The following is a 913,561-nucleotide window of genomic DNA, read 5'->3' as shown; positions in this document are numbered from 1 at the left end:
CCATGCAACCCTCACCTTCATTCTCCAGCCCTTGTTGCCCTGGTGCCGCGACAGTTTGCCCGCCGCCGAGCAAGGCATGCTCGATACCCTGCAACGACAGCCGACCAATTTCGACCGGCTGTTGGCCGACGTGTTCGACAGCGAACTGCACATGGCCTTCTTCCGTCGGATCAAGGCCCAGGCCGAATCCGTGCCCTGCTACGACATGAACTGCATGCTGAGTAGTTCCCCGGTGTTCAGCGAAGCGCTGTTCGTCGATCGCCTGCATTTCAACGATCTGGGCAACAATGCCCTGGCCAAGGTAATCACCGCGAAACTCGGGCTGGCCCAGGAAAAACAGGCCAATCGCAAGGCGACGACCATCAAGCTCGTCTGACAAAGCAGGAATGCTCTTTCAGACTGCCCTTCGGGGTGGCTAGAATACGACGTTGTCGCTCCTGATTCGCTTGAGGCACGTGTGTAACGCCATGACCATCGAAGCTGCCCCGCTGTACCTGGTCGCCAGCCTTGGCCGACCTGCCTGCGAGACCCGCCCGTGAATCGTGCTGTCTTCTTGTCGCCATTGCTCCTGGCCGCGCTTGCGCAAAGTGCCCAGGCACTGGACGTGCAGATCGACCCACACGCCGACCTGCTCTATCGCCAGGCCCTGCCCCTGCTCGAACAGGCCGACAGCCAGGACGACGCCCCCAGCCCGCTGCGCACTGCCATAGGCAGCGACCCGGAGCTCAGCCGCCAAGGCCAGGCTCTGGCTCGTACCCTGCCCACGGCTGTCGCCTTGCTGAAAAAATCAGTGGCACTTGGCCACCCGGTAGCCCAATACCGCCTGGCCTTGTACTACATGACCTACCTGCCCGCCACGCAGATCCCGGACGCCGCCTGCCCTCTGCTGGAGGCCAGCCTGCAACAGGGCTTCGCCCCGCCAGCCCCGGCAATCGCCACCTGGTGCCCACCGTACAATGCCAGCCCCGCGTACCGCCAGGCACTGGAGGCGATCCCCGGTATGGCCACCCTGTATGCGCCCTACTACCCACAGCCTGCCGTTCGCTTGGCTTGCAACCGCAGCCAGCCGCAAGGCCTGGAGATGCAATGGGGGCGACAGCGTGACTACCAGGCCGAGGTGTACCGCCTGCTCGGCGAGCTTGACCCGCAGCGTCGGCAGCTGTTGTTGCAAAAGGCCGTCGAGATCAACGGTTGTGCGGCTGCCCAACAGCGCCTGACCAGCCATCGCTGATCGAATGGCCCAGGGGTAGCAAGAACGTTCAAGCCTCCCCTCTCGTCCTCTGGCATGCTGGTTATCCCTGTCGATTCATAGTCACCATCATGCCCTGCAACCCACCCGTAGCCCGTCAAGCCTTTCTCCACGGCGCCCTTGCCATCCTGCCGCTGTCTCTGGCCGTCGCCCCCTGGGGCCTGCTGGCCGGCTCCATGGCCATCGAAGCCAACCTCAGCGCGTGGGAGGGCCAAGGGCTGTCTGCCATCGTCTTCGCCGGCGCCGCGCAATTGGTGGCGATCGGCATGCTCAAGGGCGGTGCGAACCTGTTCTCGATCCTGCTCACCACCTTGCTGCTGACCTCCCAACACCTGCTCTATGGCCTGTCCATGCGCCCGGTGCTTTCCAACCAGCCGCTGCGCTGGCGCCTGGGGCTGGGCTTTTTGTTGACCGATGAGTTCTTCGCCCTGACCAGCCGCTATGACCAGCAACAGTTCAACCGTTGGTATGCCTTGGGGGTCGGGCTGACGTTCTATGTGGCCTGGAACCTGTTCACGCTCGCCGGCATCCTGCTTGGGCAGAACATTCCGCATCTGGATCAACTGGGCCTGGATTTTTCCATCGTCGCCACCTTCGTCGCACTGATCGCGCCCCTGGTACGCAACCTGCCCACCGTGGTGTGCGTGGCCGTATCGCTGTTCTGTTCGGTGCTGTTCAGCTACTGGCACTGGGAAACTGCCCTGGTGGTCGCGGGCCTGCTGGGCATGAGCGCCGGCTTCGCCTGCCAGAAGCTCGGAGCAGGCCGCCCATGACCTGGTTGCTGATCTTCGCCATGGGCCTGGTGGTATTTCTCAACCGCTACGCCTTCCTCGAACCGCGCCTGCCCTTGCGTCTGAGCTCCAATGCCCGGCAGTTCCTGGGCTTCGCCGTGCCAGGCATGCTGACGGCCATCTGTGGGCCGATCATCTTCCTGCCCGGCCACCAGCTCGATCTGAGCCTGGCCAACCCATACCTGCTGGGGTCGCTGGTGGCGATCGCCCTGGTGTTGTTGACCCGCAGCGTATTGCTGAGCATGCTGGCCAGCATGGCGATCTTCTTCCTCCTACGTAGTTGGCTGGCATGAACACGCCCCTGCGCGAACAGACCCACCTCTGGCAGGCCCCGGCGCTGGGCGATGTGGAAATGCTGCACGCGCGGTATTTCCAGCAGCGCTTCGCCCCGCATGTACACGAAGGCTACGTGTTCACCGTGATCGAGTCCGGCGCCCAGCGCTTCTGGCATCGCGGCAGCGAGCACCTGGCGCCGGTGGGCAGCATGGTGCTGATCAACCCGGACGAGCTGCACACCGGAGCCACCGCCCACGAAGCGGGCTGGCGCTACCGCGGCTTCTACCCCGAGCATGAACGGGTCACCGGTGTGCTGGAGGAACTGGAGCTGGGTCGGCATGGCATGCCGCACTTCAAGGCCAGCGTCATCCAGGACCCAACGCTGGCCACCCTGTTCAGCCAGTTGCACCAACGCTCCGAAAACGGTGCCAGTGCCCTGGAGCAACAGACCGCCTGGCGCCAGGCCGTACTGGCCCTGGTGCAGCGCCACGGCCACTGCGCCCAGCCTCCCACGCCGGGCAACGAACCCCTGGCGGTGGCACGGGCCCGTGAGCTGCTGGAAAGCCAGCTGGCCGATCCACCCTCGCTGGAAGCCCTGGCAGCAGCCGTGAACCTTTCGCCCTTCCACTTCGCCCGGGTATTCCGCCAGGCCACCGGCCTGCCTCCCCACGCCTGGCTCAAGCAACGTCGCCTGGCCCGCGCCCGCGAATACCTCAAGAGCGGCCTGCCCGCCTCGGAAGTGGCCTTTGCCTTGGGCTTTGCCGACCAGAGCCACCTGAGCCGTCAGTTCAAGCAGGCCTATGGCGTGACGCCGGGGGCTTATCGGCAGGCGTGTCGCTTTGTGTAGGCGGGAATAACATGCTCACCATGGCATTTCCAGTTGTATACCGTCCGCAGCTTTGCGGCGGATTTTGACGGCGATACCCACCAGGCGTACAGCGCGTCCTTGGCGCTTGGTGTCCCAAAGCCTCCGACACAAGCCGTGAAGAACTTTCGGCTCCAAATCGAATGCAGGTGCTTCGGCTCCTGCACTTGAGAAGTCAGAAAACTTCAACTTGACGTGATTTCTTATGACATAGGCCTCGTTATCGATTTCCGCCAAACGTGCCCGCAAAGCGCTTGTTAACCCATCAAGCTGCTCAATGCAGCTGGCAAAGTCCTTGCAGTCTCTTGCCAGCGTATGTTCTACGCCCAGAGAGCGCACCTCACAAGGCCTCTCTTCATTGGTTTCCTTGCCTTGGCAACGTTCCCACACGTAGAAGCCATGCACCCCAAGATAGTGCAACAATGCCGGAATTTTTTCTGCAGTTACATCTGCACAACGATAGCATCCTAGGTTTTCAAGCACCGCCCAGGTTTTCGGGCCAACCCCCGGGATCTTGCGGATATCAAGGCTAGAAAGAAATGTCTGGACCCGGTCCGGCGCAATCACGAATTGACCGTTGGGTTTATTGATCTCGGATGCGATTTTGGCCAGATATTTCAACGGGGCGACCCCTGCTGAAGCAGTCAACCCCAGTTCACATTGAATGCTTGTTCTAATCTGTTCGGCCATCAAAGTCGCCGACCCTGCGCAATGAGACTGGCCAGTAACATCGAGCGTGGCTTCATCAAGGGATAAGAACTCAACACGCGAGGTATACCGCCGAAAAATACCACTGAGCTTACGCGTTACGGCCTCGTAGCGTTCGAAACGCACAGGTAGTAATACAAGATTTGAGCAGAGCCGCTGTGCCGTGGCCGTCGCCATACCGCTCTTGATCCCGAATCGACGGGCGATGTAGTTCGCCGTGCTGATTACGCCGCGCTCATCTGCCCGCCCCCCCACCGCGACCGGACAGTGACGCAACCAAGGAGCATCCAGTAACTCCACCGAGACAAAAAAAGAATCCATATCGACATGAATGAATTTGCGCTCAGCACAACGGCGTGAGGTGCTATCACCCAAGAACGAACACCCCAAACGAAGCAGTTCCATCATCGTTGGCGATCAGGTGCACGCCTTGGATATGTGGTGCGAAACGAGGATGCTGGGCTGAAATGGCCTCGATTGCCAACAAGTAACTTACTAACGCCGGGGTCCAACACTCACCTGGTGCAATACACAAGATGCCTGGCGGGTAAGGTATAACGCCCTCTGCAGCCACCTTACCAAGCACATTCACTAGCCTCGTTAAAACTGCCGCGCCTCGTACAAATTGTTGATTAGCTTCCTGCGGCGTGAGTTCGGCAACGGTCAGATCGATAGCACTGAAAACCTCTGCTTGTCGACGTTCAATTTCAAACCTTCTATATAAAACGTTGATTTGCTGGCACACGTCGATCAAAGAGGTATTCCTATAGGGTGAACCCTCATAACATAATGATGGAAGGACCTGTAACGCTGGCGTACCTGCGAGCAGATGAGCTTCGAATGTCGCCAGACAATCGACCAACCGGTCGATACTCTGCTGCGTGCTGGAGGGTGTCATCAATAAGGTGAAGTTATAGAAGTCTGCCTTTTCCGGTGTGAAGTCGTTATCTCGGAGGTATTGGGTCAAGATGCAGGCAGGAACATCAATTCGTAACGCCCCAAGCCTCCCTTTGGTTCGAGTTAGGAAAATCACTTTGCATGGATCCAAATAGTGAAGCCCTTTCTCCAGAGCGAACGCGGTATCGCGCCCAACCACCTCATGAGCTTGGGCGTCTTTGTTTTGGGATGGCCAAAGCAAAGGCTTGATCAACTGGCATTGATGCAAAACTTTAAGGCGAAAAGCATCTGCTTTTCGAACAACCTCTTGCCATTGCCGCGCGCCTTCGCCATTGGCAAGCATGGCAGCGTTAACTTCCAATGACATGAACAACGGGTATGATGGGCTGGTCGACGAATGCTGCATGAAGGCACTGTTAAATACATGCCATGGACAGTAGTGCGGCTGACCGCATAAATGCTGGTCCTTTTTATGGATCTGCGATGTCTGGGAAAGCCCTGACATCTGTTTGTGTACAGACTGCGTCACCAGAATGCCCGGCGACTGCTTGTGAAGAGGCACGTTCAAAGGTGAGAGCCCAGCCAATTGCGGGATAAAAGACTCATACCCCGACCACGCGGCATCAAACAATATATAGTCACATAGATGGCCGATGCGTTTGAGTAACGCGGCAGCATCGACAATTACGCCATCGCAAGTGGAATGTTGCACGATGGCCAATCGAAACGGTCGCTCCCGCCCAGCTCGATCCTGATCAAGATCAGCGGCTTTGCGTCGGAGCCGTGCTTCATCTAGAGCTCCGCTCCGATAACCGCCGAGAATGCCGCGTTCGTCCCGAACATTTTCGAGATATATGGGTAGTGCCCCACATTGCACTAAAGCTCCAAGAAATACCGATTTGTGGTTGTTCCTATCCATCAGGACGAGATCGCCAGCGGTTAACAAAGCACTGGTAACGACTTTATTTGCGGTCGATGTACCATTAAGTACAAACCAAGTCTCGTCAGCGCCAAATACTTTCGCTGCCAGCTGCTCAGCCTCATGGACAGGTCCTTGATGAGACAATACGTCGCCAAGCTCGGGTGCCGCATGGGGGACATCCACTCGGAAGATGCCATCACCCAACAGACGACGCAGTCGCGCGCCAGCCGGGTGTAACTCAAGGCATCCGCCTCCCTGATGGCCGGGACAGGCATAAGTGGGCCGACGCCGAGCACTGAACGCTGCCACGGCTTGTGTGAACGGCGGCAACGCCGATTGTTCGTAGGCACTGGCTGCAGCAATTACCCGCTCTTGTTCACCGACTGATAGAGGCGATTGCAACCACGTTGCTTCCAAGTCCATAAGTTGGGCAAACCGTGGCGGATACGCTTGGCCAACGATAAAAAGTGGCAAATTCCAGCGCCTTACAGCTTGCACCACCTGATCAGCAACGGCATCCCACGCGGTGAGCAATAGCGCTGAGGCATAAGCGAGATTTTCGCATTGTTGAAAGAAAACACTCTCGCCATTACCTAACCAGCTTGTATCAATAGTCTCGCTATGTACGATCCTAATGTTCATCGAGGCCTCTTTTAATGTTCCAGCGCAGGGGGGCGACCACCAACATGAATGTCATCCAAATCAACGTAGCCGGACCGACCAATAGATAGACAAGGCTGGCGACCAGCCCGGAAAAGGCATCACCAATAACAGCAGTGAAGTAATATAACGAAAAGTTTCGCCCCACCTGCTGCTCGTTCGATAGACATTGAATGTTTGTCACGATGGCAATATCCACGAAAGCGCCAACGAACCCAACACAAAACAAAATCAAAAGAAACAATATACCATTGAACTCCAAGGCTACCGCAGCCGCAAAGAAAAGTGCGCCATATAGCATCCAATAGCGCCATACCAGGCGCGCCGTGGTGTACGGATTGAACTTCGTATAGAGCATACCACCGAATACGGTGCCCATCGCCAGAAGTGAAAACACGTAGCCTACCGCTGCTTCTGAAACAAAATGATCTAGCACTGACGCAGGTAGGATGAAGCGAATTACTGAGGTGGCGAACATTGCGCACAGGGTGGTGCAACAGACCACAGCGAACAGCGGAACATTGTCCATACGCATTTGCTTGACGCTCCCCACCGCCTCATGCACAAGCGCCAGACCGTCGAATGTCTGAGTGTGCCGCGTTTTGCTTGGGGCAAGGATGATCAGACTCGCCGTAGAAAGCAGCAGACAAAGCGCGAAGAATAGAAAAGTCGCTTCGCTTGCATACAACAATGCAATAAAAGAAAACACCAGCGGCCCGACGATCGATGAAATGTCTTCGATTACCTGCACACCGCTGTTGACCGAGGACAAGTCCTCACGATCAATGATATCGGGAAAATAAGCACGGAACGTAGGCACATACAAGCAATCCAGCGCCGTCATGAACATCGCCAGTACCGTCACCACAACCAATGCCGGCTCGTGAAAGCTAAACAACACAAAGAACAATAATGCCACGAGACTTTTGGCCAATTCCACCCGTATCAAAGTTCGCTTCCGATTACCGTTATCCGCCAACCATCCGCCAACCGGAGAGAATATTACGCTGGGCAAATAGCGAAAAAAATAGGCTACACCAATCAATAGCAAATCCATACTCGCCATCGACACTACCGTTACAGCAAAGGCTGCCTCGAAGGCAAACTCACCACATTTGGATAAACCATAACTAGTAGCCAGCGATCGAGTGGCCGAACTTAAATTCAATGCATGCATTTCCTCTATACCCTAACTCGCCTGGTAAATCAGTTCATCTTCGCTAATGTCTCGCCCAGGCGTGCTCAGACGCTGGTAGACCAAACGCCTAAGGATATTCTGCTCACTTTCGGGAATTAAATAGAACATGAGGTTGCTATACCACAGCCACCCAAGGCGGGTAAGTTCGTAAATCTCGCCTTTTTCCAAGATAAGCCCGGCTTCGATCAAGGCATTCAACCGTGCCATCAACGACGAAGGTATTCGATCAATCTCAATCAAGCGCTTTTCAACCTTTCCATGATACGGGAGGCGCAGCACTAAAGGCTTGACCACATCGAACAGAGGGTCGTGCTGACTTACTTGGCACAGACACTCCCCTTTCGACATCTTACGAATATATTGATTCCGCAGCGGGGTATTGGTGATGACATTTCCAGCCACGCTGGAAATGGCATTTACTCCGAATCCTAGCAGGTCGTGATCAGCATAACCGTAAACATGTTCGTGATAGACAAACGAGTAATCAGAGGTTATCAGTTGCTCCACCGCATGAGGCATGCGTACGTAGCCATGGCCATTGTAAGGCACATAACCTTTCTGCCGTAAATGTTCATCGAACATGAGTTTCATATTCAGCTTGCGCAGGGCCGGCATCACCTCTGGGAAACGAGCCCTGATCTGCTTGTGCAACCTGACTGAGGTGGCTGCATTGTTGATCGGGTAGATATCGATATTGCTCACGCCCAACGCGATTGCTTTGTCTATATCCGCTAGGGTTTGTTGCTCATTACTGCCGTTCATGCCATAGAGAATGTCACATAAGACATGATCGAAACGGGTTACCAACTGCTCAACCGCTCGTTCAACCTGACCGATGTCCTCTTCCAAGTTGAATAAACGACGCCACTGTGGATCAATCGTCTGCAGACCGAAACGGGCGTGGCTTACACCAATATCGGCAAGCGCTGCGACCCGGTCAGCCGTTACGCTGCCAACGTGGCATTCGAAAGAAAACTCCTCGACTTCGGACATATCGAAATATTGATGCAAAGATTCCCCGATGGCATGGATATTCCTAGGCGAAAGCAAGGACGGTGTACCACCACCAAAGAAAATCGCACGGATCGGCACTGCGCGCAGGTCCATGAGTTTGGATTTATATTCGATTTCGCTCAGGAGGGCCTGGGTATAACGGTCTATCGCCTCACTATCTTTATATAGACCACGTGTGAATGGACAAAACGTACAAATGGATTCACAAAACGGAACATGGAAATACAAGGCCCTGGACCGTGCTTGTATGTTAGCAGTGTGAAATATTGCCGCCATCTGCTTCTCGGAAGGCGGATAGACATGCAGGGACTGGGAAGGAAAGAAAAAATTATATAAAGGAAACTGGTAATCAAACTTGATCAAACCATTATTGACAAGCTTCACAATTATACCCCCTTACCTTAGGCGGACAGCTTCCGCGCAACAATGTCCTGCTAGTTATAGTTGCACGCCTTCCAAAAAACCGCCTGATAGCACGCCCAATGGATTGATTATCTTTTCCGCAGGCATAGACATCAATACTTATATAACTATTTTCCGGATACGTATGATAAGACAAGTGCGATTCGGAAAGCAGAAACAATCCGGTGACCCCTTCGCCCCCACCCGAAAATTCGTGAACCAAATCGTCGATAACAGTAAAACCGGACGACCTTAACGAAGAATAAAAAAATCGGTGCAACACCCGCGCGTTACGCAGCAGGTTGGCATTAGCTCCAGTAATATCCCAAACCGTATGATACCCGACGTCCTCCATGGGGCACCTCTCCCTTCGCTCCAAGAGAAAGAATGGAGGGGCGATCAGTAATCGCCCCTTTGAATGTGGCGCTCACCACATACATATACCTTTTTCCGTTACCCCCACAACATCGACCTTGAACATCTCAATAGCTGATTTCATACGAAGCAACCTCTTAAGTTTCTGCGATCATTGTATTTCCCCCAGTGCAAGCGGGCAATTTCACGATAGACGGTAAGCACAATTAAATACAACCCACCACTTGTAACAAAACTTATTTCAGAGAAGCCACAAAAACAGAAGTTGTGAGAAACTTCCCACACACCACAAAAAACTTAAACACCACAAACCAGGAGCACACGACTCCTTGGGCCGTTTTATTAAACAACCTACCGATAAGCGATCGATCACCCCACTGAACAATATTGTTGTGTCGAAACCTATGACCAATTCGGCTTCCGAGCGGACTTGCCCCCGATCAAGGGCAACGCCCTTGCCTCCAAGCGCGCAGGCAGGGCAGGCCCAATCGCGGGACAAGCGTTCCTAGAGAATAATTGTGCAGTTCTGCAGCGCCGAGCCTGCCAAACCAGCCGAGGCGCCACTTGGCGCAGCTCGCAGGCAGCCCCCCTACCCTGACGCCAGTCAGCTAAGCCTTATCGGCTGCATTTGGGGCGGCTTCGCAGCCCATCGCCGGCAAGCCGGCTCCCACAGGTTCCGCGGTGTCTACAACAGGTGGGAGCCGGCTTGCCGGCGATGGGGCCTTAACGGACAGGCATTCCCCCCTACCCCTGCTAAACTGAGTGGGCTGAACGGAGGATCCTGCCATGTCCGATAGAGAGCTCACCACCCTCCTGACGCTGATGAACCAGCGCCAAGCCTGTTTGAGCAGTGCTTGCAAGGAGATTGCCGACTGGATCGACCGGCAGGGCGATGTGCCCGCTGCTGGCAAGATCCGCGCAAGCCTCAAGGCCCTGGAAGCCGAAGATGCCCAGGTGCGCAAGACCTTGACGTCGTTGACCATCGAACGGCCGTTACCCAGGTTTCGTAGCTGAGCGCCAGTCGAGGTGACGTGGGGCCATTATGCGCCCCAGTAACGATACAAGGCCGCCCCCGCAGCATCCATCGGGTGCTTGCAGGGGCGGCCTTGCGTCATGCCGGGAAACCCAGCGGTATTTGAACGATCAGTGTTGCATGTGCCCGTGGTCATGCCCCGCTTCGGCGGCCAGCGGGCGTACAGGGGCCTGCACCTCGAGGGTCTGCCTGGCGCCCTTGGCATCTTCGACGACCAGGGTCAGCGGTACCTGCTCGCCTTCCTTGACCTGCTTGGCCAGGCCCATGAGCATCACGTGATAGCCATTCGGGTCCAGGCTCACGGCTTTGCCGGCCGGCAGCTCGACGGCCTTCACTTCACGCATGCCCATCACATCGCCGTTCATGGTCATTTCGTGCACCTGCACGGTCTTGGCCACGGGCGAGGCCACGCTCACCAGCTTGCTGTCGGTATCGGCGGTCAGGGTCATGAAGGCCCCGGTCGATTGCTGGTGCGGCACGCTGGCGCGTACCCAGGCGTCGCTCACGGTGGTCTGGGCCAGGGCCGGCAGGGCCAGGCCCATCAGCGCCAAGGCGGCCAGGCCGTGCTTGAGTTGCATCGAAATTGCCATTAGCAGATCTCCATCAGGGTGAGCAGGTCTTCGGCGCATTCCTTGGCATTGAGGGAATGGCCCAGGCTCAGGCGCAGGGTGCCGCGCGAATCGTAGACATAGCTGGTGGACGAATGGGAGATGGTGTAGGTATCGCCGGCCGGGACCTTTTCATAGAACACCTTGAACTCCCTGGCCACCTCGGCGATCTCCTCAGGGGTGCCGGTGAGCGCCGTGAACGAAGGGTCGAAGGCCTTGACGTAGGCGTCGAGCACCTCGGGGGTGTCGCGCTCGGGGTCGAGGGTGATGAACACCACTTGCAGGAAACCGGCGTCACGGCCCATCAGCTTCTTGATCTGCACCGCACGTGCCAGGGTGGTCGGGCAAACGGCCGGGCACTGGGTGAACCCGAAGAAGATCATTGGCATCGAGCCATAGAAGCTCGACAGGGTACGTTCGTTGCCTTGGGTATCCTTGAGCCGGAACTTACGGCCGAGGATTTCGTTGCTCATGTTCTTGCCGTACTTGAATTCGAGCCCCCGGGCCGGGTTGCAACCGGCCAGCAGGCCAAGCCCCAGCACGCCCATCCCGGCGACGACAGCACGCCGGGTCAGTAAATCAGTCATGGAACCATCCTTTACAGGGAAGGTGCCGGCCCCTGGGATGGGCCAGCTGAAAACCGAGGCATTCTGGCATGACACCCCCTGGGCATCCAGCCGACAGAGGTCCAACCCCACGCAAGCCATTGAATTCCGGGCTGCGTCTTGTTGTCGCAGGGGTTGATCTCGTAACACTTTGTTGCTCTACCGCATGGCACGGCACATATCCTGCTTGCGTGATTGGAGCAGCCACTGTGGGCACGGGCTTGCCCCGCGATCGAGGGCGAAGGCCTTGTCATCCCACTGCGATGGCAGGCCCGGCCCAATCGCGGGACAAGCCCGCTCCCACAGCTACGCCAGCTCCCCCAACTACCCGGCAGTACCCTTGTTACCGCGGGACAAGGTCAGGGCCAGGTCTTCGATCATGTCCTCCTGCCCGCCGACCGTGCCGCGACGACCCAACTCCACCAGCAGGTCGCGGGCCGGGATTCCGTACTTGGCCTCGGCACGCTTGGCGAACAGCAGGAACGAGCTGTACACCCCGGCGTAGCCCAGGGTCAGGGCATCACGGTCCAGGCGGATCGGCTGGTCCATCATCGGCACCACCAGGTCCTCGGCCACGTCCATGATGCGATACAGGTCCACCCCGCTCTCAACGCCCATGCGCTTGAGCACGGCGACGAACACCTCCAACGGCGTGTTGCCGGCACCGGCACCGAGCCCGGCCACCGAGCCGTCGATACGCACCGCGCCGGCTTCGATGGCGGCCAGGGAGTTGGCGATCGCCATGCCCAGGTTGTGATGGCCGTGGAAGCCAACCTCGGTAGCCGCCTCCAGGCCATCGCGCAGCACGGCGATCTTCTCGCTCACCTCGTCGGGCAACATGTAGCCGGCCGAGTCGGTGCAGTAGATGCAGTTGGCGCCATAGCTCTGCATCAGACGCGCCTGCTCCAGCAGCTTCTCGGCGCTGACCATGTGCGCCATCATCAGGAAGCCCACGGTATCCAGGCCCATCTTGGCAGCCATGCCGATATGCTGGCCGGATACGTCAGCCTCGGTGCAGTGGGTCGCGACGCGAATGGTCGAGACGCCGTGCTCATGGGCCATCTTCAGATGGTCGAGGGTGCCGATGCCCGGCAGCAGCAGCGCCGAAACCCTGGCGTGCTTGAGCTTGGGAATCACGGCACTGAAGTACTGTTCATCGCTGTGGGCAGGGAAGCCGTAGTTCAACGAGGCACCACCCAGGCCGTCGCCATGGGTGATCTCGATCAGCGGCACGCCCGCGGCATCCAGCCCGGTGGCCACGTCCACCATCTGCTGCAGGCTGATCTGGTGACGCTTGGCGTGCATGCCGTCGCGCAGGCTCATGTCGTGCAGCAGCACATTCTTACCTTGAAGGTTCATCGCACTCTCCTCAGCGGGCCGGCAATTGCAGGGTGCCCTTGTGGGCTTCTTCGGCGAACATCTCGGCGGTGCGCAGGCCGGCGGCGGTCATGATGTCCAGGTTGCCGGCCGACTTGGGCAGGAAGTCGCCCAGGCCTTGCACCTCGACGAAGATCGACACCTTGTTGCCATCGAACACCGGGCCGTTGACCAGCGTGTAGCCAGGCACGTAGCGCTGCACTTCCTCGACCATGGCCAGCACCGAGGCGCGGATGGCGTCCTGGTCGGGGGTGTCGTCGGTCAGGCAGTGGATGGTGTCGCGCATCATCAACGGCGGCTCGGCCGGGTTGATGACGATGATCGCCTTGCCGCGGCGGGCACCACCGATGCTTTCCACGGCACCTGCGGTGGTACGGGTGAACTCGTCGATGTTCTGCCGGGTACCGGGGCCCACGGAGCTCGACGACACGGTGGCGACGATCTCGCCATAGGCCACAGGCTGGACGCGCGACACCGCCGCGACCATGGGGATGGTGGCCTGTCCGCCGCAGGTGACCATGTTGACGTTCATCGCAAGCTTGGCGGCATGCTCCTTGAGGTTGACCGGCGGCACGCAGAACGGGCCGATGGCCGCCGGCGTCAGGTCGACCATGATCACCCCAAGCTCGTTGAGCTTACGGCTGTTGTGCGCATGCACATAGGCGGAGGTGGCATCGAAGGCGATGCGGATATCGTCGTCCAGCACATGGGGCAACAGGCCGTCGAGGCCTTCGGCAGTGGTCTTCACGCCCATCGCCCGGGCCCGCTTCAGGCCCTCGGACTCCGGGTCCACGCCTACCATCCAGACCGGCTCGATCCATGCCGAGCGGCACATTTTCATCAGCAAGTCGGTGCCGATGTTCCCCGGGCCGATAATGGCCGCTTTCAGTTTCTGGCTCATGGGCCTTGCTCCTCGATCAGGCTCGGAAGGACACCTGGGCACTGCCCAGGCCATCGATGGTCAGGGAAAAGCGGTCGCCTGCCCGCACGGGCTCCAGCGGCACCAGCGAACCGGAGAGGATCACCTCGCCGGCCTTGAAGGGGATGCCGAAGGCGCCGAGGGTGTTGGCCAGCCAGGCGACCGCGGTCAACGGGTTGCCCTGCACCGCCGCGCCCAACCCTTCGCTCAGCGGTTCATCGTTCTTGAACACACGCATGTGCAGCGCCGGCAGGTCCAGCTGGCGTGGGTCGACCCGTTCCTGGCCAAGCACGAACACGCCACAGGAGGCGTTGTCGGCCACGGTGTCCTGGATACGGATACGCCAGTCATCGATGCGCGAATCGACGATCTCGAAGCACGGCGTGATGAAGTCGGTAGCCGCCAGCACGTCGGCCTCGGTGACGCCCGGGCCGACCAGGTCATGCTTGAGCACGAAGGCGATCTCGCCCTCGGCGCGCGGCTGGATCAGGCGGTTCTCGGCCAACGAGATCTCGGCACCGTTATCGAAGGCCATGGCGCGGGTGATGAAGCCGAAGTCCGGCTGGTGCACGTCAAGCATGCGCTGCACGGCCGCCGAGGTGACGCCGATCTTCTTGCCGACGATACGGTCACCGGCGGCGACCCGTCGCTCGATGCAATGCAACGAGATGTGGTAGGCATCCTCGATGGTGATCTGTGGCCAACGCTCGGTCAGCGGTGCCAGCGTCTGCCCTTCGCACAGGGCCTGGTACAGTTCGTCGCCGTGCTGGCGGCGCAGTTGCAGGCTCATGGGCGGCCCTCCTCGAGAAATGCCAGGCAGTCACGGTTGAACAGGTCACGGTGCTCGACCATCACCCAGTGGCCGCATTCGCTGAGCAGCACGAAGCGGACGTGCCGGCAGGCCTGCATCAAGGTGTTGGCACCGGAGACGGGGCAGAACTTGTCGTCCATGCCCCAGAACCCCAGGATCGGGCAGGCCAGCTCCGGCAGACGCTCGGCCATGTTCGGCACCTCCATGGTGGAGAGCACGCAAGGGGGCTGCTGCGCCACCACTGCGACCCGCTCGGCCACCGTCTCGTCGTCGATCAACGACGGGTCGAACAATTGCAGGCCCAGCAGGCGCTTCATGCCAGCGGCATCGCGTAGCTCACCGCTGGCGAAGGCCGTGGCCATGCGCTGGATGCCTTCCATCTGCAGGTAGTACTGCGCCTTGTCCATCAGGCCACCGGGGGCCATCAGCACCAGGCGCGCCACCCGTTGCGGCTGACGCAGGGCGATGGCGATGGCGATGGCCCCACCCAGGGAGTTGCCAACCAGCGTGCAGCGCTGGATATCCAGGGCATCGAGCAGGCCCAGCAAAGCCTCGACGAAGAAATCCAGGGTATAGGCGGTTTCGGGTTTGTCCGAGGCACCATAGCCTGGCAGGTCAGGCACGATGGCGCGATAGCCGGCCTCGGCGAATACCGGGTAGTTGTGCTTGAAGTTGCTATGCCCGCTGGCACCCGGGCCGCTGCCATGGATGAACACCACCGCCTCGCCCGAGCCGACATCCTGATAGTGCAATTGCAGGCCACCCGGCAACCTGACCTTGTGCCCTTGCGCTGCTGCGCCCATGGGGAACCTCCCAGCTTGTTGTTGTACCGGGATTTTCAGAGTCGCCACGCCTGGCGGCATCGTCCGACAGGACTACAGGGTCTTTTTCTAGTCCCTTTGGACGTATGCCCGAGGGCAGCTGCCGCCTAGCATCGAGGGACACTTCTGACAAACGAAAGGCATCCCCATGCAAGACCCATTGGATTTTCGCGGCAAGGTCGTCCTGGTCACCGGCGGTGCCAAGGGCGTGGGCCGTGGGATTACCCGACGCTTTCTCGAATGCGGCGCCCAGGTGGTCATCTGTGGCCGCCAGGCACCGGAGCGTCTGCCCAGCGGCGGAGGCCGCCAGGCCGTGTTCATGCAATGCGACGTGCGTGACCTGGAGCAGCTGGAGCACCTGGTAGGTGGCATCCTGAAGTACTTCGGCCGTCTCGATGTGCTGGTCAACAATGCCGGTGGCGCGCCATTCGCCGAAGCCGCCAGCGCCTCGCCGCGCTTCAGCGAGTCGATCGTGCGGCTGAACCTGCTGGCCCCGCTGAACCTGAGCCAGCTGGCCAACCGGGTGATGCAGGAGCAGGCCGAGGGTGGCTGCATCATCAACATCTGCAGCGTCAGCGCCACCCGCCCCTCTCCTGGCACCGCCGCCTATGGCGCAGCCAAGGCAGGCCTGCTCAACCTGACCCGCTCGCTGGCGGTGGAGTGGGCGCCCAAGGTGCGGGTCAATGCGGTCACTGCCGGCCTGATTCTTACCGAGCAGGCCGAACTGCATTATGGTGATGCCCAGCAGCAGGCCCAGGTGGCCGCCACGGTGCCCCTGGGGCGCCTGGCCGAGCCGGACGACATCGGCGACACCTGCCTGTATCTGGCCTCGCCCCTGGCCCGCTATGTCAGTGGCGCGGATGTAGCGGTGCATGGCGGCGGGGAGCGCCCAGCGTTCCTCGATGCGGCAAAAGAGCAATAACCGACGAAAAACCTGGGCATGCCTTCGTCTGCACCCGGTCGCCGCATACCCCGCGGCTGGCCGGGCGCCAAGACTCAGCGGGGTACCACGTTCACCTCGCTCCAATAGGCCTTCATGCTGCTGATAAGCCCTTGTTCGTCGAACGTCATCACATCGATCACATGCAACGAGCAATCTTGCCCTTGCCACTGCATGTCGACCCGAAACGGCATGGCACCACAGCCGTTATGGCTGGCACGTACCGGCCCGGTGAGGGTCGCGCTGACCTTCATCTGACCCAACCCTTGGCGGTAGAACTCGGCGATCTGGTCGATGCCCTGCAACGGCGCCTGGCCCACCGGGTCCTCGACGGTGGCATTTTCGGCATAGAGCTGGAGGATGCCTTCGACATCACCGGCATCCACCCGCTCGATATAACGCTGCATGATGGCCTGGACCTGCTGTGCTGTCGGCAAACCCATCTCAGGCCACCTCGAACAATGCAGCGGCGCCCATGCCACCGCCGATGCACATGCTCACCACCACATAACGCACGCCCCGGCGCCTGCCCTCGATCAGCGCATGGCCGACCATCCGCGCCCCGGACATGCCGAACGGGTGGCCGATGGCGATCGCGCCACCATTGACGTTGAGGCGGTCGTTGTCGATGCCCAGGGTGTCACGGCAGTACAGCACCTGGCAGGCGAACGCTTCGTTGAGCTCCCACAAGCCAATGTCATCGACCTTCAGGCCATGGCGCTTGAGCAGCTTGGGAATCGCATACACCGGCCCGATGCCCATTTCGTCGGCGTTGCAGCCCGCCACCGCCAGGCCGCGATAGATACCTAGCGGTTGCAGGCCGCGTTGTTCGGCCAGGCGGGCGCTCATGAGCACCGAGGCCGAGGCGCCATCGGACAGTTGCGAGGCGTTGCCGGCGGTGATGAACCGCCCTGGCCCGGTCCATTGCCCGCCCGCCCACACCGGTTCCAGGGCCGCCAGGCTGGCGGCGCTGGTATCGGCGCGGTTGCATTCGTCCTGGCGCAGGGTCACGGCTTCATGACGACTTTCGCCGGTGGCCTTGTCCACCAGCAGCTTCTGGGTGGTCAGTGACGCCAGCTCCAGGTCGAACAGCCCGGCCTGCTGGGCGCGCGCCGTGCGCAGCTGGCTCTGCAGGCTGTAGGCGTCCTGCTCCTGACGGCTGATGCCGTAGCGCTGGGCGACGATCTCGGCGGTCTCGATCATCGGGATGTAGGCCGTCGGGTCACGCTCGAGCACCAGGGCGGATTGGTTGCGGTAGGTGTTCTTGTGCTTGTTCTGCACCAGCGAGATCGACTCCAGGCCGCCGGCCACGGCGATGTCGAGCTCGTTGCAGACGATGCCTTTGGCGGCAATGGCGATACTCATCAGGCCCGAAGCGCACTGGCGCTCCACGGCCATGCCGGACACCTGTGCCGGCAGGCCGGCCGCCGTGGCGCACAGGCGCCCGAGGTTGTAGGCCTGGGTGCCCTGCTGGGCGGCGGCGCCGATGATCACATCGTCCACTTCCTCCGGCGCGATGCCGGCGCGGCGCACCGCCTCGGCCACCACATGGCCGCCCAGGGTCGGTGCCTCGGTGTCGTTGAAGGCGCCACGGAAGGCCTTGCCGATCGGCGTACGCGCCGTGGACACGATCACTGCTTCGTTCATGCTCAACTCCTTGGATGGCCTAGGCCGGGTAGTAACGGCTGATGGTGTCGACCACGCAGCCAGGACGCTCCTGGCCTTCGATCTCGACGCTGACGCGAATCACTGCCTGCACGCCGTCGCCGACCGCCTCGGTCGACAGCAGCACGGCGCTGCCACGTACCCGCGAGCCCACCCGCACCACCGAGGGGAAGCGCACGCGCTCGCAGCCATAATTGACTCCCATGGCGATGCCTCGCACCTCGATGATCTGCGGCAGGAACAGGTTGACCAGGGCCAGGCTCAGGTAACCATGGGCGATACAGGCGCCGAACGGCCCCTGGGCAGCGCGCTGCGGGTCGACGTGGATCCACTGGTGATCACCACTGGCTTCGGCGAACAGGTCGATGCGCGCCTGGTCCACCAACAGCCAGTCACTCTCGCCCAGCGCCTGCCCCACCGCCTCGTGCAGCGCCTGGGGCGCCTCGAATACTCGGGTCATGCTCAGGCCCTCTGGCTGGAAACCGACAGCACTTCGCCGGTCATGTACGAGCTGTAGTCACTGGCCAGGAACATCATCACATTGGCCACCTCCCAGACTTCGGCTGCACGGCCGAAGGCCTCGTTGGCCGCCAGCTGATCGAGCACCGCCTGGGGCGCGGAGCGGGCCAGGAAATCGTGCATGGCGATGCTCGGGCTCACCGCGTTGATGCGGATGCCATGCTCGGCTGCCTCCACCGCCGCACAACGGGTCAGGGCCATGACCCCAGCCTTGGCCGCGGCGTAGTGGGCCTGCTGCTTCTGCGCGCGCCAGCCGAGCACCGAGGCGTTGTTGACGATGACCCCGGCACGGCGCTCGATCATGTGCGGGAGCATGGCGCGGGTCATGCGCATGGTGCCGGTGAGGGTCACGTCGATGACCCGTTGCCATTCTTCATCGGGCATTTCCACCAGGGCGCGCGAGCCGCCCAGGCCGGCATTGTTGATCAGCACGTCGACGCCGCCCAACTCGCGCTCGGCGGCGTCGACCAGCTCACGCACCTGGGTTTCGTCGGTGACGTTGCACAACTGTCCGTACACGGCCAGCAGCCCGGTGGCTTCGCGGATGCGTGCCACCGCCTCGCCCAGCCGGCCTTCATGGATGTCGCTGATCATCAGGGCCCGGCAGCCCTCCTCGGCCGCACGCAGCGCCGCGGAGAAGCCGATACCGGAGCCAGCGGCGGCGGTGATCAGCACCGATTTGCCACGCAGCAGGCCGTGGCCGGGAACATAGTGTGGAACGGACATGCAAAAACTCCTCGATCAGGGACGTGGCCGCGGCTCCCGGGGCATACCCAGGGCGCGCTCGGCAATGATGTTGCGCTGGATCTCGTTGCTGCCGCCGTACAGGGTGTCGGCGCGGCTGAACAGGTACAGCGACTGCAGGCGGCTCAGCTGGTAGGGCCCGGCCTCGAGCAGCTCGGCCTGGGGGCCGAGCACGTCCATGGCCAGCTTGCCGAGGTTGGCGTGCCAGCTCGACCAGCCCAGCTTGTAGATGGTCGCTTCGCGGCGCAGCGAGCCGTCCTGGGGCCCGGAGAGCATGCGCAGCGAGTTGTAGCGCAGGATGCGCAAGCCGCACCACGCCTCGGCCAGGCGCTGGCGCAGGTGCGGGTCGCGGTCGGCACCGTTGCGCCGGGCAATGGCGATGATTTCGTCGAGTTCGTTCTGGAACTGCATCTGCTGGCCGAGGGTGGACACCCCGCGCTCGAAGCCCAGCAGGGCCATGGCGATCTTCCAGCCCTCGCCCGGTTGGCCGACGATATTGACAGCCTCGGTGCGCGCGTCGTCGAAGAACACCTCGTTGAACTCCGAGGTACCGGTCATCTGTTCGATCGGCCGCACGCTGATACCCGGCTGGTCCATCGGCACCAGCAGGAACGACAGGCCATGGTGGCCGACACTGCCCGGCTCGGTGCGGGCCAGCACGAAGCACCAGTCCGACTCGTGGGCCAGGGAGGTCCAGACCTTCTGCCCGTTGATCCGCCAGTCGCCATTGGCGTCCTGGGCCGCACGGGTCTTCACCGCGGCCAGGTCGGAGCCTGCGCCGGGCTCGGAATAGCCCTGGCACCAGAACGTGGTGCCCTGGACGATGCCCGGCAGGAAGCGGCGCTTCTGCTCGTCGCTGCCGAAGGCGGCGATGGTCGGGCCGGCCAGGCCTTCGCCGATATGGCCCATGCGCCCCGGGCCGCCGGCGCGGGCGTACTCTTCATGGAAGATCACCTGCTGGCTGATCGACAGGCCACGCCCACCATGCTCCGGCGCCCAGCCCACGCACGTCCAGCCACCTTCGGCGAGCTTGCGCTCCCAGGCCTTGCGCTCTTCGGGGAACATGTGTTCGTCGCCCGGGCCACCACGAAAACGCAGGGCCTCGAACTCGCCCTGCAGGTTGGCGGCCATCCAGTCGGCGATCTCCTGGCGGAAACGCTCGTCCTGCTCACTGAAACGGATCTTCATGGCTGCTCCCCGATAATCACATTGGCGATCTGCTGCAGATGCCAGGCCGGTGCACCGAGGTAGCTCTCGCTGGCCCGGGCACGCTTGAAGTACAGATGCGGGTCGTACTCCCAGGTGAAGCCCACGCCGCCGTGCAGCTGGATCGACTCCGCCGCGCAGTGGAAGTACGCCTGGGAGCACTGCGACTTGGCCAGGGCCGCGGCCACTGGCAACTCGGCCGCCACCTGCGCATCACCTGCAGGGTCCAGCGCTTCCTGGGCGACGCAGGCGGCGTAGTAGCAGGCCGAGCGCGCGCACTCGACCTGCAGCATCATGTCGGCGGCGCGGTGCTTGAGGGCCTGGAAACTGGCCAGGGGGCGGCCGAACTGCTGGCGCTCCTGCAGGTAGGCCACGCTCAGGTCCAGCGCCTGCTGGGCCCCGCCCACCTGCTCGGCGGCCAGGCCCACGCAGGCCAGGCGCAACACGTTCTGCAATAGCGGCCAGGCGTTGCCAGCCTCGCCTAGTACCGCGTCCGGAGCCACGTACAGGCGCGTGAAGCGTATACGGCCCAGGCGGCGGGTCTGGTCCATGGTCGGCTGCCACTGGCGTGCCAGGCCCGCCTGCCCGGCTTCGACCAGGAACAGGCCGATGCCCTGCTCGCCCGAGCTGCCGGCCAGGCGCGCCGCGACCACCAGCAGGTCAGCACTGTGGCCATCGATCACTTGCGCATATTCGCCATCCAGGACATAGCCGTCGCCTTCGGGCGTGGCCGTGACGCTGATGCCGTGGGCGGTCCAGGCACCGCCGTCACCAAAGCCCAGGGTGCCACGCACCCTGCCCTCGGCGATGGCGGGCAGCCAGCGCTGTTTCTGCGCTTCGCTGCCGGCCAGCAGCAGCGCCGGCGTGGCCAGGCAGGCGGTGGCGAAGAAGGGTGAGCACAGCAGGCGTCGGCCCATCTGCTCGAGCAGGATGGCCAGCTCGACGAATCCCAGGCCCAAGCCGCCATAGGCCTCGGGAATATGGATGGCAGGCCAGTACATCTCGCTGCACAGGCGCTGCCAGAGGTCGGTGTCGTAACCGCGTTCGCTGACCATCGCCGCGCGCACGGCGGCACAGTCGGAAACATCGGCGAGAAAGCCCTCGGCCGATGCGCGGATCATTTCCTGCTCGTCGCTGAATGCAAAGTCCATCGCGGCGTCTTCTACTCGTCTGGCGGGGGTACCTGCGAGTGTGGCCAGATGCGCGGCGGCGGGAATCGGCCAATTGGACTACTAAATTTGTGAAAGCAATACGACGGCGCCGCCCGCGCGGCGCATCGCGAGCTGCGCTCGCTCCTACGTTTGTTTACGGCCAGTAACGCCTGTGACAGGCGCGCGCGACCGCCTGGTCGGTACGACACGATCTTGCGTCAGCCGCCAAAGCGTCCGCGCGAAAATCCCCCAGGAATAATTGGTCCGAAACAAACGTAGGAGCGAGCACAGCTCGCGATGCGCCGCGCGGGCGGCGCTCGATTTTAGCCCTCTCACAAGGCTCAAACCGTACCCTCATCAAATCCCGCGCAAAAAAAACCGCACCACCCTGGCATGTGGTGCGGTTCGCCCTACTGGCGAGAAAACGTCGAATCAGGTGCCGTAGACTTTCTGCGCCGGCACGGCGCGCGCCAACAGCTCGCCGACGGCCGCGCCCACCTCGGTGACGGCCCAGCGGCCTTGGTTGTCGACCTGCGGCCCACGGCGCCAACCGTCGGCGATGGACAGCTTGCCGCCTTCGACTTCGAACATCTGCCCGGTGACGCCTGCCGAGTCGCGGGAACCCAGCCATACCACCACCGGCGCGACGTTCTCCGGGGCGAAGTAGTCGAAGCCCTCCTCCGGCTTCTTCATCACCTCGCCGAACACGCCCTCGGTCATGCCGGTGCGCGCGGCCGGAGCCAGCGCATTGACGGTGATGCCATAGCGGGCGAGCTCGGCGGCCTGGACCAAGGTCAGCGACGCGATGCCGCCCTTGGCCGCGGCATAGTTGGACTGCCCGATCGAGCCCTGCAGGCCTGCGCCGGAGCTGGTGTTGATGATCCGCGCATCGACCTTCACGCCGTTCTTGGCCTGCTCGCGCCAATGGCGCACGGCGTGGCTGGAGAGGCAGAAGTGGCCTTTGAGGTGTACTGCCACCACCGCGTCCCAGTCCGCTTCGGTGAGGCTGGCGAACATGCGGTCACGGCAGATCCCGGCGTTGTTCACCACCACGTCGAGGCCGCCGAACGCCTCCAGCGCCGCCGCGACGATGCGCCCGGCGTCCTCGTAGTGGGTGATGTCGTTGCTGTTGGCGATGGCCTGGCCACCCTGCTCGCGGATCTGCGCGACCACGGCTTCGGCGGCGTCACGGTTGATGTCGTTGACCACCACCTTGGCGCCCTCGGCGGCGAAAGCCAGGGCGTAGGCTCGGCCCAGGCCGCCACCGGCGCCAGTGATGACCACGACTCGGTTGTTGCAACTGCTCATGGGTATTTCTCCTGCGCTTACAGGCGCTCGATGATAGTCACGTTGGCCTGGCCGCCGCCTTCGCACATGGTCTGCAGGCCATAGCGGCCGCCACTGCGCTCCAGCTCATGGAGCAGGCTGCACATCAGCCGGGTACCGGTGGCTCCCAACGGGTGGCCCAGGGCGATGGCCCCGCCGTTGACGTTGGTCTGAGCGTGGGGGTAGCCGGTCTCGTGGAGCCAGGCCATGGCCACCGAGGCGAAGGCCTCGTTGATCTCCACCCGGTCGATGTCGTCCAGGCGCATGCCGGCACGCTTGAGGGCGTAGGCGGTAGCCGGGATGGGCGCGGTGAGCATCCAGACCGGGTCGTCGGCACGCACGCTCATGTGGTGGATGCGTGCCCGGGGCGTGAGGTTGTAGCGCTTGAGCGCGGCCTCGGAGACGATCAGCACGGCACTGGCGGCGTCGCAGGTCTGGCTCGATACGCCGGCGGTGACCCGGTCGCAGCCGAACAGGCTTTCCAGTTCGGCCATCTTCTCCAGGCTGGTGTGGCGTGGGGTTTCGTCATGCTCGACGCCGGCCAGGGGCACGATCTCGCGCTTGAAATACCCTTGTTCGATGGCACGCAGGGCCCGGCGATGGGACTCCAGCGAGTAGGCCTCCAGCGCCTGGCGGCTGAGCTGCCAATGCTCGGCGATCATCTGCGCGGCGCGAAACTGGGTCGGCGGGGTCGCGCCGTAGCGACGCACCCAGCCCTCGGAGCCGGTGAACGGGTCACTGAAGCCCAGCGGTTCGGCGGCGGTCATGGCCGATGAGATGGGAATCTGGGTCATGGTCTGCACGCCACCGGCGACCACCACATCCTGAGTGCCGCTCATCACCGCCTGGGCGGCGAAATGCACCGCTTGCTGGGAGGAGCCGCACTGGCGGTCGATGGTGGTGCCCGGCACCGCCTGGCTGAGCCCGGCCGCCAGCCAGGCGGTACGGGCGATGTCACCGGCCAACGGGCCGATGGTGTCGACGCAGCCGAAGATCACGTCATCGTAGTCTTGGTCAGGAATCGAGTTGCGCTCGACCAGGGCGCGCAGCACATGGCCGCCCAGGTCCGCTGCATGAATGTGCGCCAGGCCCCCCTTGCGCCGCCCGGTAGGCGTGCGCAGGGCATCGACGATATAAGCTTCAGGCATCTTCTACCTCACAAAACACATCGTGTTGAATCGACGCAGACCCTGTGGGAGCGGGCTTGTCCCGCGACAGGGCCAAGCCTGCCCTGCGCGAGGGCTTCGCCCTCGATCGCGGGAAAAGCCCGCTCCCACACAAGCCATGCGTCAGAAGGTGGTGCCGGCACCGATGGCCAGTTCGCGGTCGAACAGCGCCTCGCGGATCCGCGCCTTGTGCAGGGCGTGGTCGCCCCAGGTCTTGTCCAGCGCCCAGGCGCGCTTCATGAACAGCTGCAGGTCGACCTCCCAGGTGTAGCCCATCGCACCGTGGGTCTGGATGGCGTTGCGCGCAGCGAGCAGCGCAGCCTCCGACGTCGCCAGGCGTGCATGGGAAACGGCCAGCGCCTGCCCCGGCTCGTCGTTGGCCACGGCGTGGGCTGCGCGGTAAAGCGGGCCCTTGGCGAACTCGATGCGCACCGCGACATTGGCCATCAAGTGCTTGACCGCCTGGAACGAACCGATCGGCTTGCCGAACTGCTTGCGCTCGAAGCTGTAGTCCACCGCCAGGTCCACCATGCGCTTGGCCAGGCCCAGCAGCTGCGCCGCACAGCTCAGCGCACCGCGCTCGAAAGCCCGCGCCAGCAGCCGCGCCGCCGCCTCGCCACGGGCCACGCAGGTGGCCGCACCCGGCGTCCAGACCACCTGGAACAGCTGGCGGCTGGGGTCGACCGACGGGTTGCGTACCAGGTCGACGTCCTCGCGGGGTACTACATGCAGTTCATCGCCGTGGCTGAGCAGCAGCAGGTCGGCGACGTGGGCGTCGCTGACCAGCGGGTTGCCCGGCTCACACACCGCCAGGCGTGCCTGCCCTTCGGCCACACGCCCCAGCCAGTCGTGCTTGAGTCCCTCGTGGGCCTCGCCCAGCTCGGCCAGCAGCGGCACCGCCACCAGCATGGTCTCCACCAGCGGCTCGGGCAGCCCAGCGTAGCCGCATTCCTGGGCCAGCAAGACGAAGTCCAGGGCCCCCAGGCCCATGCCGCCATACTGTTCCGGTACGGTCAGGCCGGTCAGGCCCAGCTCCACCAACTGCGCCCAGAGCTGGTCGCAGCGGCCGCTGTCGGTCAGCCACAGTTCGCGGATACGTTCAGGGGTCACTTCGTTGATCAAGAAACTGCGCACATTGTCCTGGAAGAGCAACTGGTCGCTGTTGAAACTGAAGTCCATGGTCTCTCCCTCAGGCACGCGGCATGCCGAGCATGCGTTCGGCGATGATGTTGCGCTGGATCTCGTTGGTGCCGGCATAGATCGGCCCGGCCTGGGCGAACAGGAAGCCGTCCAGCCAATGGCCGACGTCGCCTGCGGCCGGGGCCTCGGGCAATAGCTCGCCGCGTAGGCCAAGGATGCTCATGGCGGTTTCGTGCATGCGCAGGTCAAGCTCGGACCAGAAGATCTTGTTGGTCGAGGACTCAGGCCCGATACGCCCACCCTTGACCAGCTGCGAGGCGGTCATGTAGGTCTGCTGGGTGTAGGCTTCGGCATCCAGCCAGGCACGCATCACCGCTTCGCCGATGGCCGGGTCGCGGTCGGCGCTCTCGCGGTTGGCCTGGTACAGCTGCACCAGGCGCCGGGCAGTTTCCTGGAAGCGCGCCGGCGAGCGCAGCATCAGGCCACGTTCGAAGCCGGCCGTGGACATCGCCACGTGCCAGCCCATGCCCTCGCCGCCCAGCACGTTCTCCACCGGCACACGTACATCGTCGAAGAAGATTTCGGCGAAGCCCGGCAAGCCATTGAGCTGGGGGATCGGCCGCACGGTGATGCCAGGGCTGTCCAGCGGCACCAGGATGAAGGTCAGGCCGTGGTGACGGTGGGAGCCAGGGTCGGTGCGGAAGATGCCGAACACCCAGTCGGCCCAGACCGCGCGGGTGGACCAGGTCTTCTGGCCATTGATCACGTAATGGTCACCGTCACGCTCGGCCCGCGAACGGATCGCCGCCATGTCGGAGCCGGCGCCGGGCTCGGACCAGCCCTGGGCCCAGATATCCTGGCCGGTGGCCATGCGGGGCAGGAAGCGCGCTTTCTGCTCCTCGGTACCGTATTCCATCAGGGTGGGCCCGAGCAGGAAGATGCCATTCTGGTTGACCCGCGCCGGGGCGTTGGCGCGGTAGTACTCTTCTTCGAAGATCAGCCATTCGATCAGGTCGCAACCACGCCCGCCCAGGCGGGTCGGCCAGGTGACCATGCCCCAGCGCCCTTCGTTCAGGCGTGCTTCCCAGGCGCGGTGGGCGGCGAACCCCTCCTCGGTGTCGAACGAGGGCAATGGTTGGGCCGGCACGTTGGCCTGCAGCCAGGCCCGCACCTCGGCGCGCAAGGCCTGCTGGGCCGGTGTGTAGGTAAGGTCCATGTTCGCTCCCTCAACCGTTGAAATTGGCGTTGCGCTTCTCGACGAACGAGTCGCGGGCTTCCTGGGAGTCCTGGGTACGGTAGGCTTCCAGGGTGAAGCCTTGCTCCCAGCGGTACTTGTCTTCCAGGTTGCCGTCCTCGATGCCGTTGAGCGCTTCCTTGGCCAGGCGGATCATCGCCGGGCTCTTGGCGGCGATGGATGCGGCGATGCCCAGCGCGGTTTCGCGCAATTGCTCGCGTGGCACCACGCGTTCGACCGCGCCCAGGCGGTAGGCCTCGGCGGCATCGATCATCTCGCCGGTGAAGTACATATGGCGCACCTTCTGCACCGGGAACAGGCGCTGCAGGTGGGCACCGCCGCCCATGGCGCCGCGGTCCACCTCGGGCACGCCGAAACGGGCACAGTCGGCGGCGACGACGATGTCGGCGGCGCCGCAGATACCGATGCCGCCCCCCAGGACGAAGCCATGCACGGCGACGATCACCGGCACCTTGTTGCGGTGCACGGCCTTGAAGGTGTCGTAGTTGCCCTTGTTGACCGCGACGATCAGATTACCGTCGGCAGCCAGTTCCTTGATGTCGACCCCAGCGCAGAAGCCACGGCCTTCGGCGCGAATGACGATGACCCGCACCTGCTCGTCTTCGCCCAGCGCCTGGAGGGTGCTGGCGATGTCGGCCCAGCCCCGGCTGTTGAAGGCATTGACCGGGGGATGGTCGAAGACCATCTCGGCGATGCCGTTGTCAATGCTGACACTGAATGGTTGCATTCGGTTTCCCCCTTACGAAATTCGGCAGCACAGCGCGCCCAGGCGCTGCTCGGCGTCCTGGACGATCTGCGCGATCAGTTCGGCGCACCCCGGCAGGCTGTCGATGCCCGCGGCCACTTGGCCGGCCGGCAGCACGCCCTCGGCCGGGCGGCCTTCGACCATGGCCTTCTGGATGACCATCGGCGCGTTGGCGGCCATCAGGCTCTGGGCGGCGCTGAGCCCACCGTCGCGGCGCATCTTCAGGGCGCTGCCGAGCAACTGGCCCAGGCCAAGGCCGGTGTGGCGGCGGTAGGCCAGCCCGCTGCGCACGGCCAGCAGCCAGCGGCGCAGGCCGCTGCCGGACTCGAGCTCATCGAGCAGCTCGTTGCGGATCATGCGTTGCGGCAGGCCATCGATGGCCCGGCTGACGATCACCGCCGCCGGGTCCTCGACCGCCAGGTAGCGCGCCAGGGTGGCCTGGGGCACCGGACTGTCGGCGGTCATCAGAAAGCGCGTGCCCATGGCGATGCCGTCGGCACCCTGGGCCAGGGCCGATACCAGCCCGCGGCCATCCTTGAAACCACCGGCGGCCACCACCGGCACCTCGACGGCATCGAGCACCTGGCCCAGCAGCATGGCGGTGGGCACGGCGCCGGTATGGCCGCCGCCCTCGCCGCCCTGCACGGTCACCACGTCGGCGCCCATCTCCACGGCCTTCTGCGCGTGCTTGAGGGCGCCCACGGTGGGCATGCAGACCACGCCGGCGTCCTTGAGCCGAGCGATCATCTGCTTGCCCGGCGAACGGCTGTAGCTGACCGCGCGCACCTGATGGCGTACCACCAGTTCGACGATCTGTTGGGCGTTGGCCTGGTACATGTGGAAGTTGACCCCGAACGGGCGGTCGGTCAGGCACTTGGTTTCGAGGATCGCGGCCTCCATCTGCTGCGGTTCGATGGTCGCCCCGGCGAGGAAGCCAAAGCCGCCGGCATTGCAGGTGGCCGCCACCAGGCGCGGGTCGGCGACCCAGCCCATGGCGGTCTGGACGATCGGATAGCGGCACCCGAGCAAGGCGGTCAGGCGGGTATCGAGCGACACGGCCATGCTCATGCCCTCCCCTGGTCGCGCTGGGAGCTGGCCATGGCCTTGGCGTCGTAACCACCCAGGCGGTCGCCCGACACCAGTTCGTTGTGGGCATGGGCGAAGTGGTGCAGGCCGAACACCATGTCCATGGTGGCGCGCTTGCCCATCAGGTCCTCGGCGTTGTTGACCGCCTGCTTGCTCAACTGCAGGCCCAGGCGCGGCATCTGGGCGACCTGCGCGGCCAGCTCCAGGGTTTGCACCTCCAGCTGCTCGCGCGGCACCACGCGGTTGAGCATGCCCATCTGGTAGGCACGCGCCGCCGGCATCGGTGCGCCGAGGAACAGGAATTCCTTGGCGATACGTGGGTTGAGTTCATGCACGTGGGCGAAATATTCCACGCCCGGAATCCCCATGCGCACCACCGGGTCGCGGAAGTAGGCATCGTCGCTGGCCACGATCAGGTCGCACACCCACGCCAGCATCAGGCCACCGGCGATGCAGGCGCCCTGGACCATGGCGATGGTCGGCTTGGGGATGTCCCGCCAGCGCCGACACATGCCCAGGTACACCTCCTGCTCGCGGGCGTAGAGGAACTCGCCGCCCGGCTTGCCGACATGGTCGTACCACAGGCTCACGCGCTCGAAGCTCTGGTCCACGTCGCGCCCGGGCGTACCGATGTCATGGCCGGCGGAAAAGTGCTTGCCAGCGCCGCACAGGACGATGACCTTGACCTGGTCATCGGCGCAGGCGCGGGCGAAGGCGGCGTCCAGGGCGTAGGTCATCCGCGAGTTCTGGGCGTTGTGGTACTCGGGGCGGTTCATGGTGACCAGGGCCACCGCGCCACGCACTTCGTACAGCACCACCTCATCGGCCTCTTTGTTGTTTTGCTCGCTCATTACTGCACTCCGGCAAGGCGGTTGGCGGGTACGGGCTGTCAGCGCGCCTGGCGCTGGCCCGGTGGGTTGTCCTTGAGCTGGCTGGCACGCAGGTTGTGCGGGTCCAGCTGCTGGATCAGCTGCAGCTGCGCCTCGGTGGGCGCCGTGGTCACCGGGCAATGCTCGGGCACGTGCAGGGCAAAGCCTGTGTTGTCGCGCACCTCGTCCAGGCTCACGCCCGGGTGCAAGGAGCGCACCCGCACCTGGTGTTGCGGCCCGAGGAAGTCGAGCACGCACAGGTCGGTGACGATCAGGCGGATGTCGATGTCGTCCAGCGACCAGCCACGGGCCAGGCGCGCGGGGTTGTAGCCCACCGAGGCGACCACGTCGCACTCGCCCTCGACGAATACCCGGCGGTTGTGGCTGGGCACGTAGAACGAGTTGGCATGGCTGATGGAGTTACCCGGCAGGCCGCGCACGCCGAGCATCTGCGCCTTGGGCTTGTGGTAGTCGCCGCCGATGCAGGAAATGTTGGCCTGGCCGAAGCGGTCGACCTGGATCGGGCCGATCATGGCGTGGCGCTTGCCGCTCCAGACGTTGTCGAAGATGCGCGAGAAGCCCATCCAGCTGTCGCGCTTGGGCTCATAGCCGTTGCGCGGGCCGACCGGCACCGGCTCGGCGACCATGTAGGCTTCCGAGTCGGTCATCATCAGCTGCGGGTTGTTGTCGAGCATGCTCAGGGAGGCGGCCAGGCGTGGGATCACGCCGATACCAGTGGCCAGGACTTCGCCGTCGTCGCGCCAGGCCTGGGCGGCGGCGCAGATCATCAATTCGGCGAGGCTGTAGGAGGTTGCAGGGGTCATGGCGTTCCTCGCTTAGAAAACCGGCAGGGGCAGTCGACGGATGGCCTCGAGGCCCCCGCAACGCTCCAGGTACTGGGTGTGGGAACAGGCCACGTACTGCTCGACATAGGCCTGCCAGCCCTCTTCGCTCTGCGCCGAGGCCACGTAGGCCTTGAAGTGCGGCACATCGAAGCCGTACAGCGGTGCGCAGGAAGAGGGGTGCGCGCCGCCGGGCACATTGGCCACGGCGGTGGTCAGGTTGCGCTCCCAGAACACCTGGTGGGCACGGGCCGGGTCGGCGTGGAACCACGCGCTGTCGACCAGCTCGTCGCAGGTGACGAAGGTGTGTGCCGCGGCCCGCACGAACAGGTCGTCCATGTAGTGGTCAGGGCCGGCGATCTGGCAGATGCCACGTGCATCGGCGCGGTCGACGTGCACCAGGGCAGCGTCGAGCTTGAGCGCAGGCATCGCGACCCAGTCGCGACCATCGGCGTAGGGCGAGGCGATCAGCTTGATCTCCGGGTTATGGCGCAGCACGTCGGTGCCCAGGCCCACCGCGGTGGGGATGAACGGTACGTTCATGGCGGCGGCGCGCAGGCCCAGCAGCAGCATGCCTTCATCGATTTCCATGACCTCGATGGCCCCGTCCTGGCGTGCCTTGCGGAAGTACGGCTCGAGGGGGATGAAGTCGAGGGAGACGAAGGCGAAGATCAGTTTCTTCACCTTGCCGGCAGCGCACAGCAGGCCGACATCGGCACCACCGTAGGCGACGACGGTGAGGTCCTTGAGGTCCGAGCGCAGGATCTCGCGCACCAGCGCCATGGGCTTGCGGCGCGGGCCCCAGCCGCCGATACCGATGGTCATGCCGTCGCGCAGCTGGGCGACCATCTGGGCCGTGGTCATCTGTTTATCCATGGGTACTGTCCTCACTGGCGGCCGACACTGAAGTCGTGGCCCCATTGGCTGACCACCGTGCTCTCGAACGGTGTATGGCGGCTCCAGTCCACCACCAGGCCGTCGCAGCCGTACTCCAGGTCGAACCCGGAGGGGGTCTTCATGTAGAAGGAAATCATCTGGTCATTGGTGTGCTGGCCCAGGGTGGCCGAGAGCTTCACGCCATTGGCGTGCATGCGGTCCAGGGCGCGACCCACGTCCTCCAGGCCATCGACCTCGACCATCATGTGCACGCAGCCACTGGGCACCGGGCATTCGAAGATCGCCAGCGAATGGTGGCGGCCGTTATTGCAGTGCATGAAGTGGATGCGCTTTTCCGGCTCGGCAGGATCCGGGGTGAAACGCACTTTCATCAGGTCCGACAGGCCGAAGCCCATCACCTGTTCGTAGAAGTCGCGGCAACGGTCGAAGGTCGGTGCCGGCAGCACCACATGGCCCATGCCCAGGGCATCGCTGACGAAGCCGCGCACGCCCACCGGGGACACGAAGCGGGCGAAGTCCTGGCGCGGACCCCAGTACAGCTCGTGGCGATTGCCATCGGGGTCGGCGAACAGGGCCAGCGCCTGCACCTGGCGCAGCGCAGCCTGTTCGGCACTGCCCGGCTCCACGGCCACACCAGCAGCGTGCAGTTCGGCCACGGCCTGGTCGAAAGCGGCCTGACCGGCCACTTCCCAGCCGCAAGCGCCGAAACCGTCCTGGGCGCTGTGCTGCACCAGGATGCGGTACGGGCGCTCGTCCATCTTCAGGAACAGGCGTTCGCCGCTTTCGTCCTCGACCACCATCATGCCCAGCACCTGGCTGGCGTAGTGGCGCCACTGCGCGAGGTCGGTGGAACGTACGGTTACGTAACCCAGGCCACGGATATCCATGCACGATCTCCTCATGTTGTTCTTGTCACGAGCCGCTGGGGCTCTTGGATGGTCGTATTCAAGCCAGTTGGCGGTGGAGCGTCATCGTCCAATAGGACTACCGGCCGAGGGGTTGCCATGCAGCCCAATCGCGGGACAAGCCCGCTCCCGCAGGGGTGACGCAGGTCCCTGTAGGAGCGGGCTTGTCCCGCGATTGGGGCGCAAAGCGCCCCTGGGGCTTATTGCTTGTTGCGGAAATGCGGAATGACCTTCTCGCCGATGTTGCGCAGGGTCTCCAGCTGGGCCCACTGCGGCACGGTGCCCATCTGGCAGATGAACAGGATCTCGTCGGCGCCGGCATCGATCAGGCGCTGCACGTAACCGATGCAATCCTCGACGGTGCCGTAGGCGTGGTTGGGGTTCATCATCGCCATGGTCGGGTCGGAGAAATCGACGCGCACTTCCTCGGAGGCGAAGCGCGACTTGATCACCGCCTGTCCGTTGCCGTCGACGTAGGTGTCGTCCTTCCACTTCTCCGGGTCCGGGCGCTCACCGCCGCCGTACCAGTAGCCCAGCGACTCCATGAAATAGCGCTGGCCACGGATGCCGATGCGGCGCGCGGTTTCGTTGTCGTCCAGCACGATGGCCGGGCACAGCGCGGCGATGTGGCGGTTGGGGCGGAAGCCCACCTGGTTGCGGGTATCGCGGTTGTCGAAGGCCTGGTGATACACCTCGACCTTTTTGGCAATCTCCTCAGGGCCACCGAAGCCCAGCACCAGCGCGCCCATGCCACGCCCGCCAGCGTTCTTCAACGAATCGGTGTTGGTGCAGGCCAGGTACATCGGTGGGTGCGGGTCCTGGTACGGCTTGGGGTGGATCGGCCGCTTGGGGATCTTGACGAAGTCGCCGTGGTGCTCGATCTCGTCCTGCACGAACATCTTCGGAATCAGGTACATGGCTTCGTCGATCTGCGGCTGCAGGGTCGCCAGGTCGTAGCCGAAGGTGCCGGCCTCCTGCTGGGTGCCGCCCTTGCCCACGCCGAAATGCACGCGGCCCTTGGACAGCAGGTCGAGAGTGGCGATGCGCTCGGCCACCTTGACCGGGTGGTTCATCGCCGGTGGCAGGCACACCACACCATGGCCGATGCCGATGCGCTCGGTCTTGCCGGCGACGAAGGCCAGCATGGTTTCCGGGGCAGACATGTGCGAGTAGTTGGTCAACGCGGTGTGCTCCACGCACCAGAAGGTGTCGAAGCCCAGCTTGTCGGCCAACACCGCCTGCTCGACGGTGTCATCGAAAATCTTGCGGTCACCCTCGCGGCTGGCATCGATCGTCTGGGCTTCGTAAATCAGCGAGAATTTCATGTGCGTTCCTTGTTGTTCTGTGGACGTTGGCCGGCAAGCGCCGGCCTTGGTCACATCCTCAGGCATCGCAGGTGGGCTCGAATCCCTAAAACGGACTAGCCGGTTTCGGTGAGCAGGCTGCGGCCTAGAGGAAGAAGTCCGTGGTGTCCTGGCCCATGCTCACGCCACCGAGGTTCCAGGCATACTTGGCCGGGCTGTTGGCCACGTGGGCACGACCGGTATGGATGTCGCGGAACGCCCGGTTGATCGGGTGGCCACGGAAGATGGTCGAGGCGCCACTGTTGAACATCAGCTCAGCCACTGCCTTGGCGCAGCGGTCGGCCACCAGCGCCGAGTCGTAGCGCATCTTCACCCGCAGTTGCATGTCCAGCGGCGTGCCGCTGCGGGCGTTGTCGAGCATCAGCTCGAAGTTGCGCAACAGCACGGTGCGGCATTCGTCGACACAGACCATGGCGTTGGCCAGGGCGCTTTGCGCGGCCGGGTCCTGGAGCACCTTGCGACCATCATTGACCGCCACCCGCGCCTTGTTGTGGGCGATGAAGTGGTCCACCGCCCCCTGCAAGGCGCCGATGGCCGACGACGACACCGCGCGCACGAAGATCTGCCCGAACGGCAGGCGATAAAGCGGCGAGGTGTTGACCGCATTGCCCGGACTGTTCTGCATGAAGCCATCGACGGCGCGGTGGGTGCGGTACTCGGGCACGAAGGCATCCTCGACCAGCACGTCATGGGAGCCGGTGGCCTCCAGGCCCATCACGTTCCAGTTGTCGATGATCTGGTAGTCGGCACGCGGCACCAGGAAGGTGCGGTAGTCTGGCGCACCGCCCGGTTCGGCCGGCGGCACCATGGCGCCGAGGAAGGCCCATTGGCAATGCTTGCTGCCCGAGGAAAAGCCCCAGCGCCCGCTCAGGCGGAAACCGCCCTCCACCCGCTCGACCTTGCCCACTGGCATATAGGAAGAGGAGATCAGTACGCTGGTGTCCTGCCCCCAGACATCCTGCGCGGCGCGGTCGTCGAACAGCGCCAGCTGCCAGTTGTGGATGGCCACCACGCCCAGTACCCAGGCCGACGACATGCAGCCTTCGGCGAGGATCATCTGCACCTCGAAGAAGTCCTTCGGCTCGAGCTCCAGCCCCTGCCAACGGGCCGGTTGGAGGATGCGGAAGAAGCCCGCCTCGTGGAAGTCGGCGATGGTCTCCTCCGGCAAGCGGCCCATCTGCGCGGCCTGTTCGGCGCGCTCGCGCAGCACGGGCACCAGCTCACGGGCGCGCTGGCGCAACTGTTGACGCATGAGGTCTTGATTCATCTTCTTGTTCTCCTCTGGTCGCCCCGTTCCCCGGGGCGTGCGAGAGAGGCGCTGTGCCTCCACCGTGGGCATTGCAACAAGGTGAATCGGGCGCGGCATCCCTCAAACGGACCATGCGCGGCCTGCATCGACTAGTCCCGTTGGACGATGTTGGGGCTTGCCCCCCTTGCAAGAATCCATCGCACTGAAACAGCCAAACCGAGGGCGTGCGATGAACGACAACAATAATTTGAAAGCCGACATGCTCCAGGCCATGCGCCGCCTGGCCAAGTCGGTGACCATCATCAGCACCAGCGACGGCAGCCAGCGTTTCGCCATGGCCGCCACCGCGGTGGACTCGCTGAGCACCGAGCCGCCGTCACTGCTGATCTGCGTCAACCAGAGCGCATCGCCCCACGCGGCGCTGGCCGCCGGCGCGAGCTTCTGCGTGAACATCCTGGGCCTGGAGCAGCAGCACCTGGCGCACCTGTGCAGCGGCAGCATCAAGGGTGAAGCCCGCTTCGGCCAAGGCCAATGGCTGACCAGCGACGAAGGCATCCCTTACCTGGCCGACGCCCAGTCGTCGATCCTCTGCCGCCAGGACGGCCAGTTCGCCTATGGCACCCACACCGTCTTCATCGGCCGCATCCTGCGCATCCACACCACGCCGACCATCACCCCGCTGGTGTACCTGGACGGGCATTACACCACCACCGCCAAGCCTGTGCCCCTCGCGGCCAGTGCCAGCTGAGGCGCAAGCATGAGCGAGCAGGCGGTGCAGGCACCGCTTCGCGTCGACAGCGCCGAGCAGTTGCAATGGCAGCAACGCGCCGACCTGGTGGTGGTGGGCTTCGGCGGGGCCGGGGCCAGCGCCGCCATCGAGGCCGCCAGCCGTGGCCTTTCGGTGCTAGCCCTGGAGCGCTTCGCCGGCGGTGGCGCCACTGCCTTGAGCGGCGGCGTGGTGTATGCCGGCGGTGGCACACCGCAACAGCTGCAGGCCGGTTACCCGGACAGCAGCGAGGCGATGTTCGACTACCTGCTCAAGGAAGTCGGCGATGCGGTGAGCGAACAGACCCTGCGTACGTTCTGCGATGGCAGCCTGGAGCAGTTGGCCTGGCTGGAGCGCCAGGGCGCGGTGTTCGAAGGCAGCATGGCGCCGCACAAGACCTCCTACCCCAGCGACAGCTACTACTTGTACTACTCAGGCAACGAGGCAGTACCGGCCTACGCCGTAGAGGCCGCCCCGGCTCCCCGCGGCCATCGAACCAAGGGCACCGGCATGTCCGGCTCGGCCCTGTTCCGTGCCTTGGCCGACAGCGCGCGGCGCCGCGGCGTACGCGTACGTACCCAGTGCCAGGTGCGGCGCCTGGTGGTCGACCGGAAAGGCCAGGTGCTGGGCGTCGAAGCCTGGCAACTGCCAGCAGGCAGCCACGCCGCACGCCTGCATGCCCGCCTGACGCGCTGGGCCGCGGCGGTACATATGTACGCCCCGGCGGTGTCCGCGCGGTTGCGGGCACGCATGCACCGCATCGAACAGCGACACGCCCTGCCCCTGCTGGTGCGTGCCGACCACGGCGTGCTGCTGGCCAGCGGCGGCTTCGTGTTCAACCGCCAACTGCTCGGCGAGCATGCGCCGCGCTACCTCGACGGCCTGCCCCTGGGCAGCAGTGGCTGCGACGGCAGCGGCATCGAGCTGGGCCGCAGCGCCGGCGGCAGCCTGGGACGCATGGACAAGGTCAGTGCCTGGCGCTTCATCAACCCGCCGCTGGCCTGGGCTCGCGGGCTGATCGTCAATGCTCGGGGCGAGCGCTACTGCAACGAAGAGCTGTACGGCGCCACCCTGGGCCACGCCATGGTCGAGGAGCAGGACGGCCGCGCCTTGCTGATCCTCGATCGCAGCTTGCGCAACCAGGCGCTGCAGCAGGTCGGGCCAGGCAAGGTGTGGTCGTTCCAGCGCCTGCCGGTACTGCTCAACCTGCTGTTCAACTGCCGCCGTGGCAATACCCTCGAGCAGCTGGCCCAGCGCTGCCGGCTGCCGGTCGAGGCCCTGCGCCGCAGCGTCGACGCCTACAACCGCGCCGCGCGCGGCGAAATCGCCGACCCGCACGGCAAGTCACCGGCCATGCTCCATGATCTGGACCAAGGACCCTGGTATTGCCTGGACCTGTCCTACGACAGCCGCCTGTACCCCTGCCCGACCCTGACCCTGGGCGGGTTGCGGGTGTGCGAGCAGAGCGGCCAGGTACTCGACGCGCAAGACCAAGCCATCGAGGGCCTGTACGCGGCCGGCCGCTGCGCCGTGAGCGTGGCTTCCAACCTCTACGTTTCCGGCCTGTCCCTGGCCGATTGCGTCTTTTCCGGCCGGCGCGCCGCGGCCCACGTGGCCGGCCTGGCCGCCGGCCACCGAGCCTCACAAGGAGAACAACCATGCAACGTGTAGAAGGCAAGGTCTGCCTGGTCACCGGCGCCGCCAGCGGCATTGGTCGCGAAGATGCCCTGCTGCTGGCCAGCGAGGGCGCCCGGGTGGTGCTCACCGACCTGAACGAGCAAGCCGGCCGCCAGGCCGCTGCCGAGATCGGCGAGAACGCGCTGTTCATTCGCCACGACATCGCCAGCGAAAGCGATTGGCAGCAGGTGATCGCCACCACCCTGGCGCATTTCGGTCGCCTCGATGTGTTGGTCAACAACGCCGCCATCCTGGCCACCGGCACCATCGAGGACACCAGCCTGGAGCTGTGGCAGAAGGTGCAGAAGGTCAACGGCGAGGGCTATTTCCTGGGGTGCAAGTACGCCATCGAGGCCATGAAGAAGACCGGTGGCGGCTCGATCATCAACATGTCGTCGGTCGCAGCCCTGGGCGCCATGCCGATGTTCTGCGCCTACTCTGCCTCCAAGGGCGCGGTAGCGGCCATGACCCGCTCCATCGCCTTGCACTGCAAGCAGCAGGGCTACCGCATCCGCTGCAACAGCGTGCACCCCGATGGCGTCAACACGCCGATGACCCAGGCCCTGGCCGGCGGCCAGCCGATTCCCCAGGCGTTGCTCGACCAAGACCCGATGAACCGTATGTGCGCCCCGCGCGACATCGCCAACGTGGTGCTGTTCCTGGCCAGCGACGAGTCCCGTTTCGTCAACGGCGCGGAGCTGCGGGTGGACAACGCGCAACTGATCAGTGGCATCTGACATGAACATCCAGGCTGCTGCAGACCAGGCCCAGGCCAGCGCATCCCCTGCCAGCGACTTGCGCCTGCAGGTGTGCGCGGTGATCGACGAGACCGCCGACGCACGCTCGCTGGTGTTCGACGTACCTGAGGCGCTGCGTGGGCGCTTCGCCTACAAACCGGGGCAGTTCCTGAGCTTTCGGGTGACGGTGGACGGCAAGCGCTTGACCCGCTGCTACTCGATGTCCAGCTCGCCCTGGACCGACACCCGGCCCAAGGTGACCATCAAGCGGGTCGAGGGTGGCCGGGTGTCCAACTGGATGAACCAGCACGTGCAAGTCGGCGACTGGCTCGAAGTGCTGCCGCCGGCCGGGCACTTCTGCATCGACCCGCGTCAGGCCACCGACGCCAGCCGGCCCCTGGTGCTGTTCGGCGGGGGCTCCGGCATCACGCCGGTGTTCTCCTTGCTCAAGGCCGTGCTGCACAGCGGGCAGCGCCCGGTGCTGCTGGTGTATGCCAACCGCGACGAAGCCTCGGTGATCTTCCGCGACGAGCTGCGCGCGCTTGCCAAGGCGCACCCGGAACAGTTGCAGGTGGTGCATGTGCTGGACTCGGTGCAGGGCTTCGTCGATGCCGCCCAGGTGCGCCAGCTGGTACGCCACTGGCGCGGCGCGGACTACTTCATCTGCGGGCCGGGGCCATTCATGGATACCGTGGAAGGTACCCTGCTGGCCTTGGGCGAAGCGCGTGACGCCATCCATGTGGAGCGCTTCGTCTCACCGCCCGACCCGGACAGCCAGGAAGCCGTGCCGGTACAGGTCGAGGGTGCAGAGTGCGAGCTGCTGGTGGTGGAAATCGATGGCGCGACCCACGAGATCGTGCCACGCCCAGGGGATACGCTGCTGCAAAGCTGCAAGGCGGCCGGGCTGGATGTGCCATTCTCGTGCGAGGAAGGGTTCTGCGGAGCCTGCATGTGCACGGTGGAGGAAGGCCAGACGCAGCTTTCGCGTAACGATGTGCTCAGCAAGGCGGAGTTGGAGGCCGGGTGGACCTTGGCGTGCCAGGGGCATCCGCAAGGGGCGCGGGTACGCTTGAAGTTTCCGGCTTGAGGTCGAGCGGGGCTGCTTTGCAGCCCAATCGCGGGGCAAGCCCGCTCCTACAGAGGGCGCGTTGAAACTGTGGGGCTTGTCCCACGATTGGACCAGTGCGGCCGGGCCTAGTCCCTACAGACGATCCTGCCTGTTCTGCATTACAGGTAGACTCGCCACAGCAACAGCTCCACAACAATAAAAGACAGAGGCTCGAATATGGCTCGTTTGCAAAACAAGGTCGCGGTGGTCACCGGCGGTGCGTCGGGCATCGGCCTGGCCTGCGTGCGTCGTTTCAGCGCCGAAGGCGCCCAGGTGGTCGGGCTGGATGTCGGCCAGCCGCCAGCGGACTTCCCCGGCCTGTTCATGACCCTGGATGTCCGCAACGAAGAGCAGGTACAGCAGGTGATGAGCGAAGTCATCCAGCGCTTCGGCCGCCTCGACGTGTTGGTCAATGCCGCCGGCGTCGCCAGCCAGGGCAGCGTCACCAGCGCCAGCACCGCCGACTGGCAGCGGGTGCTGGACATCAACCTGACCGGCAGCATGCTCACCAGCAAGCATGCGCTGGGGCAGATGCAGGCCCAACGCAGCGGCTCGATCATCAATATCGGCTCGATCTTCGGCCTGCAGGGCTGCGACGGCAACGTCGCCTACAACGTCTCCAAGGGCGGTATCAATCAGCTGACCCGCAGCATGGCCATCGACTATGGCCACGCCAACATCCGCGTCAACGGCCTGTGCCCCGGCCTGATCGAAACGCCGATGACCAGCATGGTGCGCGAACAGCAGGCATTCCATGACTTCTTCGCCTCGCAGCACATGCTCAGCCGCTCCGGCCAGCCTGAAGAGGTGGCCAATGTCGCGCTGTTCCTGGCCTCGGACGAAGCATCGTTCGTCAGCGGGCAGATGATCGCCGTGGATGGCGGCTTCTCCGCCGGCCGCCGCTTCGCCCCGCCCAGCGCCTGATCCACTCGGCCGGGCCCGGTGCCCGGCCCTCCCCTTCGCTCATCGATCCTCTGCCTGAGGAGGCCACATGCCGTCCGTGGAAAACGCCCAGACCTTCCCGCAACTGTTCGCCCTGGCCGCCCAGGCCTATGGCGAGCGCCCGGCCATCGAAGACGCCGGCCCGCCCATCAGCTACCAGCGCCTGGACCAGCTGCGCCGCCAGGCGGCGCGCGCCCTGCTGGCCCTGGACGTGCCGGTGGCGGCGCGGGTGGCGGTGTGGGCGCCCAACCTTTGGGAATGGATCGTTGCCGCCGGTGCCCTGCACAGTGTCGGCGCCACCCTGGTGCCGCTCAATACCCGCATGAAAGGCGCCGAGGCGGCCCAGGTGCTGCGTGACAGCGGCACGTGCGTACTGTTCTGCATCAGCCGCTTCCTCGACACCGACTATCCGGCCTCGCTCGCCGACCAGGCGCTGCCCGCGCTGCGCCAGGTGATCCACCTGCGTCCCCAGGGCGAGGTGGCCGATGGCCTGGCCTGGGACGACTTCCTCGCCCTGGCGGACCAGGTGAGCGAGGCCCAGCTGACCGAGCGTGAACAGCAGGTGAACGGCGATACCCTGTCGGACCTGCTGTTCACCTCCGGCACCTCGGGCAAGCCCAAGGGCGTGATGAGCAGCCATGGCCAGAACTTGCAGGTGGTGCGCGACTGGAGCGCGATCGTCGGGCTGCAGGCCGGGGACCGCTACCTGATCGTCAACCCGTTCTTCCATTCCTTTGGCTACAAGGCCGGCTGGGTGGCAGCGCTGATGCGCGGGTGCACCCTCCTGCCGCAGCAGGTGTTCGACACCCAGGCCCTGCTCGACTGCATCCAGCGCGAACGCATCAACGTGCTGCCCGGCCCGCCTACCTTGTACCAGTCGCTGCTGGCCCACCCCCGGCGCGGCGACTATGACCTGGGGTCCCTGCGTATCGCCGTGACCGGCGCGGCATCGATCCCGGTGGAGATGATCCGGCGCATGGGCAGCGAGCTGGGCTTCGCCACCATCGTCACCGCCTATGGCCTGACCGAGGCCTGTGGCTTCGTCACCATCTGCCGTGCCGGCGACAGCGCCGAGCGGGTGGCCACTACCTGCGGGCGGGCCATGCCGGACGTGGAAGTGCGCTGCGTCGACTCGCAGGGGCAACCGGTGCCGGCCAACCAGCCGGGCGAGGTGCTGGTACGCGGCTACAACCTGATGCGCGGCTACCTGGACGACCCGAAGGCCACCGCCGAGGCGATCGACGCCCAGGGGTGGTTGCATACCGGGGATGTGGGTGTGCTCGATGAAGGCGGCTACCTGCGCATCACCGATCGCTTGAAGGACATGTTCATCACCGGTGGGTTCAACGTGTACCCCGCGGAGATCGAGCAGACGCTGGTGCGCTACCCGGGCGTGGCCCAGGCGGCGGTGATCGGGATTGCCGACGAGCGCCTGGGCGAGGTGGCCATGGCGTTTCTGTTGCCGGTGCCGGGGCAGCGTATCGACGAGGCGGTATTCCTGGCTTGGTGCCGCGAGCAAATGGCCAACTACAAGGTACCGCGGCGGGTTCGGGTACTCGACAGCATGCCGCTCAATGCCACCGGGAAGGTGGCCAAGCAGGTGTTGCGCGAACTGGCGTGAATGGCTGGGGGCGCTTCGCGCCCCGATCTAACGGTGTTTGTACTGACGCTATCGCCGGCAAGCCGGCTCCCACAGGTTCAACGGTATCTACAACAGCAGCGCAGGACAGGTGGGAGCAACTGTCTTGATTTTTTTGCCCTGGCTCAATCGCCGGCAAGCCGGCTCCCACAGGCTCTGAAAACAGCGCAGGCCAGGTGGGAGCCGGCTTGCCGGCGATAAGGCCACAAAGCCCGGTCAGATGACTCGAGCAGGATGCTGCTGGCGTGGCTCACCCAGCATGGCCCGGTGCGATGGCGGCTGACGTCCGCCCGCCTCGGTGATGCCATAGCGCGGGGCGATCTCGGCGGTGATCAGCGTCTGCCCGCTGTAGTCGGCCAATTGCGGATCGTTGAGCAAGGCATGAATCACGCGCCCGTTGAACTGCGGCGTCTCGGCATTTTCCAGGAACGCCCGGTACTGCTCGCCATGCTGCTCGCCGGCGATGCGCGTGCGTTCGGTCAGTTGCGGGCCCAGCCACAGCGACACCGCGGCGACCCCTCTCCCCTCGAAGTCGATGGCCATGTCCGCCGCCAGCTTGTCGCTGCCGGCCTTCTGCGCACCATAGGCCGGGCCATGCATGTAGCAGCCAGCACCGAACGACGAAGTGAAGCACACCAGCGCGCGCCCGCTGCGCAGCAGCAGGGGCGCCGCGTGGTAGCTGGCGACATAGGCCGAGCGCAGGCCGACATCGAGGATGCGCACCAGCGACAGGGGCTTTTCCCAGAACGGGCCCGGCTCGATCAACTGGTCGTGGATATGGGCGACGTTGTTCACCAGCAGGTCCAGCTTCCCGCATTCGCGGTCGATGCGCGCGAACAGCGCGCGGACTTGCTCATCGTCACCGTGATCGCAGGCCACGGCGATACCACGCCCGCCGGCCGCGTCGATGGCGGCGGCGGTGCCCTGCAAGTCGCCTTCCAGCGCCTGGCCATACAGGGTCGAACCGCCCTGCCCTTGCAGCCTTCCGGTGACATACACGGTCATGCCGGCCTCGCCCAGGGCCAGGGCGATACCGCGCCCGACCCCTCGGCTGGCGCCGGTTACCAGGGCAATCTGTGGCGTATCTGTCTGCATGCTTACCTCCCGGTGAGGGCCAGGGTCGATGGCCCCTGGCGTTGTTGGCTGTCGGCGCGGATATGCTCGGCCGCCAGGTAACCAAAGGTCATGGCAGGGCCCAAGGTGGCACCGGCCCCAGGGTAGGTGCGACCCATCATCGACGCGGCGCTGTTGCCGATGGCATACAGGCCCAGGATCGGCTTGCCATCCTCGTGCAGCACCTGGGCATGGGCGTTGGTGAGCAGGCCGCCCTTGGTGCCGATGTCACCGGCATCCACCCGCACCGCGTAGAACGGCGCCTTGTGCAGCGGCGCCAGGCACGGGTTGGGTTGCACGCCGGGGTCGCCGTAGTAGCGGTCGAACAGCGACTCGCCCTTGCCGAAGTCATCGTCGCGGCCACAGGCAGCCATGGCGTTGAAGCGCGCCACGGTGCGGCCAAGGCCCGCACCGTCGACCCCGATCAGCGCCGCCAGGGCACCGAGGTCGTCGGCCTTGTACAACACCTTGCGCAGGTGCTCGGGCAGGCGCCAGTCGGGTTGGGCATAACCTGGCAGCAACGGGCCGCAGGGGTACTTGCGCCGGTAGTCGGCATCGAACACCAGCCAGCACGGCACGCTGGTGGCGCCTTCGCGATTGTGCCGGTACATGGCGTAGACGATGTCGCTGTAGGGCGCCCCTTCGTTGACGAAACGCTCGCCGGCCGAATCGACCAGAATGCAGCCAGGCAGGTTGCGCTCGATGAACAGCGCGCGCTGTTTTTCCTCGCCCGGCACCTGCACCGTAGGCGCCCACCAGCTATGCCCCATCAGTGCCGTACCCGCCCCTACGGCCTGGGCGGCGCGGATGCCATCGCCGGTGTTGCACGGTGGCGTTGCGCTCCACTGGGCCTGGGAGGGTTGCGGGTGATACTGCGAGCGCATCGCCTGGTTACGCTCGAACCCACCGGCGGCGATGATCACACCTTGGCGGGCCTTGATGTTGAGCCATTGCCCGTCACGCAGCACGCGGGCACCGCCGATACGTTCACCGACGATCAGCAATTGCTCGAGCGGGCAGTTCAGCCACAGCGGCACACCACGGTCGAGCAGGGAGCAGCGCAGGGCACCGACCAAGGCGTTGCCCAGGGTCAGGAAGCGGTCACGCCGCGACAGCTTGCGCCCTTCCCGGTCACGCCAGTAGCGCCACAGCACCTTGGCAGTCAGGCCCAGCCAGCCCTTGCCGCGGCACAGCAGCACCCGAGCTTCCTTCATGGTCATGGCCATGCGGCCCATCATCAGGGTGCCGGGCGATGGCGCGCGCATGCGCAGGAACTCCTCGCCCAGGGCGGCGGCGTCGAACGGCAGCGGGTCCATGGAGCGGTAGCCGGGCTTGCCGCCCGGCAGGTCGGGGTAGTAGTCGGTGTACTGGGCCTGGGCTTCGAAGCGCACGCGGGTGTCGCGTTCGAGGTACTCGACCATGTGCCTGGCATGCTCGACATAGGCCTCGATCCGCCCATCGTCGATCTCGCCGTGAGTGGCCGCCTTGAGGTAGGCCACCGCCTCGGCCGGGCAGTCTTCACCGCCCAGGACGCGGATGCGGTGGTTGTCGGGAATCCAGATACCGCCGCCGGACACAGCCGACGTACCACCGTACTGCTCGCTCTTCTCGATCACCAGCGTATCGAGGCCCAGGTCATGGGCACGCAGGGCGGCGGTCATGCCGCCGGCCCCCGACCCGATCACCAGCACATCGCAACATTCGTCCCACCTGATCATGCGGACCTCCCTCGGGGCAGACAACCACGGCCCACGCCGAAAAGGCGGCCGGGGCATGGGCCTGGGGATTGTCCGGCGCCCCCTGTGGCCCGGCATCGTCCAATGGGACTACCGGGTCATGGGCTGCTGCGCGTAGTCCACTTGGACGATGTTGCTGCCTGGGCGGCGTCCCATAGTCGGCCCTGCTCCACCTCCCAAAACCGGAACGTCGGTCGGGCAGGTAATGCCCGCGCATGAGGACGACAATGATAAAAACAACAATCGCCCCCCAACCCCTTAACACGTACGTGCGCCTTTCCCTGTTGCTGTTGGCCGGCGGCCTCAGCCAGCAGGCCAGTGCCTTGTCCTTCCAGCCCAGCGACGACCTGAGCGTGGACTGGGACACCACCCTGACCTACAGCCTTGCCTGGCGTACCGAGAAGCGCGACCACAAACTGGTGGCCAACGCCGATGGCAACGACGGCGACAACGCATTCGACCGGGGCAGCCTGATCACCGACCGGGTGGGCTTCCTTACCGAGGCCAACCTGCACTGGCGCGAGAACTATGGCCTGTTCATGCGCGCCTCGGGCTTCTATGACCGCGTCTATGACCGTGGCAACGACAACGACACCGGTACCTCCAACTGCTTCGCCAGCGGCGTGTGCAGCCGCCCCGACCGCTTCTCCAAGGACACCATCGACCAGCACCGCGACGACCTGCGCCTGCTCGATGCCTATGCCTACGGCACCTGGGACATGGCCGGGCACAACCTGAACCTGCGCGTGGGCGATCAGGTGGTGAGCTGGGGTGAAAGCCTGTTCTACCCAGGCGTCTCCGGCGCACAGAGCCCGGTGGATGCGACCAAGGCGACCACCCCGGGTGTGGAGGTCAAGGAAGTGCTGCTGCCGGTGGGCCAGGTCTTCGGCCAGCTGAGCCTCACCGACGAGCTGGATGTGGAGGCCTACTACCAGTACAAGTGGGAGAAGACCGACCTGTTCGGCGTGGGCAGCTATTTCTCCACCACCGACTTCATCGACCGCGGCGGCTACAGCGACGCCAGCGGCTTCGTCAAGCGCCTGAAGGACGACGAGCCCAGCGACAGCGGCCAGTACGGCCTGGCGCTGCGCTACAGCGCGGCTTCGCTGAACAACACCGAGTTCGGCCTGTACTACGTGCGCTACCACGACAAGACCCCGACCCTGGACTTCCAGAGCGACCTGGGCTTCTACCGCGCCCGCTACTTCGACAACATCGACCTGTACGGCGTGAGCTTCGCCACCGTGCTGGGCGACACCAGCCTGGCCGGGGAAGTGAGCTACCGCGATGGCCAGCCGGTGATGGTCGACAACGGCTTCTCCAGCGCCGTCAGGGCCGAGACCTTGCAGGCGCAAGTGTCGGCGATCCATGTGTTCGGCCCCAGCGCCTTCGCCGACAACACCACCCTGACCGGCGAACTGATCTACAACACCGTGCTCGACAACGACACCTCCGACCCGCTGACCCTGGCGCCCGGCTTCTCCCTGCCCGGCACCGATTCGCTGGTGGGCGACCGTGACGCCTGGGGCTACACGGTGCAGGTCAACCTTGACTACAACGACGTGTTCAGTGGCTGGGACATGTCGGTGCCGATCAACTTCAGCACCGCCGCCCAGCACGACAGCGCCCTGACCGGCTCGATCAACTACGGCCAGGGCGACGACCGCGCCAGCATCGGCACCACCTGGCGCTACCTCGGCAACTTCACGGTCGAGGCGCTGTACAGCGCGTACCTGGGCAATGCCAACAACTCGCCCTGGGCCGACCGCGACAATATCGCGCTCAACTTCAAGTACCGCTTCTAAAAGCCCTGACGGAGGATCACCGAAATGTCTGATCTCAAGCATCCCTGGTTGCGTACCACGCTCGCGATCGCCCTGCTCGGCAGCAGCCTGGCCCTGCAGGCCAATGTCAGTGGCACTGACGCCACGACCCTGGGTCCGGACCTGACCCCGATGGGCGCCGAGCGTGCCGGCAACGCCGACGGCAGCATCCCGGCCTGGACCGGCAAATGGCGCGGCACACCGCCCCAGGTGAAGTTCGCCGGCCCCGGCACGCCCTACCCGGACCCGTATGCCGACGAAAAGCCGCTGTTCGTCATCACCGCCCAGAACATGGAGCAGTACGCCGCCAACCTCACCGATGGCCAGAAGGCGCTGTTCAAACGCTACCCGAACTCGTTCAAGATGCCGGTCTACCCCAGCCACCGGGATTTCCGCGTCGACCCACAGACCGAGGCGGCCATCGCCCGCAACGCCCAGACCGCCAAGCTCAGCAGCGATGGCAACGATGCCCTAGATGCCTTCGGCGCTTCGCCGTTCCCGGTGCCCAAGAACGGCAACGAGTTGATCCTCAACCACACCATGCAGGCGCGCGCGGTCACCGAGGAGGCCAACTACAACCAGGTGGTGGTATACGCCGACAACAACCGTGTGCTGGAGAAGGTCAACTACAAGATATACTCACTGTGGTCGGACCCCAAGCAAAACGCGCAGAGCACCAACGGCGTGTTCACCGATTTCCTGCTCACCACGCTGGAGCCGGTGCGCAAGAAAGGCGAGATCGTGGTCGGCCATGAGTTCATCAACGCAGCCGCCCAGCCGCGCCAGGCCTGGCAGTACACCCCCGGCCAGCGCCGTGTGCGCCGTGCGCCGACGGTGGGTTATGACTCCCCGACCGGGGCCGGTGGTTTCCGCGTCTATGACGAAGACCGCCTGTTCAACGGTGCGACCGACCGTTACGACTGGAAGATCGTCGGCAAGAAAGAGGTCTACATCCCCTACAACAACTACAAGATCGACAGCCCGAACGTGACCCAGGCCGAGATCATCAATGCTGCCGGCCACATCAACCCGGACCTGATGCGCTACGAGAAGCACCGTGTCTGGGTGCTGCAGGCAACCCTCAAGCCCAGCGCCCGGCATATCTATGCCAAGCGCATGTTCTACATCGACGAGGACAGCTGGGCTGCGACCCTGGCGGACAACTACGACTCCCGTGGCCAGCTGTGGCGCACCAACATGCAGACGTCGGTGTATGCCTATGACATCCAGCGCTTCCATGCACGCCTGGGGCTCTACCATGACTTGATCGCAGGCTCCTACATGGTTGACCGCCTGCTCGACGACCAGAAGCCGGCCAAGCTCAACGCCAGCAACTTCGGGCCCGACGAGTTCACCCCGGGCAACCTGCGTAAGCTGGGTACGCGCTAAGCCTCCCCACGCCAAGCCCCCGGCCCGAAAAGCCGGGGGCTTTCTTTTATCTTGAGCGCCTCGGGCTGCGTTGCAGCCCTCCGGCAATTTCCAAGCGATCGCCCAACCGAAAAAAACGCCCCAGGCTTGCTGGCCCGGGGCGTTCTTGTTTCAAGGGCTTTACGCCCAAAGCCTGGCTCAACCGGGGTAACACGCCACCAACCGATCCGCCAGCTCAGGCAGTTGCTCCACGCCCAGCCGATTGATACCAGCGGCACGCACCCGCCCACCACCGCCAGGGAACTGCCGGCAGAATGCATCGGCCGACCACACCGCACCTTCCGGCACCCGCAGGCTGAACATCCAATCGCCATCGGGCTTGGCACTCAACACCCCCAGTGCACGCCCAGGCGCGGCAGCGGCAAGGTCGTTGGCCAGTACGCCGCTGACCCGACGGGCCCACGCCTGTGCCGGCAGGCGGTACAGGCGCATGCCGGCTCCCTCGCGCCAAGGCGACAACCCCTCGGCTGCGGCCATGTCGACCACATACCCTGCGCGCAACACCGCGAAACACTCGCTACTGCGCACAAAGTCCAACGGGTCGGCATAGGGACGCAATTGCTCGGCCAGGACCAGCGGTTCGACATGCAAATCGGCAAGGCTGTCGCCATAGGCGTTGTAATTGAGTAGCTGGCCCAGCTCCGCCAGGGCCGCCACATCCGCCTCGACCAAGCCGTGGCGCTCGGCCAGGGCCCTGGCCGGCCCCGGCATGCCATCGCCAAACGCCGCGGCCACCGCCCAACGGTGCGCGCTGCCCTGCAACCAGGCATCGACCAGCAGGCTGGTGCACACGTGCGCGGCAGTATCGATATGCGCCTCGAAGGCTGGATGCTGGGGCAGTTCGCCCGGGTAGTGGTGGTCGAAGTAGCGCACCTGGGCACCGTCGGCGAGTAGGCGCTGGACCTCTTCGCGGTTCTGTTCGTGGGCAATGTCCAGTACGGTCACCCGGTCGCCAGGCCCGGCCTGGACCCGTCGCAGCAGAGCGATGTCGCGCTTGACCCCGCTGACCAGACGCACCGCCGGGTCGAGCTCACCGGTCAGGCGCAGTTGCTGCAGGGCGCACAGGCCGTCGGCGTCGCCATTGAAAGCACAATGATCGATCATAGCGTTGCCCTCAGTTCATCAGTTCGCCGCCATTGGCATCGAGCTGCGCACCGTTGATCGCGCTGGCGTAATCCGATGCCAGGAACAGCGCCGCACGGGCGCATTCATCGTCGGTACGCATGCGCCCACCGGGGATGCCCGCGCTGAACTCGGTCTTGGCCTGCGCCTCGCTGATGCCCCGGGCTTCGGCGCTCTGGCGCACCACGGCCTGCACCGGCTCGCCCCACATCCAGCCACAGGCCAGGGCGTTGACGCGGATGCCATGCACCGCCTGTTCGCTGGCCAGGTAGCGCACGCTGGCAGCCAGCGCAGCCTTGGATGCCGAATAGGCGGCGCCCCCCTGGTAGGGCTTGCGCACGCCCAGGGTGTTGATCATCACGATGGCGCCCTCGCCCTGTTCGCGCATGGACGGCAATACCGCCCGCGACATGTTCAGCGAACCCAGCAGGTTGACCTCCAGGGCCTCGCGCAGCGGCCCATTGTCGGCCTCGTCCACAGCCTGGAAGCCGCCATGGGAAAAGGCGCTGTTGACCAGTGCATCGATGCGCCCGAACGCCTCCACGGCAGCCTTGGCGAACTGCGCACAGGCCTCGCTGTCGGTGATGTCGGTCGGCACACACAACACCTGGCACTCATGGCCCAAGGCGAGAATACGGGCGCGGGCCTGCTCCAGCCGCTCGGCGCTGCGGGCGCCGATGGCCAGGGCGCGAGCGCCTTGGCGCGCCGCCTCCAGGGCCAGCTTGATACCCAGGCCCGGGCCTATCCCAGAGATCATCACGACCTTGTCTTGCAATAGCATGGTGGGTTCCTTCTTGTTGTTGTGTCAGGCATTGGCCCGCAGGTGACGGGAACGGTATTCGGCGTAGTCGCGCTGCAGGATGGCCTCGCTCAGGCCAAAGCGCTCGGGGCTGTACTGGTGGCTGGCGCGCTTTTCGCGGCCATTGTCGGCCAGCCAACGAACGATCGCGTCACGTACCGTGGTGCTCAGCTGCAGGCCGGCGAACCGGTAGATGCGTTCGACCACCGCCAACGGCTGGCCCACGGTGTCCTCGAAATGGATATCCAGCACCCGTGCTTCGGGCAGGGTTTCGCGCACGGCCATGGCATGGCGCATGGCACGCGCCATGCGGCGGTTCCACTGCTCGCCCACAGCCTCGGCGTCGGCATGGTCGCTGTACAGCTGCCACAGGGTATGGATGAAGCTGGCCAACGACGGGATGGTGCTGGCCGGCTCGCGGTGGGTGAGGATCACCTGGGCGCCGGGGAACACCTTGAACAAAAGCTCCAGGGCATGCAGGTGCTGCGGGCTCTTGAGCAACCAGCGCCGGCCTGGGGCGACGCCCCGCAGCCGCTGCTGCCATTGCAGGAACTGCAGGCAGCGTTTGAGGTACTGGTAGACCTGGGTCTGGTCCTGGCGATCGAGCCAGGCGGTGTAGCTGGGCACGTTGACGTAGGAGTCCATGGCGCACAGGAAGCTGTGCTCCATCAGCATGAACTCTTCGTCGGCCTGCTCGGCGTCCAGCGGGTGGATGGCCAGCAACTGCGGCAGGAACTCGACCATCGACGCCACTTCGGCACGCGCCTTCAGAATGCGCGCCTCGGGGCGGGCGGGGTCTTCGCCGGGCAGTGGCGCCGGGTAGCGGGTCTCCCACCACAGGGCCTTGTTGAACTGCGGGTCGACCGCCAGGGTACGTTGCAACAAGGTGGTGCCGGTGCGCGGCAGGCCGACGATCACCAAGGGGTCGTCGATGGGCTGCTCGAGGATCTGCGGGTAACGCGTGCAATGGTCTTCCACGACCAGGCGGTTGACCAGTTGCGCCAGCAACTTTTCACGCAGCATGCCGCGCCCGGCCACGGACAACCGGGCCTCTTGCTCCAGCGCCTCGGCCAACACCGCCAGGCCTTCACGGAAGTTGCCCGGGCCAAAGTCCTGCAGGCCACCGGCACGGGCACTGGCCTCGGCCATCAGGCGTTCTGGGGCGAATTCACTGATCATCAGGCAAGCTCCTCGAATGCATGTAGCTTCACGACACGGGTGGTGGGATGTACTGGGGTTTTCGCGCCGACCCAGCGCAGGCACAGGGTGCCGTGGGGGTGGCCGGCGGTTTCCAGCCAGTTCGCAAGGCCCGGGTCGCGGGCGCTGAGCACCATGCGCAAGCCGCCGTCGGCGTCCAGTTGCGCTGAATGTTTGTTCAGGCAGATACGGTGGTAGCGGTAGTCCAACGACTCCATCCAGTAGTTGTTGATCTGCAGGTTCCAGAAATCGCACTCGGGTACCTGCTCCACCTCGATCAGCAAGGCCTCGTCGTCGGCCAGGGCCCAGTAGGAGTGGTAGTAGAAGATGTTCGGGTCGCCGCCCACCGATTGGCACAGCGGCTGATCAGCCGGCGGCAGTTGGTTGGCATGGGCCTGGTAGCCCTGGGCCCAGTCAGCGAACAGGCGCGCGGTATTCTCGACGAACGAGGCGGCGCGTTGCAGGCCTTGCTGCAAGAAGGCCGGGTCCAGGGGCGGTGGAGCCTGGTCGGCATCCAGACGTTCGATACGCAGCTGTGCCGGTTGCTCGGAGGTGCGATCGAGGAAGGTCTGGCGCACGATCAGGGCGTTGCTTTCCGGCTCCAGGCGCAACCAATTGCCGGCGCCCTGCGGGTGCTGGCTGAGGATGATCTCGAAGTTGCCATCGGCGTCCAGCTGCAACTGGCTGGCATCGATGAAGCCGGTCTGGATCATCTTGCCGTTGGTTTCGTAGCCACCCTTCTGGGTCCCGAAGCTCAAATAGGCGACGCTGCCGCGCTGGCCGCTGACCCGATAGCGCTGGGCACCGTTCAGGCGAGCATAGCGGTACAGGTTATCCGGGTTGTCGGCGCCGATCTTGGCGGTTTCGTGGGAGGGGGTGATGAAGCCTGGGAAGTCCGGGTCGGCGAACTCCAGGTGCATTTCCAGGGCGATACGCAGCAGGCGCGTGAGGTAGCGAAAGCCCTCGGCGCGGGTCTGCGCATCGGCAGGCGCCTCGGCGCGCAGGATCTGCTCGCCGCTGCGCCTTAACTGCTCGCAGAAATGGTTCCAGGTTGCGCCGCTGCATACCTGCTCGGTGGGGTCGATGGCCATGATGGTCTCCGTGGGGGCGGGATGCCGCCGGTGGGGAGACCATAGAAATCGCGACCATCGAGTACTACGTCCGAGTGGACTAAAATGTGCGCCTCGGAAAACTCACTGTGATTTTCTTTTTTGCTGGGCATTTTTGATTAAATTGGCCAGCCGCTGTGGGCCGTTTCTATCCTTTTCTACCACTTCATAATAGTGACGCGTGGAGGGGCCGACATCGTCCCGCAGCCCTGCCTCTATGTATTTTTCATCATTCGGGTTGGCGCCAATGATGCTCCCGTCCTTGGTGGTAGTGACGGCAATATAATGTGTCCGAGTCTTGAAGCCGACTTTATAGATCTGGCGGGCGGATTCGCGCCCATTTGCCTGGCCTTGTTCGCCGACGATTTCTCCTAGGGTAACGGCTTTAATAACGAGTTCTTTCATATCCCTGTCTGTGTTGACGCCCACCGCCTTAAAATCGCTAGCGTGGCGTTCTCTAATATGCTTCCACCCTTCTCCTTTCGATTTGTCTTTATCATCGGTCCAACCAGTGGACAGAAAAACGGGTTGCAACTGTAGTTTACCTTCAGGATTCTTTATCAGCCTTTTACCATACGCCTCGGTATCCGCTTCTTCGGCACGGGCGTTTCTGGACTTGACCCATTGTTTCAGGTTAGCTGAGGCATTGTCTTTCAATGCATAACTTGGCCCCTCTATCGAGCGCCCTGCAACGGACGGCTTGTTTTTCTGTCCTTTTCTCGTGACCGTTTCAAATCCGTCATCCTCTACGTTTCCATTGGCGTTGCGCAGCATCAACCCTTGTTCGTCGAGGCACGTTATTGGATTGTTCCTTACCATGCTGTACAGATTCAGCCCGTCCACCGTACCCGCCGGATCGGCACTCAACCAGCGCCCCGCCCAAGGCTGATAATAGCGGTAGCCGTAGTAGTACAGGCCCGTGGCATCTCGCTCCTTGCCTGAATAGCGCACGGTCTTGTAGCTGGCCTCGACTTCATTACGCGCAGCCCATACCGCCGTGCCGCCAAAGGGGTAGTACTCTTCCTGGCTGATCAGGTTGCCGATGCCATCGACCTCCAGCGCGCTGCTGCCCAGCAGGTTGTCGTAGCTGTAGCGCAGTTGGTCGTTCGGTAGGTCGTCGGGTTTTCCTGCCGTCCAGTGCAGTACCCGCACTTGCGCACGACCGGCCTCCCCGACCGTCATCACCTGCAGGTCTTGGGTGAGCGTGTCGCCGTTGGTGTGGGTACGCAGCTCCAGCCCTGGCAGGTAGATCACCCGCTGGGCCTGGGTGCTGTGGGCTGTTCGCTGGCTGCTGGCTTTCAGCACCCGTTGGCTACGGCTGTCATAGCGGTAGTTTTCACCGTCGTCCGTAGCACCTTCGCGCTTCACCGACACGACCTGCTCGAGCTCGGCTCGCGAGGTCCAGGCCAGTGGTTGCCCCGGCAGCAGCACGGCCTGCTGCCCGCCCGGGGTGAACAGCGCCTCGACCGCCGACGGGTCCTGGGCCAGCGTGCTCAGCACGGCCCGGTTGCTGCGGTCGCTGACGGTGATGTCGGTGGTGTAGTTGTGGTTCGTGGCGGGGGCGCTGTGACGGACCTGCAGCAGGTTGCCTGCGGTGTCGTAACGGTACGTGCGGGTGTATAGGGTGTAGGTGGTGTTGTCGAAGGGGGTGTCGTGCGGGAGGTGGCGGCCTGGTTGGCCGGCGTTGGCCATTTCGCGGCCCGTGGCACTGGCCAGTTGGTAAAGGCTGTCGTAGCTGTAGGTGTTTTCCGGCTCCACTTTCTGGTTGCGCCAGAACCGGGTGGCCTCGGCGTCGTTGCAGATCTTCAGCACGTTGCCCACCGGGTCGTAGGCATAGCGCAGGTCCTGCAGCACCTTCGCGCCAGTGCCCTGGCGCTCGGTCTTGATGGATGACAGGCGCTGAGTGTCAGGCTCGTAGGTGTAGGTGGTCACCACACCGTTGCCATGCACCTCGCGCAGCTTCTGCCCGGCGGCGGAATAACTTACGGACTGGACGATGACCTGCTCGGCCTTGCCCGCGATCGTCAGCCAGCTGCCACTGAGCTGGCCGGCCACGTCGTAGGCCACCCGTTGCAGGTTGCTTGCGGCATCCAGGGTCGTCAGCATCGCGCCCGTGGCGTTTGCCGTGGTCTGGGTCGTATAGGTCTCGGGGGCCAGTCGAGTGTCCCATTCCACCGCCTCTTCGCCCTGCCAGTCGGCGACAATATCAGGATGGTCGGCCTCCTTGAGCAGCTGCCGGGTCGTTGAGATCGGCACACCCGTCAGGGCAACGCTGTTCGCCTGCACCAGACCTGCCGGGTCGTAATGGTGGGTCACCTGCCCGAGCAGATTATGGTCCCGTGCCTGTTGCGTAACCGGTGCCCAGACGAACCGCTCGGCAATCCGCACCTCGCTGTCGGCCACCTGCTCCGTCACGCTCAGCGGTCGGCCGGCCTGGGACGGGGCCTCGTACTGCCAGGTATGGGTGACTGCGAGGGTCAGGTCGTCGTTACCCTCTTCGTCGGTAGCAACCTGGGCCACCTCCATGAAAGGGCGCCCGGCGGCATCCCTGAGGGTTATCGAAGTGCCCGCATCGACACTGCGGGTGCGCAAGGCCGTCCCGGCGAGATCCGCCAGGTAGGTGAAGTTTGCCCGGCCAGCAGCGGCCAGCCGGGGGTCGGCACTGCGCGCCAGGACGCCTCGGGCGTCGTGTTGGTGATGGGTGATGCGTTCGTCCGTCACCTCAGGTTTATCTGGCTGACGGCAATAAGCGATAGTGCGTACAACCAGGCCACGATTATCGACAACCGTGACGGACGGGGTATTACGAAAAGACAACATGGAAAGCAACTCCTGTTAATGACTATTTCCTGCGCCGCTAGTAATTCACAAAAAACAAACCGGCGCAGTACGCCAAAACAGCGAGTTTGCGTAGGAAACATCTAAATCGAACAGCGATAATTACCGCCCCAAAAAACTTCTCACACCTCAAGTAAAAAGTTCTGCCGCCTACTTACAAGCATGAAGTAAAAAGTACTAACACCCAGACGACCACCCCAATACTGCCCCTTATCCAAACGGACGAAGAGCCCAAAGCGCCAACCGACCACGATGCCTCGTTGGGCCACACGGCTCCCCTGCGCCATGCCTCGGCGTGGGGCCACCCTACGAGGAATCATCGATGACAACCGACAAGAACCTGGTTCGCTCCGTCACCGTGGACATCGCCGCCCCCGCCGAGCTGGTCTGGTCGATCCTGGTCGATCTGCCCAGCTACCCGCAGTGGAACCCCTACACGGTCAAGGTCGAATCCACCCTGCGCCTGGGCGAGCCGGTCAACCTGTTCCTGCCCAACCCGGCCGCGCCCGGTGAGCTGCTGCATGTGGTCGAGTACCTGGTGGACTTCGAGCCACACCGCCTGCTCGCCTGGGAAATGCGCTCGAGCGCCAGCAACCCGGACGCGGCCCGCCGCGAACAACTGATCGAACGCACCGGCCCGAACAGCTGCCGCTACCACACCACCGACCAGTTCCTCGGCCCCACTGCCGACTCGGTCATGGCCAACCATGGGGCGTGGGTCAAGCAGGGCTTCGATGCCGTGGCCCTGGCCGTGAAGGCCCGTGCCGAGTCGCTGCACGCCACCGCGGCCTGATGTGGGCACCACCGCCGCACTTCGTCCGAGCAGACGAAGAGGCGCCGGTGGTGCATTGCCTACCTTGGCGTCAACCGGGCACGTACCCGGAAGATCACGAGGAGGTATCCGATGTTGACTCATCTGCAATGGCTGGAGGCCGAGAGCATCCAGATCATCCGCGAAGTGGTGGCCGAGTGTGAGCACCCGGTGATGCTCTATTCCATCGGCAAGGACAGCGCGGTGATGCTGCACCTGGCGATGAAGGCCTTCGCCCCGGGCAAGCCGCCCTTCCCCCTGCTGCACGTGGACACCACCTGGAAATTCCGCGAGATGATCGCCTTCCGCGACCAGACCGCCGAGCGCCTGGGCCTGGAGCTGCTGGTGCACATCAACCCCGAAGGCGTGGAAAAAGCCATCGACCCCTTCACCCACGGTTCGGCCCTGCACACCGACGTGTGGAAGACCCAGGGCCTGAAGCAGGCGCTGGACAAATACGGCTTCGATGCCGCCTTCGGCGGTGCCCGCCGCGACGAGGAAAAATCCCGTGCCAAGGAGCGCGTGTTCTCCCTGCGCTCCGAACAGCACCGCTGGGACCCCAGGCAACAGCGCCCGGAGCTGTGGCGCCTGTACAACACGCGCAAGCGCAAGGGCGAAAGCCTGCGGGTGTTTCCGCTGTCGAACTGGACCGAGCTGGACATCTGGCAATACATCTACCTGGAGCAGATCCCCATCGTGCCCCTGTACTTCGCCAAGGAGCGCCCGGTGGTGGAGCGCGACGGCACCCTGATCATGGTCGACGACCAGCGCCTGCCGCTGCGTGACGGCGAAACCCCCGAGATGCGCAAGGTGCGCTTCCGCACCCTGGGCTGCTACCCGCTCACCGGCGCCATCGACAGCGACGCCGACGACCTGCCGGCGATCATCGGCGAGATGCTGGTCAGCCGCACCTCGGAACGCCAGGGCCGGCTGATCGACAGCGACTCGGCCGGCTCCATGGAGAAGAAGAAACAAGAGGGGTACTTCTGATGAACGCGATCACCCACGCCCGGCACGACGACCTGACCGCGTACCTGCAGGCACAACAGCACAAACAACTGCTGCGCTTCATCACCTGCGGCAGCGTCGACGACGGCAAGAGCACCTTGATCGGGCGCCTGCTGTACGAGTCCAAGGTGCTGTTCGAAGACCAGCTCGGCCAGCTCGAAGCCGACTCGAAAAAACTCGGCACCCAAGGCGAGGACCTGGACTTCGCCCTGTTGGTGGACGGCCTGGCCGCCGAGCGCGAGCAAGGCATTACCATCGACGTGGCGTACCGTTTCTTCGCCACGGAGAAACGCAAGTTCATCGTTGCCGATACGCCCGGCCATGAACAGTACACCCGCAACATGGTCACCGGCGCCTCCACCGCCGACTTGGCGGTGATCCTGGTAGACGCCCGCCAAGGCCTGCTGACCCAGACCCGCCGGCACAGTTACCTGGTGTCGCTGCTGGGGATCCGCAAGGTGGTGCTGGCGGTCAACAAGCTCGACCTGATGGGTTACTCGCAGGAGGTGTTCCAGCGCATCGAGGCCGACTACCGTGCCTTCGCCGCGCAGATCGGCCTGGACGACATCCAGTGCATTCCACTCTCTGCGCTACGCGGCGACAACATGCTCAGCGCCAGCCCCAACACCCCTTGGTACACAGGCCCGAGCCTGCTCGCCCACCTGGAAGACGTGCCGCTGGAGCAGGCCCACGCCGGCCAGGCGGCGTTCCGCCTGCCGGTGCAGTGGGTCAACCGCCCCAATCTGGACTTCCGTGGCTACTCGGGCAACATCGCCGCCGGCAGCATCAGCGTCGGCGAACGCATCCGTGTGCTGCCCTCGGGCCAGCAGAGCGAAGTCACCGACATTCTCGGCGCCAGCGGCCCGCAGCAGCGCGCCGAGTGCGGCCAGGCCGTGACCTTGGTGCTCAAGGACGAAATCGACATCAGCCGCGGCGACCTGATCGCCCTGGCCGACGCCCCGCCCGCGGTGGCCGACCAGTTCGAAGCCACTTTGGTGTGGATGGACGAAGAGCCGTTGCTGCCCGGACGCCCGTACCTGATGAAGATCGGCTGCCGCACCGTGGGCATGAGCTGCGCCAACCTCAAGCACCGCGTGGACGTGAACAGCCTCGACCAGCTCGCCGCCAAGACCCTCGAGCTCAACGGCATCGGCGTATGCAACCTGAACCTGGACCGCCCGATCGCCTTCGATGCCTATGCCGACAACCGCGACACCGGCGGTTTCATCGTCATCGACCGCCTGAGCAACCGCACCGTCGGCGCCGGCATGCTGCACTTCGCCCTGCGCCGGGCGCAGAACGTGCATTGGCAGGCCATCGACGTCAACCGCGAGGCCCACGCCGCGCTCAAGGGCCAGACTCCGCGGGTGCTGTGGTTCACCGGCCTCTCGGGCGCCGGCAAGTCGACCATCGCCAACTTGGTGGAGCGCAAGCTGCATGCGCTGGGCAAGCACACCTACCTGCTCGATGGCGACAACGTGCGCCACGGCCTGAACCGCGACCTGGGCTTCACCGAGGCCGACCGGGTGGAGAACATCCGCCGCGTGGCCGAAGTGGCCAGGCTGATGCTCGATGCCGGTTTGATCACCCTGGTCTCGTTCATCTCGCCGTTCCGCGCCGAACGCGACATGGCCCGGAGCCTGGCCGGGGAAGGCAACTTCCTGGAGATCTTCATCGACGCGCCGTTGGCCCTGGCCGAGCAGCGCGACCCCAAGGGGCTGTACCAGAAGGCCCGCCGGGGTGAGCTGAAGAACTTCACCGGGATCGACTCGCCGTACGAGCCGCCGGTGAATCCAGAGCTGCATATCGATACCCAGAGGGAGACGGCGGAGGCGGCGGCCGAGCGGATCGTCGAGGCGTTGCTGCGCCTTTGAGCAAAGCCAGAACAGGCCCTATCGCCGGCAAGCCGGCTCCCACAAGGTGCTGCATGCACGAACGGGGTGGGAGCCGGCTTGCCGGCGATTGGGCCAACGCAGGTTCCATGCTGCATGACAAAGCCAGCACCTTGGCTCTTGCTAGTCCGAACAGACGATTTACCCACCCCTTCTCACATCAATACTGCCCCCACCCTCTCATCCACGAGGCGCAGCATGACCGCCCACCACCCGGCCCCCATCGCCACCGAAGCCCTCAGCGCCCTGCTCGCCCTGGCCTACCAGGGCCCGCTGGAAACCACACCTTGGGCCAGCTTCCTGGAGCAGCTGCGCCAACGCCTGGACGCGAGCTTCATCACCCTGGTACTGCGCAACCCGGAACACGAACGCCCCGGCCTGATCGTCAACGCCTCGGTACACGGCGCGCTGCTGCCCGGCGAGCCGTCCTACAGCGAGTACTACTATTCGATCTGCCCGTTCCTCGAATGGCCCGCCGACAAGGTGGCCACCGCCGACCAGATGCTCGGCACCGAGCCCTGGCTGGCCCACGACTTCTACCGCAACTACCTGCAACCGCTGGACCTGCGCCATGTGCTGGTGGCCAACATGGTCACCACCGCCGGCATGCACTGCGCCCTGTTCGCCAGCCGCGGCCATACCAGCCACGACTTCGAGGCCGACGAAATCGCCCTGGTCCGCCTGCTGCTGCCGCACCTGCAACAAGCTGTGGACCTGCATTCGGCGGTCGACCAGCTCGACTCCGAACGCCAGCTGTACGCCGCGACCATCGACCGGCTGATGGTCGGTACGGTGATCCTCGACGAGAACGGCCGAACCCTGCGCTGCAACAGCGCGGCACAGCGCCTGTTCGCCAGTGGCGATGGGCTGGTGTGCAAGCAGGAGAAGCTGTGCGCCTTCGTCAACCATGAGAACCGCGCGTTGCAGCAGGCCATCCAGACCATCCTGAGGCACCGCCAACGCGGGCTGGACGAGCTGGAAGTGCTCACCTTGTCCCGCCCGAGCGGGGAAATGCCGCTGAACCTGCTGCTACGCCCCATCCCCCTGAACTACCAAGCCCGCAAAGGCGCACGACGGCCAGCGGTGGCGCTGTTCATCCGCGACCCCGCGGACTCGCCCCAAGCCTCGCGCCACCTGCTGCGCAGCCTGTTCCAGCTGACGCCCACCGAGACGGAGGTGGCGATGCTGGTGATGGATGGGCAGACCCTGGACGAGACGGCCGAAGCGCTGAACGTGTCGCGCAATACCGTACGGGCGCACTTGCGCGGGGTGTTCGCCAAGACCGGCGCCACGCGGCAGGCGCAGTTGGTGAAGACATTGCTCAATAGCGTGGCCTCGCTGGGCTGAGCCTTCTGCGACCAGCTCCTGGGCGCTGTCATGCAGAGCACAGATGGATAGCACAGACCTTGTGAGAGCGGGCTTGCCCCGCGATTGGCCTAACCTGCCATCGCGGCTGCATGGCAAGGGCTACGCCCTTGATCGCGGGGCAAGCCCGTTCCCACAGGTTTCACTGCCGGCTAAAAAGTCTTGTCGGACGCATCCGAAATCCACCAACCCGGGGTGAATCCTTTCCACCCGCCGGGCACAATCAGCCTCAACGGCAAATGAATGCCACTGCTGTCACGGGTTTCAAAAAGGAACAGCTATGTCCGAGTTCTTTCTACTGCTTCTCGTCTTCGTATTCGCGCCCGCGTTGAAAGGCTACGTGGCCAACGTCCGCCAATCACCTCGCAAGCGGGTCTGGTATTACCGCAACTACCTGATTGTCCTGGGCTGGACGCGCCTGCATTATTCGATGCTGCTGTTCTTCGTCTGCACGCTGCTGCTGTACGCCGTCGCCGGGTTGAAAATGAGTGGCCTGGCCATTGACCAGCCGATAGGGCTTACCCTTCTGCTGCTTACCGGCGTGTCCGGGCTGTGGTACCTGCGCTGTTATTTCGAACCTCGGATCAAGTGGCTACAGGAGAAACTACCGTGGAAGCCTGTGCTGGCAGTTGCGGCGGTGGCGGTGGCGACGCTTTCGAAAGTCTATACCGACCAACTGATCGCCGAGCTGACCCACCTGCCCGCCCGCGATCTGCCCAACGCCCAGGTATTGTTGAGTGCCGCCATGAACCCTGCCCTGTGGTTCGCGGGCCTGACGCTGCTGTTGAGCTTCTCGGTGATGTTCCTCTCTGGCTTCCTGATGCTGCGCAGCATGGTCCGTGACTACTTCAGCATGAAGGAGAAACGCAAATACGACGTCAAGCCGGACATGACCGCCATCGTCGCCATGTTCATGTGCGTGTTCATCTTCGGCCCGATGATGGAAGAGCTGTTCACCCGCAAGAACTACGAAACCTGGGCACGCCAGGCGATCGCGTTTGCCACGTTCAACCTGCCGGCATCGTACTGTGGCCTTTCGGACCTTGAGGGCGTTACGGTGGCGCCGCTATCCAACGACACGGCGGCCATTGCCATTCCCGACGAGGCATTGGGGTACCGTTTCGAGACCATCGCCTGTACGCCGCAGAAGAAAAGCCAGGCAGCGGTGATCGCGTTGTTGCGGGAATGAGGCCACCGCCCGATCACTGACACGCCCAGCCAGAGATAATGGCATTAAGGCATCACCCCTGATACGCTCTTTCCATTGACACAGGCATTTGATTGGCAGGGAAACCACATGCGTACGCTGCTCAGGGGATTGAGGTCCTACCTCAGCACCTCCTCCGACGATGCCTACTGGAATGAAAAGGCAACCGAAGTCACCTACCTCAGCGCCCTGCAAACAGGCACGGTCGATCCCTCGCCTGCCCTTGAGCCACTGACGTTGTCCGAAAGAGCCGCCGCGGTGGTCGGCCCAATCACGTTCGAGGGCCTGCTCGAGCAGCTCGAAATCGATACCTCCTACCCTGCACTGACGAAAACGCAGATGGGTACCGCTGTCGGGATGGGCATCATCGGCGTACTCCTTGCTCATTTCACCAACAGCAATGGCGAGGCCCTCGAGGCGTTCTTCAAGCGGCTGCATGAGCCCTACAAAGCGGGAAGCGGGCCCAGCCCCATCGACTACAGGACCGGTGCCAAGCATCGTTATATCTTCGGGCACGACTTCAACCTATGGCAGAAGCTACCCGAGGACTACACGATCGGCGGCGCCTCGGTCGGCGGCAGAACGCTCTACAGCCTGATCCTGGAGCAGATGCAGCTTGGCTTTCCCGATGCAGGTTTCATTGGCGGGCATGTCAAGGCCATCCTGCACATCCTGACCCATTACCTGAGCGATCTTCCCACCACCGATGGGCTTCCTCTGCCCTTCAGCTCGCTGTTCACCCAATGGGTGATGGATGAAACCAAGGTCTCTGGCTACAGCGCTGAAAACCCGTTGATGGATGCGCTGGGTAAAGAGTACGGAACCATCAACGCCGCAGACATCGCCTCGTACGCCATCATCAAGATGCTGTTGAAAGGACACCATGGCATCGCCTTCTACCAGGTTTGCGCCAGTGATGATGAGAAGGCGCTGCACCTTGCGCAGATGAGCACCATTGCCTATGGCACCGCCGTGGTCATCCAGATGATGCTGCTGGCCTCCGGCACGGCCGGGCGTACGGGAAAACTCAACTACCTGATTGCCGGCCCGTTCCTGTGGAACGCCGGCAAGGTCGTGTTGATCTGCAACCGCCAGCACCGCGAGATCGTCCAGGGCTACGACCGGTCGCTCGCGTTGCTTGAAAACGAATCCATTACTTTCGATGACTGGGTGAAATGCCAATGCGCTTGACCGACCATGCACGTGCCCCCGGCAATGAATATCACTTCGAGTCCTCCGACGAGTACTGCGCTCCCGCGCTGGTCGAGCGCGCAGCAAAGGCTGTCGCCACGACCATCCGCCTGGATGCCGCGGGCCAGGCCCAACTGCAGGCGATCGTCGAGCTGGAAAAACTGCGGTACGCATTCGCCACAGGCGATGCCGACCTCAAGGCCCATGGCCAACAGATCCAGGCGATCAGGAATACTTTGATCCAGGCACATGGACGGGAGCCCTTCGATAACGGCGCGGTCGAAAAGGCCTTTTACAAAGCATTGAACCAGGCGTACGGCTATGTCGGCTGACAAGATCATCAAGGCCTTCGCGGTGGTGACCGGCGTTATCGCCGTGTCACTGGGTGGCACATTGGCAGGCAAGTTCGCTTCCGACCGACAGGAAAGGAAGCGGCAGAAAAAGTTGGACGAGGAACATGCAATGCTCGAGAAAAAACTGAAAGGGCGAAATCGATAATGGCGATTCTGATTGGGCTAGTGGTGCTGGCAATTCTCTTCTTCGTGCTGTCGTTCAGCGTTTTTGAAAGCCGGCGTGCCGCCAGGCATCGGAAGATGAAACAGGCCAAGTCGAAGGTGTTTAAAAAAGGTACCTAGGGCACCGCTCAGTGCCTGTCCAATGGTCTATCGTCAGTCAGTGAGGGGGGTTCCCGACAAACACGAGAAGGCCCATGAACCGCCAAGCTGCGCTGAACACGCTGTGGAAACGATTGTTCGTCATTCTGGGGCTCCTGCTGGCGGTGTCGGTGGTTATCGCCACCTACAACAACGGCTACACCGTGCCCTTGATTGTGTTCATCACCGGCAACATTGATGGCTACGTAGGCTTCCACAGACGCCTCGGCAGCCTTAGCGACGTGGAGATCCAAAACCTTTCCCACTCCTGGTTCGCGGTCACGCTCCCCTCCCTCATTGGCGGCGTTCTGGCCGGCCTGCTGTATATCTTGTTCATCTCTGGCATTGTCGATGGAGACCTGTTCCCGCAAATCAACCCGGACGACAACTGCAACCCAGAAAACCTGCAAACCTTCATGGCGATCTTCTGCCAGCATGCCGAAGACCATGCGGCCTATGCGAAGTTGCTGTTCTGGTCATTCGTGGCAGGCTTCAACCAGGACTACGTCGTCGACCTTATCGAAACCATGAAAGACAAATCCGATAGCAGCCCAGCTCAATAGAGGCCATCGGTAACCAAGGACGGCCCCCAACCGTAATGACCCTCTTCTACCTCAAACTCATCGTCACACCGCTGCTGATGTGGGCCGTCTCGCTCGCCTCCCGGCGCTGGGGCGGGCTGCTGGGCGGCCTGCTTTCAGGCCTGCCGATCACCTCGGCGCTGGTGATGACTTTCCTGAGCCTGGAACAAGGCACCGCGTTCACCCTGAACGCAGTCCCCGGCGCCCTGGGTGGCCTGGCCGCGGTACAGGCCACCTACACCTGCTACCTGTACGCCACCCGACGCGCCGAAATCGGCCTGGCCGTACTGCTGGCACTGGTGTTCTACGCCCTGGCCGCCTACGCCTTCACCCATTGGGGCAGCCTGTACCTGTCGATTGCCGCCTCCCTGGCGCTGATCGCCTGGTTGATCCGCGCCACCGCCCACGAGCCCAAACCCGACATCCTCGCCAAACCTCGCCACCGCTACTGGGAAATCCCCCTGCGCATGGTGGCCGCCACTACCCTGCTGATGGTCACCACCGGCTTCGCCAGTTGGCTGGGGCCAGCGGCCAGCGGCATGCTGGCGCCGATTCCGGTGATTGCCTGGCCATTGGTGGTGTTCGCCCATGTGCAGGGCGGGCGTGCAGGGATGGCAGCGATGGTGCGCGGGAATGCCATCGGGGCGGTGGGGGTTATTGCGTTCTACCTGGCGGTGGCGGGTTTGCTTGAAACGCTGGGGATCGCGGCGACGTTTGCCCTCGCGGTTGTGTTGGCGGTGGTGCTGACCGTAGGCCTGGCGGCGGCATTGCGTTCACGTGGATGATCAGAACACCGACCACCCAATCCGTGAGCTGAGCAACTCGAGCGCGGCCATCCCGGCAAGGGAGTTGCCAGCAGCATTCAACTCCGGCGACCACACGCAAACGGTAAACTGGCCCGGTACGATCGCCACGATCCCCCCACCTACACCACTCTTGCCAGGCAACCCTACCCGATAAGCGAAGTTGCCGGCTTCGTCATAGAGCCCGCTGGTGGCCATGATCGAATTCACCTGCTGAGTTTGGCGTTGGGTCAGGATCTGGTTACCGCTGTGCTTGCAGTACCCATCGTTGGCCAGGAAACAGAATGCCCGGGCCAGATCCAGGCAATTCATCTGCAGCGCGCAATAGCTGAAATAACTGCGCAGCACCGCCTCGACTTCGTTATGGAAGTTACCGAACGACTGCATCAGATATGCCATGGCCGCGTTGCGTGCGCGGAACTGATACTCCGATTCAGCCACACGGGTATCGATCGAGATGTGTGGGTTGCCCGACAACCGCCGTACGAAATCGCGCATCGACAACGTAGGTGCCGCGAAGCGCGATTGGTTGATATCGCAAATCACCAGTGCCCCCGCGTTGATGAAGGGATTGCGCGGACGCCCGCGCTCGAACTCCAGCTGCACCAGTGAGTTGAACGGCTGGCCCGAGGGCTCATGACCCAACCGCTCCCAGATCGCCTCCCCCGAGTGGCCAATCGCCTGAACCAAGCTGAACACCTTGGAAATACTCTGCACCGAAAACGGCACCCGCGCGTCGCCTGCGCAGTAATAGCTGCCATCGTTGCCATAGACCGCGATGCCCAGCTGGTTCGCCGGCACATCGGCCAGTGCGGGGATGTAGTCAGCCACTTTGCCCTTGCCGATCAAGGGACGCACTTCGTCGAGAATTTCGTTCAACAGCGTTTGCATGGAAGGCCTTATGTATCAGTCCCCCAGACGACAGCAAGGGGTGGCATTCTTGACGCAGACTGTTGGGGAGAAATCACATGTTTGCGAAGAAATGGCTGAGGTGAGCATTCACACATCTTCGCAACACCGCTGATGGACGTACCTAGCCCAGGCTACCGCCCGCCGCTTTCCTTTCCTCCAGCCGCAAACCACTTGAGTTTCCTGATAGGCTTGCCCAAAGGACCCAGCCCCACAAGTTTTCAAGGACGTAGATGAACCCGCCAAGCATCGTGCGTTACTGGCACGCGGTCGAGCTGCTGCAACCGCAAGCCGTTCCCAAGCTGAAGAAGCGCGACTCCGATTACCAGCCCTATTTCCAGGACATCCCCAGCGCTGCCCGCATGCTGCCGTGGATGCCGATGAACGCCCTGGCTCGGCAGACGCTGCCCAAGAACCGGGTTTGGAGCCACACGCTCTATGCACACCTGTACCGCAATGTGGATGTGGCGCGCCAGTTGGAGGCGCTCTACGGTGCCGACGAAGGCTACAAGGAGCCTCAAGAACGCGTCTCCGGCCTCTATGCGCTCAAGTTCAGCGCCGAAGGGACGATGATCGCCGACAGCCTGGTGCTGTCCAGCGAAGCCTGGTTTCTGGGCTGCGCGCTCAACGGCCAGGACTGGAGCCGCGGGTTCGATGAAGCCCAAGACGAAGCACGGGGCCAGGCCAAGATGTTGCTGGGCGGCGTGGTCACGCCCGACGATCTCGAGCGGATGACGAATTGGATACGTATATTCCTGGGCCTGGATACCTTCTTCGGCGATGCCCCGCGCAAGCACCGCTTCCGCTCCGCCCCCATCAACCCCAAGAAACCGGAACAGGAAGACGACCCGCTCAACAGCTTCCTGCTGGCCGACCTCGCGGACGTTGCCGATGCCCTGCAGCGTGGCGAGACCAGCGAGCCGCTGGCACGCTACCTCGATCAGCACGACGCCAGCCAGCGTCTGCACCTTGACCATCCCGAGGCATCGGCCGCCTTGATCGACCGTCTCGCACCCTCGCGCTACGCGCCGGGCTGCTGGCCCACCGAGCGGCACCTGGGCCTGGTGCATTCGCAGCAACTGGCGGTCAACAGCATTCTCGAGACCCTTACCGAGCAACCCGGCGTACTTGGGGTGAACGGGCCACCTGGAACGGGCAAGACCACCCTCCTGCGCGACCTGATCGCCGCCGTGGTGACCCAGCGCGCCGACGTGCTGGCCACGTTCGGCAAAGCCTCCGACGCCTTCGTCAAGGACGGTCGCGAGCTCGCCAACGACGGCGGCCGCGAGCGTGCTGCCTACGCATTGGTTCCACAGCTGTTCGGCTTCGAGATGGTGGTCGCCTCCGCCAACAATGGTGCGGTCGAGAACGTCACGCTCGAACTCCCCCAGCGCGACAAGGTCGACCCTTCATGGCTGCCGGGAGCCGAGTATTTCAGCGAACTGGGCGAACTCACCAGCGACAAGCCCGCCTGGGGCATGGTCTCCGCTGCCTTGGGCAGCAAGGCCAAACGCACCCAGTTCGTCGAGCGGTTCTTCTATGGCAAGCGACCGCCCAAACCCGAAAGCAAACCCAAGGAAGCCGCCGCTGTCGATACCGAGGCCCAGGCGCTCGACGACGACCTGTACATCAGCGCCCCCGATGTCGAGGACAACGAAGCTAACGTTCCGACAGCCCCCACGGAACCTGAGGGCTTGCGCGGCTGGCTGATGCAGCAGGCGGCCGTCAACAAGACATTGAGCAGCGCCGAAAAGGCCAGTCGTTGGCGCGAGGCTGTTGCCAGGTACAACGAAGCCAAGCGTGAGGAACAGGCGCTACGGGCCCCACTCATGCCTCTTCTCGGACTCATCGAAGCCGTGCAACGTGCCAAGGCCGCCGTTGTGCAAAAGGAACAGGCGAGGCAGCAACACCTGGCCAAGCAGCAGGCGCTTGAAGCCGAACAGGTCGAGCTGGATACGAAGACCGTCATTCCCGCTCGCGAAGCGTTGCAGCTACAGCTCCAGGCCCTGCAGGCCCACCTGGCGAAGAAGCCCGGCTGGCTGGCCAACCTCCTGAGCTTCTGGGGCGCGCATCGCAGCTGGGCCGGCCAACATCGCCTGCTTGCCAGTAGCCATACCCTGGCCAACGACGCCTATGAAGCAGCCCAGCGCTCGCTACAACGCCTCGTTGCGCAGCTCAACGAACTGCAACGGCAGTTGGTCATGGATGAACAGGACATCAATGAAGCGGTTCGCCACGCGCAGCTGCAGATCGACAAGACCAGAGCCCTGGCCCTGGCCGGGAAGGCCAAGCACCTGGAAGCCTGGCTGGACCAAGGTACGATCGACCGCAGCGACACGATCGAACTGCGCGAACCCTGGATCCTGCAAGGCTGGCGGCAAGCCCGGGCCAAGGTCTTCATCGAAGCCCTCGCCCTGCACCGCACGTTCTTCCAGCTGGAAGCCACACGCCTCGGCTCCAACCTTAGCTTCATTACCAGCGTACTCACCGGTGGCCGTTACAAGGGCGTTTCCCGCAACCTGATACGCTCGGTCTGGGCGTCGCTGTTCTTGGTAGTGCCGGTGCTGAGCAGCACCTTCGCCTCGTTCGCCCGCTCGTTCGGCAGCCTCGGCTGCAGCGACATCGGCTGGCTGCTGGTGGACGAAGCCGGCCAGGCCACCCCCCAAGCCGTCGTCGGCGCCTTGTGGCGTGCACGCCGCGCGGTGCTGGTGGGCGACCCGCTACAACTCAAGCCGATCGTCACCGTCTCAGACGCCGTGCTCGAACACATGCGTACCCGCTACCAGGTGGATACCCATTGGCTCCCCAACCGCCAGTCCGCCCAGACCCTCGCCGACCAGGCCACCCCCTGGGGACGCCTGGCCGGCCCCCACGGGCAGAAATGCTGGGTAGGCCTGCCGCTGGTCGTTCACCGTCGCTGCGACAAGCCCATGTTCGACCTAGCCAACCGTATCGCCTACGATGGCGCCATGGTCTACGGCACCATTGCCCCCTCGCCAGACAAAGAGCCCCCTGCCCGCCTCGCAACCGGTTGGCTGCATGTCACAGGCGGCGCCTCGGGCAACTGGGTGCCGGCAGAAGGCAAAGCTCTGGAGCAGTTGCTCGCGCTGCTGGAGCGCGATGGAGTAACGGATGACAACATTGCCGTCATCACGCCGTTCCAGGACGTACGCAACCAGCTCAAGGAGCGACTGCCACGCAAGATGGTGAGTGGCACCATCCATACCATGCAGGGCAAGGAAGCTGCGGTGATCATCCTGGTGCTAGGCGGCAACAACGAGAACGGCGGTGCACGCAATTGGGCAGTGTCGGAGCCCAACCTGCTGAACGTCGCGGCCACGCGGGCCAAGCGGCGGTTGTATGTGATCGGGGATCGGGCGGACTGGCAGAATCGGCAGTTGTTTTGCGATGTGATGGATTTGCTGCCAGCACATCCGCCTGCGGTTGTAGCTGCTGGCGGCGGTACGCCGGCGTGATTGGGTTAAAGGGGACGGACAGCAAGCAACTCAACGTCAAGAAATCCGCGCCTTTCCCTCGACAGTCGCACTCAACCGCAGAACGACTGCTCGGAAAACGAGCGGCCTTGTGCCGCGAAAGGGCCGCAAAGCGGCCCCGCGATACAATCCGATCACCGCTCTCTCCAGCCTGCCCCCACCTAAACACCTTCACCCCCACAAGAACAAACGCCCCCAGCATCAGCCGGAGGCGCTTGAAAACCCAGGTGTTCGCCGCTCAACACCAACCAGGGCAACCAAACCGACCTACGCAACCCTACGCAGATCTCTGCCCGTAGCCTGGCCAGCCCTCGTCAGTGAAAAACGGCGAACCAGATGAAGCCTAGGAGGCCGCTCAGCCCACCTCAATACCAACCCGAGGGGGGATATAGCATTTCGGAAACATCCTACGCATGTAGAAGAAAAGCCGTACGCGACCTTCCCGATATCCGCCCCAAGGCGCTCGACCCCGGAAGATTGAGTAGCGCTACAGCATGATGAATGTGCAGCCCTCACCATTCCAGGTGGTTGAAATCGAAGAACTCCATCAATGTGTGAGACAAAATAGGGACCGCGACCATGATCAAAGGTAGCACTAAAAGATATAAAAATTTGCTTTCATCCTTCTTGCCATTGTGCAAATTTACTAGCCGCACGCAGAGTTTTGCTAGCAGCGCTAGCGATAATGCAACCAAGAGAGAGAACGCAATGCACATGCTGTCACCTCATTAGCGTGCTGACCGATAACTATAGATAACTCATGATGAAGGTCACCTCGGTATTGGCGGAGCCAGCTTTAAGCGACTCGGTGCCGAGACGATAATAATTAGCAATCAAGGGAATCAGGAAGTTCCCGCCACTGGTGTTGTAGCCACTGAAATTGCGCGGCGTGTTCAAAGGTACAGGCACGCCGTTTGCGTCCTTGATCTGCAAGCCGATACCTCGGGCAGTCGATGTCGTATTAAGCCCGACGACACCTTGAGCAGAGTCGATGACCGGGGTAAGCGCCTGGAGTTGGTAATTGACCTTGGTGAGTCCTTGGGGGCAGTTGTTCAGCTTGAGGTTGAAGGGCACTTCACGAGTGGTAGAACCTGGGCCGCCGAAGTCGAACAATTTGTAGTCGTCGCCCATGGCCACCGCTACATCCGGTGTCTCGCAGGAGCCGACTACGATATTGATATCACGACCGAGCACGAGATCCACGATTCTTCTCGGGCCGTATCTCACAAGACCTAAATCGCCTGCACCGATGACTTTATTAGCCGTCAACGGGCCAGTCTTGTAGATCTCCAGGATTATGTCGCCTTCAAGTTTGTAACTGCCCGCCTTGAGTGGAGCCAGTGAGCCGATATAGGAACCGCCACTCAGCAAGCCCGTCTTTATTCGAAACGAAAGACCGGATTTGCCGAGGGGAAACTCTTCTACTGGCGTCGTCGGGGCTGGGCCAAGCCTGGGGGCTAATTCGAGCCCCCACAGTTCTTGGCTTGTGCATTCGAATTCACTGAGAGGAATGGTCTGGGTTTCGCTGTAAACCAGCGTCCCATCCGGTGCATTAGGCGGAATCGTGAGATTGGCAGGTACGGCATAGGTTACGTAGCGCGTAGAGTGCCCGAAACATATGGCTTGTGCTGTATCAACGCCCCCTAGCACTACCGCCAGGACACTGAAGATGCGAATGGCTAGTTTGCCCCCGGGTAATTTGCCCTGGCTCATGCTACTTGTACCCTCCTACAGGCCTGTCGCTTCTCCTCGTTGCGCAACAGATTGAAAGCGCTCTGAAAAAGGGTTTAAAGCCTATTGAAAAGTGGTCACCCTCCCAATCAGACAAGTCTCAATACGTGTGCCTTTCATCGCTTATCAGCGCCGAACGCGACAGCGCATCGCATGCGCGGGCTCGTTGGCTCCGTGTCCCCTATTGGATGCGAGCAGTCATTCAGCAGCATGCGATCCACTGCCTCCTGAAGCATGACGATGCTCCGGGGGAAACAGCGTCGCGCTCGTTGGCACACGCCTCGCCCGTTCGCATAGAGCTTTTGGAGCTACAGGTAACTCATGATGAAAGTGACTTCGGTATTGGCAGAGCCGGGTCTAAGTGACTCAGTGGCCAAGCGGTAGTAACTGGCCGTGAACGGGATAAGGAAATTGCCACCAGCGGTGTCGTAGCCGGTGAAGGTGCGCGGTGTATTTAGAGGCACAGGCTGGCCATTCGCATCCTTGATTTGCAGCCCAATGCCCACGGCAGACGATGTTGCGTTCAGCCCAACGACCCCTTGGGCAGCGTCAATCACGGGTGTGAGCGCCTGCAGTTGGTAATTGACCTTGGTAATTCCACTAGGACAGTTACTGAGCTTGATGTTGAAAGGTATCGCACGGGTGGTGGAGCCTGGGTCACCGAAGTCGACTAGCTCGTAGTCGTCGCCCATAGCCACATTCACATCCGGCGACTCGCAGGAGAGGGCCACTACATTGATGTTCAGGCCAAGCGCGATATTAGCGATGTTCTGGTAGCCGAATTTCACAACACCCAGGTCGCCGGCACGAACGACTCCGCTAGGCGCAAGAGCACCACGCTTGTAGATTTCTAGGATCATCTCGTCTCGAAGATAGTAATCGCCCCATTTGAGCGGGGCCAGAGACGCGAGATAGCCCATACCACCTCCCAGCCCTACCTTTATTCGGAAGGACAGTCCGGAAACACCGATGGGGAAATCTATGGTCTTCGACGTGGGAGATGGACCTCGCCCAGAGGCCAAATCCAACCCCCAGAGTTCTTGGGTAGTGCATTCAAAATTGCTCTTAGGGAGGGTTTTCGTCTCGCTGTAGAGCAAGGTCCCATCCGGCACATCGCGCGGTATTGTGAGGTTTTCGGGTCCGGAATAGGAGATGAAGCGCGTGGGGTCTCCGAAACATATCGCTTGGGCAAGTTCCACCTTACCGAGCAGGATCGCTGCAACACCCAAGGCTAGTTTGCCGAGAGACGAAGTACCATGACTCATGCTGCTTTTGCTCCCCAACGGGCCCACGCTCTGTCATCGCTCAGCGCTTTAAGAACACTCTAAAATGCGCCACAACCCTAGAGGCAGCTGCCGCCCTCCCACATCAGACGAACCTTATTCCACCTCGGCGGACGCCGGGACAGACGCGCTCGCCGCTAAACGCTCTCAACCGATCCGTTTAGAGGGCACATCGATTCGCAGCGCTTCATGACTACTTTTAGCTGGGGCAGGCTGTACGCACAGATCGCCTAGCTATGCAGCCAATCGCCTTTGCACCTGCAAACTTATCGCCCCCGCAATAAGATAATTCTTAAGAACCCGAAAATTCGGTCGATACTCAAGACGAGGCAATTTCTCGAGGAGATTGGTCATGAACGGCAAGTTTCCGGTAGTGCTCACAATAGCAATGCTGAGCGCGTTTCCGCTGACCCAGGCAGAAACACGCGTGGGGGCTGGTGTCATCCGCTTTACCGGTCACGTAGTTGAGTCGCCCTGTAGAACCTCGTCCGACTCCACCGGTTGGCGCATGGAGGCTTGTCCCATTCCCTCCCGTCACATTGATGTCAGTGTGCAGCAAGTCCGATCCCAATTGTCGCTCAGCTCAACGGACTTCACACCGGTGCAGGCTAAGTTAGTCGTCAGCCGAACGACCGAAAGCCGCTACTTCGATCAGCAATACACCTTGGTGGACCGCGCTGGCAAACCAATAACCACCGGCAATTATCTCGTTACGGTGTCCATGCCCTGAGTGACCGAGGGCGTCCCTTGTATCGCGACGCCCTTTGCCTGCAACACCCTAGAAAATAGGATTCATCCTATTCTTCAGTCCACAACACCCATGACCTAATACCTCAGGCGAGTGCAAACTTTTGCCTCTAGCAGGAAAAGTTGCACGCCATCCGCGCTCAATCTAGCAACGCAGCTTTTCTACTCTTAGAAACTGCCAAGGATTCACATGAGCGATGGGAAAGTACTTAAGCGCCGCCATTTTTTGCCTAACATTGCTGCATCATGCAGTCGCTGCCTCTAACGAGGACGCACACTTCACTCCTGCCCAGCAGAAGGAGTACGCTCGCATCGTCGACCTGCGCAAGCAGCTTGACGATGCACTTGAGCAGCGAAATGGCCTGATGGACACACTGGCCGATTTGGAACAGCGGGCTACCCAGTTGGTAACGGCGAATCTGCAGCTTGCGGACCGCCAAGCAGCACTATTGGCTGCTCAAGGGCAGCACACGTCCGCTGACGCGGCAAGACAGTTTGTCTTGAGTGATGAGACATCGAACGATGCTCGTGCCAGCTATGTAATGGGCGCGCGCTATGCGGAAAGAGCGTCTCTCGAAACCGAACAACTCGCCTCCGTTGGGAAGAAATTGGACCTTCTCGCGCTCACCCAAGGATTCAACGACCACTTACACGCCCAGATGCAGTTGCCCAAGGATCAGGTTTCCGCAGAGCTCTCCAGCATCGACCTGCAGTTAGAAGAGGTGAATCGCGCCAGAGCTCAAAAGCACCGTCAGGCATTGCTATCAGCTGCCGCTAAGGAAAAAGGCGCGCTCGCATTGCCGGGAGGCGTGATCTATCGAATTCTCGATAAAGGCAAGGCGCCTACGGTGACTGATCAGAGCGACATCTTGTTCGAGTTCGATGAACAGCTCGGAACAGGCGAGATTTTAGCTAGCCGGGAGTCGAGGAACAGCAAGGTGAAACGCTTACCGCCACCGTTTCGAACAATACTCAAACAGCTTGGGCTCGGTGGCTCGGCTAAAATTCATATCCCTATAGACACAGCTGATGATGAACGAGCCGCTCCCAGAGGTATTCCCCCCGGCAACCTCTCAATCGTCACCATCAAGGTAATCGGCATCAAGTAGCTCACCCTCACACTATTGGCCTGCTACCAACATGACTGTCAGGCACAGGCGGAATCGGCACCTGCCTGCCTTGCAGCCAACTTAGAAACTCAGCCGTAGCATCCCGGCCAGTTGCCGATCATCGGCATTGCGTGATCGGCTGCATGCCTTCAGGGCTTGTCGCAGACAACGCACCAAGCAGAGCGCAGCCGGGTCCAGGGCTTGGTCGCGCAGATGGATCACGCTGATCTCTCCCTCGCCCAGCGGCTCGTCCAATGCCAACGCCTGCGCCTTGCCGCGAAGCGGCTCGCACAACAGCATCGGCCCGGGCGAATAGCCGAGCATGCCGGCGTCCACGATCAGGCTGCTGAGCATGGCGCTGGACTGGGCGCAGACGATACGCCCCGGCTCGATAGTCAGGCCATGGCGGCCGAACAGCTGATGCATCAGCGCATGCTGCCCGGCCTGGGTGAAGTTCATGACCCACTCCTGCTCCAGCAACTGGCCGAGCGACCGCGCGCCCTGCATCGGGTGTCCGATACGCGCCAGCACATGCATCGGGTAATGGGCCAGCACCTGGTGGCTGAACTCCTGCCCTGGCAAGCCCCCCATCGGCCCCAAGGCGAACTGCATCTGCCCATTGCGCAGCAGTGCCAGGCTGACCGCCTGCAGGCCTTCGTACAGCTCCAGCTGAACCGTTGGCATCTCCTGGCGGAAGGCTTGTAGCGCCGCACCCAACAAGGTCTGCCCGAACCACGGCGTGATGCCTACGCACAAGCGGGTCGGTGCCTCGCCACGCAGGCTCGCCAGGTCGCGCTGGGCCTTTTCCAGCTGGCTGGCGATCTGCCGCGCGTGAGGGAGCAAGGTCAGGCCCGCGCTGGCCAGGCGCGCACCGCCTGCATGGCGGGCCAGCAACGGCAGCCCCTGCTCCTCTTCCAGCTCACGCAAGGCGCGGGTGACCGCGGCCTGGGACAAGCCCAGGGCGCGTGCAGCCGACCGGATGCCGCCGTGGTCGGCGACCGCGATCAAAGCCTGTAGCTGATGCAGCTTCACGAAAAGCCTCCCACCTGAACACCAAGGGTCGTCATGACAACATTTTTGCGGCTTATGTCCTACCGCCGCTGGCGCTAGGTTAGAGCACGAGGCCAAGGCCGCCAACGGGCCAGCAGTGTCGCCTCGCAGACCAGGAAAGCACAACATGAACAACACCTGTATCGCCCCCGGCATCGCTGCCATCATCCCCGCCATGGTCGAGCTGCGCCGCGCGATCCATCGCGAGCCTGAATTGGGCTTCGAAGAGTTCGCCACCTGCGCTCGCGTCATCAGCCATCTGCGTCAATGGGGCTACGAGGTACACCAAGGCATGGCGGGTACCGCGGTAGTCGCCACTCTGCGCAACGGTACGGGCCCGACACTGGGCTTGCGCGCCGAGCTCGATGCCTTGCCCATCGAAGAGCAAAGCGGCCGCCCCTGGGCCAGCACCGTGCCTGGCAAGATGCACGCCTGCGGCCATGATGGGCATACCGCGATGCTACTGGCCGCCGCCTGCGAGTTGGCCCGCGAACGTCACTGGCGTGGCACCCTGCACCTGTTCTTCCAGCCCGCCGAAGAAGGCCATGGCGGCTCAGGCGCCAAGCGTATGCTCGATGAAGGGGTCTTCGAGCGCTTTCCCTGCGATGCGGTTTACGCCCTGCACAACTCCCCCGGCATGCCGTTAGGCATGTTCGGCGTACTCGCCGGGCCGCGCATGGCGTCCACCGACAGCGTGACCATCGTCATCCAAGGCATCGGAGGCCACGGTGCCATGCCGGACAAGGCGATCGACCCTGTGGTGATCGGCGCATCGCTGGTGCTGGCGCTACAGACCATCGTCTCGCGCAACGTCCCCCCCAGCGAGACGGCAATTATCACCGTGGGCGCTTTCCTGGCTGGCGACGCCGCCAATGTGATTCCCGGCCAAGCCGAGCTGCGCCTGAGCGTACGCACGCTCGACCCGGCCGTGCGCGACCTCCTGCGCAAGCGCATCCAGGCTCTCGCCGAACACCACGCACTTAGTTATGGGGGCACCGCCACGGTGCGCTTCGGCGAAGGTTACCCGGTGCTGCTCAACGACCACGAGGCCACTCGGCTGGCCGAAACAGTCATACGCGAGTGGCTTGGCGACGAGGGGTTGGCGTCGGGCCAAAAACCAATCTGCGCAAGCGATGACTTCGCTTTCTGGTTGGAGCGCGTGCCGGGTTGCTATTTGCTGATCGGCAATGGTGACGGCTACGGCAGCTGCGAAGTGCACAACCCCGGCTATGACTTCAACGACCTGGCACTCCCCCTTGGCGCAACCTTCTGGGTGCGCCTGGCACAGCGCTTCCTGGCCTGACGGCCACCGAAAGAGAGCAACGACGATGACAACAAGAACAACACACTTCGCCACCGACACCAGCACCACACAACCCAGCAGACGCCGGGCAATCGCCGCCATCTGCGTGGGTAATGCCCTGGAGTTCTACGACTTTCTGGTCTACAGCCTGCTGGCCACGCTCATGGCCAGGCTGTTCTTCCCTTTCAGCGACCACCCACTGATCCCATTGATGCTATCACTGGCCGTGTTCGGCACCGGCTTCGTCATGCGCCCGCTGGGCGGCCTGGTGATCGGCCTGTACGCCGACCGCGTCGGGCGCAAGGCGGCCATGCGCCTGACCTTGTGGCTGATGGCAATCGGCTCGCTGATGTTCACCGTGGCGCCCACCTATGCCCAGGCCGGACTGCTCGGTCCTGCCATAGTGATCGCCGCCAGGCTCTTGCAGGGCTTCGCCGTTGGTGGACAGATCGGTACGTCGACCACCATGCTCATGGAATATGCCGACAAGCACTCGCGCGGCTACTACTGCAGTTGGCAGACCTTCAGCCAGAGCCTCGGCATCTGCCTGGGTGCACTGATGGTCACGCTGCTGAGCAATCTGCTCAGCCCGCAGGCCATGGACAGTTGGGGCTGGCGCGTGATCTTCGCCATCGGCATCCTGGCGATCCCCGTCAGCGAGTACATTCGCCACCGCCTGGAGGAAACCCATGCCCACCGCCAGGCCTCGCGCAGCCGCGCATCGGCGTCCCAAGGCAAACAGCTGACCCAACTGCTGCAACATCCGCGGCAGATGCTGGCGGGCGTGCTGCTGGTGATCGGTGCCACGGTGCCGATCTACACCATCCAGTTCTACTTGGCCAACCATGCCATCGGCGTGCTCGGCATGCCCCTGGCCAGCGGCACCTGGGCGGCGATCGTCGCCTGCCTGCCCCCCTTGCTGCTATCGGCCCATGCCGGGCGCTTGAGTGACCGCATCGGCAGGCGCAAGGCGATCTTCTGGCCCCTGCCCATCCTGCTGCTGGCAATCTACCCAGCCTTCCTGGTACTCAACCAGCACCCCAGCCTGCCCATGCTGCTGACCGTGGTGTTCGTGCTGAGCATCCCGCTGACCTACACCATCGTGCCCAACCTGGCGATCCTGCCGGAGCTGTTCCCCACGCGCATCCGCGCCAGCGGCATGTCCCTTGCCTACTGCATCGGCGTGGCCCTGTTCGGCGGCTTCGCCCAGTTCTTCGCCGCTGGCCTGGTCGGCCTCACCGGCAACACCAATGCTCCAGCGTTCTACATCATCGCGGCAATCCTGCTGTCGCTGGTCGGCCTGAAGCTGGCACCGGAAACCGCCGGCAAAGACCTCGACTGATAACACCGGCTCACGGACGAGCCCTCTCCTTTCTACGACCACAGGCCTATGGCCTGCGGCACCCGGCTGCGCCCAGAACAAGAACAACAGGTAAACCTCGATGCTCCATCGCCATGCCACACTGCTGTGCAGCGCCCTGCTGGCCACCGACGCCCTGGCTGAACCCCATGGCCTCGTCGAAGACAGCCAGCTGGAGCTGCGCAACCGCAACTTCTATTTCAACCGCGACTTTCGCAACGGTGCCAGCAACGGCCAGGGCGACAATGCCGCCCGGCCTGCCAACCAACGCAACGGGTACCGCGAGGAATGGGCCCATGGTGTCATGCTTGGCCTGACCTCGGGCTTTACCCAGGGCACCCTGGGCCTGGGCCTCGATGCCCATGCCCAGCTCGGCCTCAAGCTCGACAGCGGCCCCGGACGTACCGGGACCCTGCTGCTGCCGATCAGCCATGACCGCCAACGCAACGCAGAGGTGGCAGACGACTACAGCAACGCCGGTGCCGCGCTGAAGGCACGCGGGCTCGGCGGCGAGTTGAAGTGGGGCCAGATGCGTACCTCGACGCCGGTGTTCACCACCGCCGACAGCCGCCTTCTGCCCGAGATGGCCACCGGTTTGTACCTGCGCCACGATGCGGTACCTGGACTGCTGCTCGAAATGGGGCACTTCACCGCCTATCGCGATTTTACGTCGAACAACGCAGACGACAGCCTGCGCACCCGCTATTCCGATGTAGAAGTACGCAGCCTGGACTTTCTCGGTGCCACTTACCAAGTCAACGACACCTTACGCCTCAAGCTCTTTCATGCCCGGGCCGAGGACAACTGGTTGCAGCACTACGTCAACCTCAACCAGGACGTGCCTTTTTCCTCCGCCAGCGGCCTGAACGTCGACTTGCATTTGTACCGCAGCGACGACACCGGCCGCGCCCTGTCAGGTCGGGTGAACAACACCAGCTGGAGCCTAGCGACCGCCTGGCGATATGGTGCCCACCGCGTGACCCTGGCGTACCAACAGATCGATGGCGATACCCCTTTCGATTATGTCGGCGGGTTGTCCATCGACTTGGCCAACTCGGTGCAGATATCCGACTTCAACGCCCCCGGCATGAAGTCCCGCCAGGTGAGGTATGACCTGAATCTGGCGGGGTATGGCGCCCCCGGGTTGAGTTTCATGACCCGCTACGTCACCGGTAGCAGCGCCAGCGACGCACATTGGCGGCCGGAACCGCACTACGCCGGCGGCCCACTGTCGAGCTATGGGGAGTACGACGGCGCTCGCTGGCACGAACTGGACCTGGAGCTGCGTTACGTGGTGCAACAAGGCCTGGCCCGGGACCTTTCCATGCGCACCCGCGTCGCCAACTACCGCGGCAATCGCGAGGCACAGGTCGACTTGCAAGACATCAACGAGGTGCGGTTGATCATCGAATACCCGCTGACACTCTGATCCGAACCTAGGCTGCGGCAGGGTGTACTGCCGCTCTTCAGACCTGCGCCTGTCGATCTGCTATAGCCGTTCGGTACGATGATCATGCCGAGCGAGATACACTAGCGGCCGCCCTGAGATGCCGCTGGAAACCATGACGACATGGAATTGATCGACACGCTACGCCCATTGCTCACCGAGCACGCACAAGCCTTCTTGTTCCTGAACGTGCTGTTGGAACAGGCAGGCCTGCCTATTCCCGCCTATCCGGCACTGGTGGTCGCCGGAACGGTTTCACAAACGGCAGAGGCCAACAGCATCGCCAGCACCTTCGCCCTTGCAGTTCTTGCCTGCATGCTTGCCGATACTGCATGGTTCCTGGTGGGGCGCCGGCGGGGCGCCTGGTTGATGCGCACGGTTTGCCGCATCTCCCTTTCCCCCGACAACTGCATCCGCAAGAGCACCGACCTTTACCAGCACCTGGGGCCACGCCTATTGCTGGTCGCCAAGTTCCTGCCTGGCGCGGGGGCACTCACCACCGTGATGGCGGGAACGGCCGGCACCACGCTGGGAACGTTCTTGCTTTACGACCTCACCGGCTCGGCCATTTGGGTCGCCAGTGCCTTGATGATGGGCATTGTGTTCGAGGACGCCGTTACCCTCTTGCTGGATGCACTCAGCCTTTACGTGATGCCAGGCATCCTGCTCCTGCTCTGCTGCTTTATCGCGTTTCTCGCTTGGAAGTGGATACGCCGTGCAAGCCTTATCCGACGCAGCCAGCGGGTCCCGCGCCTACAGGTCGAAGAACTCAAGGCCATGCAATCCCAAGGTTTGCCATTTGTGCTGGTGGATGTGCGCCCTGAGACCGAACGAGCCTCTCTCATACCCGGCTCGGTCAAGTTGTCGCTCGATGCCAAGCCCCGAGAGTTGGCCAAGTTACCTGCCGACGCTTCAGTCATTGTCTATTGCGACTGCCCGAGCGAGATCTCGGCGGCTTACCTGGCCGAACGGCTACGCGCGCTCGGCCACCCGAGTGTATATGCATTGCAAGGGGGCTATACCGCCTGGTCCGAGCGAGACGACGACACCCGGTCCCGTTGAACAGCACGCTCGCCTTCAGGCGATATAGTTTCTCTTGAACAATGGGGTCTCAGCGTTTATTTGCCATTAACGGGTCATCGGACGACCCGTTGCATCCTCTGACAGGCGAAGGTAGCCCGCGCAGATTGGCCCCCTGCGATCCAGGTGTCGATGATTAACACCGTGTGAACTAGGAAGCTTACATTCAGCGGGGGTAAAAGGTGGGGTAAAAATAGACATCGACATCTATCGATCGACCATAAAAAAATCCAGACACTCGTAAGTATCTGGATTTCTTAGGGATTTTTGGTCGGGACGGAGTGATTCGAACACTCGACCCCTTGCACCCCATGCAAGTGCGCTACCGGGCTGCGCTACGCCCCGACATCATTCTCGATGTTGCTGAGAACGGTGAAGAATTTACCCTAACCTTTTGAATAATGGAAGCTTTTTTTCAAAAAAATCAGGTCACTTCTTCAACACCACCAGCACATCCTCCAACTCCGCAATCATCTGCCGAATCAGTTGCTTGTACTGGGTAGTGTCATCCTTGGCTTCATCACTGGAGAGGCGCAATCGCGCACCGCCGATGGTGAAGCCCTGGTCATACAGCAGCGCGCGGATCTGGCGGATCATCAGCACGTCTTGGCGCTGGTAATACCGCCGGTTGCCGCGGCGCTTGACCGGGTTGAGTTGCGGGAACTCCTGTTCCCAATAACGCAGCACGTGCGGTTTTACCGCACAGAGCTCACTGACCTCACCGATGGTGAAGTAGCGCTTGCCCGGAATGGGGGGCAGCTCGTCGTTATGGCTTGGTTCCAGCATAGGCCTCAACCCGGGCTTTCAGTTTCTGCCCTGGACGAAAGGTGACGACACGGCGAGCGGTGATCGGGATCTCTTCCCCCGTTTTGGGGTTGCGGCCCGGCCGCTGGCGTTTGTCGCGAAGGTCGAAGTTGCCGAAACCGGACAGCTTGACCTGCTCGTTCTCTTCAAGTGCGTGCCGAATTTCTTCGAAAAACAGCTCGACCAGCTCCTTGGCCTCTCTCTTGTTGAGCCCCAGCTCCTCGTACAGCCTTTCGGCCATCTCAGCTTTCGTCAGAGCACCCATACGCTATTTCCTTAACGTGGTGTTCAACCTTTGTTCAAGCGAGGTGAGGATGTTTTGCAGGGTAGTGTTCACCTCATCGTCGTTAAGAGTGCGCGATGGATGCTGCCAGGTCAAGCCGACGGCCAGGCTTTTTCTATCAGGATCAATGCCTTTACCCTGGTAGACGTCAAACAGCCTGAGGTCTGTGAGCCATTCGCCCGCATTGTCACGAATTACTTCAAGCACCGAGCTAGAAGCTACATCACGTCCTGCGATCAACGCCAGGTCACGCCTCACTTCCGGGAACTTGGACAGTTCGCTGAATTTCGGCAGGCGGCCTTCGACCACGTCGCCCAGTACCAGCTCGAAGACGAACACCGGGCGCTCCAGGCCCAGGGTCTTGGCCAGCTCTGGGTGGATGGCGCCGAGGTAGCCGACTTCCTTGCCGTCGCGCTCGATGCGGGCGGTCTGGCCAGGATGCAGAGCTGGGTGGTTGCCAGCGACGAAGGTGAAGTCGCCCAGGGCACCCGAGTAGCCCAGCAGGGCTTCGACATCGGCCTTCACATCGAAGAAATCGATGTTGTCGCGGCCGTTGGCCCAGCCTTCCGGCAGGCGGCTGCCGGTGGCGACGCCGGCGATCATCGGCTGCTGCTTGAGGTCGCCCAGCTGGCCGACGAAGCGCAGGCCGCTTTCGAACAGGCGTACGCGGTCCTGCTGGCGGTTGAGGTTGTGCTGCAGCGCCTTGACCAGGCCCGGCCACAGGGACGCGCGCATCGCGGCCATGTCGCTGGAGATGGGGTTGGCCAGCAGCAGCGGCTCGACGCCTGGGGTGAACAGCTCGAACAGTTTCGGGTCGATGAAGCTGTAGGTGATGGCTTCCTGGTAGCCACGGGCGACCAGCAGGCGGCGCAGGGTCGGCAGCTCGCCACGGGACTCCGGACGGGCCTGGGGAGCCAGGCGGGCCTGCGGGTAGCGTACCGGCAGGTTGTTGTAGCCGTACAGGCGGGCCAGTTCTTCGATCAGGTCGACTTCCAGGCTGATATCGAAGCGGTGGCTGGGGACTTCGACGGTCCACTGCCCTGCTCCGCTGGCGCTGGTTTTCAGTTCCAGGGCATTGAGCAGCTGCTCGACCTGGGCAGCGTCCATGTCCATGCCGAGCATCTGGTTGATGCGTTCGGCGCGCAGGGTGACCGGCGCGACCTTGGGCAGGTGCAGCTCGCTCACGGCCTCGACGATGGGGCCGGCTTCGCCGCCGACGATTTCCAGTACCAGTGCGGTGGCGCGCTCCATGGCTTCACGGGCCAGCTGCGAGTCGACGCCGCGCTCGTAGCGGTGCGAGGCATCGGTGTGCAGGCCGTAGGAACGGGCCTTGCCAGCCACGGAAATCGGCTCGAAGAAGGCGCTTTCCAGGAACAGGTCGCGGGTCTTCTCGGTGTTCACACCGCTGTGCTCGCCCCCCATGACGCCGGCGATGGCCAGGGCGCGGGTGTGGTCGGCGATGACCAAGGTGTCGGCACGCAGGGCGACTTCCTGACCGTCCAGCAGAACGAGCTTCTCGCCCTCCTCGGCCATGCGTACGCGGATGCCGCCATTGATTTCGGCGAGGTCGAAGGCATGCATCGGCTGGCCAAGTTCGAGCATCACGTAGTTGGTGATGTCGACGGCCGCGTCGATGCTGCGCACGTCGCTGCGGCGCAGACGCTCGACCATCCACAGCGGGGTCGGCTTGCTCAGGTCGACGTTGCGGATCACGCGGCCCAGATAGCGCGGGCAAGCAGCCGGGGCCGAAACTTCGACCGGGCGCACTTCGTCGTGAGCGGCCGGCACGGCCGGCACCACCGGGCGGGTGACCGGGGTGTCGTACAGGGCGCTGACGTCACGAGCCAGGCCCGCGATGGACAGGCAGTCGCCGCGGTTCGGGGTCAGGCCGATCTCGATGCTGGCGTCGTCCAGGTTCAGGTAGGCGCGAATGTCTTCGCCGACGGGGGCGTCAGCTGCCAGCTCCAGCAGACCGTCGTTCTCTTCGCTGATCTGCAGCTCTGCAGCCGAGCACAGCATGCCGAAGGACTCGACGCCACGCAGCTTGGCCTTCTTGATCTTGAAGTCGCCTGGCAGTTCGGCGCCGATCATGGCGAACGGGATCTTGATGCCAGGGCGTGCGTTCGGGGCGCCGCAGACGACCTGGAAGGTTTCCTGGCCGTTGCTCACCTGACACACACGCAGCTTGTCGGCGTCCGGGTGTTGTTCGGTGGTGAGGATCTCGCCCACCACGATGCCGCTGAACTGGCCGGCAGCAGGGGTTACGCTGTCGACTTCGAGGCCGGCCATGGACAGGCGGGCGACCAGTTCGTCACGGGAGACTTGCGGGTTGACCCAACCGCGCAGCCACTGTTCACTGAATTTCATGCTGTTCTCCTAGAAAGTGCGTCGATCGGGCCTAGCGGAATTGGGCGAGGAACCGCAGGTCGTTGTCGAAGAACAGACGCAAATCGTTGACGCCATAGCGCAGCATGGCCAGGCGCTCGGCGCCCATGCCGAAGGCGAAGCCCTGGAATTCTTCAGGGTCGATGCCAGACATGCGCAGCACGTTCGGGTGCACCATGCCGCAGCCCATGACCTCGAGCCAGCCGGTCTGCTTGCACACGCGGCAGCCTTTGCCGGAGCACATCACGCACTCCATGTCGACTTCGGCAGACGGCTCGGTGAAGGGGAAGAACGACGGACGGAAGCGCACCGCCAGCTCTTTTTCGAAGAACACCCGCAGGAATTCCTCGATGGTGCCCTTGAGGTCGGCGAAGTTGATGCCGCGGTCGACCAGCAGGCCTTCGACCTGGTGGAACATCGGCGAATGGGTGATATCCGAGTCGCAGCGGTACACGCGGCCCGGGCAGACAATGCGGATCGGCGGCTGGCTGGACTCCATGGTCCGCACCTGCACCGGCGAGGTGTGGGTGCGCAGCAGCATGTTGGCATTGAAGTAGAAGGTGTCGTGCATCGCCCGGGCCGGGTGGTGGCCGGGGATGTTGAGCGCTTCGAAGTTGTGGTAGTCGTCTTCGACCTCAGGGCCTTCGGCGATGCCGTAGCCGATGTGGGTGAAGAACTGCTCGATGCGCTCGAGAGTACGGGTGATCGGGTGCAGCCCACCGGTGGTCTGGCCACGGCCTGGCAGGGTCACGTCGATGCATTCGGCGGCCAGGCGAGCGTTGAGCTCGGCTTCTTCGAAGGCGGCCTTGCGTGCGTTGAGCACGTCGGTGACGCGTTCCTTGGCGTCGTTGATCAGCGCGCCGACCTTGGGGCGCTCCTCGGCTGGCAGGTTGCCCAGGGTCTTCATCACCTGGGTCAGCTCGCCCTTCTTGCCGAGGAATTGGACCCGGATCTGTTCCAGGGCAGTGATGTCTTCAGCGCGTTCCACGGCCTCGAGGGCTTGGGCAACCAGCGCGTCCAGGTTTTCCATGTACAGACTCCAGATACGAAAATAGGGGAAGAGCTTTTGAAGGCTCTTCCCCTATCAATGACGTTTTACACCCGACGGCGCACAGCGCCGCCGGATGATTGTCGTGGGTACTTAAGCCAGGACGGCTTTAGCTTTCTCGACAATCGCAGCAAACGCCGCTTTTTCGTTCACTGCCAGGTCGGCCAGAACCTTGCGGTCGATTTCGATCGACGCCTTTTTCAGGCCAGCAATCAGACGGCTGTAGGACAGACCGTTGGTGCGGGCACCGGCGTTGATACGAGCGATCCACAGAGCGCGGAACTGACGCTTCTTCTGGCGACGGTCACGGTAGGCGTATTGGCCAGCCTTGATGACCGCTTGCTTGGCAACGCGGAATACGCGCGAACGCGCACCGTAGTAGCCTTTAGCCAGTTTCAGAATTTTCTTGTGACGCTTACGAGCGATGACGCCACGCTTTACACGAGCCATGAGTAACTTCCTCTATCGTTGACCAGAATTAACGTACGCGCAGCATGCGCTCGACTTTTGCCACGTCAGACGGGTGCAGCAGGCTGGCACCGCGCAGTTGACGCTTACGCTTGGTCGACATTTTGGTCAGGATGTGGCTTTTGAAAGCGTGCTTGTGCTTGAAGCCGGAAGCGGTTTTCAGGAAACGCTTCGCAGCACCGCTCTTGGTTTTCATCTTTGGCATGTTGGAACTCCGCATTCGATAAAATTACACATAATCATCAGGCCTGCCGTGCCCGGGAGATTACTTCTTCTTTTTGGGGGCGATGACCATCATAAGCTGGCGTCCTTCCATCTTCGGATGCTGCTCAACGGTGCCGTATTCAGCGAGGTCGGCTTCGACCCGCTTCAACAGCTCCATGCCCAGCTCCTGGTGGGCCATCTCACGGCCGCGGAATCTCAGAGAGATCTTGGCCTTGTCCCCATCGCTAAGGAAACGTACCAGGTTGCGTAGTTTTACCTGGTAATCCCCTTCTTCCGTCCCTGGACGAAACTTGATTTCTTTGATCTGGATCTGCTTCTGGTTCTTCTTGGCCTCGGAAGCCTGCTTCTTCTTCTCGAAGAGGTGCTTGCCGTAGTCCATCACCTTGCAGACAGGCGGTTGCGCGTCTGCAGAGATCTCCACCAGATCCAGCTTCGCTTCATCAGCGATACGCAGCGCTTCATCAATCGAGACGATGCCAATCTGCTCGCCGTCAGCGCCAATTAACCGAACCTCGCGTGCCGAGATATTCTCGTTGATCGGGGCTTTCGGTGCAGTTCGTTTATCGTTTCTCATTTCACGCTTAATAGTCATTACTCCGATTCTAGGCGACCGCGCTGAGCCACGGCTTCAGCGAGCAGTTGGGTGAATTGGGAGACGGGCATGGAGCCCAGGTCTTTGCCATCACGGGTACGCACTGCAACGGTCTGCGTTTCGACTTCGCGGTCCCCTATAACCAGAAGGTATGGGACCTTGAGCAAAGTATGCTCGCGGATTTTAAAGCCGATCTTCTCATTTCTCAAGTCGGACTTGGCACGGAAACCGCTTCCGTTCAGCGTTTTTTCCACCTCGAGTGCGAAATCGGCTTGTTTGTCGGTGATGTTCATGATCACCGCCTGGGTGGGCGCCAGCCACGCCGGGAACACGCCCGCGTAGTGCTCGATCAGCATGCCGATGAAGCGCTCGAAGGACCCGAGGATAGCACGGTGCAGCATGACCGGGCGCTTGCGGTTGTTGTCTTCGGCAATGTAGCTGGCATCCAGACGCTCAGGCAGGTTCGGGTCGTACTGCAGGGTACCGCACTGCCAGTTACGGCCGAGGCAGTCGCGCAGGGTGAACTCGATCTTCGGGCCGTAGAAGGCGCCCTCGCCCGGCTGGTATTCCCACTCCAGGCCCGACTCGTTCAGCGCATCGGCCAGGGCGCCTTCGGCGCGGTCCCACAGCTCTTCGGAGCCCACGCGCTTGGCGGGACGGGTGGAGAGCTTCATGGCGATGTCGGTAAAGCCGAAGTCCTTGTAGACGTCCAGGGTCAGCTTGATGAAGTCGGCGGCCTCCTTCTTCACCTGGTCTTCGGTGCAGAAGATGTGCGCGTCGTCCTGCACGAAGCCACGCACGCGCATGATGCCGTGCAGGGCGCCGGACGGCTCGTTGCGGTGGCAGGCACCGAACTCGGCCAGGCGCAGCGGCAGGTCGCGGTACGATTTGAGGCCCTGGTTGAACACTTGCACGTGGCACGGGCAGTTCATCGGCTTGACCGCGAAATCGCGGCTTTCCGACGAGGTGGTGAACATGTTCTCGGCGTAGTTGGACCAGTGGCCGGAGCGCTCCCAGAGGATGCGGTCGACGACCTGCGGGGTCTTGATTTCCTGGTAGCCGTTCTCACGCTGGACCTTACGCATGTACTGCTCGAGCACCTGGTACACGGTCCAGCCGTTGGCATGCCAGAACACCATGCCCGGAGCTTCTTCCTGCAGATGGAAGAGGTCGAGCTGCTTGCCGATCTTGCGGTGGTCGCGCTTCTCGGCTTCCTCGATGCGCTGGATGTAGGCGGCCAGCTGTTTCTTGTCGGCCCAGGCGGTGCCGTACACACGCTGCAGCTGCTCGTTCTTGGCATCGCCGCGCCAGTAGGCGCCGGACAGCTTGGTCAGCTTGAAGGCCTTGAGGAAGCGGGTGTTCGGCACGTGCGGGCCACGGCACATGTCGACGTATTCTTCGTGGTAGTACAGGCCCATGGCCTGCTCGTCGGGCATGTCCTCGACCAGGCGCAGCTTGTAGTCTTCGCCACGACGCTTGAACACATCGATGACTTCGGCGCGCGGGGTCATCTTCTTGACGACGTCGTAGTCCTTGTCGATCAGCTGCTGCATGCGCTGTTCGATGGCGGCCATGTCTTCAGGGGTGAAGGGGCGCTCGTAGGCGATGTCGTAGTAGAAGCCTTCGTCGATCACCGGGCCGATCACCATCTTGGCGGTCGGGTACAACTGCTTCACCGCGTGGCCGACCAGGTGGGCGCACGAGTGGCGAATGATCTCCAGTCCCTCTTCATCTTTAGGGGTGATGATCTGCAGGGTGGCGTCGTTCTCGATCAGGTCGCAGGCGTCGACCAGCTTGCCGTCGACCTTGCCGGCCAGGGTGGCCTTGGCCAGGCCTGCGCCAATGGAGGCGGCGACTTCGGCAACGGTGACGGCCTTGTCGAACGTACGTTGACTGCCATCGGGAAGAGTAATTACGGGCATGGCGCCTCCTCTCCTAGTGGTGACCCCTACCAAAGGTCACATGGGTTGGGATGAGCCAGTACAAGATTCGCCCTGCCTTTCCCGTGGGAAAGCCTGCCTCACAGTGGCAGAGACCTTTCGGCCTGCCAGGGACGAACCAGAGTGACTGGAAAATGATAAATGGGATGCAGGCCGCGTATGGATGCGCTGCAAGCCGAGCATCCTAGCACGCGGCTTGGGCGCCAGGCAGAAATATTTGGAAATTACACCGCTTCGGTGAACTTGTTCGGAAAATTCCACCTCAGAGTCTCTGAAGCATCCTACTCTTGATGAGACTCAACCCAAGGAGTGTGTGGTTATGCGACTTCAGTCTCTTCTGGCGCTGACGGCTGCCAGCGCCCTGCTGCTGCCGCTGGCGGCCCAGGCAGAATGGCCTGCGGGCAAGAAAGGCGCCTACATGGACCAATGTGTCCAGGTGGCCACCGCGCAAGGCGTCGATGCCAAGACGGCCGACCAGCATTGCAAGTGTGGCGCCGACGCCATCGAGAAAAACTTCACCAAGGCGGAAATCGAAGACCTCGACAGCAAGGACGGCGTGGACGCCAAGCTGATGCAGCGGGCCCAGAGCGCCGTGAAACAGGCCTGCGCGCCAAAAGGCTGAGGCCTTTTGGCGGGCGATCTATACATTGTTTGTCGCAGATCAGTATCCTGCGAAGGTAACAGGCGCTAGATGCGCAGAATTAGACTATGATGTGGCCGGTGCTGCGTAGCCTCGGCGACATTGCACCCTCGATAAAAATCATGTTTCTGGAGATTCACCCCATGTCCAATCGCCAAAACGGCACCGTCAAATGGTTCAATGATGAAAAAGGCTACGGCTTCATCACCCCAGCAGGCGGCGGCGACGACCTGTTCGTACACTTCAAGGCCATCGAAACCGACGGCTTCAAGAGCCTGAAAGAAGGCCAGACCGTTTCCTTCGTTGCCGAGCGCGGTCAGAAGGGCATGCAGGCTGCGCAGGTTCGTCCGGAGTAATTCGGATAGAAACGCAAAAAACCCGCCTTCGTGGCGGGTTTTTTGTGGGTGTCATGCTGGTATTGCTGTGGCGGCGAAACTGCCCTATCGCCGGCAAGCCGGCTCCCACAGGTGACGCTGCACCTGAGAAGCAGGCTTCACGGGTTCGCTAGCCGCAGTTGACCCGGGTGACGACACCTTTGTCGTCGACGTTCAGGTTCAGCCGCTCGGAGCGGTACTCCAGGGTGATGACGTCGTGGGGCTTGAGGATGCGCGCCAGCTGCGAGCCGCTGGCCTTGCGGGCCTGCTCGAGCAATTCGGGGGTGGCCTGCTTGCCGAGGGTGAAGTCGGCCGCGCTGGCTTCGCAGCGCCCGCCATTGTCGGCCGGGGTGGTCGGGGCCTTGCCGCCACCGCCCGAGGAACCGCCTGTGCTGCAACCTGCCAGGACTGCAGCCGCCAGCAAGGTCGCCAGGTAAGCACGGGTACGGAACATGAATCCTCCTAATCGATCACGGGAACTGCCTAATGCGACAGTTCCATTCCACGTTTGTTGCAAAACCGGACAAGTCTGCCTGAAGCGAGGCACCCAGGCCAAAAGCCAATCGTGACCGGATTTTGCGACGGATGCCCGGCATGCCACTGTGCGCCCAAGGCCAAGGCATGATTTACTGCTGCAAGCGGAGCGCACCACGCCTCCCTTCGAATGCCAAGGTCAGGTGTTCGACCCACAGCCCGGGCCCGCCACGAGAGCCTTCCATGAGCAGCCACAGCATCGATGCCGACATCAAGGTCAAATGGGCCGAGGGCCAGAGCGCCTACAGCCCCGGTACCCCCGAGGAATTGCTACTGATCGCCATCGACCTGTTGGTGCGCGACCGCGGCAGCGAGGCGGCGCGCAGCTTCATCGAGCAGGTGTTCGAGCGCTACGCACCGCACGCGGCTATCGCAATCGAGCCAGGCGCGCGCTGAGCAGGTCGAAGAAACCCTGGGCGTCGCCTTCGTTCAACCACAAAACGTTGGCAGGTTGCTTGAGCACGCCGTACCAGTCCACCACGGTCTGGCCGAAGGTCGGCCCTTCGCGGCTGTCGACCACCATGTGCGCGCGGCGGCCGCTGAACAGCTCGGGCTCGAGCAGGTAGGCGATGACGCTGGCGTCGTGCACCGGGCCGCCGGGCATGCCGTACAGGTCCATGTCGTGCTTGACGTAGACATTGAGGATATCCACCACGCGCCGGCTGGCCTGGTTGTTGACGGCGGCCAGCTGCTTGAAGCGGGCCTCGCTGGTGATCACCTTGTGAGTGAGGTCCAGGGGCACATACGTGAGCTTCACGCCGCTGGCCAGCACCACTTCGGCGGCATGGGGGTCGGCGTAGAGATTGAACTCGGCCACCGGGGTGATGTTGCCGCCGTTGAAGTGCGCACCGCCCATCACCACCACTTCCTTGATGCCCTTGGCGATCTCGGGCTTCTGGATCAAGGCCAGGGCCAGGTTGGTCTGTGGGCCGAGCATGGCGAGGGTGATGCTGTGGGGCTCGGCGCTGGACAGGGTGTCGACCAGGTACTGCACGGCGTTGCCCTGGGCCAGGCCTTGCCGGGGCTCATGGACCGTGACGCCTTCCAGGCCTTCTTCGCCGTGCACATCGGCAGCGTAGATCGGCTTGCGCACCAGCGGGCGCCCTGCCCCGGCGTAGACTGGGATGTCCTCGCGGCCCGCCCATTCACGGGCCAGGCGGGCGTTGCGCGAGGTCTTGGCCAGGCGCACGTTGCCGGCGACGGTGGTGATGGCGCGGATGTTGAGTTCATCCGGGGAGGCCATGGCCAGGAATAGGGCCACCACGTCGTCGGCGCCGGGGTCGGTGTCGATGATCAGGTCGCGCGGGGCGGCCTGCAGGGGAGCAGTGGCGAGGATGGACATGAGGATGGCTCCTTGTAGCAGGTGCTTTAGCATGAGGCACTCCTTGTTGCCTTTGAGATGTTTTTGGGGCCGCGCTGCGGCCCAATCGCCGGCAAGCCGGCTCCTACCTGTCCTGCGCTGCTTCAAAGACACCGCCCTATCTGTGGGAGCGGGCTTGCCCTGCGCTGCGCCCTAGAAGGTAACGCCAGCTATCAGGGCAATATTGCTGTAGGGCTTGCACTCCCCGGTACGCACCACGGCCTTGGCCTGTCGGCAGAGCTCTTTGAACGCCTGGTGCGACAGCAGCGCCTGCGAGCCGAGCTGCCCCGAGCATTGCTGCACCACCACCAGCGCTGGTGGTGCGATGTCGAGCATCTCTTCGGCCAGCACATGCCGCTCCACCTGCATCTCGGCCAACACCGCCCGCAACACACTGGCGAAATCCGGCACGCCCGGTACCACGGCCAGGTCGATCAACTCGACCCCAGGCGGTACCGGCAACCCGGCATCGCCGATTACCAGCACATCGCCATGGCCGAGCCCGGCGATCACCCGCGAAAGCGCGATGTTCAGCACCCCGGCCTTTTTCATGGCACCAGCTCCGCCAGGTAGGGAATCGAGGGCTGGGCACCGGCACGGGTCACCGACAAGGCCGCGGCACGCTGGCCGAAGGCAATGGCGTCGCCCTCCTCCAGGCCGCGCACCAGGGCCGCGGCAAAGCCGCCGATGAAGGTATCGCCTGCCGCCGTGGTGTCCAGCGGCTGCACCACCGGCGCGGGAAAGTGTCTGCTGCCTGCCGGCGTGACGAACAAAGCCCCCTGCGCGCCCAGGGTGACGATCACCTTTCCCGCACCGAGGGCCAGCAACCGCTCGCCGGCGCTACGGGCGCTGTCGAGATCGGTGACGGCTAGCCCGGTCAGGGCATGGGCTTCGCTTTCGTTGGGGGTCAGGTAGTCGATATGCGTGAACCAGTCCGCCGGCAACGGGCCGGTGGCCGGTGCCGGGTTGAGGATCACTGTCTTGCCCAGTTCGCGCCCGCGGGCCAGGGTCCAGGCCACCGTGGCCATGGGCACTTCCAGCTGGCAGATGATCATCTCGGCGTTCTGCAGCAGCGAATCGAAACGCTGCACGGCCTCCGGCGTCAGCAGCCCGTTGCCGCCGGCAATGATGACGATGGCGTTCTGGCTCGCGGCATCCACGGTGATCAGCGCCACGCCACTGGAAACGCCCTCGCACACGCCGACCGCCCGGCAGTCGATGCCTTCGTGCTCCAGGGCCTGGCGCAATTGCTGGCCGTAGGCGTCGTCGCCGACGTTGCCGACCATCGCCACGCTCGCCCCCAGGCGTGCCACGGCCACCGCCTGGTTGGCTCCTTTGCCGCCAGGCACGGTGAAGAAGCTGTCGCCGGCCAGGGTCTCGCCGGCCCGGGGCAGGCGCTGGGCGCGGGCCACCAGGTCCATGTTGAGGCTGCCGACCACCACGACCTTGGCGCTCATGGCACCTCCTTAGCGGTAATCATTGAACAGGTCCGGGCGCGGCCCGGTGGACTCGCGCAGCACGATGCGTGGGGCGACGATGCGTTGCTCGGCGTCACCGCTACGAGGCGTGGCGATGCGCGACAGCAGCAACTGCGCAGCGCTCTCGCCCAGCTCGCGAATCGACTGCCCGACCGTAGTCAACGGCGGATAGACGTAGCGGCTGAGTTCGATGTCGTCGAAGCCGATCACCGACAGTTCGCCAGGCACGCTGATGTTGCGCTCGGCGGCGGCGCGCAATACACCGAAGCCGATCATGTCGTTGCCGGCGAAGATCGCCGTCGGGCGCGCGCCGTCGAGCAGGCGCCCGGCGGCGACATGGCCGCCGGGGCTGCTGAAGTCGCAATGCAGCACGCGGTCTTGCGGCACCTCCAACCCCTGCTCGGCCATAGCCCGACGAAAACCCGCCAGGCGCAGCTGGCTGGCACCGGTGTCCGCCGGACCGCCGATGCAGGCGATGTCGCGATGGCCCAGGTCCAGCAGGTGGCGGGTGGCGAGGTAACCGCCCTGCTCGTGGTCGATGCGCACGAGGTCGGCATCCACACCTTCCAGGGCGCGGTCGACGATAACCATGGGCGTTCGTACGCCCGCCAGGCTTTCCAGCAGGTCGCGGTCCTCGCCCACCGAGGCGACGACCAGTCCGTCGATGCGTTTTTCCAGCAGCACGCGCAGGTAGCTGCGCTGTTTCTGCGGGTTGTCGTCGGAGTTGCAGAGGATCACGCAGTAGCCGTTGCGCTCGCAGCCGTCCTCGATGCCCCGGGCCAGTTCGGCGAAGTACGGGTTGACGCTGTTGGGTACCAGCAGGCCGATGGTGGCCGTGCTGCGCGCTTTGAGCGAACGGGCTACGGCGCTGGGCACGTAGTCGAGCTCGGCGATGGCCGCCTCGACCTTCAGACGCACCTGCTCGCTGACCGGGCGGGTCTTGTTCAGTACATGGGACACGGTGGTATAGGAGATACCTGCCAGTGCCGCGACGTCTTTGATGGTTGCCATGGGTTCAGTTCCGCCGGCCTGCACGCCGGCTACGGTAAGTGTCGAGCACCACGGCGATGACGATGACCGCCCCGGTGATGATGCGTTTGGTCGGCTCCGACGCGCCGATCTGCGCCAGCCCCGCGGCCAGCACAGAGATGATCAGCACACCGAAGAAAGTGCTGATGACCGAGCCGCGCCCGCCCATCAGGCTGGTGCCACCGATCACCACGGCGGCGATCACCTGCAGCTCGAGGCCCGCGCCGGCATTGGGGTCGGCGGCCTCCAGGCGGGAGACCTGGAACAGCGCGGCCAGGCCCGCGAGCAGGCCCATCAGGGCGAACACCAGCACCTTGTACGGGCGCGGGTCGATGCCGGCCAGGCGCACGGCCTCCTCGTTGGTGCCGATGCCGATCAGGTAGCGGCCGAACACGGTGCGCGTCAGCACCAGCTGGGCGAGGACGATCACCAGCAAGGCGATGATGAAGGCCGGCGAGATGCCGAGGGCGATGGGGTTGGAGAACCAGGCGAAGGCATCGCCGATGTAGGCGGTGCGCGAATCGGTGAATTGGTAGGCCAGGCCCCTGGCCATTTCCAGCACGCCCAGGGAGACGATGAATGAAGGAATGCGCCAGGCCACGGTGATGCCACCGGTAATGCTGCCGGCCAGCGCAGCCACGGCCATGCCCAGCAGCGCGGCGGGCAGCGGGCTCCAGCCCCAGCCGAGGATCGCCACGCTGACCGCCGAGGCCGCCAGCGCCAACACCGAGCCGACCGACAGGTCGATGCCGCCGATGATCAGCACGAAGGTCATGCCCACGGCCAGCACCATCAGGTCGGGGATCTGGTTGGCCAGGGTGCTGAAGGTGGCGTAGGACAGGAAGTGGCTGCTCAGGAACGAGAACAGCACGATCATCGCCAGCAAGGCGCCGGCCAGGCCCAGGTAGGTGCCCAGGCCGAAGTAGCTGGCGCTGCGGCGCACGGGCGTGTTGCCCGGGGTGTCGAGGGGTGTGATTTTCATGGGGCCATCCTGGGCGCTGCCTCATGCAGCAGCGCGTCACGTTTCTGGTAGCCGGCGAAGGCCGCGGCGAGCAGTTGGTCCTGGCTCCAGCGGTCGCGGTCGAAGGTGTCGACCTGACGGCCGGCGGACAACACCGCGATGCGGTCGCAGATCAGCATCAGCTCGCGCAGGTCGCTGGACACCACTACCAAGGCCTTGCCCTGGCGGGCCAGCTCCGCCAGCAGACCGTAGATGTCGAACTTGGCACCCACGTCGATGCCGCGGGTAGGTTCATCGAACAGCAGCACCTGGCAGTCGCGTTCCAGCCAGCGGCCGATCACGACCTTCTGCTGGTTGCCGCCGGAGAGCTCACCCACTGCCTGCGCGGGGCTGGCACTGCGGATGCGCATGGCGTTGATCTGCCGCTCGGCCAGGGCCCGTTCGGCATCAGCGTCGAGGATGCCGGCGCGGGACACGGCGCCCAGGTTGCCCAGGGCGATGTTGGCGCTGATCGACTGGCTCAGCAGCAGGCCTTCGCCCTTGCGGTCCTCGGTGATCAGGGCGATGCCGGCGCGCACGGCCGCCTTGGGAGAGTCCAGGTTCACGTTCTGCAACGGCTGGCCAAGCTCGACATGGCCGCTGTCGGCACGGTCGGCGCCGTAGATCAGGCGCAGCAGCTCGGTGCGCCCGGCGCCGATCAGCCCGGAGATGCCGAAGATCTCCCCTGCCCTGACCTCGAACGACACGTCGCGCACCTTGTCACCCCGGCTCAGGCCTTGGACCTTGAGCAGCGTCTGGCCGATTTCGCGGCGCCCCAGGTCGATGTGCTCGCCCAGCTCGCGCCCGACCATCAAGTTGACCAACTCGGCGCTGCTGTAGCGCTGGATCGGCTCGACGCACACCAGCGCGCCGTCGCGCAGCACGGCGATGCGCTGGGCCACGCGCTGCAGCTCTTCCAGGCGATGGGAGATGTACACGATGGCCACGCCGCGCTGGCGCAGGCGCTCGATCTGGGTGAACAGCAGTTCCACCTCGCGGGCGGTGAGCATCGCCGTGGGTTCGTCGAAAATCAGCACATGGCAGTCGCCGATCAGGTTGCGGGCGATCTCGACCATCTGCTGGTGGCCGATGCCGAGTTCGCCGACCGGGGTGTCCGGGTCGATGGCATCCAGGCCAACCTGAGCCATCGCCGCACGGGCCAGCTGGCGCAGGCGATTGTGGCTGATCCAACCGAAGCGGCTGGGCAGGTTGTCGAGGAACAGGTTCTCGGCCACGGTCAGGGTCGGCAGCAGGTTGAGCTCTTGCATGACCATGCGCACACCCAGGCGCTCGGCCTCGCTGCGACTGCCAGGCGCATAAGGATCGCCGCGATAGCGCATCTGCCCTGTGGTGGGCGTTTCCAGGCCACTGATGAGCTTGGACAGTGTGCTCTTGCCTGCCCCGTTCTCGCCGGTGAGCGCCAGTACTTCGCCGGCACGCAGCTCAAGCGTCACATCGCCGAGCACCGGTTGGGTGTAGGTCTTACCCAGGCCGCTGACGGCGAGGGTGGCGTGGTTGCCCGTGGCTGACATGGCCGACTCCTGCCTGGCTCAGGGGTGGGTAACCAGCTCGACCGGCGTCTGGATGACGTTGTCGGCATCCACCGCCGGCTTCTCGCCCTTGAGCATCTGCAACGCCGCCTGGATGCCGAACACCGCCTGGTCGGCGCCATGCTGTTCGAGGGTGGCGAGTACGCGGCCATCCTTGAGCATGGGCTTGATGGCGCGGATGTTGTCGTAGCCCACCACCTGCACCTGGCCGGTCTTGCCGGCAGCGCGAACGGCCGAGACGGCGCCCAGGGCCATGCTGTCGTTGCCGGCCAACAGCGCCTTGAGGTCAGGGTGTTCATTGAGCATGGCCGCGGCCACGGCATTGCCTTTGTCGATCTCCCAGTTGCCCGACTGCACCGAGACCACCTTCATCTGTGCGGCGTCCATGGCGTCCTTGAAGCCTGCGGTGCGCTGTTGGGCGTTGGTGGTGGTGGGCACGCCTTCGATGATGCCGACCTGGTCGCCCGCCTTGAGCTTTTGCTGCGCCAGGTAGTCGCCGACCAGGCGTGCGCCCTTGCGGTTGTCGGGGCCGACGAAGGGCACGCTGATGCCCTTGCTTTCGAGCACGGCCGGGTCCAGGCGGTTGTCGATGTTGACCACGGTGATGCCGGCATCCATGGCCTTCTTCACCACCGGCACCAGGGCCTTGGAGTCGGCCGGAGCAATGACCAGGGCGTTGACGCCGGAGACGATCATCTGCTCGACGATACGGATCTGGTTACTGGTGTCGGACTCGTCCTTGATGCCGTTGGCCACCAGGTCGAAGTCGTCGGGGTGTTGCTGCTGATAGGCCTTGGCGCCGTCTTCCATGGTCCGGAAGAACTCATTGGCCAGGGACTTCATCACCAAGGCGACCTTGGGTTTGTCTTCAGCATGGGCGCCAGACAAGGGCACTGCGAGGGAAAGCGTGGAGAACACAGCCAGGGCCAAAACGCGGCCAGGGAATGGCAGTTTCATGGAATTGACTCCGAATCTTGTGGTTTTTATCGGATCGCAAACGTTTGCGCTGCCTAACTATGGAAACAAGACCTGCTTTTGTCAAATTCCGCACGCGGTTTGGCTTGGGCCACGTACGTCGGGATTATCCGGAATATTTCCGAAAAACCGAACACCTTTTCCTACGCTTGTTCGGTACTCCGAATGGAATGCGCCCTGTAGGAGCGGCCTTGTGCCGCGATGGGCTGTACAGCAGCCCCGGAAGTTCGTGCTAGGGCACAAGGTCGTTCCTACAGGAGCAAGCTGGTATGAAACCTGCCTGACAGCCGATGCGTTACAGCAACAACCTCAACAGGAAGAGAGAGAACAATAACGATGAATGCTGCACTCAAAACCTTCGCCCCCAGCGCACTGGCCTTGCTGCTGGTCCTGCCCTCTACCGCGTCTGCCAAGGAAGCCGAAACCCAGCAGAAGCTGGCCAACGTGGTCATCCTCGCCACCGGCGGCACCATTGCCGGTGCTGGCGCCAGCGCTGCCAACAGCGCCACCTACCAGGCCGCCAAGCTGGGCGTCGACAAGCTGATCGCCGGCGTGCCGGAGTTGGCCGACCTGGCCAATGTACGCGGTGAGCAGGTGATGCAGATCGCCTCCGAGAGCATCTCCAACGACGACCTGCTCAAGCTGGGCAAGCGCGTTGCGGAACTGGCCGACAGCAAGGACGTCGATGGCATCGTCATCACCCACGGTACCGACACCCTGGAAGAGACCGCCTATTTCCTCAACCTGGTGGAGAAGACCGACAAGCCGATCGTGGTGGTCGGCTCTATGCGCCCGGGTACCGCCATGTCCGCCGACGGCATGCTCAACCTGTACAACGCCGTGGCCGTGGCCAGTGACAAGCAGTCCCGTGGCAAGGGCGTGCTGGTGACCATGAATGACGAGATCCAGTCCGGCCGTGACGTGAGCAAGTCGGTCAACATCAAGACCGAAGCCTTCAAGAGCGCCTGGGGCCCGATGGGCATGGTGGTGGAAGGCAAGTCGTACTGGTTCCGCCTGCCGGCCAAGCGCCATACCGTCAACTCCGAGTTCGACATCAAGCAGATCAGCAGCCTGCCGCAGGTGGACATCGCCTACGGCTACGGCAACGTGACCGACACGGCGTACAAGGCGCTGGCCCAGAACGGTGCCAAGGCGCTGATCCATGCCGGTACTGGCAATGGCTCGGTGTCTTCGCGCGTGGTGCCGGCCTTGCAGGAGTTGCGCAAGAACGGCGTGCAGATCATTCGTTCCTCCCACGTCAACCAGGGCGGTTTCGTGCTGCGCAATGCCGAGCAGCCCGACGACAAGAACGACTGGGTCGTGGCCCATGACCTGAATCCGCAGAAAGCGCGCATCCTGGCCATGGTGGCGATGACCAAGACCCAGGACAGCAAGGAGCTGCAGCGGATCTTCTGGGAATACTGATACTCGCAAGGCCTGGCCGGTGTGCACGGCATGCCGGCCAATCGCGGGTTTCTGTGGGAGCGGGTTTGCGTACCCGCAACTACGGAACCAACCGCTCTACCACGGTCATATAGGCTTTTCACCTTACACGCTGTTGCGAAAATACCTACAGTGAAATACTGTATGCGCATACAGCAAAACAAGGAAAAGCCCCGTGGCCAGTACCTCCGCAGCAACCCCCAGCAGCTATGAACAACTGGGTATCCGCATCCAGAAGATCATCAACAGCCCTATCGCCCAGCGCAGCCGCGCCGCCTTGATCTTCCGCCTGGAGCACGAGTCCCCCGACGATTGGGAAACCCTGCTCGAGGAGATCGCCGAGAACGACAACGTCACCCTCGCCCATCGCGACGACGGCGGCGTGCAGATCTTCTGGACCGTGCCCAAGGAAGACTGACCTCGCATGAGAGTTTCGCTTTTCGCTGTCGCTTGCCTGCTGTTCACCGCCACCACCGCCCACGCCGACGCCCCGCGCACCTTCCAGGAAGCCAAGAAGGTCGCGTGGCGGCTGTACGCGCCGCAGTCCACAGAGTTCTATTGCGGCTGCAAGTACAAGGGCAACAAAGTCGACCTGGCCTCCTGCGGCTACACCCCACGCAAGAATGCCCAACGCGCCTCGCGCATCGAGTGGGAACACATCGTGCCGGCCTGGCACATCGGCCACCAGCGCCAGTGCTGGCAGAACGGCGGGCGCAAGAACTGCTCGCGCCATGACGAGGTGTACAAGCGCGCCGAGGCCGACCTGCACAACTTGGTGCCAAGCATCGGTGAGGTCAATGGCGACCGCAGCAACTACAGCTTCGGCTGGCTGCCCCAGCAGCAAGGCCAGTACGGCAGCTGCCTGACCCAGGTGGACTTCAAGGCCAGGAAGGTGATGCCGCGCCCATCGATCCGCGGGATGATCGCGCGCACCTACTTCTACATGAGCAAGACGTACAACCTGCGCCTGTCCAAGCAGGACCGCCAGCTGTTCAACGCCTGGAACAAGACCTACCCGCCACAGCCGTGGGAACTGCAGCGTAACCAGCGGGTGGCCTGCGTGATGGGCCACGGCAACGACTTCGTCGGGCCGGTGAACCTCAACGCCTGCGGTTGAGCCTCAGGCCAGCGTCTGCAGGTAGGCGCTGGCCTGCTGGTAGCGGCTGAGCCGGGCCAGGTCGGCCGGGCCTGGGCACGGGATGCGCGACAGGTCGCTGTTGTCGGCAAGGTCGGCCAACTTGACCTGCCGCGCCAGCGGGTCGACGCCCAGGCGCATGACGAAGGCCTCGTAGCTTTCCCCATCGCGCCGGCTCAGGGCCAGCACGGCGGCGAGGATCTTCAGGGGGAACCCTTCACGGGCGAGGTCCGAGAGGGTCAGAGGGGTGTCTTCGAGTACGTCGTGGAGCACCGCGACGATCCGCTGCTCCGGCGTGGTGACCCGCGCCATCACCCGCAACGGGTGGAGGATATAGGCCGCACCACCCTTGTCGAACTGCCCTTCGTGGGCCTTGGTCGCCATGGCAATGGCCCGTTCCAGCGTAGACATGAGCCCCTTCCCCTCAGCAGCCTGCTTGACCACAAGCATAGCTGCACAATCCTGCCTATCCCTGTGCGCCCCCTTGTAGCTACTTGCATCCACTTATGGGAGCGGGCTTGTCCTACCCCTGCCTAGGGCTCTTTCAGCGCTTGGCGCCGTGCTGGATGACGATCGAGTCAGTACCCAGGCGTGCCATGACGTCGGCCTTACGCGCCTCGGCCTCGGCCTTGGTGGGGAACGGCCCCATCAGCACCACCGGCTTGCCGTCACGGTATTCGACCGACGACGGGATGCCCTTCTCGATCAGGCGTGCGGTCATGTCGCTCAGTGCGCCCATGTTGGCCCCCTGGATCACTTCCACATCCCAGCCTTCCGGAGCCGGCTGGTCGGCCAGGGCGTCGGCACGACGCTGCAGGTCGGCACCGCCGCACACTTCGCGGATGCGCAGGTTGTTGCCGGTTTCATCGACGATGATCTCGTATTGGCCGTCGTGCTTGATCGCCACGTAGCTGCGGTATGCCTCGTACTGCCCGGCGTCGTCCTTGCCGCGGACCTGGCCGCAGATGGAGCCCTGGGTGTCGATCCGCACGTTGGCGAACTTGGCCGTCTTGGGGTTGTGCAGGTATTCGGCAACCTGCTTGTGTACACCCTCGACCTCGTTCTCACAGCCGGCCAGGGCCAGCACTGCCATTACCACCGCCAGTTTGCGCACGCGTCTACCTCCTGATTCGAAGGGGCGGATTCTAGCATGGCCGCAGCCCCCGATCAGGGTGTCGGTGTCGCAGGTGCGGGCGGGATTCGAATTCCCACTGCGGGAGATGCCGATATTTAATTTCTGCCCTCGGCGATCTTTTCCTACCATGGGCCCGCGCTTCATTGCCCTGACCTGCCCATGAGTTTCGCCTTGTTCGCCTTCAAGCAGACCGCCCTGTCGCCCCCTGGTGAAGGGGTACCCCGACCGCAACGGCTGATCGCCGTGATCGCGATCATGCTCAACATCGCCATGGCCAACCTGGAAACGGCGATCGCCAATACCGCCCTGCCGACCATCGCCGCCGACCTGGGCACCACCGACGCCCAGGCGATCTGGGTGGTGAGCATCTATCACCTGGCCATGATCGCGGCCCTGCTGCCGCTGGCCTCGCTGGGCGACATCATCGGCTACCGGCGCATCTCCATGGCCGGGCTGATACTGTTCATCCTGGCTTCGCTGCTCTGTGGCCTGGCGCCTTCGTTCGAGTGGCTGCTGGTCGGCCGCCTGGTGCAAGGCCTGAGCGCCGCCGGGATCCTCGGCGTCGGCGTAGCGATGACGCGCTTCGTCTTCCCCAACCACATGCTCGGCCGTGGCATGGGCGTCAACGCCCTGGTGGTGGGGGCGTCGTTGGCGGCCGGGCCGAGCGTGGCGTCCCTGATCCTGAGCCTGGGCAGCTGGCACTGGCTGTTCCTGATCAATGTGCCCCTGGGGTTGGTCGGGGTAGCCCTCGGCCTGCGCTCGCTACCACCCACGCCCACCAGTGGGCGGCCGCTCGACTGGCTGGCCGCCGCGCTGTGCGCGGTATTCCTTGCGGCGCTGGTCTATGCCATCAATGGCCTGGCCCAGGGCGCACCGTGGCGTCTGACACTGGGCAGCATGGGGCTGGCCGGGTTGGGGCTGTACCTGCTGCTCAGACGCCAGGCCGGCAACCCTGCGCCCCTGCTGGCGCTGGACCTGCTGCGCCAGCCACGCTACGCGCTGTCGGCGGCCAGTGCCGGGGCCTCCCTTACGGCCCAGAGCCTGGCGTTCGTCGCCCTGCCCTTCATGTTGCAATACCAGTTGGGTTTCTCCCAGGTACAGACCGGCTATCTGATCACCCCGTGGCCGGCGATGGCCGCGATCATGGCGCCCATTGCCGGGCGCCTGTCCGACCGCTATGCCACCGGCACCCTTACGGCGCTGGGCATGGCCATCCTCGGCCTGGGCCTGGTGCTGCTATGCACCTTGCCCCCCTCACCCGGGCCATGGGAGATCGCCCTGCGCATGGCGGTGTGCGGCGCCGGCTTCGGCTTTTTCCAGTCGCCCAACATGCGCGACATGATCGCCTCGATCCCGGCCGAGCGCAGCGGCGGCGCCGGGGGCCTGTCGAGCACGCTGCGCATGCTCGGGCAGGTATTGGGCGCGGCACTGGTGGCAGGGCTCTTCCAAGTGTATTCGGCACGCGGCGCTTCCCTGGCGCTGTGGGTCGGCGTGGGGTTCGCGGTGCTGGCGTGCGCCGCGAGCCTGTGGAAGCTGCTGGGCTGCGAGCGCGATGCTTTGTACGAGCGTATGAAGTGCTAATACGAATTCTTATGTGCGTCTAATTGTCGCCCCGGTGGGGAGTGGAAACACTAGAGCCTTCCAACCACCACCAGGGGCCAACAATGAAACTGACACCCACCCCGCCTTTGAAACCCAGCCACTGGATGACGGCGACCTCCTTGCTGCAACAGGCCACGCAGCCGCTGCAAGGCAACCATGACGCCGATGTGGTGATCATCGGCGGCGGCTTCGTCGGCCTGTGGACGGCCCTGACCCTCAAGGAGCAGGAGCCTGGCGCGCGGGTGATGGTGCTCGAGCAGCACGTCTGTGGCGGCGGCGCCTCCGGTCGCAACGGCGGCTTCGTGATGTCCTGGTGGCCGAAGATCGGCACCCTGCGCAGCTTCTGCGACCCCGACCAAGCGCGCCTGCTGGGCGAAGCCGCTGAACACGCCATCACCGAGCTGGGCACGTTCTGCGAGCGCCACGGCATCGATGCGCATTTTCGCCAGAGCGGCTGGTTGTGGACTGCCACCACGCCCCAGCATGTCGACACCTGGAACGCCACCCTGGCCGCCTGCGAGCGCCTGGGCGTGCAGCCGTTCGAACGCCTCGACGCACGTGAGGTAGCCCGGCGCACGGGCTCATCGGTGCACCTGGCGGGCGTGTTCGAGCGCAGCAATGCCACCGTGCAACCGGCCCTGCTGGTCGAAGGCATGCGCCGCGTGGCGCTGGCCAGCGGCGTCGAGATCCACGAGGGCACCGCCGTGCACCACATCGAGCCCGGCCAGCCCGCCAGCGTGAAGACGGCCCTGGGCTGCGTACGCGCAGGTTCCGTGGTACTGGCCGTCAACGCCTGGGCCGCTGCCCTGCCCTCACTGTCCAAGCTGATCGTACCGGTCAACAGTTCGATCGTGGCGACCCAGGCCATACCTGGTCGCCTGCGAGATATCGGCTGGACGGGCGGCGAATCGATCACCGACTCGCAACTGATGGTCGACTATTACCGCACCACCCATGACGGGCGCATCGCTTTCGGCAAGGGCACTGGCGCCATCAGCTACGGCTCGCGTATTGGCCAGGTGTTCAGCGAGGACCAGGCCAGCCTGGCACTGACCGAAGCCGACCTGCACCGGACCTACCCGATGCTCCGGGGCGTACCGGTGGAGGCGCGCTGGTCCGGGCCGATCGACCGTACCTACGACAGCCTGCCGGTGTTCGGCCGCCTCGACGGCCACCACAACATCCACTATGGCATCGGCTGGAGCGGCAACGGCGTGGGCCCCAGCCGCCTGGGCGGGCGCATCCTCGCCAGCCTGGCGCTTGGCCGCAACGACCCATGGAGCCAGTGCCCGCTGGTAGAGCGCAGCTGCCGCACCTTCCCACCAGAGCCGGTCCGCTACCTGGGCGGTTCGCTGGTACGCAACGCCGTCTTGCGCAAGGAGCGCTCGGAACTGGCCGGGCAACGCCCGGCCGCCATGGACCGCTACCTGGCCCGGTTCGCCCCGGCCGGCCTCGAAGACAAAGCCTGAGGAACCTTTCATGTCCCTGATCCGTATCCGCCTGGACGACCAGCCAGGTTTCAGCGAACCCACCGCCCTGGGCGACGATGGCGCCCAGGCGCGCACTGCCGCGCACCGCACCCTGCCAGACGGCAAGGGCACCACCGGCGTATGGGAATGCACCCCCGGCACCTTCCGCCGCCAGGTGGCCCAGGCCGAATACAGCTATATCGTGGCCGGCGAAGGCAGCTTCACCCCCGAGCATGGCCAGCCCATCGCGTTCAAGGCGGGCGACGCCCTGTACTTCGAAGCCAATACCCAAGGCACCTGGGACATCCGCACCACCGTGCGCAAGACCTACCTGATTCTCGACTGACCACACACCAGCCGCTTTCCCACAGACAAATACGAGGTACAAGAAGTGGGTGTACAACAACAGACGCTCCAGGAGTCCGGCCTCAAGGCCCACGCGCTGGGGCGCTTCGAAACGCTCGGCATCATCATCGGCACCAACATCGGCGCGGGCGTGCTCAGCATGGCCTTCGCCGCCCGCAAGGTCGGCTACATCCCGTTGCTGGTGTGCCTGCTGGTAACGTGCCTGTTCTGCGTGGTGACCATGCTCTACGTGGCCGAAAGTTGCCTGCGCACGCGCCAGAACCTGCAGTTGAGTGGCTTGTCGCGCAAATACCTGGGTACGTTCGGCGGCTGGTTGATCTTCTTCGCCGTCGCCGCCAACAGCTATGGCGCGCTCATTGCCTACATCAGCGGCAGCGGCAATATCCTCGCCGACTTCTTCGGCCAGTACGGCCTGACCCGGCAACAAGGCAGCTTGCTGTTCTTCATCCCCGCAGCGCTGGTGCTGTACCTGGGCCTCAAGGCCCTGGGCGTGGCGGAGAAGCTGATCAGCTCGGGCATGGTGCTGATCGTCTGCCTGCTGATCGGTGCCACCGTGCTGCATGAAGACTCATCCCTCGTGCACCTGTGGCAGAGCCAGTGGCAGTACGTGGTGCCGATCTTCAACCTAGCCGTGTTCGTGTTCGGTGCACAGTTCCTGGTGCCGGAGATCGTGCGCGGCAACCTGGAGACGCCTAGGCGTATCCCGGGGCTGATCATCGGCGGCATGCTGCTGACCCTGGTGCTGGTGGCAGCCATCCCGGCGTCGGTGATCGCACTGGTGGGCACCGAGCACTTGAGCGAAGTGGCCACCCTGAGCTGGGGCAAGTCGCTCGGGCAGTGGGCTTACTATGTGGCCAATGCCTTCGCCTTGCTGGCCATGCTGACCTCCTACTGGGGCCTGGGCGGCTGCCTGTTCACCAATATCTTCGACCAGATGCGCCTGGGCGATGAGGGTAACAAGCGCAAGCGCCTGATGGTGCTGGCCGTGGTGACCCTGCCGCCGATCGTGGTGGCGTACTCGGGCTTCAGCGGCTTCGTCAATGCGCTGTACTTCGCCGGCACCTTTGGCGGCGTGCTGATGGGCATCATCCCGATCCTGTTGCTCAATGCCGCGCGCAAGGCAGGCGATCAGCAGCCGGCATTCACCTGTGGCTGGTATGCGCACCCGGTGATGCAGGGGCTGATCGTGCTGATCTTCGTTTCCAGCGGCGTGTACGCGGTGCTGTCGGCCCTGGGCATGTTGCCCGCCAGTTGGTGACACCGCACGCTTGAGGCAGTATGGGAGGCCTACCCTTGACCACCGCGTGGAGCGGCCTGCGCATGTTGCAACGCGTTCGTGACCTGATTGCGATACCGGAACTCCGTTCGCGGCTGCTCAGTGGTGCCAAGGGACTGGACCACAACGTGCGCTGGGCCCATGTCTGCGAATTGCCTGACCCCACCGAATGGCTGGGTGAAGGCGACGTGCTGATGACCACCGGGCTGGGCATCCCCAAGGCGCCGGCCGAGCAACAGGCCTATGTCGCGCGGCTGGCCCAGGCAGGCATCGCCGGCATGATGATCGGCGAGCACATGCAGGCCCCTGCGGACATCAGCGCCCTGGCCGAACAGGCCGAGGCGCTGGGCTTCCCGGTGATCCTCACCGAATACGGGGTGCCCTTCGCCGCGGTGACCCGAGCCATCATCGATGCCAACCAGCAGGATGAATTCGCCCGACGCGGGGCCCTGGCCAAGGTCTACGAAAGCGCCCGCCTGAGCATCCAGGGCCTGGGCCTGCCGGCCCTGCTCACGCGCCTGCAGGCGGATATCCAATGCCACCTGTACCTGGTATCGATGGGGAGGTTCACCCCCTGGGCTCCCGGTCTGCCCGAACTGCCAGCTGCATTGGCGGCCAGCCTCGGTGCAGCACGCCAACGCCAAGGCGGCCATCAACCGATGGTGCGTCGTCATGCCCTGCCAACCGGCGAAGCCCTGAGCATCGAGCTGCCCAGCGAGCCGGGCTGCCTGCTGGTGGTCAGCGGCACACGGCTGCCCGACTACGGCATGCTCCACCACCTGACAGCGGTGCTGGGCCTGGAAGTGCAACGCCTGCAGGCTGAGCGGGAGCGGCGCCTGCGCCTGGGCTCGGAGCTGCTCGACGACCTTTTGCAGCAGCGCCTGCAAACGGATGCGTTGCTCGAGCGTCTGGGTGCCCATCTGCCAGGCGTGACGCTGGCCGACACGGTGATCTCGGCAGCGCGCCTGCCAGCCAATGGCAACACCTGGGAAGACCAGCTGCGCCCGCTGGACGAGTCCGCGTTGGTCCGCGCCCAGGGGCAGGAGCTGATCCTGCTGCACCGCGATGGCCTGCAGGAGGGCTACAGCGCCCAGCTCGACCTGCAACTGGGCTCCAGCGCCGCGCTCGGCCAGGCCCAGCGTGGCCCGGACGCCCTGCGCGAAGCCCGCCTGGCCCTGGCACATACCCATGGCCAGCGCCGGGTGTGCCGCTACGCCCAGCTGGAAACCGACACCCCCTGGCTGCCGCGCACGCCCGACGAGGCAGACCACGCATTCCGCGCCGTGCTCGGCGCGCTGCATGACTACGACCAGGCCAACGGCACCTACCTGTTGCACACCTTGCAGGTGTTTCTCGAAGAGAACCGCTCCTGGGTCAATGCTGCCCACCGCCTGCATGTGCACAAGCAGACGCTGGTGTACCGGGCGCGCCGCATCGAAGCGATCAGCGGCCGTTCGCTGGACAGCACCGCCGACGTCGCCACGTTCTGGTTCGCCCTGCAAAGTGCGCGGGTGCTTGGGGTGTCGTTGCAGCCGAGGTAGATGCACCGCAGGTCACCTGGCAATCACTGGCCTCCCAAGGCCTGGGTGATGGTCTGCACGTTCAGCCGATACATCCCCAAGTAACTGCTAGCCGGCCCTTGGGCTGCGAGCGCATCGGAGTGCAGCGTGCCGCCGATACCCGCCCCCGTCTCATCGGCGATCTGCTGCAGCAGCCGCGGGTCCTTGATGTTCTCGATGAACACCGCCTTGATACCCTCTTTGCGGATCAGCGTGATCAAGTCCGCCACCTCTCGTGCCGAAGCCTCCCGTTCGGTGGACAGCCCCTGGGGCGCGACGAAGGTGATGCCGTAGGCTTGCCCGAGGTAGCCGAACGCATCGTGGGACGTGACGATCTTGCGGTTGCCGGGTGGCAGTGCCGCGAAGCGCTTGCGCACCTCAAGCAGCAGCGCATCGATCTGCTGCGTGTAGGCCGCCAGGTTCGCGCGGTAGGCCTGCGCATGGCCAGGGTCCACCTGCTCCAGCGCCTTGGCGATGTTGCTGGCGTAGAGCTTGGCATTGGCCAGGCTGTTCCAGGCATGGGGGTCGGCCACCGCGTGGCCGTCTTCCTCCAGGGTACGTGGGATGACCCCGTGGCTGGCGCGGATCACCTTGGCCTGGGTGTCGCTGCTACGCACCAGCCGCTCCAGCCATGGCTCGAAATGCAGGCCGTTCTCGACGATCAGGTCGGCAGCTGCGACATGCCTGGCATCGTCGGGGGTCGTTTCATACACATGCGCATCGCTGTCGGGGCCCACGAGGTTGATGATCTCGACATGCCTGCCTCCCACCTGCTGTGTGATGTCGGCAAGGATGCTGAAACTGGTGACGACCTTGACCCGCTCGCCGGCAGACAGCACCGGCGACAGCAACAGGATGATCAGAAAGAGCGATAGGCGCATACAGGTTCCTCAATGAACGACCGGCGAATAATGGCGACGCAACAGGCCATGCACCGGCCCGCCCATCACCGACAACAGGTACGCGGCCCCGGCCATGACGACGATTGCCGGGCCACTGGGCAGCGAAACGTAGAAGGAAAGCAGCAGCCCCAGCCACACCGAGGCCATGCCGATCACCGCCGCGATGACAATCAACCGAGGCAGGCTCTGGCTCCAGAAGCGCGCGGCGATGGCCGGCAGCATCATCAGGCCCACCACCATCAACGCCCCAATGGCCTGGAAGCCAACCACCAGGTTGAGCACCACCAAGCCGAGGAACAGCCCATGGGCCAGGGCACCTTGGCGGCTGACGGTGCGCAGGAACACCGGGTCGAGGCTGTCGAGCAGCAAGGGGCGGTAGATCACGGCGAACAGTACGAGGCTGCCAGCCGCCACGCTGTACATGACGTGCAAGGTCGCTTCGTTGACGGCCAGTGCCGAGCCGAACAGCAACCCCAGCAAGTCCAGGCGCTTGCCGGCCAGGCCCAGCAGCAGCACGCCCGAAGCCAGGGAGATCGGGTAGACCGCAGCCAGGCTGGCGTCCTCGCGCAAGCCCGTGTGCCGACTGACCAGGGCCGAAAAGCCCGCCACCGCCAGGCCGGCCACGAGTCCGCCGAGGGTCATCGTCATCACCGACAAACCGGCCAGCCAGAAGCCCAGTGCCGCCCCCGGCAGGATGCCATGGGAAATCGCATCACCGATCAGGCTCATACGCCGCACCACCAGGAACACCCCGAGCGGCGCGACGCTCAGCGCCAGTGTCAGGCCGCCGAGCAATGCGCGGCGCATGAAGGCGAATTCGGCGAAGGGCTGCCACAGTAGATCGACCATTCAACCCACCTGGGCCAAGCCGGGCTGGGCGATCAACGCGCGGCTCGGCCCATGTCGGCAGCCTTGCCGGTCGATCACCAGGCACTGCTCTATCGATGCTCGCACTCGGGCCAGGTCGTGGCTGACGACGACGAGGGTGCAACCGGCCTTGTGCCAAGCCTCGATGTGCCGCCAGAGCAGGGCCTGGCCATTGTCGTCGAGCGCCGCATCGGGCTCGTCGAGCAGCATCAGGGAAGGCTTGGTCAGGCTCAGCCTGGCCAGCAGGGCACGTTGCAGCTCGCCACCGGAAAGCGCCTGCAAGGGCTGGGACTGGAGCTGGCCGAGGTCCCACGCCTCCAGCACCTGTTCGAGTTGGTGCCTGCGCTGCGAGCGCGTGAGGCGCTGCCCCCAGAAGCCGCCGCTGACCAGCCCGGCCAGGTCGATGGGAAACTGGCGGTCGATGGCCGATTGCTGAACCAGATAGCCGATTCCACCAGCGTCTGGAAGCGCCACGCGCACGCGTCCCGACAAGGGCATCTGCAACCCCGCGATCACCTTCAACAGGCTGCTCTTGCCACTCCCGTTGGCGCCCACCACCGCGGTGACGCTGCCGGTGGGCAGCCTGAGGTTGAGGCATGGCGTCAGTGGGCGATTGACGGCGCCCCATTGCAGGTCTTGGCACAGGATCACGGGCAAATTCCCAAGGTGGAAACACGGAATAGCCATGTCGGCATGGCCGCCCACAACAATATGTTATGTTATAACACTATACAACGATGTTTTTCCTTTCGCCACGCTTGATCTTGAGGCTGGCAAACGGACAATCGGAGGTCTTCGACGGCACTTGCCAAGACCGTCAGATCACCCGAACGAGACCGCCATGAGTACACCTTCCTTCCGCACCGCCAGCCCGTCGGATGTCGACCGTTGCTTCCAGATCGAGACCGAGGCCTACGAAGGCGACGAGGCGGCCACCCGCGAAAAGATCGCGACGCGCATCGCCCAATACCCGCAAGGCTTCCTGATCATGGAACTCGATGGCCAGACCATCGGCTTCATCAACTGCGGCTGCGCCCACGACGTGGTCATGTCCGACGAGGCATTCAAGGAGCTGGTGGGCCACGATAGCCAGGCGCCCAATGCCGTCATCATGTCGGTGGTGATCGACCCCGCGCACCAGGGCAAGGGCTATGCCACGACGATGATGGACACTTTCATCGAGCGCATGCGGGCCATGGGCAAACGCACCATTCACCTCATGTGCAAGGAGCGCCATGTGCCGCTGTACACGCGCATGGGCTACCGCTATGTGAAGCCTTCGGCCTCTGACCATGGCGGCATGGCGTGGCATGAGATGGTGATGGGGCTGTGAAAGCGCTGGATTGAAGCAGAGGCGTTCGTGCACGCCTTGCAAAGAGACAGGGCCGCGTTGCGGTCCTTTCGCGGCACAAGGTCGCTCCTGCAAGGGGCATGGAGCGAAAGCAAAAAGGGCGACCCTTTCGGATCGCCCTTTTCGTGCCCGGAACACCTGGGCTTGTATTTGGTAGGCACAATTGGACTCGAACCAACGACCCCCACCATGTCAAGGTGGTGCTCTAACCAACTGAGCTATGTGCCTGTCGTGTGGCGCGCATATTAAGGGGGTTGCGAAAGCCTGTAAAGCGTTTTTTTCAAAAAAATCAAAAACTTTGCGCCAGCCCCCTTCGCCGTGTTTTGGCTCGTTTATTACGCCAGGCCATCCAGGAACGTGGCGGAAGGCACGAAGAACAATCCACCCGTGACAGCGCGGCTGTAATCGAGCAAGCGGTCATAGTTCCCGGGCGGCTTGCCGATGAACATGTTCTCGAGCATCTCCTCGATAGGCGCGGGCGAGCGTGCGTAACCAATGAAATAGGTGCCGAACTCCCCTGCCCCCGGACGCCCGAACGGCATGTTGTCCCGAAGGATCTTCACTTCCTGGCCGTCCTTGTCCAGGGTGGTCAGGGCGCTGTGGGAGCAACTGGGCTTGACCGAGGCATCCAGCTCGATATCCGACAGCTTGGTGCGGCCAATGATATTTTCCTGGTCGGCGGTGGACAGTGCGTTCCACCCCGTCATGTCATGCAGGTACTTCTGCACGAGCACATAGCTGCCCCCCACGAACGACGGGTCTTCGTTGCCAACCAGGGTGAACTTGGCGACTTCGCGGCCGCTGGGGTTCTCCGTGCCGTCGACGAAGCCGATGATGCTGCGCATGTCGAAGTAGCGAAAACCCTGGACTTCATCGACGACCGTCACAGCCGCCCCCAGGCGCTTCATGACCTGCGCCGCCAACTCGAAGCACAAGTCCATCTGTTCGGCACGGATATGCAAGAGGATATCCCCGGGTGTGGCGACTGCCACGCGCTCCCCGGTACCGATTTCGCGAAACGGGTGCAGCGATGCCGGGTATGGCGCGCCGAACAGTACACCCCAGGCCGTGGCGCCGAAACCCAGTACACAGGAAAGGTTGCCCGACGGTACGCGCTTGCCGACCGAACGGACCAGCCCGGCCAGGTCGCCACACAAGGCGCGCACGGTGTCACGGTGTTCGCTACCTGGCGTCAAGGTCGCCACGAGGAAGATTGCACTGCGGGTGATCGCGGTGTCGACCGCTTGGGGTTCGATCTCGGAAACGTTCATTGCATGCCCACCGCCTTGAGTGATCGTCAGGCGTTAGACGCTACACGCCATGGCGGGAGCATGCAATCAGGCGCTACTTGCCCGTACTGCGAAACGCCAGGATGGCACCAGGGTTCTCGAACTTCGCTGCCGCGCTGCCCTTGTCGTTGGTGCCCAGGCTGCTTTCGATATCCGTGGCCACGTAGATCACCTCACCGCTGGGGTCGACGGCAATATCCCGGTAGCGGTTCAACGAGCGGAACACCGGCGTTGCATCGCCCATCGGCACGGTCTTGGAGCCATCGAGCTGGATCCGATACACCACGCCACGCTTGAGGCTGGTGATCAGCAACGAGTTGCCCCAGCCTTTGGCAGCGTTACCGGACGCGGGGTAATAGGTGACCGAGGACGGTGCGATGGTGGGCCAGCAGATGTAGAACAGGTTGTTCTCCTTGCAGGCCGGCTGGTTGTAGACGTAGTCATTGCCGACGCTGAACAGCGTCTTGAGCGGCTCGACGAATGCCGTGGAAGACCATTGGGTTTCCTGCTGCACCGGAATGCCTTCCGGGACTTTCAGGCCGTTCTGGTACTGGTCTTCGTTGCCCTTGCAGCCACCTTTGGCAGCGCTGTAATTGGCGTAGGCGTAACCCTGGCCATCCTTGAAGCCGGCCACGTAGGGCCAGCCGTAGTTGCCGCCCTTGACGATGAGGTTGAGCTCGTCGTCGCTGTTGGGGCCCTGCTCGGTGGCGAAGAGTTTGTCACCGACGAACACCATCCCCTGGACGTTGCGGATCCCGTAGGCATAGACGTGACTCTTCACACCGTTGATCACCGGGTTGTCGTCAGGCACCGACCCGTCCAGGTTCAGGCGCAGGATCTTGCCTGCGTAGTGAACCCAGTCGCTTTTGCTGACGTCTGCAGCGGTCGGCGTCATCTGCGCCTTGTTCTGTTCGCAGAGGTAGGAAAGCTGGTTCGCGCCCTGGTCGCCGATGGAGTAGTACAGCTTGTCGTCCGGGCCGAAGAGCAGGCGTGCGCTCTGGTGGTCGCGGGCCGAGGGCAGGCCTTTGAGCAGGTCCGTAGCTTCGCCCAAGGTGTTGGTCTTGGCGTCGTAGGTGTAGCGGCGGATCAGCGTGCGGTTGGGGAAGGCCTCGGAGTCGCCGCCGGCGTAGGTCAGGGATACGTAGACATAGTCCTGCCCGGTGCCCTTGAGCAACCGCGGGTGCAGGGCGATCCCGAGCAGGCCGTCCTGCTCATGGTGCCCGTTGGCCGCCTGGGAGTGCACGGCATCGGCAACGGCAAGGGCGACTTTCACCTCACCGGTCTTGGGGTTCACGCGGGTGATCTTCCGGCTGACCTGCTCGGTCAGCCACAGGTAGCCGTCGGGGCCCAGGACCATATTGTGTGGGTTCGCCAAGCCAGTGGCGACAACGCGCTTCTCGAAGCCTTCGGTAGCCGGAATCGGCGCCCCCGGCGCCGGCGGGGTATCGGCCATGGCCGTCAGCGACATGCCCGCCAGGTTGGCAACCAACAACAATGACCCCAGCCTCGCGCAGATACGGGCTTCGCCGAGGCGGTTTTCAGACGTGCAATGGTTGAGCTTCATGCGATTTCCTCAGGGCTTTAAGCAAGCACCACGACACCTAGGCTCCGGCAAGCCGGGGCTCGGCCTGTCAGCGATTGGCGAAGTACATCGTCACTTCGAAGCCAATGCGCAAGTCGGTATAGCTGGGTTTGCTCCACATCTCTCGATCTCCTCTGCTTGGATAAAGACGCGCTGGCGTCGTTGGGAAATTAGTAAACCCATTCCCGCTTCGCCAGGGGGGTGAATGGCACACAGCGTTCCATTTCCTGAACGAAAAACCCGAACGCCCCTTCGCGCTAGAACGGCAAGAGGTAACGCAAGGTGAGCTGGTTGCCTTCGGAGCGGTTCCTCGCGCCCTGCTCGACATAGTAATTGGCGTAGAACATATGCCGCGCATGGCGGTACATCACCCCCGGACCAAAGGCCAGCACGCGCTCGCGGGAGTCGCTCTGCCGGTGGCCATCGACCCGGTCGGCCGATAGCTGTTCCAGCTGGTAGCCAGCAAGGCCTACGCGCCAGGCGTCGGACACCGCGTAGGAGACCGAGAAATTGCTGTGTATCGCTTCGCCCGGCTGGACGCTGTCGGCCTGCAGCCGGCTGGCCGGATCGTCGTTGCGGCTGGACCAGGCATAGTGAAGGCGCCCGCTGACTTCGAGGCGGTCGGTCAGCTCCCAGGTAAAGGCGTAGTGCGGGCTGACCACCCACAGGTTGCTGCCGGTGTTGAGGCTGGCGTCCCGGTCATAATCACCGGTCGGTGCAGTGATCACCAGGTTCAGGCGCTGCCAGTAGGGTCGCCCGAACAGTTGCACGGGGTCCCACTGCAGCAACAGAGGGCTGAAGATCAAGTCACCCTGGCGCGTGCGTGACGCGTCCGGGCCGTTGTCGATATCGACGTCCAGGTGCACCAGCGGCAACAGCACTTCCATCCCGTAGTTGGCGCCCAGGATCTTGTGCTCGGTGATATAGGCCAGGTGTGGCAGGACCGTGGTGCTGTGCACTTTCTGCCGCCCCGGCACCGCGCTGCCATGGGCGTCGGTGGCGTCTTGCGCACGGTAATGCTGGATCGGCAACTCGAACAGCATCCCGGGTCGCACGATCCCGTCCAGGAAACTGGTATTGCCCAGCGGCAAGGGTGGAAGGCTGACGGCATCGGCGACGACCTCGGCACTGCCCAGGGCCGTGGCCAGTGACAACAGCGCGGCGGATTTTCTGCAAGGCCTCATCCAGGTCTCCTGAAGGCGTTCATGTAACGGTGCCAAACAGAAAACGTTAGTGATCTCTCGCAACGGCCGCTAGAGCCCCTGGATGGGCCACAGCGTTCCGCCTGCAGAACGCGCTGCGAACGAAGCCCCGGACCTTAGCTCGACGGCAGGCCGGTCGCGGGTTTCAGCCCATCCAGGAACACCACGATGGCATCGTCGATGCGGCGCTGTCGTTCGACCTGGGTGGGCGTTTCCATGAAGCCCAGCAGGCAACGCAGCTGGAAGTCCCCCGTCAGCGCGTCGAGAAAGAGCACGGCGCGGGTCTGTGCATCCCCTGGGCACACGAGGCCTTCTTGGGCTGCCCATTCGAAATAATCCTGCAAGCAACCGTAGGCCGCACCCGGCGCAGCCTCGAAGAATGCCTTGGCCGCCTCCGGCGCCCGCAGCGCCTCGGCCACGATCAAGCGGTGGATGGCGATCGTGCGCGGGGCGAGCACCACCCCGAGGAAGGTTTCGGCAATGATGCGCAAAGCCTCGGGCAAGGGCTTGCGGGCCAGGTTCATGTGTTTGAGCGGGTTGACGATCTCATCACACAAGCGGGCGATAATCGCGGCGAACAGGCCATCCTTGTCACCGAAATAGGCATACAGCGTGCGCTTGGAGCCACCGATGCGGGCAATGATCCCATCGACGCTGACGCCCGCGTAGCCCTCTTCCAGGAACATCTCCGTCGCCGCGGCGAGAATGCCTTCACGCTTTTCGACCTGCCGCTGACTCTCCACGCGCTCGCTCAAGCAACACCTCTTCATCGAATAACACATCACTATTTGATTTTGCGCCCCTTCCCACAGGCATCAGCGCTAGCGGCCTGTACTGCGCGCGCGGGCTCGCTTCATAGCCTACCTGCACCACGACTGGAGCTCCAGGCATGTAATGAAATCGAAGCGTCCACCACCCGCTCTATTCGAAAAACGTCTTAGCGCATTGATTGACACCCGCCACGACTAATGGGAATCTCGACGAAACGGTACGGTACCGTACCCTTTTACTGGAAACCTTGAACAACAATAACAGCGAGGTACAGATCATGCGTTTCGTACATTTTGTCCAAGGCACCACCAAGGGCCTGGCCGTGGAAACCGACAGTGGCTTGCGTGGCCTTACCGAGAACCTGCCAGGTTACCCCGGCTCGCTACTGACGCTGCTCGGCCGTGGCCAGGAGGCGCTGCGTGAGGCCCATCAGCAACTGAGCCAGGCGCCCCAGCTCGATACCTCACGCATCCGTTACCTGCCCCCCATCGAGCGGCCTGGCAAGATCGTCTGCGTCGGCCTGAACTATGCCGACCACACCAAGGAAAGCCCCTACGAGCAGCCCAGCTACCCCACCTTCTTCCCGCGCTTTGCCACCTCCTTGGTTGGCCATGGCGAGGCCATCGTCCGCCCGCACGTTTCCGAACAGCTCGACTACGAAGGCGAGCTGGCCGTGATCATTGGCCGCCACGGCCGCCATATTCCGCAGGACCAGGCGCTGGAGCATGTCGCAGGCTATGCGATCTTCAACGAAGCGTCGGTGCGCGACTACCAGTTCAAGTCCCCGCAATGGACCATCGGCAAGAACTTCGATGCCACCGGTGCCTTCGGCCCGACCTTCGTCAGTGCCGATGAGCTGCCGCCCGGCGCCCGCGGCCTGACCCTGACCACACGCCTGAACGGCAAGATCGAACAACAGGCCAATACAGCCGACATGGTCTTCGATGTGCCGCAGCTGATCAGCGTGCTCAGCGAGGCGGTGACCCTGGAGCCTGGCGATGTGATCGTCACCGGCACCCCGGCGGGCATCGGTTGGGCCCGCCGGCCGATGCTGTTCATGCAGCCTGGCGATGTCTGCACCGTCGAGATCGAAGGCCTCGGCACCCTGAGCAACCCGATCGTCGCCGAGACGCCGCCGGCCTGAGGCCGCGCCACAGTCGTTCGCCCAACCCCGTTCGCTTCCCGCAGGAACTTCCCCGACCGGCCCAGTGCCGTGTCGGTGATCCCGGCTGCCTGCGCCCGGACCGATTCGCGGTCCGCGCCTGCGGCCGCCTGGAAAAAGGCCCTGCCCGCGAATGCCCGAACCTGTCGACGGCCCTCTGCCAAGGAGCGCAGCCATGTTGCACATCAAAGACATCAACCATGTGGTCTACCGGCACGCCGATCTTGACCGCCTCGAACGATTTTTGGGCGACTTCGGCCTGATCGTCAGCCACCGAACGGAACAGCGCCTGTACCTGCGGGGCACCGGCCCCCTGCCCTACGTCTATATCGCCGAACGCGCCGATACCCCCGCGATGGGCGCCATCTCCTTCGCGGTCGAGTCCTTCGCCGACCTGCAGGCTGCCGAACGCCTGCCCGGGGCCTCGTCGATCCAGGCGCTGGCGCACCCGGGCGGTGGCCGGTGTGTGGTACTGCACGACCCCTCCGGCCGGCGCATCGAGCTGGTGCATGGCATCCAGCCCGTAGAGGCCCTCCCCCAACGCAGCGCGCTGGTGCTCAACTCGGCGGTGGAGAAACGCCGCTTCGGCGAAGTCCAGCGCCCCGGCAAGGGGCCGGCGCAGGTCATGCGCCTGGGCCATGTCGCCATCGGCGTTGCCGACATGCCCCGGATGATGGCCTGGTACCGCGATGTGCTCGGCATGCTGCCCTCGGACCTGATCGTCGAAGGCGACCAACAGTGCCCATCCGCCGCCTTCCTGCGCCTGGACCGTGGCGAGAACTGGACCGACCATCACACCATCGCACTGTTCCAGGCCGGGCGGGACGTGGTCCATCACGCCTCGTTCGAGGTGCAGGACTTCGATGCCCAGTGCCTGGGGCACGCCTGGATGAACGAACAAGGCTGGACGCCGTTCTGGGGCGTCGGGCGCCATGTGCTCGGCAGTCAGATCTTCGATTACTGGCGCGACCCCTCGGGCAACCTCATCGAGCATTTCACCGACGGCGACCTGTTCAACCATGCCTCGCCCATGAACTGCACCCAGGCCTGCGACTCCAGCCTCTACCAGTGGGGCCCGCCGATGTCGGTGGAGTTCTTCCTGGGCGGTAGCAACGAAGGCGAAACCGTCACCCCCCGTTCGCTGGCCGAGCGCCAGCGCCATACCCGCTGACCACCAAGGAGTTCGGCACCATGAGACAGACACTGTCGGAACAGAGCCTGGACCTGCTGTTTCGCGAAGCCCGCAGCCAGAACGGCTGGCTCGACAAGCCCGTCGAGGACCACACCCTGCGCGCCATCTACGACCTGGTGCGCTGGGGCCCAACCAGCACCAATGGCTGCCCGGCGCGCATCGTCTTCCTGCGCAGCGCCCACGCCAAGGCCCGGCTGCTGCCGGCGCTCGCCGCGGGCAACGTGGACAAGACCCTGAACGCGCCGGTCACCGCCATCATTGGCTACGACGCGGACTTTCACGAGCAACTGCCGAAGCTGTTCCCGCACAACCCAGGCATGCGCGACTGGTACGCCGCGCAGCCACACATGATCGAGGCTGCGGCGCTGCGCAACGGCTCGCTGCAGGGCGGCTACTTCATTCTCGCCGCCCGCGCCCTGGGCCTGGACTGCGGGCCGATGTCGGGCTTCGACCATGCCCAGGTCGAGGCCGAATTCTTCGGCGATGGCGGCAGCTTTCCCGGGCAACGCATCCGGGTCAACTTCCTCTGCAACCTCGGGTACGGCGACCCCGCCAAACTGTTCCCGCGAAGCCCGCGCCTGAGCTTCGAGGAAAGCTGCACCCTGCTGTAGACACCTCCTGGCCGGCGCCTTGTGCGCCCGATGCCGTACACAACAAGAACAAGGAGAACACCATGCGGCACACCGACCCGACCCTTTCCTCCCACCACCGGCCGAACCGCTGAAGGAGCCCGACCATGCGCAGCATCTCGAAATGGCATGTGCTGGTGGGCGGCTTCCTCGCCTACCTGTTCGACGCAATGGAAATCATCCTGCTGACCATCGCCCTGCCGGTGATCCAGCAGGACCTGGGGCTGACCATCGGCCAAGCCGGCATGCTCGCCTCGGCCACGCTGTTGGGCATCGGCATGAGCAGCATCACGACCGGGTGGTATTCGGACAACCACGGCCGGCGCAAGGCCTTGCTGCTGTCGCTGGTGAGCTTCGGCGCACTGACCATGGCGGTGGCCTGCACCCACAACTGGTACCTGCTGCTGGTATTGCGCTTCCTCTCGGGCCTTGGCCTGGGTGGCGTCTGGGGCATCGTCTCGGCCTACATCGCCGAAACCTGGCCTGTACACCAGCGGGCCCGCGCCACCGGTTTCGTGCTCAGCTCGTTCCCGGTGGGCGCTGCCATCGCGGCAATGGCCGGCAAGGCGTTCCTGCCGAACTGGCAGATGCTGTTCCTGGCGGCGGGGGTTTCGACCCTGATTCCGGTGCTGTACCTGTGGCTGTTCGTGCCCGAGTCTCCCGAATGGAAAGCGCAGAAGGACGCGGCCCGCGCGGATGCGCCGGTGAATGCTTCGGTGCGTGAGATCTTCGGCCCAGGCCTGCTGCGCGTGACCTTGCTGGGCACTGCCGCGGCGAGCTGCTCGGTGATCGGTTTCTGGGGTGCCAGCACCTGGTTGCCGACCTACCTGGTGCACGAACGAGGGCTTGCGATCGGCATGATGGCGCATTTCATGACCATCCTGAACATCGGCGCCTTCATCGGGATCAATGCCTTTGGCCTGATCGCCGACCGTATCGGCAAGCGCAACGCCACCTTGCTGTCGCTGCTGGGCAGCGCGGTGATGCTGGCACTCTATGCGCTGACCACCGACAACCAAGTCCTGTTCTGGCTGGGCCCGGTGTACGCCTTCTTCTATGCCTTCGCCAGCCTGTTCGCCTCGTACTTCAGCGCCTTGTATCCCGTGCGTGTGCGCACCATCGGTGCCGGCTTCTGCTTCAACTTCGGCCGCGGCCTCGCCGCCTTCGCGCCCCTGTTGCTCAGCGGTATCGCCACCCAGCACAGCCTGGGGCTGGGGCTGCTGGTATGCGCAGGCTTCTTCGCCATGGGCATGCTGATCATGTGCTTCATGCCCCAAGCCGACGTACCACTCGGCAGCCGGGCAACCCCGCTGAAACCGGCCGACACCGCTTCATCCTGACCACCCACCCGTAATCGCAGCCCGCAAGCCCGGCACCTGTGACGTGCCAGGAAGGAGCTGCTCGCCTGGAGAAAACCCCATGATCACCTTGCAGCACTTCATCGATGGACACCTCAGCGAAGGCCGCAGCGGCCGCTTCGCCGACATCTGCAACCCCGCCACCGGCCAGCGCAGCGCCCGGGTTCCATTGGCCAGCGCCGAGGAACTGGACCAGGCGGTTGCCGCAGCCAAGGCCGCCTTCCCGGCCTGGTCGGCCACCACGCCCCTGCGCCGCGCACGCATTCTCAGCCGCTTCAAAGAACTGCTGGAACACAATGCCGAACGGCTCGCCGCGCTGATCACCGCCGAGCACGGCAAGGTGCACTCCGATGCCATGGGCGAGGTCGTGCGCGGTATCGAAGTGGTCGAGTTCGCCTGCGGCGCCCCGCACCTGCTCAAGGGCGAGGTCAGCGAAAACATCGGCAGCCACATCGACTCCCACGCCATGCGCCAGGCGCTGGGCGTGGTCGCGGGCATCACGCCGTTCAACTTCCCCGCCATGGTCGCCTTGTGGATGTTCCCTGTGGCCCTGGCCTGCGGCAATACCTTCGTGCTCAAGCCCTCCGAGCGCGACCCCTCGGCGGCCCTGCTGCTGGCACAGCTGCTGGCCGAGGCTGGCTTGCCGGCTGGCGTGTTCAACGTGGTCAACGGCGACAAGGCGGCGGTCGATGCGATCCTTGCCCACCCCGATGTGCAGGCCGTGAGCTTCGTCGGCTCCACGCCTATTGCACGGCACATCTATGCCACTGGCGCGGCCAACGGCAAACGCGTGCAAGCACTGGGCGGCGCGAAGAACCACATGGTGGTGATGCCCGACGCCGACCTGGACAAAGCCGCCGATGCGCTGATGGGCGCCGCCTATGGCGCCGCCGGCGAGCGCTGCATGGCGATCTCGATTGCGGTGGCAGTGGGCGATGCCACCGCCGACGCGCTGATCGAGCGCCTGGCGCCACGGGTCCGCGCGCTGAAGGTCGGCCCCGGCACCGACCCAAGCGCAGAAATGGGCCCGCTGATCACCCGCGAACACCTCGAGCGCGTACGCGGCTACGTCGATATCGGCGTCGCCGAAGGCGCCACGCTGGTGGTCGATGGCCGCCAGTTCCGCATGCAGCAACCTGGTTTCGAGGGTGGTTTCTACCTCGGTGGCAGCCTGTTCGACGACGTCACCTCGCACATGCGCATCTATCAGGAAGAGATCTTCGGCCCGGTCCTTGGCGTGGTGCGGGTGCAGAGCTACCAGGAGGCGGTGGCGCTGATCAACGCGCACCAGTACGCCAACGGCACCGCCATCTTCACCCGCGACGGCGACTCGGCGCGCATGTTCGGCCATGAGATCCAGGTCGGCATGGTCGGTATCAACGTGCCGATCCCGGTGCCTATGGCCTTCCACAGCTTCGGTGGCTGGAAGAACTCGCTGTTCGGCGACCACCACATGCATGGCCCTGAAGGCGTGCGCTTCTACACCCGCCTCAAGACCATCACCTCGCGCTGGATGAGCGGCATCCGCACCGGTGCCGACTTCGTCATGCCGACCATGAAGTGACCCTTGGGCAGTCCTGGACTGCCCTTCCCCGCCGCCTCACACGCAGGCGGAAACCAACCCGGAAACGCACCTAGATGAACGCAGAACAATTACAAGAACGCATTTGCAAGGTACTGACCGCACTCTCCCTGGGCACGCTCGCCACCACCTGCCATGCCGCCGAATGGAGCGATACGTTCATCGGCTTTCGTTACGGCCAGCACTTCAGCGAACCGCCCGTAGGCAAGAAGATCCAGAAGGAGATCTACCAGCTCGGCCATACCCGCGGCAACGACTGGGGCATGGATTTCTTCAACCTCGATGTGCTCAAGTCCGACGCCAACGACCCGAAGAAAGACAGCGACTCCGGCGCCGTGGAAGCCTACCTGGCCTACCGTCACCAGTTGTACCTGAGCAAGGTCTTCGACCGTTCGCTGCGCTACGGCCCGATCAAGGACATCGCCCTGAGCGGCGGCGTCGAGCTGAACTACAAGAACACCGACTTCTCCACCCGCAAGCGCCAACTGCTGGTGGGGCCCACGCTCAAGTTCGACGTACCCGGCTACCTGGACCTGAGCCTGTTCTACTCCATGGAGTGGAACCATTGCGGGCTGTCAGCCTGCAAGACCGAGAACATCGAGTTCGATCCGTACTATGTGGTGCACCTGGCATGGGGCTACCCGTTCCAGGTGGGCGAAGTGCCGTTCAAGTTCCACGGCTTCGCCAGCTACAAGACCGAGAAAGGCAAGGACTACTTCCACGACGATACCGGTGAAGAGAGCCTGGTGCGCGGTGCGTTGATGGTCGACGTCGGCAAGCTGGCCGCCGGCGTCAGGAACACCTTCTGGGTCGGGCCCGGATACGAGTGGTGGCACCACAAGTACGGTGCGGTGAACAAACCTGGCGTCAACACCCGGGCACCGACGCTGCATATGGAGTGGCATTTCTAGCCCGATGCCCCCTCTGGACTGCCCCAAGGGTTGGATGGGTGTCCGACTTCCTGGGGCAGTCCTCTACAGGAGCGTGCGAGTTCAATAGCCGTCAGAACAGGCTGATCGGGTAGTCGACAATCAGCCGGTACTCATCGGCGCTGGAGTTGCCCCGGGTATTGCCCGGTGCGGTATAGCCACCCCCTTCGCGATGGGACGCCCAACGCAGGGTCAACGACAGGTCCTTGGCCGGGCCCGACGGCACCTGGTACTTGAAGGCAAGGTCACGCTCCCAGTGTTTGGCGTGCTTGCCATCGGGGTTGTAGATATAGCCATAGCCGATGCTGCCAGGGTCGACCCGGGTCAGGTCCGCCTCGCCTCGGGTGTAGGTCGCGATGAACTGCAGCGAGGGCGCCCCGAGCAGCGCCAGGTTCGTTTCGTACTGCAGCCGCCAGGACTTTTCGCCCGGGCCATTGAAGTCGGCGAACTGCTGGGAATTGCTCAGGTAGAGGAAGATCCGGTCGTTCTGGGTGATGTAGTCGAACGGCGTACGGCCATCGACCTTCTGCAGGCCCAAGCTCAAAGTCTGGCCATAGGCCGTCGCACTGATACCGCCGCTGTAGGTGTCATTGTCGATGGCGCCCAATTGGCTACGCCCTTCGTCCCGGGTCTTGTAGTAATGCAGGTAGGGCTTGAGCACGAGCACATCATTGACCCGAAACACGTGCGAGATTCCCAGGTAGTACTGGTTCCACATGTCCTCGAGCTGGCCACCGTAGGCCGTCAGCTGCAGCCCTCGAGGATGGTCGTAGACACCCCCGACCCAGCCGATATGCGGGCTTTCGCGGTCTGCGGCCACGCCTGCACGGTTGCGCGCGCCATAGGCCGTGACCAGGTGGGAATGGCCGCTCTGGTTGCGCAAGCGTGTGGACTCGACGAACCCCGCATCCAACCACAGGCCCTGGACGCTATGGTTCTTCAGAGTGACGCCACGGTACGACTGAGGAAACAGCCGGCTCGTCCCGCTCGCCACGATCGGCGTCTCGACCAACTGGTCGCCCGCCTTCACCAAGGTGTCGTGGTACCTGAGCTTGAGCGCCGCACCGGCACTGGAAAACTCATCCCCAGGCCTGAGCGAGGCGTCCAGCGGGAGCAGGCCAGCGCCGCCACTGCCGCCGCCGCCATCGAGCTTGACCCCGAGGAAGGCATGGGCGTCTACGCCCACCCCGACCGGCGTATCGGTGAAGCCGGATCTGAACGAAAACAGAAAACCCTGGGCCCACTCCGTCGGGTCGCGGCTGACCAGGTCGGAGTGGTTATCGCGCTGGAAATAGTAATTCCTGACCAGTGCATCCAGGCGTGCGCCTTCGACCAACCCAGGCGCGATGCCGAGCTCCACCGCCTGCCGTTCGTTGATACCGGTGAAGATGGTGTCCTTCTGGCCCAGGGCGTTATCGGCCTGGGCCGGTGAAGCCAACACCAGGCCCAGGCTCAACGGGGCGAACAGCCAGCACTTGCCAAGCGCACGAGCCGCCATCGCCGAGCGCCTCATGCTTGCCAGGGAATGGCCGGCGCGGTCAGGCGCGGCCCATCGAAACCGCTGACCTCGCCAAACCTGGCACCACCCCGCTCCCATTCTTCCTGGGCCTGGGCGATCTCGGCCTTGCTGTGGCCGACGAAGTTCCACCACAAGAAGATTTCCTCCTCGAACGGCAAGCCGCCCAGCACAATGGCACGTGCGCCGGCAGAAGCCTCAAGGTCGAGGGTGTCCAGGCCGCGTCCAAGGTAGGCGAGCTCGTTTTCGCCGAATACTTCGTCATTGACCCGCCACTGCCCGCTCAAGGGCAGCACGCCATATTCATACCGGGCATCCAGGGCAAGCCCGGTATCCACTGCGCTCTGAGCCACCAGGTCCAGGCCTACCAGAGGCGAGAAAATGCACGTAGGCGCCTTGTACTGGTCGAATGCCCCGGCCAATAGGGTCAGCTCCAAGCCATCGACCCGCCATTTCGGCAGGTCCGCATAATGGTTGAAGGCCGGCGGGCGCTCCCGTGCCGCGTTCGGTAACGCGATCCACAACTGTACGGCATGCAACCGATCCTGCCCCTCGAGCGATTCCTCGGTATGCGTGATCCCGTATCCGGCAGTCATCAGGTTCACCTGGCCGGGACGGATCACCTGGGTGTTGCCCAGGCTGTCGCGATGCAACACCTGACCTTCGATCATCCAGGTAAAGGTCTGCAGGCCGATGTGTGGGTGCGGCCCTACGCGCAAACCATGATCCGACGCGAAGACCGCCGGCCCGGCATGGTCCAGGAAACACCAGGCGCCAATCATTCGCCGGTGCCGAGAAGGCAACAGGCGGCTGACGGGAATGCCGCCGCCGACTTCGGCACTGCGCGAAGTAATCCGCTGGATCGCCCGGACCCCATCGTTGATCGGACAATCGCGCGAGGGCGACAACTCACTGTGGGTTTCGTGGGTGCTCATGTACTGCTCCTGTGGCGTGCAAGCCGCATGTGCCTGCGAAAGGTGCGGCCATTCGCCTTGCAACGGCTCCGACCCTATACAGTAGATGCCCAACGGGCCCCGCGGTAGATCGACACATCACCCTTCAGCGTTCCATTTGGTGAACACCCACGCCCACGAAAGGGCGCTCCTCGTCTCGCCATTGACGGCCTGGGGTAGGCGCGCCAGAGGGTTATTGGCTAACGTAGACCTTTTTGCCGCATACCGAGCCCCTCCATGACCCAGAAGCTGTCTTCACCCACCGGTGCCCCCTGCGTCCCGACCGAAGACGGCTACGTCGTGGTGCGGGGCGCCCGTGAACACAACCTGAAGGACGTGGATGTAGCCATCCCGCGCAATGCGCTGGTGGTGTTTTCCGGGGTGTCCGGCTCAGGCAAGTCTTCGCTGGCCTTCGGCACGCTGTACGCCGAGGCCCAGCGCCGCTATTTCGAGTCGGTGGCGCCCTACGCCAGGCGCCTGATCGACCAGGTGGGTATTCCGGACGTCGATGCCCTCGAGGGCCTGCCGCCGGCGGTCGCGTTGCAGCAACAGCGTGGGGCGAGCAATGCGCGCTCTTCGGTCGGCAGCGTGACAGGCCTGTCCAGCCTGGTGCGGATGATGTACTCACGCGCTGGCAGCTACCCGCCCGAGCAGCCCATGCTGTATGCCGAGGATTTCTCGCCGAACACCCCACAGGGAGCCTGCCCGGCCTGCCATGGCCTGGGCCACGTGTATGAAGTCACCGAAGCGACCATGGTACCTGACCCGACCCTGAGCATCCGCGACCGGGCCATCGCCGCCTGGCCACCGGCCTGGCACGGACAGAACCTGCGCGACATCCTGGTCACTCTCGGCTACGACGTGGACCGCCCCTGGAAGGACCTGCCGAAGAAAGACCGCGAGTGGATCCTGTTCACCGAGGAAACACCCACGGTGCCGGTGTATGCCGGGCTGTCCCCCGCCGAAACCCGCGAAGCGCTCAAGCGCAAGCTCGAGCCCAGCTACATGGGCACCTTCACCAGCGCCCGGCGCTATGTGCTGCATACCTTCGCCAATACCCAGAGCGCCCTGATGCGCAAGCGCGTGTCACGCTTCATGGAGGGCCAACCCTGTGCCACCTGCGGCGGCAAGCGCCTGAAGCCCGAGGCGCTGTCGGTGACTTTCGCCGGGGTGGATATCGGTACCCTGGCGCACATGCCGCTGGACCAGGTGGCAGGCCTGCTCGAACCGGCCAGTCGCGGCGAGGCCAACAGCCACGACGCGCTGTCGGCAGAAAAACAGCTGGCCGCCCGGCGCCTGGCCGAAGGCGTACTGGGTCGACTGCGCACCCTGCAACACCTGGGGCTGGGCTACCTTACCCTGGACCGTGCCACGCCGACCCTGTCGACAGGCGAGCTGCAGCGGCTGCGCCTGGCCACCCAGTTGAGTGCGCTGCTGTTCGGTGTGGTCTATGTGCTCGACGAACCCTCGGCAGGCCTGCACCCGTCCGACAGCCAGGCGCTCTACGACGCCCTCGACCGCCTGCGCGACGCCGGCAACTCGGTGTTCGTGGTTGAGCACGATCTGGAACTGATGCGTCGCGCCCAATGGCTGGTGGACGTGGGCCCGGATGCCGGTGAACGCGGCGGACGGGTGCTCTACAGCGGCGCCCCGGCAGGCCTGCGCGAAGTGGCCGGCTCACACACCGCCCGCTACCTGTTCGACCAATCGCCCGCACCTGCCAGCCGAGCCCGTGTGCCCACGGGTTGGTTGATCCTGAACAACATTCATCGCCACAACCTGACGGGAGTCGATGCCCGTATACCGCTGGGCGTACTCACCGCGGTCACCGGTATCTCCGGCTCCGGCAAGTCGAGCCTCGCAGCCCAGGCGTTGCCAGAGCTGATGCTGCTGCATCTTGGGCACGAGCCGGAAACCGACAATAGCGACGCTGCGCCCGAAGGGCCCACGGTGATCGAGCGCACCCGCGGCCACCTGGGCGGCGACGTGGATGCCGTACAGCGCGTCGTACAGGTGGACCAGAAGCCGATCGGCCGCACCCCACGCTCGAACCTGGCCACCTACACCGGCCTGTTCGATCCGGTCCGCAAGCTGTTCGCCGCCACCACCGAAGCCCGCCGCCGCGGTTACGACGCGGGCCGCTTCTCGTTCAATGTGGCCAAGGGCCGTTGCGATACCTGCGAAGGTGAAGGCTTCGTCAGCGTCGAGCTGTTGTTCATGCCCAGCGTCTACGCACCCTGCCCCACCTGCCATGGCGACCGCTACAACGAAGACACCCTCGCGATACGCTGGCACGACCGCAGCATCGCCGACGTGCTGCGCATGACCGTCGAGCAGGCCTGCGACTTCTTTGCCGGTGAAGACGCCGTGCTGCGCTCGCTGCAGGTGCTGCGCGAAATCGGCCTGGGCTACCTGCGCCTGGGCCAGCCGGCCACCGAGCTGTCCGGCGGCGAGGCGCAGCGCATCAAGCTGGCCACCGAGCTGCAACGCAGCCAGCGCGGCCGCACCCTGTATGTACTCGACGAACCCACCACCGGCCTGCACGTGGCCGATGCCGACCGTTTGATGGCGCAATTGCAACGCCTGGTCGAGGCCGGCAACAGCGTGGTGATGATCGAACACGACATGCGCATGGTGGCGCAGGCCGACTGGGTCATCGACATCGGGCCAGGCGCCGGCCACGCCGGCGGGCGCATCGTGGCAGCCGGCCCCGCACATGAGGTGGCCCGGGCTCAGGGCAGCCGCACGGCACCTTACCTGGCCCAGGAACTTGCACGCGGCGCGACTAAGCGCTGACGGAGCCCGCCACGTCCATCAACCAGGCATGCACCAGCGCCGCCGCTTCCGACAGGGGGCGGCGGTCGGTATTCAGCAGGTGATAGGACATACCCTCCAGCACCGGCTCGTCTGCCACCTGCAACACGCCCATGCGCAGTTCTTCCTCGACCAGCAGCACGCTCAACAGCGCCACGCCCTGCCCGGCCACGGCAGCCTGGATGGCATGGCTTTCCTCGGAATAGCGTATGCCCGTCGACATGTCTCCGGCCGCGCGCCCCTTCGCCCGCGCCCAGGCGCGCCATGTGAGGTCCAGCGCTTGCGGCCGATGCCAATCGAAATGAATCAAAGGCCATTGCGCCACATCCTTGCCAACCCGAGCGAGCAGGGCCGGGTTGGCGACCGGCGCAAAGCGGTCTTCGAGCAGCAACCTGGCCGTGACACCCGGGTAGCGGCCGTGCCCATAGCGGATCGCCAGGTCGACGGTTCCACTATCCAGATCGACCGGCGCGTTGGACGCCAGCACATGCAGGTCGATCTGCGGATGCGCGTGCTGGAACGCCGCCAGCTTGGGCACCAGCCACTTGGTGGCGAACGCGGGCGTCGCCGACAAGGTGACCGACGCCCGGCGAGGCCTGCGTATCTGCTCCACTGCACCGGCCATTGCCTGGAACCCGCTGCTCACCGCCGCGGCCAATACCAGCCCGTCTGCCGTCAGCTCGACCGCACGCACCTTGCGCACGAACAGCGGGCGCTCGAGGTCATCTTCCAGCACTCTGATGCGGTGGCTGATCGCCGTCGCGGTCACGGCCAGTTCATCGGCAGCCTTCTTGAAACTGCGCAGCCGCGCTGCCGCTTCAAAGGCTCGCAATGCACTCAGGGACGGAAGACGAATGGCCATTATGGATGACTCCAGATCATCTGTTGACTGAACAATCATCGTTTGTAGCCCGAGAGCTTTCAACACAGACTCCTCATCAATGAACAAATGTCATCCATAAGGAGCCTTGCCCATGACCACGCTTCTACACATCGATGCCAGTGCCCGTCCGGGCGCATCCGACACGACGCCCCACGGCTCGCATACCCGGCGACTGAGCGCACGCTTCGTCGAGCAGTGGATTGCGCGCCACCCAGATACGAACGTGATCTACCGTGACGTGGGCCAGCAGCCCCCTCCCCCTGTCTCCGGTCGCTGGATACATGCGGCGTTCACCCCCGAAGCCGCACGCCAGGACTGGATGCACGAGGTATTGCGCACCAGCGACATGCTGATCGACGAACTGCTTGAGGCCGACCTGATCGTGGTCGGCGTGCCGATGTACAACTTCGGTCCGCCGGCACAGTTCAAGGCCTATATCGACAACATCGTGCGCGTGGGGCGCACCTTCGGCTTCGACCGCAGCCGCCATGGCGAGCCCTACTGGCCCCTACTGGCCGAGGCCGGCAAGCGTCTGGTAATCCTGTCGTCACGGGGAGACTACGGCTACCAGGCGGGTGGGCGCCTGAGCGAGCGCAACCATGTCGAGGCCTCGATCCGCACGGCGTTCGCCTACATTGGCGTGACCGATACCCATGGTGCGTTCATCGAATACGACGAGTTCGGTGACGAGCGCCTGGCGGAATCGATCAGGCAGGCGCAGGCGAATGTGGACCGGTTGGTGGAGAAGCTGGGTAGCGGTTCACCGTCTCCCGCCCCCACCTTGGCCTCTCTTGAGACGGGTGTACCGGCGTAAAAACGACAGCTGAAAAAGCAAAAAAGGGCGACCCTTTCGGATCGCCCTTCTCACGCCCGGAAAACCGGGGCTTTTGTTTGGTAGGCACAATTGGACTCGAACCAACGACCCCCACCATGTCAAGGTGGTGCTCTAACCAACTGAGCTATGTGCCTGTCGATGTGGGCGCATTCTACGCGTTCCAAAACGGCTGTCAACTGTTTTTTTCACGCTAACCCACTGAATCCTAAAACTATTTAGCGAAAGGAGCCTGCCCAGGGGCCGAGTAAAGGATTTTCAACGGACGACTAGCGGGTGTTTATTATTATTGATAGCATCGGTACATTCGTTAAAAATATAAAACACGAGGTTTCCTTAGCATGGCCAACACCCCCTACCCCCAGTCCTACTACGCCGCCTCGGCCAACCCGGTGCCGCCACGTCCGGCGCTGCAGGGTGAGGTGGAGACCGATGTCTGCATCATCGGCGCCGGCTACACCGGCCTGTCCAGCGCCTTGTTCCTGCTGGAGAACGGCTTCAAGGTGAGCATCGTCGAAGCGGCCAAGGTCGGCTTCGGTGCGTCGGGCCGCAACGGCGGCCAGATCGTCAACAGCTACAGCCGCGACATCGATGTCATCGAACGCACCGTCGGTCCCAAGCAGGCACAACTGCTGGGCCAGATGGCCTTCGAAGGCGGCCGCATCATCCGTGAGCGCGTGGCCAAGTACAACATCCAGTGCGACCTGAAGGACGGCGGTGTCTTCGCCGCCCTCACCGCCAAACAGATGGGCCACCTGGAGTCGCAAAAGCGCCTGTGGGAGCGTTTCGGTCACACCCAGCTGGAGCTGATGGACCAGAAGCGTATCCGTGAAGTGGTGGCCTGCGACAACTATGTCGGCGGCATGCTGGACATGAGCGGTGGCCACATCCACCCATTGAACCTGGCCCTGGGCGAAGCCGCCGCAGTCGAGTCGCTGGGCGGCATCATCTATGAACAGACCCCGGCCGTACGCATCGAGCGTGGCGCCAACCCGGTCGTGCACACCCCGCAAGGCAAGGTGCGCGCCAAGTTCATCATCGTCGCTGGCAACGCCTACCTGGGCAACCTGGTGCCGGAACTGGCCGCCAAGTCCATGCCATGCGGCACCCAAGTGATCACCACCGAGCCGCTGGGCGAAGAACTGGCTCGCACCCTGCTGCCCCAGGACTACTGCGTCGAGGACTGCAACTACCTGCTCGACTACTACCGCCTGACCAGCGACAAGCGCCTGATCTTCGGCGGTGGCGTGGTGTACGGTGCCCGTGATCCGGCGAACATCGAGGCGATCATCCGTCCGAAGATGCTCAAGGCCTTCCCGCAGCTCAAGAACGTGAAGATCGACTACGCCTGGACCGGTAACTTCCTGCTGACCCTGTCGCGCCTGCCGCAGGTCGGCCGTATCGGCGACAACATCTACTACTCCCAGGGCTGCTCCGGCCATGGCGTGACCTACACCCATCTGGCGGGCAAGGTGCTGGCCGAAGCCCTGCGCGGCCAGGCCGAGCGCTTCGATGCCTTCGCCGGCCTGCCGCACTACCCCTTCCCGGGTGGCCAGCTGTTGCGCGTGCCGTTCAGCGCGCTGGGTGCCTGGTACTACAGCCTGCGTGACCGCCTGGGTATCTGATTGTCGCCTGCCTAGGCCCGACCTCGGCGCTTCGGCGTCCCGGACAAGCCCGCCCCTACAGGCCGATCCAAGATCCTGTGGGGGCGGGCTTGCCCGCGATGAGGCCAGCGCGATTACTGCCCGACGCTGCGAACGGCCTGCTTCGCCGCGATCTCCTGGCCCGCCCTGGCCAGCTCATCGGCCGCCTGCAGCCAACGCTGCCGGTCCACCTGGGCCGGCAGTTCCCGCGGTGGCTGCACCAGCACCGCCCAATTCCCCTCCTTCGCCCACGCAGCTTCGAAGTCATCGAACGCCATCAACTGGCGACGCTGCATCCCCGAGCGCAACAGCACGCGCTGCTTGTAGCTGTCATAGCCGATCAGCACCGCATAACGCGGTTCGCTCCACCAGGCCGCCCCCTCCTCGTAGCGCAGCAGCACCGGATTGCCTGCCGCCACCTGGGTCAGCAAGGCATCCAGGCGTTTGTCCAGGGGATAGACCACCATGCCATATTCACGGGCCACCTTGGGAATGCGCTGCCCCAGCGCATCGGCGCCCTGCGGCAGGTTCAAGGGCTTGTCCAGCAGACCAGGGGTCACCACTACGCCCTGTTGCGACAGCAGTGCCGCCAAGGCCATGGCGCCGCTGTGGTTGGCCTTGCCACGGTAGAACGGCATGCTGCTGATCTCGACCCGCTGCGGCAGCCCCTTGGCGATCGGCGACGGGCCGCCGGCGCAACCGGCGAGGCTGGTGGCGACCAGGCAAGCGGCCAGCAGGCGGCGTGTGGAAGTGAAAGTTCGTTGCAACATGGACACTCGCTTGTTCCTCGCCAGGCAGGCAGCGCCCGGCCCCGGGCTCCGATCATAGGCCTGGCGCGTGCCTGGGTATAGCCCGGGGCCTGCTTGGAACGAAACGGCCCAAGGGAATAGACCTTCGGTCAATGGAACGTCACGGGCTGCGAGCTAGACTAAAGCAGTGTCTGGAAGGCGAGCCCCGCGCCCGCCCGAGAGAAGGAGGCACATATGAGCCTGACTATGGCAATCCTGATGCTGGTGGGAATGTGGCTGAGCGTCGCCGCCGCCATGCTGTGGGGTGTATTGCGCATCGTGCGCCGCCACGCCCATCACCACCTGCCGCCACAGACCCCGCCCAAGCCACAACCTGCGCGTCATGCGCGGCGCCATGCAGGGGCGCACTGACCGGGTGATCTCGGGCTGCCATGCAGCCCTATCACGACACAAGGCCGCTGCCACAGGTACAACACACCCCTTCGTGCTGTACCTGTGACAGCGGCCTCGTGTCGCGAAAAGGGGCGCCATGCGCCTAACGCCAGTCAGTTAAGCCTTATCGGCTGCATTTGGGGCTGCTTCGCAGCCCATCGCCGGCAAGCCGGCTCCCACAGGTTCCACTGTGTCTACAACAGCAGCGCAGGACAGGTGGGAGCCGGCTTGCCGGCGATGGGGCCTTAACTGACAGGCATTCCGCCATGCGCCCCTTCTTGCATCAGCCTTCGGCAGCCTCACGCTTGAGCCGCGCCCGACGCGCCATGATGTTGAGCACTTCGATCGCCGTCGAGAATGCCATCGCCGCGTACACATACCCCTTCGGTACATGGGCACCGAAGCCTTCGGCGATCAGGGTCATGCCGATCATGATCAGGAAGCCCAGGGCCAGCATCACCACGGTCGGGTTGTCGTTGATGAACTTGGCCAGCGGGTCGGCCGCCACCAGCATCACCACCACGGCACTGATCACGGCGATGATCATGATCGGCAGGTGCTCGGTCATGCCCACGGCGGTGATGATGCTGTCGATCGAGAAGACGATGTCGAGCATCAGGATCTGGCCGATCGCGGCGGCGAAGCCCAGGGTCACGGTCGAGCCGGCCTTGGCTTCTTCCTTGGCGCCGTGAGGGTCGACGTTTTCATGGATTTCTTTGGTCGCCTTCCACAGCAGGAACAGGCCACCGGCAATGAGGATCATGTCCTTCCACGAGAAGCTGTGGCCGAACACGTCGATCACCGGCTCCGTCAGCTGGACGATCCAGGCCACGGTCGAAAGCAGCGCCAGGCGCATGACCAGCGCCATGCTGATACCGATGCGTCGCGCCTTGGAACGGTAGGCCTGCGGCAGCTTGTTGGTCAGGATGGAGATGAAGATCAGGTTGTCGATGCCCAGCACGATCTCCATGGCCACCAGGGTGGCCAGGGCAACCCAGGCGGCGGGGCTTGCAGCCAGTTCCAGCAAATATTCCATTATCAAATCCTTTCAGCGGGCCGGGCTCAGATGCCCTGGGTCTTGTCTTGGTTGGCGTCGGCCTTGGGCTGGGTACCCTCAGGGTGAAGGGTATCGCTCAGGGCTTGCTGGGCAGCCTCGTTGGTCTTGTCGATGGCCTGTTTGGCCGACTCGGCAGCCTGGTTGAGCATCTGCTGGGCGGATTTCTCGGCCTGGTCGCAGCCTGCCAGGCTGAACAGGGCCAAGGCCAGCACCAGCGGCGTACCAATGGATTTGAGTTGCAACATGGGGTCCTCGCTTGTCGATATCCCGGCGGCGCACGAAACGCCTGATGGGGTCGCATTCTAAAGACCGCGATACATCAGGAAAATTCGTATTTTCAGCGGTTATACTTCGGTTTTTACGAACAGAGACCCCAGCGGATGCTCAACTACCGCCAACTCCACTACTTCTGGGTGGTGGCCAAGACCGGCAGCATTGCCCGCGCCAGCGAGCAACTGAACCTTACGCCACAGACCATCAGCGGGCAGATCAGCCTGTTCGAGCAGACCTACGGCCTGGAGCTGTTCCAGCGCGTCGGCCGGCAACTGGAGTTGACCGAAACCGGCCGCCAGACCCTGGGCTACGCCGAGCAGATGTTCCAGATCGGCAGCGAACTCGAAGCCCTGCTGCGGGCCGGCCCCCAGGAGCAGATCCTGTTTCGCGTAGGCGTGGCCGACGTGGTACCCAAGTCCATCGTCTACCGCTTGCTGGCCCCGACCATGGAGCTGGACAACGTGCTGCGCATCAACTGCCGTGAAGACAAGCTCGAGCGTCTGCTCGCCGACCTTGCGATCCAGCGCCTGGACCTGGTGATCTCCGACAGCCCTATGCCCAGCCATCTGGATATCAAAGGCTATAGCCAGAAGCTCGGCGAATGCGGCCTGAGCTTCTTCGCCACCCCGGCACTGGCCGACCAGCACGACCAGCCCTTCCCCGCCTGCCTGGATGATGCGCCCTTGCTGATTCCCGGCCAGGAAACCGTGCTGCGCAGCCGCCTGCTGCGCTGGCTGGCGGAACAGCACGTACAGCCACGCATCATCGGTGAGTTCGACGACAGCGCATTGATGCAGGCCTTCGGGCAGTCCGGTAGCGGTATATTCGTCGCGCCCAGCGTGATTGCCGAGGAAGTCTGCCGACAATATGGGGTGCGCCTGATCGGCCAGACCGAAGCGGTGAACGAGTCGTTCTATGCCATTTCGGTGGAACGCAAGGTGACCCACCCCGGGATCGTGGCCATCACCGAGGGGGCGCGGCGGGAGCTGTTCCATTGGTGATCCATGATATCCCCACTCGCCGGCAAGCCGGCGATGGGTTCGGAACAGGCCTACACCGTCTGTGCTAAAGTGGCCGGTTTTACAAGAACGAGATTCTGCTGCATGACCCCCGTCCTTCGCTTCATCAACCGCACCAGCCTGGTGACGCAGATTTGCATCGGCCTGGTGGCCGGTATCGCAATCGCTTTGCTGTCACCCGCCACGGCGATCACGCTGGGCTTCCTGGGCAAGCTCTTCGTTTCAGCGCTCAAGGCCGTGGCGCCGATTCTGGTGTTCATTTTGGTAATGGCCTCGATCGCCAACCACAAGCACGGCCAGGAAACCCACATCCGCCCTATCCTGGTGCTGTACCTGCTCGGCACCTTCGCTGCAGCCGTGGTGGCCGTGGTCGCCAGCATGGCCTTCCCGTCCCAGTTGGCCCTGCGCGCCAGCGAAGCCGCGCTCACGGCACCGGGCGGCATCAGCGAGGTGCTGCAGAACCTGGTGCTCAGCGCCGTGGACAACCCGGTCAATGCCCTGTTGAACGGCAACTTCATCGGCATCCTGACCTGGGCCGTCGGCCTGGGCGTAGCACTGCGCCACGCCGGCCAGACCACCCGCACCGTAGTGGAAGACCTGTCCAACGGCGTCACCCTGATCGTGCGCATGGTCATCCGCTTCGCGCCACTGGGGATTTTCGGCCTGGTGGCCGCGACTTTGGCCGAATCGGGCCTGGACGCCCTGCTCGGCTACGCGCACCTGTTGGCCGTGCTGATTGGTTGCATGCTGTTCGTGGCCCTGGTGGTCAACCCACTCATCGTCTTCTGGAAGATCCGCCGCAACCCCTACCCCTTGGTGCTGATGTGCCTGCGCGAAAGCGGCATCACCGCCTTCTTCACCCGCAGCTCGGCGGCCAACATCCCGGTCAACCTGGCCCTGTCGGAAAAGCTCGGGCTGCATGAGGACACCTACTCGGTATCGATCCCCCTGGGTGCGACCATCAACATGGCCGGTGCAGCCACCACCATCACCGTCCTCACCCTGGCTGCCGTGCACACTCTGGGCATCCCGGTGGACCTTCCCACCGCAGTGCTGCTCAGCGTAGTGGCGGCCGTGTGCGCCTGCGGCGCCTCGGGCGTGGCCGGCGGCTCGCTGTTGCTGATCCCCCTGGCGTGCAGCCTGTTCGGCATTCCCAGCGAAGTCGCCATGCAGGTGGTGGCAGTCGGCTTCATCATCGGCGTGCTGCAGGATTCGGCAGAGACTGCGCTCAACTCGTCCACCGACGTGCTGTTCACTGCCGCGGCCTGTATGGGCGAGGAGCGTCAGCGGGCCTGACGTGCCCACAGGCACGCGCCTTCCGGCACTGCATCAAGGACGGATGCAGTGCCACACCCTCCTACCTTGAAGCCAAGCGGCCGCACCCTGCGGGACCAATCGGCCATTTCAGATGGATGGACTGCCATCCTCCCCAAATTCGGCTGCGTAATTGGAGCCCGAGCGTTATCGTTGAGGCCTCACCTCAACTGCCAGGGAGGCAGCCATGACCACTCTTTTCCGCCTGAGCTTGACGCTGCTGATCGTCGGCATGATCCTGGGCGATATCGTGCTTGCCACTGTAGGGCTGTGCGGCGTGTGTGGCCTGGCTGTCTACAACACCATTCAGCAGGACGCGCAGGCAGAACCGCCGGCCGAGTCGGACTTTATTGCGTAACGGAACAGAAGAGAACCAGGGCAAGCCCATGAGGACGCCCGGCATCGCGACAGCGCCTTGTGCGGCTGTGCAATGGAGCCTGACGGCAAGCCCTGCTGAAAAATCGCAGGCATAAAAAAAGAGGCCATCAGGCCTCTTTTCCGGTGACCCTACAAGAACTTGAAGGATCGAATTTGGAGCGGGAAACGAGACTCGAACTCGCGACCCCGACCTTGGCAAGGTCGTGCTCTACCAACTGAGCTATTCCCGCGTCGTGATGGCTGCCATTTTAGCGATCTGCCAAACGACGTCAACCCCTTGATTCAAAAAAACTTTTACTTCTGCTCGCTGCCTTCGCGCAGGTGCGGCCAGGCAGCGACCAGGTAGTGGACCATCGACCACAGGGTCAGACCCGCCGCCACCAGCAGGAGCGCATAACCAAGCACCACCCAGGCGTTGAGCACCGGCGGATTGGCCAGCAGGATCACCAGCGCCAGCATCTGCGCGGCGGTTTTCCATTTGCCAAGGTTGGACACCGCCACATGCGCCCTCGCGCCGAGCTCGGCCATCCACTCGCGCAGGGCGGAGACAACGATCTCACGGCCGATGATCACTGCGGCCGGCAGGGTCAGCCAGAAGTTGGCATGCACCTGCACCAGCAACACCAGGGCCACTGCAACCATGAGTTTGTCTGCCACCGGGTCGAGGAAAGCGCCGAAGGGCGTGCTCTGCTGCAGGCGACGGGCCAGGTAGCCGTCGAGCCAGTCGGTGGCGGCAGCGATGGCGAACACCGTGCTGGCGGCGATATAGCTCCAGTGATAGGGCATATAGAACAACAGGATGAAGATCGGGATGAGCAGGACGCGAAGAACGGTGAGCAGGTTTGGAATATTCATCGGCACGACTGGCTGCAGGTTGAGGGTGGCATTCTACTCGCTATGCAGGCTGGCATAAATCGACTCGGCAAGCTTTTTACTGATGCCTGGCGCCTTGGCAATTTCGTCGATGCTGGCGCGGTTGAGTTCCTGCAGGCCGCCGAAATGTTTCAGCAGGTCGCGGCGGCGCTTGGGCCCTACCCCGGCTACATCCTCCAGGCTCGAGGTGCGACGGGCCTTGCCGCGGCGGGCACGGTGGCCGGTGATGGCGAAGCGGTGGGCTTCATCACGGATCTGCTGGATCAGGTGCAGCGCTGGGGAGTCGCCCTTGAGGGTGAACTCATGAGCCACGTCGTTGAGGTACAGGGTTTCGAAACCAGCCTTGCGGGTCACGCCCTTGGCCACGCCAAGCAAGGTCAGGTCGGTCAGGGCCAGTTCCTGCATGACCTCGCGCGCCATGTTCAGCTGCCCCTTGCCGCCGTCCACCAGGAGCACATCCGGCAGCTTGCCCTCGCCGTCCTTGATGCGTCCGAAGCGCCGGGTCAGCGCCTGGTGCATGGCAGCGTAGTCGTCGCCGGCAGTCACGCCCTCGATGTTGAAACGGCGGTAGTCGGACTTGAGCGGGCCCTCGGGGCCGAACACCACGCAGCTGGCCACGGTGGCCTCGCCGCTGGAATGGCTGATGTCATAGCACTCCAGGCGTTGGGGCACTTCGTCCAGGCCCAGCACCTGGGCCAGGGCCTCGAAGCGGGCAGCCATATGCTGGCGGTTGGCCAGGCGAGCGTTGAGGGCTTGCTCGGCATTGGTGACCGCCAATTGCTGCCAGCGAGCCCGCGTGCCACGTACCCGATGGCTGATGGCCAGCTCACGGCCCCGCAGGGTCTGCACGGCCTCGGCGAGGGCGTTAAAGTCCTCGTGGGTCACGTTGACGATCAGCTCGCCCGGCAGTTCACGTTCGGCATTACCCAGGTAGTACTGCGACAGGAAGGCGGCCATCACCTCGGCCACGTCTTCCTCGATACCCACTTGGGGGAAGAAGTTCTTGCTGCCCAGTACCCGCCCGCCCCGCACGCTGATCAGGTGCACGCAGGCACCGCCCGGGTTGACGAAGGCGGCCACCACGTCAACGTCGCCCGAGCCACCTTCCATGTACTGCTGATCCTGGACACGGCGCAGCAAGGCGATCTGGTCGCGCAGTTCGGCCGCCCGCTCGAAGTTCAGGGCCATGGCGGCCTTTTCCATTTCCGCATTGAGCTCGTTGCCCAGCTGCTGGCTGCGGCCTTCGAGGAACATCACCGAATGGCGCACGTCCTCGGCGTACTCCTCTGGCGCCACCAGCCCCACGCATGGGCCCTTGCACCGCTTGATCTGGTACTGCAAGCACGGCCGGGTGCGGTTGGCGTAGTAGCTGTCCTCGCATTGGCGCACCGAGAAGGCCTTTTGCAGCAGGCTCAGGCTTTCGCGGATAGCGCCGGCGCTGGGGTATGGGCCGAAGTAGCGCCCCTTGGTTTTCTTGGCGCCACGGTGAATGCCCAGGCGTGGGAATTGGCCGTCAGACAAGAACACGTAGGGGTAGGATTTATCGTCGCGCAGCAGAATGTTGTAGGGCGGCCGCCACTCCTTGATCAGTGTCTGCTCCAGCAGCAACGCCTCGGTCTCGTTGGCGGTGATGGTGGTCTCGACCTGGGCGATGCGCCCCACCAGTGCAGCGGTCTTGGGCGCCAGGCCGGTCTTGCGGAAGTAGCTGGCCAGGCGCTTCTTGAGGTTCTTGGCCTTGCCCACGTAGAGCAGCCGCGCCTCGGCGTCGAACATCCGGTAGACACCGGGGCGACCGCTGCAGGTCGCCAGGAAGGCGCTGGCATCGAAAAGTTGTGACATGAAGATTTACAGGTTCGCGTCAACCATACCGTGGCGAACGGCCAGCAAGGTCAGTTCGACGTCGCTGGTGACCGAGAGTTTTTCGAAGATCCGATAACGGTAAGTATTGACGGTCTTGGGCGACAGGCACAACTTGTCCGAGATGATCTGCACCTTCTGGCAGCCGACGATCATCAAGGCGATCTGGATCTCCCGCTCCGACAGCGCATCGAACGGCGAGCCCTGGGGCTGGAACGACTTGAGCGCCAATTGCTGGGCGATCTGCGGGCTGATATAGCGCTGCCCGGCAAAAGTCAGGCGGATGGCCTGGACCATTTCATCCAGGCCCGCGCCCTTGGTCAGGTAGCCGGCAGCGCCGGCCTGCATCAGGCGCGTGGGGAACGGGTCGTCCTCGCACACGGTCACCGCGACTACCTTGATGTCCGGATGGCTGCGCAACAGCTTGCGGGTCGCCTCCAGGCCGCCGATCCCTGGCATTTTCACGTCCATGAGGACTACGTCCGGCTTCAGCTCGCGAGCCAGCTTGAGCGCCGACTCGCCGGAATCCGCTTCACCGACTACCTGCAAGCCGTCGATATCGGCCAACATGCGGGTGATGCCAGTACGCACCAGATCGTGATCATCGACCACCAAGACCCTAATCAAGCAGACACCTCGTCAATGGGGCGATTGGATCCCGCCACCTTAACAAACTTTCCCGCCGCTAACCTAGTTCGAAAAGTGCCTGCCGGTCCATCTTGCGCATTCTCGGCGCTTCTCGCTCACCCACCCCGACGGACAGGCGGCTCAACAGATGTCGTACCGCGGCCTGGTCTGCCTCGGGCAGGCGCCGGAAGATCCCCAGCAGGCGGTCTTCCTCGAGGGTGAGGCTGGCCAGGGGAGCAGGCGTATGCACACCGCTGAGCACGTAGAGGGCATCCACGCCTCGGTTCGCCAAGGCAGCCAGATAGTCGACCCGAGGCGTACGCTCGCCGCTTTCATACTTGCCTTGGGCATTGGGCTCGACGCCGCCGATCTCGCCGAACACCCGTTGGGTCAGCCCCAGACGCTCACGCTCCTCCCGCAGGCGCGGGCCAAATCCATTCATGCGACTCCCTTCCTCTTGTCCTTCGACTACGATGCAGCGCGACCTTCGAGTGAATGGTCGACAACCCAGATGGCACTATGCCTTTTAGGATCCAATCTGTGCAAGCCATCGTTGGGCTATCAGTCAGAAATTGCCCGACCAGTCAGCCACCAATCGTGCGCTGCATCCGGACGAAGCATTCGTCCTCGCCCATTTCGACGAAGCCGTGTCGGCTGTACAACCTACGGGCCGGATTGCTGCGGAACACCATCAGCCGCAGCAATGGCAGGTGCCGCTGGGCCGTCCAGCCGGCCAAGGTCTCCAGCACCCAGCCACCTACGCCTTGGCCACGGTATTCAGGCAGCAAGTGCAGCTCGCGGATGAACAAGGCCTGGCGATCCTGGCTGAGGCTGCAGTAGCCCAGCAGGCGCTTCCCCTCCACCACCAGCCATTGCTCGCGCCAGTGCCAGGCTTCGTCGAAGGCTTCCTCGATCCACAGCAAGTCGAACTCGCGGTAGTAAGGCAGCATGGCCCGACGGGTCAGGTCCCGGGCGAAGGTGCATTGGGCATCGCTGGCCGGGGTCAGTTCAAGGGGCATCGGCAGCCTTCTCCCATGACGGCTAGTGGGCGTAGCACACCGGCGAGCTACCTGGCCCACGACGCTCCAGTTCATCCTCCAGCCAGGCGGCCAGCACCTGGGCATTGTTGTGCTCGGTGTCCTTGCCGGCATACAGCAGGGTCAGAGGCCCTTTTGCAGCAAGGTCCAGCAACGGGTACCAATGCTCGGGATGGGCGGCCAGCTCCTGCTGGTAGCGTTCGGTAAAACCGGCGAAATCGACCTCGCCATGATGGAACGCCTTGCGCAAGGCATCGGAGGGCGCCACCTCTTTGGCCCATTGGCCGTGCAGGTCCTCCTTGCGCTTGTTGCGCGGCCACAGGCGATCGACCAGCACCCGCTGGCCGTCGCCATCCTCGATCGGGTCATAGACACGCTTGCAGCGGATCATCGTCTTCTCCTGGGCCATTCTTTCCTGACAAGCCTAGGGCGAACATTGACCGAGGTCACGCGCAGGCATGGGCTGCGAGGGAAATTGTGCAGTATCTGTGTGCGGCCTTGCGCCGCGATCAAGGGCGACGGTGATTAGCCGGCCTGGCCTGATCGCGGGACAAGCCCACTCCCGCTGGGCTGTGTACCCAGAGGCTGGGCTCAGCCTGGGATGGTCAGGCCTCGCTGCACAGCGGGGCGCGCGAGGAAATTGGCCAGCACGCGTTGGACGTCCTTGAACTCGTCGAAATGCACCAGCTCCCGGGCGTTATAGCGCTCAACCAGGTTGCGCACCCACGGGAAGATCGCGATATCGGCGATGCTGTATTCGTCCACCATCCATTCTCGGCCGTTCAGATGCCGGTCGAGCACGCCCAGCAGGCGCCTCGACTCGTTGACGTAGCGGTCCCGAGGGCGCTTGTCTTCGTACGCCTTGCCAGCGAAGAAATGGAAGAAGCCCACCTGGCCGAACATCGGCCCGATGCCGCCCATCTGGAACATCAGCCACTGAATCGTCTGGTATCGGGTCGCCGGGTCCTGGCTGAGCAACTGGCCGGTCTTCTCGGCCAGGTACTGCAGAATCGCCCCAGACTCGAACAACGGCAAAGGTTGGCCACCCGGGCCGTTAGGATCGAGGATGGCAGGGATCTTGTTGTTCGCGCTCAAGGAGATGAACTCGGGGCTCATCTGCTCGTCGTTGTCGAAACTGACCTTGTGCACCTCGTAGGCCAGGCCGATCTCCTCCAGCATGATCGATACCTTGACACCGTTGGGCGTGGGCAGTGAGTACAGCTGCAGGCGCTCGGGATGCTGCGCCGGCCATTTGCGGGTAATGGGGAATGCGCCGAGATCGGTCATGGGTCAACCCTTGGAAGAAATGGACCTATCACTCTAGAACCAACCCGCCGCGCCGGCCACTTCCCCGCACAGTCACGCCTGGCCGTGGGCCTTGAGCTTGAGTTTCTCGGTATCCACCCGGACGAACAGCGAGTCGGCGGTGACGGTCAGCACGTCACCTGCCCAAACCTCGCAGACAACCCGGCTCTTGCGCCCTACCTCACCTTCCACCCGGGCCTTGAGCAGCAGCTCGACGCCCATCGGGGTGGGCTTGAGGTAGGTCAGGTTGAGCGTGCCGGTGACGCAGTCGATACGCGGCAGGCTGCCCGGCTCGCGCCCTTCGGCACGGTAGTGGTAGGCCATGGCGGTCCAGTTGGAATGGCAGTCCACCAGCATGGCCAGCAGGCCACCATAGACCAGGCCCGGCCAACCGATGAAACCGCTGTCGGGGGAATGCCGGCACAGCAGGTGAATACCGTCGGCGTCCCAATGGCTTTTCAAGTGCAGGCCGCTGGGATGGGAGCAACCGCAGCCGAAGCAGGTGCCTTCCGGGGCCGCCAGCTCCTGCAAGGAGAGAGTTTCTTCGTTCATACGCTTCCTGTGCTTGTTGAAATGGGAAGGACGTCGCCGCCGATGGTAGCGCCCTGCCCCGGCGCCCGCCAATGCCCTTTCCGGCCGAGCCGCCCCTGACGCTCCAGCCCCTTCCCGGCCGGCACTCGATCGCTATATAGTTAACGACATAACGATACCCACCCAGCAAGGACCACCCCATGCGCATCCGCCTACCGCTCCTGGCTACCAGTGCCTTGGCCAGCCTGATCACCTGCAACAGCGCCTGGGCCGACGACGTCCAGGTGGCTGTAGCGGCCAACTTTACAGCGCCCATCCAGGCCATCGCCAAGGCCTTCGAGCAGGACACCGGCCACAAGCTGGTGGCCGCCTATGGCGCCACGGGCCAGTTCTATGCGCAGATCCGCAACGGTGCTCCGTTCGACGTGTTCCTCGCCGCCGATGACAGCACCCCGGCCAAGCTCGAGCAGGAAAAGCGCATCGTTCCCGGCTCCCGCTTCACCTATGCCATCGGCACCCTGGCGCTGTGGTCGGCCAAGCCCGGCCATGTGGACGCGCAAGGCGCAGTCCTGAAGACCGGCTACTACCGGCACCTGTCCATCGCCAACCCCAAGACCGCACCTTACGGCCTGGCCGCCACCCAGGTGCTCGACAAGCTCGGCCTCGCCGAAGCCACCCGACCCAAGCTGGTGGAGGGCCAGAACATCACCCAGGCGTTCCAGTTCGTCTCCACCGGCAATGCCGAACTGGGCTTCGTGGCCCTGTCGCAGGTCTACAAGGATGGCAAGGTGCAGAGCGGCTCGGCGTGGATCGTCCCGGCGCAGATGCATGACCCGATCCGCCAGGACGCGGTGATCCTCGATAAAGGCAAGCACAACCCAGCCGCCAAGGCCTTGGTCGACTACCTCAAGAGCCCGAAGGCAGTCGCGGTGATCAAATCCTATGGGTATGACATCTGATGCCATTGGACGCCGCTGACCTGGGCGCGATCTGGCTGACGCTTCAGCTGGCCAGCCTGACCACCGTGATCCTGCTGGTGCTGGGTACGCCGATCGCCTGGTGGCTGGCGCGTACCCGTTCGTGGCTGCGCGGGCCGATCGGGGCCGTGGTGGCCCTGCCCCTGGTGCTGCCACCGACCGTGATCGGCTTCTACCTGCTGATCGTCCTCGGCCCCCACGGCTGGATCGGCCAGGCGACCGAGGCCCTGGGCCTGGGCAGCGTGGTGTTCAGCTTTGCAGGGCTGGTGATCGGCTCGGTGGTGTATTCCATGCCGTTCGTGGTGCAGCCTTTGCAAAACGCCTTCAGCGCCATCGGCCAGCGGCCGCTGGAGGTGGCCGCGACCCTGCGCGCCAGCCCCTGGGACACCTTCATCCATGTAGTACTGCCGCTGGCCAGGCCCGGCTTCGTCACCGCCAGTGTCCTGGGCTTCGCCCATACCGTAGGCGAGTTCGGCGTGGTGCTGATGATCGGCGGCAACATCCCCGACAAGACCCGCGTGGTCTCGGTACAGATCTTCGATCACGTCGAGGCCATGGCCTACCCGCAGGCCCACTGGCTGGCCGGTGTCATGCTGGTGTTCTCGTTCCTGGTGCTGCTGACGCTCTACGCCGGGCGCCGTGGCAAGGCAGGCTGGAGCTGACATGCACCCATCGATCCTGGCGCGCCTGAAGCTGGCGCGCGGCGACTTCACCCTGGATGTCGACCTGCACCTGCCCGGGCGCGGCGTCAGCGCGCTGTTCGGCCACTCCGGCTCGGGCAAGACCTCCTGCCTGCGCTGCCTGGCCGGGCTGGAGCGAGCCGACGGCTATATCGAGGTCAATGGCGACGTCTGGCAGGACAGCGCCAGCGGCTTTTTCCTGGCACCGCACAAACGGCCGCTGGGCTATGTATTCCAGGAAGCCAGCCTGTTCCCCCACCTGTCGGTGCGTGGCAACCTGGAATTCGGCTGGCGACGTATCGGCCGAGGCGAACGCAAGGTCAGCCTGGCCCATGCCTGCGACCTGCTGGGTATCGGCGAGCTGCTCGAGCGCCGGCCGGCGACGCTGTCGGGGGGGGAGGCGCAACGGGTCGGCATTGCCCGCGCCTTGCTCGCCAGCCCCCGCCTGCTGCTGATGGATGAGCCGCTCGCGGCACTGGATGCGCCGCGCAAACGCGAGATCCTGCCCTATCTGGAACGCTTGCACGATGAACTGGAGATCCCGCTGGTCTATGTCAGCCATGCCCAGGATGAAGTGGCGCGCCTGGCCGACCACTTGGTGTTGCTGGAGCAGGGCCGCGCCCTGGCCTGCGGCCCGGTCGGCGAAACCCTGGCGCGCCTGGACCTGCCCCTCGCCCAGGGCGAAGACGCCGGCGTGGTGCTCGAAGGCGTCGTGGTCGGCCATGATGCGCATTACCAATTGTTCGATGTGCGTCTGCACGGCAGCGACGGGCCGCTGCTACGCATCGCACACCCTGCGCTCACCCTTGGCAAGCCGCTGCGCCTGAAAGTGCAGGCCCGCGACGTGAGCCTGGCGCTGGGTGCCGACCCTGCATCCAGCATCCTCAACCGCCTGCCGGTGCGTATCCGCGAATGCCGCCCGGCGGACAATCCGGCGCACGTCCTGGTGAGCCTCGATGCCTCCGGCAGCCCGTTGTTGGCACGTATCACCCGCTATTCGGCCGACCACCTCGACCTGCACCCAGGCCAGATGCTGTGGGCGCAGATCAAGTCGGTGGCGCTGCTGGGCTGAGCAATGGCCTGGGGGCCGTTGTCCATTGATCTGTGACCGTTCGATGGACAACCGCCCATGCTCGATTGCCCGCTGCCTGCAGCGCTTCATTACGTAGACGACAGCCAACCTGGCCTGAGCCGGCGCCGCTGGCGCGACCGCTTCCATTATTTCGACACCGAAGGCCAGCGCATACGTGACGCCCAGACCCTCGCCCGCATCGCCGCCCTGGCGATACCACCGGCCTACACCCAGGTATGGATCTGCCCCGACCCTCAGGGCCATCTGCAAGCCACCGGCCGCGATGCCCGCGGGCGCAAGCAGTATCGCTACCACCCGCAATGGCGGGCACTGCGCGACCAGCACAAATATGACCGCATGCTGGCCTTCGCCCAGGTACTGCCCGACCTGCGTCGGCAGCTGGAACAGCATCTGGCGCGGCCTGGCCTGGATCGGGAGAGGGTCATGGCCCTGGTGGTCAGCCTGCTCGACAGTACCTTGATTCGTATCGGCAACCGGCAATACCTGAAAGAGAACAAGTCGTATGGGTTGACCACCCTGCGCAACCGCCACGTCAGTGTCGAGGGCAGTACCATACGCTTTCAGTTCCGAGGCAAACGGGGCGTCGAGCACAATGTCAGCTTGCGTGACCGGCGCCTGGCGCGGCTGATCAAGCGCTGCCTGGATCTGCCTGGGCAAACGCTCTTCCAATACCTGGACGAAAACGGCCAGCGCCATGCGGTGGGGTCGAGCGAGGTCAACCAGTTCCTGCAGCAGCTGACCGGTGCCGACTTCACCGCCAAGGATTACCGCACCTGGGCAGGCAGCGTCCTGGCCCTGGACCTGTTGCGCCCCCTGGCCTGGGAGTCGGAAAGCGAAGCCCGGCGCCAGGTCGCGGCGATTGTCCGACAGGTAGCTGCACGCCTGGGCAATACACCCGCGGTCTGTCGGCGCTGCTACATTCACCCCGCCGTGCTCGACCATTACCAGCAGGGGCGGCTGGCCGCCTTGCCACGGGTCAAGCCTCGCCGGGGGCTGGAGCCTGAGGAGGCGTCATTGCTACTTTTCCTACAGGCGTTAACGAAATAAACGCTTATTGTATTGCTCTATTTACTCTATCTAGCAGAGAAATTTCCCATCTGGCCGCCAGCCCCCTATCCTTGCCATCGAGCGCCTTCGCCGCATCACCTTACGGTTGGTTTCGGCACCTGCGACTGAAGACAAGTAACAGAATTTATCTGCGGGGGAATTACTCTTCGCCGAAAGCGTCTTTAATGAGAAGGAAGAGGGACCAGCTCCCACCGCTGCGGTAAAAGGCCGCGCGGACTACATCATCACCAAGGAGAACTACATGCTGATACTCACCCGCAAGGTTGGCGAAAGCATCGTCATTGACGATGACATCAAAGTCACCATTCTGGGAGTCAAAGGGATGCAAGTGAGGATCGGTATCGATGCACCAAAGGATGTCCAGGTCCATCGCGAAGAGATCTTCAAACGCATCCAGGCAGGCAACCCGGCCCCGGAGAAAAACGACGACCAGCACTGACCGCCCTTGCCTCGAGCCGCACGGATGCGCTTGACCGATCGACCCGCCCACGCGGGGTAGCGCCTCAGGTGCCCAGTAATTCGCGTACCTTGGCGATCATCCTGTCCATGTCGAACGGCTTGTCGAATACCGCGTCGAACAACTCGGGGCAAATACGCCCCTGGTTGGCCTGCGCGCCGCTCATGAGAATCACCGGCAGGTCTGCCAGTTGCAGTTCATCGCGAATCGCCCTGACCAGCTCCTCGCCATTGAGCAAGGGCATCATGTAGTCGGTGATCACCAACTCCACGCGTTTTTCCTTCAGCGCATCCAGGGCCTTGCAACCATTGCTCGCCTTTTCCACCAGAAAACCCTCGTCCTCCAAGGCAAACCCGAGGATGTCGGCTATCAGGTATTCGTCATCGACGATCAGGATCGTGTTCATCGCGCTATACCATCAGTCACTCCCCGAGGGTACGGGCGTGCCCGACAGCACCCCGCTGGCACCTTCGAAGGCCTTGTGCAGGAAAATGCCCTGCGGGCCCATGCGCAGCTCATGCAACGCCGGGTCGTGATGGCTGTCGCGCACCTTGAGGACCGAAACCATGCGCCGCAGCCGGGAGTCCAGCTCGACGAAACGCATCAGCAACAGATTGTCGACGATGCTCGAAAGGTCCGGGGCTGGCGCGGTGATCTCGGAACCGAAGATATCGCGCATTTCCCAAGTCGCCAGGACACTCACGTCCCGCGCTCGCAACTCGCCCATCAAGGCACGGAAGAAGGCATTGAGCCGGGCCGGATCGATAGCCAGGCGGCTGAAGGCACCCAGGCTGTCGATCACCACCCGCTGCGCCCCCAGCAGCTCGACACGCCGAAGCAAGTGCGCCCCGAGTTGATCGAGCAACCCCTCGGTGGTGGTCTGCCAGCAAAGCTCCAGGGCTTTCTCGCGCTCGAGCCGCACGAAGTCGTACCCCAGCGCCGTGGCTTTCAAGCCCAGCCGGGCAGGTGTTTCGTAGAAACCGAAATGCAGGCCCGGCGCTTGCGCGGTCGAGGCAGACAAAAACGCCAGGCCCAAGGAGGTCTTGCCGATACCCGATGGCCCCATCACCAGGCTTACCGAACCCTGGCCTACGCCGCCGCCGAGCATTTCGTCGAGCGTGGTGCTGCCGGTGGACACCCGGGTGAAGGTGGCCGAGCCCGGATGGCTGGGATGGCTGTACAGCGCCTCCAGACGTGGGAAGACCTGCAACCCACCCTGGTCGATCAGGCATTCATGCAAGCCCGACAACGCGCCGCTTCCCCGCGTCTTGCGCAGCTGGATCTGGCGCACCGCACGGCTGCCCACCAACTGCTCGCTCAATTCGAGCACGCCATCGACCATGGTGTGCTCGGGGCTGCCCTCCTGGAGGCGAGCACTGGTCAGCAGTAGCACGGTGCACCCGGCGAATGCCGCGTGCCCTTGCAGTTCCGAGACGAACTTCTTGGTATCGAGGCTGGTTTCCGCGCGCACGCGGGCATTGAGCAGACCATCGACGATCAACAGGCTGGCTTGCTGGCGGGCGATTTCCTGGCGCAACAGCCGCACCACCGCATCCAGACCCTCTTGCTCGAGGGTATCGAATGCGCTGACGAACTGGATCTGGTCACCGACCAGGGCCGGGTCGAAGAACGCCAGGGTAGACAGGTATTGGAACAAGCGCTCGTGGGATTCGCTGAGCAACGTCGCCACCAGCACTCGGCCACCGCTTCGCACATGGCTACACGCCAGCTGGTTGGCCAGGATGGTCTTGCCTGCCCCTGGCGGCCCCTGGACGATATAGGACGCTCCCGCCAACAGGCCGCCCTTGAGCAGTATGTCCAGCCCTTCGATGCCCGTCGCCAGGCGCTTGAGTGGTTCTGCCATGGGTCGTTACCCGTTGTGGTCGAGGTCGATGGCGCTTGGGCAGGCGGGCAGGTAGAGGGTCATGCAGGTCCCCTCGCCCACTTGGCTGGCCACGCAGATGGCGCCGTTGCTCTGCCTGGCGAATCCATAGGCCTGGCTCAAGCCAAGGCCGGTGCCCTTGCCAAAGGGCTTGGTGGTGAAAAACGGCTCGAAGATCCGTGGCAATACCTTCGGGTCGATGCCTTCGCCGGTGTCTCGCACGTCGAAGCGAACGAAACGACCGTGCAGGCCTTCCACCTCGCCGGCCAGTTCGACGCAGCTCACCTCCAGCACGATGCGCCCTTCGTTGCCGGTCGCATCCCGGGCATTGAACAGCAGGTTGAGCAACACCATCTGCAACTGCGCGACATCCACCTCGATCAGCGGCAGGTCGGGCTGCAGGCACTCTTGCAATTCGATGCCCGGCGGCAGCCCATGCTGCAGAAGACCTCGGGTGGAGGCGATCAGTTCAGCCGGGGCGACGCGTGTGGCACTCAATTGCCGGTGGCGGGCGAAGGTCAGCAGTTGCCGGGTGAGCTGGGTGCCCCGCTCACCGGCGCTGACGATATGCTCGAGCAGCCGCCGGACCCGTTGCAGGTCCTGGCTGCCCTGGGCCAACCGGGCAGCACCAAGGATGATGGTGAGCAGGTTGTTGAAGTCGTGGGCCAGGCCACCGGTGAGCTGGCCGAGGGCATCGAGTTTCTGGGCCTGGAACAGCTGGGCGCGGATGGCATCGAGCTGCAGGGACGACTCGCGGCGGTCGGTGATATCGCGGGTTACCTTGGCCAGGCCGACGATCTGCCCATTCTCGTCGCGAATTACATCCAGGGCCGCCAGCGCCCAGAACTGACTGCCGTCCTTGCGTACCCGCCAGCCTTCGTCTTGGGCCACGCCTTGCTCCAAGGCCTGGCGCAGCAGTTGCTGCGGGCGGCCATCGGCACGGTCCTGGGGTGTGAAGAACACTGAGTAATGCTGCCCGATGACCTCGTCGGCACGGTAGCCCTTGATCCGCTCGGCACCTGTGTTCCAGGACACCACCACGCCCGACGGGTCGAGCATGTAGATGGCATAGTCCACGACCGACTGAACCAGCTGCTCGTAGCGGTTAGGTGGCATTTCCGGGCGGGAGGGACTGTCGGGTAAAACCATGCAAGCTCCGCGGGCACTACCAAGGCCACCCACTGAGCGTAGTCAAAAGTCCCGGTCTCTCATAGCACCGGCTGCAGATTCGTCAGATTTCCCGCTCGATCACCTTGGGGCCGAGACGCCGAGGCATCGCGACCTTGAGCAGCCACAGGCAGACCAACACGATCACTGCACCGCCCGCCAACGCCAAGGTGCGCTGCGGCTGTGGGTGCAGACCATCGAAGCCCAGCATCAGCAGGTACCCACCCAGCGCCGCCAGGCTCAGGTAGAGAAAAATGGCCAGCAAGTAGACCTGGACGAACACTAATCGCCAGAACAGTTTTGGCCGCACGACGCGGGTGTTCGCGGGAGAGGGCGTCACGGAGGTCATGTCGAAGGCTCATTGGATCCCATGACTGGAACAGTGGCGTAATGACAGCAGCGTGTCAATTGCCCTATAGTCCACCCGCCGCCGGCCAGCCAAGGAAGACCATGCCCGCCAACCATCGAATGCAATGCTTGCAGGAGGACCTGCAGCGTACGGCTACGCAGCTCGAAGAGGTCTGCCGCGGGCTTGCCGGCCATGTCCGCTATCTGCACCACACGATGCATGGCAACGATGCCAAGGTGATGGACGGCCATACCCGAGGCCTACTCACCTCGGCCTGGAACCTACGCGAGATCGCCAAATCGATTACCCCCTGAAATAAGGGGTATGGTTGACTCGTCTATAACGATGGGTTATAAAGCGCGCTTGATTGCCAGGCCCTTCCACCTTGGAAGCGCGCCGGTCGCAAGACCCTTTCAAGCGTGCGAGTGTGGTGGAATTGGTATACACAGCAGACTTAAAATCTGTCGGCGTGAGCCTTGCGGGTTCGAGTCCCGCCACTCGCACCATCTCATTCTGTAAAGGCGCCCTGGTGGCGCCTTTTTTATCGCCGCTGTATCGGCCGGAACGCGGCTGCATGCAGGCGTGCGAAATCTTGCAGGGCCATCTCACAGCGAACAGCGAAGCGGCTGCTACAGTGAAATTGTCCCTTTCCACTGGAACGCCACCATGCGCTACTCCCTGTTCGAAGGCCAACGCGACATCATCATCCTGCTTGCCCGTATCCTGCTGGTGATCCTCTTCATCCTCTCCGGCTGGAGCAAACTCACCGGCTTCGAAGGCACGGTGGGCTACATGACCTCACTCGGCGCCCCTGCCCCGACGTTGGCAGCCGCCGTCGCGGTGATCATGGAATTCGCGGTGGGTATCCTGCTGCTGCTCGGCTTCTACACCCGCCCACTGGCATTCCTGCTCGCGCTGTTCGTAGTGGGCACCGCCTTGATCGGCCACCCGTTCTGGAACATGGTCGACCCTGAACGTAGCGCCAACATGACCCAGTTCCTCAAGAACATGAGCATTACCGGCGGCCTGTTGTTGCTGGCCGTGAGCGGCGCCGGGCGGTTCTCCCTCGACCGCCGCTGAACTGCGCGCGCCGGCACGGCGACGATGGGCTCAATCGTCCACGTCGTCGTGCCAGGCCGGGTGTTCGTCGTCATCGAAATCATCCAGCAGCTCTTCGTCTTCCTCGGCCTCGTCCAACGCCCCATGGGCATCGGCCTCCGGGTCTGAGTCGTCATCGAAAAACTCATGGTCGAGCAGATGATCGTGCTCGGGCTCGTGCAGGTCGTCTTCGTCGTGCATGGCAGGGCTCACGAAATAAAGGCACGCCTGTATAGGCTGATCGCAGGCGTCGGTCAATGGCGCAGCACTTAACGCTCGCTTAACTGCCGCCCGGTTAATGTCGAGGCTCTCCCTTCAAAACGTCCTTGCCCGCCGCCCTGGCGGGCTTTTTTATGGGCGCCTTTTCATCTGGCCCTGGCGCATTTTTCGGAACCCTGCCTGCTGCCCCGATTCGCACAAGTGTGGACCTATCTTTTTGCAAGGAGAACCCGCATGGCCGTGAACATCGATAACCTGATCATCACCACCCCCGTTGCCAAATCCGCCACCGACCCCACCGCACTGGAAGTCACCGGCGCCGTAGCCCTGGCCACCCTGCCCGACTACGTTGCACGCCTGCCCGACGGTTCAGTACGCATGAGCGCACCGACCAAGGGGGCTTCCAGCAAAAGCACCCATCGCACTCGCTGCGAATGGAAAGAAGCCGTCTACTGGGCCCTGGACAGCGCCGCCAACCATCGCAACTACCAGTTGTTCAAACTGGAGAAGGTCAACTCGATACAAAAGGTGGTGATCTCCCAACTGCACGTAAAGGACGATGACAGCCCACCCATCAAGGTATTCTGGAACAAAGGCAAGCTCACCTACGGCTTTCGTGCGGAGTTCAATCAAGCCACGGCACCCACCAGCACCCTGCTGGCGGAGGTCCCGCTCAATGCAACGTTCGAGATCAGCATCGAGGTAGCTGCCTCCGGCGCCGTGGTTCTGGGCGCGAGCTGCAATGGCCGCACGGGGCGTATTGCCTTGCAACTGGCCGAGTCATGGCGAGCGCGCATTTTCAATTTCCATGGCGGGGTCTACAACCAGGTGGACTACAGCGACACCACCTCGCCAGAGGATGGCTCGGTTTGCGTGATCAGCCAGTTGGACCTGATCCACCTATAGGCCTCCAACAGGTTGTGAACATGCTCTTCACGTTTTTCTGACAAACGTATAGGCACACTGAAACTGCTTCGTACGTTCTTTAACCCGCCTCCCCCATCGGCGGGTTTTTCTTTTCTGCCTCTTGGCGAGCCGCCCCCTGCCGAAAAGTGTGAAATCTGTCACAATTTTCCGCTTAAAATTGAACTTATCCGAAACGTCTTACTCAACCGGCAGAATGCTATTACGTCTGGCATAGCCTATTGACAGCATTGAATGCGCTGCGCGGGTGAGTATTCTGCAGCCCTATATCCACTTTTCCTTCCAAGGACGGACTCCATGAGGCCTCTCTCCCTTTTGGCTGTTTCGGCGAGCCTGCTCGTCGCCCTCCCTGCCTGGGCAGGCCCAGGCCAGGCCAACCGCGTCTGGAGCCAGGAACCGAGTTCGTTCCTGGGCATCGACCTGCAAGGCGACTTCCTCAAGCAGGTTGCCGAATGCCCTACCGATGAGACCAGGCCAACCGAACCCTGCCGCGTCGCCACCTCCGACCCGGATCGTTTCGAAATCCGCGGCCTGCCCTACCTGCCCATTTCCCCTGGCTACAGCCTGGTGGCGACCCTGGCGGGCGGACAGGTGAGCGAGCTGGTCTTCAGCGGCAATGCCAACAGCCTCTACCTGGTCACCGACATGCTCACCGAGCAGTTCGGCGAACCGGCCGAGCAAAACAGCCGTTGGATCAAGATGAGCTCTGGCGCGTCCTACCTGACCGAAGTCATGTCCTGGAAAGGCGAAAAGGTGGCGATCAACTTCCAGCGCCAGGAGCAGGACCTAGGCAAGTACGCGGTGACCGTGTCCAACCTGCCCACGCAGATGGCCACCACCGAAGAGACGCCCGTCGAAGCTGTACAGCCGGACGTATCCAAGCTCTGAGCCGAACAGGAACCACTGCTGGGAGCGGGCTTGTCCCGCGATCAAGGGCGTAGCCCTGCCACCTATCGGTGATGCCAGGGCCGACCTAATCGCGGGACAAGCCCGCTCCCACAAGGGCGGCGCAAACGGGTGGGAGCCGGCTTGCCGGCGATTGGGCCGATGCAGCAATACGAGACACTCGCTCCCGAATCGGTGATGATGAGGCTCCTGTTCCACACGCCACGGATGCCCGACGATGCCCCTTCACCCGGCCCCTTCGATACATCTTGCCGCAGCCCTGCTGGCGATCGCGCTGCTACCCGGCTGCACCACCCAGCTGACCGAGCAAGGCCAGCGGGTAAACCTGGTGACAGCCTCGTCGGTCAATGCCTGCGACCTGGTCGACCGCTTCACCCTGCAGGGCAGCTCCGCTGACGACGCCATCAACATGGCCTTCAACAAGGCAGGGGAACTTGGCGCAGACAGCCTGGGCGTGAAATCTGTCGATGAGCATGGCGAGATCGACGCGCTGGCGTTCAACTGCCAACGCTAGGTTCTGTAGGCGAAAACAGCCGAGGAACGGTCGGGATCGCATACGACTTTACGGGTTGTAGATGAGCACTCCGAGACTGTTTTCAACGCAGCATCACCGAGTATCAAGGCTTTTCGTACAGCACCTAAGACGCGCCCATGCCAGACCGGCATTGGCGCATGCCACCGCCACCCACTTTAATTTCATGATGCCCTTGGAGTTTTTATCGATACTCTGCCGGGAGCATCAGCATGAAAGCACCCTTCTTCGCGCTGGCCATCGCACTGGCGGCAGGCGCTAGCTGCACCAACCCTTCATCCATTTATAACGACCTGCCATTGGTCTCGGAAGTCGAAATGGGCATGAGCAAGGAGCAAGTCCTGCAGATTGCCGGGCCGCCCTTGTCGGAGTCCGAACGCCCCGACACGGCAGGCAGCTGCGCCGACTACATCCTCACCAAGCCGGGGCAACAGCAGACCTACAGCATCGGCTTCGATGAGGCCGGGAAAGTGGAACGAAAAAGCTTCACGAGTTGCGCAACAGAACAAAAACCCAGGCAGCCGCTGGACAACATGGGCGGCAGAGGTGGCGCGGGCTACTGAAGAAAGGGCCCTTCGAACCTGATGGTTACCTTTTTAGCGTCTGCAGTTTTTCCAAGCATGGCCTTGTTCTCGGCGACGGTGTCCGACCACTCCCCAATACCGCCGTAACCGTTATCTCGCTCGAAGTCTAGGCTGCCAAGCTGAAATGTCTGGTCAGAGTCGATCCGGCTGCCCTTGCTTGCGCAATCGGTAGGGCGCGTCTACTTTTTTTGATGCTCTCACCTCCCGAGAGCGGTGAAACACAACCCTAGGCTTGCGAGGTGTCAGCATGGCTTCCACCAACGGAATGCTAGACCCGGATGACTCTGTCATCCTGCTTATCGACCATCAGAGCGGGCTGTTCAACACGGTTCGCGATGTCCCCATTCCCGACCTGCGCAACTACGTGATCGCCATTGCCAAGACGGCCACCTTGCTGAACATTCCGGTCATCACCACGGCTTCCGTGCCGGATGGGCCCAACGGGCCATTGATTCCGGAAGTCCACCAGTACGCGCCGCATGCGGTCTATGTACCGCGCACCGGCCAGATCAACGCCTGGGACAACCCACCTTTCGTAGAAGCGATCGAGAAGACGGGGCGCAAGACCCTCATCATCGCCGGCACGCTCACCAGCGTGTGCATGGCGTTTCCTGCCATCAGCGCAGTGCAGGCTGGCTACAAGGCGTATTGCGTGGTCGATGCCTCCGGCAACTGGAGCAAGCTCGCGACCGATACGACCATTGCCCGCGTCACCCAAGCGGGGGCGATTCCTACCGATACCTTTGCGATCGTCGCGGAATTGATGCGCACATGGAACAGAGCCGAAGGGTCGCGCTTCGCAGAAATCCTGGCGGAGCATGTGTGCCCTGAGTACAAGTGCTTGATCGAAAGCTATGGCAAGGCGCAGGAGATTGCCAAGAATGGGCCGGAGACCAAGCTCGATAAATACAAGTGAGGGCGATAGCGGCCCTGATGGTCGGGTGTTAATGAGCCTGCTGAACGCCTAGGCCAATGCGAAGCACAGCAACCCGTAGGTCACATACACATAGACCCCATTCTATACGTATAGAATGGGGTCTATGTGTATACACGGGCGGCCCTACAACCGCCATCGGAGGCCATCGTATCCGAACCCACCCTCATCTTTGATTCACGCCTCGGAAGCCGAATCAAGCCACGAATTCGTCGCCGAATCCCTCATACATCCCCCCCAGTTGAATAGAGCACCATTTTTGGTACACTGGCCGCATGGATAAAACGCCGCCTACATTGACCGTCAGTTTTTATCGCACGGAAGCGGGCAACGAACCGGTACGCGAATGGCTGACCGATCTGCCCCGTGACCATAAGCGGATGATCGGAACCGAAATCAAAACGGTTCAGGTCGGCTGGCCAATCGGAATGCCGGTTGTCAGGAAGCTTGAGAAGGGCCTTTGGGAGGTCAGGGTAAACCTCGTAGATACCATCGCCCGGCTGCTCTTCACCGTAGACGGGAGCGTCATGGTTCTGCTTCACGGCTTCATCAAGAAGAGTCAGAAAACACCAGCGTCTGACCTGGAAACCGCCAGACAACGCAAAGCAACACTAGAGAGGAGCAAGCAATGAACCAGCACATCGGTTCCGATTTCGACGATTTCCTTGCAGAGCAAGGTCTCGTAGAGGAAGTGTCTGCTGCCGCCCTCAAACGAGTCATCTCTTGGCAAATCGCTGAAGCCATGAAAAGCCAGAAGGTAACAAAGAAAGCCCTGGCTGCACGCATGCATACCAGTCGTACTGCAGTGGACCGCGCGCTCGACCAAGACGACCCAGGCATGACATTGGCAACCCTAGCCAGCGCCGCGCGCGCACTTGGTCAGCGCGTCGAGGTGCGACTGGTGCCAGAGCGAGAGGCTGCTCATACATAACCTCACCACACTCCACCGAGCCCAGCCCAGCGCCGGCCATACAGGACTACGTAATGACTGAAAGATTGACCAGTGAAGAACTGCAACTCGTTATAGATAACATCCGCATCGAGATCGGGATCTCGGGCTCGAACGTTGCGACAGTCAAACTCAAGCCTGAGGAGGCCGCTGCGCTGGAACACATCAAGCGGAACCTAGACATTGAAGGGCGTACATTCCAATTCGATGAACGCACCTCCAAGCTCACAATCGATTCAAGCGCATGCTCGCAGCACTATGAGTGATCCCCGCAATATGCACAAAGCCCCATTCTATACGCTATAGAATGGGGCTTTTTCAGTGTCCCAGATTTGTCCCAACTGAACGGCCAGAGACACTCAAACGAAAAAGGCCCACCGAAATGGCGAGCCTTGGAACGGGTGCAGATGGCCGGTGCGTACCCGGCGGACTCCCTATCGTTCTGTTTTAGCGGACCGAGTAGGAGCGAGCGCCGCAATATGTCATTCAGCCATAGCATTCGTCTGCATATAAAAGCCATCACCCCTAGGTCGTGGCTCCCTATCAGTAGACCGTCACTCCTGAAAGCTGAGCTTTATCGAAGTCACGGTTGGACGGCGCCGAAAACTTCCAGGTTTCACCGGGGCCGATGTCCTGCCCATGGGCAATGGTGTTGTCAATCACTTGCCCAGCTGAGTTGTAAAGTTTGAATTTGACGAAGATGTTTTTCAATGTGGTGTCGGTATTGTTACGCGCCAAGCCTTCAACCGCGAGATAGCCACCTGTGTTGTTCACCTGGATGTTCGAAACTGACACCTTGTCAGCGGCCATTGCCGACATCGCAAAAAATGAAACGGCAAAAGCAAGAATCTTCAGCATGATGTGATCCAATCAGAGGAGAAGGCTATAGGATTGCTTCTACATCCAATGATGTCAATATGATGGCGCCAACAATCCGCTTCGCACTTGCTGCCCAGGGTTCACCGGTAATATGGTCTGCCTAGCCGGGTCACGTGCTCATAACGAAAAAGCCCAGCGAGAAAGCTGGGCTTTTTGGAATAGTTTCGCTTTAGGCTCGGCGCTCACATCCTGGCCTAGAGGTATCAATGATCAGGTCACCTTCGACACGGAAACCGATCATACCGAACAGGAAGGAGTGGTTCAGTTGACTCATTACGACATCGGTAAGGCCTACGGCACATTCGTCCTTCTGAATTGCATGATCCATAGCGGTTTTCATGTTTGGGATGCCGGTAGGGAAAATGATGACAGGATAGTTATCCTCACCAATCACTCGCGCCCCCTTCACAAATTTCGACGAATTGATGTTGTAGTTCTTGGTGCTGGCCACCGTCATGTCCGCCACACGGACTGTACAGCCGGAAATAACGGCGGCTGCGGCGATGACTGCGAGTACGGCTTTTTTCATGATCCCCTCCGATTTGCGGGCGAAATATATCAAAAAGCCATCACAACAAAAACCCCGACGCAATGCGCAGGTTCCTCTGAGTGCTGATGCGGAAACGATTAAGATTTCCAGCCCATAACGAAAAACCCCGTAGACCTAGATCTACGGGGTTTTGAATAGTGGAGGCCGAGGTCGGAATCGAACCGGCGTAGACGGATTTGCAATCCGGAGCATAACCACTTTGCTACTCGGCCTCAAAGTTCGGATCTAGCAGCTTACGCTTCGCTATCTCCTTGAAACTTCAGCACTTTTTCAAGCTTGCTGCGTTTCGATGGACGCCATTATGTCTACATTCTTTGGACCTTGCAACCCCCTGATCATAAAAAATCTTCAAGGGGCTCAAGGTGTTAGCGCAGGCGGCCGAGTTTGCTCCACAGCCCCACCAAGGTGTTCTCGACGGTGCCGCTGGCGGCCATGCCGATGCGCTCCTGCAGGCTCTTGCGTTCGGCGTAGTGCAGGTGGAACAGGTTGGCTTCGCGGGCGCGGTCGCTGAGGTATTCGTCGCTGGTGCGCAACTCGTCGACCAGCTTGCGGTTCAGCGCGGCGACGCCGAGCCAGACTTCGCCGGTGGCCACTTCATCGATGTGCAGCTGCGGGCGATAGCGGGAGACGAAGTCCTTGAACAGCTGGTGGGTGATGTCCAGGTCTTCCTGGAACTTCTCCCGGCCCTTCTCGGTGTTCTCGCCGAACACGGTCAGGGTGCGCTTGTATTCGCCGGCGGTGAGTACTTCGAAGTCGATGTCGTGCTTTTTCAGCAGGCGATTGACGTTGGGCAGCTGGGCGACCACGCCGATCGAGCCGAGCACGGCGAATGGGGCGCTGACAATCTTTTCGCCGATGCAGGCCATCATGTAGCCGCCGCTGGCGGCTACCTTGTCGATGCATACGGTCAACGGAATGCCGGCCTGGCGGATACGCGCCAGTTGTGAGGCCGCCAGGCCGTAGCTGTGCACCAGGCCGCCGCCGCTTTCCAGGCGCAACACCACTTCGTCACGCGGGGTGGCCAGGGTCAGCAGTGCGGTGATCTCGTTGCGCAGGCTCTCGGTGGCCGAGGCCTTGATGTCGCCGTCGAAATCGAGGACGAACACTCGGCCTTTCTCCTCGGCCTTGGCCTTGCCCTTCTTCTGCTGTTTTTCCGCCTTGGCCTGCTGCTTGCGCAGGGCCTTGAGCTGGGCTTTGTCGAACAGGCCCGATTCCAGGCGTTCGCGCAAATCCTTGTAGAACTCGTTCAGGCGGGTGACCTGCAACTGCCCGCCCGACTTGCGCCGCCCCTTGCCCCGCAGGCCGGCGATAGCCGACAGGACCACCAGGATGGCGATCACCAGGGTGGCGGTTTTGGCGAGAAAGCTTGCGTACTCGGCAAGAAACTCCACATTGACTCCTTGATAGACCAGCGCCTCAGGGCGCGAAACTGTTGCAAGCATACCGGTGCGCTTGGGGCGCTGCCAGCCGGCGAAAACGCTGGCAACACAGTTCAAACGACCTTTTCAAACGCTTGTATGTTTTTTCGTTGACAGCCTGTCTGTCGCATCCTAACCTCGCAGCAACTCCAATCGGCCGGACCTCTACGTGGGCAACATCTACCTGATCCGACATGGCCAAGCCTCCTTCGGCGCTGACGACTACGATGTCCTCTCGCCCCTGGGCGCACGCCAGAGCCACGCACTGGGCGAGCACCTGGCCCAGCTCGGGCTGCGCCTGGATCGTTGCCTGGCCGGCGACCTGCGCCGCCAGCAGGACACCGCGCGCCTGGCCCTCCAGGCCATGCAGGCCCAGGGCTGCCACACGCCTGCCCTTGAGACCGACGCCGCGTTCAACGAGTTCGACGCCGACGGCATGATCCGCACCCTGCTCCCCGGTCTGCTGCCGCAGGAACCCGAAGCGCTGCATATCCTGCGCAACGCCGCCAGCAACCGCAGCGAGTTCCAGCGCCTGTTCGCCCTGATGGTGCAACGCTGGCACGACGGCGAGCATGAAAACGACGGCCTGGAGACTTGGCAGGCGTTCACCGCCCGGGTCGGGGCTGGCCTCGATCGGGTGCTCGAAGGTGCCAACAGCGGCGACAACATCGCCATCTTCACCTCCGGCGGCACCATCGCCGCCCTGCTCCACCTGGTTACCCGTATCACCCCCAGCCAAGCCTTCGCGCTGAACTGGCAGATCATCAACACGTCGCTCAGCCACTTGAAGTTCCGTGGCCGCGACGTGGTACTGGCTTCCTTCAACAGCCAAGCCCATGTGCAGCTGTTGAGGGCGCCGGAGCTCGTCACCTACCGATGAGCCCGGCCTGTTGTCCCCGTGGGGACGTGAATATCACTCTATAAGGAATGCGCCATGACCTCCGTAGCTGATGCCGTCAAGAAGATGCAAGAGAAGTTCAACCCATCCGCTGCCGCCGGCCTGGACCTGGTGTTCGGTTTCAACATCACCGACGAAGACAAGCACTACGCCCTGATCGTCAAGGATGGCACCTGCGACCTGCAGGAAGGCGAAAACCCGGACGCCAATTGCACCCTGGTCATGGACAGCGAAACCCTCAAAGGCATCGTCAGCGGTGATACCGACGGCATGCAGGCTTTCATGAGCGGCAAGCTGCGCGTCGAAGGCGACATGATGCTGTCGATGAAGCTCAGCGAGCTGTTCCCGGCCTGAGTGGCATGGGCACGCGCCAATGAAAAGAACCGGAGCCGATGGGCTTCGGTTTTTTTTTGCCCGCTGCCTGAAGCCAAGCGTTCATCAGGCCCACTGATCGGGTGCCAACATCGGCATCTATCGAGCCGCTGGCACGCTTGTACCAAGGGCCTACGGAAATTAGATTAGCCAATAGTTCTCGCGCTCTATAATAAGGTAAACGCATGACGCTCACCGACCAGTCCACCCAGGTACGTCCCGGCGAAGAACTCGACGCGGCCGTCATCGACCCTTACCTCAAGGCCCATGTGCCCGGGCTGAGCGGCACCCCGATCATCAGCCAGTTCCCAGGCGGTGCGTCGAACCTCACCTACCTGGTCGCCTACCCGGAACAGGAGTTCGTGCTACGCCGGCCGCCGTTCGGCCACAAGGCCAAGACCGCCCATGACATGGGCCGCGAGTTCCGTATCCTCAACCAGCTCAACAGCGGCTTCCCCTACTGCCCCAAGGCCTACGTGCATTGCACCGACGAATCGCTGATCGGCAGCGAGTTCTACGTCATGGAACGGGTCAAGGGCATCATCCTGCGCTCGGACATTCCACCGTCCCTGGGCCTGGACGCCAGTCGCACCGAGGCCCTGTGCAAGAGCTTCATCGACCGTCTGGTGGAGCTGCATCAGGTCGACTACAAGGCCTGCGGCCTGGCCGACCTGGGCAAGCCCGAAGGCTACGTGCAGCGCCAGGTGGAGGGCTGGACCAGCCGCTACGAAAAAGCCCTGACACCAGACGCACCGCACTGGGAACAGGTGATCGCCTGGCTGCGCGACAAGATGCCTGCCGACCACCCGCGCCCGGGCATCGTGCACAACGACTACCGCTTCGACAACGTGATCCTCGATGCCGACAACCCGATGCGCATCATCGGCGTGCTGGACTGGGAAATGACCACCCTCGGCGACCCGCTGATGGACCTGGGCAACAGCCTGGCCTACTGGATCGAGGCCAATGACCCACCGCCGGTACAGCTGATGCGCCGCCAGCCGAGCAATGCCCCGGGCATGCTGACCCGCCGCCAGTTCGTCGATTACTACGCCGAGCGCGCCGGCATCCGCCTGGACAACTTCGATTACTACTATTGCTATGGCCTGTTCCGCCTGGCCGGCATCGTCCAGCAGATCTACTACCGCTTCCACCACGGCCAGACCCAGGACAAGCGCTTCGCCCAGTTCATCCACATGAACCGGCTGCTGGAGCAGATGGCCCTGCAGGTGATCGGCAAGTCCTCACTCTGACAACAAGGAAAACGGCATGTCCAAGACCACCCTGTTCGACCTCGACGGCAAGATCGCCTTCGTCTCCGGCGCCAGCCGCGGTATCGGCGAGGCCATTGCCCACCTGCTGGCCCAGCAAGGCGCCCACGTGATCGTCTCCAGCCGCAGGCTCGAAGGCTGCCAGCACGTAGCCGATGCCATCGTCGCCGCAGGCGGCAAGGCCAGCGCCGTGGCATGCCACATCGGCGAGATGGAGCAGATCCAGCAGGTGTTCGCCGGCATCCGCGAGCAGTTCGGTCGCCTGGACATCCTGGTCAACAACGCCGCCACCAATCCGCAGTTCTGCAATGTGCTGGACACCGACCTGGGCGCTTTCCAGAAGACCGTGGACGTGAACATCCGCGGCTATTTCTTCATGTCGGTGGAAGCCGGCAAGCTGATGCGCGAGCACGGTGGCGGCAGCATCATCAACGTGGCCTCGATCAATGGGGTCTCACCGGGGCTGTTCCAGGGCATCTACTCGATGACCAAGGCCGCAGTGATCAACATGACCAAGGTGTTCGCCAAGGAATGCGCGCAGTTCGGTATCCGCTGCAACGCCCTGCTGCCGGGGCTGACCGACACCAAGTTCGCCTCGGCCCTGGTCAAGAACGACGCCATTCTCAACGCCGCGCTGCAGCACATCCCGCTCAAGCGCGTGGCCAACCCCAACGAGATGGCCGGCGCGGTGCTGTACCTGGCCAGCGAGGCGTCCAGCTATACCACCGGCACCGCGCTCAATGTCGACGGCGGCTACCTGTCCTGACCGTACTGCTTGCCCGTTCTCATGGAACTGCACAAAAAGGTTGACGCAACCCGTCAACCTGAAGTTTACAGCTCAGGTATACTGCCGGCTTCGGCCCAAGCCCAGGATCCTGACCATGACGGAAAACAGCTTTGCCTTTCGCCTCAAGGAACTGCTCGAGCACCATAAGCTGACCCTGCAGGCGGTAGGCACGGCACTGGGCATCTCGCGCACAGCCGTGCATAAGTGGACCCGCGGCGGCGAGATCGACTACGACAACCTGCGCAAGCTGGCGGACTTTCTCAAGGTCAACTGGATCTGGTTGCGCTATGGCGAAGAGGCCCTGCAAAGCGTGCAACATGCCGAAGTGGTCGAGCTGCCGATGACCGACCTGCGTCGGCGCTACACCGCTGAGATCATGGAAAGCGAAATGCGCATGAAGCTGGCCCAGGAAGGTGCGCGCATCGTCACCTGGGAATGGAACCTGGTCAGCGACGAGGTGACCTATTCACCCAACGTCGAAGACGTGTACGGCTGGCCAGTACGGCACAACGAGGACTTCTGGGTGCACGTGGCCCCCGAAGACGCCATGCAGATGCACGCCATGTACACCCGCGCCGTGGCCAGCGGCAGCCGCTGCGAATGTGATTTCCGCATCACCCGCCCCGACGGCAGCCAGCGCTGGATCGCCTCGCGCGCCACGGTGCTGCAGGACAGCGCCGGGCGTTCGGTGAAGATGGTCGGTATCAGCATGGACGTCACCGAACGCAAGGTGGCCGAGGCGGAGCTGCGCCAGAGCGAGGAGCGTTTTCGCACCATCTTCGAACTGGCCTGGGGCGCTCTGGCCTATATCGAACCGGATGGCACCTGGAGCCGCGTCAACGGCAGCTTCTGCGAACTGTTGGGCTATACCGAACAAGAGCTGTATGGCATGACCTTCCAGCAGCTCACCCACCCCGACGACCTGCCCGGCAACCTGGTGCTGCTGGAACGCATGCTGGCGGGAGAAATCGACCGTTACGAACTGGAAAAACGCGTGCGCCACAAGGATGGCCGCTACATCTGGGTGCGTGCCCGAACCTCGTTGCAACGTCACGCCGACGGCCAGCCCGAGCACCTGATCAGCGTGTTCGAGGACATCACCGCCGAGCGCGACGAACATGAACGCCTGCAGGCCCATATCGCCGGCCTGCAAGCTCGCCTGAACTAGACGGAGAAGCATGACGATGCTGCCCGGGAGCCTGTCGACCAATGGCCAATGCCGTAACCATGTGCAGCGCCGCGGCACCGTGGGGCTGTATTTCGTCGCCGGGCTCTCGGTGCTGGCGGGCATGACCGACGCCATCGGCTTCATGGCCACCGGCGATTTCGTCTCGTTCATGAGTGGTAACACCACCCGCCTGGCCGTCTCGCTGGGCAGCGCCGAGATGGGCCTGGTGCTACGCCTGGTGCTGGTGATCGGCGCCTTTATCCTGGGCAACGCCCTGGGCGTGATCATCGCGGCGAAAAGCGGCCGGCGCCCCTGGCCGCTGCTCAGCCTGATCGGCGCCCTGCTGGTGTTGGCTGCCTTGCTGCCGGCGTTGCTGCAACTGCCCGCGCTGCTGGCGGCGGTCACGGCCATGGGCATGATCAACGCCGTGGTGGAGGAAGTGAATGGCCTGCCGATTGGCCTGACCTACGTCACCGGCGCCCTGTCACGCTTCGGCCGAGGCCTGGGGCGTACCTTGCTGGGCCAACGCCGGCTGGGCTGGCGGGTACAGTTGATCCCTTGGTGCGGCATGTTTCTGGGTGCCATCGCCGGGGTCCTGCTGGAGCAGCGCTTCGACCGCACCGCCCTGCTCGCCAGCGCCCTGCTGGCCCTGCTGCTGGGCCTGGTTTCGCTGAAGATCCCGCGGCGCTGGCAGCTGCGCTACATGCCGCGCTGAATCACAGGCAGGTCGCTGCGGCAGCGCGACGGCGCAAGGCGTTGGTGTCGTTGCTTTGCGCGTAGTAGTCGACGCGGGTCCCACCAGCCTGCGGGTAGATGTCGGCGAACGACTCCGCTTCACGGGTATAGACGGTGAAGCCGCCCTGCTTGCGCGGTGCCAGGTAGCCGCTGGCATCGACACCGAATGCCGCCTCTTCCTGCCAGCTGAACTGGATGCACTGGGCGACAAGGTCGGGCGTCTTGGCCGAGTCGAGCTGGGCGGTCGGCGAACCGTTACGCGCGGCGTCCATGGTCGCTGAAGCACAACCGGCCAGTACCAGTGCTGCGGCGATCGGCAGAATTGCTCGCATGTTCCATCCTCGGGGGCAAAAAAGAAGGCGACTCTAGCACTGGCGCCAGCACGAGTGAATTGTCCTGCGCGAACCGTTGTCGCAAATAGGCCATGCCCTGCTTACAAGGAGCCCTCCATGAAGCCACGCCAAACCCTGTATGCCCTGCTGCTCGGTGCCACCTTGCCTTGCCTGCCCCTGGCAGCGACCGCGGCGGGTGCGCCAGAGGAAAGCGTCACCGCACCGCACACCGAACGCGAACTGAAGATCGGCGACAAGGCGCCGGACCAATACAAACGCGACGAACTGGCCGTGCGCGACTGGCGCGCCAAAGGCCTGCCTGCACCGGAAACGGACAGCCACTGGGTACGCCTGGCCGATCATTACGTGCTGGTGCAGACCACTAATGGCGTGATCCTCGCCATCCAGCCCGCCACCTGACCCCACGCCCGGGCAAGTCCGCCAACCCTGGTGACCTGCGCACCGGCACTGGCCCGGGCCCTTTCGCGATCGAACCCATGCCGCTTATCGCTGGCGCGGGAAAAACTTGCGCGCGCAAGAAACCAAATCGAGCGATGCCTGTCTCACGAAGTACCCCGTAAACCTTTGCGGATCAAGGACCTATATCGTGATCAAGCGTATTGCGAGCTTTTCGTTGATTGCCACCGTGCTGCTGCTGAGTGGCTGCTACCACCATTACGACGATGATGACTATGGCTGGCGGGACCGTGATCGCGACCATCGCTACTACCGCTATGACCGCGATGACGATGACCATCGCTACCGCGACCGGGACCGTCGCGACCGTTACTACCGTCACCGCGACCGTGATCGCGACGACGATGATGATTGATACCACTACCAACCTGACCCGCCGCCGTGGCGCGGCACTTTTACCCTGATGATTCCTTTGAGGTTCATATCATGCGTCTGACTCTGCCTTCCCTTGCCCTCGGCTTGCTGCTCTGCCAGGGCGCATTTGCCGGCGACGGCACCGCGGCCATCGGCGGCGGCCTCGGTGGCGCCCTGGGCAACATCGTTGGCCAACAGATCGGCGGCAGCACCGGTGCTGCCATTGGCGCAGGCCTGGGCGGTGCGGCCGGCGGCGCGGTCGGTGCCCGCAAAGGCAACCGAACCGAAGCAGCCATCGGTGGCGGCCTGGGCTCGGCCGGTGGTTCGGTACTGGGCCGGGCGGTAGGCGGCTCCACCGGTTCGACCATCGGCGCAGGCCTTGGTGGTGCTGCAGGCGGTGCCCTGGGTAACCACATCGGTGACAACGACCGCGACCACGGCCACCGCCACCACCGTCGTCACCGCCACTGATCCATCGTACGCAGGGGGCTGCTGCGCAGCCCTCTCGCGGCACGAGGCCGCGCCTACCGAAAGCCCGTCATCCAGACTGCAGCCTTGCAGTGCATCAATACCTCCTTCACCACACGTCGGCACACTAGCGCTACTCTCTACCGTGCCCCTCGCGTGAAGGATCACCCCTCTCCATGAACCATGAGCTGCTCTGGGTCCTCGGCCTTTTGGCCATCGTCGTCATTCTCTTCGTCGTCAACCGCCCGCGCATGGACGTGGTCGCCCTGCTGGTGATTCTCGCCCTGCCGCTTTCGGGCATCCTCACCATCGAGCAGGCCCTGGCCGGTTTCAGCGACCCCAACGTGGTGCTGATCGCCGCGCTGTTCGTGATCGGCGAAGGCCTGGTGCGCACCGGCATCGCCTACCGGATCGGCGAATGGATGAGCGAACGCGCCGGCAACAGCGAAGCGCGCCTGCTGGTGCTGCTGATGATCGCCGTGGCCGGCCTGGGCTCGGTGATGAGCTCGACAGGCGTGGTGGCGATCTTCATCCCAGTGGTATTGAGCATTGCCGCGCGCCTGCAACTCTCGCCCAGCCGGCTGATGATGCCGCTGAGCTTCGCCGGGCTGATCAGCGGAATGCTCAGCCTGGTCGCCACACCGCCCAACGTGGTGGTGCACAGTGAACTGGTGCGCCATGGCGAGCAGGGCTTCAACTTCTTCAGCTTCACCCCGTTCGGCCTGGTGGTGCTGGTGCTCGGCATTGGCTACATGCTGTTCGCCCGCCGCTGGCTCAGCGGCGAAGTGCGCAAGGACGGCCGTGTGGAAACCCGCCGCACCCTGCTCGACCTGGTGCTGGACTACAAGCTCAACGGTCGCGAGCGGCGCCTGCGCATCCGCCCTCATTCGCCGCTGGTCGGCCATACCCTGGGCGAACTGGAACTGCGCACCCGCCATGGCGCCAACGTGATCGGCATCGAGCGCCAGCACAAGTTCACCACCCGGGTCATCGCGGCCGACTCCAGCACCGTGCTGCAACAGGGCGATGTCCTGCTGCTCGACCTCTTCGCAAACCTCGACGACCTGCGCAGCCTGTGCCAGACCATGCAGCTCGAACCCCTGCACTTCAAGGCGGCCTACTTCATCGACCAATCCCAGGAGCTGGGCATGGCCGAGGTTTCCCTGCCGCCCGGCTCGCAATTGATCGGCAAGAGCATCCTGGAACTGGCCTTTCGTAGCCGCTTCGGCCTGAACGTGGTCGGCCTGCGCCGGGAGCAAACCGCTATCGAGGCGCAGCTGGTGGAGGAAAAACTGCGCCTGGGCGACACACTGCTGGTGGTGGGGCCCTGGAAGGCCGTACGCCAGTTGCAAGGCCAACCCCAGGACTTCCTGGTGTTGAGCCTGCCTGCGGAAATCGACCAGGTGGCGCCGGCGCGCACCCAGGCGCCGTTCGCGCTGCTGAGCCTGGCGGTCATGGTGGGCCTGATGGTCAGCGGCGCCGTGCCCAATGTGGTGGCCGCCCTGATCGGTTGCGTGCTGATGGGCGCCGGGCGCTGCATCGACATGGACAGCGCGTATCGCGCCATTCATTGGCAAAGCCTGGTGCTGATCGTCGGCATGCTGCCGTTCGCCCTGGCCCTGCAGCGAACCGGCGGCATCGACCTGGCGGTGAGCGGCCTGGTCGGCGTGCTGGGCGGCGCCGGCCCGAGCGCGATCCTGGCGTGCCTGTTCGTGGTTACCGCCGTGATCGGCCTGTTCATTTCCAACACCGCCACGGCGGTATTGATGGCACCGGTGGCGATCAGCACCGCGCAACAACTGGGCATGTCGCCCTACCCGTTCGCCATGACCGTGGCCCTGGCAGCCTCGGCAGCGTTCATGACGCCGGTGTCCTCCCCGGTCAATACCCTGGTGCTGGGGCCAGGCCAGTACCGCTTCGCCGACTTCGTCAAGGTCGGGGTGCCGTTCACCTTCTTGGTGATGCTGGTCACGGTGTTCATGGTGCCATGGTTCTTCGGACTCTAGCTGACGTCAAGAAACCGACGAAAAATCAATGTGTTCACATTTCGACCAACAGGACACCAGCTAATTGACATTGTCCCCGCTCTCGAAACACACTGACACGATATTGCCCCAGGTGCCTTCGGTCGTTTTCCTGGATTCAGTTCCCGCTTGCCGGTCGAGCCCATGGTGTTTCCAGCCCAGTCGCGCCTGCTTCCCCTCCTGGTCCTGTTCGGCCTGACGTTCGCTTTGACCGTGGGCGGCATCCTGGCCCGGCCGATCGAGTCCCTGTCGCTGTTCTGGCCGGTGAACGCCGTGCTCGCCGGCCTGCTGCTGCGTTATCCGCGCCAGGCCAATACAAGGGGCTTCGTGCTCATCTGGGTAGCCATGGTCGCCGCCGACCTGGCCAGTGGCAGCGCGTGGAAGCCTGCCTTGTGGTTCAATCTGTGCAACCTGAGCGTGATCGCCACCCTCTGGCAGGTATTGTCGCGCTTGCCCCGTGTGCACCGGCGCATGCGCACGCCACTGGGCGTGCTATGGGTATTCGGCGCCTGTGCCGCAAGCGCCATGGTGGCGGCGAGCCTGGCCTGCGTGGTGGCAGCGCCGTGGTTCCAGGAGTCGCTGCGAGCCACCTGGCTGGCCTGGTTCAGCGAGCAGTTTTCCACCAACGTGCTAGTGCTGCCGATGCTGCTCACCGCACCGAACCTGCGAACCCTGGTACGCGGTGGCACCCAGGCGATCCGTGTGACGCCCATCCTGGTGCTGTTGGCCTCCCTGGCCCTGGGTATCGCGTTCGGCGGGCCAGGCGCCATCGCCTTTCCCATCGCGGCGCTGCTCTGGTGTGCCTGGATCTACTCACCGTTCCTGGTGTGCGTGCTGGCCTTCACCGCCGGCACCACGCTGATCGTCGCCGTGGCCCAGAGTCTCATGCATTTCAGCCTGCCGCAGAGTGTGCCGGGGGTCACCACGTTGATGTCGGCGCGCCTGGGCATCGCCATGCTGGTGCTCGGCCCGCTGGTGGTGGCCTGTGTCAGCCAGGCCAACCGCTGCCTGCTGGCACGCCTGGCACACCAGGCCACGGTGGATCACCTGACCGGTGCCCTCACCCGCAGCGCCTTCACCAAACGCGCCATGGCCCTGCTCGACAGCCGTCAACAACATGACCAGGCCCTGCCGCTGACCCTGATGATGCTCGACATCGACCATTTCAAGGGCATCAATGACCAGCATGGCCATGCGGTGGGCGACCAGGTATTGCGCCAGTTCGCCCGCACCCTGCAGGACCAGCTGCACGAAGGCGAGCTGTTCGCCCGCCTGGGCGGCGAAGAATTCGTGATCATCGTCCCTGGCCTTGCACCGGAGCAGGCCAAGTTCACCGCCGAACGCCTGCGCCGTGCCGTACAGGACCTGCGCGTAGTCCAGGCCGAGCAGCACCTGCAGGTGACCGTCAGCATCGGCGTGGCCGGTTGCGCCCCCGAGCAGCATGCAGTGAACCTGGACACCTTGCTGGCCCGCGCCGACCAGGCGCTCTACCGGGCCAAGGCCGATGGCCGCAACCGCGTCGAACAGGCCGAGGCCCAGCGCCAAGCGATATGACCTACCCCGCCAGCAAGTCCCAGGACAACTTGGCGATCAGCACGCACAGCAGTACCAGGAACAGCCCGCGCACGAAGCCTGCGCCCTTGCGTACCGCCAGCCAGGTACCGGTCAGGGCGCCGAGGATGTTGAACGCTGCCATGGGCAAGGCGATGGCCCACAGCACATTGCCCGACGGAATGAAGAACACCAGCGCGGCCAGGTTGGTGGCGATGTTCACCAGCTTCGCCGAGGCCGAAGCGTGGAGGAAATCCAGGGCGAAAAAGCGGATGAACAGGAAGATCAGAAAGCTCCCGGTGCCCGGCCCGAACAACCCGTCATAGAAGCCGATGGCGCCTCCGATCAGCACTGCCAGGCACTGCTCCTTGCGGCCGATCTGGGCGGGCTTGTGCAAGGTGCCGAAGTCTTTCTTGCAGAAGGTGTAGATCGCCATCAGCACGATCAGCACCAGCACCGCCGGGCGCATCAGGCTTGGCGGCACCACGGACACCGTCGCCGCGCCAACGAACGACATGACGAAGGCGCTGAACATCGCCGGGATGATCAACGCCCAGTCCAGTTTCACCTTGCGGACGAATGAGCGCGCCGCGAACGATGTGCCACAGACCGAGGCCAGCTTGTTGCTGCCCAGCAGTGCTGCCGGTTGCGCATTCGGCAACACGTTGAACAGCGCAGGGATCTGGATCAACCCGCCACCGCCCACCGCGGCATCGATCAAACCCGCGGCGAAGGCGAACAGCGAAAGCAGGGCTATATCCATCATAAGGCGGGCTCCAGGCATCAAGGCGAGCGCCAAGGCTAATCAAAGCTGCGCGCTTATGGTGAAATGCCGTATTGCGAAAACTGCAATCAAGGAGCCTTTCATGGCATTGGATATGCTGCGCGAGATCCAGGCGTTCGTAAGCGTCGCGCACAAGCGCAGCTTCGTTGCCGCGGCCCGCGCCCTGGGGCGCTCGCCCAGCTCCGTGACCCGCGCGGTGCAAGCGCTGGAAGACAACGCCGGAACCAAGCTGCTCAATCGCAGCGCCAGTGCCGTGAGCCTCACCGAGGCGGGCGAACGCCTGCTGCCTCACGCTGAGCGCTTGCTGGATGTGCAACGGGACGCGACGGACGAACTGGCCGCGCTCAGCGGCACCGCCCAAGGCTGGATCCGCTTCGCCGCGCCGGAACTGCTCAGCCAGCAATGCTTGCCCCAGGTCTTGGCAGGGTTTGCCCGGCAACACCCCCAGGTCACCCTGGATGTGCAGTTCAGCGACCAGGCGTTGGACCCGCTGCAAGGCAAGTTCGATTTCGTCATTCGCGGCGCCTTCCCGCAGTCCAGTGAGCTGATCGGCTACCCGCTGTGGCGCTATCGACGCTACCTGTACGCCAGCTCGGACTATCTGGCCCGGGAAGGCACGCCTGGGCACCCCGAAGCCCTGGAAGAGCACGCGATCATCCTGCATACCGCGCCCCGCATCCTCAAGGCCTGGCACTTCTATCGCGATGGCCAGATCACCAGCCTGCGCCCGCACCCTCGCCTGCGCCTGAGCTCAGGTGGCGCGGTGCTGCAAAGCGCTCTGGCCGGCGCCGGTATCGCGCGCCTGGCAGATTGGGTGGGTGACCCGTACGTACGCGCCGGGCGCCTGGTAAAGGTCTGCCCCGACTACCGATTGACCTCCAGCACGGGCCAGGACCCACAGATGCATGCCCTGTATCCGGCCGGCGAGCTACCGGCGCGGGTACGGGAACTGTTGCAGATGCTGCGTCGAGCCTACCCATGAGCGAAGGTTCGGGCTGGGTTCGACAGCGCTGCTCAAATTCTGTTCAATTTAACAGAGCCCGCCGCCAGCTTGGGTTGCAGAACTTTATCCACAGACCTACCCACGTTTTTTGTGGACAGATTTCCCAGCGCAAAGAACGACTTATCGTACAGGCTGGACCCTCGAACAACGGGCTCAACTGGGCGGAATGGTACCCAGCAGGCCGATCAGGATTGTCAGGAACAGGAAACCACCCAGGAACAGTGCGAGCTTGCCCATCGGAACCTCTACAGAGATGTACGGGAACGGTGAGGCTGGCTGGCGCGGATGCGGCGCAGCTCAGCGTGCCCAGCGCTCTCCGGTTGGAAAGGCTGGGCCTGATGGGTATTGTCGGCGCGAGACTGATACGGTTACAGATTCAGGTTCATGGAAAAAAAGCGTATCAGATCAACGCTGGCGACCAGCAGCTGCCCGCTTTGGGTGACCTTGCGCAGAGAACCGTGGATCGGTGGGAGCGGGCTTGTCCCGCGATCAAGGGCGAAGCCCTTGCCAGGCGATAGTGATATCGGGCCTGCCCCAATCGCGGGGCAAGCCCATAGGCTCACGCTAAATCAACGAGTTTATGCATGACTCAACTGACCCGTTGGTAACCGCCGAGCACACCTCGGCGTGACATCACCCATTGCCACAGCTGAATGTCACGGGCACGGAACGCCCCCGCGCAGGACAACAGGTAGTAACGCCACATGCGTCGGAAGCGTTCGCCCAGCTCGTTGGCGAAGTACTGCCAATGGGCCTCGAAGTTTTCGTGCCACGCCATCAGCGTGCGATCGTAGTCGGCGCCGAAATTATGCAGGTCCTCGACCACCAACAGGCCATCGGCGGCATCGCCGATCTGGCCGATCGAAGGCAGGTCGCCATTGGGGAAGATGTACTTGTCGATCCAGCGGTCCGGCACGTCGCGCCGTCGGTTCTTGCCAATGGTGTGCAACAGCAACAGGCCATCGTCCTCCAGGCAACGCGCGGCCACTTCCATGAACGTGCGATGGTTCTTGCGCCCCACGTGCTCGAACATGCCAATGCTGACCACGCGGTCGAAGCGCTCGTCGAGTTCACGATAATCCTGCAGGCGAAACTCCAGCGGCAGGCCTTTGTAGCGTTTCTCTGCCCATTGGCACTGCTCGCGGGAGATGGTCACCCCGACGCACTCGACACCATAGCGCTCAGCGGCAAAACCCATGAAGCTGCCCCAGCCGCAGCCGATGTCCAGCACGCGCATACCAGGGCGCAGGCCCAGCTTGCGGCAGATCAGGTCCAGCTTGGCTTCCTGGGCCTGGGCAAGGTCGCCGGCCTCTTTCCAATAGCCGCAGGTGTAGGTCATGCGCGGGTCGAGCATGGCGGCGTAGAAATCGTTGCCCAGGTCGTAGTGGCGCTCGCCCACGGCCCAGGCGCGCCGGGAGGTCTGGCGATTGAGCAGGCGAGCCTGCAACGCATGGTAGATCAGCGCCATCGGGCTGACTTGGTCGGCCACGCCAGCGCGCAGCAGGCGGCTGAAGAATTCGTCGAGTTGCTCACAGTCCCAGTCACCGTCCATGTAGGCCTCGCCCAGGCCAAGGTTGCCCTGGGCCAGGGCGCGCTGGGGTACATCGGCGGTGTGCAGTTGCATGTCCCAGGGCTGCTCGCCTTCCAGGCCAAGGCCGGCCTGGGCCAGCAGGTCACGGGCGAAGCGGGTGGTACGGTTGGCCGGCGCGGCGCCGGGCAGGTTGGAGGAAAACTCGGAAGGCATGGTGTGTCCTTGTGGGTATTGGAAATCGGACGCGCTTCAAACGTCGGGGGTGTCCTGGTGCAGCCCCAGCACCACTTGCAGCTCCTGGCGTAGCCAGGGCTGCTCGATCGAAGGCAGGCGGGCCTGCAATTGGCGGGCGACCCAGCGCTGGCCGCGGGCGATGAAATGCAGACGCTCGTGCAGGTCGGCGATGGCCATGGCCTTGCCATAGAACTCGCCCATGCCCCCGCCAGGCTTGGCGTCGAGACGTTCCAGGCAGTTGCGCAGGCGGCGGCAGCTCTCCGCCTCGCCGTGGTGCAGCTGCTCCAGGCGCTGGAGCAGCAAGGGGTCGTTGGTCTGCCTGGCACTGTCGAGCATCAGCCGGGCACCGGCACGCTCGGCGCGCATGAGCATGCGCAACCAGTCGATCAGGTCATCGGAAGGCGGTACGGCAGGGCGCTGTGATTCACAAGCATGCGACATGGAAAACTCCTGAAGCCGCTGGACTGCGCGGCGACAGGACGAGCTTAGAATGCTGGCACGCTGAAATTAATTGAAATTAAATGGGGGTTGAGTGCAACAAAACGAATACTTGCACAACACGCGAAACCCTTTTCATAGGGAGCTGGCCAGCCGTATTCGGGGCCTGGCCCGGATCAACCAGCACGCCTTCACTGCCACTTTGCTGCAACTTTTTTGATGCAATCGGCATGAGGCGTCCCGCCTATACCTTGGCAGGGTTCGAGCCGTGCATGAGCTGAAGGGTTCAATTCCCCTGTTTTTTCCGCCTGCAAGTACGTGCTCTGGGCCAGGCAATTGAAACATTTCTTTTCCCATAAACCCGGCATGACCTGCCATAGCCCCGGCAGGCCGTTCGAACGCGTAACGAGCACCTGCCCCCTGCCTACGGGGTAAACACCCTGTTTCAGCTCATCAATGGAAACGGATCTCGCACTCGATTTGTAGGACCCATCCGAAGTACACGTAGCCCGTGTATTACATAAAGCCCAGTTCCTGTATGAAACATCAGTTTCACCTGTTTGAACGAGCTGATACGGTCGCCGCTTTCCTACAGCGGCACGGATGCCAGCAGCACGAGACCGACATGGACCCGTATCAGACCTCTGCCCTCGCCCTACAAAAAAACCTGCTCAAGCTGCGCCAGAAACGCGACCTGTTGAGGTCCCAGGCACGTCATGAAGAAGCCGACAGGCTTGCCAAGCGAATCGCCGATATCGAGGCGACGCTTCGTGGCCTACCAGCCGTACCGACCTTACAGTGACTGGCCAGGCCAGCCTCAGAATGCACGGTTGAGAAGTAATCCACCGCCAGTGTCGGGGCTCGCATCGGAAAAGCCCTTCAATGCGTAGAACTGGACCTTCCAATGCGCATCGAGCTTTTGCGTCAGGAACAAGGTGAGCTCCTGGATTTCATCACCGTCGGCGGTCACTTTCTGCCGCCAGTCGTAGGCCGCCCCGGCGGACGTGCCAGGCGCCAGGCGGGCGACCAGGCCCACGGACGTGAAGATCGGATCGCGAAAATCGCTGCCCGCCGGGTCACCGAACTTCTTCCAGCCCAACGTGGCGAAGCCGCTCATGGCGCCGAAGGCCCGCACCAGGTCGACCTGGGCGGAGTAGTCGGTTTTGCCTGTCCCCAGGCAACGGTCTTCGTCAGCCGTGGGCAATTTCACCTTGCCCACCAGGTCCACCAACAGGTTGTCGCCGTCGCGGCCATCGAACACTGCGTAGTCGACGCTGGCCACCGTGTCTCCGAGGCCGCTCTCGACGCGCCCGCAATCATCACCCGCCAACGGCTCGCCGCCGGGGCCCACTGCAGGGTTGGTGATGCGCAGGTAGGGGATGGTGAGCTTGTAGACCATCGGGCCGGCTTCGTACTTGCCGATCACCGGCATGTACCAGGTCTCGCTGGTGGCGCCCGTGCCATAGTCGCCCCGGGAATAGTCCAGTCCCGTCGAAAGGCTGAGGTCATCGGCCAGGGCAGGCAATGCCAGGGTCATCAGGCAGGGAAACAGCGCGCGCATCGGTATCATGCTCACCTCGTGGCGATTGCATATCGACGTTTACATCGCTCACCCAGCGATCAGGCCAGGCCCAGTGCTAATGCGGCCCCGAGTGGTCCGGACGCTCGACCTTCTCCGGCCGCTCCACTTTTTCGGGGCGCTCGATTTTCTCAGGGCGGTCGGGCTTTTCGGGGCGTTCGACCTTCTCTGGCCGTTCGACTTTGTCCGGCCGCTCCACACGTTCCACCCGCTCGATCTTTTCGATGCGCTCGGGCTTGTCCGACCGGTCGGAGCGCTCGATTTTCTCGATCCGCTCGATGCGCTCCACACGCACACCGTTTTCGAACACCTCGATCCGCTCGCGGGTCTCCACACGATCTCCATCGTCACGCGTCTCGATCCGCTCCCGGCGCTCGAGCTCCCCTGAGCCTGACACGTCCTGGCGCTCGATCTTCTCACCGGAGCCATCGCGTTCGATGCGCACCCGGGCTCCGACCTGCCCGTGCCCGGCCTTTGCGCCTTCATGGTTGTGCGACTCGACCTTCCGCCCGCTCGCGTGGCCGGCCTCGCCGGAATGCCCATGCAGCACCTCAACCCGATCGGCCCGAATGCGGCGCCCCTGCTCGAATACACCGCTCACCCGAACTCGCTGGCCGATGGCCAGGCTCGCCGCCTGGCTGGCGCCGACATGGGCCGTGAAACCGCCGACGTCGATACCATCACCTTGTCGCCCGCGCACCAGCCCTTCTATCAACGCGTTGCGCACTCGCCCAGCGAAGGGGAAAGCGGGATCCCGGCTCGCCTTGGCCACCTCCAGTTGCTGGCCATTCCATGCACCGCGCACCAACATTTCACCAGTGGCCGGCAGCGGCTTGCTCAGCGCCAGGCCCTGCAGGTTGCCTGCTTGTCGGATATCGCCAATAGCGCTGGCCTGCCTCAGGCCTGGCGCACGATCGATCCGGCTGGCCATGACCTCACCCTGGGCATTGCGCAGGCCGCTGACGCGCACCGTTTCACCGATGCGCAGGCCGGGCGCCAAGCGGGCACCCGTGGCCACGCGCACCGGCTGGCCCATCACACGCAGGGCCGTATCGCCAGAGGCAAGCCCTGTTACCGGGCCTTCATAAGCATTGAGGATGGCGATGCTGCGCGCCTCCAGCCCCCGGCGTGACGAGTACGCCTCCACCGCGACGACCTGGCCGATCGCCAGGCGCCGGCTGCTCGCTGGCAGGCCGTTCTCGCTGAAGGCCGCCTGGTCATCGAAATGCACTTCCGCCCCATTGACGCAAATCGAGCCAAAGCCGGTGATGGTGCCGACAATGCCGGTGCCACCCACCCCACCCTCCTCGACCGGAGCCCCGGTGCCACCGATTCCTCCGCCACCTGGCCGCGCACCGGTGCCGCCAATGCCCCCATTGTCCGCTGGCGCGCCGGTGCCGCCCATACCGCCAGGCTCGATGCAAGCCGGTGCTGCCGATGCCAAAGGTGGCAGCACAAGCAGGCCGAACAGCACGACGAGGCTGGCGACCAGACGCGCAATCCTGTTCATGGCGGGCTGGCCTTGGCTTCAGAGGGCGCCTCGGCCGGGCTGAGTTCGGTGTAGAAATAGAGCCCGACGGTGATGCGCTGGCGGGCATCGGCAGGCGGTGGGTCGCGCGCTTCCAGCTCGGCCGCCAGCTGGTTCAGAGCGACGAGCACTTGCATGCCGTCGGTCTGCACCAGCGTCTTGAGGTGCTCGACACCCGCCGAGGACAGGCTGTCGTAGTGCACCGCGCGCTCGAAGAACGGCTCGCCCGTCTCCGTCAGGTTGTGCACCGCGGCGCAGGCATGGTCATGCAGGTTGTGGCGCAGGTACGCCACCTTTTCCTCGAAGCCCCGCTGCGGGATGAACGCCCGGGTCTGCAGATGCACCTGGTCTTGCTCGTCCACCCGCACCACGCCCAGCCGCAGCCATTCATCCAGCACGACGCGCGCGCGAATATCGGTGCTCAGCGCCGCGACCAGGCTATCGAACGAACCGTCGCCACCCACGCTGGCCAAACGCGGCAAGGCCCGCGGCTGGCCGGGCTGGTCGCAGAACGGGGCCTGGTTCAGCCAGATGCTCACCAGGTGCGCACCGAAGGAAACCGCCTCCGGCATGCCGGCGTCGCCTACCGCTGGCTGGGCGCGCAAGCGCCGCACATCCTTGCGATGCACGCCGGTGATCAGGCTGATCCGGCTGTCGCTCGCCGGCTTGCCATCAATACGGAATTCTTGCTCGGCGATCTCCACGAAGATCTCCTTGAGCACGTGGGTGAAGCTGTTGAAGGTGACCCCTTTGCGCAGCATCAGCCTCACCAGCGGTCGCATGACATGCTTCAACGCTGGCAAGAGGGAAGGAGGCAAGGTAGGCAAATGCATTGCAGGTCTTCCTTATCGACGGGCGAGCGGTGTGATCCCAGGCCATTCCAGCAGCTTGCCCAAGGCATCACAACCATCCTGGCCTACGCCCTGCCCCACCACGGAGCCCGACCATCGCGCCGGGCCCCGTCGTCCTGGGTTCAGCGGTCAAGCACCGCCGCGATCATCACCTACGTCATGGGCCGGGCCGTCGTCGGCACCGCGACCAACGCCGTGGGCTTCGCCGACATCGTGGCTGGGACCATCATCGGCGCCATGGCCAACACCATGGGCTTCACCGACATCATGGTTGGGGCCATCGTCGGCGCCGTGACCTACGCCATGCGCCTCGCCGACATCGTGGTTGGGGCCATCGTCAGCGCTATGGCCAACGCCATGCAGGCCGCCTTCATCGTGATCACGACCATCATCGCGGCCACGCCCGCTGTTCGCGCTTCCCGGGCCACTGTTGCCGGCATGCCCACCCTCGCCGCTGTGGCCCGAGCCGCTGTGGCCACCGTGGCCGCCACCGTCGCCGCCGTGGCCTCCGCCATGGCCGCCACCACCGCTACCGCCATGGCCACCACCACTTCCGCCGCCACCGTGCCCACCGCCGCCGTGACCGCCTCCACCTCCACCATGCCCACCGCCGCCGCCATGACCGCCTCCTCCACCGCCATGGCCACCACCACCGCCGTGGCCGCCGCCTCCGCCGCCATGGCCACCACCGCCGCCATGACCTCCTCCACCACCGCCACCGCCATCTTTCGCATAAGCGCTGGAGAAATCACTGATCTGGTCAGGTACCAAAGCCAGCGATGCCGAAAGAGCGCCGCCAATGGCGAGCGCCAGCAAGCATTTCTTGAGCAGCATGATGAATCTCCGCTTCAGGGTTGCAGTTTCACGTTCGAAACAAACGCAACAACCAACGAATCCCGATTGCCTTATGGGCAACCAGCCAACCAGCGGGTGCTCCATCCCGGTGTCTGTGCCGATGTGCGTATGCACGTTCCTTCCGAGGCCAGTCAGCCTGTTATACGTGGGATTTTTTCCCACGTTTCGAGCATAGACCTGTGATCCAGAGAGTCAATGACCAGCCATCCGTTAGCGATCTGGCCCAAGCCCCAGCCTGTAGATGGGCCCTTTCGCGGCGCAAGGCCGCTCCTGCACAGGCTGCGCAGGGTCGGCGAACGAGGGTTTGCTCCACTAGAGATGCCAAACCCGTGACATCAGCGGGTTGCCGTCGCTCGAGCCGCTGCAGACCATGACTTATCTCACTAAAAGGACACCACCCATGCCCCCCACCCCCCCACCACGCGGCGAGCCAGCCCCATTGAACGGTAACGCTGGCGTTTGCCGCGCTGATACCGGGATCATGGCTGGCTGCCCATCCAGGTGGATGCAAAGCCAGTAACGGGACGTGTTCGCAGCGTAGTAGCGTTGAGCCTTGCCAGTATCACGGAGGGGTATATGAGCATTCGCAGCCTGGCCAAGAACCTTCCAGCAGACCCTGATCATGAAGGCAGGGTCCTGGGCTGGGGCGTACTGAGAGACCGGCACCCCTGGCATTTCGTGGATGTCTATGCCGACCAGCAGACGGCCCGGGCAGAAGCGCAGCGGCGCGGCGAGGGCTATGTCGTAGAATATGGCTCGCACCGGTTGGGGTCAGATGACTTTATCTGTGGGGTGACACCACCTGAGGGGTAAGGCTGCGAGACGAACCGGTTTCACTCGGAGACTTGAGCAAACCCAGAGGCGTGGTACGGCAGATTGCACTCACCACTGCCATTCCCGAACTAGCTGATTCCGCTGGTGGCAAATTCGCCGCCAAGAAAATCCAGAAGAGCCCGCACTGAGGGAAGCAAACCGCGACGGGAGGCATAGACTGCATGGACCACCCCAGTCCGGGGCGCCCAATCCGGTAGCAGGTTCACAAGCGTGCCGTCATTCAAGTCTTCGCGCACCACGACGGCGGGCATATGCACCGCACCGGCGCCCACCAGCGCGGCCTGGTGCAGGGCGACGAGGTCATCGGTAACCAGTCGTGGCTGGTAGCGAACCTGGGCGCTGGCCCCCTCAGGGCCTTCCAGTTGCCAATGGTAATCCCGCTGTACAGCCCCCCAGTGAAGCGTGGGCAGGGCCGCTACATCGCCAGGTGCCGGCGTTGCCGGCAGGCGCTCGCGCAATGCTGGGGCACCTACCACGCACTGCCGACTTTCACCCAGTATCTTCATGACCAGATCACTGCTTTCCAGCGGGGGGAAGCGCACCCGCAGAGCGATGTCGATGCTGTCCTGGATCGGGTCCATCTGGCGGTTGGTGCTCTGTACGTGCAACTCCACCAGCGGGTACTGCACCATGAAACGTGCGAGCATCGGGCCGACCCAGAAGTTCAACAGCGCCGTGGGGCAGCTCAGGTTCACCACCCCGCGTGGTTCGGAACGGTGCCGCTCGACAGCCTCGGAGGCTGCAGCCGCCTCCACCAGCATCGCTACGCAGTGACGGTAGAACACCTGGCCGATTTCCGTCACCGAAAAATGCCTCGTGGAACGCTGGATCAATCGCACGCCCAGGCGCGCCTCCAGCGCGGCCATGCGCCGGCTCAGCTTCGACTTGGGTTCGCCCAAGACGCGTCCGGCCGGAGTGAAACCGCCGTGCTCCACCACCTGGGCAAAATAATAAAGGTCGTTGAGATCGTCCATTTCAGTGTTCCTTTCGTGGAACACTGATACTAAGTTTTAAGGCCTACCGAGGCAATTGTTCCACCTATATCGTTTTCTCCGTGATCTGCCCCCAGGCTCAGGCATCGCCAAGCCTGGATGAACGCTCGCGCAGGAGGCGCGGGTTTACCGGCCTGGATGCCCTCTCAGGAGAAACCGACATGACCAACTTCGCTCAAATTGCCAACTTCAACGGCCAGCGCCCGGTGATCGACCCAGACGACACCGCCATACTGCTCATCGACCATCAAAGCGGCCTTTTCCAGACGGTCAAGGACATGCCCATGACCGAACTGCGCAGTAACGCCATCACCTTGGCCAAGATCGCCACGTTGGCAAAAATCCCGGTAATCACCACCGCCTCGGTACCACAGGGCCCCAACGGCCCGCTGATCCCCGAAATCCATGAGGCCGCCCCCCATGCGCAGTACGTGGCGCGCAAGGGTGAGATCAACGCCTGGGACAACCCTGAATTCGTCGCCGCCGTGGAGGCTACGGGTAAAAAGACCCTGGTCATCGCCGGCACCATCACCAGCGTATGCATGGCCTTCCCCGCGATTGCCGCGGTCAATGCCGGCTACAGGGTATTCGCCGTGATCGACGCCTCCGGCACCTATTCCAAGGCTGCCCAGGAAATCACGCTGGCCCGGGTCGTCCAGGCAGGCGTGGTGCCCATGGATACCGCCGCAGTCGCCTCGGAAATCCAGCGTACGTGGAATCGCCCGGATGCCGCGCAGTGGGCCGAGGCCTACAGTTTGATCTTCCCGCACTACCGTCTGCTGATCGAAAGCTACGCCAAGGCCCAGCAGGTGGTGACCGAGCACGAAGCGCTCGATTCGCAACGTTGATGCCTTTCGGCTCGGCAGCGTGCTGCCGGGCCGACTTGATCTGCAGATAAATAGCGATCGTGACAAGCCGCTATGTCCCCAAGCCGCCGCTGATAGAGGGCCCGCGGTGAACCTTAATGGCATTCGGAACTCAGTAACCCAGACGGCGCCTACAACTTCTACAAAGGATTGCCATGGGACATGCTCCACCCACAGTTCTTCCCACGATTCGCGTAGAACGTGAACTGAGCCTGCGGGCGGTGCTCACCGGCATGGTGCTGGGCATCTTGCTCACGCCATCGAATGTCTATGCGGGGCTCAAGATCGGCTGGTCGTTCAACATGTCGATCATCGCCTTGCTGGTCGGTTTTGCCCTTTGGCAGGGCCTGGCGGGGAGCAGAAAGGGCCGCCCGGCATGGTCACTGCACGAAAGCAACATCAACCAAACCGTGGCCTCGGCCTCCGCCTCCATCGTTTCCGGCGGGCTTGTCGCACCCATCCCCGCGTATACGCTGCTCACCGGCCACCAACTGGACCCGGTGCCAATGATGGCCTGGGTCTTCTCCGTGAGTTTTTTGGGCATCTGGATCGCCTGGTATCTGCGCCCCACTCTGCTCGCCGACCCTAACCTGAAGTTTCCCGAAGGCATGGCTACCCTGGAAACGCTGCAACAGATCTATAACCACGGGCGGGAAGCCATGACGCGAATCAGGGTTCTTTTCAGCGCCGCGCTGCTGTCAGGGTCGGTGAAATGGGTTGACGTGTTCGCCTGGGCGATACCGCGTTGGTCGCCCACCTCTACGCTAGAACGCCTGACCTTCACGGCCGACCCTTCGCTGATGCTCATCGGCTTTGGCAGCATCATCGGCATTCGCGTGGGTCTTACGCTGCTGTTCGGCGCCGTGCTGGCATGGGGCGGGCTAGCGCCGGGGCTGATCGACCATGGCTTGGTGGTGTTCACCCCAGACGCCAGCGGCCCACAGTTTGCCGCACTGGTGGAATGGTTGTTGTGGCCCGGCGTGAGCCTGATGGTTTGTGCGACCCTGACGTCGTTGGCGGTTCGGCTGTTGCAAGAGCATCGACGATCGCCCGCCGACCTTAGGGCAACTCGCGCACCGTGCACCAAGATACGATTCTCCCCCTGGCCTGCTTCCGGGCTGCTGCTCTCCATCGCGCTGGTGGTGCCCCTGCAAGCGCTACTGTTCGGGATCGACTGGTGGATGGCCCTGTTGAGCATTCCATTGGCGGTTTGCCTGGCCGTGGTCGCCGCGCGCGTGGTCGGCGCCACCGGCATCGCGCCGATTGGTGCTATCGGCAAGCTGTCACAATTGAGCTTCGGCTTGATCGCCCCAGGCCAGGTGACCATCAACCTGATGAGCGCCAACACGGCGGGTGGCGCGGCCGGGCAATCCACCGACCTGATGAACGACTTCAAGGTCGGCCAGGCGATCGGCGCCACGCCGCACAAGCAGCTGATCGCGCAATGCATCGGAATCCTTATCGGCAGCGTGTTTGGCGTACTGGTCTACCTGACGCTGATTCCCGATCCGCAGGCCCTGCTGCTCACCCAGCAGTGGCCCGCACCGGCGGTAGCGACCTGGAAGGCCGTGGCCCAAACGCTGACGCAGGGGCTGCAGGCACTTTCCCCGGAAATCCGCTTCGCGATCGTGGCCGGTAGCTTTGTTGGCGTGCTGCTGGGCGCATTGGACAGCCTGCTGCCGCAACGGGCGGCTCGCTGGCTGCCGAGTACCGCCGCGTTGGGGTTGGCCTTCATATTACCGGCGTCGATCAGCATGATGATGGGTTTGGGGGCAGTACTTACCTGGCTGGTCAGCTGTCGTTGGCCGAACGTCACTGAACGGTTTGCGATTACAGCGGCAGCGGGGTTGATTGCTGGTGAGAGCATTCTTGGGGTGGGGGCATCGTTTTGGGAGATGCTACGGACGTTGTAAGCGCGACAATGCACCACCCACAAAAAAGCCCCATTTTCAGGGGCTTTGATGAGAAATATGGCGGAAGCGTAGAGATTCGAACTCTAGGATAGTTGCCCATCGACGGTTTTCAAGACCGTTGCCTTAAACCACTCGGCCACGCTTCCAGCTTGCTTTGCGGCGGCAATCATACCGTAATGAAACAAGCTGTCAAACTCTCTGTGTCGCGGGTTGCGGCAGCTCTGATATCCTCATTGCAACCATACGTTTCAACCCCACAGGTTTCATCAAGGAGTGTCGCCATGCGCGAACAGGATTATGCCGTACAACACGGCCAGCAGGCCGAGCAGCAGGAGGTCAGCCGTGTCCTGCGCAATACCTACAGCCTGCTGGCGCTTACCCTCGCCTTCAGCGGCGTCATGGCCTTCGTGGCCCAGCAGATGCGCGTCGGCTACCCGAACGTATTCGTGGTGCTGATCGGTTTCTACGGGCTGTTCTTCCTCACCGCCAAGCTGCGTGATTCGGTCTGGGGCCTGGTGTCCACCTTCGCCCTCACCGGCTTCATGGGCTTCATCCTCGGCCCTATCCTCAACCGCTACCTGGGCATGAGCGGTGGCGCCGAAGTAGTCAGCTCGGCCTTCGCCATGACCGCCCTGGTGTTCGGTGGCCTGTCGGCGTACGTGCTGATCACCCGCAAGGACATGAGCTTCCTCAGCGGCTTCATCACCGCAGGCTTCTTCGTCCTGCTGGGCGCCGTGGTGGCCAGCTTCTTCTTCCAGATCAGCGGTCTGCAACTGGCGATCAGCGCGGGCTTCGTGCTGTTCTCGTCGGTGTGCATCCTGTTCCAGACCAGCGCGATCATCCACGGCGGCGAGCGTAACTACATCATGGCGACCATCAGCCTGTATGTATCGATCTACAACCTGTTCGTCAGCCTGCTGCAGCTGTTCGGCCTCATGGGCCGCGACGACTGATCGGCCTCGACGCAACAAGAGCCCGCTTCGGCGGGCTTTCTTGTGGGTGATGCGCACCCTATCGTGGGGCAAGCCAGCTCTCCCCCTACCCCAAACCCGCCTCGCCCCGTAGAATGCGCTCCTTTTTTCTACCGGGGCAGCTTTCCCATGAGTTCCATCGAACACGGGCCGGGCGCGACGGCGCCTGTCAATGAACTGGTCCTCGGCCTCGAGGACAAGCCACGGCCGTTGATCGGCCTGCTGGCTGCGCTGCAGCACCTGCTAGCGATCATCGTCCCGATCGTCACCCCGGGCCTGCTGATCTGCCAGGCGCTGGGCGTGTCGCCGCGCGATACCAACCTGATCGTGTCCATGTCGCTGGTGATTTCCGGTATCGCCACCTTCGTCCAGTGCAAGCGCTTCGGGCCGTTCGGTGCCGAGTTGCTGATCGTGCAGGGCACCAGCTTCAATTTCGTCGGGCCCCTGATCGCAGGTGGCGCGCTGATGGTCAAGCAAGGCACGCCGGTGGAAGGCGTGATGGCCGCGATCTTCGGTGTGGTGATCGCCGGCTCCTTCGTGGAGATGGGCGTGTCACGCATCCTGCCCTTCGTCAAACGCCTGATCACGCCGCTGGTGACCGGTATCGTGGTGCTGATGATTGGTCTGACCCTGATCAAGGTCGGCTTGATCAGCATGGGCGGTGGCTTCACCGCCATGGGCAATGGCACTTTCGCCAACGGTGAGAACCTGCTGCTGTCGGGCGTGGTGCTGGCGATCATCGTGGTGCTCAACCGCATTCCGGTGGTGTGGATGCGCAGCTGCGCCATCGTCATCGCCCTGGCCGTGGGCTATGCCCTGGCAGGCTACCTGGGTCGCCTGGACTTCACCGGCATGCACGAGGCGGCGCTGTTCCAGGTACCGATGCCCCTGCATTTCGGCCTGAGCTTCTCCTGGGCGCTGTTCATCCCGATGCTGGTGATCTACCTGGTGACCGCCCTGGAAGCCATCGGTGACGTCACCGCCACCAGCAAGGTCTCGCGCCAGCCGGTCGAAGGCCCGTTGTGGATGCAACGCATCAAGGGTGGCGTACTGGTCAACGGCGCCAACTCGCTGCTGGCTGGGGTGTTCAACACCTTCCCCAGCTCGATCTTTGCCCAGAACAATGGCGTCATCCAGCTCACCGGCATTGCCAGCCGCCATATCGGCGTATGGATCGCCATCATGCTGGTGCTGCTGGGCCTGTTCCCGAGCGTCGCCGGGGTGATCCAGGCAGTGCCGGAGCCGGTGCTCGGTGGCGCGGCCATGGTGATGTTCGGGGCGGTGGCGGCCTCGGGGATCAACATCCTGGCCAGCACCCGCCTGGACCGCCGGGCGCTGCTGATCATCTCCGTATCCCTGGCCCTGGGCCTGGGTGTGGCCCAGGTGCCGGAGTTCCTGGCGCACATGCCGTCAGCCCTGCGCAATGTGCTGGAGTCGGGGGTGGCCACCGGTGGCATCTGTGCCCTGGTGCTGAACTGGTTCCTGCCGGAGAGCAAGGAAAACGCCTGACAGGCACCTAGCCAGTCGACAAAGCCCGCGCCTGCCTGCGCGGGCTTTTTGCTTTATCATGGCCGCATTACTTTGCACGAGTTGTCCATGAAATTCGCTATCGCGGTGTTTTCACCAGCCCATGCGCCCTCTTCGCGCCGTGCTCTGCGCTTTGCCGAGGCCGCGCTGGCAGGCGGGCATGAGATTGCCCGGCTGTTTTTCTATCAGGATGGGGTACACAGCGCCTCGGCCAACGTGGTCGCGCCCCAGGACGAACAGGACATCGCCGCCCAGTGGCGTACCTTCATCGAGGCTCACCAGCTCGATGCCGTGGTGTGCATCGCCGCAGCCCTGCGCCGGGGCGTGCTCGACGAAGCCGAAGCCAACCGCTACCAGCGCCCGGCGGTGAACCTGCCCAAGCCTTGGGAGCTGTCGGGCCTTGGGCAGTTGCATGAAGCCGCGCAAACCGCCGACCGTCTGGTCTGCTTCGGAGGCGACTGAGATGGCCAAATCCTTGTTGATCATCAGCCGCCAGGCGCCCTGGAACGGCCCGTCCGCCCGCGAGGCACTGGACATTGCCCTGGCCGGCGGTGCCTTCGATCTGCCGCTGGGCATGCTGTTCCTCGATGACGGTGTGTTCCAGCTCGCCCCAGGGCAGCAGCCTGCAGCGCTGCAGCAGAAGAACCTGGCTGCCAACCTCCAGGCACTGCCGATGTTCGGCGTCGATGAGCTGTTCGCCTGTGGCCACAGCCTGGCCGAACGCGGCCTGGCCGGTGACGCCCTGGAGCTGCCGGTACAGGTGCTGGACGATGCGGCCCTGGCCGCCCTGATTGCCCGTTTCGACCAGGTGGTGACGCTCTGATGACGACCCTGCATGTAATCAGCCACTCGCCCTTCGGCGACAACCGCCTGGACAGCTGCCTACGCCTGCTGGGTACCGATGACGCCCTGCTGCTGTGCGGCGATGCGGTCTATGCCCTGCGCCCAGGCAGCGAGCCGCTGCGCAAACTACAGGCCGCCGGCCTGCAGGGCCGCCTGTTCGCCCTTGCCGAAGACCTGCAGGCCCGCGCCATCGACAGCCCGCTGGCCCAGACGGTGGACTATCCCGCGTTCGTCGAGCTTTCCCTGCATCACGACAAGGTCAACAGCTGGCTATGAGCATTCTGACTGTCGGTGATCGGCAGATCGCCCTGGACAAAGACGGCTTCCTGGTCGACCTGCAAGACTGGTCCCACCCCGTCGCCGAAGCCCTGGCCGAGCGCGAAGGCATTCCGTTGACCGGCGACCATTGGGAAGTCCTTGAACTGCTGCGCCAGTTCTACGCCGAATACCAGCTCTCGCCGGCAACGCGCCCGCTGATCAAGTACACCGCACTCAAGCTGGGCCCGGAAAAGGGCAACAGCCCGCACCTGAACCGCCTGTTCAACGGCACTCCCGCCAAACTTGCCGCGAAGCTCGCGGGCCTGCCCAAGCCGACCAATTGCATATGACCGAACGCCCCTCCGAGCTGCGCCCGCTCACCCTGCAAACCCCAGCCGAACACCCCTTCGCCGAATTCGTGCGTATTCTCGGCAAAGGCAAGCGCGGCGCCCGCGGCCTGACCCGCGAAGAGGCCCGTGCGGCCATGACCTTGTTGCTCGAAGGCAAGGTCGAGGACACCCAGCTGGGCGCCTTCCTGATGCTGCTGCGGCACAAGGAAGAAAGCGCCGAGGAGCTGGCCGGCTTCACCGAAGCCCTGCGTGCGCACCTGCAGGCACCCAGCATCGCCGTGGACCTGGACTGGCCCACCTACGCCGGCAAGAAGCGCCACCTGCCGTGGTACCTGCTGGCGGCCAAATGCCTGGCCGCCAACGGCACGCGTATCCTCATGCATGGCGGCGGCGCGCATACCGCCGGGCGCCTGTACAGCGAGCAGCTGCTGGGCCTGCTGGATATCCCCCTGTGCCGAGACTGGCCGTCGGTGGACAAGGCCCTGGGCACACACGGCCTGGCCTTCGCGCCCCTGCAGGATTGGGCACCCCAGCTGCAACGGATGATCGACCTGCGCAACACTCTCGGCCTGCGCTCCCCCATCCATTCTCTGGCCCGCGTGCTCAACCCCCTGGGGGCCCGCTGCGGCCTGCAGAGCATCTTCCATCCCGGCTATCAGGCCGTACACCGCGAAGCCAGCCGCCTGCTGGGCGACCCTGCCGTGGTGATCAAGGGTGACGGCGGCGAGATCGAGGTCAATCCCGATGCCATCAGCCACCTCTACGGCACCACTGCCGGCGAAGCCTGGGACGAAGAATGGCCGGCATTGAGCGCCCAACGCCACGTCAAGCCAGCCAGCCTGCAACCGGAGCACCTGCTCGCGGTGTGGCGTGGCGAAGCCGAGGACAGCTATGGCGAACTGGCCGTGGTCGCCACCCTGGCCCTGGCCCTGCGTGGCCTTGGTCAACCCCGGGAACAGGCGTTCGAAACGGCGCGCCGCTATTGGGCGAATCGCAAACACATCGAGTAAATCGATCTGAATGGCGCGGTCTTTGCGCTATTTATTCGAACGCTTTTGCCTAGACTGAGCTCCAACGACAAACGACTTTGTTCCGAGGAGCTCACCATGGGCCTTTTGATCGACGGCCGCTGGCATGACCAGTGGTACCAGAACAGCAAGGACGGCGCGTTCCAGCGCGAGAACGCCCAACGCCGCAATCAACTGCCCGCCGCCGAAGCCGGGCGCTATCACCTGTACGTCTCGCTGGCCTGCCCCTGGGCCCACCGTACCCTGATCTTCCGTGCCCTCAAAGGCCTCGAGCCGCTGATCGACGTCTCGGTGGTGAGCTGGTTGATGGGCGAACATGGCTGGACCTTCGACCAGCAGACGGGCTCGACCGGCGACCACCTGGACGCCCTGCAGTACCTGCACCAGCGCTACACCCAGGACGACCCGCACTACACCGGGCGCGTGACCGTGCCGGTGCTGTGGGACAAGCAGGAAAAGCGCATCGTCAACAACGAGTCGGCCGAGATCATCCGCATCTTCAACAGCGCCTTCGACGAACTGACCGGCAACCGCCTGGACCTCTACCCCGAGCCGCTGCGGGCGACCATCGATGCGCTGAACGAGCGCATCTACCCGGCAGTGAACAACGGCGTATACCGCGCAGGCTTCGCCACCACCCAGGATGCCTACGAGGCCGCCTTCGACGAAGTGTTCGCCGAGCTGGACCATCTGGAGGCGTTGCTAGGCCGCCAGCGCTACCTGGCCGGCGAGTACCTGACCGAAGCCGATGTGCGCCTGTTCACCACCCTGGTACGCTTCGATGCGGTGTACCACGGGCATTTCAAGTGCAACCTGCGGCGCCTGGCCGACTACCCGAACCTGTCCAACTGGCTGCGTGAGCTGTACCAGTGGCCGGGCGTGGCAGGCACAGTGAACATGGAGCATATCCAGAAGCACTACTACTTGAGCCACAAGACCATCAACCCGAACGGGATCGTGCCCAAGGGGCCGCTGCAGGATTTCAACCAGCCCCATGATCGGGAGCGGTTGGTGGAAAAAGGGATCTGGCAGGGTTGATCAAAACGGGGCTGCTTTGCAGCCCTTTCGCGGCACAAGGCCGCTCCTACAGGGGGTCGTAGGAGCGGCCTTGTGCCGCGAAAGGGCCGCACAGCGGCCCCATCGATTCAACTGCCCTGCTGCGCCCCTTCGAACCAGGCCAGCTTGTCGCGCAACCGCACCACTTCACCGACGATGATCAGCGTCGGCGCGTGCACCTCGTGCCGCGCTACCAGCTCGGGCAGGTCCGCCAGGGTACCGGTGAACACGCGCTGATGCCGGGTGGTTCCCTGTTGCACCAGCGCCGCCGGCGTACTGGCCGCGCGCCCATGGCGGATCAGCTCGGCACAGATGGTCGGCAACCCCACTAGCCCCATGTAGAACACCAGCGTCTGGGCCGGCGCCACCAGGTCCTGCCAGGGCAGGTTGCTGGTGCCGTCCTTGAGGTGGCCGGTGATGAAACGCACCGATTGGGCATAGTCGCGATGAGTCAGCGGAATGCCACCATAGGCGGAGCAACCACTGGCTGCGGTGATACCCGGCACCACCTGGAACGGGATACCCTCCTCGGCCAGCTCTTCGATCTCCTCGCCACCACGGCCGAAGATGAACGGGTCGCCACCCTTGAGCCGCAGCACGCGCTTGCCCTGGCGCGCCAGGTCCACCAACAGGCGGTTGATCTGCTCCTGGGGCACTGCATGGTCGGCACGACGCTTGCCCACGTAGATCCGCTCGGCATCGCGCCGGCACATCTCGATGATGGCGGGCGCCACCAGGCGGTCGTACAGCACCACGTCGGCCTGCTGCATCAGGCGCAGGGCACGGAAGGTCAGCAGGTCCGGGTCACCCGGGCCGGCACCGACCAGGTACACCTCGCCCCCTTGCTGCACCGCCGCGCCATCGACCTTGGCCTGCAGCAGGCGCTCGGCCTCGCTGCCCTGCCCGGCCAGTTGGCGTTCGGCGATCGGCCCCTGGAACACATCCTCCCAGAAACCCCGACGCTGGTTGACGTCCGGGTACAACGCCTTGACCTTGTCGCGAAACCGTGCCGCCAGCCCGGCCAGCTCGCCGTAGGCGGCTGGAATCCAGGCCTCCAGGCGCGCACGGATCAGCCGTGCCAGCACCGGCGCGTCGCCGCCACTGGACACTGCCACCACCAGGGGCGAGCGGTCGACGATGGCCGGGAAGATCACCGTGCACAAGGCCGGCGCATCCACCACATTCACCGGCAGGCTGCGCGCCTGGGCATCAGCCGAGACCTGGGCGTTGAGCCCGGAATCATCAGTGGCTGCGATCACCAGGCGGCAACCGTCCAGGTCGCCGGCCTGGTAACCACGCACCAGGACTTCACCGCCGCCCTCTCGGGCCAACGCGGCCAGCTGGCCGTCGACGTCCGGCGCGACCACCCGCAGCGCGGCGCCGGCATCGGCCAGCAGGCGCGCCTTGCGCAAGGCGATCTCGCCGCCGCCGACGACCAGTACCCGGCCGCCCTGCAGCTTGTGGAACAGCGGCAGGTAGTCCATTTAGCGGATGACCTCGACACCGCCCATGTAGGGCTTGAGTACATCCGGCACACGGATCGAACCGTCGGCCTGCTGGTAGTTCTCCAGCACCGCCACCAGGGTACGGCCCACGGCCAGGCCGGAACCGTTCAGGGTGTGCACCAGCTCCGGCTTGCCGGTTTCCGGGTTGCGCCAGCGGGCCTGCATGCGGCGGGCCTGGAAGTCGCCGCAGTTGGAGCAGGAGCTGATCTCGCGGTATTTGTCCTGGCTCGGCACCCAGACTTCCAGGTCGTAGGTCTTCACCGCGCCGAAGCCCATGTCGCCGGTGCACAGCGCCAGCACGCGGTATGGCAGCTCCAGCAGCTGGAGCACGCGCTCGGCGTTGGCGGTCAGGCCTTCCAGGGCTTCCATGGACTTGGACGGCTCGACCACCTGGACCATCTCGACCTTGTCGAACTGGTGCTGGCGGATCATGCCGCGGGTATCGCGGCCCGAGGCACCGGCCTCGCTGCGGAAGCAAGGGGTGTGGGCAACGTACTTGATCGGCAGCTGCTTGGCGTCGAGGATCTGGTCGGCGACCAGGTTGGTCAGCGACACCTCGGCGGTCGGGATCAGGTAGAAGTCGGCCTCGCCTTCGCGGCTGATCTTGAACAGGTCTTCCTCGAACTTCGGCAGCTGGCCGGTGCCCTGCAGGGCCGGCGCCTGCACCATGTACGGGGTGTAGGCCTCTTCGTAGCCGTGCTCGCCGGTGTGCAGGTTGATCATGAACTGCGCCAGGGCGCGGTGCAGACGGGCGATCGGGCCGCGCAGCACGGCGAAGCGGGCGCCGGACAGCTTGGCCGCGGCTTCGAAGTCCAGGCCACCGCTGATCTCGCCCAGGGCGACGTGGTCCTTGATCTCGAAATCGAAGGTTTTCGGGGTACCCCAGCGACGCACTTCGACGTTGTCGTCTTCGCTGGCACCGACCGGCACGCTGGCGTCCGGCAGGTTGGGGATGGTCAGCAGAATCGCGTCCAGCTCGGCCTGGATGCCGTCCAGCTCGGTCTTGCCGGCGGCCAGCTCGTTGGCCATGCGCTCGACATCGGCCATCAGCGGGGCAATGTCCTCGCCCTTGGCCTTGGCCTGGCCGATGGACTTGGAACGGGCATTACGCTCGGCCTGCAGTTGCTCGGTGCGGGTCTGCACCGCCTTGCGGCGTTCTTCCAGTGATTCGATGCGCGCGACATCCAGGCTGAAGCCACGGGAGGCCAGGCGATCCGCCACTTCCTGAAGTTGGCCGCGTAACAGTTTGGAATCGAGCATATCGTTCTCTCGTTGTGTGTGTTGGTTCAGAATTTGGTCAAGGACAGGCCGGCCCAGGTGGCCAACAACCCGCCCACTACGCTGATCGCGCTGTAGCCCAAGGCCAGCGGTACTTGCCCGCTCTCCATCAGGCGCACGGTATCCAGCGAAAAAGAGGAAAATGTCGTCAGGCCGCCCAGAAAGCCCACGATCAGGCCCGCGCGCAGCTCGACCGGTGCCAGCGGCTTGTGCAGGAACAGGCCGTACAGCAGGCCGATCAGCAGGCAGCCGACCAGGTTGACCGCCAGCGTACCGAGATAGAAGTGGCGTGGCCAGTGGGCAGCGACCCAATTGGAGGTAGCAAAGCGCAGCAGCGTGCCGGCGATACCGCCGGCACTGACCGCAGCGACCAGGGCAATCATGGTTTTCTCCGTTGGCGGGGGCTGGTGCGGTCGAGTTCGGCCAGGTGGCGCAGCTTCTCGCCGATCTTCAACTCCAGGCCTCGCGGCACCGGCTGGTAGTACTGGCGCGGCTCGAGCTGCTCGGGGAAGTAGTCCTCGCCCGCAGCGTAGGCGTCCGGCTCGTCATGGGCATAGCGATACTCCTCGCCATAGCCCAGTTGCTTCATCAGTTTGGTCGGCGCGTTGCGCAGATGCAGCGGCACCTCCAGCGAGCCGTGCTCGGCCGCCTCGCGCAGGGCCGCCTTGAAGCCCATGTACACCGCATTGCTCTTGGGTGCGCAGGCAATGTAGGTGATGGCCTGGGCCACCGCCAGCTCGCCCTCGGGGCTGCCCAGGCGCTCCTGCACATCCCAGGCCGACAGGCACAGGCTCAGGGCCCGCGGGTCGGCATTGCCGATGTCCTCGCTGGCCATGCGCACCACGCGGCGGGCGATGTACAGAGGATCGCAGCCACCGTCGAGCATGCGTGCGTACCAGTACAGGGCTGCGTCGGGGTTGGAGCCACGCACCGACTTGTGCAGTGCCGAGATCTGGTCGTAGAAGGCCTCGCCGCCCTTGTCAAAGCGCCGGCGGCTGTCGCCCAGCAGGCTTTGCAACAACTCGACACCGATCTCGTCGCCATCGTCGGCCAGGTCCGAGGCGTTCTCCAGCAGGTTGAGCATGCGCCGGCCATCGCCGTCGGCGGCGGCCATGAGCATCTGGAAGGCCTCGTCGCCCACCCGCAGTTGGCGCGCGCCCAGGCCACGCTCCTCGGTCAGGGCGCGGTTGACCAGCTTGCGCAGGGCCGCTTCGTCCAGGCTCTTGAGCACATACACCCGTGCCCGCGAGAGCAAGGCGTTGTTCAGCTCGAAGGACGGGTTCTCGGTGGTGGCGCCGATGAAGATCAACGTGCCGTCTTCGACATAGGGCAGAAAGGCATCCTGCTGGGACTTGTTGAAGCGGTGCACCTCGTCGACGAACAGGATGGTCCGGCGACCATACTGGCCAGCCTGCTGCTTGGCCACCTCGACGGCCTGGCGGATCTCCTTGACCCCCGCCAACACCGCCGACACCGTTTCGAAATGTGCATCGCAGAACTGCGCCAGAAGCCGCGCCAAGGTGGTCTTGCCCACCCCCGGCGGCCCCCAGAAGATCATCGAATGCAGCGCACCCTGCTCCAACGCCTCACGCAGCGGCTTGCCGCGCGCCAGCAGGTGCTCCTGGCCGACGTACTCGTCCAGGTTGGACGGACGCAGCCGGGCGGCCAGGGGCTGGGCGACGGGTTCGCTTCGAAACAGGTCCATGATGGCTCTCGTTATTCCTGGATGACGTCAGCGCCTTCCGGAATCTTGAACTGGAACGTGCTCGCCGGGATCGGCTCGTTGGCCTTGACCCCGTTGAACAGGATATTGGTGCGCTGGCCCACGCTGTCGACCAGTTGCATGTCGTTGATCAGCCCACGGCGGAACGACACGCGCAACGAGTCGAACAAGGTGTCCTTGGTCTTGGGCTTCAAGGTGAAGTCCATGACTTCGCCCTGCTCCTTGGAGGTAATGTCGAAGCTCTGGCTGATCTTCGACACATCGCCGGACAGCAGCAGCGCCGGGGTCTGGTTCAGGCGCACATCGAGCTTCTTGACCGTGGCCTGTTCCAGGTCCGGGTCCCACAGGGTGACCTTCTGGCCATCGGACACCACCACCTGCTCCTGGGGCGCATCGGTGTGCCAGTAGAACAGGCCTGGGCGCTTGACCGACATCTGCCCGCTGGTCTCCTGCAGGCTGGTGCCGCTGGCGTCGAGGGTCAGCTGGGAGAAACGGGCGGAAATGGTCTGGGACTTTTCCAGCAACTGGGTCAGGCGCGCAACATCCTTCTCATCGGCATGGGCCGACACAGCGCCCAGGGCCAGGGCAGAAACCAACAGCATGCGAATCGCGCGCATGGGAATCCTCGTCGAACAGTGGGTAGGCCAGGCACCGCCATTGGCGCCCGGCAAGGTGATCATCAATCGCGTGGGCCACCCGGGGCAATCACTTCCCGCGAGCCGTTGCTGTTCATGGGGGTGACCACGCCGGCCATCTCCATCGCCTCGATCATGCGCGCAGCGCGGTTGTAGCCGATCTTGAGCTTGCGCTGCACGGCGGAAATCGATGCCCGGCGGCTTTCCAGCACGAACTGCACGGCTTCGTCGTACAGGGCGTCGGCCTCTGGGTCATCGCCGTCGCCACCACCGCCACCGCCGCCCTCGAAGCCGCTGCCGGCCTCCTCGACGCCATTGAGGATGTCGTCGTTGTAGTCCGGCGCGCCGCGCATCTTCCAGGCCTCTACCACGCGGTGGACCTCGTCGTCCGAGACGAACGCGCCATGCACGCGGATCGGCAGGCTGGTGCCCGGCGGCATGTAGAGCATGTCGCCATGGCCAAGCAGCTGCTCGGCACCGCCCTGGTCGATGATGGTCCGCGAGTCGATCTTGCTCGACACCTGGAACGCCATACGCGTCGGGATGTTGGCCTTGATCAGGCCGGTGATCACATCCACCGAGGGGCGCTGGGTGGCAAGGATCAGGTGGATACCGGCGGCACGGGCCTTCTGGGCGATACGGGCGATCAGCTCCTCGACCTTCTTGCCGACGATCATCATCATGTCGGCGAATTCATCGACGATCACCACAATGGTCGGCAGCGTCTTCAGCGCCGGCGGCTCGTCGTCCATGCTCTCGCGACGATACAGCGGGTCGTGGATGACCTCTCCGGCCTCCTGGGCGTCCTTGATCTTGCGGTTGAACCCGGCCAGGTTACGCACGCCCATCGCCGCCATCAGCTTGTAGCGCCGCTCCATCTCGGCCACGCTCCAGCGCAGGGCGTTGGCGGCGTCCTTCATGTCGGTGACCACCGGGCACAGCAGGTGCGGGATGCCTTCGTAGATCGACAGCTCGAGCATCTTCGGGTCGATCATGATCAGCCGCGCGTCTTCCGGGCTGGACTTGAACAGGATCGACAGGATCATCGCGTTCACGCCCACCGACTTACCGGAACCGGTGGTACCGGCCACCAACAGGTGCGGCATCTTGGCCAGGTCGGTGATCACCGGCTTGCCACCGATGTCGTGGCCCAGGGCCAGGGTGACCGGCGACTTCTGCTCGTCGTACTGCGGCGTGGAGAGCACCTCGGAGAAGCGCACCATCTGCCGGTTCTCGTTGGGGATCTCGATACCCACGGTGGTCTTGCCAGGGATGACCTCGACCACGCGTACGCTGGTCACCGCCAGGGAGCGCGCCAGGTCCTTGGCCAGGTTGGCGATGCGGCTGACCTTGACCCCGGCGGCCGGCTGGATCTCGTAGCGGGTGATCACCGGGCCCGGGTGGATCGAGTCCACCGAAACTTCGACACCAAACTCCTTGAGCTTGATTTCCAGCAGATTGCCCACGCCGGCCAGGGACTCCGGCGAGTACTCGATCTTCTTCTGCTCGGCAGGGTCGAGGATGGAGATAGACGGCAAGGTGCCTTCCACGGCGCTGTCGACGAACAGCGGCGCTTGTTTTTCCTTCATGACCCGTTTGCTCGGCTCCGGCGCCTTGACCGGGGCTGGCGGCATGATCACCGGCGCCGTCGGTTGCTCGCGCGGCACCACCGGCTCGCGCTGCACCACCGGGCGGGCGGACACTTCCTCACGCTCGTTGATACGCTCGCGCGGCTGCGGCTTGATTGGCTCGCGCTTCCCGGCGGTCATCGGCGCCACGTCGAAGGCGGGCTCATCCACCTCGCGCAGCTGCGCCACCAGGCGCTTGCGCTCGTTGCGGGCCTCCCACCAACGGTTGGCCGCCCCCTGCACCAGCTCGAACAAATCGAGGGTGATCTTGCCGGTGATGTCCATCACCTTGAACCACGACAGGTCGGTGAACACCGTCAGGCCGAACAGGAACAGGGCGATGAACATCAAGGTGCTGCCCTGCACGTTCAGCAGGTTGCGCGCCAGGTCGCCCAGGCTCTCGCCCAGGGCGCCGCCCGCGGAGAACGGCATGCTCGCTGGCGGATGGAAATGGATATGTGCCAGGGCCGCGCCCGACAGCACCAGGAACACCAGGCCGATGAGCCGCCAGGAGAACAGCCAGCCGCTCCATTCCCAGGGCTGGTGGCGCTCACGGAAGATCTGCCAGGTCTTGATCGCCAGCAGCAACGGGAAGATATAGGCGAAGTAACCCAGCACCATGAACAGGATATCGGCGAAATAGGCACCGGCCCGGCCGGCGGCGTTCTGCACCTGGTCGACATTGCTGGTGTGGCTGAAGCCCGGATCCGCCGTGTCGTAGGTCAGCAGTGCCATCCACAGGTACAGGCACAGGGCGCCGACAGCGATCAGCGCGCCTTCCTTGAGGCGGTAATGCAGCTGCTGGCGCCACAGGGGCACGGGCAAGGGGGTCGGGGTTGCGGTGGATTTCTTCAAAACGCGTCTATTCCTGCGCTTGCTGCGCGTCCAGTAGGGTGTCCGGTCAACGAACCACTACTTTTAACATTACTGCCCGCCAGTCGCCATGGCAGCACGCCACGGGCATGAACGGGGCGGATTCCCTATGGGTGCAATTTGAGCACGCATTTACTTTCGTGACAAAGGCTTATGCTGTGTTTTTGCACAGGTATGACAGCAAATGCGCCGGATGGTGCCGGCGGTCGCATGAAATGTCCCATGCGGCTTGCGCTGCTCCACAGGGATTTCGCAAGTCTTGAGAGCGGCCCAATCTTGGCGGGAGCTGGCGACAGCCCGCGATGGGCTGCAAAGCAGCCCCAAGCGGTCCATCGCAGGCTCCACCAGCCCCCACGAAACAAGCGGAGCCCGACTCGCCCAACGGCACAAGGCCAGAGATTGACCTCTTCGACCCTGCGCGCCATGCTGCCCTCTCCCCTCCCCCACCACCGAAAGACCATGCTTACCTGGCTGACCCGCGACTCCCTGACCTTCCCGCCCTTGGACAAGGCCCTGCACGACCCCAACGGCCTGCTCGCCGCGGGCGGCGACCTGAGCCCGGAGCGCCTGGTGCAGGCCTATCGCCATGGCTGTTTCCCCTGGTACCAGGACGGCCAACCGATCCTCTGGTGGTCACCCGACCCTCGCACCGTCCTGTTCCCGGACGAGCTGCACGTATCTCGCTCGCTGGCCAAGTTCATCCGCCAGGGCCACTACCAGGTCAGCTTCGACACTGACTTCGCCGCGGTCATCGCCGCCTGTGCCGCGCCGCGCGACTACGCCGACGGCACCTGGATCACCGACACCATGCAAACGGCCTACTGCGAGCTGCACCGGCGTGGCATCGCCCATTCGGTGGAGGTGCGCCAGGACGGCAAGCTGGTCGGCGGCCTGTATGGCCTGGCGATGGGCCGGCTGTTCTTCGGCGAATCGATGTTCAGCCGCGCCGACAACGCCTCCAAGGTAGGTTTCGTCGCCCTGGTCGACCACCTGAAGGCCGCCGGCTTCGTGCTGATCGACTGCCAGATGCCGACCAACCACCTGCACAGCCTCGGCGCCCGCACCATCAGCCGGGCCGCCTTCGCCGAGTACCTGGCGCGCTACCTCGACCAGCCCAACACGGCCACCTGGGCTCGCTAGGCGAGTTCTGCCAGCTGGCTTACACTTAAATCAAAGTCTTGCCGAGGGGTTGATCATGACAGAGCTGGCGCGGTTGAAGTTCTATGCCACTCAGCCCCACGCCTGCAGCTACCTGCCAGACGAGCAGGCGACTACGCTGTTCCTGGACCCCAGCCAACCGATGGATGTGCATGTCTATGCCGACCTGTCGGAGATGGGTTTCCGCCGCAGTGGCGACCACCTGTACCGCCCTCACTGCCAGCACTGCAATGCCTGCGTGCCTGCACGTATCCCGGCCGCGCGCTTCATTCCCAACCGCCAGCAACGGCGCATCCTCAAGCGCAACGCCGACCTGACCGTCACCGCTGCCCGCCCGGCCTTTCGCGAAGAATATTTCGACCTCTACCGGCGCTACATCGAGCAGCGCCACGCCGACGGCGACATGTATCCGCCGAGCCGTGACCAGTTCTCCACCTTCCTGGTGCGCGACCTGCCGTTCTGCTGGTTCTACGAATTCCGCCTCGAAGGCCGGCTGATGGCCGTGGCCGTGTGCGACCTGCTGCCCAACGGCCTGTCAGCGGTCTACACCTTCTACGAGCCAGAAGAAGAACGCCGCAGCTTGGGGCGCTACGCCATCCTCTGGCAGATCACCGAAGCCCTGCGCCAGGACCTGGAGGCGGTCTACCTGGGTTACTGGATCAAGAACTGCAAGAAAATGAACTACAAGACCCAGTACCGGCCTATCGAACTGCTGATCAACCAACGGTGGGTTACCCTCAATTGAAAGCATTGGCTTGAAACACAGTTTTCGGGCATAATCCACGCCACTTTTTTGCCCGGTGCGGTTGTGCGTCGGGCCATCACTGGATACCGAGGGCTTTACTGCATGTCGAAAGAAGACAGCTTCGAAATGGAAGGTACTGTCGTCGACACCCTGCCCAACACCATGTTCCGCGTGGAGTTGGAAAACGGGCACGTCGTAACCGCGCACATCTCTGGGAAGATGCGCAAGAACTACATTCGTATTCTCACTGGCGACAAGGTCCGCGTCGAACTGACGCCGTACGACCTGAGCAAGGGCCGCATCACCTACCGTGCGCGCTAAGCTCCAGCCATGAAAAAGCCCGGCCATGTGCCGGGCTTTTTTGTGCGTGTTTTTTTAGCAGCAGGGGCCGCGTTGCGCCGCGAAAGGGCTGCAAGGCAGCCCCGCTGGTCACGCAACCTCAGCCGTGGTCTCGAAGTCGAACACCAGCTCGCCATCGCGCAAGTCGACGTGCACCACCCCGCCATGCTCGGACAGCTCGCCGAACAGGATCTCCTCGGCCAACGGCCGCTTGATCTTGTCCTGGATGAGCCGCGCCATGGGCCGCGCCCCCATCTGCACATCGTAGCCGGAGGCAGCCAGCCAGCCGCGTGCGTCATCACTGACTTCCAGCAGCACACGCTTGTCCTCGAGCTGCGCCTGCAGCTCGATGAGGAACTTGTCGACGATGCTCTTGATGGTCTCGTGGCTCAGGCGGCCGAACTGGATGATGGTGTCCAGGCGGTTGCGGAACTCCGGCGTGAAGCTCTTGCGGATCACTTCCATGGCATCGGAAGTGTGGTCCTGCTGGGTGAAGCCGATCGAAGCCCGCGCGGCGGTTTCGGCGCCGGCGTTGGTGGTCATGATCAGGATCACGTTGCGGAAGTCCGCCTTGCGCCCGTTGTTGTCGGTCAGGGTCCCGTGATCCATCACCTGCAGCAGCAGGTTGAAGACTTCCGGGTGGGCCTTCTCGATCTCATCGAGCAGCAGCACGCAATGCGGCTGCTTGGTGATCGCCTCGGTCAACAGGCCGCCCTGGTCGAACCCGACATAGCCTGGAGGCGCACCGATCAGGCGCGACACGGTGTGCCGCTCCATGTACTCAGACATGTCGAAGCGCACCAGTTCGACACCCAGGGCCTTGGCCAGCTGGCGTGCCGCCTCGGTCTTGCCCACACCGGTGGGGCCGGCGAACAGGAACGAGCCGACCGGCTTGTCCGGCGCCTTGAGCCCGGCACGGGAGAGCTTGATCGCGGTCGCCAGCGAGTCGATGGCGGCGTCCTGGCCGAACACGGTGAGCTTGAGATCACGCTCCAGATTGCGCAGCAGCTCCTTGTCGGAGCTGGTGACATGCTTGGGCGGGATCCGCGCGATCTTGGCGACGATGTCTTCGACCTGCGACACGTCGATCCGCTTGACCCGGCTACCTTCCGGCTGCAGGCGCTGATAGGCGCCGGCCTCGTCGATCACGTCGATGGCCTTGTCCGGCATGTGCCGGTCATTGATGTAGCGCGCAGCCAGTTCGGCGGCGGCGCGCAGGGCCTCGTCGCTGTACTCGATGTTGTGGTGGGTCTCGAAGCGGCCCTTCAGGCCACGCAGGATGCCCACGGTGTCTTCCACCGACGGCTCGGTGACGTCGACCTTCTGGAAGCGTCGCGCCAGGGCCCGGTCCTTCTCGAAGATGCCGCGAAACTCCTGGAACGTGGTCGAGCCGATGCAACGGATGTCCCCGGAGGACAGCAGCGGCTTGAGCAGGTTGGAGGCATCCATCACCCCGCCCGATGCCGCACCGGCACCGATGATGGTGTGGATCTCGTCGATGAACAGGATCGCCTGCGGGCGCTTGCGCAGCTCGCCGAGCAGCGCCTTGAAGCGCTTCTCGAAGTCGCCGCGGTACTTGGTACCGGCCAGCAAGGCGCCGAGGTCGAGGGAGTAGACGACGCTCTGGGCCAGCAGGTCAGGCACCTGGCCGTCGACGATGCGCTTGGCCAGGCCTTCGGCGATGGCAGTCTTGCCCACGCCGGCCTCGCCGACCAGCAGCGGGTTGTTCTTGCGCCGGCGGGCAAGGATCTGGGCGACCCGCTCGACTTCCTGCTCGCGCCCCACCAGCGGGTCGATGCGGCCCAGACGGGCCAGTTCGTTCAGGTTGCTGGCATAGGCGTCCAGGGGGTTGCTCGAGGATGCGGCCTCGCCACCCTCCTCGTCCTGCATGTCTTGGTCGCTCTCGCTGTGCGAACCGTGGCCCGGCACCTTGGAGATGCCATGGGCGATGTAGTTGACCACGTCGATGCGCGCCACGCTCTGCTGCTTGAGCAGGAACACGGCCTGGCTTTCCTGTTCGCTGAAGATCGCTACCAGCACGTTGGCGCCGGTGACCTCGCGCTTGCCGGAGCTCTGCACATGGAACACGGCACGCTGCAGGACACGCTGGAAGCCCAGGGTCGGCTGGGTTTCGCGGTCCTCGTCATGAACGGGAATCAGCGGTGTGGTGGAATCGATGAACTCTTGCAGGTCGTGCTTGAGCTTGTCGAGATTGGCACCACAGGCGCGAAGAACGGTCGCGGCGGCCTCGTTGTCAAGGAGTGCAAGCAGCAGGTGCTCGACGGTCATGAACTCATGACGCTTCGAACGAGCCTCCTTGAAGGCCAGATTGAGGGTGACTTCGAGCTCGCGGTTTAACATAGCTTCACCTCATACCCAAGTGGTCGGCGATTAACCGTCCTTCTCGATTTCACAGAGTAGCGGATGCTGGCTTTCCCTGGCGTATTGGTTGACCTGCATGGCCTTTGTCTCGGCGATGTCACGGGTAAACAATCCGCACACTGCCCGCCCTTCGGTGTGGACGGTCAGCATGATCTTGGTCGCCAGCTCGCGGTTCAGATTGAAGAACGTCTCGAGCACTTCGACGACGAAATCCATTGGCGTGTAGTCATCGTTGAACAAAACCACCTTGTACATCGGTGGCGCCTGCAGGATCGGCTTGGCTTCCTGTACCGCCAGACCGGAGCCGTCGTCCTCGTTCGATTGCGGGCGATCCTGATTGAATGTTAGTCGAATCTGGCTGAGTGGTTGCATGGAAAGAATTTCATCATATCGACAGGTTAAGGTAGTGGGTTGACCGCGCAGGCCGCTTCCGGCGCGGGCGCCGTCTGACCTTGACTATCGGCAAAACGGTGTTACAACCAATAAGAACCCACCGTGGTCGATAAAGATCCGCGCAGTCAACCAGATTTTTTCGCATGGTTCGTATGCGGATGACCGGATGATACTCCAGTGATGGAGTCCTTTGCAGAGGGACATGAGGATGGCGAGCGGTAAAGTCAAGTGGTTCAACAATGCCAAGGGCTATGGTTTCGTCAACGAGGAGGGTAAAAGCGAAGACCTGTTCGCCCACTATTCGCATATCCAGATGGACGGCTACAAGACGCTCAAGGCTGGCCAGGCCGTGACCTTCGACATCGTCCAGGGCCCGAAGGGGCTACACGCCGTGAACATCTCCAACGCCGGCGCCACCCAGGCCAAGGTCGAGGCCCAGCCGGCAGGCATCACCGTACAGGCCTGACCGGCCCCACCTTCTGCAGGCACATCGGCAGCCGGCCAGCCCCGCAAGGGCTGGCCGGTTTTCATTGGCCTCACATGTGCTTGATCATCTCGTCGCCGAAGCCCGAGCTGCTGACCAGCGTGGCCCCTTCCATCAGGCGCTCGAAGTCATAGGTGACGGTCTTGGCGGCGATCGCGCCGTTGGTCCCCTTGATGATCAGGTCGGCCGCCTCGGTCCAGCCCATGTGGCGCAGCATCATCTCGGCCGAGAGGATCACCGAGCCCGGGTTGACCTTGTCCTGCCCGGCATACTTGGGCGCAGTACCATGGGTGGCCTCGAACATGGCCACGGTGTCGGAGAGGTTGGCCCCCGGCGCTATGCCGATGCCGCCGACCTCGGCCGCCAGGGCATCGGAGAGGTAGTCACCGTTGAGGTTGAGGGTGGCGATCACGTCGTATTCAGCCGGGCGCAGCAGGATCTGCTGGAGCATGGCATCGGCGATGGCATCCTTGACGATCACTTCACGACCGCTCTTGGGGTTCTTGAACTTCATCCACGGGCCACCGTCGAGCAGCTCGGCGCCGAACTCATCCCGTGCCACCTCGTAGCCCCAGTCCTTGAAGGCCCCCTCGGTGAACTTCATGATGTTGCCCTTGTGCACCAAAGTCAGCGATTCGCGGTCGTTATCCACCACATATTGCAGGGCCTTGCGCACCAGGCGCTTGGTACCCTCGCGGGAAACCGGCTTGACGCCGATGCCGCAATCCTGGTCGAAACGGATCTTGGTGACGCCCATTTCCTCCTTGAGGAACTTGATCACCTTGTTCGCCTCCGCAGAGCCGGCCTTCCATTCGATGCCGGCATAGATGTCCTCGGAGTTCTCGCGGAAGATCACCATGTCGACGTCCCCCGGCTTCTTGACCGGGCTCGGCACGCCCTGGAACCACAGCACCGGGCGCAGGCAGACGTACAGGTCCAACTGCTGGCGCAGGGCCACGTTCAGCGAACGGATGCCCCCACCGACCGGCGTGGTCAGCGGGCCCTTGATCGACACCACATAGTCGCGCACCGCGTCGAGGGTTTCCTGGGGCAGCCAGGTGTCCTGGTCATACACCTGGGTAGCCTTCTCGCCGGCATACACCTCCATCCAGGCGATCTTGCGCTTGCCACCGTAGGCCTTCTGCACGGCGGCATCCACCACCTTGATCATCACCGGCGAAACATCGACACCGATACCGTCGCCCTCGATGTACGGGATGATGGGGTTGTCGGGAACGTTGAGCGAATGGTCTGCATTGACGGTGATCTTGGCACCGTCCGCCGGAACCTTGATTTTCTGGTATCCCATGCTGCACTACTCCGCGTTTTCCAGGTGTGATTGGACATCCTGCGATCCAATGAGCCTAAACCACATCCGCCGACCTGCAAGGCATGCGACAACCGACCACATTGCGGATACGTCTTTGGTCTTATAAATGGGCCGATATCACTTGGCCTTGCTGATTAGCCCGAATGGTTTGGTATACTGCGCCGCGACCGAAGGGTCATCGGGGCGATCCCTAGGCAAAATGCGGACCGCCCTTGGCCATGAATGGATACCAAGCCTGGCCACTAAGCCTGTGTTGTTACCGCAGCCCAGCACTTGACGCTCGACTGATGCATCCACCATCACCGCTCGCAGCCTCTCGACTTTCCGCTCATGGCGCTGCCAGGGCGATGCGCCTACCCTGCGCACCACGAGACTCGAGCACGCTCAGCACACAGAGAGTTAACCCGCATGCCCACCCGTTCCAAGATCATCTATACCTTCACCGACGAAGCCCCCGCCCTCGCCACCTACTCGCTGCTGCCGATCATCGAAGCCTTCACCGCTTCGGCTGACATCGCCGTCGAAACCCGCGACATCTCCCTGGCTGGCCGCATCCTCGCCGCCTTCCCGGAGCAACTGGGCGCAGAGAAGCAAGTAGGCGATCACCTGGCGGAACTGGGCCAGCTGGCTACCACCCCTGAAGCCAACATCATCAAGCTGCCGAACATCAGCGCCTCGGTACCGCAGCTCAAGGCCGCGATCAAGGAGCTGCAAGCCAAGGGCTTCAACATCCCGGACTACGCCGACGAGCCGGCCACCGCGCAAGAGAAGGAATCCCGCGCCCGCTACGACCGCATCAAAGGCAGCGCCGTGAACCCGGTACTGCGCGAAGGCAACTCCGACCGCCGCGCGCCGCTGTCGGTCAAGAACTATGCCCGCAAGCACCCGCACAAGATGGGCGCCTGGGCCGCCGACTCCAAGTCGCACGTTGCCCACATGACCCAGGGCGACTTCTACGGCAGCGAGAAAGCTGCATTGATCGAAGGCGATGACAGCCTGCGTATCGAGCTGGTCGCCAAGGACGGTTCCACCACCGTCCTCAAGGAAAAGACCGCCGTCAAGGCCGCTGAAGTCATCGACTGCGCCGTCATGAGCCGCAAGGCCCTGAAAGCCTTCATCGCCGAGCAGATCGCCGATGCCAAGGCCTCGGGCGTGCTGCTGTCGGTGCACCTCAAAGCCACCATGATGAAGGTCTCCGACCCGATCATGTTCGGCGTCATTGTCGAAGAATTCTACAACGACGTGCTGGCCAAGCACGCCGCCGAGCTCGCCCAGGTCGGCTTCAACGCCAACAACGGCATCGGCGACCTGTACGCCCGCATCAAGGACCTGCCAGCCGACAAGCAGGCCGAGATCGAAGCCGACATCCAGGCCCTGTACGCCGTTCGCCCGGCGCTGGCCATGGTCAACTCCGACAAGGGCATCACCAACCTGCACGTACCGAGCGACGTCATCGTCGACGCCTCGATGCCTGCGATGATCCGCGACTCGGGCAAGATGTGGAACACTGCCGGTGAACTGCAAGATGCCAAGGCTGTCATCCCTGACCGCTGCTACGCCGGCATCTACCAGGCCGTCATCGAAGACTGCAAGGCCAACGGTGCCTTCGACCCGACCACCATGGGCAGCGTGCCGAACGTCGGCCTGATGGCGCAGAAGGCCGAGGAATACGGCTCCCACGACAAGACCTTCCAGATCAAGGCCGACGGCGTCGTGCGCGTGGTCGACAGCAAGGGCCAGGTGCTGCTGGAGCAGAACGTCGAGGCCGGCGACATCTTCCGCATGTGCCAGACCAAGGACGCGCCGATCCAGGACTGGGTCAAGCTGGCCGTCAACCGTGCCCGCCTGAGCAACACCCCGGCGGTGTTCTGGCTGGACCCTGCCCGCGCCCACGACGGCGTCATGATCGAGAAGGTACAAAAGTACCTGAAGGACCACGACACCAGCGGCCTGGACATCCGTATCCTGGCGCCGGTCGATGCCATCAAGTTCTCCCTGGCCCGCATCCGCGAAGGCAAGGACACCATCTCGGTGACCGGCAACGTACTGCGTGACTACCTGACCGACCTGTTCCCGATCATGGAACTGGGCACCAGCGCCAAGATGCTGTCGATCGTCCCGCTGATGAACGGTGGTGGCCTGTTCGAGACCGGCGCCGGCGGTTCGGCACCCAAGCACGTGCAACAGCTGGTCGAAGAGAACTTCCTGCGTTGGGACTCGCTGGGTGAGTTCCTGGCCCTGGCCGCTTCCCTGGAGCACCTGGGCAACACCTACGACAACCCGCGCGCCAAGGTCCTGGCCAACACCCTGGACCAGGCCACCGGCAAGTTCCTCGACACCAACAAGTCGCCTTCGCGCAAGGTCGGCGGTATCGACAACCGCGGCAGCCACTTCTACCTGACCCTGTACTGGGCCGAGGCCCTGGCCGCCCAGAACGACGATGCAGCCCTGCAGGCACGCTTCGCGCCGCTGGCCAAGACCCTGGCCGAGAACGAAGCGACCATCGTCGCCGAGCTGGCCGCTGTCCAGGGCAAGCCAGCCGACATCGGTGGCTACTACGCCCCGGATGCCGAGCTGACCGCCAAGGTGATGCGCCCAAGCCAGACCCTCAACAGCGCCATCGCCGCCCTGTAAGGTTCACTTGAAGTAACACCACAAACCCCGGCCACGCACCGGGGTTTGTGCTTTCTGGGATTGAGGGCTGCACTGCAGTCCATCGCCGGCAAGCCGGCTCCCACAGGTAATGTGCAGCGCAGCTCCTGTGGGAGCCGGCTTGCCGGCGATGGGCCGCAAAGCGGCCCCAACGATCGAAGGATACCCCCCATGACCTGGCAACCCCACATCACCGTCGCCACCGTCGTCGAGCACGACGGCAAGTTCCTCTTCGTCGAGGAGTTCAAGGCCAACCAACACGTGTTCAACCAGCCCGCCGGCCACCTGGAGCCCAACGAGACCCTCCCCCAGGCTGCCCTGCGCGAAACCCTCGAGGAAACCGCCTGGGAGGTCGAACTCACCGGCGTGGTCGGCATCTACCTCTACACAGCCCCCAGCAACGGCGTGACCTACCAGCGCGTCTGCTTCGCCGCCCGCCCCGTGCGTCACCACCCCGACCGCGCGCTGGACAGCGACATCGTGCGCGCCGTCTGGCTGACCCGTGAAGAGCTGCTGGCCGACCCTGCGCGCTGGCGCAGCGAGTTGGTGTCACGCTGCCTGGACGACTACCTTGCCGGCCCGCTGCACAGCCTGGCGCTGCTACGCGACTGACGCGAAGCCCCCGGCCTGATAGAATCGGAATTTTTCCCCCAGATACACACCGGTAGCCATGACCAACCCAGCACTCAAAGACCCCGCCAAGACCCGCGTCATCGTCGGCATGTCCGGCGGCGTGGACTCTTCCGTCTCCGCCCTTCTGCTCATGGAGCAGGGCTACCAGGTGGAAGGTCTGTTCATGAAGAACTGGGAAGAAGACGACGGCACCGAATACTGCACCGCCCGCGAAGACCTGGCCGACGCCCAGGCCGTGTGCGACCGCATCGGCATCAAGCTGCACACCGCCAACTTCGCCGCCGAATACTGGGACAACGTGTTCGAGCACTTCCTCGAGGAGTACAAGGCAGGCCGCACGCCGAACCCGGACATCCTCTGCAACCGCGAGATCAAGTTCAAGGCGTTCCTCGACTACGCCCTGTCCCTGGGCGCCGACCTGATCGCCACCGGCCACTACGTGCGCCGGCGCGACACCGGCGAGCTCACCGAGCTGCTCAAGGGCCTGGACCCGAACAAGGACCAAAGCTACTTCCTGCACGCTGTCGGCGGCAAGGAGATCGCCCGCACCCTGTTCCCGGTGGGTGAGCTGGAAAAGCCCGAGGTGCGCGCCATCGCCGAGAAGCACGGCCTGGCCACGGCCAAGAAGAAGGATTCCACCGGCATCTGCTTCATCGGTGAGCGCCGCTTCAGCGACTTCCTCAAGCAGTACCTGCCTGCCCAGCCCGGCGACATCGAAACCACCGATGGAGAAGTGATCGGCCGCCACCACGGCCTGATGTACCACACCATCGGCCAGCGCCAGGGCCTGGGCATCGGCGGCCTGAAGGATGCCGGCGACGAGCCGTGGTACGTGCTGCACAAGGACCTCGCCCGCAACGTGCTGGTGGTCGGCCAGGGCAACGAACACCCTTGGTTGTTCTCCCGCGCCCTGCTGGCCTCGGAGATCTTCTGGGTCAACCCGGTCGACCTGGGCAGCCCGCGCCGGCTCACCGCCAAGGTGCGCTATCGCCAGGGCGACCAGGCGTGCACCCTGGAGCGCACCGAAGGCGGCTACCGCGCGGTGTTCGACGAACCGCAGCGCGCCGTCACGCCAGGCCAGTCGGTGGTGTTCTACGATGGCGAGGTGTGCCTGGGCGGCGGCGTGATCGAGGCTGCCGAGCCCTGGAGCCCACGCCAATGACCAATCTCCAGGAGCAACTGGTCGCCCTGGGCGGCGTGTTCCAGGCTGCGGTGCTGGTCGACCGCATCGCCCGAACCGGCCAGGCCAGCGAGGCCAATATCGGCTGCATGCTCGGCAGCCTGCTGGTCCGCGACCCCAAGGACACCCTGGAGGTGTTCGGCGGTGACGACCTGAACCTGCGTGACGGCTACCGTGCGCTGGTCGGCGCCCTGGAACGCGACCCCAGCAGCCTGCAGCGCGAGCCCCTGCGCTATGCACTGTCGATGCTGGGTCTGGAGCGTCAGCTGGCCAAGCGCGACGACATGCTCGACACCATCGGCAAGCGCCTGCCGCAGATCCAGGCCCAGGCCGACCACTTCGGCCTGGTTCACGATAATGTCATCGCTTCCAGTGGAGCCTTGTACCAGGACACCCTGAGCACCTTGCGCCAGCGGATCCAGGTGCACGGCGACATGCGCTTCCTGCAGCAGGCCGGCAACGCCTCGAAGATCCGCGCCCTGCTGCTGGCCGGCATCCGCGCCGCGCGCCTGTGGCGCCAGCTGGGTGGGCACCGCTGGCAGCTGGTGTTCAGCCGGCGCAAGTTGCTCAACCAGCTGTACGACATGATGCGCGCGCCCTCCTGAAGGACCGACGCAAGCCCTGTAGGAGCGGCCTTGCGCCGCGAAAGGGCCGCCAAGCGGCCCCGGCGATCCAAGACCCTGGGTCTGCTATGCGCCCCTTTCGCGGCGCAAGGCCGCTCCCACAGGGGCACTGCAACATGATTCACAGGCCCGACCTTTGGTCAGCCACCCAACTGAGGCGCAATTTTCATGTATGATATGCGCCCTTCCAAAAGCCTGACTGTCCGAGAACACCCCATGCAGCTCTCCTCGCTCACTGCGGTTTCCCCTGTAGACGGCCGCTACGCCGGCAAAACCCAGGCCCTGCGCCCCATCTTCAGCGAATTCGGCCTGATCCGTTTCCGCGCCCTGGTCGAGGTGCGCTGGCTCCAGCGCCTGGCCGCCCACCCGCAGATCGGCGAAGTGCCGGCGTTCTCCGCCGAAGCCAACGCCCTGCTGGACAGCCTGGCCACCGATTTCAAGCTCGAGCACGCCGAACGCGTCAAGGAAATCGAGCGCACCACCAACCACGACGTCAAGGCCATCGAATACCTGCTCAAGGAGCAGGCCGCGACCCTGCCGGAACTGGCCAAGGTCAGCGAGTTCATCCACTTCGCCTGCACCAGCGAGGACATCAACAACCTGTCCCACGCGCTGATGCTGCGCGCCGGCCGTGACGACGTGCTGCTGCCGCTGATGCGCCAGATCGCCGATGCCATCCGCGCCCTGGCCCACCAGTACGCCGACGTGCCGATGCTGTCGCGTACACACGGCCAGCCGGCTTCGCCGACCACCCTGGGCAAGGAGCTGGCCAACGTGGTCTACCGCCTGGAGCGCCAGATCGCCCAGGTCGCCGCCGTGCCGCTGCTGGGCAAGATCAACGGTGCCGTGGGCAACTACAACGCCCACCTGTCGGCCTACTCGCAGGTCGACTGGGAAGCCAACGCCCGCGCCTTCATCGAGGACGAGCTGGGCCTGGTGTTCAACCCCTACACCACCCAGATCGAGCCGCACGACTACATCGCCGAGCTGTTCGACGCCATCGCCCGCTTCAACACCATCCTGATCGACTTCGACCGCGACGTGTGGGGCTACATCTCCCTGGGCTACTTCAAGCAGAAGACGGTCGCCGGCGAAATCGGCTCCTCGACCATGCCGCACAAGGTCAACCCGATCGACTTCGAGAACTCCGAAGGCAACCTGGGTATCGCCAACGCACTGTTCCAGCACCTGGCCAGCAAGCTGCCGATCTCCCGCTGGCAGCGCGACCTGACCGACTCCACCGTGCTGCGCAACCTGGGCGTGGGCTTCGCCCACAGCGTCATCGCCTACGAAGCCAGCCTCAAGGGCATCGGCAAGCTGGAAATCAACACCCAGCGCATCGCCGCTGACCTGGACGCCTGCTGGGAAGTGCTCGCCGAGCCGATCCAGACCGTCATGCGCCGCTTCAACATCGAGAACCCCTACGAGAAGCTCAAGGAGCTGACCCGTGGCAAGGGCATCACCCCTGACGCGCTGCTGACCTTCATCGACGGCCTGGACATGCCGACCGAAGCCAAGGCCGAGCTCAAGCTGCTCACCCCGGCGACCTACATCGGTAACGCCGCAGCGCAGGCCAAGCGCATCTAAGCTGATCCTCGCGTTCAACGCCCGGCTTGGCCGGGCGTTTTTATTCCCGGATAAAAACTACGTTTTTTCAATAGGTTGAACATGAATCCTGATACTCCACTGCAGCTGCTCGGCGGCCTGACAGCCCGTGAATTCCTGCGTGACTACTGGCAGAAGAAACCCCTGCTGGTGCGCCAGGCCTTCCCGGACTTCGAAAGCCCCCTCGACCCCGACGAGCTGGCCGGCCTGGCCCTGGAAGAGGAAGTCGAGTCGCGCCTGGTGCTCGAGCACGGCGAGCGCCCCTGGGAGCTGCGCCGCGGCCCGTTCGCCGAGGACAGCTTCGCCGACCTGCCGGCGCGTGACTGGACCCTGCTGGTCCAGGCAGTGGACCAGTTCGTGCCGGAAGTGGCCGAACTGCTGGAACACTTCCGCTTCCTGCCCAGCTGGCGCATCGACGACGTGATGGTCAGCTTCGCCGCGCCCGGCGGCAGCGTCGGCCCGCACTTCGACAACTACGACGTGTTCCTGCTCCAGGGCCACGGCAAGCGCAACTGGAAGATCGGCCAGATGTGCGACAGCGACAGCCCACTGATCGAGCACGCCGACCTGCGCATCCTCGCCGACTTCGAGCAGAGCAACGAGTGGACCCTGGAGCCCGGCGACATGCTCTACCTGCCGCCTCGCCTGGCCCACTACGGCGTGGCCGAGGACGACTGCCTGACCTACTCGGTCGGCTTCCGTGCCCCAAGCGCCGCCGAGGTGCTGACCCACTTCACCGACTTCCTCAGCCAGTTCCTGCCCGAGGAAGAGCGCTACAGCGACGCCGACGCCCAGCCGGCCAGCGACCCGCACCAGATCCAGCACGATGCCCTGGACCGCCTCAAGGCCCTGCTGGCCGAGCACATGGGTGACGAGCGTCTGCTGCTGACCTGGTTCGGCCAGTTCATGACCGAGCCGCGCTACCCGGAGCTGGTGTCCGGCGAGGAGCTGAGCGAAGACGACCTAGTCGACAGCCTGGAACAGGGCGCCATCCTGATCCGCAACCCCAGCGCGCGCCTGGCCTGGTCGGAGGTCGACGACAACCTGCTGCTGTTCGCCAGCGGCCAGAGCCGCCTGCTCTCGGGCCACTTGCGCGAGCTGCTGAAGCTGGTGTGCGCCGCCGACGCCCTGCACATCGAAAACCTTGCACAGTGGCTGGAAGACGAAGAAGGCCTGACACTGCTCTGCCAACTGGTCAAACAAGGAAGCCTGGGGTTTGCCAATGAATAAGATCAGCGTTCGCCTCGCCGACTGGCACAAAGACAACGCCGATATCCGCCGCATCCGCGAAGCGGTGTTCGTTGCCGAGCAGCACATTCCGCCAGAGCTGGAGTTCGACGCGGAGGACCAGGACGCCCTGCACTTCCTGGCCTTGGAGGGCGACTACCCGATCGGCACCGCCCGCTTGCTGCCCGACGGTACCATCGGTCGCATCTCGGTGCTCAAGGACTGGCGCGGCCTGAAGGTCGGCGACACGCTGGTGCGCGCGGTGATCGTCGAGGCGCAGAACCGCGACCTCAAGCAACAGATGCTCAGCGCCCAGGTCCATGCCACGCCGTTCTACGAGCGCCTGGGCTTCCGGGTGGTCAGCGAGGAATTCCTCGAAGCTGGCATTCCCCATGTGGACATGGTGCGCGACTCCCGCGAGCTGGCCTGAGATTGCGCACCCAGCACCTGTTGTAGGAGCGGCCTTGCGCCGCGAAAGGGCTGCATCGCAGCCCGTCGCCTTGTGCGGCGACGCTGGAACCTGGGGCCGCCTTGCGGCCCTTTCGCGGCACAAGGCGGCTCCTACAGGTCTGCGCCCACCCGAAAACTGTATATCCATCCAGATAAAGCTTGCCTACACGCCCTGGCTTGCGCATTCTAGTGCTCGTCATTTTCCGATGAAGCACTCCCGGCCATGCGCCTGTTCCTCTGCGAAAAACCCTCCCAGGCAAAAGACATCGCCAAGGTCCTCGGCGCCAACCGCAAGGCCGACGGCTGCTGGCAAGGCGCCGACGTCTGCGTAACCTGGTGCATCGGCCACCTGCTCGAAACCGCCCCGCCCGACAGCTACGACGAACGCTACAAGCGCTGGAACCTGGCCGACCTGCCGATCATCCCGGAAAAATGGAAGATGCTGGTCAAGCCCAAGACCGCCAGCCAGTTCAAGGCAGTCAAGCGGCTGCTGGGCGAAGCCCGGGAACTGGTGATCGCCACCGATGCCGACCGCGAAGGCGAAATGATCGCCCGCGAGCTGGTGGAACATTGCCGCTACCGCGGGCCGATCCAGCGCCTGTGGCTTTCGGCCCTGGACGACGCCTCGATCCGCAAGGCCCTGGCGCGCCTGCTGCCAGGGCAGGAGACCTTCAGCCTGTACCACTCGGCCCTGGGTCGCTCCCGCGCCGACTGGCTGATCGGCATGAACATGAGCCGCCTGTTCACCCTGCTCGGCCGCCAGTCCGGCTACCAGGGCGTATTGCCGGTGGGCCGGGTGCAAACTCCGACCCTGCGGCTGGTGGTGGACCGCGACCGCAGCATCACCGACTTCGTGCCCGTGCCCTACTGGGCCATCGAGGTGCAGCTGGAAAGCGCCGGGAGCGTCTTCAATGCCCAGTGGCGCGCGCCTGAAGACGCCTGCGACGACCAGGGCCGCTGCCTGAACCAGGCTCTGGCCCAGCAGGCCGCAGCCGCCATCGGCGCTGCCGGCAGCGCTCAGGTGACCAAGGTCGCCACCGAGCGCGTACGCGAAGCCGCGCCCCTGCCCTTCGACCTGGGCACCCTGCAGGAGGTGTGCTCGAAAAAGCTCGGCCTCGGTGCCCAGGAAACCCTGGACATCGCCCAGGCCCTGTACGAAACCCACAAGCTGATCACCTACCCGCGCAGTGATTGCGGCTACCTGCCGTTCAGTCAGCATGCCGAGGCCCCCGCGATCCTGGCGGCACTGCAACGCGTCGACGCCAGCCTCGCGCCACTGCAGCCGCACTTGGAACCGCAACGCCGCTCCCGGGCCTGGAACGACGCCAAGGTCAGCGCCCACCACGGTATCATCCCCACCGCCGCCGCCAGCGACCCCTCGCGTCTGCCGCCCAAGTACAAGGCGGTGTACACCCTCATCCGCGCCCGCTACCTGGCGCAGTTCCTGCCCAACCATGAATACGACCGCACCCAGGCCGAGTTCGACTGCGTCGGCCACGCCTTGCGCGCGGTGGGCAAGCAGATCGTCGAGCCTGGCTGGCGCCGCGCCCTGCCCGAGGCGCTGACACCCGCGAAGGGCCGCGAAGCACCGCCCGCGCAAGTGCTGCCGCCGTTGCATCACGGCCAGGCCTGCGCCGTGCAGGGCCTGCAGCTCAAGGACCTGTGGACTCAACCACCCAAGCCCTTCACCGAAGGCGATCTGATCAAGGCAATGAAGAACGTCGCCAAGCTGGTGGACGACCCACTGCTCAAGCAGAAGCTCAAGGAAACCACCGGCATCGGCACCGAGGCCACCCGCGCCAGCATCATCCAGGGCCTGCTCGACCGCGGCTACCTGGTCAAGAACGGCAAGGCCCTGTCCGCCACGCCGGCGGCGTTCAGCCTGATCGACGCCGTGCCCCGGGCCATCGCCGACCCGGGCACCACGGCCATCTGGGAACAGGCGCTGGACATGGTGCAGAGCGGTGAGATGAGCCTGGAGGAATTCGTCGCCCGGCAGTCGGCATGGATGGGCAAGCTGGTACAGCGCTGCAGCGGCATGCGCCTGACCATCAGCGGGCCGCCGGTGCCGGCTGGGGGGAAAGGGGCCCCCTGGAAGAAGAAGCGGCGCGGTTCCGGGAAAGGTACCGAGAGCAAAATCACCAGCCGCAAGCCAAGGCAGCCACGGCGCAAGGCCTCCAGTTAATGTATCGCCTTCCGGCCCCATCGCGGGACAAGCCCGCGCCCACAAGGATCGCACTGTCTCCAGCGTCTGTGGGAGCGGGCTTGCCCCGCGATTGCGCCGGGGTAGGCGAAACCCAGCCTCAGGTCCCGCTCTTGAGCCGACTGAACGCCCGTGTCAGCTCGCGGTTGAACTGCTTGCCATTGTCATTCTTGCTGTACAACCGAGCCCTCACCTCGGCAGGTGGGTAGGTCCCCGGCGACTGGCGGATCTGCGGGTCCACCAAGCTGTCCGCAGCCGTGATCGCATTGGCATAGTGGATGGTATCGGTGATCGGCGCGATCACCTCCGGCCGCATCAGGTAGTCCATCAGCTTCCAGGCGGCGTCAGGATGCGGCGCATCCTTGGGCACCACCAGGGCGTCGAGCCAGATCAGCGTGCCTTCCTTGGGAATGCTGTAGTCCAGGCTGAACCCCTTGCCCGTCGCCTGGGCCTGGGCCTGGGCGATGGCCACGTTGCCATTCCATGACATCGCCACGCAGGTCTCGCCGTTGGCCAGGTCGTTGATGTTGCGGTCGTTGTCGAAATAGCGGATGTACGGGCGGACCTTGCGCAGGTGCGCCTCGGCTGCCTTCAGGTCTTCCATGCGCTGCTGGTTGATGTCCAGCCCCAGGTAGCGCATCGCCGCGGCGAACACCTCGTTGGGGTCGTTGAGCAGGCTCACCCCACAATCGGCGAATTTCGCCACCACCTGCGGGTCGAACAGCATCGCCCAGCTGTCGCGTGGCGCATCCTCGAGCCGCGCCGCCACTGCCTGCGCCTGATAGCCAACCCCAGTGGTGCCCCACGCATAGGTACCGGCATAACGGTTGCCCGGGTCGAACACCGCCATGTGCTGGCGGAACTCCTCGCCGATGCCCGCCAGGTGTGGCAGCTTGCTTTTGTCCAGCGGTTGCAGGGCACTGCTGGCGATCGCCCGGCTCAAATGCTGGCCAGCGCTGAGCACCACGTCGTAACCGCTGCCGCCGGTGAGCAACTTGGTCTCGGCCGTCTCCAGCGAGTCGAAGTGGTCGGCCACCACATGGATACCGGTCTGCTTCTCGAAGTTGCTCAAGGTATCGGGCGCGAGGTACTCGCCCCAGATGTACAGGTTGACGGTCGGCTGTTGTGCATCGGCGGCCTGGGCCGCCGACGCACAACAGCCCAGGGCGACCGCCAGGGCCAGCGGGCGCGCGTTCATCAGCGGCCTCCGGCAGCGTATTGCGGCATGGTGATGCAGGCGACGTTGCCGCCGCCGAGCAGGATTTCCCGGGAATTCTCGATGCCGATGATGCGATGGTCGGGGAACAGCTCGGCCAGGGTGGCCTGGGCCACCCTGTCGTTGCGGTCACCGAACAGCGGCACGACGATGGCCGAGTTGCCGGCGTAATAGTTGATGTAGGAGGCGCAGATGCGGGTACCGGCTTGGCGCAGGTGGGTGCCGTCAACCTGGTCCAGGCCTGCGGCCTCCTCGGCGGTCCACTCCAGCACCTGGGGTTGCGGCAGCTTGTGCACCTTCAGCTCACGGCCACGGCCGTCACGGGTACTGCGCAGGATATCGTAGGCCTCCTGGTAGATTTCCCACTGCGGGTCGTTGCGGTCATCGGTCCATTGCAGCACCACCTCGCCCGGACGCACGAAGCACGCCAGGTCGTCCACGTGGCCGTCGGTCTCGTCGAACTTGCAGCCACGCGGCAGCCAGATCACCTGCTCGGCGCCCAGGTAGTCCTCGAGCCTGCGGGTGACTTCCTCCTTGCCCAGATGGGCATTGCGGTTGCGGTTGAGCAGGCACTGCTCGGTGGTCAGCAGGCTGCCCTGGCCATCGCTCTGGATGCCGCCGAGTTCCGCGATCAGCGGCGCGCGGTAGCGGTCCAGGCCTTCGATTTCGAGCATCTTCTGGGCAATCTGGTCGTCCTTGTCCCATGGATAGTACAGGCCACCGTCCAGGCCACCATAGGCATTGAACTCGAAGTCCACGCCACGCACTTCGCCAGTGCCGTCGTTGACCACGAAGCACGCACCACTGTCACGGAACCAGGTGTCGTTGCAGGTCATCTCCACCACCCGCACCTGTGCCGGCAGCAAGCGCCGGGCATTGGCATACTGGGCAGCGGAAGCACACACGGTCACCGGCTCGCTGGAGGCAATGGCGGAGACGATATCGACCCAGACCTTCTGGGCAGGCTTGCCGCCGTTGCGCCATACATCCGGGCGCTCCGGCCAACCGAGCCAACAACGTGCCTTGCGCTCGAATTCGCCAGGCAGGCGGAAACCGTCGGCCTTGGGAGTGGTGGTCAGCGTACGCGCCATGGGTCGAACCTCGTCATCGGTGAGTGATGACTGCACGCTACGCCGGCCCGCCGCGCCCTTCCAACGATGAAAATTTCACGATAGGTGAATTGAATTCAGGATTCGGCAATCTGTTCGATGAACCATTCGATGAATTGGGCCACAGCGCCCCGCTCCAGGCGCAGGCGCTCGCACACCAGCGCGTATTGGCCCTGGGCTGTCACGCTGGCGCTGAACGGGCGCACCAGACGACCACTTTGCAGGTCGGCCTGGCAGGTCAGGTTGTCGCCCATCGCCACCCCCTGCCCCAGCACAGCGGCTTCCAGGGCAAGCGCCGCATGGGGGAAATACAGCTGGCGGGTGGGCAAGGCGTCCTCGGCATGGGTCGCCAGCCACGTGGTCCAGGTGCGCCCGTCCTGGTCATCATGCAGCAGGCAATGGCGCACCAGGTCGCGCGGTCGCTTCAGCCCACCCTGGTTGAACAGCCCGGGGCTGCACACCGGGAAGAATTGCAACAACGGCAAGGGGCGGACGAAATGGGTGCTGGCATCCAGTGCACTGGTGCCATAGGTGATGGCGATGTCCACATCCACCGCCGGAGCGCCGGCATCGATGGGCTGTTCGAGCAAATGAAGGGTGATGTGCGGGTAGCGGCTGCTGAAGTCGGCGAGCCTGGCCACCAGCCATTTCTGCGCAAGCTCCGCCGTCACTGCGACCCTTAGCACCGCCTGGGATGCGGGGTCGCGCAGTTCGTCACAGGCCTTGCCGATGAGTTCGAAGGCCTGCTGCAGGTGATGCAACAGACGCTCGGCCTCGGCACTGGGCCGCACCTGCCGGCCTGTCCGCTCGAACAGCGCGACGCCGAGCTGGTCTTCCAACTGGCGGATCTGGTGGCTCACGGCGCTGTCGGTCACGCACAGCTCGGCGGCGGCACGGCCGAAATGGCCGTGGCGGGCAGCGCACTCGAAGGTGCGCAGGGCAGTCAGGGAAGGCAGGCGGCGCATGGGCAGGTTTGCGCAACGGCAATCGGAGCGGGACATATAGCACAGTATCCTCGACCCGTCACCGTACGACCTTGCTCATGCGCGACCAGGCCGCTCAGGGCTCCAGGTCGAACGTGATGGGCACTTTCCAGTGACGTGCGTGTTTTCTCAGGGCCCTGCGCGTCAGGTCCATACGCACCTCCAGCTCACGCCGGTTGATCTCTTCCTGCATCCGATCGATCACCTCACGTGGCGCCTGCGCCTCGAACAACCGCTCCAACGCAGCATGCTGGGCATCCGGCACTTCGAACATCGCGGGGTAGCGCTCATCGAGATAGCGCTTCCAGAAAGGCTGCTCGACGATCCAGACCACCAGGGCGCTTTCCAGCTGGTTGATTTGCACGTGCGACGTTGCATTCGCGACATCATCGTCGGTGATATCGGCCAGGCGACGGTAATCCATGGTCACCTGGTTCAGGTTCAGGTCCAGTGGGTCATTGAGTTCCAGGCGAAATGCCAAGGCCACCTCGATGGACTCCTCGCCCCGGTTGGGCAGATTTTGTGCAAATTCGTAAGCGAACCGGTCCAGTTGCTCCAGGCGCCAGAGCTGCCCGGCCAGAGCCAGCAACGCCTGGGCACTCTCAACGTCACTGGACAGTGCCTCCCAGACACGTACCCGTACTTCCAGATTGAGGAAACACACCATGGCGTTGTCCTGGCAGTTCTCCACCACGGCATTGGAGAACAATTCCCGACGGATGTCGGGGTTGTCCCGCATCACCGCGAGCATCCGGCTCACCCGGTTGGCCAGGTCTCGGGCCGAGGCATCCCAGGCAAAACCCTCGGACGTCGACAATTGCGCGATCAGCCGAAAGAAATCCCGGCTCTCGGTCAGTGTTTCCACTTGGGACCAATCCATGGCCATATCGTCGCGTTCAGCCGGGGCAACGAAATCCTGCCAACGCAGGCGCTGCAGTACACGGCTATGGTTTGGCTCATGCCAGCGGCGCTGCTGCTCTGCAGTGTCGATCCCTTCGTGCTCGATACGCACCCGCCCGTTGCGCCACACCGGCGATTGGGTGAAATCAGCCGGAACATCGCTCAAGTCGTTGCCCCTGATGTCCAGGTTGCTCAGGCGCGGGTGCTGCACCACGCCCCGCGGCACACTCAGCAACCGGGTGTCCCGCAACAGCAGTGTATTGAGGTCGGGCATGCCGGCAATGGATGGCGCCGTATACAAGGGGTTATTCGAAAGATTCAGGTACACCAATGCACGGCACCTGGCTATTCGCTCAGCCTGGAGCGTATTGAGCACGATGCGATTGCCCGAAAGGTCCAGCACCTGCAACTGGTTGACGAACAGGGGATGCAACGGCAGCTCGCGCAGCCGGCAATTGGTGATCTCCAGGCCTCTGAGGTTTGGGAAGGCCTGCAGGAACCCATCAGGCACCTGCTCCAGGCGCACACTGCGCAACGCCAGCACTTGCACATGCGGGAACCGGATTCGTTCCGGCAAGCTGGGCAGGCTTTTCAAGGCACTCATGCCTTCGCCGCCATAGGAGAGCATATAGACGGAGTCAATCACCTGCCTGGCCTCCTCCGGGACCAGATGCCGCCAACAATTGATCAACCCCTCTCGCACCATCCGCCGGCACCTGCGCTCCGCTGGGCGGATAGTTGACCAGTGCCACCGCCTGAGCGTTCGACGCAATTCGCGATATTGCTCATCCAAATCATCCAGAACGGCTTCTACGTCCCGCCCCTGCTCTCGTACCTGCCCGATCCACTGCGTGATCTCCTGGTCATCGAAATCCGGGTACAGGTATCGCACGCGTGCTTCGGTCACGCCGGGAGTGCGAGCCTCTGTCCGGCCCCTGCGGCCACTGAGCGGGTAGCCGATACGCCCGTCACTCAGTTGTAGGGGCGCCAGAAACGCACCGGCAGGCTGGCGCCCGCCCAGCACACTGACCACCTCCTCACGGTTGAGGACCACCCTGTTCACCAGCCAAGCCCGCAATGTCTGGGCAAAGGGCTGTTCACGGCCAAAGGCAGCCTGTTCGGTCTCTTCGAAGGCACCGGCCAGGGCTTCGAACAGTTCGCCGGCCTCGCCAAAGGCCTGGCCCTGTGCATCGGTCAGCAGGAACTGACCCTCCAAGTGAACCAGGCGGTAGAGCGGGCCCTCACCTGACGTCATCAACAACGGCCCCAGCCCATCGCCGTCGAACAGCGCCCAACGTGCTCCGTTCGTCATGTGCGGCAGGTTCGCCAGCAGCCTGAGTACGACCTTGGCCAGGTCCAGGGTTTGCGGGGTGTCGAAGCACAGTGCCTCCAAGGCCCGCGCGCCCCGGATACGCAAACTGCGCGCACGGGCCAGTTCGGCCAGGCGCTGCGGCACCTGTCCGGTATCGATCAAGCGTTGGCGCTCTTCTTCGCTTGCCGTCTCCAGCACCTGCTCCGCCGCCCGGCGATGGAGGCTGGCAAAGTCCCGGCGCAAGACCTGCATCTCGGCGTCCAGCGGATTGAGCGCGTCGTACAGGTGCTGCACAAAGCCCCGCCGCTGCGCCCATAGCGCATCGGCCAGGCCTTCGTCATCCACCACGTCGACGGCCACATAGTCGCGTGCCTGGGCCAGCAGGGCCTGGTCGAGGTCAGGCCGCCCTTGCCGCAAGCCGTTCATCAGGTCGCGGACACGGTTGGCCAGCACCACACGCTGTACCGTATCGACCAGCTCGCCGTCCGGCGCCCGGCCATAGACATGCAGCCCACGCAGATCGTCCGCACCGAGCCCATGCAGGGCCATGACCTGATCGATCTGCTCGGTCGAGAGCAGCCGGAACAGGCCGCCCAGGCGACGGAACATCCTGTGGGTGTCGTCCCACTCGCCCGGCTGTTCACTCCACAGTCGCCAGGCCCCGGCCCCGTTGTGCACCACTTGCGGCGCATGACGGTCACGGGCACGCAAGCGCCAGGTTCCGGCCGTGTCCTGCCACACCTGGTAGAAACGCCCTTGCATGTTTATCCAGCGCAGCTCGCCCTGGCCATGGATGCCTTGCGCGTCGGGCACTGCCTCGCTGGGCGGGGGCGCACTGCGGTAGGCAACCAGGTTCGCCTGCTCGTCTGGCAAGTACCACTGGCCTGCACCGTTACGCATCACCACCGGTGAATCGCGGTCCTGGGCACGCAAATGCCAGGTGTCCTCGTCGTGCAGAGCAACTTCGTAGTGATGACCGTCCAGCTCGATCCACTGCTGTTCGCCCAGCGTCTGGATGCCACGCTCGTCCGCGAGCGCCTGCTCAGGCGGCGGCTCGCTGCGAAACGGCGCCAGGTCCTGGTTCCACAGCTTCTCGCTGCCGTCTTCCAGCAAAGTCGGCACCAGCCGGTCCACCGCCTCTGCACGGTTCCAGGCCGAGCGCAGAGCGATCTCGCCTGCACTCAATACGCCAAGCAACGCGACCTCTTCTATCACGTTGGTCATGTGCTCGAGAGCTGCCTTGGTGTCCCCTTCGTACCAGTCCTTGGCGGACTGGAACACCTGCTCCAGAAGCTCCCAGGCCATCACGGCGAGCAGCGCGGTGCCAATGGCGGGCACGAACAGCCCTGCCATGCCCAACAACGTCCACCCTGCGGTTTCGAGCCAGGCGTGGTAGGCCTCCTGCTTGGCACGGTCGATCCTGGCGACAGGCGCTGCCAGGCTCGCCGCGTCTTCCTTGATCTGGGCGATGCGCGCTTTTGCCAGGTGTTCGAACAACGGCTTCGGGTAGGCGCTCATGTGCTGGTCCAGATCACGGGTGGCCCAGTCCGCGACGTCTACCAGACGCTTGCTGACTTTACTGAAGAAAGAAGACCGGTCGCGATGGAGCACGAAACGGCTGAAGAAATGCCGATACTCGGCGTTTCGCAGACGCTTGCCCAGGATCTTGCGGGCGAATGCATCGAGGTTGTCTGCCGCGCACCACGGGCCGACCGGATCATCGGGGATGTAGACCAACACCCGTTTGCTGGAATATCCCCCCACGCCGCCCTTGACGGCATCGAGCACGACGATCTGTTGCAGGTCGCATCCGAATGCACGCAATTGCTTGGCAGTCACCGGCAACCCGTCCAACGATCCGGGCTCTGCACTTTCATGCAGGCGGATCACCACCTGCAGCTCAGGCCAGGACAGTATCTTTTCGCTGTAGGCCTTGAATGCATCGACCGTCATCGATGAGCGCTGCAGCTCGGCCAAGGCAGTCTTGAAGTCCCGTTCACCTGCACCAGCAGGCGCATCGAGTATGGCACTCAGATGGTTCTGGTACTGCTGGCCGTGGTCGAGCTCGCGGCACAACTTGGCGAACTCCAATGCACTGGGTCGGTCCACCTCCTTGCCCTGTGCGTCGACCAGCTTGTTGCGCTTGGGCTGCCCGTCAGGCCGCGTCTCCTTCTCCTGGAAATTGTGCAGCGCAGCGGTGATCAGGGGGATGTCGAGCTCGTCACGGTCCTGCAGCGGGTAGCGCCCCGCCCAGACACCGGTGCTAGGGGAAATGAAGTGATATTGCTGGCGGAAATACAACTGGTCGATGTCGACAGTATCGCCATAGCGCTCACGCATACGCTCCTGCAGCTTGCGCTTGGCGAACACGTCGATTTTTTCCACCCTCGACCATAGCGTCTGCAGGCGCAGGCGACATTCCAGGCCAGTCACCAGTGCATCGACGAAGACCGGGTAGAACATGGTATGGATGTCGGTGACCCAGGGCGGCAATCGCTTGGCGATCTGCTGGTCTTGCAAGCGCTGAGCAATGGCCAGCGTATCGACCGTGGGCTTCCTGCGTCCGGTGGTAGCCATGGGTGTATCTCCCGCTAAGAATGGAGAGCGCAGGCTAACCACTGGCAACACCTGGCAATGGATAGATAGCTAATACCCAGGACATTCGGTCGCGCACTGCTGGCGCCATGAAATTTATCTGCTATTTTTTCATGAAATAGATAAGAACAAATTTCACGAGGCCTGCATGTTCAAGCAATCCGCGCAGCACGTTGCCAGCTACTACGCCCAGACCTACCCCGGCACCCTTCCTTTGCGCCCTACCCTACATGGGGTCCTGGACGTCGACATCCTGATCGTCGGCGCAGGCTTCAGTGGTTTGCATACCGCCCTGCGCCTGGCCCTGGCCGGCAAGCGTGTGGCCGTACTGGAGGCCAGCCGGGTGGCCTGGGCAGCCTCCGGGCGCAACGGCGGCCAGGCCCTGCTGGGCTGGTCGTGCGACATGTCGCCCCTGGAAAAGGCCCTGGGCGTGGAGCGGGCACGTCGGCTCTGGGACAGCATGTGCTGGGCCGCCGAAGAGCTGCGCGACCTACCCGGGCGCCACGGTTTCGACATCGATTACCGGGTCGGCAGCCTGTGGACCGCCGTGATGCCTCGCCGGGTGAGGCTGCTCGAAGAAGCCCTGCGCGAGGCGGAACAGAAATGGGGCTACGACTGCCTGCGCCTGATCCGCCGCGACGAGCTGCCCGACTGGATCGACAGCCCGCGCTACCAGGCCGCCCTGTACGACCCCAACGGCGCCCATCTCAATCCATTGAAGTTGGCCCAGGGTCTGGCCGCGGCCATCGAGGCCGCCGACGGCAGGATCTTCGAGCAGAGCCAGGTGCTCGACTACCACGAAAGCGCCGCAGGGTTCGTCGCCCGCACCGGCCACGGCGAGGTGCGCAGCCAGGTGTTGGTGCTGGCCTGCAATGCCTATATCGACCGCCTCGACCGCAACCTCTCGCGCCGCCTGCTGCCGGTGGGCTCCTACCAGGTGGCCACGGCGCCCTTGGAGCCGGACTTCGCCCGGTCGCTGCTGCCGCGCAACAGCTGCGTGATCGACAACCAGTTCGTGCCCGACTATTTCCGCCTGACCCCCGACCACCGGCTGTTGTTCGGCGGCGGCTGCACCTACCTGGGTGGTATCCCCAAGGATGTCGCCAGCGCCACCCGCCCGTACCTGGAACGCGTATTCCCCCAGCTCACCGGTGTGGCCCTGGACTACGCCTGGGGCGGGCATATCGATTGCAGCATCCAGCGCACCCCAGACATCGGCCGCCAGGGCCAGCGCTACTGGCTGCAAGGCTTCTCCGGCCACGGCGTGCTGCCGACCCTGGCCGGGGCCCGAGCGGTCAGCGATGCGATCCTCGGCGATGACGACCTGCTGGGTCTGTACCAGGGCATCGACAACGGCCGCTTCCCCGGCGGGGAGCTGATGGCCGCGCCCTTGGAGGCCGCCGCCAAGGCCTGGTACAGGTTGCGTGACCATGTCTGAAGCCAACGCCGCACGGCGCACCGACGAAGACGCCCAGGGCCTGGCCCTGCTGATCCGCGACCTGCGCAAGCACCGGGGCCTGACCCTGGGCGAGCTGGCCAGCCGGGTCAACCGCTCGCTGGGCTTTTTGTCCCAGGTCGAACGCGGCCTGTCGCGGCCGACCGTGGCGGACCTCACCGCCATCAGCGAAGCCCTGCACGTCCCGACCACCTATTTCTACCAGGCCAACCAGCCCCGGGCGCTGGGCTGGGTCACCCGTCCCGGCGAGCGGCGCACCATCTACTACGCCGAGGGCGTCACCGACGTGCTGGTCTCGCCCACCCTCACCGGCAGCTTCTCCATGCTCGAAAGCCACCTGGCGCCCGGCGCCAGCAGTGGCGAGGGGCACCTGGACGACAGCTCCGAACAGGGCGGGTTCGTGCTCGAAGGGCAACTGACTGTCTGGCTGGAAGGCCGTGACGAGCCGGTGACCCTTGGCCCCAACGACAGTTTCCAGCTGCCGCCGCACAGCCAGTTCCGTTACGCCAACCTGACCGACCAGACGACCCGCGTCCTCTGGGTATTCCGTTGAGAGCACAGCATGACAATGACAACAAAAAGCGTTCCCGACCTGCTCAATGAAGTCCGCGCATTCCGCGCCCAACACCCCGATGTACGCCATGTGGACCTGATCAGCCTGGATATCCCCGGGCATTTTTATGGCAAACGCTACCCGGTGGACATGCTCGAGAAGGTCGCCGCCGGCAGCCCCCTGAAGCTGCCCCAGAACTGCGTGCTGCTGGGCGTGCAGGGCGGGCTGTTCCCGATCGGCGACTACTGCTTCGCCGACGGCGACCCGGACGCGCCGCGTCGCCTGGTGCCCGGCACCCTCAAGCCCGTGAGTTGGGAGCGCGAGCCCCTGGGGCAGATGCTCATCACCTCCGACGGCACCGCCACGCCCATCGAGTTCGAACCCCGCGAAGTGCTCGCCCGCGTGCTACAGCGCCTGCAGCGTCGGGGCATCCGCCCGGTGGTGGCCTTCGAGCTGGAGTTCTACCTGTTCGACCGTGCGCTCAAAGAAGGCCTGCCACAGTTCCCCCACGACCCGTTCAGCGACGATGCCGACGACCAGCCCAATATGCACATCGAGCGCCTATCGCGGTTCTCCGACGTGCTACGGGACATGGTCGATACGGCCAATGCCCAAGGTGTGGACGCTAACGTCATCACCGCCGAGCTCGGCCCTGGCCAGTTCGAGATCAACTTCGGCCATTGCGACGATGGCCTGCGCGCAGCCGACTGGGCGGCCATGTTCTGCCGCAGCACCCGAGGCGTTGCCCTCAAGCACGGCCTGCGCGCCTCATTCATGAGCAAGCCCTACCTGCATGCGCCGGGCAGCGGCATGCATGTGCATGTGAGCCTCTACGACGAGGCCGGCAACAACCTGCTGGCCGCCGACAGCCAGCGCCCGCTGCGCCACGCCGTGGCCGGTTGCCTGGCGCTGCTGCCGCACTGCATGCCGATCTTCGCCGCCAACCACAATGCGTTTCGCCGCTATGGCGCTATGGTCAATGCTGCCAGCCGCGCCAGCTGGGGCTTCGAGGACCGCGATGCATGCATTCGCATCCCCGAGTCCGATGCCCGTAACCTGCGCATCGAGCATCGCCTGGCGGGGGCCGACGCCAACCCGTACCTGGTGCTGGCGGCGATCCTGTGCGGCATGGAGCATGGGCTCGATGCCGCGCAAGAGCCGATCGCACCGCTCAACGAAGACCGCGACAGCGGCATCGACTTCCCCAAGGACATGCTCGGCGCCGTGGCGGCGATGCGCAGCGACCGGGCCGTGAACGAGGGGTTGGGCGAAGAGTTCGTGATGGTCTATTGCGAAAACAAGCGCCAGGACCATCTGGCGTTCATGCATGAGGTCAGTGCGCGGGAGTACCGCTGGTTCCTTTGATCGACCTACCGACGCCATCGCGGGCAAGCCCGCTCCCACAAATACGGCACAGACCCTGTGGGAATTCACCCAGCCCTTTGCCGCCCCCTTGTAGGAGCGGGCTTGTCCCGCGATGGCGTCGGTACTGGTACCGCTTTGCTCCGAGGATTACCATGTACCCCCTCTAGCGCGGCCCTCGCCGTCTCCCCAGCCTGCCAAAGCCCCCCATGCCCTTCGAACTCACCGTAGAACCGCTCACCCTGCTGATCCTTGCCCTGGTCGCCTTCGTCGCCGGGTTCATCGACGCCATCGCCGGTGGCGGCGGGCTGCTCACCACGCCGGCGCTGCTCACCGCCGGCATGCCGCCGCACCTGGTGCTGGGCACCAACAAGCTCAGTTCCACCTTCGGCTCGGCCACCGCCGGCTTCACCTACTACCGCCGCAAGCTGTTCCACCCGGCGCAATGGCGTCCGGCGTTGCTGGGCACCCTGGTCGGCGCATTGCTCGGGGCCGTGGTCGCGCACTTCATGCCCGCCGATTGGCTGAACAAGATGCTGCCGGTGATCGTCTTCGCCTGCGGCGTCTACCTGCTGTTCGGCGGTACGCCCAAGGCACCGCTGGATGCCGACGTGCCGATCAAGAAGACATGGCAGTTCCCGCAGGGCTTCGGCCTGGGCTTCTATGACGGCGTGGCAGGCCCGGGCACCGGGGCGTTCTGGACGGTAAGCACCTTGCTGCTCTACCCCATCGACCTGGTCCGTGCCAGCGGTGTGGCGCGCAGCATGAACTTCGTCAGCAACATCGCTGCGTTGACGGTGTTCATCGTTTCCGGGCAGGTGGACTACATCGTCGGCCTGGCCATGGGCCTGTCGGTGATGGTCGGCGCCTTCTTCGGCGCCCGCACGGCGATCAGTGGCGGCAGCAAGTTCATCCGCCCGGTGTTCATCGCCGTGGTGCTGGCCCTGACCGTGCGCCTAGTGTGGCAGCACTGGTTCGGGCAGGCCTAGGCGACGGGCCACATACAGGTCGATCAGGTAGCGGGCGATGGAGCGCCCGGCCGGTAGCGGCGGCAGGTCGTGCACGTTGAACCACTGGGCGTCCTCGATCTCGTCCGGCTGCATGACGATCTCGCCGCCGGCGTACTCGGCGTGAAAGCCCAGCATCATCGAATGGGGGAACGGCCAGCACTGGCTGCCGATGTACTGGATGTTCCTGACCTCCACCGCCACTTCCTCACGCACCTCGCGCACCAGGCAGTCCTCGGCCGACTCCCCAGGCTCGGCGAAGCCGGCCAGGGTGCTGTACACGCCGGTGACGAAGCGCGGCGAGCGCGCCAGCAATACCTCGTCGCCGCGGGTGATCAACACGATCATGCTCGGCGAGATGCGCGGGTAGCTGCGCAAGTCGCACGGCTGGCAGTACATCGCCCGCTCCCAGCGAATCTGGGCCATGGGCTGGCCACAGCTGCCGCAGAAACGGTGCTCGCGGGCCCAGGTGCCGATCTGCGCGGCATAGCCCAGCACCGTATAGGTCTGCATGTCGCCTTCGAGCATGAACTGGCGCAGGCCGCGCCAGGTGCAGCCCGGCACCTGGGCAGTGGCACGCAGCTCGAGCAGGAACACCGGTTGGCCGTCCAGGTAGCCGATGCCGTGCTCACACAGCACGTCCAGGTCCTGGCCCTTGAGCCATTGGCGGGGGAACAGCGCACCGTTGTCATCCACCAGGAACCCTTCCGGGCCGCGGGCGACGGCCAGGCCGCCGGTGATCTGCGGGTCGAGTACTGCGGTAGTCCAGCGTGCTGACATGTTCGGGGGTTCCTTGAAGCGCGTCCCCCGGCCCGGTCAGTCGGCGAACGTCGGTTTCTGTTTGCTCATGTGGGCCGCGATGGCGACCCGCAGGTCTTCGGACTGCAACATGGCGGCGTTCCAGGTGGCGATGTACTCCAGGCCATCGTCGATGCGATGGTCGCGCATGTAGTTGAGCATCTGCTTGGTGCCGCCCACGGCAATCGGCGATTTTTGCGCAATTTGCGCCGCCAAGGCAAAGACTCCGTCGAACAGCGCCGCCTGGTCGTCGAACACCTGGTTGACCAGCCCGATCCGCTGGGCCTCGGCCGCCGCCACGTTGCGCCCGGTATAGGCCATCTCGCGCATCACGCCATCGCCGATGATACGCGGCAAACGTTGCAAGGTGCCGACATCGGCCGCCATGCCCATGTCGATCTCCTTGATCGAAAACTGCGCATCTGCGCTGCAATAGCGCATGTCGCAGGCAGAGACCAGGTCGATCGCCCCGCCCAGGCAATAACCCTGGACCGCCGCCAGCACCGGCTTGCGGCAGTTGTCCACGGCATTGAACGACGCCTGCAGGCCGAGGATGGTACGCCGCAGCAGGCGTGCGTTGCGGCCTACATCCTTGCCCATCTGCCCGGCCAGCTGGGCCAGCAAGGCCAGGTCGATACCGGCGGAGAAATGCTTGCCGGCGGCGCTGAGCACCACCACGCGCACCGCGTCGGTGTCGTCGACCCACTGGAAGATGTCGAGGATCTCCTGCCAGAAGTCGGCATTCATCGCATTGAGCTTTTCCGGGCGGTTGATCTGCACATGGGCGATGTTCTCGGTCAGCTCAACCTTGAATGCGCGATACTCGGTCACAGGTGGCACTCCTTACGTAAAAATATTCACGCAGCGGACTATAACGCACCCACAAGGCCGCGCTTGTGCCAAAAGCGGGACTGAACGCCTTGCACCCGACGCGCGCATCGGGCACCTTGCGCCACTGCTGAATCATAAGGATACAAATTCATGTCCCGTTCCCTGACCGGCGCCTTCGCCCGCGGTTTCCTGGGCCACTCGCCGCTCTGGTACAAGGCGGTCATCTGCCTGTTCCTGGTGCTCAACCCTCTGTTGCTGACCACCCTCGGCCCGGTGGTCACCGGCTGGGTGCTGGTGATCGAATTCATCTTCACCCTGGCGATGGCGCTCAAGTGCTACCCGTTGATGCCGGGCGGCCTCCTGCTGGTCGAAGCGCTGTTGCTGAAGATGACCACGCCTGAAGCGCTCTATGAGGAATTGCTGCACAACTTCCCGGTGATCCTGCTGCTGATGTTCATGGTGGCCGGCATCCACTTCATGAAGGAGCTGTTGCTGTTCCTGTTTTCCAAGATCCTCCTGGGCGTGCGCTCCAAGGCGATCCTGTCGTTGCTGTTCTGCGTGCTGTCGGCCTTTCTCTCGGCATTCCTCGATGCGCTGACGGTGACGGCGGTGATCATCAGCGCCGCGGTTGGTTTCTATGCGGTCTACCACCGCGTCGCCTCAGGGGCCAACCCGCGTGAGGATTCGCAGCTGGACAGCGACCATGAGGTCGCCCAGCTGCACCGCGAAGACCTGGACCAGTTCCGCGCCTTCCTGCGCAGCCTGTTGATGCATGGCGCCGTGGGCACGGCCTTGGGGGGCGTCTGCACCTTGGTGGGCGAGCCGCAGAACCTGCTGATCGGCCATGAAATGAGCTGGCACTTCGGCGATTTCTTCTTCAAGGTCGCGCCGGTGTCGATGCCGGTGCTGGCCGCAGGCCTGGTGACCTGCGTGCTTTTGGAAAAGCTGCGCCTGTTCGGCTACGGTACGCTGATGCCCGAACGTGTGCGCCAGGTGCTGGCCAGCTACGCCGCCGAGGACGACGCCGCGCGTACCCAAGCCCAGCGCGTGGCCCTGCTGGTGCAGGGCATTGCCGCACTGATCCTGATCGTCTGCCTGGGCCTGCACATCGCCGAAGTGGGCCTGATCGGCCTGCTGGTGATCGTGCTGATCACCGCCTTCACCGGCATCACCGATGAACACCGCCTGGGCCGCGCCTTCCAGGACGCCATGCCGTTCACCGCACTGCTGGTGGTGTTCTTCGCCGTGGTGGCGGTGATCCATCAACAGCAGTTGTTCAGCCCGCTGATCGCCTGGGTCCTGGCGCTGCCGGCCGAACAGCAGCCAGGCATGCTGTACCTGGCCAACGGCCTGCTGTCGGCGATCAGCGACAATGTGTTCGTCGCCACCATCTATATCACCGAGGTCAAGCAGGCCTTCCTCGAGGGCGCCATGAGCCGCGAGCATTTCGAGACGCTGGCGGTGGCGATCAACACCGGCACCAACCTGCCCAGCGTGGCCACGCCCAACGGGCAGGCGGCGTTCCTGTTCCTGCTGACCTCGGCGATCGCGCCGCTGGTGCGGTTGTCCTATGGGCGCATGGTGTGGATGGCGTTGCCCTATACCGTGGTCATGGGCGGACTGGGGTGGTGGGCGGTGACCTACTGGCTCTGAAGAACGCACCTTCACCCTTATAGGAGCGGCCTTGTGCCGCGATCGGGCGCGCAGCGGCCGTAGAGGGGCCATCTCGGTATGACTGATTCAACGAGGTGGCTGGTTTTACGGCCGCTGCGCGCCCGATCGCGGCACAAGGCCGCTCCTACATTGCCCCGTGCATGCCTTGGCATATGCGCACGACTCGATCAGCTTTCGGTGCGCCCCGTCCCTTCCCGGTCGCCCGCGTAATGCCGGGCGACCGGGAACGCCGGCAACCAACTTTCACGCCGAACGGTCCAGCTTTCATAGGTCGGCGTGAACTGGTCCGGCGCATCCAGCGCGCCCAGGTGGAGCTCCACCTCATCCCCGCTTCGCGAAAACACCGACGACCCGCAGCGCGGGCAGAAAAACCGCCCGGCATAGTCGCCCGTCCGCCCTTCGACCTTCACCGCCTCTTCAGGAAAAATCGCCGACGCGTGAAACAGTGCCCCGTGGTGCTTGCGGCAATCGAGGCAATGACAAATCCCTACCCTGTAAGGCTCCCCCGAAGCCTCGAAACGAACCTGGCCGCAAAGGCAACCGCCTGTGAACAGGTGCATATCCGCCCTCCTTTCGCCGTGATCTTGACGTCAATGAAAGGATAGCCCTACGCCTACCGCCAGCCAGTTAAGCCTTATCGGCTGCATTTGGGGCTGCTTCGCAGCCCATCGCCGGCAAGCCGGCTCCCACAGGTTCCGCAGTGTCTACAACAGCAGCGCAGGACAGTGGGAGCCGGCTTGCCGGCGATGGGGCCTTAACTGACAGGCATTCCCCTACGCCTGTACCTTCCCTGCCGGCGTCACGCGAAACCGCCTGGAACCCCCGTACCACAAGGCTTTTAGCCATCATTCATTTCAGAAAAATAACAAAAATGTAATTTACATTTATTTGCGAGTCGTTATCATTCGCTAAAAATTCGTCAGGGAGTTCGTTCAGGATGATTCGACCCTCACCCGTACTGGCAAGGCTAAGGAATGGCGAAAACGCCTATGGCCTGCTCAATTCCGTCCCCTCTCCCTGGCTGTGCGAAATGATCGCCCTCGCCGGCTATCACTTCCTCATCCTCGACATGGAACACCTGCTGCGCGCCGGCGACGAACTGATGCACTGCGTGCGGGCCTGCGAGTCTGCCGGGGTATCGCCCTGGCTGCGCGTTCCCGAGGTCGACGCCAAGCTGATCGGTCGCGCCCTCGATGCCGGTGTCGAGGCGGTGGTGCTGCCCCGGGTGGAAAGCGCGGCCGAGGTCGCCCGCGCCGTCGAGGCTGCATTCTTTCCGCCCCTGGGGCGTCGCGGCATCACCGGTGGCCGGGTGACCGGCTTCGGCCGCCTGCCCCTGCCCCACTACATCGAGCAGGCCAACCAGGCCTGCCCCATCGTGCCGATGATCGAAAGCGCCGCTGGTCTGCGCGCATTGCCCGACATCCTCCAGCTGCCCGGCATCGGCATGGTCCTGGAAGGCGCACTGGACCTCGCCCTGGACCTGCAGCTGGGCCCCGACCCCCTGCATCCGCAGGTCTGGCAGGCCTTGCAGGAGATGGCCAGTGCCTGCCAGCAAGCTGGCGTCCCGTTTTGCGCCAACCCTCGCACCCCGGAGCAGCATCGCCATTGGCAAGCCCTGGGCATCCGCAGCTACCTGGCCGGCGAAGACCGCGGCCTGCTGCACGGCGCCTTGAAAAAGCGCCTGGCCGAGCTGCAACCCACCACCTGATCCTTTCCAGCCATAAGCAGTTGCCAGTACGAATGAAAACAACAAGCCATCTACTCGCTCTCCCCCTCAGCCTGCTCGCAGTCGGTATCGCGCATGCCGCGGAGCAAGACGACCCGATCGTCGTCGAACCGATGGTCATCAAGGGCGATGTCCTGGGCAAGGCCAGCGCACCGGAAGTGCTTACCTACAGCGGCAGCCGCAGCGTCGTCGACGAGCAGGACCTGAAGAAAGGCAGCGTGCGCGGCCTGGACGATGCCCTGCAGCGGGTGCCGGGGGTGAAGATCTTCGACGAGACCGGTACCGGCGCGCTGCCGCAGATTTCCGTGCGAGGCCTGTACGAGAGCCGCAGCGGCCGTATCCAGGCGCTGTCCGACGGTATCCCGCTGGCGCTGGCCCCCTATGGCCAGACCGGCATGTCGCTGTTCCCGGCGACGCTGGCCACGGTGGACCGAATCGACATCGTGCGCGGTGGAGCGGCCGTGCAGTACGGCCCCAACAACGTCGGCGGGGTGATCAACTTCATCAGCAAGCCCATCCCGCGCAAGTGGGAAACCACCCTGCAGGAGCGCACCACCTTCGCCCCGGGCGGGCGCCAGCTGTGGGACAGCTACCTGGGCACCGGCGGCTACCTGACCGACAACTTCGGGCTGCAGCTGGACCTGAACACCATCAACGGTGAATACGGCCGCGAACACTCCGACACCGACGTGCAGAACTATCGCCTGCGCGGGCAGTGGAACATCGATGACGACCGCGAGTTCAGCTTCGGCATCCAGCGCTATGTCGCCGACATGGACCTGGCTGGCGCGCTCAGCGTCAAGGACTACAAGGACGACCCACGCCAGTCCACCCGCCCCCTGGACCGCTTCGAAGGCGACACCGACCGCGTCTGGGGTACCTATACCCAATACCTGGGCGCCATGGGGCCGTTCGATTCGGTGGAGTTCAGCTGGACCAACTTCGCCCACAACAGCTATCGCAACTTTGTCGTCGGCCTGCCGTTCACCCCCGATGGCGAAGCAGTCACCAAGCAGGACGGCCCACGTGATTTCAAGGTGTGGGGCAGCGAACCACGCCTGAGCATGAGCATCGACGGCGACACCGTGGGCCAGACTTGGCTGCTGGGTGCGCGCTACGTCAGCGAGGACGTCGACTACCGCGTCGACCGCCAGAGCCTGGCCACCGGCAATACCAGCGTGTTCCGCGACTGGCAGTTCGACAACGACGCCAAGGCCTTCTACCTGAGCAACGCCATCAGCCTGCTCGACCGCCGCCTGACCATCACCCCCGGCGTGCGTTACGAGAATGCCACCATGGACTACTCCGATGCGGTCACCGGCTTCAAGCGCACCAACAAGGCCAAGGAATGGCTGCCAGGCCTGACCATCGGCTACCAGGCCACCGATGAATGGTTCGTCTACGCCAACGCCCAGCGTTCCCTGCGCCCGCCACAGGTCACGCAGATCGTCAAGGAAGGCGCGGTGGACTCGGAAATCGCCTGGAACTACGAAACCGGCGTGCGCTATACCCCACGGGAAAACCTGCGGGTGGACTTCGGCCTGTACCGAATCGACTTCGATGACCAGATCGAATACAACGCCAGCACCGACCGCTTCGTGAACCTGGGCAGCACCCGCCACCAGGGCTTCGAGACCGAAGTCTTCTGGTCGCCGGAGGCCATCCGTGGCCTGGAGCTGCATGCCGGCTACGCTTTCCTCGACGCCGAACAGCGTAGCGGCCAGTACAGCGGCAATGACGTGCCCTACGCGTCCAAGCACCAGGTCATCCTCGACGGCCGCTATCGCTTCGCCGAGGCCTGGACCTACAGCCTCGATGGCCTCTACGTCAGCAAGGCCTTCACCGACGCAGCCAACAGCCATGACGAGAATGCCAACGCCTCGGTCGGCCGACTGCCCGCCTACTGGGTATGGAACACCGCCATCGAACGTGAATTCAAGCTGCCCAACCAAAGCGTGCTGACCGCCTCGGCTGGCATCAGCAACCTGTTCGACCGCCAGTACTACTTCCGTGGGATCGACACCAGCCCATGGGGACGCCAGCCGGCGCCCGGGCGCACGGTCACGCTCGGCGTGAACTACCGCTTCTAACCCACACCCTTTCCCGTACCACCCCACAGCCGTCCGCTCCCCGCGGAGGGACGGCTGCCGCCCATTCGGAGGCCAACATGCAACGACCGCTCGTGATCCTCACCCACATCGCCCACCCCGCCATCACCGAAGGTTTCCTGCCCGCGGCCCTGGCCCGGGACCTGCCGGTGGTACTGGTCTCCGACCATGCCCAGCAGCACCGCCGCCTGCTGGCCAACGTCGGCTACCCGGCCGAGCGCCTGCAGATCCATGAGTGCGACGTGTTCAACCCGCTCGCGGTGATCGAGCTGGTCAATGCCCACGGCTGGGCGCCCCGGGCGGTGTTTTCCAACAGCGACCACCTGCAGACCGCCACCGCCCTGGTGGCCGAGGCCTTCGGCTGCCCCGGCAAGGACTGGCACCTGTGCCACGCGGCCAAGAACAAGGCCGCGATGCGCCAGCGCCTGCAGCAGCTCGGCCTGCCCAGCCCCTGGTTCCATGTCCTCACCCCAGGCGCGGCGCTGCCCGACGATGCCTGCTACCCGCTGGTGGCCAAACCACGGGAAGGCGTTGCCAGCCTCGATGTACAGCTGTGCCGCAGTGCCGATGAGCTCAGCGCCTACTGCACGCGTTTCTGGCAACTCAACCCGGGCCGCGCGCTGCTGCTGGAAGCCTACCTGGAGGGTCCCCTGTTCACCCTCGAGACCCTCGGTGACGGCCAGCGCCTGAGGGCGATCGGCGGCTTCGATGTGAGCCTGTCCGAGCCCCCGTACTTCGTCGAGCTGGCCGCCCGCTGGAACGGCCCTCTGGGCCAGGCCCACCGTGCCGCAGCACTGGCCCAGGTGGCCGCGTTCGGCATCAATTTCGGGGTCTGCCACAGCGAGTTCATACTCACCGCCCACGGCCCGGTGCTGGTGGAGATCAACTACCGCAGCATCGGCGACGGCCGCGAGTTCCTGCTAGAGCGCCTGCTGCCGCAAGGCTGGTTCGACCGCATCCTGGCCCTGCATCTGGACGAGGCCCTCGCCGAACCCCAACCTGGCGACAACCATGCCCTGGTGCACTACTTGGTAGCTGAACGCTCCGGACACCTGCGCGAGGCGCCCAGCAGCTTCCAGGACGAAGGTGACGGCCACTGGCACGACTATCGCGCCCTGCACCAGGCCGGTGATGACATTCGCCTGAGCAATTCCAACAAGGACTACATCGGCGTGCTGCGCCTGATCGAGCGCGACGATGCCCGCCTCCAGGCCCGCTTGCAGGCCACCCTGGCCGACCTGCGCTGGGTGATCGCATGAATGCCGCCCAAGCCTGCACCGACCAGGCAGCCATCGGCCAACGCATCATCGACTGCTTCCTGCGCGAGGACATCCGCGGCCTGGTCAGCCAGGGCCGCCTTGGCCCGCTGCCCACGGCGCTGGCCGCACATGCATGGGCGCAACCCGGCGACACCTGGCTGCAGGTCAGCCACTTGGACATCGGCGAGCTCTGGCTGCCCGTGCGCCGGGGAGCAGCGCTGCAGGCCTGGAGCGCGGTCGGCGACGCCTGGCTGCGCGAGCAGGCTGGCCAGGTTCTGCACGAGCGTGGCCACGCAGCCTGGCTGGCACTGATGAGCCAGGGGCTGGACGACGAGAGCCTGGCGCTGTTCCGCGCCTACGGCGAGGAGGCCGACTGCGCCGTGTCGCACCGCACCCTGTGCCGACAGGCTCGCGCTGAGCAAGGCACGCACCCGGCCGCGTTGCTCGATGCGCCGACCTGGGACGCACGCCTGCTGCAAATCGACCGCCTGGCCAGCTACCTCGACCACCCGTTCTACCCCACCGCCCGCGCCAAGAGCGGCTTCGACCAGGACGCCCTGCAACGCTACGCGCCCGAGTTCGCCCCACGCCTGCAATTGAACTGGCTGGCCGTGCCTCAGGGCGACCTGGCGCTGACCTGCGCCCCACCCGCGCATTGGCCAAGCTTCGCCGAGGTGGGCCTGGACCCGGCCCTGGCCCATACCCACGCGCTGCTGCCAGTGCACCCGATGACCTGGCCGGAGCTCGAGCGCCATGGCCTGCCGGCCGGCGCCGTGCGCGCCCCGGCTCCTGCGCTGTGGGTGCAGCCGACCCTCTCGGTGCGTACCGTCGCCTGTGTCGACCAGCCGCGCTGGCACATCAAGTTGCCGCTGCTGGTCCGCACCCTGGGGGCCCGCAACCTGCGCTTGATCAAGCCCAGCACCCTGTATGACGGCCATGCCTTCCAATGCATCCTGCAGGCCCTGGCCGAGCGCGACCCGGCCCTGGCCGGCCGCTACCGGCATGTCGACGAACTGCACGGCGGCCACGTCGGCGAGCACAAGCACCTGGCCTATATCGTGCGCCACTACCCAGCAGGGCTGGAGCAGACCACCCTGGTACCGGTGGCGGCCCTGGCCAGCCCGCTGGAGGATGGCCGACTGTTCGTCCAGGCCCTGGCCGAGCGCTTCCATGGCGGCGACCTGCTGGCCTGGCTGGACCAGTACCTGGACCTGCTGCTGCAGGTGCACCTGCGCCTGTGGCTGCGCTACGGCATCGCCCTGGAAGCCAACCAGCAGAACGCCGTGCTGATGTTCCAGGCGGGCCAGCCCCTGCGCCTGCTGATGAAGGACAACGACGCCGCACGCCTGTGGCCGCATCGTTTCCTGGCCACCTGCCCGGACCTGGCCGAACGCTGCCAGGGCCTGCGCGACGAACGCATCCGTGTGGAGCGTTTCGAGCCGCTGGCGGAGATGTTCACCACCATCACCCTGCAACTGAACATCGTCGCCCCCCTTGAGGCCATCGCCGAAGCCGGGCTGGCCCCGCGCCAGGCGTTGTACCAGCGCCTGCGCGAGCGCCTGCACGCCTGCCTGGAACAGCTCGAAGGCGAAGGCCTGGACTGCGGCGAGGCACGCCGCTTCCTGCTCGACAGCCCCTACCTGCCGGTCAAGTACCTGCTCAGTGCCGGCAGCCTGTTCAGCAAAACCTGGTCCGGAGCTCAGGACATCAACAAGTTCTATGGCTACAGCGCCCGGAACTTCCTGCTGGAGGGCCCGGCATGTCCCGACGCCTGATGTTCAGCGTGCTGCTGGGGCATTACCTGTCGGCGTTCACCGCCCTGGGCGTGCCCCTGTACCTGCCACGCATCCTCGCCGACCTGGCGCCGGACGCACCGGGCTGGAGCATCGGCGTGCTGTTCGTCCTGCCCACGCTGTGCACCGCCCTGGCGGCGCCGATCTGGGGCCGCTTGGCGGATCGCCACGGTTGCCGGCTGTCGCTGCTGCGCGCCCATGCCGGGCTGGCCGCAGGCTTTCTGCTCGCGGGCCTGAGCCCAAACCTTGCGGTGTTCGCCCTGGCCCTGGTGATCCAGGGCACCTTCGGCGGCGCCATGGCGGCCTCCAATGCCTACCTGGCCACCCAGCTCAACGACGGCAACCTGTCGCGCGCCCTGAACTGGACCCAGTACTCGGCGCGCCTGGCGATGATCAGCGGGCCGATCCTGCTCGGCCTGCTCACCGCCAGCGGCATGGGCCAGGAGCTGTACCGTGTGCTGGCCTGGCTGCCGCTGCTGGCGTTCGTGCTGATCCTGCCGCTGCCCGACGACCGCGGCCAGGCCAAGGCGCGCAAGAAAGTCGGCGACACTGGCAGCGAGCTGCCCCAGGACTTGCCGCGCCTGCTGGTGGTGCAGTTCCTGTTCTGCTTCGCCATGGTCGTCACCTTCCCCTACTTCGTGCCCTACGGCGAAGCCCTGGGGGTGCGCAACGATGCCCTGATCGGCCTGCTCTACGCCCTGCCGCACCTGGTCTACCTGATCGCCCTGCCGTGGTTCCAGCGCCATGAAAGCAACTTGCTGCTGCCGGGGCTCGCGCTGTTCGCTCTGGGCAACGTGCTGCAGTTCGGCGCCAGCGACCCGTGGCTGCTGTTCGCCTGGCGCCTGCTCGGCGGGCTGGGCATGTTGCTCGCCTTCATCGGCCTGCACCGCTGCCTCAGCCAGCGGCGCAACCAGGGCAGTGCCGGGCGCCTGTTCGCCTGGTTCGACTCCAGTGGCAAATGGGCCGGCGCCGCCGCCGGCGTGGTGGCGGGGCTGGTCAGCCAACGCCTTGGCATCGCTTCACCGTTCCTGGTCGCCAGCCTCGCCGCATTCGCCGCGCTGCTGCTGGCCCGCCCTCTACTTGTCGCTCAACGGGAGATCACCGCATGACCCTGGCCACCGATTACCCATCCCTGCACGAACACGCCCTGGCCGGTGACGCCCAGCGTCACGCCATCGAGTGCCTGCTCAACTGCTACCTACGCGAATACGCCCTGCCCCGTGGCGAGGCCTGCCTCGACGCCCAGGGCCAGGATCTGCCCATGAGCCTGCGCCAGCTCGCCGGCCAGCGCATCTGCATCACCCTGCCAGGCGGGCGCCTGGCCCTGGCCGCCGACCGCACCAGCGTGCTGGGGCGCTGCCGCTTCACCAGCGCCCCCTACTTCAAGGGCAACGGCCACGGCTGGCGCCCCCTGGGCGCCCTGGAGCTGGCCCAGTTGCTGCTGGCGCCTTTGACCTGCGCCGAGCGTCACGGCGAGCTGATGCAGCAGATCAACAACAGCCTGAGCATCACCCAGACCTTCCTGCGTCATGCCGTGCCGGCCCACCGTCAGCCCGCCGACAGCCTGCTGCGCTCCGAGCAGCACCAGGTATGGGGCCATGCCCTGCACCCCACCCCCAAGAGCCGTGAAGGTGTAGGCCTGGACGACCTGCTGGCCTGCTCGCCGGAAGTGGGCGCACAGTTCTCGCTGCACTGGTTCGAAGTGGCCCCCTCCCTGGTGCGCCACCTGGGCGAAGACCCACGCCCGACCCTGCGCCAGCTCTGCGGCGAGGACAACCTCTACCCCTGCCACCCGTGGGAGGTGGAGCGCATCCTGGCCAACCCGCTGGTGCAACGGGCCATGGCCCAGGGCCTGATGACCTACAAGGGCGCACGCGGCGTACCGCTGTACCCGACCTCCTCGGTGCGCACCCTCTACCACCCGGAGCTGGCCTACTTCCTCAAGTTCTCGGTGCACGTGCGATTGACCAACTGCATCCGCAAGAACGCCTGGTACGAGCTCGACAGCGCCGTCGCCCTGACTCACCTGCTGCAACCGGCCATGGCCGACCTGGCCGTCCATCAGCCCGGCTTCGCCCTGATGCCGGAACCGGCGGCCAGCACCCTTGATCTGAGCGCCTTGGGCAGCGCCGAAGAGGCCCGCGAGGTGACCGAATGCTTCGGCATCCTCTATCGCAGTAACTTCGATGCCGCCAGCCGCGAGGCCTTCCAACCGCAAGTGGCCATGGCCCTGTTCACCTGGGGCCTGGATGGCCACGGGATGTGCACCTCGCGCCTGCGCCAGTGCGCCGCCCGCCTGGGCCTGAGCCGCGAGGATGCCGCCGCCCTGTGGCTGGAGCGTTATGCCGGGCTGTTGCTCGGCGGCGTATTGCATTGCCTGTACCGCCAAGGCGTGGTGCTTGAGCCGCACCTGCAGAACACCTTGCTGGGCTTCGACGAGGACGGCCTGCCGTGCCGGGTGTGGGTACGCGACCTGGAAGGCACCAAGCTGGTGGCCGGGCTCTGGCCCGAGCAGCGCCTGGCCGACCTCGACGAGCGCACACGCGCCTCGCTGTACTACAGCCCGGACAAAGCCTGGAAACGCGTTGCCTACTGCGCGCTGGTCAATAACCTGGGCGAGGCCCTGTTCCACCTCGCCGACGGCGACGCGGCGCTGGAGAAACGCCTGTGGACCCAGCTCGGCCAGCAACTGCAAGCGCAGTGCGAACACCTGGGCAACCCGGCCGAACTCAGCGAGCTGTGTGCCGGCGCCACCCTGCCCAGCAAGGAGAACTTCATGACCCGCCTGCTGCAGCGCGCCGACCGCGAAGCCGGCTACACCGCCCTGCCCAACCCCCTGTTCCACGGAGCCCGCGCATGACCCTGCCACCGCGTATCAGCCATGCCCTCGCCGACCTGCGCCGCGAGCAGCAGGAACCCATCTGCGCCTACCTCTATGACCTGCCCGCCCTGCGCGAGCGGGTGCGCGACATGCGCGCCGCGCTGCCGGGCAACTGCGAGCTGTTCTATGCTGCCAAGGCCAACCCGGAGGCCGCGGTGCTGCGCACCCTGGCGCCCTTGGTCGATGGCTTCGAGGCAGCATCCGGCGGCGAGCTGGCCTGGCTGCGCCAGCACTGCCCCGAGCACCCGCTGATCTTCGGTGGCCCCGGCAAACTGGAAAGCGAGCTGGAAGCCGCCCTGGCCGGCAACCTCGACGCCTTCCATGTGGAAAGCCTGCACGAGTTGCGCCGCCTGGCGGCCCTGGCCCGAAGAACCGGGCAAGCCATTCCGTTGTTGCTGCGCCTGAACCTGAAACTCGACGAAGCCCCTGACAGTCGCCTGGTGATGGGCGGCAAACCGACCCCCTTCGGCCTGGATGAAGAGGCGCTCGACCAGGCCCTGGTCGTGCTGTGCGAGGAACCGTTGCTCACTCTCAAGGGGCTGCACTTCCACCTGCTCTCCCACCAGCTCGACGTGGCGGCCCACCTGCAGTTGATCCGCGCCTACTGCCGCACCTTCCGCCGCATCGCCCAGGACGCTCAGTTGCCGCTCACGCTGCTGAACGTCGGGGGCGGCATGGGCATCGACTACCGGGACCCGCACGGCTCCTTCGACTGGCCAGGCTTCTGCGATGCCCTGCATCAGTTGGTGGCCGAGGAAGGCATGGCGGATGTGCGCCTGCGGTTCGAAATCGGCCGCTACATTGCTGCGCCCTGTGGCTACTACGCGATGGAAGTGCTGGACATCAAGCGCAACCACGGCGAGTACTTCGCCATCGCCCGCGGCGGTACCCACCATTTCCGCACCCCGGCAGCCCAGGGGCACGACCACCCGTTCGTGGTGGTGCGGGGCGACCAGTGCGCGGAAATAGAGGAGCAGACCGTCACCCTGGTCGGCCAGTTGTGCACGCCCAAGGACGTGCTGGCCCGTCGCCAGCCGATACCGGCACTGGCGGTCGGCGACCTGCTGGTGTTCACCCTGGCCGGCGCCTATGCCTGGAATATCTCCCACCGCGATTTCCTCATGCACGCACCGCCGCGCATGGTCTTCCTGGAGGATTGACCAGGCCGGTTATTTCGTCGGGCGGCTTTGAACAAAAGTCGCCGCGACCTGTCCATAGGACACATCACAACACTCGCCCCTGGAGGCGTTTAAATCATGAAGAAAACCCTGGCTGCCGTGGCTGCTTTTGCACTGGTATTGGGCACCACAGCCTTCCTGCCTGCTGAGATGTCACCGATCGCGTCGGCTTATGCCAAAGGTGGCGGCGGTGGTGGTGGCGGTGGTGGTGGCCACGGCGGCGGCGGTGGTCATGGCGGCGGCCACGGTGGTGGACACGGCGGCGGCCTCGGCGCTGGGCATGGTGACGGTGGCCTGGGCCTGGGCAAATCCGACGGGCATGCCGGCAAGGCGTCCCGTGACCACGGCCTGAGCGGCAACCACTATGGTCAGGACCGTAACGACAGCAAAGGCCACGGCACTGCCACCTCGGGCATCGCCCAGTCGAAAGACACCCGCGGCCTGACCAAAGCCACTGCGATCTCCGGCACCACGCCGGGTACGCACAACAGCAAAGGGCTGTCGAACGCGGTGGACTCATCCACCAAGAACGACCGCTAAGGCCAGAGGCCTGCTCGACAAAGCCGCACCTGACAAGGTGCGGCTTTTTTTTTTGCACTGGGCCACCGGGCCCAATCGCCGGCAAGCCGGCTTGTATGGTGATACTTGAAGGGGTGGTGGGACGAAAAAGCCGATTCTGACTGTTAGCCGCAGTACAGACCGTGGGAGACATCGCCCCACCCCTTCACCAAAGCGCCGATAAAGAATGCATCGTTTGCAAGCGACGATAGAAGCAAGCCAGCGCCTCTTGGTGAAAACCCCTCCAAGCAGAAAAACCATACGTGGGAGTGTGGCCAATGGCAATGCAGGTAAGCCAATTCATCATTGGTGTGGATGTGGCCAAAGTCGAATTGGTTGTCCATTTCGAAGACCGTGATGAACAGTCCTCGCTGAAAAATACCAAACCCGAAATCAAGAAATGGCTGGGACAACAACCCGCCAATACCGCTATCTGCGTCGAAGCAACGAATACCTACCATCTCGACCTGGTGGAGATGGCTTATGAAAAAGGCTTTGAAGTCTACGTGGTCGATGGCTTCCAGCTCAGTAACTATCGAAAGAGCGTCGGTGGTCGGGTGAAGACGGACGCCTCTGACGCTTATCTACTCTCTCGCTATCTTTCCCGCGAAGGCAGTGGACTACGTCCTTGGAGCCCACCTCCAGCCGTCTACGGCAAGCTCCAGAGCCTTCTGCGTCGCCGCGCCTCGCTGGTCTCGGCACGCACCGCCTTGACGCAAAGCTGGTCCAATGAGAGAAGCCTTGAGACCGTGTTCAAATCCTTTGCCAAGAGCATGGAGAAACTCGATGTACTGCTTCAGAAAAAGCTCAAGGAGTTGGTACGCGAAGCAGGATTAAGCGAGCAGGTCGCCCGTTGCCAAAAGATAGAAGGCATCGGATTTTTGACCGCTGTGGGGTTGGTGACAGCGTTTATCCGGGGGGATTTCAAGAATGGTGATTCATTCATCGCTTTCTTGGGCATGGACTTGCAAATCTCTGACTCCGGGCAAAAAACTGGCCGTCGGCGGCTCACCAAACGGGGTTGTTCTGAGATACGACGCCTTTTGCACAATGCGGCCATGTCAGCTAGTCGATCAGCGGTCTGGAAAGACGTTTATGCACACCATAGGGGCAAGGGTAAGGCCACTACTGAGGCCCTGGTGATCTTGGCCAGAAAGCTCGCCAGAGTCGCATTCGCCCTACTGAAGAGCCAGGGCGAATACGTCACCAGAACAGCTAAAAATGCTTGCCCACAACCATAGAATCTCCCACAGGTATGGCGGTGCCTCTCAACACAGCGCAGGACAGGTGGGAGCAACGACTGTATGGCTTGCCTGCCCCGGCCCTATCGCTGGCAAGCCCTACAGGTATGGCGGTGCCTCTGAACACAGCGCAGGACAGGTGGGAGCCGGCTTGCCGGCGATTGGGCTGTCCTGCAGCCGCCCTGCTTCCTCACCGGCGCTAGTCGAACGACCCGGTCCGCACCTCGCCGCTGCGCACATACCGGCTGATGAGCACGCCGCTCGGCGTCGCGGTCGAGTCTGCCAGGGTAAAGGCTGCCGGCTGGGCATCGTCGCCAAACAGGCGCTTGCCCGCGCCCAGCAGGATCGGGTGGACCATCAGCAGCAACTCATCCACCAGCCCCGCCGCCAGCAGCTGCTGCACCAGTTCACTACTGCCCTGGGTCAGCAAACGGTCGCCCGCTTGCCGCTTGAGCGCACCCACGGCCTCCCGGATATCGCCCTGCAACCCATGGCTGTTGTGCCATTCCAGGGTTGCGGGATGGTGGGTGGCCACATGCTTGGGGATACGGTTGAACACCTCGGCGATCATGTGATCGCTCGATTCGGCGCCGATACGCGGCCAGTAACCGGCGAAGATGTCGTAGGTGCGCCGCCCCAGCAGCAGCTCGAACGGCTCGGCGAACAACGCATCGATGGCCTGGCCGAAGGCCTGGTCGGCATAGGGCACGAGCCAGCCGCCGAAACGGAACCCGCCGCTCAGGTCTTCGCTCGGACCGCCAGGGGCCTGCATGACGCCGTCGAGCGAAACGAATGCGGCAACGATGAGCTTGCGCATGGTGTGATCTCCAGTTCTGGGCCGCCGATATGCCGCCCCTGTTCATGGTCGAACGGCGCACAGCCAAATCGACAGCTGGCCACGGCGTCGTTACAAGGACGTGTCAGGACGGTCTTGGGACAGGAAGCCCCCTTTTTTCAGCAGGATAATCCCGCCTCGACAGCACGGCCTGGTTCCGGGGCGGCTGTCGATGCACAGCGGCACGCTTAAAAAAACTACAACCTGCAGCGGCAAGGCACCCACCAAAGGGGCGTTATTACACTATGGCAACGGAAGAGAACGTTGAAACCCTCGCGCTTGGCGTGACGGACCCTTCGCAGACCGAAGAGGCCAAACGGGATCGTCACCTGGAGGGCAAGATCGACTGGATCGTCTTCGGCATCACCAGCATCCTCGCAATCGCATTCGTCATATGGGGCTTCGTCAGCCAGGCAAGCCTCGCGGCCAGCGCCTCCACGGCCCAGTCCTGGGTCATCGTCAACTTCGGTTGGTTCTTCGTCCTCACTTCCACGCTGTTCGTGGTGTTCGTGCTATGGCTGGCGGCGAGCCGCTACGGCAAGGTGCCGCTGGGACGTGATGGCGAACGCCCCGAGTTTCGTACCGTGTCGTGGGTGGCGATGATGTTCAGCGCCGGCATGGGCATTGGCCTGATGTTCTTCGGCGTGGCCGAACCGCTGTCGCACTATGTGTCCCCGCCGCCCGGCACCGCCGCGGCGCAAAGCAGCGAGGCGATGCAGGTGGCCATGGCCACCACGCTGTTCCACTGGACCCTGCACCCCTGGGCCATGTATGCGATCGTCGGCCTGGTGATCGCCTACGGCACCTTCCGCCGCGGGCGTTCGCAACTGATCTCCACGGCATTCCGTCCGTTGATCGGCCGCCACGCCAACGGCCCCATCGGTCGCCTGATCGACATGATGGCGATCTTCGCCACTCTGTTCGGCTCGGCCGCCTCGCTGGGCCTGGGCGCCCTGCAGATCGCCGGCGGCCTGGAGTACAACGGCTGGATCGAACACCCGGGCAAGATCTTCTACATCTCGATCATCACCCTGCTCACCGTGGCCTTCGTCGCCTCGGCGGTCTCGGGCATCGGCAAGGGCATCCAGTGGCTGTCCAACACCAACATGGTGCTGGCCCTGGCGCTGGCGCTGTTCACCTTCATCGTCGGCCCGACCCTGTTGATGCTGAACCTGCTGCCGACCTCCATCGGCGTCTACATCGAAATGCTGCCGCAGATGATGGCCCGCACCAGTGCCAGCGGCGGCGAACAGATGGACAGCTGGCTGGCCGGCTGGACCGTGTTCTACTGGGCCTGGTGGATCTCCTGGACACCGTTCGTGGGCATGTTCATCGCCCGCATCAGCCGCGGCCGCACCATCCGCCAGTTCGTCACTGGCGTGCTGCTGGTGCCGAGCCTGGTGAGCCTGATCTGGTTCACCGTCTTCGGCGGCGCCGGCATCGACGCCCTGCAGGAAGGCACCTACCAGTTGGTCAATGGCGCGGTGAACAGCAACCATGCGCTGTACCAGTTGCTGGAAAGCTACCCGTGGGCCTCGGTAACCTCGGTACTGGTGATGGTCCTGGTGGGCATTTTCTTCGTCTCCGGCGCAGACGCCGCTTCCCTGGTGATGGGCACGCTGTCCGAGCGCGGCACCACCGACCCGTCTCGTGCCACGGTGATCTTCTGGGGCGCCCTGACCGGCACGGTGGCGGCGATCATGCTGGCCATCGGCGACCCGAACAACCCGGGCGAGGCCCTGACGGGCCTGCAGAACCTGACCATCGTCGTGTCACTGCCCTTCGTCATCGTGATGGTGCTGCTGTGCCTGGCGCTGTACCGCGACCTGCGCAAGGACCCGATGATGCTGCGCCACCTGCGCGGCACCGAGCTGATCGAGAAAGCCGTGCTCTACGGTGCGGTCAAGCATGGCGAGGAGTTCTACATCGTCGTGCAGGAGAAGAAATCCTCCACCAAGCGCGCCCACACCGAGGCGCAGGCCACGGAGCTCTGAAGTCGTACGGCGCGGTAGCGGCTGCCCTGCCGCTATCGCGTCGCCTGCTTCGCGGGTAAACCCGCTCCCACAAGGTGGCGCTGAGCCTCTAGGAGCGAACCCGCGAATGGCTTTACCCCGTCAGTTGGCCTCCCTGACCGCGCTCAGGAACGCCCGGGTCCGCTCCTGCTGGGGGTTCTCGTAAAGCTGGGCCGGCGTGCCCTGTTCATGGATCTGGCCTTTGTAGAAGAAGCACACCCGGTCGGCGAACTCGCGGGCGAAACCCATCTGGTGGGTGACCATGAGCATGGTCAGGTTGTGCTCGCTGCCCAGCCGGCGGATCACATTCAGGACCTCCCCGCATAGCTCGGGGTCCAGCGCCGATGTCACCTCGTCGAACAGCATCACCTTCGGCCGCATGGCCAGGGCCCGGGCGATCGCCACGCGCTGCTGCTGGCCACCGGAAAGCTGCGAGGGGTAGTGATCGAACTTGGTGCCCAGCCCCACCATCTCCAATAGCTCGGCGGCACGTTCACGGGCCTCGGCAGGCTTGACGCCCAGCACCTGAACCGGTGCCTCGATGACGTTCTGCAGGGCACTCATGTGCGGGAACAGGTTGAAGCTCTGGAACACCATGCCGATCTTCGCACGCACGCGGCGAACGTGGCGTTCGTTGGCACTGACCAGGCCACCGTTGCGCCCGGGCATGTGGGTCAGCGACTCGCCATCCACCTCGATCATGCCCTGGTCGATCCCTTCAAGGGTCATGAGCACACGCAGCAGAGTGGACTTGCCGGAGCCGCTGGGGCCGATGATCGCCACTTTTTCGCCCGGGGCGACTTCCAGGTTCAGGCCATCGAGCACGGTGAAGTTGCCGTAGCGCTTGGTCACGTCGCGGAAGGCGACGATCGGCTGGGCGATGGTCGGTTCCGGCATGGCGTGGTCCCGCTGCTGGGGGCTGGTGGCAAGGGTGGCGAGGTTCGAGACAGGCGCGATCATTAGCGTAACTCCAGGCGCACTTCGAGGCGCCGAACCAGGTAGGCCAGAGCGACGCTCAAGGCCAGGAAGAAAAGACCGACCAGGGTGATCGGCTCCAGGTAGCGGAAGCTCTCGGAGCCAACGTTCTTGGCCTGCTGCATGATTTCCACCACGGTGATGGCGGACAACACCGGGGTGTCCTTGAGCATGGCGATCAGGTAGTTGCCCAGCGGCGGCAGGATCGGCCGCACGGCCTGGGGCAGGATGATCGTGCGGTAGGCGGTCCAGGGGGCGAAGTTCAGCGCCACCACGGCCTCCCACTGGCTGCGCGGCACGGCGTCCAGCCCGCCGCGGTACACCTCGGCGATGTAGCAGGCGTAGTGCAGGCCGATACCGAGGATGCCCGCCTGCATGGCGGTCATGTTCACGCCATAGTTGGGCAACACGTAGTACAGGAAGTACACCTGGATCAGCAGCGGCGTGCTGCGGATGAACTCGATCAGCAGGGTCACCGGCCAGGCGATGACCACTTGCCGGCTACGTCGCCCAATGGCCAGGAACAAGCCCAGGACGATGGCGATCATGAAGCCCACCAGGGTGATGCCCAGGGTCTTGAGCGAGGCCTGCAGCAGGTCGGGCAAGATCTGCGCGACGTAGTTCCAGTCCCAGACGTTCATGACAGGCTCCCCCGCAGGCGACCACGGCCCAGGCGTCGTTCGACGCCGCGCATGGCGAAATTGATGACCTGCGCCAGGACGAAGTACAGCAGCAGGGTCAGGCTGAAGATCTCCAGGGTCTGGAAGGTCGCCTGGTCCAGCTGGCGGGCACGGAAGCTCAGGTCCGACAAGGTGATCAACGACACCAGGGAGGTGTTCTTGAGCAGCTCGATCAGCAAGTTGGTGCCCGGTGCGATCGCCGCCAGCAGCGCCTGGGGCAGGATGACGCGGCGAAAGCGCGTGGCCGGCGGCATGTTCAGCGCCACGCAGGCCTCGTATTGGCCCTTGGCCACCGAGCCTATGGCCCCGCGCATCACCTCGGCACCGTAGGCTCCGATGTGCAGCCCAAGGCCGACAATGGCCACGGTGTAGGCGCTCAGCTCCAGGTTGAACGGCGGCAACGGCAACACGAAGAACAGCCAGAACAGTTGCACCAGCAGCGACGTGCCGCGAAACAGCTCGATGTAGGCCACGCAGAACCAGCTCAAGGGGCGCCACGAAGAGCGCCGGCCCAGGGCGGCGAGGATCGCGGCGACGATCGCCAGCAACGAGCCGAAGAATGTGACCTGGATGGTGATCCAGGCCCCTTGCAGTAACAGCGGTATCAATTCACCCATGGTTCGACCTGAATAATCGGATTACGCAGGGAACGGCATGGCAGATGCCATGCCACCTCGATTCATTGCTGGGCACAGAGCTCGGCGGCGGTCTTGTCGGTCACGTTGGAGCGGTCGAAGCCGAACGGGGCCACGGCCTTGAGGTGCTCCTCGCTGCCCAGCCAACGCTTGAGCTCGGCATTGACCGCATCGCGCAGGTCCTTGTCCTCGGGGCGGAACGCCAGGGCGCCATAGCCGGTGTGGGCCGGGTCGTCCTTGAAGTCGCCGATCGCCTCGACCTTCTCGCCGCCTTTCTTCGCCAGGCCCTTCATGGTCAGCTGGGTGCCCACTGCGGCATCGGCGCGCCCGGCGCGCACGGCCTGCAACTGGGCGGTGGTGTCCGGCACCTGGAGGATCTGCTCGTCCTTGACGCCAGAATCGCGGGCATAGGCCAGGTTGACCGTGCCGGCCATGATCGCCAGCTTCACCTCGGGGTTGTTGGCGATGTCGGCGTAGCTGTGCAGGTTCTTCGGGTTGCCGGCGGCCACCAGCAGGGTGTCGGGCAAGGCGTACTGCGGGTCGGTGAAGATCACCTGCTTGCAGCGCGCCGGGGTGATATACATGCCGGCGGCGATCACATCGAAGCGGCCTGCGCGCAACCCGGGGATCAACGCGCCCCATTCGGTGAGCACGCCATCGACCTGCTTGATGCCCATCTTCTGGAAGATGATCTTGGCGATCTCCGGCGACTCGCCCGTGACCCGACCGTCGGTCTCGGTGAAGGCGAACGGCGTTTCGTTGGCGTAGCCGATGCGGATACGGCTGTTCTCCTTGATCGTCTCCAGGGTGGTGGCCTGGGCACTGGCGACCAGGCCCAGGGCCGCACAGGCCACCAGCAGACGCTTGAAGGGGGATACCGCGTTGGCGGAAGGAGGCTGGCTCATCAATGAATCTCCTGTCTTGTTATCAAACCGTCGGTGACGGCTGTGTGTATAGGAGGCAGTGGAGCAAAACAGCGAAGGCCGGATGTGTCGTTCGATCGGTGCACAGCCCGAGCGTTCCGGCGGGCCGACAGACTCTTGTTCGTATAACGGGTGTCGACCTTGGGCCGGAGCATACAAAAGCCTCAACAGCGATGGCATTGCACTAGGACAATTGCCCGAAGATCCTGCACAGGCGATGCTGTGCGCAGTCCCGGCCAGCGAAGCGATACCCATGGAAAACTGGAAGAAAGTCCTCGATTCGGCACGCATCGGCGAGTCCAAGTACAAACTGCTGGTGCAGGCCATCACCGGGGAGATCGAACGCGGCGAACTGGTGCACGACCAGCGCCTGCCACCCCAGCGGCATGTCGCCGATGCCCTGGAGATCAGCGTGCAGACGGTGACCAATGCCTACAAGGAACTGGAGCGCCAGGGCTTGGTACGCTGCGAGATCGGCCGCGGCAGTTTCGTCAGTCGGCGCATGAGCGACCGGGTGGCCGACGACATCATCGACCTGCCCGAGCGCACCCTGGTGGATTTCTCCATTACGCGCATCCTGCACACTCAGGTGCACGAGCGGATCTGGCGCGAGACCTGCGCCGAGCTCAGCGTGGAGGAAGAGCAGCCGTGGATCCACGCCTACCGCCCCATCGCCGGCTTCGAAAGCCATCGCGAGGCAGCGGTGCGCTGGCTGGCGGGCCTGGGCATGACCGTGGAGCGCGACGACGTGCTGGTCACCAACGGCGCGGCCCACGCCATCTTCCTGGCCCTGGCCTCGCTGGCCGGGCCCGATGACGTGGTGCTCTGCGAAGGCCTGACCGACCACGGCGTGATCGGCAACTCCCAAGTGCTGGGTTTCACGCTCAAGGGCCTGGAGATGGACCGCGACGGCATCGACCCGGAGCATTTCGAGGATATCTGCAGCAACGAGCGGGTCACCGCACTGGTGTGCACGCCGAACCTCAACAACCCTACCACCAGCCTGATGCCCGACGCCCGCCGCCGGGAGATCGCCGCCATCGCCCGACGCTTTGGCGTGCACATCATCGAGGACGATGTGTACGGGCCACTGCTGGGCGAACGCCGCGCCCGGCCGATCAGCCACTATGCGCCGGAGCTGTCGTTCTATTGCACCAGCATGACCAAATCGGTGCTCACCGGGCTGCGGGTCGGCTACCTGGCCATGCCCAAGCGCCTGGCGCTGCGCACCGAGAGCATCCTGCGGGTCAACAGCTGGATGGCCACGCCGCTGGTGGCGGAGATCGCCACACGCTGGATCAACGATGGGCGCGCGGCGCAGCTGGCCGAATTGCAGCGCAAGCTGATCAGTGGGCGGCAGGCGATGCTGCGCGAGCACCTGGGTGACTACCTGCTGGGCAACCCAGCCCAGGCGCTGGGGGCCTGGCTGGGGATCCCCGCCCATTGGGAGGTGGACAGCCTGGTGCGGGCATTGCGCCGTCGGCACATCGCGGTGACCCCGCCGGAGCCGTTCCTGGTGCGCGGCACGCCGCGGCCACGGGCGGTGCGACTGTGCGTAGGCGCCGAGTGCTCGGATGCCAAGATGCGCCAGGCGCTGGCCGACATGCATGAACTGTTCGGGCAATACCCGCAGATCCATGAACTGTGACCAGGGCCGCTGCGGCCTATGTAACCCATTGATTTAGCAGAGGCCTGTGGGAGATTACCCAGCCCTTCGGGCTGCGCTGTCGCGCAGAGAACAAGCGGCCAATGCAGCCCCTGCGGGAGCGGCGGTGCGGCGGTCCGACTTGTCCCGCGATCAAGGGCGAAGCCCTTGCCAGGCGACGGTGATATCGGGCCCGGCCTAATCGCGGGACAAGCCCGCTCCCACAGGGTACTGGGATCGCTGCCTCGACGGCGGTCCGAAAAAATGTCCGGCAAATTGACCTAGTACATTCATCACGACAATTTGCCGCTCTTAGACTCCGCCCAACACCCGGTCACTCGTTGGGATGCGGTCATGTCAGAGCTTTCGCTTCACGATATCCACCTTGCCCACCAGCGCATCCAGGGGCTCGTGCGTCGCACGCCGCTGGAACATTCGCCGAGCCTGAGCCGCCTGGTCGGCGTGCCGGTGTACCTGAAACTCGAATCCCAGCAGCTCACCGGCAGCTTCAAACTGCGCGGCGCGAGCAACGCCGTGGCCTGCCTGGGTGAACAGCAACGGGCACGCGGCGTGGTCACCGCCTCTACCGGCAACCATGGCCGGGCGCTGGCCTTCGCGGCCTCGCAACTGGGCGTGCAGGCGACCATCTATCTGTCGCAGCTGGTGCCGGCCAACAAGGTCCAGGCGATTCGCGACCTGGGCGCCGAAGTGTGCATCGTCGGCCTCTCCCAGGACGACGCCCAGCACGCCGCCCAGCGTCATGCCGAGGAACAGGGCGCCGCGCTGGTGCCGCCCTTCGACCACCCTGCCGTCATTGCCGGCCAGGGCACCCTGGGCCTGGAGATCATCGAACAGTTGCCCGACGTCAGCCAGGTACTGGTGCCCCTCTCCGGCGGCGGCCTGTTCGCCGGCGTGGCCCTGGCCCTCAAGGGCCTCAACCCGGCCATCACCACCCATGGCATCAGCATGCGCCGGGGTGCCGCCATGCACGCCAGCCTGCAGGCCGGGCATCCGCTCGAGGTGCAGGAGCTGCCGACGTTGGCCGACTCCCTGGGCGGCGGCATAGGCCTGGACAACCGCCATACCTTCGCCCTCACCCAGCGCCTGCTCGACCATCTGCACCTGCTCGAGGAAGCGTCCATCGCAGCGGGCCTGCGCCATGCCTACCACCAGGAGCGCCAAGTGCTAGAAGGGGCCGGCGCGGTGGGTATCGCCGCCCTGCTCGACGGCCTGGTGCCGGCGCGCGGGCCGATCGTGGTGGTGGTCAGCGGGCGCAACGTCGACACCGCCCAGCACCTACGGGTGATGAACGGCGACAACGCCTGAGGTTTTCCCTTTTCGCTCACTGGAGGTTCACCGATGCCGGCCATCACCTTGCTCAACGAAGCCGACCTGCGAGACTGCATCACCCTCGACCGCGCCGCGGTCGATACCGTCGAGCAGGCCTTCGCCCTGCTGGCCACGGCCAACGTGGCCATGCCGCCGATCCTGCGTCTGGACGTGCCCGAGCACAACGGTGAGGTGGACGTGAAGACCGCCTACCTGCCGGGCATCGAGCGTTTCGCGATCAAGGTCAGCCCGGGCTTCTTCGACAACCCCAGCCTTGGCCTGCCCAGCCTCAACGGCATGATGATGCTGCTCTCGGCACGCACCGGCCTGCTCGACGCCCTGCTGCTGGACAACGGCTACCTCACCGCCGTGCGCACCGCCGCGGCGGGCGCGGTGGCGGCGCGCTGGCTGGCCCGCGAGGACAGCCGCTGCGTGGCCCTGATCGGCAGTGGCGAGCAGGCCCGCCTGCAACTGCAGGCGCTGCGCCTGGTGCGGCCGATCGAGCGGGTGCAGCTGTGGGCCCGCGACCCGGCCAAGGCCGCGGCGCTGGCCGATGAACTGGGCCGCGACGGCACGTTGCAACTGGCGCTGTGCGACAGCATCGACCAGGCCATGCAGGGCGTGGACATCGCGCTCACCTGCACGCCCAGCCGCGAACCGCTGATCCAGCCCCGTCACCTGCAACCGGGCCTGCACATCACCGCCATGGGGTCGGACGCCGAGCACAAGAACGAGATCGCCCCGCAAGTGCTGGCCCAGGTCGACCGCTATGTCGCCGACCGCCTCGGCCAGACCCGCGTACTGGGCGAGCTACACCACGCCTTGCGCGCCGGCACGGTCACCGACGAGGCCGCCCTGTGCGAACTCGGCCAGGTGGTCGCCGGCCAGCAACCCGGCCGCACCGATGCCAGCCAGGTCACCCTGTGCGACCTGACCGGCACCGGCGCCCAGGACACCGCCATCGCCAACTTCGCCTTCCAGCGCGCCCGCGCCGCAGGCAAGGGCCTGGCATTCAACAGTTGAACCTCACCACCCCACTCATCAGAGGGCATTGCAATGTCTCAGTCAGTGGTCAACCTGCCGTTCAGTCGGCAAGAGTACGCCCAGCGCCTGGCCAAGACCCGCGCCGCCATGCAGGCGCAGGGCCTGGAGCTGTTGCTGGTCACCGATCCGTCGAACATGGCCTGGCTCACCGGCTATGACGGCTGGTCGTTCTACGTGCACCAGTGCGTGCTGCTGGCGCTGGACGGGGAGCCGATCTGGTTCGGCCGCGGCCAGGACGCCAACGGCGCCAAGCGCACGGTGTTCATGAGCCACGACAATATCGTCGGCTATCCGGACATCTACGTGCAGTCGCGCGAACGTCACCCCATGGACTACCTGTGCCGGGAAGTGATCCTGGCCAAGGGCTGGGGCGCGCTCAACATCGGCGTGGAGATGGACAACTACTACTTCAGTGCCGCGGCCTACCAGGCCCTGTGCCGGCAGCTGCCCCAGGCGACCTTCAGCGATGCCGCCGGGCTGGTCAACTGGCAGCGGGCGGTGAAGTCGCCCCAGGAAATCGACTACATGCGCATTGCCGCGCGTATCGTCGAGAAGATGCACGGGCGCATCCTCGAGCGTATCGAACCGGGCATGCGCAAGAACGAACTGGTGGCCGAGATCTACAGCAGCGGCATCCTCGGCGTGGACGGCCACGGCGGCGACTACCCTGCCATCGTGCCCCTGCTGCCGACCGGCGCCGACGCCAGCGCCCCGCACCTGACCTGGGACGATTCGCCCTTCACCCGCGGCGCCGGCACCTTCTTCGAAATCGCCGGCTGCTACAAACGCTACCACTGCCCGCTGTCGCGCACGGTGTACCTGGGCAAGCCACCGCAGCACTTCCTCGACGGCGAGAAGGCCGTGGTCGAGGGCATCGCCGCCGGCCTGGAAGCAGCCCGCCCCGGCAATACCACCGGCAACATCGCCCGGGCCTTCTTCAAGGTGCTGGAGAAGTTCGGCATCCATAAGGACAGCCGCTGCGGCTACCCGATCGGCATCAGTTACCCGCCGGATTGGGGCGAGCGCACCATGAGCCTGCGCCCCAGCGACACCAGCGTGCTGCAACCGGGCATGACCTTCCACTTCATGCCGGGGCTGTGGATGGACGACTGGGGCCTGGAGATCACCGAAAGCATTTTGATCACCGAGACCGGGGTAGAAACCCTGTGCAACGTGCCGCGCCAGCTGTTCGTCAAGGACTAACGCCATGAACGCATTCACGGACACCGCCACCGAGGTGGCCAACCCGATCAGCAGCACCGTGGACTTCACTCGCGACGGCGTACAGCACGGCTTCCTCAAGCTGCCCTACTCGCGCGACGACTCGGCCTGGGGCGCGGTGATGATCCCCATCACCGTGGTCAAGCACGGCGCAGGGCCTACCGCCCTGCTCACCGGCGGCAACCATGGCGATGAGTACGAAGGCCCGGTGGCGTTGTGCAAGCTGGCCCAGCAGCTGCGCGCCGAAGCGATTTCGGGCCGGGTGATCATCGTGCCGTTCATGAACACCCCGGCGTTCCATGCCGGCACCCGTACATCGCCGATCGACCAGGGCAACCTCAACCGCAGCTTCCCGGGCAAGCCCGACGGCACGGTCACGCAGAAGATCGCCGATTACTTCCGGCGCACCCTGCTGCCCCTGGCCGACGTGGTGCTGGACATCCACTCCGGCGGCCGCACCCTGGACTTCCTGCCGTTCGCTGCCTGCCACGTGCTGCCCGACAAGGCCCAGCAGGCACGCTGCGAAGCGGGCATGCGGGCATTCGCCGCGCCCTATGCCATGCGCATGCTCGAACTCGACGCCCAGGCCATGTACGACACTGCCGCCGAGGCCCAGGGCAAGGTGTTCGTCACCACCGAACTGGGCGGCGGCGGCACCTCGACCGCACGCAGCATCGCCTTGGCCGAGCGCGGCGTGCGCAACCTGCTGGTGCACGCCGGCATCCTCCAGGGCGAAGTGACGCCCGCCGAGTCGATCATGCTCGACATGCCCGACGGCGACTGCTTCATCGCCTGCGAGCACGACGGCCTGCTGGAAATGTGCCGCGATCTGGGCGAGCAGGTGCACCAAGGCGAAGTGATTGCCCGCATCCATGACATTCGCCGCACCGGCAGCGCACCAGTGGAATACCGCGCACGCCGCGACGGCCTGCTGGCCGCCCGGCATTTCCCCGGGCTGGTGCAGTGCGGCGACACCTTGGCGGTGATTGCCGACGTGTTGGCCTAGCCCCAGCGGACGCAACGACAACAAGAGGTATGGGAGAACAGCTCATGTCAGACGAATACCCGTTCAAGCAACTGTGCCACGTGGACGGCCAATGGCTGCACAGCACCAGCGGTAGCAGCATCGCCGTCCTCGACCCGGCCAACCGCCAGACCATCGGCCATGTGCCGCTGCTCGACCACGAGCAGATCGTCGCTGCGGTGGACGCCGCCCAGCGCGCCTTCACACCCTGGCGCAACCTGCGCCTGGAGGAACGTGTGACGCTGCTGCGCCGCTGGGGAGAACTGATCCTCGCACACCAGGAGGCCCTGGCGCGCATCCTCAGCCAGGAGCAAGGCAAGCCCCTGGCCGAGGCACGCGGTGAAATCGCCTATGCCGCCAGCTTCATTCCCTGGTTCGCCGAACAGGCGCGTCGCCTGTACGGCCAGACCATCCCCAGCCATATCCCCGGCGCCGACCTTGGCACGGTGAAGGAACCGGTAGGTGTGTGCGCGCTGCTCACGCCCTGGAACTTCCCCAGCGCCATGATCACCCGCAAAGCCGCCGCGGCCATGGCCGCCGGCTGCACCGTGGTGGTCAAGCCGGCCCACGAGACGCCCTACTCGGCCCTGGCATTGGCCCAGCTGGCCGAGGACGCAGGCCTGCCGCCGGGCGTGTTCAACGTAGTTATCGGCGAGCCGCAGATGGCCATGGAAACCCTGGTGCGCGACCCGCGGGTGCGCTCGGTCAGCTTCACCGGCTCCACCCGGGTCGGCAAGCTGGTGCTGCAGGCAGCGGCCGATGATGTGAAGAAGGTCGCCCTGGAGCTGGGCGGCAATGCCCCCTTCATCGTCTGCGCCGACGCCGACCTGGACCTGGCGGTGAAGGTCGCTGTGGCCGCCAAGTTCCAGACCTCCGGCCAGGACTGCTGCGCGGCCAACCGCATCATGGTCCAGCGCCCACTGTACGAGGCCTTCCTCGTGCGCTTCGCCGAGGCGGTGCGGGCCCTGCGCGTGGGGCCGGCGATGGTCGACGGCCAGGAGACCCCGGCCGACGTCGGCCCGCTGATGCACCAGGGCGCCTTCGACGCCACGGTGGCGCGGGTCGAGGATGCCATCGCTAAGGGCGCCCGCCGCCTGGTGGGCGGCGAGGCCCATGCCTTGGGCGGCTGGTTCTACCAGCCCACCGTGCTGGCGGACGTGACGCCGGCCATGCGCATCTACCAGGAAGAAAACTTCGCGCCCATCGCCGGGGTGATGCCCTTCGAAACCCTGGAACAGGCCATCGAGATGGCTAACGACACCGAGTACGGCCTGGCCGCCTACATCTGCTCCAACCGCCTGGACGTGGTGCACCCGCTGATCCGCCGCCTGGACCACGCCATGGTCGCGGTCAACGGCGTGAAGTTCACCGGCCATCCCATCCCGTTCGGCGGCATGAAGGCTTCGGGCCTGGGCCGCGAAGGCGGCATCGAGGGCTTCGAGCCCTTCGTCGAGACCAAATATTTCTGCGTGCACCACCAAGGTCAATTCTAAGGAGTGTTTGCCATGAACCCCGAATACAACCAGCTGTTCGAGCAAGACCGTGCCCACTTCATGCACCCGTCCACCCACGCCCATGACCATGCCAGCGGCGCGCTCAAGGGGCGGATCATCACCGGCGCCGAGGGCATCCGCCTGCGTGACCACGAAGGCCGCGAACTGATCGACGCCTTCGCCGGCCTGTACTGCGTGAACATCGGCTACGGCCGCATCGAAGTGGCCGACGCGATCCATCGCCAAGCCAAGGAGCTGGCGTACTACCACACCTACGTGGGCCACTCCACCGAGGCGATCATCGAGCTCTCCAGCCGCATCATCGACTGGGCGCCTGCGGGCATGAAGAAGGTCTACTACGGCCTCTCCGGCTCCGACGCCAACGAGACCCAGGTCAAGCTGGTGCGCTACTACAACAACATCCTCGGACGCCCGAACAAGAAGAAGATCATCTCCCGCGACCGTGGCTACCATGGCTCGGGCATCATGACCGGCAGCCTCACCGGCCTGCCCAGCTTCCACCAGCACTTCGACCTGCCGGTGGCGGGCGTCACCCACACCGTCTGCCCGCATTGGTACCGCAAGGCCCCCGCCGGCATGGACGAGCAGGCCTTCGTGCGCTACTGCGCCGACGAGCTGGAAAAGCTCATCCTCGCCGAAGGCCCCGACACGGTCGCCGCCTTCATCGGCGAACCGTTGATGGGCACCGGTGGCATCATCGTGCCGCCCAAGGGCTACTGGGCGGCGATCCAGGCCGTGCTGGACCGCTACGACGTGCTGCTGATCGCCGACGAAGTGGTGTGCGCCTTCGGCCGCCTGGGCTCGAAGATGGGCAGCCAGCGCTACGGTATCCGCCCGGACCTGATCACCACCGCCAAGGGCCTGACCAGCGCCTATGCACCGCTGTCGGCAGTGATCGTCGGCGAGAAGGTATGGAGCGTGATCGAGGAAGGCTCGCAGAAGGCGGGCCCCATGGGCCACGGCTGGACCTACTCGGGCCACCCGATCTGCGCCGCGGCGGCCCTGGCCAACCTGGACATTCTCGAGCGCGAGGACCTGACCGGCAACGCCGAGGTGGTCGGCGCCTACCTCAATCAGCGCATGCGCGAAACCTTCGAGGGCCACCCGCTGGTGGGCGAGGTGCGCGGCGACGGCATGCTCTGCGCGGTGGAATTCATGGCCGACCGCGAGGCCCGCACTGCGTTCGACCCGGCGCTGAAGGTGGGCCCGCAGGTGTCGGCAGCGTGCCTGGAACGCGGCATGATCGCCCGCGCCATGCCCCACGGCGACATCCTCGGCTTTGCCCCACCGCTGGTGCTGGACAAGCAAGATGCCGAGCGCATCGTGGTCATCACCAAGGCAGCGGTGGATGAAGTGGCGGGGAAAGTGTTGGGTTGAAGTGTCCCGGCCCTATCGCCGGCAAGCCGGCTCCCACCTGTATTGCGCTATTTCAAAGACACCGCCATACCTGTGGGAGCCGGCTTGCCGGCGATAGGGCCAACACCGACAACGACTGACTTCCTGCCCATGCGCATGGTCGTACAATAACCCGACCTGCGACCCGCAAAGGAGCCAGCCCATGGACCTGCAGTTTCTGGGCACTTCCGCCGGCGTGCCCACCAAGGCCCGCAATGTCACCGGCACCGCCGTCATCGAAGCCACGGGCAGCCACTGGTACCTGGTGGACTGCGGCGAGGCCACCCAGCACCAGCTGCTGCATACCTCCCTGTCGATCCGCGACCTGCGCGGCGTGTTCATCACCCACGTGCATGGCGACCATTGCTTCGGCTTGCCGGGGCTGCTGGCCAGTGCCGGCATGTCCGGGCGCACCCAGCCACTGGACCTGATCCTGCCTGCCGCACTGCACGACTGGCTGCGCCTGGGCCTGGCCGTCAGCCACACCTACCTGCCATTCGAACTGCGCCTGCTGGCCCTCGAAGACCTCGGCACCTGGCGCAACGACAATATCCAGGTCAGCACCGTGCCGCTGTCGCACCGGGTACCCAGCCATGGTTTCGTGTTCACCGAGATCAACCCCGAACCACGCCTGGACATCGCGCGCCTGGAGGCCGACGGCATCCCCCGCGGCCCATTGTGGGGCGAGCTGGCCCACGGCAACCCGGTGCAGCATGAAGGCCGCGTACTGAACGCCCTGGACTACCTGCGCCCGTCGCGCCCGCCACGGCGGATCATCGTCTGTGGCGACAACGACACCCCGCAATTGCTCGCAGACGTCGCCCAGGACGTGGATGTGCTGGTGCACGAAGCGACCTTCACCCAGCCGATCGTCGAGCGCACCCAGGTGACCTTCGGCCACAGCACCGCTGCGGCCGTGGCGCAGTTCGCAGAGGCGGCCGGCATCGGCAACCTGGTGCTCACGCACTTCAGTGCGCGCTACCAGCCCAACCCGCGGCGCAGCCCGTCCATCGAAGATGTGCGCGCCGAGGCGATGGCGCACTACAGCGGCAACCTGATCCTGGCCAAGGACCTGCAGCGTTACCACATGGGGCGCGATGGGCGGCTCGTACCGCTGGGCGATTAACCGAACCCTCCACCAGCCGCCCCCACAGGGACCTCGCAAGTCTTGAGAGCGGCACAATCTCGGTGGGAGATTACCCAGCCCTTCGGGCTGCGCTGGCGCGCAGAGAACAAGCGGCCACCTGTGGGAGCGGGCTTGTCCCGCGATCAAGGGCGAAGCCCTTGCCAGGCGACGGTGATATCGGGCCCGGCCTAATCGCGGGACAAGCCCGCTCCCACAGGGTGATCCACACCTGCAGCAGCCCGTGCAAAGCGCTGGCAGACCCAGACCTCAACGAGCATAATTTGCAAAAGTTAAGCCCCTGGAGGTCTTATGCAGGATCTACGTCAACTGCGCTACTTCGTCGCCGTCGCCGAATGTGAAAACGTCGGCCGCGCCGCCGAGCAGCTGCATATCTCGCAGTCTCCCCTGAGCCGGCAGATCGCCCAGCTGGAAGAGCACCTGGGCCTGGCCCTGTTCGAGCGTCGCAACCAGCGGCTGTTCCTGACCAACGACGGGCGTACCTTTCTTTCCGAAGCCCGCGGCCTGCTCAAGCATGCCGAGCGCCTGGAGTCGCTGGGCAAGCGTCTGGGCCGTGGCGAGGAAGGCGGCCTGTGCATCGGCTATGTCAACCATGCCATCCACGCCGGCGTGCTGCCGGGGGCGGTGCGGGCGATCCGCAGCGAGCGCCCGCAGATCCACATCGTCCTGTACAACATGACCCCGCGCGAGCAGTTCGAAGGCCTGCGCCAGCGCAGCATAGACATTGCCTTGGTCTGCGAACCGCCCCCCGAACACGACCCTGATCTGCGCGCCCAGTCGGTGCTGGACGACCCGATGCTGCTGGCCATCCCCGCCGCGCACCCGCTGGCGGCCAAGGCCACACTCACGCCCGCCGACCTGCATGAACAGGAGTGGATCATCACTGGCGGCCAACCGGACCAGATCAACAAACGTGACGACTTCATCGCCCGCTGCGGCGATGCCGGCTTCACCCCGCGCCTGGCGCTGGAAGCCTCCGACCCGCTGAGCGTACTCGGCCTGGTCTCCGCAGGCCTTGGCCTGGCCATGGTGCAAAGCAGCCTCTCTACCAGCGCCGGCCCGACCGTGGTGCTGCGCGAGCTGGACTGGTTCCGGCCTTGCGTGAAGCTGTGGGCGGCCTGGCACCAAGTGGACCTGCGACCTATTGTGGGGATTTTCCGTGAGCAGGTGCTGGCATTGGCAGAAAAGACCGCAGAGGTCTGAACTCAGTCGAATTATGTCTTTTACAGTCTTGGCGCGCGTCACTAGCATGGCTCCCATCGATGCAACTCATCCACAGGAGCCATTCCATGAACATCGACCTCGGCGGACGTACCGCCATCATCAGCGGCTCGACCGGCGGTATTGGTCTGGCCATCGCCCGCGGCCTGGCCCGCGCCCATGCCGACGTGGTCATCGCCGGCCGTAGCCAGAAATCGGTAGATGCCGCCCTTGCCGAACTGCGCGCCCAAGGTGGGCGTGGCCAGGTTCACGGCGTGGTCGCCGACCTGGGCACCGCCGCCGGTGCCGACACCTTGTTCGCCGCCCACCCCAAGGCCGACATTCTGGTCAACAACCTGGGCATCTATGACGATGTCGACTTCTTCGAAGTCCCCGACAGCGAGTGGGCCCGCTTCTACGACACCAACGTACTCTCCGGCGTACGCCTGGCCCGTCACTATGCCCCGGGCATGGTCGAGAAAGGTTGGGGTCGGATCCTGTTCATCTCCTCCGAATCGGGCATCGCCATCCCGGCGGATATGATCAACTACGGCGTCACCAAAGCTGCCAACCTGGCGGTATCGCATGGTCTGGCCAAGCGCCTGGCCGGCACTGGCGTCACCGTCAACGCGGTGCTACCTGGCCCGACCATGACCGACGGCGTCGCCGCCCTGGTCGCCGATGCCGCCAAGGCCTCCGGCCGTAGCATCCGTGACGAGGCGGACAACTTCGTGCGCACCGCGCGCCCGAGCTCGATCATCCAGCGTGCCGCCGACGTCGACGAAGTCGCCCACCTGGTGGTCTACCTCGCCTCCCCTTACTCCTCCGCTACCACCGGCGCCGCCCTGCGGGTCGACGGCGGTGTGGTCGACAGCCTCGCTATCTGAATTCAACTGGAGATTTCCATCATGGCAAACGCCTACGCTTCCCTGAAAACCAACCACAGCCCTGAACACGTCTGGGCCCTGATCGGCGGCTTCGACAGCCTGCCCGACTGGCTGCCGTTCATCCCTGAAAGCCTGTCCAGCGAAGGCGGCCGCGTGCGCTCGCTGAAAGACCCGGACGGCAACAGCATCGTCGAGCGCCTGATGGCCTTCGATGAAACGCAGCGCAGCTACAGCTACTCGATCCTGACCAGCCCGTTCCCGGTGACCGGCTACCTGTCGACCCTGCGTGTCAAGGCTGACGGCCAGGGCAGCCTGGTGGAATGGCTGGGGGAGTTCACCCCGGTCGGCGTGAGCGACGACGAAGCCGTGGCGCTGTTCAAGGGCATCTATGAAGGTGGCCTCCAGGCCCTGGCCAAGAGCCTGGGTTGAGGGACACCCAGGGGCCGCGCCGCGGCCCCTGGCCATTGATGACCTGTGTTCAATACACCTTTGCCCGACCCCCGCTGTTTCCCCTCGCTGCACCTCGTTACCCTTCCCCTCTTGCTGCCAAGAGGATTACCCATGCCCACCACTCATCGTACCTGGGGCTGGACCCCGGGCGCCGGCCTGGACGGCCTGGCACTCATCGACAAACCCGTGCCCCAACCCGGCCCTGGCCAAGTGCTGGTGTCCAACCGTGCCATCGCCCTCAACCCGGTGGACTGGAAAATCTGCGAATGGGGCCATGCCGACTGGCACCAGGGCACCGTGCCGGGTGTGGACGGCGCCGGAGTCGTCGCTGCCGTCGGTGACGGGGTCGACCTGCCAATGGGCGCCCGCGTCGCCTACCACCAGTCGCTGTCTCGCGATGGCAGCTTTGCCGAATACTGCCTGCTCGATGCCAGCCTGGTGATGCACATCCCGGCCAACCTGGACATCGCCGCTGCGGCTGCCGTGCCCTGCCCCGCGCTCACTGCCTGGCAGGCCCTGGCCAAGGTCGCCGACGGCGCCTCCCGCGATGTGCTGGTGATCGGTGCCGGCGGCGCGGTGGCGTTCTATCTCGTCCAGCTCGCCGTGCAGCAGGGCCTGCGGGTCTGGGCCACGGCGGGCGAGAAGCACCACGCCCGCCTCAAGGCCCTGGGTGTGGTCGGGGTATTCGACTACCGCAACGGCGACTGGCAGGCACACCTGCAGGCCGCCCTGGGCGAGCGCCCGCTGCATGCGCTGTTCGACACCGTCAGTGGCGCCCATGCCGCGAGCCTGGCCCACCTACTGGGTTACAACGGCCACCTGGTATGCATTCAGGATCGCCAGGAAAACGCGCCGTTGCCTGCCTTCAGCACGGCGATCTCATTGCATGAAGTGGCCCTCAACAGCATCCACGCCCATGGCCGCCTGGTCGATCGCCAGGCCTTGAAGGTGGCCGGTGAGCGTTTGCTGCAGAAGGTTGCCGAGGGTCAACTGCTGCCCCCGCAGCGCCTGGACTTTGCCTTCGAAACGCTGCCGGCGGCGCTGCGCCAGCTCAAGGAAGGCAGCTCCTCCGGGAAGTGGGTGGCCACGCTCGAGTGACCGCCTCGGCCTGCTGTCGGGCCCTTGTAGGAGCGGGCTTGCCCCGCGAATGGGGGCGCCAAAAGCGCCCCCCACTCCATGATCAAGCGCTCATCTTTGTTCCCAGAACAAATGTCATTGTCCCCCGACCCGCTTTTTCCCCCACCCGTCCCCGCCCAGAATCGGCTCCTGACATCACACCGCTTTCAGGAGAAACCCGATGAACTATTTCAAACCCCTGCTGCTCGCCACTGCCCTGGCCGCCACCACCCAGGTCGCCCTGGCCGCCGACTGGCAGCAATCCCCCTATGGCCACAACGATGAGATCGGCGCGGCCAACCTGCTCACCCCCGAAGTGGTCAAACAAGCCGTCGGCCTGGTCAAGACCGGCAAGACCTACCCTCTCGCCGTGCCTGTGAGCAAGGACCTGCCTGCCTTCCGCCACCGCAGCTTCCACCTCTACAACATCCAGCCCGGCGAACAGGCCGGCCAGACCCTGGGCAAGAACAAGTTCAGCTTCAACGACGAGCTGGTCAACGGCTGGACTGGCGTCGGCACCCAGCTCAACGGCATTGGCCACATCGGTATCGACAACGTCTACTACAACGGCAACAAGGCCGCCGATTTCGTCACCGTCGAAGGCGTGACCAAGCTTGGGGTCGAGAAGGTTCCGCCGATGGTCACCCGCGGCGTAGTGCTGGACATGACCGCCTACTACGGCAAGGCCATCGTACCGGGCGGCACTTCGTTCACCGTCGATGACGTCAAGGCTGTGCTGAAGAAGCAAGGCATCACCCTGCGCAAAGGCGACGTGGTGCTGTTCAACACCGGCTGGCTGGAACTGATCGGCAAGGACAACCAGCAGTTCCTCGCCACCGAGCCCGGCATCGACCTGCCGGCCGCCCAGTGGCTGGCCGACCAGGGCATCGTAGCCTTCGGCGGCGACACCTGGGCCTCGGAGGTCTACCCCAACCCCACCGGCGAAGAGTTCCCGGTCAACCAGTTCATGCTGGCCAAGCGCGGCATCTACAACCTGGAGCTGATCGACACCCGTGCCCTGGTGCGTGACAAGGCCTACGAGTTCCTGTTCGTGCTGGGCCAGCCGCTGTACAAGGGCTCGACCCAGGTCAACATCAACCCGGTGGCTATCCACTGAGTTTCAAATAGCCGTTGCCCTGTGATGGGCCACACAGTGGCCCTGAACCAGGCTCCCCGACAAGCTTCCATTGACCGCCCCCCTCGCACCCAGCAGACTTCGCACCTTCGTTCCATCCAGAGATTGATAGAAAATGCGTAAGTCCTTTCCTGTAATTGCACTGTTCACCTTGATGTCGGCCCCCTACGCCCTCGCCGGTGAAACCACCAATACCGCTGTCGGCGGCGGTGTCGGCGGTGCCCTGGGTAGCGTGGTCGGCCAGGCGATCGGCGGCAGCACAGGTGCCGCGATCGGTGCCGGTGTGGGCGGTGCGGCAGGCGGTGCAGTGTCGGCCAAGCATGGCAAGAAGACCGAGGCAGCGATTGGTGGCGGCCTCGGCGCGGCCGGCGGCCAGGTGATCGGCAACAAGGTCGGTGGTTCCACCGGCGGCGCCATCGGTGCCGGTCTCGGCGGTGCGGCAGGCAGCGCCATCGGCAATAGCATGGCCGATGACGACGACCACCACGGCAGCCACAACTCCGGCAAGAAACACAAGCACAAGCATAAGCACAAGCACCACGACTGAACGCTCCAACCGCTCCCGCAGGCTGAAAACGCCCTCCTGTAGGAGCGGGCTTGTCCCGCGATGGGCTGCAGCGCAGCCCCGATCTACACAAGCTCCAGTTCCCCCTCCGCCCCTCCCCTCTATTAATGACTCCAGATCAAAGGTCATTAGCGCAATCGTGACTTAATCCCACCCCCTGCCCCCGCCATACTGCGCACCTACCTAATTCGCAACGCTCGAAGGAGCCTATGCAATGAAACCCGGACACGTCCTGCTAGCCTTGGCCATCGGCGCCTTCGGCATCGGCACCACTGAATTCACCCCCATGGGCCTGCTGCCCGTCATCGCCGAAGGGGTGGATGTCAGCATCCCTAGCGCCGGCATGCTGGTCACCGCCTACGCCGTCGGCGTAATGGTCGGCGCACCGATCATGACCTTGCTGTTCAGCCGCTTCGGCAAGCGCGGCGCGCTGATCGCGCTGATGGCCATCTTCACCCTGGGCAACCTGCTCTCGGCCCTCTCGCCAGGCTACGGCACCCTGCTGGCCTCGCGCCTGATCACCAGCCTCAACCACGGCGCCTTCTTCGGCCTGGGTGCGGTGGTGGCCGCAAGCGTGGTCCCTCGCGAGAAGCAGGCCAGCGCCATCGCCACCATGTTCATGGGCCTGACCATCGCCAATATCGGCGGCGTGCCCGCCGCCACCTGGATCGGCCAGCAGGTCGGCTGGCGCCTGGCCTTCGCCGGTACCGCAGTGCTCGGCATCCTGGCCATGGCCGCGCTGTGGTATGCCCTGCCCAAGGGTGAACGCGGCAGCGTGCCCCATGTACGCCGTGAACTGGCCGTGATCGCCCGGCCGAACGTCCTGCTGGCCATGGCCACCACCGTGCTCGGTGCCGGCGCCATGTTCACCCTGTATACCTACGTGGCCCCGGTGCTCGCCGAACTGACCGGTGCTTCGGACAGCTTCGTCACCCTGGGCCTGGTGCTGATCGGCGTCGGCTTCACCCTGGGCAACAGCCTGGGCGGGCGCCTGGCCGATTGGTCGCTGGACGGCTCGGCGCGTATCTTCCTCGGCGTGCTGGCCCTGATCATGGTGCTGATGCCGCTGGTGCTCGGCACCCACGTCGGCGCCGCCCTGGCCCTGCTGGTATGGGGTGTGTTCACCTTCGCCGTGGTACCGCCCCTGCAGATGCGCGTGATGATCGCTGCCGCCGAAGCCCCGGGCCTGGCCTCCTCGATCAACGTGGGTGCCTTCAACCTCGGCAACGCCGTGGGCGCGGCACTGGGTGGTGGGGTCATCAGCCTGAACCTCGGCTACGCCGCAGTACCGGTCGCCGGTGGCTTGCTGGCAGCGGGTGGCCTGCTGCTGGTCTGGCTCGGAGGGCGCAACAAAGTCACCGCCAAGACGGTCGGCGAGACGCTTTGAAGACAAGGCACGATGGCGAGGCTTCGCGCGCCATCGTGCCTTTCAGTGTCTGTCGGTTAATGACGCGGGGCGCTGCACGCTCATCGCCGGCAAGCCGGCTCCCACAAGTAACACGCCAGCCTCGAGAACGGCACTGTCACAGTGGGAGCCGGCTTGCCGGCGATGGGCTGCGAAGCAGCCCCACGTGCAGCCGACAAGGCTGACTGGCATTAGGGCATACCCCTTTTTCGATCACCCACCCAGCACTTCACACCGACCTCGAGCCACTCTGTGCCGGGTCGCGCACGTAGCGGGCAATGACATAGCAACTGGCAATCAGCACCGGCACGATCGCCAACATGCCCATGTAGGTCTGCCCCGTGAGGTCGTTGATGAAACCCACCATGGCCGGCGCGATCATCCCGCTCAGTTGCCCCACGGAATTGACCGCCGCCACGGCACTGGCGATAGCGATTCCGGAGAACGTCGATTGCGGCAGGCACCAGAAGATCGGTATCGCGATGAACGACCCGGCAGTGGCAAGCACCAACGCAGTCATCAGCATCACGGGGTTGTCGAAGAACCAGCAGGCCAGGATATAGCCAACCGTCGAGGCGAGCATGCACAGCAGCAGGTAGGTCTTGCGGTCTCCCGTGCGATCGGAACGGCGTGTCATCCAGACCATTCCCACACATGCGACAGCGTAGGGCAAGGCCGTCAGCACGCCCACATAGAGCATGTCCTTGACGCCGGACTGGGCGATCAGGTGTGGCATCCAGAAGTTAAGGCCATAGCTGGCCATCTTGATGCCGAAATAGACGAACGCGAACACAGCCACCTCGCGCGTCACCAGCACCCGCCAAAACGAAGCGTGGCTTGCAGGCACGTTCTCGCGCCCGACGCCCACGTTCTTCTCCAGCAGATCCTTTTCGTCCTGGGAAAGCCATTTGGCGGACTGGATGTCGCGGTCCAGTTTCCAGAGGACGACAAGCCCCATCAAGCAGCACGGCAGGCCCGAGAGCACGAACAGCCAATGCCAACCCGCCAAGCCGAGGAAACCGTCCATGCCATTGAGCACAAGCCCAGCGAGCGGTGCACCAATGGCGCCCGACAGGGGAATGGCGAGAAACCAGATACCGTTGATGCTGGCCAACTGCTTCTTCGGGAACCAGCATGCCATGTAGAAAAGAATGGCCGGTCCAAACCCCGCCTCCATGACCCCGATGAGAAAGCGTAGGAAATACAAGGTGTATTGCGAGTAGGCGAACACCAGTGCAGCCGTCGCCAGCCCCCAGGAGATCATGATGCGACAGATCCACGCGGGCGCACCGTACTTTCTCAAGCCAAGGCCACTGGGCACCTCGAACAATACGTAACCGACGAAGAACATGCTTGCGGCCAGGCCATAGGCCGTATCGCTCAGGCCCAGTTCAGCTTGCATCTGCGCCTTGGCGAAGCTGATGTTGATCCTGTCGAAATAGGAAAACAGGAAACAGATGATCGCTAGCGGGACGATACGCCAAGCCACACGACGGTAGAGCAGCAACTCTTTGAGCTGATCCTCGTTCGAGGCATGGTTGGCCGAAGCATTGGTAACCGTGACCATTGGTTTCTCCGGTTCTTCTAGTTGTTGGAGATGAGAAGGCAATACGCCCTCCTTTCCTTGCATGATGTAAGGGAACGTACTGAACGTTGGCTGTACCATCAGCTCATTGGGGCACGCTCAGGTTTGTGGCGCATCGCGTTCGTCCACCATCCTGCAGAGCCCCGCCGCCCGCAGCCGCTCGATCCGGGCAGCGTCATAGCCGAGGCCTTGCAGAACTTCTACGGTATGCTCGCCCACGCGCGCCAAGGGTAGACGTGGCCCGAAACGCCCCCCATCGAAGCTCAATGGCAACAACGGCACCACGGTCTGGGCGCCGTCATCCAGCTGCAAGGGCGCCAATCCACCGCTTGCCTTCAGGTGAGGATCATCGAACAGCTCTTCAGGCCGGCGAATCGCTGCGAATGGAATGCCATTACGCTCCAGTTCGACAGCCAGTGCCTTCGCATCCAAGGTGGCGAAGACCTCGGCAAGATGGGCCAGCAAGCGGGGGCGCTGCTCAACACGCGCCGTATTGCTCGCCAGGCTGGGGTCGCCCAGCAGCGCCTCCTGCCCCAGGACCTTGCACAGGGCTGACCATTGTCCGTCACCGGTCGCCGCAACGAACATCTGTTCACCGCCTGCGAAGCTGAAAACGTCGTAGATCGACCATGCACTGATCCTGCTGGGCATCGGCGCCGGGGCGTGTCCGGTCACGGCGTACTGTTGCATGTGCTGGGCACTGAGCAGTACGCAGTTCTCGAACAGGGCGCTGTGGATCTCCTTGCCTCTTCCCGTTCGGCTGCGCTCGTGCAAGGCCGCCAATACGCCGATCGCACCGAACATACCGCCCATGATGTCGTTCACCGAGCTTCCCGCTCGCAATGGCTGCCCCACGGGGCCTGTCATGTAGGCGAGACCGCCCATCATCTGCACGACTTCATCCAAGGCCAGGCGATTCTCGTAAGGCCCTTTCAGGAAACCCTTGTGGGAGACGTATATCAGCTCGGCATTGCGTGCGCGGAGTGTGTCATGGTCCAGCCCGAGCTGGCCCATGCGCCCAGGCTTGAAGTTCTCGATGAATACGTCGGCGGTGTCGACCAGGGCAAGGACCGCCTCTCGGCCGGCCTCGCTGTCCAGGTCGACGGCAAGGCTTTTCTTGTTGCGGTTGAATATCCTGAAAAAACCCGCGCCGGCCCCGGGAAGGTGCCGCGTACCGTCCCCTTTGACCGGCTCTACCTTGATCACCTCAGCGCCCAGGTCGGCCAATACCATGCCACAGGCAGGCCCCATCACCATGTGGGACAGCTCGATGACGCGGATACCCTCAAGCGGTAGCGTTGACATGCGATGGACTCCGTTACAAACATTCATGCCCTAGTGGAATCAAGCAAGGCTTTGAACCTGTCTGGGCAGGCCAGCGCGAGCGATATGGCCATACCACTGTTCGCCAGGCAGCGCTGACTGCACGAGCGCCCGACACACCAGCAACCGTTCGATATCGATACCGGTGCGCACACCCATGCCTTGGAGCATGAACACCAGGTCCTCGGTGACTGCATTGCCCGAAACGCCAGGGGCGAATGGGCATCCGCCAATACCGCCCAGCGACGCATCCAGCTCTGCGATACCGTGCTGCACGGCGACCAAGGCGTTGGCCAGGGCCAGCCCGCGGGTATCGTGAAAATGGGCCGACTGCAGCTTGTCGCCCGCGATGGCTCGCACCGCCTGCAGGGTCTGTGCGACTTGGCCGGGCGTGGCATAGCCGGTGGTATCGGCCAGGGAGACGGCGTCACAACCGGCGAGCAGGACCTTTGAGGTCAATGCCAGCAGGTCGTCGAGGGGGACATGGCCTTGCAGGGTGCAGCCGAACGCCGTCGACATGCCGGCGATCATCGTCACCGGGTGCCCGGCCTGGTCGCGCAACTCGCACATGCGGGCGAACGTCTCCACCATGTGCTCAGGGGTGCAACGCACGTTCGCCTGACTGTGGGCCGCACTGACGGACACCGGCACCATGATGCGATGAGCGCCCGAGGCAAGCGCGTCCTGAGCGCCGCGCAGGTTCGGCGCCAGCACAGTGACCGTAAGGTCCGGGAACGTCAGAGCATGGGCCACCACTTCAGCGGCATCGGCCATTTGCGGCAACAGCTTCGCCGGAACGAACGACGCGACCTCCATGTACCGCACACCCGCCTCATAGGCCGTGTCGATCCATTTTCGCTTCGCTGCGGTGGGCATGATGCTGCGAAGGCTCTGCAGCCCGTCGCGCATACCGACTTCATTCAGCACCAGGGTGTTCATGCAGTTACCCGGAAAGAGGAATTGCCGCCAGCCTAAGTAGCCCGGGAGATGCCGAAAAGACGTTTTTGACGGGGCCAACCATCTGCGTTGGAGATGGATAAACCCTATGCGCAGGCCGGTGCGGCCAGCAGATGGTCAAGCAGGCGTTTGGCCGCGAGCGAAAGGCTGGCGCTATCCCGGACACAGATCACGAATTGGCCACGCACCCAATCATCGGTCAGAGGAATGACCCGCAGCCCGAACAATTCGACATAACGCGCCACCGCCTCCTGCGGAAAGATGGCCAGCACCATGCCTGCTTCCACCAGGCGAAGGGCCGCATCGAAGGACGAGACGCACGTCCGGTATTGCAGATCCTTGCCCGCGGCACGGGCCAGTTTCTGCATCTGGGTGCCGAGGGTGGAAAAAGCGGAAATGTTGAGGTGATGAAAATCCAGTGTTTCCACGAAGCTGATGCTTTCGCGCCCGGCCAGGGGATGGCGGGTGTTGACCACCACCGAAAGATGGTCGGTACGGTACGGATGAAACTCAAGGTCCCCTTCAGCCGTGGATTGGCGACAAATACCGATGTCGGCATGCCCTTCCTCGATACCGCGTACCACATCCGAGCTGAAGCGTTCCTCGACATCGACCTGGATATGCTCGTTCTCGGCCAGAAAGCGGGCAAGCTCCTCGGGAAGGAACTCCATGAGCGATGACACGTTGGCCAGCACCCGCACATGTCCGCGAGCGCCCTCGGCATATTCGCTCAACTCGCCCTGCAGGCGCTCGATGTCGCGCATGAACTTGCGCGCATGGCGGAGCAAGGCCTGCCCTGCCGGCGTTGGCGCCACGCCTTTCTTGCTGCGTACCAACAGTGCGGTGGCAAAGGCCGACTCGATGTCCGAGATGCGCTTGCTCACCGCTGAAGGCGCAATGAACTCACGCGTTGCCGCCGCAGCGATACTGCCTTCCTCGCACGCAGCGATGAAGAGCCTCAACGATACCGGATCAAACTGCCACATGGTCTTCCCGCTCCAGGTTCATGCCATCAGGATATCGATGAGCAGCCGGGCGGGGCTGCTCAATTCGACACCTCGTCGGGTAACCACTTCGTAAGGCTCACTGCGTGATATCAGCTGCAACGGCAGACGCACCAGCATGCCATGGTCCACGGCCACCTTGGCCACATCCCACGGCATGACGGCGAGCAGACCGGCATCCTGCCTCAGCATCGACAAGGTCGTGAAGGTCGAAGAGGTTTCGATGGGGTACTGCGGGAAGCTCAACCCGGCCTCGCGAAACTCGCGCTCGAGTGTCAGGCGCAAGGGCATGTTCACAGGAAATACCACCCAGCGCGAGTCGGTCAGTTGCGACAAGTTCAGCGATTGGCTGCCGGCCAGAGGATGCGCCGGGTTGGCTACCAGCACGAGTTGTTCCTGGTGCTTGACCCGGCTTTCATACGCCGCCGGGCGGCGGCTGACGCTGGTCCGGCAGATCACCACGTCCAGCCGGCCCTGGTCGAGCAGGCTGAGCAAACGGTCGCTGGTGTCCTCGACGACGGTGACCGACAGGTCCGGCTGAGCCTCGCGCAAGCTCGCCAGCCCCTCCACCAGCATCGGCACCGCGCCCATGATGGTGCCTACCGAGAGGCGCCCGCCGTGCCCCTGGAGGATCCCCAGCATCTCTTCGCGCAGGTGGGCAAGGTCGGTGTTGATCAAGCGTGCGTAGCGCACCACGCAACGCCCCAAATCATTAGCCTCCAGCCCCTTGCTGGTGCGGTCGAACAGCACCGCGCCGAGCGTCGACTCGATCTCGTTGAGCGCCTTGGTCGCTCCAGGCTGGGTAATGGACATCGCCTCGGCCGCTTTGTGGATCGAGCCGAGTTCATCGAGGCTGATCAGCAAACGTAACTGACGGAGCCGAAGGCGCGAAGCCATGGAAGTCAAGGATGGGAGCATAGGGGATCACTAAAAGTTATCGCGGTGTCAGCAGCTCTCATTAGGCAGCATCGACAGGGAGAAATAAAGTGGCCAGCACTTGATCCTCACAAGAACAACCAGGAGCCAGCATGCGTCTGATCCAATTCGAAACCGTCCATGCCCAGCGCCATGTCGGCGTGGTGGAAGGCGACGTGATCCAGGTCGTGAGCAATACCACCCACATGCGCGAATTGGCCCTGGCGGCCATTGGCAACCAGCGCAGCCTGAGCGCGGAAGTCATCGCACGAGGCCTGCACAGCTATGATGAGCGCTACGCCCAGCTTCTGGAGGCGTGCCGGGTACTGCCACCGCTGGACCACGAAGACCCCGCCCATTGCCTGGTCAGCGGCACCGGCCTGACCCATCTGGGCAGCGCCTCGACACGCGACAAGATGCATCAGCAGAAAATCGACGATGCCGCCGCCCTGACCGACACAGCGCGCATCTTCCAATGGGGTATCGAAGGGGGGCGCCCTACCCCTGGCACCGTCGGCGTGCAGCCTGAATGGTTCTACAAGGGTGACGGTTCGATCGTCGTGCGCCCAGGCCAGGCCTTCCAGAGCCCGCCCTTTGCCGAAGATGCAGGCGAGGAGCCTGAGCTGGCCGGGCTCTATGTCATCGGCGCTGATGGCCGGCCCTACCGGTTGGGCTTCGCCATCGGCAACGAGTTTTCCGACCACGTGATGGAGCGGCGCAACTACCTGTACCTGGCGCATTCCAAACTGCGTAACTGCTCGTTCGGCCCGGAGCTGCGCATCGGCGAGCTGCCCCGCCACCTGAATGGCGTCAGCCGGATCCGCCGGGGCGATGATGTCATCTGGGAAAAGGCGTTCCTCAGTGGCGAGGACAACATGTGCCACTCCCTGGAAAACCTGGAGTATCACCACTTCAAGTACGCGCAGTTCCTGCGCCCTGGCGATGTCCACATTCACTTCTTCGGCACCGCGACCCTGTCGTTCGCCGATCAGGTCAGGACGGCCGCCGGCGATGTCTTCGAAATCAGCCTGCCGGAATTCGGCGCCCCGCTGCGCAACGGCATTGCCCTGGCGCCAGCGACCTTCGCACCCGGAGAGGTGACGTCGCTCTGACCCGACGGCGGTGCATGGCCGCGCCGCCCCGGCATTTCATAACAACCATAAAAGAGAGATGAGCATGAAGAACAGCCCTTGCACGGCGGCCTCCACATCGACCGTGGCCAGTGCCGACAGCACCCGCCCGACCAGCGTACGCTGGCGGATCTTCCTGATCCTGCTGTTGCTGGCCGCCATCAACTACATCGACCGGGCTTCGCTGTCGGTAGCCTTGCCGTTGATTTCAGCCGAGTTCGAACTGACCCCGGCGCTGGAAGGCCTGATACTCAGCGCCTTCTTCTGGTCGTACGCCTTGATGCAGATCCCCAGCGGCATGCTGTTGGACCGTTTCCAGGTGCGCAACATCATCGGCGTGGCCACGGTCGGCTGGGGAGCCTTCCAGGCGCTGGGCGGCTTTGCCCATCACTGGATCACCCTGCTGATCACCCGAGTCGGCCTGGGCGTAGCCGAGTCGCCGATCATGCCGGCAGGTGCCAAGCTCAACGGCGCCTGGCTGACGCCGAACGAACGCGGTCGCGGGGCGACCTTGGTCGATGGTGGTGCCCCGCTGGGCACGGCGCTCGGCGCGATCATCATCGCGGGCCTGATCACCTGGTTCGACTCCTGGCGCATCGCGTTCATCATCGCCGGCGTCGGCACCATCGTGGTGGGTATCTGGGCCTGGTGGTATATCCGCAACCACCCAAGCGAACACCCGCAGGTCAACGCGGCCGAGCTGTCCTACATCACCCAGGCCAACGAAGCCGCCAGCAAGCACAACGGCAACCGCAAGGCCGTGCTCAAGGAGCTGCTCAAGAGCCGCTCGGTACTGTGCATGTTCGCAGGATATGCCTGCTACAACAGCGTGTTCTATGGCTTGCTGACCTGGATGCCAAGCTACCTGCACAAGGCTCATGACCTGGACATCAAGGCCATGGGCGGTGCGACCTTCCTGATCTTCATGTGCGGTTTCGTCGGCGAGCTGGTCGGCGGCTGGATCGCCGACAAGTGGAAGACCAACGGCGGGCAGCCCAACACCGTGATGCGCAGCATGTTCGCAGGCTCGGCAGCCGTGGCCGCCCTGTGCATCCTGCTGGTGGCCTATACCCCGGATGCCGCGAAGGTGATCGCCCTGCTCTGCGTCGCACTGTTCTTCATTCGCTGGTGCGGAATGTACTGGTGCCTGCCGGCCATCCTCGGCGGCAAGTCCAAGGCCGGCGTGCTGGGCGGCAGCATGAACTTCTGCGGCAACATGGTGGGTGTGCTGGTCCCGATCCTGATCGGCCTGATCGTGCAGTTCACCGGCTCGTACTTCCTGGCCCTGATCTTCTTCGTGGTCATGGCGTTCGGCCTGATGCTGTTCTCCGGCCTGATCGATTATCGCGAACGCGGCCTGGCCTGATGGCCGCGTCCCTTTGAGGTGAATGTCATGCAACTGATTACAAAGACAGGCAGTGAAAACGCTGCCAATGCGGTGATCCGACTCAACCCGCTGGACGACGTGCTGATCGCTCGCCAGCCGTTGCCCAAGGGCCTGCACCTGGATGAAGGCGTACGGGTGCTCGAACCGATCCCCGCCGGCCACAAGGTGGCCGCCCGCGACCTCGAGGCCGGCCAGCCGCTGCGCCGTTACGGGCAGATCATCGGCTTCGCCAGCCAGGCCATCGAGGCCGGACAACATGTGCACGTGCATAACCTGGCGATGGGCGACTTCGCCCGCGACTATGCCTTCGGCGTCGATGCCCGGGGCGTACAGGCCCCCACCGAAGACACCTTCATGGGCATCGTACGCCCGGACGGCCGGGTCGCCACGCGCAACTACATCGGCATCCTGACCTCGGTGAACTGCTCAGCGACCGTGGCTCGCGCCATCGCCGATCATTTCCGCCGCGACATCCACCCCGAAGCCCTGGCGCCCTACCCCAACGTCGATGGCGTGGTCGCCCTGACCCATGGCGTCGGTTGCGCTGTCGACCCCACTGGCGAGGCGTTGGCCATGCTGCGCCGGACCCTGGGCGGATACGCCGTGCATGCCAACTTCGCCGCAGTGCTGCTGATCGGCCTGGGCTGCGAAACCAACCAGATCCCTGACCTGCTTGCCGCCCAGGGCCTGGAAAGTTGCAACACCCTGCGCACCTTCACCATCCAGGGCACCGGCGGCACGTCCAAGACCATTGCCAGCGGGATCGCCCAGGTCGAATCGCTGCTCGAAGAGGCCAACCGCGTCGAACGCCAGCCCGTCAGCGTGCGACACCTCACCGTAGGCCTGCAATGCGGTGGCTCGGATGGCTATTCGGGCATCACTGCCAATCCGGCCCTGGGCAATGCCGTGGACCGCCTGGTGGCCGCTGGCGGTACTGCAATCCTGTCGGAAACCCCGGAAATCTATGGCGCCGAGCACCTGCTGACGCGCCGTGCGGTGAGCCAGCACGTCGGCGAGAAACTGATCGCCCGCATCCAGTGGTGGGAGGCCTATTGCCAACGCATGGGGGCCGAGCTGAACAACAACCCTTCTGCCGGCAACAAGGCCGGCGGCCTGACCACTATCCTGGAAAAGTCCCTCGGCGCCGTGGCCAAGGCCGGCTCCAGCGACCTGATGGACGTCTACGAGTATGCCGAGCCGGTGCGCGCCCACGGCCTGGTGTTCATGGACACCCCCGGCTACGACCCGATCTCGGCCACCGGCCAGGTTGCAGGTGGTGCCAACCTGATCGCCTTCACCACCGGACGTGGCTCGGCCTACGGCTGTGCGCCCTCCCCCTCGATCAAGCTGGCCACCAACACGCGCCTTTGGGAGACCCAGGAAGAAGACATGGATGTGAACTGCGGCGGTATTGCCGACGGCAGCATGACCATCGAGGAGCGTGGCGAGCACATCTATCGGCTGATGCTGCGCATTGCCTCGGGCGAACGCAGCAAAAGCGAGCAGCACGGCTATGGCCAGAACGAGTTCGTGCCGTGGCAGATCGGCGCCATCACCTGACCTTCTTGTTTACCCTTACAGGAGCCCCTCCATGACCCGGATCCTCGGTCACAACTACATCGGCGGCCAACGCTCGGCCCAAGGCAGCATCCAGCTCCAGAGCCTGGACGCCACCACCGGCGAACCCTTGCCCGGCCGGTTCAGCCAAGCCACCGAAGCGGAGGCGGATGCCGCGGCCAAGGCAGCCGCCACGGCCTTCCCGAGCTATCGCAACCTGCCCGCAAGCAGACGTGCGGAGTTTTTGGACGCCATTGCCGACGAACTGGATGCCCTGGGTGACGACTTCATCGCCACCGTGTGCCGCGAAACGGCGCTGCCCAGTGCCCGTATCCTGGGTGAGCGCGGCCGGACCAGTGCGCAGATGCGCCTGTTCGCCAAGGTACTGCGCCGTGGCGACTTCCTTGGTGCACGTATCGACCGCGCCCAGCCCGAGCGCCAGCCCGCACCACGCCCGGACCTACGCCAGTACCGTATTGGCGTCGGACCGGTCGCCGTGTTCGGCGCCAGCAACTTCCCCTTGGCCTTCTCCACCGCCGGCGGCGACACCGCATCGGCCCTGGCCGCTGGCTGCCCGGTGGTGTTCAAGGCACACAGCGGCCACATGGCCACCGCCGAGTGGGTGGCCGATGCCATCCTGCGCGCAGCCGAACGCACCACCATGCCGGCTGGTGTGTTCAACATGGTCTATGGCAGCGGTGTCGGTGAGTGGTTGGTCAAGCATCCAGCGATCCAGGCGGTTGGCTTCACCGGCTCGCTCAAAGGTGGCAGCGCCTTGTGCCGCATGGCCGCCGAGCGCCCACAGCCGATTCCCGTGTTCGCCGAGATGTCCAGCATCAACCCGGTGATCGTCCTGCCAGCTGCGCTGAAGGTTCGCGGCGAGGCGATCGCCCAGGAACTGAGCGCTTCGGTCACCCTCGGCTGTGGGCAGTTCTGCACCAATCCAGGCTTGGTCCTGGGCCTGCGCTCGCCTGCGTTCAGCGCCTTCATCGAGCAGCTCAAGGCCCAGATAGCCGACAAACCGGCCCAGACCATGCTCAATGTCGGCACCCTGGCCAGCTACCGCCAAGCGCTGGAGCACCTGCACGCCCACCCAGGCATCCGCCACCTGGCAGGCGCGGCGCAGGGTGCGCAACACGCCGAGCCACAACTGTTCCAAGCCGACGTCAGCCTGCTGCTCGAAGGCGATGGCCTGTTGCAGGAAGAGGTTTTCGGCCCCGCGACCCTGGTGGTCGAGGTGCAAGACCAGGCCCAACTGGTCGATGCGGTCAAGGCCCTGCGCGGCCAGCTGACCGCCACCCTCATCGGCGAGCCCGCCGAACTGCTGGCTCACGGCTGGTTGAGTGAGCTGTTGCAGGAAAAGGTCGGCCGCCTGTTGCTCAACGGCTACCCGACCGGTGTGGAAGTCTGCGATGCCATGGTGCACGGCGGCCCCTATCCCGCCACTTCCGATGCCCGCGGCACCTCCGTGGGGACCTTGGCCATCGACCGGTTCCTGCGGCCGGTGTGCTTCCAGAACTACCCCGACGAACTGCTCCCCCCCGCGCTGCAGAATGCCAACCCACTGGGCCTGCTGCGATTGGTCGATGGGGAATACAGCCGAGAAGCCTTGGCCCGCTAGCCGGCGGTTACGAATGGGTTGGCGCATCACCAACTGCCTGGCGCCGGTGGTCAAGGACTGAACCCATGGCACCAGGCACTGGCATGCCCAACAGGATCAGGCAAGCAATCCAGCGGATCACGCTACTGGTCAGCGCCTTGCCACCTGGACAATGCCCCTCACGAACTTCACGAGGGTCATACCATGCAAGTCAATGCCTACGGTGCCCACGCCGGCAACCAACCCCTGGAGCCGCTGCGCATCACCCGCCGCACACCCGGCGCCCATGATGTCCAGATCCAGATCGCCTTCTGCGGCATCTGCCACTCGGACCTGCACCAGGTGCGCTCCGAGTGGGAAGGCACGCACTACCCCTGCGTCCCGGGCCACGAAATCGTCGGCCGTGTGACGGCAGTGGGTGCCCACGTCGCCTCGTTCAAACCAGGCGACCTGGTCGGTGTGGGCTGCATCGTCGACAGCTGCAAGCACTGCGATGACTGCGAGGCAGGCCTGGAGAACTACTGCGACGGCATGATCGGCACCTACAACTTCCCGACCCCGGACGCGCCGGGCTGGACGTTGGGCGGGTACGCCGAGGCCATTGTCGTGCATGAACGCTATGTGCTGCGTATCGGCCACCCCGAGGCGCAACTGGCCGCGGTGGCGCCGCTGCTGTGCGCGGGGATCACCACGTACTCGCCGCTGCGCCATTGGCACGCCGGGCCCGGCAAGAAGGTCGGCGTGGTCGGCATCGGCGGCCTGGGACACATGGGGATCAAGCTGGCTCACGCCATGGGTGCTCATGTGGTGGCGTTCACCACATCCGAGCACAAGCGCGAAGCGGCCCTGGCGCTGGGCGCCGACGAGGTGGTGGTGTCGCGTGATGCGCAGCAGATGGCCGCCCATGCCAAGAGTTTCGACGTCATCCTCAACACGGTCGCCGCGCCCCATGACCTGGATGCGTTCCTGGTCCTGCTCAAGCGCGATGGGGCGATGACCCTGGTGGGCGCGCCGGCCTCGCCGCATTCCTCGCCCAACGTCTTCAACCTGATCATGAAGCGCCGCACCCTGGCCGGTTCGATGATCGGCGGTATTCCCGAGACCCAGGAAATGCTCGATTTCTGCGCCGAGCATGGCATCGTCGCGGATATCGAACTGGTGCGTGCCGAGCAGATCAACGAGGCCTACGAACGGATGCTGCGGGGCGAGGTGAAGTATCGGTTCGTGATCGACACCGCCAGCCTGGCTGGCTGAGGCTGGGCCCATCGCCGGCAAGCCGGCTCTCATAGAACAACGCATGACCATTTGATTTGCGGCACCCTGTGGGCTTGTCCCGCGATTAGGCCGGGCCCGATATCACCGTCGCCTGGCAAGGGCTTCGCCCTTGATCGCGGGACAAGTCGGACCGCCGCACCGCCGCTCCCACTGGGGCAGCATTGGCCGCTTGTTCTCTGCGCGACAGCGCAGCCCGAAGGGCTGGGTAATCTCCCACGAGGATTTCGCAAGCCTTGAAAGCGGCGCAATCTCGGTGGGGGCGACAACCTGCGATGGGCTGCAAAGCAGCCCCAAGCCCTCAAACGGTGGAGCCCCCTCCAGACTCAAGAGGCCGCTTTGCGGTCCATCGCAGGCTCCGCCAGCTCCCACGAAGCCACGCCGTCATAACCCCAACGGCGTTCGCCCGGGAACTGCCCCACAGGCATCAGCTCGATGGAAGGTCGGTCAGCCACGGCCCGGCAGACTGCCTGCGCAAACACCTCGGCATAGGTGCTGGGTACGCTCCAACCGGCACAGCCGATGAGCACGTTCATGAGCGGGGCTACTCCTGGCCTCGAATGCCTGTCTGTTCAGACGACACGCGAAACCGGGTCGTTCCGTCGAGCTGCCCCAGCCTTGTGTGTGAGTGGCGGTGCGGCAGGTTCAGCTGCAATTCGCCCGATCGCGCACTGGACACTGCGCCCGGTGCAGGTTCAGCGCGGTATTGATGATGCCGATATGGCTGAACGCCTGCGGGAAATTGCCGAGCATGCGCTTGCCCACCGGGTCGTACTGCTCCGCCAGCAAGCCGACGTCGTTGCACAGCCCCGCCAACCGCTCATACAGCGCCCGCGCCTCTTCCTGCCGGCCGAGCAGCACGTACACATCCGCCAGCCAGAACGAGCACACCAGGAACGTTCCCTCCCCCGGTGTCAGCCCGTCACTGCAGCGGTCGCTGTCGTAGCGCAGCAGCAAGCCGTTGCGCAGCAGGCGTTTTTCGATTTCCGCCAGCGTGCACAGGAACCGGGGATCCTCCGCCGGCAGGAAGCCGGTCAAGGCGATCTGCAGCAAGCTGGCGTCCACCTCCTTCGAGCCGTAGGCCTGCACGAAGCATTGGCGTTTGGCGTCGAGCCCTTGCTGGCAGACTTCGCGGTGAATCTCATCGGCTACCTGCCGGTAGTGCCGCCCGCGCTCGCGGTCCTCCTCGGTGGTTTCGGCAAGGCTCGCGGCGCGGTCGAAGGCCACCCAGGCCATGACCTTGGAATGCACGAAGTGCTGCCGCCCGCCACGCACTTCCCAGAGACCCTCGTCAGGCTCGCGCCAGATGCGCTCCAGGTACGGCAGGATCAGGCGGGCGATGGCGGAGCTGCGCGGGTGCCGGGGCAGGCCGCCGCGAATGGCCTGGGTCATGGCGTCGGCAAGTTCGCCGTAGATATCCAATTGCAGCTGTTGGGCTGCGGCGTTGCCGATGCGAACGGGCCGGGACTGTTCGTAGCCACTGAGCCACGGCAGGGTGAATTCCGGCAGGTCGCGCTCACCGGCCAGGCCGTACATGATCTGCATCTGTTCCGGGTTGCCGGCCACCGAGCGCAGCAGCCATTCGCGCCAGGCCTGGGCTTCGTCGAAATAGCCGAGGTTCATCAGCGCCAGCAGGGTCATGGTGGCGTCGCGTAGCCAGCAGTAGCGGTAGTCCCAGTTGCGCTCACCGCCGACGCGCTCGGGCAAGGAGGTGGTCGCGGCGGCGACCATGCCGCCGGTAGGGGCGTAGGTCAGGGCCTTGAGGGTCAGCAGGGAGCGGCGGACCAGGGGCGTCCAGGGGCCGACGTCGGGGCAGCGGGCGGCGAAGGCCTGCCATTGGGTATGGCTGTTTTCCAAGGCCTGGTCGACATCGAAGTCGGGCTGCGGGGGCAGGTGCGAAAGCTGATGGCGCAGGCTGAACACCTGGCGTTGGCCGGCGTGGACGCGGAAGCGGCAAACGCTGTGGTGGTCGTGGGAATGGACGGGCTCGGTGCTGCGCAGGATGAGGCGGTCTGGGCCGGCGACGGCACTCAGGGTCAGCGGGTCGATTCTTTCCACCCAGGGCACGCTGCGGCCGTAGTCGAAACGCAGCACCAGGTCCATCTCGAAGCCGGTTTCGCCGGCCAGGCCTTCGACGATGCGGACCACGGCGCTGTGCTCGCCCAGCGGCATGAAATCCAGGACACGGGCACGACCGCTGGCGGTGGTGTAGGTGGTTTCCAGGATCAGGGTATCGTCGAGGTAGCGCCGGTGAGTGGTTTCCACCAGGTCGCAGGGAGCCAGGCGCCAACGGCCGTTTTCCTCGTTGCCCAGCAGCGCGGCGAAGACTGCCGGGGCATCGAAACGTGGCAGGCACAGCCAGTCCAGTGAGCCATCGCGGCTGACCAGGGCGGCGCTGCGGCAGTTGCCCAGCAGGGCGTAGTCTTCGATCGGGGCTGGCATGGGGGCTCCTTTGTTGGACTGCGCATTCGGGGGCGCCATGCGCCCCGATCGCGGGACAAGCCCGCTCCTACAGGCCTGGCGCCCTGTGGGCTTGTCCCGCGATCGGGCGGTACGAGCGACGCCTCAACCCAAGGTATGCCACTCCCGCTTGTCACGCGTAAGCAGCTCGTTGCCCGCTTCAGGGCCGTCTTCGCCGGCGGCGTATTCATGGACCTCGCCGCCGCTGGCCCAGGCATCCAGGAACGGCTGCACCGCGCGCCAACCGTTCTCGATGTTGTCGGCTCGCTGGAACAGGGTCTGGTCGCCCGTGAGGCAGTCGTAGATCAGCGTCTCGTACCCGGTCGCCGGGGTCATCTGGAAGAAGTCCTTGTAGGCGAAGCCCAGCTCGACATTCTCCATCACCAGCTCAGGGCCGGGGCGCTTGGCCTGCAGGTCGAACCACATGCCCTCGTTGGGCTGGATCTGGATCTTCAGGTAGTTGGGCTTGGGCCGCTCCAGCTCCGACTCGCGGAACTGGGCATAGGGCGCGGGCTTGAAGCAGATGGCGATTTCGGTGTCGCGCACGCTCATGCGCTTGCCGGTGCGCAGGTAGAACGGCACGCCGGCCCAGCGCCAGTTGTCGATCATCACCTTCAAGGCCACATAGGTTTCGGTGCGGCTCTCGGGGGCCACGTTTGGCTCCTGCCGGTAACCCGCCAGGCGCTTGCGGCCCTGCTTGCCGGCCACGTACTGGCCGCGCACGGAGTTCTTCAGGGCCATCTTCTGCGACCAGGGGCGGATGGCACCGATCACCTTGGCCTTCTCGCTGCGCACGGCATCGGCGGCGAATGCGGCCGGGGGCTCCATGGCGACCATCGCCAGCAACTGGAACAAGTGATTGGGCACCATGTCGCGCAGGGCGCCGGTGTTGTCGTAGAAGGCACCGCGGGTCTCGACGCCGACGGTTTCGGCGGCGGTGATCTGAATATGGTCGATGTAGTGGTTGTTCCAGAACGACTCGAACAGGCCGTTGGAGAAGCGGCTGACCAGGATGTTCTGCACCGTCTCCTTGCCCAGGTAATGGTCGATCCGGTAGATCTGCCGCTCGGTCATCACACCCAGCAGGCAGGCGTTCAGGGCTTCGGCGCTGGTCAGGTCGGTGCCGAAGGGCTTTTCCACCACGACCCGGCGAAAGCCGCCGCCGGACTCGTCCAGCAGGCCGGCATCGCCCAGGCGCTGCGCCACTTCGGGGAAGAAGCGCGGCGAGGTGGCCAGGTAGAAGATGGCATTACCGTGGGCGGTCTTGTCGATGCGTCGGGCAATGGCCGCATAAGTGGCGGGGTCGAGGAAATCGCCGGTCTGGTAGTCCAGGCGCTTGGCAAGGCGTGCCCAGCGCTTGTCATCCAGGCATTTGTTGGCGCCTTCGCCCTTGTCACGCTCGGCCATGAAATCATGCAGGCGGTCGGCGAACGCCTGCGCGGTGGCCGGGTTGTGGTCAACGCCGACGATGCGCAGGTTGCGGTCCAGCAGGCCATCGCGGCTGAGGTTGTACAGCGCCGGCATCAGCAGGCGCTTGACCAGGTCGCCGTTGGCGCCGAACAGGAACAAGGTGCACGGCGGCGCAGCGGGAATCTTCTGTGGCTTCATTTGCCTTTCTCGACGTGGCCGCCAAAGCCCAGGCGCATGGCCGAGAGGATCTTGTCGCCGTAGGTCCCTTGCTGCTGGCGGGAACGGAAGCGGGCGAACAGCGCGCTGGACAGCACCGGCACCGGCACGGCCTGTTCGACGGCGGCGTCGATGGTCCAGCGGCCTTCCCCGCTGTCGGACACCGAGCCACTGAAGCGTGCCAGCTGCGGGTCGGCCACCAGAGCATCGGCGGTGAGGTCGAGCAGCCAGGAGGTGACCACGCTGCCACGGCGCCACACTTCGGCGATCTCGGCCACGTCGAGGTCGAAGCGCTGGTCTTCGGGCAGTTCCGGGCCGCCTTTGCTGCGCAGCAGGTCGAAGCCTTCGGCGTAGGCCTGCATCAGGCCGTATTCGATGCCGTTGTGCACCATCTTCACGTAGTGCCCGGCGCCAGCGGGGCCTGCGTGAATATAGCCATGCTCGGCGCGGCCATGCTCGCCTTCGCGGCCCTGGGTCCGAGGGATGTCGCCCACGCCAGGAGCCAGGGCCTTGAACAGCGGCTCCAGGCGCTCGAATACGGCTTTCTCGCCGCCGATCATCATGCAGTAGCCACGCTCCAGGCCCCACACGCCACCGGAGGTGCCGACGTCGAGGTAGTGCAGGCCGCGCTTGGCCAGTTCGCTGGCGCGGCGCATGTCGTCCTTGTAGAAGGTGTTGCCACCATCGATGATCGCGTCGCCCGGTTCCAGCAATTCGGCCAGCTGGGCGATGGTCTGCTCGGTGGGCTCGCCGGCCGGCAGCATCACCCACACGGCGCGCGGAGCCTTGAGCTTCTGTACCAGGGCACCCAGGTCGTGGGCCCCTTGGGCGCCCTCGCCCTCCAATGCCACGACCGCATCGCGGTTACGGTCATGCACCACGGTCCGGTGCCCTGCGAGCATCAGCCTTCTCGCGATATTGCCGCCCATGCGGCCCAGCCCGACGATTCCCAGTTGCATGTGCCGAAGCTCCCCTTGGTAAATGGATGACAACGCGGTTCAGGTGTTCAGATTAGTCCAGCACTCCGCTCGAGGGTTCACCGACGAACGGGGCGACAACGATAAACAAAAAAGTTCCCAAGGCCAGGAAAAGAATTCAGAATGCCCGCCGCACGAGCGTCTACCCTTGTAAGGAACACTCGTCGATAGGGAGTCGTGTTCAACCTAGAACGGTGTGTTGCCAGTACCGGCACATTGGCGGGCTCGCCCGCTCCCCAAAAAAACGTCCAGAATTGCGAGGTGTTTACATGGGTACATTGATGCCTGCTACTCCAACCCAGACCCTCTATGTCACCGTGCGCCGTGACGAACTGCGCCGCCTGAAAGATGAACGCGACCAACTGCGCCAGCAGGTCGCCCAGTTGAACCTGCTGCTTGAGCAGGCGCGCTGCGAAGACAAAGCCATCAGCCTCTGAGTCATCCCCTCCCTTGGCGTGGGGGCTTTTCGGGCTCCCACTTCTAGTACGACTCTTCCACCGTAACAGCTTCGGCGTTGGTGAGATCCAGCGCCGCCCGCGCGGCGCATCGCGAGCTGCGCTCGCTCCTACGTTTGTTTCGGGCCAGTTCATCCTGTGGGATTTTCGCGCGGGCGCTTTGGTGTATGGCTCGATGTCGTGTCGTACGAACCAGGCGGTCGCGCGCGCCTGTCACAGGCGTTACTGGCCGTAAACAAACGTAGGAGCGAGCGCAGCTCGCGATGCGCCGCGCGGGCGGCGCTCGATCCCCAGGCAACACCTCAATCAATTCATATCCGGTAACAACCCGCCAACGTTTGCGCAGACCTACGGTCGTCACCGAAGTGACCAGCGGGTCACATTTGTAACGCAACCTCTCCTACACTCGGGATTCCGCCTGCCAAACCGTCTGGGTAACCGGACGGAAAAAAATCGAAACTTTCCAATAAAGCGGCAGGTCAGGAATTAAGTAGGCCAGAGCAACGGGACGACCCCGGCCTCGGCCCACCCACCCCAAACAGTCCAACTGCCTTCGGCTGGAATGCCGATTGCACGGTGTGCTTGCGCGCACGACTCCGGGGCAAGGAACGCACTACGAAGACGTACGAACCAGAGAGAACCAACACGACATAACGCAAAGGGTGCCCAGCCACCCGACACAAGGGACGGAGAGAAGTATGATCAGTGCCGCTGTCGAGCCTCACGTAGACACATTCAACCCGGACAACCGCGAACCGCTTCTGCCGGACTTCGCCACGACAGCCAAGGCACCTGGTACCCAGCGGCGTCATAACCTGCACAAACGCAAGATCCTGTTCGTGACCTCGGAAATCGCCGACCTGGTCAAGACCGGTGGGCTTGGCGATGTGTCTTCGGCCCTGCCACGGGCCCTCTCCCATCTGCATGACGTGCGCGTACTGATCCCTGGCTACCGCCAGGTGGTGGAAAGCGACAACCCCATCCATATCGTCGGCGAACTCGGCGGCCATGCGGCCCTGCCGCCGTGCAAGATCGGGCGCATGGACCTGCCCGATGGCCTGGTCATCTATGTATTGCTCTGCCCCGAGCTGTACCAGCGCGACGGCACGCCCTATGGCGCCAACAATGGCCGTGACTGGCCCGACAACCACATCCGCTTCGCCCGCCTGGGCCTGGCCGCCGCGGAAATCGCCGCCGGCGAAGGCATGATCCACTGGCGCCCCGACCTGGTGCACGCCCACGATTGGCCAGCAGGCCTGGCGCCGGCGTACATGCACTGGCGCGGCCTGAACACCCCGACCCTGTTCACCATTCACAACCTGGCCTACCAGGGCGTGTTCAGCCGCGGCTGCTGCCCGGAACTGGCCATTCCCGACCATGCCTTGCAGCAGGAGGGCATGGAGTTCTACGGCAAGCTGTCGTTCCTCAAGGCGGGCCTGGCCTACTCCAGCCACATCACCACGGTGAGTGCCACCTACGCCCGTGAGATCACCACCCCGGCGTTCGGCTGCGGGCTGGACGGTTTCCTGTCCAGCAAGGCCCAGCAAGGCCTGCTCGGCGGCATCCCCAACGGTATCGACGAGAGCTGGGACTCGGCCACCGACAAGCATCTGGAGCACAACTTCAGCCTCAACGACTGGGACGGCAAGGCGCGCAATGCACAACAAGTGCGCGAGCTGTTCCAACTTGAGGCATCCGAAGGACCGTTGTTCGCCGTGGTCTCGCGCCTGGTCTACCAGAAAGGCCTGGACCTGACCTTGGGCGTGGCCGACTACATCGTCAGCCAAGGAGGCCAGATCGCGATCATCGGCCGTGGCGAACCGGAAGAAGAACAGGCCATGCGCGAGCTGGCCCTGCGCTACCCGGGCCGTGTGGGCGTGCGCATCGGCTTCAACGAAACCGACGCCCGGCGCATGTTCGCTGGCAGCGACTTCCTGCTCATGCCGTCGCGCTACGAGCCGTGCGGCCTGAGCCAGATGTATGCGCAGCGCTTCGGCTCGCTGCCGGTGGCGCGCAACACCGGCGGCCTGGCGGACACCATCGAAAATGGCGTCACGGGCTTCTTGTTCGACGAGTCCACGGTGGACAGCTACCGCGAGGCGCTGGCCCGGGCCTTCTATGTATATGCCAAGAAGGACCTGCTCAACGCCATGCGCTGCCTGGCCATGACCCAGCCGTTCAACTGGTGCCAGGCGGTGGAACCCTACGCCCGGCTGTACGAGGAGCTGGTCTGCCAGGCCCACGTCGGCCACTACTGAACGGGGGCACCGAAGATGCACAGGCATGGCGCACACTTGCTGGACGCCACGTCGGCGCGCTTCGCCCTCTGGGCGCCGGATGCGCGCAGCGTGAGCTTGCAGCTGGAACGACAACCGGCGATCGAGCTGCTGCCGGAGGGGGATGGCTGGTTCACCGGCCTGGCCCCCTGCCAGGCGGGCAGCCGCTATCGCTATCGAATCGACGACCGACTGGAAGTAGCCGACCCGGCGTCGCGCTACCAACCCGAAGGGGTCCATGGGCCCAGCCAGGTGGTGGACGTGGCCAGCTACCCCTGGCATCACCCTTGGCAGGGGCGTCCCTGGCACGAGGCGGTGATCCAGGAGCTGCATGTCGGCCTGCTCGGCGGCTACGCCGGCGTCGCCCGGCAACTGCCGCGCCTGGCTGAACTGGGCATCACGGCCATCGAGCTGATGCCTGTGGGGCAGTTCCCGGGCGAACGCAACTGGGGTTATGACGGCGTGCTGCCGTTCGCCCCGCAGCACACCTATGGCAGCCCGGCCGACCTGTGCGCGTTGATCGACCAGGCCCACGGCCTTGGCCTGATGGTGATCCTCGATGTGGTCTACAACCACTTCGGGCCCGACGGCAACTACCTGCATGGATATGCCAGCGGATTCTTCCGCGAGGACCGCCATACGCCCTGGGGCGCGGCCATCGATTTCCGCAGGCCCCAAGTGCGCGAATACTTTATCCAGAATGCATTGATGTGGCTGTGCGACTACCGCTTCGACGGCCTGCGGCTGGATGCGGTGCATGCCATCGACCAGCCCGATTTCCTGGTGGAGCTGGCGGCGCGTGTCCGGGCAGCGACAGGGGCCGACACCCGCCATACCTGGCTGGTGCTCGAGAATGAGCACAACCAGGCCTCGCTCCTGACGCACGGCTTCGACGCCCAGTGGAACGATGACGGCCACAACGCCCTGCACGTCCTGCTGACCGGCGAAACCGAAGGCTACTACGCCGACTACAAAGACCGCCCCATCGAACAGCTCGCCCGTGCCTTGAGCGAAGGCTTCGTGTTCCAGGGCCAGCCCAACCGTCATGGTACGCCCCGGGGCGAGCCCAGCACCCACCTGGCGCCCAGCGCTTTCGTGCTGTTCCTGCAGAACCACGACCAGGTCGGCAACCGCGCCCTGGGCGAACGCCTCACCCGCCTTTGCCCACCCCAGGCCCTGCGCGCGGCCACTGGCCTGTTGCTGCTGGCGCCGATGATTCCGCTACTGTTCATGGGCGACGAAGAAGGCAGTCGGCAACCGTTCCTGTTCTTCACCGACCACCACGACGAACTGGCCGACGCCGTACGCGAAGGCCGCCGTGCCGAGTTCGCCCACTTCGCCGCCTTCGCCGACCCGCAAGCACGCGCACACATTCCCGACCCCAACGCCAAGGCCACCTTCGACGCCTCGCGGCCCACCGCACAGGACGTGTTGGCCGGCTGGCACGGGCTATACCAGCGCCTGCTGGCCCTGCGCCATCGGCATATCGTCCCGCACCTGCCCGGCAGCCGTGCCCTGGGTGCCGAGGTGCTGGGCGAGTACGCCCTGACCGCGCGCTGGCGGCTGGGCGATGGCAGCGAGCTGCGCATCGACCTCAACCTCGCCGCCCAGGCGCAACCGGTGGCCCTGCCGCCCGTCCAGCATTGGCTGTTCGACAGCAGCGACACCGCGCACCACGACACCACCCTGCCCGCGCACAGTTGCGTGGCCAGCCTGCTGCCCCCCGGCCAGGAGACGCCATGAGCGACCTACCCCTGCATCGACTGGCCGCCCGGGTGGGCCTGGCCCGCGACTGGATCGACGCCAACACCCGCCCGCAACAGGTCAGCGACGACGTGCTGCGCAAGGTGCTCGCCGGCCTTGGCCACCCGGCCGACGATGAGGCCGACATCGCCGCCAGCCTGCTGGCCCTGGATCAGGCCGAAGACCGCGACCACTTGCCACCGCTGCTCACCGCTGACCTCGGCCAGCCGCTGGACCTGGCACGCTATTTCAACCCAGGCAGCACATTGAACTGCACCCTGGAAGACGGGACCACGCGATCCCTCTCCCTGGACAGCCATGCCCGCCTGCCGGGCGAGCTCCCCATCGGTTATCACCAGCTCAGCCTCGGCGAGCACCGCTTCACCCTCGCCGTGGCACCACCGCGCTGCCATGCCCTGGAAAATGCCGTCGACCAGCCGCCACCGCGCTGTTGGGGCCTGTCGGTGCAGCTGTACAGCCTGCGCCGCCCGGGTGACGGCGGCTATGGCGACTGCATGGCCCTGGAGCAGCTGGCGCGCGCGGCCGCCGAACGGGGCGCCGACGCCCTGGCCATCAGCCCGATACACGCCCTCTCGGCAGTGGACCAACGTCACTACAGCCCCTACTCCCCTTCCAGCCGCCTGCTGCTCAACGAACTCTATGCCAGCCCGGCAGCCCTGCTCAGAGAGCGCGAGGTGCGCATGGCCATCGAGGCCTGCGACCTGCAACAGACCCTGGACGAGCTGCAAAGCCAGCCCTTGGTGGATTGGCCCCGCGCGGCCGATGCCCGACACCGCCTGCTGCAAGCCCTGTACCGGGACTTCAGCCAGGGCAACCACCCGCTGCACAGCGATTTCGACAGCTTCCGCGAAGCCGGCGGCCAGGCCCTGGCGCACCATTGCCGTTTCCAGGTGCTGCAGGCCGAGGCGGCCGCACGCGGCCTGGGCGCCGACTGGCGCAACTGGCCAACTGCCTGGCATGACCCCTACCACCCCGAAGTGGAGGCGTTCGCCGACAGCCACCGCGAGCAGGTGAATTTCCATGCCTTCTGCCAGTGGCTCACCGAGCGCGGCCTGCAGCGTGCCCAGGAAGCCGCCCGTGGCAACGGCATGGCCGTGGGCCTGATCGCCGACCTGGCCGTAGGAGCCGACGGCGCCGGCAGCCAGGCCTGGAGCCGTCAGGATGAATTGCTGGCCGACCTCAAGGTCGGCGCCCCCCCGGATATCCTCAACCGCCTGGGCCAGGACTGGGGCATCTGCGCATTCTCCCCGGAGGGCCTCAAGCGCAACGGCTATCGCGCCTTCATCGAGATGTTACGGGCCAACCTGGCCCACGCCGGCGGCCTGCGCATCGACCATGTCATGGGGCTGCGCCGGTTGTGGCTGATCCCTCGCGGCTCCCGGCCCAGCGAAGGGGCCTACCTGAACTACCCGCTGGACGACCTGCTGCGCCTGCTGGCCCTGGAATCGGTACGCCACCAGGCGGTGATCCTCGGCGAAGACCTGGGCACGGTACCGGAAGGCCTGCGCGAGACCCTGGCTGCCAAGGCGGTGCTGGGTATGCGCGTGCTGCCGTTCGAGCAGGAACCGCCCGGGCACTTCAAGCCCATCCTCGATTGGCCGGACAATGCCCTGGCCACCACCGGCACCCATGATTTGGCGCCGCTGGCCGGCTGGCTGCAGGCCCGCGACATCGACTGGAGCCACCGCTTGCAGCTGGTCGATGCTGCCGCCGAACTACGCTGGCGGCACACCCGCCAGCTGGAGCGCGATGGCCTGCGCCGTACACTGGAACAGAACTATGGTGCACTGGCTGACGACGATGCCCTGATCGACGCCGCCATCCGCTACGTCGGCCATACCCGTGCCCCGCTGGTGCTGGTGCCGCTGGAGGACCTGCTCGGCTGCGACGAGCAACCCAACCTGCCCGGCACCACCGACGGCCACCCCAACTGGCGCCGCCGCTTCGCCCGCCCGGTGCGCGAGCTGCTGGACGACGAAGACGCCGCACGTCGCCTGGAGCTGCTGGCCCAGGCCCGCGAACAAGCCTGGGAGCGTGACCGATGAAGCCGTTGACCGCCACGGTACGTCTGCAACTGCACAGTGACTTCACCCTCGATGATGCCGTGCCGCTGGTGCCCTACTTTGCCCAACTGGGCATCAGCCATGTGTATGCCTCGCCGATTCTCAAGGCACGGGCCGGCTCACGCCATGGCTACGATGTGGTCGACCCGACCCAGGTCAACCCCGAGCTTGGCGGCGAGGCAGCGCTTGAGCGCCTGGTCGCCGCCCTGCGCCAGCACGGCATGGGCTTGATTCTGGACACGGTATCCAACCATATGGCCGTGGGCGGCGCCGACAACCCCTGGTGGCAGAGCCTGCTGGCCTGGGGCCGACGCAGCCCCTATGCCGAATTCTTCGATATCCAGTGGCACTCCAGCGACCCGTTGCTGGCCGGCCAACTGCTGCTGCCATTTTTGGGCAGCGACTATGGCGTGGCCCTGCAGAACGGCGAACTGCCCCTGACATTCGAGCCTGAGCAGGGTCTGTTGCAGGTGGCGCACTACGAGCACCGTTTCCCCATCTGCCCGCTGGACTACGGGCGCATCCTGGCCCACAGCGAGCACCCGCAGGTGCAAGCCCTGGCGCAGCATTTCACGGCCCTGCACGAAGCCGCCGACCCGTTGGCCGATGCCCTGCCCCTGCAGGCGGAACTGGCGCGGCGGGTGCGCCAGGGCGATAGCCTGGACGGTGCCCTGGCTGCCTTCGACAGCCGCACCGAGGCAGGCTTCAAGCGCCTGCATCTGCTGCTGGAGCGCCAGACCTACCGCCTGGCCAGCTGGCGCACTGCAGCCGACGACATCAACTGGCGGCGCTTCTTCGACATCAACGAGCTCGGTGGCCTGCGGGTGGAACGGGCGGTGGTGTTCGAAGCCACCCACGCCAAGCTGTTCGAGCTGATCGAGCGCGGCTTGGTGGACGGCCTGCGCATCGACCATATCGACGGCCTGGCCGACCCGCGCCAGTATTGCCGCAAGCTGCGCCGCCGGGTCGACAGCCTGCTGGCACGCCGGCCCTTGCAAGCGGACGTCGAGCACTTCCCGATCTACGTGGAGAAGATCCTCGGCGCCGGCGAACACCTGCACCGCGACTGGCGCACCGACGGCACCACCGGCTACGAATTCATGAACCAGGTCTCGCTGCTGCAGCACGACCCGGCCGGTGAAGCGCCGCTGACCGAGCTGTGGAGCACGGTCAGCGAGCGCCCGGACTTTGCCGAGGAAGTCCGCCAGGCCCGGCACCTGGTGCTCAACGCCAGCCTGGCCGGCGACTGCGAGTCGGTGGCCCAGGCCCTGCTGCAGGTGGCGCGCGACGACCTGATGACCCGCGACCTGACCCTGGGCGCCATCCGCCGGGCCTTGCAGGCCTTGGTCGAGCACTACCCGGTGTACCGGACCTACATCAATGCCTGCGGCCGCCCCAGCGAAGACGAGGCCTTCTTCCAGCAGGCCCTGGCCGCTGCCCGGCAAAGCCTGGCCGAGGCGGACTGGCCGCTGCTCGAGCACCTCGAGCGCTGGCTCGGCGGCCAACCCTGGCGCCAGCTGCCGCCGGGTCGTCCACGCAAGCACCTGCGCCATGCCTGCGTACGCTTCCAGCAACTGACCGCGCCCAGCGCCGCCAAGGCCGTGGAAGACACCGCCTTCTACCGCTCCGGCCGGCTGTTGTCGCGCAACGACGTGGGCTTCGAGGCCGAGCGTTTCAGCGCACCACCGCAGGCCTTCCACAACGAGGCACAACGGCGCCTGCGGGACTTCCCGGACAACCTGCTGGCCACCGCCACCCATGACCACAAGCGCGGCGAGGACTGTCGCGCGCGGCTGGCGGTGCTCAGCGAACTCGGGCCCTGGCTGGCCAGCCGGGTCGAGCATTGGCGCGAGCTGGCCACACCGCTGCGCCAGGCCCTGGGCGATGGCCCGGCGCCAAGCCCGGCGGACGAGCTGCTGCTGTTCCAGACCCTGCTCGGCAGCTGGCCCCTGGGCCTGGACCTGCATGACACCACAGCCCTGCAGCAATACGCCGAGCGCCTGCGCCAGTGGCAGCAGAAGGCCCTGCGCGAAGCCAAGCTGCGCAGCAGCTGGAGCGCGCCGAACGACGCCTACGAACAGGCCTGTGCAGCCTATGTCGACGGCTTGCTGCTGGCGCCTGAAAACCAACAACTGCGCCACGCCCTGCACGAGGCCGCACAACGCATCGCCTGCCCAGGTGCGCTCAATGGCCTGGCCCAGTGCCTGCTGCGCATGACCACCCCGGGCGTGCCGGACCTGTACCAGGGCAACGAGTTCTGGGACCTGAGCCTGGTCGACCCGGACAACCGCCGCCCAGTGGACTACGCCGCGCGACGGGCCAGCCTGGGCGACAGCCTGCCCTTGGCCAAGTTGCTGATGCACTGGCGCGACGGGCGCATCAAGCAGGCACTGATCGCGCGGGTGCTGGACTGCCGCCAGGCCCACTCCGACCTGTTCCAGCGTGGCGCCTACCTACCGCTGGCCGTGCAGGGACGGCATGCCGACAAGGTACTGGCCTTCGCCCGCCTGGGCGAAGACGCCCAGGCCGTCGTGGTGGTGCCACGCCTGCCCTGCACGCTACTGGGCAACGCCTCCCTCCCGCTGATCCCGGCGCAGAACTGGGACGACACCCGGGTGATCCTGCCGTTCGCCTTTTCACCTGCCACTTACTCGGGACTTTTTTCCAGCACCGCTGTCAGCCCTTCAAAGGAGCTGAGTTTGAGCACCGTGCTGGCAGAGTTTCCGGTCAACCTGTTGATACAACATTCTTGAGCACCAGGAGCGTCATGATGAGCGTCGATGAAAAACGTATCCGCGAATTCGCCTACCAGATCTGGGAGTCGGAGGGTAAGCCTGCAGGCCAGGAGGAACGCCATTGGGACATGGCGCGTAAGCTCGCCGAGGCCGAAGCCCTGGCACCCAAGGCCGCACCGCGCAAGAAGGCGGCGGCCAAGCCCAAGGACGAGTTGGCCAAGAGCACGGCGCCGGTGCAGAAGCCGGCGGCGGCCAAGAAACCTCGGGCAGTGAAGAAGCCGGCGGCGGGTTGACCTGCGACCCGAAGTACCTGCCCCGGCCAATCGCCGGCAAGCCGGCTCCCACCTGCCACCGTAGCCGTGGGAGCCGGCGTGTCGGCGACCGGGCCAGACCAGGAAGGATGCCCGTCCACCCGGCTTGAAGAGGACCGCCATGAGCCCCCGCACTCCAAAGAAAACCCGCTCCGTCGCCCCATCGCGCATTCGCGAAGGCCTGCCCTTCCCCCTGGGCGCCACCTGGGACGGCCTCGGCGTCAATTTTGCCCTGTTCTCGGCCAACGCTACCAAGGTCGAGCTGTGCCTGTTCGACTCCAGCGGCGAACAGGAACTCGAACGCATCGAGCTGCCCGAATACACCGACGAGATCTATCACGGCTACCTGCCCGACGCGCACCCCGGGCTGGTCTACGGCTACCGGGTGCATGGCCCCTACGAGCCGGAAAACGGCCACCGCTTCAACCCCAACAAACTGTTGATCGACCCCTACGCCAAGCAACTGGTGGGCAGTCTGAAATGGTCCGAGGCGCTGTTCGGCTACACCATCGGCCACCCCGATGGCGACCTCTCGTTCGATGAGCGCGACAGCGCGCCCTTCGTGCCCAAATGCAAAGTCATCGACCCGGCCTTCACCTGGGGCCGCGACCAGCGCGTGCAGATCCCCTGGGAGCGCACCATCCTCTACGAGGCCCACACCCGTGGCATCAGCATGCGCCACCCGGCCGTGCCCGAAGCACACCGAGGGACCTTCGCAGGCCTGGCCAACGATGAATTGCTCAAGCACATCAAGGACCTCGGTGTCTCGTCCATCGAGCTGTTGCCGATACACGCCTTCGTCAACGACCAGCACCTGTTGCAAAAAGGCCTGAACAACTACTGGGGCTACAACAGCATCGCCTTCTTTGCACCGCACCCCAAATACCTGGCCAGCGGCAAGATCGCCGAGTTCAAGGAGATGGTCGCGCACCTGCACGACGCGGGCCTGGAGCTGATCCTGGACGTGGTCTACAACCACACCGCCGAAGGCAACGAACTGGGCCCGACCCTGTCGATGCGCGGCGTCGATAACGCCTCCTACTACCGGCTGATGCCCGATGACAAACGCTACTACATCAACGATTCCGGCACCGGCAACACCCTGGACCTGAGCCACCCCTGCGTGCTGCAGCTGGTCACCGACTCGCTGCGCTACTGGGCCGGGGAGATGCATGTCGACGGTTTCCGCTTCGACCTGGCCACCATTCTCGGCCGTTACCATGAAGGCTACAGCGAGCGCCACAGCTTCCTCGTGGCCTGCCGCCAGGACCCACTGCTGCGCCAGGTCAAGCTGATCGCCGAGCCCTGGGACTGCGGCCCCGGCGGCTACCAGGTGGGCAACTTCGCACCGGGCTGGGCCGAGTGGAACGACCGCTTCCGCGACACCGTACGGGCCTTCTGGAAAGGCGACGAGGGCCAACTGGCCGACTTCGCCGCACGCATGACCGCCTCGGGCGACCTGTTCAACAACCGCGGCAGGCGGCCCTACGCCTCGGTCAACTTCGTCACCGCCCATGACGGCTTCACCCTGCGCGACCTGGTCTCGTACAACGACAAGCACAACGAAGACAACGACGAGAACAACCAGGACGGTACCGATAACAACCTGTCGTGGAACTGCGGCGTCGAAGGGCCCACCGACGACCCCGGCATCAATGCCCTGCGCATGCGCCAGATGCGCAACTTCTTCGCTACCCTGCTGCTGGCCCAGGGCACGCCGATGATCGTTGCCGGCGACGAATTCAGCCGCACCCAGCATGGCAACAACAACGCCTACTGCCAGGACAGCGAGATCGGCTGGATCAACTGGGACCTGGACCAGGACGGCGCCGAGCTGCTGGCCTTCGTCAAGCGCCTGACCCGCCTGCGCCTGGCCTACCCGGTGCTGCGCCGCTCACGCTTCCTGGTCGGCGACTACAACGAAGCGATCGGGGTCAAGGATGTCACCTGGCTGGCTCCGGACGGCAGCGAAATGAGCGTGGCGCAATGGGAAGATCCCCACGGCCGCTGCCTGGGCATGCTCATGGATGGCCGCGCCCAGGTCAGCGGCATCGCCAGGCCAGGGGCCGAGGCGACCTTGCTGCTGATCGTCAACGCCTACCATGACACCGTGCCGTTCCACCTGCCGTCGGTGCCCGAAGGCGACTACTGGAGCTGCCTGGTCGACACCGACCGGCCGCAGATGCGCAAGCCGCAGCACCTGGCATTCGACACGGTGTTCGAGGTCAAGGGGCGCTCGGTGTTGCTGATGGCGTTGCAACGCGACGAAGAGTGAACCCCAAGCGCGCCGTTCGGTCCTAGACTCTAGAACAGCCATTACACAAGCCCGCTCCCAAAAGCGATTTCGCAAGTCTTGAAAGCGGCGCAATCTCGGTGGGAGCTGGCGACAGCCTGCGATGGGCTGCAAAGCAGCCCCAAGCCCTCAAAGCTGAAGCCCCACCAGACTCAAGGGGCCGCTTTGCGGCCCATCGCAGGCTCCGCCAGCTCCCACGAAGCGGGCCGTATTGCGAAGGCAATTGAGCTTGTCCAGCACCATAGAATCTCCCACAGGGTTCAATGGTGATCCGAAGGTAGGCATTTTTCAGGAGACGCCGTGAACCCCGAAGCCGGCGGTCCAGGTTTCGTCAGTGTCAGCCAGGCCCCCACCGTGAATCGGGTGCGGGTGCTGACCGTGAACACCCACAAAGGCTTCACCGCCTTCAACCGGCGCTTCATCCTGCCGGAGTTGCGCGAGGCGGTGCGCAGCACCCAGGCCGATATCGTCTTCCTCCAGGAAGTGCTCGGCAGCCACGACCGCCACGCCGCCCGCTACCCCGGCTGGCCGCAGACCTCCCAATACGAATTCCTCGCCGACAGCATGTGGAGCGACTTCGCCTACGGTCGCAACGCGGTGTACCCCGACGGCCACCATGGCAACGCCCTGCTGTCGAAATACCCGATCCTCGAACACCGCAACCTCGACGTGTCGATCACTGGCCCCGAGCGCCGTGGCCTGTTGCACTGCATCCTCGATGTGCCGGGCCAGCGCCCGGTGCATGCCATCTGCGTGCACCTGTCGCTGCTCGAAAGCCACCGGCAGAAGCAGCTGCACTTGCTGCGCCGGCTGCTCGACAGCCTGCCGGCCGACGAACCGGTGATCATCGCTGGCGACTTCAACGACTGGCAGTTGCGTGGCAACCATACCCTGGGCCGCCACCGCGACCTGCACGAGGCCTTCGAGCGCCACCATGGCCTGCTCGCCCGCACCTACCCGGCGCGCCTGCCCTTGCTACGCCTGGACCGCATCTACCTGCGCAACGCCGAAAGCCATGCGCCCAGGATCCTTGGGCACAAACCGTGGACGCACCTGTCGGACCACCTGCCACTGGCCGTGGAGGTGCGGCTCTAGCAATGATTCGGCATAGCCGGTCGCCGGGAAAGAAGAATGCCTGATATACCCCCAAGTATTTCCCTGCGAATCAATGCATTAGATCGTGCGATATCGTCTTCACGGATCTTTCACCGTTTCTTGACGCAAGCTGCGACCTCTCCTTAGCTGAACTCTATAACAAGACGTAAAAACTCGTGCCGGCCCTCTAGCACGCGCCTTTGTGCGCACGCGTGATGGCAGGTGCGATGGTCTCTGTCGCCCTCTGTTTTGTGTCGTAAAGGGCAACGGGACCCGATCGCTAGGGCAGCCCAACACACCCACACAACAACAAAAGGAGATCCGCCATGAAAAGAACCTCGAACCCTTTGCGCTTCGACGCGATTTTCTGCGCGGTTTCCACGTCGCTGCTCCTGGCAACCCCGGTGGAAACCTTCGCGCTCGAACTGCAGGAGAGCATGCCTTTCGACAGTTTTCTGCAACCGCCGGCGGTACCTCAGCTGTCCCTGGACCCAGTGACCGTCGGCGGCCTGGGCCTGGGCACACTGAACGCGTTTTCCGAGCGCATGGGCGAACGCCACCGGCAACCGGCGCCCGACCTCACCGCCAGCCAATGGGCGCAGTTCTTCCCAGGCCCCGCCCGGCCCGGCGCCCAGGTGCCAGCGCAGCTGGAGGCGCCCAGCCAGCAGCTGATGATCGGCCCGGACCTGTTCGTGCGCGAAACCAGCGACGGCCATGTGCACCGCGCCGGGTTCTTCGTCGGCCACAACAACCTGCAGACCAGCTTCAACGGCATGCGCCGGTTGCTCGGCGACAAGCAGAAGAATGCCGTCAACCTCAGCGGCGAGAGCCTGGGGGTGTACTGGAGCATGACCCATGAACAGGGCTGGCATGTCGATGCCGTGGCCATGGGTACGCGTATCGACGTCAATGGCCGCGGCGAGAACGGCCAGCGTTTGGACGACAGCGGCCATGCGGTGACCTTCTCGGTCGAAGGCGGCTACCCCATCGGCCTGGGAGGCGGTTGGGTGATCGAGCCCCAGGCGCAGTTGATCAACCAGCAATTTTTCCCCAGCAACCGGGCGCAGGAAGAGACTTTGCAGGCCTTCGACAGCCAGCCGAGCTGGAGCGGCCGGGTCGGCGCCAAGCTGTCGGGTCGCTACGAAGTGCGCGGGATGCCGATCGAACCCTATGTGCGGACCAACGTCTGGTACGACTTCAGCAATGCCGACACGGTGAAGCTGGACCAGGTAGACAAGATCTCCAGCTCCCGCTACTCCACCACCGTGGACCTGGGTTTGGGGCTGGTGGCACGGGTGACGCCGAAGGTCGCGCTATTCGTCAGCGCCGACTACAGCAGCGATGTGGATGGCAATGACCTGAACGGCCTGATCGGCAGCCTAGGAGTCAGGATGCGCTGGTAGGTCATTATGGCCCTATCGCCGGCAAGCCGGCTCCCACCGGCCAGGCGCCGCCCTTGGCCTTGGCGCTATCCCTGTGGGGCTGGCGGAGCCGGCTCCCACCGAGGTTGCGCCGCGCTCGAGACGTGCGAAATCACGGTGGGAGCCGGCTTGCCGGCGATTGGCCAGTGCCGCCACCGGGTCACGCCGGCTTCATCACCAGCACACCCAGCGGCGGCAGGTTCAGCGCCAGCGACAGCGGCTGCCCATGGCTGGGCATCTGCTCGCTGGCCACCGCCCCCAGGTTGCCGACATTGGTGCCGGCGTACAGTTCGGCATCACTGTTGAGCAGCTCCTGCCAACGCTCGCCGAACGGCACACCGATCCGATAGCCCTCGCGCGGCACCGGGGTGAAGTTGGCCACCACCAGCAGCGGCTCGCCGGCGCTGCTCCAGCGCAGCCAGGCATACACACTGTTGTGCGCATCGTCGCCGATCAGCCACTGGAAGCCCTGGGGCTGGCAGTCCTGCTCGTGCAGGGCGGGCAGCTCACGGTACAGGCGGTTGAGGTCCGCGACCAGGCGCTGCACCCCTTGGTGCTCGGGGTATTGCAGCAAGTACCAGTCCAACTGGTGGTCGTGGTTCCACTCGCGCCATTGGCCGAACTCGCAGCCCATGAACAGCAGCTTCTTGCCCGGGTGCGCCCACATGAACGCCAGGTAGGCGCGCAGGTTGGCGAACTTCTGCCAGCGGTCGCCCGGCATCTTGTCGATCAGCGAATGCTTACCGTGCACCACCTCGTCATGGGAGATGGGCAGGATGAAATGTTCGGAGTAGGCATAGATCAGGCCGAAGCTCATCTCGTTGTGATGATAGGCGCGGTGCACCGGATCGTTCTGGATGTAGTGCAGGGTGTCGTGCATCCAGCCCATGTTCCACTTGTAGGCAAAGCCCAGCCCGCCCTGCTGCACCGGCTGGCTCACCCCCGGCCAGGCGGTGGACTCCTCGGCGATGATCAGCGCCCCCGGCGCCTCGTGGGCCGCCACGGTATTGAGGTGGCGGATGAAGTCGATGGCTTCCAGGTTCTCGCGCCCGCCATGGCGGTTGGGCACCCATTCGCCGGCCTTGCGCGAATAGTCGCGATAGAGCATCGAGGCCACGGCATCGACCCGCAGGCCGTCGATGTGGAAGTGCTTGAGCCAGTGCAAGGCCGAGGCCAGCATGAAGCCGCGCACTTCGTTGCGGCCAAGGTTGTAGATCAGTGTATTCCAGTCCTGGTGGAAACCTTCGAGGGGGTTGTCGTACTCGTACAACGCCGTGCCGTCGAAGCGGGCAAGGCCATGTTCGTCGGTGGGGAAATGCGCCGGCACCCAGTCGAGGATCACCCCGATGCCGCCCTGGTGGCAGGCATCGACGAAGGCCGCGAAGTCCTCGGCAGTCCCATAGCGGGACGTGGGGGCGAACAGCGACAGCGGCTGGTAGCCCCAGGAACCGCCGAAGGGGTGTTCCATGATCGGCAGCAGCTCGATATGGGTGAACCCCAGATCCTGCACATAGGGCACCAGGCGCTCGGCCAGTTCCCGCCAGTTGTAGAAGCGCGCGATTTCACCGGCATCGTCCAGCTCGCAACGCCAGGACCCGGCGTGCAGTTCGTAGATCGACAGCGGTGCCCGGTAAGCGTGGCGCTCGGCGCGCTGCTGCATCCACTCGTGATCCTGCCAAGGGTGGCTGAGCGCCGCGGCCACCTTGGAGGCGGTGCTGGGCGGCAGCTCGGTGGCACGGGCCAGGGGGTCGGCCTTGAGCGGCAACACGCCATCGCGACCGAGCACCTCGAACTTGTAGGCCTCGCCCACGCCCAGGCGCGGTACGAACAGCTCCCAGACACCGGCATCGTGGCGCAGGCGCATGGGGTGGCGACGGCCGTCCCAGTTGTTGAAGTCGCCCACCACCGACACCCGCCGGGCATTTGGCGCCCACACCGAGAAGCACACCCCGTCGATGCCGTCGGCATGCATCGGCTGGGCGCCGAAGCGCCCGGAAAGGTCGCGGTGGTTGCCTTCGGCGAACAGGTAAAGGTCCATCTCGCCCAGTTGCGGGCCGAAGCTGTAGGGGTCCTCGGTGACCTGCTCGCCACCGGCCCAGCCGATCTGCAACAGGTACGGGTGGGCTTCATCCAGGTGTGCGATGAACAGCCCCGGCAGGCTGCCCTGCTCCATCTCGGCCAGTACGCGCCCATCGTGGCGGGCCAGCACCCGGGCATTGAGGGCGTTGGGTAGGAAGGCGCGGACGAACAGCCCACCTGCACCATCGCCGTGCGGGCCCAGTACCGCGAACGGGTCGGCGTGCTCGGCGCGGGCCAGGGCATCCAGGTCCCGTTGCCGAAGGCCGCCGTTTTCACGCGTGATTGCATTCATCTTTTTACCCTTCCAGATGTTTTGGGTCGTTAGTTGAGGGCCGCTTCGCGCCCCAATCGCGGGGCAAGCCCGCTCCCACAAGAGGTGGGATGCACGATCCCCTGTGGGAGCGGGCTTGCCCCGCGATTGGGGCGCGCAGCGACGCCCTGGATATCGCACTCATGCTTCGCCCCAGGTGCTGATCAACCCATGCAGCCCATGCAAAGGCACGGCCAGCCAGCCCGGGCGGTTCTCGGCTTCGTAGGTGATTTCGTAGGCGGCTTTTTCCAGGCAGAACAGCTCCAGCGCGGCGCGCTCGCCTTCGGCCTGCTCCCAGGCATGGGGCATGGCGGCGGTGGCCAGGCCATAGGCCTCGACGAAGGCATGCCGTGACTGGTGCAGGTACTGCCGGGCGACGCGCTGCCGTGCCTGGCGCGCCGCATCGGAAAGGTCCACTGCCGAGGCGCTGCGCAGGATCATTGCTGCAGCATAGTCGAACGAACGCAGCACGCCGCTGACATCCTTGTACGGGCTGTGCTTGGCGCGTCGTTCCTCCAGCGGCCGCGCCGGTTCGCCTTCGAAGTCGATCAGGTAGGCATCGCCCTGCACCACCAGCACCTGGCCCAGGTGCAGGTCGCCGTGCACGCGCATCAGCAGGCCGCCCTGGGCCTGACGGGCCAGGGTGTCGACGTGCTGGGCCAGGCCGTCGCGCTGTTGCAGCAGGTCGTCGACCAGGGCCTGGCTGTCGCTGTCGAGGTCACCGCGATGCTGGGCCAGCAGGTCCAATGCATGAGCCAGCTCGGCGCTGATCTGCGTGCTCCAGCGGGCGCAGTCCTGTTCGCTGCTGGGACGTGGCTGGAACGCCGCATCGTCGCTGGGAGCGGCCAGCAACAGGTGCATTTCGCCCAGGCGCTGGCCAAGCAAGGCGGCAAAACCTGTGAGTTCGGCCAAGGCATCGGTGTGCGCCTCGGGCTCGACGGTGGAAGGCTCCATCTCGTCGCGCACGGCACGCTCGAGGGTATTCTGCGTCCACTCCCAGGCATCGCCCTGGTTGTTCAGGTAGCCCTGGGCAATCATCAGCAGGTGCGGCTGGCCCTGCTCGTCCACGCGGCTGACCCACGCCAGCAGCGGCGAGATATTGCCGAAGCCGGTAGCGGTCAGGTAGGCGCTCATTTCCAGTTCCGGGTGGATGCCCGGGTTGACCCGGCGGATCAGCTTGAGCACGAGGCTGCCGCCCACCACCACCGAGCTGTTGGACTGCTCGGCACTGAGGTAACGTACTTCGCTGTCCTGATCCAGTTCCAGGGTGGCCAGCTGTGCGGTGCAGTCGAAGCGCAGCTCGCCGGCGCCACCGGCCAGGCGGGTGCCGGCCTGGCAGTTGCTCAGCACGGCGCGGATGAACGGTTCGAGCACGAAGGCGTCGGTGATCAGGCCTACCTGACGGCCGCGGCGTACCCGCGACAGCGCCAGCTGCTGTGGCAAGGCACTGTTGATCTGCTCTTCGGGCAGCAGGCCGAACGGCAGCTGGTAGTGCTGCACGGCACCGTCACTGTGAACTTCCAGCTCGCTGAGTAGCACCGGCGTGGTGGCCGTGGCCAGGCGAACCCCATAGCTCAGGCGCACCTGGTCGATCGGCCCCTGCTTGCCGGCGAACCAGCGGCGCTTAGGCAGGTACTGGGGCAGGATGGTGGTTTGCAGGGTGTCGCTGGAAGGCGCTTCGAGCAGCTCCTCCATGCGCTTGCGCAATACCAGGGTGGTCAGCTCCGGCAGGCCTTCGGCGGGCTCCAGGTGCCAGCTGGGCATGCGGTCGCGCGAAGCCAGCAGGAACCAGTAGAAGCCGTAGGGCGGCAAGGTCAGCAGGAACGGCAGCTGACCGATGGGCGGGAAGGCGCTGCCGCCGAGCATCTCCACCGGGACCTTGTCGGCATACGGGGCCAGGTCCAGCTCGGCGGCCTGGGCGGCGCGGGAGACGTTGGCCACGCACAGCACGATCTCGGTGTTGCCCTCGGCATCGGTGTACTCGCGGATATAGGCGAGGATGCGCCGGTTGCTGGGGGTAAGCATCTTCAGGGTGCCCCGACCGAAGGCCTTCTGCTGCTTGCGCACGGCCAGCAGGCGCCGGTTCCAGTTGAGCAACGAATGCGGGTCGTGGGCCTGGGCCTCGACGTTGACGGTCTGGTAGCCATAGAGCGGGTCCATGATCGGCGGCAGCACCAGGCGCTGGGGGTCGGCCCGGGAGAAGCCGCCATTGCGGTCCGGCGACCACTGCATGGGGGTGCGCACGCCGTCGCGGTCGCCCAGGTAGATGTTGTCGCCCATCCCCAGCTCGTCACCGTAGTACAAGGTCGGGGTGCCCGGCATGGACAGCAGCAGGCTGGTGAGCAGCTCGATGCGCCGACGGTCACGCTGCAGCAGCGGCGCCAGGCGCCGACGGATACCCAGGTTGATGCGCGCGCGGCGGTCCTCGGCGTAGTAGTTCCACAAGTAGTCGCGCTCACGGTCGGTGACCATTTCGAGGGTGAGCTCATCGTGGTTGCGCAGGAAGATCGCCCATTGGCAATTGGCCGGGATCTCCGGGGTCTGGCGCAGGATGTCGGTGATGGGGAAGCGGTCTTCCATGGCCAGGGCCATGTACATGCGCGGCATCAGCGGAAAATGGAAGGCCATGTGGCATTCGTCGCCATCGCCCTCGCCGAAATACGGCCGGGTATCCTCAGGCCACTGGTTGGCTTCGGCCAGGAGCATGCGGTCGGGGTAGTTGGCGTCGATCTCGGCGCGGATGGCCTTGAGCACCGCGTGGGTCTCGGGCAGGTTCTCGTTGTTGGTGCCGTCGCGCTCGATCAGGTAGGGAATGGCGTCCAGGCGCAGGCCGTCGACGCCCAGGTCGAGCCAGAAGCGCATCACCCCGATCACCGCCTTCATCACCTGCGGGTTGTCGAAGTTCAGGTCCGGCTGGTGGGAGTAGAAGCGGTGCCAGAAGTATTGGCCGGCGACCGGGTCCCAGGTCCAGTTGGACTTCTCGGTGTCGAGGAAGATGATCCGCGTGCCGTCGTATTTCTGGTCGTCGTCCGACCACACATAGAAGTCCCGGGCCTTGCTGCCGCGCTTGGCGTGGCGGGCGCGCTGGAACCAGGGGTGCTGGTCGGAGGTGTGGTTGATGACCAGCTCGGTGATCACCCGCAGGCCGCGCTTGTGGGCCTCGGCGATGAAGCGCCGGGCGTCGGCCATGCTGCCGTAGTCGGGGTGCACGGCTTTGTATTCGGCGATGTCGTAGCCGTCGTCGCGCCGTGGCGAGGGGTAGAACGGCAGCAGCCAGAGGGTGTTGACGCCCAGGTCGGCGATGTAGTCGAGCTTGCTCATCAACCCGGCGAAATCACCGATGCCATCGTTGTTGGCGTCGAAGAACGATTTCACGTGCAACTGGTAGATCACCGCGTCCTTGTACCACAGCGGGTCGTCGATGAAGGCTTGTGGGCGGGAACGCTTGGCCATGGGCGACTCCTTCCGATTCCAGGTTCGGCGCGCCCCGGTAGGAGCGGCCTTGTGCCGCGAAAGGGGCGCGAAGCGGCCCCAGGATCTCGGCAACATGACAAATGGCTGGGGCTGCCGCGCAGCCCTTTCGCGGCACAAGGCCGCTCCTACAACAGTCAATGGGGTTTTTCGATTCGCCAGATACCGAACGGCAGGTGCCAGGGTTCGATGCGCATCCATTGGGTCTTGCCGTGCCAGGTCCAACGGTGGCCGTTCATCAGGTCCTCGCCATGGGTGTCGGCGTTGTCATCCAGCCCCAGCTCCCACAGCGGTAACTCGAAGTGCGCCTCCTGGGCGTTGTGCGGGTCCAGGCTCACGGCCACCAGGATGTAGTTGTCGCGCTCCGGGGTGCGCTTGCCGAAGTACAGGATGTTGTCGTTCCAGCAGTTGAAGAACTCGATGCCCAGGTGGGTCTGCAGGGCACGGTTCTGTCGCCGGATGCGGTTGAGCTGGGCGATCTCGGCGACGATGTTGCCCGGCTGGGTGAAGTCCCGCGGGCGGATCTCGTACTTCTCCGAATCCAGGTACTCCTCCTTGCCCGGCAACGGTGTGCCCTCGCACAGCTCGAAGCCCGAATACATGCCCCACAGCCCGGAACCCATGGTTGCCAGGGCGGCGCGGATGAGAAAGCCCGCGCGTCCGCTGGTCTGCAGGAAATAGGGGTTGATGTCCGGCGTGTTGACGAAGAAGTTCGGCCGGTAGCAATGGCGCCATGGCGGCTGGTTGAGCTCCTGGAGGTACTCGCGCAGCTCCTGCTTGGTGTTGCGCCAGGTGAAGTAGGTGTAGCTCTGGGCGTAGCCGACCTTGCCCAGGCGCGCCATCATCGCCGGGCGGGTGAAAGCCTCGGCGAGGAAGATCACGTCCGGGTAGCGGCTGCGTACATTGGCGATCAGCCATTGCCAGAACGGCAGCGGCTTGGTGTGCGGGTTGTCGACACGGAAGGTGCGCACGCCCTCCTCCACCCAGCCGACCACCACGTCACGCAGGGCCAGCCACAGCGATGGCACGGCCTCGGCGGCATAGAAATCGACGTTGACGATGTCCTGGTATTTCTTCGGCGGGTTCTCGGCGTAGCGGATGGTGCCGTCTGGGCGCCAGCTGAACCAGCCGGGGTGCTCGGTGAGCCAGGGGTGGTCCTGGGAGCACTGGATGGCGAAGTCCAGGGCGATCTCCAGACCATGCTCGGCGGCAGCGGCCACCAGGCGCCGGAAGTCCTCGCGGCTGCCCAGCTGCGGGTGGATGGCATCGTGGCCACCGTCGGGGCTGCCAATGGCATAGGGACTGCCCGGGTCACCCGGCTCGGCCTGCAGGGCATTGTTGCGGCCCTTGCGGTGCTTGTTGCCGATGGGGTGGATCGGCGGGAAATACAGCACGTCGAAGCCCATGTCGCGGATCATCGGCAGGCGTTGGTGCACGTCGTTGAACGTGCCGTGGCGCTCGGGGCTGTCGGTGACGGAACGGGGGAACAGTTCGTACCAGCTGGCGAACAAGGCCTGTTCACGGTCCACGTCCACGGGGAACTCAGCACTGCGGGTCAGGTAGCTGCGGTGCTCGGCCTCGCTCATCAGCAGGGCGGTATCGGCCCGCAGCAGCAAGGCCACCTGGTCATCCGAAGCCAAGGTCGGCAGGCGCTGCTGCACCTGCTCGAGCTGTTCGCGCAGCAGGCCATCGCTGCGCTCGATGCCCTTGCCCAGCAGCAGCCGGCCCTCCTCCAGCTCGAGCGTGACGTCGACGCCGGCGTGGTACTTCTTCTCCAAGTCATGGCAGTAGGTGGCGAAGGGGTCGATCCAGGCTTCGATGCTGAACAGGTGCAGGCCCAGTTCCAGGGGCGTGAATTCGACCAGCCACAGGTCGTTGCCCGGCGAGTGCATCGGTGTGCAGTGCCAGCGCCGGCTGTGGGCCTGGCGCCAGTGCAAGGTCACCGCCAGGCGGTCATGGCCATCGGTATAGACCTTGCTGCTCACCGCCACCGGCTGGCCGCGCACCGCCTTGGTGGCGAAGGTGCCGGCATCGAGCACGGGCTGGGTGTCCTCGATCACGATACGTGGCGCCAGCAACGCCTGGGACAGGCTGATCGCCTGGTCCGGGTGGTCGTTGGCCATGGGCACGCTTTCGAAGGGCTCATTACCTGACATCGAACCTTGCTCCCTTTTGCAGTGGCGGTAAGGGTTCAGAGCCGTGGGAGCTGCCCGGGGTTCAAAAAAATTGAGCGAACGGCGCGGGGCCGGGTCAAAGCCTGCAACGACGCCGTATTTCCCCTGGGAGGCCTGGCCATGAGTATTCCCATTCCACCGGAGACGCCGGACCCGAATATCGACGACCCGACCCTGCCGCCGCCGGAGCCCGAGGAAGACCCCGAGGAGCCGACCAAGCCGGGCCCACCGCCGCCGGTGGGCGACCCGCCGAGCGAGGAGCCGCCGGTGAAAGGCAAAGGATAGACAAGTACAGCGCGGTACACCTTGTGGGAGCGGGCTTGTCCCGCGATTAGGCCGAGCCCGATATCACCGTCGCCTGGCAAGGGCTTCGCCCTTGATCGCGGGACAAGTCGGACCGCCGCACCGCCGCTCCCACAGGGGCAAGCATCGGCCGCTTGTTCTCTGCGCGACAGCGCAGCCCGAAGGGCTGGGTAATCTCCCACAGAACCGGTGATAACAGGATCAGGTTACAGCTTGATCTCGGCCATGCTGATCTCGCGCATGCGGAACTTCTGCACCTTGCCGGTCACCGTCATCGGGAACTCGTCGACGAAGCGGTAATGCCGCGGCACCTTGAAATGGGCGATGCGCGCTTTGCACCACTGCTGCAGCTGCTCGGACGTCACGCTGTGCCCAGGGTGCAGCTTGATCCAGGCGACCAGCTCTTCCCCATACCGGCTGCAGGGGATGCCGATCACCTGGGCGTCGGCTACCGCCGGGTGGGTGTAGAAGAACTCCTCGAGCTCGCGCGGGTAGATGTTCTCCCCACCCCGAATGATCATGTCCTTGTTGCGCCCGACGATGCGCACATAGCCCTGCTCGTCCATCACCGCCAGGTCGCCGCTGTGCATCCAGCCGGCCGGGTCGATGGCGTCCTGGGTGGCCTGGGGGTTGCCCCAGTAGCCGAGCATGACGCTGTAGCCGCGGGTGCATAGCTCGCCGATCTCGCCCCGCGGGACGATAGTGCCATGCTCGTCCACCAGCTTGCTTTCCAGCTGCGGCTGGGTGCGACCGACCGTGGTCACGCGCAGCTCCAGTTCGTCGTCCGGGCCGGTCTGCAGCGACACCGGGCTGGTCTCGGTCATGCCGTAGGCGATCTGCACCTTGGCCATGTGCATCTGCTCGATCACCCGGCGCATCACCTCGATCGGGCAGGTGGCGCCGGCCATGATGCCGCTGCGCAGGCTGGACAGGTCCAACCCGGCGCGGTCGGGGTGGTCGAGCATGGCGATGAACATGGTCGGTACCCCATAGAGGATGCTGGCACGCTCCTCGGCCACGGCCTGCAAGGTCAGGCCCGGGTCGAAGGCATCGTTGGGGTAGATCATGGTGCTGCCATGGGTGATGCAGCCCAGATTGGCCATGACCATGCCGAAGCAGTGATACAACGGCACCGGGATCACCATGCGGTCGCGCTCGGTCAGGCCCAGGCTCTCGCCGACCATGTGGCCGTTGTTGAGGATGTTGTAGTGACTGAGCGTGGCCCCCTTGGGCGCGCCGGTGGTGCCGGAGGTGTACTGGATGTTCACCGGCTGGTCGAACTGCAAGCTGCGCTGGCGGGCCTCGAAGGCCTCGGGGGCGCACTGCCCTGCCCGCTCGGCCAAATGGCCCCAGGACAGGAAGCCGGCCGGCGGGTTCGCTGCCAGGCTGATCACCCCACGCAACGCCGGGAGCCGCTCGCAGGCCAGCTGGCCATGGGCGCAGGTGGCAAGCTCGGGGACCAGGTCCAGGACCATGGCATGGTAGTCGGAGGTCTTGAAGGCATCGGCGCAGACCAGCCAACTGCAACCGGACTGGCGCAGCACGTATTCCAGTTCGCCGACCCGGTAGGCCGGGTTGATATTGACCAAGATCGCGCCGACCTTGGCGCTGGCCAGCTGTAGGATGCACCACTGGGCGCAGTTGGGCGCCCAGATCCCGACCCGGTCGCCGACCTGCACGCCCAGCGCCATGAGCGCGCGCGCATGGCCATCGACCTGCCCGGCCAGCGCCCGCCAGCTGTAGCGTAGGCCCTGGTGCCGCACCACCAGGGCTTCGCCGTCGGGGTTGCGGGCCACGGTGGCGTCGAAGGCCTGGCCGATGGTCTGGGTCAACAACGGGCGGTCCTGGCGACCGCGGGTGTAGCTTGGTTGACTCATGGGTATCCCTTCTTGTGGTTGTTCTGGGCATGACTGAAGCAAGCGCGGCTACTCTGGCGCAGATTAACGTTAACGTAAAGGTCACGAGCCGATTGACAGCTTCCGAAGCCAGGTTTACGTTAACGTAAAGGTGAAAATACAAGTACCGGTTTTGCACCTACCCCGTGGGAGCGGGCTTGCCCCGCGATTGCGCCAGCCAGGGCTGACATCGTCGTTGGATCTGACGCAATCGCGGAACAAGCCCGCTCCCACAGTGACAGTGCGACGTCTACCAACCTCAAGAACAAGAAGGTGCCCCCGCATGCATTACCCCACCCTGAACTTCGCCCTGGGCGAAACCATCGACATGCTTCGCGACCAGGTGCGCACCTTCGTTGCCGCCGAGCTGGCCCCACGCGCCGCGCAGATCGACCAGGACAACCTGTTCCCCGCCGACATGTGGCGCAAGTTCGGCGACATGGGCCTGCTGGGTATCACCGTGCCGGAGGAATACGGCGGCGCGGGCCTGGGCTACCTGGCCCACGTGGTATCGATGGAAGAGATCAGCCGTGGCTCGGCCTCGGTAGCCCTGTCCTATGGCGCCCACTCCAACCTGTGCGTCAACCAGATCAACCGCAACGGCACCCATGAGCAAAAGCAGAAATACCTGCCCAAGCTGATCAGCGGCGAGCACATCGGCGCCCTGGCCATGAGCGAACCCAACGCCGGCTCCGACGTGGTATCGATGAAGCTGCGCGCCGAGAAGCGCGGCGACCGCTACGTGCTCAACGGCAGCAAGACCTGGATCACCAACGGCCCCGACGCCAACACCTACGTGATCTACGCCAAGACCGACCTGGACAAGGGCCCCCACGGCATCACCGCATTCATCGTCGAGCGTGACTGGAAGGGCTTCTCGCGCAGCAACAAGTTCGACAAGCTGGGCATGCGCGGCTCCAACACCTGCGAGCTGTTCTTCGATGGCGTGGAAGTGCCTGAAGAGAACATCCTCGGCCAGCTCAACGGTGGCGTACGGGTATTGATGAGCGGCCTGGACTACGAGCGCGTGGTGCTCTCCGGCGGCCCGACCGGGATCATGCAGGCCTGCATGGACCTGGTGGTGCCCTACATCCATGACCGCAAGCAGTTCGGCCAGAGCATCGGCGAGTTCCAGCTGATCCAGGGCAAGATCGCCGACATGTACACCCAGCTCAACGCCAGCCGCGCCTACCTGTATGCGGTGGCCCAGGCCTGCGACCGCGGCGAGACCACCCGCAAGGACGCCGCCGGGGTGATCCTCTACACGGCCGAGCGCGCCACCCAGATGGCCCTGGAAGCGATCCAGATTCTGGGCGGCAACGGCTACATCAACGAATTCCCGGCCGGCCGCCTGCTGCGCGACGCCAAGCTGTACGAGATCGGCGCCGGCACCAGCGAGATCCGCCGGATGCTGATCGGTCGCGAACTGTTCAACGAAACCCGCTGAGCACGAGGAACCGGCGCCAATGGCTACCTTGCACACCCAGATCAACCCGCGCTCGGCGGAATTCGCCACCAACAGCGCGGCCATGCGCGAACAGGTGCAGGCCCTGCGTACCCTGCTCGCCCATGTCGCCCAGGGCGGCGGCCCGAAGGCCCAGGAGCGGCACACCTCGCGGGGCAAGCTGCTGCCGCGTGAGCGCATCGACCGGCTGCTCGACCCGGGCTCGCCATTCCTCGAGATCGGCCAGTTGGCCGCCCATGAGGTCTACGGCGAAGACGTGCCCGCCGCCGGCGTGATCGCCGGCATCGGCCGTATCGAAGGGGTGGAGTGCATGGTCGTGGCCAACGATGCCACGGTCAAAGGCGGCTCCTACTACCCGCTGACGGTGAAGAAGCACCTGCGCGCCCAGGCCATCGCCCTGCAGAATCGCCTGCCATGTATCTACCTGGTGGATTCCGGCGGCGCCAACCTGCCCCGCCAGGACGAGGTCTTCCCCGACCGTGAGCACTTCGGGCGGATTTTCTTCAACCAGGCCAACATGAGCGCCCTGGGGATCCCACAGATCGCCGTGGTGATGGGCTCGTGCACCGCAGGCGGCGCCTATGTGCCGGCCATGGCCGACGAAGCGATCATGGTGCGCCAGCAGGCGACCATCTTCCTCGCCGGCCCCCCCTTGGTGAAGGCCGCCACCGGCGAGGTGGTGAGCGCCGAGGACCTGGGCGGCGCCGACGTGCACTGCCGCACCAGCGGTGTGGCCGACCACTATGCCGACAACGACGAGCACGCCCTGGCCCTGGCCCGGCGCAGCGTGGCCAACCTCAACTGGCACAAGCTCGGCAAATTGCAGCGCCAGGCGCCGGTCGCCCCGCTGTACGACGCCGAGGAACTGTATGGCGTGGTACCTGCCGATGCCAAGCAGCCGTTCGATGTCCGCGAGGTGATCGCGCGCCTGGTCGATGGCTCGGTGTTCGATGAGTTCAAGGCACTGTTCGGCACCACCCTGGTATGCGGCTTCGCCCACCTGCACGGCTATCCGGTGGCGATCCTGGCCAACAACGGCATCCTCTTTGCCGAGGCGGCGCAAAAAGGTGCGCATTTCATCGAGCTGGCCTGCCAGCGCGGTATCCCGCTGCTGTTCCTGCAGAACATTACAGGCTTCATGGTCGGCAAGAAATACGAAGAAGGTGGCATCGCCAAGCATGGCGCCAAGCTGGTGACCGCGGTGGCCTGCGCCCAGGTGCCGAAGTTCACGGTGATCATCGGCGGCAGCTTCGGTGCCGGCAACTACGGCATGTGCGGCCGCGCCTACGACCCGCGCTTCCTGTGGATGTGGCCCAACGCGCGCATCGGCGTGATGGGTGCCGAGCAGGCTGCTGGCGTGCTGGCCCAGGTCAAGCGCGAGCAGAGCGAACGGGCCGGTACCGCCTTCAGCGCCGAGGAAGAGGCCAGGCTCAAGCAGCCGATCCTCGACCAGTACGAGCGTCAGGGCCACCCCTACTATTCCAGCGCAAGGCTGTGGGACGACGGCGTCATCGACCCCGCCCAGACCCGCGACGTGCTTGGCCTGGCGTTGTCCGCCGCGCTGAACGCCCCGATCGAACAGAGCCGCTTCGGCATTTTCCGGATGTGACCCATGAGCGATTTCAGCACCCTGGAAGTGATCAAGGACCCTCGCGGCTTCGCCACCCTGTGGCTGAGCCGCGAAGACAAGAACAACGCCTTCAACGCGCAGATGATCCGCGAACTGATCGTCGCCCTCGACCAGCTCGCCGAGGATGCCAGCCTGCGTTTCGTGCTGCTGCGCGGTCGTGGCCGACACTTCAGCGCCGGTGCCGACCTCGCCTGGATGCAGCAGTCGGCGCAGCTGGACTTCAACACCAACCTGGACGACGCCCATGAGCTGGGCGAACTGATGTACGCCCTGCACCGCCTCAAGGCACCGACCCTGGCGGTGGTGCAAGGCGCGGCCTTCGGCGGTGCCCTGGGCCTGATCAGCTGCTGCGACATGGCCATCGGTGCCGAGGATGCCCAGCTGTGCCTGTCCGAGGTGCGCATCGGCCTGGCCCCGGCGGTGATCAGCCCGTTCGTGGTCAAGGCCATCGGCGAGCGCGCCGCGCGTCGCTATGCCCTGACCGCCGAACGCTTCAGCGGCGTGCGTGCTCGCGAGCTGGGCCTGTTGGCCGAGGTCTACCCGGCTGCCGAACTCGATGCCCAGGTCCAAGCTTGGGTCGACAATCTGCTGCAGAACAGCCCCCAGGCCCTGCGCGCCACCAAGGACCTGCTGCGCGAGGTGGACGACGGCGAGCTGAGCCCGGCGCTGCGCCGCTACTGCGAGAACACCATCGCCCGCATCCGCGTCAGCCCCGAAGGCCAGGAGGGCCTGCGCGCCTTCCTGGAAAAACGCCGCCCCGCCTGGCAAGACAACAAGGAGCCGCGCCCATGAGCCGCCCTACCCTGACCACCCTGCTGGTCGCCAACCGCGGCGAGATCGCCTGCCGGGTCATGCGCACCGCCAAGGCCATGGGCCTGACCACCGTCGCCGTGCACAGCGCCACCGACCGTGACGCCCGCCACAGCCGCGAAGCTGACATCCGCATCGACCTGGGCGGCACCAAGGCCGCCGAGAGCTACCTGGTGATCGACAAGCTGCTGGCGGCAGCCAAGGCCAGCGGCGCCCAGGCCATCCACCCAGGCTATGGCTTCCTCTCCGAGAATGCAGGCTTCGCCCGCGCCATCGAACAGGCCGGGCTGATCTTCCTCGGCCCGCCTGCCAGCGCCATCGATGCCATGGGCAGCAAGTCGGCGGCCAAGGCGCTGATGGAAGCGGCAGGCGTACCGCTGGTACCGGGCTACCACGGTGAAGCCCAGGACCTGGACACCTTCCGCGCCGCCGCCGAGCGCATCGGCTACCCGGTGCTGCTCAAGGCCAGCGCCGGCGGTGGCGGCAAGGGCATGAAGGTGGTCGAGGACGAAAGCCAGTTGGCCGACGCCCTGGCCTCGGCGCAGCGTGAGGCGCAGTCGTCGTTCGGCGATGCGCGCATGCTGGTGGAAAAGTACGTGCTCAAACCGCGCCATGTGGAGATCCAGGTGTTCGCCGACCAACACGGCAACTGCCTGTACCTCAACGAGCGCGACTGCTCGATCCAGCGCCGCCATCAGAAAGTGGTCGAGGAAGCCCCGGCCCCTGGGCTGTCCCCCGAGCTGCGCAAGGCCATGGGCGAGGCTGCCGTGCGCGCCGCCCAGGCCATCGGCTACGTCGGCGCGGGCACCGTCGAGTTCCTGCTCGATGCCCGCGGCGAGTTCTTCTTCATGGAAATGAACACGCGCCTGCAGGTGGAGCACCCGGTCACCGAGGCCATCACCGGCCTGGACCTGGTGGCCTGGCAGATCCGCGTGGCCTGCGGCGAGCCGCTGCCGATCACCCAGGACCAGGTGCCGCTGATCGGCCATGCCATCGAGGTGCGCCTGTACGCGGAAGACCCAGCCAATGAGTTCCTGCCTGCCACCGGCACCCTGGCGCTGTACCGCGAGTCGGCACCCGGCGAGGGCCGCCGGGTGGACAGCGGCGTCAGCGAGGGCGATGTGGTCTCGCCCTTCTATGACCCGATGCTGGGCAAGCTGATCGCCTGGGGCCAGGACCGCGAGCAAGCCCGCCTGCGCCTGCTGGCCATGCTCGACGAATTCGCCATTGGCGGATTGAAGACCAACATCGCCTTCCTGCGCCGTATCCTGGCCCACCCGGCCTTTGCCGCCGCGGAACTGGACACCGGCTTCATCCCGCGCCACCAGGCCGAGTTGCTGCCTGCGCCGAACGCACTGCCGGCGACGTTCTGGCAGGCGGCCGCCGAAGCCTGGCTGCAAGGGAGCCCTGCGCACCAGCGTCACGACGACCCCGCCTCGCCTTGGGCCCGGCGCGACGGCCTGCGCCTGGGCCTGGCAGCACGCAGCAGCCTGCACCTGGTCAGCGGCGGGCAGGACCAGGCCGTCGCGCTGGAACACAATGCGCCCTCGACCTGGCACCTGGACGGCGAACAGCTGTGCCACGATGTGGATGGCGTGCGCCGTCGTCACCTGGCGATCCGCCGTGATGACACCCTGCACCTGCAATGGGACGGGGAAATGCATGCAGTGAGCGCCTTCGACCCCATCGCCGAAGCCGAAGCCAGTCACAGCCACCAGGCCGGCCTGGGCGCGCCCATGAACGGCAGCATCGTACGGGTGTTGGTGGAGCCGGGCCAGGTGGTCGAGGCCGGTACCGCGCTGGTGGTGCTGGAGGCGATGAAAATGGAGCACAGCATCCGCGCCCCTCACGGCGGCACGGTCAAGGCCCTGTTCTGCCAGGAGGGAGATATGGTCGGCGAGGGCACGGTGCTGGTGGAACTGGCCGACTGATGCAAAGGGCCGCTGCGCGGCCCAATCGCCGGCAAGCCGGCTCCCACAGAGATCGCTGAGCTGTATCTGTGGGAGCCGGCTTGCCGGCGATTGGGCTGCGCAGCAGCCCCCGCGATCTAGAACTTGCCGTGCACCCGCACGACGACCCCAAGAAACTCGCACCCGTCTTCACACAGAACGGTCGGATACCGCGTATTCAGCGGCCTGAGCATGCGCTCTCCGCCCTCCTCGATCAGTTGCCTGAGGACCGCCGCCTTGCCCGGCTGCCGGGCGATCACCAGTTTGCCGGGCTCCGGATCGAGGCCCGTGTCCACCAGAATGAGCATGCCCTGGGGCACACTCATTCCGCTTGCCGCGTTCATCGAGTCGTTTTCAACAGGCAGCCAGAATGCATTGCCAGCCGGCATATAGTCGGTCTGCTCGGTCACTTCAACAGCGTCGGGCAAAGGGCCTTGCAGGTCGGCCCAGGCCAGGACCGGAAAGCGGAAACTGGCATAACGCAGCGCCTCGGGTGAAAGGGAGTGCTCTGGCGCATAGACGCCCAGGGGCTCACGCAACAGGCCACGCTCTACCACCATGACCTGGGCTTTGAGATAGACCAACCCGAGCTTTTCCAATTTTTCATTGATGGTCGCCAAGGTAGGCCTGCGGGTGCCACGTAACCAGTGGCCCACGCCGCCTTGGGTCATCCCAAGGCGTTCGGCCAGTTCCAGTTGGTTAAGGCCATGTTCACGCTTGTAGCGCGCGAGAAATTCGTTCCAGTTTTCCATGGCCGAGAACAATACGGGCTGGATCCAGCGCATCAATACACATCCTGAATTATCTTGCTTTAGATAAATAATACAGATTGACCTATGCTCCGTATCTACCACTCCGCAGTGACAGTGAGCAGGTATCAGGATGAAACCATCGAAAAACGAAGAAACAGATCTCGACAGCGAAGCCGCCCGTCGTGCGCTCGATTACTACCTCAACCCAGCTCCGCCGCGCCCTAGTCTGGACAACAAGATCTGGACCCTGCACAACGGCGTGACGGCTAGGCAGGCCCATAATCATGCACTGGCGCTGTTGCGCTGCGCCTCGGCCACCGCGCACGAAACCGCCACCCACCAACCCGAGGGCATGACCCGCGAGGTGGTGTTTGCCTTGATGCATATGGTGAACATGGCCCGGGCACTGCTGGAACACGAGCAGGCGGCATTGAAGGAAGAGAAATAAGGAGAGTCGTGATCGCCGCCCGGCAGCGATACCCCCGGTTGCCGGGAACAGGAAGCGCACCGGCAAAACTTTTTTACCGGATAGGTGAAAATTCATTTGACTGGCAAATGATAACGATTATTATTGCACTCAGCAGGTCGCGAGACCCGCTGGATAACCTGGAAGCCCTTAGGTCGGACTCTCAGATTATCTCCTCATCAGGCTAATCACGGTTTTTGACCCGGCTTTTTGCCGGGTCTTTTTTTTGGCTCTTCAGGCTAATGAAGATCGATTACCGCGTAATGGCCGCGATGATAGCAAAGGTGTGTCAATTCGTGAACGGCTGTAACAACGTTTTGCGCAATCAGCACTTGAGAATCACTATCGTTAAGATTAAGCTGCTTGCGCATCATGGATGATGCCCCCTCCCCCATCGAGCAAGGAGCTGTCTATGTCCCGTCTGCTATTGCCCGTTGCACAGGGCACTTCCGGCCTCCACTCTGCCGCCGAAGACGCTCTGCTCCATCAGCTCAAGCGCCTGCCGCGTCGCGTGCAGCAAGTCTTCCTGCTCAGCCGCCTCGACCAGCTCGGCTTCGCCGATATCGCCGAACACCTTGATTTGCCCCTGCTGGCGATAGAACGTCACATGAACCAGGCGCTGCAGGCTACGTGCGCTCCAGGCGATGCCCTGGCCAGCATCGGTGGCCAATGGTACGTACGCTTGCAAAGCCCGCAAGCCACCGCCAGCGAACGCATCGACTTCCGCCGCTGGCTGGACGCCGCCCCCGAGCACCTGCGCGCTTTCCACGACACCGAACTGCGCTGGCGCAGCCTGCTCGCCCCGGCTCGCCAGCTGGGCCATGACGGCTGGTACCGGCATGGCCGGGCGGCGCTGTCGTTGGGCGGGTGTTCGATTGCTGTCGGCCTCGGTGCCGCTGCGCTCCTCGTACTGGGCCTCTACCCCTTGTAGATACCGTCTTGACCCTCACCCCGCAAGGGCGATTTGAGGGTCAAACGGTTTACCGGACTTCACCACGCCATACACCAGGTGCAAAAGCTTGCGCATAGCAGCGCAAACTATCTGCTTATAGGCTTTACGCCGGCTGTTCAAACGCTCTGCCAGTGCCTTCACGACCGGGTTGTGTCTGATCGAGACCGTGCCTGACATCCACAAGCCGGCGCGCAGCCTCGGCGCTCCTGTGCGAGAAATGGTCGATTGGCCAATCTTCTCCCCCGATTGATGGATCATCGGGTTCAGACCTGCAAACGCAACAATGGCTGACGGGCTTTCGTATTTCAGCGGATCACCCAGTTCTGCGAGGATCAGTGCGGCTGTGGTATCACCCAGACCATCAATCGATGTAATCAGTTTTCGCCGTTGGCGCAGATCCGGATCGTCATCGATCGTCTGCTCAATCGCCTTGCGGGTTTTCTCTATTTCTTCGGTGATATGCCCAATTACAGCTCTGATTGACTCCTGCACAGCTGTCTGCGCCACATCCAGACGGTTCTGCTCCATCTGCTGCATTTCTTTCAGGTCGTCCAGACGCCGTACTAAGGCCCGCAAACGCCGCTGAGCTGGCGGCTCAGGCTCCCACTGACGGAGCTCATCCTGTTTTTGCTGGCCATAAGCAGCAATAACTTTGGCATCAGCCTTATCGGTTTTGACGCGTCGAAGGTCGGCCTCGGCAAACTTGGCAATTACGGCGGGATTCAGAATGCACACCCGGTAACCCTTGGCATGAAGGCAATCGGCAAGCGCCTCGTGATAAGTGCCAGTGGCCTCCATGACAACCCAGGCACGCGGTTCGGCATGTTTCTCAAGCCAGGTTGCGAACTGCTCAAAACCACTCGGATCATTGGACAGCTTGGCCTTGGTGCGAACCTTCCCATTGGGAAGTGGAGTCGCAATATCGAAGGATCGCTTGGCTACATCGACGCCAACAACAACAGACATGATCTTCTCCTTCAGACAACGAAAGTTCGATCACCCAGCACTCGGTTCAACCTTGTGAATGCGTGCTCACGCCGGGGGCGGGCACTAGATACCGTTCGAACTGTTCGAGTGGGGTTGGAGGGTCTGAGCGTTATCTACAATACGGGCTCGATGCCCTTGGAGCGGCTCCGCTTCATGACCCTCCCTCGATGATCAGTCGAGAACTTTCGCCTCTTGGAAGGCGAAAGTCGAGATACAAGGAGCGGCGCAAGGCTGCTCCTACAGGTGTTTCGGTAAATTCACTGCCCAGGCATTACACCGGCAGGTGTACAGTAGCGACACAACAAAGCCACAGGAGCCTGGCAATGACCGTGACGCTGTCCCCGCTGCACATCGACTGCGATTTCGATTCCGGCAACATTCAGGTACTGGACACCAGCGACCCGACCCGGGTGCACCTGGCCATCCGCCCCGACACCCATAGCGGCCACTTTCAGTGGTTCCACTTCAAGGCCAGCGGCCTGACACCAGGCCAGACCCACCGCTTCAGCCTGGACAACGCCCATCAGTCCTCCTACAAGAACGCCTGGGCCGGCTACCACGCCGTGGCCTCCTACGACCAGCAGACCTGGTTCCGCGTACCCAGCCAGTTCGACGGCAAGGCGCTGAGCTTCGAATTCGCAGCACAGCAGGAACAGGCCTGGTTCGCCTATTTCGAACCCTACCCGCGCGCACGCCACAATCAATTGATCGAACGCGCAAGGCAATTGCCCGGCGTCGAGTTGCTGGCCTGTGGGCGCAGTGTGCAAGGTCGCGATATTCCACTGCTGCGTGCAGGCAACGGCGCAGCCGGCAAGCGCAAGATCTGGCTGATCGCCCAGCAGCACCCGGGTGAACACATGGCCGAATGGTTCATGGAAGGTGTGATCGACCGTCTGCAAGCCAATGACGATACCGTCCAGGCTCTGCTGGCCGAAGCCGACCTGTACCTGATCCCCAACATGAACCCCGACGGCGCCTTCCTGGGCCATCTGCGCACCAACTTCAAGGGCAAGGACCTGAACCGCGCCTGGCAAGACGCCAGTGTCGAGTTCAGCCCCGAGGTATTCTTCGCCCAATCGCAGATGAAGCAGTACGGGGTGGATGCCTTCATCGACGCCCATGGCGATGAGGAAATCCCCCATGTGTTCACCGCCGCCTGCGAGGGCAACCCCGGCTACACCCCGCGCCTGGCGAAGCTCGAGGAGCAGTTCCGCAGCACGCTGTGCAGCGTGACGCCAGACTTCCAGACCGTGCATGGCTATACCCGCGACGAGCCGGGCCAGGCCAACATGACCTTGGCGTGCAACGCCGTGGGCCAGGCTTATGACTGCCTGTCACTGACCTTGGAAATGCCGTTCAAGGACCATGACGATGCGCCCAACCCCATCACCGGCTGGTCGGGTGAACGCTCGAAGGCATTGGCGGGCGCGGTGTTGGAAACCTTGGCGAAAATGGTCAAGGACTTGCGCTGAGCGAACCGACGTCATCGCGGGACAAGCCCGCTCCCACAGGTATAGCGCCGCGCGCTTGTCCCGCGCGGTCTCTGTGTGGAGCTTGTTCCGCGATGGGACTGCCAGGCGCCACAATACTGAAAGCCGTATGCAGAATGACTGGATTAGCTATCGGAAATGATTCGAGACTGTGCGCTGACACACACGGAAACAGCAGGAGAGATATGAAGATAATGGCAGGGGCGGCTGGATTCGAACCAACGCATGGCAGGATCAAAACCTGCTGCCTTACCGCTTGGCGACGCCCCTGTATCGGATACGACGAATGCCTGTGCACTGTCGCTCTGAAGACTCACTGACAACAACGCTGGGTCGCTGTGCTGGAATGGCCGGCACTATACCAACAGTCTTTTCACCTGGGAACCCCTAAGGTGAAAAAAAATGCCTTAAAACAGCAAGTTAGTCCTCTGCTCCGGGTTTCGGTCAGCCGTGGCATTGCCATCCGTCGCATTTTCCCGGCCTCGCTTCAACAACCGCGGCTTCCTTCATTCCAATCAGGTAAGCAAAGCCTGCGCATCACAAGGAGGGCGCCATGCCAGTTTCCCATGACCTCTACCAGGACCTTCACTACCCTCGCGAAATCGTCCAGCAGCGGCGCCAACAGGACAAGGAGCTGGACCGGTTGCTGGATGAATACATGGACATCGACAATCAGGTGCTGGCCGCCGAAGCGATCTCGGCTGGCAATGTCAGTGACGATGACTTGCACCGGCTCAAGGAGCGCCGGCTGGCGGTGAAGTACATGATCGAGCGGCAATTGGAGCGCCACCCCAAATAGCGAGGGGCCGCTGTGCGGCCCATCGCGGCACAAGGCCGTTCCTACCGGGAACGTGCTGCCACCTGTAGGAACGGGCTTGCCCCGCGATGCCCGTTTAGAAGAAGCCCAACGGGTTGATGTCGTAGCTCACCAGCAGGTTCTTGGTCTGCTGGTAGTGGTCGAGCATCATCTTGTGCGTCTCGCGCCCCACGCCGGATTTCTTGTAGCCCCCGAACGCGGCATGGGCCGGGTACAGGTGGTAGCAATTGGTCCATACGCGGCCGGCCTTGATGCCGCGGCCCATGCGGTAGGCGCGGTTGATGTCACGGGTCCAGACGCCTGCGCCGAGGCCGAACTCGGTGTCGTTGGCGATGGCCAGGGCCTCGGCCTCGTCCTTGAAGGTGGTGACGCTGACCACCGGGCCGAAGATCTCCTCCTGGAACACGCGCATGCGGTTGTTGCCCTTGAGCAGGGTCGGCTGGATGTAATAGCCGGTGGCCAGGCTGCCTTCGAGTTTCTCCACCTTGCCGCCGGTCAGCAGCTCGGCGCCTTCCTTCTGGGCGATCTCCAGGTAGGAGAGGATCTTCTCGAACTGTTGCTGCGAGGCCTGGGCGCCGACCATGGTGTCGGTGTCCAGCGGGTCGCCGCGCTTGATCTGCAGGACCTTCTTCATCACCACCTGCATGAATTCGTCGTAGATCGACTCCTGCACCAGCGCACGCGATGGGCAGGTGCACACCTCGCCCTGGTTGAAGAACGCCAGCACCATGCCTTCGGCGGCCTTGTCGATGAAGGCCGGCTCGGCCTGCATGATGTCCTCGAAGTACACGTTCGGCGACTTGCCGCCCAGCTCCACGGTGGACGGGATGATGTTCTCGGCGGCGCATTTCATGATGTGCGAGCCCACCGGCGTGGAGCCGGTGAAGGCGATCTTGGCGATGCGCTTGCTGGTGGCCAGGGCCTCGCCGGCCTCACGGCCGAAGCCTTGCACCACGTTGAGCACGCCCTTGGGCAGCAGGTCGCCGATCAGCTCGAGCAGCACGGTGATGCCCAGCGGGGTCTGCTCGGCAGGCTTGAGCACCACGCAGTTGCCGGCAGCCAGGGCCGGGGCCAGCTTCCAGGCGGCCATCAGCAGCGGGAAGTTCCACGGGATGATCTGCCCGACCACGCCCAGCGGTTCGTGGATGTGGTAGGCCACGGTGCTGTCGTTGATCTCGGCGGCGCCGCCTTCCTGGGCGCGGATGCAGCCGGCGAAGTAGCGGAAGTGGTCCACGGCCAGGGGGATGTCGGCGTTGAGGGTTTCGCGGATCGGCTTGCCGTTGTCCCAGGTCTCGGTGATGGCCAGGATTTCCAGGTTCTGTTCGATGCGGTCGGCGATACGTAGCAGCACATTCGAGCGGTCCTGCACCGAGGTGCGGCCCCAGGCATCGGCGGCGGCGTGGGCGGCGTCGAGGGCCTTGTCGATGTCCTCGGCGGTGGAGCGGGGGAATTCGGCGATCGGCTGGCCGTTCACCGGCGAGGTGTTGGTGAAGTATTCACCCTTGACCGGAGGAACGAACTCACCGCCGATGTAGTTGCCATAGCGGCTCTTGAAGGTGATTTTCGCGCCTTCGGTACCCGGATGTGCGTAACGCATGGTGTGGCTCCTGGTTTTTATCCGTTGTTTTAGGAGTGATCCTTGGCATGCATGGAAGCAAGTTGGAAGAAATAAGGAAAATCAATTTATCGTATTTCAAAAACAAGCTCAGCTTATAAAGGCAATCACGGGGGCAAGCCCGCGCCCATAGGAAGTGGTATTGCCCTTCATCACCCTGCCCGCGGCAGGTCCGCCAACACGCCTTCGATCTCCTCCAGCACCGCCGGGTCGTCCAGGGTCGACGGCGGCACGTAGTCCTGCCCGTCGGCAATCTTGCGCAATACGGCGCGCAGGATCTTGCCCGAGCGGGTCTTGGGCAGGCGTTTAACGAGGCGCACCCGGTTGAAGCAGGCCAGCGCGCCGATCTGCTCACGCACGTTGGCCACCAGCTCGGCCTGCAACTGCTGCTCGGTGACACCCTCGCCATCCTTGAGCACCACCAGCGCCAACGGCACCTGGCCCTTGATCTCGTCATGCACGCCGATCACCGCGCACTCGGCCACCGCCGGGTGACGCGCCACCAGGTCCTCCATCTCGCCGGTGGACAGACGATGGCCGGAGACGTTGATCACATCGTCGGTGCGTCCCATGATGTAGACGAAGCCATCCTCGTCCAGGTAGCCGCCATCCCCGGTGTGGTAGTAACCCGGATAGCTCTGCAGATAGGCCTGCAGATAGCGAGCGTGGTCGCCCCACAAGGTCTGGCTGCAACCTGGCGGCAAGGGCAGCGCAATGACGATGGCGCCCTGCTGGTTCGGCTCCAGTGGCCGGCCTTCGTCATCGAGCACCTGCACGTGGTAACCCGGCACCGCGCGGTTGCTCGACCCCGGCCGCGCTGCGCTGCCTTCCAGGCCTGCGCAAGGTGCGGTGACCGGCCACCCGGTTTCGGTCTGCCACCAATGGTCGTGCACCGCCTTGCCGCTGACACGCTCCAGCCATTGATGGGTACTGGAGTCGAGCTTCTCACCGGCCAGGAACAGCTGGCGCAGCGAGCTCAGGTCGTGGCGGCGGATGAGCTCACCTTCTGGGTCTTCCTTGCGGATCGCGCGCATGGCGGTGGGCGCACAGAACAGGCCGTTGACCTTGTACTGCTCCACCACGCGCCAGTAGGCCGATGCGTCCGGCGTGCGGATCGGCTTGCCTTCGTAGAAGACCGTGGTGCAACCGCTCATCAGCGGCCCGTAGACGATCAGCGAATGGCCGACCACCCAGCCCACGTCGGAAATCCCCCACCACACGTCACCGGCCTGCATCCCGTACACATGGCGCATGGCATAGCACAGCGCGACGGCATTGCCGCCGTTCTCGCGCACGATGCCCTTGGGTTTGCCGGTGGTGCCGGAGGTGTACATGATGTACAGCGGGTCGCCGGCATCCAGCTGCACCGGCGGTATTGGCTCGACACCGGCCAATGCCGCCTGCCAGTCGAGGTCGCGCCCTGGCTGCAGGTCGGCGTGGGCCTGGGGCCGCTGCAGCACCAGCACATGGCGCGGCTGGTGCCTGGCCAGTTGCAGGGCACGGTCGACCAGCGGCTTGTATTCGATCACCCGGTCGAACTCCAGCCCGCACGACGCGGTGAGCAGCAGCGCGGGCCGGGCATCGTCGATACGCAAGGCCAGCTCGTTGGCAGCAAAGCCGCCGAACACCACCGAATGCACCGCACCGATCCGCGCACAGGCCAGCATGGCCATGGCCGCCTGAGGCACCATAGGCATGTAGATGATCACGCCATCACCCTTGCCCACGCCCAGCTGTCGCAGCAGCCCTGCCAGGCGTGCCACTTCGTCGCGCAACTGGTTGTAGGTGAACGTCTGTTGCACGCCAGTCACGGGCGAGTCGTAGATCAGCGCCAACTGCTCGCCCCTGCCTTGCTCGATCTGGTGGTCCAGGGCCAGGTAGCAACTGTTCAGGCAGCCATCGGCGAACCAGCGGTGGGTACCGTCGGGGTTGTCCTGCAGGGTCAGCGAGGGCTTGCGGTACCAGGCCAGGTGGTCGGCCTGTTCGGCCCAGAAGGCTGCGGGGTCGGCGATGGAATGGGCGTAGCTGTGCTGGTAGGTCATGGTGGTCTGCAACCCGATACTTGTTGTTATTGAAGGGCGAACTTGGAGTATGGACCCCTACCCCACCCTCGCCATCGGACTTAAGTCGCAACCGATATGCAAGATTGCACGGGGCAGTCGCCCCATTGCGGTGCAAACGCCTAGAATAGGCCTCCCGTCAGCCACTGAGCCGTTTCAATGGATATCGATCAGGCCCGTACCTTCCTGGAAATCGTGCGCTGCGGCAGCCTGGTTGCCGCCGCCGAACGCCTGTTCGTGTCGCAGACGGCGATCACCGCGAGGGTGCAGCGCCTGGAGCAGCAACTGGGCTGCCAGCTGTTCGTGCGCAGCCGCAACGGCGCCAGCTTGACCAGTGATGGCGAGGCGTTCGTGGTCTACGCCAACCAGATGGTGCAGACCTGGGAAGCGGCGCGCCGCGACCTGCCGCTGCCCCAGGGCTGCCAGCAAGTGCTGCACGTAGGCGGCGAAGTGAGCCTGGCCAACCCGATGATGCTCGACTGGGTCAGCGCGCTGCACCATGAACTGCCCAGCCATGCCATCCGCAGCGAAGTGAGCGACGGCGAGTCGTTGCTGCGCAAGGTGGAGATGGGCCTGCTCGATGCCGCGTTGGTGTACCAGCCGACCTACGGGCCTGGTTTGCAGGTGGAGCAATTGATGGAGGAAAAGCTGATCCGCGTGCGCCGGGTCGGCCACCCCGACCCTTACATCTACATCGACTGGGGCGAGGCCTTCCGCCGCCAGCACGACGCGGCCCTGCCCGACTGTGCGCGCCCGGCGCTGAGTTTCAACCTCGGCCCGCTGGCGCTGCAGTTCATCCTCGACCAGGGCGGCAGCGGCTACTTCCGCACCCGGGTGGTGCAGGCCTACCTGGAGCGCGGGGTGGTCGAGCGGGTGCCGCAGGCGCCAGAGTTCACCTACCCGACCTTCCTGGTCTATGCCCGCAAGCGTGACAGCGAAGCCCTGCAACAGGCCTTCAGCGTGCTGCGCCGGCTGGTGGCAGCCGGCGACAGCGATTGGTCACAGCGCTGGGACCCGGTTATCTGAACGCTGCACGGCGGCATTGAGCAGATGCCGCTTGAGGCCTGCGATCAGGTCGGTCTGGGTGATCACCCCCACCAGGTGATCATCCTCCAGTACCGGCAGGCAGTGCAGGCCGTGATCGCTGAGCAGCGGCAACAAGCGATCCAGCGGGTGCTGGCTGCTGACGCTGATCACCCGTCGGCTCATCACCTGCTCCATGCGCACCGTATGGCGGCGGAACATCCCTCGCCAGCTGAAGCGCGCACGGGCCATGGCCGGGCCCACCAGGTCGCTCAAGCTGACGATGCCCACCAGGCGGCCGCCTTCGAGCACCGGCAGGGTCTTGAGGTGATGGCTCGAAAGCATCTTCCAGGCCTGTTCCAGGGTGGTGGCCGGCGAGGCGAACTGCACATCGCGGGACATCACCGAGGCCGCGGTGATGCCGCCCAGGCTGCGTTGCAAGGCATGCTGCTCGGTGGCCAGGATGATACGTTCGAGTTCATCGCGGGTGACGTCGACGAACTCGCCCAGCTCTTCCAGAGCCACATCCAGGTCTTCGCTGTTCACCCCTACCCGCTCGCTGGGCAGCGGGTCGTGGGTATGGTGCAGGTCCTTGCGTGGCAACGGCCCCTTGGGGTAGCGCACGCCGGTCAGGCGGTTGTAGCACGCCCCCACCGTGACCAGGATCAGCGCGTGCAACAGGATCGGCTCAAGCAGATGGTTGCCCAGCGCCACCAGACCTGGGTCGGCCAGCACCGCGCCAGCCGCCACCGCGCCACCGGGCGGGTGCAGGCAGCGCAGCAGGCACATCAACAGGATCGACACGCCCAGGGCGGCCGCGGCCACCCACAGCTCGGCGCCGAAGCCATGACGCATCGCCAGGCCCACTGCACCGGCCACGGCATAGCTGCCCAATACCGGCCAGGGCTGGGCCAGCGGGCCGGAATGCACGGCGAACACCAGCACCGCCGAGGCGGCCAGCGGGCCGAGCAGATGCAAGGCGACCGAGGGGCCAAAGACCATGCTGCACAGGGTGCCGGCCAGGAATAGGCCGAGTAGCGCACCGATACCGGCACGCAGCCATTCTTTGGGGGGGATGTTCAAGGGAGCAGGCAGCAGGCGCTGCAAACGGCTTTCAGGACGCGAGGCAGACATCAAGGCGATCGATCGTGTTCTTCTGGTTAAAAAGAAAGCCCAGCCAAATCGGCCTGGGCCCGGTATTGCGCATGCAATAGCTCAATGATTCCGTCCATGGAGATGGAAACTGGGAAGTTTCATGGCGGCGATTGTGCCGGGTGGGCTGGCAAGGGGCCAATTCAAAAAAATGCGCTTGTGCTGCAATTTTTTTGTAGTGCCGTATTGATCCCACGTCAGGATTCTGGAGGCCGCTGCACGGCCCGCTCACGGGACAAGCCAGCGCCTACCCGATGGGACCGATAAACGGCCCCATCGGGTCGTTTACTCAGGGTGCACAAGACCTGAGCATTTGCCTATGCCTATTTGAAACAAAATTTAGGCAACTTAGGCATACTTGACGGTAAGTGTGTAGTTTAAAACCTCAACAGGTGCCCGATCTGACGCTTCAATCATAAGACTGATGACGTTCTCCCCTTCTGGAAGCTCGGTCAGTTCGTACTCCCACGCACGAACCTGACTGTCAGGCGTAGGAACGCGAGCAATTAATTGCCCTGCTCGATTGTGTATCAAGACGGCTGCGCCCGCATAGGTCTCGCCCTTTAACGTATAAGGCAAGGTAATCTCCGCGCCCTCCTGAGGGTCCAGGATATCCGGGCGACGATATGGATAAAACCGTACATCCCAGTATGCGGCTTCGTTCGCCGGGCGATACTTCTGCCTAAATCCGATTTTGCCTACACTCTGAAAATATCTTTCATTATACGTCCATCGGCCGTCAGCATTAACCGTCGCCACCTCATACCAACTATAAGTGCCACTAGGTCCAGGGCGATACATCTCAATCGTCCCCCCAATATCACCGGCACCTTCAGCATATGTCCCGGCCATGTACCTATCTCGCTCCACATCGTAGTACATACTTTTAGCACAGCGATCCAGCGAAAAATTCGAGTCCACTACAAGCACCGAACGTTGTACTTCTTCTCCAGTGACCTCATTCGTCGCTACAAGCTCGTACGTACCTGCCGCACTCACCGAAATGGGAGCCCTCCACTCGCCCGCCGCCGTCATCGGCGCTTCTATTTTTTCACCACCGTCTACTGAAAGAAAAATCGGACCCGTTGAGGGCATGGCTCTGCCGCGTGCAAAGAAAACACGTCCAACATGATCATTCTCGCCAGGGTAGTCAATGACCAGCGGGTTGGTGATCGTATGATTGACCTCCACCTCTATGGCGGCCTCGGATGATGCCTCAAACATTAACTTCGCGGGGTCGTTGACCTTTACCCTTGCCGTATGCTTGCCTTCGGAAATGCCAGGAATGGTGAGTGTCCAAGGGGCTGTATAAGGGATGCCAGGCCCACCCACCGGTGACGATGGAAGGCGAACCTCGACAGTCTTTCCGTCCACCGTTCCCGACACTACCGAGCCTACGATAGCCTCGCCTTTGAGAATGACCGTACTCAGAAAAGAGGACGCGCTGGTGATCGTTGGTTCAAGCAGCGGGTTCGGGACGTAGCTGACAACGACTTCATTGCTTCGCTGGTTATTATCTATGCGCTGCGCAGCCACCGTGAGCTTACCGTTTCGCACGTACTTGGATACATCGTGCAGCTGGTTCAAAACAGCAACGAAGTCCATTGCCGTAGGTATAATCTGATCATGCAACGGTGTGACAATACCGTCCCACAAGGCAACGATTTTTACACCTGGACCAATATCCCCTTCAACTTTCCCTCTCAGATCCCCCTTAGGTCCTGGTGCAAGGTCGCCACCAAAATACCTAAGATCAAGATCGACGAGTGAAAGTCGGATAGCGTGCATTTCAGATGACATAACGTAAACCTTTTGAATATTTCGAAAATTGCGCGCCCAGAGTAACTGCGCCCCTCGAACCGATCAACTCGGCGTTCTGCTAGGGACTCTTCTTTCAAATAAATACGGGGCTCGACCTGCGCCCCAGAATACGACTCAACTGACCAGGTTATTTGCGCTGTCGAAACTGCGGCTGGTACGCCGATGGTTATTAAGTGCTATGGGAGAGGTGCGTCAATAGTGCGCAAAACCAGGGCGAATTCCTGATACTGAAGCGTTAGATAGCTGAGAGATCAACCTTGTGCCGTCGAGACGTTAGTTATTTGCACGCGCAGCACACCCGGCAGTTCTTTTTGGGGGGGGTAAATCATCCAGTTAATAGGAGGGTTAACACGCCACCGTGGAGACTACGCGGGTCAACGCCCCTTGCGCGGCAGGTCGATGCTGACCCGCAGGCCGCCCATGGGGCTTTCCAGCAGCGCCAGGGTGCCGCCCCAGGCCTCGACGATATCGCGCACGATGCCCAGCCCCAGGCCATGTCCGTCGACCTGTTCGTCCAGCCGAGAGCCGCGCTCGAGCACTTGCAGGCGTGCCTGTTCGGGAATGCCGGGGCCATCGTCGTCCACCCACAGCTGGTAACCATCGGCGCTCGGCGCTATGCCCAAGTGAACCTCGCTGTCGGCCCACTTGCAGGCGTTGTCCAGCAGGTTGCCGAGCAGCTCCAGCAGGTCTTCGCGATCCCATGGCAGCAACAGCCCGGGCGGCACGTCGCGTGCAAGCTGCAGGCCTTCGCCGTGGATCATTCCGAGCGTGGCCAGCAGCCCGGGCAATTCGGCGTCGCAGTCGAACTGGGCGCCTGGCAGTGCATCGCCGGCCAGGCGTGCGCGGTTGAGTTCACGGGACAGGCGCTGCTGGATCTGCTGCAGTTGTTCACGCAATTGCTCGCGAACGTCCGGCAGGTCTTTCAACCGTTCGCTGGCGGCCAGGCTGAGCAGCACCGCCAAAGGGGTCTTCAGGGCATGGCCGAGATTGCCCAGAGCATTGCGCGAACGGCGCAGGCTGTCCTCGGTATGGGCCAATAAGTGGTTGATCTGGTCCACCAAGGGTTGCAGCTCGCTGGGCACCTGGGCGTCGAGCTGCGAACGCTGGCCTTGCTGCAACTGGGCGATCTGCTGGCGGGCGCGCTCCAGCGGGCGCAACGACCGGGTCACCGTGATGCGCTGCAATACCAGCACCAGCACCAGGGCTACCAAGCCCATGCCCAGGCCGATCTGCTGCATGCGCCGAAAGCCGTCGCGTATCGGCGAATAGTCCTGGGCCACACTGATCGAAATATCCTGGCCCAGCCGCCGGTAGTCGGCGCGCAGGGCCAGCAGTTGCTGGCCTTCCGGCCCCAGCTCATGGCTGTCCTCCAGGCCCGGCGCCGCCGGCTTGGGCATGTCCAGGTCCCACAGCGAACGAGAACGCCAGGTGCCCTGATCGAAGTCGATGCGAAAGTAATAACCGGAAAACGGGCGCTGGTAGGCCGCGGAAATCCTCCGCTCGTCCAGTTGCAAGCCCGCAGGCCCGCGTACCAGCGCCACCAGCAGGTTCTCGCTTTCCTTGCGCAGGCCAGCCTCCAGGTAGCGCTGCAGGCCGACCTCGAACAGCCACAGGGTCAGCTGGGCCAGGACCAGCCCGACCACCACCAGCACCGCCACCAGGCCAAGGCTCAGGCGCGCCTGGATCGACTTCACGCAGCGCTCCCGGCATACACGTAGCCCTGGCCGCGTCGCGTTTCGATCACGCTGCGGCCCAGCTTGCGTCGCAGGTGGTTGACGTGCACCTCCAGGACGTTGGAATCGCGCTCGGTCTCGCCGTCATAGAGGTGCTCGGCGAGGTGGCTCTTGGACAGCACCTGTTGCGGATGCAGCATGAAATAGCGCAGCAGGCGGAACTCGGCGGCAGTCAGCTGGATATCGACGCCATCGCGGCTGACGCACTGGCGGCCTTCGTCCAACTGCAGGCCGGCCGCTTCGAGGGTGGGCTGGTTCGCCAGCCCACGGGCGCGGCGCAACAACGCCTGGATGCGCAGCTGCAGCTCCTCGGGGTGGAAGGGTTTGGTCAGGTAGTCGTCGGCCCCGGCCTTGAGCCCTTCGATCCGCTCGGCCCAGGAGCCGCGCGCAGTGAGGATCAGCACCGGCGTGCCCAGGTTGGCGGCACGCCATTGGGCCAGCACGTCGAGCCCAGGCAACCCCGGCAGGCCGAGGTCAAGGATGATCAGGTCGTAGGGTTCGCTCTGGCCCTGGTAGACCGCATCGCGGCCATCCGCCAGCCAGTCCACGGCATAGCCCTGGCGCTGCAGGCTGGCGGTCAGTTCGTCGGCCAGGGGGACATTGTCCTCGACAAGCAGCAGGCGCATTCAGTCGTCTTCCTCGTCTTTGAGCAGCATTCCGTTGCGGGCGTCCAGCTTGATCTCGCGGACCACGCCATCGGGGGTCAGCAATTCCACCTCGTACTCGTAGCGCTCGTGCTTTTCTTCGAGCTCCGCTTCCAGAAGGCGCGCCCCGGGGTAGCGCCCCAGAGCGGATTCGAGCAGTTGTTCCAGCGGCAGGATGACGCCCTTTTGCCGCAGCTCCAGAGCTTCATCCTGATCGAGGTCACGTGCAGCGGCCAGCGAACAGGCGGCCAACAGCGCAAACGCCAGGTAGCGCGCCGTTCGCGGTAGATCGGTCATCAGCTGTCTCGTTCGTCCTTGAGGACTTCACCGGTCTTGGCGTCCAGGTCCACGTCCCATTCGACGTTCTGGCTGTCACGCAGCTCGACCTTGTAGATGTAGCGGCCGTACTCGTCCTCGAGCTCCGAATCGGTCACGGTGGCGCCTGGGTGCTTGGCCACGGCGGCGGCCTTGAGTTCGTCCAAGGACTTGATGGTCTTGGCATTCACCAGCTTGATCACTTCGTCAGGCTGGACATCCTTGGCCAGGGCAACGTTGGCACCCAGGGCGAGCGCGGCGGCAGTGAACAGGGCAGTCAAGGTTTTCATCGGGTTCTCTCCATCGAGATGTACAAGTTGTCTACGGGCAAAGACTAACCAGTGGTCCTTAATTGAACCTGAAAACAGGCCGGGGTGATGATAGCGCAGTCTGCAGTTGCTTCGCCTTTGCCTTGAAGCGCTTCGGTGCCTGTAGGATCGAGCGCCGCCCGCGCGATCCTACAGGCAGCACCCATCCCAAGCCCTACCCAGACGACTTTGTGAACAGCATGCCCCGGACGCCACCGGGCGGTTGCACGAACGGCTGCAAGCCTTGTAACGAGCATGCTGGTAAACTGCCGGCCAGCATTGTTTTCAAGAGTCCTACAGCGTGGAAATCTTCAAGGAATTTACGTTCGAATCGGCCCACCGCCTGCCCAACGTCCCGGCCGGGCACAAATGCGGTCGCTTGCATGGCCACTCGTTCAAGGTCGGCCTGCACCTGACTGGCCCGCTCGACCCGCATACCGGCTGGATCCGCGACTTCGCCGAGATCAAGGCGATCTTCAAGCCGATCTACGAGCAGCTGGATCACAACTACCTGAACGACATCCCGGGCCTGGAAAACCCCACCAGCGAAGTGATCGCCAAATGGATCTGGGACCAGGTCAAGCCGCTGCTGCCTGAGCTGTCCAAGGTCCGCATCCACGAGACCTGCACCAGCGGTTGCGAATACAGCGGCGAGTGAGCCGCGCCCCGCGCCGTCACCTCCGCCAGGCCCCTCACCGGCCTCGCGCAAGCCGCCCCTAGCCCAGGGCGCTGTGGAGGAACGACGGCGCGATGTAGCGCTGGTAATGGGCCTCGGAGAGCAGGAAGAACTCCCGGTCGATGGCATCGCGCAACTGCGGCAGCTCCCAATCGCGAAACTCCGGCAACAAGGCCATGCCGTAGGCTTCCAGGTCGCGGATCATACGGGCGCCGCGTGCGATCAGCTGGTAGGCCCAGCAATACTCGGACTGGTGCGCCAGAAAGCGGATGGAGCGCTGCTCCAGTTGCTGGCGCAGGCGCGCTTTGTCGAACACCTCCAGCTTGGCCATCATCACCTGCACCAGCAGTTGCTCCAGGCGCAGCCAGACGGCGCGTTTCTCGTCCTCGTCGTAGCTGTTCCAGTGGATCACTTCATGGTGGAAGCGCTTGCAGCCGCGGCATACCAGGTCGCCATAGACCGTGGAGCAGAGGCCGACGCAAGGCGTCTTGATGGATTGGTTGGACATGTAGGAGCGATGGCTTTACGGCGGAACACCGGCCCATGTTAGCCCTTTGTCTAACCAGGGTCACTCGTTAAAGTCACATATGCCGCCTTACTTTCGTCCCGTTTTTACCGTAGAATCACACCGCCTTTTCAAGGCACCAATGTCCGTTGGAAGCTGTTTTCAAAGCGTCACGAGCACAGTTCATCCGGTAGAACGGCGTTGGCCGGGGCATGCCACCGTGCATGGCCCGCGCCAGCCCTCATCAGCTCACCGTTCTACAGGCGTAAAACTTTGAAAGCAGCTTCTGTAAGGATTCTCCGCGACCCTGGCTGGGCGGCCCAAAAAGCCGTGATTGCGCATGGGTGCGGAGAATGCTGGATGAGCGTCCCGGACTCCCTTTAGGGACCACTGATGAGGGTAATAACTGTGCTTGAAGCCTACCGCAAACACATCGAAGAGCGTGCCGCCCTGGGCATCGTGCCCCAGCCGCTGAACGCCGAACAAACTGCAGGCCTGGTCGAGCTGCTGAAGAACCCGCCGGCCGGCGAAGAAGCCTTCCTCGTAGACCTGATCACCCACCGCGTTCCCCCAGGGGTCGACGAAGCTGCCTACGTCAAGGCAGCTTTCCTCTCCGCTGTCGCCAAGGGCGAAGCCAAGTCGCCGCTGATCGACCGCAAGCACGCCACCGAACTGCTGGGTACCATGCAGGGCGGCTACAACATCGAAACGCTGGTTGCGCTGCTGGATGACGCCGAACTGGGCGCCGTCGCGGCCGAACAGCTCAAGCACACCCTGCTGATGTTCGATGCCTTCCACGACGTGGCCGAGAAAGCCAAGGCCGGCAACGCCAACGCCAAGGCTGTCCTGGAATCCTGGGCTGCCGGCGAGTGGTTCACCGCCCGCCCAGCCATCGCCGACAAGTACACCCTGACCGTGTTCAAGGTGCCTGGCGAAACCAACACCGACGACCTGTCCCCTGCCCCGGACGCCTGGTCGCGCCCTGACATCCCGCTGCACGCCCTGGCCATGCTGAAGATGGCCCGCGACGGCATCGAACCCCAGCAGCCAGGCTCGGTCGGCCCGCTGGCCCAGATCGAAGCGGTCAAGGCCAAGGGCTTCCCGGTCGCCTACGTCGGCGACGTGGTCGGCACCGGCTCCTCGCGTAAATCGGCCACCAACTCGGTGCTGTGGTTCTTCGGCGACGACATCCCGTACGTGCCGAACAAGCGCGCCGGTGGCTTCTGCTTCGGCACCAAGATCGCCCCGATCTTCTACAACACCATGGAAGACGCCGGCGCTCTGCCGATCGAGTTCGACTGCACCAACCTGGCCATGGGCGACGTCATCGACGTCTATCCGTTCAAGGGCGAAGTCCGTCGTCATGGTAGCGACGAGCTGGTCACCACCTTCGAGCTGAAGACCGAAGTCCTGCTCGACGAAGTCCGCGCTGGCGGCCGTATCCCGCTGATCGTCGGCCGTGGCCTGACCGAGAAGGCCCGTGCCGAACTGGGCCTGGGTGCCTCCGACCTGTTCAAGAAGCCAGAGCAGCCTGCCGACACCGGCAAGGGCTTCACCCTGGCCCAGAAGATGGTCGGCCGCGCTTGCGGTCTGCCGGAAGGCCAGGGCGTGCGCCCGGGTGCCTACTGCGAGCCGAAGATGACCACCGTCGGTTCCCAGGACACCACCGGCCCGATGACCCGCGACGAACTGAAGGACCTGGCGTGCCTGGGCTTCTCCGCCGACCTGGTCATGCAGTCGTTCTGCCACACCGCGGCCTATCCGAAGCCGATCGACGTCACCACCCACCACACCCTGCCGGATTTCATCCGCACCCGTGGCGGCGTGTCCCTGCGTCCAGGCGACGGCATCATCCACAGCTGGCTGAACCGCATGCTGCTGCCTGACACTGTCGGCACCGGCGGCGACTCGCACACCCGCTTCCCGATCGGCATTTCCTTCCCGGCCGGTTCCGGCCTGGTCGCCTTCGCCGCCGCCACCGGCGTCATGCCGCTGGACATGCCGGAGTCGGTCCTGGTTCGCTTCAAGGGCAAGCTGCAGCCTGGCATCACCCTGCGTGACCTGGTCCATGCCATTCCTTACTACGCCATCCAGCAGGGCCTGCTGACTGTCGAGAAGAAGGGCAAGAAGAACATCTTCTCCGGCCGCATCCTGGAGATCGAAGGCCTCAACGAGCTGACCGTCGAACAAGCCTTCGAGCTGTCCGACGCCTCGGCCGAGCGTTCCGCTGCCGGTTGCACCATCAAGCTGCCGGAAGAGTCGATCGCCGAGTACCTGAAGTCCAACATCACCCTGCTGCGCTGGATGATCAGCGAAGGCTACGGTGACGCCCGTACTCTGGAGCGCCGCGCCCAGGCGATGGAAGCCTGGCTGGCCAAGCCGCAGCTGCTGTCCGCCGACGCCGATGCCGAGTACGCCGCGGTCATCGAGATCGACCTGGCCGACGTCAAGGAGCCTGTGCTCTGCGCGCCGAACGACCCGGACGACGCCCGCCTGCTGTCCACCGTTGCCGGCGACAAGATCGACGAAGTGTTCATCGGTTCGTGCATGACCAACATCGGTCACTTCCGCGCTGCCGGCAAGCTGCTGGACAAGGTCAAGGGCGGTATCCCGACCCGTCTGTGGCTGGCCCCGCCAACCAAGATGGACGCCCACCAGCTGACCGAGGAAGGCTACTACGGCATCTACGGCAAAGCCGGTGCGCGCATGGAAATGCCAGGTTGCTCGCTGTGCATGGGTAACCAGGCACGTGTGCAGACCGGTTCGACCGTGGTCTCCACCTCGACCCGTAACTTCCCGAACCGCCTGGGCGACGCCACCAATGTCTACCTGGCTTCGGCCGAGCTGGCCGCGGTTGCCTCGATCCTCGGCAAACTGCCGACCGTCGAAGAGTACCTGCAGTACGCCAAGGACATCGACAGCATGGCTGCCGACGTCTACCGCTACCTGAGCTTCGACCAGATCGCCGAGTTCCGCGAAGCGGCAGCCAACGCCCAGATCCCAGTGGTCCAGGCGTAAGCTGAGCAGTACGTTGTGAATGAAAGCCCCGGCAGCGATGCCGGGGCTTTTTTATGCTGGCCAGACCGGCCCAATCGCCGGCAAGCCGGCTCCCACAGGTGCTATACCTGCGTGCGGACTTGTCCCGCGATTGGCCAGCATGGCAGGCTCAAATCACGAATAGATCGACGAACCGCTGCACCGCCGTACCTTCCAGCCGCACCTGATCCTTGCACAAGGCAAAGATTTCATCGCAACGCTGACGGGCAAACCGCGTCGCCAGGTTTTCCCGGAACTTGGCCTCCAGCAACGGTATCCCCTCCCCGCGTCGACGCCGATGCCCGATCGGGTACTCCACCACCACCTGCTCGGTATGGCTGCCGTCCTTGAAGAACACCTGCAGGCCATTGGCGATGGAACGCTTGTCCGCCTCCAGGTACTCGCGGCTGAACCGCGGCTCCTCGACGACTTCCATCTTCTCGCGCAACCGGTCGATGCTCGGGTGCACGGCGTGGAAGGCATCTTCGTAGTACTCGGCCACCAGGTCGCCAAAGATCAGCGGCACGGCAACCATGTACTGCAGGCAATGATCGCGGTCGGCCGCGTTGGCCAACGGGCCGACCTTGGAAATGATGCGTATCGCCGATTCGTTGGTACTGATGACGATGCGGTCGACTTCATGCAGGCGATTACGCACCTGGGGGTGCAAGGCCACTGCGGCCTCGCAGGCAGTCTGGGCGTGGAATTCGGCCGGGAAGCTGATCTTGAACAGCACATTCTCCATCACGTAGCTGCCCAAGGGCTGCGGCAGGCGCAACATCCGTTTCTCGACGGGCTTTAGCGCCAGGTCCTTGTTGGTGTGGCTGAACGACACATCGTAGAAGCCCCACTGCGATGCGGTCAGCACACCCGGTACGCCCATCTCGCCACGCAAGGCGATATCGGCCAGGCGCACACCGCGGCTGGAAGCATCACCGGCCGCCCAAGACTTGCGCGAGCCGGCATTGGGCGCATGACGGTAGGTGCGCAGCGCCTGGCCATCGACGAAGGCATGGGACAAGGCCGAGAGCATCTGTTCGCGATTGGCCCCCATGAGCCGTGCACACACGGCGGTGGAAGCGACCTTGACCAGCACCACATGGTCGAGGCCGACGCGGTTGAAGGCGTTCTCCAGCGCCAGCACACCCTGGATCTCGTGGGCCATGACCATAGCCTCGAGCACGGTACGCATGGTCAGGGGCGGCTCGCCGTCGGCCACGCGCTTCTGGGAAAGGTGATCGGCAACCGCGAGGATGCCGCCGAGGTTATCCGAAGGGTGCGCCCATTCGGCTGCGAGCCACGTGTCGTTGTAGTCCAGCCAACGCACGGTACAGCCGATGTCCCAGGCCGCCTTGACCGGATCCAGGCGGAAGGAGGTGCCGGGTACCCGCGCACCGTGTGGGACGACGGTACCTTCGACCAGCGGGCCGAGGTGCTTGGTGCATTCAGGGAAGCGCAGCGCCAGCAAGCCGCAACCCAATGTGTCCATCAGGCAGTTGCGCGCGGTGTCCAGGGCCTCGACCGACTCGACGCGGTAGTCGAGCACATAGTCGGCGATGGTCTGTAGCACCCGGTCGTAATCCGGACGGTCATTGAGGTCTACGTTGGCGCTCATTGTCTGGCTCCCTGGGAGTGGGGGCCGCAAAGCGGCCCCTCTCAATAAAAGCCGAGCACCAGATGCGTGTTAGAAACTATCGCCAGGCACGCGCACCCAGCCCTCCATCAACACGCGAGCACTACGGCTCATGATTGCCTTGGTCACTGTCCATTCACCGTCCACCTTGCGCGCCTCGGCGCCGACGCGCAAGGTGCCGGACGGGTGACCGAAGCGCACGGCGCTGCGCTCGCCCCCGCCGGCAGCGAGGTTGACCAGCGTGCCGGGGATCGCTGCCGCCGTGCCGATGGCCACCGCCGCGGTGCCCATCATCGCGTGGTGCAGCTTGCCCATCGACAGCGCCCGCACCAGCAGGTCGATGTCGGTGGCTTCGACCACCTTGCCGCTGGAAGCAGTGTAGGCGGTCGGCGGCGCGACAAAGGCCACCTTGGGCGTATGCTGACGCCCGGCAGCCTGGTCGATGTGTTCGATCAAGCCCATGCGCACGGCGCCATGGGCGCGAATGGTCTCGAAACGGGCAAGTGCGGCAGGGTCGCCATTGATCGCCTCCTGCAACTCGGTACCGGTATAGCCGATGTCAGCCGCGCTGACGAAAATGGTCGGGATACCGGCGTTGATCAGCGTTGCCTTGAACGTCCCGACGCCCGGCACCTGAAGGTCGTCCACCAGGTTGCCGGTGGGGAACATGGCGCCACCATCGCCGTCTTCGTCGGCGGCCGGGTCGAGGAATTCCAATTGCACTTCGGCGGCCGGGAAGGTCACACCGTCCAGCTCGAAGTCACCGGTCTCCTGCACTTCGCCTTCGGTGATCGGCACATGGGCGATGATGGTCTTGCCGATGTTGGTCTGCCAGATACGCACCGTGGCGATGCCGTTGCGCGGGATGCGCGCCGCATCCACCAGGCCGGCGCTGATGGCGAAGGAACCAACGGCGGCTGACAGATTGCCGCAGTTTCCGCTCCAGTCGACGAAGGCCTTGTCGATGGCGACCTGGCCGAACAGGTAGTCGACGTCATGCTCCGGACGGGTGCTGCGCGAGAGGATCACAGTCTTGCTGGTGCTGGAGGTGGCGCCGCCCATGCCGTCGATCTGCTTGGCGTAGGGATCGGGGCTGCCGATTACCCGCAGCAACAGGGCGTCACGGGCCGGGCCGGGCTGCTGGGCGCGTTCGGGCAGGTCCTGCAGGCGGAAGAATACGCCCTTGCTGGTGCCGCCACGGATGTAGGTGGCGGGAATCTTTACTTGCGGTACATGTGCCATGGTTATGTCCTAGGGTGCGCCCTCCCCTTGTGGGAGCGGGCTTGTCCCGCGATTGCGCCAGGCGGGGCGACGACGTTGCCCAGGCTGACGCAATCGCGGGACAAGCCCGCTCCCACAGGGTGAGGGGCTCATCTCGTTCAGGCAGTCGCTTCGAGGAAGTCCTGGGCAAAGCGCTGCAGCACCCCGCCCGCCTCGTAGATCGACACTTCTTCGGCGGTATCCAGGCGGCAGGTCACCGGCACCTCGACCCGCTCGCCATTGCGCCGGGTGATGACCAATGTCAGGGTCGCCCGTGGCGTGCGTGCACCCAGCACGTCGTAGGTCTCGCTGCCGTCAAGGTCCAGGGTCTTGCGGTTGGTACCTGGCTGGAACTCCAGCGGCAACACCCCCATGCCCACCAGGTTGGTGCGGTGGATGCGCTCGAAGCCTTCGGCGACGATCGCTTCGACACCCGCCAGACGCACGCCCTTGGCCGCCCAGTCACGGGACGAACCCTGGCCGTAGTCGGCACCGGCAACGATGATCAGCGGCTGCTTGCGCTGCATGTAGGTCTCGATCGCTTCCCACATGCGCGTCACCTTGCCTTCCGGCTCGATGCGCGCCAGCGAACCCTGCTTCACGCTGCCGTCTTCGTTGCGCACCATCTCGTTGAACAGCTTGGGGTTGGCGAAGGTCGCGCGCAGGGCGGTCAGGTGGTCGCCACGGTGGGTCGCATAGGAGTTGAAGTCCTCCTCCGGCAGGCCCATCTTCGCCAAGTATTCCCCTGCGGCACTGTTGGCCATGATCGCGTTCGACGGTGACAGGTGGTCGGTGGTGATATTGTCCGGCAGTACCGCCAGCGGGCGCATGCCGCGCAGGGTACGCTCGCCGGCCAGGGCCCCTTCCCAGTAGGGCGGGCGGCGGATGTAGGTGCTCATCGGGCGCCATTCGTACAGCGGCGCCACCTTCGGCCCCTTGTCCTCCTCGATGGCGAACATTGGGATGTAGACCTTGCGGAACTGCTCGGGCTTGACCGCCGCACGCACCACCGCGTCGATCTCTTCATCGCTCGGCCAGATGTCCTTGAGGCGGATTTCCTTGCCATCCACCACGCCCAGCACATCCTTCTCGATGTCGAAGCGGATGGTGCCGGCAATGGCATAGGCCACCACCAGTGGTGGCGACGCGAGGAAGGCCTGCTTGGCGTACGGGTGGATGCGCCCGTCGAAGTTGCGGTTGCCCGACAGCACGGCGGTGGCATACAGGTCGCGGTCGATGATTTCCTGCTGGATCTTCGGGTCGAGCGCGCCGGACATACCATTGCAGGTGGTGCAGGCGAAGGCGACGATGCCAAAGCCCAGTCGCTCCAGTTCTTTTTCCAGCCCCGCTTCTTCCAGGTACAGCTGCACAGCCTTGGAGCCAGGGGCCAGGGAGGATTTCACCCAAGGCTTGCGCGCCAGGCCCAGCTTGTTGGCGTTGCGCGCCAGCAGCCCTGCCGCGATCACGTTGCGCGGGTTGCTGGTGTTGGTGCAACTGGTGATGGCGGCGATGATCACCGCGCCGTCCGGCATCTGGCCGGGCACTTCTTCCCAGGCACCGGCAATGCCCTTGGCAGCCAGGTCGCTGGTGGCGACACGGGCGTGCGGGTTGGACGGGCCGGCCATGTTGCGCACCACACTGGCGAGGTCGAAGCGCAACACGCGCTCGTACTCGGCCTGGCCCAGGCTGTCGGCCCACAGGCCCGTGGCTTTGGCATAGGTTTCCACCAGCTTGACCTGCTGCTCTTCGCGGCCGGTCAGCTTGAGGTAGTCGATGGTCTGCTGGTCGATGGCGAACATCGCCGCAGTGGCGCCGTATTCGGGGGCCATGTTGGAGATGGTGGCGCGGTCGCCCAGGGTCAAGGCGCGAGCACCTTCACCGTAGAACTCGAGGTACGCGCCGACCACCTTCTGCTTGCGCAGGAATTCGGTCAGGGCCAAAACCAGGTCGGTGGCCGTGATGTTCGGCTGCAGCTTGCCGGTCAGCTCGACGCCGACGATTTCCGGCAGACGCATCCACGAGGCGCGGCCGAGCATGACGTTCTCGGCCTCCAGCCCGCCGACGCCGATGGCGATCACGCCCAGCGCATCGACGTGCGGGGTGTGGCTGTCGGTGCCGACGCAGGTGTCCGGGTAGGCCACGCCACGGTCGCTGTGGACCACCGGCGACATCTTCTCCAGGTTGATCTGGTGCATGATGCCGTTGCCCGGCTGGATCACATCGACGTTCTTGAACGCCTTCTTGGTCCAGTTGATGAAGTGGAAGCGGTCTTCGTTGCGACGGTCCTCGATGGCGCGGTTCTTCTCGAAGGCCTGTGGGTCGAAGCCGCCGCATTCCACGGCCAGGGAGTGGTCGACGATCAACTGGACCGGCACCACCGGGTTGACCTGGGCCGGGTCGCCGCCCTTGTCGGCGATGGCATCGCGCAGACCGGCCAGGTCCACCAGGGCGGTCTGGCCGAGGATGTCATGGCACACCACGCGCGCCGGGAACCAGGGGAAGTCGAGGTCGCGCTTGCGCTCGATCAGTTGCCCGAGGGACGCATCGAGGGTGGCCGGGTCGCAACGGCGCACCAGGTTCTCGGCCAGCACGCGGGACGTATAGGGCAACCCGTCGTACGCGCCGGGCTTGATCGCCTCGACCGCCGCGCGGGCATCGAAGTAGTCCAGGTCGGTGCCTGGCAGGGGCTTGCGGAATGCGGTGTTCATATCGTTATCCGGCTCGGTCACGGTGTTCGGTATGCAGGTCTGGCCACGGGGGCGCTACGCGCCCCTTTCGCGGCACAAGGCCGCTCCTACAGGTATTGCGCCGTCCTTGTAGGAGCGGCCTTGTGCCGCGAAAGGGCTGCAAGGCAGCCCCTGCGGTTTCAGCTCAGCGCTGCTCGATCGGCACGAACTTGCGCTGCTCGACGCCGACATATTCGGCGCTCGGGCGGATGATGCGGTTGTTGGCACGCTGCTCGAAGACATGCGCGGCCCAGCCGGTCAGGCGCGAGCAGACGAAGATCGGGGTGAACAGCTTGGTCGGGATGCCCATGAAGTGGTACGCCGAGGCATGGTAGAAGTCGGCGTTGGGGAACAGGCGCTTCTGCTCCCACATGGTCTTGTCGATGGCCTCGGAGACCGGGTACAGGACCTTGTCGCCCACTTGGTCGGCCAACTGCTTGGACCAGCCCTTGATCACCTCGTTGCGCGGGTCGGACTCCTTGTAGATCGCGTGGCCGAAGCCCATGATCTTGTCCTTGCGCTCGAGCATGCGCAGCAGCTCGGCCACGGCCTCCTGCGGGCTCTGGAAGCGCTCGATCAACTCCATGGCCGCCTCGTTGGCGCCGCCGTGCAGCGGGCCGCGCAGCGAGCCGATGGCGGCGGTGATGCACGAGTACAGGTCCGACAGGGTCGAGGCGCAGACTCGGGCGGTGAAGGTCGAGGCGTTGAATTCGTGCTCGGCGTAGAGGATCAGCGAGACGTTCATCACCTTGACGTGCAGCTCGCTCGGCTTCTTGCCGTGCAGCAGGTGCAGGAAATGGCCACCGAGGGTGTCTTCATCGCTGGTGCAGTCGATGCGCACACCGTGGTGGGTGAAGCGGTACCAGTAGCACATGATCGCCGGGAACACGGCCAACAGGCGGTCGGTCTTCTCGCGCTGCTGCTCGAAGGTCAGCTCCGGCTCCAGGGTGCCGAGCACCGAACAACCGGTGCGCATCACATCCATCGGGTGGGCGTCGCGCGGGATGCGCTCGAGCACTTCCTTGAGCGCCTGGGGCAGGTCGCGCAGGCCCTTGAGCTTGCGCTTGTAGTCGTCCAGCTCGGCCTGGCTCGGCAGCTCGCCGTACAACAGCAGGTAGGCCACTTCCTCGAATTCGGCACCGGCCGCCAGGTCGCGGACGTCGTAGCCACGGTAGGTCAGGCCGGCACCGGCCTGGCCCACGGTCGACAGCGCGGTCTGCCCGGCTACCTGGCCACGCAGGCCCGCGCCACTGAGTACTTTTGCTTCGGCCATGGTGTGTTCTCCTTTCTTGAATTTGTTATCGAATCTTGCTGGCTAAACCCGGGTGGCTGGTCCGGCCCTATCGCTGGCTTGCCGGCGACAGGGCCATCACAGGCTCAACCTTTCTTCTGGGCGAACAACGCATCGAGGCTCTGCTCGAAGGCGTGGTAGCCGATGGCATCGTAGAGCTCCATGCGGGTCTGCATGGTATCGATCACGTTCTTCTGGGTGCCGTCGCGGCGCAGCGCGGTGTAGACATTCTCGGCAGCCTTGTTCATGGCGCGGAAGGCCGACAGCGGGTACAGCACCAGCGAGACGTCGACCGAGGCCAACTCTTCGGTGGTGTACAGCGGGGTCGCGCCGAACTCGGTGATGTTGGCCAGGATCGGTGCCTTCACCCGATCGGCGAAGGTCTTGTACATCGAAAGCTCGGTGATCGCTTCCGGGAAGATCATGTCGGCACCCGCTTCGATACATGCGGCGGCGCGGTCCAGGGCGGCGTTCAGGCCTTCGACGGCCAGGGCGTCGGTGCGCGCCATGATCACGAAGCTGTCGTCGGTACGGGCATCCACCGCAGCCTTGATGCGGTCGACCATCTCCTGCTGGGAGACGATCTCCTTGTTCGGGCGGTGGCCACAGCGCTTGGCGCCAACCTGGTCTTCGATGTGGATGGCGGCAGCGCCGAACTTGCACATCGAGCGCACGGTACGCGCCACATTGAAAGCCGAAGCACCGAAGCCGGTGTCCACGTCCACCAGCAGCGGCAAATCGCATACGTCGGTAATGCGGCGCACGTCGGTCAGCACGTCATCCAGGCCGCTGATGCCCAGGTCTGGCAGGCCCAGGGAGCCGGCCGCGACACCGCCACCGGAGAGGTAGATGGCCTTGAAACCGGCGCGTTTGGCCAGCAGGGCGTGGTTGGCATTGATGGTGCCGACCACCTGCAACGGATGTTCGGCGGCAACCGCGTCACGGAAACGCTGGCCGGGCGTGCTCTTCAAAGTCATGACTCACCTCGTGGGCTATTGTTGTCGACGCCTTGGTAGTGGCGCTCGATGTTGCGTTTGGACGCGCCGATGTGGCGACGCATCAGGAGTTCGGCCAGCTCGCCGTCACGGTCGGCGATGGCGTCGAGAATGCGGTGATGCTCGGCGAAGGCCTGGTGCGGGCGGTTGGGCGTGGCGGAGAACTGGATGCGGTACATGCGCACCAGCTGGTACAGCTCGCCGCAGAGCATCTTGACCAGGGTCTGGTTGCCGCTGCCCTGGATGATCCGGTAGTGGAAGTCGAAATCGCCTTCCTGCTGGTAGTAGCCAACACCGGCCTGGAAGGCAGCATCGCGCTCGTGGGTCTCGAGCACCCGGCGCAGCTCGTCGATGTCGGCCAGGCTCATGCGCTCGGCGGCCAGGCGGCAGGCCATGCCTTCGAGGGATTCGCGGATTTCGTACAGCTCGATCAGCTCGGCATGGTTGAGCGACACCACCCGGGCACCGACATGGGGCACCCGCACCAGCAGGCGCTGGCCTTCCAGGCGATGAATGGCCTCGCGCAACGGGCCACGGCTGATACCGTAGGTACGGGCCAGCTCCGGTTCGGAGATCTTGCTGCCCGGGGCGATCTCACCCTTGACGATCGCCGCCTGGATACGCCGGAAGACGTTCTCCGATAGCGTTTCGGAATCATCCGACGTGGGCAGTACGGCCTGAGTGGCATCCCGCATGATTGTCGACACCTTGCGTTTCGATAGCGCAAAAGCTAGCTAAATGCAGGGGCTTAGTCAAAGACAAAATCAATATTGTCGACAATTGTCTAAGAACGAACTTAAACAGCCCGCTCGCTGTCAGATCGCGGCGCGCTGGCGTCGAAACGTTGGCGTGATAGAATGCCGCGCTTCCCAAGGGAGTATGGATAGTGTGTCTGCCACCCCCTGGGGTGTTGACAGATGAACGAGGATGCTTGCGCAGTACTTGCCAGTCGCCTTGCCCCGAACCCGCACAGCACCGCGCCAGGATTTATGAGACTTACACCCGCTTCATTGCTGTTCTGCCTCGCCCTGCTGCCGGCCCTTGGCCAGGCGGCGGAAAAGACCGTCTACGGTCTGAACGAATACGCCCGCCTTTCCGACCTCGACCTGGAAGTGGCGGCCAAGCTCGACACCGGTGCCAAGACCGCGTCGCTGAGCGCACGCGACATCAAGCGCTTCAAGCGCAATGGCGAAAGCTGGGTACGCTTTTACCTGGCCATCGACGCCGCCCATTCGCACCCGATCGAACGGCCACTGGCCCGCGTCAGCAAGATCAAGCGGCGCGCCGGTGACTACAATCCTGACGAGGGCAAGGCCTACACGGCCCGCCCGGTCATCGAACTGGACATCTGCATGGGCCAGGCACTGCGCACCATCGAGGTCAACCTCACCGACCGCAGCGCCTTCCAGTTCCCGCTGTTGATCGGCTCCGAGGCGCTCAAGCATTTTGACGCCCTGGTCGATCCAAGCCTTAAATACGCGGCCGGCAAACCCGCCTGCGCCACCAAAGCTCCCACCGCAGAGTAAACCCGATGCGCTCTCTTACCCTTCACCTGAAAGTCCTGATCACCGTACTGGTGCTCCTGGGCGTGCTGGTCACGGCCTACCAGATCTTCATCCTCGGCATCCCGGTGACCGAAGACGCGACCGACGACCTGTGGAACATCGACGCCAAGGTCGAATTCGTCGCTAACCCGAAGGACCCGGTCAAGGTGCAGATGTTCGTGCCACCGCTGAACCGTGACTACGTGAGCCTCAACGAGAGCTTCATCTCCAACAACTACGGAGTGAGCGTCAACCGGGCCGACGGCAACCGCAAGGTGACCTGGTCGGCACGCCGCGCCAGCGGCAACCAGACGCTCTACTACCGCCTGGTGCTGACCAAGCGCTACAGCAGCGAGAAGGCCACGGTCAAAGGGCCGACCTTCCGCGACAGCCTGGCCCTGGAAGGCCCCGAGAAGATCGCCGCCGAAGCCCTGATGGCCCCGATCCGCCAGCACTCGGCAGACGTCGAAACCTTCGTCAGCGAGACCATCAAGCGGGTCAACAACCTCAACGACGACAACGTCAAGCTGCTGCTGGCCGGCGACACCTCGTCCATGAAGAAGGCCCAGGTCATCGACCTGCTGCTGTCGATCGCCCACGTGCCGATGGAAAAGGTCCACACCATCCGCCTGATCGCCGACACCCCGCAAACGCCTGAACTGTGGCTGCGCAGCTTCAACGGCAACGACTGGCTGTACTTCAACCCGGACACCGGCGAACAGGGCCTGCCCAGCGACCGCCTGCTGTGGTGGACCGGCGATGACAATCTGATCACCGTCGATGGCGGCAAGAAGGCCAATGTCACCTTCAGCATGAACAACAGCGAGATGAATGCCATCCGCCTGGCCAAGCTGACCGACGAGAACACCGACGCCGACTTCCTCGAATATTCGCTGTACGGCCTGCCCCTGCAGACCCAGCAGACCTTCATGATCATGGTGATGATCCCGATCGGCGTATTGGTCATCCTGGTGCTGCGCAACCTGATCGGCCTGCAGACCCTCGGCACCTTCACCCCGGTACTGGTCGCCCTGGCCTTCCGTGAAACCCAGCTGGGCTTCGGTATCGTGCTGTTCACGGTGATCACGGCCCTGGGCCTGTCGCTGCGCTCCTACCTTGAACACCTGAAGCTGCAGATGCTGCCGCGCCTGTCGGTGGTGCTGACCTTCGTGGTGGTACTGATCGCTGCCATCAGCCTGTTCAGCCACAAGCTGGGCCTGGAGCGCGGCCTGTCGGTGGCCCTGTTCCCGATGGTGATCCTGACCATGACCATCGAGCGTCTGTCGATCACCTGGGAAGAGCGTGGCGGCGGCCATGCCATGAAGGTGGCCATCGGCACGCTGTTCGCCGCGTCCATCGCACACCTGCTGATGAGCGTGCCGGAACTGGTGTACTTCGTCTTCACCTTCCCTGCCGTACTGCTGATCCTGGTGGGCTTCATGCTGGCGATGGGTCGCTACCGCGGCTACCGCCTGACCGAGCTCGTTCGCTTCAAGGCTTTCGTGAAGGCTGACGCTTGATGTTCGGACTGATCAAGACCTGGAAAGCCCTGGAGGCCCGGGGCATCATGGGTATCAATCGGCGCAACGCGGACTACGTCCTGAAGTACAACAAGCGCCACCTGTACCCGATCGTCGACGACAAGATCATCACCAAGGAGCGTGCGCTCAAGGCCGGGATCCATGTGCCGGAGATGTACGGCATCATCGAGACCGAGAAGGAAATCGACAAGCTCGAGCAGATCATCGGCGGGCGTAACGATTTCGTCATCAAGCCGGCCCAGGGGGCTGGCGGTGACGGCATCATGGTCATCGCCGACCGCTTCGAGGACCGTTACCGCACCGTCTCGGGCAAGATCATCAGCCACGAGGAGATCGAGCACCAGATCTCCAGCATCCTGACCGGCCTGTACTCATTGGGCGGGCACCGCGACCGCGCGCTCATCGAGTACCGGGTGACCCCGGACCAGATCTTCAAGAGCATCAGCTACGAAGGTGTGCCGGACATCCGCATCATCGTGCTGATGGGCTACCCGGTGATGGCCATGCTGCGCCTGCCGACGCGCCAGTCCGGCGGCAAGGCCAACCTGCACCAGGGCGCCATCGGCGTGGGTGTGGACCTGGCCACCGGCGTGACCCTGCGCGGCACCTGGCTGAACAAGATCATCAGCAAGCACCCGGACACCACCAATGCGGTGGATGGCGTGCAGTTGCCGAACTGGGACGGCTTCATGAAGCTGGCTGCCAGCTGCTATGAACTGTGCGGCCTGGGCTACATCGGCGTGGACATGGTCCTGGACCAGGACAAGGGCCCGCTGATCCTCGAGCTCAACGCCCGCCCCGGCCTGAACATCCAGATCGCCAACGACTGCGGCCTGACCCAGCGCACCCATGCCATCGAGGCACACCTGGAAGCGCTGGCCAAGGATGGCGTGAAGGAAGACGCCGAGCAGCGCGTACGCGTGTCCCAAGGGCTGTTCGGACACGTTCATCCGCAGTGACCCCCGGGGCCGCCTCGCGGCCCTGTCCCCGGCAAGCCGGCTCCCACATTCAGAAACACCGCCGTATCTGTGGGAGCCGGCTTGCTGGCGATGGGATATCTCGCTACTTGAATGTAATGCCCAGCGCTAGGCGCATCCACCGCACAGGTCTACAATCCCCTCCTCGCTTTGTCATCGCCGCCCACTCTGATGCCAACCTGTACGCTCCACCCCCTGCCCTACCAGCCCGACCCCGCCCATTACTTCGCCCGCCTGCGCCAGGCGCCCGGCGCGATCCTCCTCGACAGCGCCCGCCCCGGCGCCGAGCGCGGCCGCTTCGACCTGCTCAGCGCCTGGCCATTGCAACATCTGCAAGCCCAGCCCAGGGAAGACGGCCGGGCCTACCTGCAACGCCTGCGAGAAGCCCTGGCCCAGCTGGGCCAGGCGCAGCTGCCAGGCGGCATCGAGCTGCCCTTCGCGGGCGGCCTGATCGGCTACCTGAGCTACGATTTCGGTCGGCGCCTGGAGCAACTGCCGAGCCTGGCCAGCGACGACCTCGGCCTGCCCGACGCCCAGCTGGGCCTGTACGCCTGGGCCTTGATCAGCGATCACGCGCTCGGCACCACGCAACTGGTGTTCCACCCAAGCCTTGCCAGCACCGAGCGCCAACGCCTGCTCCAGCTGTTCGAGGCCCCCGAGGTCGTGGAAGGCAGCGACTTCCGTTTGCTGGCGCCCATGCGCGGCGATCTGCAGCCAGCGCAGTACCGCAGCGCGTTCGACAAGGTCCAGCAGTACATCCAGGCCGGTGACTGCTACCAGATCAACCTGACCCAGCGCTTTCGCGCCCCCTGCCAGGGCGACCCGTGGCGGGCCTACCAGGCCTTGCGCAAGGCCTGCCCCACGCCGTTCTCCGGCTACCAGCAACTGGCCGACGGCAGCGCGCTGCTGAGTTTTTCGCCGGAGCGCTTCATCCAGGTCAGCCAGGGCCAGGTCGAAACCCGTCCGATCAAGGGCACCCGCCCACGGGCCAGCGACCCGCTGGAGGACGCGCGCAACGCCGCCGAGCTGCAGGCAAGCCCCAAGGATCGCTCAGAAAACCTGATGATCGTCGACCTGTTGCGCAACGACCTGGGGCGCACCTGCGAAATCGGTTCGGTGAAGGTACCTGAGCTATTCAGCCTGGAGAGCTACCCCAATGTCCATCATCTGGTCAGCAGCATCACCGGCCGCCTGGCCGCCGGCAAGGACGCTTTGGACTTGATCGGCGACAGCTTCCCCGGCGGCTCGATCACCGGGGCACCGAAGATCCGCGCCATGCAGATCATCGATGAGTTGGAGCCCACGCGCCGCGCGCTGTATTGCGGTTCGCTGCTGTATGTGGACGTGCGCGGCGAAATGGATAGCTCCATCGCTATCCGCAGCCTGCTGGTCAAGGATGGGCAGGTCAGCTGCTGGGGTGGCGGCGCGGTAGTGGCCGATTCCGAATGGGAAGCCGAGTACGAGGAATCCATCGCCAAGGTGCGGGTGCTGATGGAAACCTTGCAGCGCCTGTGATTCGACGCCCCCGGTCCAATCGCCGGCAAGCCGGCTCCCACGGGTACGACGGTGCCCCTGAAAACATCGCAAGACCGGTGGGAACCGGCTTGCCGGCGATAGCGCCCGGACAGACACTGCCAAAGCCATTTTTTGTTACCATCAGCCCATTACGAGCGCACAGCGCCACTCACCCGATGGAAACCGCCTGATGAGCCAACCCTTCGACGTCGCCGCCCTGGCCGCGACCTATGCCAGCAAGTCCCCCCAGGACATCCTCAAGCTCGCCTTCGAACACTTCGGCGATGACCTGTGGATCTCGTTCAGCGGTGCCGAGGACGTGGTGCTGGTCGACATGGCCTGGAAGCTGAACAAGCAGGTCAAGGTATTCAGCCTCGATACCGGCCGGCTGCACCCGGAGACCTACCGCTTCATCGACCAGGTGCGCGAGCAGTACAACTTGCCGATCGAGATCCTCAGCCCCGACCGCGACAAGCTCGACCCCTTCGTCAAGGAAAAGGGCCTGTTCAGCTTCTACAAGGACGGCCACGGCGAGTGCTGCGGTATCCGCAAGATCGAGCCGTTGCGTCGCAAGCTGGCCACCGTGAACGCCTGGGCCACCGGCCAGCGCCGCGACCAGAGCCCAGGCACCCGCAGCCAGGTGGCCGTGCTGGAAGTGGACTCGGCGTTCTCCACGCCCGAGCGCACCCTGTACAAATTCAACCCGCTGGCGCAGATGACCAGCGAGGAAGTCTGGGGTTATATCCGCATGCTCGAGCTGCCCTACAACAGCCTGCATGAGCGCGGGTTCATCAGCATCGGCTGCGAGCCCTGCACCCGACCTGTGCTGCCGAACCAGCACGAGCGCGAAGGGCGTTGGTGGTGGGAAGAGTCCACCCAGAAGGAATGCGGGTTGCACGCGGGCAACCTGATCAGCAAGGCATGAAATGAACACCGGGGCCGCTACGCGCCCCATCGCGGGACAAGCCCGCTCCCACCGGTGTTGCGCCAAGTCCAGGAACTGCGCAATACCTGTGGGAGCGGGCTTGTCCCGCGATGGGCGCGGCGTAGCGGCCCCGAAAATTCCAGATCAGTGCACCGGCAGCTCGACACCTTCGAACAGGTCTTCAAGCTCCTGCTTGTTATGACACTGGATCGCCTTGGCCATCACCTCACGGGTCAGGTGCGGAGCGAACTTCTCGATGAAGTCGCACATGAAGCCGCGCAGGAAGGTGCCACGACGGAAACCGATCTTGGTGATGCTGGCCTCGAACAGCTCGCTGGCATCCAAAGCCACCAGGTCGCTGTCGAGCTTGGTGTCCACGGCCATCTTGGCCACGATACCCACACCCAGACCCAGGCGCACATAGGTCTTGATGACGTCGGCATCGGCTGCGGTGAACACCACCTTGGGCGTCAGGCCGCGATGGTTGAAGGCTTCGTCAAGCTTCGAGCGGCCGGTGAAACCGAACACGTAAGTGACGATCGGGTATTCGGCGACCGCCTCAAGGGTCAGCTTCGGCAGCTTGGTCAGGGGGTGGCCCTGGGGCACGACCACGCAACGGTTCCATTTATAGCAAGGCATCATGATCAGGTCGCCGAACAATTCCAACGCCTCGGTGGCGATGGCGAAGTCGACGGTACCGTCGGCGGCCATCTCGGCGATCTGCATCGGCGAGCCCTGGTGCATGTGCAGGGCCACTTCCGGGTATTGCTTGATGAAGTTGCTGATCACCGGCGGCAACGCATAGCGCGCCTGGGTGTGGGTGGTGGCGATGGACAGGGTGCCCTTCTTCTCGTTGGAGAATTCCTGGGCAATCTGCTTGATGCTCTCGACCTTGCGCAGGATCTCGCCTGCGGTGTTGATGATGCGTTCCCCCGCCGGCGTGACGCGGGTCAGGTGCTTGCCGCTGCGGGCGAAGACTTCGACGCCAAGCTCGTCCTCGAGCAGGCGGATCTGTTTGCTGATCCCGGGCTGGGAGGTATAGAGGCTCTGCGCTGTAGCGGAGACGTTGAGGTCATGGTGCGCCACTTCCCAGATGTAGCGCAGTTGTTGAAGCTTCATAGGTTTCCCTCGGATCAGCGGTAGGTCACCGGCAGCTGGCAGCGACGAGATATAACTATATTAGTGGTTCTCGAAATAAATCTAGAACTATTTTGTTACATGCCACGGATTCGACCCACCCCCGCCCTCACCCTTTCCTACGCCCTAAATGCTGGGCCAGCGGCACCATGTAGACGGGCACAGGCGACAGTTGCAGCAACCGCGCCGCCGTTCGACCAATCGGTACATCTACTCCCGCCCCCTGGCTGTGGCTGCCGAAGATCAGCAGATCGACATTCAGCCGCCGGGTCTGCTCGATGATCACCTGGGCCGGGTCGCCCTGGCGCACCCTGACCGCACGGATCAAGGCCAGGTCCGCCTCCTCGCCCAATTCGTCGCGAAAATTCTCCAGCACCCGCTGTTCGATGTTGGCCAGAACCGTACTCACGCCTTCGCTGTGCAGTGCGTCCAACGTCTGCTCGTCGAGGTAGCTCTGCAGCAGGGACTCAGCGAACTGCCCCATGGGTTCGACCGCATGGATCACATACAGCTCTGCGTTGAAGGTCCGCGCCAGGGCCAAGGCGTGCTGCATGACAAAAGGCGCGTATACCCCGAGGTCGGTGGCATACAGCATGGAATGGATCATTCGACCTCCTCGACTGCCGCAACGGCAGAGCAAGGTTCAGCTTAGCAGCGCCATGCAACGCCGCCCGCGCCATCCGGCGCGCTGGCGCCACGGGCTGGCGGGCCCAGGCCGGAGATGCGAAGGGGGCGGCGCAGGCCCGTCGGGCACCACTTGGCGATGAAAAGTCGATTTGACGGTAAAAACCCCGTGACGACAGGGGTCAGCCCATTGTCGAGCCACCTTGTAACGCGCTAAGGTTCGGCTCCCCGTTGCGAACAATCTTGCTGCTGGGCCGCACGGGGCTGGCGGCCGGCACCCGTGACCTGACGAGTAACACGATGGCTGATTTACCGATCGACGACCTTAACGTTGCCTCCAACGAGACTTTGATCACCCCTGATCAGCTCAAGAAGGAGCTCCCCCTCAGCGCCCAGGCCCTGCAGACCGTGACTGCCGGCCGCGAAGTGGTGCGCAATATCCTCGACGGCAAGGACCATCGACTGTTCGTCGTGGTTGGCCCCTGCTCCATCCATGACATCAAGGCCGCCCATGAATATGCCGAGCGCCTGAAGGTGCTGGCCGAAGAAGTGTCCGACACCTTGTACCTGGTGATGCGCGTGTACTTCGAGAAGCCGCGCACCACCGTCGGCTGGAAGGGCCTGATCAACGACCCGTACCTGGATGACTCCTTCAAGATCCAGGACGGCCTGCACATCGGTCGCAAGCTGCTGCTTGACCTGGCCGAAATGGGCCTGCCGACCGCCACCGAAGCCCTCGACCCGATCTCCCCGCAGTACCTGCAGGACTTGATCAGCTGGTCGGCCATCGGCGCCCGCACCACCGAATCCCAGACCCACCGGGAAATGGCCTCGGGCCTGTCCTCGGCGGTCGGCTTCAAGAACGGCACCGATGGCGGCCTGACCGTGGCCATCAACGCCCTGCAATCGGTTTCCAAGCCGCACCGCTTCCTGGGCATCAACCAGGAAGGTGGCGTGTCCATTGTCACCACCAAGGGCAACGCCTACGGCCACGTGGTGCTGCGCGGTGGCAACGGCAAGCCGAACTATGATTCGGTCAGCGTCGCCCTGTGCGAACAGGACCTGGCCAAGGCCAAGATCAAGCCCAACATCATGGTCGACTGCAGCCACGCCAACTCCAACAAGGACCCTGCCTTGCAGCCGTTGGTGATGGAGAACGTCGCCAACCAGATCCTCGAAGGTAACCAGTCGATCATCGGCCTGATGGTCGAAAGCCACCTGAACTGGGGTTGCCAGGCGATTCCGAAGGACCTGGGCGAACTGCAGTACGGCGTCTCCATCACCGATGCCTGCATCGACTGGAGCGCCACCGAGAAGGCCCTGCGCAGCATGCGCGCCAAGCTCAAGGACGTCCTGCCCCAGCGTCAGCGCGGCTGACAGCTAGTTGCAACGAAAACGCCGGGCAATGCCCGGCGTTTTCATGTTCGTGGAACCAACCTGGTTCAGGCCTTGCTCGAATGGCGCTGCTGGCGCTCCATGTAGCGCTCCACGTACGAGCAGGACGGGATCACCGTGTAGCCCATCTGTTCGGCGTATTCCAGGGCCTTTTCGGTTAAGGCAGCGGCGATACCCCGCCCACGCAGGGCATTGGGCACGAAGGTGCGATAGATATCCAGCGTCTGCTTGCCCAGGTCCATGTACGTCAGGTAAGCCCGGTGACCGTCCACATTGGTCTCGAACTGATGACCGGCCTGGTCATGGTGGATGGTCAACGCTTCACTCATCACTACTCCTCGCAGGTCTTGTCGGCAGACCCTTACCTTTACCGATGGTTTTTCCGGCGGAGGAACCTCTACGCCACCCCTGCCCCCTTGGACCGCCAGGCGATCCGAATCGTTCTGCAGCATGGGCACCTACAAATAGTAGGCGCCACAAGCCGGATTGCTCAAGGTGGCAGCGGGTAAAAATGCCCAAGGCGTGCCTCGAGCCGTTTTGCAACGGCCCCGGTTTGTTGTAGGCCTAAGACGCCGGTCGACCGTTAAAGTCACCTTTAGTTCAACAAAAAGTTTCCGCGACACAATCATTTGCGAAGGCTGCGCAAAATTTTCACACTGCCCATACAAAGGTTGTCACCTTCTCCCCTCCGGCAACATTTTTTTTGCAGTTCTTGCGCTCAGTCAGTTTACTTACTACAAGTAATGGGTACTATGTACGCCGGCCAGTTTCTCTTTTCCGAGAGATGGCTATTTAATAGAAAGTCCTTGAAGGGGAACACGATGAACAACGTTCTGAAATTCTCTGCTCTGGCCCTGGCCGCAGTTCTGGCTACCGGTTGCAGCAGCGTCTCCAAAGAAACCGAAGCTCGCCTGACTGCTACCGAAGACGCAGCAGCTCGCGCTCAAGCCCGTGCCGATGAAGCCTACCGTAAGGCTGATGACGCTCTGGCTGCCGCTCAGAAGGCTCAGCAGACCGCTGACGAAGCCAACGAGCGCGCTCTGCGCATGCTGGACAAAGCCAGCCGTAAGTAATAATCCTCACGGATTGTTATGGAGCCGACCCACTAGTGGGTCGGCTTTTTTATTGCTGGGTGAAAAGCACAGCGCAAAAACGAACAAGGCCTGCACTAAGGCAGGCCTCGCTGGAGAGGGTTTAACCGGGCACCGGCCCTGTTAAACACAACGTCGTTACTGCAGCTCCGGCGGAATGCTCGATACCATCGGCGCCGCTTGCCCGCTGACCGGTACAGCGATTTCCACGGGCATGCCATCTTCGGCCGCCACCACATCCCGCACCATGTCCCAGTTCATGCGCAGGTTGTTGGCCAAGTCTTCGCGCTTGAGCAAGGCATTGATGACAGCGGTATGTTTATCCACCACCGACGGATCGCCATGATCGTCCAATGGCGTGTGCGCCTCGAGATAGACCTTGCCACCACTGATGCCGAACTTGTAGGGCTCGTTGATGATACGCACCGGCGTACCCACCGGCACCATCTTGGACAGTTCCAGCACATTGTTGTTGAGCATACGGAAGCAACCGTGGCTGGTACGCATGCCGATACCGAACTTCTTGTTCGAGCCATGGATCAGGTAGCCCGGCACACCCAGGGTGAACTTGAACGGCCCCAGCGGGTTGTCTGGCCCAGCAGGCACCACGGCCGGCAGGATGTCACCATCGGCAGCATGCTCGGCACGGATCGAGGCCGGCGGTGTCCAGGTCGGGTTCGGGGTCTTGGCGGTGATCTTGGTGTTGGCGATCGGCGAACCCCAACCTTCGCGCCCGATACCCAGCGGGAAGGTGTGCACCACGTTCTGCCCTTTCGGGTAGTAGTACAGACGGTACTCGGCCAGGTTGATGACGATGCCTTCACGAGGCCCCGGCGGCAGGATATAGCGGGTCGGCAGGATGATTTCGGTGCCGGCGCCCGGCAGCCACGGGTCGACGCCTGGGTTGGCCGCGATCATCTCGGTGTAGCCAAGGTCATTGGCAGTGCCGATATCGGCAAAGGTGTCCTCGTACTTGGCCTTGATCACCTGGACCTGGCCGACGATGTCTTCACCGGGAGGTGGCAATGGCAACTCCAGCGCAACGGTGGGCCCCGCTACCAGCAGGGCGGCCAGGGAGAGGCTACGGGTGACGGCGGGAAGGCGCGGCAACATCCGGTAAATCCTTCGAAAGAGAGGTCAAGAGAATCGATTGTACACCTGCGCCGGTACAAGCGGGAGGCGTCTGCGCTTCAGATGATGGAAGGCGCTCAGAGTTCCGGCCACACCGGGCGCATGCCGCGCCGCTGGGCATCGAGGATTGCCCGGCACAACGGGCACAGGCGGCCATCGCGATAGACCGAGCGCTCCACCCCGGACCAACGCGGTTGCGCAGGCAGAAGGCCGCCGCACAAGGTGCGGTCGGCCGGCACGCCCAGCTCGAGCTGGCGAGCCACCAGGTGAACGCGAACCTCCTGGCAGGCGAACAGGTCGAGCTGCTCATCGGGCTCGATCAGTTGATAGGCATACAAGGACCAGGCGGGGCGTGGCATCGGGGGCTCTCGAAACGGGGGGCGCAACATTAGCCGAAAGCCGCTCCCGATAAAAGCGTCACAACAGCGGTTTTATCGCCGGCCAGGCATTTTCCAGCAAACGCTGCTGCGCAGCCTGGGCCGGATGGATGCCATCGGCCTGCATCATCTGCGGCACGCCGCCAACACCTTCGAGGAAGAACGGCACCAGCGGCACCTGTTTCTGGGTCGACAGCTGCTCGTAGACCTGGGCGAACGCCTGGGTGTAGCGCACGCCATAATTGGGCGGCAAGCGCATGCCCAGCAACACCACCTTGGCACCGGCCTCGCGGGCCTGGTCGATCATCGACGCAAGATTTTGTTGCAATTGCTGCGGCGGCTGGCCACGCAGCCCATCGTTGCCGCCCAGCTCCAGCACCACCAAGCTCGGCTGGTGGGCTGCAAGCAGCGCCGGCAGCCGCGCCTGGCCGCCTGCGCTGGTGTCGCCACTGATCGAGGCATTGACCACCCGATCGTCAAACCCTTCCTCCTTGAGCTTCTGCTGCAACAGGGCCACCCACCCCAGGCGGGTATCCAGGCCAAAACCGGCGCTGATACTATCCCCGACGACCAGCAGTGTACCCGCCGCCGCAGTCTGGGCCAGGCAATACAGGGCCAGACCGGCACTCAACCACCACACTCGCATCGGATTCTCCATGGGCCCCAGCATTCTCGTTGCGCAGCACCTTAGCAAAGTGGTCCCCAGCGCGGAAGGCGACCTGACCATCCTGCACGCGCTTTCCCTCTCCCTCGAGCAAGGCGACAGCCTGGCCATCGTCGGCGCCTCGGGCTCCGGCAAGTCGACCCTGCTCGGCCTGCTCGCCGGCCTCGACCGGCCCAGCGCCGGCAAGGTCATCCTCGCCGGCCACGACCTGGGCGCGCTGGACGAGGACCAGCGCGCAAGGGTACGGGCCGAGCATGTAGGCTTCGTGTTCCAGTCGTTCCAGTTGCTCGACAGCCTCAATGCGCTCGAGAACGTCATGCTGCCGCTGGAGCTGGACGGCCGCCGCGATGCCCGCGAGCACGCCCGCAGCCTGCTGGAGCGGGTTGGCCTGGGCAAGCGCCTGAGCCATACGCCGCGGCAGTTGTCCGGCGGCGAGCAGCAGCGCGTGGCGATCGCCCGGGCCTTCGCTGCCCAGCCGGCCGTGCTGTTCGCCGACGAGCCCACCGGCAACCTCGACAGCCACACCGGGGAACGCATCAGCGACCTGTTGTTCGAACTGAACAAGGAGCGCGGCACCACCCTGGTGCTGGTCACCCACGATGAGCGCCTGGCCCAGCGCTGCCGTCGCCTGATCCGCCTGGATGCCGGCCGCCTGGTGGCGCCCCTGGAGCCCTGATGACCCGCCTGTCCTTTTCCCGCCTGGTCGGCCTGGCCCTGCGCCAGTTGCTGCGCGATGCCCGCGCCAACGAAGTGCGGGTGCTGTTCTTCGCCCTGCTGGTCGCCGTGGCGGCCAGTACGGCCATCGGCTATTTCGGGGCGCGCCTGAACGGCGCCATGCAACTGCGTGCCAGCGAGTTCCTCGGTGCCGACCTGGTCGTGCAAGGCAGCTCCCCGGCGCGCGAAGACCAGATTGCCGCCGGCAAGGCCGCTGGGTTGCAACACGCACAGGTGGTGGAGTTCACCAGCGTGGTCGGCGCGGACGCCGGCATCGAGCTGTCAAGCGTCAAGGCCGCCGACGCGGCCTACCCCTTGCGCGGCCAACTGCGCAGTGCCGCCACGCCCTACGGCGCGCAAACCCCGGGGGGCGGCCCCGCACCCGGCGAGGCCTGGGTAGAGGCGCGCCTGCTGGTGGCGCTGGGGCTGTCGATTGGCGACAGCATCGATGTCGGCAGCAAGACCTTGCGCATGACCCGGGTGCTGACCTACGAGCCGGACCGCGCCGGCAACTTCTACAGCCTGACGCCTCGGGTGCTGATGAACATCGCCGACCTGCAAGCGACGGGCGTGATACAGCCCGGCAGCCGGGTCAGCTACCGCGAGCTGTGGCGCGGTACACCGCAAGCGTTGATGCAGTACCGGCAAGGGCTGGAAAAAGGCCTGGCAGCCAACCAGCGCCTGCTCGACACCCGCGACGGCAACCGGCAGATCGGCGGTGCCCTGGGCAAGGCCGAGCGCTACCTGAACATGGCCAGCCTGGTGGCGGTGCTGCTGGCGGGCGTTGCCGTGGCCCTGTCGGCCAGCCGCTACGCCGCCCGCCGCCTGGACGCCAGCGCACTGTTGCGCTGCCTGGGGCTGTCACGCCACCAGGCCCTGGGCCTGTATTGCCTGCAACTGGCCATGCTGGGCCTGGTGGCGGCCCTGGTCGGCGCCCTGCTCGGCTGGCTGGCGCAACTGGGCCTGTTCGCACTGCTGCATGGCCTGGTTCCGGGGGACGTACCGCCCGGCGGCGTCGCCCCCGCCTTGGCCGGGGTCGGCACCGGCCTGGTGGCCCTGGCCGGTTTCGCCCTGCCCCCCTTGGCCGCCCTGGGGCGTGTGCCACCGCTGCGGGTGCTGCGCCGCGACCTGTTGCCGATGCCGCCGAGCAGTTGGCTGGTGTACGGCGCCGCCCTGCTCGCCCTGGGCCTGATCATGTGGCGTTTGAGCCTCGACCTGCTGCTGACCTTCGCGTTGCTCGGCGGCGGTCTGCTTGCCGCCTTGCTGCTCGGCGGCCTGCTGTTGCTCGGCCTGCGCAGCCTGCGTCGCCTGCTGGCCGGCGCCCCACTGCCCTGGCGCCTGGGCCTGGGCCAGTTGTTGCGCCATCCCTTGGCTGCGGCAGGCCAGGCCCTGGCCTTCGGCCTGATCCTGCTGGCCATGGCCGTGGTCGCCCTGCTGCGCGGCGAGTTGCTCGACACCTGGCAGGCACAGCTGCCCAAAGATGCGCCCAACCATTTCGCCCTGAATATCCTGCCTGGCGAACGCGAACCCTTCGCCCAGCGCCTGCAAGCGATCAATGCCAGCTCGGCGCCCTTGTACCCGGTGATCCCAGGTCGCCTGACCCAGATCAACGGGCAGCCAGTGCGCCAGCTGGTGAGCAAGGAGTCCGCCGGCGAGCGCGCCGTGCAGCGCGACCTCAGCCTGACCTGGGCTGCCGAACTGCCCCAGGGCAACGCCCTGAGCGCCGGGGCCTGGTGGAACGCACCACCGGACAACGACGGGCTGCCTGGGGTTTCGGTGGAGGCGCAGCTGGCCGAAAGCCTCAAGCTCAAGCTCGGTGATGTCCTCGATTTCGATATCGGCGGCCAGCAGCGCCAGGCACGGGTCAGCAGCCTGCGCACGGTGCATTGGGACAGCTTCCAGCCCAACTTCTACATGATCTTCCAGCCCGGCACCCTGCAGGGCCTACCCACCACGTACCTGACCAGCTTCTATCTGGCACCGGGGCATGACGCCGAAGTGGTCGCCCTGTCGCGGGCGTTTCCAGCCGTGACGATTCTTCAGGTCGATGCCTTGCTGGCGCAGCTGCGCAGCATCCTGGCCCAGGTCACCCTGGCGGTGGAGTATGTACTGTTGTTCGTGCTCGCGGCCGGGTTGGCGGTGTTGTTCGCGGGGCTCCAGGCGACGCTCGACGAACGCATTCGCCAAGGCGCGTTGCTGCGGGCACTGGGGGCCGCACGGCCGTTGCTGGTCAAGGCGAGGCGGATCGAATTCGGCTTGCTCGGGGCGGTGAGCGGATTGCTGGCAGCGCTGGGCTGCGAGGTGATTACCGGGGTGCTGTACCGGTACGCCTTCGACCTGGCCTGGACACCACACCCCTGGCTGCTGCTGTTGCCGCTGGCGGGTGCGTTGCTGGTAGGTGGCGCCGGCGTGGTCGGGACCCGCCGGGCACTCAATGCCAGCCCACTGACAGTATTGCGCGAGGGCTAGCCAGCTCCCACCTGCCCTGCGCTGTTTTCAGAACACCGCCATACTTGCGGGAGTCGGCTTGCCGGCCATTGGCCAGAACAGGCGATGGGAGGCTGTCAACGCGCCGTCAAGGCTTCTCGGCCAAGGTACGCAAGCCCTTGAGCGTATTGAACGGCGCATCGACCACGAACTTGTTGGCCAGCCACGAGGGCACGCTGCCGCCAGGCTCGGTATGCACCTGGTACGTCACTTCGGTGCTGTCGCCCTTGGGCACGAGCTTCCAGAAGCCCTGGACCTGGGCCACCCGCACGAAACCCTTTTCTTCAGGCAGGTATTTCGGCTGCCCCTCAAGCGTGCGGGTCAGGCCGCCATCGGCTTGCTGGGTGGTGGTCACGTGCAGGATCGAGTCGCGCGGCGTGACCGGCCAAGGTGTATTGAACTGGGTATAGGTCCAGCTCTGGTCGCCTTCCTGCTTGAGCAGCTTCTGCGTCTTGCATTCGTGAATCCACTTGCAGGCGCCGGCCACGTCCTCCTGCAATGCCTTGACCTTGGCCAGCGGCGCCTTGACCACGGTAACGCCCTGGTAGGCCTTGTACTTCGAGCCCGGCACTTCACTGAGAGAAACCTTGATGCCGTCCTCGTCCTTGGCCACCTGCCAGTTCTCGGCCCAGGCCGCCGGCGACAGCAGGACGCCCATGCCACACAGCAATGCAATACGCTTGATCGATCTCATCGTCTTGTTCCTTGTTGTCGAAGATCCAACCTGTCACGCCGCCGTCATCTGCTCCAACCAGCCAAGAATCCTGATCGCCTCGTCGCGATCGCTGCCGCACACCTCCACATCGGCCTTGAAACCACCGCAGACCGCTGGGCGTTCAGGCTTGCCGAACAGTTCGCAGAGGTTGGCCGCGGTCAGGTGCAGGCAACGCTCGCCTGCCGGCTTGCCCTTGGGCATACGCGGCATCGGCGAGCTGATCGAAGGTGCAATGCAGCAGGCGCCACAACCCTCTCGGCATTTCATGAAAACAGGACTCCCAGGAGCAAAACGGGACGAACGTCCCTGGATAGTAACCGCTCAAACACACGTTTGAAATTGCGAAACGGATGAAATGTGCCGTGACCCGGCAGTCAGTTGCATGCGCTACTGACGAAACTCGAAATCGATGGCCGCGCCTTCCACGTCATGACGGCTGTCGTTGCGAAGCTGCAGTTGCATCTCATTGTTGATCAGCCGCCCATTGAGCTGGAACGGGCTGTCATCGCTGACAGGCTTGCTCGGGAACATCGAAGGCAGCAACGGTTTGCGCCGCGCAACCGGATCACCCACCTCCGGCTCGAGGTTCTCCACCATTGAAGCCGGCAGGCTCAGGTCCAGTTTCGGCTTGGGCAGGGGCTGGGTCACCGACTTGGCAAGAGGTTTCTTGCGCGCCGCCCTGACCGAGGACTTCGACTTGGCGCGGGCAGGCGCCTTGGTCGCCGCCTTGGACGTGTGCGCCGCCTGCTTGCGCACCGGCTTGGGCGAAGCGGCCTGCGTATGGGCCGAGGGCTGGGCGGTCGACTGGGCGGCATGGGACAGGCCACTGGCCAGCCACAGGGGCGCCAGGCACAGCGAAAGGACAAGAGAGCGCAGCGCTTTCATGGACATCGGGAGCATGGTGGAAAGATGCTTATGCTCCCTGTTCCGGTGACAGCTGGCAAGCCTACAGCAGTGACCCGGTCGACGCCTTGCACAATTGGTGGGCCAACAGCCCCAAGGTCATCACTGCCCGCTCGGATTCCTTGTTCCAGGGGATACCACAGTTGAGACGCACGCAGTGGTTGAACTGCTCGGTATTGCTGAAGATCAACCCTGGCGCGATGCTGATGCCTTGCTCCAGCGCACGCACGTGCAATTCCTGGGTATTGACCCGCCCAGGCAGGCTGACCCAGAGGATGAAGCCGCCGGTCGGTCGGGTCATCTGTGTGCCTTCCGGGAAGTGCTGCTGCACCGCCAGCTGATAGGCACTGAGGTTCTTGCGGTACTCCTGGCGGATGTAACGCAAGTGGCGGTCGTAGCCGCCGTTCTCCAGATAGGCGGCGACGCCCATTTGCGTCACGCTGCAGGCCGAGTGGGTGGTGAAGGTCTGCAGGCGCTGGATCTCATCCTGGTAGCGACCGGCGATCATCCAACCCACACGCACCCCAGGCGACAGAGTCTTGGAGAAGCTCGAGCAATAAATCACCCGGTCCAGCCGATCGAAGGCCTTGAGCGCCTTGGTCCGCCCCTGTTCGAACATCAGCTCGCCATAGATGTCATCCTCGACGATCTGGATATCGAAGTCCGATGCTAGGCGCAGCAGTTGTTTCTGCCGGTCTTCCGGGATGGTGCCGCCCAAGGGGTTGCTCAGGCGCGGGGTCAGCACCAGCGCCTTGATCGACCATTGGTTGGCCGCCAACTGCAGGGCTTCCAGGCTGATGCCGGTGGAAGGGTCGCTGGGAATTTCGATCACCTTCAGCCCCAGCAGGTCGGCCAGTTGCAGCAGGCCATAGTAGGTGGGCGACTCGGCGGCGATCAGATCACCGGGGCGGGTCAGTACCCGCAACGACATCTGCAGGGCATCGACGCAGCCATGGGTCACCACCACTTCGCGCGGGTCGACCAACACGCCGGCATCCCGCATGCGGATGGCGATCTGCCGACGCAACGGCTCGAAGCCGGGGCTGAACATGTAGCTGAAGGCCCGCGGGCTGTGGAAGCGCGTGACCTTGGCCAATTGCTGATGCAGCGCACGCACCGGCAGGTAGTCCACATGCGGCACCGCCGCGCCGAACGGAAATACGCCGTCCCGCCGCGCCTCGGTCAGTACCTGCTGGATGATGCTCGCCCGGGTGACCAGCCCGGGCCGCTCGACCCTGGCGATCTCCGGGGTCTGCGCGGTCAGTGCGGGGGTCTGGTGCACGTAGTAGCCTGACTGCGGCCGCGCGCGGATCAGGCCCTGGTCCTCGAGGTTGGCATAGGCCTGCAGTACCGTGGCATGGCTGACGTTGAGCTGGGCGCTCATCTTGCGTACCGAGGGGACACGCTCGCCGGGCTGGTAGACGCCCCGGCGGATATCATCGGCCAGTTGCTGGGCAATGCGCTGGTACAGCAGCAGGTTGGTCATGGTAGCTCTCGAAACGCTGACGGGTTCGTTGTTCTTGTGCGACTCAAAGCGGAGTCAGAATACCGTAACAGTTGCCAAGTGTACTGGGACAGATTGCAGAATAGTCAACCGTACAGCCGAGTAATAGCTACAGAATCAACGAACCAAGCAGCCGCCGACGAATGCATCGGGGATCGAAATGCTGCGGACCTGCGCCACCCATAGAACCATCGGATAGCGCTGACCCTGTGGGAGCGGGCTTGTCCCGCGATTGGGGCGCCCCTGCCATCGCAGTTGCACGGCAAGGGCTGCGCCCTTGTTCGCGGGACAAGCCCGCTCCTACAGGGAGTGAGCCGGCATCAACGCGCAGGCGCGAGCTTGCCCTTGTCGTCGGAGAAGACGATTTCCACCCGGCGGTTCTGCGCCCGTCCACGTTCGGAGGCATTGGCGTCGATCGGGTACTGGTCCCCGTAGCCTTCGACCTGGATGCGCTTGTCGTCGACACCCAGGTCCACCAGCATGTCGGCCACCGCCTGGGCGCGGTCACGGGACAGCTTGAGGTTGTCCTGGGGCGCACCGGTGCTGTCGGTATAGCCTTCGACCCGCACCACCCGGCGCGGGTTGAGCTGGAGGAACTGGACCAACTTGAGCACGGTACGGCTGGCGGATGTCTTGAGCTCTGCACGACCGGTGTCGAACAGTACGTCCCCCAGGGTCATGACCAGGCCACGGTCGCTCTGCTCGGAGGTCAACGCCGCGATCTGCGCCTCGACCCATTTGCCTTGCTGCTGCACGCTGGCCAGCTTGGCCTCGCGCAGGGCCAACTGCAGGCGTTGGCGCTCCAGATCCAGCTTGGCCAGGCGCTCCTGGTTCAACGCCAGCTTGGCATGCTCGCTGGCGATCTCGCTGTAGCGCTTGCTCAGGTAGGCGTAGTGACGCACATCGGAGCCGGTGCCGATGTAGCTCGAAAGGCGCTCGGCGCGAGCCAGCGACTCACCCGCGCGAATCACGTCCCGCGGCGCGCTGCGCAGTACATCGGAATCGTCCTTGACCTTCTGGAAGGCGGCATTGGCCTCGTTCAGCGCAGATTCGCTGCGCTGGCTGGCACAGCCCTGCAACCCGACCAGCGCCAGCAGTGCCAGTGCGGCCATCGAAGACGTACGCATCATGGCTGCACCTCCAGTTGCTTGCGCAGGCGCTTGACCCGCGACTGCAGCACATCGAGTTGCTCTTCGCTTTTCTGGGTCAGCACCCGTGCCTCGGCCAGGCGCGCATCCAGCTCGGCCTGTTCGGCGCGCAGGCGGGCGTCGCGGTAGTCCTCGGTGAGCATGTCGCTTTTGGCCCGGGCCAGTTTGTCTTCGGCCAGCTTCAGTTCCGCCACCTGCTCGGTGGCGCCGACGGCCCGGGCCTGCTCGAGGGCCTGCTCGGACAGACGCATCTGTTCGTTGGGCGCCGGGTCATTGGCACAGCCAGCCAGGCCGAGCACGGCCAGGGCAAGGATCAGGGGTTGGGTTCTCACGCAGTCTTCCTACTGTTTGGGGGCGTCCAGCGGCGCCTGCATCTGCGCCTTCCAGCGTTCGACATTACGCTGCAGCACAGTCTGGGACGCCCCGGAAATCGGCAATTCTGTCAGTTTTTTCGCCAGTTGTCCGCGCAGCCAGGCGTCATTGCAGGCCGAGTTGTGCGACACGGCCAGGTACAGGCCTGGGCGATCCACAGGCAGGCCGCGAGCGATCAGCTCATTGCCCATGCCCAGGCCCTGGACCATCCCCATGCCGGCGTAACGCCCGGCCAGCACGTAGTCGACCTGGCCCAGCACCAGCTTCTGGAAGGCCTGGGTCAGGTTCTGCGCAGGCTCCAGCTTGAGCTGGGCTTTGGCGAACGCCTCGAACGCCGGGGTCAGGCGAGCCCGCTCGGAGAGGCTGCCGCGGTATTGCGCGAGGTCCGCTGGGCCATCGAACACCACGTTGCCGTCGTGCCGGGTCCAGACCAGGTACTCGTTGAGCTGCAACGGCGGGTGGATATAGTCCAGCGCACTGAGCTGGTCGATCTGCATCGGGGTGTCGATCAATAGGTCCATGCGCCCGCTGCGCACTTCCTCCAGGGCCTGGTCGCGCTTGCCAGCGTGCAGCACCTCCACCGACACGCCAAGCTCGCCGGCAACCTGGCGCAGCAGGTCGACGTTGGCACCGATTAGGTGCCTGGGATCCTTCGGGTCTTGCCAGGAATAAGGCGGCGCATCCGGGCTGCCGGTCGCCACCAGGCGTTCGCACTTGCCTGCCGCCATCGCCATGGGCGACAACAACGCCGCCATGCAGGCCAGCGCCCTGCCCGCTTTGCGAAACTCCATGCGTTACTCCTTGCAACCAGAAAAAAAGCCCGGCCCCCTTGCAAGGGCCGGGCTTCTTTATAAGTGAAGCAGGCGGATCAGACCAGCTTTTCCAGCTCCGGAACCGCTTCGAACAGGTCGGCGACCAGGCCATAGTCGGCAACCTGGAAGATCGGCGCCTCTTCGTCCTTGTTGATCGCAACGATCACCTTGGAGTCCTTCATGCCTGCCAGGTGCTGGATCGCACCGGAGATACCGACGGCGATGTACAACTGCGGCGCCACGATCTTGCCGGTCTGGCCGACCTGCATATCGTTGGGCACGAAGCCTGCGTCGACTGCGGCGCGCGAGGCACCGACGGCAGCGCCGAGCTTGTCGGCCAGGGCGTACAGGTGCTTGAAGTTGTCACCGTTGCCCATGCCGCGGCCGCCGGACACGACGATCTTGGCAGCGGTCAGTTCCGGACGGTCGGACTTGGCCAGCTCTTCGCCGACGAAGGCGGACTTGCCCGCGTCATGAACGGAACCGACAGCCTCGACGGCAGCCGAGCCACCTTCGGCGGCCACGGCGTCGAAGCCGGTGGCGCGAACGGTGATGACCTTGACCGCAGCGCTGGATTGCACGGTCGCGATGGCGTTACCGGCATAGATCGGACGCTTGAAGGTGTCGGCCGATTCGACCGAGATGATCTCGGAGATCTGGTCGACGTCCAGCAGCGCGGCAACGCGCGGCAGGATGTTCTTGCCATTGGTGGTGGCCGGGGCCAGCACATGGCTGTAGCCCTTGCCCAGTTCGGCAACCAGCGGTGCCACGTTTTCCGGCAGAGCGTGGGCGTAGGCGGCATTGTCCGCGACCAGCACCTTGGCAACGCCGGCGATCTTGGCGGCGGCTTCGGCGACGCCGCCGACGTTCTGGCCTGCGACCAGCACGTGGATATCACCACCGATCTTGGCGGCAGCGGCAACAGTGTTCAGGGTGGCCGGGGCAACGGCTCCGTTTTCGTGTTCAGCGACAACCAGGATAGTCATTTAGATTACCTTCGCCTCGTTCTTCAGTTTCTCGACCAGTTCGGCCACCGACTTGACCTTGATGCCTGCGCTGCGAGCAGCCGGGGCTTCGACTTTCAGGGTCTTGGTGGTAGAAGCGGTGGAGACGCCCAGCGCGTCTGGAGTGACAGTCTCCAGCGGCTTCTTCTTGGCCTTCATGATGTTCGGCAGCGACGCGTAGCGCGGTTCGTTCAGGCGCAGGTCGGTGGTGACGATCGCCGGCAGGTTCAGCGCGACGGTCTGCAGGCCGCCATCGATCTCACGGGTCACGTTCAGCTTGTCGCCGGCGACTTCCACCTTGGAGGCGAAGGTGCCTTGCGCGTAGCCGGTCAGCGCGGCCAGCATCTGGCCGGTCTGGTTGTTGTCGCTGTCGATGGCCTGCTTGCCGAGGATGACCAGCTGCGGCTGCTCTTTATCGACAAGGGCCTTGAGGGCCTTGGCCACGGCCAGGGAATTCAGCTCTTCGGCGGTTTCGACCAGGATGGCGCGGTCGGCACCCAGGGCCAGGGCGGTACGCAGCTGCTCTTGGGCTGCGGTCGGGCCGACGGCAACGGCGACGATCTCGGTGGCCACGCCCTTCTCTTTCAGGCGTACGGCTTCTTCGACGGCGATCTCGCAGAAGGGGTTCATGGACATCTTGACGTTTGCAAGGTCGACGCCGGAGTTGTCCGCCTTGACGCGAACCTTGACGTTGTAGTCGACCACTCGTTTGACAGCTACAAGAACCTTCATGGATTCCTCGTTACTCTCCGGTGAAAAGAATGTCGCCTGGGGCGGGCCCGGCGATTGCGCGTGGGTACAAGGGCACCTCTAAAAACGTTCCTGGCTGCACGATATTTCCTATGACCGAACAGTCTTGTATCGACTCCACAGGCAAAACCCACGGGTCATTTCCTGTCGTGGCGTGTAGACTCCACTACAAAACCGGATTCGGCCCGAAAACCCTGCTCCACGCCTGGTCTTTAGGGGTGCGCCTGCGCCCGGCGGTCAGCCTACGGCGAGCGTAAAACCGCTCGTATCTTGACCGTAACACCCAATCCGGTCAATACGGCAAATCGGCCAGCCTCCAGCTGCGTCCCAGTGATTTTACTGGGCTCCGGCAAATTCAAACAAACGTTTGTATTGGACCCGCCAAGTGGTGTAGATATAATGCGCGGCCAAGACAAAGCGGTGTAGTCCGTCATCCACGAAGCTACAGCTTACACAGCCGTGCATGACCCTCCATCACCCAAAAAGACAAGACAAGCAACAGCGATGAGCCTTGAGTAGGAGAGAACCAGTGGAACGCGAATACATGGAATTCGACGTGGTCATCGTCGGCGCAGGTCCGGCAGGCCTGTCCGCCGCCTGCCGCCTGAAGCAGAAGGCCGCCGAAGCCGGTAACGAGATCAGCGTCTGCGTGGTCGAGAAAGGCTCCGAAGTGGGCGCCCACATCCTCTCCGGCGCGGTCTTCGAGCCCCGCGCCCTGAACGAGCTGTTCCCCGACTGGAAGGAACTCGGCGCGCCGCTGAACACCGAGGTCAAGCGCGACGACATCTATGTGCTCAAGGATGCCGCCAGCTCGACCAAGGTCCCAGACCTGTTCGTGCCCAAGACCATGCACAACCAGGGCAACTACATCATTTCCCTGGGCAACCTGTGCCGCTGGCTGGCTCAGCAGGCCGAGAACCTGGGCGTGGAGATCTACCCGGGCTTCGCTGCCCAGGAGGCGCTGTTCGACGAGAATGGCGTGGTCCGTGGCATCATCACCGGCGACCTGGGTGTCGACCGCGAAGGCAACCCCAAGGACGGCCTGTACACGCCGGGCATGGAACTGCGCGCCAAGTACACCCTGTTCGCCGAAGGCTGCCGTGGCCATATCGGCAAACAGTTGATCAAGCGCTTCAACCTCGACAGCGAAGCCGACGTGCAGCACTACGGCATCGGCCTGAAGGAAATCTGGGAAATCGACCCGGCCAAGCACGAGCAAGGCTTGGTGGTGCATACCGCCGGCTGGCCACTGGATGTGATGAGCGCCGAGAACACGGGCGGCTCCTTCCTCTATCACCTGGAAAACAACCAGGTGGTGGTCGGCCTGATCGTCGACCTTTCCTACGCCAACCCATACCTGTCGCCGTTCGACGAGTTCCAGCGCCTGAAGCATCACCCGGTGATCAGCCAGTACCTCGAAGGCGGCAAGCGCATCAGCTACGGTGCTCGCGCCATCTGCAAGGGCGGCCTGAACTCGCTGCCGAAGATGGTCTTCAATGGCGGCGCGCTGATCGGCTGCGACCTGGGCACCCTGAACTTCGCCAAGATCAAGGGCAGCCACACCGCGATGAAGTCCGGCATGCTCGCGGCCGACGCGGTGGCCGACGCCCTGCTCGCCGGTGGCGAAGGTGGCGATACGCTCAACGGCTATGTCAGCGCCTTCAAGGCCAGCTGGCTGTACGAAGAGCTGTATGCCAGCCGCAACTTCGGCCCGGCCATGCACAAGTTCGGCCCGATCTTCGGCGCGGCCTTCAACTATGTCGACCAGAACTGGTTCGGCGGCAAGCTGCCATTCACCCTGCACGACACCAAGCCGGACTACGCCTGCCTCAAGCTCGCGGCGGATTCGAAAAAGATCGACTACCCGAAACCGGACGGCAAGCTCAGCTTCGACAAGCTCAGCTCGGTATTCCTCTCCAGCACCAACCATGAAGAGGAACAACCCTGCCACCTGAGGCTGGCCGACCCGAACGTGCCGATCGCCAGCAACCTGCCGCTGTACGACGAGCCAGCCCAGCGCTACTGCCCGGCGGGTGTGTACGAGGTGGTCACCCAGGAAGACGGCAGCAAGCGCTTCCAGATCAACGCGCAGAACTGCGTGCACTGCAAGACCTGCGACATCAAGGACCCGGCCCAGAACATCACCTGGGTCACCCCTGAAGGTGCAGGCGGGCCGAACTACCCGAACATGTAAGCGCCCTGCCCTCGCATGTCTAGTCCTGAAATAGGTTTACACCTGTTCAGGTAGGCCGATAGGCCTCAAAACGCCCGATGCACCGCATCGGGCGTTTTGTTTTTCAGGGCCATGTGAGGCCGCTCCGTGTTGTAGATTTGCACCGCCTCATCAACCATCTTTCTCGCCTGCTCCAGATTTTCTGGATTGCTCAGCAGCAGCTCTGTTTTGAGGATTCCGTTGATCCGTTCGGCCAGCGCGTTCTGATAGCAGTCATATCCGTCAGTCATCGAGCATTGGACCCCGTTCCGTGCATGCAGTGACTGATACAGCGCTGAGCAGTACTGAATGCCTCGGTCTGAGTGATGGACTAACGGCTGGCGACGCCGCCGTTTGCGCAGGGCCTGTCTAAAGGCTTGTGCAACCGACTCGGCATGCAGGCTCTCATGAACATGATGGCCAACAATCTTTCTAGAGTAAGCATCTGTTACCAGGCTTAGGTACAGTGGGCCGCTTCTGGCCGGCAGGTAGGTGATGTCCGCCACCCACACGTGCTCTGGCCCTGATGGGACAATCTGATTGGGGCCTGGCTTGAGTAGGTTGGGATGACGATAGAAGCGATGAAAGCTCTGTGTCGTCTTGTGATACGCCCGCTTGGGTAGCACCAACAAACGGCGCTCCCCCAAGACCTCAAACAGCCGGTCTCGGCCAACTTGAATCCGCCTATCAGGCTGGCAACGCAGCAGATAGTGCAGTTTCCGTGTGCCTAGCCGTGGCTGACGCATCCGGACTTGTTGCACAAACTCGACAACCCGATCTGCCTGGCGCGCTTTGCTATCAGCAACTCGATTACGTTTGTAGTAAGCCTGTCGGCTGATGCCTAGAAACTGACAAGCCCTAGCAATGCTCAGTCCTGCGACTTGACCTTGCGAGAGGACTTGCCGGATCGCTTTTTTACGACCGACACACCGTAGTCATTCTTTAGGACATCAACGACGGTCTCGAAGAACTGAGCCTTCTGGCTCATTAACTCAAGCTGCTGTTCAAGCTCTTTGATCCGCTGCTCTGGAGTGAGCGTTTTAGGGTCGGACATCGCGCAGCTCCTCTCGGCCCGGATCGACGCCCCTTGGCTCCAATCCTGCCGACCATGCTTACGCAACCATACCAGAACAGTCGACCGACCCTGGATGCCATATCGCGCCTGGGCCTGTTTGTAGGTCAGCTCGCCTTTTTCGATCTGATCAACGACAGCCAATTTAAAAGACAGCGAGTAATCTCGCTGCGTGCGCTTTACACCTTGCTCCATCTAGCTCTCCGGAAAATCGGGATAGGAGGTGTAAACCTTATTCAGGACGGGACAGCAGCAATGAAAAAGCCCCCGGTTTCGGGGGCTTTTTCATTCGACCTGACTGACGGCCTCAGGGGGGTCGATAACCCTGCCTGATCGCCAAGGCTTGGCGTCCCTTTCGCGGCACAAGGCCACTCCTACGCCGTCCTGATTTCCTCGAACAGTTCAGGATGCCGGTCCAGCAACTTGAACAGTTTTACCAGGGCGACCGGCGGCCTGGTCTTGCCGTTTTCATATCGGGAAAAAGCATTGACGCCACCGCCGAAGATTTCACCCGCTTCGCGCTGGTCCAGGTCGAATTTCTTGCGCACTGCGGTGATGAAACCCGGATCGACACGTGCGGCATTGACTTGGCGATTGAAGGCCGACATCACGTCGCTGATGCGCTGCGCTTCGCCATGGCTGAGCACCGCCTCCCCACAGGCTGGGCAGTAATCACCCCTGACCTTCTCGATCAGGGTCGACGCGCCTTGGTAACGGTACGGCATGTCCTGAGTGCCCGGGACGAGTTCTGCTCCACCGCAAATCGGACATTTCATGTTTTAAAGCTCCTTGAAGGATACGATGAGCACGTCGTCGATCACTGACAATTTCAGGTAAACGTAGCCGACGCCTGTCCGTGGACGATATACGTCTTGCCAGATCCGGTGATCGGCAACGCTCGTCATGCTCTTGAAGAAGTCCCTACGCTCTAACGACTGGATCACTTCGAGCATCGCTTGATAATCCACCCCAAGGGCCAGAGCGCCCCTCAATGCACTCGCCGTAGGCATTACCCTGCCGGCAGCAACCAGTGTTCTCACCCGCTCCAGCGGGCAATGAGGCGTTCTCTTTTCCATGAGAAATTAACCTTCCAGGTTATTTTTAGCTAATAGGTTATTCCAATAGCCTGCACCCGGAAGTCTGCCTCACCACTGGCACCCCCTTAGCGCCTCATTTGTCACCACACATGATCGGCACTGGCTCGGCGGCAAAGCCCAGCAGTTCACGGCGCCCGAAATACCAGGCGGTGAGCGCACCGACCAGGCCCATCAGCAGACAGAAGCCGACACACACCCAGGGGCTCCACGGCATCAACGCAATCAATGCCAACGGGGTGGTGCTGGCCCACAGGGCATAGGCCACGTTGTAGGTGAACGAGATGCCCGACACCCGGATCTGCGCGGGGAACAACCCGACCATCACCGACGGCACCACCCCTACCACGCCACAAGACAAACCGGCCAGCGCATAGGCCAGCCAGATCCAGCCAGCCTGCCCGACCAGGCTGGTGTACAGCACTCCGATGCCCAGGGGCAGCAACAAGCTGTAGAGCATCAGTGCACGCCAGGCGCCGATGCGATCGACCAGCATCCCCGCCAGCACGCAGCCGATATTGAGAAAGACGATACCCACGCTGCTCAAGGCGAAGGTATGCCCGGCAGCGATGCCGAAGCGTTGCTGCATCACGGTCGGTGTGATGACCACCAGCACCACCACCGCAGAGGTCAGCACACAGGTCAGCAGCGCCGCCGGGACCAATGCCCGGCGATGCTCGCCCAGCACGCTGCGCAGCGGGAAGGCCACCGGCTGTTCCTGACGCTTGCGCAGGGCCAGGAATACCGGGGTTTCGCTCAGCCAGCGGCGCAGCCACACGCCGATGACGCCGAACACACCGCCCAGCAGGAACGGGTAGCGCCAGGCGTAATCGAGTATTTCCTGCGGGCTGTACACACGGGCCAGCAAGGTCGCGGTGAGGGCACCGAGCAGGTAGCCGAAGGTCAACCCGGCCTGCAGGAAGCCCAGGGCATAGCCGCGCCGGCCGTGGGGCGCGTGCTCGGCGACGAAGGTCCAGGCACTGGGCACCTCGCCACCCACCGCCGCCCCCTGGAGGATACGCAAGGCCAGCAGGATCAACGGCGCGGCATAGCCGATATCGGCATAGGTAGGCATCACCCCGATCAGCAGGCAAGGCAAGGCCATCATCAGGATGCTCAGGCTGAACACTCGCTTGCGGCCCAGGTGGTCGGCGAAGTGGGCCATGAGGATACCGCCCAGGGGGCGGGCCAGGTAGCCGGTGACGAAGATCCCGAAGCTCTGCAGCAGCCGCAGCCACTCGGGCATTTCCGGAGGGAAGAACAGCTGGCTCAAGGTCAGGGCAAAGAACACGAAGATGATGAAATCGTAGATTTCCAGCGCGCCGCCCAGCGCCGCCAGGCCCAGGGTCCTGTGGTCGCCACGGCTGAACCGGGGCTGGCGGGCGGTATCGATGGCAGTCATGGCAAGGTTTCCGCAGATCGGCAAAGGGCAAGAGGATAACAAATGCCTGCCATCTGCCCCACGCGACTCAGGTCGAGCGGCTGAATACCGTGTGGCCGAAGTTCATCCGCCGGCCGGAACCGAGCGCCCCATGGGACAACCTTGGCGACAGGGGCACCTGCCCCACCAGGGCCGGCTCATCGATAATCGCCATGAACGATTGCAAGGCTTCGTCGTCCGGCACCTGGGGCAGGCTGATGCTGACTGCCTGGCGCTGCGCCTGGGGCACCGCGGGCAGCTTCGGGTGCTGGGAGTGGTACAGCAGGGCATGCTGGATCTGCGCGCTGCAACGACAGAAGCGCACCAGGTCGACGCCAGCGTGACTGGCCAGCTCGATGCTGCCGATCAACAGGTGGAACGGCTGCAGCGCACTCTGCACCAGGCGCTGCAGGTCCTCGAAGGTGTCCACCGGGGCAATGCGGTAATAGCCCAAGCCATTGAGCATCTTTTCCAGCTGCAAGCGCTGGCACGGGTGCTCATCGGCGATGAGGATGCGCAGGGTCTTGTTTGGCATCGTCTGGACCTGGGCAACAAGGTGTTGGGGGACATTCCCTGACCATTACTGCGCCAGTGCAGGCAACCGCCAGGGCGGTGCCTTGGTGGGGGTCTTTCTTGATAGTTGTCGTGAAACGCAGAGAAATCAAGTCGCCCGCCGGGGGAATTTTCAGGCCCTTCCCAGGGTGTAACAGGGCTGATACGCATGCTGGCGCGCCCTCAGGATTCCCATTGGCGCATGCGCACGCGGCAGTGTTTCATGGCATTTACGATGTGCTTTTCCACCAGGCTGCGGGAAATGCCCAGGCGCTCGGCGATCTGCTGGTGCGACAGGCCTTCGAGCTTGCGCAGCAGGAAGCTGTCCCGGCACGGCCCGCTGAGCTCGTCCAGGGCGCGCTGCATCAATTCCAGGCGCTGGTCCACCTGCATACGCTGGGACAACCCCGGGCCGTGCCAGCGCTCATCGGTGTCGAGCACTTCCAGCGGCTCGGCCTGGCGCACCTGATGGCGCCGGTGGCGATCGACCACCAGGTTCAAGGCGGTGCGATAGAGAAAGGCGCGCGGGTGTTCGATGCGCTGGGCGTCGGCCCGCTCCAGCACCCTCAGGTAGGCATCATGGGCGACATCCTCTGCCGCCTGGCGATTGCCCAGGCGCGCGCAAAGGAAACTCACCAGCTCACGATAGTAATGTTCCACGACGGTACCTGGCATTTCCCTGCTCGACACTAGTAGACCGGCCCACGGGACAGCGTGATATCAGCGCGGCATCTTACAAATTATAATGATTCTCAGCAACAGCAAGCCGGTCGGTTAAATCCCGCCATCTGGCCTTCGTCTATCGGTGACCTCCTTGCGCTCCCTGATTGACGGCGCATGGCTATTATTTCTGGCTGGAAGCTCCGATGAGACGTTTGACCACCACCCGCCGTCGTATCCTGTTCGGTGGCCTGGGCCTGCTTGGCCTGGGCGGCCTGCTGGCCTGGAAGTCCCTGCCCTTCGGCGCACAGCCGGTCAGCACCGTGGCGGTCACCCGCGCCGACATCGAAAGCAGCGTGACCGCCCTGGGCACCCTGCAGCCTCGGCGCTATGTCGATGTGGGTGCCCAGGCCTCCGGGCAGATCCGCAAATTGCACGTGGAAGTGGGCGACGCGGTGCGCCAGGGCCAGTTGCTGGTGGAGATCGACCCTTCCACCCAGCAGGCCAGGCTCGACGCCGGGCGCTATTCGATCGACAACCTCAAGGCCCAGCTGGCCGAGCAACGCGCCCAGTACCAGCTGGCCGGCCAGCAGTACAAGCGCCAACACGACCTGGCCGCGGCCGGTGCTACCCGGGCCGAGGACCTGCAAACGGCGCAGGCCCAGCTCAAAGTGACCCAGGCCCGCATCGACAGGTACCAGGCGCAGATCCGCCAGGCCCAGGCCAGCCTGCGCAGCGACGAGGCCGAGCTGGGCTACACGCGCATCTATGCGCCCATGGCCGGTACCGTGGTGGCGGTGGACGCCCGGGAAGGCCAGACACTCAATGCCCAGCAGCAGACGCCGTTGATCCTGCGCATCGCCAAACTCTCGCCGATGACTGTCTGGGCCCAGGTATCGGAAGCCGACATCGGCAAGGTCCAGCCCGGCATGACCGCCTATTTCACCACCCTGGCCGGCGGCAAGCGGCGCTGGACCAGCACCGTCCGGCAGATCCTGCCGATCCCACCCAAGCCGTTGGACCAGGCCAGCCAAGGCGGCGGCAGCCCGGCCAGCGCCGGCGCCGGCACCACCGGCAGCAAAGTGGTCCAGTACACCGTGCTGCTGGACGTCGACAACCCCGATGGCGCACTGATGGCAGAGATGACCACCCAGGTGTTCTTCGTCGCAGGCCAGGCCCGGCAGGTCCTCACCGCGCCGCTGGCCGCCCTGGACGACAGCGACGGAGATGGCCTGCGCCTGGCGCAGGTATTGGGCAGCGATGGCAAGGTCGAACAGCGCCAGGTGCGCACGGGGCTGAGTGACCGCCTGCGGGTGCAGATCCTCGACGGCCTGCGCGAGGGCGAACACCTGGTCATCGGCGCGCCAGCGGCCAGCGGAGGTTGAATGCCAACGCCACTGATCGAACTGACCGACATCCGCAAGACCTATGGCGGCATCGATACCCCTGAGGTCGAGGTACTGCGCGGCATCAGCCTGAGCATCTACCCGGGCGATTTCGTCGCCATCGTCGGCGCCTCCGGTTCAGGCAAGTCGACCTTGATGAACATCCTCGGCTGCCTCGACCGCCCGTCCAGCGGCTGCTACCGTTTCGCCGGCAAGGACGTCGCCGAGCTCGACGGCGACGAGCTGGCCTGGCTGCGCCGCGAGGCCTTCGGCTTCGTATTCCAGGGGTACCACCTGATCCCGTCCGGCTCGGCCCAGGAGAACGTCGAGATGCCGGCGATCTATGCCGGTACGCCTGCCGCCCAGCGTCATGCGCGCGCCACGGCATTGCTGCAACGCCTGGGCCTGGCCAGCCGTACCGGCAACCGCCCGCACCAGCTGTCCGGCGGCCAGCAGCAGCGGGTGTCGATTGCCCGGGCCCTGATGAACGGCGGCCACATCATCCTTGCCGACGAGCCCACCGGTGCCTTGGACAGCCACAGCGGTGCCGAAGTCATGACGCTGCTCGACGAGCTGGCCAGCCAGGGCCATGTGATCATCCTCATCACCCACGACCGCGAGGTGGCGGCACGGGCGCACCGGGTCATCGAGATCCGCGATGGCCTCAAGACCAGTGACTGCGCCTCAGGACAAAACCTGGGCGATACACGCCCTGGGCTGCAGGCCGAGGCGCTGCGCCAGCGCCTGGACTGCAGCGCCACCCAGCGTGGCGCCTGGAAGGGCGAACTGTTCGAAGCATTGCAGGCGGCATGGCGGATGATGTGGATCAGTCGCTTGCGCACGGCCCTGACCCTGCTCGGCATCGTCATCGGCGTCGCCTCGGTGGTGGTGATGCTGGCCGTCGGCGAAGGCAGCAAGCGCCAGGTCATGGCGCAGATGGCAGCGTTCGGCTCGAACATCCTCTACCTCAACGGCAAGCCGGCGAGCCTGGGCGAACCGGCGGGTGTCGTCACCCTCGATGACGTTGCCGCGATCGGCGAACTGCCGCAGGTCAAGCGCATCATGCCGGTGATCGGCGAGAAGCTGATGGTGCGCCATGGCAACAACAGCCAGCAGTTCTACGTCGGCGGCAACAACACCTGGTTCCCCGAGATCTTCAACTGGCCGGTGGTCGAGGGCAGCTTCTTCAGCGAAGCCGACGAAGCCAGCGGCGCGGCGGTGGCCGTGATCGGCCAGAAGGTGCGCGAGAAGATGCTCGACAGCCAGCGCGACCCGCTCGGCCAGTATTTGCTGATCGGCAACGTGCCGTTCCAGGTGGTCGGCATCCTCGCCGGCAAGGGCGCAAGCTCGGGCGACCAGGACAGCGACGGGCGCATCGTGGTGCCCTACTCGGCCGCGGCCATCCGCCTGTTCGGCCGCTACGAGCCTGAGTACGTCACCATCGCCGCCCTGGACTCCTCGCAGGTCAAAGACACCGAGGCCGCCATCGACCGGCTGTTGCGCCAGCGCCACCAGGGCAAGCAGGATTTCGAACTGACCAACGATGCCGCACTGATCCAGGCCGAGGCACGCACGCAGAACAGCCTGTCGCTGATGCTCGGCGCCATCGCCGCCATCTCGCTGCTGGTGGGCGGCATCGGCGTGATGAACATCATGCTCATGACCGTGCGCGAGCGCACCCGCGAGATCGGCATCCGCATGGCCACCGGCGCACGCCAGCGCGACATCCTGCGCCAGTTCCTCAGCGAGGCGGTGATGCTGTCGATGGTCGGTGGAGTGACCGGCATCCTGCTCGCGTTGTGCATCGGCGGCGGGTTGATGCTCGCCGGGATCGCCGTGGCCTTCGCCCTGCCTGCCATCCTCGGCGCCTTCGCCTGCGCCGTCATCACCGGCGTGGTGTTCGGCTTCATGCCGGCCCGCAAGGCTGCCCGCCTCGACCCGGTCAAAGCCCTTACCAGCGTGTGACCCATGACATTGCCAACCCGCATCAGCCTGTTGACCCTGAGCCTGGCCCTGGCGGCCTGCAGCGCCCAACCGCCGCCCAGTGCCGGCATCGCCCCACCGGTGAGCTGGCAGGCCGCGGCCTTCGACACCGCCCTGCCCCTGCCGGATGCAGCCTGGTGGCAAGCCTTCGCCAGCCCGGAACTGAACCGCCTGATCGAGCGAGCCCGTCACAACAGCCACGACCTCGCCGCCGCCAGCGCACGCGTACGCCAGGCCCAGGCCCGGGCCGTAGCGGCGGGCGCGCCGCTGCTGCCGGAACTGCAGATGCGCCTGGACGGTAACCGTCAGCACCTGCTGCGCGGCGATGGCAACGACACGCTCGACGTCAGCAGCCGCGAGCGTACCAGCACCGTCTTTGGCACGCGCCTTAGCGCCAGCTACGAGATCGACTTCTGGGGTGGGCTGCGCGCGGCACGCGACAGCGCCTTGCATGAGCTCGATGCCAGCCGCTTCGACCGCCAGACCGTCGAGCTGACGCTCACCAGCGCGGTGGCCGACACCTACCTGCGCGGCGCGGCCTTGCAGGAGCGGCTGCGCATCGCCCGCCTGAGCCTGGAGAACGCCCGTGATGTGCTGCGGCTGGTCGAAGCGCGCGAACGTTCAGGTTCGGCCACCCGCCTCGAACTGGCCCAGCAACGCAGCCTGGTGGCGGCCCAGGCGCGGCAGTTGCCACGGCTCGAGCAGCAGTGGCAGGACAGCCGCGTAACCCTCGCCACCCTGCTTGGCGACCCGGTGCAGCGCCTGCCGACCAGTGCCGAGTCGATCCTCGCCCTGCAATGGCCACGGATCGGCAGCGGCGTGCCCAGCGACCTGCTCGGCCGGCGCCCGGACATCGCCGCCGCCGAGGCACGCCTGGCGGCCGCCAATGCCAACGTGCAGGTTGCCCGGGCCGCCATGCTACCCAGGTTCACGCTCGGTGCCGACCTGGGCAGTGGTGCGCGGACCTTCGCCGATATCCTCGACAGCCCCTTCTACACCTTGACCGCCGGGTTGCTGGCACCGGTTTTCGACAATGGCCGCCTGCGCGCCTCCCGGGACCTGGCCCGTGCCGAACGGCAGGAACTGCTGGAAAACTACCGCAGCAGCATCCTGGCCGGCTTTTCGGACGTCGAGCGGGCGCTCAATGCCATCGCCGGCGTGGACCGCCAGCGCCAATGGCAGGACGAGGAAGTGCACCAGGCGCGCATCGCCTTCGAGCTGGCCCGGCAACGCTACGGCGCAGGTGCCCAGACCCTGCTCAGCGTGCTCCAGACCCAGCGCACCTTGTATGACGCCCAGGACCAGCAGGCGGAGCTGCACCTGGCCCGGCTGCAGGGCAGCATGGCGCTGTACAAAGCCCTGGGGGGTGGTTGGCAGGTTCGGTAAGGGGCTGCCTTGCAGCCCCATCGCGGGACAAGTCGGATCGCCGCACCGCCGCTCATAACAAGGTCGGCGCGGGCTCGCCCCGCTCATCCATCAGGCAACGATATTCTTCAACGACAGGTGCCGCGCATACCAGGGCCGACGCGGCACCCGGCGCACCAGCTCACCCAGCTTGTCGTCCTCGCCAAAGGTGATGCGCAGCGCCAGCTTCATGGTCTCCACATCCATCTCCACCGACTTGCCAGGGCGCGTGCCCGGCAGGGTGCTGCAACCATGGGTATCCGGCCCCAGCCAGGGGTCGTCGACCTCGACCCAGCGCCCTGGCGCGAACCATTTCACGCCATTGACCTCCAGGCGCCGTACCTGGCCGGGGTGGTACCGTTCATGGGCGCGGTACCAGTCTTCGATACGGTCGTCGATCCAGCCATGGAAGCCCCAGAACACCGGGTTGACGTGGGACGAAAACGGGTCGCCGAGAAAATCGTTCTCGGCGCCGAACCAGCGCGTGGCGAAATCGGCGGGGTCACGGGCGAACGGCACCGGGGTACCATTGATTGGGTCGCGCGGTACCGAGGCCCAGCACATGTGCAGCCAGTCGTGCAGGGTCATCTCCATCTCGGAACCGAGCGCACCCAGGCTCAGCTTCGACAGGTACTGCGGGTCCTGGTACTGCGACTCCCAGACTTGGAAATTGCTGCAGAAGGTTTCGCTGGCCTTGATCGCCGAGACCCATTGCCCATAGGCGTCATCGCCCGGTGCCTGCCAACTGGGTGGCACGCAGCAGCCGTCGTGGTTCTCGTGGTAGCGGGCAAAACCCACGCGGTCGAATTCCACGCTCGGCTGCGGCAGCGGGAAGTGCGACCAGGATGGCAACTCCTGCAAGCGACGCGCCGCATCGAGCATGTGCCGGTGCATGAACAGGAAATCGACCCCCGAGCCGTTGCGGTGCTTGTGCGGCCCCCTGGCATCGCGCTCATGGTCACGCGGGCCGGGCTGCCAGCCCAGGCCACGCAAGGCACCGCGCTGCTTGTCGGACAGCCGGTGCCATTTGTCCCGGGTCGCATGCCAGAGCTGGTGGAACAGGCGGTGCTCGGCGCTGACCACCCATGCCTGCATCTGTGGCGTATAGGCGATGCGCTCCCGCGCTTCGGGAAACAGGCGCTTGACCGCCACGAAGCGGCTGTCGGCGATCGGCAGCGTCAATGGCCGGTCCAAGCGCTGCAGGCGACCACTCAAGGTGCCGTTGCCGGCGTTGGCGAAACTGCCCCAGACCTCGTCGAGGCTGGCCACGCATTCATAGCCCGGGCCACCGTGCTGGTTCAGCAAGCGCCAGCGCACCTGGGCAGCGGACGCCCCCACCAGGTCGCCCAGGATTCGGTAATGGGCCAGCCCTTCACCGCGCAGGCGCTCGCCGGTGTCGACGAAGCCACGCAGGCCACGGCCCTTGGTGGCAACATCGAGGAACAGTTCGACACCGGCCACCGGCAGACCGTCGAGCCCCGCCTCGGCGCCTTCGAAACGAAGATCCCAGATGCCCCGCAGACGGTCGGCCAACACCTGTCCGGCATAGTCGGCCAGCTCCACGCTGGCCTCGCCTGGCGTGACGATGTCGTCATCGGGGTCATGGGTCAGTTCCTTGTGCGCATAGTAGGCCGCCGTACCGGTCGCCCCCGCGACTGCCAGGCCTGCGATGAATCCTCGTCGGGAAATGGTCATTGCGCCTCTATCCGTTCCTGCCACGCTGCGGTTTCTATCCAAGCTAGGACGTAACCTGGGGCGGGAAATTTACTGCCTTAATTCAGGGCAGGACGGCTCGTTCCTTCCAGGACTCCGTCTACCAGAGGCACCGACCATGACATCCCTCCTCTCCCGCCTGCTGCGACCGAAGGCCACGGCCTATCGACTGTTCGATATCGAACTCAAGGGCATCGAGCCGTTGAGCCCGTCCCTGTGCCGGTTCGTCTTCACCGGTGACGATGTGGCGCAGATGACGACCCTGGCCCCCGACCAACGCGTCAAGCTGTTCTTCCCCACGCCCGCCGGGCAGCCGCCCCGGTTGCCCAAGGATGGTCATTGGCAACAGGCGCGCCAGGGGCTGGCGCCCGAGCACACCCCGCCGATGCGCACCTACACCATTCGCGCCTTGCGCCGCGACGCGCTGGAGGTCGATGTGGATTTCGTCCTGCATGGCATCAATGGCCCGGCCTCGACCTGGGCAACCCAGGCGCGCATTGGCGATCGGCTGCAGATGGTGGCGCCGAACCTGGCCTATGAAGGCGACCCCGGCGGTTATGAATGGAAACCACCACACAGCGCCCGGCACGTGCTCCTGATGGGCGACGAAACCGCCTTGCCGGCCCTTGCCGGCATCCTTGAGCAACTGGCCGACACCCGCCCGGCGCTGGCGGTGCAGGCCTTCATCGAGGTACCGCTGGAGGCCGACTGCCTGCCGTTGCGCCACAGCCCCACAGCACAGGTGCATTGGTTGCCTCGCGACCTGCTGCGTTGCGAGCACGGCCACGCCATGCGCCACGCGATACGCGAATTGGCCAGCCTACCGTGCGGCACGGCAGGTGCGGTGAAACTGGAGGAGGTGAATATCGAACGCAGCCTTCTCTGGGAGCACGGCCGCAGCGAGGGAAGCGAATTCCACGCCTGGATCGCCGGCGAGTCAGCGGCGGTCATGGACATTCGCCGCTACCTGGTCAAGGAGCGAGGGCTTGGGCGCGACTGCCTGGCCTTGATGGGGTATTGGCGCGCCGGCAGGACGTTCGATTGAACGAGCGCTGCGCAATCCCCTTGTAGGAGCGGGCTTGCCCCGCGAAAGGGCCGCAAGGCGGCCCCCTTCGCTCACCCCGCAGCCACCGCCGCCCTCACCGCCTCGGCAAACCGCCCGGCCACTTCGTCGACCTGTTCGGCACTGATGATCAACGGCGGCAGGAAGCGCACCACCGCGCCATGACGCCCGCCCAGCTCGAGGATCAGCCCACGCCTCAGGCATTCGCGCTGCACCTTCGGCGCCAGGGCCCGGCTGGCAGGTGGATGCCCCAGCGCGTCCCGCTCGCCAGCCGGGTCCACCAGTTCCACCCCCAGCATCAGGCCACGCCCACGGACATCCCCCAGTTGCGGATAGTCCTGCTGCAGGCCCAGCAAGTGATTGCGCAAGCGCTGGCCCATGGCCTCGGCATGTTCGGCCAGGCGATGCTCGACCAGGTAGCCCATCACCGCAGAGCCAGCCGCCATGGCCATCTGGTTGCCACGGAAGGTTCCGGCATGGGCGCCTGGCTGCCAGGTGTCCAGCCAGGCACGGTAGACCACCACGGCCAGGGGCAGGCTGCCACCGATGGCCTTGGACAGCGTCACCACGTCCGGCACGATACCGGCATGCTCGAAGGCGAACATCCGCCCGGTACGGGCGAAGCCGCTCTGGATCTCATCGACGATCAGCGCCACGCCCGCCCGCTCGGTGATGGCTCGCAGGCCCCGCAGCCATTGGATGTCCGCCGGGATCACGCCGCCCTCGCCTTGCACCACCTCGACGATCACCGCCGCCGGTAGCGCCACACCAGCTTCCGGGTCGCACAACAGGTTCTCCAGGTATTGCAGGTTCGCCCGCACGCCCGCCTCGCCGCCCAGGCCGAAGGGGCAGCGGTAGTCGTAGGGGTACGGCATGAACTGCACGCCATTGCCCAGCAGGGCCGCCAAGGGTTGCTTCGGCCCCAGGCTGCCCATCAGGCTCAACGCGCCCTGGGACATGCCGTGGTAGGCCCCCTGGAACGCCAGCACCGTGCTGCGCCCGGTGGCCGTGCGCACCAGTTTCAGCGCAGCCTCCACCGCATCGGTGCCGGTCGGCCCGCAAAACTGGATTTTCGCGTCGCGGCGCAAGGCCTCGGGCAGCAGGCCGAACAGGTCCTGGACGAAGCGGTCCTTGACTGGGGTGGTCAAGTCCAGGGTATGCAGGGGCAGCTCATCGGCCAGTACTTGCTGGATTGCCTCGATCACCACCGGGTGGTTGTGGCCCAGGGCCAGGGTGCCCGCGCCCGCCAGGCAATCGATGAACTGGCGGCCCTCGACGTCTTCCACATGAATCCCACGGGCACGCTTGAGCGCCAAGGGGATGCGCCGCGGGTAGCTGCGGGCGTTGGACTCTTGTCGCTGCTGGCGCAGCAACAGGGGCGAATCCTCGAATTCGTACAACGCCTGCGGGGCGCTGGGCGGCAGGGTCTGGGCAAGGCTGGAAGCGGTCGACATCGGAAAATCCTCGCAAGCAAGCGAATATGCCCCGCCACGCTCCCTGTAACCGGATGTGTGTCGGGTGGTTGTCGCTTGGAGAACGCGTCAGCGGGGCGAGGATTTACCAGTTGATTTGAGATTGCAGGGTGGGCCTTCGCGGGTGAACCCGCTCCCACAGAGGTTGGTGTGATCCTCCACAGACTGCGGGCAGGGTTCAGTTGCCCTGGCGCGCCGGCACCTGCAGCCAGACACGCAAACCATCGCCAGGGTTTTCGAAACGCAGGCTGCCGGCACAACGCTGGACGATGGCCTGGACGATCGCCAACCCCAGGCCGCAGCCGCCGCTCTGGTCGTGGCGCCAGAAGCGCTCGGTCAGGTGCTGCATGTCTTCCTCGGCGATCCCGGGCCCATGGTCGCGGACCATGAAGCCCACCTGCCCGTCAGCCATCTGCACTTCCAGCTCCACGGCTGCGTCGCCGCCATGGCGCAAGGCGTTGTCCAGCAGGTTGCGCAACGCCGCCACCGCCAGCGGCGCTGGCATGCCCAGGTAGACGCGCGTAGCCTCCTCCGGCAGGCGCACCACGATGCGCCGGTTGTCGCCACCGCCGGCATCCTGCACCGCCTGGCGTGCCACCTGCTCGGCGCTGCACTGCACGCCATCGTCGAACGACAGGCTGCCTTCCACCCGCGCCAGCATCAGCAATTGCTCCAGGGTGCGGTGCATGCGGTCGGTACCCTGCTCGGCATGTTCCAGCGCCTGCTCGCGCACCGCGCCGTCGGTCATGCGGGCCACCTGCAGGTGGGTCTTGATCGCAGTCAGCGGGCTGCGCAGTTCGTGGGCGGCATCGTCGGTGAGGCGGCGTTCGCGCTCAATGGTCTGGGCGATGCGCAGGAACAACTGGTTCTGGGTTTCGAGCAGCGGCTGCAACTCGCTGGGCATGCCAGCCACCTGCAACGGCTCGACGCTGTCGGCACGGCGCCGGCGCAAGGCATCGCGCATCCGGTTGAGCGGCTCCAGGCCCTTGCCCACGCCGACCCACAACAACCCCAGGCTGCCGAGCAAGGCCATCAACACCGGCGCCGAGGCAGCCAGCAGGATCGAGCGGTTGAGCGCCTCGCGTTCCTGATGGCGGTCGGCGGTGGTGATCCGCACATCCCCGTGGTTGTAGGTGAAGGTGCGCCAGAGCGCGCCGTCGATGGTCTGGTCACGGAAGCCGCTGCGCTGGTCGTCCATGGCACCGTCATGCTTGTGATTGCTGGCCAGGATCTCGCCGCGCAGGGAACTGACCTGGCAGGCCATGCCGTCCGGCACGCTGAGTTGGTCGGCGGAAAAATGCGCCTCCTGGCCCTTGCTCGCCAGCGGCTGCGGCAACTGCTCGATCAACCCGGCAACCATACGTGCCGAGGCCACCAGGCGCTGGTCGAGGGAAAACATCATCTGCTGGCGCAGGTCGCGCAGCATCCATGCAGCGGCCAGCGCCCAGATGATGACGAAGGCGATGCCGAGGATCAGCGTCAGGCGCGCACGCAGGCTCATGGTGCGGTGCCCTGCGGGGCCTGGGCCGGGCCAAGGCGATAGCCCAGGCCGCGGACGGTCTCGACGATGCTGTTGCCCAGCTTGCGCCGCAAATGGTGGATGTGAACGTTCAGGGCGTTGCTCTCGACTTCGTCGCTGAAGCCGTACACGCAGTCCTTGAGCTGCTCGCTGGACAGCACCCGCCCGGGGTTCTGCAGCAATGCCTGGAGCAGCGCCTGCTCGCGGCGCGACAGGTCCACGGCCTGGCCAGCCAGGGTGGCCTCGCAACTGCTTGGGTCGTAGCGCAGCGGGCCATGTTCGATGACGTTCACCGCCCGCCCGGCCACGCGGCGCAGCAGCGTGTGCAGGCGTGCGGCGAGCTCGCGCAGGTCGAAGGGCTTGAGCAGGTAGTCGTCGGCCCCGGCCTGCAGCCCATCGACCCGGTCGGTGACCGCATCGCGAGCGGTGAGCACCAGCACCGGCAGCGTCACGCCCTGCTGGCGCAGGCGGCGCAACAGCTTCAGGCCGTCTTCATCGGGCAGGCCGAGGTCGAGGATCATCACGTCGAACTGCGCGGCCTGCAGCAAGGCCTGGGCAGCCGAGGCGCTGGCCACCCGGTCCACGGTCAGGCCCTGGGCAGTGAGGCCGGCGCAGATGCCGCTGGCGATCAGGTCGTCGTCCTCGCAGAGCAATACGTGCATTGGGGAGGCTCCCGGTAGGTGAGGCGGACATTGCACCCTGGGTGGATTAAGAGACGATTATGCAACGGGCGACAGGATAGGCCCATGCCCATTCAGGCCTGCGACCAGCGCAGCCTGTAAAGAATCATTTCCCCGCCAATTCAAAGCGGAAACATCCTACATACAGCTCGGAAATAGTCACCCTGGATGCGTGATGTGATGTCGCCCTGAACAGCTGGTTGTCAGGGAGACAGCGAATGGGGTTGTGGCATTGGGTGCCCTCATGGCAGCAGATCGAACGTCGCATAATCAATGAAATGGGTTATCAAGGAGGCGCCCATTTCCGCACCTACCTCAACGAGCACGTGCCATCACTGGCGCTCAACCTGCGTCGGGTAGACAGCGTGCGCTCAGCTTTCCATCAGGCCGAATGGAAGGCCGCCGGTCTGCTGCGTCGGCGCTTCGCCGACCTGGACATCAACAGCATCCTCGACGACCTGATAGCGGTCGCCACGCAGATGGCGATGATCGTCGCCGGCAGCGTGCTGACTGGCGCAGCCATCGGTGCCGGCGTGGGCGCTTTCGCCGGTGGGGCCGGTGCCATTCCCGGCAGCATCGCGGGCACCGCCATCGGCTTCCAGGTCAGCAGCTGGATCCTGGGCATCCTGGGCATCGCCTCGCTCGCTGAGTTCTTCGTCGACGGTTTGCCGCGTATCGCCGATTACTACCTGCGCGGCATCGGCATCGCGTGGGAGGGTACACGCGGCGAGGAAGGGCTGAGCGCGTTCAGCCAGGACGACCCTTTCGCCATTTCCCAGGCCGCGCACTTCATTGCCCTGGGCCATGTGGAAATCATCGTGCTGTTGTTGGGCGCCATCGTTTCCTACCTCACTCGTGGGCGCGGCGATGCCCAGGTGCTGGCTCAGGAAATGGCGGCCAGCCGCAAAGGTACGAAGCTGGGGCAATGGATGCTCAAGCATGAGGAGGGGTTGAAGAAGCGACCAGACCTGCAGGTGCCGGAGCGACGCAAGGGGGCGATAGCTGAGCCACACACCGTTCAGCCGAATCGGCCAGCGGGAAAAGACAAGGAGCCCTCGTCAGGGAAGCCCGGTAGCATGCCGTTGCATACGGTGGCGTGCTTCAAGGCGGACAAACTGCCAGCATCCAAGCATGGCGAGTTTGAACGGCAGTTGAAGGGACAGCAGGATGGGTTGAATCGGCTGACGGTTGAGGAGTTTTTGGCGAATGTGGCCAATCCCGTAAAACGAAACCCGGCGCAAGCCAAACAGGCCCGTAAGCGATTGCTCCGTGATCTTGAGCTAAGAAACCGCGAGGAATTGCTGGAAATAATGAGTCCCCGTGAAGCCAAAATAATTGCAGCCCAAAGAGCGAAAGAAACGATGAGCACGCTGGCAGCACTCCACAACCCGGACTTGATAGCTGGAGGAAAGGATGTAATTTCCGACTTTGGTGATAAACAAGTCAACTCTACGATCGGCCCGCAGTGGAGATCAAAAGTAGAAAAGCTGAAACGTGCCGTTGAAAACGCACCAAAAACCGTTGGAAAACCAACGTTCCTGAATGTAAAGCTGCATAAGTGTTGACGGAGAACCACTATGGACGAGGTATATTCAATATTACTTGAAGCTATTGGCGAACCGATGCTTCGACAGGAGGTTCCGCCTTCTAGCATAAGCCGGTATGACGGTATATTACCCGACCAACTACTTCAGTTCTGGGCAGAGCATGGGTGGTGTGGCTACGGAGAAGGGATCCTCTGGATGGTCAACCCTCAAGAGTACGAAAACGTACTCGCCAGCTGGATGCAAAGCTCAGCGCTCGAAATGACAGATACCTATCATGTCATCGCTCGTAGCGCATTTGGCGACTTGTACTTATGGGGCGAAAAATCGGGGCCATCACTTTGTATTTTCTGCAATGTCTCTCGATACACTTATGATCCCGCCGAGAGATCGCCACACGCTATGAATAGAGCCTTTCGGTCGTTCCTCCTGTCATTTGACCAAGCGTATCTTGACTTCAATGAGCTATTCGACTCGGCCAAGGAAAAGCTGGGCGTTCTCAGGCCTGACGAAATGTATGGCTTCGTTCCAGCACTCCAACTCGGAGGCCCCGCCAGCACTGAAATCATAGAAAAGGTTAAGACCATTGAGCACCTCATGTTCCTTTCTCAGCTTGATGTGCTGCGGCAATACACACTTTCAGACTTTTAGCTTAATGCTAGACTGCATAAACGCCAACTTGTCGAGAGGTTCAAGATGGACGAAATATTCTCGATTTTCATTAAAACACTGGGCGAGCCAATCTTTAAGCGAGAGGCGCCAACTTCCACCATTGATTATTATGAGAACAAACTACCAAGACAGCTTTTGGCGTATTGGGCCGAACATGGCTGGTGCGGATATGGTCATGGCATTTTCTGGACCGTCGACCCTCATGAGTATGAGGGTGCCGTTGCATCCTGGATTGACGGTACGCCCTTGGCTAAACATGACACTTACCATGTAATTGCGCGTGGAGCTTTTGGCGATCTTTATTTATATGGAGAGAAGACTGGCTTCTCACTCAGTATTGCCAGCCACCTCTCACATTACTGCGGCAACAATCGCCGATTTTCCAATATTGACAGACATGTTCAGTCATTCTTTTTACAGGCAAAAAAGGAGAGCAACGACTTCGAAGGCCTATTTGAGGCAGCCAAAAAGAAACTTGGCATACTCAACCACAATGAAATGTATGGATTCGTCCCCGCGCTCGCCTTTGGTGGGGATGCAAAACTAGAGCGAATAGAGAAAGTAAAGACCATCGAGCACTTAATTATGCTTTCACAGCTCTCTGTACTCGAGCCCTACAGCTTCTCCGATTTCTAAATACACCACAAAGGACTTAAACGAATGGATGTAATCTTCACCCTCTTCCTCGAAACCTTCGGCGATCCTGTCGGCCACCAACCTGTACCGCCCTCCGCGCTCGATCATTACCAGGGCAAACTCCCCGATCGTCTTCTTGGGTACTGGCGAGACCACGGCTGGTGCGGCTACGGGCGGCGGCCTGTTCTGGCTGGTAAACCCCCAGGAATACCAGGATGTCGTGGCCTATTGGCTGGCAGGCACGCACTTCGAAGCTCGCGATACCTATCACCTCATCGCCCGTAGCGCATTTGGCGACTTGTACCTATGGGGTGAGAAAACCGGCTCGGTGTTGACCATCGCAGCCTACCATTCCCGTTACCTCGATGGCGCTCACAGCTCAGGCGATGAGGAGCGAGACAACAGGATCCACGGCTTGCTCGTTTGGCTAATGTCCGAATGCATCTATTTCGACGACCTGTTCGAGCCTGCCAGGGAACGGCTCGGCACCTTGAAGGCAGACGAAATGTATGGGTTCGTTCCTGCCTTGATGCTGGGAGGGCCAGGCCGCCTCGAGCACCTTGAAAAGCTGAAGGCCGTAGAACACCTGGTGCTGCTTTCCCAACTAAGCAAGCTCGAGCCCTATGAACTCGGCGACGAGCAAGCGCACTAGCTTGGGGCTAACCCGCGCCTGCAGGATTGCAGGCTATCTTCTGTTTGTGCTCGGCCAATCTGCCCCGCCACCTCAGGGTTAACCTTGGGTTAATCGTCCCAGGCCAGCATGTCGCCATTCCATGCATTGCCAAGGCGAAGACATGCGCGTCCTCCTGCTCTTCCTGACATTCCTACTTGCGGGGCCTCTGCAGGCCAACCCCTTCGAGACCAAGCCCGACTTCCTGCCGGTCAACGAGGCCTTCGTCCTCTCCCATGACCGCCTGCCCGATGGCCAGATGCGCCTGCATTTCCAGATCAAGGACGGCTACTACCTCTACCAGAAGCGCCTGAAGTTCGATGGCCTTGCACCTGGCCAGCATCCCGCCTTGCCTGCCGCCGAGAACCACCACGACGAGTTCTTCGGCGACAGTGCGGTCTACCGCCACCAGCTCGAGTTGCTGATACCCGCAGGCGCCCAAGGCCAGTTGCGCCTGGGCTGGCAGGGCTGCGCCGACGCTGGCCTGTGCTACCCGCCGCAGACCACTGCCATCGACCTCGGCGGCCAGGCCGCCCCGGTAGCCGACCAGGCCAGCGACCAGGCCCTGGCCAGCGGCCTGCAGCAGGCCAGCCTGGCCTGGAGCCTGGCAGCCTTCTTCGGGCTGGGCCTGCTGCTGGCCTTCACGCCCTGCTCCTTGCCGATGCTGCCGATTCTTGCCGGGCTGGTGCTGGGCAATGGTGCCAGCGCCCGCCGCGGCTGGCTGCTGGCCGGGGTCTATGTGCTGAGCATGGCCCTGGTGTACGCCGCCCTCGGCGTGGTCGCCGCCCTGCTCGGCGCCAGCTTGCAAGCCTGGCTGCAGCAACCCTGGTTGCTGGGCAGCCTGGCGGGCTTGTTCGTCATCCTTGCCCTGCCGATGTTCGGTGCCTTCGAGTTGCAGCTGCCCGCCGCCCTGCGCGACCGCCTCGACCGGGCCGGCCAGGGCACCCGTGGTGGCAATGTGTATGGCGCGGCCTTGCTCGGGGCGCTGTCCGGCCTGCTCATGGGGCCCTGCATGACGGCACCGTTGGCCGGGGCGCTGCTGTACATCGCCCAGAGCGGCGACGTGTTGCAAGGTGCGCTGGTGCTGTTCAGCCTGGGCCTGGGCATGGGCGCGCCGTTGCTGTTGCTGGTCACCGTCGGCAACCGCTACCTGCCGCGCCCGGGCGCCTGGATGAATCGGGTCAAGGGGCTGTTCGGCTTCGTCTTCCTGGCCATGGCCCTGTACACCTTGCGCAGCCTGTTGCCAGCCCCGTTGCTGCTGGCCCTGAGCGGCGCCTGGCTGATCGCCCTGGCTTGGGCGGCCTGGCCGGCCCTTCAGCCCCTGCCGGCCTTGCGTGCGGTGCCGCTGCTCGGCGCGCTCTGGGGTGGCCTGCTGCTGGTCGGTGCGGCGGCCGGTGGCGATGACCTCTGGCAACCCTTGCAACCCTTCGCCGGGGGCAGCCTGCCAAGCGCAGCGACCAAGGCCGAGGATGCCTTCGTCACCGTCAGCCAGCCCCAGGCGCTGCAACGTGAGCTGGACGCCGCCAAGGCACGTGGCCAATGGGTGATGCTGGACTACTATGCCGACTGGTGCGTGGCGTGCAAGGTGATGGAAAAACAGGTGTTCGCCCGCCCTGATGTCCTGGCCGGCCTTGCCGGAGTACACCTGGTACGCCTGGACGTCACCGCCGATACACCCGCCAGCCGCGAACTGCTGCAACGCTACCAGGTGCCAGGCCCGCCCAGCCTGATCTGGATCGGCCCGGAAGGCGACGAGCGCCGTGCCCGGCGCATCACCGGCGAGGTGGACGCCGACGCGTTCCAACGACACTGGGCCCAGACCAGGAGCCAAGGCTAATGCTGAGCGTGACCCTGGGGCCGCTGACCATGGCCCTCAACCACCTGCTGTTACTCGCGGCCCTATGCGTGGCCAGCGTGGTCGGTTGGTGGGTGGCCCGACGCGGTGGCGAAAACCCCGAGTCGGCGTTGTTCAACCTGTTCCTGTTGGGGCTGGTGTGCGCCCGCCTCGGTTTCGTGATGGCCTACTGGCCGATGTTCCGCGAGGAGCCGCTGCAGATCATCGATATCCGCGACGGCGGCTTCCTGCCCTGGGCCGGCCTGGCCGGCATCGTCGCCGGTGCCTTGTGGCAGTACCGGCGCCACCCTGGGTTGCGCCGCCCGCTGGGCTGGGCATTGTTCAGCGGTGCCCTGTTCTGGGGGCTGGCCAGCCTCGGCAGCCACCTGTACAGCAAGGGCACCGAGCTGCCGACGTTGAGCCTGCGTAATGCCGCCGGACAATCCGTGGACCTGCACGCCTACCGTGGTGCGCCACTGGTGATCAATATCTGGGCCACCTGGTGTCCGCCCTGCCGGCGCGAGATGCCGGTGCTGCAACAAGCGCAGGATGACTACCCGCACGTGACCTTCCTGTTCGTGAACCAGGGCGAAACGCCGGAAAACGTCAGCACCTTCCTCGCCACCACTGGTCTTAGCCTGACCCACGTCCTGTTCGACGGCACCGGTCAGCTGGCCGAACGGGTCGGCTCCATGGCCTTGCCCACCACCCTGTTCTACACCGCCGACGGGCGCCTGATCGGCAGCCACCTGGGCGAGCTGTCTCGCGCCAGCCTGCACCGCGCCCTGGAACCTTTCGAGCAGGCCACTGCGCCTGCCCCCGCCGCACAAGGAAACTGACATGCGATTGAATGCCCTCCTGCCCCTGGCCCTTGGCCTGCTCACTGCCCCCGCGTTGCACGCCGAGGCACTGCCCAAGGCGATCCAGCAACTGCAAGCCAAGGGCGCCGAGATCAAGGGCAGCTTCGATGCGCCCAATGGCCTCAAGGGCTATGCCGCCGCCTACCAGAACAACGGCATCGCCCTGTACCTGACCCCCGACGGCAAGCATGTGCTGGTCGGCAGCCTGTTCGACGAACAGGGCAAGGACCTGAGCGCCGAACCGCTGGAAAAACTGGTATACGCCCCAATGAGCAAGGCCATCTGGGCAAAGATGGAAAAGACCGCCTGGATCGCCGATGGCAAGGCCGACGCGCCCCGCACGGTGTACCTGTTCAGCGACCCCAACTGCCCGTACTGCAACATGTTCTGGCAGCAGGCGCGGCCTTGGGTCGAGTCGGGCAAGGTGCAGCTGCGCCACATCATGGTCGGCATCATCCGCGAAGACAGCCCTGGCAAGTCGGCGGCGCTGCTGGCCGCCAAGGACCCGGCCAAGGCGCTGCAGCAACATGAGAAGGCCGGCAAGGCCAGCACCCTCAAGCCGCTGGAGAACATCCCCGAGGCAGTGCGCAAGCAGTTGGAGGGCAACCTGGCGCTGATGGAAGAGATGGGCCTGGCGGCAACGCCGGCGATCTTCTACCAGGATGAGCAAGGCCGCCTGCAGAGCCAGCAAGGGGCGCCACGGCCGGAGATGCTGGGGCAGATCCTGGGCAAGCGCTGACCATCCGCTTCAACGCTGCCCCCTTGTGGGCTTGTCCCGCGATCAAGGGCAAAGCCCTTGCCATGCAGCCGCAATGGCAGGGCCGCCCAATCGCGGGACAAGCCCGCTCCTACAAGGGTGGACAAGGCACTTACAACCCCTCCAGCTCCGCCATCAGGTCACTGAGCCGGTCAACCTTGTCATCGTCCAGCACGCGTGCTTCCAGCCCACGCACGTAGTCGGCCAATGCTTCCACCGTACTGCACTCGAACATCGCCCGCAGCGGCACGTTCAACTGCAACTGCTTCTGCACCCGCGACGCAATCTGGGTGGCCAGCAATGAATGCCCGCCCAACTCGAAGAAGTTGTCGCGCACCCCAACCCGTTCGGCCTTGAGCACGTCGGCCCAGATCCCGGCCAGGGTTTGCTCCAGCGCGTCGCGCGGCGCCAGGTAGGCCTGGCTGTGCTGGCTGCCGATGTCGATGGCTGGCAGGGCCTTGCGGTCGAGCTTGCCGTTGGCGTTGTGCGGCAGGCTGTCGAGCCAGGCCCAATGCAGCGGCACCATGTATTCTGGAAGCTCCACGCGCAGGCGTCGCTTGAGCTGTTCCAGCAGCGCAGCGTCGGCCGAGACATGCGGGTGCGCCACCAAATAACCCACCAGGTGTTTGCCGTTGATGCCCTCCTGCACGCCTACCGCCGCATCGCGGACCTCAACCTGCTCATGCAGGCGCGCCTCGATCTCGCCCAGCTCGATCCGATAACCGCGGATCTTCACCTGGTGGTCGATACGGCCCACGTATTCGAGCACACCGTCGGCGCGGCGCCTGGCCAGGTCACCGGTGCGATACAGCCGCTCGCCCGGCTCGCCGTAGGGATGGGGCACGAACGCCAGCGCGGTGCGCACCGGGTCGCCCACATACCCGCGACCGACACCCGTCCCGGCGACGCACAGCTCACCCACTGCCCCCACCGGCACCAGACTCTGCGCCTCGTCGAGCAGGTACAGGCGGTTGTTGTCGGTCGGCATGCCGATCGGCAGGTAGCTGCCCTGGGTGGACGCCGCATCGACCTGGAAGAACGCCACATCGTCCGAGCATTCCGCCGGGCCGTAGGCATTGACCAGGCCGATGCCCGGATAGCGCTGCAGCCACTGCGCCGCCAGCTCGGGTGGCATGGCTTCGCCGGTCGGCAGCATCCAGCGCAGGTCGCCCAGGTCTCGCTGTTCGTCGGCCAACATGCCCTGGATCAGCGACGGCACGCTCTCCAGCACCGTGATGCCGGTGGCCTGCACGTGTGCCAGCAGCCCTTGCGGGTCCTGGGCGATGCTGTTGGGCACGATCTCCACCCGGGCACCGAACAGCGGCGCGGCGAGGAACTGCCAGACCGAGATGTCGAAGCTCTGGGAGGCGGTCTGGGCGATCACGTCCCGCGCGTCGAGCGTGAGGTACGGCACCTTGCTCAGCTGGTTGTTGAGCATGCCGCGCTGTTCGACCATCACGCCTTTGGGCAGGCCGGTAGAGCCGGAGGTATAGATCACGTAGGCCAGGTTGTCCGGCGCGCTGTGGATGCCCGGGTTGTGGCTGGCGACCTGGCTGGCTTGCACCTGCTCCCAGACCAGCAGCTTCGGGCGTACCGCACCGCCGACCTCGTCCAGCAGTTGCCGGGCCTGCTCGGCACAGGCCGCCGAGCACACCAGTACCGGCGTGCGGCTGAGCTCGACGATGCGTTGTAGGCGCGCCGAGGGCAGGCCTGGGTCCAGCGGCAGGTAGCCGGCGCCTGCCTTGAAGCTGCCGACGATCATGCCCAACAGCGCCAGGCCCCGCTCGGCCAGCAGCGCCACCGGCTGGTCGATGCCCACGCCGGCGGCCACCAGGGCATGGCCCAGGCGGTTGGCGGCGAGGTTCAGCCCGGCATAGTCGTAGCTGGCATCCAGGCAGCGGGCGACCGTGCGCTGCGGGTGCGCCGCGACCTGTGCCTCGAACAGCGCCACGTAGCTCTGCGCCAGCGGATAGGCCTGCTCGGTACGGTTGCAGTCCTCCAGCAGGAAGCGCTGTTGCTGCTGGCCTAGCAGCGCCAGCTCGGCCATCTCGCCGTCGAACCCGTCCACCAGTGCCAGCAGCAGGCGCTTGAAATCGGCCAGCAGACGCTCGACGGTCGGGAAATCGAAATAGCGTTGGTCGAACGACAGGTGCAGGCCCAGGTCGTCGCCGGGGTAGCACACCGCGGTCAACGGGAAATTGGTGTGGGTGCGGCCCGAATCGGAGCTGGCATTGAGGTGCTGGGCATGGTCCAGCACCGCCGTTTCCACCGGTGCGTTCTCGAACACGAACAGGCTGTCGAACAGTGGCTGGCCCTTGGGCAGCTCGCTGCAGTCCTGGATCGCCACCAGCGGCAGGTATTCATGCTCACGCAGCTCCATGTTGCACGCCAGCAGGCCTTGCAACCACTGGCGCACGCTTTGCCGTTGGCCTGGTTCGGGCAGTTGCACACGCAAGGCGACGCTGTTGATGAACAGCCCGACCGTGCGCTGCATCTGTGGCAGGCTCACCGGGCGTCCGGCCACGGTGACGCCGAAGACCACGTCGCGCTCGCCGCTGTAGCTGGCCAGCACCAGGGCCCAGGCCGCCTGGGCGAAGGTATTGACGGTCAGTTGATGGGCCTGGGCCAGCTCGCGCAGCCGCACCCCATCGCGGACGTCCAGGCGGGTATGGCAGTCACCGACGACCATGCCGTCGCCGGCGTGGTCATGGCGCAGCGGCCGGTCGCTGGGGAGGGCCGTGGCACGCTCGAAGCCGGCCAGGTTGCGCTGCCACCACTGGCGCGCCTCGTCCAGGTCCTGGCGCTGCAGCCAGCCGATGTAGTCGCGGTAGCGCGGCGGCACCGGCAACTGGGCCTGGCGGCCTTCACCCAGGGCCTGGTAGATCTCGAAGAAATCGTTCATCAGCAACGAGCGGCACCAGGCATCGATGAGGATGTGGTGGTTGCTCATCATGAACCAGTAGCGCGCATCGGCGACCCGCACCAGGCGCAGGTGGAAAGGCGCCTCACGCAGCAGGTCGAAGCCGGCCTCGCGCTCCTGCTTGTGCAAGGCCTGCAGGCGCGCCTCCTGTGCCGGCGCATCCAGGCCGCGCCAGTCCTGGTAGTCGACCGGCGTATGGCCCGGCTTGTGGATGATCTGCAGCATCGATTCGCCCGCATTCCAGCTGAACGACGCGCGCAGGGCCTCGTGGCGCGCCACCACGGCCTGCCAGGCCTGGGCGAAGCGCTCGGGGTCCAGGGCGCTGTCGATGCGGTAGCGGTCCTGCATGTAGTAGATGCCGGTGCCCGGTTCCAGCAGCGTATGCAGTAGCAGGCCTTCCTGCATCGGCGTCAGCGGGTAGACGTCTTCGATCCGGGCCGCCGGTACCGGCAAGGCATCGATCTGGGCCTGGGTCAGTTGCGCCAGCGGGAAGTCCGACGGCGTGAAGCTGCCGTTGCCATCGGCCAGGCAGTGGCTGACCAGGGCCAGCAATTCCTGACGATAGGCGTCGGCCAGCGCGGCGATGGTCGCCTCTTCGTAGCGTTCAGCGCTGAAGGTCCAGCGCAATTGCAGCGCACCGCCATACACCTGGCCATCGATGCCGAGCCAGTTGGGCAACGACGCATCCAAGTCGTGGGCCTGGCCGGCCGGTGCATCCAGCGGCTGGAACAGCGCCGCGTCGTCGAATTGCTGGTCGAACTGGCCCAGGTAGTTGAACGTGACCCGCGCCTGGGGCAACGCGGCCATGGCCTCTCGCCCGGCATCGTCGGCCAGGTAGCGCAGCACGCCATGCCCCAGCCCCTTGTGCGGCACCTGGCGCAGCTGCTCCTTGATGGCCTTGATGGAGCCGGCAAGGGCCGGGTCGTCGTCGCCGGCCTGGGGTTTCAGGCACAGTGGGTAGGCATTGGTGAACCAGCCGACGCTGCGGGTCAGGTCCATATCCTCGAACAGCCCGTCACGGCCATGGCCCTCCAGTTGCACCAACACCTCGCTGTCACCGCTCCAGCGGCACAAGGTACGCGCCAGGGCGGTAAGCAACAGGTCGTTGACCTGGGTGTGGTACGCCGCAGGTGCCTGCTGCAGCAGTTGGCGGGTCTGCGCCACGTCCAGGTTGATGGTCAGGGTACGTGCATGGCGATACAGATTGCCGCCCTGCGGGTGGTCGCACGGCAACTCACGGCGGGCGGTGCCCAGCTGGCCTTGCCACCAGCCGAGCTCATCGCGCAGCGAGTCGCTGCTGGCATAGCCGGCCAGGCGTGCGGCCCAGTCGCCCAGGGTGTGGGTCTTGGCGGCCAGGGCTTGGCCTCGGTAGAGCGCCTGCAAGTCTTCGAGCAGCACGCGCCAGGACACGCCATCCACCACCAGGTGATGGATCACCAGCAGCAGGCGCTGGGCGCCCTGCCCGTCGCTGACCAGCAAGGCACGCAGCAGCGGCCCCTCGACCAGGTCGAGGCTGCGTTGCACATCGGTGTACAGGGCCTGGCAGTCGTCCAGATCAGCCACGGTGGCGAGCCACAGCAACTGATGCGTGGCCGGCTGGGCATACTCGGCCTGCCACCGGCCATCGGCCTGGGTGAAGCGCAGGCGCAGGCTGTCGTGGTGTACCAGCAAGGCCCCCAGGGCGCGTTCCAGTGCCTCGGCCTGCAACCGCTGGCGGATGTCCAGCAACACCGCCTGGTTCCAATGTTGGGGCCGGGTGACGTCACTGTCGAAGAACCAGTGCTGGATCGGCGTCAAGGCACTGCGCCCCTGGCGCGGGCCCTGCTCGACCTGGTTGGCGCGCTCGCTGCGGCTGACCACCGCGGCCAGGGTCTGGATGGTCTGGTGCTGGAACAGGTCCCGAGGGGTGAAATGCAGGCCCAGCTGTCGGGCACGGCTGACCACCTGGATCGACAGGATCGAATCGCCGCCCAGCTCGAAGAAGTTGTCGTGCACGCCGACGCGGGCAAGGTTGAGCACCTCGCCCCAGACCTGCGCCAATTGCTGCTCCAACGCGTTGGCCGGGGCCTGGTACTGCTGACGCGCCAGGGCAAGGTCCGGCATGGGCAAGGCTCGGCGGTCGAGCTTGCCGTTGCCCATCAGCGGCAGGCTGCCCAGCAGCACCAGGTGCGTGGGCACCATGTAGTCCGGCAGGTGCTGCCGGGCATGGGCCTTGACCGCCTCGCGCAGGCTGGCCTGGGCATCCTGGTCGGCGTCGGCCTGTGGGCAGACGAGGTAGCCCACCAGTTGCTTGCCACCCGGCAGGTCCAGCGCCAGCACCACCGCCTCGGCCACATCGGCATGTTCCTGCAGGCGGCTCTCGATCTCGCCCAGCTCGATGCGGAAGCCGCGGATCTTCACCTGTTGGTCGGCCCGCCCGATATATTCCACCAGGCCATCGGTGCGCAGGCGCACCAGGTCGCCCGTGCGGTACAAACGCCCGCCCTCGCGGCTGAACGGGTCGGCAATGAAGCGCTCGGCCGACAGCCCCGGCCGGTCATGATAGCCCTGGGCCAAGCCGACGCCACCGACATACAGCTCACCGATGCCACCCTGGGGCAGCACGGCCAGGTTCTCATCGAGGATGAACGCCGTGCGCGCACCGACCACTCGGCCGATGGGTACGCTGCCGGCGTCCGCGGGCAACTGCTCGGGCGCCAGGCAAGCCAGTGGCATGACCACGGTCTCGGTCGGCCCGTAGGCGTTGAAGAACTGCTGGGGCGCGAATGCCTGGCGGATGCGCTGCAGATGCTCGCCGGTCAACGCCTCCCCGCCGGTGATCACCAGGCGCACCGGCAGGCGCTCGCCCTGCCCGGCCAGGTGCTGGGCCAGCTGGCTGCCATAGCTGGGCGTGAAGCCCAGGATGCTCACCTGCTGCTCGCGCACCAACTGGCAGATGTCCTCGGCGGCCCACTGGCCCTGGCCACGCAGCACCACCCGGGCACCGCAGAGCAATGGCGCCAGCAGGCGCTCGGTGGCGGCATCGAAATTGATCGAATAGAAATGCAGCTCGCAGTCGTCGCTGCGCATGCCGAACGTCGCGATCACCGCCTGGCAGTGCATGGCGATCTCGCCATGGCTGACCACCACGCCCTTGGGTTTGCCGGTGGAGCCGGAGGTGTAGATCAGGTACGCCTGGTGTTGCGGCAGGTTGAGGTTGTCCAGCGGCGCATCGCTGTAGCCGGCCAACGATGCGCTATCGTCCTCCAGGCACCATTGCGTCACACCGGGCGGCAACGCGCCCAGGGCGTCGAGCAGCGCACGCTGGCCGAGCAGCAGGCCGATGCGGCTGTCCTCGATCATGTAGCGCAGGCGGTCGAGCGGGTACTCGGGGTCCAGCGGCACATAGGCCCCACCAGCCTTGAGGATCGCCAGCAGGCCCACGACCATTTCCAGCGAGCGCTCCAGTGCAAGGCCTACGCGCACCTGCGGGCCGACACCGCGCTCGCGCAGGGCACGGGCCAGGCGATTGGCCTGCTGGTCCAGCTCGGCATAGCTCAGGTGCTCGCCGGCGAAAGTCAGCGCCCAGGCCTGCGGGGTGCGCACGGCCTGGGCGGCGAACAACCCGTGGAGGGTCTGGCCGGGCTCGAATGCCTGCTCGCCCTGGAGCTGGCTGACCAGCACCTGCTGCTCGGCGCGACCCAGCATCGGCAGCTCGCACAGGCGCAGGCTCGGGTCGTCCAGCAGGCCGACCAATAGCTGTTGCCAGTGCTCGGCCATGCGAGCGATGCGCGGTTCGTCGAACAGGTCGCAGCTGTAGGTCAGGCAGCAGCCGAGACGCCCATCCAGGTCGGTGACCTCCAGGTAGAGGTCGAACTTGGTGGCGCTGGCATCATTGACCAGGTAATCCACGGTCATGCCCGACAACGTTCGACGTTGCTGGAATGCCCAGCGCTGCACGTTGCACATGACCTGGAACAGCGGGTTGTAGGCGCTGCTGCGTGGCGGCTGCAACGCGTCGACCAGTTGCTCGAAAGGCAGGTCCTGATGCGACTGGCCTTCGATCACTGTGCGTCGCACCTGCTCGAGCAATTCGGCGGCGGTCATCTGCCCGTCCAGCTCACAGCGCAGCACCTGGGTGTTGAGGAAGGCACCGATCAGGCCTTCGCTTTCCGGGCGGATACGGTTGGCCACCGGCGCGCCGATGCGCAGGTCGTGCTGGCCGCTGTAGCGGTGCAGCACAGCGGCCAGGGTCGCCGTCATGGTCATGAACAGGGTCAGGCCACGCGCACTGTTGAAGGCGTGCACGCGTGCGACCAAAGCAGGGTCCAGGTCGAAGCGGTAGAGCGCGCCGCGGTGGCTCTGCACGGCGGGGCGCGGTCGGTCCGAGGGCAGCGCCAGCACCGGGTGGTCGTCACCCAGGCGGCCTTTCCAATAGGCCAGCTGGCGTTCCCCTTCCCCGCTTTCCAGCCATTGGCGCTGCCACACGCTGTAGTCCAGGTACTGCACCGGCAACGGCGCCAGCGGCGATTCGCGCTCGTCGACGAACGCTTCGTACAACTCGCCCAGCTCGCGGGCGAAGATGTCCATGGCCCAGCCTTCGGTGACGATGTGGTGCAGGGTCAGCACGAAGTAGTGCTCGCGCTCGTCGGCCTTGACCAGGCAGGCGCGCAACAGCGGGCCGCGCTCCAGGTCGAACGGCTGGTGTGCCTGCTCGTCGGCCAGCTGTCGCAGGCGCTGCTGGCGAACCTCGGCGGCCAGCATCGAGAAATCATGCCAGTGCACTGACAACGGGCGGTCCTCGGCCACGCACTGGCAAGGCACGCCATCGATACTGGGGAAGGTGGTACGCAGGGTTTCATGGCGCACGATCAACGCCTGCAAGGCGCGCTCGAACGCATCCACATGCAGCACGCCGCGCAGCCGCACCATGCCGCCGACGTTATACGCCGGGCTGTCCGGCGCCATCTGCCAGAGGAACCACATGCGCTGCTGCGAGTACGACAGCGGCACCGCCTGGCGACGGTCGACCCGGGCGATGGCCCCTTGCCGGTTGTGCCCGCCGGCCGCCTGGATGCGTGCGATCTCGGCGCAGAACGCGCCCAGCTCGCGGGCCTCGAACAAGGCCTTGAGCGGCAGTTCGATATCCAACGCCTGACGCGTGCGCGAAACGATCTGGGTGGCCAGCAGCGAGTGACCGCCCAAGGCGAAGAAGTCATCCTGCATACCTACCCGCGGCAACTTCAGCACCTCACGCCAGATCGCCGCCACCTGTTGTTGCAAGGCGCCCTGCGGCTCGACATGGGCACGCTGCTGCCAGACCGGTGCCGGCAACGCCTTGCGATCGACCTTGCCGCTCGGCCCCAGGGGCATCCGGGCCAGGTGCACCAGTTGCGCCGGCACCATGTAGGCCGGCAGGCGCGCCGTCAGCGCGGCGAGCAGCGCCTCGGACTGTTCGACACCGCTGTAGTAGCCCACCAGTTGTGCGCCGGCATCATCCTGGTGGATCAGCACCACTGCCTGGTCGACCCCTGGGTGGGCCAGCAGGCAGGCCTGGACTTCCTCGGGCTCGACCCGGAAACCACGGACCTTCACTTGCTGATCGAGGCGCCCGAGATACTCCAGGGCGCCGAGCTGCACCTGCCAGCGGGCACGGTCGCCACTGCGGTAGAGGCGCTCGCCGTTACCGTCCGGTCGGGGCACGAAGCGCTCGGCGGTAAGCCCTGGGCGGCCCAGGTAACCGCGGGCCAGGCCCGCTCCGCCCAGGCACAGCTCACCTGGCACGCCGGGGGCGGTCAATTCCAGCTCAGCGTCCAACACCTGGCACAGCACATTGGCCAATGGGCGGCCGATGGGTGAACGCAAACCATCCTGCGCTCGGCAATGCCAGTGGGTGACGTTGATCGCGGTCTCGGTCGGGCCGTAGCGGTTATGCAACTGCACCTGCGGCAGCACTTGCAGTACGCGGTCGCGCAGGTTGGCCGAGAGTGCCTCGCCGCCGGAGAACACCCGGCGCAGGCTGGTGCAGCCACGCACCAGCGGCTCCTGGATGAACACTTGCAACAGCGGCGGTACGAAATGCAGTGTGGTCACGCCATGGGCCTGCACCAGCTCGGCGATACGCCGGGGGTCGCGATGCTCTCCGGGGCCCGCCAGCACCAGCGTGCACCCCTGGGCCAGCGGCCAGAAGCACTCCCACACCGACACGTCGAAACTGATCGGCGCCTTTTGCAGCAGGACGTCGCTGTCATCCAGGGCGTAGGTGCCCTGCATCCATTGCAGGCGCTCGGCCAGGGCCGCATGGGTAGTGCCCACGCCCTTGGGTTGGCCGGTGGAGCCGGAGGTGTAGATCACATAGGCCAGGTTGTCGCCGTCCAGGTGCAGGCCTGGGGTGTGGCTCGGCCAGCTGTCCAGGTGCAGCTGGTCCAGGGCGAGGGTGCCGACCCCAGCCACCCGAGGCAGGCGCGGGAGCAGGTCGCTGTGGCTGAGCAGCAGGCCGGCCTTGCTGTCGGCCAGCATGTAGGCCAGGCGCTCGGCCGGGTAATCGGTGTCCAGCGGTACGTAGGCACCGCCGGCCTTGAGGATGGCCAGCAGGCCGACCATCAGCTGTGGCGAACGCTCCAGGGCGATGGCCACGCAGGTATCAGGGCCAACGCCCTTGTCGCGCAGGTAATGGGCCAGGCGATTGGCCTGCTGGTGCAGCGTGGCATAGTCGAGGCTGCCGCCGTCCCACGCCAGGGCGGTGCGGTTCGGTGTCAGGCGTGCCTGGTCGTTGAGCTGCTCCACCAGCAGGCGGTGCGCCTTCGGTGCCGGCGCCTGTCCCCAGGCCAGCAACTGAGCACGATCGGCCTCGTCGAGCAATGAAATCTGGCCCAAGGCCAGCTGCGGGTTGGCGCAGACCTGCTCCAACAAGGCCAGCAACTGCCCGGCCAGGCGCTCGATGGTGGTTGCTTCGAACAGGTCGGCGGCGTAGTCGAAGGCCAGGCGCAGCCGCCCTTGGTGGTCCTGCTCGCTGTGCAATTGCAGGTCGAACTTCGCTTCGCGGCTATGCCAGGGCAGCTCTTCGGCGAGCAGGCCCGGCAAGCGGCGCAGGGCCGAGAGGTCCCGCTGCTGGTGGTTGAACATGACCTGGAACAAGCCCTGCTCGCGGGCGTCGGGCAATGCCTCGAGCAGTTGCTCGAACGGCAGGTCCTGGTTGGCCTGGGCTTGCAACGTGGCATCGCGCACCTGGGCCAGCAACTGGTCGAATGGCAGGCGGCCATGGACCTGGGCGCGCAGCACCTGGGTGTTGATGAAGAAGCCGACCATGCCTTGGGTTTCCAGGCGCAGGCGGTTGGCGTTGGGCACGCCCACACGGATATCGCCTTGGCCTGTGTAGCGGTGCAGCAAGCCTTGCCAGGCCGCCAGCAACACCATGAACAGGCTGGCGTGCTGTTCCTGTGCCAGGTTGCCCAGGGCTGCCGTCAGGCTGGCCGGCACCTTGACATTCAAACGAGCCGCCCGGGGCTCGCGCTGCGCGGAGCGTGGGTGGTCGGGGCACAGGTCCAGCACCTTCGATTCGTCGCCCAGTTGCGCGGTCCAATAGGTCAACTGCCGGGCAGCCTCACCGCCCGCCAGCCATTGGCGTTGCCACTGGCCATAGTCGGCATGGCCCAGGGACAACGGTGGCAGCTCCGCATGCGCACCTTGGCAATGGGCGGCATACAGCCTGGCGAATTCGTCGAGCAGGATATTCAGCGACCAGCCATCGGCCACGATGTGGTGCAGCGTTACCCACAATTGATGATCGTCATCGCCCAGCCGCGCCAGGGTGACCCGCAGCAGCGGCCCCTGGGTGAGATCGAAGGGTTGGCGGGCCTCGACCTCGCGACGGGTCGCCACCTGTTCGGCATCGAGCCCCTGCAGATCGATGCGCTGCAGGTCGAAGACGGCCTCAGGCATGACCTGCTGCAGGCCCTGGCCATCCACTTCGCAAAAACGCGTGCGCAACGATTCGTGTCGCGCCACCAATGCCTGGAAGCTGGCCTGCAATGCCGCCTCGTCCAGCTCGCCGCACAGGTGCAAACCGGCGGGGATGTTGTAGGCGGCGGACTGCGGCTCCAGCTGCCAGAGCAGCCACAGGCGGTTCTGCGCCAGGGTTTGCGGATGGGCCTGGGCAGGGTCCAGGGCGGTGATCGCTTGCCTGCCAGGGCCGCCCTTGGCCAGCACGGCAGCCACCGCATCGCTGTAGGCGGCCAGCGTCGGCGCCTCGAACAGGGTGCGCACGCCCAGGTCGATATCCAGCTCATCGGCCAGACGCGCCGTCACTTGGGTGGCGGCGATGGAGTTACCGCCCAGCAGCAGGAAGTGGTCGTCCGGTGCCACCGATTCGACATCGAGCCGCTCGCGCCAGATCGCGGCGATGCGCCGCTGCAGGTCGTCACCGCTTGCTGCCGGTGCGGTCTGCGCCTCGGTGCCGGGGAAACGCGCGTAGCAGTCCAGGCTGCCGTCGGCCATGCGCAGGCGGCACGCCGAGCGTTGCAGCTTGCCGCTGGAGGTCTTGGGCAAGGCACCGGGGTTGAGCAGCAACACCACCGTCGGGGCCTGGCGGCAGGCATCGGCAACCACCTGGCGCAGGGTGCGGATCAGGTCCTGGGGCTTGATCGCCTTCTGCACATTGCGGCTGACCTCCACCGCCACGCCGATGCCCTCCTCGCCCTGGTCGTCGACCGCGAACACCGCCACGCGCCCTTTGCGCAAACCTTCGACTTCACGCTCCAGGGTCTTTTCCAGGTCTTGCGGGTAGAGGTTCTGCCCGCGCACGATCAACATATCCTTCAGGCGCCCGGTGACGAACACCTCGCCTGCACGCAGGAAGCCCAGGTCACCGGTGCGCAGCCAGCGCTGGCCATCCTGCTCGACGAACGTCCGGGCACTGGCCTCGGGGTTGCGCCAGTAGCCCAGGGCAATGCTCGGGCCGGCGGCCCAGATCTCTCCGACCTGGTTGTCGCCCAGCGCCTGCAGGCGGAGCGGGTCGACGATACGCACGGCATGCCCGGGCTGTGGGTAGCCGCAGCTCATCAGCACACTACCCTGCCCCGGCTCGGCGCGGTTGGCGGCGAGCGCCTCGGCATCCAGCGCCAGGGCGGCGATCCCCTGGCCACGCCGGCTGCCACTGACGAACAGGGTCGCCTCGGCCAGACCGTAGCTGGCGAAGAAGCTGGCCGGGTCGAAACCGCAGGGGCGGAACCTGTCGGCGAAGGTGTCCAGGCTGTCCTGGCGGATCGGCTCGGAGCCCGAATACGCCACGCGCCAGCGGCTCAGGTCCAGGCCGGCCAGGGCCGCCTCGCTGACCCGCTCGCTGCACAAGCGGTAGGCGAAGTCCGGGCCACCGCTGATGGTGCCGCCGTATTCGCTGATCGCCTGCAACCACCGCAACGGCCGGGCGAGGAAATAGCCCGGCGACATCAGCACGCAGGGCACGCCGCTGAAGATGGGTTGCAAAAGCCCACCGATCAGGCCCATGTCGTGGTACAGCGGTAACCAGCTGACGATGACATCGTCTGGGTTCAAGTCGATCCCGAAGCCGTGGCGAATCAGTTGTTCGTTGGCCACCAGGTTGCCGTGGCTGACTTCCACGCCCTTGGGCTGCGCGGTGGAACCTGAGGTGTACTGCAGGAACGCGATGTCTTCGCCGGTCAATGCCGGCTCGCGCCATTGGCTAGCCAGGGCCAGGTCCAACTCATCCACCGCCAGCAGGCCTGGCGCAGCCCCGCCGGCCAGGCCCTGCAGGCTGCTGCGCAGCGCCCGCACCGTCAGCAGCAGGCGTGGCTCGGCATCGTCGATGATCGACAGCAAGCGTTCCTGGTGATGCTGGCGCGAAGACTCTGGCGGGTAGGCAGGCACGGCGATGACGCCGGCATACAGGCAGCCGAAGAACGCCGCGACGTAGTCCGGGCCACTGGGGAACAGCAGCACCGCCCGGTCGCCAAGGCCGGCCCGTGCCTGCAAGGCCGCGGCGATGACGCGGGCGCGCAGGTCCAGGTCCCGATAGGTGAGCACGGCCTGCTCGTCGGGATTGTCGGCCAGAAAGCGCAAGGCGATCCGGTCCGGGGTCTGCGCGGCGCGTTGCGCCAGGGCCTGGACCAGCGAGAGCGGGAGTTCGAAGGCGTCCGTCATGGGGGGTTCCTGCCAGTGTCTGGGTGGTTCGCGCCGGGGCGGTGCCACGCCGGTCGGCGGGCAGCGTTCGGCAGCTGGGTGTACACAGGGGACGGATGGGCAGGGGAAATAATTAGACAGCCGCGCGGCGCCGAAGCCGCGGTGGACGCGATGTGCAAACGCGGAAAGTGAACCGGTTCACGATCCGGGGCTTAGGCGATTTCCTTGCAGATATTAATTCTATTTCGCATTTGACAATCATTATCACTGAGAATAGCTTGTCGCACGTCGTAGGAAGCGTCCCACTCCGGTGTGCTCCCTCCTCCCTTCGAGACAAGGTGATTTCCATGGCGGAACAACTATCCACAAGTAAGTGCGATTCACCCTTACTCCAGGCGTTCGTCGACAACCGCAGCATCCTGGTCAAGATCGCCGCACGTATCACCGGCTGCCGCTCGCGGGCCGAAGACGTGGTGCAGGACGCCTTCTTCCGGCTCAGCGCCGCACCGCAGATCACATCCTCGTTCAAGGCCCAGCTCAGCTACCTGTTCCAGATCGTGCGCAACCTGGCGATCGACCACTATCGCAAGCAAGCCATGGAACTCAAGTATTCGGGCAGCGAAGAGGAAGGCCTCAATGTCGTCCTGCAGAACGCCTCACCCGAAGCCACCCACATCAACCTTGCCACCCTCGAGCACATCGCCGAGGCCCTGGGCGAGCTGCCCCAGCGCACCCGCTATGCCTTCGAGATGTATCGCCTGCACGGGGTGCCGCAAAAGGACATTGCCAAGGAGCTGGGTGTATCGCCGACGCTGGTGAACTTCATGATCCGCGATGCGCTGATCCATTGCCGCAAGCACAGCCGCCAGGGCTGAGCCCCCTGGGGGCGCGGCGCGCCCCTATCGCGGGACAAGCCCGCCCTCATAGAACAACGCATGACCATTTGATTTGCGGCACCCTGTGGGAGCGGGCTTGTCCCGCGATTAGGCCGGGCCCGATATCACCGTCGCCTGGCAAGGGCTTCGCCCTTGATCGCGGGACAAGCCCGCTCCCACAGGGGCAGCATTGGCCGCTTGTTCTCTGCGCGACAACGCAGCCCGAAGGGCTGGGTGATCTCCCACAGCGACTGACGTATCAGGCCAACGAACAGCGATCGAAGAACCGCTCCCGCCCCAGGATCATCAACGCCGCCCGCTTGTGCGGGAAATCGAACTCCTTCTCGCAATGGAAGCACTGCCCGTGCAGGTAGCCGATCATCCTGCCGTTGTCGGCACGTGGCTCGGCGACCACCCGCTGGGTACGCGGGTCATCCAGGAACAGATAGTGCACCAGCGCCGACAACCAGCTGGCCACCTTGTGCGGGCCGCGATGCGCCTGCTCACCGACCAGCATGTGGACACCACGGTCGTAGTCGCCTGCCGGGTAGAACGGTGCGATCCGGTCTTCCTTGGCCCAGTAGGCTTCGAAGTAGGCGAACGGCTCATCATCGAAGCAACCGACCAGGGTCAGGGTGTGCGGGTCGGCCTCGAGTTTCGCCAGGTATTCGCGATGCTGCTCAAGGGTACCGGCCTCCTGCCAGAACTGCGCGACACGTGGATCGTTCTGCCAACGGTTGAAACGGGCCAGGTCGTGGTCGATCTCCAGGGTGCGCAATGACACCCAGGCGCCCAGGCGCGCATCGAAACGCCGGTACACCTCACCACGCGGCTTGGGCGGGCGCCTGGGGTGGCGCTTGCCGTCGCTGATCATCATCTGCTGGGGGTAGTGATCGGCCGCAGCATCGCCAAGCCAGGGCTGGGGCAATTGCCAGAACATCCCGCGCTCGCACAGGTACAGGCCCGGGCGCTCGCCGGGCACCAGCAGCCCGTTGGCCAGCGCCTGGGGCAACGCCCGGGGCATGTGCCAGGCCAGGCGCTGGCAGGCCGGGTCGCGCGACAGCAGCCAATAGCATGCTGCCCACAAGGCCTGTTCGGGGCGCTCCGGGCACAGTCGCTCCAAGTGCACGTCCAGGGTAACGCCAGGGGCCAGGCGCACCTGGATCAGCGGGCGGCCTTCGAGTGTAAGGCTCAAGCGGGTATCCCCTTCATCGGCACTGAGGCTGCGCCAGCGGGGCAAGGAAAGTGGCAGCGAAGCGGCATCGAACGGCATGGTCACGGCTCACGAAAAGGACGGTAGGGTTCAATCCGGTAGACGTGACCTGCACAAGGGAATTTAGTCGTTGGGCGGGCGCACCAGCTTGACGCGATACGGCTGGAAGATACGCAGCATCTGGCCGTTGTCGTGCAGACGTCGTATCAGCGCGGCAAATGCCTTGGCGTCGATGGGCGACTCGGGACGCAGGATGGCGTAGTGGCGATAACGCTGGTCGATTCGTTCGGAGGCCAGGAACTGGTCGGCGATGTCGGGGTGGCGGGCGCAAAAATCAATGAAGTAGGAGCGCGTGACCAAGGCGATATCGACCCGCCCGCGCTCGACCATCAACAGGTTGCTGTCGTGGGAGTAGGTCAGGATCGCATCGTAGGTTTCGCCCAGGTAGTACGGGTCGGAATTGAAGTTGGCGAATGCATAGTGGTAGCCGTTGAACAGGGCCAGGCGCTTGCCCTGCAGGTTCTCGAAGTACTGCTGGTCGCGCCCGGTCTGGCGGCGGGCGACGAAGATCTCGGCATCTTCCAGGCCCAGGTCCACGCTTTGATGGGGAAAGCGCTCCCAGCCCCACTTGGGGTTCTCGAACATGGCGATGTCGGTACGCCCCTGCTGGAAATCGCCGAAGCGGCGCGGCACGGACGTAGGCACGAGCACGAAATGGTACTGCTGTTGCAGCTGGTTGAGCGCCTTGAGCATCTGCGGCAGCAAGCCGGTTTCGGTGCCTTGTTCGGGGCGCACGGTATAAGGGGGGAAATGCGCGCCGCCAACCCTCACCTCCACCACCGGGCCCGTCTGCGCGAGCGAGGCCTGCGACAACGCAGCAGAGATCAACAAACAGGACAGGGCCTTGAGGCCGGGTACGCGAATCAAGGGAGGGACACTCGTCACGGTTCGAACGGGATCCAACTAACCTAGGCGTTTTCCCGCCAAGGCACAACAGCAGCTTATGCCAAAATGCCAGGGGATGCCCTCGGCGCGGACATTAGCTACGCTCTAGCGACCACGCAGATGCTGCGTCTTGAAGGGAGCCCTGGTATGGGCCATTGGCTGGTGATTGACCTGGAGGCCACCACAGACGACGGGGGCTGGCCAGTCACGGAGATGGAAATCATTGAAATCGGTGCGAGCCTGGTGACCCGGGAAGGTCGCGAGGTCGATCACTTCCAGCGTTTCGTGCGCCCCCGGCGACGGCCGCAACTGACGCCCTTCTGCCGCGCCCTGACCCACATCAGCCAGGCCAGCGTCGATGGCGCGGCGGCCTTTCCTGACGTATGGGCGCAATTCGAACGCTGGCTGGGCCACCATCGTGAACGCCTGCAGGCCTGGGTCAGCTGGGGCGACTATGACCGCCAGCAACTGAGCCAGGAATGGCAACAGCACCAGGTCACGAGCCTGCTGCAGACCCTGCCCCATATCAACCTCAAGCAACGCTTCGCCAAGGCCCGCCACCTGCAACGCCCGCTGGGGCTCAACAGCGCCCTGCAACTGGCCGGGCTGCAGTTCACCGGCCAGCAGCACCGCGCCCTGGAAGATGCCCGCAACACCGCCCGGCTGCTGCCCTTGAGCCTGCCGGCCACGGGCACATGAATTCAGATGACGGCGTGTGGGGGCTTGGGCATACTGGCCGACCCTTTTTCATCCCTCTTTCAGGAGTCGCTCCATGTTCCAGGTCAATGAATACTTCGATGGCACCGTCAAGTCGATCGGCTTCGCAGGCGAGGAAGGCCCGGCGACCGTGGGCGTCATGGCGCCGGGCGAGTACGAGTTCGGCACCGCCAAACGCGAGATCATGCACGTGGTTTCCGGTGCGCTGACCGTCAAGCTGCCAGGCAGCGACAACTGGGAAGTGTTCAAGGCGGGCAGCCAGTTCAACGTGCCGGCCGACAGCAAGTTCCAACTGAAAGTGGCAGTCGATACCGCCTACTTGTGCGAGTACCGAGACTGATCGATTCGGCGGCGAGCGCGGGTCCGAGCGCTTGCTGCCAACCCCAGCGGCAGCGGCCTTGCGCCGTGATCGAGGGGCAAGCCCTTGCCTGGTCACCAGGCGCCGCTACTGGCCATAATGGATACGATTGACATACCAGGTGGCTTCACCGGTAGGTGTGTTCACCACCACCTCATCCCCTTCCTCCTTCTTCAACAGCGCCCGTGCCATGGGCGAGTCGATCGAGATGTAGTCGTTGCGGCCATGGATCTCGTCGTAGCCGACGATACGAAACTTCAACACCTCGCCATCGTCGTTCTCGATCTCAACCCACGCGCCGAAGAACACCTTGCCTTCCTGTTGCGGTGAATAGGCAACGACCTTGACGTCTTCCAGACGCTTGCGCAGGTAGCGTACCCGGCGGTCGATCTCGCGCAGCAGCTTCTTGTTGTACTGGTAATCGGCATTCTCGCTGCGATCACCCAAGGAGGCTGCCCAGGTGACCTTTTGCGTGATCTCGGGGCGATAGACCCGCCACAGGTGGTCGAGCTCCTTCTTCAGGGCCTCGTGACCTTCGGTGGTGATGATGTTGGTGCTCAAGCCGTATTCTCCTCAGTGCATCCACGGCAGGCGCAAGCCTGCCGAGGCCCCGAGCTTAACGAAAAATCCGCGACGCTACACGCGCCTCAACGGCGGGTGATCAAGCCCTGGCGGGCGATGCGGGTGAGCTGGCCGATCACTTCGGCGGCCTCGTCGGCCAGCGGCGCCTGGATGACCGCCAAGTCGAAACGGTCATTGGCGAACTCGGCCAGGCCATCGCAGGTTTCGGCGAACTGGACGAGGAACGCGCGTGCCTGACCCTTGCGCCGTGAAAGGCCATCGAGGTTGCGTAGAAGCGTGGGTTGATGCTGGCCACCGAGCAGGATGCGCGGTGTACGGGACGCCTGGTCGGCAGGCAATGGGCTCAAACAGACACTGGTACGTGGACAACTCATGGTGATATCTCTGCGCCTCGCGAATCCCGCTGGGCAGCGGTGGGAGGCGTCACCGAACCAGCGCTTTAGCGGTATTTCGGATGACCCGGAGGGGGCTTCTCCCGCGCCCCGCAAGTAGCTGTTTAAATCGGCGCAGACGGTATGCTAGAGGCTCGAGCGGCAACTTACAAGCCACCGGTAAAGGTTTCAGCGCTTGGCCGCACGCTCCAACGATTGCCGCTGACGGTTGAACGCCAGGAAGTACTTGTTGACACTGTTGACGAAATTGACCGGCCCCATGCCGACCTGTTCCATGGCGATGCGCTCGGTCTGGAAGAACCACTGGTTGCCGTTGAGCCCACGGCGCCGCGCTTCGGCCCGCATGGCCTGGACCCGCTCCGGCCCGAGGTTGTAGGCCGCCAGCACGAACGCCATGCGCTCGCGCTCGTTGAGCTGGGGGCTGGCGAAGAACTTGCGGCGGATCAGCGCCAGGTAGCGTGCACCCGCCTGGACATTGCCATCGACCGTCGCCGTGTTGCTCACCCCCACGCGGCGGGCCGCCGCCGGGGTGATCTGCATCAGCCCATGGGCGCCACCGCTGCCCCGCGCCGCCGGGTTGAGCGTCGATTCCTTGAAGGCCAGCGCCGCCAGGTTGAGCCAGTCGATCTGCTGCGCAGCGCCATGCTTTTGCAACACCGCACGCACCGACTCCAGGCGCTTGCGACTCTTGCGTGCCAACGGGTCGTGTACCCGGTACTGGCGCCGGTAGATGCGCTCGAAGGCCGCGTCCTGGTTCGCCGGGGCACGATAGCCCTGGAGGAAGCGGTCCACGGTGGCCAGCAGCATGCTGGCATCACGCCGGACATACCAGCGCATCGCCTGGGGTTGGCCCAGGTGGACCCGGCTGTCCAGGCGCAGGCGCGGCATCACCCGCGCCCAACGCTGGGCGATCGGGCGCTCCACCACGGTCAGGTGGTAGATGCCGGCCTGGACCATTTCCAGTACATCCTCGACGGCCAGGCTCGGGTCCACCCACTCCACCTTGATCGCAGGGCGCTTGCGCAAGGCCAGCTGCTGGTTGAGCTGTTCGATCACCGCTCCGGCGGCACTGGCGCTGGTCAGGGCAACGGTACGCCCGGACAACTGCTCGACGCGGCTGAAACTGCGCTCACCCTTGCGCCCTACCAGCATCAGCTGCACCTGGTCGCGCACCGGGGCGCTGCCGCTGACGCCGCGCACCAGCGAAGGGTCCAGCAGTTCGCCCGGCGCCGCCAGGTCGCCCTCGCCCCGCTGCAGGGCAGCGAGCAGCTGCTCCTTGGCCCGTGGAATCAACTTGAGGCGGATTTCCTGGCCATCTCGGGCACGGGCATTGAGGTAGTGCTCCAGGCTCCGCAGGCGATGATGCTCGACGCCCACCGGCTCGCCCTTGACCTCGCCCGAGCTGTTGCGGCTCTGGTTCACCAAGACCCTGAGCACCTTGCTGCTACGGATCTGCGCCAGGTCCCGCACCTGGCTGGCCGGGACGTGTTGCTGCGGGCCAGGCAAACGGGCATTGGCTGGCCCGGCCAGGGTCAGGCCGAGGGTCAGCAGGAAAATCAGCAGCGATCGCAGCATGCGAGAACCTGTCCATGGGCGGTGGGCCGGCGTCATGGCGCATCCAACCCATGACAAATGACGCCAAAAGACCACGACAACCGCTTGAAGTTCTGGGATTCATTGGCAATTCCCGATTTTTGCTATGCTGGCCGACCCGCGGCACGAGGTAGCACCATGCAACTGATCGATATCGGCGTCAACCTGACCAACAGCAGCTTCCATGACCAACAGGCCGCCGTCGTCGAACGCGCCGTGCAAGCGGGCGTGGTGCAAATGGTCGTCACCGGCACCAGCCTGGGTGTCAGCGAACAGGCCCTGGAACTGGCCTTGCAGTTGGACCCGGACGGCCACCACCTGTTCACCACCGCAGGCGTCCACCCCCACGATGCCAGCACCTGGGACAGCGCCAGCGAGGGTCGATTGCGCCAGCTCCTGGCGCAGCCGCGCGTGTGCGCCGTTGGCGAATGCGGCCTGGATTTCAACCGCGATTTCTCCCCTCGCCCGCTCCAGGAAAAAGCCCTGCATGCGCAATTGGCCCTGGCCGCCGACCTGCAGTTGCCGGTATTCCTTCACGAGCGCGATGCCAGCGAGCGGCTGTTGGCGATCCTCCAGGACTACCGCGACCACCTGCCCGCCGCCGTGGTGCATTGTTTCACCGGCGAGCGCGAGGCCTTGTTCGCCTATCTGGACCTGGACCTGCACATCGGCATCACCGGCTGGATCTGCGATGAGCGCCGCGGCACCCACCTGCACCCGCTGGTCGGCAACATCCCCAGGGGCCGCCTGATGCTCGAAAGCGATGCGCCCTACTTGCTACCGCGCAGCCTGCGGCCAAAGCCCAAGAGTGGGCGCAACGAGCCGGCCTTTCTGCCCGAGGTGTTGCGCGAGGTGGCGCTGCACCGGAGCGAACCCGTTGATGAGACAGCAGCCCATACCACCGCCACGGCGCAGGCGTTCTTCCGGCTGGCGTAAGGCCCGGCCTTTGTTGACGCATATCAAGTCATGCCCTGGGGGGAGCCGGCACAATGATGGCACCTTGCCAATGTTGTTTCCGCTCAACTCAGAGAAGACCTGTCCATGGGTGCCTGGCTTAGCAATATTTCCCTTAGATACAAGTTTTGGGCCGTCAACGCGGTGGCCTTCATCACCACCTTGCTGCTGGTGCTCTACGCGGTGCACCTGGAACAGCAGGCGCGCGCCGAGGGCGCCCGCGATACGGCAGCCGCCCAGGCCGAGCTGATCGGCGCCTGGCCTGCGGCGCAGGCCCTGCCCCGGCAGCCCAACCTGGTAACGTGGCAAGTCGGCCAGGTCCCGGTCATCGCCGAACAACCACGCGAGGCCCTGGCCAACGCCCAGGGTTGGGTTCCACTGCCCCATGCCTGGCTCCTGGGCGACACCCCACTGCTGGGCGCCCAGGTCGTGCGCCATGGCGACCAGCAAGTCGCCGTATTGGCCCAGGCGCCGAGCCTGCGCCAGGTATTCTTCGAGCGCTTCAGTCGCTATGCCCTATGCGTGCTGATCCTGATGCTGGCGATGCTCTGTGCCTCGCAGTTGCTCATCCGCTTCTTGCTCAGCCAGCTGAACACCCTCAAGGACGTGATGCTCCATGTGGAGAAGACCGGCGACCTGGCCGCTCGCGTGCCGCTGTCCTGCGGCGATGAAGTCGGCCAGATGGCAGGCGCCTTCAATGCCATGCAAACCACCTACCACCGCATCGTCAGCACCGTGGCGCACACGGCGGCGCAGCTGGACGCCGGCGCCGCGCGCCTGGCCGCGAGCATGGATGAGGTGCGCCACGGCATGATCGGCCAGCAGAGCGAAACCGACCAGGCAGCCACGGCCATCAATCAAATGTCTGCCACGGTGCACCATATCGCCCAGCACGCCGGCGCCACCCGCGACCTCTCCCAGAGCGCCGACACCCTGGCCGGCAGCGGCCAGGCCGTGGTCAGCCGGGTACAGGGCTCGATCGCCGGATTGTCCGGCGGGGTCCAGCAGACCGCCGAGATGATCCGCCAACTGGCCGAGGACAGCCAGCGCATCAACGGCGTGGTCGGGGTGATCCACAGCATCGCCGAGCAGACCAACCTGCTGGCCTTGAACGCAGCCATCGAGGCCGCCCGGGCCGGCGACTTGGGCCGTGGCTTCGCCGTGGTGGCGGATGAGGTGCGCAACCTGGCCAGACGTGTGCAAAGCTCCACGGATGAAATCACCGGCATGGTCGCGGCCTTGCAGGCCGGCACCCGGGATGCGGTGGACTTCATGCAGGAGAGTTCGTACAAGGCCGATGACTGCGTCAAGCAGGCGCAGGAGGCCGGCGAAGCGCTGGCAGAGATCACCTGTGCCGTGGCACAGATGCGCGAGAGCAACACCCAGATCGCGGTGGCCGCGCAACAGCAGAGCCAGGTCGCCGAGGAAATGAACCGGGCGGTGGTCAGCATCCGCGATGTCACCGAACAGACCGTTCAGCAGACGGTCGACTCGGCCAGCACCAGCAGCGAACTGGCGAGCCTGGCCGCACAGCTGAACAAGGCCATCGGCCAGCTCAAGCTATAGGGCCGATAACCCGCTTCGATTGGCTCCCGCCAGGGGGCCGCACTAAGCTTTGGGCATGACTGACGAGGAAATGCCCATGAACAAACGCCTGCCCAACCTGCCCGCCTGGCAATGGCGTGGCTACCACCACAACCACCGGCACCCGACCAACCTGGTGCTGCACCTGATCGCCGTGCCGCTGTTCATCCTCGGGGCGCTGCTGGTGCTCTCGGGCCTGTTCGGCCTGGACCTGAGCCAGGTCGCCGTCGGCGTGATCGCCCTGGCTGCGGGCCTGGGCCTGCAGCGCCAGGGGCATCGTCTGGAAGCCGAACAACCGGAGCCGTTCGCCAACCGCAAGGATGCCCTGCAGCGTCTTCTGACCGAGCAATTCATCACCTTTCCGCGTTTCGTTATCAGTGGCGCCTGGTGGCGTGCCTGGCGCGAACGCCATAAACATCACCGGTGATACGCGCTAACGACGCGCCAGGGCCGCCTGCAGGGCCTGCAGCGTGATATCGGCCTTGCCCTCGGCCTCGTGCAGTTCGCGCGTCCAAGTCGCCTTGAAGGGCGCAAGGTCGACGTGCTCGCGCGCCAGCAACAACCACTGGACGCGGTCGTGCCAGTTGCCCAGGTCGCCCTGGGCCTGCTTGAGCAGCCGCTGCAGCTTCTTGCCGGCATGCCTCAGCTGCGGATAGGCGTCGTCGCCGTAGCGCGCCCGCTTGATCAGCAGGCGCAGGCGATGTCGGTCGTGGGCAGGGTCGGCCAGGGCCTTTTCCAGCTTGCGCCACTGCTTGCGCAGGCGCTTGTCGATGCGTTTGCCCAGCTCATCGACCAGGCCTTCGCGGTCACTGACCCGCAGGAACAACGGGAAGTTGTCGACGATGGCCAGCACTCGGGTGAGCTGGCGGCTGGCGGCCACGCTGGCGAAGGTCTCGGCCCTGCCTTGCAGGCGTCGCTGCCCGGCCTGTTCATGGCCCCGGCCGATCAGGTGCGCCGCCAGCACCTCACGATCGCGCAGGGGGGTCGTCAAGGTGCCCAAGGCCTTCGCCGCATCCTCGAGCTGCTCCACGCCCGGCAGGCCGCGCAAGGGCCGCAGCAGGCTGCGCAGACGCCTCAGGCTGATACGCAGATCGTGCAGCGCTTCGCTGTCGACATTCGCAGCCAACCGCTCACGGCACGCCAGCAAGCGCACCTGGACGGCCAGCACCTGGGCAACCACATGGTCGAGCATGGCAGCCATACGTCACTCCAGAATCAACGCCCCGCGCGGGACTCACGAATGTAGAAGCGCGCCTTCTCGGCCTTGCGCGAGCAGCCTTCGAAAGCTTCGAACTGTTGCTGGGTCTTGGCGCCGGTCAGCAACGACAAGGCCTTGGAATAGCTGACGGTGCCGGCGAAGCCTTCGGCCTTGGCAAGGTCCAGTTCCTTCCAGGCGGCATCGAGCTGGTTCGCACAGCTGTCACGATAAGCCGTCTTGCCTGCGCAGCCAGCCAGGGCCAGGGCCAGGAGGGGAAGGCAGATCCATGCTTTCATCGGTAATACCTCGAAATTGAACAAACGAATGGAGTGGCCGTTCGACGCTCAGGCAAGCGAAAAGTGCCCTGCTCAGCGTAGCCCAGCGCGGTCTACATTGAAGCATATGCAGCAATGGGTGCATTGTTGGACCATGGTTGCACAGCAGTGAGGGGACGATCATGAGCAAACGCGTGGCATTGGTACTGGGATCGGGCGGTGCCCGGGGGTACGCGCACATCGGCGTGATCGAGGAGATCGAACGACGAGGCTACGACATCGCCTGCATCGCCGGTTGCTCGATGGGCGCGGTGATCGGTGGCATCTATGCAGCCGGCAAGCTGGACGAATACCGCGGCTGGATCGAAAGCCTGGACTACCTGGACGTGCTGCGCCTGGTGGATGTGAGCTTTCGTCTCGGCGCGATCCGCGGCGACAAGGTGTTCGGCCAGATTCGCAAAATCGTCGGCGAGGTGAACATCGAGCAATTATCCATTCCCTACACGGCCGTGGCAGCGGACCTTACCAACCAGCAGGAGATCTGGTTCCAGGAAGGCTGCCTGCACCAGGCCATGCGCGCCTCGGCGGCGATTCCCAGCCTGTTCACGCCGGTGATGCAGGGCAACCGGATGCTGGTCGATGGCGGCATTCTCAACCCATTGCCGATCGTCCCGGTGGTCTCCAGCCACTGCGACCTGATCATCGCAGTGAACCTCAATGCCACCAACCAGAAGCAGTACCAGTTGCCGGTCATCGAGCGCCCGGCAGCGTTCAAGATGCGCTTCGATGCCCTGATCAGTTCGCTGGGTTCGCGCATGCCCTTCCGCCGCAAGCCGGCCGAACAACTGATACGCATCGAACAGGAGATCGCCTCCGAAGGCCTGGCATCCCACGACCCTTGGCTGGGTGAATCGGCCGACCCGGAAAGCCAGCAACCTGCCGCTGCGCCGGAGCGCGGGGGCGCGCCCAAGTCGGCCACGGGCTCGTTCATCATCGACAACGTCGGGCCTGCCTCGTTGCTCGACCTGATCAACCAGAGCTTCGAAGTGATGCAGACCTCCCTGGCCCAATACAAGATCGCGGGCTATCCGCCGGATGTGCTGATCAACGTGCCCAAGCGGGTATGTCGGTTCTTCGAGTTCTACAAGGCGCCGGAGCTGATTGCGCTGGGCCGGGAGATTGCGCGGGATACGCTGGATAACTATGAAGGCGAGCGGCGCTAGGCGCCTGGGTGTCCTGCCTAGGCTGCAACGCACGAATCGCCCCCGCCTACCGGTTCGAGCGAAGCTCAAAAACGAAACAGGCCGCATGAGCGGCCTGTTTCGTTGCGGGGTGGGCACTCAGTAGCGAGTGACGTCCGCGTTGGCTTCCAGCTGCTTGCGGTAGGCGGCGAAGTCTTGCTCGCCGGCACGGGAGGCGAGGTAGCGACGGATGTACGCCTTCTCCTCGTCAGTGGCCGCAGCGCCTTCGTTGACACCCTTGAGCTGCAGCACCACCAGGCTGCCATCGCCCAGGACCACGCTGCCGTACACCGGCTTGTCCTTGGACTCAGGCTTGCCCAGGCGGAACACCGCCTGCAGTTCGGCCGGGTCGATACCGTCCTGGCCGCGAGTAACCGCTTCCTGAACTTTCCACGCCTGGCCCTCATGGGCCGCATCAGCGGCGATCGAGCCATCACGCAGGCCAGCGATCAGCTTGTCGGCCTTGGCCTTGAGCTCGGCGATCGCCTTCTCCTTGGCCAGGTGGTCGTGGATGTTGCTGGCCACGGCCTCCAGCGGCAACTGCGATGGCTTGCGGTGCTCCTTGACCCGCAGCACGACCACGGTTTCCGGATCCAGCTCGATGGCGTTGCTGTTGGCGCCCTCTTCCAGCACTTCTTCGCTGAATGCGGCCTGGACCACCGAACGGTTGGCGGTGATACCTTCGCCGCCCTCGCGACCGAACGCTGCCGAGGTCTGTACCTTCAGGCCCAGGTCCTGGGCCGGCTGGGCCAGGTCGGAGGCTTCGAAGGCGGCATCCTCGAGCTGCTTGGTCACTTCCACGAAACGCTGTTCGACCTGCTGGGTCTTCAGCTCGCGGGTCAGCTTGTCCTTCAGGCTGGCGAAAGTCGGCACTTCCGGCGCCTGGACGCCCAGCAGCTTGATCAGGTGGTAGCCGAACTCGGTGCGCACCGGTGCCGATACCTGGTCCTGGTTCAGCTTGTACAGGGCCTCCTCGAAAGCCGGGTCATAGACACCGGGGCCTGCGAAACCAAGGTCACCGCCGTTGTTGGCCGACCCCGGGTCCTGGGAGAATTCCTTGGCCAGGGCGGCGAAGTCTTCGCCCTTGGCCAGGCGCTGCTGGATCTCTTCGATGCGGGCCTTGGCCTGGTCGTCGGAGACCTTGTCGTTGACCTCGATCAGGATGTGCGCGGCATGGCGCTGCTCGGCCAGGTTAGCGACTTCCTTCTCGTAGAGGTCCTTGAGTTCATCTTCGTTGACCTCGACCTGGTCGAAGAACGCTGACTTCTTCAGCTCGATATAGTCGATGACCACCTGATCCGGCGTCATGAACTCCTTGGCGTGCTGGTCGTAGTGCGCCTTGACCTCCTCGTCGCTCACCTTGACCGCGGCCGGGTCGGCCTTGAAGGTCAGCGAGGCGAAGTCACGGGTCTGCTTCTCCAGACGGGCGAAAGCCTCGACCTGCTTGTCGGTGACGAAGCTGCTACCGACCAGGCCCGCGCGCAGCTGGCTGATGAGCATTTCCTCGGTCAGCATTTCGCGGAACTGCATCCGGCCATAGCCCAGCTGGCGAATGACCGAGTCGAAGCGTTCGGCGTTGAACTTGCCGTCAACCTGGAACTCCGGCATCTGCAGGATCATTTGATCCAATGCGGCCTCGGAGAAGGAGAATTTGGCATCCTTGGCGCCCTGCAACAGCAGCTTGCGCTCGATCAACCCCTTGAGCGCGGCTTCGCGCAGCACTTTATCGTCCAGCAGCGCTGGGTCGACATCCTTGCCCAGCTGTTGCATCAGCTGACGGCGCTGCAAGTCGACGGCCTGGCTCAGCTCGTTCTGGCTGATGGTCTCGTCGTTCACCTTGGCAGCATCCTGGCTATGGCTGGTGGCCTGGAAAATGGCCTCGAAGCCGGTCAGCGCCATCAGCACAACGATAAGGCCGATGATGGTCTTGGCAATCCAACCTTGTGAATTGTCCCTGATATTCTGCAGCATGCGTCCCCCAGAAACGGTTGTACCACTGCGTCGACAACCGTGGAGCGTGGGTAGAGTCCTGATAGAAGAAAGGCGCATCCTGTGGGATGCGCCTTTTCAAAGCGAGCGTGCCAACGGGAACGTTTGCGGCCCCGCCGTCACGCGGTCGGGCCTGGCATGGCCAAGCCCGGCTGAAAGAGACGACTTAGTTGACGGCGTCTTTCAGGCCCTTGCCAGCCTTGAAACCTGGGACCTTGGCGGCAGCGATCTTGATCGCCTTGCCGGTTTGTGGGTTGCGGCCGGTGCGCTCGGCGCGCTCCTTGACCGAGAAGGTACCGAAGCCAACCAGTACAACATCGTCACCTTGCTTCAGGGCGCCGGTGACGGATTCGATGACTGCGTCCAGCGCACGGCCGGCTACAGCTTTCGGAATGTCAGCGGATGCGGCGATAGCGTCAATCAGTTCCGACTTGTTCACTCTAAGTCCCCTTATATCTCTATTGAGTTTGTTTCTAAGTATGTAATGAAAAGCTTATGAAACGAGCACTGGGCGGCCTATTGACACTGGCGTGCCGTTTTATAGCAAGGCCCCGAAAAAACTGTCAAGGAAAGCCCCCCAGCGAAATACGTACTAGTGCGTGCTGATTCTTTCCTTAGCATCGCCGTCGCGCTTTTCATCTTTCGCGACAATCTCCGGAGCCACATCTGGCAAGGGCTCCGGGGCGTATTGCAGCGCAATTTGCAGGACTTCGTCAATCCATTTGACCGGTTTGATCTGAAGATCCTGTTTGATATTTTCCGGAATCTCCTTCAGGTCGCGGACATTCTCCTCGGGAATGATCACCGTCTTGATCCCACCCCGATGCGCCGCCAGGAGTTTTTCCTTGAGGCCGCCGATGGCCAGCACCTGGCCACGCAGGGTGATCTCGCCGGTCATGGCCACATCGGCGCGCACCGGGATCTGGGTCAGGGCCGAGACCAGCGCGGTGCACATGCCGATGCCCGCGCTCGGGCCGTCCTTGGGCGTGGCGCCCTCGGGCATGTGGATGTGCACGTCATGCTTCTCGTGGAAGTCGGCAGCGATACCCAGGCTGCGGGCACGGCTGCGAACCACGGTCTGCGCGGCTGTGATCGATTCGACCATGACGTCGCCCAGGGAGCCGGTCTTGATCAGTTGGCCCTTGCCGGGGATGACCACCGCCTCGATGGTCAGCAGCTCGCCGCCCACCTGGGTCCAGGCGAGGCCGGTGACCTGCCCGATCTGGTCCTGCTGCTCGGCCAGGCCGTAGCGGAACTTGCGCACGCCGAGCAGGTGCTCGAGCTGCTCGCCGGTCACCTTGACCTTGAGCTGCTTCTCGCCGGTGTGCTCCTTGACCACCTTGCGGCAGACCTTGGCGATCTGGCGCTCCAGGCCACGCACCCCCGCCTCGCGGGTGTAGTAGCGGATGATGTCGCGGATCGCGGTGACGTCGATCTCCAGCTCGCCCTTCTTCAGACCGTTGGCCTTCACTTGCTTGGGCGTGAGGTACTTGACCGCGATGTTGATCTTCTCGTCCTCGGTGTAGCCCGGCAGGCGGATGACCTCCATACGGTCAAGCAGCGCCGGTGGGATGTTCATCGAGTTCGAGGTGCACAGGAACATCACGTCCGAAAGGTCGTAGTCGACCTCCAGGTAGTGGTCGTTGAAATTGTGGTTCTGCTCGGGGTCGAGTACCTCGAGCAATGCCGAGGCCGGGTCGCCACGCATGTCGCTGCCCATCTTGTCGATCTCGTCGAGCAGGAACAGCGGGTTGCGTACGCCCACCTTGGTCATCTTCTGGATCAGCCGGCCCGGCATCGAGCCGATGTAGGTGCGGCGGTGACCACGGATCTCGGCCTCGTCACGCACACCGCCAAGGGCCATGCGCACGAACTTGCGGTTGGTCGCGGCAGCGATGGATTCGGCCAGGGATGTCTTGCCCACGCCGGGTGGGCCGACCAGGCAGAGCACCGGGCCGCGGATCTTCTTCACGCGCTTCTGTACGGCGAGGTATTCCAGGATACGTTCCTTGACCTCTTCCAGGCCGTAGTGGTCGGCATCGAGGATTTCCTCGGCCTTGGCCAGGTCCAGGCGTACCTTGCTCTGGGCCTTCCACGGCACCTGCACGAGCCAGTCCAGGTAGGAACGCACCACCGTTGCCTCGGCAGACATCGGCGACATCTGCTTGAGCTTGTTCAGCTCGGCCTGGGCCTTGGCCAGGGCATCCTTGGGCAGGCCTGCGGCTTCGATGCGTTTTTTCAGCTCTTCGACTTCGTTATGGCCTTCGTCGCCGTCGCCGAGCTCCTTCTGAATGGCCTTCATCTGCTCATTCAGGTAGTACTCGCGCTGGCTGCGCTCCATCTGCTTCTTGACCCGGCCACGGATACGCTTCTCGACCTGCAGCAGGTCGATCTCGGCATCCAGCAGCGCCAGGACATGCTCGACCCGGGCCGGCAGGTCGACGATCTCGAGGATCTCCTGCTTCTGCTCGATCTTGAGCGCCATGTGGGCCGCCATGGTATCGACCAGGCGCCCTGGCTCCTCGATGCTGTTGAGCGAGGACAAGACTTCGGCCGGAACCTTCTTGCCCAGCTGGACGTACTGTTCGAACTGCGACAGCAGCGTGCGCACGAAGACTTCCGATTCGCGCTCGGCCGCTTCAGCTTCATCGATCAGGGACACTTCGGCACGGACGTGCCCTTGGGTCTCGGTAAAACGCTCTACCGCACCGCGCTGCTCGCCCTCGACCAGCACCTTGACGGTGCCATCGGGCAGCTTGAGCAATTGCAGGACGGTGGCAACGGTACCGACGCGATACAGGGCATCTTCGCCCGGATCGTCATCGGCAGGATTCTTCTGGGCCAGCAGCAGGATCTGCTTTTCGCCCGTCATCGCGGCCTCGAGGGCTTCGATGGACTTCTCGCGCCCCACGAACAGTGGGATGACCATGTGCGGATAGACAACGACATCGCGCAATGGCAAGAGAGGCAAGTCGAGGGTGGTCTTCATGATTTCGCCTCTACAGCGGCCCTTAATGGCCGGAAACCGGTGGAAATGATGCTTGGACCTAATGTGGGGGCAGGTCTGTAAAAATACAAGCGTTCAGATCGGAAAAGCAGAAAGGGGCCCGTAGGCCCCTTTCTTGCGCGCTTGGCTTGCCCGACTCAGGCGTCAGGTGCAGCCTTGGCTTGCGGCTCGCTGTTTTCGTAGATCAGCAGCGGCTGCGACGTGCCATCGATGACGCTCTCGTCGATCACCACCTTGCTGACATCCTTCTGCGAAGGGATCTCGTACATGGTGTCGAGCAGCACGCCCTCGAGGATCGAGCGCAGGCCACGGGCGCCGGTTTTGCGCTCCAGGGCCTTGCGTGCAACGGCTTTGAGCGCGTCGCTGCGGAACTCCAGGTCCACGTCTTCCATCTCGAACAGCTTGGCATACTGCTTGGTCAAGGCGTTCTTCGGTTCGGTGAGGATCTGCATCAGCGCCGCTTCGTCCAGCTCGTCGAGGGTCGCCAACACCGGCAGGCGGCCGACGAACTCCGGAATCAGGCCGAACTTGACCAAATCGTCCGGTTCGACCTCACGCAGGGACTCGCCGACTTTCTTGCCTTCCTGCTTGCTGCGCACTTCGGCGCCAAAACCAATGCCACCCTTGGTGGAGCGGTTCTGGATGACCTTTTCCAGGCCCGAGAATGCACCACCGCAAATGAACAGGATATTGCGGGTATCGACCTGCAGGAATTCCTGTTGCGGATGCTTGCGCCCGCCCTGCGGCGGCACGGAGGCCACAGTGCCTTCGATCAGCTTCAACAGCGCCTGCTGCACGCCTTCGCCCGAAACGTCACGGGTGATGGAGGGGTTGTCCGACTTGCGCGAGATCTTGTCGATCTCGTCGATGTAGACGATGCCCATCTGGGCCTTTTCCACGTCGTAGTCGCACTTTTGCAGCAGTTTCTGGATGATGTTCTCGACATCCTCACCCACGTAACCGGCTTCGGTCAGGGTGGTGGCGTCGGCAATGGTGAACGGTACGTTCAACAGGCGTGCGAGGGTTTCGGCGAGCAGGGTCTTGCCCGAGCCGGTAGGCCCGATCAGCAGGATGTTGCTCTTGCCGAGTTCGACTTCGTCGCCCTTCTTGTCACGCTGGTTCAGGCGCTTGTAGTGGTTGTACACCGCTACGGACAGCACCTTCTTCGCGCGCTCCTGGCCAATGACGTACTGGTCCAGGATGCCGCTGATTTCTTTCGGCGATGGCAATTTGTGCGCGTTGCTTTCGGCCTGGGCTTCCTGCACCTCCTCACGGATGATGTCGTTGCACAGGTCGACGCACTCGTCGCAGATAAATACCGAGGGCCCAGCAATCAATTTGCGCACTTCGTGCTGGCTTTTGCCGCAGAAGGAGCAATAGAGCAATTTGCCGCTGTCCTCGCCGTTACGGGTGTCAGTCATTCGATCGATCCAATCCGGTAGGCATGAAACACAAGATGAAGGCAATTGCGGGCTTTTTCAAGTCCGCAGGTAGGCGCTTTCGGCGCCCACCCGCTCTGGCACCTTGGTTCAGGACGCCAGTTGCCGCTTGTCGTAGACCGAGTCGATCAGGCCGTACTCGGCCGCGCGTGCAGCGCTCATGAAGTTGTCGCGTTCGGTGTCGCGCTTGATGGTTTCCAGGTCCTGGCCGGTGTGGTAGGCCAAGAGCTCGTTCAGGCGCGCCTTGATGTTGAGGATTTCCTGGGCATGGATCTCGATATCGGTCGCCTGGCCCTGGAAGCCGCCCAATGGCTGGTGGATCATCACGCGCGAGTTCGGCAGACAGTGGCGCTTGCCAGCGGCGCCGGCCGCGAGCAGGAAGGCGCCCATGCTGCAGGCCTGGCCGATGCAGATGGTCGAGACGTCCGGCTTGATGAACTGCATGGTGTCGTAGATCGACATGCCCGCAGTCACCGAACCACCCGGCGAGTTGATGTACAGATGGATATCCTTGTCCGGGTTTTCCGCTTCAAGGAACAGCAGTTGTGCCACCACCAGGTTGGCCATGTAGTCCTCGACGGGACCAACCAGGAAAATCACTCGCTCCTTCAACAGGCGGGAGTAGATGTCGTAGGCGCGCTCGCCACGGGCGGACTGCTCGATAACCATCGGGACCAGACCGCCCGCGGCCTGGATGTCGGAGCTCTGCTGAATATAAGAATTGCGGGACATGTCCTGCACTCACTCCCAAATAGTCATGGCTTGAATACGCACAAGCCAGCTCGAAGGCTGGCTTGTGGGGGTTTCCTACGAGAGAAGACCTATCACTCAGCGGCGGCAGGTGCCTGTGCTGGCTTGACAGCTTCTTCGTACGAGACCGATTTGTCGGTCACAGTCGCTTTCTGCAGGACAGTATCTACAACTTGTTCTTCCAGCACAACCGAACGGACTTCGTTCAGCTGCTGGTCGTTCTTGTAGTACCAGGCGATGACCTGCTCTGGTTCCTGGTAGGCCGAGGCCATTTCCTCGATCATTTCGCGGACCTTGGCTTCGTCCGGCTTGAGCTCGAACTGCTTGACCACTTCGGCGACGATCAGGCCCAGAACCACGCGGCGCTTGGCCTGTTCTTCGAACAGTTCGGCCGGCAGCTGCTCAGGCTTGATGTTGCCGCCGAACTGCTGGACAGCCTGCACGCGCAGACGGTTGACTTCGTTTTCCAGCAGGGCTTTCGGCACGTCGACCGGGTTGGCGGCCAGCAGACCGTCCATGACCTGGTTCTTGACCTTGGCCTTGATGGCCTGGCGCAGCTCGCGCTCCATGTTCTTGCGAACTTCGGCGCGGAAGCCTTCCAGGGTCGACTCCTTGATGCCGAACTGGGCGAAGAAGTCTTCGTTCAGCTCAGGCAGCTGCGGGGCCGAGACGCTGTTGACGGTGATGGTGAACTCGGCGGCCTTGCCGGCCAGGTCCAGGTTCTGGTAATCCTCGGGGAAGGTCACGTTGACAACGCGCTCTTCGCCCGCCTTGGCGCCTACCAGGCCATCTTCGAAGCCCGGGATCATGCGGCCGGAGCCCAGTACCAGCTGGGTGCCCTTGGCCGAACCGCCGGCGAAGGCTTCACCGTCGATCTTGCCGACGAAATCGATGTTGACCTGGTCGTCGTTCTGCGCGGCGCGCTCGACAGCCTCGAAGCGGACGTTCTGCTTGCGCAGCACTTCCAGCATGTTGTCCAGGTCGGCGTCAGCCACTTCGGCGCTCAGGCGCTCGACGTTGATCGACTCCAGGCCGCCAACGGTGAATTCCGGGAAGACTTCGAAGATCGCGACGAACTCCAGGTCCTTGCCCTTTTCGAAGGACTTCGGCTCGACGGCCGGGGCGCCGGCCGGGTTCAGCTTCTGCTCGACCACAGCTTCGTAGAAGGAAGCCTGGACCAAGTCACCGAAGGCTTCCTGGCGGGCTGCGTCTTCGTAACGCTGACGGATCACGCTCATCGGCACTTTGCCAGGACGGAAGCCTGGAACCTTGGCGCGACGGGCAGTCTGTTGCAGACGCTTGTTGACTTCGTTCTCGACGCGCTCGGCCGGAACGGCGATGGTCATGCGACGCTCGAGAGCGGAAGTGTTTTCAACAGAAACTTGCATGGATATTCCTCGTTGCACAGACGTTAGCCGGCGATTGCCCGACTCCAGAATCAAGGGCAAGCATTCTAGTGACTCACGCACCAGAAGTCACCCCACCCGGGACGACGGGAAACCACGCCGGTCGATTTCCTTGAAAGGCCCAGGCGGCGTGCCGTGGGGCGCTTTACGGTTCGGTACCGCGCGACAGTGGATGCACCTCGCGCTGGCTGTAAAAACTTGTTAAACAAATGCAGCTATATAAAAGCAGGCACTTATCGGCCAGCGACCTCGTTGAACTGGCAGTACTCCTCCCAGCTCATGCCCAGCGCCTCGGCAACCTCACGGTGCACCTCAAGGCGCATGGCCTGCAGCTCTTCGGGGTTTTCCGCGATCAGGTGCAAGGCCAGCTCCCAGGGTTCGATACCCTGTTCATCGGCCGCATCTTCGAACGCCCACTGGATCTGCTGAGCCTGCTCATGTTCATCCAGCTCGCGAATGTCCTCGAGCAACTGCGGGTTGGCTTGCGCGAAGCGTTGCAACGCCAGGGCCTGGCGGGCTTCTTTTGCAATCATGACGATTCCTCTGCCGACCCCTTGGCCGGTGTTTCAACCGACTGAAATCTATCAGCTTTCGCCAGGGCGCCACCAGTGGATTGCACGGAAGCTGGCAGCGCGAGGAGGAAGGCCGATACGCGCGCACAAAAAAAGCCGCTCTAGGCGGCTTTTTCCGGGCGTTTCGCGCAATGGGCGAAACTATGTATGGTGCGGACGAAGAGACTCGAACTCTTACAGCTTGCGCCGCTGGAACCTAAATCCAGTGTGTCTACCAATTTCACCACGTCCGCGTGGAGCAGTTAAAGCAAAGGCGCCAGATTATACAATCAAGGCGCCTTCGAGAATATGGGGTGGACGATGGGAATCGAACCCACGACAACTGGAATCACAATCCAGCGCTCTACCAACTGAGCTACGCCCACCATATTGCAGTACAACGTTACTTGCTGTGCCAAAGCTGCCTAATGGCGCACCCGGCAGGACTCGAACCTGCGACCATCCGCTTAGAAGGCGGATGCTCTATCCAGCTGAGCTACGGGCGCATATTCAATCTGCTTTCTGTTACGATTGCAAATCAACTTTTCAGCCGTACCGAACAAGCTAGCAAATCCGCTTATTCTGCCTGACCTTGCTAACCAGTGCTAGGCTCTGCCCGACAAGTGCGACGAATGTTATAGACGAGCCGGCAGGTCGTCAACACTTTTTTCAAAAAAATTTAGTTTATTTAAGGGCTTAGGGGATTTGGCCGACCACCCGCCTTTGCCCTTGGGCCGTGTCGTGCGAGAATGCGCCCTCATTTATGTTCCCTTCTCGATGGTTAATCACGCGTCTATGACTGCACACCTAATCGATGGCAAGGCGATCGCCGCCAACCTGCGCCAGCAGATCGCTCAACGTGTCGTGGAGCGTCGCCAGCAAGGCCTGCGTACGCCGGGCCTGGCGGTGATCCTGGTCGGTACCGACCCCGCCTCCCAAGTCTATGTCTCGCACAAGCGCAAGGACTGCGAAGAGGTCGGCTTCATTTCCCAGGCCTATGACCTGCCCAGCGAGACCACGCAGCAAGCCCTGACCGAACTGATCGACCGCCTCAACGACGACCCGGCCGTCGACGGCATTCTCCTGCAGCTGCCGCTACCGGAGCACCTGGATGCCTCGCTGCTGCTCGAGCGCATTCGCCCGGACAAAGACGTCGACGGCTTCCACCCCTACAACATCGGCCGTCTGGCCCAGCGCATCCCGTTGCTGCGCCCGTGCACCCCGAAGGGCATCATGACCCTGCTCGAAAGCACCGGCCAAGACCTCTACGGCATGAACGCAGTGATCGTCGGCGCCTCCAACATCGTTGGCCGCCCGATGGCCATGGAATTGCTGTTGGCCGGCTGCACGGTCACCGTCTGCCACCGCTTCACCCAGGACCTGGCCGGCCATGTGGGCCGTGCCGACCTGGTGGTGGTCGCGGCGGGCAAACCGGGCCTGGTCAAGGGTGAATGGGTCAAGGAAGGCGCCATCGTCATCGACGTCGGCATCAACCGCCAGGAAGATGGCAAGCTGGTAGGCGATGTGGTCTTCGAAACCGCCCTGCCCCGTGCCGGCTGGATCACGCCAGTGCCAGGCGGCGTCGGCCCGATGACCCGGGCCTGCCTGCTGGAAAACACGCTCTACGCGGCCGAAACGCTACACAAGTAAAGCGACCGGACCGCTTGCCGGCCGACAAGGCCGCTCCTGCATGGGCTTACGTGCCCTGTTGCAGGAGCGGCCTTGTGCCGCAAAAGGGCTGCGAAGCAGTTGCAACAGCCCCTGTGGTATCTATCTAACCCAACCGCACTCCCCCACCTCACTAGGCTCGCTGTTCCTTCCTCCCGAGGTCCAGCCATGAGCACTTCCCATCTCGCGTTCATCCACACCCGAATGCCCAGCTGGCTGAAAGCAGCCACACCGGCACAACGCCAACAACTGGAACAACTGATCCGCGACAGTCATCGCGCCACCCGACAAGTCCAACAGGTACTGGCCCAGGTGCAGCCGATCGAGGCGTTCTGCCGCCCGCTGCTGGACGACGCGATGAACCACTGGTTCGACGACCGGGAGCTGCCCACCGTCGACCAGGGGTGGCTACGCAACGGCAGCGAAAAAGGCGGCCGATCCTGGCTGGAGGCCGCTCTACAGAACTTCGACAGCGATGCGCAGGTCGAGCTGTACTTTTCCAGCACCGACCAGCCCCCCATGCAGCTTGACAGCGCCCGCTTCGTGAAAGGCGTCCGTAATCTCGACTTGGGACAGCGATACCGCAATCACCTCTTGGACCATATCGCCACGGCAGACTTCCGCCAGCTGCTGCGCGAGCAAGACCGTGCAGCGTTCGCCGCCGATGTGGCCCACGCCGAACTGCAGGGCCACATCGATGCCCACGGCCGCGCGCTGGCGGACGCTGCCCTGGCAGGCACCCCGTTCCTGCTCGATGAGGATGGCAAACCCGCCCCGCTCGAGTGCAGCTACCTGAACCTGTTCGACATACCGCTCAATGGGCCGCTGCTTATCCGCCGCGAACCACTGGACGACATCGAGCCCTGCCTGCTCTACCTGCCAGGGCATCCACGCCAACCGCTGCGTCAATACGCATCGCTGAAGGTCGCTGGTAAAGCCCTGACCCGACTGCTCTGGAAAGACAGCGAACGGGCGTTCTTCAACCGTTACGCAAGCCATACCCAACGCCCCGCACTCGTGTCTCGGTTGCGCAAGACGCTGTATCCCTACTACCCCTACGCCACTTTGCAGACCACCACGCCGGTGATCGAGGAAGGCGACTCGTTCAGCTGGATCAAGCGCATGTTCCCAAGCCCGCACGATCTATGGCAGGCGACATTGGACAAGAATGCACGACTTGCCTTGGCGCTTACACGCTGGCCGGATGACTGTTTCGCGGCGCGCGCTCGCCTTCATGTTCAACGCCTGCTGGCCGATGCAGCCGCCATCGCAGTGCCGGTTGCGCAACGAGATGCCGCCGCCCAGCTCGAACACCTCGAACAGTGGCTAAGCGTGGGTTTGTCGGTATTGAATGTGGCCGGGTTCTTCGTGCCGGGGCTTGGCGAGCTCATGCTGGTGGTCGGTGGCGCACAGCTGGTCGACGAGTTCCTCGAAGGGGTGCATACCGCCAATGAGGGTGACGCAGATGCCGCCATCGGGCATCTGTTCGAGGTCTTCGAGAACCTGGCCCAAGTGGCGGCACTGGGAGCCGCAGTCCACTTCAGCCTGCCGCAAGGCGCCCTGCACGATTGGTACAGAATCGGGCACGGCGACGAGCAACGCCTCTGGCACGGCGATCTCGCCCCCTTCGCCAAGGCCCGCCCAGAGCAGGCCACGCCACGCAATGGGCTATATACCTGGCAAGACCGTCAATGGCTGACGCGGGAAGCGCAAAGCTTCCCGATCGAGTCGGCAGCCGATGGCCAGTGGCGCTTGTCCCGGGCACCCAGGCACCGCCACCAACCCCGGTTGCGAGGTGCCAGTGAGGGCCCCTGGGCGCTGGATCATGAACGCCCCCTGGCCTGGCCAAGCGACCAATTGCTCAGGCGCCTAGGCCCGGTCGGAGCGGGCCTGGACGGGCGCATCCTGGCCCAGGCCCTGCGCAGCAGTGGCTACGACGACGCAGCCCTGCGCCGGGTCTTCGTCGACCGTCTACCGTTGCCCGCCCTGTTGCTCGACAGCCTCGAGGCTTTCGGCGCCGACATCCCGCCGCCGGCCAGTCGCCCCGCAGATGCGCTGCTGGCGCGGGACTTCCCGACGCTGAGCCGACACGCGCGGCGTGAAATTCTCGACCAGGCGCACTCGCGCGACCTGCGAGCACTGCAACGCACCGGCCGCCTGCCGCTTTCGATGGGCGAAACCGCGCGATTATACTTGCGCGACACCCGTATCAATCGTGCCTTGGCCGGCTTCTATCGAGCCAACGGCGCGATGGCCGACCGAGACACCCTGGCCCTGGCCGCACTCCAGCGCCTGGCCGGCTGGACCGGAGAAACCCGCCTGCAATTGCGGGCGGGACGGTTGACGGGCCACCTGCTGGGCGAGACGGGCCAAGCAGGTACCTCGACCAAGACGATACTGCGCCTGGACAACGGCTATCAGCCCCTGGACTCGTCTGGCCAGACCCTGTCCAGTCCGGCAAGCCTCTTCCAAAGCATCCTCCAGGCCCTGCCCGACAGTGAACGCGACGCGCTCGGCCTGAATATCCATGAGCCCGACAAGCTGCGCGAGCGATTGCTCGAATGCGTGCTCGAAGATCGCGAACAGGCCGCCCATGACTTGGGCCTGGCCCCGGTACGTCCAATGTACCGCCTCCCGACACGATTGCCCGGCGACCGACGTATCGGTTATCCATTGAGCGGCCGAGGCCACGGCTTGCAGACACCCGACGAAATGTTCGACCAGCTGTTTCCCGCCAACATGGACAACGACCGGAACGCCCTGAGAGCCCGCCTGCGCCAGCAGGCCGGCGATGCGCCCGGCGCCTTCAGCCGCCTCATGCACGAACTGCAACAACAGTACCGCCAGCTCGACAGCACATTGCAAGCCTGGGTCCAGGACACACAAGGGTTGGTGGCCGACGAGCTGGAGCAACGTCGCGCTGCACGCCAAGCCCTGGCCGAACGCGTCCGACAGGCATGGCGCCGGGAGAACAACGACCCCGACGGCAGCTTGGACCGGGTGATTCTCAGCATCCATGGCGACCATATCGGCGCCCTGCCAACGCTCGATGTGCAGCTGCCATACGTCCGCCAGCTCACCGTCACAGGCCTGTGGCAGGCAAGCAACGAGGGCCTCGGCGCCTTCTTGGCAGCCTTTCCAGGCGTGCGGGAACTGGAGCTTACCGAGAATGGCCTGGCCGTGCTCCCTGCCCAACTGGGCGAGTTGACCGAACTGACCTCGCTGGACCTGTCGGAAAACAACCTGGACATGAACAGCGAATCCAACCTGGCGACCTTGTGCAGCCTGACGCGATTGCGCACCCTCAATCTCACCGCTGCGGTTGCGGACCTGCCGGTCGCAGCCCTGGAGCGGATGGCGCAACTCCCGGAGCTGAGCGGGCTGCAAGCTGAAACGAACGAACTTTTTCTCGAGGAGCAACACTTCCAGGCGCTGCAGCGCTGGCCTGCCTTGGCCGAGCTGAGCCTGGGCCAGAACGACATCACCCTGACTCCGGCCTCTCGCGCCGCACTGGCAGGCCTCGACCGTCTACGTATTTTGTTCCTGCATGACAACCCATTGGACCTGGCGCCCGACCTCACCGGCTGGACGCGACTGGAACGGCTCGACCTGGAGCAGACCGGCATCGCCCAATGGCCGAACGGCCTGACCGACCTCATGAACCAACAGCCCCTGGCATTGCGTGCGGTAGACCTGAGCAGCAACCAGCTGCGCCATGTGCCTGACCTGCGCGATACCGCGTTCGTTGCACGCGTCAGGGCGGGCGATGGCGACGTCTACTATTCCTTCCAGAACAACCCACTCGACGCACAAGCGTTGCAGAGCCTGAATGACGCGGGGCTCCCCACCCAAGCGCAAGCGTATGCGGCGGGCTGGCTCGCCGATTTTCCACAACCGTTGCGCGATCACATTTCTGAAACCTTCGGTACACCTGAATGGCAACCGCTGTACGAGCTGTTCAACCGTATGGAGGATACCCAGCAATACCACAGCAGCCCGGACGCCATGCGCCGGCGCATGCAGGCCGTGCTCGAGCAACTGACCAAGCCCGGCCAGGCAGGCGCCGACGAGCGTTGGGGGCGCGCCCAGGTGCAACAACACATCATTGATGTGCTCAACGAGGCCGCCCAAGGTTGCGTCGACCAGACCACCCTGCTGTTTCAGCAGGTCGAGGTCGAAGTGCTGGTGTGGCAGCAGGTCCTGCTGGCCACTGCGGACCAGAACAGCGAATCGGTGGCCGTGACGGTCGTCAGCTCGCTGTTTCGCCAGCGCCTGCTCGATGAGCGCATCGCCGCCCTCTATGACGCACGCGTCGCCAGGCGCCGGGCACTGATAAGCGGTACGTCCGCCGACGAAGCGCCAGCGCTGCACCCCGAGGACGATATCAGCGACGAGCTGCTCGGCGAGCCAACATTCTTGCTCGATGAGATGGAGATGGCCCTGCACGCGCGCATGCGGCTGATACAGCGCCTGGGGTTGCCACCGCAACCCAGCGAGATCAGTTTCGACTATCTCGCCCGCTTGAGCCCAGCCACCCTGGAACGACTGGCCCTGGGCGTCGAAGGCCTTGCCAGCCAGCCGGCCGTCGTGGAATGGGCCATCGAGCAACCATTCTGGGAAACCTGGATACGCCGCCTGCGCCCTGAGGCATTTACCGAGCTCGGCAATACTTGGAACGGCGCCAGCGTCTATTTCGACACGTTCAGCGAAGCGGGCGACTTGAGCGCCTACGACGGCCCTGCGGTGCCGCAGGCGTATATCGATGCCCTGGAGAAGGAACGGCCCGATATCGCCTGGCGACGCGATGGCGTGCTTCAACGAATCGACCTGGTTTCCGACCGCTATCGCGATGAAAACGCGCTTTATCGCAGGGCCGGTGAACTGCTGTTGCAGACGCGCAACGAAGCCGACGCCAACCTGGTTAAACAGCTCACCGAGAGCATGACCGAGACCTATCTGTCGCGCCAGTGAGATACCCGCCTGGGTTTACCCGCGAAGCGACACGCGGCATGCACCGGCGCTGCCGGTGTTCGCGGGTTAACCCACGCCCACAAAGTCGTTTGAAGTCATTGGGTTAAATGGCTCCTCAGGCGCGAGCTGCGGCGAGGTGGAGGTTGCCGCCCCAGCTGGTCAGACCGGTAAGGCCAAAATTGCTTGCAAAAGGTAAAAAATCGCGGTTCTATGATCGGGCGCTGAACAAACCGGTAAGACCACAATAATTAAGTCCTGCGCTCTTTCGCCGTCGCCGGCACCGAAGCAAGGACACCGACCAGAGATCCCTCCCATGCTCAAATGGTGCTCGCGTTCGATCTTCCTCCAAGTGGTGCTGGGCCTTGCCCTCGGCATCGCCTGCGGCCTCAGCTTCCCCGAAGTGTCTCTGCAGCTCAAACCCCTGGGTGACGGGTTCATCAAGCTGATCAAGATGCTCATCGGCCTGATCGTGTTCTGTGTGGTGGTCAGTGGCATTTCCGGTGCCGGCGACCTGAAGAAAGTCGGGCGCATCGGCCTGAAGTCCGTGATCTACTTCGAAATCCTGACCACCATCGCACTGGTGATCGGCCTGGTATTCGCCTTCACCAGCGGTATCGGCAGCGGCGCCAACATCCACCTGGACCAGCTTTCCAGCGCCGATGCCAGCAGCCTGGCCGAGCGCGGCCAACATATCCACGGTGCCACGGCATTCTTCATGGACCTGATCCCTACCTCGGTGATCGGGGCCTTTGCCGACAACAATATCCTCCAAGTCCTGCTGTTCTCGGTGCTGTTCGGCAGCGCCCTGAACCTGGTGGGCGAGTCGGCGTCCGGCATCTCGCGGCTGATCAACGAGCTCAGCCACGTGGTGTTCCGCATCATGGGCATGATCGTGCGCCTGGCACCGCTGGGCGTGTTCGGCGCCATCGCCTTCACCACCAGCAAATATGGCCTGGAGTCGCTGCAGCACCTGGGCGGCCTGGTGGCGCTCTTCTACCTGACCTGTGCAGGCTTCGTGCTGATCATCCTTGGCACCGTCATGCGCCTGTCGGGCCTGAAACTGCTGCCGTTCATCAAGTACCTGCGTGAAGAACTGACTATCGTCCTGGGCACCGCCTCCTCCGACGCCGTGCTGCCGCAGATCATGCGCAAGCTCGAGCACCTGGGCATCGGCAGCTCCACCGTAGGCCTGGTGATCCCCACCGGTTATTCCTTCAACCTCGATGGCTTCTCGATCTACCTGACCCTGGCCATCGTGTTCATCGCCAATGCCACCGGCACGCCGCTGGCCATGACCGACCTGCTGACCATCCTGCTGGTGTCGCTGGTGACCTCCAAGGGTGCCCATGGCATCCCAGGCTCTGCCCTGGTGATCCTCGCCGCCACCCTGACGGCGGTACCGGCCATCCCGGTGGTAGGCCTGGTGCTGGTGCTGGCAGTGGACTGGTTCATGGGCATCGGCCGGGCATTGACCAACTTGATCGGCAACTGCGTCGCCACCGTGGCCATTGCCCGCTGGGAGCGGGATATCGACATGGAGCGGGCGAATAACGTGCTGTCCGGCAAGCCTGGTTTCACCAGCACGCCGCGCAAGCAACCCCCACAGGCCCACCAGCAGGAATTCTGAACACCCCGCGGCCGGCGCAATGCGTCGGCCGCGCTGCAGTAATTTGTAACCATGGAGCGAACCGTGATCAGCTCATCAACCGTCGTCAACTCAGTGGTGGAGAAACTCCGCCAGGCCCTGGCCAGCGGCCAGTGGCGCAGCGGCGAAATGCTGCCCGGCCAGCGCGAGCTGGCGGAACAACTTGGAATCAGCCGCCCCAGCCTGCGCGAAGCGGTGACCGTGCTGGAAACCCTGGGCCTGGTGCGCTCGATGCCGGGCAAGGGCGTGCTGGTGCTCGACATCGAGGCCGCGGCCCAGGAACCGGTCGTCGAAACCGTCGCCGCGGCCAGCCTGGCTGACGTGCTGGAGCTGCGTTATACCCTGGAGCCTTTCATCGTCGGGCTGGTCGCCCAATCGGCCAACAGCCAGGACATCGGCCAACTGCGCCTGACCCTGATGGACATGCGCGAAGCCCTGGAGGCCGGCGACAGCGAGGCCGGGGTCAATGCCTATATCGCCTTCCATGAAGCGCTGTTCGGCCTGACCACCAACCCGATCTTCCAGAGCGTGGTGCAACAGACCGGCAATGCGCTCAAGCAGAGCACCGAGATGCTGCGCAATTCGCCCGAACACCTGGCCGCTCGGCTTAAGGAAAACGAAGCGGTGGTTCGCGCCATCCGCGACAAGAACAGCGCCCAGGCCAGTGCCCAGATGCGCCGGCATATCCTCGAGGAAGGCCAGCGCATGGGCATCGAACTGAACATTCCCGATGAGCATTCGGGTCAATGACCCAAGGAGCGCGACCATGACCGCCTGTGCCCACGCCTCCCCTCGCCTGCCAGCCCTGCTCGCCAACGGCGAGACCCGCCTTTCGGCCGAGCAGATCTACCCACGCCTGTTCGATGCCATTCTCGAACAACGACTGCCCCCGGGCAGCGCCCTGCCCGAGCAGGCCCTGGGCAATGCCTTCGGCGTCAGCCGCACGGTGATCCGCCGGGTCCTTGGGCGCCTGTCCGACCAGCAGGTGGTGGTGCAACGGCCCAGCCACACTGCACACCTTGCCACCCCGGACCCACAACAGGCGCGCCAGGTGCTCAGTGCCCGCCGCCTGGCCGAGACCACGCTGATCAGCCTGGCCACCCAACGCGCGCGCCCGGCGCAGATCCGCCAATTGCGCCAATTGGTCGAGCGCGAGCGCCTTCACCATGAGCGTGGCGAGCGCTGCACGGCGATCCGCCTGGGTGGCGAGTTCCACCTCAAGCTCGCGCAGATGGCCGCCAACGCGCCCCTGGCCCGCTTCCTCAACGGCCTGGTGCCGATGACCTCGCTCATCATCGCCCGCTACGAATCGCCCTGCTGCGACCACTGCGCCTGGCAGGAGCACGCGGCGATCATCGATGCCGTGGAAAAGGGTGACGTGAACGCGGCGCTGGCACTGATGCATGACCATCTGGATCATCTGGAAGCCAAGCTGGACCTGGATCAAGGCACAGGCGCATAAGGCACTGTGGAACGGGTTTACCCGAGAGCTCCGCGTGACGTTCTTCGCGGATAAACCCGCTCGCACAGCATCGCGAACATCATGCCTATACTCGGATAACCATCTCCTCCCTACCCAGGAAGGCCAGCCGCGTGAACCGGCGCATCCTGCTTCTGCTGCTCTGCCTGTTGCTGGCCCTGGCCGGGTGCGCCGGCAAGCGCCCGCCTGCCCCGCCGCCACCGGCGGTACTCACCCCGGCCATCTGGCAGCGCCTCGATCAGGACCTGATCGAGGCATCGGTAGCCGCCACCGGCTCGGCCAACGACTACGCCCGACGCTCCATGCGGGTATGGAAGGACCAGGTGCAACAGCGCACCGAAAGCGACTTCATCCCCTGGTTCACCGGCTACTGGACCCAGCAATGGCTGACGCTCAAGGTCGCCTGGTACAAGATGAACAGCGGCGATGGCGCCGAGCCGCCCGAACGGCGCCTGGCGCTGTACCTGCAAGAGCAGTATCACCGGCGGGTGATCGAACCTGTGGCCGAGCAGATCAACCCCGAGGGCATCCGTGACCGCGCCAGCGAACTGTACCTGCAACTGTTCGGCCAGCAGCTGCCTGCTATCATCCAGCGCTACAACGCCCCACCCGACCAGGTCAGCCAGCGCCTCAACCGCATCAGGATCATCGCCCTTGGCCCGCCAGCGGCACGGGACGCCACGCTCTATCAACTGCTCAGGGCCAAGTCCCTCGACCAGCAACCGGCCTGGCAGGCCTTGCGCCAGCACCTGCACCAGCAGGCCGCCAAAGCCCCTGGGCAGACCCAGGCCGGGCTATCGTCGGTGGCCAACCGGGCCAGTGAAAAACTCGGTGCCACCCTGGCGCCACGCGGCATCGCCAGTGCTGTCGCCGCAGCGGTGGGCAAGGCGGCCGGTACGCTGATTTCAGTCGCGGTGGCAGGGTATGGCATGGTCACCCATGATCAGGAACACCCACAGATGGTCGAGCAACTGCGGGTGATCCTCAACGTGGCGCTGAACGAAGAATGGCGGGACCTGATGGAGAACCGCCAGAGCGGTGCGATGTCCGGTGTCTACTACCTGTCAGGGCAGGTCGAGGACAGCCTGTTGGGCAGCCAGCCAAAGCCCGGGAAGCAGGTGCAGGAGCCGCTGTTGATTCGCTTGCCGCCTTGACGCCATCGCGGGGCAAGCCCCCACAGGTACTGCACCAGCCCTTCAGGCAGTTGCCAGCGCCGATGTCGGCAACCCAAAGATCCGGTCGAACGCCCAGTTGTAGACGAAGGTGTAGCACGGCACCAGGATGATGAACGCCAGGTCCACCAGGAACGCCTCCACCAAGGTCATGTCCAGCCACCAGGCGATCAGCGGGATCAGGTACACCACCAATGTCAGCTGGAAGCCGATGGCATGCCCGATGCGCCGGGCCACACTGCGGCCACGCTTGGTCTGGCGGCTTTCCCACCATTCGAACAGGCTGTTATAGATCAGGTTCCAGAGCATGGCGATGGTGGTGATCATCACCGCCAGCGGCCCGGTATGGGAGGCTTGTGTATCGGACAGGTAGGCCAGACCCAGGGTCGACATGCACAGGCCGATCAGTTCATAGAAGGTCACGTAGACCAGTTTGCGTTTGAGTCCTTGCACAGCGTCATCTCTGGATGTGTTTTACGAAGGCGGCCAGGATGAATCAATCTTCTTGACAGAAAAAGTCGGCACCTTTCAGATTTACTGATAGGAGGCCGCCCATGAATTTTTCCAGCGACAATATCCAGCTGTTTCTCGCCGTGCTTGACCGCGGCTCGTTTTCCGCGGCTGCCCGGGCGCTGCGGCGCGTCCCTTCGGCAGTGAGCATGGCCATCGCCAACCTCGAGGCAGAGCTGGGCTACCCGCTGTTCGAGCGCGGCCCACGCGAGGCGCGCCCCACCGCCCAGGCCCGCGCCTTGGAGCCCCATGCCCGGTTGATCGCCGAGCAGCTGGGCCTGCTGCAGGTGCATGCGCTGGAACTGTCCCAAGGCCTGGAAAGCCGCCTGGCCATCGCCGTGGTGCCGGATATCGACCAGACCCCACTGCTCGCCGCCATTGCCGTGCTCGGCGAACGCCACCCACTGCTGGATATCGAGCTGCTCAGTGCCCCCCAGGAAGAAGCCCTGCAATTGCTCGACAGCGGTCGGGTCAGCCTGTGCCTGGCCTTCGCGGGTTTGCATGTGGACCCTCGGCGCAGCTTCCAGCACATCGCCATGGAGTCGCTGGTAGCCACCCTTTCACCGCATCATCCGGCATTGGGGAGCGGGCGCATTCATTACCTGGAGGACCTGTTCAACGTGCGCCAGGTTCTGGTCCGCAGCATCGAGCTGCCGCTTTCCGACCCGCGTCCGCTGGTGGCTGCGACCCATTGGTGCAGCAACAGCCTGGACCTGGCCTTGCAGATGGTCGAAGCCGGCCTGGGCTGGGGCAACTTTCCCTTGTCCCGAGTGGCGCCGCTGATCGCCGCCGGACGCCTGGTGCGCCTGGATTTTCGCAACACCCAGAACGCCCTGGAGCTGCCCGTGCATGCCTTCTGGCTCAAGCAGCAGCCCCTGCACCTGGCGGCCCGGACCTTGGTGGAGCTGCTGGCAGCCCACCACGCCTAGTTCTTCAATATTTCAAAGGCCCGGCCGATAACGTGGTGACAGGTGTCGCCCTGCGTGCCACGAGCGCGCGGCGTCCTCCCCTCACCGGCCCAAGGTCTCGAAACATGAACCTGAAATTCCGCCACAAGATCCTGCTCAGTGCCTGCGGCGTCGTTGTCCTGGCATTCGCCTTGTTCACCCTCTACAACGACTACCTGCAGCGCACCACCACGCGCCAGAACATCGAATCCTCCGTACGCCAGGCAGGGGCGCAGACCGCCGGCAGCGTGCAGAACTGGATGAGCGGGCGCATCCTGGTGCTCGAGAACCTGGCCCAGGACATCGCCCAGCAAGGTGCCGGTGAGACCCTGCCCGGGCTGGTCGACCAGCCGTCGTACACCAACAACTTCCAGTTCACCTATTTCGGCCAGAACAACGGCGTGTTCACCCAGCGACCGGACGCCAAGATGCCCGACGGCTACGACCCACGCCAGCGGCCCTGGTACACCGCCGCCGTAACGGCCGACAAGACCTTGCTGACCCCACCCTACCAGGCGTCGGTGGGCGGCCTGGTGGTGACCATCGCCATCCCGGTCAAGGCCAAGACCAACGGCGAACTGCTCGGCGTGGTCGGCGGCGACCTGAGCCTCAATACCCTGGTGGACATCATCAATGCCGTGGACTTCGGCGGCATCGGCCATGCCTTCCTCGCCGACCGCAACGGCCAGGTGATCGTCAGCCCCGACCAGGACCAGGTGATGAAGAACCTCAAGGACATCTACCCCGATGCCGCCTTGAAGGTCGAGCCGGGCATGCAGGACGTCACCTTGAATGGCCAGGACCGCATCATTTCCTTCGCCCCCGTGCAGGGCCTGCCCTCGGCCCAGTGGTACATCGGCCTGTCCATCGACAAGGACAAGGCCTACGCAGGCCTGAGCCAGTTCCGCACCTCGGCGATCATCGCCATGCTCATCGCCGTGGCCGCCATCGCCGGCCTGCTGGGCCTGCTGATCCCGGTGCTGATGCGCCCGCTGACTACCATGGGCCGCGCCATGCAGGACATCGCCGAGGGCGAAGGCGACCTGACCCGCCGCCTGGCGGTGCAGCACAAGGACGAGTTCGGCGAACTGGCCACCTCGTTCAACCGCTTCGTCGAGCGTATTCACGCCTCGATCAGCGAGGTGTCCTCGGCCACCCGCCTGGTGCATGACCTGTCGGAGAAGGTGGTCCACGCCTCCAACGCCTCGATCATCGGCTCCGAGGAGCAGAGCATGCGCACCAACAGCGTCGCCGCGGCGATCAACCAGCTGGGCGCGGCCACCCAGGAGATCGCCCGCAACGCCGCCGATGCCTCGCAGCACGCCAGCGGCGCCAGCGACCAGGCCAACGACGGCCGTCAGGTGGTGGACGATGCGATCAACGCCATGACCGCGCTGTCGCAGAAGATCAGCGAGTCGTGCGAGCAGATCGAGGCGCTCAACGCCAGCACCGACGAGATCGGCAAGATCCTCGACGTGATCAAGGGCATCTCCCAGCAGACCAACCTGCTGGCGCTCAACGCCGCCATCGAGGCGGCTCGTGCCGGCGAGGCCGGGCGTGGATTCGCGGTGGTGGCCGACGAGGTGCGCAACCTGGCCCACCGTACCCAGGAGTCGGCCGAAGAGATCCACCGCATGATCACCGGCCTGCAGGTGGGCTCGCGCGAGGCGGTGTACACCATGAACGAAAGCCAGGTGTCCAGCGAGCAGACCGTGCAGGTGGCCAACCAGGCCGGCGAGCGGCTGGCCAGCGTGACCCAGCGCATCGGCGAGATCGACGGCATGAACCAGTCGGTGGCCACCGCCACCGAGGAGCAGAGCGCGGTGGTCGAGAGCCTGAACCTGGACATCACCCAGATCAACAGCCTCAACCAGCAAGGGGTGGAGAACCTCAATGAAACCCTGCGCCATTGCGATGCCCTGAGCCAGCAGGCGGGGCGTCTGAAACAGCTGGTGGGCAGCTTCAGGATCTGAGGCGGCCCTATCGCCGGCAAGCCGGCTCCCACCAGTCCTGCGCTGTTTTCAGAGACATCGCCAGACCTGTGGGAGCCGGCTTGCCGGCGATAGGCTGCGCAGCAGCCATAAAACCCGCCACATCAATGGTACCAGGCAGACACAACGTGGCCTGGTTCGCGGCTGCTGCGCAGCCGATCGCGGGGCAAGCCCGCTCCTACAAGCGATTGGGCTGCAAGGCAGCCCCCTCGCTCAGGCCACTGCCACCTTCCGGACCTTGCCCCGCCGCAGCCACCCCAGCAACACCGCCACCATCAGCACGAAGCCCAGGTAACCGAAGAACGGATACACCTCCCCCACCAGGCTGATGAACCCAACCAGACTGCAGACGAACGCCACCACACCGGTCACCACCGACCCCCAGCGGAACTGCCGGGTCCCCGCCGGCAGCAAGCGTGACAGAAAGGAAAACAGCGTCCCCACCGCCGTATTGATGATCATCCCGAAGATGATCAGGCACATCACCACGCCCAGCAGCGGCGACACTTCATTGGCGATCGACAGCATCGGCATGGGCAGCTCGGCCACGCTGTCCAACCGCGACAACAGCCCCGCGCTCATCACCAGCATCAGCCCCCCCAGCGCCGCGCCACCGATCAGGCCGCCCCACACAGCCGTTCTCTCGCCCTTGGCCGAACCGCCAAGAATGGCCAGGATCGGCGCACCGGCCACGATGTTGTACGACACATACAGGAACGCGCCGAGCAGCCAGTGGCGAGTACCGGCCTCCTGCTGGCTGGCCAGCTGGTCGAGTTCGGCGAAGCTCTGCCCGCGGCTCGCCACGGCATACAGCGCGATGGCCGAGGCCACCAGGATCAATATCGGCGTGACGGCACCGATGGCGACGATCACCTTCTGCACATCCAGGCATACGATAGCCACCACCATCACCGTCACCAGCACACTACCAGCCAGCGCCGGCACACCGAACTGCTGCTCCAGCAACGCACCGCCGCCAGCGAGCATCACCACGGTGACAGCGAACATGAAGAAGGTGATCAACCAGTCGACGAACAGGCCCAGGTGACGGCCGCAGATGGCCTGGATCACGTCCTTGTGCGACGTGGCGTGCTGGCGGTTGCCCAAGCCCGCCAGGGCCATGCCCAGGAAGGTGAACAGCGCGGCGCTGACCAGGGCACCGACCAGGCCCCAGACACCGAAATCGACGAAGAACAGCAACAGCTCCCGCCCGGACGCAAAGCCCGCCCCCACGATCACGCCGACGAAAGCCCCGGCGATCTTCAGCTGCTCTTTCATGTGCACCTCTGGATTATTGTTGTTTTAAGCCATGCCACCGCCCCCACCGTGTGGGAGCGGCAATTTCGCGTCAGTCGTGCCCAACGAACGCCTGCACCTCGATTTCCACGTCCACATCCAGAGCCAGTGCCGAGGCCACCGTCGAACGCACCGGCAACGCCTCACCGAAGAATGCCTTGTAGACCTCGTTGAAACCGGCGAAATGGACCATGTCCGACAGCCAGACCGTGACCTTCACCACCTGGTCGAAACGCGCACCGCACGCTGCCAGGCTTTCGCCGATGCGCTCGCAGGCCGCCCGGGTTTGCGCCTGGATGTCACCGCGTACCACTTCGCCGGATGCACTCATCGGTACCTGGCCGGACAGGAACAGGAAGCCGCCCGCCTTCACCGCCCGGGAGAACGGGAACGGCAGGCTGCTGGGGAAACGCTGGATGTCATTGCTCATGGGTAATACCTCTCAAGGTTGCAGCAAACGTGCTGGGGACAATTGTTCAGGGGACACGCCCTGGGCCGTCAGGCTCGGGCACAGCGGCTGGCCAAGCAGCAGGTCCGCGGCCAGGCGCGATGCCCCGGCGGCGGACTGGATGCCGTAGCCACCCTGGGCCGCCAGCCAGAAGAACATTGGCGTGCCCGGGTCGAACCCAATGACCAGGTCGCCATCGGCGACGAACGAGCGCAGCCCGGCCCAGCTGTGGCTCGGACGACGAATCTGCAAGGTGGTCATGGCTTCGATGTTGTAGATGCCCAGGGCCACATCCAGCTCCTCGGGTGCGGCATCCTGGGGCTCGACCGGGTCAGCATTGGCCGGAGAGCCGAGCAGTTGGCCGGCATCGGGCTTGAAATAGAAACTTTCATCCACGCCGATGACCGCGGGCCAGCGGCTGAAATCTTCCTCTGCCGGGCCCGGGAAGGTGAACGCACTGCGTCGGCACGGCTGCAGGCCGATCTTGGCCACACCGCATTGCTCGGCCACCTGGTCGGCCCAGGCGCCTGCGGCATTGACCAGCTGCCGTGCCTGTACATGGCTGCCATCGGCGAGAGACACCTGCCACAGGTCGTCCAGGTAATAAGCCTGGGTGAGTTCTGCGTTGCAGCGCAGCTCGCCGCCGGCGGCGCGGTAGCCGCGCAAGAAGCCTTGGTGCAGGGCATGCACGTCCAGGTCCATCGCCCCCTGCTCGTGCACTGCACCGCACAAGGCCTCGCTGCGCAGGCTGGGCACCAGGGCCAGGGCGGCGTCACGGTCGAGCAGGCGCACGTCGGTACCATTGGCCAGGTTCTGCGCATAGGTGGCCTCGAGCATGTCGCGCTGCTCGGTGTTGGCGACATACAGGCAGCCCCGCGGCTCCAGCAACGGATGCTCGCAGAAGCCTGCCGGCGGCTGCTCGTAGAAGGCACGGCTGGCGCGGGTCAGTGCCTGGATCTGCGGCGTGCCATAGGCCTCCATGAACATGGCCGCCGAACGCCCGGTCGAGTGGTAGCCAGGCTGGGCCTCGCGTTCGAGCATCAACACCTGGCGCTGCCCGGCCAGGCGGTAGCCCAGGGAAGCACCGGCGATGCCGGCGCCGATGATCAGGGTGTCGTAGATCTGAGCCATGCACGCTCCTGTCGCGCTAATTATCATTTATGAGAATTCTAATATATGAGAATTTCAGCTCGCGCAAGTGTCCAAGGTAAGATGCCCGACCAAACGCTGCCCAAGAGAGAGCCGATGCCCGACGACCGTACCCGCGCCAATGCCCAACCCGGAGCCCGGCCCCTGCTCGACCGAGCCGAGGTCGGCGCGCGCCTGCGCCAGGTGCGCAAGGCCCGGCAGATGACGCTCAAGGAGCTGTCCGCTCTCAGCGGCGTGCCGGTGTCGACCTTGTCGAAGATGGAACTGGCCCAGGTTTCGGTGAGCTACGAAAAACTGGCGGCCGCCGCGCGCGCCTTGAACGTGGACATTGCCCTGCTGTTTCGCGCCAGCGGGCCGGTGACCGCGCCCGTGCCGGTCACGGTGGTGGTCGATTCACTGCCTGATTCGGCCGGCTATTCCACCGGCACCTACGACTACCACCCGCTCGCCGGCGCCTTTCCCGAGCGCTGCATGACGCCCGCCTATGCTCGCATCATCGCCCGCGAACGCGGCCAGTTCGACGACTTCATCCGCCATCCCGGTCAGGAGTTCGCCCTGGTATTGAGCGGGCGCGTACGAATCCTGTTCGAGACCGGCGAGACGGTCAGCATCGGGCCGCAGGAAACCGCCTATTTCGAAAGCCAAGTGGGGCACATCTACCTGTCCGAAAGTGAAGATGGCGGGGATGCCCACGTCATGGTGGTGATGACCGACCGTTGAGGGCCGCTGAGCCTTGCCCCGCGAATGACAAGGGCTGCGCCCTGATCGCGGGACAAGCCCGCTCCCACAGGGATTTCGCAAGTCTTAAGAGCGGCGCAATCTCGGTGGGAGCTGGCGACAGCCTGCGATGGGCTGCAAAGCAGCCCCCAGCCCTCGAACTTACGGGGCCGCTTTGCGGCCCATCGCAGGCTCCGCCAGCTCCCACAGCTTCATCACCTTATCCATTCAGACGAAGACAGAAAGCATCCGGTTATAACCTAATAACGAACAAGTCTATTCGGTTATAAAAAAACCTTTATGCTGGCAGCCATCCGATCACGGGCAAGTTGGGCGTCGAGTAGCGTATGGATGTAGGTTCTTTCGGTTTCACCATCGCGGGGCTGGTTGTTGGGTTCATCGTCGGCATGACCGGCGTAGGCGGCGGCTCGCTCATGACCCCCATCCTGCTCTGGTTCGGCATCAACCCCGCCACCGCCGTGGGCACCGACCTGCTCTATGCCGCCATCACCAAGGCCAGTGGCGTCTGGGTGCACGGGCGTAACAAGAACGTCGACTGGAAGATCACCGGCCTGCTGAGCCTGGGCAGCGTGCCCGCAGCGGCATCGACCTTGTGGTTCCTCAGCACCCTGCACACCGATACCTCGGCGCTCAATGCGGTGATCAAACAGGGCCTGGCCGTGGTGCTGATCCTCACCGCCCTGGCGATCTTGTTCAAATCCCGCCTGCAGGCGTTTGCCAACCGCCACGCGGGCGACCACTATCATCTCAGCGACCGCACCCTGAACATCCTCACGGTGCTCACCGGTGTAATGCTCGGCGTAATGGTCACCCTGACCTCCATCGGCGCCGGCGCCCTGGGCACCGTGGCCCTGTTCCTGCTCTACCCGTTCCTGGTCACCCGTCGCCTGGTAGGCACCGAGATCGCCCATGCCGTGCCCCTGACCCTGGTGGCAGGCCTGGGCCACGCCGGCATGGGGAACATGGACTGGTCGTTGCTGGGCTACCTGTTGCTCGGCTCGCTGCCTGGGATCTACCTGGGCAGCCACCTCACCGGGCGCATCTCCGACCGCGTGCTGCGCCCTTGCCTGGCGACGATGCTGTTGCTGATCGGCTACAAGCTGGCGTTCTGAGCCGGGAGCGCTGCGCGCGCCGGGTCGCTCAGGCCAACCGCAACCGCCACTGCCCCGCCCGGCTCAAATGCAGCCGCGACAAAGGCAGCACATCGATACGCTGGAACCCCGCCAACGGGCTCTGCAGCACATGAACCAACGCCGCCCGTATCACCTGCGGATGGGTCACTGCCCACGTCTCCCCCGGCCTGTCGAATGCTTCCAGCCAAGCCGCAACCCGCTGGCAGAGCTGGGCGATGGACTCGCCGCCATGGGGTGCGCTGTGCGGGTCCTCGAGCCATTGCCCCAGCGCCTCAGGAGCCTCGGCCTGCAACGGCTTGAGCGCCAGCCCTTGCCAGGTGCCCATATCGCCGTCCGCCAGGGCTGGTTCGATGTCCGCTTTTGCCCCCAGGCCCAGGGCCGTCTGGCGCGCCCGTGGTTCAGGCGCGCTCAGGATGCGGATACCCGGCTCGGCTGCGGCAGGCCACTGGCCTACGGGCAGGATGGCCTCGTCGACAGTGGAGAAGCGTCCGACCTTTTGGCTCTGGGTCAAGGCATGGCAGATGAGGGTCAGGCGAACGGCTTTCACGGGTGGTCTCGTCGTTGAGCGGTGCTCAGAGTATCGACACCGTCCAGAGCGGCAGCAACCCCACCAACCCGATTGCCAGCCGCGGCCAGTACGGCAGCAGCAGCACCAGCACCACCGCCGCCAGCGAGATCATCCCGAACCAGGCCACCGGCCCCATGGCCCACCCCCAGGCTTCGGCACACAGCAGCAGGCTTACGACCAGCGCTGCCCAGCCGCCACCGCGCAATGCGCGGCGTAGCAGCAACGGACATGCGTTGCCCCAGACCTGCCTGTAGTGCCGCTCCAACCCTTGGCACAGGCCAACCATTCCTGCATAGGCCCACAACAAACCGCCCACCATCATCATCGTCATCCCCCGACCACCGCGCGCCGTGCTGTACGGCGCTTCACCGGCGCCCCATCGGCGCAGGCCACCCGCCAGGCCGCCACGGCCAGCCCCAGGCCCAACGCAAGGCCGGTGGCTTCGACCCCCAGCCGCAGGTTGCCGCCCGCACCACTGGCCGCGCCCAGCACGCCAAGCCCGGCGCACAGCAACGAGGCCAGCGCCAATTGCTCGACCCAGGCGCGCCTGGCGGGTCGCACGCCGGCGTGCAACAACGCCAGCAACCAACAGCCGAAGAACACCCGCACCTCCCAGGCTTCGCGGTGCGCCAACGCCATCGGCAGCAGCCGGCTGGCCCACAGCAGGCCGGCGCAGGCGAGTACCAGGCCACTGATGAACCCGACGTTGCACACCTCGGCCAGCCGGTACCAACGCTGCGGCCACACCTGGGCGGTCGTACTGGCGTATTTGCGCCCACGCTTGACGCAGAACAGCACCAGGCCGCTGGCGATCATCGCGCAACTCAGCAGCCCGCAGAGGAAATACAACCAACGCATGGGGTAGCCCCCGAACTGCGCAAAATGCAGGCCCGCCATCACCCGCTGGGTCAGCGGTGCCGGGCGCAGCTCGGGTACGTCGGCGAGCAGCTCGCCGGTGACGCCGTCGAAGACCATGGCGTGCCCCTTGGTCAAGGCGATGCGGTTGCCAAGCTCAGGGCGGACCTCGATGCGCGCCGCAGCCGTGTTGGGGTTACGGATGTTCACGCCACCGATGGGCCCCAGGCGGGCCTGGGCTTCGGCCAGCAAAGGCGCCACGTCGACCAGTACGCCAGGCTGCCGGGCCAACGAGCGCGGCTGCTCCAGCCGCGCGTTGCCTTGGGCCTGGAAATACGCCCGGGTGTCGCCGTCGAACAGTGCGTCGACCCCGGCCGGGATGTAGATGAGCATGAAGATCACCAGCCCGGTATAGGTGATCATCAGGTGGAACGGCAGCAATAGCACCGCGCTTGCATTGTGAAAGTCCAGCCAGGAGCGCTGCCCCTTGGCCGGGCGGAAGGTGAAGAACTCCTTGAAGATCTTCTTGTGGATCACGATGCCGGTGACCAGCGCCGCCAGCATCACCAAGGCCAGGGCGCCGACCACGAAAATGCCCCAGTTGCGTGGCAGGTCCAGGGTGAAATGGAAGCGGAAGAAGAAATTGCCACCGACACTGTCACGCACCTGGATCGGCTCGCCGGTTTGCGGGTCCAGTTGCACGCCGACGCCATGGCGACGGTCGCCGGTGGAAACCCGCAGCCCCGGCGAACGCTCGGTAGGCAGGCTGATGCCCCAGTTGTCGGCAGTGGGCTCATGGGCCTGCAGATAGGCGATGGCACGGTTGGCGGCGTCGGCCTGGGACACTTGCACGGCCGGGATCTCCGGCTGCATCCAATGGCTGAGCTCCTTGTCGAACACCGCCAGGGTACCGGTGACGAAGATGGCGAACAGCAACCAGCCGAAGATCAACCCGGCCCAGGTGTGCAACCAGGCCATCGATTGGGTGAAGCTGTTCTTCATGCCAACCACCTCATTGCCTGGGGCCAGAAGCCGGCCACGGCCAGCGGTACGGCGATGGCCAGGGGCAACCAGGCACGCAGGGGATCACGGCTGGCGAACGCCCAGAGAATGGCAGCGGTATAGCAGACGAAAGCGGGCAGCGTGGCGACGGTCACTGCGTCGGCCGGGGCCAGTGGCAACAGACGGGCCAGGCAGGCGGTGAAGGCGTAGGTGAAGGCATAGCCGCCGAACAATGCGGCGGCGCTGCGCGAGAGGATGGCCAGGCTGGTGGGGAGGATGCTCATCGTGGGCTCCTTGGGTACGGGGACTGCTGTGCAGCCCGCCCCACAGGTATTGCACAATCCCTGCAGGAGCGGGCTTGCCCCGCGATCGGGCCGCACCGCGGCCCCCTTTGCACATCAGAACGAAATATTCAACGCCGCGAACACCGCACGCCCCGGCTGGTTGTAGGTGTTGGCCCCCGAGCTGCTGGCGTTGCCGCCACGCAGGATCTGCTTGTCGAAGAGGTTGTTCACCCCTACCCGCACGTCATAGTTGGCGTTGAACTTATAGCCAGCACTCACATCCACCAAGCCATACGCCTCCACGTCCTGCTGAGCGGCTTTGTCGTAGTCCTGCTGGGTGCGGTAGTTGTAGGTCGGCGACTTCTGCTTGCCGAAATAGGTCCCGGACACCTGGAACGACAGCTTGTCGGTGGCACGCCAGTCGAGGGTGGTGTTGACGGTGTATTCAGGGATCACCGACAGCGGCTCGCCGGTTTCGCGGTTGTCGTTGTCGAGCATCCAGGTCAGGTTGGTGTTCCAGTCCAGGGTCGGGGTCAGCGCCATGAAGAAGTTGCCCTCGATGCCTTCGACCCGCGCCTTGCCGGCATTCTCCCACTGGGTCACGCGGCGCCCGCCATTGATGTCGTAGACCACATCGGTACCCCCGATGATCTTGTTCTTGTAGTCGTTACGGAAATAGGTCGCGCTGGTGCGCCAGGTGCCGCGGTCATACAGCAGGCCGATTTCCTTGTTGACGCTGATCTCTGGCTTGAGGTCAGCGTTGCCCTGCAGGTAGCAGCCGCCGTTGTTGGTCTGCTGCACACTGCAACCGTTGCCACGGCTGTAGAGCAGGTAACTGGGGTTGGACTGGTACAAGTTGGGCGTCTTGTAGGCACGGGCGATGCCGCCCTTGACGCTCAGGGCATCGGTGATCTTGTGCGACAGGTTCAGGCTCGGGCTGAAGTTGTCGCCGAAGGTCTCGTGGTGGTCGAAGCGCAGGCCCGGGGTGATGGTGGTATCGCCCACCACGATGTTGTCCTCGACGAACAGCGCGTAGCTGCGCGCGGTCATCTTGGTGTCGCTGCGGTCAAAGCCGATGATCGTGTCGTCACCGCCACCGGTGGGGTCGGAGCTTTGCGGGCGGAACGAGCCTTGATCGTTGAGCGACTCGTAGAGGTACTCGCCGCCCAGGGTCAGCACATGCTCGGTGCTGCCCAGGGCGAACGGCAGGTTCACTTCGCTGTTCAGGCGCGTGTTGCGCAGGCGCGACATCGCGGCCCCCTCGTCGTTCGGCGCGCCTTCGGTGCGCCCGGCCAGGCCTTCGTTCAACCGCCAGTTGCGCACGTATTCGTAGGCCAGCACGGTCTTGCTGGTGCCCCAGGTGAAGTCGCCCAGGTGGGTCAGGTCGTAGGTGCTGCGCTGCATGACGTTGGTTTCATGGCCATACAGGTCGGCGACGAATTCCGGGTCGCCGCCACCGTTGCTGTTCATGGTATCGCCGGCAAAGATGTTGCCCTGCCGGCTGTAGCCGGCGTTGAGTTCCAGGCGGTGCTCATCGTTGAGCTTCCAGCTCAACAGGCCGTTGATGTCTTTGTTGCGCACGCCCTCGCGACCGGCCACCAGGGCGCTATTGGCATGCCCGGCGTTGATGTCCAGGTCGTCGGCATCGGTCTTGGCCAGGCCGCCGTAGAGGCGAAAGCCCAGGTTCTCGGTCAGGCCACCGCTGAGGTTGAAGTTGGCCCGCCGGCTGGCCCCCTCGGCGCTGTCCTCGGGCAACTGGGTGAACAGGCTGACGCTGCCCTTGAGTTCGTCGGTAGGCCGCTTGGTGATGATGTTCACCACCCCACCCATGGCGCCGGAGCCGTAGCGCGCCGCAGCCGGGCCGCGCAGGATCTCGATACGCTCGACCGCCTCGGCCGGGACCCAGTTGGTCTCGCCGCGGGTATCGCGGTCGCCGTTCCAGCCGTAGCGTACCGAGTTGCGCGCGCTCGACGGCTTGCCGTCGATGAGAATGAGCGTGTTCTCCGGGCCCATGCCGCGCAGGTCGATCTGGCGGTTGTTGCCTCGCGCGCCGCTGGCGCTGTTGCCGGTCAGGTTGACCCCAGGTTCGCGGCGGATGAGTTCGGACAGGTCGTTGGCCGGCGGGTGACGCTTGATGTCCTCCTCGGTGATGATCGATGTGCCCAGGGCCTGGCGGGCTTCACGCTCGGCGGTAACCAGGGTGTCCTGGATCACCAGCGCGTTGCCATCGACCGGCACCTCCAGCACCCCGCTGGCCTGCGCCTGCTCGGCCTGGGCCGCAGTCGCCACCATGGCCGGCGACGTCAGGGCGACGAAGGCCAAGGCCAGGTTGTTGGATGAGGTTCTGGGTTGCATCGACAGATCTCCTGCGGTTCATGGGCAAAAGGCATAACCCGGCCCCCACACGATTACGGGGGCTGACAGGGATCGTGAATATAATGATTCTCAAATGGGTTTAAATCTTATTTACGAAATTTACAGATAGGTGGGGAACTTATGAGCCCGCTCTCATAGAACAACGCATGACCATTTGATTTGCGGCACCCTGTGGGAGCGGGCTTGTCCCGCGATCAGGCCGGGCCCGATATCACCGTCGCCTGGCAAGGGCTTCGCCCTTGATCGCGGGACAAGTCGGACCGCCGCACCGCCGCTCCCACTGGGGCAGCATTGGCCGCTTGTTCTCTGCGCGACAGCGCAGCCCGAAGGGCTGGGTAATCTCCTGCAGGACATCCGAACATTCAATTTGCCATATATATGAATTTGCGTATATTCGCAGCACCACTTGCCAGGACCCTCCCATGCTCACCCCAACCGATTTCTTCAAATGCCTGGCCGATGAAACCAGGCTCCGCGCGCTGTTGCTCATCCTCGAACACGGCGAACTGTGCGTCTGCGAATTGATGTGCGCCCTGGCCGACAGCCAGCCGAAGGTCAGCCGCCACCTGGCCCAGCTGCGCAGTGCCGGCGTGCTGCTCGACCGCCGCCAGCGCCAGTGGGTGTATTACCGGCTCAACCCCGAGCTGCCGGCCTGGACCGGCGTGGTACTGACCACGACCCTGTCGGCCAATGCCCCATGGCTCAAGGCCGACAGCGCCCGCCTGCACACCATGGATGGCCGCCCCGTGCGCGCCGCCTGCTGCTGAGGAGCTGATCGATGCTGCCTGCCGCTACCGTCTTCGTGTTCACCCTGGTCCTGGTCATCTGGCAACCCCGCGGCCTGGGCGTAGGCTGGAGCGCCAGCCTGGGTGCCTTGCTCGCCTTGCTCGTCGGCGCAGTGTCACTGCACGACATCCCCACGGTGTGGGCGATCATCTGGAATGCCACCGCCACCTTCATCGCCATCATCATCGTCAGCCTGTTGCTGGACGAGGCAGGTTTCTTCGAATGGGCAGCCCTGCACGTGGCCCGTTGGGCGCGGGGTGATGGGCGACGTCTGTTCGCCTTCATCGTGCTGCTCGGGGCGGCGGTCTCGGCACTGTTCGCCAACGACGGCGCGGCGTTGATCCTCACACCGATCGTCATGTCGATGCTGCTGGCACTGCGCTTTTCTCCTGCGGCCACCCTGGCGTTCGTGATGGCCGCTGGTTTCATTGCCGACACCGCGAGCCTGCCGCTGGTGGTGTCGAACCTGGTGAACATCGTCTCGGCCGACTATTTCGGGCTGGGCTTCAACCAGTACGCAGCGGTGATGCTGCCGGTCAACCTGGCCGCCGTTGCAGCCACCTTGGTCGTGCTCTACCTGTATTTCCGCCGTGACATTCCGCTGCGCTATGAAGCGCATGATCTGAAGAGCCCGGCCATGGCCATCCGTGACCGAGCCACCTTCCGCGTTGGCTGGCTGGTGCTGGTGGCATTGCTGGCAGGCCTGTTCATCCTCGAGCCTTTGGGCATCCCCATCAGCGCCGTGGCTGCCGCCTGCGCAGCGGTACTGTTCGCCGTTGCCGCCCGTGGCCATGTGATCGCTACCCGCCGCGTCTTGCGCGAAGCGCCCTGGCAGATCGTGGTGTTTTCCCTGGGCATGTACCTGGTGGTCTACGGCCTGCGCAACGCCGGGCTGACCGATTCGCTCACCGCCCTGCTCGACCGCCTGGCCGCCCAGGGCCTGTGGGCCGCGACACTGGGCACAGGATTGATTTCGGCGTTACTGTCCTCGGTGATGAACAACATGCCCAGCGTGCTGATCGGCGCCTTGTCCATCCACGCCAGCGAAGCACAGGGCGTGGTGCGCGAGGCAATGGTGTACGCCAATGTCATCGGCTGCGACCTGGGCCCGAAGATCACGCCGATCGGCAGCCTGGCCACCTTGCTGTGGCTGCACGTGCTGGCGCGCAAGGGCGTGCGTATCACCTGGGGCTACTACTTCAAAGTCGGCATCCTGCTGACCTTGCCCGTGCTGCTCGTCACCCTCTGTGCCCTGGCCCTTCGCCTGAGCCTCTGACCCTGGCGCGTCACCATGCGAGTCCTGTTCATGTGTACCGCCAACAGCTGCCGCAGCATCCTCTCGGAAGCGATGTTCAACCACTTGGCCCCGGCAGGCTTCGAAGCCGTGAGCTCGGGCAGTTTTCCCTGCGGCCTGGAACGTATCGGCAGTATCGACTGAGTAGATCGGCAAGCTCGACGTGAACCTGCGGGTCGGCACTGCGACATGTTCATGTCCTAAAGTGAAGAGCATTACGTCGCCGGACATCAAGTTTGCGAGGACCCCGATGAGAAATGCTGGCCACGCCTCTTCCTCGCCCTCTCGCCAGACGCTCCAGGCCATCCCCCGTAGCGTCTGGGCCCTGGGGTTCGTGTCGATGTTCATGGACATTTCCTCGGAGATGATCCACGCGCTGCTGCCGCTCTACATGGTCACGGTATTGGGTACCTCGGTGGTGGCGGTCGGTTTCATCGAGGGGGTGGCCGAGGCGACGGCATCGATCAGCAAAGTGTTTTCCGGCGCGCTGAGCGACCGGCTGGGCAAGCGCAAGCTGCTCACGGTGCTGGGCTATGGCCTGGCGGCGCTGACCAAACCGGTGTTCCCCCTGGCGTCGGGGTTGGAGTGGCTGGTCGGAGCGCGCTTCGTCGACCGGATCGGCAAGGGCATCCGCGGGGCACCGCGAGACGCGCTGATCGCCGATATCACCCCGCCCGGGCTACGGGGTGCGGCCTTTGGCCTACGCCAGGCGCTGGATACCGTGGGCGCCTTTCTCGGGCCGTTGCTGGCGATCCTGTTGATGTGGCTGACGGCCAGCCATTTCCAGGCGGTGTTCTGGATAGCCGTGCTGCCAGCCTTCCTGGCCTTGTTCGTGCTCATCGCCTTCGTTGGCGAACCCGAGGCTTCCAGCAGGCCGGCCCCGGTGCGCGCCCCCTTGGCGGTCAAGGAACTGGCCCGCCTGGGCCGGCGTTATTGGCGGCTGATCATCCTGGCGACGGTATTCACCCTGGCACGCTTCAGTGAAGCCTTCCTGCTGCTGCGAGGCCAGGCCATGGGCCTGCCGGCCTTGTGGGCGCCCGCTGTGCTGGTGCTGATGTCGCTGGCCTATTCACTCTCGGCCTACCCCGCCGGCGCCTTGTCGGACCGGGTCGGGCGCCGGGCGATGCTGATGATCGGCCTGGGGCTGCTGGTGGCCGCCGACCTGGCCCTGGCATGGGCACCGGGTTGGCTGGGCCTGGGATTGGGCGTGGTGTTGTGGGGCCTGCACATGGGCTTTACCCAGGGTATCTTCAGCGCGCTGATCGCCGACAGCGCACCGGCAGATTTGCGCGGCACCGCGTTCGGCATGTTCAACCTGCTGTCCGGGGTGGCGCTGCTGGTCGCCAGCGTGGTGGCCGGCCTGCTCTGGGATGCCGCCGGCTACCAGGCCACGTTCCTGCTGGGCGCCCTCTTCGCCGCGGCCACCCTCGCCGGGGTGGCCCTGTTGCGCGGCGCCATCGACCGCTGACAGAACTAGGCCAGCGTGCCCTCGGCCGCTTGCTGCTCGAACAACGACCAGCCGCCCTGGCCATCGACTTCCAGCCTGTGGGTGTGGAACGCGGCCAGTGTGCTGCGGTGGCCGACGCTCACCAGCAAGGTGTCGGGCATTTCGTTGCGCAGCAGTGAATAGAGCGCATGTTCAAGCCCCTCATCCATGGCCGAGGTGGACTCGTCGAGGAACACCACCTGCGGCCGGTTGAACAACAGCCGGGCGAAGGCCAGGCGCTGTTGCTCACCGACCGACAGGATGTGCGACCAGTCGCAACTCACGTCCAGGCGCTCGGCCAGGTGGGCCAGGTTGACCTGGCGCAAGGCTTGCTGCATGCGTGGGTCATCCTCGACAGCACCGGCCGCCGGGTAGGCGATGGCGGTGCGCAGGTCGCCCAGGGGCAGGTACGGGCGCTGGGAGAGGAACAGCGCACGGTTGCCCAACGGCCGCGCGACCTGGCCCTCGGCATAAGGCCACAGGCCTGCCAGCGCTCGCAACAATGTGGTCTTGCCACTGCCGGAGGGCCCCTTGATCAACAGGGCCTGACCGGTCTGCAGGCGCAGTTCGAGGTCGGCAATCAACGGGTGGCCATCGGGGCGCAGTACCTGCAGGCCACGGATATCCAGCGCCTGGGCCTGGTCTTCGGTGGTCACCCGCGGCAACGCGCCGGCCTGCTGGTTGGCGTCGATGAAGCCGGTCAGACGGTCCAGGGTGGCGCGGTACTGGGCGAAGGTGTCATAGGACTCACGGAAGAACGACAGCGAATCCTGCACCTGGCCGAACGCCTGGGACGTCTGCATGACGTCACCGAGCTTGATCGCGCCGCTGAAGAAGCGCGGCGCCTGCAGGATGAACGGGAACACCACCGCGACCTGGCTGATCCCCAGGTTGAAACCATTGAACTTCAGGCTCCGGTAGACCAGCGCCCAGACGTTGACGATCAACGCGCCGAAGCGCCCCAACAGCGTGCCCCGCTCCACCTGGGCCCCTTGGTAGAAGGCGATGTTCTCGGCATTCTCGCGCAGGCGCATCAGGGCATAACGGAAGTTGGCGGTGAGTTTTTCGTTGAGGAAGTTCAGGCGGATCAACGGGCGCCCGAGGCGGAAGGCGATCCAGGTCGCGACGATGACGTAGAGGTACACAGCGAACACCATCGCCCGGGGAATCTCCATGCCCGCCAGCGTCAACGGTGCGGAAAGCCCCCACAAGATAGCGGTGAAGGCGACCAGGGAAACCAGCGCGCTGACCGCCCCCAGGGCCAGGGATACGGAACCGGTGACGAAGGCGTTGACGTCCAGTTCGATACGCTGGTCGGGGTTGTCCACCGGCTCGGCGAGAAAGCGCCCGCGGTAGTAGGCATCGCCCTGCATCCAGTCGGCGGTCAGGCGTTCGGTCAGCCACACGCGCCAGCGGATGCTGAAGGCCTGGGTCACGTAGTAGGTGAACAGCGAGCGCAGCACATGGATGGTGGCTAATACGGCAAATACGCCCAGCAGGTACCAGAACGCCGTCTGATCGAGGGCTTGCAGGGCGCTGTAGAAACCGTTGTACCAGAACGAGAACAGCACGTTCAGGCGCACTGAAAACAGCGTCAGCACCAGCAACAGCGCGAACACCAGCAAGGGGCGCCAGCTGCGTCTGAAGTTGAAATAGGCGCCGGCGAGCTGCCAGAACTGCCGCCCCCAACGGGTGAAACGCACCGCCAGGGCGCCAGCGGCGGCAAAGCCGGCCAGGGTGAAGAGAGAGGCGATTGCGAGCCAGCTCAGGCTCTCCTGCAGGGCCTGGTGCCAGTTCATGTCCATGGTGACTTCCATACGAATGCGGGTTGTCTGGCGAGCGTAGCATTGCCCCCGGATTCGTCAGGCATATATGACGGACTTTTCATCTTTTGCGGCCAGGCCCAATCGCCGGCAAGCCGGCTCCCACAGGGTGGCCGCCTTGCACAGTCGCCGGCGATTGGGCAGCACCGCGCTAGGCCAGCGCCTCGCGCACCAGCGGATGCAGCTCGGCCTGCGGGTTGGCCTGCGACCATTCCCCCAGCTGCCGACGCATGGCCGGCGTCCAGAAGCTCTGGATGTGCTGCCTCACCCCCTGCACCGCCAGCGCCCGGTCGGGCTCGCTGGCGAAGTACTGGGCGATCTGGTTGGCCATCTTGACCAGGCTTTCATGACCACTGCTCATCGGCGCACCTCGGCTTTCTCGGCTTGGCGGCGTTCCTTGAGCAGCCGCTGCTGTTCATCGCTGAAGGCCTGGTAGCGCTTCTGCCATTCGGACGGCTGGAACACCCGCACCACTTCCACCGCCGTGACTTTGTACTCAGGGCAGTTGGTGGCCCAGTCGGAGTTGTCGGTGGTGATCACGTTGGCCCCGGACTCGGGGAAGTGGAACGTGGTGTACACCACGCCCGGCGCCACCCGATTGCTGACCTTCGCGCGCAGCACCGTCTGCCCTGCCCGGCTGCCCACACCGACCCAGTCGCCATCGCTGATGCCACGGCTCTCGGCGTCGGTCGGGTGGATCTCCAGGCGGTCCTGGGCGTGCCAGGCGACGTTCTCGGTGCGACGGGTCTGGGCACCGACGTTGTACTGGCTGAGGATACGCCCGGTGGTCAGCAACAGCGGGAAGCGGTTGTTGACCTTCTCGTCGGTCGGCACGTAGCCGGTCAGCATGAAGCGGCCCTTGCCCCGCACGAACTGGTCGATGTGCATGGTCGGCGTGCCGTCCGGCGCCTCGTCGTTGCACGGCCATTGCAGGCTGCCGTGGCGGTCGATCTCGGCGTAGCTGACCCGGTGGAAGGTCGGGGTCAGGCGCGCGATCTCGTCCATGATTTCCGAGGGGTGACGGTAGTCCATCTTGTAGCCCAGCGCATTGGCCAGGGCCACGGTGGCTTCCCAGTCGCCCTTGCCGGCCAGCGGCTCCATGACCTTGCGTACCCGAGAGATGCGGCGCTCGGCATTGGTGAAGGTGCCGTCCTTCTCGAGGAACGAGCTGCCCGGCAGGAACACGTGGGCGAACTTGGCCGTCTCGTTGAGGAAGATATCCTGCACCACCACGCACTCCATAGCCATCAGGGCGGCGGTGACGTGCTGGGTGTTGGGGTCGCTCTGGGCGATATCCTCGCCCTGGCAGTAGAGCGCCTTGAAGCTGCCGTCCAGGGCCGCCTCGAACATGTTGGGGATCCGCAGGCCCGGGTCAGGCTGCAGGGTCACGCCCCAGGCCTGTTCGAACTCGCTGCGCACGGTCTCGTTGGAGATGTGGCGGTAGCCCGGCAGCTCGTGGGGGAAGGAGCCCATGTCGCAGGAACCCTGGACGTTGTTCTGCCCACGCAGCGGGTTCACGCCCACGCCTTCGCGGCCGACGTTGCCGGTGGCCATGGCCAGGTTGGCGATGCCCATCACCGCGGTACTGCCCTGGCTGTGCTCGGTGACGCCCAGGCCGTAGTAGATCGCCGCGTTGCCGCCGGTGGCGTACAGGCGAGCCGCTTCGCGGATCTGTTCGGCAGGTACGCCGCAGACCGGGCCCAGCACTTCAGGTGCGTTTTCCGGCAGGCTGACGAAGTCGCGCCAACGGGCGAAGTCTGCCGCCTCGCAGCGGGCATCGACGAACGGCTGGTCGACCAGGCCTTCGGTGACGATCACGTGGGCCAGGGCGTTGAGCATGGCCACGTTGGTGCCCGGACGCAGCTGCAGGTGCAGCTCGGCGCGAGCGTGAGGCGAATCCACCAGGTCGATGCGTCGCGGGTCGATGACGATCAGCCGCGCGCCCTGGCGCAGGCGGCGCTTGAGCTGGGAGCCGAACACCGGGTGGGCGTCGGTGGGGTTGGCACCGATCACCAGCACCACGTCGGCCTGCATCACCGAATCGAAGCTCTGGGTACCGGCGGACTCGCCCAGGGTCTGCTTCAGGCCATAGCCGGTCGGCGAGTGGCAGACGCGCGCGCAGGTATCGACGTTGTTGTTGCCAAAGGCAGCGCGTACCAGCTTCTGCACCAGGTAGGCTTCTTCGTTGGTGCAGCGGCTGGAGGTGATGCCGCCGATGGAATCACGCCCGTACTTGAGCTGGATGCGGCGGAACTCGCTGGCGGCATAGTTGACCGCTTCCTCCCAGCTGACCTCCTGCCACGGGTCGTTGATGTGCTTGCGAATCATCGGCTTGGTGACGCGATCCGGGTGAGTGGCATAACCCCAGGCGAAGCGGCCCTTGACGCAGGCGTGGCCGTGGTTGGCGCCGCCGTTCTTGTCCGGGACCATGCGCACCAGCTGGTCGCCCTTCATCTCAGCGCGGAACGAGCAACCCACGCCGCAATAGGCGCAGGTGGTGATCACGGCGCGCTCGGGCTGGCCGAGCTGGATCAGGCTCTTCTCGCTCAGGGTCGCGGTCGGGCAGGCCTGCACGCAAGCGCCACAGGAGACGCATTCGGACTCCAGGAAGTTGTCACCGCCCGCTGCCGCCACACGCGACTCGAAGCCACGGCCGGTGATGGTCAGCGCGAAGGTGCCCTGGATTTCCTCGCAGGCGCGTACGCAACGGTTGCAGACGATGCACTTGCTCGGCTCGTAGTCGAAGTACGGGTTGGAGACGTCCTTCTGCTCGTCCAGGTGGTTGTCGCCGTCGTAGCCGTAGCGCACTTCGCGCAGGCCCACCTGGCCGGCAACGGTCTGCAGCTCGCAGTTGCCGTTGGCCGAGCAGGTCAGGCAGTCCAGCGGGTGGTCGGAGATGTACAGCTCCATCACGTTACGGCGCAGGTCGGCCAGGCGTGAGGTCTGGGTACGGACCACCATGCCCTCGGTGACCGGCGTGGTGCAGGATGCCGGGTAACCGCGCATGCCCTCGATTTCCACCACACACATGCGGCAGGAGCCGAAGGCCTCCAGGCTGTCGGTGGCGCAGAGCTTGGGAATGGTGGTGCCCAGCAGCGCCGCGGCGCGCATTACCGAAGTGCCGGCAGGCACGCTGATTTCACGGCCATCGATGACCAGGTTGACCTGCACGTCGCTTTCGCGGGCCGGTGTACCCAGGTCGATGTCGCTGGCGGGGTCGAAGAAATTGATCACTGGGCGACCTCCGTGGTGGTCAGACCGAAGTCGGCGGGGAAGTACTTGAGGGCGCTGGCCACCGGGTAGGAGGTCATCCCGCCCATGGCGCACAGCGAGCCGTACTGCATGGTGTCGCACAGGTCATGCAGCAGCAGGGCCTGGTTCTGGCGCTCGGTGACATCGGTGGCGGCGATCAGCCGGTCCACCACTTCCATGCCACGGGTCGAGCCGATCCGGCAGGGCGTGCACTTGCCGCAGGACTCCTCGGCGCAGAACTGCATGGCGAAGCGGGCCATGCTGGCCATGTTCAGGGTGTCGTCGGCGACGACCACGCCCCCGTGACCGAGCATCGCGCCGATGGCGGCGAACGCCTCGTAGTCCATCGGCGTGTCGAAGGCACTGGGCGGCACCCAGGCGCCCAACGGGCCGCCCACCTGCGCCGCCTTCAACGGCCGGCCGCTGGCGGTACCACCGCCGTAGCCTTCCACCAGCTCGCGCAGGGTCAGGCCGAAGGCACGTTCCACCAGGCCGCCCTGGCGAATGTTGCCCGCCAGCTGGAACGGCATGGTGCCCAGCGAGCGGCCCATGCCGAAGTCGCGGTAGAACGCCGAGCCCTTGGCCATGATCACCGGCACCGACGCCAGGGTGAGCACGTTGTGCACCAGCGTCGGCAGGCCGAACAGCCCCTCGAGCGCGGGCAGCGGCGGCTTGGCGCGGACGATGCCACGCTTGCCTTCGATGGACTCCAGCAGTGCGGTTTCCTCGCCGCAGATATAGGCACCGGCCCCGACCCGCACTTCCAGGTCGAAGGCCTTGCCACTGCCGGCGACGTCATTGCCCAGGAAGCCCGCCGCACGGGCGATATCGAATGCCTGGTTCAGCACGCGGATCGCATCCGGGTATTCGGAGCGCACGTAGATGTAGCCCATGGTCGCGCCCACGGCGAGACCGGCGATGGCCATGCCTTCGATCAGCAGGAAGGGGTCGCCTTCCATCAGCATGCGGTCGGCGAAGGTACCGGAGTCGCCTTCGTCGGCGTTGCACACCACGTACTTCTGCTCTGCACGGGCGTCACGCACGGTGCGCCACTTGATACCGGCCGGGAACGCCGCGCCGCCACGGCCACGCAGGCCGGAATCCAGCACGGCGGCGACTACCTCGGCGCCATCGAGCGCAACGGCCCGGGCCAGGCCCTCGAAGCCACCGTGGGCGCGGTAGTCGTCCAGCGACAGCGGCCGGGTGATGCCGGCACGGGCGAACAGCAGCCGCTGCTGGGTTTTCAGGTACGGGATTTCTTCAACCGGCCCCAGGGCCAGCGCATGCCTGGCTGGCTCACCGGCCAGCGCATCCAGCAGGCCAGGCACGTCCTCGACGGCGACCGGGCCGAAGCCGTGGCGGCCATCGGCCTGCTCCACCTCGACCAACGGCTCCAGCCAGTACAGGCCACGGGAACTGGTGCGCTGGATGTCCAGCGGCAACTGCCGGCGTTCGGCCTCGCGGGCCAAGGCCTCGGCGACCTGGTCGGCACCGACGGCGCGGGCGATCGAATCGCAGGAAATGAACAGCTTCAGCATGCTTCGTCCTCCAGGCAGCCATTGACCAGGGAACGCAGGCGTTCAGGGGTGATGCGGGCGTGCAGCTGGCCGTCGAGCTCCAGGGCTGGCGAGCAGGCGCAGGCGCCCAGGCAGTACACCGGCCGCAGGCTGATCGCGCCGTCGGCGCTGGTGCCATGGTCGTCCAGCGCCAGCTGTTCGCGCAGTTGCGCGGCCAACGCCTCGGCGCCACGGCTCTGGCAGGACTCGGCCCGGCACAGGCGCAGGGTGTGGCGTGCCGGCGGCGTGGTATGGAAATCGTGGTAGAAGCTGATCACCCCGCGTACCTCGGCCTGGCTGAGGTTCAGAGCATGGGCGATGTCGGGAACGGCGCCGTCGGGTACATAGCCCGCGCCTTCCTGGATGGCGTGGAGGATCGGCAGCAAGGCACCGGGGGTGTCTTGGAAGCGTTCCAGCACGGTCTGGATCAATGGCAGGTGAAGCGTCTCATCAGGCATACAGCGGACCTCGGCATCACGGACCGACCTGCCTCCCTGGGCAGGCCGCCGGTGTCTTCTGCTGCGGCGCACCGCCCATGTCACGGTTGCATGGTTACGGACGCCCTCCGTGCCCATGGCCATGCGTCTGCGCGCACTGGTTCCCTAGGCATCCTTAAAGCATGGCAGTACTGGCGCTGAAGATTTGCACCCAAGCGACAGGGCTCATCCTGAAACCGACGCGGGGTGCCGGAAGGTTTTTTGCCTGGTGCTGTAGGAGCGGGCTTGCCCCGCGATTGGGCCAGAACAGCCAACCCATCGGCATGACTTTTCGCCGCCATGGCGAATGGATGATTCGCGATTCCAACGGCGGCGATGCTTCTGCTTTTTTTGGGAGGTGTTGGTATGAGGTGGGCGAACAGTCCATTTGCGATGGCGACGCACAGTCACCTTTCCGCCCTTACGGCGGGTCACTTTTTGTCAGACGCGACAAAAAGTAACCAAAAAACGCTGGCTCCTGCATCCGGCCCCTGCGCTTCGCTCCGGGGTTCCCTCGCTCCAGCCTTGCTCCGGTGGGGCGCGGCGAAGGGCCATCCATGGCCCTGCGCCGCTTGCCAGGCATCCATGCCTGGCACCCACCTGCGCAAGGCTTCCTCTCGGCCTCCTGACGTCGCGATTGGCGGCGCCTGGACTATCGCGTAGCAAGAGCAAGAGCATACTGCTGTTATGAATCCTGTGGACGATGACCCAGCCGTTCAGGATGGACTGCCGTGGGGAGCGAGTGGCTAGCGCTGCCCCTGGGAGCGGGCTTGACCCAAATAGCCGATGCCCAATTCATCAGCCCGCAAGCCGCACCAGCCCCCGCAGGGTGCGAATCACCCCAGGGTCCTGCCCTTGCAGTACATCCGCCTGGATCCGCGCGATCACCGCCTTGAGCACATCCGTCTGGCTCATGTGGCTCTGCTGCTGCAACGCTAGAAAATCCTCGGCCACATGCGGGTTGACCTTCATCGACAACCGCCGGGTCGAACCAGAAGACGCCAGCCCGCGCCCCTGCAACTGCTCCGCCAACTCATATGCGAACGCCTCATGGGCCGGCTGCAGGCCCTCCCCCTGGCAACCCTGGGCCAGCATCTGGAAGTAATGCCCGAGGAACAACTTGCGCAAATGAGCACCGGCGTCGCCGCTCACGACATGCATGGCCGCATCCAGGACATCCAGGTAAACCGCGGGCAACCGCGCTTCGATGGACTTGAGCTGCTGCTTGCGCGCCTCGCGTATCGCCGGCGTGGACTGCGGCGGAATGGCCACCACCGTGTCGCAGCCGGTGCAGACGCCCACCAGGATATCCCTGGCCTGCCCCTGGCCATCGCTGAACGGCACGTCGCGGCGCAGGTAACGGGTCTGGACCACCGCCTGGCAACGCTCGCAGAGCGCCGTGCCGGTGTCGCCTTCGAAAAGGATCTTCATGATCTGATACTCACCGATGTACGCTGATGAACCAGGTGTCTGGTTCGATGAAAAAGAACTTGATGTACCAACCATGCCGCTTGAGCAGATGCACATCGATATGCGCGACAGCATGATGGGGGCTGCTGTGATGATGGGTGCCGTTGCATGCGCGAACGATGCCAGCCACCTCCTGCGCCGTCACCTCCCCTGTCGCAAGCAAGTTCTTGACCTCGATATCGCCCCGCGACGCGTGCAGGTAGTTACCTGTTTCAAGCGCCGCGATCACATCGCGCTTGGCCTTCCTGAAGCCATTATTCATAGCCTTCCTTGTAGATACGAAAATCATCGTACAAAAACATGACTGAATCCACCCGCTGGTGAACCGGAGCGACCGACGGTCATGCGAGCCAATACCGGCATGCCGTCAGCACACCCTGGAAACTATGGCCTGATTGTCCGAGCAGCGGCGTCCAACACTGTTACTGGCGTTTGCCAGGTCACTTGATGTGTCCGGTCGATGTGGTCGCTGGGGTGGGGCGGTGATCGTAGGCATCTGGTTGGTAATCGGCCAGATGTCATGAGGGTGTTCTGGCCATGATCGCGCCTTTGTAGGAGGCTCTGGGTCATCGAAAATCTCGCGCGCTTCGTCGTCCCTGCTCCAGCGCTCCCAGGCGAAGCCTCTGCAATCTGGTAAACTACCGCCTCTTTTCCCTGATACTACCGTGCCGCGAGCGGCCATCACACATGCGCCCCACCGGAATCGGTACGGAAACACCTAGCCAAATGCTCCCAGAATCAACCACCAAGCCCGCCGCTACACGCACTGAGCCCTCCCGCCGCTTCAGCGTTGCCCCTATGATGGACTGGACCGACCGCCACTGCCGGTTCTTCCTGCGCCTGCTCTCCAAGTACACCCTGCTCTACACCGAGATGGTCACCACCGGCGCGCTGCTGCACAACGATGCCCAGCGTTTCCTGCGCCATGACGTGTCCGAGCACCCGCTGGCCCTGCAATTGGGCGGCAGTGTGCCGGCGGAGTTGGCGGCCTGTGCGCGGCTGGCGGAGGAGGCAGGCTACGACGAGGTCAACCTCAATGTCGGCTGCCCCAGCGACCGGGTGCAGAACAACATGATCGGTGCCTGCCTGATGGGCCACCCGGCGCTGGTGGCCGATTGCGTCAAGGCCATGCGTGATGCGGTGGGCATTCCGGTCACGGTCAAGCATCGCATCGGCATCAATGGCCGCGACAGCTATGCCGAGCTGTGCGACTTCGTCGGCCAGGTGCGTGATGCCGGTTGCCGCAGCTTCACCGTGCATGCGCGCATCGCCATCCTCGAAGGCCTGTCGCCCAAGGAGAACCGCGAGATCCCGCCGCTGCGCTATGACGTGGCGGCGCAGTTGAAGGCCGATTTCCCGGACCTGGAGCTGGTGCTCAACGGCGGCATCAAGACGCTGGAGGAATGCCACGCGCACCTTGCGACCTTCGATGGCGTGATGCTGGGCCGCGAGGCGTACCACAACCCGTACCTGCTGGCCGAGGTGGACCAGCGGTTGTTCGGCAGCGATGCGCCGATCGTCAGCCGCAGCGACGCGATGGCGCAGCTGCGTCCCTATATCGTCGCGCACCTGCAAAGCGGCGGCGCCATCCATCACATCACCCGCCACATCCTCGGGCTGGGCCAGGGCTTCCCGGGGGCGCGGCGCTTCCGCCAGCTGCTGTCGGCGGACATCCACAAGGCCCAGGACCCACTGGCCGTGCTCGACCAGGCCGCCGAGCTGCTGCAGGGCCGCTGACGGAACCCCGGGCGCGCTTTCGACTCGAACCTTCATTCCCTCGCCCGACCTGCCCCGCCGGCCCTTGAGTGGCCGTCGGGGCTCGGGTAATGTCGAGTCATTGCACAGGACAGAGCACGCCCATGACCTCCAAGCTGGAACAACTCAAGCAGTTCACCACCGTGGTCGCCGACACCGGGGACCTGGACGCCATCACCCGCCTCAAGCCGGTCGACGCCACCACCAACCCTTCGCTGCTGCTCAAGGCCGCGGCGATCCCGGGTTACGCGGACCTGCTCAAGCAGGTGAAGCGCGATGCCAAGGGCAATGTGGACCTGGCCTGCGACCAGTTCGCCGTGGCGGTGGGCTCGGGCATTCTCAAGGTCATCCCAGGGCGCATCTCCACTGAAGTGGATGCGCGCCTGTCGTTCGACGAACCTGCCCTGCTGGCCAAGGCCCGCCAGTTGATCGAGCTGTACGACAAGGCCGGCGTTCCGCGTGACCGCGTGCTGATCAAGCTGGCCTCCACCTGGGAAGGCATCCGCGCCGCCGAGAAGCTGGAAAAGGAAGGAATCCAGACCAACCTGACCCTGCTGTTCTCCTTCGCCCAGGCCCAGGCCTGCGCCGACGCCGGGGTGTTCCTGATCTCGCCGTTCGTGGGCCGCATCTACGACTGGTACAAGAAGAGCACCGGCAAGGAATACGTCGGCGCCGAAGACCCGGGCGTGCAGTCGGTGACGCGCATCTACAACTACTACAAGGCCAATGGCTACGACACCGTGGTCATGGGCGCGAGCTTCCGCAACATCGGCCAGATCGAGCAGTTGGCCGGCTGCGACCGCCTGACCATCAGCCCCGAACTGTTGCAGCAGCTGAGCGACGACCAGGGCCAACTGCCCCGCGTACTCCAGCCGGGCAAGGCCGGTGAAGCCAAGCAGCACTTGAGCGAAAGCCAGTTCCGTTGGGCGATGAACGAGGATGCCATGGGCACCGAGAAGCTGGCCGAAGGTATTCGCCAGTTCGCCCGGGACCAGGAGAAGCTCGAAGCGTTGATGGCTGAAAAGGCCTGATACAAATCTGGCTTGCCCGGCGGGCGGGAAATGTCGAGCATTTTCCGCCCGTTTTCGTTGGGAGAGTCTGCTACCGCACTTTCTCCATGACACGACCGACGCAATCGCGGGGCAAGCCCGCTCCTACAGGGCTGGCGCCAAGCTTGTGGGAGCGGGCTTGCCCCACGATTGGATAGAGCAGACACCACAGGATCAATGGCAATCGACGCTCCACTCCCCCTCGTGCTCGCCGGCCCCGTACTGCGCCGCCTGGAACCCCAGCGCCTGGCCATCTGGCTGGTCGCCACGCAACCGCTTCGCCCTGAATTCGTCCTCGATTGCCCAAGCATCACGAGCAACCTGCATTGCGAGGTGGTGCCGATCGGCATGCATGCGTTCGTGCACCTGCTGGACATCCGTTTCGACCAGCCGCTGCCGTGCAACCTGGCGATCGGATACGACTTGCTGCTGGGCGACGCCCAAGGCATCGCCAGCTGGGCGCCGCACCTGCTCTACCCAGGCCAGCAACGGCCGGATTTCGTGCTGCGCGAGCGCGTCGACCAGTTGCTTCACGGCTCCTGCCGCAAGCCCCATCACTCGGCTGCCGATGGCCTGCTCTGCGCCGACCGCTTGCTGGAACAGTGCCAGCAGCCCCAGGAGCGCCCCGCGCTGCTGCTGATGAGTGGCGACCAGGTGTATGCCGACGATGTTGCGGGGCCCATGTTGCGGGCCATTCACGGGCTCGTGGCGCGCCTGGGCCTGTTCCAGGAAACCCTTGAAGGCGCCCTGGTCCAGGACAGCGCCGAGCTGTATCGCCACCCGGCCTGCTACTACCACCGCGCCGACCTGCTACCCGCCCAGGAGAGCAACGAGACCTTGCGCGAACGCTTCTTCGGCGGCAAGCGCAAGCCGATCTTCTCCAGCAGCAACGCCGACAATCACCTGGTGACCTTCGCCGAAGTCATGGCCATGTACCTGCTGGTCTGGTCGCCAACACCCTGGCAGCTGGTGCGCCTGGACATGCCTGCGGGCCTCACCGACAAGCGCCAGGCCCGCTACCGCCAGGAGCTGCCGCTGATCGAAGCGTTTGCGGCGGGCCTCGACCAGGTGGCGCGGGTCATGGCCCACCTGCCGTGCCTGATGATCTTCGATGACCACGACATCACCGACGACTGGAACCTGTCGGCGCAATGGGAGGAAACCGCCTATGGCCACCCCTTCTCCCGCCGGATCATCGGCAATGCACTGCTGGGCTACCTGCTCTGCCAGGGCTGGGGCAACGACCCGGATAGCTGCCAGCCACTGGTCGAGCGCAGCAAGGCCCTGGGCGAACAGGCCCTGCAAGGGCACCTGGACCACCCGGCCCAGAATGCACTGATCGACCAGCTACTGCGCTTCCAGGGCTGGCAGTTCAACCTGCCCAGCACCCCGCCGCTGTTGGTGCTCGATACACGCACCCGCCGTTGGCGCAGTGAGAGCAGCCTGAAGAAACCTTCCGGCCTGCTGGACTGGGAAGCCCTGAGCGAACTGCAGCAGGCGCTGCTCGATCACCCCTCGGCGATCATCGTGTCCCCGGCACCGATCTTCGGCGTGAAGCTGATCGAGACGGTGCAGCGCGTATTCAGCTGGCTGGGCCACCCGCTGCTGGTGGATGCCGAGAACTGGATGGCCCACCGGGGGGCGGCCCAGGTGATCCTCAACATCTTCCGCCACTCGCGCACGCCAGGGCATTACGTGATCCTTTCGGGAGACGTGCATTACTCGTTCGTCTATGAAGTGCTGATCCGTCATCGCCAACGCAGCCCGCACCTCTGGCAGATCACCAGCAGCGGTATCAAGAACCAGTTCCCCAAGCGCCTGCTGGACGTACTCGACCGCTTGAACCGCTGGCTCTACGCGCCCCGCTCGCCGCTCAACTGGTTCACCAAGCGCCGGCAGATGGAGGTGGTGCCGCGCACGCCCAGCCGCAGCCAGGCGGGAGAGCGGCTGTGGAATGGTGCAGGGCTGGGGCAGGTGTGGTTCGATGAGCAGGGGCGGCCAGCGCGGGTGTTTCAGTTAAGCGCCGATGGGGACGAGGCGACGGAGTTTACGCGGCCAGCGTGACTGTGGCTGGTGGGTTTTGTACGGCCTTTACTGACCGCTTCGCGGGTAAACCCGCTCCCGCAGGGATAGCCTGGTCCTGGTCTCGTCCGCCTTGAAGCGTGTGGGGCTCCCGTGGGAGCGGGTTTACCCGCGCAAGCGTCGGGACAGGCGACGGATCAGGTCCGCTCCAGGGCATTCACCAGGTCATGGAACGCCTCGCGGTTGGAGTCGTTCAGGCCCATGAGGATCTTGTGTGCCTCCAGCACCTTCGAGCGCACCACATCCTCGTTCTGGTCCTGGGACGGCAGGTCGGTCAGGCACTCCGGGCACGGCACTGGGCGGTCGACGATGTTGAACACCTGGTCGAAGCCCATCGATTGCAGCAACCGGGAAATGTCCGGGTTGGTGGTGACCACGGTCGGCAACAGCCCGACCTTCTGCCGGGACAGGATGGACAGCTTGGCCAGCAGGCCAAGGGTGGTGCTGTCGATGCTCTCGGTCTCGGTCAGGTCGATGACGATGGCCGAGAAGTTCAGCGCAGTGAAGATCTTTTCGATCGTCGCATCCAGCGCCGAGCACAGGGTCAGGCGCACTTCACCGACAAACTTCAGGACGAAGGTCCCGCTCTGCTCGGCGAACTGGATTCTACCGGTACTCATTCAAGGTTCCTGCTCAACACCAATAGGGCGATATCATCCGGCATCTCCCCAAGCGTAGCCAATTCGAATCGTTGGCGCAGCCCGTCCAGGCTGCCCCCTGCGTCCTTGACGATTTCCGGCAAGGTCGCTTCCTTATCTTTGAGTGTATCCCCTGGCAAAAGGTCCAGAATGCCATCGGACATCAGGCTCAGGCTGAAGCTCGGCGGCAGCTCCAGCACCTGGTCCTGGTAGCTGGCCTCCTCGAACAGCCCCACCGGCAGGCCGCGGCCCTCCAGGTAGCGGGCCTGGCCAGGGGTATAGAGCACCGGCAGCGGCAAATGGCCGCCGACGCTGTAGGTCATCAACCCGGTGTCCTCGTCGATCACCCCGCCGACCATGGTCACATGCTTGCCCAGCTTGCAGTTGATCAGCCCACGGTTGATGTGGCTGAGCACCTGCGAAGGCTTGAACTCGCGCATCCTGTTGCTGCGCTTGAATTCGAACAACAGCCGGGTGGTCATGAACTTGAGCAGCACCGTGACGAACGCCGACGAGGCGCCATGGCCGGACACGTCCGCCAGGTAGAAGGCGATACGCCGCTCATCCACGCGGAAGTAGTCGGCAAAATCGCCCGACAGGTACAGCGACGGGATGATCTGGTGCTCGAACGACAGGTCACCGGCCACCCACGGGCTTTCCGGCAGCATGTTCATCTGCACCTGGCGACCGGCGTTCTGGTCCTCCTGCAGCAGGTGTAGGCTGGCTTCCAGCTCACGGTTGGCCGCCTCGAGCTTGTCCCGGTAGCGCTGGTTCTCGAGCACCAGGCGCGAGCGGTCGAGGGCGCGACGCACCGAATGCTCGAGCACGGCGAGGTCTTCCAGGGGCTTGATCAGGTAGTCGGCGGCGCCCAGGCGCAAGGCCTCGACCGCATCGTTCATGACACCCGCGCCGGAGACCACGATCACCGGCAATTGCGGTGCGCGCTCGCTGACCCGACGGATCAGTTCGAGGCCGCCCATCTGCGGCATGCGCAAATCGCAGATCACGAGGTCGGGCTGGTGTTCTTCGAAGACCTGGAGCCCCTGCTGGCCATTGCCGGCCTGGAGGACGCTGAAGCCACTGTCTTCCAGATAGGCGGCGAGGCTGGCACGGACCACGTCGTCGTCATCGATGATCAGCAGCGTTGCACTGGTTTTCTGCATGTGGGCGAACGGCGCCGGATTGGGTTGGTGTAGCGGCGTCGGCAAGCTGGCCGCGGTGCTACTGGAATACGGTGTGGCATCACTCTACTTGAGTTGTAGGACAAGAAAACAAGCCCGGCAACTTGCAGAGGTACCCTGTAAGGCGCAGACGGTACTCCCATCCGCCAGGCGTTTCAAGCATGCAAGGGTCGAGTTGCCTGCACCGTTATAAGGCAAATGACCGGAAGTTATAAGAAAGCGACCTGGTGCGATCCGAATGGATGGAAGCCACGCGTGAACAGCGCCGCCTGTGGCCCTTCCAGGGCTCGAAATTGGCGCCCCGCAATGGGCCGCATAGCAGCCCATCACGACGAATTTCCTGACTGAATGGCCATGAACCACTATCAGGCTGCGCTGCGACCCTACGATCAGAAGTCGTCTTCGACTTCGCCATCCTTGACGCGGAACTCACGGTTCTGCAGGTAGGCATTACGAATGAAGACGTACTTGTCGCCGCTGATCAGCTTCTCTGCCGACAACAGGTCGGCCCGGGTGTCGATCACCTCCAGGGCGAAGATCGAGTTGCGGGTCGGCACATGGTCCATGTAACGGTAAGGTCGGGTGTAAGTGTCCGGGTACTTGGCCAGGCCATCGCGCACGGTGCTTGGGCCAAGGAACGGAATGACCACGTATGGGCCACTGCCCACGCCCCAGTAGCCCAGGGTCTGGCCGAAGTCCTCGTCGTTGCGCTGCAGCCCCATCTTGGTACCGACATCGAAGAAGCCACCCAGGCCGAAGGTGGTGTTGACGATCAGGCGCGCGGTATCGACGCCGGCGGCGTGCGGCTTGAGCTGCAGCACATCGTTCACCAGGTTGGTGACATCGCCCAGGTTGCGGAAGATGTTGTGGATGCCATCTTCGAGGAATTGCGGGGTGACCGCCTGGTAGCCCTTGGCCAACGGCTTGAGGGCATAGGTGTCGAGGGTATCGTTGAACTTGAAGATCGGTCGGTTGACCGCCTCCCAGGGATCCTCCTCGGTGGCCGCCTGGGTGGCTGCCACAGGCGCCAGCAACAAGCTGGCGCAGACACAGGCCTGGGTGACTCGCTCGATCACACCGGCACCGATCCTACGCATAGATGTTTCTCCATCGAATTTCACGGCCGCAACGCCCCGCTGGGCGCTGCGTAACTAAGACGCCAGTATAAATGCTGATTGGCTGATAAACAGCCTTACACATTTTTATTCAAGATTATGTGAACAACTGTTGCAGTGTCATCCCGCGGTAACACAGCCGACCTAGCCTGCGGGCTATTTCAGGGACGTTGCCATGCTCGATGCATCCGACTTCACCGCCGTGCTCTTCGGGCTGCGCGGTTGCCTGGTCCAACCCGTGGGCGGCGCCGCCCAGCCCTTGCCGGGTGCCCTCGACACCCTGTCCAACCTGCAGCGCCAGCGCGTGCCCTGTATCTGGCTCGACGACGTAAGCCCAAGCCAGGGCAAGCGCCTGGCCGCCGCACTGCCAGACTGGCTGCCCGGGCATCTGGTCAACGGCTGCCCCTTGCCGGCACCGAATGCCTGCTGGCAGGCGCTGATGGTTCTGCAAAGCGAACGCCTGGAGGGCTGCGTGCTGGTCAGCGGCCAACCACGCCTGTTGCAAGCGGGCCTCAACGCCGGGTTGTGGACGGTCGGCCTGGCCGGCAGCAGCCCTGAGTGCGACCCCAGCTCCAGCCAGTGGCAGGCCATGACCGAGCAGGAACGGGAACTGGCGCGTGGCAAGGCGACCCTGGCATTGTTCGGCCTGGGCGTGCACTCGGTGATCGACCACCTGGAGGCCTTGGACACCTGCCTTGCCGATATCGCCCTGCGCCGGCGCAAGGGTGAAAAACCCTGATACGGCCTGGTTGACGCGGATCATGCAAAGCGCCCGCCGGTGGATTACGCTTGAAGACAGGCCAGAACCTTTGCCCCGTTGCGAAGGTCCATGCCTTGCCTAGCCATAGAGGGAGAACACCCAATGCCTGCCCGCGAACTGCAAGAGCAACTCGAGAGCCTGCGCGAGCAACTGGAACGCAACCCGCCGCTCTCGCTGGAAGAGCGCGAGCATCTGCATGCACTGATGCAGCAGATCGAAGCCCAGATCAAACTGGAGGAAGCCACCCAGGACACCAACCTGGTCGATGGTGTCAATTCGGCCGTCGAGCGCTTCGAAGCAGACCACCCCGACCTGACCGCCATCCTGCGCAATATCGCCAACAGCCTGCACAGCATGGGGATCTGACCCTTCATCCGTGGGGCCGCACAGCGGCCCCCGCTTACTGACGAACCAGCCGCTGGTTGCCTGGGCTGATCGCCCCAGTGCTGCGGTACGGGTTGATGTCCAGGCCGCCACGGCGCACATAGCGTGCATATACGGTCAAATGTTCCGGCTTGAGCAGGCGCAGCAGGTCCAGGTAGATGCGCTCGACGCACTGCTCATGGAAGTCGGCATGCTGGCGGAAGCTCACCAGGTAGCTCAGCAGGCTGGCATGATCCAGGGCCAGGCCCTTGTATTGCACCACCACGCTTCCCCAGTCCGGCTGGCCGGTCACCGGGCAGTTGGACTTGAGCAAGTGGCTGTGAACGGTTTCCTCGACCACACGCTGCGCGTCGCAGTGCAGCAGCTCTGGCTGGGGCTGTTCGTAGTTGCTGATGTTTACATCCAGGGCATCGATGCACTGGCCAGGCAGGGCTACCACGCCCTGGGCCTCGACTTCACCCAGGCTGCGAACCCGAACGCCCACCGGCTTGCCGGCAGCGGCGGACAGGTCCTTCTCCAGGCAGGCCTGCAGCTCACCGACCGAGGCAAATGTCGTCTGGTTCAGCGAATTGAGGTACAGCTTGAACGACTTGGACTCGATGATGTTCGGCGAGTCGGCCGGGATGGCGAATTCGCCAATGGCCACCACCGGCTTGCCCGAAGGCAGCAGCCAGGACAGCTCGAAACAGTTCCAGTAGTCCACGCCCTGCCAGGGCAAGGTCTGGGCCGTGACACCCAGCTCGGCCCACTTGGCCGTACGCGGGATGGGGAACAGCAGCGAAGGGGTGTAGGTGGCGATGTACTCGCTGGACTTACCCAGCGGGGAATGTTCGGCGGCGGGATGCATGGACCTGACCTGGATACGGAAGTTTCGAATGGCCCTAGTCTACCGTTTTTAGCGCCTGCCTTGGCACTGGCGTCGCCCGCTGGCCCCCACCAGGCGACCAAGCGTGGCTGGCCGCTGGCTGACAGCCGCATTACAACGCCGTCAGCTTCGCCCGGCAGGCCCTGGGTCACGTATCATCTGCCCGGTACTCACTGCCCTCACCTTCCAGCACAAGGGACACCATGAAACTGCTGATCGTCGAAGACCAGGCCAAGACCGGCCAGTACCTGTGCCAGGGCCTGAGCGAAGCGGGCTTCGCCACGGAGCTGGCCAGCGATGGGGACACCGGCCAGCACCTGGCCCTGAGCGGCGACCATGACCTGTTGATCCTCGATGTGATGCTGCCAGGACGCAATGGCTGGCAGATCCTCCAGGCCGTCCGCCAGGCCGGCCTGGATACGCCGGTACTGTTCCTCACCGCACGCGATGCCGTCGAAGATCGGGTGCACGGCCTGGAACTGGGCGCCGACGACTACCTGGTCAAGCCTTTCGCCTTCTCCGAGCTGCTGGCGCGGGTCCGCACCCTGCTGCGCCGCGGCACCAGCCCCAACCAGGACACCACACTGGGCCTGGCCGACCTGCGCCTGGACCTGATCCGCCGCCGCGCCGACCGCGACGGGCAGCGTATCGACCTGACCGCCAAGGAGTTCGCCCTGCTCGAACTGCTGCTGCGTCGCCAGGGCGAAGTGCTGCCCAAGTCGCTGATCGCCTCGCAGGTATGGGACATGAATTTCGACAGCGACACCAATGTCATCGAAGTGGCGATCCGTCGCCTGCGCCTGAAGATCGACGACGGCCATGCCAACAAGCTGATCCACACCGTGCGTGGCATGGGCTACGTGCTCGAGGAGCGCCAGGATTGATGCGTCGCTTGTCCCTTGGCGGGCGCCTGGCCCTGCTGTTCGCTGCCTGCACCGCAGCCGTTTCGCTGACCGCCGGGCTGCTGTTCAGCCGGGCCAGCGAACGGCACTTCATCGAGCTGGACCAGCAATTGCTCGGCAGCCGCCTGTCCCTGATGCGCACGCTGCTCGACGGCGTGGCCAGCCACGACGCGCTGGCACAACGGCTGCCGGCGCTGCGCAACGAGCTGAGCCACCAGGCCGACCTGGCCCTGCGCATTCGTGGCGCCGATGGCGTGGTGTGGTACGACAGCCGCACCGACCTGCCCGAGGCGCCCCGCCATCCAGGCCTGGCGACCCTACATGCCGACGGCATCGACTACCGCAGCCTGTCGACCCGCCTGGACGAGCAAAACCCAAGCGCAGGGCAACTGACCCTGTTCCTCGACATCACCCATCACCAGCATTTTTTGCAGGGCATGCAGCGCCTGATCTGGCTGACAGTCGGCCTGTCGGCCCTAGCCACCGCCCTGCTCGGTGCCTGGGCTGCGCGCCGTGGGCTACGCCCCTTGCGGCAGATGGGCGAAGTGGCCGCCAGCGTCAACGCACGCTCCCTCACCACCCGCCTGCCGGTGGCGCAGATGCCCGAGGAGCTGGCGGAGCTGGCCGACACGGTCAATGCCATGCTGCAGCGGCTGGACGATGCCTTCCAGCGCCTCTCGGCGTTTTCCGCCGACATCGCCCACGAACTGCGCACGCCCCTGTCCAACCTGCTGACCCATACCCAGGTCACCCTCACCCGCCCGCGCGGCCTCGAGGAGTACCGCGAAGCGCTGCACGGCAACCTGGAAGAGCTGCAATGGATGGCGCAACTGGTCAACGACATGCTGTACCTGGCCAAGGCCGACCATGGCCTGCTCATGCCCAACCGCGAGGCCCTGGACCTGGCCCAGGAGCTGGATGCACTGCTTGAGTACTATGCGCCCTTGGCCGAGGACGCCGAGGTGCGGCTGCTGCGTGAAGGCCAGGCGAGGCTCGAAGGCGACCGGCACATGCTGCGCCGAGCGCTGTCCAACCTGCTCGACAACGCGCTGCGCTTCACGCCAAACGGCGGGGAGATTCGTGTGATGCTGGTGCCCGGCACACAGATCACAGTCGCCAATACAGGTCCTGCGATCGCACCGGCCATGCTGCCGCGCCTGTTCGACCGCTTCTACCGCGCCGACCCCGCGCGCCGGGAAGGCAGCAGCGAGCATGCGGGGCTGGGCCTGGCGATCACCCGTTCGATCATCCAGGCGCATGGTGGAACCATTCGCGCCGAGTGCGTGGAAGGTTGGACGCGGTTTGTCATCGAGCTACCCGAATAGAGGCCTCTGCGCGCTCCATCGCCGGCAAGCCGGCTCCCACCTGACCTGCGCTGTTTTCAGAGCCTGTGGGAGCCGGCTTGCCGGCGATTGAGCCAGGGCAAAAAACTCAAGACAGTTGCTCCCACCTGGCCTGCGCTATTTTCAAAGACACCATCGTACCTGTGGGAGAGTCTATGGTGCTGGACAGCTCAAATTGCCTTCGGTTGGCTTAATACTGCTCAGCTGTGCCAATACGGCCCAGGCTGCGCTTGCTTCGTGGGAGCTGGCGGAGCCTGCGATGGGCCGCAAAGCGGCCCTGGAACGTCACTCGTAACGCAACGCCATCGCCGGCTCCACCTGGGACGCCCGATACGCCGGGTAGATCGTCGCCAGGAAGCTCATCACCAGCCCCGCCGTGCAGATGATCGCCACGTCGCCCCACTGCAGCTCCGACGGCAGGCTGCTGATGAAGTACACGTCGGAAGTGAAGATGTGCTGCCCGCTGACCCGCTCCAGCCAGCCGACGATCTGGCTGACATTGAACGCGGCGACCACGCCCAGCACACCGCCGACCAGGGTGCCGACGATACCGATCAAGGAACCCTGGACCATGAAGGTCCCCATGATCTGCGCCGGCGTGGCGCCGATGGTACGCAGGATGGCGATGTCCGAACCCTTGTCGTTCACCACCATCACCAGAGTGGCGATGATGTTGAAGGCCGCCACGGCGATGATCATCATCAACAGCAGGCCGATCATGGTCTTTTCCATCTTCATGGCACTGAACAGGCTGCCCTGGGTGTGGGACCAGTCATCGGCGCGGTAGGCATCGCCCAGGCCTGCGGCGATCGCCTTGGACACCTGCGGCGCGGCATACAGGTCGTGCAGCTTCAGGCGCACGCCCTGCACACTGCCCGGTGCCCAGCGCTGCATCTCACCGGCATCGGCCACGTGTATGTAAGCCTGCGAGCCATCCAGCTCGGCCCCCACCTTGAAGATCCCGACCACGGTCAGGCGCTGCATGCGCGGCGTGATGCCACCCGGCGCCTTGCTGATCTCAGGAACGATCAGGGTCAGCTTGTCACCGGTATTGAGGCGGAAACGCCGGGCCGTCAGCTCGCCGATCACCACGCCATACTCGCCCGGCACCAGGTCCTGCAACCGCCCCTGGACGATATGCTGGCCGACGATGGAGACCTTGCCTTCCTCGGCCGGGTCGATACCGCTGACCTGGATCGGCTGCATGGCGCCCTTATAGGACAGCATGCCTTCCATTTCGGTCAGCGGCGCGGCGGCCATCACGGCCGGGTTCTTCAGCGCGCTATCGGCGACCTTGCGCCAGTCGTCCAGCGGCTGCACGCCAAGGATGCTGGCATGGGGCACCAGGCCGAGGATGCGCGAGCTCATTTCGCGCTGGAAGCCGTTCATCACCGAGAGCACCACGATCATCGCCAGCACGCCCAGGGACAGGCCGATCATCGAGGTCATGGAGATGAACGAGATGAAATGGTTGCGGCGCTTGGCACGGGTGTAGCGGGCACCGATGAACAAGGGCAAGGGTCTGAACATGTACGAGAACACCCAATGAAAAAGAGTTACGCAGCGGCTCCTGCCGCCGCGTGCGAGCGGCTCAGATCGGCACCAGGTGGCCGTCTTCCAGGCGCAGGACCCGGTCCATCTGGCGTGCCAGGTTGAGGTCGTGGGTCACCACCAGGAAGGCTGTCTGGGACGAGCTGGACAACTCCTGCATCAACTCCTGGATACCCTGGGCGGTATGGTGGTCGAGGTTGCCGGTGGGCTCGTCGAGCATCACCAGACCCGGGCGATTGACCAGGGCACGGGCGATCGCCACGCGCTGGCGCTCACCGCCGGACAGCTCGGCCGGCTTGTGGTTAAGGCGATGGCCCAGGCCCACCCGCTTGAGCAGCGCCTCGGCACGCTCGCGGGCCTCGGGGATCGGCGTACGGCCGATCAGCAGCGGCATGCAGGCGTTCTCCAGGGCAGTGAACTCCGGCAGCAGGTGATGGAACTGGTACACGAAACCCAAGGCGCGGTTGCGCAGCAAGCCACGGGCGCGCTCGCCGAGGGCCGACAGCTCCTCGCCGGCCAGCCAGACACTGCCCTGGGTCGGCGTGTCGAGGCCGCCCAACAGGTTGAGCAAGGTGCTCTTGCCGGAGCCGGAGCTGCCGACGATGGCCACCCGCTCACCGGCGTGCAGCTCCAGGTTCAAGCCCGACAGCACCTGCACCGACTCCGGGCCTTCCTCGTAGGACTTGCCCAGGTTGCGGCAACTCAGTACGGCTTTATCACTCATGCGCGACTCACTCATAACGTAGCGCCTCTGCAGGCTGGGTGCGGGCCGCACGCCAGGCCGGGTACAGGGTGGCGAAGAAACTCAGGACCAGCGCCGCACCACAGACCATGTACACGTCCTGGGCCTGGATCTGCGACGGCAGGTAATCGATGAAATACACATCGGCATTCAGGAACTTGTGCCCGATCAGCGTCTCGATGCCGGCGATCACCGCACTGACATTGAGCGCCGCGAAGATCCCGACCACGGCGCCGATCAGGGTACCGACCACGCCGATCACCGTGCCCTGGACCATGAAGATGGCCATGATCTGCGCCGGGGTGGCGCCCAGGGTACGCAGGATGGCGATATCGCCCCGCTTGTCGTTGACCACCATCACCAGGGTGGAAATGATGTTGAACGCCGCCACCGCCACGATCAGCAGCAACAGCAGGCCGATCATGGCCTTCTCCATGCGGATCGCCTGGTACAGGTTGCCGTGGGTGCGAGTCCAGTCACGGGCATAGAATTCCTGCTCGCCCAGGTTCTGGGCGATATTCCAGGCCACCCGCGGGGCCTGGAACAGGTCATCGAACTTCAGCCGCAGGCCCTGGACCTGGTCGGCCTTCCAGCGGTGCAAGCGCGACAGGTCGTTGATGTTGGTCAGGCCCAGGTAGCCATCGATCTCACCGGCGCCGACATGGAAGGTGCCGACCACGGTGAAGCGCTTCATGCGCGGGAACATGCCGGCCGGGGTCACGCTGACCTCCGGGGCGACGAAGGTCAGCTTGTCGCCGATGCCCACGCCCAGCTTGGCCGCGGCCTTGTCGCCGATCATGATGCCCCACTCGCCCGGCGCCAGTTTGTCGAGACTGCCGTCGCGAATGAAGTTGTCGATGATCGACACCTCGCGCTCGCGCGCAGGGTCGATGCCGTTGAGCAGTACCTTCTGCACCTTGCCGTCATGGGTCAGCAACCCCTGCATCTGGGTGAAGGGCGCCACCGCAAGCACTTGAGGATTCTGCTTTACTTGTTGGGCGAGGGCCGGCCAGTCGTCCAGCGGCTGGCCGCTTTCCAGCGTGGCGTGAGGGATCATGCCCAGCACGCGGGTACGCATCTCGTGGTCGAAACCGTTCATGACCGACAGCACCACGATCATCACCACCACGCCAAGGGCGAGGCCGATCATCGAAGTCAGCGAAATGAACGAGACGAAGTGGTTGCGACGCTTGGCACGGGTATAACGCGTACCGATGAATACGAAAAGAGGTCTGAACATGTCGGGGCTTGTTCGGATGAAAGGGAACGTCCTTGTGGCAGGGCGCCTGCAGCGGCTTTACACTCGGACCACCGCCGTAACCATGGGTTCGCCATGACGACACTAGACGAAGAAGATCGCCGCGAATACTACCGCATCGAAGACAGTATCGCACTTGAAATCAGCCCCCTGGGCGCGGCCGAAGCCCTGGAAACAGACCTGTTGCAAGATGCTTCACCGCTGTTCAACCTGCTCAGCGAACTGCACCTTGCCGACTTCGAATCCCAGCACCTGATGCGCCAGCTCAGCGAAAAGGACCGCACCCTGGCGGCATTCCTGCGGGTACAGAACAAACGCCTCGACCTGCTCAGCGCAGTGATGGCCCAGGCCCTGCTGGGCGAAATTGGGCAACCGCAGCCGGTCATCCTCTCCGAAGGCGGCATCGAGTTCGCCCAGGCGACCCCACTCGCCACCGGCACCCGCGTGGCCGTTAAGATGGTGCTGATGCCCCGCGCCCTGGGCCTGCTGCTGCGTGCCCGGGTCACCCACTGCGACCGGCGCCCGGACGGCCAATACGAGGTCGGCACCGTATTCATCGACATGACCGACGCCCAGCGCCAGTTGCTGGCCCGCTACATCCTGCAGCGCCAGCAACAACAGCGGCGCCAGGCGCTGGAACAGAACGACCCCGCCTCCTGAGCCTATTCACTCTGATTTGAAGGAACGAACGTGACCCTGATCTATGGCCACCGCGGCGCCAAGGGCGAAGCACCCGAAAACACCTTGACCAGTTTTCGCCAATGCCTGTCCCACGGCGTCAATCGCTGCGAGCTGGACCTGCACCTGTCGGCCGACAACGAGCTGATGGTGATCCACGACCCCAGCCTCAAGCGCACCACCGGCCGGCGCGGCAAGGTGGTCGAGCACACCGCCGCCGAGCTGGTCACCTACGATGCGCGCAAAGGCGGCCCGGGCTGGGTGCAGCCCTGCCCTGTCCCGCGGCTGGAGGAACTGTTCGAGAAATGTGCCTTCGAGCACTGGCAACTGGAGGTCAAGAGTGCCTCGCGCACCCGCGCCGCCAGTACCGTATTGGCCATTCGCGAGCTGGCTCAGCAATACGGCCTGCTCGACAAGGTGACCATCACCTCGAGCTCCCGCGAAGTGCTCGGCGCCGCACTGGAGCTGGTGCCGGACGTGTCCCGCGGGCTGGTGGCCGAATACGCCTGGCTCGACCCGCTGAAGGTCGCCCAGAACTACAGCTGTGACATGCTGGCCTTGAACTGGACACTGTGCACCCCCGAGCGCCTGCTCAAGGCCCAGCGCCAGGGGTTGCACGTATCGGTGTGGACGGTCAACGAACCGGCGCTGATGCGCCGGCTCGCCGACTTTGGCGTAGACAGCCTGATTACAGACTTTCCCGGTTTGGCCATGACCACCCTTGGGAAGGGCTGAACCCGGACTCCCCGACCGGCTCAGGCCACCGGCCGGAGCCGCTCAAAAAAGCCGGTTCAGGCCGTCGTAGGCCGCTACCCGATAGGCTTCGGCCATGGTCGGGTAGTTGAAGGTGGTGTTGACGAAGTACTTCAGATTGTTCTGCTCACCCGGCTGGTTCATGATCGCCTGGCCGATGTGAACGATCTCCGAGGCCTGGTAGCCGAAGCAGTGCACGCCGAGGATCTCCAGGGTCTCACGATGGAACAGGATCTTCAGCATGCCCTGGGGCTCGCCGGCGATCTGCGCGCGGGCCATGCTCTTGAAGAAAGCCTTGCCCACTTCGTACGGCACCTTGGCCTGGGTCAGCTCCTGCTCGTTCTTGCCGATCGAGCTGATCTCCGGAATGGTATAGATACCGGTCGGCACATCATCGACGAAACGCCAGCTGCCGTTGTCGACGATGCTGCCAGCGGCCGAACGGCCCTGGTCGTGGGCGGCGCTGGCCAGGCTCGGCCATCCGATCACGTCACCGGCACCATAGATGTTCGGTACGCTGGTACGGTAGGCCTGGTCGACCTCGATCTGGCCACGGCTGTTGACCTTGATGCCGATGTTCTCCAGGCCCAGCTTGTCGGTGTTGCCGGTACGGCCGTTGCACCACAGCAAGGCGTCGGCCTTGATCTTCTTGCCCGACTTCAGGTGCAGGATCACCCCGTTGTCCAGACCTTCGACCCGGTCGTACTCCTCGTTGTGGCGTACGGTGATGTTGTTGTTGCTGAAGTGGTAGCTCAGCGCCTGGGAGATTTCCGAATCCAGGAAGCTCAGCAGCTGGCCACGGTTGTCCACCAATTCCACCAGCACGCCCAGGCCGCTGAAGATCGATGCGTATTCGCAGCCGATCACCCCGGCACCGTAGACGATCAGCTTGCGCGGGGTGTGGCTCAGGCTGAGGATGGTGTCGCTGTCGTAGACGCGGGGGTGGTGGAAGTCGATATCGGCCGGGCGGTACGGGCGCGAACCGGTGGCGATGATGATGTGCTTGGCCACCAGGGTCTCGACCACGCCATTGGAGCAGACCACTTCGATGGTCTGCTCGTCAGCGAAGCTGCCGGTGCCGACGAACACATCGACGCGGTTGCGCGCATAGTAGCCGGTACGCGAGGCCACCTGCTTGGAGATCACCTTCTCGGCGCTCTTGAGCACATCGGGGAAGGAGAACCAGCGCGGCTCGCCGATGGCGCGGAACATCGGGTTGGTGTTGAACTGCATGATCTGCCGCACCGAGTGACGCAGTGCCTTGGACGGAATGGTGCCCAGGTGGGTGCAGTTGCCGCCGACCTGGCGACGGCTGTCGACCATCGCCACCTTGCGTCCTGCTTTGGCGGCATTCATTGCCGCACCTTCTCCGGCCGGGCCGGAACCCAGCACCACTACGTCGTAGTTGTAGACAGCCATGCGTACTCCTTCAGAACTGGCCCGCCGGCCGGGTGGCCGCGGGGCGCGATCATGTCGCCGGGGCGCCATGAGAAAATTCGGGTGCAGTCTAATCAAGCGTGAACGCCGCGCACATTAACCCTTGGTCGCGTCGTAGGCCAATTTTGACCGCACTACATGTCATTCACCGGCTCCCTGGCGACGATCATCCGTGCTTGCGCTTTCACCTGCCTTTCAACGCCTGCTCGAACGCAGGCGTAGCACGGGAGACGAAGCCACCCTCGGCCCGGGTCACCAGCACCGCGGCAATACCGTGGGCCATGGCGAAATCCCAGCCCTGCTCAGCGCCGAGGATCAACAGCAGCGTCGAATAGCCGTCGGCCTGCAGCGCCGAGGCATCGAGCACGGTGACCGCCGCCAGGTCGTGTTCGACCGGACGCCCCAGGCGGGCATCGAAGGTGTGCGAATAGCGCCGGCCATTGTCCTCGAAATAGTGGCGATAGTCACCCGAGGTCGACACGGCCAGGCCATCCACGGCGATCACCTGGCGGGCGACCTGGCGGTCTTCGCGGGGCAATTCCAGGGCGACCCGCCACGGGCTGCCGTCGGGCTTGTTGCCCACGGCCTTGAGCTCGCCGGTGGCCTCGACGAGAAAATGGCTGACGCCCATCGCCTGCAGGCGTTCGGCGATCAGGTCCACGGCGTGCCCTGCGGCGATGCTGTTGAAGTCCAGTTCCACCGGGGCGTCCTTGCACAGGGCATCACCCTCGATACGCAGGTGCCGGTAGCCGACGCGCTGGCGTGCCTGGGCCAGCTGCAGCGGGTCGGGCACCTGCGCCTGCCGGGCTTGGGGGCCGAAACCCCACAGGTCGAGCAACGGCTCGACGGTAAGATCGAAGGCCCCCTCGCTCTGTTCGGCCAGGTGCTGGCCGAAGCCGACCAACGCCAGCATGTCCGCCGGCAGCGCCAGGCAGCGGTTGGCTGGCAGCTGGTTGAACCGGCTGACGGTGGAGTCGCCACGGTAGGTCGAATAGTGCTCGTCGATGTCACCGAGGATCGCATCGACAGCTTCCCGCACCTCCATTGACGACGGGCCGCCAGGGTCGCGGACATACTGGATGCTGTAGCTGCTACCCATGGTCGGGCCGCCCAGGCGTTCCAGAGTCGGGACTGGGTCGCAGGCACCAAGGGACATCAGGATGAACAGTAATAGAAGTACGCGCAAACTCGATCTCTCGATTGTCCAGCCGCCTGCACGCGCCTACAGGTACCGTGCAGATCGGCGCTTCGTGGCCAAAAAAAACGGGAACCCGAAGGTTCCCGTTTCTTCAACGCATTACAAGCGGATCAGCGTGGAAACGCTGGCGGGTTCACACCAGCCATGTCTTCCATCACACGAACGACCTGGCAGCTGTAACCGAATTCGTTGTCGTACCAGACGTACAGGACAACGCGGTTGTCGTTGCAGATGGTCGCCTCGGCGTCGACCACACCGGCGTGGCGGGAACCGACGAAGTCGGTCGATACCACTTCCTGGGAGCTGACGTAGTCGATCTGCTTGTGCAGGTCCGAGTGCATGGCGGTCTGGCGCAGGTACTCGTTGATTTCGTCGCGCGTCGTGGCCTTTTCCAGGTTCAGGTTCAGGATGGCCATCGAGACGTTCGGCGTCGGCACGCGAATGGCGTTGCCGGTCAGCTTGCCCTTGAGCACCGGCAGCGCCTTGGCCGCAGCGGTGGCGGCACCGGTCTCGGTGATGACCATGTTCAGCGGCGCGGCGCGGCCACGGCGGCTGCCCTTGTGGAAGTTGTCGATCAGGTTCTGGTCGTTGGTGAACGAGTGAACGGTCTCGACGTGGCCGTTGACGATGCCGTACTGGTCATTCACGGCCTTGAGCACCGGCACGATGGCGTTGGTGGTGCAGGAGGCGGCGGAGATGATCTTGTCATCAGCGGTGATGTCGCCGTGGTTGATGCCGTGCACGATGTTCTTCAGCGCGCCCTTGCCAGGTGCGGTGAGGATCACGCGGGAAGCGCCAGGGCAGGCCAGGTGCTGGCCCAGGCCATCGGCATCACGCCATACACCGGTGTTGTCGACGATCAGGGCATCCTGGATGCCGTACTGGGTGTAGTCGACTTCGCTCGGGTTCTTGGCGTAGATGACCTGGATCAGGTTGCCGTTGGCGGTGATGGTGTTGTTCTGCTCGTCGATGACGATGGTGCCATCGAACGGGCCGTGTACCGAGTCACGACGCAGCAGGCTGGCGCGCTTGGTCAGGTCGTTCTCGGCGCCCTTGCGCACGACGATGGCGCGCAGGCGCAGGCCGTCGCCACCACCGGTCTTCTCGATCAGGATACGCGCCAGCAGGCGGCCGATGCGGCCGAAGCCGTACAGGACGACGTCAGTGCCCTTGCGTGGGGAAACGTTCTGCTGGCCGACGACATCGGCCAGCTCTTCGCGCACGAACTGCTCGACGGTGCGGCCGTTGCCTTGCAGCTTGAACTTGTTGGCCAGCTTGCCCAGGTCGACCGAGGCGGCACCCAGCTTCAGCTCGCTCATGGCCTTGAGCAGGGGGAATGTCTCGTGGACGGACAGTTCGGTTTCGTCGGTTTGACGGTGACGGGCAAAGCGGTGGGCTTTGAGGATCGAGATAACCGAACGATTGATCAGGCTGCGGCCATAGATCGAGCTCACCACGTTGTTGTTGCGGTAGAGCTGACCGATAAGCGGGATCATCGCTTCAGCCAGGGCTTCACGATCGATCCACTCACCAAGACACTGGTCGGGCTTCTGAGTCACGGGAACCTTCCACATGTAGGGGGAGAAAAAAGGGGCTACATTATGACGCCCCTCGACGTATCGGGCAATGAGCGCCTGTCGCCACCGCCAGAGCCCGTCGCCACGCCCTTCCGAGCCTGACAGCGCGCACCGGCACCGGTACAATTGTCGTCTTTGCCGCAACGCTTGGAGTCCAATCTCCCGTGTCAGTTCTGCGCCTACCGCAATTATCGGCCACGGCCGGCAAACAAACCTGGGGCAACCTGCCCGGGGCCGCCCTGAGCCTTGCCATCGCCGAAGCCGCCAGCAGCGCTGGCCGCTTCACCCTGCTGTTGACCGCCGACAGCCAGGCTGCCGACCGTCTGGAACAGGAGCTGCGCTTCTTCGCGCCCGACCTGCCGGTGCTGCCGTTTCCCGACTGGGAGACCCTGCCCTACGACCTGTTCTCGCCACACCAGGACATCATCTCCCAGCGCATCGCCAGCCTCTACCGGCTGCCGGAACTGGACCACGGCATCCTCGTGGTGCCGATCACCACCGCCCTGCACCGCCTGGCCCCGACCCGCTTCCTGCTGGGCAGCAGCCTGGTGCTGGACGTCGGCCAGACGATCGACGTGGAACAGATGCGTACGCGCCTGGAAGCCAGCGGCTACCGCTGCGTCGACACGGTCTACGAGCATGGCGAGTTCGCCGTGCGCGGTGCATTGATCGACCTGTTCCCCATGGGCAGCAAGCTGCCCTACCGGATCGACCTGTTCGACGACGAGATCGAGACCCTGCGCACCTTCGACCCCGAGACCCAGCGCTCGATCGACAAGGTCGACTCGGTACGCCTGCTGCCGGCCCGCGAATTCCCGATGCAGAAGGAAGAAGTGACCCGCTTCAAGGCGCGCTTTCGCGAACGCTTCGATGTCGATTTCCGCCGCAGCGCCATCTTCCAGGACCTGACCAGCGGCATCATCCCCGCCGGCATCGAGTACTACCTGCCGTTGTTCTTCGAGGAAACCTCGACCCTGTTCGACTACCTGCCGGCCGACACCCAGGTGTTCTCCCTGCCCGGCGTCGAACAGGCCGCCGAGCACTTCTGGAACGATGTGCGCGGGCGCTACGAAGAACGCCGCGGCGACCTGACCCGCCCACTGTTGCCCCCGGCCGAGCTGTTCCTGCCGGTCGAGGACTGCTTCGCCCAGCTCAAGCAGTGGCCACGCGTGGTGGTCAGCAGTGACGAGGTCGAGCCTGGTGCCGGTCGCCAGCGCTTCCCGGCCCGGCCGCTGCCGAACCTGGCCATCGAAGCCAAGGCCAACCAGCCCCTGGGCGAACTGTCGAAGTTCCTCGACGAGTTCTCCGGCCGCGTGCTGTTCACCGCCGAATCGGCGGGCCGTCGCGAAGTGCTGCTGGAGCTGCTCGAGCGCTTGAAGCTGCGCCCGCAAACGGTCGAAAGCTGGGCTGACTTCGTCACCGGCAAGGCGCGCCTGGCAATCACCATCGCCCCACTGGACGACGGCCTGCTGCTGGACGAGCCGGCCATCGCCCTGGTCGCCGAAAGCCCGCTGTTCGGCCAGCGCGTGATGCAGCGTCGGCGCCGCGAGAAACGCGGCGACGCGGCTAACGATGCGGTCATCAAGAACCTCACCGAGCTGCGCGAAGGTGCGCCGGTGGTGCACATCGACCATGGCGTGGGCCGCTACCTGGGCCTGGCCACGCTGGAAATCGACGGCCAGGCCGCCGAGTTCCTCACCCTGGAGTACGCCGAAGGCGCCAAGCTCTACGTGCCAGTCGCCAACCTGCACCTGATCGCCCGCTACACCGGCAGCGACGATGCCTTGGCCCCGCTGCACCGCCTGGGTTCCGAAGCCTGGCAGAAGGCCAAGCGCAAGGCCGCCGAGCAGGTCCGCGACGTGGCTGCCGAACTGCTCGACATCTACGCCCGCCGCGCCGCGCGCAAGGGCCATGCATTCGCCGACCCGGCCGCCGACTACGCCACCTTCAGCGCCGGCTTCCCATTCGAGGAAACGCCGGACCAGCAATCGGCCATCGAGGCGGTGCGCGCCGATATGCTCGCCGGCAAGCCGATGGACCGCCTGGTGTGCGGCGACGTCGGCTTCGGCAAGACCGAGGTGGCCATGCGCGCTGCCTTCATCGCCGTGCACAGCGGCCGTCAGGTGGCCGTGCTGGTGCCCACCACCCTGCTCGCCCAGCAGCACTACAACAGCTTCCGCGACCGCTTCGCCGACTGGCCGGTGACGGTCGAGGTCATGAGCCGCTTCAAGTCGGCCAAGGAAGTCAGCGCTGCCGCCGCGGACCTGGCCGAAGGCAAGATCGACATCCTCATCGGCACCCACAAGCTGCTGCAGGACGACGTGCGCTTCAAGGACCTGGGCCTGGTCATCATCGATGAGGAACACCGTTTCGGCGTGCGCCAGAAAGAACAGCTCAAGGCCCTGCGCAGCGAAGTGGACATCCTCACCCTGACCGCAACGCCCATCCCGCGCACGCTCAACATGGCGGTGTCGGGGATGCGCGACCTGTCGATCATCGCCACTCCACCGGCGCGACGCCTGTCGGTGCGCACCTTCGTCATGGAGCAGAACAAGAGCACGGTCAAGGAAGCACTGTTGCGCGAGCTGCTGCGCGGCGGCCAGGTGTATTACCTGCACAACGACGTCAAGAGCATCGAGAAATGCGCGGCCGAACTGGCCGAGCTGGTGCCCGAGGCGCGTATCGGCATCGGCCACGGGCAGATGCGCGAACGCGAGCTGGAACAGGTGATGAGCGACTTCTACCACAAGCGCTTCAACGTGCTGGTGGCCTCGACCATCATCGAGACCGGTATCGACGTGCCCAGCGCCAACACCATCGTCATCGAGCGTGCCGACAAGTTCGGCCTGGCCCAGCTACACCAACTGCGCGGCCGTGTCGGGCGCAGCCACCACCAAGCCTATGCCTACCTGCTCACGCCACCGCGCCAGCAGATCAGCGCCGATGCCGAAAAGCGCCTGGAGGCCATCGCCAACACCCAGGACCTGGGCGCAGGCTTCGTCCTGGCCACCAACGACCTGGAGATCCGTGGTGCCGGCGAACTGCTCGGCGAAGGCCAGAGCGGGCAGATCCAGGCCGTAGGCTTCACCCTCTACATGGAGATGCTCGAACGCGCGGTCAAGGCCATCCGCAAGGGCACCCAGCCGAACCTCGAACAACCGCTGGGCGGCGGCCCGGAGATCAACCTGCGCCTGCCGGCCCTGATCCCGGAGGACTACCTGCCGGACGTCCATGCCCGCCTGATCCTCTACAAGCGCATCGCCTCGGCCGCCGACGAAGACGGCCTCAAGGACCTGCAAGTGGAGATGATCGACCGCTTCGGCCTGCTGCCCGAGCCGACCAAGAACCTGGTCCGCCTGACCTTGCTCAAGCTGCAGGCGGAAAAGCTCGGCATCAAGAAAGTCGACGCCGGCCCCAACGGCGGCAAGATCGAATTCGAAGCCGAGACGCCCGTCGACCCGCTGACCCTGATCAAGCTCATCCAGGGCCAGCCCAAGCGCTACAAGTTCGAAGGCGCCACGCAGTTCCGCTTCCTCGTGCCGATGGAGCGCCCGGACGAACGTTTCACCACCCTGGAGGCGCTGTTCGAGCGCCTGACCCCACAGCCTGCCTAAGGAAGATCCATGCGTGCCATCCGTTGCCTGACCTTGATGCTGACGCTGTTCGCGCCGGCCGCCTTCGCCGAAGGCCTTTATCAGGTAGAAATGATCCTGCTGCGTCAGAACGCCGTGCCCGCGGTGACCAGCCCGTTCGCCCCGGAAGACTGGAGCGCTGGCGCGCCACGCCTGGACAAGGCAGCCGAACGGCCGCTGGCGCTGGACGATGAAGCCACCCGCCTGCAGGCGACCGCCGACTACACCGTGCTGCTGCACAAGGCCTGGCAACAGCAGGTCGGCAGCACCCCAAGCCGCATTGCCCTGAGCGCCGGCGAAGAGCAGTTCGGGCATTTCCCCATCGAAGGCAACCTGAGCATCGCCGATGGCCGCTTCATCGCCGTGGACGCCAATTTCTGGGTCAACCAGCTCGACGGCAATGGTAGCGTGATGCGCAGCGAGCAGTTCAGGCAGAGCAACAGCAACATGAAGGCCAACCAGCTGACCTTCCTCGACGGCGGGCACCTGGCCGTGCTGCTGAAGGTCACCCCCGCCGGCATGCGCAAGCTGCCGGTGCTCGACCCGGAGATGATGGAGCAATGAGGTGAGCGCGTGCGATGTGCAGCAGCTGCTCCAGGCCAACGGGAGCTGGACATCCGCCTTCGATGCCGGAGCGCTTGGCCGTGGCCTGGACTATGCCATCCAGGGCAAGGTCAAGATTCTTTCGGCCCATGAGCAGACGGTCGAGGCGGTTTGCTCGGGCTCCGCGGGCCAGCGCTACAACCAGACGATCCACCTGCTGCACAGCGGCGCACAGCTGCGTGTGCTCGGGCGCTGTACTTGCCCGGTAGGGACCAACTGCAAGCACTGCGCCGCCGCGCTGTTTCACCTGCAAGACTGCATCGAAGACCCCTCGACACCCGGCTGCGGGCCATCGCTCCCCCCCGAACTGAGCCAATGGGTCAAGGCGCTCGAAGCCCCCACGGCCGCGCCGGCAGAGCAAAAGTCCGCGCGCAAGGGGCCGGCCATCTACTACCAGGTCAAGCTCGACCGTATGCAGTGCCGCCTGGAAGCCCTCAAGGGCACCCTGCAAAGCGACGGCAGGCTGAAGCTGGGCAAGATCACCTCGTTGCCGGAGATGATCTACTACACCCCTCGCTACGTGACCGAAGAAGATGCTCGCCTGCTGCGCCTGATCAGCTCGCAGAACAAAGCCATCGTTTCGCCGTCGACGCCGCTGGAGGGCAAGAAAGGGGCGGAATTGCTCGAATATGCCCTGGCCACAGGTCGCCTGCTGTTCGAAGACCACGCCGAGCCGTTCACCCAGGGGCCCGAGCAGTCAGCGGAGTTCCGTTGGGTGCGCCAGGACAACGGCAGCTACCGCGGCGCTTGGTACAACGATGGCCATGCCCTGTTCCCGGTGCTGCCGCTGGCCCCGTTGTATTACGTGGATACCCAAGCCCGCCAAACAGGCCGGCTCCAGCATGACCTGGACCCCTTCATCGCCAGCCAGCTGGCTCGCGCCCCGACGGTACCCGAGGATCTGGTCGTGCCGCTGAGCCATCGGCTCAACGCCCTGAACCGTCAGGTCCCCACGCCCACCACCGTGCGCAGCGAAGAACACGACCACATCCAGCCACGCCCGCACCTGACCCTCGGCAGCCTGGAGTTCAGCGCCTACATGCCCAAGACCGGGCGCATGCAGCGCCAGACGCAGCACCGCGCCGCCCTGGCCTTCAACTACGACGGTCTGCTGGCCAGCGGCAGCGACGAAAAGCCCCTGAACCGCCTCGTGGGCGAGACCAGCCAACGCATCCACCGCCAGCCCCAGGCCGAACAGGCCATACGCAAGACCTTGCGCGGGCTTGGCTTCAAGCCTGCCACCCGGCAGAGCAAGGCCCTGCCCGACAGCGCTGGCGAAATGTTCCAGCTCGCCGACGACGAAGCCTGGCTGCTGTTCGCCCGTGAAGGCCTGCCACGCCTGCGCGAGGCCGGCTGGGAAATCGACATTCCCCGGGATTTCGCCTTCGACCTGCAGGACATCGACGAGTGGTACGCCACCCTCGACGAAACACCCGGCCATGAATGGTTCGACCTGGAGCTGGGGATCGTGGTCGATGGCCAACGCCACAGCCTGCTGCCGATCATGCTGCAACTGCTGCGCAGCAGCCCCGAACTGCTGCGCCCCAGCGAGCTGGCCCGGCGCAGCGACGACGAACACCTGCTGATCGACCTCAACCGCGGCCGCCAGGACACCCCTGCCCTGCGCGTCGCCCTGCCCTATGGTCGCATCAAGGCGGTCATGGGTACCTTGGGCGAGCTGTACCTGCACGAACATGCCGGCGGCCCCTCCCTGCGCCTGGACCGCGCCGACGCCGCGCGACTGAACGACATCGACCACCTGCCATTGCGCTGGGAAGGCGGCGAACACCTGCGCGACCTGGGCCGACGCCTACGCGATGCCCGCGACCTGCAGGTCGAACCACCCAAAGGGCTGAACGCTGCGCTGCGCCCCTATCAGCAACAAGGCCTGAACTGGCTGCAAGCACTGCGTGAAATGGGCACCGGCGGCATCCTCGGCGACGACATGGGCCTGGGCAAGACCCTGCAGACCCTGGCCCACCTGCTGCTGGAAAAGGAAAACGGCCGACTGCAGCAACCCGCCCTGGCAGTGATGCCCACCAGCCTCGTGCCCAACTGGCTCGACGAAGCCCAACGCTTCGCCCCCGGTCTGCGCGTGCTGACGCTGCATGGCCCGGGGCGCAGCAAGCATTTCAACACGCTGCTCGACTACGACCTGGTGCTGACCACCTATGCCTTGGCGCCGCGAGACCTCGAGCACCTGCGCACGGTGTCCTGGAGCGTGTTGATCCTGGACGAAGCCCAGAACATCAAGAGCAGCACCAGCAAGGCCGCCCAGGCGGTGTGCGAACTGCAGGCCGGCCAGCGCCTGTGCCTGACCGGCACGCCAATGGAAAACAACCTGGGCGAGCTGTGGTCGCTGTTCCACTTCCTGATGCCCGGCTGGCTGGGCGACCTCAAGCGCTTCAACCAGGACTACCGCACGCCCATCGAACGCCACGGCGACAGCGAACGCATGGCTCACCTGACCAGCCGCATCCGCCCCTTCCTGCTGCGCCGCACCAAGGAGCAGGTGGCCACCGAATTGCCCGCCAAGACCGAGATGATCCATTGGGTCGAGCTCAGCGATGCCCAGCGCGACACCTACGAAACGGTACGGGTGGCGATGGACAAGAAAGTCCGCGACGAAATCGCCCGCAACGGCGCGGCACGCAGCCAGATCGTCATCCTCGACGCCCTGCTCAAGCTGCGCCAGGTCTGCTGTGACCTACGCCTGGTCAAGGGCGTGGAAGCCAAGGGCAACCAGGCCGACAAAGGCAAGCTGGGCAGCCTGATGGAGATGCTCGAGGAGCTGCTCAGCGAAGGGCGAAAGGTGCTGCTGTTTTCCCAGTTCACCTCGATGCTGGCCTTGATCGAGGCCGAACTGGACAAGCGCAGAATTCGCTACAGCCTGTTGACCGGCGATACCCGCGACCGTCGCACACCCGTGCAGCAGTTCCAGAACGGCCACAGCGAAGTGTTCCTGATCAGCCTCAAGGCCGGCGGTACCGGCCTGAACCTGACGGCCGCCGACACGGTGATCCACTATGACCCTTGGTGGAACCCGGCCAGCGAGAACCAGGCTACCGACCGAGCCTATCGCATCGGGCAGGACAAGCCGGTGTTCGTGTTCAAATTGATCACCCGGGGAACGGTGGAAGAAAAGATCCAGCAATTGCAGCAGGAGAAGGCCGCGCTGGCGGCCAGCCTGCTCGATGGCGGGCAGGCCGGGCAGTGGCGCCTGGGCGATGACGAGATCGAGGCGCTGTTCGCGCCGTTGCCGGGCAAACGTAGTCGGTCCTGATATTGTCGCCGGCAAGCTGGCCCACAGCGTTGGGAGCCGGCTTGCCAGATAGGGCTCGCTCAATCGATCAATTGCGCTTGCTTCAAGGCCCCCAGTGCCTCCAGCCAGCGCGGCTGCTGACGGTAGTCGGTACGCGCGAACCCTCGCCCGCGCATTCCCGCGATCCGCGGCGACGGCCTGACCTTCAGGCGCTGCGCCGCGCTCAAGGCCAGCTCCGCCGCGGCCCGGTCATTGCACACCAGCCCCATGTCGCAACCGGCGCTCAGCGCGGCCTCGATACGGCTGGCCGCATCCCCTACCACATGGGCGCCAGCCATCGACAGGTCATCACTGAAGATCACCCCCTTGAAGCCCAATTCGCCGCGCAAGATGTCCTGCAGCCAGCGACGCGAGAAGCCAGCCGGCTGGTTGTCCACCTGCGGGTAGATCACATGGGCCGGCATCACGGCCGCCAACTGGCCACTCAGGCGCGTGAACGGCACCAGGTCGGCCTGGCGCAATTGCTCCAGGCTGCGCTCATCCGTCGGGATGGCCACATGGGAGTCCGCTTCCGCCCAGCCATGGCCGGGGAAGTGTTTGCCGCAGGCGGCCATGCCGGCTGCGTTCATGCCGCGGATGAAGGCTCCGGCCAACTGCGTGGCCCGCGCCGGGTCGCCTTCGAAGGCACGGCTGCCGACCACCGCACTGCGCTGGTGATCGAGGTCCAGTACCGGCGCGAAGCTCAGGTCCAGGCCGACTGCCAGCACCTCGGTCGCCATCACCCAACCGCACTGCTCGGCCAACTGCTCGGCGTTGGCGTTGTCGGCGATCGCACGCATGGCCGGCAGGCGCACGAAGCCCTGGCGCAGGCGCTGGACCCGGCCGCCCTCCTGGTCGACCGCCAGGATCAGGTCGGGCCGGATGGCGCGGATGGAGGCGCACAGCTCGCGCACCTGGCGGGGGCTGTCGATGTTGCGGGCAAAGATGATCAGGCCGGCCACCTCGGGCTGGCGCAATAGATGGCGGTCTTCGGCGGTCAGCCATTTACCGGCGATATCCACCATCAGGGAGCCTTGCAGGCTGGCGGTCATAATTGAATCCTTCAGTGAAGAGGCAGGGAGTTCCATTGCGGGCAGGCGGCTTCGTCGATCTGCACCCGGCAATGCTCCTGTATACGGTCGAACAGCGGCACCAGGTCGCTGTTCCTCATGCGTATGCATCCATGGGACAGCGGCACGCCCATAGGTTCAGTGTCCGGTGTGCCATGCAGGTAGATGTAGCGGCGAAAGGTGTCGACCTGACCGAGACGGTTGAATCCCGGCTCGCAGCCGCTGAGCCAGAGGATGCGGCTCAAGATCCAGTCTCGCCCGGGAAAACGTGCGTGCAACGCTTCGGACCAGACCTCGCCGGTCCAGCGTCGGCTGCTCAGCACGGCGCCCTGCGGCAAGCCGGCACCGATCTTCGCGCGGACCTGATGCAGGCCCCGGGGTGTGCAACCCGAGCCATTGCGCTCGCCAGCCCCGTTGCGCGCCGTGGACACGGCCAGGCGCACGCGCAACTCGCCCTGGGCGAACCCATAGAGGCGCTGGTCGGCGAGGGAAATGTGCAGGAAATCGAGGTCAGGCATGGGCGCTAGCTTAGCTCAAGCGCCCTTCCACGCCCAGCGCTCAGGCCTTGGCCGAGGCCGGTGCAGAACCGGTCTTGCTGCGCGGACGCAATTGCGCGGCGGCCATCGCTTCGTCAGTGACACCGCTGTCGGCGCGCATACCAGCGGCCAGGAACGGCACCATCAAGCGCATCACCTGTTCGATCGAGGTGTCGACGCCGAAGTCGGTCTCGGCAATGGCGCGCAAGGCCTTGATGCCCGACATGCTGAACGCCGCCGCGCCGAGCATGAAGTGCACGCGCCAGAACAGCTCCAACGGTGGAATACGGGGGGCGGCCTCGTTGACCAGCAGCATGTAGCGGCGGAACACCTTGCCGTACATGTCTTCCAGGTAGCGGCGCAGGTGCCCCTGGCTCTGGCTGAAGGCCAGGCCCAACAGACGCATGAAGATCGACAAGTCGTTGTTGCTGCGCGGTTGCACGGCCAAAGCCTGCTCCACCAGCATTTCCAGGAGCTCTTCCAGGCTCGGTCGCGGCTCGGGGCGAGCCTGGCGTCGGTCCAGCTCACGCTCGAGGCTTGCGCAGAACGGGCCGAGGAAACGTGAGAAGACCGCCTGGATCAAGGCTTTCTTGGAGCCGAAATGGTAGTTCACCGCCGCCAGGTTGACCCCGGCCTTGCTGGTGATCAGCCGCAACGAGGTTTCCGCGAACCCCCTTTCCGCGAACAGCTGCTCGGCAGCATCGAGAATGCGTTCAACGGTTTCGGATTGGGCCATGACTACTCCGCCTGACAAACAGTTGTTTGAAACATACGTTTCAAGCAGGCCTCTTGTCAAGGCTCGGTGACTGGTGGGTCGCCATTTAACCACAGCTCCGCATGTCACGCTGCAGCCCGCGTATCCCGTAGCCTGGGCGATGAAAGTCAGCCTCGTGTGAAGCTTTTCTCGTCGTCAAGTGCTTGCAGCTGGCCATCCACTGTATATAATTCCAGTCACTGTATAAAAAGACAGAGCGCCCGCCATGTTGAAACTGACGCCACGCCAAGCCGAAATCCTGGCCTTCATCAAACGCTGCCTGGAAGACAACGGCTTCCCGCCGACCCGTGCGGAAATCGCTCAGGAATTGGGGTTCAAGTCCCCCAACGCCGCCGAGGAACACCTCAAGGCGCTGGCCCGCAAGGGTGCGATCGAAATGACGCCGGGCGCCTCCCGTGGCATCCGCATTCCCGGCCTGGAAACCAAGGCGGAAGAAAGCGGCCTGCCAATCATCGGCCGCGTCGCCGCCGGTGCCCCGATCCTCGCCGAGCAACACATCGAGGAATCCTGCAACATCAACCCGGCCTTCTTCCACCCCCGCGCCGACTACCTGTTGCGCGTGCACGGCATGAGCATGAAGGACATCGGCATCTTCGACGGCGACTTGCTGGCGGTGCATACCTGCCGCGAAGCCCGCAACGGCCAGGTCGTCGTCGCCCGCATCGGCGATGAAGTGACCGTCAAGCGTTTCAAGCGCGAAGGCAGCAAGGTCTGGCTGATCGCCGAAAACCCCGAATTCGCCCCCATCGAAGTCGACCTGAAAGAACAGGAACTGGTGATCGAGGGCTTGAGTGTCGGCGTCATTCGCCGCTGATCCAGGAGGCGTCATGCAGCAGTTCATCCATGCACCCCAGCAAGCACAGCTGCCCCTGTTCGAGGCCTTCCTGGCCCAGCCGGTGCTGCCTGGCCTGAAAGCCCGCAACGGCGCCGCAGAGCAACCACGCAAGCCCCAGCAGCCCGAGTTGTTCAGCGAACTGTCCCTGCGTGGCGCACCTGGCCACTGCCAAAGCCTGCTGGCGCCGGTTCTACGAGAACTGAGCGAAGAGGACGAAACCCGCTGGCTGACCCTCATTGCACCGCCCGCCAGCCTGACCCAGGCCTGGCTACGCGATGCCGGCCTCAACCGTGAACGCATCCTGTTGCTGCAACCAGGCGCGAACCAGAGCGCCCTGCAACTGGCCTGCGAAGCCTTGCGTCTGGGCCACAGCCATACCGTGGTCAGCTGGCTTGGCAACCTCAATGCCACAGCGCGCCAGCAACTGATCCGCGCAGCCACGACCGGAAACGCACAAAGCCTGAACATCCGCCTCGGCTGATGTTCAGGCTTTGCCTGTCTTTCAATTTCTGAATTACAAAGCGCAAGGCTCAATGCAGAACGCGTGGCCCTTCCTCGTGCTCGAGATCGCCCTCGACCAGGCGACCTGCCATTTGCACGCCGACGCTCAACATGGCCTTGGCCACTTCCACATGCTGGCCTTGCAGGAACGCCTTGGCGTCCTCGGAGAAATCCAGGGTCACCAAAGAACCCTCGTCCTCGGCACGGCGCAGCTCGATCCGGCCATCAGGCAACTCGACAATTTCTAGAAAGGACGTTGACATATAGGGCCTGCTTTTCACGAAAGGCCGGTATTGTACCAGCCACCGCCGCTGTCAGCACTCACTCAACGCGTCACGGAAACGTCGTATCAAGCCCTTGAGATTGTTGCGCCAACTTTCCAGCTCCTCCCGGGAGAGCAGTGGCTGCTCGGGCTCGTCCAGATTCACAGCCTGGATCAAAGGCTGGGTGACATCAGTTTTCGGTGCTTTTTTGGCGACCGGCGGTCGGAACAAATCGGCATAAGCACGAAGCAATTGCGCGAGCCAGGTTTCCGGCTGACGCGCCAGTTCCAGCATTTCGGCCACCTCCGGAATGGCGATGCCATTGAGCGCCTCCTCATTGAGCAACAGCTCCACCTGCGCTGCCGCCGCTTGCGGCAAACGGTAGAAGCCGGCGATCTCATGGCATAGACCGAGCAGCGCGCCATACAAGTGGAACAGCGCCGATTCACGCTCCGCCTGGATCAGGCCCTGGGCATTCATCGCCTGGCTGTCGGCAGCCTTGGCCATGGACTCCAGGGCAAGCCCTGCGAAGAACAGTTTCTGGTTGGTGCGGGTGTAGAGTTCCTGGGCCATTTCGAATGGCCTCCCTAGGCTGCAAGGCGATGCCTCAGTTTCAGGGATCGCCCCGCCCTGCCGCAAGCCGAATGTCATAAAAGACAAGGGCCGCTTCGTGCCCCATCGCGGGACAAACCCGCTCCTGCAGGGTTGCGCCGCCTTCATGGTCAGCGCTGATCCTGTGGGAGCGGGCTTGCCCCGCGATGGGGCGCGAAGCGGCCTCTTTTAGCGCTTACCGATCAGCGCTTGTCTTCGACCTTCCACGCCTTGCCGTCGTAGAACGCCTTCCAGCCCGTCGGCTTGCCGTCCACCTCGGACTGCACGTACTGCTCCTTGGTCTTGCGGCTGTAGCGGATCACCGCCGGGCGGCCATCCGGGTCCTTCTGCGGCGCATCGCACAGGAAGTGGTACTTCGGGTCGATCTCATGCTTGTGCGGGACGATTTCCAGCACAAGCGGCGCACGGGTTTCGCGGTTCTTCGGGAACTGGCTGGCAGCCAGGAACAGCCCCGAGGCACCATCGCGCAGCACGTAGGTATCGTCGACCTTCTCACACTTGAGCTCCGGCATGTCCACCTTGTCCATCTTCGGCGGCGCCGCCTCACCGTTCTTGAGCAGCTTGCGCGTGTTCTTGCACGCAGGGTTGGTGCAACCGAAGAACTTGCCGAAACGGCCGGTCTTTAGCTGCATCTCGCTGCCGCACTTGTCACATTCCAGGCTCGGCCCTTCGTAACCTTTGATGCGGTAGCTGCCCTCTTCGATCTCGTAGCCCGGGCAGTCCGGGTTGTTGCCACAAATGTGCAGCTTGTGTTTTTCGTCCAGCAGGTAGGCATCCATCGCCGTGGCGCAGATCGGGCAACGGTGCTTGCCACGCAACACCAGAGATTCGGACTCGCCTTCATCGTCAGCAGCGATCTCGTCACCTGGCACCAGGTTCACGGTGGCCTTGCAACGTTCCTTCGGCGGCAGGCTGTAGCCCGAGCAGCCGAGGAAGACCCCCGTGGAGGCAGTACGGATCATCATCGGCCGGCCGCATTCCTTGCACGGAATGTTGGTCAGCGTCGGCTGGTTGGCACGCATGCCGTTCTCGGCCGACTCGGCGGTCAGCAGCTTCTTGCTGAAGTCGCCATAGAACTCGTCGAGGACGTTCTTCCAGTCACGCTCGCCCTGGGCCACGTCATCGAGGTTCTCCTCCATGCCGGCGGTGAAGCCGTAGTCCATGAGGTTGGAGAAGCTCTCCGAGAGGCGCTCGGTGACGATGTCGCCCATCTTTTCGGAATAGAAGCGACGGTTGTGCAGGGTCACGTAGCCGCGGTCCTGGATGGTGGAGATGATCGCCGCGTAGGTCGACGGGCGGCCGATGCCGCGCTTTTCCATTTCCTTGACCAGGCTGGCTTCGGTGTAGCGCGCCGGTGGCTTGGTGAAATGCTGGCTGGGGTCGAGCTGGATGAGCTTGAGCACCTCGCCCTGGGCCATTTCCGGCAGCACGTCATCTTCGCCCGGCTTGCTCTGCTGGGGCAGCACACGGGTGTAGCCGTCGAACTTGAGGATACGGCCCTTGGCACGCAGCTCGAAATCGCCGGCATTGACCGTGACGCTGGTGGACAGGTACTGCGCAGGCGGCATCTGGCAGGCCAGGAACTGGCGCCAGATCAATTCGTACAGGCGTTCGGCGTCCCGCTCCATGCCACTGAGCTTGCTCGGGTGGGTGTTCACGTCCGAAGGACGAATCGCCTCGTGCGCCTCCTGGGCGCCTTCCTTGCTGCCATACACCACCGGCTTTTCAGGCAGGTACTGCTTGCCGAATTCGCGCTCGATGTAGCTGCGCGCCATATCCAGCGCATCGACCGACAGGTTGGTCGAGTCGGTACGCATGTAGGTGATGTAGCCGGCCTCGTAGAGGCGCTGCGCCATCATCATGGTTTTCTTCACGCCGAAGCCCAGGCGGTTGCTCGCTGCCTGCTGCAGGGTAGAGGTGATGAACGGCGCAGACGGTTTGCTGCTGGTCGGGCGATCTTCACGCTTGGCCACGCTGTAGCTGGAGGCCTTGAGCTTCTCCAGGGCCGCCATGGCCTGGGCTTCGTTCAGCGGCTTGAAGGCTTCGCCTTTTTCGCGCGCCACTTCGAAGCGCACCTTGGCGTTCTTGGCAGTGCCCAGGTCAGCATGGACTTCCCAGTACTCTTCCGGGACGAATGCACGGATCTCACGCTCGCGCTCTACCACCAGCTTGACCGCCACCGACTGTACGCGACCGGCCGAAAGGCCACGGGCGATCTTGGCCCACAGCAGCGGCGAAACCATGTAGCCAACCACGCGATCGAGGAAGCGGCGCGCCTGCTGGGCGTTGACTCGGTCGATGTCCAGCTCGCCCGGCTGGGAGAACGCTTCCTGGATGGCCTTCTTGGTGATTTCGTTGAATACCACGCGCTTGTAGCGGGTGTCGTCGCCACCAATGGCCTCGCGCAGGTGCCAGGCGATGGCCTCCCCTTCGCGGTCCAAGTCGGTTGCGAGATAGATGGTGTCGGCATCTTTGGCCAGGCGACGCAATTCGTCGATGACCTTTTCCTTGCCGGGCAAGATCTCGTACTTGGCCTTCCAGCCGGCTTCCGGGTCGACGCCCATGCGTGCCACCAGCTGGCGACGGGCCTTCTCTTTCGGCGACAGGGCCGGCGCCTCACCTGCGGCCTTGCCGCGCTTGGCCGCCGGTTCCTTGCTGGCGCTGGCCGAACCGCTGGTGGGGAGGTCTCGGATATGGCCGATACTCGACTTCACCACGTACTGGCTGCCCAGGTACTTGTTGATGGTCTTGGCCTTGGCCGGGGATTCCACAATGACCAGCGATTTGCCCATGGATCGGAGTATTCCTGAATCTGAAGATGAAAAACGCGTCAGGTGCCGGACGCGGCACCGCTATATATAGTGGCAACAGAGTGAGGTCAAGCGCTCAGGTTCAGTCGCTTGCCGTGTCGGGACGCTTGAACATCCCCTCCTCGGCCTTGACCAAAGCAAAGCGCGGCACCTGCTCGCCGTCAACCTCGACGGACTCCAGGAACATCGACAGTGGCCGCACCCACAGCCCATATTCACCATACAGGGCCTGGTAGAACACCAGCCACTCTTCGGTCTCGGAATGCCGTGCAACACTGAACACACGGTATTCCGGCCCTTTGTAATGCCGGTACACGCCTGGCTGTATCTGCATGTCGCCCACCCTCTTGAAACAAATCTTGTAAAAAACAAAAACCGGGGCACAAGGCCCCGGTTGCTGTCGACGACGCGATCAGACGCGTTCGAAGACAGTCGTGATGCCCTGGCCCAGGCCGACGCACATGGTGGCGACCCCCAGGGTACCGCCATTCTGCTTCATGACGTTGAGCAGGGTGCCGGAAATCCGCGCGCCCGAGCAACCGAACGGGTGGCCCAAGGCGATGGCGCCGCCGTGCAGGTTAACCTTCTCATCCATCTTGTCGAGCACTTTCAGATCCTTGAGCACTGGCAGGGCCTGTGCGGCGAAGGCTTCGTTGAGCTCGATGAAGTCGATATCGGCCATGGTCAGGCCGGCGCGCTTGAGGGCTTTCTGGGTCGACGGCACCGGGCCGTAGCCCATGATCGCCGGGTCTACGCCCGCCACGGCCATCGAACGGATCACCGCCAAGGGCTGGATCCCCAGGTCCATGGCACGCTGGCCGGACATGACGATCATGCACGAGGCACCATCGGTGATCTGCGACGAAGTACCCGCGGTGACGGTACCGCCCTTGGGGTTGAATGCCGGCTTGAGCGATGCCAGGCCTTCGAGGGTGGTTTCCGGGCGAATGGTCTCGTCGTAGTCGAAGACCTTGAGGAAACCGTTCTCGTCATACCCTTGCATCGGGATGATCTCGTCCTTGAACTTGCCTTCGACCGTTGCCTTGTGGGCAAGCTGGTGCGAACGCAGACCGAACAGGTCCTGCTGCTCACGGGTGATGCCGTGCATCTTGCCGAGCATCTCGGCAGTCAGGCCCATCATCCCCGAGGCCTTGGCCGCGTGCAGGGACAGGTGCGGGTTCGGGTCGACACCATGCATCATGCTGACGTGACCCATGTGCTCCACGCCGCCGACCACGAACACGTCGCCGTTGCCGGTCATGATCGCCTGGGCAGCGGTATGCAGCGCGCTCATCGACGAGCCGCACAGGCGGCTGACGGTCTGGGCCGCCGAGGTGTGCGGGATCGGTGTCATCAGCGACGCCATGCGGGCGATGTTCCAGCCCTGCTCGAGGGTCTGGTTGACGCAGCCCCAGATCACGTCCTCGACTTCCTTCGGATCGACCTTGCCGTTGCGCTCCAGCAGCTTGCTGATCAGGTGCGCGGACATGTCCTCGGCACGGGTGTTGCGGTGCATACCACCCTTGGAACGGCCCATCGGCGTGCGACCGAAGTCGACAATCACCACGTCTCTTGGATTCAGGCTCATATCAATACTCTCGCTCTAACTCGTTGGGCGCTCAGTTGAAGAAGCGCTGGCCGCTCTTGGCCATTTCGCGCAGCTTCGCGGTCGGGTGGTACAGCGGCCCCAGATCGGCGTACCGGTCTGCCAGGGCGACGAACTCGGCGACCCCGATCGAATCGATGTAGCGCAGCGCGCCACCGCGGAAGGGAGGGAAGCCGATGCCGTACACCAGGCCCATGTCCGCCTCGGCAGCGGTTTCGACGATGCCGTCTTCCAGGCAGCGAACGGTCTCCAGGCACAGCGGGATCATCATCCAGTTGACGATGTCCTCGTCGCTCACTTCACGCTGTTCGAAGACGATCGGCTTGAGCACTTCCAGCACCGAGGGGTCGGCGACCTTCTTCGGCTTGCCGCGCTTGTCGGTTTCGTAGGCGTAGAAGCCCTTGCCGTTCTTCTGGCCCAGGCGGTTGGCCTCGTACAAGGCATCGACGGCGGAACGGCGATCATCCTTCATGCGGTCCGGGAAGCCTTCGGCCATGACGTCGCGGCCATGGTGGCCGGTGTCGATGCCGACCACGTCCATCAGATAGGCCGGGCCCATGGGCCAGCCGAACTTTTCCATGACTTTGTCGATGCGCACGAAGTCCACGCCTGCGCTGACCAGCTTGGCGAAACCACCAAAGTACGGGAACAGCACGCGGTTGACCAAGAAGCCCGGGCAGTCGTTGACCACGATCGGGTTCTTGCCCATCTTCTTGGCGTAGGCCACGGTGGTGGCGACCGCCACGTCACTGGACTTCTCGCCACGGATCACTTCCACCAGCGGCATCATGTGCACCGGGTTGAAGAAGTGCATGCCGACGAAATTCTCCGGGCGCTTGAGCGCCTTGGCCAGCAGGTTGATGGAGATGGTCGAGGTGTTGGAGGCAAGGATCGCATCCTCCTTGACCTGCCCTTCCACTTCCGCCAGCACGGCCTGCTTGACCTTCGGATTCTCGACCACGGCCTCGACGACGATATCGACAGTGCCGAAATCACCGTAGGACAGGGTCGGGCGAATGGCATTGAGCGCCTCGGCCATCTTGGCCGGGGTCAGGCGGCCCTTCTCGACACGCTTGCCGAGCAGTTTGGAGGCTTCGTTCAGGCCCAGCTGGATGGCCTCTTCGCGGATGTCCTTCATCAGGATCGGCGTGCCCTTGACCGCCGACTGGTAGGCGATGCCACCCCCCATGATGCCGGCGCCGAGCACGGCGGCCTGCTTCACGTCGTGGGCGATCTGGTCATGGGCCTTGGCCTTGCGCTTGAGTTCCTGGTCATTGAGGAACAGGCCGACCAGGCTTTCGGCGACCGAGGTCTTGGCCAGCTTGGCAAAGCCTGCGGCTTCGACTTCCAGGGCTTTGTCACGGCCGAAGTTGGCCGCCTTCTGGATGGTCTTGATGGCTTCGACCGGTGCCGGGTAGTTCGGGCCGGCCTGGCCTGCCACGAAGCCCTTGGCGGTCTCGAAGGCCATCATCTGCTCGATGGCGTTGAGCTTGAGCTTTTCCAGCTTGGGCTGGCGCTTGGCCTTGTGGTCCAGCTCGCCGCTGATGGCGCGCTTGATCAGGTCCAGGGCTGCGGCCTGCAGCAGCTCGGGGGCCACCACGGCATCGACGGCACCGACCTTCAGGGCGTCCTCGGCACGGTTTTCCTTGCCGGCGGCGATCCACTCGATGGCGTTATCCGAACCGATCAGGCGTGGCAGGCGCACGGTACCGCCGAAGCCCGGGTAGATACCCAGCTTGACTTCAGGCAGGCCGATCTTCGCCGTGCTGGACATCACGCGGTAGTCTGCTGCCAGGCACATCTCCAGGCCGCCGCCCAGGGCGATGCCGTTGATGGCGACAACGGTCGGCACTTCGAGGTCTTCGAAGTCGTTGAAGATGCGGTTGGCTTCCAGGTTCCCGGCGACCAGCTCGGCCTCGGGCAGCTTGAAGTTGTCGACGAATTCGGTGATGTCGGCGCCGACGATGAACACGTCCTTGCCGCTGCTGACGATCACGCCCTTGATGGCGGCGTCGGCCTTGATGGCATCCACGGCCTGGCGCAGTTCGTCCAGGGTCAGGCGGTTGAACTTGTTGACGGACTCACCCTTGAGGTCGAACTTCAGTTCGACGATGCCGCTTTCAAGAGCCTTAACCGTGATGGCTTTACCTTCGTAAATCATCAACTGATCTCCACGATATGGAAGCTGAACTGTACACGCCGAACGCTGGCATAAGGGCCGGCTTGGCCCCTACCCAGGCACACCCGTCAGCGCGCGAGTCGGGATTCTGTTAGAGCCGTTCGACATACAAACGCTCAATTCATACGCCCGTTTGATTTGGGTACGCACACATTCCTCGAAAAGATCGACGTTGTCAAATGCTCGCAAGCACGGTGAAAACGCGACTTTCCGGTCATTTTGCACCCACTGGGTACGAAACATGATGACAGTGATGGGCAGGTATTCATGGCGCAGCGCATGCCTTGAATTTTGCGGCGCCGATGAAATCGAACGCCGCGCGGGGGGCGCTGGATCTCACATCCGCCCAATACCCCAACCCTATCAAGCGAGGGCTTCGAGGACCTGGGCAATATCCTGCAAAACAGATTTGTCGCCCCGCTCGCTCCAGTACAGGGCAAGCATGCGGCTGTCGGCTTCGATCTTGTAGACGCTCGCCGGCAGGCGCGCAAAGGCCTCGCACAGACGCGCGTCCTCGCATGGTTCGCGCCACTGGTTCCACCACACACCCGGGGTGACCTGCCAATACACCCAGGTATCGTCATGGCCTTTACGCCGCGCGCGGTGGTATTGCGGGCAAGGGCTTGGCGGCTCCTTTTCCAGCCAATGAGGCCAGGTCTGGGGCGCCAGCTGCATGGCAAGGCCCATGCGTCGCCCCTCCATGCGCAAGTTCATCTGTTCACTCTGCTGGCGCGATGGGCGCAACCAGGCCAAGGGGCTGAGAATCAGCGCAAGGATTGACACCACCAGCCATACCGTCATATCTGTAGTTCCCATAAAGCGTTGCAAATGAGCTGGTTAGCCAGGTTTCACGGCATTCGGCCCGAAAGCGACCATACTTCTACTATCGCGATTGCAGGAGTACCACCCATGTCCTACGAACATCTTCTGGTCGCCGTCGACCTGACCGAAGAATGCGACCCGGTGATCAAGCGCGCCATGAAACTCGCCGAACCCACGGGCGCCAAGGTCTCCCTGGTGCATATCGTCGAACCCATGGCCATGGCCTTTGGCGGAGACGTGCCAATGGACCTGTCGCAATTGCAGCAGCAACAGTTCGACCAGGCCAAGGAGCGCATGGATCGCCTGTTCAACAAGTACCCGACCATCAACCGTGGCGACTCGCACCTGACCTACGGCCAGCCACGCCAGGAAATCCACCAGCTGGCCAAGGAGCAGAATTGTGACCTGATCGTGGTGGGCAGCCATGGCCGCCATGGCCTGGCCCTGCTGCTGGGCTCCACCGCCAACGACGTGCTGCACGGTGCGCCTTGTGACGTGCTGGCGGTACGCCTGCTGAAGAAAGAAGGCTGACACGTACTTGCGGCTGCTTTGCAGCCCGCTCCTACAGGGCCAGCGATGCCCCTGCAGGAGCGGCGCTGCGGCGGTCCCGCTTGCCCCGCGATGGGGCGCATAGCGCCCCCCCGATACGCTCTACCCTTCCAACTCGGCCCAACGCTCGACCAGGGCATCCAGCTCACCCTGCATCTGCTCCAGCTTGGCCAGTACTGCCGAAGTCTCGCCAATCGGGCGCTGGTAGAAACCAGGGGCATTGACCTCTTCCTGGACCGCGGCCATACGCTGCTCCAGCGCGTCGATCTGTCCCGGCAGGGCTTCCAGCTCGCGCTGCAGCTTGTAGCTGAGCTTCTTCTTCCCAGGCTCCACCGCAGCGGCAGACGCAACCGGCGCTGGCGCCGCCTGCTCGACAGGCTTCTCCACCACCGCGCTGCCAAGCTCTGCCTTGCCGCCCTTGCTCTCGGTCACGCCCAGCAGCTTTGGCGAGCCGCCCTGACGGATCCAATCCTCATAGCCCCCAACATATTCACGCACCCGCCCCTGGCCTTCGAACACCAGGGTGCTGGTGACCACGTTGTCGAGGAACGCCCGGTCGTGGCTGACCATCAACACGGTGCCCTTGAAGTTGGACAGCACTTCCTCGAGCAGCTCGAGGGTTTCGACGTCCAGGTCGTTGGTCGGCTCGTCCAGCACCAGCAGGTTGGCCGGCTTGCTGAACAGCTTGGCCAGCAACAGGCGCGCCCGCTCACCGCCCGACAAGGCCTTGACCGGCGTGCGGGCACGCTGGGGGCTGAACAGGAAATCGCCCAGGTAGCTGAGCACGTGGCGATTCTGGCCATCGATCTCGATGAAGTCGCGCCCCTCGGCAAGGTTGTCGATCACCGTTTTTTCCAGATCCAGCTGGTGACGCATCTGGTCGAAGTAGGCGACTTCCAGCTTGGTGCCGCGCTCGACCTTGCCACTGCTGGGCTCCAGGTCACCCAGCATCAGCTTGAGCAAGGTGGTCTTGCCGGTGCCATTGGCGCCCAGCAGGCCGATGCGGTCCTCGCGCTGCAGGACCATGGAGAAATCCTTGACCAGCATGGGGCCGTCGGCATGGGCGAAACTGACGTTCTCCAACACCATGACCTGCTTGCCGGACTTGTCCGCCACCTCGATCTGGATGTTCGCCTTGCCCTGGCGCTCACGCCGTTCGCCACGCTCCACACGCAGGGCCTTGAGGGCGCGTACACGGCCTTCGTTGCGGGTACGCCGAGCCTTGATACCCTGACGAATCCACACTTCCTCCTGGGCCAGGCGCTTGTCGAACAGCGCATTGGCGGTTTCCTCGGCGGCCAGCATGGCCTCCTTGTGCACCAGGAAGCTGGCGTAGTCACCGTTCCAGTCGATCAGGCCGCCGCGGTCCAGCTCGAGGATACGGGTGGCCAGGTTCTGCAGGAAGGAACGGTCGTGGGTGATGAACAGCACCGCACCGTTGAAACCGCTCAGGGCTTCCTCGAGCCAGGCGATGGCGCCGATGTCCAGGTGGTTGGTCGGCTCGTCGAGCAGCAGCAGGTCGGGTTCGGACACCAGAGCCTGGGCCAGCAGCACACGACGACGCCAGCCACCGGAAAGCTCTGCCAGGGTCTTGTCGGCCGGCAGCTGCAGGCGGCTCAGGGTACTTTCCACCACTTGCTGCAGGCGCCAGCCGTCGCGGGCCTCGAGCTCGTGCTGGACATGCATGAGTTTCTCCAGGTCGGCGTCGCCCTGGATGTTCTGACTCAGGTGGTGATATTCGGCCAGCAGCGCCCCGACACCGTCCAGACCCTCGGCCACGACGTCGAACACGCTGCGCTCGTCGGCCACCGGCAACTCCTGCGGCAACTCGCCGATCTTCAGGCCCGGGGCCCGCCAGATCTCACCGTCATCGGGCCGTTGCTCGCCCTTGACCAGGCGCAGCATGCTCGACTTGCCGGTGCCGTTGCGACCGATGATGCACACCCGCTCGCCACGCGCGATCTGCCAGGACACCTTGTCCAGCAGCGGCATGGCACCGAACGCGAGGGACACATCGCTGAATTTGAGCAGGGTCATAATCGTCTCCAAAAACCGGGCACGCATTCTACCTGACTTACCCCTTCCCGGCATCAACCCGGCCCTATTCCAAGGGCCGCGCGACACCCGGTCGAAGATTATCTCTGGATACCAGCACAGTGCTTTCATCCGCCGCCAGCAAACGGCTAAGCTAAGGCAATAGATCCCAACAGTGCTGGCTCCGCCGTCACTTTCCCATGGTTCAACTGCCCGGACGTCTCATGCGCAGCCGCCTGTTCCAACTCGTTTCCTGCCTGCTGCTCACCGCCACCGCCGCGAGCGCGGCACAGGCCATCGACATCACCCAGCAACGTCAGTACTACGACGAAGCCAAGCGCGCCCTGGCCAAGGGCGACAAAGGCCCCTACCTGCGCTACGCCCAGGCACTGCGTGACTACCCGCTGACGCCCTACCTGGCCTATGACGAGCTCACCGCCCGCCTCAAGAGCGCCAGCAACCAGGAAATAGAAGGTTTCCTCGCCAAGCACGGCGACCTGCCCCAGGCCAACTGGATGAAGCTGCGCTGGCTGCGCTGGCTGGCCGAGCGCGGAGAGTGGAACACATTCGTCAAGTACTACGACCCCAAGCTCAACTTCACCGAGCTGGACTGCCTGAACGGGCAGTACCAGATCACCCACGGTCAGCGTGCCGAGGGCTTCGCCAGCGCCGAAAAACTGTGGAACGTGGGCAAGTCGCAACCGGCGGCCTGCGACACCTTGTTCGGCCTCTGGGCCGCCGAGGGCCAGTTGACCGAAGCCAAGCGCTGGCACCGGGCCAAGCTGGCGGCCCAGGCACGCAACTACGGCCTGGCCAACAGCCTGGTGAAAAGCCTGACCACCCTCGCCCCCCAAGGCCGCCTACTGATCGACGTGGCGCAGAAGCCGCAACTGCTCAACCAGCCGTCGCGCTTCACCCCGGCCAACGAGGCCATGTCCGATGTGGTCAGCCTGGGCCTGCGCCGCCTCGCCCGCCAGGACCCGGAACGGGCCATGGCGCTGCTCGACGACTACGCCCAGCGCATGCACTTCTCCCGTGACGAGAAAGTCGCCATCGCTCGCGAGATCGGCCTGACCCTGGCACGCCGCTATGACCCGCGCGCCCTCGACCTGATGACGCGCTACGACCCCGAACTGCGCGACAACACCGTCAGTGAATGGCGCCTGCGCCTGCTGCTGCGCCTGGGGCGCTGGGAAGAGGCCTACAAGCTGACCCAACGCCTGCCCCAGGACCTGGCCAGCAGCAACCGCTGGCGCTACTGGCAGGCACGCAGCCTGGAGCTTGCCCAGCCGAACAACCCACAGATCCCGCTGCTGTACAAGACCGTGGCCCGTGAACGCGACTTCTATGGCTTCCTGGCCGCCGACCGGGCGCAAGCGCCCTACCAGTTGAACAACAAGCCGCTGGTGCTGAGCCAGCAGGTAATCAACAAGGTTCGCAACACCCCGGGCATCCGCCGCGCGTTGGAATTCCACGCCCGCGGCCAGATCGTCGAAGGCCGCCGCGAGTGGTACCACGTCAGCCGTCATTTCAACCGCGACGAGATGGTCGCCCAGGCGCGCCTGGCCTACGACCTGCGCTGGTACTTCCCGGCGATTCGCACCATCAGCCAGGCACAGTACTGGGACGACCTGGACATCCGCTTCCCCATGGCCCATCGCGACACGCTGGTACGCGAGGCCAAGGTACGCGGGCTGCATTCGAGCTGGGTGTTCGCCATTACCCGCCAGGAAAGCGCCTTCATGGAAGACGCCCGCTCCAGTGTCGGGGCCAGCGGCCTGATGCAGCTGATGCCGGCTACGGCCAAGGAGACGGCGCGCAAGTTCAACATACCGTTGGCTTCACCGTCGCAGGTGCTCAACCCAGACAAGAACATCCAGCTGGGGGCGGCTTACCTGAGCCAAGTGCACGGGCAATTCAATGGTAACCGGGTGCTGGCATCGGCAGCCTACAACGCCGGCCCCGGGCGAGTACGCCAATGGCTCAAGGGCGCCAAGCACCTGAGCTTCGATGTCTGGGTAGAATCGATACCGTTCGATGAGACCCGGCAGTATGTACAGAACGTACTGTCCTATTCGGTCATCTACGGGCAGAAGCTGAATTCACCGCAGCCGTTGGTGGATTGGCATGAGCGTTATTTCGACGATATGTAACGGGGTGGGCGACGCGGACGGGCGCTACTGGGTTCGTCGTTCGGGCCCTATCGCCGGCAAGCCGGCTCCCACCGGACCTGCGCTGTCTTCAGAGACACCGCGATACCTGTAGGAGCCGGCTTGCCGGCGATAGGCTGCAAAGCAGCCTCCAGAACCAGAGCCCTCCCGTCCACCAGGCCAGGCGCCGCCTGTAATCTTGAGGCAACAGGAGGCCGGAACACAGGGGCCCGCAGCCCCTACTCAAGCACCTCGACCGCCATCCCCACCCGCAACTCCCCACTGCCATCCACCGCCAGGTTCTGCCCGAACAACACATCCCCCTCACGCTCGCGGAACGTCTTCAAGGTCGTCAACGGTTCGCGGTCCGCGCTGCGCTCCCCGGTCGCCGGGTCCAGGGTCGTCAGGATGCAACGCACGCTGGGCTTGAGCACCCGGAAAACCAGGCCGCCGATACGAATCCGCTTCCACCCGTCCTCGGCAAACGGCTCGCCCCCCGAAACCACCAGGTTCGGTCGGAACCGCAACATCTCCATGGGCCGCCCGATCCGTCGATTCAGCTCATCGAGCGAGCCCTGCCCGATCAACAGCAAAGGAAACCCGTCCGGGAAAGCCGCACGGTCACTGTTGAACCCATAGCCATTGGGCAGGTAGCGGGCCCGCTGCTCGGGACAATGCACCAGGCGCACCGGCTTGCCGAGCAGCTCGCTCAACCAGGCCGCGGCGGCGTCGCCGGCATCGGGCACGCGCAGGGTGTCGCGCCAGATGGTCACCCCCCGCAGCGCCTCGTCGGCAGGGGGTACAGGCACCGTAAGCGGCGCCTGCCCCGGTGTTTCAAGCAGCAATTGGCCATCCACCGCATAACTGGCCTTGAGCTGCCCCAGGCGCGGCCAGGCCCGCTGGGTAAGGAAGCGCCCATTGTCTTGCTCCACCACCATCCAGCGCCGGTCGCCCTGCAGGCCCAGCACGTCTACCGCCGAAGCCTCGAGGCTCTGGGCCTGCCCCGATTTCACCGGGTACCGATACAACGCACTCAAAAACATCCCTGCCCGCCTCGTGCCAGTCGAAAGCGCAAGCTTATACCCGGCAATGGCCAGCAAGCACTAGGCGGTGGCCTCATCCAGCATCAGCCGCTGGTGGACCACCTCCACCAACCGGTCAGGCTGGAACTTGGACAGGAAGTTGTCGCAGCCGACCTTCTTGACCATCGATTCGTTGAAGCTCCCCGACAACGAGGTATGCAGCACCACGTGCAGACCGCGCAGACGGGCATCGTTGCGAATCTCCGTGGTCAGCCGGTAACCGTCCATTTCCGGCATTTCCGCATCGGTGAACACCATCAACAACTTCTCGCAGACGTCATCCCCTGCATCGGCCCACCCCTTGAGCATGCGCAAGGCCTTCAGGCCGTCACTGGCCACATGCAGCTTCATGCCCAGCTGGGACAGGGTCTCGCGCAACTGCACCAGGGCCACGCTGGAGTCGTCCACCAGCAACACTTCACGCCCACGGGCCCGCGCCAGGACCGGGTCGTCGAGCTTGTCCCGGGAAACGCGGGTGTTGTAGGGCACGATCTCGGCCAGGACCTTCTCCACATCGATCACTTCGACCAGTTGCTCATCGACCTTGGTGATCGCCGTCAGGTAATGCTGGCGCCCGGCACTGGAAGGCGGTGGCATGATCGCTTCCCAGTTCATGTTGACGATGCGATCGACACCACCGACCAGGAACGCCTGTACCGAACGGTTGTACTCGGTGACGATGATGGTGCTGTCCGGCCCCGGCTGCAGTGGACGCATGCCGATCGCCTGGGACAGGTCGATCACCGGCAGCGTCTGGCCGCGCAGGTTGACCACGCCGCAAACGAACGCATGGCGCTGTGGCATCAATGTCAGCTTTGGCAGTTGCAGTACTTCCTGAACCTTGAACACATTGATGGCGAACAACTGACGGCCTGCCAACCGGAACATGAGAATCTCCAGGCGGTTCTCACCCACCAATTGCGTTCGTTGGTCGACCGTGTCGAGAATGCCAGCCATTGGAAACCCCCAGGCTTGAGTCAGGTGAATGATGTCATCTGCCCTGTATCGGCGGCTTGAGCAGCAGCTTGACCTGCCATGAAAAATGCATGATGCCCAATTGATATCAATTTAACATCATGCTCTACTGCTTACAGCCCTTCTAGCCCCGTCCTTGCGCCCTTGCTTCGAAAACCATCAGGGTTTCCCCTAGTGGCAATCGGGTGCGACCTGATATTCCCCATATCCGTTAGCCATTAATGTGACGCCTTTCTCAATGCATGAATGGAGTCAGGCTTTGCTAGCGACAGTCTCGGTGTTGCCAAGCGCGTGTCCCGCCCTGCACACAGGGGCGTCATGATGGACAACGCACCACTGAACAATGGCGTTCTCCAGGATTTCCTGGTGGATGCACAGGTGTGGCTGACAAAGTCGCTGGAATGCCTGCAGCATCTCGAGCTGATCCACAACGATCCCGATGCCTGCTTCTGCCTGAACGAAACCCTCGAGACCCTCGCCCGTCGCGCCAACCTGCTGGGCCTGCTGGAAGTCGCCCACTACACGGCCTCCCTGCAACGGTTGCTCGAGCCAGCCTGCCGGCAACGGCATCTGGGCAGTGAAGCCTTGAGTGCGCTGCACGCATGCCTGAACCTGCTGGCCTGGCAATTGGAGCTGGTCGACGCTTCGACCGGCCGCCTCAGCCTGGATACCGAGGAACAACAGCTGCTGCTAGGCGAGTTGGCCGATGCCGTGGGTCAACCCCTTCCCGAGCTGTGCAGCCCTTGCCAGGCCCGCGGCGATGTTTGCGCTCACGCACATCCCACCCAGGCGATATCCAGGCCATCCAGCAGCCTGAACAGCCCCCGGCATTGAGGTCCCTGCCCAGGCATTCGGGTGTGTTCCGAACCCACCGTCATACAGACAGCCCACGACACGACTTAACGCTGCTTGTGCCCGAAAACACCGGGGCCCCAGGCCATTACCCAGCAGCGACCAAATGAACCTGAAGTGATACCATGCCCGCAATCGAATGCACGCGTCGCGGGTATTGTCCAATTGGATGGACACCTTCGATGACAGTTGAACGCAGGATGCCAAAGCCTCTGATCACACCCATGCAAGGCCTCCAATAGCAATAATTCAGTGGCTTTTCTACTTATGTCTCCACGCTTGAAAACTCCATCACGTTGCCGCGCCACCTTGCTGCGCTGGGCGACTGCATTGATATGCGTGGCCTCCCTGCTTGCCAACCTGATGCTGAGCCTGCGCGGGCAGCCGTTGCCTGCCAGCCTGCTGCTGTTGCAAGTGCTCGCCCTGGCCGGCGTTTTCTGGCACTGGCGTCAATGGGGGCGATCGATCAGCCTCCGGCCGTCAGAACTGGCCGATCGCATGCTCAAGGTCCAGGAAAGCGAACGGCAACGCCTGAGCCGCGAGCTGCATGACGACATCGGCCAATTGCTCACGGCCGCAAAGCTCCAGGTCGACTGGCTCCAACGGCGCATGCCAGCCGATCTGCAGGCGCACTGCGACACCTTGCGCAAGACCCTCGACAACACCTTGGGCAATGTACGCGACGTCTCCGCTCTTCTGAATCCGCGTGAACTGGCCAGCCTGGGCCTGGAGGCCAGCCTGCGCGCCCACTTGCTGCGAACGCTGGAAAACAGCGGGGTGCATTGGAGCCTGGAGTGTCACCAGCGTTTGGGGGGCATCTGCGAGGACGTTGCCATGGCGGCCTTTCGCATCACCCAGGAAGCCGTTACCAACATGTTGCGCCACGCCAATGCTCGCAACCTCACGATCAGCCTGCGGCGTACCCCTTCGGGCCTCGCCCTGTCGATCCAGGACGACGGTTGTGGCTTCGCGCCTGCCACCGACCCGGCCGAGGCAGGCCAGCGCGGCATGGCAGGCATGCTGGAACGCGCCACTGCCCTGCAAGGCAGCCTGACCATCACCAGCCAACCCGGCCAAGGCACCCGGATCGACGCCGTGTTCCCATGGCCACCGCGCACCGAAGAGCGTGCCAGGATACCTGCCTCCCATGACCTGTAGATTATTGCTGGTGGATGACCACTCGCTGATCCGTGCCGGCGTGCGCGCCCTGGTGTCCGATATTCCCGGCTATGCGGTGGTTGGCGAGGCCGACGACGGCAGCCAGTTGCTGGAAATGGTCCAACGCCTGGCCCCGGACATCGTCCTGCTGGACATCTCCATGCGCTCGACCAGCGGCCTGGATGCCTTGAACCAGCTCCAGGCAAACGGTCTCGCATGCAAGGTACTGATCCTTTCCATGCATACCGACCCTGATCTGATCATGCGCGCCCTGGAGAGCGGTGCCCATGGCTATCTACTCAAGGACACCACAGCCAACGAACTGGAACAGGCCTTGGCTGCCTTGCGCAGCGACGAACGGTACCTGAGCCCAGCGATCGCCCACACGGTGATCAACCAGGCGCTGCTGCGTGCCCAAGATGGCAAGCAGCCTGCGGTCGATCGACACAACCTGACCGCCCGCCAGCTGGAAATCCTGCGCCTGATCGTGCGCGGCAAGTCGACCCGGGAGATCGCAAGCGGCCTGGGCCTTTCCATCAAGACCGTCGAAACCCACCGCTCGCAGATCATGAAACGCCTGCAAATCTATGACGTTGCCGGCCTCGTGCTGTTTGCGGTGCGCGAGAAGATCATCAGCCTCGACGACTGAGCACTGGCGAGTCCTCCGGCAAGTGCAGGCGCAATGCCCCCGGGCAGGCCTCGAAGCGCAGGCTGTCGGCCTGCAGCGGCTCGCCGTCGAGGTTGATGTCCAACCCCTGGGAGCCCTTGATTTCGACCCAGGGCAGGCGGGCCCGGACGAACAACCCTTCTCCGGCCAGCAACTCACGCAACGCCCCGACCATCTCCTGGGGCGCAGGCAAGATGCCGATGTCCAGCAAACCGTCGTCGACCATTGCGTCGGGGCACAGCACATGCCCGCCACCCGCCTGGCGGCCGTTGCCGATGCCCAGCGCGAGCAAATCGCCCTGCCAGTGGAAGTCCGGCCCTTGCAGTTCCACCGAGGCGGCCTGCAATTCGCTGAAACGCGACAACCCCGTGAACAAGTAGGCCGCAGCGCCCAACACCTTCTTCAAGTCTTCCGACGTGTTGGCGGTCACCTGGCTGCCGAAGCCGCCGGTGGCCATGTTGAGGAACAGCTGGTCGCCGACCTTGCCCAGGTCCACCGCCCGGGCCGGCTGCTCCAGCAGGTTCAGCGCAGCCTCAGGCTCCAGCGGTACACCTGCAGCCTTGGCAAAGTCGTTTGCCGTACCCAAGGGTAGCAACGCCAGGCTGGCCGAGTGGCTGGCCTGGCCCATGGCTTCGGCGATGTCGCGCAGCGTGCCATCCCCACCACCGGCGACCACGTGCGGATAACCGGCGGCCAAGGCCTCGCCGACCAACCGCTGGGCGTCGCCCGCCTCCCAGGTCAAACGTACATCCAGCGTCCAGCCGCGCTCACGCAGGGTACCCACGGCACTGCGCACCTCTTCGTTCATGGCCTGCTTGCCATGCAGGATCAACATTGCCTTGCGCTCGCCCATCACGCTTCCCCTCGCCTTTTCGCTTCCAATCTCGACCACGACTGATGGCCAATGGTTGCATGGCATGAGTGAGATAGAACCTGACCAACCGACAAAAACTTGGCTCTCCAGACCAGCCGCCTGGCACCCCGGCCATTTTATTGACTATGCTCATGCCATATACCCTGGCTGAAACAGCGTACCAGCCGACGACGAGGTAGCGGGGCCATGCGCATACTCTGGACACTGCCCTACCTGCCCTGGCCCACCACCAGCGGCAGCAAGACCCGGCAATATCATCTGCTGCGTGAACTGTCGCGACACGGCCACCGGATCACCTTGCTGGCGCAATCGAAGGTTCCGCTCGGCGATGCTGCCCGCGAAATGCTGGAACCCTTGGTCGAACGCTTGATCGTGCTGCCCCGGCGGCCGCTGCACAGCCCACTCAATTTGTTGGCTTCACCGATCATCGACTACCCCATGCGGGCCATCATCCATGGCCTGGCGCCCTGCCTGCGACACCGCTTCGAACAGTTGCTGGACGAACCCTGGGACGTGATCCAGATCGAGCACAGCTACAGCTTCCAGCCCTTCGAAAAAGCCCTGCAAGCCCGCCGCCTGCCCTTCATGCTCACCGAGCACAATCTCGAGTCGGTGATGGGTACCGCCTGCCATGACCGCCTACCGCTGTGGCTACGCCCGCTCAACGCCTTCGACCGCTGGCGCTACCGGCGCTGGGAGCAGCGTGTGTTGCGCCAGCCCAGCGAGGTGGTGGCCGTCAGTGCCCATGATGCCGAATGGATCGGGCAGATCAGCGGCCGGCCGGTGAACGTGGTGGTCAACGGTGTCGATTGCGACTATTACCAGGACGTACGGCCGGCCTACCGCAGCCAGCGCCTGCTGTTCGTCGGCAACTTCGAATATGGCGCCAACCTCGAAGCCATCGAATGGGCGCTGGAAGAGATCCTGCCGCAGGTCTGGATGAGCAACCCGGCCGTGCGCCTGGCCATCGCCGGGCATGCGCTGCCAGCCAGTTGGAAGTTGCATTGGAACGATCCGCGTATCGAATGGATCGGCTATCGCCCGGACCTGAGGGACCTGCAACGGCGCTCGGCATTGTTCTTCGCACCGCTGCGCTATGCCGGCGGTTCCAAGGTGAAGATCCTCGAAGCCATGGCCGCCGGGCTGCCGGTGCTGACCACCAGCAAAGGGGCGTCAGGCCTGGCGATCAACAGCGGCGAGCACTACCTGGGCAGCGATGACAGCGGCCAATTGGCGCTGTCGATCACGCAGTTGCTCAACCAGCCCTGGCGCATGTGTCAACTGGGCGAGACAGGCCGGCAGTTCGTACGCCAGCGCCACGACTGGAGCGTCGCGGCGCAGCAACTGATGAACGTGCACATGCGCCTGAGCCAACTGGGGCCGATCGAAGCCATGGATACCGCGTTGCTCGGACGCTCAGTCAAGTAACGCGCTGAAAGGAATGAACGACACGCTGTCACCCTGGCGCAACGTGGCGCCTTCATGCACCTCCACCAGCCCCTCGGCCCAGGCCGCACTGCGTAGCACGCCGGAGCTCTGGTTCTTGTAGATGTGCGCCTGGCCGTCTTCGATCCGCGCCCGCAGGTATTCGCGCCGACTTCCCGGTTTGGGCCAGTCGAAGCCGGCCGGCACGCTGAAACGCAGCGGCGTGACCTGCGCCACGCCTTGGCGACGCAGCAGGTAAGGCCGGGTCAGCAAGGCGAAGGTGACCAAGGTCGATGCCGGGTTGCCTGGCAAGCCGATCACCGGGACACCGCGAAAATGCCCGAAGGTCAGCGGCTTGCCCGGCTTGATGGCCAGCTTCCACAACGCCAGCTCGCCCGCTTCGCGCAGCGCCATGCCCAGGTAGTCGGCCTCGCCCACCGAGACACCACCACTGGAAAGGATCAGGTCGACGTCACCAAGCCCCGCGAGGCATTCGCGGGTACGCTGCAGGTCGTCGGCGAGAATGCCTACATCTACCACCTCGCACCCCAGACGCTGCAACCAGCTGGCCAGCAAACGCCGATTACTGTTGTAGATCTGCCCAGGGCCCAGCGGCTGCCCGGGCTCGACCAGTTCGTCACCGGTGGACAACACCGCGACGCGCACCTTGCGCACCACCTCGAGCCGGGCAAGGCCCAAGGTTGCCGCCAACCCCAGCTGGATCGGCCCCAGCCGCGTGCCAGCCGCCATCACCTGTTCGCCTACACGCGTCTCCTGCCCTTGCGGGCGTACGTTCTGCCCGGGCTTGAGCGGCTCGAGGAAACGCACCTGGCCGTTTTCCAGCACCTCGGTGTTTTCCTGCATCTCGACGCAATCGGCCCCCTCGGGCAGCGGCGCGCCAGTGAAGATCCGTGCACACGTGCCCGGCTGCAGCGGTGCTGGGGCATGGCCAGCGAAGATGCGCTGGCTCACCGGCAAAGGCTCGCCCTGCCAATCCGCCAGGCGCAGGGCATAGCCATCCATGGCGCTGTTCGGCCAGGGTGGCAGGTCCAGCTCGGCGACCGCCTCGCGCGCCAGCACACGCCCTTGGGCATCGGCCAGGGCCACACTTTCCGAGCCCTTGATCGGCGCCGCTTCGGCCAGCGCCAGCAAGCGCTCCAAGGCTTCTTCCACCGCCATCAGCGGGCGGGGCTTGGCGACCTCAACCACGGCTTTCACAGGCCGCTGCCTGCTTCAGGTGCGGTACGAAGTTGCAAGGACGATGGCGAGCATCGAGCTGCTCGGCCAGGATACCGTCCCACCCGGTACGCACCGCGTTGGTCGAGCCCGGCAGGCAACACACCAGGGTACCGTTAGCCAGGCCCGCCAAGGCGCGGGACTGCACGGTGGACGTGCCGATATCGGCCACGGAGATCTGCCGGAACAGCTCGCCGAAGCCCTCGACCTGCTTGTCCAACAGGCAGGCGACCGCTTCGGGTGTGCTGTCACGGCCAGTGAAACCGGTGCCGCCAGTGATCAGGACCACCTGCACCTGGTCATCGGCGATCCAGGTGGCGACCTGGGCGCGGATCTTGTACAGGTCGTCCTTGAGCAACACGCGGGCTGCCAGGCGATGGCCCGCCGCGCCCAGGCGGTCGACGAACAACTGGCCGGACGTGTCGGTCTCGAAGGTACGGGTGTCGCTGACCGTGAGCACGGCGATGTTCAGCGGCACGAAGGGGGTGTCTGCCTTGGCTTTCATGGGAGTCCGTCGCAGGAAGAGGAAGATGGCCGCTTTTATATCACAGGCCAGCCGCGACGCCGCCGTTGTTCTGCGTCAATGCCTGCGCAATGGCGCTATGCTGCACTGTGCAAGGAACTTTGCGTGGACGCCCGGCGTCCTACTAGACATCAAGCACGATCGTACTGGAGAAACACAATGATTCAACGGACCCTTCCCGCTTTCCTGCTCGCCCTCGGCCTGGGCGCCCTCGCTGGCTGCGCATCGCCGACCGTCATCACGCTCAATGATGGCCGCGAGATCCAGGCAGTGGACACTCCTGCCTACGACGAGGACTCCGGTTTCTACGAATTCGAGCAGCTCGACGGCAAGCGCACTCGCATCAACAAAGACCAGATCCGCACCGTCAAGGAGCTGTGATTTGAGTGACGCTTTTCGGCAAACACTCTTTTTGCAACAAGGGGTTGCGTCGAAAAATGCGATGCAGTAGGATTTTGTTCATCGGAGTGTAGCGCAGCCAGGTAGCGCGTCTCGTTCGGGACGAGAAGGCCGCAGGTTCGAATCCTGTCTCTCCGACCAAATCCTCTCCAAGAAGCCCGCCTCGAGCGGGCTTTTTGTTGTCTCTGGAAAAGCTGGGGCTTGCGGCCCACGCGGGGGCAAGCCCGCTCTCATAGAACAACGCATGACCATTTGATTTGCGGCACCCTGTGGGAGCGGGCTTGTCCCGCGATTAGGCCGGGCCCGATATCACCGTCGCCTGGCAAGGGCTTCGCCCTTGATCGCGGGACAAGTCGGACCGCCGCACCGCCGCTCCCACAGGGGCAGCATGGGCCGCTTGTTCTCTGCGCGACAGCGCAGCCCGAAGGGCTGGGTGATCTCCCACAAAGAAGCTTGCAATGGCCGCGATAACAACAGATCCCCTCTAGCAGCCTTGCTCTTGCAAAAAACGCCCCTCGGGAGGGGCGTTCTTCTCTATAACGTTACTGCAGCATGGCCGCTTCGGCCACCGCCTCTTCAGGCTGCACCGGAACGTACAGCAACTGCAGGCGCGCACTGCTCCATTCACGGGTCTTGTTGGTCAGCTCGAGGTTGTTGTTCAGCTTCTGGCCGTAGGTCGGCACGATCTCCTTGAGCTTGGCCTGCCATTCAGGGCTCTGGACGCGGTCCTTGAAGGTCTTCTCCAGCACCGTCAGCATGATCGGCGCCGCGGTGGATGCACCTGGCGAAGCCCCCAGCAGCGCGGCGATGGTGCCGTCCTGGGAAGCCACCACCTCGGTGCCGAACTGCAGGATGCCGCCGTGCTCGGGGTCCTTCTTGATCACCTGGACACGCTGACCGGCCTGCAGCAGCTTCCAGTCTTCGTTCTTGGCGTTGGGGAAGTATTCGCGCAGGGCGTTCATGCGGTCATCGAAGCTGAGCATCAGCTGGCCCATCAAGTAGGTGCTCAGGTCGATGTTGTCGATGCCGGCGTTCATCATCGGCATGATGTTGTGCGTGGTCAGCGATGCGAACATGTCCAGCAGCGAGCCATTTTTCAGGTACTTGGTGGAGAAGGTCGCGAACGGGCCGAACAGCAGCACTTCCTTGCCGTCGATCATGCGGGTATCCAGGTGCGGCACCGACATCGGCGGCGCGCCGACCGAGGCCTTGCCGTACAGCTTGGCCTTGTGGCGGGCGACGATGTCCGGGTTGTCGGTCATCAGGAACTGGCCACCGACCGGGAACCCTGCGTAGCCTTCGGCTTCCGGGATGCCGGACTTCTGCAGCAGCTTGAGGGCACCGCCACCGGCACCGATGAACACGAACTTCGCGTTGACGCGGGTTTCCTGGCCGCCGTTGGCCAGGTCCGCCACCACCACGTTCCAGCTGCCGTCGTCGTTGCGCACGATATCGCGCACTTCATGGCGCAGGTGCACCTGGACGTTGGGGTTGCGGGTCATCGACGCGAACAGCTGGCGGGTGATCTCGCCGAAGTTGACGTCGGTGCCGATGGCCATGCGGGTGGCAGCGACCTTCTGCTCAGGCGAACGGCCTTCCATCACGATCGGTACCCACTTGCGGATCTGCTCGTGGTCCTCGGAGATCTCCATGCCGCGGAACAACGAGCTGTGCTGCAGGGCCTCGACGCGCTTGTGCAGGAAGGCGACGTTCTCGTCACCCCAGACGAAGCTCATGTGCGGCACGTTGTTGATGAAGGACTTCGGGTTGCTCAGCACGCCCTGCTCGACCTGGTAGGCCCAGAACTGCTTGGAGACCTCGAACTGCTCGTTGACGTTGACCGCCTTGCTGATGTCGATCTTGCCGTCCTTGCCTTCGCTGGTGTAGTTCAGCTCGCAGAAGGCCGAGTGGCCGGTACCGGCGTTGTTCCAACCGTTGGAGCTTTCCTCGGCGACTTGGCCCATGCGCTCGTAGACGTCGACCTTCCAGTTCGGCTCGAGCTCGGTAAGGTAGGTACCCAGGCTCGCACTCATGATGCCGCCGCCGATGAGCAGGACGTCGACGGACTTTTCCGGCGCACCGGGCTTGGAGCAGCCGATGACGCTCAGGCACAGGAGCGTCAGCAGGATTTTTTTCATAGTTCAATCCAATTGAAGTGAAGTGGCTGGCATTGCCCTGCCCCCGCTGTGCACGCCCGGTTGTTGTTCTGGCTCGCGCGGCCTCTCGCGTCAGCGACGCGCCATCCTGCGGCAACTGGCCTGCAGGACCGGTGAAGGTCGACGCCTGGGGTTTCGATGGATCGGGGCAGGATTACCGTGGGCCCTTGGCCCGGCTCGCCCTCAAGCAGAAGTTGTGCCAGTTTCGCCAAGACCAACGGCTAATAGCTAGGACGTGTGGTCGCACCCCATCTTTAGCGGTTTTGCTGGCGATAATCCGCCACATTACCTTGCCCTTTGGGCATGCAAATGGCGGGTTTCCCCCGCCCGTGTGCCCCCTCCTTCTGTAGGAGCGGGCGTGCCCCGCGATTGCGCCGGGCCTGCCAGCGCATTGCATGGCAAGGGACGCAGGTAGGCGAAACCGCCTTCTCAGGCACTGAGCCGGGACGTGACCTCACCCAACTGCCCGGACAACCCATGCAGGCGTCGCCCGGCCTGCTCGGTATCCTGCACCGCCTGCTGGTTGGCCGTGGCGATACGGGTGATCTCGACCAAGTTACGCGAGATGTCCTCGGCGACGCTGGTCTGCTCCTCGGCGGCGGTGGCGATCTGTCGGTTCATGTCGCGTATCGCCTCCACCGCCGTGGTGATGCGCTGCAGCATCTGCCCGGCCTGTTGCACCTGCTCGGCGCCCTCCTCGCTGCGGCGCTGGCCACTCTCGATGGCCCTGACCGCCTGCAGCGCACCGGACTGCACCGCCTCGATGATCTGGTGAATCTCGGCGATGGACGAGGCAGTGCGCTGGGCCAGGCTGCGCACTTCATCGGCGACCACGGCGAAACCACGCCCGGCTTCACCGGCCCGGGCCGCCTCGATGGCCGCATTGAGCGCTAGCAGGTTGGTCTGTTCGGCGATGCCGCGAATCACCTCCAGGACCTTGCCGATCCGCGTGCTGTCATGCTCCAAGTCGCGAATCACCGTGGCCGTGCCAGCGATTTCATGGTTGACCCGGGCAATGATGTCGATGGTCGCCTGCATCACCTGCTCGCCGGCCTGGGCGCTGTGGTCGGCATCGTCCGCCGCCCGCGCCGCCTCGGCGGCATGGCGCGCCACCTCCTGGGCCGTGGCGGACATCTCGTGCATGGCGGTGGCCACCTGATCGGTACGCTGGAACTGGTCATCGCTACCACGTGCCATGTCGCCGGCAATGCTGCGCAACTGGCCGCTGGCATGCTCCAGATCGTCGGCATTGCCCTTGAGCCGGCCGATGGTCTCGGCGAGAAAATCACGCAAGGTGTTGGCGGCCCGGGCCAGGCGCCCGAGCTCGTCGGCCCGGCGACTGTCGACCCGGGCGGCGAAGCGACCTTGGCTCAGCTGCGCCACATAGTCGATCAGGCCACGGATCGGCTCGACCAGGCTGCGGTTGACCAGCCATAGACTGAACAGGCCGACCAGCAACGCCGATGCCAGCATCACCAGCAGGCCCAGCCACACCGTGCGCTGGGCGGTAGCGTTGATGGACGAGGCGCGCTCCTGGGCATCGGCACGCAACCGCTCGACCAACGCGCTCATCTGCTCGCTGGCGGCACGGTCCACACCTTTGACCGCCGCATCCCCCGCTCCCGGGTCGCCGCCCGCCGCCAGGAAGGCCTGGCGACCACTGACATAGGCCTGGCCCAGCTGGCGATGGCTTTCCCGCAGCTGCTGCAGGCGCAGCGCCAGGTCGCCTTCGCTGCTTTCGATCAACTGCCCGAGCAACGTCTGCACCCGCTGCTCGCGGGCCTGGAACTGCTGCCAGTACTTGTCCAGCTCAGCAGGTTGCCGACCCCGCAAGAGCACATTCTTCCATTCCTGCACCTGGATTTTGAATTGCAGATTGGCCTCGTCGATCAACTGCGAGTCATGCAACGGCCCGTCGACCAGCTCGGCATAACCGCGCACGCTCGAGGACAGGAACTGGAAGCACACCAGGGCGATCAGCAACATCGCCGCCAGGCTGCCGCCGAGCAGGGCCAGGATTTGCATTCTGAGGGATTTACGCAACATCGGTCGATCTCGGGAACAAGGCTGTAGGGAAACGGCATGCCGAGGGGCGCCGCAACGACATCCTTGCCCTCGTTCGCAGGCCAAAAAAAAGCTGCCATCAATCGATAGCAGCCAGGTCGAGCACTTACGCAACAGTTGAGCGAGATAGTCTCAAGCCTTTGCTACAAAAATGTTACAGCCGCGCAAAGCGTCTAGCCCGGGCTGAACTGCAGGGCGGCCAGGCGGGAATACAACGGGCTTTGCTCGATCAGTTGGCGGTGGTTGCCCACCGCCACCACGCGCCCGTGGTCGATCACCGCGATGCGCTCGGCATGCTGTACGGTGGCCAGGCGGTGGGCGATGACCAGGGTGGTGCGCCCGGCCATCAGGGGCGGCAGCGCCTGCTGGATCAGGTGCTCGCTCTGGGCATCGAGGGCGCTGGTGGCTTCATCGAGCAACAGGATCGGCGCATCCAGCAGCAGCGCACGGGCAATCGCCAGGCGCTGGCGCTGGCCGCCGGAGAGCCCTAGGCCACCCTCCCCCAGGAGGGTCTGGTAACCCTGGGGCAGTTGTTCGATGAACGCGTGGGCATGGGCGCTGCGGGCCGCCGCCTCCACCTCGGCCAGGCTGGCCTCGGGCCGCCCATAGCGGATATTGGCCTCGACAGTGCCGCGAAACAGCGCCGGGTTCTGGGCTACCAGGGCAAACTGACGACGTAGGTCGCCTGGGTCCAGCTCGGTGATCGCCTGGCCATCGAGCAGGATCTGCCCACGCTGGGGGTCGTAGAACCGCAGCAACAGGTCGAACAACGTGGATTTGCCAGCCCCCGAAGGCCCGACCAGCGCCACGGTCTGCCCCGGCTCGATGACCAGGTCCAGGCCATCGATGGCCGCCACGCCAGGGCGCGACGGGTAGGCAAAACGCAGGTCGCGCAGCTCGATGCGGCCACGGGACCGCCCCGCAGCCAGGGCGCTCGCCTGCAGCGGTGGCAGGATCGCGCTGCGGGCCGCCAACAGTTCGGCAATGCGCTCGGCCGCTCCGGCAGCACGCTGCAGCTCGCCGATCACCTCGCTGAGGGTGCCGAAGGCACTGCCGACGATCAGGCTGTAGAACACGAAAGCGGCCAGTTCGCCCCCGGAAATACGCCCGGCGATGACGTCCATGCCACCGACCCATAGCATCACCCCGACCGCCCCCAGCACCAGCACGATCACCAAGGTGATCAACCAGGCGCGTTGGGCAATCCGCCGCCGGGCCACGGCGAACGCGGCCTCCACCGTATCGGCGAAACGCTCGCGATCCAGCGCCTGATGGTTGTAGGCCTGCACGGTCTTGATCTGGCCCAGGGTCTCGGCCACATAGCTACCCACGTCGGCCACCCGGTCCTGGCTCTGGCGCGACAGGCTGCGCACCTTGCGACCGAACAGCAGGATCGGCGCCAGCACCAGCGGCAACGCCAATACCACGATGCTGGTCAGCTTGGGGTTGGTGACGAACAGCAATGCCACGCCACCGATCACCATCAAGGCATTGCGCAGGAACATCGACAACGACGAGCCGATCACCGACTGCAGCAAGGTGGTGTCAGCGGTCAGTCGCGACTGGATCTCCGAGCTGCGGTTGTCCTCGAAGAACCCCGGATGCAAACCGATCAGGTGATCGAACACCGCCCTGCGAATATCCGCCACGCAGCGCTCGCCAATCCACGAGACCAGGTAGAACCGGCTGAACGTACCGACCGCCAGGGCCAGCACCAGCAGCAGGAACAGGCCGATGGTCTGGTTCAGCTGCTGGGGAGAACGGGTCATGAAACCTTGGTCGACCAACAGGCGGATGCCCTGGCCCATCGACAACGTGATGCCGGCGGTGACCACCAGCGCCAACAAGGCCAACACCACCTGTTTGCGATACGGGCGAATGAACTGCCAGGCCAGGCGCAGGGCGCGGCGTTGACGGGAAGAAACCGATTCGGGCATGAAAAGACCATCCACTGCCAGGAGATTGCACACTACCACTGATCCGCTCGAACGGAACCGCAAGCCCCCACCCGGCGTCGTTTGACAGCGAGGCCCAGCGATGGGAAGCACGAACCGGTCCCTATGCGCTTTCGTTCTAACAGGCCTCTGGAGCTTTACCACACTTTCTGGTGGACTATCCCTGTCGCGACGCCAGGGAGCTGTCACAGGCCAGTCACGGCAACGGGGTTATCCTGAGCTTGAACCTGATGAGGAGACAGGACATGAGCTTGCAACATAGCAGCGAAGCACCGAAGACTACCCACCAGCCGCAGCCGAAGGTGTGCGGTTCGATCATCGACGCCCAGGGCCGCGAGGTCCCGATCACCGAGCAGATGATCCAGCAGGCCTGCAAGGAGCTGGAGGAAAGCCGGGTGAAACAGGTGCCCAAGGCATAAGCCAAGAATGACTTCGACCCGGCGCTTGCGCCGGGTTTTTATTTGCCTTTCGCCGGCAAGCCGGCTGCCACAGGCTCTGAAAACAGCGCAGGACAGGTGGGAGCCGGCGTGCCGGCGATAGCAGCAGCCAAGGAACGTCAGGCGAGCACAGCGCCCAGCGCGTTGACCACCTGCGCCAACTGCGGCGCCTCGCCCCGCAGGCGCACTGCCAGCCCCTCGATCTCGCGCCGCACCGGGTAGTGCTTGCGCAGCAGGTCGAACGCGGCACGCTGCTCGGCCGGCTCTTCGCTCAAGCTGCGACGGAAATCCGCATCGTCGCGACGCGGGTCGTACACCGCGCGACACAAGGTGGCCAGGGCCCAGGCGGGCTCGGCACTGGCGTCCAGGTCAACCTGCGCCAGCGCCGGTGCCGGCAGCAGGTCGGCCAGCTGCACTAGCTCGGGTTCACCCCGCCAGCGGCAGAACGCCTGGTAGATCTGCGCCGTACCGCGCTGCTTGCCATCGAGGCTATAGCCGGCGATATGCGGTGTGGCCAAGGTGCACAGGTCGGCCAGGTCCAAGTCCACCTGTGGCTCGCCTTCCCATACATCCAGCACCGCCTGCACGTCTTCGCGATCGAGCAGCAGCTCGCGCAGCGCATGGTTGTCCACCACCGCGCCACGGCTGGCATTGATCAGCCAGGCTCCCGCCCGCAGGCGCGCCAGCTGCGGCGAGCCCAGCAGGTGCCAGGTCGGGTGTTCGCCGCCGCGCTGCAACGGCGTGTGCAGGCTGATCACGTCACAGGTTTCGAGCAAGGTATCGAGGCTGACGAAATCCCCGCCCTCCTGCGCCTGGCGGGGCGGGTCGCACACCAACACCTTCCAGCCCAGGCCACGCAGCACGCGCACCAGACGCTCGCCCACCTGCCCAGCACCGACCACACCGTACACCCGCTCGCTCAGCCTGGCGCCATCGAGCTCGGCCAGGGTCAGCAGGCTACCCAGTACGTAGTCCACCACGCCACGGGCGTTGCAACCCGGCGCGCTGCTCCAGTGGATACCGACTTGGGCGAAGTAGTCGAGGTCGAGGTGGTCGGTGCCGATGGTGCAGGTACCGACGAAGCGTACCTGGCTGCCTTCGAGCAGTCGCCGGTCGACCTGGGTCACCGAACGCACCAGCAGTACATCGGCGTCCTTGACGCAGGCCGCGTCGATGCTGCGCCCTGGGTAACGGCGGATCTCGCCGAACCCGGCGAAGAAGGCATCGAGCAGCGGGATATTCTCGTCGGCAACTATCAGCATGGCGCTCTCCTGTCAGGGGAACGCAGTGTAGGCCCTCTGCAGGGCGTGATCCAGCGGGCTCAGTCGGCCTTCTTGCGGATCCAGTACAGGTAGGTGCCAGCCTGCTCCTGTTGCTCCAGCAGTTCATGGCCGAGGAAGTTGCAGAACTTGGGGATATCGCGACGGGTCGAGGGGTCGGTAGCGATCACTTTGAGCAGGCCTCCAGCGGCCAGGTCACGTACATGCTGGTGCAGCATCATCACCGGCTCCGGGCAGTTCAGGCCAGTGGCATCGAGGACGGCGTCAGGGGTGAATTCGGTCATGGGGGGCTCCAAATGATGGGGCATTGTCGCGCATCGGGCGCCAGGCTCCAAGGGGGGCAGCCTTCAGAGCCAGCCAATCGCGGACAAGCCCACCCCCACGGATTGGACCACCCTGTGGGAGCGGGCTTGCCCTGCGATCAAGGGCGAAGCCCTTGCCAGGCGGCAAACCTATTGCAGGTTACCGCGGTTTGAGGTCCAGCCGCTGCAGGTGGCAAGTGACCTCCTCACGGTCGTGATACAGCTGCTTGCAGGCGATCGACACCTTGATCTTGCGCGCCTTGAAGCTAGCCTCGATCCGGTCGAGCAGCCGACGCACCTCGGCATAGCGCTGCTTCATCGGCAACTTGAGGTTGACCACCGCCTCACGGCACAGCCCCTCGCCCAGCCAGGTCTCGATCAAAGCCGCCGTGCGCGCAGGCTTCTCGACGATGTCGCAGACCATCCAGTCCACCGTCTGCCGCGGTTGCCAGGTAAACCCATCGGCCATCAGGTGCTGGACCAGGCCAGTGTCCATCAGGCTCTCGGCCATGGGGCCGTTGTCGATGGCAGTCACCAACATCCCGCGCTTGACCAGTTGGTAGGTCCAGCCGCCTGGCGAAGCCCCCAGGTCGACGCCGGTCATGTCATCGTTCAGGCGTTGATCCCATTGCTCGCGCGGGATGAACTGGTGCCAGGCCTCTTCCAGCTTGAGGGTCGAACGGCTCGGCGCCTCGCGTGGGAACTTCAGACGCGGGATGCCCATGGGCCAAAGCGCCGAATTGTCGGCTTCGGCCAGACCGACGAAAACCCGCCGGCCACTGATGAACGTCAGCAGCAGGCGGGGCCCGCCCGCCTTCTCTATCAGGCGCCCGGCCTTTTCCAGCGCTTTGCGCAGCGGTACTTCGAATTTGCGGCAGAAGGTCGACACCTCCTTGCCTTCGTTGCTGTCGAGCACCTCCAGCCACAGGCTGCTGCACACCGGGTAGCTGGCCAGATGCTCGAGCAGGACACTGATACGGTCGCTTTCCGGCAAGTCGATAAACAGGCCTCGGGCCCACTGGCGCGGGAAGATCAGCCGATCGAAGCGCAGTTCACGCATCAGCCGCTCGCCGCCGTCGGGTTCGGCGCAGACGAACTCGGCACAGGCACTCTGCGGCTTGCCCTTGGCGTAGCCGGCAACGCCCAGACGGGCGGCGTGTTCGCTGATTTCGGCGCAGACCTCGCCCTCGAAACCGGGCCGGCAATGCATGAACAGGGTATTCATCTTTCACTCCACTTCGCTGGCATCGGTCGCCAGCCTTGATCCGGCGCAAGGCAGGCGCCGGCAGGGCGGCGATGATAAAGGAAGATCGGAACCTGCGACACGCCCCACCGGTCCAGAATTGAGTCAGGGTCGGCAAACCGGTCTACCCTGAGCATTCAGCCAGGTCCGTGCCGTGCGGACCGTCACAGAGCGGTGACACCGGCCTGGAATTGCCGGGCACCGGCGCAGAAGGAGTTGGCAATGCCCTCGCTCGATAGCCTGAACAGCCTCAAGACACTCAAGGTCGCAGAGCAGACCTACCACTATTTCAGCCTCGCCGAGGCCGCCCGGCAGCTGGGCGACCTACAGCGCCTGCCCATGTCGCTCAAGGTGTTGCTGGAGAACCTGCTGCGCTGGGAGGACGGCAAGACCGTCACCGGCGATGACCTGCAGGCTCTGGCCGACTGGCTCGGTGAACGCCACTCGGACCGAGAAATCCAGTACCGCCCGGCGCGAGTGCTGATGCAGGACTTCACCGGCGTGCCCGCCGTGGTCGACCTGGCCGCCATGCGCGCGGCCATGGCCAAGGCCGGCGGCGATCCGCAGCGGATCAACCCGCTTTCTCCGGTGGACCTGGTGATCGACCACTCGGTGATGGTCGACCGCTACGCCAGCCCCGCCGCCTTCGCCCAGAACGTCGACATCGAGATGCAGCGCAATGGTGAACGCTACGCCTTCCTACGCTGGGGCCAAAGCGCGTTCGACAACTTCCGTGTGGTACCGCCGGGCACCGGGATCTGCCACCAGGTCAACCTGGAATACCTCGGCCGCACGGTCTGGACCCGCGAAGAGGACGGTCGCACCTATGCCTTCCCCGACACCCTGGTCGGTACCGACTCGCACACCACCATGATCAACGGCCTGGGCGTGCTCGGTTGGGGCGTGGGCGGCATCGAGGCGGAAGCGGCGATGCTCGGCCAGCCGGTGTCGATGCTGATCCCCGAAGTCATCGGCTTCAAGCTGACCGGCAAGTTGCGTGAAGGCATCACCGCCACCGACTTGGTGCTGACCGTGACCCAGATGCTGCGCAAGAAAGGCGTGGTGGGCAAGTTCGTGGAATTCTACGGCGATGGCCTGGCCGATCTGCCCCTGGCCGACCGCGCCACCATCGCCAACATGGCGCCCGAATACGGCGCCACCTGCGGGTTCTTCCCGGTCGACCAGGTGACCTTGGACTACCTGCGCCTGTCCGGGCGGCCGGAGGCCACCGTGCAACTGGTGGAAGCCTATTGCAAGGAACAAGGGCTGTGGCGTCTGCCTGGGCATGAACCGGCGTTCAGCGACACTCTGTCGCTGGACATGCACGACGTCGAAGCGAGCCTGGCCGGGCCCAAACGGCCCCAGGACCGCGTCGCACTGTCCCAGGTCAGCCAGGCCTTCGACCATTTCATCGAGCTGCAGCCCAAGCCCCTGGCCAAAGAAGTCGGTCGCCTGGAAAGCGAAGGTGGCGGCGGCGTGGCGGTCGGCAATGCCGACCAGGCCGGCGAGATCGACTACACCCACGAGGGCCAGACGCACACCCTGCGCGACGGCGCCGTGGTGATCGCGGCAATCACCTCCTGCACCAACACCTCCAACCCGAGCGTGATGATGGCCGCAGGCTTGGTGGCCAAGAAGGCTATCGAAAAGGGACTTACCCGCAAACCCTGGGTGAAAAGCTCCCTGGCGCCCGGCTCCAAGGTGGTCACAGACTACTTCAAGGCCGCCGGCCTTACCCCCTACCTCGACCAGCTCGGCTTCGACCTGGTCGGCTACGGCTGCACCACCTGCATCGGCAACTCCGGCCCGCTGGACGACGCCATCGAGCATGCCATCAGCTCGGCGGACCTGACCGTGGCCTCGGTGCTCTCGGGCAACCGTAACTTCGAAGGTCGCGTCCACCCACTGGTGAAAACCAACTGGCTGGCCTCGCCTCCCCTGGTGGTCGCCTATGCCTTGGCCGGCAGCGTACGCACCGACCTGACCCACGACCCGCTGGGCACCGGCAAGGATGGCCAGCCGGTCTACCTGCGCGACATCTGGCCCAGCCAGCAGGAGATCGCCGATGCCGTGGCCAAGGTCGACACGGCCATGTTCCACAAGGAGTACGCCGAAGTCTTCGCCGGCGACGCGCAGTGGCAAGCCATCGAGGTGCCCCAGGCAGCCACCTATGTCTGGCAGGCCGACTCCACCTATATCCAGCACCCGCCGTTCTTCGACGACATCGGTGGCCCACTGCCGCAGATCCGCGATATCCAGGGCGCACGCATACTCGCCCTGCTCGGCGATTCGGTGACCACCGACCACATCTCCCCGGCCGGCAACATCAAGGCCGAGAGCCCGGCCGGGCGCTACCTGCGCAGCAAGGGTGTGGAACCCCGCGACTTCAATTCCTATGGTTCGCGACGCGGCAACCATGAGGTCATGATGCGCGGCACCTTCGCCAACATCCGCATCCGCAACGAAATGCTGCGGGGCGAGGAAGGCGGCAATACCGTGCACGTGCCCAGCGGCGAGAAGCTGTCGATCTATGACGCGGCCATGCGCTACCAGGCGGAAGGCACGCCACTGGTGGTGATCGCCGGCCAGGAGTACGGCACCGGCTCCAGCCGCGACTGGGCGGCCAAGGGTACCAACCTGCTGGGGGTCAAGGCGGTGCTGGCCGAAAGTTTCGAGCGTATCCACCGCTCCAACCTGGTGGGGATGGGCGTGCTGCCGTTGCAGTTCAGGGCCGGCGAAGACCGCAAGGTCCTGGGTCTGACCGGCACCGAGCGCATCGACGTGCTGGGCTTGACCGGCGCGCAGGTCCACCCCGGCATGACCCTGCCGCTGCGCATCACCCGCGAAGATGGCCAACAGCAACAGATCGAAGTGCTATGCCGAATCGACACGCTCAATGAAGTGGAGTACTTCAAGGCGGGAGGCATCCTCCACTACGTGTTGCGGCAATTGATCGCAGCGTGAACCCATGACCCGGGCTCTGCTTGCTTCATGGGAGCTGGCGGAGCCTGCGATGAGCCGCAAAGCGGCCGTTAAGGCGGCACCCTGTGGGAGCGGCATTGGCCGCTTGTTCTCTGCGCGATAGCGCAGCCCGAAGGGCTGGGTAATCTCCCACCGAGATTGCGCCGCTGCTAAATCACTGTGGCCGTTGTGCCGCGATTGGCGGCCCCAATGACGTGTCTTGGACGACACCCGGTGAGTCGTACCCTTACCTGCCTCACCCTCGACAAGGACTTCCGATGCCCCTCCCTCACATCAGCGCCCTGCTCCTGCTCGGCTTCGGCTACCTCCTGGCCTTGGCATATGGCAGCCTCGGCCTGGCCAGCCTACCCGCTTTCATCGCCCTGCTCGGCGCCTACCTGCTGGTCCGCCGCCAGGTACGCTGGCAACAGGTCCTTGGCCATGCCTCCTTCATTGCCCTGGCCATCGCGCTCGCCCTGCATTGGCTGCCTGGCTTCAACGGCGCCAAGGTGATCGACAAGGCTGTCTTCAGTCCTGGCGCCGTCCCCTTCTCCATGTACCTGAACCTGGACAAACCCCTGATCGGCTTCTGGCTGCTGCTGGCCTGTCCCTGGGTCCTGGCCTGGCGGGGTCGCGGCTGGGGGGCGAGCCTGGCCCTGACGTTACCTGCTACCGTGCTCGTCTGCCTGGGCGGTGCCTGGGCTGCAGGGCTGGTGGCCTGGGCACCGAAATGGCCGGACCACGCCTGGATCTGGCTGCTGAACAATCTGTTGCTGGTAAGCCTTACAGAAGAACTGTTGTTCCGCGGCTACATTCAGGGCGGCCTGCAACGCCTGTTCGGCCATGGCCACTTGGCCTTGCTCGCTGCCGCCGTGTTGTTCGGCCTAGCGCACCTGGGAGGCGGCTGGCAATGGGTCTGCCTCGCCAGCCTCGCCGGCATCGGCTATGGCCTGGCCTATCGCCATGGCGGATTGCTCGCCGCCGTGCTGTGTCACTTCGGCCTGAACCTGGCGCATTTCGTAGGCTTCACCTATCCGATGCTAGCGCCCTATCCAATCCATTAAATAAACACTCAATAAAAGTCCGGACATGCCGATACCAGTCCAAAGCCTTGCGGATTGAGCCCCATGCGTAACAACCAGCCCATTACCCAGAGAGAACGGACGTTTCCTGCCGAGCAGCGGTTGATCTCCACCACCAACGCCAAGGGCGTGATCACCTACTGCAACGATGCCTTCATCGACATCAGTGGTTTTTCTCGCGAGGAGCTCACGGGCGCGCCCCATAACCTGGTGCGTCATCCCGACGTGCCGTCGGCGGTGTTCGCCCATATGTGGCAGACCCTCAAGCAGGGCCTGCCTTGGATGGGCATCGTCAAGAACCGCTGCAAGTCCGGCGACCATTATTGGGTCAATGCCTATGTCACGCCTGTGTTCGAACAAAACCAGGTGGTCGGCTACGAGTCGGTGCGGGTCAAGCCCACGGCCGAGCAGATCCGCCGGGCCGAGGCGCTGTACCAGCGCATCAACCAGGGCAAGCCGGCAATCCCGCGGCGCGACAAGTGGCTGCCGGTGCTGCAGGACTGGCTGCCGTTCATCCTGATCAGCCAGATCGGCTTCTGCATCGGCAACTGGCTTGGCCATTCCTGGGGCTTCGCCCTGGCGGCGGGCCTCTCGGTGCCGCTCGGCCTGCTGGGCCTGGGCTGGCAACAACGCGGGCTCAAGCGCTTGCTGCGCTTGGCCGAGCAGACCACGTCCGACCCGTTGATCGCGCAGATGTACACCGACAGCCGCGGCGTCCAGGCACGCCTGGAAATGGCCATGCTCAGCCAGGATGCACGCATGAAGACGTGCCTGACGCGCCTGCAGGACAGCGCCGAACACCTGAGCGACCAGGCTCGCCAGTCCGATGCGCTGGCCCACCAGAGCTCTACCGGGCTCGAGCGCCAGCGCGTGGAAACCGAGCAGGTGGCCGCCGCGGTCAACCAGATGGCCGCCACCACCCAGGAAGTGGCCAACCACGTACAGCGCACCGCCGACGCCACCCAGCAAGCCAACCGTCTGACCAGCCAGGGCCGTCAGATCGCCGGGGAAACCCGTGAAGCCATCGAGCGCCTGTCGGTTGCCGTTGGCGAAACCGGGCAGACCGTCACCCAACTGGCCAAGGACAGCGACGAGATCGGTGGTGTGGTCGATGTGATCAAAGGCATTGCCGACCAGACCAACCTGCTGGCACTGAATGCCGCCATCGAGGCTGCCCGGGCGGGCGAGATGGGGCGTGGCTTCGCGGTAGTGGCCGATGAGGTTCGTCAGTTGGCCCAGCGCACCGCCGAATCCACCGGGCAGATCCACGGCCTGATCGCCAAGCTGCAGCAGACCGCCAGCAATGCGGTACAGACCATGGAAAATGGCCATCGCCAGGCCCAGGAGGGCGTGGAGCGCGTCATGGAAGCCGACCAGGCACTGGTAGGCATCAGCGAAGCGGTAGCCAATATCACCGACATGGCCACCCAGATCGCCGCCGCGACCGAAGAACAGACCGCCGTGGCCGACGAGATCAGCCGCAACATCAGCACCATCGCCGACCTGGCGGACCAGACGGCCGAACAGGCGCAGCGTTCGGCATTGCTGAGCGAGGAACTGACCAGTACGGCCGGCAGCCAGTATTCGCTGGTGGAGCGGTTCAACCGCTGAGGCTTGGCCTGACGCAGGGCTGCTTCGCAGCCCATCGCCGGCAAGCCGGCTTCCACAGTGATTTCGCAAGTCTTGAGCGCGGCGCAATCTCGGTGGGAGCTGGCGACAGCCTGCGATGGGCTGCAAAGCAGCCCTAAGCCCTCAAACGGTGGAGCCCCTCCAGACTCAAGGGGCCGCTTTGCGGCCCATCGCAGGCTGTCGCCAGCTCCCACCAAGCAAGCGGAGCCTGGGCCGTATTTGCACGGCTGGGAAAACCAACCGAAGGAAATTTGGGCGTGTCCAGCACCAAAGAATTTCCCACATGTACCGCCCCTGTGGGCTTGTCCCGCGATCAACGGCGAAGCCCTCATACCGGTCCGCCGACCGGCCAGCCTCACACCAAGCCGTCAATTACCAATCAAGTGCCAACCGGCTCTCGAAATAACGCGCCTGCCCGGTCAAGGGGTCTTCGAACCGCAAGCTCTGCGCCAACAGTTTCAAGGGCCTCTGGTAGTCGTCCTCTTCGTTGGTCAGCTGCGGATAGAACGGGTCGTTGCAGATAGCTGCGCCCAGCGCCGCCATGTGCACCCGCAACTGGTGCGTCTTACCGGTCACCGGCGACAGGCCATACCGCCATAATTCGCCGTTCTTCTCCAGCACCTCGGCCAGGGTTTCGCTGTTCGCCACGCCTTCCACTTCGTGCATGCGAAAGAAGGGCTCGCCATGCACCAGACGGCTGCGGTGCACCAACGGGAACTCTCGCCCAGGCAGCGCTGCCGCGATCGCCTGGTAGCGTTTGTCGATGCGCCGCTCGGGAAACAGCCGCTGGTAGGCCCCGCGACTTTGCGGGTTCGCCGAGAACAGCACCAGCCCTGCGGTGTGGCGGTCGATTCGATGCAATGGCACCAGGTGTGGGTTGTCCAGACGGCGGATCAGGCGGCGCAGCAAGGTCTGCTCGACATACTCCCCGGTGGGCGTGACGGGCAGGAAATGCGGCTTGTCCGCCACCACCAGGTGTTCATCGACGTGCAGAATCGCCTCTTGCACGGGGATCGGCTTTTCATTGGGCACTTCGCGAAAGTAATGCAGGCGCATGCCCTGGCGATAGGGCAGGTCCGCCGGGATTGCCCGCCCCTCGGCGTCCAGTACCCGCCCACGGGTAAAACGGTCGAGCCACTGCTCGCGGCCGATACCCTTGAAGTGATCGCTCAGGCAATCGAGCACGGTCGTCCAACGGCCAGGGGGCAGGCATACGGTACTGGCTTGCTGGCGGGCGGGGTCGAAAGGTGCGGTCATGGCAAGGCTCGGGCATTCAAAGGCGGGCATTATCCGTCATGCCCGCTGGCTCAACCAGCCTGGCCGGTCAACTCACTGCGCTCCTTCAACCAGCGCAACACCTGCACGGCCTCCCAACGACCTGGATCGAACAGGGCATAGACCAGCCCTTGGTACCCCACCACATCCAGGGGGCGGTGGTAGCCGGCGCGCTGGAACAGCGCCTCGATTTCGGCAAAGCAGGTGTTGAAATGGACCTTGCCGAAGGGTGTCCGGTCGTCGGTCACCAGGCCTTCGAGCCGCAGCTCCAGCACGGCTTCGCACACGCGCTCCGGCGGCATGCGATTGACGCTGTACTTCAATTGCTCGACATTGAGCATGTGGCATCCCTGATACTGTATTTATATACAGCATACGGATGCAACAGCGCCTGCGTCAATCGTGTCAATGCAACCCCTGGAGGTAACCGCCGCCACGGCGAACGGTCAGCACCTCCCGTCGCGGCGTCTGTACCGCCACGGCAAGGTGGACCCAGCTGTCATACTCCAGGATCAATTGGTCGAACATCAGGTCGCTGTCGAGGATGCGCTGAACCACTTCCCGAGGCTCGATTTCCACCACATTGAAATCGGCAGCCAGCCCGGAAAGGTGGGCACTGTTGCGAGCGCCGCCCACCCGCTGATTGACGGCCGGGCTGCGAAACCCACTGCTGATGAGAATAGGGGCATGACACAACTCACGCACCCCCTCCAATGCCTGGCACAGCAGGTCAAGATTGGCCAAGGCCTGCGGGCCCGGTTCGTTGTTCAGGCCTTCACGCGCGGCGACTTGCGAAACGGTCATTTCTGCGAGGGTGAAATGGGGGGTAATGAACATCACGGTACTCCAGGGTTTGGATCGGACCCGAATTTTCGATCCACGCCCTGTCGGATGCAGGATGGAGATGACTCCTGCCCGAGCACTGCTCACCCCAAGAACGCCACCACCTGCTCGGCATCGAACGGCCAACCCAGTTCAGCCCCCGTGTCGCAACGGCGCAACACCGGGATGCTCAACCCATAGCGCTCGAACAAGGCCTCACTGTCGGCGATATCGACCAGTTCGACCAGCAGACCGTGCTCGACAAAAGGCATCAGCACGGCCTCGGCGACTTCGCACAAATGGCACCCAACGGTGCCGAACAGTTGGCATTCAGGCAGCATGGCCAGGCCCCAGGTCTGTGGAGAAGGAGTCTTATTCTAGGTCCATCCCCTGCCGCGCGCACCTGTGGTGGATCAGTCCTGGCTGGTCGCCCCGATACGATGCAGCGACAGGTCAGCGCCCTGGAACTCCTGCTCATGACTCAGGCGCAGCCCATGCACCGCCTTGATCAGGCCATACACGGCAAAACCGCCGGTCAACGCCACCAGCACGCCCGCCAGGCTGCCAAGCACTTGGCTGGCCAAGCTGACACCCCCCATTCCGCCCAGCAGGGTCTGCCCGAACAGGCCGCAGGCAATGCCGCCCCAGACACCACACAACCCGTGCAGTGGCCACACGCCCAGCACATCATCGATCTTCCAGCGGTTCTGCGCAGCGGTGAAGCACCAGACGAACATCGCACCCGCCACCAGGCCGGTTGCCAGGGCGCCGATCGGGTGCATGAGATCGGAGCCGGCACAAATGGCCACCAGCCCGGCCAGCGGCCCGTTGTGCAGGAAACCTGGGTCGTTGCGCCCGGCCAGCAAGGCGGCCAGCGTACCGCCGACCATGGCCATCAACGAGTTGATCGCCACCAGGCCACTGACGCCCTGCAAGGTCTGGGCGCTCATGACATTGAAGCCGAACCAGCCGATGATGAGAATCCACGAACCCAACGCCAGGAACGGAATGCTCGACGGCGCGAAGGCCACCAGCCGACCCTCACGATAGCGCCCACGGCGCGAGCCCAGCAGCAATACCGCCGCCAGTGCCAGCCACCCCCCCATGGCATGCACTACCACCGAACCTGCGAAATCATGGAACGGAGCGCCAAAACGGGCCTGCAACCAGGCTTGCACGCCGAAGTTGCCATTCCATACCAAGCCTTCGAAGAAGGGGTAGACCAACGCCACGATCAAGGCCGTGGCGCACAGCTGCGGCACGAAACGGGCGCGCTCGGCAATGCCACCGGAAATGATCGCCGGGATCGCCGCGGCAAAGGTCAGCAGGAAGAAGCACTTGACCAGGGCATAGCCATGGTCGCTGGCGAGTTCGCTGGCCGGCTGGACGAAGTTGACACCATAGGCCACCCAGTAGCCGACGAAGAAGTACACCAGGGCCGAGATAGCGAAATCACTGAGGATCTTCGACAAGGCGTTGACCTGGTTCTTGTGCCGCACGGTACCCACCTCGAGGAAGGCGAAACCGGCGTGCATGGCCAGCACCAGGATGGCGCCCATGAGGATGAACAAGGTATTGGAGCCATGAACGAGAGAGTCCATCGCGCTGTGCATGTTTTCCATGAGTAGGCAGACCTGAAAAAAGCACCAGGACAGTTCAAGAGCCCGCATCCGTGCACCGATTCGGTGCCAGGCCTCTGCCCTGTTTCGGTGATGGGGCGGGGCCTGCGTGGTTTTTTCTTGGGTTTGTCGTGGATTGGGTTAAGGTTTATCGGTATCGGCCAGCCAGGTGCACGTATTCGGCGCGCAACCTGATGGTCATGCCCCTGCTGATAGCAAGGGCCATACCAGCAACCGCACTGAACCTTCCGCTTCGCCCATCACTCGAAATAGCCACACACATTTCACAGGGAGAGATCGCATGGCCAATAAATCGGCAAAGACTGCTCAAGAGCTATTGATGGCTGACTTCCAGGCCTTGGTGCGCGACACCGAGAAATTGCTCGCCGACACCGCCAACCTTGCCGGCGACCAGGCCGATGCCCTTCGCGAACAGCTGCACGAACGCCTGACCCAGGCCCGCGAGACCCTGCAACTGACCCAGGATTCGGTCCGCGAACGCGGTCAGGCGGCACTTGGCACCGCCGAACAATACGTCCAGGAAAACCCCTGGCAAGCCATTGGCATTGCCGCCGGCGTCGGCCTGCTCATCGGCCTGCTGGCCAATCGACGTTAAGGAGCGCCCATGGACACCGACGCCCCCGGCGCCAGCGCTTCCGGCAAGCGCCTCGGCGCGGCCCTGCTCGGCCTGTTGCACAGCCATATCGAACTGTTCGGCATCGAACTGCAGGAACAGAAAGCCCGCACCCTCAGCCTCCTGCTGTTCGCAGGCCTCGCCCTGGTATTCGGGCTCCTGTTGCTGACCGCATTGTCCGGCCTGCTCCTGGTGCTGTTGTGGGACAGCTATCGCCTGGCCGGGATCGTCGGGCTGTGCGTGTTCTACGGCATCGCCGCGCTGTATTGCGGGTTGCGTCTGAAGGCGGCCGTGTTCGATGAGTCTTCGCCTTTCAGCGCCACGCTCGAGGAACTTGCCAAGGACAGGGAGCGCCTGTTGCCATGAGCCTGCCCGAACTGCCCAATACCCGGAACCCCAGGGAACTGCGCAAGGCGCTGCTGCGCCTGCGCCTGGAAATGCACCGCCAGGAAATCCGCCACGAATCGGCGCAACTGCTCGAGCCCGTCCGCCGCCTGCGTGGCGTAGGCGATTCGCTGCACGGCGGCCTGGGCATCAAGCACGCACCCTTGTGGGGCCTGGGCGCAGTGGTCGCCCTGGGCTTTATCACAGGCAAAGGTGTGCGCAGCGGCAACCTCAGCCGCCTGTTGCGCCTGGGCACCAGCCTGGTCCCCCTGGTACGCCTGTTCCTGCGCAGCGGCCAACGTCCCTGAACCTCGTGCCCGCCGCTTGCGCGGGCGCGCTCGACACGGGAAGCTATGGCGTCCACCTGACGGGAGATAGAGCCTTGGACTGGCATACCCTGCTGACCCGCGAACGCCTGGGCAAAGCCCTGTACAGCCCCGAGGAGCTGGGGCGCAGCCCCTTCCACAAGGACCATGATCGCATCATCTTCTCCGGCGCCTTCCGCCGCCTGGGGCGCAAGACCCAGGTGCACCCGGTCTCCAGCAACGACCATATCCATACCCGTCTGACCCACTCTCTGGAAGTCAGTTGTGTCGGTCGTTCGCTGGGCATGCGCGTGGGCGAGACGCTACGCGACAACCTGCCCGCCTGGTGCGAGCCCAGCGACCTGGGCATGATCATCCAGTCTGCCTGCCTGGCCCATGACATCGGCAACCCACCGTTCGGGCATTCCGGCGAAGACGCCATCCGCCATTGGTTTCAACAGGCCGCCGGGCGCGGCTGGCTGGACGACATGAGCGACGACCAGCGGGCCGACTTCCTCAATTTCGAAGGCAACGCCCAGGGTTTTCGGGTCCTCACCCAACTGGAATACCACCAGTTCGACGGCGGCACCCGATTGACCTACGCCACCCTGGGCACCTATTTGAAATACCCTTGGAGTGCCCGTCACGCCGATGCCCTGGGCTACAAGAAGCACAAGTTCGGCTGCTACCAGAGCGAACTGGCGCTGCTCGAGCAAATTGCTCGCAAGCTTGGCCTGCCACAGCTCGAGCAGCAACGTTGGGCCAGGCATCCATTGGTGTACCTGATGGAGGCGGCCGACGATATCTGCTACGCGTTGATCGACCTTGAAGATGGCCTGGAGATGGAGTTGCTGCAATACGCAGAAGTGGAGGCCTTGTTGCTCGACCTGGTGGGCGACGACCTTCCCGAGACCTATCGTCAGCTGGGGCCGGCGGATTCGAAGCGACGCAAACTGGCGATCCTGCGCGGCAAGGCCATCGAACACCTGACCAACGCCGCCGCCCAGGCCTTCGTCGAGCAGCAGCGCGCCTTGCTCGCCGGCCACCTGGCCGGTGACCTGGTCGAGCACATGCATGGCCCGGCCAAGCGCTGCGTCCTGCAGGCCAAGGACATGGCGCGTAAGAAAATCTTCCAGGACAAGCGCAAGACGTTGCATGAAATAGGCGCCTACACCACCCTTGAGATCCTCCTGAACGCGTTTTGCGGCGCTGCGCTGGAACAGCATGGCGGGCGCACGCCTTCGTTCAAGAGCCGCCGTGTCCTGGACCTGATCGGCAACCATGCACCTGACCCCCATGGCTCGCTACACAATGCATTCCTGCGCATGATCGATTTCATCGCCGGCATGACCGATAGTTATGCCAGCGAAATGGCCAGTGAAATGACTGGACGCTCCAGCCCGACATAAGGGCAGGAGCTGCCCAGATCCGATGGGCTTTGATGAAGGAAACATCTTAATAACCAACCCTTCAATTAAACATCTCTTTATATTTCTAAATAAAAAGTAACCAAATTCACCCCCTGCCGCCGCCCTCGTACACGGGCGGCGTAGCGCGGATAGTTTTTTACTGTAAGCCTTTTCCCATATCATAATTACAGCCCTTCACCGCATATTCCTCATCTACCAACTGCGCTAAGGTAGATGTTGTTTTCCGACACCTACGCATGGAAGTTGAATATGCACTCTGTATATATCGTCGATGATCACCCCGTTATCCGTCTGGCTGTTCGCATGCTGCTGGAAAATCAGGATTACAAGATTGTCGGCGAGTCGGACAATGGCGTGGACGCCATGCAAATGATCCGCGAAACACGCCCCGACCTGGTAATCCTCGACATTGCCATTCCGAAGCTGGACGGCCTGGAAGTGCTTTCCCGCTTCCAAAGCATGGCACTCCCCTTGAAGGTTCTGGTTCTGACCGCCCAGTCACCTGCGCTTTTCGCTGTCCGCTGCATGCAGTCCGGCGCCGCAGGGTATGTCGGAAAGCAAGAAGACCCGAGTGAATTGCTAAGTGCAATCAAAGCAGTACTGTCGGGTTATAACTACTTTCCGAGCCAAGCCGTTAATGGCAGCCTCTCCGACGCCAACTCCGAAATACGACTTTTCCGACAGGTCAATGACAGAGAACTGATGGTGTTGCAATTATTCGCGCAAGGCAGAAGCAACAAGGATATCGCCAAGGGCATGTTTCTCAGCAACAAGACCGTCAGCACCTATAAAAAACGGCTCATGCAAAAACTTCAGGTTCAAACATTGGTCGACCTGATCGATGTCGCCAAGCGCAACGCCTTGGTTTGAGGTGCGACATGGGGCGGTACCTGGCCATTTATCTTGCCTTGGCGCTGATGTGCAGCTCGGTCCTCGCTGAACCGGCAACACCCAAGGCACTGAACCTGCTTACGCGCTCGAACCTCAAGCCGATGCCGCCCGTGCTGAGCGAAGCACAACGCCAATGGCTTGCAAACAAGCAGGTATTGGTCGTCGGGACATCTTTTCCGGACTATCCGCCGTTCGATATCACCACCGGGGGGCGAGACTACCAGGGGCTCACTGCCGAATATGCAGGATTGATCGGCAGCGCCTTGGGGCTGCAGGTACAGGTGCTGGGTTTCGACAGTCGCCAAGCCGCGATCGACGCACTCACCCGAGGCCAGATCGACCTGCTCGGCAGCGCCAACGGTTACGAGGCCAATGCCGGGCTTGCCCTTTCACGGCCCTACGCCGTCGACCAACCGGTCCTGGTGACCCGCGAACAGGAAGGTCGCGTGCTGGATGACCAGCTCGAGGGCCTACGCCTGAGCATGCTCTACCACTACCTGTCGCCAAAGACCGTATTGCAAACCTACCCAAAGGCCGAACTGCTCGCCTTCCAATCCTCGACCCTGGCGCTCAATGCCGTCGCCTTCGGCCAGGCCGACGTATTCATCGGCGATACCATTTCCACCCATTACCAGCTCAACCGTGGTCACATGCCCCCTCTGCGCATGGCCAGTTTCGGCAAGCACGAGCCCATTGGCTTCAGCTTCGCCCTGCGTCGCCAGGATACCCAGCTCAAGGCATTAGTCGACGCAGCCCTCGACACCCAGACCAACGCCATGAAGGCCAGCATCTTCAAACGCTGGGGGGCCGGCAGCGACCTGCTTTTGAGCGACCGCAAGCTGCAGCTTTCGCCAAGCGAGGAACAGTGGCTGCGGGAGCATCCGGTCATGCGCGTGGCCATCAACGAAACGGCCGCCCCCATATCCTATTTCGACAGCAACGGCCATTTTCGAGGCATTGCCGCCGACTTGCTCGAACTCGTCCGCCTGCGCACGGGCCTGCGCTTCGAAATCGAACGGGCCAGCGGCATTCGAGACATGCTGGCCCGGCTCAAGGATGGCCGAGCCGATGTCATCGCGGCCATTTCCAGCGATGAAAAACATGACCTTGCCCTGCATATCAGCCGCCCCTACCTGGAAAGCGCCTATGTATTGGTCACGCGTGCAGGCAGTGATCAGGCGTCATCGCTCGAACAACTGCAGAATCGCCAGGTCGCGATCATGCGTGACAGCACCATCGCCGAACTGCTCTCGGCACACTATCCGCAGATCGGCAGGATCGAGACCGACAGCCCCTTCTTTTCCATGGCACTGCTCGGCAGCGGCGAGGTGGATGCAGCCATTACCACATTGATCGATGCCAACCACGCACTGGCCGACAACCCGGACCTGGTGATCCGCAGCACGATCGGCAGCGAGCCGGCAACCTTTGCGATGGCCACCAACAGCCAACCCCAAGCGCTCGCCTCGATACTCGACAAGGCCCTGCAGAGCATCTCGCCGGAAGAGCTGGGTGTGATCGACAACCGCTGGCGGGGCTATCGGTTGCATGACGACGCGCCCTGGCGCGAATTTCGGCGCGAAGCCCTGCAGTTCTTGCTGGCCATAGGCTTGCTGTTGCTGCTGGCCTTGCTCTGGAATGCGCACCTGCGTCGACAGATCAAACACCGCCAACGCGTGGAACGAGCGCTCAACGACCAGCTGGCGTTCATGCGCGCCCTGCTCAACGGCACGCCCCATCCCATGTATGTACGTGACCGCGAAGGGCGCTTGCAAAGCTGTAACGACAGCTACCTGGAAGCTATCGAAGCACAGGCCGAGGACCTGATCGGCAAGCGCCTGGATGAGAGCCTGGGCAACGAACGTGAATATACCCAGCAGATAGAAACCGACTATCAGCAGGTGATGGCTGCCGGCACGCCCCTGATACTCGATCGTGCCTTGCACATAGGGGGGCGCCACCTGACGCTCTATCACTGGATCCTGCCTTATCGTGATTCACTGGGCGAAGTCCAGGGCATCATTGGCGGCTGGATCGATATCAGCGAGCGCCGCGAGCTGGTTCAGGAACTGCGCCTGGCCAAGCAGCAAGCCGATGACGCGAACCGTGCCAAAAGCACCTTTCTGGCGACCATCAGCCATGAAATCCGAACGCCCATGAATGCAGTCATCGGCATGCTGGAGCTGGCCGTGCGACGCGCCGACAAAGGGCAGCTGGACCGACCGGCACTGGAGGTCGCCTATCATTCGGCCAAGGACCTGTTGGGGCTGATCGGAGATATCCTGGATTTCGTTCGTATCGAATCCGGGCATCTCTACCTCGCGCCCGAGCCAGTCGACCCAAGCGCACTGGTGGAGTCGGTGGCCCGGGTATTCGACGGCCTGGCACGACAGAAGGGCCTCGCCTTGCAAGTGGTGATCGCACCGGATGCCCGCTGTCATGCCCTGCTCGACCCATTACGCTTCAAGCAGGTCGTCTCCAACCTGGTGAGCAATGCCATCAAGTTCACCGAAGATGGCCAGGTGTGCGTCGGCCTCGCCCTCGACGACAAATCGGGTACACCTGTCTTGGAGCTGCAGGTGCGTGATACCGGTATCGGCATCCATGAAGATGACCTGCAGCAATTGTTCAACCCGTTCGTTCAGGCCAACCCTCACAGCGAAGGCGCCCGGGCGGGTACTGGCCTGGGCCTTGCGATCAGCCAGAGCTTGTGCGAAATGATGGGAGGCGACCTGACGATCAAGAGCCTTCCGGGTGTGGGGACCCAGGTCCGCTTGGTCATGCCGCTGCAATGTGTCGCGCCCCCAATGGAAGCTGCGCCGCTGATACCTGAGGTCGAGGCGCCGGTGGCACGCCTGAAAGCGCTGGTGATCGACGATCACCCGGCCAACCTGTTGCTGATGGAGCAACAATTGAGTTTCCTGGGGCTACGCCTGAACAGTGCTCGCGATGGCCATGAAGGCTTGGAAAAATGGCGCACGGGCGGTTTCGACCTGGTGATTCTGGACTGCAACATGCCACGCATGAGCGGCTACCAGGTAGCCGAAGCGATCCGAGCGCACGAGCACCAGCTCGGCTGGCCACGTTGCGTGATCCTTGGCTATACCGCCAATGCCCAGCCTGAGGTACGTCAGAAATGCCTGGATGTCGGCATGGACGATTGTCTGCTCAAGCCCATCAGCTTGCACATGTTGAACCAACGCCTCGCTGCCATCGCCCCCACCCGCCCGGGTAAGCAGGCAAACCCGCGCCCCAAACCTTTCGAACCCGCAGGCCTGACCGCCATCGCCGGAGAGAACCCCGCCAACCATGAACGGCTGCTCAAAGCGCTGCAGCTAAGCCTGCAACAGGACCTGACTACATTGATGGCCATCGACCCAGGCCTTGATCCACAGAAGCTCACCACCCAGGCGCACCATATCCTTAGCGTGGCGAGGATGCTCGACGCGAGGGCACTGGTAAAGGCTTGTGAGGCGCTGGAGTGCCAGTCATTGGCATTGCCGCAACGCAAGCTGCGAAGGCAGGCCTTGGCACGGCACATGCGCCGTGTCGAGAACGCCCTGGCCAGGCATCTGCAGGATCTGGCCAGGGCTCGCTGAAGCGGCGCGCCGAACGGCGGCCGCACAGGTGGATCAGGAAGCCGGGGTATTGATCGGCTTGTCCGGATACCAGGCGTCCAGCAGCGGGCTGAGTTCGATCTTGGTCAGTTCGCTACGACCCTTGAGCCAGGCTTCGACAATAGTGCGCTGCTCTTCGCTGACCGAGCCACGCTTGGCCAAGCAGACCAGGCCGAAATCATCGCCGCCAACATAATCCAGGCCGTTGGCATCCATGGCTTCGGCGAGGAAGGCATCGAGGAAGGCATCGATGGCTTCGTCGGACAGGTCTTCCTTGAATTCCAGGTTCAGTTCGAAACCCAGCTCCTGGAATTCGTCCACGCAGAGCTTCTTGCGCAGGCGACGGGAACGGTTGGTGGCCATGAAACAATCCTCTTGAGTATTAACGCGCGGCACTTTACCAGTTTCCGCGCCAAAGCGGCGCTTTTCCGTCGAACATGACCCATGGTCGGTGCGCTTGGGGCATAATGCGCACAGTATTTTGTCGTGGGGCCATCATCTATACAGCCCCGTTGTCATTTTCCCTCGTCCGCAGGGTTGAAACCGCACATGATCAAAACGCTTCGCCCCCTGATTCTCGCCGGCCTGTTCCTGCCGTTCGCCATGACCAGCCAGGCCGCCACGGTCAATACCACCCTCTCGCCCAAGGTGCAGCAGGCGCTGAAGGCCAACAAGCTGCAGGATTCGGCGCTGTCCCTGGTGATGCTGCCTCTGGACGGCCCAGGCACGCCGACCGTGTTCAACGCCGATGTCTCGGTCAACCCTGCCTCGACCATGAAACTGGTCACCACCTACGCGGCGCTGGAGCTGCTCGGCCCGACCTTCCAGTGGAAAACCGAGTTCTACACCGACGGCACCCTGAGCAACGGTGTACTCAACGGCAACCTGTATCTCAAAGGTGGCGGCGACCCGAAGCTGAACATGGAGAAACTCTGGTTGCTGATGCGCGACCTGCGTGCCAACGGCGTGCGTACCATTACCGGCGACCTGGTGCTGGACCGCAGCCATTTCCTCCAGCCCAACCTGCCACAGTTCAATGACGACGGCGGCGACATGAACAAGCCGTTCCTGGTACGCCCTGATTCGCTGCTGGTCAACCTCAAGGCCCTGCGCTTCGTGGCCCGTAACGACGGCGGCAAGGTGACGGTGGCCGTCGAGCCGCCATTGGCCAACATCCGTATCGACAACCAGGTCAAGGCCGTGGCGTCCAAGCGTTGCACGGGCGATGTGCGCTACAACCCGGTGCCCCAGGCCGACGGTGTCAACGTGGTGGTCAGTGGCCAGCTTGGTGATGGCTGCAACTCCCAGACCTACCTGTCGCTACTCGACCATCCGACCTATGCCGCTGGCGCCGTACGTGCGATCTGGAACGAGCTGGGTGGCAGTATCCAGGGCCGCGACCGGATCGAGAACGTGCCCAAGAGCGCACGCCTGCTGGCCCGAGCGTTCTCGCCGGACCTGGTGGAAGTGATCCGCGATATCAACAAGTACAGCAACAACACCATGGCCCAGCAGCTGTTCCTGAGCCTGGGGGCACAGTTCCGCACCGATGCCGACGGGGATGACGCACGTGCCGCCCAGCGTGTGGTGCGCCAGTGGCTGGCGAAGAAAGGCATCACCGCCCCGCACCTGGTCATGGAGAACGGCTCCGGGCTGTCCCGTGCCGAGCGGGTGAGCACCCGTGAAATGGCGGCGCTGTTGCAGGCGGCCTGGAAGAGCCCTTATGCAGCAGAATTCATAAGCTCCATGCCCCTGGTGGGCATGGACGGGACCATGCGCAAGCGGCTCAAGCGCACCGCGCTCAGTGGCGAGGGCCATATCAAGACCGGGACGCTCAATACGGTCCGGGCAATCGCCGGCTTCAGCCGGGACAGCAATGGGCATACCTGGGCCGTGGCGGCGATCTTGAACGACCCCAAGCCGTGGGGCGCGTCCCAGGTTCTGGACCAAGTGTTGCTGGACCTTTATCGCCAGCCCAAGGTGGGTGCTGGGACCGTGGGCGTCGTGCCTTGATGGTCCGGAGTGGTCCTTCAGCATCTGCGGCTGAATGATCGATGGCGATAGGTGCGTGCTGTCCGGCTGGCAATCCTGGCCCTATCGCCGGCAAGCCGGCTCCCACAAAGACCAGTAGCGCCCCGGGTCTTTGTGTGGGAGCCGGCTTGCCGGCGATGGGCTGCAAAGCAGCCCCGCTACCTGTTCCATATCCTTCAGGTCAATTCTGACTCCACCCGATCCCGCCCCGCCTGCTTGGCCGCATAAACCCCGGCATCTGCTCGCAGCAACAGCGCATCCGCGCCCTCACCCGCCCGCCATCCCGCCACCCCGAAACTCGCCGTCACCCGCCCGACCCCCTCGACCGCCACAGTCCGCACCCCCTGCCACAACTCCAGCGCCAGCAACCGCGCCTGCTCGGCATTGCTGCCCGGGCACAACACCATGAATTCCTCGCCGCCCAGGCGACAGAACACATCCGTGCGACGCAGCCGATTGCCAATCCGCTGGCACAGGCTGCGCAGCACATGGTCCCCGACCGCATGCCCATACTGGTCGTTGATGCGCTTGAAATGATCGATGTCCAGCATGATCACTGCCAGGTCCAGGCCATCACGCTGGGCCCGCTCGAGCTCATGCTTGAGCCGCTCCTGGAAGTAACGACGGTTGTGGATGCCTGTCAGCGAATCGGTGACCGACAGGGCGCGTAGCTCCTCCTCCACCCGCTTGAGGTCGGAAATATCCGTCAAATACCCATGCCAGACCGTGCAGCCGGCATCGTCGACTTCCGGCGTCGCCTCCCCGCGGACCCAACGCAGGCCCGCCTTGGGCAGCACGACCCGGTATTCCTCACGCCAGGGCGCCAGGTGCTCGGCGGAATACCGCACCGACCTGCGCACACGTTCCAGGTCGTCCGGGTGGATGCGCTCGTACACCGCCGAGGCGTCTTCACGCAGCACCTGCAGGTCGATCTCGTAGATGTCGCGCAGCCCTTGGCTCGCGTAGGAAAAGCACGAATGCCCGTCGGCGTCCTGCCGATACTGGTAGATACCGCCCGGCACTTCGGCACTGAGCTTTTCCAGGAGCCGGTCACGTGCCGCCAGGGCCTCATGGACCCGTCGCCGCTCGGTGACATCGATACAGATCGCCAGGTACCCCACCCACAGGCCCTGCTCGTCGAGCACGGCCGTCACCAGCATGTTCGCCAGCAGGTGGCTGCCATCCTTGCGCACCAGGGTCCATTCCCCCGGCTCGCTGCCACTCTCCTGTACCGTCTCGGCGAACATCGCCTGGCCGCCGCCGAAATCACGTCCGTAGCGCACGCTCAAGGCATGAGCGCGCTGGGTCAGCTCCTCGGGCGGAACCAGGTCCTCCAGGCGCAACCGGCCGACCGCCTCGCTGGCCGAATAGCCCAGCATGCGTTCGGCACCGGCATTGAAGGTGCTGACCACGCCCCTGAGGCTGGTGGCGATGATCGCCACCTGGGTGGCGGCATCCAGCACGCTGCGCAGCTGGTTATGGGTGTCGCGCAGGGATTGCTCGCTGACGCGCAGCTCAGCGGTGCGTTGCTCCACCAGGCTCAGAGCGCGCTGGCGCTGGCTGAACAGGCTGTAGAGCAAGGTGCTGAGCAACAGGCTCAACAAGCCGCCCAGCAAACCGATGGCCACCGAGGCGGAGGAGCGGTTGGCCTGGAGGAAGGCCAGACTGGGGCGGATGTCGAGCTGGTAATGATGGTCTGCCAAGTGCAGCAGGTGGCTGCTGGCCAGGGACACCGGGGCGATAGGGTTCTGTGAGTCGAACAGCACCTCCGGGCCCTTGTCCCCGGAATTATCGGTGATGCGCACCACCAGGTTGTCCTCCTCCGACGGCGGCAGGCCTTCGGCAATCAGACGTCGCATGCTCAGCAGCGCCATCACATAGCCCGTCGGCAGACCGGCGACCACGCCGTCGGCGAACACCGGCGCGACCATCAGCACGCCGCGCGCATAGGCCGGCTCGACATTGATCATGTCCAGCGGCGCCGAAACCGCCATGCCGCCCGGCGACTGGGCGCGGATCAACGTAGCCTCGCGCAGGGGCTGGCCGCGCAGGTCGAGGCCATAGGGCTGTCCCTGCAGCGAGGCGGCCTGGGTATAGAGCACCGGGTAGTAGTAGTCGCGCTCGGCGGCTGGCTGCCAACCGCCCTGCGCGCCTTGGTCGCGAATCTGGTAGTCCTGGCCCAGCCACACCCTGGCCCGGCGCTCGAAGTCGCCTCGCTGGCCGGCATCGACCCGCGGCGCCCAGGAATAGGCCTGGGTGCGGTACAACAATGGCCGGGCATAGCCATCGAACTCCAACGGAGTGATCTGGGTGGAATAGCTGAAGAAGCGCCGCAGCCCGTCCAGGCGCTGCTCCTGGTCTTCGAAACGTTCGGCGATACGGCTGTAGCGCTCGTTGGCCAGCAAGTCGAAACGCTGGCGCAACTGCTGCTTATAGAATGTCTGGGCGGCGATCACCAAGGCGGCCGTGAGCAGCCCGCCGGCGACCAAGGCCGCCAGCGCCACCGCCCACGCAGGCACGGCTTCGCGAAATACGCCAAGCACCTTCGCACGCACGCCACACTTCATAGAAGGCTCTCACCACGTCAGCGTCCTGCGAATTGTCCAGCCCTTCGCTCAGTTATAGCTATTGGCCACTAGGCGCGCAACGTAGCTGGTCGGCTCAGCGGGCCTGAATGCGCCAGGCTTTGTGGATCCGGTTGTTACGGGCGAAATCCGGGTCCAGGGTCTTCGCGCTGATTTCCTCGACCGCATAACGCTCCTCCAGCCCGGCGTCGAGCTGGAACTTGCGGAAGTTGTTGGAGAAATACAGCACCCCCCCTGGCGCCAGCCGGGCCATAGCCAGGTCCAGCAGTTGCACATGGTCGCGCTGTACGTCGAACACGCCTTCCATGCGCTTGGAGTTGGAGAAGGTCGGCGGGTCGATGAAGATCAGGTCATAGCTGTCGCGGTTGCCTTCCAGCCATGCCATGACGTCGCCCTGCTCCAGGCGGTGACGGTCGGAGAAGCCATTGAGCGCCAGGTTGCGTCGCGCCCAGTCCAGGTAGGTCTTGGACAGGTCGACGCTGGTGGTGCTGCGCGCCCCGCCCTTGGCCGCATGCACGGTGGCCGTGGCGGTGTAGCAGAACAGGTTGAGGAAGCGCTTGCCGGCCGCTTCGCGCTGAATGCGCATACGCATCGGGCGATGGTCCAGGAACAGGCCGGTGTCCAGGTAGTCGGTGAGGTTGACCAGCAGCTTGACGCCGCCTTCGTTCACTTCATGGAAACGGCCTTCAGCACCCTGGCGCTCGTACTGGCGGGTTCCACTCTGGCGCTCGCGGCGCTTGAGCACCACGCGCTGCGGGTCGATGCCCAGCGCCTGGGGGATGGCCGCCAGGGCATCGAGCAGGCGCGCCTGGGCCTTGTCTGGGTCGACCGAACGCGGTGCGGCATATTCCTGCACGTGCACCCAGTCCTGGTAGAGGTCCACGGCCAGGGCATATTCGGGCATGTCGGCATCGTACAGCCGGTAGCAACCGACCTGCTCGCGACGGGCCCACTTGCCCAGTTGCTTGAGGTTCTTCTGCAGGCGGTTGGCGAACATCTGCGCGCCCTCGGACAGGCGTGCCGGCTCGCTGGCAACCGCCGCGGGGCGGCGTGGTTCGCCCGCTTCAGGCTCGGCCTGGCGGCGTTCGCCGGTCACGAACTGATCGGGCTGCACCTTGAACAGCAACAATTTGCAGGGCAGCGCGCCGTTCCAGAACGCGTACTGCTTGTGGCTGCGAATGCCCATGCGCTTGCCCAGCTCCGGCGCACCGGTGAACACCGCTGCCTCCCAACCCAGGCAAGCCTGGCGCAGGCGCTCGCCAAGGTTCTGGTAGAGGTAGAGCAGGCTCGCTTCGTCGCCCAGGCGCTCGCCATAGGGTGGGTTGCTGATCACCAGGCCTTTCTGATTCTGGTCCGGGCGCGGCTCGAAGCTGCCCACCTCGCCTTGGTAGATCTTCACCCAGTCGCCCAGGCCCGCGCGCTCGACGTTGTTGCGCCCCGGCTGGATCAGCCGAGGGTCGGCTTCGTAGCCGCGAATCCACAGCGGCGGCTTGGCCAACCCTGCCTGGGCACGGGCCTGGGCCTCGTCATGCACCTTGCGCCACAGCGCCGGCACATGGCCGAGCCAAGCCGTGAAGCCCCACCGCTCGCGCTTGAGGTTAGGTGCAATATCGGCAGCGATCATCGCCGCTTCGACCAGGAAGGTGCCCACGCCGCACATGGGGTCAGCCAGGGCGCCACCTTCGGCGGCGATACGCGGCCACCCGGCACGGATCAGCACCGCCGCCGCCAGGTTCTCCTTCAGCGGCGCAGCGCCTTGCTGCAGGCGGTAGCCACGCTGGTGCAGGCTGTGGCCGGAAAGGTCCAGGGACAGAATCGCCTCACCGCGCTCCAGGCGCAGGTGCACGCGCACGTCCGGGTCGATCTTGTCCACCGAGGGGCGCTGGCCTTCACGGTTGCGCAGCTTGTCGACAATGGCGTCCTTGACCTTCAGGGCACCGAAGTGGGTGTTGTCGATACCGGAGCCGTGGCCGCTGAACTCCACCGCCAGGGTGCCGTCGGCCATCAGGTGGTCCTGCCAGTCGACACCATGGACGCCGCCGTAGAGCTCGTCGGCGTTCTTCATGGAAAAGCGCTTGAGCACCAGCAGCACGCGGTTGGCCAGGCGCGACCACAGGCACAGGCGGTAGGCGGTTTCCATGTCGGCCGAGCCGCGGATCGCCGAGGTGTGCTCGCGCACCTCTTCAAGGCCCAGGCTGCGGGCTTCCTCGGCGAGCAGGCCTTCCAGGCCTTTGGGGCAGGTGAGATAGAGTTCGAAACGGTCCGACATGAGCAATCCAAAGCCTTGGGCTGGTTGAGTGACGGGCCGACGCATCGCCCCGCCTGAGTTTGCCCGGGCGCCCTTCCAGCAGGCGCTCGGGTGGCCTTGCCCATTGAGGGAAGGCCGGGCCACCTGATCGACGAGCCCATCGCGTCATGGCGAAAGTGGGTTAGATCATCAGGCAGTATGAAAATTTCCAGCGACGGGGCCGCCAATGTGACCCTTCGTCGCATTTCAAATTGTTACGGTCATCATCCGGCACCACTGGCCAGGTGACTGCACAGCAGCGCTAAACCCTGATCATAGCGGGCTCAACGATAAATCAAGTTGAGTCGCATTTATTTACTTATCCTTTGACCCTTGGAAAGGTTACGTCCTTATGACAAATCGATCATTCACACTGTGACTCGCTTTGGTTAGAACTGACCTCAGGTTGTCTCGCAACGAGGCAACACCTTCCGCTCGCCACGCCGGCAGCGAGCGCAAACCGGCAGAACGATTCTGCCCGGCCTCGGAGAGGCCGACGGGACATTACAGTCAACAAGTGAGGGCAACACCCTATGAGAAGACTTAAGCGTGATCCGTTGGAAAGAGCATATTCACGTGGCTACCAGTATGGGGTCACCGGCAAATCCCGCGAGCTTTGCCCCTTCAACCTGCCGTCCGTACGTCAAGCCTGGATCAATGGCTGGCGCGAAGGACGGGGTGACAACTGGGATGGCATGACCGGCACCGCTGGCATCCAGAGACTCAACGAAAATCACGCCGTTGGCTGAGACGAGGACACTGAATTCGAGTCACCATGCGCGCCCTATCCGGGCGGCGGGCTGAGGCCCAGGGGCCCCCTCGAGGGGCCCTTTTTTATGCCCGTTCCTTTATTGCCGAGGCATCGCCGCAATGGCATCCACCGCCTCGCGGATCAGCGCAGGCCCCTTGTAGATAAAGCCCGAGTACACCTGCACCAGGCTGGCACCAGCGGCAATCTTTTCCGCTGCGTGACGCCCTTCGGTGATTCCGCCCGCGGCGATGATCGGCAACCTGCCGGCCAGTTCACCGGCCAATACCTTCACCGTGTGGGTACTCTTCTCCAGCACCGGCGCACCGGACAGGCCACCGGCCTCGTCACCGAACGGCAGGCCCTGCACGCCTTCGCGGCCGAGCGTGGTGTTGGTGGCGATCACCGCATCCATGCCGGTTTCCATCAGCGCCGAGGCCACCAGCGCGGTTTCCTCGTCGGTCATGTCCGGGGCGATCTTGATGGCCAGGGGCACACGCTTGCCGTGCTCGGTGGCCAACTGCTCGCGGCGCACCGCCAGGGCCTGCAGCAATTGCTTGAGCGAATCGCCGAACTGCAAGGTGCGCAGGCCCGGGGTGTTGGGCGAGCTGACGTTGACGGTGATATAGCTGGCGTCGGCGTAGACCTTCTCCAGGCAGATCAGGTAGTCGTCCACCGCGCGCTCGACCGGCGTGTCGAAGTTCTTGCCGATGTTGATGCCCAGCACACCGTCATAACGTGCTGCGCGAACCCGCGCCAGCAGGTGATCGACGCCGAGGTTGTTGAACCCCATGCGGTTGATGATCGCCGTGGCTTCGGGCAGGCGGAACAGACGCGGCTTGGGGTTGCCCGGCTGAGGGCGCGGGGTCACGGTGCCGATCTCGACGAAGCCGAAACCCAGCTGGGCGAAACCGTCGATGGCCGCGCCGTTCTTGTCCAGGCCGGCGGCCAGGCCGACCGGGTTGGCGAAGTTCAAGCCCATGACCGTTACCGGCAACGCCGCCGGCTGCTTGCACAGCAGGCCGTTCAGACCGAGGCGGCCACCGGCGCCGATCAGGTCCAGGGACAGGTCGTGGGAGGTTTCCGGGGAAAGCTTGAACAGCAGCTGGCGGACCAGGGTATACATGGGCAGGCAAGACTCGCGGTGAGTGAGCGGGCGATTATAGCCAGCGCGCGGCCCGGGCGACAGGGGCGCTGGCACATGGGTTGCTTCGCAAGGTACAGGCAGACAGCCCCGTACCGGCGAGGAACCCCTTGAATACAGCACTCCCCACGACACCCCTGGCCTGGGTCAATGGCAGCGATGCACCCGAGAAAACCTCCCTGGACATCGGCTTCATGGCCTTGACAGACTGCGCGCCGGTCGTAGTGGCCGCCACACAAGGCTTCGCCCAGCTGCACGGCCTGACCCTCAACCTCAAGCGCCAGGCCTCCTGGGCCGGGCTGCGCGACAAGCTGGTCAGTGGCGAACTGGACGCCGCCCATTGCCTGTACGGCCTGGTCTATGCCGTGCACCTGGGCCTGGGCGGCGTCCCCAGCCATGCCATGGCCGTGCTCATGGGCCTGAACCAGAACGCCCAGGCCCTGAACCTCTCCCCGGCCCTGCAGCGCAAAGGCGTGACCAGCCCCGAGGCGTTGTCGCGCCTGGTGCACCAGCATGGCGCACGCCTGACCTTCGCCCAAACCTTCCCCACCGGCACCCACGCCATGTGGCTGTATTATTGGCTGGCCAGCCAGGGTATCCATCCGCTGCAGGACGTGCGCAGTGTGGTGGTACCCCCCGCGCAAATGGCTGCCCACCTGCAGGCCGGGCGTATCGACGGCTTTTGCGTCGGCGAACCCTGGTCGGCCGATGCGGTGGCCAAGGGCTTGGGCTTTACCTTGGCGACCAGCCAGTCGATCTGGCCGGACCACCCGGAAAAAGTCCTCGGCGCTACCCGCTCATTCGTAGAGCAATACCCCAACAGTGCCCGAGCGTTGGTGAAAGCCGTTCTGGCCGCCAGCCGATTCATCGAGCAATGCCAGGAAAACCGTCGTAGCACAGCCCAACTGCTCAGCGGCAAGGCCTACCTGGACGCCCCACTGGGCAGCATCGAACCGCGACTGCTCGGCGACTACCAGGACGGCCTTGGCAACCAGTGGCACGACCCTCACGCCCTGCGCCTGTTCGACCAGGGGCGGGCGAACATGCCCTACCTGTCCGATGGCATGTGGTTCATGACCCAGTTCCGCCGCTGGGGCCTGCTGCGCGAAGACCCGGACTACCTAAAAGTCGCCCACCAAGTCCAGCAGCTGTCGCTCTACCGACAGGCAGCCGAGGCCGTCGGCGTGCCGTGCTCCTATCCCCTCATGCGCAGCAGCCTGTTGATCGACGGCAGCCGCTGGGACGGCAGCGACCCTTACGGCTACGCCCGCAGCTTCCGCCTGCATGCCCTGGATGACGCCCTCGGCACCCGAGCCGGACTGTGAGGAGCACGAACATGCTGCGTATCCTGCTGATCGACGATACCGAAAAGAAAGTCGGCCGCCTCAAGGGCGCCCTGATCGAGGCGGGCTTCGAGGTGATCGAGGCCGGCGCGCTGACCATCGACCTGCCCACCTGCGTCGAAACCGTGCACCCTGACGTAGTTCTGATCGATACCGAATCACCGGGCCGGGATGTGATGGAACAGGTGGTACTGGTCAGCCGCGACCGCCCTCGCCCGATCGTGCTGTTCACCGACGAGCACGACCCGGGCGTGATGCGCCAGGCGATCCAGGCCGGGGTCAGCGCCTATATCGTCGAAGGCATCCAGGCCACGCGCCTGCAGCCGATCCTCGACGTGGCCATGGCCCGCTTCGAAAGCGACCAGGCGCTCAAGGCGCAGTTATTGGCTCGCGACCAGCAACTGGCCGAACGCAAGCGCATCGAACAAGCCAAAGGGTTGTTGATGAAGATGAAAGACTGCAACGAGGAACAGGCCTACACACTGATGCGGCGCCAGGCCATGAGCCGACAGCAGAGGCTGATCCAGGTGGCCGAGCAGATCATCGCCATGCACGAGATGCTGGGCTAGGCACCGAAAATCCAAAGCCCCCCCGCCTACAGTTGGCCCATCTCTTGCTGAGCAAACCTCACCGGTAGCCAACGGCGGCTACCTCACTTGATTCCCGACAAAGACGTCGCTCTCCCCTCCTCTTGTGGAGCGGGCAGCGGCGTCTTTTTCGTTCCAGCCCTGCACAGCCAGGGCGTGACCAGCGTTGCAGCCACGCGAGGTGTTCGATGAATACGAGCTTCTGGAAATCCGGGCATGTGCCCACCCTGTTTGCCGCGTTCCTGTATTTCGACCTGAGCTTCATGGTCTGGTACCTGCTGGGCCCCTTGGCGGTGCAGATCGCCACCGACCTCGGGCTCAGCGCACAGCAACGGGGCCTGATGGTGGCCACGCCGATCCTGGCCGGGGCCGTGCTGCGTTTCGTCATGGGCCTGCTGGTCGATCGTTTGTCACCGAAGACGGCCGGGTTGCTCGGCCAGGTCGTGGTGATCGCCGCCTTGGCCAGCGCCTGGCATCTGGGCATCCATAGCTATGGGCAAGCCTTGCTGCTGGGCGTATTCCTCGGCGTTGCCGGCGCCTCGTTCGCTGTCTCCCTGCCCCTGGCCTCGCAGTGGTATCCCCCTCAGCACCAGGGCAAGGCCATGGGCATCGCCGGCGCGGGCAATTCCGGCACGGTGTTCGCCGCCCTGCTGGCCCCGGCCCTGGCGGCGGCCTATGGCTGGAACAACGTGTTCGGCTTCGCCCTGCTGCCCCTGGTGCTGACCCTGGCCTTGTTCGCCCTGCTGGCACGCAATGCACCGCAACGGCCCAAGCCCAAGGCCATGGCGGACTACCTCAAGGCCCTGGGCGACCGCGACAGCTGGTGGTTCATGTTCTTCTACAGCGTGACCTTCGGCGGTTTCATCGGCCTGGCCAGTGCCCTGCCCGGCTATTTCAGCGACCAGTACGGCCTCAGCCCGGTGACCGCCGGCTACTATACGGCCGCCTGCGTATTCGCCGGCAGCCTGATGCGCCCCCTGGGCGGCGCCCTGGCCGACCGGTTCGGCGGGATCCGCACCTTGCTGGCCATGTACAGCGTGGCCGCCATCTGCATCGCCGCGGTCGGCTTCAACCTGCCCAGCGCCATGGCGGCCTTGGCCCTGTTCGTCAGCGCCATGCTCGGCCTTGGCGCGGGCAACGGCGCGGTGTTCCAGCTGGTGCCCCAGCGCTTTCGCCAGGAGATCGGCGTGATGACAGGGCTCATCGGCATGGCCGGGGGCATCGGAGGGTTCCTCCTGGCCGCCGGGCTGGGGGCGATCAAGCAACATACCGGCGACTACCAGCTGGCCCTGTGGTTGTTCGCCAGCCTCGGCCTTCTGGCCTGGTTCGGCCTGCACGGTGTCAAACAGCGCTGGCGCACCACCTGGGGCTCTGCGGCCGTCACTGCGGCGCGGGTCTGAGGGGGCCCATGAGCCTGCAGCTGAGTTTCGCCCAAGCCACGGCCACCGGCCCACGGGCCGAGAACCAGGATGCCCTGCGCCTGGTCACGCCCGCTGCGGAGCTGGCCGCCAGCAAGGGCTACCTGTGCGCACTGGCCGATGGCGTCAGCCAGTGTGCCGACGGCGGCCTGGCCGCGAAGGCCACCCTGCAGGCGCTGGCCCTGGACTACTACGCCACCCCGGCCATCTGGGGCGTGACCCAGGCCCTCGACCGCCTGTTGCTGGCACAGAACCGCTGGCTGCGTGCCCAAGGCAACGGCCAGCCGCTGCTGACCACACTCAGCGCCCTGGTGTTGCGTGGGCGGCGTTTCACCTTGGCCCACGTGGGCGACTGCCGCATCTACCGCTGGCACGCAGGCCACCTGCAGTGTTTAAGCGAAGACCATGTCTGGGACCAGCCCGGCATGCACCACGTGCTCAAGCGGGCCCTGGGGCTGGACCAGCACCTGCTGGTGGATTATCTCGAGGGTGAGCTGCAAGTCGGCGATTGCTTCATGTTGCTCAGCGATGGTGTCTGGGCGACCCTGGGCGATCGGCTTATCCAGTCGATAGTGCATGACCAGCCTGACCTGCAGGCAGCCGCCGACACCCTGGTCGCCACGGCCCACCATGCCGGCAGCCAGGACAACGCCAGCGCCCTCCTGGTGCGCGTGGACCAGCTGGGCCCGGCCAACCTCGGCGATACCTTGGCGCACCTGCAGCAATGGCCGGTGCCCGGGCTGCTACGCCCAGGCCAGTCGATCGATGGCTGGCAGGTCGATGCCGTGCTGTCGCGCAGCCGTCAATCGGTACTGTATCGGGTGCACGACAGCCAGGGGCAAGCCTGGCTGCTCAAGACCCTGCCTGAGGACCTGCGTGCCGAACCGGGCGCCACCCAGCGCCTATTGCTGGAAGAATGGTTCCTGCGCCGGGTCGCCGGGCGGCATTTTCCCGAAGTGCATAGTGCCAGCCAGCGCCAGCACCTGTACTACCTGATGCGCGAATACCCAGGGCAGACCCTGACGAGCCTGTTTGCCGAGCATGGGCCGCTGCCCCTGCAGCGCTGGCTGGAGGTGGCGCGCCAGCTACTGCTAGCAGTCGGCGCACTGCACCGGCGCAACCTGCTGCATCGGGACATCAAGCCGGACAACCTGCACCTTGGCAGCGATGGCCAGGTACGGCTGCTGGATTTTGGCCTGGCCTATTGCCCGGGTTTGTCCGAAGACGCGGCGCACGCGCTGCCCGGTACCCCTTCGTTCATCGCACCGGAGGCGTTCGAAGGCGCCGAGCCCAGCCCGCAGCAGGACCTCTATGCGGTCGGGGTGAGCCTGTATTTCCTGCTCACGGGGCGTTACCCGTATGGCGAGGTCGAGGCGTTCCAGCGGCCCCGGTTCGGCGTGGCGGTCGATCCGGCACGCTACCGACCGGATGTGCCGGCCTGGGTGCAGGGGAACCTGTTGCGAGGAGTAGAGCGTGAGCCTGCCCGGCGGTTCGAGACAGCCGAAGAATGGTTGCTGGCGTTCGAGCGAGGAGACAGGGACGAGGCGCCCAAGCGAGCCCGGCCGCTGCTGGAAAGGGAACCGTTGAAGGTCTGGCAGGGGGTGGCGTTGCTGTCGTTGCTGCTGAACCTGCTCCTGCTGGTGCTTTTGCTCAAGCGATGAGACGTCACGGCATTGCCGCTCCCACAGAGCGAAGCCTGCAGGCCAAAAAAAGAAAAACCCGGCCGAAGCCGGGTTTTTCGTGAAGCATCAAACCAAATTACTTGGCCTGGGCTTCGACCTGAGCTTCAACGCGACGGTTGATAGCGCGGCCTTCTTCGGTGGCGTTGTCAGCAACCGGACGGGTCTCACCGTAGCCAACCGAGTCGATACGGCTGGATTCAACACCGTACTGCTGGGTCAGGACTTCCTTGACAGCATTGGCACGACGCTCGGACAGCTTCTGGTTGTAAGCATCCGGACCAACGGAGTCGGTGTGACCTTCAACGGTGGTGGTGGTCTGTGGGTACTGCTTCATGAAGTCAGCCAGGTTCTTGATGTCGCCGTAGCTGTTTGGCTTGACGACCGACTTGTCGAAGTCGAACTTGACGTCCAGTTCAACACGTACGACTTCGGCAACAGCCGGGCAGCCGTCGGCGTCAACGGTAACGTTGGCCGGGGTGTCAGGGCACTTGTCGACGTTGTCGCAGACGCCGTCGTTGTCGCTGTCTGAGCAGACTTCGGCAACAGGAGCCGGAGCAGCTTCAGCTTGCTTCGGGCTACCGCCGAAGTTCATGCCGATACCGACGCTCGGGGCCCACTCGGTGTCGCCCTGGTCGATGTTGTACTGAGCTTCGACGCCGGCACGGGCGTAGAACATATCGGTGATGTACCACTTGGCACCAGCGCCGACGTTGGCGAAGGTGGAGTGGTCACGACCGCCACGGCCGGTCTGGCCCAGGCTCTGGTGCGAGAAACCAGCCGAAACGTACGGACGGATGGCGTCGTACGGGTTGTTGAAGTGGTAAACGGCGTCCAGGGCGGTGTTGGAGCCCTTGATGTTCTTGCCGTCTTCGCCACGAGCGTTGTGAACTTCGTCGTAGCCCAGACGCAGTTCGACGTCGTCGGTCAGGAAGTAACCGATCGAGCCACCGAACAGGTTGCCGTCGTTCTTGAAGTCGCGCTGGCTGTCGAAGAACTCCTTCTTGTAGAAGATCTCGGTCTCGACGGCGCCTTGACCTTGTGCCAGAGCGCCAAACGAAGTGGCGGCTACAAGCGAACCAATGGCCAAGCCCAAGGTGTTTTTCAATTTCATCCGTTAAATCCCCATCTGGTGATAGTTAAGCAGTCCCACCAACATCCGGGGGACAACTCGACGGCAAGTCTAGCAGAACTTGCCGGTTGGTTAGAGATATTTACGCGCCACTAAGTTTCAGTGAGCCCCGCAAATTTCTCTCTAAGCTTGTCGAGCGCACGCTTGTAGCGCATTTTCGTGGCGCTCAGGCCCATGTGCATGATGTCTGCGATCTCCTGGAATTCCAGCTCTGCGACAAATCGAAGCACCAGGATTTCCCGGTCGATCGGGTTCACATGCACCAGCCATTTATCCAGCCCGCCTTTTTCTTCAGGTTTCGGTGCCTTGTCCTCGGACGCCTCTTCCATAGGGTCCAGGCTCAGGGCATCCATCAGCCTTCGCTTGCGTCGTTCCTTGCGGTACTGGGTAATGCATTCGTTGTAGGTGATGCTGTAGAGCCAGGTCTTGAACTTGGACTTTCCCTCAAAGTTCTTCAGGCCGTACAGCACTTTGAGCATCACTTCCTGACAGACATCGTCGGCATCCCGGTCGTTCCCCAGGTAACGTGCACAGACGTTGAACAGGGTCCGTTGGTAGCGCCGCATGAGCTCCTCATAGGCGCGGGTTACGTGAAACAGCTCCTCATGCGAACGCGCCACCAACTCCTCGTCAGTGAGTGCTCGGGGGTCATAGCGCATGGGCGGCGAATGAACTTTATTCAAAACGGATCTGGCCGACAGTCGGGTCAATGTCGCCGCTCGGCCCCGTGGGCCGGTTTTCGCGGCGGCATACATTAACAGCTTTTGTGCGGTTAGCGGCTATTGACTCGCTGCTCGAGCAATTCCCGATTGGACAACGACACCAATTCGCCATCATCGGTCAGCAGGGTCGTCTTGACCGTACCGATCTCCTCGATCTGCCCTTCGACCTCGCCAATCCGCACCTGCTGGCCGACCTGGTAGAGTTCGCGCACGTAGATTCCAGCCAGGATCTGCCCGGCGATTTCCCGGCTGCCCAGGCCCATCGCCAGCGCAACGGCCAGACCAACGGTAATCAAACCGATGACGATCACATGGTTGAGCAGGTCGGTCTTGACCTCCAACTGGCTGATCGCCACCGAGATGCTGATGATGATGACCAGGCCCTGGGCGATACGCCCGACCCCGGCGGCATATTCCAGGCCCACCCCTTCGGCGGCGCCGCGCACCAGGCCATTGACCAACTGCGCCAGGAGCACGCCGGCCAGCAATACCAGCGCCGCGCCGAACACTTTCGGCAGGTACAGGGCGAGCATGTCGAGGGTCGCTGAAACCCGCTCCAGGCCCAGGGACTCCGCGGCCGAGACCAGGAAGATCAGCAGTACGAACCAGTAGACGATCTTACCGATCAGGGTGGAAATGGGCACCTGGATGCCGACGCGGCTGAGCATCTTGGTCAGGCCGGTGCCGCTCATCAGGCGGTCCAGGCCGAACTTGGCCAGCAGCTTGGACAACAGGGTGTCGAGCAGCTTGGCCACCACGAAACCGAGCAGCACCACGACCAGGGCGCCGAACAGGTTGGGGATGAAGTTCGCCACCTTGGTCCAAAGGGCGGTCATCGCAGTGACCAGGCTCTGGGTCCAGAGATCGAGTTCCATATTCAATCGGCCTTATCAGCTTTTCTGCCTGCGGCAGGGTTGCGGCGCACCGGCGCGACATGCGCCGAGCCATTGTTCACGGCGATCATCAGCGCCTGGCTCCAACGGCCGAGCAAGCTGAACAGATCACCCGCACCGACCTGGCGGTTGGCGGTCTTGAGGACGCGACCCAGGCAAGCGGCATCGTCACGGTCCTGGCCGGACGGCGATGCCTTGAGCAGGTCGCGCAAGGATTCTTCAAACGGATCGTGCATGGGCACCTCGCGTGATGTCTGTCAAAGACGAGGGCACGGGCCGATGGGTCACACCTGGATGTGGCACGAATGTTTCAAAATGCTTTGGCCTCTGGCAATCCTCATCGCGGGGCAAGCCCGCTCCCACAGACTCGGCGGCAGTTGAAAGGGTGCACCGAAACTGTGGGAGCGGGCTTACCCCGCGATGGCGGTGGCACGACAGACGAGGCTGAATCATACCCACCGCAACCGCCGGAACAGCCACCACTGCCCTGCCGCCAAGCCCAGCACCACGGCGCAGGCAAGCAGGAAACCATAGGGGCTGTCGGCGCCCGGGATACCGCCGACGTTGATGCCCAGCAGGCCGGTGACGAAGCTCATGGGCAGGAAGATGCAGGTGATGATGCCGAAGCGGTACATGGTCCGGTTCATGCGCTCGCTGCGCCGCCGGTCCTCACTCTCGAGCACCAGTGCAGCCCGCTCTCGGGTGAGCTCCAGCTCCTCCAGGTAACGGGTCAGGCTGTTGTTCAGCTCGTTCCAGTAGTCGGCATCGCCATCGGCGAACCAGCTCCACTTGTTGCGCGAGAGCTGGGCGTAGATCTCCCGCTGCGGCGCGAGGAACCGACGCAGGCCGGCGGCACGGCGGCGGATCTGCTGCAGGCTGCCCTGCACTGGGCTATACCGTTCGTCGGATTCAACCTTCTCTTCCTCGAGGTCGACCACTTCCGACAGGTCATCGACCAACGCCTGGACCTTCTCGGTAAGCAGTTCGCCCATCAGCAGCAACAGCTCGGACGCCGACTTCGGCCCCCGGCCCTCGTCCAACTGCTGGAGAATCTCGTCACTGGCACGCAGCGGCCGCAAGCGCAGCGAGATCACCCGTCGGGCCTCGGCGAAGATACGCACCGATACCATGTCCTCGGGTTCAGCCCCCGGGTTCAGGTTGACCCCACGCAGGAACAGCAGCATCTGCTCCTCGGCCAGCGGCAGCAGGCGTGGGCGGGTGTTCTCCTCCAGCAGCAGCTCGCAGGCGAACTCGCTCAGGCCACTGTCGTGCAGCAACCAGGTGCGGGTCTGGGGATGGCTGCGATCCCAGTGCAGCCAGAGACTTTCCCCAGCCTGCAAGGCAAGGTCGTCCAGTTCGGTCCGGGCAATCGAGCGCGCGCCGCCTTTGCCGTCGAGCACCAGGGCATGGACCAGCCCCCACTGCGCGTTGTCTTCCTCGAACATTCCAGCTCCATCAGCGCGCGCAGCGCGTCACTCGGGCATCTTCAACGGGCTTGGCGAGACGATCACGCCATTGTTGTCGGCGTACACGTACTCGCCCGGGCGGAAAGTCACGCCAGCGAAGGTCACTACCACGTTGAGGTCGCCGATGCCGCGCTTGTCGGTCTTCATCGGATGACTGGCCAGGGCCTGGACACCGACGTCGGTCTGCACCAGTACATCCACGTCGCGCACGCAGCCATAGATCACCAGGCCTTCCCAGCCGTTCTTGGCAGCCTTTTCGGCGAGCATGTCGCCCAGCAGCGCACGGCGCAGCGAACCACCGCCATCGACCACCAGGACCTTGCCCGTGCCGTCGAGCTCGACCTGCTCCTTGACCAGCGAGTTGTCTTCGAAGCATTTGATGGTGACGATCTGGCCGCCAAAGGAGTCGCGACCACCGAAATTGCTGAACATCGGCTCCAGCACCTGGACCAGGTCCGGGTAGGCGTCGCACAGGTCGGGCGTTACGTAATGCTGCATGGGAAACTCCTGTCAGTCACAACGAAAGCGAAGTTGCCCAAGGCTACACCGGGGAAGCCCTCGCAGTCATCCGAGACTGCTCGGTCAGTCGACGCCAGGCGTAGATCCATCGCCGGCAAGCCGGCTCCCACCTGCCCTGCGTTGTTTTCAAGACACCGCCATACCTGTGGGAGCCGGCTTGCCGGCGATAGGGCCGGAGCAAGCAACTCAAGACAATTGCTCCTACCTGTCCTGCGCTGTTTTCAAAGACACCGCTATACCTGTGGGAGCCGGCTTGCCGGCGATAGGGCCGGAGCAACCAACTCAAGACAATTGCTCCTACCTGTCCTGCGCTGTTTTCAAAGACACCGCCATACCTGTGGGAGCCGGCTTGCCGGCGATGGGACCGAACAGGCCAGCCAGGCTTCACCCAGACAAGCCAGGCTCCGCCACCACAGCCCCGGGCAACGGCGAAAGCGGGTCGTTCAACCACCCTTCCACCAACGGCCACACCTGCGCCTGCGCCGCCTTGCTCACCAGCATGTCGACATGCCCGAACGCATCGAAGCCCTCCTCCCGCCCCAGGCGCAGGAACTGCTTGCGCGTCCCGCCCAGTTGTTCGAACAGCTTGCGGCAGGCCCACACCGGGTCCTGATGGTCCGCCGCGCCCGCCACGGCCAGGACCGGCACGTCGACCTGCGCCATGCCAGCCCACCAGTCGTCCTGCTTGTCACCGAAACGCCCGAACAGCTTGTGCCAACGCAGACTCTCCAGCGCCAAGCCAATGGGTTCGTCTTCCGGACCACGCTTGAGCCGCGAACCGGACAACTGGGCGAAACGCTTGAGCAGCACGCGCGCGCTCCAGGCAACCGGCGGCACTTTCAGCGGCCAGTACACGCGGCTGACCTGGGCGCCGAAGAGGGCCACGCTGGCCACCTCGTCTGCACCCAGGTAGCCACCTCCCAACGCCGCCGCCAGGGTGGTGCCCCCCAGGGAATGGCCAACCCAGTGCGGCGCCTGCCCGGCCTGTTCCTGGACGAACGCGCCGATCACCGGCAAATCGAAGCGGGCGTAGTCGGCGACACGGTTATGCCGCCACTGGCGATTGCGTGGCGACAGGCCATGGCCGCGCATCTCCGGAATCCACACATCGAACCCGGCCCGGGCCAGGTAGGCGCCCAGGCCGATGCCCTTGGGCGAATACCAGAAACGACGGTTGGAGAAACTGCCGTGCAGGAGGATCACCGGCACACCCTGGGCACTCGCCTGGCTGGCCAGGCCCAGGCGGGTCACGGCCAGTTCCACGCTGGGGTCGGGGCTGTTGCCGGCCTTGATCCGGTACACGTCTTCACTGAGGTCACCGCGTCGCTCGGCGCTGAGCAAGGCCACGGGAAACAGGGTACTGCTGCTTTGCATAGGTCGATTGCACAAAAAAGGGCGGGATCCATTGCTGGAACTCGCCCTGGGTAAACCAGGCGGGAGCGCCCTGGAGCGCTCCCGCGTTCGTTGCATCAAGCTGCGCCTTGGCCCTCGGCCAGGAAGAACCAGGTCTCGAGCACCGAGTCCGGGTTCAGCGACACGCTCTCGATGCCCTGCTCCATCAGCCACTTGGCCAGGTCCGGGTGGTCCGACGGGCCCTGGCCGCAGATACCGATGTACTTGCCGGCCTTGTTGCACGCGGCAATGGCGTTGGCCAACAGCTTCTTGACCGCAGGGTTACGCTCGTCGAACAGGTGGGCGATGATGCCCGAGTCGCGGTCCAGGCCCAGGGTCAGCTGGGTCAGGTCGTTGGAACCGATGGAGAAGCCGTCGAAGTACTCGAGGAATTCTTCGGCCAACAGGGCGTTGGACGGCAGCTCGCACATCATGATCACGCGCAGGCCGTTGACGCCACGGCCCAGGCCGTTCTCGGCGAGCAGGTCGACGACCTGGCTCGCCTCGCCCAGGGTACGCACGAACGGCACCATGATCTCGACGTTGGTCAGGCCCATCTCGTCGCGCACGCGCTTGAGGGCACGGCACTCGAGCTCGAAGCAGTCACGGAACGACTCGCTGATGTAGCGCGAGGCGCCGCGGAAGCCCAGCATCGGGTTCTCTTCTTCCGGCTCGTACAGCTTGCCGCCGATCAGGTTGGCGTACTCGTTGGACTTGAAGTCCGACAGGCGCACGATGACCTTCTTCGGATAGAACGCCGCAGCCAGGGTGCTGATGCCCTCGACCAGCTTCTCGACATAGAAGCCGACCGGGTCGGCGTAACCGGCCACGCGCTTGTCGACGCTCTCTTTCAGATCGGCCGGCAGGCCGGCATAGTTGAGCAGCGCCTTGGGGTGCACGCCGATCATGCGGTTGATGATGAACTCCAGGCGCGCCAGGCCCACACCCGCGTTGGGCAGCTGGGCGAAATCGAAGGCGCGGTCCGGGTTGCCGACGTTCATCATGATCTTGAACGGCAGCTCAGGCATGGCGTCGACCGAGTTCTGCTTGACGTCGAAGCCCAGCTCACCCTCGAAGATGAAGCCGGTGTCGCCTTCGGCGCAGGAGACGGTCACGCCCTGGCCGTCCTTGAGCACCTGGGTGGCGTTGCCACAACCGACGACCGCCGGGATGCCCAGTTCACGGGCAATGATCGCCGCGTGGCAGGTGCGCCCGCCGCGGTTGGTGACGATGGCGCTGGCACGCTTCATCACCGGTTCCCAGTCTGGGTCGGTCATGTCCGAGACCAGCACGTCGCCTGGCTGCACCTTGTCCATTTCGGAAACGTCGTGGATCACTCGGACCTTGCCGGCGCCGATGCGCTGGCCGATGGCGCGACCTTCCACCAGGACGGTGCCCTTCTCCTTGAGCAGGTAGCGCTCCATGACATTGGCGCTGGAGCGGCTCTTCACGGTCTCGGGACGTGCCTGGACGATGTACAGCTTGCCGTCGTCCCCGTCCTTGGCCCATTCGATGTCCATCGGGCGCTGGTAGTGCTGCTCGATGATCATGGCCTGCTTGGCCAGCTCGCTGACCTCGGCGTCGGTCAGGCAGAAGCGCGCGCGGTCGGCACGGTCGACGTCGACAGTCTTGACCGAACGGCCGGCCTTGGCCTCGTCGCCGTAGACCATCTTGATGGCCTTGCTGCCCAGGTTGCGACGCAGGATGGCCGGACGGCCGGCCTGCAGGGTCTGCTTGTGCACGTAGAACTCGTCAGGGTTGACTGCGCCCTGGACCACGGTTTCGCCCAGGCCATAGGCACCGGTGATGAACACCACGTCACGGAAGCCGGACTCGGTGTCGAGGGTGAACATCACACCGGCGGTGCCGGTTTCCGAACGCACCATGCGCTGCACGCCGGCGGACAGGGCGACCAGCTTGTGGTCGAAGCCCTGGTGCACGCGGTAGGCGATGGCGCGGTCGTTGAACAGGGAGGCGAAGACCTCCTTGGCGGCGCGGATCACGTTGTCCACGCCACGGATGTTCAGGAACGTCTCCTGCTGGCCGGCGAAGGAGGCGTCCGGCAGGTCTTCGGCGGTGGCCGAGGAACGCACGGCGACAGCCATGTTGTCGTTGCCCTGGGCCATTTCGGCGAAAGCGGTGCGGATTTCTGCGTCCAGGCGCGCCGGGAACTCGGCGTCCATCACCCACTGACGAATCTGCGCGCCGGTCTTGGCCAGGGCATTGACGTCATCGACGTCCAATGCGTCCAGGGCTGCATGGATGCGGTCGTTCAGGCCACTCTGTTCGAGAAAGTCGCGGTACGCCTGAGCCGTAGTGGCAAAGCCGCCCGGCACCGAGACGCCGGCACCTGCGAGGTTACTGATCATCTCGCCCAGGGATGCGTTCTTGCCCCCCACATGCTCTACATCGTGGACGCCGAGCTTATCGAGGGAAACTACGTACTCTACCAAGGTGATCTCTCCACTAACTGTATTGGAAAAGCTCAAGGGCGCCCGCCTGTCGACTCCGACTTGGCCGGACGCTTGTGGCCTGGACCTGGAAAATAAGTGAGAATGCCGAACACACGCGTTCGGCAAACCGAACCTATCATACTCCAGAAAACTTCGGCAGCTTAAGGCCCAGGGTGCAAATGAAACGATCCGCGTTCTTCATCTCCGACGGTACCGGTATCACTGCCGAAACGCTGGGCCAAAGCCTGCTCGCACAATTCGATAGCATTCCTTTCAATAAATTCACCCGTCCCTACATCGACACGCCGGACAAGGCGCGCAACATGGTCCGCCAGATCAACGACGCGGCGGAGCGGGACGGCATGCGGCCGATCATCTTCGACACCATCGTCAACCAGGACATCCGTGAAATCCTGGCCACCTCGAACGGCTTCATGATCGACATCTTTTCGACGTTTTTATCCCCGCTGGAGCAGGAATTAACCGCCCATTCGTCGTATTCCGTGGGCAAGTCCCACTCGATCGGCGGTAACTCCAACTACATGGAGCGCATCGAGGCGGTCAACTTCGCCCTGGACAACGACGACGGCGCGCGCACCCATTATTACGACAAAGCTGACCTGATCCTCGTAGGCGTGTCGCGATGTGGCAAGACGCCGACGTGTTTGTACATGGCGATGCAGTTTGGCATCCGCGCGGCCAACTATCCGTTGACCGAAGACGACATGGAGCGCCTGCAACTGCCGGCGGTGCTGAAGAAGCACCAGAACAAGCTGTTCGGCCTGACCATCGACCCCGACCGCCTGACCGCCATCCGCCACGAGCGCAAGCCCAACAGCCGTTATTCGAGCTTCGCCCAGTGCGAATTCGAGGTGCGCGAAGTGGAGAGCCTGTTCCGCCGGGAGAACATCCCGCATATCAATTCCACGCATTTCTCGGTGGAGGAGATCTCGGCGAAGATCCTGGTGGAAAAAGGCGTCGAGCGCCGCTTCAAGTAGCACCGCCCCCCTGTAGGAGCGGCCTTGTGCCGCGAAAGGGGTGCGAAGCGCCCCCAAGGGATCAGTGCATCAAGCGGATATTGCCGGGGCCGCTGTGCGGCCCTTTCGCGGCACAAGGCCGCTCCTACATGGGCACGCGGTAGGCTATAAAAGAAAAGCCCCGGCATCGCTGCCGGGGCTTTCTTTTACCTCAACATCACGCTCAGGACGGAATCACCGCCGCCTGCCCGCTCATCGCCAGGTCGACCAGCTCGCGGTTGGCCACCGCGTACATCGCATAGTCGGTACTCGTGGCGTTGCGCAGGTCATCGAGCATGGCGCGCCAGCGCTCGACCATCACCTTGTGCTGCTCGTTCCACAGGGCCACGCGGGCGTCCATGTCGTCCGGCGCGTCGGCCATCTGCAGCACGGAAATGGTGATCGCCCGCTGCTGCAGGTCGATGTCGTCGCGGAACGCCTCGCGGGCCAGGGCCTGCCAGTTGTTCTCCACCGGCAGGTTGCTGATTTCCTGCAGGTACCAGGTCAGGTCCAGCGAACTGCCCACGGCGAAGAACGCCTTGGCCACCTGGGCCGGGTCGTGGCCGGTGACGTCCGAGGCCTCGATGATCGGCAACAGGGTGTACAGGTGCGTGGTACCTGCGACCATGCGCGCCAGCAACTCCGGTACGCCGGCCTCGACGAAGCCCTGGTAGCGCTGCTGCCAGCGCTCGCGGGTCGGGCCTTCGAGCAGTTCGTCGAGCTTCAGGCCCAGCTGCGCGATCTTCGGCCCGAAGTGCGCCACGTCACGGCCTGCATCCTGCTCGTTGCGACGGCTGCGCAGGAACCAGCGGGTGGCACGACGGCCCAGGCGCATCAGCTCGTCCATCAGGGTCAGCTGGATCTCGGCCGGGACCTGGTAGTCCAGGGCCTCGATCTGGCGGAACCAGTGCGGCAGATGGAAGATGTCACGCACGATCACATAGGCACCGGCGACGTTCGCCGGGCTCATGCCGGTGGACTCCTTCAGGCGCTGCACGAAGGTGATGCCCATGTTGTTGACCAGGTCGTTGGCGATCTGGTTGCTGACGATCTCGCGCTTGAGGCGGTGACGGCGCATGGCCTCGGCGAACTTGCTGACCAGCGACGGCGGGAAGGCGTTCTCCATGTCGCGGGTCAGGTAGTCGTCGTCCGGCACCAGCGACTTGAGCAACTGCTCCTTGAGGTCGATCTTGCTGTAGGAGATCAGCACCGACAGTTCAGCGCGGGTCAGGCCCTGGCCTGCGGCCAGGCGCTCGGCCAGCTGCTCCTCGGACGGCAGGAACTCGATGGCCCGGTCCAGCTTGCCACGGGCTTCGAGGTCCGCCATCAGGCGCTTGTACTCGGCGATGCGTTCCAGGGCCCGGCGCGCGGCCAGCGACAAGGCCTGGGTCTGCTTGTAGTTGTTGCCCAGCACCAGCGAGGCGACTTCATCGGTCATGCTGCCCAGCAGCTGGTTGCGCTGCTTCTCGGTCATATCGCCGCCCTGCACCACTTCGTTGAGCAGGATCTTGATGTTGACCTCGTGGTCGGAGCAGTCCACGCCGCCGGCGTTGTCGATGAAGTCGGTGTTGGTCGCGCCGCCATTGAGGCCGAACTCGACCCGGCCAAGCTGGGTCATGCCCAGGTTGCCGCCCTCGCCCACGACCTTGCAGCGCAGCTCGTTGCCGTTGACCCGCAGGGCATCGTTGGCCTTGTCGCCGACATCGGCGTGGCTTTCGCTGCTGGCCTTGACGTAGGTACCGATACCCCCGTTCCACAGCAAGTCCACCGGCGCCTGCAGCAGGGCATGCAGCAGCTCGGTCGGCGTCAGGCGGTCGGCCTCGATGGCGAAACGTTCCTTCATCTGCGGGCTGATGGCGATGCTCTTGGCACTGCGCGGGAAGATCCCGCCGCCCTCGGACATGATGCTGGTGTCGTAATCGCTCCAGGCCGAACGCGGCAGCTCGAACAGGCGTTTGCGCTCGGCGAAGCTGGTAGCCGGGTCCGGGTTGGGGTCGATGAAGATGTGCAGGTGGTTGAACGCGGCCACCAGCTTGAGCTTGTCGGACATCAGCAGGCCGTTGCCGAACACGTCGCCGGCCATGTCGCCGATGCCGACCACGGTGATCGGGTCTTCCTGCACGTTGATGCCGCGCTCACGGAAGTGACGCTGCACGCCCACCCAGGCGCCACGGGCGGTGATACCCATCTTCTTGTGGTCGTAGCCGGCCGAACCGCCCGAAGCGAAGGCATCGCCCAGCCAGAAGCCGTAGTCGATGGCGATGCCGTTGGCGATGTCGGAGAAGGTCGCGGTGCCCTTGTCGGCCGCCACCACCAGGTAGGGATCGTCGTCATCGTGACGCACCACGTTGGCTGGCGGTACCACGCCACCGTCCTTGAGGTTGTCGGTGATATCCAGCAAGCCAGAGATGAAGATGCGGTAGCAGGCGATGCCCTCGGCCTGGATCTCGTCGCGGCTGCCGCCCAGCGGCAGGCGGCGCGGCAGGAAGCCGCCCTTGGCACCGACCGGCACGATCACCGAGTTCTTCACCTGCTGGGCCTTGACCAGGCCGAGCACTTCGGTACGGAAGTCCTCCTCGCGGTCCGACCAGCGCAGGCCGCCGCGGGCCACGTTGCCGAAGCGCAGGTGCACGCCCTCGACCCGTGGCGAATAGACGAAGATCTCGAACTTGGGCACCGGCTTGGGCAGCTCGGGAATCAGCTTGGGGTTGAACTTGAAGCTGAAGTACGGCTTGTTCTGCCCGTTGGCGTCCGGCTGGTAGAAGTTGGTGCGCAGGGTGGCCTTGATCAGGTCCAGGTAGCGACGCAGGATGCGGTCTTCGTTGAGCACCTGGACCTCGTCCAGGGCACTGAGGATCGCCTGCTCCAGGCGTTGCTGCTTGTCGTCCAGGTCGTCGACCGTGAGCTTGCGCGCCAGGTAGAAGCGGGTCTTGAACAGCCGGGTCAGCTCGCGGGCGATATCGGTGTGGTTGTTCAGGGTACTGGCGATGTAGCCCAGGTCGAAGCCCAGGCGGATCTGCTTGAGATAGCGGGCATAGGCGCGCAGCAGCGCCACGTCGCGCCATGGCAGGCCGGCGGTCAGCACCAGGCGGTTGAAGGCGTCGTTCTCGGCGTCACCCTTGACGATATGGACGAAGGCGTCCTGCAGGATGTCGTTGAGTTGCTGGATGTCCAGGTCCAGGCCTTCGCTGTAGGTGAAGGCGAAGTCGTGGATCCAGAACTCACGGCCCGAGGCGTGCCGTAGGCGATACGGGAACTCGCCCAGCACGCGCAGGCCGAGGTTTTCCAGGATCGGCAGCACGTCCGACAGCGCCAGCGGCGTATCGGCATGGTACAGCTTGCAATGCAACTGGCGCTCGGCCAACTGGGTCAGCGGCTGGTAGAAGCTCATCGCCAGCGGCTTGCTCTCGGACAGCGCCAGCACATGCTGCATGTCGACCACCGCCGAATGCGCCGCGAAACGCTCGCGGTAGCCGGCCGGGAAGCCTTTGGGGAAGTCGGCCAGGATGTTGGTGCCCTGGGCTTCGCCGAAGTTCTCCACCACCAGCGCCGAATAGTCGTCCTGCCAGGAGCGGCACGCCTGGATCACTTCGTTTTCCAGCTGCTGCGGGTCGATGTCGATGCGGTTCTTCGGGTCGACACGCAGGATCAACTGCACCCGTGCCAACACCGATTCGGAGAAGAAGGTCCAGAACTCGCAGTCACTGGCCTTCAGGCGCTCCATCAGCACCTGCTGGATCTTCTGGCGCACCTCGGTGGAGTAGATTTCACGCGGCACGTAGGCCAGGCAGTAGCAGAAGCGACCGTACGGGTCCTTGCGCAGGAACACGCGGATCTTGTTGCGTTCCTGGATCTGCACGATCGCCATGACCGTGGTGAACAGCTCGTCGATCGGGGTCTGGAACAGGTCATCGCGCGGCAGCACTTCCAGTACCTGGGCCAGCTCCTTGCCCAGGTGGGCCTTGGGATCGAAGTGCGAGCGGCGCTCCACCTCGGCCACCTTGCCCCGGATGTACGGGATGGTGCGCACGCTCTCGCCGTACACCGAGGAGGTGTACAGGCCCATGAAGCGGCACTCCTTGACCACTTTGCCGTCGGCGTCGATCTGGCGGATCGACACGTAGTCCGGGTAGGCCGGGCGGTGTACGCGGCTCGGTTGCGAGGCCTTGGCGAACGACAGCAGCTCGGGTTCCCGCAGGTAGGTGACGGCGTAGTCCTCGATGCGCAGGTCGTCGGCGCCCAACCCCGCCCGCAGCAGGCGGGTCAGGCCCAGGAACGAGCCTTCGTCATAGACCAGGTGGCCACCGCCGGCATCGGACTCGACCACGAACTCTTCATAGCCGAGGAAGGTGAAATGGTTGTCCAGCAGCCACGACAGGAAGCTCTTCACCTCGGCCTTGTCGTGTTGTGCCGGGCCGAACGCGGTCTGCTCCACCAGCTCCACCAGGTCGCGGACCTTGGCCTTCATCGGCTCGAAGTCGGCCACCGCCACACGTACCTCGGCCAGTACCTGCTCCAGCTCCTTGCTCAGGGTGGTCAGCTCGGCGGCGCTGGCACAGCGGTCGATCTCCAGGTACATCAGCGATTCATGCTGGATGCCTTCACCCTGGGTGCCCTTGGGCAGCAGCTCGACCAGCTCGCCCTTGGCCCCGCGCCGTACGCTGAGCACCGTGGTCTGCAGGGTGTGGATGCTGTAGCCGCGGCGGTTGAGTTCGGTGCGCACCGAGTCGACTAGGAACGGCAGGTCATGGTGCAGCACTTCGACCACGGTGTGGGTCGACTGCCAGCCGTGGCGTTCGTAGTCGGGGTTGTAGACCCGTACCTGCGGATGCTCGGGGTCGAAGCGCTCGATGATGCGCCAGGCAGAGAGGGTGCAGCCGGCCAGGTCGGAAAGCCTGCGCTGGGTGAGTTCGTCCAGAGAGATGATGCCGAAGAACTGTTCGGCGAACAGCGCCACTTGTGGCAGTGCCTGTTCGCTGATGTGCTGCGCCAGGGCCGCTTGCAGTTGATGCTGGAAGTCGGCTTTGCTGGCTGCGGTGAAGAACGCCATCTGTGGTACTCCGCTTGGGCTTTGTTATTTGGTGAAGCGTCGCGTGCGTCCGCCGTACACGAATCAACGATAGCCAACCCGTGGCGACTGGACGGTGAAAACCAGGCGTCGGACGCCATTTCGCGTCCATCCGTTCATGGATGAGCACCTGCAAAGACGACTGCCGCCCTCGGGCTGTGGCTTTACGGGTGTCCATCGACTGGGCAGCTTAACGACTGAGTGGTCACCAGGGCTTGCAGCGCTGCGACAATTTCGGTCAAGGGGCGGTAACTTTACGTTTATGTACGCGGGCAAGGCTGTCAGAATTCCCCTTTCATACCTTCGACCCGAGCCAGCCATGCAATTGAAAACCGCCCTGCTCTTCGCCACGCCCTGCGACGAAGAAGAAGACAACATGGCGACCCTGTGCTGCCACAGCGACAAGGGCCAGATGTTCCTGCTCACCCGTTACCCGGACGAAGACACCGTGGACCTGACTCTGGACGACGAGCCATCGACGCTCGACGGCCTGAAGGTGACGCTCAGTGCCACGCGGCTGCTGATCGAAGTGGCGGCCAGCGACCGGGATGCCCTCAAGGGCTCCGAACAGCTGGAGATCGTGCTGACCTCGGCAGGTACCGACCTTGAGGAGGTCGAGCTGACCTTGCGCAACATCCTCGACGGTACCGGGACTTTCGTTTCCGAACTCTGAAACCGACCCGCCCCCTTGTAGGAGCGGCCTTGTGCCGCGAAAGGGGCGCGCAGCGCCCCCGGCCATCCATGCGTCTATACGCAGAACCTGGGGCCGGGTTGCGACCCTTTCGCGGCACAAGGCCGCTCTTACAGCCCCCTCGATAACGCCAGATCATTGACAGACCGCCCCCGGCACAGGCATTGTCTGACAACCTGATCAATAGGCAATCATTCCCAATGCTAGAGCTCCAGCGCCCCGACACCCTGGTCGAACGGGTTGTCAGCGCCATCCGCGCAGAGATCGATTCCGGCCGCCTGGCTGCCGAATCGCGCCTGCCCACCGAACAGCAACTGGCCGAACAGCTGAACGTCAGCCGCTCGGTCGTGCGCGAGGCGGTGGCGCAGCTCAAGGCCGATGGCGTGCTCATCGCCCGGCGTGGGCTCGGCTCGTACATTTCACAAACCCCCAGCGGCACCGTTTTCCGTTTCCCCGGCAGCAACGGGCGCAAGCCGGACCTGGCGCAGATGTTCGAAATGCGCCTGTGGATCGAGACCCAGGCTGCGGCCATCGCCGCCCGCCGTCGCGACGACGCGGACCTGGCGCGCATGGGCCAAGCCCTGCAGGCGATGCTCGACAAGCGTAGCGACCTGGCCAGCGCCTCCGCCGCCGACGTGGCCTTCCACCGGGCCATCGCCGAAGCCAGCAAGAACGACTATTTCGTGGCCTTCCACGATTTTCTCGGCGGCCAGCTGGCGGCCGCGCGGCGTAGCGCCTGGGAAAACTCCGCCACCTCTTCGGTGGGCGGCTCGGCCGATGCCAACCGCGAACACCAGGCGCTGTACCAGGCCATCGCCGACGGCGACCGCCTGGCGGCTGCAGCGTGCGCCGAAGCGCACCTGCGGGCCTCGGCACGGCGCCTGAAAATCGACCTTCCCGAACTCGACTGACACCGGAGCCACACGCAATGGCCTGGCGAGCCTTTCACACGCCCTACTTAGTCTGACAACCTGATAAGCAGATCCACCGACAAGAAATCCAAGGTACCTCCTGCATGACCTACGACTACTGCATCATCGGCGGCGGCATCGTCGGCCTCGCCACCGCCATGGCCCTGCTCGAGCAGCGCCCCGGCGCATCGCTGCTGATCCTCGAGAAGGAAACCAGCCTCGGCCGTCACCAGACCGGCCATAACAGCGGCGTGATCCATGCGGGCATCTACTACGCCCCGGGCAGCCTCAAGGCCGACCTGTGCAAGCGCGGCGCCCAGGCCACCAAAGACTTCTGCACCGAGCACGGCATTGCCTTCGAGGTCTGCGGCAAGTTGCTGGTGGCCTCCAACGACCTGGAAATGCAGCGTATGCAGGCGCTGCACGAGCGCTCCCGGCAGAACGGGCTGAAGGTCGAACGCCTGGACGCCACCGAGCTCAAGCGCCGCGAGCCCAATATCGTCGGCAAGGGAGCACTGTTCCTCGATGCCACTGGCATCGTCGATTACAAGCAGGTGTGCGACGCCATGGCCCGTGTCATTCAGAAGGCCGGCGGCGAAGTGCGCATGGCCACCACGGTGCGGGCGATCAAGGAACACGGCGAGCATGTCGAAGTCAGCAGCGACGGCCAGAGCTGGCGCGCCCGCCAGCTGGTCGCCTGCGCAGGCCTGCAGTCCGACCGTCTGGCGCGCCTGGCCGGGGTGAAGATCGACCACCAGATCATCCCCTTCCGCGGCGAGTACTACCAGCTGCCGCCGAGCAAGAACCAGATCGTCAACCACCTGATCTACCCGATCCCCGATCCGGACCTGCCGTTCCTTGGCGTGCACCTGACGCGGATGATCGACGGCAGCGTCACCGTTGGCCCCAACGCCGTGCTCGGCCTGGGCCGGGAGAACTACCGCAAGTTCTCGGTGAACTGGCGGGACGTTGCCGAATACGCGCGCTTCCCCGGCTTCTGGAAGACCCTCTGGAACAACCTCGGCTCGGGCACCACCGAGATGAAGAACTCGCTGTTCAAGCGCGGCTACCTGGAACAGTGCCGCAAGTACTGCCCCCAGCTCGAAGTCCAGGACCTGCTGCCCTACGAGGCCGGCATCCGCGCCCAGGCGGTGATGCGCGATGGCACCCTGGTGCACGATTTCCTGTTCGCCGAGACCCCGCGCATGGTGCATGTCTGCAATGCCCCGTCACCGGCCGCGACCTCGGCCATTCCCATTGGCCAGATGATCGCCGAAAGGATCCTCAAGGCCCGCTGAACCTGCTGCACACCCAACTACAAAGACAATAAGGAACCTCAGATGTCGGTATATGAGGCGGCCCCGGCCGCGCCCGAAACCCCGGAACAGCAACGCAAGCGCCTGCGCAAGGTGGCCGCGGCGACCATTTTCGGCTCGATGCTGGAGTGGTACGACTTCTACCTGTACGCCACCATGGCGGCGATCGTCTTCTCGAAGATCTTCTTCGACGCCAGCAACCCGGCGGTGGCCTCGCTGCTGGCCTTCTCCACCTTCGCCATCGGCTTCATCGCCCGCCCCTTCGGCGGCGTGCTGTTCGGCTACCTGGGCGACCGGTTCGGCCGCAAGCAGGTGCTGGTGATCACCTTCTGCATGATGGGCGTGTGCACCGCGTTGATCGGCCTGATTCCCAGCTACGCCAGCATCGGCATCTGGGCGCCGATCATCCTGGTGGTGATCCGTATCATCCAGGGCCTGGGCGCCGGTGCCGAACTGTCGGGCGCAGCCGTCACCTCCTACGAGCATGCCAGCGAAGGCAAGCGCGGCAGCCAGGGCGCCTGGCCGGCGCTGGGGCTGAACCTGGGTCTGCTGCTGTCGTCGTTGACGGTGTACCTGCTGACCATGAACGGTAACGAATTCCTCCTGGCCGGTGGCTGGCGCATCCCGTTCATCGCCAGCATCGCCCTGGTGGGCATCGGCCTGTGGGTGCGCAAGAGCATCCCCGAGACGCCAGACTTCAAGGAACTCGACCAGGCCAAGGACAAACCGCAGGTCTCGCCGCTCAAGCTGCTGTTCAAGCACGACCTCAAGGGCCTGGCCGTGGTGTTCTTCGTGGCCGTGGGCTACAACGCCCTGAGCTATATCTTCAAGACCTTCTCACTGGCCTACCTGACCCAATTCAAGGGCGTCGAAGCCCATGTCACCTCGCTGTCGGTGACCCTGGCCAGCCTGGTGGCGATCTTCGCCGTGCCGTTCTTCGGCTGGTTGTGCGACCGCTGGAGCAGCAAGCATGTGCTGATGCTCGGTGGCCTGCTGTCGGCGCTGTTCGCCTTCCCATTCCTGAAGCTGTTGGAAACCGGCGAGCCGACGCTGATCTACATCGCCATCGCCATCGGCACCGGCCTGCTCGCCCCGATGATGTTCGCCCCCCAAGGCTCGTTCCTCAGCCGCCAATTCCCGACCCAGACCCGCTCCTCGGGCTTCGGCACCGGCCGCGAGATCGGCACGGCCGTGGCCGGTGGCCTGGCCCCACTGGGCGGCCTGGCACTGGTGGCTGGCTCGGCGACCCACTCCACCGATGGCGTGGCGTTGATCCTGGCGGTTTCCGGTGTGCTGGTGGTGGTCTTTGCGCTGCTGGACCAGGGGCGCAGGCATTCGACCTCGAAGAACTGACCGGCCCCTCCGGCCTGATCGCGGTCCGACGTGTCCCGCGATCGGGCCGGCTCAGGCCAATCACCGATTGCCATGCATCACCCGCCCGCCCTCCGCCGGCCGGTCGATGTACACCACATCCAGTTCACTGTTGCGCAGCCCCTTCAGCGCATTCCAATGCGCCGAAGCATGGATATAGCGCGCCTCCAGCAATTGCCTTTGCTCCACGGTCAGCCCCGGCTCAGTGCTTCGCCCCAAGGCGAAGTCATGCAGCTTGTCGCTGATCTCCTGCAGCTCCTGCGGCAAGCAGAGCGCCGCGCCCCTCTCGTCCACTTCGGCGAACGGCACCTGCGCCCGCACCGCCAGTTCACGCATGATGCGCAGGTACACCCGCGACAAGTGCCCACGTACCTCCCGCTCGCGGTGTATCGCCGCATAGACCCGTTTGTACGGCTCATCACGGGGGTCGCTTCGTTCGACCGGCTCCTCCCAGGTCAAGACCCGGGGCGCAGGCGCTGGCGTATGAGCATGGTCCCTGGCCAATTGTGCGGCGGTCAGGATGTAGGCCTGGGTCTGCTCCACAGGCGTGCGCACTGGCACCAGGTTCGAGCGCGGCTTGCTGAGCAGCATCTGCTCAACCATGCATTCCAGGTACCCCCCGCCAATATCCGAATGGGAGCCTGGCACGACGATGTCGTTGTCACTGCGCACCAGCGGGAAGTTGTGCCGGTGCTCGTCAGCAGCCACCAGTTGCACCACCTTGCGCGCCGCACCTGCGGCCAGCCCCAGCTGCAGCCCGGCATAGCGGTCGTTGGCCGGGCTGAAATTGCCTTTGAGCGGCTCGACGATCGCCGCCACGGTGTCGAACAGGCCGATGAAGTTGATGACCGGCCTGGCCTGCCAGTCGAACCCTTCGCTCAACACGCCGGTCCGCGCCAGCAAGCTATTGCCCCCCTTGCCCAGGTCATTGGCCAGGTGCCTGGCTGCCGCCGCGCCACGACTGAAGCCGAACAGGTCGAATTCCAGGGCCGCAACCTGCGCCTGGGGCCGGCTGGCCAGCCAGGCACGCATCTGCCCGGCGATCGCCTGGGCGGCCTGGGCGACACGGGCCTCGACGCCGCTGCGGCCTAGGCCGGTCGCCTGGGCGAATGCTGAATCGTCCTTGCCCGCCCAGGTGCCGATCCCCTCGATGTAGCACCTGAGATACACCGTGGAAGCGCCATCGCTGGCCTGCGGGTACAAGCCATGGAGCAGCGCCACGTTGCTGGGAGCATTGCTGTAGCTGCCCAGGCGGCCGTCCACCGCCCCACCGGGCGCAACGCTGTTGCCTTGGTTGTTGCCGGTCCCGTCGAAGAAAACGCCGATCCGCAAGGTGATCGGGCCAGTCGGCTGTGGTAGGTCCATCGGTCCTTTCCGCTGTTCGAAAATGAACAATGAAGGAGCAAACCGCTGGCGTGGAAAATCAGCAGATTACAGAGGTGGACAGGCAGATGGCACTGTGCCTGCCGAGAAATTTCCACGCCGCCATTGGTCGGCATGGGCCCGTATGGATTAAAGTATCAGCCCCTGCCCGGACGCTGCGGTACACGCATCGCCGGCCCATTTCCAGGAACCGTCGACGATGGAACACCGTGAGGCGCTGATCGCGCTGCGCACCTTTCTTTCCTCCCAGATCCTTGGCCAGGAGAAACTGGTCGAACGCCTGCTGATCGTATTGCTGGCCGACGGCCACATGCTGGTCGAAGGCGCGCCTGGCCTGGCCAAGACCAAGGCCATCAAGGAACTGGCCGAGGGGATCGAGGCGCAGTTCCACCGCATCCAGTTCACCCCCGACCTGCTCCCGGCCGACATCACCGGTACCGAGATCTACCGCCCGGAAACTGGCAGCTTCGTGTTCCAGCAAGGGCCAATCTTCCACAACCTGGTGCTGGCCGACGAAATCAACCGCGCCCCGGCCAAGGTCCAGTCGGCGCTGCTCGAAGCCATGGCCGAGCGCCAGGTCAGTGTCGGGCGCAGCACCTACGAGCTGTCGCCGCTGTTCCTGGTCATGGCCACCCAGAACCCGATCGAGCAGGAAGGCACCTACCCCTTGCCCGAAGCCCAGCTCGACCGCTTCCTGATGCACGTGAAGATCGGCTTCCCGGATGCCGCAGTGGAACGTCGGATTCTCCAGCAGGCCCGCGGCGAAGCCCTGGGCGGCGAGGCCAAGCCGGAACGGCGGGTCAGCCAGCAGGCAATCTTCGCCGCGCGCAAGGAAATCCTCGGCCTGTACATGGCCGATGCCGTGGAGGAATACCTGGTGCAACTGGTCATGGCCACCCGCACGCCGGCCAAGTTCGATGCCGAGCTGGCCGACTGGATCGCCTACGGCGCCAGCCCACGCGGCTCGATCGCCCTGGACCGCTGCGCACGGGCCCATGCCTGGCTGGCCGGGCGCGACTTCGTCAGCCCCGAGGATATCCAGGCGGTGCTGTTCGACGTGCTGCGCCACCGCGTCATCCTCTCGTTCGAGGCGGAAGCGGCGGGGATCGACCAGGACCGGGTGGTCCAGCGCATCCTCGACGTTGTCGCCGTCGCCTGATTCCATGCCCACCGCGTACCTGGCCGAACCCGGCATCCGCATTGGCCTGGCCGAGCTGATCGACATGCGCCACCGCGTGCGCGAGATCCAGCTGTTCTCCCGGCCCGGCCAGCGCAGCCCGCTGGTCGGCCTGCACCATTCCAAGCTGCGCGGGCGCGGCGTGGACTTCGACCAGGTACGCGTCTATCAGGCCGGCGATGATGTGCGCAACATCGACTGGCGCGTCACCGCGCGGACCCAGGAGCCTCATACCAAGCTGTTCCACGAAGAGCGCGAGCGGCCGATCTTCATCCTGGTCGAGCAGAGCCAGCGCCTGTTCTTCGGTTCGGGGCTGATGTTCAAGTCGGTGCTGGCCGCCCAGGCGGCGGCCCTGTTCGGCTGGGCCGCGCTGGGGCATAACGACCGCATCGGCGGCCTGGTGTTCGGCGATAACGAGCACCATGAGATCAAGCCACGGCGCAGCAAGCAGAGCCTGCTGCAACTGCTCAACCGCCTGGCCAAGGTCAACCAGGCACTGCACACCGAAGCCCAGCCCCAGGCCGACAGCCTGGCCCTGGCCCTGCGCCGCGCCCGCGAGGTGCTGCGCCCTGGCAGCCTGGCCATCATCATCTGCGACGAACGTGCCCTGAGCCCCGGCGTGGAGCAGCACCTGAGCATGCTCTCGCGCCACTGCGACGTGCTGCTGATGCCGGTGTCCGACCCGCTCGACCATGCCCTGCCCGCCGCCGGCCTGCTGCGCTTCGCCCAGCGTGGCGCGCAGCTGGAACTCGACACACTCGATGCCAACCTGCGCCTGGCCTACCGCCAGCAGGCCGAGGCGCGCATCGAACGCTGGGAGCTGCTGGCGCAGAAGCTACGGGTATTGATGATGCCCCTGAGCACCCAGAGCGACATGATCGAACAGCTGCGCGAGTACCTCAACGCCCAGCGGCCCGGGAGCACGCAATGAACCCGCTGGACCAGCTGCAACCGCTGATCGCCCCGCCGGCGGTCAGCCTGTGGCCACCCGCGCCCGGCTGGTGGGTGCTGCTCGCCCTGCTGCCGCTGCTTGGCTGGGGGCTATGGCGGGTTCGCCATTGGCGCCCGACCAAGCGCCCGATCGTACGCGCCGAGCTGCCCTTGGACCCGGTGCGCGTGGAGGCACTGGCCGAGCTCGCCCGCCTGCCGCGCCCGTACGACGGCGCGCCGGCCGGCGCCTGGCTGCAGCAGATCAACGCGCTGCTCAAGCGCCTGTGCCGCAACCACTACCCCGGTGCCAACAGCCATACCCTCAACGGCCGGCAATGGCTGGCGTTTCTCGACAACCGCTGCCCGGCCGCCGGCCTGACCCGTTGGATGGTACTGGTCGAAGGCGCCTACAAACCCGAGTGCAAGCTCGACGACAAGGCCATCGCCGGGCTTGCCCAGGCGGTCGAAACCTGGATCCGCAAGCATGTTTGAGTTGGCCTGGCCGTGGATTTTCCTGCTGTTGCCGCTGCCCTGGCTCGCGCGCCTGCTGCTGCCTGCCGCCGACAGCGGCGAGCCGGTACTCAAGGTAGGCTTTCTCGATGAGCTCGAAGGCCTCGCCGGACGCCGGGCGCGGCTGAACCTGCCGACCTGGCGCCAACAGGCGCCGTTCGTGGTCATCTGGGTGCTGCTGCTGTTGGCTGCCGCGCGCCCACAATGGCTGGGCGACCCGGTACCCGTGGCGGCCAGTGGCCGCGACCTGCTGGTGGCGGTGGATGTATCCGGCTCCATGGACTTCCCCGACATGCAGTGGAAGGACGACGAAATCAGCCGTCTGGACCTGGTCAAGGCGCTGCTCGGCGACTTTCTCCAGGATCGCGAAGGCGACCGGGTCGGCCTGATTCTGTTCGGCAGCGAGGCCTACCTGCAGGCGCCCTTGACCTTCGACCGACGCACCGTGCGCACCTTCCTCCTCGAAGCGCAGATCGGTATCGCCGGCAAGAACACCGCCATCGGCGACGCCATCGGCCTGGCGGTCAAGCGCCTGCGCCAGCGCCCGGCACAGAGCCGTGTGCTGGTGCTGGTCACCGACGGCGCCAACAACGGTGGGCAGATCCACCCGCTGACCGCCGCCCGCCTGGCTGCCCAGGAAGGCGTGCGCATCTACACCATTGGCATCGGCGCCAACCCCGAGGCCAGCGGCACCCCCGGCCTGCTCGGCCTGAACCCGAGCCTGGACCTGGACGAAGCCTCGCTCAAGGAGATCGCCGAGCTGACCCAGGGTACCTATTTCCGCGCCCACAACGGCGCCGAACTGGACGCCATCGGCGATGCCCTCGACCAGCTGGAACCGGTGGCCCAGCAACCGACCCAGGCGCGCACCGCCAAGGCGCTGTACGCCTGGCCGCTGGCCCTGGCGTTGCTGCTGAGCGTATTGTTGGTGGTGGCTGTGCAATGGCCGGACAACCTGTTGCAGCGCCTGCTGCGCCGGCCACGCTTCCTGCAGCCGCACCCGGAATGGCGCCAGCGCCTCAAGCGCCTGCGCCTGAGGAGGCGGCGATGATCGAACTCTGGCCACAATGGCTGCGCCCGCTCTGGCTGTTGGTGGTGCCCCTGCTCGGCTGGCTGCTGTTCAAGCTGTGGCATCGGCGCAAGCGTGCCGGGCGTTGGCAGATGATCCTGCCGCCGCAATTCCATGCCGTGCTGCTCGGCGGCGGCAAGGGCCAGGCCAGCAAGCTGCCCTGGGTAGCCCTGGGGCTGGCCTGGCTGCTGGTGGTCCTGGCCCTGCTGGGCCCCAGCTGGCAACGCCTTGAAGAAACCCGCCAGCGCCCTGCCGACCCGCTGGTGATCCTGCTCGAGCTGACCCCGCAGATGCTCGCCGAGGACAGCGCGCCCAACCGCCTGGAACAGGCCCGGCGCAAGGTCCTGGACCTGCTCGAGCACCGCCGCGACAGCCAGACCGCGCTGGTGGTGTATGCCGGCAGCGCACATACCCTGGTGCCGCTGTCCGACGACCTGGGCACCACGCGCAACCTGCTCGAGGCCGTCGACCCGTCGATCATGCCGCAACCTGGCCAGCGCGCGGACCTCGCCGTGCAGAAAGGCCTGGCCCTGCTGGCCCAGAGCGGCCTGGGTCAGGGCCGTCTGCTGCTGATCGGCTCCTCCCTGAACGAGCAGGAACGCACCGGTATTCTCAAGGCCCTCGGCCGCCAGGGCCCGAGCTTGTTGATGCTGGGGGTCGGCAGCGCCGAAGGCGCCCCCGTGCGCCAGGCCAACGGCGAGTTCCTCAAGGACGAACAAGGCGGCATTCTCGTGCCGCGCCTGGACGGCGCCAGCCTCAAGGCCTTCATCAACGGCACCGGCGGGCGCTATCGCCATGCCCGCATCGACGACTTGGACCTGCGTGGCCTGGGCCTGTTCGACACTCCCCGCGCCCTACGCAACGACGGCCAGACAATGCAGCTCGACAGCTGGGCCGACCAGGGCCACTGGCTGCTGCTGCCCCTGCTGTTGCTGGCAGCCTGCGCCGGCCGACGCGGCTGGTTGTTCTGCCTGCCCTTGCTGCTGGCCTTGCCACAACCGAGCCAGGCCTTCGAATTCAACGACCTGTGGCTGCGCCCTGACCAACAAGGCCAGCGTCTATTGGAGCGACAACGCCCCGCCGAGGCCGCCCGGCACTTCCAGGACCCACAATGGCGCGGCGTGGCGCTGTACCAGGCCGGCGACTACGAAGGCGCAGCGCGGGCCTTCGCCCAAGGCAGCAGTGCCGCGGCCCATTACAATCGGGGCAACGCCCTGGCCCGCGCCGGCGAGCTGGAGGCCGCGCTGGATGCCTACGAACAAGCCCTGGAACGCCAGCCCGACCTGCAACCAGCACTGGACAACCAGGCCTTGGTCCAGCAATTGTTGCAACAACGCCAGGCCAAGGCCGAGGAACAACCGGCCGACAGCGATGCCCAAGGCACGCCCGGCAACGAGACCGAAGGCAACAGCAGCTCGGCGGCCAACCCGGCCCAGGGCACACCCGGCAACGAAGAACAGGGCGCCGCCGAAGAACCCGGCGAAGGCGCCAGCAACGAGCAGGCCCAGGGCGGCAACCAGCCCGGTGCTGACGATGGGGTGACCCAGCCACCACAGCGGCCGGCTTCCACCAGCCTGGATGCCGAACAGCGCCAGGCGCTGGAGCAATGGTTGCGGGAGATTCCCGACAACCCCGCCCAGCTGCTACGGCGCAAATTCTGGTATGAACAGCAATTGCATCAGGACAACCCACGATGAGTCGCCTCGGCGTCTTCCTACTCAGCCTGTTGTGGCTTCTCCAGGCCCAGGCGCAACCGACCTTGCAGGCCAGCGTCGACCGCACCCGCCTGCAGGCCGGCGAAACCCTGGAACTGACCCTGGAAAGCCAGGATGTCACGCAGTTCGGCAAGCCCGATCTGCGCGCCCTGGAAGGCGACTTCGAAGTGCGCGGCACACGCCAGCTCAACAGCCTGCACACCCTGGACGGCGAGACCCGCGCCAGCACCCGCTGGATCATCACCCTGCTGCCGAGGCGCAGCGGCAGCCTGCGCATCCCTGAACTGCAGCTGGGCCGCTCGCAGAGCCAGGCCATCGAGCTGCAGGTGTTGCAGGCCGACGCCAGCCGCCCGGAAAGCGCCGCCCAGGTGTTCATCGAAGCCACCCTCGACCGCCAGGAAGTCTATGTCCAGGCCCAGGCCGTGCTGACCCTGCGCATCTACCATTCGGTGCCGCTGTACGACGACAGCAGCCTGAGCCCCCTGCAGCTGCCCAACGCCAAGGTCGAGCCGCTGGGCGAGTCGCGCACCTATGAAAAGGAAATCGACGGGGTCCGCCACGGGGTGATCGAGACCCGCTATGCGCTCTACCCGCAACAAAGCGGCAGCCTCGACATCCCGGCACTGACCTTCACCGCCACCGCCGCCGACAGCGGCGTGCAGCCGGCCGGCACGCCCCGGGTCGGCCGCCAGGTGCAGGTCAGCTCGCTGCCGCTGCACCTTGGCGTGCGGCCGATCCCCAGCGCCTGGCCAGCCGACCAGCCCTGGCTGCCGGCCCGCAACCTGAGCCTGGAGGAACACTGGAACCCGGAACCCAACGGCCAGCCCACGCAGATCGGCGACTCCCTGACCCGCAGCATCACCCTGCGCGCCGAAGGGCTGTCCAGCACCCAGCTTCCTCAATTGCCGGCCACCGAAATCCATGGCCTGCGCCGCTACCCCGACCAGCCGCTGCTGCGCAACGAGATCAACGAACGCGGCATGACCGCCAACCGTGAAGAACGCGAGGCGCTGGTCCCCACCCACAGCGGCGACCTGGCCCTGCCGGCCCTGGACGTCACCTGGTGGAACACCCGCGAAGATCATCTGGAACACAGCAGCCTGCCGGCACGCACCCTGACCGTGCAGGACAACCCGGCCCTGAGCGGCGAAACACCGGTCAGCGACACCAGCAGCGGCACGGCCCTGCTCTGGCCGTGGCAATTGGCGACGGTGCTGCTGGCCCTGACCACTGTGCTGGGTTTTGCCCTATGGTGGCGCGCACGCTCGCAACCGGCCATCTTGCGCGCCGCACAGAGCGGGCCAAGCCCACGCACCCTGCTGGACGACCTCAAGCGCGCCTGCCAGGCCAACGACCCCCAGGCCACCCGCCAGGCCCTGGATGCCTGGGCGCGCCAGCAACCGGAAACCCTCGCCGAGATGGCCGCCCGTTTCGTGCCGTTGTCGGACGCGCTGGATGGATTGAATGGGGCGCTGTACAGCGAGAGCGGTCAGTACTGGCAGGGTGAGGACTTATGGCGAGCGATCGGCACGATTCCGCCGGCGGAGCAGGTGTTGTTGCCGGCAGGTGAAAGCACAAGCTTACCTCCGCTCTACCCGAAGTGAGGCTTGAAACAGGGCACGCCTGAAATCTCCAAGCCTCCAGCGGCCCCAAGTAATCGAGGCGGGGCCGACCAACTCGGTTTAAATCATCCGCTGGCCCTCGAACGGGTTCCAGCCCTGCTGATCCGTTGTCTGCTTCAGGTAATACGCGCGGTGGGTGAGGTAGTTGTAAAGGAACGCAAAGTGAGCTTGCCCTGGGTCCGGTAGACCTCGCGGTGCAGGTCATCGCGCTCCATGTCGCTGATGGCTTGGCTATCCAGGTTCAGCTGGAAAAACACGCAGAGACAGTATCACGCCCCTAAGAATTTTGCCTGAAAATCAAAACGTTAACTTACTTTTCTTTGCAGAGCGCAACGGTTTCCATGCAATTAATAACCCAGCAGCCCCAAGCTCGGCATTAACATATTCCAAGTTCTCCTCCTTGACCTCCCACACCCACATCCTATTTAAGCTTGGCTTTAACAGCCCACGCCGCTCTTCGCTAAGAATCCAGTCCTGCAGCTTGCCATCCCCTACCTGTAGATTGAGGTGCTCCTCATTTATAACGTTTAGCGGATACACCATCCTCAACATTTTATCCTTGTACCGTTCCGCCCCTTTAAACCTCCCTCCTGTTTCCTTGTTGAATAGTATTGGATTTTCGTAATCGTACACACTACTCAGATTTTCCCCGCCAGCATAATAAAAGCCTTCCGAGACATCGTCTACCGAATAAAATATTGCGTACCTGAATTCGCTCAACTCGCCCAACTTCTCGACAAACTCTAAAAATTTATCTTTTCCAAAATGTTGATCTAGGCATTGCGCATCGAAATGATAAAAACCTCCGAAATCGTTTGTCGTGTATCCGAATGAGGCATCCCAGAGATTACTGCTCTCGCTTGTACAATAAAGCCTGAACGATGTTGCCCTACCAGCTTCAATTTCACCTTTTAGTTTAGCCCTTGAAACTTCGATAAAGTCAATATCCTCGTCAGCTCTATCCTCACGATACCGATAATATCCTGAAGCTGTTACTTCAAGCTTTATAACCCGAAAAAAAAGCAATCCGATTTCGTATGCCAATTTAGCAGAAACCTCTTCAATCCCGTAAACCGCCATTGCTTTAGCTGCGCCCATATCATTCCACCTATATACTACCAATCAGATTATCCAAGGCACTCTTTACTTTCGAGGCATCATAAGGATGTCTCAATACAACAATACTTCCCTGCCCGGTGCTTGGCAAATTATTCATTGCCGCCTGATTCCGTACAGTTAATGACGGCAACTTCCTTCCCATATCAGTTTTAGACGCAAGCTCTATGGCGTGCACCCTTCCAGATTTATCAATAGCCATGATATCAGGTCGTCGCCCTGACACTCCTTTACCGCTGGCGAAGTTATATGATCTATTCAAATAGATTTCTTTGAACTTCCCGCTCATGGCCAGCTTATTAGCGATAACCTCAGAGAACTGGTTATGGCCAGGCGTACCATCTTTCTGGCCCTTTCCGAATATCTTGGTTCCATTAACGTCCCGCATTGAGCATGGAGAAAGCCCCAGAGGATCGACCCATGTAATCGGGCTGGGCACATAAGCATATATATTGCTTCCACCTTCTAATCCTATAGGATCCTGTGTAACGAAACGCCCGACTTCCGGATCGTAATACCTAAATAAGTTATAATATAGGTCAATCTCCAAGTCGAAATACTGCCCTTGGAAGCGCAGATTCTGCTCAACCTTATTGACGACTAATTGCTCAATCTCCCCCCACGAACGATACGTCGCCTGCCAAACGATCCCACCTTCGCTATCCGTCAGCTCCAGCGGCGTTCCGATCTGGTCAGTATGGAAGTAATAGACCTTCTGCCCTTCCCCTTCGACCTGATCGACGCGTGCCAGCGGCGCGTAACTCCCTGGCTCATAGAAATACAGAATGCTCTGTCCCGGCGTCTCCTCACGCAGCATCCGCAGCCCTTGCCACAGGAAGCGTTTCTGTTCGACCTCGCCGTTGATCTCCGACTGCTTCGCTATCCGCCGCCCCAAGCTGTCATAACGGTAGTGTCCAGTGCTCTCCAGCTTGCCATTGACCGTTGTTTCCGCCCGAACCAACCGGTTTTCGCAATCATAGGCAAAGTGCTGCAGCGTGCTGTGCCCCGAGCGCTTCTCGATCAGGTTGCCCCACGGATCGTAGCGGTACTCCTGGTCTCGCCACTGCTTGATCCGGTTGTCCTTGACCTTGTCGAACTGGCGCGCGTTGAAATCGAGTCGGTTGGCCGCCGCGTCGTAACGAAACTCTTCGCTTCCAATCAGCGAGCCGGTATCGCGGCTGCGTAATTGGCCGTTGGCTTCGTATTCGTATTTGACCTCGCCGCGCAGCTTGTCGAGCGTGCGTACCAGTTCGCCTGCAGGATCGTACTGATAACGGCGGTGGATGGGGTTATACGCATGCTCCACCAACAATGAGGTATTGATGCCGGTGTTATGCACCTGCGAGAGCTTGTCGGCCGGCAAGGTCGAGGCAAACTGCCAGGCCTTGCGCCCCATCGCGTCATAACCGAAGCAACTGGTGAGCTTGCCCTGGGTCCGATACACCTCGCGGTGCAGGTCATCACGCTCCATGTCGCTGATGACTTGGCCGTCCAGGTTCAGTTGGTGCAGGTGCCCGCTGCCGTAGTACAGGTGGTTGACCTTGCGGCCGTCCGGCAATGTCAGGGTGGTCAGGTTGCTGAGCGGGTCGTACTCGTAACCGAGCGTGCCGGCGGGCGTGATTTCTTTCGTCAGCCGGCCGAGCAAATCGTAGGCGTACTCCAGCTTTTCTTCCGTGACCCCAAGCTGCTTGCCGATCCCGGTCGGTTGCCGCTCGATGCTCAGCAACCGGTCGCCGTCGTCGTACGCGAAGGTCTGGCTCGCATCGCGGTTGATCTTGGCGACCAACCGGCCAATGCTGTCACGCTCGAACAGCGTGTGCCGTTCCGGGCGTTCGGCATTTTCGCCGTAGCCCATCTCATCCAGTCGGGTGAGATGACCACCTTCGTTGTAGGTGAAGCGCCGCATCAGGTTGTCCACCCGCACTTCTTCGACCAAGCGGTCCGATGCATCGTAGGCAAAGCTATAGGTCGCGTTGTTCTCGTTGACCAACGCGGTCAGGCGAATGGCTTTGTCGTACTCGTACCGCACCCGCTGCCCTTTGGCATCCTGGCGGCCGCTGGGAAGGCCTCTTGAAGTGCGCTGCAAGCGGGTGGTCTGGCCCTTGCCGTCGGTGTGGGCGATTACCTGGCCGAGGGGGTTGTAGGTGAAGGTTTCCGAGGTGCCGTCCGGGTGGATGATTTTCAGCACCTCACCGTCCGGCTTGCGCTCCAGCGTGGTCGTCTGGTTCAGCGCATCGGTGACGGCGACCAGGTGTTGACGCTCGTCGTAGCGGTAATAGGTGCTCTTGCCCGAGCAGTCCTCGAAGCCTTCGACCTGGGCGTAGGCGTTCCACCACAGGTACTTGGACTTGAAGTTCGCATCGATGATGGTGTGCGGCAGGCCATCTTCGCCGTTGAGGTATTCGGTTTTGTTGCCTAGTGGGTCGATCTCGGCGACCAGGTTGCCCTTGTCGTCATAGCGGGACTTCCACACGCTCCCATCCGGGAAACGGGTTTCGGTGACCAGTGGCGTCGCAAAGTGGTGCTTGTAGCTGATCTTGCGGCCCAGTGGGTCGGTTTCCTCGACCAGGCGGCCAAAGTCGTCGTACTTGAGCGCCAGCGGGTTACCGTCGGGCAAGGTGAGGCCGACGATGTTGCCGAACGCGTCGAAATCGATCTTGTAGCGTTCGCCACCAAAATCCCGGCTGGCGATGACGCGGTTGTCCTCGTTGTACTGGATCTCCAGTTCGCGGCCTAACACGTCGGTCGCGCAACTGGTACGTTGGCCGAAGTCGTAGCGGAAATGATAATGCTCGCCGTCGCTGGTCCAGTGCTCGACCACGCGCGGTTTACCGTCCTGGGTTTGCCAGCGGTATTCGCACATCAGGCCCAGCGCATTGCTGTGGCGTACCATCAGGCCGTCGGCGTAGTGGAAATGCCGGACGGAATCACCGTTGCGGTTGATGACCTCGATCAGTTGGCCGTTATCGTCATAGCGATAGCGCACCAGGGTTTCCACAGCGCTGTCGCCCACCACGCGTTTGACGTCGGTAAGGCGCCCCAATGGATGGTCGTAGTGCAAGTGGACACGCACAGCGCCTGGTGCTGTGATGTCCGTCAGGCTGCCATTTGCGCTGTAGGTAAAATGCAAATAATGGCCCAGCGCATTCTCCAGACGCTGCAAAGGGACCCTGCTATTGTCGTTCGGCACTTCGCCGAAGTAGAAAAAAACATTGTCCAGTGTTTGCAGAATGTAGTGCCCACCTGCGGTACGCACGAGGTGGATGTGCTCATGGGGGTTGTAGATGCTTTCGCCGGGCTCCAGATCGATGAACGGAACGCTGCGGCCTTGGTTGTCGGTGAGGTAGACAAAGCCACCCTTGCGGCGCAGATTCTGCTCCCAGGGCAAGATCCAACCCCGCCCCAGCGCACGCTCTACGGCAAGATCGCTAGCGTAGAAACGAGACCATTCGATAGGCATCAACCCCGGCAACACGAAGTCTGTTTCGTCGCCCAGCAGTTTACGGCCATTGGTCATGTCTACCGGGTTTCCGATAAAGCCACCAATCGCTCGCTCCACGGCGGGGCCAATGATGTAGCGCCCGGCAAGGTAGCTTGCCGCAATCGTGGCGCCTACTCGTAAGGCACAAGGGCCGGCGGCCTTGAGACCCGCCTGTAGGCCCAGACGGCCGACCGACCAGACCGAACGCCCCATGGACGCCACGACCATCAATATGTCGACGGTCACCCGTAGCCATTCGGGCACCTCCTCGTCCACCGGCAAATAGCGCGTGGTGCCGCCACCGATGTATACGTTGTTCGACCCGCCCGAAATCTTGGCGCCGCAGGTCAGCTTGTCGCCCTTGCGCGCAGCAGCCACACCGTTGATGAACACATTCGAGGAGCCCTCCGCCACCCGCACGGTCGCAGGGTGCTTCTCGCACTTTGCAGTACTCGATGTGGCGAGGGCCGCGTTCCGCTGGTTGATGAACACATTCGTCGAGCATCCGGCCCGTTCTATCTGTCCAGCCGGTGAACTGAACGTAGAGCCATATCGCTCGCCCATCATCGGAATCAGGCTGGCACCGAGACCGACGGCTGCTGCCAACAGAAAACCACCAAAACCGGCGGTACAAATGGTGAAGCTCGCCGCTGTAGCGATCACCAAGCCAATCACCGCCCCTGCAAGAAATCCGGCCAAAGCACCGGTATGCTCAATTTCATCACCCCAACGCGCAGCTTCGAACATGGTTCACCCCTGCGGTGTGGTTGCTGTGGCGCTGCTCTGGCGAGGCTCGAAGCTGTTCAACAGTGCAAGCCAACTGTCGTTCTGCTTCCCGTTGAAGTCGGCCTGGCTGGTCGTCGAGAACACCAGGATGCGCCCTGGGGCAACCTCGAATGCGGCCTGGCGTTGATAGACGGGGCGGCCATCGTTGAGGTAATAACCTTCTATCTGGACGCCCATCAGAGGCTGGCTGGACGATAACTGCGCAGGCTTGCGGGCGAGTACGGTGTAGCCACGCAGCTTGGACGCGATCAGTTTTACCTGGCGGTCGATATAGGCATCGAGGTTCTCGGCAGGCAGAACGTTGTCTCGCGAAATCGTGATGTTCAACGGTGCGGGGATATTGCTGCCCAAGATGAACATGTTCACCGTCCGATCCTGGAAGCCTTCCGGCAACGTGATGCTGCCTTCCTGAAGCTGATAGTCCATGGGTTTCAAATTCCATTTGAAAGAAAAAATTACTGAGCCGTCATCCCGGCCAGCATGGCATCGAACTCAATCAGCCAATCGGCGAGGGGCGCCTGGGCTGGGTCGATCTGGGTGGCCACCTCGAGCCAGTGGCGGATGTCGCTCTCGTGGGTGATGATCGTGCACACCGTACGCCCGTGCCGGCGCGCTTGGCCAAGCTGGAACTCATAGTCGAGTGCTACTGCCGGGTGCCCTGCCAACAACGATTCGGCCTGGCGTACCAAGGTCAGTTCGGTATGGCAGTCGCGCAGTTGCTTCACATACGCGTCTATGGCCGTGGGCAGTTCCAGGTCATCTGGTGCGCCTCTCAGGCACGCCCTGAACATGACCTCGCAGCCTGCGAATTCCAGCGTGGTTTCGACGGTTCGAACGCTAAAGCCTGCGGGTACCCGCATATCGAGCCCGGCGATACGTAACGCATTGCTCTGCGCATTCAAGGGCAATGCCTGGACAGCAGCGGGCATCGCGCTCAGGGCTTGGGCGGCCTCACGCTCCTGCTCGGCCTGTCGCCGTGCGAGCGCTTCGGCAGCCTCACGCTTTTGGGAAATCCTGTCGTAGATGCTCCTGGTGGCCATCGCTACGCCCCATTCGTTGATATCGACACGGTCACCGCCGTGGCGATTGCTTCGATCGGTTCGGGGTTGCCCAGGTTGTGAAACTTGAACAGGCGACGGTTCTGCGGCGACAGCAGCGCTGCGGCCAGGTCCATGGTCATGCGAGATCTCCTTGAAAGTACGGCCAGCACGCCTATGCGATGCTCAGCTGCTCCGATCCAGCGGGCACATCCCAGCCCGCACTCTGCCTAGCGCAAGCGACCATCACGATGGGTTCACGCGCCGATATGCCACGCGCGGCAGAGAGGCCAAAAGAAAACACCGGTAAAAGCTGCACTGTCAACGTGCTGCGGCCCGTCAACAATTGGCGAGGTAGAGTGGCCAGGTGACGCCAATTTGGCACCACCCATGCATTTCTTCCCCTTCCAAATAGCAGCGGCTTTCGCTGAATGCCCTGCCGCAGAGGGGTTTGCAGGTACGCGTCAGCGCACAGTAGAAGTGGTTTCCGACCTGCTCATGCCAGCGCCTACCGCGCCCGACACACACGCGAAGAAAAGTGTTTCATAACGTGGACTGGCGTTCCAAAACGCCAATGGCGGATACCCGGCGCTGCGGCTCAGCCTTCACCCTGCTCCCTCTCCGGCCGTGTTGAGTTACCATAGCCGCCCCTCTGAGAAGCTCATCATTCAAGCGAAGCACAAGCTTGCTTGACCCCACTCGACAGGTCATCCATGCGTCTGTTTCACACCTCCGACTGGCACCTGGGCCAAAGCCTGCACGGCCAGGAACGCGACTTCGAACATGCCTGCTTCCTCGACTGGCTGCTTGGCCAGCTGCGTCTGCGCCAGCCCGATGCCCTGTTGATCGCCGGCGATATCTTCGACACGGTCAACCCGCCGGTCAAAGCCCAGGAGCGGCTCTACGACTTCATCGTCCAGGCCCATGAGCAACAGCCCAAGCTCGACATCGTGATGATCGCCGGCAACCACGACTCCGGCTCGCGCATCGAGCTGCCCGCGGCCTTGATGCGGCGCCTGCGCACCCACGCGCTGGGGCGGGTGCACTGGCTCGACGAAGGCCTGCTGGATGCCGAGCGGCTGCTGATCCCGCTGACCAATGCACGCGGCAAGGTCTGCGCCTGGTGTCTGGCCCTGCCCTTCCTGCGCCCGGCGGAAGTCACCGGGCCGCAGCTGGGCGACGACTACCTGCAAGGCATCACCCAGGTACACCAGCAACTGATCGAAGCCGCCCAGGCCAAGCGCAAGAAGGACCAGGCCCTGGTCGCCATCAGCCATGCACACATGGCCGGCGGCGCAGTGTCCGAGGACTCCGAGCGCAGCCTGGTCATCGGCAACGCCGAAGCCTTGCCGGCGCGCCTGTTCGACAAGGCCATCAGCTATGTCGCCCTGGGCCACCTGCACAAGCCGCAGCGGGTCAATCGCGAGGAACGCATCCGCTACAGCGGCTCGCCGATCCCGCTGTCGTTCGCCGAAATCAACTACCCGCACCAGGTGCTGGAAGTGGAGCTCGACGGCGCCGAGCTGGTCAGCGTCGAGGCCCGCCTGGTACCTCGTGCGGTGGCCCTGCAACGTATCGGCCCGGCACCGCTGGGCGAGCTGCTGCAGCAATTGGCCGACCTGCCGGTGGTCGACCTGCTGGAAGACCCCAACCGCCAGCCCTGGCTGGAGGTGCGGGTGCGCCTGGACGAGCCGCAGCCGGACCTGCGCCAGCAGATCGAAGGCGCCCTGGAGGGCAAGGCCGTGCGCCTGGTGCGCATCAGTGCCGAGTACGCTGGGCGCGGCAGCCAGGACGAGGATGAACGGGCGTTCGTCGAGCTGTCGCAGATGACTCCACAGGACCTGTTCAGCCGCGCCTGGGAGCAGGCCTATGGCAACCCCGTCGACGAACAGGCCCTGGCCGACTTCGCCCTGCTCCTGCAGGACGTACAGCAGGAGGAGGTGCAGCCATGAAAATCCTTGCCATTCGCCTGAAGAACCTGGCCTCGCTGGCCGGCCCGATCGACATCGACTTCACCGCCGAGCCCCTGGCCAGCGCTGGCCTGTTCGCCATCACCGGGCCCACCGGCGCTGGCAAGAGCACCTTGCTCGATGCCCTGTGCCTGGCGCTGTTCGGCACCGTGCCACGGCTCAACGATATCGGCCGGGAAGCCAAGGTGCCCGACGCCGATGGCGAGATCGCCACCTACGACCCGCGCAACCTGCTGCGCCGCGGCACCGGCAGCGCGTACGCCGAGGTGGATTTCGTGGGCATCGATGGGCACCGCTACCGCGCCCGCTGGGAAGCCAACCGCGCCCGTGAAAAAGCCAACGGCAAGTTGCAGCTCAGTCGCCAGAGCCTGTACGACCTGGACGCCGAGCAATTGCTGGGCAGCGGCAAGAACGAATACAAGCAGCTGGTCGAGGCGCGCCTGGGCCTGAACTTCGAGCAGTTCACCCGCGCGGTGATGTTGGCCCAGAGCGAGTTCGGCGCCTTCCTCAAGGCCGACGACAAGGACCGCAGCGAACTGCTGGAAAAACTCACCAACACGGCGATCTACACCCGCCTGGGCCAACGCGCCTTCAGCAAGGCCCGCGAGGCCGGCGAAGCGCACAACGACCTGAAGAAACAGGCCGAGCACCTGGTGCCGATGGCCGCCGAGGCCCGCGCCGAGCTCGACCAGCAGCTGGAGCAGGCCCAACAGCAGTTCAAGGCCGGCCAGGCGCGCCAGCGTCAACTGGAACAGCAGCGGGCCTGGTTCGACGAACACAGCAAACTACAGGCCCAGCACGCCGAGGCCCAGGCCGCCTTGCTAGCGGCCGAGCAAGGCTGGGAACAACTCGCCGAGCAGCGCCTGGACCTGCAACGTCTGGAACGCCTGGCCCCCCAACGCCACCAGTTCCACCGCCAGCAGGTATTGACCGCACAACTGGCGCCCCTGGCTGCAGAACTCGTCGACCAGCAGCGCCAGCAGGCCGACCTGCAGGTCCGCACCAGCGAACTGGAGCAAGCGCTGGAGGCCGCGCGCCAGACCCTGGCCCACAACCAGGCCCAGCACAGCGAAAACGCCCCTCTCCTGCGCCAGGCCTTTGCCGCCCAGGACAGCCTGGCACGCCTCGACCAGGCGCTGGCCAGCCAACGCAGCGCCACCCAGCAGGCTGACCAGGACGTCGCCGACGGCCAGCAGCAGGTGCAGCAGCTCGAGGAACACCAGCAACGCAGCCAGCAGCACCTGGCGCAGATTGACATGGCGCTGGCCGACAGCGAGCACCTGGCGGGCCTGGCCAGCGCCTGGCAGGCCTACCTACCGCAACTCAAGCAGGTGATGCAGATCGGGGCGCGCCTGGCCAAGGGCCGTGAAGAGCTGCCCGGCCTGCAGGCCCAGGCCAGCCAGGCCAACGCCCAGCTGCAAAGCCAACGTGACGCCTTCGAGCTGCTGTTCCGCGAAGCCGGGGCCGAACCCCAGGCCCTGGCCGAGCAGGTCGACCTGCTCGGCGCCATGCTCCAGGACAACCGCAAGCAGCAACGCGCGGTCGAGGAGCTGTCGCGCCTGCAGGCCCGCGAACTGGAACTGCGCCAGTTCGTCGCGACCTTGCGCGAGCGCCAGCAGCAGGCCATGCAGCAGCGCCAGCGACTCATCGGCGAAGGCACCGCGGCCAAGGCCGAACTGGAAACCGCCGAGCAGGCACTGGCCCTGACCCGCCAATTGCTGGAACGCCAGCGCCTGGCACGTACCAGCAGCGTGGAAGAGCTGCGCGGGCAATTGCGCGATGGCGAACCCTGCCCGGTCTGCGGAAGTGCCGAGCACCCGTTCCACCAGCCCGACGCCCTGCTGCAGAGCCTCGGCCGCCATGACCAGGCCGAAGAGGACGCTGCCCGTGCGCAGGTCGAGCGCCTCAACACCCGCCTGGTGGAGCTGCGGACCGAGCTGGGCGTGGTCAATGCCCAGCTCAAGGACTTCCAGCAACAGCAGGTGCAACTGGGCGAGCAGTTGCAACCCCTTACCGAACAGCTCCAGGCGCATGCCTTGTGGCCGGCCCTCGCCCCGCAGGACGACAACGCCCGCCGCACCTGGCTCGACGGCCAGCTGCGTCGCCTGGGCGAAGAGATCGATCGCGACGAAAAACGCCAGGCGGCCCTGCTGGCCCTGCAGAAGGACGCCGCCCGTCTCACCCAGCAGCTGCAGGCGGCAAGCGAGGCCCAGCAACAGGCCCAGCGTCACCTCGAACAGCAGCACCAGGCCCTGGCCACCGACGAGCAGCAACTGCAACAGGGCTTGAACGACCTGGCCAACGTGCTGCCTGAGGATATCCTCCAGGCCCTGCGCGACGACCCGGCTACGGCCTTCCTCGGCCTCGACCAGCAGATCGCCCAGCGTCGCCAGCAGCTCGAGCAACGCCAGGACGAACAGCAGGAACAGCAGGCCCGCCAGGTCCAGCTGGACAAGCTGCGCGACCAGCAACAGGCCCGCCTGGCTGCCCAACAGCAGCTCCGGCACACGCTCGCCACGCTGGACGAACAGCGCCAACAGGCCCTGGCGACCTTAAGCGAGCTGCTCGGCGAACAGGCCAGTGCCGAAGCCTGGCAACAGCACATGGACACCCAGCTGGAACAGGCCCGGGTGGTCGAGGCCGAAACGGCCCAACGCCTCCAGGCGCTGCACACCCAGGACGTGCAACTGGCCAGCGAACTCAAGGCCAACAACCAGCGGCAACAGGCGTTGGAGCAGGAATGCCAGCAACTGCAGGGTCAGATCAGCCAATGGCGCAGCGAGCACCCTGAGCTGGACGACACCGGCCTGGAACGCCTGCTGGGCATCGACGATGCCCAGCTCGGCGAACTGCGCCAGCGCCTGCAAACCGCGGAGAAGGCCATCGAGCAGAGCCGCGTGCTGCTGCAGGAACGCGAACAACGCCTGCAGCAACATGCCGAGCAGGGCCAGGGCGATCTGGCTGCCGAAGCCCTGCATCAGGCCCTGGCCGAAATCGGTCAGCAGTTGGCCCTGCAGGAACAGCACTGCGCCGAGCTGCGCGCCCGGCAGGCCGACGATCAACGCCGCCAGCAAGCCCACCAGGCCCTGGCCGAACAGATCGAACAGGCCTACCAGCAATGGCAACGCTGGGCACGCCTGAACGCCCTGATCGGCTCGGCCTCGGGGGACGTGTTCCGCAAGATCGCCCAGGGCTACAACCTCGACCTGCTGCTGCACCACGCCAACAGCCAACTGCGCCAGTTGGCCAAGCGCTACCGCCTCAAGCGCGGCGGCAGTGCCCTGGGCCTGCTGGTGCTGGACACCGAAATGGGCGACGAGCTGCGCTCGGTCCATTCGCTCTCCGGCGGCGAGACCTTCCTGGTGTCGCTGGCCCTGGCCCTGGGCCTGGCCTCCATGGCCTCGAGCACCTTGCGCATCGAGTCGCTGTTCATCGACGAGGGCTTCGGCAGCCTGGACCCCGAATCGCTGCAGCTGGCCATGGATGCCCTCGACGGGCTGCAGGCCCAGGGGCGCAAGGTGGCGGTGATTTCCCATGTGCAGGAAATGCACGAGCGCATCCCGGTGCAGATCCAGGTGCGTCGCCAGGGCAATGGCTTGAGTGACGTGGAGGTGTGCGGGTGATTCTCTACTCGTTCCGTCGCTGCCCTTGGGCCATGCGCGCACGCCTGGCATTACGCTATGCAGGCTGCCCGGTGGAGGTCCGCGAGGTGGCAATGAAGAACAAGCCGGCCGAGCTGCTGGCCTTGTCGCCCAAGGGCACGGTGCCGGTGCTCGATACCGGTGCCGGGGTGCTGGAGGAAAGCCTGGACATCATGCGCTGGGCGCTGGCCCAGAACGACCCACAGGACTGGCGCCTGCAGGCCGACCCGGGCGGCGCGCAACAGGCCGAGGCCTTGATCGCCCGTAACGACCGGGACTTCAAAGTACACGTGAACCTGTACAAGTACGCCGAGCGTTACCCCGACCACCCGCGGGCGTTCTATCGTCAGCAGGCCGAACCGTGGCTGGTCGAGCTCGAAGGGTTGCTCGAAGGCCGGCCCTACCTCTTGGCCGACCATCCGAGCCTGGCCGACGCCGCCCTGCTCCCGCTGATGCGCCAGTTTGCCGGGGTGGAACCTGACTGGTTCGCCGAAGCACCCTACCCCCGGTTGCGCAGCTGGTTGCAAGGGTGGCTCGAGTCGGCGTTGTTCAAGGCCATCATGGCGCGCTGAACAGCCCTATAGGTATACCCCTGGCGTTTCGAGCACTTCAGATCGCCAGGATCGGCGAAGAGAACAGCAACAGCACCACCGCCGCGATACGCCACATCATGCTTCACCTCTCGGAAGTCAAAAATACAGCGTCAAATTCAAACACATGGCGTTGTGCCATTACCAGCCTTTTCAATCCAATCGAGGGTCACTCGAGAAACTTGAGATCCGATGGCGCATCCTGGGCCAGCTTCTGCACGGTTTCGCCCAGCTTGCCGCTACGCGGGTCGCGGCGCAGGACCACGATCTGGTTGCTCTTCTGGTTGGCCACCAACAGGAATTTGCCGCTGGGGTCGAGGCTGAACTCCCGTGGGTGGTCGCCTTCGACGGAGCGGCGCTGCAACAGGGTCAGCTGGCCATCGTGCTTGTCGACCGCGTAGGCCACGATCTCATTGCTGGTGCCGCGGTTGCTGACATACAGGAAGCGCCCGTCGGCCGACAGGTGCAGCCCGCCGGCGGCCTTGGCCGCGGCCTCCTGCCGCTCGGTCAGGGGCAGGCGTTGGCGTTCCACCAGGTTGCCGTCCTGCACGTCGAACATCACCACCTCGGCGCTCATCTCCAGGGTGAGGTAGGCGTGCCGGCCCTTGGCATCGAACAGCAGGTGTCGCGGGCCGCTGCCTGGAGGCAGGCTGACCGACGCGGGAATCGCCGGGCTCAGCGGATGCTCGGGGCTGGCCCCGTCGTAGCGGTAGATGAACACCTGGTCGGCACCCAGGTCGCTGGCATAGAGGTGCCGGCCTTCGGGCGAGAACACCACCGAATGCACATGGGCCCCGGCCTGGCGCTCGGGGTTGACCTTGCTGGGCGCATGGCGCAATTGCTGGACCACGCCCTTGAGCTTGCCGTCGCGTGCCACCGGGAGCACCGCCAGGCTGCCGCCCGGCTCCGGCGCGACGGCATAGTTGGCAACGAACAGGTAACGCTGGTCATGGCTGAGGCTGGCGTGGGTCGGTTCGTCGCCACGGCTGGCCACCTGGTTGAGCAGCTTGATGTCACCCTTGGCATTCAGCGAAAAGCTGCTCACCTGGCCCTGGGGCGTTTCATTGACCGCGAACAGCAGGCGCTGGTCGGCGGACAGCACCAGCCAGGACGGGCTGACACTCTTGACCACCTGCAACGGCTTGGCATCGACCTGGCCGCTGTCGCTGTCGAAGCGGTAGCGGTAGATTCCTTGGCTGGCACCGTCGGTGTAGCTGCCAACGAGTAGTACCGCGGCATGGCTGTTCACTGTCAGGCCCATGAGACTAGCGGCCAGCAGGCTCTTCCAGATCTTCATCATCGTCATCTTCCGAAGCGCGCAGGGCATCCATACAGACTAGCCGATGCTCGCCTTCGGCATCGGCGAGCCGCCACTGGTCGCCCTCGGCGATGGCAGCGGCCACTTGTTCGGGGGTGAAGCGCCAACGGCGCAGCTGGCGACCGTCCATGCATTCGATCGAAAGGCCTGAGTCGTCGTAGGTGAAGTCGAAGGCGTGGAGCCCGTCGATCAGCAGCATGTCGCAGGCTGCGAGGGCGGTGGCGAGGGAAGACATTGGAGCACCAGGTAAAAAGTGGGGCGCCAGTATAACCCCGGGCCTGCTGTGCAGCCCAATCGCCGGCAAGCCGGCTCCCACAGGGATTTCGCAAGTCTTGAGAGCGGCGCAATCTCGGTGGGAGATTACCCAGCCCTTCGGGCTGCGCTGTCGCGCAGAGAACAAGCGGCCAATGCTGCCTCTGTGGGAGCCGGCTTGCCGGCGATTGGGCCGCAAGGCGGCCCCGTGTGGATCAATGGGCGAAGATCGACCCGCCCACCTTGCCCGCCAGCTTCTGCGGCTTGATCAGGAACCGCGCCAGCGCCGGCAGCAGCCACAGCGCGCCAAACATGTTCCACAGCAACATGAAGGTCAGCATCAGGCCCATGTCGGCCTGGAACTTGATCGCCGAGAAGATCCAGGTGCACACGCCGATGGCCAGGCACAGCCCGGTGAACAGCACGGCCTTGCCGGTCGACCGCAGGGTTTCGTAATAGGCCTCCTGCAGCGGCAGGCCGGCACGCAGGAAGCTCTCCAGGCGGCTGTAGATGTAGATGCCGTAGTCCACGCCGATACCTACGCCCAAGGCGACCACCGGCAAGGTGGCAACCTTCACGCCGATGCCCATGAAGGCCATCAGGGCGTTGCCCAGCACCGAGGTCAGCACCAGGGGCAGGACGATGCACAGGGTCGCGGCGAACGAACGGAAGGTGATCAGGCACATCACCGCCACGCACAGGTAGACCAGCACCAGGATGGTCAGCTCGGCCGACTTGATCACCTCGTTGGTGGCCGCCTCGATGCCGGCATTACCCGCCGCCAGGAGGAACTGCAGGCCATCCTTGTTGTGATTGTCGGCAAAGGCCTTGGCCACCGAGGTCACGCGCTCCAGAGTCTCGGCCTTGTGGTCGTTGAGGAACACCAGCACCGGCGCCAGGGAACAGTCGGCGTTGTACAGGCCGTCGGCACGGGCGATGGAATTGTTGAGCACGTCCGGGTTGCGCGACAGGGTTTCCCATTTCAGGCTGCCCTCGTTCATGCCCTTGATCACCTGCTTGGACACGGTGACCAGGGAAATCGCCGACTGCACGCCCGGGGTGTTCTCCATGGTCCACATCAGCTCGTCGATCGGCGCCATGGTGGAATGGATCGAGCAGCTCTCCGACGGCGTCTTGACCATGATCACCAGCACGTCGGAACTGGTGGAGTAGTTGTTGATGATGAAGTTGTTGTCCTGGTTGTAGCGTGAGTCCGGACGCAGCTCCGGCGCGCCCTGGTCGAGGTCGCCGATCTTCAGGTTCTGGCTGTACCACAGGCCACCGGCGAAGGCCGCCAGGGCCAGGGCGATGGACACCGGCGCCACCTTGGGGCTGGCGAAATTGGCCAGCAGGCGCCAGAACGGGTGTTCGCGGGTCGCGTCCTTCTTGCTGCGGGCGATGGCCTTCTGGCTGATGCCCACATAGGAGATCGCCACCGGCAACAGGATCAGGTTGGTGAAGACGATCACCGCCACGCCGATCGACGCACCGATGGCCAGCTCGCGGATCACCCCGATGTCGATCACCAGCAAAGTGATGAAGCCCACGGCGTCGGCCAGGATGGCGATCATGCCCGGCAGGAACAGCTGGCGGAACGTGCGCCGAGCTGCGGTCAGGGCATTGTCGGCACCGCTGGACTGCAAAGCGATACCGTTGATCTTCTGCACGCCATGGGAGATGCCGATGGCGAAGATCAGGAACGGCACCAGCATCGAATACGGGTCCAGCCCGAAGCCCACTGCATGCATCAACCCCAGTTGCCAGACCACCGCCACCAGGGTGGTGATAAGGACCGCGATGGTGCTGCGGATGCACCAGGTGAACCAGTACAGCAAGGCCCAGGTGATGGCCAGGGCCACGCCGAAGAACATCACCACCATCACCAGACCGTCGATCAGGTCACCGACCTTCTTGGCGAAGCCGACGATATGCACCTTCACGTTGGGGTTCTGGGCCTGGAACTTGTCGCGGATCTTCTCTTCCAGCTGGTGGGAGAACTGCTGGTAGTCGAGCTTGACCTGCTTGCTCTGGTCCTGTGGGTCCGGGTAGCTCTCCATCAACGGCACGTCGACGATGCTGGACTTGAAGTTGTTGGCCACCAGGCGCCCGACCTGGCCGGACTTGAGCACGTTGTCGCGCAGCTCCTCGAGGCTTTGCGCCGAGCCGTTGTAGGTGTTGGGGATCACCTCGCCGCCAGCGAAACCGTCTTCGGTGACCTCGGTCCAGCGCACCGCCGGGCTCCACAGCGACTTGAGCCCCGCACGGTCGACGCCAGGAATGTAGAAGACCTCGTCGTGGATCTGGCGCAGGGTCTCCATGTAGTCCTTGTCGAAGATATCGCCATTGACCGCCTCCACCGAGATACGCACGGTGTTGCCAAGGTTGGCCAGGTCGTTGCGGTGCTCGATCATCTGTTCGATGAACGGGTGCTGCAGCGGGATCATCTTCTCGAAGCTGGTGGACGGGCGGATCTGCGTGGCCTGCCAGAACAGGAAGATGCTCACCAGCAGGCACAGGGCAATGACCACCGGCCGGTTGTTGAAGATCAGCCGCTCGAGCAGGGTGGCCTTGTCCTGATGGTGTTGCTGGTGCATGTCGAAGCTCTCCCGGCTGGTCATGGCTGCACCTCCTCGGCGCCCTGGGCAGTGGCCAGGTGCACCCCGCCCTGCCCGACCAGCAGCAAGCCGCCGTCGGCAAGGCCCGTGGCAGCCGACAAGGCGATGCGGTCGGCGCGGTTGTAGACCGAGAAGCTCTGGCCGTCATCCTGGCTGCGCAATACGCTGCCACTGTTACCCACCAGCACCAGGCTGCCATCTTCCAGAAGCGTAGCGCTTGCCAGGCCGAACTCGAATGGGCCGCGGGCGGTCTTGAGCGGGATCGGTTGCCAGGTATCGCCGAAATCGGTGGAGCGCAGCAGGTTGCCGCGCAGGCCATAGGCCAGCAGGCTGCGCGCCTGGGTGGTGCCGATCACACCGAACAGCGACCCCTCGTAGGGACTCTGGACCACGGACCAGCTCTGGCCGTTATCGCTGGAGCGGAACATGCTGCCCTGCTCGCCGACGATGAACAGGCCGGCGTCCTTGACCTGGGCGATGGCGTTCAGGTGCAGCTGGTCGGGGTTGTCCAGGCGCTCGCCGATGTCCTGCCAATGCTGGCCACCATCGGTGGTCTCGAGCAATGCGCCATAGGCGCCGACGGCGAAACCGTGCTGGGCATCGAGGAAGGCGACATCGAGCAGGGGCGCCTCGCGGGCGAGGTCTTCGAACTGCTTGCTCCAGGTGGCGCCACCATCGTTGCTGGCCAGCACCTGGGCGTCATGACCGACGGCCCAGCCACGCTTGTCGTCGAGGAAGAACACGGCGGTGAGCAGTTGACGGGTAGGTACCCGGGCCTGGGCCCAGGTCTTGCCCTGGTCGTCGGAGAACAGGATATGGCCCCGGTCACCGACCACCACCAGCCGCTTGCCGGCATGGGCGACATCGATCAGCAGGCTCTGGCTGGCCCGCGCCGACTCCACCGAATACTCCTCGGCCGCCGCGGCTCGTGCACCACCTGTTCCTGTCGCCAACGCCAACGCCAGCAGCGCACTGGCCGCCAGCGGCCAGGCACCGCGCCTGGCTTGCGCCATCACCCGATCCGTCATGATCGCCCCCTGTTGTGTTCTTGTAGTGGGTCAATCTATTGCCAGGTACTGCGAAAAGCCTGTTCCAGAGCCCTGCAATAGCTTTGGGGCCATCGTATCGGGGTTATCGGCGGGAAGACAACGAGCGGGACGTTATGTTTTGTTAAGCACTCGAAAGCATCACGGGGCAAGCCCGCGCCTACACCGGACCGCACCACCCTGAAGGCCGCGCTGTACCACTGTAGGAGCGGGCTTGCCCCGCGAAAGGGCCGCCAAGCGGCCCCCTAAGCCTTATGCCAAGCTCTTGCTCACCACTTCATACACATCGCTGGACAACGCCCCAGACGCCAAAATCCGCTCCAGCTCGCCACGCATCAACGCCTGGCGTGCATCGTCGTACTTGCGCCAGCGGGTCAGCGGCGCCAGCTGGCGCGAAGCGATCTGTGGGTTGAGGGCGTTGAGCTCGATCACCAGGTCCGCCAGGAAGCGGTAGCCCGAACCGTCGGCGGCATGGAAGTTCACCAGGTTCTGCCCGGCGAAGGCACCGATCAGCGCGCGCACCTTGTTCGGGTTCTTCAAGGTGAAGGCCGGGTGCTGCATCAGCGCCTTGACCCGCGCCAGGCCGCCCGGCAGGGGGCTGGCCGCCTGCACGCTGAACCACTGGTCCATGACCAGCGGGTTGTCCTTGAAGTGCTCGGCGAAAGCTTCCAGGGCCTTGGCGCGCTCGGCCTCGAACGGCGAGTTGACCAGCACCGCCAGGGCGGTGAGGCGCTCGGTCATGTTGTCGCACTGGTCGAACTGTTCCAGCGTTGCCGCCAGCACCTCTGGCTTGCCGCTGAGCATCAGGTACGACAGGGCGATGTTCTGCAGGCTGCGCCGGGCGAAGTGCTCGGCCTCGGCGACATAGGCGGTTTTCGCCGACACCTCGCGGTTGGCCTGGTAGCGCGCCCACAGGGCATCGAACAGTTGCTCGGCGATCTGCTTGCGGGCGAACTCACGGGCAGCGTGGATGGCCTCGACGTCGGCCACCTGGCTGATCTCGGTCAGGTACGCCTCGCCTGGCAGCGAGAGCATCTCGGCGACCATCGCCGCGTCCAGCGACGCGTTGCCCAGCACGGTGCCCAGCGCCGTGATCAGGCGCTGGTCGAGCTTGAGCGCCTCGCCGCGCTGATGCTGGCCGATCAGCTCCTGCAACACCTGCACCGACAGTTGCTGCCCCGCCTCCCAGCGGTTGAAACCGTCGCTGTCGTGCTGCATGAGGAACATCAGCTGGTCGCGGTCGTAGGGGAAGCTCAGCTTGACCGGCGCGCTGAAGCCGCGCAGCAACGAGGGCAGCGGCTTGGCCGCGATGCCTTCGAAGGTGAAAGTCTGCTCAGCCTCGGTCACCGACAGTACGCGGCTTGTGCCCTGTGGCGCGGCTTCGCCAGCCAGGCGCAGCGGCAGGTCGTTGCCCTGGGCATCGAGCAGGCCCAGCTCGACTGGGATCACGAACGGCAGCTTCTGGGCTTTGTCCGGGGTCTGCGGGCAGCTCTGGCGGAAGGTCAGGCTGTAGCGCTGGGCCGCGGCGTCATAGGCTTCGCTGACCTCCAGGCGCGGGGTGCCGGCCTGGTTGTACCAGCGCTTGAACTGGGTGAAGTCGACACCGTTGGCGTCTTCCATGGCCTTGATGAAATCGTCGGTGGTCACCGCCTGGCCATCGTGGCGCTCGAAGTACAGGTCGCTGCCCTTGCGGAAGCCCTCCGCGCCCAGCAGGGTACGCACCATGCGCACCACCTCGGCACCCTTTTCGTACACGGTCAGGGTGTAGAAGTTGGAAATCTCGATGAAGCTGTCCGGGCGCACCGGGTGGGCCATGGGGCCTGCGTCCTCGGCGAACTGGTGGGTACGCAGGTAGGCCACGTCCTCGATGCGCTTGACCGTACGCGAGTTCATGTCGGCACTGAACTCGGCATCGCGGAACACCGTGAAGCCTTCCTTGAGCGACAGCTGGAACCAGTCGCGGCAGGTCACGCGGTTGCCCGACCAGTTATGGAAGTACTCGTGGGCCACCACGCCTTCGACGCGCTGGTGGGCGGCATCGGTGGCGGTCTCGGCCCGGGCCAGCACACAACTGGAGTTGAAGATGTTCAGGCCCTTGTTTTCCATGGCGCCCATGTTGAAGTCGTTGACTGCAACGATCATGAAGATGTCCAGGTCGTACTCGCGGCCATAGACTTCTTCGTCCCAGCGCATGGACTTCTTCAGGCTGACCATGGCGTGGTCGCACTTGTCGATGTTCTCGGGCTCGACATAGATGCGCAGGGTCACATCGCGGCCGGACTGGCGGGTGAAGGTGTCCTCGACGCACCACAGGTCACCGGCGACCAGAGCGAACAGGTAGGCCGGCTTCTTGAACGGGTCTTCCCAGGTGGCCCAGTGGCGGCCATCTTCCGACGGGCCGTTGCCGACGGGGTTACCGTTGGACAGCAACACCGGGTAGCGATGCTGCTCGGCGATCACCGTGGTGGTGAAGGTGCTCATCACGTCCGGGCGATCGAGGTAGTAGGTGATCTTGCGGAACCCCTCGGCCTCGCACTGGGTGCAGAACATCTTGCCGGACTTGTACAGGCCTTCGAGGGCCGTGTTGCTTTCCGGGTGGATCCGCACGCTGGTGTCGAGGGTGAAGCGCTCGGCCTTGGGCTGCAGGGTCAGGCTGTCGTCGTCGAGCTGGTAGTCGCCGGCTGCCAAGGCCTGGTCGTCGAGCTGCACGCTCAGCAGCTCCAGTTGCTGGCCGTCGAGCACCAGTGGCGGCAGGCCGGCGCCGCGCGCCGGGTTGCGGCGCATGACCAGCTGCGCATGGACCAGGCTGTGGTCCTCGAACAGCTCGAAGGTCAGGTGCGTCTCGTCGATCAGGTACTCGGGCGCCTGGTAGTCCTTGAGGTAGATCACTTGCGGTTGTTCGGTACGCATAGTGCTGGTCCTTTTACTGGTGCACGGCCAACTGGTAGGCCGTGTACTTGCGAATGTTGATCACGCCGGTGTCGAAGATCAGGTACTGGCCCTTGATGCCCAGCAGCGTGCCTTCGGCCACCGGGTCCTTGTCGAGGTTGAAGCTGACGATTTTTTTCGGGTAGGCCTCGACCGGGTAGCGCATCTGGACCACCTCGGCATCGGGTACCGGCTGGATGGCCTGCAGGCCGAAGCGCGCCTGCAGACCGCGCAGGCCCTCGGCACAGGCATCGAAGACCTGCTCGCGGATGGCCGGCAGGTCGAGCACCTCGGCATCGCCCTTGAGCAGCGTGCGCCAGTTGGTGCGGTCCGGCACCTGGCTGCGCAGCAGGTCTTCGACCAGGCCCGACTGCTGTCGGGTGGCCACGCGCATGATCGGCAGGGCCTGGCTGGCGCCCTGGTCGAGCCAGCGCGTGGGCAGCTGGGTGGCACGAGTGATGCCGACCTTGATGCCCGACGAGTTGGCCAGGTACACCACATGGTCGGTCATGCAGAACTGCTCGCCCCACGACGGCTCGCGGCAGGTGCCGGCGTCGTAATGGCATTTTTCCGGGGCCATGATGCACACGTCGCACTGGGCCAGCTTGGTCATGCAGGGGTAGCAATAGCCCTGGCTGAAGCTGGTCTTGGTGCGCTTGCCGCAATGGCTGCAATGGATGACGCCAAGGTATTCCAGGCGCACGGTGGACCCGATCAGCGGGTTGACCGGCACCTGCTCCTCACCCAGGCGGAAACTGTATTGAACGACCGGTGCTTCCAGGCGCACCGCCATCTTGCTCAAAGAGCCACGAGCGAGTTCGATCAATGTACCGAGTCCGATTTGAACAGGATGTTGGGGACCGGTGCCGACTTCGACGCGCACTCCTGGGGGCCCATGTAGCCGGTGCGCTGCTCCTCGGGCAGGTTCTTCATCTCCCAGGCGATCACCGCCTGCAGGGACAGTTCCTTCTGCTCCGGGGTCAGCTTGCGGCCGTCGGCCCATTTGCCGATTTCCACGGCCAGCTTCAGGCTTTCGTAGATTTCGGGGGTGATGTTCTGGATCATTTGCGCGAACGTGGACATAGCGTCTCCTCAATCAGGCCGACAGTTTACGCCGTGCCAGCGCCCCGCCCAAGAGCCCGGTCAGGCATCCGATGAGCAGCCCGCCGACGTGGGCGGCATTGGCGACCTGGCCGAAGCCGAGCTGGCCGACCACACCCGTCAGGCACACCAACAGCCAGATGAGCATCATCACCAGCACGCCCTTGGGCAGGCTGAACAGGGGGTTGGGCGCCAGCCACTGGTACAGCCACACGTGCCCGAGCAGGCCATAGAGCACGCCGGACAAACCGCCGAACAGGCTGGGGCCGCTGGTGTAGTGCTGGGCAAGGTTCGAGACCAGGCTGAACACCAGGGTCAGGCCCAGCAGCATCCATGGGCCTTGGCGCAGTTCGATGCGCTTGCCCAGCTCCCAGTACCAGAGGGCGTTCATCGCCAGGTGCAGGACGCCGAAGTGCAGCAGCATGGGCGATACCAGGCGCCACCACTGCCCTTCGGCCAGGCCCTGGGCCAGCGGGGTGAAGTACAGGTACTCGCCCTGTACACGGAATTCCAGGAAGGTGAACCAACCGATGGTCGACAGGTTGTCACCCAGGCCAGTCACGCCGGCCACCACCAGGCACAACAGCAATATGGCGGCAGTGACCTTGCAGGCGCGGGCCTGATCGGCCAGGGAGGGCTGGGCCGGGCCGTTCGCGGGTAGGCCCGCACCTTGGATGTCCAGGTCATCGTTGCCTTCGGGGAAGCGCTGGTACAACTGGCGCACGTCGTCGGCCAGCGACTCGGGCACCCAGAGCACCTGCTCCTGGCCCTCCTCGACCACCCGGTGCGGCACCTGCAGGCGCCGCAGCATCCGCACGAACCCGCCCAGGTCCACTGCCAGCGGCAGGCGCATCGCCTCGACCACGTTCATTGGTTGGCCTGCGGGCGGTCGACATCGACCCAGACGAACTTGTGCGGGTCGATGCGGGTTTCGTCGTCCAGGCGGTAGGCCGCCAGCTTGCCGTAGAGCACCGCGCTGTAGTCCAGGCAGGCCAGGTTGGCGCGGATCGGCGCGGGTCGGCCGCTGCGCCAGTAATGGCCGACGAACAGCAAAGGCTCGTCCTCGCCGTAACGCAGCAGGGCATTCTTCTCGCTGTGACTCAAGGGTGTGCGGGCCACTTCCTCGGGCAGGGCGTCGGGCTGGAACACGATATCTCCGTAGGTCTGTGGGTCTTCTTCCCAGAACTTGGTGCGGAAGAAGGCACGGGTCAGGCCATCGCCGCCGGTCAGCGTCAGGCCGTCCGGCAGGCGCATGTCGGTGCCGCGCAGCAGGCGGTTGCACACGGTGGCGGCGAAGCTGCCGGACACCGCCGAGGCCTGGATGAAGTGTTCGTCGATGCATCCGTCGGGGTATTCCCGGCGCAGCGGCTCGATCAGGCGAGGGTCCCAACAGGCATGCACCAGGCGGAAACGGCCAGCGTCGACGAACAGCGGCAAGGTGTAGAACCACTCGAGGAAGTCATGCCAGTCGCCCGGGTGCTGGGCGAACTGGGTCAGGGTTTCGTCGATCAGGCGGGCATGGCGGGGCGTATGCTCGCGCACGTAGGCCTTGCCACTGCCGGGCAACGCTGGGGTGACCCAGGCCAGGGCGTTGTATTCATGGTTACCCATGATGCAGAACCCTTGGCCGGCCTCGACCATGTCATGGACGATGTGCAGCGCCTCGCGGATACGCGGGCCGCGGTCGACGATGTCGCCCAGGAACAGCGCCTGGCGCCACGGGTGGCGCCAGACACCGCCGATGCGCTTGTAGCCGAGGGTGTCGAGCAGGCGTTCCAGGGTCAGGGCACAACCGTGGACATCGCCGATGATGTCGAAACTTCGCGCCGGATCGAGCATCAGTCGCCTCCACCACCCAAACGGCTGCCCCAGCCGAGTTTGGTGCGGCAGACCTCGTAGTAGTTGTGGTCCAGCGGATGGATCAGGCGCAGCTTCTGCGGTTTCTTGCATACCGTGATGGTATCGCCCGGCGCGCAGGTGAAATGGTTCTGGCCATCGCAGGACACCTGCGGGTAGATCGTCAGGTCTTGCGACACCACGATCTTCAGTTCGCTGTTGCCGTCCACCACGATCGGCCGCCCGGAGAGGGTGTGCGGGTACATCGGCACGATGACGATGGCGTCGAGCTTGGGGTGCATGATCGGCCCGCCAGCGGATAGCGCGTAAGCGGTGGAGCCGGTGGGGGTGGCGACGATCAGGCCGTCGGCCTTCTGGCTGCAGACGAACTGGCCATCGATGTAGATCTCGAATTCGATCATCCGCGTCGACTTGCCCGGGTGCAGCACCACGTCGTTGAGCGCATCGCCCTGGCCAATGGCCTCGTTGTGGCGGCGCACCTCGGCCTGGAGCAGGAAGCGGTTTTCCACCAGGTAATGGCCGTCGAGCACCTCGGCGACCTTGACCTCGAGTTCATCGGGGCGAATGTCGGTGAGAAACCCCAGGCTGCCACGGTTGATGCCCAGCACCGGGATGTTGTGCCGGGCCAGGGCGCGGGCTGCGCCCAGCAGGCTGCCGTCGCCACCGACCACGATGACCAGGTCGCACACCTCGCCCAGCAGCTTGCGCGTGGAGGTCTGCAGACCATGGCCGGGCAGCACCTCGGCGATGGTGTCCTCGAGGATCACGTGCAGGTGGCGCTCGAGCAGGAATTTTTTCAGCCGGCGAATGGTGTCGAGCACCTGGGAGCTGCCAAGGCGTCCGATGATACCGATATTGCGAAATTGCTCCATGGGGCTCCTGCGAGGCTCTGCGGCGGGTGACGGGTGGCCGGTGCGGCCTCGGGGATTATGGGCGAAACGACCGGCCAGCGGCAAACCGGCTATGCTCGCGGGATGATGCCGTTCGCCGATCTCCACGCCCTGCCCTGCCAACTGCGCCGCCCTGCGGTGCGCGACCTGGCATGGGTATTGGTGTCGCCACCTTTGCTCGGCCAGCCGCCCTGCGCGCAACGCCACCCGCTGGCCGCCAGTACCTGGGCGCAAGACCCCGCGCGCCTGCGTCAATGGCTGCTGGCGCTGGATCAGAACGACCGGCCGCTGCGCGACTGGCTCGCCCGCCTCACCAGCCACCGCCTGGGCCTGTACTACGAAAGCCTGTGGCAGTTCGCCCTGGGCCAGGCGCCCGGCATCGAGTTGCTGGCGGCCAACCTGCCGATCCGTGAAGGCGGGCATACCCTCGGGGAGCTGGATATCATCCTGCGTGACCGAGAGGGTGTGCACCACCTGGAACTGGCCATCAAGCTCTACCTCGGGCCACCTGGCGGGGATGGCCACGACCCGGCGCATTGGCTGGGCCCAGGCTGCCACGACCGGCTGGACCGAAAGCTGAACCACCTGGCCGGGCACCAATTGCCCATTTCGGCCAGTGCCCAGAGCCGCACGGCCCTGGCGCTGCTAGGCGTGAGCGAGGTTCATGCGCATGCCTGGCTCGGTGGCTACCTGTTCTACCCCTGGCCGAGGCATGCGCAAGCGCCGGTCGGCGCCGATCCACACCATCTGCGTGGGCGCTGGCTGCATCGAAGCGATTGGGACAGTTACCGGCAAGCCAGCCCCGCCGGGCGCTGGCAGCCTCTGGCCCGGCATGCCTGGCTGGCGCCTGCGCGGATCGAGGCGCACGCGTGCTGGTCGCCTATGCAATTCGACGCTTGGCTTGGCGAACTGGATAGCCAGGCGCCGGCGCACATGCTGGTCCGTTTGGAAGACGCCGGAAACGGTAACTGGGAAGAAGCCGAGCGCTTGTTCCTGGTCGCGGATGATTGGCCCTACCTACCGGCTTGATAGCTGTCACCGCTCCTGTAGGAGCGGGCTTGGCCCGCGATTGGGCCAGCATTGCCAACATCAATTTCAAAGACCTGGCTCAAAGAAAAATCCTCAGCGAACGATTAGAGTTGCAATCAAGCGCCACAAAGAGCGCTCCCCCGACCTGATGATGAGGACTACCCATGGTTTCACCCGCCCCCTCGACGCACTACGCGCGCCTCTCGATCACCCTGCACTGGCTCATGCTGGTACTGCTGGCCGCCGTCTATGCCACCATCGAGCTGCGCGGCCTGTTTCCCAAGGACAGCGCCGAACGCAACCTGATGAAGGACCTGCACTTCATGCTGGGCCTGACGGTGTTCATCCTGGTCTGGCTGCGCCTGGCCATGCGCCTGATCCGCCCTGCCCCGCCGATCCTGCCCAAGCCACCGGCCTGGCAGACGGGCCTGGCGCACCTGGTGCACGTACTGCTGTACCTGATGATGATCGGCCTGCCCGTGGCAGGCTGGTTGATCCTGAGCGCCGCCGACAAGCCGATCCCCTTCTACGGCCTCGAGCTTCCGGCATTGACCGCCCCGGATACAGACCTGGCCAAGTTCATCAAAGGCTGGCATGAACGCATCGGTAGCTGGGGTTACTGGCTGATCGGCGTGCACGCCGTGGCCGGCCTCTACCACCACTACGTCCAGCGCGACAACACGCTGGTGCGCATGCTGCCTCACCGGTAGCCGCGACGCCCCTGCAGCCCACCGGTATGCAGGAAGATCAGGCGCGTGCCAGGCGCAAAGCGCCCGACCGCGACCTGGTCTCGCAAGGCCATCAAGGCCTTGCCGGTGTATACGGCCTCCAGCGGCACGCCGCTGTGACGCTCGCTCTCGTCGATGAAGGCCAGCAGTTCATCGTCGAAGCGACCGAACCCGCCCCGGCAGGCGTCGTGCAGTTCATGGCCGCCGTACACCAGCCCGGCGAGGTTCTGCTCGACGCCATGGCCACGCGGCACTGCCAATGAGCCATGTACCATCCGGCCGCCAGCTTCGGCGAGCACCAGGCCCGCCAGGGTGGTACCCGTGCCGACCGCCAGCCACCACCCGTCATGGCCTGCCCAGCCCATGCTTCCGAGCTGCGCCCTCGCCTGCTCGACGATCAACCGGCAGCCCTCGGCACCGGCCAGCCCTGCACCGCCTTCGGGAATGCAGTGCCAGCCCGGGTAACGTGCTTGCCAGGGCGCCCAAAAGCCTGCCTGGTGACGTTCGCGGTAACCGCCGTAGCCCAGCCAGTGCAACTCCATGCCCAAGGCTTGCAAGTCACGCACCGTGGGGGTGTCCTGCGCGTGGCCACGCAACAGCCCGGCGGTGGCGAAGCCGAAGCGCTTGCCTGCTGCTGCCAAGGCATGAAGATGATTGGAATGATTGCCCCCCAGGCTGATCAGACCCGGTGCGCCGGCGGCCTGGGCCTCGAGAAGGTGGTGGCGCAGCTTGAACCATTTGTTGCCACTGACCAGCGGGTCGATGAGGTCCAGGCGCAGCACCGCGACCTCGACACCGGCTTGGTCGAGCCAGGGCAAGAGCAATGGTTGCAATGGAGCTTGGGGAAGATCGGCGAAGGTTTCGGACATCGAGCGAGTATATCAACAGCCTGGCCCGGCCCAATCGCCGGCAAGCCGGCTCCCACAAGTTCAGCGGTGTCTACAACAGCAGCGCAGGACCGGTGGGAGCCGGCTTGCCGGCGATTGGGCCGCACAGCGGTCCGTTCCAACCGGCCGATCACAACTGCGCAGCCAACCTCGACCCCTGGTTGATCGCCCGCTTGGCATCGAGCTCCGCCGCCACATCGGCGCCGCCGATCAAATGCACCGATTGCCCCGCCGCCACCAACCCGTCGTACAACTCGCGCAACGGTTCCTGGCCCGCGCAGATCACCACGTTGTCCACCGCCAGCACCTGCGGCTCGCCCTCACCGATGCGCACATGCAGGCCATCGTTGTCGATCGCCAGGTATTCGACGCTGTTGAGCATCTGCACCTGCTTGTTCTTCAGGCCCGTGCGGTGGATCCAGCCGGTGGTCTTGCCCAGGCCATCGCCCACCTTGGATTTCTTGCGCTGCAGCAGGTACACCTGGCGGGCCGGCGCGTGCGGTTCGGCCTTGATGCCTGCGACGCCGCCCCGGGCCTCGAGACGGGTATCGATGCCCCACTCCTTCCAGAACGCCTGGCGGTCCTGGCTGGTGGCCACGCCCTCATGCACCAGATACTCGGACACGTCGAAGCCGATCCCCCCCGCACCGATCACCGCCACCCGCTTGCCCACCGGCTTGCGCTCGAGCAGCACGTCCAGGTAGCTCAACACCTTGGCATGCTCGATGCCCGGAATCGCCGGCGTACGCGGGCTGATGCCGGTGGCGAGAATGATTTCATCAAAACCGCCCGCCACCAGCTCATCGACCCCGACCCGAGTATTCAGGCGCAGGTCGACACCGGTGCGCGCCACCTTGTTGCGGAAGTAACGCAAGGTTTCATGGAACTCTTCCTTGCCCGGCACACGCTTGGCCACGTTGAACTGCCCGCCGATCTCGCTGGCACTGTCGAACAGCGTCACCCGATGGCCTCGCTCGGCGGCCACGGTAGCCGCGGCCAGACCTGCGGGGCCCGCACCGACCACGGCGATGCGCTTGATCTGGGTGACTGGGAGGTAGTTGAGCTCGGTCTCGTGGCAGGCACGAGGGTTGACCAGGCAACTGGTGAGCTTGCCGGCGAAGGTGTGGTCCAGGCAGGCCTGGTTACAACCGATGCAGGTGTTGATCTCGTCGCTGTGGCCTGCGGCGGCCTTGTTGACGAACTCCGGGTCAGCCAGGAAAGGCCGGGCCATGGACACCATGTCGGCATCGCCTTCAGCCAGCACGGCCTCGGCCACCTCGGGCGTGTTGATGCGGTTGGTGGTGATCAGCGGAATGCTCACAACGCCACGCAACTTGGCGGTCACTTTGGTGAAAGCCGCGCGCGGCACCTTGGTGGCAATGGTCGGAATACGCGCCTCGTGCCAGCCGATACCGGTGTTGATCAAGGTAGCCCCGGCCTGCTCGATGGCCTTGGCCAGTTGCACGATCTCGTCCCAGGTGCTGCCCCCGTCCACCAGGTCGAGCATCGACAGGCGGAAGATGATGATGAAATCGGTCCCTACTGCCTCACGCACCCGGCGCACGATTTCCACGGCCAGGCGCATGCGGTTCTCATAGCTGCCGCCCCAACGGTCGGTACGCTGATTGGTATGGGCGGCGAGGAACTGGTTGATGAAGTAGCCTTCCGACCCCATGATCTCGACGCCATCGTAGCCCGCGCGCTGGGCCAGCGTGGCACAGTTGACGAAGTCTGCGATCTGCTTTTCGATGCCCTGCTCGTCCAGTTCCTTGGGTTTGAACGGGTTGATCGGCGCCTGGATGGCGCTGGGCGCGACCTGGCGGGGGCTATAGGCGTAACGCCCGGCGTGGAGGATCTGCAGGCAGATCTTGCCACCCGCGGCATGCACGGCCTCGGTGACGATCCGGTGCTTGTCGGCCTCCTCCTCGGTACTGAGCTTGGCCGCGCCGGAATACACGCCGCCTTCGTCGTTCGGCGCGATACCACCGGTGACCATCAGGCCAACGCCGCCGCGGGCACGTTCAGCGAAATACGCCGCCATGCGCTCGAAGCCGCCCGGGCGCTCTTCCAGGCCGGTGTGCATCGAGCCCATCAGGGTGCGGTTGCGCAGGGTGGTGAAGCCCAGGTCCAGCGGGGCCAGCAAGTGCGGGTAACGGTCGGCAGCCATGGATGAACTCCCTATCAGGCGTGATCACGGTATGCGGGCGCCTCGCAGGCCCCGTCGTTTGTCTGGCCCTGACATTAAACAGGCGTTTGATCGCACTCAATGATCGAAAGTGACAACTTGTTGATCCTGCTATACAGCAGGTCTACCCTAGGACACCCTTGATTAGGAAGGTGCCCTGGCCGCCCCATGCGAAAACTCCTGGCAAGCGCCCTGGCGCTGGTAATGATCGCCGCGCTCTGCGGCTACGGTTTCTGGACCCTGCAGCGGCCGGAAGGCCACTACCTGTCCGACCTGCGCATCGAACTGGCGCTCAACCATGGCGTGCCGGGCGAGCATGGCAACCTGCTGGGGGTCGAACCCCTGCTCTACCCAGGCGACTACCAGAACCTGCAGCGCTTGCACCGCAAGCTGTCGGCCTACCTGGAACAAGCCCGCGCCCAGGGCCTGGTGGGGCCGCGTACCGTGGTGGTGTTGCCCGAACACATCGGCACCTGGCTGTGGGCCCGCGGCGAAAAGAACGAGCTGTACCAGGTGACCCAGCGCCGGGAGGCCTGGCAATGGCTGGAGCTGAGCAACCCACTGCGCTACGGCCTGGCCATGCTCACCGCCACGGGCGACGACCGCCGCGCCGACGCCCACCTGCGCATGAAAGCCGAGCAGATGGCCCGCGACTATCAACAACTGTTCGGTGGCCTGGCCAAGGAATTCGGTGTAACGCTGGTGGCAGGCTCCATCGTACTTCCCGCTCCATACGTGGACCGCGGCATCCTGCACCCTGGCAGCGGCCCGCTGTTCAACAGCAGCCTGGTGTTCGGCGCCGACGGCACCGTGCTCGGCCAACCGCAGCGCCAGCAGTATCCCGACAGCGAAGTGCGTCGCTACATCCATGATGGCCGCCAGCACCCGCTGCAGGTCATCCAGACCCCGGCCGGACGCCTGGGTGTGCTGGTGGGCAGCGACAGTTGGTATCCGGAAAACTACCAGCAGTTGGCCCGCCAATCGGTGGAGCTGATCGCCAACCCGGTGTTTCTCACCGGCAAGCACACCTGGAATGCTCCCTGGCGAGGCAATCGCCACCAGGACGCCGCCAGTGCACTGCCACTGCAGCGCGGCGAGGTCGATGAACAGGCTGCCTGGCAGCGCCTGACCCTGACTGCCAACGCCAGCACGCCCAGCCTGAGCGTATTCCTGCGCGGCCAGTTCTGGGAACAGGGCAGCGACGGCCAGGGCTTTGCCAACCAGGCAGGCCAGCACCTGGCCGGCAACCCCAGCCAGGGTGCCCGTCTGCTCAACCTCTGGCTGTGATCGATGGCCCGGCCACGCGTGCGCCTGGGTGACCTCTCGGTAGGCTTCGTCCAGCCCCTGGGCGAGGCGCTGGAGCAGCTGGGGCACGACCCGGCGCCCTTGCTGCGCCGCTACGGCCTGGACGCCTCCCGCCTGGCCGAGGCCGGTGCACGTTTGTCGATTCCGCGCTACATGCACTTGGGCCATGCCGCTATCGAACTGTGTGGCGAGCCGGCACTGGGGCTGCGCATGGGCCGCGCGAGCCGCCTGGCCCAGGCGGGGCTGGCGGGCATAACCGCGGCCCAGGCCCCGACCCTGGGCGATGCCGCGCGCACGCTGCTGCGCTTCGAACCCTTATATGCGGCCAACTACCGTGGCCAGTCGAGTTTTCTCGAAGACCGCCAGGGCGCCTGGCTGCGCTTCTACTCGATCAGCCCCTACAACGCCTACAACCGTTTCGTGGTCGATTCGCTGCTGGCCGGCTGGCTGGCGCAGCTGTCGCAGCTGGCGGGTGTGCCGGTACAGGCCGAGCGGATGGACATCGAGTTCGAAGCGCCCAGCTATGCCGCGCAGTACCAACCCCTGTGCGTGAACCCCGTGCAGTTCGCAGCCGTCAACAACCAACTGCGGCTGGACCGCGCGACCCTCGAGCTGCCCAACCCCCAGCATTGCCCCAGCACCTGGCACCACCTGCTGCAGCTATGCGAAGCAGAGCTGGCCCAGCGCACGCGCGTGCGCAGCCTGGGTGAACGCATCACCCACCTGCTGGGCCCCCTGCTCAATGGCGGCCAGGAACCGGATCTGGAAGCGGTGGCGCGCCACCTGCAGCTGCCGACCTGGACGCTGCGGCGCAAGCTGGCCGAAGAAGGCACACGCTTTCGCAACCTGCTCAACGATACACGCCGCGACCTGGCCGAGACCTATATCCGCGATACGCAGCTGGCCTTCGGCGAAATCGCCTATCTGCTGGGGTTTGCCTCGGCCGAAGCCTTCCAGCGCGCATTCAAGCGCTGGACCGGCATCACGCCCGGCGCGTTTCGCCGCAACCAGCGGCGGGAGGGTCAGAGCTCGGTAGCGTCGTCTGCCGGCTCCATCGGGTCCAATTCGTAGGCCTGGAATTCGAGCAGTTCTTCCTGGTAATCGTCCATCGCTGCATCCTCGTCAGTCATTCATCGGTCGGGTCATGCCGCCACGCTAAGCGCATTGGATGAACGCATCATGACAACGTGGTAGACGATGAGCACTGTGGGAGATTACCCAGCCCTTCGGGCTGCGCTGTCGCGCAGAGAACAAGCGGCCAATGCTGCCCCTGTGGGAGCGGCGGTGCGGCGGTCCGACTTGTCCCGCGATCAAGGGCGAAGCCCTTGCCAGGCGACGGTGATATCGGGCCCGGCCTAATCGCGGGACAAGCCCGCTCCCACAGGCTGTCGCAAATCAAATGGTCATGCGTTGTTCTATGAGAGCGGGTTTACCCGCGCCCACAAAGACCAACGAAGCTGTACCTGCCCCTACAGGAATGGCCAATTACAACGGCGCGGGTGGCGCCTCGGTCACAGGCGCCTCTTGCTGCACCTCGATCGGCGCAGGTTCGGCAGGCGGGGCGATGGGTTGAGAACCCTGGCTGTCGTCCACGACCGGAGCGGCCTGTACTTCGCTGGCAGGCGCAGTCGTGACAGGTGTTTCGACCACAGGCGCAGGAGCCGGCGCGTCGGCTGCAACGGGTGCCGGAGCCGGCTGGGCAGTGGACGCCTGCTCAGGCAACCCCAGGGCAGGCGCCGGTTGCTCAGGCGCGGGCTTGGGCGCTTCCACCTTCGGCTCGGCCTTCTCCACCTTCTTCGGCTTGGGCAGGTAGCTTTCCACCAACGCGAAGTAGCGCTCATAGAACTGCGGCGCAGTGACCGTCTCGCTGGCCACCTTGACCATCGAATCGTCGCTCGAACCAATGGGCATGGACACCGACCCCAGCACCCCCACTCCCAGGCTGGCCGACGTATTGGATTTTTTCAGGGCGTAGCGGTCCTGCAAGGCGTTGGCGAACATGGTGGAACGCTGTTCGTCATTGGTGTCCGGTGCGCAGGTAACGTTGAAGCTGATCTGCAGATGGTTGTCGCTGTTCTGCTGGAAGCTCTTGTTGCCCGCGATCTGGTTGGGGCCGCTGCTGGTGATGATGTACCCCTGGCTGAGCAGTGCACGACGGGCGGCCTCGCAGGAGCCCGCCTCGCTCACCGGAAAGCTGCGCGAAAAGGTGCCCGAGTCATCGAAGTTCTCGTGCTCGTAGATGGCGGGCTTTTTCGAGGAACAACCGGACACGCCCGCCAGCACAAGGGCCAGCCCGAGCGCACCGAAGACGGAAGATCTGGACATCTTGGATTCCGGAGAAAAGGACAAACGGTGTGTATTGTGCAACACAAGAACGCTCACTGAAACTGCGGCGCTGGCCTGATCGAGCAAAAATCATCATTGCCTACCGGGCTGGGTGCAGAAAACGAAAAAGCGACCCGAGGGTCGCTTTTTCGTAGGCTTCGAGGTGTTCAAGGGACCTCGAGGCGAAGATGGCGCAGCGGACGGGACTCGAACCCGCGACCCCCGGCGTGACAGGCCGGTATTCTAACCGACTGAACTACCGCTGCGTATCGCCCAGGCTTGCGCCTGGTTGAAACTTGAGGATCTGACCCTACGAAGCGCTCGTAAGGCAGGCACAAAAAAAGCGATTCGCTGATCGCTTCGTTTGTTGCTTCGAGGCGTTCAAGGGGCCTCGAGGCGAAGATGGCGCAGCGGACGGGACTCGAACCCGCGACCCCCGGCGTGACAGGCCGGTATTCTAACCGACTGAACTACCGCTGCGTATCGTTCAGGCTTACGCCTGATTGAAACTGGGTCGGCCTGAAGTGCTCTTGGCCTTCAGACCCCAGACCGGTGGTGAACACCCATCTGAAGAATAAGTGGCGCAGCGGACGGGACTCGAACCCGCGACCCCCGGCGTGACAGGCCGGTATTCTAACCGACTGAACTACCGCTGCGCATATGGACTTGCGTCCGGTTCCTCTCAATTAGGACCCTTCTTTCGAAGCATCCTGGGTCAGGAACATCTCAGGAAGTGGTGGGTGATGACGGGATCGAACCGCCGACCCTCTGCTTGTAAGGCAGATGCTCTCCCGGCTGAGCTAATCACCCTCGCAGTGTTGCTTGTTGCGTTTGCTTCGCTGAGGCCGCGAAATTTACGCAGGTACCGAAGCTAAGTCAATAGCCCCATTGAATTTTTTTCAAAAAGAGCAAAACCGGTGGTGGGAAAAGTGATGCTTTGCTCAGGTATTTTGCTTGGCTACCAGGCCCAATCGCCGGCAAGCCGGCTCCCACCTGTCCTGCGCTGTTTTCAGAGCCTGTGGGAGCCGGCTTGCCGGCGATTGGATGGCCTGCGGGATTAAAAGCGAAAAGGGACCTGACGGTCCCCTCCTGCACCTTATGACGTGCCGCTCAGGCGTAGATCATCTTGCGGGTCATCCCGCCATCGACCACGAATTCCTGCCCGGTGACGAACCCTGCCTGGCGAGACAACAGCCAGGCCACCAGGGCAGCGACATCCTCCACCGTCCCTACCCTGCCCGCCGGATGCTGCGCGTGGTCGGCGTCGGTCAAGGGGGCGGCGCGCCGCTCGGACGGGTCGCGGGCATCGATCCAGCCTGGGCTTACGGCGTTGACGCGAATCTCCGGCCCCAGGCTCATGGCCAACGCATGGGTCAAGGCCAGCAGGCCGCCCTTGCTTGCCGCATAGGCCTCGGTGTCGGGCTCCGATTGCCGGGCACGGGTGGAGGCAAGGTTGACGATGGCCCCGCCATGGGCGCGCAGGTACGGCGCACAATGCTTGGCCAGCAGCATCGGCCCGCTGAGGTTGACCGCCAGCGTGCGATTCCACTGGGCCAGGGAAAGGCTTTCGAGGGTTTCGTTGTGCGGGTTGGCGACGGCCGCGTTGCACACCAGGGCATCCAGGCGGCCGAACTGCCCCAGCACCTCGGAAACACCCGCGCTGACCTGGGCTTCGTCAGCCACATCCATGGCCACGAACCAAGCGTTGCCACCCAAGGCCTTGGCCACCTTGGCACCCCGCTGGCGGTCCAGGTCACCCAACACCACCTGCCAGCCTTCGCAGATCAGCCAGGCGGCGATGCCCAGGCCGATGCCGCGGGCGGCACCGGTCACCAAGGCCACCCGGCCATTATGGCCGGGCTCGCCGCCCTTCCAGTCGATCACAGCGCCGCCAAGCCGCGGGCCAGGTCGGCTTGCAGGTCGGCCACGTCTTCCAGGCCGACGGCGACGCGGATCAGGCTGTCGCGGATACCCGCGGCCTCACGCTCCTGAGGCGTCAGGCGCCCGTGGGAGGTGGTGGCCGGGTGGGCGATGGTGGTCTTGCTGTCCCCCAGGTTGGTGGTGATGGAGATCACCCGGGTGGCGTCGATGAAGCGCCACGCGCCCTCCTTGCCGCCCTTGACCTCGAAGCTCACCACCGCGCCGAAGCCGCTCATCTGGCGCTTGGCCAGTTCATGCTGCGGGTGGCTGGGCAGGCCGGCGTAGTGGACCTTCTCCACGCCGTCCTGTTGCTCTAGCCACTCGGCCAGCGCCTGGGCGCTCTGGCAATGCGCACGCATGCGCAGCTTGAGCGTCTCCAGGCCCTTGGTGAAGATCCAGGCGTTGAACGGGCTGAGGGTCGGGCCTGCGGTACGCAGGAAGCCCACCACTTCCTTCATGTGCTCGCTGCGCCCGGCCACCACGCCGCCCATGCAACGGCCCTGGCCGTCGATGAACTTGGTCGCCGAGTGGAACACGATGTCCGCGCCGAGCTTGAGCGGCTGCTGCAGGGCCGGTGTGCTGAAGCAGTTGTCCACCACCAGCAGCGCGCCACGGGCGTGGGCGACTTCGGCCAGGGCGGTGATGTCCACAAGCTCGGCCAGCGGGTTGGACGGCGACTCGACGATCAGCAGCTTGGTGTTGGCCTTGATGGCCTTCTCCCAACCGCCGATGTCGACCAGCGGCACGTAGTCGACCTGCACGCCGAAGCGCTTGAAGTACTTCTCGAACAGGCTGATGGTCGAGCCGAACACGCTCTGCGACACCAGCACATGGTCGCCTGCGCTGCACAGCGACATGACCACGGCCAGGATCGCCGACATGCCGGTGGAAGTACCCACGGCCTGCTCGGCGCCCTCCATGGCCGCCAGGCGCTCCTCGAAGGCGCGCACGGACGGGTTGGTATAACGCGAATAGACATTGCCCGGCGTTTCACCGGCGAAACGCGCAGCCGCGTCAGCGGCCGTGCGGAAGACATAGCTGGAAGTCAGGAACAGCGCTTCGCTGTGCTCGGCTTCCGGTGTGCGGTGCTGACCGGCGCGCACCGCCAGGGTGTCGAAACCGACACCCTCGAGGTCACTGTCCAGTCGACCGGCATCCCATTGATCCGTCATGCCGTCGCTCCCAAATCAGTTGTTGTAGAGGTCGATGATCGCGCTGACGGCCTGGTTCTTCGCCTTGGCCGCGTCGTTGCGCGACTGCTCGATACGCTCCAGGTAGGCGTCGTCGATGTCGCCGGTGACATATTCACCGTTGAACACCGCGCAATCGAAGTGCTCGATCTTGATCTTGCCGCCACCGACCGAATCGATCAGGTCAGGCAGGTCCTGGTAGACCAGCCAGTCGGCGCCGATCAACTCGGCCACCTGTTCGGTGGTACGGTTGTGGGCGATCAGTTCGTGAGCGCTCGGCATGTCGATGCCGTAGACGTTGGGGTAGCGCACCGCGGGGGCCGCGGAGCAGAAGTAGACGTTCTTGGCGCCGGCTTCACGGGCCATCTGGATGATCTGCTTGCAGGTGGTGCCGCGCACGATGGAATCGTCCACCAGCATCACGTTCTTGCCGCGGAATTCCAGCTCGATGGCATTGAGCTTCTGGCGCACCGACTTCTTGCGCGCGGCCTGGCCGGGCATGATGAAGGTACGGCCGATGTAGCGGTTCTTGACGAAACCTTCGCGGAACTTGACGCCCAGGTGGTTGGCCAGCTCCAGGGCCGCGGTGCGGCTGGTGTCCGGGATCGGGATGACCACGTCGATGTCATGGTCCGGGCGCTCGCGCTGGATCTTCTCGGCCAGCTTCTCGCCCATGCGCAGGCGCGCCTTGTATACCGAGACGCCATCCATGATCGAGTCCGGGCGGGCCAGGTAGACGTGCTCGAAGATGCATGGCTGCAGCTTCGGGTTGTTGGCGCACTGCTTGGTGAACATCTGCCCCTCTTCGGTGATGTACACCGCTTCGCCCGGCGCCAGGTCACGGATCAGGGTGAAGCCGAGCACGTCCAGGGCAACGCTTTCCGAGGCGATCATGTACTCGACGCCTTCGTCGGTATGGCGCTGGCCGAACACGACCGGGCGGATGCCGTTGGGGTCACGGAAGCCGACGATGCCATAGCCGGTGATCATCGCCACCACCGCGTAGCCACCGACGCAGCGGCTGTGCACGTGGGAAACCGCGGCGAACACGTCTTCCTCGGTCGGCTGCAGCTTGCCGCGCACCGCCAGCTCGTGGGCGAACACGTTCAGCAGCACTTCCGAGTCGGAGTTGGTGTTGACGTGGCGCAGGTCGGATTCGTAGATCTCCTTGGCCAGCTGCTCGACGTTGGTCAGGTTGCCGTTGTGCGCCAGGGTGATGCCGTAAGGCGAGTTGACGTAGAACGGCTGGGCCTCGGCCGAGGTCGAGCTGCCCGCGGTCGGGTAGCGGACGTGGCCGATACCCATGTGGCCGACCAGGCGCTGCATGTGGCGCTGCTGGAAGACGTCGCGCACCAGGCCGTTATCCTTGCGCAGGAACAACCGGCCGTCGTGGCTGGTCACGATACCGGCAGCGTCCTGGCCGCGGTGCTGGAGCACGGTTAGCGCGTCATACAGCGCCTGATTGACGTTCGACTTACCGACGATACCGACGATGCCACACATGCGACGCAACCCCTACTTTGATGAAACTTGATTGAAAAGCGCTCAGGGCCTGGTGGGCCCGAGCAACTGTTCCTTGAACGGAAGATCAGCGGGTGCGCTGACTCCACTGGACATCCACTGACCGGTGAACCCCAGGATCAGGTTCTTCGACCAGTCAGCGACAAGGAGGAACTGTGGGATCAGGCGCGATTCCTGCCACCACGGGTCCTGTTGTACCGGCCCCAGGCTCAACAGCCCGATGGCCACCACCACCAGCAAAGCCCCCCGCGCGGCGCCGAACGCCATGCCGAGGAAACGATCGGTGCCGGACAACCCGGTCACGCGGATCAGCTCGCCGATGAGGAAGTTGATCATGGCCCCTACCAGCAGGGTGGCGACGAAAAGAATGGCGCAACCGGCGATGATGCGGGCCGAGGGCGTCTGGATATAGCTTTCAAGATACTGCGAAAGAGAGCCGCCGAACATCCAGGCGACCGCACCGGCGACGATCCAGATGAGCAGGGACAAGGCTTCCTTGACGAAGCCGCGCTTGAGACTGATCAATGAGGAAATGGCGATGATCGCGATGATCGCCCAATCAACCCAGGTAAATGCCACGGTGCTGCCTGCCGACGTTTGAGGCGGCGCATTTTACCAGAGCGGCGGGCTTGGGGTAAGCGGAATGTCAGGCGATTCGCGAGGACCCTATCGCCGGCAAGCCGGCTCCCACAGGGGTGCATGGTGGAAGCAACTGTCTTGGGTTGCTTGCCCCGACCCTATTGCTGGCAAGCCAGCTCCCGAAGGTTTGGCGGTGTCTCTAACAACAGCGCAGGACAGGTGGGAGCCGGCTTGCCGGCGATGGGGCTGCAAGCGCAGCCCTAAAGGCTCAGCCGCGCTCGGGCTGGAAGCGCACCACGAAGCCCTTGAGGTTGTGCTGGCGGTTGATCGCATCGCGCAGGCGCTCGGCCTCGGCACGCTCGATCAATGGCCCGACATAGACGCGGTTCATGCCACCGGCCGAGCGGACGTAGGCGTTGTACCCTTGGCTGCGCAGGGTATTCTGCAGCTTGTCGGCACCTGCGCGATTGGACAGGCTGGCCAGCTGGATCGACCAGCTCACCGGCAGGCCATTGGCATCGACCTTGGACGGCGCGGCAGGCTTGGGCGCGGTGGCCGTCGGGGTGGGCGTCACCGCCGGCTTGGCCTCGACCTTCGGCGCCGGCTTGGGTGCCTGCGCCTGGGCGACTGCTGGCTGGGACGGCCCCGGGGTGATCGGCTGGCTGGGCGTGGTCATGGGCGCGGTGGACTCGTTGACCACCACCGGCGGTTGCTCCGGCACCTCGGGCAAAGGCTGAGGCTCCGGCACCTGCACAGGCGTCACCTCCACCTGCGGCAAGCTCGGCATCGCCGGCGCCTCGGGCGCCTCGACACGCACCTGGCGCATCTCGTCCTCGCGGGTGAACAGCATCGGCAGGAAGATCACCGCCAGCGCCACCAGCACCAACGCACCGACCATGCGCTGCTTCATCCCTTTATCCAGCACTGCCATCTACTCCTCCGGAGCTTGCCGCTCTAGCCATTCCAGGGCTTGGCCGACACAGAAAAACGAACCGAACAGCAGGATCTGATCATCTGCCGTCGCCTGCGCGCACTGCCCTTCGAGGGCTGCACCGACGCTGGTGTAAGACTTCACCGCCGCACCGAGGTTCGTCAAGGCCGCCGCCAGTTCCGCAGCCGGGCGGCTGCGGGGGGTATCCAGCGGCGCCACCGCCCATTCGTCGACCAACCCCTTGAACGGTGCGATCACGCCCTCCAGGTCCTTGTCGGCGAGCAGGCCGAATACCGCCAGGCGGCGCCCCTTGACCGGGCGCGCAGCCAGACGGGCAGCCAGGTATTCGGCGGCATGGGGGTTGTGCCCCACATCCAGCAACAGCTCCAGGCGCCGGCCTTGCCAGCGCACCATGCGGCGGTCCAAACGCCCGGTCACCTGGGTATCGAGCAGCGCCTGGCGAATCTGCCCAGCCTCGAAAGGCAAGCCCATCAGCAGATAGGCCTGCAGCGCCAGAGCGGCGTTCTCCATCGGCAGGTCCAGCAGCGGCAGGTCATGCAGCTCCGCGCTGCTACCGTCGGGCCGGCTGCCCCGCCATTGCCAATGCTGGTCGGTGGTTGCCAGGTCGAAATCGCGGCCGCGCAACAGGAACGGGCAAGCCAGTTCGCGCGCCTTGTCCAGCAAAGGCTGTGGGGGGTTGAGATCGCCACACAGGGCAGGTTTGCCCTGACGGAAGATCCCCGCCTTCTCGAAGGCCACGGATTCGCGGGTATCGCCCAGGTAATCGGCATGATCCACGCCGATGCTGGTGACCAGCGCCAGGTCCGCATCGACCAGGTTGACGGCATCCAGGCGACCACCCAGACCGACCTCGAGCACCACGGCGTCCAGCGAGGACCGCTGGAACAGCCAGAAGGCCGCCAGGGTGCCCATTTCGAAGTAGGTCAGGGTAATCTCGCCACGGGCCGCCTCGACGGCCGCGAAGGCTTCGCACAGGCGCTCATCGCTGGCCTCGACACCGTCGATACGCACCCGTTCGTTGTAACGCAACAGATGTGGCGAGCTGTACACACCGACCTTCAGGCCCTGGGCCCGGAGCAACGCAGCGACGAACGCACAGGTCGAGCCCTTGCCATTGGTGCCGGTGACCGTCACCACCCGGGGCGCAAGCCTGCCCAGCCCTAGCCGGGCAGCCACCTGCTGCGACCGCTCAAGCCCCATGTCGATGGCCGAGGGGTGCAGCTGCTCGAGGTAGGCGAGCCAGTCGCCCAGGGTATGAAGGTTCATCACGCGACGGCAGCCACCTCGAGGGCCTCTGCCGGGGTCGGCTGGCCGGTCATCTGCGCCAGCAGGCGAGCCAGGCGCGGACGCAGCTCGCCACGGGAGATGATCAGGTCGATGGCACCATGCTCGAGGAGGAACTCGCTGCGCTGGAAGCCTTCTGGCAGCTTCTCGCGCACGGTCTGCTCGATCACACGGGGGCCGGCGAAGCCGATCAGGGCCTTCGGCTCGCCGACGATGACATCGCCAAGCATCGCCAGGCTCGCGGAAACACCGCCGTAGACAGGGTCGGTCAACACCGAGATGAACGGAATGCCTTCTTCGCGCAGGCGCGCCAGCACAGCGGACGTCTTGGCCATCTGCATCAGCGAGATGAGCGCTTCCTGCATACGCGCGCCGCCGGACGCGGAGAAGCAGACCATCGGGCAGCGGTGCTCGAGGGCGTAGTTGGCCGCACGTACGAAGCGCTCGCCGACGATGGCCCCCATGGAACCGCCCATGAAGGAAAATTCGAAGGCGCTGACCACGATCGGCATGCCCATCAGGGTACCGCTCATGGAAATCAGGGCATCTTTCTCGCCGGTCTGCTTCTGGGCCGCGGTCAGGCGGTCCTTGTACTTCTTGCCATCACGGAACTTCAAACGGTCGACCGGCTCCAGGTCGGCGCCCAGTTCGGCACGGCCTTCAGCGTCGAGGAAGATGTCGATGCGCGCACGGGCGCCGATGCGCATGTGGTGGTTGCACTTGGGGCAGACATCCAGGGTCTTTTCCAGCTCCGGACGATACAGCACGGCCTCGCAGGCCGGGCACTTGTGCCACAGGCCTTCAGGCACCGAGCTCTTCTTCACCTCGGAACGCATGATCGAAGGGATCAGTTTGTCGACTAACCAGTTGCTCATGCTTTCTTTCTCCAGTATCGGTGGGCGGGGGCCGGTCTGGCCGGCCATGCCCTGCCCTTGAGCTCATGTTCTTCAATGAAACGATGACGGCCCGGCTCCGAGGCCCGCGCGATGCGGGGCCAGCCTGGTGGCCGGGCCATCGTCAACCTGTCATGCCGGTAGTCCGCACGGCCCGCCCCATGGGCAGGCCTGACAGCACCGGGCTGCGAAAGCTATGGACGATGGCGCGCGGGCAGCCGTCACATCCGTCGTCACGCCTGTTTCACCGCACGCATGAACGCCTCGATCTTCGCGGCGTCCTTGATCCCCTTTGCCTGCTCCACGCCGCCGCTGACATCCACCGCGAACGGACGCACCTGGGCAATGGCCTGGCCGACGTTGCCGGCCGACAGGCCACCGGCCAGGATGATCGGCTTGCTCAGGGAGGCCGGCACCAACGACCAGTCGAAGGCCTCGCCCGTACCGCCTGGGATGCCGGGCACGTAGGTGTCCAAGAGAATGCCCCGGGCGCCGGCGTACTGCTGGCAAGCCGCCTGGAGGTCATCGCCAGGGCGTACCCTCAGGGCCTTGATCCAGGGGCGATGATAGCCTTCGCAATCGGCTGGGGTTTCATCGCCGTGGAACTGTAGCAGGTCCAGCGGCACAGCTTCGAGAATCTCGTTGAGTTCGCAACGCGAGGCGTTGACGAACAGGCCGACCGTGGTCACGAACGGCGGCAGTGCGGCAATGATGGCCCGCGCCTGATGCACATCCACCGCTCGCGGGCTCTTGGCGTAGAAGACCAGGCCGATGGCATCGGCGCCGGCTTCGGCGGCCGCCAGGGCGTCCTCGATACGGGTAATCCCGCAGATCTTGCTGCGAACGTTGCTCATGGACAGCGAACCTTGGGTGATCGGTGAAAGGCCGGATGTTAGCAAATGACGTTTCGCCCGTCAGTCCGCCAGCGCCTCGTAGCCGGTCAGAAAGTGTGGGCCGATGTAACGGACCGGCAGGGCGAATTCCTCGGGGTACTCCACCTGGACCAGATACAGGCCATAGGGGTGGGCGGTCACACCGCCCTCCCGGCGGTTGCGCCCCTCCAGCACCTCACGCGCCCAGCTGACCGGCCGCTCGCCGGCCCCGATGGTCATCAGCACACCGGCGATGTTGCGTACCATGTGGTGCAGGAAGGCCGTGGCCCGGACATCCAGCACGATCATCTTGCCGTGGCGAGTGACCCGTAGGTGATGGATGTGCTTGATCGGCGACTTGGCCTGGCACTGGCTGGCCCGGAAGGCGCTGAAGTCGTGGGTACCCAGAAGGAACTGCGCGGCCTCGGCCATGCGCGCGACGTCAAGTGGACGGTGGTTCCAGGTCACTTCCTCGGCCAGGTGCGCAGGGCGGATCGGGTCGTTGTAGATAACGTAGCGATAGCGTCGCGCGGTCGCCTTGAAGCGGGCATGGAAATGCGCCGGCATCGGCTTGGCCCAGGTGACGCTGATGTCATGGGGCAGGTTGAAATTGGTGCCCAGGGTCCAGGCTCGCTCATCGCGCACGGCACGGGTGTCGAAATGGACGATCTGCCCGCAGCCGTGCACGCCGGCATCGGTGCGCCCGGCACAGATCACCGAGATCGGCTCGTTGGCCACCGTCGACAGGGCTTGTTCCAGGGCCTGCTGGACACTCGGCACACCGCTGGCCTGGCGCTGCCAGCCGCGGTAGCGCGAACCTTTGTATTCCACGCCCAGGGCGATGCGGGCGTAGCCTTCGGCCGCCGATTCGGCCGGGTCGATGTCATTGATGTCCAAGAGCGCGAAACCTGTGGGTGAAACGGAAGGCGGGCATTATAACGGCAACGGCAGCCGGGAGGGCTGCCGTTGCTGGCAAAGCCCGTCATGGACAATGCCGACCTATCGCGGGACAAGCCCTTGCCCAGGCCTCCCACCAAGGACACGCCTGGGTGTCAGACCAGGCGCGACAGCATGTCCTCGGCCTCCTGGCGCTGCTCGTCATCGCCATCCTTGACCACTTCATCGAGGATATCGCGAGCGCCCTGGTGGTCGCCCATGTCGATGTAGGCACGCGCCAGGTCGAGCTTGGTGGCCACCTCATCGGCGCCGGAGAAGAAGTCGAAGTCCAGGTCGTCCAGCGGGTCCGGCTCCTGGGCGGCATCGGCGGCAGTGAAGTGCGGCTCCAGCGACGGCGACTCCAGGCTCTGGGACAGCTTGTCCAGCTCGGCATTGACGTCATCGAGCTCCGAGGCGAACTGCTTGTCGGCCGGCGACTCATCGTCCAGCGACAGCGACAGGTCGAAGTCTTCCGGCAGCTCCAGCTCCGAGAGCGGGTCGAATTCCGGGATTTCGTCGAAAGCCGCCAACTCTGCAGCTACGTCGACCGGGGCGTCTTCCGTTGTTGCCGGCGCTTGTGGCTCACCGACATCCAGGTCGAAATCGGACAGGTCATCGAGACTCTGCGGCTCGGCCTGGGCTTGCTCCAGCAGGGCTTCGAAATCGGCATCGGCGTCGGTGGCGACCGGTTCGGCTTCCTGCGGCGCAGCTTCGGCCACTTCGGCTTGCTCCGACGGCGCGGCCGCAAGCGTCGCATCCACCGGCAGGTCATCGTCCAGGCTCAGGTCGAATGCGCCGTCCAGATCATCTTCTTCGATGGCAGGGACGTCGGCGACAGCCTCCAGCGCTGCTTCAGGCGAGTGCTCGGTCGCGATAGGTGTATCGAGCGGGTCCGGCTCGGCGTCTGCAAGCGCCTGTTCGCCGTCCTGCAGCAGATCGTGGACGTACTGCTTGTCCATTTCGGCCGCCAGGGCCGCCGCCCCCAGGCCAAGGGCGGCGACGCCGAGCATGGCCGGGAAGCGTTCCTTCAAGGTGTCGACCTGGGCCTTGTTCTGGTCGGTAGGCGAAAGCGCACGCTCCTGATCGGCAAAGGCGGTCTGGTCGCCTTGGCGGGCATAGACTTCCATCAGTTTCAAACGCAGGTCGCTGCGCTGCGGCTCGGCAGCCACTGCCGGCTCGAGCAGGTCGGCGGCATGGTTCAGGCGGCCTTGCGCCAGGCTCTGGTCCACCTCGGCCAGCAGGCTGGCCATCGGGTCCTTGTCAGGTGCAGGCGTTGCCGGGGCTGGCGCCGGCTCCGGTGCAAGCGGTTTTTCCGCAGCCGTGGCAGCGGCAGCCGAGGCGGCGACCACCGCCGGCGAGAGCTTCACGCTCGGCGCCGATACATCCAGATCATCGAAGCTTCCGGGCGGCACGTTCAGGTCAGGGCTGCGTTCGCCCTCCTCGGCCAGTGCACGCGCCATGCGCAGGTGCTTCTCGGCTTCTTGCTGGGCCTTGCGCTTGCGGGCAAGCAACAACAGCAACAGCAGCAGCACCAGGAACGCAGAACCGGCGAGCAGACCCAACAGCAACGGGTTGCCCATCAGTTCGTCGAGCACGCCCTGGGCCTGCTCGCCTTGCTCGGCTGGGGCCGTGTCCACGGCGGCCGGAGCTGGCTTGACCACCGGCTCGGCCGACGGCAGCTGGGCATTGACCGGCGGTTGCGTGGGTGCCGGCTCGCCAGGCAACGCGGCAGGCGGCGGGGTTTGCGCCGCCCCCTGCGCTTCGAGGCGTGCCAGCTGGTCGTTCTTGAGCTCGATCAGGCGCTGCAGCTTGTCCAACTGGCTCTGCAGGTCGGCCATGCGGCTCTTGAGTTCCTCGTTGTCACGGCGGCTGGTGTCCAGGCTTTCCTGGGCCACCGCGAGCTTGTCGCTGAGGGCTTTGGTTTCCCCCGCTTCGCCCTGCCCGCCCGGGCTGACCAGGCGCAGGTTGTCCCCCTGGGCAATACGCTCCGGCGCCTCACCGGCTGCTGCGCGCCGGGTGGCGTCCAGCTGCCGGGCACGCGGCCCCAGGCGCCGCCCCTCACGCCAGGCGGCATACTGCTCGGCCACCTCGCGAACGGCTTCGCCCTGGGGAATGCTCTGGACCTGTTGCGGGTCGGGCAGACGCAGGACCTGCCCGGTCTTGAGTTGGTTGATGTTGTTACCGATGAAAGCATCGGGGTTCAAGGCCTGGATCGCCAGCATGGTCTGCTGGATCGAGCCGCCTTGGGTGTTGCGCGCAGCGATCTGCCACAGGGTGTCGCGGCGCTTGGTGGTGTAGCTGCCCGCACCGCTGACTGCCGGTTCGACATTGGCCGCCGACGGCGCCTCGCCCTGGGCCTTGGCTTGGTCGAGCAGGACATTGTAGTCACGCAACAGGCGGCCCTGGGGCCACATCACCTGGACCAGGAACTTCACCACCGGCGCCGGCAATGGCTGGCTGGAGGTGACCCGCAACACGCTCTTGCCGTTGGGGTTGATCACCGGGGTGAAGGTGAGGTCCTCAAGGTAGCTGGGATAGGCCACGCCTGCCTTGGCGAATTCTTCCGGTGGCGCGAGGCTCGGCGCCACTTCAGCCGCGGTGAGGTCGCGCACATCGAGCAGTTCGATCTCGGCATCCAGTGGCTGGTTCTGTGCCGACTTGAGGGTCAGTTCACCCAACCCGAGGGCGTTCGCCATGCCGGACGACAACGCCGAGGCTGCCGCCATGGCCAGAACCAGTTTGCGAATTCGAAGCATGACCTCTTCCCTTGTAAGAATCGTCCCGAAACCTGCGTATGGTGCAGGACAAAAGTACCCGCCAGTATCTTTTACGCCATGTCTTTTATCAACAACGCGGCCACTTGCACGGCGTTGAGCGCCGCGCCCTTGCGCACGTTGTCGGTGGTCAGCCACACATTGAGCTGCTCGTCTTCATCGACGCCATGGCGTACACGACCAACATAGACCACGTCTTGGCCCACTGCGTCGCCGACGGCCGTCGGAAAGTCGTCCGGCTCGACCAATTCGATGCTTTCGGCGGCTTCCAGGGCGTCGTTGACCGCGGCCAGGTCGACCGGGCGCCGGCTCTGTACGGCCACGCTGAAGCTGTCGCCATAGAACACGGGGGCCTGAACGCAGGTCACGGAGATTTTCAGGGTCGGCAGGTCGAGCAGTACGCGCAGTTCATCGACCAGGCGGCGTTCAAGGCGGGTGTGGCCTTGCTCATCGGCAGCGCCTACCCGCGCCAGCAGGTTGAAGGCGACCTGGCGGTCGAAGAAGCGCGGCTCCAGTGGCCGGGCGTTGAGCAGCTCGGCGGTCTGGCGCGCCAGTTCATTGACCGCTTCACGGCCCTGGGCTGAGACGGCCAGGCATGCCATGACCTGCACGCGCTCGATGTCCAGCAGGCCCTTGAGCGGTGCCAGGGCCACGGCCAGGGCCACGGCGGCAGCGCTGGGGCTGGCGATCAGAGCAGGTAGCTGGAGCTTGGCGAGCTGGTCGCCGTTGGCCTCGGGCACCACAGCCATGGCCTGGTCCAGGCCGCCGGACAGGTCGATGACCGTGCAGCCGGCCAGCTGGGCCTTGGGGGCGAAGCTGCGGGTCACGGCGGGGCTGGCGGCGAAGAATGCAAGCTTGGCCTGGGTGAAATCGAAGCTGTCGACTTCGCGTACACGCAGTTTCTTACCGCGGAACATGACGTTACTGCCGGCCGATTCCATGCTGGCCAGCAGGTGCAGGGTAGCGACAGGGAACTCGAGTTCCTCGAGGATCTGGACGAGGGTTTCGCCGACGTTACCGGTGGCACCGATGATGGCGATGTCGATGGGCTGGGGCATGGGGGAACCTTCTGGTGGAACTTGGGGTGGGCACTTTACTTGGGTTGTACGGCTGAGGGTAAGTGCTTGGCTTGAGTTTTGGGGTGGGGCGGCGCGCGATTTCCGCCCCCAAAACCGTACCCCCCATAAACAAAAAACCCGCACCATCAGGGCACGGGTTTTTCGTTCAATCCGCCGAGGGGGCGATCAACGCTCCAGCAGGATCCGCAGCATGCGGCGCAGCGGCTCGGCAGCGCCCCACAGCAGCTGGTCACCCACAGTGAAGGCGCCCAGGTACTGCGAGCCCATGTTCAGCTTGCGCAAACGGCCAACCGGCACGTTCAGGGTACCGGTCACCTTGGTCGGGCTCAGCTCCTGCATGCTGATGTCACGCTGGTTCGGTACCAGCTTCACCCAAGGATTGTGCTGGCTGATCATGCCTTCGATGTCCGCCAGCGGCACGTCCTTGTTCAGCTTGATGGTCAGCGCCTGGCTGTGGCAACGCATGGCGCCGATACGCACGCAGATGCCATCGACCGGGATCGGGTTCTTGAAGCGACCGAGGATCTTGTTGGTCTCGGCCTGGGCCTTCCATTCCTCGCGGCTCTGCCCGTTCGGCAGCTCCTTGTCGATCCAGGGGATCAGGCTGCCCGCCAGCGGTACGCCGAAGTTCTCGGTCGGGAAGGCTTCGCCGCGCATGGTCTCGGCGACCTTGCGGTCGATGTCGAGGATGGCGCTGGCCGGGTTGGCCAGGTCATCGGCCACCGCTGCATGGATGCCGCCCATCTGCTTGATCAGTTCACGCATGTTCTGCGCGCCGGCACCGGAGGCCGCCTGGTAGGTCATGGCGCTCATCCACTCCACCAGGCCCGCCTCGAACAGGCCACCCAGGCCCATCAGCATCAGGCTGACGGTGCAGTTGCCGCCGATGTAGTTCTTGGTACCGGCGTCCAGCTGCTGGTCGATGACCTTGCGGTTGACCGGGTCGAGGATGATCACCGCGTCATCGTGCATGCGCAGGGACGAGGCGGCGTCGATCCAATAGCCCTGCCAGCCGGCTTCGCGCAGCTTGGGGAAGACTTCGTTGGTGTAGTCGCCGCCCTGGCAGGTCAGGATGACGTCGAGGGTCTTGAGTTCTTCGATGCTATAGGCGTCCTTGAGCGGAGCAATGTCCTTGCCCACGTTCGGACCCTGGCCACCCACGTTGGACGTGGTGAAGAACACCGGCTCGATGAGGTCGAAATCCTGCTCCTCCAGCATCCGCTGCATGAGCACGGAACCGACCATACCGCGCCAACCGATCAGACCTACACGTTTCATCGCAACTACACCTTTGCTAAAAGTGGGCCGCCATCGAAGGGAAGACGATGGCGGGCCAGAGAGATTACAGATTCCGCAGCGCTGCGACTACTGCGTCGCCCATTTCCTGCGTACCTACCTTGCTGCACCCGGCCGACCAGATGTCGCCGGTACGCAGGCCTTGGTCCAGCACCCGGCTGACAGCCTGCTCGATCGCGTCGGCGGCGGCCACCTGGTTGAAGCTGTAGCGCAGCATCATCGACACCGACAGGATGGTCGCCAACGGGTTGGCGATGCCCTGCCCGGCGATGTCTGGGGCCGAGCCGTGGCACGGCTCGTACATGCCCTTGTTGTTGGCATCGAGCGACGCAGACGGCAGCATGCCGATGGAACCGGTCAGCATGGAAGCTTCATCCGACAGAATGTCACCGAACATGTTGTCCGTCACCATCACGTCGAACTGTTTGGGTGCACGGACCAGCTGCATGGCGGCGTTGTCGACGTACATGTGGCTGAGTTCGACGTCCGGGTAGTCCTTGGCCACGTCCTCGACCACTTCGCGCCAGAGCTGGCTGGAGGCCAGGACGTTGGCCTTGTCCACCGAGCACAGCTTCTTGCCGCGCACACGGGCCATGTCGAAGCCGACACGGGCGATGCGGCGCACTTCGCTTTCGCTGTACGGCAGGGTGTCGTAGGCCTGGCGCTCGCCGCCTTCGAGCTCGCGCTGGCCGCGCGGAGCACCGAAGTAGATGCCGCCGGTCAGCTCACGGACGATGAGGATGTCCAGGCCGGCGACGATTTCCGGCTTGAGCGAGGAGGCATCGGCCAGTTGCGGGTAGAGGATCGCCGGACGCAGGTTGGCGAACAGGCCCAGTTGAGAGCGGATCTTCAGCAGGCCACGCTCAGGGCGGATGTCGCGCTCGAGCTTGTCCCACTTCGGCCCGCCCACTGCACCGAGCAGCACCGCGTCGGCCTTGCGTGCGCGCTCCAGGGTCTCGTCGGCCAGCGGCACGCCGTGCTTGTCGATGGCGGCACCGCCGATGACGTCGTGCTCCAGGGTGACGCCGAGCTGGAACTTGTCGTTGGCCAGCTCCAGCACCTTGACGGCCTCGGCCATGATTTCCGGGCCGATGCCATCACCTGGGAGAATCAGAATCTGCTTGCTCATGCTTTCCTCTTATCCATTCACACGGTGCAGCCAAGCGGGCCACACCGAAAAGTTCTTAACGCTCGGCCCACAACACCAGCACGTCCGTGCTGAACGAGCCATCGGCCTCGACTTGGTAATACTGCCGCACTTCTTCGCCCATGGCTTGCTGCAACTGGCGGATGGCCACGCGCATCGGCTCGGGGGTGCGCATGCGCTCGACCCAGCTGCCGAACTCCAGGCGCAGCGGCTGGCGGGTGTGGCTGCGTACATGCAGGCCCGCCTCGCTGACCTGGCGCTGCCATTCGGCGGCGGAGTAGTCACGCACGTGACTGGTATCACGCAGCACTTCCACCGTTTGCAGGTAGGTGTCGAGCAATGGGCTACCGGGTGACATGACGTCGATGAAGGCCGCCACGCCGCCCGGCTTGAGCACCCGGCGCACTTCGCGCAGGGCCAGCCCCAGGTCGCTCCAGTGATGGGCCGAGTAGCGGCTGAAGACGAAGTCGAACGCGGCATCGGCGAACGGCAAGCGTTCGGCGGCGCCGCGTTCGGTAGTGATATTGGCCAGGCCGCGCTCGGCAGCGGCACGGGCGACCACGTCGAGCATGGCTTGGGAGAGGTCGTAGGCAACCACTTCGGCCACCAGCGGGGCGACATGGAAACTGACATGACCGGCACCGCAGCCCAGATCCAGCACACGGGCATGGCCCTGCCCCGCCAGCTCGGCCTGCAGCAGGGCGAATTCACTGCCCTGTGCATGCACGGCGCTGCTGAGGTAGGCGTTGGCCTGTTCGCCGAACTGCCGTTGGACCACATCGGTGTGTTGGGTGCTGGTCATGTCTCGATCCTTTGGGTTTCTTGCTGCTTGCACCGGCCCTTTCACGGGTAAACCCGCTCCCACAGGCCCCCTACAGGTTTCACCTGTGGGGGCGGATCTACCCACGAAGAGGCCGGTACTGTCACCTGCACACTTCAGGCATCACGGAACAGCCAAGGCTGCGCTGCGCGGTGCTTGCCTTCGAACGCCTTGATCGCGTCGCTGTCCTGCAGGGTCAGGCCGATATCATCGAGGCCGTTGAGCAAGCAATGCTTGCGGAAGGCGTCGATCTCGAAGTGCAGCACCTTGCCGTCCGGGCGGGTCACGGCCTGGGCCTGCAAATCGATGGTCAGCTGGTAACCCGGGTTGGCCTCGACCTGCCTGAACAGCTCGTCGACTTCCTCGTCGCTGAGGATGATCGGCAGCAGGCCATTCTTGAAGCTGTTGTTGAAGAAGATGTCGGCGAAGCTCGGGGCGATGACGCTACGGAAGCCGTATTCGTCCAGTGCCCACGGGGCGTGCTCGCGGCTCGAACCGCAACCGAAGTTCTCCCGTGCCAGCAACACGCTGGCCCCCTGGTAGCGTTCGTGGTTGAGCACGAAATCCTTGTTCAGCGGGCGCTTGCTGTTGTCCTGGTAAGGTTGGCCCACGTCCAGGTAGCGCCACTCGTCGAACAGGTTGGGGCCGAAGCCGGTACGCTTGATCGACTTCAGGAACTGCTTGGGGATGATCTGGTCGGTGTCGACGTTGGCGCGATCCAATGGCGCGACAAGGCCGGTGTGCTGGGTAAAGGCTTTCATGCTGCGCTCCCTTGGATCAACTCGCGGACATCGATGAAGTGGCCGGTCACCGCGGCGGCGGCGGCCATGGCCGGGCTGACCAGGTGGGTACGGCCACCGGCACCCTGACGGCCTTCGAAGTTGCGGTTGGAGGTCGAGGCGCAATGCTCGCCGCTCTCCAGGCGGTCCGGGTTCATGGCCAGGCACATGGAACAGCCTGGCTCACGCCATTCGAAACCAGCCTCGATGAAGATCTTGTCCAGCCCTTCACGCTCGGCCTGGGCCTTGACCAGGCCGGAGCCCGGTACCACCAGCGCCTGCTTGACGTTGGCCGCGACCTTGCGGCCCTTGGCGATCTCGGCAGCGGCGCGCAAGTCTTCGATACGCGAGTTGGTGCACGAGCCGATGAACACGCGGTCGAGCTTGATGTCGGTGATCGCCTGGTTGGCGGCCAGGCCCATGTACTTGAGCGCTCGCTCGATGGAGCCGCGCTTGATCAGGTCAGGCTCGGCGGCCGGGTCCGGCACGCGCTGGTCGACGGCCAGGACCATCTCCGGCGAGGTGCCCCAGCTGACCTGTGGCTTGATCTGCGAGGCGTCCAGCTCGACCACGGTGTCGAACACCGCGTCGGCATCGGAGACCAAACCCTTCCAGGCCTGCACCGCCTGCGTCCACTGCTCGCCCTTGGGCGCGTACGGGCGGCCCTCGACGTAGGCGACGGTGGTGTCGTCCACAGCCACCAGGCCCACACGGGCACCGGCTTCGATGGACATGTTGCAGATGGTCATGCGGCCTTCCATGGACAACTCACGGATGGCGCTGCCGGCGAACTCCATGGCGTGGCCATTGCCACCGGCGGTGCCGATCTTGCCGATCACGGCCAGGACGATGTCCTTGGCGGTCACGCCGGCAGGCAAGGTGCCTTCGACGCGCACCAGCATGTTCTTCATCTTCTTGGCGACCAGGCACTGGGTGGCGAGCACATGCTCGACCTCGGAGGTGCCGATGCCGTGGGCCAGCGCGCCAAAGGCGCCGTGGGTCGAGGTGTGCGAGTCGCCGCAGACCACGGTCATGCCGGGCAAGGTGGCGCCTTGCTCAGGGCTGATGACGTGGACGATGCCCTGGCGTTCGTCGTTCATCTTGAATTCGACGATGCCATACTCGTCACAGTTCTCGTCGAGGGTCTGCACCTGCAGGCGCGACACCTGGTCGACGATGGCATCGATGCCGCCCTTGCGCTCGGGCGTGGTCGGCACGTTGTGGTCCGGGGTGGCGATGTTGGCATCGATGCGCCACGGCTTGCGGTTGGCCAGGCGCAGGCCTTCGAAGGCCTGGGGCGAGGTCACTTCGTGGATGATGTGACGGTCGATGTAGATCAAGGACGAACCATCGTCGCGTCGCTTGACTTCATGTGCTTCCCAGAGTTTGTCGTAGAGCGTTTTGCCAGCCATCAGACTGTTCCTCATCAGCGTATTTCTATGCCAATAACCCCTTGGCTTGTACGGTCGATGCTATGGCGTTAGATTGAATAACTCAAATTCATAATTTTTATGCTTTGGATAACCAATAGGAATTCGATGCCGTGGACCTGGCCAACCTCAGCGCCTTCATCGCCATCGCCGAGACCGGCAGCTTTTCCGGGGCCGGTGAACGCCTGCACCTGACCCAGCCAGCCATCAGCAAGCGCATCGCCGGGCTCGAGCAGCAACTGGACGTACGCCTGTTCGACCGCCTGGGCCGCGAAGTGACATTGACCGAGGCAGGCCGGGCCCTGCTGCCGCGCGCCTACCAGATCCTCAACGTACTGGATGATACCCGACGGGCGTTGAACAATTTGACCGGCGAAGTCACGGGTCGCCTGACCCTGGCCACCAGCCACCATATCGGCCTGCACCGCCTGCCCCCGCTGTTACGGGCCTTCACCCGGGAGCACCCCGGCGTTGCGCTGGATATTCAGTTCCTCGATTCGGAAGCGGCCTACGATGAAATTCTCCATGGCCGTGCAGAAATTGCCGTGATCACCCTGGCCCCCGAGCCTCATCACCTGATCCGGGCAGTGCCGGTATGGGACGATGCCCTGGATTTCGTCGCAGCACCAGAACACCCCCTGGCCAGCAACCAGCAGGTCAGCCTCGCCGATGTGGCCCGCCACCCGGCGGTATTCCCCGGCGGCAACACCTTCACCCACCACATCGTCCAGCGGCTGTTCGAAAGCCAGGGGCTGACGCCGAACATCGCCATGAGCACCAATTACCTGGAAACCATCAAGATGATGGTGTCCATCGGCCTGGCCTGGAGCGTGCTACCGCGCACCATGCTCGATGAACAGGTTGCATCCATCGCCTTGCCCGGCATACAGCTGTCTCGCCAGCTAGGCTACATTCTGCATACGGAACGCACGCTGTCGAATGCGGCCAGGGCGTTCATGGCCTTGCTCGACAGCCACGCCGGGTCCGCCTGACCCCGGGTCGGTCGGCCTTCTTCAAGGACGCGTCATCCGCCAAAGGTCTGGTATCGATGCCAAAATCAGCAAACCGTTTTCCGCGCCTGCCGCGCATCCACGCGGCGGATCCCCAGGAGTCGGAGCAGACCTGGCAGAACGCCCCGCAACTGCTGGCCGCGCTCAATGGGGCCCGTCTCGGCGCCTGGCTCTGGGATATCGAAAGCGGCCGGGTCAGTTGGTCCCGCGCCACCCAGGCCCTGTTCGGTTTCGACCCGCAGCGGCCGATGCCCCGCGACATCGACTACCTCGAGTTGCTGCCCGAGGAAGACCGCGCCCGCACACGCCAGGTGTTCCAGGCCGTGGTCAATGGCGAGCCGGTGGAACAGGCCATGCGCCACCGCATCCGCTGGCCGGACGGCACCCTGCATTGGCTGGAGATCAATGGCAGCCTGACCCACGACCACCACGGCCGCCCGCAGATGATCGGCGTGGTGCGTGAGATCACCCGCCAACGAGAGCGGGAAACCGCGCTGATCAACTCGGAAAAGCGCTTTGCCACGCTGTTTCACCTGAGCCCCAACGCCATCCTCCTGACCCGTCGCCACGACGGCATGATCTACGAGGTCAACCAGCACTTCGAGGACATGTTCGGCTGGCCAGGCGACCAGGTGGTCGGCAAGACCACCCTGGAGCTGGGCCTGTGGGTCAACCCTGACCTGCGCCACCAGGTGCTGGACAATACCCGCGGCAATGGCGGCCCGCTGACCCTGGAAGTGCAATTCCGGGCCAGTACCGGCAAGCTCCACGACGGCATACTGTGCACCCAGAGCATCGAGCTCGAGGGCGTGACGTACCTGCTCAGCACCTTCGTCGATACCAGCGAACGCAAGCGCGCCGAACAGGCGCTCAAGGACAGCCAGGAGCGCCTGGACCTTGCGCTGGACTCCGCGCAACTGGGCACCTGGGACTGGCACATCCCCAGCGGCATGCTCTATGGCTCGGCCCGCGCCGCGCAATTGCACGGGCTGGAACCGGTGCCGTTCCACGAGTCCTTCGACGCCTTCTTCGAAGGCGTGCCCGAGCAGGAGCGCAACGTCATGCGCCAGGCCTACCGCAGCCTGCGCGAAGGGCCGGCGGGCAACTACCAGATCACCTATCGCGTGCAACTGGAGAACGGCGCCTCGCGCTATATCGAAAGCCGCGCCCGCCTGTACCGCGACGAGCAAGGCAACCCGCTGCGCATGGCCGGCACCCTGCTCGACATCACCGACCAGGTGGAACGTGAACAGCGTCTGACGGCCTCGGAAGAAAAGTTCGCCAGCCTGTTCCAGGTCAGCCCCGACCCGATCTGCGTGACCCGCCAGGACAGCGGCCAGTTCATCGAGATCAACCGCGCCTTCACCCAGACCTTCGGTTGGAGCGCCGACCAGGTGATCGGTCGCACTGCCGAACAGATCGGCCTATGGGCCGAATCGGCCGCCCGCGCGCAGCGCATCGAGCGGGTGATCCGCGAAAAAGCCCTGAGCAACGTGGCAGTGGTGGTCAATCACCGCAACGGCACCGCCCTCACTTGCCTGATTTCCAGCTGCCTGATCACGGTCGACGGCGCCCCCTGCAGCGTCACGACGCTGCGTGACATCACCCAGCAGCAGCGCGCCGAGGCAGCGCTCAAGGCCAGCGAGGAAAAGTTCGCCAAGGCCTTCCATTCCAGCCCCGACGCCATCACCCTCACCGAACGCAGGACGGGCCGCTACCTGGAGGTGAACGATGGTTTCTGCCGGCTGACCGGCTACAGCGCTGCCGAGGTGATCGGTCGCACTGTTTATGAGATCGGCATCTGGGCCGACGAGAAGCAACGCGCCGCCTTACTGACCGAACTCAAGGAGCGTGGTCGTGTGCATCACCGGGAGATGCTCGGGCGCAACAAACGCGGTGACATCCTGACCGTGGAGGTCTCGGTGGAACCGCTCAGCCTCAACGAAGCCGACTGCCTGCTATTGACCGCTCGGGACGTCAGCCAGTTGAAGAATGCCCAGGCTCAGATCCGCCACCTGGCCTACCACGACCCGCTGACCAACCTGCCCAACCGTGCCCTGCTGATGGACCGCCTGAGCCAGCAGATCGCCCTGCTCAAGCGTCACAACCTGCGCGGCGCCCTGCTATTCCTGGACCTGGACCACTTCAAGCACATCAACGACTCCCTCGGCCACCCGGTGGGCGATACGGTCCTCAAGATCATCACCGCCCGCCTGGAGGCCAGCGTTCGCCTGGAAGACACCGTGGCGCGCCTGGGCGGCGACGAGTTCGTGGTACTGCTCAGCGGCCTGGAGGGCAGCCGCGAACAGGTCGAGCACAAAGTGCGCGACCTGGCCGACACCCTGCGCGAGCTGCTCGCCGAGCCGATGTCCCTGGACGGCCAGCGCCTGCAGGTGACACCGAGCATCGGCGTGGCACTGATTCCCGACCACGGCGCGACCCCGGCCGACCTGCTCAAGCGTGCCGATATCGCCCTCTACCGGGCCAAGGACTCGGGGCGCAACACCACACAGCTGTTCCATACCACCATGCAGAAGGCGGCCAGCGAGCGCCTGCGCATGGAGACCGATCTACGCCTGGCCCTGGCCAGGGGCGAGCTTGCCCTGCACTTCCAGCCCCAGGTCGATGCGCGTGACAATCGCATCGTCGGCGCCGAAGTGCTATTGCGCTGGCATCATCCCCAGCTGGGCCAGCAACCCCCGGCGCAGTTCATCCAAGTATTGGAAGAAAGCGGCCTGATCCTCGAAGTTGGCAACTGGATTCTCGACGAAGCCTGCGATGCCTGCGCACGCATGCTGGCCGACGGGCTGATCGATGCCGACGACTTCAGCCTGTGCGTCAACATCAGCCCCCGGCAATTCCGCCAGAACGATTTCGTCGAACGGGTGCTGCGCAGCCTGGACGACTACCGCCTGCCACGGAGCATGCTGACGCTGGAGATCACCGAGGGTATCGTCATCCAGAACTTGGAGGACACCATCAGCAAAATGCGCGAGCTCAAACGCTATGGGGTGAGCTTTGCCATGGACGACTTCGGTACCGGCTACTCCTCCTTGACCTACCTCAAGCGCCTGCCCGTGGATACCTTGAAGATCGACCAGACCTTCGTGCGCGACGCCCCCAACGACCCGAACGACGCCGAGATCGTCCGGGCCATCGTGGCCATGGCCCGCAGCCTGGACCTGGCGGTGATCGCCGAAGGGGTCGAGCAGTCCGGGCAGCTGGAATTCCTCGAACGCCAGGGTTGCCACCTGTACCAAGGCTACCTGCACAGTCGGCCACTGCCGCTGATGGAGTTCCGCCAAATATTGATCGAGACCCCGGCGGATTATTGAGGCGCGTCCCAGAAACGCAAAAAGGGCACCCGAAGGTGCCCTTTCTTCACTGAGCCGAACTCAGTTCAACGCAGGCTGTTCGCCATTGATCGGGATGCGCTTGGGCTTGGCTTCTTCCGGCACGATGCGCAGCAGGTCGATGCTGAGCAGGCCGTTGGCCAGGCCCGCGGCCTTCACCTCGATGTGGTCAGCCAGGCGGAAGGACAGCTTGAAGGCGCGCTGGGCAATGCCCTGGTGCAGGTAGGTAACGCCTTCGGTGCTGTTGTCGCGCTTGCCGCCGGTGACGGTCAGGACGCCTTTCTCGACCTGAAGGTCGAGGTCCTGCTCCTGGAAACCGGCTGCGGCAACCACGATGCGATAGTGGTCATCGCCGTGCTTTTCCACATTGTAGGGAGGGTAGCTGCTACCCGCCTCGTTACGTGCCGCGGACTCGAATAGGTCATTGAAACGGTCGAAGCCGACGGAATTGCGGAACAGCGGTGCGAGAGAGAAAGCGGTAGTCATGGTCATGAACTCCTGAGATTCAGCAAGTTAAGTCACTACGCGACCCGACTTCGGCATCGCGTACTCAAGAGATAGGGGCCGACAAGACGGTTTCAAGAGGCATGAGCAAATTTTTTTGTGCGCCAGCTCCGTGAAGCAATTGCCTTGGATTGCCTGCCCCGGCCCAATCGCCGGCAAGCCGGCTCCCACAGGTTCGGCGGTGTGACAACCGCAGCGCAATATGGGTGGGAGCCGGCTTGCCGGCGATCGGGCCGGTCAGGCAACGCATTCATCGAATGCCTGCACGCCAACCCCGAGCAGTCCACTGATCCGCAGGCAGTCATCCTCGCGCCGCAACTGGGCGAACAATGCCACCGCCTCGGGATAGCTGCGGGTCAGCATGGCCAGCCACTGCTTCAGCCGCCCCGGCGCATAGCGCGGCGACAGTTTGGCCTGGGCCTGGCGCCAGAATTCGCGCAGCAGCGGCAGCAGCTCGTCCCAGCTCATGGGCTGATAGTCCCGCCCATCGCGCGCGGCGGCGATCTGCAGGCTCAGGTCCGGCCGCGAGACCAGGCCCCGGCCGAGCATGATGTCCTCGGCTCCGCTGACTTCACGGCAACGACGCCAATCGTCCACGGTCCAGATCTCGCCATTGGCGAACACCGGCACCTTCACCACCTCCTGCACCCGCGCCACCCACTCCCAGTGAGCCGGCGGCTTGTAGCCCTCGACCTTGGTCCGGGCATGCACCACCAGATGCCCGGCTCCGCCTTCGGCCAAGGCCGTGGCGCATTCCAGGGCGCCGTCCGGGCTGTCGAAGCCCAGGCGCATCTTCGCCGTTACCGGAATGTGTGCCGGCACCGCCCGGCGCACTTCGCGAACGATGGCGTGCAGCAGCTCCGGCTCCTTGAGCAACACCGCGCCACCGCGTGATTTGTTCACGGTCTTGGCCGGGCAGCCGAAGTTCAGGTCGATCACTGGCGCGCCAAGCTCGCAGGCCAGCACGGCGTTATCGGCCAGGCACGCCGGGTCGGAGCCGAGCAGTTGCACGCGCATCGGCACCCCGGCTGCGGTCCGTGCGCCCTGGCGCAGCTCCGGCGCCAGCTTGTCGAACGACGAAGGCGGCAACAGACGATCGCAGACACGGATGAACTCGGTGACGCACCAATCGATGCCACCGACCCGGGTCAGGACGTCGCGCAGGATGTTGTCGACCAGCCCCTCCATGGGGGCCAGGGCAATTTGCATTTCAGGGTCTCGGCGCCAAAAGGCGGCAGTCTAGCAAAAAAGACAGCGCATTCAGGCACCGATCAGCGCCGGGCCGTAGCCGTCGAGAAACTCGGCCGGCATGCGCTTGGGCTTGCCGCTGGAAAGCTCGATACAGGCGAAGGTGGTTTGTGCGCGCAGCACGGTGACACCATCGCGGGGGCGCTTGAGCTGGAAGCGGCGGGTCATGCGCAGGCGCTGGTCCCAGTCGATGATCCAGGTGGCCAGCTGCAGCTCGTCGTCCTCGTAGGCGGCGGCCAGGTAGTCGATTTCGTGGCGCACCACGGCCATGGCGCGGTCCAGGCGCCGGTATTCGGCCAAGTCCAGCCCCAGGCGCTGGGAATGCCGCCAGGCGCAGCGCTCCAGCCAAGTGACGTAGACGGCGTTATTGGCGTGGCCGAGGCCGTCGATGTCCTCGGCGCCGACGCGAAGGTCGATGATGAATGGCGATGCCAGGTCCCAGCTCATGCCCGCTCCCGTTGGTCAGTGAACGGGCAGAGTGTACCGGATCTCAGGCGCTTTGCCGTGCGCCGATCGCGGTGCGGGCCAGCAGCTCGAGCACGGCCTCGTTCAGCCGCGGGTCGGCCAGCACACGCTGGTGCCCACCCTCCTCCAGCACCATCAGGCGGCTGTCGAACCAGGCCTTGTGGATCAACTGGGCCTCGCTGGCCGGCACCAAGGGGTCGTCACTGGCGTGCACCACCAGCCCAGGCATGTCCAGCTGGTAGCCGCTGACGTCCAGGCGCGAGATCTGCACGCCGACATCCTGTTCGATCTGGCGAATGAGCGCCGCCCTGGCCCGTGCCGGCAACCCCAGCCGATGGGCGAAGCCACGCACAACACCCAGCAGCTGGGCCGGCGCAGCGATGCTCACCGCCGCCTCGGTACGCAGGCCCCACTGCAAGGCCAGCAGCAGGCTGGCACCGCCCATGGAATGGCCGATCACGGCCCGCAGCGGCGGCAATTCGCCAGCAGCCTCCAACAGGGCACGGGCGAACAGCACCACATGCGCCTGTTGGCCTGGAGAGCGGCCATGGGCCGGGCCCTCCAGGGCGACCACCGTATGCCCGGCGGCCACCAAGGTGTCGATCAGCGCGGCGAATTGCGTTGGGCGCCCTTCCCAACCGTGCATCATCAACACGGTCGGCCCCTTGCCCCAGCGCAGGGCCGACAAGCCGAAACGCAGGGTGATGCGCTCGGCCCTGGCCAGCAGCGGCAGCTCCCACTGCCGCGGGGGCAAATTGCGCGGGGTCATGAAGGCCCGGCGCATTCTCCCGGCGACATGCTCGGGGGCCAGGCGGCCGAGGGTTGCGTTGACGCCGCGAATCCAGCTCAGGGTAGTCATGGCTTGCTCCAGGAGAGGTGGTTCAGATCACCGCCGACTTGGCGGCACGCAGGATCCGGTCGGACAGCTCGGTACCGCCCAGGGCTCTGGCCAAGGCCAGGCCGCCAACCATCAAGGCGAGGTCGGCGATGGCCTTGTCGATGTCTTCGGGCCGATCGACCATCTGCGCGGTGATCAGCTCGATGTGCTCGGCCAGCACCTCACGGAAGGCACTCGGCAAACGCTGCATCTCGCTCAAGGCATTGGACAGCGGGCAGGCATGCTCCTCGGCGTCGCGGTGCTTGCGCGACAGGTAGAAGGCCGCTACCAGGGCCCGCCGCTCTTCGGCATCGAGGCTGGGGTCCACTTGGGCGAGCAATGCACGTCGCTCGCCCAGCAACTGGCGAAATGCCTCCAGCATAAGTTCATCTTTGCTGTCGAAATGGGCATAGAACCCACCTACTGTCAGCCCAGCGGCGCTCATCACCTGGCTCACGCTCGGTTCAGCGGGGCCGTGCTGGATAAGGGCGCTGCAGGCCGCATCCAGGATGCGCTCGCGGGTCTTACTCTTCTTGTCGCTCATGGCCGGCTCTCGAAAACATTATGAGCGTAATATTATGCTCGTAATATTTGTTGGCAAGCAAAATCTGCTGCCGGTCGTGCAGCACATATTTTTTCGGAAGGAGAAAAACAAAAGGCCCATTCAATATGCGAATGAGCCTTTGAAGTCCCGCAAAACGCGGGTAAAAATGGCGTCCCCTAGGGGACTCGAACCCCTGTTACCGCCGTGAAAGGGCGGTGTCCTAGGCCACTAGACGAAGGGGACGTGAACCTTCGTGCAGGCTGCTTACGCAGACCCTGGCAGAATTGGTGGAGCTAAGCGGGATCGAACCGCTGACCTCCTGCATGCCATGCAGGCGCTCTCCCAGCTGAGCTATAGCCCCAAGGTGAAAACAAAAGGCCCATCCAATGTGCGAATGAGCCTTTCAACTCCCGCAAAACGCGGGTAAAAGTGGCGTCCCCTAGGGGACTCGAACCCCTGTTACCGCCGTGAAAGGGCGGTGTCCTAGGCCACTAGACGAAGGGGACAACAACCTTCGTACCGACCCGCTTACGCGGACCTGGCAAAATTGGTGGAGCTAAGCGGGATCGAACCGCTGACCTCCTGCATGCCATGCAGGCGCTCTCCCAGCTGAGCTATAGCCCCGGATTTCTAGCCTCTCGGCCCAGCGACATGTGAAACATCGCTTGTGCAAAACTGGCGTCCCCTAGGGGACTCGAACCCCTGTTACCGCCGTGAAAGGGCGGTGTCCTAGGCCACTAGACGAAGGGGACGAACCTTCTACCTTCAAGACCGATTTGCTGGAACCGATCTTTCTTCCCGACCAGCCTGACTGATCGTGAAGCGGAATTTGGTGGAGCTAAGCGGGATCGAACCGCTGACCTCCTGCATGCCATGCAGGCGCTCTCCCAGCTGAGCTATAGCCCCACAATGTCGCGCTGAACTCGAATCGCCGGCTGGGTGCCTGGCGTTTCGTTTTAGCTCATCGCTGTGGACGGGGCGCATATTAAGTTCCGATTGCTGGGCTGTCAAACATATTTTTGAAAATATCCAAAAATTTTTTCACAGATAACAATCACTTATCGCCCTGCCCCGTTTTCGAGGCCACTTGCTTCTGCAAACGAGGATTGCAGGAGCGGCCTTGTGCCGCGAAAGGGCCGCACAGCGGCCCCATGGGCTGCAAACACGGGGACCGCGTTGCGGTCCTTTCGCGGCGCAAGGCCGCTCCTACAGGGGTGCGTAAAGCCTTCAGGCGATGGTCGCCAGCAGCTTCTCCCACTCCTTGTTTTCCTTCTTCGACACGCCGCCGAGCAGGTCCAGGGCCTGGCGCAGACGATAGCGGGTCAGGTCAGGGCCGAGAATCTCCATGGCGTCGAGCACCGAGACCGAGCTGGCCTGGCCGGTGATCGCGGCGAACATCAGCGGCATGGCGTCACGCAGCTTCAGCTCCAGCGCTTCGACCACGGCCTGGATGCAGCCGGTGATAGGGTCCTTTTCCCACTGGCGCAGGCTCTCGAGCTTCCACAGGATCAACTGCATCACCTGGCGCACCTGGTCGGCGGACAGCTTCTTGCTTTCGAACAGCTTGGCGTCGAGCTTCAGGCCGCCTTCGAAGAAGAAGCCACCCAGCGGGGCGATCTGGCTGAAGGTTTCGACCCGGCCCTGTACATGGGGGGCGATCTTCATCATGTAGTCGCTGTTGAAGGCCCACTTCTGCACGCGTGCGGCGAACTCTTCCACCGGCAGGTCGCGCAGCCACTGGCCGTTGAGCCAGGACAGCTTCTCGATGTCGAAGATCGGGCCGCCCAGGGAGATACGCGACAGGTCGAAGTGCTCGACCATTTCGGCCAGGGAGAACTTCTCGCGCTCGTCGGGCATCGACCAGCCCATGCGGCCCAGGTAGTTGAGCATCGCCTCGGGCATGAAGCCCATGCGCTCGTAGAAGGTCACCGAGGTCGGGTTCTTGCGCTTGGACAGCTTGCTCTTGTCGGGGTTGCGCAGCAGCGGCATGTAGCACAGCTTGGGCTGCTCCCAACCGAAGTACTCGTACAGCTTGATCAGCTTCGGTGCCGACGGCAGCCACTCTTCGCCGCGCAGGACGTGGGTGATGCCCATCAGGTGATCATCGACCACGTTGGCCAGGAAGTACGTCGGCAGGCCGTCGTTCTTCATCAGCACCTGCATGTCCATGCGGTCCCATGGGATCTCGACGTCGCCACGGAGCATGTCCGGCACCACGCAAACGCCCTCGCTCGGCACCTTCATGCGGATCACGTGGGGTTCGCCGGCATCCAGGCGGCGCTGCACTTCCTCGGCGCTCAGCAACAGGGCACGACCGTCGTAGCGCGGGGTCTCGCCGCGCGCCATCTGCTCGGCACGCATCTGCTCCAGCTCTTCGGCGGTGCAGAAGCAATAGAAGGCGTGGCCGGCATCCACCAACTGCTTGGCGTACTTGGCATAGATCTCGCCGCGCTCGCTCTGCCGGTAGGGGCCATGGGGGCCACCGACGTCCGGGCCCTCGTTCCACTCGATGCCGAGCCAACGCAGGGCGTCGAAGATCTGCTGTTCCGACTCACGGGTCGAGCGCAGCTGGTCGGTGTCTTCGATACGCAGGATGAACTCACCGCCGTGCTGCTTGGCGAAGCAGTAGTTGAACAGGGCGATGTAGGCGGTGCCGACATGGGGATCGCCGGTGGGCGATGGCGCGATGCGCGTGCGAACGGTGGTCATGGAGAGTCTCGAACGAAAGATGAAACAAAGGCCGAATGGTAGCAGGGAGCAGGCGTCGGGCTCCAGCGATGGCGCGCAGGCGAATGTCGACGGCCGCTGCGGCCTTCTGCAGCTTTGGAGGCTGGGCCGTCCCTATCGCGGGACAAGCCCGCGCCTACAGGCGCTCAGCTGGCGATCAGGCGATCGCGCAACTGGGCGATTTCATCGCGCAGCTGCGCCGCGGCCTCGAACTCCAGGTCGCGGGCCAACTGGAACATTTTCTCTTCCAGTAGCTTGATGCGCTTGGTGATCTGGGCCGGGGTCTGCAGCTCGGCCTCGAAGCGGGCGCTCTCCTCTGCCGCCTTGGCCATGGCCTTGCGTTTCTTGCTTCGCCCGCCGGGCACGCTGGCGCCTTCCATGATGTCGGTGATGTCCTTGACCACGCCCTTGGGCACGATGCCGTGGGCCTGGTTGAAGTCGATCTGCTTGGCCCGGCGCCGCTCGGTCTCGTCGATGGCCCGCTGCATGGAACCGGTGACCTGATCGGCATAGAGGATCGCCTTGCCGTTGAGGTTGCGTGCGGCCCGGCCGATGGTCTGGATCAACGAACGCTCCGAGCGCAGGAAACCTTCCTTGTCGGCATCGAGAATGGCCACCAGGGACACTTCGGGCATGTCCAGGCCTTCGCGCAGCAGGTTGATACCCACCAGCACGTCGAAGGTGCCCAGGCGCAGGTCGCGGATGATTTCCACCCGCTCGACGGTGTCGATGTCCGAGTGCAGGTAGCGCACACGCACGTCGTGGTCGGCCAGGTAGTCGGTGAGGTCTTCGGCCATGCGCTTGGTCAGGGTGGTGGCCAACACCCGCTCGCCTGCCGCGACTCGCTTGCCGATCTCCGAAAGCAGGTCGTCGACCTGGGTCAGCGCTGGGCGCACCTCCACCTCAGGGTCCACCAGACCGGTGGGGCGGACCACCTGCTCCACTACCCTGCCGGCATGCTCGGCCTCGTAGGGGCCGGGCGTGGCGGACACGAAGATGGTCTGCGGGCTGACCGCTTCCCATTCATCGAAGCGCATGGGGCGGTTGTCCAGCGCCGACGGCAGGCGGAAGCCATACTCCACCAGCGTTTCCTTGCGCGAGCGGTCGCCCTTGTACATGGCGCCGACCTGGGGAACGCTGACGTGGGACTCATCGATCACCAGCAGCGCATCGGCCGGCAGGTAGTCGTACAAGGTAGGTGGCGGCGCGCCGGCCGGGCGCCCGGACAGGTAGCGCGAGTAGTTCTCGATGCCATTGCAATAGCCCAGCTCCAGGATCATCTCCAGGTCGAAGCGGGTGCGCTGCTCCAGGCGCTGGGCCTCCACCAGCTTGTTGGCCTTGTGCAGGTACTCCAGGCGGCACTTGAGTTCTTCCTTGATGCCCTCCACCGCCTCGAGCAAGGTTTCGCGCGGGGTGACGTAGTGGCTCTTGGGGTAGAAGGTGAAGCGCGGCAGCTTGCGGATGACCTCGCCGGTGAGCGGGTCGAAGGCGGCGATGTTCTCCACCTCGTCGTCGAACAGCTCGATGCGGATGGCTTCGAGGTCCGATTCGGCCGGGAAGATGTCGACCACATCGCCACGCACGCGGAAGGTGGCGCGGGCGAAGTCCATCTCGTTGCGGGTGTACTGCAGGTCTGCCAGGCGGCGCAACAAGGCACGCTGGTCGAGCTTGTCGCCGCGATCGACGTGCAGGACCATCTTCAGGTAGGTCTCCGGGCTGCCCAGGCCGTAGATGCACGACACCGTGGTGACGATGATGGCGTCGCGGCGTTCCAGCAGTGCCTTGGTCGCCGACAGGCGCATCTGCTCGATATGGTCGTTGATCGAGGCGTCCTTCTCGATGAAGGTGTCCGACGACGGCACGTAGGCTTCCGGCTGGTAGTAGTCGTAATAGGAAACGAAATACTCCACCGCGTTGTTCGGGAAGAACGCCTTGAACTCGCCATACAGCTGCGCGGCGAGGGTCTTGTTCGGTGCCAGCACCAGGGTCGGGCGCTGCACCTGCTGGATGACGTTGGCGATGCTGAAGGTCTTGCCCGAGCCGGTCACCCCGAGCAGGGTCTGGTGCGAAAGCCCGGCCTCGATGCCCTCGACCATCAAACGGATGGCCTCGGGCTGGTCGCCGGCCGGCTGGAAACGGGTGACGAGCTGGAACTCGGACATGACGGACCTCGTGGATGACGCGGCAACTGTAAATTTAGCCAGTAGTCTAACCCAAATGAGCGCACCCGGCGCCCGTTTCAAGGACTGGCCTTTCAGTGGACCGGGCAATTAGACCAATGGTCGAAAAATATTCGCACAAAAGCCCGCAAAAGCTGCGCCAGACTGTCGCGGTGACCGGTCGGTATCACTATACTGACTCCCCGTTTGCGCACCGCTTCAACGCACTCGGCCGGAGCGTGCGCGCCCTATCACTCTCCAATTCAGAGCCAAGGTAACAATGAGCCTGTTTTCCGCTGTCGAGCTGGCACCCCGCGACCCCATCCTGGGCCTCAACGAAGCATTCAACGCCGATACCCGTACCGCCAAGGTCAACCTGGGCGTGGGCGTCTATTGCAATGAGGAAGGCCGTATCCCGCTGTTGCGCGCGGTGATCGAAGCCGAGACCCAGCGTGCCGCCCAGCATGCCTCCCGCGGCTACCTGCCGATCGACGGTATCGCCACCTATGACCAGGCGGTGCAAAAGCTGCTGTTCGGCGCCGAATCGCCGCTGCTGGCCGCAGGCCGCGTGGTGACCGTGCAGGCGGTCGGCGGCACCGGTGCTCTGAAGATCGGCGCGGACTTCCTCAAGCGCCTCTCCCCCAACGCCGTGGTCGCCATCAGCGACCCGAGCTGGGAAAACCACCGCGCCCTGTTCGAAACCGCCGGCTTCCCGGTGCAGAACTACCGTTACTACGATGCACCGAGCAACGACGTCGACCGCGCCGGCATGCTCGAGGACCTGAACAACCTGCCGTCCGGCTCGATCATCGTTCTGCACGCCTGCTGCCACAACCCGACCGGCGTCGACCTGGGCCTGGACGACTGGAAGAACGTCCTGGAAGTGGTCAAGGCCAAGGGCCACGTACCGTTCCTCGACATGGCCTACCAGGGCTTCGGCGACGGCATCGCCGAAGACGCCTTCGCCGTACGCCTGTTCGCCGAGTCGGGCCTGGACTTCTTCGTCTCCAGCTCGTTCTCCAAGTCGTTCTCGCTGTACGGCGAGCGCGTCGGCGCCCTGTCGATCGTCACCGGCTCCAAGGACGAAAGCACCCGCGTGCTGTCCCAGGTCAAGCGCGTGATCCGCACCACCTACTCCAACCCGCCGACCCACGGCGCCAGCATCGTCGCCGCCGTGCTCAACAGCGCCGAGCTGCGCCAGATGTGGGAAGCCGAGCTGGGCGAGATGCGTGGCCGCATCCATGGCATGCGCAAGCAGATGGTCGAGCTGCTGGCCGAGTACGGTGCCAAGCGCGATTTCAGCTTCGTCGGCCGCCAGCGCGGCATGTTCTCCTATTCGGGCCTGACCGCCGAGCAGGTCGGCCGCCTGAAGGACGAGTTCGGCATCTATGCCCTGGATACCGGTCGTATCTGCGTGGCCGCGCTGAACCAGAGCAACATCCACGTGGTCACCAAGGCCATCGTCGAAGTGCTGTAACCCATTGATTGCCAGGGGGTAAGCTTGACTTCCCCTTGGCTATCAGTAAGATACGCAGCAGATTCCGCGATAGCTCAGTCGGTAGAGCAAATGACTGTTAATCATTGGGTCCCTGGTTCGAGTCCAGGTCGCGGAGCCAAATACTGAAAAACCTCCAGTTGCGCAAGCACTGGAGGTTTTTTCGTTTCTGCCACCTGCACTCGCTATTTCAACGGCTCGGTCACCGGCCTGCCTTCGTCCACCAGGCTCCAGACCAGCAGCTTGGCCGGAGCGGATTCGCTGGCATTGCGAGATACGCTGTGCACGGTGCCAGGCGCTTCGTACCAATATTCGCCGGCCTTGTAGGTCCTCTCCTGGTCATCGTTGAGCTTCGATACCACCGCACCTTCGAGCACGTAGGCCATCACCGCGCCAGGGTGCTGATGGGCGGGCGATGCCTGGCCCGGGGCATAGTGGACGGTAAGCATCACGGCTTTCTTGCCGGGCGCATTGCTAGGGCGCTGTTCCTGTAGGACCTTGACCTGGTCAGGTTGCTCGCCGTGGGCCCAGGCGGGAGCCTGGATGCCTGTCACGCTGAAGGCAAGCAGCACGGCAAGGGATAGACGGGGAATGTTCATGGCGTTCTCCTGTGGGCGATTGCCAGCAGGTTATGCCCGGGCGGCTTGCGGACAAATGGCCAATACGAGGAAAAACGAGGAGGCCTATCGATACGTGTGCTGTGCACCTGCAGGAGCACCTTGTGCCGCGAAAGGGCTGCAAGGCAGCCCCAGCATTCTCAAAGACGCCCCACAGGATAGAACGCCCCGCCGCTCCAAACCCCAAGCCACTCCTGGCCCTCGATTTCACGCGGCACCGCCAGCTCCACCAATTGGTAGAACACATTGCGATGGATCAGCGCCTCGAGGTTGCTGCGCATCAGAATATAGGGCGAAGGCTCCTGGGTCAGCGGATCGATCTCGACTCGCAGCGGATGCTCCGGGCCCGCCTCGATATGGTCATCGACATTGCTGGTAAAGCGCAGCACCTGCTGCTCGCCACTGCCCTGCACGTCCAGCAGCACGGCGACGAAGGGTGCGTCATCGACCCGGATACCGACCTTCTCCACCGGCGTAACCAGGAAATAATCATCGCCATCGCGGCGAATGATGGTGGAAAACAACCGGACCATCGGCTTGCGCCCGATCGGCGTACCCAGGTAGTACCAGGTCCCGTCGCGGGCGATGCGCATGTCGATGTCGCCGCAGAAATCCGGGTTCCACAGGTGTACCGGAGGCAATCCCTTTTCCTTGGGGATCTGTGCCAAGAGATCATTGGCCTTGCCGGTATCCGTCATCACCCTATCCTCAACGACTCATGCCCAGGAGACTACGAGCGTAATCGCGCATGGGGGGGCCAAGCAAATCTTCCGGCGCCTTGTCGTGGAACGTCAACAAACCGCCACGGCTCTTGATCCGCGCCGTATCGATCAAATAGCGGGTGCTGGTCTCGATCAGCATCATCTGCACCACACCGGTATCGACCCCCAGACGATCGACGGCTTGCTCGTCGTACCATTCGTCCCCATTGCCAATGCGGTCATCGGTCCGTGCGAAGCGGGTGTAGAGCACATAATGGGCGCCCACCGAGCGGGCTTCGGCCAGCGCCTCCTCCAGCCCCAGCGGCCCTTGGGCGCGACGCACCAGCGGGAAGTATTCGACGAAGCTCTTGTAGGCTTCCTCGGCCACCACGTTCGGCCGGGGCACCGGCCCCTTGCCCGGCGGTGCGAAATGCCCCTGGCCGATGAAGATGAACGAGTCGGGCTGCAGGCGCACCGACAGGCTGCGCCGGGTATCGCTGTGGTCCAGCAGCCCGGCATCGCTCATGTGGTAGCGAACCCCCTCGCCCATATCACTGACATTCATGCAACCGCCCAGCGCCAACAGCGCCAGCGACAAGACCAGCCTACGCATTCTTCCTCCAGAAACCGGCGACGAAAAACCGGCGAATAGCCGCCAGATGCAGCTTTTGCGCCAGGTCAGCCGCCGATCACCTTCATCACCGTCACGCCGCCGGAAAACGCCAGGTCCTGCTTATCCGCCAGGGCCTTGACCAGCAGGCGTTGCAAGGCCGGTAGGGCTTGATGGCGAGGCTTTTCCAGAAGGTCGCCGACGAAATGCCGGTTACCCGATGACAGGCAGCCGTGCAACCAGCCCGTGGAGGACAAGCGCAGCCGTGAGCAGGTCCGGCAGAACGGCACGCTCTCGTTGGCGATCACGCCAAAATGGCCTTTGCCGGCCACTCGATAGCGCAAAGCGGTGGCATCCAGTGGCGCGCTGGCCTGCTGGAAGGCATGGGCCTGGCCAATCAGATCGAGCAATTGTTCGAGGCCGACGAATTGTTGAAGAAAGGCGTTGTGGTCGCGGGCAAGATGGCCCATGCGCATCAGCTCGATGAAGCGCAATTCGTAACCTCGCTCCAGGCAGTAGTCGAGCAATGGCAATACCTGATCCAGGTTCTGTCCGCGCATGGGCACCATGTTCACTTTGATGCCCATGCCGGCGGCACTGGCCTGCTCCATGCCAGCCAGCACCGTGGCCAGGTCGCCGCCACGGGCAATGCGACGGAAGGCGTCGGGGTCGAGCGTGTCGAGGGACACATTCAGACGACGGATACCGGCGGCCTTGAGCAATGGGAGTTTGCGCGAGAGCAACTGGCCGTTGGTGGTCAGACCGATATCCGCCAGGCCCAGCGTTCCGACTGCTTCGAGAAAGGCCTCGAGGCGCGGGCTGACCAACGGCTCGCCACCGGTGATACGCAGCCGCTCGATCCCGGCAGCTTCGACCAGGTAGGCCACGCCACGGGCCAGCAACTCGGCCGGGAGCTCATCCTGCGCCGCCACCAGACGCTTGCCATCAGGCACGCAGTACGTACAGGCATAGTTACAGGCAGCCGTCAGGCTGACACGCAGGTTGCGAAAGCGCCTGCCTTGACGATCGACGATCATGGGGGGACTCCGGCACGGATGAATCAGGGCCGGCAAAACCTGACTCATAAATCAGGTTTTTGCAAGCCCCAACTTCTGGCCGGCTAGCGAACGGAGGCTGCGATGCAGCCTTTCGCGGCACAAGGCCGCTCCTACAGACGTACGAGGCCTGCAGGAGCGACTTATAGTGCGATGCTCTAGTTCGCGATCTCCGGGTCGCGCTTGCGCTTGTTGCCCATGCGCACGCCAATGTCCATGAGGAACTGGAAGAAGCCTTCCTGATCCTCCAGCACATTGCTCCAGAACGGCGAGTGATACAGTGCCACGGCGCCATGCACCAACGCCCATGCGGCACAGTAGTGGAAATAAGGCGGTACGTCCTCGAGCTTGCCCTCGCTGATACGGCCCTTGATCAACAGGGTGAGGCGATCGAAGTTGGAGGCGCGGATGCGGTGCAGCTCCTCGACCATCTCCGGCACCTGGTTGCCCTTGACGACCTTTTCTTCCAGGCGGTCGAACAACCGGTAACGTTGCGGGTCGCGCATGCGGAACTCGAAATAGGCGCGCGACAGGGCTTCCTTGTCGCGGTCGACGTCGTCCGAGTGCAACAGGGCATTCAGGTCGCGTTCGTAGTCGAGCATCAGGCGCAGGTAGATCTCCGCCTTGGACTTGAAGTGCTTGTAGATCGTGCCTTTGCCGATACCCACGGCGTCGGCGATCATCTCGACGGTGACGCTGTCTTCACCTTGCTCGAGAAACAGCTTGAGCGCGGTATCGAGGATCTCTTGTTCGCGGCGGCGAAACTCACGGACCTTACGAGGTTCTTTCTGCATAGGAAGGACTGGATGGACAATCGAAGCGGTTTATTATGCCTAACTTGCAGGAAAATGCACGGATCATCCTCGCTTCTATGTATCACGATGCGTGTCGAGCGCAATCCTGGCGGCGTGAAGAGTAACCGTTTGTCCCCCTGGACATGCAGGGAAGACCCTATGGTTTCCAGGCGTATTCCAAATCTGTTTAAAAAACGACCAGCTGTCGCTGGCACTGTGCCAAACCTGATCGATACTTGGAGTGTTGGCGCGGCGCATCCCCCCAAGTGGCGCGTCAATAAAGGTGCCCAGGGACCGCGGTACCTTTGTTTTACTCCTAATGGTCTTAACCCGGATTCCCCCCCCAGAACCCGGGTTTTTTTTATGCGGTGGGCCTTGCGAGATGTCCGACGTGAAAGGTTCAGCGCCTGTAAGATCGAGCGCCGCCCACGCGGCGCATCGCGAGCTGCGCTCGCTCCTACGTTTGTTTCGGGCGAAGTATTTCTGTGGGATTTTCGCGCGGACGCTTTGGTGCCTGACGCAAGATTGTGTCGTACGAACCAGGCGGTCGCGCGCGCCTGTCACAGGTGTTACTGGCCCGAAACAAACGTAGGAGCGAGCGCAGCTCGCGATGCGCCGCGCGGGCGGCGCGCGATTTACGCCCCCCCAAGACCGGCCAATCAGGCCACCCGCGCCAACGGGAACAGGCGCTTGAAGTTGGCCGTGGTCTGCTCGGCCAGCTGCGCATAGCTCACGCCACGCAGCGAGGCCACATATTCGGCCACTTCCCGCACATACTGCGGCAGGTTCGGTTTGCCGCGGTACGGAATCGGCGCAAGGTACGGCGAGTCGGTTTCCACCAGCAGGCGGTCGGCCGGGACCTGGCGGGCCACCTCGCGCAGGGCGTCGGCATTGCGGAAGGTGACGATGCCCGACAACGAAATGTAGTAGCCCAGGTCCAGCGCCGCCCGGGCCATGTCCCAGTCCTCGGTGAAGCAGTGCAGCACGCCAGCTTGCGGCAGGCCTGCCTCGCGCAGCAGCGCCAGGGTATCGGCCCGCGCCGCGCGGGTGTGGACGATCACCGGCTTGCCGGTCTGGCGCGAGGCTTCCAGGTGCAGACGGAAGGAGGCCTGCTGCAGCTCAGCGGCCTCTGGCTCGTAGTGGTAGTCCAGGCCGGTCTCACCGATGGCCACCACGTGCGGGTGGGCCAGCTCGCGCAACAACCATTCCAGCGCTGGCGTTTCACCGGGCGCCAGGTCCAGCGGGTGCACACCGACCGAACAGTCCACGTCAGCGTATCGCTCGCTCAGGGCCTTGACCGCCCCGGCATTGTCGGCACTCACGCCGATGCACAGGAAATGCCCCACGCCCCGTTCACGGGCTGCTTGCAAGGCGGCTTCGAGGGAGCCGCCATGGGCGCTCAGGTCAAGTCGGTCGAGGTGGCAATGGGAATCTACGAGCATGGGATTACGGCACACATGAAGGAAACGAAAGAGGAATCAGCGCGAACCCGGCAATTGGACCCAATGGGCCAACAAGGCTTCGAGCAGCAGGACACGATTGAGGTTGGCCTTGGCCAGCACCTTCTGGCGTTGCTCGAGGATCCATGCCTGGACCTCCAGCACCCTGCCCTGCCGGCTTTTCTGCGCCAGGTACTGCACCACCTTGCGCATATCGCCCAAGCCTAGCCCCTCTTCGTCCTGGGTCAATTGGTAGCGCAGGATCAGGTGCGACCAGTCACAGAACCAGTCGAACAGCAACAACAACGGCACGTTGCTCCAGGCTTCGGCCAGCTGGCTGGGGGACTGTTGCTGCTTGAGCAGTTTCTTCACGCCATCGGTGACCAATGCACGCTGCTCGCGCACGCCTTGGGCCTGCAAGCTCATGGCCATCAAGGGCGAGCCGGCAGCCAGGGTCAACAGCTCGTCGCGCTCTTCGGGCGCCACGTCGGGCAGGGCTCCAGCGAGGAAGGCCTGGCTTTGGGGCAGGCTCGGCTGCGGGCAGGCGACCTGCTGGCAGCGGCTCTTGATGGTCGGCAGCAGACGGCTGGGCTGGTGACTGACCAGCAGCAGCACGGTATCGCCCGAAGGCTCCTCGAGGCTCTTGAGCAAGGCATTGGACGCATTGACGTTCATCGCCTCGACCGGCTCGATCAACACCACCTTACGCCCGCCCTGCTGGGCGGTCTGCACCACGAACGACACCAGCTCGCGCACCTGGTCGATTTTGATCGGCTTGTCGGCCTCTTCCGGCTCCAACACGAAGTTGTCCGGGTGGCTGCCGGCCTTGAGCAGCAGGCACGCCTTGCACTGGCCGCAGGCATCCAGGCCCTGGGGTTGCTGGCACAGCAGGCGGGCCATCAGGCGCTCGGCCAGGGCCCGCTTGCCGATACCCTGGGGCCCATGGAGCAGGTAGGCGTGGGCGTGCTGGGCGCGCCCGGCCAACTGCTGCCAGAGCGCCTGCTGCCAGGGGTAGGCCTCAGCCACGGCAGCGCTCCAGGATGCCCGGCAGCAATGCATCGATGGCGCGCTGCACGGCCTCCAGCGGCTGTGCGGCATCCAGCAGGCGGTAGCGCTGGGGCTCGCGCCCGGCGCGCTGCAGGTAGGCCTGGCGTACGGCCTCGAAGAAAGCCTGGCCCTCCTGCTCGAAGCGGTCCAGGCGACCGCGGGCGGCAGCGCGGGCCAGGCCCACTTCCACCGGCAGGTCGAAGACCAAGGTCAGGTCGGGGCGCAGTGCGCCCTGGACGAAGGCCTCCAAGGTGGCGATGCGTTCCTGGGACAAGCCGCGACCACCGCCCTGATAGGCGTAAGTGGCATCGGTGAAACGGTCGCACAGCACCACCGCACCGCGGGCCAGTGCCGGGCGGATGACCTCGGCCAGGTGCTGGGCACGGGCAGCAAACACCAGGAGCAGCTCGGTGTCGGCGGCCATGGCCTCGTCGCTCGGCGCCAGGAGCAGTTCGCGGATCCGCTCGGCCAGCGGCGTACCGCCCGGTTCGCGGGTCAGGACCACGTCCAGGCCCTGTTCGCGCAGGCGCTCGGCCAGGTATTCGCGATTGGTGCTCTTGCCCGCGCCTTCGGGGCCTTCCAGGGTGATAAACAAACCGCTCACGGGCAGTCCTTACTGTTGTTCGTCAGGAGCCGGCGTCTCGGCCGGCACGGGTTCGCTGGCAGGCGCATCACCTTCGGGCGCCAGGCCTTCGCCTGATGGCTCGCTGGCAGGTGGCGCAGGCTCGACCGGCGCCTGCTCGCCAGTGCCTGGTTGCGCTTGGGGCGCGGGGCTCGAACGGTAGTCACTGCGCCGCTTGAGCTGGAATTCCCGCACCGCGCTGTTGTGGTCGTTCAGATCATCGGAGAACACATGACTGCCGTCGCCGCGAGCGACGAAGTACAGGCTGGAGCCGTCGGCGGGGTTCAGCGCGGCGTGGATGGCCTCGCGGCCGACCATGGCGATCGGTGTCGGCGGCAACCCGGTCATGGTGTAGGTGTTGTAGGGCGTCGGCTCGCGCAGGTCGGCGCGGGTGATGCGGCCGTTGTAGCGCTCGCCCATGCCGTAGATCACGGTCGGGTCGGTCTGCAGCATCATGCCCAGGCGCAGGCGGCGCACGAACACGCCGGCGATCTGCCCACGCTCCTGGGGAATACCGGTTTCCTTCTCCACCAGCGACGCCATGATCAGTGCCTGGTACGGGTCGCGGTACGGTAGGTCGGTGGCGCGCTCGGCCCATTCCTTGGCGAGTACTTCCTCCAGGCGCATGTAGGCCTGCTGCAGCAGTTCGACATCACTCATGCCGCGCACGAAGCGGTAGGTATCGGGGAAGAAGCGGCCTTCGGGAAACACCCCGGTATGGCCAAGCTTTTCCATCACCTGCGCGTCGGACAGCCCGTCGAGGGTGTGCTTGATCTTTTCATGCTTGGCGACCGCAGCGCGCACCTGGCGGAAGGTCCAGCCTTCGACCAGGGTCAGGTTGTATTGCACCACATCGGCACGGCGCCAAGCGTCGAACAGCTCGGCCACGGTCATGCCAGGGGTGAGGCGGTATTCGCCGGTGTGCAAGGGGGTGCCGGCCATGTTGAAGCGCCAGTACAGGCGCAACCAGATGGCGTCGTCCAGCAGGCCCTCGTTCTGCATGCGATAGAACATGCGATTGGGCGTGGTGCCAGTAGGCACGTCGAGCAGTTGCTCCTGCGTCACGTGCAGAGGCTGCTCCAGGACCGAGTTGACCTTCCAGGCCGACCAGCCGAAGGCCAGGCCAGCGAGGATCAACCCCATTTCCAGCAGCAGCAGGAATTTACGTCTCACGAATCAGGTTTCCAGTAACGTACGGGCAACGGCCTGCAGTTTACGGGTGAGTGGGCCTGGCGGCCAGTCGAGCTTCAATGCAGAAAATGTACGCACCGGCCATACACCATAGACGCTGTTGCACAGGAACACTTCGTCGGCCTGTTCCAGGTCGTCGAGCGCCAGGTCGCGCACCTGAGCCGTGATGCCCTGGGCTGCGGCCTGCTCCAGCAACGCCGCACGCATGACGCCCGCCACGCCGCAACGACTGAGGTCGGCCGTCAACAGCTCGCCGTCGCGGACCAGGAAGAGGTTGCTGTAGACACCCTCGATCAACCGCCCGTGCATGTCCCGCATCAGCCCTTCGGCATATTCGCCACCCTGCCATTCGCTTCGTGCCAACACCTGCTCCAGGCGGTTCAGGTGCTTGAGGCCGGCCAGCAGCGGCTGTTCCGCCAGACGGGTCTGGCAATCGAACAGATGTACCCCCTGCTCGGCGTGTTCCTTCGGATAGGCGGGCAAGGGGCTGCCCTGGAGAATGCGCCGGGGAGCGGCGCCCACCATGGGGGCGTACCCGCGTTGGCTGTCGCCACGGGTGAGGATCAGCTTGGCAACGCCCTCGCCGAGTTGGCTGGCATAGGCGATGATTTCATGGCGGACAAGCGGCAGGTCGGCTTCGATCGCCAGGCGCTGGCAACCCAGCGCCAGGCGGTCGAGGTGCTGCGTGAGCAGGCTGGGCCTGCCGGCACGCACGGCGATGGTCTCGAACAGACCATCGCCGTAGGCCAGGCCGCGATTCTGCAGGTTGAGTGCAGCAGCGGGCTGGCCGTCGATCCAGCTGTGCATCAGCCGACGAACCGGCGGAATACCAGCGAACCGTTGGTTCCGCCAAAGCCGAACGAGTTGGACAGCACCACGTCGATCGGCATGCTGCGGGCTTCGTGGGGCACGAAGTCCAGGTCGCAACCTTCGTCCGGTTCGTCCAGGTTGATGGTCGGTGGCGCCATCTGGCTGTTGATCGCCAGCACGCTGAAGATCGCCTCCACCGCGCCTGCGGCGCCCAGCAGGTGGCCGGTCATCGACTTGGTCGAGCTGACCGCCAGCTTGTAGGCATGCTCGCCGAACACCTTCTTGATCGCGGCCACTTCGGCGATGTCACCAGCCGGGGTCGAGGTGCCATGGGCGTTGATGTAGCTGACCGCCTCGGGGGCGATGCCGGCATCGCGCAGCGCATTGACCATGCAACGTGCGGCGCCGTCACCGCTATCGGGTGGCGAGGTCATGTGGTAGGCATCGCCGCTCATGCCGAAACCGACCAGCTCGGCATAGATCGTCGCGCCACGGGCCTTGGCGTGCTCGAGTTCCTCGAGCACCAAGGCGCCCGCACCGTCGGACAGCACGAAACCGTCGCGGCCCTTGTCCCACGGACGGCTGGCGCGGGTCGGTTCGTCATTGCGGGTCGACAGCGCACGGGAGGCACCGAAGCCACCCATGCCCAGGCCACAGGCCGCCATTTCGGCGCCGCCGGCGATCATCACATCGGCCTCGCCATAGGCGATGTTGCGCGCGGCCATGCCGATGCAGTGGGTGCCGGTGGTGCAGGCCGTGGAAATGGCGTAGTTCGGGCCCTGCAACCCCAGATGGATCGACAGGAAGCCGGAGATCATGTTGATGATCGAGCCAGGCACGAAGAACGGCGAAATCCGCCGTGGGCCCTGGTCATGCAGGGTCCGGCTGGTTTCCTCGATGTTGGTCAGGCCGCCGATGCCCGAGCCCATGGCCACGCCAATGCGCTCACGGTTGGCGTCGGTGACTTCCAGGCCGGCGTTGCGCACCGCCTGGAAACCGGCCGCCAGGCCGTACTGAATGAACAGATCGAGCTTGCGGGCCTCTTTGGCCGACAGGTATTGCTCGACCTCGAAGCCTTTCACCGAGCCGCCAAAACGGGTGGTATAGGCAGACAGGTCCGTGTGTTCGATCGGCCCAATGCCACTGCGGCCAGCCAGAATGCCCTGCCAGGTGCTCGGTACATCGGTACCCAGTGGCGACAGCATACCCATACCGGTGACCACGACGCGTCTACGCGACACAGTACTCTCCTCTTCTGATAACAGAGTCTCTTGCCATTGCATTCAATGGTGACGAAATGCAATGCAACAGGCTCTGGAGGCTCGCAAAGAAAAAACCGCACGCCGGCAAAGGCAGTGCGGTTTTTCCCGACAAGAAGCGTCGACTACTGCGTCTTAGGCCTGGTGGCTTTTGACGTAGTCGATTGCAGCTTGAACGGTAGTGATCTTCTCGGCTTCTTCGTCAGGGATTTCGGTCTCGAATTCCTCTTCCAGAGCCATCACCAGCTCAACGGTGTCAAGCGAATCGGCACCCAGGTCATCGACGAAGGACTTCTCTGCAGTCACTTCCTCTTCCTTGACGCCCAGTTGCTCGGCGACGATTTTCTTGACGCGTTCTTCGATGGTGCTCATACCTAGTTTTCACTCCTAATGGACATATGTCAGGCAGCTGGCCGGTGACCAAGTTTATAGAAAGACGCCTGCTTTTCAAGCGCAACGCGCCGTTCACCCAGTCACTCCACCCTCTGCCTGGAATCTGGTTGCAGCTTTATAACGGATTTTAGGCTTCGTGTATGACTCTTTTTTGAAGCAATCCGTCACATCGCACTGGGTTTTTTACATGTACATCCCGCCGTTGACCGGCACGGTGGCGCCGGTAACGTAGCCTGCGCCTTCGGATGCCAGGAAGGAAACCACCTTGGCGATCTCCTCGGCCTGGCCCAGGCGACCCAGCGGAATCTGGGTCTGCAGCGCTTCACGCTGCGCTTCTGGCAGCTCGCGGGTCATGTCGGTGTCGATGAAGCCCGGGGTCACCGAGTTGACGGTGATGCCGCGCGAGCCCACTTCACGCGCCAGGGCGCGGCTGAAACCTTCCAGGCCGGCCTTGGCGGCGGCATAGTTGGCCTGGCCGGCGTTACCCATGGCACCGACGACCGAGCCGATGCTGATGATACGACCCCAACGCGCCTTGGTCATGCCACGCAGCACGCCCTTGGACAGACGGTAGAGGCTGTTCAGGTTGGTGTCGATCACGTCGAACCACTCGTCGTCCTTCATGCGCAGCATGAGGTTGTCACGGGTGATACCGGCATTGTTGACCAGGATGGCCGGGGCACCGAACTGCTCGCCGATGGCGGTCAGCACGGCGTCCACGGACTCGGCGCTGGTCACGTTCAGCTCCATGCCGGTGCCATTGATGCCGTGTTCCTTCAGGGTGGCGGCGATGCGCTCTGCGCCCGAAGCCGACGTGGCGGTGCCGATCACGGTCGCGCCCTGGCGGCCCAGTTCGAGGGCGATGGCCTGGCCGATACCACGGCTGGCGCCGGTGACCAGTGCGACTTTACCTTGCAGGCTCATGCAAGCTTCTCCAATTTCAGGCCAGCGCCGCACGGGTGGCGGCGACAGCGTCAGGGGTGTTGAGGTTGTAGGTGGTCACGCCGTCAGCGCAGCGCTTGTTCAGGCCGGCCAGGACCTTGCCCGGGCCACACTCGACCAGGTTGACCGCACCATTGGCCGCCAGGGTCTGCACGCACTCGACCCAACGCACCGGCTGGTACAGCTGGGCCAGCAGGTCCTGCTTGAGGGCAGCGAGGTCGGCGGCGACCGCAGCGGTGACGTTCTGCACCACGGGAATCTGCGGGGCCTTCCACTCGATGGCGTTGACCGCTTCGGCAAAACGCTCGGCAGCCGGCTTCATCAATGCACAGTGCGACGGCACGCTGACCGCCAGCGGCAACGCGCGCTTGGCGCCCTTTGCCTTGCACAGCTCGATGGCCCGGTCGACCGCAGCCTTGTTACCGGCGATGACGACCTGGCCTGGCGAGTTGAAGTTGACCGCGCTGACCACTTCGTCTTCGGCCGCTTCGGCGCAGATGGCGACCACGTCGGCGTCATCCAGGCCTAGGATCGCTGCCATGGCACCGTGACCGGCCGGCACGGCTTCCTGCATCAACTGGCCGCGGCGCTCGACCAGACGCACGGCGTCCTTCAGGCTCAGGCTGCCAGCGGCGACCAGCGCGCTGTACTCACCCAGGCTGTGGCCAGCGACGAAGGCCGGACGCGCCCCGCCCTCCTCCAGCCACAGGCGCCACAAGGCGATGGAGGCGGTGAGGATTGCCGGCTGGGTCTTGTCGGTTTGGTTGAGTTGTTCTTCCGGACCTTCCTGGACCAACTTCCACAGGTCGTAGCCCAGAGCCTCGGAAGCTTCCTTGAAGGTCTCGACGATCACCGGCTTTTCTGCGCCGAGTTCGGCGAGCATGCCCAGCGACTGGGAGCCTTGACCGGGAAAGACGAATGCGAGGGATGCAGACATTGAACAAGCCCTTATGATCTTGTCGTCGGATAGGGTGCGTCGAGCCGAGGGCTGGACGCGGAAACTGAAAACTTGGATGGGAAAAGAGACCAAGCGGTCACATTTAACCATTTCACGGCGGGAATTAAAGCAAGAGATCTTCCAGGCGACCATGCAAGCGTTGCGGCAGGTTCTCCTGGATTTCGATCAGCGCCCGCTGGATGGCGCTCTGGAAGCCCTGCACCCCGGCAGAGCCATGGCTCTTGATGACGATACCTTGCAGACCGAGGAAGCTCGCGCCATTGTGTCGCGCCGGAGCCAGGTCGGCCTGCAGGCGCTTGAGCAGCGGCATGGCCAAGGCACCGGCGGCACGCGCCAGCACTCCCCCACGGAACAACGCCTCGATGCGCGCCCCGATCATGGTCGCCAGGCCCTCGCTGGACTTGAGCAGGATGTTGCCGACGAAACCGTCGCATACCACCACGTCGGCCTCACCCCGATACAGGCCATCGCCTTCGACGAAACCGATGTAGTTGAGGCCGCGGGCGTTCTGCAGCAAGCTGGCCGCCAGCTTGACCTGCTGGTTGCCCTTGATGTCCTCGGTACCGACATTCAGCAACGCCACGCGCGGGCGCTGGATACCCAGGGCCTGGGCGGCCACGGAGCCCATCACGGCGAACTGGTAGAGGTTCTCGGCACTGCAGTCGACATTGGCGCCCAGGTCGAGCAACTGGCAGTAGCCGCCCTGGGTCGGGATCGCCGCCACCATCGCCGGCCGGTCGATGCCCGGCAAGGTCTTGAGCACGAAACGCGACAAGGCCATCAGGGCACCCGTGTTACCGGCGCTCACGCAGGCCTGGGCCTTGCCGTCCCGCACCAACTCAAGGGCGACGCGCATCGACGAGTCAGGCTTGCCACGTAACGCCTGGGATGGCCGCTCGTCCATACCCACCACCTCACTGGCCGCGACAATTTGCAGGCGTGCGCGATCCGCAGCTGCAAGGCCACTGATGAGTTCTTCGAGGAGGGAAGGTTGACCGACGAGGGTCAGGTGCAGCGAGGGGGTAGCCGAGAGGCAAGCAATACTTGCCTGAACAATGCTGCGGGGACCGAAGTCCCCGCCCATTGCGTCGATCGCGATGATCTGAGCAGACAAGGATTACTCGTCAGCGCCCTTGTCGATCACTTTGCGACCACGGTATACGCCTTCTGGCGAAACGTGGTGGCGCAGGTGTACTTCACCGGTGCTCTTCTCTACGGACAGCGCGTTTTCCGACAGGGCGTCGTGGGAACGGCGCATGTCACGGGCAGAGCGGGATTTTTTGTTCTGCTGAACAGCCATAATTGATTAACTCCTAAACGTTTGGGTCACGCTTTAACTGCGCCAAAACACTGAACGGGTTGGACCGCGATACCTCGTCCTTGCTCGGTTCGGGCTCATCGGCGCCCGCCGGCTGCTGGCATTCTTCCGGATGATGAGCAGGTACGATCGGCAGGGCGAGCAACAGCTCTTCCTCGATCAGCGCCTGCAGATCCAAAGGATCTTCGCCCAGTTCCAGCACGTCATAGCCTTTCGGCAACGACTGGGTATTCGCACCCTCCTTCACCACGGCGTACGTACATTCGCTATGGATCGGCAGGGTGACCAGCTCAAGACAACGCTGGCAAACCATCTTGACCTCGACATCGAGTTCGCTGTGGATAACCACGGCGTTCTGTTCGTCTCGCTCAAAATCGAACTTCGCCTGCACCGTACCGACATCGTCGGAAAGCGGGTCGCAGAGTCTTTCCAAATCAGCGAGTTGCAGCGAACCTTGGATGGTTACGCCGCGATCAGCCAATTTGCGCGGGTCAACGTGAGGTGGAATCGGGTCATTCAACATAGGCGCAGCATTCTAGGGATGCCCCCCGCCCCTGTCAAAGGAAATTCGGCAGCATCACGCATGTTAGAATCGGGGTCATCTGCCCAGGAGTCTATCATGCTTCCCCTGTTACTGGCTTCCAGCTCCCCCTACCGGCGCGAACTGCTCGAGCGCCTGCGCCTGCCCTTCACCTGGGCAAGCCCCGACATAGACGAGCGGCGCCTGGATGACGAACCGGCCGTCGACCTGGTTCGCCGCCTGGCCCGGCAAAAGGCCGAGGCCCTGGCGAGCAGCCACCCCGACCACCTGATCATCGGCTCCGACCAGGTGGCGGTCCTCGGCGAACAGATCCTGGGCAAGCCGCACACCTTCGAACGCGCCTGCGAGCAACTGCTGGCCGCCAGCGGGCAACAGGTCAGCTTCCTCACCGGCCTGGCCTTGTACAACAGCGCTACCGGCCGCTGCCAGGTGGACTGCGTGCCGTTTACCGTACACCTTCGGGAGCTGGACCGTGAACGCGTGGAGCGCTATGTGAGGGTCGAACAGCCGCTGGACTGCGCAGGCAGCTTCAAGGCTGAAGGGCTGGGCGTGAGCCTGTTCCAAAGCACCCACGGGTGCGATGCCACGAGCCTGATCGGCTTGCCGCTGATCCGCCTGGTGGACATGCTGCTGAAAGAAGGCGTGCAGGTTCCCTGAAGCGCCCAGGCATCGCCCTTCCTGGTAGAAGCGGCCTTGTGCCGCGAAAGGGCCGCACAGCGGCCCCGACCCCAGGTCAGCGCAAGGCAGGGCCCTGGAACCCCATCCACATGGCCAGGCGCTCGGCCACGCTGGCCCCCAGGCGCTTGGAGAAGCGATCGAACGGCGACTCTTCGACCGTGAAGTCCACCAACTCCTTTTCGCCCACGACCTCACGCGCCACATAGCTGGCACTGCCCAGGCCATCCACCAGCCCCAGGGCCTTGGCCTGCTCACCCGACCAGATCAGGCCACTGAACAGCTCGGGGTGTTCCTTGTCCTTGAGCCGATCACCCCGCCCCTGCTTGACCATGGCAATGAACTGCTGATGGGTGGTGTTCAGCACGCCCTGCCAGAACTCGGTTTCCTCAGGCTTCTGCGGCGAGAAGGGATCGAGGAAGGCCTTGTGCTCGCCGGCCGTGTAGGTACGCCGCTCCACGCCAAGCTTCTCCATGGTGCCGACGAAACCGTAACCGGCCGCGGTGACACCGATCGAACCCACCAGGCTGGCTTTGTCGGCATAGATTTCGTCGGCCGCACTGGCGATATAGTAGGCGCCCGACGCCCCCAGGTCGGCGATCACCGCATAGAGCTTGATCGCTGGGTATTCGCCGCGCAGGCGACGGATCTCGTCATAGATGTAGCCCGCCTGCACCGGGCTGCCGCCCGGGCTGTTGATGCGCATGACAACGGCCTTGGTCTTCGGGTCCTTGAACGCTTCGCGCAGACTCTTGACGATGTTGTCCGCGCTGGCTGGCTCCTGGTCGGCAATGATGCCGCGCACCTCGACCAAGGCGGTATGGCTGGCACTGCGCGAAGCCGCCTTGTCCATGTCCATCAACGGGGTGAACAACAGCAGGATGCCAAACAGGTAGACGAAGGTCAGCAGCTTGAAGAAGATCCCCCAGCGCCGTGCCCGACGCTGCTCCTGCACACCTGCCAGCAGGGTCTTCTCCAGCAGCTTCCAGCTCTTGCGCTCGTCGTTGTCCCCGGAGCCCTCGGGCTCGGGTGCCCGCCACTCGTCAGCCATGCTCACCTACCTTGGAATGGGTGCGCGATGTGGCCAGCCACTCACGCAACTGTGAAAAATGATCGATGCACACCTGCGGGCCGAACTCGCTCAAGGCCTCCAAGGACATGGCACCATATCCCACGGCGACCGAATGCATCCCGGCATTGCTGGCCATCTGCAGGTCGAACGCCGAATCTCCGACCATCAATGCACGCTGCGGTTCGACCTGACAATGGGCAAGGATCTGCTCGAGCATCAGCGGGTGCGGCTTGCCACGGGTTTCGTCGGCGGCGCGGGTGATGTCGAAGTAACGCTCCCAGCCATTGGCCTTGAGCACTCGATCCAGCCCACGGCGCGCCTTGCCGGTGGCGACCGCCAGGCGATAACCCTCGGCACGGAACGCCTCCAGTGATTCCACCACGCCTTCGAACAGCGGCGAAGGCTGCTGGTCCAGCGCCATGTACACATCGGCGTAGTGCTGGCGGAACACTTCGACCTGACCAACCTCCAGATGCGGGTACAGCGTGGCGATCGCCTCGCCCAGGGCCAGCCCGATGATGCCTTTGATCGCACCTTCATCACTGGGCGCCTCGCCGGCACGCTCGGCGGCACTGTTCATGGCCAGGACGATCCGCCCGATGGAGTCGGCCAGGGTGCCATCCCAGTCGAAGATCAACAGCTCATAAGGTTTGTTCATGGGAAATCAGGTCGCACTCAAACGCTCCACGGTCTTGGCCCATACCTCGTCCACCGGCGCCTCGACCTTCAGCTCACCGCCGTCGGGCAGCGGCACGGTCAGGGCATAGGCGTGCAGGAACAGGCGCTTGCCGCCCAGGTCGCGAATCTCCTTGGAGAAGTCCTCGTCGCCATACTTGCTGTCGCCGGCGATGCTGTGCCCTGCATGCAGGGTGTGCACACGGATCTGGTGGGTGCGTCCGGTCACCGGACGCGCCTCGACCAGGGTGGCGAAGTCGCCGAAGCGGCGCAGCACGCGAAACAGGGTCAGCGCCTCCTTGCCTTCTTCGTTGACTTCGACCATGCGTTCGCCCGAACGCAGGTTGCTCTTCTGCAGCGGCGCACTGACTTGCTTCTTGGACGTCGGCCAATGGCCGCGCACCAGGGCCATGTAGCGCTTGTCGACACCATCGCCACGCAGGGCCGCGTGCAGGTGGCGCAACATGCTGCGCTTCTTGGCGATCATCAGCAGACCGGAGGTATCACGGTCGAGGCGATGGACCAGCTCCAGCTCCTTGGCGTCCGGGCGCAACTGGCGCAGCGCCTCGATCACCCCGAAGCTCAGGCCGCTGCCGCCATGCACGGCAATGCCGGCCGGCTTGTTGAGCACGATCAGTGCCTTGTCTTCGTAGACGATGGCCGCCTCCAGGCGCTGCAGCAGCCCCTGGCCAACCGGGGCCGGCTCGTCACGCTCGGGTAGGCGCACCGGCGGCACGCGCACGATATCGCCGGCCTGGAGCTTGTACTCGGGCTTGATCCGCCCCTTGTTGACCCGCACCTCGCCTTTGCGCAGGATGCGGTAGACCAGGGTCTTGGGCACGCCCTTGAGGGCCGTGATGAGGAAATTGTCGATGCGCTGGCCGGCAAGCTCCGGCGCGACTTCGATCAGCTGTACGCCGGAAGTCGGGGGGGTATTGGTCGTCATGGAGGAATCATAACAATTTTTTATGGAATTGAAGCACTTAATCATTACTGCTATAGTCGCGAACGCCGCCAAAAGCGGCAGGCCAGCGGCAGCAGGCTCCAGGCCCGCCCCTGACCATCGCAATTCTCGAGGACGCGAGGCCGTCCTACGGGGTTTTCGCCAGTTTACCGAAATGCCTGGAATCGCCACCAGCGCTGTGTAGAGAAGACCGAAAAAAAACGACAAGTGCGGTATTTCACCTGCTTACCCGCTTCTTTTCGCCGTACCTCTGCCCGCTCCGGCGCTTGCACGCATCGCCCGGCGAATGCTTCGGAAATACCTGCCTTGGATATGAATGGCGCCAGTTCCCGAATCGGAGCTGGCGAAAAATGCAACCCGTTGCGGATTCAGCGCGCGGCAGCACCCGAATGATCAGGATACGTGCAGGGTGGAGATGCACAGCCCTCGGACCGTGTAGCACCGCGTCCGGCCACCGGCCCCTTGTTTGGCCGATGAGCGGACCCGGTCCTGGACAGATGCCCTCCGGGCGTCCACGGCCGACGGTTGATTCCTCCTCCTGACTGAGTGCACGGGGCCTGTATGGTTGATTCGGATACCACAGGTCTTTTTGGCATCGCAGCAAACAGGACGCGTCGTCGCGACCACGGCAGGCTGGGTAACCGGCTGGTGCCGAACGTCGCTGGACACGGGGGTGGCCCGCCACCCTTTGCGCACCTTGGCACCGACCATGAGCAGTCGTGTGTGCCGAACGCCGTTTCCGGCAGCCCGGAAACCGACGGTACAACATGAAAAGAATGCTGATTAACGCGACTCAACCCGAAGAGTTGCGTGTAGCCCTGGTGGATGGCCAACGCCTCTACGACCTGGATATCGAGTCCGGGGCGCGCGAGCAGAAGAAGGCCAACATCTACAAAGGCCGGATCACCCGGATCGAACCCAGCCTCGAAGCCGCCTTCGTCGACTTCGGCTCCGAACGCCACGGCTTCCTGCCACTCAAGGAAATCTCCCGCGAATACTTCAAGAAGGCGCCCGAAGGCCGCGTCAACATCAAGGAAGTACTGAGCGAAGGCCAGGAAGTCATCGTCCAGGTCGAGAAGGAAGAGCGCGGCAACAAAGGCGCCGCCCTGACCACCTTCATCAGCCTGGCCGGCCGCTACCTGGTGCTGATGCCCAACAACCCGCGTGCCGGCGGCATTTCCCGCCGCATCGAAGGCGAAGAGCGCAACGAGCTGCGCGAAGCCCTCAACGGCCTGACCGTCCCGGGTGACATGGGCCTGATCGTGCGCACCGCCGGCCTTGGCCGCAGCAGCGAAGAAATGCAGTGGGACCTGGACTACCTGCTGCAACTGTGGACCGCCATCAAGGAAGCGTCCCAGGACCGCGCCGCGCCGTTCCTGATCTACCAGGAAAGCAACGTCATCATCCGCGCCATCCGCGACTACCTGCGCCAGGACATTGGCGAAGTGCTGATCGACAGCATCGACGCCCAGGAAGAAGCCCTGACCTTCATCCGCCAGGTGATGCCGCAGTACGCCAGCAAGGTCAAGCTGTACGAAGACAGCGTCCCGCTGTTCAACCGCTTCCAGATCGAAAGCCAGATCGAGACCGCTTTCCAGCGTGTGGTCGACCTGCCGTCGGGCGGCTCCATCGTCATCGACCCGACCGAAGCCCTGGTTTCCATCGACATCAACTCGGCGCGCGCCACCAAGGGTAGCGACATCGAGGAAACTGCCCTGCAGACCAACCTGGAAGCGGCCGAGGAAATCGCCCGCCAGCTGCGTCTGCGCGACATCGGCGGCCTGATCGTCATCGACTTCATCGACATGACCCCGGCGAAGAACCAGCGCGCCGTGGAAGAGCGCGTACGCGAATGCCTCGAGGCCGACCGTGCCCGCGTCCAGGTTGGCCGCATTTCGCGCTTCGGCCTGTTGGAGATGTCCCGCCAGCGCCTGCGCCCATCGCTTGGCGAAAGCAGCGGCATCGTCTGCCCACGCTGCTCCGGCACCGGCATCATCCGCGACGTCGAGTCGCTGTCTCTGGCAATCCTGCGCCTGATCGAGGAAGAAGCCCTCAAGGACCGTACCGCCGAGGTACGCGCCCAGGTACCGATCCCGGTGGCCGCCTTCCTGCTCAATGAAAAGCGCAACTCGATCACCAAGATCGAACTGCGCACCCGTGCGCGCATCATCATCCTGCCGAACGATCACCTGGAAACCCCGCACTTCGAAGTCCAGCGCCTGCGCGACGACAACCCGGACGTGCTCAACAGCCAGTCCAGCTACGAGATCGCCGCCGCCGAAACCGAAGAAGCGCCGCAGCCGACCGCCACCCGCACCCTGGTTCGCCAGGAAGCTGCAGTGAAGACCGCTCCGGCCCGCGCCAACGCCCCTGTACCGGCCACGCCCGAACCGCAACCAGCAGCCCCCGCCGCGCCGGCGCCAAGCGCACCTGAACCGAGCCTGTTCAAAGGCCTGGTCAAGTCTTTGGTCAGCCTGTTCGCCGGCAAGGAAGAGCCTGTTGCCGCTCCGGCTGCTGCCACCGAGAAACCTGCCACCGAGCGCGCGCAGCGTAACGAAGAACGTCGCAACGGCCGTCAGCAGAGCCGCAATCGCAACGGCCGCCGCGATGAGGAGCGCAAGCCGCGCGAAGAGCGTGGCGAGCGAGCCCCGCGTGAAGAGCGCCAGCCACGCGAAGAGCGTGCACCGCGTGAAGAACGTGCACCTCGCGAGGAACGCGCACCCCGTGAAGAGCGCCAGCCGCGCCAGCCACGCGAAGACCGCCGTGGCAACCGCGAAGAGCGTGTACGCGAGCTGCGTGAACCGCTGGACGCCGCACCGGCCGCCCGCGAGGAGCGCCAGCCGCGCGAAGAACGTGCGCCACGCGAAGAACGCGTAACCCGCGAAGAACGCGCACCGCGTGAAGAGCGTACGCCTCGCGAAGAACGTGCACCGCGTGAAGAACGCGCTCCACGCGAAGAACGTGCACCGCGTGAAGAACGTGCTCCACGTGAAGAACGTGCCCCGCGTGAAGAACGTGCTCCGCGAGAAGAGCGTGCCGAGCGTGAAGAACGCCAGCCGCGTCCACCACGCGAAGAGCGCCAGCCGCGTGCCGCCGAGCAAGCTGCCGAGGCCGCCGAGGAGCAACTGCCCAACGAAGAGCTGCTGCAGGATGAGCAACAGGAAGGCACCGATGGCGAACGCCCACGCCGCCGCTCCCGTGGCCAGCGTCGTCGCAGCAACCGTCGCGAACGTCAGCGCAACGCCAACGGCGAACTGATCGAAGGCGGAGACGAGGACGCTACCGGCGAAGAGCAGGCAGCACCGCAGCACCAGGCCACCGAGCTGGGCGCGGAACTGGCTGCCAGCCTGGCCGTGACTGCCGCGGTCGCCACCAGCAACATCAGCGCCGACGCCGAAGCCCAGGCCAACCAGCAGGCCGAACAGGCCACCGCCACGGTTGCCGAAGGTGAAGTCATCGCCCTGCCGGCTGAACAGGTTGCCGCAGAGCCGGCTACCCAGGTCGAGCAAGCCGCTATCGCCCCAGTGGTAGAGCAGCCTGTCAGCGCACCGGTTGCCGTAGTCGAGCCTGGTGCCGAACCTGTCGTGGAAACGGCTGAACAGCCCGCTGTCGAAGCCCCTGCCGTCGAGACTGCCGCACAAGCACCGGCCGTTGAGTCCGGCGAAGCCGAGAAAGCCTCTGCCACCGAGCAAGTGCCAGAGCAAGCGCCGGTCGTTGAGCCGGTTGCCGAGGTCGCCGAAGCCAAGCCTGAAGGGGTCGAACCCGCTCCGGTCGTTGCCCAAGCTGCGCCTGCAGCGGTAGAGCCAGAGGCACCGGCCCCGGTCGAACCGGCCACTGTCATGCTGCCCAACGGCCGTGCCCCGAACGACCCACGCGAAGTGCGTCGCCGCAAGCGCGAAGCCGAAGCCGCCGCCGCTGCCGCCAAGGCCGCTGCAGCAGCCCAGGAGCCCGAGGCGCTGGAAACCACCGAAGCGCAAAAGCCTAACCACGGTTGATGCCATCGGCTGAATGAAGAAGCCCCGCCAGTGCGAACTGGCGGGGCTTTTTCATTTCTACCGTCTTGTGTTGCCTGCCCTGGCCAATCGCCGGCAAGCCGGCTCCCACAAGTACAGCACCAACACTCATCCTGTGGGAGCCGGCTTGCCGGCGATGAAGACGAACCCCTTGTTCAAAGCCAGATCGCATCCCAGTGCGGGTAATCACCGATACGCTCGACCAGCCCTGCTCGCTTCGGGTTCATGACTATATAACGCGCCACGGTCTGCACATCCTCCTCCCGCCGAAGTGCCCGATCATGAAACCCCTTTTGCCAGAGCCGCCCGTTGCGCCCTTGATACCTATTGATAGCTTGGGTGCTGCGAGACTTCACTCGGCGCATCAACACCTCCAGGCTCAAAGGACCCAGTTCGATCAACCAGTGGAAATGATCAGGCATGACTACCCATGCCAGAGACCGCACAGCGCCTTCCTTCTGAGCGTTACGAAACTCAGTGACGACCAGGCGAGCAGAATGCAACCCGTTTAATACCGGCGCCCTGTGCAGCGTCGTACTGGTGAGAAGGTACAGCCTGTTCGATTCGGAGAATCGGCCGAACCTCAGCCGGTTGGAATGGGGGCGATCCATATGCCTGCTCCTACTACTGTTCTGCCTATCAGGCTAGTCGTCGAGGAGCTGCTGGAACGGGATGAACCCGTACAAGATGTATCAGCCCCAATCGCCGGCAAGCGGGCTCCCACACTACGCTGTGGGAGCCGGCTTGCCGGCGATTGGGGCCAGCATCGGCAACACGGTCAGTACAGGTTCGGCTCCATCTCCAGCACCACACCAAAGCGCTCGAAGATGTCGGCCTGGATCCTACGCGCCAGATCATGCAGCTGGGCACCCGTCGCCTGGCCATAATTCACCAGCACCAGCGACTGCAGGCGATGCACCCCGGCATCGCCATCCCGATAGCCCTTCCACCCAGCTTGCTCGATCAGCCAGCCGGCAGCCAGTTTCACCTGGCCGTCGGGTTGTGGATAAGCCACCACGTTCGGGTAGTGCTCACGAATGCGTTCTGCCACTGCCGCCGGAACCACCGGGTTCTTGAAGAAGCTGCCGGCGTTGCCCAGTTCGGCCGGGTCTGGCAGTTTTTCCCGGCGAATGCTGCAGATCGCTTCGCTGATGGCCTTGGCGGTAGGCGCTTCGACGCCCTGCTCGGCCAAGCGCTGGCGCACAGGCCCATAGTCCAGGTGAGCCCTCAAGGTCCGGCTGAGGGCGAAACGTACCCGCAAGATCAACCACCGCCCAGGGTTACGCTTGAACAGGCTGTCGCGGTAGGCGAAGGCGCACTCATCAAGCGCGAAATCGCGCAGCTCGCCGGTTTCCCGGTCCAATGCGGTCAGCCCGGCGAACACGTCCTTGATTTCCACCCCGTAGGCGCCGACGTTCTGCATGGGCGCAGCGCCCACGGTGCCAGGAATCAGGCTGAGGTTTTCCAGGCCGCAAAACCCCTGCTCCAGGGACCATTGCACGAAAGGATGCCAAGGCTCACCGGCCTCGGCCTCGACCACTACCCGGTCACCGTCCTCCTGCACGACCCGGCGACCACGGCTGGCCATGTGCAGCACCAGGGCGTCGATATCACCGGTCAGCAGCAGGTTGCTGCCGCCACCGATCACCAGCACCGGTACCTGCCGCTCGGCAGCCTCGGCCAGGGCCTGGCGCACTTCGCCGTCGTCATGGGCCTGGGTGAAATACCGTGCGCACACGTCGATGCCGAAGGTGTTGTAGGGCTTGAGCGATACCCGCTCCTGCCAACTCGCCGTCATAGCCGCCCCTTGATTTCCACGACCAGCTCCCGGCAAGCCGCCTCGATCAGGTCGAGGACCAGCTCGAAACCTTCGGCGCCGCCGTAGTAAGGGTCTGGTACTTCATCCAGGGCCGCACCATAGCGGCGCAGGAACAGGTCGAGTTCGCCGCGGGCGGTATGCGGGCGCATGGCCTGCAGGTGGCCAAGGTTGCTCTTGTCCATGGCCAGGATCAGGTCGTAATCACCGAAATGCTCGGCCTTGACCTGCTGGGCACGTTGGCGCGACAGGTCGTAGCCACGCGCCAGGGCCGCCTTGCAGGTACGGCTGTCGGGCGCCTTGCCCACATGCCAGTCACCGGTGCCGGCAGACGCCACGTGCACCTGTTCGGCCAGGCCTGCGGCCTGCAGTTGGTGACGCAGCACGCCCTCGGCAGTCGGCGAACGACAGATGTTGCCCAGGCAGACGAACAGAACGCGCATCAGGCCTCCAGCAAGCGCCGTACGCGCTCCAGGTCTTCAGGTGTGTCCACACCGACCGCCGGCGCCTCGATGGCATCGGCGACATGGATGCGCACCCCGTGCCACAGGGCACGCAGCTGCTCCAGCGCCTCGGTCTGCTCGAGCCAGCATGGGCCCCAGCCAACGAAGTCCTGGAGAAAGCCCACACGGTAGGCGTACATGCCGATGTGACGGCGGTACGGCACACCCTCGGGCACGCGGTCGCGGGTGTTGGCGAACGCCTCCCGCGCCCAGGGCAGCGGTGCGCGGCTGAAGGTCAGGGCCAGGCCATTCTTATCGCTGACCACCTTCACCGCGTTGGGGTTGAAGACGGTTTCCGGCTCGGCGATCGGCTCGGCCAGGGTGGCGATGCCGGCCTCAGGATGGGCCGCGAGGTTGGCGGCCACCTGGTCGATGATCACCGGTGGGATCAACGGCTCGTCGCCCTGGACATTGACCACGATGGCATCGGCAGGCAATTGCAGGTGCGCGGCCACTTCGGCCAGGCGGTCGGTGCCCGACTCATGGTCGGCACGGGTCAGCAGGACTTCGGCGCCGAAGGCCTGGCAGGCCTCGACGATGCTGGCGTCATCGGTGGCGATGACCACGCGGCCGGCGCCACTCTTGCGCGCCTGCTCCCAGACATGCTGCACCATCGGCTTGCCGGCGATCGGCAGCAACGGCTTGCCCGGCAGGCGCGTGGAGCGCAGGCGGGCGGGAATCACCACGGTGAAGTTCAGGCTCATTTATCCAGGCGCTCGTCATCGGTCAGGGTGCGCGCTTCGCTTTCCAGCATCACCGGGATGCCGTCGCGGATCGGGTAGGCAAGGCCAGCGCCCTTGCTGATCAGCTCGGTCTTGTCGGCGCTGAGCTTGAGCGGGCCCTTGGTGATCGGGCAGGCCAGGATATCGAGCAGTTTGGTGTCCATGGAGGCTTCCTTACGAGGCCAGAGGCCGAAAAGTTAAGAATCTTGAGGTGCGGGGCGCCCAGGCAGCAGCCGCTGCAACTGCCCATCGAACCAGGCGGCGAAGGCCTGGGATGGCACCGCATCCACGGCCAGGTACCACCAGTCTTCGGCAGCGAAGGCCCGGCACTTCACCGCATCCTTCTCGGTCATCACCAGCGGCAAGGCCGGGCTGAATGCCAGGTTCTGGGCGCTGAACTGCGCATGGTCGACAAAGGGGTGCGGTATCGGCTGCCAGTTTAGCCCCTGCAGGGTATTGAAGAAACGCTGCGGGTTACCGATGCCAGCCACGGCGTGCACGGCCTGGCCTGGCGGAAAATGTTCGAGGGGGCGGCGCTCGCCGCTGCGCAGGTTGACCAGCGCCGTCGGCTGCAGACCGAAGGCGAAGCCGCCGTCCCGGTCATGTTCGGCGCCGTTGTACAGCACAGCGTCCGCCTCGGCCAGGCGCTCGACGGGCTCGCGCAACGGCCCGGCCGGCAGGCAGCGGCCATTGCCCAGGCCACGGGCGGCATCGATGAGCACCAATTCCAGGTCGCGGGCCAGGCGGTAGTGTTGCATGCCGTCGTCGCACAGGATCAGGTCCAACGGCTCGCTGGCCAACAGGGCCTGCACAGCGCGGGAGCGCTCGGGGTCGATCATCAGCGGCACACCGGTGCGCTGCACGATCAACAAGGGTTCGTCCCCAGCCTGGCTCGCGTCCTGGTCGGCCCGGACCCGCCAAGGCACGCTGGGCGGCGTGGCGCCGTAACCACGGCTGACCACGCCGACCTTCAGGCCTTGGCGGCGGCAATGCGCGATCAACCAGAGGATCATCGGTGTCTTGCCGGTACCGCCCACCGTGATATTACCCACCACGATCACCGGCACCGACGCACGGTAGCTGGCGCTTTGGCCATTGAGAAAACGTGCACGCTTGCGCAAGACCACGCGCCGGTACAAGGCTTCCAGCGGTCGCAGCAGCGCAAGGGCCGGGTGCCCGGTGTACCAGGCAGCGAGCAGGCGGTCGGCGAAGGCCATCAGGGCGTGCCCTGCGCCGCCTCGACCGTGGTCATGCGCAGCTTGCTGAAGCCGAGCTCGCCGGCCGCATCCATCGCGGTGACCACGGCCTGGTGGGGGGTCTTGCCATCGGCGCTGATCGACAGCGGCAAGGTGATGTCGCCGCCGGACTCACGCTCCAGGGCTTCGGTCAGGGTCGCCAGGTCGCTCTTGGGCAGCAAGTGGTTGTTCACCGAGTACACGCCATCGGCGCTGATGGTGACTTCCACGCGCTTGCCCTCCTCCGCCGGCGGCTGGGAGGCGCTGACCGCCTCGGGCAGCTCGACGCGCAGCTGGGTCTCGCGGGTGAAGGTGGTGGTGACCACGAAGAACAGCAGCAACACGAACACCACGTCGATCAGCGACGCCAGGTTGATGTCGACGTTCTCCCGTTGCCGGTTGCGCCGGAACTTCACGCCTTGCCTCCGGCCACTTCGACTTCGCGGTCGCCCTGCAGCACCTCGACCAGCTTGATCGCCTCCTGCTCCATGCCGACCACCAGCTCATCGATGCGCCGTTGCAGGAAGCGGTGGAAGAAGACCGCCGGGATACCGACCATCAGGCCAGCCGCGGTGGTGACCAGGGCCTTGGAGATACCGCCGGCGAGCACGGCCGGGTTGGCGGTCATCTGTGAACCCATGAAGGCGCTGAAGATATCGATCATGCCCAGTACCGTGCCCAGCAGGCCCAGCAGCGGGGCCATGGCGGCGATGGTACCCAGGGTGCTGATGTACCGCTCCAGATCGTGAATGACCCGCGAAGCAGCCTCCTCGATGCACTCCTTCATGATCTCGCGGCCATGGCGGGAGTTGGCCAGGCCCGCGGCGAGGATCTCGCCCAGCGGCGAATCGGCACGCAGGGCCTTGAGCTTGTCACTGGTCAGTTGCTTGTCCTTGATCCACACCCACACCTGGCCCAGCAGGTGCGGCGGGGTCACGCGACTGGCGCGAAGGGTCCACAGGCGCTCGGCGACGATAGCCATGGCGGCGATGGAACTCAGAATGATCGGCAGCATCATCCAACCACCGGACTTGACCAATTCCCACACAGTAAGCATCCCCTTGGAAAAAGGCCTGCACTCTACCATAGCCGCGCAAGGGGCTCATCTGCCGGAGGTCAGGGAATCGGCTCAGTCGCAGGCCACCCGGTGGGAGCTGGCGGAGCCTGCGATGGGCCGCAAAGCGGCCCCTTGAGTCTGGAGAGGCTCCACGTTCGAGGCTCGGGGCTGCTTTGCAGCCCATCGCAGGCTGTCGCCAGCTCTCACCGAGATTGCGCCGCTCTCAACACTTGTGGGAGCCGCGGTGCGGCGGTCCGACTTGTCCCGCGATTGGGTCAATACTGCATAACTCACTGCACCTGCCGCCAGAACCGCCTCTGCTCCCGCATGCCCTCCACTACCCCATGGCTTCCCAGCCGCAAACGCAACGCCCCTTCCAACGCAGTGTCATGCACACTCAACCCATGCCGCCGATAGCGCTCCAATACCTGCGGATGCGGGTGCCCGAAACCGTTGTACCGCCCGCGCGAAATCAACACGCCACGCGGCGCCAAGGCCCGGATGAACGGCTCGGTGGACGAGCTGCGGCTGCCATGGTGAGGTGACTGCAGCCAGTCGATACGCGGCGACTCGGTCGCGGCCAGCCAGGCCCGCTCGGCGCCGGCCTCCATGTCGCCTGCCAGCAACAGGCGCTCGCCCTGCGCCTCGACCCGTAGCACACAGGATCGCTCGTTGCTGTCTGGCCCCTGTGGCCATTGCCAGAGCGCGAAGTCCACCCCATCCCAGCGCCAACGCTCACCGCTGGCGCACGGCAGCGCCCCCAGTTCGGCCGCCAGCTGCCCAGGCTCGCCGGCGAGTACCTGGGCGATCGGTAGGCCTCGACCGATGGCCGCGGCGCCGCCGGCATGGTCGGCATGGCCGTGGCTGATCAGCATCAGGTCCAGTTGCCTCACGCCCAGCTTGCGCAGGGTCGGCAACACGACCTGCTCGCCCAGGTCGCTGCTGCCCTTGGCGGGCCCGGCATCGTAGAGCAGGTTGTGGTGGCGGGTGCGCAGCAGCACGGCCAGGCCCTGCCCGACATCCAGCTGCAGCACCTCCACCTGCCCGTGGGGCACGTGGTCCCGGGGCGTCCACAGCGCCAGCAACATCACGCCACCCAAGCCCCGCAGCGGGATCCCCCGAGGCAGGAGCACCAGCATCGCGCCCAGGCAAACCAGCAGCCACGCCCCCAGCGGCAAGGCCGGCGGCAGCCAGGCCGGACGCCGGCTCGCCACCCAGCCCAGCACCTCGAACAACGCATCCAGCGAGCCCCCAGCGAGCCACAACAGCCCTTCTGCGAATGCGCCAACGGCCAACAACGCACTGCCGAGCAAGGCCAACGGCAGCACCACGAAGCTGATCCAGGGCACCGCCACCAGGTTCATCAGCGGAGCCGTCAGGCTGATCGGCAGCCCCAACGCCAGCAATGGCGGCAGCAGGCCGACCGCAATCACCCATTGCGCCCGGCTCCAGGCTTGCCAGGGTCGCCAAGCCCCCAGCCGCCCGGCGAAGCAGAAGGTCAGCACCCCGACCGCGGCGAACGAGAGCCAGAAGCCCGGCAGCAAACTGGCCAGCGGCTCGACCAGCAGGACACCGCACATGGCCATGAGCAACGGTGTGAATACGCCCAGGTGGCGAAAACGCAGGCGCCACAGCAGTACCACCGCGAGCATCAGGCAGGCCCGCTGCACCGGCACCCCGAAGCCTGCGAGCCAGCCGTAGCCCAAGGCGGCGACCAGGGCCAGCGCACACGCCCAGGGCAACCAGGGCAGGCGTGCCGGCCAGGCCCCCAGGCGCGCCAGCAGCGCCACCAGGCCATAGACCAACCCGGCCACCAAACCGATATGCTGGCCGGAAATCACCATCAGATGCACCGTGCCGGTGGCCTGCAAGGCCCGCCAGTCGCTTTGGGAAAGACCCGAACCATCCCCCAGCACCAGCGCGACCAGGACGGCTTCGCGCCCCTGGGCGTCGATCGCCAGCAACCGTTGACGCAACCCGTCTCGCCAGTTGCCTGGCGCCGCCTCCAGCAGATGGCCGGCCTTGACCGTACCGACCGCCCCGATGCGCCGCGCCAGCAAGGCCGCCTCCCGGTCCGGGCCGTGGGGGTTGAGCAGGCCATGGGGTTGCTTGAGCGTGACAGCCAGCCGCCAGCGCTCGCCCGCGCGGATGTCGGGGCCATCGAACCAGTTCAGTTGCAGGCGTCGTGGCAGCCCGGCACGACGCGAGACCGCATCCTCCAATTCGAAGCGCACCCTGTGCGGCGCCTGGATCGGCAACCCCACTACCCGCCCTTCGAGCCACAAGGTGCGACCATCGAGTGCGGGAGCCAGGCGGTCATCCAATGCCACCTGCGCCGACCAGCACGCCCAGCAGACGCCGAGCAGAAACCACCCCAATGGCCATGCCCGGCTGCACAGGCCTACCAGGCCCAGCACCAGCAAAACCGCCCACCAACCGACCGATGGCAAGGCAGGCAGAACACCCAGGCTCAACAACCCGAGTGCGAGCGCAAACATCCCTGTGCGCATGAGTTAGAGCCCCAGAAGCGAAACGACCTTCTGAGGCATAGCCGAAAATGGCGCCACCCCTTGCTCAACAATTGTCACAAACTCTGAACAAGGCGGTCAGGGAAAAAAGGCATACTTCCCCCATCAACCCGCCGGGAGCCTACATGCCTCGCCGCCTGTTCAAACGCTACATGCCAGATCCGACCAGCATTCGGGAACACAAATCCTTACGCTTTTTCGGCAAATTGCTGCATGACCCGAACCTCTGGCACCTGAACCGTCATTCGGTGGCGCGGGCCATGGGCGTCGGCCTGTTCGCGGCGCTCATTCCCATGCCCATGCAGATGCTGCTGGCGGCAAGCCTGGCCATTCCCTTGCGGGGTAACCTGCCGATTGCGGTCAGCCTGGTCTGGCTGACCAACCCGCTGACCATGCCACCGGTGTTCTTCGTCACCTACATGACCGGCGCCTGGCTGATGCAGGTGCCGCCGCGCAGCCTGCCCGACGAAATCACCGTGCAGTGGGTCACCGACCAGCTGTCGACGATCTGGCAACCCTTCCTGCTCGGTTCGGTGGTCTGCGGCCTGGTGCTGGGTGCACTGGCCTACTTCGCCACCATGCTGTACTGGCGCTGGTGGGTGGGCCGGCAGTGGCGCCGGCGCAAGGGGGAACGCGCCTCAGGCGCGCATGCCGCGGCCGCTGACCAGCAGGCGCACGCACAGCACGTAGAGCACCGCGGTGGCCACCAGCATGAAGGTGATCGCCGTGCCAATACGGATATCCGACACCCCTAGGATGCCGTAGCGGAACGAGTTGACCATGTGCAGCACCGGGTTTGCCAGCGACACGGTCTGCCAGAACGGCGGCAGCAGGTTGATCGAGTAGAACACCCCGCCCAGGTAGGTCAGCGGTGTCAGCACGAAGGTCGGGATGATCGAAATGTCGTCGAAGTTGCGTGCGAACACGGCGTTGACGAAGCCCAGCAGCGAGAAGATCGTCGCGGTCAACAGCACCACCACCACGGTCACGCCCAAGTGATGCACCTGCAACTGGGTGAAGAACAGCGACAGGAGGGTCACGATCACCCCGACCGCCAGGCCACGCAGCACGCCACCGAGCACATAGCCCACGAGGATCGTGTGCGGCGACACCGGCGAGACCATCAGCTCCTCGATCGAGCGCTGGAACTTGCTGCCGAAAAAGCTCGAGACCACGTTGCCATAGGAGTTGGTGATCACCGACATCATGATCAACCCCGGCACGATGTATTCCATGTAGGTGAAGCCACCCATGTCGCCGATCTGCCGGCCGATCAGGTTACCGAAGATCACGAAGTACAGGACCATGGTGATCGCCGGCGGCAGCAGGGTCTGCGGCCAGATGCGCAGGAAGCGCCGCACTTCGCGGTAGACGATGGTGTTCAGGGCCACCCAGTTGGTACGCAGTTCCACGCTCATACCGCCACCTTCGACAGGTTTTTCTCCACCAGGGACACGAACAGCTCCTCGAGTCGGTTGGTCTTGTTGCGCAGGCTCTGCACTTCGATGTTCTGCAGGGCCAGCTGGCCGAACAGCGCGGTGATGCCCATGTCCTTGTCCACCTGCACCTCCAGGGTATGGGGGGTGATCAGGCGGCACGGGTAGCCTTGCAGCACCGGTGCCTGGGGCAGGTCCTGCTTGAGGTCGAGCACGAAGGTCTCTACGTGCAGCTTGCCCAGCAGCTTGCGCATGCTGGTGTTCTCGACGATGGTGCCGTGGTCGATGATGCCGATATTGCGGCACAGCTGCTCGGCTTCCTCGAGGTAGTGGGTGGTCAGGATGATGGTGATGCCTTTCTGGTTCAGCTCGGTGAGGAAGCTCCACATCGAACGGCGCAGCTCGATGTCCACCCCGGCGGTGGGCTCGTCGAGGATCAGCAGGCGCGGCTCGTGGATCAACGCCCGGGCGATCATCAGGCGGCGCTTCATGCCGCCGGACAACGAACGCGACTGCACGTCGCGCTTGTCCCACAGGCCCAGCTGGGTCAGGTACTGCTCGGCGCGCTCCTTGGCCTGTTTGGCCGGGATGCCGTAGTAGCCGGCCTGAGTGACGACGATATCGAAGGTCTTCTCGAACTGGTTGAAGTTGAACTCCTGGGGTACCACGCCCAGGCAGCGCTTGAGCGCCGCGGGCTCGCGGTCCAGGTCGTGGCCGAACACGTTCACCGTGCCGCTGGTCTTGTTCACCAGGGTCGAGAGGATGCCGATGGTGGTGGACTTGCCGGCGCCATTGGGGCCGAGCAAGGCGAAGAAGTCACCTTCGGAAACGTCCAGGTCGATGCCCTTGAGGGCCTGGAAGCCGTTGCCGTAGGTCTTGGTCAGCTGTCGTATGGACAGGGCGGAACTCATAGCGGGTCAGGTACCGAAAAAGGGTTCAGGACACGCCAGGTCAAGTCACTGGCGCAGTGAGTGCGGCCCATGGTGCAAGGCCTGGCCGCACAAGTACAGTCATGTGTATCGATAATGACTATCGAAGCAGCCGAGGTGTTCAGGTCAATGCCGTCATCACCGCCGCCTGGTAGGCCGGCCGCTCGCGCAGGCGCTCGTACCAGGCGCGCAGGTGATGCATGTCCGGGCGCTCGATGGGCATCTCGAACCAGGCGTAGATGAAGCTACCCAGCGGGATGTCGCCCATGCCGATTTCCTGGCCCGAGAGATAGGGCTGCTGCGCCAGGGCCTGGTCGGCGATCGACAGCAATTGGGCGCATTGCTTTTGCGCGGCATTGATCGCCACCCAGTCGCGCTGCGCCTCGGGGGTGCGCAGCAGGCCCCAGAACAGCGGGCGGAACGGCGTGGCGAAGGACGACGTGGTCCAGTCCATCCATTTGTCCGCCTGGGCGCGCTGGCGGGGGTCGTCCAGGTACCAGCCCTGGTCGCGGCCATACTGGGCGCAGAGGTAGCGCACGATGGTATTGGATTCCCATAGCACCAGGTCGCCGTCTTCGAGCATGGGCACCAGGCCGTTGGGGTTACGGGCGCGGTAGTGGGGTTCGTCGACCACGCCGAAGGCACCACCGGCGTCGATCGACTCGAAATCCAGGCCCAGTTCATGGGCGGTCCACAGCGCCTTGCGCACATTGCTCGAATTCTTGCGGCCCCAGATCTTCAGCATGGCGATGTCCTTATGAATGTGCAGGTGGAGCAGTTTACTTCAAGATCGGGGGTAAGTTCGTCGCGGCGGCTTTGTGGGCTGTGAGATCGAGCGCCGCCCGCGCGGCGCATCGCGAGCTACGCTCGCTCCTACGTTTGTTTCGGGCCAGTTCATCCTGTGGGATTTTCGCGCGGATGCTTTGGTGCCAGACGCGAAATTGTGTCGTACGGACCAGGCGGTCGCGCGCGCCTGTCACAGGCGTTACTGGCCGTAAACAGACGTAGGAGCGAGCGCAGCTCGCGATGCGCCGCGCGGGCGGCGCTCGATCTCACAGCCCCCTCCATCTCAAGACCGACGCCCGCGATCCGGGCTTGCCCGGCCATGCCTTACCGGCCACCAGGTAAGACATTTCCGAACCTGAAACCAAAAGCTTCAGGATAATTCTTTAGAGACCTATCCTACGCACTTGCTGGAAGTAGCCTCATTGTCGGGGAAATACCTCAGGGATAACGTCAACCGGTCGCCCAAATGGGTGACCGGGTGTGAGAACCCGACCTGCACTGCCAAGGCAATCGCTTTATGGCGGCCATGCGCGGGCAGACTTCGGTCTGGCCGGCTTCAGTGCACCGGTTTCTCACCCCGCGTACGGCTGCCACCTTTATCCGTGAGAAAGATCTAGATGGCCGCTCCCGTCACGCACTGGAGTTTCACCATGAAAAAACTCGTCCCGGATCCCCCACCCGCATCCCTTCACACCATCAGCCGAGCCCCCGGCCAGGCAGAAGCCCAGGACAAACCTACCACCTGGAGCACCGCAGGCCGCACCACTTGCATGGAGCTCTACCGCATCCAGCCAGGAATCTCGTTCCAGCACGCCTTCAGCGAGCTGTCGGTGCTGCTCGGCTGCATTCGCCACCTCACCTGCGAAGCCGAGATGGAGAGCGACCTGATCGCCGGCAGTTCGGCGCGCATCCTCAGCGCCATGGCCAAGGCGCTGATCGATGACATGGAATTGGGCATGAACCGGCAGACGGAGTGACGGTTGTGCAGTCCATAGTTGGCGTGCCGGGTATGGACTGCACCGTGGTTTCAAGACAGCCCCAGCGCCTTAACCCTATGCCATAGGTAAATGCACTTACAGAAATAAGTCTTCGATTCGAACAACTCACGCCGCTATACCTACATACCCTCTCCCTCGCCGCCCTTAAGCTTGCCACCGTTCCGGAAGTTGCAGTCACTTGTGACTACACCGGAATAGCGCTCACGCGATTACCAACACAACTCATATCTAGGTAAGCAAATGAAACAAGCATTCATGGCATTGGCCCTGGGGCTAGCCTCTACCAGCGCCTTCGCCTCTACCGGTAGCGGCAACATTCAATTCAAGGGCGAAATCTATGATGGCGGCACTTGCCCTATCGAAGTAATCGGGCCTGGTGGGGTCAACGGTTCCGTGGACTTCGAAAAACTGTCCACCTCGGTATTCAAGAGCTCGGGCGACGCCTCTGCGCCCAAGAATTTCCAACTCAAGGTGGACAGGGGCGACCCGACCTGCAGCGACGCCTCCCTGACAAAAGCCAAGTTTACGTTCACCTCGAAGGAGACCTCTCCGGGCACGAACCTGTTTGGCATAAAAAGCGGCCCTGACTTGGCGACCGGGCTTGGCATTCGAATCAAGGACCACACCAACGCCGCCCTCCAGCCTGGCACTGAAAACGAGTATGACATCGGCACTGGGCTGTTCAATTACAGCGCAGAACTCGTTTCCACCGGCAGCGTGGGTGAAGGGCGGGTCGAGGGCGATATCGATATTACCGTCGAATTGATCTAACCCTTACCAGGCGCACCCTGCGCCTGGACCATACTCTTCCAGTATCGTTGAACACCATGCTCTCTTTTCCCTATACGCGCGCACTTTCAATCAGTTGCCTGCTCGCCGTGCTGGGTTCTTTTTCCAGCGCCCATGCCGCACTCACGCTCAATACCACACGCCTCATTTACGAGAGCGGCAAGCGCAGCACGTCGATCATTGTCGCCAACCCCAGCGAACGCACCTATGCGGCACAAGCGTGGGTGAACACACGTGCCGACGATACGACGACCGCCGTGCCCTTCACGGCCTCTCCGACACTGTTTCGTCTTGACCCCGGCAAAGAGCGCACCGTGCAAATCGCCCACCTTCCGAGTGACTTGCCGGCCGATCGTGAGTCGCTGTTCTTTTTCAATTTGCAGGAGATTCCACAAACCGTACCGGGACAGCGCAATGCCCTGAACATCGCCTTGCGCACGCGGATCAAGTTGTTCTATCGCCCCAGCCATTTGTCAGGGCCCGTCACGGAGCACCTGAAGGACCTGCGCTTTTCGCTTATTACCGTTGAAGGTAAAGCGCACTTGCATGTGCATAACCCCTCCCCGTTCTACTTCACGTTCAGCCGATTGGACCTCGAAGCCGCAGGCCGGCAACTCGCCGTCCCGGATGTCGACATGATTGCGCCCATGAGCGAGCAAACCTACCCCATGCCTAGCGGCCTGCCCGCCCATGGTCTGCAGGCTGTCTTTTCGGTGATCACCGACTATGGCAGCAACAGTGCACCCGTGTCCTTGCCGGTGCACGGCACGCCCTGATCGCCTCGCGACACTCTCACGGAGAAACGATCTATGACTTCTGCGCACCAGGCGCGGGGGCGCTTGCGGCTGCACCGACTTTGCCTGCTGATCATCGGCATGCCCGGTAGTGCAGCCCTGGCAGCCCCAAGCGAACAGCCCACGGTCGAGTTCCAGTCAAGCTTCCTGCACCGGGCGGGCCTGAGTGGCGCTACCGCCACTGCCGCCCTAAACGCGCTGGCCAACGAGCATGCCTTGGGCCCTGGCCGCTATTTGGCCGAGCTACAGGTCAACTCCACCTTGGTCGGGCAGCGGGAACTGGACTTTTCCCTGGCCGCTGGGCACAACCGCCTGCAACCTTGTCTTTCGCCAGCCCTGCTGGGTGAGCTGGGCCTGCGCCTGGATGCCTTGCCAGACCCGGCCCTGCTCGAGCAAGCCTGCCTGGATCTACCCACCGTCGTTCCTGGAGCCCGGGTGGACTTCGACAGCGCCGCACTGCGTGTGGCGGTATCCATTCCACACATTGCCCTGCGCCGGGAAATAGCCGGTTATGTCGACCCAGCACGCTGGGACAGCGGGATTTCCGCAGCGTTCGCCAATTACCAGGTATCCACCCAGCAACGGGACAGCCGTATCCAGGGCAGCACCAACCATTACGACCTGTATTTGAACAGCGGCCTGAACCTCGGCGATTGGCGCCTGCGCAGCAGCCAGGCCTGGCGCCAGGACAGCGATGGCAAACGCAGCTGGACCCGCGCCTATACCTACGCCCAGAGCGACCTTCCCGGCACCCTGGGTACCTTCACCCTGGGCGAGACCTTCACCGGTAGCGAGGTCTTTCGTGGCGTACCGATACTGGGTGCCCGCATCGCGTCCGACCTCGACATGCTGCCGAACATCATGCGCAGCTATGCCCCCATCATCAGCGGTGTCGCGCAAACCCGAGCCAAGCTCGAGGTTCTGCAGAACGGCTACCCCATCTACTCCACCTATGTCAGCCCCGGCCCCTACGCCATCGACGACCTGAGCGTCGGCGGCACAGGCGAACTGGAGGTCGTGCTGACCGAGGAAGATGGCCAGGTGCGCCGCTTCACCCAACCCTACGCCAACATCGACAACCTGCTACGCCCGGGCGTATGGCGCTACAACGCGGCATTGGGCCGCTATAACCCGGCCGGCGACCTGGACACTCCCACACTCTGGCAAGGCACCCTGGCCTACGGTACGCCCTGGCACACCACACTCTACGGAGGCTTGATGGTCAGCGAAGGCTACCTGGCCCACGCCGTCGGCGTCGCCCGTGACCTGGGCAGCCTGGGCGCACTGGCATTCGACGTAACCCACGCCAACAGCCAATTCGACAGCGCCAGCGATGTGCAAGGCCAAAGCTTTGCGTTGAAATACAGCAAGACATTCGGCACAGGCACCGACCTGCGCTTCGCCGGCTATCGCTATTCGACCGAAGGCTACCGCGATTTCGATGAATGGGTCAGCCAGCGCAGCCATGACTCCCGTTTCACCGGCAGCCGCCGTAGCCGCCTGGATACCACGATTCTCCAGCGCCTCGGCACACGCAGCTCGTTCAACCTGACATTTTCCCAGCAGGACTACTGGCAGCGCGCGGACGTGGAACGCCAGTTCCGTCTCTCCTTCAATACCTCCCACAACAAGGTCAGCTATGGCCTGCATGCTTCGCAGTCGCTGCGTACTGCCAGGCGTGGCAGCGATCGGCAAGTGGGGCTGAGCATTTCCTTGCCTCTGGATTTCGGCCACAGCAGTACCCTGTATTTCGACACCCAGCACAGCGCCCTCGGCAATCGCCAACGCGTGAGCATGAACGGCAGCGCCAACGACTATCGCCTCAGCTACAACACCAGCGTCAGTCGTGACGAGCGACAACGACAAACCCTCGGCCTGAACCTGGGCTACCAGACGCCCAGCGCCTCGCTGGGCGCCGGTGTCAGCGTTGGCCCCGACTATCGCAGCCTGTCGCTCAACGCCAGCGGCTCGCTGCTGGCCCACGCCGATGGCGTCGAATTCGGCCCGAGCCTTGGCGAAACCATCGGCTTGGTCGAAGTGCCCAATACACCTGACGTGGGCGTGCAGAGCGCCTCGAGCGTACGCACCAACGCACGCGGCTTTGCCCTCGTGCCCAACCTGAGCCCCTACAAGCGCAACCAGCTTGTCCTGCAAACCGACCAGTTGGGGCCGGAAATCGAGATCGATAACGGCAGCGCGCAGGTCGTGCCGCGCCGTGGCGCGGTGGTCAAGCAGCGCTTCGAAGTGCGCAAGGTCAACCGCCTGGTACTCACCCTGCATACCCCCCAGGGCCAGCCAGTGCCATTCGGCGCGCAGGTCTCCGATAGCGCAGGCACATCGCTGGGTGTAGTTGGCCAAGCCGGCATGGTGATGCTCTCGACGACCCAGCCCAACCAACAGGTGAGCGTGCGCTGGAGCGAGGCGGCAGATGCGCAATGCCAGCTGGAACTGGACATCGCCCAAATGCCTCAGGAACAGGGGTACCGCATGCAAACACTGAGCTGTGGATGAAGGCATCCACATTCGACCCCATGCCTGAACCTGCTGACATGCCCTGGAGCATCCAATGAATCGACCCGTCGCCCTGTTATTACCAGCACTGCTGATAACGCTCGGTCACGCCCCACTTGCCATGGCCGCTCGCTACTGCACCTTGGATAGCGGTCAGCTCAGTTATGAGTACGCGCTTCCCGACATCGTCAAAGTCGATGCCAGCCTTCGCCCCGGTGAAGCAATTAGTGCGGTTAGGCAAGACAACCTACACCCCATTGCAGGTACGAAATTCACCTGTGAGAATGACGACGACACGAACCCCATAAACTTGAACGTCGAGACGCTAACCGGGCAGTCAGCCTTCCTTGGTCCTGGAGACGTGCGGGTAATGAAAACCAATGTTGCCGGCATTGGCGTCGCAGTGCAGCTCGGCGTCCCGTTTACCGGGGGCGCAAACAATTATTTCAAACCAACCGACAACAGCTCTATACCCTTCACGGGTACCCTCGGAAACACCGGAGGGAACCAGATGGTGCTCACGAGGCTGCTCCACAGGATTCAACTGGTCAAGATTGGCGACATCGCGCCGGGTGTGCACTACATCGACACCCCCTTGTTCAGAGCCAGCACTAGCATCGGCGGCTCGTTCATGGACTACCGGTTGACCAGCCGCGTCGTCAGCAACCCTTGCACCGTTCCCAAAACCTCCAGCCCCGCCGTCGTGCAGTTGCAAAGCTGGCCAAAATCGGAGTTCAAGGGGATTGACCATACCACCGCCTCGACAGATTTCGCGATCGAGTTGACCAACTGCGAAGGCGACCCTAAGGGCATGACGCGCGTCGCCATCACACTCGAGGGTATCGACGGGTCGACACCCATATCGGGTAAGCCCGGGGTTTTCACCCTCACCGACGATTCAGACGCCGAAGGCGTTGGCATACAAATCCTCAAAGGCGACGGAACCCCGATGCCGCTGGAGACAGAAGAGGACATGGCCAACTTGACCAAAGGCACCACCCGCCTCGCCTTCAAGGCCCATTATTACCAGACGCTGCCCGCCGAAAAAATCAAGCCGGGCTCGGCAAACGGCGCACTGAAGTTCACCATCAGCTATCGATAACCTCTTGAAAAGGCCCGGCCAACGCCGGGCCCAAGGCTTACCGTAATAGGAAACTCAAGGCACCACTGTTAGTACCAGCGCCGGTAAGGTCTTGAAAGAGCGTCCTTTATCAAAGCTGACCGCCGCACGGATACGGAAGGTGTCGTTGAGTTTCAGGCTTTGCACGAAGCGCTTGGCCATATAGGCCTGCACTTTGCCAGCCTGGCGCTCTGCGAGCGTCAAAGGCAGGTCGTCACGCACGATCTCGACCGGCAACATCGCCCCACCCGCATCGTGCCCCATCGCCTGGATACGAACCGGCTGCTCCGGGCGGCTGAACTGCCACATAGGCAATTCCAGCAATACGCCCTCTTCCGGCACCGTGCTCAAAGACAACTTCCCCTCCTTGGCAGCCTTGCATTCGATCCTCTTGAAGTGGTTAGGGTTCACAACGTTCCTGATGCCCAGGTCGTAGGCCTTGGAGTATTCGACGGTTCCATCATCATGCTTGAACGAGTAGAAAAGCTCGAGGCGTTGGCCCAGGTTGGCGGCTATCACGTCCATTGGAAACTGGAAAATCTTGTCGCTCCCCAGGTTCAGGTTGGCAGGGAAGCGGTCCCCCATTCGGTTGACCGCGATCATCTCGAACTTCCTAGCCTCTACCTCCGTAGGAATACGTACGTTCACGGCCCTTTCCGGAGTCAGCGAGCCCTTTGCGTCCCCCTCGGACTCAACACCGTCCACGGTGGGTGCTGGCAAGACCGGTGCCGTGCCGATGGTCAGGGGCAGCGCTTCGCTCACCTGCAAAGTGCCCAACCGGCTGAATTGATAGACAAGCGTGACCCACCCGCTGGTGTTGGCCTGCAGCCAATCATGCCCCAGGCCGAACCTGATCTTGCCGCTCTGCAGAATGCTGACATCCACCTGCACCACACAGGTTGTGGGCGCCCGACCATATACGTGCAGCACGACCTCATCGTCCAGCTGCATGCCAAAGTCGTCGACCTGGACAACGATACCGTCGGGATACGCCCCCGGATCCACATGATCTCCAGTGAGGCCTTCGATGCGCGGGCTCGGCAGTTTCGGCCCTTCGGGCTCACCCTGGACAATACGCAATAATTGCCTTGGGGACTGACTGCCCGTTGCAGAATCGGCGTAGTCGATCGTATAGCTCACCTCCCCTTGACCCTCGCTGGCCAAGTGCAACTCGTTGCCATCCAGAAGCCAGAGAAGCGGCTTCCCAATGTCCTGGGCAGTATTCACATGTTGCAGGCTGATCGGGCCAAGCGGTTCGCCATGCTTGTCCTGACCGTGCCAGAAGAGCGTTACCTTATCGTCAACGGCCATGGCCGCATAAGGCCCAACCACGACCATACCGTCACCCGGCTCCCGATCCAGATCGATACGCAAGCCATTGCCTCCGATGACTAGAGCCGGTGGCAGCGTTCTAACCGTATCCGCCGCCTTGTCCACATAGAAAAACGCCAGGTCAGACTCCGTCAGCTTGCCGAATCCATCGTCCTGATCGACCGATACGAATCCCCAACCGCCTGATAACGCCTCCAATTGGGCGTTTGGAATCCACATCGTTGCGTATTTTCGGTCATCCAGCTCTCCGACTATCCCACCTCCTTTGTAGACTCGATTACGCCCGTCGGCAGAGCGACCGCGCAAGTTGATGATGCAATAGTCGTTTTCGTCGATCCCGTCGTACGTGAACAACACGTCCAGGTCATTACCATTCAAGCTCTTCAAGTCGAGCGATTCTCCCCCGCCCAACGCGGGTATTTCTGGGGCTGCGAAGTCGTTACTCATGAACACGGCATCCTTTATGGCGTGGTATGGAATGCGCGGCGTTCGCCGGCGCAATGAGCCCGCTGTTCTACATGCCCCTCGCAGCCCACAACAGCTAGCAAGTCTGCCAGTGAACACCTGACCCTGGACTTTGCCAGGCAAGCCGCTGTTCATGGCTAAGCTACATAGATCCGTTCAAAAACCAGGTTCCATGGAGGACTATCTATGTTGCTGTTGTGGTTGCTATTACTGGTGGTCGGCACGGCGTATCTCATGCATAGGCGCCTGGCACCGCTACAGGTCATTGGGGCCGTCGCGGCCTACGTGCTGGCGATGGGCATCTGGAGCGACTGCCCAGGCTGGCTGCTGGCAGTGCTGTGGCTGGTCCTGGCCTGCAAGGCCGCCTTCCTGGTGCTGCACGACTGGCGGCGCAGGCTGTTCACCGAACCGGTGTTCCGCTGGTTCCAACGCACCCTGCCGCCGATGTCGCGCACCGAACGCGAGGCGATCGACGCAGGCACCGTGTGGTGGGACGGCCAGCTGTTCAGCGGCCGCCCGGCCTGGCACACCTTGCTCGACTACCCGGTACCCAAGCTCACCGATGAAGAGCAAGCCTTCATCGACGGCCCAACCGAAACCCTCTGCACAATGGTCAGCGACTGGCAGATCGGCCAGGATCTGGACCTGCCGCCGCAGGCCTGGGCCTACATCAAGGAGCAGGGTTTCTTCGCCCTGATCATTCCCAAGGACTACGGCGGCAAAGGCTTCTCGGCCTACGCCCATTCCCAGGTGGCCATGAAGCTGGCCACCCGCAGCGGTGACCTGGCCTCCACGGTGATGGTGCCCAACTCCCTCGGCCCGGCTGAATTGCTGCTGCACTATGGCACCGAGACGCAACGCAACCATTACCTGCCTCGGCTGGCGCGTGGCGAGGAGATCCCCTGCTTCGCCCTCACAGGCCCCCTGGCAGGCTCCGACGCGGGCGCCATGCCCGACACCGGCGTGGTGTGCAAAGGCCAATGGCAAGGCGAAGAAGTCATCGGCCTGTGCCTGAACTGGGAAAAGCGCTACATCACCCTCGGCCCGGTGGCGACCTTGCTCGGCCTGGCATTCAAGGCCTACGACCCGGACCACCTGCTGGGGGAGGAAGAAGACCTGGGTATCAGCCTGGCCTTGATTCCCACCGACCTGCCCGGCGTGCAAATCGGCAAGCGCCACCTGCCCCTGGGCGCCGCGTTCATGAACGGACCCAACAGCGGCAAGGATGTGTTCATCCCATTGGACTTGCTCATCGGCGGCCAGGCCATGCTCGGCAAGGGCTGGATGATGCTGATGAACTGCCTGTCGGTGGGGCGCTCCATCTCGCTGCCGGCGGTAGGCACCGGCGCGGCCAAGTACACCAGCCTTGTGACCGGGCAGTACGCCAACCTGCGCGAGCAGTTCAACGTGCCACTGGCGGCCTTCGAAGGCATCCAGGAGTCTCTGGCACGGATCGGCGGCAACGCCTGGCTGATGGACAGCGCGCGCCTGCTCACCGCCCTGGCCGTGGACCTGGGCGAAAAACCCTCGGTGCTGTCGGCCATCCTCAAGTACCACCTCACCGAGCGCGGCCGTGAATGCATCCAGCACGCCATGGATGTGCACGGCGGCAAGGGCATCATCATGGGCCCGAACAACTACCTGGCGCGCAATTGGCTGGGCGCACCGATCTTCATCACCGTAGAGGGGGCCAACATTCTTTCGCGCAACCTGATGATCTTCGGCCAGGGTGCCATTCGTTGCCATCCGTTCGTGCTCGATGAAATGGCCCTCGCCGCTCGCCCGGACCAGGAGCAGGCCCTGCGGGAGTTCGACGACCTTTTGATGAAGCACATCCTGTTCGCCGCAGGCAACGCTGCCAGTACCTGGGTACTGGGGCTGGGCCTGGGCCACTTCGAGAAGGTGCCGGGGGATGCGCTGAGCCAAGGGTACTTCCGCGCCCTGAACCGCCAGGCCGCCGCCTTCGCCCTGCTGGCCGACCTGTCGATGATGCTCCTGGGCGGAGCGCTCAAGCGCCGTGAACGGCTCAGCGCCCGCTTGGGTGATGTACTGAGCTACCTGTACCTGAGCTCGGCGGCGCTCAAGCGCTACCACGACCTGGGCTCGCCCGAGCATATGCAGCCTTTGCTGCGCTGGGCCCTGGAGGAAAGCCTGGGCCAGGCGGAACATGCCCTGGACCGGTTGCTCGACAACTTCCCCAACCGCTTCATCGGCTGTGCCCTGCGCGTGCTGGTGTTCCCCTTAGGCCGCCGCCATACCGGCCCGAGCGATGAACTGGATGCAGAGGTGGCGGCACTGATCGGCCGGAGCAAAGGCGACCCGGCACTCGAAGAACTGCTGGCCGGCTGCCTGCGCCCCAGCACGGAAGGCGACCCGGTGGCGGCATTGCAACGTGCCTGTGATCTGCTGGAAGCATGCGCCCCCTTGCACAAGGCCGTGCATGAGGCGGTCAAGGACGGCAAGCTACACCCCGCTCCCGGCCAGTCGGCCATCGATGCGGCAGTCGAGGCCGGTGTGTTGCAGGCCGATGAAGGCCAACGGCTGCACGAGGCCGAGGCGGCGCGGCGGCGGGTCATCGATGTGGATGCGTTCGAGAAGGAGGCATTGCAGGCGGTACCGGACAAAGTGCGCTGAGTTCGCCGCAGGCGTTTCGGTGCCGGTGAGATCCCGCGCCGCGCGGGCGGCGTTCGATCTTACAGACGTCACCCTTTCAAGGCCCGCCCCCAAGGCACAAACCGAACAACCGGCGTATACTCCGCCCCCCGTTTCAGCCATACCGAGGACCTTTCCATGGCCAACCCGCACCTGGAATATCACCTGCAACTGCTCCAGCACCTGCGCACCATACTGGCGGCCCTGGGCGAGGCCGAGCAGGTACCGGAAGAGAGCCACGCCCTGTTCCTCGAGCGCTTCGACGAACTGCTCACCCTGCTGCCCCAGGACCCGCTGGAAAGCCAGTACCTGGGCCAGGACCTGATCTGCCAGGTGATCCAGCGCTACCCACAGATCGCCCACCTGGTGCCACGCGACCTGTTGTGGTTCTTCGGTGGCGACTGCCTGCACTTCATGCCGGACGAGGAGCTCAGCATTTACCAGCAGTTGGAAGACCTGCGCTACGAAGCTGAACAGAAGGGTGAGCCCTTCGACTGGAACCAGCAAAAGCAATTGTTGAGCCTACCGGAGCAAACCCCGAAGCACTGACGTGCCCTGTGCACTTGAGCCATTGGGACGCTAGGAGATCGCGCAACCTTAGTGGGAGCTGGCGGAGCCTGCGATGGGCCGCAAAGCGGCCCCTTGAGTCTGGGGGATCCAGCGTTTGAGGGCTTGGGGCTGCTTGCAGCCCATCGCAGGCTGTCGCCAGCTCCCACCGAGATTGCGCCGCTCTCAAGACTTGCGAAATCCTTGTGGGAGCGGCGGTGCGGCGGTCCGACTTGTCCCGCGATTGGGCCCGCCCTGCCCACCGCGACGGCATGGCAAGGGCTTCGCCCTTGATCGCGGGACAAGCCCGCTACTACAAAGAGCCTGCAAAATCAAGAAGATATGCGTTGCTCTATGAGAACGGGCTTGCCCGTGAGGGGACGCAGAGCAGCCTGGTTCTACAGCCTGCCGATTTCCAGCACGTTGTAGCCTGTTGCCAGCACCACACCGCCGTGCTCGATCTCGCAGGTCACCACGGCAAAGCCCGGGGCACCGCTGGCCGGTGCGGTAAAGAGCCCATCCTCACTCAACTCACCGACGCCAAACAGCCGCCAACACCGTTTCGCCTCCGGCATGAAACGGGTGTCCTGCTCCTCCAGGCGCAACGACTCTCGGTACCCGACCTTTCGGAACACCCCAGGCTGGACAGACAACAGCTGCTCCCCATTGGCCATGACAATCGAGAACCTGCGACGGTGGTCGCTGGTGACACCCACTTGCTGAATAGCCAGCCCCTTGCGCTTGACGGCAGCATCGGGGATGAACGTCGCCTGCTTGAAGTTGTGCAACTGTAGCTGGCCATTGCGTTCACCCAGCAGTCGCCAGGCATGACCTGGCCCCACCCCGGCCATCTGCAGCTCGATCGGTGCCTCAGGGGTGATGAACGCGACTTCCGGCTGCAGCTCGAAAACCTCGACCGATACCCGTGCACGTGCCGACGCCTTGTAGAACATGCCATCTTGGTACAGCTCGGCGGTCACCACAATGGCCTGCCCACCCGGCTTGAGGCGCTCGACCGATTCGAACCGGTAGCAGCCCTCCTTCGCATCGATATGCCCATACTCCCCAGAGCCCGACGCATCAAAGCCGCTTACCGTCCAACGCGAAGCCTGGACGGCCTGGCCCTGCGGGTCGCGCAGGATGAAGTCGTAACTGCGGCCCACCTCCATCGTGTAGCGAGGTGCTTCCACGGTGAACGACGGCCCAAGTGGCAGCAGGTCACCGAACATGACGGTATCGAACGGCACATGCCTGGCGCGCTCGGCGAAGCCGTACGGGCTCGGCTGGTACCACAGTTTCTGCGACAGGCTGCCCGGCAGATGATTCAACGCCCGGTCCTGCACCAGGGCCACCGGATAGCGTTCGATGCCCTGCTCCTCCACGACTAGGTAGGGGAAGGTATCCGTCGGCGCGATGCCATCGCGCGCCCTCGCTTTGACCTTGAAGAACACCAAGAGCGCACCTTGCCCATGGTTGGCCGCACCGGGTACCTGGGAACCAGGCGCAGCCTGGGTGTATACCCGCATGCCGGTCGGTGTCCAGGGTTCATCGCCCTGACAATCGACATTCACCAGGGCGAACTGGCTCTGGTAGTCAGGCAAATCGCGGAACCATCGCGCCAGTTCAGCGGCCAGGCCGTCATCGCCCCCCCCAAGATTGCAACGTACACGCGACACATTGCACAGATCGAGCACAAGGCCCCAACGCTCCCTGTAGGAGACCACCTCCAGATCGACATCGGCTTGCACGGCATAGCCCATGGCTTCATTGATGACGAAATAGTGCTGCTGGCCATCGGCATACTGCGCTTCACGCCGGTAGGTCCCCGACAGGATCGGCAGGGTCACCTGCACGCGCCGGCCACCGGCCGAGGCATTGGCGAAGGACAGGGTCGGCATACCGAATTCGATGGCCTGCACCTGCGTGCGCCCCTGCCCGTCAGGGTCGATCGTCGCCTCGAACAGCGGCAGCGAACGCAAGTCATGCAACCGCTCCAGGTAATGACGCTTGAGCAGGTCGTTCAAACAACCGCGGTTATAGACAGCCAACGCGCCCCATCCCAGGGTCACGTTGATTGCTTTCATGGTTTCGAGCACGTGCTCGATAGAATTGCCGGACATTTTTCCGAACCTCCTTGAATGGTGTCAGCAACCAGCACGCTTATGACTCAGACGCAAGCAGTTGTTGGGTGAGCGCAGGGAACTCGGTCAATGGCCATGGCAAGATCAAATGGCCACTGAACGACAGGGTTTCCACCTTGGCCTCGGCAAAAATCAGGACGAATCCCGTCTGGTTGGCATCATCAGGCACATACCGTCCATCGACGAGGGCGCCTTGACCTTCAATTGGCAATGTCCATTCCACATCCTCGAGCTGAGAGCCCCCAGCACTGGCCTCCAACTCAAGGCTGCCGTCTTCCTGAGGGAGCACCTTGATACTCATAGATGGATTGGCATGCACCACCAGTACATAGGCCGTGCGTTGATCACCCGTCTTGGAGTCTTGAACCTGTATCTTGTCGATGACATAGGTCTTGCCTCCCGAAGGGCCTGGTTCATAGTGACAACGCTTGCCCCCGTCTTCTGGCGTCAGCGAACCACGTTCCCCTTCCACGAGATTATCGATCGTCCAGCCCAAGTCACCGCCCGCCAGCGAACCTGCGGTAAGGGTCAGGTCTGTTTGCGTGTAACAGGTATGGATCATTGGATTCACCGTCACGCCCCGAGGCACAGTGGTCACCAACGCCGAAGCCAGCACCTCGGTCGACGCCTCATCCTTAGCGAGTACCAGTACTTTGCTCGGCTTGCCATCCAGAGAGGAAGCTGGCGCGGCCAGATAGGTCCCTTCGTCCCCCCGGTCTTTGATCATCGTCCCTGGATCGTCGGCGCTGACAGATAGACTTTGGATCTCCCAGTAGACATTCGATCGCGGAGGAACCAGACGCACATCGCATGTCTCACCCGCCAGCACTACGGCATTACCGGGCTCGATACGAAACTCGGTGGGCGTGGTGATCATGGCCACATCGTTGCTTTGCGTGACATCCGCTGCCTGCAGGAACATCCCCTGGTCGGCCCCAATTAGCACACCTTTCAACCAACGTTCCGGTACGTCCGCGCTCAGCCTTTTCGACAAGCCGGAAACGATCGCACGCTTGATTGCATGCGCAACGAACTCTTCAACCTGTGCACGCTCACCGTCGGACATCTCAGGCAAGCCAGAGACAGCAGTGACTTGCGCATCGGTCGACCAAGGCGAATAGAGTTGCCCCTGAAGGATGTAGCGTTGTTGGCGTTGGGCCTCGAGCAGGTTGAAGCGGTGCGGCAAATTCAACTGGAACGTGGCCTGGAATGCCCGTGTCTTTTGCTGTTCCCCTGGCAGAAGAGGGTCGTAGCGCAAATCAACGGTGCACTGCGACTCCCAGACCTGATCGACCCTGTCTTTCACAAAGTCGACCGACAGCCCCACTGCCGGGACCGTGAACGTTTCGCACATGAAGGCGAACTCGGCGCTTTGGTACGTGGACTTGGGAACGTCCAAATGCCCGGCCGTGGCGTCCAGGCCAACCAGCATGCCGTACGAATCCAGTCGTTCTTCGAACTCGCCATCCTCGAGCAATTTCGAAAGACCTTGGCCGTAACTGACGCGATACAACAACGGAGCACTGATCACGCTCGTGTTGACGGCAGGGTCGAGTCCTGGAACATGAGCATCGGCCGGAACCACCCCGATCCTGCCCTGTTGCGTCGCGCCCCACAACACCAGATCACGCGGCTCGCCCTTGGCGTCGCTCTGTACGTACAAGTCGGTGTGCTTCATGTCCACGGCACTGTCTGCACCCTGCCCCATGCCCACCAAAACATAGGGCTCATTGAGCTGCGCCTGCTCTTGCATCAGTGCTTGGATAAACTGACCACCGCGCTCATTCTGCCTGTCGTCGCCCGAACCCAGTCGCATGTCCACACCGTTAGCCACATCCAACTGCAACCGCGAGGGTGAAACAGCCGAGTTGAACGGCATCGTGAAATTCAGTGGCAGAGGATCCAGTGCGTCGTGTTGCGACAACGACTCCACCTTGCCCTCCCTCGTTCGAACCTGCGTGCCACTGTCCAACTGGCTGGTTATAACGAACCTGGTGGGGGTGGGCGTCTCCAGCGAAGGGGCCGCCATCTGATAGCCCGCCAAGTGATATTTAATATTGGGCCCTTCACCATCGATGCGGCCGTTAATATCAACAAGTACTTGTTCAGTGCTCAAGCGAACCCGGTGTTCTTTCGCCAGAGCGGTATTGAGCTGATCGACCGAAACGGCGGTCAATGTATCGTAGCCATACAAGCCTGGGTTCTGCTCCAACCAAGCGAGCAGTTCCTGATCTAATTCATATGTCATTTTCAATTAGCCTTTACGCGAAGGGCTTCGAGTGCCCGAGTATTTTCAACCAGTGGCAGAGGGATGATGATGAAACCCTCAAAGACGAACGAGAGAAGTTCATATTTACCGGTAATGACGGCGAACGACGCAGGCTCGGAGGTGTCGACAGTATAAACACCGCCTACGATGCTGCCTGGCCCATGTGCCACCTTCCACTCAGTCTCAGTAGTAAGATCTTTGTCTTGCACCTTGGCGCGTAAACTGACGATACCTTTATCGACGTTGGTGTCGATAATCTCCAGGCTCAGCAACGGACTAGACGTCTCGGTGATGACGACACTCTCGACTTTCTCTCCGGTGGTTGTATTACGTGCCGACACAACATCGATACTGAATGTTTTTTCGTTCGACTTGGGGCCTGCAATATACGTCATGTTCGGCGTTGTCACGCCCGGATCTTCGAACTTTCCATAGGGATCGGGGTTCTCGAAGCGCCATTCAAATGGTGCCGACGTATCCAGCGCGCCAACCTGCAAATCAACGGTGTATTGATTCGTCTTGCTCGCTGAGTTGCCCCACGTCGTTGTCACCAGAGGGGTGATCATCAAACCCTGACGGACCACGGTGACCAACGCTGAACTCTCGAACTGTCCATCCGTGGCCACCACCCGTACTCGCGTGAACAGGCCATCGATATGTTCGGCCGCTGGCGCAGTGTACTCACCATCCGGAGTAATGGTGCCTGCATGCCGGGCCGGCGTTTCAATTCGCCATGTCAGCCCTTCTTTGACAGGCACCGTGTTGAACTTGTGTTTTTGACCAGCCCCGAGGATAGGTTCCAAGTCATCGATGACGAAACGGGTGGTATTGGGATTGACCCTGCCGAATGCCACGGCACCTCGAGGCAGGTGGGTGGTATCAGCAATGATTGAATTACCGAAATTGAATTTGATCGTATCATCGATGAGGGCTTTGATCGGGGTCAGTAACGGGAAGCTCTTATCCAACGCCTTTTCAAGAATGGCACGCATGCTGAAAGCGCCTCCAATCCCCATAAGTGGGTCAGAAAGAATGGCCCCAAGAGTGAATTTGATCACCGCCATCAAAGACCCAAGAAAGGCTGCACCACCTAGAGCAGCTATCAATAGCATAAGCGCGCTGCAAGCTTCGCACGCGACCTCGACCCCGCCACGAGAACGACTCGGGTCTGGAAGATCGGAAAATGGCTCATGGACAACTTCAAAATCGAAGTATAACTTTTCTAGCTGACCACCCTCTTCACTAGTCAGCTTATAGCCCGCAGAGATCTTATACTCAAAATAGTCATTTCTAGGTTCAAACACAGGGGCCAAATCAAGCTTAAGAGTTTTTACCATCTCCTCAAATTTGCCTGACTCACTGGCCAGCTTGCGTAACTGTATCTCTACATCCCCGCGCAGTGTACACGTAAGCTTTATCTCGTCACTCCCAGGATCGCTCTCGATAATTAAATTATTCGCTAGATCGCAGGAAAATGCTTTAATTTCAAATGTCGCGACAAGATCCTCGAATAACGGTGAGAATTCGACAACCTCTACCGTATCGCCATCAAACCTAAGCATGCCTTCGGTCATCGTGGCCCCAGAGATCACTCGAGTCCCGCCTACCTCTTCGTAGTCCAATTCAAACTTCACACCCGGGATTTCCTCGCGCAGCGCCTGCATCATTTGCGCGATTGCCAAACGCTTACTGGCAATCATCACGGTCGCGGAGTAGTCCTTACCGGCATCATTAGGAATAAGATATTTGATGGAGTCGTCGGAGTTAGGGCGCGTGCCCTCTTTATCCCCTTCCAACTTGATTAAACTGATGATAGCCCCTTCACCGTCCAGGTTCTTGGGGTCTAGCGGGTGGGTGAGCAACTCGAATTGATCCGGGCGCATCGCTTCATTACCACCCGGCATAATACGCCCCAGCTGATAAACGCGTTTTTTCTCCTCCAGCGCCTCGAACTTTTTCTGGAAGAACCGGCCCAGCCCCGTTTGCTCATCAGGTGACCCAGCAAAATTGAACAGAAAATCCGTGCCCTTTGCCAGGTCGAGGTAAATTTCCCCGCCGGCCGCCACATTGCCCTCCACTTCGTTCAATGCAAGGTCTATCTGCAACTCGGGCCGTAATATAGGCCCATATTGTTCAACCGTCCGCACCACCGAACCAAGCTTTCTTTCAATGCGAACGCGGTTGCCCGCCACCATCGCCATGCGCAGGCGGGCCTTCGAACTCCGCACACTGGCATTTTCAAACGACAGCCTAGGCACATCCAGCACGGCATTTTCGATCGTGTTCACCCAGCCGCTGTTATCATCAATCGTTCCTGACTGGGGCTCTATATATGAGCCCTCCGTGAAGTGCCTGATATACTCCTGTGTTAACAGACGATTGGCCTTCGCGCGATCCATGGCCGCAATGATCCCCCAACCGAACATTTTCCCTGGGTTAAATTCATCCTCCTCGCCCATCCACTCCACTAGATACTGTTCAGAGTAGCCAGCCATAGTTTTCCACCCTTCTAACTTAAATATCGAAACAATCGGCAACCGCATCAAATAACGACTTACACACGAAGCCCTATTCAACGTCACTATTTCGACACAAGGGGAGAGACGGGGAAACTGATTGAACTACTAGGCTTTGGGTGAAAAGCATCGCGAGCGATGTGCATGCGGCGCTCGATTTGTGCCCCGTACAAGGCTCAAATCGCACAGCCATCAAATTCCAGGATCGAGTAGGAGGCGGGCCCTGACCCGCCGTCCTCTCACACCACCGTGCGTACGGTTCCGTACACGGCGGTTCAGGTTATGCGGCTAAGCCTGTTGATCGTATCCAGTATCGAGACCAGTCCGAGTTGATTCCATAGCTTCTTCGGCAGCGCCTGATTCATATGTGGCGCTCCGGAGTTCCACCATGGGCCTCGGCCATTGAAGGCTGATTTGCAGGCCCGTTCCTCGCTTAACCCCAGACGCATCAGGTTGCGCGCCCTCGTAGAGGGCCGCTTCCATTGTCGCCAGATGGCACAGCGAAGTTTGTGCCTGACCCAGCTATCCAACTCTTCAAGCGGCCGCTTGCTCTGGCTGAGCTGGAAGTAACTCGCCCAGCCTCGCAGCACAGGGTTTATCCACTCGATGACGTTTGCCACCTTGCGACCCCGCGCACCGCGTAGCAATTCTCTCAGCCGGTCACGTATGCGGCCTAGGCTCATCATCGCCACACGCAGTCTCGGCTGTATGTGCCGGCTCATTCCATAGCCCAGGTATTCACACTTCCAAGCCCTTGAGACACGGCTCTTCTTTCGATTCACCGTCAGTTTCAGGCGCTGGCTCAAGAAGCGCTCCACACCGTCCATCACTCGCTCGCCAGCACGAGGACTGCGCACATAAATGTTCGCGTCATCGGCATATCGTACGAAGCGATGGCCCCGTCGCTCCAACTCTCGGTCGAGTTCATCGAGCAGGATGTTCGACAGCAGAGGCGAAAGCGGGCCGCCTTGCGGCGTCCCTTCCCGCCGTTGGCTAACGACGCCGCCCGACATGACCCCGGCTTCGAGGTAGCGGCGGATGAGCCTGAGCACGCGCTTGTCTTCGATCCGGCGCTCGATACAGGCCATGAGTATGTCGTGGTTGACCCGATCGAAGAACTTCTCCAGATCAAGTTCCACACACCAGCGATGACCTGCCGCCACGTGGGTTCGAGCCATTTCTACAGCCTGATGGGCGCTTCTGCCTGGACGAAAGCCGTAGCTGTAGTCCGAAAACAGCGGATCGAAGATAGGCGTGAGCTGTTGCAGTAGTGCTTGTTGGATCAGGCGATCCACGACGCTGGGAATTCCCAGTTGCCGGGTGCCGCCCTGCGGCTTGGGAATTTCAACCGCTCGCACTGTCTGGGGATGATATTCGCCGGCCAACAACCTGGCCTTGAGGATTGACCAATACTGTCTCACATAGCCCGCCAAGTCAGCGACCTTCATGCCATCGGCACCCGGCGCTCCCTTGTTGCTGACCACGCGTTGATACGCACGCTTGAGGTTCGTCGGTGCAAGCACCCGCTCCATCAGCGTGTCCGGCTCCGCGTTCGTCCACGCCACTGACGCCGTCGATACCTTTGCACTGTCATGCATCATCCTCGACTTCTGGCCAGGACTCGGAATAACAGTTTCCGCTGTGGGAAATTTCTGCATTGCGGCTACCAACGAGACAGTGACGCCTACTGGCGGCATAACCTGTTCGGCCCTTGGTGACGTGGTTAGCCGTCACTTACTACGGCCTCGGCTGACTTCTGCACATTCATCCCGTCGCCTCTCGACGCTCGGTAGCACAAAGGCAAACATGCAGATCTCCCAGGGTAATTCGCGTGACCTTCCTGCTTATGCCTGTCGGATCTACGTCGCAGCGTTCCGTGCAAGTATTGGGCTTTGACGATCATAGCCGTCTTACCCCGCTGCGCCGCCTAATCCGCTTCCTGTACGTCAGGCCAGCATTTTGCCTCGGGCTTCCTTCAGATTCGCAGTCACCCGCGACACCCTTGCCTCTGGCTAACACTTCCCCTTGCCGGGTGTGTAGAGGACTTTCACCTCCAAGTCACCCACTCGACCACCACAGCCAAGCGGGTTGCGCTTGCGCGCAACGCGCCATGCCTGGCGCACCATAAAAAAAAACGCCCTCTCGATTGAGAGGGCGTTTTCGATTTGGAGCGGGAAACGAGACTCGAACTCGCGACCCCGACCTTGGCAAGGTCGTGCTCTACCAACTGAGCTATTCCCGCATGCTTGAAGCAAACCGCTATTTGGCGTGGGCACCTGTTGGTGCTTCACCACCACTGCGACGCCATGAGCGCCACAGCTTGAAAATTGGAGCGGGAAACGAGACTCGAACTCGCGACCCCGACCTTGGCAAGGTCGTGCTCTACCAACTGAGCTATTCCCGCAAATGGCGTCCCCTAGGGGACTCGAACCCCTGTTACCGCCGTGAAAGGGCGGTGTCCTAGGCCACTAGACGAAGGGGACATACCCAACGCTTTTCAGCGCACCCGATCATGAACCTTGCGATTCAGCCTGGATTTCTTTCCCGCCCTGCCAAAAGCAGTGCCGGAGAAACTGGAGCGGGAAACGAGACTCGAACTCGCGACCCCGACCTTGGCAAGGTCGTGCTCTACCAACTGAGCTATTCCCGCATTGGCGTCCCCTAGGGGACTCGAACCCCTGTTACCGCCGTGAAAGGGCGGTGTCCTAGGCCACTAGACGAAGGGGACACACACTACAACTTTTCACTCCCTGCCGCGCTTCGCTGTGTGCTTTACGCTGCAAGTGGCGCGCATTCTATGGATGCCTTGGAAGGTCGTCAACCCTTTTGTGGAAATTTATTTAAATCAATGACTTCCGCCTCTATAAAGGACCGCCGGGGGCATGCCCGAAAACTGACGTTGATTTTCTGACAGCCAGTCGGCAAGCTCATGGCAAAGCGCCAGCAGGAAAAGTCTCAAGACCGCCGGACGGGCTTTCCGCCACAAGTCGAACTCTCCTACACTCAATACAGAAAACTACTATTTACCAACGAGGCGTTAACGGTGACACCACTCCTGATCACCCTGCTCATCGTCGCAGGCATCGCATTACTGATCGTGATCGGTTATCTGAACAATGTCGTGGAAAACGCCAAGCTGGAACGCGCACGACTGAAGATAGAGCTGGCCGAACGCCTGCGCCGCTGTGGCGAAATCACCGAGACCTTTCCTCGGCAGCTGATGACCCCGGCGCTCAAGCTGCTACTCACGCGCCTGGAGCTCAACCTCAACCAGCGCCAACTGGCGCTGGACAAGCACAACACAGAGATCAAGGCGCGCATCACGGCCCTGGAAGGGCTGATTGCCCAAGGCGAGGCCCTGCCGATCGACAACCCACCCAGCCCGATCCAGACCGAGGCCAAGGCCAAGGAAGTGCGCTACCTGCTCGAGTCGCTGCACAACCAGATCGTGCGCGCCACCCAGGAAGGCTTCCTGCAGACCAACGAAGGCAAGTACTGGGTCAAGGAAATCCGCCACCTGCTGGTGCTGTTGCATATCGAGTTCTTCAACAACCTGGGCCAACAGGCGCTGCAGCAGAGCCAGCCGGCGCAGGCGCGCCTGGCGTTCGAACGCGGCGTACAGTACCTGCGCAAGCAGCAGGATCCCAAGCAGTACGAAGAGCAGCGTGTCTATCTGGAGAAACTGCTGGCCCGGGCCAATGCCCTGGTGCAGGACCAGATGGAGCCGGCCGAGAATGACGAGAACGAACTGACCCAGGGGCTCAAGACCGACGACGAAGAGACCTGGAAGAAGAAGGCCGTTTACGACTGACAGCCTTCCATTTCCATGGCCCAATCGCCGGCCGGCTCCCACAGGGGTTCCGCAAGACTTGAGAGCGTGGGAGCTGGCGACAGCCTGCGATGGGCTGCACAGCAGCCCCAAGCCCTCAAACGGTTGAGGCCTTGACTTAAGGGGCCGCTTTGCGGCCCATCGCAGGCTGCGCCAGCTCCCACAGGGCCCGCGTGCGCTGTTCTGGTGGGAGCCGGCTCGCCGGCGATTGGGCCCGGCCGGACACCCCAGGCTCAGGCCCTTTGCGCCCCCTTCAGCAATCGGTCAATTCCAGGAAGATCGCCGCCAGGCGCTCCAGCCCCACTTGGTCCGCCTCGGTGAAACGCGCAAGCCTGGGGCTGTCCAGGTCCAGCACACCTATCAACCGCCCGCCCTTCACCAGCGGAATCACCAGCTCGCTGTTGGACGCGCTGTCACAGGCGATGTGCCCGGGGAAGGCATGTACATCCTCGACCCGCTGGGTCTGCCGGGTGGCCGCCGCCGCGCCGCACACGCCCTTGCCAAAGGGGATGCGCACGCAGGCCACTTGGCCCTGGAACGGGCCCAGCACCAATTGCTCGTCGCGATTCAGATAAAAACCTGCCCAGTTCAGATCCTCTACCTGGTGATAGAGAAAGGCGCAGAACTGTGCGGCGTTGGCGATGAAGTCGCGCTCGTCGGCGAACAACGCCTGCACTTGCGCGGCCAGCAGGTCGTAGCCATCGAGGCCGTTGCCACTGGCATTGAGGTCGATCATGGTTTTTGCTCCAGCAATTGCAGCCCGACCCAGTAGCGGGCGAACTGATAGGCACAACGGCCATTACGGTTGCCGCGGCCGGTGGCCCAGCGCACGGCGAGGATGTCCAGCTGCTCGTCACGCTGCCAGCGCAGGCCGGCCGCAGTGGCCAGCTGGCCGATCCAGTGTTCGACCACATCGAGGAAGTGGTCCTGGGTGAAGGGGTAGAACGACAGCCACAGGCCGAAGCGGTCCGAGAGGGCGATCTTGTCCTCCACCGCCTCGCTGGGGTGCAGCTCGCCATCGACGCGCTGCCAGTTCGCGTTATCGCTTTCCTTCTCTGGCACCAGGTGGCGGCGGTTGGAAGTGGCGTACAGCAGCACGTTGTCCGGGGCCTGCTCCAGCGAGCCGTCGAGCACGCTCTTGAGCACTCGATAGTCGCCCTCCCCCGCCTCGAACGACAAGTCGTCGCAGAACAGGATGAAGCGTTGCTGGCATCCGTGCAGCTGTTCGACCACCCGCGGCAGGTCGGCCAGGTGGTCGCGTTCGATCTCGATCAGGCGCAGGCCCTGGCCGGCATGTTCGGCCAGCAGCGCACGCACCAGCGACGACTTGCCGGTGCCGCGCGAGCCCCACAGCAAAGCGTGGTTGGCGGGCATGCCCTGGATGAACTGGTGGGTGTTGCGGCCCAACTGCTCACGTTGCTGGTCGACGCCGATCAGGTCGCTCAGGCGAATATCGAGGCTGACCTGCAGCGGCAGCAGATAGCCGCTGCGGCCATCGCGCTGCCAGCGCGCGGCCAGCGTGGTCGACCAGTCGATGTCCGGGCGTGGTGCGGGCAGCAGGGGTTCGAGGCGCGCGAGTACGGATTCGGCGCGGTCGAGGAAAGCGGTCAAGCGGGCGTCCATGGGGGCTCCTGGAAGTCAGTCGGGGCCGCTGCGCGGCCCCAAAAATAGCGGCCAACCTGAAACGAACGACAGACCTGCCAGCAGCCCAGGGTGTCTCGGGCTATGCTTGCGCAGCGCAGGGGCGCGAAACCGGCTCGAAACTCATGGATATCAAGTTCACCAATCGCCTGTCATACAAGCAAGCCCGGTTGACAGTCCTGGTCGGCTGCGTACTGGGTACCTTGCTCAGTTTCATCCAGATCGGTATCGATTATGCCAGCGAAGACGCATCCATCAACCGCGAAATCGAAGCGTTGCTGCAGATCACCCACGACCCGGTCTCGCGCATTTCCTATAACATCGATGCCGAACTGGCCAAGGAACTGACCGGTGGCCTGCTGCAATCGCCAGCGGTGACCCGCGCACGGCTGGTCGACAACAACGGCGCAGTATTGGCCGACTCCCAGCGCCCACGCCTGGACGACCGCTACCGCCCCTTGAGCGATTTTCTGTTCGGCGAGCAACGCCAGTTCCAGGAGCGTTTGTTCCTGCCGCACATGCCCAACGAATACCAGGGCACCCTGTACCTGGAAGTCGATACCTACGCCTTCGGCAGCCGCTTCCTCGACCGTGCCGGGGTCACCTTGGTCAATGGCTTCGCCCGCAGCCTGGTACTGACCGGTATCCTCCTTGCGCTGTTCTACCTGATGCTGACCAAGCCCCTGGTCAGGGTCATCGCCGCCCTGAGCAGCAGCGACCCGCGCCACCCGCAGCCAGGCCGCCTGGAATGCCCGCCCGGCCATGAGCAGGATGAGATCGGCGTGCTGGTGAAGGTGACCAACCAGCAGCTCGTCAGCATGGCCGCGGAAATCCAGCAGCGGCGCAATGCCGAGAACCGCCTCACGCAGTACCTCAACGAGCTGGAGGACATCGTCTCGGCCCGCACCAACGAACTGAAGGCCAGCAACGACCGGCTGAGCCAGTCCAACCAGGAGCTGGAACAGGCGCGCCAGCGGGCGCTGGACATGGCCCAGACACGGGCCGCCTTCCTGGCCAACATGAGCCATGAGATCCGTACCCCCCTGAACGGCATGCTGGGCATGATCGCCCTGGCCCTGGACAGCCCCTTGGCTGCCGAACAACACCAGCAGCTGTCGATCGCCCACGACTCGGGCAAGGTGCTGGTGGAACTGCTCAACGATATTCTCGACCTGTCGAAGTTCGATGCCGGCCAGCTGGAGCTCGAACGCATCCCGTTCGACATGGGCGCGATGGTCGAGGACACCGCCAACCTGCTGTCGCAGAACGCCGCAGCCAACGTCGAGCTGACCTGCCTGGTCAGCCCGGGCTTCCCGAGCTCCGTCGTGGGTGACCCGACCCGGGTACGGCAGATCGTCAGCAACCTGTTGTCCAACGCCCTCAAGTTCACCCGTTTCGGTCGTGTCGATGTGCGTCTGGCCGCTATCGTCGGCGGCGTGCGCCTGGAGGTCTGCGACACCGGCATCGGCATTCCCGAACAAGCCCAGGCACGGATCTTCCAGCCCTTCACCCAAGCCGGCGCCGGCATCACCCGCCAGTACGGCGGTACCGGCCTGGGCCTGGCCTTGACCCGTAACCTGTGCAAGGCCATGCAAGGCCACCTGCACATCCAGTCCGAAGCCGGCTTCGGCAGCCGTTTCAGCGCCGAGCTGCCGCTGCTGGTGCACACCGAAGCCATCCCGCCCGCGCCACTGGCCGGGCGCGTGGTGGCCTTGAGCAATGCCGGCAGCGGCCTGGCTGAGCTACTGCAAAGCCTGCTACCCGGTTGGGGCCTGGCCTACCAGCGGATGGACGAGGTGGCCCTGGCCGTCGATGCCGCGCCCGACCTGTTGATCACCGATGACCTCGAGCACCTGTTCGCCCTGCGCCCGGGACTCAAGGCACCGATCCTGCTGGTGACGGCCTATGGCAATTTCCTGACCGGTGAAGAGGTCACGCAACTGGCGCCCTTGCTGCAACTGGCCCGCCCGCTGGCGCGCAATGCCCTGTACCAGATCCTGCGCCGCGCGCTGCACGGTGACGAGCCCGACGCGCCACAACCCCACGAGCAATCCCCGCCAGGGCAGCGGCGGGCACGCGTGCTGCTGGTGGAGGACAACCCGGTCAACCAACTGGTGGCCAAGGGCATGCTGCTCAAGCTCGGCTGCGAGGTGCTGCTGGCCACCCAGGGCGTCGAGGCCCTGGAGCAGCTGGAGCACGAAGCGGTAGACATGGTGCTGATGGACTGCAACATGCCCGTGATGGATGGCTACGAGGCCACCCGGCGCATCCGCCAGGACGGGCGCTGGTCAGCCTTGCCGATCGTAGCCCTGACCGCCAACGCCATGCCCGAGGAGCGTGAGCGCTGCCGCGCCGCCGGCATGAACGACTACCTGGCCAAGCCGTTTCGCCGCGAAGAGTTGCTGGCGTTGGTCGAACACTGGGTGCCGGTCAGCGATCAAGCAGCGCCTCGATCGGCGCCTTGAGCGCGTCGGGCTTGGTACGGGGGGAAAAACGGGTGACCTTGCCGCTGGCCGGGTCGACCAGGAACTTGGTGAAATTCCACTTGATCCGTTGCGTGCCGAAGATGCCTGGCGCGCGCTTCTTCAGCTCGACGAACAGCGGGTGGGCGCCCGGGCCGTTGACCTCCACCTTGCGGAACAGCGGGAAGCTCACGCCGAAGTTGCGCTGGCAGAACTGCGCGATCTCGCGCGCCTCGCCCGGCTCTTGCTTGCCGAACTGGTTGCAGGGAAAGCCCAGCACCACCAGCCCCTGGGCCCGGTAGTCCTGCCAGAGCTGCTCCAGACCCTTGTACTGGGGCGTGAAACCGCACTGGCTGGCGGTGTTGACCACCAACAGCGCCTTGCCGGGGAAATCGCCCAGCACCTTGTGCTCGCCACCGAGGGTGACGCAGCGGATATCGCTCAGCGAGTCGGCCATCGCAGGTCTCCGGTCAGTCACGCGGTTTGAGGTCCAGGCACACCGAGTTGATGCAATAGCGCAGGCCGGTCGGTGGCGGCCCATCGGGGAACACATGGCCCAGGTGGGCATCGCAGCGGGCACAGGTGACCTCGGTGCGGATCATGCCATGGGAGGTGTCGCGCACTTCGATCATGGCGCTTTGCTCGATCGGCTCGTAGAAGCTCGGCCAGCCGCAGCCAGCGTCGAACTTGGCCTTGGCGTCGAACAGCGGCAGGTCACAGCAGATGCAATGGTAGATACCGTCGCGCCGCTCGCTGTTGTACTTGCCGCTGAACGGGCGCTCGGTGCCCTTCAGGCGGCACACCTGGTACTGGGCCGGGTCGAGCATCTGGCGCCACTCTTCAAGGGTTTTGTCGATCTTGTGCATGGGTAACCTCGGCAGGCTGAATTTCACTCGCGCCGTCTTTCTTTATGGCGGGGGTGACACGTATATTAGTGGGCTTCTCTTGCCAGCCAGTCTGGCATGCGCTCCGCCCTTTTCAAACCTTTTGACGGCGGTGCGCCGCGACTTCTCAATCGGGATCACATCATGCAGTTCAGCAAATCGAACAAGCTCGCCAATGTCTGCTACGACATTCGCGGCCCGGTGCTCAAGCACGCCAAACGCCTGGAAGAGGAAGGCCATCGCATCCTCAAGCTGAACATCGGCAACCCGGCCCCGTTTGGCTTCGAAGCGCCGGACGAGATCCTCCAGGATGTGATCCGCAACCTGCCCACCGCCCAGGGCTACAGCGACTCCAAGGGCCTGTTCAGCGCGCGCAAGGCGGTCATGCAGTACTGCCAGCAGAAGCAGATCGAAGGCGTGGGCATCGAGGACATCTACCTGGGCAACGGTGTGTCCGAACTGATCGTGATGTCCATGCAGGCGCTGCTCAACAACGGTGACGAGGTGCTGATCCCGGCACCGGACTACCCGCTGTGGACCGCCGCGGTGAGCCTGGCCGGCGGCAAGCCGGTGCACTACCTGTGCGACGAGCAGGCCGAATGGTTCCCGGACCTCGAGGACATAAAGGCCAAGATCACCCCCAACACCAAGGCGCTGGTGATCATCAACCCGAACAACCCGACAGGCGCGGTGTATTCCAAGGAGCTGCTGCTGGGCATGCTGGAGCTGGCGCGCCAGCACAACCTGGTGGTGTTCTCCGACGAGATCTACGACAAGATCCTCTACGACGAAGCCGTGCACATCAGCACCGCCTCGCTGGCCCCAGACCTGCTGTGCCTGACCTTCAACGGCCTGTCCAAGTCGTACCGGGTGGCAGGCTTCCGCTCCGGCTGGCTGATTATCTCCGGGCCCAAGCACCATGCCCAGAGCTACATCGAAGGCATCGACATGCTGGCCAACATGCGCCTGTGCGCCAACGTGCCGGCCCAGCACGCGATCCAGACGGCCCTGGGCGGCTACCAGAGCATCAACGACCTGGTGCTGCCGCCTGGCCGCCTGCTGGAGCAGCGCAACCGTACCTACGAACTGCTCAATGCCATCCCCGGCGTGAGCTGCGTCAAACCCATGGGCGCGCTGTATGCCTTCCCGAAGATCGACCCGAAGGTCTGCCCGATCCATAACGACGAGAAGTTCGTGCTCGACCTGCTGCTGTCCGAGAAACTGCTGATCGTCCAGGGCACAGCGTTCAACTGGCCGTGGCCGGACCACTTCCGTGTGGTGACCCTGCCACGGGTGGACGACCTGGAACAGGCGATCGGGCGTATCGGCAACTTCCTGCGCACCTACCAGCAGTAACAGCGCAGCGCCCAATCGCCGGCAAGCCGGCTCCCACCTGCCCTGCGCTGCTCTCGAAAGCATCGCTGTACCCGTGGGAGCCGGCTTGCCGGCGATTGGGCTTTCGTTGGACTACCGGGCAATCTCTTACATCCTGCAACGCTCTGCCTCACAGCCCTCGTTCCAATGTCTGCCATACTCGGCCGTACACAGTTTGAAATAGTCGCCCGGTTGAATCAGCAGGACCCGCCCCTTATATAGCCCGCAGTACGCAACATTTTCGTCCGTCAGGAGAACGTAACAACCATGATGCGCATTCTGTTGTTTGTAGCCACCAACCTCGCGGTGGTGCTGGTTGCAAGCATTACCCTGAGCCTGTTCGGCTTCAATGGGTTCATGGCGGCCAACGGGGTTGACCTCAACCTCAGCCAGCTGCTGGTCTTCTGCGCCGTGTTCGGTTTTGCAGGCTCCCTGGTTTCGCTGTTCATCTCCAAGTGGATGGCGAAGATGACCACCGGCACCCAGATCATCACCCAGCCGCGCACCCGCCACGAGCAGTGGCTGCTGCAAACGGTCGAAGAGCTGTCCCGCGAGGCCGGCATCAAAATGCCGGAAGTGGGTATCTTCCCGGCCTACGAGGCCAACGCCTTCGCCACCGGCTGGAACCGCAACGACGCCCTGGTGGCCGTTTCCCAAGGCCTGCTGGAGCGCTTCTCGCCCGACGAGGTGCGTGCGGTGCTGGCTCACGAGATCGGCCACGTGGCCAACGGTGACATGGTCACCCTGGCGCTGGTGCAAGGTGTGGTGAACACCTTCGTGATGTTCTTCGCCCGTATCATCGGCAACTTCGTCGATAAGGTGATCTTCAAGAACGAAGAAGGCCAGGGCATCGCCTACTACGTGGCGACCATCGTCGCCGAGCTGATCCTGGGCATCCTGGCCAGCATGATCGTCATGTGGTTCTCGCGCCGCCGCGAATACCGCGCCGACGAAGCCGGCGCGCAACTGGCCGGCACCGGCGCGATGATCGGTGCCCTGCAGCGCCTGCGCGTGGAACAAGGCATGCCCGTGCACATGCCCGATACTCTCAAGGCGTTCGGTATCAATGGCGGCCTCAAGCACGGCCTGGCCGGCCTGCTGATGAGCCACCCGCCGCTGGAAGATCGCATCGAGGCCCTGCGCCGCCGCGGTTGATCCAGCTGTAATGAACAAAAGGGCGACCTCGGTCGCCCTTTTGTATTGACATTCAAACGTGTGGGAGCGGGCTTGCCCCGCGATTGGAGGGCAATGCCCTCCCCTTCACCGCCCCAGCAGATACACCCGCTCCACCAGGCTCACCACGCCCGCCTGCTCGAACTTCGGGCTTTCCCTGATGATCTCCCGCTCCTCGAGCCGCTCCACCCGCCACCCGGTAAACCCGGCCCGCACCTCGTCGTCCGCCACCGAGAACGGCGGCCCGTCGAGCAGTGCCTGGTCATAATCGAGCGTCACCAATACGCCCTGGCAAGCGCTCGGCAGCAGCGTCGACAGCAATGCCATGTAGCGTGCGCGCATAGCCGCAGGCAACGCGATCAGGGCGGCGCGATCATAGAGCCCGGCACACGCCTTCACGTCTTGCGCCTGCAAGGCAAAGAAGTCCCCGCACCACAGCTCTACATCACCACTGCGCCACACTTCAAAAGCACCTTGCTGCTCCACCTCCGGCACCAGGCCATATTCGCGGAAGAAGCTCTCCACCGCCCGCCGCGACAGCTCCACGCCCAGCACCCGATGCCCCTGCCCGGCCAACCAGGCCAGGTCCAGGCTCTTGCCGCACAACGGCACCAGCACGCGACTGCCCGGGGCCAGGCCCAACTTCGGCCAATGGGCCTGCAGGTAAGGGTTGACCTGCGCCTGGTGAAAACCGATCTGGTTGTCGGCCCACCGCTTGTGCCAGAACGCTGGCTCCATGCTTCCTCCCGGTTTTTCGATGAAATGCCTTGAAAACTTATATTGGATATCGATCGATGGCTGACCGAAGATGAAGCCATCTTAACCGCCAGGACTCCGTCATGCTGCCCAGCCTGTTCATTTCCCACGGCTCCCCGATGCTCGCCTTGCAACCCGGTGCCAGTGGCCCGGCCCTGAAGGCCCTGGCCAATGCCCTGGCGCGACCGAAGGCGATCGTGGTGGTGTCGGCGCATTGGGAGAGCCGTGAACTGTTGGTGATGGGCAACGCCCAGCCCGAAACGTGGCACGACTTCCATGGTTTCCCAGCCGCGCTGTATGCGGTGCAGTATCCCGCACCGGGCGAACCGGCCCTGGCCGAACAGGTCGTCGAGCGCCTGGCGACAGCCGGCCTACCGGCCCACCTGGACGCCCGGCGCCCCTTCGACCACGGTGCCTGGGTGCCCTTGTCGCTGATGTATCCAGGCGCCAGTATCCCGGTCATCCAGGTATCGCTGCCCAGCCCGCTTGGCCCGGCCTTGCAGGTGAAGGTCGGCGAGGCGCTTTCGGCCTTGCGCGCCGAGGGTATCCTGCTGGTGGGTTCGGGCAGCATCACCCACAACCTGGGCGAGCTGGACTGGCATGCCGGGCCCGATGCGGTCGAGCCCTGGGCGCTGGCGTTCCGCGATTGGGTGGTGGACAAGTTGGCCACAGATGACCGCGATGCGCTGCTCGACTATCGGCAACAGGCACCGTTTGCCGAGCGCAATCACCCCAGTGACGAGCACCTGCTGCCGTTGTTCTTTGCCCTGGGGGCTGGAGGGACGTTCTCGGTGGTGCACCAGGGGTTTACCCTGGGGGCGCTGGGGATGGATATCTATCGGTTCGACTGAATAAGCCCAATCGCCGCAAGCCAGTACAAGTCTTGAGGGCGGCGCAATCTCGGTAGGAGCTGGCGACAGCCTGCGATGGGCTGCACAGCAGCCCCAAGCCCTCAATCGGGGAAGCCGGCTTGCCGGCGATTCGGCCTTTCCAACCAGGCAAAAAAATCCCCAGCCAAGGCCGGGGATTTTTTCATTGCGCCAGGATCAGTCCTCGCGGTAGCGGCGCAGCTTCAGCTGCTTGCCCGCCACACGGGTGTCCTTGAGCTTGGACAGCAGACGCTCCAGGCCTTCTTCCGGCAGCTCGACCAGGCTGAAGCTGTCACGCACCTGGATACGGCCGATGGCGTCACGGGCCAGGCCGCCTTCGTTGAGGATCGCGCCCAGCAGGTTCTTGGCGGCGATACCGTCACGGGCACCGAGGGCGGTACGGCAACGCACGCGGCCTTCCGGCAGCGGCATCGGCGCGCGACGCTCGCGGTCACCACGTTCGCCACGCTCACCGCGCTCGCTGCGTTCACCACGCTCGCGCGGGGTGTAGGTCGGCACCAGCGGCTGCTCGCGCTCGACCGCGGCAAGGTCCAGGGCTTGGCCGTTGGTGGCCTTGCGCAGCAGGGCCGAGGCCAAGGCACGCGGGGTGCAGCCCAGGTCGGCGGTCAGGCGGTCGAACAGCTCGCCATGGCTGGCTTCCGACTCGGCCACCAGCGGCGCCAGGCTCGCGGTCAGCTTCTTGATGCGCGCATCGAGCACGGCCTGCGGGTTCGGCAGGCGGGCTTCGGCAACCTTCTGCCCGGTGACACGCTCGATGACCTGCAGCATGCGGCGCTCACGCGGGGTGACCAGCAGCAGCGCACGGCCATCGCGACCGGCACGGCCGGTACGGCCGATACGGTGCACGTAGGACTCCGGGTCGTACGGCATGTCGACGTTGAACACGTGGGTGATGCGCGGTACGTCCAGGCCACGGGCGGCGACGTCGGTGGCGACGACGATGTCCAGGCGGCCATCCTTGAGCGAATCGATGACGCGCTCACGCTGGTTCTGGGCGATGTCGCCGTTCAGCGCGGCAGCCTTGTAGCCCTTGGCTTCCAGGGCGGCGGCCAGGTCCAGGGTGGCTTGCTTGGTACGCACGAAGGCGATCAGTGCGTCGAACTCTTCCACTTCCAGCAGACGCAGCACGGCCGGGATCTTCTGGTCGGCATGGACCATCAGGTGGGCCTGCTCGATCGCGGTGACGGTCTGGGTCTTGCTCTGGATCTTGACGTGCTTGGGCTCACGCAGGTGACGCTCGGCGATCGAACGGATCGACGACGGCAGTGTGGCGGAGAACAGCACGGTCTGGCGCGACTCGGGGATGGCCTTGAAGATGACTTCCAGGTCGTCCATGAAACCGAGCTTGAGCATTTCGTCCGCCTCGTCGAGTACCAGGTACTGGACGGTGGACAGGACTTTCTCGTCGCGGCGCAGGTGGTCGCACAGGCGGCCCGGGGTGGCAACGACGATCTGGGCGCCGTTACGAATGGCGCGCAGCTGTGGGCCCATCGGGGCACCACCGTACACGGCCACGACGTTCACGCCTGGCATCTGCTTGGCGTAGGTTTCGAAAGCGGTGGCTACTTGCAGCGCCAACTCACGGGTTGGCGCCAGGATCAGGGCTTGCGGTTCGCGCTTGCTCACGTCGATGCGATTGAGGATCGGCAGGGCGAAGGCAGCGGTCTTGCCGGTGCCAGTCTGCGCCTGGCCGATCATGTCGTGACCGGCGAGGATGATCGGGATCGACTGTTGCTGGATGGCCGACGGCTCTTCATAGCCGGTCGCCAGTACTGCGGCAACGATATTCGGATTGAGATCGAGAGCGGCGAATCCGCCGGTTTCCTGGGTCATGGGTCTGCCTCTAGGTGCATCCGCAAAGACCCATGCTCCAAAGCTGCACATGCCTTGAAAGACCAAACGGTCACCCAGGCAGCTTTGGCGGCGGGGATTTGCGAAAACGATTGAAAAAGGAACGTCTTGGGAAGGTCCGCCTAGCGGACGCGCAGCCGAAGCTGGACTCGGAGGATTTGCACCACCTGATTTTGAGGTCCGCTAAAAGACCGGCGCGTACTATACCCGAATTAGTGCCGGACCGTGAGATTTTTTTCAACGGTCAAGGCCAGCACGGAGCCATCTACTCGCTCAGGCTGAATCGATTTCGCGGCGCCCTCGCGGCATCCTGTGGGAGCATTGGCCGCTTGTTCTCTGCGCGACAGCGCAGCCCGAAGGGCTGGGTGATCTCCCACAGGGCCCTTCTTCAACTGGCCGGCCGAACCGCCTTGATCAGGTACTCCAACGAATACCCCAAGCGCGGCGCCAACGCCTCGGCCCGCGCCCGCAGCCCGTCCAGGTCCAGCGCCTGCTCCAGGTCGGCCGGCACCAGCAGGATCACATTCCCCTCCTTCACCGGCAGCTCCCAATAATGCCGGTGGTACAAGCCACGCAGCAACGCCGCGCCCAGAGGCCGACCATCATCCCCGGCCCACTGGTTGATCACCAGCCAGCCGCCCGGGTTGAGCTGCTTCTGGCAGTTTTCCAGGAACCCCCAGGCCAGGTGCCCGACGCCCGGCCCATGGTCGGTATAGAGGTCGACGAACAGCAGGTCGGCCTTTTCGGCGCTGGGCAGCAGTTCCAGGGCATCGCCCACCCGTACGTACAGCCTCGGGTCGTCGTCCAGGCCCATGTATTCCATGGCCAGGCGTGGCACATCAGGGCGCAGCTCGATGGCCTCGACGTCTTCCAGGGGCAGGAACTTCAGGCAGGCCTGGGTCAAGGTCCCGGCCCCAAGCCCCAGGAACAGCGCGCTCTCCGGCTGCGCATGGCACAGTGCCCCGACCAGCATGGCGCGGGTGTAGTCGTATTCCAGCCAGCTGGGGTCGGCCGTGAAGGTGCAGCTCTGTTCGATGGCGTCGCCGAACTCGAGGAAGCGGTAGTCGTCCACCTCATAGACGCTGATGACCCCGAACGCATCCTCGACCCGGGCCAACAGCCGCTCTTCCCGCTCCGTCCCCATTACCGCCACCTGCCCGCGCAAAACGGCCATTGTCCGCCAATGCCCCCCGGTGCAACAAGCACGCCGCCAGCTGATACCATGGCAGGCAGCCAATAACCGACTACCGAGCCCGTGATGAACCGACCGTGGAGCCCCGAAAGCTGGCGCACCCTGCCGATCCAGCAGCAACCGACCTACCCCGACGCCGCGCACCTGCTCAAAGTGGAGCAGACCCTGGCCAGCTACCCTCCGCTGGTGTTCGCAGGCGAAGCCCGGGAGTTGCGCCGGCAGTTCGCCGAGGTCACCGAGGGCCGGGCCTTCCTGCTGCAGGGCGGCGACTGCGCCGAAAGCTTCGCCGAGTTCTCGGCGGCGAAGATCCGCGACACCTTCAAGGTGCTGCTGCAGATGGCCATTGTCATGACCTTCGCCGCCGGCTGCCCGGTGGTCAAGGTCGGGCGCATGGCCGGGCAGTTCGCCAAGCCCCGCTCGGCGGGTGACGAAACCATCGGCCAGGTGACCTTGCCGGCCTACCGCGGCGACATCGTCAACGGCATCGGTTTCGACGAGCAGAGCCGCGTGCCGGACCCTGAGCGCCTGCTGCAGGCCTACCACCAGGCCACTGCCAGCCTCAACCTGCTGCGGGCCTTTGCCCAGGGCGGCTTTGCCGACCTGCACCAGGTGCACAAATGGAACCTGGACTTCATCGCCAACTCGGCCTTGGCGGAGAAGTACCACCAACTGGCCGGGCGCATCGACGAGACCCTGGCGTTCATGCGAGCCTGCGGCTTGGACAGCGCACCGCAGCTACGCGAGACGAGCTTTTTCACCGCCCACGAAGCACTGCTGCTCAATTACGAGGAAGCCTTCGTGCGGCGCGACAGCCTGACCGGCGACTACTACGATTGCTCGGCGCACATGCTGTGGATCGGCGACCGCACCCGCCAGCTGGACGGTGCCCATGTAGAGTTCCTGCGCGGAGTGCACAACCCGATCGGGGTCAAGGTCGGCCCGAGCATGAACCCCGAGGCGTTGATCCGCCTGATCGACACCCTCAACCCGGACAACGACCCGGGGCGGCTCAACCTGATCGTGCGCATGGGCGCCGGCAAGGTGGCCGAGCACCTGCCGGGGCTGATCCGCACCGTCGAACGCGAAGGGCGCAAGGTGCTGTGGAGCTCCGACCCGATGCACGGCAACACCATCAAGGCCAGCAGCGGCTACAAGACCCGGGATTTCGCGCAGATCCTCGACGAGGTGCGTCAGTTCTTCCAGGTGCACCAGGCCGAAGGCTCGTACGCCGGCGGTATCCACATCGAGATGACCGGGCAGAATGTCACCGAATGCATCGGCGGAGCACGGCCGATCACCGAGGATGGGTTGTCGGATCGCTACCACACCCATTGCGACCCGCGGCTCAATGCCGACCAGTCACTGGAGCTGGCATTCCTGATTGCCGAGACGCTCAAGCAAGTTCGCCAATAAAGCATCGCCCCCAATCGCGGGACAAGCCCGCTCCCACAAGGATCACCGCTAACCCTGTGGGAGCGGGCTTGTCCCGCGATGACATCGGCACGGTCTTGCTCATTTGCGCAGCGGATCATCCCAAAAATGCCGCTCGGCCTCCTGCTCGATATCCGCCCTGCTCAAGCCCAGGTCGTGCAAGGTCGCATCGCTCAGGCTGCGCAACTCGCGGCGCTGGCGGTACAGCTCGTACCAGCGAAGCAGCCGTGCCAGCAGTGCCTCCCCCAGATGGGTGAACGAAGAGGAAGGTTTGACGTACAGGGTTGTGATCTGACCTTTCATCTTGAAGCCCTCCGTGAAGATGGCTTCAGTCTCGCGCCGAGCCTAAGATCAATCCAACGAATGTTTCTGATGCAATGCATCTCGGAGATTGATGCAATGTCCCAGTACCAGAACCTCGACTCAGACGTGCTGCGCACCTTCGTCGCGATCGCCGAACAGGGTGGCTTCACCCGTGCCGGCGAAGTGGTGAACCGTACCCAGTCAGCGGTGAGCATGCAGATGAAGCGGTTGGAGGAGGACATTCTCCAGCGTCAGTTGTTCGAACGCGACGGCCGCCAGGTGCGGCTGACCGCCGAGGGCCAGGTACTGCTCGGCTATGCCCGGCGCATCCTCAAGTTGCAAGGCGAGGTGTTCAACACCCTGCGCATGCCGCACATGGTCGGCGTGGTGCGCATCGGCACACCCGACGACTACGCCATGCGCTTTCTGCCCACCATTCTTTCGAGCTTCGCCCAGGCCTACCCGCTGATTCAGGTGGAAGTGCATTGCGAGTCGTCCAAGCAATTGATGCTGCGTCAGGACCTGGACCTGACCATCGTCACCCGCGAACCGGGCAACGAGGTCGGCCAGCTGTTGCGCCAGGAGCGCCTGGTGTGGGCCGCAGCCCAGGGCTTCTGCCCGCAGGAACAGCGCCCAATGCCCCTGGCGCTGTTCAACACCGACTGTTTCTGCCGCGCCTGGACCTGCAACGCCCTGGAGGCCCAGGGCATCGACTATCGCATCGCCTACACCAGCCCCAGCCTGGCGGCGATCTTCGCCATCGTCACCGCCGGCCTGGCCGTCACGGCCCAGCTGCAGAGCCTGGTCGGGGGCAACCTGCGGGTGCTCGGCGAACACGAAGGCCTGCCGCAGCTGCCGCTGGCCAATGTGATGCTATTGCGCAACACGCAGCACCAATCGCCAATCACCGACTGCATGGCAGACTATATCGTCGAAGGGTTCAAGTGATGCCTGTCACCGGCAGAGGCGCGGGCCCTATGGGAGTGGAGCAAACGGTCTTGGTTGCTTGCTCCGGCCCTATCGCCGGCAAGCCGGCTCCCACAGCCTCTGAAAACAGCGCAGGGCAGGTAGGAGCCGGCTTGCCGGCGATGCTCCTTGGCTAGACCTCCAAACCCAGCATTACAGCGCAGACCACCAGGAAGACACAGAATAGCGTGCGCAACACCTTCTCCGGCAAGGCGTGGGCCAGCTTCACACCCCAGCTGATGCTGAGCAGGCCACCGATGGCCAGCGGGATACCCACGTGCCAGTCGACACTGCCGTGCACGCCGTAGGTCACCAGTGTGACCAACGTGCTGGGCGCGGCCAGGGCCAGTGACAGCCCTTGGGCAACCACCTGGGTGGTACCGAATACACTGGTCAGGATGGGGGTCGCCACCACCGCCCCGCCGACACCGAACAACCCGCCCATGGCGCCGGCGAAACTGCCGAGCACACCCAGCCAAGGCCAGGGGTAGCGCAGCTCGGCGCTTGGCGGCGCTATGCGCAGGAACATCCGCGCCACGTTCCACACCGCCAGGGCCACCAGGAAACCGACGAAGCCCAGGCGCATGGCCTGCGCATCGATGCCCACCGCCCAGATCGAGCCAAGCCAGGCGAACACGAAGCTGCACACCGCCAGCGGAAACGCATGGCGCAATTCGATGCGGTTGCGCTGGTTGTAGCGCCACAGCGCCAGCAGCACGTTGGGTACCACCATCACCAACGCCGTGCCCTGGGCCAGTTGCTGGTCGAGGCCGAACAACACGCCCAGCGCTGGGATCGCGATCAACCCACCACCGATGCCGAACAAACCGCCCATCGTGCCCAGGGCCGCGCCCAACACGACATACATCACCCACTCGATCATCCGCGCCTCATCCCGCCGGTTTGACAATACAGGCCATGCTAACGGCTCGCCGCTGGTGGGGAAACGCACAGCAGCGCACAATGGCTTTGCGAAATTCGCACAAGCAAAACGCTTCCCCTGTAGGAGCGGGCTTGCCCCGCGATCGGGCGCGCAGCGGCCGCGATCCGGTAAAGCACGGTCAGCCTGATGTATCGAATGGGCTGGTTTTACGGCCGCTGCGCGCCCGATCGCGGGGCAAGCCCGCTCCTACACCGGTCCGAGCTAGATCAACAGTGATGTGTGCCATGAGCCCCGATACCCTGACCGAACAACTGAGCCTGTTTCTCGATGTGCTGGAAACCGGCAGTTTCTCTGCCGCGGCGCGCCGCCACCCATTGACGCCTTCGGCGGTAGCCCGCCGTATCGACAATCTGGAACACGCCATAGGCAGCCGCCTGTTCGCCCGCAGCACCCATGCCGTGCGTGCCACACCAGCCGGCAAGGCTTTCGCTGAGCGGGCCCGACGCATCATCGAAGAACTGCGCCTGGCACGGGCCGAGGCTGTGTCGTTGAGCAGCGCGCCGGAAGGGTTGATCCGCATCGATGCCCCTGCCGCCTTCGGCCGACGCCACCTGGCCCCGGCCATCGCGGATTTTCTGGTGGCATACCCAGGCCTGGACGTACAGCTGCGCCTGATCGACAGTTTCGTCGACCTGCATGGCAGCCATTTAGGCGAGGTCGACCTGGTGCTGCGCGCCGGCCCCTTGGCCGACACCCGCCTGGTGGCCACGCCGCTGGCCTACATGGTGCGCATCGCCTGCGCCAGCCCCACCTACCTGGCCAGCCACGGCGTGCCGGCCTGTCCGAGCGAGCTGCCGGAGCACCATGGCCTGGACTGGGACGGCCTGGCGCCACCCTTCGCCTGGCGCTTCACGGTCGATGGCCAAACCGGCCTGTATCGCCCGGCACGCATGCGCATGGTCGCCAACAATGCCGAAACCCTGCTGTTCGGCGCCCTCGCCGGCCTGGGCATCGCTCACCTGCCCACTTGGCTGGTCAGCGACCACCTGCTGCGCGGCGAACTGCTGCCGCTGTTCTGCGAAAACGGCCTGCCGCCACCGGAAAGCAGTGGCATCTATGCACTACGCCTGGAACATGAAACGAACTCTCGCAGTCGCTTGTTGCTCGAATTCCTCAAGAGCCGTTTCAGTCCGCTACCACCCTGGGACCTGGCCCTGCGCAGTGGGCTGCGCAGGTAGTGAGCGCGCCAACCATCAGCGTGCTAGATTTTCACCCTGACTTCATTCAAGGACCTGCATGAACGCCGACATCAATGCCCCTTGCGACGAGCTGCTGCTGGACAACCAGGTCTGCTTCGCCCTGCACTCCACCTCGTTGCTGATGACCAAGGTCTACAAACCGCTGTTGCAGGCCCTGGGCCTGACTTATCCGCAGTACCTGGCCATGCTCGTGCTCTGGGAACAGGACGGCCTGACCGTGGGCGAGATCAGCCAGCGCCTGCTCACCGACCCCGGCTCGCTGACGCCGTTGCTCAAGCGCCTGGAAAGCGAAGGGCTGCTCAAGCGCACCCGCAGCCGCGAGGATGAGCGGGTGGTACTGGTGGAGTTGACCGACAAGGGGCGCGCCCTGCAGGACGAGGCCAGGCGCGTGCCGCCGTGCATCCTGCAAGCCAGCGGGCGCAGTGTCGAACGCTTGCAGCAGCTGCAGGCGGACTTGCTGGAACTGCGCGCCAGCCTGCAAAAAAGCCTCTGAACGCTATGCTGTGGAACGCCGAACGATGAACGGCATGAAATTTATCTTGCGCGCCAAATAATTGAGCGCTAATTTAATTCCCGTACCCATCCAGCGCCACGGCGCACAGCACACAAGCGAGGCTCAAGATGCAAAAGGTCACTCCCCTGTACATCGCCGAAGCAACCTCCACGGGCGGACGCGATGGCAAATCCCGCTCCAGCGACGGCAAGCTCGAGGTCAAGCTGAGCACGCCCAAGGAGCTGGGCGGCGCTGGCGGCGACGGAACCAACCCCGAGCAGATGTTCGCAGCCGGTTATTCGGCCTGCTTCATCGGCGCCTTGAAGTTCGTGGCGGGCCAGGCTAAGCAGCAACTGCCTGCCGACAGCTCCATCACCGCCAAGGTAGGCATCGGGCAGATCCCGGGCGGGTTCGGCCTGGATATCGACCTGCACATCAACCTGCCGGGGTTGGCCCAGGCCGATGCCGAAGCACTGGTGGAGAAGGCGCACCATGTCTGCCCTTACTCCAATGCCACGCGTAACAATGTGGATGTGCGGTTGCATGTGACGGTTTGATCGTATGGGGACGCGTTGCGTCCCAATCGCCGGCAAGCCGGCTCCCACAGAGATTTCGCAAGTCTTGAAAACAGCGCAATCTCAGTGGGAGCTGGCGACAGCCTGCGATGGGCTGCAAAGCAGCCCCAAGCCCTCAAACGCTGGAGCCTCTCCAGATTCAAGGGGCCGCTTTGCGGCCCATCGCAGGCTCCGCCAGCACACAGATACAGCGTAGTGGAGCCGGCTTGCCGGCGATTGGCAGCATCGGATAGCGCGCCATAAAAAAACCCGGCCAAGGCCGGGTTTTTTGCGATCGCAAGAAGGATTACTTCTTGGAACGGCCCTTGAAGCTGCCGTCGCGAGTGTCGATGTCGATCATCTCGTCGATCTCGATGAAGTCGGCAACCTGGATTTCGGTGCCGTTGGCCAGCTTGGCCGGCTTCATGACCTTGCCCGAGGTGTCGCCACGCGCGGCGTTCTCGGTGTAGACGACCTGGCGGCTGATGGTGGTCGGCAGTTCGACCGAAACCACTTTCTCTTCGTACATGGTCAGGGCGCAGACGTCCTGCATGCCTTCTTCGATGTACGGCAGAACGGCGTCGATGTCTTCGGCGTTCAGTTCGTACATGGTGTAGTCGGTGGTGTCCATGAAGGTGTAGGCATCACCGCTGATGAAGGACAGGGTGACTTCCTTGCGATCGAGGATCACGTCGTCCAGCTTGTCGTCGGCGAAGTAGACGGTTTCGGTCTTGTAGCCGGTCAGCAGGTTCTTCAGCTTGGTCTTCATGATCGCGCTGTTGCGACCGGACTTGGTGAATTCGGCTTTCTGTACCAGCCACGGGTCGTTGTCGATCCGCAGTACGGTACCGGGTTTCAGTTCTTTACCAGTTTTCATTACGAAGTATCCGAATCTGGATGGATTTATAAAAATCGAGGCCGCGTATCATAGCCAATTTCGGTAAAACTGTACCAGCGTCGTGGCAAGGTCCGGCCGAGCGGCCTGAGCAGCGCTCCATTGGCGGGCATGTGCCTGCAGCTGCGGCCAGTGCCGGAGCACCCCGCGCCAGGCCGCGCCCATGTCACGATCCATGTTCCAGGCGCGCCAGAGCTCGACCAGCGCATCTCCCGCTTTTTCTGACAGCCCTTGGCGATAAAGCTTGAGGAACGCCTCGAGTTTTTCCCAATGGGCGTTCTCGTCCTGCACGTAGATGTGCCACAACAGCGGCTTGCCGGCCCACTGGGCGCGCACGAAGGAGTCCTCGCCACGTACCGCATTGAAGTCGCAGGCCCAGAGCAGGCGATCATAATCGTCCTGACTGACGAATGGCAGGATCTGCACGGTCAGCGCGCCTTTGCGCCGCACATCGCCCACCCCCAGGCCGGGCTCGCCCAGCCATTGGCGCACGTCGGCCAGGATGCGCCCCTCGGGCACCAGCAAATGGCTGGGCTGGCCATCGTCGGCCAAGGCATCGAGCCAATTACCCAGTTGCGCGTTTTCGTAGGCGAACAGCGAGAGCAGCCGCGCGCCCGCCTCCACCTGCACGCCCAGGCTGCCGAGGAATGCTGTGCGTGCGGCCGGGTCCGCCTCGAAGGCCTCGCGCCGGGCCAGCAACGTACCCTCGCGCAGCAGGCCGCCGGTCTTGTCGGTGAAGCCCGGGAAGAAGAACAGGGTGCGCAGCCCATTGGCCTGGGGTGAGGCCAGGCCATGGCAGCCCTCGACCCAATCCTCGGCGCTCAGGTACTCGAGGTTCAGCCACAATGCAGGCGTGGCCCGCAGGCGCAGGGCCTCGATGTAATCGGCCGGCAACCGGCAACCAAAGGCACCGATCACCACATCGCCAGGCGCCACCGGTTGCCATTGGCCCGGCCAGTGCCGCACATCGACGCCGGCCTGCCACTGCTGCGCGGCGCCGGCATCGGCTGCTGGGCATAGGCGCACGAAGGCCTCCAGGTCGTCCACCCACAGGCGTACCGCCAGCCCCTGCTCGGCCACCAGTTGGCGGGCCAGGCGCCAGGTCACGCCGATGTCGCCGTAGTTGTCGACGACTGTGCAGAAGATGTCCCAGGTGGATTTCATACCCACTCCCTTGCCTTGCGCGAAACCGCGGATTTTGCGGATAAATGCCTCGAGGCGAAAGCATCGGCGGGAAAAAACCCTTGCCGCCGTGCGACAATGCCCGGCATGAACCACCCAGCCAGGAGGCCGCCATGCCACGTCGTCGCGAATTGAAGGTTACCCTCAAGCCCGTGCAGTTGATCCTCTGCGTGGCGCTCGGCCTGTGGCTCGGCGCCGTGGCCATCGCCCTGAGCCTGTGGCTGGCCTGGCGCTGGTGGCCGGGGCAGGTGCAGCCGGTGATCCAGGCCATGGAACCGACCGCCAGCCAACCAGCAGCACCCGCCGACGCCCAGGCTGAGATGTTCGAGCGCTACAAGGTGATCCTCCAGCAGCAGGAGGCTCGCCAGGCCGTCGAAGCCGCCCAGGGCAGCCCGCGCAACCTGAACAACCCCAAGTGCCAGTTCTGGCTGCAACAGAACCGCACCGCACCGACCGACAAGAGCCAGGCCAACGTACTGGAATTCTGCTATTGACCATGGACAAGACCACCCTGCTCTCGCGCATCGTCCAGACCCTCGAGCATGATGTCGAGGTGCTGCGCCGTGCGGCCCAGGCCGCCTACGAGGCCGCCACCGCCGAAGAGAACATCGCCGAGAACAAGTATGACACCCTGAGCCTCGAAGCCTCGTACCTGGCCACCGGGCAGGCCCGGCGCACGGCGGAGATCCGCCAGGCGCTGCTGGCGTACCAGCAGTTGCTACTGCGCGACTACGACCCGGTTCGCGGCATCCAGGTCAGCAACCTGGTGACCCTGGAGGATGACCAAGGGCACCCGCGCTTGCTGTTCCTCGGGCCCGAGGCAGCCGGGTTGAAGATCGGCGAAGGTGAGCAATTGGTGACCGTCATCACAGCGCGTTCACCATTGGGGCAGCAGTTGCTGGGCAAGAAGGTCGATGACGAAGTGAGCCTGACGGTGGCCGGCGCCGAACAAGTATCAGTGGTGACCCAGGTCACCTGAAGCGGCCTTATCGCGGGACAAGCCCGCAGGGATTTCGCAAATTTTGAGCGCGGCGCAATCTTGGTGGGAGCTGGCGACAGCCTGCGATGGGCTGCAAAGCAGCCCCAAGCCCTCAAACGGTGGAGCCCCTCCAGACTCAAGGGGCCGCTTTGCGGCCCATCGCAGGCTCCGCCAGCTCCCACCAAGCACGCGGAGCCTGGGCCGTATTTGCACGGCTGGCTTGTTTAGCACCATAGAATCTCCCACAGCCCCCACTGAATCAATGGCTTATGTGTTGTTCTAGGAGGGCTTGCCCCGCGATGGGCCCAGCGCCGCTCTACAGCACTTCCAGCGCATTGAACCGCGTCGCCAACCCCTGCTCGGCGAACCGCTGCACCACGAAATCGATGAACGCCCGGGTCTTGCCCGGCAACAGCTTGTGCTCGGCGTAGTACAGGCTGATATGCCCATCGTCCACGTACCAGTCCGGCAGCACGCGCTGCAACCGCCCAGCCACCAGGTACGGCACCGCGAACGGCAGGCTGACCAGGGCGATGCCCAAGCCCTGCTCGGCCACCACACAGGCAGCGTCGGAGTCGCTCATGGTCATGGCCTGCTGCAACTGCAACGGCCGTTGCTCCTGCCAGCGACTGGTCAGTGGCCAGGAGCGCACGCGGCCGGTCTGCGGGGAGCGGATCAGGATGCCGGCGTGCCGCGGCAAGGCCTCCGGCTGGTCGATCGGCCCATGGCGCTGGACATAGCCGGGCGCGGCCACCAACACCCGGTGCGCCGGGGTCAGCTTGCGCGCCACCACCCCGGGCGGCAGCTCGAAACCACCGCCGATGGCGGCGTCGAACCCCTGGCCGATCAGGTCCACCTGGCGGTTGTCGAAATGCCAGTCGGGGATGATCGCCGGGTAGCGCTGCAGAAACTCGCCAAGCAAGGGCAACACGTACAGCCGCCCGAACACCGTGCCCATGCTCACCCGCAAGGCGCCGGCCGGCTGGCCTTCGGCGCTGGCGAGGTTGGCCATGGCGTACTGGATTGTGCGGAAACTGTCGCTCACCTCTTCCAGGAAACGCTGGCCCGCTTCGGTGAGGGTCAGCTTGCGGGTGCTGCGCTGGAACAGGCGCACACCCAGGCGCGCCTCCAGCTGGGCGACGTTCTTGCCCACCGCGGCCGGGGTCAGGTGCAGGCGGCGGGCCGCTTCGGCGAAGCTGCCGACCTCGGCGCTGCGAATGAAGCACTCGAGGGTGCTGAAGGATTCCATGGCCATGATCATCAACCCAAGGTTTACTCTGCTGATCGCGATTGCCATCTTATCAGCAGGTAATCCAGGGTCGATACTGCGCTCATCCAAGGCATTCGGCCTTGCTTCACGCAGGAGATCAGCATGTCCAACGCATTCAACCTCGACGGTAAGGTCGCCCTGGTCCAGGGCGGCTCCCGCGGTATCGGCGCCGCCATCGTGCGGCGCCTGGCCAAGGAAGGCGCCAAGGTCGCCTTCACCTATGTCAGCTCCACCGGCCCAGCCGAGGCCCTGGCGAACGAGATCAATACCCAGGGCGGCCATGCCCTGGCCCTGCGCGCCGACAGCGCCGATGCCACTGCTGTGCAACAGGCAGTGGAATCGGTCGTGGAGGCCTTCGGCCGCCTCGATATCCTGGTCAACAATGCCGGAGTGCTCGCCGTGGCCCCGGTGACCGAGTTCGACCTGGCCGACTTCGACCGCCTGCTGGCGGTGAACGTGCGCAGCGTATTCGTCGCCAGCCAGGCCGCTGCCCGGCACATGGGCCAAGGTGGGCGGATCATCACCATCGGCAGCACCAACGCCGAGCGCATGCCTTTCGCCGGTGGCGCGCCTTATGCCATGAGCAAGTCGGCGCTGGTCGGCCTGACCCGCGGCATGGCCCGCGACCTCGGGCCACGGGGCATCACCGTCAACAACGTGCAACCCGGGCCGGTGGACACCGACATGAACCCGGCCTCCGGCGACTTCGCCGACAGCCTCATCCCGCTCATGGCCATCGGGCGCTATGGCCAGGCCGAGGAGATCGCCAGTTTCGTGGCCTACCTGGCCGGGCCTGAAGCGGGCTACATCACCGGGGCAAGCCTCACGGCCGATGGCGGGTTCGCCGCCTAAGCCCATTCGTTGCCTGGCCCCTGTAGGAGCGGCCTTGTGCCGCGATCGGGCGCGAAGCGGCCGTAAATCAGCAACCGCGGTGGATCGAGAGACCCGATTGGCTGATTTCGCGGCCGCTTCGCGCCCGATCGCGGCACAAGGCCGCTCCTACAAGGGATAGCGCCTGGGCGGACATTTCCTGATACTGCTTCACTTTCGCCTGCCATGAGAACCACGATGAATGCCCCTGCCCTGAGCCGCGCCCTGATCCTGCTGATGGCCACTGCCACCGGCCTGGCCGTGGCCAGCAACTACTACGCCCAACCGCTGCTGCACAGCATTGCCGAGCAATTCGGCCTGGACACCGCCAGCGCCGGGACCATCGTCATCGCCGCGCAGCTGAGCTACGGTGCCGGCCTGCTCCTGCTGGCACCGCTGGGCGATATGTTCGAGCAGCGCCGGCTGATCATCTGCATGGTGGCCATCGCCACCCTTGGCCTGGTGATCAGCGCCTGTGCGCCCAGCCTGCCTTGGCTGCTGCTGGGCACGGCGCTGACCGGGCTGTTTTCCGTGGTCGCGCAGGTGCTGGTGCCCATGGCCGCCACCCTCAGCGCCCCTGACCAACGCGGCCGTGCGGTCGGGACATTGATGAGCGGGTTGCTGCTGGGCATTCTCCTGGCCCGTACCGCCGCTGGCTTCATGGCCGAACTCGGTGGCTGGCGCAGCATCTACGTATTGGCCGCAGTCCTGATGGCATTGACCGCCATCGCCCTGTACCGCAGCCTGCCGCAACACCACACCCATGCCGGGCTGAAGTACCCAGCGCTGATCGGCTCGGTGTTCCGCCTGTTCGCCGAGGAGCCGGTGCTGCGCCTGCGCTCGCTGCTGGGGTTGCTGGCATTCAGCCTGTTCGCCCTGTTCTGGACCCCGCTGGCGTTCCTCCTGGCCAATGAGCCCTATCACTACTCCGATGCCGTGATCGGCCTGTTCGGCCTGGCCGGGGCCGCAGGTGCATTGTCGGCCAACTGGGCCGGGCGCCTGGCCGACCGAGGCCAGGGCTCGCTGGGCACCACGGTCGGGCTGGTGGCGCTGCTGCTGTCCTGGGTGCCGCTGGGCTTCGCCCAAAGCTCGCTAATGGCGCTGCTGGCCGGGGTACTGTTGCTGGACCTGGCGGTGCAGCTGATCCATGTGAGCAACCAGAACGCGGTGATCGCGCTGCGCCCGGAAGCGCGCACTCGGCTCAACGCGGGGTATATCACCTGCTACTTCATCGGCGGAGCGCTGGGGTCGCTGCTGGGGACCCAGTTATTCCAGCGCCAGGGCTGGATGGGGATCGTGACAGCGGGCCTGGTCATCGGGGCCGTGGCGCTGGTGGTATGGATGATGGCCGAACGTCGGCGCAAGGGGGCGATGCAAGCCGCTTGAACGCGCAAGCTGCTGCAGCCCGCTCCCACAGGGCGCGCGCCGGCCGCATGTCGCCTGGCCGTTGACTTGTCGGCTGGCACAGCGCTCATTAAAGCGCGGGGCACAGCCCTTTCCCGGACAGGACGACACGATGACAAGGCTCACGGTGCAATCCGGCGATTTCTTGCAAGGTGAAGGCGAGTACCGCAATGGATCGCTCACGCTCAGGACCGCGCGCAGCCCTTCCCCCGGCGAGCGCATTTCGCTCACGCGCATCCAGGACCTTCGGCTCGCCAGTCTGGAGGCCAGCCGCAGCCTCAGCGGCGCCCTGGGCTGGGGCGTGGCCGGCGCCCTCGTGGCTGGGCCGGTCGGTCTGCTCGCAGGGCTCTGGCTCGGCGGCAAGGAAGAGCAAGCCACCTTCCTGGCCACCTTCAAGGACGGGCGCAAGCTGATGGCCGTTACCGACGGCAAGACCTGGTCGAAGCTCGACGATTCCTGGCGCAAACGGCAAAAAATGCCGGCCAGCTGAATCTTCCTCCCGCCCAATCGTTTCAGTCGCCAGGCGCCTGTGAAATGCAGGCGCCTGGCGCCTTCGTGCCTGCTACCATGGCGCCCTTTTGCCCGCCTACCACCTCGGCACGCCCGCTTTCAAGGAGCCCGCATGACCCCGCTTCGCCCCCGCCTGCCCCTCGGCCTGCTTGGCCTGGGCCTTGCCCTGCACAGCGCCCAGGGCCTGGCCGACGACAGCGTCACCCTGGCCCCGCTGCACGTGACGCAGGTAAAGGAAGACGAGGGCTACCAGGCAAGGGAGGCCCAGGTGGGCGGGTTCCAAACCGCGCCGCTGCTCGATACCCCCGCTTCGGTGAGCGTGTTCAGCCGCCAGCTGCTCGAAGACCGCCAGGTGCGCATGCTCAGCGAGGTGCTGCAAAGCGACGCTTCGGTTGGCGAAAGCTACGCCCCGGTCGGCTACTACGAGAACTTCAATGTGCGCGGCTTCGAGCTCAATGCCGCCAGCAGCTACCGGATCAACGGCCAGACCATTGCCGGCGAACAGAACGTGGCCCTGGAAAACAAGCAGCAGGTCGAGCTGCTCAAGGGCTTGTCGGGCCTGCAAAGCGGCGTGTCGGAGCCTGGCGGGTTGATCAACTACGTGACCAAGCGCCCCGAGGACGTGCGCAGCATCAGTGTGTCGAGCAACGAACAAGGCGAGCGTTACCTGGCCACCGACCTGGGTGGCTGGTTCGGCAGCGAGCGGCAGTTCGGCCTGCGTGCCAACCTGGCCCACGAGGACATCCGCTCCTACGTCGACCACGCCGACGGCAAGCGCGACTTCGCCTCCCTGGCCTTCGACTGGCAGATCAACCCCGATGCCACCTTGCAGCTGGATGTCGAATACCAGCATCGCGAGCAGTATTCAGTGCCCGGCTATCAGTTGCTCGGTGGCACCGAAGTGCCCCATGGCGTCGACCCCGACGACCACCTGGCCTACCAGCGCTGGGCCAAGCCGGTGCAGAACGACTCGCTGAACCTGGGCGGGAAGTTCGAGTATCGTTTCAGTGACGCCTGGAGCGGGACCCTCAGTGCGTCGCGCAGCAAGGTGGTGATCGATGACTACAGCTCATTTGCATGGGGCAGCGAGGATGGCTGGGTTCCGCATTTCAGCCCCGAAGGCGACTACGACATCTACGACTTCCGCAGCCCGGACGACACCCGACGCATCGACGAAGCACAGGCCATGCTCAATGGCCGCTTCGACGCTATGGGCGTGGGACATGAATTGACTGTCGGTACCAGTGCACAGCGTCGCACCCTCGACCAGCGCCCTTACTACAACATTGACGTCGGCAACGGCAACATCAATGAGGATGTTCCTGCCGTGCCACCGGCCACCGCGCCTGTCGGCTCCAGCGAACGTCGCCTCGACAGCCGCCAGTACGGCCTGTTCATCAGCGATAGGATCACCTTCAACGAGCACTGGCAGACCGTCATCGGCGCCCGCGAAGTGCGCCTGGACGAAAAGACCTGGGACGAGAACGGCGTTGCCGACCGCCATACCCAGCAATACCAGTTGCTGCCCAACGCCGCGCTGATCTACAAACCACAGCCGGACACCACCCTGTACGCCAGTTATTCGAAAGGTCTGTCCGCTGGTGGTACTGCGCCGTGGTTCGCCACCAATGCAGCTGAAATCCTCGCCCCTACCCTGTCCCGCCAGCTGGAACTGGGCATCAAGCACGACTGGCAAGGCATGAGCTTCAGCGCCGCGCTGTTCCAGATCCGCCAGGCCTACCAGTACGCACGCCCGGAGGGCGGCAATTTCACCTACGTGCAACAAGGCCAGCAGAAGAACACCGGCCTGGAGCTGGGCGCCAGCGGCTGGGTGACCTCGCGCCTGCAACTGCAAGCCAGCGCCGCGGCCATCCGCGCGCGGGTGCACAACAGCGGCACCGACGCCTACGAGGGCCACCAGGCCATCAACGTACCGCGCCTGCGCGCCGCGCTGCAGGCCGACTACAGCCTGCCTGTGCCTGGCCTGGCGCTACTTGGCGGGGTGCGCTACAGCGCCAGTAAGTACGCAAGCTCGGCGGGCAATGTGGAGGTAGGCGGCTATACCGTGTTCGATGTCGGCAGCCGGTACCGCACGCGTATCGGTGGGTACGACACCGTGTGGCGGCTGACGGTAGACAACGTCTTCGACAAGCGCTACTGGCGGGACGTCGGTGACTACCTGGGTGACAACTACCTGTTCCAGGGCGCGCCCCGGACGGCGCGGCTGTCGGCTTCGGTGAATTTCTAACGGATGTGTGGGGCTGCCTAGCAGCCCCCGCCTGCAGGAGCGGGCTTGCCCATGATGGGCCGCACAGCGCCCCGAAAAAACCCGGGGAAAACAAAAAGCCCCCGAGCTTCTCAGCGCGGGGGCTTCTTGTGGAATGTGGCGGTGAAGAAGGGATTTGAACCCTTGATACGATTTCTCGTATACACACTTTCCAGGCGTGCTCCTTCGACCACTCGGACACTTCACCGGATCTCTTCAAGCAGTTCAGCCTGTCGAGGCGCGCTAATTTAGTAGAAGCCTTTTCCTTTGGCAAGCATTTTTTTCAGAATTTTCATGTGCTTAAGCCTGCCGGCCAAAAAACAGGGGCTGCCAGGGCAATGCTGCCAATCTGCCCTGTGCTTTTGCATGCTCTTGCGGCTGTGCCCCGACAGGGCAAGGTGCGCGGCGCAGACGCTGACCGGCCAGTCAGCCTTGCCGCTTTACCTGGGCCGCAGCGCTGGGTAACGTCATCGCCACGTTATCCAAAGGACCCTGCCATGAGCGAGCTGATTACCTACCACGCCGAAGACGGCATCGCCACCCTGACCTTGAACAACGGCAAGGTCAACGCCATCTCGCCGGACGTCATCGCCGCCTTCAACGCCGCCCTGGATCGCGCCGTGGACGAGCGCGCCGTGGTGATCATCACCGGCCAGCCGGGCATCCTCTCCGGCGGCTACGACCTCAAGGTCATGACCTCGGGCCCCAAGGAGGCGGTCAGCCTGGTCACCGCCGGCTCCACCCTGGCCCGTCGCCTGCTCAGCCACCCCTTCCCGGTGATCGTCGCCTGCCCAGGCAACGCCGTGGCCAAGGGTGCCTTCCTGCTGCTGTCGGCCGACTACCGCATCGGCGTCGAAGGCCCCTACAAGATCTGCCTGAACGAAGTGCAGATCGGCATGACCATGCACCATGCCGGGATCGAGCTGGCACGTGACCGCCTGCGGCGTTCGGCCTTCCACCGTTCGGTGATCAATGCCGAAGTGTTCGACCCCCATGCCGCGGTGGACGCCGGCTTTCTCGACAAGGTGGTGCCGGCTGAACAACTGCAGGAAGCGGCGCTGGCAGCGGCGCGCGAATTGAAGAAGCTGAACATGCTGGCGCACAAGAACACCAAGCTCAAGGTGCGCAAGGGCCTGCTCGATGCCCTGGACGACGCCATCGCCCGGGACCAGCAGCACCTGGGCTGAGTCGCAGCCTTCTATCGCCGGCAAGCCGGCTCCCACAGGTACGGCAGCGCAGGGCAGGTGGGAGCCGGCTTGCCGGCGATGAAGCCAACACCGTCTGCCTGCCTCACCCAAGGTTTGCCCCAGACAGTGCACAGCCGTACACTGCGCGGCGACTGTCTGGTGTGAGTCGTATCATGCTCTATATGCTTCGCATGCTCCTTCTGGCGCTGCATTTCCTGTTCGTCGGCGTGGCAGGCCTGCTCATCGGCCTGTGCCGCCCGTTCAACCCCGACAACAGCCGCGTTTTCGCCCGCCTCTACAGCCTGCCTGCCGCCTGGCTGATGCGCATCAAGGTCAAGGCCGAGGTCGGCCCGCTGTGGGACCAGCCGCCTGGCTGTGTCATCGTCGCCAACCACCAGTCCAACTTCGACCTGTTCATCCTCGGCCAGGTGGTGCCCCGGCGCACGGTCGCCATCGGCAAGAAGAGCCTGGGCTGGATCCCGTTGTTCGGCCAGCTGTTCTGGCTCGGCGGCAACGTGCTGGTGGACCGCAAGAACGCCTACCAGGCGCGCAAGGCCATGCAGGTGACCACGCGCATCCTGCGCGACGACACGTCGATCTGGATCTTCCCCGAAGGCACCCGCAACCCGGGCGAGCAGTTGCTGGCGTTCAAGAAAGGCGCGTTTCACATGGCCGTCGAAGCCGGGGTGCCAATCGTGCCGGTATGCGTCAGCCGCTATACCCGGCGCCTGGGCCTGAACAGCTGGCGCCAGCGCACGGTGATCGTCCGCTCGCTGCCGCCCATCGCCACGGCGGGCATGAGCCAGCAGGACCTGCCGGCGCTGGTCGAGCAATGCCGTACGCAGATGCAGCAGTGCATCGACCGGATGGAAGGCGAGTTGGCGAACGGCTGAGGACCGCGCCGGGGCCATCGCGGGGCAAGCCCGCTCCCACACAGCCTGTGCACCTGTAGGAGGATGCATCCCTGTGGGAGCGGGCTTGTCCCGCAATGGCCCCGGCGCGGCAAAAGTTGCTCTATGGCCCTACACAGCCCAAGCTGTAGCGGGTGTTCAACCGAAGAAGCGGGTAACCATGGGGCGAGTCGTGGCGTCGGCGGTGTACAGCGCCGGCAGGAAGGTCACCAACATCAGCATCGACGAAGGCAGCGAATGGGCGCGCAAACCCGGGCACTTCGTCTGGATCGGCCTGGAAGAACCCAATGCCGAGGAGCTGGCCAACCTGCAGCGCCAGTTCGGCCTGCACGAACTGGCCATCGAGGACGCGCTGGAAAAGCACAGCCGGCCGAAGCTCGAGACCTTCGGCGATGCGTTGTTCATCGTCACCTATTCGCCGGTGCGCCATGAAGGCAAGCTGGAATTCATCGAAACGCACATCTTCGCCGGAGCCGGCTACATCATCACCTGCCGCAACGGCCACTCCAAATCCTACGCCTTGGTGCGCCAGCGCTGCGAAGCGCGCCCGCTCCTGCTCGAGCATGGCGAGGACTTCGTGCTCTATGCCCTGCTCGACTTCGTCACCGAGAACTACCAGCCGGTCAGCGAGGCCATCCACGGCGAGATCGAGGAACTCGAACAGAGCGTGCTCAGCAATTCGCTGCGCGAGGAGGACATCCAGCGCCTGCACAGCCTGCGCCGCGACATCCTGCGCCTACGCCGCTACGTCGCCCCCATGGTGGAGGTCAGCGAGGAACTGCAGCGCCTGAGCTTCCCGTTCATCGACAAGAACATGCGCCCGTATTTTCGCGACGTGCAGATCCATGTCACGCGGCAGATGGAAGACCTGTCCAGCATCCGTGACATCGCCAGCCAGACCATCGAGATCGGCATGCTGCTCGAAGCCTCGCGGCAGAGTATCGTGCAGCGCAAGTTCGCGGCCTGGGCGGCGATCCTGGCATTTCCCACGGCCATTGCCGGGATCTATGGGATGAACTTCGAGAACATGCCGGAGCTGGGGTGGCACTATGGATATTTCGGGGTGCTGGGGCTGATCGGGGTGGGCTGCACGGCGTTGTATGCCAGTTTCAAGCGGTCGGGCTGGCTGTAGGGGCTGCTAGGCAGCCCAATCGCCGGCAAGCCGGCTCCACCTGTCCTGCGCTGCTGTTATAGACACCGCTGAACCTGTGGGAGCCGGCTTGCCGGCGATTGGGCCCTGACAGCCAGGCACTTACGCCGCGTGTTCGCTGGCCTTGCCCGAGTGCCCGATGAAGCGCAGCATCCACTTGCCCACCAGATCCCCCTGGTGCTCCTGCGACAGGCTGGCGATGGCCCGCTGGTACACTTCATCCCCCAACACCTCCTGACGGGCATCGAGCAGGGCGCGGGAATAGTCGTGGACGAACTCAGGGTGCCCCTGGAAGCACAGCACTTGATCACGGATGTGGTAGGCCGCGTTGGGGCAGAAATCGCTCGAGGCGATCACCGTGGCGCCTTCCGGCAGTTCGGTCACCTGGTCCTGATGGCTGATCAGCAGGGTCAGCTCGGAGACCTCCGGGTCCATCCAGGGCGCATGGGCGGCCAGGGAGTAGCGGTGAATCCCCAAGCCCCAGCCCTGCTCAGCCCGCTCGGCCTTGCCGCCAAGCACCAACGCCAGCACCTGGTGGCCGAAACACACGCCCAGCAACTTCTCGCCACGTTCGTACAATTTGAGCAGGTACGCCTTGAGCGTCTGGATCCAGGGGTCCGAACCGAACGAGTCGGCCTTGCTGCCGGTCACCAGGTAGGCATCGAAGGTTTCCCCTTCAGGCGGGTACTCGCCGTTCATCACGTTGTACACGCGAAACTCGGCGGCGATGGGCTGACGCGAGAACAGCTGCTCGAACATCCTTCCGTAGCCCTGGTACTGCGCGGTCAGCTCCGGTCGCAGGACATCGGTTTCCAGGATGCAGATGCGTAACGACATAGGGATAGTCCTGAACGACGTGTGTGGGAATTTGCTGTAGAGACTGACGCGAAAGCCCAGTACAAGCAAGTAGGAAACTCTGACGAACGGTCACGAATTTCAAGCGGTTCGGCCCAGGGAGCGCAGCTGTCTAGCCAGAGCTTGCCAGCGAGCTGGCACATGGCCTCATAAGCGAAGTGAATCAATGGAAAAACCAATAGAACAAAGGGTTCTGAAACAGGGATGACGTACCCCCTACTGTTGGTTGTATATCCAGAAAAAAGAGGCATGCAGGACCGGCGTACCGCGTACGCCGTCGCGATCGACCCGAAGCGAGACAAGGAAGCCAAGGGCTATTCAGGAATAACAACAAGAAGGCGGTCCGCCATGATCAAACAACCAAAAGTACGCCAAGCTGGGCTCATTCTCTTCGCCACGACCTTGCTGCTCATCCTGCCGAACCTGACACGCTTGTTCGGATGAAAGCAGCCGTGGCCATTGCAGGCACCACACAGGTAATCTGCCACCCCTGACCGGTTGGAGATTGCCCATGCGTCGCTGCCTCGCCCTGCTGACACTCCTGTTCTGCCTGCCGCTGTCGGCGGCGCAATTGCACCTGGAACTCGGCGAACGCCCGCGCCAGTGGCAAAGCGATGAGCTGCTGGCCCACCCGCAGGCGCGGGATATCCGCATCGACCAGGACGTATCCTACAAGCGCCCGATGCACTACCGCGCCGTGCCGTTGAACGTGCTGCTCGCAGGCGTCACTGCAAACGAGCATTTGCAAGCCGTTGCCCTGGATGGCTTCGCCGCCGAGATGCCCGCCGGGCCCTTGCTGCAGAACGGCCCGGCGCGGGCGTGGCTGGCCGTGGAAGACCCGGCCAAGCCCTGGCCGGCCCTGGGCGACGGCAAGCCGAGCGCCGGGCCTTTTTACCTGGTATGGACCAACCCCCAGGCCAGCGGCATCCGCCCCGAACAGTGGCCGTTCCAGATCGCCACGATCCGCCGCCTGGCTCCGGTGCAGGCGCGCTTCCCTGCCCTGCTGCCCGACCCTGGCCTGCCGGCGGACGATCCAGTGCGCCACGGCTTCGCCCTGTTCCAGCAGAACTGCCTGGCCTGCCACCGGCTCAACGGCGCGGGTGACGCGCAGTTCGGCCCGGACCTGAACGTGCCCTACAACCCAACCGAGTATTTCCAGGCCGGCTTCCTGCGGCGCTATATCCGCGACCCGCAAAGCCTGCGGCAGTGGCCCCAGGCGCGGATGCCGGGGTTTGCGCCCAGCGTGCTGAACGACCAGGAGCTGGACGACCTGGTCGCCTACCTGGCGCATATGGCCAAGCGCAAGCCCTGAGGCCCCGCCTCTCTCATAGAACAACGCATGACCATTTGATTTGCGGCATCCTGTGGGAGCATTGGCCGCTTGTTCTCTACGCGACAGCGCAGCCCAAAGGGCTGGGTAATCTCCCACAAGGAGCCGCGAGGCGGTCAGGCCACCGGGCGCTCTTGCTTGACGCCCCAGCCTTCCACCTCGCCGCCAAACGGCGAGACCAGTTGCTCGAACGTCTCTTCGAAGGCACCGATTCCTCGGTAGGTGGCGTACATCACCTTGCTCAGTTCCAGGTGCCAGGCGCCGTCGTCCAGTTCGCAGACCTGCGCACTGACGGACTCTCCACGAAATTGCCGGGCCGCCCGCCGGGCGCCTGCCTCGTCGGGGAACACTGCGTAGAACTCGATCGGGTGGATACGGGTGAAATCGAAACCGCCATCTTTCATCTGGCGAAGGACACTGCTGCTGATATCGTCGTTCTGGCTGCTCATGAAACGTCCTCCTGCAATGCAATGGATAGACTTTCCGTGCACAACGCACCTGCTGGCACCAAGAGGTGCCCGGCAGATCGAGCTGATGCGAGACGCGAATGAAACCGACCAAGGTCCGCAGAAAAGACCCAGGCCTCGTCTGAGCGTAGTGCCTGCTGGCCACCGACGCCAGCGCAGCCGCTCAGGACAATGGGTTGATGCCGGTGATGGACACGCCGCTCTGTTCCTTGAGCCAGCGTACCGTGGGAGAAGGACTGCGGTCCTGGAAGTCGTTCAGGTCCAGCTCATCGATCACCGGGAACAGGTGCGAACGGATCAGCCGTGCGGCCTCCTCGTCGCTGGGGCAGTGCTCGCCGTTGTACAGCAGTGAGTTCTGTACGCCGTTCTGGTCGACGAAGGTGACTTCCCACTCTTTCATTGAATCGCCCTCTCAATCAAAGAAACCAGGATGTGCTGCCTGTAACCTTGACCGTGGGCTGGGGGATTTGTTCAGTCCGCAGGGTTGGCGGGAGTGGTTGGCAGGATCGGCCCTATCGCCGGCAAGCCGGCTCCTACCTGCCCTGCACTGTTTTCAGAGACCGCGCAGTAGTGGTGGGAGATTCTATGGTTGTGGGCAAGCATTTTTAGCTGTTCTGGTGACGTATTCGCCCTGGCTCTTCAGTAGGGCGAATGCGACTCTGGCGAGCTTTCTGGCCAAGATCACCAGGGCCTCAGTAGTGGCCTTACCCTTGCCCCTATGGTGTGCATAAACGTCTTTCCAGACCGCTGATCGACTAGCTGACATGGCCGCATTGTGCAAAAGGCGTCGTATCTCAGAACAACCCCGTTTGGTGAGCCGCCGACGGCCAGTTTTTTGCCCGGAGTCAGAGATTTGCAAGTCCATGCCCAAGAAAGCGATGAATGAATCACCATTCTTGAAATCCCCCCGGATAAACGCTGTCACCAACCCCACAGCGGTCAAAAATCCGATGCCTTCTATCTTTTGGCAACGGGCGACCTGCTCGCTTAATCCTGCTTCGCGTACCAACTCCTTGAGCTTTTTCTGAAGCAGTACATCGAGTTTCTCCATGCTCTTGGCAAAGGATTTGAACACGGTCTCAAGGCTTCTCTCATTGGACCAGCTTTGCGTCAAGGCGGTGCGTGCCGAGACCAGCGAGGCGCGGCGACGCAGAAGGCTCTGGAGCTTGCCGTAGACGGCTGGAGGTGGGCTCCAAGGACGTAGTCCACTGCCTTCGCGGGAAAGATAGCGAGAGAGTAGATAAGCGTCAGAGGCGTCCGTCTTCACCCGACCACCGACGCTCTTTCGATAGTTACTGAGCTGGAAGCCATCGACCACGTAGACTTCAAAGCCTTTTTCATAAGCCATCTCCACCAGGTCGAGATGGTAGGTATTCGTTGCTTCGACGCAGATAGCGGTATTGGCGGGTTGTTGTCCCAGCCATTTCTTGATTTCGGGTTTGGTATTTTTCAGCGAGGACTGTTCATCACGGTCTTCGAAATGGACAACCAATTCGACTTTGGCCACATCCACACCAATGATGAATTGGCTTACCTGCATTGCCATTGGCCACACTCCCACGTATGGTTTTTCTGCTTGGAGGGGTTTTCACCAAGAGGCGCTGGCTTGCTTCTATCGTCGCTTGCAAACGATGCATTCTTTATCGGCGCTTTGGTGAAGGGGTGGGGCGATGTCTCCCACGGTCTGTACTGCGGCTAACAGTCAGAATCGGCTTTTTCGTCCCACCACCCCTTCAAGTATCACCATACAAGCCGGCTTGCCGGCGATGGGGCCGCCTTGCGGCCCGCTTGCGCTTACTTCGGTGTGCCGTGAACCACGCCCGCGGTATTGTCCAGCAGGCTCTTGGTCGCCGTCTGGATATAGGCCTCGAGGTTCTTCAGCAACGCAGGCTGCTCCGGGCTCTCGATCAGCTCGGCCTTGAACTCGCGGCCCAGCTGGTAGCGATACAGGCGCGGGGTCATGTCCTTGGACTCGATCAGGATACGATCGCCCTGCACGATCCCGACGATCTGCTCGCTGCCCGACGGCTTGATGATGCCCACGCCCTGGTCACCCTCAGGCAGGTTGAGCAGGTCGCGGCCCCAGCACTGGTGACGGGTCTGGCCACCCAGGCGGCCCATGATGGTCGGCACGATGTCGACCTGGGTGCCCACGGTGTGGTTGACCGCACCGAACTTCTCCTGGATGCCGGGGGCGATCAGCAGCAACGGTACGTTGAAGCGGCCCAGGTCCAGCTCGGTGACCTGCTGGTGGTTGCCGAAACCGTGGTCGCCGACGATCACGAACAGGGTGTCCTTGAAGTACGGCTCCTTGCGCGCCTTCTCGAAGAACTGGCCCAGGGCCCAGTCGGAGTAGCGCATGGCGGTCAGGTGTTCGTCCAGGCGGCCCTGGCCGGTCACCTTCTCCACCGGCAGGTCCTTGGGCAGCGCGTACGGCGTGTGGTTGGACAGCGTCTGCAGCAATGCGTAGATCGGCTTCTTGCCGTCGTGCTTGGCCAATTCTTCGTTGCCGCGGTCGAACATGTCCTGGTCGGACACGCCCCAGGTCGGGTCGGAGAACACCGGGTTGACGAAGTCGTTACGGCCGATGAAGGTGGTCATGCCCTGGTTGCCGAAGAAACCGGACTGGTTGTCCCAGGCGAAATCGCCGTTGTAGACGTACACGTCGTCGTAGTCACGGCCACTGAGCAATGCCGGCAGGCCAGACAGCTTGTGGCCGCCCTCCGGGGTCTGCATCAGGTATTCGAAGCCCGGCAGGTTGGGGAAGCAGGCCATGGTGGCGAACATGCCCTGGTGGGTATGGGTGCCGTTGGAGAAGAAGTGGTCGAACAGCAGCCCCTCCTTGGCCAGCTTGTCGAAATACGGGGTGATGTTGTTGGGGCTGCCCAGGGCGCCCACCGAATGGCCGGCGAAGCTCTCCATGAGGATCACCACCACGTTCTTGACCGGCAGGGTGCGGTCGGCCGCTGGCACGAAGTCGCGGCGGATGGCGGCTTCGTCGGCGTCGACCAGGGTGTCGTTGGGGGTCAGCAGCAGGTCACGCACGCTCTGGGTGGCCACGCCCTGTTCGAGCACGGGCTTCCAGATATTGGCGCGGTCTTCGCCGAAACGGCTCTTGGCGGCGTCGATCAGGGTCAGGGTGCCGTTCAGGCCAAGCTGGTTGACGAAGTTGGAGTCGGTGGTGAAGGCGTCGCCCCAACGCATCGGCGGGCCCTGGCGCAGGGTGCCACGGGCGGCGACCACGGCCACCAACAGGATCACCATGAACACCGCCACGCGCTGGTACCAGGGCGCGACGCTGCGCGAGCCGGCTGCAGTGGTGCTGCCGGTGCCGCGGGTCAGGCGGTCGATGCCCTTGAACAGCAGGCTCAGCAACCAGGTGCCGAACAGCCAGGCCAGCAGGTAGCGCACCACCGGGAAGCCGTACCAGAGCATGCTCATGACGGTCTTGGGGTCTTCCTTGATGTACTGGAACACCAGGCCGTTCAGGCGCTGGTGGAACTCGCGGTAGAAGTCCAGTTCCATCAGGCCGAGGAACATCACCAGGCTCGAGGCCAGGGTCAGCCACAGGCGGAAGAAGCCGCGCCGGGCCATGGCCCAGGGGCTGAGCAGCGCCAGCAGCAGCGGGATGCTGATGTACACCACCACGCGCAGGTCGAAGCGCAGGCCGTTGAGGAAGCCTTCGGCGACGGTGGCGTATGGCGTGTCGCCGATCATGTCGCTGTTGTAGACCAGCAGTGCCAGGCGGACCAGGCTGAGCATCAGCATGATCACCAGAGCGCTGAGCAGCGTGTAGGCGAGGTGCGATTTGAGGGTCGGCGCGAACGAAGCCGGCACGGCCCGTTGCTTCAAGGCATCCGTGTTAGCCATGAATGGGGGGATCCTAGGATTGCGGGTTTGCGGAAAAGGCGAAGACGCCCTGCTACCTGAAGGGCCCGGCCATCCAGCACGGCAATTGGGCCAACGCAGCATTGTGCGGCGCGGATTTTCGATAATCCAGTGTGAAAATTTTGTCACGGGGCGGGTTGTGTGCTGCCTGTAACGGCCCAATCGCCGGCAAGCCGGCTCCCACCTGTCCTGTGCTGTTTCGAAACACACCGCCGAACCTGTGGGAGCCGGCTTGCCGGCGATTGGGCCGGAACAGCCAATGCGGACCGTTGCCGCCTACATCGGCTATCAGAACCGCAGGTTGCCCCGCGGCCCGGCGATGGCCCAGATGATCAGCCCGATCACCGGCAGCAAGGCGATCAGCAACACCCAGAGGATCTTGATGCCAACCTCGGCCCCGCTCTTGAGCACATGAAGAATCGCCCAGATATCCAGCGCCAGGATGATCAGCCCGACCAGGCCATTGAATGTGGACCCCATGCGCACGCTCCTGCCAAAGGTGATTGCCGCCAAGCATAGTCGGCTATTACGTCGATAGAAGGGAATCCTTGGGCGCTGGCATCGGTCACTGGGTAGACTGCCAGCAACGGATTTACCTCGAGGTTCGCATGCCACCCGCCCAGTCCCCCACTACCGCACCCGTCTCACTGTTCAGCGCCTGGCGCCAACAAGCCACCACTGCCCCTTGGCTCAGTGCCGGGCTGGGCCTGAGCCTGCTGGCGGTGCTCGCCCTGCTCTCGGCCAGCCTGTGGAATGCCGTCCAGGGTGACCATGCCAACAACCTGCACCTGGCGGTGCTGGGCGGCCTTTCCGGGTTCGGCGCCACCGCTCTGGGCGCGGTGCTGGCAGTGGTGCTGCGCGATGTCAGCGCACGCAGCCAGGACGTGATGCTGGGGTTTGCCGCCGGCATGATGCTCGCGGCCAGCTCCTTTTCGCTGATCCTGCCTGGCCTGGACGCCGCCCGGGAAATCACCGGCAACGGCCCGGCTGCGGCTTTTACCGTGGTGCTGGGCATGGGCCTGGGTGTGTTGCTGATGCTGGGCCTCGACCGCTTCACCCCCCATGAGCATGAAAGCACCGGCCCGTGCGGCCCGGAAGCGGAACGGATCAGCCGGGTCTGGCTGTTCGTGCTGGCCATCACCCTGCACAACCTGCCCGAAGGCATGGCCATCGGGGTGAGCTTCGCCAACGGCGACATGAACATCGGCCTGCCGCTGACCAGTGCCATCGCCATCCAGGACATCCCCGAAGGCCTGGCCGTGGCTTTGGCACTGCGTGCCACCGGGCTTTCCAACGTGAAGGCGGCGCTGGTGGCGATCGGCTCCGGCCTGATGGAGCCACTGGGCGCGGTGATCGGCCTGGGCATTTCCACCGGCTTCGCCCTCGCCTACCCGATCAGCATGGGGTTGGCGGCCGGGGCGATGATCTTCGTGGTGTCCCACGAGGTAATTCCCGAAACCCACCGCAACGGGCACCAGACCGCGGCGACCCTGGGGCTGATGGGCGGGTTCGGGGTGATGATGTTTCTCGATACCGCGTTGGGGTGAGATTTTGGGGCTGCTTTGCAGCCCTTTCGCGGCACAAGGCCGCTCCTACAGGCATTCGTGATCCCCTGTAGGAGCAGCCTTGTGCCGCGAAAGGGCCGCAAAGCGGCCCCATTCATTGTCAGACGTGCACCGCGACGCGCAACGCCTCCAGCGCCGGCTCCACCTTGATGCCCAACGCCCCGCCCAGCTCCAGCACCCGCGCCAGGTCGTTCTGCCCGACCATCACCATCTGCAGCTCGTCATCGAGCAACTGGCTGAAGTTGAGCAGCACGTAGCCACCCGCTTCCTTGTTCATGGCGGCCATCTGCACCTGGATGCGGTTGAGCGCGGTCAGCGCCTCGGTGCGCGCCAGTTGCTTGGGCTTGAGGGTGAACGGCACGCTCTTGTCGAACGAATCGGTGATGCGCTCGAACAGCTCCTGGTAGCTGTCGGCCTGGAACAGCACGGTATCGGGCAGGCTGCCGAGCACTACCCACTCGCCCAGGGGGATGGGGAAGGTGTCGTCGTAGTTGATGTCCGGGTTGGCGGCCAGGAAGGCGGCCGGGTCGGCATAGGCCTGGGCGGCTTCGTCGGCGATGCGCTCGATGTCTTGTTCGCGCATGCAGCCGGCGCCGATGAGGCTGATGAATTCGAGCAACTGGTTTTTCATGAGGGGGCCTGCGGCTTGCGAAAAAGTCGCCAAGGATAGCCGCAAATGCCCCCGGAGGGTTAGCCGGCCAGCGCCTGCAGGCGTGCGGCGGTGTCGACGGCGCCCATGGTCTGGGCAGCGGCCAGGGCGGTGGCGCCACGGGCATCCTGGCGAGCCGGATCGGCGCCCTGGGCCAGCAGGAAGTCGAGGATCTCGACACGGTTGAACATCGCCGCCAGCATCAGCGCGGTACGCCCGTCCTCAGCGGCGGCATCCACCGGTACGCCGTGCTCGAGCATCAGGCGGATCATCGCCAGGTCGCCCTTGAACGCGGCACCGGCGATCGGCAATTGGCCGTTGTCGTTGGCGATCAGCGGGTCGGCGCCATGGGCCAGCAATACCTTCACCGCGTCATGGTGCCCGTGGTAGCTGGCGAGCATCAGCAAGGTGTCCCCCTTGTGGTTGCGCAGGTTGGCCGGCAGGCCGCTGTGCAGCAGGCGTTCGAGCATCTGCGCATCGCCCCGGCGGGCGCGTTCGAAGACTTCTTCAGCGAACGCAGCGGTTTCGTCGTCAGTCATGGCGATGGGTTGTCGGTCGGACATCGGGAACCTCCTGGCATAGTCGAGCGCCCAAGTGTTCGTCAGGCAATGCCGGGCGGTCAAAGGTTCAGAATCTATAGGGCCAAGAGGCAAACCCTATGACCCTTGCAAAATGCACTGTGCAAAATGCACGACCTTGCACAATGCACGGTCACTTCACTGCAATTGATCAGCAAACCGTTGATTTTAAATGGAATTTTCAGCGACCTGTGCCTGGCACGGTCGCTGCAACCCTCAACTCCAGAGTCTGCAAAACACAACAGTCAGGAGTTGAGATATGGACCTCATCCAGGAAAAATTCGCCTCGGTCTTCTCCGCCTACAAGGTCGAAACCCAACCGCGTCCCGATGGCGGTATCCAGCTGAACCTGCGTGCCGCCGACGGCAAGGTCACCCGCCGGGTGCTGTCGTACGCGCAGCTGCACAGCGCGGAGCAATTGTCCTGGGCGATCAGTGCCATTCGCCGTGACTTGGCCGAACAGGCCAGCGAGTTGCCGGTGATCTCGATGTTGCAGAGCCAGCAGCGCTTTGCCTTGCCGACCTATCGGTAAGCACGGAAAGTCCAATCGCCGGCAAGCCGGCTCCCACCGGTCCTGCGCTGTTTCATAGACATCGCCATACCTGTGGGAGCCGGCTTGCCGGCGATTGGCTTTAGAGCTCACCCATTCCAGCAAATGCCCGGGCCGAAATATCGCCGGTATACCGCGCCTGCACGCCCTGCTCGCTGCCGAACAGGCGCAAGGCCAGGCAGAACGGATTGTCGCCCAGGTCGAACCAACGACGGGCACCGGCCGGCACCACCAGCACATCGCCCTTCTCGCACAGCACCGCATACACCTGGTCGCCCATCCGCAGGCTGAGCTGCGCACGGCCGGTGACGACTGCGAACACTTCCTCGGCCTCATGCACATGCTCATCACGCAGGTCGGCCTCGGCCGGGGCCTGGCCATCGCGATCGAGCAGGCTGAACGCCACACTGCCATATTCGGTCATCAGCTCATCGAGCAACCCACGGCTCTCGGCCAACACCTCGTCGCGGCTGGTGCCCGGGCGGATGCGTAGCTCATGGGGCCGACGGACGAAGCGCACGCCTTGCTCGGCCAGGGTCGCGGCGATGTCGTCATGGTGGGTCAGCACCTTGTTCGGCACCTCGGGGCTGGATGTGTGGAAAACGCTGAGAATGCTCATCAGGGGCTGTTCCTGGTTTCTTTCGAACAAAGGGCAATGATAACGGCTGCGGCCAAGGCTGCGAGGCTGGCCATACCAAAGGTGAAGGCCGGGCCCAGCAGTTTCCAGCTGTAGCCCGAATAAAGCGCGCCCAAGGCACCGCCGGTACCGGACAAGGCCGCATACAGCGCCTGGCCCTGCCCTTGCTGGCGCGCGCCGAAGCTGCCCTGGACGAAGGCGATGGCGGCGGCATGGAAGCAGCCGAAGGTGGCCGCGTGCAGCACCTGGGCCACGACCAGCACCGCCGGAATGTCGGCCAGGGTGCCCAGCAGCAGCCAGCGCAGCGCCGCCAAGAGGAAGCTGGCCAGCAGCACGCGGCGCACGCTGATGCGCGCGAAGATCCGGCTCATGGCCATGAACACCAGCACTTCGGCGACCACCCCCAGCGCCCATAACAGGCCGATGGCGCCACGGGTATAACCCAGGTGCTCCAGGTGCAGGGTCAGGAAGGTGTAGTAAGGGCCGTGGCTGAGTTGCATCAGCGCGACGCAGGCATAGAACGCCAGCACCCCTGGCGCCGCCAGTTGACGCAGGAAGCCCCCCGCCCCCTTGCGCTCGGCCTGTTCCACCGGCTGGGCATTGGGCACCCAGAGGCTGGCGAGGAAGATGCCAGCCATGATCGCCACCAGCGCCACCGGGTAGATGTCCAGGCTCAGCCACTCGAACAGCCGGCCCAGGCCGACCACGGTGAGGATGAAACCGATCGAGCCCCACAGGCGCACCTGGCTGTAGCGGGCGGTCTGGCCGTGCAGATGGGCCAGGGTGATCACTTCGAACTGGGGCAGCACCGCATGCCAGAAGAAGGCATGCAGGGCCATCACCAGTGCCAGCCAGGCGTAGCTCTGGTCGACGAAGATCAGCGAGAAGGTCGCCAGGGTCGACAACGCCCCCAGGCGCACGATGACCAAGCGCTGGCCGCTGCGGTCACCCAGCCAGCCCCACAGGTTGGGGGCGATGCAACGCATCAGCATGGGAATGGCCACCAGCTCGCCGATGCGAGCCGGGGAGAAGCCCAGGTGGTCGAAGTACAGCGCCAGAAACGGGGCGGTGGAACCAAGCAGGGCGAAATAGAAGAGGTAGAAACTGGACAGGCGCCAGTATGGGATCGGGGGCATGGTTGACCTTGTGAGGTCCCTGTGCCGGCTCAATCGCGGGACAAGCCCGCTCCTACAAGGGCTGCGGAGAACCTGTGGGAGCGGGCTTGCCCCGCGATTGGGCCGGTTCAGGCAACCTGTGCCTGACTGACGAACACCGTTCTCAGAGCTGGCCCAGCACCGGGGTGTTCACCTTCACGTCGGCGTTCTGTGCTCGGTGACGCAGCAGGTGGTCCATCAGCACGATGGCCATCATCGCCTCGGCGATAGGCGTGGCGCGGATGCCCACGCACGGGTCGTGACGGCCCTTGGTGACCACCTCCACCGGGTTGCCCTCGATATCGATGGAGCGCCCGGGCACGGTGATGCTGGAGGTCGGCTTGAGCGCCAGGTGGGCGACGATCGGCTGGCCAGAGGAAATGCCGCCGAGGATGCCGCCGGCGTTGTTGCTGAGGAAGCCTTGCGGAGTCAGCTCGTCACGGTGCTCGGTGCCGCGTTGGGCGACACTGGCGAAGCCCGCACCGATTTCCACGCCCTTGACCGCGTTGATGCTCATCAGCGCATGGGCAAGCTCGGCATCCAGGCGGTCGAAGATCGGCTCGCCCAGGCCCGGCATCACGCCTTCAGCGACCACGGTGATCTTGGCGCCGACCGAGTCCTGGTCACGGCGCAGCTGGTCCATGTAGGCCTCCAGCTCCGGCACCTTGTCTGGGTCGGGGCTGAAGAAGGCATTGTGCTCCACCGAGTCCCAGCTCTTGAACGGGATTTCGATCGGGCCCAGCTGGCTCATGTAGCCGCGCACGCGGATGCCCTGGGTGGCCAGGTACTTCTTGGCGATGGCGCCGGCAGCCACGCGCATGGCAGTCTCGCGGGCCGAGCTGCGGCCACCACCGCGGTAGTCGCGCAGGCCGTACTTGTGGTGGTAGGTGTAGTCGGCGTGGGCCGGGCGGAACAGGTCCTTGATCGCCGAGTAGTCCTTGGACTTCTGGTCGGTGTTGCGGATCAGAAGGCCGATCGAGCAGCCGGTGGTGCGGCCTTCGAACACGCCCGAGAGAATCTCCACTTCGTCCGCTTCCTGGCGCTGGGTGGTGTGCCGGCTGGTGCCCGGCTTGCGCCGGTCGAGGTCATGCTGCAGGTCGCCCAGGGTGATTTCCAGGCCTGGCGGGCACCCATCGACAATGGCGACCAACGCCGGGCCGTGGCTTTCGCCAGCGGTGGTGACAGTGAACAGCTTGCCGTAGGTATTGCCGGACATGGGCGCTCCGCGAATCTGCCTGAATTTGAAGGAGGCAGGCAGTATACGGAAAACTCCGCTGGATAGGTTGCCTGTACTGGCCCAATCGCGGGGCAAGCCCGCTCCCACAGGTTTACCGCAGCGCTTGTAGGAGCGGGCTTGCCCCGCGATTAGGCCAGTACAGGCGAACACCGAACCAGAACCTTCCGCCAAGCCCCCGGTCCAACCGACATCCCTCCAAGTAGTAGCCCAATGATGTTGCGCCTCGCCGCCCTCCTCCTGCTGCTGTGCACCAGCCTCGCCCAGGCCGCCGCCCCCACTGTCCTGCAACGCCCCATCGACCTGGACACCGGCCAGGGCGTGCTCCATGGCAGCCTGTTGCTGCCCCAGGAGCAGACGCCGCCACCGGTGGTGCTGATCGTCGCCGGCTCCGGCCCCACCGACCGCAATGGCAACAACCCCGCCAGCGGCCGCCTGGACAACCTCAAGCGCCTGGCCCTGCTGCTGGCCGGCGAGCACATCGCCAGCGTGCGCTTCGACAAGCGCGGCGTGGCCGCCAGCCAGCCGGCCACCCCCGACGAGCGCGACCTCAGCGTCGAGCGCTACGTAGCCGATGTCGTGGCCTGGAGCCGAATGCTCAAGGCTGACCCGCGCTTCGGCCCGTTGATCCTGCTCGGCCACAGCGAAGGTGCGCTGATCGCCAGCCTGGCTGCCGAACAGGCCGGCGCCAGCGCGGTGATCACCGTGGCCGGCAGCGGCAGGCCGGTGGCGGACGTGCTGCGCGAACAGCTGGCCCAGCGCCTGCCGCCTGCGCAACTGGCGCAGGGCAATGCCGTGATCGACCGCCTACAGGCCGGGCAGACCACCCTCGACGTGCCCGCACCGCTGCGCGAGGTGTTCCGCCCGAGCGTGCAGCCGTACCTGATCTCATTGTTGCGCCAGGACCCGGCGGCGGCCTTCGCCCGCCTGCCGATGCCGGCACTGATCCTCCAGGGCCGCAACGACGTGCAGGTGGAGGTGGCCGACGCCGAGCGCCTCAAGGCGGCCAAGCCCGATGCGCAGTTGGTGGTGATCGACGGCATGAACCACATGCTGCGCATCAGCCCTCGGGACATGAGCCAGCAGCGTGACAGCTACCGCAACCCAGCGCTGCCGCTGGCCCGGGAGCTGGGGGAACGGATCGTCGCGTTCGTTCGCCAGGTGGCACGGGAGTAGATCGGGCTCAGGAAGTCGTTTTCGCTGCCGATAACGGGGGTTATCGAGGCGGTGCTTCGGGGCCGCATTGCGGCCCTTTCGCGGCACAAGGCCGCTCCTACAGAAGGATCGCTGCGCCTGTAGGCGCGGCCTTGTGCCGCGAAAGGGCTGCCCAGCAGCCCCGTATCCCGCCCACCGTGCATTCGAGGACACCCCTGATGACCGACGCCCCCGCCGCCGTTGAGGCGGACGAAGAGCCACAAGCCCCTGAAAGCGCCCCGCTGCCCTGGGAAGACCTGGCCCCGGAACACTTCCAGCTGCTGCGCCTGGCGCCGCTGCCCACCGAACGCACCAGCGGCGCGCGGCCGCTGCGCTTCGTCGAATTTGGCCATGCCGAACGCCACAGCAAGGAACACAGCCTGTTGCGCCTGGTGATCCGCCTGCCTGGGCAGAAGGTGCGCAAGGAACAGAACCACCTGGACATCCGTGTCGACCACGAGCAGCACCTGGTGCGCATCGGCGACGACAGCGGGCTGCAGCTCGAGCCGCTGAACCGCGGCCTGGGCCGCTTCCTGCTCGGCCAGGCGGTGCAATGGCTGCAGCGGCGCTGGTCGCATTACCAAGTCCAAGGCATGAGCCTACCGAGCAAGGACGCCCTCAACGAAGACAGCCGCCTGCGTCGTGATCACGTGCTGCGCGGCGCGGGCCTGGACGTGGAATACGCCGACGGGCAACTGCTCAAGGCGCGAATCGTGGAGACCCCGGTGGGGCAGCTCAAAGGCAGCTGGAACGGCGAGAAGGTGCAGCGCGTCGACATCCTCGAAGCGGCGGGCATGTTGCAGCAGGCCGAACAGCAGTTGCTGGAGAAGGAAGCACAACTGCGCGAGCGCGATGAGCGGGTGGCCAAGTACCGGCGCGAGGACAGCGGGCTGCGCTTTACCATCACCTGCCTGGTGGCGTTCGCGGTGTTCCAGGCCGGGTTGTTGATCTGGATCGCTACGCGCTGAGCGTGTACGGGGGCCGCTTTGCGGCCCTTTCGCGGCACAAGGCCGCTCCTACAGAAGATCGCATTCCCTTGTAGGAGCGGCCTTGTGCCGCGAAAGGGCTGCAAGGCAGCCCCACTTCATCACACCCTGGAGCGGAACAGCTCCCGATGCTGCCGGCACTGCTCGGCCGTCAGCATGAACACGCCATGCCCGCCACGCTCGAACTCCAGCCAGGCGAAGTCCACCTCGGGGTACAACGCCTCCACATGCACCTGGCTGTTGCCCACCTCGACGATCAACAGCCCCTTCTCGGTCAGGTGGTCGGCCGCCTCGGCGAGCATGCGCCGCACCAGGTCCAGGCCGTCGTTGCCGCAAGCCAGGCCCAGCTCGGGTTCGTGGTGGTACTCGGCCGGCATGTCGGCGAAGTCTTCGGCATCGACATACGGCGGGTTGGACAGGATCAGGTCGAAACGCTGCCCCGGCAGCCCGGCGAAGCCATCGCCCTGCACGGTATAGACCCGCTCTTCCAAGCCATGGCGCTCGATGTTCTGGTTGGCCACCTCCAACGCCTCGAAGGACAGGTCGGCCAACACCACTTCAGCCTCGGGGAACACGTCGGCGGCGACGATGCCGATGCACCCGGAGCCGGTGCACAGGTCGAGGATGCGCGCCGGCTCGGCCGCCAGCCAGGGCTCCAAGCGCTTCTCGAGCAGCTCACCGATGGGCGAACGAGGCACCAGCACACGCTCATCGACCAGGAACGACATACCGCAGAACCACGCCTCGCCCAGCAGGTAGGCCGTTGGCACGCGGTCTTCGATACGGCGCTTGAGCAGATGCTGCAGGCGCACCCGCTCGTCATCTTCCAACTGGCAATCCAGGTAGCTGTCGGCCACTTCCCACGGCAGGTGCACGGCACCCAGCACCAACAGGCGGGCTTCGTCCCAGGCGTTGTCGGCACCGTGGCCGAAGAACAACTCGTGCTCATGGAAGCGGCTGACCGCCCAGCGGATATGGTCGCGCAGGGTGCGCAGACGGGATGTGATCACGGGGGACTCCTTTTCAGACAGTACAAAAGTCTAACAGCCCGCCGCCGCAAATGTTCCCCCGGAATCCTCCGCCGGTAGCCAGAAGCCAGTAACCATGCCGCCTGCAATGTCAACCATTCACATTGTCGCCGTTGCAGGGGAGAATAGGTATACAAAAGCCCTACCCAAGGAGCCCTTGATGTCCGTTCCAACCACGATGTTCCGCCTCAGCGGCCGCGACTACCCGCCGGCCAAGCTGGGCCAAGCCAGCCTGATCATCATCGATGCGCAAAAGGAGTACCTCAGCGGTCCCCTGGCGCTGTCGGGCATGGACGAGGCCGTGGCCAACATCGCCCGGTTGCTCGACGCCGCACGCAAAGCCGGCCGTCCGATCATCCATGTCCGCCACCTGGGCACCGTCGGCGGCCTGTTCGACCCCCAGGGCGCCCGCGGCGAGTTCATCCCGGGCCTTGAGCCGCGCGAAGGCGAAATCGTCATCGAAAAGCGCATGCCCAACGCGTTCAAGAACACCAAGCTGCACGAGACGCTGCAGGAGCTGGGCCACCTGGACCTGATCGTCTGCGGCTTCATGAGCCACTCCAGCGTCAGCACCACCGTACGCCGCGCCAAGGACTATGGTTATCGTTGCACCCTGGTCGAGGATGCCTCCACCACCCGCGACCTGGCCTTCAAGGACACGGTCATCCCGGCCGCACAGATCCACCAGTGCGAAATGGCCGTGATGGCCGACAACTTCGCCTGCGTCGCCCCGACCGCCAGCCTGATCTGAGGCGGAACCCAAGGGCCGACCCGAGGTCGAATTCCGGATACCCACAGAGGACATCGGAATGAAGCTCAAAGGCAGTTTCGACGCCAAGCGCCTGCGCCAGCGCGAGCCGCGCAACTGGGGCGCGCGCCTGGCGGCCGGCCTGTCCGCCCTGGTGGCGACCCTGGGCATCCTCTTGGCCATGGCCGGCATTGCCGGCCTGTTGGGCAACTACGACGCCCTGGCCGAACTCAATGCCAACCGCCCCCTGGCCGTGACGCTCACGGTCGGCGGGCTGGTGCTGCTGTACCTGGGCGTGCGTTTCTGGCGCCGCAGCCGTATCCGCCTGCGCCGGGGGCATGGGCTGAACCTGGCGCCGCACCTGATGAAAAAGCACGACTGACGGTGTGATCACCGGCATCCCCTGTAGGAGCGGCCTTGTGCCGCGAAAGGGCCGCGGCGCGGCCCAACGTTTTGTGCAATGGCCCAGATCCTGGGGCCGCTTCGCAGCCCTTTCGCGGCACAAGGCCGCTCCTACATACAAGCGCTTTCGCGTACACTACGCCGCCCACGTGGAGGCAGCATGCAAGACGACGATTTTTCCCTGTTCCGGGCCGAGATCCGCGGCGTGAAACCGATCAAGCACGACCGCGCCGATGTCGGCAAGCCCAAGGCCGACCGCAAGCAGCTGGCCGGCCTGCGCCAGGCCGCGACGGTGCGCAGCGACCAGCCCTTGGTGATCGACGGCCTGTCCGACCAATTCGTCATCGATGTGGGCGCCGAGGACGAGCTGATGTGGCGTCGCGACGGTGTGCAGGAAAGCCAGATCCGCAAGCTCAAGCTCGGCCAGATCGCCTTCGAGGGCAGCCTCGACCTGCACGGCATGACCGTGGAGCGAGCCCGCGAGACGCTCTGGGACTTCATCGCCGAAGCCACCAAGCTGGAAGTGCGCTGCGTACGCGTCACCCATGGCAAGGCCGCGCGCCTGGATGGCAAGCGCCCGATGATCAAGAGCCACGTCAACACCTGGCTGCGCCAGCACCCGCAGGTGCTCGGCTTCGCCTCCTGCCAGCCCCGCCACGGCGGCACGGGCGCGGTGTACGTGATGCTCAAGCGGACCATGCTCGAAGGCCGCGACGAGTGACGCCGCGCTTGCAGCATGGCCCTGGCCGCCGTACCCTTCGTCTTTGCGATTAATCCCCACAGGTAGATCCATGTCCCTGGAACAGAACTACACCGAGATCCTCAGCCAGCTCGGCGAGGACGTCTCCCGCGAAGGGCTGCTCGATACGCCCAAGCGGGCCGCAAAGGCCATGAAGTACCTTTGCCGCGGTTATGAACAAACCCTGGAAGAAGTCACCAACGGCGCGTTGTTCACCTCCGACAACAGCGAGATGGTGCTGGTCCGGGACATCGAGCTGTACTCGATGTGCGAACACCACATGCTGCCCTTCATCGGCAAGGCCCATGTGGCCTATCTGCCCAAGGGCAAGGTCCTGGGCCTGTCGAAGGTCGCGCGCATCGTCGACATGTTCGCCCGCCGCCTGCAGATCCAGGAAAACCTCAGCCGCCAGATCGCCGAGGCCGTGGAGCAGGTGACCGGCGCCGCCGGCGTGGCCGTGGTGATCGAGGCCAAGCACATGTGCATGATGATGCGCGGTGTGGAAAAACAGAACTCGACCATGATCACCTCGGTGATGCTCGGCGAATTCCGCAGCAATGCGGCGACCCGCAGCGAGTTCCTCAGCCTGATCAAGTGATCGGCTGGTGATTGCGAGCCGACCCTTGGGGTCGGCTTTTTCATGTCTTCAGGAGTTGCCCATGATCGTCAAAGCCTTGCGGGTCGGCCTCGGCCAGCTCATCGTGTTCGGCGACTGGATCAGCCGCCCGGCCAAGCGCAAGCGCGACGCCACGGCCCAGGCCCGTGTCGAGCAGGAGGCCAAGGGCCTCGCGCTGTACCAGTTCCATGCCTGCCCGTTCTGCGTCAAGACCCGCCGCACCCTGCACCGCCTGAACGTGCCGGTGCAGTTGCGCGATGCGAAGAACGACCCGGTGCACCGCCAGGCCCTGCTCGAGGGCGGCGGCCGGGTGAAGGTGCCGTGCCTGCGGATCGAGGAAGCGGGCAAGGTGACCTGGATGTACGAGTCCAAGGACATCATCGCCTACCTGGACAAGCGGTTCTCGGCGATCTGACCAGCCTGCGGCTGCCTGTACCGGCCCTATCGCCGGCAAGCCGGCTCCCACAGGGGATACCTGCGCCGAACCTGTGGGAGCCGGCTTGCCGGCGATAGGGCCAGCACAGGCAACACAACAGCCTGGTTCAATCGACCATCGGCACATGCCGCGGATGGCTCGCCACCCGCGCCAGCCAGGCCTGCACCGCCGGGTACTCGGCCAGGTCGAACCCACCCTGATGGGCCACATGGGTGTAGGCGTACAACGCCACATCGGCGATCGAATACTGCTCTCCCACCAGGTATGGGGTCATCTGCAGTTGCCGCTCCATCACTTTGAGCGCCTTGTAGCCGCCCTTGTGCAGCTTGCGATACTCCTCCACACGCTCATCCGGCAAGCCCAGGTAGAACTGGATGAAACGCGCCACGGCAATGTAGGGCTCGTGGCTGTACTGCTCGAAGAACTGCCATTGCAGCACCTGGGTGCGCAGGCGCGGTTCGCTGGGCAGGAACTCGCTGCCGTCGGCCAGGTAGTTGAGGATGGCGTTGGACTCCCACAGGCAGGTACCGTCCTCGAGCTGCAACACCGGCACCTTGCCGTTGGGGTTCATGGCCAGGAACTCGGGCGTCTCGGTCTCGCCCTTGAGAATGTCCACCGGATGCCATGTGTAAGGGCGGTCCAGCAGGTGCAGCATCAACTTGACCTTGTAGCAGTTGCCTGACTGGTAATCGCCATAGACCTTGTACATCACCCCTTCCCTCTCGTGCAGTTGCGCAATCGTGCCCAATAATTGGCGACTGTACGGCTAAATGCAATGGTTGCTGTATGGCAAGCATTGCGCCGGGTCACGGTACGCTGAAAAAACTGCTTACACGTTTACAAGGACTTTTCCATGACCGATGCCACCTCCGCGCCGTTGCGCCCCCTGGCAGACAGTTCCCCGTCGGCCGTCGTCGCCGGCTTCATCGCCATGCTCACCGGCTACACCAGCTCGCTGGTGCTGATGTTCCAAGCCGGGCAGGCTGCGGGCTTGACCAATGCGCAGATCTCCTCGTGGATCTGGGCCCTGTCGATCGGCATGGCGGTGTGCAGCATCGGCCTGTCGCTGCGCTACCGCACGCCGGTGACCATCGCCTGGTCGACTCCGGGCGCGGCGCTGCTGATCACCAGCCTGGGCGGGGTCAGCTATGGCGAGGCCATCGGCGCCTACATCACCTGCGCAGTGCTGGTGCTGGTCTGCGGCCTGACTGGCAGCTTCGAGCGCCTGGTGCGGCGTATCCCGGCGTCGCTGGCCTCGGCCTTGCTGGCCGGGATCCTGTTCAAGATCGGCAGCGAGATCTTCGTCGCCGCCCAGCACCGCACCGTGCTGGTCCTGGGCATGTTCTTCAGCTACCTGGTGGTCAAGCGCCTGTCGCCGCGATATTGCGTGCTGGCTGCACTGCTGGTGGGCACGGCGCTGTCCGGTGCCCTGGGCCTGCTGGACTTCAGCGGCTTCCACCTGGAGGTGGCGAAGCCGGTGTGGACCACCCCAAGCTTCTCGTTGGCGGCGACCATCAGCATCGGCATCCCGTTGTTCGTGGTGGCCATGACCTCACAGAACATGCCGGGCGTGGCCGTGCTGCGCGCCGACGGCTACCAGGTGCCGGCCTCACCACTGATCTCGGCCACCGGCCTGGCCTCGCTGCTGCTGGCGCCGTTCGGCTCCCACGGCATCAACCTGGCAGCGATCAGCGCGGCGATCTGTACCGGGCCACATGCCCATGAAGACCCGAGCAAGCGCTACACCGCGGCGGTGTGGTGCGGGATCTTCTACGGCATCGCCGGCGTGTTCGGGGCCACGTTGGCGGCACTGTTCGCGGCGCTGCCCAAGGAGCTGGTGCTGTCGATCGCCGCGCTGGCGCTGTTCGGTTCGATCATGAACGGGTTGAGCGTGGCCATGGGCGAGGTGCGCGAGCGGGAGGCGGCGTTGATCACCTTCATGGTCACGGCCTCGGGGTTCACCTTGTTTTCCATCGGCTCGGCGTTCTGGGGGATCGTGGCGGGGGTGCTGACCTTGCTGATCCTGAGCCCGCGCAAAGCCTGAAACCCACGCAAAACCCTTTGTAGGAGCGGCCTTGCGCCGCGAAAGGGGCGCGAAGCGGCCCCAGGATTTGCGCCATGGCACAGCATGTCGGGGGCCGCTTTGCGGCCCTTTCGCGGCGCAAGGCCGCTCCTACAGATTTACAGCCGGAAATGCCCCACCATTCCTTTCAGCTCATCGCCCAACTGCGCCAGCTCCACACTGGACCGGGCATTGTCCTGCATGGCCAACGCCGCCTGGTCGGCACTGCCGCGGATCTGCGTGACGCTGCGGCTGATCTCCTCGGCCACTGAGCTCTGCTGCTCCGCCGCTGCGGCGATCTGCTGGTTCATCTGCTGGATCAATGAAACCGCCGCAGCGATGCTGCCCAGCGCGCTTTCGGTGTGCAGGGCGTCGGCCACCGCCAGGCGCACCAGCTCGGTACTGCCACGGATCTGCGCCACCGATTGGGCGGCATTGCCACGCAGGCTGGCGACCAGGCGCTCGATCTCCTCGGTGGACTGCCGGGTGCGCCGGGCCAGGGCCCGCACCTCGTCGGCCACCACAGCAAAGCCACGGCCCTGCTCCCCGGCCCGGGCTGCTTCGATCGCCGCGTTGAGCGCCAGCAGGTTGGTCTGCTCGGCCACACTCTTGATCACTTCGAGCACATCGCCAATGGTGTGGATCTCGTCGCTGAGGCTGTCGATGCTGGCGCTGGCCGTCTCCGCCGCCGCCGCCAACTGCTCGATCCGCTGCATGCTCTGACGCACCACCTGCTGGCCGGACTCGACCTTGTCGTCGGCGCTCTGCGCGGCCTGGGCGGCCTCCTCGGCGTTGCGCGCCACATCGTGCACGGTGGCGGTCATCTGCTGCATGGCCGTGGCCACCTGCTCGGTTTCTTCCTTCTGGCTGCCCACTTCGCGGTTGGTCTGCTCGGTGACCGCCGACAGCGCCTGGGCGTTGCCGGCCAACTGTTCGATGCCCTGCTGCAGGCCGCTGACGATGCCGGACAGCCCCGCCGCCATCTGCTGCATGGCCAGGGTCAGCTGGCCGACTTCGTCGCGCCGGGTGGTTTCGCTGTCGATCGCCAGATCGCCCGCAGCGATGCGCTGGGCCCGGGCGATCACGCGCTTGAGCGGGCCGACCACGGCACGGGTGATCAACCAGGCGGCCAGCACACCGACCAGCAGCGCCAAGGCCGTGGCCAGGCCGATGGCGACGGCGCTGCGGGCCAGCTCGCCCTGCATGGCCTGCTCCTGGGCGGCGTAGGCCTGGTCGACCCGTGCGGTGACCTGTTCGGCGCGGGCCTGCAGCTGCGCCTTGATGCCCTGCTCCTTGGCCAGCAGGTCGGTGTATTCGTTGAGCTTTTCCGAGAAGCTGGCGATGTGCCCGGCCACTTCACCCAGCACGCTCTGGTAACCGGCATCGGCCACCGAGCCCTTGAGCTGCTCGACCAGCGCGCCGGCCTCGACGGTCTGGGCGATGCGCCCTTCGTTGACCGCCTCCTCGCCCTTGCGCCCCTGCTCCAGGCGCACCCGCGCCTCGTCCATGGCCTGCAGCATCAGCCGCGACACCTGGGCCACCTGCCCGGCCTGCTCGAGGAACTCGCTGCCCTGCTGGCCCTGGGACTGCTTGAGGGTATAAGTGCCGTCGTCGGCCAGGCCCATCTGCAGCACATCGAGGTTGTTGGCCACGCTGGACACCGACCAGCTGGCCATGTCCAGGGCCAGCTCCTTGGCCTGCACCGCTTCGACGAAGACGTCGAAGGCCTGGCCATAGGCGCTGAGGTCGGCTTGGGCGGCAGCCAGGGCGGGCAGGCTGCCGGCGCGCTCTACCAGGCTTTTCAGGTCGTTGCGCAGGGCTTCGGCTTCCTTGATGTCCGAGCGCAGGGCGAAGGATTGCTCATGCTGGCGCAGCTTGAGCAGGTCGGTGTTGAACTGGCTCATCTGGCGCAGGCTGTCGAAGCGCTGGCCGACGCCGTGGAGGGCGAAGATACCGATGGCGGCGACCGCCAGGGTCAGCAGCAGGACCAAGGCAAAGCCCAGGCCGAGCTTGCGGGCCATGCCCAGGTTGGCCAGAACACCGTGTTGGGTTGCCCTCATTGCCTTTTCCCCCCCTGCGTTTTAGGGCCGCTGTGCGGCCCATCGCGGGGCAAGCCCGCTCCCACAGGGTTCGCGCATTCCTGTAGGAGCGGGCTTGCCCCGCGATGGGCTGCAAAGCAGCCCTTTTTATTCAGCCAAGAGTGGCAACACCCGCCCCCCACCCACAAGACCCAGCCACCACAATGGTGTCAAATAGCTATGACCCTGTCGCTTTCAGCATGCTGAAGGTCGCCCTGCGTGCCGAAAGAACGCCTGGGCCCGTTTGTCCTGCCCGTAGGCGACGTTGATCCGCAGCCAATCGCTGGGCGCGCCCTCTGGGTCGAAGGCACTGCCCGGCGTCAGCAGCACCGCGTGCTCCAGGGCGATGCGCTCCAGGCTGGCAAAATCTCGCCCCGGCGACCGGGCCCAGACGAACATGCCGCCATAGGGCTCGCAGAACACCTCCCAGCCAAACGCCTCCAGTTGCCCCAGCACCTTGGCCATGTGCTGCCCCAGGCGCACCCGCAGGCGCTGCACGCTCTTGCGGTAGCTGCCAGTGGCGAGCATCTGCCCCACCACCTGCTCGGCAAAGCGCGAGGTGCCGATGCCGGTGACCATCTTCAATTCGGCCAGGCGGGCGATCAGCGCGGCGTCGGCCACCAGGTAGCCGACCCGCAGGGAGCTGCTCAAAGTCTTCGAGAAGCTGGCCATGTAGATCACCCGCTGCTCGCTGTCGAGGGTGGCCAGGCGGGTGGCCGGGCCGTCCTGGAAGTCGGCGTAGAGGTCGTCCTCGACGATCCGCAGGTCATGTTCCCGGGCCAGCTCCAGCAAGCGATAGGCGACCTTGGGGGTCAGGCTGGTACCGGTCGGGTTGTGGTACAGGCTGTTGATGAACAGGCAGCGCGGGCGATGCTCGGCCAACAGCCGCTCGAGGGCCTCCAGGTCCGGGCCGCTGGCCGTGCGCAGCACCGGCAGCATGCGCACCTGGTGCTGGCGCAGCAGGTTGAACAGGTTGTAGTAGCCGGGGCTTTCCACCAGCACCGCGTCGCCTGGGCGCAACAGGGTGCGCACCAGCAGGTCGAGGCCGTGGCTGGCGCCTTGGGTGGTGAGGATGCGCTCCGGGCCGGCGGGAATGTCCAGGCGGGCCAGACGCTTGTGCAACTGCTGGCGCAGGCTGGCCAGGCCCAGGGGTGGGCAGTAGTCGAACAGGTCTTCTACGCTGCCGCGGCTGACCTGGCGTATGGCCTGGGCCAGCTCGGCGTTGGCGCGCCAGGCGCCGGGCAGCCAGCCGCAGCCGAGCTTGAGCAGCTCGTCGTGGCCTTCGCGGAACTGGCGCCAGCTACCGTCACCGGCCTCGCCCCAAGGTTGGGCGTCCTCGACCGCGAGCCCGGGTTTGCGCTCGGCGACGAAAAAGCCGGTGCCATGGCGCGCCTCCAGCCAGCCGCTGGCGACCAGGCGGTCGTAGGCCTCGATCACGCAGGATGCGCTGACCGCTAGTGTGCGCGCTTGGGTGCGGATGGAGGGCAGGCGTGCGCCGGGGCGCAGGCGCTGGTGTTCGATCCAGGCTTGGAGCTGGTCGGTGAGCTGTTGCACCAGAGGGGTGGTGGACTGGCGGTCCAAGTGGATGGGCATGGCAAGTGTTCGCTGTTTTTTGGCGAACAGTTAAGCATAAATGAGGTGGCCCTGTGTCTTGTGAGTGGTTTGGGCTGGGGGCACTGTGCCCCTACCGGCCCAATCGCCGGCAAGCCGGCTCCCACAGAAGCGGCGCTCACCCAGGCGGGGTGCACACCGGTCCTTGTGGGAGCAACTGTCTTGGTTGCTCGGCCGCCCCTATCGCTGGCAAGCCAGCCACAGGTACAGCGGTGTCAGCGCAGGACAGGTGGGAGCCGGCTTGCCGGCGATTGGGCCCGAACAGACACCCCATCAAGGATACCCCGATGCCCACCCGTTCAGCCCCGGCCCGCCTGGCCTTCGCCCTCTGCCTGATCACCCTGGCGGTCAACCTCCAGGCCCCTCTGTACATCGCCTACGCCGACCTCTCCGGCCAAGGCGCCGCCGCCACCGCGGTAGCCTTCTCTGGCTACGTGCTGGGCGTGCTGCCGGTACTGCTGGCCCTCGGCGGCCTGGCCGACCGCATCGGCCGACGCCCGCTGATCCTCGCCGCCCTGGCCCTGTCGATGGTCGCGACCGTGCTGATGTTGTTGGCCCCCGGGCTGCAGACCCTGGGCATCGCCCGCCTGTTCCTCGGCTTGGGCACGGGCCTGGCCTCGGCGACCGCCACCGCCTACATGGGCGAACTCATGGCCGGCGGCGACACCCGCCGCGCCGCCAACTGGGTCACCGCCAGCACCTCCCTGGGCTTCGGCCTTGGCGCTGCGCTGACCAGCCTGTTCCTGCTGAGCGGCCCGACCCTGACGCCCGGCAGCTTCCACCTGCAGCTGGCCCTCGCCGCCCTCGCCCTCGCGCTCGTCTGGCGCCTGCCCGACCCACGGCCCGCACAACGCAGCGCCATGCTGCGCCTGCCCTGCTACCCCGCCGGCAGCCTGGCCTACGGGCTGGCCATCCTGCTCGCATGGGCCTGTGTCGGGCTGGTGATCGCCCTGCTGCCCGGCATCCTGCGACAACACGGCCTGAGTGCCTGGTCGGGGTTCTCTACGTTTTGCGTGATCAGCTGCGGCTTGCTGTTCCAACCCATGGCCCGCCGCCTGCCCAGCGCCCGCGCCACCCTGCTGGGGCTGGTGATCCTGCCGTGTAGCTATGCCCTGCTGGCCTGGGGCGCCGACAGCGGGCATCTGCTGGCCGTGCTGGCCGGCGCAGTGGCGGCCAGCAGCGCCTGCTACGGGTTCATCTACCTGGGTGGGCTGGCGGCGGTGAACCAATTGGCCGGCACCGAGAAGACCCGCGCCAGCGCAGGGTTCTTCCTGCTGGCCTACCTGGGGTTCAGTTTGCCGGTGATCTTTACCGGCATGCTCAGTGACCGGCTCGGTTCGCGGACGGCGCTGGTGGTGTTTGGGGCGGCGTTGTTGCTGGGGTGCGTGGCGGTTGGCCTGGCATTGATGATGGCGACGCGCGATAGCGCTGTTCGCAAAGCAGCGCAGCCCTTATAGACCCAGGACAACGGTAACCCAATGGGCAGCAGGGCCCCTGTGGGAGCGGGCTTGCCCGCGATCACGGGCGAAGCCCGTGCCATACCACCGCGAAGGCAGGCCCGGCCCAATCGCGGGTCAAGCCCGCTCCCACAACATCGAACAACGCCGAGAGGACAGCCATGGACAGGGGCGCATGTAAATTTAAATTTGCAACAGAAAGGTGAAATAACTGTAATATTCCAAGGAATGATGGCCTTTTGATACTCACAAGGATGTAGCGTGGTCCGCAATACCCCAGAATGGTCCAATGATTTTCCGCATGTCGTAAAGCACCAACGCACCACTCTGCATTTCAAAGCCCCTCTGCGTCCCCATACCCGACATGCGCTCGAGCGGTTGATCGACCAGGCCAGCCGCAGCAAACGCATCAGCACTCCTCTCGATTGCCCGGAGCGAGCATTCTTCACCAAGCGTGAAAAGCTCGACTCACTGAAGAAGAAATGGCGCGTGCAAAGAGGTCGCCCAAAACGCAATGGCATGTTCGATTGGCCGCTCGAGGAACTGATCAACACACAAGAGGCTTCGCGACGCGGCGCTCGTGTACCACCCTTGGTAGGGTATGGCTATAGCCGCTCCAAGCTCGGGCTGGTGCAGGACCTGTTCCTGATTACCCAACACCTGGATGAATATCACGATGGGCTGGCCATACTGCGTCAGAGCCCAGAGGCGATCGACAACATAATCCGGGCTGCTTTCGAGTTGCTGCACGCTCTCCATAGCCTGGGCATTACTCATATGGACCTATGGGCTGCCAATATCATGTTGCCAACCCAACCTGGCGCCCAGCCCCAAGCCATCGATCTGGAAAATAGCTTCCACGTCCCAACAGACTTCCTTGGTGAAACGCTGGGCTTCCAGTTCGGGTTCTTCTATTTCCGCGAAGTCTACCGCTACATCACCGAAGCCGATTACGACACCCAGGTGGAACAAGCCCTCTCACACTATTTTCCACATATCGACCGGGAGGCATTCGAGCGGGTATACCGGATTGCCAAGCATCAGGACATCGGACGATTGGAGCGTCGCGATATCTTTCTCACAGGCACCGTCAACGCCCAGTACTGATTCTTAGATGGCCATGGCCCCACCATCCACAGCCAGGCTATGCCCGGTGGTGAACGCCGCCCCATCGCTGCACAGGTACAGCACCGCGCTGGCAATCTCCTCCACCTTGCCGATGCGCCCAACCGGATGCATCGCCGCGGCGAACTCCGCTTTGCGCGGGTCTGCCTCGTAGGCGCGGCGGAACATGTCGGTGTCGATCACCGCCGGGCACACCGCATTCACCCGGATGCCCTTCTTGGCGTATTCGATCGCCGCTGACTTGGTCAGGCCGATCACCGCATGCTTGGAGGCGCTGTAGATGCTCATCTTCGGCGCCGCACCCAGCCCCGCCACCGAGGCCGTATTGACGATGGCCCCGCCACCGGCGGCCAGCATCAGCGGCAACTGGTACTTCATGCACAGCCACACGCCCTTGACGTTCACCCCCATGATCGCGTCGAACTCCGCCTCGCTGCCCTCGGCCAGGCGGCCCTTCTCGATCTCGATGCCGGCGTTGTTGAAGGCATAGTCCAGGCGACCATAGGCCTCGATGACCTGTTCATGCAGCGCCTGCACCTCGCGCTCGCGGGTAACGTCGCACGCCAGGAACAGCGCCTGCCCACCCGCCTCGCGGATCAGCGCCACGGTGGCTTCGCCGCCGGCCACATCACGGTCGGCCACCGCCACCTTCAAGCCCTCGTCGGCGAACGCCAGCGCCGTCGCCCGGCCGATCCCCGCCCCGCCACCGGTGACCAGGGCAACCTGGCCGGAAAAGGTCATACTCATTGCTGGCTCCTGCATGCTGGTTGTTGTGCAGGGGGAGTCTAGACAGATCATGCGACCGCTGGGCAGCAGGATCATCCGGGTGGATCAGGGTGTATTTCCAGAGGATGTGGTGCTTGCCCCGAAGAACCCCTTGGGGCTATCAAGTGGGTTGAATTGTAGTTTCGTGACAGCCCCGATCGAGGGACAACCCGCGATTGCGCCGGCACTGCCAACCCCAAACCCAAGGGAACCCCCATGGCCCACACCAACCGCCGCTTCCTGCTGACCAGACGCCCCGTCGGCGCCGTACGCCGCGACGACTTCACCTACGAACAAGCCCCCGCCGCCGAGCCCGCCGAAGGCCAGGTGCTGGTCAAGAACCTCTACCTCTCCCTGGACCCCGCCATGCGCGGCTGGATGAACGAAGGCAAGTCCTACATCCCACCCGTGGCCCTGGGCCAGGTGATGCGCGCCCTGGGCGTAGGCGAAGTGATCGCCTCCAAGCACCCGGGCTTCCAGCCCGGCGACCACGTCAACGGCCCGCTCGGCGTGCAGGACTACTTCACCGGCGAACCCCAGGGCCTGTACAAGATCGACCCACGCCTGGCTCCCCTGCCCCGCTACCTCTCGGCCCTGGGCATGACCGGCATGACCGCCTACTTCGCCCTGCTCGACGTCGGCCAGCCCAAGGCCGGCGAAACCGTGGTCATCTCCGGCGCCGCCGGCGCGGTGGGCAGCATTGCCGGGCAGATCGCCAAGCTCAAGGGCTGCCGTGTGGTCGGTATCGCCGGTGGCGAAGCGAAGTGCCGCTACCTCAAGGAAGAGCTCGGCTTCGACGGCACCATCGACTACAAGGCCGAAGACGTGCTGGCCGGCCTCAAGCGCGAATGCCCCAAAGGCGTGGACGTGTACTTCGACAACGTTGGCGGCGACATCCTCGACGCCGTGCTCAGCCGCCTGAACTTCAAGGCCCGCGTGATCATCTGCGGGGCCATCAGCCAGTACAACAACAAGGACGCCGTCAAAGGCCCGGCCAACTACCTGTCACTGCTGGTGAACCGCGCACGGATGGAAGGCTTCGTGGTGATGGACTACGCCAAGGAGTACGGCAAGGCCGCCCAGGAGATCGCCGGCTGGCTGGCCAGTGGCGAAGTGAAGAGCAAGGAGGATGTGGTGGAAGGGTTGGAGACCTTCCCGGAGACGCTGCTCAAGCTGTTCAGCGGGGAGAATTTCGGGAAGCTGGTGCTCAAGGTTTGAGGTTTGGCTTGGTAGGGCTTGAGTGGGTGGTGTTTGTGAGATCGAGCGCCGCCCGCGCGGCGCATCGCGAGCTGCGCTCGCTCCTACGTTTGTTTACGGCCAGTAACGCCTGTGACAGGCGCGCGCGACCGCCTGGTTCGTACGGCACGAAATTGCGTCATGCCCCAAGGCGCCCGCGCGAAAATCCCCCAGGAATAATTGGCCCGAAACAAACGTAGGAGCGAGCGCAGCTCGCGATGCGCCGCGCGGGCGGCGCTCGATCTCACAGGCACCGGCGCTGCCACGACGAACAAGAACGGCAAACGCGCCCCGCCTCAAATCAACCGCGAATCTCAGCCACCACCGCCGCCAACGCCTGCGCCGGGTCCGCCGCCTGGCTGATCGGTCGCCCGATCACCAGGTAATCCGACCCCGCATCCAACGCCTGGCGCGGCGTCAGAATCCGCCGCTGGTCATCCTGCGCACTGCCCGCCGGGCGAATCCCCGGGGTCACCAATTGCAACGACGGATGCGCCGCCTTCAACGCCGGAGCCTCCAGCGCCGAGCACACCAACCCGTCCATCCCCGCCTTCTCGGCCAACGCCGCCAAGCGCAGCACCTGTTCCTGCGGGTCGACATCCAGGCCGATACCGGCCAGGTCTTCACGCTCCATGCTGGTCAGCACCGTCACGCCGATCAGCAGCGGCTGCGGCCCGCTACGCTTGGCCAACTCTTCACGGCAGGCCGCCATCATGCGCAGGCCACCGGAGCAATGCACGTTGACCATCCATACCCCCATCTCGGCCGCAGCCTTGACCGCCATCGCCGTGGTGTTGGGGATATCGTGGAACTTGAGGTCGAGGAACACCTCGAAGCCCTTCTCGCACAGCGTCTCGACGATGCCCGACGCGCTGCTGGTGAACAGCTCCTTGCCGACCTTCACCCGGCACAGGGCAGGATCGAGCTGGTCAGCCAGCTTCAGGGCGGCCTCACGGGTAGGGAAATCCAGGGCGACGATCAGGGGCGTCTGGCAGGCGGACATGGGCAGGGTCTCTTGGCAAGTCGAAAACGGCGCGCATTGTAAACGAAGTGGCGCCACCTTTGGGGGCCACGGGTCACGAGAATTGGCCCGGCCCCCGGTCGCGCCTATAATTGAACCAACGGATACACGGCAGGCTCGAAACTGAAGGAGCGCTGCCCTCCACGGTCTGCAAGGAGAACATCATGCCCTGGTATGCCTGGTTGATATTGATCATAGCCCTTGGCTCGATCGTGGGTGGCCTGTTGCTGCTGCGCGACACGGCCAAGAAACTGCCCCTGACCGAAGAGCAGCTGAAGAAAATCCACGAGCGCAATGCCGAAATGGACGCCAAAGAGGCGAAAGACCGCTGATGCTCCTTGATGGCCGACCCAGCGGACCGGCCATCATCCCTGCCGGTTACTCCGCTACCACCAACTTGTCGCGGTTGCGCTCGAGCAGCGCATTGCCGATGCCCTTGATTTCCAGCAACTCATCCACCGACGTGAACGGGCCGTGGGCCTCACGGTAGGCCACGATCGCCTCGGCCTTGGCCTTGCCGATACCGTTGAGCTCCTTCTGTAAAGTCAGGGCGTCGGCGGTGTTCAGGTCGAGCTTGGCAGGCTGAGACTCCACTGCAGCTGTCACCACCTGGGTGGCGGACAGCTCGGTGACAGGCGCTGGGGTTGCGGTGGGCGCGGCGCTGATCGAGAAGGACAGGCCGGTGAACAGCGGGAGAAGCAGGTAGGAAAGGATGGTGTTGCGCATTGAGTGGCACTCCTGTGAGGTTGAATGACGAGGCAGCGTTTCCTGGCTGCCCGACACAACTTAGCCCTTCAGGAGGCGGTGGGATAGCGGTGCGTGAGGGGGAATGGTTACGAGATTTAGACGTTACGGCGTGTGTCCCACTTCCTGGGGAAAGGTCGTACAGGAAGTGGGAATGGGGCGTTCGGGATCAGTAGATTTTTTCTTGCAGCAGGCGCTTCAGGTAGGGCCGTAGCTGGACAGGGGTGGCAATGGATCCAAGCTGCTCGGAATCCCATTCTTGGTGCCAAACCGATTCAAGCCCCCCAAATGGAGACCGCGTGTTATTCTTGATTTACCCGGCCACATTCCATCCAACTGCTTAATGATAGGCTGAAGCGTCATATAACTGATAGCTCATTGCATTGGATGTAGGAAAAATCTCTTTTCTAACCCAAACCAAGATACACATCAAAGACTTTATGTTTTCTAGCTTTGATCAGAACATCTAAAACTTAGTGACAAGGCTCAAAATGAAAGTTCACCACCTCACATCTCTATATCCATGCCGTTATAGAGATCGCGCCGAAAGTCTTAGCAAGGCCTCTACAAAACAGAACTCTATAATTAATTTTCACCAAGCAAACACAGGGAGAACGATAAAATGATTCACATAAAAAACGTTCTCTCGTCGCCCTTAACCAGATGCAAAAAAAAACCACTCAACCAAAACATCATTGCATCATCAATACTTATATTGGCCACCCTATTATGGTATCTACCCTGGCTAACCCCTATTACGTCTGGCATAATTGTGCACGATACCATGGACGGAGAGATACCGCTTAATATTTTATTTGGCAACTGGATAAAAGACCAACACCCATGGACAGCAGCACTTAACGGAAATGTTCCTATATGGACATACTCTAGGCTAACTCAGCCATTGTCCTTACTTTACGCCATACTCCCTCCTTCTGCGGCTTACCTCTGCACAGACATATTAGTAAGAGGAATCGCATTTGTTGGAATATTTCTAATTGGGCGCGAAGTAGGCGCCAAGCCGCTAACATCAACATTGATAGCCCTTTGCTTTGCGCTTTCAATAACCTACACCATTCACCTGCTAAGCATTGCAGGAATACCCCTACTAACTTGGTTGATATTATCTGCCCCCAAAGCATCCAATAGAAAAACCATTGGTTATGCAGCAATCGCAATATTTATAGGAAGCAATACAGCACTAGCGCTATCCGGAATTTTTTTTGGGATCTTGGCATTGCCTATTGTCCGATTCGGTTTTGGGAAAAAAATCCAAAAATCGATGTTATACATGATGTTAGCATATGGAACTGGCTTACTAATCGGAAATATAGGATTGATTTATGCGCAATTTTTATCGGGCATAATATGGCACCGAGTAGAATTCGAAAAAATCCTTCCCAGCGACAATCTTACAGCATTGAAGCTGGCGACAATATCACTATTTAGAGACGGTGCCTGGTATCACGTTTCTTCATCGCAACCCATATTCTGGGCGGGCCTAATTTTAGCTTTAATTGGCGCCAAATCAGAAAAAATAAAAGTTTTTAATTTCTTGGCTGCGGTCACGGCCTTCATTTGCATATGGGTTATTTTCAAGACCCCCGCAGGAGCAGCGGCAGCCGAGCATGTTCCACTAGTAAACCAATTGCAAATTGATCGTTTTTATTTTTTGTTTTCAATACTCATCGCCTATGCATGGTTAATAATAGCTTCTAGCGGAGGATTTAGGAAACACCTAATACTTGTTGTTATTCTTACGACCCAAATCGGACTTACGATATATAGTTCACCAGGCTGGACAAAAGCAAGATCCGAACTCCTCGAAGCTACGCCATCACCACTAATCAGTACATTCAACGAATATTATCGAACAAAATGGTTTGATGAACACAAAAAAACAATAGGTAACTCCGCTGTGATGTCTGTCGGATTAGATCCAATGATCTCGCTCGCCAATGGACTTACTACAATTGATGGCTATTTTTCACTTTACCCTCTCTCCTACAAAAAGGAGTTTCGTCAAATTATAGACTCCTCACTTCCTGCCGCCAGAAGTGATTACTTTGATAAGTGGGGCAGCAGAATATACGCGTTTCATGTAACACCTGAAACTATAGATTTTTGTGCTGCGCACCGTCTCGGGGCACGCTTTATAATCTCGACCAAACCAATAAAAATATCGACCCTTTCACTAGCAAGCAAAACTATCGAGAGACCACTTTTATACAAAATAAATAATAAAAAATGCTTAGATTAGCTACGATAAGTTATTTTTTGCAAACAAAAAACATTCAAATACAAGTCGAAAACCTTAAGGCAATAGAAAATGTTAAATTCCCAAACAATTAAATTGCGACTAATCGAGGAATCGGACGCCGAGTTTGTTCTAGGCCTGCGTTGTGACGCCAAGCTGAATAAATATCTATCGCCGGTTCAAGGAAATATCCAGCAGCAGATTGAATTCATAAAAAACTATAAAAAAGATGAACACGCCGGAAGACAATTTTATTTCATAATTGAGCGGAGAGATAATGGAGTCCGATGCGGCACAGTTAGACTCTACGACTTTAAAGGTAAATCATTCTGCTGGGGTAGCTGGATTCTTAATCAAGACAAAACCAGAATGGCTGCGCTGGAAAGCGCACTTTTAGTTTATGAATATGGATTCGAAATACTTGGCTTCGAGAGCTCCCACTTTGAAGTCGCCAAGGCCAACGATAAAGTTATAAGCTTCCACGAGCGCTTGGGGGCGCTTCGCACCAAGGAAGATGAGATTAACATTTACTTCAATATCACTGCCGGGCAATTTAAGATCGCAAAAACAAAGTTGGAGATAAAACTAAAAATACATCCAACCCGATCCCCAAACAGCCAAACCCCAGGGAGAGGATGAAAATTACCTCTCAACCAGACACTTTGTCTAACTAGCGCTTCTGAAAAGCAAGCTTGGAAAGCAAAAAGATGACAGGCAACGTCAAAAAAATTGCTGCCAATGGCGCAAGTCGATCGTCTAACTGGAAAATTTCGATCCATATCCAGAGTATGAATAGAGCAAGAAAATATTGAACAAAATAAATTAATGGCATTATAAAAGCCGTTCTTATGCCTTGATGACTTCTAAAAACAAAAAACCTATTTGATAAGTATGCCAACAAAATCCCAACCGCATAGGATATAGTATAACTTTTCTTATAGGACAAAAAATTCAAAAGCGCTAAATAAATCCCGTACGTCAAAACAGTATTGAAACCGCCAGAAATTATGAACCGAAAAAAAGCCATGTTAGTTAGTTTTAAGGCGCCCGAAATTTTCATGACTCAAGCATTACCTACATCCACCAAAGCCTTGAACTCCTCATAATCCCGGATATAATCGTCAGGATCGTAGTAATGTGACGCAAACACCATAAGCACTGCATCCTTTGAATAATGATATTGGATACCCCAAGTCATTGGCGGAAGATGAATGCCTCTGTTTGGCTTATCAAGTACAAATTCCTCACGATTGATACCATCGTCTGCGACTACATGAATCGAGCCTTTCACAGCCACTAGGAACTGATGGCACTCACGGTGAGCGTGCTCGCCTCGGGTTTCAGCTGTTGGTACGTCATAGATAACGAAATAGCGCTCAGCCTTAAATGGAATGGATCGCTCGAACTCACCCACTGATAAGCTTCCGCGAATATCAGCCACCTCTCGCAGGGTGTGCAGCATGACACCTTTTACTGAGGTGCCCACTACACCTGGCACGTAGATTTTTTCTACGGATTCAGCTTTCATTGTTAACGGCGTTGCGTCGACGTAGCCAATGATTTTCGCCGGGTTGCCGATGACGATTGCATTGGGTGGGATGGAACGAGTCACCACCGCGCCGGCACCAACCATTGCATTAATACCAATGGTGATACCAGGAAGGATTGTGCAATTAGCACCAAGGGAGGCACCTTTTCTAATAAGAGTGCGCGCGAAAGTCTGGGGATGAGCCTTGCTGCGGGAGAAAATATGATTTGTGAAGGTCACGTTGGGGCCAATGAAAACATCATCTTCGATAGTTATTCCATCCCAGACCTGCACGCCGCATTTCAAAGTAACTCGGTCGCCAATAACGACATCATTTTCAATGAAGACATGGTCGCAGATATTACATTCTCGGCCTAATGTAGCACCTGGTAATATATGAGAGAATGCCCATACTTTTGTGCCCTGACCAATACTGTCAGACTCGCATAACGCATGGCTATGAATAAAAAAATTTCTATTATTACTCATCTCTCTCTCCAAATGCTTCAATACGCATTGGAATCGCCAATGGCCGTTTTTTTGTATTTTCGTAGGTGCGCCATGCGTACGAGCCTACGATGCCAAGCCCCAATAAATTCAAGCACCCTAGAAAAGTGATTACGAGAATGATCATTGCATAGCCAGGTACGTGAATCATGCCATGTAACTTTGCAATCAGTGTGAACAGACCGAATAAGGCGGCTAATATTGACCCAAGTGCTCCAACACGGGTTAGTAGTCTAATCGGCAAGTCGGTGAAGGAGAAAACGCTGTCCATCAGATAATTGATTTTTTTGCGTAACGTCCAGGCCGATTTCCCGTGAACCCGCTCGCGACGCGAATAGGTTACGATCTCGCGACGAAAACCCAACCAGAAAATCTGGGCGATCAACGAGCTGTGTCGTTCATCTAATGTCAGCAACGTGTCTCTGAAGATCTTGGTACAGGCGAACATGTCAACGCCGCCCGGCGGGATTTCTGGAATAACGTATCGCCGGTAAAGCCCCCAGAATATTCTCGACGCGGTACGTGTGGCCCAAGGGTCCTGGCGACCTTCTCGCACACCAATCACGACCTCTGTATTTTTCCGCTGAAGCACCCTGTTCATTTCAAGTACGAGCTCGGGGGGTTCTTGCAGATCTGCTGCCATCACAGCAAAGCGCTCGCCGCTACCGTACTGCAAGCCGGTTCGAATCGCCATGAATGAGCCAAAGTTCTTCGATAGTAGAATGAGCTTGGAACGGAAAGATTTTAACGGCAGCTGGTCGCGGAGAATTTCATAACAACGATCAGGACTACCATCGACCACAAACACAATTTCCAGCTCATTTTGAAGACTAACGTTGAGAGCCTCCGCTGCCTTCAGCAGGTCAGGCAAATTGCTTTCATTGCGATAAACGGGGATCACCAGCGTTAACAAAATCATTGCTCCTTGGTGAAAAATGCCTTTACCGCATCAATGACTCTGTCCACTTCTTCATCCGTAAGGCCTGGGAAGCAGGGCAACGAAATTACGGTATCACAGGCTTTTTCAGTCACGATGAGCGACTGACTTGGCACGACGTCATACGCAGGCTGCTTGTGGTCGGAAATCGGGTAGTGGATGTCCGTGCCGATCCGTTTTTCCTTGAGTGCTTCAGCGAACGCTGTTCGAGCTTTGACCCGTACTACGTAAAGGTGAGCAACGTAATCCTCGCCAGTGGATGCCGGCAGTTGCATATCGAATGAGGCAAAGGCGGCATTGTATCGCTGAGCAATCGAGCGACGTTGCGCATTCCAGCCATCAAGCAGTGGCAGCTTCATGCGTAGAATAGCGGCCTGAATTTCATCAAGCCGACTATTACGTCCACCGGGAATTGCAACATGATATTTTTGCGACCAACCATATTGGCGTAACTGTCGAACGCGCGCGGCCAATTCATCGTTATTGGTAACTACAGCACCACCATCGCCCAGCGCACCGAGGTTCTTCGTGGGATAGAAGCTGAAGCACGCAACGCTACCGAAACTTCCGGCCTGCTGGCCGTTACGATGTGCGCCGTGGGATTGCGCGCAATCTTCCAGAACGGGGACACCTGCCGTCGAGGCGACACGAACGATTTCTTCAATATCGGCCATTTGCCCATACAGATGTGTCACAATGACTGCGGCGGGCTTGCTATCGATCACTTCTACCAATGCTTTGGGGCACATGGTCAAAGTATCAGCATCGACATCGACGTATACCGGCGTAGCGCCAACGGCATGAATGGCGGTACTGCTGTAGAAGCCTGCATTGGCAATCGTGACCACTCGGCTGCCATGCTCTACACCCAGACCGCGAAGAGCAAGCTCCAGTGCATCCGAGCCACTGGCGACGCTAAGACAATGATCGACACCCACATAACGTGCGAACTCCTCTTCGAATTGTTTGACTTGACAGCCGAGAATGTACCAGTGACTGTCTAGAACACTTCGAAGGGGCATCATGAAATCGATACCCATATTCGCCCTTTCGGCGGAGAAAAGAACGATATTTTCCATGATGATTCCAAAATAAATGAAAAAATGATCGGCTATATACGTGACAGGTACAGGGTAATCGTAAAAAATGAACTGGACTATGATCGGTGAAGAATCGCTTGCATAACCCCACCACACAGCACTGAACCAGTTACTCACATTACGCCACTAAGTATCAAGCACCTATCGACTTTCGGGCTACGACGCGCGGTATAACGTCAAGAGGCTAGCCATTTTTTCTTTAATTCCTGTAAGAGAATTCGTATTGCTTAGGCATGACAGCGTTTTTCTTGCATAAGGAGCGAGGAACTACCCAGGCATCAGATCGCGGAGCACGACGAGGCTCAAAACCTCATAGGCGACTTCAATGCCAGTTCCCGCTTCAAAAGATCTCACTTGAAGCGGGATATCGACGCTGGAATCAGTAAATTTTTTCTTGCAGTAAACGCTTCAAATACTGCCCATAACCATTCTTGGCCAACGGCGCAGCAAGGGCCTCGAGCTGCTCCGCACCGATCCAGCCCTGACGGAATGCGACCTCTTCAGGGCAGGCCACTTTCAGGCCTTGGCGGCGTTCGATGGTTGCGATGTACTGGCTCGCTTCCAGCAGCGAATCATGGGTACCGGTATCCAACCAGGCGTAGCCACGTCCCATGATTTCCACGGACAGGCTGTTGCGCTCCAGGTAGATGCGATTCACATCGGTGATTTCCAGCTCGCCACGTGGGGATGGCTTGATGCCCTTGGCGATCTCGACTACGTCTTGGTCATAGAAATACAACCCGGTCACCGCATAGCTGGACTTCGGCTGAGCAGGCTTTTCTTCGAGGCTGATGGCCTTGCCATTGGCATCGAATTCGACCACGCCATAACGCTCCGGGTCATGCACGTGGTAAGCGAACACGCTGGCGCCGCTGGTACGCTTGCCCGCGTTACTCAGCAAATGTTGGAAATCGTGGCCGTAGTAGATGTTGTCGCCCAGCACCAGCGCCGATGGATCGTTGCCGATGAAGTCTTCACCAATGATGAACGCCTGCGCCAAGCCATCGGGTGAAGGCTGAACAGCGTAGGAAATATTCAAGCCCCACTGCTCCCCGCCACCCAGCAACTGCTCGAAACGCGGCGTGTCCTGTGGAGTCGAGATGATCAGAATGTCCCGAATCCCAGCCAACATGAGCGTGGTCAAAGGGTAATAGATCATCGGCTTGTCGTAGACCGGCAGCAATTGCTTGGAAATTGCCAAGGTCGCCGGATGAAGACGAGTACCCGAACCACCCGCCAGAATGATGCCTTTACGTTTCATTGCCGTTATTTCCCTTGTATTTCCGTCAGCATCCGTGCCACGCCCTGTTGCCATTCAGGAAGCCGCAGGCCGAAAGCTTTCTCAAGTTTATGCGTATCGAGACGCGAATTGGCCGGCCGCTTAGCCGGTGTTGGGTAGGCGTCAGTGGTCAGAGCGTTGACCGCCTCAGCGGACACCTTCAGCGCCACACCAGCCGCAGCAGCGTGCTCCAGCACAAAACGGGCATAGCCACACCAAGTCGTCTCCCCTGCTGCGGCCAAATGATAGAGCCCAGACAATGCAGCATCGTGGCGCGCCGCGACAATAGCGTGCGCAGTTACGTCAGCGATCAGTTCGGCGCCGGTAGGTGCGCCAAACTGGTCATCGATAACGCCCAAGGTGTCGCGCTCCGTGGCCAAGCGCAGCATGGTGCGGGCAAAGTTATTGCCACGTGCCGCGTATACCCAGCAAGTACGGAAGATCAGATGCTTGCAGCCCGACGCCTGTATCGCCTGCTCACCCGCAAGCTTGCTCTCGCCGTATACGTTGAGCGGCCCTACTTCATCCGTCTCCTGCCAAGGCGTCACGCCCTGCCCGGGGAAGACGTAGTCGGTGGAGTAATGCACCAACAGCGCCCCGGAAGCTGCCGCAGCCTGTGCCAACACACCAACGGCCTCGGCGTTGACTCGGAAGGCCTGTTCGCGCTCCGACTCTGCCTTGTCCACAGCTGTGTAGGCGGCGGCATTGACGATCACATCAGGAGCCCAGTCTTGAACGGTACGCCCAAGGCCTGCCAAGTCAGCGAGGTCGCCACAATAGGATTCACTGCGAGCGTTGAGCGCCAAAATCTCGCCCAGCGGCGCCAGGCTGCGTTGCAGTTCCCAGCCAACTTGACCCTCTTTGCCTAGCAGCAGGATCTTCATGCATTACGCCCGCTGTAGTTCTTCTCGACCCAGTCACGGTAATTGCCGGATTGCACGTTCTCGACCCACTGCCAGTTATCCAGGTACCACTGCACGGTCTTGCGAATGCCGGTCTCGAAGGTTTCCGCTGGCTTCCAGCCCAGGTCGCGCTCCAGTTTGCGGGCATCGATGGCATAACGACGGTCATGCCCTGGGCGATCGGTCACGAAGGTGATCTGCTCGCTGTAGGCCTTGCCATCCTCACGCGGGCGCAGCTCATCGAGCAAGGCGCAGACGCGATTGACGATCTCCAGGTTCGGCTTCTCGTTCCAGCCGCCGACGTTGTACACCTCACCCACCTTGCCCGCCTCAAGCACACGGCGGATGGCACTGCAGTGGTCTTTGACATACAGCCAATCCCGGATCTGCTGGCCATCGCCATACACCGGCAGCGCTTTACCACCCAAGGCGTTGACGATCATCAAGGGGATGAGCTTCTCAGGGAAATGATAAGGGCCGTAGTTGTTGGAGCAGTTGGTGGTCAGCACCGGCAGGCCGTAGGTGTGGTGATAGGCACGGACCAGATGGTCACTCGCAGCCTTGCTCGCCGAGTACGGGCTATTGGGCTCGTACTGGTGCTTTTCAGTGAACGCTGGCTCGTCGGCTGCCAGGGAGCCATACACTTCGTCGGTGGAAACGTGCAGGAAGCGGAAGGCCTGCTGGGCGTCGCTTTCAAGGCCTTTCCAGTGGCCGCGCACAGCCTCGAGCAGGCGGAAGGTGCCAACGATATTGGTCTGGATGAAATCTTCAGGACCGTGGATCGAGCGGTCCACATGGGATTCGGCGGCGAAATTGATCACCGCTCGCGGCTTGTGCTCTGCCAGCAGGCGTTGCACCAGCTCGAAATCACCGATGTCGCCCTGTACGAACTGGTGCTGGGGGTTACCTTCCAGGCTCGCGAGGTTCTGCAGGTTGCCTGCGTAGGTGAGCTTGTCCAGGTTGATCACCGGCTCATCCGATTGAGCCACCCAGTCCAGTACGAAATTTGCGCCGATGAAGCCGGCTCCGCCGGTTACCAAGATAGTCATTTTTCAGATCTTTTTCAGTTGTGTCGCGAAAGAGGATGGCGGGACTTCCTTACACCCGGCCAATACCGGGCTAACGCCCTACTGATGACCGTTTTCACAGAGGCCAGGGGCCTGGACATGCGTACGTCTGGTCATGATTCGGCGGAGGCTGCAGCTCGTAAGGGGCTGAATACCTCACGGGCGGGATTGTACCTTGAACGGTGCAGTATTGCCGAACTGTGGCCAAGTGCCCCACCTGTATAGGCTCTACTCACGCAGGGCTTGTGACGCAAGGCATCAATCGAACAGGTCTGCCTCACTGAGCGACTTGCCGACTTTGTCCTTCTCCGACAACAGCGGCTCCTCAGCCATTGGCCATTGAATACCGACTTCGGCGTCATTCCAGGCCAGGCAACGCTCATGGGTTGGTGCGTAGTAATCGGTGGTTTTGTAGAGAAACTCCGCAGTCTCGGAGAGCACCACGAAACCATGCGCGAACCCCTCCGGGACCCACAGCTGGTGCTTGTTCTCCGCCGATAGGTGCGCCCCCACCCAATGGCCGAAAGTAGGCGACGAACGACGCAGGTCGACCGCGACGTCGAACACCTCACCCTCCACAACGCGCACAAGTTTGCCCTGGGCGTTCTGGATCTGGTAGTGCAGGCCACGCAGGACGCCTTTGGCGGAACGGGAATGGTTGTCCTGCACGAAGCTTACGGCTTTGCCGACGGCGTCTTCGAAGGCGCGCTGGTTGAAGCTCTCGAAGAAGAAGCCGCGGGCATCACCGAATACACGAGGTTCGAACAGGATAACTTCGGGAATGGTTAGAGGTGTTGCTTTCACGGAAAAGATCCTTTGACGTATCTAGTTTTGATGTCAACGGCCGGAATAGAGGCGTATTCATCAGGTGACGATAGCATTGCCAGTAACTAGCGCAGTGCCTAACCGATGTGGGCAAATGGCTACCCACCGACAAAAAATACCGGAGAGTAGTTAATCGCAAATGGCAATATTGAGTCAGGCTACCTGCTCAGGTTTCTGACCGGGTTGGGGTACAGCCAACAATATAGCTACAGGCAGCCAGAATACCGTCCAAGAATCACCTGGCCGCGTATAAATTCGCTCGACATCTGTCAGCATTGCGATTAAAGCAAAAACCAGGGCGGGGAATGCTAGGCGTACCCATGGGTTATCGCGCAGTTTCCACGCTTTGTAAAAAAGCCCTGACAAGCCTGTGAGCATCAAGCCGAGTGAGACTAGGCCACTGTCGTAAATCTGTTGCAGATAAAGACTATGTGCATGGGGAGAAACTGATTTTCCATCAGGCCACAAATATACGAACGGGGTTCCTAAACCGTTACCAAACAACCAATGCCCTGACATAACTTTAAAATAATAAGCCCAAATAGCACCGCGACCTGACAATTGGCGCCCCTTAAACTCAATGAGAACTTGATCCCAAAAAATCACCAAGAGCCCAACCAGTACTAAAAAGCAGAACCCTAAGCCCCAGGCTCCACGCTTTGACTTATGCATAGCTACGGACAAAACACAACTTCCAATTAAAGCAAACCATGCTCCCCGGGTACCAGTCATTAGTACATAAATGGCTAAAACACTGAAGACAACCAACCAAAAAAAACCAGATTTACTACTGGTTTTTTTGTCCAAAGCCATCCCTATTGCCCATACTGCAATAGCCCCATTAAATATACCTGCAGCCACTGGCCAGCCATAGTTTGCAATATCACCGATACCCATCCGATCTATTCGAAAGGCTCGATACACCATTGTTTTATCTAGAATTAGGTACTGATAAATAAGACTTGCCAAAGCTCCTAAAAAAACCACCAACACACTAAATATCAAGGCCCGGCGAAATATTTTTTCATTTAAGTTTAGAAGCAGATTAATCGCCACCAAATATAAACCAATGAGAAGGCCGCGTTTAGCCAACGATAGACTATCGGTTTCAGCCCCTGTAGACCACAGAACACTCAACGATACCCAACCTAAAAAAAACACCCATGGAACATACTGAGCGCCTGGCCTAATTCCGGCTCGCGAGAAAATCTTGCATGATAAAAAAATCAGAGCTGGAAGCAACAACCACAAATAAACCTGAGCATTACGGGCACTACCTGACGTAATCCAAACCTTTCCACTCACCTGAACAAAAAGCCCAATAGCTAATGCCCAAACAATGAAAATGCGCCCCCCCCTAGACGCGAAACTTTTAGAGAGGTGTCCACGAGCGCTATCACTCACAGACTTTTGCTTTATTGCACTCGCCTCAGTACGCATTTTTGTTTATGAACCCTTTGAAAATAGTCATGAATATAATTTTCAGATCGAGCCATAGCGACCAGTTATCGATATACCAGAGATCATACTCAACTCTTTTTTGCATTTTTTCTAGAGTATCAGTTTCACCGCGATAACCACTGACTTGAGCCCACCCGGTAATGCCTGGTTTTACTTTATGCCGCTGCATATAAGATTCCACTAAGTCTTTATAATACTCATTATGGGAGAGCGCATGGGGGCGTGGCCCCACGATAGACATACGGCCTTGCAAGACGTTAAAAAACTGTGGTAACTCATCGAGACTAGTCCGTCTCAAAAAGGCCCCTACACGGGTGATACGCATATCATTTTTCGTTGCTTGCGTAACATTCCCAGAGCCTTCATGATGAACAACCATGGAGCGAAATTTATAGACCTTAAAGTTTTTCCCATTAATACCAGTTCGGTACTGTTTGAACAACACCGGGCCAGTCGATGTTAATTTTATCGCTATTGCAATTAGCAAACAAATAGGGGCAATCAAAACAGAAATAAGAAGCCCTAGCACAAGATCCTCCAAGCGCTTTAGCAAGCGTGGTGGTCCATCCATAGGACTACAACTAAGATCAAGCGAATAAAAACCAGCTATACGACTGACCTTGTGATTAAGAAGAGGAATATCATCCCATTCAGGAATAAATCGGACAGCTACGGTATGATGGCGCAGAGCATACATAATTGAACGAATACCCCCACCCTCACTTAGTGGCAGACACAACCAGACTTCATGCGCCCTCAACTCTTCAACTTTTGCAACCAGAGTCTCTAACCATTGCTCATCCATATTGAATGGCAAGCTATGAACTACTTTAAATCCATATTCATCAAGGCTTCGACCGCTACTTAATTGACTAGCCGAGCTCCCCCCTGAATCCACAAGCAGTACTGTTTTCAGGTTCATTCCAGAAGATCTTAATCGCCGAAGTAGTAAAAAAACCACCCCTCGTAGCAGCAAACTCAATCCGCCACCGGCAATAAGCATAGTGCTAAACCAAATCCTAGAGTAGTTCTCGGAGACCTTAAGAAAAAATGTTAACGAAAGCATAATTCCTGCTGCCGCAAACCATCCCGCCAACAACACACTGAATTGTCGTAAAAATGCATAACCGCGCTGCGACCCATAAACACCGCCCATACCAAGACAAAATACGACTACGATCGCTGTAAGTACAGTTGCATTATTATAGCGACCCGCCATATCAAGGCTGCCGAATCGATAATAATGTGCCAATAACCCAGCAGCTAACACAATGAAAAAATCCAAAAGCGCCACAAAGAACGGCACTGGATAGCGCTCGGCAAAGGTTGGTTGGTAACGAGGAATAGCTTGCATGTCCTTTACAAAGGCTCCTACGGAACGCGGAAAATGAACGACAATGCCCCTCACAGCAGCAGCCATTACAGAATGTTTCCAAAACACCTGTTCCGATGGGCATTCACTGCTGGATGCAAGGCACCCGAGCCCAACAACCTACCAGAAAAATGAGCATTTCCACAGCATCATAGATGTCAAAATGGCCTCGCCAGCACAGAAATTGCCCCTAGACCTAGCTCTACTCACATTGGACATGTGTACAGAAATGTCATAGCGCAGCCGCCAACAAGCCTACAGCACAGCTTTCCACTAGCTTTAGACGCAGACGCCTCCGATGGTGACACTCTTTAATCACACTCACCCGTTGCTTAGGCGATACCTCCAGATCAGGCTGCTCTCCAGCCCCTATCGAAATGCGATGCATTATTACTTCAGGGTTCAGCAATTGCTCTTGCCTAGCAGAAACTACTAAGAGGCCTCAGTTTGAGTGGCTAGGCTCATTCAGAGGAAGTGTCGATATCCTCAGGAACAGTTGAGCATGTAATATGCACTGGAGAAATGCGGATGGTTTAAGTGAATCGCCTCTGGTTTCCTAGTCCAAGTTCAGAAAATAGCGTTTCTCTTACGCTACTGGCGACAGCTGCATAGCACTGCTATGTCGGCGTTTAGGGTTATAGAACATCTCGATGTAATCGAAAATATCACTTCGGGCTTCGTCACGCGTCCCGTAGATTTTTCGTCGGATTCGCTCCCACTTCAAAAACTGGAAAAAGCTCTCGGCTACGGCGTTGTCATGGCAGTTTCCGCGCCGACTCATACTGTTAATCATGTTGTTAGCGTTCAAAAAACTTTGCCAATCTGGGCTACTGAATTGACTGCCTTGATCTGAATGAATCATCACTTGTTGCTGTGGCTTGCGGCGCCACGCAGCCATCAACATCGCGTCGATCGCCAGGTCGCTACACATCCTAGGCTTCATTGACCAGCCAATCACTTGGCGGAAAAACAGATCCAGTACTACCGCCAGGTATAGCCATCCTTCATAGGTGCGAATGTAAGTGATGTCTGTCACCCAGACCTTATTCGGCTCGCTGACCTTGAACTACCGCGCAAGGTGGTTAGGCGAGGCGACGGTTGGCTTTCCGCCATAAAACCCTGGGCGACGTCGATAACCCGTTTGCGAACGCAGCCCCTCCGCTTGCATCAAGCGCCCGACTCGATTTCGTCCGCATGTCTCTCCCAACTCACGCAGGTCATCGTGAATTTTGCGGTAGCCGTACACACCTCCGCTTTCCAGCCAAGCATGTATGATCAAGCCAAGCAGACGTTGATCTTCTTTGGCTCGGGCAGATTTCGGCTCGGCCAGCCAGGCGTAGTAGCCGTCGCTGGGGTGCACCTTGAGGGTTTGGCAAAGGCGCCGCACTGTGTAATCAGTCGAGTGCTTCTTGATAAAGGTGTACTTCAGCCGCACTCTTTGGCAAAGTACGCGGCGGCCTTTTTTAAGATGTCTCGCTCTTCGGTCACGCGCTTGAGTTCAGCGCGTAGCTTGCGCAGTTCAGCCTGCTGATCGTCATCTTGCTGACGCTGTTCTTGGAGCTTGCTGTAGACCTTGATCCAGGCGTAGAGGCTGCGCACGGACATACCCAGGCGCTGGGCGACATCGGCGACAGGCTTGCCTTTCTCGGTCACTTGCTTGACCGCTTCGATCTTGAATTCTTCCGGGTAACACTGACGACCCATGGCACCTCCTATTTGGGCCTAATTATGAGGCTTGGAGGTATCTAGGAAACCAGGGGCGATTCAAAATATCAAACCAAAAGTATGCCTCATACACAAATAAAATATCTATAAATTGCTTTGGAACATAACTATGCCATATGTTTTACCTACGGGCATTCAAGATTCCATTTGAGCAATATTCGATTTCATCTGGAAACATTAACGTACTCGTAGTGACTCTGCCTCGCTATCGGCAGCTATTTTAACAACTAGTATTATCGGGAGACTCCCATTCGGAGCTCTATTGGTCGGATAAAAGATGATACCCCCCACAAAATCATATAAAATATAAATATTTTATCAATTGTTACGGGCGTGACTATTAATGCATATGAGGCAACACTCTCGTCGAGCTTAGTTGCCTCATGCACGGCAGAGATGACTTAATCGCTCTCCGAATATTATACATCAGTGCTTATATGAACACCTTAAGCATTATAACCTTTTGTTTTAGCAAGCCAACTATTAAGTAATGCCTCGTATTCTTCTAGGACTTTTTTCCAGGTGAATACGTCAAAGTAACGCTCTCGGCTAGCTGTTTTCATAGCTTGCAAGGAAAAATCATCATAGAGAAGCGTATCAAATATTTTTTGGCATTCTACTTCATTTGAAAAATAAGCAGCTCCATCTCCCGCAACCCATCGATTGAAATGATTATCATGAGCTATAACTGCACAACCTGCTGCCAGCCCCTCTACCAATGATGGATTCGTGCCTCCAACACGGTGTCCATGAAGATAAAAGCGACTAAAAAGTCTCAGTGCATCAACAACCTCAGAGTCATATATCGCACCAACAAATAAGACCTCGTCACTTGCTGCAGAAATTACAGACTGATGGTAGCTATTCTCATCGGGCATAAAGTTTCCCAACACCACGAGAGTATGATCACGGCGCTTAGAACTAAACGCTCGAATCATCTCTAAAAGAGAGTTTTCTGGTTCAGGGCGTGCAATGATAACCGAGAACTTACCAGCTTTAATCCCAAAACGTGCAAGTAGTTCGTTATCAGCAACAGAAACATCTCTCCCGCCGTAAGGAATCATCGTAATCTTATTTCGACTAACACGTGTAGCTAGGTGATCAGCAATTCTCGGATGGTCTGCGATCAGATGATTTCCAATCCAACACCCTGCTCGCTCATTTAACCAGAACCATGCTTTGGCAACTTTCCCCCACTTGTCTCTTTTCCACTCTATTCCGTCCATATTTATAATGTTAACTTGCCCTTTAATTCTTTGAGCAAGATTAAATATGGCTGTATTGTAGCCCAACGTGAGGAATAATCTATTCTCGCCTAGTGCATGAAAAATACTTTTAGCATCAAATAAAATAGTGCCAAGAGCGCCATGCTGCCTCACAGGAACATGCACTCGCCTGACACCTTTCCAATGACTTTCTGTAATCTCTCCACGCCCCTCTTCTTGACAGTATACCGTCACATCCCAACCTAGACCGACAAGGTAAAGAGAAAGATATTCTGCAAAAGTCTCAAAACCACCGTGCTGAGCTGGGATGCCGCGAATTCCTAAAATACTTAGCTTTTTACTAGACATTCTTCCTCTCTACAGAAAACAAAATCATAAAAGATGAAATATAAGCAATTGCAGAAATTTGATGTTTCCAACTAACAGCATTAGATAGTCCGGCGACCGAAAAAGTAACAACCATAGACACCCAAAACCAATTACTGTCAAATCTAAATTTACTTCGCAGCATTAGTAAAATCGGCAGAAAGAAAATTAAAAAATAAAAATAAGCACCTGGTAAGACCCCATAAGAAGACAAATAATTTAGTAGGTCTTGATGGGGGTCGAGAATGTCCTCAAATGGAATAAAATACTGTTGTTTATGAAACGCCCAGTTACCTGGGCTGACGCCGAGCCCAAGATGTTCCTTGATCATATCAAATGTTCCTAGCCACAATATCAACCGAGTGATCATTGAGCTTGATTCGGGCGTGACTAAAATAGAAGAAGGATCCGAATAGTTCTCCGACACCAACTCCATACCGTCCAGCATACTGATACCGGCAGGAACATAATTAAAAAATACTGCCCCGCAAACCATAAGGACAATCACACTCACTATAGCGTAGCGGATATTTCCATGACGAAGAAATATCAAAAACGCACAAGAAATAACAATTACAAGCAAAGAGAATCGAGTACCCGTGCCAATAATTGCTAATGAGAAAATCAAAAATAAAAAAAACCTTACTACATAACTAATTCTAGAAAAACTCCCACACACCAAAAATACAGAAGCCATGGCAAATAGGTGCCCCAAAGAATTCACACCGTAATTCCCACTGGTCAGGCGCTCAGAACGGGACAGGTATGTAAATATTAACGACTCAAGCAACACCATAAGCACGGCTAACAGGATGGAAAAAGATATTTCTCTCTGATACAGCGATGGATTTGAAAATACAAAAAGCAAATAGATTAAGAGTAGATATCTTATTTGAAAACCGCCCATGACCGTCAGCCAAAATGACTGATTTATTAAAGCGCCCAAAACAACTGATAAAAATAGGAAAAATACCCCTCCACCAATTAGAGCGGCCCTTAAAGAAAGACTCCGAGAGAAATCGCAGTATCGAACCACTCCTAAGAGTAAAAATAAATCAATATGTGTGAATAATGAAAATTCTGGTGCCCCCTCCGTCTCAGACATCATCAAACCAGGAAACATGTCATTTATAGCATTAGGCGTAAACAGAATTATCAAAGGTGCAATTAGCCAATACCAACGCTCTTTTACTAAACCTAAGAGCACAAGGAAAGAGAAGAATGCTAAAGACAGCAACGACATCAACGAAATGGATTGCCCTCCGTTCAAACTGACACCAGCATAGGCACTCACAGACAACCATATAATGAAAGATATGAATAAAATAATATTAATAATCCGAGCACGAGGCAGCATGTGACCTTGAATATCCATGCTACTTCGCCTCCTCTAAAGCACACTCGATCCCACTCTTTGAAAATAAAGAGGAAAGCAATTGATGCTCTCCATCTCGTTTAATCTCTATAGCGTCAGCGGCAATAGAAATACATCGAATCTTAGGATACAGCGCCTTAATATTAATTAATGCTGAGCTATAAAAGCTAACAACAACCCCCGCCGACAAGACAGAAACTAACTCCTCAGCAGGCATCTGTCGTAGATCAACCGTCAACTGTCGCATATATTCAAAATTTGTAAAAAAATCATGATGCGGCTTATAATAACATATTTCAGAACTGCAACTATTCAAGAGTTTCTCGATCCGCCGCTCTCTCTCTTCGGGAGATAAAACCCCCTCTGTATTTTGATCAAGAAAAAGAACTACTCCAGGATCAAACTCAGTCAAGCTAGGTGCAGGGGACAATGTAACAACTCGCCCTACCTTTTTTTTTCCAACAGCTAGATCGCCATGTGATAAATAGAGTTCATTAATATATCTAAGGTCATAGCCAGCCAGATGACCACTCATTTCAGATATTTTAAATCCAAAAGATTTTATTATAACTCTACTAAGCAGTCCAACATTAAGAAATGTACTACGGGCATCATAATAATTTGCTAGGCCATCCTCGTATACATTGACACTTTCCAAAACATCCAGAAAAAATAAAGGATGGCTAAATGCATTATTCGGGTGTGGCACATATAGATGAATCGGACGTTTGAAAAAAATCAGAACCCTCACGTACATCAGAAAATAGATAAGCGAAAGTGCATAGCTTATTGATCTTCCAAGATGCGACGTTTGAAGAATCCATACTGCGCGCTTATAGCCTGAAACCTTAGGCCAGCTTTTTGTAAATGCACATACGACCCGCCCAGAAAGGGTGGGAATTAATCGTTCCGCAAAAAATGCATGGTAGGGAGTAAATCCCACCACTATGTGAACAGGACGCAAATTCGTGCCTCCACTGACTCCAAAAAGCTAAGCAACTGGTGTAAAAATTAAACTACTCAATGTCATCAAGACGTACTGGAGTATTCGCTTGAACTGATTTACGTAGACGTTTTCCTAAGATTTTTTCATACATTTTTGGCGGTAGTCCATATCCAGGCCTAACACTTCTAATCGATTCGGGATTAATAAAGTCACCGGCTGCCAAATTTTTCACAAAGTATAGGGAACGCCGAAACTTTACATTCCCTTGCTCACTGGATTTGCATCCATACACTACTCCTCCTAACGCACTCCATGCAGTCTTTGATGCATCACACAAATGCTTGAGCTCCTTTGGCTCAAGAGAAAAACTATCATCCGGGCCTCCACCGTTTCTATTAAGTGTGAAATGCTTTTCAATGATAGATGCCCCCAACGCAATACTGGCAATTGCGGTAGTATTGTCGAGTGTATGATCAGACAAACCTACCACCGCATCATATTTTGAAAGCATGTCTGGGATAGTTCTAAGATTATAATCCTCTGCAGGCGCAGGGTACCCACTAACACAACGAAGAATTGCCAGATTAGTGCATCCTACCTCTCGAGCAGCATGAACTGCTTCCTCAATCTCCTCTGCATCCGCCATACCGGTAGAGATAATTACAGGTTTCCCTGTGGAGGCAACGTAACGAATTAAAGGAATGTCAACTGCTTCAAAAGAGGCGATTTTATAGGCAGGTGCATTGAGATCTTCAAGTAAATCTACAGCTGTATTATCAAAGGGAGAACTAAAAATTGTAATACCAACATCCCGCGCATGCTCAAATAATTTTGCGTGCCAATCCCAAGGCATAGCAGCTTCTTGATAAAGCTCATAAAGAGTTCTGCCATCCCACAGCCCTCCTCGTATAGTAAACTCTTCTGCAGACGAATTTAATGTTATAGTATCTGCAGTATACGTTTGAAGCTTAACAGCGTCCGCGCCGGCCCGTTTAGCCTCCTCAATGATTCGCAACGCATTTTCAATCCTACCATTATGATTAGCTGATAACTCAGCAATTACGTAGGGATTGAAATCAGCACCAATTTTCCGCCCATTAATTTCTATGCAAGGTTTCATATCAGTACTCACCGCCTAGTCAATTTTTTATGTAGCTCATCTTGGCGCGCACTCCACTCCGTAGCAAGCAAACCAAGGCGAACCACATCTACATATTTTTCATCAACAAGATGTTGCTCTCGCAACACCCCTTCTATATTAAATCCGAATTTTTGATGGAGTTTTACTACTGCTGCATTAAAAGCAAGTACCTCGCAGCACAATTTATGCAGCCCCATCTCATAAAATGCGTAATTGAGCGCCAAAAACTCCATTCGGCTACCCGTTCCTTTAGGTGCTTCCGGATTCGCATAGAAGGCCCAACTACTATTTTTACTCTCTTTGTCGATACCCGTAAACGCGACAATTCCTTGTGGATGCCCCGCATCCACATACATAAAATACTTATTTTTATCTGATGACTTTATTTTATCCCACCACGACAAGTGCTCCTCAAGCGTTATAACCTGCCGGGTATACATATTCAAACGAACCGCTGGCGAATTACGCCAGGCCAACATCATTTCTAACTCGGAGGAATCGATACCTCTAAGCTGGCCAAGCACATTCGTCATAAAGACCTCACTGTAATTTTATTAAAAATCTCAGCAACTACCTTATCAATGCCAGCCCCATCAGTAATCGCTGCAGCATGAGTACTCATCGACAGCCTATAACCAGGATCGTCAAGAATCTTTGCGATAGCACTGAGCAATGAAGCTTCAAAAAGCTCGTCCAATGCCACAAGTTCAACTGCGTTTGCTGCTGCAAGAAGAGAAGCTGCATAACGCTGATTTTCAGCCAAAATTAGCATAACCGTAGGAACCCCTAAACAGCTACGCTCCCAAGAGGTAGCTCCAGCGGCCCCAATGGCGATATCAGAAGCTGCCATCAACTCAGCCATGTCATTCACATTAACTCGGACATTCGTTTGATAGCGCATACATTCTGAAAACTTTGTTACTTGCTCAACCCAGGGAGCACTCTTTCCCATCACAACAATGATTTCAGTTTCAGAGGGAAACTTACAATTATTTAATATACGCAAGACCCGTAACGTAACATTATCTTGGTCCACCCCACCCATTGAAACTAGTATTTTATTAGTATTACTGAATCTGCGTCGCCTTAAGCTAGCTGCTCTTAACTCCGAAAAGCGAGGCCTAAGCATTGCATATTGCGCACCGCACAGAAGCACACACTCGGTAGGGACACGTGTAGTATAGTCTGCTCGATCACGTCCGAATGTTTGATCTACCAAAATATCACAATCATGATTACGATCAGCTAGATCATCAATTACAGCTATAGTATCAACTGATTGACGAAGCACTTGCTCCCACCGAAAATCAATTGCGTAGTGGTCAACAACAACAAGAACCGGCTTTCTTGGCAGGGTATTGATAAAAGTTTGCGCATCAAGTGCATCTTGTTCTTGCGAAACTTTCAACCAAGCCGAATGAAATATTTCATCATTCTTGGTTGACGCCCAACTCTCACCGGAAGATTTAAGCAAAAATACTTCATACCCTCTATCAACGATAATATCCGCTAAATGGCCGGGGGCTTCTCTACAGATGAATATACACTTCAAGCCTTTTGCTTTAAGCCCATCAGCAAGCGTGAGACAGCGCATTACATGCCCACTCCCAATTTCAAGAGAGGCATCGACTCTTATTATGACAGATTGATCACTCATTAGTGCTACGGTCCATCTTCATCGCACTAAACATAAGTTCTGCACGAATCCAGTCCTCAGGCGTATCAATATCTTGGACCTTATGGCGATCCAACAAGATAGGAATCGCGGCTTCGCCAAATAATGGATCACCTGCTAGCCACGCAGCAGAAGTTCCCCAATAAAATTGGCCCGCATCATGATAGACCTCTTCAAGATCCTGCGACCTCACCAGATAGTTATCAGGATAGAGCATTTGTACTCGCCCCCCCTCAGTCATTCTGATTGCGCGCTGAATTGGAAACTCGTAGGATGTAACAGAGAAAGCATATTTAGCATTACTACTTCGCAATGCTTCTAACCCCTGCCCTATAGCTTTAGCATCTATAAAAGGTGCAGTAGCATATATGCAGCATACTTCGTTGACACTTGCATTGGCCGCTTGATACCACTCAATCGCATGTTGAACTACAGGTATTGTGCCAGTGTGGTCATCCGATAACGTTTCTGGTCTAAAAAATGGAACTTTAGCGCCATATTTTGTGGAGATTTGTGCAATCTCTACATCATCAGTTGACACCACAATTTCATCGAAGCACCCGCTGTTTAGCGCAGCTTCAATGGACCAAGCAATCATCGGTTTGCCAAAGAAGTCCTTTATATTCTTGCGAGGAATACGCTTACTTCCTCCCCGAGCAGGGATTACTGCCAACCTCATTCCTGAAGCGCCTTCTTCAGCGCAGACACAACCTCATCTTGCTGCTCTTCACTCATCGTCTGGAACATTGGGATACTAATAGCTTCTCGGTAGTACTCCAGCGACAGAGGAAAATCCTCCGGTTTAAAACCCATAGCACTGTAATACGGCTGTGTATGCACCGGAATATAATGAAGGTTCACACCGATACCCTGCTCACGCAGCGACTCAAATACTTGACGATGTGATTTTTTAATCTTGCCCAATTGCAAGCGAATAACATAAAGATGCAACCCGGAGTAGCTGTCAGGGTGCTGCCATGGGAGGGTTACCGGCAACGTGGCCAGTAAATCATTATAACGCTCTGCTAATTGATGCCGACGTGAAATGTACTGATCTAACCGTTCCATCTGGCTAACGCCCAAGGCGGCTTGCAGTTCAGTCATACGATAATTGAAACCAAGGTCAACCTGCTGATAGTACCAAGGCCCATCCGCTTCATGAGTCATCTGTTGCGGGTCTCGGGTAATACCGTGACTGCGCAATAGTGCCATTTTATTGGCCAACTCGGCATCATTGGTCAAAGCCATACCACCTTCAGCAGTAGTGATGATTTTTACCGGATGGAAACTGAAGATCGTAATGTCACTGTATTTACCATTACCGATAAACTCCCCTTGATACTTGCCGCCGATGGCATGAGAAGCATCTTCAATAACTTTGAAGCCATAACGCTGAGCTAGCACATGGATGGCTTGCATGTCGCAGGGCTGGCCACACAGATGCACAGGTACAACAACCTTAGGCAAGGTGCCGTCACGCTCAGCCTGCTCCAATTTACGCTCGAGCGCCTTAGGACAAAGGTTATAAGTACTTGGATCGATATCTACAAAATCGACTTGTGCACCACAATACAAACCACAATTAGCGGAGGCGACAAAGGTAACTGGGGTTGTCCAAAGACGGTCGCCAGGCCCAAGCCCCAATGCGAGGCAAGCGATGTGCAACGCGGAGGTAGCACTATTTACTGCTAGCGCGTGCGTGGCCCCAACGTGCTTCGCAACCAGCTGCTCGAAACGAGGGACCATTGGGCCTTGGGTAAGGAAGTCAGACTGCAATACCCCAACCACAGCATCAATATCAGACTGGATAATATCCTGGCGACCGTATGGAATCATGAATCAGATGCTCCCGATTTTTTCTTTGTTGAGGGTGATCCAGTTCTGCAGATCCTCGTCGCTCATCCACTCAGTATTGTTATCGCTGGAGTAGACAAAACCTTCAGGAACTTTTTTACCGTCTTTGATTCGCTCCGGGCAAGTCGCCCAGTCATTGATCACAGGCAAAATCTTGAAGTGCTCAGGGTATTCATAAGTGTAATAAGCATCTTCAGCACTGATCATCTGCTCGTGCAGTTTTTCACCAGGGCGAATACCCACAACTTTTTGCTTGGCGTTTGGTGCGACGACTCGGGCCAAATCAGTCACTTTCATCGACGGGATCTTCTTCACATAGATCTCACCGCCCTCCATGTCCTCAAAGGCATGCCACACCAGCTCGACCCCTTCCTCCAGAGAAATCATGAAACGGGTCATACGATCATCGGTGATTGGGAGCTCCCCCTTATCCTTGATGGACATGAAGAAGGGGATTACCGAGCCACGGGAACCCATGACATTGCCGTAACGGACAACCGCCATCCGAGTGTCATGACCACCTGCGTAGGAGTTACCCGCAACGAACAGTTTGTCGGATGCCAGCTTGGTAGCCCCATACAGGTTGATTGGGCTACTTGCTTTGTCTGTAGAGAGGGCAACGACACGCTTTACACCCTTATCGATGCATGCATCGATAAGGTTCATTGCACCGTTAATGTTGGTCTTGATGCACTCAAACGGGTTGTATTCAGCCGTTGGCACGATTTTGGTAGCAGCGGCATGAACAACGTAATCAACCCCATCGAGGGCTCGGTAGAGACGATCCTTGTCACGAACGTCGCCGATGAAAAAACGCACACGCGAATCACCTTCAAATTTCTTGGCCATGTCCCATTGCTTCATCTCGTCCCGGGAAAAGATGATGATCTTTTTCGGGTTGTATTTGGCGAGAGTCATAGGCACAAAGGTGTTACCGAAGGAGCCGGTACCGCCTGTGATGAGGATGGTTTTGTTGGTGAACATTGACACGTCCCTTAGTGGCTACCTGACCAAAATCAGGATTGGAAAATACGGTACTGTGCTGATGTCAAACGGAAGTAGCTCCATGACTTCCAGCACAGAATGCATAGAAAGCTCATGCACAAGCCCATAGGCACTGCTAGCAGAGCCCGATAGTGTGCAAAAGCCCAAGTTGTCAAAACGAATACCAGCAGGCTGGCGATATGGCTATGGATAATCGGCTTGTCATATCCCTGCGCATACAACGCAAAATGCGGAACCATGCCAATGACATATAACACAGTCGCTAGAAGAAGCCAGGGAAACAAAGCTAACTGGGCGCTATAAAGCGGTTTATCGAGCCATGACAACAACGGCTCAATGAGTAGCAATGCAACTACCGCAAAGCAGACTGAAAGGCTTACCGTTTGAACCAGTAGTTTATGGACACCCTGACGAAAACTTACAGCACTCTGCCCCTGATAAGCGCTGATAAGCCCTGGATATATAAACGCAAAAACGCCCGCATCGAGAAATGAAATAAGCGCGGAACAAATACCCATAAAAAGCACATAAGCACCGAGAACGTCCAAGCCCGCCAAATGTTGAACCCAATAGCGGTCAAGGGTAAACAAGCCACGAATCGCCAATGTCGCGATTAACAGCGCCAAAGCGACTTTCAGCCCCTTTGAAATCCAGCGCCAATCTACCTTTGTATGCCACCCAGACAGCCCCATGCGTTTGACCCGGTAGCATCCCAGCAGTAGTGCCATTGCACTGCCAATACTCCATGCCCCCAATACCATATTCAATGTACGGGTATCTGCGTCAACAAACATCAACACTGTCAACAATACAGCCCATACACCTGAACGTAAAAATAAAACCAGGCTGGCATATAACTGGTCTGAAACAGCCACTAATAAACGCCCTAACTCTTGGGTCAGGTGTTCAAGCACCAGAAGTACAAAAAACCAGCCAACCACAGAATGGGGTAATAAACCTTTCAAAAAAATCAGCCCCAGTAAGGGCAGAAAGATTATATATAGAACCAGCGTGAGAGCACCTTGAGCCTTGAGGAATCCGCCCCATTGATCTCGACCAAACTTGAGCAGTTCTCGTGTTGTATAAGTATAAAAATCAAAACCCAGCAAATACAGCGAGTACGTGATCGTAGCAGCCAACAATCCATAAACCCCTAAATCAGCAGGCTCAAGAAAGCGAGCAAGAAAGAAGATCAGCAGAAATTTGCTGGCCAGCGTCATGCCGCGAAGTGCAATATTAATAAGCTGTGGGAAATTGCGTACGCGCATTAGGCTTAATCGGTTTAAGGTTGGCACTGCAAAGCAGTAATTTCTTAAAAACGCCTTTGAAGCCAAGCTGAACTCTGGCTCTAGGCACGCTACCGCCCCAGGATTTTCCGTTCATTTCCTGAGAACGCTGTATTTGCGCTTTCACCCCTGCGTGCAGCACCACCAGCCTCTCAGCGAGCCGCTATATCAGCTAACGGCACGCTAACCTGGTGGCGGCGACGGAGCAGTTGGATCAGCAGAATGACTCGATCCTCACCATCCATTGCCATGAAAATGCCATCAAGCTCGGCGTAATTGCCGGCTGCAAGCCGAACATTATCGCCGACCTCGTAGGCGGTTGTTAACTCAATTTCTGCCCGTTGCAGAAGGTCACCGACAAGCCTTTCGCTAACGGCCAAGGGGCGCCCGCCAAAGCTCACAACGTTGCTAACCCCACGGGTAGACCGTAATGGAGACCAGTTGGAATCATCGAACATTTGGATAAATAAGTAGCCTGGAAACAAAGATTCAATCTTCGTTTGCAGATGCCCACGCACAAGCCGCCCACGTTTACATCTAGGCCTGGCACACACATACCCTTGCCGCATGAGATTCTCTTCTGCGCGTTCATCTTGCCTAGGCTTGCATTGAACCAGATACCAGCTTTGCTGCTTCATTTCTGGGGCGCTTCAAGCGTTTCCAAATTCATATTCGACTCAACCCACCAATATCCGAACCTATCCAGCACCGAAGGTCATACTTCCCTGCGGCACCGTAGTCACTCGGAGCTTGCTACCTAGAGCCCTGAGATAACCTTCTTTCCGTAAGATTACCAGTAACCCCTTAACCGATCACTATCGATTACACGTTCGGTAAATGGCATCGCAGAAAAGCATCAGATGAGGCCTCTACACCGCCCTACGCGCCTACAATCCGAGGCAGGGGAGCAACCTCTATACGTGCCATCTGATGTATACGAGCCTGAGCCACATGACGCAGGAGCGCCACCACAACACCCAAGCAGCAACCCAACACCAACCCCAACACCAGGAACATTCCTTTCTTTGGCCATACGGCATTCACAGGGTCCACCGCCAAACGGTCAACGGAAACCAGCTGCAGCGTGCTCATGTCAGTACTGATAGCAGAAAGCCGAGAACGCTCAGCTCTCAGCGCCTCGATCCCCTTGAAGAAAAGCTCATCGTTCTGTCGCCCCCTCAGCGCCTGAACGTTACGGTTATTTTCTAACAGTAACAGCTCCTTTCGGAGCTCCGCGACTCGCGGGTCAGCAAAATCATCTGAGGTGCGGTTACGCAAGGCACGCTGCTCAGCCTCAAGCACATCTGTCCCCATAAAATACAAAGGAATTTGCTGATTGATAACCTCAGTACGAATCACATTACCGGTGGATTCAGTATCAGCCTGCCCCAGGCTCGACGGTGTGGACGGGCGCTTCAAACCCAGAGACCGAGCGATCGAAATAGCCTCATTGAGCTGAGCAATTCGGTTATCTCGACGCAGCTTTAACTGTAAGCGCAAAGCACGCAACTCATCGTTCAGACGAGCACGCTTTATCGTGTCAGCCTCTAGCAGTTCGGCAATCCGGCCATCTTTCTCAGCGGAATAATCTACGCGTGCGGCATCCAGCTTGGTATCCACCTCTTTGATACGGTTCTGAATGATGACCTTCAGATCCCTGGAAATCTGCTGCTGCTCGCTCACAATTGCATATTGAACGAGGCCGTTCAGAATGGACTTCCCATCCAAGCCTTCTGGATAGCGCATTTCCAGACCAATATAGGCCTTCAATAGGTCTGTTTTCTTAGGGTCTGGCTGGATGAGCCTCAACGCCTTGAAGTTGAACTCTTCAAACGCCTGCTCCAATGTACGGCCATCCTTCATGAAGGCCGCCTGCAAAGAGGAATTGGAACGGAAGTAGCCTAAGCGGGTGTCATAAGAGTCAAGCGCCGAACCGACACGCTTCAGTGCCTCGCTCGGCGGAAGGGAATAAACCTGGGTACGGTTCAGCTCATCCAAGTCATTCAGAGCAGCAGGGCGCAGAGTGGTGCTAACCTCATACTCTGGTGTAACACTGAAAGCATAGATTCCCGCAACCATCATGCAGCATATGGCAACAACTCCGATCAATAGCTTCTGTCGCCAAATCGATCGGAGCATTGCCAATAGATCTATTTCATCCTGAGAAATTGCATGCGGAGCTGGAACGATGCTGGTCATGACACTGCCTGTCTGTGGAAAATTACCAAACCTGACAGGAACAGTTATTTCGCCATCATCGCCTAATAGCTAGAATCAGCCTGCTGAACCATCCCTGTCCGGTGCGGACGAATGGGTTCATTGTGACAGCTCGGCTCTAAAGATACCAGCATAAGGCTATCATCAGATCAAGCCTGCCTTCTCCTACGCCCACTCATCTCAGCCTTAAGATGGCGCAAGAACGCGAGCCCTCCACCCAAGGCAAGCCCCATAACCAAACCAAGCATCACAATGATCAATTTTTTAGGTTTTACCGGCTTATCTGGAGACTCAACAGCCCCATCCTGCCTATAGACTTGTATCACGCCCGGATCAATCTGCAACGTACGATAAAACGCCAACACCTCTTGCCGTTGCCGCAAATTCTTCACGAACGCATCATCTGACGTACGCTTACGAAGGTTGTCGATTTCAGCCTCCAAAGCCTTGGTACCACGCATGTACATCAAAGAGCCGTCCATGCCAGCCGAAACCTCACTCGACAAGGTGTTCGAGATGATCGGTGGCTTCTCAAGGCCAATGGATTTGGCTACACGCAACGCTTCTGTCAGCTGGATAATCTGGTCTTCGCGCTGTTTCCGTGCGCTTTCCAGCGCGGCGTTGATCTGCTGCTCCAGGTTGTTAGCCTTGATCGTGGCGTCAGCCTTCACGTCCCTGACCACCTCTGTCCGCCCACGACGGCCCGCCATTTCCAGATAACGGACAACCCATTCGGCAGCTTGCTGGGGATCGGATACGTTAGCCTTTACGAAGAAACGATTAGGTGTTTCCTTGGCAGCGACACCAAGCGAAAGGACATCCTGAAACCGACTGTACAATTCATCCTGCGACCCACTGCGCTCATCCTCAGGTAGGCTAGGCAGATAGACGCTCCGGAAGAATTCCCTGCGCAACGACTCCGACTGAAGATTCCGCAGATAAATGTCATAGACATCCTTCACCGTCAGCATGCTCAAACCCGTGTTCCCACCGCGACCATAATTCAGCGGGGAGACATCATTTTGAGTCGGGGGTTGCACAAAAACCTTCGCCTCATACACAGGCTTGGCCAGAAACGCATACGCCACCGCAATCGCCGTCACGACTACAGTCGTCACGAGGATCAACACCTTCTGCTTCCACAATCCCTCGATCAGCTCGAAAAGGTCAATCTCGTCACCAGTACTACTCAGGCGCTCAGGTTCGTTGCGCATCTATTCTGTTTTTCCTTGGGTCACGTCTATCCGCATGCTCCGGTAGCCCATCAACCAACCGACCGTCCGTCGGTGGCGCAAGCCACTCAATTGAAGCGTAGCGTCATTTTGCCAACACGCTCAAGAACCGCCTTACGCCTTAAGCATTAATCAGCAGTAGAGGGAACCCGACCAAAGAAGTTCCCTGCTTTCCGACCAAAATTTACCTTGCCGCCAAACGGCACTCACGGAATTGTGACGTCCAGCTCATACCCCAGCTCCTCGTAACGTAGCCGCAAGGCTCGGGCCAGGACCAGCTTCGCCCTCCCCTCTCCATGCACCAGCACCACTCGCCTCGCCGGCTGGCCCTGGCCGAGGGCAAACCGTACCAACCCTGCCTGGTCCGCATGTGCGGAATACCCTTCGAGTGTCATTACCTTCGCACGTATCTCATAACGCACTTGATCCAACTCGACCCATGCCGTCCTGTCCGCGCCACTGCTCGCCTGGATCACCGCACCCGGCGTACCTCTGGCCTGGTAGCCCACGAACATCACCTCATGCCGCGGATCCTCGAGCATGGCCTTGAGGTAATTGACGATCCGTCCACCCGAGCACATGCCATTGCCGGCGATAACGATGGCGGGTCGGCCGGTGCTCTTGAGGTAGTTGACCACCTGCTGGTGCTTGGCATGGGTATCGATGCAGATCAGTTGGCGGAAACCCAATGGCTTGCGGCCTTCGCCCAGGCGTTGCCTGGCTTCGGTGTTCCAGTAGTCGTGCAGCTCGCGGTAGGCCTGGGTCACGCGCTGGGCCAAGGGGGAGTCGAGGATGATGGGGAGTTGGGACCAATCCAGCGGGTCGGTACCGGGCTTTTCTTCATCGCTCAGCAGCGCCTTGCGGTGGAGGATGTCTTCCAGCTCGTAGAGCAGCTCTTGTGTTCGGCCCAGGCTGAATGCCGGGATGAGGATGGTGCCTTGGTCCGCGAGGGCGCGGTCGATGGCGGACTCCAGGCGTTGTTGGCGCTCGCTGCGGTCTGGGTGCAGGCGGTCGCCGTAGGTGCTTTCGAGCACCAGGATGTCGGCGCGTTCGGGTGGCTGCAGGGCGCGTAGCAGTGGGCTGTCGGGGGCGCCGAGGTCGCCTGAGAAGACGATGCGGGTTGTGGTGGCTTGGCTGGGGTAGCGGATATCGCACTCGACATAGGCAGAGCCCAGCAGGTGCCCGGCGCGCTGGAGGCGGATGCGGCATTCGAGGTCGGGGGTTTGGGTGATGGTGTGCCACTGGCCGAAGGGTAACGGGACGACCAGGCGGTTCAGCAGGTCCAGGTAGCGGGCGATCTGTGCGGGTTCGCTGGAGATGCCGAGGCGGTAGGCGTCTTCGAGGATCAGCGGCAGGAGTTTTGCGGAGGGCTCGCTGCACAGGATCGGGCCTCGGTAGCCGGCGGCCAGGAGTGCGGGGATGCGGCCGACGTGGTCGAGGTGGACGTGGGTGATGATCAGGGCCTGGATGCCGGTGATGGCGAAATCGAGGGGGGTGGTTTGGCTGTTGGGGGTGGCGTCGGTGCCTTGCTCCAGGCCGCAGTCGATCAATAGGCTGCTGGTGCTGTCGAGGTGGAGTTGGTGGCAGGAACCGGTGACGCTGCGGGTGGCGCCGTGGTGTGAGAGGTTGGGGTAGTCCATGCCGGTGAGGCCTTCCCTGTGCGGATTGGAATTGGGTATTAGTCCATGCGGCTTGGAGGGAGTTACAGGGCGGGCTTCCTACATGAATGTAGGAAATATCTGATTGGTGAGTGGGTTGTGGAGGTTTGGGAGAATGCTGGGGGCGCTTTGCGCGCCTTTCGCGGCGCAGGCCGTTCCCATAGGGAGCGGCGCAATCTCGGTGGGAGCTGGCGACAGCCTGCGATGAGCTGCAAAGCAGCCCCAAGCCTCGAATGGTGGAGCCCTTACCAGACTTAAGGGGCCGCTTCGCGGCCCATCGCAGGCTATCGCCAGCTCTCATAGAACAACGCATAACTCATTGATTTAACGAGGCCTGTGGGAGCGGGCTTGTCCCGCGATCAAGGGCGAAGCCCTTGCCATACAGCTGCGGCGGCTGGGCCGGCCCAATCGCGGGACAAGCCCGCTCCCACAGAAGAAGGCGGCGCTAACCACTTGTTCTCTGCGCGACAGCGCAGCCCAAAGGGCTGGGTGATCTCCCACGAAGCAAGCGGAGCCTGGGCCGTATTTATACAGCTGAGAAACCAAACGAAGGCAATTTGAGCTTGTCCAGCGTCATAGAATCTCCCACAGGGATCGCAGGGGCTGGGAGATCGGGTTGTGGTTGCGGGGATGCGGTGTATGGCACCGGCATTGCCGGTGATCGCGGGCCAAGCCCGCCCCCACAGGTTTGGGCTGCGCGCGGAAGTGGGTCAGTTACCGGAGAGGGCAGCCTGGCGGGCGGAGGCGCGGATCTTGCGCTTGCTGCGCAGCACGCCGTAGGCACCGAGCAAGGGGCCGACGGCGAGGCCGATGACCAGGGCGGCGATGACCAGCACGGCTACCGGCACGGCGGGGGCGGCCCAGCCGAACAGGATCAGGGAGACGCTTTGCTGGTTCTCCAGCACGAAGAACAGCACCACGGCTGCCAGCAGCAGCACGAACAACGCCGCCACGGCGCGCTTGAGGTTACGCATCAGACTGCTCCTTCTGCCCTTCAGGTGTGGGCGTGTTCTTCTTCGTTGACCCGGTCGCGCAATTCCTTGCCGGGCTTGAAGTGCGGGACATACTTGCCTTCAAGGCTCACCGATTGGCCGGTCTTCGGGTTGCGGCCTACGCGGGGTGAGCGGTAGTGCAAGGAAAAGCTGCCAAAGCCACGGATCTCGATGCGATCGCCGGTGGCCAGGCACTGGGACATCTGTTCAAGCATGGTCTTGATGGCCAACTCCACGTCCTTGGACGAGAGCAGCCCTTGATGGGTGACAATACGTTCGATCAGCTCCGACTTCGTCATATTTTTCCCTTCGTTATCAAGCAGCTAGATCATTGCTTAACCAGTTTGTAGCACGCTCTGAAAGATTTGAACAGGGTGCATCTTGACTTAATAAAAAAATTCAAGAATGGGTGGGGCGCGAACCCGAGTGGTAGAGGGACTTGAGCGTAGGGAGGCTGGGTGAGGGGCTGGCTGCGCGGGCTGGGCGTGGAAGGGCCGTGAACAGTGGCGCTTGGGCGGGCGCTATCGCGGGGCAAGCCCGCTCCCACAGGGGGGTAGCGTGGGAAGGGCAAAAAAAAGGGCGACCCGAAGGTCGCCCCTTTTTACCGATCAAACAGAACTCAGTTCTGCTTGGCCATAGCTTCGCGCAGCAGCGCAGCCATGGTGGTGTCGGCAGCAGCTTCCGGAGCGTTTTTCAGGCTCTGGATAGCTTCGCGCTCTTCAGCGTCGTCCTTCGACTTGATGGACAGGCTGATGACGCGGGACTTGCGGTCAACGCTGATGATCTTGGCTTCGATCTCGTCGCCTTCCTTCAGGACGTTACGCGCGTCTTCAACGCGGTCACGGCTGATTTCGGAAGCCTTCAGAGTAGCTTCGATGTCGTCGGCCAGGGTGACGATGGCGCCTTTGGCGTCAACTTCCTTGACGGTACCCTTGACGATAGCGCCCTTGTCGTTCAGAGCAACGAAGTTGGAGAACGGATCGTCTTCCAGTTGCTTGATACCCAGGGAGATACGCTCGCGCTCTGGGTCGACCGACAGGATGACGGTTTCCAGCTCGTCGCCCTTCTTGAAGCGACGTACGGCTTCTTCGCCGGACTCGTTCCAGGAGATGTCGGACAGGTGAACCAGGCCGTCGATGCCGCCGTCCAGGCCAATGAAGATACCGAAGTCGGTGATCGACTTGATGGTACCGGTGATCTTGTCACCCTTGTTGAACTGGCTGGAGAAGTCTTCCCATGGGTTGGACTTGCACTGCTTGATGCCCAGGGAGATACGACGACGCTCTTCGTCGATGTCCAGAACCATGACTTCCACTTCGTCGCCAACCTGAACGACTTTCGACGGGTGGATGTTCTTGTTGGTCCAGTCCATTTCGGAAACGTGTACCAGACCTTCAACGCCTTCTTCCAGCTCAGCGAAGCAGCCGTAGTCGGTCAGGTTGGTCACGCGAGCCTGTACGCGGGTACCTTCTGGGTAGCGGGCAGTGATAGCTACCCACGGATCTTCGCCCATCTGCTTCAGACCCAGGGAAACGCGGTTGCGCTCACGGTCGAACTTCAGGACGCGAACGTCGACTTCGTCACCAACGTTGACGATTTCCGACGGGTGCTTGATGCGCTTCCAAGCCATGTCGGTGATGTGCAGCAGGCCGTCGATGCCGCCCAGGTCCACGAAGGCGCCGTAGTCGGTGAGGTTCTTGACGATACCCTTGACCTGTTGGCCTTCCTGCAGGGTTTCCAGCAGGGCTTCGCGCTCGGCGCTGTTCTCGGCTTCCAGCACGCTGCGACGGGAAACGACAACGTTGTTGCGCTTCTGGTCCAGCTTGATGACCTTGAACTCCAGCTCTTTGCCTTCCAGGTGGGTGGTGTCGCGCACAGGGCGGACATCGACCAGGGAGCCCGGCAGGAACGCACGGATGCCGTTAACGTCGACAGTGAAGCCGCCCTTAACCTTACCGTTGATAACGCCCTTGACCACTTCTTCGGCGGCGAAAGCTGCTTCCAGAACAATCCAGCACTCGGCGCGCTTGGCTTTTTCACGGGACAGCTTGGTTTCGCCAAAGCCGTCTTCGACCGCGTCCAGCGCAACGTGAACTTCGTCACCGACCTTGATGGTCAGCTCGCCAGCTTCGTTGATGAACTGCTCGAGCGGGATGACGCCCTCGGACTTCAGGCCAGCGTGAACGGTAACCCAGTCGCCGTCGATGTCGACAACGATACCGGTGATGATCGCGCCCGGCTGAAGATTGAGGGTTTTCAGGCTTTCTTCAAAGAGTTCTGCAAAGCTTTCGCTCATTTTAATTCCTGTAGATTCGGGCGAAACAGACGCCCATAGCCACATTCCAGACAATGTGGGTTTCGTTCATATAAAGGAAAGCCGGCAGGACGTTGACTGGTGACCCTGCCTGCTTCCCTGGTTATCAGAGCAGATCGCGCTGGGCGAGCTCGCTCCTGATACGTTGCAACACCTGCTCGATGGACAACTCGGTGGAGTCCAGCTGGATGGCATCGGCCGCTGGTTTCAACGGGGCCACCGCACGCTGGGTGTCGCGCTCATCGCGCGCACGGATCTCATCCAGCAGACTCGCCAGACTAACATCATCGCCCTTGCCCTTCAACTGCAAATAACGGCGTCGTGCGCGTTCCTCCGCACTGGCGGTGAGGAACACTTTCAAGGGCGCGTCCGGGAACACCACGGTGCCCATGTCGCGACCATCGGCGATCAGCCCGGGGGCTTCGCGGAAGGCGCGCTGGCGCTGCAGCAACGCTTCGCGCACCGCCGGCAGGGAGGCGACCATGGAGGCGCCGGCGCCGACTGTTTCGGTGCGGATCACATTGCTGACATCCTCACCCTCGAGGATGATCTGTTGAAGCTTACCCGGTTCGGCAGCGATGAACTGCACATCCAGATGGGCGGCCAGGGCCTTGAGCAGCTCTTCGTTGGTCAGGTCGACGCCGTGGTTGGTGGCGTTGAAGGCCAGCAGGCGGTACAGGGCGCCGGAGTCCAGCAGCCTCCAGCCCAGTTCGCGGGCGAGGATGCCGGCGACGGTGCCCTTGCCCGAGCCGCTTGGCCCATCGATGGTGATGACCGGCGCTTGGGAATTCACGGCTTGCCCTCTTCTGCGACGCGGATACCGACTTCGGCGCACAGCGCCAGGAAGTTGGGGAACGAGGTGGCGACGTTGGCGCAGTCATGGATGCGGATCGGTGCGCTGGCACGCAGCGAAGCGACGCTGAAGGCCATGGCGATGCGGTGGTCGCCGTGGCCATGCACTTCGCCGCCGCCGATCTGGCCGCCGTCGATGATGATGCCGTCCGGGGTCGGCTGGCACTTCACACCCAGGGTCAGCAGGCCATCGGCCATGACCTGGATGCGGTCCGATTCCTTGACCCGCAGCTCCTCGGCACCACGCAGCACGGTGCGCCCTTCGGCGCAAGCCGCGGCGACGAACAGCACCGGGAATTCGTCGATGGCCAGCGGCACGAGCGCTTCGGGAATGTCGATACCCTTGAGCTTGGCACCGCGCACGCGCAGGTCGGCCACCGGCTCGCCGCCGACTTCACGCTGGTTTTCCAGGGTGATGTCGCCGCCCATCAGGCGCAGGATGTCGATCACGCCGGTACGGGTCGGGTTGATGCCCACGTGCTCGAGCACCAGCTCCGAGCCTTCGGCGATGGAGGCCGCGACCAGGAAGAAGGCGGCCGAGGAGATGTCGGCCGGTACTTCGATGCGGGTGGCGCTGAGCTTGCCGCCAGCCTTGAGCGATGCCACCGGGCCATTAGTCTGCACGTCGTAGCCGAAGCCACGCAGCATGCGCTCGGTGTGGTCGCGGGTCGGCGCCGGCTCGGTGACGGTGGTGGTGCCTTCGGCATACAGGCCGGCCAGCAGCAGGCAGGATTTGACCTGGGCACTGGCCATCGGCAGGGTGTAGTCCAGGGCCTTGAGTTTGTGGCCACCGCGGATGGTCAGCGGCGGGCGGCCTTCAGGGCCGGTCTCGACCACGGCACCCATTTCGCGCAGCGGGTTGGCCACACGGTTCATCGGGCGCTTGGACAGCGACGCGTCGCCGGTCATGGTCACGTCGAACGGCTGGCCGGCCAGCAGGCCCGAGAGCAGGCGCATGGAGGTGCCGGAGTTGCCGAGGTAGATCGGCCCGGGTGGCGGCTTGAGGCCGTGCAGGCCGACGCCGTGGATGGTCACGCGGCCATGGTGCGGGCCTTCGATGACCACGCCCATGTCGCGGAAGGCTTGCAGGGTCGCCAGGGCATCCTCGCCTTCGAGGAAGCCTTCGACCTCGGTGGTGCCTTCGGCCAGCGAGCCAAGCATGATCGAGCGGTGGGAAATCGACTTGTCGCCCGGAACGCGGATCCGTCCGGACAGGCGGCCACCAGGTTGGGCCAGGAAAATCAGATCGTTGGCGTTCATAGCGTCCACATAGGCCCGGCGGGCCAGGATTTTACTGAAATGCTCGCGGGCAACCCGGGCGCGGGTGAACACACCCAGCAGCTGGTGCCCGTCCCCTGCATCGACCGCGTCGCGCAAGGCGTCGAGGTCGCTGCGAAATGTATCCAGGGTGCGCAGGACAGCCTCGCGGTTGGCGAGGAAGATGTCGTGCCACATGATCGGGTCGCTGCCGGCGATTCTCGTGAAATCGCGGAAGCCTCCCGCAGCGTACCGGAAGATCTCCAGGTTTTCATTGCGCTTGGCCAGGGAGTCGACCAAACCGAACGCCAGCAGGTGCGGCAGGTGGCTGGTGGCGGCCAGGACTTCGTCGTGGCGCTCCACCGGCATGTGTTCCACATCGGCGTCCAGCGCACGCCACAGGCGGTCGACCAGGGCCAGGGCGGCGGGGTCGGTTTCCGGCAGCGGCGTGAGGATGACTTTGTGGCGGCGGAACAGGGTGGCGTTGGAGGCCTCTACTCCGCTCTGCTCGGAACCGGCGATCGGGTGGCCCGGGACGAAGCGCGGCAGGCGTTCGGCGAAGGCTTCGCGGGCGGCGCGCACGACATTGCCCTTGGCGCTGCCGACGTCGGTGATGATGGCGTCGCCCAGGTCCAGGCGGGCCAGGTGGGCGAGCACCTTTTCCATGGCCAGGATGGGCACGGCCAGCTGGATGACGTCGGCACCGACACAGGCGGCGGCCAGGTCCGCTTCGCAGCGGTCGACCACGCCCAGGGACACGGCCAGCTTGCGCGACTGGGCATCCAGGTCGACGCCGACCACTTCCCGGCACAGGCCGCTTTCGCGCAGGCCCTTGGCGAAGGAGCCGCCGATCAGGCCGAGGCCTACCACGACCAGGCGGTTGATGATTGGTGCGGGTTTGGTGCTTGCTGCGTTTACCACTGATGCGAACCCTGTGCTGAAATCTGGACAGTCTGTGAGACCGCAGGGGGCTGCTCTGCAGCCCATCGCCGGCAAGCCAGCTCCCACAGGGGGCGGACAAATCTCATAGATTCCGCTGTACCTGCGGGAATGGTGACCACATGGGCTGTCTTGCCGCCCATCGCAGGCAAACCAGCGCCTACAGGGACCACACAAACCTGCAGGCTTGCACTGTACCTGTGGGAGCTGGCTTGCCAGCGATGGGGCGCGCAGCGGCCCCGGCGACGCTGAATCAAAGCACCGCCTTCGGATACGACCCCAGCACCTTGAGCGCCACGGCTTCCTGGCTGATCTGCTCCAGCACCGCCTTGATCAACGGGTCGCGGTGGTGGCCGACGAAGTCGATGAAGAACACGTACGTCCACTTGCCGCTGCGCGACGGACGGGTCTCGATGCGGGTCAGGTCGATGCCGTTCTCGTGGAACGGCACCAGCAGCTCGTGCAGCGCCCCCGGTTTGTTGCTCATAGAGACGATGATCGAGGTCTTGTCGTCGCCGGTCGGCGGCACTTCCTGGTTGCCGATCATCAGGAAGCGCGTGGAGTTGTCCGGGCGGTCCTCGATCTTCTCGGCCAGACGGGTCAGGCCGTACAGGTTCGCCGCCATGTCGCCGGCGATGGCCGCCGAATTCCACTCACCCTTGACCCGCTTGGCCGCCTCGGCGTTGCTGGACACCGCCACGCGCTCGACATTCGGGTAATGGGCGTCCAGCCATTTGCGGCACTGGGCCAGGGACTGGGCGTGGGAGTAGATGCGGGTGATGCTGTTGGTCTTGGTGTTCTCACCCACCAGCAGGTGGTGGTGGATGCGCAGCTCGACTTCGCCGCAGATCACCATGTCATGCTCGAGGAAGCTGTCCAGGGTGTGGCTGACCGCACCTTCGGTGGAGTTTTCCACAGGCACCACGCCAAAGTTGACGGCACCGGCGGCCACTTCACGGAACACTTCGTCGATGGCCGCCATCGGGCGGCTGACCACAGCATGGCCGAAGTGCTTCATGGCGGCAGCCTGGGTGAAGGTGCCCTCAGGGCCGAGGTAGGCGACCTTGAGCGGCTCTTCCAGGGCCAGGCAGGACGACATGATCTCGCGGAACAACCGCGCCATCTCTTCGTTGTCCAGCGGGCCCTTGTTGCGCTCCATGACGCGCTTGAGCACCGCAGCCTCGCGCTCGGGGCGGTAGAACACCGGCTTCTCGCCTTCGGCCAGGGAGGCGGTCTTGACCTTGGCCACTTCCTGGGCGCAACGGGCGCGTTCGCTGATCAGCTCGAGGATCTTCTCGTCGAGGCTGTCGATGCGCACGCGCAGCGCCTTGAGCTCCTGTTCGGACATCAGGCGTGCTCCTTCTCGAATTCAGCCATGTAGGCCACCAGGGCGTCGACCGCCTCCAGGCCCAGGGCGTTGTAGATGGAGGCGCGCATGCCGCCGACCGAGCGATGGCCCTTGAGGTTGAGCAGGCCACGGGCGTCGGCACCGGCCAGGAAGGCTTTGTCCAGGCGCTCGTCGGCCAGGCGGAACGGCACGTTCATCCACGAACGGGCGTTGTGGCTGATCGGGTTGGTGTAGAACTCGCTGGCATCGATGAAGCTGTACAGGCGGTCTTTCTTGGCGCGGTTGCGCTGCTCCATGGCCTCGACGCCGCCCTGCTCCTTGAGCCATTCGAACACCAGGCCCGAGAGGTACCAGGAATAGGTGGCCGGGGTGTTGTACATCGAGCCATTGTCGGCGGCGACCTTGTAGTCGAGCATGGTCGGGCAGCTGCTGCGGGCGTGGCCGAGCAGGTCTTCGCGCACGATCACCACCACCAGGCCGCTGGGGCCGATGTTCTTCTGGGCGCCGGCGTAGATCAGGCCGTACTGGGACACATCGATCGGGCGCGAGAGGATGTCGGAAGACATGTCGACCACCAGGGGCACGTCGCCGGTTTCCGGTACCCAGTCGAACTGCAGGCCACCGATGGTCTCGTTGGACGCATAGTGGACGTAGGCCGCGTTCTTGGTCAGGTTCCACTCGTTCTGGCCCGGGATGGCCAGGTAGTCGTAGGGCTTGGCGCTGGCGGCGACGTTGACGTGACCGAAACGACGCGCTTCCTCGATGGCCTTCTTCGACCAGATCCCGGTCTCGATGTAGTCGGCGGTGCCGCTTTCAGGCAGCAGGTTCAACGGGATCTCGGCGAACTGCTGGCTCGCGCCGCCCTGGAGGAACAGCACCTTGTAGTTGGAGGGGATGGACAGCAGGTCGCGCAGGTCCTGCTCGGCCTTTTCGGCGATGGCCACGTAGTCGTCGCTGCGATGGCTCATCTCCATCACCGACAAGCCCTTGCCACGCCAGTCCAGCATCTCGGCCTGGGCACGCTGCAGGACAGCGTCAGGAAGCGCGGCAGGGCCTGCGCAGAAGTTAAAGGCTCGTTTGCTCACATCCACTCTCGCTCTGCCAAATAGTACAAATCGTTCTTGCAGACCACGCACGGGTCTCTGTAGGAGCGGCCTTGTGCCGCGAAAGGGCCGCAAAGCGGCCCCCAGCTTGCTGCAGCGCCGCTCAAACCCTGGGGCTGCCCTGCAGCCCTTTCGCGGCACAAGGCCGCTCCTACAACGAGACGCGCCGCTACAGCGCAGCCTGCTGTAATCAGTCAAACGGGGCGACCTTGGTCGCCCCGCTCGGGGTGTTGCGTTGGTTTATTCCTGTGGCGCCTCTTCGGCGCCGGCCAGGTCGTCATCCGGTGCGTCGACCTCGACGCCCTCCTCGTCCCCGTCGAGCAGCTCGTCGAGTTCTTCCTCGGAAGGCTCCTGGATACGCTCCAGGCCCACCAACGTCTCGTCGCTGGCCAGCTTGATCAGCGTCACACCCTGGGTGTTACGGCCCAAGCTGGACACCTCGCCAACGCGGGTCCGCACCAGGGTGCCCTGGTCGGAGATCAGCATGATCTCCTCGCCTTCCTGCACCTGGATGGCGCCGATCAGCAGGCCGTTGCGCCCCTTGGTGCCCATGGCGATGACGCCCTGGCCACCCCGGCCGCGACGCGGGAACTTGGACAGCGGGGTCCGCTTGCCGAAGCCACGCTCGGAGGCGGTGAGGATCTGCGCGCCGGACTCCGGGATCAGCATGGAGATCACCTGCTGGCCCTTACCCAGCTTCATGCCACGTACGCCACGGGCGGTACGGCCCATTTCACGCACCACGCTCTCGGCGAAGCGGATCACCTTGCCGGCGTCGGAGAACATCATGACTTCCTTGGCGCCGTCGGTGATGGCCGCGGCGATCAGGGTGTCACCTTCCTTGAGCTTCAGCGCGATCAGGCCGCTGGTACGCGGACGAGCGAACTGGGCCAGCGGGGTCTTCTTGACGGTACCGAAGGCGGTGGCCATGAAGATGTACGCACCGGTCGGCTCGGCCACCCACTCAGGGGTGTCGCCGTCTTCCTCGTCGGCTTCCTCGGCCTCGACCACTTCCCCTTCGAGCACGGTGTCGTCGGCGTCCTCCAGCTCTTCGTCGCCGTCGGCATTCTGCTGCAGGGCCTCCAGGTCGATCTGCAGCATGGCGGTGATGCGCTCACCTTCCTCCAGCGGCAACAGGTTGACCAGTGGGCGACCACGGGCGGCACGGGACGCCTCGGGGATTTCATAGGTCTTGAGCCAGTACACCTTGCCCTTGCTGGAGAACAGCAACAGGGTGGCGTGGCTGTTGGCGACCAACAGGTGTTCGATGTAGTCCTCGTCCTTCACGCCAGTGGCCGACTTGCCCTTGCCGCCGCGGCGCTGGGCCTGGTAGGCGGACAGCGGCTGGGTCTTGGCATAGCCGCCGTGGGAAATGGTCACCACGCGCTCTTCTTCGGGGATCATGTCGCCGTAGCTGAGGTCGTGGGTGGCGTTGAGGATCTCGGTGCGACGGGCATCGCCGTATTCGGCGCGGACCGCTTCGAGCTCCTCGCGGATCACTTCCATCAGGCGCTCGGCACTGCTCAGGATGCGGATCAGCTCGCCGATCTGTTCGAGAATCTCCTGGTACTCGGCCAGCAGCTTCTCGTGCTCCAGGCCGGTCAGGCGGTGCAGGCGCAGGTCCAGGATGGCCTGGGCCTGTTCCGGCGACAGGTAGTACTTGCCGTCACGCAGGCCGTACTGCTCCGGCAGGTCTTCCGGGCGGCAGGAGTCGGCGCCAGCGCGCTCGACCATGACCTGCACGGCGCTGGACTCCCAGGCAGTGCTGACCAGGGCTTCCTTCGCCTCGGACGGGGTCGGCGAGGCCTTGATCAGGGCGATCACCGGGTCGATGTTGGACAGCGCGACCGCCTGGCCTTCGAGGATATGGCCACGCTCGCGGGCCTTGCGCAGCTCGAACACGGTACGGCGGGTCACCACTTCGCGGCGGTGACGGACGAACGCTTCGAGCAGGTCCTTGAGGTTGAGCAGGCGTGGGCGGCCGTCGATCAGGGCGACCATGTTGATGCCGAACACGCTCTGCAACTGGGTCTGCGCATAAAGGTTGTTGAGCACCACCTCCGGCACCTCGCCGCGACGCAGCTCGATGACGATGCGCATGCCGTCCTTGTCGGACTCGTCGCGCAGCTCGGTGATGCCTTCGATCTTCTTCTCTTTGACCAGCTCGGCGATCTTCTCGATCAGCCGCGCCTTGTTCAGCTGGTACGGCAGCTCGGTGACGACGATCTGCTGGCGACCGCCGGTCTTGTCCTTGTCGATGTCCTCGATTTCGGAGCGGGCACGCATATAGATGCGGCCACGGCCGGTGCGGTAGGCCTCGATGATGCCCTGGCGGCCGTTGATCAGGCCGGCGGTGGGGAAGTCGGGGCCGGGAATGAACTGCATCAGCTCATCGACCGACACCTCGGGGTTGTCGATCAGTGCCAGGCAGCCGTCGATGACCTCGCCCAGGTTGTGTGGCGGGATGTTGGTCGCCATGCCCACGGCGATACCGCTGGAACCGTTGACCAGCAGGTTGGGGATCTTGGTCGGCATGACCGCAGGAATCTGCTCGGTGCCGTCGTAGTTGGGCACCCAGTCGACGGTTTCCTTGTGCAGGTCGGCCAGCAGCTCGTGGGCCAGCTTGGCCATGCGCACTTCGGTGTATCGCATGGCTGCGGCGTTGTCGCCGTCCACCGAACCGAAGTTGCCCTGGCCATCGACCAGCAGGTAGCGCAGCGAGAACGGCTGCGCCATGCGCACGATGGTGTCATAGACCGCGGTGTCGCCGTGGGGGTGGTACTTACCGATGACGTCACCGACCACACGGGCGGACTTCTTGTACGGCTTGTTCCAGTCGTTGCCCAGTTCGCTCATCGCGTAGAGAACGCGGCGATGCACGGGCTTCAAGCCGTCACGCGCATCGGGCAGTGCACGCCCGACAATCACGCTCATCGCGTAGTCGAGGTAAGACTGTCTCAGTTCGTCTTCGATATTGACCGGGAGGATTTCTTTGGCCAGTTCGCCCATGAGAAGCCTGATTCCTTTTTCTGGTGAAACTTCGTCGTTTCCCTCGTAGGACGAACGAAGCTCGCCGCCGCAACGCACAGTGGTGCGACGACTTACGACAAATCAATGAGTTGAGCCATGGATCTGCGCAATGAAGGCCGCTTCAACGAGCGGGCCTGGAAACTGCCGGATGGTATCACAAAGGCGTGGGGCGTGGGAGATATGGCAGGGGGTTGGCGTGAATGCTGTGTCGCCTGGGAGATCGAGCGCCGCCCGCGCGGCGCATCGCGAGCTACGCTCGCTCCTACGTTTGTTTCGGGCCAGTTCATCCTGTGGGATTTCCGCGCGGACGCTTTGCTGTACGGCGCGATATCAAGGCGTACGAACCAGGCGGTCGCGCGCGCCTGTCACAGGCGTTACTGGCCGAAAACAAACGTAGAAGCGAGCGTAGCTCGCGATGCGCCGCGCGGGCGGCGCGCGATCTCAAATCCCACCAACCTCCCCCGCCCTACACCTCAATGCAAACGCTTGCGACAAATCAACTGCGCAATCTTGGCCGTATCGGGCCGTTCGACCACGCCCCGCTCGGTCACGATCACATCGACCAGGTCCGCTGGCGTCACATCGAATACCGGGTTGTACACCTCGACCTCGGCCGCGACCCGATTGCCGCCCACATCCAGCAACTCGTCGGCCTCGCGCTCTTCCAGCGGGATATCCTCGCCGGTGGCCAGGTTCAGGTCGATGGTGGTACTCGGCGCCACCACCATGAAACGCACGCCATGGTGCATGGCAGCCACCGCCAGTTGGTAGGTGCCGATCTTGCCGGCCACATCGCCGTTGGCGGCGATGCAATCCGCGCCCACCACCACCCAGGTGATGCCCTTGGTCTTCATCAGGTGCGTCATGGCCGAGTCGGCGCACAGCGTCGCCGGGATGCCTTCATGGGCCAGTTCCCAGGCCGTCAGGCGCGAGCCGTGCAGCCAGGGGCGGGTTTCGCCGGCGTACACCCGCTCGACCATACCCTCCAGGTAGGCCGCCCGGATCACCCCCAGCGCGCTGCCGAAACCGCCGCTGGCCAGGGCACCGGCATTGCCGTAGGTGAGCAGGGCCTGGGCGTTGCCCTGCTGCCGGCGGATCAGCTCGATGCCATGCTGGGCCATGGTCAGGTTGGCTTCGCGGTCGCTTTCGTGGATGGCCATCGCCTCGGCCTCCATCGCCGCCAGCACGTCTTCGTCGGCGCGCAGCCGCTGCAGGCGTTCGCGCATGCGGTTGAGCGACCAGAACAGGTTGGCGGCGGTGGGGCGGGCCTCGGCCAGGGCGAGGAAGTCCTCTTCCAGCGCATGCTCCCAGTCCTCGCCCTCGGCCAGGCGCTGGCGCACGGCGAGCACCAGGCCGTAGGCGGCGCTGATGCCGATGGCCGAGGCCCCGCGCACGGCCATCTGGCGGATCGCCTCCACGACCGACGCCACGTCGGTGCAGGCCAGCCAGTGCTCACGCGCAGGCAGCAGGCGCTGGTCGAGCAGATGCAAGGTGCCATCCCGCCATTGGATGCCGGTCACCTTCTCCGCCGCCAAAAGTCGCTCGCGCATCGCCTCTCCCCGTCGTTCGCTGATCAAAAGCGGCCGATTATAGCGAGCCTCTGTCACGGGCGCTCGGGTATACTGCGCGTTCTATTTATCAGAACCAGGTGCCCCACGCATGCCCACAGCCCCCTCCCCCCTCGACCTGCTGCTCGTGCCGGGCTGGCTGGTCCCCGTGGAGCCGGCCGGGGTGGTGCTCGTGGAACACGCGCTGGGCATCCGCGACGGCCTGATCGCCTGGCTCGGCCCGCGCGACCGGGCGCCCGCGGCGCATGAGGTGCGCGAGTTGCCCGATTGCCTGCTGTGTCCGGGGCTGATCAACGCCCACGGCCATGCGGCCATGACCCTGCTGCGCGGCCTGGCCGACGACCTGCCGCTGATGACCTGGCTCAAGGCACACATCTGGCCGGCCGAGGGTCGATGGGTCGATGAAGCCTTCGTGCGCGACGGCACGGACCTGGCCATCGCCGAAATGCTCAAGGGCGGCATCACTTGCTTCGCCGACATGTATTTCTTCCCCCGGGAGGCCTGCGACCGGGTGCACCGCAGCGGTATTCGCGCGCAAATCGCCGTGCCGTTGCTGGACGTCTCCATCCCCGGCGCCCGCACGCCGGACGAAGGCCTGCACCAGGCCATCGAGCTGTTCGACGACCTGCGCCACCACCCGCGCATCAGCATCGCCCTGGGGCCGCACGCGCCCTACACAGTCAGCGACGAGAACCTGGAGAAGATCCGCGTCATCGCCGACCAGCTGGACGCACCGCTGCACATGCACATCCACGAGACCGCCGGCGAAGTCGAACAGGCCGTGGCCGACAGCGGCGAGCGGCCGCTGGCGCGCCTGGCCCGCCTGGGCCTGCTGGGCCCGCGCCTGCAGGCGGTGCACATGACCCAGGTCAGCGACGACGACCTGGCCCTGCTGGTAGAAAGCGACACCAGCGTGGTGCACTGCCCCGAATCCAACCTCAAGCTGGCCAGCGGCTTCTGCCCGGTGGAACGCCTGTGGCAGGCCGGCGTCAATGTGGCAGTGGGCACCGATGGCGCAGCCAGCAACAACGACCTGGACCTGCTCGGCGAAACCCGCACCGCGGCCCTGCTGGCCAAGGCGGTGGCAGGTTCGGCCACGGCACTGGACGCTCACCGGGCGCTGCGCATGGCCACGCTCAACGGCGCCCGCGCCCTGGGCCTCGAGGCCGTCACCGGTTCGCTGGAGCTGGGCAAAGCGGCCGACCTGGTGGCCTTCGACCTGTCGGGGCTGGCCCAGCAGCCGGTCCACGACCCGGTTTCACAATTGATCTACGCCACCGGCCGCGACTGCGCGCGGCACGTCTGGGTCGCCGGCCGGCAACTGCTCGACGAGCGCCGCCTGGTACAGATGGACGAACAGGCCCTGACGGCCACCGCCCGCGCCTGGGGCGCGCGCATCGCAGGCAACGAATGACCGGCTGCCAGCCAAGGCTTGCGCCAGTAGCACTTTTATCGAAGATTCAGAGGATTGTTCCATGAGCAACGTCGACCACGCCGAAATCGCCAAGTTCGAAGCCCTGGCCCACCGTTGGTGGGACCGCGAGAGCGAGTTCAAGCCGCTGCACGACATCAACCCACTGCGGGTCAACTGGATCGACGAGCGCGCGGGCCTGGCCGGCAAGAAAGTACTGGACGTCGGCTGCGGCGGCGGCATCCTCAGTGAGGCCATGGCCCTGCGTGGCGCCAGCGTCACCGGTATCGACATGGGTGAGGCGCCGCTGGCGGTGGCCCAACTGCACCAGCTGGAGTCGGGTGTCGAAGTGCAATACCGGCGCATCACCGCCGAGGACATGGCCGAGGAAATGGCCGGCCAGTTCGACGTGGTCACCTGCCTCGAGATGCTCGAACACGTACCGGACCCATCCTCGGTGATCCGCGCCTGCCACCGCCTGGTCAAGCCTGGCGGCCAGGTGTTCTTCTCCACCATCAACCGCAACCCCAAGGCCTACCTGCTGGCCATCGTCGGCGCCGAGTACATCCTCAAGATGCTGCCGCGCGGCACCCACGACTTCAAGAAATTCATCCGCCCGTCCGAGCTGGGGGCCTGGAGCCGCACCGCAGGCCTGGAGGTCAAGGACATCATCGGCCTGACCTACAACCCGCTGACCAAGCACTACAAGCTCTGCAGCGACGTGGACGTCAACTACATGATCCAGACCCTGCGCGAGGAATGAGCATGCGTTTGCGAGCCGTACTCTTCGACATGGATGGCACCCTGCTGGACACCGCGCCGGACTTCATCGCCATCTGCCAGGGCATGCTGGCTGACCGCGGCCTGCCGGCCATCGACGATCAGCGCATCCGCGACGTGATCTCCGGCGGCGCCCGCGCCATGGTCGCGGCCACCTTCGCCATGGACCCGGACGCCGAAGGCTTCGAGGCCCTGCGCCTGGAGTTCCTGGAGCGCTACCAGCGCGACTGCGCCGTGCACAGCAAGCTGTTCGACGGCATGGCCGAGCTGCTCGAGGACATCGAGAAAGGCAACCTGCTGTGGGGCGTGGTGACCAACAAGCCGGTGCGTTTCGCCGAACCCATCATGCAGCGCCTGGGCCTGGCCGAGCGCTCGGCCCTGCTGATCTGCCCGGACCACGTCAAGAACAGCAAGCCCGACCCCGAGCCGCTGATCCTGGCCTGCAAGACCCTCGACCTGGACCCGGCCAGCGTCCTGTTCGTGGGCGACGACCTGCGCGACATCGAGTCCGGCCGCGACGCCGGCACCCGCACGGCGGCGGTGCGTTATGGCTATATTCATCCTCAGGACAACCCCAACAACTGGGGGGCCGATGTGGTGGTGGACCACCCGTTGGACCTGCGCAAGGTGATCGACAGCGCGCTGTGCGGCTGCTGACCATCTGAATCCAGGGCACCGCTATTCCTGTGGGAGCGGGCTTACCCCCACAAGGGTTCGCGCAAGATTTATGAACAAGGACACCTGACATGTTCGACTACACCGCCCGCCCCGACCTGCTCAAAGGCCGGATCATCCTGGTCACCGGCGCCGGCCGTGGCATCGGTGCCGCCGCCGCCAAGGCCTATGCCGCCCTGGGCGCCACGGTGCTGCTGCTGGGCAAGACCGAGGCCAACCTCAACGAGGTCTACGACCAGATCGAGGCCGCCGGCCACCCGCAGCCGGTGGTGATCCCGTTCAACCTGGAAACCGCCCTGCCCCACCAGTACAACGAGCTGGCGGTGATGATCGAGGACCAGTTCGGGCGCCTCGACGGGCTGCTCAACAACGCCTCGATCATCGGCCCGCGCACGCCGCTGGAGCAGCTCTCGGGCGACAACTTCATGCGGGTGATGCACATCAACGTCAACGCCACCTTCATGTTGACCAGCACCCTGCTGCCGCTGCTCAAGCTGTCCGAGGACGCGTCGGTGGTGTTCACCTCCAGCAGCGTCGGGCGCAAGGGCCGGGCGTACTGGGGTGCCTATGGGGTGTCGAAGTTCGCCACCGAGGGCCTGATGCAGACCCTGGCCGACGAGCTGGAAGGCGTAGCGCCGGTGCGTGCCAACAGCATCAACCCGGGCGCGACCCGCACGGCCATGCGCGCCCAGGCCTACCCGAGCGAGAATCCGCAGAACAACCCACTGCCCGAAGAGATCATGCCGGTGTACCTGTACCTGATGGGGCCGGACAGCGCTGGGGTGAACGGGCAGGCGTTCAACGCTCAATAAGAGCTGCCTGGGCTGACGCAATCGCGGGACAAGCCCGCTCCTACAGGATCGGTACAGGCCTTGGGTTGGCACTGTACCTGTGGGAGCGGGCTTGCCCCGCGATTGGGCCCGTCAGCCGGCCGCCAGTGCCGGCCTCATCCGCTCTTGCTGGCGATGCTCCAGCTGCATGCACCGCTCAAGGAACAGGAACATGCAGTCATAGCTCTTGCAGATGGTCCTGCGCAGCTCGTTCCTGAGCCCCTGGGTGGGGTTCTCCCCGGCCAGCGTGCAGATGATCTCCAGCGCCTCCCAGGGGTGCGCATCATCATACTGCGCATGCAACTTCAGCCACTTCATCGCCCGCTTGCGAATCGCGTCAGGGAAGCCCTGGGCATAGGTGTCGGTCGAGCACACCAAGGCCGCCCACTCACCGGTCGCGCCTTCGATGGCATAGTTGGTGGCAGCCATCGACAGTGCCAGCGACTCGGTGGCGCATACCCGCCAGCACCAATCGTTGAGGCCATTGAGCTCCGGCGGCACCTCCTGGGCTTGCAGGTCGGCCAGGCTGACGCCATGGGCCTGGCACCAGTGCAGCCAGTAGTCGGCATGGTTGAGCTCGACGCGGATGTTGCGCATCAGCCAGCGCCGCGCCATGTCCTCGCCGGGGTGGCGGGCGTAGCGGGTCTTGGTGATGTTGTGGGCCATGTACAGCGAGAACTGCTCGACCACCGGCCAGCCACCGATCAGGTACTGGCGGATGGTGTGCTGCTTGAGTTCACCGTCGCGCAGGCGCTGGTAGAACTCGTGTTCCACCACCCGCCGCTTGCTTTCACGGCAGTCTTCGAGCAGTTGCTGGGCCCAGGCGGGGTAACTTGCAGGGTCCATCAGAGGACCGATCCGAACGAATGTATCAATCACTTTCCAGCTCCTTGAATCATGTGATCATCCGGACGGCTCCTTTTTTAACGAAAGGTCCCAGGCGCCCGGTGTAACAGGGGCCTTGCGGCTATTCGTTGGCGTCGTAGGCTGTCGCAGGTGAACACCTGCGGCCGCTCGATGAGGTAACCCTGGGCATAATCCACACCGATCTCCTGCAACGCCTGCTCGATCAACGGCGTCTCGACGAACTCGGCGATGGTCCGCTTGCCCATGACATGGCCGATGTGATTGATCACCTCGACCATGGCGCGGTTAATGGGGTCATCGAGCATGTCTTTGACGAAACTTCCGTCGATCTTCAGGAAGTCTACAGGCAGATGTTTCAAGTACGCGAATGACGACATCCCGGCACAGAAGTCGTCCAGGGAGAACTTGCAGCCCAGGCCTTTCAATTCATTGATGAAGCGAATGGCACTGCCGAGATTGGCGATAGCGCTGGTCTCGGTAATTTCGAAACAGACCAGCCGCGGCGGTATGCGGAACTCCTCGAACAGGTGCTGCAGGTACTCCAGGAACTTGTCATCGCCGATGCTCGAACCCGACAGGTTGATGGCGCACATGGCCAGCGGGCCATCCCGGCCTTCGTCCAGGCTCTGGCGGATGACCTGGAACACGTTGCGCACCACCCAGCGATCCAGGGCAGTCATCATGCCGTAGCGCTCGGCGGCAGGAATGAAGGTGCTGGGCAGGATGGTGCGGCCGCTTTCGTCATGCAGGCGCAGCAGGATCTCCAGATGCCCCGGCCCCTCGATAGCAGTCAGCGGGGCGATTTCCTGGGCATACAGGCAGAAACGGTTTTCCTCCAGGGCCACATGCAGACGCTGGATCCAGGCCATTTCGCCGAAGCGCAGCGACAGTTCGCTGTCGTCGGGGTGGTACACCTGCACCCGGTTGCGCCCCTTTTCCTTGGCCATGTAGCAGGCCATGTCGGCGGCGCGCAGAGACGCCTCCAGGGTGCCGGCCGGCTGGGCGATGTGCACAAGGCCGATGCTCACGGTGGTGACGAAGGGCCGCCCCTTCCACACGAAGTGCAGGGTCTGCACGGCCTGGCGCAGCTGCTCGGCGATGCGCTCGGCCTGCTCCGACGGGCAGTTTTCCAGCAACACACCGAATTCGTCGCCGCCCAGGCGCGCCAGGGTGTCGCCTTCGCGCAGGCCCGCCTGCAGCACCGCACAGATATGCCGCAACAGCTCATCGCCCGCGGCATGGCCACTGGTGTCATTGACCAGCTTGAACTGGTCCAGGTCCAGGAACATCAATGAATGCCGCCCGGGCTGACGGGTCAGGCCGTTGAGCGCCTGTTCCAGGCGGTATTCGAACTCGCGACGGTTGGCGAGGCCGGTCAAGGCATCGTGGGTCGCCTGCCAGGACAGGTTGGCGATGTACTGGCGCTCCTGGGTCATGTCGTGCAGCGCCAGCACCAGGCCGGTCACCTGGTTGTCGCTGTAGATCGGCGAACCCACCAGGTTGATCGACACCGTGCTGCCATCCAGGCGCTGGATCAGCCGGGCATGCTCGGAGCCCCCCTTGAGGCTGCCGCTGAGCACCTGCTCGACCAAGGTGCGGTTGTCATGCTCGGCATGCTCGTCCACCAGGCTGAACAACGCCGTCAGGGGCATCCCCTGGGCTTGGCCGGCCGGCCAGTGGGTGAGCAGTTCGGCAGCGGGGTTCATGTAGACGATGAGGCCGTCGACGTCGGTGGTGATCACCGCATCGCCGATCGACTGCAAGGTGATCTGCGCGCGCTCGCGCTCGGCCTGCAGGGCCTGGGCGAAGGCCTGGCGCTGGCCCAGCAGCTTGCTCGAACGGCGCCAGGCGATGGTGATCAGGAACAAGGCCGTGGCCAGGTTGGTGATCAGCAGCACGCGCAACAGCATGCGCGAACCTTCCCCCAGGGCATCGCTGAAGGCTCTGGCGGCCGGCGTCACGCCTTCATTGATGGCAACGATGCGGGCCCGCCAGGCGTTGACTTGCGCCGGGGTGACCTGGCCCTGGGTGAAACCTGCACGCATTTCGTTGGCCACCACGTCCAGTTGGCGCAGGTAGTCGTCGCCGATGTCCCAGTAGGCGATGGCCGTTTCCATGTAGCTGATGTGGCGAAAGTTGCGATAGAACCAGATGATCCGGGTGACGTCCTCGGGGTGGTTGCCCCCTTGCAGGATGCCCTTGCGTGCGGCTTCGACGTCCGGGTTGGACTGGTCCAGCGCCAGGCGCAACTCGCGGTCGCCCTTGGGCACCTCGGTGGCCTGCAGGTAGCGCTGGTAGGTGCGCTCGTCGCGGGTATCGGCATACAGGCTGAGGTAGTAGATGGCGTCCTTCTGGGCTTTGGACCACAGGCTTTCACCCGCGACATAGGCACGCACGGCGGACATGGCATAAAGGCTCATGCTGCCCAGCAGCACCTGGAAAATCACAACAGCGACGAACGGCCAGGTGATGCCCAGCAACTTCGGCGCTTCGAGAGTCCGATTTCCCTTCATGTAATCCTTGTCACCGAACAGGTAGGCGCATGTCGACCCAGACAAGCACAGCGTAGGCCATTTGCCAGGGATTCGACGGGTATTTTAGAGCCTGGGAGGGGCCGGGAGGGGCCACTGCTTGGCCCAATCGCGGGGCAAGCCCGCTCCCACAGGGGTGTTCAGGTCTGCTGCAAATGCCCATACAGTTTGGCATACAGGCCACCCTCGGCGATCAACTGCTGGTGGTCGCCATCCTCGGCCACATGCCCACCGTCGAACACCAGCACCCGGTCCGCCTGCTTAACCGCAGACAAGCGGTGGGCGATGATCAAGGTGGTACGCCCGTTCAGGAAACACGCCATGGCCTGGTGCAGGTTGTACTCGGTGGCGGCGTCCAGGGCTGAGGTGGCTTCGTCGAGGATCACCACCTTGGGCTCGGCCAGGATCATGCGGGCGATCGCCAGGCGCTGGCGCTGGCCGCCCGACAGGCGCACGCCGGACCGCCCCACCACGCTGTCCAGCCCCTGGGGCAAGGCAGCGATGGTGGCATCCAGCTGGGCGATGCGCAGGGCCTGCCAGCAGGCCTCGTCGCTGCAGTCGCGGCCCAGGGTGAGGTTGGCGCGCACGCTGTCGTTGAACAGCGAAGGGTGCTGCAACACCACCGCGACATTCTCGCGCAGGGTCTCATAGCCGATTTCCTGAAGGCTCGCACCGCCGAAGCGGATGGTACCGGCCTGGGCGCTGTACAGGCCCAGCAGCAGCTGCACCAGGGTGCTCTTGCCGCCGCCGCTGGCCCCCACGATCGCCACCTTCTCGCCGGCGGCGATGGACAGGTCCAAGTGTTCCAGCACCGGCTCCTCGGCATAGGCGAAGCGCAGGTCGCGCACCTCGATGCCGACCGTGTCGCGCCCGGCGAAGGGGTCCACCGCTGCCGGGTACTGGGGCTCGTCGGCCCGCGCCAGCAGCTCGTTGAGCCGGCTCAGGGCGCCGCCGGCGGCGTAATAGGCGTACTGCAGGTTGAGCAACTGCTCCACCGGCCCGATCATGAACCACAGGTAGCTGAACACCGCCAGCATCTGGCCGATGGACAAGTCGGAGAACAGCACCGTGAGCATCGCCGCGGCGCGGAAGATATCGATGCCGAACTGGAACAGCAGCCCGCTGGCACGGCCGCTGGCGTCGCTTTTCCACTGCGAGGCCACGGCATAGTCGCGCACCTCCCGGGCCCGCAGGCCAAGGCGGCCGAGGAAATAGCCCTGGCGGTTGCCGGCGCGCACCTCCTGGATGGCGTCCAGGGTCTCGGCCAGGGCCTGGGTGAAGCGCGCGGTGCTGTCGTTCTCCAGTTTCTTCAGGTGCTTGACCCGCTTGCCCAGTTGCACGGTGAAATAGATCACCAGCGGGTTGAACAGCAGGATCAGCATGGCCAGCTGCCAGTGCATCCAGATCAGGATGGCGGCGGTACCGGTGAGGGTGAGCACGGCCACCAGGAAGCGGCTGAGGGTCTCGCCGACGAATTTGTCCAAGGTGTCCAGGTCGGTGACCAGGTGCGTGGTCACGGTCCCGCTGCCCAGGCTTTCGTACTCCTTGAGGGAGATCCGCTTGAGCCGCTCGATCAGGCGGATGCGCAAACGGTACACGATGTCCTTGGCCAGGCCCGCGAACAGCTTGGCCTGGACCACGTTGAAGGCCAGCGCGGCCAGCCGCAGGCCGAGGGTGGCGAACAGCATCAGGCCGATGTAGCCGGCCGCCACTTGCCAGCTGCCGGGCAGGAAGTGGTTCATCCACTTGAGCGCGGCGTCGCCATGGCCCAGCAGCACTTCGTCCACCAGCAACGGCAGCAGCAACGGGATCGGCACGCTGCACAAGGCGGCGAGCACGGCCACCAGGTTGGCGGTCCACAGGGCTTTCTTGTGGTGCAGGGCCAGGCGGCGGATTTCCGCCCAGCTCAAGCGATCGGGCACAGCGGGGGCCTTCCCCGGCACAGGGTCGGACGACCCCGGCAGGTCAAGCACAAGCGGCCTGCTGCAGCCAGCGGCCGAGCAAGGGTTGCAGGCGCTCCAGCGGCTGGTAGCCGTTGGTCAGCAGGGCCAGCTGGCCATTGCGCTCGGCCAGCAGGGTCGGGAAGCCGGCGATGCCGAGGTCTTGCACCCAACTGAAGTCGGCCGCGGTGGCGGTACGGGTATCGGGGCTGGAGAACGCTTCGGCGAAACGTGCACGGTCGAAACCGACCTGTTCGGCCAATTCCACCAGTTGCGGGGCGCGGGTGACGTCCACGCCCTGCTCATAGAAGGCCTGCTGGATCGCTGCCAGCAATGGCCAGGCCCGCTCGGCATCGAGCTCGCGGGCAGCCACCAGGGCGCGGCAGGCAGGCTCGGTGTCGTAGACGAAGCCGTCGGGCATGGCCCCCTCGAAGCGAAAAGCCTGGCCGGTGGCCTCGGCGACCGCCTGCCAGTGCTCGAGGATGTAGCGGCGGGTCGAGGCGTCCAGGGCACTGCTGCCCGAGCGCAGCCCGCCGGGCACCAGGCGCGTCGGCACGCCGGCCGCACGGGCCTGGGCGATCAGCGCCTCGGCGACCGGGGCGAAGCCCCAGCACCAGGAGCACATCGGGTCCATCACATACAGCAGGCGTGCGGACATGCAGTCAGGCCTCGGCTTTGTAGTTGTAACCGATCGGGTGAGGCAGGTTGCGCGCCTTGGCCAGCTCGATCTGCTTCTGCCGGTCGATGGCGCTGCGCCGGGTCTTCTCGCTCAGGCTGTCCCAGCAATGCGGGCAGCTGATGCCTGGCGAATAGTGCTCGGACGCACGGTCCTCCACGCTGATCGGGTGGCGGCAGGCATGGCACTGGTCGTACTCGCCCTCGGTCAGGTCATGGCGCACCGTGACGCGGTTGTCGAAGACGAAGCAGTCGCCGTCCCAGAGGCTTTCTTCCTGAGGCACTTCCTCGAAGTATTTCAGGATGCCGCCCTTAAGATGATAGACCTCCTCGAAGCCTTCACCGAGCATGTAGCTGGAGGCTTTTTCACAGCGGATACCGCCGGTGCAGAACATCGCAACCTTCTTGTGCCGGCTGGGGTCGAAGTTGGCCTTGATGTACTCGGGGAACTGGCGGAAGGTCTCGGTCTTGGGGTCGATGGCGCCCTTGAAGGTGCCGATGGCCACTTCGTAGTCGTTGCGGGTGTCGATCAGCAGCACCTCGGGGTCGCTGATCAGGGCGTTCCAGTCCTTGGGCTCGACGTAGGTGCCGACCTTGTGGTTCGGGTCCACGCCCGGCACGCCCAGGGTGACGATCTCTTTCTTGAGCTTGACCTTGGTGCGGTAGAACGGCTGCTCGTCGCAGTAGGATTCCTTGTGGTCGATGTCCACCAGGCGCGGGTCGCTGCGCAGCCAGGCGAGCAGGCCGTCGATGCCTTCACGGGTGCCCGAGACGGTGCCGTTGATGCCTTCGAGGGCCAGCAGCAAGGTGCCTTTGACGCCGTTGTCGACCATGGTCTTGAGCAGCGGCTCGCGCAGCTCGACGTAGTCTTCCAGAGTGACGAACTTGTACAGCGCCGCCACGACGATAGCTTGGGTCATGAATCGATTCTCCAGGTGGTCGCCCTCGTAAGGGGCGGACCGGATGACAAATTACCATTTTCAGAAATGCAATCGCGGGACAAGCCCGCTCCCACAGGTACAGCGCCGCCTTGAAAACGGCGCTGTACCTGTGGGAGCGGGCTTGTCCCGCGATCAGGCCGCCAGGCGGCCCAAGAATGCGAAGTCTACCAGAATGCCGGGAAGTATTCAGTGCCCGCCGCCGGCGCACACCGGCGAGGCCGGTGCGACACCGACCGCCGCCCATTCCTCCGGGGTATAGGTGTGGATGGCCAGGGCATGGATCTGCCCCATCAGTTCACCCATGGTGGCGTAGACCTTCTGGTGGCGCTTGACGCTGTTCAACCCGGCGAACTGCTCGCTGACCAGCACCGCCTTGTAGTGGGTCTCCTGGCCACGGCTGTGCATGTGGCTTTCGTTGTGCACTTCAAGGTGCTGCGTGGCCAGCGGCGCCAGCTGCTGTTCGATGCGTTGCTGCATGCTCATCGGGCGTTACTCACTTCTTCGCGGGTGCGGCCTTGCCGGCGTTGGGGTCCAGTTCCTTGGTCATGTCGTCGAGCAACTTGTTGACCACAGGCACCGCAGGCTCGAGCTTGGCCTGGGTCATCTGGGCCGACTGCTGGGTGACCTTGGGCATCTCGCGCATGACCTTGCGGCCCAGCGGCGACTCGTAGAACTTGACCAGGTCCTTGAGCTCGGCCTCGGTGAAGGTGTCGGTGTACAGCTTGACCATGTCCGGCTTGATCTTGTTCCAGCCGATGGCGTTGTCCAGGGCGGCGTTGGCCTTGGCCTGGTAGCTCTCCAGCACGGCTTGCTTGGAGGTCGGTGCCTTGGTCTGGGCGAAGCGCTGGGCGAACATCTGCTGGACCTGCATGTAGACCGGGGTGCCCAGCTTGTCAGCGTTGGCCAGGGTCAGGAATTTTTCCGCGGCGGCGTTGTGGCTGGCGGTGGCGGCCAGGACCTGGCCACTGGCGAAGGCCAGGGTAACGGCGGCGGCGGCGCAAAGGGCACGGAGACGGGTCATTGCATTTCCTTCAAGAGAGGGAGGGGTTACCTCAGAGAAGAGCATTCTGCGCCGCAGCGGGCACAGTGCTCAAGTGGCGCGACGAGCGACGGAACCGCTCTGTCGATTCAGGGCCTAAACTGCGGTTTCGGACTGACAAAGGAGTGAACGCAGTATGAGCCGTATCGAGACAGACAGCCTGGGCCCGGTCGAAGTTCCAGAGGACGCCTACTGGGGCGCGCAGACCCAGCGTTCGCTGATCAACTTCGCCATCGGCAAGGAGCGCATGCCCCTGGCCGTGCTGCACGCCCTGGCCCTGGTCAAGAAGGCCGCCGCGCGCGTCAACGACCGCAACGGCGACCTGCCGGCGGACATCGCCCGGCTCATCGAGCAGGCTGCTGACGAAGTGCTCGCCGGTGAACATGACGACCAGTTCCCGCTCGTCGTCTGGCAGACCGGCAGCGGCACCCAGAGCAACATGAACGTCAACGAGGTGATCGCCGGCCGCGCCAACGAGCTGGCCGGCAAGGGCCGTGGCGGCAAGACGCCGGTGCACCCGAACGACCACGTCAACCGCTCCCAGAGCTCCAACGACTGCTTCCCGACCGCCATGCACATCGCCGCCGCCCAGGCGGTGCACCACAAGCTGCTGCCGGCGATCGCCGAGCTGTCAGCGGGGCTGGCGGAGCTGTCGGCGCGCCACCAGCACCTGGTCAAGACCGGCCGCACCCACATGATGGACGCCACCCCCATCACCTTCGGCCAGGAGCTGTCGGCGTTCGTCGCCCAGCTCGACTACGCCCAGCGGGCGATCCGCGCCAGCCTGCCGGCGGTGTGCGAACTGGCCCAAGGCGGGACTGCGGTGGGCACGGGCCTGAACGCCCCGCACGGGTTCGCCGAGGCCATCGCCGCGGAGCTGGCAGCGCTGTCGGGCCTGCCCTTCGTCACCGCGCCGAACAAGTTCGCCGCCCTCGCCGGCCATGAGCCGCTGACCACCCTGGCCGGCGCCCTCAAGACCCTCGCCGTGGCCCTGATGAAGATCGCCAACGACCTGCGCCTGCTCGGCTCGGGGCCCCGGGCGGGGCTGGCCGAGGTACGCCTGCCGGCCAACGAGCCGGGCAGCTCGATCATGCCGGGCAAGGTCAACCCGACCCAGTGCGAGGCGCTGTCGATGCTGGCCTGCCAGGTGCTGGGCAACGATGCCGCCATCGGCTTTGCCGCCAGCCAGGGGCATTTGCAACTGAACGTGTTCAAGCCGGTGATCATTCATAACCTGCTGCAGTCTATCGAGCTGCTGGCCGATGGCTGCCACAACTTCCAGCAGCACTGCGTGGCGGGCATCGAACCGGACGCCGAGCAGATGGCCGCGCACCTGGAGCGGGGGCTGATGCTGGTGACGGCGCTGAACCCGCACATTGGCTACGACAAGGCCGCGGAGATCGCCAAGAAGGCCTATAGCGAAGGCAAGACGTTGCGTGAGGCGGCACTGGAGCTGAAGTACCTGACCAACGAGCAATTCGACCAGTGGGTGAGGCCGGAGAACATGCTGGCTCCGGGGGCCAAAGGCTGATCCTACAGGGCGCGTGCGCGCATTCTGGCCCGTCGCGCACGCCACCCGGCCACCAAGGAAGGCCCCAGGGCCACCAGCGCCGAGCCCAGCACCACCGTCACCGCCCCCACATATCCCAGGGCATTGATGTCTTCGGCATGCACATACGCCGGCCACAACCAGGCCGCCAGCGCCACCGCGACGAAGGTCACCAGCGGCGTCAGCGCCAAGGTCGCGCTCACCCGCGAAGCTTCCCAATGGGCCAGCGCCTCGGCGAAGGCGCCATAGGCCACCAGGGTGTTGAGGCAGCACGCCAGCAACAACCACCCCTGCAGCGGGCTCAACTGCAGTGCTTCCAGTGGATGCACCCAGGGCGTGAGCAGCACCGCGCAGCACAGGTAGATCACCATCATCACCTGCTGCGAATGCCACACCGTCAGCAGTTGCTTCTGGCTCAGGGCGTAGAACACCCAGATGCTGGTGGCCAGGATGATGGTCAGCACGCCGGTGGTGTAGGTGCCCAGCGAGGTCAGCAGTTCTTCCAGGCGCTGGTTGAAGAACAGGCCGAAACCGGCCAGCAGTACCAGCAAGCCCATGCCCTGCCCCAGGCTGAAGCGCTCCTTGAACACGAACACGCTGGCCACCAGCAGCAATACCGGGCCGAGCTGTACCACCAGTTGCGCGGTACCGGGGCTGAGCAGGTTGAGCCCGACCAGGTACAGGACGTAGTTGCCCACCAGCCCGCACACGGCCACCGCCACCAGGCCATAGCCCTTGCGCCCCAGCTTGTCGAACGAGGGCAGGCGCCGGTTGGCCGCGAGCCAGGCGAACAGCAGGCCGCCGGATACCAGCAGGCGGTACCAGGTGACGGTGACCGGGTCCATCACCTGCAGGACCTGCTTTAGCTTGATCGGCAGGATGCCCCAGAGCAGCGCGGTCAGAAGTGCCAGGAACAGGCCGTAGACCCAGCGTCCGGAAGAAATGTGCATAGCGTCCTCGAATCAGGCCCATGGGAAGGGTGTGGAAATTCTACGGGGTTTGGAGTACCCGGCTGGGGAAAAGTGGCGGGAAAATAATTCATCGGGTTATTCCGGGAAGGCATGGGTGCCTGTCATGCCCCAATCGCCGGCAAGCCGGCTCCCACTTTTCAGCGGCACCGTCGTACCTGTAGGAGCCGGCCTGCCGGCGATTGGGGCTACTTCTTGTCTTTGGCGAACGCCGCCTCCAGCGCCTGGTTGATCGTCCTGAGCACCTTCACCCGCGCCCAACGCTTGTCATTGGCTTCCACCAACGTCCACGGCGCGATCTCGGTGCTGGTCCGGTCGACCATGTCCCCCACCGCCTCGGCATACACCTCCCATTTGTCGCGGTTGCGCCAGTCCTCCTCGGTGATCTTGTAGCGCTTGAAGGGGATCTGCTCGCGCTCCTCGAAGCGCTCCAACTGGGTCTGCGGGTCGATCGCCAGCCAGAACTTGACCACCACCACGCCGGCATTGGTCAGTTGTTCCTCGAAGTCGTTGATCTCGCCGTAGGCACGCATCCAGTCGGCCGGTGTGCAGAACCCCTCGACCCGCTCCACCAGTACCCGGCCATACCAGGAGCGATCGAAGATGGTGAACTTGCCGCGCGCCGGGATATGTCGCCAGAAACGCCATAGGTACGGCTGGGCGCGCTCCTCCTCGGTGGGCGCGGCCACTGGCACGATGCGGTACTGGCGAGGGTCGAGCGCGGCCGCCACGCGGCGGATCGCCCCACCCTTGCCTGCCGCGTCGTTGCCCTCGAACACCGCCACCAGGGCGTGCCGACGCATCTGCTTGTGGCGCAGCAGGCCGGCCAGGCGCGCCTGCTCGGTCACCAGTTGTTCCTGGTAGTCGGCCTTGTCCAGGCGCCGGCTCAGGTCCAGGGCACCGAGCAGGCTCTTCTGGTCGATGCTGCGGCCCAGCGGGGCGACGTTGCCCTGGTGCTTGGTGCTCGGTGCGCTGGCCAGCGCGGCCTGAAGGCTCTCCAGCAGAATGCGCCCCACCGCCAGGCTGCGGTAGTACGGGTCGACGCCCTCGATCACGTGCCAGGGCGCATAGTCACGGCTGGTGCGGCGCAGCACGCGCTCACCGAAACGCACGAAACGGTCGTAAGTCTGAGACTGTTGCCAGTCCAGTGGGCTGATGCGCCAGCTGTGCAGCGGGTCGTCCTTGAGCGCCTTGAGCCGGGCCTTCATCTGCTTCTTGGAGAGGTGGAACCAGAACTTGATGATCAGCGCGCCCTCATCGCAGAGCATCTGCTCCAGGCGCTCGGCACCGGTGATGGCCTGGTCAAGCACGGCGTCCTTGAACAGGCCATGCACCCGCCCCTGGAGCATCTGGCTGTACCAGTTGCCGAAGAACACACCCATCCGCCCTTTCGGCGGCAGGGCCCGCCAGTAGCGCCAGGCCGGGGGGCGGGCCAGTTCTTCGTCGGTTTGCTGGTCGAAGGTGCGCACCTCGATCAGGCGCGGATCCATCCATTCGTTGAGCAACTTGACCGTCTCGCCCTTGCCGGCACCTTCGATGCCGTTGATCAGCACGATCACCGGAAAGCGCGCCTGCTGCTTGAGTTCGTACTGCGCCTCGAGCAGTGCCTCGCGCAACGCGGGCACTTCGGCGTCGTACGCCTCCTTGTCGATGCTGTGTCCTATTTCGGCGGATTCGAACATGGGTGGCCTTGGCTCCTTCACTGGATAAGCAAGACTAGCGGATTGCGCGCCAGGCTTCAGGCCTCAATCGCCCCCATAAGCGCTGAATGTGTGGGCGCAACTGTCTTGAGTTGCCTGCTCCGGCCCGATCGCCGGCAAGCCGGCTCCCACCCAGCACCTTGTGGGAGCCGGCTTGCCGGCGATTGGGCCGGTACAGCCAGCGAAAAACTGGCAGATGCCTTAAAATCGCCGCCTTTCACCGCAACCCGAGCCACCCATGCCTGACATCACCCACGCCCAGATCGACTGGGACGACCAGGGCCGCCCCCATTCGCGCCAGTACGACGACGTCTACTTCTCGAAGAACGAAGGCGTGGAGGAAACCGAGCATGTGTTCCTCGAGCAGAACCGCCTGCGCGAGCGCTTCGCCAACCTCGCGCCCGGCACCTGCCTGGTGATCGGCGAAACGGGCTTTGGCACCGGCATGAATTTCTATTGCGCCTGGCAGCTGTTCGCCGAACACGCGCCCCCCGAAGCGCGCCTGCACTTCGTCAGCGTCGAGAAATACCCGCTGACCCGTGATGACCTGGCCCGTGCCGTGCAGCTGTGGCCGGACCTGGCGCCCTATTGGCAGCCACTGCTGGCGCAATACGTGGCGGTACATGGCGGTTTCCAGCCGTTCAGCTTCGAAGACGGTCGCGTAACCCTCACCCTGCTGGTCGGCGATGTGCTCGAACAGCTGCCCCAGCTCGATGCACCAGTCGATGCCTGGTTCCTCGACGGCTTCGCCCCGGCCAAGAACCCCGACATGTGGACGCCGGAGCTGTTCGCGCAACTGGCCCGGCTTTCCCGCCCGGGCACCACCCTCGCCACCTTCACCACTACCGGCTGGGTACGCCGCGCCCTGATCGCCGCCGGCTTTGCCATGCGCAAGGTGCCCGGTATCGGCAAGAAGTGGGAGGTGATGCACGGCGAGTTCCAGGGTTGGCCGGCCGAACAGCCGCTGCCTCCGGGCATCGCCCCCTGGTACGCCCGCCCCGCCCTGCCCCAAGGCCCACGCCAGGCCCTGGTGATCGGCGCAGGCCTGGCCGGTAGCGCCACGGCCGCGAGCCTGGCCGCCCGTGGCTGGCAGGTCAGCGTGCTGGAGCGCCACGACGCACCGGCCCGTGAAGCCTCGGGCAACCCCCAGGGCGTGCTGTACCTGAAGCTTTCGGCCCATGGCACGGCGCTGTCGCAAATGATCCTCGCCGGCTTCGGCTACACCCGGCGCTGGCTGCAACGCTTGCAGCCCGGCCAGGACTGGGACGCCTGCGGCGTACTGCAGCTGGCCTTCGACGAGCAGGAAGCCCAGCGCCAGGCCAAGCTGGCCGAAGCCTTCGACAGCAGCCTGCTGCAGGTACTCGACCAGGCCCAGGCCGAAGCCGTGGCCGGCGTGGCATTGCCGAGCGGCGGGCTGTTCTACCCCGAAGGTGGCTGGGTGCATCCACCCGCGCTGTGCCAGGCGCAGTTGCGCCACCCGAACATCCGACTGCTGACGCACCGCGAGGTGATCGAGCTGCGCAAGGTCGATGGCCAGTGGCAAGCCTGGGATGGCCAACGCCTGCTGGCCAGCGCACCGGTGGTGGTGCTGGCCGGCGCCGCCGAGGTGCGCCGCTTCGACGCCTGTAGCGCGCTGCCGCTCAAACGCATTCGTGGGCAGATCACCCGGCTGCCGGCTACCGAGGCCAGCCGAGCGCTGCGCACCGTGGTCTGCGCCGAGGGCTACGTGGCGCCGCCACGGGGCGACGAACACACGTTGGGCGCAAGCTTCGACTTCCATAGCGACGACCTGACCCCGACCACCGCCGAGCACCAGGGCAACCTGGCGCTGCTGGACGAGATCTCCACCGACCTGGCGCAGCGGCTGCACACCGCTGGGCTTGACCCTGCGCAGCTGCAAGGCCGGGCAGCGTTTCGCTGCACCAGTCCCGACTACCTGCCGATCGTCGGGCCGGTGGCGCAAGCGCAAGCGTTCGCCGAGGCGTATGCGGTGCTGGCCAAGGATGCCCGCCAGGTGCCAGACACACCCTGCCCGTGGCTGGGTGGGCTGTATGTGAACAGCGGCCATGGGTCGCGGGGGTTGATCACCGCGCCGCTCTGCGGCGAACTGGTCGCGGCCTGGGTGTGCGGCGAACCGTTGCCAGTGCCTCGGGCAGTGGCAGAAGCATGCCATCCGAACCGGTTTGCGTTGCGCCGGTTGATTCGCGGTCGATAATCCAAGTTTGAGATCGGCGGCGCTCGATCTCACAGCCTATATAACAGATCGATCTAAAACTCTCACAATCCCCATGGGTCAGTTCCTTATGTGCCTCATTTCGGGGGCACATATTCCCCAACGGCAAAACCGGTAAGGACCTATGTGCGGATTAGCAGGAGAGTTACGTTTCACCCCCATCGACCAAGCCCCTCGCCCGGCGGACCTCGCCGCGGTGGAGCGCATCACCCACCACCTGGCACCCCGTGGCCCCGACGCCTGGGGCTTCCATAGCCAGGGCCCGATCGCCCTCGGCCATCGACGCCTGAAGATCATGGACCTGTCCGACGGCTCGGCCCAGCCGATGATCGACAACACCCTGGGCCTGTCGCTGGCCTTCAACGGCGCCATCTACAACTTCCCCGAGCTGCGCGAAGAGCTGCAAGGCCTGGGCTACAGCTTCTTCTCCGACGGCGACACCGAAGTGCTGCTCAAGGGCTACCATGCCTGGGGCGCGGCATTACTGCCCAAGCTCAACGGCATGTTCGCCCTGGCCATCTGGGAGCGCGACAACCAGCGCCTGTTCCTGGCCCGCGACCGCCTCGGGGTCAAGCCGCTGTACCTGTCGCGCAACGGCGAGCGCCTGCGCTTCGCCTCGAGCCTGCCGGCCCTGCTCAAGGGCGGCGACATCGACCCAGTGATCGACCCGGTGGCGCTCAACCACTACCTCAACTTCCATGCCGTGGTCCCCGCGCCGCGCACCTTGCTGGCCAACGTGCAGAAGCTCGAACCAGGCACCTGGATGCGCATCGACCGCCATGGCGAAGTGCAGCGCGAGACCTGGTGGCAGCTGCACTACGGCCCACACCCCGACGAACAGCAGCTGGACCTGGATGACTGGACCACCCGCGTGCTCGACGCCACCCGCGACGCCGTCGCCATTCGCCAGCGTGCGGCAGTGGATGTCGGCGTGCTGCTCTCCGGCGGCGTCGACTCGAGCCTGCTGGTGGGCTTGTTACGCGACGTGGGCGTGGACGACCTTTCGACCTTCTCCATCGGTTTCGAGGACGCCGGGGGCGAACGCGGTGACGAGTTCCAGTATTCGGACCTGATCGCCCGCCACTACGGCACCCGCCATCACCAGTTGCGCATCGACGAGCGCGAGATCATCGAACAGCTGCCAGCGGCGTTCCGTGCCATGAGCGAGCCGATGGTCAGCCATGACTGCATCGCCTTCTACCTGCTCTCGCGGGAAGTGGCCAAGCACTGCAAGGGTGTGCAGAGCGGCCAAGGCGCCGACGAGCTGTTCGCCGGCTACCACTGGTACCCACAGGTCGACGGCGCCGAGGATGCCTACACCGCCTACCGCGAAGCCTTCTTCGACCGCAGCCACGCCGAATACCGCGACACCGTCCAGGCCCCTTGGCTGCTGGAGACCGACGTGGCCAGCGAGTTCGTCCGCGAGCACTTCGCCCGCCCCGGCGCCAGCGAGGCGGTGGACAAGGCCCTGCGCCTGGACAGCACGGTGATGCTGGTGGACGACCCGGTCAAGCGCGTCGACAACATGACCATGGCCTGGGGCCTGGAAGCGCGTACACCGTTCCTGGACTACCGCCTGGTGGAGCTGTCGGCACGCATCCCGGCCCGCTTCAAGCTGCCCGACGGCGGCAAGCAGGTGCTCAAGGCTGCGGCGCGGCGGGTCATCCCCCATGAGGTGATCGACCGTAAGAAGGGCTATTTCCCGGTACCCGGCCTCAAGCACCTGCAAGGCGCCACCCTGGACTGGGTGCGCGAACTGCTGACCGACCCGAGCCAGGACCGTGGCCTGTTCAACCCGGCGATGCTCGACCGCCTGCTGAGCAACCCACATGGCCAGCTGACGCCGCTGCGCGGCTCGAAGCTGTGGCAGCTGGCGGCCCTGAACCTGTGGCTCAGCGAACAAGGAATCTGACCGATGAAAGCCCAAACAGCCTATGGCCAACGCCTGCTCCGCGGACAAGCGCCCTCCTACGAGCGCCTGCAGGCGCGCCTGGCAGGCGACGGCAGCGAACCCCACGACCAGCCGCGCGCCGTGCACTGTGGCTGGGGTCGCCTGTTGATCGGCCACACCTACCCGGACCCGGCAGTGTTGGCCGAGGCGCTGCTGGACGAGCACCCCGGCGAACGTGACATCGCCCTCTACGTGGCGGCCCCGCAACAGCTGCTGGCGCAGGCGCCGCAACAACTGTTCCTCGACCCCTCGGACACCTTGCGCCTGTGGTTCACCGACTACCGCCCGGCGCAACGGGTATTCCGCGGCTTTCGTATCCGCCGCGCCCAGGCCGAAGCCGACTGGCAAGCGATCAACGCACTCTACCAAGCCCGCGGCATGCTGCCGGTCAACCCTGACCTGCTCACACCGCACCACCTGGGTGGCCCGGTGTACTGGCTGGCCGAGGACGAAGACACCAACGCGGTGATCGGCAGCGTCATGGGCCTGAACCACAGCAAGGCCTTCGACGACCCCGAACACGGCAGCAGCCTGTGGTGCCTGGCGGTGGACCCGCAATGCAGCCGCCCAGGCGTTGGCGAAGTGCTGGTGCGTCACCTGGTCGAGCACTTCATGAGCCGTGGCCTGGCCTACCTGGACCTGTCGGTGCTGCACGACAATCGCCAGGCCAAGCGCCTGTACAAAAAGCTGGGCTTTCGCAACCTGCCCACCTTCGCCGTCAAGCGCAAGAACGGCATCAACCAGCAGCTGTTCCTTGGCCCTGGCCCGGAGGCCAAGCTCAACCCTTATGCCCGCATCATCGTCGACGAGGCCTTCCGGCGTGGCATCGAGGTGCAGGTGGACGATGCCGCTGCGGGCCTGTTCACCCTCAGCCTGGGCGGGCGGCGGGTGCGCTGTCGCGAGTCGCTGAGCGACCTGACCAGCGCCGTGACCATGACCTTGTGCCAGGACAAGCGCCTCACCCAGCATGCCCTGCACAATGCCGGGCTGCGGGTGCCGGTGCAGCAGCTGGCCGGCAATGCCGACGACAACCTGGCGTTTCTCGAAGAGCACGGCACGGTGGTGGTCAAGCCGGTCGATGGCGAGCAAGGCCAGGGCGTGGCGGTCAACCTGACCACCCACGAAGAGATCAGCCAGGCGATCGAGCAGGCCCGCCGCTTCGACAGCCGGGTGCTGCTGGAAAGCTTCCACCCGGGGCTGGACCTGCGCATCGTGGTCATCGGCTTCGAAGTGGTGGCCGCGGCGATCCGCCACCCCGCCCAAGTGGTGGGTGACGGCGAGCACAGCATCAAGGCACTGATCGAGGCCCAGAGCCGTCGGCGCCAGGCCGCCACGGGCGGGGAAAGCCGTATCCCGCTGGATGAGGAAACCGAGCGCACCCTGCGCGCCGCAGGCCTGGGGTACGACAGTGTGCTGCCGGCCGGCCAGCGCCTGGCAGTGCGGCGTACCGCCAACCTGCACACCGGCGGCACCCTGGAAGACGTCACCGAGCGCCTGCACCCCGTGCTCGCCGATGCAGCGGTGCGCGCAGCCCGGGCCCTGGATATCCCGGTGGTGGGCCTGGACCTGATGGTGCGCGATGCCGAGCACCCGGACTACGTGATCATCGAGGCCAACGAACGGGTCGGCCTGGCCAACCACGAACCGCAACCCACGGCCGAGCGTTTCATTGACCTGTTGTTTCCCCATAGCCGGGCGTTGGTCTGAGCGACGCCGTACCGGCCCAATCGCCGGCAAGCCGGCTCCCACCTGGGCTGCGTTGTTTTCAGAGACATCGCCATACCAGTGGGAGCAATGGTTTCTGAGCGCTGGCGCGCCCCCTGTGGGAGCCGGCTTGCCGGCGATGGGGCACCACCCCACTCATTGACCCAGAACGGAGGCCAGGACATGTCTGACCGACATCCCGAACCCGATCTCGACTACCTCAAGCGCGTGCTCCTGGAAATGCTCGCCATCCCCAGCCCCACCGGCTTCACCGACACCATCGTGCGCTACGTGGCCGAACGCCTGGAGGAGCTGGGCATCCCCTTCGAGCTGACCCGCCGCGGCACCATCCGCGCCACCCTCAAGGGCCGGCAGAACTCGCCGGACCGCGCCGTCTCGGCGCATGTCGACACCATCGGCGCCAGCGTGCGCCAGTTGCTGGACAACGGCCGCCTTGCCCTGGCCCCGGTGGGCTGCTGGTCCAGCCGCTTCGCCGAGGGCAGCCGGGTGAGCGTGTTCACCGACACCGGCGTGTTCCGTGGCAGCGTGTTGCCGCTGATGGCCAGCGGGCACGCCTATAACACCGCGATCGACCAGATGCCGATCACCTGGGAGCATGTGGAAGTGCGCCTGGACGCCTACTGCACCACCCGCGCCGACTGCGAGGCCCTGGGGCTGGCCATCGGTGACTTCGTGGCCTTCGACCCGCTGCCGGAGTTCACCGAAAGCGGCCATATCAGCGCTCGTCACCTGGACGACAAGGCCGGCGTGGCGGCGCTGCTGGCCGCGCTCAAGGCCGTGGTGGAAAGCGGCCGCCAGCCGCTGATCGACTGCCACCCGCTGTTCACCATCACCGAGGAAACCGGTTCCGGCGCCGCCGGGGCCCTGCCCTGGGATGTCAGCGAGTTCGTTGGAATCGATATCGCGCCGGTGGCACCGGGCCAGGCGTCCAGCGAACATGCGGTGAGCGTGGCCATGCAGGACTCCTCCGGCCCTTACGACTACCACCTCTCGCGCCACTTGCTGAAACTGGCCGGTGACCACGACCTGCCGGTGCGCCGCGACCTGTTCCGCTACTACTTCAGCGATGCCCATTCGGCCGTGACCGCAGGCCACGATATCCGCACCGCGCTGGTGGCCTTCGGTTGTGATGCCACCCACGGCTATGAGCGTACCCATATCGACAGCCTGGCGGCCCTGAGCAAGCTGCTGGCCAGCTACCTGCTGAGCCCGCCCGTGTTCGCCAGCGACTCGCACCCGGCCAACGCCTCCCTGGAGCGCTTCAGCCACCAGCTGGAGCACGAGGCGCAGATGGAAAGCGAGACGCGCGTGCCGCCGGTGGACAGTTTGGTGGGGAGGTCCTGAGGGGGTAGGCGCCTGTGAAACCGAGCGCCGCGCGGGCGGCGCTCGGTCTCCCAGGCGCTCAAGCAACTGCGCCGGGCACCTGCCAAAACAAACCCGCTACAGCTTTGCATCAATCTATGGGAGCATGCCGCTTCCCAGCCAAGACCGTGCGACCATGCTGATCCCCTACGACCAACTCGAAGCCGATACCCTGACCCGCCTGATCGAAGACTTCGTCACCCGCGACGGTACCGACAATGGCGACGACACCCCCCTCGAAACCCGCGTGCTGCGGGTGCGCCAGGCCTTGGCCAAGGGGCAGGCGTTCATCCTATTCGACCTGGAGAGCCAACAGTGCCAGCTGCTGGCCCGGCATGAGGTGCCCCGGGAACTGCTCGACTAGGTGTTCCTGGCCCGGCGCCCAGGCCGGCAGGCGCCCTCTTCGTTTGCCTGGTTGGCCTTGATGCGCCGGTACACCTCTTCCCGATGCACCTGCACCTCGTGTGGCGCGCTGATGCCGAAGCGAACGGCCTTGTCCTTGGACGACACCACCTTGATGTAGATGTCATCGCGAATGACGATGCCTTCTCCAATATCGCGTGTGAACACCAGCATGCTCCGATCCTCCAACCCAACGGAAAACCAGAGACTGCCTGGGGTACATTCGGCCGCACAATGCATCGACCCGTATTTAGATACTTCCTACACGATGCGGTAATTTTCCCTACAAATTCAGCCTTGTTGCAGGCGCGGACCGAAAATGATGAGGGTCGCCCCCAGCACGCACAACAATGCCCCCAGCCAGTCGCTGCCCAGCGGCCTGGCACGCTCCACCAGCGCCAGCCAAAGCAGCGAAGCGACGATGTAGATTCCGCCGTAGGCGGCATAGGCACGGCCGGCATAGGCCGCTTCGACGCGGGTCAGGATCAGGCCGAAGAGCGTCAGGCTGGCCAGCGCCGGCACCACCCACCAGGCACTCTTGCCCAGGCGCAGCCACAGGTAGAAGGCATAGCAGCCGCCGATCTCGAACAGCGCGGCGGTAAAGAACCAGACGTAGTTGATCACCCAGGCACCCTGCCAGCGAAAAGACGCCAGCATACCTGAGGGGCGCGCCGGGGCAAGCACCGCACCATCCGATGGAATCTTTCCCCTGGCGCGCCAGTCGGAATGATCAAGAGGCCAGCCTTTCCGAGCCCTTAACCCTCGAACAACGCAAGGATTCCGCCATGACCACGATCCTCATCATCATCCTGATCCTGCTGCTGATCGGCGGCTTACCGGTCTTCCCCCATTCGCGCAGCTGGGGCTATGGCCCGTCCGGCATCATCGGTGTGGTACTGGTGATCCTGCTCGTGTTGCTGCTTCTGGGCATGATATGAGCTAGAGCACTTCGGCATCGAAAATCAGGGTGACGCCGCCTCGGTAGGTGCTCCCCGGATTGCGGAGCATGGCTTCCAACATCAAACCACCGATCCAGAAATGCACTGTACCTGGCAAAGCATTGGTCGGTGAGTCCGGTACAAGCCTCATGGGGCTGCTTGCATCGGTGGACACTCTCTGCCGCTGCACTGGCCTATTGTTGTACTTCACATCTGCAGGGAGCGAGATCTGCACGACCACCCGAGACTCGTGCCCGTTTTCATTGCGCAGCTTGCACATACCTGGGACTAGGGGGAACGGATGTTCACAGGCCGCATACACGGTGAACGGGCCGGATGTCGTCAACCGAAACGGAAGGTCCCGCGCCAGTTGCGGCGGGACACGCCCACCCGGCCAGGCCAACCATCCGCCTGGCGGCTCGAGCACGGCCCGGTCGGAGCCGGGCGGGAAATCCACCTTCAGTTCGTGGCGCAGGTCCAGTTCGAAATCGATCGTCAAGCTAGTGCCAAGGCCCTCTACCCCCTCACCGAAATCAAAGTCGGCGCTGATACCTCCCACGGTGAAAAGCAGGCTTCCTCGGTATATGCCCGACACAATCTTGGTCGGCGAGGGCAAGCTCAGCTTGTAGCCAATACCCGTTCGACTTACGAGCGATTTCCTCCAGTCGCCAATGCTGCCCAATGGGCTGCTGGAGAAGCAGGTCTTATTACCGGGCCAGAACCGCCACTGAAAAACCCCTCCAAGGCCCGCCGGCGGAAAGGGCGCACGTTCAACGCCGCAACCATTAACATCTTGCGTAGCGATCGGGCTGTTGTTGTGCTCCGGGCTCGCGGCGGTCACGACTGCATACTGGCTGACATGAGTGATCTCGAACATCAGGTCCAAAACCTCGTTGCCTCCCTCGCGCCGCACTTGCAGTGCACGTGGCGGCGGGGCCTTGACGTAATACTGATCACGCGCGCCCATGTCCTTCCTGGAGATTTTGTAATAGGTGCCGAACGGCAGGTCCACTGCATTTTCCGATGCACTTTTGCACAAGGCGGGCCAGGTACTGCATATCCACTCATTGGACGAGCCGAACCGCACATACTGGTTGCCGGCGTCGGCCCGATAGCGTGCGCCGATGGTCAGGTCGGCTGCCTGCGCCGCAGGCAACAGGCACAGTACGAGCCAGGCGAAGACAGCGCGTACGGTGGCGGGCAGGTAACACAATCGCATCTTCTGATCACTCCTGGGAGGCCGGCCATGAAGCATGGCTGGGCGGGTCAATCCTTGAATGCCAGTTCCTGGCGTTGGCTGCCCTCCTGGAGCTCGAAACGGTATTCACGCCCAGGCTGTTGGGGGAACTTGCGGGTGACACCTGGCAACAGGTGGTACTTGGTCGCCGCCCCGCAGTCATGCCCATCGCGGTCGCAATGGCGGAAATTATCCAGCACCACGGTGGCGTTGCCCTGGTTGCTCACCACGAAATCGGCGCCTTCACGCAGCAGTGGCGTGCGGAAATGGCTACCCTTGGGGCGCACGAACAGCAGCGTGCCATAGCCTGCCAGCAACTGGACGCCCGCCTTGAGGCTGTCGCTGTAGTCCTTCGCTTCTTCCTCGCTGATGGCGAAACCGTCGTTCGTTTCCGGCAGCACGGGCACGAAGCGCAGGCGGAAGTAGCGCTCCTTGTCCCGCTCGCCCCGGTAGAGCAGGCGCACCGACTGCATACCCCTGGCCGGCACGATCAGCCGCGCGGGGCTGGCGATCACGCCGCGCTGGTCGAGGGGCTGCTTTTCGAGGTCCACCTCACGGGGTTCGCCGTCAGGCCCGTAGATCAACTCGGCAACGCTGACCTTGACGAAGGCCGTGGCATCGCCCGCGTTGTAGATGCGCTTGAGCACCGTGCTCTTGCCTTCATCCAGGTAGTCGTACAACGCGCCGACGTTGAGCTCCGGCCCGGCCTGGGCCACCAGCGGTGCCAACAGCAACGCCAGGCAGAATGATTTGAAGGGTTGCATCGTCAACCTCCCTATTCGTGTTTATCCAACCCTGGCCTATAGCCCGGGCATCCGATTGCCAGCCACGTCAGCCTCGACCGACATCGCCCCGGTCGGCCAGGCTGGCGGTGCGACAGACCTGGTCGCCGGCCATCACCACATCCCCCTCATGTACCAAGGTGTCCAGCGGCAGGCTCAACAGGCAACTGACGGCGCCGGCCTGGCGGATCTCCAGGGTGGGTGTCGTCTGGCTCATCTCCACCGAGAAATAACCATCCACTTCGCTCACGCCGCGACTGGCATGGTTGATCACATGGGCCCCGCGGATGGGCTGGCCTTTTTCGTCGATCAACCGGCCCAGCACGGTGACCGTGCGCATCACGTGCAACTGGCGGTACTCCACGCCACCGCGGTTGAGGTGGTAGTCGAGGCTCGACGGCTGGATCACCGCCGCCGGGGCATCGCCGCCCTCGAAATCGAACTGCACGTAACCGGACTTGAACGCGGTGACCGGGATGATGTTGCGCCCTGGATGCAGGACGGCACTGGTACCTTGGTAGTCGTCGGCACGCAGCTTCACGCCTTGCATGTCGGAATCCACATCGACGATCAGGCCTGCCTCATGGGACAGGTATTGGCCGCTCAGGGCCAGCTTGCCTGCGCCGAAGGCGGCCATGCTCTGCAGGTTCAGGCCACCGCTGAGCGCGTTGTCGATCGTCGAGGTCTGGGCATAGGCATCGCCTTGCAGGCTTTCGCCCAGGAACTGGGCATTGCCACCGAACCCGATGCCGTAGCGGTCGAAGGTGGTACTGGCGCCGACGCTTTGCAGCGGGCCGAAGTCGACCGCTTGCTGGTAGGAAAGCGACCCATGCCGGTCGCTGCCACCGTCGCGCGAGGTACGGCTGCCAAGGCTCGCGGCGATCCGTTTGCCGGGCCCGCCAAGGTTCATGCTGAGGCTCAGGTTGACGCCCCGGCTGCGCGCCTCGCCACTACTGGACGTACCCGGTCGGTCGAACACCGACAGTCGCCAGTTGGTGTCGGAGCCGAGCATCTTGCCGTAGAACACCCAGCCCAGGTCGATGCCCGTACCACTGGCCGCTCCGCTGCTGTGGGACAGGCGTACGGTCGCACTGCTGCGCTGGGTGACCCGGTGGTTGAGCGACAGGCTCGACTGGCTGCGCTGCTCCTGCACGGACGGCTCGCCCCGCACCCGCCGGCCGGTCTCGAGCCACGACTGGCTATGGCTCACTACCAGCGAGCCCTGGTCATAGGTATGGATCGCTTGCAGGTCGTACCCGGTACCCCGCTCCTCGGTGTAGTTGATGTTGCCGTAGAACTTCAGGCGTTCGAGCACATCCCAGTCCAGCGACGTGCCGTACTGCATGCTCTCGTCCACATGCTGCGCCGAAAGCCCGAGCACGGCGCGCGGATGCAGGAGGTAGTTGGACATCACCCCGGCGCCAAGCCCATCGCGGCGCTCGTAGTCCCAGTTGTTCAGCAGGCTGGTCTGCTGGCCGAGGTAGAGGTTGTAGCGCCAGCGACTCTCGGGGTTGCTCCAGTTCGACGGCTTGTAGATGAACGCCTCGGTGCGCGAGGTCTCCTGGCCGTCCTCCAGCAGGCGCACCTCCACCTGGTAGATCCCGCCGGGCAACACCCGGGTGTCGAGGGTCTGCAGGCCCGGCTGCACCGGCTGGCTGTTGATCAGCACGCCGTTGCGATAGATCTCGGCGATGCCCTGGCGGTTGGGCGTGACGTAGATCGGCGTGGAACTGGGCTGGCCGTTGTCGATCAACAGGCTGTCGCTGCTGCCGAACATCACGCCAAGGGTCGTGTCGGGACTGTCGCCCAACAGCGTGGGCTGGCGGGTCAGACCCTGTGCGCCCGGGGTGAAATAGCCCAGACGAAAGAAATTTTGTTCGAGCAGGCGCTCGACGTAGAGCTGGTCCATGCGATAGCGCGTGCCATCCTCGCCCTGGCTGACCCGGTCGGCCTGGGCATCGGCGTAGGTGGTCCAGTTGCCCAGGCTGCCCTGGCCCTGGAAGGCGACACGGCCACTGGTGTCGGTGCCGTCATGCACCAGGTTGAGCTGGTTGCGCAGCAACAACCCGAGGCTGCCACCTTCAGGCATGCGGTGATAACGCACCTGCTGCCCCTCCTTCTCGGCGTTGGAGGTCAGCAAGGAAAGCTGGGAGTTGGCCAGGCTGTAGTGGATGGCCTGCAACCCGTCCGGGCAGTTTTTCGTGCAATCGCCCAACAGGCGCCCGGCGGCCAGCCGCTCCTGCCAGACGCGGCGCAGCGCAGGGGGCTCACGGCTGTCCATGACATCGGTGAACTCGAGCATCTGCACACGTTCGTCACGGGTCAAGATAACCATGGCGTCCCCCAGGTAACGCCCATCCAGCTCGACCCGGACCGCCAATGGCACATCGAAGAAATGCGCCTCGAACTCCCGAGGCAGGCCTTCGAACTGGTGCACCACCGACGGCGGGGTTGGCGCCTGCGCCCAGCCTTGCAAGGGCGCCAGGCAGGCACCCAAGGCCAGCCAATGGCGTAGGCGGCGGTAACGTGCAGAGAAGTGGAACATGACCTTTTCCATAGGCAATGCCCGCCCCCGACTGCCCGGCAAGTGCCGAGCAGCCAAGGGAGACTATGGATGTTGAAGGGGGTATGGAAGCGAGGAGAATCAGGCGCCGCCAGGTGCTGCGCTTTCGAACATCATGTTGACCATGCCCATGTAGTTGCCCGGCACATAGCCCCCTGCTGGCTTCTCAGCGGTGATCAGGAAGTCCATCGTGGTGCCTGCACTGGCCTGCGCCTGGTTGAGTAGTTCTACCGGGGTAAGCCCCAGGTCCTTGCCTGCCATGTTGACCTTCAGGCCGAACTTGTCGATGCCGCTGACCACTTCTGGCTGGGTAGTCAGGAACGCCTTGATCGGGCCAATGGTGCTCTTGGCCTGGAACTGGCGGCGTACCTCGCCGAATTCCCCGCGCTGGGAATTGAACTGCAGCTCCTGCGGGTCGTTCATCCAGTCTCCGACCGGCTCGACATAGAACTGCGCAGTCGGAACCGTAGCGATGACCTGGATCTGCTTCTCGATGGTTTCAGCGGCAAATGCCGAGCCCGCGGCCAACGCCAGGAAAGGGATAGCCAGAAAACGCGCTTTCATTCATTCATCTCCTTGAAAAACTGAAAATTTCAATCAGCACTTGGTGGCTGACGGAGAGAATTATCGGCAAGGGCCGCAGCCACAAAATACAGGACCGCTCCGAGCGTTTTGTGGAAATTTCCCACCCCCGATCGTTCAACCCTGGCCGGGTGCGCTGCGGGCTGCCTCCTCAGCCAGTTGCCGCTCCAGGCGCATCATCACCCGCCGCAGCGCCTGCACATCCCGACGCAACGTACTGATGACCACAGGCTTGGCCGCACAGCTGCGCTCGAGCTGTTCGCACAGGTCATACAGACGATCGGCCCGGGCGATGCGCGCCCCGCCCTTGACCCGATGCGCCAGCTCAGCCAAGGCCAGCGCATCGTCGCCCAGCGACTCCAGGCGTTGCAGGTCCTCCCGGTTGCTGCTGCGCAGGTCGCGCAGCAAGGCCTTCAGTGCGGCCTGGTCCTTGCCTACCAGATGATTCAAGTGGGCAAGATCGAGCATCGGTTGCTCCTCGCTTGCCGCCTGCATGCAGCTGGCCAGGGTACGGTGCAGGCTGTCCAGCCCGAGGGGCTTGAACAGGCAATCATCCATGCCGACGGCACGGCAACGTCGTCGCTCGCGCGTCATGGCGCTGGCCGTCAGGCCGATCAACCGACACCGCGGCCGGCCGCTGCGCCGCTCGTGCTCGCGGATCGCCCGAGCCAGGGCGTAGCCGTTGAGCCGCGGCATGTTGCAATCGCTGATCACGACGTCGAAATGCTCCTTCAGCCACAAGCGCAGCGCCTGCGCACCATCTTCGGCCACCCGCGCCTGGTGCCCGAGGAAGTCAAGCTGCTGGGCCAACAGCAGCCGGTTGGCCGGGTAGTCATCCACCACCAGGATCCGCAGGCGCATCTCGGTGCCCGTGACACAGGGGGCATCGACAGGTTCACTCGCCTCGCCTTCGGGCAACAACGCCAGGTCGAGGTTCACTTCTACCCGCGTCCCCTGCCCCAGCACACTGTGCAGACGCAGCCCCCCGCCCATCATCTGGCACAGGCTACGGCTGATCCCCAGGCCCAGGCCGGTGCTGCTGCGCGCGGACTGGCGCTGGTTGCTGGCCTGGTGGAACAACTGCCCGAGCGCCTCGATCTCCGAGGCGTCGATGCCGATACCGGTGTCCTGAACATGCAGCTCCACCTGCAACCGTTGCGCCTGCGCCTTGGCTTGCAGCACGACCCGTACCTGCCCCTGCAGGGTGAACTTGATGGCGTTGCTCAGCAGGTTCGCCAGCACCTGCTTGAAACGCAGCGGGTCGAGCATCACATGGGCGTCCACCTGCCCGTGGGTCTCCAGGTGCAGCTCCAGCCCTTTGCCCTTGGCCTGCTGCTCGAACAACTGCACCACCCGCGCCACCTGGTCATACAGGCGTACGCGCTCGAGCATCAATTGCAGGTGCCCGGCCTCGATGCGCGCGATATCGAGTATGTCACCGATCAGCTCGAGCAGGCCGCGCGCGGCATCGCTGGCCACTTCGATGGCCAGGCGGTCGAGCACGCCATGGGCGGCCTTGCGCTGGGCCAGCTCGAGCATGCCCTGCACGGCGTGCAGCGGGGTACGGATCTCGTGGCTCATGGTGGTGAGGAAATGGGTCTTGGCCTGGTTGGCCTGCTCGGCCTCCTGCTTGGCCCTGCGCAGTTGCAGCTGTAGACGTCGCAGGTAGCGGATCCAGAGCATGGCCATGAACAGCAGGGCCATCGCCACGGCGAAACCGACCATGACCTTGGCGCGATAGCGCGGCCACATGCCATCGGCGACGATCATCGGATTGCGCCATCGGCGCACCAGCGAGTCGATTTCCTGTGGCGCCAGGCTGAGCATGGCCTTGTTGATGATCCCCTGCAGCTCGGTGGCGCCGCGTACGCTGGCCAGGGCGAAGTGAACTGGCGGCAGGGCCAGGCTGGCGCTTATCTTCAGGCGCCCGGGGTACCAGCGGGTGATCAAGGGGCGCGCATCATCGAAGGTCAGCACTGCACCTTCGACCTGGCCGCGGGCCAGCGCATGCAGGGCCTCCAGCGGCGTGGCCGTTGGCACTTGGCGAATCAACGGGTAGCGTCGCCCCAGCTCATCCTGGACGGCACTGCCCTTGACCAGGGCCAGTCGCCGGCGTTCGAGCTGCGCCAACTCGACCGGGGCGCTGGGTTCGTCACGGGTGACCAGCACCCGCGATGCACTCAGGTAGGCACGGCTGAAGGCCAGCTCGCGCCTGCGCCCTGGGCTGTCCGGCAAACCGGCGATCAACTGTGCCTGGCCCTGGCGCAGGCGGTTGGTCATCTGTTCGATGGTGCCACCGGGTTGCACATCGAAATGCAAGCCCGTGCGGCGACCGATCAGTTGCAGGATATCCAGGCTCATGCCGCGCCACTTGCCATTGGCATCCCGGTAGCTCAAGGGCAGCAGCTGCTCGTCCGCCAGCACCGTGACACGGGGGTTGTCGTGCAGCCAACGCTCCTCGGCCTCGCTCAGTTGCAGCGGCTCGGGTTGGTGGGTGTCGATCACGATGGGGCGCCAGCGCTTGCGCACGCCCAGGTGCTGGGGCACCGTGAGGCCTTCCAGGGCCAGGTCGACCAGTTGCGCCAAGGGGCTGCCATCATCGGCCATGGCAAACCCGACGCCCTGTTCAGGCAGCCCTGCCCGGCCGATTTCCTCGATGCTCCCGGACTGGTTGCGCCCGAGCACGTAGCGCACCCCCAAGGCACTGCCCAGGTAAAGGTCGGCCTGGTCGAGCGCCAGCGCGGCCAGGGCGCTGGCCGGCGACGGGTAGGTCTGGATCTGCGCCTTGGGGTAGCGGGCGCGGACTTGCGCCATGGGCCGATAGCCCTCCAGCATCGCCAGGCGGAACGGCATGTCGGCGCTGGCCACGGCATGGCCGTTCGGCGTCGGGCCAAGCAATGTCGGCTGGTCGCTGGCGTAGGGCCGGGACAGGTGTAGGCCGGCTTCCAAAGCGCGTTGCGCGGTCACCGAGCCGAGCAGGTCGATACGGCCAGCGCGCAAGGCAGTGGCGGCATCCTCGAAGCTGCGGAACACCTCGACCTGCACCTGCAAACGCAGCTGCGCAGCCAGAAGGCCAGCATAATCGGCGGTGATGCCTTCGAATGACAAGCCGGTGCCGAGGATATCCAGGGGTGGGTTTTCTCGATTGACCACCCCCAGGCGCAAGGTCCGGTGCTCCCACAGCCAACGCAGTTGCCGGTTGTCCAGTTCGGGGCTGGCCCCCGCCGGGAGCGTGGCCGGGGTGAGCAGTGGTCCGCCATGGGCGAACGCTGCGGCGATGCTATAGAGCAAGGCCGCCAATAAGAGACGTAAGGGCACGGGAGGGGTTCTAGATCAGGCAGTTACGGCGTGCGAGGTCGGCCAGCTCGATCACCGAGCCCACCCTGAGTTTTTCCAGCAGGCGCGTCTTGTAGGTGCTGATGGTCTTGTTGCTGAGCAGCATCAAGTCACCGATGGCCTTGTTGCTCATGCCACGGGCCAGGTATTGGAGGATGATCATTTCGCGATCGCTCAGCGATGCGATGAGCTGGGCCTCGCTGGCGACCCTGTCGCCGTGGTTGACGGAGCTGAACGACACGTCCGGGAAATAGCTGTAGCCCGACCGCAGGGCCCGCACTGCCTTGCTCAGCTCCTGCAGGTTGTCGCTCTTGGACAGGAACCCCGATGCACCTGCGCGCATGCAGCGCAGGGAAAAGTATTCGGCCAGCTGGGAGGTGAGCACCAGCACCTTGGGCGGCCGCGGCATTTCACGGATACGCACCAGTACCTGCAGCCCGTCCATGTCCGGCAGGACAAGGTCCAGCACCACAAGGTCCGGCGAGCACTCGCGAACCAGGCGCACGGCATCGACGCCGTTGTCCGCCTGGCCGACCACCTCCAGACGGTCCTGGCGCAGCTGAGTGCTCACGCTGGAACGAATGAAGGGGTGGTCGTCCACGATCAAAACTTTCATGGAGTGTCATCCTTTACAAATCAGCATTTGGCCTTGTAGGAATCTGATAGTGGCCAATTGACTACCAAGGAACTATTGTTCGCCGATTGATGCGCATGAATAGTCGGACACCTCCTAAACTAAGTAAGAAATTTCCGATGATTACGTCAGACAACTTCCAGCACTCGAACAGCCAATAGGTGCATGTCGCAGCGGCGTATTGCCGAATCGTACGAGCATCGAAACGCTATATGGCTGCGTCGAAAATCACGTTGACGAACCCTTTGTAGGTGCTGCCGGGATGTTCGAGCATGCGCGATACGTCCTCGCCGTCAACCTTGAAGTGCAGCGTGCCGGGCTGGTTGCGCAAAGGCTGACTGGGAACGAACAGACGCTTGTCGCTCTCGACAGTGGGCAACGGGACCCTGACCGCCCTGCGACGCTCGGCGGTCGCCCCGTTCAAGGTCATCTGCACGGTGACCGGCACCTCATGGTCATTCTGGTTGCGCAAGCCGCAGCTGTCGGCGGTGAGCGTGTACTGGCAACTCAGGTACACGCCAACAGGACCGTCGATGGAAATACGAAACGGGATATCGCGTGCGAGCAGCCTAGGGGGCTTGCCGCCGGGGTAGTTGTTCCAGCCACCAGGTGGTTCCAGGATCGCGCGGTCGGTGCCTGGCGGAAAGTCCACCTGGATATCGCGGCTGACGGTCAGTTCGACCCAGACATCCAGCTGGCTGTCAGCGATGGTCACCCATTTCCCCAGGTCGATGTCCCCGCCATCGCCGACGCGATAGGAAACCTTGCCGCTGTATCGCCCGGGCTTGAGCTGCTGCAGGGGCGGCAAGCCCAGGTGATAGGACGCGCCGATGTCCCGTGCAGTGGCCCTGTATGCGTATGGTCGCGGCGGAAGGCTGGCGTAACAAGGGCCCCCACTGTTGCTATCGATCTCCAGGACGAACTTCGCCCACGCCACATTGTTCGGCCCCCTGCGAAGAACCGAGCAACGACCATAAAAAGGCAAATGAGCCGGGTTATCTTCAATGCGAGATGTTTCTACCGATGCGCCCAAGGTCAGGAACTGGAAATCGAACGGGTAGGAATCACCCGTCATGCTTGACAGTGTTCCCGTTTGCTTGGGGGGCAGTTGGTAGTACAGCTGATCCCTTTGCCCCCCGTTGTAGTTGACTGTCTTGTAGTAGTTGATCGGCAATGCCACGGTCTGGCCGTTGCTGCACAATTCCGGCCAGAGGCTGCAATAAGGCGCCGGCGGCGAATCGAACAGCAGCTTCCCATCACGGTAGACCACGTTGATCTGCACCTGCGCGGCCTCGGCCAGGCCCGCACCGAATATCGCCAGCCAGGCCAGCAAACCGCCACGCAACCACTTGGCGACCTGGGCGCCCACACGTCGCTTCATGTTTCTCATGACTCCTCACGACCGTTCGCCTGCCCCGGGCACTGCCCGACACAGCAAAACCAACAGCATGAGGAAAACGCCGAGCTACTCGAATAGGATGCTTCCTGGCGCCTTGATGAAATTTCCTATCGCCCTATACGTTCCCGAAAGGGAAAGCGTGATGAGCCCAAGCCCAAGCGTGAATGAGACGGCTCCCAATGAATCGGCGAAACCTCCTACCTTGCTACGAAACGTCCTAGGCCAAAAGAAAACGCCCCGGCGAGCGGGGCGTTTTCTTTCAACAAACAACGGTCAGTGCGACACCGCCCCACTGGCCCCCAGGCCGGTCTGCGAACGCACGAACTGCGGGAAGAACAGTGCACGCTCGTCTTCGGCGGCCTTGGACTTGTCGGTGACCGAGAAGAACCAGATACCGACGAAGGCGATGAGCATGGAGAACAGCGCCGGATATTCGTACGGGTAGATGGCTTTCTCGTGGCCAAGGATCTGCACCCAGATGGTCGGGCCGAGGATCATCAAGCCCACCGCGCTGACCAGGCCCAACCAGCCGCCGATCATGGCGCCGCGGGTGGTCAGCTTCTTCCAGTACATCGAAAGCAGCAGTACCGGGAAGTTGCAGCTGGCCGCGATGGAGAACGCCAGGCCGACCATGAAGGCGATGTTCTGCTTCTCGAACAGGATGCCCAGGCCGATCGCCAGCACGCCCAGGGCGATGGTGGTGATCTTCGAGACGCGGATCTCGTCCTTCTCGTTGGCCTTGCCCTTGCAGATCACGCTGGCGTACAGGTCATGGGACACCGCCGAGGCGCCGGCCAGGGTCAGGCCGGCGACCACCGCCAGGATGGTGGCAAAGGCCACTGCCGAGATGAAGCCCAGGAACACGCTGCCGCCCACGGCATTGGCCAAGTGCACCGCCGCCATGTTGTTGCCGCCGATCAGGGCGCCAGCGGCGTCCTTGAAGTCGGGGTTGGTGCTGACCAGCAGGATCGCGCCAAAGCCGATGATGAAGGTCAGGATGTAGAAGTAGCCGATGAAGCCAGTGGCGTAGAGCACGCTCTTGCGCGCTTCCTTGGCGTCGCTGACGGTGAAGAAGCGCATCAGGATATGCGGCAAGCCAGCGGTACCGAACATCAATGCCAGGCCCAGGGAGAATGCCGAGATCGGATCCTTGACCAGGCCGCCCGGACTCATGATCGCCTCGCCCTTGGCGTGCACCTTGATCGCTTCGGAGAACAGGGTGTTGAAGTCGAAGCCCACGTGCTTCATCACCATCAGCGCCATGAAGCTGGCGCCGGAGAGCAGCAGCACGGCCTTGATGATCTGAACCCAGGTGGTGGCCAGCATGCCGCCGAACAGGACGTACAGGCACATCAGGATACCCACCAGGATCACCGCGACGTGGTAGTCCAGGCCGAACAGCAGCTGGATCAGCTTGCCGGCACCGACCATCTGGGCGATCAGGTAGAATGCCACCACCACCAGGGAGCCTGAGGCCGACAAGGTGCGGATCTCTTTCTGCCCGAGACGGTACGAGGCGACGTCGGCGAAGGTGTACTTGCCCAGGTTGCGCAGGCGTTCGGCGATCAGGAAGAGAATGATCGGCCAGCCGACGAGGAAGCCGATCGAGTAGATCAGGCCATCATAGCCGGAGGTGAACACCAGGGCGGAAATTCCCAGGAAGGACGCTGCCGACATGTAGTCACCGGCAATCGCCAGGCCGTTCTGGAAGCCGGTGATGCGGCCACCGGCAGCGTAGTAGTCGGAGGCCGACTTGTTGCGCTTGGAGGCCCAGTAGGTGATGCCCAGTGTGAAGCAGACGAAGGCCACGAACATGACGATCGCCGAGACGTTGAGCGGTTGCTTGTGCACCTCGCCGGTCAGGGCATCGGCGGCCCACACGGCGGGTGCGAAAGCGCCGCAGGCCAGGACGGCCAGGGCTTTGGCTGAGTGGCGGATCATTGCTGCGCCTCCTTCAGGATGGCCTTGTTCAACTCATCGAACTCGCCGTTGGCACGGCGTACGTAGATGGCGGTGAGGACGAACGCCGCGACGATCAGGCCGACGCCCAGGGGGATGCCCCAGGTGATCGACGACTCGGGGCTGAGCTTGGCGCCCAGTACCTGAGGGCCATAGGCGATGAGAAGGATGAAGCCGCAGTAGAGGCCGAGCATGATCGCCGAGAGAATCCAGGCGAAGCGCTCGCGCTTGGTGACGAGCTCCTTGAAGCGGGGGCTGTTCTGTATCGATTGGTAGATGCTGTCGTTCATTGTTGTTGTCCTAGCAGCAGCACAAATAAGGGAGAACCCGCCCTTACTTTATGCTGCCGAAGGCTGCCAACCAGACGACCTTAGTCTTAGATGAGAAAGTGTTTTACAGGATCGGTAACAACCCAAATAGCCCAATCGCGAGTGCAATCGCTGGACCTGTGGGAGCGGGCTTGCCCCGCGATTGGGCCAGCACATCCAGCAATAAATTCAGATCGGTCACTGTCCCCCTGGCAACTACCTTTTGAGTGGATAACCATCGCCCGAAGGAAACCGACATGGACCGTCCCCACTCCAGGTTGCTACGTCGCGGCCGCTACTCCGAGCCGGGTAGGCTCTACCTGCTGACCACCGTTACTCTGCAACGAAAACCACTGTTCCTGAATTTTCACTACGCGCGTCTGGCGGTACGCCAATTGCGCCAGGCTCAAGAAGAGAAAGCCTGCCGATCTCTCGCCTGGGTGATCATGCCCGATCATATCCACTGGCTCATCGAACTGCGTACAGGGACCTTGAGCACCCTGATGCGCCGGTTCAAGTCGCGAAGCAGTCGTGGTTTGTACAAGGCGGGATATCGTGAACGGATCTGGCAATCCGGGTATCAGGACAGGGCGTTGCGCAGGGAGGACGATGTTCGCAACGTGGCACGCTACATCGTTGCCAATCCTCTGAGGGCAGGCTTGGTCAAGCGGCTTGGAGAGTATTCCCATTGGGATGCAGTGTGGCTGTGAAGGCCCAGTCGCGGGACAAGCCCGCTCCCACAGAAGAGGGTGGTGCCAGCCACTTGTTCTCTGCGCGACAGCGCAGCCCGAAGGGCTGCAGCGGCTAGATGGCAGGGTGACTGTGGAAGCCCAATCGCGGGCCAGCCCCACAGGGGCCAGTGCAATCGCTGGACCTGTGGGAGCGGGCTTGCCCCGCGATTGGGCTACAGGGCAATTATTTGCCGGTCCATTCCTTCACGCGGTCAGGGTGCTTGGCGACCCAGTCCTTGGCGGCGGCTTCGGGTTTGGCGCCTTCCTGGATGGCCAGCATGACTTCGCCGATCTCATCCTTGGAGTTCCAGTGGAAGTTCTTCAGGAACTCGGCCACTTCCGGTGCCTTGCTCGCCAGCTCCTTGCTGCCGATGCTGTTGACGGTCTCGGCGGCGCCATAGACGCCTTTCGGATCCTCGAGGAACTTGAGTTTCCACTTGGCGAACATCCAGTGCGGCACCCAGCCGGTCACGGCAATGGACTGCTGCTTGGCATAGGCACGACCCAGCTCCGCGGTCATCGCCGCGCCAGAGCTCGCCTGCAGCTTGTAGCCGTCCAGGGCGTAGTCCTTGATGGCCTGGTCGGTCTTGAGCATCACACCGGAGCCGGCGTCGATGCCGACGATCTTGTGCTTGAAGCTTTCGTCGGTCTTGAGGTCGGCAATGCTCGCGGCCTTGACATACTCAGGCACGATCAGGCCGATTTTCGCATCCTTGAAGTTGGGGCCGTAGTCGACCACCTTGTCCTTGTTCTTGCCCCAGTACTCCCCGTGGGTGACCGGCAGCCAGGCCGACAACATGGCGTCGAGCTTGCCGGTGGCCACACCCTGCCACATGATGCCGGTGGCGACGGGCTTGAGGTCCACGTCATAACCGAGTTTCTGCTTGATCACTTCGGCGGCCACGAAGGTGGTTGCCACACTGTCGGACCAACCATCCACGTAACCAATGCTTACTTCTTTGGCCATTGCCTGCGCAGCGCTCATGGCCAATACCAGGGCTGCACCCACTCCCAGGAAACGTCGCATTTTCATCAAAGCATCCCCTCGTCAGGTCTCGGAAGTTGCATCATCAACTTCACACAATAGCCGACCTGCTCTGTGCGCGACCTTTATCGAACGATCAGCGACAGCACTTCGCCATCAGTGCGCCAGCTTTTCCCTACCCTGCGTGATCCTTGCATGGTAGATGCCTGATCTAGAGCGTTTGCAGCTATCATCTAGCCTTTTGCCGCCGATGATGGACCGCCCGATGCCCCGTGCCACCCGCCTGCTGCCTGTGTACCTGCTCGCCTGCCTGCTGGCCCTGGCCGGGCTCGGCGCGCTCTGGTACGGGCTCGGCAAGCCGGTTCACCTACCCGACGCGGCCAGCTCGACACACAAGCTGCAGTGCGCCTCCTACACCCCGTTCGACAAGGACCAGTCGCCGTTCGACCAACCGTTTCGCCTGCGCCCGGCGCGCATGGATGCCGACCTGGCCCTGCTCGCCGAGCGATTCCAGTGCATCCGCACCTATTCGATGACAGGCCTTGAGGCCATCCCTGCCCTGGCCCGCAAGCACGGGCTGAAGGTGATGCTCGGCGCCTGGGTCAACGCCAACCCGGTGGACACCGACAAGGAGGTCGATGCCTTGATCGCCTCGGCCAATGCCAACCCCGACGTGGTCACTGCGGTGATCGTCGGCAACGAGGCGTTGCTGCGCAAGGAAGTGACCGGCGAACGCCTGGCCGCCCTGATCGCCCGGGTGAAAAGCCAGGTGAAGGTCCCGGTGACCTATGCCGATGTCTGGGAGTTCTGGCTGCAGCATCCCCAGGTGGCCCCGGCGGTGGACTTCCTGACCATTCACCTGCTGCCCTACTGGGAGGACGACCCGCGCGGCATCGATGATGCCCTCGCCCACGTGGCCGACGTGCGCCGGGTGTTCGGCGAGCGCTTCGCCCCCAAGGACATTCTCATCGGCGAAACCGGCTGGCCCAGCGAAGGCCGCCAGCGCGAGACTGCCGTGCCGAGCCGGGCCAACGAGGCACGGTTCATCCGTGGTTTCGTGGCCTTGGCCGAGGCCAATGGCTGGCGCTACAACCTGATCGAAGCCTTCGACCAGCCATGGAAACGCGCAAGCGAAGGTGCCGTGGGCGGCTACTGGGGGCTGTACGATGCCGACCGGCAGGACAAGGGCGTACTTGAAGGCCCAGTGAGCAACCTGCCCTACTGGCGCCAATGGTGGCTGGCAGGCGCCAGCTTGATGGTGTTCACCTTGTTGCTGGCCGGCCAGCCCGCGAACCGTCGCGCAGCGCTGGCGTTGCCGCTGTTGGCCGCTGTAGGCGCAGCCAGCCTCGGGTTGTGGGGCGAGCTGATGCGCACCCATGCGCGCTTTGCCGCCGAATGGGTGTGGGCAGCAGGGTTGGCCGGGTTGAACCTGGTGGTGTTGGCCCATGGGGCGCTGGCCTTAGCGGCGCGTGATGGCTGGCGTCAACGCTTGTTCGCCTGGCTCGAGCAACGGGCGGGGTGGTGGCTGCTGGCCGCAGGTTTCGCGGCAGCCGTGAGCATGCTGGCGATGGTGTTCGATGCACGTTATCGCAGCTTCCCTACACCGGCGCTGGTGCTGCCGGCGTTGGTCTACCTGCTGCGGCCGGTGGCGGCACCGCGGGCGGAAGTGGCCTTGCTGGCGTTCATCGTCGGGGCGGGGATCGCGCCGCAGTTGTTCATCGAAGGGCTGACGAGCCAGCAGGCGTGGTGCTGGGCGGTCGTGAGCGGGATGATGGTCGTGGCGTTGTGGCGAAGCTTGCGCAAGGCGTGAGGATCGAGCGCCGCCCGCGCGGCGCTCGATCTCACAGGCAGCCCCCGTATCAGGCCGGCTGTCTGACCAACCGCAACCCCGACAGCACCACCGCGAACACCGCAAGGCTCGCGGTATACAGCACCAGCGCCGGCAGGCCGAAGACCAGCCCCAGCAGCGCCAGCCACCAACCGCCGCGTCCCGGTATCACCTGTGCCAAGAGCGAGGCGCCCAACGCGGCCCACCCCAGCACCTGGTAATGGATCCCCAGGCCCAACAGCGAACGGGCCTGGCATTGCCAATGTTCTCCCGGCACGCTGCACAGCCCGACCCAACGGCCATCCTCCATCAGCCCATAGCGCACGCCATAACTGGCCGCCAGCCACAATGCCAGGAACAGCAGCATGACAACGATGGGCAACGCACGGGACATGACAGCCTCCAAAGGTCGAAACGTGCCGCCAGCATAATCGGCCTGCAGCGCCACGCAAGGCAAAATCCGTGAGTTGCAGCTATGTTCGAATGAACTCCATTGCCGCGCCGTAGACAGTCGCGGCACTATCTTGTGCAACAAACAGTGGGGTGCCAGGCAACTTTGCCGGGCCAACCATGGTCCTAGATAGCGCTTTGCCTTATGTACTTTTTGGGGGATCCCATGCTTCGACCCTTGCGCCTCGCTACCCTGTTCGGTGGCCTGCTCCTGGCTGCGGCCGCTTCGGCGCAGGATATTGACGCCGCGAGCTATGGCTACCCGCTGACCAACCCGTTCGAGGCAACCATCGCCACCACGCCGCCGGAGCAGCGCCCTACCCTGCCCAGCGACGAGGACATCAGCCAGTCAGACTACAGCCTCAACCTGCGCCCGGAGCGGGCCTTCACCCTGCCCGATAACTTCTGGCCGGTGAAGAAGCTCAAGTACCGCCTGGCCTACCAGGACCACGAGGCTCCGCTGATCTTCATCATCGCCGGCACCGGAGCCCCTTACTCCAGCACCATCAACGAATACCTGAAGAAGCTGTTCTACCAGGCGGGCTTCCATGTGGTGCAGTTGTCCTCGCCCACCAGCTGGGACTTCATGAGCGCCGCCTCGCGCTTCGCCACCCCCGGCATCACCCAGGACGATGCCGAGGACCTGTACCGGGTGATGCAGGCCGTGCGCGCCCAGCACCCGCGCTTGCCGGTCAGCGAGTTCCACCTCACCGGCTACAGCCTCGGCGCCCTCGATGCGGCCTTCGTCAGCCACCTGGACGAAACCCGGCGCAGCTTCAACTTCAAGCGTGTGCTATTGCTCAACCCGCCGGTCAACCTCTACACCTCGGTCAGTAATCTGGACAAACTGGTGCAGACCCGCGTGAAGGGCATCGACCACAGCACCACATTCTACGAACTGATGCTGGAAAAACTGACCCTGTACTTCCAGCAGAAGGGCTACATCGACCTCAACGAGGCGTTGCTGTATGACTTCCAGAAGTCGCGCCAGCACCTGTCCAACGAACAGATGGCCATGCTCATCGGCACCTCGTTCCGCTTTTCGGCGGCCGACATCGCCTTCACCTCGGACCTGGTCAACAACCGTGGCCTGATCACCCCACCCAAGTACCCGATCACCGAAGGCAGCAGCCTCACGCCGTTCTTCAAGCGCGCCCTGCAATGCGACTTCGAGTGCTACATCACCGAGCAGGTGATCCCCATGTGGCGCGCCCGCACCGACGGCGGCAGCGTGCTGCAGTTGATCGACCAGGTCAGCCTGTACGCCCTGGCCGACTACCTGCGCGAAAGCCCGAAGGTCGCCGTGATGCACAACGCCGACGATGTGATCCTCGGCCCTGGCGACATCGGCTTCCTGCGCAAGGTGTTCGGCGATCGCCTGACCCTGTATCCCCATGGCGGCCATTGCGGCAACCTCAACTACCGCGTCAACAGCGACGCGATGCTGGAGTTCTTCCGTGGTTAACAAACTGCTGCTCGTCACCGCCCTGCTCGCCGCCGGCAATGCCCTGGCGGCCGAAACCGCGCCGCGCACCAGCGTGGTCGAAGCCGACAAGCCCGCGCCTACGGCCGAAGCCGACGGTTTCCTCGACCCGCTGCGCGAGCTGAAATTCAACCCCGGGCTGGACCAGCGCGAGTTCGAGCGCTCGACGCTCACCGCCCTGAACGTGTACGACCCGCTGGAGTCGATGAACCGGCGCATCTACCACTTCAACTACCGCTTCGACCAATGGGTGATGCTGCCGGTGGTCGACGGCTACCGCTACGTCACCCCGCGCTTCGTGCGCACCGGGGTGACCAACTTCTTCAACAACCTGGGCGACGTGCCCAACTTGTTCAACAGTATCCTGCAGCTCAAGGCCAAGCGTTCGGCAGAGATCACCGCCCGCCTGATGTTCAACACCATCATCGGCGTGGGCGGTTTGTGGGACCCGGCGACCAAGATGGGCCTGCCACGCCAGAGCGAGGACTTCGGCCAGACCCTGGGCTTCTACGGCGTGCCCGATGGGCCGTACATCATGTTGCCGATCCTCGGGCCTTCGAACCTGCGCGATACCGCTGGGCTGGCCGTGGACTACGTGGGCGAACGCGAGGCGAACTTCCTCAACGTGGCCGAGGCCAGCAGCGACCACCCGGAGATCACCGTGCTGCGCGCGGTGGACAAGCGCTACAGCACCAACTTCCGTTATGGGCAGCTCAATTCGCCGTTCGAGTACGAGAAGGTGCGGTACGTGTATACCCAGGCGCGCAAGCTGCAGATTGCCGAGTGACGGGGCCGCCCTACGACCCAATCGCCGGCAAGCCGGCTCCCACAGGCTCGGCGGTGCCTGTGAAAACCGTGCCGGGCAGGTGGGAGCATCTGTCTTGCTATGTGCGCGATCCCTGTGGGAGCCGGCTTGCCGGCGATTGGGCCCGCGAAAACACGCTCATAATCCCAGGAACTGGCACAGCTCCCGTCGCTTGGCCAAGGCGTCCTTGCGTCCCAGCTCGATCAGCTCGCTGCAATAGCTGGCTTCGAACAGCAGGTAGCTGAGCACCCCTGCCCCGCTGGTGCGGGTGGCGCCCGGGCCGCGCAGGAACATGCGCAGCGCCGCCGGCAGTTCGCGCCGGTGGCGGGCGGCGATTTCGTCCAGCGGTTGGCTGGGCGCCACCACCAGTACCTCGATCGGCGCCAGCCCCAGGCGCCGGGCATCCAGGTGCGCAGGGATCAGGTGGCTCAGGTGGTTGAGCCGCTGGAGCAGCTCGATGTCGTCTTCCAGACTATCGATGAAGGTGCTGTTGAGCATGTGCGCGCCGATCTGTGCAAGGCTCGGCTGCTGGCCGCTGAAGACGCGCTGGGCCGGCAGGGGTGCCGACGGCCGCTGGGGGTTGCCGCTGACGCCGACCACCAGCACCCGGCTGGCGCCCAGGTGCAGCGCCGGGCTGATCGGTGCCGATTGGCGCACCGCACCGTCACCGAAGTACTCCTCATCGAGCTTGACCGGGGCGAACAGCAGCGGGATCGCCGAGCTGGCCAGCAGATGGTCGATGGTCAACGAAGTGGGCACGCCAATGCGCCGATGGCGCAGCCAGGGCTCGATGGCACCGCGCCCTTGGTAGAACGTTACCGCCTGGCCCGACTCATAGCCGAAGGCAGTGATGGCCACCGCACGCAACTGCTCGGCTGCCAGGGAGTGGGCGATGCCGTCCAGGTCCAGGTGCGACTGCAGGAGGGTGCGCAGTGGGCTGCTGTCCAGCAGCGCCACCGGCACCTGGCCGCCAACGCCCAGCAGGCTATGGCTGACGAAACGGCTGGCCTGGCGGATCACCCCCGGCCAGTCGCTGCGCAATACCAGGTGGCTGCGAAAATGCTGCCAGAAGGTGGTCAGGCGCTGCACCGCCTCGGTGAAATGCGTGGCGCCGCTGGCCAGGGTGACGGCATTGATGGCGCCAGCGGAGGTGCCGACGATCACCGGGAACGGGTTGGCCGCACCCGGCGGCAACAACTCGGCGATGCCCGCCAGTACACCTACCTGGTAGGCGGCCCGGGCGCCGCCGCCGGAGAGGATCAGGCCGGTGGTGCGGGGTGGAGCCATGAAGTTCTCCTGGAAGGGATGCGTTGCCTGCCCTGGCCCTATCGCCGGCAAGCCGGCTCCCACGGGTTTTACCCAGGCTTCTGTGGAAGCCGGCTTGCCGGCGATGGGGGCAAGGCAGACGAATCACCTGTCAGCGCTTTTTCTTGTCATACAACCGTGGCTCTCCTGGCGGGCGCGATTTGAAGCGGCGGTGCGCCCACAGGTATTGCTCGGGGCATTCGCGCAACACGCTCTCCACCCATTGGTTGATGCGCAGGCAGTCGGCCTCTTCGGTCTCGCCCGGGAAGCCCTCGAGCGGTGGATGGACCACCAGGCGATAGCCGCTGCCATCCTCCAGGCGCTCCTGGGTGAAGGGGATCACCCGGGCCTTGCCCAGGCGGGCGAACTTGGTGGTGGCGGTGACGGTCGCCGCCGGGATGCCGAACAGCGGCACGAACAGGCTCTGCTTGGCCCCGTAGTCCTGGTCCGGGGCGTACCAGATCGCCCGACCGCCGCGCAGCAGCTTGAGCATGCCGCGCACGTCGTCACGCTCCACGGCCAGCGAGTCGAGGTTGTGACGCTCGCGACCACGGCGCTGGATGTAGTCGAACAATGGGTTGCCATGCTCACGGTACATGCCGTCAATGGTATGGGCCTGGCCCAGCAGTGCAGCGCCGATCTCCAGGGTGGTGAAGTGCACGGCCATGAGGATCGCACCCTGGCCTTCGCGCTGGGCGGCCTGCAGGTGCTCCAGGCCCTCGATGTGGGCCAGGCGCGCCAGGCGTGGCTTGGGCCACCACCAGCTCATGGCCATTTCGAAGAAGGCGATGCCAGTGGAGGCGAAGTTTTCCTTGAGCAGGCGCTGCCGTTCGTCGCCGGAAAGCTCGGGGAAACACAGCTCCAGGTTGCGCGCGGCGATGCGCCGACGTTCACCGGCGACCCGGTACATCAACGCGCCCAGGGCACGGCCCAGGCACAGCAACGCACGGTACGGCAGCTGCGCCACCAGCCACAGCAGGCCCAGGCCCAGCCACAGGCCCCAGAACCGAGGGTGAAGGAAATAAAGACGAAAACGCGGGCGTTCCATTGAAGCTTCCGGAAAGACAAAGGTGGGCATTCTACATCGGTTCGCCCGCGGTTGCGGCCAACGGGTCTTATCGTTATAAGTCAGGGCACTTTTTTCGCAACAAGCCGTCTATGCAGACCATGAGCCTCAACCAGACCTCCGACACCGCCCCCGTATTCCAGCTCAAAGGCAGCATGCTTGCCATCACCGTGCTGGAACTGGCGCGCAACGACCTCGAAGCCCTCGACCTGCAACTGGCGGCGAAAGTGGCCCAGGCCCCCAATTTCTTCAGCAACACGCCGTTGGTGCTGGCACTGGACAAGCTGTCGGCCGATGGCGGCGCCATCGACCTGCCCGGGCTGATGCGCGTTTGTCGCCACCATGGCCTTCGCACCCTGGCCGTGCGCGCCAGCCGCATCGAGGACATCGCCGCGGCGATCGCCATCGACCTGCCGGTGCTGCCGCCCTCCGGTGCCCGCGAGCGGCCGCTGGAACCGGAGCCCGAGGTGAAGAAGCCCGAGCCCGCCCCTGCTCCGCCACCGGCGCCGGCCGAACCCGAAGTGCGCCCTACCCGCATCATCACCGCGCCGGTGCGCGGCGGCCAGCAGATCTACGCCCAGGGCGGCGACCTGGTGGTGACCGCCTCGGTCAGCCCGGGTGCGGAACTTCTCGCCGATGGCAACATCCATGTGTACGGCGCCATGCGTGGCCGCGCACTGGCGGGCATCAAGGGCAATACCCGGGCGCGCATCTTCTGCCAGCAGATGACCGCGGAGATGGTATCCATCGCCGGCCAGTACAAGGTCTGCGAGGACCTGCGTCGCGACCCGCTGTGGGGGGCTGGCGTGCAGATCAGCCTGTCTGGCGATGTGTTGAACATCACCCGTCTTTAACGGATACTTGCCGGCATTTTTAGCGCAACTTTTTTCTTGTTGCCGTTTTTCGTATTTGCAGGGACCGCTGTCCCATTTATTTAGGGGTGAAACACCTTGGCCAAGATTCTCGTGGTTACTTCCGGCAAGGGGGGTGTGGGCAAGACCACCACCAGCGCCGCCATCGGTACCGGCCTCGCTCTGCGCGGCTACAAGACTGTCATCGTCGACTTCGACGTCGGCCTGCGTAACCTCGACCTGATCATGGGCTGCGAGCGCCGCGTGGTGTACGACTTCGTCAACGTGGTCAACGGCGAGGCCAACCTGCAGCAGGCCCTGATCAAGGACAAACGCCTGGAGAACCTGTTCGTGCTGGCCGCCAGCCAGACCCGCGACAAGGACGCCCTGACCCAGGAAGGCGTCGAGAAGGTGCTGATGGAGCTCAAGGAAACCTTCGACTTCGTCATCTGCGACTCCCCGGCCGGTATCGAGAAAGGCGCCCACCTGGCGATGTACTTCGCCGACGAGGCCATCGTCGTGACCAACCCGGAAGTGTCCTCGGTCCGTGACTCCGACCGCATGCTGGGCATCCTGTCGAGCAAGTCGCGCCGCTCCGAGAACGGCGAGGAGCCGATCAAGGAACACCTGCTGATCACCCGCTATCACCCCGAGCGCGTCGAGAAAGGCGAAATGCTCAGCATCGCCGACGTCGAAGAGATCCTGGCGATCAAGCTCAAGGGTGTGATTCCTGAATCCCAGGCCGTGCTCAAGGCCTCCAACCAGGGCATCCCGGTCATCCTCGACGACCAGAGCGATGCCGGCCAGGCGTACAGCGACACCGTCGACCGCCTGCTGGGCAAAGAGAAGCCACTGCGGTTCATCGATGTGCAGAAGCAAGGATTCTTCGCGCGCCTGTTTGGAGGCAAGTAAACCATGAACCTTTTTGACTTCTTTCGTGGCAGACAGAAACAAAGCAGCGCGTCGGTAGCGAAAGAGCGTCTACAGATCATCGTGGCGCACGAACGCGGCCAGCGCAGCGAACCGGATTACCTGCCTGCCCTGCAGAAAGAGCTGCTGGAAGTGATCCGCAAGTATGTGAACATCGGCAGCGACGACGTGCATATCGAACTCGAGAACCAGGGTAGCTGCTCGATCCTGGAGCTGAATATCACCCTGCCTGATCGCTGATCCGGTCCTCTCGGACCACCTCTGTGGGAGCGGGCTTGTCCCGCGATTGTGCAAGCCCCGGCTGACGCAATCGCGGGACGAGCCCGCTCCCACAGTGTTTTTTGAGAACACACCATAATGCCGTTGTCGAACATCCAGATCCTCTTCGAGGACGCCGCCGTCCTGGTGGTCAACAAGCCCACCCTGCTGCTGTCGGTGCCGGGCCGCGCCGAGGACAACAAGGACTGCCTGATCACCCGCCTGCAGGAAAACGGCTACCCCGATGCCCTGATCGTCCATCGCCTGGACTGGGAGACCTCCGGCATCATCCTGCTGGCCCGCGATGCCGACAGCCACCGCGAGCTGTCGCGCCAATTCCATGATCGCGAGACCGAGAAGGCCTACACCGCCCTGTGCTGGGGCCAGCCGGCCTTGGATAGCGGCAGCATCGACCTGCCCTTGCGCTACGACCCGCCGACCAAGCCCCGCCATGTGGTGGACCATGAGCACGGCAAGCATGCCCTGACCTTCTGGCGCGTGCTCGAGCGTTGCGCCGACCATTGCCGGGTGGAGCTGACCCCGATCACCGGGCGCTCGCACCAGTTGCGCGTGCACATGTTGTCGATCGGCCACCCGCTGCTGGGCGACCGGCTGTACGCCAACCCCGAGGCGCTGGCGGCCCATGAGCGGCTGTGCCTGCATGCCTCGATGCTGAGCTTTACCCACCCGGTGTCCGGGGAGCGCCTGAAGTTCGAGTGCCAGGCGCCGTTCTGAGGCGCGCGCCCCCTGTGCCAACCCAATCGCCGGCAAGCCGGCTCCCACCGGGATAGCGCGGCCTCTGTGGGAGCCTGCTCCCACCGGGATAGCGCGGTCTCTCTGGGAGCCTGCTCCCACCGGGATAGCGCGGCCTCTCTGGGAGTCTGCTCCCACCGGGATAGCGTGGCCTCTGTGGGAGCCGGCTTGCCGGCGATTGGGCTGGCACAATTTGCCGTCCAACTGCGCTAAACTCGCGCCACTGCTGTCTGGAGTGAGTTATGCGCGATTCCCTGAATGCTGGCCTGATCGATTTCCTCAAGGCTTCCCCGACGCCCTTCCATGCCACCGCGAGCCTTGCCCAGCGCCTGGAGGCCGCCGGCTACCAGCGCCTGGACGAACGCGACAGCTGGGCCACGGTGCCCGGTGGCCGCTACTACGTCACCCGCAACGACTCCTCGATCATCGCCATCAAGCTGGGCAGGCAATCGCCCCTGATCGGCGGCATCCGCATGGTCGGCGCCCATACCGACAGCCCTTGCCTGCGGGTCAAGCCACAGCCCGAACTGCAGCGCCATGGCTTCCTGCAGTTGGGCGTCGAAGTCTATGGCGGCGCCCTGCTCGCGCCCTGGTTCGACCGCGACCTGTCCCTGGCCGGCCGGGTCACCTTCCGCCGCGACGGCAAGGTCGAGAGCCAGCTGGTGGACTTCAAGCTGCCGATCGCGGTGATCCCCAACCTGGCCATCCACCTCAACCGCACCGCCAACGAAGGCTGGGCGATCAACCCGCAGACCGAACTGCCGCCGATCCTGGCCCAGGTTGCCGGTGACGAGCGCGTCGACTTCCGCGCCCTGCTCACCGAGCAGCTGGCCCGCGAGCACGACCTCAACGCCGACGTGGTGCTGGACTATGAGCTGAGCTTCTATGACACCCAGGACGCCGCACTGGTCGGCCTGAACGGCGACTTCATCGCCGGTGCCCGCCTGGACAACCTGCTGTCGTGCTACGCCGGCCTGCAGGCGCTGCTGGCCGCCGACAGCGACGAGACCTGCGTGCTGGTGTGCAACGACCACGAGGAAGTCGGTTCCTGCTCGGCCTGCGGCGCCGATGGCCCGATGCTCGAACAGACCCTGCAACGCCTGCTGCCCGACGGCGACGATTACGTGCGCACCCTCCAGCGCTCGTTGCTGGTGTCGGCCGACAACGCCCACGGCGTGCACCCCAACTACGCCGACAAGCATGACGGCAATCATGGGCCCAAGCTCAACGCCGGGCCCGTGATCAAGGTCAACAACAACCAGCGCTATGCCACCAACAGCGAGACCGCCGGGTTCTTCCGCCACCTGTGCATGGCCGAGGAAGTGCCGGTGCAAAGCTTCGTGGTACGCAGCGACATGGGCTGCGGCTCGACCATCGGCCCGATCACTGCCAGCCACCTGGGCGTGCGCACCGTCGACATCGGCCTGCCGACCTTCGCCATGCACTCGATTCGCGAACTGTGCGGCAGCCACGACTTGTCGCACCTGGTGAAGGTGTTGACGGCGTTCTATCGCAGTCGCGAATTGCCCTGAAACCACATCGCCCCATCGCCGGCAAGCCGGCTCCCACAGGTATCTCTGAGAACACGCAGGACCGGTGGGAGCCGGCTTGCCGGCGATGGAGACAACACCTAACCCGGATCAATGCCCACGGCTGCTCAACCCGCTATGCTTACTACATTGCCATCATGTAGAAGGATGCCTGTTCATGTCGCCGTTCCTTTCCCTGTTCCTGCCGGTGTTCATCGGCCTGCTGCTGTTGACCATCGGCTTCAGCCTGCGCGAACGCAATGTCGGCGTGCTGATGATGTGGATCGGCACGCTCGGCATCTTCGGCATCATGTGCTGGAAGATCCTCGCGAAACTGGCCTGAAAAATCCTCTACACTGCGGCAATCGTTTGCCCTGAGGTAGATTTTCGGTGCCTGCCCTCCTGCGTTGCCTTGCCCTGCTGCTGTTTTTCTTCATCGCTCCCGTCCAGGCCGCCGGCCTGCCCGGCCTGCTCGGTGCGGGCAAGCCTGCGCAACCGGAAGCGACGCAACCCTTGGGCCAGTCGCTGGACGAGGTGATCAAGAACCTGGAGAACGACCAGCAGCGCACCCAGTTGCTCAACGACCTGAAGAAACTGCGCGATGCCACCAAACAGTCGCAGCCCAGCGCCGAACAAGGCGTACTGGGCCTGATCGGCGGTGCCCTGCATGACCTGGAGAAGCAGTTCAGCGGTGAGGCCAGCCCGTTCCGGCGCTGGTCGATGGAGATCGACCAGGCCCAGGACGAACTGGCGGCCTTGGTGGTGCCGGTGCATCAATGGCCGGCGATCCTGTTCGGCTTTGCCGCGATCATCGCGGTCTGGAGCCTGCTGGCCTACGCCTTCAACTGGATCGGCCACCGCGTGCGCCTGCGCTTCGGCCTGAGCGAAGAGCTGCCGCAGCACCCGCGGACCTGGGACCTGGTGCGCTTCGCCTTGCGCAAGTTGGGGCCATGGCTGGTCGCCTTGGTGTTCACCGTTTACCTGAGCTTCGCCCTGCCCTCCTCGCTGGGCAAGTCGCTGGCCATGGTGCTGGCCTATGCGCTGGTGGTGGGCACGCTGTTCTCGGCGATCTGCGTGATCGCCTTCTCCCTGCTCGACGGCCCCCATCGCCACCAGGCCTTGCACATCCTGCGGCGCCAGGCGTTCCGCCCGCTGTGGTTGATCGGCAGCTTCGCCGCGTTCGGCGAGGCGATGAGCGACCCGCGCATGACCACCGCCCTGGGCAGCCACCTGGCCCACGCCCTGGCGACCCTGGCCAATGTGGTGGCGGCAATATGCACGGGCCTGTTCATCCTGCGCTTCCGCCGCCCCATCGCCCACCTGATCCGCAACCAGCCCCTGTCGCGCCGCCTGACCCGCCGCACCCTGAGCGACACCATCGAGATCCTCGGCAGCTTCTGGTTCGTGCCGGCGTTGATCCTGGTGGCGATCTCGTTGTTCGCCACCTTCGTGTCCGCCGGCGACACCAGCACAGCCCTGCGCCAGTCGCTGATGTGCACGGTGCTGGTGGTGGTGTGCATGGTGCTCAACGGCCTGGTGCGCCGCCACGCCGCCAACCCCAGGCGGGCCAACCGGCGCCAGGAGGTCTACGCCGAGCGCCTGCGCAACTTTGCCTATGCGCTGGTGCACCTGTTCATCTGGCTGGTATTCATCGAACTGGGCCTGCGGGTCTGGGGGCTGTCGATGATCAATTTCGCCGAGGGCAGCGGGCACGAGGTCAGCGTGCGCGTGCTGGGCCTGGCCGGGACCTTGATCGCTGCCTGGCTGGTCTGGATCCTGGCCGACACCGCCGTGCACCATGCCCTGGTGCGCTCGCGCCGAGGCCTGGCCAATGCCCGCGCGCAGACGATGATGCCGTTGATCCGCAACGTGATGTTCGTGGCGATCTTCATCATCGCGGTGATCGTCGCCCTGGCCAACATGGGCATGAACGTCACCCCGTTGCTGGCCGGTGCCGGTGTCATCGGCCTTGCCATCGGCTTCGGTGCCCAGTCACTGGTGGCGGACCTGATCACGGGGCTGTTCATCATCATCGAGGACTCCCTGGCCATCGACGACTACGTGGATGTCGGTGGCCACCTGGGCACGGTGGAAGGCCTGACCATCCGTACCGTGCGCCTGCGGGATATCGACGGCATCGTGCATACCATTCCGTTCAGCGAGATCAAGAGCATCAAGAACTACTCGCGCGAGTTCGGCTACGCGATCTTTCGCGTGGCGATCCCGCACAGCATGAACATCGACCAGGCCATCACGTTGATCCGCGAGGTGGGGCAGAAGCTGCGCAACGACCCGCTGATGCGGCGCAATATCTGGTCGCCGCTGGAGCTGCAGGGGGTGGAGAGTTTCGAGTCGGGGTCGGCGATCCTGCGGGCGCGGTTCAAGACGGCGCCGATCAAGCAGTGGGAGGTGTCGCGGGCGTTCAACCTGGCCTTGAAGCGGCAGCTGGATGAGGCGGGGCTGGACCTGGCGACGCCGCGGCTGTCGGTGCAAGTGGTGACAGCCGGCGGGGGTGGCATGAGCGAGGCTGGCGGGGCTGCCAGCTGAAGCGCATCTTGTGGGAGCGGGCTTGTCCCGCGATTAGGCCGGCCCCGGTATCACGGTCGCCTGGCAAGGGCTTCGCCCTTGATCGCGGGGCAAGCCCGCTCCCACAGAGGGCGGCGCTAGCCACTTGTTCTCAGCGTGTCAGCGCAGCCCGAGAGGGTTGGGCGATCTCCTACAGGAACCCGCGAATCATCTGGTTATGGGTTGTTCATGAGAAACTGTTCAGCAGCCCCTACCCCACCTCTGCCCGGATGCGAATCGCATCATGCCGCCAATACTCCAGGTCGCAGTCGATCACATGCCCATGCTGGTCGCTGTTGACCCGCGTGACGTGCAACCCCGCACTGCCCGCTGAAACCTTCAGCGCCGCCGCAGCCGCCCCTGGCAAGGCCGTGGGCAGGATCTCGAAGCACACCCGCCCGTAGCGGATGCCGAACTCACGGGCATAGATCTCGGTCAGCGACTGTCCCAGGTCCTGGTCCAGGATGCCGGGGAAATACCGCGGGTTGAGGTAGTGCTCGGCATACAGCACCGCCCGCCCATCGATGCGCCGCAAGCGGCATATACGCACCACGCTCGACAGCGCCGGCAACCCCAGCCGCGCACAGATCGCAGCCGGCGCCGGCTGCAACCGCGCCGACAACAGCTCGGTGCCCGGCTCCCGCCCCTGGGCCCGCACCATGGCATGAAAATGGCTGCGCTCGACCAGGTCGTAGGTCAGCCGCTCGGGCGCCACGAACCAGCCCCGGCGTTCCTCCCGGTAGATCAACCCCTGTGCCTCCAGCTGCACCAGCGCCTCGCGCAAGGTGATGCGCGTGGTATCGAACACCTCGCTCAACTTGCGCTCGGCTGGCAGCTTGCCCCCCGGCGCCAGCAGGCCGTGTTCGATCTGCTCCTGCAGCGCATGGCAGATGGCTGTTACCGCGCGCGGTGGCGTCGATTGCATCGAAGGTTACCTATCTGGACTAGTCCAGCCCCAGAACAGGGCCATTGGAGATTAGCGCAAGCCTAGGCACAGCCCGTGAACATCCTGTGACAAAGCCCTCGTCCCGCTCCTGGCAGGACAGGCCCAGGCCCCGGGATTCAAGGCCTGGGATCTGGTCTACGCTGTAGTGCCAGGGCCCCGGAGCGCATTTTCACGCCCAGGCCTTACATCAAACTGTCACGCAACCGGCCTACCTTGGCTCGAGGTTTGCTGACCTAGACCACACGTTCGCAAGCATGGGTTTCCTCACATCACAACATTGCAAGGCCCTACCAAAGGAGCTTCGGATGAAAACGTTCTTCATGGCGTCACTGCTCGGCTCGACCATCGCCCTGTGCACTTCGGCCATGGCCGCCGGTACCGACCTCAAGGCCCTGGAAGAGGCCGCCCGCAAGGAAGGTGTGATCAACAGCGTGGGCATGCCCGATGCCTGGGCCAACTGGAAAGGTACCTGGGCGGACCTGGCCAGCAAGTACGGCCTCAAGCACAGCGACACCGACATGAGCTCTGCCCAGGAAATCGCCAAGTTCGACGCCGAGAAAACCAACGCCAGCGCCGATATCGGCGATGTGGGCGCTGCCTTCGGCCCCATCGCCGTGACCAAGGGCGTGACCCAGCCCTACAAGCCAAGCACCTGGGACCAGGTACCCGCCTGGGCCAAGGACCAGGACGGCCACTGGGCCCTGGCCTATACCGGCACCATCGCCTTCATCATCAACAAGGACCTGGTCAAGGAAAACGAACGCCCGAAAACCTGGCACGACCTGGAAAAAGGCACGTACAAGGTCGCCATCGGTGACGTCGGCACCGCCGCCCAGGCCGCCAACGGCGTGCTGGCCGCCGCCATCGCCTACAAGGGTGACGAAAGCAACATCGAGCCAGGCCTGCAGCTGTTCACCAAGCTGGCCCAGCAGAAGCGCCTGTCGCTGGCCAACCCGACCATCCAGACCCTCGAGAAGGGCGAGGTGGAGGTCGGCGTGGTGTGGGACTTCAACGGCCTGAGCTACCGCGAACAGATCGATCCCAAGCGCTTCGAGGTGCTGATCCCCTCCGACGGTTCGGTGATCTCCGGCTACACCACCATCATCAACAAGTACGCCAAGCATCCCAACGCCGCCAAGCTCACCCGTGAATACATCTTCAGCGACGCCGGGCAGACCAACCTGGCCATCGGCCATGCCCGACCGATTCGCGCCGAGCACCTGAAGCTGCCGGCCGAGGTGCAGGCCAAGCTGCTGCCCAACGAGCAATACAGTGCGGCGCAGCCGATCAAGAATGCCGAGGCCTGGGAAGCGACCTCCAAGAAACTGCCGCAGATGTGGCAGGAGCAAGTGATCATCGAGATGGAATGAGGCGACTCACCCCCTGTGGGAGCGGGCTTGCCCCGCGATAGCGTCAGTCGTGCAGACGCGGTTGTCTGACCTGACGCCATCGCGGGGCAAGCCCGCTCCCACAGAGGGCGTCGCCCCCCTGCGGAGCGCTTATGAACCACAACGTCATCCTGGTCCTGCTCGACGGCCTCAACCACCAGGTCGCCCACCATGCCATGGGCCACCTGCATGCCTATGTCGAGGCCGACCGCGCCGCGCTGTACCGCATCGAATGCGAGCTGCCGTCGCTGTCGCGACCCCTGTACGAATGCATCCTCACCGGCGTGGCCCCTATCGACAGCGGCATCGTGCACAACAATGTCAGCCGCCTGTCCAACCAACGCAGCGTGTTCCACTACGCCCGCGAAGCGGGCCTGGGCACCGCGGCGGCGGCCTACCACTGGATCAGCGAGCTGTACAACCGCTCGCCCTTCGACCCGCTGCGCGACCGTCACACCCATGCACCCAAGCTGCCCATCCAGCACGGGCTGTTCTACTACGCCGACCACTACCCCGACTCGCACCTGCTGGCCGACGCCGAGTACCTGCGCCGTCGCCATGCTCCGAACTTCCTGCTCGTGCACCCGATGAACATCGATGACGCCGGCCATCGCCATGGCCTGGACAGCAGTCAGTACCGCAACACCGCGCGCAGCGTCGACATCCTCCTGGCCGACTACCTGCCACGCTGGCTCGAAGAGGGCTACCAGGTGCTGGTGACCGCTGACCATGGCATGAACAACGACCGCTCGCACAACGGCCTGTTGGCCGAGGAACGTGAAGTGCCGTTGTTCGTGTTCGGCGAGGCATTCAGCCTCGACCCTGCAGCCAAACCCTTGCAGACCGAGCTGTGCGGCACGATCTGCGAACTGCTGGGCGCAGCCCACGACAAGCCGGTCTGCCGGGAGCTGCTCAAGTGAATACCCGCCCTCGCGGCCGCTACCTGGCCCTGCTCTGCCTGCTGCCGTTCGCCCTGTTCTTCATCGTGTTCCAGATCGCCCCGCTGGCCTGGGTGGCCATCAACAGCCTGCAGAGCGAAAGCGGCTGGGGGCTGGCCAACTTCAACAAGGTGTTCGCCTCCAAGTTCTACCTGCAGGCACTGCAGCGCAGCCTGGAGATCAGCTTCTGGTCGAGCCTGTTCGGCATCGTCATCGCCACCCTTGGCGCCTACTCCCTGCGCCAGGTGGACTCGCGCCTGCGCGACTTCGTCAGCGCCTTCGCCAACATGACCAGCAATTTTTCCGGGGTACCGCTGGCGTTCGCCTTCATCATCCTGCTGGGCTTCAACGGCGCGCTGACCTTGCTGCTCAAGCAGGCCGGCCTGTTGGAAGACTTCAGCATCTACTCCAAGAGCGGCCTGATCCTGGTGTACACCTACTTCCAGATCCCCCTCGGTGTGCTGCTGCTCTACCCGGCCTTCGACGCCCTGCGTGAAGACTGGCGCGAGTCCGCGGCGCTGCTCGGCGCCAGCCACTGGCAATACTGGCGGCACATCGGCCTGCCGGTGCTGGCCCCTGCCCTGCTGGGCACCTTCGTCATCCTGCTGGCCAACGCTCTGGGCGCCTATGCCACGGTCTATGCCCTCACCACTGGCAACTTCAACGTGCTGCCGATCCGCATCGCCGCCCTCGTGGCCGGCGACATCACCCTCGACCCGAACCTGGCCAGCGCCCTGGCGATGGTGCTGGTGGGGTTGATGACGTTGGTCACGGTGGTCCATCAATGGCTGCTCAAGAGGAGCTACCATGCGCGCTGAACCTCGCGGCAACCTCTACCACCGGGTGGTGGTGTACCTGCTGTTCATCATCCTGCTGCTGCCGTTGGCCGGCACCCTGCTCTATTCCCTGGCCACCAGCTGGTCGGCGAGCCTGCTGCCCAGCGGCCTGACCTTCAAGTGGTACCTGGCGCTGTGGAGCGAACCGCGCTTCCTGGCGGCCTTCGGCCAGTCACTGCTGGTATGCGTCGGCGCGCTGGTGCTGTCGGTGGTGCTGATCCTGCCGCTGTTGTTCGTGGTGCACTACCACTTCCCGCGCCTGGATGCGCTGATGAACATCCTCATCCTGCTGCCCTTCGCCGTGCCGCCGGTGGTGTCTTCGGTGGGCCTGCTGCAGCTGTACGGCAGCGGGCCGATGGCCATGGTCGGCACGCCCTGGATCCTCATCGGCTGCTACTTCACCATCGCCTTGCCGTTCATGTACCGGGCCATCACCAACAACCTGCAGGCGATCAACCTGCGCGACCTGATGGACGCGGCCCAGCTGCTGGGCGCCAGCACCTGGCAGGCGGCCTTGCTGGTGGTGCTGCCGAACCTGCGCAAGGGCCTGATGGTGGCGTTGCTGCTGTCGTTCTCGTTCCTGTTCGGCGAGTTCGTATTCGCCAACCTGCTGGTGGGGACCCGCTACGAGACCTTGCAGGTCTACCTGAACAACATGCGCAACAGCAGCGGCCATTTCAACAGCGCACTGGTAATCTCCTACTTCGCCTTCGTGCTGGTGCTGACCTGGGTCGCCAATCGCCTGAACAAGGACAAATCCTGACATGAGCTTCGTCAGCGTACAGAAACTGCACAAAAGCTACGCCGGCAGCCCGGTGTTCCATGACATCGACTGCCAGATCGAACGCGGCGAGTTCGTCACCCTGCTCGGCCCTTCCGGTTGCGGCAAGTCGACTTTGCTGCGCTGCATCGCCGGGCTGACCCCGGTGGACAGCGGCCGCATCCTGCTCGACGGCCAGGACCTGGTGCCGCTCAGCCCGCAGAAACGCGGCATCGGCATGGTGTTCCAGAGCTATGCGCTGTTCCCCAACATGACCGTGGAGCAGAACGTCGCCTTCGGCCTGCGCATGCAGAAGACCCAGGCCGACGAGAGCCTGGTGCGGGTGCGCGAGGCCCTGGAACTGGTGGAGCTTTCCAGCTTCGCCGGGCGCTACCCGCACCAGCTGTCGGGCGGGCAATGCCAGCGCGTGGCCCTGGCGCGCTCACTGGTGACCCGCCCGCGCCTGCTGCTGCTCGACGAGCCGCTGTCGGCCCTGGATGCACGCATCCGCAAGCACTTGCGCGAACAGATCCGCGCCATCCAGCGCGAGCTGGGCCTGACCACCATCTTCGTCACCCATGACCAGGAGGAAGCGCTGACGATGTCTGACCGCATCTTCCTGATGAACCAAGGGCGCATCGTCCAGAGCGGCGATGCCGAAACCCTCTATACCGCGCCCGTGGACCTGTTCGCCGCAGGCTTCATCGGTAACTACAACCTGCTCGAGCCGGACACCGCCAGCCGCCTGCTGCAGCGCCCCGTGGCCAGTCGCCTGGCGATTCGCCCGGAAGCCATCAGCTTGCGCCTGGAAGGTGAGCTCGACGCCCAGGTACGCAGCCACAGCCTGCTGGGCAACGTCATCCGCTACCGGGTAGAGGTGCGTGGCGTGGAGCTGGTGGTGGACGTGCTCAATCGCTCGTCGGCCGACCTGCACGCCGACGGGCAGCGGGTATCCTTGTCGATCGACCCCACGGCGCTACGAGAAGTGGCCTAGGAGAACAACGCAATGGCATTGGCAATTTTCGATCTGGACGAAACCCTCATCCACGGCGACTGCGCCTCGTTGTGGAGCAAGCAGATGGCCCAGCTGGGCTGGGTGGACGGCAAGGCGTTCCTGCGTCGCGACCAGGAGCTGATGGAGGCCTACGGCAAGGGCCACCTGAAGATGGAGGAGTACATGACCTTCAGCCTGGAACCGATCGCCGGGCGCACCCTCGAGGAGGTGGAGCACCTGGTCGAGCCCTGGGTCGAGGATGTGATCGAGCCGATCATCTATGGCGACGCCTGCCGCTGCATCGCCGAGCACCGCAAGCGCGGTGACCGGATCCTGATCATCTCCGCCTCGGGTACCCACCTGGTTGGGCCGATCGCTGCGCGCCTGGGGGTGGACGAATACCTGGCGATCGAGCTGGAGGCGGTGAACGGGGTGTATACCGGCAAGACCCATGGGGTGCTGACCTACCGCGAGGGCAAGATCACCCGCTTGCTGGAGTGGCTGGACCAGGAGCAGGAAAACCTGGAAGGGGCGAGTTTCTATTCCGACTCGCGCAATGACCTGCCGTTGCTGCTGAAGGTGGACCACCCCCATGTGGTCAACCCGGACCCGGTGCTGCGTGAGCATGCCGAGGTCAATGGGTGGCCGATTCTGAGCTGGAGCTGAGATCCCTTTTCGCGGCACAAGGCCTCTCCTACACAGGATCGCGTTGCCCTGACGGGATCGCGTCGCCCTGTAGGAGCGGCCTCGTGCCGCGAAAGGGCTGCAAAGCAGCCCCAGCGATCTCAAGCCAAACCAGGATCGATCACCAGCACCAGCTTGCCCGACACCTGGTTGCTCGCCAGCTCCGCATACGCCGCTTCGGCAAACGCCACCGGGTACGTGTCCACCAACTGCGGCGACAGCCGCCCTTCGCCGAACAACGGCCACACCTGCTGCACCAGCTCGCGCAGCAGCTCGCCCTTGAATTCATCGCTGCGATTACGCAAGGTCGAGCCGGTGACCTGCGCCCGCTTGGCCAGCACCTGCGCCAGGTCCAGCTCGACCTTGCGCCCGCCCATCAGGCCGATGATCACCCAGCGCCCGTCGCGGGCCAGCAATTCGAGGTTCATTTGCCCATAGCTGGCGCCCACTGGGTCGAGGATCACATCGAACGGCCCGAACGCCTTCAGCTCGTCCAGGTTCTCGTTGCGCACCACGCCACCGGCGGCCCCCAGCGCCTGACAGTAGGCCAGGCGATCCTGCGAGCCGACGCTGACCCACACCGGGTTGCCGAATGCCTTGCACAGCTGGATCGCCGCCGAGCCGACGCCACTGGCGCCTGCGTGCACCAGCACCTTCTCGCCGGCCTTCACCGCGCCCAGCTGGAAGATGTTCAGCCAGGCCGTGGCATACACCTCGGGCAGCGCCGCCGCCTCGTGCAGGCTCAAGCCCTCGGGCACCGGCAGCACGTGGCGGGCATCGACCACCACTTCCTCGGCCATGGCGCCACTGGCCAACAGCGCGCAGACCCGGTCGCCCACGCGCCAGTCGGCCCCGGCGCCGACTTCCTCGACCACCCCTGCGCACTCCAGGCCCATGTAGGGGCTCGCGCCGGGCGGCGGCGGGTACAGGCCTTTCATCTGCAGCAGGTCGGCGCGGTTGAGTCCCGCTGCGGCCACCCGAATACGCACCTGGCCTGCGTCACAGGTCGGGCGCTCGGCTTCGACCCAGGCCACATGTCCGTCAACGCCTTGCAATGCCTTCACAGTGCCTCCATAGTTGAGTCATGACTGAGCCCGGGATCGCCATGTCCCGGGCTTTTTGCAGTATGCGTCCGGCTCTTGTGGAACCGGCGAACGGAAAAGACGGCCTACTATGCGTGATCAATTGCCTTTACGTCGAATCAGCATGAAGCATTTCCTGCCCAGCACTGCCCTCGCCCTCCTGATCGGCCTCGGCAGCCTCACGCTCGGTGGCAATGCGGCGGCCGCCAACAAGTGGGACAGCCTGCAGCCTGACCGTGACGAGATCGTCGCCAGCCTGAACGTAGTGGAGCTGCTCAAGCGCCACCACTACAGCAAGCCGCCGCTGGACGATGCCCGTTCGATCATCATCTACGACAGCTACATCAAGCTGCTCGACCCTTCGCGCAGCTACTTCACCGCCGCCGACATCGCCCAGTTCGACAAGTGGAAGACCCAGTTCGACGACTTCCTCAAGAGCGGCAACCTCGAACCCGGCTTCACCATCTACAAGCGCTACCTGGACCGCGTGAAGTCGCGCCTGGACTTCGCCCTGGCCGAGCTGGCCAAGGGCGTCGACAAGATGGACTTCACCACCAAGGAAACCTTGCTGGTCGACCGCGAGGATGCGCCCTGGATGAAGAACGAGGCCGAGCTCGACGACCTGTGGCGCAAGCGCGTCAAGGACGAAGTGCTGCGCCAGAAGCTCGCCGGCAAGGATCCCAAGCAGATCCAGGAAACCCTGACCAAGCGCTACAAGAACCAGCTGTCGCGCCTGGACCAAACCCGTGCCGAGGATATCTTCCAGGCTTACATCAACACCTTCGCTCAGTCCTACGACCCGCACACCAACTACCTGTCGCCGGACAACGCGGAAAACTTCGACATCAACATGAGCCTGTCGCTCGAAGGCATCGGCGCGGTGCTGCAGAGCGACAACGACCAGGTCAAGATCGTGCGCCTGGTGCCGGCCGGCCCTGCGGCCAAGACCAAGCAGGTGGCACCGGCCGACAAGATCATCGGCGTGGCCCAGGGCGACAAGGAAATGGTCGACGTGGTCGGCTGGCGCCTGGACGAAGTGGTCAAGCTGATCCGCGGCCCGAAAGGCTCGGTGGTCCGCCTGGAAATCATCCCGGCCAGCAACGCGCCTAACGACCAGACCAGCAAGGTGGTATCGATCACACGCGAAGCGGTCAAGCTCGAGGAGCAGGCTGCCAAGAAGTCGGTGCTCAAGCTCAAGCAGGATGGGCGCGACTACAAGCTGGGCATCATCGAGATCCCGGCCTTCTACCTGGACTTCAAGGCCTACCGCGCGGGCGACCCTGACTACAAGAGCACCACGCGCGACGTGAAGAAACTGCTCACCGAGCTGCAGAAGGAAAAGGTCGACGGCGTGGTCATCGACTTGCGCAACAATGGCGGCGGCTCCCTGCAGGAAGCCACCGAGCTGACCAGCCTGTTCATCGAGAAAGGCCCGACGGTGCTGGTGCGCAACAGCGATGGCCGCGTCGACGTGCTCGAGGACGAGAACCCCGGCGCCTTCTACAAGGGCCCATTGGCGCTGCTGGTCAACCGCCTCTCGGCCTCGGCCTCGGAGATCTTCGCCGGCGCCATGCAGGACTACCACCGCGCGTTGATCATCGGCGGCCAGACCTTCGGCAAAGGCACCGTGCAGACCATCCAGCCGCTCAACCATGGCGAGCTGAAGCTGACCCTGGCCAAGTTCTACCGGGTTTCCGGGCAGAGCACCCAACACCAGGGCGTGCTGCCGGACATCGACTACCCATCGATCATCGACACCAAGGAAATCGGCGAAAGCGCCCTGCCCGAGGCCATGCCGTGGGATACCATCCGCCCGGTGGTGCGCCCTGCGGTCGACCCGTTCAAGCCCTTCCTGAGCGAACTCAAGGCCCGTCATGACGCACGCAGCGCCAAGGACCCGGAATTCGCCTACATCCGTGACCGCCTGGCCCTGACCCAGAAGCTGATGAACGAGAAGACCGTCAGCCTCAACGAGCAGGAACGCCGCGCACGCCACGATGAAATCGAGGCCAAGCAACTGGCGCTGGAGAACGTTCGTCGCAAGGCCAAGGGCGAGGAGCCGCTCAAGGAACTGAAGAAAGAAGACGAGGATGCCCTGCCGATCGAGGACGAGGACACCAAGCCTGAGGACGACGCCTACCTGGCCGAGACCGGGCGCATCCTGCTCGACTACCTGAGCTTGAACGCACAGGTGGCCAAGCACTGAGGTCACTGCGGTGGCAAAAAGGGGCGGACATTTTCATGTCCGCCCCTTTTTTATGTGGGATGTTCTACCCAGTGGGCCGTTGCGCCCTATCGCCGGCAAGCCGGCTCCCACAGGGATCGCGCTTCACTGGAGCGGCCTGGAGGGAGCAACTGCCCGGCCCACTCTCTGGCAAACCATTTCCCGGCGGTGTCGCTGAAAACAGCGCAGGAAAGGTGGGAGCCGGCTTGCCGGCGATAGGCTGCGAAGCAGCCCGGGTTCAGGCCTGTTCCGGATAGCTGTACTCGAACACCCGCACCACTTCCGAGGCATGCCAGGATGCCGCCTCGAGCCCATCGACCGGCCCCGAGAACCGCCCCAGGCGCTCGACGCACTCGAAGAAGCCGGTACGCGGCAAGCGGCTGGCGCCTTGGCTGATCACCAGCGAGCTGCGCAGCGGCTGCTCGGCCCGGGCGTCGAGCACGGCCAGGTATTCCAGGGCAGCGGTAAGGGTCTGCATCGCCGGGCTGGGCAATTGCAGACGTTCGATCAACGCGCGGTAGGTCAGCAGGTGGCGTTGGCGACGGGCCAGATCGAGCTCGTTCAACAGGTTGTCCCAATGCTGGCGGCTGATCCTGACCTGGCTCATGACGGCTCGCTCCAGCCAGCGATGCCCAAGTGCCAGGCCAGACTGCGCAGGATCGCCGCATCCGGCTGGCGCTCCCCGGCCTCGATCATTGCCAGGTAGGCCGGGCTGATGCCGACATTGCGCGCCAACTGCTCGGGCGCCAGGCCCTTGGCCTGGCGCAGTCGTGTCAATTCACTCAATGCCACCAAGGTCGGGGCCTCGGCGGCGACTGCAGGTTCGTTCGTTGGTGCCTCGGCAGGCGCCTGCCCCGCGGCCTTGAGCAGTGCCTGGTACTGTTCCCACGGAACCACGGCATACTCGGGCTGACCGTCCCGGCTGATGACCTGAATACCCATACAACCCCCTTACGTAGGATTACTGCATGTAATCCGTAGGCATAATCCTTATGCCAATTATATGTCCAAGCGCGGGCGTATGCGCGGCCGAGGCGATTTCAGGGCGCTCCGCGCTCCAGGCGCAGGGCTTCGGGGGTGTCCGGCAGGCGTTCGACCACCCGCAGGCGCTCGGGTGCCTGGCTGTCGCGCCAGGCCTTGAAGCGGTTCAATTCATCGCCCACGGCCTTGAGTACCCAGCCCAATACGGCGATGTCATCGAGGAAGCCAACCCCCAGCAGCCAGTCGGGAATAGCATCCAGGGGGCTGACGAAATACAGCAGGCCCGCCACCACCGTGACCAGCGCCTTGGGGCTGATGGCGCGGTATTCGCCACGCCACCACGCCAGGCACAGGCCTTGGAGCAAACGGACGTCTTCCCGCAGTTGGCCAAGCTTGGGGCCTTTGCGGGCCACGGCGAACAGCAAGGCCGGCAGCCGACCGCGGCTGAGCAGGCGCTCGGCCAGAGGCAGGAAGCGGGCGAAATTCCAGGGTGCGCTCATGGGGCCTCCATATCGGCAGGGAAGGTTATCCACATTTATTGTGGATAACCTTGTGAACAGGGAGCAGTTTCCGACGCGAGGTGCCCACTGGGCAAGGGTCTGGCTCAGATCGGGCGTTTTTTACACAGCTGTTTCAGAACCGCAAACGTTTTGCGTCGGTGGGCTGCCCTTTCTTCGACACCTCGGGGTTTATGGGGTTCGTTCAGAACAAAAGGGGCCGCTTCGCGCCCCATCGCGGCACAAGGCCGCTCCTACAGGGGGCGTGCGGGTGGCACGGCTGGTGTAGGAGCGGCCTTGTGCCGCGATGGGGCGCAAAGCGGCCCCTTTGTTTGGATCTGACGCGGTATTACTTGGCAGGCTCTTCAGCCGCTGGCGCTTCGGCTTCCGGCGCCTCGCCCTGGGCGTTGGCCGGGTCCTTGATGCCCAGCAGCTCCAGGTCGAAGACCAGTACCGAGTTCGCCGGAATCAGCGGGCTCGGGCTCTGGGCACCGTAGGCCAGGTCAGCCGGGATGTACAGCTTGTACTTCTCGCCAACGTGCATCAGTTGCAGGCCTTCGACCCAACCCGGGATCACGCCGCTGACCGGCAGGTCGATCGGGCTGCCACGTTCGACGGAGCTGTCGAACACCTTGCCATCGATCAGCTTGCCTTCGTAGTGGACAGTGACCACGTCGGTCGGCTTGGGCTGCGGGCCGTCGGCCTTCTTGACCACTTCGTACTGCAGGCCCGAGGCGGTGGTGACGACGCCTGGCTTCTTGCCGTTCTCTTCGAGGAATTTCTTGCCGGCGCTGGCCGCTTCCTCGCTGGCCTTGGCCAGACGCTCTTCGGCGCGCTTCTGCAGGTCGGTGAAGGCCGCTACCAGGTCTTCGTCCTTGATGCGCTGCTCTTTCTTGGCAACCGCATCCTCGATACCGAGGGCCACCGCTTTGGAATCTAGGTCTTCCATGCCTTCCTGAGCCAGGCTCTTGCCCATGTTCAGGCCGATACCGTAGGAGGCTTTCTGTGCCGGAGTCTTCAGCTCGACGCTGCTGGTCTGAGCGTCGCAGCCCGCGAGGACCAAACCAACCAGGGCAACCGCAGCCGCCAAACGATGCTGTTTCATGCTAGTTCCTTGTTCATGCGCCATAAGGGCAATCAGGTAAAGCCGCGAGCTTAGCAGGCGGCCATGACCAATGGCTACCGGCATGAGAGCCAGGAAAGTCCGATAAGTTCACGGATATTTCCCCGTAGCTGCAGCGAACCATCCTGCCCGGCTGCTTGCAACTTCACCGCACACGCTTCAAGCGCACGCCGCAAGCTCCACCGCATCGCCGCAAAGGCGCACCGGCCACACGCGCAAGGCCTGCGCCGTGTCCTCCAGGCAGTGCCCGTCGTGCAGGCTGAAATGCTGCTTGTACAGCGGTGCCGCGACCACCAAGTGCCCTTGCAGGCTGCCGACCAGGCCCCGGCCGATGATGTTGGCACCGGAGCGCGGGTCACGGTTGTCGAGGGCGTACAAGGGCTGGGCCTGGTCGGGCAGGTAGAACAGCGCCACCTGTTCGCCCTCATGCCAGACCACCACGCCGGAGTCGGCGACCAGGTCCTGGAGCCGACAGACCGTTTGCCAGCCGGGTTGCGTTGCGACAGCAGCGTTGGACGTTTTCATCAGATAGCCTCCTGGGCGGTGGGAATCAAATGCAAGGGTGCGGCGGGCCGGCGCTGCTCGCGCTCACGAACGAAGTGCACGTCCGGGTCGGGGCGCTGGTCATTGACGAAGGTGCGAAAGCGCTTGAGCTTTTCCGGGTCCTTGAGGGCGTTGGCCCATTCGCATTCGTAGCGCTCGACCACATGCTGCATCTGCGCCTCCAGCTCGCTGGCCAGGCCCAGGCTGTCGTCGATGATCACCTGCTTGAGGTAGTCCAGCCCGCCTTCCAGGCTCTCGCGCCAGACCGAGGTGCGCTGCAGCTTGTCGGCGGTGCGGATGTAGAACATCAGCACCCGGTCGATCAGGCGCACCAGGGTTTCGTCGTCGAGGTCGGTGGCGAACAGCTCGGCATGGCGCGGGCGCATGCCACCGTTGCCGCAGATGTACAGGTTCCAACCCTTGTCGGTGGCGATCACGCCGATGTCCTTGCTCTGCGCCTCGGCGCATTCACGGGTACAGCCGGAGACCGCGAACTTGAGCTTGTGCGGCGAACGCAGGCCCTTGTAGCGGTCTTCCAGGCGCAGGGCCATGGCGACGCTGTCCTGCACGCCGTAGCGGCACCAGGTGCTGCCCACGCAGGACTTCACCGTGCGGGTCGACTTGCCGTAGGCGTGCCCGGTCTCGAACCCGGCCTCGATCAGCTCGCCCCAGATCAAGGGCAGCTCGTGCAGCTGAGCGCCGAACAGGTCGATGCGCTGGCCGCCGGTGATCTTGGTGTAGAGGTCGTACTTCTTCGCCACCTGGCCGATCACGATCAGCTTGTCGGGTGTGATCTCGCCGCCGGGAATGCGCGGCACCACCGAGTAGGTGCCGTTCTTCTGCATATTGGCCATGAAGGTGTCGTTGGTGTCCTGCAGCGGCACCAGGGACGGGTCCATGATCGGCTGGTTCCAGCACGATGCGAGGATCGAGCCCACGGTGGGCTTGCAGATGTCGCAACCGACCTGGCCCTTGCCGTGGCGCGCGAGCAGGTCGGCGAAAGTACGGATGCCTTCGACCCGGACCAGCGCGTAGAGCTCCTGGCGGGTATAGGCGAAGTGTTCGCAGAGGCTCTTGTCCACGGCCACGCCACGGGCGCTCAGCGCATGCTCGAAGACCTGCTTGAGCAGCGCCGCGCAGCCACCGCAACCGCTGGCGGCCTTGGTGCAGCCCTTGACCGCGGCGAGGTCGGCGCAGCCGCTGTCGATCGCCGCGCAGACCGCGCCCTTGCTGACGTTGTGGCAGGAGCAGATGGTCGCGCTGTCGGGCAGTGCATCGGCGCCCAGGGCCGGAGCCCCGCTACCTTGCGGCAGGATCAGCACCGCCGGGTCGGCCGGCAGGGCGATGCCGTTCTGCACGTACTGCAGCAGGGTGTCGTAATAGCTGTTGTCGCCCACCAGCACCGCGCCCAGCACACGCTTGCCGCTGGCATCCACCACCAGCCGGCGATAGGCCGCGTTGGCCTCGTCGATGAAGCGATAGCTGCGCGCGCCGGGGGTGGCACCGTGGGCATCGCCGATAGAGCCGACATCCACACCCAGCAGCTTGAGCTTGGTGGACATGTCGGCGCCGGTGAAGGCCTGGGCAGGCTCGCCTGCCAACAGCGCCGCCAGGTTGCGGGCCATGCCGTAGCCTGGCGCCACCAGGCCGAACACGCTGCCGTTCCACGACGCGCATTCGCCGATGGCGAAGATGCGTGGGTCGCTGCTGCGGCAATCGCCGTCGATCACCACGCCACCCCGGGCGGCGACAGCCAGGCCGCAGGCGCGGGCCAGGGCATCCTGGGGGCGGATTCCGGCAGAGAATACGATCAGGTCGGTTTCCAGGTGCTCGCCACCGTCGAAGTTCATGCGGTAGCGGTAGGCCTCGCCAGCACTGATCGACTGGGTGGCCCGGGACAGGTGCACGCCCACGCCCAGCGCCTCGATCTGCGCGCACAGGGCAGCACCGCCCTCGCCATCGAGCTGCACCGGCATCAGCCGTGGCGCGAACTCCACCACATGGGCTTCCAGGCCCAGGGCCTTCAGGGCATTGGCCGCCTCCAGGCCGAGCAGGCCGCCACCGACCACCACGCCACGGCGGGCGTTGCCGGCTGCCGCGCGGATGGCGTCGAGGTCGTCCAGGGTGCGATAGACCAGGCGCGCGGTGCCGCTGGAGCCTTCGATCGGCGGCACGAAGGGGTAGGAACCGGTGGCGAGGATCAACTGGTCGTAGCCGTAGCGCCCTTCGGCGGTGAACACCTCGCAACGTTCGCGGTCGATGCCCAGCACGGCCTCGCCCAGGTGCAAGTGCACGCCGTGGCGGTCGTAGAAGTCCCGCTCGCACATCGCCAGAGCCTCGGCATCGCTACCCCCGAAATAGTCGGAGAGGTGCACACGGTCGTAGGCGCGCTGGCGTTCCTCGCCGAACACGCGCAGCTCGAAACGCGCCAGGGCGCCGCGCTCGATCAGTTGTTCGACGCAGTGGTGGCCGACCATGCCATTGCCGACGATGACCAGTCGCTCTCGTTGCCCGCTGTTCGCTGTTGCCTTCATAGCCGATCCTCGCGAAAAAAAAGGCGCCTGGAGCCGAAGCTCCAGGCGCCTTTGCCTGTTCTCATCAGTAATGGGCCCCAGGGCTGGTCGCCGTTGATCAGCGGGGCATGTTGTCAGTTCGTTCAAAGCAGGGAGTGTGCCAACTCACCATTAGGCGTTGCCCCCTTTCTGTAGGAGCGGGCTTGTCCCTCGATCTAGGGCCAAGCCCTTGCCAGACGACGGTGATATCGGGCCCGGCCTAATCGCGGGACAAAGCCCGCTCCTACAAAGATCACGCCACACACAGGGGTAAAAGGCTCCAATCCGGTGCACGCCTGTACATCCTGGGGCGCTCAGTACACATCGCGCCGGTAGCGGCCAGCCTTGTTCAAGGCGTCCACGTAGGCCTGGGCCGCCTCGCTCCCCATACCGCCGTGCTCGGCGATGACCTGGTGCAAGGCGGCCTCGACATCCTTGGCCATGCGCAGGGCGTCGCCGCACACGTAGAAGTAGGCGCCCTCCTCCAACCAGCGCCACAGCTGCGCCCCCTGCTCCAGCATGCGCTGCTGGACATAGACCTTGCGCACCTGGTCGCGGGAGAACGCCGTACTCAGTTGCAGGTGGCCGCTGGCCTGCCAGGCCAGCAACTGGTCGCGGTAATAGAAATCGCAGGCTTCGTGCTGTTCGCCGAAGAACAGCCAGTTGCGCCCACTCGCCCCCCGCGCCTGGCGCTCTTCGAGAAATGCCCGGAACGGCGCGATGCCCGTGCCGGGGCCGACCATGATCACCGGCGTACAGTCGTCGTCGGGCAAGCGGAAATGTTTCGTCACCTGGGGGAAGATCGCCACCTCGTACCCCTCGGCGCGGTCGGCGAGGAAGGTCGAGCACACGCCCTTGCGCGTGCCGTAGCGCACCGTGGAGACCGTCAGGTGAACCTGACCGGGATGCACGGTGGGGCTCGAGCTGATCGAGTACAACCGAGGCTGCAAGGGCCTGAGCAGGTCCAGCCACTGCGCCAGTGACAACGCCTGCGGGAACTCGCGCAACACATCGGCCAGTTGCCGCCCCCACAGCCAGCTTCTCAGATCGGCCTTGCGTTCGGGCAGCAGCATGCCACGTAGGTCGCTGCTCGCCTGGCTGAAGACCTCCAGCTGGCGGGACGTGATCCGGGTGATGTCCAGGTGCCGCTCCAGGGCCACGGCCAAGGGCATGGAGGCGTTGCCCTTGAGCTCGACCGAGGCCTGGCCGTCCAGCTTCATCAAGCCGAGCAACTCCTCGACCAGCGTCGGGCAGTTGCGAGGCCAGACACCCAGGGCATCGCCGGCTTGGTAGGCGAAGCCACTGTCGCCCAGTTCGAATACCAGCTGGCGGGTTTCCTTGCTGGCGCCCGGGCCATTGAGCAGGCGATTTTCCACCAGCTTGGCCGACAATGGACGCTGTTTGTCGAACACCTCGCTGGAAACACTGCCGCGCAATACCGCCGCCGGGGCCGCGCCCAACGCCGGCAGCAGCGCCTCGAGCCAGGCGGTGAAGGCGTCGTCGAAGTCAGGTTCGCAATCGACCCGGGGCAATAACCGATGGGCACCCAACGCGGCCAGACGCGCATCGAGCTTGCGGCCAAAGCCGCAGAACTGGTCGTAGCTCGAATCACCCAAGGCCAGCACCGCATAGGGCAGCTCGGCGCAGTGGCTGCCCTCCTCCCCTAGCAACGCCTGCCAGAAGTCGGCCCCGCTGGCGGGGGCTTCGCCGTCGCCGAAGGTGCTGGCGATCAGCATCACGCTGGCAGCACCTTGCAATTGGCGCGGGCTGACCGCTTCCATGCAGCTGACCTCTACTGCCAACCCCGCTTCGCGCAGGCAGTGGCCACAGCGCTCGGCCAGGGCCTGGCCGTTGCCGGTCTGCGAGGCCCAGAGTACGCGGTGCAGAGGATCATCGGACGGTGTTTCGGCAGCAGTTGCCGGGCTCAACTCGAGCACATCGATACGCGCCCCGCCGACCCGCTCCACGGCCACGGCGCACTGTTTATAAGCCGGTTGCAAAGAAGTCGGGTCGACAGCGTCGCAGGTCAGCGCGTTGATCGCCAACTGCTCGCCATGCACATCACTCCAGTGGAAGGGGGCGAAGCAGCTGCCCACCTGCACCCGGTCGCTGACCCGCGTCGGCAGCACGGCCTGGCCGCGACGGGAGCGAATGGCCACCTGGTCGCGCTCGGCGATCCCCAGGCGTGCCGCGTCCTCGGGGTGCAGCTCGATGAAGGGGCCCGGGTCGAGCTTGTTCAGGCTGGGAACCTTGCCGGTCTTGGTCAGGGTATGCCACTGGTGCTGCACACGCCCGGTATTGAGCACCAGCGGGAAGTCGCTATCGGGCTGCTCGGCCGGCGGCAGCCAGGGACGTGCCAAAAAGCGAGCCTTGCCGCTGGGGGTGGGGAAGGCCAATACAGGCCGTGCGGCGGCGGCGCTGGCGTCGACGTAGCGCAGCGGGCTGCGGTCATCGTCGCGGCCCGGGGCACAGGGCCATTGGCGCGGGCGCTGGCGCAGCTCGGAGTAGCCAATACCGCGCAGGTCGTAGCCGGTTCGTGGATTCCAGAAGCGGCGGATCTCATCGAATACGGCTTCGGCGTCGGGGTAGTCGAAGCCTTGCGCATATCCCATGGCACAGGCGATGCGCGCAATGATTTGCCAGTCGGGCAGGCTCTGGCCGGGCGGCTCGACCGCCTTGGGCATCAGCGTCAGGTTGCGCTCACTGTTGACCATCACCCCCTCGCCTTCGGCCCAAAGGGCGGCGGGTAACAGGATGTCGGCGTAGCGGTTGGTCTCGGTATCGAGGAACGCATCCTGGGTGATCACCAATTCCGCCCGGCCCAGGCCGTCGATGACCTGCTGGCGGTTGGCGACGCTGGCCACCGGGTTGCTGCAGATGATCCAGCAGGCCTTTATCCGGCCGGCTTTCATCTGTTCGAACAATGCCACGGTGCCTGCCTCGCTCTCGTTGCGCAGTCTGCCCGGGGCGAGCCCCCAGTGCTGTTCGACGAAGGCACGGTCAGCGGCGACCTGTGTCGAACGCTGGCCAGGCAACCCGGGCCCCATGTAGCCCATTTCGCGCCCGCCCATGGCATTGGGTTGGCCGGTCAACGAGAACGGGCCGCTGCCCAGGCGGCAAATGGCGCCGGTGGCCAGGTGCAGGTTGCACAGGGCATTGCTGTGCCAAGTGCCGTGGATGCTCTGGTTCAGGCCCATGGTCCAGCAGCTCATCCAGTTGCCGGCTCGGCCGATCCAGTCCGCGGCCTGGTGAATGTCGGCCTCGGCGAGGCCGGTAATGGCAGCGACCCGCTGCGGGGTGTAAGCCTCGAGGAAAGCGGGCATCGCCTCCCAGCCTTCGGTGTGACGGGCGATGAAGTCGGCGTCGGTATGGCCATTGCGGTGCAACAGGTGCAGCAGGCCGTTGAGCAGGGCCAGGTCGGTACCCGGGCGCACCTGCAGGAACAGGTCGGCCTTATCGGCGGTGGCACTGCGCCGGGGGTCGACGACGATCAGCCTGGCGCCGGCCTTGAGCCGGTCGAGCAGGCGCAGGAAGAGGATCGGATGGCAATCGGCCATGTTCGCGCCGATCACCAGGAACACCTCGGCGTGCTCGAAATCCTGGTAGCTGCCCGGTGGCCCGTCGGCGCCCAGGGACTGCTTGTAGCCGCTGCTGGCGCTGGCCATGCACAGGCGCGAATTGGACTCGATGTGCCGCGTGCCGATGAAGCCCTTGGCCAGCTTGTTGGCCAGGTACTGCGCCTCCAGCGACATCTGCCCGGACACATAGAGCGCCACCGCGTCCGGGCCGTGGGTGTCGATGATCCCACGCAGACGGTCGGCGGCCTGTTCGATGGCGCTGTCCAGAGTGCCCTGCACGGGCTCATGACCGCGCTGCCGGCGCATGAACGCGTGGGTCATGCGCCCGGCGGCGGTCAGTGGCAGATGAGCGGTCAGGCCCTTGGTGCAGAGGCGACCGAAGTTGCTCGGGTGCTGCTTGTCACCGCTGACCTTGGTGACCTTGCCGTCCGTCACGGTCATGACGATGCCGCACCCTACCCCGCAATACGGACACACACTGCGCACTTCGCTGCTGCTCATCGGTCGATCTCCTGGCCGCATGAACGAAAAAAGGCGCCGGCCGCCCCGCCCTGCAGAAGCAGGAGGAGCAGCACGGCGCCTTTGTCGTGGGGGCCATCGGCATTGATGGCCTGGATGCAAGAGCATCAGCAAGTACTGGGCCAACTGCAGACATCGGCCCCCCCACAGGGACTTCAGTGTCCTTGAGGAACAGAAACAGTGTGGGAGCGAACTTGCCCCGAGATTGGGCCGGCACAGAAATGGCACTGAACCATTGGGTTCGCACCAATCGGTGGCACTGACGACCTCAACAAGCAGCAGAAACAAATAAAGCGACCCTAGGGTCGCTTTATTTGTGGCTTCCGGGTGTTCAGTGGGCCCTGGAAGCTGGAATATGGCGCAGCGGACGGGACTCGAACCCGCGACCCCCGGCGTGACAGGCCGGTATTCTAACCGACTGAACTACCGCTGCGCTAAACATCGAGAAGTGGTGGGTGATGACGGGATCGAACCGCCGACCCTCTGCTTGTAAGGCAGATGCTCTCCCGGCTGAGCTAATCACCCAACGTCTCGGTGTGGCGCGCATTCTACGGAGGACCTGCCACCCTGGCAAGCACTTTTTTAAAAAAATTTTTCAGGCCTTTCAAAGACCTAGCGCAACAGCGCTTTTCTCCTGAATTAAGTCACTGGTGGCGCTCTGACAGGGTTGGCCTGCGACCACCCCTCGGAGAATAATGCCCGCCTTATGCATTAAGGAGAGATTCCCCCTCATGTGGTTCAAGAACCTGCTGACCTACCGCCTGACCCAGGACGTCCCGTTCGAGCCCGAGGCATTGGAAGCCGCCCTGGCCAGCAAGCCAGCCCGACCCTGCGCCAGCCAGGAGCTGACCACCTATGGTTTCGTCGCCCCGTTCGGCAAGGGCGAGGATGCTCCCTTGGTGCACGTCAGCGGTGACTTCCTGCTGATCGCTGCACGCAAGGAGGAACGCATCCTGCCCAGCAGCGTGGTCAACGACGCCGTCAAGGAAAAGGTCGAGGAGATCGAGACCGAGCAGATGCGCAAGGTCTATAAAAAGGAACGCGACCAGATCAAGGACGAGATCATCCAGGCATTCCTGCCCCGCGCCTTCATCCGCCGTTCGATGATCTTCGCCGCCATCGCCCCGCGCCTGGGCTTGATCCTGGTCAACTCGGCCAGCGCCAAGCGTGCCGAGGACCTGTTGTCGACCCTGCGTGAAGTGATGGGCTCGCTGCCGGTGCGCCCGGTCACGGTCAAGACCGCCCCGAGCGCGACCATGACCGACTGGGTCAAGACCCAGGAGCCGGCTGCCGACTTCTTCGTCCTGGATGAGTGCGAGCTGCGCGACACCCATGAAGACGGCGGCATCGTGCGCTGCAAGCGCCAGGACCTGGCCAGCGAAGAGATCCAGCTGCACCTGGGCACTGGCAAGGTGGTCACCCAGCTGGCCCTGGCCTGGCAGGACAAGCTGTCGTTCGTGCTGGATGACAAGACGGTGATCAAGCGCCTGAAGTTCGAAGAGCTGCTGCAGGAGCAGGCCGAGCAGGACGGCGGCGAGGAAGCCCAGCAGCAGTTCGACGCCAGCTTCACCCTGATGATGATGACCTTCACCGAATTCCTGCCGGCGCTGTTCGAGGCGCTGGGGGGCGAGGAGATTCCGCAGGGGGTCTGAGATACCAGTCGCCTCACCGGCCCTATCGCGGGACAAGTCGGACCGCCGCACCGCCGCTCCCACAGGTATCCGCTCTACCCGAAATGGACAGGCCTTGTGGGAGCGGGCTTGTCCCGCGATTGCGTGGGCTCGGATAACGCTTACACGCTTGCCGACTCACAGCAAAATGTGCAGTATAGTGCGCACTGTGAGGACGGCCTCACGACGCAACGCGTGACCATTCCGGGGACGGCCCCATCCTTAGCAACGATGGAGACTCATCATGTCCTGGATCATCCTGTTCTTCGCCGGCCTGTTCGAAGTGGGCTGGGCCGTAGGCCTCAAGTACACCGACGGTTTCACCCGCCCCCTGCCCACTGCCTTGACCATCGCCGCCATGGCTGTGAGCCTGGGCCTGCTGGGCCTGGCCATGAAGGAACTGCCACTGGGTACCGCCTATGCGGTCTGGACTGGCGTCGGCGCCGTGGGCACCGTGATCGCCGGGATCATCCTGTTCGGCGAATCCATGGCGTTCATGCGCCTGGCCAGCGTCGCGCTGATCGTGGCCGGCCTGGTCGGCCTGAAGGTCAGCACCAGCTGACCTTTCTTCCTTCCCTTCTCAACGCACGTCGCCGCGCAGGGCGCAGACCTTCTCGCGCAGCGCCTCGGGCTGCGCCGCGTCCACCGGGACGGCGGCGCCAGCCACCAGGGTCACCCGTGACCACAGGCGCTTGAAGAACCCCTTGTTCGGGTCGCGACTGAAGAAACTGCCCCAAAGCCCCTGCAACGCCAGCGGAATCACCGGTACCGGGGTTTCCTGCAGGATGCGGCTCACCCCACCCTTGAACACATCGATTTCTCCATCGGCACTGAGCTTACCTTCGGGGAAGATGCACACCAGCTCGCCATCGGCCAGGTACTGGGCGATACGGGCGAAAGCGCGTTCGTAGGTGGCTTCGTCCTCGCCACGCCCGGCGATGGGGATGGCCCCGGCGGTGCGGAAGACGAAGTTGAGCACCGGCAGGTTGTAGATCTTGTAGTACATGACGAAGCGTATCGGCCGGCGAATGGCACCACCGATCAGCAGCGCATCGACGAACGACACGTGGTTGCACACCAGCAACGCCGCGCCTTGGTCGGGGATACGCTCGAGGTCCCGGTGCTCCACGCGGTACATGGAGTGGCTGAGCAGCCAGATCATGAAACGCATGGTGAACTCGGGCACGATGCGGAAGATGTAGGCGTTGACCGCGATATTGAGCAGCGACACCACCAGGAACAGCTGCGGGATGCTCAGTTCGGCCAGGCTCAACAGGACGATGGTGGCGATGGCCGAAACCACCATGAACAAGGCATTGAGGATGTTGTTGGCCGCGATCACCCGGGCCCGCTGATCTTCAGGGGTGCGCGCCTGGATCAAGGCATACAGCGGCACGATGTAGAAGCCGCCGAACACGCCCAGGCCGACGATCGACAGCAGGATCCACCAGGCCTGGCCCATGCCCAGCAGCGCCAGCCAGTCATGGGGCACGGCGCCCACCGGCACATCGCCGGAGTGCCACCACCAGAGCAGGCCGAACAGCGTCAGGCCGAAGGAGCCGAACGGCACCAGGCCGATTTCCACCTTGCGCCCGCTCAGGCGTTCGCACAACAGCGAACCCAGGGCGATGCCCACCGAGAACAGGGTCAGCACCAGGGTCACCACGGTTTCGTCGCCGTGCAGCCAGTCTTTGGCATAGGCCGGGATCTGGGTCAGGTAGATAGCGCCGACGAACCAGAACCAGGAGTTGCCGACGATCGAGCGGGACACCGCCGGGGTCTGCCCAAGGCCCAGGCGCAGGGTGGCCCAGGATTGCTTGAGGATGTTCCAGTCCAGTTTCATCTGCGGCGCGGCCGCGGCAGCCCGAGGGATCCAGCGGCTGGCCAGGTAGCCGAGTACCGCGGTCGCCACCACACCGGTAGCGACCACCGTGGCGTAGTGCGTGGAGGACATCATCACCCCGGCACCGATGGTCCCGGCCAGGATCGCCAGGAAAGTGCCCATCTCCACCAGGCCATTGCCGCCGACCAGTTCCTCCTCGTGCAACGCCTGGGGCAGGATCGAGTACTTCACCGGGCCGAACAGCGCCGAGTGGGTGCCCATGGCGAACAAAGCCAGCAGCATCAGCGGCAGGTGGCCGGTGACGAAGCCCGTGGCGCCGATGGCCATGATGACGATCTCGGCCAGCTTGATCACCCGGATCAGCGCATCCTTGGCGAACTTTTCGCCGAACTGCCCGGCCAGCGCCGAGAACAGGAAGAACGGCAGGATGAACAACAGCGCACAGAGGTTGACCCAGATCGAGCGGTCGCCTTCCAGGCTCAGCTTGTAGAGGATCGCCAGGATCAGCGACTGCTTGAACAGGTTATCGTTGAAGGCGCCCAGCGACTGGGTGATGAAGAACGGCAAGAAGCGCCGCTTGCCGAGCAGGGTGAATTGCGAGGGGTGGCTCATCGTCCGTGTACCTGGTTGGGCGTTTTCAATTGGAGGCACGCACAGCGCGGGAAGCCACAAATCTGCATGGGAATGGGCCTGGCTGGCAACCCGTAACTGTTTCGGCATGAGGCAGCCCCGCGTCCATGGGTGTTCAAGGGATACCACGACATTGTTCACGCACGCTCCTATGCTTGGACTCCGGCACCACCCCGACCACAAGGATGTCCGATGCTCGCCGCCCTCAAACGCTACCCCCGCTCCGTGCGCCTGCTGCTGGCGACCGCGGCCGTCCTGACCTTCGCCCGGGCAATCACCCTGCCCTATCTGGTGGTGTACATGGCAGATACCTTCCAATTGGCGGTCGGCCCCATCGGCCTGCTGGTCGGCAGCGCCGTGATCCTCGCCTCTCTGCTGAGCCTGTACGGCGGCCACCTGGTCGATACCGTGCGCAACCATACCCTGTTGCTAGGCGCCATCTCGGTATTCGCCCTGGCCTTCGTCGGGGCGATCGCCAGCCGCTCGGCCGCGCTGTTCTTCTTCTGCCTGGTGGTGATCAACCTGGCCCTGGCGGTGGTCGACATCGCCGTGAAGTCGGGCTTCTGCGCCTTGCTGCCGGTGGCCGAGCGTGCCGAGGTGTTCGCCATCAAATACACCTTGAACAATATCGCCTACGCGGTCGGCCCCCTGCTTGGGGTGGCCCTGTTCGAACAAGGTGCCTACCTGCCCTTCCTGGTTTCCGCACTGATCGGCCTGGGCATGGGCGGGCTCTATCACGGCTTGGGCGACCGGCGCCTGCAGGTCGGTGAGAACGCCCAGCACAACGCCGGGTTCACCGAGGTCGCCCTGCGTCTGGTCAGTGATCGCCGGTTGATCTGCTTCACTGTGGGCGGGATGCTGAGCGCCGTGGTGTTCGGCCAGTTCGGCGCCTACCTGTCCCAGTACCTGGTGGTGACCACCAATGCCAAGGAGGCGGCGCGGCTGGTGGGCTACCTGATCACTACCAACGCCGTCACGGTGATCGGGCTCCAGTACCTGATCGGCCGACGCATCGACCGCCAGCGCCTGATGCCGTGGCTGCTGGCCGGCATGGCGCTGTTCATCCTCGGCTTGCTGGGGTTTTCCGTGGCCGGCTCCGCCCTGGCCTGGTGCCTGGCGATGGTGGTGTTCACCCTCGGCGAGATCATCGTGATCCCCGCCGAATACATGTTCATCGACCTGATCGCGCCGGAGCATCTGCGAGGGGTCTATTATGGCGCGCAGAACCTGTCCAACCTGGGGGCGGGATTGGGGCCGGCGATCGTCGGCTTTGCCCTGGGGCAGTGGGTGCCAGCGGCGACCTTCTACCTGCTGGTGATGTCGGTGATACTGGCGGGGGTGTTCTATTGGCTGGGCACACGCAGGCCTTGAGATTGCCGGTGCGGGCCGATACGGGCGTGCGACGTCCTGCCACTGCGACCATTGTCGGCGCTGACGAACCCCAGTGGCCGTGCCAGACTGATTGATCGGGACCGCGTTTTCTTTTTTGCTCCGGAGTTTGCATGTCGTTGTCCAGCGGGCTGATCGCCGTGGTCGCCCTGGCCTATATGGCCATCATGTTCGCCATCGCCTTCTACGGCGACCGCCGCAGCACGCCGCTGCCGCCGCGCCTGCGCGCGTGGGTCTACAGCCTGTCGCTGGCCGTGTACTGCACCAGCTGGACCTTCTTCGGCGCGGTCGGCCAGGCCGCCGAACAGCTGTGGGCGTTCCTGCCGATCTACCTGGGGCCGGTGCTGTTGCTGGTCTTCGCACCCTGGGTGGTGCAGAAGATGGTGCTGATCAGCAAGCAGGAGAACATCACCTCGATCGCTGACTTCATCGCCGCCCGCTACGGCAAGTCGCAATCCCTGGCGGTGGTGGTGGCGCTGATTTGCCTGGTCGGGGTTTTGCCGTACATCGCCTTGCAGCTCAAGGGCATCGTACTGGGCGTCAACCTGCTGATCGGCGCCAACGCCGACGCCACAGGCACCCGGGTGCAGGACACCGCGCTGGTCGTCTCGCTGGTGCTGGCCCTGTTCGCCATCGTCTTCGGCACCCGCAGCCTGGACGTCACCGAGCACCACCGTGGCATGGTCCTGGCAATCGCCTTCGAATCATTGGTCAAGCTACTGGCTTTTCTCGCCGTGGGCGCCTTCGTGGTGTTCAACCTGTACGATGGCTTCGACGACCTGTTCAACCAGGCGCGCCACTCGGTGCACCTGGAAAGCTACTGGCAGGAGACGGTCAACTGGCCGTCGATGGTGGTGCAGACCGCCGTGGCGATGATGGCGATCATCTGCCTGCCGCGCCAGTTCCACGTGACTGTGGTAGAGAACATCGAACCCCAGGACATGCGCCTGGCACGCTGGGTATTCCCGCTGTACCTGGCGCTGGCCGCCCTGTTCGTGGTACCGATCGCCCTGGCCGGGCAGATGCTGTTGCCCGGCACGGTGATTTCCGACTCCTTCGTGATCAGCCTGCCCCTGGCCGAGGCCCACCCGAGCCTGGCGTTGCTGGCCTTCATCGGCGGCGCCTCGGCAGCCACCGGCATGGTCATCGTCGAGGCGGTGGCGCTGTCGACCATGGTCTCCAACGACATGCTGCTGCCCTGGCTGCTGCGGCGCAACAACGCCGAGCGCCCGTTCGAGGCGTTCCGTCACTGGATGCTTTCGGTACGACGGGTGACCATCGTGGTCATCCTGCTGCTCGCCTATGTCAGCTATCGCCTGCTTGGCTCCACCGCGAGTCTGGCGACCATCGGCCAGATCGCCTTCGCCGCCGTCACCCAGCTGACCCCGGCGATGCTCGGCGCGCTCTACTGGAAGCAGGCCAACCGCCGCGGCGTGTTCGCGGGCCTGGCAGCGGGGATCTTCCTGTGGTTCTACACCCTGGTGCTGCCCATTGCTGCCCGTAGCCTGGGCTGGTCGCTGCAACTGTTCCCGGGGCTGGCCTGGCTGCATGGCAACCCGCTGGACCTGCCCATCACGCCGCTGACCCAAGGGGTGGTGCTGTCGCTGGCGGGCAACTTCATCCTCTTCGCCTGGGTCTCGATCCTTTCTCGCACGCGGGTATCGGAGCACTGGCAGGCCGGCCGCTTCATCGGCCAGCAGAGCAGCGCCCGGCCCAGCAGCCGCTCGCTGCTGGCCGTGCAGATCGACGACCTGCTCAAGCTGGCCGCGCGCTTCGTCGGTGAAGAGCGCGCGCGGCAGAGCTTCATCCGCTTCGCCTATCGCCAGGGCAAGGGCTTCAACCCCAACCAGAACGCCGACGGCGACTGGATCGAACACACCGAGCGCCTGCTCGCCGGCGTGCTCGGCACCTCCTCGACCCGCGCGGTGGTCAAGGCGGCCATCGAAGGCCGCGAAATGCAGCTCGAAGACGTGGTACGCATCGCCGACGAAGCCAGCGAGGTGCTGCAGTTCAACCGTGCCTTGCTGCAGGGAGCTATCGAGAACATCAACCAGGGTATCAGCGTGGTGGACCAGAACCTGCACCTGGTGGCCTGGAACCGTCGCTACCTGGAACTGTTCAACTACCCCGACGGGCTGATCAGCGTCGGCCGACCGATCGCCGACATCATCCGCTACAACGCCGAACGTGGCCTGTGCGGCCCCGGTGAAGCCCAGGTCCATGTGGCCCGGCGCCTGCACTGGATGCGCCAAGGCCGCGCGCACACCTCCGAACGCTTGTTCCCCAATGGCCGGGTCATCGAGCTGATCGGCAACCCCATGCCCGGTGGTGGGTTCGTCATGAGCTTCACCGACATCACCCCGTTCCGCGAGGCCGAACAGGCACTCAAGGATGCCAATGAGGGGCTGGAACAGCGGGTCGCCGAGCGCACCCACGAGTTGTCCCAGCTCAACCAGGCGCTGTCGGAGGCCAAGAGCCAGGCCGAGGCCGTCAGCCAATCCAAGACCCGTTTCCTGGCGGCGGTCAGCCATGATCTGATGCAGCCGCTCAATGCCGCGCGGCTGTTCTCCGCCGCGCTGGCGCAACAGGACGAGGGCATGACCGACGAGGCCCGGCAACTGGTGCAGCATATGGACAGTTCGCTGCGCTCCGCCGAGGAGCTGATCAGCGATCTGCTGGATATCTCGCGCCTGGAGAACGGCAAGGTCACCCCCGACCCGAAACCGTTCGCCCTCAACGAGCTGTTCGATACCCTGGGCACCGAGTTCAGGGTGCTGGCCGCGGAAAAGGGTCTGGAATTCCGCCTGCGCGGCAGCCGGTTGCGGGTCGACAGCGACATGAAGCTGCTGCGCCGGGTGCTGCAGAACTTCCTGACCAACGCCCTGCGCTATGGCAAGAGCCCGATCCTGCTGGGCGTACGCCGCCAGGGCGAGCGCCTGTGGCTGGAGGTGTGGGACCGCGGCCCGGGCATCGCCGACGACAAGCTGCAGGTGATCTTCCAGGAGTTCAAGCGCCTGGACAGCCACCAAACCCGTGCCGAGAAAGGCCTGGGCCTGGGCCTGGCCATCGCCGACGGCCTGTGCCGGGTACTCGGCCATCCGCTGGAGGTGCGGTCCTGGCCCGGCAAGGGCAGCGTGTTTCGCGTCAGCGTGCCGATCGCCCGCAGTGCCGTCGCCCCGGCCAAGGCGCCGGTGGAACAGGCCAGCCAACCACTGGCCGGGCTGCAGGTGCTGTGCGTCGACAACGAAGACAGCATTCTTGTGGGCATGAACAGCCTGCTCGGCCGCTGGGGCTGCCGGGTCTGGACCGCGCGCAACCGCGAGGAATGCGAGGCGCTGCTGGGCAAGGGCATGCGCCCGCACCTGGCGCTGGTGGACTACCACCTGGACGACGGCGAGACCGGTACAGGCCTGATGGCCTGGCTACGCACCCGCCTGGGCGAGCCGGTGCCTGGCGTGGTGATCAGTGCCGACGGGCGCAACGAGACCATCGCGCTGGTCCATGCCGCCGGCCTCGACTACCTGGCAAAACCCGTCAAGCCGGCGGCCCTGCGGGCTCTGCTCAATCGCCATCTGAGCCTGGTTCAGTAAGCGCTTCGTCGGCCATCACCCCATCGGCAAGGGCCCGCTCGAGCAAGTCGCCCGGCAGGCTCTTGCTGGCCCGGGCACCCAGCAGCTTGAGCTGCTCGCTGCGGCTGACCAGGTTGCCGCGCCCTTCGCAGAGCTTGTTGCGCGCTGCGGCATAGGCCTTGTCCACCTGCTGCAGGCGGCTGCCCAGTTCGTCCAGGTCCTGGATGAACAGCACGAACTTGTCGTACAGCCACCCGGCGCGCTCAGCGATTTCCCGGGCGTTCTGGCTTTGGCGCTCCTGCTTCCACAGGCTGTCGATGACCCGCAAGGTGGCCAGCAAGGTGGTGGGGCTGACGATCACGATCTGCCGGTCGAAGGCCTCCTGGAACAGGTTCGGCTCGGCCTGCAGGGCGGCGGAGAACGCCGCTTCGATAGGCACGAAGAGCAGAACGAAATCCAGGCTGTGCAGGCCATCGAGGCGGTTGTAATCCTTGCTGGACAAGCCTTTGACATGGCTGCGCAGCGACTGCACGTGCTGCTTGAGGGCCGCCTGGGCGCTCTCGGTGTTGGGGTCGCCGACAAATTGCTGGTAGGCGGTCAGACTGACCTTGGCATCGACCACCACCTGCTTGTCGCCTGGCAGCATGATCAGTACGTCGGGCTGGTAGCGCTCGCCGTCGGCGCTCTTGAGGCTGACCTGGGTCTGGTACTCGCGGCCCTTTTCCAGGCCCGCATGCTCCAGCACCCGCTCCAGAATCAGCTCGCCCCAGTTGCCCTGGGTCTTCTGGCCCTTGAGTGCCTGGGTCAGGTTGGTGGCCTCGTCGGACAGGCGCAGGTTCAACTGCTGCAGGCGCTCGAGCTCCTTGCCCAGGGAGAAGCGTTCACGGGCTTCCTGCTGGTAGCTTTCCTCCACCCGTTTTTCGAAGGCCTGGATGCGCTCCTTGAGCGGGTCGAGCAACTGGCCCAGGTGCTGCTGGCTGGTCTGGGCGAAGCGCTGTTCGCGTTCATCGAAGATCTTGGTGGCCATTTCGGCGAACTGGGCACGCAAGGTGTCGCGGGCTTGCTGCAGGTCTTCGAGGCGTTGCTGGTGGCTTTCCTGCTGTTCGCGCAGCTCGGCTTCCAGGCGGGCGGCCTGGGCTTCCAGGCGGCGCAGTTCGGCCTCGCGGTTGGCCCGCTCCAGCTGCCAGGCGTGGGCGGCATCGCGAGCGTTGTCACGGTCGATCTGCAACAGTTCCAGTTCGCGGGCCTGGGCCGCCAGCGTGGTTTGCTTGACCACATTGGCTTCGCTCAGGTCGCTGATTTCGTCGCGGCTGGCGTCCAGCTGCGCCTGCAGGCCTTCCTGGGCGAGCTGGGCACTGCCAAGGCGCTCTTCGAGCAGCGCCAGTTCCGATTGCCGGGCAGACAGGCGCCGCTGCAGTTGCACGGCCCAGCCCAGGCAAGGGATGGCTGCGGCCACGAGGCCCAGCAGGATACTGGCAAGATCCACTGCCATAGCGACTCCGATCGGTGTTCGATAATGCTGTGCAGCTTATCAGGTGAGGGGCTTGGGTGATGTGTTGTTGGAGATCGAGCGCCGCCCGCGCGACGCGCGATCTCACAGGCACCGCAGCCGCTGCGACAACCGCGTCAGCTCAGCTGTTTGAGCAACCGCCGCGCTTCCTGCGAGCCCTGCCCCGCCGCCAGTTCCAGCCAGTAACGGGCCTGCTCCGGCTCACTGTGCTGGCACAGCCGCGCAAACTCCAGCTGGGCACGACGGTCGCCCGACCGTGCAGCCTGGCGCAGCAGTTCATGGCCGATGCGCCGGTCACGGGCATTGCCACAATCGCGGCATAGCATCTGCCCCAAGCGACTCTGGGCCACCACCACGCCCTGACGCGCGGGCTGCTTGAGCAGGCGGCCGGCCAGATGCTTGACGCTGGGCTTGTCGCCCAGGCGCGGGCTGTCGAGCAGCCAAAGGGCCACCTTCAGGGAAAAGCGCTTGGAGGAAGACACGGGCGAATGTGCAGTGGGGCTTGCGAGGGGTTTACCGCGAAACTTCATGAGCAACAGCGAAGGCAATTCGAAAGGCGCGCACTCTACTGCATTTTTTTGCTCATGGCCCGGCCAAATCCTAAAGATGTAAAAAAAAATTTCGATGATCTTTTCTTGACGTTTTCGCTCGATGGACCTCTTGCCGAACCCGGATGACTGATCGTCGGACAATTCAAAAACAGCTGGCACGCCCGTCCTAGAGCAAGCGCTCGGGACAATCCACAGAAGCTGTGGATAACTCAGTGGACAACCGCCTCGACACGTCTTCAAACCCCGATGGAATGGGGCTTTCGGTCAAACTGACGATTTTTTCACCAGTAAAAATTAGTGTTTTTTTTCATTGACTTAAGGATTCAGTCAAGGCATTGGCGAGCTCGCTGCCGCACGTTGCCAAACCGTTACAAGTCACACGCGTCGTGTGTACAAGTACGCCAGGGACATCCAGTTGGATAGGAAAAGCGCAGGATCGTCGAACCCGACCGCAGAACCGCCCCACTTCACAGCACGGCGAATAAAGGCCATACTGCTCGGCTCGCCTGACAAAAACCTAAATTGCTTGCCAGGCAGTGTTCTTTCCTGTAGGGTGCGCATCGTTAGTACCCAGCTGAAAGTCAATTCTGGCCAAATATGTCCTTGCAGTGCCTCTCGCCCCACACGAGCCATTGCTGAAACCAGGACCGGCCCCTTCGATGATTCACTCGGCAGCAAACCTGCCCCAGCGCGAATCACGCGACAGATTGATCGGGATCTTCACCCAGAGGCATTGAACCTTGGCCCTGGCGTGCCTGCCCGCCTTCTGAAGTACCTACCAGTCAGCCCAGCGCCCACATTTGCTTGCGCCTCATCTGGCTGCCCTGTTCCAGTCAGGTTCTTCGTCCCTTAATAAAGGCGTCACTGGAACGTTTCTAAAATGCACGGATCGAAATCCGTGTTTAAAGCAGGAACATCCAACAATATGAATACTCATCATCAGATCCAAGCCGCTATCGGCACCTTGTCCCAGGCCTTCGCGCCGTTGAAATGCGTTATCGTCGCCCCCCGCAAGGGCAACTTCAGCTTCACCCTGGTCGACGAACATGGCATCGCCTGCCACACCGAACGCCTGTACCCGGAACAATACAGCCGCGTCGCCCCGCTGCAAGCTGTCATCGAACGGACCCGCCAGTCGCTGGCCGCGTGAGCGGCCTATTCCGGCGCATTCAGGCGCATTCAGGCGCATTCAGGCGCATTCAGGCGCACGATAGCCCCTTCTCTTCGCTTCCTGATCGTTCTTGGCGTAATTGCTTCAAGGCATATGCGCCAGGGCGACGGGCAGCAATCGATTTAAAAACAGCCCTTTACACCACGATTATCACACTACACTTCAACTCGAGCGGTGCGAGCCGCTTCCGGCGGGCCTGATCAATTCACCAGCTGCCAAGCTCCAGTGCCCGTCGGCCCTTAACTGATCGAGGGCACCATGGGTATCGCGGCTAAAGAGTTGTGTCAGTATGTGATCCGTCCGACCCTGATCTACCTGGGCCGTCACAGCCAAAGCGCCGAGGCCTTGCTGCTGGGCGTTGCAGCCAGCCAATCGGCGTTGGGTTCAGCGCTGCACGACCGACGGGGTCATGGTCTCTATCTAATAGGCGAAACCCGCCACCAGGCGCTCTGGGACGACTTCCTGGCACGCGACCCGGACCTTGCCAGCCTGGTCCGCGGCCTGGCCAGCCAACACGCCTTTCTGCGCGGGCCGCACCTGGAGCTCGCGGTCAACCTGCGTTATTCCACGGCTATCGCCTGGATGCTCATCGAAGAGCAGGCCATGCCATTACCTGCGCCGAACGACCTGTTGGGCCTGGCGCGGGTCTGGCGACAGATCTTCCACCCTCAAGGGCGCCTGCGGGATTTCACCCAAGCCTGGCATTTGTGTGTGGATCCGATTTTATCCCAGGCATCTTAAGACGCGTCTTACAAATAACCGGAAAAAAGGGAATTTTGGTCGGATTGTCCTACAAAACCGCGTGAAATGCTGCGATTACCGCTATAGCGCCGCGCGTCATTTGTTGGTAGCTTTTCGCCCCGGAGATCCCAAGGAGTTTCACAATAATGAAAAAAGCAATGCTCAAAACCTCCCTCGGTGTAGCCGTCGCCCTCGCATCCAGCCAACTGTTCGCCGCGGGCTTCGCCCTCAACGAACAGAGTGTCAGCGGCATGGGGACCGGTTTCGCGGGGCGTTCGTCTTCTGCCGAGGATGCCAGCACTGTATTCGGCAACCCTGCCGGCATGTCGCGCCTCAAGCGCGAGCAGATCACCGTTGGGGGTGCAGCGGTCATCGCCAAAACCGATATTTCCGGCCCTGGGAGCAACCTGGGTGGAGAAACCGACGGCGACATGGTGCCGACCGTGGGTGTGCCGATGGGTTACTACGTCAAGCCAATCGATGATCACTGGAGCGTAGGTTTCGGTGTTTACGTGCCATTCGGCCTGGTCACCGACTATGGCAGCGATGACGCCGCACGCTACTGGGGCAAGAAGAGCCACGTCGAAGTCATCACCTTCCAACCAACCGTCAGCTATGCCTTCAACGACAAGGTGTCGATCGGTTTCGGCCCGACCATCAACCGCATCAAGGGCGAGTTGGGCTCCAGCCTGATCAACCCGTTCACACCCGGCGCCAACGATGGCGAAGTCAAGATCAAGGGCGACGACACCGCTGTCGGCTACAACATCGGTGTGCTGGTCCAGGCCACGGACCGCACCCGTGTTGGCCTGACCTACCATTCGATGGTGGACTACAAGCTCGAGGGCAAGACCCGTGTCAGCACGCCGCTGATCGGCCCTTACGATGGCAGCAAGTTCGACGCCAGTCTGAAGATCAAGACACCGGAATCCGTCGACCTCTCGATTACCCACGAGCTGAACGACCAGTGGACCCTCTACGCGGGCAGTACCTGGACCCGCTGGAGCCGCCTGGAAAACATCACCGTGGAGAACGACGTTCCACCACCGCTGACCGGCTCGCCGTTCGATACCATCACCGAAGAGCAGAACTGGCATGACACCTGGGCACACGCTATCGGCGCGTCCTACAAGGTGAACAAGGAGTGGACCCTGCGCGCAGGCTTCTCCGTCGACCAGTCGCCGACCAACAACCATGACCGTTCGCCACGCATCCCGACCGGTGATCGCAAGGCGGTCAGCTTCGGCGCTGGTTGGAGCCCGAACGATGACATGACCATCGACCTGGCCTATTCCTATCTGTGGGAAGAGGACACCAAGGTGAACCAAGTCAGTGCGAGCAAAGGCTCCTACCAAGCCAAGTATGAAAACAGCGCTCACGGGCTCGGTGCTTCGCTCACCTACCGCTTCTGAGTTGTTCGTTTGAATGGTCGGGGCTGCTACGTGCCGCGATGGCGCGCGTAGCGGCCCTGATCGCTCATGGCTGGGAAGCGATGGCTTTTTCGATCGCAGCCTGGAATGCCGGGTCGTCAGGCTTGGTCAGGCTGGAAAAATTGGCGATCACCTTGCCTCGGCGATCGACCACGTACTTATAGAAATTCCATTTCGGCGCACTGCTCTGGCGCGCCAGTTCACTGAACAGCGGCACCGCATCCTTGCCCCGCACCGCCTGGGCCTTGGTCATGGTGAAGGTGACGCCGTAGTTGGCATAACAGACCTTGGCAGTCTTCTCGCTGTCGGCATCTTCCTGCTTGAAATCGTTCGACGGCACGCCGAGCATTTCCAGGCCCTGCTCGTGGTATCGCTTGTACGTGGCCTCCAGCCCTTCGAACTGCGGAGCGAAGCCACAATAGCTGGCGGTGTTCACCACCACCAACGGTTTGCCGGCGAAGCGCTGGCACAGGTCGACCTGCTCCTTGCCGCGCAGTTCGGGCAGGCTGCCCTGCAACAACGCCGGGCAGTCCGCCGCCCAGCTCGAGGTGGCAGCGGCCAGGGCCAACAACGGGAAGGCAAGCCAGCGTACATGCATCGTTCGGTACTCCTGCAAAGTGAAATCCTTGCCTTGCAGGGTAGCGCCTAACAGGCGCCTATGCCCAACTGCATCAATGCCAACCCGCCCTCGTGCCAACCCCACCAGGCCAATGCCAGCACCAGCAGCGCCCCTGCCGCCAGCAGCCAGCGCCCCCATGAACGGCTCATGCGGCCTGGGCCTGGAGGCGCGCGACCGGGCGCTCGCGCACCGGCCAGCTGAGGGCCGCAGCCATCAGGCTGAGCAGGATCGAGATTTGCCAGACCAGCTCATAGCTGCCGGTCCGGTCATACACCACGCCGCCCAACCAGCCCCCGAGGAAGGCCCCCAGCTGGTGGAACAGGAAGACGATGCCGCCGAGCATGGACAGGTTGCGGACACCGAACACCGTGGCCACCGTGCCATTGGTCAGGGGTACCGTGGACAGCCACAGCAGGCCCATGGCGATGCCGAACAGGTAGGCACTGGCCTGGGTCACCGGCGCCCACAGGAACAGCACGATCACTACCGCCCGCAACAGGTACAGCCCTGTGAGCAGGCGCGGCTTGGACATGCGCCCGCCCAGCCAACCGGCAGTGTAGGTGCCGACGATGTTGAACAGCCCGACCAGCGCCAGCACGGTGGTACCGGTGGTGGCCGGCAAGTGCTGGTCCACCAGGTAGGCTGGCAGGTGCACGCCGATGAACACCACCTGGAAGCCGCAGACGAAAAAGCCCAGGGCCAGCAACCAGAAACCCGGATGCGAACAAGCTTCGTGCAAAGCCTGACCAAGACTCTGTTCGGTACCGTGGCTGGGCAACGGGCGGTCTTTCAGCATGCCCACGAATGGCACGATCAGCGCCACCAGCAAGCCCAGCACGAGCAAGGCCGCCGACCAGCCCAGCCACTGAATCAGGCCGAGGGTGCCCGGCAGCATGGCGAACTGGCCGAACGAGCCGGCGGCACTGGCGATCCCCATGGCCAGGCTGCGCTTTTCCGGCGGCACCGCACGCCCCACGACCCCGAGCAGGACTGAGAAGGAGGTGCCGGACAGCCCGATGCCGATCAGCAGCCCGGCACTGAGCGACAGCGACCAGGCCGAATCGGCCATCCCCATCAGAATCAGGCCTGCGGTGTAGAGGATGCCGCCGATGATCACCACCCGTGCCGCCCCCAGGCGGTCTGCCAGGGCTCCGGCGAAGGGCTGGGCCAGGCCCCAGATCAGGTTCTGCAAGGCAATGGCGAAGGCGAATACCTCACGCCCCCAGCCGAACTCGGCGCTCATCGGCGCCAGGAACAGGCCGAAGCCGTGCCGCACCCCCAGGGACAGCGCCAGGATCAGCGCCGCGCCCAACAATACCCACCCGCTGGTTCGCCATACCGAAGTCATTGTGGTTATCTCCAGCACATCGCAAGGTTATGCGGGTATATACCCGCTTTTAATCGAAGGGCTTTACGCCAAACGTTCCAATAGCCGCACCAATACATCCCGCTGCCCTTCCCCCAAGCGCTCCACAAGCTCGCGCTGGGCCTGCTCCCAGGCCGGATGCGCGGCCTGCAGCAAGGCTTTGCCTGCCGCGGTCAGCAACACCAGGCGGTTGCGCTGGTCATCGCCATCGGCCAGGGCCACCCACCCTTCGGCCTCCAGCACCCGCAGGTTTCGCCCCAAGGTGCTGCGATCCAGGCCCATGGCCTCGGCCAGGGTAGTGATGCTTGGCCGGTCGAGCCGCTGCAGATGACGAAGCAGGGAAAACTGCGCGACATTGACACCGAAACCCACAAGGGCCTCGTCGTAGTGCCGGCTGACCCCACGGGCAGCGCGGCGCAGATGGGTACAGATGCATTCGCTGGTCAACATGGTTACGTGTATATACCCGCACCCAATAGGTTGCAAGGCATTTCGCGCGTCCGGTCAGCGAGCCAGGCGTTGGCGGATCGGTTCGAATTCAGCCGTGGCCTGCCGCACCAGCGGGTCCGGCTCGCCCTTGTCGATAGCCTGCCAGTAGCGCCAGGGCACCTTGGCCGACCCCAGCTCGTAGTCCATGCCGTCCCAGTTGTCCTCGCGAAAACTGTAGAAGGCCCAATGCAGCTTGTTCTGGTCCAGGACGGTGAGCACATCCTCCAGGTACTGCTTGCACCCCGCGAGCTGGCGCATGCAGCCGAACTCGCCCACCACCAGGCGCGACCGCGGAATCTTCATGGCATCCACCCAGGCCAGGGGTTGCTGCAGGTACTCGGCCACACGTTCGGCCCCCCAGTGCTCACGCTTGCCGCCGAAAGGCGCAGGCCCCGGATAGGGTATCGGCTGCTTGCGGGCCATGTTCGGCGCACTGGTGGCTTGATAGGGCTCGTACATATGCAGGCTGTAGAGCACCCGGGCATCTTGCAGCGGCGCCGGCCAGTAGCCGAAGGCGTCGGCGGCGGCGTACCAACCGGCATCGAGCATGACCGGGGTGACGGCGTCGACCTCACGGATGGCCGCCACTACCTGGCGATAGAACGCAGGCAGGTCGCGCGCACTGCCTTGCGCCTGGGCATACCACTGGCGCATACGCCCGGGTTCGGCATGCTCGGCCAGGCCGCCTCGCATTTCCGGAGCGGGCTCATTGATCAGGTTATAGGCCGCCACGGCCGGGTGGCCCTTGAGCGCAAGCGCCAGGTCGCGCCAGAAATCGGCGGCCTGGGCCCAGTAGGCTTTGTCTTGCCAGAGGCGGTCGTCGAACGCGCCCTGGTTGTTCTGCGCCCAGCGCATGCCCGGCAGCGAAAGCGGCGCGATCACCACCTTGAGCCCGGCGGCGTGAGCATCGTCCAGGGTGGCCTTGAGGCGTGCCAGGTCGGCAGCGACGAGGCCCTTGTAGGCATCGGCATCGCCCATCAGGAAGTCACGCCGCTCGGGCTTCCATTTGTCGTAGGACAGCCGAACCCAGGTGGCGCCGTAGCCTTTGAGCGCCTCGAAGTACGCCTGGTCAGGCGGGAGTCGGTTGAAGCTGTTGCCGCCGTGACGTGGCGTGTCCCAGAAATCGATGAGGTCGGCTGCTACGCTGGGCAGGCTGGCCAGCGCGAGGGCGCTGGCGAGTATCCAGTGGCGCATGCGAAGGCTCCCTGGTCGGTTGAGAAGCCCGTGAGCATACGCCTGCCTTGGCTGGGAAACCGTTCAGGTACGTTGCGGGAAGTTGCAGGGTACTGACAATAGGGCCAATCGCCGGCAAGCCGGCTCCCAACCGCCCTGCGCTATCCTCAAAGACATCGCCATACCCGTGGGAGCCGGCTTGCCGGCGATAGGGCCGGTCGATCCTTCATAGCAATGCCAACCCAAGCACCACCGCCAGCTCCACCAACTCCAGCAAGGCCCCCGCCGTATCTCCCGTGGTGCCTCCCAGGCGCCGACACATCAGCCGCCGTCCCCACGCGAAGACCAGCACCGCCAGCAGCAACACCCCGAACACCTGCCACCCGCCGAGCAGCACCGCAGCCAGCGAGGTGCCCGCCAGCACCCAGGCCGCGGCCACTTTCGGCAGGTGATCGGCCAATGCCTGCCCCAGCCCACCCGGGCGCACGTAAGGGGTGCCCATGAACAACCCCAGCAGTGCCGCCCGACCTACCACCGGCGCCAGCACCAGCGACGCACCGGCGCCCTGCTCCACCAGCACCCACAGCGCACAGTACTTCAACAACAGGACCAGCACCAGCGTGACCACGGCGATCGGGCCGCTGCGTGGGTCCTTCATGATTCGCAGGGTACGCTCGCGGTCGCCGAAACCGCCCAGCCAGGCATCGGCACTGTCGGCCAGGCCATCCAGGTGCAAGGCACCGCTGAGCATCACCCACAGCGTCAACAGCAAGGCCGCGTGCAAAGGCGCGGCAGTGCCTTGCAACAGGTGGCTGGCCAGCCATAGCACCACGCCGAACAGCAGACCGACCAGAGGGTAATAGAGCAGCGAACGGCCTACCTGCCGGGGCTCCGGCATGCCCGGCAGGCGCACGGGCAGGCTGCTGAGAAATTGCAGGGCGATCCATAACGGCGACATGTCAGGCCTCCTCGCGCAGCTGGCCATCGGCCGCCAGGGCAAGGCGCACCAGCGCCCCGTGCCCGACCTCCACCTGCAACAAATGCTCGCGCGGCAAGCCTCGGGCCTGTGCCAGCAGCAGGCGCATCACGCCACCATGGGTGATCAGCAGCACGCGCTTGCCGGCATGCTGGCGACCAAGGCTCTCCAGGGTCGCCAACACCCGCTCGGCAAAGGCGCCCACCGGCTCGCCGTTGGGCGGTGTGAAGGCATAGGGGTCGGCCCAGAAGCGGCCCAACGCATCGGCCTGGTCCTGCATGAGCTGCGCGGCGCTGCGCCCTTCCCAGTCACCGAAATGCAGCTCACGGACACCTGCCTCGCACTGCACCGGCAGGGCCAGCCGGGCACCGAGCTGCTCGGCGAACCGGGCACAGCGGCGCAATGGCGAGCTGACCAGGGCATCCCAAGGGCCCGCCAGCGCCACCGCCGCGTGCATCTGTGCCCAGCCGCGCTCGGTCAGGTCATCGTCCAGGCTGCCGCGCAGGCCGCCACCCTGTTCGGTCTCGCCGTGGCGCAGCAGGTCGATGATCATGCCGGGCGATCCGCCACCGCGGCCTCGGCAAAGGTCGCCATCTGCCCGTGCAGGGCGCAGGCCAGGCGCATCAACGGGACCGCCAGCGCGGCACCGCTACCTTCGCCCAGGCGCAGGCCCAGGGCCAGCAGCGGGCTCGCCTCCAGGGCTTCGAGCACCGCCCGGTGGCCCGGTTCCGCACCTTGGTGGGCGAACAGCAGCCAGGGGCGGCATCGCGGATTCAGACGTACAGCCACCAGGGCAGCGACGCTGCAGATGAAACCATCCACGAGCACGGCCACCCCCTGCTGTGCGCATGCCAGGTAGGCCCCTGCCAGGGCGGCGATCTCGAAGCCGCCGACACAGCCCAACGCCTGCAGCGGGTCGTCGGCACGCAGCCCGTGCAACACCAGGGCACGCTCGATCACCTCGGCCTTGTGACGCACGCCGACCGGGTCCAGGCCGGTGCCCGGGCCACTCAGCTCACGGGCCTGGCAGCCAAGCAGGGTACTGGCCACCGCTGCGGCGGCGGTGGTGTTGCCAATGCCCATTTCGCCACCGATGAACAACCGGGCACCTTGCCCGGCTGCCCGCAGGGCGCTGTCACGCCCGGCACCGAGAGCAGCCTGCAACTGTGCGTCGGTCATTGCCGGCTGACGGGCAAAGTTGGCTGTACCGGCGCCCAGGCGCAGGTGATGCACACCTGGCAGCGCCAGGCCGAGATCGATGGTGCCCAGGTCGACCACCTCCAGGCTGGCCCCCAGCTCGCGCGCCAGCACGCTGATCGCCGCGCCCCCGCCGACGAAATTGTGCAGCATCTGCCCCGTCACGGCTTGGGGATAGGCCGAAACCCCCTCCTCCACCACCCCATGATCACCCGCGAAGATCGCGATGCAGACCTGCTCGAGGGATGGCCGCTCGCAGCCCTGCAAGCCGGCCAAGTGCACGGCCAGGCCTTCCAGCTGGCCAAGCGAGCCCGCAGGCTTGGTCAACTGTCGCTGGCGGGCACGGGCCTGTTCCATGGCGGCGGTATCGAACGGTTGGCAGGCGGCACTCCACCAGGGTTGGGTCATAGGGCAGGTCCTTTGAGGATCAGGGGAAGGCCGGCGACCGTCAGCACCACGCGCTCGCAGCGCTCGGCCACGGCCTGGTGCAGCCAGCCGGCGAGGTCGACATAGCGGCGGGTCAGCTCGCCCATGGGCACGACGCCCAGGCCGGTTTCGTTGCTGACCAGGATGAGGGTGCCGGGCAGCGTTTGCAGGCAGTCGAGCAGTGCGTCGCGCTCATGGGCCAGGCGCTGGTCGTCTTCGAGCATCAACAGGTTGGTCAGCCACAGGGTCAGGCAATCCACCAGCAGGCACCGCCCGGTATCCGCCTGCGCGCACAGCACCGAGGCCAGGGCCAGGGGTTCCTCGACCACCCCCCATTCGCTGGGTCGGCGCTGGCGATGCAACTGCACGCGTTCGTTCATCTCGCCATCGAGCGGCTGGCTGGTGGCGATATAGGTGACCGGCAGGCCGCTGGCCACGGCCAGCTGTTCGGCCAGGCGGCTCTTGCCGGAGCGGGCACCGCCGAGGATCAGGTTGCGCATGTCAGGCGACTCCACACAGTTCACGCAGGCGCGTGGTGTCCAGGTGGCGTTCCACCAAATCGGCCAGGCGCTCGATATCCCGTTCGCGCAGGGCTTCGTAGTCGATGGCCTGGGCGTCTTCCAACCCGGCCCAGCGCAGCAGCGCGGCGCACGAGTGGCTGCCTTCGAACAGGCCATGCAGGTAGGTGGCGAGGATCTGACCGTCGGCACTGATGGCGCCATCACAGCGGCCATCGACCAGCTGAACCGCCGGGTGTTCCAAGGCCGGGCCTCGGGTGACGCCGGCGTGGATCTCATAGCCACTGACCGCGGCCTGCTCAAGGCCCAAAGTGCCGCAGACGTTACGCAACTGCTTTTCGGCTTCCAGCACGGTGGCGTAGTCCAGCAGCCCCAGCCCAGGGCTGGAGCCGGCGGCGCCTTCCAGGCCGAGCGGGTCATGCACCTGCTGGCCGAGCATCTGCAGGCCACCGCAGATGCCGATCAGCTTGCCACCGTAGCGCAGGTGACGGGCGATGGCAGCGTCCCAGCCACGCTCGCGCAGTTGCGCCAGGTCGCCGCGCACGCTCTTGGAGCCCGGCAGGATGATCAGGTCAGCCGGCGGAATCGGCTGCCCGGGGCCGATGAACTGCAGATCGACCTGCGGGTGCAGGCGCAACGGGTCGAAATCCGTGTGGTTGCTGATGCGCGGCAGCACCGGCACGATCACCTTGAGCAGGCGCCCTTGCTGGGTGGACTGGCGCACATCGATGGCGTCCTCGGCTTCCAGGTGCAGGTCGGTGATGTAGGGCAGCACCCCCAGCACGGGTTTGCCGGTGCGTTGCTCCAGCCAGTCCAGGCCCGGTTGCAGCAAGGCGATGTCGCCGCGGAAACGGTTGATGACGAAGCCCTTCACCCTGGCCTGCTCGCTCGGCGACAGCAATTCGAGGGTGCCGACCAGGTGAGCGAAGACCCCGCCGCGGTTGATGTCAGCCACCAGGATCACCGGGCAGTCCACAGCCTCGGCGAAGCCCATGTTGGCGATATCGCCGGCGCGCAGGTTGATCTCCGCCGGCGAGCCCGCGCCCTCGACCATCACCACCGGGTAGACGGCGCTCAGGCGCTGGTGGGAGGCCAGCACGGCCTGCATGGCGATGGCTTTGTAGTCGTGGTAGGCCACCGCATTCATGCAGGTCACTGCACGGCCATGGACGATCACCTGGGCCCCGGTGTCGCTGTTGGGCTTGAGCAGCACCGGGTTCATGTCGGTGTGCGGCGCCAGCCGGCAGGCCTGGGCCTGTACCGCCTGGGCGCGGCCGATCTCGCCGCCGTCGGCGGTCACCGCGCTGTTGAGCGCCATGTTCTGCGGCTTGAACGGCACCACGCCGATACCCTGGCGCAACAGCCAGCGGCACAGGGCGGTGACCAGCGTACTTTTGCCGGCATCGGAGGTGGTGCCTTGCACCATGAGCGTGGTCATGCCGATTCCTTCTGGTAGTCGGCCAGGGCCTGGCGCAGGCGCTGCTCATCCGCAGCATTGGCAGGCAGGCCCAGGCGCACGGCCGCTGGCTGCTCGAACAGGCGCACGAGGATGCCGCGGCGGGCGAGAAAATCCTGCAGGTGCGCGGCCCGCTCGGTGCGCACGTACTGGAACAGATCGCAGCCCACGGGCACAAGGCCCGCGTCGGCCAGCAGTGCAGCCAGGCGCTGGCTGGCCTGTGCGCAGCGGGCGATCTGCAGCGTATGGGCCGCGCCATCGCTGAAACAGGCCTGCCCCAGCGCCCGGGTGGGCCCGCTGATGGTCCAGGGCCCGAGCAGCTCGGCCAGGCGCAGCAACAGTGCCTGCTCGGCCATCACGAAGCCCAGGCGCACGCCGGCCAGGCCGAAGAACTTGCCGAACGAGCGCAGCACGACCAGCCCGGGGCGCGTGGCGCACCCGACCACACTGTGGTCGGGCGTGTTGTCCATGAAGGCTTCGTCGACCACCAGCCAGCCGCCACGCCGCGCCAGACGGCCATGCCAGTCGAGCAGGCGTTCACGCTCGATGCGCCGCCCCGTGGGGTTGTTGGGGTTGACCAGCACCAGCACATCCAGGCTGTCGAGTATCTGCTCGACCTGCCCTTCGTCCAGTTCGACCAATGAATGCCCTGCCCGTCGCCAGGCATGGGGATGCTCGGCGTAGCACGGCCAGAGCACACCGACCCGCCCTGCCGGGCGCAGGCAGGGCAAGGCCTGGATCGCGGCCTGGGAGCCGGCGACCGGCAACAGTTCGGCCGCGCCGTAATAGGCGCGCGCGGCCTGCTCCAAGCCGTCCTCGGACTCCGGCAGGCGCGCCCAGGCGTCCAGCGGAATCGGTGGTATCGCATAGGGCCAGGGCGCGATGCCGCTGGACAGGTCGAGCCAATGTTCGCGGGCGATGCCATATCGGCGCACTGCACGCAGCAGGCGCCCACCGTGTTCAAGCATTCCAGTAGGCTCCCAGGCAGATCAGCAACAGCCATAGCCACACGCCCCGCTGGACCAGGCGCCAGCCACGCTCGATGGCGTCGGCATCGGCCATGGGCCCCTCGCCCAGGCGCGGGCGCTCGTGCAGCTCGCCGTGGTACACCGCCGGGCCACCCAACTCTACGCCCAAGGCGCCGGCACCGGCGGCCATCACCGGGCCTGCGTTGGGGCTATCCCACAGCGGTGCCTGGTTGCGCCAGCAGGCCAAGGCCAGGCGGGTCTTGCCCAGCAGCGCGTAGGTCAGTGCCACCAATCGGGCAGGCAGATAATTGAGCCCATCGTCGATACGCGCCGCGGCCCAGCCGAAGCGCTCGAACCGTTCGTTACGATAGCCCCACATGGCATCGAGGGTATTGCTCAGGCGGTACAGCACCACCCCGGGAGCGCCGGCCACGACGAACCAGAACAGGGCGGCGAACACCGCGTCGCTGCCGTTTTCCAGCACGGATTCGGTGGCCGCGCGAGCCACGGCGGGCTCGTCCAGCTCGCGGGTTTCGCGGCTGACCAGGTAACCCACGCGCCGGCGAGCCTCGCCCAGGTCACCGCGGCGCAAGGCCTCGGCTACAGGCAGCACATGCTCGCCCAGGCTACGCAGGCCCAGGGCACAATACAGCGCCAGCACATCCACCAGCCAGCCGATACCCGGCAGCCAGGAGAGGATCAGTACCAGCAACGTCAACGGCACCACAGCCAGGAACCAGGCACTGACGCCATGGCTGCGCCAACCCCGCCCGCCCGCATTGAGGCGCTGCTCCAGGCGCGAAGCGAAGTTGCCGAAGGCCACCAATGGGTGGCGCCGCCTCGGTTCGCCCAACAAGGCATCCAGGGCCACCCCGGCCACGGTCAGCAAGGCCACGCTCATCGGCGTTCTCCCCATTGGTTCTCGTAGAGCATTTCGCTCAAGGGCTGCTCCTGCGCCCATTGCTCCAGCACCAGCATCGGTGCCGGGTAGAATTCCACCACCGGGCCCAGGCATAGCACCGCTACCGCCTTGGCCCCGGCCGGCATACCCAGCAGCTCGCCCAAGGCCTGGGGGTCGAACAGCGACACCCAGCCCATGCCCAGGCCTTCCGCGCGGGCCGCCAGCCACAGGTTCTGGATGGCGCAGGCCAGGGACGCCAGGTCCATTTCCGGCAAGGTCCGCCGGCCGAAGACGTGGGCTTCGCGGTGGTCCATCAGCGCGGCCACCAGCACTTCGGCACAGTCCTGGATGCCTTCGACCTTGAGCTTCATGAATTCATCGGAGCGCTGACCCAGGGCCTGGGCGGTACGCTCACGCTCCTGCTCCACCAGCGCCTGGATACGCGCACGCAGCGTGCGTTCGCTGATACGAATGAAGCGCCACGGCTGCATCAGGCCGACGCTGGGGGCCTGGTGGGCCGCGGCCAGCAGGCGGGCGAGCAGCTCCGGCGCCACCTCGCCGCCGGCGAAATGGCGCATGTCGCGGCGCTCGCCGATGGCGCGATAGACCGCAGCGCGCTCGGCAGCGGAGAAGGCATGCTCGCTCATGGTCGCAGCAGCGCCGCCGCCGCGTCGGGGTTGGAGGGGAAATAGAAGTGCACGTAGGACGCAGTCAGGCGGCCGATGCGATACACCGCCTCGTTGCCACGCCCGCCGTTGGGGCTTTGCCCACGCGCGATCGGCTCGAGCGTGGTCGTGGTCAGGGAATGATGGTAGGTATGGCCACGCAAGGTGCCTTCGGGCAGCTCCACCGCTTGCAAGGCCAGGGCCGCCAGGCGCTTTTGCATCACCGCCTCGCCCGGCAGCAGGCCGAGCAGCTCGGCCCGCTCACCGGCCACGTCGGTGAGGGCGTCGAGCAGGTAGAGCATGCCGCCGCATTCGGCCAACAAAGGTTTGCCCTGGGCGTGGTGGGCGCGGATCGCCTCCAGCATCGGTGCGTTGCCGGCCAGGGTGCGGTGGTGCAGCTCCGGGTAGCCGCCGGGCAGGTAGAGGCTGTCGACCGGCGGCAGCTCAAGGTCATGTACCGGTGAGAAGAACAGCAGTTGCGCCCCCAACCGGCGCAGTAGGTCGAGGTTGGCCCCATAGGTGAAGGCGAAGGCTTCGTCCCGGGCGACGCCGATACGCACGCCAGCCAAGGTCGCGGCGCTGGCCGCAGGCACAGGCGCATCGAACGCCACCGGTGGCGGCAAGGCGGCGTCACAGCTGGCACCCAGGGCATCGGCGGCAGCATCCAGGCGCATGTCCAGGTCGTTGAGTTCGCTGGCCTGGACCAGCCCCAGGTGGCGGCTGGGCAGCTCGATGCCGCGCTCGCGGGATAAACCGCCGTACCAGCGCAGGCCCTCGGTCAGGCTGCCTTCGAGCAATTGTGCGTGGCGCAGGCTGCCGACCCGGTTGGCCAGCACCCCGGCAAAGGGCAGGTCGGGCTGGTAGCGCGCCAGGCCCAGGGCCAGGGCGCCGAAGGTCTGGGCCATGGCGGTGCCATCGATCACCGCCAGCACCGGCACGCCGAAATGACGGGCCAGGTCAGCGCTCGACGGGGTGCCATCGAACAACCCCATGACCCCTTCGATCAGGATCAGGTCGGCCTCGCCCGCCGCCTCCCAGAGCAGGCGCCGGCTTTCCTCGGCGCCGATCATCCACAGGTCGAGCTGGTACACCGGTGCGCCGCTGGCGCGTTCGAGGATCATCGGGTCGAGGAAGTCCGGCCCGCACTTGAAGACCCGGACCTTGCGGCCCAGGTTGCGGTGCAGGCGTGCCAGGGCGGCGGTGACCGTGGTCTTGCCTTGGCCGGACGCCGGTGCCGCGATCAGCACCGCCGGGCAGTGCCGGAGCTGGTTCATAGTTCCACGCCCTTCTGGGCGCGGATTCCGGCCTGGAAGGCATGCTTGACCACGCCCATTTCGGTAACGGTGTCGGCCAACTCGATCATCTCCGGCTTCGCGGCACGGCCGGTGACGATCACGTGTTGCATCGGCGGGCGCGCCTGGATATCGGCCAGTACCTGGTCGAGGTCAAGATAACCGTGCTTGAGGGCGATGTTCAGTTCATCGAGCACCACGAACTGCACCGAAGGGTCTTGCAGCATCTGGCGCGAAACCGCCCAGGCGGCTTCGGCGGCGGCGATGTCGCGCTGGCGATCCTGGGTTTCCCAGGTAAAGCCCTCGCCCATCACGTGGTAGCGCACCTGTTCGGGGAAGCGGCGGAAGAACAGCTCTTCGCCGGTGCTGTTGCGGCCCTTGATGAACTGCACCACGCCACACTGCATGCCGTGGCCCAGGGCGCGGGCGAGCATGCCGAAGGCCGAGCTGCTCTTGCCCTTGCCGTTGCCGGTGAGCACCAGCAGCAGGCCACATTCGTTGGGGGCATTGGCGATACGTTCGTCGATGATCGCCTTCTTGCGCTGCATGCGCGCCAGGTGACGTTCGTCGCGCTCGGTGGAATCGCTCATCAGGGTTCTCCGCAGGCTGTCGCCGCGCATGGGGCGACGACAGGTCGATAGGCAGGCAGCCGGAGAACGCGCAGGAGCCGTGGCAGACGCGCCACGGTGCACCGCGCATCACCCTCCGTGATGCCGTTGGCAGTGACAGGCCGGTCTCCGGGCTCGTGAGCGGGGCCTCGGGCCCCTGTACCGCGCGCCTTCCCGGGGCATGTCCCCAGTGGCCCTGCGCGGCCTTTGACTCACCTACCGTTGCGGGGGCAGCGCCGGGATCGCGCCTTTGCTGGCGCCCACCGGCTTCCCAGTTTCACCCTGCCCAGCGTTGGCTGGCAGGGCACCTGAAACACGTCGCGAAGGTTAGAGGGTTGGATCGGGAGCGTCAAATGAAGGCAGTCGATAGAGGCGTTCATACGACACTCTGTGGCCGAGTGCCCTGCATGACCGAAGTGAACCTACGCCCCCGCTCCCGACTCTCAATTGGCACAAGCCCGATGAGGAGTCCGAGCATGGACAGGCTGCATGTCGCGATACTGTTGGCCCTGGCCACCAGCCTTGGCGGGTGCGGAGAGTCTGCGCGCCTCGACGTCAGCGCTGGCAGCGGCCCGTCGCCGCAGCTGCCGGCGCCCAACAAGACGCTGATCCCGACCGTGAACATCGCGCCCGCCATCGGCTGGCCAGAGGGTGCCAAACCCAAATCGGCTACCGGTACGCAGGTGGTCGCCTTCGCCAGAAACCTGGACCACCCGCGCTGGCTCTATGTGCTGCCCAACGGCGATGTACTGGTGGCAGAGACCAACGCCCCGGCCAAGCCCGAGGATGGCAAGGGGATTCGCGGCTGGGTGATGCGCAAGGTCATGGAGCGCGCCGGCGCTGGTGTGCCCAGCGCCAATCGCATCACCCTGCTGCGCGATGCCGACCATGATGGCGTCGCGGAACTCCGCACGACCTTCATCGAAGGGCTCAACTCACCGTTCGGCATGGCATTGGTGGGCAAGGACCTGTATGTCGCCGATACCGACCGGCTGCTGCGCTTTCACTATGAGCCGGGCGCCATGCAACTGCGCCAGGAGGGCCGCAAGGTGGTGGACCTGCCTGGAGGCCCGTTGAATCACCATTGGACCAAGAACGTGATCGCCAGCCGCGACGGCAAGAAGCTGTATGTCACGGTCGGCTCCAACAGCAACGTGGGCGAGAACGGGCTGGACAAGGAACAGGGTCGGGCAGCGATCTGGGAGGTTGACCCGGCCAATGGCGAACATCGGATCTTCGCCTCGGGCCTGCGTAACCCCAACGGGTTGGCCTGGGAGCCGCGCACAGAGGTGTTGTGGACAGCGGTCAACGAGCGTGACGAGATCGGTAGCGACCTGGTGCCGGACTACATCACCTCGGTGAAGGATGGCGGGTTCTATGGCTGGCCGTATAGCTACTACGGCCAACATGTGGACTTGCGGGTCGAGCCGCAGGACCCGGCGAAAGTCGCGCAGGCGATCGTACCAGATTATGCGGTAGGGCCACACACGGCGTCGCTTGGGCTTGAGTTCGCCCAGCCGGGGGTGTTGCCGGCGCCGTTCGAGCAGGGGGCGTTCGTAGGGCAGCATGGCTCTTGGAATCGCAAGCCGCACAGTGGGTACAAGGTGATTTTCGTGCCGTTCAGTGATGAGGGGAGGCCTGCCGGGAAGCCGGTGGATGTGTTGACGGGGTTCGTCGACGGCAAGGGCAAGGCGATGGGGAGGCCTGTGGGCGTGATCAATGATGGGCGGGGTGGGGTTTTGGTGGCGGATGATGTGGGGAATGTGGTTTGGCGGGTCAGTCGAGGGTCTTGAGGGCTTGGGCTTTTAGACCGTGTGGGGATTCGTTTTTGGTGGGGGCGCCACTGGCGCTTTTCGCCTTCACGGCGACCTACTTTTGCTCTTGGGCAAAAGTAGGCAAAAACCGCTGGCTCCTGCATCCGGCCCCTGCGCTGCGCTCCGGGGTTCCCTCGCTCCGGCATTACTCCCGGTGGGGCGCGGCGAAGGGCCATCCATGGCCCTGCGCCGCTTGCCGGGCATCCATGCCCGGCACCCACCTCCGTAATGCCTCCACTCGGCCTCCTGACGTCGCGATTGGTGGCGCCTGGACTGTTGTGAAAGAAAAGCAAAAGCGGCGGTGGCGGTAGTGAAAATCATATTGGCTGTTCTGCGCTGATCGCAGGTGCTTCTCAGCCATGCAAATACGGCCCAGGCTCCGCTTGCTTCGTAGGAGCTGGCGGAGCCTGCGATGGGCCGCAAAGCGGCCCCTTAAATCTGGAGGGGCTCCACCGTTTGAGGGCTTGGGGCTGCTTTGCAGCCCATCGCAGGCTGTCGCCAGCTCCCACCGAGGTTGCGCCACTCTCAAGACTTGCGAAAGCCCTGTGGGAGCCGGCCGGCGATGGGCTGTACAGCTGCCTCACAAATCAGAGGTCATTACCGTTGAATAAACAGCGCCAGCCCTCACGGATTCTGCGCCAAATGCCCCGCCGTCAACACTCGCTTGGCCTGCAGGTACGCCCGCGCCCAATAGCTGTTGGATAGATAATCCAACCGCACCGTCCCGCCGCTGGAAGGTGCATGCACGAACCGCCCTTCCCCCACATAGATCCCTGCATGGCTGACCTGCGAGCCGCCGCCGGTGGCGAAGAACACCAGGTCACCCGACTGCAACGCATTGATGTCGACATTAGGCGCCCGCATCACGATCATTTCGCGCGTCGAGCGCGGCAGCTTGATCCCCGCCGCATCCCGGTACACATAGCCGATCAACCCACTGCAATCGAACCCCGAGTCTGGCGTATTGCCACCCCAGCGGTATGGGGTACCCACCAAACCGATGGCGCGGAACAACACATCCTCTGCCACGGGGGAAAAAGCAGGTTGCTGATTGAACGTTACCGTCGGCTTGGCCACCGGTGCAGGTGCCGGGGCCCGGCTCGAGCAGGCCGCGAGCAATGCCGCCAGGGAAAGGAATGCGAAGCGCGCCAACATCGCCATGGTCAGAACATCCTGTCTGGAACCGTCCGGCCGCAGCCGAAGCCAAAAGAGTTGAGGAATTAGATTAGACGCTTTCTATAAATGCGCACGGCGGCGAGCTTTTCAGCATCGCCGCCGCGGCAGGGTACAGCATTTTGATATCAGTTGCGCGAGATCGTGGTCGGCGCCATGGCCAGGGCGCGCTTGGCCTCGATGAAGGTCTTGCTCCAGTAGCGATCGCCCAGGTTGTCGATACGCACACCACCGCTGCGGCGGCTGCTGGAGTGGATGAACTGGTTGTCACCCAGGTAGATGCCGGCGTGGCTCACTCGGCCGCGGCCGTTGGTGCTGAAGAACAGCAGGTCGCCTGGCTTGAGCTTGTTGCGGGCAACCTTTGGCGCGTCGACGTTGATCATCTCGCGGGTCGAACGCGGCAGTTTCACGCCCGCTTCCTCACGGAACAGGTAGCCGATGAAACCACTGCAGTCGAAGCCGGACTTCTCCGAAGTACCGCCATAACGGTAACGGGTGCCGATCAGCGACATGCCACGCTCCAGGATACTGTCGGCCAAGGCCGGCAGCTCATAGGGCTTGCTGTTGCTGGAAAAGGCTTCCAGGTCTTCTTCAGTGGCCAACGGCGCTTCACCGAAAACGGAAGAGGCAGATGGCTTGATCAGCTCGGCGGTGTGCGCGGCGAGCGATTGTTGATCCTGTGGCTGGGAAACAGGGCCTTGGGAGGCGCAGCCAAAAAGCAGGGTCACGAGTGCAAGTGGCACGAGGGGTGCGAAGCGCGTCAGCATGGGCACGACCGTGTCTGTAGTCCTTTAGAAGGGGGAAACTATGCCCTCTATCATGGCCATTTGCAAATTTTATCGAAAAAAATGTGACTTTTCTGTTTTGAGGCTCTGGACCACTGTTTTCAGGGCGCTACCAACCCAAGGTTTCCTTGAGGAACGGGATGGTCAGCTTGCGTTGCGCCTGGAGGGAAGCCTGGTCGAGACGCTCGAGCAGATCGAACAGTGCACTCATGCTGCGAGC

General features: G+C 63.7%; 794 protein-coding genes, 31 tRNA genes, 8 pseudogenes and 1 riboswitch (2 of these 834 cut by a window edge). Of the genes and pseudogenes, 353 read left to right on the top strand and 480 right to left on the bottom strand.

Features of this window, described 5'->3' with window-relative positions:
* The 5 genes from ACXHGZ_RS08745 to ACXHGZ_RS08725 form a co-directional block, all read left to right on the top strand.
* A protein-coding gene (locus ACXHGZ_RS08745; protein WP_084857963.1) for an SGNH/GDSL hydrolase family protein crosses the window boundary here: on the top strand, positions 1-376 show its final stretch. It extends 719 nt beyond the left edge of the window; the window shows 376 of its 1,095 coding nt (coding positions 720-1,095); its start codon lies off the left edge, out of view; the stop codon is at positions 374-376.
* Positions 377-553: 177 nt separating this feature from the next.
* The gene (locus ACXHGZ_RS08740) at positions 554-1,231 is read left to right on the top strand and encodes an SEL1-like repeat protein (protein WP_480463355.1); all 678 of its coding nucleotides are present in this window, start codon (positions 554-556) and stop codon (positions 1,229-1,231) included.
* 89 nt (positions 1,232-1,320) lie between these two features.
* Entirely contained in the window at positions 1,321-2,022 is a 702-nt protein-coding gene (locus ACXHGZ_RS08735) for an AzlC family ABC transporter permease (RefSeq protein WP_084857961.1), read from the top strand.
* Positions 2,019-2,333: an AzlD domain-containing protein gene (locus tag ACXHGZ_RS08730; RefSeq protein ID WP_084857960.1), complete on the top strand. Its 315-nt coding sequence runs from the start codon at positions 2,019-2,021 to the stop codon at positions 2,331-2,333. The genes ACXHGZ_RS08735 and ACXHGZ_RS08730 overlap by 4 nt, the downstream gene beginning before the upstream one ends.
* On the top strand, positions 2,330-3,163 hold the full coding sequence (locus ACXHGZ_RS08725; protein ID WP_480463353.1) for a helix-turn-helix domain-containing protein: 834 nt from the start codon (positions 2,330-2,332) through the stop codon (positions 3,161-3,163). Before ACXHGZ_RS08730 ends, ACXHGZ_RS08725 begins: the two co-directional genes overlap by 4 nt.
* A 15-nt stretch (positions 3,164-3,178) precedes the next feature.
* On the opposite strand, the gene dinB is transcribed toward ACXHGZ_RS08725, so the two are convergent.
* The 5 genes from dinB to speD are packed head-to-tail and all read right to left on the bottom strand — an operon-like array spanning position 3,179 to position 9,337.
* Positions 3,179-4,297, bottom strand: coding sequence for a DNA polymerase IV (gene dinB / locus ACXHGZ_RS08720; protein WP_480463351.1), 1,119 nt, complete (start codon positions 4,295-4,297; stop codon positions 3,179-3,181).
* Complete coding sequence (locus ACXHGZ_RS08715) at positions 4,257-6,350, bottom strand: Orn/Lys/Arg family decarboxylase (RefSeq protein WP_480463349.1); 2,094 nt, start codon at positions 6,348-6,350, stop codon at positions 4,257-4,259. Before ACXHGZ_RS08715 ends, dinB begins: the two co-directional genes overlap by 41 nt.
* Entirely contained in the window at positions 6,340-7,545 is a 1,206-nt protein-coding gene (locus ACXHGZ_RS08710) for an MFS transporter (RefSeq protein WP_480463348.1), read from the bottom strand. Before ACXHGZ_RS08710 ends, ACXHGZ_RS08715 begins: the two co-directional genes overlap by 11 nt.
* Positions 7,546-7,557: 12 nt before the next feature.
* Entirely contained in the window at positions 7,558-8,964 is a 1,407-nt protein-coding gene (locus tag ACXHGZ_RS08705; RefSeq protein ID WP_480463346.1) for a coproporphyrinogen-III oxidase family protein, read from the bottom strand.
* Positions 8,948-9,337, bottom strand: a complete 390-nt coding sequence (gene speD / locus ACXHGZ_RS08700) for an adenosylmethionine decarboxylase (RefSeq protein WP_480463344.1) — start codon at positions 9,335-9,337, stop codon at positions 8,948-8,950. Before speD ends, ACXHGZ_RS08705 begins: the two co-directional genes overlap by 17 nt.
* A gap of 806 nt (positions 9,338-10,143) precedes the next feature.
* Between speD and ACXHGZ_RS08695 the strand changes: the two genes are divergently transcribed.
* Positions 10,144-10,371, top strand: a complete 228-nt coding sequence (locus ACXHGZ_RS08695) for a hypothetical protein (RefSeq protein WP_043206911.1) — start codon at positions 10,144-10,146, stop codon at positions 10,369-10,371.
* Positions 10,372-10,500: 129 nt separating this feature from the next.
* Here the strand turns inward: ACXHGZ_RS08695 and ACXHGZ_RS08690 are convergent, their stop codons facing one another.
* The 6 genes from ACXHGZ_RS08690 to ACXHGZ_RS08665 form a co-directional block, all read right to left on the bottom strand.
* The gene (locus tag ACXHGZ_RS08690) at positions 10,501-10,974 is read right to left on the bottom strand and encodes a copper chaperone PCu(A)C (protein ID WP_324813414.1); all 474 of its coding nucleotides are present in this window, start codon (positions 10,972-10,974) and stop codon (positions 10,501-10,503) included.
* Between the two features lie 5 nt (positions 10,975-10,979).
* Positions 10,980-11,585 carry an SCO family protein gene (locus tag ACXHGZ_RS08685; protein WP_084857958.1) on the bottom strand — a complete coding sequence of 202 codons (606 nt, stop codon included), beginning with the start codon at positions 11,583-11,585 and terminating at the stop codon, positions 10,980-10,982.
* A 342-nt stretch (positions 11,586-11,927) separates the two neighbouring features.
* The gene (gene dmpG / locus ACXHGZ_RS08680) at positions 11,928-12,962 is read right to left on the bottom strand and encodes a 4-hydroxy-2-oxovalerate aldolase (RefSeq protein ID WP_480463343.1); all 1,035 of its coding nucleotides are present in this window, start codon (positions 12,960-12,962) and stop codon (positions 11,928-11,930) included.
* 10 nt (positions 12,963-12,972) lie between these two features.
* Positions 12,973-13,881 carry an acetaldehyde dehydrogenase (acetylating) gene (locus tag ACXHGZ_RS08675; RefSeq protein WP_084857956.1) on the bottom strand — a complete coding sequence of 303 codons (909 nt, stop codon included), beginning with the start codon at positions 13,879-13,881 and terminating at the stop codon, positions 12,973-12,975.
* Between the two features lie 16 nt (positions 13,882-13,897).
* Positions 13,898-14,689: a fumarylacetoacetate hydrolase family protein gene (locus tag ACXHGZ_RS08670; RefSeq protein WP_480463341.1), complete on the bottom strand. Its 792-nt coding sequence runs from the start codon at positions 14,687-14,689 to the stop codon at positions 13,898-13,900.
* Complete coding sequence (locus ACXHGZ_RS08665; RefSeq protein ID WP_480463340.1) at positions 14,686-15,513, bottom strand: alpha/beta fold hydrolase; 828 nt, start codon at positions 15,511-15,513, stop codon at positions 14,686-14,688. The genes ACXHGZ_RS08670 and ACXHGZ_RS08665 overlap by 4 nt, the downstream gene beginning before the upstream one ends.
* Positions 15,514-15,679: 166 nt before the next feature.
* On the opposite strand from ACXHGZ_RS08665, the gene ACXHGZ_RS08660 reads away from it, so the two are divergent.
* A complete protein-coding gene (locus tag ACXHGZ_RS08660; RefSeq protein ID WP_480463339.1) occupies positions 15,680-16,453 on the top strand; it encodes an SDR family oxidoreductase in 774 nt (257 codons plus the stop codon).
* A 74-nt stretch (positions 16,454-16,527) separates the two neighbouring features.
* Here ACXHGZ_RS08660 and ACXHGZ_RS08655 read toward each other — a convergent pair whose 3' ends face one another.
* From ACXHGZ_RS08655 to ACXHGZ_RS08570, 18 genes are all read right to left on the bottom strand, one after another.
* Positions 16,528-16,908, bottom strand: coding sequence for a steroid Delta-isomerase (locus ACXHGZ_RS08655; protein ID WP_480464016.1), 381 nt, complete (start codon positions 16,906-16,908; stop codon positions 16,528-16,530).
* A gap of 7 nt (positions 16,909-16,915) precedes the next feature.
* Positions 16,916-18,118, bottom strand: coding sequence for an acetyl-CoA C-acyltransferase (locus tag ACXHGZ_RS08650; RefSeq protein WP_480463338.1), 1,203 nt, complete (start codon positions 18,116-18,118; stop codon positions 16,916-16,918).
* A 19-nt stretch (positions 18,119-18,137) separates the two neighbouring features.
* Positions 18,138-18,596: a MaoC family dehydratase gene (locus ACXHGZ_RS08645; protein ID WP_084857951.1), complete on the bottom strand. Its 459-nt coding sequence runs from the start codon at positions 18,594-18,596 to the stop codon at positions 18,138-18,140.
* A 2-nt stretch (positions 18,597-18,598) separates the two neighbouring features.
* Positions 18,599-19,381, bottom strand: a complete 783-nt coding sequence (locus tag ACXHGZ_RS08640) for an SDR family oxidoreductase (protein WP_480463336.1) — start codon at positions 19,379-19,381, stop codon at positions 18,599-18,601.
* Positions 19,382-19,396: 15 nt separating this feature from the next.
* Positions 19,397-20,587 (bottom strand): acyl-CoA dehydrogenase family protein, encoded by a 1,191-nt coding sequence (locus tag ACXHGZ_RS08635; RefSeq protein ID WP_480463335.1) that lies wholly within the window; start codon positions 20,585-20,587, stop codon positions 19,397-19,399.
* Complete coding sequence (locus ACXHGZ_RS08630; protein WP_480463334.1) at positions 20,584-21,756, bottom strand: acyl-CoA dehydrogenase family protein; 1,173 nt, start codon at positions 21,754-21,756, stop codon at positions 20,584-20,586. The genes ACXHGZ_RS08635 and ACXHGZ_RS08630 overlap by 4 nt, the downstream gene beginning before the upstream one ends.
* A gap of 432 nt (positions 21,757-22,188) precedes the next feature.
* Positions 22,189-23,064 carry an SDR family oxidoreductase gene (locus ACXHGZ_RS08625; protein ID WP_480463333.1) on the bottom strand — a complete coding sequence of 292 codons (876 nt, stop codon included), beginning with the start codon at positions 23,062-23,064 and terminating at the stop codon, positions 22,189-22,191.
* A gap of 17 nt (positions 23,065-23,081) precedes the next feature.
* Positions 23,082-24,230: an acetyl-CoA C-acetyltransferase gene (locus tag ACXHGZ_RS08620; protein ID WP_224458932.1), complete on the bottom strand. Its 1,149-nt coding sequence runs from the start codon at positions 24,228-24,230 to the stop codon at positions 23,082-23,084.
* A gap of 141 nt (positions 24,231-24,371) precedes the next feature.
* On the bottom strand, positions 24,372-25,427 hold the full coding sequence (locus ACXHGZ_RS08615) for an acyl-CoA dehydrogenase family protein (protein ID WP_480463332.1): 1,056 nt from the start codon (positions 25,425-25,427) through the stop codon (positions 24,372-24,374).
* 10 nt (positions 25,428-25,437) lie between these two features.
* The gene (locus tag ACXHGZ_RS08610) at positions 25,438-26,604 is read right to left on the bottom strand and encodes an acyl-CoA dehydrogenase family protein (RefSeq protein ID WP_480463331.1); all 1,167 of its coding nucleotides are present in this window, start codon (positions 26,602-26,604) and stop codon (positions 25,438-25,440) included.
* Between the two features lie 10 nt (positions 26,605-26,614).
* Positions 26,615-27,370, bottom strand: coding sequence for an enoyl-CoA hydratase family protein (locus ACXHGZ_RS08605; RefSeq protein WP_084857943.1), 756 nt, complete (start codon positions 27,368-27,370; stop codon positions 26,615-26,617).
* A gap of 12 nt (positions 27,371-27,382) precedes the next feature.
* Positions 27,383-28,450, bottom strand: coding sequence for an NAD(P)H-dependent flavin oxidoreductase (locus ACXHGZ_RS08600; protein WP_480464015.1), 1,068 nt, complete (start codon positions 28,448-28,450; stop codon positions 27,383-27,385).
* A gap of 2 nt (positions 28,451-28,452) precedes the next feature.
* Complete coding sequence (locus ACXHGZ_RS08595) at positions 28,453-29,325, bottom strand: enoyl-CoA hydratase (protein WP_480463329.1); 873 nt, start codon at positions 29,323-29,325, stop codon at positions 28,453-28,455.
* 38 nt (positions 29,326-29,363) lie between these two features.
* Positions 29,364-30,167: a CoA-transferase subunit beta gene (locus ACXHGZ_RS08590; protein WP_480463327.1), complete on the bottom strand. Its 804-nt coding sequence runs from the start codon at positions 30,165-30,167 to the stop codon at positions 29,364-29,366.
* 12 nt (positions 30,168-30,179) lie between these two features.
* Complete coding sequence (locus ACXHGZ_RS08585) at positions 30,180-31,061, bottom strand: CoA transferase subunit A (RefSeq protein ID WP_224458926.1); 882 nt, start codon at positions 31,059-31,061, stop codon at positions 30,180-30,182.
* 11 nt (positions 31,062-31,072) lie between these two features.
* On the bottom strand, positions 31,073-31,969 hold the full coding sequence (locus ACXHGZ_RS08580) for a VOC family protein (protein WP_480463325.1): 897 nt from the start codon (positions 31,967-31,969) through the stop codon (positions 31,073-31,075).
* Positions 31,970-32,187: 218 nt separating this feature from the next.
* Positions 32,188-33,312: an LLM class flavin-dependent oxidoreductase gene (locus ACXHGZ_RS08575; protein ID WP_480463324.1), complete on the bottom strand. Its 1,125-nt coding sequence runs from the start codon at positions 33,310-33,312 to the stop codon at positions 32,188-32,190.
* A gap of 124 nt (positions 33,313-33,436) precedes the next feature.
* On the bottom strand, positions 33,437-34,618 hold the full coding sequence (locus ACXHGZ_RS08570) for a flavin-dependent monooxygenase (RefSeq protein WP_480463322.1): 1,182 nt from the start codon (positions 34,616-34,618) through the stop codon (positions 33,437-33,439).
* A gap of 211 nt (positions 34,619-34,829) precedes the next feature.
* Between ACXHGZ_RS08570 and ACXHGZ_RS08565 the strand changes: the two genes are divergently transcribed.
* The 6 genes from ACXHGZ_RS08565 (at position 34,830) to ACXHGZ_RS08540 (ending at position 41,451) form a co-directional block, all read left to right on the top strand.
* On the top strand, positions 34,830-35,348 hold the full coding sequence (locus ACXHGZ_RS08565; RefSeq protein ID WP_224458923.1) for a flavin reductase family protein: 519 nt from the start codon (positions 34,830-34,832) through the stop codon (positions 35,346-35,348).
* A 9-nt stretch (positions 35,349-35,357) separates the two neighbouring features.
* Complete coding sequence (locus ACXHGZ_RS08560) at positions 35,358-37,037, top strand: FAD-binding protein (RefSeq protein WP_480463320.1); 1,680 nt, start codon at positions 35,358-35,360, stop codon at positions 37,035-37,037.
* A complete protein-coding gene (locus ACXHGZ_RS08555; protein WP_224458921.1) occupies positions 37,025-37,780 on the top strand; it encodes a glucose 1-dehydrogenase in 756 nt (251 codons plus the stop codon). Before ACXHGZ_RS08560 ends, ACXHGZ_RS08555 begins: the two co-directional genes overlap by 13 nt.
* Position 37,781: 1 nt before the next feature.
* Positions 37,782-38,867, top strand: coding sequence for a 2Fe-2S iron-sulfur cluster-binding protein (locus ACXHGZ_RS08550; protein WP_480463319.1), 1,086 nt, complete (start codon positions 37,782-37,784; stop codon positions 38,865-38,867).
* Positions 38,868-39,065: 198 nt separating this feature from the next.
* Positions 39,066-39,812, top strand: coding sequence for an SDR family NAD(P)-dependent oxidoreductase (locus tag ACXHGZ_RS08545; RefSeq protein ID WP_480463318.1), 747 nt, complete (start codon positions 39,066-39,068; stop codon positions 39,810-39,812).
* A gap of 67 nt (positions 39,813-39,879) precedes the next feature.
* On the top strand, positions 39,880-41,451 hold the full coding sequence (locus ACXHGZ_RS08540; protein ID WP_480463317.1) for a FadD3 family acyl-CoA ligase: 1,572 nt from the start codon (positions 39,880-39,882) through the stop codon (positions 41,449-41,451).
* Between the two features lie 234 nt (positions 41,452-41,685).
* Here ACXHGZ_RS08540 and ACXHGZ_RS08535 read toward each other — a convergent pair whose 3' ends face one another.
* Both ACXHGZ_RS08535 and ACXHGZ_RS08530 read right to left on the bottom strand, forming a co-directional pair.
* Positions 41,686-42,564 carry an SDR family NAD(P)-dependent oxidoreductase gene (locus ACXHGZ_RS08535; RefSeq protein ID WP_465002105.1) on the bottom strand — a complete coding sequence of 293 codons (879 nt, stop codon included), beginning with the start codon at positions 42,562-42,564 and terminating at the stop codon, positions 41,686-41,688.
* A 2-nt stretch (positions 42,565-42,566) separates the two neighbouring features.
* On the bottom strand, positions 42,567-44,300 hold the full coding sequence (locus ACXHGZ_RS08530; RefSeq protein ID WP_480463315.1) for an FAD-binding protein: 1,734 nt from the start codon (positions 44,298-44,300) through the stop codon (positions 42,567-42,569).
* Positions 44,301-44,545: 245 nt separating this feature from the next.
* Between ACXHGZ_RS08530 and ACXHGZ_RS08525 the strand changes: the two genes are divergently transcribed.
* Together ACXHGZ_RS08525 and ACXHGZ_RS08520 are read left to right on the top strand one after the other, a co-directional pair.
* Entirely contained in the window at positions 44,546-46,123 is a 1,578-nt protein-coding gene (locus ACXHGZ_RS08525) for a DUF1302 domain-containing protein (RefSeq protein WP_480463314.1), read from the top strand.
* A gap of 24 nt (positions 46,124-46,147) precedes the next feature.
* On the top strand, positions 46,148-47,530 hold the full coding sequence (locus tag ACXHGZ_RS08520) for a DUF1329 domain-containing protein (RefSeq protein ID WP_324817858.1): 1,383 nt from the start codon (positions 46,148-46,150) through the stop codon (positions 47,528-47,530).
* A gap of 177 nt (positions 47,531-47,707) precedes the next feature.
* Here ACXHGZ_RS08520 and ACXHGZ_RS08515 read toward each other — a convergent pair whose 3' ends face one another.
* From ACXHGZ_RS08515 to ACXHGZ_RS08495, 5 genes are all read right to left on the bottom strand, one after another.
* Positions 47,708-48,673 (bottom strand): acetyltransferase, encoded by a 966-nt coding sequence (locus ACXHGZ_RS08515; RefSeq protein ID WP_480463312.1) that lies wholly within the window; start codon positions 48,671-48,673, stop codon positions 47,708-47,710.
* Between the two features lie 10 nt (positions 48,674-48,683).
* Entirely contained in the window at positions 48,684-49,472 is a 789-nt protein-coding gene (locus tag ACXHGZ_RS08510; RefSeq protein WP_480463311.1) for an SDR family oxidoreductase, read from the bottom strand.
* Positions 49,473-49,496: 24 nt separating this feature from the next.
* Positions 49,497-50,669 carry a sulfotransferase family protein gene (locus tag ACXHGZ_RS08505; protein ID WP_480463310.1) on the bottom strand — a complete coding sequence of 391 codons (1,173 nt, stop codon included), beginning with the start codon at positions 50,667-50,669 and terminating at the stop codon, positions 49,497-49,499.
* Positions 50,669-51,778 (bottom strand): DUF1214 domain-containing protein, encoded by a 1,110-nt coding sequence (locus tag ACXHGZ_RS08500; protein WP_480463308.1) that lies wholly within the window; start codon positions 51,776-51,778, stop codon positions 50,669-50,671. The genes ACXHGZ_RS08505 and ACXHGZ_RS08500 overlap by 1 nt, the downstream gene beginning before the upstream one ends.
* A gap of 102 nt (positions 51,779-51,880) precedes the next feature.
* Positions 51,881-54,616, bottom strand: a complete 2,736-nt coding sequence (locus ACXHGZ_RS08495) for an RHS repeat-associated core domain-containing protein (protein ID WP_480463307.1) — start codon at positions 54,614-54,616, stop codon at positions 51,881-51,883.
* 340 nt (positions 54,617-54,956) lie between these two features.
* Between ACXHGZ_RS08495 and ACXHGZ_RS08490 the strand changes: the two genes are divergently transcribed.
* From ACXHGZ_RS08490 to ACXHGZ_RS08445, 10 genes are all read left to right on the top strand, one after another.
* A complete protein-coding gene (locus ACXHGZ_RS08490; protein ID WP_480463306.1) occupies positions 54,957-55,427 on the top strand; it encodes an SRPBCC domain-containing protein in 471 nt (156 codons plus the stop codon).
* Between the two features lie 93 nt (positions 55,428-55,520).
* Positions 55,521-56,435 carry a sulfate adenylyltransferase subunit CysD gene (cysD, locus tag ACXHGZ_RS08485; RefSeq protein WP_480464013.1) on the top strand — a complete coding sequence of 305 codons (915 nt, stop codon included), beginning with the start codon at positions 55,521-55,523 and terminating at the stop codon, positions 56,433-56,435.
* Complete coding sequence (gene cysN / locus ACXHGZ_RS08480; RefSeq protein WP_480463305.1) at positions 56,435-58,327, top strand: sulfate adenylyltransferase subunit CysN; 1,893 nt, start codon at positions 56,435-56,437, stop codon at positions 58,325-58,327. Before cysD ends, cysN begins: the two co-directional genes overlap by 1 nt.
* A 216-nt stretch (positions 58,328-58,543) precedes the next feature.
* Positions 58,544-59,692, top strand: a complete 1,149-nt coding sequence (locus ACXHGZ_RS08475) for a helix-turn-helix transcriptional regulator (RefSeq protein ID WP_480463303.1) — start codon at positions 58,544-58,546, stop codon at positions 59,690-59,692.
* Positions 59,693-59,990: 298 nt separating this feature from the next.
* Positions 59,991-60,899, top strand: a complete 909-nt coding sequence (locus ACXHGZ_RS08470; protein ID WP_480463301.1) for a hypothetical protein — start codon at positions 59,991-59,993, stop codon at positions 60,897-60,899.
* Positions 60,900-61,007: 108 nt separating this feature from the next.
* A complete protein-coding gene (locus ACXHGZ_RS08465) occupies positions 61,008-62,108 on the top strand; it encodes a hypothetical protein (protein WP_480463300.1) in 1,101 nt (366 codons plus the stop codon).
* On the top strand, positions 62,099-62,440 hold the full coding sequence (locus tag ACXHGZ_RS08460) for a hypothetical protein (protein ID WP_480463298.1): 342 nt from the start codon (positions 62,099-62,101) through the stop codon (positions 62,438-62,440). The genes ACXHGZ_RS08465 and ACXHGZ_RS08460 overlap by 10 nt, the downstream gene beginning before the upstream one ends.
* On the top strand, positions 62,430-62,606 hold the full coding sequence (locus ACXHGZ_RS08455; RefSeq protein WP_480463297.1) for a hypothetical protein: 177 nt from the start codon (positions 62,430-62,432) through the stop codon (positions 62,604-62,606). The genes ACXHGZ_RS08460 and ACXHGZ_RS08455 overlap by 11 nt, the downstream gene beginning before the upstream one ends.
* Before the next feature lie 211 nt (positions 62,607-62,817).
* Complete coding sequence (locus tag ACXHGZ_RS08450; protein ID WP_480463296.1) at positions 62,818-63,324, top strand: hypothetical protein; 507 nt, start codon at positions 62,818-62,820, stop codon at positions 63,322-63,324.
* Between the two features lie 35 nt (positions 63,325-63,359).
* Complete coding sequence (locus ACXHGZ_RS08445) at positions 63,360-64,127, top strand: hypothetical protein (RefSeq protein ID WP_480463295.1); 768 nt, start codon at positions 63,360-63,362, stop codon at positions 64,125-64,127.
* Here the strand turns inward: ACXHGZ_RS08445 and glsB are convergent, their stop codons facing one another.
* A complete protein-coding gene (gene glsB / locus ACXHGZ_RS08440) occupies positions 64,128-65,036 on the bottom strand; it encodes a glutaminase B (RefSeq protein ID WP_084855582.1) in 909 nt (302 codons plus the stop codon).
* A gap of 251 nt (positions 65,037-65,287) precedes the next feature.
* Here glsB and ACXHGZ_RS08435 point away from each other — a divergent pair, with 251 nt between their 5' ends.
* Positions 65,288-68,530, top strand: a complete 3,243-nt coding sequence (locus ACXHGZ_RS08435; RefSeq protein ID WP_480463293.1) for a DEAD/DEAH box helicase — start codon at positions 65,288-65,290, stop codon at positions 68,528-68,530.
* Positions 68,531-69,295: 765 nt separating this feature from the next.
* Here the strand turns inward: ACXHGZ_RS08435 and ACXHGZ_RS08430 are convergent.
* Both ACXHGZ_RS08430 and ACXHGZ_RS08425 read right to left on the bottom strand, forming a co-directional pair.
* Positions 69,296-70,261 carry a fimbrial protein gene (locus tag ACXHGZ_RS08430; RefSeq protein ID WP_480463291.1) on the bottom strand — a complete coding sequence of 322 codons (966 nt, stop codon included), beginning with the start codon at positions 70,259-70,261 and terminating at the stop codon, positions 69,296-69,298.
* Between the two features lie 326 nt (positions 70,262-70,587).
* A complete protein-coding gene (locus ACXHGZ_RS08425; protein ID WP_480463289.1) occupies positions 70,588-71,544 on the bottom strand; it encodes a fimbrial protein in 957 nt (318 codons plus the stop codon).
* A 370-nt stretch (positions 71,545-71,914) separates the two neighbouring features.
* On the opposite strand from ACXHGZ_RS08425, the gene ACXHGZ_RS08420 reads away from it, so the two are divergent.
* Together ACXHGZ_RS08420 and ACXHGZ_RS08415 are read left to right on the top strand one after the other, a co-directional pair.
* A complete protein-coding gene (locus ACXHGZ_RS08420; RefSeq protein WP_480463287.1) occupies positions 71,915-72,292 on the top strand; it encodes a type 1 fimbrial protein in 378 nt (125 codons plus the stop codon).
* 214 nt (positions 72,293-72,506) lie between these two features.
* Positions 72,507-73,418, top strand: a complete 912-nt coding sequence (locus ACXHGZ_RS08415) for an FKBP-type peptidyl-prolyl cis-trans isomerase (protein WP_480463286.1) — start codon at positions 72,507-72,509, stop codon at positions 73,416-73,418.
* A gap of 81 nt (positions 73,419-73,499) precedes the next feature.
* Here the strand turns inward: ACXHGZ_RS08415 and ACXHGZ_RS08410 are convergent, their stop codons facing one another.
* Positions 73,500-74,450: a LysR family transcriptional regulator gene (locus ACXHGZ_RS08410; RefSeq protein ID WP_480463285.1), complete on the bottom strand. Its 951-nt coding sequence runs from the start codon at positions 74,448-74,450 to the stop codon at positions 73,500-73,502.
* Between the two features lie 145 nt (positions 74,451-74,595).
* Here ACXHGZ_RS08410 and ACXHGZ_RS08405 point away from each other — a divergent pair, with 145 nt between their 5' ends.
* The 4 genes from ACXHGZ_RS08405 to ACXHGZ_RS08390 all read left to right on the top strand — a co-directional run bounded on the left by ACXHGZ_RS08405 (position 74,596) and on the right by ACXHGZ_RS08390 (position 79,640).
* A complete protein-coding gene (locus ACXHGZ_RS08405) occupies positions 74,596-75,771 on the top strand; it encodes a M20 aminoacylase family protein (RefSeq protein WP_480463284.1) in 1,176 nt (391 codons plus the stop codon).
* 25 nt (positions 75,772-75,796) lie between these two features.
* A complete protein-coding gene (locus ACXHGZ_RS08400; protein ID WP_480463282.1) occupies positions 75,797-77,113 on the top strand; it encodes an MFS transporter in 1,317 nt (438 codons plus the stop codon).
* A gap of 100 nt (positions 77,114-77,213) precedes the next feature.
* Positions 77,214-78,560 (top strand): OprD family porin, encoded by a 1,347-nt coding sequence (locus ACXHGZ_RS08395; RefSeq protein WP_480463280.1) that lies wholly within the window; start codon positions 77,214-77,216, stop codon positions 78,558-78,560.
* Between the two features lie 141 nt (positions 78,561-78,701).
* On the top strand, positions 78,702-79,640 hold the full coding sequence (locus tag ACXHGZ_RS08390; protein WP_480463278.1) for a rhodanese-like domain-containing protein: 939 nt from the start codon (positions 78,702-78,704) through the stop codon (positions 79,638-79,640).
* A 286-nt stretch (positions 79,641-79,926) separates the two neighbouring features.
* Here ACXHGZ_RS08390 and ACXHGZ_RS08385 read toward each other — a convergent pair.
* From ACXHGZ_RS08385 to thrS, 9 genes are all read right to left on the bottom strand, one after another.
* Positions 79,927-80,003, bottom strand: a tRNA-Pro gene (locus ACXHGZ_RS08385).
* 84 nt (positions 80,004-80,087) lie between these two features.
* On the bottom strand, positions 80,088-80,444 hold the full coding sequence (locus tag ACXHGZ_RS08380; RefSeq protein WP_043213594.1) for a MerR family transcriptional regulator: 357 nt from the start codon (positions 80,442-80,444) through the stop codon (positions 80,088-80,090).
* Positions 80,425-80,727, bottom strand: a complete 303-nt coding sequence (ihfA, locus tag ACXHGZ_RS08375; protein WP_003250679.1) for an integration host factor subunit alpha — start codon at positions 80,725-80,727, stop codon at positions 80,425-80,427. Before ihfA ends, ACXHGZ_RS08380 begins: the two co-directional genes overlap by 20 nt.
* Positions 80,728-80,730: 3 nt before the next feature.
* Positions 80,731-83,112, bottom strand: coding sequence for a phenylalanine--tRNA ligase subunit beta (gene pheT, locus ACXHGZ_RS08370; RefSeq protein WP_480463276.1), 2,382 nt, complete (start codon positions 83,110-83,112; stop codon positions 80,731-80,733).
* Between the two features lie 31 nt (positions 83,113-83,143).
* Complete coding sequence (gene pheS, locus ACXHGZ_RS08365) at positions 83,144-84,160, bottom strand: phenylalanine--tRNA ligase subunit alpha (protein WP_480463275.1); 1,017 nt, start codon at positions 84,158-84,160, stop codon at positions 83,144-83,146.
* A gap of 111 nt (positions 84,161-84,271) precedes the next feature.
* Positions 84,272-84,628 carry a 50S ribosomal protein L20 gene (gene rplT, locus ACXHGZ_RS08360; protein ID WP_003250671.1) on the bottom strand — a complete coding sequence of 119 codons (357 nt, stop codon included), beginning with the start codon at positions 84,626-84,628 and terminating at the stop codon, positions 84,272-84,274.
* A gap of 28 nt (positions 84,629-84,656) precedes the next feature.
* On the bottom strand, positions 84,657-84,851 hold the full coding sequence (gene rpmI, locus ACXHGZ_RS08355; RefSeq protein ID WP_003250667.1) for a 50S ribosomal protein L35: 195 nt from the start codon (positions 84,849-84,851) through the stop codon (positions 84,657-84,659).
* Between the two features lie 60 nt (positions 84,852-84,911).
* Positions 84,912-85,463: a translation initiation factor IF-3 gene (gene infC / locus ACXHGZ_RS08350; protein ID WP_172402975.1), complete on the bottom strand. Its 552-nt coding sequence runs from the start codon at positions 85,461-85,463 to the stop codon at positions 84,912-84,914.
* The gene (gene thrS, locus ACXHGZ_RS08345; RefSeq protein ID WP_480463274.1) at positions 85,463-87,385 is read right to left on the bottom strand and encodes a threonine--tRNA ligase; all 1,923 of its coding nucleotides are present in this window, start codon (positions 87,383-87,385) and stop codon (positions 85,463-85,465) included. The genes infC and thrS overlap by 1 nt, the downstream gene beginning before the upstream one ends.
* Before the next feature lie 337 nt (positions 87,386-87,722).
* On the opposite strand from thrS, the gene ACXHGZ_RS08340 reads away from it, so the two are divergent.
* Both ACXHGZ_RS08340 and ACXHGZ_RS08335 read left to right on the top strand, forming a co-directional pair.
* Entirely contained in the window at positions 87,723-88,025 is a 303-nt protein-coding gene (locus ACXHGZ_RS08340) for a hypothetical protein (RefSeq protein WP_480463273.1), read from the top strand.
* Positions 88,026-88,186: 161 nt separating this feature from the next.
* Positions 88,187-88,399 carry a cold-shock protein gene (locus ACXHGZ_RS08335; protein ID WP_023379795.1) on the top strand — a complete coding sequence of 71 codons (213 nt, stop codon included), beginning with the start codon at positions 88,187-88,189 and terminating at the stop codon, positions 88,397-88,399.
* Positions 88,400-88,547: 148 nt separating this feature from the next.
* Here ACXHGZ_RS08335 and ACXHGZ_RS08330 read toward each other — a convergent pair whose 3' ends face one another.
* Positions 88,548-88,871 carry an I78 family peptidase inhibitor gene (locus tag ACXHGZ_RS08330; RefSeq protein WP_480463271.1) on the bottom strand — a complete coding sequence of 108 codons (324 nt, stop codon included), beginning with the start codon at positions 88,869-88,871 and terminating at the stop codon, positions 88,548-88,550.
* A gap of 263 nt (positions 88,872-89,134) precedes the next feature.
* Here ACXHGZ_RS08330 and ACXHGZ_RS08325 point away from each other — a divergent pair, with 263 nt between their 5' ends.
* A complete protein-coding gene (locus tag ACXHGZ_RS08325) occupies positions 89,135-89,347 on the top strand; it encodes a hypothetical protein (protein ID WP_084855592.1) in 213 nt (70 codons plus the stop codon).
* Here ACXHGZ_RS08325 and ACXHGZ_RS08320 read toward each other — a convergent pair.
* The 7 genes from ACXHGZ_RS08320 to ACXHGZ_RS08290 all read right to left on the bottom strand — a co-directional run bounded on the left by ACXHGZ_RS08320 (position 89,319) and on the right by ACXHGZ_RS08290 (position 96,325).
* On the bottom strand, positions 89,319-90,326 hold the full coding sequence (locus tag ACXHGZ_RS08320; protein ID WP_480463270.1) for a nucleoside hydrolase: 1,008 nt from the start codon (positions 90,324-90,326) through the stop codon (positions 89,319-89,321). The genes ACXHGZ_RS08325 and ACXHGZ_RS08320 overlap by 29 nt on opposite strands.
* 138 nt (positions 90,327-90,464) lie before the next feature.
* Positions 90,465-90,863 (bottom strand): D-ribose pyranase, encoded by a 399-nt coding sequence (rbsD, locus tag ACXHGZ_RS08315; RefSeq protein WP_480463269.1) that lies wholly within the window; start codon positions 90,861-90,863, stop codon positions 90,465-90,467.
* Positions 90,860-91,768 carry a ribokinase gene (gene rbsK, locus ACXHGZ_RS08310; RefSeq protein WP_480463268.1) on the bottom strand — a complete coding sequence of 303 codons (909 nt, stop codon included), beginning with the start codon at positions 91,766-91,768 and terminating at the stop codon, positions 90,860-90,862. The genes rbsD and rbsK overlap by 4 nt, the downstream gene beginning before the upstream one ends.
* 9 nt (positions 91,769-91,777) lie before the next feature.
* On the bottom strand, positions 91,778-92,800 hold the full coding sequence (locus ACXHGZ_RS08305; protein WP_480463267.1) for a LacI family DNA-binding transcriptional regulator: 1,023 nt from the start codon (positions 92,798-92,800) through the stop codon (positions 91,778-91,780).
* 4 nt (positions 92,801-92,804) lie between these two features.
* Complete coding sequence (locus ACXHGZ_RS08300) at positions 92,805-93,800, bottom strand: ABC transporter permease (protein WP_480463266.1); 996 nt, start codon at positions 93,798-93,800, stop codon at positions 92,805-92,807.
* Positions 93,797-95,350 (bottom strand): sugar ABC transporter ATP-binding protein, encoded by a 1,554-nt coding sequence (locus tag ACXHGZ_RS08295; RefSeq protein ID WP_480463264.1) that lies wholly within the window; start codon positions 95,348-95,350, stop codon positions 93,797-93,799. Before ACXHGZ_RS08295 ends, ACXHGZ_RS08300 begins: the two co-directional genes overlap by 4 nt.
* A gap of 18 nt (positions 95,351-95,368) precedes the next feature.
* Positions 95,369-96,325 carry a sugar ABC transporter substrate-binding protein gene (locus ACXHGZ_RS08290; RefSeq protein WP_480463262.1) on the bottom strand — a complete coding sequence of 319 codons (957 nt, stop codon included), beginning with the start codon at positions 96,323-96,325 and terminating at the stop codon, positions 95,369-95,371.
* A 354-nt stretch (positions 96,326-96,679) separates the two neighbouring features.
* Between ACXHGZ_RS08290 and ACXHGZ_RS08285 the strand changes: the two genes are divergently transcribed.
* From ACXHGZ_RS08285 to ACXHGZ_RS08275, 3 genes are all read left to right on the top strand, one after another.
* The gene (locus ACXHGZ_RS08285; protein ID WP_480463261.1) at positions 96,680-97,768 is read left to right on the top strand and encodes an asparaginase; all 1,089 of its coding nucleotides are present in this window, start codon (positions 96,680-96,682) and stop codon (positions 97,766-97,768) included.
* A gap of 193 nt (positions 97,769-97,961) precedes the next feature.
* Positions 97,962-98,204 carry a DUF1654 domain-containing protein gene (locus tag ACXHGZ_RS08280; RefSeq protein ID WP_084855601.1) on the top strand — a complete coding sequence of 81 codons (243 nt, stop codon included), beginning with the start codon at positions 97,962-97,964 and terminating at the stop codon, positions 98,202-98,204.
* A 6-nt stretch (positions 98,205-98,210) separates the two neighbouring features.
* The gene (locus ACXHGZ_RS08275) at positions 98,211-98,903 is read left to right on the top strand and encodes an endonuclease (protein ID WP_084855602.1); all 693 of its coding nucleotides are present in this window, start codon (positions 98,211-98,213) and stop codon (positions 98,901-98,903) included.
* Between the two features lie 3 nt (positions 98,904-98,906).
* On the opposite strand, the gene ACXHGZ_RS08270 is transcribed toward ACXHGZ_RS08275, so the two are convergent.
* Together ACXHGZ_RS08270 and ACXHGZ_RS08265 are read right to left on the bottom strand one after the other, a co-directional pair.
* A complete protein-coding gene (locus ACXHGZ_RS08270; protein WP_084855786.1) occupies positions 98,907-99,332 on the bottom strand; it encodes a GTP pyrophosphokinase in 426 nt (141 codons plus the stop codon).
* Positions 99,333-99,465: 133 nt separating this feature from the next.
* Positions 99,466-100,035 (bottom strand): SPOR domain-containing protein, encoded by a 570-nt coding sequence (locus tag ACXHGZ_RS08265; protein ID WP_084855603.1) that lies wholly within the window; start codon positions 100,033-100,035, stop codon positions 99,466-99,468.
* A 180-nt stretch (positions 100,036-100,215) separates the two neighbouring features.
* Between ACXHGZ_RS08265 and ACXHGZ_RS08260 the strand changes: the two genes are divergently transcribed.
* The 5 genes from ACXHGZ_RS08260 (at position 100,216) to ACXHGZ_RS08240 (ending at position 106,310) form a co-directional block, all read left to right on the top strand.
* Positions 100,216-101,637, top strand: coding sequence for an MFS transporter (locus ACXHGZ_RS08260; protein WP_480463259.1), 1,422 nt, complete (start codon positions 100,216-100,218; stop codon positions 101,635-101,637).
* Between the two features lie 83 nt (positions 101,638-101,720).
* The gene (locus ACXHGZ_RS08255; protein WP_480463257.1) at positions 101,721-103,127 is read left to right on the top strand and encodes an NAD(P)/FAD-dependent oxidoreductase; all 1,407 of its coding nucleotides are present in this window, start codon (positions 101,721-101,723) and stop codon (positions 103,125-103,127) included.
* Between the two features lie 10 nt (positions 103,128-103,137).
* Entirely contained in the window at positions 103,138-103,473 is a 336-nt protein-coding gene (locus tag ACXHGZ_RS08250) for a cupin domain-containing protein (RefSeq protein ID WP_480463255.1), read from the top strand.
* Positions 103,474-103,518: 45 nt separating this feature from the next.
* The gene (locus ACXHGZ_RS08245; RefSeq protein ID WP_480463253.1) at positions 103,519-104,751 is read left to right on the top strand and encodes an aromatic amino acid transport family protein; all 1,233 of its coding nucleotides are present in this window, start codon (positions 103,519-103,521) and stop codon (positions 104,749-104,751) included.
* A 62-nt stretch (positions 104,752-104,813) separates the two neighbouring features.
* On the top strand, positions 104,814-106,310 hold the full coding sequence (locus ACXHGZ_RS08240) for a PucR family transcriptional regulator (RefSeq protein ID WP_480463251.1): 1,497 nt from the start codon (positions 104,814-104,816) through the stop codon (positions 106,308-106,310).
* Between the two features lie 23 nt (positions 106,311-106,333).
* On the opposite strand, the gene ACXHGZ_RS08235 is transcribed toward ACXHGZ_RS08240, so the two are convergent.
* The 3 genes from ACXHGZ_RS08235 to ACXHGZ_RS08225 are packed head-to-tail and all read right to left on the bottom strand — an operon-like array spanning position 106,334 to position 108,748.
* On the bottom strand, positions 106,334-107,209 hold the full coding sequence (locus tag ACXHGZ_RS08235) for a metal ABC transporter substrate-binding protein (protein ID WP_480463249.1): 876 nt from the start codon (positions 107,207-107,209) through the stop codon (positions 106,334-106,336).
* A gap of 9 nt (positions 107,210-107,218) precedes the next feature.
* On the bottom strand, positions 107,219-108,079 hold the full coding sequence (locus tag ACXHGZ_RS08230; RefSeq protein WP_480463248.1) for a metal ABC transporter permease: 861 nt from the start codon (positions 108,077-108,079) through the stop codon (positions 107,219-107,221).
* Complete coding sequence (locus ACXHGZ_RS08225) at positions 108,080-108,748, bottom strand: metal ABC transporter ATP-binding protein (protein ID WP_480463246.1); 669 nt, start codon at positions 108,746-108,748, stop codon at positions 108,080-108,082.
* A 190-nt stretch (positions 108,749-108,938) separates the two neighbouring features.
* Between ACXHGZ_RS08225 and ACXHGZ_RS08220 the strand changes: the two genes are divergently transcribed.
* Positions 108,939-109,430: a GNAT family N-acetyltransferase gene (locus ACXHGZ_RS08220; RefSeq protein ID WP_480463243.1), complete on the top strand. Its 492-nt coding sequence runs from the start codon at positions 108,939-108,941 to the stop codon at positions 109,428-109,430.
* 169 nt (positions 109,431-109,599) lie between these two features.
* Here ACXHGZ_RS08220 and ACXHGZ_RS08215 read toward each other — a convergent pair.
* From ACXHGZ_RS08215 to ACXHGZ_RS08190, 6 genes are all read right to left on the bottom strand, one after another.
* Positions 109,600-109,676, bottom strand: a tRNA-Val gene (locus tag ACXHGZ_RS08215).
* A gap of 107 nt (positions 109,677-109,783) precedes the next feature.
* The gene (locus tag ACXHGZ_RS08210) at positions 109,784-110,719 is read right to left on the bottom strand and encodes a Dyp-type peroxidase (protein WP_480463242.1); all 936 of its coding nucleotides are present in this window, start codon (positions 110,717-110,719) and stop codon (positions 109,784-109,786) included.
* Between the two features lie 73 nt (positions 110,720-110,792).
* Positions 110,793-112,301, bottom strand: coding sequence for a glucose/sorbosone family PQQ-dependent dehydrogenase (locus tag ACXHGZ_RS08205; protein WP_480463240.1), 1,509 nt, complete (start codon positions 112,299-112,301; stop codon positions 110,793-110,795).
* Between the two features lie 67 nt (positions 112,302-112,368).
* Entirely contained in the window at positions 112,369-112,440 is a 72-nt protein-coding gene (gene pqqA, locus ACXHGZ_RS08200) for a pyrroloquinoline quinone precursor peptide PqqA (protein ID WP_084855788.1), read from the bottom strand.
* A 136-nt stretch (positions 112,441-112,576) separates the two neighbouring features.
* On the bottom strand, positions 112,577-113,503 hold the full coding sequence (locus tag ACXHGZ_RS08195; protein ID WP_480463238.1) for a SphA family protein: 927 nt from the start codon (positions 113,501-113,503) through the stop codon (positions 112,577-112,579).
* A gap of 134 nt (positions 113,504-113,637) precedes the next feature.
* The gene (locus ACXHGZ_RS08190; RefSeq protein WP_480463237.1) at positions 113,638-114,276 is read right to left on the bottom strand and encodes a TetR/AcrR family transcriptional regulator; all 639 of its coding nucleotides are present in this window, start codon (positions 114,274-114,276) and stop codon (positions 113,638-113,640) included.
* A gap of 293 nt (positions 114,277-114,569) precedes the next feature.
* Here ACXHGZ_RS08190 and ACXHGZ_RS08185 point away from each other — a divergent pair, with 293 nt between their 5' ends.
* The 6 genes from ACXHGZ_RS08185 (at position 114,570) to ACXHGZ_RS08160 (ending at position 121,126) form a co-directional block, all read left to right on the top strand.
* Positions 114,570-115,436, top strand: coding sequence for a fumarylacetoacetate hydrolase family protein (locus ACXHGZ_RS08185; RefSeq protein WP_084855789.1), 867 nt, complete (start codon positions 114,570-114,572; stop codon positions 115,434-115,436).
* 193 nt (positions 115,437-115,629) lie between these two features.
* Complete coding sequence (locus tag ACXHGZ_RS08180) at positions 115,630-116,625, top strand: 2,4,5-trihydroxytoluene oxygenase (RefSeq protein ID WP_480463235.1); 996 nt, start codon at positions 115,630-115,632, stop codon at positions 116,623-116,625.
* Positions 116,626-116,645: 20 nt separating this feature from the next.
* Positions 116,646-117,257 carry a malonic semialdehyde reductase gene (locus ACXHGZ_RS08175; RefSeq protein WP_480463234.1) on the top strand — a complete coding sequence of 204 codons (612 nt, stop codon included), beginning with the start codon at positions 116,646-116,648 and terminating at the stop codon, positions 117,255-117,257.
* A 125-nt stretch (positions 117,258-117,382) separates the two neighbouring features.
* Entirely contained in the window at positions 117,383-118,615 is a 1,233-nt protein-coding gene (locus ACXHGZ_RS08170) for an MFS transporter (protein ID WP_480463232.1), read from the top strand.
* A 79-nt stretch (positions 118,616-118,694) separates the two neighbouring features.
* Positions 118,695-120,197, top strand: coding sequence for a CoA-acylating methylmalonate-semialdehyde dehydrogenase (locus ACXHGZ_RS08165; protein WP_084855619.1), 1,503 nt, complete (start codon positions 118,695-118,697; stop codon positions 120,195-120,197).
* A gap of 74 nt (positions 120,198-120,271) precedes the next feature.
* Positions 120,272-121,126 (top strand): hypothetical protein, encoded by an 855-nt coding sequence (locus ACXHGZ_RS08160; RefSeq protein ID WP_084855620.1) that lies wholly within the window; start codon positions 120,272-120,274, stop codon positions 121,124-121,126.
* Positions 121,127-121,217: 91 nt separating this feature from the next.
* Here ACXHGZ_RS08160 and ACXHGZ_RS08155 read toward each other — a convergent pair whose 3' ends face one another.
* Together ACXHGZ_RS08155 and ACXHGZ_RS08150 are read right to left on the bottom strand one after the other, a co-directional pair.
* Positions 121,218-122,642: an OprD family porin gene (locus tag ACXHGZ_RS08155; protein ID WP_480463230.1), complete on the bottom strand. Its 1,425-nt coding sequence runs from the start codon at positions 122,640-122,642 to the stop codon at positions 121,218-121,220.
* Between the two features lie 11 nt (positions 122,643-122,653).
* A complete protein-coding gene (locus tag ACXHGZ_RS08150; protein WP_480463229.1) occupies positions 122,654-123,595 on the bottom strand; it encodes a pirin family protein in 942 nt (313 codons plus the stop codon).
* Between the two features lie 255 nt (positions 123,596-123,850).
* Between ACXHGZ_RS08150 and ACXHGZ_RS08145 the strand changes: the two genes are divergently transcribed.
* Positions 123,851-126,409 carry an excinuclease ABC subunit UvrA gene (locus tag ACXHGZ_RS08145; protein ID WP_480463228.1) on the top strand — a complete coding sequence of 853 codons (2,559 nt, stop codon included), beginning with the start codon at positions 123,851-123,853 and terminating at the stop codon, positions 126,407-126,409.
* Here ACXHGZ_RS08145 and ACXHGZ_RS08140 read toward each other — a convergent pair.
* Positions 126,399-127,289: a LysR substrate-binding domain-containing protein gene (locus tag ACXHGZ_RS08140; RefSeq protein WP_368829115.1), complete on the bottom strand. Its 891-nt coding sequence runs from the start codon at positions 127,287-127,289 to the stop codon at positions 126,399-126,401. The genes ACXHGZ_RS08145 and ACXHGZ_RS08140 overlap by 11 nt on opposite strands.
* Before the next feature lie 112 nt (positions 127,290-127,401).
* Between ACXHGZ_RS08140 and ACXHGZ_RS08135 the strand changes: the two genes are divergently transcribed.
* Positions 127,402-128,124, top strand: coding sequence for an FMN-dependent NADH-azoreductase (locus ACXHGZ_RS08135; RefSeq protein WP_480463227.1), 723 nt, complete (start codon positions 127,402-127,404; stop codon positions 128,122-128,124).
* Between the two features lie 78 nt (positions 128,125-128,202).
* Here ACXHGZ_RS08135 and ACXHGZ_RS08130 read toward each other — a convergent pair.
* A tRNA-Val gene (locus ACXHGZ_RS08130) sits at positions 128,203-128,279 on the bottom strand.
* A 204-nt stretch (positions 128,280-128,483) separates the two neighbouring features.
* Between ACXHGZ_RS08130 and ACXHGZ_RS08125 the strand changes: the two genes are divergently transcribed.
* On the top strand, positions 128,484-129,767 hold the full coding sequence (locus tag ACXHGZ_RS08125; RefSeq protein WP_480463226.1) for an NAD(P)/FAD-dependent oxidoreductase: 1,284 nt from the start codon (positions 128,484-128,486) through the stop codon (positions 129,765-129,767).
* A gap of 113 nt (positions 129,768-129,880) precedes the next feature.
* On the opposite strand, the gene ACXHGZ_RS08120 is transcribed toward ACXHGZ_RS08125, so the two are convergent.
* Positions 129,881-130,555: a peptidase C39 family protein gene (locus ACXHGZ_RS08120; protein WP_480463225.1), complete on the bottom strand. Its 675-nt coding sequence runs from the start codon at positions 130,553-130,555 to the stop codon at positions 129,881-129,883.
* Between the two features lie 213 nt (positions 130,556-130,768).
* Between ACXHGZ_RS08120 and ACXHGZ_RS08115 the strand changes: the two genes are divergently transcribed.
* The gene (locus ACXHGZ_RS08115) at positions 130,769-130,945 is read left to right on the top strand and encodes a hypothetical protein (RefSeq protein ID WP_172402976.1); all 177 of its coding nucleotides are present in this window, start codon (positions 130,769-130,771) and stop codon (positions 130,943-130,945) included.
* Between the two features lie 304 nt (positions 130,946-131,249).
* On the opposite strand, the gene ACXHGZ_RS08110 is transcribed toward ACXHGZ_RS08115, so the two are convergent.
* Positions 131,250-132,002: a TerC family protein gene (locus ACXHGZ_RS08110; RefSeq protein WP_084855628.1), complete on the bottom strand. Its 753-nt coding sequence runs from the start codon at positions 132,000-132,002 to the stop codon at positions 131,250-131,252.
* A gap of 26 nt (positions 132,003-132,028) precedes the next feature.
* A complete protein-coding gene (locus ACXHGZ_RS08105; protein ID WP_480463224.1) occupies positions 132,029-132,268 on the bottom strand; it encodes a hypothetical protein in 240 nt (79 codons plus the stop codon).
* Positions 132,269-132,403: 135 nt separating this feature from the next.
* Here ACXHGZ_RS08105 and nhaR point away from each other — a divergent pair, with 135 nt between their 5' ends.
* The 3 genes from nhaR (at position 132,404) to ACXHGZ_RS08090 (ending at position 134,987) form a co-directional block, all read left to right on the top strand.
* Complete coding sequence (gene nhaR / locus ACXHGZ_RS08100) at positions 132,404-133,297, top strand: transcriptional activator NhaR (protein ID WP_480463223.1); 894 nt, start codon at positions 132,404-132,406, stop codon at positions 133,295-133,297.
* A 102-nt stretch (positions 133,298-133,399) separates the two neighbouring features.
* Positions 133,400-134,611, top strand: coding sequence for a serine/threonine transporter SstT (gene sstT / locus ACXHGZ_RS08095; protein ID WP_084855631.1), 1,212 nt, complete (start codon positions 133,400-133,402; stop codon positions 134,609-134,611).
* Between the two features lie 205 nt (positions 134,612-134,816).
* On the top strand, positions 134,817-134,987 hold the full coding sequence (locus tag ACXHGZ_RS08090; RefSeq protein WP_480463222.1) for a hypothetical protein: 171 nt from the start codon (positions 134,817-134,819) through the stop codon (positions 134,985-134,987).
* 174 nt (positions 134,988-135,161) lie between these two features.
* Here the strand turns inward: ACXHGZ_RS08090 and ACXHGZ_RS08085 are convergent.
* From ACXHGZ_RS08085 to ACXHGZ_RS08045, 9 genes are all read right to left on the bottom strand, one after another.
* Positions 135,162-135,237: transfer RNA gene (locus tag ACXHGZ_RS08085), tRNA-Gly, on the bottom strand.
* 64 nt (positions 135,238-135,301) lie between these two features.
* Complete coding sequence (pgsA, locus tag ACXHGZ_RS08080; RefSeq protein WP_480463221.1) at positions 135,302-135,862, bottom strand: CDP-diacylglycerol--glycerol-3-phosphate 3-phosphatidyltransferase; 561 nt, start codon at positions 135,860-135,862, stop codon at positions 135,302-135,304.
* Positions 135,863-135,895: 33 nt separating this feature from the next.
* Positions 135,896-137,719 carry an excinuclease ABC subunit UvrC gene (gene uvrC / locus ACXHGZ_RS08075; protein ID WP_480463219.1) on the bottom strand — a complete coding sequence of 608 codons (1,824 nt, stop codon included), beginning with the start codon at positions 137,717-137,719 and terminating at the stop codon, positions 135,896-135,898.
* 6 nt (positions 137,720-137,725) lie between these two features.
* The gene (gacA, locus tag ACXHGZ_RS08070; RefSeq protein ID WP_084855634.1) at positions 137,726-138,364 is read right to left on the bottom strand and encodes a response regulator transcription factor GacA; all 639 of its coding nucleotides are present in this window, start codon (positions 138,362-138,364) and stop codon (positions 137,726-137,728) included.
* 58 nt (positions 138,365-138,422) lie between these two features.
* Entirely contained in the window at positions 138,423-138,806 is a 384-nt protein-coding gene (locus ACXHGZ_RS08065; RefSeq protein ID WP_480463218.1) for a helix-turn-helix domain-containing protein, read from the bottom strand.
* Between the two features lie 142 nt (positions 138,807-138,948).
* Positions 138,949-139,383 (bottom strand): GNAT family N-acetyltransferase, encoded by a 435-nt coding sequence (locus ACXHGZ_RS08060; RefSeq protein WP_480463217.1) that lies wholly within the window; start codon positions 139,381-139,383, stop codon positions 138,949-138,951.
* Between the two features lie 22 nt (positions 139,384-139,405).
* Positions 139,406-139,792, bottom strand: coding sequence for a DUF488 domain-containing protein (locus ACXHGZ_RS08055; RefSeq protein ID WP_084855637.1), 387 nt, complete (start codon positions 139,790-139,792; stop codon positions 139,406-139,408).
* Between the two features lie 200 nt (positions 139,793-139,992).
* Positions 139,993-140,688: a glutathione S-transferase N-terminal domain-containing protein gene (locus ACXHGZ_RS08050; protein WP_480463215.1), complete on the bottom strand. Its 696-nt coding sequence runs from the start codon at positions 140,686-140,688 to the stop codon at positions 139,993-139,995.
* A gap of 72 nt (positions 140,689-140,760) precedes the next feature.
* Positions 140,761-141,258 carry a PaaI family thioesterase gene (locus tag ACXHGZ_RS08045; protein WP_480463214.1) on the bottom strand — a complete coding sequence of 166 codons (498 nt, stop codon included), beginning with the start codon at positions 141,256-141,258 and terminating at the stop codon, positions 140,761-140,763.
* Positions 141,259-141,437: 179 nt separating this feature from the next.
* Between ACXHGZ_RS08045 and modA the strand changes: the two genes are divergently transcribed.
* The 5 genes from modA (at position 141,438) to csrA (ACXHGZ_RS08020) (ending at position 145,494) form a co-directional block, all read left to right on the top strand.
* Positions 141,438-142,196 carry a molybdate ABC transporter substrate-binding protein gene (modA, locus tag ACXHGZ_RS08040; protein WP_480463212.1) on the top strand — a complete coding sequence of 253 codons (759 nt, stop codon included), beginning with the start codon at positions 141,438-141,440 and terminating at the stop codon, positions 142,194-142,196.
* Positions 142,196-142,876: a molybdate ABC transporter permease subunit gene (gene modB, locus ACXHGZ_RS08035; protein ID WP_480463211.1), complete on the top strand. Its 681-nt coding sequence runs from the start codon at positions 142,196-142,198 to the stop codon at positions 142,874-142,876. The genes modA and modB overlap by 1 nt, the downstream gene beginning before the upstream one ends.
* Position 142,877: 1 nt before the next feature.
* Positions 142,878-143,966 (top strand): molybdenum ABC transporter ATP-binding protein, encoded by a 1,089-nt coding sequence (gene modC / locus ACXHGZ_RS08030; RefSeq protein WP_480463209.1) that lies wholly within the window; start codon positions 142,878-142,880, stop codon positions 143,964-143,966.
* 57 nt (positions 143,967-144,023) lie between these two features.
* A complete protein-coding gene (locus ACXHGZ_RS08025) occupies positions 144,024-145,034 on the top strand; it encodes a DNA topoisomerase IB (RefSeq protein ID WP_324815424.1) in 1,011 nt (336 codons plus the stop codon).
* 262 nt (positions 145,035-145,296) lie between these two features.
* Entirely contained in the window at positions 145,297-145,494 is a 198-nt protein-coding gene (gene csrA, locus ACXHGZ_RS08020; RefSeq protein WP_043211735.1) for a carbon storage regulator CsrA, read from the top strand.
* Positions 145,495-145,558: 64 nt separating this feature from the next.
* On the opposite strand, the gene ACXHGZ_RS08015 is transcribed toward csrA (ACXHGZ_RS08020), so the two are convergent.
* The 4 genes from ACXHGZ_RS08015 to ACXHGZ_RS08000 all read right to left on the bottom strand — a co-directional run bounded on the left by ACXHGZ_RS08015 (position 145,559) and on the right by ACXHGZ_RS08000 (position 148,901).
* Entirely contained in the window at positions 145,559-145,918 is a 360-nt protein-coding gene (locus tag ACXHGZ_RS08015; protein WP_084855644.1) for a response regulator, read from the bottom strand.
* Positions 145,919-145,930: 12 nt separating this feature from the next.
* The gene (locus tag ACXHGZ_RS08010) at positions 145,931-147,376 is read right to left on the bottom strand and encodes an ATPase domain-containing protein (protein WP_480463208.1); all 1,446 of its coding nucleotides are present in this window, start codon (positions 147,374-147,376) and stop codon (positions 145,931-145,933) included.
* Positions 147,377-147,382: 6 nt separating this feature from the next.
* Positions 147,383-148,543: a two-component system sensor histidine kinase NtrB gene (locus ACXHGZ_RS08005; protein ID WP_480463207.1), complete on the bottom strand. Its 1,161-nt coding sequence runs from the start codon at positions 148,541-148,543 to the stop codon at positions 147,383-147,385.
* Between the two features lie 82 nt (positions 148,544-148,625).
* Positions 148,626-148,901, bottom strand: coding sequence for a hypothetical protein (locus ACXHGZ_RS08000; RefSeq protein WP_480464011.1), 276 nt, complete (start codon positions 148,899-148,901; stop codon positions 148,626-148,628).
* Between the two features lie 110 nt (positions 148,902-149,011).
* On the opposite strand from ACXHGZ_RS08000, the gene ACXHGZ_RS07995 reads away from it, so the two are divergent.
* The 3 genes from ACXHGZ_RS07995 (at position 149,012) to ACXHGZ_RS07985 (ending at position 149,990) form a co-directional block, all read left to right on the top strand.
* Positions 149,012-149,224 (top strand): hypothetical protein, encoded by a 213-nt coding sequence (locus ACXHGZ_RS07995; RefSeq protein ID WP_143515179.1) that lies wholly within the window; start codon positions 149,012-149,014, stop codon positions 149,222-149,224.
* 107 nt (positions 149,225-149,331) lie between these two features.
* Positions 149,332-149,416, top strand: a tRNA-Leu gene (locus ACXHGZ_RS07990).
* Positions 149,417-149,576: 160 nt separating this feature from the next.
* Positions 149,577-149,990 carry a DoxX family protein gene (locus ACXHGZ_RS07985; RefSeq protein WP_480463206.1) on the top strand — a complete coding sequence of 138 codons (414 nt, stop codon included), beginning with the start codon at positions 149,577-149,579 and terminating at the stop codon, positions 149,988-149,990.
* Between the two features lie 30 nt (positions 149,991-150,020).
* On the opposite strand, the gene ACXHGZ_RS07980 is transcribed toward ACXHGZ_RS07985, so the two are convergent.
* On the bottom strand, positions 150,021-150,209 hold the full coding sequence (locus tag ACXHGZ_RS07980) for a hypothetical protein (RefSeq protein WP_324815433.1): 189 nt from the start codon (positions 150,207-150,209) through the stop codon (positions 150,021-150,023).
* Between the two features lie 252 nt (positions 150,210-150,461).
* Between ACXHGZ_RS07980 and ACXHGZ_RS07975 the strand changes: the two genes are divergently transcribed.
* From ACXHGZ_RS07975 to ACXHGZ_RS07940, 8 genes are all read left to right on the top strand, one after another.
* Positions 150,462-151,133 (top strand): polysaccharide lyase family 7 protein, encoded by a 672-nt coding sequence (locus ACXHGZ_RS07975; protein ID WP_480463205.1) that lies wholly within the window; start codon positions 150,462-150,464, stop codon positions 151,131-151,133.
* 315 nt (positions 151,134-151,448) lie between these two features.
* On the top strand, positions 151,449-152,039 hold the full coding sequence (locus tag ACXHGZ_RS07970; RefSeq protein WP_143515180.1) for a hypothetical protein: 591 nt from the start codon (positions 151,449-151,451) through the stop codon (positions 152,037-152,039).
* Positions 152,040-152,274: 235 nt separating this feature from the next.
* Complete coding sequence (locus ACXHGZ_RS07965) at positions 152,275-152,571, top strand: hypothetical protein (RefSeq protein WP_480463204.1); 297 nt, start codon at positions 152,275-152,277, stop codon at positions 152,569-152,571.
* 230 nt (positions 152,572-152,801) lie between these two features.
* Positions 152,802-153,152 (top strand): osmotically-inducible lipoprotein OsmE, encoded by a 351-nt coding sequence (osmE, locus tag ACXHGZ_RS07960; RefSeq protein WP_480463203.1) that lies wholly within the window; start codon positions 152,802-152,804, stop codon positions 153,150-153,152.
* Between the two features lie 268 nt (positions 153,153-153,420).
* Complete coding sequence (locus tag ACXHGZ_RS07955; RefSeq protein WP_084855658.1) at positions 153,421-154,089, top strand: isochorismatase family protein; 669 nt, start codon at positions 153,421-153,423, stop codon at positions 154,087-154,089.
* A 293-nt stretch (positions 154,090-154,382) separates the two neighbouring features.
* Positions 154,383-154,739 carry a type II toxin-antitoxin system RelE/ParE family toxin gene (locus ACXHGZ_RS07950; RefSeq protein ID WP_480463202.1) on the top strand — a complete coding sequence of 119 codons (357 nt, stop codon included), beginning with the start codon at positions 154,383-154,385 and terminating at the stop codon, positions 154,737-154,739.
* Positions 154,736-155,038, top strand: coding sequence for a Fis family transcriptional regulator (locus ACXHGZ_RS07945; RefSeq protein WP_368829126.1), 303 nt, complete (start codon positions 154,736-154,738; stop codon positions 155,036-155,038). Before ACXHGZ_RS07950 ends, ACXHGZ_RS07945 begins: the two co-directional genes overlap by 4 nt.
* 53 nt (positions 155,039-155,091) lie before the next feature.
* Positions 155,092-155,322, top strand: a complete 231-nt coding sequence (locus tag ACXHGZ_RS07940) for a hypothetical protein (RefSeq protein WP_368829127.1) — start codon at positions 155,092-155,094, stop codon at positions 155,320-155,322.
* 277 nt (positions 155,323-155,599) lie between these two features.
* On the opposite strand, the gene ACXHGZ_RS07935 is transcribed toward ACXHGZ_RS07940, so the two are convergent.
* The 4 genes from ACXHGZ_RS07935 to sohB form a co-directional block, all read right to left on the bottom strand.
* Positions 155,600-155,914, bottom strand: coding sequence for an FxLYD domain-containing protein (locus ACXHGZ_RS07935; RefSeq protein ID WP_480463201.1), 315 nt, complete (start codon positions 155,912-155,914; stop codon positions 155,600-155,602).
* A gap of 190 nt (positions 155,915-156,104) precedes the next feature.
* Positions 156,105-156,464 (bottom strand): hypothetical protein, encoded by a 360-nt coding sequence (locus ACXHGZ_RS07930; RefSeq protein WP_480463199.1) that lies wholly within the window; start codon positions 156,462-156,464, stop codon positions 156,105-156,107.
* Positions 156,465-156,623: 159 nt separating this feature from the next.
* Positions 156,624-156,697: transfer RNA gene (locus tag ACXHGZ_RS07925), tRNA-Cys, on the bottom strand.
* A 153-nt stretch (positions 156,698-156,850) separates the two neighbouring features.
* On the bottom strand, positions 156,851-157,876 hold the full coding sequence (sohB, locus tag ACXHGZ_RS07920) for a protease SohB (protein ID WP_084855669.1): 1,026 nt from the start codon (positions 157,874-157,876) through the stop codon (positions 156,851-156,853).
* 196 nt (positions 157,877-158,072) lie between these two features.
* On the opposite strand from sohB, the gene ACXHGZ_RS07915 reads away from it, so the two are divergent.
* The 6 genes from ACXHGZ_RS07915 to ACXHGZ_RS07890 all read left to right on the top strand — a co-directional run bounded on the left by ACXHGZ_RS07915 (position 158,073) and on the right by ACXHGZ_RS07890 (position 163,114).
* On the top strand, positions 158,073-158,783 hold the full coding sequence (locus tag ACXHGZ_RS07915; RefSeq protein ID WP_480463198.1) for a histidine phosphatase family protein: 711 nt from the start codon (positions 158,073-158,075) through the stop codon (positions 158,781-158,783).
* 54 nt (positions 158,784-158,837) lie between these two features.
* On the top strand, positions 158,838-159,155 hold the full coding sequence (locus tag ACXHGZ_RS07910) for an SCP2 sterol-binding domain-containing protein (RefSeq protein WP_084855671.1): 318 nt from the start codon (positions 158,838-158,840) through the stop codon (positions 159,153-159,155).
* Positions 159,156-159,358: 203 nt separating this feature from the next.
* The gene (locus ACXHGZ_RS07905; protein ID WP_084855672.1) at positions 159,359-160,426 is read left to right on the top strand and encodes a phosphotransferase family protein; all 1,068 of its coding nucleotides are present in this window, start codon (positions 159,359-159,361) and stop codon (positions 160,424-160,426) included.
* 16 nt (positions 160,427-160,442) lie between these two features.
* Complete coding sequence (locus tag ACXHGZ_RS07900) at positions 160,443-161,210, top strand: SDR family oxidoreductase (RefSeq protein ID WP_224458759.1); 768 nt, start codon at positions 160,443-160,445, stop codon at positions 161,208-161,210.
* Positions 161,211-161,325: 115 nt separating this feature from the next.
* The gene (locus ACXHGZ_RS07895) at positions 161,326-162,399 is read left to right on the top strand and encodes a PAS domain S-box protein (RefSeq protein WP_480463196.1); all 1,074 of its coding nucleotides are present in this window, start codon (positions 161,326-161,328) and stop codon (positions 162,397-162,399) included.
* Positions 162,400-162,415: 16 nt separating this feature from the next.
* Entirely contained in the window at positions 162,416-163,114 is a 699-nt protein-coding gene (locus tag ACXHGZ_RS07890; RefSeq protein WP_084855675.1) for a YoaK family protein, read from the top strand.
* A 1-nt stretch (position 163,115) separates the two neighbouring features.
* Here ACXHGZ_RS07890 and ACXHGZ_RS07885 read toward each other — a convergent pair whose 3' ends face one another.
* Complete coding sequence (locus ACXHGZ_RS07885; RefSeq protein ID WP_084855676.1) at positions 163,116-163,466, bottom strand: hypothetical protein; 351 nt, start codon at positions 163,464-163,466, stop codon at positions 163,116-163,118.
* A gap of 117 nt (positions 163,467-163,583) precedes the next feature.
* On the opposite strand from ACXHGZ_RS07885, the gene ACXHGZ_RS07880 reads away from it, so the two are divergent.
* The 5 genes from ACXHGZ_RS07880 to ACXHGZ_RS07860 all read left to right on the top strand — a co-directional run bounded on the left by ACXHGZ_RS07880 (position 163,584) and on the right by ACXHGZ_RS07860 (position 168,343).
* Entirely contained in the window at positions 163,584-163,886 is a 303-nt protein-coding gene (locus ACXHGZ_RS07880; protein WP_084855677.1) for an RcnB family protein, read from the top strand.
* A gap of 187 nt (positions 163,887-164,073) precedes the next feature.
* Positions 164,074-164,298: a hypothetical protein gene (locus tag ACXHGZ_RS07875; RefSeq protein WP_324819085.1), complete on the top strand. Its 225-nt coding sequence runs from the start codon at positions 164,074-164,076 to the stop codon at positions 164,296-164,298.
* Between the two features lie 71 nt (positions 164,299-164,369).
* Positions 164,370-164,768: a glycine zipper domain-containing protein gene (locus ACXHGZ_RS07870; protein WP_084855678.1), complete on the top strand. Its 399-nt coding sequence runs from the start codon at positions 164,370-164,372 to the stop codon at positions 164,766-164,768.
* Between the two features lie 173 nt (positions 164,769-164,941).
* On the top strand, positions 164,942-166,771 hold the full coding sequence (locus ACXHGZ_RS07865; protein WP_480463193.1) for an SLC13 family permease: 1,830 nt from the start codon (positions 164,942-164,944) through the stop codon (positions 166,769-166,771).
* A gap of 147 nt (positions 166,772-166,918) precedes the next feature.
* Positions 166,919-168,343, top strand: coding sequence for a GGDEF domain-containing protein (locus ACXHGZ_RS07860; RefSeq protein ID WP_480463192.1), 1,425 nt, complete (start codon positions 166,919-166,921; stop codon positions 168,341-168,343).
* A 1-nt stretch (position 168,344) separates the two neighbouring features.
* Here the strand turns inward: ACXHGZ_RS07860 and ACXHGZ_RS07855 are convergent, their stop codons facing one another.
* Positions 168,345-169,106: a sulfite exporter TauE/SafE family protein gene (locus ACXHGZ_RS07855; RefSeq protein WP_480463191.1), complete on the bottom strand. Its 762-nt coding sequence runs from the start codon at positions 169,104-169,106 to the stop codon at positions 168,345-168,347.
* A gap of 100 nt (positions 169,107-169,206) precedes the next feature.
* Between ACXHGZ_RS07855 and ACXHGZ_RS07850 the strand changes: the two genes are divergently transcribed.
* The gene (locus ACXHGZ_RS07850; RefSeq protein WP_480463189.1) at positions 169,207-170,106 is read left to right on the top strand and encodes a LysR family transcriptional regulator; all 900 of its coding nucleotides are present in this window, start codon (positions 169,207-169,209) and stop codon (positions 170,104-170,106) included.
* A 610-nt stretch (positions 170,107-170,716) separates the two neighbouring features.
* Here the strand turns inward: ACXHGZ_RS07850 and cfa are convergent.
* A complete protein-coding gene (gene cfa, locus ACXHGZ_RS07845) occupies positions 170,717-171,871 on the bottom strand; it encodes a cyclopropane fatty acyl phospholipid synthase (RefSeq protein WP_480463187.1) in 1,155 nt (384 codons plus the stop codon).
* Between the two features lie 36 nt (positions 171,872-171,907).
* The gene (locus tag ACXHGZ_RS07840; RefSeq protein WP_480463185.1) at positions 171,908-172,333 is read right to left on the bottom strand and encodes a DUF892 family protein; all 426 of its coding nucleotides are present in this window, start codon (positions 172,331-172,333) and stop codon (positions 171,908-171,910) included.
* 622 nt (positions 172,334-172,955) lie between these two features.
* Between ACXHGZ_RS07840 and ACXHGZ_RS07835 the strand changes: the two genes are divergently transcribed.
* Positions 172,956-173,132, top strand: coding sequence for a hypothetical protein (locus tag ACXHGZ_RS07835; protein WP_172402983.1), 177 nt, complete (start codon positions 172,956-172,958; stop codon positions 173,130-173,132).
* Between the two features lie 15 nt (positions 173,133-173,147).
* Here the strand turns inward: ACXHGZ_RS07835 and ACXHGZ_RS07830 are convergent, their stop codons facing one another.
* The 3 genes from ACXHGZ_RS07830 to ACXHGZ_RS07820 form a co-directional block, all read right to left on the bottom strand.
* Positions 173,148-173,900 carry a hypothetical protein gene (locus ACXHGZ_RS07830; protein ID WP_480463183.1) on the bottom strand — a complete coding sequence of 251 codons (753 nt, stop codon included), beginning with the start codon at positions 173,898-173,900 and terminating at the stop codon, positions 173,148-173,150.
* A 67-nt stretch (positions 173,901-173,967) separates the two neighbouring features.
* Positions 173,968-175,419, bottom strand: coding sequence for a DUF5666 domain-containing protein (locus ACXHGZ_RS07825; RefSeq protein WP_480463181.1), 1,452 nt, complete (start codon positions 175,417-175,419; stop codon positions 173,968-173,970).
* The gene (locus ACXHGZ_RS07820; RefSeq protein WP_480463180.1) at positions 175,416-176,270 is read right to left on the bottom strand and encodes a DUF6502 family protein; all 855 of its coding nucleotides are present in this window, start codon (positions 176,268-176,270) and stop codon (positions 175,416-175,418) included. Before ACXHGZ_RS07820 ends, ACXHGZ_RS07825 begins: the two co-directional genes overlap by 4 nt.
* Here ACXHGZ_RS07820 and ACXHGZ_RS07815 point away from each other — a divergent pair.
* Together ACXHGZ_RS07815 and ACXHGZ_RS07810 are read left to right on the top strand one after the other, a co-directional pair.
* Positions 176,265-177,326: a hypothetical protein gene (locus tag ACXHGZ_RS07815; protein WP_480464125.1), complete on the top strand. Its 1,062-nt coding sequence runs from the start codon at positions 176,265-176,267 to the stop codon at positions 177,324-177,326. The two genes, ACXHGZ_RS07820 and ACXHGZ_RS07815, sit on opposite strands and share 6 nt — an antisense overlap.
* 393 nt (positions 177,327-177,719) lie before the next feature.
* Positions 177,720-177,956 (top strand): hypothetical protein, encoded by a 237-nt coding sequence (locus ACXHGZ_RS07810; protein WP_480463178.1) that lies wholly within the window; start codon positions 177,720-177,722, stop codon positions 177,954-177,956.
* An 89-nt stretch (positions 177,957-178,045) separates the two neighbouring features.
* On the opposite strand, the gene ACXHGZ_RS07805 is transcribed toward ACXHGZ_RS07810, so the two are convergent.
* Complete coding sequence (locus ACXHGZ_RS07805; protein ID WP_480463177.1) at positions 178,046-178,951, bottom strand: LysR substrate-binding domain-containing protein; 906 nt, start codon at positions 178,949-178,951, stop codon at positions 178,046-178,048.
* 179 nt (positions 178,952-179,130) lie between these two features.
* Here ACXHGZ_RS07805 and ACXHGZ_RS07800 point away from each other — a divergent pair, with 179 nt between their 5' ends.
* Together ACXHGZ_RS07800 and ACXHGZ_RS07795 are read left to right on the top strand one after the other, a co-directional pair.
* Complete coding sequence (locus ACXHGZ_RS07800) at positions 179,131-179,817, top strand: hydrolase (RefSeq protein WP_480463175.1); 687 nt, start codon at positions 179,131-179,133, stop codon at positions 179,815-179,817.
* A gap of 173 nt (positions 179,818-179,990) precedes the next feature.
* On the top strand, positions 179,991-181,748 hold the full coding sequence (locus tag ACXHGZ_RS07795) for an OPT family oligopeptide transporter (protein WP_480463174.1): 1,758 nt from the start codon (positions 179,991-179,993) through the stop codon (positions 181,746-181,748).
* A 58-nt stretch (positions 181,749-181,806) separates the two neighbouring features.
* On the opposite strand, the gene ACXHGZ_RS07790 is transcribed toward ACXHGZ_RS07795, so the two are convergent.
* A tRNA-Ser gene (locus ACXHGZ_RS07790) sits at positions 181,807-181,894 on the bottom strand.
* A 135-nt stretch (positions 181,895-182,029) separates the two neighbouring features.
* Here ACXHGZ_RS07790 and ACXHGZ_RS07785 point away from each other — a divergent pair.
* The 8 genes from ACXHGZ_RS07785 to ACXHGZ_RS07750 all read left to right on the top strand — a co-directional run bounded on the left by ACXHGZ_RS07785 (position 182,030) and on the right by ACXHGZ_RS07750 (position 187,763).
* Positions 182,030-182,701, top strand: coding sequence for a Bax inhibitor-1/YccA family protein (locus tag ACXHGZ_RS07785; protein ID WP_084855691.1), 672 nt, complete (start codon positions 182,030-182,032; stop codon positions 182,699-182,701).
* Between the two features lie 147 nt (positions 182,702-182,848).
* Positions 182,849-184,228, top strand: a complete 1,380-nt coding sequence (locus tag ACXHGZ_RS07780) for a nucleobase:cation symporter-2 family protein (protein WP_480463172.1) — start codon at positions 182,849-182,851, stop codon at positions 184,226-184,228.
* A gap of 87 nt (positions 184,229-184,315) precedes the next feature.
* Positions 184,316-184,708 carry a sulfurtransferase complex subunit TusD gene (tusD, locus tag ACXHGZ_RS07775; protein WP_224458691.1) on the top strand — a complete coding sequence of 131 codons (393 nt, stop codon included), beginning with the start codon at positions 184,316-184,318 and terminating at the stop codon, positions 184,706-184,708.
* Position 184,709: 1 nt separating this feature from the next.
* Complete coding sequence (gene tusC / locus ACXHGZ_RS07770) at positions 184,710-185,069, top strand: sulfurtransferase complex subunit TusC (protein WP_224458690.1); 360 nt, start codon at positions 184,710-184,712, stop codon at positions 185,067-185,069.
* Positions 185,069-185,365 carry a sulfurtransferase complex subunit TusB gene (gene tusB / locus ACXHGZ_RS07765; protein ID WP_480463171.1) on the top strand — a complete coding sequence of 99 codons (297 nt, stop codon included), beginning with the start codon at positions 185,069-185,071 and terminating at the stop codon, positions 185,363-185,365. The genes tusC and tusB overlap by 1 nt, the downstream gene beginning before the upstream one ends.
* Complete coding sequence (locus tag ACXHGZ_RS07760; RefSeq protein WP_084855696.1) at positions 185,362-185,697, top strand: TusE/DsrC/DsvC family sulfur relay protein; 336 nt, start codon at positions 185,362-185,364, stop codon at positions 185,695-185,697. Before tusB ends, ACXHGZ_RS07760 begins: the two co-directional genes overlap by 4 nt.
* The gene (locus ACXHGZ_RS07755; protein ID WP_480463170.1) at positions 185,694-186,707 is read left to right on the top strand and encodes a glycosyl transferase family protein; all 1,014 of its coding nucleotides are present in this window, start codon (positions 185,694-185,696) and stop codon (positions 186,705-186,707) included. The genes ACXHGZ_RS07760 and ACXHGZ_RS07755 overlap by 4 nt, the downstream gene beginning before the upstream one ends.
* Before the next feature lie 96 nt (positions 186,708-186,803).
* Complete coding sequence (locus tag ACXHGZ_RS07750; RefSeq protein WP_480463169.1) at positions 186,804-187,763, top strand: glutathione S-transferase family protein; 960 nt, start codon at positions 186,804-186,806, stop codon at positions 187,761-187,763.
* Between the two features lie 107 nt (positions 187,764-187,870).
* On the opposite strand, the gene cysG is transcribed toward ACXHGZ_RS07750, so the two are convergent.
* The 6 genes from cysG to ACXHGZ_RS07720 all read right to left on the bottom strand — a co-directional run bounded on the left by cysG (position 187,871) and on the right by ACXHGZ_RS07720 (position 195,405).
* Positions 187,871-189,265, bottom strand: a complete 1,395-nt coding sequence (cysG, locus tag ACXHGZ_RS07745) for a siroheme synthase CysG (RefSeq protein WP_480463167.1) — start codon at positions 189,263-189,265, stop codon at positions 187,871-187,873.
* On the bottom strand, positions 189,266-190,546 hold the full coding sequence (gene serS / locus ACXHGZ_RS07740; RefSeq protein ID WP_084855700.1) for a serine--tRNA ligase: 1,281 nt from the start codon (positions 190,544-190,546) through the stop codon (positions 189,266-189,268). It abuts the gene before it with no gap.
* A gap of 26 nt (positions 190,547-190,572) precedes the next feature.
* A complete protein-coding gene (crcB, locus tag ACXHGZ_RS07735) occupies positions 190,573-190,947 on the bottom strand; it encodes a fluoride efflux transporter CrcB (protein ID WP_084855701.1) in 375 nt (124 codons plus the stop codon).
* Positions 190,944-192,269, bottom strand: coding sequence for a replication-associated recombination protein A (locus ACXHGZ_RS07730; protein ID WP_480463166.1), 1,326 nt, complete (start codon positions 192,267-192,269; stop codon positions 190,944-190,946). Before ACXHGZ_RS07730 ends, crcB begins: the two co-directional genes overlap by 4 nt.
* A gap of 11 nt (positions 192,270-192,280) precedes the next feature.
* A complete protein-coding gene (gene lolA / locus ACXHGZ_RS07725) occupies positions 192,281-192,904 on the bottom strand; it encodes an outer membrane lipoprotein periplasmic chaperone LolA (protein WP_084855703.1) in 624 nt (207 codons plus the stop codon).
* A 62-nt stretch (positions 192,905-192,966) separates the two neighbouring features.
* The gene (locus ACXHGZ_RS07720; RefSeq protein ID WP_368829138.1) at positions 192,967-195,405 is read right to left on the bottom strand and encodes a DNA translocase FtsK; all 2,439 of its coding nucleotides are present in this window, start codon (positions 195,403-195,405) and stop codon (positions 192,967-192,969) included.
* 477 nt (positions 195,406-195,882) lie between these two features.
* Here ACXHGZ_RS07720 and aat point away from each other — a divergent pair, with 477 nt between their 5' ends.
* The 3 genes from aat (at position 195,883) to infA (ending at position 197,647) form a co-directional block, all read left to right on the top strand.
* Entirely contained in the window at positions 195,883-196,563 is a 681-nt protein-coding gene (gene aat, locus ACXHGZ_RS07715) for a leucyl/phenylalanyl-tRNA--protein transferase (protein WP_084855705.1), read from the top strand.
* Between the two features lie 55 nt (positions 196,564-196,618).
* Complete coding sequence (locus ACXHGZ_RS07710) at positions 196,619-197,326, top strand: arginyltransferase (RefSeq protein ID WP_084855706.1); 708 nt, start codon at positions 196,619-196,621, stop codon at positions 197,324-197,326.
* A 102-nt stretch (positions 197,327-197,428) separates the two neighbouring features.
* The gene (infA, locus tag ACXHGZ_RS07705) at positions 197,429-197,647 is read left to right on the top strand and encodes a translation initiation factor IF-1 (protein ID WP_002553999.1); all 219 of its coding nucleotides are present in this window, start codon (positions 197,429-197,431) and stop codon (positions 197,645-197,647) included.
* A gap of 108 nt (positions 197,648-197,755) precedes the next feature.
* Here the strand turns inward: infA and clpA are convergent, their stop codons facing one another.
* Together clpA and clpS are read right to left on the bottom strand one after the other, a co-directional pair.
* Positions 197,756-200,026, bottom strand: a complete 2,271-nt coding sequence (gene clpA / locus ACXHGZ_RS07700; RefSeq protein ID WP_084855707.1) for an ATP-dependent Clp protease ATP-binding subunit ClpA — start codon at positions 200,024-200,026, stop codon at positions 197,756-197,758.
* Positions 200,027-200,056: 30 nt separating this feature from the next.
* Positions 200,057-200,419, bottom strand: a complete 363-nt coding sequence (clpS, locus tag ACXHGZ_RS07695) for an ATP-dependent Clp protease adapter ClpS (protein ID WP_043212233.1) — start codon at positions 200,417-200,419, stop codon at positions 200,057-200,059.
* Positions 200,420-200,648: 229 nt separating this feature from the next.
* Between clpS and cspD the strand changes: the two genes are divergently transcribed.
* Positions 200,649-200,906 carry a cold shock domain-containing protein CspD gene (gene cspD / locus ACXHGZ_RS07690; RefSeq protein ID WP_084855708.1) on the top strand — a complete coding sequence of 86 codons (258 nt, stop codon included), beginning with the start codon at positions 200,649-200,651 and terminating at the stop codon, positions 200,904-200,906.
* Positions 200,907-200,976: 70 nt separating this feature from the next.
* On the opposite strand, the gene icd is transcribed toward cspD, so the two are convergent.
* Positions 200,977-202,233: an NADP-dependent isocitrate dehydrogenase gene (gene icd, locus ACXHGZ_RS07685; protein WP_084855709.1), complete on the bottom strand. Its 1,257-nt coding sequence runs from the start codon at positions 202,231-202,233 to the stop codon at positions 200,977-200,979.
* Positions 202,234-202,662: 429 nt separating this feature from the next.
* Here icd and ACXHGZ_RS07680 point away from each other — a divergent pair, with 429 nt between their 5' ends.
* The 8 genes from ACXHGZ_RS07680 to ACXHGZ_RS07645 all read left to right on the top strand — a co-directional run bounded on the left by ACXHGZ_RS07680 (position 202,663) and on the right by ACXHGZ_RS07645 (position 212,809).
* Positions 202,663-204,888, top strand: coding sequence for an NADP-dependent isocitrate dehydrogenase (locus tag ACXHGZ_RS07680; protein WP_480463163.1), 2,226 nt, complete (start codon positions 202,663-202,665; stop codon positions 204,886-204,888).
* A 189-nt stretch (positions 204,889-205,077) separates the two neighbouring features.
* A complete protein-coding gene (locus tag ACXHGZ_RS07675; RefSeq protein ID WP_480463162.1) occupies positions 205,078-205,518 on the top strand; it encodes an NUDIX hydrolase in 441 nt (146 codons plus the stop codon).
* Positions 205,519-205,576: 58 nt separating this feature from the next.
* Positions 205,577-206,701, top strand: a complete 1,125-nt coding sequence (gene mnmA, locus ACXHGZ_RS07670; RefSeq protein ID WP_480463161.1) for a tRNA 2-thiouridine(34) synthase MnmA — start codon at positions 205,577-205,579, stop codon at positions 206,699-206,701.
* Entirely contained in the window at positions 206,698-207,324 is a 627-nt protein-coding gene (gene hflD / locus ACXHGZ_RS07665; protein WP_324818307.1) for a high frequency lysogenization protein HflD, read from the top strand. The genes mnmA and hflD overlap by 4 nt, the downstream gene beginning before the upstream one ends.
* 234 nt (positions 207,325-207,558) lie before the next feature.
* A complete protein-coding gene (purB, locus tag ACXHGZ_RS07660) occupies positions 207,559-208,929 on the top strand; it encodes an adenylosuccinate lyase (RefSeq protein WP_480463160.1) in 1,371 nt (456 codons plus the stop codon).
* A gap of 81 nt (positions 208,930-209,010) precedes the next feature.
* Positions 209,011-210,177 carry a ribosomal protein uL16 3-hydroxylase gene (locus tag ACXHGZ_RS07655; RefSeq protein WP_480463158.1) on the top strand — a complete coding sequence of 389 codons (1,167 nt, stop codon included), beginning with the start codon at positions 209,011-209,013 and terminating at the stop codon, positions 210,175-210,177.
* Entirely contained in the window at positions 210,170-210,604 is a 435-nt protein-coding gene (locus ACXHGZ_RS07650) for a GNAT family N-acetyltransferase (protein WP_196164039.1), read from the top strand. The genes ACXHGZ_RS07655 and ACXHGZ_RS07650 overlap by 8 nt, the downstream gene beginning before the upstream one ends.
* 243 nt (positions 210,605-210,847) lie before the next feature.
* On the top strand, positions 210,848-212,809 hold the full coding sequence (locus tag ACXHGZ_RS07645; RefSeq protein ID WP_480463156.1) for a DNA topoisomerase III: 1,962 nt from the start codon (positions 210,848-210,850) through the stop codon (positions 212,807-212,809).
* A 118-nt stretch (positions 212,810-212,927) separates the two neighbouring features.
* On the opposite strand, the gene ACXHGZ_RS07640 is transcribed toward ACXHGZ_RS07645, so the two are convergent.
* The 4 genes from ACXHGZ_RS07640 to ACXHGZ_RS07625 form a co-directional block, all read right to left on the bottom strand.
* Entirely contained in the window at positions 212,928-214,025 is a 1,098-nt protein-coding gene (locus tag ACXHGZ_RS07640) for an extracellular solute-binding protein (protein ID WP_480463155.1), read from the bottom strand.
* Complete coding sequence (aguA, locus tag ACXHGZ_RS07635) at positions 214,025-215,134, bottom strand: agmatine deiminase (RefSeq protein WP_480463154.1); 1,110 nt, start codon at positions 215,132-215,134, stop codon at positions 214,025-214,027. Before aguA ends, ACXHGZ_RS07640 begins: the two co-directional genes overlap by 1 nt.
* Before the next feature lie 95 nt (positions 215,135-215,229).
* Positions 215,230-216,117 carry a LysR substrate-binding domain-containing protein gene (locus ACXHGZ_RS07630; protein ID WP_084855793.1) on the bottom strand — a complete coding sequence of 296 codons (888 nt, stop codon included), beginning with the start codon at positions 216,115-216,117 and terminating at the stop codon, positions 215,230-215,232.
* Positions 216,118-216,211: 94 nt separating this feature from the next.
* Entirely contained in the window at positions 216,212-220,924 is a 4,713-nt protein-coding gene (locus ACXHGZ_RS07625; protein ID WP_480463153.1) for an NEL-type E3 ubiquitin ligase domain-containing protein, read from the bottom strand.
* Positions 220,925-221,090: 166 nt separating this feature from the next.
* Between ACXHGZ_RS07625 and ACXHGZ_RS07620 the strand changes: the two genes are divergently transcribed.
* From ACXHGZ_RS07620 to ACXHGZ_RS07605, 4 genes are all read left to right on the top strand, one after another.
* Positions 221,091-222,380: an NAD(P)/FAD-dependent oxidoreductase gene (locus ACXHGZ_RS07620; protein ID WP_480463152.1), complete on the top strand. Its 1,290-nt coding sequence runs from the start codon at positions 221,091-221,093 to the stop codon at positions 222,378-222,380.
* Positions 222,373-222,951, top strand: coding sequence for a helix-turn-helix domain-containing protein (locus ACXHGZ_RS07615; protein ID WP_480463151.1), 579 nt, complete (start codon positions 222,373-222,375; stop codon positions 222,949-222,951). The genes ACXHGZ_RS07620 and ACXHGZ_RS07615 overlap by 8 nt, the downstream gene beginning before the upstream one ends.
* Positions 222,952-222,960: 9 nt before the next feature.
* Positions 222,961-224,316 carry a glutamine synthetase family protein gene (locus ACXHGZ_RS07610; protein WP_480463149.1) on the top strand — a complete coding sequence of 452 codons (1,356 nt, stop codon included), beginning with the start codon at positions 222,961-222,963 and terminating at the stop codon, positions 224,314-224,316.
* 206 nt (positions 224,317-224,522) lie between these two features.
* Positions 224,523-225,302, top strand: coding sequence for a TSUP family transporter (locus tag ACXHGZ_RS07605; RefSeq protein ID WP_480463148.1), 780 nt, complete (start codon positions 224,523-224,525; stop codon positions 225,300-225,302).
* On the opposite strand, the gene nudC is transcribed toward ACXHGZ_RS07605, so the two are convergent.
* Together nudC and ACXHGZ_RS07595 are read right to left on the bottom strand one after the other, a co-directional pair.
* On the bottom strand, positions 225,270-226,100 hold the full coding sequence (nudC, locus tag ACXHGZ_RS07600; protein WP_480463146.1) for an NAD(+) diphosphatase: 831 nt from the start codon (positions 226,098-226,100) through the stop codon (positions 225,270-225,272). The genes ACXHGZ_RS07605 and nudC overlap by 33 nt on opposite strands.
* A gap of 36 nt (positions 226,101-226,136) precedes the next feature.
* Positions 226,137-226,949 carry a crotonase/enoyl-CoA hydratase family protein gene (locus tag ACXHGZ_RS07595; RefSeq protein ID WP_480463143.1) on the bottom strand — a complete coding sequence of 271 codons (813 nt, stop codon included), beginning with the start codon at positions 226,947-226,949 and terminating at the stop codon, positions 226,137-226,139.
* A 150-nt stretch (positions 226,950-227,099) separates the two neighbouring features.
* Between ACXHGZ_RS07595 and nhaB the strand changes: the two genes are divergently transcribed.
* On the top strand, positions 227,100-228,602 hold the full coding sequence (gene nhaB / locus ACXHGZ_RS07590) for a sodium/proton antiporter NhaB (protein WP_480463141.1): 1,503 nt from the start codon (positions 227,100-227,102) through the stop codon (positions 228,600-228,602).
* 188 nt (positions 228,603-228,790) lie between these two features.
* Here the strand turns inward: nhaB and ACXHGZ_RS07585 are convergent, their stop codons facing one another.
* Complete coding sequence (locus ACXHGZ_RS07585; RefSeq protein WP_480463139.1) at positions 228,791-229,183, bottom strand: GFA family protein; 393 nt, start codon at positions 229,181-229,183, stop codon at positions 228,791-228,793.
* 470 nt (positions 229,184-229,653) lie between these two features.
* Here ACXHGZ_RS07585 and ACXHGZ_RS07580 point away from each other — a divergent pair, with 470 nt between their 5' ends.
* The 9 genes and pseudogenes from ACXHGZ_RS07580 (at position 229,654) to ACXHGZ_RS07540 (ending at position 241,367) form a co-directional block, all read left to right on the top strand.
* A complete protein-coding gene (locus ACXHGZ_RS07580) occupies positions 229,654-230,331 on the top strand; it encodes an HpcH/HpaI aldolase family protein (protein ID WP_480463137.1) in 678 nt (225 codons plus the stop codon).
* Positions 230,332-230,363: 32 nt separating this feature from the next.
* The gene (locus ACXHGZ_RS07575; RefSeq protein WP_480463135.1) at positions 230,364-232,439 is read left to right on the top strand and encodes a TonB-dependent receptor family protein; all 2,076 of its coding nucleotides are present in this window, start codon (positions 230,364-230,366) and stop codon (positions 232,437-232,439) included.
* Between the two features lie 77 nt (positions 232,440-232,516).
* Complete coding sequence (locus ACXHGZ_RS07570; RefSeq protein WP_480463133.1) at positions 232,517-233,716, top strand: ATP-grasp domain-containing protein; 1,200 nt, start codon at positions 232,517-232,519, stop codon at positions 233,714-233,716.
* Positions 233,713-235,491, top strand: a complete 1,779-nt coding sequence (locus tag ACXHGZ_RS07565) for an IucA/IucC family protein (RefSeq protein WP_480463131.1) — start codon at positions 233,713-233,715, stop codon at positions 235,489-235,491. The genes ACXHGZ_RS07570 and ACXHGZ_RS07565 overlap by 4 nt, the downstream gene beginning before the upstream one ends.
* Positions 235,476-236,618 carry an MFS transporter gene (locus ACXHGZ_RS07560; protein ID WP_480463129.1) on the top strand — a complete coding sequence of 381 codons (1,143 nt, stop codon included), beginning with the start codon at positions 235,476-235,478 and terminating at the stop codon, positions 236,616-236,618. Before ACXHGZ_RS07565 ends, ACXHGZ_RS07560 begins: the two co-directional genes overlap by 16 nt.
* Positions 236,615-238,369 carry an IucA/IucC family protein gene (locus tag ACXHGZ_RS07555; RefSeq protein ID WP_480463127.1) on the top strand — a complete coding sequence of 585 codons (1,755 nt, stop codon included), beginning with the start codon at positions 236,615-236,617 and terminating at the stop codon, positions 238,367-238,369. The genes ACXHGZ_RS07560 and ACXHGZ_RS07555 overlap by 4 nt, the downstream gene beginning before the upstream one ends.
* Positions 238,366-239,550 (top strand): type III PLP-dependent enzyme, encoded by a 1,185-nt coding sequence (locus ACXHGZ_RS07550; RefSeq protein WP_480463125.1) that lies wholly within the window; start codon positions 238,366-238,368, stop codon positions 239,548-239,550. The genes ACXHGZ_RS07555 and ACXHGZ_RS07550 overlap by 4 nt, the downstream gene beginning before the upstream one ends.
* A gap of 396 nt (positions 239,551-239,946) precedes the next feature.
* Positions 239,947-240,108: pseudogene (locus tag ACXHGZ_RS07545) on the top strand (hypothetical protein); the annotation flags it as partial.
* Between the two features lie 296 nt (positions 240,109-240,404).
* Positions 240,405-241,367: an IS110 family transposase gene (locus ACXHGZ_RS07540; RefSeq protein ID WP_480459995.1), complete on the top strand. Its 963-nt coding sequence runs from the start codon at positions 240,405-240,407 to the stop codon at positions 241,365-241,367.
* A gap of 199 nt (positions 241,368-241,566) precedes the next feature.
* On the opposite strand, the gene ACXHGZ_RS07535 is transcribed toward ACXHGZ_RS07540, so the two are convergent.
* The gene (locus tag ACXHGZ_RS07535) at positions 241,567-242,184 is read right to left on the bottom strand and encodes a dihydrofolate reductase family protein (RefSeq protein WP_480463123.1); all 618 of its coding nucleotides are present in this window, start codon (positions 242,182-242,184) and stop codon (positions 241,567-241,569) included.
* A 263-nt stretch (positions 242,185-242,447) separates the two neighbouring features.
* On the opposite strand from ACXHGZ_RS07535, the gene ACXHGZ_RS07530 reads away from it, so the two are divergent.
* Positions 242,448-244,196 carry a BCCT family transporter gene (locus tag ACXHGZ_RS07530; RefSeq protein WP_084855736.1) on the top strand — a complete coding sequence of 583 codons (1,749 nt, stop codon included), beginning with the start codon at positions 242,448-242,450 and terminating at the stop codon, positions 244,194-244,196.
* Positions 244,197-244,316: 120 nt separating this feature from the next.
* Here the strand turns inward: ACXHGZ_RS07530 and ehuA are convergent, their stop codons facing one another.
* The 4 genes from ehuA to ehuB all read right to left on the bottom strand — a co-directional run bounded on the left by ehuA (position 244,317) and on the right by ehuB (position 247,409).
* The gene (gene ehuA, locus ACXHGZ_RS07525) at positions 244,317-245,174 is read right to left on the bottom strand and encodes an ectoine/hydroxyectoine ABC transporter ATP-binding protein EhuA (RefSeq protein WP_480463121.1); all 858 of its coding nucleotides are present in this window, start codon (positions 245,172-245,174) and stop codon (positions 244,317-244,319) included.
* The gene (ehuD, locus tag ACXHGZ_RS07520) at positions 245,174-245,830 is read right to left on the bottom strand and encodes an ectoine/hydroxyectoine ABC transporter permease subunit EhuD (protein WP_084855738.1); all 657 of its coding nucleotides are present in this window, start codon (positions 245,828-245,830) and stop codon (positions 245,174-245,176) included. Before ehuD ends, ehuA begins: the two co-directional genes overlap by 1 nt.
* A complete protein-coding gene (gene ehuC / locus ACXHGZ_RS07515) occupies positions 245,827-246,486 on the bottom strand; it encodes an ectoine/hydroxyectoine ABC transporter permease subunit EhuC (RefSeq protein WP_084855739.1) in 660 nt (219 codons plus the stop codon). The genes ehuD and ehuC overlap by 4 nt, the downstream gene beginning before the upstream one ends.
* A 62-nt stretch (positions 246,487-246,548) precedes the next feature.
* Positions 246,549-247,409 carry an ectoine/hydroxyectoine ABC transporter substrate-binding protein EhuB gene (gene ehuB, locus ACXHGZ_RS07510; protein WP_480463119.1) on the bottom strand — a complete coding sequence of 287 codons (861 nt, stop codon included), beginning with the start codon at positions 247,407-247,409 and terminating at the stop codon, positions 246,549-246,551.
* Positions 247,410-247,680: 271 nt separating this feature from the next.
* Between ehuB and ehuR the strand changes: the two genes are divergently transcribed.
* The 15 genes from ehuR (at position 247,681) to ACXHGZ_RS07435 (ending at position 264,483) form a co-directional block, all read left to right on the top strand.
* Complete coding sequence (ehuR, locus tag ACXHGZ_RS07505; RefSeq protein WP_084855741.1) at positions 247,681-249,075, top strand: MocR-like ectoine utilization transcription factor EhuR; 1,395 nt, start codon at positions 247,681-247,683, stop codon at positions 249,073-249,075.
* Between the two features lie 351 nt (positions 249,076-249,426).
* A complete protein-coding gene (eutB, locus tag ACXHGZ_RS07500; protein ID WP_084855742.1) occupies positions 249,427-250,398 on the top strand; it encodes a hydroxyectoine utilization dehydratase EutB in 972 nt (323 codons plus the stop codon).
* A gap of 33 nt (positions 250,399-250,431) precedes the next feature.
* Positions 250,432-251,424, top strand: a complete 993-nt coding sequence (gene eutC, locus ACXHGZ_RS07495) for an ectoine utilization protein EutC (RefSeq protein WP_480463118.1) — start codon at positions 250,432-250,434, stop codon at positions 251,422-251,424.
* 33 nt (positions 251,425-251,457) lie between these two features.
* Positions 251,458-252,648 (top strand): ectoine hydrolase DoeA, encoded by a 1,191-nt coding sequence (gene doeA / locus ACXHGZ_RS07490; RefSeq protein ID WP_480463116.1) that lies wholly within the window; start codon positions 251,458-251,460, stop codon positions 252,646-252,648.
* Between the two features lie 4 nt (positions 252,649-252,652).
* Complete coding sequence (doeB, locus tag ACXHGZ_RS07485; protein ID WP_368829154.1) at positions 252,653-253,672, top strand: N(2)-acetyl-L-2,4-diaminobutanoate deacetylase DoeB; 1,020 nt, start codon at positions 252,653-252,655, stop codon at positions 253,670-253,672.
* A gap of 44 nt (positions 253,673-253,716) precedes the next feature.
* A complete protein-coding gene (locus ACXHGZ_RS07480; protein WP_480463114.1) occupies positions 253,717-255,183 on the top strand; it encodes an NAD-dependent succinate-semialdehyde dehydrogenase in 1,467 nt (488 codons plus the stop codon).
* Positions 255,184-255,195: 12 nt separating this feature from the next.
* The gene (locus tag ACXHGZ_RS07475) at positions 255,196-256,581 is read left to right on the top strand and encodes an aspartate aminotransferase family protein (protein WP_480463113.1); all 1,386 of its coding nucleotides are present in this window, start codon (positions 255,196-255,198) and stop codon (positions 256,579-256,581) included.
* Between the two features lie 181 nt (positions 256,582-256,762).
* A complete protein-coding gene (locus ACXHGZ_RS07470) occupies positions 256,763-257,725 on the top strand; it encodes a ribonuclease Z (RefSeq protein WP_480463111.1) in 963 nt (320 codons plus the stop codon).
* 309 nt (positions 257,726-258,034) lie between these two features.
* Positions 258,035-258,946 (top strand): LysR substrate-binding domain-containing protein, encoded by a 912-nt coding sequence (locus ACXHGZ_RS07465; protein WP_084855749.1) that lies wholly within the window; start codon positions 258,035-258,037, stop codon positions 258,944-258,946.
* An 86-nt stretch (positions 258,947-259,032) separates the two neighbouring features.
* The gene (locus tag ACXHGZ_RS07460) at positions 259,033-259,830 is read left to right on the top strand and encodes an SDR family NAD(P)-dependent oxidoreductase (protein ID WP_084855750.1); all 798 of its coding nucleotides are present in this window, start codon (positions 259,033-259,035) and stop codon (positions 259,828-259,830) included.
* A gap of 21 nt (positions 259,831-259,851) precedes the next feature.
* Positions 259,852-260,259, top strand: a complete 408-nt coding sequence (locus ACXHGZ_RS07455; RefSeq protein WP_084855751.1) for an SRPBCC family protein — start codon at positions 259,852-259,854, stop codon at positions 260,257-260,259.
* A gap of 132 nt (positions 260,260-260,391) precedes the next feature.
* Positions 260,392-261,378, top strand: coding sequence for a zinc-binding dehydrogenase (locus tag ACXHGZ_RS07450; protein WP_480463109.1), 987 nt, complete (start codon positions 260,392-260,394; stop codon positions 261,376-261,378).
* A 199-nt stretch (positions 261,379-261,577) separates the two neighbouring features.
* Positions 261,578-262,513 carry a cyclase family protein gene (locus ACXHGZ_RS07445; protein ID WP_084855753.1) on the top strand — a complete coding sequence of 312 codons (936 nt, stop codon included), beginning with the start codon at positions 261,578-261,580 and terminating at the stop codon, positions 262,511-262,513.
* Between the two features lie 133 nt (positions 262,514-262,646).
* On the top strand, positions 262,647-263,078 hold the full coding sequence (locus ACXHGZ_RS07440) for a YMGG-like glycine zipper-containing protein (protein WP_480463107.1): 432 nt from the start codon (positions 262,647-262,649) through the stop codon (positions 263,076-263,078).
* 232 nt (positions 263,079-263,310) lie between these two features.
* Positions 263,311-264,483: an MFS transporter gene (locus ACXHGZ_RS07435; protein ID WP_480463105.1), complete on the top strand. Its 1,173-nt coding sequence runs from the start codon at positions 263,311-263,313 to the stop codon at positions 264,481-264,483.
* A gap of 247 nt (positions 264,484-264,730) precedes the next feature.
* On the opposite strand, the gene ACXHGZ_RS07430 is transcribed toward ACXHGZ_RS07435, so the two are convergent.
* From ACXHGZ_RS07430 to ACXHGZ_RS07410, 5 genes are all read right to left on the bottom strand, one after another.
* Entirely contained in the window at positions 264,731-266,110 is a 1,380-nt protein-coding gene (locus tag ACXHGZ_RS07430) for an MFS transporter (RefSeq protein WP_480463103.1), read from the bottom strand.
* Positions 266,111-266,185: 75 nt separating this feature from the next.
* Positions 266,186-267,391: a CaiB/BaiF CoA transferase family protein gene (locus tag ACXHGZ_RS07425; protein WP_480463101.1), complete on the bottom strand. Its 1,206-nt coding sequence runs from the start codon at positions 267,389-267,391 to the stop codon at positions 266,186-266,188.
* Between the two features lie 39 nt (positions 267,392-267,430).
* Positions 267,431-268,348 (bottom strand): hydroxymethylglutaryl-CoA lyase, encoded by a 918-nt coding sequence (locus ACXHGZ_RS07420; protein ID WP_480463099.1) that lies wholly within the window; start codon positions 268,346-268,348, stop codon positions 267,431-267,433.
* A 104-nt stretch (positions 268,349-268,452) separates the two neighbouring features.
* Positions 268,453-269,352, bottom strand: coding sequence for a LysR family transcriptional regulator (locus ACXHGZ_RS07415; protein WP_480463097.1), 900 nt, complete (start codon positions 269,350-269,352; stop codon positions 268,453-268,455).
* A gap of 18 nt (positions 269,353-269,370) precedes the next feature.
* Complete coding sequence (locus ACXHGZ_RS07410; protein WP_480463095.1) at positions 269,371-270,288, bottom strand: LysR family transcriptional regulator; 918 nt, start codon at positions 270,286-270,288, stop codon at positions 269,371-269,373.
* Positions 270,289-270,398: 110 nt separating this feature from the next.
* On the opposite strand from ACXHGZ_RS07410, the gene araD1 reads away from it, so the two are divergent.
* The 5 genes from araD1 (at position 270,399) to ACXHGZ_RS07385 (ending at position 277,213) form a co-directional block, all read left to right on the top strand.
* Positions 270,399-271,397 (top strand): AraD1 family protein, encoded by a 999-nt coding sequence (gene araD1, locus ACXHGZ_RS07405; RefSeq protein ID WP_084855761.1) that lies wholly within the window; start codon positions 270,399-270,401, stop codon positions 271,395-271,397.
* A gap of 58 nt (positions 271,398-271,455) precedes the next feature.
* The gene (locus tag ACXHGZ_RS07400; RefSeq protein WP_480463093.1) at positions 271,456-272,781 is read left to right on the top strand and encodes an MFS transporter; all 1,326 of its coding nucleotides are present in this window, start codon (positions 271,456-271,458) and stop codon (positions 272,779-272,781) included.
* A gap of 27 nt (positions 272,782-272,808) precedes the next feature.
* Positions 272,809-274,362, top strand: a complete 1,554-nt coding sequence (locus ACXHGZ_RS07395; protein ID WP_480463091.1) for a UxaA family hydrolase — start codon at positions 272,809-272,811, stop codon at positions 274,360-274,362.
* A gap of 31 nt (positions 274,363-274,393) precedes the next feature.
* Positions 274,394-275,980 carry an aldehyde dehydrogenase (NADP(+)) gene (locus ACXHGZ_RS07390; RefSeq protein ID WP_480463089.1) on the top strand — a complete coding sequence of 529 codons (1,587 nt, stop codon included), beginning with the start codon at positions 274,394-274,396 and terminating at the stop codon, positions 275,978-275,980.
* A gap of 183 nt (positions 275,981-276,163) precedes the next feature.
* Positions 276,164-277,213 carry an NAD(P)-dependent alcohol dehydrogenase gene (locus ACXHGZ_RS07385; RefSeq protein WP_480463088.1) on the top strand — a complete coding sequence of 350 codons (1,050 nt, stop codon included), beginning with the start codon at positions 276,164-276,166 and terminating at the stop codon, positions 277,211-277,213.
* Between the two features lie 344 nt (positions 277,214-277,557).
* Here ACXHGZ_RS07385 and ACXHGZ_RS07380 read toward each other — a convergent pair whose 3' ends face one another.
* The 4 genes from ACXHGZ_RS07380 to gnd all read right to left on the bottom strand — a co-directional run bounded on the left by ACXHGZ_RS07380 (position 277,558) and on the right by gnd (position 282,276).
* Complete coding sequence (locus tag ACXHGZ_RS07380; protein ID WP_480463086.1) at positions 277,558-277,767, bottom strand: hypothetical protein; 210 nt, start codon at positions 277,765-277,767, stop codon at positions 277,558-277,560.
* Between the two features lie 109 nt (positions 277,768-277,876).
* Positions 277,877-279,673 carry a glycoside hydrolase family 15 protein gene (locus ACXHGZ_RS07375; protein ID WP_480463085.1) on the bottom strand — a complete coding sequence of 599 codons (1,797 nt, stop codon included), beginning with the start codon at positions 279,671-279,673 and terminating at the stop codon, positions 277,877-277,879.
* Positions 279,674-279,796: 123 nt separating this feature from the next.
* Positions 279,797-281,299 carry a glucose-6-phosphate dehydrogenase gene (gene zwf, locus ACXHGZ_RS07370; RefSeq protein WP_480463083.1) on the bottom strand — a complete coding sequence of 501 codons (1,503 nt, stop codon included), beginning with the start codon at positions 281,297-281,299 and terminating at the stop codon, positions 279,797-279,799.
* Entirely contained in the window at positions 281,296-282,276 is a 981-nt protein-coding gene (gnd, locus tag ACXHGZ_RS07365; protein WP_480463082.1) for a phosphogluconate dehydrogenase (NAD(+)-dependent, decarboxylating), read from the bottom strand. Before gnd ends, zwf begins: the two co-directional genes overlap by 4 nt.
* Before the next feature lie 287 nt (positions 282,277-282,563).
* On the opposite strand from gnd, the gene ACXHGZ_RS07360 reads away from it, so the two are divergent.
* The 9 genes from ACXHGZ_RS07360 (at position 282,564) to ACXHGZ_RS07320 (ending at position 296,689) form a co-directional block, all read left to right on the top strand.
* On the top strand, positions 282,564-282,731 hold the full coding sequence (locus ACXHGZ_RS07360) for a DUF6026 family protein (RefSeq protein WP_172402987.1): 168 nt from the start codon (positions 282,564-282,566) through the stop codon (positions 282,729-282,731).
* A gap of 716 nt (positions 282,732-283,447) precedes the next feature.
* Positions 283,448-285,007, top strand: coding sequence for a glycogen synthase GlgA (gene glgA, locus ACXHGZ_RS07355; RefSeq protein WP_480463080.1), 1,560 nt, complete (start codon positions 283,448-283,450; stop codon positions 285,005-285,007).
* Positions 285,008-285,022: 15 nt separating this feature from the next.
* Entirely contained in the window at positions 285,023-286,768 is a 1,746-nt protein-coding gene (treZ, locus tag ACXHGZ_RS07350; RefSeq protein WP_480463079.1) for a malto-oligosyltrehalose trehalohydrolase, read from the top strand.
* Complete coding sequence (gene malQ, locus ACXHGZ_RS07345) at positions 286,765-288,834, top strand: 4-alpha-glucanotransferase (protein ID WP_480463078.1); 2,070 nt, start codon at positions 286,765-286,767, stop codon at positions 288,832-288,834. Before treZ ends, malQ begins: the two co-directional genes overlap by 4 nt.
* On the top strand, positions 288,831-291,605 hold the full coding sequence (locus ACXHGZ_RS07340) for a malto-oligosyltrehalose synthase (RefSeq protein ID WP_480463076.1): 2,775 nt from the start codon (positions 288,831-288,833) through the stop codon (positions 291,603-291,605). Before malQ ends, ACXHGZ_RS07340 begins: the two co-directional genes overlap by 4 nt.
* Before the next feature lie 14 nt (positions 291,606-291,619).
* Entirely contained in the window at positions 291,620-291,880 is a 261-nt protein-coding gene (locus ACXHGZ_RS07335) for a DUF2934 domain-containing protein (protein ID WP_084855781.1), read from the top strand.
* Between the two features lie 139 nt (positions 291,881-292,019).
* A complete protein-coding gene (gene glgX / locus ACXHGZ_RS07330) occupies positions 292,020-294,173 on the top strand; it encodes a glycogen debranching protein GlgX (RefSeq protein ID WP_480463075.1) in 2,154 nt (717 codons plus the stop codon).
* Positions 294,174-294,491: 318 nt separating this feature from the next.
* Positions 294,492-295,286: an endonuclease/exonuclease/phosphatase family protein gene (locus ACXHGZ_RS07325; protein WP_480463074.1), complete on the top strand. Its 795-nt coding sequence runs from the start codon at positions 294,492-294,494 to the stop codon at positions 295,284-295,286.
* Between the two features lie 326 nt (positions 295,287-295,612).
* Positions 295,613-296,689 carry an autotransporter outer membrane beta-barrel domain-containing protein gene (locus ACXHGZ_RS07320; RefSeq protein ID WP_480463073.1) on the top strand — a complete coding sequence of 359 codons (1,077 nt, stop codon included), beginning with the start codon at positions 295,613-295,615 and terminating at the stop codon, positions 296,687-296,689.
* Between the two features lie 178 nt (positions 296,690-296,867).
* Here the strand turns inward: ACXHGZ_RS07320 and glgB are convergent, their stop codons facing one another.
* The 3 genes from glgB to ACXHGZ_RS07305 all read right to left on the bottom strand — a co-directional run bounded on the left by glgB (position 296,868) and on the right by ACXHGZ_RS07305 (position 304,723).
* On the bottom strand, positions 296,868-299,078 hold the full coding sequence (gene glgB / locus ACXHGZ_RS07315; RefSeq protein ID WP_480463072.1) for a 1,4-alpha-glucan branching protein GlgB: 2,211 nt from the start codon (positions 299,076-299,078) through the stop codon (positions 296,868-296,870).
* 159 nt (positions 299,079-299,237) lie between these two features.
* Positions 299,238-302,549, bottom strand: a complete 3,312-nt coding sequence (gene treS / locus ACXHGZ_RS07310; RefSeq protein ID WP_480463071.1) for a maltose alpha-D-glucosyltransferase — start codon at positions 302,547-302,549, stop codon at positions 299,238-299,240.
* Between the two features lie 155 nt (positions 302,550-302,704).
* Positions 302,705-304,723 (bottom strand): alpha-1,4-glucan--maltose-1-phosphate maltosyltransferase, encoded by a 2,019-nt coding sequence (locus tag ACXHGZ_RS07305; protein ID WP_480463069.1) that lies wholly within the window; start codon positions 304,721-304,723, stop codon positions 302,705-302,707.
* Between the two features lie 138 nt (positions 304,724-304,861).
* Between ACXHGZ_RS07305 and ACXHGZ_RS07300 the strand changes: the two genes are divergently transcribed.
* Positions 304,862-305,026: a hypothetical protein gene (locus ACXHGZ_RS07300; RefSeq protein ID WP_172403077.1), complete on the top strand. Its 165-nt coding sequence runs from the start codon at positions 304,862-304,864 to the stop codon at positions 305,024-305,026.
* 224 nt (positions 305,027-305,250) lie between these two features.
* On the opposite strand, the gene ACXHGZ_RS07295 is transcribed toward ACXHGZ_RS07300, so the two are convergent.
* Complete coding sequence (locus ACXHGZ_RS07295; protein WP_480463067.1) at positions 305,251-306,921, bottom strand: AMP-binding protein; 1,671 nt, start codon at positions 306,919-306,921, stop codon at positions 305,251-305,253.
* A gap of 301 nt (positions 306,922-307,222) precedes the next feature.
* Here ACXHGZ_RS07295 and ACXHGZ_RS07290 point away from each other — a divergent pair, with 301 nt between their 5' ends.
* The 4 genes from ACXHGZ_RS07290 to ACXHGZ_RS07275 are packed head-to-tail and all read left to right on the top strand — an operon-like array spanning position 307,223 to position 312,775.
* The gene (locus ACXHGZ_RS07290) at positions 307,223-308,386 is read left to right on the top strand and encodes an isovaleryl-CoA dehydrogenase (RefSeq protein WP_084859230.1); all 1,164 of its coding nucleotides are present in this window, start codon (positions 307,223-307,225) and stop codon (positions 308,384-308,386) included.
* A gap of 19 nt (positions 308,387-308,405) precedes the next feature.
* Entirely contained in the window at positions 308,406-310,013 is a 1,608-nt protein-coding gene (locus ACXHGZ_RS07285; RefSeq protein ID WP_480463066.1) for a carboxyl transferase domain-containing protein, read from the top strand.
* A gap of 3 nt (positions 310,014-310,016) precedes the next feature.
* Complete coding sequence (locus ACXHGZ_RS07280) at positions 310,017-310,826, top strand: gamma-carboxygeranoyl-CoA hydratase (RefSeq protein ID WP_084859227.1); 810 nt, start codon at positions 310,017-310,019, stop codon at positions 310,824-310,826.
* Entirely contained in the window at positions 310,823-312,775 is a 1,953-nt protein-coding gene (locus ACXHGZ_RS07275) for an acetyl/propionyl/methylcrotonyl-CoA carboxylase subunit alpha (RefSeq protein ID WP_480463064.1), read from the top strand. Before ACXHGZ_RS07280 ends, ACXHGZ_RS07275 begins: the two co-directional genes overlap by 4 nt.
* A 116-nt stretch (positions 312,776-312,891) precedes the next feature.
* Here ACXHGZ_RS07275 and ACXHGZ_RS07270 read toward each other — a convergent pair whose 3' ends face one another.
* The gene (locus ACXHGZ_RS07270; RefSeq protein WP_480464009.1) at positions 312,892-313,545 is read right to left on the bottom strand and encodes a LexA family protein; all 654 of its coding nucleotides are present in this window, start codon (positions 313,543-313,545) and stop codon (positions 312,892-312,894) included.
* Positions 313,546-313,675: 130 nt separating this feature from the next.
* On the opposite strand from ACXHGZ_RS07270, the gene ACXHGZ_RS07265 reads away from it, so the two are divergent.
* Both ACXHGZ_RS07265 and ACXHGZ_RS07260 read left to right on the top strand, forming a co-directional pair.
* Positions 313,676-313,993: a DUF6124 family protein gene (locus tag ACXHGZ_RS07265; protein WP_480463062.1), complete on the top strand. Its 318-nt coding sequence runs from the start codon at positions 313,676-313,678 to the stop codon at positions 313,991-313,993.
* Between the two features lie 430 nt (positions 313,994-314,423).
* Positions 314,424-314,942 (top strand): DUF4880 domain-containing protein, encoded by a 519-nt coding sequence (locus tag ACXHGZ_RS07260; RefSeq protein ID WP_480463061.1) that lies wholly within the window; start codon positions 314,424-314,426, stop codon positions 314,940-314,942.
* A gap of 15 nt (positions 314,943-314,957) precedes the next feature.
* Here ACXHGZ_RS07260 and ACXHGZ_RS07255 read toward each other — a convergent pair whose 3' ends face one another.
* Entirely contained in the window at positions 314,958-315,929 is a 972-nt protein-coding gene (locus ACXHGZ_RS07255) for an IS110 family RNA-guided transposase (protein WP_480460242.1), read from the bottom strand.
* Positions 315,930-316,273: 344 nt separating this feature from the next.
* On the opposite strand from ACXHGZ_RS07255, the gene ACXHGZ_RS07250 reads away from it, so the two are divergent.
* On the top strand, positions 316,274-317,422 hold the full coding sequence (locus ACXHGZ_RS07250) for a M14 family metallopeptidase (RefSeq protein WP_480463060.1): 1,149 nt from the start codon (positions 316,274-316,276) through the stop codon (positions 317,420-317,422).
* A 213-nt stretch (positions 317,423-317,635) separates the two neighbouring features.
* Here the strand turns inward: ACXHGZ_RS07250 and ACXHGZ_RS07245 are convergent.
* Positions 317,636-317,710, bottom strand: a tRNA-Gln gene (locus ACXHGZ_RS07245).
* A 283-nt stretch (positions 317,711-317,993) separates the two neighbouring features.
* Between ACXHGZ_RS07245 and ACXHGZ_RS07240 the strand changes: the two genes are divergently transcribed.
* Positions 317,994-318,239, top strand: coding sequence for a hypothetical protein (locus ACXHGZ_RS07240; RefSeq protein WP_480463058.1), 246 nt, complete (start codon positions 317,994-317,996; stop codon positions 318,237-318,239).
* A gap of 94 nt (positions 318,240-318,333) precedes the next feature.
* Here ACXHGZ_RS07240 and exaC read toward each other — a convergent pair whose 3' ends face one another.
* Together exaC and ACXHGZ_RS07230 are read right to left on the bottom strand one after the other, a co-directional pair.
* The gene (gene exaC, locus ACXHGZ_RS07235) at positions 318,334-319,854 is read right to left on the bottom strand and encodes an acetaldehyde dehydrogenase ExaC (RefSeq protein WP_480463057.1); all 1,521 of its coding nucleotides are present in this window, start codon (positions 319,852-319,854) and stop codon (positions 318,334-318,336) included.
* Positions 319,855-320,024: 170 nt separating this feature from the next.
* Positions 320,025-321,914 carry a propionyl-CoA synthetase gene (locus tag ACXHGZ_RS07230; RefSeq protein WP_480463056.1) on the bottom strand — a complete coding sequence of 630 codons (1,890 nt, stop codon included), beginning with the start codon at positions 321,912-321,914 and terminating at the stop codon, positions 320,025-320,027.
* A gap of 177 nt (positions 321,915-322,091) precedes the next feature.
* On the opposite strand from ACXHGZ_RS07230, the gene ACXHGZ_RS07225 reads away from it, so the two are divergent.
* The gene (locus ACXHGZ_RS07225) at positions 322,092-322,958 is read left to right on the top strand and encodes a LysR family transcriptional regulator (protein WP_084855425.1); all 867 of its coding nucleotides are present in this window, start codon (positions 322,092-322,094) and stop codon (positions 322,956-322,958) included.
* Here the strand turns inward: ACXHGZ_RS07225 and ACXHGZ_RS07220 are convergent.
* The 6 genes from ACXHGZ_RS07220 to ACXHGZ_RS07195 all read right to left on the bottom strand — a co-directional run bounded on the left by ACXHGZ_RS07220 (position 322,932) and on the right by ACXHGZ_RS07195 (position 328,910).
* Positions 322,932-324,089: an HPP family protein gene (locus tag ACXHGZ_RS07220; protein ID WP_480463055.1), complete on the bottom strand. Its 1,158-nt coding sequence runs from the start codon at positions 324,087-324,089 to the stop codon at positions 322,932-322,934. The two genes, ACXHGZ_RS07225 and ACXHGZ_RS07220, sit on opposite strands and share 27 nt — an antisense overlap.
* A 366-nt stretch (positions 324,090-324,455) precedes the next feature.
* Positions 324,456-325,907 (bottom strand): hypothetical protein, encoded by a 1,452-nt coding sequence (locus tag ACXHGZ_RS07215; protein ID WP_480463054.1) that lies wholly within the window; start codon positions 325,905-325,907, stop codon positions 324,456-324,458.
* Positions 325,908-326,302: 395 nt separating this feature from the next.
* Positions 326,303-327,622 carry a sensor histidine kinase gene (locus ACXHGZ_RS07210; RefSeq protein WP_084855427.1) on the bottom strand — a complete coding sequence of 440 codons (1,320 nt, stop codon included), beginning with the start codon at positions 327,620-327,622 and terminating at the stop codon, positions 326,303-326,305.
* Positions 327,619-328,287 carry a response regulator transcription factor gene (locus tag ACXHGZ_RS07205; RefSeq protein ID WP_480463053.1) on the bottom strand — a complete coding sequence of 223 codons (669 nt, stop codon included), beginning with the start codon at positions 328,285-328,287 and terminating at the stop codon, positions 327,619-327,621. The genes ACXHGZ_RS07210 and ACXHGZ_RS07205 overlap by 4 nt, the downstream gene beginning before the upstream one ends.
* Positions 328,288-328,602, bottom strand: a complete 315-nt coding sequence (locus ACXHGZ_RS07200) for a PepSY domain-containing protein (RefSeq protein WP_084855429.1) — start codon at positions 328,600-328,602, stop codon at positions 328,288-328,290. It abuts the gene before it with no gap.
* Complete coding sequence (locus ACXHGZ_RS07195) at positions 328,602-328,910, bottom strand: PepSY domain-containing protein (RefSeq protein WP_084855430.1); 309 nt, start codon at positions 328,908-328,910, stop codon at positions 328,602-328,604. The genes ACXHGZ_RS07200 and ACXHGZ_RS07195 overlap by 1 nt, the downstream gene beginning before the upstream one ends.
* 319 nt (positions 328,911-329,229) lie before the next feature.
* Between ACXHGZ_RS07195 and queD the strand changes: the two genes are divergently transcribed.
* Positions 329,230-329,586: a 6-carboxytetrahydropterin synthase QueD gene (gene queD, locus ACXHGZ_RS07190; protein ID WP_224458606.1), complete on the top strand. Its 357-nt coding sequence runs from the start codon at positions 329,230-329,232 to the stop codon at positions 329,584-329,586.
* A 58-nt stretch (positions 329,587-329,644) separates the two neighbouring features.
* Here the strand turns inward: queD and ACXHGZ_RS07185 are convergent, their stop codons facing one another.
* A complete protein-coding gene (locus ACXHGZ_RS07185; RefSeq protein ID WP_480463051.1) occupies positions 329,645-330,112 on the bottom strand; it encodes a DUF1289 domain-containing protein in 468 nt (155 codons plus the stop codon).
* A gap of 405 nt (positions 330,113-330,517) precedes the next feature.
* On the opposite strand from ACXHGZ_RS07185, the gene acnB reads away from it, so the two are divergent.
* A complete protein-coding gene (acnB, locus tag ACXHGZ_RS07180; RefSeq protein ID WP_324818272.1) occupies positions 330,518-333,127 on the top strand; it encodes a bifunctional aconitate hydratase 2/2-methylisocitrate dehydratase in 2,610 nt (869 codons plus the stop codon).
* A 148-nt stretch (positions 333,128-333,275) separates the two neighbouring features.
* Here acnB and prpD read toward each other — a convergent pair whose 3' ends face one another.
* The 6 genes from prpD to ACXHGZ_RS07150 form a co-directional block, all read right to left on the bottom strand.
* Positions 333,276-334,760, bottom strand: coding sequence for a 2-methylcitrate dehydratase (gene prpD / locus ACXHGZ_RS07175; protein ID WP_480463050.1), 1,485 nt, complete (start codon positions 334,758-334,760; stop codon positions 333,276-333,278).
* 69 nt (positions 334,761-334,829) lie between these two features.
* Positions 334,830-336,020, bottom strand: coding sequence for a 2-methylaconitate cis-trans isomerase PrpF (gene prpF / locus ACXHGZ_RS07170; protein WP_480463049.1), 1,191 nt, complete (start codon positions 336,018-336,020; stop codon positions 334,830-334,832).
* A 137-nt stretch (positions 336,021-336,157) separates the two neighbouring features.
* Positions 336,158-338,746 carry a Fe/S-dependent 2-methylisocitrate dehydratase AcnD gene (gene acnD, locus ACXHGZ_RS07165; protein WP_480463048.1) on the bottom strand — a complete coding sequence of 863 codons (2,589 nt, stop codon included), beginning with the start codon at positions 338,744-338,746 and terminating at the stop codon, positions 336,158-336,160.
* Positions 338,747-338,909: 163 nt separating this feature from the next.
* A complete protein-coding gene (gene prpC / locus ACXHGZ_RS07160; RefSeq protein WP_084855437.1) occupies positions 338,910-340,037 on the bottom strand; it encodes a bifunctional 2-methylcitrate synthase/citrate synthase in 1,128 nt (375 codons plus the stop codon).
* A 104-nt stretch (positions 340,038-340,141) separates the two neighbouring features.
* Complete coding sequence (gene prpB / locus ACXHGZ_RS07155; protein WP_084855438.1) at positions 340,142-341,032, bottom strand: methylisocitrate lyase; 891 nt, start codon at positions 341,030-341,032, stop codon at positions 340,142-340,144.
* Positions 341,029-341,745: a GntR family transcriptional regulator gene (locus tag ACXHGZ_RS07150; RefSeq protein WP_084855439.1), complete on the bottom strand. Its 717-nt coding sequence runs from the start codon at positions 341,743-341,745 to the stop codon at positions 341,029-341,031. Before ACXHGZ_RS07150 ends, prpB begins: the two co-directional genes overlap by 4 nt.
* 294 nt (positions 341,746-342,039) lie before the next feature.
* Between ACXHGZ_RS07150 and rloA the strand changes: the two genes are divergently transcribed.
* The 5 genes from rloA (at position 342,040) to ACXHGZ_RS07125 (ending at position 347,552) form a co-directional block, all read left to right on the top strand.
* Positions 342,040-342,576, top strand: a complete 537-nt coding sequence (gene rloA, locus ACXHGZ_RS07145; protein ID WP_084855440.1) for a retropepsin-like aspartic peptidase RloA — start codon at positions 342,040-342,042, stop codon at positions 342,574-342,576.
* A gap of 5 nt (positions 342,577-342,581) precedes the next feature.
* Positions 342,582-344,114 (top strand): osmotic stress tolerance membrane protein RloB, encoded by a 1,533-nt coding sequence (gene rloB / locus ACXHGZ_RS07140; protein WP_480463045.1) that lies wholly within the window; start codon positions 342,582-342,584, stop codon positions 344,112-344,114.
* Positions 344,114-345,094, top strand: coding sequence for an alpha-L-glutamate ligase-like protein (locus tag ACXHGZ_RS07135; protein ID WP_084855442.1), 981 nt, complete (start codon positions 344,114-344,116; stop codon positions 345,092-345,094). The genes rloB and ACXHGZ_RS07135 overlap by 1 nt, the downstream gene beginning before the upstream one ends.
* 189 nt (positions 345,095-345,283) lie before the next feature.
* Positions 345,284-346,627, top strand: coding sequence for an aminodeoxychorismate synthase component I (gene pabB / locus ACXHGZ_RS07130; protein WP_480463043.1), 1,344 nt, complete (start codon positions 345,284-345,286; stop codon positions 346,625-346,627).
* Positions 346,628-346,817: 190 nt separating this feature from the next.
* Positions 346,818-347,552 carry a phosphoadenylyl-sulfate reductase gene (locus ACXHGZ_RS07125; RefSeq protein ID WP_480463042.1) on the top strand — a complete coding sequence of 245 codons (735 nt, stop codon included), beginning with the start codon at positions 346,818-346,820 and terminating at the stop codon, positions 347,550-347,552.
* A gap of 144 nt (positions 347,553-347,696) precedes the next feature.
* On the opposite strand, the gene cysB is transcribed toward ACXHGZ_RS07125, so the two are convergent.
* Complete coding sequence (gene cysB / locus ACXHGZ_RS07120; protein ID WP_084854749.1) at positions 347,697-348,671, bottom strand: HTH-type transcriptional regulator CysB; 975 nt, start codon at positions 348,669-348,671, stop codon at positions 347,697-347,699.
* A gap of 127 nt (positions 348,672-348,798) precedes the next feature.
* Positions 348,799-349,296: a universal stress protein gene (locus tag ACXHGZ_RS07115; protein WP_480463040.1), complete on the bottom strand. Its 498-nt coding sequence runs from the start codon at positions 349,294-349,296 to the stop codon at positions 348,799-348,801.
* Positions 349,297-349,613: 317 nt separating this feature from the next.
* On the opposite strand from ACXHGZ_RS07115, the gene ACXHGZ_RS07110 reads away from it, so the two are divergent.
* Complete coding sequence (locus tag ACXHGZ_RS07110; RefSeq protein WP_084854751.1) at positions 349,614-350,690, top strand: 3-deoxy-7-phosphoheptulonate synthase; 1,077 nt, start codon at positions 349,614-349,616, stop codon at positions 350,688-350,690.
* A gap of 65 nt (positions 350,691-350,755) precedes the next feature.
* Here ACXHGZ_RS07110 and ACXHGZ_RS07105 read toward each other — a convergent pair whose 3' ends face one another.
* Positions 350,756-351,037, bottom strand: a complete 282-nt coding sequence (locus tag ACXHGZ_RS07105) for a GNAT family N-acetyltransferase (RefSeq protein WP_084854752.1) — start codon at positions 351,035-351,037, stop codon at positions 350,756-350,758.
* Between the two features lie 492 nt (positions 351,038-351,529).
* Here ACXHGZ_RS07105 and oprI point away from each other — a divergent pair, with 492 nt between their 5' ends.
* Positions 351,530-351,781, top strand: a complete 252-nt coding sequence (gene oprI, locus ACXHGZ_RS07100; RefSeq protein ID WP_003259780.1) for an outer membrane lipoprotei OprI — start codon at positions 351,530-351,532, stop codon at positions 351,779-351,781.
* Between the two features lie 156 nt (positions 351,782-351,937).
* On the opposite strand, the gene ACXHGZ_RS07095 is transcribed toward oprI, so the two are convergent.
* The 3 genes from ACXHGZ_RS07095 to ACXHGZ_RS07085 form a co-directional block, all read right to left on the bottom strand.
* The gene (locus tag ACXHGZ_RS07095; RefSeq protein WP_224458595.1) at positions 351,938-352,912 is read right to left on the bottom strand and encodes a L,D-transpeptidase family protein; all 975 of its coding nucleotides are present in this window, start codon (positions 352,910-352,912) and stop codon (positions 351,938-351,940) included.
* A 95-nt stretch (positions 352,913-353,007) separates the two neighbouring features.
* Positions 353,008-353,289, bottom strand: a complete 282-nt coding sequence (locus ACXHGZ_RS07090) for a hypothetical protein (protein ID WP_084854754.1) — start codon at positions 353,287-353,289, stop codon at positions 353,008-353,010.
* Positions 353,290-353,347: 58 nt separating this feature from the next.
* A complete protein-coding gene (locus ACXHGZ_RS07085; RefSeq protein WP_084854755.1) occupies positions 353,348-353,953 on the bottom strand; it encodes an arylesterase in 606 nt (201 codons plus the stop codon).
* A 10-nt stretch (positions 353,954-353,963) separates the two neighbouring features.
* On the opposite strand from ACXHGZ_RS07085, the gene ACXHGZ_RS07080 reads away from it, so the two are divergent.
* Positions 353,964-354,647, top strand: a complete 684-nt coding sequence (locus ACXHGZ_RS07080; RefSeq protein ID WP_324817483.1) for an ABC transporter ATP-binding protein — start codon at positions 353,964-353,966, stop codon at positions 354,645-354,647.
* Positions 354,647-357,154 carry an ABC transporter permease gene (locus ACXHGZ_RS07075; RefSeq protein ID WP_480463037.1) on the top strand — a complete coding sequence of 836 codons (2,508 nt, stop codon included), beginning with the start codon at positions 354,647-354,649 and terminating at the stop codon, positions 357,152-357,154. Before ACXHGZ_RS07080 ends, ACXHGZ_RS07075 begins: the two co-directional genes overlap by 1 nt.
* A gap of 106 nt (positions 357,155-357,260) precedes the next feature.
* Here the strand turns inward: ACXHGZ_RS07075 and ACXHGZ_RS07070 are convergent, their stop codons facing one another.
* The 9 genes from ACXHGZ_RS07070 to ACXHGZ_RS07030 form a co-directional block, all read right to left on the bottom strand.
* Entirely contained in the window at positions 357,261-357,866 is a 606-nt protein-coding gene (locus tag ACXHGZ_RS07070) for an START domain-containing protein (RefSeq protein ID WP_480463036.1), read from the bottom strand.
* 33 nt (positions 357,867-357,899) lie between these two features.
* On the bottom strand, positions 357,900-358,154 hold the full coding sequence (locus ACXHGZ_RS07065) for a YkgJ family cysteine cluster protein (protein ID WP_480463035.1): 255 nt from the start codon (positions 358,152-358,154) through the stop codon (positions 357,900-357,902).
* A gap of 120 nt (positions 358,155-358,274) precedes the next feature.
* Positions 358,275-358,772: a hypothetical protein gene (locus ACXHGZ_RS07060; protein ID WP_480464007.1), complete on the bottom strand. Its 498-nt coding sequence runs from the start codon at positions 358,770-358,772 to the stop codon at positions 358,275-358,277.
* A 61-nt stretch (positions 358,773-358,833) separates the two neighbouring features.
* Positions 358,834-360,276 carry an aminotransferase-like domain-containing protein gene (locus tag ACXHGZ_RS07055; protein WP_084854761.1) on the bottom strand — a complete coding sequence of 481 codons (1,443 nt, stop codon included), beginning with the start codon at positions 360,274-360,276 and terminating at the stop codon, positions 358,834-358,836.
* A gap of 338 nt (positions 360,277-360,614) precedes the next feature.
* Positions 360,615-361,424: an OmpA family protein gene (locus ACXHGZ_RS07050; RefSeq protein WP_084854762.1), complete on the bottom strand. Its 810-nt coding sequence runs from the start codon at positions 361,422-361,424 to the stop codon at positions 360,615-360,617.
* Positions 361,421-361,774, bottom strand: coding sequence for a DUF4398 domain-containing protein (locus ACXHGZ_RS07045; protein ID WP_084854763.1), 354 nt, complete (start codon positions 361,772-361,774; stop codon positions 361,421-361,423). Before ACXHGZ_RS07045 ends, ACXHGZ_RS07050 begins: the two co-directional genes overlap by 4 nt.
* A 9-nt stretch (positions 361,775-361,783) precedes the next feature.
* The gene (locus ACXHGZ_RS07040) at positions 361,784-362,605 is read right to left on the bottom strand and encodes a substrate-binding periplasmic protein (protein WP_480463032.1); all 822 of its coding nucleotides are present in this window, start codon (positions 362,603-362,605) and stop codon (positions 361,784-361,786) included.
* Between the two features lie 77 nt (positions 362,606-362,682).
* Positions 362,683-363,612 (bottom strand): electron transfer flavoprotein subunit alpha/FixB family protein, encoded by a 930-nt coding sequence (locus tag ACXHGZ_RS07035; RefSeq protein WP_480463031.1) that lies wholly within the window; start codon positions 363,610-363,612, stop codon positions 362,683-362,685.
* Positions 363,613-364,362 (bottom strand): electron transfer flavoprotein subunit beta/FixA family protein, encoded by a 750-nt coding sequence (locus ACXHGZ_RS07030; protein ID WP_196145707.1) that lies wholly within the window; start codon positions 364,360-364,362, stop codon positions 363,613-363,615. It lies immediately after the preceding gene.
* 547 nt (positions 364,363-364,909) lie between these two features.
* Here ACXHGZ_RS07030 and ACXHGZ_RS07025 point away from each other — a divergent pair.
* Positions 364,910-366,574 (top strand): electron transfer flavoprotein-ubiquinone oxidoreductase, encoded by a 1,665-nt coding sequence (locus tag ACXHGZ_RS07025; protein WP_480463030.1) that lies wholly within the window; start codon positions 364,910-364,912, stop codon positions 366,572-366,574.
* 65 nt (positions 366,575-366,639) lie between these two features.
* Here the strand turns inward: ACXHGZ_RS07025 and ACXHGZ_RS07020 are convergent.
* The 6 genes from ACXHGZ_RS07020 to ACXHGZ_RS06995 all read right to left on the bottom strand — a co-directional run bounded on the left by ACXHGZ_RS07020 (position 366,640) and on the right by ACXHGZ_RS06995 (position 371,390).
* A protein-coding gene (locus ACXHGZ_RS07020) for an IS3 family transposase (RefSeq protein WP_416768414.1) occupies positions 366,640-367,859 on the bottom strand; the annotation gives its coding sequence in 2 pieces (ribosomal slippage) (positions 366,640-367,511 and positions 367,511-367,859; 1,221 coding nt in all).
* A gap of 179 nt (positions 367,860-368,038) precedes the next feature.
* Positions 368,039-368,440, bottom strand: coding sequence for a type II toxin-antitoxin system MqsA family antitoxin (locus ACXHGZ_RS07015; RefSeq protein ID WP_480463028.1), 402 nt, complete (start codon positions 368,438-368,440; stop codon positions 368,039-368,041).
* Between the two features lie 3 nt (positions 368,441-368,443).
* Positions 368,444-368,740, bottom strand: a complete 297-nt coding sequence (locus tag ACXHGZ_RS07010) for a type II toxin-antitoxin system MqsR family toxin (RefSeq protein WP_480463027.1) — start codon at positions 368,738-368,740, stop codon at positions 368,444-368,446.
* 94 nt (positions 368,741-368,834) lie between these two features.
* Positions 368,835-370,160, bottom strand: coding sequence for an MFS transporter (locus tag ACXHGZ_RS07005; RefSeq protein ID WP_480463026.1), 1,326 nt, complete (start codon positions 370,158-370,160; stop codon positions 368,835-368,837).
* A gap of 67 nt (positions 370,161-370,227) precedes the next feature.
* Positions 370,228-370,713: a histidine kinase gene (locus tag ACXHGZ_RS07000; protein ID WP_480463025.1), complete on the bottom strand. Its 486-nt coding sequence runs from the start codon at positions 370,711-370,713 to the stop codon at positions 370,228-370,230.
* Between the two features lie 200 nt (positions 370,714-370,913).
* Positions 370,914-371,390, bottom strand: a complete 477-nt coding sequence (locus ACXHGZ_RS06995; RefSeq protein WP_480464005.1) for a sigma-70 family RNA polymerase sigma factor — start codon at positions 371,388-371,390, stop codon at positions 370,914-370,916.
* 206 nt (positions 371,391-371,596) lie between these two features.
* Between ACXHGZ_RS06995 and ACXHGZ_RS06990 the strand changes: the two genes are divergently transcribed.
* From ACXHGZ_RS06990 to ACXHGZ_RS06980, 3 genes are read left to right on the top strand one after another with little or no spacing between them, the layout of a single operon-like run.
* Positions 371,597-372,775, top strand: a complete 1,179-nt coding sequence (locus ACXHGZ_RS06990; protein WP_480463024.1) for an efflux RND transporter periplasmic adaptor subunit — start codon at positions 371,597-371,599, stop codon at positions 372,773-372,775.
* A complete protein-coding gene (locus ACXHGZ_RS06985) occupies positions 372,776-374,740 on the top strand; it encodes a MacB family efflux pump subunit (protein WP_480463023.1) in 1,965 nt (654 codons plus the stop codon).
* Positions 374,741-374,743: 3 nt separating this feature from the next.
* Entirely contained in the window at positions 374,744-376,144 is a 1,401-nt protein-coding gene (locus ACXHGZ_RS06980; RefSeq protein WP_480463022.1) for an efflux transporter outer membrane subunit, read from the top strand.
* A gap of 90 nt (positions 376,145-376,234) precedes the next feature.
* Here ACXHGZ_RS06980 and pvdP read toward each other — a convergent pair whose 3' ends face one another.
* Positions 376,235-377,857 carry a pyoverdine maturation tyrosinase PvdP gene (gene pvdP, locus ACXHGZ_RS06975; protein WP_480463020.1) on the bottom strand — a complete coding sequence of 541 codons (1,623 nt, stop codon included), beginning with the start codon at positions 377,855-377,857 and terminating at the stop codon, positions 376,235-376,237.
* A 136-nt stretch (positions 377,858-377,993) separates the two neighbouring features.
* On the opposite strand from pvdP, the gene ACXHGZ_RS06970 reads away from it, so the two are divergent.
* Positions 377,994-378,920, top strand: a complete 927-nt coding sequence (locus ACXHGZ_RS06970) for a siderophore-interacting protein (protein WP_480463018.1) — start codon at positions 377,994-377,996, stop codon at positions 378,918-378,920.
* Positions 378,921-378,991: 71 nt separating this feature from the next.
* On the opposite strand, the gene ACXHGZ_RS06965 is transcribed toward ACXHGZ_RS06970, so the two are convergent.
* From ACXHGZ_RS06965 to ACXHGZ_RS06955, 3 genes are all read right to left on the bottom strand, one after another.
* Positions 378,992-380,392 carry an aspartate aminotransferase family protein gene (locus ACXHGZ_RS06965; protein WP_480463016.1) on the bottom strand — a complete coding sequence of 467 codons (1,401 nt, stop codon included), beginning with the start codon at positions 380,390-380,392 and terminating at the stop codon, positions 378,992-378,994.
* 196 nt (positions 380,393-380,588) lie between these two features.
* Complete coding sequence (locus tag ACXHGZ_RS06960) at positions 380,589-381,911, bottom strand: ATP-binding protein (protein ID WP_480463014.1); 1,323 nt, start codon at positions 381,909-381,911, stop codon at positions 380,589-380,591.
* The gene (locus tag ACXHGZ_RS06955; protein WP_084854777.1) at positions 381,908-382,591 is read right to left on the bottom strand and encodes a response regulator; all 684 of its coding nucleotides are present in this window, start codon (positions 382,589-382,591) and stop codon (positions 381,908-381,910) included. Before ACXHGZ_RS06955 ends, ACXHGZ_RS06960 begins: the two co-directional genes overlap by 4 nt.
* Positions 382,592-382,827: 236 nt before the next feature.
* On the opposite strand from ACXHGZ_RS06955, the gene ACXHGZ_RS06950 reads away from it, so the two are divergent.
* From ACXHGZ_RS06950 to dsbG, 8 genes are all read left to right on the top strand, one after another.
* Positions 382,828-384,174, top strand: a complete 1,347-nt coding sequence (locus tag ACXHGZ_RS06950; protein ID WP_480463012.1) for a DUF6861 domain-containing protein — start codon at positions 382,828-382,830, stop codon at positions 384,172-384,174.
* A gap of 12 nt (positions 384,175-384,186) precedes the next feature.
* Positions 384,187-384,804: a GAD-like domain-containing protein gene (locus ACXHGZ_RS06945; RefSeq protein ID WP_084854779.1), complete on the top strand. Its 618-nt coding sequence runs from the start codon at positions 384,187-384,189 to the stop codon at positions 384,802-384,804.
* 45 nt (positions 384,805-384,849) lie between these two features.
* A complete protein-coding gene (locus ACXHGZ_RS06940; protein WP_480463011.1) occupies positions 384,850-385,461 on the top strand; it encodes a GAD-like domain-containing protein in 612 nt (203 codons plus the stop codon).
* Positions 385,462-385,485: 24 nt separating this feature from the next.
* Entirely contained in the window at positions 385,486-385,746 is a 261-nt protein-coding gene (locus tag ACXHGZ_RS06935; protein ID WP_480463010.1) for a GAD-like domain-containing protein, read from the top strand.
* Complete coding sequence (locus ACXHGZ_RS06930; RefSeq protein ID WP_480464004.1) at positions 385,643-386,113, top strand: GAD-like domain-containing protein; 471 nt, start codon at positions 385,643-385,645, stop codon at positions 386,111-386,113. Before ACXHGZ_RS06935 ends, ACXHGZ_RS06930 begins: the two co-directional genes overlap by 104 nt.
* Before the next feature lie 142 nt (positions 386,114-386,255).
* Positions 386,256-387,968 (top strand): protein-disulfide reductase DsbD, encoded by a 1,713-nt coding sequence (gene dsbD / locus ACXHGZ_RS06925; protein WP_480463009.1) that lies wholly within the window; start codon positions 386,256-386,258, stop codon positions 387,966-387,968.
* On the top strand, positions 387,968-388,804 hold the full coding sequence (locus ACXHGZ_RS06920; protein WP_480463008.1) for a TlpA family protein disulfide reductase: 837 nt from the start codon (positions 387,968-387,970) through the stop codon (positions 388,802-388,804). Before dsbD ends, ACXHGZ_RS06920 begins: the two co-directional genes overlap by 1 nt.
* A gap of 1 nt (position 388,805) precedes the next feature.
* Positions 388,806-389,564, top strand: coding sequence for a thiol:disulfide interchange protein DsbG (dsbG, locus tag ACXHGZ_RS06915; RefSeq protein ID WP_084854784.1), 759 nt, complete (start codon positions 388,806-388,808; stop codon positions 389,562-389,564).
* A gap of 130 nt (positions 389,565-389,694) precedes the next feature.
* Here the strand turns inward: dsbG and ACXHGZ_RS06910 are convergent, their stop codons facing one another.
* Positions 389,695-402,639: a non-ribosomal peptide synthetase gene (locus tag ACXHGZ_RS06910; RefSeq protein ID WP_480463007.1), complete on the bottom strand. Its 12,945-nt coding sequence runs from the start codon at positions 402,637-402,639 to the stop codon at positions 389,695-389,697.
* A gap of 326 nt (positions 402,640-402,965) precedes the next feature.
* Here ACXHGZ_RS06910 and ACXHGZ_RS06905 point away from each other — a divergent pair, with 326 nt between their 5' ends.
* A complete protein-coding gene (locus ACXHGZ_RS06905; RefSeq protein ID WP_084854786.1) occupies positions 402,966-403,493 on the top strand; it encodes an RNA polymerase factor sigma-70 in 528 nt (175 codons plus the stop codon).
* Positions 403,494-403,752: 259 nt separating this feature from the next.
* Here the strand turns inward: ACXHGZ_RS06905 and ACXHGZ_RS06900 are convergent, their stop codons facing one another.
* Together ACXHGZ_RS06900 and ACXHGZ_RS06895 are read right to left on the bottom strand one after the other, a co-directional pair.
* Positions 403,753-404,766, bottom strand: a complete 1,014-nt coding sequence (locus ACXHGZ_RS06900; RefSeq protein WP_480463006.1) for a GNAT family N-acetyltransferase — start codon at positions 404,764-404,766, stop codon at positions 403,753-403,755.
* A 63-nt stretch (positions 404,767-404,829) separates the two neighbouring features.
* Positions 404,830-405,633: a substrate-binding periplasmic protein gene (locus ACXHGZ_RS06895; RefSeq protein WP_480463005.1), complete on the bottom strand. Its 804-nt coding sequence runs from the start codon at positions 405,631-405,633 to the stop codon at positions 404,830-404,832.
* Between the two features lie 165 nt (positions 405,634-405,798).
* Between ACXHGZ_RS06895 and ACXHGZ_RS06890 the strand changes: the two genes are divergently transcribed.
* Together ACXHGZ_RS06890 and ppnP are read left to right on the top strand one after the other, a co-directional pair.
* A complete protein-coding gene (locus ACXHGZ_RS06890) occupies positions 405,799-406,350 on the top strand; it encodes a 3'-5' exonuclease (RefSeq protein ID WP_084854789.1) in 552 nt (183 codons plus the stop codon).
* A gap of 73 nt (positions 406,351-406,423) precedes the next feature.
* Positions 406,424-406,708 carry a pyrimidine/purine nucleoside phosphorylase gene (ppnP, locus tag ACXHGZ_RS06885; protein WP_480463004.1) on the top strand — a complete coding sequence of 95 codons (285 nt, stop codon included), beginning with the start codon at positions 406,424-406,426 and terminating at the stop codon, positions 406,706-406,708.
* A gap of 105 nt (positions 406,709-406,813) precedes the next feature.
* Here ppnP and greB read toward each other — a convergent pair whose 3' ends face one another.
* The 3 genes from greB to ACXHGZ_RS06870 all read right to left on the bottom strand — a co-directional run bounded on the left by greB (position 406,814) and on the right by ACXHGZ_RS06870 (position 409,275).
* A complete protein-coding gene (gene greB / locus ACXHGZ_RS06880; protein ID WP_324819073.1) occupies positions 406,814-407,287 on the bottom strand; it encodes a transcription elongation factor GreB in 474 nt (157 codons plus the stop codon).
* 86 nt (positions 407,288-407,373) lie between these two features.
* Positions 407,374-407,682, bottom strand: a complete 309-nt coding sequence (locus tag ACXHGZ_RS06875) for a hypothetical protein (RefSeq protein ID WP_084854792.1) — start codon at positions 407,680-407,682, stop codon at positions 407,374-407,376.
* A gap of 186 nt (positions 407,683-407,868) precedes the next feature.
* Positions 407,869-409,275, bottom strand: coding sequence for an MltF family protein (locus ACXHGZ_RS06870; protein WP_480463001.1), 1,407 nt, complete (start codon positions 409,273-409,275; stop codon positions 407,869-407,871).
* 156 nt (positions 409,276-409,431) lie between these two features.
* Here ACXHGZ_RS06870 and ACXHGZ_RS06865 point away from each other — a divergent pair, with 156 nt between their 5' ends.
* The 3 genes from ACXHGZ_RS06865 to ACXHGZ_RS06855 all read left to right on the top strand — a co-directional run bounded on the left by ACXHGZ_RS06865 (position 409,432) and on the right by ACXHGZ_RS06855 (position 412,258).
* Positions 409,432-410,229, top strand: coding sequence for a TatD family hydrolase (locus ACXHGZ_RS06865; protein ID WP_480463000.1), 798 nt, complete (start codon positions 409,432-409,434; stop codon positions 410,227-410,229).
* Positions 410,230-410,334: 105 nt separating this feature from the next.
* Positions 410,335-411,813, top strand: coding sequence for a methyl-accepting chemotaxis protein (locus ACXHGZ_RS06860; protein WP_480462999.1), 1,479 nt, complete (start codon positions 410,335-410,337; stop codon positions 411,811-411,813).
* A 76-nt stretch (positions 411,814-411,889) separates the two neighbouring features.
* Positions 411,890-412,258, top strand: a complete 369-nt coding sequence (locus tag ACXHGZ_RS06855) for an Mpo1-like protein (protein ID WP_480462998.1) — start codon at positions 411,890-411,892, stop codon at positions 412,256-412,258.
* 6 nt (positions 412,259-412,264) lie between these two features.
* On the opposite strand, the gene ACXHGZ_RS06850 is transcribed toward ACXHGZ_RS06855, so the two are convergent.
* Positions 412,265-413,032 (bottom strand): CHAD domain-containing protein, encoded by a 768-nt coding sequence (locus ACXHGZ_RS06850; RefSeq protein WP_480462997.1) that lies wholly within the window; start codon positions 413,030-413,032, stop codon positions 412,265-412,267.
* Between the two features lie 14 nt (positions 413,033-413,046).
* Positions 413,047-413,325, bottom strand: coding sequence for a hypothetical protein (locus tag ACXHGZ_RS06845; RefSeq protein ID WP_084854798.1), 279 nt, complete (start codon positions 413,323-413,325; stop codon positions 413,047-413,049).
* A 161-nt stretch (positions 413,326-413,486) separates the two neighbouring features.
* Here ACXHGZ_RS06845 and ACXHGZ_RS06840 point away from each other — a divergent pair, with 161 nt between their 5' ends.
* Positions 413,487-414,527, top strand: a complete 1,041-nt coding sequence (locus tag ACXHGZ_RS06840) for a patatin-like phospholipase family protein (protein WP_084854799.1) — start codon at positions 413,487-413,489, stop codon at positions 414,525-414,527.
* 117 nt (positions 414,528-414,644) lie between these two features.
* Here ACXHGZ_RS06840 and ACXHGZ_RS06835 read toward each other — a convergent pair whose 3' ends face one another.
* The 10 genes from ACXHGZ_RS06835 to ACXHGZ_RS06790 form a co-directional block, all read right to left on the bottom strand.
* A complete protein-coding gene (locus tag ACXHGZ_RS06835; RefSeq protein WP_368829493.1) occupies positions 414,645-416,516 on the bottom strand; it encodes a SurA N-terminal domain-containing protein in 1,872 nt (623 codons plus the stop codon).
* A 184-nt stretch (positions 416,517-416,700) separates the two neighbouring features.
* Complete coding sequence (gene hupB, locus ACXHGZ_RS06830) at positions 416,701-416,973, bottom strand: nucleoid-associated protein HU-beta (RefSeq protein ID WP_011533117.1); 273 nt, start codon at positions 416,971-416,973, stop codon at positions 416,701-416,703.
* Between the two features lie 153 nt (positions 416,974-417,126).
* Positions 417,127-419,523: an endopeptidase La gene (gene lon / locus ACXHGZ_RS06825; protein ID WP_224458556.1), complete on the bottom strand. Its 2,397-nt coding sequence runs from the start codon at positions 419,521-419,523 to the stop codon at positions 417,127-417,129.
* Between the two features lie 155 nt (positions 419,524-419,678).
* Positions 419,679-420,962, bottom strand: coding sequence for an ATP-dependent Clp protease ATP-binding subunit ClpX (gene clpX, locus ACXHGZ_RS06820; protein ID WP_043213487.1), 1,284 nt, complete (start codon positions 420,960-420,962; stop codon positions 419,679-419,681).
* 108 nt (positions 420,963-421,070) lie between these two features.
* Positions 421,071-421,712: an ATP-dependent Clp endopeptidase proteolytic subunit ClpP gene (gene clpP / locus ACXHGZ_RS06815; RefSeq protein WP_084854802.1), complete on the bottom strand. Its 642-nt coding sequence runs from the start codon at positions 421,710-421,712 to the stop codon at positions 421,071-421,073.
* Between the two features lie 92 nt (positions 421,713-421,804).
* Entirely contained in the window at positions 421,805-423,118 is a 1,314-nt protein-coding gene (gene tig, locus ACXHGZ_RS06810; RefSeq protein WP_084854803.1) for a trigger factor, read from the bottom strand.
* 251 nt (positions 423,119-423,369) lie between these two features.
* Positions 423,370-423,669 (bottom strand): DUF6388 family protein, encoded by a 300-nt coding sequence (locus ACXHGZ_RS06805; protein WP_480462996.1) that lies wholly within the window; start codon positions 423,667-423,669, stop codon positions 423,370-423,372.
* Positions 423,670-423,856: 187 nt separating this feature from the next.
* Positions 423,857-423,941: transfer RNA gene (locus ACXHGZ_RS06800), tRNA-Leu, on the bottom strand.
* Positions 423,942-423,997: 56 nt separating this feature from the next.
* Positions 423,998-424,073 (bottom strand) — tRNA-His (locus tag ACXHGZ_RS06795).
* Positions 424,074-424,116: 43 nt separating this feature from the next.
* Positions 424,117-424,193: transfer RNA gene (locus tag ACXHGZ_RS06790), tRNA-Arg, on the bottom strand.
* Between the two features lie 289 nt (positions 424,194-424,482).
* On the opposite strand from ACXHGZ_RS06790, the gene folD reads away from it, so the two are divergent.
* The 6 genes from folD to ACXHGZ_RS06760 all read left to right on the top strand — a co-directional run bounded on the left by folD (position 424,483) and on the right by ACXHGZ_RS06760 (position 434,605).
* Positions 424,483-425,337 (top strand): bifunctional methylenetetrahydrofolate dehydrogenase/methenyltetrahydrofolate cyclohydrolase FolD, encoded by an 855-nt coding sequence (gene folD / locus ACXHGZ_RS06785; RefSeq protein ID WP_480462994.1) that lies wholly within the window; start codon positions 424,483-424,485, stop codon positions 425,335-425,337.
* Between the two features lie 186 nt (positions 425,338-425,523).
* The gene (locus ACXHGZ_RS06780; protein WP_480462993.1) at positions 425,524-430,326 is read left to right on the top strand and encodes a dermonecrotic toxin domain-containing protein; all 4,803 of its coding nucleotides are present in this window, start codon (positions 425,524-425,526) and stop codon (positions 430,324-430,326) included.
* Positions 430,327-430,639: 313 nt separating this feature from the next.
* On the top strand, positions 430,640-431,953 hold the full coding sequence (locus tag ACXHGZ_RS06775; RefSeq protein ID WP_084859354.1) for a C4-dicarboxylate transporter DctA: 1,314 nt from the start codon (positions 430,640-430,642) through the stop codon (positions 431,951-431,953).
* Between the two features lie 63 nt (positions 431,954-432,016).
* On the top strand, positions 432,017-432,721 hold the full coding sequence (locus ACXHGZ_RS06770; RefSeq protein ID WP_084859356.1) for a FadR/GntR family transcriptional regulator: 705 nt from the start codon (positions 432,017-432,019) through the stop codon (positions 432,719-432,721).
* Between the two features lie 16 nt (positions 432,722-432,737).
* The gene (locus ACXHGZ_RS06765; protein ID WP_084859358.1) at positions 432,738-433,433 is read left to right on the top strand and encodes a GntR family transcriptional regulator; all 696 of its coding nucleotides are present in this window, start codon (positions 432,738-432,740) and stop codon (positions 433,431-433,433) included.
* Between the two features lie 131 nt (positions 433,434-433,564).
* Positions 433,565-434,605, top strand: a complete 1,041-nt coding sequence (locus tag ACXHGZ_RS06760) for a hypothetical protein (RefSeq protein WP_480462991.1) — start codon at positions 433,565-433,567, stop codon at positions 434,603-434,605.
* Positions 434,606-434,647: 42 nt separating this feature from the next.
* On the opposite strand, the gene ACXHGZ_RS06755 is transcribed toward ACXHGZ_RS06760, so the two are convergent.
* Positions 434,648-435,076 (bottom strand): PACE efflux transporter, encoded by a 429-nt coding sequence (locus ACXHGZ_RS06755; protein ID WP_480462990.1) that lies wholly within the window; start codon positions 435,074-435,076, stop codon positions 434,648-434,650.
* 101 nt (positions 435,077-435,177) lie between these two features.
* Between ACXHGZ_RS06755 and ACXHGZ_RS06750 the strand changes: the two genes are divergently transcribed.
* The 3 genes and pseudogenes from ACXHGZ_RS06750 to ACXHGZ_RS06740 all read left to right on the top strand — a co-directional run bounded on the left by ACXHGZ_RS06750 (position 435,178) and on the right by ACXHGZ_RS06740 (position 438,053).
* On the top strand, positions 435,178-436,062 hold the full coding sequence (locus ACXHGZ_RS06750; RefSeq protein WP_480462989.1) for a LysR family transcriptional regulator: 885 nt from the start codon (positions 435,178-435,180) through the stop codon (positions 436,060-436,062).
* Positions 436,063-436,166: 104 nt separating this feature from the next.
* Positions 436,167-437,198: pseudogene (locus tag ACXHGZ_RS06745) on the top strand (HAMP domain-containing protein); the annotation flags it as partial.
* Between the two features lie 114 nt (positions 437,199-437,312).
* Positions 437,313-438,053: a methyl-accepting chemotaxis protein gene (locus tag ACXHGZ_RS06740; RefSeq protein ID WP_418889830.1), complete on the top strand. Its 741-nt coding sequence runs from the start codon at positions 437,313-437,315 to the stop codon at positions 438,051-438,053.
* 231 nt (positions 438,054-438,284) lie between these two features.
* Here the strand turns inward: ACXHGZ_RS06740 and ACXHGZ_RS06735 are convergent, their stop codons facing one another.
* From ACXHGZ_RS06735 to ACXHGZ_RS06725, 3 genes are all read right to left on the bottom strand, one after another.
* Positions 438,285-439,349 (bottom strand): YkvI family membrane protein, encoded by a 1,065-nt coding sequence (locus ACXHGZ_RS06735; protein ID WP_480462988.1) that lies wholly within the window; start codon positions 439,347-439,349, stop codon positions 438,285-438,287.
* Between the two features lie 70 nt (positions 439,350-439,419).
* The gene (locus ACXHGZ_RS06730) at positions 439,420-439,797 is read right to left on the bottom strand and encodes a RidA family protein (protein ID WP_480462986.1); all 378 of its coding nucleotides are present in this window, start codon (positions 439,795-439,797) and stop codon (positions 439,420-439,422) included.
* A 12-nt stretch (positions 439,798-439,809) separates the two neighbouring features.
* Positions 439,810-440,946 carry an NAD(P)/FAD-dependent oxidoreductase gene (locus tag ACXHGZ_RS06725; RefSeq protein ID WP_480462984.1) on the bottom strand — a complete coding sequence of 379 codons (1,137 nt, stop codon included), beginning with the start codon at positions 440,944-440,946 and terminating at the stop codon, positions 439,810-439,812.
* 114 nt (positions 440,947-441,060) lie between these two features.
* On the opposite strand from ACXHGZ_RS06725, the gene ACXHGZ_RS06720 reads away from it, so the two are divergent.
* Positions 441,061-441,684 (top strand): helix-turn-helix domain-containing protein, encoded by a 624-nt coding sequence (locus ACXHGZ_RS06720; protein WP_480462983.1) that lies wholly within the window; start codon positions 441,061-441,063, stop codon positions 441,682-441,684.
* Positions 441,685-442,028: 344 nt separating this feature from the next.
* Positions 442,029-442,814 carry a sulfite exporter TauE/SafE family protein gene (locus ACXHGZ_RS06715; protein ID WP_084858101.1) on the top strand — a complete coding sequence of 262 codons (786 nt, stop codon included), beginning with the start codon at positions 442,029-442,031 and terminating at the stop codon, positions 442,812-442,814.
* Between the two features lie 28 nt (positions 442,815-442,842).
* Here ACXHGZ_RS06715 and ACXHGZ_RS06710 read toward each other — a convergent pair whose 3' ends face one another.
* From ACXHGZ_RS06710 to ACXHGZ_RS06690, 5 genes are all read right to left on the bottom strand, one after another.
* Positions 442,843-443,382 carry a histidine phosphatase family protein gene (locus ACXHGZ_RS06710; RefSeq protein ID WP_480462982.1) on the bottom strand — a complete coding sequence of 180 codons (540 nt, stop codon included), beginning with the start codon at positions 443,380-443,382 and terminating at the stop codon, positions 442,843-442,845.
* Between the two features lie 25 nt (positions 443,383-443,407).
* Complete coding sequence (locus ACXHGZ_RS06705; RefSeq protein WP_480462981.1) at positions 443,408-443,734, bottom strand: DUF3325 domain-containing protein; 327 nt, start codon at positions 443,732-443,734, stop codon at positions 443,408-443,410.
* Positions 443,731-445,260 carry a PepSY-associated TM helix domain-containing protein gene (locus tag ACXHGZ_RS06700; RefSeq protein WP_480462980.1) on the bottom strand — a complete coding sequence of 510 codons (1,530 nt, stop codon included), beginning with the start codon at positions 445,258-445,260 and terminating at the stop codon, positions 443,731-443,733. The genes ACXHGZ_RS06705 and ACXHGZ_RS06700 overlap by 4 nt, the downstream gene beginning before the upstream one ends.
* Positions 445,257-445,544: an iron transporter gene (locus ACXHGZ_RS06695; protein WP_084858105.1), complete on the bottom strand. Its 288-nt coding sequence runs from the start codon at positions 445,542-445,544 to the stop codon at positions 445,257-445,259. Before ACXHGZ_RS06695 ends, ACXHGZ_RS06700 begins: the two co-directional genes overlap by 4 nt.
* A 114-nt stretch (positions 445,545-445,658) precedes the next feature.
* Positions 445,659-447,899, bottom strand: coding sequence for a TonB-dependent siderophore receptor (locus ACXHGZ_RS06690; protein ID WP_480462978.1), 2,241 nt, complete (start codon positions 447,897-447,899; stop codon positions 445,659-445,661).
* Between the two features lie 443 nt (positions 447,900-448,342).
* Between ACXHGZ_RS06690 and ACXHGZ_RS06685 the strand changes: the two genes are divergently transcribed.
* From ACXHGZ_RS06685 to ACXHGZ_RS06670, 4 genes and pseudogenes are all read left to right on the top strand, one after another.
* Positions 448,343-448,687: a metalloregulator ArsR/SmtB family transcription factor gene (locus ACXHGZ_RS06685; RefSeq protein ID WP_480462977.1), complete on the top strand. Its 345-nt coding sequence runs from the start codon at positions 448,343-448,345 to the stop codon at positions 448,685-448,687.
* Between the two features lie 11 nt (positions 448,688-448,698).
* Entirely contained in the window at positions 448,699-449,982 is a 1,284-nt protein-coding gene (locus ACXHGZ_RS06680) for an arsenic transporter (protein ID WP_480462976.1), read from the top strand.
* 15 nt (positions 449,983-449,997) lie between these two features.
* Positions 449,998-450,117: pseudogene (locus ACXHGZ_RS06675) on the top strand (arsenate reductase/protein-tyrosine-phosphatase family protein); the annotation flags it as partial.
* A 133-nt stretch (positions 450,118-450,250) separates the two neighbouring features.
* Entirely contained in the window at positions 450,251-451,468 is a 1,218-nt protein-coding gene (locus tag ACXHGZ_RS06670) for an MFS transporter (protein WP_480462975.1), read from the top strand.
* 5 nt (positions 451,469-451,473) lie between these two features.
* On the opposite strand, the gene ACXHGZ_RS06665 is transcribed toward ACXHGZ_RS06670, so the two are convergent.
* The 7 genes from ACXHGZ_RS06665 to ACXHGZ_RS06635 all read right to left on the bottom strand — a co-directional run bounded on the left by ACXHGZ_RS06665 (position 451,474) and on the right by ACXHGZ_RS06635 (position 460,325).
* Positions 451,474-453,291, bottom strand: a complete 1,818-nt coding sequence (locus ACXHGZ_RS06665) for an ABC transporter ATP-binding protein/permease (protein WP_480462974.1) — start codon at positions 453,289-453,291, stop codon at positions 451,474-451,476.
* A 169-nt stretch (positions 453,292-453,460) separates the two neighbouring features.
* A complete protein-coding gene (locus ACXHGZ_RS06660) occupies positions 453,461-453,670 on the bottom strand; it encodes a formate dehydrogenase subunit delta (protein WP_224458533.1) in 210 nt (69 codons plus the stop codon).
* On the bottom strand, positions 453,667-456,543 hold the full coding sequence (gene fdhF / locus ACXHGZ_RS06655; protein ID WP_480462972.1) for a formate dehydrogenase subunit alpha: 2,877 nt from the start codon (positions 456,541-456,543) through the stop codon (positions 453,667-453,669). The genes ACXHGZ_RS06660 and fdhF overlap by 4 nt, the downstream gene beginning before the upstream one ends.
* Positions 456,540-458,099, bottom strand: a complete 1,560-nt coding sequence (locus ACXHGZ_RS06650) for a formate dehydrogenase beta subunit (protein WP_480462970.1) — start codon at positions 458,097-458,099, stop codon at positions 456,540-456,542. Before ACXHGZ_RS06650 ends, fdhF begins: the two co-directional genes overlap by 4 nt.
* Positions 458,093-458,575, bottom strand: coding sequence for a formate dehydrogenase subunit gamma (locus ACXHGZ_RS06645; protein ID WP_480462969.1), 483 nt, complete (start codon positions 458,573-458,575; stop codon positions 458,093-458,095). The genes ACXHGZ_RS06650 and ACXHGZ_RS06645 overlap by 7 nt, the downstream gene beginning before the upstream one ends.
* An 816-nt stretch (positions 458,576-459,391) precedes the next feature.
* Positions 459,392-460,024 (bottom strand): hypothetical protein, encoded by a 633-nt coding sequence (locus ACXHGZ_RS06640; RefSeq protein ID WP_480462967.1) that lies wholly within the window; start codon positions 460,022-460,024, stop codon positions 459,392-459,394.
* 10 nt (positions 460,025-460,034) lie between these two features.
* A complete protein-coding gene (locus tag ACXHGZ_RS06635; RefSeq protein ID WP_480462966.1) occupies positions 460,035-460,325 on the bottom strand; it encodes a hypothetical protein in 291 nt (96 codons plus the stop codon).
* A gap of 464 nt (positions 460,326-460,789) precedes the next feature.
* Here ACXHGZ_RS06635 and dusA point away from each other — a divergent pair, with 464 nt between their 5' ends.
* The 3 genes from dusA to ACXHGZ_RS06620 all read left to right on the top strand — a co-directional run bounded on the left by dusA (position 460,790) and on the right by ACXHGZ_RS06620 (position 464,931).
* The gene (gene dusA, locus ACXHGZ_RS06630; RefSeq protein ID WP_480462965.1) at positions 460,790-461,800 is read left to right on the top strand and encodes a tRNA dihydrouridine(20/20a) synthase DusA; all 1,011 of its coding nucleotides are present in this window, start codon (positions 460,790-460,792) and stop codon (positions 461,798-461,800) included.
* Between the two features lie 122 nt (positions 461,801-461,922).
* The gene (gene tal / locus ACXHGZ_RS06625) at positions 461,923-462,849 is read left to right on the top strand and encodes a transaldolase (RefSeq protein ID WP_480462964.1); all 927 of its coding nucleotides are present in this window, start codon (positions 461,923-461,925) and stop codon (positions 462,847-462,849) included.
* Positions 462,850-463,044: 195 nt separating this feature from the next.
* A complete protein-coding gene (locus ACXHGZ_RS06620; RefSeq protein WP_480462963.1) occupies positions 463,045-464,931 on the top strand; it encodes an alkaline phosphatase D family protein in 1,887 nt (628 codons plus the stop codon).
* Positions 464,932-465,086: 155 nt separating this feature from the next.
* Here ACXHGZ_RS06620 and rssC read toward each other — a convergent pair whose 3' ends face one another.
* The 3 genes from rssC to ACXHGZ_RS06605 all read right to left on the bottom strand — a co-directional run bounded on the left by rssC (position 465,087) and on the right by ACXHGZ_RS06605 (position 467,865).
* Positions 465,087-465,569, bottom strand: a complete 483-nt coding sequence (rssC, locus tag ACXHGZ_RS06615; RefSeq protein ID WP_016394629.1) for an anti-sigma factor antagonist RssC — start codon at positions 465,567-465,569, stop codon at positions 465,087-465,089.
* Positions 465,566-466,750, bottom strand: a complete 1,185-nt coding sequence (rssB, locus tag ACXHGZ_RS06610) for a two-component system response regulator RssB (protein WP_084858166.1) — start codon at positions 466,748-466,750, stop codon at positions 465,566-465,568. The genes rssC and rssB overlap by 4 nt, the downstream gene beginning before the upstream one ends.
* 407 nt (positions 466,751-467,157) lie before the next feature.
* The gene (locus ACXHGZ_RS06605; RefSeq protein ID WP_480462962.1) at positions 467,158-467,865 is read right to left on the bottom strand and encodes an MlaA family lipoprotein; all 708 of its coding nucleotides are present in this window, start codon (positions 467,863-467,865) and stop codon (positions 467,158-467,160) included.
* A gap of 193 nt (positions 467,866-468,058) precedes the next feature.
* On the opposite strand from ACXHGZ_RS06605, the gene pcrP reads away from it, so the two are divergent.
* Together pcrP and ACXHGZ_RS06595 are read left to right on the top strand one after the other, a co-directional pair.
* On the top strand, positions 468,059-468,622 hold the full coding sequence (pcrP, locus tag ACXHGZ_RS06600; protein WP_480462961.1) for an HAD superfamily inactivated hydrolase PcrP: 564 nt from the start codon (positions 468,059-468,061) through the stop codon (positions 468,620-468,622).
* 123 nt (positions 468,623-468,745) lie between these two features.
* Entirely contained in the window at positions 468,746-469,009 is a 264-nt protein-coding gene (locus ACXHGZ_RS06595; protein WP_084858169.1) for a DUF4404 family protein, read from the top strand.
* A gap of 34 nt (positions 469,010-469,043) precedes the next feature.
* Here ACXHGZ_RS06595 and queF read toward each other — a convergent pair whose 3' ends face one another.
* Positions 469,044-469,874 carry an NADPH-dependent 7-cyano-7-deazaguanine reductase QueF gene (queF, locus tag ACXHGZ_RS06590; protein ID WP_480462960.1) on the bottom strand — a complete coding sequence of 277 codons (831 nt, stop codon included), beginning with the start codon at positions 469,872-469,874 and terminating at the stop codon, positions 469,044-469,046.
* Between the two features lie 221 nt (positions 469,875-470,095).
* Between queF and ACXHGZ_RS06585 the strand changes: the two genes are divergently transcribed.
* Entirely contained in the window at positions 470,096-470,776 is a 681-nt protein-coding gene (locus tag ACXHGZ_RS06585; RefSeq protein WP_084858171.1) for a heavy metal response regulator transcription factor, read from the top strand.
* A complete protein-coding gene (locus ACXHGZ_RS06580) occupies positions 470,773-472,119 on the top strand; it encodes a heavy metal sensor histidine kinase (RefSeq protein WP_480462959.1) in 1,347 nt (448 codons plus the stop codon). Before ACXHGZ_RS06585 ends, ACXHGZ_RS06580 begins: the two co-directional genes overlap by 4 nt.
* 303 nt (positions 472,120-472,422) lie before the next feature.
* On the opposite strand, the gene ACXHGZ_RS06575 is transcribed toward ACXHGZ_RS06580, so the two are convergent.
* From ACXHGZ_RS06575 to ACXHGZ_RS06565, 3 genes are all read right to left on the bottom strand, one after another.
* Complete coding sequence (locus ACXHGZ_RS06575; protein ID WP_224458516.1) at positions 472,423-473,667, bottom strand: lipoprotein-releasing ABC transporter permease subunit; 1,245 nt, start codon at positions 473,665-473,667, stop codon at positions 472,423-472,425.
* A 61-nt stretch (positions 473,668-473,728) separates the two neighbouring features.
* Positions 473,729-474,412 (bottom strand): lipoprotein-releasing ABC transporter ATP-binding protein LolD, encoded by a 684-nt coding sequence (gene lolD / locus ACXHGZ_RS06570; protein WP_172403038.1) that lies wholly within the window; start codon positions 474,410-474,412, stop codon positions 473,729-473,731.
* 7 nt (positions 474,413-474,419) lie between these two features.
* Positions 474,420-475,670 carry a lipoprotein-releasing ABC transporter permease subunit gene (locus tag ACXHGZ_RS06565; protein WP_224458514.1) on the bottom strand — a complete coding sequence of 417 codons (1,251 nt, stop codon included), beginning with the start codon at positions 475,668-475,670 and terminating at the stop codon, positions 474,420-474,422.
* Positions 475,671-475,763: 93 nt separating this feature from the next.
* Between ACXHGZ_RS06565 and ACXHGZ_RS06560 the strand changes: the two genes are divergently transcribed.
* The gene (locus ACXHGZ_RS06560) at positions 475,764-476,348 is read left to right on the top strand and encodes a PilZ domain-containing protein (RefSeq protein ID WP_480462957.1); all 585 of its coding nucleotides are present in this window, start codon (positions 475,764-475,766) and stop codon (positions 476,346-476,348) included.
* A 30-nt stretch (positions 476,349-476,378) separates the two neighbouring features.
* Positions 476,379-477,101, top strand: a complete 723-nt coding sequence (locus tag ACXHGZ_RS06555) for a glycerophosphodiester phosphodiesterase (RefSeq protein WP_084858176.1) — start codon at positions 476,379-476,381, stop codon at positions 477,099-477,101.
* 42 nt (positions 477,102-477,143) lie between these two features.
* On the opposite strand, the gene sthA is transcribed toward ACXHGZ_RS06555, so the two are convergent.
* The 3 genes from sthA to ACXHGZ_RS06540 all read right to left on the bottom strand — a co-directional run bounded on the left by sthA (position 477,144) and on the right by ACXHGZ_RS06540 (position 481,328).
* On the bottom strand, positions 477,144-478,538 hold the full coding sequence (sthA, locus tag ACXHGZ_RS06550; RefSeq protein WP_084858177.1) for a Si-specific NAD(P)(+) transhydrogenase: 1,395 nt from the start codon (positions 478,536-478,538) through the stop codon (positions 477,144-477,146).
* Positions 478,539-478,740: 202 nt separating this feature from the next.
* The gene (locus ACXHGZ_RS06545) at positions 478,741-479,712 is read right to left on the bottom strand and encodes an FAD:protein FMN transferase (protein ID WP_480462956.1); all 972 of its coding nucleotides are present in this window, start codon (positions 479,710-479,712) and stop codon (positions 478,741-478,743) included.
* A 152-nt stretch (positions 479,713-479,864) separates the two neighbouring features.
* Positions 479,865-481,328, bottom strand: a complete 1,464-nt coding sequence (locus ACXHGZ_RS06540; protein WP_480462954.1) for a glyceraldehyde-3-phosphate dehydrogenase — start codon at positions 481,326-481,328, stop codon at positions 479,865-479,867.
* A gap of 167 nt (positions 481,329-481,495) precedes the next feature.
* On the opposite strand from ACXHGZ_RS06540, the gene mfd reads away from it, so the two are divergent.
* Genes mfd through ACXHGZ_RS06525 form a run of 3 tightly spaced genes read left to right on the top strand, consistent with a single transcriptional unit; the run spans position 481,496 to position 488,849 of the window.
* Positions 481,496-484,945, top strand: coding sequence for a transcription-repair coupling factor (gene mfd, locus ACXHGZ_RS06535; protein WP_084858180.1), 3,450 nt, complete (start codon positions 481,496-481,498; stop codon positions 484,943-484,945).
* 9 nt (positions 484,946-484,954) lie between these two features.
* The gene (locus ACXHGZ_RS06530) at positions 484,955-485,527 is read left to right on the top strand and encodes a peptidoglycan binding protein CsiV (protein WP_480462953.1); all 573 of its coding nucleotides are present in this window, start codon (positions 484,955-484,957) and stop codon (positions 485,525-485,527) included.
* A 1-nt stretch (position 485,528) separates the two neighbouring features.
* Positions 485,529-488,849, top strand: coding sequence for a DEAD/DEAH box helicase (locus ACXHGZ_RS06525; RefSeq protein ID WP_480462951.1), 3,321 nt, complete (start codon positions 485,529-485,531; stop codon positions 488,847-488,849).
* Between the two features lie 59 nt (positions 488,850-488,908).
* Here the strand turns inward: ACXHGZ_RS06525 and nagZ are convergent, their stop codons facing one another.
* Genes nagZ through ACXHGZ_RS06510 form a run of 3 tightly spaced genes read right to left on the bottom strand, consistent with a single transcriptional unit; the run spans position 488,909 to position 491,209 of the window.
* A complete protein-coding gene (gene nagZ / locus ACXHGZ_RS06520; protein WP_480464003.1) occupies positions 488,909-489,907 on the bottom strand; it encodes a beta-N-acetylhexosaminidase in 999 nt (332 codons plus the stop codon).
* Between the two features lie 23 nt (positions 489,908-489,930).
* Positions 489,931-490,455 carry a L,D-transpeptidase family protein gene (locus tag ACXHGZ_RS06515; protein WP_480462950.1) on the bottom strand — a complete coding sequence of 175 codons (525 nt, stop codon included), beginning with the start codon at positions 490,453-490,455 and terminating at the stop codon, positions 489,931-489,933.
* A gap of 40 nt (positions 490,456-490,495) precedes the next feature.
* Positions 490,496-491,209, bottom strand: coding sequence for a TetR/AcrR family transcriptional regulator (locus ACXHGZ_RS06510; protein WP_084858185.1), 714 nt, complete (start codon positions 491,207-491,209; stop codon positions 490,496-490,498).
* Between the two features lie 244 nt (positions 491,210-491,453).
* Here ACXHGZ_RS06510 and lexA point away from each other — a divergent pair, with 244 nt between their 5' ends.
* Positions 491,454-492,062, top strand: a complete 609-nt coding sequence (gene lexA, locus ACXHGZ_RS06505; protein WP_084858186.1) for a transcriptional repressor LexA — start codon at positions 491,454-491,456, stop codon at positions 492,060-492,062.
* A 13-nt stretch (positions 492,063-492,075) separates the two neighbouring features.
* Positions 492,076-492,564 carry an SOS-induced cell division inhibitor SulA gene (gene sulA, locus ACXHGZ_RS06500; protein WP_084858187.1) on the top strand — a complete coding sequence of 163 codons (489 nt, stop codon included), beginning with the start codon at positions 492,076-492,078 and terminating at the stop codon, positions 492,562-492,564.
* A gap of 49 nt (positions 492,565-492,613) precedes the next feature.
* On the opposite strand, the gene ACXHGZ_RS06495 is transcribed toward sulA, so the two are convergent.
* The 7 genes from ACXHGZ_RS06495 to ACXHGZ_RS06465 form a co-directional block, all read right to left on the bottom strand.
* Entirely contained in the window at positions 492,614-492,847 is a 234-nt protein-coding gene (locus ACXHGZ_RS06495) for a hypothetical protein (protein WP_084858188.1), read from the bottom strand.
* 51 nt (positions 492,848-492,898) lie between these two features.
* Positions 492,899-493,420 carry a DUF6586 family protein gene (locus tag ACXHGZ_RS06490; RefSeq protein ID WP_480462949.1) on the bottom strand — a complete coding sequence of 174 codons (522 nt, stop codon included), beginning with the start codon at positions 493,418-493,420 and terminating at the stop codon, positions 492,899-492,901.
* Between the two features lie 221 nt (positions 493,421-493,641).
* A complete protein-coding gene (gene topA, locus ACXHGZ_RS06485; RefSeq protein WP_480462947.1) occupies positions 493,642-496,251 on the bottom strand; it encodes a type I DNA topoisomerase in 2,610 nt (869 codons plus the stop codon).
* 100 nt (positions 496,252-496,351) lie between these two features.
* Complete coding sequence (locus ACXHGZ_RS06480) at positions 496,352-496,603, bottom strand: DUF1653 domain-containing protein (protein ID WP_480462945.1); 252 nt, start codon at positions 496,601-496,603, stop codon at positions 496,352-496,354.
* 78 nt (positions 496,604-496,681) lie between these two features.
* The gene (fadA, locus tag ACXHGZ_RS06475; protein WP_480462944.1) at positions 496,682-497,857 is read right to left on the bottom strand and encodes an acetyl-CoA C-acyltransferase FadA; all 1,176 of its coding nucleotides are present in this window, start codon (positions 497,855-497,857) and stop codon (positions 496,682-496,684) included.
* 31 nt (positions 497,858-497,888) lie between these two features.
* A complete protein-coding gene (gene fadB / locus ACXHGZ_RS06470) occupies positions 497,889-500,036 on the bottom strand; it encodes a fatty acid oxidation complex subunit alpha FadB (RefSeq protein ID WP_480462943.1) in 2,148 nt (715 codons plus the stop codon).
* A 381-nt stretch (positions 500,037-500,417) separates the two neighbouring features.
* Entirely contained in the window at positions 500,418-500,855 is a 438-nt protein-coding gene (locus ACXHGZ_RS06465; protein ID WP_480462942.1) for a hypothetical protein, read from the bottom strand.
* A gap of 108 nt (positions 500,856-500,963) precedes the next feature.
* Between ACXHGZ_RS06465 and ACXHGZ_RS06460 the strand changes: the two genes are divergently transcribed.
* The gene (locus ACXHGZ_RS06460) at positions 500,964-501,407 is read left to right on the top strand and encodes a universal stress protein (RefSeq protein WP_084859247.1); all 444 of its coding nucleotides are present in this window, start codon (positions 500,964-500,966) and stop codon (positions 501,405-501,407) included.
* Positions 501,408-501,527: 120 nt separating this feature from the next.
* On the opposite strand, the gene ACXHGZ_RS06455 is transcribed toward ACXHGZ_RS06460, so the two are convergent.
* Positions 501,528-503,462: an ATP-binding cassette domain-containing protein gene (locus ACXHGZ_RS06455; RefSeq protein WP_084859249.1), complete on the bottom strand. Its 1,935-nt coding sequence runs from the start codon at positions 503,460-503,462 to the stop codon at positions 501,528-501,530.
* A gap of 221 nt (positions 503,463-503,683) precedes the next feature.
* Here ACXHGZ_RS06455 and ACXHGZ_RS06450 point away from each other — a divergent pair, with 221 nt between their 5' ends.
* Positions 503,684-505,612: a transglycosylase SLT domain-containing protein gene (locus ACXHGZ_RS06450; RefSeq protein ID WP_480462940.1), complete on the top strand. Its 1,929-nt coding sequence runs from the start codon at positions 503,684-503,686 to the stop codon at positions 505,610-505,612.
* A gap of 236 nt (positions 505,613-505,848) precedes the next feature.
* Here ACXHGZ_RS06450 and ACXHGZ_RS06445 read toward each other — a convergent pair whose 3' ends face one another.
* Together ACXHGZ_RS06445 and ACXHGZ_RS06440 are read right to left on the bottom strand one after the other, a co-directional pair.
* On the bottom strand, positions 505,849-506,652 hold the full coding sequence (locus ACXHGZ_RS06445; protein WP_480462938.1) for an MOSC domain-containing protein: 804 nt from the start codon (positions 506,650-506,652) through the stop codon (positions 505,849-505,851).
* A 60-nt stretch (positions 506,653-506,712) separates the two neighbouring features.
* Positions 506,713-507,648 (bottom strand): chemotaxis protein CheV, encoded by a 936-nt coding sequence (locus tag ACXHGZ_RS06440; protein WP_480462937.1) that lies wholly within the window; start codon positions 507,646-507,648, stop codon positions 506,713-506,715.
* Between the two features lie 339 nt (positions 507,649-507,987).
* On the opposite strand from ACXHGZ_RS06440, the gene ACXHGZ_RS06435 reads away from it, so the two are divergent.
* From ACXHGZ_RS06435 to ACXHGZ_RS06425, 3 genes are all read left to right on the top strand, one after another.
* A complete protein-coding gene (locus ACXHGZ_RS06435; RefSeq protein ID WP_480464002.1) occupies positions 507,988-508,500 on the top strand; it encodes a histidine kinase in 513 nt (170 codons plus the stop codon).
* A 285-nt stretch (positions 508,501-508,785) separates the two neighbouring features.
* Positions 508,786-509,676: a sensor histidine kinase gene (locus ACXHGZ_RS06430; RefSeq protein ID WP_480462935.1), complete on the top strand. Its 891-nt coding sequence runs from the start codon at positions 508,786-508,788 to the stop codon at positions 509,674-509,676.
* Positions 509,666-510,325: a response regulator gene (locus ACXHGZ_RS06425; RefSeq protein ID WP_224458495.1), complete on the top strand. Its 660-nt coding sequence runs from the start codon at positions 509,666-509,668 to the stop codon at positions 510,323-510,325. The genes ACXHGZ_RS06430 and ACXHGZ_RS06425 overlap by 11 nt, the downstream gene beginning before the upstream one ends.
* Here ACXHGZ_RS06425 and yegS read toward each other — a convergent pair.
* Positions 510,309-511,196 (bottom strand): lipid kinase YegS, encoded by an 888-nt coding sequence (yegS, locus tag ACXHGZ_RS06420; RefSeq protein WP_480462933.1) that lies wholly within the window; start codon positions 511,194-511,196, stop codon positions 510,309-510,311. The genes ACXHGZ_RS06425 and yegS overlap by 17 nt on opposite strands.
* Before the next feature lie 207 nt (positions 511,197-511,403).
* On the opposite strand from yegS, the gene ACXHGZ_RS06415 reads away from it, so the two are divergent.
* On the top strand, positions 511,404-512,645 hold the full coding sequence (locus ACXHGZ_RS06415; protein ID WP_480462931.1) for a glycosyltransferase family 4 protein: 1,242 nt from the start codon (positions 511,404-511,406) through the stop codon (positions 512,643-512,645).
* On the opposite strand, the gene ACXHGZ_RS06410 is transcribed toward ACXHGZ_RS06415, so the two are convergent.
* Positions 512,634-513,821: a molybdopterin molybdotransferase MoeA gene (locus ACXHGZ_RS06410; RefSeq protein ID WP_480464000.1), complete on the bottom strand. Its 1,188-nt coding sequence runs from the start codon at positions 513,819-513,821 to the stop codon at positions 512,634-512,636. The genes ACXHGZ_RS06415 and ACXHGZ_RS06410 overlap by 12 nt on opposite strands.
* Before the next feature lie 22 nt (positions 513,822-513,843).
* Positions 513,844-514,383 carry a molybdenum cofactor biosynthesis protein B gene (moaB, locus tag ACXHGZ_RS06405; RefSeq protein ID WP_084859044.1) on the bottom strand — a complete coding sequence of 180 codons (540 nt, stop codon included), beginning with the start codon at positions 514,381-514,383 and terminating at the stop codon, positions 513,844-513,846.
* Between the two features lie 177 nt (positions 514,384-514,560).
* On the opposite strand from moaB, the gene ACXHGZ_RS06400 reads away from it, so the two are divergent.
* The gene (locus tag ACXHGZ_RS06400; RefSeq protein ID WP_084859043.1) at positions 514,561-514,782 is read left to right on the top strand and encodes a YgdI/YgdR family lipoprotein; all 222 of its coding nucleotides are present in this window, start codon (positions 514,561-514,563) and stop codon (positions 514,780-514,782) included.
* Between the two features lie 82 nt (positions 514,783-514,864).
* Positions 514,865-514,941 (top strand) — tRNA-Pro (locus tag ACXHGZ_RS06395).
* Between the two features lie 401 nt (positions 514,942-515,342).
* Here ACXHGZ_RS06395 and mqo read toward each other — a convergent pair.
* The 4 genes and pseudogenes from mqo to ACXHGZ_RS06375 all read right to left on the bottom strand — a co-directional run bounded on the left by mqo (position 515,343) and on the right by ACXHGZ_RS06375 (position 520,957).
* Positions 515,343-516,938, bottom strand: a complete 1,596-nt coding sequence (gene mqo, locus ACXHGZ_RS06390) for a malate dehydrogenase (quinone) (RefSeq protein ID WP_480462929.1) — start codon at positions 516,936-516,938, stop codon at positions 515,343-515,345.
* Between the two features lie 447 nt (positions 516,939-517,385).
* Complete coding sequence (locus tag ACXHGZ_RS06385; protein ID WP_480463999.1) at positions 517,386-518,090, bottom strand: methyl-accepting chemotaxis protein; 705 nt, start codon at positions 518,088-518,090, stop codon at positions 517,386-517,388.
* Between the two features lie 228 nt (positions 518,091-518,318).
* Positions 518,319-518,429: pseudogene (locus ACXHGZ_RS06380) on the bottom strand (hypothetical protein); the annotation flags it as partial.
* Positions 518,430-519,193: 764 nt separating this feature from the next.
* Positions 519,194-520,957 (bottom strand): ABC transporter transmembrane domain-containing protein, encoded by a 1,764-nt coding sequence (locus tag ACXHGZ_RS06375; protein WP_480462928.1) that lies wholly within the window; start codon positions 520,955-520,957, stop codon positions 519,194-519,196.
* Between the two features lie 263 nt (positions 520,958-521,220).
* On the opposite strand from ACXHGZ_RS06375, the gene ACXHGZ_RS06370 reads away from it, so the two are divergent.
* A complete protein-coding gene (locus ACXHGZ_RS06370; protein WP_196145475.1) occupies positions 521,221-521,394 on the top strand; it encodes a PA1571 family protein in 174 nt (57 codons plus the stop codon).
* A 137-nt stretch (positions 521,395-521,531) separates the two neighbouring features.
* Here the strand turns inward: ACXHGZ_RS06370 and pdxB are convergent, their stop codons facing one another.
* The 3 genes from pdxB to rlmM form a co-directional block, all read right to left on the bottom strand.
* A complete protein-coding gene (gene pdxB / locus ACXHGZ_RS06365) occupies positions 521,532-522,674 on the bottom strand; it encodes a 4-phosphoerythronate dehydrogenase PdxB (RefSeq protein WP_480462927.1) in 1,143 nt (380 codons plus the stop codon).
* 59 nt (positions 522,675-522,733) lie between these two features.
* The gene (gene tusA, locus ACXHGZ_RS06360; RefSeq protein ID WP_084859038.1) at positions 522,734-522,976 is read right to left on the bottom strand and encodes a sulfurtransferase TusA; all 243 of its coding nucleotides are present in this window, start codon (positions 522,974-522,976) and stop codon (positions 522,734-522,736) included.
* Positions 522,977-523,154: 178 nt separating this feature from the next.
* On the bottom strand, positions 523,155-524,219 hold the full coding sequence (gene rlmM / locus ACXHGZ_RS06355) for a 23S rRNA (cytidine(2498)-2'-O)-methyltransferase RlmM (RefSeq protein ID WP_480462925.1): 1,065 nt from the start codon (positions 524,217-524,219) through the stop codon (positions 523,155-523,157).
* Between the two features lie 240 nt (positions 524,220-524,459).
* On the opposite strand from rlmM, the gene acnA reads away from it, so the two are divergent.
* The 3 genes from acnA to ACXHGZ_RS06340 all read left to right on the top strand — a co-directional run bounded on the left by acnA (position 524,460) and on the right by ACXHGZ_RS06340 (position 529,891).
* Entirely contained in the window at positions 524,460-527,201 is a 2,742-nt protein-coding gene (gene acnA / locus ACXHGZ_RS06350; RefSeq protein ID WP_480462923.1) for an aconitate hydratase AcnA, read from the top strand.
* Positions 527,202-527,476: 275 nt separating this feature from the next.
* Positions 527,477-528,262, top strand: a complete 786-nt coding sequence (locus ACXHGZ_RS06345; protein WP_480462922.1) for a CPBP family glutamic-type intramembrane protease — start codon at positions 527,477-527,479, stop codon at positions 528,260-528,262.
* A gap of 63 nt (positions 528,263-528,325) precedes the next feature.
* Positions 528,326-529,891 carry a methyl-accepting chemotaxis protein gene (locus tag ACXHGZ_RS06340; protein ID WP_368829521.1) on the top strand — a complete coding sequence of 522 codons (1,566 nt, stop codon included), beginning with the start codon at positions 528,326-528,328 and terminating at the stop codon, positions 529,889-529,891.
* Between the two features lie 390 nt (positions 529,892-530,281).
* Here ACXHGZ_RS06340 and ACXHGZ_RS06335 read toward each other — a convergent pair whose 3' ends face one another.
* The 5 genes from ACXHGZ_RS06335 to ACXHGZ_RS06315 all read right to left on the bottom strand — a co-directional run bounded on the left by ACXHGZ_RS06335 (position 530,282) and on the right by ACXHGZ_RS06315 (position 533,628).
* Positions 530,282-531,166, bottom strand: a complete 885-nt coding sequence (locus ACXHGZ_RS06335) for a pseudouridine synthase (RefSeq protein WP_084855134.1) — start codon at positions 531,164-531,166, stop codon at positions 530,282-530,284.
* Positions 531,167-531,216: 50 nt separating this feature from the next.
* Positions 531,217-531,525 carry a transcriptional regulator gene (locus tag ACXHGZ_RS06330; RefSeq protein WP_084855133.1) on the bottom strand — a complete coding sequence of 103 codons (309 nt, stop codon included), beginning with the start codon at positions 531,523-531,525 and terminating at the stop codon, positions 531,217-531,219.
* 64 nt (positions 531,526-531,589) lie between these two features.
* Positions 531,590-532,021, bottom strand: a complete 432-nt coding sequence (locus ACXHGZ_RS06325) for a D-Ala-D-Ala carboxypeptidase family metallohydrolase (protein ID WP_480462920.1) — start codon at positions 532,019-532,021, stop codon at positions 531,590-531,592.
* Between the two features lie 89 nt (positions 532,022-532,110).
* Positions 532,111-532,347 (bottom strand): glutaredoxin family protein, encoded by a 237-nt coding sequence (locus ACXHGZ_RS06320; protein ID WP_084855131.1) that lies wholly within the window; start codon positions 532,345-532,347, stop codon positions 532,111-532,113.
* Positions 532,348-532,419: 72 nt separating this feature from the next.
* A complete protein-coding gene (locus ACXHGZ_RS06315; RefSeq protein ID WP_480462918.1) occupies positions 532,420-533,628 on the bottom strand; it encodes an ammonium transporter in 1,209 nt (402 codons plus the stop codon).
* A gap of 298 nt (positions 533,629-533,926) precedes the next feature.
* On the opposite strand from ACXHGZ_RS06315, the gene ACXHGZ_RS06310 reads away from it, so the two are divergent.
* The 6 genes from ACXHGZ_RS06310 to ACXHGZ_RS06285 all read left to right on the top strand — a co-directional run bounded on the left by ACXHGZ_RS06310 (position 533,927) and on the right by ACXHGZ_RS06285 (position 540,868).
* Positions 533,927-534,241 carry an ElaB/YgaM/YqjD family protein gene (locus ACXHGZ_RS06310; protein ID WP_084855129.1) on the top strand — a complete coding sequence of 105 codons (315 nt, stop codon included), beginning with the start codon at positions 533,927-533,929 and terminating at the stop codon, positions 534,239-534,241.
* Between the two features lie 9 nt (positions 534,242-534,250).
* Entirely contained in the window at positions 534,251-534,625 is a 375-nt protein-coding gene (locus ACXHGZ_RS06305) for a phage holin family protein (RefSeq protein WP_084855128.1), read from the top strand.
* Entirely contained in the window at positions 534,622-534,951 is a 330-nt protein-coding gene (locus ACXHGZ_RS06300) for a hypothetical protein (protein WP_480462916.1), read from the top strand. Before ACXHGZ_RS06305 ends, ACXHGZ_RS06300 begins: the two co-directional genes overlap by 4 nt.
* A gap of 74 nt (positions 534,952-535,025) precedes the next feature.
* The gene (locus tag ACXHGZ_RS06295; protein ID WP_480462915.1) at positions 535,026-536,357 is read left to right on the top strand and encodes a deoxyguanosinetriphosphate triphosphohydrolase; all 1,332 of its coding nucleotides are present in this window, start codon (positions 535,026-535,028) and stop codon (positions 536,355-536,357) included.
* Positions 536,358-536,627: 270 nt separating this feature from the next.
* Positions 536,628-537,248 (top strand): response regulator, encoded by a 621-nt coding sequence (locus ACXHGZ_RS06290; protein WP_480462914.1) that lies wholly within the window; start codon positions 536,628-536,630, stop codon positions 537,246-537,248.
* 8 nt (positions 537,249-537,256) lie between these two features.
* Positions 537,257-540,868: a transporter substrate-binding domain-containing protein gene (locus tag ACXHGZ_RS06285; RefSeq protein ID WP_480462913.1), complete on the top strand. Its 3,612-nt coding sequence runs from the start codon at positions 537,257-537,259 to the stop codon at positions 540,866-540,868.
* 33 nt (positions 540,869-540,901) lie between these two features.
* Here the strand turns inward: ACXHGZ_RS06285 and ACXHGZ_RS06280 are convergent, their stop codons facing one another.
* Entirely contained in the window at positions 540,902-541,249 is a 348-nt protein-coding gene (locus tag ACXHGZ_RS06280) for a YggL family protein (protein ID WP_480462911.1), read from the bottom strand.
* A gap of 186 nt (positions 541,250-541,435) precedes the next feature.
* Between ACXHGZ_RS06280 and dacB the strand changes: the two genes are divergently transcribed.
* Complete coding sequence (gene dacB, locus ACXHGZ_RS06275) at positions 541,436-542,899, top strand: D-alanyl-D-alanine carboxypeptidase/D-alanyl-D-alanine endopeptidase (RefSeq protein WP_480462910.1); 1,464 nt, start codon at positions 541,436-541,438, stop codon at positions 542,897-542,899.
* A 194-nt stretch (positions 542,900-543,093) separates the two neighbouring features.
* Here the strand turns inward: dacB and ACXHGZ_RS06270 are convergent, their stop codons facing one another.
* A complete protein-coding gene (locus tag ACXHGZ_RS06270) occupies positions 543,094-545,484 on the bottom strand; it encodes a sensor domain-containing diguanylate cyclase (protein ID WP_480462909.1) in 2,391 nt (796 codons plus the stop codon).
* A 94-nt stretch (positions 545,485-545,578) separates the two neighbouring features.
* Positions 545,579-547,771, bottom strand: coding sequence for a bifunctional 23S rRNA (guanine(2069)-N(7))-methyltransferase RlmK/23S rRNA (guanine(2445)-N(2))-methyltransferase RlmL (rlmKL, locus tag ACXHGZ_RS06265; RefSeq protein WP_480462908.1), 2,193 nt, complete (start codon positions 547,769-547,771; stop codon positions 545,579-545,581).
* 551 nt (positions 547,772-548,322) lie between these two features.
* On the opposite strand from rlmKL, the gene rmf reads away from it, so the two are divergent.
* Complete coding sequence (rmf, locus tag ACXHGZ_RS06260) at positions 548,323-548,538, top strand: ribosome modulation factor (RefSeq protein WP_080642046.1); 216 nt, start codon at positions 548,323-548,325, stop codon at positions 548,536-548,538.
* Between the two features lie 99 nt (positions 548,539-548,637).
* Here the strand turns inward: rmf and ACXHGZ_RS06255 are convergent, their stop codons facing one another.
* On the bottom strand, positions 548,638-549,663 hold the full coding sequence (locus ACXHGZ_RS06255; RefSeq protein ID WP_480462905.1) for a quinone-dependent dihydroorotate dehydrogenase: 1,026 nt from the start codon (positions 549,661-549,663) through the stop codon (positions 548,638-548,640).
* Between the two features lie 128 nt (positions 549,664-549,791).
* Between ACXHGZ_RS06255 and ACXHGZ_RS06250 the strand changes: the two genes are divergently transcribed.
* The 4 genes from ACXHGZ_RS06250 (at position 549,792) to ACXHGZ_RS06235 (ending at position 554,690) form a co-directional block, all read left to right on the top strand.
* Entirely contained in the window at positions 549,792-551,006 is a 1,215-nt protein-coding gene (locus tag ACXHGZ_RS06250; RefSeq protein WP_480462904.1) for a CmpA/NrtA family ABC transporter substrate-binding protein, read from the top strand.
* An 11-nt stretch (positions 551,007-551,017) separates the two neighbouring features.
* Complete coding sequence (locus ACXHGZ_RS06245; RefSeq protein ID WP_480462902.1) at positions 551,018-551,593, top strand: ANTAR domain-containing response regulator; 576 nt, start codon at positions 551,018-551,020, stop codon at positions 551,591-551,593.
* A gap of 206 nt (positions 551,594-551,799) precedes the next feature.
* Positions 551,800-553,011 carry a nitrate/nitrite transporter gene (locus ACXHGZ_RS06240; RefSeq protein ID WP_084855108.1) on the top strand — a complete coding sequence of 404 codons (1,212 nt, stop codon included), beginning with the start codon at positions 551,800-551,802 and terminating at the stop codon, positions 553,009-553,011.
* A gap of 8 nt (positions 553,012-553,019) precedes the next feature.
* Positions 553,020-554,690 (top strand): bifunctional protein-serine/threonine kinase/phosphatase, encoded by a 1,671-nt coding sequence (locus tag ACXHGZ_RS06235; RefSeq protein ID WP_480462900.1) that lies wholly within the window; start codon positions 553,020-553,022, stop codon positions 554,688-554,690.
* 97 nt (positions 554,691-554,787) lie between these two features.
* Here the strand turns inward: ACXHGZ_RS06235 and ACXHGZ_RS06230 are convergent, their stop codons facing one another.
* The 8 genes from ACXHGZ_RS06230 to ppsA form a co-directional block, all read right to left on the bottom strand.
* Positions 554,788-555,822 carry an OmpA family protein gene (locus tag ACXHGZ_RS06230; protein ID WP_084855106.1) on the bottom strand — a complete coding sequence of 345 codons (1,035 nt, stop codon included), beginning with the start codon at positions 555,820-555,822 and terminating at the stop codon, positions 554,788-554,790.
* 110 nt (positions 555,823-555,932) lie between these two features.
* Positions 555,933-556,499 (bottom strand): RNA polymerase sigma factor SigX, encoded by a 567-nt coding sequence (sigX, locus tag ACXHGZ_RS06225; RefSeq protein WP_480462899.1) that lies wholly within the window; start codon positions 556,497-556,499, stop codon positions 555,933-555,935.
* Positions 556,500-556,612: 113 nt separating this feature from the next.
* Positions 556,613-557,437, bottom strand: a complete 825-nt coding sequence (locus ACXHGZ_RS06220; protein ID WP_084855104.1) for a mechanosensitive ion channel family protein — start codon at positions 557,435-557,437, stop codon at positions 556,613-556,615.
* Positions 557,438-557,439: 2 nt separating this feature from the next.
* Positions 557,440-557,691 (bottom strand): hypothetical protein, encoded by a 252-nt coding sequence (locus ACXHGZ_RS06215; RefSeq protein WP_043206741.1) that lies wholly within the window; start codon positions 557,689-557,691, stop codon positions 557,440-557,442.
* A 213-nt stretch (positions 557,692-557,904) separates the two neighbouring features.
* Positions 557,905-558,900 carry a divalent cation transporter CmaX gene (gene cmaX / locus ACXHGZ_RS06210; RefSeq protein WP_084855103.1) on the bottom strand — a complete coding sequence of 332 codons (996 nt, stop codon included), beginning with the start codon at positions 558,898-558,900 and terminating at the stop codon, positions 557,905-557,907.
* Positions 558,901-558,927: 27 nt separating this feature from the next.
* A complete protein-coding gene (gene rraA, locus ACXHGZ_RS06205) occupies positions 558,928-559,419 on the bottom strand; it encodes a ribonuclease E activity regulator RraA (protein WP_224458467.1) in 492 nt (163 codons plus the stop codon).
* 405 nt (positions 559,420-559,824) lie between these two features.
* A complete protein-coding gene (locus ACXHGZ_RS06200) occupies positions 559,825-560,814 on the bottom strand; it encodes an alpha/beta fold hydrolase (RefSeq protein WP_480462897.1) in 990 nt (329 codons plus the stop codon).
* A 95-nt stretch (positions 560,815-560,909) separates the two neighbouring features.
* Positions 560,910-563,285, bottom strand: a complete 2,376-nt coding sequence (ppsA, locus tag ACXHGZ_RS06195) for a phosphoenolpyruvate synthase (RefSeq protein WP_084855100.1) — start codon at positions 563,283-563,285, stop codon at positions 560,910-560,912.
* Positions 563,286-563,464: 179 nt separating this feature from the next.
* Here ppsA and ppsR point away from each other — a divergent pair, with 179 nt between their 5' ends.
* Positions 563,465-564,283, top strand: a complete 819-nt coding sequence (gene ppsR, locus ACXHGZ_RS06190) for a posphoenolpyruvate synthetase regulatory kinase/phosphorylase PpsR (RefSeq protein WP_084855099.1) — start codon at positions 563,465-563,467, stop codon at positions 564,281-564,283.
* Positions 564,284-564,485: 202 nt separating this feature from the next.
* On the opposite strand, the gene ACXHGZ_RS06185 is transcribed toward ppsR, so the two are convergent.
* Positions 564,486-569,351 carry an NAD-glutamate dehydrogenase gene (locus ACXHGZ_RS06185; RefSeq protein ID WP_084855098.1) on the bottom strand — a complete coding sequence of 1,622 codons (4,866 nt, stop codon included), beginning with the start codon at positions 569,349-569,351 and terminating at the stop codon, positions 564,486-564,488.
* 337 nt (positions 569,352-569,688) lie between these two features.
* Between ACXHGZ_RS06185 and ACXHGZ_RS06180 the strand changes: the two genes are divergently transcribed.
* From ACXHGZ_RS06180 to ACXHGZ_RS06165, 4 genes are all read left to right on the top strand, one after another.
* Positions 569,689-570,042 carry a hypothetical protein gene (locus ACXHGZ_RS06180; RefSeq protein ID WP_084855097.1) on the top strand — a complete coding sequence of 118 codons (354 nt, stop codon included), beginning with the start codon at positions 569,689-569,691 and terminating at the stop codon, positions 570,040-570,042.
* 218 nt (positions 570,043-570,260) lie between these two features.
* Positions 570,261-570,971, top strand: a complete 711-nt coding sequence (locus ACXHGZ_RS06175) for a FadR/GntR family transcriptional regulator (RefSeq protein WP_084855096.1) — start codon at positions 570,261-570,263, stop codon at positions 570,969-570,971.
* A 104-nt stretch (positions 570,972-571,075) separates the two neighbouring features.
* Complete coding sequence (lhgD, locus tag ACXHGZ_RS06170) at positions 571,076-572,269, top strand: L-2-hydroxyglutarate dehydrogenase (protein WP_480462895.1); 1,194 nt, start codon at positions 571,076-571,078, stop codon at positions 572,267-572,269.
* A gap of 42 nt (positions 572,270-572,311) precedes the next feature.
* On the top strand, positions 572,312-573,640 hold the full coding sequence (locus tag ACXHGZ_RS06165) for an MFS transporter (RefSeq protein WP_084855094.1): 1,329 nt from the start codon (positions 572,312-572,314) through the stop codon (positions 573,638-573,640).
* Positions 573,641-573,700: 60 nt separating this feature from the next.
* Here the strand turns inward: ACXHGZ_RS06165 and ACXHGZ_RS06160 are convergent, their stop codons facing one another.
* A complete protein-coding gene (locus ACXHGZ_RS06160) occupies positions 573,701-575,023 on the bottom strand; it encodes a phospholipase effector Tle1 domain-containing protein (protein WP_480462893.1) in 1,323 nt (440 codons plus the stop codon).
* Positions 575,024-575,240: 217 nt separating this feature from the next.
* Between ACXHGZ_RS06160 and ACXHGZ_RS06155 the strand changes: the two genes are divergently transcribed.
* From ACXHGZ_RS06155 to ACXHGZ_RS06130, 6 genes are read left to right on the top strand one after another with little or no spacing between them, the layout of a single operon-like run.
* Entirely contained in the window at positions 575,241-576,200 is a 960-nt protein-coding gene (locus ACXHGZ_RS06155; protein WP_084855092.1) for an AAA family ATPase, read from the top strand.
* Between the two features lie 4 nt (positions 576,201-576,204).
* The gene (locus ACXHGZ_RS06150) at positions 576,205-577,149 is read left to right on the top strand and encodes a DUF58 domain-containing protein (RefSeq protein ID WP_480462891.1); all 945 of its coding nucleotides are present in this window, start codon (positions 576,205-576,207) and stop codon (positions 577,147-577,149) included.
* A complete protein-coding gene (locus ACXHGZ_RS06145; RefSeq protein ID WP_084855091.1) occupies positions 577,146-577,640 on the top strand; it encodes a DUF4381 domain-containing protein in 495 nt (164 codons plus the stop codon). Before ACXHGZ_RS06150 ends, ACXHGZ_RS06145 begins: the two co-directional genes overlap by 4 nt.
* On the top strand, positions 577,633-578,709 hold the full coding sequence (locus tag ACXHGZ_RS06140; RefSeq protein ID WP_480462889.1) for a vWA domain-containing protein: 1,077 nt from the start codon (positions 577,633-577,635) through the stop codon (positions 578,707-578,709). Before ACXHGZ_RS06145 ends, ACXHGZ_RS06140 begins: the two co-directional genes overlap by 8 nt.
* Complete coding sequence (locus tag ACXHGZ_RS06135) at positions 578,706-580,424, top strand: tetratricopeptide repeat protein (protein ID WP_084855089.1); 1,719 nt, start codon at positions 578,706-578,708, stop codon at positions 580,422-580,424. Before ACXHGZ_RS06140 ends, ACXHGZ_RS06135 begins: the two co-directional genes overlap by 4 nt.
* Positions 580,421-582,046 carry a BatD family protein gene (locus ACXHGZ_RS06130; protein WP_480462887.1) on the top strand — a complete coding sequence of 542 codons (1,626 nt, stop codon included), beginning with the start codon at positions 580,421-580,423 and terminating at the stop codon, positions 582,044-582,046. Before ACXHGZ_RS06135 ends, ACXHGZ_RS06130 begins: the two co-directional genes overlap by 4 nt.
* A 315-nt stretch (positions 582,047-582,361) precedes the next feature.
* On the opposite strand, the gene ACXHGZ_RS06125 is transcribed toward ACXHGZ_RS06130, so the two are convergent.
* From ACXHGZ_RS06125 to ACXHGZ_RS06105, 5 genes and pseudogenes are all read right to left on the bottom strand, one after another.
* On the bottom strand, positions 582,362-583,162 hold the full coding sequence (locus tag ACXHGZ_RS06125; protein ID WP_480462885.1) for a hypothetical protein: 801 nt from the start codon (positions 583,160-583,162) through the stop codon (positions 582,362-582,364).
* Between the two features lie 10 nt (positions 583,163-583,172).
* Positions 583,173-587,408, bottom strand: a complete 4,236-nt coding sequence (locus ACXHGZ_RS06120; protein ID WP_480462883.1) for an RHS repeat-associated core domain-containing protein — start codon at positions 587,406-587,408, stop codon at positions 583,173-583,175.
* 3 nt (positions 587,409-587,411) lie between these two features.
* Complete coding sequence (locus tag ACXHGZ_RS06115) at positions 587,412-587,873, bottom strand: DcrB-related protein (RefSeq protein WP_368829238.1); 462 nt, start codon at positions 587,871-587,873, stop codon at positions 587,412-587,414.
* Between the two features lie 29 nt (positions 587,874-587,902).
* Positions 587,903-588,487: a hypothetical protein gene (locus tag ACXHGZ_RS06110; protein WP_480462881.1), complete on the bottom strand. Its 585-nt coding sequence runs from the start codon at positions 588,485-588,487 to the stop codon at positions 587,903-587,905.
* Positions 588,488-588,546: 59 nt separating this feature from the next.
* Positions 588,547-588,627, bottom strand: a pseudogene (locus tag ACXHGZ_RS06105) (Rhs element Vgr protein); the annotation flags it as partial.
* A gap of 570 nt (positions 588,628-589,197) precedes the next feature.
* On the opposite strand from ACXHGZ_RS06105, the gene ACXHGZ_RS06100 reads away from it, so the two are divergent.
* The 3 genes from ACXHGZ_RS06100 to ACXHGZ_RS06090 are packed head-to-tail and all read left to right on the top strand — an operon-like array spanning position 589,198 to position 594,667.
* Complete coding sequence (locus tag ACXHGZ_RS06100; RefSeq protein ID WP_368829240.1) at positions 589,198-590,436, top strand: exonuclease SbcCD subunit D C-terminal domain-containing protein; 1,239 nt, start codon at positions 589,198-589,200, stop codon at positions 590,434-590,436.
* Positions 590,433-594,077, top strand: coding sequence for an AAA family ATPase (locus ACXHGZ_RS06095; RefSeq protein WP_480462880.1), 3,645 nt, complete (start codon positions 590,433-590,435; stop codon positions 594,075-594,077). Before ACXHGZ_RS06100 ends, ACXHGZ_RS06095 begins: the two co-directional genes overlap by 4 nt.
* Positions 594,074-594,667, top strand: coding sequence for a glutathione S-transferase (locus ACXHGZ_RS06090; protein WP_480462878.1), 594 nt, complete (start codon positions 594,074-594,076; stop codon positions 594,665-594,667). The genes ACXHGZ_RS06095 and ACXHGZ_RS06090 overlap by 4 nt, the downstream gene beginning before the upstream one ends.
* Before the next feature lie 187 nt (positions 594,668-594,854).
* On the opposite strand, the gene ACXHGZ_RS06085 is transcribed toward ACXHGZ_RS06090, so the two are convergent.
* From ACXHGZ_RS06085 to ACXHGZ_RS06040, 10 genes are all read right to left on the bottom strand, one after another.
* A complete protein-coding gene (locus ACXHGZ_RS06085; RefSeq protein ID WP_480462876.1) occupies positions 594,855-595,985 on the bottom strand; it encodes a lactonase family protein in 1,131 nt (376 codons plus the stop codon).
* Positions 595,951-596,238: a DUF5629 family protein gene (locus ACXHGZ_RS06080; protein WP_084855079.1), complete on the bottom strand. Its 288-nt coding sequence runs from the start codon at positions 596,236-596,238 to the stop codon at positions 595,951-595,953. The genes ACXHGZ_RS06085 and ACXHGZ_RS06080 overlap by 35 nt, the downstream gene beginning before the upstream one ends.
* A gap of 232 nt (positions 596,239-596,470) precedes the next feature.
* On the bottom strand, positions 596,471-598,873 hold the full coding sequence (locus ACXHGZ_RS06075) for an efflux RND transporter permease subunit (RefSeq protein WP_480462875.1): 2,403 nt from the start codon (positions 598,871-598,873) through the stop codon (positions 596,471-596,473).
* Positions 598,870-599,883 (bottom strand): WD40/YVTN/BNR-like repeat-containing protein, encoded by a 1,014-nt coding sequence (locus tag ACXHGZ_RS06070; RefSeq protein ID WP_480463997.1) that lies wholly within the window; start codon positions 599,881-599,883, stop codon positions 598,870-598,872. The genes ACXHGZ_RS06075 and ACXHGZ_RS06070 overlap by 4 nt, the downstream gene beginning before the upstream one ends.
* 285 nt (positions 599,884-600,168) lie before the next feature.
* A complete protein-coding gene (gene pepN, locus ACXHGZ_RS06065) occupies positions 600,169-602,826 on the bottom strand; it encodes an aminopeptidase N (protein WP_480462874.1) in 2,658 nt (885 codons plus the stop codon).
* 13 nt (positions 602,827-602,839) lie between these two features.
* Positions 602,840-603,670, bottom strand: coding sequence for a DUF2797 domain-containing protein (locus ACXHGZ_RS06060; protein ID WP_480462872.1), 831 nt, complete (start codon positions 603,668-603,670; stop codon positions 602,840-602,842).
* Positions 603,667-603,927 (bottom strand): YeaC family protein, encoded by a 261-nt coding sequence (locus ACXHGZ_RS06055; protein WP_084855074.1) that lies wholly within the window; start codon positions 603,925-603,927, stop codon positions 603,667-603,669. Before ACXHGZ_RS06055 ends, ACXHGZ_RS06060 begins: the two co-directional genes overlap by 4 nt.
* 13 nt (positions 603,928-603,940) lie before the next feature.
* Positions 603,941-604,816, bottom strand: coding sequence for a rhomboid family intramembrane serine protease (locus ACXHGZ_RS06050; protein WP_480462871.1), 876 nt, complete (start codon positions 604,814-604,816; stop codon positions 603,941-603,943).
* On the bottom strand, positions 604,813-605,784 hold the full coding sequence (locus tag ACXHGZ_RS06045) for a metallophosphoesterase (RefSeq protein WP_084855072.1): 972 nt from the start codon (positions 605,782-605,784) through the stop codon (positions 604,813-604,815). The genes ACXHGZ_RS06050 and ACXHGZ_RS06045 overlap by 4 nt, the downstream gene beginning before the upstream one ends.
* Positions 605,784-606,674, bottom strand: coding sequence for an NAD(+) kinase (locus ACXHGZ_RS06040; RefSeq protein WP_084855071.1), 891 nt, complete (start codon positions 606,672-606,674; stop codon positions 605,784-605,786). Before ACXHGZ_RS06040 ends, ACXHGZ_RS06045 begins: the two co-directional genes overlap by 1 nt.
* Before the next feature lie 57 nt (positions 606,675-606,731).
* On the opposite strand from ACXHGZ_RS06040, the gene ACXHGZ_RS06035 reads away from it, so the two are divergent.
* Together ACXHGZ_RS06035 and ACXHGZ_RS06030 are read left to right on the top strand one after the other, a co-directional pair.
* Positions 606,732-607,721 (top strand): DUF1853 family protein, encoded by a 990-nt coding sequence (locus tag ACXHGZ_RS06035; RefSeq protein WP_480462868.1) that lies wholly within the window; start codon positions 606,732-606,734, stop codon positions 607,719-607,721.
* A 164-nt stretch (positions 607,722-607,885) separates the two neighbouring features.
* Positions 607,886-608,431 (top strand): cytochrome b, encoded by a 546-nt coding sequence (locus ACXHGZ_RS06030; protein WP_465001867.1) that lies wholly within the window; start codon positions 607,886-607,888, stop codon positions 608,429-608,431.
* On the opposite strand, the gene ACXHGZ_RS06025 is transcribed toward ACXHGZ_RS06030, so the two are convergent.
* Complete coding sequence (locus ACXHGZ_RS06025; RefSeq protein ID WP_480462867.1) at positions 608,422-609,318, bottom strand: 1-aminocyclopropane-1-carboxylate deaminase/D-cysteine desulfhydrase; 897 nt, start codon at positions 609,316-609,318, stop codon at positions 608,422-608,424. The genes ACXHGZ_RS06030 and ACXHGZ_RS06025 overlap by 10 nt on opposite strands.
* Before the next feature lie 148 nt (positions 609,319-609,466).
* The gene (locus ACXHGZ_RS06020) at positions 609,467-611,503 is read right to left on the bottom strand and encodes an oxidoreductase (RefSeq protein ID WP_480462865.1); all 2,037 of its coding nucleotides are present in this window, start codon (positions 611,501-611,503) and stop codon (positions 609,467-609,469) included.
* A gap of 186 nt (positions 611,504-611,689) precedes the next feature.
* Between ACXHGZ_RS06020 and ACXHGZ_RS06015 the strand changes: the two genes are divergently transcribed.
* Complete coding sequence (locus tag ACXHGZ_RS06015; protein ID WP_084855066.1) at positions 611,690-612,808, top strand: carbon-nitrogen hydrolase family protein; 1,119 nt, start codon at positions 611,690-611,692, stop codon at positions 612,806-612,808.
* Between the two features lie 3 nt (positions 612,809-612,811).
* Positions 612,812-613,897, top strand: coding sequence for an AraC family transcriptional regulator (locus ACXHGZ_RS06010; RefSeq protein WP_480462864.1), 1,086 nt, complete (start codon positions 612,812-612,814; stop codon positions 613,895-613,897).
* A gap of 414 nt (positions 613,898-614,311) precedes the next feature.
* On the opposite strand, the gene ACXHGZ_RS06005 is transcribed toward ACXHGZ_RS06010, so the two are convergent.
* From ACXHGZ_RS06005 to leuC, 21 genes are all read right to left on the bottom strand, one after another.
* Complete coding sequence (locus ACXHGZ_RS06005) at positions 614,312-615,151, bottom strand: DUF2242 domain-containing protein (protein ID WP_480462862.1); 840 nt, start codon at positions 615,149-615,151, stop codon at positions 614,312-614,314.
* Positions 615,152-615,340: 189 nt separating this feature from the next.
* Positions 615,341-615,417 (bottom strand) — tRNA-Asp (locus tag ACXHGZ_RS06000).
* 137 nt (positions 615,418-615,554) lie between these two features.
* Positions 615,555-615,631: transfer RNA gene (locus ACXHGZ_RS05995), tRNA-Asp, on the bottom strand.
* Positions 615,632-615,730: 99 nt separating this feature from the next.
* Positions 615,731-615,807, bottom strand: a tRNA-Asp gene (locus ACXHGZ_RS05990).
* A 78-nt stretch (positions 615,808-615,885) separates the two neighbouring features.
* Positions 615,886-615,961, bottom strand: a tRNA-Val gene (locus ACXHGZ_RS05985).
* Positions 615,962-616,261: 300 nt separating this feature from the next.
* Complete coding sequence (locus tag ACXHGZ_RS05980) at positions 616,262-617,035, bottom strand: SDR family oxidoreductase (RefSeq protein ID WP_224458429.1); 774 nt, start codon at positions 617,033-617,035, stop codon at positions 616,262-616,264.
* Positions 617,032-618,243, bottom strand: coding sequence for an O-succinylhomoserine sulfhydrylase (locus ACXHGZ_RS05975; RefSeq protein WP_224458428.1), 1,212 nt, complete (start codon positions 618,241-618,243; stop codon positions 617,032-617,034). The genes ACXHGZ_RS05980 and ACXHGZ_RS05975 overlap by 4 nt, the downstream gene beginning before the upstream one ends.
* 15 nt (positions 618,244-618,258) lie before the next feature.
* Positions 618,259-619,764: an amidophosphoribosyltransferase gene (gene purF / locus ACXHGZ_RS05970; protein WP_084855061.1), complete on the bottom strand. Its 1,506-nt coding sequence runs from the start codon at positions 619,762-619,764 to the stop codon at positions 618,259-618,261.
* A gap of 42 nt (positions 619,765-619,806) precedes the next feature.
* Positions 619,807-620,361: a CvpA family protein gene (locus ACXHGZ_RS05965; RefSeq protein ID WP_084855060.1), complete on the bottom strand. Its 555-nt coding sequence runs from the start codon at positions 620,359-620,361 to the stop codon at positions 619,807-619,809.
* A 268-nt stretch (positions 620,362-620,629) separates the two neighbouring features.
* Positions 620,630-621,292, bottom strand: coding sequence for an SPOR domain-containing protein (locus tag ACXHGZ_RS05960; RefSeq protein WP_480462860.1), 663 nt, complete (start codon positions 621,290-621,292; stop codon positions 620,630-620,632).
* Entirely contained in the window at positions 621,293-622,579 is a 1,287-nt protein-coding gene (gene folC / locus ACXHGZ_RS05955; RefSeq protein WP_480462859.1) for a bifunctional tetrahydrofolate synthase/dihydrofolate synthase, read from the bottom strand. It lies immediately after the preceding gene.
* Positions 622,579-623,472: an acetyl-CoA carboxylase, carboxyltransferase subunit beta gene (gene accD, locus ACXHGZ_RS05950; protein ID WP_084855144.1), complete on the bottom strand. Its 894-nt coding sequence runs from the start codon at positions 623,470-623,472 to the stop codon at positions 622,579-622,581. Before accD ends, folC begins: the two co-directional genes overlap by 1 nt.
* Positions 623,473-623,723: 251 nt before the next feature.
* Positions 623,724-624,344: a phosphoribosylanthranilate isomerase gene (locus ACXHGZ_RS05945; RefSeq protein ID WP_480462857.1), complete on the bottom strand. Its 621-nt coding sequence runs from the start codon at positions 624,342-624,344 to the stop codon at positions 623,724-623,726.
* Between the two features lie 60 nt (positions 624,345-624,404).
* Positions 624,405-625,259, bottom strand: a complete 855-nt coding sequence (gene truA / locus ACXHGZ_RS05940) for a tRNA pseudouridine(38-40) synthase TruA (RefSeq protein ID WP_416768257.1) — start codon at positions 625,257-625,259, stop codon at positions 624,405-624,407.
* Positions 625,260-625,414: 155 nt separating this feature from the next.
* Positions 625,415-628,054 (bottom strand): FimV/HubP family polar landmark protein, encoded by a 2,640-nt coding sequence (locus tag ACXHGZ_RS05935; RefSeq protein WP_480462854.1) that lies wholly within the window; start codon positions 628,052-628,054, stop codon positions 625,415-625,417.
* 71 nt (positions 628,055-628,125) lie between these two features.
* The gene (locus ACXHGZ_RS05930; RefSeq protein WP_480462853.1) at positions 628,126-629,130 is read right to left on the bottom strand and encodes an aspartate-semialdehyde dehydrogenase; all 1,005 of its coding nucleotides are present in this window, start codon (positions 629,128-629,130) and stop codon (positions 628,126-628,128) included.
* A 186-nt stretch (positions 629,131-629,316) separates the two neighbouring features.
* Positions 629,317-630,429: an aspartate-semialdehyde dehydrogenase gene (gene asd, locus ACXHGZ_RS05925; RefSeq protein ID WP_084855054.1), complete on the bottom strand. Its 1,113-nt coding sequence runs from the start codon at positions 630,427-630,429 to the stop codon at positions 629,317-629,319.
* A 64-nt stretch (positions 630,430-630,493) separates the two neighbouring features.
* A complete protein-coding gene (gene leuB / locus ACXHGZ_RS05920) occupies positions 630,494-631,576 on the bottom strand; it encodes a 3-isopropylmalate dehydrogenase (protein WP_084855053.1) in 1,083 nt (360 codons plus the stop codon).
* 55 nt (positions 631,577-631,631) lie between these two features.
* Positions 631,632-632,396, bottom strand: a complete 765-nt coding sequence (locus ACXHGZ_RS05915; protein ID WP_084855052.1) for a class I SAM-dependent methyltransferase — start codon at positions 632,394-632,396, stop codon at positions 631,632-631,634.
* Between the two features lie 134 nt (positions 632,397-632,530).
* Positions 632,531-633,175 (bottom strand): 3-isopropylmalate dehydratase small subunit, encoded by a 645-nt coding sequence (gene leuD / locus ACXHGZ_RS05910; protein ID WP_084855051.1) that lies wholly within the window; start codon positions 633,173-633,175, stop codon positions 632,531-632,533.
* Positions 633,172-634,605 (bottom strand): 3-isopropylmalate dehydratase large subunit, encoded by a 1,434-nt coding sequence (gene leuC, locus ACXHGZ_RS05905; protein WP_084855050.1) that lies wholly within the window; start codon positions 634,603-634,605, stop codon positions 633,172-633,174. The genes leuD and leuC overlap by 4 nt, the downstream gene beginning before the upstream one ends.
* Before the next feature lie 131 nt (positions 634,606-634,736).
* Here leuC and ACXHGZ_RS05900 point away from each other — a divergent pair, with 131 nt between their 5' ends.
* Positions 634,737-635,615, top strand: a complete 879-nt coding sequence (locus tag ACXHGZ_RS05900) for a LysR family transcriptional regulator (RefSeq protein ID WP_480462850.1) — start codon at positions 634,737-634,739, stop codon at positions 635,613-635,615.
* A gap of 56 nt (positions 635,616-635,671) precedes the next feature.
* Positions 635,672-638,968: a PAS domain S-box protein gene (locus tag ACXHGZ_RS05895; protein ID WP_480462848.1), complete on the top strand. Its 3,297-nt coding sequence runs from the start codon at positions 635,672-635,674 to the stop codon at positions 638,966-638,968.
* A gap of 60 nt (positions 638,969-639,028) precedes the next feature.
* Here ACXHGZ_RS05895 and ACXHGZ_RS05890 read toward each other — a convergent pair whose 3' ends face one another.
* The 13 genes from ACXHGZ_RS05890 to uvrB form a co-directional block, all read right to left on the bottom strand.
* Positions 639,029-639,472, bottom strand: a complete 444-nt coding sequence (locus ACXHGZ_RS05890) for an Hsp20 family protein (protein ID WP_084855047.1) — start codon at positions 639,470-639,472, stop codon at positions 639,029-639,031.
* Between the two features lie 255 nt (positions 639,473-639,727).
* Complete coding sequence (locus tag ACXHGZ_RS05885) at positions 639,728-640,699, bottom strand: tRNA dihydrouridine synthase (RefSeq protein ID WP_480462847.1); 972 nt, start codon at positions 640,697-640,699, stop codon at positions 639,728-639,730.
* Positions 640,700-640,750: 51 nt separating this feature from the next.
* Positions 640,751-641,185 (bottom strand): acyl-CoA thioesterase, encoded by a 435-nt coding sequence (locus ACXHGZ_RS05880; RefSeq protein ID WP_084855045.1) that lies wholly within the window; start codon positions 641,183-641,185, stop codon positions 640,751-640,753.
* 43 nt (positions 641,186-641,228) lie between these two features.
* A complete protein-coding gene (locus tag ACXHGZ_RS05875; protein WP_480462846.1) occupies positions 641,229-642,062 on the bottom strand; it encodes an alpha/beta fold hydrolase in 834 nt (277 codons plus the stop codon).
* Positions 642,063-642,084: 22 nt separating this feature from the next.
* A complete protein-coding gene (locus ACXHGZ_RS05870) occupies positions 642,085-642,624 on the bottom strand; it encodes a TetR/AcrR family transcriptional regulator (protein WP_480462845.1) in 540 nt (179 codons plus the stop codon).
* A gap of 167 nt (positions 642,625-642,791) precedes the next feature.
* A tRNA-Glu gene (locus ACXHGZ_RS05865) sits at positions 642,792-642,867 on the bottom strand.
* Positions 642,868-642,909: 42 nt separating this feature from the next.
* Positions 642,910-642,985 (bottom strand) — tRNA-Ala (locus ACXHGZ_RS05860).
* 69 nt (positions 642,986-643,054) lie between these two features.
* Positions 643,055-643,130 (bottom strand) — tRNA-Glu (locus tag ACXHGZ_RS05855).
* A gap of 42 nt (positions 643,131-643,172) precedes the next feature.
* Positions 643,173-643,248 (bottom strand) — tRNA-Ala (locus tag ACXHGZ_RS05850).
* A gap of 52 nt (positions 643,249-643,300) precedes the next feature.
* Positions 643,301-643,376 (bottom strand) — tRNA-Glu (locus ACXHGZ_RS05845).
* A gap of 78 nt (positions 643,377-643,454) precedes the next feature.
* Positions 643,455-643,530: transfer RNA gene (locus ACXHGZ_RS05840), tRNA-Ala, on the bottom strand.
* A 321-nt stretch (positions 643,531-643,851) separates the two neighbouring features.
* Positions 643,852-645,333: a glutamate--tRNA ligase gene (gene gltX / locus ACXHGZ_RS05835; protein WP_480462844.1), complete on the bottom strand. Its 1,482-nt coding sequence runs from the start codon at positions 645,331-645,333 to the stop codon at positions 643,852-643,854.
* Positions 645,334-645,497: 164 nt separating this feature from the next.
* Entirely contained in the window at positions 645,498-647,513 is a 2,016-nt protein-coding gene (gene uvrB, locus ACXHGZ_RS05830) for an excinuclease ABC subunit UvrB (protein WP_480462843.1), read from the bottom strand.
* 277 nt (positions 647,514-647,790) lie between these two features.
* Between uvrB and ACXHGZ_RS05825 the strand changes: the two genes are divergently transcribed.
* Both ACXHGZ_RS05825 and ACXHGZ_RS05820 read left to right on the top strand, forming a co-directional pair.
* Entirely contained in the window at positions 647,791-648,987 is a 1,197-nt protein-coding gene (locus tag ACXHGZ_RS05825; protein ID WP_480462842.1) for an amino acid aminotransferase, read from the top strand.
* A 63-nt stretch (positions 648,988-649,050) separates the two neighbouring features.
* Positions 649,051-649,126: transfer RNA gene (locus ACXHGZ_RS05820), tRNA-Asn, on the top strand.
* Positions 649,127-649,190: 64 nt separating this feature from the next.
* On the opposite strand, the gene ACXHGZ_RS05815 is transcribed toward ACXHGZ_RS05820, so the two are convergent.
* The 17 genes from ACXHGZ_RS05815 to ACXHGZ_RS05735 form a co-directional block, all read right to left on the bottom strand.
* Complete coding sequence (locus ACXHGZ_RS05815) at positions 649,191-649,604, bottom strand: cupin domain-containing protein (protein ID WP_480462841.1); 414 nt, start codon at positions 649,602-649,604, stop codon at positions 649,191-649,193.
* A gap of 158 nt (positions 649,605-649,762) precedes the next feature.
* Positions 649,763-650,320 (bottom strand): DUF1285 domain-containing protein, encoded by a 558-nt coding sequence (locus ACXHGZ_RS05810; RefSeq protein ID WP_480462839.1) that lies wholly within the window; start codon positions 650,318-650,320, stop codon positions 649,763-649,765.
* 10 nt (positions 650,321-650,330) lie between these two features.
* Positions 650,331-650,936, bottom strand: coding sequence for a DUF4823 domain-containing protein (locus ACXHGZ_RS05805; protein WP_084855037.1), 606 nt, complete (start codon positions 650,934-650,936; stop codon positions 650,331-650,333).
* Between the two features lie 65 nt (positions 650,937-651,001).
* Positions 651,002-651,970, bottom strand: coding sequence for a GTP 3',8-cyclase MoaA (locus ACXHGZ_RS05800; RefSeq protein WP_480462837.1), 969 nt, complete (start codon positions 651,968-651,970; stop codon positions 651,002-651,004).
* 176 nt (positions 651,971-652,146) lie between these two features.
* Positions 652,147-652,782 (bottom strand): TetR/AcrR family transcriptional regulator, encoded by a 636-nt coding sequence (locus tag ACXHGZ_RS05795; protein ID WP_084855035.1) that lies wholly within the window; start codon positions 652,780-652,782, stop codon positions 652,147-652,149.
* Between the two features lie 659 nt (positions 652,783-653,441).
* A complete protein-coding gene (locus ACXHGZ_RS05790) occupies positions 653,442-654,224 on the bottom strand; it encodes a TatD family hydrolase (protein ID WP_480462835.1) in 783 nt (260 codons plus the stop codon).
* 36 nt (positions 654,225-654,260) lie between these two features.
* Positions 654,261-655,247: a DNA polymerase III subunit delta' gene (locus ACXHGZ_RS05785; RefSeq protein WP_480462833.1), complete on the bottom strand. Its 987-nt coding sequence runs from the start codon at positions 655,245-655,247 to the stop codon at positions 654,261-654,263.
* Complete coding sequence (gene tmk, locus ACXHGZ_RS05780) at positions 655,240-655,872, bottom strand: dTMP kinase (protein ID WP_480462831.1); 633 nt, start codon at positions 655,870-655,872, stop codon at positions 655,240-655,242. Before tmk ends, ACXHGZ_RS05785 begins: the two co-directional genes overlap by 8 nt.
* Positions 655,873-655,881: 9 nt before the next feature.
* The gene (gene mltG / locus ACXHGZ_RS05775; protein ID WP_480462830.1) at positions 655,882-657,063 is read right to left on the bottom strand and encodes an endolytic transglycosylase MltG; all 1,182 of its coding nucleotides are present in this window, start codon (positions 657,061-657,063) and stop codon (positions 655,882-655,884) included.
* A gap of 3 nt (positions 657,064-657,066) precedes the next feature.
* Positions 657,067-657,888, bottom strand: a complete 822-nt coding sequence (gene pabC, locus ACXHGZ_RS05770; RefSeq protein ID WP_480462828.1) for an aminodeoxychorismate lyase — start codon at positions 657,886-657,888, stop codon at positions 657,067-657,069.
* Complete coding sequence (fabF, locus tag ACXHGZ_RS05765; protein WP_084855029.1) at positions 657,888-659,132, bottom strand: beta-ketoacyl-ACP synthase II; 1,245 nt, start codon at positions 659,130-659,132, stop codon at positions 657,888-657,890. The genes pabC and fabF overlap by 1 nt, the downstream gene beginning before the upstream one ends.
* A gap of 153 nt (positions 659,133-659,285) precedes the next feature.
* The gene (gene acpP, locus ACXHGZ_RS05760; protein WP_043214413.1) at positions 659,286-659,522 is read right to left on the bottom strand and encodes an acyl carrier protein; all 237 of its coding nucleotides are present in this window, start codon (positions 659,520-659,522) and stop codon (positions 659,286-659,288) included.
* A 204-nt stretch (positions 659,523-659,726) separates the two neighbouring features.
* On the bottom strand, positions 659,727-660,467 hold the full coding sequence (fabG, locus tag ACXHGZ_RS05755; RefSeq protein ID WP_480462826.1) for a 3-oxoacyl-ACP reductase FabG: 741 nt from the start codon (positions 660,465-660,467) through the stop codon (positions 659,727-659,729).
* Between the two features lie 16 nt (positions 660,468-660,483).
* On the bottom strand, positions 660,484-661,422 hold the full coding sequence (gene fabD / locus ACXHGZ_RS05750) for an ACP S-malonyltransferase (RefSeq protein WP_224458403.1): 939 nt from the start codon (positions 661,420-661,422) through the stop codon (positions 660,484-660,486).
* Positions 661,423-661,546: 124 nt separating this feature from the next.
* Entirely contained in the window at positions 661,547-662,557 is a 1,011-nt protein-coding gene (plsX, locus tag ACXHGZ_RS05745; RefSeq protein WP_084855025.1) for a phosphate acyltransferase PlsX, read from the bottom strand.
* Positions 662,558-662,560: 3 nt separating this feature from the next.
* The gene (gene rpmF / locus ACXHGZ_RS05740; protein WP_008096416.1) at positions 662,561-662,743 is read right to left on the bottom strand and encodes a 50S ribosomal protein L32; all 183 of its coding nucleotides are present in this window, start codon (positions 662,741-662,743) and stop codon (positions 662,561-662,563) included.
* 13 nt (positions 662,744-662,756) lie between these two features.
* Positions 662,757-663,284, bottom strand: coding sequence for a YceD family protein (locus ACXHGZ_RS05735; protein ID WP_084855024.1), 528 nt, complete (start codon positions 663,282-663,284; stop codon positions 662,757-662,759).
* A 96-nt stretch (positions 663,285-663,380) separates the two neighbouring features.
* On the opposite strand from ACXHGZ_RS05735, the gene ACXHGZ_RS05730 reads away from it, so the two are divergent.
* Complete coding sequence (locus ACXHGZ_RS05730; protein WP_480462824.1) at positions 663,381-663,959, top strand: Maf family protein; 579 nt, start codon at positions 663,381-663,383, stop codon at positions 663,957-663,959.
* Between the two features lie 76 nt (positions 663,960-664,035).
* Here ACXHGZ_RS05730 and sppA read toward each other — a convergent pair whose 3' ends face one another.
* Genes sppA through rluC form a run of 3 tightly spaced genes read right to left on the bottom strand, consistent with a single transcriptional unit; the run spans position 664,036 to position 666,670 of the window.
* On the bottom strand, positions 664,036-665,028 hold the full coding sequence (gene sppA / locus ACXHGZ_RS05725; protein ID WP_480462822.1) for a signal peptide peptidase SppA: 993 nt from the start codon (positions 665,026-665,028) through the stop codon (positions 664,036-664,038).
* A complete protein-coding gene (locus ACXHGZ_RS05720; RefSeq protein ID WP_480462820.1) occupies positions 665,021-665,707 on the bottom strand; it encodes an HAD family hydrolase in 687 nt (228 codons plus the stop codon). Before ACXHGZ_RS05720 ends, sppA begins: the two co-directional genes overlap by 8 nt.
* A gap of 6 nt (positions 665,708-665,713) precedes the next feature.
* Positions 665,714-666,670 carry a 23S rRNA pseudouridine(955/2504/2580) synthase RluC gene (gene rluC / locus ACXHGZ_RS05715; protein WP_480462818.1) on the bottom strand — a complete coding sequence of 319 codons (957 nt, stop codon included), beginning with the start codon at positions 666,668-666,670 and terminating at the stop codon, positions 665,714-665,716.
* Positions 666,671-667,455: 785 nt separating this feature from the next.
* Here rluC and rne point away from each other — a divergent pair.
* Positions 667,456-670,683: a ribonuclease E gene (rne, locus tag ACXHGZ_RS05710; RefSeq protein WP_480462816.1), complete on the top strand. Its 3,228-nt coding sequence runs from the start codon at positions 667,456-667,458 to the stop codon at positions 670,681-670,683.
* Positions 670,684-670,856: 173 nt separating this feature from the next.
* Here rne and ACXHGZ_RS05705 read toward each other — a convergent pair whose 3' ends face one another.
* The 9 genes from ACXHGZ_RS05705 to ACXHGZ_RS05665 all read right to left on the bottom strand — a co-directional run bounded on the left by ACXHGZ_RS05705 (position 670,857) and on the right by ACXHGZ_RS05665 (position 678,544).
* Positions 670,857-671,312 carry an REP-associated tyrosine transposase gene (locus ACXHGZ_RS05705; protein ID WP_084855018.1) on the bottom strand — a complete coding sequence of 152 codons (456 nt, stop codon included), beginning with the start codon at positions 671,310-671,312 and terminating at the stop codon, positions 670,857-670,859.
* Positions 671,313-671,479: 167 nt separating this feature from the next.
* Positions 671,480-672,499, bottom strand: a complete 1,020-nt coding sequence (murB, locus tag ACXHGZ_RS05700) for a UDP-N-acetylmuramate dehydrogenase (protein ID WP_480462814.1) — start codon at positions 672,497-672,499, stop codon at positions 671,480-671,482.
* Positions 672,496-672,960, bottom strand: a complete 465-nt coding sequence (locus ACXHGZ_RS05695) for a low molecular weight protein-tyrosine-phosphatase (protein WP_480462813.1) — start codon at positions 672,958-672,960, stop codon at positions 672,496-672,498. Before ACXHGZ_RS05695 ends, murB begins: the two co-directional genes overlap by 4 nt.
* Positions 672,960-673,724, bottom strand: coding sequence for a 3-deoxy-manno-octulosonate cytidylyltransferase (gene kdsB / locus ACXHGZ_RS05690; RefSeq protein ID WP_480462811.1), 765 nt, complete (start codon positions 673,722-673,724; stop codon positions 672,960-672,962). Before kdsB ends, ACXHGZ_RS05695 begins: the two co-directional genes overlap by 1 nt.
* Positions 673,721-673,906, bottom strand: a complete 186-nt coding sequence (locus ACXHGZ_RS05685; protein ID WP_003247142.1) for a Trm112 family protein — start codon at positions 673,904-673,906, stop codon at positions 673,721-673,723. Before ACXHGZ_RS05685 ends, kdsB begins: the two co-directional genes overlap by 4 nt.
* Positions 673,907-673,939: 33 nt before the next feature.
* Positions 673,940-674,959, bottom strand: a complete 1,020-nt coding sequence (gene lpxK, locus ACXHGZ_RS05680) for a tetraacyldisaccharide 4'-kinase (RefSeq protein WP_480462810.1) — start codon at positions 674,957-674,959, stop codon at positions 673,940-673,942.
* Positions 674,959-675,393: a flagellar polar localization protein PocB gene (pocB, locus tag ACXHGZ_RS05675; RefSeq protein WP_480462809.1), complete on the bottom strand. Its 435-nt coding sequence runs from the start codon at positions 675,391-675,393 to the stop codon at positions 674,959-674,961. The genes lpxK and pocB overlap by 1 nt, the downstream gene beginning before the upstream one ends.
* Positions 675,390-676,025: a flagellar polar localization protein PocA gene (pocA, locus tag ACXHGZ_RS05670; RefSeq protein WP_084855012.1), complete on the bottom strand. Its 636-nt coding sequence runs from the start codon at positions 676,023-676,025 to the stop codon at positions 675,390-675,392. The genes pocB and pocA overlap by 4 nt, the downstream gene beginning before the upstream one ends.
* A gap of 299 nt (positions 676,026-676,324) precedes the next feature.
* Positions 676,325-678,544, bottom strand: a complete 2,220-nt coding sequence (locus ACXHGZ_RS05665) for a DNA internalization-related competence protein ComEC/Rec2 (protein ID WP_480462807.1) — start codon at positions 678,542-678,544, stop codon at positions 676,325-676,327.
* A 143-nt stretch (positions 678,545-678,687) separates the two neighbouring features.
* Between ACXHGZ_RS05665 and ACXHGZ_RS05660 the strand changes: the two genes are divergently transcribed.
* Complete coding sequence (locus ACXHGZ_RS05660) at positions 678,688-679,317, top strand: DUF2062 domain-containing protein (RefSeq protein ID WP_143515168.1); 630 nt, start codon at positions 678,688-678,690, stop codon at positions 679,315-679,317.
* Here ACXHGZ_RS05660 and ACXHGZ_RS05655 read toward each other — a convergent pair.
* The 3 genes from ACXHGZ_RS05655 to ACXHGZ_RS05645 all read right to left on the bottom strand — a co-directional run bounded on the left by ACXHGZ_RS05655 (position 679,201) and on the right by ACXHGZ_RS05645 (position 681,672).
* Positions 679,201-679,980, bottom strand: a complete 780-nt coding sequence (locus ACXHGZ_RS05655; RefSeq protein WP_084855010.1) for an ABC transporter permease — start codon at positions 679,978-679,980, stop codon at positions 679,201-679,203. The two genes, ACXHGZ_RS05660 and ACXHGZ_RS05655, sit on opposite strands and share 117 nt — an antisense overlap.
* Positions 679,977-680,909 (bottom strand): ABC transporter ATP-binding protein, encoded by a 933-nt coding sequence (locus ACXHGZ_RS05650; RefSeq protein WP_084855009.1) that lies wholly within the window; start codon positions 680,907-680,909, stop codon positions 679,977-679,979. Before ACXHGZ_RS05650 ends, ACXHGZ_RS05655 begins: the two co-directional genes overlap by 4 nt.
* A 139-nt stretch (positions 680,910-681,048) precedes the next feature.
* A complete protein-coding gene (locus ACXHGZ_RS05645) occupies positions 681,049-681,672 on the bottom strand; it encodes a glutathione S-transferase (RefSeq protein WP_480462806.1) in 624 nt (207 codons plus the stop codon).
* A gap of 811 nt (positions 681,673-682,483) precedes the next feature.
* On the opposite strand from ACXHGZ_RS05645, the gene ACXHGZ_RS05640 reads away from it, so the two are divergent.
* From ACXHGZ_RS05640 to ACXHGZ_RS05620, 5 genes are all read left to right on the top strand, one after another.
* Entirely contained in the window at positions 682,484-682,690 is a 207-nt protein-coding gene (locus tag ACXHGZ_RS05640) for a DUF3077 domain-containing protein (RefSeq protein ID WP_480463996.1), read from the top strand.
* A gap of 261 nt (positions 682,691-682,951) precedes the next feature.
* Positions 682,952-683,482, top strand: coding sequence for a fimbrial protein (locus tag ACXHGZ_RS05635; protein WP_480462805.1), 531 nt, complete (start codon positions 682,952-682,954; stop codon positions 683,480-683,482).
* Positions 683,483-683,538: 56 nt separating this feature from the next.
* Entirely contained in the window at positions 683,539-684,276 is a 738-nt protein-coding gene (locus ACXHGZ_RS05630) for a fimbrial biogenesis chaperone (RefSeq protein WP_480462803.1), read from the top strand.
* Positions 684,277-684,309: 33 nt separating this feature from the next.
* A complete protein-coding gene (locus ACXHGZ_RS05625; RefSeq protein ID WP_480462802.1) occupies positions 684,310-686,805 on the top strand; it encodes a fimbria/pilus outer membrane usher protein in 2,496 nt (831 codons plus the stop codon).
* Positions 686,806-686,860: 55 nt separating this feature from the next.
* A complete protein-coding gene (locus ACXHGZ_RS05620; RefSeq protein WP_480462801.1) occupies positions 686,861-687,907 on the top strand; it encodes a fimbrial protein in 1,047 nt (348 codons plus the stop codon).
* Positions 687,908-687,961: 54 nt separating this feature from the next.
* On the opposite strand, the gene ACXHGZ_RS05615 is transcribed toward ACXHGZ_RS05620, so the two are convergent.
* On the bottom strand, positions 687,962-689,704 hold the full coding sequence (locus ACXHGZ_RS05615) for a hypothetical protein (RefSeq protein ID WP_480462800.1): 1,743 nt from the start codon (positions 689,702-689,704) through the stop codon (positions 687,962-687,964).
* Positions 689,705-689,908: 204 nt separating this feature from the next.
* Between ACXHGZ_RS05615 and ACXHGZ_RS05610 the strand changes: the two genes are divergently transcribed.
* A complete protein-coding gene (locus ACXHGZ_RS05610) occupies positions 689,909-692,356 on the top strand; it encodes an acyl-CoA dehydrogenase (RefSeq protein ID WP_480462797.1) in 2,448 nt (815 codons plus the stop codon).
* A 156-nt stretch (positions 692,357-692,512) separates the two neighbouring features.
* Positions 692,513-692,923: a PA2817 family protein gene (locus ACXHGZ_RS05605; RefSeq protein ID WP_084855001.1), complete on the top strand. Its 411-nt coding sequence runs from the start codon at positions 692,513-692,515 to the stop codon at positions 692,921-692,923.
* Positions 692,924-693,318: 395 nt separating this feature from the next.
* Here the strand turns inward: ACXHGZ_RS05605 and ACXHGZ_RS05600 are convergent, their stop codons facing one another.
* The 9 genes from ACXHGZ_RS05600 to ACXHGZ_RS05560 form a co-directional block, all read right to left on the bottom strand.
* Positions 693,319-695,040, bottom strand: coding sequence for a hypothetical protein (locus tag ACXHGZ_RS05600; RefSeq protein ID WP_480462796.1), 1,722 nt, complete (start codon positions 695,038-695,040; stop codon positions 693,319-693,321).
* A 40-nt stretch (positions 695,041-695,080) separates the two neighbouring features.
* The gene (locus ACXHGZ_RS05595) at positions 695,081-697,309 is read right to left on the bottom strand and encodes a hypothetical protein (protein WP_480462794.1); all 2,229 of its coding nucleotides are present in this window, start codon (positions 697,307-697,309) and stop codon (positions 695,081-695,083) included.
* A 2-nt stretch (positions 697,310-697,311) separates the two neighbouring features.
* Positions 697,312-699,825, bottom strand: coding sequence for a hypothetical protein (locus tag ACXHGZ_RS05590; protein WP_480462793.1), 2,514 nt, complete (start codon positions 699,823-699,825; stop codon positions 697,312-697,314).
* 296 nt (positions 699,826-700,121) lie between these two features.
* A complete protein-coding gene (gene ltrA / locus ACXHGZ_RS05585; RefSeq protein WP_480460536.1) occupies positions 700,122-701,543 on the bottom strand; it encodes a group II intron reverse transcriptase/maturase in 1,422 nt (473 codons plus the stop codon).
* 469 nt (positions 701,544-702,012) lie between these two features.
* Positions 702,013-702,088: transfer RNA gene (locus ACXHGZ_RS05580), tRNA-Gly, on the bottom strand.
* An 86-nt stretch (positions 702,089-702,174) separates the two neighbouring features.
* A tRNA-Gly gene (locus ACXHGZ_RS05575) sits at positions 702,175-702,250 on the bottom strand.
* 3 nt (positions 702,251-702,253) lie between these two features.
* Positions 702,254-702,329, bottom strand: a tRNA-Glu gene (locus ACXHGZ_RS05570).
* 91 nt (positions 702,330-702,420) lie between these two features.
* Positions 702,421-702,496 (bottom strand) — tRNA-Gly (locus ACXHGZ_RS05565).
* Positions 702,497-702,498: 2 nt separating this feature from the next.
* Positions 702,499-702,574, bottom strand: a tRNA-Glu gene (locus ACXHGZ_RS05560).
* A 315-nt stretch (positions 702,575-702,889) separates the two neighbouring features.
* Between ACXHGZ_RS05560 and ACXHGZ_RS05555 the strand changes: the two genes are divergently transcribed.
* The gene (locus ACXHGZ_RS05555) at positions 702,890-703,657 is read left to right on the top strand and encodes a hypothetical protein (protein WP_084854996.1); all 768 of its coding nucleotides are present in this window, start codon (positions 702,890-702,892) and stop codon (positions 703,655-703,657) included.
* Positions 703,658-703,928: 271 nt separating this feature from the next.
* On the opposite strand, the gene ACXHGZ_RS05550 is transcribed toward ACXHGZ_RS05555, so the two are convergent.
* Positions 703,929-704,411, bottom strand: a complete 483-nt coding sequence (locus ACXHGZ_RS05550; protein ID WP_480462792.1) for a free L-methionine (R)-S-oxide reductase MsrC — start codon at positions 704,409-704,411, stop codon at positions 703,929-703,931.
* Positions 704,408-705,298: an ATP-binding protein gene (locus ACXHGZ_RS05545; protein ID WP_480462791.1), complete on the bottom strand. Its 891-nt coding sequence runs from the start codon at positions 705,296-705,298 to the stop codon at positions 704,408-704,410. The genes ACXHGZ_RS05550 and ACXHGZ_RS05545 overlap by 4 nt, the downstream gene beginning before the upstream one ends.
* Before the next feature lie 102 nt (positions 705,299-705,400).
* Here ACXHGZ_RS05545 and ACXHGZ_RS05540 point away from each other — a divergent pair.
* A pseudogene (locus ACXHGZ_RS05540) lies at positions 705,401-707,781 on the top strand (response regulator).
* Here ACXHGZ_RS05540 and ACXHGZ_RS05535 read toward each other — a convergent pair.
* Both ACXHGZ_RS05535 and msrB read right to left on the bottom strand, forming a co-directional pair.
* Entirely contained in the window at positions 707,747-708,235 is a 489-nt protein-coding gene (locus ACXHGZ_RS05535; protein ID WP_224458372.1) for a glutathione peroxidase, read from the bottom strand. The pseudogene ACXHGZ_RS05540 and the gene ACXHGZ_RS05535 overlap by 35 nt on opposite strands.
* A gap of 13 nt (positions 708,236-708,248) precedes the next feature.
* Complete coding sequence (msrB, locus tag ACXHGZ_RS05530; RefSeq protein WP_084854991.1) at positions 708,249-708,644, bottom strand: peptide-methionine (R)-S-oxide reductase MsrB; 396 nt, start codon at positions 708,642-708,644, stop codon at positions 708,249-708,251.
* 162 nt (positions 708,645-708,806) lie between these two features.
* Here msrB and ACXHGZ_RS05525 point away from each other — a divergent pair, with 162 nt between their 5' ends.
* Together ACXHGZ_RS05525 and htpX are read left to right on the top strand one after the other, a co-directional pair.
* Positions 708,807-710,018 (top strand): pyridoxal phosphate-dependent aminotransferase, encoded by a 1,212-nt coding sequence (locus ACXHGZ_RS05525; RefSeq protein WP_480462789.1) that lies wholly within the window; start codon positions 708,807-708,809, stop codon positions 710,016-710,018.
* Positions 710,019-710,303: 285 nt separating this feature from the next.
* A complete protein-coding gene (htpX, locus tag ACXHGZ_RS05520; protein ID WP_084854989.1) occupies positions 710,304-711,191 on the top strand; it encodes a protease HtpX in 888 nt (295 codons plus the stop codon).
* Between the two features lie 105 nt (positions 711,192-711,296).
* Here the strand turns inward: htpX and ACXHGZ_RS05515 are convergent, their stop codons facing one another.
* Positions 711,297-711,947 (bottom strand): thiopurine S-methyltransferase, encoded by a 651-nt coding sequence (locus tag ACXHGZ_RS05515; protein ID WP_480462787.1) that lies wholly within the window; start codon positions 711,945-711,947, stop codon positions 711,297-711,299.
* 101 nt (positions 711,948-712,048) lie between these two features.
* Here ACXHGZ_RS05515 and ACXHGZ_RS05510 point away from each other — a divergent pair, with 101 nt between their 5' ends.
* Positions 712,049-712,816 carry a DODA-type extradiol aromatic ring-opening family dioxygenase gene (locus ACXHGZ_RS05510; protein WP_480462785.1) on the top strand — a complete coding sequence of 256 codons (768 nt, stop codon included), beginning with the start codon at positions 712,049-712,051 and terminating at the stop codon, positions 712,814-712,816.
* 195 nt (positions 712,817-713,011) lie between these two features.
* Here ACXHGZ_RS05510 and ACXHGZ_RS05505 read toward each other — a convergent pair whose 3' ends face one another.
* Complete coding sequence (locus ACXHGZ_RS05505) at positions 713,012-714,688, bottom strand: DEAD/DEAH box helicase (RefSeq protein WP_084854986.1); 1,677 nt, start codon at positions 714,686-714,688, stop codon at positions 713,012-713,014.
* Positions 714,689-715,094: 406 nt separating this feature from the next.
* A complete protein-coding gene (locus tag ACXHGZ_RS05500; protein WP_084854984.1) occupies positions 715,095-715,850 on the bottom strand; it encodes a spermidine synthase in 756 nt (251 codons plus the stop codon).
* 114 nt (positions 715,851-715,964) lie between these two features.
* Here ACXHGZ_RS05500 and ACXHGZ_RS05495 point away from each other — a divergent pair, with 114 nt between their 5' ends.
* Positions 715,965-717,311 carry a class II 3-deoxy-7-phosphoheptulonate synthase gene (locus tag ACXHGZ_RS05495; RefSeq protein ID WP_480462783.1) on the top strand — a complete coding sequence of 449 codons (1,347 nt, stop codon included), beginning with the start codon at positions 715,965-715,967 and terminating at the stop codon, positions 717,309-717,311.
* 99 nt (positions 717,312-717,410) lie between these two features.
* On the opposite strand, the gene ACXHGZ_RS05490 is transcribed toward ACXHGZ_RS05495, so the two are convergent.
* Positions 717,411-717,632 carry a DUF1127 domain-containing protein gene (locus ACXHGZ_RS05490; RefSeq protein ID WP_084854982.1) on the bottom strand — a complete coding sequence of 74 codons (222 nt, stop codon included), beginning with the start codon at positions 717,630-717,632 and terminating at the stop codon, positions 717,411-717,413.
* 96 nt (positions 717,633-717,728) lie between these two features.
* Here ACXHGZ_RS05490 and ACXHGZ_RS05485 point away from each other — a divergent pair, with 96 nt between their 5' ends.
* Positions 717,729-718,580, top strand: coding sequence for a LysR substrate-binding domain-containing protein (locus ACXHGZ_RS05485; protein ID WP_084855143.1), 852 nt, complete (start codon positions 717,729-717,731; stop codon positions 718,578-718,580).
* Between the two features lie 151 nt (positions 718,581-718,731).
* On the opposite strand, the gene ACXHGZ_RS05480 is transcribed toward ACXHGZ_RS05485, so the two are convergent.
* Complete coding sequence (locus ACXHGZ_RS05480) at positions 718,732-719,481, bottom strand: sulfite exporter TauE/SafE family protein (protein WP_480462781.1); 750 nt, start codon at positions 719,479-719,481, stop codon at positions 718,732-718,734.
* A 284-nt stretch (positions 719,482-719,765) separates the two neighbouring features.
* Here ACXHGZ_RS05480 and ACXHGZ_RS05475 point away from each other — a divergent pair, with 284 nt between their 5' ends.
* The 3 genes from ACXHGZ_RS05475 (at position 719,766) to ACXHGZ_RS05465 (ending at position 721,790) form a co-directional block, all read left to right on the top strand.
* Positions 719,766-720,719, top strand: a complete 954-nt coding sequence (locus tag ACXHGZ_RS05475) for a LysR family transcriptional regulator (protein WP_480462780.1) — start codon at positions 719,766-719,768, stop codon at positions 720,717-720,719.
* A gap of 58 nt (positions 720,720-720,777) precedes the next feature.
* On the top strand, positions 720,778-721,233 hold the full coding sequence (locus ACXHGZ_RS05470; RefSeq protein WP_084854980.1) for a MarR family winged helix-turn-helix transcriptional regulator: 456 nt from the start codon (positions 720,778-720,780) through the stop codon (positions 721,231-721,233).
* Between the two features lie 128 nt (positions 721,234-721,361).
* Positions 721,362-721,790 carry an organic hydroperoxide resistance protein gene (locus tag ACXHGZ_RS05465; protein ID WP_480462779.1) on the top strand — a complete coding sequence of 143 codons (429 nt, stop codon included), beginning with the start codon at positions 721,362-721,364 and terminating at the stop codon, positions 721,788-721,790.
* A 304-nt stretch (positions 721,791-722,094) separates the two neighbouring features.
* Here the strand turns inward: ACXHGZ_RS05465 and efp are convergent, their stop codons facing one another.
* Together efp and earP are read right to left on the bottom strand one after the other, a co-directional pair.
* Positions 722,095-722,664, bottom strand: coding sequence for an elongation factor P (gene efp, locus ACXHGZ_RS05460; RefSeq protein WP_480462778.1), 570 nt, complete (start codon positions 722,662-722,664; stop codon positions 722,095-722,097).
* A 48-nt stretch (positions 722,665-722,712) separates the two neighbouring features.
* On the bottom strand, positions 722,713-723,846 hold the full coding sequence (gene earP / locus ACXHGZ_RS05455; protein WP_480462777.1) for an elongation factor P maturation arginine rhamnosyltransferase EarP: 1,134 nt from the start codon (positions 723,844-723,846) through the stop codon (positions 722,713-722,715).
* 131 nt (positions 723,847-723,977) lie between these two features.
* Here earP and ACXHGZ_RS05450 point away from each other — a divergent pair, with 131 nt between their 5' ends.
* Together ACXHGZ_RS05450 and ACXHGZ_RS05445 are read left to right on the top strand one after the other, a co-directional pair.
* Entirely contained in the window at positions 723,978-724,358 is a 381-nt protein-coding gene (locus tag ACXHGZ_RS05450) for a hypothetical protein (protein WP_480462776.1), read from the top strand.
* A 2-nt stretch (positions 724,359-724,360) separates the two neighbouring features.
* Complete coding sequence (locus ACXHGZ_RS05445; RefSeq protein WP_480462774.1) at positions 724,361-724,843, top strand: GreA/GreB family elongation factor; 483 nt, start codon at positions 724,361-724,363, stop codon at positions 724,841-724,843.
* A 316-nt stretch (positions 724,844-725,159) separates the two neighbouring features.
* On the opposite strand, the gene ACXHGZ_RS05440 is transcribed toward ACXHGZ_RS05445, so the two are convergent.
* Entirely contained in the window at positions 725,160-726,098 is a 939-nt protein-coding gene (locus ACXHGZ_RS05440) for a LysR family transcriptional regulator (protein WP_084855140.1), read from the bottom strand.
* A gap of 117 nt (positions 726,099-726,215) precedes the next feature.
* On the opposite strand from ACXHGZ_RS05440, the gene ACXHGZ_RS05435 reads away from it, so the two are divergent.
* From ACXHGZ_RS05435 to ACXHGZ_RS05420, 4 genes are all read left to right on the top strand, one after another.
* Positions 726,216-726,965, top strand: a complete 750-nt coding sequence (locus tag ACXHGZ_RS05435) for a 3-oxoacyl-ACP reductase family protein (protein ID WP_480462773.1) — start codon at positions 726,216-726,218, stop codon at positions 726,963-726,965.
* Positions 726,966-727,181: 216 nt separating this feature from the next.
* Entirely contained in the window at positions 727,182-728,369 is a 1,188-nt protein-coding gene (locus ACXHGZ_RS05430; RefSeq protein ID WP_480462771.1) for an MFS transporter, read from the top strand.
* 130 nt (positions 728,370-728,499) lie between these two features.
* Positions 728,500-728,877 carry a hypothetical protein gene (locus ACXHGZ_RS05425; protein ID WP_480462770.1) on the top strand — a complete coding sequence of 126 codons (378 nt, stop codon included), beginning with the start codon at positions 728,500-728,502 and terminating at the stop codon, positions 728,875-728,877.
* Positions 728,878-729,009: 132 nt separating this feature from the next.
* On the top strand, positions 729,010-731,145 hold the full coding sequence (locus ACXHGZ_RS05420) for a TonB-dependent siderophore receptor (protein WP_480462768.1): 2,136 nt from the start codon (positions 729,010-729,012) through the stop codon (positions 731,143-731,145).
* A gap of 136 nt (positions 731,146-731,281) precedes the next feature.
* On the opposite strand, the gene ACXHGZ_RS05415 is transcribed toward ACXHGZ_RS05420, so the two are convergent.
* Positions 731,282-731,371 (bottom strand) — tRNA-Ser (locus tag ACXHGZ_RS05415).
* Between the two features lie 289 nt (positions 731,372-731,660).
* Between ACXHGZ_RS05415 and ACXHGZ_RS05410 the strand changes: the two genes are divergently transcribed.
* The 3 genes from ACXHGZ_RS05410 (at position 731,661) to ACXHGZ_RS05400 (ending at position 734,393) form a co-directional block, all read left to right on the top strand.
* Positions 731,661-732,350, top strand: a complete 690-nt coding sequence (locus ACXHGZ_RS05410) for a crotonase/enoyl-CoA hydratase family protein (RefSeq protein WP_084854973.1) — start codon at positions 731,661-731,663, stop codon at positions 732,348-732,350.
* Positions 732,351-732,523: 173 nt separating this feature from the next.
* Positions 732,524-733,243 (top strand): lysophospholipid acyltransferase family protein, encoded by a 720-nt coding sequence (locus tag ACXHGZ_RS05405; protein WP_480462766.1) that lies wholly within the window; start codon positions 732,524-732,526, stop codon positions 733,241-733,243.
* Between the two features lie 178 nt (positions 733,244-733,421).
* Positions 733,422-734,393 (top strand): magnesium and cobalt transport protein CorA, encoded by a 972-nt coding sequence (locus ACXHGZ_RS05400; protein ID WP_084854971.1) that lies wholly within the window; start codon positions 733,422-733,424, stop codon positions 734,391-734,393.
* Positions 734,394-734,513: 120 nt separating this feature from the next.
* On the opposite strand, the gene ACXHGZ_RS05395 is transcribed toward ACXHGZ_RS05400, so the two are convergent.
* The gene (locus ACXHGZ_RS05395; protein ID WP_416767716.1) at positions 734,514-735,248 is read right to left on the bottom strand and encodes an amidotransferase; all 735 of its coding nucleotides are present in this window, start codon (positions 735,246-735,248) and stop codon (positions 734,514-734,516) included.
* A gap of 529 nt (positions 735,249-735,777) precedes the next feature.
* Between ACXHGZ_RS05395 and ACXHGZ_RS05390 the strand changes: the two genes are divergently transcribed.
* Positions 735,778-736,578, top strand: coding sequence for a cytochrome c (locus tag ACXHGZ_RS05390; protein ID WP_480462764.1), 801 nt, complete (start codon positions 735,778-735,780; stop codon positions 736,576-736,578).
* Between the two features lie 134 nt (positions 736,579-736,712).
* On the opposite strand, the gene ACXHGZ_RS05385 is transcribed toward ACXHGZ_RS05390, so the two are convergent.
* The 5 genes from ACXHGZ_RS05385 to ACXHGZ_RS05365 form a co-directional block, all read right to left on the bottom strand.
* Entirely contained in the window at positions 736,713-737,045 is a 333-nt protein-coding gene (locus tag ACXHGZ_RS05385; protein ID WP_224458350.1) for a ribonuclease E inhibitor RraB, read from the bottom strand.
* Between the two features lie 181 nt (positions 737,046-737,226).
* The gene (locus ACXHGZ_RS05380) at positions 737,227-737,463 is read right to left on the bottom strand and encodes a hypothetical protein (RefSeq protein ID WP_480462763.1); all 237 of its coding nucleotides are present in this window, start codon (positions 737,461-737,463) and stop codon (positions 737,227-737,229) included.
* A 183-nt stretch (positions 737,464-737,646) separates the two neighbouring features.
* Positions 737,647-738,609 (bottom strand): IS110 family transposase, encoded by a 963-nt coding sequence (locus tag ACXHGZ_RS05375; RefSeq protein WP_480459995.1) that lies wholly within the window; start codon positions 738,607-738,609, stop codon positions 737,647-737,649.
* A 248-nt stretch (positions 738,610-738,857) separates the two neighbouring features.
* Positions 738,858-740,933 carry an LTA synthase family protein gene (locus ACXHGZ_RS05370; protein WP_480462761.1) on the bottom strand — a complete coding sequence of 692 codons (2,076 nt, stop codon included), beginning with the start codon at positions 740,931-740,933 and terminating at the stop codon, positions 738,858-738,860.
* A 306-nt stretch (positions 740,934-741,239) separates the two neighbouring features.
* Positions 741,240-741,431 (bottom strand): PLDc N-terminal domain-containing protein, encoded by a 192-nt coding sequence (locus ACXHGZ_RS05365; protein ID WP_084854964.1) that lies wholly within the window; start codon positions 741,429-741,431, stop codon positions 741,240-741,242.
* 128 nt (positions 741,432-741,559) lie between these two features.
* On the opposite strand from ACXHGZ_RS05365, the gene ACXHGZ_RS05360 reads away from it, so the two are divergent.
* Complete coding sequence (locus ACXHGZ_RS05360) at positions 741,560-742,498, top strand: ZIP family metal transporter (RefSeq protein WP_480462759.1); 939 nt, start codon at positions 741,560-741,562, stop codon at positions 742,496-742,498.
* 118 nt (positions 742,499-742,616) lie between these two features.
* Here ACXHGZ_RS05360 and ACXHGZ_RS05355 read toward each other — a convergent pair whose 3' ends face one another.
* Positions 742,617-743,147, bottom strand: a complete 531-nt coding sequence (locus ACXHGZ_RS05355; RefSeq protein WP_480462757.1) for a hypothetical protein — start codon at positions 743,145-743,147, stop codon at positions 742,617-742,619.
* A 59-nt stretch (positions 743,148-743,206) separates the two neighbouring features.
* Positions 743,207-743,728, bottom strand: coding sequence for an ankyrin repeat domain-containing protein (locus ACXHGZ_RS05350; protein ID WP_084854961.1), 522 nt, complete (start codon positions 743,726-743,728; stop codon positions 743,207-743,209).
* A 274-nt stretch (positions 743,729-744,002) separates the two neighbouring features.
* Between ACXHGZ_RS05350 and ACXHGZ_RS05345 the strand changes: the two genes are divergently transcribed.
* Positions 744,003-744,275, top strand: coding sequence for a DUF3509 domain-containing protein (locus tag ACXHGZ_RS05345; protein ID WP_224458345.1), 273 nt, complete (start codon positions 744,003-744,005; stop codon positions 744,273-744,275).
* Between the two features lie 100 nt (positions 744,276-744,375).
* Here the strand turns inward: ACXHGZ_RS05345 and ACXHGZ_RS05340 are convergent, their stop codons facing one another.
* The 3 genes from ACXHGZ_RS05340 to aroC all read right to left on the bottom strand — a co-directional run bounded on the left by ACXHGZ_RS05340 (position 744,376) and on the right by aroC (position 747,300).
* Positions 744,376-744,912 carry an oxidase gene (locus tag ACXHGZ_RS05340; RefSeq protein WP_480462755.1) on the bottom strand — a complete coding sequence of 179 codons (537 nt, stop codon included), beginning with the start codon at positions 744,910-744,912 and terminating at the stop codon, positions 744,376-744,378.
* A complete protein-coding gene (locus tag ACXHGZ_RS05335; protein WP_480462754.1) occupies positions 744,912-746,066 on the bottom strand; it encodes an MFS transporter in 1,155 nt (384 codons plus the stop codon). Before ACXHGZ_RS05335 ends, ACXHGZ_RS05340 begins: the two co-directional genes overlap by 1 nt.
* A 142-nt stretch (positions 746,067-746,208) precedes the next feature.
* The gene (gene aroC, locus ACXHGZ_RS05330; RefSeq protein WP_084854957.1) at positions 746,209-747,300 is read right to left on the bottom strand and encodes a chorismate synthase; all 1,092 of its coding nucleotides are present in this window, start codon (positions 747,298-747,300) and stop codon (positions 746,209-746,211) included.
* Between the two features lie 231 nt (positions 747,301-747,531).
* On the opposite strand from aroC, the gene ACXHGZ_RS05325 reads away from it, so the two are divergent.
* Together ACXHGZ_RS05325 and ACXHGZ_RS05320 are read left to right on the top strand one after the other, a co-directional pair.
* Complete coding sequence (locus ACXHGZ_RS05325) at positions 747,532-748,494, top strand: alpha/beta hydrolase (RefSeq protein WP_480462752.1); 963 nt, start codon at positions 747,532-747,534, stop codon at positions 748,492-748,494.
* A 197-nt stretch (positions 748,495-748,691) separates the two neighbouring features.
* Positions 748,692-749,480 (top strand): hypothetical protein, encoded by a 789-nt coding sequence (locus tag ACXHGZ_RS05320; protein WP_480462750.1) that lies wholly within the window; start codon positions 748,692-748,694, stop codon positions 749,478-749,480.
* 119 nt (positions 749,481-749,599) lie between these two features.
* On the opposite strand, the gene prmB is transcribed toward ACXHGZ_RS05320, so the two are convergent.
* Positions 749,600-750,508 carry a 50S ribosomal protein L3 N(5)-glutamine methyltransferase gene (prmB, locus tag ACXHGZ_RS05315; RefSeq protein ID WP_465001842.1) on the bottom strand — a complete coding sequence of 303 codons (909 nt, stop codon included), beginning with the start codon at positions 750,506-750,508 and terminating at the stop codon, positions 749,600-749,602.
* 178 nt (positions 750,509-750,686) lie between these two features.
* On the opposite strand from prmB, the gene ACXHGZ_RS05310 reads away from it, so the two are divergent.
* From ACXHGZ_RS05310 to ACXHGZ_RS05290, 5 genes are all read left to right on the top strand, one after another.
* Positions 750,687-751,277 (top strand): cysteine hydrolase family protein, encoded by a 591-nt coding sequence (locus tag ACXHGZ_RS05310; protein WP_084854953.1) that lies wholly within the window; start codon positions 750,687-750,689, stop codon positions 751,275-751,277.
* A 58-nt stretch (positions 751,278-751,335) separates the two neighbouring features.
* Positions 751,336-751,656 carry a hypothetical protein gene (locus ACXHGZ_RS05305; RefSeq protein ID WP_084854952.1) on the top strand — a complete coding sequence of 107 codons (321 nt, stop codon included), beginning with the start codon at positions 751,336-751,338 and terminating at the stop codon, positions 751,654-751,656.
* A 180-nt stretch (positions 751,657-751,836) separates the two neighbouring features.
* Entirely contained in the window at positions 751,837-752,397 is a 561-nt protein-coding gene (locus ACXHGZ_RS05300; protein ID WP_084854951.1) for a Smr/MutS family protein, read from the top strand.
* A 70-nt stretch (positions 752,398-752,467) separates the two neighbouring features.
* Positions 752,468-753,013: a GTP cyclohydrolase I FolE gene (gene folE / locus ACXHGZ_RS05295; RefSeq protein ID WP_084854950.1), complete on the top strand. Its 546-nt coding sequence runs from the start codon at positions 752,468-752,470 to the stop codon at positions 753,011-753,013.
* Positions 753,014-753,074: 61 nt separating this feature from the next.
* On the top strand, positions 753,075-753,446 hold the full coding sequence (locus tag ACXHGZ_RS05290; protein WP_480462747.1) for a glutaredoxin family protein: 372 nt from the start codon (positions 753,075-753,077) through the stop codon (positions 753,444-753,446).
* Between the two features lie 127 nt (positions 753,447-753,573).
* Here ACXHGZ_RS05290 and ACXHGZ_RS05285 read toward each other — a convergent pair whose 3' ends face one another.
* Positions 753,574-754,176 (bottom strand): glutathione S-transferase family protein, encoded by a 603-nt coding sequence (locus tag ACXHGZ_RS05285; RefSeq protein ID WP_480462745.1) that lies wholly within the window; start codon positions 754,174-754,176, stop codon positions 753,574-753,576.
* Positions 754,177-754,320: 144 nt separating this feature from the next.
* Here ACXHGZ_RS05285 and ACXHGZ_RS05280 point away from each other — a divergent pair, with 144 nt between their 5' ends.
* A complete protein-coding gene (locus ACXHGZ_RS05280; RefSeq protein WP_084854947.1) occupies positions 754,321-755,511 on the top strand; it encodes a benzoate/H(+) symporter BenE family transporter in 1,191 nt (396 codons plus the stop codon).
* 137 nt (positions 755,512-755,648) lie between these two features.
* Here the strand turns inward: ACXHGZ_RS05280 and ACXHGZ_RS05275 are convergent, their stop codons facing one another.
* From ACXHGZ_RS05275 to ACXHGZ_RS05265, 3 genes and pseudogenes are all read right to left on the bottom strand, one after another.
* Positions 755,649-756,353 (bottom strand): methyl-accepting chemotaxis protein, encoded by a 705-nt coding sequence (locus tag ACXHGZ_RS05275; RefSeq protein WP_411969632.1) that lies wholly within the window; start codon positions 756,351-756,353, stop codon positions 755,649-755,651.
* Positions 756,354-756,557: 204 nt separating this feature from the next.
* Positions 756,558-756,734: pseudogene (locus ACXHGZ_RS05270) on the bottom strand (HAMP domain-containing protein); the annotation flags it as partial.
* 1,068 nt (positions 756,735-757,802) lie between these two features.
* The gene (locus ACXHGZ_RS05265) at positions 757,803-759,200 is read right to left on the bottom strand and encodes an aminotransferase-like domain-containing protein (RefSeq protein ID WP_480462744.1); all 1,398 of its coding nucleotides are present in this window, start codon (positions 759,198-759,200) and stop codon (positions 757,803-757,805) included.
* Positions 759,201-759,505: 305 nt separating this feature from the next.
* Between ACXHGZ_RS05265 and ACXHGZ_RS05260 the strand changes: the two genes are divergently transcribed.
* Both ACXHGZ_RS05260 and ACXHGZ_RS05255 read left to right on the top strand, forming a co-directional pair.
* Positions 759,506-760,675: an MFS transporter gene (locus tag ACXHGZ_RS05260; protein ID WP_480462743.1), complete on the top strand. Its 1,170-nt coding sequence runs from the start codon at positions 759,506-759,508 to the stop codon at positions 760,673-760,675.
* Positions 760,676-760,936: 261 nt separating this feature from the next.
* Positions 760,937-761,782 carry a lipopolysaccharide kinase InaA family protein gene (locus tag ACXHGZ_RS05255; RefSeq protein ID WP_480462742.1) on the top strand — a complete coding sequence of 282 codons (846 nt, stop codon included), beginning with the start codon at positions 760,937-760,939 and terminating at the stop codon, positions 761,780-761,782.
* Between the two features lie 3 nt (positions 761,783-761,785).
* Here ACXHGZ_RS05255 and ACXHGZ_RS05250 read toward each other — a convergent pair whose 3' ends face one another.
* Entirely contained in the window at positions 761,786-762,547 is a 762-nt protein-coding gene (locus ACXHGZ_RS05250) for an SDR family oxidoreductase (protein ID WP_480462740.1), read from the bottom strand.
* A 234-nt stretch (positions 762,548-762,781) separates the two neighbouring features.
* Between ACXHGZ_RS05250 and ACXHGZ_RS05245 the strand changes: the two genes are divergently transcribed.
* Positions 762,782-763,783: an NADP-dependent oxidoreductase gene (locus ACXHGZ_RS05245; RefSeq protein ID WP_324817731.1), complete on the top strand. Its 1,002-nt coding sequence runs from the start codon at positions 762,782-762,784 to the stop codon at positions 763,781-763,783.
* A gap of 319 nt (positions 763,784-764,102) precedes the next feature.
* On the opposite strand, the gene pyrF is transcribed toward ACXHGZ_RS05245, so the two are convergent.
* Positions 764,103-764,804, bottom strand: a complete 702-nt coding sequence (pyrF, locus tag ACXHGZ_RS05240) for an orotidine-5'-phosphate decarboxylase (protein WP_084854940.1) — start codon at positions 764,802-764,804, stop codon at positions 764,103-764,105.
* A gap of 182 nt (positions 764,805-764,986) precedes the next feature.
* Here pyrF and ACXHGZ_RS05235 point away from each other — a divergent pair, with 182 nt between their 5' ends.
* Positions 764,987-765,154 (top strand): DUF2897 family protein, encoded by a 168-nt coding sequence (locus tag ACXHGZ_RS05235; protein ID WP_084854939.1) that lies wholly within the window; start codon positions 764,987-764,989, stop codon positions 765,152-765,154.
* Positions 765,155-765,200: 46 nt separating this feature from the next.
* Here ACXHGZ_RS05235 and ACXHGZ_RS05230 read toward each other — a convergent pair whose 3' ends face one another.
* The gene (locus ACXHGZ_RS05230) at positions 765,201-765,548 is read right to left on the bottom strand and encodes a ComEA family DNA-binding protein (RefSeq protein ID WP_480462738.1); all 348 of its coding nucleotides are present in this window, start codon (positions 765,546-765,548) and stop codon (positions 765,201-765,203) included.
* Positions 765,549-766,188: 640 nt separating this feature from the next.
* Here ACXHGZ_RS05230 and ACXHGZ_RS05225 point away from each other — a divergent pair.
* Both ACXHGZ_RS05225 and ACXHGZ_RS05220 read left to right on the top strand, forming a co-directional pair.
* Positions 766,189-767,826 carry a DUF6044 family protein gene (locus ACXHGZ_RS05225; protein WP_480462737.1) on the top strand — a complete coding sequence of 546 codons (1,638 nt, stop codon included), beginning with the start codon at positions 766,189-766,191 and terminating at the stop codon, positions 767,824-767,826.
* Positions 767,827-767,895: 69 nt separating this feature from the next.
* Positions 767,896-768,462 (top strand): GNAT family N-acetyltransferase, encoded by a 567-nt coding sequence (locus ACXHGZ_RS05220; protein WP_480462736.1) that lies wholly within the window; start codon positions 767,896-767,898, stop codon positions 768,460-768,462.
* A 31-nt stretch (positions 768,463-768,493) separates the two neighbouring features.
* Here the strand turns inward: ACXHGZ_RS05220 and ACXHGZ_RS05215 are convergent, their stop codons facing one another.
* From ACXHGZ_RS05215 to mtnA, 34 genes and pseudogenes are all read right to left on the bottom strand, one after another.
* Positions 768,494-768,883, bottom strand: coding sequence for a GtrA family protein (locus ACXHGZ_RS05215; protein WP_480462735.1), 390 nt, complete (start codon positions 768,881-768,883; stop codon positions 768,494-768,496).
* A gap of 3 nt (positions 768,884-768,886) precedes the next feature.
* A complete protein-coding gene (locus ACXHGZ_RS05210; protein ID WP_480462734.1) occupies positions 768,887-769,840 on the bottom strand; it encodes a WxcM-like domain-containing protein in 954 nt (317 codons plus the stop codon).
* Positions 769,833-770,777 (bottom strand): glycosyltransferase family 2 protein, encoded by a 945-nt coding sequence (locus tag ACXHGZ_RS05205; RefSeq protein ID WP_480462733.1) that lies wholly within the window; start codon positions 770,775-770,777, stop codon positions 769,833-769,835. Before ACXHGZ_RS05205 ends, ACXHGZ_RS05210 begins: the two co-directional genes overlap by 8 nt.
* Positions 770,774-772,012 (bottom strand): DegT/DnrJ/EryC1/StrS family aminotransferase, encoded by a 1,239-nt coding sequence (locus tag ACXHGZ_RS05200; protein WP_480462732.1) that lies wholly within the window; start codon positions 772,010-772,012, stop codon positions 770,774-770,776. The genes ACXHGZ_RS05205 and ACXHGZ_RS05200 overlap by 4 nt, the downstream gene beginning before the upstream one ends.
* Before the next feature lie 262 nt (positions 772,013-772,274).
* Positions 772,275-773,156, bottom strand: a complete 882-nt coding sequence (rfbA, locus tag ACXHGZ_RS05195; RefSeq protein ID WP_224459281.1) for a glucose-1-phosphate thymidylyltransferase RfbA — start codon at positions 773,154-773,156, stop codon at positions 772,275-772,277.
* Positions 773,157-773,161: 5 nt separating this feature from the next.
* Complete coding sequence (gene rfbD, locus ACXHGZ_RS05190; protein WP_480462731.1) at positions 773,162-774,058, bottom strand: dTDP-4-dehydrorhamnose reductase; 897 nt, start codon at positions 774,056-774,058, stop codon at positions 773,162-773,164.
* The gene (rfbB, locus tag ACXHGZ_RS05185) at positions 774,055-775,125 is read right to left on the bottom strand and encodes a dTDP-glucose 4,6-dehydratase (protein WP_224458326.1); all 1,071 of its coding nucleotides are present in this window, start codon (positions 775,123-775,125) and stop codon (positions 774,055-774,057) included. The genes rfbD and rfbB overlap by 4 nt, the downstream gene beginning before the upstream one ends.
* A 276-nt stretch (positions 775,126-775,401) precedes the next feature.
* Positions 775,402-775,947 carry a dTDP-4-dehydrorhamnose 3,5-epimerase gene (gene rfbC / locus ACXHGZ_RS05180; protein ID WP_480462729.1) on the bottom strand — a complete coding sequence of 182 codons (546 nt, stop codon included), beginning with the start codon at positions 775,945-775,947 and terminating at the stop codon, positions 775,402-775,404.
* A gap of 174 nt (positions 775,948-776,121) precedes the next feature.
* The gene (locus ACXHGZ_RS05175; protein WP_480462728.1) at positions 776,122-777,372 is read right to left on the bottom strand and encodes an O-antigen ligase family protein; all 1,251 of its coding nucleotides are present in this window, start codon (positions 777,370-777,372) and stop codon (positions 776,122-776,124) included.
* Positions 777,373-777,397: 25 nt separating this feature from the next.
* Positions 777,398-778,849, bottom strand: coding sequence for an undecaprenyl-phosphate glucose phosphotransferase (locus ACXHGZ_RS05170; RefSeq protein WP_465001834.1), 1,452 nt, complete (start codon positions 778,847-778,849; stop codon positions 777,398-777,400).
* 538 nt (positions 778,850-779,387) lie between these two features.
* Positions 779,388-780,505 (bottom strand): annotated as a pseudogene (locus ACXHGZ_RS05165) (IS3 family transposase).
* Between the two features lie 467 nt (positions 780,506-780,972).
* A complete protein-coding gene (locus tag ACXHGZ_RS05160; protein ID WP_465001833.1) occupies positions 780,973-782,100 on the bottom strand; it encodes a DUF1972 domain-containing protein in 1,128 nt (375 codons plus the stop codon).
* A complete protein-coding gene (locus ACXHGZ_RS05155; RefSeq protein ID WP_465001832.1) occupies positions 782,093-783,493 on the bottom strand; it encodes an O-antigen ligase family protein in 1,401 nt (466 codons plus the stop codon). Before ACXHGZ_RS05155 ends, ACXHGZ_RS05160 begins: the two co-directional genes overlap by 8 nt.
* 1 nt (position 783,494) lies before the next feature.
* Complete coding sequence (locus ACXHGZ_RS05150; protein ID WP_480462727.1) at positions 783,495-784,457, bottom strand: polysialyltransferase family glycosyltransferase; 963 nt, start codon at positions 784,455-784,457, stop codon at positions 783,495-783,497.
* Positions 784,458-784,509: 52 nt separating this feature from the next.
* Positions 784,510-785,559, bottom strand: a complete 1,050-nt coding sequence (gene pseI / locus ACXHGZ_RS05145) for a pseudaminic acid synthase (RefSeq protein WP_465002217.1) — start codon at positions 785,557-785,559, stop codon at positions 784,510-784,512.
* An 8-nt stretch (positions 785,560-785,567) separates the two neighbouring features.
* Positions 785,568-786,113, bottom strand: a complete 546-nt coding sequence (pseH, locus tag ACXHGZ_RS05140; RefSeq protein WP_465001830.1) for a UDP-4-amino-4,6-dideoxy-N-acetyl-beta-L-altrosamine N-acetyltransferase — start codon at positions 786,111-786,113, stop codon at positions 785,568-785,570.
* Positions 786,110-787,237, bottom strand: a complete 1,128-nt coding sequence (gene pseG, locus ACXHGZ_RS05135; RefSeq protein ID WP_465001829.1) for a UDP-2,4-diacetamido-2,4,6-trideoxy-beta-L-altropyranose hydrolase — start codon at positions 787,235-787,237, stop codon at positions 786,110-786,112. The genes pseH and pseG overlap by 4 nt, the downstream gene beginning before the upstream one ends.
* On the bottom strand, positions 787,230-787,934 hold the full coding sequence (pseF, locus tag ACXHGZ_RS05130) for a pseudaminic acid cytidylyltransferase (RefSeq protein WP_465001828.1): 705 nt from the start codon (positions 787,932-787,934) through the stop codon (positions 787,230-787,232). The genes pseG and pseF overlap by 8 nt, the downstream gene beginning before the upstream one ends.
* Complete coding sequence (gene pseC, locus ACXHGZ_RS05125) at positions 787,931-789,091, bottom strand: UDP-4-amino-4,6-dideoxy-N-acetyl-beta-L-altrosamine transaminase (protein ID WP_465001827.1); 1,161 nt, start codon at positions 789,089-789,091, stop codon at positions 787,931-787,933. The genes pseF and pseC overlap by 4 nt, the downstream gene beginning before the upstream one ends.
* Before the next feature lie 3 nt (positions 789,092-789,094).
* Positions 789,095-790,093 carry a UDP-N-acetylglucosamine 4,6-dehydratase (inverting) gene (gene pseB / locus ACXHGZ_RS05120; RefSeq protein WP_465001826.1) on the bottom strand — a complete coding sequence of 333 codons (999 nt, stop codon included), beginning with the start codon at positions 790,091-790,093 and terminating at the stop codon, positions 789,095-789,097.
* 32 nt (positions 790,094-790,125) lie between these two features.
* Positions 790,126-791,382 (bottom strand): lipopolysaccharide biosynthesis protein, encoded by a 1,257-nt coding sequence (locus tag ACXHGZ_RS05115; protein WP_465001825.1) that lies wholly within the window; start codon positions 791,380-791,382, stop codon positions 790,126-790,128.
* Positions 791,383-791,552: 170 nt separating this feature from the next.
* Positions 791,553-792,038, bottom strand: a complete 486-nt coding sequence (locus ACXHGZ_RS05110; RefSeq protein ID WP_465001824.1) for a transcription termination/antitermination NusG family protein — start codon at positions 792,036-792,038, stop codon at positions 791,553-791,555.
* A 241-nt stretch (positions 792,039-792,279) separates the two neighbouring features.
* Complete coding sequence (locus ACXHGZ_RS05105) at positions 792,280-793,599, bottom strand: Wzz/FepE/Etk N-terminal domain-containing protein (protein WP_480462725.1); 1,320 nt, start codon at positions 793,597-793,599, stop codon at positions 792,280-792,282.
* Between the two features lie 167 nt (positions 793,600-793,766).
* On the bottom strand, positions 793,767-794,831 hold the full coding sequence (locus ACXHGZ_RS05100) for an LPS O-antigen chain length determinant protein WzzB (RefSeq protein WP_480462723.1): 1,065 nt from the start codon (positions 794,829-794,831) through the stop codon (positions 793,767-793,769).
* Positions 794,832-795,055: 224 nt separating this feature from the next.
* Positions 795,056-796,489: an MBL fold metallo-hydrolase RNA specificity domain-containing protein gene (locus tag ACXHGZ_RS05095; protein WP_480462721.1), complete on the bottom strand. Its 1,434-nt coding sequence runs from the start codon at positions 796,487-796,489 to the stop codon at positions 795,056-795,058.
* Between the two features lie 728 nt (positions 796,490-797,217).
* Entirely contained in the window at positions 797,218-797,481 is a 264-nt protein-coding gene (locus ACXHGZ_RS05090; RefSeq protein WP_480462719.1) for a lipopolysaccharide assembly protein LapA domain-containing protein, read from the bottom strand.
* A gap of 20 nt (positions 797,482-797,501) precedes the next feature.
* Complete coding sequence (gene ihfB / locus ACXHGZ_RS05085; protein WP_084854919.1) at positions 797,502-797,798, bottom strand: integration host factor subunit beta; 297 nt, start codon at positions 797,796-797,798, stop codon at positions 797,502-797,504.
* A gap of 320 nt (positions 797,799-798,118) precedes the next feature.
* The gene (gene rpsA, locus ACXHGZ_RS05080; protein ID WP_084854918.1) at positions 798,119-799,795 is read right to left on the bottom strand and encodes a 30S ribosomal protein S1; all 1,677 of its coding nucleotides are present in this window, start codon (positions 799,793-799,795) and stop codon (positions 798,119-798,121) included.
* Between the two features lie 124 nt (positions 799,796-799,919).
* Positions 799,920-800,606, bottom strand: a complete 687-nt coding sequence (gene cmk, locus ACXHGZ_RS05075) for a (d)CMP kinase (RefSeq protein ID WP_084854917.1) — start codon at positions 800,604-800,606, stop codon at positions 799,920-799,922.
* Positions 800,603-802,810 carry a bifunctional prephenate dehydrogenase/3-phosphoshikimate 1-carboxyvinyltransferase gene (locus tag ACXHGZ_RS05070; RefSeq protein WP_480463994.1) on the bottom strand — a complete coding sequence of 736 codons (2,208 nt, stop codon included), beginning with the start codon at positions 802,808-802,810 and terminating at the stop codon, positions 800,603-800,605. Before ACXHGZ_RS05070 ends, cmk begins: the two co-directional genes overlap by 4 nt.
* 304 nt (positions 802,811-803,114) lie before the next feature.
* Positions 803,115-804,209: a prephenate dehydratase gene (gene pheA, locus ACXHGZ_RS05065; RefSeq protein WP_084854915.1), complete on the bottom strand. Its 1,095-nt coding sequence runs from the start codon at positions 804,207-804,209 to the stop codon at positions 803,115-803,117.
* Entirely contained in the window at positions 804,209-805,294 is a 1,086-nt protein-coding gene (serC, locus tag ACXHGZ_RS05060; protein WP_324819145.1) for a 3-phosphoserine/phosphohydroxythreonine transaminase, read from the bottom strand. The genes pheA and serC overlap by 1 nt, the downstream gene beginning before the upstream one ends.
* A 258-nt stretch (positions 805,295-805,552) precedes the next feature.
* Positions 805,553-808,321 carry a DNA gyrase subunit A gene (gyrA, locus tag ACXHGZ_RS05055; RefSeq protein ID WP_480462717.1) on the bottom strand — a complete coding sequence of 923 codons (2,769 nt, stop codon included), beginning with the start codon at positions 808,319-808,321 and terminating at the stop codon, positions 805,553-805,555.
* Positions 808,322-808,815: 494 nt separating this feature from the next.
* Positions 808,816-809,892 (bottom strand): S-methyl-5-thioribose-1-phosphate isomerase, encoded by a 1,077-nt coding sequence (mtnA, locus tag ACXHGZ_RS05050; protein ID WP_324816942.1) that lies wholly within the window; start codon positions 809,890-809,892, stop codon positions 808,816-808,818.
* Between the two features lie 109 nt (positions 809,893-810,001).
* On the opposite strand from mtnA, the gene ACXHGZ_RS05045 reads away from it, so the two are divergent.
* The 4 genes from ACXHGZ_RS05045 to ACXHGZ_RS05030 all read left to right on the top strand — a co-directional run bounded on the left by ACXHGZ_RS05045 (position 810,002) and on the right by ACXHGZ_RS05030 (position 813,588).
* Complete coding sequence (locus ACXHGZ_RS05045; RefSeq protein ID WP_084854912.1) at positions 810,002-811,324, top strand: TRZ/ATZ family hydrolase; 1,323 nt, start codon at positions 810,002-810,004, stop codon at positions 811,322-811,324.
* A 61-nt stretch (positions 811,325-811,385) separates the two neighbouring features.
* Positions 811,386-812,084: a bifunctional 2-polyprenyl-6-hydroxyphenol methylase/3-demethylubiquinol 3-O-methyltransferase UbiG gene (gene ubiG / locus ACXHGZ_RS05040; RefSeq protein ID WP_224458303.1), complete on the top strand. Its 699-nt coding sequence runs from the start codon at positions 811,386-811,388 to the stop codon at positions 812,082-812,084.
* 2 nt (positions 812,085-812,086) lie between these two features.
* Positions 812,087-812,758: an N-acetylmuramic acid 6-phosphate phosphatase MupP gene (gene mupP / locus ACXHGZ_RS05035; RefSeq protein WP_224458302.1), complete on the top strand. Its 672-nt coding sequence runs from the start codon at positions 812,087-812,089 to the stop codon at positions 812,756-812,758.
* Between the two features lie 89 nt (positions 812,759-812,847).
* The gene (locus ACXHGZ_RS05030; protein WP_084854909.1) at positions 812,848-813,588 is read left to right on the top strand and encodes a YciK family oxidoreductase; all 741 of its coding nucleotides are present in this window, start codon (positions 812,848-812,850) and stop codon (positions 813,586-813,588) included.
* 111 nt (positions 813,589-813,699) lie between these two features.
* Here ACXHGZ_RS05030 and ACXHGZ_RS05025 read toward each other — a convergent pair whose 3' ends face one another.
* The 7 genes from ACXHGZ_RS05025 to ACXHGZ_RS04995 form a co-directional block, all read right to left on the bottom strand.
* Positions 813,700-814,485, bottom strand: coding sequence for an iron-containing redox enzyme family protein (locus ACXHGZ_RS05025; protein WP_480462713.1), 786 nt, complete (start codon positions 814,483-814,485; stop codon positions 813,700-813,702).
* A gap of 44 nt (positions 814,486-814,529) precedes the next feature.
* Positions 814,530-816,986 (bottom strand): EAL domain-containing protein, encoded by a 2,457-nt coding sequence (locus ACXHGZ_RS05020; RefSeq protein WP_480462712.1) that lies wholly within the window; start codon positions 816,984-816,986, stop codon positions 814,530-814,532.
* Positions 816,987-817,144: 158 nt separating this feature from the next.
* The gene (locus ACXHGZ_RS05015; protein WP_480462711.1) at positions 817,145-818,977 is read right to left on the bottom strand and encodes an ABC transporter ATP-binding protein; all 1,833 of its coding nucleotides are present in this window, start codon (positions 818,975-818,977) and stop codon (positions 817,145-817,147) included.
* Positions 818,970-819,602, bottom strand: coding sequence for a DsbA family protein (locus ACXHGZ_RS05010; RefSeq protein ID WP_480462709.1), 633 nt, complete (start codon positions 819,600-819,602; stop codon positions 818,970-818,972). Before ACXHGZ_RS05010 ends, ACXHGZ_RS05015 begins: the two co-directional genes overlap by 8 nt.
* Positions 819,603-819,606: 4 nt before the next feature.
* The gene (gene trhO / locus ACXHGZ_RS05005; protein WP_480462707.1) at positions 819,607-820,539 is read right to left on the bottom strand and encodes an oxygen-dependent tRNA uridine(34) hydroxylase TrhO; all 933 of its coding nucleotides are present in this window, start codon (positions 820,537-820,539) and stop codon (positions 819,607-819,609) included.
* A 207-nt stretch (positions 820,540-820,746) separates the two neighbouring features.
* Complete coding sequence (locus ACXHGZ_RS05000) at positions 820,747-821,043, bottom strand: BolA family protein (RefSeq protein ID WP_196145737.1); 297 nt, start codon at positions 821,041-821,043, stop codon at positions 820,747-820,749.
* A 10-nt stretch (positions 821,044-821,053) separates the two neighbouring features.
* Positions 821,054-821,581 (bottom strand): DUF2059 domain-containing protein, encoded by a 528-nt coding sequence (locus ACXHGZ_RS04995; protein ID WP_084854902.1) that lies wholly within the window; start codon positions 821,579-821,581, stop codon positions 821,054-821,056.
* Between the two features lie 154 nt (positions 821,582-821,735).
* Here ACXHGZ_RS04995 and ACXHGZ_RS04990 point away from each other — a divergent pair, with 154 nt between their 5' ends.
* The gene (locus ACXHGZ_RS04990) at positions 821,736-823,130 is read left to right on the top strand and encodes a class II fumarate hydratase (RefSeq protein WP_084854901.1); all 1,395 of its coding nucleotides are present in this window, start codon (positions 821,736-821,738) and stop codon (positions 823,128-823,130) included.
* A gap of 2 nt (positions 823,131-823,132) precedes the next feature.
* Here the strand turns inward: ACXHGZ_RS04990 and ACXHGZ_RS04985 are convergent, their stop codons facing one another.
* Together ACXHGZ_RS04985 and pap are read right to left on the bottom strand one after the other, a co-directional pair.
* On the bottom strand, positions 823,133-824,098 hold the full coding sequence (locus ACXHGZ_RS04985) for a DMT family transporter (RefSeq protein ID WP_480462705.1): 966 nt from the start codon (positions 824,096-824,098) through the stop codon (positions 823,133-823,135).
* A 206-nt stretch (positions 824,099-824,304) separates the two neighbouring features.
* Positions 824,305-825,798, bottom strand: coding sequence for a polyphosphate:AMP phosphotransferase (gene pap / locus ACXHGZ_RS04980; protein WP_084854899.1), 1,494 nt, complete (start codon positions 825,796-825,798; stop codon positions 824,305-824,307).
* A 256-nt stretch (positions 825,799-826,054) separates the two neighbouring features.
* Between pap and mnmC the strand changes: the two genes are divergently transcribed.
* The 5 genes from mnmC to ACXHGZ_RS04955 all read left to right on the top strand — a co-directional run bounded on the left by mnmC (position 826,055) and on the right by ACXHGZ_RS04955 (position 833,451).
* Complete coding sequence (gene mnmC / locus ACXHGZ_RS04975) at positions 826,055-828,031, top strand: bifunctional tRNA (5-methylaminomethyl-2-thiouridine)(34)-methyltransferase MnmC2/FAD-dependent 5-carboxymethylaminomethyl-2-thiouridine(34) oxidoreductase MnmC1 (protein WP_480462703.1); 1,977 nt, start codon at positions 826,055-826,057, stop codon at positions 828,029-828,031.
* A gap of 142 nt (positions 828,032-828,173) precedes the next feature.
* Positions 828,174-829,961 carry an N-acetylglutaminylglutamine amidotransferase gene (locus tag ACXHGZ_RS04970; RefSeq protein WP_480462701.1) on the top strand — a complete coding sequence of 596 codons (1,788 nt, stop codon included), beginning with the start codon at positions 828,174-828,176 and terminating at the stop codon, positions 829,959-829,961.
* A gap of 3 nt (positions 829,962-829,964) precedes the next feature.
* The gene (gene ngg / locus ACXHGZ_RS04965) at positions 829,965-831,707 is read left to right on the top strand and encodes an N-acetylglutaminylglutamine synthetase (RefSeq protein ID WP_480462699.1); all 1,743 of its coding nucleotides are present in this window, start codon (positions 829,965-829,967) and stop codon (positions 831,705-831,707) included.
* Between the two features lie 180 nt (positions 831,708-831,887).
* Positions 831,888-833,069 (top strand): osmoprotectant NAGGN system M42 family peptidase, encoded by a 1,182-nt coding sequence (locus ACXHGZ_RS04960; RefSeq protein WP_084854895.1) that lies wholly within the window; start codon positions 831,888-831,890, stop codon positions 833,067-833,069.
* Positions 833,070-833,223: 154 nt separating this feature from the next.
* Entirely contained in the window at positions 833,224-833,451 is a 228-nt protein-coding gene (locus tag ACXHGZ_RS04955; RefSeq protein WP_084854894.1) for a YheU family protein, read from the top strand.
* Here the strand turns inward: ACXHGZ_RS04955 and csrA (ACXHGZ_RS04950) are convergent.
* Both csrA (ACXHGZ_RS04950) and ACXHGZ_RS04945 read right to left on the bottom strand, forming a co-directional pair.
* Positions 833,448-833,663, bottom strand: coding sequence for a carbon storage regulator CsrA (csrA, locus tag ACXHGZ_RS04950; RefSeq protein WP_084854893.1), 216 nt, complete (start codon positions 833,661-833,663; stop codon positions 833,448-833,450). The two genes, ACXHGZ_RS04955 and csrA (ACXHGZ_RS04950), sit on opposite strands and share 4 nt — an antisense overlap.
* A gap of 117 nt (positions 833,664-833,780) precedes the next feature.
* Positions 833,781-834,113, bottom strand: a complete 333-nt coding sequence (locus tag ACXHGZ_RS04945; protein WP_480463992.1) for a YnfA family protein — start codon at positions 834,111-834,113, stop codon at positions 833,781-833,783.
* A gap of 161 nt (positions 834,114-834,274) precedes the next feature.
* Between ACXHGZ_RS04945 and ACXHGZ_RS04940 the strand changes: the two genes are divergently transcribed.
* Positions 834,275-834,427, top strand: a complete 153-nt coding sequence (locus ACXHGZ_RS04940) for a DUF3309 family protein (RefSeq protein WP_003252624.1) — start codon at positions 834,275-834,277, stop codon at positions 834,425-834,427.
* A 1-nt stretch (position 834,428) separates the two neighbouring features.
* Here the strand turns inward: ACXHGZ_RS04940 and ACXHGZ_RS04935 are convergent, their stop codons facing one another.
* The 9 genes from ACXHGZ_RS04935 to ACXHGZ_RS04895 all read right to left on the bottom strand — a co-directional run bounded on the left by ACXHGZ_RS04935 (position 834,429) and on the right by ACXHGZ_RS04895 (position 847,209).
* The gene (locus ACXHGZ_RS04935) at positions 834,429-835,646 is read right to left on the bottom strand and encodes a hypothetical protein (protein WP_480462697.1); all 1,218 of its coding nucleotides are present in this window, start codon (positions 835,644-835,646) and stop codon (positions 834,429-834,431) included.
* A 47-nt stretch (positions 835,647-835,693) separates the two neighbouring features.
* Positions 835,694-836,428: a molecular chaperone gene (locus tag ACXHGZ_RS04930; protein ID WP_480462695.1), complete on the bottom strand. Its 735-nt coding sequence runs from the start codon at positions 836,426-836,428 to the stop codon at positions 835,694-835,696.
* A 67-nt stretch (positions 836,429-836,495) separates the two neighbouring features.
* Complete coding sequence (locus tag ACXHGZ_RS04925; protein WP_480462694.1) at positions 836,496-838,991, bottom strand: TcfC E-set like domain-containing protein; 2,496 nt, start codon at positions 838,989-838,991, stop codon at positions 836,496-836,498.
* Positions 838,992-839,090: 99 nt separating this feature from the next.
* A complete protein-coding gene (locus tag ACXHGZ_RS04920; protein WP_480462692.1) occupies positions 839,091-839,573 on the bottom strand; it encodes a CS1 type fimbrial major subunit in 483 nt (160 codons plus the stop codon).
* A 135-nt stretch (positions 839,574-839,708) separates the two neighbouring features.
* Positions 839,709-842,909 (bottom strand): transporter substrate-binding domain-containing protein, encoded by a 3,201-nt coding sequence (locus ACXHGZ_RS04915; RefSeq protein WP_480462691.1) that lies wholly within the window; start codon positions 842,907-842,909, stop codon positions 839,709-839,711.
* Between the two features lie 10 nt (positions 842,910-842,919).
* Complete coding sequence (locus ACXHGZ_RS04910; RefSeq protein ID WP_480462689.1) at positions 842,920-843,543, bottom strand: response regulator; 624 nt, start codon at positions 843,541-843,543, stop codon at positions 842,920-842,922.
* 226 nt (positions 843,544-843,769) lie between these two features.
* Complete coding sequence (locus ACXHGZ_RS04905; RefSeq protein WP_480462688.1) at positions 843,770-844,942, bottom strand: hypothetical protein; 1,173 nt, start codon at positions 844,940-844,942, stop codon at positions 843,770-843,772.
* A gap of 291 nt (positions 844,943-845,233) precedes the next feature.
* A complete protein-coding gene (locus ACXHGZ_RS04900; RefSeq protein ID WP_480462686.1) occupies positions 845,234-846,901 on the bottom strand; it encodes a cation acetate symporter in 1,668 nt (555 codons plus the stop codon).
* The gene (locus ACXHGZ_RS04895) at positions 846,898-847,209 is read right to left on the bottom strand and encodes a DUF485 domain-containing protein (RefSeq protein WP_084854883.1); all 312 of its coding nucleotides are present in this window, start codon (positions 847,207-847,209) and stop codon (positions 846,898-846,900) included. Before ACXHGZ_RS04895 ends, ACXHGZ_RS04900 begins: the two co-directional genes overlap by 4 nt.
* 275 nt (positions 847,210-847,484) lie before the next feature.
* Between ACXHGZ_RS04895 and ACXHGZ_RS04890 the strand changes: the two genes are divergently transcribed.
* Positions 847,485-847,937 carry an REP-associated tyrosine transposase gene (locus ACXHGZ_RS04890; RefSeq protein ID WP_480462685.1) on the top strand — a complete coding sequence of 151 codons (453 nt, stop codon included), beginning with the start codon at positions 847,485-847,487 and terminating at the stop codon, positions 847,935-847,937.
* 205 nt (positions 847,938-848,142) lie between these two features.
* On the opposite strand, the gene ACXHGZ_RS04885 is transcribed toward ACXHGZ_RS04890, so the two are convergent.
* Entirely contained in the window at positions 848,143-848,991 is an 849-nt protein-coding gene (locus ACXHGZ_RS04885) for a glycine betaine ABC transporter substrate-binding protein (RefSeq protein ID WP_224458275.1), read from the bottom strand.
* A 205-nt stretch (positions 848,992-849,196) separates the two neighbouring features.
* Between ACXHGZ_RS04885 and ACXHGZ_RS04880 the strand changes: the two genes are divergently transcribed.
* Positions 849,197-850,753, top strand: a complete 1,557-nt coding sequence (locus ACXHGZ_RS04880; protein ID WP_480463990.1) for a glycoside hydrolase family 17 protein — start codon at positions 849,197-849,199, stop codon at positions 850,751-850,753.
* Between the two features lie 49 nt (positions 850,754-850,802).
* Here ACXHGZ_RS04880 and ACXHGZ_RS04875 read toward each other — a convergent pair whose 3' ends face one another.
* Entirely contained in the window at positions 850,803-851,165 is a 363-nt protein-coding gene (locus ACXHGZ_RS04875; RefSeq protein WP_480462684.1) for a hypothetical protein, read from the bottom strand.
* 222 nt (positions 851,166-851,387) lie between these two features.
* Between ACXHGZ_RS04875 and ACXHGZ_RS04870 the strand changes: the two genes are divergently transcribed.
* Together ACXHGZ_RS04870 and ACXHGZ_RS04865 are read left to right on the top strand one after the other, a co-directional pair.
* Positions 851,388-852,686, top strand: coding sequence for an alpha/beta fold hydrolase family protein (locus ACXHGZ_RS04870; RefSeq protein ID WP_480462683.1), 1,299 nt, complete (start codon positions 851,388-851,390; stop codon positions 852,684-852,686).
* On the top strand, positions 852,679-853,491 hold the full coding sequence (locus ACXHGZ_RS04865; RefSeq protein WP_143515163.1) for an MlaA family lipoprotein: 813 nt from the start codon (positions 852,679-852,681) through the stop codon (positions 853,489-853,491). Before ACXHGZ_RS04870 ends, ACXHGZ_RS04865 begins: the two co-directional genes overlap by 8 nt.
* Positions 853,492-853,647: 156 nt before the next feature.
* Here ACXHGZ_RS04865 and ACXHGZ_RS04860 read toward each other — a convergent pair whose 3' ends face one another.
* Together ACXHGZ_RS04860 and ACXHGZ_RS04855 are read right to left on the bottom strand one after the other, a co-directional pair.
* Positions 853,648-854,796, bottom strand: a complete 1,149-nt coding sequence (locus tag ACXHGZ_RS04860; protein ID WP_480462681.1) for a patatin-like phospholipase family protein — start codon at positions 854,794-854,796, stop codon at positions 853,648-853,650.
* A gap of 130 nt (positions 854,797-854,926) precedes the next feature.
* A complete protein-coding gene (locus ACXHGZ_RS04855; protein ID WP_480462680.1) occupies positions 854,927-855,862 on the bottom strand; it encodes a lipid A biosynthesis lauroyl acyltransferase in 936 nt (311 codons plus the stop codon).
* Positions 855,863-855,972: 110 nt separating this feature from the next.
* On the opposite strand from ACXHGZ_RS04855, the gene minC reads away from it, so the two are divergent.
* The 7 genes from minC (at position 855,973) to ACXHGZ_RS04820 (ending at position 862,748) form a co-directional block, all read left to right on the top strand.
* A complete protein-coding gene (gene minC / locus ACXHGZ_RS04850) occupies positions 855,973-856,734 on the top strand; it encodes a septum site-determining protein MinC (RefSeq protein WP_480462679.1) in 762 nt (253 codons plus the stop codon).
* Between the two features lie 96 nt (positions 856,735-856,830).
* Entirely contained in the window at positions 856,831-857,643 is an 813-nt protein-coding gene (minD, locus tag ACXHGZ_RS04845; RefSeq protein WP_084854875.1) for a septum site-determining protein MinD, read from the top strand.
* 3 nt (positions 857,644-857,646) lie between these two features.
* Positions 857,647-857,901, top strand: a complete 255-nt coding sequence (gene minE, locus ACXHGZ_RS04840) for a cell division topological specificity factor MinE (RefSeq protein WP_043206650.1) — start codon at positions 857,647-857,649, stop codon at positions 857,899-857,901.
* A 117-nt stretch (positions 857,902-858,018) separates the two neighbouring features.
* On the top strand, positions 858,019-858,654 hold the full coding sequence (locus tag ACXHGZ_RS04835) for an RluA family pseudouridine synthase (RefSeq protein WP_480462678.1): 636 nt from the start codon (positions 858,019-858,021) through the stop codon (positions 858,652-858,654).
* A gap of 260 nt (positions 858,655-858,914) precedes the next feature.
* Complete coding sequence (locus ACXHGZ_RS04830; protein WP_480462677.1) at positions 858,915-860,204, top strand: M18 family aminopeptidase; 1,290 nt, start codon at positions 858,915-858,917, stop codon at positions 860,202-860,204.
* Positions 860,205-860,379: 175 nt separating this feature from the next.
* On the top strand, positions 860,380-860,544 hold the full coding sequence (locus tag ACXHGZ_RS04825; RefSeq protein ID WP_172402951.1) for a hypothetical protein: 165 nt from the start codon (positions 860,380-860,382) through the stop codon (positions 860,542-860,544).
* A 47-nt stretch (positions 860,545-860,591) separates the two neighbouring features.
* Positions 860,592-862,748: a mechanosensitive ion channel family protein gene (locus ACXHGZ_RS04820; protein WP_480462674.1), complete on the top strand. Its 2,157-nt coding sequence runs from the start codon at positions 860,592-860,594 to the stop codon at positions 862,746-862,748.
* Between the two features lie 229 nt (positions 862,749-862,977).
* On the opposite strand, the gene ACXHGZ_RS04815 is transcribed toward ACXHGZ_RS04820, so the two are convergent.
* Entirely contained in the window at positions 862,978-863,691 is a 714-nt protein-coding gene (locus ACXHGZ_RS04815; RefSeq protein ID WP_084854871.1) for a UTRA domain-containing protein, read from the bottom strand.
* 326 nt (positions 863,692-864,017) lie between these two features.
* Between ACXHGZ_RS04815 and ACXHGZ_RS04810 the strand changes: the two genes are divergently transcribed.
* From ACXHGZ_RS04810 to ACXHGZ_RS04785, 6 genes are all read left to right on the top strand, one after another.
* Entirely contained in the window at positions 864,018-865,082 is a 1,065-nt protein-coding gene (locus tag ACXHGZ_RS04810) for an ABC transporter substrate-binding protein (protein ID WP_480462672.1), read from the top strand.
* Positions 865,083-865,213: 131 nt separating this feature from the next.
* On the top strand, positions 865,214-866,020 hold the full coding sequence (locus ACXHGZ_RS04805) for an alkaline phosphatase family protein (RefSeq protein ID WP_480462670.1): 807 nt from the start codon (positions 865,214-865,216) through the stop codon (positions 866,018-866,020).
* Positions 866,017-866,856 carry an ABC transporter permease gene (locus ACXHGZ_RS04800; protein WP_480462669.1) on the top strand — a complete coding sequence of 280 codons (840 nt, stop codon included), beginning with the start codon at positions 866,017-866,019 and terminating at the stop codon, positions 866,854-866,856. Before ACXHGZ_RS04805 ends, ACXHGZ_RS04800 begins: the two co-directional genes overlap by 4 nt.
* Positions 866,846-867,637, top strand: coding sequence for an ABC transporter permease (locus ACXHGZ_RS04795; protein WP_084854867.1), 792 nt, complete (start codon positions 866,846-866,848; stop codon positions 867,635-867,637). Before ACXHGZ_RS04800 ends, ACXHGZ_RS04795 begins: the two co-directional genes overlap by 11 nt.
* A gap of 1 nt (position 867,638) precedes the next feature.
* Entirely contained in the window at positions 867,639-868,628 is a 990-nt protein-coding gene (locus ACXHGZ_RS04790) for an ABC transporter ATP-binding protein (protein WP_324818195.1), read from the top strand.
* A gap of 12 nt (positions 868,629-868,640) precedes the next feature.
* Complete coding sequence (locus ACXHGZ_RS04785; protein WP_480462667.1) at positions 868,641-869,294, top strand: HAD family hydrolase; 654 nt, start codon at positions 868,641-868,643, stop codon at positions 869,292-869,294.
* 119 nt (positions 869,295-869,413) lie between these two features.
* On the opposite strand, the gene ACXHGZ_RS04780 is transcribed toward ACXHGZ_RS04785, so the two are convergent.
* Positions 869,414-870,376 (bottom strand): NAD(P)H-quinone oxidoreductase, encoded by a 963-nt coding sequence (locus ACXHGZ_RS04780; RefSeq protein WP_224458259.1) that lies wholly within the window; start codon positions 870,374-870,376, stop codon positions 869,414-869,416.
* A 142-nt stretch (positions 870,377-870,518) separates the two neighbouring features.
* On the opposite strand from ACXHGZ_RS04780, the gene ACXHGZ_RS04775 reads away from it, so the two are divergent.
* Entirely contained in the window at positions 870,519-872,600 is a 2,082-nt protein-coding gene (locus tag ACXHGZ_RS04775) for a carboxy terminal-processing peptidase (RefSeq protein WP_480462665.1), read from the top strand.
* A 256-nt stretch (positions 872,601-872,856) separates the two neighbouring features.
* Here the strand turns inward: ACXHGZ_RS04775 and ACXHGZ_RS04770 are convergent, their stop codons facing one another.
* The 9 genes from ACXHGZ_RS04770 to ACXHGZ_RS04730 form a co-directional block, all read right to left on the bottom strand.
* A complete protein-coding gene (locus ACXHGZ_RS04770) occupies positions 872,857-873,225 on the bottom strand; it encodes a hypothetical protein (RefSeq protein ID WP_084854862.1) in 369 nt (122 codons plus the stop codon).
* Complete coding sequence (locus ACXHGZ_RS04765) at positions 873,222-873,560, bottom strand: helix-turn-helix domain-containing protein (RefSeq protein WP_480462663.1); 339 nt, start codon at positions 873,558-873,560, stop codon at positions 873,222-873,224. The genes ACXHGZ_RS04770 and ACXHGZ_RS04765 overlap by 4 nt, the downstream gene beginning before the upstream one ends.
* 98 nt (positions 873,561-873,658) lie before the next feature.
* Positions 873,659-874,099 carry a YkvA family protein gene (locus ACXHGZ_RS04760; RefSeq protein ID WP_480462661.1) on the bottom strand — a complete coding sequence of 147 codons (441 nt, stop codon included), beginning with the start codon at positions 874,097-874,099 and terminating at the stop codon, positions 873,659-873,661.
* Positions 874,100-874,445: 346 nt separating this feature from the next.
* Positions 874,446-875,201 (bottom strand): BamJ family beta-barrel-assembly machinery protein, encoded by a 756-nt coding sequence (gene bamJ / locus ACXHGZ_RS04755; protein WP_084858656.1) that lies wholly within the window; start codon positions 875,199-875,201, stop codon positions 874,446-874,448.
* Positions 875,202-875,378: 177 nt separating this feature from the next.
* On the bottom strand, positions 875,379-875,744 hold the full coding sequence (nirD, locus tag ACXHGZ_RS04750) for a nitrite reductase small subunit NirD (protein ID WP_480462659.1): 366 nt from the start codon (positions 875,742-875,744) through the stop codon (positions 875,379-875,381).
* Positions 875,744-878,296: a nitrite reductase large subunit NirB gene (nirB, locus tag ACXHGZ_RS04745; protein WP_480462657.1), complete on the bottom strand. Its 2,553-nt coding sequence runs from the start codon at positions 878,294-878,296 to the stop codon at positions 875,744-875,746. The genes nirD and nirB overlap by 1 nt, the downstream gene beginning before the upstream one ends.
* 332 nt (positions 878,297-878,628) lie before the next feature.
* Positions 878,629-882,393 carry a bifunctional nitrate reductase/sulfite reductase flavoprotein subunit alpha gene (locus ACXHGZ_RS04740; RefSeq protein ID WP_480462656.1) on the bottom strand — a complete coding sequence of 1,255 codons (3,765 nt, stop codon included), beginning with the start codon at positions 882,391-882,393 and terminating at the stop codon, positions 878,629-878,631.
* Between the two features lie 374 nt (positions 882,394-882,767).
* Positions 882,768-882,844: transfer RNA gene (locus tag ACXHGZ_RS04735), tRNA-Asp, on the bottom strand.
* A 16-nt stretch (positions 882,845-882,860) separates the two neighbouring features.
* Positions 882,861-882,936 (bottom strand) — tRNA-Val (locus ACXHGZ_RS04730).
* Positions 882,937-883,142: 206 nt separating this feature from the next.
* Here ACXHGZ_RS04730 and rdgC point away from each other — a divergent pair.
* Positions 883,143-884,063 carry a recombination-associated protein RdgC gene (rdgC, locus tag ACXHGZ_RS04725; protein WP_084858652.1) on the top strand — a complete coding sequence of 307 codons (921 nt, stop codon included), beginning with the start codon at positions 883,143-883,145 and terminating at the stop codon, positions 884,061-884,063.
* A gap of 262 nt (positions 884,064-884,325) precedes the next feature.
* Positions 884,326-884,643 carry a quaternary ammonium compound efflux SMR transporter SugE gene (sugE, locus tag ACXHGZ_RS04720; RefSeq protein ID WP_480462654.1) on the top strand — a complete coding sequence of 106 codons (318 nt, stop codon included), beginning with the start codon at positions 884,326-884,328 and terminating at the stop codon, positions 884,641-884,643.
* 18 nt (positions 884,644-884,661) lie between these two features.
* On the opposite strand, the gene ACXHGZ_RS04715 is transcribed toward sugE, so the two are convergent.
* On the bottom strand, positions 884,662-886,536 hold the full coding sequence (locus ACXHGZ_RS04715) for an MFS transporter (protein WP_480462652.1): 1,875 nt from the start codon (positions 886,534-886,536) through the stop codon (positions 884,662-884,664).
* A 210-nt stretch (positions 886,537-886,746) separates the two neighbouring features.
* On the opposite strand from ACXHGZ_RS04715, the gene ACXHGZ_RS04710 reads away from it, so the two are divergent.
* Positions 886,747-887,925, top strand: coding sequence for an MFS transporter (locus tag ACXHGZ_RS04710; protein WP_480462651.1), 1,179 nt, complete (start codon positions 886,747-886,749; stop codon positions 887,923-887,925).
* A 131-nt stretch (positions 887,926-888,056) separates the two neighbouring features.
* On the top strand, positions 888,057-891,533 hold the full coding sequence (locus ACXHGZ_RS04705) for a hybrid sensor histidine kinase/response regulator (protein ID WP_480462649.1): 3,477 nt from the start codon (positions 888,057-888,059) through the stop codon (positions 891,531-891,533).
* On the opposite strand, the gene ACXHGZ_RS04700 is transcribed toward ACXHGZ_RS04705, so the two are convergent.
* Together ACXHGZ_RS04700 and ACXHGZ_RS04695 are read right to left on the bottom strand one after the other, a co-directional pair.
* The gene (locus ACXHGZ_RS04700; protein ID WP_172403061.1) at positions 891,505-892,890 is read right to left on the bottom strand and encodes a DNA recombination protein RmuC; all 1,386 of its coding nucleotides are present in this window, start codon (positions 892,888-892,890) and stop codon (positions 891,505-891,507) included. The genes ACXHGZ_RS04705 and ACXHGZ_RS04700 overlap by 29 nt on opposite strands.
* Positions 892,891-893,138: 248 nt before the next feature.
* Positions 893,139-893,552: a tetratricopeptide repeat protein gene (locus ACXHGZ_RS04695; RefSeq protein WP_480463989.1), complete on the bottom strand. Its 414-nt coding sequence runs from the start codon at positions 893,550-893,552 to the stop codon at positions 893,139-893,141.
* 946 nt (positions 893,553-894,498) lie between these two features.
* Here ACXHGZ_RS04695 and ACXHGZ_RS04690 point away from each other — a divergent pair.
* The 3 genes from ACXHGZ_RS04690 (at position 894,499) to ACXHGZ_RS04680 (ending at position 896,897) form a co-directional block, all read left to right on the top strand.
* Positions 894,499-894,723 (top strand): hypothetical protein, encoded by a 225-nt coding sequence (locus ACXHGZ_RS04690; RefSeq protein WP_084858645.1) that lies wholly within the window; start codon positions 894,499-894,501, stop codon positions 894,721-894,723.
* A 279-nt stretch (positions 894,724-895,002) separates the two neighbouring features.
* Positions 895,003-895,485, top strand: a complete 483-nt coding sequence (locus ACXHGZ_RS04685; RefSeq protein WP_084858644.1) for a hypothetical protein — start codon at positions 895,003-895,005, stop codon at positions 895,483-895,485.
* Between the two features lie 146 nt (positions 895,486-895,631).
* Positions 895,632-896,897, top strand: coding sequence for an OmpP1/FadL family transporter (locus tag ACXHGZ_RS04680; RefSeq protein ID WP_224458247.1), 1,266 nt, complete (start codon positions 895,632-895,634; stop codon positions 896,895-896,897).
* 64 nt (positions 896,898-896,961) lie between these two features.
* Here the strand turns inward: ACXHGZ_RS04680 and ACXHGZ_RS04675 are convergent, their stop codons facing one another.
* From ACXHGZ_RS04675 to cobO, 15 genes are all read right to left on the bottom strand, one after another.
* Positions 896,962-897,513, bottom strand: a complete 552-nt coding sequence (locus ACXHGZ_RS04675; RefSeq protein WP_480462646.1) for a glutathione peroxidase — start codon at positions 897,511-897,513, stop codon at positions 896,962-896,964.
* Between the two features lie 47 nt (positions 897,514-897,560).
* Positions 897,561-897,683, bottom strand: a complete 123-nt coding sequence (locus ACXHGZ_RS04670; RefSeq protein WP_263498522.1) for a hypothetical protein — start codon at positions 897,681-897,683, stop codon at positions 897,561-897,563.
* The gene (locus ACXHGZ_RS04665) at positions 897,680-898,882 is read right to left on the bottom strand and encodes an MFS transporter (RefSeq protein WP_324814987.1); all 1,203 of its coding nucleotides are present in this window, start codon (positions 898,880-898,882) and stop codon (positions 897,680-897,682) included. Before ACXHGZ_RS04665 ends, ACXHGZ_RS04670 begins: the two co-directional genes overlap by 4 nt.
* 63 nt (positions 898,883-898,945) lie before the next feature.
* The gene (locus tag ACXHGZ_RS04660) at positions 898,946-899,350 is read right to left on the bottom strand and encodes a MarR family winged helix-turn-helix transcriptional regulator (protein ID WP_084858640.1); all 405 of its coding nucleotides are present in this window, start codon (positions 899,348-899,350) and stop codon (positions 898,946-898,948) included.
* Positions 899,351-899,404: 54 nt separating this feature from the next.
* Positions 899,405-900,583, bottom strand: a complete 1,179-nt coding sequence (locus ACXHGZ_RS04655; RefSeq protein WP_480462644.1) for a glycoside hydrolase family 5 protein — start codon at positions 900,581-900,583, stop codon at positions 899,405-899,407.
* A gap of 205 nt (positions 900,584-900,788) precedes the next feature.
* Positions 900,789-901,520 (bottom strand): adenosylcobinamide-GDP ribazoletransferase, encoded by a 732-nt coding sequence (locus tag ACXHGZ_RS04650; RefSeq protein WP_480462642.1) that lies wholly within the window; start codon positions 901,518-901,520, stop codon positions 900,789-900,791.
* Position 901,521: 1 nt separating this feature from the next.
* On the bottom strand, positions 901,522-902,091 hold the full coding sequence (cobC, locus tag ACXHGZ_RS04645; protein ID WP_480462640.1) for an alpha-ribazole phosphatase family protein: 570 nt from the start codon (positions 902,089-902,091) through the stop codon (positions 901,522-901,524).
* Positions 902,088-903,143: a nicotinate-nucleotide--dimethylbenzimidazole phosphoribosyltransferase gene (gene cobT / locus ACXHGZ_RS04640; protein WP_480462638.1), complete on the bottom strand. Its 1,056-nt coding sequence runs from the start codon at positions 903,141-903,143 to the stop codon at positions 902,088-902,090. Before cobT ends, cobC begins: the two co-directional genes overlap by 4 nt.
* Complete coding sequence (cobU, locus tag ACXHGZ_RS04635) at positions 903,140-903,661, bottom strand: bifunctional adenosylcobinamide kinase/adenosylcobinamide-phosphate guanylyltransferase (RefSeq protein WP_480462636.1); 522 nt, start codon at positions 903,659-903,661, stop codon at positions 903,140-903,142. Before cobU ends, cobT begins: the two co-directional genes overlap by 4 nt.
* A 1-nt stretch (position 903,662) precedes the next feature.
* The gene (locus ACXHGZ_RS04630; protein WP_480462635.1) at positions 903,663-905,117 is read right to left on the bottom strand and encodes a cobyric acid synthase; all 1,455 of its coding nucleotides are present in this window, start codon (positions 905,115-905,117) and stop codon (positions 903,663-903,665) included.
* Positions 905,114-906,103, bottom strand: a complete 990-nt coding sequence (gene cobD / locus ACXHGZ_RS04625; RefSeq protein ID WP_480462633.1) for a threonine-phosphate decarboxylase CobD — start codon at positions 906,101-906,103, stop codon at positions 905,114-905,116. Before cobD ends, ACXHGZ_RS04630 begins: the two co-directional genes overlap by 4 nt.
* Positions 906,096-907,004: an adenosylcobinamide-phosphate synthase CbiB gene (gene cbiB / locus ACXHGZ_RS04620; protein ID WP_480462632.1), complete on the bottom strand. Its 909-nt coding sequence runs from the start codon at positions 907,002-907,004 to the stop codon at positions 906,096-906,098. The genes cobD and cbiB overlap by 8 nt, the downstream gene beginning before the upstream one ends.
* On the bottom strand, positions 907,001-907,651 hold the full coding sequence (bluB, locus tag ACXHGZ_RS04615; RefSeq protein WP_480462631.1) for a 5,6-dimethylbenzimidazole synthase: 651 nt from the start codon (positions 907,649-907,651) through the stop codon (positions 907,001-907,003). The genes cbiB and bluB overlap by 4 nt, the downstream gene beginning before the upstream one ends.
* Positions 907,648-908,943: a cobyrinic acid a,c-diamide synthase CobB gene (locus ACXHGZ_RS04610; RefSeq protein ID WP_480462629.1), complete on the bottom strand. Its 1,296-nt coding sequence runs from the start codon at positions 908,941-908,943 to the stop codon at positions 907,648-907,650. The genes bluB and ACXHGZ_RS04610 overlap by 4 nt, the downstream gene beginning before the upstream one ends.
* On the bottom strand, positions 908,940-909,551 hold the full coding sequence (gene cobO, locus ACXHGZ_RS04605; protein WP_084858796.1) for a cob(I)yrinic acid a,c-diamide adenosyltransferase: 612 nt from the start codon (positions 909,549-909,551) through the stop codon (positions 908,940-908,942). The genes ACXHGZ_RS04610 and cobO overlap by 4 nt, the downstream gene beginning before the upstream one ends.
* Before the next feature lie 121 nt (positions 909,552-909,672).
* Positions 909,673-909,896: riboswitch (cobalamin riboswitch) on the bottom strand.
* Between the two features lie 149 nt (positions 909,897-910,045).
* Here cobO and ACXHGZ_RS04600 point away from each other — a divergent pair.
* Positions 910,046-911,362: a PQQ-dependent sugar dehydrogenase gene (locus ACXHGZ_RS04600; RefSeq protein WP_480462627.1), complete on the top strand. Its 1,317-nt coding sequence runs from the start codon at positions 910,046-910,048 to the stop codon at positions 911,360-911,362.
* Between the two features lie 645 nt (positions 911,363-912,007).
* Here the strand turns inward: ACXHGZ_RS04600 and ACXHGZ_RS04595 are convergent.
* From ACXHGZ_RS04595 to hda, 3 genes are all read right to left on the bottom strand, one after another.
* Positions 912,008-912,544 (bottom strand): C40 family peptidase, encoded by a 537-nt coding sequence (locus tag ACXHGZ_RS04595; protein ID WP_324818173.1) that lies wholly within the window; start codon positions 912,542-912,544, stop codon positions 912,008-912,010.
* A 140-nt stretch (positions 912,545-912,684) separates the two neighbouring features.
* On the bottom strand, positions 912,685-913,323 hold the full coding sequence (locus ACXHGZ_RS04590) for a C40 family peptidase (protein ID WP_324818169.1): 639 nt from the start codon (positions 913,321-913,323) through the stop codon (positions 912,685-912,687).
* Between the two features lie 127 nt (positions 913,324-913,450).
* Positions 913,451-913,561, bottom strand: the end of a protein-coding gene (hda, locus tag ACXHGZ_RS04585; RefSeq protein WP_084858700.1) for a DnaA regulatory inactivator Hda. It continues 594 nt past the right edge of the window; 111 of the gene's 705 nt are visible here — the last part of the coding sequence; the start codon falls outside the window, past its right edge — the gene reads right to left on this strand; the stop codon is at positions 913,451-913,453.

Source organism: Pseudomonas shiyinii, from assembly GCF_056725765.1.
This window is presented reverse-complemented; position numbering and strand designations above follow the sequence as displayed.

Bases quoted from the DNA above. Each gene is read 5' to 3' on its own strand.
- ACXHGZ_RS04795 (WP_084854867.1), top strand. From the start codon at position 866,846: ATGCGCGCTGAACCTCGCGGCAACCTCTACCACCGGGTGGTGGTGTAC.
- ACXHGZ_RS08520 (WP_324817858.1), top strand. From the start codon at position 46,148: ATGTCTGATCTCAAGCATCCCTGGTTGCGTACCACGCTCGCGATCGCC.
- ACXHGZ_RS07950 (WP_480463202.1), top strand. From the start codon at position 154,383: ATGGATAAAACGCCGCCTACATTGACCGTCAGTTTTTATCGCACGGAA.
- doeA (WP_480463116.1), top strand. From the start codon at position 251,458: ATGTCTCAGTCAGTGGTCAACCTGCCGTTCAGTCGGCAAGAGTACGCC.
- tusC (WP_224458690.1), top strand. From the start codon at position 184,710: ATGGCCAAATCCTTGTTGATCATCAGCCGCCAGGCGCCCTGGAACGGC.
- cobO (WP_084858796.1), bottom strand. From the start codon at position 909,551: ATGAGCGATTCCACCGAGCGCGACGAACGTCACCTGGCGCGCATGCAG.
- csrA (WP_084854893.1), bottom strand. From the start codon at position 833,663: ATGCTGGTGTTCACACGCGATATTGGAGAAGGCATCGTCATTCGCGAT.
- uvrC (WP_480463219.1), bottom strand. From the start codon at position 137,719: ATGTCACAACTTTTCGATGCCAGCGCCTTCCTGGCGACCTGCAGCGGT.
- ACXHGZ_RS05790 (WP_480462835.1), bottom strand. From the start codon at position 654,224: ATGCTCGTAGATTCCCATTGCCACCTCGACCGACTTGACCTGAGCGCC.
- ACXHGZ_RS08185 (WP_084855789.1), top strand. From the start codon at position 114,570: ATGCGTTTCGTACATTTTGTCCAAGGCACCACCAAGGGCCTGGCCGTG.
- cmaX (WP_084855103.1), bottom strand. From the start codon at position 558,900: ATGTTCGAGGAAGACAACGCGCAGTGGGGGCTGGTCCATGCCCTGGTG.
- hflD (WP_324818307.1), top strand. From the start codon at position 206,698: ATGACCAATCTCCAGGAGCAACTGGTCGCCCTGGGCGGCGTGTTCCAG.
- gltX (WP_480462844.1), bottom strand. From the start codon at position 645,333: ATGACCACCGTTCGCACGCGCATCGCGCCATCGCCCACCGGCGATCCC.
- ACXHGZ_RS07340 (WP_480463076.1), top strand. From the start codon at position 288,831: ATGAAGCCGTTGACCGCCACGGTACGTCTGCAACTGCACAGTGACTTC.
- ACXHGZ_RS04740 (WP_480462656.1), bottom strand. From the start codon at position 882,393: ATGAGCAGCAGCGAAGTGCGCAGTGTGTGTCCGTATTGCGGGGTAGGG.
- tig (WP_084854803.1), bottom strand. From the start codon at position 423,118: ATGCAAGTTTCTGTTGAAAACACTTCCGCTCTCGAGCGTCGCATGACC.
- ACXHGZ_RS06950 (WP_480463012.1), top strand. From the start codon at position 382,828: ATGGGGTTGTGGCATTGGGTGCCCTCATGGCAGCAGATCGAACGTCGC.
- ACXHGZ_RS07905 (WP_084855672.1), top strand. From the start codon at position 159,359: ATGACGCTCACCGACCAGTCCACCCAGGTACGTCCCGGCGAAGAACTC.
- icd (WP_084855709.1), bottom strand. From the start codon at position 202,233: ATGGGATACCAGAAAATCAAGGTTCCGGCGGACGGTGCCAAGATCACC.
- ACXHGZ_RS06705 (WP_480462981.1), bottom strand. From the start codon at position 443,734: ATGACGATGATGATGGTGGGCGGTTTGTTGTGGGCCTATGCAGGAATG.
- ACXHGZ_RS05325 (WP_480462752.1), top strand. From the start codon at position 747,532: ATGATGTTGCGCCTCGCCGCCCTCCTCCTGCTGCTGTGCACCAGCCTC.
- ACXHGZ_RS07380 (WP_480463086.1), bottom strand. From the start codon at position 277,767: ATGAACGTGCTCATCGGCTGTGCCGGTTGGAGCGTACCCAGCACCTAT.
- ACXHGZ_RS06940 (WP_480463011.1), top strand. From the start codon at position 384,850: ATGGACGAAATATTCTCGATTTTCATTAAAACACTGGGCGAGCCAATC.
- ACXHGZ_RS07880 (WP_084855677.1), top strand. From the start codon at position 163,584: ATGAAGCCACGCCAAACCCTGTATGCCCTGCTGCTCGGTGCCACCTTG.
- ACXHGZ_RS07030 (WP_196145707.1), bottom strand. From the start codon at position 364,362: ATGAAGGTTCTTGTAGCTGTCAAACGAGTGGTCGACTACAACGTCAAG.
- ACXHGZ_RS05805 (WP_084855037.1), bottom strand. From the start codon at position 650,936: ATGCGTAGGCTGGTCTTGTCGCTGGCGCTGTTGGCGCTGGGCGGTTGC.
- ppnP (WP_480463004.1), top strand. From the start codon at position 406,424: ATGTTCCAGGTCAATGAATACTTCGATGGCACCGTCAAGTCGATCGGC.
- ACXHGZ_RS05545 (WP_480462791.1), bottom strand. From the start codon at position 705,298: ATGGACGCCCGCTTGACCGCTTTCCTCGACCGCGCCGAATCCGTACTC.
- nudC (WP_480463146.1), bottom strand. From the start codon at position 226,100: ATGTCAGCACGCTGGACTACCGCAGTACTCGACCCGCAGATCACCGGC.
- ACXHGZ_RS06335 (WP_084855134.1), bottom strand. From the start codon at position 531,166: ATGACCGCACCTTTCGACCCCGCCCGCCAGCAAGCCAGTACCGTATGC.
- accD (WP_084855144.1), bottom strand. From the start codon at position 623,472: ATGAGCAACTGGTTAGTCGACAAACTGATCCCTTCGATCATGCGTTCC.
- ACXHGZ_RS06730 (WP_480462986.1), bottom strand. From the start codon at position 439,797: ATGAGCAATGACATCCAGCGTTTCCCCAGCAGCCTGCCGTTCCCGTTC.
- ACXHGZ_RS04765 (WP_480462663.1), bottom strand. From the start codon at position 873,560: ATGGGTATTCAGGTCATCAGCCGGGACGGTCAGCCCGAGTATGCCGTG.
- ACXHGZ_RS06465 (WP_480462942.1), bottom strand. From the start codon at position 500,855: ATGACGGTATGGCTGGTGGTGTCAATCCTTGCGCTGATTCTCAGCCCC.
- ACXHGZ_RS08545 (WP_480463318.1), top strand. From the start codon at position 39,066: ATGGCTCGTTTGCAAAACAAGGTCGCGGTGGTCACCGGCGGTGCGTCG.
- ACXHGZ_RS08695 (WP_043206911.1), top strand. From the start codon at position 10,144: ATGTCCGATAGAGAGCTCACCACCCTCCTGACGCTGATGAACCAGCGC.
- ACXHGZ_RS05655 (WP_084855010.1), bottom strand. From the start codon at position 679,980: ATGAGCGTGGAACTGCGTACCAACTGGGTGGCCCTGAACACCATCGTC.
- ACXHGZ_RS07445 (WP_084855753.1), top strand. From the start codon at position 261,578: ATGAACTATTTCAAACCCCTGCTGCTCGCCACTGCCCTGGCCGCCACC.
- ACXHGZ_RS06970 (WP_480463018.1), top strand. From the start codon at position 377,994: ATGACATCCCTCCTCTCCCGCCTGCTGCGACCGAAGGCCACGGCCTAT.
- uvrB (WP_480462843.1), bottom strand. From the start codon at position 647,513: ATGTCCGAGTTCCAGCTCGTCACCCGTTTCCAGCCGGCCGGCGACCAG.
- ACXHGZ_RS05935 (WP_480462854.1), bottom strand. From the start codon at position 628,054: ATGCTTCGAATTCGCAAACTGGTTCTGGCCATGGCGGCAGCCTCGGCG.
- treZ (WP_480463079.1), top strand. From the start codon at position 285,023: ATGCACAGGCATGGCGCACACTTGCTGGACGCCACGTCGGCGCGCTTC.
- ACXHGZ_RS04660 (WP_084858640.1), bottom strand. From the start codon at position 899,350: ATGTTGACCAGCGAATGCATCTGTACCCATCTGCGCCGCGCTGCCCGT.
- ACXHGZ_RS06560 (WP_480462957.1), top strand. From the start codon at position 475,764: ATGACGACACTAGACGAAGAAGATCGCCGCGAATACTACCGCATCGAA.
- ACXHGZ_RS08540 (WP_480463317.1), top strand. From the start codon at position 39,880: ATGCCGTCCGTGGAAAACGCCCAGACCTTCCCGCAACTGTTCGCCCTG.
- acpP (WP_043214413.1), bottom strand. From the start codon at position 659,522: ATGAGCACCATCGAAGAACGCGTCAAGAAAATCGTCGCCGAGCAACTG.
- ACXHGZ_RS07755 (WP_480463170.1), top strand. From the start codon at position 185,694: ATGACCGAACGCCCCTCCGAGCTGCGCCCGCTCACCCTGCAAACCCCA.
- ACXHGZ_RS08500 (WP_480463308.1), bottom strand. From the start codon at position 51,778: ATGGCCATCGACCCCACCGAGCAGGTATGCAGCGGCGCAACCTGGAAC.
- ACXHGZ_RS06775 (WP_084859354.1), top strand. From the start codon at position 430,640: ATGCTCAAATGGTGCTCGCGTTCGATCTTCCTCCAAGTGGTGCTGGGC.
- ACXHGZ_RS05390 (WP_480462764.1), top strand. From the start codon at position 735,778: ATGCGTCGCTGCCTCGCCCTGCTGACACTCCTGTTCTGCCTGCCGCTG.
- ACXHGZ_RS07455 (WP_084855751.1), top strand. From the start codon at position 259,852: ATGGCAAACGCCTACGCTTCCCTGAAAACCAACCACAGCCCTGAACAC.
- glgB (WP_480463072.1), bottom strand. From the start codon at position 299,078: ATGAATGCAATCACGCGTGAAAACGGCGGCCTTCGGCAACGGGACCTG.
- ACXHGZ_RS07675 (WP_480463162.1), top strand. From the start codon at position 205,078: ATGACCTGGCAACCCCACATCACCGTCGCCACCGTCGTCGAGCACGAC.
- folE (WP_084854950.1), top strand. From the start codon at position 752,468: ATGTCCCTGGAACAGAACTACACCGAGATCCTCAGCCAGCTCGGCGAG.
- ACXHGZ_RS08575 (WP_480463324.1), bottom strand. From the start codon at position 33,312: ATGAAATTCTCGCTGATTTACGAAGCCCAGACGATCGATGCCAGCCGC.
- ACXHGZ_RS06495 (WP_084858188.1), bottom strand. From the start codon at position 492,847: ATGTCAACGTCCTTTCTAGAAATTGTCGAGTTGCCTGATGGCCGGATC.
- modA (WP_480463212.1), top strand. From the start codon at position 141,438: ATGCGCATCCGCCTACCGCTCCTGGCTACCAGTGCCTTGGCCAGCCTG.
- cysG (WP_480463167.1), bottom strand. From the start codon at position 189,265: ATGGACTACCTGCCGCTGTTCCACAAGCTGCAGGGCGGCCGGGTACTG.
- ACXHGZ_RS07945 (WP_368829126.1), top strand. From the start codon at position 154,736: ATGAACCAGCACATCGGTTCCGATTTCGACGATTTCCTTGCAGAGCAA.
- ACXHGZ_RS07065 (WP_480463035.1), bottom strand. From the start codon at position 358,154: ATGAAATGCCGAGAGGGTTGTGGCGCCTGCTGCATTGCACCTTCGATC.
- ACXHGZ_RS04695 (WP_480463989.1), bottom strand. From the start codon at position 893,552: ATGAAGTTTCGCGGTAAACCCCTCGCAAGCCCCACTGCACATTCGCCC.
- ACXHGZ_RS08220 (WP_480463243.1), top strand. From the start codon at position 108,939: ATGAGTACACCTTCCTTCCGCACCGCCAGCCCGTCGGATGTCGACCGT.
- ACXHGZ_RS05305 (WP_084854952.1), top strand. From the start codon at position 751,336: ATGAAGCTCAAAGGCAGTTTCGACGCCAAGCGCCTGCGCCAGCGCGAG.
- ACXHGZ_RS06850 (WP_480462997.1), bottom strand. From the start codon at position 413,032: ATGGCTGCCATGCTCGACCATGTGGTTGCCCAGGTGCTGGCCGTCCAG.
- ACXHGZ_RS07095 (WP_224458595.1), bottom strand. From the start codon at position 352,912: ATGTTGCCGCGCCTTCCCGCCGTCACCCGTAGCCTCTCCCTGGCCGCC.
- ACXHGZ_RS07275 (WP_480463064.1), top strand. From the start codon at position 310,823: ATGAGCCGCCCTACCCTGACCACCCTGCTGGTCGCCAACCGCGGCGAG.
- ACXHGZ_RS06415 (WP_480462931.1), top strand. From the start codon at position 511,404: ATGCGCATACTCTGGACACTGCCCTACCTGCCCTGGCCCACCACCAGC.
- ACXHGZ_RS06375 (WP_480462928.1), bottom strand. From the start codon at position 520,957: ATGCCCGAATCGGTTTCTTCCCGTCAACGCCGCGCCCTGCGCCTGGCC.
- rraA (WP_224458467.1), bottom strand. From the start codon at position 559,419: ATGCAGCATTACGTAACGCCCGACCTGTGCGACGCCTACCCGGACCTG.
- ACXHGZ_RS07250 (WP_480463060.1), top strand. From the start codon at position 316,274: ATGACCGTGACGCTGTCCCCGCTGCACATCGACTGCGATTTCGATTCC.
- ACXHGZ_RS08565 (WP_224458923.1), top strand. From the start codon at position 34,830: ATGAACGACAACAATAATTTGAAAGCCGACATGCTCCAGGCCATGCGC.
- ACXHGZ_RS05600 (WP_480462796.1), bottom strand. From the start codon at position 695,040: ATGTCCGGCAATTCTATCGAGCACGTGCTCGAAACCATGAAAGCAATC.
- ihfA (WP_003250679.1), bottom strand. From the start codon at position 80,727: ATGGGTGCTCTGACGAAAGCTGAGATGGCCGAAAGGCTGTACGAGGAG.
- pabB (WP_480463043.1), top strand. From the start codon at position 345,284: ATGCCAACCTGTACGCTCCACCCCCTGCCCTACCAGCCCGACCCCGCC.
- rbsD (WP_480463269.1), bottom strand. From the start codon at position 90,863: ATGAAAAAGGCCGGGGTGCTGAACATCGCGCTTTCGCGGGTGATCGCC.
- ACXHGZ_RS06330 (WP_084855133.1), bottom strand. From the start codon at position 531,525: ATGCTCAATGTCGAGCAATTGAAGTACAGCGTCAATCGCATGCCGCCG.
- nhaR (WP_480463223.1), top strand. From the start codon at position 132,404: ATGCTCAACTACCGCCAACTCCACTACTTCTGGGTGGTGGCCAAGACC.
- ACXHGZ_RS05030 (WP_084854909.1), top strand. From the start codon at position 812,848: ATGTTCGACTACACCGCCCGCCCCGACCTGCTCAAAGGCCGGATCATC.
- ACXHGZ_RS08640 (WP_480463336.1), bottom strand. From the start codon at position 19,381: ATGTCCGTTCCACACTATGTTCCCGGCCACGGCCTGCTGCGTGGCAAA.
- ACXHGZ_RS06455 (WP_084859249.1), bottom strand. From the start codon at position 503,462: ATGACCCTGCTCAAATTCAGCGATGTGTCCCTCGCGTTCGGTGCCATG.
- ACXHGZ_RS07475 (WP_480463113.1), top strand. From the start codon at position 255,196: ATGAACCCCGAATACAACCAGCTGTTCGAGCAAGACCGTGCCCACTTC.
- mqo (WP_480462929.1), bottom strand. From the start codon at position 516,938: ATGAAAAAAATCCTGCTGACGCTCCTGTGCCTGAGCGTCATCGGCTGC.
- ACXHGZ_RS08715 (WP_480463349.1), bottom strand. From the start codon at position 6,350: ATGAACATTAGGATCGTACATAGCGAGACTATTGATACAAGCTGGTTA.
- ACXHGZ_RS06385 (WP_480463999.1), bottom strand. From the start codon at position 518,090: ATGTCCGCCACGGCCCAGGAGGTGGCGCGCCATGCCGCCGAGGCGGCG.
- ACXHGZ_RS05875 (WP_480462846.1), bottom strand. From the start codon at position 642,062: ATGACTACCCTGAGCTGGATTCGCGGCGTCAACGCAACCCTCGGCCGC.
- ACXHGZ_RS05825 (WP_480462842.1), top strand. From the start codon at position 647,791: ATGAGCCTGTTTTCCGCTGTCGAGCTGGCACCCCGCGACCCCATCCTG.
- pheA (WP_084854915.1), bottom strand. From the start codon at position 804,209: ATGTCCGAACAGGAGCTCAAGGCGCTGCGCGTGCGCATCGACAGCCTC.
- ACXHGZ_RS06015 (WP_084855066.1), top strand. From the start codon at position 611,690: ATGCGAAAACTCCTGGCAAGCGCCCTGGCGCTGGTAATGATCGCCGCG.
- ACXHGZ_RS08090 (WP_480463222.1), top strand. From the start codon at position 134,817: ATGACCACTCTTTTCCGCCTGAGCTTGACGCTGCTGATCGTCGGCATG.
- mupP (WP_224458302.1), top strand. From the start codon at position 812,087: ATGCGTTTGCGAGCCGTACTCTTCGACATGGATGGCACCCTGCTGGAC.
- acnA (WP_480462923.1), top strand. From the start codon at position 524,460: ATGCCCTCGCTCGATAGCCTGAACAGCCTCAAGACACTCAAGGTCGCA.
- ACXHGZ_RS07080 (WP_324817483.1), top strand. From the start codon at position 353,964: ATGGGCCCCAGCATTCTCGTTGCGCAGCACCTTAGCAAAGTGGTCCCC.
- pheT (WP_480463276.1), bottom strand. From the start codon at position 83,112: ATGAAATTCAGTGAACAGTGGCTGCGCGGTTGGGTCAACCCGCAAGTC.
- ACXHGZ_RS04875 (WP_480462684.1), bottom strand. From the start codon at position 851,165: ATGTCCCGTGCGTTGCCCATCGTTGTCATGCTGCTGTTCCTGGCATTG.
- ACXHGZ_RS05350 (WP_084854961.1), bottom strand. From the start codon at position 743,728: ATGTCCGACCGACAACCCATCGCCATGACTGACGACGAAACCGCTGCG.
- ACXHGZ_RS05355 (WP_480462757.1), bottom strand. From the start codon at position 743,147: ATGAAAAACCAGTTGCTCGAATTCATCAGCCTCATCGGCGCCGGCTGC.
- ACXHGZ_RS07055 (WP_084854761.1), bottom strand. From the start codon at position 360,276: ATGACCAACCTGCTGCTGTACCAGCGCATTGCCCAGCAACTGGCCGAT.
- ACXHGZ_RS07195 (WP_084855430.1), bottom strand. From the start codon at position 328,910: ATGAAAACCTTGACTGCCCTGTTCACTGCCGCCGCGCTCGCCCTGGGT.
- ACXHGZ_RS08135 (WP_480463227.1), top strand. From the start codon at position 127,402: ATGACCACGCTTCTACACATCGATGCCAGTGCCCGTCCGGGCGCATCC.
- leuD (WP_084855051.1), bottom strand. From the start codon at position 633,175: ATGAAAGCCTTTACCCAGCACACCGGCCTTGTCGCGCCATTGGATCGC.
- ACXHGZ_RS06235 (WP_480462900.1), top strand. From the start codon at position 553,020: ATGAGCCTGCAGCTGAGTTTCGCCCAAGCCACGGCCACCGGCCCACGG.
- ACXHGZ_RS07225 (WP_084855425.1), top strand. From the start codon at position 322,092: ATGGATATCGATCAGGCCCGTACCTTCCTGGAAATCGTGCGCTGCGGC.
- glgA (WP_480463080.1), top strand. From the start codon at position 283,448: ATGATCAGTGCCGCTGTCGAGCCTCACGTAGACACATTCAACCCGGAC.
- modC (WP_480463209.1), top strand. From the start codon at position 142,878: ATGCACCCATCGATCCTGGCGCGCCTGAAGCTGGCGCGCGGCGACTTC.
- ACXHGZ_RS04910 (WP_480462689.1), bottom strand. From the start codon at position 843,543: ATGAAAGTTTTGATCGTGGACGACCACCCCTTCATTCGTTCCAGCGTG.
- ACXHGZ_RS08420 (WP_480463287.1), top strand. From the start codon at position 71,915: ATGAACGGCAAGTTTCCGGTAGTGCTCACAATAGCAATGCTGAGCGCG.
- ACXHGZ_RS07540 (WP_480459995.1), top strand. From the start codon at position 240,405: ATGGCAATGCAGGTAAGCCAATTCATCATTGGTGTGGATGTGGCCAAA.
- ACXHGZ_RS06320 (WP_084855131.1), bottom strand. From the start codon at position 532,347: ATGCTGCCTGAATGCCAACTGTTCGGCACCGTTGGGTGCCATTTGTGC.
- dmpG (WP_480463343.1), bottom strand. From the start codon at position 12,962: ATGAACCTTCAAGGTAAGAATGTGCTGCTGCACGACATGAGCCTGCGC.
- ACXHGZ_RS04670 (WP_263498522.1), bottom strand. From the start codon at position 897,683: ATGAGCCGTTCATGGGGGCGCTGGCTGCTGGCGGCAGGGGCGCTGCTG.
- ACXHGZ_RS04810 (WP_480462672.1), top strand. From the start codon at position 864,018: ATGAAAACGTTCTTCATGGCGTCACTGCTCGGCTCGACCATCGCCCTG.
- ACXHGZ_RS06540 (WP_480462954.1), bottom strand. From the start codon at position 481,328: ATGTGGAAGGTTCCCGTGACTCAGAAGCCCGACCAGTGTCTTGGTGAG.
- ACXHGZ_RS04785 (WP_480462667.1), top strand. From the start codon at position 868,641: ATGGCATTGGCAATTTTCGATCTGGACGAAACCCTCATCCACGGCGAC.
- fabG (WP_480462826.1), bottom strand. From the start codon at position 660,467: ATGAGCCTGCAAGGTAAAGTCGCACTGGTCACCGGCGCCAGCCGTGGT.
- ACXHGZ_RS04835 (WP_480462678.1), top strand. From the start codon at position 858,019: ATGCCGTTGTCGAACATCCAGATCCTCTTCGAGGACGCCGCCGTCCTG.
- ACXHGZ_RS07050 (WP_084854762.1), bottom strand. From the start codon at position 361,424: ATGATGCGTACGTCTTCGATGGCCGCACTGGCACTGCTGGCGCTGGTC.
- ACXHGZ_RS05375 (WP_480459995.1), bottom strand. From the start codon at position 738,609: ATGGCAATGCAGGTAAGCCAATTCATCATTGGTGTGGATGTGGCCAAA.
- ACXHGZ_RS05505 (WP_084854986.1), bottom strand. From the start codon at position 714,688: ATGACCCAGGAAACCGGCGGATTCGCCGCTCTCGATCTCAATCCGAAT.
- ACXHGZ_RS05300 (WP_084854951.1), top strand. From the start codon at position 751,837: ATGCAAGACGACGATTTTTCCCTGTTCCGGGCCGAGATCCGCGGCGTG.
- ACXHGZ_RS05110 (WP_465001824.1), bottom strand. From the start codon at position 792,038: ATGAAGCAGCAAAGCTGGTATCTGGTTCAATGCAAGCCTAGGCAAGAT.
- minE (WP_043206650.1), top strand. From the start codon at position 857,647: ATGAACCTTTTTGACTTCTTTCGTGGCAGACAGAAACAAAGCAGCGCG.
- ACXHGZ_RS07870 (WP_084855678.1), top strand. From the start codon at position 164,370: ATGCGTCTGACTCTGCCTTCCCTTGCCCTCGGCTTGCTGCTCTGCCAG.
- ACXHGZ_RS06720 (WP_480462983.1), top strand. From the start codon at position 441,061: ATGCCCGACGACCGTACCCGCGCCAATGCCCAACCCGGAGCCCGGCCC.
- infA (WP_002553999.1), top strand. From the start codon at position 197,429: ATGTCGAAAGAAGACAGCTTCGAAATGGAAGGTACTGTCGTCGACACC.
- ACXHGZ_RS08395 (WP_480463280.1), top strand. From the start codon at position 77,214: ATGCTCCATCGCCATGCCACACTGCTGTGCAGCGCCCTGCTGGCCACC.
- ACXHGZ_RS07385 (WP_480463088.1), top strand. From the start codon at position 276,164: ATGCAAGTCAATGCCTACGGTGCCCACGCCGGCAACCAACCCCTGGAG.
- ACXHGZ_RS04930 (WP_480462695.1), bottom strand. From the start codon at position 836,428: ATGCAACCCTTCAAATCATTCTGCCTGGCGTTGCTGTTGGCACCGCTG.
- ACXHGZ_RS07260 (WP_480463061.1), top strand. From the start codon at position 314,424: ATGTCCCGTCTGCTATTGCCCGTTGCACAGGGCACTTCCGGCCTCCAC.
- ACXHGZ_RS04905 (WP_480462688.1), bottom strand. From the start codon at position 844,942: ATGAAGCGACGTGTGGGCGCCCAGGTCGCCAAGTGGTTGCGTGGCGGT.
- ACXHGZ_RS08450 (WP_480463296.1), top strand. From the start codon at position 62,818: ATGAACCGCCAAGCTGCGCTGAACACGCTGTGGAAACGATTGTTCGTC.
- ehuB (WP_480463119.1), bottom strand. From the start codon at position 247,409: ATGAGCCAGCCTCCTTCCGCCAACGCGGTATCCCCCTTCAAGCGTCTG.
- ACXHGZ_RS07865 (WP_480463193.1), top strand. From the start codon at position 164,942: ATGAACCATGAGCTGCTCTGGGTCCTCGGCCTTTTGGCCATCGTCGTC.
- ACXHGZ_RS06845 (WP_084854798.1), bottom strand. From the start codon at position 413,325: ATGAAAGCATGGATCTGCCTTCCCCTCCTGGCCCTGGCCCTGGCTGGC.
- crcB (WP_084855701.1), bottom strand. From the start codon at position 190,947: ATGATTGCCCTGGTCGCTGCGGTCAGTGCCGGCGGTATCGCCGGCACG.
- ACXHGZ_RS07605 (WP_480463148.1), top strand. From the start codon at position 224,523: ATGCCCTTCGAACTCACCGTAGAACCGCTCACCCTGCTGATCCTTGCC.
- ACXHGZ_RS05665 (WP_480462807.1), bottom strand. From the start codon at position 678,544: ATGCGCACAGGGATGTTTGCGCTCGCACTCGGGTTGTTGAGCCTGGGT.
- ACXHGZ_RS08170 (WP_480463232.1), top strand. From the start codon at position 117,383: ATGCGCAGCATCTCGAAATGGCATGTGCTGGTGGGCGGCTTCCTCGCC.
- ACXHGZ_RS05960 (WP_480462860.1), bottom strand. From the start codon at position 621,292: ATGGCAGTGCTGGATAAAGGGATGAAGCAGCGCATGGTCGGTGCGTTG.
- ACXHGZ_RS07750 (WP_480463169.1), top strand. From the start codon at position 186,804: ATGGGCCTTTTGATCGACGGCCGCTGGCATGACCAGTGGTACCAGAAC.
- ACXHGZ_RS05280 (WP_084854947.1), top strand. From the start codon at position 754,321: ATGACCGATGCCACCTCCGCGCCGTTGCGCCCCCTGGCAGACAGTTCC.
- ACXHGZ_RS06875 (WP_084854792.1), bottom strand. From the start codon at position 407,682: ATGAGTTGTCCACGTACCAGTGTCTGTTTGAGCCCATTGCCTGCCGAC.
- ACXHGZ_RS08630 (WP_480463334.1), bottom strand. From the start codon at position 21,756: ATGGACTTTGCATTCAGCGACGAGCAGGAAATGATCCGCGCATCGGCC.
- lhgD (WP_480462895.1), top strand. From the start codon at position 571,076: ATGACCTACGACTACTGCATCATCGGCGGCGGCATCGTCGGCCTCGCC.
- ACXHGZ_RS07900 (WP_224458759.1), top strand. From the start codon at position 160,443: ATGTCCAAGACCACCCTGTTCGACCTCGACGGCAAGATCGCCTTCGTC.
- ACXHGZ_RS06150 (WP_480462891.1), top strand. From the start codon at position 576,205: ATGCCCACCGCGTACCTGGCCGAACCCGGCATCCGCATTGGCCTGGCC.
- ACXHGZ_RS07550 (WP_480463125.1), top strand. From the start codon at position 238,366: ATGACCCTGCCACCGCGTATCAGCCATGCCCTCGCCGACCTGCGCCGC.
- ACXHGZ_RS06215 (WP_043206741.1), bottom strand. From the start codon at position 557,691: ATGCACGATCCGTTTGAAGAATCCTTGCGCGACCTGCTCAAGGCATCG.
- ACXHGZ_RS08005 (WP_480463207.1), bottom strand. From the start codon at position 148,543: ATGGTTTTACCCGACAGTCCCTCCCGCCCGGAAATGCCACCTAACCGC.
- ACXHGZ_RS06315 (WP_480462918.1), bottom strand. From the start codon at position 533,628: ATGGAAAACATGCACAGCGCGATGGACTCTCTCGTTCATGGCTCCAAT.
- rfbB (WP_224458326.1), bottom strand. From the start codon at position 775,125: ATGACTATCTTGGTAACCGGCGGAGCCGGCTTCATCGGCGCAAATTTC.
- folD (WP_480462994.1), top strand. From the start codon at position 424,483: ATGACTGCACACCTAATCGATGGCAAGGCGATCGCCGCCAACCTGCGC.
- ACXHGZ_RS05815 (WP_480462841.1), bottom strand. From the start codon at position 649,604: ATGAACATTCCCCGTCTATCCCTTGCCGTGCTGCTTGCCTTCAGCGTG.
- ACXHGZ_RS08405 (WP_480463284.1), top strand. From the start codon at position 74,596: ATGAACAACACCTGTATCGCCCCCGGCATCGCTGCCATCATCCCCGCC.
- ACXHGZ_RS08555 (WP_224458921.1), top strand. From the start codon at position 37,025: ATGCAACGTGTAGAAGGCAAGGTCTGCCTGGTCACCGGCGCCGCCAGC.
- ACXHGZ_RS06035 (WP_480462868.1), top strand. From the start codon at position 606,732: ATGGGCGAAACGACCGGCCAGCGGCAAACCGGCTATGCTCGCGGGATG.
- ACXHGZ_RS06050 (WP_480462871.1), bottom strand. From the start codon at position 604,816: ATGAACGTGGTCGAGGCGATGCGCCTGCCGCTGGCAGTGGACCTGGGC.
- aat (WP_084855705.1), top strand. From the start codon at position 195,883: ATGCTTACCTGGCTGACCCGCGACTCCCTGACCTTCCCGCCCTTGGAC.
- ACXHGZ_RS08425 (WP_480463289.1), bottom strand. From the start codon at position 71,544: ATGAGTCATGGTACTTCGTCTCTCGGCAAACTAGCCTTGGGTGTTGCA.
- fabD (WP_224458403.1), bottom strand. From the start codon at position 661,422: ATGTCTGCATCCCTCGCATTCGTCTTTCCCGGTCAAGGCTCCCAGTCG.
- ACXHGZ_RS08155 (WP_480463230.1), bottom strand. From the start codon at position 122,642: ATGGCGGCTCGTGCGCTTGGCAAGTGCTGGCTGTTCGCCCCGTTGAGC.
- ACXHGZ_RS04825 (WP_172402951.1), top strand. From the start codon at position 860,380: ATGTCGCCGTTCCTTTCCCTGTTCCTGCCGGTGTTCATCGGCCTGCTG.
- pseF (WP_465001828.1), bottom strand. From the start codon at position 787,934: ATGAGGTTGGCAGTAATCCCTGCTCGGGGAGGAAGTAAGCGTATTCCT.
- ACXHGZ_RS07150 (WP_084855439.1), bottom strand. From the start codon at position 341,745: ATGCGGGATGCCACTCAGGCCGTACTGCCCACGTCGGATGATTCCGAA.
- serS (WP_084855700.1), bottom strand. From the start codon at position 190,546: ATGCTCGATTCCAAACTGTTACGCGGCCAACTTCAGGAAGTGGCGGAT.
- ACXHGZ_RS04655 (WP_480462644.1), bottom strand. From the start codon at position 900,583: ATGCGCCACTGGATACTCGCCAGCGCCCTCGCGCTGGCCAGCCTGCCC.
- ACXHGZ_RS07360 (WP_172402987.1), top strand. From the start codon at position 282,564: ATGGGTACATTGATGCCTGCTACTCCAACCCAGACCCTCTATGTCACC.
- ACXHGZ_RS06670 (WP_480462975.1), top strand. From the start codon at position 450,251: ATGAGAAATGCTGGCCACGCCTCTTCCTCGCCCTCTCGCCAGACGCTC.
- ACXHGZ_RS04895 (WP_084854883.1), bottom strand. From the start codon at position 847,209: ATGAACGACAGCATCTACCAATCGATACAGAACAGCCCCCGCTTCAAG.
- ACXHGZ_RS06460 (WP_084859247.1), top strand. From the start codon at position 500,964: ATGTCCTACGAACATCTTCTGGTCGCCGTCGACCTGACCGAAGAATGC.
- ACXHGZ_RS05045 (WP_084854912.1), top strand. From the start codon at position 810,002: ATGCCCACAGCCCCCTCCCCCCTCGACCTGCTGCTCGTGCCGGGCTGG.
- ACXHGZ_RS07435 (WP_480463105.1), top strand. From the start codon at position 263,311: ATGAAACCCGGACACGTCCTGCTAGCCTTGGCCATCGGCGCCTTCGGC.
- ACXHGZ_RS07420 (WP_480463099.1), bottom strand. From the start codon at position 268,348: ATGAACACCCTGGTGCTGAATGAAGTCGGTATGCGCGACGGGCTGCAG.
- ACXHGZ_RS08060 (WP_480463217.1), bottom strand. From the start codon at position 139,383: ATGCCCCTTGAACTGACCCCGGCCAGCGATGCCCAATGCACCTTCGCC.
- dinB (WP_480463351.1), bottom strand. From the start codon at position 4,297: ATGATGGAACTGCTTCGTTTGGGGTGTTCGTTCTTGGGTGATAGCACC.
- ACXHGZ_RS06910 (WP_480463007.1), bottom strand. From the start codon at position 402,639: ATGACGGACGCCTTCGAACTCCCGCTCTCGCTGGTCCAGGCCCTGGCG.
- ACXHGZ_RS06985 (WP_480463023.1), top strand. From the start codon at position 372,776: ATGCCAACGCCACTGATCGAACTGACCGACATCCGCAAGACCTATGGC.
- gyrA (WP_480462717.1), bottom strand. From the start codon at position 808,321: ATGGGCGAACTGGCCAAAGAAATCCTCCCGGTCAATATCGAAGACGAA.
- ACXHGZ_RS04880 (WP_480463990.1), top strand. From the start codon at position 849,197: ATGGACCGCCCGATGCCCCGTGCCACCCGCCTGCTGCCTGTGTACCTG.
- ACXHGZ_RS08495 (WP_480463307.1), bottom strand. From the start codon at position 54,616: ATGTTGTCTTTTCGTAATACCCCGTCCGTCACGGTTGTCGATAATCGT.
- ACXHGZ_RS04985 (WP_480462705.1), bottom strand. From the start codon at position 824,098: ATGCACATTTCTTCCGGACGCTGGGTCTACGGCCTGTTCCTGGCACTT.
- ACXHGZ_RS06530 (WP_480462953.1), top strand. From the start codon at position 484,955: ATGCGTGCCATCCGTTGCCTGACCTTGATGCTGACGCTGTTCGCGCCG.
- ACXHGZ_RS07285 (WP_480463066.1), top strand. From the start codon at position 308,406: ATGGCTACCTTGCACACCCAGATCAACCCGCGCTCGGCGGAATTCGCC.
- ACXHGZ_RS07585 (WP_480463139.1), bottom strand. From the start codon at position 229,183: ATGCACCTGTTCACAGGCGGTTGCCTTTGCGGCCAGGTTCGTTTCGAG.
- infC (WP_172402975.1), bottom strand. From the start codon at position 85,463: ATGACTATTAAGCGTGAAATGAGAAACGATAAACGAACTGCACCGAAA.
- ACXHGZ_RS05870 (WP_480462845.1), bottom strand. From the start codon at position 642,624: ATGAGCGACAAGAAGAGTAAGACCCGCGAGCGCATCCTGGATGCGGCC.
- ACXHGZ_RS06935 (WP_480463010.1), top strand. From the start codon at position 385,486: ATGGATGTAATCTTCACCCTCTTCCTCGAAACCTTCGGCGATCCTGTC.
- ACXHGZ_RS05620 (WP_480462801.1), top strand. From the start codon at position 686,861: ATGAATCGACCCGTCGCCCTGTTATTACCAGCACTGCTGATAACGCTC.
- ACXHGZ_RS05310 (WP_084854953.1), top strand. From the start codon at position 750,687: ATGTCCGTTCCAACCACGATGTTCCGCCTCAGCGGCCGCGACTACCCG.
- rpmF (WP_008096416.1), bottom strand. From the start codon at position 662,743: ATGGCTGTTCAGCAGAACAAAAAATCCCGCTCTGCCCGTGACATGCGC.
- rpsA (WP_084854918.1), bottom strand. From the start codon at position 799,795: ATGAGCGAAAGCTTTGCAGAACTCTTTGAAGAAAGCCTGAAAACCCTC.
- ACXHGZ_RS08255 (WP_480463257.1), top strand. From the start codon at position 101,721: ATGAAACTGACACCCACCCCGCCTTTGAAACCCAGCCACTGGATGACG.
- ACXHGZ_RS05800 (WP_480462837.1), bottom strand. From the start codon at position 651,970: ATGATCGTCGATCGTCAAGGCAGGCGCTTTCGCAACCTGCGTGTCAGC.
- asd (WP_084855054.1), bottom strand. From the start codon at position 630,429: ATGAAACGTGTAGGTCTGATCGGTTGGCGCGGTATGGTCGGTTCCGTG.
- ACXHGZ_RS05000 (WP_196145737.1), bottom strand. From the start codon at position 821,043: ATGAGCATGCAGCAACGCATCGAACAGCAGCTGGCGCCGCTGGCCACG.
- ACXHGZ_RS08195 (WP_480463238.1), bottom strand. From the start codon at position 113,503: ATGAGGCCTTGCAGAAAATCCGCCGCGCTGTTGTCACTGGCCACGGCC.
- ACXHGZ_RS05160 (WP_465001833.1), bottom strand. From the start codon at position 782,100: ATGTCTAGTAAAAAGCTAAGTATTTTAGGAATTCGCGGCATCCCAGCT.
- ACXHGZ_RS04815 (WP_084854871.1), bottom strand. From the start codon at position 863,691: ATGCAATCGACGCCACCGCGCGCGGTAACAGCCATCTGCCATGCGCTG.
- ACXHGZ_RS06510 (WP_084858185.1), bottom strand. From the start codon at position 491,209: ATGGCCCAATCCGAAACCGTTGAACGCATTCTCGATGCTGCCGAGCAG.
- ACXHGZ_RS04595 (WP_324818173.1), bottom strand. From the start codon at position 912,544: ATGGCGATGTTGGCGCGCTTCGCATTCCTTTCCCTGGCGGCATTGCTC.
- ACXHGZ_RS07205 (WP_480463053.1), bottom strand. From the start codon at position 328,287: ATGCGCCTGCTGCTTGTCGAGGACAATGTCCCCCTGGCCGACGAACTG.
- cobT (WP_480462638.1), bottom strand. From the start codon at position 903,143: ATGACCCAACCCTGGTGGAGTGCCGCCTGCCAACCGTTCGATACCGCC.
- ACXHGZ_RS05095 (WP_480462721.1), bottom strand. From the start codon at position 796,489: ATGGACTACCCCAACCTCTCACACCACGGCGCCACCCGCAGCGTCACC.
- cysN (WP_480463305.1), top strand. From the start codon at position 56,435: ATGAACGCGATCACCCACGCCCGGCACGACGACCTGACCGCGTACCTG.
- ACXHGZ_RS05430 (WP_480462771.1), top strand. From the start codon at position 727,182: ATGAATGCCCCTGCCCTGAGCCGCGCCCTGATCCTGCTGATGGCCACT.
- ACXHGZ_RS06805 (WP_480462996.1), bottom strand. From the start codon at position 423,669: ATGATTGCAAAAGAAGCCCGCCAGGCCCTGGCGTTGCAACGCTTCGCG.
- ACXHGZ_RS07810 (WP_480463178.1), top strand. From the start codon at position 177,720: ATGAGCATTCGCAGCCTGGCCAAGAACCTTCCAGCAGACCCTGATCAT.
- ACXHGZ_RS05465 (WP_480462779.1), top strand. From the start codon at position 721,362: ATGCAAAAGGTCACTCCCCTGTACATCGCCGAAGCAACCTCCACGGGC.
- ACXHGZ_RS06080 (WP_084855079.1), bottom strand. From the start codon at position 596,238: ATGTCTTCCCTCGCCACCGCCCTCGCAGCCTGCGACATGCTGCTGATC.
- ACXHGZ_RS04760 (WP_480462661.1), bottom strand. From the start codon at position 874,099: ATGAGCGCACCCTGGAATTTCGCCCGCTTCCTGCCTCTGGCCGAGCGC.
- ACXHGZ_RS04610 (WP_480462629.1), bottom strand. From the start codon at position 908,943: ATGAACCAGCTCCGGCACTGCCCGGCGGTGCTGATCGCGGCACCGGCG.
- ACXHGZ_RS07780 (WP_480463172.1), top strand. From the start codon at position 182,849: ATGAGTTCCATCGAACACGGGCCGGGCGCGACGGCGCCTGTCAATGAA.
- ACXHGZ_RS08625 (WP_480463333.1), bottom strand. From the start codon at position 23,064: ATGAGCAGTTGCAACAACCGAGTCGTGGTCATCACTGGCGCCGGTGGC.
- cysB (WP_084854749.1), bottom strand. From the start codon at position 348,671: ATGAAGCTTCAACAACTGCGCTACATCTGGGAAGTGGCGCACCATGAC.
- ACXHGZ_RS05485 (WP_084855143.1), top strand. From the start codon at position 717,729: ATGTCCCAGTACCAGAACCTCGACTCAGACGTGCTGCGCACCTTCGTC.
- ACXHGZ_RS05685 (WP_003247142.1), bottom strand. From the start codon at position 673,906: ATGGACACCAAACTGCTCGATATCCTGGCCTGCCCGATCACCAAGGGC.
- ACXHGZ_RS06900 (WP_480463006.1), bottom strand. From the start codon at position 404,766: ATGCCGTTCGATGCCGCTTCGCTGCCACTTTCCTTGCCCCGCTGGCGC.
- ACXHGZ_RS07795 (WP_480463174.1), top strand. From the start codon at position 179,991: ATGGGACATGCTCCACCCACAGTTCTTCCCACGATTCGCGTAGAACGT.
- ACXHGZ_RS06290 (WP_480462914.1), top strand. From the start codon at position 536,628: ATGCACTCTGTATATATCGTCGATGATCACCCCGTTATCCGTCTGGCT.
- ACXHGZ_RS07085 (WP_084854755.1), bottom strand. From the start codon at position 353,953: ATGCGAGTGTGGTGGTTGAGTGCCGGTCTGGCCCTGTATTGCCTGGCC.
- ACXHGZ_RS05510 (WP_480462785.1), top strand. From the start codon at position 712,049: ATGCTGCCCAGCCTGTTCATTTCCCACGGCTCCCCGATGCTCGCCTTG.
- ACXHGZ_RS06640 (WP_480462967.1), bottom strand. From the start codon at position 460,024: ATGAAGATCCTTTTCGAAGGCGACACCGGCACGGCGCTCTGCGAGCGT.
- ACXHGZ_RS06645 (WP_480462969.1), bottom strand. From the start codon at position 458,575: ATGCCTGATGAGACGCTTCACCTGCCATTGATCCAGACCGTGCTGGAA.
- ACXHGZ_RS08055 (WP_084855637.1), bottom strand. From the start codon at position 139,792: ATGATCCGCTGCAAGCGTGTCTATGACCCGATCGAGGATGGCGACGGC.
- ACXHGZ_RS06245 (WP_480462902.1), top strand. From the start codon at position 551,018: ATGCTGCGTATCCTGCTGATCGACGATACCGAAAAGAAAGTCGGCCGC.
- ACXHGZ_RS07650 (WP_196164039.1), top strand. From the start codon at position 210,170: ATGAATAAGATCAGCGTTCGCCTCGCCGACTGGCACAAAGACAACGCC.
- aroC (WP_084854957.1), bottom strand. From the start codon at position 747,300: ATGTCCGGCAATACCTACGGCAAGCTGTTCACTGTCACCACCGCTGGC.
- ubiG (WP_224458303.1), top strand. From the start codon at position 811,386: ATGAGCAACGTCGACCACGCCGAAATCGCCAAGTTCGAAGCCCTGGCC.
- ACXHGZ_RS05500 (WP_084854984.1), bottom strand. From the start codon at position 715,850: ATGGGGACGGAGCGGGAAGAGCGGCTGTTGGCCCGGGTCGAGGATGCG.
- msrB (WP_084854991.1), bottom strand. From the start codon at position 708,644: ATGCACAAGATCGACAAAACCCTTGAAGAGTGGCGCCAGATGCTCGAC.
- tal (WP_480462964.1), top strand. From the start codon at position 461,923: ATGACCTCCAAGCTGGAACAACTCAAGCAGTTCACCACCGTGGTCGCC.
- ACXHGZ_RS06285 (WP_480462913.1), top strand. From the start codon at position 537,257: ATGGGGCGGTACCTGGCCATTTATCTTGCCTTGGCGCTGATGTGCAGC.
- bamJ (WP_084858656.1), bottom strand. From the start codon at position 875,201: ATGAAACAGCATCGTTTGGCGGCTGCGGTTGCCCTGGTTGGTTTGGTC.
- ACXHGZ_RS08380 (WP_043213594.1), bottom strand. From the start codon at position 80,444: ATGCTGGAACCAAGCCATAACGACGAGCTGCCCCCCATTCCGGGCAAG.
- ACXHGZ_RS06185 (WP_084855098.1), bottom strand. From the start codon at position 569,351: ATGGCGTTCTTCACCGCAGCCAGCAAAGCCGACTTCCAGCATCAACTG.
- ACXHGZ_RS06230 (WP_084855106.1), bottom strand. From the start codon at position 555,822: ATGAAATTGAAAAACACCTTGGGCTTGGCCATTGGTTCGCTTGTAGCC.
- ACXHGZ_RS07040 (WP_480463032.1), bottom strand. From the start codon at position 362,605: ATGGAGTTTCGCAAAGCGGGCAGGGCGCTGGCCTGCATGGCGGCGTTG.
- ACXHGZ_RS06270 (WP_480462909.1), bottom strand. From the start codon at position 545,484: ATGAAGTGTGGCGTGCGTGCGAAGGTGCTTGGCGTATTTCGCGAAGCC.
- nhaB (WP_480463141.1), top strand. From the start codon at position 227,100: ATGTCCCGTTCCCTGACCGGCGCCTTCGCCCGCGGTTTCCTGGGCCAC.
- ACXHGZ_RS08160 (WP_084855620.1), top strand. From the start codon at position 120,272: ATGAACGCAGAACAATTACAAGAACGCATTTGCAAGGTACTGACCGCA.
- ACXHGZ_RS06620 (WP_480462963.1), top strand. From the start codon at position 463,045: ATGGCAATCGACGCTCCACTCCCCCTCGTGCTCGCCGGCCCCGTACTG.
- ACXHGZ_RS06430 (WP_480462935.1), top strand. From the start codon at position 508,786: ATGTCTCCACGCTTGAAAACTCCATCACGTTGCCGCGCCACCTTGCTG.
- ACXHGZ_RS07335 (WP_084855781.1), top strand. From the start codon at position 291,620: ATGATGAGCGTCGATGAAAAACGTATCCGCGAATTCGCCTACCAGATC.
- ACXHGZ_RS08590 (WP_480463327.1), bottom strand. From the start codon at position 30,167: ATGACCCCTGCAACCTCCTACAGCCTCGCCGAATTGATGATCTGCGCC.
- rfbD (WP_480462731.1), bottom strand. From the start codon at position 774,058: ATGAAGATCCTGCTGCTAGGCAAAGAGGGTCAAGTTGGCTGGGAACTG.
- ACXHGZ_RS08150 (WP_480463229.1), bottom strand. From the start codon at position 123,595: ATGAGCACCCACGAAACCCACAGTGAGTTGTCGCCCTCGCGCGATTGT.
- ACXHGZ_RS05705 (WP_084855018.1), bottom strand. From the start codon at position 671,312: ATGGATCGCCCCCATTCCAACCGGCTGAGGTTCGGCCGATTCTCCGAA.
- folC (WP_480462859.1), bottom strand. From the start codon at position 622,579: ATGAACCTTCATACCCTGGGCGACTGGCTCGCCTACCTCGAGCAGCTG.
- trhO (WP_480462707.1), bottom strand. From the start codon at position 820,539: ATGACCCAAGCTATCGTCGTGGCGGCGCTGTACAAGTTCGTCACTCTG.
- ACXHGZ_RS07390 (WP_480463089.1), top strand. From the start codon at position 274,394: ATGACCCGGATCCTCGGTCACAACTACATCGGCGGCCAACGCTCGGCC.
- ACXHGZ_RS08415 (WP_480463286.1), top strand. From the start codon at position 72,507: ATGGGAAAGTACTTAAGCGCCGCCATTTTTTGCCTAACATTGCTGCAT.
- rssC (WP_016394629.1), bottom strand. From the start codon at position 465,569: ATGAGTACCGGTAGAATCCAGTTCGCCGAGCAGAGCGGGACCTTCGTC.
- ACXHGZ_RS07975 (WP_480463205.1), top strand. From the start codon at position 150,462: ATGGCCGTGAACATCGATAACCTGATCATCACCACCCCCGTTGCCAAA.
- purB (WP_480463160.1), top strand. From the start codon at position 207,559: ATGCAGCTCTCCTCGCTCACTGCGGTTTCCCCTGTAGACGGCCGCTAC.
- ACXHGZ_RS06025 (WP_480462867.1), bottom strand. From the start codon at position 609,318: ATGTCCGAAACCTTCGCCGATCTTCCCCAAGCTCCATTGCAACCATTG.
- ACXHGZ_RS04995 (WP_084854902.1), bottom strand. From the start codon at position 821,581: ATGACCCGTCTCCGTGCCCTTTGCGCCGCCGCCGCCGTTACCCTGGCC.
- ACXHGZ_RS08735 (WP_084857961.1), top strand. From the start codon at position 1,321: ATGCCCTGCAACCCACCCGTAGCCCGTCAAGCCTTTCTCCACGGCGCC.
- pseC (WP_465001827.1), bottom strand. From the start codon at position 789,091: ATGATTCCATACGGTCGCCAGGATATTATCCAGTCTGATATTGATGCT.
- aguA (WP_480463154.1), bottom strand. From the start codon at position 215,134: ATGGCGCGTACGCTGACCACCACTCCCAAGGCCGACGGTTTCCGCCTG.
- ACXHGZ_RS05660 (WP_143515168.1), top strand. From the start codon at position 678,688: ATGCCTCGCCGCCTGTTCAAACGCTACATGCCAGATCCGACCAGCATT.
- ACXHGZ_RS08560 (WP_480463320.1), top strand. From the start codon at position 35,358: ATGAGCGAGCAGGCGGTGCAGGCACCGCTTCGCGTCGACAGCGCCGAG.
- ACXHGZ_RS04925 (WP_480462694.1), bottom strand. From the start codon at position 838,991: ATGTTCCACTTCTCTGCACGTTACCGCCGCCTACGCCATTGGCTGGCC.
- ACXHGZ_RS06410 (WP_480464000.1), bottom strand. From the start codon at position 513,821: ATGGCGGTGGAAGAAGCCTTGGAGCGCTTGCTGGCGCTGGCCGAAGCG.
- ACXHGZ_RS07970 (WP_143515180.1), top strand. From the start codon at position 151,449: ATGAGGCCTCTCTCCCTTTTGGCTGTTTCGGCGAGCCTGCTCGTCGCC.
- ehuC (WP_084855739.1), bottom strand. From the start codon at position 246,486: ATGGGTGAATTGATACCGCTGTTACTGCAAGGGGCCTGGATCACCATC.
- ACXHGZ_RS06140 (WP_480462889.1), top strand. From the start codon at position 577,633: ATGTTTGAGTTGGCCTGGCCGTGGATTTTCCTGCTGTTGCCGCTGCCC.
- ACXHGZ_RS07320 (WP_480463073.1), top strand. From the start codon at position 295,613: ATGAAAAGAACCTCGAACCCTTTGCGCTTCGACGCGATTTTCTGCGCG.
- ACXHGZ_RS06310 (WP_084855129.1), top strand. From the start codon at position 533,927: ATGGCCAATAAATCGGCAAAGACTGCTCAAGAGCTATTGATGGCTGAC.
- ACXHGZ_RS07820 (WP_480463180.1), bottom strand. From the start codon at position 176,270: ATGCATTTGCCTACCTTGCCTCCTTCCCTCTTGCCAGCGTTGAAGCAT.
- ACXHGZ_RS04590 (WP_324818169.1), bottom strand. From the start codon at position 913,323: ATGCTGACGCGCTTCGCACCCCTCGTGCCACTTGCACTCGTGACCCTG.
- kdsB (WP_480462811.1), bottom strand. From the start codon at position 673,724: ATGAGCCTGAACTTCACCGTGGTGATTCCCGCCCGCCTGCGCTCCACG.
- ACXHGZ_RS05945 (WP_480462857.1), bottom strand. From the start codon at position 624,344: ATGAGCAACGTTCGCAGCAAGATCTGCGGGATTACCCGTATCGAGGAC.
- ACXHGZ_RS06325 (WP_480462920.1), bottom strand. From the start codon at position 532,021: ATGTTCATTACCCCCCATTTCACCCTCGCAGAAATGACCGTTTCGCAA.
- ACXHGZ_RS06660 (WP_224458533.1), bottom strand. From the start codon at position 453,670: ATGAGCAGTGGTCATGAAAGCCTGGTCAAGATGGCCAACCAGATCGCC.
- ACXHGZ_RS06955 (WP_084854777.1), bottom strand. From the start codon at position 382,591: ATGCACGTATTGCTCTGCGAGGACGACGACCTGATCGCCAGCGGCATC.
- ACXHGZ_RS07855 (WP_480463191.1), bottom strand. From the start codon at position 169,106: ATGATGGATATAGCCCTGCTTTCGCTGTTCGCCTTCGCCGCGGGTTTG.
- ACXHGZ_RS08525 (WP_480463314.1), top strand. From the start codon at position 44,546: ATGATAAAAACAACAATCGCCCCCCAACCCCTTAACACGTACGTGCGC.
- ACXHGZ_RS07105 (WP_084854752.1), bottom strand. From the start codon at position 351,037: ATGAGTGAAGCGTTGACCATCCACCATGACCAGGCCGGTCATCAGTTC.
- ACXHGZ_RS04770 (WP_084854862.1), bottom strand. From the start codon at position 873,225: ATGAGCCAGGTCAGGATCAGCCGCCAGCATTGGGACAACCTGTTGAAC.
- ACXHGZ_RS05730 (WP_480462824.1), top strand. From the start codon at position 663,381: ATGCTTCCCCTGTTACTGGCTTCCAGCTCCCCCTACCGGCGCGAACTG.
- ACXHGZ_RS07460 (WP_084855750.1), top strand. From the start codon at position 259,033: ATGAACATCGACCTCGGCGGACGTACCGCCATCATCAGCGGCTCGACC.
- ACXHGZ_RS06680 (WP_480462976.1), top strand. From the start codon at position 448,699: ATGCTGCCTGCCGCTACCGTCTTCGTGTTCACCCTGGTCCTGGTCATC.
- rloB (WP_480463045.1), top strand. From the start codon at position 342,582: ATGCGCTCTCTTACCCTTCACCTGAAAGTCCTGATCACCGTACTGGTG.
- mnmA (WP_480463161.1), top strand. From the start codon at position 205,577: ATGACCAACCCAGCACTCAAAGACCCCGCCAAGACCCGCGTCATCGTC.
- tusB (WP_480463171.1), top strand. From the start codon at position 185,069: ATGACGACCCTGCATGTAATCAGCCACTCGCCCTTCGGCGACAACCGC.
- ACXHGZ_RS06690 (WP_480462978.1), bottom strand. From the start codon at position 447,899: ATGCAACCCAGAACCTCATCCAACAACCTGGCCTTGGCCTTCGTCGCC.
- tusA (WP_084859038.1), bottom strand. From the start codon at position 522,976: ATGACCGAATTCACCCCTGACGCCGTCCTCGATGCCACTGGCCTGAAC.
- ACXHGZ_RS08585 (WP_224458926.1), bottom strand. From the start codon at position 31,061: ATGGATAAACAGATGACCACGGCCCAGATGGTCGCCCAGCTGCGCGAC.
- zwf (WP_480463083.1), bottom strand. From the start codon at position 281,299: ATGAAGCCACAGAAGATTCCCGCTGCGCCGCCGTGCACCTTGTTCCTG.
- ACXHGZ_RS04920 (WP_480462692.1), bottom strand. From the start codon at position 839,573: ATGAAAGCGCGTTTTCTGGCTATCCCTTTCCTGGCGTTGGCCGCGGGC.
- ACXHGZ_RS08320 (WP_480463270.1), bottom strand. From the start codon at position 90,326: ATGCTAAAGCACCTGCTACAAGGAGCCATCCTCATGTCCATCCTCGCC.
- ACXHGZ_RS05650 (WP_084855009.1), bottom strand. From the start codon at position 680,909: ATGAGTTCCGCCCTGTCCATACGACAGCTGACCAAGACCTACGGCAAC.
- pap (WP_084854899.1), bottom strand. From the start codon at position 825,798: ATGTTCGAATCCGCCGAAATAGGACACAGCATCGACAAGGAGGCGTAC.
- ACXHGZ_RS07480 (WP_480463114.1), top strand. From the start codon at position 253,717: ATGTCAGACGAATACCCGTTCAAGCAACTGTGCCACGTGGACGGCCAA.
- ACXHGZ_RS05435 (WP_480462773.1), top strand. From the start codon at position 726,216: ATGTCCAACGCATTCAACCTCGACGGTAAGGTCGCCCTGGTCCAGGGC.
- ACXHGZ_RS05090 (WP_480462719.1), bottom strand. From the start codon at position 797,481: ATGCGTAACCTCAAGCGCGCCGTGGCGGCGTTGTTCGTGCTGCTGCTG.
- ACXHGZ_RS08685 (WP_084857958.1), bottom strand. From the start codon at position 11,585: ATGACTGATTTACTGACCCGGCGTGCTGTCGTCGCCGGGATGGGCGTG.
- ACXHGZ_RS07760 (WP_084855696.1), top strand. From the start codon at position 185,362: ATGAGCATTCTGACTGTCGGTGATCGGCAGATCGCCCTGGACAAAGAC.
- ACXHGZ_RS07840 (WP_480463185.1), bottom strand. From the start codon at position 172,333: ATGTCGCATGCTTGTGAATCACAGCGCCCTGCCGTACCGCCTTCCGAT.
- malQ (WP_480463078.1), top strand. From the start codon at position 286,765: ATGAGCGACCTACCCCTGCATCGACTGGCCGCCCGGGTGGGCCTGGCC.
- ACXHGZ_RS06650 (WP_480462970.1), bottom strand. From the start codon at position 458,099: ATGCTGAAGCTGTTCATTTCCTGCGATTCGATCGCCCGCGCCGTCGGT.
- ACXHGZ_RS08535 (WP_465002105.1), bottom strand. From the start codon at position 42,564: ATGCAGACAGATACGCCACAGATTGCCCTGGTAACCGGCGCCAGCCGA.
- ACXHGZ_RS06855 (WP_480462998.1), top strand. From the start codon at position 411,890: ATGAACAAACGCCTGCCCAACCTGCCCGCCTGGCAATGGCGTGGCTAC.
- ACXHGZ_RS07295 (WP_480463067.1), bottom strand. From the start codon at position 306,921: ATGAGTCAACCAAGCTACACCCGCGGTCGCCAGGACCGCCCGTTGTTG.
- ACXHGZ_RS07450 (WP_480463109.1), top strand. From the start codon at position 260,392: ATGCCCACCACTCATCGTACCTGGGGCTGGACCCCGGGCGCCGGCCTG.
- ACXHGZ_RS04805 (WP_480462670.1), top strand. From the start codon at position 865,214: ATGAACCACAACGTCATCCTGGTCCTGCTCGACGGCCTCAACCACCAG.
- ACXHGZ_RS05335 (WP_480462754.1), bottom strand. From the start codon at position 746,066: ATGCCCCCGATCCCATACTGGCGCCTGTCCAGTTTCTACCTCTTCTAT.
- ACXHGZ_RS08050 (WP_480463215.1), bottom strand. From the start codon at position 140,688: ATGACCGATCTCGGCGCATTCCCCATTACCCGCAAATGGCCGGCGCAG.
- ACXHGZ_RS06595 (WP_084858169.1), top strand. From the start codon at position 468,746: ATGCCTGCCCGCGAACTGCAAGAGCAACTCGAGAGCCTGCGCGAGCAA.
- ACXHGZ_RS06840 (WP_084854799.1), top strand. From the start codon at position 413,487: ATGAGCAAACGCGTGGCATTGGTACTGGGATCGGGCGGTGCCCGGGGG.
- sppA (WP_480462822.1), bottom strand. From the start codon at position 665,028: ATGGCTGACGAGTGGCGGGCACCCGAGCCCGAGGGCTCCGGGGACAAC.
- lolD (WP_172403038.1), bottom strand. From the start codon at position 474,412: ATGAGTGATAAAGCCGTACTGAGTTGCCGCAACCTGGGCAAGTCCTAC.
- ACXHGZ_RS06695 (WP_084858105.1), bottom strand. From the start codon at position 445,544: ATGAGCATCCTCCCCACCAGCCTGGCCATCCTCTCGCGCAGCGCCGCC.
- ACXHGZ_RS08205 (WP_480463240.1), bottom strand. From the start codon at position 112,301: ATGAAGCTCAACCATTGCACGTCTGAAAACCGCCTCGGCGAAGCCCGT.
- sigX (WP_480462899.1), bottom strand. From the start codon at position 556,499: ATGCGCTATGACCCCCGAGCACTCACTGACGAGGAGTTGGTGGCGCGT.
- ACXHGZ_RS05480 (WP_480462781.1), bottom strand. From the start codon at position 719,481: ATGATCGAGTGGGTGATGTATGTCGTGTTGGGCGCGGCCCTGGGCACG.
- ACXHGZ_RS08595 (WP_480463329.1), bottom strand. From the start codon at position 29,325: ATGAGCGAGCAAAACAACAAAGAGGCCGATGAGGTGGTGCTGTACGAA.
- ACXHGZ_RS08120 (WP_480463225.1), bottom strand. From the start codon at position 130,555: ATGTTGCAACGAACTTTCACTTCCACACGCCGCCTGCTGGCCGCTTGC.
- ACXHGZ_RS08210 (WP_480463242.1), bottom strand. From the start codon at position 110,719: ATGAACGTTTCCGAGATCGAACCCCAAGCGGTCGACACCGCGATCACC.
- ACXHGZ_RS08390 (WP_480463278.1), top strand. From the start codon at position 78,702: ATGGAATTGATCGACACGCTACGCCCATTGCTCACCGAGCACGCACAA.
- ACXHGZ_RS08675 (WP_084857956.1), bottom strand. From the start codon at position 13,881: ATGAGCCAGAAACTGAAAGCGGCCATTATCGGCCCGGGGAACATCGGC.
- ACXHGZ_RS06735 (WP_480462988.1), bottom strand. From the start codon at position 439,349: ATGAAAGAGCAGCTGAAGATCGCCGGGGCTTTCGTCGGCGTGATCGTG.
- ACXHGZ_RS05365 (WP_084854964.1), bottom strand. From the start codon at position 741,431: ATGGGGTCCACATTCAATGGCCTGGTCGGGCTGATCATCCTGGCGCTG.
- ACXHGZ_RS06435 (WP_480464002.1), top strand. From the start codon at position 507,988: ATGGACAACGCACCACTGAACAATGGCGTTCTCCAGGATTTCCTGGTG.
- prpF (WP_480463049.1), bottom strand. From the start codon at position 336,020: ATGGCACATGTACCGCAAGTAAAGATTCCCGCCACCTACATCCGTGGC.
- ACXHGZ_RS05915 (WP_084855052.1), bottom strand. From the start codon at position 632,396: ATGACCAGCACCCAACACACCGATGTGGTCCAACGGCAGTTCGGCGAA.
- ACXHGZ_RS05885 (WP_480462847.1), bottom strand. From the start codon at position 640,699: ATGCAAATTGCCCTGGCCCCCATGGAGGGGCTGGTCGACAACATCCTG.
- dusA (WP_480462965.1), top strand. From the start codon at position 460,790: ATGCTCCCAGAATCAACCACCAAGCCCGCCGCTACACGCACTGAGCCC.
- ACXHGZ_RS06100 (WP_368829240.1), top strand. From the start codon at position 589,198: ATGCGTCTGTTTCACACCTCCGACTGGCACCTGGGCCAAAGCCTGCAC.
- ACXHGZ_RS08530 (WP_480463315.1), bottom strand. From the start codon at position 44,300: ATGATCAGGTGGGACGAATGTTGCGATGTGCTGGTGATCGGGTCGGGG.
- ACXHGZ_RS07995 (WP_143515179.1), top strand. From the start codon at position 149,012: ATGCCCGCCAACCATCGAATGCAATGCTTGCAGGAGGACCTGCAGCGT.
- rne (WP_480462816.1), top strand. From the start codon at position 667,456: ATGAAAAGAATGCTGATTAACGCGACTCAACCCGAAGAGTTGCGTGTA.
- speD (WP_480463344.1), bottom strand. From the start codon at position 9,337: ATGGAGGACGTCGGGTATCATACGGTTTGGGATATTACTGGAGCTAAT.
- ACXHGZ_RS07580 (WP_480463137.1), top strand. From the start codon at position 229,654: ATGATCGCCCTCGCCGGCTATCACTTCCTCATCCTCGACATGGAACAC.
- ACXHGZ_RS04860 (WP_480462681.1), bottom strand. From the start codon at position 854,796: ATGGCTCCACCCCGCACCACCGGCCTGATCCTCTCCGGCGGCGGCGCC.
- ACXHGZ_RS08665 (WP_480463340.1), bottom strand. From the start codon at position 15,513: ATGGGCGCAGCAGCGCAAGGGCACAAGGTCAGGTTGCCGGGTGGCCTG.
- ACXHGZ_RS04960 (WP_084854895.1), top strand. From the start codon at position 831,888: ATGTCTGACCGACATCCCGAACCCGATCTCGACTACCTCAAGCGCGTG.
- cobU (WP_480462636.1), bottom strand. From the start codon at position 903,661: ATGCGCAACCTGATCCTCGGCGGTGCCCGCTCCGGCAAGAGCCGCCTG.
- ACXHGZ_RS05425 (WP_480462770.1), top strand. From the start codon at position 728,500: ATGACAAGGCTCACGGTGCAATCCGGCGATTTCTTGCAAGGTGAAGGC.
- ACXHGZ_RS07940 (WP_368829127.1), top strand. From the start codon at position 155,092: ATGACTGAAAGATTGACCAGTGAAGAACTGCAACTCGTTATAGATAAC.
- ACXHGZ_RS08475 (WP_480463303.1), top strand. From the start codon at position 58,544: ATGACCGCCCACCACCCGGCCCCCATCGCCACCGAAGCCCTCAGCGCC.
- ACXHGZ_RS04885 (WP_224458275.1), bottom strand. From the start codon at position 848,991: ATGAAAATGCGACGTTTCCTGGGAGTGGGTGCAGCCCTGGTATTGGCC.
- ACXHGZ_RS05115 (WP_465001825.1), bottom strand. From the start codon at position 791,382: ATGCGCGTACGCAATTTCCCACAGCTTATTAATATTGCACTTCGCGGC.
- sthA (WP_084858177.1), bottom strand. From the start codon at position 478,538: ATGGCTGTCTACAACTACGACGTAGTGGTGCTGGGTTCCGGCCCGGCC.
- ACXHGZ_RS06965 (WP_480463016.1), bottom strand. From the start codon at position 380,392: ATGTCGACCGCTTCCAGCCTTGCCCAGACCCTGCCGCCCAGCGCCCCG.
- ACXHGZ_RS07060 (WP_480464007.1), bottom strand. From the start codon at position 358,772: ATGAAAGCGCTGCGCTCTCTTGTCCTTTCGCTGTGCCTGGCGCCCCTG.
- pseI (WP_465002217.1), bottom strand. From the start codon at position 785,559: ATGAAACCTTGCATAGAAATTAATGGGCGGAAAATTGGTGCTGATTTC.
- ACXHGZ_RS06605 (WP_480462962.1), bottom strand. From the start codon at position 467,865: ATGCGTAGGATCGGTGCCGGTGTGATCGAGCGAGTCACCCAGGCCTGT.
- ACXHGZ_RS04675 (WP_480462646.1), bottom strand. From the start codon at position 897,513: ATGCATGTACGCTGGCTTGCCTTCCCGTTGTTGGCCCTGGCCGCTGCC.
- ACXHGZ_RS06340 (WP_368829521.1), top strand. From the start codon at position 528,326: ATGCGTAACAACCAGCCCATTACCCAGAGAGAACGGACGTTTCCTGCC.
- efp (WP_480462778.1), bottom strand. From the start codon at position 722,664: ATGAAAACTGGTAAAGAACTGAAACCCGGTACCGTACTGCGGATCGAC.
- ACXHGZ_RS07630 (WP_084855793.1), bottom strand. From the start codon at position 216,117: ATGCGCCGCCTGCCTTCCCTGACTGCCCTGCGCACCTTCGAGTGCGCT.
- ACXHGZ_RS06665 (WP_480462974.1), bottom strand. From the start codon at position 453,291: ATGGACATGAACTGGCACCAGGCCCTGCAGGAGAGCCTGAGCTGGCTC.
- ACXHGZ_RS05640 (WP_480463996.1), top strand. From the start codon at position 682,484: ATGGAGCTCTACCGCATCCAGCCAGGAATCTCGTTCCAGCACGCCTTC.
- ACXHGZ_RS08235 (WP_480463249.1), bottom strand. From the start codon at position 107,209: ATGCGCCTATCGCTCTTTCTGATCATCCTGTTGCTGTCGCCGGTGCTG.
- gnd (WP_480463082.1), bottom strand. From the start codon at position 282,276: ATGCAACTGGGAATCGTCGGGCTGGGCCGCATGGGCGGCAATATCGCG.
- bluB (WP_480462631.1), bottom strand. From the start codon at position 907,651: ATGAGCGAGCATGCCTTCTCCGCTGCCGAGCGCGCTGCGGTCTATCGC.
- ACXHGZ_RS06020 (WP_480462865.1), bottom strand. From the start codon at position 611,503: ATGGCTGCCGACCGTTACCCGCACTTGCTGGCCCCGCTGGACCTGGGC.
- ihfB (WP_084854919.1), bottom strand. From the start codon at position 797,798: ATGACGAAGTCGGAGCTGATCGAACGTATTGTCACCCATCAAGGGCTG.
- ACXHGZ_RS05395 (WP_416767716.1), bottom strand. From the start codon at position 735,248: ATGTCGTTACGCATCTGCATCCTGGAAACCGATGTCCTGCGACCGGAG.
- fadB (WP_480462943.1), bottom strand. From the start codon at position 500,036: ATGATTTACGAAGGTAAAGCCATCACGGTTAAGGCTCTTGAAAGCGGC.
- ACXHGZ_RS06905 (WP_084854786.1), top strand. From the start codon at position 402,966: ATGGCGGAACAACTATCCACAAGTAAGTGCGATTCACCCTTACTCCAG.
- ACXHGZ_RS08455 (WP_480463297.1), top strand. From the start codon at position 62,430: ATGTCGGCTGACAAGATCATCAAGGCCTTCGCGGTGGTGACCGGCGTT.
- doeB (WP_368829154.1), top strand. From the start codon at position 252,653: ATGAACGCATTCACGGACACCGCCACCGAGGTGGCCAACCCGATCAGC.
- ACXHGZ_RS06780 (WP_480462993.1), top strand. From the start codon at position 425,524: ATGAGCACTTCCCATCTCGCGTTCATCCACACCCGAATGCCCAGCTGG.
- ACXHGZ_RS06445 (WP_480462938.1), bottom strand. From the start codon at position 506,652: ATGTTTTTGAGTGCGTTGTATCGGTACCCGGTGAAATCGGGGCAGGCC.
- ACXHGZ_RS04955 (WP_084854894.1), top strand. From the start codon at position 833,224: ATGCTGATCCCCTACGACCAACTCGAAGCCGATACCCTGACCCGCCTG.
- fadA (WP_480462944.1), bottom strand. From the start codon at position 497,857: ATGAGCCTGAATCCAAGAGACGTGGTGATTGTCGACTTCGGTCGCACG.
- ACXHGZ_RS08610 (WP_480463331.1), bottom strand. From the start codon at position 26,604: ATGGACCTTACCTACACACCGGCCCAGCAGGCCTTGCGCGCCGAGGTG.
- murB (WP_480462814.1), bottom strand. From the start codon at position 672,499: ATGACGGCGAGTTGGCAGGAGCGGGTATCGCTCAAGCCCTACAACACC.
- ACXHGZ_RS06765 (WP_084859358.1), top strand. From the start codon at position 432,738: ATGACCGCCTGTGCCCACGCCTCCCCTCGCCTGCCAGCCCTGCTCGCC.
- ACXHGZ_RS06575 (WP_224458516.1), bottom strand. From the start codon at position 473,667: ATGTTCAGACCCTTGCCCTTGTTCATCGGTGCCCGCTACACCCGTGCC.
- ACXHGZ_RS06085 (WP_480462876.1), bottom strand. From the start codon at position 595,985: ATGATGAAGATCTGGAAGAGCCTGCTGGCCGCTAGTCTCATGGGCCTG.
- ACXHGZ_RS06255 (WP_480462905.1), bottom strand. From the start codon at position 549,663: ATGTATACCCTGGTCCGCCAGCTGCTGTTCAAGCTTTCCCCGGAAACC.
- prpC (WP_084855437.1), bottom strand. From the start codon at position 340,037: ATGGCCGAAGCAAAAGTACTCAGTGGCGCGGGCCTGCGTGGCCAGGTA.
- nirD (WP_480462659.1), bottom strand. From the start codon at position 875,744: ATGAAAACGTCCAACGCTGCTGTCGCAACGCAACCCGGCTGGCAAACG.
- ACXHGZ_RS05605 (WP_084855001.1), top strand. From the start codon at position 692,513: ATGGCCAACCCGCACCTGGAATATCACCTGCAACTGCTCCAGCACCTG.
- ACXHGZ_RS04990 (WP_084854901.1), top strand. From the start codon at position 821,736: ATGAGCCGTATCGAGACAGACAGCCTGGGCCCGGTCGAAGTTCCAGAG.
- ACXHGZ_RS08230 (WP_480463248.1), bottom strand. From the start codon at position 108,079: ATGGTCGATCTACTGTGGCAGCCCTTCGCCGAATTCGCCTTCATGCGC.
- ACXHGZ_RS06370 (WP_196145475.1), top strand. From the start codon at position 521,221: ATGAGCTTGCAACATAGCAGCGAAGCACCGAAGACTACCCACCAGCCG.
- ACXHGZ_RS07010 (WP_480463027.1), bottom strand. From the start codon at position 368,740: ATGGAAAAGAGAACGCCTCATTGCCCGCTGGAGCGGGTGAGAACACTG.
- ACXHGZ_RS06440 (WP_480462937.1), bottom strand. From the start codon at position 507,648: ATGGCTGGCATTCTCGACACGGTCGACCAACGAACGCAATTGGTGGGT.
- acnD (WP_480463048.1), bottom strand. From the start codon at position 338,746: ATGAACACCGCATTCCGCAAGCCCCTGCCAGGCACCGACCTGGACTAC.
- ACXHGZ_RS04935 (WP_480462697.1), bottom strand. From the start codon at position 835,646: ATGCGATTGTGTTACCTGCCCGCCACCGTACGCGCTGTCTTCGCCTGG.
- ACXHGZ_RS05590 (WP_480462793.1), bottom strand. From the start codon at position 699,825: ATGGCTGGCTACTCTGAACAGTATCTAGTGGAGTGGATGGGCGAGGAG.
- ACXHGZ_RS04630 (WP_480462635.1), bottom strand. From the start codon at position 905,117: ATGACCACGCTCATGGTGCAAGGCACCACCTCCGATGCCGGCAAAAGT.
- ACXHGZ_RS04855 (WP_480462680.1), bottom strand. From the start codon at position 855,862: ATGGAACGCCCGCGTTTTCGTCTTTATTTCCTTCACCCTCGGTTCTGG.
- ACXHGZ_RS08340 (WP_480463273.1), top strand. From the start codon at position 87,723: ATGCGACTTCAGTCTCTTCTGGCGCTGACGGCTGCCAGCGCCCTGCTG.
- ACXHGZ_RS05720 (WP_480462820.1), bottom strand. From the start codon at position 665,707: ATGAACAAACCTTATGAGCTGTTGATCTTCGACTGGGATGGCACCCTG.
- cbiB (WP_480462632.1), bottom strand. From the start codon at position 907,004: ATGAGCGTGGCCTTGCTGACCGTGGCCGGGGTGGCCCTGGATGCCTTG.
- ACXHGZ_RS07395 (WP_480463091.1), top strand. From the start codon at position 272,809: ATGCAACTGATTACAAAGACAGGCAGTGAAAACGCTGCCAATGCGGTG.
- ACXHGZ_RS07290 (WP_084859230.1), top strand. From the start codon at position 307,223: ATGCATTACCCCACCCTGAACTTCGCCCTGGGCGAAACCATCGACATG.
- ACXHGZ_RS08460 (WP_480463298.1), top strand. From the start codon at position 62,099: ATGCGCTTGACCGACCATGCACGTGCCCCCGGCAATGAATATCACTTC.
- ACXHGZ_RS06425 (WP_224458495.1), top strand. From the start codon at position 509,666: ATGACCTGTAGATTATTGCTGGTGGATGACCACTCGCTGATCCGTGCC.
- ngg (WP_480462699.1), top strand. From the start codon at position 829,965: ATGAAAGCCCAAACAGCCTATGGCCAACGCCTGCTCCGCGGACAAGCG.
- ACXHGZ_RS07410 (WP_480463095.1), bottom strand. From the start codon at position 270,288: ATGCTCCCATCCTTGACTTCCATGGCTTCGCGCCTTCGGCTCCGTCAG.
- ACXHGZ_RS05235 (WP_084854939.1), top strand. From the start codon at position 764,987: ATGCCCTGGTATGCCTGGTTGATATTGATCATAGCCCTTGGCTCGATC.
- ACXHGZ_RS05610 (WP_480462797.1), top strand. From the start codon at position 689,909: ATGTTGCTGTTGTGGTTGCTATTACTGGTGGTCGGCACGGCGTATCTC.
- ACXHGZ_RS07185 (WP_480463051.1), bottom strand. From the start codon at position 330,112: ATGTCCAACCAATCCATCAAGACGCCTTGCGTCGGCCTCTGCTCCACG.
- rdgC (WP_084858652.1), top strand. From the start codon at position 883,143: ATGTGGTTCAAGAACCTGCTGACCTACCGCCTGACCCAGGACGTCCCG.
- ACXHGZ_RS08615 (WP_480463332.1), bottom strand. From the start codon at position 25,427: ATGGACTTCAGTTTCAACAGCGACCAGTTGCTCTTCCAGGACAATGTG.
- ACXHGZ_RS07555 (WP_480463127.1), top strand. From the start codon at position 236,615: ATGACCCTGGCCACCGATTACCCATCCCTGCACGAACACGCCCTGGCC.
- rfbA (WP_224459281.1), bottom strand. From the start codon at position 773,156: ATGAAACGTAAAGGCATCATTCTGGCGGGTGGTTCGGGTACTCGTCTT.
- ACXHGZ_RS06055 (WP_084855074.1), bottom strand. From the start codon at position 603,927: ATGTCCACGTTCGCGCAAATGATCCAGAACATCACCCCCGAAATCTAC.
- ACXHGZ_RS08045 (WP_480463214.1), bottom strand. From the start codon at position 141,258: ATGAACGAAGAAACTCTCTCCTTGCAGGAGCTGGCGGCCCCGGAAGGC.
- ACXHGZ_RS05880 (WP_084855045.1), bottom strand. From the start codon at position 641,185: ATGAGCTGGGACCTGGCATCGCCATTCATCATCGACCTTCGCGTCGGC.
- ACXHGZ_RS08300 (WP_480463266.1), bottom strand. From the start codon at position 93,800: ATGAAAATCACACCCCTCGACACCCCGGGCAACACGCCCGTGCGCCGC.
- ACXHGZ_RS08515 (WP_480463312.1), bottom strand. From the start codon at position 48,673: ATGATCGATCATTGTGCTTTCAATGGCGACGCCGACGGCCTGTGCGCC.
- ACXHGZ_RS08490 (WP_480463306.1), top strand. From the start codon at position 54,957: ATGACAACCGACAAGAACCTGGTTCGCTCCGTCACCGTGGACATCGCC.
- ACXHGZ_RS05385 (WP_224458350.1), bottom strand. From the start codon at position 737,045: ATGAGCAGCCAGAACGACGATATCAGCAGCAGTGTCCTTCGCCAGATG.
- clpS (WP_043212233.1), bottom strand. From the start codon at position 200,419: ATGCAACCACTCAGCCAGATTCGACTAACATTCAATCAGGATCGCCCG.
- ACXHGZ_RS04900 (WP_480462686.1), bottom strand. From the start codon at position 846,901: ATGATCCGCCACTCAGCCAAAGCCCTGGCCGTCCTGGCCTGCGGCGCT.
- ACXHGZ_RS08175 (WP_480463234.1), top strand. From the start codon at position 116,646: ATGAGACAGACACTGTCGGAACAGAGCCTGGACCTGCTGTTTCGCGAA.
- ACXHGZ_RS08180 (WP_480463235.1), top strand. From the start codon at position 115,630: ATGTTGCACATCAAAGACATCAACCATGTGGTCTACCGGCACGCCGAT.
- ACXHGZ_RS06960 (WP_480463014.1), bottom strand. From the start codon at position 381,911: ATGAGCCTGCGTGCGCGCCTGACGCTGATCCTCGGCATCGCCTTCGTC.
- ACXHGZ_RS04680 (WP_224458247.1), top strand. From the start codon at position 895,632: ATGAAAAAAGCAATGCTCAAAACCTCCCTCGGTGTAGCCGTCGCCCTC.
- ACXHGZ_RS08330 (WP_480463271.1), bottom strand. From the start codon at position 88,871: ATGTTCCGTACCCGTGCTTACCTGGCGACCTTGCTGGCGGCTGCAGTC.
- ACXHGZ_RS07220 (WP_480463055.1), bottom strand. From the start codon at position 324,089: ATGTCTGCCTCGCGTCCTGAAAGCCGTTTGCAGCGCCTGCTGCCTGCT.
- ACXHGZ_RS04685 (WP_084858644.1), top strand. From the start codon at position 895,003: ATGGGTATCGCGGCTAAAGAGTTGTGTCAGTATGTGATCCGTCCGACC.
- pseG (WP_465001829.1), bottom strand. From the start codon at position 787,237: ATGAGTGATCAATCTGTCATAATAAGAGTCGATGCCTCTCTTGAAATT.
- purF (WP_084855061.1), bottom strand. From the start codon at position 619,764: ATGTGTGGCATCGTCGGTATCGTCGGTAAGTCGAACGTCAATCAGGCG.
- ACXHGZ_RS07565 (WP_480463131.1), top strand. From the start codon at position 233,713: ATGAATGCCGCCCAAGCCTGCACCGACCAGGCAGCCATCGGCCAACGC.
- ACXHGZ_RS05440 (WP_084855140.1), bottom strand. From the start codon at position 726,098: ATGGCCATGGAATCCTTCAGCACCCTCGAGTGCTTCATTCGCAGCGCC.
- ACXHGZ_RS05810 (WP_480462839.1), bottom strand. From the start codon at position 650,320: ATGACGGATACCGGCAAGGCCAATGATCTCTTGGCACAGATCCCCAAG.
- ACXHGZ_RS07910 (WP_084855671.1), top strand. From the start codon at position 158,838: ATGACCTCCGTAGCTGATGCCGTCAAGAAGATGCAAGAGAAGTTCAAC.
- rssB (WP_084858166.1), bottom strand. From the start codon at position 466,750: ATGCAGAAAACCAGTGCAACGCTGCTGATCATCGATGACGACGACGTG.
- ACXHGZ_RS05795 (WP_084855035.1), bottom strand. From the start codon at position 652,782: ATGCAGAAAGAACCTCGTAAGGTCCGTGAGTTTCGCCGCCGCGAACAA.
- ACXHGZ_RS08550 (WP_480463319.1), top strand. From the start codon at position 37,782: ATGAACATCCAGGCTGCTGCAGACCAGGCCCAGGCCAGCGCATCCCCT.
- rloA (WP_084855440.1), top strand. From the start codon at position 342,040: ATGAGACTTACACCCGCTTCATTGCTGTTCTGCCTCGCCCTGCTGCCG.
- ACXHGZ_RS04665 (WP_324814987.1), bottom strand. From the start codon at position 898,882: ATGACTTCGGTATGGCGAACCAGCGGGTGGGTATTGTTGGGCGCGGCG.
- earP (WP_480462777.1), bottom strand. From the start codon at position 723,846: ATGAAATCCACCTGGGACATCTTCTGCACAGTCGTCGACAACTACGGC.
- ACXHGZ_RS06165 (WP_084855094.1), top strand. From the start codon at position 572,312: ATGTCGGTATATGAGGCGGCCCCGGCCGCGCCCGAAACCCCGGAACAG.
- rlmM (WP_480462925.1), bottom strand. From the start codon at position 524,219: ATGAATACCCTGTTCATGCATTGCCGGCCCGGTTTCGAGGGCGAGGTC.
- ppsR (WP_084855099.1), top strand. From the start codon at position 563,465: ATGAAACGATCCGCGTTCTTCATCTCCGACGGTACCGGTATCACTGCC.
- ACXHGZ_RS07530 (WP_084855736.1), top strand. From the start codon at position 242,448: ATGGCAACGGAAGAGAACGTTGAAACCCTCGCGCTTGGCGTGACGGAC.
- ACXHGZ_RS07885 (WP_084855676.1), bottom strand. From the start codon at position 163,466: ATGCGAGCAATTCTGCCGATCGCCGCAGCACTGGTACTGGCCGGTTGT.
- ACXHGZ_RS08110 (WP_084855628.1), bottom strand. From the start codon at position 132,002: ATGGAATATTTGCTGGAACTGGCTGCAAGCCCCGCCGCCTGGGTTGCC.
- ACXHGZ_RS07000 (WP_480463025.1), bottom strand. From the start codon at position 370,713: ATGCCAAACAAGACCCTGCGCATCCTCATCGCCGATGAGCACCCGTGC.
- ACXHGZ_RS07710 (WP_084855706.1), top strand. From the start codon at position 196,619: ATGACAGAGCTGGCGCGGTTGAAGTTCTATGCCACTCAGCCCCACGCC.
- ACXHGZ_RS07805 (WP_480463177.1), bottom strand. From the start codon at position 178,951: ATGGACGATCTCAACGACCTTTATTATTTTGCCCAGGTGGTGGAGCAC.
- ACXHGZ_RS06095 (WP_480462880.1), top strand. From the start codon at position 590,433: ATGAAAATCCTTGCCATTCGCCTGAAGAACCTGGCCTCGCTGGCCGGC.
- ACXHGZ_RS07890 (WP_084855675.1), top strand. From the start codon at position 162,416: ATGCTGCCCGGGAGCCTGTCGACCAATGGCCAATGCCGTAACCATGTG.
- ACXHGZ_RS06750 (WP_480462989.1), top strand. From the start codon at position 435,178: ATGAATTTTTCCAGCGACAATATCCAGCTGTTTCTCGCCGTGCTTGAC.
- ACXHGZ_RS08115 (WP_172402976.1), top strand. From the start codon at position 130,769: ATGAGCCTGACTATGGCAATCCTGATGCTGGTGGGAATGTGGCTGAGC.
- ACXHGZ_RS07985 (WP_480463206.1), top strand. From the start codon at position 149,577: ATGCGCTACTCCCTGTTCGAAGGCCAACGCGACATCATCATCCTGCTT.
- ACXHGZ_RS08660 (WP_480463339.1), top strand. From the start codon at position 15,680: ATGCAAGACCCATTGGATTTTCGCGGCAAGGTCGTCCTGGTCACCGGC.
- rplT (WP_003250671.1), bottom strand. From the start codon at position 84,628: ATGGCTCGTGTAAAGCGTGGCGTCATCGCTCGTAAGCGTCACAAGAAA.
- ACXHGZ_RS05405 (WP_480462766.1), top strand. From the start codon at position 732,524: ATGCTCTATATGCTTCGCATGCTCCTTCTGGCGCTGCATTTCCTGTTC.
- ACXHGZ_RS08645 (WP_084857951.1), bottom strand. From the start codon at position 18,596: ATGACCCGAGTATTCGAGGCGCCCCAGGCGCTGCACGAGGCGGTGGGG.
- lon (WP_224458556.1), bottom strand. From the start codon at position 419,523: ATGAAGACCACCCTCGACTTGCCTCTCTTGCCATTGCGCGATGTCGTT.
- ACXHGZ_RS07785 (WP_084855691.1), top strand. From the start codon at position 182,030: ATGCGCGAACAGGATTATGCCGTACAACACGGCCAGCAGGCCGAGCAG.
- ACXHGZ_RS06345 (WP_480462922.1), top strand. From the start codon at position 527,477: ATGCCCCTCCCTCACATCAGCGCCCTGCTCCTGCTCGGCTTCGGCTAC.
- ACXHGZ_RS08335 (WP_023379795.1), top strand. From the start codon at position 88,187: ATGTCCAATCGCCAAAACGGCACCGTCAAATGGTTCAATGATGAAAAA.
- rbsK (WP_480463268.1), bottom strand. From the start codon at position 91,768: ATGAGCGCCAAGGTCGTGGTGGTCGGCAGCCTCAACATGGACCTGGTG.
- ACXHGZ_RS07015 (WP_480463028.1), bottom strand. From the start codon at position 368,440: ATGAAATGTCCGATTTGCGGTGGAGCAGAACTCGTCCCGGGCACTCAG.
- ACXHGZ_RS04650 (WP_480462642.1), bottom strand. From the start codon at position 901,520: ATGTCGCCGTTATGGATCGCCCTGCAATTTCTCAGCAGCCTGCCCGTG.
- ACXHGZ_RS08270 (WP_084855786.1), bottom strand. From the start codon at position 99,332: ATGTCTACGCTGGAACGGGCCATTGCCATGGCGACCAAGGCCCACGAA.
- lexA (WP_084858186.1), top strand. From the start codon at position 491,454: ATGTTGAAACTGACGCCACGCCAAGCCGAAATCCTGGCCTTCATCAAA.
- pvdP (WP_480463020.1), bottom strand. From the start codon at position 377,857: ATGACCATTTCCCGACGAGGATTCATCGCAGGCCTGGCAGTCGCGGGG.
- mnmC (WP_480462703.1), top strand. From the start codon at position 826,055: ATGCCTGACATCACCCACGCCCAGATCGACTGGGACGACCAGGGCCGC.
- ACXHGZ_RS04940 (WP_003252624.1), top strand. From the start codon at position 834,275: ATGACCACGATCCTCATCATCATCCTGATCCTGCTGCTGATCGGCGGC.
- ACXHGZ_RS06870 (WP_480463001.1), bottom strand. From the start codon at position 409,275: ATGCTGCGATCGCTGCTGATTTTCCTGCTGACCCTCGGCCTGACCCTG.
- dsbG (WP_084854784.1), top strand. From the start codon at position 388,806: ATGCGATTGAATGCCCTCCTGCCCCTGGCCCTTGGCCTGCTCACTGCC.
- ACXHGZ_RS05205 (WP_480462733.1), bottom strand. From the start codon at position 770,777: ATGATTTTGTTAACGCTGGTGATCCCCGTTTATCGCAATGAAAGCAAT.
- ACXHGZ_RS07965 (WP_480463204.1), top strand. From the start codon at position 152,275: ATGCCCCTTCACCCGGCCCCTTCGATACATCTTGCCGCAGCCCTGCTG.
- ACXHGZ_RS06740 (WP_418889830.1), top strand. From the start codon at position 437,313: ATGCGCACCAACAGCGTCGCCGCGGCGATCAACCAGCTGGGCGCGGCC.
- ACXHGZ_RS05345 (WP_224458345.1), top strand. From the start codon at position 744,003: ATGGACCTCATCCAGGAAAAATTCGCCTCGGTCTTCTCCGCCTACAAG.
- ACXHGZ_RS05695 (WP_480462813.1), bottom strand. From the start codon at position 672,960: ATGCGCGTTCTGTTCGTCTGCCTGGGCAACATCTGTCGTTCGCCGACT.
- ACXHGZ_RS07640 (WP_480463155.1), bottom strand. From the start codon at position 214,025: ATGAACGCGCGCCCGCTGGCCCTGGCGGTCGCCCTGGGCTGTTGTGCG.
- moaB (WP_084859044.1), bottom strand. From the start codon at position 514,383: ATGAAAGCCAAGGCAGACACCCCCTTCGTGCCGCTGAACATCGCCGTG.
- ACXHGZ_RS06450 (WP_480462940.1), top strand. From the start codon at position 503,684: ATGCGCAGCCGCCTGTTCCAACTCGTTTCCTGCCTGCTGCTCACCGCC.
- ACXHGZ_RS06130 (WP_480462887.1), top strand. From the start codon at position 580,421: ATGAGTCGCCTCGGCGTCTTCCTACTCAGCCTGTTGTGGCTTCTCCAG.
- cobC (WP_480462640.1), bottom strand. From the start codon at position 902,091: ATGATCATCGACCTGCTGCGCCACGGCGAGACCGAACAGGGTGGCGGC.
- ACXHGZ_RS06160 (WP_480462893.1), bottom strand. From the start codon at position 575,023: ATGGACCTACCACAGCCGACTGGCCCGATCACCTTGCGGATCGGCGTT.
- cfa (WP_480463187.1), bottom strand. From the start codon at position 171,871: ATGCCTTCCGAGTTTTCCTCCAACCTGCCCGGCGCCGCGCCGGCCAAC.
- ACXHGZ_RS06920 (WP_480463008.1), top strand. From the start codon at position 387,968: ATGCTGAGCGTGACCCTGGGGCCGCTGACCATGGCCCTCAACCACCTG.
- ACXHGZ_RS08430 (WP_480463291.1), bottom strand. From the start codon at position 70,261: ATGAGCCAGGGCAAATTACCCGGGGGCAAACTAGCCATTCGCATCTTC.
- ACXHGZ_RS05340 (WP_480462755.1), bottom strand. From the start codon at position 744,912: ATGAGCATTCTCAGCGTTTTCCACACATCCAGCCCCGAGGTGCCGAAC.
- ACXHGZ_RS05105 (WP_480462725.1), bottom strand. From the start codon at position 793,599: ATGACCAGCATCGTTCCAGCTCCGCATGCAATTTCTCAGGATGAAATA.
- ACXHGZ_RS06945 (WP_084854779.1), top strand. From the start codon at position 384,187: ATGGACGAGGTATATTCAATATTACTTGAAGCTATTGGCGAACCGATG.
- tusD (WP_224458691.1), top strand. From the start codon at position 184,316: ATGAAATTCGCTATCGCGGTGTTTTCACCAGCCCATGCGCCCTCTTCG.
- pepN (WP_480462874.1), bottom strand. From the start codon at position 602,826: ATGCGTACCGAACAACCGCAAGTGATCTACCTCAAGGACTACCAGGCG.
- ACXHGZ_RS08285 (WP_480463261.1), top strand. From the start codon at position 96,680: ATGAATGCTGCACTCAAAACCTTCGCCCCCAGCGCACTGGCCTTGCTG.
- ACXHGZ_RS08105 (WP_480463224.1), bottom strand. From the start codon at position 132,268: ATGTTGCAACTCAAATCCATTGGTACGCCGCTGGTGCTGGCCTTGGCC.
- ACXHGZ_RS08710 (WP_480463348.1), bottom strand. From the start codon at position 7,545: ATGCATGCATTGAATTTAAGTTCGGCCACTCGATCGCTGGCTACTAGT.
- ACXHGZ_RS05225 (WP_480462737.1), top strand. From the start codon at position 766,189: ATGATTCACATAAAAAACGTTCTCTCGTCGCCCTTAACCAGATGCAAA.
- ACXHGZ_RS06120 (WP_480462883.1), bottom strand. From the start codon at position 587,408: ATGTTCGAAGCTGCGCGTTGGGGTGATGAAATTGAGCATACCGGTGCT.
- ACXHGZ_RS05550 (WP_480462792.1), bottom strand. From the start codon at position 704,411: ATGATCGACCTCAATGCCAGTGGCAACGGCCTCGATGGCTACGACCTG.
- ACXHGZ_RS07305 (WP_480463069.1), bottom strand. From the start codon at position 304,723: ATGTCAGGTAATGAGCCCTTCGAAAGCGTGCCCATGGCCAACGACCAC.
- ACXHGZ_RS05635 (WP_480462805.1), top strand. From the start codon at position 682,952: ATGAAACAAGCATTCATGGCATTGGCCCTGGGGCTAGCCTCTACCAGC.
- ACXHGZ_RS05445 (WP_480462774.1), top strand. From the start codon at position 724,361: ATGGACAAGACCACCCTGCTCTCGCGCATCGTCCAGACCCTCGAGCAT.
- clpX (WP_043213487.1), bottom strand. From the start codon at position 420,962: ATGACTGACACCCGTAACGGCGAGGACAGCGGCAAATTGCTCTATTGC.
- ACXHGZ_RS05370 (WP_480462761.1), bottom strand. From the start codon at position 740,933: ATGGCTAACACGGATGCCTTGAAGCAACGGGCCGTGCCGGCTTCGTTC.
- ACXHGZ_RS06545 (WP_480462956.1), bottom strand. From the start codon at position 479,712: ATGTCCCTTGGTGCCTGCGACCCAGTCCCGACTCTGGAACGCCTGGGC.
- ACXHGZ_RS08275 (WP_084855602.1), top strand. From the start codon at position 98,211: ATGAGAGTTTCGCTTTTCGCTGTCGCTTGCCTGCTGTTCACCGCCACC.
- ACXHGZ_RS06030 (WP_465001867.1), top strand. From the start codon at position 607,886: ATGGTTTCACCCGCCCCCTCGACGCACTACGCGCGCCTCTCGATCACC.
- ACXHGZ_RS08010 (WP_480463208.1), bottom strand. From the start codon at position 147,376: ATGGCAGAACCACTCAAGCGCCTGGCGACGGGCATCGAAGGGCTGGAC.
- ACXHGZ_RS06240 (WP_084855108.1), top strand. From the start codon at position 551,800: ATGAATACGAGCTTCTGGAAATCCGGGCATGTGCCCACCCTGTTTGCC.
- ACXHGZ_RS08295 (WP_480463264.1), bottom strand. From the start codon at position 95,350: ATGTCAGCCACGGGCAACCACGCCACCCTCGCCGTCAGCGGCCTGGGT.
- mtnA (WP_324816942.1), bottom strand. From the start codon at position 809,892: ATGCGCGAGCGACTTTTGGCGGCGGAGAAGGTGACCGGCATCCAATGG.
- pabC (WP_480462828.1), bottom strand. From the start codon at position 657,888: ATGCACAGCTGGATCGACGGCCAGCCCGCTGCTGCACTCAACCTGCAG.
- ACXHGZ_RS07625 (WP_480463153.1), bottom strand. From the start codon at position 220,924: ATGGCTACCACCGGACGCAGGAAGCCCACGGTCGATACGCTGGCCATT.
- ACXHGZ_RS07830 (WP_480463183.1), bottom strand. From the start codon at position 173,900: ATGATACCGATGCGCGCGCTGTTTCCCTGCCTGATGACCCTGGCATTG.
- ACXHGZ_RS07280 (WP_084859227.1), top strand. From the start codon at position 310,017: ATGAGCGATTTCAGCACCCTGGAAGTGATCAAGGACCCTCGCGGCTTC.
- ACXHGZ_RS07615 (WP_480463151.1), top strand. From the start codon at position 222,373: ATGTCTGAAGCCAACGCCGCACGGCGCACCGACGAAGACGCCCAGGGC.
- ACXHGZ_RS08580 (WP_480463325.1), bottom strand. From the start codon at position 31,969: ATGGATATCCGTGGCCTGGGTTACGTAACCGTACGTTCCACCGACCTC.
- ACXHGZ_RS06515 (WP_480462950.1), bottom strand. From the start codon at position 490,455: ATGCCTGACCTCGATTTCCTGCACATTTCCCTCGCCGACCAGCGCCTC.
- ACXHGZ_RS05020 (WP_480462712.1), bottom strand. From the start codon at position 816,986: ATGAAGGGAAATCGGACTCTCGAAGCGCCGAAGTTGCTGGGCATCACC.
- rpmI (WP_003250667.1), bottom strand. From the start codon at position 84,851: ATGCCAAAGATGAAAACCAAGAGCGGTGCTGCGAAGCGTTTCCTGAAA.
- ACXHGZ_RS06480 (WP_480462945.1), bottom strand. From the start codon at position 496,603: ATGCAGATACAGCCAGGCGTGTACCGGCATTACAAAGGGCCGGAATAC.
- ACXHGZ_RS07610 (WP_480463149.1), top strand. From the start codon at position 222,961: ATGACAATGACAACAAAAAGCGTTCCCGACCTGCTCAATGAAGTCCGC.
- ACXHGZ_RS05245 (WP_324817731.1), top strand. From the start codon at position 762,782: ATGGCCCACACCAACCGCCGCTTCCTGCTGACCAGACGCCCCGTCGGC.
- ACXHGZ_RS07680 (WP_480463163.1), top strand. From the start codon at position 202,663: ATGCCCACCCGTTCCAAGATCATCTATACCTTCACCGACGAAGCCCCC.
- ACXHGZ_RS07570 (WP_480463133.1), top strand. From the start codon at position 232,517: ATGCAACGACCGCTCGTGATCCTCACCCACATCGCCCACCCCGCCATC.
- ACXHGZ_RS06075 (WP_480462875.1), bottom strand. From the start codon at position 598,873: ATGACCAGCCGGGAGAGCTTCGACATGCACCAGCAACACCATCAGGAC.
- ACXHGZ_RS07575 (WP_480463135.1), top strand. From the start codon at position 230,364: ATGAAAACAACAAGCCATCTACTCGCTCTCCCCCTCAGCCTGCTCGCA.
- ACXHGZ_RS07135 (WP_084855442.1), top strand. From the start codon at position 344,114: ATGTTCGGACTGATCAAGACCTGGAAAGCCCTGGAGGCCCGGGGCATC.
- ACXHGZ_RS08065 (WP_480463218.1), bottom strand. From the start codon at position 138,806: ATGAATGGATTTGGCCCGCGCCTGCGGGAGGAGCGTGAGCGTCTGGGG.
- ACXHGZ_RS05475 (WP_480462780.1), top strand. From the start codon at position 719,766: ATGAGCCCCGATACCCTGACCGAACAACTGAGCCTGTTTCTCGATGTG.
- ACXHGZ_RS08015 (WP_084855644.1), bottom strand. From the start codon at position 145,918: ATGAACACGATCCTGATCGTCGATGACGAATACCTGATAGCCGACATC.
- ACXHGZ_RS08400 (WP_480463282.1), top strand. From the start codon at position 75,797: ATGACAACAAGAACAACACACTTCGCCACCGACACCAGCACCACACAA.
- ACXHGZ_RS04710 (WP_480462651.1), top strand. From the start codon at position 886,747: ATGCTCGCCGCCCTCAAACGCTACCCCCGCTCCGTGCGCCTGCTGCTG.
- ACXHGZ_RS07825 (WP_480463181.1), bottom strand. From the start codon at position 175,419: ATGAACAGGATTGCGCGTCTGGTCGCCAGCCTCGTCGTGCTGTTCGGC.
- araD1 (WP_084855761.1), top strand. From the start codon at position 270,399: ATGCGTCTGATCCAATTCGAAACCGTCCATGCCCAGCGCCATGTCGGC.
- ACXHGZ_RS04790 (WP_324818195.1), top strand. From the start codon at position 867,639: ATGAGCTTCGTCAGCGTACAGAAACTGCACAAAAGCTACGCCGGCAGC.
- htpX (WP_084854989.1), top strand. From the start codon at position 710,304: ATGATGCGCATTCTGTTGTTTGTAGCCACCAACCTCGCGGTGGTGCTG.
- dacB (WP_480462910.1), top strand. From the start codon at position 541,436: ATGATCAAAACGCTTCGCCCCCTGATTCTCGCCGGCCTGTTCCTGCCG.
- ACXHGZ_RS05230 (WP_480462738.1), bottom strand. From the start codon at position 765,548: ATGCGCAACACCATCCTTTCCTACCTGCTTCTCCCGCTGTTCACCGGC.
- ACXHGZ_RS07035 (WP_480463031.1), bottom strand. From the start codon at position 363,612: ATGACTATCCTGGTTGTCGCTGAACACGAAAACGGAGCCGTTGCCCCG.
- ACXHGZ_RS08470 (WP_480463301.1), top strand. From the start codon at position 59,991: ATGTCCGAGTTCTTTCTACTGCTTCTCGTCTTCGTATTCGCGCCCGCG.
- ACXHGZ_RS08140 (WP_368829115.1), bottom strand. From the start codon at position 127,289: ATGGCCATTCGTCTTCCGTCCCTGAGTGCATTGCGAGCCTTTGAAGCG.
- ACXHGZ_RS05100 (WP_480462723.1), bottom strand. From the start codon at position 794,831: ATGCGCAACGAACCTGAGCGCCTGAGTAGTACTGGTGACGAGATTGAC.
- ACXHGZ_RS07800 (WP_480463175.1), top strand. From the start codon at position 179,131: ATGACCAACTTCGCTCAAATTGCCAACTTCAACGGCCAGCGCCCGGTG.
- ACXHGZ_RS06725 (WP_480462984.1), bottom strand. From the start codon at position 440,946: ATGGCTCAGATCTACGACACCCTGATCATCGGCGCCGGCATCGCCGGT.
- ACXHGZ_RS07955 (WP_084855658.1), top strand. From the start codon at position 153,421: ATGGCTTCCACCAACGGAATGCTAGACCCGGATGACTCTGTCATCCTG.
- ACXHGZ_RS04830 (WP_480462677.1), top strand. From the start codon at position 858,915: ATGCGCGATTCCCTGAATGCTGGCCTGATCGATTTCCTCAAGGCTTCC.
- ACXHGZ_RS06490 (WP_480462949.1), bottom strand. From the start codon at position 493,420: ATGGCCCAGGAACTCTACACCCGCACCAACCAGAAACTGTTCTTCGCA.
- topA (WP_480462947.1), bottom strand. From the start codon at position 496,251: ATGGGCAAATCGCTGGTCATTGTGGAATCCCCGGCCAAGGCCAAGACC.
- ACXHGZ_RS07400 (WP_480463093.1), top strand. From the start codon at position 271,456: ATGAGCATGAAGAACAGCCCTTGCACGGCGGCCTCCACATCGACCGTG.
- prpD (WP_480463050.1), bottom strand. From the start codon at position 334,760: ATGAGCGCCAACGTAGACCTCAATGACCGTCCGGATTACGACCGGGTG.
- csrA (WP_043211735.1), top strand. From the start codon at position 145,297: ATGCTGATACTCACCCGCAAGGTTGGCGAAAGCATCGTCATTGACGAT.
- ACXHGZ_RS05210 (WP_480462734.1), bottom strand. From the start codon at position 769,840: ATGAGTAATAATAGAAATTTTTTTATTCATAGCCATGCGTTATGCGAG.
- ACXHGZ_RS07730 (WP_480463166.1), bottom strand. From the start codon at position 192,269: ATGGACCTGTTTCGAAGCGAACCCGTCGCCCAGCCCCTGGCCGCCCGG.
- ACXHGZ_RS07850 (WP_480463189.1), top strand. From the start codon at position 169,207: ATGGCATTGGATATGCTGCGCGAGATCCAGGCGTTCGTAAGCGTCGCG.
- ACXHGZ_RS07930 (WP_480463199.1), bottom strand. From the start codon at position 156,464: ATGAAAAAAGCCGTACTCGCAGTCATCGCCGCAGCCGCCGTTATTTCC.
- ACXHGZ_RS06175 (WP_084855096.1), top strand. From the start codon at position 570,261: ATGCTAGAGCTCCAGCGCCCCGACACCCTGGTCGAACGGGTTGTCAGC.
- ACXHGZ_RS05735 (WP_084855024.1), bottom strand. From the start codon at position 663,284: ATGTTGAATGACCCGATTCCACCTCACGTTGACCCGCGCAAATTGGCT.
- ACXHGZ_RS06685 (WP_480462977.1), top strand. From the start codon at position 448,343: ATGCTCACCCCAACCGATTTCTTCAAATGCCTGGCCGATGAAACCAGG.
- yegS (WP_480462933.1), bottom strand. From the start codon at position 511,196: ATGGGCGAGCGCAAGGCAATGTTGATCCTGCATGGCAAGCAGGCCATG.
- ACXHGZ_RS05470 (WP_084854980.1), top strand. From the start codon at position 720,778: ATGAACGCCGACATCAATGCCCCTTGCGACGAGCTGCTGCTGGACAAC.
- ACXHGZ_RS06110 (WP_480462881.1), bottom strand. From the start codon at position 588,487: ATGGCCACCAGGAGCATCTACGACAGGATTTCCCAAAAGCGTGAGGCT.
- ACXHGZ_RS07535 (WP_480463123.1), bottom strand. From the start codon at position 242,184: ATGCGCAAGCTCATCGTTGCCGCATTCGTTTCGCTCGACGGCGTCATG.
- ACXHGZ_RS06700 (WP_480462980.1), bottom strand. From the start codon at position 445,260: ATGAAGAACAGCTTCACCCAATCGATGGCCTGGTTGCACACCTGGGCC.
- ACXHGZ_RS06180 (WP_084855097.1), top strand. From the start codon at position 569,689: ATGCAATTGAAAACCGCCCTGCTCTTCGCCACGCCCTGCGACGAAGAA.
- thrS (WP_480463274.1), bottom strand. From the start codon at position 87,385: ATGCCCGTAATTACTCTTCCCGATGGCAGTCAACGTACGTTCGACAAG.
- ACXHGZ_RS06155 (WP_084855092.1), top strand. From the start codon at position 575,241: ATGGAACACCGTGAGGCGCTGATCGCGCTGCGCACCTTTCTTTCCTCC.
- ACXHGZ_RS08605 (WP_084857943.1), bottom strand. From the start codon at position 27,370: ATGCAACCATTCAGTGTCAGCATTGACAACGGCATCGCCGAGATGGTC.
- ACXHGZ_RS08165 (WP_084855619.1), top strand. From the start codon at position 118,695: ATGATCACCTTGCAGCACTTCATCGATGGACACCTCAGCGAAGGCCGC.
- dsbD (WP_480463009.1), top strand. From the start codon at position 386,256: ATGCGCGTCCTCCTGCTCTTCCTGACATTCCTACTTGCGGGGCCTCTG.
- ACXHGZ_RS07560 (WP_480463129.1), top strand. From the start codon at position 235,476: ATGTCCCGACGCCTGATGTTCAGCGTGCTGCTGGGGCATTACCTGTCG.
- ACXHGZ_RS05410 (WP_084854973.1), top strand. From the start codon at position 731,661: ATGAGCGAGCTGATTACCTACCACGCCGAAGACGGCATCGCCACCCTG.
- glgX (WP_480463075.1), top strand. From the start codon at position 292,020: ATGAGCCCCCGCACTCCAAAGAAAACCCGCTCCGTCGCCCCATCGCGC.
- ACXHGZ_RS07895 (WP_480463196.1), top strand. From the start codon at position 161,326: ATGACGGAAAACAGCTTTGCCTTTCGCCTCAAGGAACTGCTCGAGCAC.
- ACXHGZ_RS08650 (WP_480463338.1), bottom strand. From the start codon at position 18,118: ATGAACGAAGCAGTGATCGTGTCCACGGCGCGTACGCCGATCGGCAAG.
- ACXHGZ_RS07215 (WP_480463054.1), bottom strand. From the start codon at position 325,907: ATGTCATCTGAAATGCACGCTATCCGACTTTCACTCGTCGATCTTGAT.
- ACXHGZ_RS05625 (WP_480462802.1), top strand. From the start codon at position 684,310: ATGACTTCTGCGCACCAGGCGCGGGGGCGCTTGCGGCTGCACCGACTT.
- clpP (WP_084854802.1), bottom strand. From the start codon at position 421,712: ATGTCCCGCAATTCTTATATTCAGCAGAGCTCCGACATCCAGGCCGCG.
- ehuR (WP_084855741.1), top strand. From the start codon at position 247,681: ATGGAAAACTGGAAGAAAGTCCTCGATTCGGCACGCATCGGCGAGTCC.
- ACXHGZ_RS06135 (WP_084855089.1), top strand. From the start codon at position 578,706: ATGATCGAACTCTGGCCACAATGGCTGCGCCCGCTCTGGCTGTTGGTG.
- ehuA (WP_480463121.1), bottom strand. From the start codon at position 245,174: ATGATCGCGCCTGTCTCGAACCTCGCCACCCTTGCCACCAGCCCCCAG.
- sstT (WP_084855631.1), top strand. From the start codon at position 133,400: ATGACCCCCGTCCTTCGCTTCATCAACCGCACCAGCCTGGTGACGCAG.
- ACXHGZ_RS07255 (WP_480460242.1), bottom strand. From the start codon at position 315,929: ATGTCTGTTGTTGTTGGCGTCGATGTAGCCAAGCGATCCTTCGATATT.
- ACXHGZ_RS04870 (WP_480462683.1), top strand. From the start codon at position 851,388: ATGCTTCGACCCTTGCGCCTCGCTACCCTGTTCGGTGGCCTGCTCCTG.
- ACXHGZ_RS08445 (WP_480463295.1), top strand. From the start codon at position 63,360: ATGACCCTCTTCTACCTCAAACTCATCGTCACACCGCTGCTGATGTGG.
- ACXHGZ_RS06635 (WP_480462966.1), bottom strand. From the start codon at position 460,325: ATGAATAATGGCTTCAGGAAGGCCAAGCGCGATGTGATCGCGGCGCTT.
- ACXHGZ_RS07075 (WP_480463037.1), top strand. From the start codon at position 354,647: ATGACCCGCCTGTCCTTTTCCCGCCTGGTCGGCCTGGCCCTGCGCCAG.
- ACXHGZ_RS05450 (WP_480462776.1), top strand. From the start codon at position 723,978: ATGCCACGTCGTCGCGAATTGAAGGTTACCCTCAAGCCCGTGCAGTTG.
- ACXHGZ_RS07240 (WP_480463058.1), top strand. From the start codon at position 317,994: ATGCCAGTTTCCCATGACCTCTACCAGGACCTTCACTACCCTCGCGAA.
- ACXHGZ_RS06040 (WP_084855071.1), bottom strand. From the start codon at position 606,674: ATGGAGCAATTTCGCAATATCGGTATCATCGGACGCCTTGGCAGCTCC.
- rmf (WP_080642046.1), top strand. From the start codon at position 548,323: ATGAGAAGACTTAAGCGTGATCCGTTGGAAAGAGCATATTCACGTGGC.
- ACXHGZ_RS05975 (WP_224458428.1), bottom strand. From the start codon at position 618,243: ATGACGGATCAATGGGATGCCGGTCGACTGGACAGTGACCTCGAGGGT.
- pheS (WP_480463275.1), bottom strand. From the start codon at position 84,160: ATGGAAAACCTGGACGCGCTGGTTGCCCAAGCCCTCGAGGCCGTGGAA.
- clpA (WP_084855707.1), bottom strand. From the start codon at position 200,026: ATGTTAAACCGCGAGCTCGAAGTCACCCTCAATCTGGCCTTCAAGGAG.
- ACXHGZ_RS07470 (WP_480463111.1), top strand. From the start codon at position 256,763: ATGGACCTGCAGTTTCTGGGCACTTCCGCCGGCGTGCCCACCAAGGCC.
- ACXHGZ_RS05215 (WP_480462735.1), bottom strand. From the start codon at position 768,883: ATGAAAATTTCGGGCGCCTTAAAACTAACTAACATGGCTTTTTTTCGG.
- ACXHGZ_RS05260 (WP_480462743.1), top strand. From the start codon at position 759,506: ATGCCCACCCGTTCAGCCCCGGCCCGCCTGGCCTTCGCCCTCTGCCTG.
- ACXHGZ_RS07005 (WP_480463026.1), bottom strand. From the start codon at position 370,160: ATGACTGCCATCGATACCGCCCGCCAGCCCCGGTTCAGCCGTGGCGAC.
- ACXHGZ_RS08570 (WP_480463322.1), bottom strand. From the start codon at position 34,618: ATGAATCAAGACCTCATGCGTCAACAGTTGCGCCAGCGCGCCCGTGAG.
- ACXHGZ_RS06890 (WP_084854789.1), top strand. From the start codon at position 405,799: ATGGGCCATTGGCTGGTGATTGACCTGGAGGCCACCACAGACGACGGG.
- ACXHGZ_RS07415 (WP_480463097.1), bottom strand. From the start codon at position 269,352: ATGTGGCAGTTTGATCCGGTATCGTTGAGGCTCTTCATCGCTGCGTGC.
- ACXHGZ_RS07090 (WP_084854754.1), bottom strand. From the start codon at position 353,289: ATGCCACGCCCCGCCTGGTCCTTGTATGCCTATCAACTGATCGAGCCC.
- cobD (WP_480462633.1), bottom strand. From the start codon at position 906,103: ATGCTTGAACACGGTGGGCGCCTGCTGCGTGCAGTGCGCCGATATGGC.
- ACXHGZ_RS06010 (WP_480462864.1), top strand. From the start codon at position 612,812: ATGGCCCGGCCACGCGTGCGCCTGGGTGACCTCTCGGTAGGCTTCGTC.
- ACXHGZ_RS07655 (WP_480463158.1), top strand. From the start codon at position 209,011: ATGAATCCTGATACTCCACTGCAGCTGCTCGGCGGCCTGACAGCCCGT.
- ACXHGZ_RS07465 (WP_084855749.1), top strand. From the start codon at position 258,035: ATGCAGGATCTACGTCAACTGCGCTACTTCGTCGCCGTCGCCGAATGT.
- ACXHGZ_RS08725 (WP_480463353.1), top strand. From the start codon at position 2,330: ATGAACACGCCCCTGCGCGAACAGACCCACCTCTGGCAGGCCCCGGCG.
- pseB (WP_465001826.1), bottom strand. From the start codon at position 790,093: ATGTTCACCAACAAAACCATCCTCATCACAGGCGGTACCGGCTCCTTC.
- leuB (WP_084855053.1), bottom strand. From the start codon at position 631,576: ATGAGCAAGCAGATTCTGATTCTCCCAGGTGATGGCATCGGCCCGGAA.
- ACXHGZ_RS06565 (WP_224458514.1), bottom strand. From the start codon at position 475,670: ATGTTCAGACCTCTTTTCGTATTCATCGGTACGCGTTATACCCGTGCC.
- pdxB (WP_480462927.1), bottom strand. From the start codon at position 522,674: ATGCTGATAGTTGCCGACGAGAATATCCCGCTGCTCGATGCCTTCTTC.
- ACXHGZ_RS06070 (WP_480463997.1), bottom strand. From the start codon at position 599,883: ATGGCGCAAGCCAGGCGCGGTGCCTGGCCGCTGGCGGCCAGTGCGCTG.
- ACXHGZ_RS05285 (WP_480462745.1), bottom strand. From the start codon at position 754,176: ATGTACAAGGTCTATGGCGATTACCAGTCAGGCAACTGCTACAAGGTC.
- ACXHGZ_RS06400 (WP_084859043.1), top strand. From the start codon at position 514,561: ATGATTCAACGGACCCTTCCCGCTTTCCTGCTCGCCCTCGGCCTGGGC.
- ACXHGZ_RS05290 (WP_480462747.1), top strand. From the start codon at position 753,075: ATGATCGTCAAAGCCTTGCGGGTCGGCCTCGGCCAGCTCATCGTGTTC.
- ACXHGZ_RS07980 (WP_324815433.1), bottom strand. From the start codon at position 150,209: ATGCACGACGAAGACGACCTGCACGAGCCCGAGCACGATCATCTGCTC.
- minC (WP_480462679.1), top strand. From the start codon at position 855,973: ATGCAGACCATGAGCCTCAACCAGACCTCCGACACCGCCCCCGTATTC.
- pgsA (WP_480463221.1), bottom strand. From the start codon at position 135,862: ATGAATATTCCAAACCTGCTCACCGTTCTTCGCGTCCTGCTCATCCCG.
- ACXHGZ_RS07375 (WP_480463085.1), bottom strand. From the start codon at position 279,673: ATGCCAGCCCCGATCGAAGACTACGCCCTGCTGGGCAACTGCCGCAGC.
- ACXHGZ_RS06865 (WP_480463000.1), top strand. From the start codon at position 409,432: ATGCAACTGATCGATATCGGCGTCAACCTGACCAACAGCAGCTTCCAT.
- ACXHGZ_RS08240 (WP_480463251.1), top strand. From the start codon at position 104,814: ATGTTGCAACGCGTTCGTGACCTGATTGCGATACCGGAACTCCGTTCG.
- ACXHGZ_RS05930 (WP_480462853.1), bottom strand. From the start codon at position 629,130: ATGCCCCAGCCCATCGACATCGCCATCATCGGTGCCACCGGTAACGTC.
- ACXHGZ_RS07115 (WP_480463040.1), bottom strand. From the start codon at position 349,296: ATGATCCATTCCATGCTGTATGCCACCGACCTCGGGGTATACGCGCCT.
- ACXHGZ_RS06200 (WP_480462897.1), bottom strand. From the start codon at position 560,814: ATGCAAAGCAGCAGTACCCTGTTTCCCGTGGCCTTGCTCAGCGCCGAG.
- ACXHGZ_RS07265 (WP_480463062.1), top strand. From the start codon at position 313,676: ATGAAACCATCGAAAAACGAAGAAACAGATCTCGACAGCGAAGCCGCC.
- ACXHGZ_RS06990 (WP_480463024.1), top strand. From the start codon at position 371,597: ATGAGACGTTTGACCACCACCCGCCGTCGTATCCTGTTCGGTGGCCTG.
- ACXHGZ_RS06045 (WP_084855072.1), bottom strand. From the start codon at position 605,784: ATGCTCGATCCGGCGCGAAGTTTCGACATCATCGGCGATGTCCACGGT.
- prpB (WP_084855438.1), bottom strand. From the start codon at position 341,032: ATGACTTTGAAGAGCACGCCCGGCCAGCGTTTCCGTGACGCGGTTGCC.
- ACXHGZ_RS05275 (WP_411969632.1), bottom strand. From the start codon at position 756,353: ATGACCGCCACCGTGCACGATGTGGCGCGCAACGCCGAGGAGGCCGCC.
- lolA (WP_084855703.1), bottom strand. From the start codon at position 192,904: ATGCGCGCGATTCGCATGCTGTTGGTTTCTGCCCTGGCCCTGGGCGCT.
- ACXHGZ_RS05515 (WP_480462787.1), bottom strand. From the start codon at position 711,947: ATGGAGCCAGCGTTCTGGCACAAGCGGTGGGCCGACAACCAGATCGGT.
- ACXHGZ_RS08305 (WP_480463267.1), bottom strand. From the start codon at position 92,800: ATGGCAACCATCAAAGACGTCGCGGCACTGGCAGGTATCTCCTATACC.
- ACXHGZ_RS05525 (WP_480462789.1), top strand. From the start codon at position 708,807: ATGCAGTTCAGCAAATCGAACAAGCTCGCCAATGTCTGCTACGACATT.
- ACXHGZ_RS08435 (WP_480463293.1), top strand. From the start codon at position 65,288: ATGAACCCGCCAAGCATCGTGCGTTACTGGCACGCGGTCGAGCTGCTG.
- ACXHGZ_RS04890 (WP_480462685.1), top strand. From the start codon at position 847,485: ATGGACCGTCCCCACTCCAGGTTGCTACGTCGCGGCCGCTACTCCGAG.
- modB (WP_480463211.1), top strand. From the start codon at position 142,196: ATGCCATTGGACGCCGCTGACCTGGGCGCGATCTGGCTGACGCTTCAG.
- ACXHGZ_RS05380 (WP_480462763.1), bottom strand. From the start codon at position 737,463: ATGAAAGAGTGGGAAGTCACCTTCGTCGACCAGAACGGCGTACAGAAC.
- ACXHGZ_RS07200 (WP_084855429.1), bottom strand. From the start codon at position 328,602: ATGACCGATCTACCGCGAACGGCGCGCTACCTGGCGTTTGCGCTGTTG.
- ACXHGZ_RS05645 (WP_480462806.1), bottom strand. From the start codon at position 681,672: ATGCTGAAGATCTGGGGCCGCAAGAATTCGAGCAATGTGCGCAAGGCG.
- ACXHGZ_RS05170 (WP_465001834.1), bottom strand. From the start codon at position 778,849: ATGGCTGCTGCTGTGAGGGGCATTGTCGTTCATTTTCCGCGTTCCGTA.
- lpxK (WP_480462810.1), bottom strand. From the start codon at position 674,959: ATGGCCTTCGCCGACCGCCTGCTCGCTGCCTGGTACACCGGGCACCCG.
- ACXHGZ_RS07645 (WP_480463156.1), top strand. From the start codon at position 210,848: ATGCGCCTGTTCCTCTGCGAAAAACCCTCCCAGGCAAAAGACATCGCC.
- ehuD (WP_084855738.1), bottom strand. From the start codon at position 245,830: ATGAACGTCTGGGACTGGAACTACGTCGCGCAGATCTTGCCCGACCTG.
- ACXHGZ_RS07425 (WP_480463101.1), bottom strand. From the start codon at position 267,391: ATGTCAACGCTACCGCTTGAGGGTATCCGCGTCATCGAGCTGTCCCAC.
- ACXHGZ_RS05250 (WP_480462740.1), bottom strand. From the start codon at position 762,547: ATGAGTATGACCTTTTCCGGCCAGGTTGCCCTGGTCACCGGTGGCGGG.
- ACXHGZ_RS07110 (WP_084854751.1), top strand. From the start codon at position 349,614: ATGGCTGATTTACCGATCGACGACCTTAACGTTGCCTCCAACGAGACT.
- ACXHGZ_RS04705 (WP_480462649.1), top strand. From the start codon at position 888,057: ATGTCGTTGTCCAGCGGGCTGATCGCCGTGGTCGCCCTGGCCTATATG.
- ACXHGZ_RS06860 (WP_480462999.1), top strand. From the start codon at position 410,335: ATGGGTGCCTGGCTTAGCAATATTTCCCTTAGATACAAGTTTTGGGCC.
- ACXHGZ_RS06280 (WP_480462911.1), bottom strand. From the start codon at position 541,249: ATGGCCACCAACCGTTCCCGTCGCCTGCGCAAGAAGCTCTGCGTGGAC.
- ACXHGZ_RS07440 (WP_480463107.1), top strand. From the start codon at position 262,647: ATGCGTAAGTCCTTTCCTGTAATTGCACTGTTCACCTTGATGTCGGCC.
- ACXHGZ_RS08510 (WP_480463311.1), bottom strand. From the start codon at position 49,472: ATGCTATTGCAAGACAAGGTCGTGATGATCTCTGGGATAGGCCCGGGC.
- ACXHGZ_RS06835 (WP_368829493.1), bottom strand. From the start codon at position 416,516: ATGCTGCAGAATATCAGGGACAATTCACAAGGTTGGATTGCCAAGACC.
- ACXHGZ_RS05155 (WP_465001832.1), bottom strand. From the start codon at position 783,493: ATGGATATTCAAGGTCACATGCTGCCTCGTGCTCGGATTATTAATATT.
- ACXHGZ_RS08505 (WP_480463310.1), bottom strand. From the start codon at position 50,669: ATGATCAGTGAATTCGCCCCAGAACGCCTGATGGCCGAGGCCAGTGCC.
- ACXHGZ_RS07125 (WP_480463042.1), top strand. From the start codon at position 346,818: ATGAGCCAACCCTTCGACGTCGCCGCCCTGGCCGCGACCTATGCCAGC.
- ACXHGZ_RS08025 (WP_324815424.1), top strand. From the start codon at position 144,024: ATGCTCGATTGCCCGCTGCCTGCAGCGCTTCATTACGTAGACGACAGC.
- eutC (WP_480463118.1), top strand. From the start codon at position 250,432: ATGCCGGCCATCACCTTGCTCAACGAAGCCGACCTGCGAGACTGCATC.
- osmE (WP_480463203.1), top strand. From the start codon at position 152,802: ATGAAAGCACCCTTCTTCGCGCTGGCCATCGCACTGGCGGCAGGCGCT.
- oprI (WP_003259780.1), top strand. From the start codon at position 351,530: ATGAACAACGTTCTGAAATTCTCTGCTCTGGCCCTGGCCGCAGTTCTG.
- ACXHGZ_RS05630 (WP_480462803.1), top strand. From the start codon at position 683,539: ATGCTCTCTTTTCCCTATACGCGCGCACTTTCAATCAGTTGCCTGCTC.
- ACXHGZ_RS08600 (WP_480464015.1), bottom strand. From the start codon at position 28,450: ATGGCCGTGTCGCTCGATACCCGCCTGACCGCCTTGCTCGGGTGCCGC.
- pcrP (WP_480462961.1), top strand. From the start codon at position 468,059: ATGCTCGATGCATCCGACTTCACCGCCGTGCTCTTCGGGCTGCGCGGT.
- glsB (WP_084855582.1), bottom strand. From the start codon at position 65,036: ATGCAAACGCTGTTGAACGAAATTCTCGACGAAGTGCGTCCCTTGATC.
- ACXHGZ_RS05360 (WP_480462759.1), top strand. From the start codon at position 741,560: ATGCCACCCGCCCAGTCCCCCACTACCGCACCCGTCTCACTGTTCAGC.
- ACXHGZ_RS05220 (WP_480462736.1), top strand. From the start codon at position 767,896: ATGTTAAATTCCCAAACAATTAAATTGCGACTAATCGAGGAATCGGAC.
- ACXHGZ_RS07070 (WP_480463036.1), bottom strand. From the start codon at position 357,866: ATGAGATCGATCAAGCGTATTGCATTGCTGTGTGGCATGGGCGTCCTG.
- ACXHGZ_RS08325 (WP_084855592.1), top strand. From the start codon at position 89,135: ATGAGCAGCCACAGCATCGATGCCGACATCAAGGTCAAATGGGCCGAG.
- ACXHGZ_RS08620 (WP_224458932.1), bottom strand. From the start codon at position 24,230: ATGCCTGAAGCTTATATCGTCGATGCCCTGCGCACGCCTACCGGGCGG.
- eutB (WP_084855742.1), top strand. From the start codon at position 249,427: ATGTCAGAGCTTTCGCTTCACGATATCCACCTTGCCCACCAGCGCATC.
- ACXHGZ_RS08670 (WP_480463341.1), bottom strand. From the start codon at position 14,689: ATGAGCCTGCAACTGCGCCGCCAGCACGGCGACGAACTGTACCAGGCC.
- ACXHGZ_RS05595 (WP_480462794.1), bottom strand. From the start codon at position 697,309: ATGACATATGAATTAGATCAGGAACTGCTCGCTTGGTTGGAGCAGAAC.
- exaC (WP_480463057.1), bottom strand. From the start codon at position 319,854: ATGCGTTACGCACATCCGGGTACCGAAGGCGCGAAAATCACCTTCAAG.
- ACXHGZ_RS05890 (WP_084855047.1), bottom strand. From the start codon at position 639,472: ATGACTACCGCTTTCTCTCTCGCACCGCTGTTCCGCAATTCCGTCGGC.
- nirB (WP_480462657.1), bottom strand. From the start codon at position 878,296: ATGAAGGCAACAGCGAACAGCGGGCAACGAGAGCGACTGGTCATCGTC.
- ACXHGZ_RS05400 (WP_084854971.1), top strand. From the start codon at position 733,422: ATGGGGCGAGTCGTGGCGTCGGCGGTGTACAGCGCCGGCAGGAAGGTC.
- ACXHGZ_RS05420 (WP_480462768.1), top strand. From the start codon at position 729,010: ATGACCCCGCTTCGCCCCCGCCTGCCCCTCGGCCTGCTTGGCCTGGGC.
- ACXHGZ_RS04690 (WP_084858645.1), top strand. From the start codon at position 894,499: ATGAATACTCATCATCAGATCCAAGCCGCTATCGGCACCTTGTCCCAG.
- ACXHGZ_RS07815 (WP_480464125.1), top strand. From the start codon at position 176,265: ATGCATTGCAGGTCTTCCTTATCGACGGGCGAGCGGTGTGATCCCAGG.
- ACXHGZ_RS07935 (WP_480463201.1), bottom strand. From the start codon at position 155,914: ATGCTGAAGATTCTTGCTTTTGCCGTTTCATTTTTTGCGATGTCGGCA.
- ACXHGZ_RS06585 (WP_084858171.1), top strand. From the start codon at position 470,096: ATGAAACTGCTGATCGTCGAAGACCAGGCCAAGACCGGCCAGTACCTG.
- ACXHGZ_RS08125 (WP_480463226.1), top strand. From the start codon at position 128,484: ATGGCCAACACCCCCTACCCCCAGTCCTACTACGCCGCCTCGGCCAAC.
- ACXHGZ_RS08465 (WP_480463300.1), top strand. From the start codon at position 61,008: ATGCGTACGCTGCTCAGGGGATTGAGGTCCTACCTCAGCACCTCCTCC.
- ACXHGZ_RS05535 (WP_224458372.1), bottom strand. From the start codon at position 708,235: ATGGCCGACTCGCTGAGCGATATCCGCTGCGTCACCCTCGGTGGCGAG.
- ACXHGZ_RS07835 (WP_172402983.1), top strand. From the start codon at position 172,956: ATGGACCCGTATCAGACCTCTGCCCTCGCCCTACAAAAAAACCTGCTC.
- pseH (WP_465001830.1), bottom strand. From the start codon at position 786,113: ATGACGAATGTGCTTGGCCAGCTTAGAGGTATCGATTCCTCCGAGTTA.
- ACXHGZ_RS06980 (WP_480463022.1), top strand. From the start codon at position 374,744: ATGACATTGCCAACCCGCATCAGCCTGTTGACCCTGAGCCTGGCCCTG.
- ACXHGZ_RS05895 (WP_480462848.1), top strand. From the start codon at position 635,672: ATGCCAAAATCAGCAAACCGTTTTCCGCGCCTGCCGCGCATCCACGCG.
- rluC (WP_480462818.1), bottom strand. From the start codon at position 666,670: ATGACGACCAATACCCCCCCGACTTCCGGCGTACAGCTGATCGAAGTC.
- sulA (WP_084858187.1), top strand. From the start codon at position 492,076: ATGCAGCAGTTCATCCATGCACCCCAGCAAGCACAGCTGCCCCTGTTC.
- rlmKL (WP_480462908.1), bottom strand. From the start codon at position 547,771: ATGTCGGACCGTTTCGAACTCTATCTCACCTGCCCCAAAGGCCTGGAA.
- ACXHGZ_RS06715 (WP_084858101.1), top strand. From the start codon at position 442,029: ATGGATGTAGGTTCTTTCGGTTTCACCATCGCGGGGCTGGTTGTTGGG.
- ACXHGZ_RS04715 (WP_480462652.1), bottom strand. From the start codon at position 886,536: ATGAGCCACCCCTCGCAATTCACCCTGCTCGGCAAGCGGCGCTTCTTG.
- ACXHGZ_RS06115 (WP_368829238.1), bottom strand. From the start codon at position 587,873: ATGGACTATCAGCTTCAGGAAGGCAGCATCACGTTGCCGGAAGGCTTC.
- ACXHGZ_RS06145 (WP_084855091.1), top strand. From the start codon at position 577,146: ATGAACCCGCTGGACCAGCTGCAACCGCTGATCGCCCCGCCGGCGGTC.
- ACXHGZ_RS07270 (WP_480464009.1), bottom strand. From the start codon at position 313,545: ATGGAAAACTGGAACGAATTTCTCGCGCGCTACAAGCGTGAACATGGC.
- pyrF (WP_084854940.1), bottom strand. From the start codon at position 764,804: ATGTCCGCCTGCCAGACGCCCCTGATCGTCGCCCTGGATTTCCCTACC.
- ACXHGZ_RS05265 (WP_480462744.1), bottom strand. From the start codon at position 759,200: ATGCCCATCCACTTGGACCGCCAGTCCACCACCCCTCTGGTGCAACAG.
- ACXHGZ_RS04775 (WP_480462665.1), top strand. From the start codon at position 870,519: ATGAAGCATTTCCTGCCCAGCACTGCCCTCGCCCTCCTGATCGGCCTC.
- ACXHGZ_RS08290 (WP_480463262.1), bottom strand. From the start codon at position 96,325: ATGAAACTGCCATTCCCTGGCCGCGTTTTGGCCCTGGCTGTGTTCTCC.
- ACXHGZ_RS08250 (WP_480463255.1), top strand. From the start codon at position 103,138: ATGTCCCTGATCCGTATCCGCCTGGACGACCAGCCAGGTTTCAGCGAA.
- cspD (WP_084855708.1), top strand. From the start codon at position 200,649: ATGGCGAGCGGTAAAGTCAAGTGGTTCAACAATGCCAAGGGCTATGGT.
- treS (WP_480463071.1), bottom strand. From the start codon at position 302,549: ATGGCCAAGCGTTCCCGCCCACAAGCCTTCATCGACGACCCGCTGTGG.
- ACXHGZ_RS08730 (WP_084857960.1), top strand. From the start codon at position 2,019: ATGACCTGGTTGCTGATCTTCGCCATGGGCCTGGTGGTATTTCTCAAC.
- ACXHGZ_RS07620 (WP_480463152.1), top strand. From the start codon at position 221,091: ATGTTCAAGCAATCCGCGCAGCACGTTGCCAGCTACTACGCCCAGACC.
- ACXHGZ_RS05490 (WP_084854982.1), bottom strand. From the start codon at position 717,632: ATGAAAGGTCAGATCACAACCCTGTACGTCAAACCTTCCTCTTCGTTC.
- ACXHGZ_RS06005 (WP_480462862.1), bottom strand. From the start codon at position 615,151: ATGTCCAGATCTTCCGTCTTCGGTGCGCTCGGGCTGGCCCTTGTGCTG.
- ACXHGZ_RS05010 (WP_480462709.1), bottom strand. From the start codon at position 819,602: ATGTCCGCACGCCTGCTGTATGTGATGGACCCGATGTGCTCCTGGTGC.
- ACXHGZ_RS04970 (WP_480462701.1), top strand. From the start codon at position 828,174: ATGTGCGGATTAGCAGGAGAGTTACGTTTCACCCCCATCGACCAAGCC.
- queF (WP_480462960.1), bottom strand. From the start codon at position 469,874: ATGCATCCCGCCGCCGAACATTCCCCGCTGGGTAAGTCCAGCGAGTAC.
- ACXHGZ_RS08635 (WP_480463335.1), bottom strand. From the start codon at position 20,587: ATGAAGATCCGTTTCAGTGAGCAGGACGAGCGTTTCCGCCAGGAGATC.
- ACXHGZ_RS07230 (WP_480463056.1), bottom strand. From the start codon at position 321,914: ATGACCTACCAGCACAGCTACGCCCATTCCATCGCCGACCCCGCAGCC.
- ACXHGZ_RS06220 (WP_084855104.1), bottom strand. From the start codon at position 557,437: ATGGAACTCGATCTCTGGACCCAGAGCCTGGTCACTGCGATGACCGCC.
- ACXHGZ_RS07300 (WP_172403077.1), top strand. From the start codon at position 304,862: ATGAGTATTCCCATTCCACCGGAGACGCCGGACCCGAATATCGACGAC.
- ACXHGZ_RS06300 (WP_480462916.1), top strand. From the start codon at position 534,622: ATGAGCCTGCCCGAACTGCCCAATACCCGGAACCCCAGGGAACTGCGC.
- ACXHGZ_RS05320 (WP_480462750.1), top strand. From the start codon at position 748,692: ATGACCGACGCCCCCGCCGCCGTTGAGGCGGACGAAGAGCCACAAGCC.
- ACXHGZ_RS06305 (WP_084855128.1), top strand. From the start codon at position 534,251: ATGGACACCGACGCCCCCGGCGCCAGCGCTTCCGGCAAGCGCCTCGGC.
- ACXHGZ_RS05615 (WP_480462800.1), bottom strand. From the start codon at position 689,704: ATGAGTAACGACTTCGCAGCCCCAGAAATACCCGCGTTGGGCGGGGGA.
- ACXHGZ_RS08145 (WP_480463228.1), top strand. From the start codon at position 123,851: ATGACCCAGAAGCTGTCTTCACCCACCGGTGCCCCCTGCGTCCCGACC.
- ACXHGZ_RS06125 (WP_480462885.1), bottom strand. From the start codon at position 583,162: ATGGGCGCAGCTAAAGCAATGGCGGTTTACGGGATTGAAGAGGTTTCT.
- leuC (WP_084855050.1), bottom strand. From the start codon at position 634,605: ATGGCTGGCAAAACGCTCTACGACAAACTCTGGGAAGCACATGAAGTC.
- sugE (WP_480462654.1), top strand. From the start codon at position 884,326: ATGTCCTGGATCATCCTGTTCTTCGCCGGCCTGTTCGAAGTGGGCTGG.
- ltrA (WP_480460536.1), bottom strand. From the start codon at position 701,543: ATGCCGCCAGTAGGCGTCACTGTCTCGTTGGTAGCCGCAATGCAGAAA.
- ACXHGZ_RS08260 (WP_480463259.1), top strand. From the start codon at position 100,216: ATGAGTTTCGCCTTGTTCGCCTTCAAGCAGACCGCCCTGTCGCCCCCT.
- ACXHGZ_RS05495 (WP_480462783.1), top strand. From the start codon at position 715,965: ATGAACCGACCGTGGAGCCCCGAAAGCTGGCGCACCCTGCCGATCCAG.
- ACXHGZ_RS04600 (WP_480462627.1), top strand. From the start codon at position 910,046: ATGGACAGGCTGCATGTCGCGATACTGTTGGCCCTGGCCACCAGCCTT.